The sequence below is a fragment of the Duganella sp. LjRoot269 genome (assembly GCF_964254095.1).
Taxonomy (GTDB): Bacteria; Pseudomonadota; Gammaproteobacteria; order Burkholderiales; family Burkholderiaceae_D; genus Rugamonas; species Rugamonas hordei.
This window is the reverse complement of record NZ_CAXUSL020000001.1, coordinates 115,344-1,031,209: the sequence shown is the minus strand read 5'-3', so window position 1 is coordinate 1,031,209 and position 915,866 is coordinate 115,344. Positions and strand designations below refer to the sequence as shown.

General features: G+C 64.2%; 808 protein-coding genes, 11 tRNA genes, 8 pseudogenes and 2 riboswitches (2 of these 829 cut by a window edge). Of the genes and pseudogenes, 346 read left to right on the top strand and 481 right to left on the bottom strand.

Translation table 11 applies throughout. From position 1 onward, the window contains the following. The 3 genes from ACSQ3S_RS04510 to ACSQ3S_RS04500 all read right to left on the bottom strand — a co-directional run. A protein-coding gene (locus ACSQ3S_RS04510) for a M48 family metalloprotease (RefSeq protein WP_436141678.1) crosses the window boundary here: on the bottom strand, positions 1–843 show its 5' portion. The gene continues 366 nt to the left of window position 1, outside the view; only the first 843 of its 1,209 coding nucleotides appear in the window; it begins with the start codon at positions 841–843; the stop codon falls past the left edge of the window. Between the two features lie 81 nt (positions 844–924). Beyond that, positions 925–2,907: an ATP-binding protein gene (locus ACSQ3S_RS04505; RefSeq protein ID WP_436141677.1), complete on the bottom strand. Its 1,983-nt coding sequence runs from the start codon at positions 2,905–2,907 to the stop codon at positions 925–927. Between the two features lie 65 nt (positions 2,908–2,972). Further along, positions 2,973–3,911, bottom strand: a complete 939-nt coding sequence (locus ACSQ3S_RS04500; protein WP_353405046.1) for an SAM hydrolase/SAM-dependent halogenase family protein — start codon at positions 3,909–3,911, stop codon at positions 2,973–2,975. Between the two features lie 98 nt (positions 3,912–4,009). Here ACSQ3S_RS04500 and ACSQ3S_RS04495 point away from each other — a divergent pair, with 98 nt between their 5' ends. Further along, positions 4,010–4,789: a substrate-binding periplasmic protein gene (locus ACSQ3S_RS04495; RefSeq protein ID WP_353405045.1), complete on the top strand. Its 780-nt coding sequence runs from the start codon at positions 4,010–4,012 to the stop codon at positions 4,787–4,789. Here the strand turns inward: ACSQ3S_RS04495 and ACSQ3S_RS04490 are convergent, their stop codons facing one another. From ACSQ3S_RS04490 to ACSQ3S_RS04480, 3 genes are all read right to left on the bottom strand, one after another. Further along, positions 4,790–5,899 carry a catalase family protein gene (locus ACSQ3S_RS04490; protein ID WP_413448749.1) on the bottom strand — a complete coding sequence of 370 codons (1,110 nt, stop codon included), beginning with the start codon at positions 5,897–5,899 and terminating at the stop codon, positions 4,790–4,792. A 14-nt stretch (positions 5,900–5,913) separates the two neighbouring features. After that, positions 5,914–7,959: a DUF6600 domain-containing protein gene (locus ACSQ3S_RS04485; protein ID WP_436141676.1), complete on the bottom strand. Its 2,046-nt coding sequence runs from the start codon at positions 7,957–7,959 to the stop codon at positions 5,914–5,916. A gap of 84 nt (positions 7,960–8,043) precedes the next feature. Continuing rightward, a complete protein-coding gene (locus ACSQ3S_RS04480) occupies positions 8,044–8,835 on the bottom strand; it encodes a helix-turn-helix domain-containing protein (RefSeq protein WP_436141675.1) in 792 nt (263 codons plus the stop codon). Between the two features lie 130 nt (positions 8,836–8,965). On the opposite strand from ACSQ3S_RS04480, the gene ACSQ3S_RS04475 reads away from it, so the two are divergent. Continuing rightward, positions 8,966–9,925, top strand: a complete 960-nt coding sequence (locus tag ACSQ3S_RS04475) for an alpha/beta fold hydrolase (protein WP_436141674.1) — start codon at positions 8,966–8,968, stop codon at positions 9,923–9,925. 4 nt (positions 9,926–9,929) lie between these two features. Here the strand turns inward: ACSQ3S_RS04475 and ACSQ3S_RS04470 are convergent, their stop codons facing one another. From ACSQ3S_RS04470 to ACSQ3S_RS04445, 6 genes and pseudogenes are all read right to left on the bottom strand, one after another. Beyond that, positions 9,930–10,739 carry a DUF4198 domain-containing protein gene (locus tag ACSQ3S_RS04470; protein ID WP_436141673.1) on the bottom strand — a complete coding sequence of 270 codons (810 nt, stop codon included), beginning with the start codon at positions 10,737–10,739 and terminating at the stop codon, positions 9,930–9,932. 13 nt (positions 10,740–10,752) lie between these two features. After that, a complete protein-coding gene (locus ACSQ3S_RS04465) occupies positions 10,753–11,205 on the bottom strand; it encodes a hypothetical protein (RefSeq protein ID WP_436141672.1) in 453 nt (150 codons plus the stop codon). Beyond that, entirely contained in the window at positions 11,202–11,795 is a 594-nt protein-coding gene (locus ACSQ3S_RS04460; RefSeq protein WP_436141671.1) for a HupE/UreJ family protein, read from the bottom strand. The genes ACSQ3S_RS04465 and ACSQ3S_RS04460 overlap by 4 nt, the downstream gene beginning before the upstream one ends. Then, positions 11,792–12,979 (bottom strand): hypothetical protein, encoded by a 1,188-nt coding sequence (locus tag ACSQ3S_RS04455; protein ID WP_436141670.1) that lies wholly within the window; start codon positions 12,977–12,979, stop codon positions 11,792–11,794. Before ACSQ3S_RS04455 ends, ACSQ3S_RS04460 begins: the two co-directional genes overlap by 4 nt. A 47-nt stretch (positions 12,980–13,026) precedes the next feature. Continuing rightward, positions 13,027–13,857 carry a helix-turn-helix domain-containing protein gene (locus ACSQ3S_RS04450; protein ID WP_436141669.1) on the bottom strand — a complete coding sequence of 277 codons (831 nt, stop codon included), beginning with the start codon at positions 13,855–13,857 and terminating at the stop codon, positions 13,027–13,029. Between the two features lie 98 nt (positions 13,858–13,955). After that, a pseudogene (locus ACSQ3S_RS04445) lies at positions 13,956–14,060 on the bottom strand (LysR family transcriptional regulator); the annotation flags it as partial. 102 nt (positions 14,061–14,162) lie between these two features. On the opposite strand from ACSQ3S_RS04445, the gene ACSQ3S_RS04440 reads away from it, so the two are divergent. After that, entirely contained in the window at positions 14,163–14,543 is a 381-nt protein-coding gene (locus ACSQ3S_RS04440; RefSeq protein ID WP_436141668.1) for a DUF427 domain-containing protein, read from the top strand. Here the strand turns inward: ACSQ3S_RS04440 and ACSQ3S_RS04435 are convergent. From ACSQ3S_RS04435 to ACSQ3S_RS04380, 12 genes are all read right to left on the bottom strand, one after another. Beyond that, positions 14,540–15,406, bottom strand: coding sequence for a hypothetical protein (locus tag ACSQ3S_RS04435; RefSeq protein ID WP_436141667.1), 867 nt, complete (start codon positions 15,404–15,406; stop codon positions 14,540–14,542). The genes ACSQ3S_RS04440 and ACSQ3S_RS04435 overlap by 4 nt on opposite strands. A gap of 55 nt (positions 15,407–15,461) precedes the next feature. Beyond that, positions 15,462–16,241 (bottom strand): enoyl-CoA hydratase, encoded by a 780-nt coding sequence (locus ACSQ3S_RS04430; RefSeq protein WP_353405029.1) that lies wholly within the window; start codon positions 16,239–16,241, stop codon positions 15,462–15,464. A gap of 72 nt (positions 16,242–16,313) precedes the next feature. Beyond that, positions 16,314–17,510, bottom strand: coding sequence for an acetyl-CoA C-acyltransferase (locus tag ACSQ3S_RS04425; RefSeq protein ID WP_436141666.1), 1,197 nt, complete (start codon positions 17,508–17,510; stop codon positions 16,314–16,316). 30 nt (positions 17,511–17,540) lie between these two features. Continuing rightward, complete coding sequence (locus tag ACSQ3S_RS04420; RefSeq protein WP_176655345.1) at positions 17,541–17,990, bottom strand: YiiD C-terminal domain-containing protein; 450 nt, start codon at positions 17,988–17,990, stop codon at positions 17,541–17,543. A 56-nt stretch (positions 17,991–18,046) separates the two neighbouring features. Next, positions 18,047–20,446 (bottom strand): 3-hydroxyacyl-CoA dehydrogenase/enoyl-CoA hydratase family protein, encoded by a 2,400-nt coding sequence (locus tag ACSQ3S_RS04415; RefSeq protein ID WP_436141665.1) that lies wholly within the window; start codon positions 20,444–20,446, stop codon positions 18,047–18,049. A gap of 18 nt (positions 20,447–20,464) precedes the next feature. Continuing rightward, on the bottom strand, positions 20,465–22,255 hold the full coding sequence (locus ACSQ3S_RS04410; protein WP_353405026.1) for an acyl-CoA dehydrogenase C-terminal domain-containing protein: 1,791 nt from the start codon (positions 22,253–22,255) through the stop codon (positions 20,465–20,467). Positions 22,256–22,304: 49 nt separating this feature from the next. Further along, complete coding sequence (locus ACSQ3S_RS04405) at positions 22,305–22,925, bottom strand: TetR/AcrR family transcriptional regulator (RefSeq protein WP_436141664.1); 621 nt, start codon at positions 22,923–22,925, stop codon at positions 22,305–22,307. Positions 22,926–23,165: 240 nt separating this feature from the next. Next, the gene (locus tag ACSQ3S_RS04400) at positions 23,166–24,377 is read right to left on the bottom strand and encodes a DUF4861 family protein (protein WP_436141663.1); all 1,212 of its coding nucleotides are present in this window, start codon (positions 24,375–24,377) and stop codon (positions 23,166–23,168) included. Position 24,378: 1 nt separating this feature from the next. Continuing rightward, on the bottom strand, positions 24,379–25,644 hold the full coding sequence (locus ACSQ3S_RS04395) for a DUF2264 domain-containing protein (RefSeq protein ID WP_436141662.1): 1,266 nt from the start codon (positions 25,642–25,644) through the stop codon (positions 24,379–24,381). An 18-nt stretch (positions 25,645–25,662) separates the two neighbouring features. Next, on the bottom strand, positions 25,663–26,814 hold the full coding sequence (locus ACSQ3S_RS04390) for a glycoside hydrolase family 88/105 protein (RefSeq protein WP_436141661.1): 1,152 nt from the start codon (positions 26,812–26,814) through the stop codon (positions 25,663–25,665). 101 nt (positions 26,815–26,915) lie between these two features. Then, a complete protein-coding gene (locus tag ACSQ3S_RS04385) occupies positions 26,916–28,214 on the bottom strand; it encodes a BNR repeat-containing protein (protein WP_436141660.1) in 1,299 nt (432 codons plus the stop codon). Then, the gene (locus tag ACSQ3S_RS04380; protein ID WP_436141659.1) at positions 28,201–31,053 is read right to left on the bottom strand and encodes a TonB-dependent receptor; all 2,853 of its coding nucleotides are present in this window, start codon (positions 31,051–31,053) and stop codon (positions 28,201–28,203) included. Before ACSQ3S_RS04380 ends, ACSQ3S_RS04385 begins: the two co-directional genes overlap by 14 nt. A gap of 289 nt (positions 31,054–31,342) precedes the next feature. Here ACSQ3S_RS04380 and ACSQ3S_RS04375 point away from each other — a divergent pair, with 289 nt between their 5' ends. Continuing rightward, the gene (locus tag ACSQ3S_RS04375; RefSeq protein ID WP_353405019.1) at positions 31,343–32,362 is read left to right on the top strand and encodes a LacI family DNA-binding transcriptional regulator; all 1,020 of its coding nucleotides are present in this window, start codon (positions 31,343–31,345) and stop codon (positions 32,360–32,362) included. Further along, positions 32,362–33,702, top strand: a complete 1,341-nt coding sequence (locus ACSQ3S_RS04370; protein WP_413448767.1) for an MFS transporter — start codon at positions 32,362–32,364, stop codon at positions 33,700–33,702. Before ACSQ3S_RS04375 ends, ACSQ3S_RS04370 begins: the two co-directional genes overlap by 1 nt. Here ACSQ3S_RS04370 and ACSQ3S_RS04365 read toward each other — a convergent pair. Beyond that, the gene (locus ACSQ3S_RS04365) at positions 33,699–34,082 is read right to left on the bottom strand and encodes an RNA-binding S4 domain-containing protein (RefSeq protein WP_176655334.1); all 384 of its coding nucleotides are present in this window, start codon (positions 34,080–34,082) and stop codon (positions 33,699–33,701) included. The genes ACSQ3S_RS04370 and ACSQ3S_RS04365 overlap by 4 nt on opposite strands. Continuing rightward, positions 34,079–35,242, bottom strand: coding sequence for a cardiolipin synthase ClsB (gene clsB, locus ACSQ3S_RS04360; RefSeq protein ID WP_176655333.1), 1,164 nt, complete (start codon positions 35,240–35,242; stop codon positions 34,079–34,081). The genes ACSQ3S_RS04365 and clsB overlap by 4 nt, the downstream gene beginning before the upstream one ends. Before the next feature lie 103 nt (positions 35,243–35,345). Here clsB and ACSQ3S_RS04355 point away from each other — a divergent pair, with 103 nt between their 5' ends. Further along, complete coding sequence (locus ACSQ3S_RS04355) at positions 35,346–36,158, top strand: substrate-binding periplasmic protein (RefSeq protein WP_176655332.1); 813 nt, start codon at positions 35,346–35,348, stop codon at positions 36,156–36,158. 1 nt (position 36,159) lies between these two features. Here the strand turns inward: ACSQ3S_RS04355 and ACSQ3S_RS04350 are convergent, their stop codons facing one another. From ACSQ3S_RS04350 to ACSQ3S_RS04325, 6 genes are all read right to left on the bottom strand, one after another. Beyond that, a complete protein-coding gene (locus ACSQ3S_RS04350; RefSeq protein ID WP_436141658.1) occupies positions 36,160–36,975 on the bottom strand; it encodes an endonuclease/exonuclease/phosphatase family protein in 816 nt (271 codons plus the stop codon). A 56-nt stretch (positions 36,976–37,031) separates the two neighbouring features. Continuing rightward, complete coding sequence (locus ACSQ3S_RS04345) at positions 37,032–38,990, bottom strand: DUF4214 domain-containing protein (RefSeq protein WP_436141657.1); 1,959 nt, start codon at positions 38,988–38,990, stop codon at positions 37,032–37,034. Positions 38,991–39,083: 93 nt separating this feature from the next. Further along, the gene (gene nudB / locus ACSQ3S_RS04340) at positions 39,084–39,542 is read right to left on the bottom strand and encodes a dihydroneopterin triphosphate diphosphatase (RefSeq protein WP_436141656.1); all 459 of its coding nucleotides are present in this window, start codon (positions 39,540–39,542) and stop codon (positions 39,084–39,086) included. 48 nt (positions 39,543–39,590) lie between these two features. After that, a complete protein-coding gene (gene aspS / locus ACSQ3S_RS04335) occupies positions 39,591–41,390 on the bottom strand; it encodes an aspartate--tRNA ligase (protein WP_176655515.1) in 1,800 nt (599 codons plus the stop codon). A gap of 53 nt (positions 41,391–41,443) precedes the next feature. Beyond that, entirely contained in the window at positions 41,444–42,064 is a 621-nt protein-coding gene (locus ACSQ3S_RS04330) for a DUF502 domain-containing protein (RefSeq protein WP_176655329.1), read from the bottom strand. A gap of 62 nt (positions 42,065–42,126) precedes the next feature. Further along, positions 42,127–42,405 (bottom strand): FmdB family zinc ribbon protein, encoded by a 279-nt coding sequence (locus tag ACSQ3S_RS04325; RefSeq protein ID WP_176655328.1) that lies wholly within the window; start codon positions 42,403–42,405, stop codon positions 42,127–42,129. 209 nt (positions 42,406–42,614) lie between these two features. Between ACSQ3S_RS04325 and ACSQ3S_RS04320 the strand changes: the two genes are divergently transcribed. Beyond that, positions 42,615–42,980, top strand: a complete 366-nt coding sequence (locus ACSQ3S_RS04320) for a YXWGXW repeat-containing protein (RefSeq protein WP_176655327.1) — start codon at positions 42,615–42,617, stop codon at positions 42,978–42,980. Positions 42,981–42,983: 3 nt separating this feature from the next. On the opposite strand, the gene ACSQ3S_RS04315 is transcribed toward ACSQ3S_RS04320, so the two are convergent. From ACSQ3S_RS04315 to ACSQ3S_RS04275, 9 genes are all read right to left on the bottom strand, one after another. Continuing rightward, a complete protein-coding gene (locus ACSQ3S_RS04315; RefSeq protein ID WP_436141655.1) occupies positions 42,984–43,577 on the bottom strand; it encodes a methyltransferase domain-containing protein in 594 nt (197 codons plus the stop codon). 3 nt (positions 43,578–43,580) lie between these two features. Then, entirely contained in the window at positions 43,581–45,149 is a 1,569-nt protein-coding gene (gene ubiB, locus ACSQ3S_RS04310) for a ubiquinone biosynthesis regulatory protein kinase UbiB (protein WP_176655325.1), read from the bottom strand. Beyond that, positions 45,146–45,769 carry a ubiquinone biosynthesis accessory factor UbiJ gene (locus ACSQ3S_RS04305; RefSeq protein ID WP_413448772.1) on the bottom strand — a complete coding sequence of 208 codons (624 nt, stop codon included), beginning with the start codon at positions 45,767–45,769 and terminating at the stop codon, positions 45,146–45,148. The genes ubiB and ACSQ3S_RS04305 overlap by 4 nt, the downstream gene beginning before the upstream one ends. Positions 45,770–45,846: 77 nt before the next feature. Next, entirely contained in the window at positions 45,847–46,761 is a 915-nt protein-coding gene (locus tag ACSQ3S_RS04300) for a Tim44 domain-containing protein (protein WP_436141654.1), read from the bottom strand. 13 nt (positions 46,762–46,774) lie between these two features. After that, entirely contained in the window at positions 46,775–47,509 is a 735-nt protein-coding gene (ubiE, locus tag ACSQ3S_RS04295; RefSeq protein WP_176655322.1) for a bifunctional demethylmenaquinone methyltransferase/2-methoxy-6-polyprenyl-1,4-benzoquinol methylase UbiE, read from the bottom strand. Positions 47,510–47,615: 106 nt separating this feature from the next. Next, positions 47,616–48,041: a gamma-butyrobetaine hydroxylase-like domain-containing protein gene (locus tag ACSQ3S_RS04290; protein ID WP_436141653.1), complete on the bottom strand. Its 426-nt coding sequence runs from the start codon at positions 48,039–48,041 to the stop codon at positions 47,616–47,618. A gap of 2 nt (positions 48,042–48,043) precedes the next feature. After that, positions 48,044–48,472, bottom strand: a complete 429-nt coding sequence (locus tag ACSQ3S_RS04285) for an HIT family protein (RefSeq protein ID WP_436141652.1) — start codon at positions 48,470–48,472, stop codon at positions 48,044–48,046. Continuing rightward, positions 48,472–52,503, bottom strand: a complete 4,032-nt coding sequence (locus ACSQ3S_RS04280; RefSeq protein ID WP_436141651.1) for a DUF3683 domain-containing protein — start codon at positions 52,501–52,503, stop codon at positions 48,472–48,474. Before ACSQ3S_RS04280 ends, ACSQ3S_RS04285 begins: the two co-directional genes overlap by 1 nt. A gap of 224 nt (positions 52,504–52,727) precedes the next feature. After that, positions 52,728–53,219 carry a YqaA family protein gene (locus tag ACSQ3S_RS04275; protein ID WP_413448776.1) on the bottom strand — a complete coding sequence of 164 codons (492 nt, stop codon included), beginning with the start codon at positions 53,217–53,219 and terminating at the stop codon, positions 52,728–52,730. Between the two features lie 261 nt (positions 53,220–53,480). Between ACSQ3S_RS04275 and ilvA the strand changes: the two genes are divergently transcribed. The 5 genes from ilvA (at position 53,481) to rapZ (ending at position 58,694) form a co-directional block, all read left to right on the top strand. Beyond that, positions 53,481–55,016 (top strand): threonine ammonia-lyase, biosynthetic, encoded by a 1,536-nt coding sequence (ilvA, locus tag ACSQ3S_RS04270; RefSeq protein WP_436141650.1) that lies wholly within the window; start codon positions 53,481–53,483, stop codon positions 55,014–55,016. 62 nt (positions 55,017–55,078) lie between these two features. Further along, positions 55,079–55,912 (top strand): NADPH-dependent 7-cyano-7-deazaguanine reductase QueF, encoded by an 834-nt coding sequence (gene queF / locus ACSQ3S_RS04265; RefSeq protein ID WP_436144991.1) that lies wholly within the window; start codon positions 55,079–55,081, stop codon positions 55,910–55,912. Positions 55,913–56,241: 329 nt separating this feature from the next. Then, entirely contained in the window at positions 56,242–56,724 is a 483-nt protein-coding gene (locus tag ACSQ3S_RS04260) for a PTS sugar transporter subunit IIA (RefSeq protein WP_176655315.1), read from the top strand. Positions 56,725–56,771: 47 nt separating this feature from the next. Beyond that, a complete protein-coding gene (gene hprK, locus ACSQ3S_RS04255; RefSeq protein WP_008444515.1) occupies positions 56,772–57,707 on the top strand; it encodes an HPr(Ser) kinase/phosphatase in 936 nt (311 codons plus the stop codon). Between the two features lie 126 nt (positions 57,708–57,833). Next, positions 57,834–58,694 (top strand): RNase adapter RapZ, encoded by an 861-nt coding sequence (gene rapZ / locus ACSQ3S_RS04250; protein WP_176655314.1) that lies wholly within the window; start codon positions 57,834–57,836, stop codon positions 58,692–58,694. A 22-nt stretch (positions 58,695–58,716) separates the two neighbouring features. Here the strand turns inward: rapZ and ACSQ3S_RS04245 are convergent, their stop codons facing one another. The 11 genes from ACSQ3S_RS04245 to ACSQ3S_RS04195 form a co-directional block, all read right to left on the bottom strand. Further along, positions 58,717–59,091, bottom strand: a complete 375-nt coding sequence (locus ACSQ3S_RS04245; RefSeq protein WP_353405262.1) for a VOC family protein — start codon at positions 59,089–59,091, stop codon at positions 58,717–58,719. Between the two features lie 96 nt (positions 59,092–59,187). Next, complete coding sequence (locus ACSQ3S_RS04240; protein ID WP_176655312.1) at positions 59,188–59,652, bottom strand: Lrp/AsnC family transcriptional regulator; 465 nt, start codon at positions 59,650–59,652, stop codon at positions 59,188–59,190. Positions 59,653–59,658: 6 nt separating this feature from the next. Further along, positions 59,659–60,738, bottom strand: coding sequence for an enoyl-CoA hydratase/isomerase family protein (locus tag ACSQ3S_RS04235; protein WP_436141649.1), 1,080 nt, complete (start codon positions 60,736–60,738; stop codon positions 59,659–59,661). A 31-nt stretch (positions 60,739–60,769) separates the two neighbouring features. Then, the gene (locus ACSQ3S_RS04230; protein ID WP_436141648.1) at positions 60,770–61,729 is read right to left on the bottom strand and encodes an alginate lyase family protein; all 960 of its coding nucleotides are present in this window, start codon (positions 61,727–61,729) and stop codon (positions 60,770–60,772) included. 88 nt (positions 61,730–61,817) lie between these two features. Continuing rightward, a complete protein-coding gene (gene hpf, locus ACSQ3S_RS04225; RefSeq protein WP_026334892.1) occupies positions 61,818–62,177 on the bottom strand; it encodes a ribosome hibernation-promoting factor, HPF/YfiA family in 360 nt (119 codons plus the stop codon). A 77-nt stretch (positions 62,178–62,254) separates the two neighbouring features. Continuing rightward, positions 62,255–63,733, bottom strand: a complete 1,479-nt coding sequence (locus tag ACSQ3S_RS04220; protein ID WP_176655308.1) for an RNA polymerase factor sigma-54 — start codon at positions 63,731–63,733, stop codon at positions 62,255–62,257. Between the two features lie 9 nt (positions 63,734–63,742). Next, positions 63,743–64,495, bottom strand: coding sequence for an LPS export ABC transporter ATP-binding protein (gene lptB / locus ACSQ3S_RS04215; protein ID WP_176655307.1), 753 nt, complete (start codon positions 64,493–64,495; stop codon positions 63,743–63,745). Further along, positions 64,496–65,089: a lipopolysaccharide transport periplasmic protein LptA gene (lptA, locus tag ACSQ3S_RS04210; RefSeq protein ID WP_413448875.1), complete on the bottom strand. Its 594-nt coding sequence runs from the start codon at positions 65,087–65,089 to the stop codon at positions 64,496–64,498. 23 nt (positions 65,090–65,112) lie between these two features. Continuing rightward, on the bottom strand, positions 65,113–65,703 hold the full coding sequence (gene lptC, locus ACSQ3S_RS04205; protein ID WP_176655306.1) for an LPS export ABC transporter periplasmic protein LptC: 591 nt from the start codon (positions 65,701–65,703) through the stop codon (positions 65,113–65,115). A 12-nt stretch (positions 65,704–65,715) separates the two neighbouring features. Further along, the gene (locus tag ACSQ3S_RS04200; protein WP_353405266.1) at positions 65,716–66,246 is read right to left on the bottom strand and encodes a KdsC family phosphatase; all 531 of its coding nucleotides are present in this window, start codon (positions 66,244–66,246) and stop codon (positions 65,716–65,718) included. Continuing rightward, on the bottom strand, positions 66,246–67,244 hold the full coding sequence (locus ACSQ3S_RS04195) for a KpsF/GutQ family sugar-phosphate isomerase (RefSeq protein WP_353405267.1): 999 nt from the start codon (positions 67,242–67,244) through the stop codon (positions 66,246–66,248). Before ACSQ3S_RS04195 ends, ACSQ3S_RS04200 begins: the two co-directional genes overlap by 1 nt. Positions 67,245–67,375: 131 nt before the next feature. On the opposite strand from ACSQ3S_RS04195, the gene ACSQ3S_RS04190 reads away from it, so the two are divergent. Further along, positions 67,376–69,358 (top strand): cation:proton antiporter domain-containing protein, encoded by a 1,983-nt coding sequence (locus tag ACSQ3S_RS04190; protein ID WP_436141647.1) that lies wholly within the window; start codon positions 67,376–67,378, stop codon positions 69,356–69,358. A gap of 91 nt (positions 69,359–69,449) precedes the next feature. Here ACSQ3S_RS04190 and ACSQ3S_RS04185 read toward each other — a convergent pair whose 3' ends face one another. The 7 genes from ACSQ3S_RS04185 to ychF form a co-directional block, all read right to left on the bottom strand. Continuing rightward, entirely contained in the window at positions 69,450–70,619 is a 1,170-nt protein-coding gene (locus tag ACSQ3S_RS04185; protein ID WP_436141646.1) for a DUF484 family protein, read from the bottom strand. Positions 70,620–70,699: 80 nt separating this feature from the next. Further along, positions 70,700–71,551 carry an MOSC domain-containing protein gene (locus tag ACSQ3S_RS04180; RefSeq protein WP_436141645.1) on the bottom strand — a complete coding sequence of 284 codons (852 nt, stop codon included), beginning with the start codon at positions 71,549–71,551 and terminating at the stop codon, positions 70,700–70,702. Between the two features lie 115 nt (positions 71,552–71,666). After that, the gene (locus tag ACSQ3S_RS04175; protein ID WP_436141644.1) at positions 71,667–73,256 is read right to left on the bottom strand and encodes an NYN domain-containing protein; all 1,590 of its coding nucleotides are present in this window, start codon (positions 73,254–73,256) and stop codon (positions 71,667–71,669) included. 98 nt (positions 73,257–73,354) lie between these two features. Then, a complete protein-coding gene (locus tag ACSQ3S_RS04170) occupies positions 73,355–74,158 on the bottom strand; it encodes a hypothetical protein (protein ID WP_436141643.1) in 804 nt (267 codons plus the stop codon). A 99-nt stretch (positions 74,159–74,257) separates the two neighbouring features. Next, on the bottom strand, positions 74,258–74,566 hold the full coding sequence (locus tag ACSQ3S_RS04165; RefSeq protein WP_436141642.1) for a type II toxin-antitoxin system RelE/ParE family toxin: 309 nt from the start codon (positions 74,564–74,566) through the stop codon (positions 74,258–74,260). Further along, positions 74,563–74,829, bottom strand: a complete 267-nt coding sequence (locus ACSQ3S_RS04160) for a YlcI/YnfO family protein (RefSeq protein ID WP_436141641.1) — start codon at positions 74,827–74,829, stop codon at positions 74,563–74,565. Before ACSQ3S_RS04160 ends, ACSQ3S_RS04165 begins: the two co-directional genes overlap by 4 nt. Positions 74,830–74,918: 89 nt before the next feature. After that, complete coding sequence (ychF, locus tag ACSQ3S_RS04155) at positions 74,919–76,010, bottom strand: redox-regulated ATPase YchF (RefSeq protein ID WP_176655296.1); 1,092 nt, start codon at positions 76,008–76,010, stop codon at positions 74,919–74,921. A 431-nt stretch (positions 76,011–76,441) separates the two neighbouring features. On the opposite strand from ychF, the pseudogene ACSQ3S_RS04150 reads away from it, so the two are divergent. From ACSQ3S_RS04150 to ACSQ3S_RS04135, 4 genes and pseudogenes are all read left to right on the top strand, one after another. Then, positions 76,442–77,506, top strand: a pseudogene (locus ACSQ3S_RS04150) (NF038122 family metalloprotease); the annotation flags it as partial. Between the two features lie 87 nt (positions 77,507–77,593). Continuing rightward, positions 77,594–77,689: pseudogene (locus ACSQ3S_RS04145) on the top strand (PEP-CTERM sorting domain-containing protein); the annotation flags it as partial. A gap of 123 nt (positions 77,690–77,812) precedes the next feature. Further along, positions 77,813–79,648, top strand: a complete 1,836-nt coding sequence (locus ACSQ3S_RS04140) for a DUF885 domain-containing protein (protein WP_436141640.1) — start codon at positions 77,813–77,815, stop codon at positions 79,646–79,648. Positions 79,649–79,745: 97 nt separating this feature from the next. Continuing rightward, a complete protein-coding gene (locus ACSQ3S_RS04135) occupies positions 79,746–81,074 on the top strand; it encodes an IS4 family transposase (RefSeq protein WP_176656081.1) in 1,329 nt (442 codons plus the stop codon). A gap of 24 nt (positions 81,075–81,098) precedes the next feature. Here the strand turns inward: ACSQ3S_RS04135 and ACSQ3S_RS04130 are convergent, their stop codons facing one another. From ACSQ3S_RS04130 to ACSQ3S_RS04095, 8 genes are all read right to left on the bottom strand, one after another. Further along, positions 81,099–82,388 carry an amidohydrolase gene (locus tag ACSQ3S_RS04130; protein ID WP_176655294.1) on the bottom strand — a complete coding sequence of 430 codons (1,290 nt, stop codon included), beginning with the start codon at positions 82,386–82,388 and terminating at the stop codon, positions 81,099–81,101. Between the two features lie 50 nt (positions 82,389–82,438). Continuing rightward, positions 82,439–83,020: an aminoacyl-tRNA hydrolase gene (pth, locus tag ACSQ3S_RS04125; protein ID WP_436141639.1), complete on the bottom strand. Its 582-nt coding sequence runs from the start codon at positions 83,018–83,020 to the stop codon at positions 82,439–82,441. A gap of 79 nt (positions 83,021–83,099) precedes the next feature. Then, positions 83,100–83,735 (bottom strand): 50S ribosomal protein L25/general stress protein Ctc, encoded by a 636-nt coding sequence (locus tag ACSQ3S_RS04120; protein WP_176655292.1) that lies wholly within the window; start codon positions 83,733–83,735, stop codon positions 83,100–83,102. 164 nt (positions 83,736–83,899) lie between these two features. Then, positions 83,900–84,850 (bottom strand): ribose-phosphate pyrophosphokinase, encoded by a 951-nt coding sequence (locus ACSQ3S_RS04115; RefSeq protein WP_176655291.1) that lies wholly within the window; start codon positions 84,848–84,850, stop codon positions 83,900–83,902. Positions 84,851–85,012: 162 nt separating this feature from the next. Further along, positions 85,013–85,089: transfer RNA gene (locus ACSQ3S_RS04110), tRNA-Gln, on the bottom strand. 84 nt (positions 85,090–85,173) lie between these two features. Beyond that, positions 85,174–86,052, bottom strand: coding sequence for a 4-(cytidine 5'-diphospho)-2-C-methyl-D-erythritol kinase (gene ispE, locus ACSQ3S_RS04105; RefSeq protein WP_353405278.1), 879 nt, complete (start codon positions 86,050–86,052; stop codon positions 85,174–85,176). Between the two features lie 9 nt (positions 86,053–86,061). Further along, positions 86,062–86,664 (bottom strand): lipoprotein insertase outer membrane protein LolB, encoded by a 603-nt coding sequence (gene lolB, locus ACSQ3S_RS04100; RefSeq protein ID WP_436141638.1) that lies wholly within the window; start codon positions 86,662–86,664, stop codon positions 86,062–86,064. Next, the gene (locus ACSQ3S_RS04095; RefSeq protein ID WP_413448885.1) at positions 86,661–88,460 is read right to left on the bottom strand and encodes a tetratricopeptide repeat protein; all 1,800 of its coding nucleotides are present in this window, start codon (positions 88,458–88,460) and stop codon (positions 86,661–86,663) included. The genes lolB and ACSQ3S_RS04095 overlap by 4 nt, the downstream gene beginning before the upstream one ends. A gap of 146 nt (positions 88,461–88,606) precedes the next feature. Here ACSQ3S_RS04095 and mutM point away from each other — a divergent pair, with 146 nt between their 5' ends. Genes mutM through mutY form a run of 3 tightly spaced genes read left to right on the top strand, consistent with a single transcriptional unit; the run spans position 88,607 to position 92,523 of the window. After that, positions 88,607–89,440 (top strand): bifunctional DNA-formamidopyrimidine glycosylase/DNA-(apurinic or apyrimidinic site) lyase, encoded by an 834-nt coding sequence (gene mutM / locus ACSQ3S_RS04090; RefSeq protein ID WP_436141637.1) that lies wholly within the window; start codon positions 88,607–88,609, stop codon positions 89,438–89,440. Positions 89,441–89,451: 11 nt separating this feature from the next. Further along, a complete protein-coding gene (locus ACSQ3S_RS04085; RefSeq protein WP_436144990.1) occupies positions 89,452–91,380 on the top strand; it encodes a dynamin family protein in 1,929 nt (642 codons plus the stop codon). Between the two features lie 12 nt (positions 91,381–91,392). Then, positions 91,393–92,523, top strand: a complete 1,131-nt coding sequence (mutY, locus tag ACSQ3S_RS04080; protein WP_436141636.1) for an A/G-specific adenine glycosylase — start codon at positions 91,393–91,395, stop codon at positions 92,521–92,523. On the opposite strand, the gene ACSQ3S_RS04075 is transcribed toward mutY, so the two are convergent. From ACSQ3S_RS04075 to ACSQ3S_RS04035, 9 genes are read right to left on the bottom strand one after another with little or no spacing between them, the layout of a single operon-like run. Continuing rightward, positions 92,520–92,909, bottom strand: coding sequence for a hypothetical protein (locus ACSQ3S_RS04075; protein WP_436141635.1), 390 nt, complete (start codon positions 92,907–92,909; stop codon positions 92,520–92,522). The genes mutY and ACSQ3S_RS04075 overlap by 4 nt on opposite strands. Before the next feature lie 54 nt (positions 92,910–92,963). Further along, positions 92,964–94,100 (bottom strand): deoxyguanosinetriphosphate triphosphohydrolase, encoded by a 1,137-nt coding sequence (locus ACSQ3S_RS04070; RefSeq protein WP_413448888.1) that lies wholly within the window; start codon positions 94,098–94,100, stop codon positions 92,964–92,966. Between the two features lie 14 nt (positions 94,101–94,114). Beyond that, positions 94,115–95,758, bottom strand: a complete 1,644-nt coding sequence (gene aroKB, locus ACSQ3S_RS04065; RefSeq protein ID WP_436141634.1) for a bifunctional shikimate kinase/3-dehydroquinate synthase AroKB — start codon at positions 95,756–95,758, stop codon at positions 94,115–94,117. Between the two features lie 12 nt (positions 95,759–95,770). Next, entirely contained in the window at positions 95,771–97,942 is a 2,172-nt protein-coding gene (locus tag ACSQ3S_RS04060; protein WP_176655283.1) for an Ig-like domain-containing protein, read from the bottom strand. A 47-nt stretch (positions 97,943–97,989) separates the two neighbouring features. Further along, a complete protein-coding gene (gene pilQ / locus ACSQ3S_RS04055) occupies positions 97,990–100,203 on the bottom strand; it encodes a type IV pilus secretin PilQ (RefSeq protein ID WP_436141633.1) in 2,214 nt (737 codons plus the stop codon). Continuing rightward, the gene (locus tag ACSQ3S_RS04050; RefSeq protein WP_353405287.1) at positions 100,200–100,757 is read right to left on the bottom strand and encodes a pilus assembly protein PilP; all 558 of its coding nucleotides are present in this window, start codon (positions 100,755–100,757) and stop codon (positions 100,200–100,202) included. Before ACSQ3S_RS04050 ends, pilQ begins: the two co-directional genes overlap by 4 nt. Next, positions 100,754–101,425: a type 4a pilus biogenesis protein PilO gene (locus tag ACSQ3S_RS04045; protein ID WP_176655281.1), complete on the bottom strand. Its 672-nt coding sequence runs from the start codon at positions 101,423–101,425 to the stop codon at positions 100,754–100,756. The genes ACSQ3S_RS04050 and ACSQ3S_RS04045 overlap by 4 nt, the downstream gene beginning before the upstream one ends. Positions 101,426–101,435: 10 nt before the next feature. Further along, positions 101,436–102,092 carry a PilN domain-containing protein gene (locus ACSQ3S_RS04040; RefSeq protein ID WP_436141632.1) on the bottom strand — a complete coding sequence of 219 codons (657 nt, stop codon included), beginning with the start codon at positions 102,090–102,092 and terminating at the stop codon, positions 101,436–101,438. After that, positions 102,092–103,165, bottom strand: coding sequence for a pilus assembly protein PilM (locus tag ACSQ3S_RS04035; protein WP_176655279.1), 1,074 nt, complete (start codon positions 103,163–103,165; stop codon positions 102,092–102,094). Before ACSQ3S_RS04035 ends, ACSQ3S_RS04040 begins: the two co-directional genes overlap by 1 nt. Positions 103,166–103,511: 346 nt before the next feature. Between ACSQ3S_RS04035 and ACSQ3S_RS04030 the strand changes: the two genes are divergently transcribed. Then, positions 103,512–105,863 (top strand): penicillin-binding protein 1A, encoded by a 2,352-nt coding sequence (locus ACSQ3S_RS04030; protein ID WP_176655278.1) that lies wholly within the window; start codon positions 103,512–103,514, stop codon positions 105,861–105,863. Between the two features lie 58 nt (positions 105,864–105,921). Here the strand turns inward: ACSQ3S_RS04030 and ACSQ3S_RS04025 are convergent, their stop codons facing one another. Next, the gene (locus tag ACSQ3S_RS04025) at positions 105,922–106,917 is read right to left on the bottom strand and encodes a DUF4214 domain-containing protein (protein WP_436141631.1); all 996 of its coding nucleotides are present in this window, start codon (positions 106,915–106,917) and stop codon (positions 105,922–105,924) included. Between the two features lie 130 nt (positions 106,918–107,047). Further along, complete coding sequence (gene cyaY, locus ACSQ3S_RS04020) at positions 107,048–107,380, bottom strand: iron donor protein CyaY (RefSeq protein WP_436141630.1); 333 nt, start codon at positions 107,378–107,380, stop codon at positions 107,048–107,050. A gap of 39 nt (positions 107,381–107,419) precedes the next feature. On the opposite strand from cyaY, the gene lptM reads away from it, so the two are divergent. Both lptM and lysA read left to right on the top strand, forming a co-directional pair. Further along, positions 107,420–107,593 (top strand): LPS translocon maturation chaperone LptM, encoded by a 174-nt coding sequence (gene lptM / locus ACSQ3S_RS04015; protein ID WP_176655276.1) that lies wholly within the window; start codon positions 107,420–107,422, stop codon positions 107,591–107,593. Between the two features lie 8 nt (positions 107,594–107,601). Then, positions 107,602–108,879, top strand: a complete 1,278-nt coding sequence (gene lysA / locus ACSQ3S_RS04010; protein ID WP_436141629.1) for a diaminopimelate decarboxylase — start codon at positions 107,602–107,604, stop codon at positions 108,877–108,879. On the opposite strand, the gene ACSQ3S_RS04005 is transcribed toward lysA, so the two are convergent. From ACSQ3S_RS04005 to ACSQ3S_RS03980, 6 genes are all read right to left on the bottom strand, one after another. Then, the gene (locus tag ACSQ3S_RS04005; protein WP_436141628.1) at positions 108,872–109,792 is read right to left on the bottom strand and encodes a hypothetical protein; all 921 of its coding nucleotides are present in this window, start codon (positions 109,790–109,792) and stop codon (positions 108,872–108,874) included. The genes lysA and ACSQ3S_RS04005 overlap by 8 nt on opposite strands. 56 nt (positions 109,793–109,848) lie before the next feature. Further along, positions 109,849–110,463 carry a sulfite oxidase heme-binding subunit YedZ gene (locus ACSQ3S_RS04000; protein ID WP_176655273.1) on the bottom strand — a complete coding sequence of 205 codons (615 nt, stop codon included), beginning with the start codon at positions 110,461–110,463 and terminating at the stop codon, positions 109,849–109,851. A 3-nt stretch (positions 110,464–110,466) separates the two neighbouring features. Continuing rightward, positions 110,467–111,444, bottom strand: a complete 978-nt coding sequence (msrP, locus tag ACSQ3S_RS03995) for a protein-methionine-sulfoxide reductase catalytic subunit MsrP (RefSeq protein WP_436141627.1) — start codon at positions 111,442–111,444, stop codon at positions 110,467–110,469. Between the two features lie 92 nt (positions 111,445–111,536). Continuing rightward, positions 111,537–112,691: a c-type cytochrome biogenesis protein CcsB gene (gene ccsB / locus ACSQ3S_RS03990; protein WP_413448895.1), complete on the bottom strand. Its 1,155-nt coding sequence runs from the start codon at positions 112,689–112,691 to the stop codon at positions 111,537–111,539. A gap of 25 nt (positions 112,692–112,716) precedes the next feature. After that, positions 112,717–114,798 carry a cytochrome c biogenesis protein ResB gene (locus ACSQ3S_RS03985; protein ID WP_436141626.1) on the bottom strand — a complete coding sequence of 694 codons (2,082 nt, stop codon included), beginning with the start codon at positions 114,796–114,798 and terminating at the stop codon, positions 112,717–112,719. A 123-nt stretch (positions 114,799–114,921) separates the two neighbouring features. Beyond that, the gene (locus ACSQ3S_RS03980) at positions 114,922–115,602 is read right to left on the bottom strand and encodes a c-type cytochrome (RefSeq protein ID WP_176655270.1); all 681 of its coding nucleotides are present in this window, start codon (positions 115,600–115,602) and stop codon (positions 114,922–114,924) included. Between the two features lie 137 nt (positions 115,603–115,739). Here ACSQ3S_RS03980 and yihA point away from each other — a divergent pair, with 137 nt between their 5' ends. Both yihA and hemB read left to right on the top strand, forming a co-directional pair. Next, positions 115,740–116,483 carry a ribosome biogenesis GTP-binding protein YihA/YsxC gene (yihA, locus tag ACSQ3S_RS03975; protein WP_176655269.1) on the top strand — a complete coding sequence of 248 codons (744 nt, stop codon included), beginning with the start codon at positions 115,740–115,742 and terminating at the stop codon, positions 116,481–116,483. A gap of 23 nt (positions 116,484–116,506) precedes the next feature. Further along, positions 116,507–117,514, top strand: coding sequence for a porphobilinogen synthase (gene hemB / locus ACSQ3S_RS03970; protein WP_413448892.1), 1,008 nt, complete (start codon positions 116,507–116,509; stop codon positions 117,512–117,514). A 28-nt stretch (positions 117,515–117,542) separates the two neighbouring features. Here the strand turns inward: hemB and ACSQ3S_RS03965 are convergent, their stop codons facing one another. The 6 genes from ACSQ3S_RS03965 to ACSQ3S_RS03940 form a co-directional block, all read right to left on the bottom strand. Beyond that, on the bottom strand, positions 117,543–118,379 hold the full coding sequence (locus ACSQ3S_RS03965; protein WP_353405373.1) for a hypothetical protein: 837 nt from the start codon (positions 118,377–118,379) through the stop codon (positions 117,543–117,545). Positions 118,380–118,632: 253 nt separating this feature from the next. Then, complete coding sequence (locus tag ACSQ3S_RS03960; RefSeq protein ID WP_436141625.1) at positions 118,633–120,543, bottom strand: FAD/NAD(P)-binding protein; 1,911 nt, start codon at positions 120,541–120,543, stop codon at positions 118,633–118,635. Positions 120,544–120,615: 72 nt separating this feature from the next. Then, positions 120,616–123,765 (bottom strand): efflux RND transporter permease subunit, encoded by a 3,150-nt coding sequence (locus tag ACSQ3S_RS03955; protein WP_176655262.1) that lies wholly within the window; start codon positions 123,763–123,765, stop codon positions 120,616–120,618. 3 nt (positions 123,766–123,768) lie between these two features. Then, positions 123,769–124,926 (bottom strand): efflux RND transporter periplasmic adaptor subunit, encoded by a 1,158-nt coding sequence (locus tag ACSQ3S_RS03950; protein WP_436141624.1) that lies wholly within the window; start codon positions 124,924–124,926, stop codon positions 123,769–123,771. A gap of 160 nt (positions 124,927–125,086) precedes the next feature. Continuing rightward, positions 125,087–126,442, bottom strand: a complete 1,356-nt coding sequence (locus ACSQ3S_RS03945) for an ATP-binding protein (protein ID WP_176655260.1) — start codon at positions 126,440–126,442, stop codon at positions 125,087–125,089. After that, positions 126,439–127,167 carry a response regulator gene (locus ACSQ3S_RS03940; protein ID WP_176655259.1) on the bottom strand — a complete coding sequence of 243 codons (729 nt, stop codon included), beginning with the start codon at positions 127,165–127,167 and terminating at the stop codon, positions 126,439–126,441. Before ACSQ3S_RS03940 ends, ACSQ3S_RS03945 begins: the two co-directional genes overlap by 4 nt. 197 nt (positions 127,168–127,364) lie before the next feature. Here ACSQ3S_RS03940 and ACSQ3S_RS03935 point away from each other — a divergent pair, with 197 nt between their 5' ends. Further along, positions 127,365–127,844: a Spy/CpxP family protein refolding chaperone gene (locus ACSQ3S_RS03935; protein ID WP_176655258.1), complete on the top strand. Its 480-nt coding sequence runs from the start codon at positions 127,365–127,367 to the stop codon at positions 127,842–127,844. A 2-nt stretch (positions 127,845–127,846) separates the two neighbouring features. Here the strand turns inward: ACSQ3S_RS03935 and dsbD (ACSQ3S_RS03930) are convergent, their stop codons facing one another. Further along, a complete protein-coding gene (gene dsbD, locus ACSQ3S_RS03930; protein WP_436141623.1) occupies positions 127,847–129,745 on the bottom strand; it encodes a protein-disulfide reductase DsbD in 1,899 nt (632 codons plus the stop codon). A 144-nt stretch (positions 129,746–129,889) separates the two neighbouring features. On the opposite strand from dsbD (ACSQ3S_RS03930), the gene ACSQ3S_RS03925 reads away from it, so the two are divergent. Continuing rightward, positions 129,890–131,560 (top strand): M20/M25/M40 family metallo-hydrolase, encoded by a 1,671-nt coding sequence (locus ACSQ3S_RS03925; protein WP_436141622.1) that lies wholly within the window; start codon positions 129,890–129,892, stop codon positions 131,558–131,560. A gap of 53 nt (positions 131,561–131,613) precedes the next feature. Here ACSQ3S_RS03925 and rplQ read toward each other — a convergent pair whose 3' ends face one another. From rplQ to rpsL, 34 genes are all read right to left on the bottom strand, one after another. Continuing rightward, positions 131,614–132,012, bottom strand: coding sequence for a 50S ribosomal protein L17 (rplQ, locus tag ACSQ3S_RS03920; protein ID WP_176655255.1), 399 nt, complete (start codon positions 132,010–132,012; stop codon positions 131,614–131,616). A gap of 183 nt (positions 132,013–132,195) precedes the next feature. After that, positions 132,196–133,173, bottom strand: coding sequence for a DNA-directed RNA polymerase subunit alpha (locus tag ACSQ3S_RS03915; RefSeq protein ID WP_008444343.1), 978 nt, complete (start codon positions 133,171–133,173; stop codon positions 132,196–132,198). 110 nt (positions 133,174–133,283) lie between these two features. Then, on the bottom strand, positions 133,284–133,907 hold the full coding sequence (gene rpsD / locus ACSQ3S_RS03910) for a 30S ribosomal protein S4 (protein WP_176655254.1): 624 nt from the start codon (positions 133,905–133,907) through the stop codon (positions 133,284–133,286). 215 nt (positions 133,908–134,122) lie between these two features. Further along, complete coding sequence (gene rpsK / locus ACSQ3S_RS03905) at positions 134,123–134,527, bottom strand: 30S ribosomal protein S11 (protein ID WP_008444339.1); 405 nt, start codon at positions 134,525–134,527, stop codon at positions 134,123–134,125. Between the two features lie 14 nt (positions 134,528–134,541). Beyond that, entirely contained in the window at positions 134,542–134,907 is a 366-nt protein-coding gene (gene rpsM, locus ACSQ3S_RS03900) for a 30S ribosomal protein S13 (protein WP_008444337.1), read from the bottom strand. Between the two features lie 27 nt (positions 134,908–134,934). Next, a complete protein-coding gene (gene rpmJ / locus ACSQ3S_RS03895) occupies positions 134,935–135,048 on the bottom strand; it encodes a 50S ribosomal protein L36 (protein ID WP_005663407.1) in 114 nt (37 codons plus the stop codon). Between the two features lie 33 nt (positions 135,049–135,081). Further along, the gene (gene infA / locus ACSQ3S_RS03890) at positions 135,082–135,300 is read right to left on the bottom strand and encodes a translation initiation factor IF-1 (protein WP_005663428.1); all 219 of its coding nucleotides are present in this window, start codon (positions 135,298–135,300) and stop codon (positions 135,082–135,084) included. A gap of 18 nt (positions 135,301–135,318) precedes the next feature. Continuing rightward, on the bottom strand, positions 135,319–136,653 hold the full coding sequence (gene secY, locus ACSQ3S_RS03885) for a preprotein translocase subunit SecY (RefSeq protein ID WP_117014456.1): 1,335 nt from the start codon (positions 136,651–136,653) through the stop codon (positions 135,319–135,321). Positions 136,654–136,685: 32 nt separating this feature from the next. Further along, positions 136,686–137,117: a 50S ribosomal protein L15 gene (rplO, locus tag ACSQ3S_RS03880; protein WP_166097815.1), complete on the bottom strand. Its 432-nt coding sequence runs from the start codon at positions 137,115–137,117 to the stop codon at positions 136,686–136,688. Between the two features lie 27 nt (positions 137,118–137,144). Beyond that, on the bottom strand, positions 137,145–137,327 hold the full coding sequence (rpmD, locus tag ACSQ3S_RS03875) for a 50S ribosomal protein L30 (RefSeq protein WP_090325890.1): 183 nt from the start codon (positions 137,325–137,327) through the stop codon (positions 137,145–137,147). Between the two features lie 10 nt (positions 137,328–137,337). Then, complete coding sequence (gene rpsE / locus ACSQ3S_RS03870; protein ID WP_008444331.1) at positions 137,338–137,856, bottom strand: 30S ribosomal protein S5; 519 nt, start codon at positions 137,854–137,856, stop codon at positions 137,338–137,340. Positions 137,857–137,865: 9 nt separating this feature from the next. Further along, positions 137,866–138,228: a 50S ribosomal protein L18 gene (gene rplR / locus ACSQ3S_RS03865; RefSeq protein WP_090325886.1), complete on the bottom strand. Its 363-nt coding sequence runs from the start codon at positions 138,226–138,228 to the stop codon at positions 137,866–137,868. Between the two features lie 13 nt (positions 138,229–138,241). Beyond that, entirely contained in the window at positions 138,242–138,775 is a 534-nt protein-coding gene (rplF, locus tag ACSQ3S_RS03860; protein WP_176655253.1) for a 50S ribosomal protein L6, read from the bottom strand. A 10-nt stretch (positions 138,776–138,785) separates the two neighbouring features. Continuing rightward, on the bottom strand, positions 138,786–139,181 hold the full coding sequence (rpsH, locus tag ACSQ3S_RS03855) for a 30S ribosomal protein S8 (RefSeq protein WP_008444325.1): 396 nt from the start codon (positions 139,179–139,181) through the stop codon (positions 138,786–138,788). A gap of 14 nt (positions 139,182–139,195) precedes the next feature. Continuing rightward, positions 139,196–139,501 carry a 30S ribosomal protein S14 gene (gene rpsN, locus ACSQ3S_RS03850; RefSeq protein ID WP_008444324.1) on the bottom strand — a complete coding sequence of 102 codons (306 nt, stop codon included), beginning with the start codon at positions 139,499–139,501 and terminating at the stop codon, positions 139,196–139,198. A 7-nt stretch (positions 139,502–139,508) separates the two neighbouring features. Further along, the gene (gene rplE, locus ACSQ3S_RS03845; protein WP_008444321.1) at positions 139,509–140,048 is read right to left on the bottom strand and encodes a 50S ribosomal protein L5; all 540 of its coding nucleotides are present in this window, start codon (positions 140,046–140,048) and stop codon (positions 139,509–139,511) included. 6 nt (positions 140,049–140,054) lie between these two features. After that, a complete protein-coding gene (rplX, locus tag ACSQ3S_RS03840; protein WP_176655252.1) occupies positions 140,055–140,369 on the bottom strand; it encodes a 50S ribosomal protein L24 in 315 nt (104 codons plus the stop codon). Between the two features lie 9 nt (positions 140,370–140,378). Continuing rightward, a complete protein-coding gene (gene rplN, locus ACSQ3S_RS03835; protein WP_008444317.1) occupies positions 140,379–140,747 on the bottom strand; it encodes a 50S ribosomal protein L14 in 369 nt (122 codons plus the stop codon). A gap of 259 nt (positions 140,748–141,006) precedes the next feature. Next, complete coding sequence (gene rpsQ / locus ACSQ3S_RS03830; RefSeq protein WP_166097829.1) at positions 141,007–141,279, bottom strand: 30S ribosomal protein S17; 273 nt, start codon at positions 141,277–141,279, stop codon at positions 141,007–141,009. Continuing rightward, complete coding sequence (gene rpmC, locus ACSQ3S_RS03825; RefSeq protein ID WP_019923486.1) at positions 141,276–141,467, bottom strand: 50S ribosomal protein L29; 192 nt, start codon at positions 141,465–141,467, stop codon at positions 141,276–141,278. Before rpmC ends, rpsQ begins: the two co-directional genes overlap by 4 nt. Before the next feature lie 12 nt (positions 141,468–141,479). Further along, positions 141,480–141,899 carry a 50S ribosomal protein L16 gene (rplP, locus tag ACSQ3S_RS03820; protein ID WP_176655251.1) on the bottom strand — a complete coding sequence of 140 codons (420 nt, stop codon included), beginning with the start codon at positions 141,897–141,899 and terminating at the stop codon, positions 141,480–141,482. 2 nt (positions 141,900–141,901) lie between these two features. Then, positions 141,902–142,714, bottom strand: coding sequence for a 30S ribosomal protein S3 (gene rpsC / locus ACSQ3S_RS03815; RefSeq protein WP_176655250.1), 813 nt, complete (start codon positions 142,712–142,714; stop codon positions 141,902–141,904). Between the two features lie 10 nt (positions 142,715–142,724). Further along, positions 142,725–143,057, bottom strand: a complete 333-nt coding sequence (gene rplV / locus ACSQ3S_RS03810; RefSeq protein ID WP_176362469.1) for a 50S ribosomal protein L22 — start codon at positions 143,055–143,057, stop codon at positions 142,725–142,727. Continuing rightward, positions 143,054–143,329, bottom strand: coding sequence for a 30S ribosomal protein S19 (rpsS, locus tag ACSQ3S_RS03805; RefSeq protein WP_008444295.1), 276 nt, complete (start codon positions 143,327–143,329; stop codon positions 143,054–143,056). The genes rplV and rpsS overlap by 4 nt, the downstream gene beginning before the upstream one ends. A gap of 10 nt (positions 143,330–143,339) precedes the next feature. Next, positions 143,340–144,167 (bottom strand): 50S ribosomal protein L2, encoded by an 828-nt coding sequence (rplB, locus tag ACSQ3S_RS03800; RefSeq protein WP_008444293.1) that lies wholly within the window; start codon positions 144,165–144,167, stop codon positions 143,340–143,342. Further along, the gene (gene rplW, locus ACSQ3S_RS03795; protein ID WP_008444291.1) at positions 144,167–144,481 is read right to left on the bottom strand and encodes a 50S ribosomal protein L23; all 315 of its coding nucleotides are present in this window, start codon (positions 144,479–144,481) and stop codon (positions 144,167–144,169) included. The genes rplB and rplW overlap by 1 nt, the downstream gene beginning before the upstream one ends. After that, positions 144,478–145,098 (bottom strand): 50S ribosomal protein L4, encoded by a 621-nt coding sequence (gene rplD, locus ACSQ3S_RS03790; RefSeq protein WP_026334873.1) that lies wholly within the window; start codon positions 145,096–145,098, stop codon positions 144,478–144,480. The genes rplW and rplD overlap by 4 nt, the downstream gene beginning before the upstream one ends. A 3-nt stretch (positions 145,099–145,101) precedes the next feature. Then, positions 145,102–145,758, bottom strand: a complete 657-nt coding sequence (rplC, locus tag ACSQ3S_RS03785; RefSeq protein WP_008444287.1) for a 50S ribosomal protein L3 — start codon at positions 145,756–145,758, stop codon at positions 145,102–145,104. A gap of 215 nt (positions 145,759–145,973) precedes the next feature. Then, on the bottom strand, positions 145,974–146,819 hold the full coding sequence (locus ACSQ3S_RS03780) for a DUF817 domain-containing protein (protein WP_436141621.1): 846 nt from the start codon (positions 146,817–146,819) through the stop codon (positions 145,974–145,976). A 136-nt stretch (positions 146,820–146,955) separates the two neighbouring features. Next, the gene (gene rpsJ / locus ACSQ3S_RS03775) at positions 146,956–147,273 is read right to left on the bottom strand and encodes a 30S ribosomal protein S10 (protein WP_005663509.1); all 318 of its coding nucleotides are present in this window, start codon (positions 147,271–147,273) and stop codon (positions 146,956–146,958) included. Positions 147,274–147,399: 126 nt separating this feature from the next. Beyond that, complete coding sequence (gene tuf / locus ACSQ3S_RS03770) at positions 147,400–148,590, bottom strand: elongation factor Tu (RefSeq protein ID WP_209720678.1); 1,191 nt, start codon at positions 148,588–148,590, stop codon at positions 147,400–147,402. A 70-nt stretch (positions 148,591–148,660) separates the two neighbouring features. Then, on the bottom strand, positions 148,661–150,766 hold the full coding sequence (fusA, locus tag ACSQ3S_RS03765; RefSeq protein ID WP_176655918.1) for an elongation factor G: 2,106 nt from the start codon (positions 150,764–150,766) through the stop codon (positions 148,661–148,663). A gap of 114 nt (positions 150,767–150,880) precedes the next feature. Beyond that, positions 150,881–151,351 carry a 30S ribosomal protein S7 gene (rpsG, locus tag ACSQ3S_RS03760; RefSeq protein WP_008444271.1) on the bottom strand — a complete coding sequence of 157 codons (471 nt, stop codon included), beginning with the start codon at positions 151,349–151,351 and terminating at the stop codon, positions 150,881–150,883. A gap of 148 nt (positions 151,352–151,499) precedes the next feature. After that, positions 151,500–151,883 carry a 30S ribosomal protein S12 gene (gene rpsL / locus ACSQ3S_RS03755; RefSeq protein WP_008444270.1) on the bottom strand — a complete coding sequence of 128 codons (384 nt, stop codon included), beginning with the start codon at positions 151,881–151,883 and terminating at the stop codon, positions 151,500–151,502. Between the two features lie 289 nt (positions 151,884–152,172). On the opposite strand from rpsL, the gene ACSQ3S_RS03750 reads away from it, so the two are divergent. Beyond that, positions 152,173–154,137 carry a phosphoethanolamine transferase gene (locus ACSQ3S_RS03750; RefSeq protein WP_436141620.1) on the top strand — a complete coding sequence of 655 codons (1,965 nt, stop codon included), beginning with the start codon at positions 152,173–152,175 and terminating at the stop codon, positions 154,135–154,137. Between the two features lie 7 nt (positions 154,138–154,144). On the opposite strand, the gene ACSQ3S_RS03745 is transcribed toward ACSQ3S_RS03750, so the two are convergent. Genes ACSQ3S_RS03745 through ACSQ3S_RS03730 form a run of 4 tightly spaced genes read right to left on the bottom strand, consistent with a single transcriptional unit; the run spans position 154,145 to position 158,073 of the window. Beyond that, positions 154,145–154,609 (bottom strand): DUF2269 family protein, encoded by a 465-nt coding sequence (locus ACSQ3S_RS03745; RefSeq protein WP_176655920.1) that lies wholly within the window; start codon positions 154,607–154,609, stop codon positions 154,145–154,147. Then, on the bottom strand, positions 154,609–155,874 hold the full coding sequence (locus ACSQ3S_RS03740; protein WP_436141619.1) for an SDR family oxidoreductase: 1,266 nt from the start codon (positions 155,872–155,874) through the stop codon (positions 154,609–154,611). Before ACSQ3S_RS03740 ends, ACSQ3S_RS03745 begins: the two co-directional genes overlap by 1 nt. Before the next feature lie 59 nt (positions 155,875–155,933). Further along, a complete protein-coding gene (locus ACSQ3S_RS03735) occupies positions 155,934–156,461 on the bottom strand; it encodes a GbsR/MarR family transcriptional regulator (RefSeq protein WP_176655922.1) in 528 nt (175 codons plus the stop codon). Between the two features lie 55 nt (positions 156,462–156,516). Beyond that, positions 156,517–158,073, bottom strand: coding sequence for a MutS-related protein (locus tag ACSQ3S_RS03730; RefSeq protein WP_436141618.1), 1,557 nt, complete (start codon positions 158,071–158,073; stop codon positions 156,517–156,519). Positions 158,074–158,270: 197 nt separating this feature from the next. Between ACSQ3S_RS03730 and ACSQ3S_RS03725 the strand changes: the two genes are divergently transcribed. The 9 genes from ACSQ3S_RS03725 to ACSQ3S_RS03685 all read left to right on the top strand — a co-directional run bounded on the left by ACSQ3S_RS03725 (position 158,271) and on the right by ACSQ3S_RS03685 (position 169,843). After that, positions 158,271–159,539 carry an efflux RND transporter periplasmic adaptor subunit gene (locus ACSQ3S_RS03725; protein WP_176655924.1) on the top strand — a complete coding sequence of 423 codons (1,269 nt, stop codon included), beginning with the start codon at positions 158,271–158,273 and terminating at the stop codon, positions 159,537–159,539. A 32-nt stretch (positions 159,540–159,571) separates the two neighbouring features. Beyond that, positions 159,572–160,303, top strand: coding sequence for an ABC transporter ATP-binding protein (locus ACSQ3S_RS03720; protein WP_176655925.1), 732 nt, complete (start codon positions 159,572–159,574; stop codon positions 160,301–160,303). 10 nt (positions 160,304–160,313) lie between these two features. Further along, positions 160,314–161,630, top strand: a complete 1,317-nt coding sequence (locus ACSQ3S_RS03715) for an ABC transporter permease (protein WP_176655926.1) — start codon at positions 160,314–160,316, stop codon at positions 161,628–161,630. Positions 161,631–161,642: 12 nt separating this feature from the next. Continuing rightward, the gene (locus ACSQ3S_RS03710; RefSeq protein ID WP_436141617.1) at positions 161,643–162,878 is read left to right on the top strand and encodes an ABC transporter permease; all 1,236 of its coding nucleotides are present in this window, start codon (positions 161,643–161,645) and stop codon (positions 162,876–162,878) included. 49 nt (positions 162,879–162,927) lie between these two features. Beyond that, positions 162,928–164,268, top strand: coding sequence for a sigma-54-dependent transcriptional regulator (locus tag ACSQ3S_RS03705; RefSeq protein WP_436141616.1), 1,341 nt, complete (start codon positions 162,928–162,930; stop codon positions 164,266–164,268). Then, a complete protein-coding gene (locus tag ACSQ3S_RS03700; protein WP_436141615.1) occupies positions 164,268–165,647 on the top strand; it encodes a sensor histidine kinase in 1,380 nt (459 codons plus the stop codon). The genes ACSQ3S_RS03705 and ACSQ3S_RS03700 overlap by 1 nt, the downstream gene beginning before the upstream one ends. Before the next feature lie 183 nt (positions 165,648–165,830). Beyond that, complete coding sequence (locus tag ACSQ3S_RS03695; protein ID WP_436141614.1) at positions 165,831–166,340, top strand: FxDxF family PEP-CTERM protein; 510 nt, start codon at positions 165,831–165,833, stop codon at positions 166,338–166,340. Between the two features lie 69 nt (positions 166,341–166,409). Further along, entirely contained in the window at positions 166,410–167,177 is a 768-nt protein-coding gene (locus ACSQ3S_RS03690; protein WP_436141613.1) for a spermidine synthase, read from the top strand. A 227-nt stretch (positions 167,178–167,404) separates the two neighbouring features. Next, positions 167,405–169,843 (top strand): TonB-dependent receptor plug domain-containing protein, encoded by a 2,439-nt coding sequence (locus tag ACSQ3S_RS03685; protein WP_436141612.1) that lies wholly within the window; start codon positions 167,405–167,407, stop codon positions 169,841–169,843. Here the strand turns inward: ACSQ3S_RS03685 and ACSQ3S_RS03680 are convergent. After that, positions 169,840–171,366, bottom strand: coding sequence for a PLP-dependent aminotransferase family protein (locus tag ACSQ3S_RS03680; RefSeq protein ID WP_436141611.1), 1,527 nt, complete (start codon positions 171,364–171,366; stop codon positions 169,840–169,842). The genes ACSQ3S_RS03685 and ACSQ3S_RS03680 overlap by 4 nt on opposite strands. A gap of 90 nt (positions 171,367–171,456) precedes the next feature. Between ACSQ3S_RS03680 and ACSQ3S_RS03675 the strand changes: the two genes are divergently transcribed. Then, entirely contained in the window at positions 171,457–172,113 is a 657-nt protein-coding gene (locus ACSQ3S_RS03675) for a pyridoxamine 5'-phosphate oxidase family protein (RefSeq protein ID WP_436141610.1), read from the top strand. A 23-nt stretch (positions 172,114–172,136) separates the two neighbouring features. On the opposite strand, the gene ACSQ3S_RS03670 is transcribed toward ACSQ3S_RS03675, so the two are convergent. The 10 genes from ACSQ3S_RS03670 to ACSQ3S_RS03625 all read right to left on the bottom strand — a co-directional run bounded on the left by ACSQ3S_RS03670 (position 172,137) and on the right by ACSQ3S_RS03625 (position 185,565). Beyond that, complete coding sequence (locus tag ACSQ3S_RS03670; protein ID WP_436141609.1) at positions 172,137–173,807, bottom strand: hypothetical protein; 1,671 nt, start codon at positions 173,805–173,807, stop codon at positions 172,137–172,139. After that, complete coding sequence (locus ACSQ3S_RS03665; RefSeq protein WP_436141608.1) at positions 173,804–175,837, bottom strand: DUF4175 family protein; 2,034 nt, start codon at positions 175,835–175,837, stop codon at positions 173,804–173,806. Before ACSQ3S_RS03665 ends, ACSQ3S_RS03670 begins: the two co-directional genes overlap by 4 nt. Next, positions 175,821–176,888: a BatA domain-containing protein gene (locus ACSQ3S_RS03660; RefSeq protein ID WP_436141607.1), complete on the bottom strand. Its 1,068-nt coding sequence runs from the start codon at positions 176,886–176,888 to the stop codon at positions 175,821–175,823. The genes ACSQ3S_RS03665 and ACSQ3S_RS03660 overlap by 17 nt, the downstream gene beginning before the upstream one ends. Next, positions 176,885–177,814, bottom strand: a complete 930-nt coding sequence (locus tag ACSQ3S_RS03655; protein WP_436141606.1) for a DUF58 domain-containing protein — start codon at positions 177,812–177,814, stop codon at positions 176,885–176,887. Before ACSQ3S_RS03655 ends, ACSQ3S_RS03660 begins: the two co-directional genes overlap by 4 nt. 6 nt (positions 177,815–177,820) lie before the next feature. Beyond that, positions 177,821–178,819: an AAA family ATPase gene (locus ACSQ3S_RS03650; RefSeq protein WP_353404794.1), complete on the bottom strand. Its 999-nt coding sequence runs from the start codon at positions 178,817–178,819 to the stop codon at positions 177,821–177,823. A 2-nt stretch (positions 178,820–178,821) separates the two neighbouring features. Then, the gene (locus ACSQ3S_RS03645; RefSeq protein ID WP_413447414.1) at positions 178,822–179,442 is read right to left on the bottom strand and encodes a DUF4159 domain-containing protein; all 621 of its coding nucleotides are present in this window, start codon (positions 179,440–179,442) and stop codon (positions 178,822–178,824) included. Between the two features lie 29 nt (positions 179,443–179,471). Next, the gene (locus tag ACSQ3S_RS03640; protein ID WP_353404791.1) at positions 179,472–180,809 is read right to left on the bottom strand and encodes a TldD/PmbA family protein; all 1,338 of its coding nucleotides are present in this window, start codon (positions 180,807–180,809) and stop codon (positions 179,472–179,474) included. 3 nt (positions 180,810–180,812) lie between these two features. Continuing rightward, positions 180,813–182,450 (bottom strand): TldD/PmbA family protein, encoded by a 1,638-nt coding sequence (locus ACSQ3S_RS03635; protein WP_436141605.1) that lies wholly within the window; start codon positions 182,448–182,450, stop codon positions 180,813–180,815. Between the two features lie 122 nt (positions 182,451–182,572). After that, complete coding sequence (locus ACSQ3S_RS03630; RefSeq protein ID WP_353404789.1) at positions 182,573–183,910, bottom strand: TldD/PmbA family protein; 1,338 nt, start codon at positions 183,908–183,910, stop codon at positions 182,573–182,575. Between the two features lie 17 nt (positions 183,911–183,927). Next, positions 183,928–185,565, bottom strand: a complete 1,638-nt coding sequence (locus ACSQ3S_RS03625; protein WP_353404788.1) for a TldD/PmbA family protein — start codon at positions 185,563–185,565, stop codon at positions 183,928–183,930. A 273-nt stretch (positions 185,566–185,838) separates the two neighbouring features. Here ACSQ3S_RS03625 and ACSQ3S_RS03620 point away from each other — a divergent pair, with 273 nt between their 5' ends. Both ACSQ3S_RS03620 and ACSQ3S_RS03615 read left to right on the top strand, forming a co-directional pair. Next, positions 185,839–186,654, top strand: a complete 816-nt coding sequence (locus tag ACSQ3S_RS03620; RefSeq protein WP_436141604.1) for a class I SAM-dependent methyltransferase — start codon at positions 185,839–185,841, stop codon at positions 186,652–186,654. A gap of 109 nt (positions 186,655–186,763) precedes the next feature. Next, positions 186,764–188,359, top strand: a complete 1,596-nt coding sequence (locus ACSQ3S_RS03615; protein ID WP_436141603.1) for a methyl-accepting chemotaxis protein — start codon at positions 186,764–186,766, stop codon at positions 188,357–188,359. Positions 188,360–188,374: 15 nt separating this feature from the next. Here ACSQ3S_RS03615 and ACSQ3S_RS03610 read toward each other — a convergent pair. From ACSQ3S_RS03610 to ACSQ3S_RS03550, 13 genes and pseudogenes are all read right to left on the bottom strand, one after another. Continuing rightward, a pseudogene (locus ACSQ3S_RS03610) lies at positions 188,375–189,205 on the bottom strand (methyl-accepting chemotaxis protein); the annotation flags it as partial. A gap of 771 nt (positions 189,206–189,976) precedes the next feature. Then, positions 189,977–191,659 (bottom strand): methyl-accepting chemotaxis protein, encoded by a 1,683-nt coding sequence (locus ACSQ3S_RS03605; RefSeq protein WP_436141602.1) that lies wholly within the window; start codon positions 191,657–191,659, stop codon positions 189,977–189,979. 22 nt (positions 191,660–191,681) lie between these two features. Next, a complete protein-coding gene (locus ACSQ3S_RS03600; RefSeq protein WP_176655946.1) occupies positions 191,682–192,203 on the bottom strand; it encodes a chemotaxis protein CheW in 522 nt (173 codons plus the stop codon). A gap of 11 nt (positions 192,204–192,214) precedes the next feature. After that, positions 192,215–193,903 (bottom strand): methyl-accepting chemotaxis protein, encoded by a 1,689-nt coding sequence (locus ACSQ3S_RS03595; RefSeq protein ID WP_436141601.1) that lies wholly within the window; start codon positions 193,901–193,903, stop codon positions 192,215–192,217. 36 nt (positions 193,904–193,939) lie between these two features. Then, on the bottom strand, positions 193,940–195,238 hold the full coding sequence (locus ACSQ3S_RS03590) for an EAL domain-containing response regulator (protein WP_436141600.1): 1,299 nt from the start codon (positions 195,236–195,238) through the stop codon (positions 193,940–193,942). Positions 195,239–195,269: 31 nt separating this feature from the next. Next, the gene (locus ACSQ3S_RS03585; RefSeq protein ID WP_436141599.1) at positions 195,270–196,340 is read right to left on the bottom strand and encodes a protein-glutamate methylesterase/protein-glutamine glutaminase; all 1,071 of its coding nucleotides are present in this window, start codon (positions 196,338–196,340) and stop codon (positions 195,270–195,272) included. Next, on the bottom strand, positions 196,337–196,864 hold the full coding sequence (locus tag ACSQ3S_RS03580; RefSeq protein ID WP_176655950.1) for a chemotaxis protein CheD: 528 nt from the start codon (positions 196,862–196,864) through the stop codon (positions 196,337–196,339). Before ACSQ3S_RS03580 ends, ACSQ3S_RS03585 begins: the two co-directional genes overlap by 4 nt. Next, complete coding sequence (locus tag ACSQ3S_RS03575) at positions 196,861–197,667, bottom strand: CheR family methyltransferase (protein WP_353404777.1); 807 nt, start codon at positions 197,665–197,667, stop codon at positions 196,861–196,863. The genes ACSQ3S_RS03580 and ACSQ3S_RS03575 overlap by 4 nt, the downstream gene beginning before the upstream one ends. 20 nt (positions 197,668–197,687) lie before the next feature. Next, entirely contained in the window at positions 197,688–198,257 is a 570-nt protein-coding gene (locus tag ACSQ3S_RS03570; protein ID WP_176655952.1) for a chemotaxis protein CheW, read from the bottom strand. 16 nt (positions 198,258–198,273) lie between these two features. Further along, positions 198,274–200,460 carry a chemotaxis protein CheW gene (locus tag ACSQ3S_RS03565; RefSeq protein WP_436141598.1) on the bottom strand — a complete coding sequence of 729 codons (2,187 nt, stop codon included), beginning with the start codon at positions 200,458–200,460 and terminating at the stop codon, positions 198,274–198,276. 16 nt (positions 200,461–200,476) lie between these two features. After that, the gene (locus tag ACSQ3S_RS03560; RefSeq protein WP_413447405.1) at positions 200,477–200,785 is read right to left on the bottom strand and encodes an STAS domain-containing protein; all 309 of its coding nucleotides are present in this window, start codon (positions 200,783–200,785) and stop codon (positions 200,477–200,479) included. Between the two features lie 33 nt (positions 200,786–200,818). Next, positions 200,819–201,187 (bottom strand): response regulator, encoded by a 369-nt coding sequence (locus ACSQ3S_RS03555; protein ID WP_176655955.1) that lies wholly within the window; start codon positions 201,185–201,187, stop codon positions 200,819–200,821. Positions 201,188–201,200: 13 nt separating this feature from the next. Then, positions 201,201–202,346: a methyl-accepting chemotaxis protein gene (locus ACSQ3S_RS03550; RefSeq protein ID WP_413447404.1), complete on the bottom strand. Its 1,146-nt coding sequence runs from the start codon at positions 202,344–202,346 to the stop codon at positions 201,201–201,203. Positions 202,347–202,649: 303 nt separating this feature from the next. Between ACSQ3S_RS03550 and ACSQ3S_RS03545 the strand changes: the two genes are divergently transcribed. From ACSQ3S_RS03545 to aqpZ, 3 genes are all read left to right on the top strand, one after another. Further along, the gene (locus ACSQ3S_RS03545) at positions 202,650–203,027 is read left to right on the top strand and encodes a response regulator (RefSeq protein WP_436141597.1); all 378 of its coding nucleotides are present in this window, start codon (positions 202,650–202,652) and stop codon (positions 203,025–203,027) included. Further along, positions 202,979–204,112: a hybrid sensor histidine kinase/response regulator gene (locus tag ACSQ3S_RS03540; protein ID WP_436141596.1), complete on the top strand. Its 1,134-nt coding sequence runs from the start codon at positions 202,979–202,981 to the stop codon at positions 204,110–204,112. Before ACSQ3S_RS03545 ends, ACSQ3S_RS03540 begins: the two co-directional genes overlap by 49 nt. Positions 204,113–204,205: 93 nt before the next feature. Beyond that, complete coding sequence (gene aqpZ / locus ACSQ3S_RS03535; RefSeq protein WP_413447401.1) at positions 204,206–204,898, top strand: aquaporin Z; 693 nt, start codon at positions 204,206–204,208, stop codon at positions 204,896–204,898. A 44-nt stretch (positions 204,899–204,942) separates the two neighbouring features. On the opposite strand, the gene ACSQ3S_RS03530 is transcribed toward aqpZ, so the two are convergent. Further along, a complete protein-coding gene (locus ACSQ3S_RS03530) occupies positions 204,943–206,556 on the bottom strand; it encodes a methyl-accepting chemotaxis protein (RefSeq protein WP_176655958.1) in 1,614 nt (537 codons plus the stop codon). Between the two features lie 237 nt (positions 206,557–206,793). On the opposite strand from ACSQ3S_RS03530, the gene ACSQ3S_RS03525 reads away from it, so the two are divergent. Then, positions 206,794–207,420 (top strand): Crp/Fnr family transcriptional regulator, encoded by a 627-nt coding sequence (locus ACSQ3S_RS03525; protein ID WP_353404769.1) that lies wholly within the window; start codon positions 206,794–206,796, stop codon positions 207,418–207,420. Between the two features lie 39 nt (positions 207,421–207,459). Here ACSQ3S_RS03525 and panD read toward each other — a convergent pair whose 3' ends face one another. Continuing rightward, a complete protein-coding gene (gene panD, locus ACSQ3S_RS03520) occupies positions 207,460–207,819 on the bottom strand; it encodes an aspartate 1-decarboxylase (protein ID WP_176655980.1) in 360 nt (119 codons plus the stop codon). Positions 207,820–207,985: 166 nt separating this feature from the next. Here panD and ACSQ3S_RS03515 point away from each other — a divergent pair, with 166 nt between their 5' ends. Then, the gene (locus tag ACSQ3S_RS03515) at positions 207,986–209,707 is read left to right on the top strand and encodes a diguanylate cyclase (RefSeq protein ID WP_436141595.1); all 1,722 of its coding nucleotides are present in this window, start codon (positions 207,986–207,988) and stop codon (positions 209,705–209,707) included. A 6-nt stretch (positions 209,708–209,713) separates the two neighbouring features. Here ACSQ3S_RS03515 and ACSQ3S_RS03510 read toward each other — a convergent pair whose 3' ends face one another. After that, a complete protein-coding gene (locus tag ACSQ3S_RS03510) occupies positions 209,714–211,333 on the bottom strand; it encodes a serine hydrolase (RefSeq protein WP_353404767.1) in 1,620 nt (539 codons plus the stop codon). After that, entirely contained in the window at positions 211,330–213,180 is a 1,851-nt protein-coding gene (locus tag ACSQ3S_RS03505; RefSeq protein ID WP_436141594.1) for a M1 family metallopeptidase, read from the bottom strand. The genes ACSQ3S_RS03510 and ACSQ3S_RS03505 overlap by 4 nt, the downstream gene beginning before the upstream one ends. A 91-nt stretch (positions 213,181–213,271) precedes the next feature. After that, positions 213,272–213,455, top strand: a riboswitch (yybP-ykoY riboswitch). Positions 213,456–213,465: 10 nt separating this feature from the next. Between ACSQ3S_RS03505 and ACSQ3S_RS03500 the strand changes: the two genes are divergently transcribed. Together ACSQ3S_RS03500 and ACSQ3S_RS03495 are read left to right on the top strand one after the other, a co-directional pair. Continuing rightward, positions 213,466–214,041 (top strand): TMEM165/GDT1 family protein, encoded by a 576-nt coding sequence (locus tag ACSQ3S_RS03500; RefSeq protein ID WP_176655962.1) that lies wholly within the window; start codon positions 213,466–213,468, stop codon positions 214,039–214,041. A 101-nt stretch (positions 214,042–214,142) separates the two neighbouring features. After that, positions 214,143–214,457, top strand: coding sequence for a PEP-CTERM sorting domain-containing protein (locus ACSQ3S_RS03495; protein ID WP_436141593.1), 315 nt, complete (start codon positions 214,143–214,145; stop codon positions 214,455–214,457). Positions 214,458–214,478: 21 nt separating this feature from the next. Here ACSQ3S_RS03495 and ACSQ3S_RS03490 read toward each other — a convergent pair whose 3' ends face one another. Beyond that, positions 214,479–216,740, bottom strand: coding sequence for a CehA/McbA family metallohydrolase (locus ACSQ3S_RS03490; protein WP_353404763.1), 2,262 nt, complete (start codon positions 216,738–216,740; stop codon positions 214,479–214,481). A gap of 208 nt (positions 216,741–216,948) precedes the next feature. Beyond that, entirely contained in the window at positions 216,949–225,723 is an 8,775-nt protein-coding gene (locus ACSQ3S_RS03485; RefSeq protein ID WP_436144989.1) for a GH36-type glycosyl hydrolase domain-containing protein, read from the bottom strand. 225 nt (positions 225,724–225,948) lie between these two features. Between ACSQ3S_RS03485 and ACSQ3S_RS03480 the strand changes: the two genes are divergently transcribed. Next, positions 225,949–227,853, top strand: coding sequence for a hypothetical protein (locus ACSQ3S_RS03480; protein WP_436141592.1), 1,905 nt, complete (start codon positions 225,949–225,951; stop codon positions 227,851–227,853). Between the two features lie 66 nt (positions 227,854–227,919). On the opposite strand, the gene ACSQ3S_RS03475 is transcribed toward ACSQ3S_RS03480, so the two are convergent. Continuing rightward, on the bottom strand, positions 227,920–230,010 hold the full coding sequence (locus ACSQ3S_RS03475; protein WP_436141591.1) for an aminotransferase class V-fold PLP-dependent enzyme: 2,091 nt from the start codon (positions 230,008–230,010) through the stop codon (positions 227,920–227,922). Positions 230,011–230,150: 140 nt separating this feature from the next. Between ACSQ3S_RS03475 and ACSQ3S_RS03470 the strand changes: the two genes are divergently transcribed. From ACSQ3S_RS03470 to ACSQ3S_RS03460, 3 genes are all read left to right on the top strand, one after another. Continuing rightward, positions 230,151–230,627, top strand: a complete 477-nt coding sequence (locus ACSQ3S_RS03470) for an Lrp/AsnC family transcriptional regulator (protein WP_176655965.1) — start codon at positions 230,151–230,153, stop codon at positions 230,625–230,627. Positions 230,628–230,678: 51 nt separating this feature from the next. Then, positions 230,679–231,845, top strand: a complete 1,167-nt coding sequence (locus ACSQ3S_RS03465; protein WP_436141590.1) for an HPP family protein — start codon at positions 230,679–230,681, stop codon at positions 231,843–231,845. A gap of 78 nt (positions 231,846–231,923) precedes the next feature. After that, positions 231,924–233,729, top strand: a complete 1,806-nt coding sequence (locus tag ACSQ3S_RS03460; protein ID WP_436141589.1) for a DUF885 domain-containing protein — start codon at positions 231,924–231,926, stop codon at positions 233,727–233,729. Positions 233,730–233,782: 53 nt separating this feature from the next. Here ACSQ3S_RS03460 and ACSQ3S_RS03455 read toward each other — a convergent pair whose 3' ends face one another. Beyond that, positions 233,783–234,241, bottom strand: coding sequence for an acyl-CoA thioesterase (locus ACSQ3S_RS03455; protein ID WP_436141588.1), 459 nt, complete (start codon positions 234,239–234,241; stop codon positions 233,783–233,785). Between the two features lie 175 nt (positions 234,242–234,416). Here ACSQ3S_RS03455 and ACSQ3S_RS03450 point away from each other — a divergent pair, with 175 nt between their 5' ends. After that, positions 234,417–235,832, top strand: a complete 1,416-nt coding sequence (locus ACSQ3S_RS03450; RefSeq protein WP_436141587.1) for an ATP-binding protein — start codon at positions 234,417–234,419, stop codon at positions 235,830–235,832. Here the strand turns inward: ACSQ3S_RS03450 and ACSQ3S_RS03445 are convergent. From ACSQ3S_RS03445 to ACSQ3S_RS03380, 14 genes are all read right to left on the bottom strand, one after another. Next, on the bottom strand, positions 235,829–236,437 hold the full coding sequence (locus ACSQ3S_RS03445; protein ID WP_176655970.1) for an ArsR family transcriptional regulator: 609 nt from the start codon (positions 236,435–236,437) through the stop codon (positions 235,829–235,831). The two genes, ACSQ3S_RS03450 and ACSQ3S_RS03445, sit on opposite strands and share 4 nt — an antisense overlap. A 409-nt stretch (positions 236,438–236,846) precedes the next feature. Beyond that, positions 236,847–241,079: a DNA-directed RNA polymerase subunit beta' gene (rpoC, locus tag ACSQ3S_RS03440; protein ID WP_176655971.1), complete on the bottom strand. Its 4,233-nt coding sequence runs from the start codon at positions 241,077–241,079 to the stop codon at positions 236,847–236,849. Between the two features lie 72 nt (positions 241,080–241,151). Then, positions 241,152–245,258: a DNA-directed RNA polymerase subunit beta gene (gene rpoB / locus ACSQ3S_RS03435; protein ID WP_436141586.1), complete on the bottom strand. Its 4,107-nt coding sequence runs from the start codon at positions 245,256–245,258 to the stop codon at positions 241,152–241,154. Positions 245,259–245,534: 276 nt separating this feature from the next. Then, complete coding sequence (rplL, locus tag ACSQ3S_RS03430; RefSeq protein WP_176655973.1) at positions 245,535–245,906, bottom strand: 50S ribosomal protein L7/L12; 372 nt, start codon at positions 245,904–245,906, stop codon at positions 245,535–245,537. 72 nt (positions 245,907–245,978) lie between these two features. Continuing rightward, positions 245,979–246,512 carry a 50S ribosomal protein L10 gene (rplJ, locus tag ACSQ3S_RS03425; RefSeq protein WP_176655974.1) on the bottom strand — a complete coding sequence of 178 codons (534 nt, stop codon included), beginning with the start codon at positions 246,510–246,512 and terminating at the stop codon, positions 245,979–245,981. 259 nt (positions 246,513–246,771) lie between these two features. After that, positions 246,772–247,467, bottom strand: coding sequence for a 50S ribosomal protein L1 (rplA, locus tag ACSQ3S_RS03420; protein ID WP_117012693.1), 696 nt, complete (start codon positions 247,465–247,467; stop codon positions 246,772–246,774). A 2-nt stretch (positions 247,468–247,469) separates the two neighbouring features. Then, entirely contained in the window at positions 247,470–247,901 is a 432-nt protein-coding gene (rplK, locus tag ACSQ3S_RS03415; RefSeq protein WP_093561569.1) for a 50S ribosomal protein L11, read from the bottom strand. 124 nt (positions 247,902–248,025) lie between these two features. After that, positions 248,026–248,655 (bottom strand): transcription termination/antitermination protein NusG, encoded by a 630-nt coding sequence (gene nusG, locus ACSQ3S_RS03410; RefSeq protein WP_353404756.1) that lies wholly within the window; start codon positions 248,653–248,655, stop codon positions 248,026–248,028. Further along, positions 248,655–249,038: a preprotein translocase subunit SecE gene (secE, locus tag ACSQ3S_RS03405; protein WP_008444107.1), complete on the bottom strand. Its 384-nt coding sequence runs from the start codon at positions 249,036–249,038 to the stop codon at positions 248,655–248,657. The genes nusG and secE overlap by 1 nt, the downstream gene beginning before the upstream one ends. Positions 249,039–249,074: 36 nt before the next feature. Next, positions 249,075–249,150, bottom strand: a tRNA-Trp gene (locus ACSQ3S_RS03400). Between the two features lie 66 nt (positions 249,151–249,216). Then, positions 249,217–250,407: an elongation factor Tu gene (gene tuf / locus ACSQ3S_RS03395; protein ID WP_209720678.1), complete on the bottom strand. Its 1,191-nt coding sequence runs from the start codon at positions 250,405–250,407 to the stop codon at positions 249,217–249,219. Positions 250,408–250,515: 108 nt separating this feature from the next. Then, positions 250,516–250,590, bottom strand: a tRNA-Thr gene (locus ACSQ3S_RS03390). Between the two features lie 53 nt (positions 250,591–250,643). Further along, positions 250,644–250,717 (bottom strand) — tRNA-Gly (locus tag ACSQ3S_RS03385). Positions 250,718–250,775: 58 nt separating this feature from the next. Next, positions 250,776–250,859: transfer RNA gene (locus tag ACSQ3S_RS03380), tRNA-Tyr, on the bottom strand. Positions 250,860–251,065: 206 nt separating this feature from the next. On the opposite strand from ACSQ3S_RS03380, the gene ACSQ3S_RS03375 reads away from it, so the two are divergent. Then, complete coding sequence (locus tag ACSQ3S_RS03375; RefSeq protein ID WP_436141585.1) at positions 251,066–254,350, top strand: EAL domain-containing protein; 3,285 nt, start codon at positions 251,066–251,068, stop codon at positions 254,348–254,350. On the opposite strand, the gene ACSQ3S_RS03370 is transcribed toward ACSQ3S_RS03375, so the two are convergent. Continuing rightward, entirely contained in the window at positions 254,337–255,866 is a 1,530-nt protein-coding gene (locus ACSQ3S_RS03370) for an HDOD domain-containing protein (RefSeq protein ID WP_176652912.1), read from the bottom strand. The two genes, ACSQ3S_RS03375 and ACSQ3S_RS03370, sit on opposite strands and share 14 nt — an antisense overlap. A gap of 18 nt (positions 255,867–255,884) precedes the next feature. Then, positions 255,885–257,468 (bottom strand): DUF3369 domain-containing protein, encoded by a 1,584-nt coding sequence (locus tag ACSQ3S_RS03365; protein ID WP_176652913.1) that lies wholly within the window; start codon positions 257,466–257,468, stop codon positions 255,885–255,887. 252 nt (positions 257,469–257,720) lie between these two features. Between ACSQ3S_RS03365 and ACSQ3S_RS03360 the strand changes: the two genes are divergently transcribed. Continuing rightward, a complete protein-coding gene (locus ACSQ3S_RS03360; RefSeq protein WP_176652914.1) occupies positions 257,721–258,197 on the top strand; it encodes a chemotaxis protein CheW in 477 nt (158 codons plus the stop codon). Between the two features lie 22 nt (positions 258,198–258,219). Beyond that, complete coding sequence (locus ACSQ3S_RS03355; RefSeq protein WP_436141584.1) at positions 258,220–259,944, top strand: methyl-accepting chemotaxis protein; 1,725 nt, start codon at positions 258,220–258,222, stop codon at positions 259,942–259,944. A gap of 18 nt (positions 259,945–259,962) precedes the next feature. Here the strand turns inward: ACSQ3S_RS03355 and ACSQ3S_RS03350 are convergent, their stop codons facing one another. Next, positions 259,963–260,997, bottom strand: coding sequence for a J domain-containing protein (locus ACSQ3S_RS03350; protein ID WP_436144988.1), 1,035 nt, complete (start codon positions 260,995–260,997; stop codon positions 259,963–259,965). Between the two features lie 116 nt (positions 260,998–261,113). Further along, the gene (locus tag ACSQ3S_RS03345) at positions 261,114–262,265 is read right to left on the bottom strand and encodes a class I SAM-dependent methyltransferase (RefSeq protein ID WP_436141583.1); all 1,152 of its coding nucleotides are present in this window, start codon (positions 262,263–262,265) and stop codon (positions 261,114–261,116) included. 58 nt (positions 262,266–262,323) lie between these two features. Here ACSQ3S_RS03345 and ACSQ3S_RS03340 point away from each other — a divergent pair, with 58 nt between their 5' ends. Genes ACSQ3S_RS03340 through ttcA form a run of 3 tightly spaced genes read left to right on the top strand, consistent with a single transcriptional unit; the run spans position 262,324 to position 264,465 of the window. Then, complete coding sequence (locus ACSQ3S_RS03340) at positions 262,324–263,106, top strand: SDR family oxidoreductase (RefSeq protein ID WP_436141582.1); 783 nt, start codon at positions 262,324–262,326, stop codon at positions 263,104–263,106. Between the two features lie 25 nt (positions 263,107–263,131). Next, positions 263,132–263,530: a dihydroneopterin aldolase gene (locus ACSQ3S_RS03335; protein WP_176652918.1), complete on the top strand. Its 399-nt coding sequence runs from the start codon at positions 263,132–263,134 to the stop codon at positions 263,528–263,530. Continuing rightward, the gene (gene ttcA, locus ACSQ3S_RS03330; protein ID WP_176652919.1) at positions 263,527–264,465 is read left to right on the top strand and encodes a tRNA 2-thiocytidine(32) synthetase TtcA; all 939 of its coding nucleotides are present in this window, start codon (positions 263,527–263,529) and stop codon (positions 264,463–264,465) included. The genes ACSQ3S_RS03335 and ttcA overlap by 4 nt, the downstream gene beginning before the upstream one ends. Positions 264,466–264,520: 55 nt before the next feature. Here ttcA and ACSQ3S_RS03325 read toward each other — a convergent pair whose 3' ends face one another. The 3 genes from ACSQ3S_RS03325 to ACSQ3S_RS03315 all read right to left on the bottom strand — a co-directional run bounded on the left by ACSQ3S_RS03325 (position 264,521) and on the right by ACSQ3S_RS03315 (position 268,909). Then, positions 264,521–266,290: a M14 family metallopeptidase gene (locus ACSQ3S_RS03325; RefSeq protein ID WP_436141581.1), complete on the bottom strand. Its 1,770-nt coding sequence runs from the start codon at positions 266,288–266,290 to the stop codon at positions 264,521–264,523. An 81-nt stretch (positions 266,291–266,371) separates the two neighbouring features. Then, positions 266,372–267,949: a S41 family peptidase gene (locus ACSQ3S_RS03320; protein ID WP_436141580.1), complete on the bottom strand. Its 1,578-nt coding sequence runs from the start codon at positions 267,947–267,949 to the stop codon at positions 266,372–266,374. 66 nt (positions 267,950–268,015) lie between these two features. Continuing rightward, positions 268,016–268,909, bottom strand: a complete 894-nt coding sequence (locus ACSQ3S_RS03315) for a LysR family transcriptional regulator (RefSeq protein WP_436141579.1) — start codon at positions 268,907–268,909, stop codon at positions 268,016–268,018. A 118-nt stretch (positions 268,910–269,027) separates the two neighbouring features. Between ACSQ3S_RS03315 and ACSQ3S_RS03310 the strand changes: the two genes are divergently transcribed. Further along, on the top strand, positions 269,028–270,248 hold the full coding sequence (locus ACSQ3S_RS03310) for an MFS transporter (RefSeq protein WP_353403944.1): 1,221 nt from the start codon (positions 269,028–269,030) through the stop codon (positions 270,246–270,248). A gap of 12 nt (positions 270,249–270,260) precedes the next feature. Here ACSQ3S_RS03310 and ACSQ3S_RS03305 read toward each other — a convergent pair whose 3' ends face one another. The 3 genes from ACSQ3S_RS03305 to ACSQ3S_RS03295 are packed head-to-tail and all read right to left on the bottom strand — an operon-like array spanning position 270,261 to position 272,280. Further along, complete coding sequence (locus ACSQ3S_RS03305) at positions 270,261–271,031, bottom strand: SDR family oxidoreductase (protein WP_436141578.1); 771 nt, start codon at positions 271,029–271,031, stop codon at positions 270,261–270,263. Further along, complete coding sequence (locus tag ACSQ3S_RS03300; protein ID WP_436141577.1) at positions 271,028–271,411, bottom strand: nuclear transport factor 2 family protein; 384 nt, start codon at positions 271,409–271,411, stop codon at positions 271,028–271,030. Before ACSQ3S_RS03300 ends, ACSQ3S_RS03305 begins: the two co-directional genes overlap by 4 nt. A 14-nt stretch (positions 271,412–271,425) precedes the next feature. Beyond that, entirely contained in the window at positions 271,426–272,280 is an 855-nt protein-coding gene (locus tag ACSQ3S_RS03295) for an alpha/beta fold hydrolase (protein ID WP_436141576.1), read from the bottom strand. Positions 272,281–272,407: 127 nt separating this feature from the next. Here ACSQ3S_RS03295 and ACSQ3S_RS03290 point away from each other — a divergent pair, with 127 nt between their 5' ends. From ACSQ3S_RS03290 to ACSQ3S_RS03280, 3 genes are all read left to right on the top strand, one after another. Next, the gene (locus tag ACSQ3S_RS03290) at positions 272,408–273,064 is read left to right on the top strand and encodes a CGNR zinc finger domain-containing protein (RefSeq protein ID WP_436141575.1); all 657 of its coding nucleotides are present in this window, start codon (positions 272,408–272,410) and stop codon (positions 273,062–273,064) included. Positions 273,065–273,150: 86 nt separating this feature from the next. Then, positions 273,151–273,882, top strand: coding sequence for a 4Fe-4S dicluster domain-containing protein (locus ACSQ3S_RS03285; RefSeq protein WP_436141574.1), 732 nt, complete (start codon positions 273,151–273,153; stop codon positions 273,880–273,882). A 2-nt stretch (positions 273,883–273,884) separates the two neighbouring features. Continuing rightward, positions 273,885–276,518 (top strand): molybdopterin-containing oxidoreductase family protein, encoded by a 2,634-nt coding sequence (locus ACSQ3S_RS03280; protein WP_436141573.1) that lies wholly within the window; start codon positions 273,885–273,887, stop codon positions 276,516–276,518. 60 nt (positions 276,519–276,578) lie between these two features. On the opposite strand, the gene ACSQ3S_RS03275 is transcribed toward ACSQ3S_RS03280, so the two are convergent. Beyond that, entirely contained in the window at positions 276,579–280,154 is a 3,576-nt protein-coding gene (locus tag ACSQ3S_RS03275) for an indolepyruvate ferredoxin oxidoreductase family protein (RefSeq protein ID WP_436141572.1), read from the bottom strand. Between the two features lie 115 nt (positions 280,155–280,269). After that, a complete protein-coding gene (hppD, locus tag ACSQ3S_RS03270) occupies positions 280,270–281,388 on the bottom strand; it encodes a 4-hydroxyphenylpyruvate dioxygenase (RefSeq protein WP_176652931.1) in 1,119 nt (372 codons plus the stop codon). A 125-nt stretch (positions 281,389–281,513) separates the two neighbouring features. Here hppD and ACSQ3S_RS03265 point away from each other — a divergent pair, with 125 nt between their 5' ends. Next, positions 281,514–282,035 (top strand): Lrp/AsnC family transcriptional regulator, encoded by a 522-nt coding sequence (locus ACSQ3S_RS03265; RefSeq protein ID WP_176652932.1) that lies wholly within the window; start codon positions 281,514–281,516, stop codon positions 282,033–282,035. Here the strand turns inward: ACSQ3S_RS03265 and dsbD (ACSQ3S_RS03260) are convergent. The 11 genes from dsbD (ACSQ3S_RS03260) to ACSQ3S_RS03210 form a co-directional block, all read right to left on the bottom strand. Further along, complete coding sequence (gene dsbD, locus ACSQ3S_RS03260) at positions 282,032–283,909, bottom strand: protein-disulfide reductase DsbD (protein ID WP_436141571.1); 1,878 nt, start codon at positions 283,907–283,909, stop codon at positions 282,032–282,034. The genes ACSQ3S_RS03265 and dsbD (ACSQ3S_RS03260) overlap by 4 nt on opposite strands. Before the next feature lie 2 nt (positions 283,910–283,911). Then, positions 283,912–284,808 carry an FAD:protein FMN transferase gene (locus tag ACSQ3S_RS03255; RefSeq protein WP_436141570.1) on the bottom strand — a complete coding sequence of 299 codons (897 nt, stop codon included), beginning with the start codon at positions 284,806–284,808 and terminating at the stop codon, positions 283,912–283,914. After that, positions 284,802–285,935: a DUF3570 domain-containing protein gene (locus ACSQ3S_RS03250; protein ID WP_436141569.1), complete on the bottom strand. Its 1,134-nt coding sequence runs from the start codon at positions 285,933–285,935 to the stop codon at positions 284,802–284,804. The genes ACSQ3S_RS03255 and ACSQ3S_RS03250 overlap by 7 nt, the downstream gene beginning before the upstream one ends. Before the next feature lie 9 nt (positions 285,936–285,944). Then, positions 285,945–286,160 carry a DUF4266 domain-containing protein gene (locus ACSQ3S_RS03245; protein ID WP_353403934.1) on the bottom strand — a complete coding sequence of 72 codons (216 nt, stop codon included), beginning with the start codon at positions 286,158–286,160 and terminating at the stop codon, positions 285,945–285,947. Further along, positions 286,157–286,651 carry a TlpA family protein disulfide reductase gene (locus tag ACSQ3S_RS03240; protein WP_413447374.1) on the bottom strand — a complete coding sequence of 165 codons (495 nt, stop codon included), beginning with the start codon at positions 286,649–286,651 and terminating at the stop codon, positions 286,157–286,159. The genes ACSQ3S_RS03245 and ACSQ3S_RS03240 overlap by 4 nt, the downstream gene beginning before the upstream one ends. Further along, the gene (locus tag ACSQ3S_RS03235; protein ID WP_436141568.1) at positions 286,648–288,810 is read right to left on the bottom strand and encodes a choice-of-anchor D domain-containing protein; all 2,163 of its coding nucleotides are present in this window, start codon (positions 288,808–288,810) and stop codon (positions 286,648–286,650) included. Before ACSQ3S_RS03235 ends, ACSQ3S_RS03240 begins: the two co-directional genes overlap by 4 nt. A 21-nt stretch (positions 288,811–288,831) precedes the next feature. Beyond that, the gene (mrtJ, locus tag ACSQ3S_RS03230) at positions 288,832–289,191 is read right to left on the bottom strand and encodes a JDVT-CTERM system glutamic-type intramembrane protease MrtJ (protein WP_353403931.1); all 360 of its coding nucleotides are present in this window, start codon (positions 289,189–289,191) and stop codon (positions 288,832–288,834) included. 76 nt (positions 289,192–289,267) lie between these two features. Further along, positions 289,268–289,945: a GNAT family N-acetyltransferase gene (locus tag ACSQ3S_RS03225; protein ID WP_176652942.1), complete on the bottom strand. Its 678-nt coding sequence runs from the start codon at positions 289,943–289,945 to the stop codon at positions 289,268–289,270. A gap of 52 nt (positions 289,946–289,997) precedes the next feature. Then, positions 289,998–291,251: a multifunctional CCA addition/repair protein gene (locus ACSQ3S_RS03220; RefSeq protein WP_436141567.1), complete on the bottom strand. Its 1,254-nt coding sequence runs from the start codon at positions 291,249–291,251 to the stop codon at positions 289,998–290,000. Positions 291,252–291,254: 3 nt separating this feature from the next. After that, positions 291,255–291,971, bottom strand: coding sequence for a glutathione S-transferase family protein (locus ACSQ3S_RS03215; RefSeq protein WP_176652944.1), 717 nt, complete (start codon positions 291,969–291,971; stop codon positions 291,255–291,257). 26 nt (positions 291,972–291,997) lie between these two features. Then, positions 291,998–293,935: a transglycosylase SLT domain-containing protein gene (locus ACSQ3S_RS03210; protein WP_436141566.1), complete on the bottom strand. Its 1,938-nt coding sequence runs from the start codon at positions 293,933–293,935 to the stop codon at positions 291,998–292,000. A gap of 136 nt (positions 293,936–294,071) precedes the next feature. Here ACSQ3S_RS03210 and ACSQ3S_RS03205 point away from each other — a divergent pair, with 136 nt between their 5' ends. Next, positions 294,072–294,611: a 5-formyltetrahydrofolate cyclo-ligase gene (locus ACSQ3S_RS03205; protein WP_436144987.1), complete on the top strand. Its 540-nt coding sequence runs from the start codon at positions 294,072–294,074 to the stop codon at positions 294,609–294,611. 6 nt (positions 294,612–294,617) lie between these two features. Here the strand turns inward: ACSQ3S_RS03205 and metF are convergent, their stop codons facing one another. The 4 genes from metF to metK all read right to left on the bottom strand — a co-directional run bounded on the left by metF (position 294,618) and on the right by metK (position 298,596). Further along, the gene (metF, locus tag ACSQ3S_RS03200; protein WP_176652946.1) at positions 294,618–295,445 is read right to left on the bottom strand and encodes a methylenetetrahydrofolate reductase [NAD(P)H]; all 828 of its coding nucleotides are present in this window, start codon (positions 295,443–295,445) and stop codon (positions 294,618–294,620) included. Further along, entirely contained in the window at positions 295,438–295,788 is a 351-nt protein-coding gene (locus ACSQ3S_RS03195) for a phage holin family protein (protein WP_176652947.1), read from the bottom strand. Before ACSQ3S_RS03195 ends, metF begins: the two co-directional genes overlap by 8 nt. A gap of 62 nt (positions 295,789–295,850) precedes the next feature. Beyond that, positions 295,851–297,278, bottom strand: coding sequence for an adenosylhomocysteinase (gene ahcY / locus ACSQ3S_RS03190; RefSeq protein WP_436141565.1), 1,428 nt, complete (start codon positions 297,276–297,278; stop codon positions 295,851–295,853). Between the two features lie 28 nt (positions 297,279–297,306). After that, positions 297,307–297,375: riboswitch (S-adenosyl-L-homocysteine riboswitch) on the bottom strand. Positions 297,376–297,429: 54 nt separating this feature from the next. After that, positions 297,430–298,596, bottom strand: coding sequence for a methionine adenosyltransferase (metK, locus tag ACSQ3S_RS03185; RefSeq protein WP_176652949.1), 1,167 nt, complete (start codon positions 298,594–298,596; stop codon positions 297,430–297,432). Positions 298,597–298,792: 196 nt separating this feature from the next. On the opposite strand from metK, the gene ACSQ3S_RS03180 reads away from it, so the two are divergent. The 3 genes from ACSQ3S_RS03180 to dapF are packed head-to-tail and all read left to right on the top strand — an operon-like array spanning position 298,793 to position 301,397. Beyond that, on the top strand, positions 298,793–299,653 hold the full coding sequence (locus ACSQ3S_RS03180; protein WP_413447370.1) for a lysophospholipid acyltransferase family protein: 861 nt from the start codon (positions 298,793–298,795) through the stop codon (positions 299,651–299,653). Further along, the gene (locus ACSQ3S_RS03175) at positions 299,650–300,525 is read left to right on the top strand and encodes an LpxL/LpxP family acyltransferase (RefSeq protein WP_436141564.1); all 876 of its coding nucleotides are present in this window, start codon (positions 299,650–299,652) and stop codon (positions 300,523–300,525) included. Before ACSQ3S_RS03180 ends, ACSQ3S_RS03175 begins: the two co-directional genes overlap by 4 nt. Positions 300,526–300,533: 8 nt before the next feature. Beyond that, complete coding sequence (dapF, locus tag ACSQ3S_RS03170) at positions 300,534–301,397, top strand: diaminopimelate epimerase (protein WP_176652952.1); 864 nt, start codon at positions 300,534–300,536, stop codon at positions 301,395–301,397. A gap of 18 nt (positions 301,398–301,415) precedes the next feature. On the opposite strand, the gene ACSQ3S_RS03165 is transcribed toward dapF, so the two are convergent. Next, entirely contained in the window at positions 301,416–302,999 is a 1,584-nt protein-coding gene (locus ACSQ3S_RS03165; protein WP_436141563.1) for a tetratricopeptide repeat protein, read from the bottom strand. A gap of 423 nt (positions 303,000–303,422) precedes the next feature. Here ACSQ3S_RS03165 and ACSQ3S_RS03160 point away from each other — a divergent pair, with 423 nt between their 5' ends. The 9 genes from ACSQ3S_RS03160 (at position 303,423) to ACSQ3S_RS03120 (ending at position 311,526) form a co-directional block, all read left to right on the top strand. Next, the gene (locus tag ACSQ3S_RS03160; protein ID WP_176652954.1) at positions 303,423–304,478 is read left to right on the top strand and encodes a porin; all 1,056 of its coding nucleotides are present in this window, start codon (positions 303,423–303,425) and stop codon (positions 304,476–304,478) included. Positions 304,479–304,600: 122 nt separating this feature from the next. Next, positions 304,601–305,269, top strand: a complete 669-nt coding sequence (locus ACSQ3S_RS03155; RefSeq protein ID WP_436141562.1) for a DUF484 family protein — start codon at positions 304,601–304,603, stop codon at positions 305,267–305,269. Between the two features lie 8 nt (positions 305,270–305,277). Further along, a complete protein-coding gene (locus ACSQ3S_RS03150; RefSeq protein ID WP_436141561.1) occupies positions 305,278–306,213 on the top strand; it encodes a tyrosine recombinase XerC in 936 nt (311 codons plus the stop codon). Positions 306,214–306,339: 126 nt separating this feature from the next. Next, positions 306,340–307,401 (top strand): CobW family GTP-binding protein, encoded by a 1,062-nt coding sequence (locus tag ACSQ3S_RS03145; protein ID WP_436141560.1) that lies wholly within the window; start codon positions 306,340–306,342, stop codon positions 307,399–307,401. Between the two features lie 90 nt (positions 307,402–307,491). Further along, on the top strand, positions 307,492–307,938 hold the full coding sequence (gene dksA / locus ACSQ3S_RS03140) for an RNA polymerase-binding protein DksA (protein WP_008443997.1): 447 nt from the start codon (positions 307,492–307,494) through the stop codon (positions 307,936–307,938). 68 nt (positions 307,939–308,006) lie between these two features. After that, positions 308,007–309,335, top strand: coding sequence for an STAS domain-containing protein (locus ACSQ3S_RS03135; RefSeq protein WP_436141559.1), 1,329 nt, complete (start codon positions 308,007–308,009; stop codon positions 309,333–309,335). Between the two features lie 70 nt (positions 309,336–309,405). Beyond that, positions 309,406–309,948: an ATP-dependent protease subunit HslV gene (gene hslV, locus ACSQ3S_RS03130; protein WP_436141558.1), complete on the top strand. Its 543-nt coding sequence runs from the start codon at positions 309,406–309,408 to the stop codon at positions 309,946–309,948. Continuing rightward, positions 309,945–311,294, top strand: coding sequence for an ATP-dependent protease ATPase subunit HslU (gene hslU, locus ACSQ3S_RS03125; protein WP_353403919.1), 1,350 nt, complete (start codon positions 309,945–309,947; stop codon positions 311,292–311,294). The genes hslV and hslU overlap by 4 nt, the downstream gene beginning before the upstream one ends. A gap of 25 nt (positions 311,295–311,319) precedes the next feature. Further along, the gene (locus tag ACSQ3S_RS03120; protein ID WP_436141557.1) at positions 311,320–311,526 is read left to right on the top strand and encodes a hypothetical protein; all 207 of its coding nucleotides are present in this window, start codon (positions 311,320–311,322) and stop codon (positions 311,524–311,526) included. 45 nt (positions 311,527–311,571) lie between these two features. On the opposite strand, the gene ACSQ3S_RS03115 is transcribed toward ACSQ3S_RS03120, so the two are convergent. After that, the gene (locus tag ACSQ3S_RS03115; protein WP_436141556.1) at positions 311,572–312,216 is read right to left on the bottom strand and encodes an outer membrane beta-barrel protein; all 645 of its coding nucleotides are present in this window, start codon (positions 312,214–312,216) and stop codon (positions 311,572–311,574) included. A 139-nt stretch (positions 312,217–312,355) separates the two neighbouring features. On the opposite strand from ACSQ3S_RS03115, the gene ACSQ3S_RS03110 reads away from it, so the two are divergent. Continuing rightward, positions 312,356–313,117, top strand: a complete 762-nt coding sequence (locus ACSQ3S_RS03110) for a helix-turn-helix domain-containing protein (protein WP_436141555.1) — start codon at positions 312,356–312,358, stop codon at positions 313,115–313,117. Here the strand turns inward: ACSQ3S_RS03110 and ACSQ3S_RS03105 are convergent. The 17 genes from ACSQ3S_RS03105 to gpmA form a co-directional block, all read right to left on the bottom strand. Next, positions 313,107–315,359 carry a patatin-like phospholipase family protein gene (locus tag ACSQ3S_RS03105; RefSeq protein WP_413448357.1) on the bottom strand — a complete coding sequence of 751 codons (2,253 nt, stop codon included), beginning with the start codon at positions 315,357–315,359 and terminating at the stop codon, positions 313,107–313,109. The genes ACSQ3S_RS03110 and ACSQ3S_RS03105 overlap by 11 nt on opposite strands. Before the next feature lie 11 nt (positions 315,360–315,370). Further along, positions 315,371–315,976, bottom strand: a complete 606-nt coding sequence (locus tag ACSQ3S_RS03100) for a type II secretion system protein N (RefSeq protein ID WP_176652964.1) — start codon at positions 315,974–315,976, stop codon at positions 315,371–315,373. A 21-nt stretch (positions 315,977–315,997) separates the two neighbouring features. Next, entirely contained in the window at positions 315,998–317,218 is a 1,221-nt protein-coding gene (gspF, locus tag ACSQ3S_RS03095; RefSeq protein WP_176652965.1) for a type II secretion system inner membrane protein GspF, read from the bottom strand. A 10-nt stretch (positions 317,219–317,228) separates the two neighbouring features. Further along, a complete protein-coding gene (gene gspE, locus ACSQ3S_RS03090) occupies positions 317,229–318,650 on the bottom strand; it encodes a type II secretion system ATPase GspE (protein ID WP_176652966.1) in 1,422 nt (473 codons plus the stop codon). Positions 318,651–318,662: 12 nt separating this feature from the next. After that, entirely contained in the window at positions 318,663–320,918 is a 2,256-nt protein-coding gene (gene gspD / locus ACSQ3S_RS03085) for a type II secretion system secretin GspD (RefSeq protein ID WP_436141554.1), read from the bottom strand. A gap of 14 nt (positions 320,919–320,932) precedes the next feature. Then, entirely contained in the window at positions 320,933–321,706 is a 774-nt protein-coding gene (gene gspN, locus ACSQ3S_RS03080; protein ID WP_436141553.1) for a type II secretion system protein N, read from the bottom strand. Between the two features lie 16 nt (positions 321,707–321,722). Further along, on the bottom strand, positions 321,723–322,241 hold the full coding sequence (gene gspM / locus ACSQ3S_RS03075; RefSeq protein ID WP_176652969.1) for a type II secretion system protein GspM: 519 nt from the start codon (positions 322,239–322,241) through the stop codon (positions 321,723–321,725). Beyond that, positions 322,238–323,494: a type II secretion system protein GspL gene (gene gspL / locus ACSQ3S_RS03070; RefSeq protein WP_413448354.1), complete on the bottom strand. Its 1,257-nt coding sequence runs from the start codon at positions 323,492–323,494 to the stop codon at positions 322,238–322,240. The genes gspM and gspL overlap by 4 nt, the downstream gene beginning before the upstream one ends. A 51-nt stretch (positions 323,495–323,545) precedes the next feature. After that, on the bottom strand, positions 323,546–324,514 hold the full coding sequence (gspK, locus tag ACSQ3S_RS03065) for a type II secretion system minor pseudopilin GspK (RefSeq protein WP_353403909.1): 969 nt from the start codon (positions 324,512–324,514) through the stop codon (positions 323,546–323,548). Beyond that, positions 324,511–325,104, bottom strand: a complete 594-nt coding sequence (locus ACSQ3S_RS03060; RefSeq protein WP_176652972.1) for a prepilin-type N-terminal cleavage/methylation domain-containing protein — start codon at positions 325,102–325,104, stop codon at positions 324,511–324,513. Before ACSQ3S_RS03060 ends, gspK begins: the two co-directional genes overlap by 4 nt. Further along, positions 325,101–325,481, bottom strand: a complete 381-nt coding sequence (gspI, locus tag ACSQ3S_RS03055; protein ID WP_176652973.1) for a type II secretion system minor pseudopilin GspI — start codon at positions 325,479–325,481, stop codon at positions 325,101–325,103. Before gspI ends, ACSQ3S_RS03060 begins: the two co-directional genes overlap by 4 nt. Before the next feature lies 1 nt (position 325,482). Beyond that, positions 325,483–325,950, bottom strand: coding sequence for a GspH/FimT family pseudopilin (locus ACSQ3S_RS03050; protein WP_353403906.1), 468 nt, complete (start codon positions 325,948–325,950; stop codon positions 325,483–325,485). A gap of 29 nt (positions 325,951–325,979) precedes the next feature. Then, positions 325,980–326,423 carry a type II secretion system major pseudopilin GspG gene (gene gspG, locus ACSQ3S_RS03045; RefSeq protein WP_176652975.1) on the bottom strand — a complete coding sequence of 148 codons (444 nt, stop codon included), beginning with the start codon at positions 326,421–326,423 and terminating at the stop codon, positions 325,980–325,982. Between the two features lie 114 nt (positions 326,424–326,537). Further along, positions 326,538–327,293: a HesA/MoeB/ThiF family protein gene (locus tag ACSQ3S_RS03040; RefSeq protein ID WP_353403905.1), complete on the bottom strand. Its 756-nt coding sequence runs from the start codon at positions 327,291–327,293 to the stop codon at positions 326,538–326,540. Between the two features lie 28 nt (positions 327,294–327,321). Continuing rightward, positions 327,322–328,875: a S41 family peptidase gene (locus ACSQ3S_RS03035; protein WP_176652977.1), complete on the bottom strand. Its 1,554-nt coding sequence runs from the start codon at positions 328,873–328,875 to the stop codon at positions 327,322–327,324. Positions 328,876–328,890: 15 nt separating this feature from the next. Next, complete coding sequence (locus tag ACSQ3S_RS03030; protein WP_436144986.1) at positions 328,891–330,351, bottom strand: murein hydrolase activator EnvC family protein; 1,461 nt, start codon at positions 330,349–330,351, stop codon at positions 328,891–328,893. Positions 330,352–330,399: 48 nt separating this feature from the next. Further along, positions 330,400–331,146: a 2,3-diphosphoglycerate-dependent phosphoglycerate mutase gene (gene gpmA / locus ACSQ3S_RS03025; protein ID WP_176652978.1), complete on the bottom strand. Its 747-nt coding sequence runs from the start codon at positions 331,144–331,146 to the stop codon at positions 330,400–330,402. A gap of 107 nt (positions 331,147–331,253) precedes the next feature. Between gpmA and ACSQ3S_RS03020 the strand changes: the two genes are divergently transcribed. The 5 genes from ACSQ3S_RS03020 to ACSQ3S_RS03000 all read left to right on the top strand — a co-directional run bounded on the left by ACSQ3S_RS03020 (position 331,254) and on the right by ACSQ3S_RS03000 (position 334,180). After that, positions 331,254–331,655, top strand: coding sequence for a rhodanese-like domain-containing protein (locus tag ACSQ3S_RS03020; RefSeq protein WP_176652979.1), 402 nt, complete (start codon positions 331,254–331,256; stop codon positions 331,653–331,655). A gap of 15 nt (positions 331,656–331,670) precedes the next feature. Beyond that, on the top strand, positions 331,671–331,931 hold the full coding sequence (gene grxC / locus ACSQ3S_RS03015; RefSeq protein WP_176652980.1) for a glutaredoxin 3: 261 nt from the start codon (positions 331,671–331,673) through the stop codon (positions 331,929–331,931). A gap of 150 nt (positions 331,932–332,081) precedes the next feature. After that, positions 332,082–332,564 (top strand): protein-export chaperone SecB, encoded by a 483-nt coding sequence (secB, locus tag ACSQ3S_RS03010; protein WP_176652981.1) that lies wholly within the window; start codon positions 332,082–332,084, stop codon positions 332,562–332,564. 93 nt (positions 332,565–332,657) lie between these two features. Continuing rightward, entirely contained in the window at positions 332,658–333,101 is a 444-nt protein-coding gene (locus tag ACSQ3S_RS03005; RefSeq protein WP_176652982.1) for an SH3 domain-containing protein, read from the top strand. 38 nt (positions 333,102–333,139) lie between these two features. Further along, the gene (locus ACSQ3S_RS03000; protein WP_436141552.1) at positions 333,140–334,180 is read left to right on the top strand and encodes an NAD(P)H-dependent glycerol-3-phosphate dehydrogenase; all 1,041 of its coding nucleotides are present in this window, start codon (positions 333,140–333,142) and stop codon (positions 334,178–334,180) included. 22 nt (positions 334,181–334,202) lie between these two features. Here the strand turns inward: ACSQ3S_RS03000 and ACSQ3S_RS02995 are convergent, their stop codons facing one another. Genes ACSQ3S_RS02995 through mscL form a run of 3 tightly spaced genes read right to left on the bottom strand, consistent with a single transcriptional unit; the run spans position 334,203 to position 336,550 of the window. Further along, positions 334,203–334,895 carry a DUF2461 domain-containing protein gene (locus tag ACSQ3S_RS02995; protein WP_353403904.1) on the bottom strand — a complete coding sequence of 231 codons (693 nt, stop codon included), beginning with the start codon at positions 334,893–334,895 and terminating at the stop codon, positions 334,203–334,205. Positions 334,896–334,905: 10 nt separating this feature from the next. Further along, positions 334,906–336,075 (bottom strand): Do family serine endopeptidase, encoded by a 1,170-nt coding sequence (locus ACSQ3S_RS02990; protein WP_436141551.1) that lies wholly within the window; start codon positions 336,073–336,075, stop codon positions 334,906–334,908. A 37-nt stretch (positions 336,076–336,112) separates the two neighbouring features. Further along, positions 336,113–336,550 carry a large conductance mechanosensitive channel protein MscL gene (gene mscL / locus ACSQ3S_RS02985; RefSeq protein WP_413448352.1) on the bottom strand — a complete coding sequence of 146 codons (438 nt, stop codon included), beginning with the start codon at positions 336,548–336,550 and terminating at the stop codon, positions 336,113–336,115. Positions 336,551–336,921: 371 nt separating this feature from the next. Here mscL and petA point away from each other — a divergent pair, with 371 nt between their 5' ends. From petA to ACSQ3S_RS02940, 9 genes are all read left to right on the top strand, one after another. Then, positions 336,922–337,530, top strand: a complete 609-nt coding sequence (petA, locus tag ACSQ3S_RS02980; protein ID WP_176652987.1) for a ubiquinol-cytochrome c reductase iron-sulfur subunit — start codon at positions 336,922–336,924, stop codon at positions 337,528–337,530. A 3-nt stretch (positions 337,531–337,533) separates the two neighbouring features. Further along, a complete protein-coding gene (locus ACSQ3S_RS02975; protein ID WP_176652988.1) occupies positions 337,534–338,946 on the top strand; it encodes a cytochrome b in 1,413 nt (470 codons plus the stop codon). Positions 338,947–338,978: 32 nt separating this feature from the next. After that, on the top strand, positions 338,979–339,743 hold the full coding sequence (locus ACSQ3S_RS02970; RefSeq protein WP_436141550.1) for a cytochrome c1: 765 nt from the start codon (positions 338,979–338,981) through the stop codon (positions 339,741–339,743). A gap of 114 nt (positions 339,744–339,857) precedes the next feature. Beyond that, the gene (locus ACSQ3S_RS02965; RefSeq protein WP_008443913.1) at positions 339,858–340,469 is read left to right on the top strand and encodes a glutathione S-transferase N-terminal domain-containing protein; all 612 of its coding nucleotides are present in this window, start codon (positions 339,858–339,860) and stop codon (positions 340,467–340,469) included. A gap of 91 nt (positions 340,470–340,560) precedes the next feature. Then, positions 340,561–341,052, top strand: a complete 492-nt coding sequence (locus ACSQ3S_RS02960) for a ClpXP protease specificity-enhancing factor (protein WP_436141549.1) — start codon at positions 340,561–340,563, stop codon at positions 341,050–341,052. 26 nt (positions 341,053–341,078) lie between these two features. Beyond that, positions 341,079–341,154, top strand: a tRNA-Thr gene (locus tag ACSQ3S_RS02955). Positions 341,155–341,269: 115 nt separating this feature from the next. Beyond that, the gene (locus ACSQ3S_RS02950) at positions 341,270–341,566 is read left to right on the top strand and encodes a toxin-antitoxin system TumE family protein (RefSeq protein WP_436141548.1); all 297 of its coding nucleotides are present in this window, start codon (positions 341,270–341,272) and stop codon (positions 341,564–341,566) included. Beyond that, positions 341,563–341,910, top strand: a complete 348-nt coding sequence (locus tag ACSQ3S_RS02945) for an HVO_A0114 family putative DNA-binding protein (RefSeq protein WP_436141547.1) — start codon at positions 341,563–341,565, stop codon at positions 341,908–341,910. Before ACSQ3S_RS02950 ends, ACSQ3S_RS02945 begins: the two co-directional genes overlap by 4 nt. A gap of 108 nt (positions 341,911–342,018) precedes the next feature. Next, entirely contained in the window at positions 342,019–342,903 is an 885-nt protein-coding gene (locus ACSQ3S_RS02940) for a dienelactone hydrolase family protein (RefSeq protein WP_436141546.1), read from the top strand. 3 nt (positions 342,904–342,906) lie between these two features. Here ACSQ3S_RS02940 and ACSQ3S_RS02935 read toward each other — a convergent pair whose 3' ends face one another. Both ACSQ3S_RS02935 and ACSQ3S_RS02930 read right to left on the bottom strand, forming a co-directional pair. After that, positions 342,907–343,650, bottom strand: coding sequence for a substrate-binding periplasmic protein (locus ACSQ3S_RS02935; protein WP_436141545.1), 744 nt, complete (start codon positions 343,648–343,650; stop codon positions 342,907–342,909). Positions 343,651–343,703: 53 nt separating this feature from the next. Then, on the bottom strand, positions 343,704–344,699 hold the full coding sequence (locus tag ACSQ3S_RS02930; protein WP_436141544.1) for an alpha/beta fold hydrolase: 996 nt from the start codon (positions 344,697–344,699) through the stop codon (positions 343,704–343,706). 285 nt (positions 344,700–344,984) lie between these two features. Here ACSQ3S_RS02930 and ACSQ3S_RS02925 point away from each other — a divergent pair, with 285 nt between their 5' ends. Together ACSQ3S_RS02925 and ACSQ3S_RS02920 are read left to right on the top strand one after the other, a co-directional pair. Next, entirely contained in the window at positions 344,985–345,176 is a 192-nt protein-coding gene (locus ACSQ3S_RS02925; RefSeq protein WP_436141543.1) for a hypothetical protein, read from the top strand. A gap of 25 nt (positions 345,177–345,201) precedes the next feature. Then, positions 345,202–345,975, top strand: coding sequence for a GIN domain-containing protein (locus tag ACSQ3S_RS02920; protein WP_436141542.1), 774 nt, complete (start codon positions 345,202–345,204; stop codon positions 345,973–345,975). Positions 345,976–346,058: 83 nt separating this feature from the next. Here the strand turns inward: ACSQ3S_RS02920 and ACSQ3S_RS02915 are convergent, their stop codons facing one another. From ACSQ3S_RS02915 to ACSQ3S_RS02865, 11 genes are all read right to left on the bottom strand, one after another. Beyond that, positions 346,059–346,757, bottom strand: a complete 699-nt coding sequence (locus tag ACSQ3S_RS02915; protein ID WP_436141541.1) for a LytR C-terminal domain-containing protein — start codon at positions 346,755–346,757, stop codon at positions 346,059–346,061. 9 nt (positions 346,758–346,766) lie between these two features. Further along, on the bottom strand, positions 346,767–347,705 hold the full coding sequence (locus tag ACSQ3S_RS02910) for a type II secretion system F family protein (RefSeq protein WP_436141540.1): 939 nt from the start codon (positions 347,703–347,705) through the stop codon (positions 346,767–346,769). 11 nt (positions 347,706–347,716) lie between these two features. Then, a complete protein-coding gene (locus ACSQ3S_RS02905) occupies positions 347,717–348,694 on the bottom strand; it encodes a type II secretion system F family protein (RefSeq protein ID WP_436141539.1) in 978 nt (325 codons plus the stop codon). 5 nt (positions 348,695–348,699) lie between these two features. Further along, a complete protein-coding gene (locus ACSQ3S_RS02900) occupies positions 348,700–350,046 on the bottom strand; it encodes a CpaF family protein (RefSeq protein ID WP_413448344.1) in 1,347 nt (448 codons plus the stop codon). 41 nt (positions 350,047–350,087) lie between these two features. Then, entirely contained in the window at positions 350,088–351,260 is a 1,173-nt protein-coding gene (locus ACSQ3S_RS02895) for an AAA family ATPase (protein ID WP_436141538.1), read from the bottom strand. Between the two features lie 9 nt (positions 351,261–351,269). After that, the gene (locus ACSQ3S_RS02890; RefSeq protein WP_436141537.1) at positions 351,270–351,548 is read right to left on the bottom strand and encodes a hypothetical protein; all 279 of its coding nucleotides are present in this window, start codon (positions 351,546–351,548) and stop codon (positions 351,270–351,272) included. Between the two features lie 13 nt (positions 351,549–351,561). Continuing rightward, a complete protein-coding gene (locus ACSQ3S_RS02885; RefSeq protein WP_436141536.1) occupies positions 351,562–352,983 on the bottom strand; it encodes a type II and III secretion system protein family protein in 1,422 nt (473 codons plus the stop codon). 7 nt (positions 352,984–352,990) lie between these two features. Continuing rightward, positions 352,991–353,833 (bottom strand): Flp pilus assembly protein CpaB, encoded by an 843-nt coding sequence (gene cpaB, locus ACSQ3S_RS02880; protein WP_436141535.1) that lies wholly within the window; start codon positions 353,831–353,833, stop codon positions 352,991–352,993. Further along, a complete protein-coding gene (locus ACSQ3S_RS02875; RefSeq protein WP_436141534.1) occupies positions 353,830–355,212 on the bottom strand; it encodes an ATP-binding protein in 1,383 nt (460 codons plus the stop codon). Before ACSQ3S_RS02875 ends, cpaB begins: the two co-directional genes overlap by 4 nt. Before the next feature lie 96 nt (positions 355,213–355,308). After that, positions 355,309–355,839 (bottom strand): A24 family peptidase, encoded by a 531-nt coding sequence (locus ACSQ3S_RS02870; RefSeq protein WP_436141533.1) that lies wholly within the window; start codon positions 355,837–355,839, stop codon positions 355,309–355,311. A 58-nt stretch (positions 355,840–355,897) separates the two neighbouring features. Further along, positions 355,898–356,071: a Flp family type IVb pilin gene (locus ACSQ3S_RS02865; protein ID WP_176653008.1), complete on the bottom strand. Its 174-nt coding sequence runs from the start codon at positions 356,069–356,071 to the stop codon at positions 355,898–355,900. 464 nt (positions 356,072–356,535) lie between these two features. On the opposite strand from ACSQ3S_RS02865, the gene ACSQ3S_RS02860 reads away from it, so the two are divergent. After that, a complete protein-coding gene (locus ACSQ3S_RS02860; RefSeq protein WP_176653009.1) occupies positions 356,536–357,579 on the top strand; it encodes a GGDEF domain-containing protein in 1,044 nt (347 codons plus the stop codon). A gap of 67 nt (positions 357,580–357,646) precedes the next feature. On the opposite strand, the gene ACSQ3S_RS02855 is transcribed toward ACSQ3S_RS02860, so the two are convergent. Next, positions 357,647–358,867: an HD-GYP domain-containing protein gene (locus tag ACSQ3S_RS02855; RefSeq protein WP_176653010.1), complete on the bottom strand. Its 1,221-nt coding sequence runs from the start codon at positions 358,865–358,867 to the stop codon at positions 357,647–357,649. A gap of 132 nt (positions 358,868–358,999) precedes the next feature. On the opposite strand from ACSQ3S_RS02855, the gene ACSQ3S_RS02850 reads away from it, so the two are divergent. From ACSQ3S_RS02850 to icmF, 3 genes are all read left to right on the top strand, one after another. Beyond that, entirely contained in the window at positions 359,000–359,932 is a 933-nt protein-coding gene (locus tag ACSQ3S_RS02850; protein ID WP_176653011.1) for a LysR substrate-binding domain-containing protein, read from the top strand. A gap of 204 nt (positions 359,933–360,136) precedes the next feature. Then, on the top strand, positions 360,137–363,700 hold the full coding sequence (locus tag ACSQ3S_RS02845) for an indolepyruvate ferredoxin oxidoreductase family protein (protein WP_436141532.1): 3,564 nt from the start codon (positions 360,137–360,139) through the stop codon (positions 363,698–363,700). A 59-nt stretch (positions 363,701–363,759) separates the two neighbouring features. Beyond that, positions 363,760–367,047: a fused isobutyryl-CoA mutase/GTPase IcmF gene (gene icmF, locus ACSQ3S_RS02840; RefSeq protein WP_436141531.1), complete on the top strand. Its 3,288-nt coding sequence runs from the start codon at positions 363,760–363,762 to the stop codon at positions 367,045–367,047. Between the two features lie 33 nt (positions 367,048–367,080). Here the strand turns inward: icmF and ACSQ3S_RS02835 are convergent, their stop codons facing one another. The 7 genes from ACSQ3S_RS02835 to ACSQ3S_RS02805 form a co-directional block, all read right to left on the bottom strand. Next, positions 367,081–367,692: a PEP-CTERM sorting domain-containing protein gene (locus ACSQ3S_RS02835; RefSeq protein WP_436141530.1), complete on the bottom strand. Its 612-nt coding sequence runs from the start codon at positions 367,690–367,692 to the stop codon at positions 367,081–367,083. Positions 367,693–367,720: 28 nt separating this feature from the next. Beyond that, positions 367,721–369,166: a pectate lyase family protein gene (locus ACSQ3S_RS02830; RefSeq protein ID WP_436141529.1), complete on the bottom strand. Its 1,446-nt coding sequence runs from the start codon at positions 369,164–369,166 to the stop codon at positions 367,721–367,723. A 386-nt stretch (positions 369,167–369,552) separates the two neighbouring features. Next, entirely contained in the window at positions 369,553–370,563 is a 1,011-nt protein-coding gene (locus ACSQ3S_RS02825) for a substrate-binding domain-containing protein (protein WP_436141528.1), read from the bottom strand. 9 nt (positions 370,564–370,572) lie between these two features. Then, positions 370,573–371,841 carry an MFS transporter gene (locus tag ACSQ3S_RS02820; RefSeq protein ID WP_436141527.1) on the bottom strand — a complete coding sequence of 423 codons (1,269 nt, stop codon included), beginning with the start codon at positions 371,839–371,841 and terminating at the stop codon, positions 370,573–370,575. Between the two features lie 35 nt (positions 371,842–371,876). Next, a complete protein-coding gene (pgmB, locus tag ACSQ3S_RS02815) occupies positions 371,877–372,518 on the bottom strand; it encodes a beta-phosphoglucomutase (protein WP_436141526.1) in 642 nt (213 codons plus the stop codon). Beyond that, positions 372,515–374,839 (bottom strand): glycoside hydrolase family 65 protein, encoded by a 2,325-nt coding sequence (locus ACSQ3S_RS02810; RefSeq protein WP_436141525.1) that lies wholly within the window; start codon positions 374,837–374,839, stop codon positions 372,515–372,517. Before ACSQ3S_RS02810 ends, pgmB begins: the two co-directional genes overlap by 4 nt. A 95-nt stretch (positions 374,840–374,934) precedes the next feature. After that, the gene (locus ACSQ3S_RS02805) at positions 374,935–375,894 is read right to left on the bottom strand and encodes a LacI family DNA-binding transcriptional regulator (RefSeq protein WP_436141524.1); all 960 of its coding nucleotides are present in this window, start codon (positions 375,892–375,894) and stop codon (positions 374,935–374,937) included. 238 nt (positions 375,895–376,132) lie between these two features. Here ACSQ3S_RS02805 and ACSQ3S_RS02800 point away from each other — a divergent pair, with 238 nt between their 5' ends. Continuing rightward, positions 376,133–378,610, top strand: coding sequence for a TonB-dependent receptor domain-containing protein (locus ACSQ3S_RS02800; protein ID WP_176653019.1), 2,478 nt, complete (start codon positions 376,133–376,135; stop codon positions 378,608–378,610). Between the two features lie 133 nt (positions 378,611–378,743). Next, complete coding sequence (locus ACSQ3S_RS02795) at positions 378,744–379,082, top strand: hypothetical protein (protein ID WP_353403879.1); 339 nt, start codon at positions 378,744–378,746, stop codon at positions 379,080–379,082. Positions 379,083–379,175: 93 nt separating this feature from the next. Here the strand turns inward: ACSQ3S_RS02795 and ACSQ3S_RS02790 are convergent, their stop codons facing one another. Then, a complete protein-coding gene (locus tag ACSQ3S_RS02790) occupies positions 379,176–380,255 on the bottom strand; it encodes an MBL fold metallo-hydrolase (protein ID WP_436141523.1) in 1,080 nt (359 codons plus the stop codon). An 89-nt stretch (positions 380,256–380,344) separates the two neighbouring features. Between ACSQ3S_RS02790 and ACSQ3S_RS02785 the strand changes: the two genes are divergently transcribed. After that, a complete protein-coding gene (locus ACSQ3S_RS02785; protein ID WP_353403877.1) occupies positions 380,345–380,950 on the top strand; it encodes a TetR/AcrR family transcriptional regulator in 606 nt (201 codons plus the stop codon). Here ACSQ3S_RS02785 and ACSQ3S_RS02780 read toward each other — a convergent pair. Further along, positions 380,947–382,035 carry a WD40/YVTN/BNR-like repeat-containing protein gene (locus ACSQ3S_RS02780; RefSeq protein WP_413448327.1) on the bottom strand — a complete coding sequence of 363 codons (1,089 nt, stop codon included), beginning with the start codon at positions 382,033–382,035 and terminating at the stop codon, positions 380,947–380,949. The genes ACSQ3S_RS02785 and ACSQ3S_RS02780 overlap by 4 nt on opposite strands. A gap of 1 nt (position 382,036) precedes the next feature. Beyond that, a complete protein-coding gene (locus ACSQ3S_RS02775; protein ID WP_176653024.1) occupies positions 382,037–382,306 on the bottom strand; it encodes a MoaD/ThiS family protein in 270 nt (89 codons plus the stop codon). A gap of 70 nt (positions 382,307–382,376) precedes the next feature. Between ACSQ3S_RS02775 and ACSQ3S_RS02770 the strand changes: the two genes are divergently transcribed. Then, positions 382,377–382,697, top strand: coding sequence for a hypothetical protein (locus ACSQ3S_RS02770; RefSeq protein ID WP_176653025.1), 321 nt, complete (start codon positions 382,377–382,379; stop codon positions 382,695–382,697). Here the strand turns inward: ACSQ3S_RS02770 and ACSQ3S_RS02765 are convergent. Continuing rightward, positions 382,694–383,230 (bottom strand): carboxymuconolactone decarboxylase family protein, encoded by a 537-nt coding sequence (locus ACSQ3S_RS02765; RefSeq protein WP_436141522.1) that lies wholly within the window; start codon positions 383,228–383,230, stop codon positions 382,694–382,696. The two genes, ACSQ3S_RS02770 and ACSQ3S_RS02765, sit on opposite strands and share 4 nt — an antisense overlap. 112 nt (positions 383,231–383,342) lie before the next feature. Here ACSQ3S_RS02765 and ACSQ3S_RS02760 point away from each other — a divergent pair, with 112 nt between their 5' ends. Next, the gene (locus ACSQ3S_RS02760; protein WP_436141521.1) at positions 383,343–384,242 is read left to right on the top strand and encodes an AraC family transcriptional regulator; all 900 of its coding nucleotides are present in this window, start codon (positions 383,343–383,345) and stop codon (positions 384,240–384,242) included. Here the strand turns inward: ACSQ3S_RS02760 and ACSQ3S_RS02755 are convergent. From ACSQ3S_RS02755 to ACSQ3S_RS02735, 5 genes are all read right to left on the bottom strand, one after another. Beyond that, a complete protein-coding gene (locus tag ACSQ3S_RS02755; protein WP_436141520.1) occupies positions 384,187–384,507 on the bottom strand; it encodes a 2Fe-2S iron-sulfur cluster-binding protein in 321 nt (106 codons plus the stop codon). The two genes, ACSQ3S_RS02760 and ACSQ3S_RS02755, sit on opposite strands and share 56 nt — an antisense overlap. Positions 384,508–384,570: 63 nt before the next feature. Continuing rightward, complete coding sequence (locus ACSQ3S_RS02750) at positions 384,571–386,244, bottom strand: methyl-accepting chemotaxis protein (RefSeq protein WP_436141519.1); 1,674 nt, start codon at positions 386,242–386,244, stop codon at positions 384,571–384,573. A 200-nt stretch (positions 386,245–386,444) separates the two neighbouring features. Further along, positions 386,445–387,371, bottom strand: coding sequence for an ABC transporter permease (locus tag ACSQ3S_RS02745; protein WP_436141518.1), 927 nt, complete (start codon positions 387,369–387,371; stop codon positions 386,445–386,447). Then, positions 387,368–388,456, bottom strand: a complete 1,089-nt coding sequence (locus ACSQ3S_RS02740; protein WP_176653031.1) for an ABC transporter permease — start codon at positions 388,454–388,456, stop codon at positions 387,368–387,370. Before ACSQ3S_RS02740 ends, ACSQ3S_RS02745 begins: the two co-directional genes overlap by 4 nt. Further along, on the bottom strand, positions 388,443–389,984 hold the full coding sequence (locus ACSQ3S_RS02735) for an ABC transporter ATP-binding protein (RefSeq protein WP_436141517.1): 1,542 nt from the start codon (positions 389,982–389,984) through the stop codon (positions 388,443–388,445). Before ACSQ3S_RS02735 ends, ACSQ3S_RS02740 begins: the two co-directional genes overlap by 14 nt. A 252-nt stretch (positions 389,985–390,236) precedes the next feature. On the opposite strand from ACSQ3S_RS02735, the gene ACSQ3S_RS02730 reads away from it, so the two are divergent. The 7 genes from ACSQ3S_RS02730 (at position 390,237) to ACSQ3S_RS02700 (ending at position 396,666) form a co-directional block, all read left to right on the top strand. Next, positions 390,237–391,037, top strand: coding sequence for a GntR family transcriptional regulator (locus tag ACSQ3S_RS02730; protein WP_436141516.1), 801 nt, complete (start codon positions 390,237–390,239; stop codon positions 391,035–391,037). A gap of 105 nt (positions 391,038–391,142) precedes the next feature. Next, entirely contained in the window at positions 391,143–391,997 is an 855-nt protein-coding gene (locus tag ACSQ3S_RS02725) for an outer envelope protein (RefSeq protein ID WP_176653033.1), read from the top strand. A gap of 33 nt (positions 391,998–392,030) precedes the next feature. Next, positions 392,031–393,113 carry a BMP family ABC transporter substrate-binding protein gene (locus ACSQ3S_RS02720; protein ID WP_176653034.1) on the top strand — a complete coding sequence of 361 codons (1,083 nt, stop codon included), beginning with the start codon at positions 392,031–392,033 and terminating at the stop codon, positions 393,111–393,113. A gap of 17 nt (positions 393,114–393,130) precedes the next feature. Further along, positions 393,131–394,108, top strand: coding sequence for an aromatic ring-hydroxylating dioxygenase subunit alpha (locus ACSQ3S_RS02715; protein WP_436141515.1), 978 nt, complete (start codon positions 393,131–393,133; stop codon positions 394,106–394,108). Next, on the top strand, positions 394,105–394,584 hold the full coding sequence (locus tag ACSQ3S_RS02710; protein ID WP_413448320.1) for a nucleoside deaminase: 480 nt from the start codon (positions 394,105–394,107) through the stop codon (positions 394,582–394,584). Before ACSQ3S_RS02715 ends, ACSQ3S_RS02710 begins: the two co-directional genes overlap by 4 nt. A 118-nt stretch (positions 394,585–394,702) precedes the next feature. Next, on the top strand, positions 394,703–396,223 hold the full coding sequence (locus ACSQ3S_RS02705) for a S10 family peptidase (protein WP_436144985.1): 1,521 nt from the start codon (positions 394,703–394,705) through the stop codon (positions 396,221–396,223). 41 nt (positions 396,224–396,264) lie between these two features. Next, positions 396,265–396,666, top strand: coding sequence for an EF-hand domain-containing protein (locus ACSQ3S_RS02700; protein WP_218087855.1), 402 nt, complete (start codon positions 396,265–396,267; stop codon positions 396,664–396,666). 9 nt (positions 396,667–396,675) lie between these two features. Here the strand turns inward: ACSQ3S_RS02700 and ACSQ3S_RS02695 are convergent, their stop codons facing one another. The 5 genes from ACSQ3S_RS02695 to ACSQ3S_RS02675 form a co-directional block, all read right to left on the bottom strand. Continuing rightward, positions 396,676–397,878 carry a hybrid sensor histidine kinase/response regulator gene (locus ACSQ3S_RS02695; RefSeq protein WP_436141514.1) on the bottom strand — a complete coding sequence of 401 codons (1,203 nt, stop codon included), beginning with the start codon at positions 397,876–397,878 and terminating at the stop codon, positions 396,676–396,678. Next, positions 397,878–398,489, bottom strand: a complete 612-nt coding sequence (locus tag ACSQ3S_RS02690; protein ID WP_353403864.1) for a chemotaxis protein CheB — start codon at positions 398,487–398,489, stop codon at positions 397,878–397,880. Before ACSQ3S_RS02690 ends, ACSQ3S_RS02695 begins: the two co-directional genes overlap by 1 nt. A gap of 1 nt (position 398,490) precedes the next feature. Beyond that, positions 398,491–399,309, bottom strand: coding sequence for a CheR family methyltransferase (locus ACSQ3S_RS02685; protein WP_176653038.1), 819 nt, complete (start codon positions 399,307–399,309; stop codon positions 398,491–398,493). Positions 399,310–399,327: 18 nt separating this feature from the next. Further along, the gene (locus ACSQ3S_RS02680) at positions 399,328–402,822 is read right to left on the bottom strand and encodes a response regulator (protein ID WP_436141513.1); all 3,495 of its coding nucleotides are present in this window, start codon (positions 402,820–402,822) and stop codon (positions 399,328–399,330) included. Positions 402,823–402,920: 98 nt separating this feature from the next. Beyond that, positions 402,921–403,685 carry a TauD/TfdA dioxygenase family protein gene (locus tag ACSQ3S_RS02675; RefSeq protein ID WP_436141512.1) on the bottom strand — a complete coding sequence of 255 codons (765 nt, stop codon included), beginning with the start codon at positions 403,683–403,685 and terminating at the stop codon, positions 402,921–402,923. Between the two features lie 105 nt (positions 403,686–403,790). On the opposite strand from ACSQ3S_RS02675, the gene ACSQ3S_RS02670 reads away from it, so the two are divergent. Next, a complete protein-coding gene (locus ACSQ3S_RS02670; RefSeq protein WP_413448312.1) occupies positions 403,791–404,699 on the top strand; it encodes a LysR family transcriptional regulator in 909 nt (302 codons plus the stop codon). On the opposite strand, the gene ACSQ3S_RS02665 is transcribed toward ACSQ3S_RS02670, so the two are convergent. The 8 genes from ACSQ3S_RS02665 to ACSQ3S_RS02630 all read right to left on the bottom strand — a co-directional run bounded on the left by ACSQ3S_RS02665 (position 404,687) and on the right by ACSQ3S_RS02630 (position 421,566). Then, the gene (locus ACSQ3S_RS02665; protein WP_176653042.1) at positions 404,687–407,413 is read right to left on the bottom strand and encodes a TonB-dependent receptor; all 2,727 of its coding nucleotides are present in this window, start codon (positions 407,411–407,413) and stop codon (positions 404,687–404,689) included. The genes ACSQ3S_RS02670 and ACSQ3S_RS02665 overlap by 13 nt on opposite strands. 34 nt (positions 407,414–407,447) lie before the next feature. Next, the gene (locus tag ACSQ3S_RS02660) at positions 407,448–408,806 is read right to left on the bottom strand and encodes a glycoside hydrolase family 5 protein (protein WP_436141511.1); all 1,359 of its coding nucleotides are present in this window, start codon (positions 408,804–408,806) and stop codon (positions 407,448–407,450) included. 74 nt (positions 408,807–408,880) lie between these two features. After that, positions 408,881–410,293, bottom strand: a complete 1,413-nt coding sequence (locus tag ACSQ3S_RS02655; RefSeq protein ID WP_436141510.1) for a glycoside hydrolase family 30 protein — start codon at positions 410,291–410,293, stop codon at positions 408,881–408,883. Between the two features lie 554 nt (positions 410,294–410,847). Then, entirely contained in the window at positions 410,848–412,254 is a 1,407-nt protein-coding gene (locus tag ACSQ3S_RS02650) for an efflux transporter outer membrane subunit (protein WP_436141509.1), read from the bottom strand. After that, the gene (locus tag ACSQ3S_RS02645) at positions 412,251–415,544 is read right to left on the bottom strand and encodes an efflux RND transporter permease subunit (protein WP_176653046.1); all 3,294 of its coding nucleotides are present in this window, start codon (positions 415,542–415,544) and stop codon (positions 412,251–412,253) included. Before ACSQ3S_RS02645 ends, ACSQ3S_RS02650 begins: the two co-directional genes overlap by 4 nt. A gap of 10 nt (positions 415,545–415,554) precedes the next feature. Next, a complete protein-coding gene (locus ACSQ3S_RS02640; protein ID WP_436141508.1) occupies positions 415,555–416,751 on the bottom strand; it encodes an efflux RND transporter periplasmic adaptor subunit in 1,197 nt (398 codons plus the stop codon). Between the two features lie 154 nt (positions 416,752–416,905). Further along, positions 416,906–418,468 (bottom strand): tryptophan halogenase family protein, encoded by a 1,563-nt coding sequence (locus ACSQ3S_RS02635; protein ID WP_436141507.1) that lies wholly within the window; start codon positions 418,466–418,468, stop codon positions 416,906–416,908. Between the two features lie 116 nt (positions 418,469–418,584). After that, positions 418,585–421,566, bottom strand: coding sequence for a TonB-dependent receptor (locus ACSQ3S_RS02630; RefSeq protein WP_436141506.1), 2,982 nt, complete (start codon positions 421,564–421,566; stop codon positions 418,585–418,587). 379 nt (positions 421,567–421,945) lie between these two features. Between ACSQ3S_RS02630 and ACSQ3S_RS02625 the strand changes: the two genes are divergently transcribed. Continuing rightward, on the top strand, positions 421,946–423,226 hold the full coding sequence (locus ACSQ3S_RS02625; RefSeq protein ID WP_436141505.1) for an ROK family transcriptional regulator: 1,281 nt from the start codon (positions 421,946–421,948) through the stop codon (positions 423,224–423,226). Positions 423,227–423,289: 63 nt separating this feature from the next. Here ACSQ3S_RS02625 and ACSQ3S_RS02620 read toward each other — a convergent pair whose 3' ends face one another. From ACSQ3S_RS02620 to ACSQ3S_RS02580, 9 genes are read right to left on the bottom strand one after another with little or no spacing between them, the layout of a single operon-like run. Beyond that, a complete protein-coding gene (locus ACSQ3S_RS02620) occupies positions 423,290–425,674 on the bottom strand; it encodes a glycoside hydrolase family 3 N-terminal domain-containing protein (RefSeq protein WP_436141504.1) in 2,385 nt (794 codons plus the stop codon). Between the two features lie 50 nt (positions 425,675–425,724). Continuing rightward, a complete protein-coding gene (locus tag ACSQ3S_RS02615) occupies positions 425,725–426,867 on the bottom strand; it encodes a sugar ABC transporter permease (protein WP_176653052.1) in 1,143 nt (380 codons plus the stop codon). 24 nt (positions 426,868–426,891) lie between these two features. Then, a complete protein-coding gene (xylG, locus tag ACSQ3S_RS02610; protein ID WP_176653053.1) occupies positions 426,892–428,430 on the bottom strand; it encodes a D-xylose ABC transporter ATP-binding protein in 1,539 nt (512 codons plus the stop codon). A gap of 9 nt (positions 428,431–428,439) precedes the next feature. Then, a complete protein-coding gene (xylF, locus tag ACSQ3S_RS02605) occupies positions 428,440–429,444 on the bottom strand; it encodes a D-xylose ABC transporter substrate-binding protein (protein WP_436141503.1) in 1,005 nt (334 codons plus the stop codon). A 29-nt stretch (positions 429,445–429,473) separates the two neighbouring features. Beyond that, positions 429,474–431,246, bottom strand: coding sequence for an IlvD/Edd family dehydratase (locus ACSQ3S_RS02600; protein ID WP_413446906.1), 1,773 nt, complete (start codon positions 431,244–431,246; stop codon positions 429,474–429,476). Beyond that, on the bottom strand, positions 431,243–432,127 hold the full coding sequence (locus ACSQ3S_RS02595) for an SMP-30/gluconolactonase/LRE family protein (protein WP_413446905.1): 885 nt from the start codon (positions 432,125–432,127) through the stop codon (positions 431,243–431,245). Before ACSQ3S_RS02595 ends, ACSQ3S_RS02600 begins: the two co-directional genes overlap by 4 nt. After that, positions 432,124–432,891, bottom strand: coding sequence for an SDR family NAD(P)-dependent oxidoreductase (locus tag ACSQ3S_RS02590; protein WP_353403952.1), 768 nt, complete (start codon positions 432,889–432,891; stop codon positions 432,124–432,126). Before ACSQ3S_RS02590 ends, ACSQ3S_RS02595 begins: the two co-directional genes overlap by 4 nt. Before the next feature lie 41 nt (positions 432,892–432,932). Next, positions 432,933–434,123, bottom strand: coding sequence for a fumarylacetoacetate hydrolase family protein (locus ACSQ3S_RS02585; protein WP_436141502.1), 1,191 nt, complete (start codon positions 434,121–434,123; stop codon positions 432,933–432,935). A 40-nt stretch (positions 434,124–434,163) separates the two neighbouring features. Then, positions 434,164–435,555, bottom strand: a complete 1,392-nt coding sequence (locus ACSQ3S_RS02580) for an enolase C-terminal domain-like protein (RefSeq protein WP_436141501.1) — start codon at positions 435,553–435,555, stop codon at positions 434,164–434,166. A gap of 84 nt (positions 435,556–435,639) precedes the next feature. On the opposite strand from ACSQ3S_RS02580, the gene ACSQ3S_RS02575 reads away from it, so the two are divergent. The 3 genes from ACSQ3S_RS02575 to ACSQ3S_RS02565 are packed head-to-tail and all read left to right on the top strand — an operon-like array spanning position 435,640 to position 441,384. Then, a complete protein-coding gene (locus ACSQ3S_RS02575; RefSeq protein WP_436141500.1) occupies positions 435,640–436,884 on the top strand; it encodes an SGNH/GDSL hydrolase family protein in 1,245 nt (414 codons plus the stop codon). Then, positions 436,881–438,503: a glycoside hydrolase family 43 protein gene (locus ACSQ3S_RS02570; RefSeq protein WP_436141499.1), complete on the top strand. Its 1,623-nt coding sequence runs from the start codon at positions 436,881–436,883 to the stop codon at positions 438,501–438,503. The genes ACSQ3S_RS02575 and ACSQ3S_RS02570 overlap by 4 nt, the downstream gene beginning before the upstream one ends. A gap of 4 nt (positions 438,504–438,507) precedes the next feature. Next, positions 438,508–441,384, top strand: a complete 2,877-nt coding sequence (locus ACSQ3S_RS02565; protein WP_436141498.1) for a glycosyl hydrolase 115 family protein — start codon at positions 438,508–438,510, stop codon at positions 441,382–441,384. A gap of 4 nt (positions 441,385–441,388) precedes the next feature. Here ACSQ3S_RS02565 and ACSQ3S_RS02560 read toward each other — a convergent pair whose 3' ends face one another. Beyond that, positions 441,389–442,516 (bottom strand): endo-1,4-beta-xylanase, encoded by a 1,128-nt coding sequence (locus tag ACSQ3S_RS02560; protein ID WP_436141497.1) that lies wholly within the window; start codon positions 442,514–442,516, stop codon positions 441,389–441,391. Between the two features lie 86 nt (positions 442,517–442,602). On the opposite strand from ACSQ3S_RS02560, the gene ACSQ3S_RS02555 reads away from it, so the two are divergent. Beyond that, positions 442,603–444,765: an alpha-glucuronidase family glycosyl hydrolase gene (locus ACSQ3S_RS02555; RefSeq protein WP_436141496.1), complete on the top strand. Its 2,163-nt coding sequence runs from the start codon at positions 442,603–442,605 to the stop codon at positions 444,763–444,765. 133 nt (positions 444,766–444,898) lie between these two features. Then, positions 444,899–446,008: a LacI family DNA-binding transcriptional regulator gene (locus ACSQ3S_RS02550; protein ID WP_413446895.1), complete on the top strand. Its 1,110-nt coding sequence runs from the start codon at positions 444,899–444,901 to the stop codon at positions 446,006–446,008. 26 nt (positions 446,009–446,034) lie between these two features. Here ACSQ3S_RS02550 and blaOXA (ACSQ3S_RS02545) read toward each other — a convergent pair whose 3' ends face one another. The 4 genes and pseudogenes from blaOXA (ACSQ3S_RS02545) to ACSQ3S_RS02530 all read right to left on the bottom strand — a co-directional run bounded on the left by blaOXA (ACSQ3S_RS02545) (position 446,035) and on the right by ACSQ3S_RS02530 (position 449,000). Then, a complete protein-coding gene (gene blaOXA, locus ACSQ3S_RS02545; RefSeq protein ID WP_436141495.1) occupies positions 446,035–446,802 on the bottom strand; it encodes a class D beta-lactamase in 768 nt (255 codons plus the stop codon). 15 nt (positions 446,803–446,817) lie between these two features. Then, complete coding sequence (gene blaOXA, locus ACSQ3S_RS02540) at positions 446,818–447,639, bottom strand: class D beta-lactamase (RefSeq protein ID WP_436144984.1); 822 nt, start codon at positions 447,637–447,639, stop codon at positions 446,818–446,820. Positions 447,640–447,774: 135 nt separating this feature from the next. Then, positions 447,775–448,620: pseudogene (locus ACSQ3S_RS02535) on the bottom strand (M56 family metallopeptidase); the annotation flags it as partial. Further along, positions 448,617–449,000, bottom strand: coding sequence for a BlaI/MecI/CopY family transcriptional regulator (locus ACSQ3S_RS02530; protein WP_176653068.1), 384 nt, complete (start codon positions 448,998–449,000; stop codon positions 448,617–448,619). The pseudogene ACSQ3S_RS02535 and the gene ACSQ3S_RS02530, both read right to left, overlap by 4 nt. Before the next feature lie 99 nt (positions 449,001–449,099). On the opposite strand from ACSQ3S_RS02530, the gene ACSQ3S_RS02525 reads away from it, so the two are divergent. Continuing rightward, complete coding sequence (locus tag ACSQ3S_RS02525; protein WP_436141494.1) at positions 449,100–451,154, top strand: family 43 glycosylhydrolase; 2,055 nt, start codon at positions 449,100–449,102, stop codon at positions 451,152–451,154. Here ACSQ3S_RS02525 and ACSQ3S_RS02520 read toward each other — a convergent pair whose 3' ends face one another. The 3 genes from ACSQ3S_RS02520 to ACSQ3S_RS02510 all read right to left on the bottom strand — a co-directional run bounded on the left by ACSQ3S_RS02520 (position 451,155) and on the right by ACSQ3S_RS02510 (position 452,403). Continuing rightward, positions 451,155–451,616 carry a VOC family protein gene (locus ACSQ3S_RS02520; RefSeq protein ID WP_436141493.1) on the bottom strand — a complete coding sequence of 154 codons (462 nt, stop codon included), beginning with the start codon at positions 451,614–451,616 and terminating at the stop codon, positions 451,155–451,157. 29 nt (positions 451,617–451,645) lie between these two features. After that, positions 451,646–451,975 carry a hypothetical protein gene (locus ACSQ3S_RS02515; protein WP_436141492.1) on the bottom strand — a complete coding sequence of 110 codons (330 nt, stop codon included), beginning with the start codon at positions 451,973–451,975 and terminating at the stop codon, positions 451,646–451,648. 134 nt (positions 451,976–452,109) lie between these two features. Next, entirely contained in the window at positions 452,110–452,403 is a 294-nt protein-coding gene (locus tag ACSQ3S_RS02510; RefSeq protein WP_176653071.1) for an antibiotic biosynthesis monooxygenase, read from the bottom strand. A 563-nt stretch (positions 452,404–452,966) separates the two neighbouring features. Between ACSQ3S_RS02510 and ACSQ3S_RS02505 the strand changes: the two genes are divergently transcribed. Beyond that, positions 452,967–453,947: a porin gene (locus ACSQ3S_RS02505; RefSeq protein WP_436141491.1), complete on the top strand. Its 981-nt coding sequence runs from the start codon at positions 452,967–452,969 to the stop codon at positions 453,945–453,947. 94 nt (positions 453,948–454,041) lie between these two features. Next, positions 454,042–455,130 (top strand): type II asparaginase, encoded by a 1,089-nt coding sequence (locus ACSQ3S_RS02500; protein WP_436141490.1) that lies wholly within the window; start codon positions 454,042–454,044, stop codon positions 455,128–455,130. A gap of 578 nt (positions 455,131–455,708) precedes the next feature. Here ACSQ3S_RS02500 and ACSQ3S_RS02495 read toward each other — a convergent pair. Next, a tRNA-Arg gene (locus tag ACSQ3S_RS02495) sits at positions 455,709–455,784 on the bottom strand. A 204-nt stretch (positions 455,785–455,988) separates the two neighbouring features. Between ACSQ3S_RS02495 and ACSQ3S_RS02490 the strand changes: the two genes are divergently transcribed. Beyond that, positions 455,989–456,552, top strand: coding sequence for a c-type cytochrome (locus tag ACSQ3S_RS02490; RefSeq protein WP_353401976.1), 564 nt, complete (start codon positions 455,989–455,991; stop codon positions 456,550–456,552). A 43-nt stretch (positions 456,553–456,595) separates the two neighbouring features. Here ACSQ3S_RS02490 and ACSQ3S_RS02485 read toward each other — a convergent pair whose 3' ends face one another. The 6 genes from ACSQ3S_RS02485 to ACSQ3S_RS02460 all read right to left on the bottom strand — a co-directional run bounded on the left by ACSQ3S_RS02485 (position 456,596) and on the right by ACSQ3S_RS02460 (position 462,983). Next, positions 456,596–457,909, bottom strand: a complete 1,314-nt coding sequence (locus tag ACSQ3S_RS02485; protein ID WP_176653075.1) for a sigma-54-dependent transcriptional regulator — start codon at positions 457,907–457,909, stop codon at positions 456,596–456,598. Between the two features lies 1 nt (position 457,910). Next, positions 457,911–459,680 (bottom strand): sensor histidine kinase, encoded by a 1,770-nt coding sequence (locus ACSQ3S_RS02480; protein ID WP_436141489.1) that lies wholly within the window; start codon positions 459,678–459,680, stop codon positions 457,911–457,913. A 33-nt stretch (positions 459,681–459,713) separates the two neighbouring features. Beyond that, on the bottom strand, positions 459,714–460,523 hold the full coding sequence (locus tag ACSQ3S_RS02475) for an ABC transporter ATP-binding protein (RefSeq protein ID WP_353401970.1): 810 nt from the start codon (positions 460,521–460,523) through the stop codon (positions 459,714–459,716). A gap of 1 nt (position 460,524) precedes the next feature. Beyond that, a complete protein-coding gene (locus tag ACSQ3S_RS02470; RefSeq protein ID WP_413446884.1) occupies positions 460,525–461,346 on the bottom strand; it encodes an ABC transporter permease in 822 nt (273 codons plus the stop codon). Between the two features lie 25 nt (positions 461,347–461,371). Then, positions 461,372–462,340, bottom strand: coding sequence for an ABC transporter substrate-binding protein (locus ACSQ3S_RS02465; protein ID WP_176653078.1), 969 nt, complete (start codon positions 462,338–462,340; stop codon positions 461,372–461,374). Between the two features lie 169 nt (positions 462,341–462,509). Then, entirely contained in the window at positions 462,510–462,983 is a 474-nt protein-coding gene (locus tag ACSQ3S_RS02460; RefSeq protein WP_436141488.1) for a hypothetical protein, read from the bottom strand. A 363-nt stretch (positions 462,984–463,346) separates the two neighbouring features. On the opposite strand from ACSQ3S_RS02460, the gene ACSQ3S_RS02455 reads away from it, so the two are divergent. Continuing rightward, on the top strand, positions 463,347–464,414 hold the full coding sequence (locus ACSQ3S_RS02455) for an ABC transporter substrate-binding protein (protein ID WP_436141487.1): 1,068 nt from the start codon (positions 463,347–463,349) through the stop codon (positions 464,412–464,414). A 61-nt stretch (positions 464,415–464,475) separates the two neighbouring features. Here the strand turns inward: ACSQ3S_RS02455 and ACSQ3S_RS02450 are convergent, their stop codons facing one another. The 5 genes from ACSQ3S_RS02450 to ACSQ3S_RS02430 all read right to left on the bottom strand — a co-directional run bounded on the left by ACSQ3S_RS02450 (position 464,476) and on the right by ACSQ3S_RS02430 (position 473,737). Beyond that, complete coding sequence (locus ACSQ3S_RS02450) at positions 464,476–466,542, bottom strand: M13 family metallopeptidase (RefSeq protein WP_353401961.1); 2,067 nt, start codon at positions 466,540–466,542, stop codon at positions 464,476–464,478. Positions 466,543–466,636: 94 nt separating this feature from the next. Next, on the bottom strand, positions 466,637–468,637 hold the full coding sequence (locus ACSQ3S_RS02445) for a M13 family metallopeptidase (protein ID WP_436144983.1): 2,001 nt from the start codon (positions 468,635–468,637) through the stop codon (positions 466,637–466,639). A 122-nt stretch (positions 468,638–468,759) separates the two neighbouring features. Continuing rightward, the gene (locus ACSQ3S_RS02440; protein WP_436141486.1) at positions 468,760–470,793 is read right to left on the bottom strand and encodes a M13 family metallopeptidase; all 2,034 of its coding nucleotides are present in this window, start codon (positions 470,791–470,793) and stop codon (positions 468,760–468,762) included. 14 nt (positions 470,794–470,807) lie between these two features. Next, positions 470,808–473,051: a TonB-dependent receptor plug domain-containing protein gene (locus tag ACSQ3S_RS02435; protein ID WP_436141485.1), complete on the bottom strand. Its 2,244-nt coding sequence runs from the start codon at positions 473,049–473,051 to the stop codon at positions 470,808–470,810. A gap of 104 nt (positions 473,052–473,155) precedes the next feature. Next, positions 473,156–473,737 (bottom strand): hypothetical protein, encoded by a 582-nt coding sequence (locus tag ACSQ3S_RS02430; RefSeq protein ID WP_353401955.1) that lies wholly within the window; start codon positions 473,735–473,737, stop codon positions 473,156–473,158. A 366-nt stretch (positions 473,738–474,103) separates the two neighbouring features. Here ACSQ3S_RS02430 and ACSQ3S_RS02425 point away from each other — a divergent pair, with 366 nt between their 5' ends. Together ACSQ3S_RS02425 and ACSQ3S_RS02420 are read left to right on the top strand one after the other, a co-directional pair. Then, positions 474,104–475,561: a S41 family peptidase gene (locus tag ACSQ3S_RS02425; protein ID WP_413446878.1), complete on the top strand. Its 1,458-nt coding sequence runs from the start codon at positions 474,104–474,106 to the stop codon at positions 475,559–475,561. 129 nt (positions 475,562–475,690) lie between these two features. Continuing rightward, entirely contained in the window at positions 475,691–476,812 is a 1,122-nt protein-coding gene (locus ACSQ3S_RS02420; RefSeq protein WP_436141484.1) for a beta-ketoacyl-ACP synthase III, read from the top strand. On the opposite strand, the gene ACSQ3S_RS02415 is transcribed toward ACSQ3S_RS02420, so the two are convergent. Then, positions 476,809–477,432, bottom strand: coding sequence for an FMN-dependent NADH-azoreductase (locus ACSQ3S_RS02415; protein ID WP_176653087.1), 624 nt, complete (start codon positions 477,430–477,432; stop codon positions 476,809–476,811). The genes ACSQ3S_RS02420 and ACSQ3S_RS02415 overlap by 4 nt on opposite strands. Continuing rightward, positions 477,429–477,896, bottom strand: coding sequence for a GNAT family N-acetyltransferase (locus tag ACSQ3S_RS02410; protein ID WP_436141483.1), 468 nt, complete (start codon positions 477,894–477,896; stop codon positions 477,429–477,431). Before ACSQ3S_RS02410 ends, ACSQ3S_RS02415 begins: the two co-directional genes overlap by 4 nt. Before the next feature lie 81 nt (positions 477,897–477,977). On the opposite strand from ACSQ3S_RS02410, the gene ACSQ3S_RS02405 reads away from it, so the two are divergent. The 3 genes from ACSQ3S_RS02405 (at position 477,978) to ACSQ3S_RS02395 (ending at position 482,032) form a co-directional block, all read left to right on the top strand. Next, a complete protein-coding gene (locus ACSQ3S_RS02405; protein WP_436141482.1) occupies positions 477,978–479,405 on the top strand; it encodes a PLP-dependent aminotransferase family protein in 1,428 nt (475 codons plus the stop codon). 88 nt (positions 479,406–479,493) lie between these two features. Then, positions 479,494–481,221, top strand: coding sequence for a YbaL family putative K(+) efflux transporter (gene ybaL / locus ACSQ3S_RS02400; protein WP_176653090.1), 1,728 nt, complete (start codon positions 479,494–479,496; stop codon positions 481,219–481,221). Between the two features lie 40 nt (positions 481,222–481,261). Beyond that, complete coding sequence (locus tag ACSQ3S_RS02395) at positions 481,262–482,032, top strand: substrate-binding periplasmic protein (RefSeq protein ID WP_436141481.1); 771 nt, start codon at positions 481,262–481,264, stop codon at positions 482,030–482,032. 17 nt (positions 482,033–482,049) lie between these two features. Here the strand turns inward: ACSQ3S_RS02395 and ACSQ3S_RS02390 are convergent, their stop codons facing one another. Next, positions 482,050–484,095, bottom strand: coding sequence for an FAD-dependent oxidoreductase (locus ACSQ3S_RS02390; RefSeq protein ID WP_413446874.1), 2,046 nt, complete (start codon positions 484,093–484,095; stop codon positions 482,050–482,052). 151 nt (positions 484,096–484,246) lie between these two features. On the opposite strand from ACSQ3S_RS02390, the gene ACSQ3S_RS02385 reads away from it, so the two are divergent. Continuing rightward, a complete protein-coding gene (locus tag ACSQ3S_RS02385; RefSeq protein ID WP_176653479.1) occupies positions 484,247–484,840 on the top strand; it encodes an SRPBCC family protein in 594 nt (197 codons plus the stop codon). A gap of 8 nt (positions 484,841–484,848) precedes the next feature. Here ACSQ3S_RS02385 and ACSQ3S_RS02380 read toward each other — a convergent pair whose 3' ends face one another. The 6 genes from ACSQ3S_RS02380 to ACSQ3S_RS02355 all read right to left on the bottom strand — a co-directional run bounded on the left by ACSQ3S_RS02380 (position 484,849) and on the right by ACSQ3S_RS02355 (position 490,082). Further along, a complete protein-coding gene (locus ACSQ3S_RS02380) occupies positions 484,849–485,301 on the bottom strand; it encodes a hypothetical protein (protein WP_176653093.1) in 453 nt (150 codons plus the stop codon). Between the two features lie 24 nt (positions 485,302–485,325). Beyond that, the gene (locus tag ACSQ3S_RS02375; RefSeq protein ID WP_176653094.1) at positions 485,326–485,769 is read right to left on the bottom strand and encodes a DUF2721 domain-containing protein; all 444 of its coding nucleotides are present in this window, start codon (positions 485,767–485,769) and stop codon (positions 485,326–485,328) included. A 61-nt stretch (positions 485,770–485,830) separates the two neighbouring features. Then, a complete protein-coding gene (pip, locus tag ACSQ3S_RS02370) occupies positions 485,831–486,787 on the bottom strand; it encodes a prolyl aminopeptidase (protein ID WP_176653095.1) in 957 nt (318 codons plus the stop codon). Positions 486,788–486,875: 88 nt separating this feature from the next. Further along, positions 486,876–487,616 (bottom strand): acetoacetyl-CoA reductase, encoded by a 741-nt coding sequence (phbB, locus tag ACSQ3S_RS02365; protein ID WP_008443632.1) that lies wholly within the window; start codon positions 487,614–487,616, stop codon positions 486,876–486,878. A gap of 116 nt (positions 487,617–487,732) precedes the next feature. Continuing rightward, a complete protein-coding gene (locus tag ACSQ3S_RS02360) occupies positions 487,733–488,911 on the bottom strand; it encodes an acetyl-CoA C-acetyltransferase (protein WP_176653096.1) in 1,179 nt (392 codons plus the stop codon). Positions 488,912–489,173: 262 nt separating this feature from the next. Beyond that, the gene (locus tag ACSQ3S_RS02355) at positions 489,174–490,082 is read right to left on the bottom strand and encodes a LysR family transcriptional regulator (protein WP_353401943.1); all 909 of its coding nucleotides are present in this window, start codon (positions 490,080–490,082) and stop codon (positions 489,174–489,176) included. Positions 490,083–490,188: 106 nt separating this feature from the next. Between ACSQ3S_RS02355 and metE the strand changes: the two genes are divergently transcribed. The 12 genes from metE to ACSQ3S_RS02295 all read left to right on the top strand — a co-directional run bounded on the left by metE (position 490,189) and on the right by ACSQ3S_RS02295 (position 503,105). Further along, positions 490,189–492,546, top strand: a complete 2,358-nt coding sequence (gene metE / locus ACSQ3S_RS02350; RefSeq protein ID WP_436141480.1) for a 5-methyltetrahydropteroyltriglutamate--homocysteine S-methyltransferase — start codon at positions 490,189–490,191, stop codon at positions 492,544–492,546. A 149-nt stretch (positions 492,547–492,695) separates the two neighbouring features. Next, positions 492,696–493,460, top strand: a complete 765-nt coding sequence (gene minC, locus ACSQ3S_RS02345; protein WP_176653099.1) for a septum site-determining protein MinC — start codon at positions 492,696–492,698, stop codon at positions 493,458–493,460. A gap of 26 nt (positions 493,461–493,486) precedes the next feature. Next, the gene (minD, locus tag ACSQ3S_RS02340) at positions 493,487–494,302 is read left to right on the top strand and encodes a septum site-determining protein MinD (RefSeq protein ID WP_176653100.1); all 816 of its coding nucleotides are present in this window, start codon (positions 493,487–493,489) and stop codon (positions 494,300–494,302) included. A 2-nt stretch (positions 494,303–494,304) separates the two neighbouring features. After that, positions 494,305–494,556, top strand: a complete 252-nt coding sequence (minE, locus tag ACSQ3S_RS02335) for a cell division topological specificity factor MinE (protein WP_008443622.1) — start codon at positions 494,305–494,307, stop codon at positions 494,554–494,556. A 357-nt stretch (positions 494,557–494,913) separates the two neighbouring features. After that, on the top strand, positions 494,914–495,603 hold the full coding sequence (locus tag ACSQ3S_RS02330) for a response regulator transcription factor (protein ID WP_176653101.1): 690 nt from the start codon (positions 494,914–494,916) through the stop codon (positions 495,601–495,603). 95 nt (positions 495,604–495,698) lie between these two features. Continuing rightward, positions 495,699–496,973 (top strand): glutamyl-tRNA reductase, encoded by a 1,275-nt coding sequence (gene hemA, locus ACSQ3S_RS02325; RefSeq protein ID WP_176653102.1) that lies wholly within the window; start codon positions 495,699–495,701, stop codon positions 496,971–496,973. Positions 496,974–497,046: 73 nt separating this feature from the next. Continuing rightward, entirely contained in the window at positions 497,047–498,123 is a 1,077-nt protein-coding gene (gene prfA / locus ACSQ3S_RS02320; RefSeq protein ID WP_176653103.1) for a peptide chain release factor 1, read from the top strand. Between the two features lie 72 nt (positions 498,124–498,195). After that, on the top strand, positions 498,196–498,858 hold the full coding sequence (locus ACSQ3S_RS02315) for a hypothetical protein (RefSeq protein WP_176653104.1): 663 nt from the start codon (positions 498,196–498,198) through the stop codon (positions 498,856–498,858). Positions 498,859–498,943: 85 nt separating this feature from the next. Continuing rightward, entirely contained in the window at positions 498,944–499,411 is a 468-nt protein-coding gene (locus ACSQ3S_RS02310; protein WP_176653105.1) for a disulfide bond formation protein B, read from the top strand. Next, entirely contained in the window at positions 499,411–500,250 is an 840-nt protein-coding gene (gene prmC, locus ACSQ3S_RS02305) for a peptide chain release factor N(5)-glutamine methyltransferase (protein WP_436141479.1), read from the top strand. The genes ACSQ3S_RS02310 and prmC overlap by 1 nt, the downstream gene beginning before the upstream one ends. Before the next feature lie 171 nt (positions 500,251–500,421). After that, complete coding sequence (gene gshA / locus ACSQ3S_RS02300; protein ID WP_176653107.1) at positions 500,422–502,020, top strand: glutamate--cysteine ligase; 1,599 nt, start codon at positions 500,422–500,424, stop codon at positions 502,018–502,020. A 41-nt stretch (positions 502,021–502,061) separates the two neighbouring features. Beyond that, on the top strand, positions 502,062–503,105 hold the full coding sequence (locus ACSQ3S_RS02295; protein WP_436141478.1) for a histone deacetylase family protein: 1,044 nt from the start codon (positions 502,062–502,064) through the stop codon (positions 503,103–503,105). 100 nt (positions 503,106–503,205) lie between these two features. On the opposite strand, the gene ACSQ3S_RS02290 is transcribed toward ACSQ3S_RS02295, so the two are convergent. The 3 genes from ACSQ3S_RS02290 to ACSQ3S_RS02280 all read right to left on the bottom strand — a co-directional run bounded on the left by ACSQ3S_RS02290 (position 503,206) and on the right by ACSQ3S_RS02280 (position 508,795). Further along, positions 503,206–504,288 carry a serine hydrolase domain-containing protein gene (locus ACSQ3S_RS02290; protein WP_436141477.1) on the bottom strand — a complete coding sequence of 361 codons (1,083 nt, stop codon included), beginning with the start codon at positions 504,286–504,288 and terminating at the stop codon, positions 503,206–503,208. A gap of 65 nt (positions 504,289–504,353) precedes the next feature. Continuing rightward, on the bottom strand, positions 504,354–506,738 hold the full coding sequence (locus tag ACSQ3S_RS02285) for a PepSY domain-containing protein (RefSeq protein WP_436141476.1): 2,385 nt from the start codon (positions 506,736–506,738) through the stop codon (positions 504,354–504,356). Continuing rightward, positions 506,735–508,795, bottom strand: coding sequence for a TonB-dependent siderophore receptor (locus tag ACSQ3S_RS02280; protein WP_436141475.1), 2,061 nt, complete (start codon positions 508,793–508,795; stop codon positions 506,735–506,737). The genes ACSQ3S_RS02285 and ACSQ3S_RS02280 overlap by 4 nt, the downstream gene beginning before the upstream one ends. A 161-nt stretch (positions 508,796–508,956) precedes the next feature. On the opposite strand from ACSQ3S_RS02280, the gene ACSQ3S_RS02275 reads away from it, so the two are divergent. From ACSQ3S_RS02275 to ACSQ3S_RS02265, 3 genes are all read left to right on the top strand, one after another. Next, positions 508,957–509,694 (top strand): GGDEF domain-containing protein, encoded by a 738-nt coding sequence (locus tag ACSQ3S_RS02275; RefSeq protein WP_436141474.1) that lies wholly within the window; start codon positions 508,957–508,959, stop codon positions 509,692–509,694. Positions 509,695–510,180: 486 nt separating this feature from the next. Continuing rightward, on the top strand, positions 510,181–510,927 hold the full coding sequence (locus ACSQ3S_RS02270; protein WP_436141473.1) for an SDR family oxidoreductase: 747 nt from the start codon (positions 510,181–510,183) through the stop codon (positions 510,925–510,927). 91 nt (positions 510,928–511,018) lie between these two features. Next, positions 511,019–511,939 carry a LysR family transcriptional regulator gene (locus tag ACSQ3S_RS02265; RefSeq protein WP_436141472.1) on the top strand — a complete coding sequence of 307 codons (921 nt, stop codon included), beginning with the start codon at positions 511,019–511,021 and terminating at the stop codon, positions 511,937–511,939. 121 nt (positions 511,940–512,060) lie between these two features. Here ACSQ3S_RS02265 and ACSQ3S_RS02260 read toward each other — a convergent pair whose 3' ends face one another. The 3 genes from ACSQ3S_RS02260 to ACSQ3S_RS02250 form a co-directional block, all read right to left on the bottom strand. Then, positions 512,061–512,540 carry a DUF4437 domain-containing protein gene (locus ACSQ3S_RS02260; RefSeq protein ID WP_176653119.1) on the bottom strand — a complete coding sequence of 160 codons (480 nt, stop codon included), beginning with the start codon at positions 512,538–512,540 and terminating at the stop codon, positions 512,061–512,063. A gap of 46 nt (positions 512,541–512,586) precedes the next feature. After that, complete coding sequence (locus ACSQ3S_RS02255) at positions 512,587–513,378, bottom strand: type 1 glutamine amidotransferase domain-containing protein (protein WP_176653120.1); 792 nt, start codon at positions 513,376–513,378, stop codon at positions 512,587–512,589. Positions 513,379–513,443: 65 nt separating this feature from the next. Continuing rightward, complete coding sequence (locus ACSQ3S_RS02250; protein WP_436141471.1) at positions 513,444–514,142, bottom strand: isochorismatase family protein; 699 nt, start codon at positions 514,140–514,142, stop codon at positions 513,444–513,446. Between the two features lie 414 nt (positions 514,143–514,556). Here ACSQ3S_RS02250 and ACSQ3S_RS02245 point away from each other — a divergent pair, with 414 nt between their 5' ends. The 4 genes from ACSQ3S_RS02245 to ACSQ3S_RS02230 all read left to right on the top strand — a co-directional run bounded on the left by ACSQ3S_RS02245 (position 514,557) and on the right by ACSQ3S_RS02230 (position 518,011). Then, the gene (locus tag ACSQ3S_RS02245) at positions 514,557–515,345 is read left to right on the top strand and encodes a type 1 glutamine amidotransferase domain-containing protein (RefSeq protein ID WP_436141470.1); all 789 of its coding nucleotides are present in this window, start codon (positions 514,557–514,559) and stop codon (positions 515,343–515,345) included. Between the two features lie 101 nt (positions 515,346–515,446). Continuing rightward, positions 515,447–515,842 (top strand): ester cyclase, encoded by a 396-nt coding sequence (locus tag ACSQ3S_RS02240; protein ID WP_176653123.1) that lies wholly within the window; start codon positions 515,447–515,449, stop codon positions 515,840–515,842. Positions 515,843–515,901: 59 nt separating this feature from the next. Beyond that, positions 515,902–517,227 carry an MFS transporter gene (locus ACSQ3S_RS02235; RefSeq protein WP_436141469.1) on the top strand — a complete coding sequence of 442 codons (1,326 nt, stop codon included), beginning with the start codon at positions 515,902–515,904 and terminating at the stop codon, positions 517,225–517,227. Positions 517,228–517,369: 142 nt separating this feature from the next. Further along, a complete protein-coding gene (locus tag ACSQ3S_RS02230; RefSeq protein ID WP_436141468.1) occupies positions 517,370–518,011 on the top strand; it encodes a TetR/AcrR family transcriptional regulator in 642 nt (213 codons plus the stop codon). 83 nt (positions 518,012–518,094) lie between these two features. On the opposite strand, the gene ACSQ3S_RS02225 is transcribed toward ACSQ3S_RS02230, so the two are convergent. After that, positions 518,095–518,634: a methylated-DNA--[protein]-cysteine S-methyltransferase gene (locus ACSQ3S_RS02225; RefSeq protein ID WP_436141467.1), complete on the bottom strand. Its 540-nt coding sequence runs from the start codon at positions 518,632–518,634 to the stop codon at positions 518,095–518,097. A gap of 496 nt (positions 518,635–519,130) precedes the next feature. Here ACSQ3S_RS02225 and ACSQ3S_RS02220 point away from each other — a divergent pair, with 496 nt between their 5' ends. Continuing rightward, positions 519,131–520,228, top strand: coding sequence for a GlxA family transcriptional regulator (locus ACSQ3S_RS02220; RefSeq protein WP_176653127.1), 1,098 nt, complete (start codon positions 519,131–519,133; stop codon positions 520,226–520,228). A gap of 13 nt (positions 520,229–520,241) precedes the next feature. Here ACSQ3S_RS02220 and ACSQ3S_RS02215 read toward each other — a convergent pair. Continuing rightward, a pseudogene (locus tag ACSQ3S_RS02215) lies at positions 520,242–521,827 on the bottom strand (methyl-accepting chemotaxis protein). An 828-nt stretch (positions 521,828–522,655) separates the two neighbouring features. Between ACSQ3S_RS02215 and ACSQ3S_RS02210 the strand changes: the two are divergent. The 6 genes from ACSQ3S_RS02210 to ACSQ3S_RS02185 all read left to right on the top strand — a co-directional run bounded on the left by ACSQ3S_RS02210 (position 522,656) and on the right by ACSQ3S_RS02185 (position 530,046). Then, positions 522,656–523,873, top strand: a complete 1,218-nt coding sequence (locus ACSQ3S_RS02210; RefSeq protein WP_176653129.1) for an efflux RND transporter periplasmic adaptor subunit — start codon at positions 522,656–522,658, stop codon at positions 523,871–523,873. Between the two features lie 14 nt (positions 523,874–523,887). Further along, positions 523,888–527,043: an efflux RND transporter permease subunit gene (locus ACSQ3S_RS02205; protein WP_436141466.1), complete on the top strand. Its 3,156-nt coding sequence runs from the start codon at positions 523,888–523,890 to the stop codon at positions 527,041–527,043. Beyond that, on the top strand, positions 527,040–528,521 hold the full coding sequence (locus ACSQ3S_RS02200) for an efflux transporter outer membrane subunit (protein ID WP_436141465.1): 1,482 nt from the start codon (positions 527,040–527,042) through the stop codon (positions 528,519–528,521). Before ACSQ3S_RS02205 ends, ACSQ3S_RS02200 begins: the two co-directional genes overlap by 4 nt. 97 nt (positions 528,522–528,618) lie before the next feature. Beyond that, positions 528,619–528,855 (top strand): DUF2783 domain-containing protein, encoded by a 237-nt coding sequence (locus ACSQ3S_RS02195; RefSeq protein WP_176653132.1) that lies wholly within the window; start codon positions 528,619–528,621, stop codon positions 528,853–528,855. A 224-nt stretch (positions 528,856–529,079) separates the two neighbouring features. Continuing rightward, positions 529,080–529,505, top strand: coding sequence for an organic hydroperoxide resistance protein (locus ACSQ3S_RS02190; protein ID WP_176653133.1), 426 nt, complete (start codon positions 529,080–529,082; stop codon positions 529,503–529,505). 88 nt (positions 529,506–529,593) lie between these two features. Beyond that, a complete protein-coding gene (locus tag ACSQ3S_RS02185; RefSeq protein ID WP_436141464.1) occupies positions 529,594–530,046 on the top strand; it encodes a GNAT family N-acetyltransferase in 453 nt (150 codons plus the stop codon). Here the strand turns inward: ACSQ3S_RS02185 and ACSQ3S_RS02180 are convergent. Both ACSQ3S_RS02180 and ACSQ3S_RS02175 read right to left on the bottom strand, forming a co-directional pair. Then, complete coding sequence (locus ACSQ3S_RS02180) at positions 530,043–531,278, bottom strand: sensor histidine kinase (RefSeq protein WP_436141463.1); 1,236 nt, start codon at positions 531,276–531,278, stop codon at positions 530,043–530,045. The genes ACSQ3S_RS02185 and ACSQ3S_RS02180 overlap by 4 nt on opposite strands. Then, entirely contained in the window at positions 531,268–532,611 is a 1,344-nt protein-coding gene (locus ACSQ3S_RS02175) for a sigma-54-dependent transcriptional regulator (protein ID WP_353401917.1), read from the bottom strand. The genes ACSQ3S_RS02180 and ACSQ3S_RS02175 overlap by 11 nt, the downstream gene beginning before the upstream one ends. Positions 532,612–532,792: 181 nt before the next feature. On the opposite strand from ACSQ3S_RS02175, the gene ACSQ3S_RS02170 reads away from it, so the two are divergent. From ACSQ3S_RS02170 to ACSQ3S_RS02155, 4 genes are read left to right on the top strand one after another with little or no spacing between them, the layout of a single operon-like run. Beyond that, entirely contained in the window at positions 532,793–534,097 is a 1,305-nt protein-coding gene (locus tag ACSQ3S_RS02170; RefSeq protein WP_436141462.1) for an efflux RND transporter periplasmic adaptor subunit, read from the top strand. Between the two features lie 32 nt (positions 534,098–534,129). Beyond that, on the top strand, positions 534,130–534,810 hold the full coding sequence (locus tag ACSQ3S_RS02165; protein WP_176653137.1) for an ABC transporter ATP-binding protein: 681 nt from the start codon (positions 534,130–534,132) through the stop codon (positions 534,808–534,810). A 17-nt stretch (positions 534,811–534,827) separates the two neighbouring features. Beyond that, a complete protein-coding gene (locus tag ACSQ3S_RS02160) occupies positions 534,828–537,218 on the top strand; it encodes an ABC transporter permease (RefSeq protein ID WP_176653138.1) in 2,391 nt (796 codons plus the stop codon). Positions 537,219–537,232: 14 nt separating this feature from the next. Further along, a complete protein-coding gene (locus ACSQ3S_RS02155; protein ID WP_436141461.1) occupies positions 537,233–539,647 on the top strand; it encodes an FtsX-like permease family protein in 2,415 nt (804 codons plus the stop codon). Between the two features lie 52 nt (positions 539,648–539,699). On the opposite strand, the gene ACSQ3S_RS02150 is transcribed toward ACSQ3S_RS02155, so the two are convergent. Next, positions 539,700–540,551 carry an FKBP-type peptidyl-prolyl cis-trans isomerase gene (locus ACSQ3S_RS02150; protein ID WP_176653140.1) on the bottom strand — a complete coding sequence of 284 codons (852 nt, stop codon included), beginning with the start codon at positions 540,549–540,551 and terminating at the stop codon, positions 539,700–539,702. 139 nt (positions 540,552–540,690) lie between these two features. Further along, entirely contained in the window at positions 540,691–542,571 is a 1,881-nt protein-coding gene (locus tag ACSQ3S_RS02145) for a potassium transporter Kup (protein WP_436141460.1), read from the bottom strand. A gap of 223 nt (positions 542,572–542,794) precedes the next feature. Here ACSQ3S_RS02145 and rarD point away from each other — a divergent pair, with 223 nt between their 5' ends. Together rarD and ettA are read left to right on the top strand one after the other, a co-directional pair. After that, positions 542,795–543,670, top strand: a complete 876-nt coding sequence (gene rarD, locus ACSQ3S_RS02140; RefSeq protein ID WP_436141459.1) for an EamA family transporter RarD — start codon at positions 542,795–542,797, stop codon at positions 543,668–543,670. A 70-nt stretch (positions 543,671–543,740) separates the two neighbouring features. Beyond that, positions 543,741–545,408 carry an energy-dependent translational throttle protein EttA gene (gene ettA, locus ACSQ3S_RS02135; RefSeq protein ID WP_436141458.1) on the top strand — a complete coding sequence of 556 codons (1,668 nt, stop codon included), beginning with the start codon at positions 543,741–543,743 and terminating at the stop codon, positions 545,406–545,408. Between the two features lie 60 nt (positions 545,409–545,468). Here ettA and ACSQ3S_RS02130 read toward each other — a convergent pair whose 3' ends face one another. From ACSQ3S_RS02130 to ACSQ3S_RS02115, 4 genes are all read right to left on the bottom strand, one after another. After that, on the bottom strand, positions 545,469–546,122 hold the full coding sequence (locus tag ACSQ3S_RS02130; RefSeq protein ID WP_176653144.1) for a hydrolase: 654 nt from the start codon (positions 546,120–546,122) through the stop codon (positions 545,469–545,471). 201 nt (positions 546,123–546,323) lie between these two features. Then, entirely contained in the window at positions 546,324–546,914 is a 591-nt protein-coding gene (locus ACSQ3S_RS02125; RefSeq protein WP_176653145.1) for an outer membrane beta-barrel protein, read from the bottom strand. A 175-nt stretch (positions 546,915–547,089) separates the two neighbouring features. Beyond that, complete coding sequence (locus tag ACSQ3S_RS02120; protein WP_436141457.1) at positions 547,090–548,724, bottom strand: methyl-accepting chemotaxis protein; 1,635 nt, start codon at positions 548,722–548,724, stop codon at positions 547,090–547,092. Positions 548,725–548,844: 120 nt separating this feature from the next. Further along, positions 548,845–549,441: an alpha-ketoglutarate-dependent dioxygenase AlkB family protein gene (locus ACSQ3S_RS02115; protein ID WP_436141456.1), complete on the bottom strand. Its 597-nt coding sequence runs from the start codon at positions 549,439–549,441 to the stop codon at positions 548,845–548,847. Positions 549,442–549,484: 43 nt separating this feature from the next. Here ACSQ3S_RS02115 and ACSQ3S_RS02110 point away from each other — a divergent pair, with 43 nt between their 5' ends. Next, positions 549,485–550,063 carry a molybdopterin-dependent oxidoreductase gene (locus ACSQ3S_RS02110; protein WP_436141455.1) on the top strand — a complete coding sequence of 193 codons (579 nt, stop codon included), beginning with the start codon at positions 549,485–549,487 and terminating at the stop codon, positions 550,061–550,063. Between the two features lie 98 nt (positions 550,064–550,161). Here ACSQ3S_RS02110 and ACSQ3S_RS02105 read toward each other — a convergent pair whose 3' ends face one another. The 6 genes from ACSQ3S_RS02105 to ACSQ3S_RS02080 all read right to left on the bottom strand — a co-directional run bounded on the left by ACSQ3S_RS02105 (position 550,162) and on the right by ACSQ3S_RS02080 (position 554,987). Then, positions 550,162–550,524 carry a hypothetical protein gene (locus ACSQ3S_RS02105; RefSeq protein WP_176653148.1) on the bottom strand — a complete coding sequence of 121 codons (363 nt, stop codon included), beginning with the start codon at positions 550,522–550,524 and terminating at the stop codon, positions 550,162–550,164. A gap of 213 nt (positions 550,525–550,737) precedes the next feature. Beyond that, positions 550,738–551,556, bottom strand: a complete 819-nt coding sequence (locus tag ACSQ3S_RS02100) for a Rossmann-like and DUF2520 domain-containing protein (RefSeq protein ID WP_436141454.1) — start codon at positions 551,554–551,556, stop codon at positions 550,738–550,740. Next, positions 551,556–552,137, bottom strand: a complete 582-nt coding sequence (locus ACSQ3S_RS02095) for a DUF924 family protein (protein ID WP_436141453.1) — start codon at positions 552,135–552,137, stop codon at positions 551,556–551,558. Before ACSQ3S_RS02095 ends, ACSQ3S_RS02100 begins: the two co-directional genes overlap by 1 nt. A gap of 4 nt (positions 552,138–552,141) precedes the next feature. After that, on the bottom strand, positions 552,142–552,888 hold the full coding sequence (locus ACSQ3S_RS02090; protein WP_436141452.1) for an MgtC/SapB family protein: 747 nt from the start codon (positions 552,886–552,888) through the stop codon (positions 552,142–552,144). A 30-nt stretch (positions 552,889–552,918) separates the two neighbouring features. After that, positions 552,919–553,176, bottom strand: a complete 258-nt coding sequence (locus tag ACSQ3S_RS02085; RefSeq protein ID WP_176653152.1) for a hypothetical protein — start codon at positions 553,174–553,176, stop codon at positions 552,919–552,921. Continuing rightward, on the bottom strand, positions 553,173–554,987 hold the full coding sequence (locus tag ACSQ3S_RS02080; protein ID WP_436141451.1) for an aminopeptidase P family protein: 1,815 nt from the start codon (positions 554,985–554,987) through the stop codon (positions 553,173–553,175). The genes ACSQ3S_RS02085 and ACSQ3S_RS02080 overlap by 4 nt, the downstream gene beginning before the upstream one ends. Before the next feature lie 165 nt (positions 554,988–555,152). Here ACSQ3S_RS02080 and ACSQ3S_RS02075 point away from each other — a divergent pair, with 165 nt between their 5' ends. Next, positions 555,153–555,431 carry a type II toxin-antitoxin system RelE/ParE family toxin gene (locus ACSQ3S_RS02075; protein WP_436144982.1) on the top strand — a complete coding sequence of 93 codons (279 nt, stop codon included), beginning with the start codon at positions 555,153–555,155 and terminating at the stop codon, positions 555,429–555,431. Next, positions 555,431–555,691, top strand: a complete 261-nt coding sequence (locus ACSQ3S_RS02070; protein WP_436141450.1) for a HigA family addiction module antitoxin — start codon at positions 555,431–555,433, stop codon at positions 555,689–555,691. Before ACSQ3S_RS02075 ends, ACSQ3S_RS02070 begins: the two co-directional genes overlap by 1 nt. Before the next feature lie 188 nt (positions 555,692–555,879). Here ACSQ3S_RS02070 and ACSQ3S_RS02065 read toward each other — a convergent pair whose 3' ends face one another. After that, positions 555,880–556,569, bottom strand: coding sequence for a Crp/Fnr family transcriptional regulator (locus ACSQ3S_RS02065; RefSeq protein ID WP_176653484.1), 690 nt, complete (start codon positions 556,567–556,569; stop codon positions 555,880–555,882). Between the two features lie 124 nt (positions 556,570–556,693). Here ACSQ3S_RS02065 and ACSQ3S_RS02060 point away from each other — a divergent pair, with 124 nt between their 5' ends. From ACSQ3S_RS02060 to ACSQ3S_RS02020, 9 genes are all read left to right on the top strand, one after another. Next, positions 556,694–558,640, top strand: coding sequence for an AMP-binding protein (locus ACSQ3S_RS02060; protein ID WP_436144981.1), 1,947 nt, complete (start codon positions 556,694–556,696; stop codon positions 558,638–558,640). Positions 558,641–558,661: 21 nt separating this feature from the next. Further along, on the top strand, positions 558,662–559,531 hold the full coding sequence (locus ACSQ3S_RS02055; RefSeq protein ID WP_176653156.1) for an ABC transporter ATP-binding protein: 870 nt from the start codon (positions 558,662–558,664) through the stop codon (positions 559,529–559,531). Positions 559,532–559,576: 45 nt separating this feature from the next. Further along, positions 559,577–560,473, top strand: coding sequence for a branched-chain amino acid ABC transporter permease (locus ACSQ3S_RS02050; RefSeq protein WP_176653485.1), 897 nt, complete (start codon positions 559,577–559,579; stop codon positions 560,471–560,473). Between the two features lie 9 nt (positions 560,474–560,482). Further along, a complete protein-coding gene (locus tag ACSQ3S_RS02045; RefSeq protein ID WP_176653157.1) occupies positions 560,483–561,541 on the top strand; it encodes a branched-chain amino acid ABC transporter permease in 1,059 nt (352 codons plus the stop codon). Between the two features lie 31 nt (positions 561,542–561,572). Further along, complete coding sequence (locus ACSQ3S_RS02040) at positions 561,573–562,874, top strand: ABC transporter substrate-binding protein (protein WP_353401896.1); 1,302 nt, start codon at positions 561,573–561,575, stop codon at positions 562,872–562,874. After that, on the top strand, positions 562,871–563,677 hold the full coding sequence (locus ACSQ3S_RS02035; RefSeq protein ID WP_176653159.1) for an ABC transporter ATP-binding protein: 807 nt from the start codon (positions 562,871–562,873) through the stop codon (positions 563,675–563,677). The genes ACSQ3S_RS02040 and ACSQ3S_RS02035 overlap by 4 nt, the downstream gene beginning before the upstream one ends. Positions 563,678–563,696: 19 nt before the next feature. Continuing rightward, on the top strand, positions 563,697–564,044 hold the full coding sequence (locus ACSQ3S_RS02030) for an MmcQ/YjbR family DNA-binding protein (protein ID WP_436141449.1): 348 nt from the start codon (positions 563,697–563,699) through the stop codon (positions 564,042–564,044). Between the two features lie 4 nt (positions 564,045–564,048). After that, positions 564,049–565,302 (top strand): phenylacetate--CoA ligase family protein, encoded by a 1,254-nt coding sequence (locus tag ACSQ3S_RS02025; RefSeq protein WP_436141448.1) that lies wholly within the window; start codon positions 564,049–564,051, stop codon positions 565,300–565,302. A 108-nt stretch (positions 565,303–565,410) separates the two neighbouring features. Next, entirely contained in the window at positions 565,411–565,980 is a 570-nt protein-coding gene (locus ACSQ3S_RS02020; protein WP_176653162.1) for a hypoxanthine-guanine phosphoribosyltransferase, read from the top strand. Here the strand turns inward: ACSQ3S_RS02020 and ACSQ3S_RS02015 are convergent, their stop codons facing one another. Then, the gene (locus ACSQ3S_RS02015) at positions 565,981–567,168 is read right to left on the bottom strand and encodes a tetratricopeptide repeat protein (protein ID WP_436141447.1); all 1,188 of its coding nucleotides are present in this window, start codon (positions 567,166–567,168) and stop codon (positions 565,981–565,983) included. It lies immediately after the preceding gene. 78 nt (positions 567,169–567,246) lie between these two features. Here ACSQ3S_RS02015 and ACSQ3S_RS02010 point away from each other — a divergent pair, with 78 nt between their 5' ends. Further along, positions 567,247–568,347, top strand: a complete 1,101-nt coding sequence (locus ACSQ3S_RS02010) for a helix-turn-helix transcriptional regulator (protein ID WP_436141446.1) — start codon at positions 567,247–567,249, stop codon at positions 568,345–568,347. A 78-nt stretch (positions 568,348–568,425) separates the two neighbouring features. Further along, positions 568,426–569,895 (top strand): amidohydrolase family protein, encoded by a 1,470-nt coding sequence (locus ACSQ3S_RS02005; RefSeq protein ID WP_436141445.1) that lies wholly within the window; start codon positions 568,426–568,428, stop codon positions 569,893–569,895. Here the strand turns inward: ACSQ3S_RS02005 and ACSQ3S_RS02000 are convergent, their stop codons facing one another. The 3 genes from ACSQ3S_RS02000 to ACSQ3S_RS01990 all read right to left on the bottom strand — a co-directional run bounded on the left by ACSQ3S_RS02000 (position 569,896) and on the right by ACSQ3S_RS01990 (position 572,096). After that, positions 569,896–570,849, bottom strand: a complete 954-nt coding sequence (locus tag ACSQ3S_RS02000) for an NAD(P)H-dependent flavin oxidoreductase (RefSeq protein WP_176653166.1) — start codon at positions 570,847–570,849, stop codon at positions 569,896–569,898. A gap of 99 nt (positions 570,850–570,948) precedes the next feature. After that, entirely contained in the window at positions 570,949–571,857 is a 909-nt protein-coding gene (locus ACSQ3S_RS01995; RefSeq protein ID WP_436141444.1) for an MBL fold metallo-hydrolase, read from the bottom strand. Continuing rightward, a complete protein-coding gene (locus tag ACSQ3S_RS01990; protein ID WP_176653168.1) occupies positions 571,854–572,096 on the bottom strand; it encodes a DUF1289 domain-containing protein in 243 nt (80 codons plus the stop codon). Before ACSQ3S_RS01990 ends, ACSQ3S_RS01995 begins: the two co-directional genes overlap by 4 nt. Positions 572,097–572,181: 85 nt before the next feature. Here ACSQ3S_RS01990 and ACSQ3S_RS01985 point away from each other — a divergent pair, with 85 nt between their 5' ends. Next, complete coding sequence (locus ACSQ3S_RS01985) at positions 572,182–572,595, top strand: CopG family transcriptional regulator (RefSeq protein WP_176653169.1); 414 nt, start codon at positions 572,182–572,184, stop codon at positions 572,593–572,595. 11 nt (positions 572,596–572,606) lie between these two features. Continuing rightward, the gene (locus tag ACSQ3S_RS01980; protein ID WP_436141443.1) at positions 572,607–573,821 is read left to right on the top strand and encodes an extracellular catalytic domain type 1 short-chain-length polyhydroxyalkanoate depolymerase; all 1,215 of its coding nucleotides are present in this window, start codon (positions 572,607–572,609) and stop codon (positions 573,819–573,821) included. A 79-nt stretch (positions 573,822–573,900) separates the two neighbouring features. Here the strand turns inward: ACSQ3S_RS01980 and ACSQ3S_RS01975 are convergent, their stop codons facing one another. The 8 genes from ACSQ3S_RS01975 to ACSQ3S_RS01940 all read right to left on the bottom strand — a co-directional run bounded on the left by ACSQ3S_RS01975 (position 573,901) and on the right by ACSQ3S_RS01940 (position 580,180). Further along, positions 573,901–574,185 carry a hypothetical protein gene (locus tag ACSQ3S_RS01975; RefSeq protein WP_176653170.1) on the bottom strand — a complete coding sequence of 95 codons (285 nt, stop codon included), beginning with the start codon at positions 574,183–574,185 and terminating at the stop codon, positions 573,901–573,903. A 66-nt stretch (positions 574,186–574,251) separates the two neighbouring features. Then, a complete protein-coding gene (locus ACSQ3S_RS01970; protein ID WP_176653171.1) occupies positions 574,252–574,470 on the bottom strand; it encodes a hypothetical protein in 219 nt (72 codons plus the stop codon). Between the two features lie 129 nt (positions 574,471–574,599). Beyond that, positions 574,600–574,782, bottom strand: a complete 183-nt coding sequence (locus ACSQ3S_RS01965; RefSeq protein WP_176653172.1) for a hypothetical protein — start codon at positions 574,780–574,782, stop codon at positions 574,600–574,602. 119 nt (positions 574,783–574,901) lie between these two features. After that, positions 574,902–576,035 (bottom strand): response regulator, encoded by a 1,134-nt coding sequence (locus ACSQ3S_RS01960; RefSeq protein WP_436141442.1) that lies wholly within the window; start codon positions 576,033–576,035, stop codon positions 574,902–574,904. 13 nt (positions 576,036–576,048) lie between these two features. After that, positions 576,049–579,108 (bottom strand): response regulator, encoded by a 3,060-nt coding sequence (locus ACSQ3S_RS01955; protein WP_436141441.1) that lies wholly within the window; start codon positions 579,106–579,108, stop codon positions 576,049–576,051. Positions 579,109–579,124: 16 nt separating this feature from the next. Further along, a complete protein-coding gene (locus ACSQ3S_RS01950) occupies positions 579,125–579,319 on the bottom strand; it encodes a cysteine-rich CWC family protein (RefSeq protein ID WP_436141440.1) in 195 nt (64 codons plus the stop codon). Positions 579,320–579,325: 6 nt separating this feature from the next. Beyond that, positions 579,326–579,580 (bottom strand): zf-HC2 domain-containing protein, encoded by a 255-nt coding sequence (locus tag ACSQ3S_RS01945; RefSeq protein ID WP_176653176.1) that lies wholly within the window; start codon positions 579,578–579,580, stop codon positions 579,326–579,328. Positions 579,581–579,604: 24 nt separating this feature from the next. Then, entirely contained in the window at positions 579,605–580,180 is a 576-nt protein-coding gene (locus ACSQ3S_RS01940) for a sigma-70 family RNA polymerase sigma factor (protein WP_176653177.1), read from the bottom strand. A gap of 144 nt (positions 580,181–580,324) precedes the next feature. Between ACSQ3S_RS01940 and argB the strand changes: the two genes are divergently transcribed. Beyond that, positions 580,325–581,218, top strand: coding sequence for an acetylglutamate kinase (argB, locus tag ACSQ3S_RS01935; RefSeq protein WP_176653178.1), 894 nt, complete (start codon positions 580,325–580,327; stop codon positions 581,216–581,218). A gap of 54 nt (positions 581,219–581,272) precedes the next feature. Then, positions 581,273–581,347: transfer RNA gene (locus ACSQ3S_RS01930), tRNA-Thr, on the top strand. Positions 581,348–581,381: 34 nt separating this feature from the next. On the opposite strand, the gene ACSQ3S_RS01925 is transcribed toward ACSQ3S_RS01930, so the two are convergent. Continuing rightward, positions 581,382–582,275 (bottom strand): TraB/GumN family protein, encoded by an 894-nt coding sequence (locus tag ACSQ3S_RS01925; RefSeq protein ID WP_436141439.1) that lies wholly within the window; start codon positions 582,273–582,275, stop codon positions 581,382–581,384. A gap of 25 nt (positions 582,276–582,300) precedes the next feature. Between ACSQ3S_RS01925 and ACSQ3S_RS01920 the strand changes: the two genes are divergently transcribed. From ACSQ3S_RS01920 to pabB, 3 genes are read left to right on the top strand one after another with little or no spacing between them, the layout of a single operon-like run. After that, positions 582,301–583,035, top strand: coding sequence for a pyrimidine 5'-nucleotidase (locus tag ACSQ3S_RS01920; RefSeq protein ID WP_436141438.1), 735 nt, complete (start codon positions 582,301–582,303; stop codon positions 583,033–583,035). 29 nt (positions 583,036–583,064) lie between these two features. Further along, positions 583,065–583,640 carry a nucleoid occlusion factor SlmA gene (gene slmA / locus ACSQ3S_RS01915; protein ID WP_176653181.1) on the top strand — a complete coding sequence of 192 codons (576 nt, stop codon included), beginning with the start codon at positions 583,065–583,067 and terminating at the stop codon, positions 583,638–583,640. Positions 583,641–583,647: 7 nt separating this feature from the next. Next, positions 583,648–585,489: an aminodeoxychorismate synthase component I gene (gene pabB / locus ACSQ3S_RS01910; RefSeq protein ID WP_436141437.1), complete on the top strand. Its 1,842-nt coding sequence runs from the start codon at positions 583,648–583,650 to the stop codon at positions 585,487–585,489. A 9-nt stretch (positions 585,490–585,498) separates the two neighbouring features. On the opposite strand, the gene ACSQ3S_RS01905 is transcribed toward pabB, so the two are convergent. Next, positions 585,499–585,858 carry a DUF1428 domain-containing protein gene (locus ACSQ3S_RS01905; protein ID WP_353401863.1) on the bottom strand — a complete coding sequence of 120 codons (360 nt, stop codon included), beginning with the start codon at positions 585,856–585,858 and terminating at the stop codon, positions 585,499–585,501. 75 nt (positions 585,859–585,933) lie between these two features. Further along, entirely contained in the window at positions 585,934–586,890 is a 957-nt protein-coding gene (gene ftrA / locus ACSQ3S_RS01900; RefSeq protein WP_436141436.1) for a transcriptional regulator FtrA, read from the bottom strand. A gap of 97 nt (positions 586,891–586,987) precedes the next feature. On the opposite strand from ftrA, the gene ACSQ3S_RS01895 reads away from it, so the two are divergent. Next, positions 586,988–587,392 (top strand): rhodanese-like domain-containing protein, encoded by a 405-nt coding sequence (locus tag ACSQ3S_RS01895; RefSeq protein WP_436141435.1) that lies wholly within the window; start codon positions 586,988–586,990, stop codon positions 587,390–587,392. Here ACSQ3S_RS01895 and ACSQ3S_RS01890 read toward each other — a convergent pair. Together ACSQ3S_RS01890 and ACSQ3S_RS01885 are read right to left on the bottom strand one after the other, a co-directional pair. Then, entirely contained in the window at positions 587,387–587,611 is a 225-nt protein-coding gene (locus ACSQ3S_RS01890; RefSeq protein WP_413446818.1) for a hypothetical protein, read from the bottom strand. The genes ACSQ3S_RS01895 and ACSQ3S_RS01890 overlap by 6 nt on opposite strands. A 79-nt stretch (positions 587,612–587,690) precedes the next feature. Continuing rightward, positions 587,691–588,296: a glutathione peroxidase gene (locus ACSQ3S_RS01885; RefSeq protein ID WP_413446817.1), complete on the bottom strand. Its 606-nt coding sequence runs from the start codon at positions 588,294–588,296 to the stop codon at positions 587,691–587,693. Between the two features lie 208 nt (positions 588,297–588,504). On the opposite strand from ACSQ3S_RS01885, the gene ACSQ3S_RS01880 reads away from it, so the two are divergent. Then, positions 588,505–589,539: an extracellular catalytic domain type 2 short-chain-length polyhydroxyalkanoate depolymerase gene (locus tag ACSQ3S_RS01880; protein ID WP_436141434.1), complete on the top strand. Its 1,035-nt coding sequence runs from the start codon at positions 588,505–588,507 to the stop codon at positions 589,537–589,539. Here the strand turns inward: ACSQ3S_RS01880 and gabD are convergent. Genes gabD through ACSQ3S_RS01860 form a run of 4 tightly spaced genes read right to left on the bottom strand, consistent with a single transcriptional unit; the run spans position 589,511 to position 594,999 of the window. Then, positions 589,511–590,965, bottom strand: coding sequence for an NADP-dependent succinate-semialdehyde dehydrogenase (gene gabD, locus ACSQ3S_RS01875; protein WP_436141433.1), 1,455 nt, complete (start codon positions 590,963–590,965; stop codon positions 589,511–589,513). The two genes, ACSQ3S_RS01880 and gabD, sit on opposite strands and share 29 nt — an antisense overlap. Positions 590,966–591,022: 57 nt before the next feature. Continuing rightward, positions 591,023–591,865 carry a polyphosphate kinase 2 family protein gene (locus tag ACSQ3S_RS01870; protein WP_176653189.1) on the bottom strand — a complete coding sequence of 281 codons (843 nt, stop codon included), beginning with the start codon at positions 591,863–591,865 and terminating at the stop codon, positions 591,023–591,025. A gap of 12 nt (positions 591,866–591,877) precedes the next feature. After that, positions 591,878–593,488: an NAD(P)-binding protein gene (locus ACSQ3S_RS01865; protein ID WP_436141432.1), complete on the bottom strand. Its 1,611-nt coding sequence runs from the start codon at positions 593,486–593,488 to the stop codon at positions 591,878–591,880. Continuing rightward, positions 593,488–594,999 carry a polyamine aminopropyltransferase gene (locus tag ACSQ3S_RS01860; protein ID WP_436141431.1) on the bottom strand — a complete coding sequence of 504 codons (1,512 nt, stop codon included), beginning with the start codon at positions 594,997–594,999 and terminating at the stop codon, positions 593,488–593,490. Before ACSQ3S_RS01860 ends, ACSQ3S_RS01865 begins: the two co-directional genes overlap by 1 nt. A 66-nt stretch (positions 595,000–595,065) precedes the next feature. Here ACSQ3S_RS01860 and ACSQ3S_RS01855 point away from each other — a divergent pair, with 66 nt between their 5' ends. From ACSQ3S_RS01855 to speD, 5 genes are read left to right on the top strand one after another with little or no spacing between them, the layout of a single operon-like run. Then, positions 595,066–595,452: a DUF350 domain-containing protein gene (locus ACSQ3S_RS01855; protein ID WP_176653192.1), complete on the top strand. Its 387-nt coding sequence runs from the start codon at positions 595,066–595,068 to the stop codon at positions 595,450–595,452. A 32-nt stretch (positions 595,453–595,484) separates the two neighbouring features. Further along, positions 595,485–596,519: an SPFH domain-containing protein gene (locus tag ACSQ3S_RS01850; protein WP_176653193.1), complete on the top strand. Its 1,035-nt coding sequence runs from the start codon at positions 595,485–595,487 to the stop codon at positions 596,517–596,519. 9 nt (positions 596,520–596,528) lie between these two features. Next, entirely contained in the window at positions 596,529–597,998 is a 1,470-nt protein-coding gene (locus tag ACSQ3S_RS01845) for a DUF4178 domain-containing protein (protein ID WP_436141430.1), read from the top strand. Continuing rightward, a complete protein-coding gene (locus ACSQ3S_RS01840; protein ID WP_176653195.1) occupies positions 597,995–598,177 on the top strand; it encodes a hypothetical protein in 183 nt (60 codons plus the stop codon). The genes ACSQ3S_RS01845 and ACSQ3S_RS01840 overlap by 4 nt, the downstream gene beginning before the upstream one ends. Further along, positions 598,174–598,566 carry an adenosylmethionine decarboxylase gene (gene speD / locus ACSQ3S_RS01835; protein WP_413446810.1) on the top strand — a complete coding sequence of 131 codons (393 nt, stop codon included), beginning with the start codon at positions 598,174–598,176 and terminating at the stop codon, positions 598,564–598,566. Before ACSQ3S_RS01840 ends, speD begins: the two co-directional genes overlap by 4 nt. Here speD and ACSQ3S_RS01830 read toward each other — a convergent pair. Beyond that, complete coding sequence (locus ACSQ3S_RS01830; protein ID WP_353401841.1) at positions 598,560–599,036, bottom strand: hypothetical protein; 477 nt, start codon at positions 599,034–599,036, stop codon at positions 598,560–598,562. The genes speD and ACSQ3S_RS01830 overlap by 7 nt on opposite strands. 84 nt (positions 599,037–599,120) lie before the next feature. Further along, positions 599,121–599,747 (bottom strand): glutathione S-transferase family protein, encoded by a 627-nt coding sequence (locus tag ACSQ3S_RS01825; RefSeq protein ID WP_436141429.1) that lies wholly within the window; start codon positions 599,745–599,747, stop codon positions 599,121–599,123. Between the two features lie 80 nt (positions 599,748–599,827). Between ACSQ3S_RS01825 and ACSQ3S_RS01820 the strand changes: the two genes are divergently transcribed. The 3 genes from ACSQ3S_RS01820 (at position 599,828) to rsgA (ending at position 602,747) form a co-directional block, all read left to right on the top strand. Continuing rightward, positions 599,828–600,628, top strand: a complete 801-nt coding sequence (locus ACSQ3S_RS01820; RefSeq protein ID WP_436141428.1) for an AraC family transcriptional regulator — start codon at positions 599,828–599,830, stop codon at positions 600,626–600,628. Next, positions 600,625–601,473, top strand: a complete 849-nt coding sequence (locus ACSQ3S_RS01815) for a PhzF family phenazine biosynthesis protein (protein WP_436141427.1) — start codon at positions 600,625–600,627, stop codon at positions 601,471–601,473. The genes ACSQ3S_RS01820 and ACSQ3S_RS01815 overlap by 4 nt, the downstream gene beginning before the upstream one ends. Positions 601,474–601,700: 227 nt before the next feature. Beyond that, positions 601,701–602,747: a ribosome small subunit-dependent GTPase A gene (gene rsgA, locus ACSQ3S_RS01810; RefSeq protein WP_436141426.1), complete on the top strand. Its 1,047-nt coding sequence runs from the start codon at positions 601,701–601,703 to the stop codon at positions 602,745–602,747. A 20-nt stretch (positions 602,748–602,767) separates the two neighbouring features. Here the strand turns inward: rsgA and ACSQ3S_RS01805 are convergent, their stop codons facing one another. Then, positions 602,768–603,187, bottom strand: a complete 420-nt coding sequence (locus ACSQ3S_RS01805) for a PaaI family thioesterase (RefSeq protein ID WP_436141425.1) — start codon at positions 603,185–603,187, stop codon at positions 602,768–602,770. 273 nt (positions 603,188–603,460) lie between these two features. On the opposite strand from ACSQ3S_RS01805, the gene ACSQ3S_RS01800 reads away from it, so the two are divergent. Then, entirely contained in the window at positions 603,461–603,679 is a 219-nt protein-coding gene (locus ACSQ3S_RS01800) for a DUF433 domain-containing protein (protein ID WP_176653203.1), read from the top strand. A 72-nt stretch (positions 603,680–603,751) separates the two neighbouring features. Beyond that, positions 603,752–604,024, top strand: a complete 273-nt coding sequence (locus ACSQ3S_RS01795) for a helix-turn-helix domain-containing protein (protein ID WP_436141424.1) — start codon at positions 603,752–603,754, stop codon at positions 604,022–604,024. 45 nt (positions 604,025–604,069) lie between these two features. Here the strand turns inward: ACSQ3S_RS01795 and ACSQ3S_RS01790 are convergent, their stop codons facing one another. The 14 genes from ACSQ3S_RS01790 to ACSQ3S_RS01725 all read right to left on the bottom strand — a co-directional run bounded on the left by ACSQ3S_RS01790 (position 604,070) and on the right by ACSQ3S_RS01725 (position 616,707). After that, a complete protein-coding gene (locus ACSQ3S_RS01790; RefSeq protein ID WP_176653204.1) occupies positions 604,070–604,492 on the bottom strand; it encodes a F0F1 ATP synthase subunit epsilon in 423 nt (140 codons plus the stop codon). Between the two features lie 54 nt (positions 604,493–604,546). Further along, a complete protein-coding gene (atpD, locus tag ACSQ3S_RS01785; protein WP_152807971.1) occupies positions 604,547–605,947 on the bottom strand; it encodes a F0F1 ATP synthase subunit beta in 1,401 nt (466 codons plus the stop codon). A gap of 30 nt (positions 605,948–605,977) precedes the next feature. Continuing rightward, positions 605,978–606,853 carry a F0F1 ATP synthase subunit gamma gene (atpG, locus tag ACSQ3S_RS01780; protein WP_176653205.1) on the bottom strand — a complete coding sequence of 292 codons (876 nt, stop codon included), beginning with the start codon at positions 606,851–606,853 and terminating at the stop codon, positions 605,978–605,980. A gap of 60 nt (positions 606,854–606,913) precedes the next feature. Then, the gene (atpA, locus tag ACSQ3S_RS01775; RefSeq protein ID WP_176653206.1) at positions 606,914–608,455 is read right to left on the bottom strand and encodes a F0F1 ATP synthase subunit alpha; all 1,542 of its coding nucleotides are present in this window, start codon (positions 608,453–608,455) and stop codon (positions 606,914–606,916) included. A 62-nt stretch (positions 608,456–608,517) separates the two neighbouring features. Continuing rightward, complete coding sequence (locus tag ACSQ3S_RS01770) at positions 608,518–609,063, bottom strand: F0F1 ATP synthase subunit delta (RefSeq protein ID WP_176653207.1); 546 nt, start codon at positions 609,061–609,063, stop codon at positions 608,518–608,520. A gap of 2 nt (positions 609,064–609,065) precedes the next feature. Next, the gene (locus tag ACSQ3S_RS01765) at positions 609,066–609,536 is read right to left on the bottom strand and encodes a F0F1 ATP synthase subunit B (protein ID WP_176653208.1); all 471 of its coding nucleotides are present in this window, start codon (positions 609,534–609,536) and stop codon (positions 609,066–609,068) included. A 42-nt stretch (positions 609,537–609,578) separates the two neighbouring features. Next, on the bottom strand, positions 609,579–609,860 hold the full coding sequence (gene atpE, locus ACSQ3S_RS01760; RefSeq protein WP_093385793.1) for a F0F1 ATP synthase subunit C: 282 nt from the start codon (positions 609,858–609,860) through the stop codon (positions 609,579–609,581). A gap of 62 nt (positions 609,861–609,922) precedes the next feature. After that, on the bottom strand, positions 609,923–610,726 hold the full coding sequence (gene atpB / locus ACSQ3S_RS01755) for a F0F1 ATP synthase subunit A (RefSeq protein WP_176653209.1): 804 nt from the start codon (positions 610,724–610,726) through the stop codon (positions 609,923–609,925). A 21-nt stretch (positions 610,727–610,747) separates the two neighbouring features. Next, the gene (locus ACSQ3S_RS01750) at positions 610,748–611,113 is read right to left on the bottom strand and encodes an ATP synthase subunit I (protein ID WP_176653210.1); all 366 of its coding nucleotides are present in this window, start codon (positions 611,111–611,113) and stop codon (positions 610,748–610,750) included. Between the two features lie 299 nt (positions 611,114–611,412). Beyond that, the gene (locus ACSQ3S_RS01745; protein WP_176653211.1) at positions 611,413–612,300 is read right to left on the bottom strand and encodes a ParB/RepB/Spo0J family partition protein; all 888 of its coding nucleotides are present in this window, start codon (positions 612,298–612,300) and stop codon (positions 611,413–611,415) included. Between the two features lie 9 nt (positions 612,301–612,309). Beyond that, entirely contained in the window at positions 612,310–613,080 is a 771-nt protein-coding gene (locus ACSQ3S_RS01740) for a ParA family protein (protein ID WP_413422248.1), read from the bottom strand. A 113-nt stretch (positions 613,081–613,193) separates the two neighbouring features. Continuing rightward, positions 613,194–613,844 carry a 16S rRNA (guanine(527)-N(7))-methyltransferase RsmG gene (gene rsmG, locus ACSQ3S_RS01735; protein WP_176653213.1) on the bottom strand — a complete coding sequence of 217 codons (651 nt, stop codon included), beginning with the start codon at positions 613,842–613,844 and terminating at the stop codon, positions 613,194–613,196. Beyond that, positions 613,841–615,775 (bottom strand): tRNA uridine-5-carboxymethylaminomethyl(34) synthesis enzyme MnmG, encoded by a 1,935-nt coding sequence (gene mnmG, locus ACSQ3S_RS01730; protein WP_353401823.1) that lies wholly within the window; start codon positions 615,773–615,775, stop codon positions 613,841–613,843. The genes rsmG and mnmG overlap by 4 nt, the downstream gene beginning before the upstream one ends. Before the next feature lie 167 nt (positions 615,776–615,942). Then, the gene (locus tag ACSQ3S_RS01725) at positions 615,943–616,707 is read right to left on the bottom strand and encodes a sulfite exporter TauE/SafE family protein (RefSeq protein WP_353402017.1); all 765 of its coding nucleotides are present in this window, start codon (positions 616,705–616,707) and stop codon (positions 615,943–615,945) included. A 125-nt stretch (positions 616,708–616,832) separates the two neighbouring features. Between ACSQ3S_RS01725 and ACSQ3S_RS01720 the strand changes: the two genes are divergently transcribed. After that, on the top strand, positions 616,833–617,999 hold the full coding sequence (locus ACSQ3S_RS01720; protein WP_436144980.1) for an iron-containing alcohol dehydrogenase: 1,167 nt from the start codon (positions 616,833–616,835) through the stop codon (positions 617,997–617,999). A gap of 3 nt (positions 618,000–618,002) precedes the next feature. Here ACSQ3S_RS01720 and ACSQ3S_RS01715 read toward each other — a convergent pair whose 3' ends face one another. The 8 genes from ACSQ3S_RS01715 to ACSQ3S_RS01680 form a co-directional block, all read right to left on the bottom strand. Beyond that, the gene (locus tag ACSQ3S_RS01715) at positions 618,003–620,066 is read right to left on the bottom strand and encodes a 3-hydroxybutyrate oligomer hydrolase family protein (protein WP_436141423.1); all 2,064 of its coding nucleotides are present in this window, start codon (positions 620,064–620,066) and stop codon (positions 618,003–618,005) included. A 120-nt stretch (positions 620,067–620,186) separates the two neighbouring features. Beyond that, positions 620,187–621,164 carry a branched-chain amino acid ABC transporter permease gene (locus tag ACSQ3S_RS01710; protein ID WP_176653217.1) on the bottom strand — a complete coding sequence of 326 codons (978 nt, stop codon included), beginning with the start codon at positions 621,162–621,164 and terminating at the stop codon, positions 620,187–620,189. Positions 621,165–621,174: 10 nt separating this feature from the next. Then, positions 621,175–622,059 carry a branched-chain amino acid ABC transporter permease gene (locus tag ACSQ3S_RS01705; protein WP_176653218.1) on the bottom strand — a complete coding sequence of 295 codons (885 nt, stop codon included), beginning with the start codon at positions 622,057–622,059 and terminating at the stop codon, positions 621,175–621,177. Between the two features lie 101 nt (positions 622,060–622,160). Further along, positions 622,161–623,369 carry an ABC transporter substrate-binding protein gene (locus tag ACSQ3S_RS01700; protein WP_176653219.1) on the bottom strand — a complete coding sequence of 403 codons (1,209 nt, stop codon included), beginning with the start codon at positions 623,367–623,369 and terminating at the stop codon, positions 622,161–622,163. A 53-nt stretch (positions 623,370–623,422) separates the two neighbouring features. Beyond that, a complete protein-coding gene (locus ACSQ3S_RS01695; RefSeq protein WP_176653220.1) occupies positions 623,423–624,130 on the bottom strand; it encodes an ABC transporter ATP-binding protein in 708 nt (235 codons plus the stop codon). Beyond that, positions 624,130–624,900: an ABC transporter ATP-binding protein gene (locus ACSQ3S_RS01690; RefSeq protein ID WP_353401814.1), complete on the bottom strand. Its 771-nt coding sequence runs from the start codon at positions 624,898–624,900 to the stop codon at positions 624,130–624,132. The genes ACSQ3S_RS01695 and ACSQ3S_RS01690 overlap by 1 nt, the downstream gene beginning before the upstream one ends. 123 nt (positions 624,901–625,023) lie before the next feature. Further along, positions 625,024–626,652 carry a GMC family oxidoreductase gene (locus ACSQ3S_RS01685; protein ID WP_436141422.1) on the bottom strand — a complete coding sequence of 543 codons (1,629 nt, stop codon included), beginning with the start codon at positions 626,650–626,652 and terminating at the stop codon, positions 625,024–625,026. A 28-nt stretch (positions 626,653–626,680) separates the two neighbouring features. Then, the gene (locus ACSQ3S_RS01680; protein WP_436141421.1) at positions 626,681–627,718 is read right to left on the bottom strand and encodes an NAD(P)H-dependent flavin oxidoreductase; all 1,038 of its coding nucleotides are present in this window, start codon (positions 627,716–627,718) and stop codon (positions 626,681–626,683) included. Between the two features lie 358 nt (positions 627,719–628,076). On the opposite strand from ACSQ3S_RS01680, the gene ACSQ3S_RS01675 reads away from it, so the two are divergent. Together ACSQ3S_RS01675 and ACSQ3S_RS01670 are read left to right on the top strand one after the other, a co-directional pair. Beyond that, positions 628,077–630,869 (top strand): bifunctional diguanylate cyclase/phosphodiesterase, encoded by a 2,793-nt coding sequence (locus ACSQ3S_RS01675; protein WP_436141420.1) that lies wholly within the window; start codon positions 628,077–628,079, stop codon positions 630,867–630,869. A gap of 331 nt (positions 630,870–631,200) precedes the next feature. Continuing rightward, positions 631,201–631,887, top strand: a complete 687-nt coding sequence (locus ACSQ3S_RS01670) for a 5'-methylthioadenosine/adenosylhomocysteine nucleosidase (RefSeq protein WP_436141419.1) — start codon at positions 631,201–631,203, stop codon at positions 631,885–631,887. 56 nt (positions 631,888–631,943) lie between these two features. On the opposite strand, the gene putA is transcribed toward ACSQ3S_RS01670, so the two are convergent. After that, positions 631,944–635,597, bottom strand: a complete 3,654-nt coding sequence (putA, locus tag ACSQ3S_RS01665; RefSeq protein WP_436141418.1) for a trifunctional transcriptional regulator/proline dehydrogenase/L-glutamate gamma-semialdehyde dehydrogenase — start codon at positions 635,595–635,597, stop codon at positions 631,944–631,946. A gap of 211 nt (positions 635,598–635,808) precedes the next feature. Between putA and ACSQ3S_RS01660 the strand changes: the two genes are divergently transcribed. Both ACSQ3S_RS01660 and ACSQ3S_RS01655 read left to right on the top strand, forming a co-directional pair. Continuing rightward, positions 635,809–636,264 (top strand): Lrp/AsnC ligand binding domain-containing protein, encoded by a 456-nt coding sequence (locus ACSQ3S_RS01660; RefSeq protein ID WP_008443393.1) that lies wholly within the window; start codon positions 635,809–635,811, stop codon positions 636,262–636,264. Between the two features lie 56 nt (positions 636,265–636,320). Beyond that, positions 636,321–637,886, top strand: coding sequence for a methyl-accepting chemotaxis protein (locus tag ACSQ3S_RS01655; protein ID WP_436141417.1), 1,566 nt, complete (start codon positions 636,321–636,323; stop codon positions 637,884–637,886). 13 nt (positions 637,887–637,899) lie between these two features. Here the strand turns inward: ACSQ3S_RS01655 and ACSQ3S_RS01650 are convergent, their stop codons facing one another. Then, positions 637,900–638,868 (bottom strand): LysR family transcriptional regulator, encoded by a 969-nt coding sequence (locus ACSQ3S_RS01650; protein ID WP_176653227.1) that lies wholly within the window; start codon positions 638,866–638,868, stop codon positions 637,900–637,902. Positions 638,869–639,038: 170 nt separating this feature from the next. Between ACSQ3S_RS01650 and ACSQ3S_RS01645 the strand changes: the two genes are divergently transcribed. Then, positions 639,039–639,320 carry a hypothetical protein gene (locus tag ACSQ3S_RS01645; RefSeq protein ID WP_353401802.1) on the top strand — a complete coding sequence of 94 codons (282 nt, stop codon included), beginning with the start codon at positions 639,039–639,041 and terminating at the stop codon, positions 639,318–639,320. A gap of 45 nt (positions 639,321–639,365) precedes the next feature. Here ACSQ3S_RS01645 and ACSQ3S_RS01640 read toward each other — a convergent pair whose 3' ends face one another. The 5 genes from ACSQ3S_RS01640 to ACSQ3S_RS01620 form a co-directional block, all read right to left on the bottom strand. Further along, complete coding sequence (locus ACSQ3S_RS01640) at positions 639,366–639,959, bottom strand: chalcone isomerase family protein (protein ID WP_353401800.1); 594 nt, start codon at positions 639,957–639,959, stop codon at positions 639,366–639,368. Between the two features lie 101 nt (positions 639,960–640,060). After that, on the bottom strand, positions 640,061–640,315 hold the full coding sequence (locus tag ACSQ3S_RS01635) for a YfhL family 4Fe-4S dicluster ferredoxin (RefSeq protein WP_436141416.1): 255 nt from the start codon (positions 640,313–640,315) through the stop codon (positions 640,061–640,063). A 12-nt stretch (positions 640,316–640,327) separates the two neighbouring features. Beyond that, positions 640,328–640,819 carry a pantetheine-phosphate adenylyltransferase gene (coaD, locus tag ACSQ3S_RS01630; protein ID WP_176653231.1) on the bottom strand — a complete coding sequence of 164 codons (492 nt, stop codon included), beginning with the start codon at positions 640,817–640,819 and terminating at the stop codon, positions 640,328–640,330. A gap of 97 nt (positions 640,820–640,916) precedes the next feature. Continuing rightward, on the bottom strand, positions 640,917–641,573 hold the full coding sequence (gene rsmD, locus ACSQ3S_RS01625; protein ID WP_436141415.1) for a 16S rRNA (guanine(966)-N(2))-methyltransferase RsmD: 657 nt from the start codon (positions 641,571–641,573) through the stop codon (positions 640,917–640,919). Positions 641,574–641,626: 53 nt separating this feature from the next. After that, positions 641,627–642,508: a DUF6279 family lipoprotein gene (locus tag ACSQ3S_RS01620; RefSeq protein ID WP_436141414.1), complete on the bottom strand. Its 882-nt coding sequence runs from the start codon at positions 642,506–642,508 to the stop codon at positions 641,627–641,629. Between the two features lie 41 nt (positions 642,509–642,549). Here ACSQ3S_RS01620 and glmU point away from each other — a divergent pair, with 41 nt between their 5' ends. Continuing rightward, the gene (gene glmU, locus ACSQ3S_RS01615) at positions 642,550–643,926 is read left to right on the top strand and encodes a bifunctional UDP-N-acetylglucosamine diphosphorylase/glucosamine-1-phosphate N-acetyltransferase GlmU (protein WP_436141413.1); all 1,377 of its coding nucleotides are present in this window, start codon (positions 642,550–642,552) and stop codon (positions 643,924–643,926) included. 360 nt (positions 643,927–644,286) lie between these two features. Here the strand turns inward: glmU and ACSQ3S_RS01610 are convergent, their stop codons facing one another. Continuing rightward, positions 644,287–644,739 carry an Lrp/AsnC family transcriptional regulator gene (locus ACSQ3S_RS01610; RefSeq protein WP_176653235.1) on the bottom strand — a complete coding sequence of 151 codons (453 nt, stop codon included), beginning with the start codon at positions 644,737–644,739 and terminating at the stop codon, positions 644,287–644,289. A 139-nt stretch (positions 644,740–644,878) separates the two neighbouring features. Between ACSQ3S_RS01610 and glmS the strand changes: the two genes are divergently transcribed. The 6 genes from glmS to ACSQ3S_RS01580 all read left to right on the top strand — a co-directional run bounded on the left by glmS (position 644,879) and on the right by ACSQ3S_RS01580 (position 650,832). Next, positions 644,879–646,708 carry a glutamine--fructose-6-phosphate transaminase (isomerizing) gene (gene glmS / locus ACSQ3S_RS01605; protein ID WP_436141412.1) on the top strand — a complete coding sequence of 610 codons (1,830 nt, stop codon included), beginning with the start codon at positions 644,879–644,881 and terminating at the stop codon, positions 646,706–646,708. A 517-nt stretch (positions 646,709–647,225) separates the two neighbouring features. Then, positions 647,226–647,759 carry a carboxymuconolactone decarboxylase family protein gene (locus tag ACSQ3S_RS01600; protein ID WP_436141411.1) on the top strand — a complete coding sequence of 178 codons (534 nt, stop codon included), beginning with the start codon at positions 647,226–647,228 and terminating at the stop codon, positions 647,757–647,759. A 47-nt stretch (positions 647,760–647,806) separates the two neighbouring features. Continuing rightward, positions 647,807–648,646 carry an enoyl-CoA hydratase/isomerase family protein gene (locus ACSQ3S_RS01595; RefSeq protein WP_436141410.1) on the top strand — a complete coding sequence of 280 codons (840 nt, stop codon included), beginning with the start codon at positions 647,807–647,809 and terminating at the stop codon, positions 648,644–648,646. Positions 648,647–648,700: 54 nt separating this feature from the next. Continuing rightward, positions 648,701–649,333: a glutathione S-transferase family protein gene (locus ACSQ3S_RS01590; RefSeq protein WP_436141409.1), complete on the top strand. Its 633-nt coding sequence runs from the start codon at positions 648,701–648,703 to the stop codon at positions 649,331–649,333. A 56-nt stretch (positions 649,334–649,389) separates the two neighbouring features. Next, a complete protein-coding gene (locus tag ACSQ3S_RS01585; RefSeq protein ID WP_436141408.1) occupies positions 649,390–650,061 on the top strand; it encodes a peroxiredoxin-like family protein in 672 nt (223 codons plus the stop codon). A gap of 48 nt (positions 650,062–650,109) precedes the next feature. Next, positions 650,110–650,832 carry an SDR family oxidoreductase gene (locus tag ACSQ3S_RS01580; protein ID WP_436141407.1) on the top strand — a complete coding sequence of 241 codons (723 nt, stop codon included), beginning with the start codon at positions 650,110–650,112 and terminating at the stop codon, positions 650,830–650,832. Between the two features lie 18 nt (positions 650,833–650,850). Here the strand turns inward: ACSQ3S_RS01580 and ACSQ3S_RS01575 are convergent, their stop codons facing one another. Beyond that, positions 650,851–651,744 carry a LysR family transcriptional regulator gene (locus tag ACSQ3S_RS01575; RefSeq protein WP_436141406.1) on the bottom strand — a complete coding sequence of 298 codons (894 nt, stop codon included), beginning with the start codon at positions 651,742–651,744 and terminating at the stop codon, positions 650,851–650,853. Positions 651,745–651,895: 151 nt separating this feature from the next. Here ACSQ3S_RS01575 and ACSQ3S_RS01570 point away from each other — a divergent pair, with 151 nt between their 5' ends. Beyond that, positions 651,896–652,456 (top strand): carboxymuconolactone decarboxylase family protein, encoded by a 561-nt coding sequence (locus tag ACSQ3S_RS01570; RefSeq protein WP_436141405.1) that lies wholly within the window; start codon positions 651,896–651,898, stop codon positions 652,454–652,456. 182 nt (positions 652,457–652,638) lie between these two features. Here ACSQ3S_RS01570 and ACSQ3S_RS01565 read toward each other — a convergent pair whose 3' ends face one another. The 5 genes from ACSQ3S_RS01565 to ACSQ3S_RS01545 form a co-directional block, all read right to left on the bottom strand. Beyond that, positions 652,639–653,688, bottom strand: coding sequence for a S41 family peptidase (locus ACSQ3S_RS01565; protein ID WP_436144979.1), 1,050 nt, complete (start codon positions 653,686–653,688; stop codon positions 652,639–652,641). A gap of 60 nt (positions 653,689–653,748) precedes the next feature. Then, on the bottom strand, positions 653,749–654,501 hold the full coding sequence (locus ACSQ3S_RS01560) for a LytR/AlgR family response regulator transcription factor (protein ID WP_436141404.1): 753 nt from the start codon (positions 654,499–654,501) through the stop codon (positions 653,749–653,751). Next, on the bottom strand, positions 654,498–655,532 hold the full coding sequence (locus ACSQ3S_RS01555; protein ID WP_436141403.1) for a sensor histidine kinase: 1,035 nt from the start codon (positions 655,530–655,532) through the stop codon (positions 654,498–654,500). The genes ACSQ3S_RS01560 and ACSQ3S_RS01555 overlap by 4 nt, the downstream gene beginning before the upstream one ends. 38 nt (positions 655,533–655,570) lie before the next feature. Beyond that, positions 655,571–656,065: a hypothetical protein gene (locus tag ACSQ3S_RS01550; protein WP_436141402.1), complete on the bottom strand. Its 495-nt coding sequence runs from the start codon at positions 656,063–656,065 to the stop codon at positions 655,571–655,573. Positions 656,066–656,207: 142 nt separating this feature from the next. Then, positions 656,208–657,152 carry an AraC family transcriptional regulator gene (locus ACSQ3S_RS01545; protein ID WP_436141401.1) on the bottom strand — a complete coding sequence of 315 codons (945 nt, stop codon included), beginning with the start codon at positions 657,150–657,152 and terminating at the stop codon, positions 656,208–656,210. Positions 657,153–657,214: 62 nt separating this feature from the next. Between ACSQ3S_RS01545 and ACSQ3S_RS01540 the strand changes: the two genes are divergently transcribed. Both ACSQ3S_RS01540 and ACSQ3S_RS01535 read left to right on the top strand, forming a co-directional pair. Continuing rightward, positions 657,215–658,240: an SDR family oxidoreductase gene (locus ACSQ3S_RS01540; RefSeq protein WP_176653250.1), complete on the top strand. Its 1,026-nt coding sequence runs from the start codon at positions 657,215–657,217 to the stop codon at positions 658,238–658,240. Between the two features lie 86 nt (positions 658,241–658,326). Next, positions 658,327–659,904: a hypothetical protein gene (locus tag ACSQ3S_RS01535; RefSeq protein WP_436141400.1), complete on the top strand. Its 1,578-nt coding sequence runs from the start codon at positions 658,327–658,329 to the stop codon at positions 659,902–659,904. Here the strand turns inward: ACSQ3S_RS01535 and ACSQ3S_RS01530 are convergent. Both ACSQ3S_RS01530 and ACSQ3S_RS01525 read right to left on the bottom strand, forming a co-directional pair. Continuing rightward, positions 659,885–660,577: an acetyltransferase gene (locus ACSQ3S_RS01530; RefSeq protein WP_436141399.1), complete on the bottom strand. Its 693-nt coding sequence runs from the start codon at positions 660,575–660,577 to the stop codon at positions 659,885–659,887. The genes ACSQ3S_RS01535 and ACSQ3S_RS01530 overlap by 20 nt on opposite strands. Then, positions 660,574–661,425, bottom strand: a complete 852-nt coding sequence (locus tag ACSQ3S_RS01525; RefSeq protein ID WP_436141398.1) for a 3-keto-5-aminohexanoate cleavage protein — start codon at positions 661,423–661,425, stop codon at positions 660,574–660,576. Before ACSQ3S_RS01525 ends, ACSQ3S_RS01530 begins: the two co-directional genes overlap by 4 nt. A gap of 201 nt (positions 661,426–661,626) precedes the next feature. Between ACSQ3S_RS01525 and ACSQ3S_RS01520 the strand changes: the two genes are divergently transcribed. Next, on the top strand, positions 661,627–662,034 hold the full coding sequence (locus ACSQ3S_RS01520) for a YybH family protein (protein ID WP_176653253.1): 408 nt from the start codon (positions 661,627–661,629) through the stop codon (positions 662,032–662,034). Positions 662,035–662,041: 7 nt separating this feature from the next. Here ACSQ3S_RS01520 and ACSQ3S_RS01515 read toward each other — a convergent pair whose 3' ends face one another. Beyond that, on the bottom strand, positions 662,042–662,422 hold the full coding sequence (locus tag ACSQ3S_RS01515; protein ID WP_176653254.1) for a hypothetical protein: 381 nt from the start codon (positions 662,420–662,422) through the stop codon (positions 662,042–662,044). 114 nt (positions 662,423–662,536) lie between these two features. Between ACSQ3S_RS01515 and ACSQ3S_RS01510 the strand changes: the two genes are divergently transcribed. Continuing rightward, on the top strand, positions 662,537–663,178 hold the full coding sequence (locus tag ACSQ3S_RS01510; RefSeq protein ID WP_436141397.1) for a TMEM175 family protein: 642 nt from the start codon (positions 662,537–662,539) through the stop codon (positions 663,176–663,178). Position 663,179: 1 nt separating this feature from the next. Here the strand turns inward: ACSQ3S_RS01510 and ACSQ3S_RS01505 are convergent, their stop codons facing one another. From ACSQ3S_RS01505 to ACSQ3S_RS01495, 3 genes are all read right to left on the bottom strand, one after another. Continuing rightward, complete coding sequence (locus tag ACSQ3S_RS01505; RefSeq protein WP_436141396.1) at positions 663,180–663,860, bottom strand: Fe2+-dependent dioxygenase; 681 nt, start codon at positions 663,858–663,860, stop codon at positions 663,180–663,182. Positions 663,861–663,922: 62 nt separating this feature from the next. Beyond that, entirely contained in the window at positions 663,923–666,241 is a 2,319-nt protein-coding gene (locus tag ACSQ3S_RS01500; protein ID WP_436141395.1) for a catecholate siderophore receptor Fiu, read from the bottom strand. 180 nt (positions 666,242–666,421) lie between these two features. Beyond that, positions 666,422–669,889, bottom strand: a complete 3,468-nt coding sequence (locus tag ACSQ3S_RS01495; protein WP_436141394.1) for a response regulator — start codon at positions 669,887–669,889, stop codon at positions 666,422–666,424. Between the two features lie 174 nt (positions 669,890–670,063). Here ACSQ3S_RS01495 and ACSQ3S_RS01490 point away from each other — a divergent pair, with 174 nt between their 5' ends. Further along, entirely contained in the window at positions 670,064–670,285 is a 222-nt protein-coding gene (locus tag ACSQ3S_RS01490) for a YgaP family membrane protein (RefSeq protein ID WP_436141393.1), read from the top strand. A gap of 7 nt (positions 670,286–670,292) precedes the next feature. Next, positions 670,293–670,811, top strand: coding sequence for an RNA polymerase sigma factor (locus tag ACSQ3S_RS01485; RefSeq protein WP_436141392.1), 519 nt, complete (start codon positions 670,293–670,295; stop codon positions 670,809–670,811). 23 nt (positions 670,812–670,834) lie between these two features. Here ACSQ3S_RS01485 and ACSQ3S_RS01480 read toward each other — a convergent pair whose 3' ends face one another. The 13 genes from ACSQ3S_RS01480 to ACSQ3S_RS01420 all read right to left on the bottom strand — a co-directional run bounded on the left by ACSQ3S_RS01480 (position 670,835) and on the right by ACSQ3S_RS01420 (position 685,670). Next, positions 670,835–671,353 carry a FixH family protein gene (locus ACSQ3S_RS01480; RefSeq protein ID WP_436141391.1) on the bottom strand — a complete coding sequence of 173 codons (519 nt, stop codon included), beginning with the start codon at positions 671,351–671,353 and terminating at the stop codon, positions 670,835–670,837. 10 nt (positions 671,354–671,363) lie between these two features. Further along, the gene (gene ccoG, locus ACSQ3S_RS01475; protein WP_353401756.1) at positions 671,364–672,749 is read right to left on the bottom strand and encodes a cytochrome c oxidase accessory protein CcoG; all 1,386 of its coding nucleotides are present in this window, start codon (positions 672,747–672,749) and stop codon (positions 671,364–671,366) included. Positions 672,750–672,761: 12 nt separating this feature from the next. Next, positions 672,762–673,709 carry a cytochrome-c oxidase, cbb3-type subunit III gene (ccoP, locus tag ACSQ3S_RS01470; protein ID WP_436141390.1) on the bottom strand — a complete coding sequence of 316 codons (948 nt, stop codon included), beginning with the start codon at positions 673,707–673,709 and terminating at the stop codon, positions 672,762–672,764. After that, positions 673,702–673,878 (bottom strand): cbb3-type cytochrome oxidase subunit 3, encoded by a 177-nt coding sequence (locus ACSQ3S_RS01465; RefSeq protein ID WP_176653264.1) that lies wholly within the window; start codon positions 673,876–673,878, stop codon positions 673,702–673,704. The genes ccoP and ACSQ3S_RS01465 overlap by 8 nt, the downstream gene beginning before the upstream one ends. 1 nt (position 673,879) lies before the next feature. Next, positions 673,880–674,500 (bottom strand): cytochrome-c oxidase, cbb3-type subunit II, encoded by a 621-nt coding sequence (gene ccoO, locus ACSQ3S_RS01460; RefSeq protein WP_176653265.1) that lies wholly within the window; start codon positions 674,498–674,500, stop codon positions 673,880–673,882. 14 nt (positions 674,501–674,514) lie between these two features. Next, positions 674,515–675,942, bottom strand: a complete 1,428-nt coding sequence (ccoN, locus tag ACSQ3S_RS01455) for a cytochrome-c oxidase, cbb3-type subunit I (RefSeq protein ID WP_353401753.1) — start codon at positions 675,940–675,942, stop codon at positions 674,515–674,517. A 97-nt stretch (positions 675,943–676,039) separates the two neighbouring features. Beyond that, positions 676,040–676,195: a cbb3-type cytochrome oxidase assembly protein CcoS gene (ccoS, locus tag ACSQ3S_RS01450; RefSeq protein WP_436141389.1), complete on the bottom strand. Its 156-nt coding sequence runs from the start codon at positions 676,193–676,195 to the stop codon at positions 676,040–676,042. Then, complete coding sequence (locus tag ACSQ3S_RS01445; RefSeq protein ID WP_436141388.1) at positions 676,195–678,660, bottom strand: heavy metal translocating P-type ATPase; 2,466 nt, start codon at positions 678,658–678,660, stop codon at positions 676,195–676,197. Before ACSQ3S_RS01445 ends, ccoS begins: the two co-directional genes overlap by 1 nt. Then, positions 678,639–679,394 (bottom strand): sulfite exporter TauE/SafE family protein, encoded by a 756-nt coding sequence (locus ACSQ3S_RS01440; protein WP_436141387.1) that lies wholly within the window; start codon positions 679,392–679,394, stop codon positions 678,639–678,641. The genes ACSQ3S_RS01445 and ACSQ3S_RS01440 overlap by 22 nt, the downstream gene beginning before the upstream one ends. Positions 679,395–679,401: 7 nt before the next feature. Continuing rightward, on the bottom strand, positions 679,402–680,817 hold the full coding sequence (hemN, locus tag ACSQ3S_RS01435) for an oxygen-independent coproporphyrinogen III oxidase (RefSeq protein WP_436141386.1): 1,416 nt from the start codon (positions 680,815–680,817) through the stop codon (positions 679,402–679,404). Then, positions 680,814–682,442 (bottom strand): methyl-accepting chemotaxis protein, encoded by a 1,629-nt coding sequence (locus ACSQ3S_RS01430; RefSeq protein WP_436141385.1) that lies wholly within the window; start codon positions 682,440–682,442, stop codon positions 680,814–680,816. Before ACSQ3S_RS01430 ends, hemN begins: the two co-directional genes overlap by 4 nt. Positions 682,443–682,561: 119 nt before the next feature. Next, positions 682,562–684,658, bottom strand: a complete 2,097-nt coding sequence (locus ACSQ3S_RS01425; RefSeq protein WP_353401744.1) for an EAL domain-containing protein — start codon at positions 684,656–684,658, stop codon at positions 682,562–682,564. A gap of 76 nt (positions 684,659–684,734) precedes the next feature. After that, positions 684,735–685,670 (bottom strand): DUF808 domain-containing protein, encoded by a 936-nt coding sequence (locus ACSQ3S_RS01420; RefSeq protein WP_436141384.1) that lies wholly within the window; start codon positions 685,668–685,670, stop codon positions 684,735–684,737. Positions 685,671–685,830: 160 nt separating this feature from the next. Between ACSQ3S_RS01420 and ACSQ3S_RS01415 the strand changes: the two genes are divergently transcribed. Both ACSQ3S_RS01415 and ACSQ3S_RS01410 read left to right on the top strand, forming a co-directional pair. Further along, positions 685,831–686,472, top strand: coding sequence for a LysE family transporter (locus ACSQ3S_RS01415; RefSeq protein WP_176653274.1), 642 nt, complete (start codon positions 685,831–685,833; stop codon positions 686,470–686,472). 93 nt (positions 686,473–686,565) lie between these two features. After that, positions 686,566–688,518 carry a DUF6600 domain-containing protein gene (locus ACSQ3S_RS01410; RefSeq protein WP_436141383.1) on the top strand — a complete coding sequence of 651 codons (1,953 nt, stop codon included), beginning with the start codon at positions 686,566–686,568 and terminating at the stop codon, positions 688,516–688,518. A 259-nt stretch (positions 688,519–688,777) separates the two neighbouring features. On the opposite strand, the gene ACSQ3S_RS01405 is transcribed toward ACSQ3S_RS01410, so the two are convergent. Continuing rightward, positions 688,778–689,263 (bottom strand): phage regulatory CII family protein, encoded by a 486-nt coding sequence (locus ACSQ3S_RS01405; protein ID WP_413447454.1) that lies wholly within the window; start codon positions 689,261–689,263, stop codon positions 688,778–688,780. Between the two features lie 86 nt (positions 689,264–689,349). Between ACSQ3S_RS01405 and ACSQ3S_RS01400 the strand changes: the two genes are divergently transcribed. The 4 genes from ACSQ3S_RS01400 (at position 689,350) to ACSQ3S_RS01385 (ending at position 692,126) form a co-directional block, all read left to right on the top strand. Further along, positions 689,350–690,129: a hypothetical protein gene (locus ACSQ3S_RS01400; protein ID WP_436141382.1), complete on the top strand. Its 780-nt coding sequence runs from the start codon at positions 689,350–689,352 to the stop codon at positions 690,127–690,129. A 1-nt stretch (position 690,130) separates the two neighbouring features. Next, complete coding sequence (locus ACSQ3S_RS01395) at positions 690,131–690,916, top strand: DUF2491 family protein (RefSeq protein ID WP_176653278.1); 786 nt, start codon at positions 690,131–690,133, stop codon at positions 690,914–690,916. A 31-nt stretch (positions 690,917–690,947) separates the two neighbouring features. Next, on the top strand, positions 690,948–691,760 hold the full coding sequence (locus ACSQ3S_RS01390; RefSeq protein ID WP_353401735.1) for a hypothetical protein: 813 nt from the start codon (positions 690,948–690,950) through the stop codon (positions 691,758–691,760). A 90-nt stretch (positions 691,761–691,850) separates the two neighbouring features. Then, on the top strand, positions 691,851–692,126 hold the full coding sequence (locus tag ACSQ3S_RS01385; RefSeq protein ID WP_176653280.1) for a DUF493 family protein: 276 nt from the start codon (positions 691,851–691,853) through the stop codon (positions 692,124–692,126). A gap of 1 nt (position 692,127) precedes the next feature. Here the strand turns inward: ACSQ3S_RS01385 and gcvA are convergent, their stop codons facing one another. Then, positions 692,128–693,027, bottom strand: coding sequence for a transcriptional regulator GcvA (gcvA, locus tag ACSQ3S_RS01380; RefSeq protein WP_353401734.1), 900 nt, complete (start codon positions 693,025–693,027; stop codon positions 692,128–692,130). Between the two features lie 121 nt (positions 693,028–693,148). Here gcvA and yfcF point away from each other — a divergent pair, with 121 nt between their 5' ends. From yfcF to ACSQ3S_RS01360, 4 genes are read left to right on the top strand one after another with little or no spacing between them, the layout of a single operon-like run. Continuing rightward, positions 693,149–693,778, top strand: coding sequence for a glutathione transferase (yfcF, locus tag ACSQ3S_RS01375; RefSeq protein ID WP_353401732.1), 630 nt, complete (start codon positions 693,149–693,151; stop codon positions 693,776–693,778). Between the two features lie 14 nt (positions 693,779–693,792). After that, the gene (lipB, locus tag ACSQ3S_RS01370) at positions 693,793–694,503 is read left to right on the top strand and encodes a lipoyl(octanoyl) transferase LipB (RefSeq protein WP_413447457.1); all 711 of its coding nucleotides are present in this window, start codon (positions 693,793–693,795) and stop codon (positions 694,501–694,503) included. 31 nt (positions 694,504–694,534) lie between these two features. Next, positions 694,535–695,524 carry a lipoyl synthase gene (gene lipA / locus ACSQ3S_RS01365; RefSeq protein WP_176653284.1) on the top strand — a complete coding sequence of 330 codons (990 nt, stop codon included), beginning with the start codon at positions 694,535–694,537 and terminating at the stop codon, positions 695,522–695,524. Between the two features lie 2 nt (positions 695,525–695,526). Beyond that, positions 695,527–696,189 carry a uracil-DNA glycosylase gene (locus ACSQ3S_RS01360; protein WP_436141381.1) on the top strand — a complete coding sequence of 221 codons (663 nt, stop codon included), beginning with the start codon at positions 695,527–695,529 and terminating at the stop codon, positions 696,187–696,189. Here the strand turns inward: ACSQ3S_RS01360 and ACSQ3S_RS01355 are convergent, their stop codons facing one another. Genes ACSQ3S_RS01355 through ACSQ3S_RS01340 form a run of 4 tightly spaced genes read right to left on the bottom strand, consistent with a single transcriptional unit; the run spans position 696,190 to position 700,296 of the window. After that, complete coding sequence (locus ACSQ3S_RS01355) at positions 696,190–697,311, bottom strand: HupE/UreJ family protein (protein WP_436141380.1); 1,122 nt, start codon at positions 697,309–697,311, stop codon at positions 696,190–696,192. It abuts the gene before it with no gap. After that, on the bottom strand, positions 697,308–698,474 hold the full coding sequence (locus ACSQ3S_RS01350; protein ID WP_436141379.1) for a hypothetical protein: 1,167 nt from the start codon (positions 698,472–698,474) through the stop codon (positions 697,308–697,310). Before ACSQ3S_RS01350 ends, ACSQ3S_RS01355 begins: the two co-directional genes overlap by 4 nt. A 59-nt stretch (positions 698,475–698,533) precedes the next feature. Then, a complete protein-coding gene (locus ACSQ3S_RS01345) occupies positions 698,534–698,770 on the bottom strand; it encodes a hypothetical protein (RefSeq protein WP_436141378.1) in 237 nt (78 codons plus the stop codon). Continuing rightward, positions 698,767–700,296, bottom strand: a complete 1,530-nt coding sequence (locus ACSQ3S_RS01340; RefSeq protein ID WP_436141377.1) for a DUF4331 domain-containing protein — start codon at positions 700,294–700,296, stop codon at positions 698,767–698,769. The genes ACSQ3S_RS01345 and ACSQ3S_RS01340 overlap by 4 nt, the downstream gene beginning before the upstream one ends. Before the next feature lie 158 nt (positions 700,297–700,454). Between ACSQ3S_RS01340 and ACSQ3S_RS01335 the strand changes: the two genes are divergently transcribed. From ACSQ3S_RS01335 to ACSQ3S_RS01315, 5 genes and pseudogenes are all read left to right on the top strand, one after another. Continuing rightward, complete coding sequence (locus tag ACSQ3S_RS01335) at positions 700,455–701,042, top strand: sigma-70 family RNA polymerase sigma factor (protein WP_436141376.1); 588 nt, start codon at positions 700,455–700,457, stop codon at positions 701,040–701,042. After that, positions 701,039–701,743 (top strand): anti-sigma factor, encoded by a 705-nt coding sequence (locus ACSQ3S_RS01330; RefSeq protein ID WP_436141375.1) that lies wholly within the window; start codon positions 701,039–701,041, stop codon positions 701,741–701,743. The genes ACSQ3S_RS01335 and ACSQ3S_RS01330 overlap by 4 nt, the downstream gene beginning before the upstream one ends. Positions 701,744–701,801: 58 nt before the next feature. Further along, on the top strand, positions 701,802–702,224 hold the full coding sequence (locus tag ACSQ3S_RS01325) for a PaaI family thioesterase (protein WP_176653294.1): 423 nt from the start codon (positions 701,802–701,804) through the stop codon (positions 702,222–702,224). A gap of 17 nt (positions 702,225–702,241) precedes the next feature. Further along, a pseudogene (locus ACSQ3S_RS01320) lies at positions 702,242–702,643 on the top strand (group I truncated hemoglobin); the annotation flags it as partial. Between the two features lie 45 nt (positions 702,644–702,688). After that, a complete protein-coding gene (locus ACSQ3S_RS01315) occupies positions 702,689–703,546 on the top strand; it encodes a DUF3034 family protein (protein WP_436144978.1) in 858 nt (285 codons plus the stop codon). A gap of 99 nt (positions 703,547–703,645) precedes the next feature. Here the strand turns inward: ACSQ3S_RS01315 and ACSQ3S_RS01310 are convergent, their stop codons facing one another. Genes ACSQ3S_RS01310 through ACSQ3S_RS01290 form a run of 5 tightly spaced genes read right to left on the bottom strand, consistent with a single transcriptional unit; the run spans position 703,646 to position 707,263 of the window. After that, complete coding sequence (locus ACSQ3S_RS01310) at positions 703,646–704,164, bottom strand: peroxiredoxin family protein (protein ID WP_176653295.1); 519 nt, start codon at positions 704,162–704,164, stop codon at positions 703,646–703,648. A 52-nt stretch (positions 704,165–704,216) separates the two neighbouring features. Then, positions 704,217–704,864: a BON domain-containing protein gene (locus ACSQ3S_RS01305; protein WP_176653296.1), complete on the bottom strand. Its 648-nt coding sequence runs from the start codon at positions 704,862–704,864 to the stop codon at positions 704,217–704,219. After that, positions 704,857–705,453: a phosphoheptose isomerase gene (locus tag ACSQ3S_RS01300; protein WP_176653297.1), complete on the bottom strand. Its 597-nt coding sequence runs from the start codon at positions 705,451–705,453 to the stop codon at positions 704,857–704,859. Before ACSQ3S_RS01300 ends, ACSQ3S_RS01305 begins: the two co-directional genes overlap by 8 nt. A gap of 57 nt (positions 705,454–705,510) precedes the next feature. Further along, a complete protein-coding gene (locus ACSQ3S_RS01295; RefSeq protein WP_413447466.1) occupies positions 705,511–705,861 on the bottom strand; it encodes a YraN family protein in 351 nt (116 codons plus the stop codon). A gap of 7 nt (positions 705,862–705,868) precedes the next feature. Continuing rightward, positions 705,869–707,263 carry a penicillin-binding protein activator gene (locus tag ACSQ3S_RS01290; RefSeq protein ID WP_436141374.1) on the bottom strand — a complete coding sequence of 465 codons (1,395 nt, stop codon included), beginning with the start codon at positions 707,261–707,263 and terminating at the stop codon, positions 705,869–705,871. A 10-nt stretch (positions 707,264–707,273) separates the two neighbouring features. Here ACSQ3S_RS01290 and rsmI point away from each other — a divergent pair, with 10 nt between their 5' ends. After that, entirely contained in the window at positions 707,274–708,182 is a 909-nt protein-coding gene (gene rsmI / locus ACSQ3S_RS01285) for a 16S rRNA (cytidine(1402)-2'-O)-methyltransferase (protein ID WP_436141373.1), read from the top strand. On the opposite strand, the gene ACSQ3S_RS01280 is transcribed toward rsmI, so the two are convergent. Further along, positions 708,183–708,815, bottom strand: a complete 633-nt coding sequence (locus tag ACSQ3S_RS01280) for a hypothetical protein (protein ID WP_436141372.1) — start codon at positions 708,813–708,815, stop codon at positions 708,183–708,185. 122 nt (positions 708,816–708,937) lie between these two features. On the opposite strand from ACSQ3S_RS01280, the gene ACSQ3S_RS01275 reads away from it, so the two are divergent. The 3 genes from ACSQ3S_RS01275 (at position 708,938) to ACSQ3S_RS01265 (ending at position 714,555) form a co-directional block, all read left to right on the top strand. Next, positions 708,938–709,014, top strand: a tRNA-Pro gene (locus ACSQ3S_RS01275). Positions 709,015–709,425: 411 nt separating this feature from the next. Next, positions 709,426–712,200: a TonB-dependent receptor gene (locus tag ACSQ3S_RS01270; RefSeq protein ID WP_353401709.1), complete on the top strand. Its 2,775-nt coding sequence runs from the start codon at positions 709,426–709,428 to the stop codon at positions 712,198–712,200. Continuing rightward, the gene (locus ACSQ3S_RS01265) at positions 712,201–714,555 is read left to right on the top strand and encodes a beta-galactosidase (protein WP_436141371.1); all 2,355 of its coding nucleotides are present in this window, start codon (positions 712,201–712,203) and stop codon (positions 714,553–714,555) included. It abuts the gene before it with no gap. A 12-nt stretch (positions 714,556–714,567) separates the two neighbouring features. Here ACSQ3S_RS01265 and ACSQ3S_RS01260 read toward each other — a convergent pair whose 3' ends face one another. From ACSQ3S_RS01260 to ACSQ3S_RS01210, 11 genes are all read right to left on the bottom strand, one after another. Next, positions 714,568–715,479 (bottom strand): hydroxymethylglutaryl-CoA lyase, encoded by a 912-nt coding sequence (locus ACSQ3S_RS01260; protein WP_436141370.1) that lies wholly within the window; start codon positions 715,477–715,479, stop codon positions 714,568–714,570. 1 nt (position 715,480) lies between these two features. After that, on the bottom strand, positions 715,481–716,413 hold the full coding sequence (locus tag ACSQ3S_RS01255) for a 2-hydroxyacid dehydrogenase (RefSeq protein ID WP_436141369.1): 933 nt from the start codon (positions 716,411–716,413) through the stop codon (positions 715,481–715,483). An 11-nt stretch (positions 716,414–716,424) separates the two neighbouring features. After that, positions 716,425–718,464 (bottom strand): acetyl/propionyl/methylcrotonyl-CoA carboxylase subunit alpha, encoded by a 2,040-nt coding sequence (locus ACSQ3S_RS01250; RefSeq protein ID WP_436141368.1) that lies wholly within the window; start codon positions 718,462–718,464, stop codon positions 716,425–716,427. Positions 718,465–718,529: 65 nt separating this feature from the next. Beyond that, entirely contained in the window at positions 718,530–719,579 is a 1,050-nt protein-coding gene (gene bioB / locus ACSQ3S_RS01245) for a biotin synthase BioB (RefSeq protein WP_176653309.1), read from the bottom strand. Between the two features lie 17 nt (positions 719,580–719,596). Beyond that, positions 719,597–720,379 carry a dethiobiotin synthase gene (bioD, locus tag ACSQ3S_RS01240; RefSeq protein ID WP_353401701.1) on the bottom strand — a complete coding sequence of 261 codons (783 nt, stop codon included), beginning with the start codon at positions 720,377–720,379 and terminating at the stop codon, positions 719,597–719,599. Between the two features lies 1 nt (position 720,380). Next, complete coding sequence (bioF, locus tag ACSQ3S_RS01235; RefSeq protein ID WP_436141367.1) at positions 720,381–721,565, bottom strand: 8-amino-7-oxononanoate synthase; 1,185 nt, start codon at positions 721,563–721,565, stop codon at positions 720,381–720,383. Positions 721,566–721,567: 2 nt separating this feature from the next. Then, on the bottom strand, positions 721,568–722,902 hold the full coding sequence (bioA, locus tag ACSQ3S_RS01230) for an adenosylmethionine--8-amino-7-oxononanoate transaminase (protein ID WP_436141366.1): 1,335 nt from the start codon (positions 722,900–722,902) through the stop codon (positions 721,568–721,570). 17 nt (positions 722,903–722,919) lie between these two features. Beyond that, on the bottom strand, positions 722,920–723,705 hold the full coding sequence (locus tag ACSQ3S_RS01225) for an enoyl-CoA hydratase/isomerase family protein (protein ID WP_436141365.1): 786 nt from the start codon (positions 723,703–723,705) through the stop codon (positions 722,920–722,922). Between the two features lie 2 nt (positions 723,706–723,707). Continuing rightward, positions 723,708–724,577, bottom strand: coding sequence for a dienelactone hydrolase family protein (locus ACSQ3S_RS01220; protein ID WP_413447473.1), 870 nt, complete (start codon positions 724,575–724,577; stop codon positions 723,708–723,710). A gap of 9 nt (positions 724,578–724,586) precedes the next feature. Next, positions 724,587–726,209 carry a carboxyl transferase domain-containing protein gene (locus ACSQ3S_RS01215; RefSeq protein WP_436141364.1) on the bottom strand — a complete coding sequence of 541 codons (1,623 nt, stop codon included), beginning with the start codon at positions 726,207–726,209 and terminating at the stop codon, positions 724,587–724,589. Between the two features lie 44 nt (positions 726,210–726,253). Continuing rightward, a complete protein-coding gene (locus ACSQ3S_RS01210) occupies positions 726,254–726,688 on the bottom strand; it encodes a YchJ family protein (RefSeq protein ID WP_176653316.1) in 435 nt (144 codons plus the stop codon). A 166-nt stretch (positions 726,689–726,854) separates the two neighbouring features. Between ACSQ3S_RS01210 and ACSQ3S_RS01205 the strand changes: the two genes are divergently transcribed. The 5 genes from ACSQ3S_RS01205 (at position 726,855) to ACSQ3S_RS01185 (ending at position 730,411) form a co-directional block, all read left to right on the top strand. Continuing rightward, positions 726,855–727,595 (top strand): GntR family transcriptional regulator, encoded by a 741-nt coding sequence (locus tag ACSQ3S_RS01205; protein WP_176653317.1) that lies wholly within the window; start codon positions 726,855–726,857, stop codon positions 727,593–727,595. 7 nt (positions 727,596–727,602) lie between these two features. Next, entirely contained in the window at positions 727,603–728,481 is an 879-nt protein-coding gene (locus ACSQ3S_RS01200) for an N-acetylmuramic acid 6-phosphate etherase (protein WP_353401689.1), read from the top strand. A gap of 3 nt (positions 728,482–728,484) precedes the next feature. Next, positions 728,485–729,336, top strand: coding sequence for a sugar phosphate isomerase/epimerase family protein (locus tag ACSQ3S_RS01195; RefSeq protein ID WP_436141363.1), 852 nt, complete (start codon positions 728,485–728,487; stop codon positions 729,334–729,336). A 105-nt stretch (positions 729,337–729,441) separates the two neighbouring features. Then, a complete protein-coding gene (locus ACSQ3S_RS01190; protein ID WP_176653320.1) occupies positions 729,442–729,639 on the top strand; it encodes a hypothetical protein in 198 nt (65 codons plus the stop codon). A 10-nt stretch (positions 729,640–729,649) separates the two neighbouring features. Then, positions 729,650–730,411 (top strand): hypothetical protein, encoded by a 762-nt coding sequence (locus tag ACSQ3S_RS01185; protein WP_353401686.1) that lies wholly within the window; start codon positions 729,650–729,652, stop codon positions 730,409–730,411. Between the two features lie 3 nt (positions 730,412–730,414). On the opposite strand, the gene ACSQ3S_RS01180 is transcribed toward ACSQ3S_RS01185, so the two are convergent. Then, positions 730,415–730,912 carry a globin domain-containing protein gene (locus ACSQ3S_RS01180; RefSeq protein ID WP_436141362.1) on the bottom strand — a complete coding sequence of 166 codons (498 nt, stop codon included), beginning with the start codon at positions 730,910–730,912 and terminating at the stop codon, positions 730,415–730,417. Positions 730,913–731,020: 108 nt separating this feature from the next. Between ACSQ3S_RS01180 and ACSQ3S_RS01175 the strand changes: the two genes are divergently transcribed. The 6 genes from ACSQ3S_RS01175 to ACSQ3S_RS01150 are packed head-to-tail and all read left to right on the top strand — an operon-like array spanning position 731,021 to position 737,785. After that, positions 731,021–732,385, top strand: a complete 1,365-nt coding sequence (locus ACSQ3S_RS01175; protein WP_436141361.1) for a PLP-dependent aminotransferase family protein — start codon at positions 731,021–731,023, stop codon at positions 732,383–732,385. Between the two features lie 14 nt (positions 732,386–732,399). After that, positions 732,400–733,662 (top strand): MFS transporter, encoded by a 1,263-nt coding sequence (locus ACSQ3S_RS01170; protein ID WP_436141360.1) that lies wholly within the window; start codon positions 732,400–732,402, stop codon positions 733,660–733,662. Positions 733,663–733,704: 42 nt separating this feature from the next. Beyond that, positions 733,705–735,363, top strand: coding sequence for a glycoside hydrolase family 10 protein (locus ACSQ3S_RS01165; RefSeq protein WP_436141359.1), 1,659 nt, complete (start codon positions 733,705–733,707; stop codon positions 735,361–735,363). A gap of 14 nt (positions 735,364–735,377) precedes the next feature. Beyond that, positions 735,378–736,271 carry an N-acetylglucosamine kinase gene (locus ACSQ3S_RS01160; RefSeq protein WP_436141358.1) on the top strand — a complete coding sequence of 298 codons (894 nt, stop codon included), beginning with the start codon at positions 735,378–735,380 and terminating at the stop codon, positions 736,269–736,271. A 28-nt stretch (positions 736,272–736,299) separates the two neighbouring features. Further along, complete coding sequence (locus tag ACSQ3S_RS01155; protein ID WP_436144977.1) at positions 736,300–737,157, top strand: N-acetylmuramoyl-L-alanine amidase; 858 nt, start codon at positions 736,300–736,302, stop codon at positions 737,155–737,157. 16 nt (positions 737,158–737,173) lie between these two features. Continuing rightward, complete coding sequence (locus ACSQ3S_RS01150; protein WP_436141357.1) at positions 737,174–737,785, top strand: M15 family metallopeptidase; 612 nt, start codon at positions 737,174–737,176, stop codon at positions 737,783–737,785. Positions 737,786–737,788: 3 nt separating this feature from the next. On the opposite strand, the gene ACSQ3S_RS01145 is transcribed toward ACSQ3S_RS01150, so the two are convergent. Continuing rightward, positions 737,789–738,766 carry an aldo/keto reductase gene (locus tag ACSQ3S_RS01145; RefSeq protein WP_436141356.1) on the bottom strand — a complete coding sequence of 326 codons (978 nt, stop codon included), beginning with the start codon at positions 738,764–738,766 and terminating at the stop codon, positions 737,789–737,791. A 110-nt stretch (positions 738,767–738,876) separates the two neighbouring features. Between ACSQ3S_RS01145 and ACSQ3S_RS01140 the strand changes: the two genes are divergently transcribed. Beyond that, positions 738,877–739,776, top strand: coding sequence for a LysR family transcriptional regulator (locus ACSQ3S_RS01140; RefSeq protein WP_436141355.1), 900 nt, complete (start codon positions 738,877–738,879; stop codon positions 739,774–739,776). Here the strand turns inward: ACSQ3S_RS01140 and dacB are convergent. Beyond that, positions 739,743–741,260, bottom strand: a complete 1,518-nt coding sequence (dacB, locus tag ACSQ3S_RS01135; RefSeq protein ID WP_436141354.1) for a D-alanyl-D-alanine carboxypeptidase/D-alanyl-D-alanine endopeptidase — start codon at positions 741,258–741,260, stop codon at positions 739,743–739,745. The genes ACSQ3S_RS01140 and dacB overlap by 34 nt on opposite strands. 11 nt (positions 741,261–741,271) lie before the next feature. Next, positions 741,272–742,510 (bottom strand): nucleoside recognition domain-containing protein, encoded by a 1,239-nt coding sequence (locus ACSQ3S_RS01130; protein ID WP_413447483.1) that lies wholly within the window; start codon positions 742,508–742,510, stop codon positions 741,272–741,274. Positions 742,511–742,619: 109 nt separating this feature from the next. Here ACSQ3S_RS01130 and ACSQ3S_RS01125 point away from each other — a divergent pair, with 109 nt between their 5' ends. From ACSQ3S_RS01125 to ACSQ3S_RS01085, 9 genes are all read left to right on the top strand, one after another. After that, a complete protein-coding gene (locus ACSQ3S_RS01125; protein WP_436141353.1) occupies positions 742,620–744,362 on the top strand; it encodes an ABC transporter substrate-binding protein in 1,743 nt (580 codons plus the stop codon). 20 nt (positions 744,363–744,382) lie between these two features. Beyond that, on the top strand, positions 744,383–745,300 hold the full coding sequence (locus ACSQ3S_RS01120) for a YihY/virulence factor BrkB family protein (protein ID WP_176653332.1): 918 nt from the start codon (positions 744,383–744,385) through the stop codon (positions 745,298–745,300). A gap of 428 nt (positions 745,301–745,728) precedes the next feature. Beyond that, positions 745,729–745,977 (top strand): hypothetical protein, encoded by a 249-nt coding sequence (locus ACSQ3S_RS01115; RefSeq protein ID WP_176653333.1) that lies wholly within the window; start codon positions 745,729–745,731, stop codon positions 745,975–745,977. Between the two features lie 8 nt (positions 745,978–745,985). Continuing rightward, the gene (locus tag ACSQ3S_RS01110) at positions 745,986–746,243 is read left to right on the top strand and encodes a hypothetical protein (protein ID WP_176653334.1); all 258 of its coding nucleotides are present in this window, start codon (positions 745,986–745,988) and stop codon (positions 746,241–746,243) included. A gap of 73 nt (positions 746,244–746,316) precedes the next feature. Further along, the gene (locus ACSQ3S_RS01105) at positions 746,317–746,634 is read left to right on the top strand and encodes an ArsR/SmtB family transcription factor (protein WP_176653335.1); all 318 of its coding nucleotides are present in this window, start codon (positions 746,317–746,319) and stop codon (positions 746,632–746,634) included. Further along, on the top strand, positions 746,631–747,119 hold the full coding sequence (locus ACSQ3S_RS01100) for an arsenate reductase ArsC (protein ID WP_436141352.1): 489 nt from the start codon (positions 746,631–746,633) through the stop codon (positions 747,117–747,119). Before ACSQ3S_RS01105 ends, ACSQ3S_RS01100 begins: the two co-directional genes overlap by 4 nt. Before the next feature lie 14 nt (positions 747,120–747,133). Then, the gene (locus tag ACSQ3S_RS01095; protein WP_176653337.1) at positions 747,134–748,414 is read left to right on the top strand and encodes an arsenic transporter; all 1,281 of its coding nucleotides are present in this window, start codon (positions 747,134–747,136) and stop codon (positions 748,412–748,414) included. 9 nt (positions 748,415–748,423) lie between these two features. Next, positions 748,424–749,128: an arsenical resistance protein ArsH gene (gene arsH / locus ACSQ3S_RS01090; RefSeq protein ID WP_176653338.1), complete on the top strand. Its 705-nt coding sequence runs from the start codon at positions 748,424–748,426 to the stop codon at positions 749,126–749,128. Beyond that, complete coding sequence (locus tag ACSQ3S_RS01085) at positions 749,128–749,703, top strand: flavin reductase family protein (RefSeq protein ID WP_436141351.1); 576 nt, start codon at positions 749,128–749,130, stop codon at positions 749,701–749,703. The genes arsH and ACSQ3S_RS01085 overlap by 1 nt, the downstream gene beginning before the upstream one ends. A gap of 22 nt (positions 749,704–749,725) precedes the next feature. Here ACSQ3S_RS01085 and ACSQ3S_RS01080 read toward each other — a convergent pair whose 3' ends face one another. The 6 genes from ACSQ3S_RS01080 to ACSQ3S_RS01055 form a co-directional block, all read right to left on the bottom strand. Beyond that, on the bottom strand, positions 749,726–750,853 hold the full coding sequence (locus ACSQ3S_RS01080) for an acyl-CoA dehydrogenase family protein (RefSeq protein WP_436141350.1): 1,128 nt from the start codon (positions 750,851–750,853) through the stop codon (positions 749,726–749,728). A gap of 22 nt (positions 750,854–750,875) precedes the next feature. After that, positions 750,876–751,544, bottom strand: coding sequence for an SDR family oxidoreductase (locus ACSQ3S_RS01075; protein WP_436141349.1), 669 nt, complete (start codon positions 751,542–751,544; stop codon positions 750,876–750,878). Positions 751,545–751,548: 4 nt separating this feature from the next. Then, the gene (locus tag ACSQ3S_RS01070) at positions 751,549–752,748 is read right to left on the bottom strand and encodes an acetyl-CoA C-acyltransferase (RefSeq protein ID WP_436141348.1); all 1,200 of its coding nucleotides are present in this window, start codon (positions 752,746–752,748) and stop codon (positions 751,549–751,551) included. Beyond that, positions 752,741–754,564: a bifunctional isocitrate dehydrogenase kinase/phosphatase gene (gene aceK / locus ACSQ3S_RS01065; protein ID WP_436141347.1), complete on the bottom strand. Its 1,824-nt coding sequence runs from the start codon at positions 754,562–754,564 to the stop codon at positions 752,741–752,743. Before aceK ends, ACSQ3S_RS01070 begins: the two co-directional genes overlap by 8 nt. Positions 754,565–754,685: 121 nt before the next feature. Further along, on the bottom strand, positions 754,686–755,870 hold the full coding sequence (locus ACSQ3S_RS01060) for an isovaleryl-CoA dehydrogenase (RefSeq protein ID WP_353401647.1): 1,185 nt from the start codon (positions 755,868–755,870) through the stop codon (positions 754,686–754,688). 75 nt (positions 755,871–755,945) lie between these two features. Beyond that, a complete protein-coding gene (locus ACSQ3S_RS01055; protein ID WP_176653345.1) occupies positions 755,946–756,338 on the bottom strand; it encodes a MerR family transcriptional regulator in 393 nt (130 codons plus the stop codon). 87 nt (positions 756,339–756,425) lie between these two features. Here ACSQ3S_RS01055 and ACSQ3S_RS01050 point away from each other — a divergent pair, with 87 nt between their 5' ends. From ACSQ3S_RS01050 to ACSQ3S_RS01040, 3 genes are all read left to right on the top strand, one after another. Beyond that, positions 756,426–757,478 carry an MBL fold metallo-hydrolase gene (locus tag ACSQ3S_RS01050; RefSeq protein WP_436141346.1) on the top strand — a complete coding sequence of 351 codons (1,053 nt, stop codon included), beginning with the start codon at positions 756,426–756,428 and terminating at the stop codon, positions 757,476–757,478. Positions 757,479–757,721: 243 nt separating this feature from the next. Continuing rightward, entirely contained in the window at positions 757,722–758,129 is a 408-nt protein-coding gene (locus tag ACSQ3S_RS01045) for a hypothetical protein (protein WP_176653347.1), read from the top strand. A 247-nt stretch (positions 758,130–758,376) separates the two neighbouring features. Further along, a complete protein-coding gene (locus ACSQ3S_RS01040) occupies positions 758,377–758,547 on the top strand; it encodes a hypothetical protein (RefSeq protein WP_020703835.1) in 171 nt (56 codons plus the stop codon). A gap of 14 nt (positions 758,548–758,561) precedes the next feature. On the opposite strand, the gene ACSQ3S_RS01035 is transcribed toward ACSQ3S_RS01040, so the two are convergent. From ACSQ3S_RS01035 to ACSQ3S_RS01025, 3 genes are all read right to left on the bottom strand, one after another. Further along, positions 758,562–759,158 carry a UbiX family flavin prenyltransferase gene (locus ACSQ3S_RS01035; protein WP_436141345.1) on the bottom strand — a complete coding sequence of 199 codons (597 nt, stop codon included), beginning with the start codon at positions 759,156–759,158 and terminating at the stop codon, positions 758,562–758,564. Next, on the bottom strand, positions 759,151–759,462 hold the full coding sequence (gene grxD, locus ACSQ3S_RS01030) for a Grx4 family monothiol glutaredoxin (protein ID WP_008443113.1): 312 nt from the start codon (positions 759,460–759,462) through the stop codon (positions 759,151–759,153). The genes ACSQ3S_RS01035 and grxD overlap by 8 nt, the downstream gene beginning before the upstream one ends. A 77-nt stretch (positions 759,463–759,539) precedes the next feature. Next, on the bottom strand, positions 759,540–761,888 hold the full coding sequence (locus ACSQ3S_RS01025; RefSeq protein WP_436141344.1) for a Tex family protein: 2,349 nt from the start codon (positions 761,886–761,888) through the stop codon (positions 759,540–759,542). 216 nt (positions 761,889–762,104) lie between these two features. Between ACSQ3S_RS01025 and ACSQ3S_RS01020 the strand changes: the two genes are divergently transcribed. From ACSQ3S_RS01020 to tatC, 30 genes are all read left to right on the top strand, one after another. Then, positions 762,105–765,251 (top strand): DEAD/DEAH box helicase, encoded by a 3,147-nt coding sequence (locus ACSQ3S_RS01020; RefSeq protein ID WP_436141343.1) that lies wholly within the window; start codon positions 762,105–762,107, stop codon positions 765,249–765,251. Continuing rightward, the gene (locus tag ACSQ3S_RS01015; protein ID WP_436141342.1) at positions 765,251–766,087 is read left to right on the top strand and encodes a sensor histidine kinase; all 837 of its coding nucleotides are present in this window, start codon (positions 765,251–765,253) and stop codon (positions 766,085–766,087) included. The genes ACSQ3S_RS01020 and ACSQ3S_RS01015 overlap by 1 nt, the downstream gene beginning before the upstream one ends. A 55-nt stretch (positions 766,088–766,142) precedes the next feature. Beyond that, the gene (locus ACSQ3S_RS01010; protein WP_176653351.1) at positions 766,143–766,823 is read left to right on the top strand and encodes a response regulator transcription factor; all 681 of its coding nucleotides are present in this window, start codon (positions 766,143–766,145) and stop codon (positions 766,821–766,823) included. Between the two features lie 104 nt (positions 766,824–766,927). Next, positions 766,928–767,629, top strand: coding sequence for an REP-associated tyrosine transposase (locus tag ACSQ3S_RS01005; protein WP_436141341.1), 702 nt, complete (start codon positions 766,928–766,930; stop codon positions 767,627–767,629). Between the two features lie 139 nt (positions 767,630–767,768). Beyond that, positions 767,769–772,496, top strand: coding sequence for a glutamate synthase-related protein (locus tag ACSQ3S_RS01000; RefSeq protein WP_176653353.1), 4,728 nt, complete (start codon positions 767,769–767,771; stop codon positions 772,494–772,496). A gap of 105 nt (positions 772,497–772,601) precedes the next feature. After that, positions 772,602–774,065, top strand: a complete 1,464-nt coding sequence (locus ACSQ3S_RS00995; protein ID WP_436141340.1) for a glutamate synthase subunit beta — start codon at positions 772,602–772,604, stop codon at positions 774,063–774,065. Between the two features lie 278 nt (positions 774,066–774,343). Then, on the top strand, positions 774,344–775,147 hold the full coding sequence (locus ACSQ3S_RS00990; protein ID WP_436141339.1) for an ABC transporter ATP-binding protein: 804 nt from the start codon (positions 774,344–774,346) through the stop codon (positions 775,145–775,147). Continuing rightward, positions 775,144–775,929, top strand: a complete 786-nt coding sequence (gene mlaE / locus ACSQ3S_RS00985) for a lipid asymmetry maintenance ABC transporter permease subunit MlaE (protein WP_176653359.1) — start codon at positions 775,144–775,146, stop codon at positions 775,927–775,929. Before ACSQ3S_RS00990 ends, mlaE begins: the two co-directional genes overlap by 4 nt. Positions 775,930–775,954: 25 nt before the next feature. Further along, positions 775,955–776,425, top strand: a complete 471-nt coding sequence (gene mlaD, locus ACSQ3S_RS00980; RefSeq protein ID WP_353401628.1) for an outer membrane lipid asymmetry maintenance protein MlaD — start codon at positions 775,955–775,957, stop codon at positions 776,423–776,425. Beyond that, positions 776,422–777,273: an MlaA family lipoprotein gene (locus ACSQ3S_RS00975; RefSeq protein WP_176653361.1), complete on the top strand. Its 852-nt coding sequence runs from the start codon at positions 776,422–776,424 to the stop codon at positions 777,271–777,273. Before mlaD ends, ACSQ3S_RS00975 begins: the two co-directional genes overlap by 4 nt. 32 nt (positions 777,274–777,305) lie before the next feature. Continuing rightward, positions 777,306–777,947: an MlaC/ttg2D family ABC transporter substrate-binding protein gene (locus tag ACSQ3S_RS00970; protein WP_176653362.1), complete on the top strand. Its 642-nt coding sequence runs from the start codon at positions 777,306–777,308 to the stop codon at positions 777,945–777,947. Positions 777,948–777,972: 25 nt separating this feature from the next. Next, positions 777,973–778,386 (top strand): STAS domain-containing protein, encoded by a 414-nt coding sequence (locus ACSQ3S_RS00965; RefSeq protein ID WP_218087867.1) that lies wholly within the window; start codon positions 777,973–777,975, stop codon positions 778,384–778,386. Positions 778,387–778,591: 205 nt separating this feature from the next. Next, positions 778,592–779,506 (top strand): ABC transporter ATP-binding protein, encoded by a 915-nt coding sequence (locus tag ACSQ3S_RS00960; protein ID WP_176653363.1) that lies wholly within the window; start codon positions 778,592–778,594, stop codon positions 779,504–779,506. Continuing rightward, positions 779,503–780,270 (top strand): ABC transporter permease, encoded by a 768-nt coding sequence (locus tag ACSQ3S_RS00955; protein WP_176653364.1) that lies wholly within the window; start codon positions 779,503–779,505, stop codon positions 780,268–780,270. Before ACSQ3S_RS00960 ends, ACSQ3S_RS00955 begins: the two co-directional genes overlap by 4 nt. 18 nt (positions 780,271–780,288) lie before the next feature. Continuing rightward, positions 780,289–780,525, top strand: a complete 237-nt coding sequence (locus ACSQ3S_RS00950) for a BolA family protein (protein WP_176653365.1) — start codon at positions 780,289–780,291, stop codon at positions 780,523–780,525. 6 nt (positions 780,526–780,531) lie between these two features. Next, positions 780,532–781,782, top strand: coding sequence for a UDP-N-acetylglucosamine 1-carboxyvinyltransferase (murA, locus tag ACSQ3S_RS00945; protein ID WP_176653366.1), 1,251 nt, complete (start codon positions 780,532–780,534; stop codon positions 781,780–781,782). A gap of 3 nt (positions 781,783–781,785) precedes the next feature. Then, positions 781,786–782,448, top strand: a complete 663-nt coding sequence (hisG, locus tag ACSQ3S_RS00940) for an ATP phosphoribosyltransferase (protein WP_176653367.1) — start codon at positions 781,786–781,788, stop codon at positions 782,446–782,448. A gap of 6 nt (positions 782,449–782,454) precedes the next feature. Next, positions 782,455–783,771, top strand: a complete 1,317-nt coding sequence (gene hisD, locus ACSQ3S_RS00935) for a histidinol dehydrogenase (protein ID WP_176653368.1) — start codon at positions 782,455–782,457, stop codon at positions 783,769–783,771. Further along, positions 783,768–784,586, top strand: coding sequence for a DNA-methyltransferase (locus ACSQ3S_RS00930; RefSeq protein ID WP_413449377.1), 819 nt, complete (start codon positions 783,768–783,770; stop codon positions 784,584–784,586). Before hisD ends, ACSQ3S_RS00930 begins: the two co-directional genes overlap by 4 nt. Before the next feature lie 13 nt (positions 784,587–784,599). Further along, positions 784,600–785,700 carry a histidinol-phosphate transaminase gene (gene hisC, locus ACSQ3S_RS00925; protein WP_436141338.1) on the top strand — a complete coding sequence of 367 codons (1,101 nt, stop codon included), beginning with the start codon at positions 784,600–784,602 and terminating at the stop codon, positions 785,698–785,700. 30 nt (positions 785,701–785,730) lie between these two features. Further along, on the top strand, positions 785,731–786,321 hold the full coding sequence (hisB, locus tag ACSQ3S_RS00920; RefSeq protein WP_090324507.1) for an imidazoleglycerol-phosphate dehydratase HisB: 591 nt from the start codon (positions 785,731–785,733) through the stop codon (positions 786,319–786,321). Positions 786,322–786,333: 12 nt separating this feature from the next. Beyond that, positions 786,334–786,972, top strand: coding sequence for an imidazole glycerol phosphate synthase subunit HisH (hisH, locus tag ACSQ3S_RS00915; RefSeq protein ID WP_413449375.1), 639 nt, complete (start codon positions 786,334–786,336; stop codon positions 786,970–786,972). 32 nt (positions 786,973–787,004) lie between these two features. Next, positions 787,005–787,796, top strand: coding sequence for a 1-(5-phosphoribosyl)-5-[(5-phosphoribosylamino)methylideneamino]imidazole-4-carboxamide isomerase (gene hisA / locus ACSQ3S_RS00910; RefSeq protein WP_176653372.1), 792 nt, complete (start codon positions 787,005–787,007; stop codon positions 787,794–787,796). 11 nt (positions 787,797–787,807) lie between these two features. Further along, the gene (gene hisF / locus ACSQ3S_RS00905; protein WP_436141337.1) at positions 787,808–788,569 is read left to right on the top strand and encodes an imidazole glycerol phosphate synthase subunit HisF; all 762 of its coding nucleotides are present in this window, start codon (positions 787,808–787,810) and stop codon (positions 788,567–788,569) included. Positions 788,570–788,578: 9 nt separating this feature from the next. Then, positions 788,579–789,040: a phosphoribosyl-AMP cyclohydrolase gene (gene hisI / locus ACSQ3S_RS00900; protein WP_176653374.1), complete on the top strand. Its 462-nt coding sequence runs from the start codon at positions 788,579–788,581 to the stop codon at positions 789,038–789,040. Continuing rightward, positions 789,037–789,375 (top strand): phosphoribosyl-ATP diphosphatase, encoded by a 339-nt coding sequence (locus tag ACSQ3S_RS00895; RefSeq protein ID WP_176653375.1) that lies wholly within the window; start codon positions 789,037–789,039, stop codon positions 789,373–789,375. The genes hisI and ACSQ3S_RS00895 overlap by 4 nt, the downstream gene beginning before the upstream one ends. A gap of 20 nt (positions 789,376–789,395) precedes the next feature. After that, a complete protein-coding gene (locus ACSQ3S_RS00890) occupies positions 789,396–789,767 on the top strand; it encodes a histidine triad nucleotide-binding protein (RefSeq protein WP_176653376.1) in 372 nt (123 codons plus the stop codon). Between the two features lie 157 nt (positions 789,768–789,924). After that, the gene (gene tatA / locus ACSQ3S_RS00885) at positions 789,925–790,128 is read left to right on the top strand and encodes a Sec-independent protein translocase subunit TatA (RefSeq protein ID WP_176653498.1); all 204 of its coding nucleotides are present in this window, start codon (positions 789,925–789,927) and stop codon (positions 790,126–790,128) included. Between the two features lie 40 nt (positions 790,129–790,168). After that, a complete protein-coding gene (gene tatB / locus ACSQ3S_RS00880) occupies positions 790,169–790,657 on the top strand; it encodes a Sec-independent protein translocase protein TatB (RefSeq protein WP_176653377.1) in 489 nt (162 codons plus the stop codon). Beyond that, a complete protein-coding gene (gene tatC, locus ACSQ3S_RS00875; protein ID WP_176653378.1) occupies positions 790,658–791,413 on the top strand; it encodes a twin-arginine translocase subunit TatC in 756 nt (251 codons plus the stop codon). Positions 791,414–791,424: 11 nt separating this feature from the next. On the opposite strand, the gene ACSQ3S_RS00870 is transcribed toward tatC, so the two are convergent. From ACSQ3S_RS00870 to ACSQ3S_RS00855, 4 genes are all read right to left on the bottom strand, one after another. Further along, the gene (locus ACSQ3S_RS00870; RefSeq protein WP_436141336.1) at positions 791,425–791,865 is read right to left on the bottom strand and encodes a hypothetical protein; all 441 of its coding nucleotides are present in this window, start codon (positions 791,863–791,865) and stop codon (positions 791,425–791,427) included. A 108-nt stretch (positions 791,866–791,973) separates the two neighbouring features. Further along, a complete protein-coding gene (locus ACSQ3S_RS00865) occupies positions 791,974–793,917 on the bottom strand; it encodes a DUF885 domain-containing protein (RefSeq protein WP_436141335.1) in 1,944 nt (647 codons plus the stop codon). A 103-nt stretch (positions 793,918–794,020) separates the two neighbouring features. After that, positions 794,021–798,184 (bottom strand): SNF2-related protein, encoded by a 4,164-nt coding sequence (locus ACSQ3S_RS00860; protein ID WP_436141334.1) that lies wholly within the window; start codon positions 798,182–798,184, stop codon positions 794,021–794,023. 6 nt (positions 798,185–798,190) lie between these two features. Continuing rightward, complete coding sequence (locus ACSQ3S_RS00855; protein ID WP_436141333.1) at positions 798,191–800,155, bottom strand: prolyl oligopeptidase family serine peptidase; 1,965 nt, start codon at positions 800,153–800,155, stop codon at positions 798,191–798,193. A gap of 113 nt (positions 800,156–800,268) precedes the next feature. Between ACSQ3S_RS00855 and hemE the strand changes: the two genes are divergently transcribed. Continuing rightward, on the top strand, positions 800,269–801,351 hold the full coding sequence (gene hemE, locus ACSQ3S_RS00850; RefSeq protein WP_353401606.1) for a uroporphyrinogen decarboxylase: 1,083 nt from the start codon (positions 800,269–800,271) through the stop codon (positions 801,349–801,351). A gap of 567 nt (positions 801,352–801,918) precedes the next feature. Here the strand turns inward: hemE and ACSQ3S_RS00845 are convergent. Next, positions 801,919–802,137: a hypothetical protein gene (locus tag ACSQ3S_RS00845; protein ID WP_176653384.1), complete on the bottom strand. Its 219-nt coding sequence runs from the start codon at positions 802,135–802,137 to the stop codon at positions 801,919–801,921. On the opposite strand from ACSQ3S_RS00845, the gene ACSQ3S_RS00840 reads away from it, so the two are divergent. Beyond that, positions 802,136–804,169, top strand: a complete 2,034-nt coding sequence (locus tag ACSQ3S_RS00840) for a primosomal protein N' (protein ID WP_436141332.1) — start codon at positions 802,136–802,138, stop codon at positions 804,167–804,169. The two genes, ACSQ3S_RS00845 and ACSQ3S_RS00840, sit on opposite strands and share 2 nt — an antisense overlap. Here the strand turns inward: ACSQ3S_RS00840 and ACSQ3S_RS00835 are convergent. Next, the gene (locus ACSQ3S_RS00835) at positions 804,166–805,056 is read right to left on the bottom strand and encodes an ArgP/LysG family DNA-binding transcriptional regulator (RefSeq protein ID WP_436141331.1); all 891 of its coding nucleotides are present in this window, start codon (positions 805,054–805,056) and stop codon (positions 804,166–804,168) included. The two genes, ACSQ3S_RS00840 and ACSQ3S_RS00835, sit on opposite strands and share 4 nt — an antisense overlap. 96 nt (positions 805,057–805,152) lie before the next feature. Here ACSQ3S_RS00835 and ACSQ3S_RS00830 point away from each other — a divergent pair, with 96 nt between their 5' ends. Beyond that, positions 805,153–806,595 (top strand): dihydrolipoyl dehydrogenase, encoded by a 1,443-nt coding sequence (locus ACSQ3S_RS00830; protein WP_436141330.1) that lies wholly within the window; start codon positions 805,153–805,155, stop codon positions 806,593–806,595. A gap of 12 nt (positions 806,596–806,607) precedes the next feature. Here ACSQ3S_RS00830 and ACSQ3S_RS00825 read toward each other — a convergent pair whose 3' ends face one another. After that, positions 806,608–807,090, bottom strand: a complete 483-nt coding sequence (locus ACSQ3S_RS00825) for an SRPBCC family protein (RefSeq protein ID WP_176653388.1) — start codon at positions 807,088–807,090, stop codon at positions 806,608–806,610. A gap of 82 nt (positions 807,091–807,172) precedes the next feature. After that, positions 807,173–808,075, bottom strand: a complete 903-nt coding sequence (locus ACSQ3S_RS00820) for a LysR family transcriptional regulator (RefSeq protein WP_436141329.1) — start codon at positions 808,073–808,075, stop codon at positions 807,173–807,175. A gap of 101 nt (positions 808,076–808,176) precedes the next feature. Here ACSQ3S_RS00820 and ACSQ3S_RS00815 point away from each other — a divergent pair, with 101 nt between their 5' ends. The 4 genes from ACSQ3S_RS00815 to ACSQ3S_RS00800 all read left to right on the top strand — a co-directional run bounded on the left by ACSQ3S_RS00815 (position 808,177) and on the right by ACSQ3S_RS00800 (position 812,082). Further along, positions 808,177–809,169, top strand: a complete 993-nt coding sequence (locus ACSQ3S_RS00815; RefSeq protein ID WP_436141328.1) for a zinc-binding alcohol dehydrogenase family protein — start codon at positions 808,177–808,179, stop codon at positions 809,167–809,169. Between the two features lie 63 nt (positions 809,170–809,232). Next, positions 809,233–811,293 carry a UvrD-helicase domain-containing protein gene (locus ACSQ3S_RS00810; protein WP_176653391.1) on the top strand — a complete coding sequence of 687 codons (2,061 nt, stop codon included), beginning with the start codon at positions 809,233–809,235 and terminating at the stop codon, positions 811,291–811,293. Between the two features lie 72 nt (positions 811,294–811,365). After that, complete coding sequence (locus ACSQ3S_RS00805; protein WP_436141327.1) at positions 811,366–811,821, top strand: cache domain-containing protein; 456 nt, start codon at positions 811,366–811,368, stop codon at positions 811,819–811,821. A gap of 48 nt (positions 811,822–811,869) precedes the next feature. Next, the gene (locus tag ACSQ3S_RS00800; RefSeq protein ID WP_176653392.1) at positions 811,870–812,082 is read left to right on the top strand and encodes a SlyX family protein; all 213 of its coding nucleotides are present in this window, start codon (positions 811,870–811,872) and stop codon (positions 812,080–812,082) included. 12 nt (positions 812,083–812,094) lie between these two features. On the opposite strand, the gene ACSQ3S_RS00795 is transcribed toward ACSQ3S_RS00800, so the two are convergent. Continuing rightward, positions 812,095–812,562, bottom strand: a complete 468-nt coding sequence (locus ACSQ3S_RS00795) for a heme-degrading domain-containing protein (RefSeq protein ID WP_436141326.1) — start codon at positions 812,560–812,562, stop codon at positions 812,095–812,097. Positions 812,563–812,668: 106 nt separating this feature from the next. Here ACSQ3S_RS00795 and ACSQ3S_RS00790 point away from each other — a divergent pair, with 106 nt between their 5' ends. Next, the gene (locus ACSQ3S_RS00790; protein ID WP_436141325.1) at positions 812,669–813,850 is read left to right on the top strand and encodes a GGDEF domain-containing protein; all 1,182 of its coding nucleotides are present in this window, start codon (positions 812,669–812,671) and stop codon (positions 813,848–813,850) included. Between the two features lie 13 nt (positions 813,851–813,863). On the opposite strand, the gene ACSQ3S_RS00785 is transcribed toward ACSQ3S_RS00790, so the two are convergent. Beyond that, positions 813,864–815,498 carry a TonB family protein gene (locus ACSQ3S_RS00785; RefSeq protein WP_436141324.1) on the bottom strand — a complete coding sequence of 545 codons (1,635 nt, stop codon included), beginning with the start codon at positions 815,496–815,498 and terminating at the stop codon, positions 813,864–813,866. Between the two features lie 151 nt (positions 815,499–815,649). Between ACSQ3S_RS00785 and ACSQ3S_RS00780 the strand changes: the two genes are divergently transcribed. From ACSQ3S_RS00780 to ACSQ3S_RS00755, 6 genes are all read left to right on the top strand, one after another. Then, positions 815,650–815,886, top strand: coding sequence for a type II toxin-antitoxin system Phd/YefM family antitoxin (locus tag ACSQ3S_RS00780; RefSeq protein WP_176653395.1), 237 nt, complete (start codon positions 815,650–815,652; stop codon positions 815,884–815,886). A gap of 8 nt (positions 815,887–815,894) precedes the next feature. After that, the gene (locus ACSQ3S_RS00775; RefSeq protein ID WP_436141323.1) at positions 815,895–816,305 is read left to right on the top strand and encodes a type II toxin-antitoxin system VapC family toxin; all 411 of its coding nucleotides are present in this window, start codon (positions 815,895–815,897) and stop codon (positions 816,303–816,305) included. Between the two features lie 96 nt (positions 816,306–816,401). Next, positions 816,402–816,848, top strand: coding sequence for an SRPBCC family protein (locus tag ACSQ3S_RS00770; protein ID WP_436141322.1), 447 nt, complete (start codon positions 816,402–816,404; stop codon positions 816,846–816,848). Positions 816,849–816,955: 107 nt separating this feature from the next. Continuing rightward, positions 816,956–817,177, top strand: coding sequence for a type II toxin-antitoxin system Phd/YefM family antitoxin (locus tag ACSQ3S_RS00765; RefSeq protein ID WP_436141321.1), 222 nt, complete (start codon positions 816,956–816,958; stop codon positions 817,175–817,177). After that, positions 817,177–817,371: a hypothetical protein gene (locus ACSQ3S_RS00760; protein WP_436141320.1), complete on the top strand. Its 195-nt coding sequence runs from the start codon at positions 817,177–817,179 to the stop codon at positions 817,369–817,371. Before ACSQ3S_RS00765 ends, ACSQ3S_RS00760 begins: the two co-directional genes overlap by 1 nt. A gap of 114 nt (positions 817,372–817,485) precedes the next feature. Next, positions 817,486–818,043: a TMEM175 family protein gene (locus ACSQ3S_RS00755; protein WP_176653399.1), complete on the top strand. Its 558-nt coding sequence runs from the start codon at positions 817,486–817,488 to the stop codon at positions 818,041–818,043. Positions 818,044–818,172: 129 nt separating this feature from the next. Here the strand turns inward: ACSQ3S_RS00755 and ACSQ3S_RS00750 are convergent, their stop codons facing one another. Both ACSQ3S_RS00750 and ACSQ3S_RS00745 read right to left on the bottom strand, forming a co-directional pair. Further along, positions 818,173–818,484, bottom strand: coding sequence for a hypothetical protein (locus tag ACSQ3S_RS00750; protein WP_176653400.1), 312 nt, complete (start codon positions 818,482–818,484; stop codon positions 818,173–818,175). A gap of 71 nt (positions 818,485–818,555) precedes the next feature. After that, complete coding sequence (locus ACSQ3S_RS00745) at positions 818,556–818,921, bottom strand: MmcQ/YjbR family DNA-binding protein (RefSeq protein ID WP_353401576.1); 366 nt, start codon at positions 818,919–818,921, stop codon at positions 818,556–818,558. Positions 818,922–819,137: 216 nt separating this feature from the next. Here ACSQ3S_RS00745 and ACSQ3S_RS00740 point away from each other — a divergent pair, with 216 nt between their 5' ends. The 4 genes from ACSQ3S_RS00740 (at position 819,138) to ACSQ3S_RS00725 (ending at position 823,985) form a co-directional block, all read left to right on the top strand. Further along, entirely contained in the window at positions 819,138–821,267 is a 2,130-nt protein-coding gene (locus tag ACSQ3S_RS00740) for a M3 family metallopeptidase (protein ID WP_413447745.1), read from the top strand. A 4-nt stretch (positions 821,268–821,271) separates the two neighbouring features. Further along, complete coding sequence (locus ACSQ3S_RS00735) at positions 821,272–823,401, top strand: M3 family metallopeptidase (protein ID WP_436141319.1); 2,130 nt, start codon at positions 821,272–821,274, stop codon at positions 823,399–823,401. An 86-nt stretch (positions 823,402–823,487) separates the two neighbouring features. Next, positions 823,488–823,697: a VF530 family DNA-binding protein gene (locus tag ACSQ3S_RS00730; protein WP_176653403.1), complete on the top strand. Its 210-nt coding sequence runs from the start codon at positions 823,488–823,490 to the stop codon at positions 823,695–823,697. A 9-nt stretch (positions 823,698–823,706) separates the two neighbouring features. Next, positions 823,707–823,985: a DUF4404 family protein gene (locus ACSQ3S_RS00725; protein ID WP_176653404.1), complete on the top strand. Its 279-nt coding sequence runs from the start codon at positions 823,707–823,709 to the stop codon at positions 823,983–823,985. Positions 823,986–824,030: 45 nt separating this feature from the next. On the opposite strand, the gene ACSQ3S_RS00720 is transcribed toward ACSQ3S_RS00725, so the two are convergent. Next, positions 824,031–824,540: a DUF1269 domain-containing protein gene (locus ACSQ3S_RS00720; RefSeq protein WP_353401570.1), complete on the bottom strand. Its 510-nt coding sequence runs from the start codon at positions 824,538–824,540 to the stop codon at positions 824,031–824,033. Between the two features lie 233 nt (positions 824,541–824,773). Between ACSQ3S_RS00720 and ACSQ3S_RS00715 the strand changes: the two genes are divergently transcribed. The 6 genes from ACSQ3S_RS00715 (at position 824,774) to ahpF (ending at position 834,017) form a co-directional block, all read left to right on the top strand. Continuing rightward, positions 824,774–827,044, top strand: a complete 2,271-nt coding sequence (locus ACSQ3S_RS00715) for a YgiQ family radical SAM protein (RefSeq protein ID WP_218087869.1) — start codon at positions 824,774–824,776, stop codon at positions 827,042–827,044. 1 nt (position 827,045) lies between these two features. Beyond that, positions 827,046–827,243: a hypothetical protein gene (locus tag ACSQ3S_RS00710; RefSeq protein WP_436141318.1), complete on the top strand. Its 198-nt coding sequence runs from the start codon at positions 827,046–827,048 to the stop codon at positions 827,241–827,243. Next, a complete protein-coding gene (locus ACSQ3S_RS00705) occupies positions 827,230–828,639 on the top strand; it encodes a hypothetical protein (RefSeq protein WP_436141317.1) in 1,410 nt (469 codons plus the stop codon). The genes ACSQ3S_RS00710 and ACSQ3S_RS00705 overlap by 14 nt, the downstream gene beginning before the upstream one ends. A gap of 224 nt (positions 828,640–828,863) precedes the next feature. Beyond that, on the top strand, positions 828,864–831,593 hold the full coding sequence (locus ACSQ3S_RS00700) for an EAL domain-containing protein (protein WP_436144976.1): 2,730 nt from the start codon (positions 828,864–828,866) through the stop codon (positions 831,591–831,593). Between the two features lie 162 nt (positions 831,594–831,755). After that, entirely contained in the window at positions 831,756–832,319 is a 564-nt protein-coding gene (ahpC, locus tag ACSQ3S_RS00695) for an alkyl hydroperoxide reductase subunit C (RefSeq protein WP_176653407.1), read from the top strand. A gap of 99 nt (positions 832,320–832,418) precedes the next feature. Then, complete coding sequence (gene ahpF, locus ACSQ3S_RS00690; protein WP_353401567.1) at positions 832,419–834,017, top strand: alkyl hydroperoxide reductase subunit F; 1,599 nt, start codon at positions 832,419–832,421, stop codon at positions 834,015–834,017. Between the two features lie 41 nt (positions 834,018–834,058). On the opposite strand, the gene ACSQ3S_RS00685 is transcribed toward ahpF, so the two are convergent. The 4 genes from ACSQ3S_RS00685 to ACSQ3S_RS00670 all read right to left on the bottom strand — a co-directional run bounded on the left by ACSQ3S_RS00685 (position 834,059) and on the right by ACSQ3S_RS00670 (position 837,447). Beyond that, positions 834,059–835,189 carry an AI-2E family transporter gene (locus tag ACSQ3S_RS00685; protein WP_176653409.1) on the bottom strand — a complete coding sequence of 377 codons (1,131 nt, stop codon included), beginning with the start codon at positions 835,187–835,189 and terminating at the stop codon, positions 834,059–834,061. Beyond that, the gene (locus ACSQ3S_RS00680; RefSeq protein WP_176653410.1) at positions 835,186–835,668 is read right to left on the bottom strand and encodes a cyclic nucleotide-binding domain-containing protein; all 483 of its coding nucleotides are present in this window, start codon (positions 835,666–835,668) and stop codon (positions 835,186–835,188) included. Before ACSQ3S_RS00680 ends, ACSQ3S_RS00685 begins: the two co-directional genes overlap by 4 nt. A gap of 61 nt (positions 835,669–835,729) precedes the next feature. Next, a complete protein-coding gene (locus ACSQ3S_RS00675) occupies positions 835,730–836,347 on the bottom strand; it encodes an ABC transporter ATP-binding protein (RefSeq protein ID WP_436141316.1) in 618 nt (205 codons plus the stop codon). Next, the gene (locus ACSQ3S_RS00670) at positions 836,338–837,447 is read right to left on the bottom strand and encodes a hypothetical protein (RefSeq protein ID WP_436141315.1); all 1,110 of its coding nucleotides are present in this window, start codon (positions 837,445–837,447) and stop codon (positions 836,338–836,340) included. The genes ACSQ3S_RS00675 and ACSQ3S_RS00670 overlap by 10 nt, the downstream gene beginning before the upstream one ends. A 69-nt stretch (positions 837,448–837,516) precedes the next feature. Between ACSQ3S_RS00670 and ACSQ3S_RS00665 the strand changes: the two genes are divergently transcribed. After that, a complete protein-coding gene (locus tag ACSQ3S_RS00665; protein WP_413447740.1) occupies positions 837,517–838,566 on the top strand; it encodes a Fic family protein in 1,050 nt (349 codons plus the stop codon). Positions 838,567–838,616: 50 nt separating this feature from the next. Here the strand turns inward: ACSQ3S_RS00665 and ACSQ3S_RS00660 are convergent. Both ACSQ3S_RS00660 and ACSQ3S_RS00655 read right to left on the bottom strand, forming a co-directional pair. Next, positions 838,617–838,693, bottom strand: a tRNA-Asp gene (locus ACSQ3S_RS00660). A 22-nt stretch (positions 838,694–838,715) separates the two neighbouring features. After that, positions 838,716–838,791, bottom strand: a tRNA-Val gene (locus tag ACSQ3S_RS00655). A 141-nt stretch (positions 838,792–838,932) separates the two neighbouring features. Here ACSQ3S_RS00655 and ACSQ3S_RS00650 point away from each other — a divergent pair. Further along, the gene (locus tag ACSQ3S_RS00650) at positions 838,933–840,243 is read left to right on the top strand and encodes an MFS transporter (RefSeq protein WP_436141314.1); all 1,311 of its coding nucleotides are present in this window, start codon (positions 838,933–838,935) and stop codon (positions 840,241–840,243) included. Here ACSQ3S_RS00650 and ACSQ3S_RS00645 read toward each other — a convergent pair. Continuing rightward, the gene (locus tag ACSQ3S_RS00645; RefSeq protein ID WP_413447738.1) at positions 840,240–841,064 is read right to left on the bottom strand and encodes a substrate-binding periplasmic protein; all 825 of its coding nucleotides are present in this window, start codon (positions 841,062–841,064) and stop codon (positions 840,240–840,242) included. The two genes, ACSQ3S_RS00650 and ACSQ3S_RS00645, sit on opposite strands and share 4 nt — an antisense overlap. 115 nt (positions 841,065–841,179) lie before the next feature. Between ACSQ3S_RS00645 and dinB the strand changes: the two genes are divergently transcribed. The 4 genes from dinB (at position 841,180) to ACSQ3S_RS00625 (ending at position 854,578) form a co-directional block, all read left to right on the top strand. Next, the gene (gene dinB / locus ACSQ3S_RS00640) at positions 841,180–842,331 is read left to right on the top strand and encodes a DNA polymerase IV (protein WP_176653415.1); all 1,152 of its coding nucleotides are present in this window, start codon (positions 841,180–841,182) and stop codon (positions 842,329–842,331) included. Between the two features lie 83 nt (positions 842,332–842,414). Further along, positions 842,415–843,311, top strand: coding sequence for a recombination-associated protein RdgC (locus ACSQ3S_RS00635; RefSeq protein WP_176653416.1), 897 nt, complete (start codon positions 842,415–842,417; stop codon positions 843,309–843,311). A gap of 172 nt (positions 843,312–843,483) precedes the next feature. After that, positions 843,484–851,241 carry a hypothetical protein gene (locus ACSQ3S_RS00630; protein ID WP_436141313.1) on the top strand — a complete coding sequence of 2,586 codons (7,758 nt, stop codon included), beginning with the start codon at positions 843,484–843,486 and terminating at the stop codon, positions 851,239–851,241. A gap of 118 nt (positions 851,242–851,359) precedes the next feature. After that, positions 851,360–854,578, top strand: a complete 3,219-nt coding sequence (locus ACSQ3S_RS00625; RefSeq protein ID WP_436141312.1) for a hypothetical protein — start codon at positions 851,360–851,362, stop codon at positions 854,576–854,578. An 18-nt stretch (positions 854,579–854,596) separates the two neighbouring features. On the opposite strand, the gene ACSQ3S_RS00620 is transcribed toward ACSQ3S_RS00625, so the two are convergent. Then, positions 854,597–855,082 carry an asparaginase domain-containing protein gene (locus tag ACSQ3S_RS00620; RefSeq protein WP_176653419.1) on the bottom strand — a complete coding sequence of 162 codons (486 nt, stop codon included), beginning with the start codon at positions 855,080–855,082 and terminating at the stop codon, positions 854,597–854,599. 129 nt (positions 855,083–855,211) lie between these two features. Here ACSQ3S_RS00620 and ACSQ3S_RS00615 point away from each other — a divergent pair, with 129 nt between their 5' ends. Further along, on the top strand, positions 855,212–855,979 hold the full coding sequence (locus tag ACSQ3S_RS00615) for an L-asparaginase (protein WP_436141311.1): 768 nt from the start codon (positions 855,212–855,214) through the stop codon (positions 855,977–855,979). On the opposite strand, the gene ACSQ3S_RS00610 is transcribed toward ACSQ3S_RS00615, so the two are convergent. Further along, positions 855,976–856,971, bottom strand: a complete 996-nt coding sequence (locus ACSQ3S_RS00610; RefSeq protein ID WP_436141310.1) for a D-2-hydroxyacid dehydrogenase family protein — start codon at positions 856,969–856,971, stop codon at positions 855,976–855,978. The two genes, ACSQ3S_RS00615 and ACSQ3S_RS00610, sit on opposite strands and share 4 nt — an antisense overlap. A gap of 287 nt (positions 856,972–857,258) precedes the next feature. On the opposite strand from ACSQ3S_RS00610, the gene ACSQ3S_RS00605 reads away from it, so the two are divergent. From ACSQ3S_RS00605 to ACSQ3S_RS00590, 4 genes are all read left to right on the top strand, one after another. Further along, on the top strand, positions 857,259–859,124 hold the full coding sequence (locus ACSQ3S_RS00605) for a phosphoenolpyruvate carboxykinase (GTP) (RefSeq protein WP_176653422.1): 1,866 nt from the start codon (positions 857,259–857,261) through the stop codon (positions 859,122–859,124). A 74-nt stretch (positions 859,125–859,198) separates the two neighbouring features. Continuing rightward, the gene (locus ACSQ3S_RS00600) at positions 859,199–859,816 is read left to right on the top strand and encodes a TetR/AcrR family transcriptional regulator (protein WP_176653423.1); all 618 of its coding nucleotides are present in this window, start codon (positions 859,199–859,201) and stop codon (positions 859,814–859,816) included. Positions 859,817–860,009: 193 nt separating this feature from the next. Further along, positions 860,010–860,633, top strand: a complete 624-nt coding sequence (locus ACSQ3S_RS00595; protein WP_436141309.1) for an HAD hydrolase-like protein — start codon at positions 860,010–860,012, stop codon at positions 860,631–860,633. An 84-nt stretch (positions 860,634–860,717) separates the two neighbouring features. After that, positions 860,718–862,268: a carboxylesterase/lipase family protein gene (locus ACSQ3S_RS00590; RefSeq protein WP_436141308.1), complete on the top strand. Its 1,551-nt coding sequence runs from the start codon at positions 860,718–860,720 to the stop codon at positions 862,266–862,268. Here ACSQ3S_RS00590 and ACSQ3S_RS00585 read toward each other — a convergent pair. Further along, a complete protein-coding gene (locus ACSQ3S_RS00585) occupies positions 862,237–863,670 on the bottom strand; it encodes an aldehyde dehydrogenase family protein (RefSeq protein ID WP_436141307.1) in 1,434 nt (477 codons plus the stop codon). The two genes, ACSQ3S_RS00590 and ACSQ3S_RS00585, sit on opposite strands and share 32 nt — an antisense overlap. A 214-nt stretch (positions 863,671–863,884) precedes the next feature. Between ACSQ3S_RS00585 and ACSQ3S_RS00580 the strand changes: the two genes are divergently transcribed. Together ACSQ3S_RS00580 and ACSQ3S_RS00575 are read left to right on the top strand one after the other, a co-directional pair. Then, positions 863,885–865,693 (top strand): DUF885 domain-containing protein, encoded by a 1,809-nt coding sequence (locus ACSQ3S_RS00580; protein WP_436141306.1) that lies wholly within the window; start codon positions 863,885–863,887, stop codon positions 865,691–865,693. 86 nt (positions 865,694–865,779) lie between these two features. Beyond that, complete coding sequence (locus ACSQ3S_RS00575; RefSeq protein WP_436141305.1) at positions 865,780–866,859, top strand: DUF4034 domain-containing protein; 1,080 nt, start codon at positions 865,780–865,782, stop codon at positions 866,857–866,859. Here ACSQ3S_RS00575 and ACSQ3S_RS00570 read toward each other — a convergent pair. Both ACSQ3S_RS00570 and uvrA read right to left on the bottom strand, forming a co-directional pair. Next, a complete protein-coding gene (locus ACSQ3S_RS00570; RefSeq protein ID WP_436141304.1) occupies positions 866,841–867,758 on the bottom strand; it encodes an AraC family transcriptional regulator in 918 nt (305 codons plus the stop codon). The genes ACSQ3S_RS00575 and ACSQ3S_RS00570 overlap by 19 nt on opposite strands. A gap of 8 nt (positions 867,759–867,766) precedes the next feature. Then, entirely contained in the window at positions 867,767–870,613 is a 2,847-nt protein-coding gene (gene uvrA, locus ACSQ3S_RS00565; RefSeq protein ID WP_436141303.1) for an excinuclease ABC subunit UvrA, read from the bottom strand. Between the two features lie 262 nt (positions 870,614–870,875). Here uvrA and ssb point away from each other — a divergent pair, with 262 nt between their 5' ends. Together ssb and galA are read left to right on the top strand one after the other, a co-directional pair. Next, positions 870,876–871,376 (top strand): single-stranded DNA-binding protein, encoded by a 501-nt coding sequence (gene ssb / locus ACSQ3S_RS00560; protein ID WP_176653429.1) that lies wholly within the window; start codon positions 870,876–870,878, stop codon positions 871,374–871,376. Positions 871,377–871,481: 105 nt separating this feature from the next. Beyond that, on the top strand, positions 871,482–874,370 hold the full coding sequence (gene galA / locus ACSQ3S_RS00555) for a beta-galactosidase GalA (protein WP_436141302.1): 2,889 nt from the start codon (positions 871,482–871,484) through the stop codon (positions 874,368–874,370). A 37-nt stretch (positions 874,371–874,407) separates the two neighbouring features. On the opposite strand, the gene ACSQ3S_RS00550 is transcribed toward galA, so the two are convergent. Then, positions 874,408–875,247 (bottom strand): arylamine N-acetyltransferase family protein, encoded by an 840-nt coding sequence (locus ACSQ3S_RS00550; protein ID WP_436141301.1) that lies wholly within the window; start codon positions 875,245–875,247, stop codon positions 874,408–874,410. 168 nt (positions 875,248–875,415) lie between these two features. Here ACSQ3S_RS00550 and ACSQ3S_RS00545 point away from each other — a divergent pair, with 168 nt between their 5' ends. Both ACSQ3S_RS00545 and ACSQ3S_RS00540 read left to right on the top strand, forming a co-directional pair. After that, on the top strand, positions 875,416–876,435 hold the full coding sequence (locus ACSQ3S_RS00545; protein ID WP_353401486.1) for a YeiH family protein: 1,020 nt from the start codon (positions 875,416–875,418) through the stop codon (positions 876,433–876,435). A gap of 64 nt (positions 876,436–876,499) precedes the next feature. Continuing rightward, positions 876,500–877,387, top strand: coding sequence for a LysR family transcriptional regulator (locus tag ACSQ3S_RS00540; protein WP_353401484.1), 888 nt, complete (start codon positions 876,500–876,502; stop codon positions 877,385–877,387). Here the strand turns inward: ACSQ3S_RS00540 and ACSQ3S_RS00535 are convergent. After that, positions 877,384–877,932, bottom strand: a complete 549-nt coding sequence (locus tag ACSQ3S_RS00535) for a lipocalin family protein (protein WP_176653434.1) — start codon at positions 877,930–877,932, stop codon at positions 877,384–877,386. The genes ACSQ3S_RS00540 and ACSQ3S_RS00535 overlap by 4 nt on opposite strands. Before the next feature lie 82 nt (positions 877,933–878,014). On the opposite strand from ACSQ3S_RS00535, the gene ACSQ3S_RS00530 reads away from it, so the two are divergent. After that, positions 878,015–878,818, top strand: coding sequence for a hypothetical protein (locus ACSQ3S_RS00530; RefSeq protein ID WP_436141300.1), 804 nt, complete (start codon positions 878,015–878,017; stop codon positions 878,816–878,818). A gap of 20 nt (positions 878,819–878,838) precedes the next feature. On the opposite strand, the gene ACSQ3S_RS00525 is transcribed toward ACSQ3S_RS00530, so the two are convergent. After that, positions 878,839–879,423 carry a hypothetical protein gene (locus ACSQ3S_RS00525; protein WP_436141299.1) on the bottom strand — a complete coding sequence of 195 codons (585 nt, stop codon included), beginning with the start codon at positions 879,421–879,423 and terminating at the stop codon, positions 878,839–878,841. Positions 879,424–879,616: 193 nt separating this feature from the next. On the opposite strand from ACSQ3S_RS00525, the gene ACSQ3S_RS00520 reads away from it, so the two are divergent. From ACSQ3S_RS00520 to ACSQ3S_RS00495, 6 genes and pseudogenes are all read left to right on the top strand, one after another. Further along, positions 879,617–880,084, top strand: coding sequence for a rhodanese-like domain-containing protein (locus tag ACSQ3S_RS00520; protein WP_436141298.1), 468 nt, complete (start codon positions 879,617–879,619; stop codon positions 880,082–880,084). 2 nt (positions 880,085–880,086) lie between these two features. After that, positions 880,087–881,010 (top strand): serine O-acetyltransferase EpsC, encoded by a 924-nt coding sequence (gene epsC, locus ACSQ3S_RS00515; RefSeq protein WP_436141297.1) that lies wholly within the window; start codon positions 880,087–880,089, stop codon positions 881,008–881,010. Beyond that, positions 881,007–881,281: pseudogene (locus tag ACSQ3S_RS00510) on the top strand (helix-turn-helix domain-containing protein). Before epsC ends, ACSQ3S_RS00510 begins: the two are co-directional and overlap by 4 nt. Before the next feature lie 64 nt (positions 881,282–881,345). After that, positions 881,346–882,278 (top strand): family 2A encapsulin nanocompartment shell protein, encoded by a 933-nt coding sequence (locus tag ACSQ3S_RS00505; RefSeq protein WP_436144975.1) that lies wholly within the window; start codon positions 881,346–881,348, stop codon positions 882,276–882,278. A gap of 47 nt (positions 882,279–882,325) precedes the next feature. Next, complete coding sequence (locus ACSQ3S_RS00500; RefSeq protein WP_436144974.1) at positions 882,326–884,230, top strand: family 2A encapsulin nanocompartment cargo protein cysteine desulfurase; 1,905 nt, start codon at positions 882,326–882,328, stop codon at positions 884,228–884,230. A 98-nt stretch (positions 884,231–884,328) separates the two neighbouring features. Further along, complete coding sequence (locus ACSQ3S_RS00495; protein ID WP_436141296.1) at positions 884,329–885,159, top strand: substrate-binding periplasmic protein; 831 nt, start codon at positions 884,329–884,331, stop codon at positions 885,157–885,159. 22 nt (positions 885,160–885,181) lie between these two features. On the opposite strand, the gene ACSQ3S_RS00490 is transcribed toward ACSQ3S_RS00495, so the two are convergent. Then, the gene (locus ACSQ3S_RS00490; RefSeq protein WP_436141295.1) at positions 885,182–885,682 is read right to left on the bottom strand and encodes a DsbC family protein; all 501 of its coding nucleotides are present in this window, start codon (positions 885,680–885,682) and stop codon (positions 885,182–885,184) included. Positions 885,683–885,787: 105 nt separating this feature from the next. On the opposite strand from ACSQ3S_RS00490, the gene ACSQ3S_RS00485 reads away from it, so the two are divergent. From ACSQ3S_RS00485 to ACSQ3S_RS00455, 7 genes are all read left to right on the top strand, one after another. After that, positions 885,788–886,702 (top strand): MBL fold metallo-hydrolase, encoded by a 915-nt coding sequence (locus tag ACSQ3S_RS00485; RefSeq protein ID WP_436141294.1) that lies wholly within the window; start codon positions 885,788–885,790, stop codon positions 886,700–886,702. A gap of 137 nt (positions 886,703–886,839) precedes the next feature. Continuing rightward, positions 886,840–887,310, top strand: coding sequence for a (2Fe-2S)-binding protein (locus tag ACSQ3S_RS00480; protein WP_353401472.1), 471 nt, complete (start codon positions 886,840–886,842; stop codon positions 887,308–887,310). Between the two features lie 2 nt (positions 887,311–887,312). Further along, complete coding sequence (locus ACSQ3S_RS00475; protein WP_436141293.1) at positions 887,313–889,481, top strand: molybdopterin cofactor-binding domain-containing protein; 2,169 nt, start codon at positions 887,313–887,315, stop codon at positions 889,479–889,481. Between the two features lie 45 nt (positions 889,482–889,526). Next, entirely contained in the window at positions 889,527–889,871 is a 345-nt protein-coding gene (locus ACSQ3S_RS00470) for a hypothetical protein (RefSeq protein WP_176653442.1), read from the top strand. Positions 889,872–889,943: 72 nt separating this feature from the next. Further along, complete coding sequence (locus tag ACSQ3S_RS00465; protein ID WP_436141292.1) at positions 889,944–891,164, top strand: TolC family protein; 1,221 nt, start codon at positions 889,944–889,946, stop codon at positions 891,162–891,164. Continuing rightward, positions 891,157–892,320 (top strand): efflux RND transporter periplasmic adaptor subunit, encoded by a 1,164-nt coding sequence (locus ACSQ3S_RS00460; protein ID WP_436141291.1) that lies wholly within the window; start codon positions 891,157–891,159, stop codon positions 892,318–892,320. The genes ACSQ3S_RS00465 and ACSQ3S_RS00460 overlap by 8 nt, the downstream gene beginning before the upstream one ends. Before the next feature lie 14 nt (positions 892,321–892,334). Beyond that, the gene (locus ACSQ3S_RS00455) at positions 892,335–895,481 is read left to right on the top strand and encodes an efflux RND transporter permease subunit (RefSeq protein ID WP_436141290.1); all 3,147 of its coding nucleotides are present in this window, start codon (positions 892,335–892,337) and stop codon (positions 895,479–895,481) included. Here the strand turns inward: ACSQ3S_RS00455 and ACSQ3S_RS00450 are convergent. From ACSQ3S_RS00450 to ACSQ3S_RS00435, 4 genes are all read right to left on the bottom strand, one after another. After that, positions 895,432–897,489, bottom strand: coding sequence for a glycoside hydrolase family 97 protein (locus tag ACSQ3S_RS00450; protein ID WP_436141289.1), 2,058 nt, complete (start codon positions 897,487–897,489; stop codon positions 895,432–895,434). The genes ACSQ3S_RS00455 and ACSQ3S_RS00450 overlap by 50 nt on opposite strands. A 13-nt stretch (positions 897,490–897,502) precedes the next feature. After that, positions 897,503–899,005: a tryptophan halogenase family protein gene (locus tag ACSQ3S_RS00445; protein WP_436141288.1), complete on the bottom strand. Its 1,503-nt coding sequence runs from the start codon at positions 899,003–899,005 to the stop codon at positions 897,503–897,505. Further along, on the bottom strand, positions 899,006–900,367 hold the full coding sequence (locus ACSQ3S_RS00440) for an alpha-amylase family glycosyl hydrolase (RefSeq protein WP_436141287.1): 1,362 nt from the start codon (positions 900,365–900,367) through the stop codon (positions 899,006–899,008). A 72-nt stretch (positions 900,368–900,439) separates the two neighbouring features. After that, positions 900,440–903,289, bottom strand: a complete 2,850-nt coding sequence (locus ACSQ3S_RS00435) for a TonB-dependent receptor (protein ID WP_436141286.1) — start codon at positions 903,287–903,289, stop codon at positions 900,440–900,442. 221 nt (positions 903,290–903,510) lie between these two features. Between ACSQ3S_RS00435 and ACSQ3S_RS00430 the strand changes: the two genes are divergently transcribed. Both ACSQ3S_RS00430 and ACSQ3S_RS00425 read left to right on the top strand, forming a co-directional pair. Further along, complete coding sequence (locus tag ACSQ3S_RS00430; protein ID WP_413447711.1) at positions 903,511–904,155, top strand: response regulator; 645 nt, start codon at positions 903,511–903,513, stop codon at positions 904,153–904,155. A 25-nt stretch (positions 904,156–904,180) separates the two neighbouring features. Further along, complete coding sequence (locus ACSQ3S_RS00425) at positions 904,181–905,524, top strand: sensor histidine kinase (protein ID WP_218087897.1); 1,344 nt, start codon at positions 904,181–904,183, stop codon at positions 905,522–905,524. Positions 905,525–905,604: 80 nt separating this feature from the next. Here ACSQ3S_RS00425 and acpA read toward each other — a convergent pair whose 3' ends face one another. Then, complete coding sequence (gene acpA / locus ACSQ3S_RS00420; RefSeq protein WP_436141285.1) at positions 905,605–907,731, bottom strand: acid phosphatase; 2,127 nt, start codon at positions 907,729–907,731, stop codon at positions 905,605–905,607. Positions 907,732–907,869: 138 nt separating this feature from the next. On the opposite strand from acpA, the gene ACSQ3S_RS00415 reads away from it, so the two are divergent. Further along, positions 907,870–909,153 (top strand): cytochrome-c peroxidase, encoded by a 1,284-nt coding sequence (locus tag ACSQ3S_RS00415; protein WP_436141284.1) that lies wholly within the window; start codon positions 907,870–907,872, stop codon positions 909,151–909,153. Positions 909,154–909,357: 204 nt separating this feature from the next. On the opposite strand, the gene ACSQ3S_RS00410 is transcribed toward ACSQ3S_RS00415, so the two are convergent. Both ACSQ3S_RS00410 and ACSQ3S_RS00405 read right to left on the bottom strand, forming a co-directional pair. Then, on the bottom strand, positions 909,358–909,669 hold the full coding sequence (locus tag ACSQ3S_RS00410) for a cupin (protein ID WP_413447707.1): 312 nt from the start codon (positions 909,667–909,669) through the stop codon (positions 909,358–909,360). Then, positions 909,666–910,268: a DJ-1/PfpI family protein gene (locus tag ACSQ3S_RS00405; RefSeq protein ID WP_436141283.1), complete on the bottom strand. Its 603-nt coding sequence runs from the start codon at positions 910,266–910,268 to the stop codon at positions 909,666–909,668. The genes ACSQ3S_RS00410 and ACSQ3S_RS00405 overlap by 4 nt, the downstream gene beginning before the upstream one ends. Before the next feature lie 80 nt (positions 910,269–910,348). Here ACSQ3S_RS00405 and ACSQ3S_RS00400 point away from each other — a divergent pair, with 80 nt between their 5' ends. Together ACSQ3S_RS00400 and ACSQ3S_RS00395 are read left to right on the top strand one after the other, a co-directional pair. Next, positions 910,349–911,323: a GlxA family transcriptional regulator gene (locus ACSQ3S_RS00400; RefSeq protein WP_436141282.1), complete on the top strand. Its 975-nt coding sequence runs from the start codon at positions 910,349–910,351 to the stop codon at positions 911,321–911,323. 14 nt (positions 911,324–911,337) lie between these two features. Next, positions 911,338–911,733 (top strand): hypothetical protein, encoded by a 396-nt coding sequence (locus ACSQ3S_RS00395; protein ID WP_353401443.1) that lies wholly within the window; start codon positions 911,338–911,340, stop codon positions 911,731–911,733. On the opposite strand, the gene ACSQ3S_RS00390 is transcribed toward ACSQ3S_RS00395, so the two are convergent. Together ACSQ3S_RS00390 and ACSQ3S_RS00385 are read right to left on the bottom strand one after the other, a co-directional pair. Beyond that, positions 911,706–912,656, bottom strand: a complete 951-nt coding sequence (locus ACSQ3S_RS00390) for a retroviral-like aspartic protease family protein (RefSeq protein ID WP_176653456.1) — start codon at positions 912,654–912,656, stop codon at positions 911,706–911,708. The two genes, ACSQ3S_RS00395 and ACSQ3S_RS00390, sit on opposite strands and share 28 nt — an antisense overlap. Continuing rightward, entirely contained in the window at positions 912,656–913,375 is a 720-nt protein-coding gene (locus ACSQ3S_RS00385; protein WP_436141281.1) for a class I SAM-dependent methyltransferase, read from the bottom strand. The genes ACSQ3S_RS00390 and ACSQ3S_RS00385 overlap by 1 nt, the downstream gene beginning before the upstream one ends. 632 nt (positions 913,376–914,007) lie before the next feature. On the opposite strand from ACSQ3S_RS00385, the gene ACSQ3S_RS00380 reads away from it, so the two are divergent. Then, on the top strand, positions 914,008–915,866 hold the start of the coding sequence (locus ACSQ3S_RS00380; RefSeq protein ID WP_436141280.1) for a heme utilization protein. The gene runs 7,339 nt beyond the window's last position; only the first 1,859 of its 9,198 coding nucleotides appear in the window; the start codon lies at positions 914,008–914,010; its stop codon lies off the right edge, out of view.

Here is a 915,866-nt window from a genome sequence, read left to right as displayed (position 1 = left end):
CAGCGCCACCACGCCGATCAGCGAGCCGAGGCCGCCGACGCCCAGGCGCGGCACGAACAGCGCCAGCACATAGGCCAGGCCGTGGCGGCCGGGTTGCTCGACTTCGCTACCGGCGGCCAGGCCCTTGACCACGGCCATGCGCTTGACCAGCCACGGGTAGTCGCCGACCAGCTCATGGAACGACATCCAGAAGCCGGACGACTCGCGCGCCTGCGCCGCGTAGCCCGCCGTGCTCAGCTGGCGCCAGCGCTTGCCGCCGGCGGCCAGCGCCGCCAGCCCGACCTGCGCGCTTTTCAAATCGTCGCAGGCGTGGAAGCCGTGGCGGTCGCAGGTGTATTCGCGGGCGCGCGCATAGGCCGCGCCCAGCAGCGGCACCAGCGAAGCCGGCGCCAGCAGCGCCGACCAGCGCAGGTGGTTGCGCTTGATGTGGCCGATCTCGTGGCCGATGTAGAAATTGATCGCGTCCGGCTTGTCCTCCAGCGCATCGACCACGTCCGAGTACAGCACGATGTAGTGATTGCCGAGGAAGCGCGTGGCGAAGGCGTTGAACAGCCCGCCCATCTGCAGCAGGTAGGCCTCCGGCGCCTGCTCCAGCCCGAGGCGCTGGCAGCAGGTGACGATGCGCTGCTGCAGGTCGGGAAACTGCTGCGGCGTGATGCGCACCGCCGTGCCGCGCAGATAGGACACCAGTGCCGACTGGGCGAAACACCAGGCGATGAAAAACAGCAGCAGCCACACCAGCGCCATGCCCATGGTTCCCAGCAGCAGCCCGGCCCAGATCAGCACGGACACGCCCAGCATGATCGCAAACAGCGTTTTTTCGTTCTTGTAAACCAGTTCCATACCGTCCTCGTGCCAGACAAAAGTTTCCACGAGGCTATTTTAATGGTTTATTTAAGAAATATACAACTATTTTTGATAACTTCAACCAATCTGGTTGTCCAGCACGGTTTGCAGTTCGGCGATATTGACGGGTTTGACGAGATGGGCATCGAAGCCGGCCGCGCGGCTGCGCGACTTGTCGTGCTCCTGGCCGTAGCCGGACAGCGCGATCAGCTTCAGCGCCGCGCCGTCCGGCAGGCCGCGCAGATGGCCGGCCAGTTCGAAGCCGTCCATGCCGGGCAAGCCGATGTCGAGGATGGCCACCTGCGGCATGGCGCCGCCGGCGGCGACGATGGCGTGGGCCGGATCGTAGGCCACCGTCGCGCTGTAGCCCAGCGCGCCCAGCAGGTCGCCGAGCGAATCGGCGGCGTCCTGGTTGTCGTCCACCACCAGCACGCTGGCGCCATGGCCGGCCATGGTTTCCGGCGCCGCCGCGGCCGGCGTTTCGGCCTCGGCCACCACCGACCCGGGCAAGGTCAAGGTGAAGGTGCTGCCGCGTCCTTCGCCGGCGCTGTAGGCGCTGACCTCGCCGCCATGCATCTGCACCAGGTTGCGCACCAGCGCCAGGCCGATACCCAGCCCGCCCTTGGCGCGGTCCAGCTGGCGGTTGCCCTGCACGAACAGGTCGAAGATGTGCGGCAGCAAGGTCGGCGCTATGCCGTTGCCGTCGTCGGTCACCTGGATCTGCAGGCAGTCGCCCTTGATGCGGGTCGACAGCGTGATGTGGCCGCCGGCCGGCGTGTAGCGCGCGGCGTTGCTCAGCAGGTTGGACACCACCTGCGCCAGCCGCGCCGGATCGCCATGCCAGCGCGCGGTGGGCAGGTCGACCAGCAACTGGTGCTGCTTCTGCTCCAGCAGCGGGCTGGTCATTTCGATCGCCTTGTTCAGCACGTCCGCCAGCGCCACGGTTTCCTTGCGCAGCTCGACCTTGCCGCTGGCGATGCGCGACACGTCCAGCAAATCGTCGACCAGCCGCACCAGGTGGTCGACCTGGCGCTGGATCACGGCCTGCTCGTTGGCGCTGCCGGTGTCGCGCAGCTTCATCAGCTTGAGCGCGGTGACGATGGGTGCCAGCGGATTGCGCAGCTCGTGGCCCAGCATCGCCAGGAATTCATCCTTGATGCGCGAGGACATGTTCAGGTCGATGTTCAGGCGCTCGCTCTCCGCCATCGCCTGCGCCAGCGCGCGGTCGCTTTCCAGCCGGCTCAGCGTGGCGCACACGGCGGCCGTGATCTGTTCCAGGAACTGGCGATAGTTGTGGTCCAGCGGCAGCCGCGGCGACAGCCGGAACACCAGCGCCAGGTCGTCGCACAGTTGCAGCTCGGCGCTGCGGATGACCAGCGTGCCGTCGCCCTGCTCGACCGGCGGGTCGCCGTGGTACAGCTCGACGCCGTGCAGGTCGGCCGCATTGTCGGCCACGCACTGCGCGATGCTGGCGAGGACGTCCTGTTCGCTGCGGCAGTTGAGCAGGCTGCGCGCCAGCATGTCGAGCCCGTGGCGGCGGCGCTCGGCCAGCACCTGCGACGTGGTTTCGGTGCACACCACCAGCACCCCGCCGACGCGGTCGTGCTCGTCGAACACCGGCGTGTAGGTGTAGCTCCAGTAGACATCCTCGATGCGGCCGTTGCGCCAGATCGGCACCAGATTGTCGGCATACCACTGCGATTCGCCGCCGTTGCGCACGCAGTCGATCTGCGGGCCGATGATGGGCCAGGTCTCCGGCCAGCACTCGCGGCCGGGCTGGCCCAGCGCGGCCGGATGCTTGCCTGCGCCGAAGCACGGCACGTAGGCGTCGTTATACACCTGCACCAGCTGCTCGCCCCACCACAGGAACATCGGATGCACCGAGTGCAGGACGATGCCGACGCTGGTGCGCAGCGAGGCCGGCCAACCGGCGATCGGTCCCAGCGCCGTGTCTTCCCACGCATGGGCCTGCACCATGTCGCGCATGGGCGTGCCGCCGCCGATGAAGCGCCAGGCCGGCTCGGCTACCGCGGATGAGGTGGAAACAGGTAATGCAGACATAAGGCGCCCAGATTCAGAAAGTGAAAGTGTAACAACTGTATTGTCTGACGGCGCACAATAGCGATCTATTTCCTCGACGGCGATGCCTTGCTCACTTCAATCTCCCAGTCGACACCGGAGCCCACATGGTGCTTGGCGGCGAAATTGCCCTGGCTGATGGCCACGGCGACATCCATCAGGCTGTTCATATAGACCAGCGGCTTGCCGGCCGCCACGCCACCGAAGGTGTTTTCATACGGCGCCACCACGCTGGCCACCTGCTTGCCGCCGTGCAGGATGCGCACCCGCACCTTGTCGTGCAGCGCGATCTGCAGCTCGTCGAACAGCGACTTGGGGATATTGGTCCAGACGTTGCCGTACTTTTCATCAAGCACCGGCACGATGCCGCGCGCCACCCCGCCCTTGCGCACGGGTTGCTGGTAAGGGATCTTCACCACCGAAGCGCTCGGCAGCAGCGGGCCGACCTGGTCGTAGCGGATCGCGCCGGACGCCAGCCGCGCGCCGACATAGGCATACACGTCGCGGCCGTGGAAGGTGTAGGACTCGCCCGAGCCCGGCAGGCGGTTGACGGTCTCGTCGATCTCGCGCAGCTCGGCCACGCCGTCGCGCTCGGCGATCAGCGTGAACAGGCCGTTGTCGGGGCCGACGAAGTAGCGGCCTTCCGTGGTTTTCAACACCACCGACTTGCGGCTGGTGCCCACGCCCGGATCGACCACCGCCACGAACACGCTGCCCTTGGGCCAATAGTTGGCGGTCTGGTACAGGCGGTAGGCGCCGAGCCAGATGTCGTAGTCCGGTATCTGGTGCGTCAGGTCGGACACGGTCAGCGTCGGATCGACGCCGTAGGCCACGCCGTGCATGGCCGACACCGCGCCGTCCGAGGTGCCGAAGTCGGTCAGCAGCACCAGCGCCGAGCCGGCCTGCGACGGCAGCGGCGCCAGCATGGCGGCACTCAGGCTGGCCAGCGCCAGCAAGCGGGAGAGGTGAAAGCGGAATGGAAGCATGTCGGTCCTTATAGGTGGTGGGTGGGCAGGCAAAGGTGCGCTTGACATTCCCGTCACATCTGGCAAATTGTAGCCAAAGACCAAGAAGGGGTATCTCCATGCAAGCGCGTCACGTGTTATCCGTCATGGCGTTGACGCATGCAATTGTCATACCAGCCTGGGCCGCCACGGCGGAATCCTGCCAGCTGAAGCTGGCGATGGAACAATGGCCGCCTTATCTTTACAGCAAACCCAACTCGCCGCCCGCCGGCCTGGACTGGGAACTGGCGCAAGCCATTGTGAAGGAAGCGGGCTGCACGCTGCAGCTGCTGCCCGAGTTGCCGACCGCGCGCCGGCAACGCCAGTTCGAACAAGGCGGCATCGACCTGCTGCTGGCGGCCTCGGACACGGCCGAGCGCCGCAAGTACGCGCGCTTCAGCATCGCTTACCGCTATGAAACCGTCAGTGTGTTCGTCCCTACCGGCAAGCTGGCCGGCTACCGGGGCATCGGCAGTCTCGATGCGCTGGCGCGCAACAAGCTGTCATTGCTGGCGCCCAAGATGGGCTGGTATGGCAAGGCCTACGCGCGTGTGCAGCCCGAGCTGGCGCAATCGGGACTGCTGAGCACCTTTCTCAGCTTTCAGCAAGGCGTGCGCATGCTCGAGGCCGGCCGCGCCGACCTGATCCTCGGCGACACCGCCGCGCTGCGCCACGAAGCCAGGGAGCAAGGCCTCGCCATCAGCGCGCTGCCGTTCACCGTGCTGCGCGCGCCGGTGCACCTGATGCTGAATAAAGACAGCACCACGCAGGCACAGTTGGAGTTGCTGAACGGCGCCATCCAGCGCCTCGAGCGACAAGGCGTGCTCAGCGAGATACGCGGACGCTACGGCGAATCCTGATCAGTGCTCTTTCCAGTTGTCGAGATTGTGCGGCTCGGCCAGCGGCGCGCCGTTGCGCCGGGCACGGAAGCGGGCCGACGCCTCATACACGGCGCGCCGCACCCGCATGATGGAGCCGAGCGGGCGATGTGCGGCCAGGCAGTGCCATGGGCTGAACTGCATGCCGTCGTCGACCAGCACCGACAGGCCGTGGGTCCAGCCGGCCTGCGGCGGCGTCGTGATGCGCGCCACAGCGATCCAGGGACTGGTCCATTCCACCGAAGCGTCTTCGATCGGCATCGTTTGCAGATCGGTGCACAGTTGCACCCTTAACTCCCATTCGGCGCCGTGCACGGTGCAAAAGTCCACCACCGCCGCGCGCAGGCCGTTGGGCTTGTGCTCCAGGTCGACTTCCTTGTCCCGCAGCGCCAGCAGTTCCGGCGACGCCGGCGCCAGCGACAGCTTGGCCATGTAGCGGCCGTACAGCACCGGCACCTGAGTGAAGAAGGTCTCGCCGAGGATGTGGGTTTCCGCTTGGCCGCCCAGTCCCTTGAGCGTGCCGCTCTCGCCGCCCACGGCTTCCAGCGCCTTTTCGGTGCCGCGCAAAGCGGCCGACAACGCCTCCTTCAGCGCCGGCGCCTTGTCGGTGGTGGCGGCCAGCAGCTTGACGCTGCCAAGGAATTTTTTTGCGGTCGGCGCCAGGAACACCGGGCCGTTGACCATGACGAAATCCTGCGTGACATCGGCCCCGCCGCCGGGCAGGCGTTCGCCCGGCACGCCGATGACCTTGATGGCCATGCCGCGCGGCGTGGAGACTTTGTCGTCCAGCATATCGCCCGGCGTGGTCGACAGCCGCATCACCACCGGCCACTCGCCGCCGGCGTTGCCGAACAAGCCCTGCGCATAGTCGGGAGGCAGGTTGTCCAGCACGCGCAACCGGCCGCGCAGCAGGCCGTGGCTCTTGGCGTGCACGCCGCGATGGGCGTGGCCGGTGTCCTTGCGCACGGTGTCGGCAATGTAGTGCATCTGCTCCTGCAGACCGGCGATCGTGCCGGCCTCGTCGTCCTCCTCGATTTCGTAGGACGGGTCGTAAGGCAAGGGCTGGTTCAAATGACGGGTAGGAAAGTCCACGGATATGCTCCTGGCTATTCGCGTTTGGGTTCGTGCTTCGGATCGTGATGCGCCGCTTCACGGCTTGGCGGCTCCTGCCCAGGCTGCGGATGAGGCTGGCCATGCGCCTGTTCGTGCTGCTGAGGAGCTGGTTGAGGATGAGGTTGGGTGTGCTCATGCGGAGGCGGCGCCGGCTGCGGTCGCGGCTGGGCATGCGCCAGCTCCTGCGGCCGCGGCGCTGGCTGCGGTTGCTGATGCGGTTGCTCATGCGGCGGCATCGGTTGCGGACGTGGCTGGGCATGCGCCAGCTCCTGCGGCTTCGGCGCCGTTTGTGGTTGCGATTGCTGATGCGGTTGCTCATGCGGCGGCATCGGTTGTGGACGTGGCTGGGCGTGCGCAAGTTCCTGCGGCTTCGGCGCCGTTTGCGGTTGCTCATGAGGCGGCATCGGTTGTGGGCGCGGCTGTGCGTGCGCCAATTCCTGCGGCCTCGGCGTCGGCTGCGGCTGCGGCTGGGCGCGGGCCATCTCCGGCGGCCTCGGCGTCGGCTGGGGTTGTGGGTGCGCCTGATCGCGCGGCGCCGGCTGGGCGCCAGGCTGCGGCCGGCTCGGATCCCGGTGCGCGGCGATCTGGGGAGCCGGCGGCCCGGCATGGGCAGGAACAGGCATCGGCGCCGCGGGATGGTCCGCCTTGACCAGATGAACCCGCGGCGCCACCGCTGCCGGCGCCGTCCTGGCCACCGCTTGCCGTGCCAGAAGAGCCGGCGCAGGGCGCGGGCCCTCGTGCGTTCCAGGCGCAGGCCGTTGCGGCCTTGCCGGGGCCGACGTCGCCAACGGCGCAGCAGCCAGCTGCTGCGGCGAAACGTACATCGCGTGCCCGCGCACCGGCTGCGACTGCGCAAACGCCGCCGCAGGCACCGCCGTTACCGCCTGCCGGTTCACATAGCGGATGTTATTGACCTGAACGTTGTTGTAGACATTGGTGATCTGCGTCTGGTTGACCACCGTGTTGCTGACATTGATATTGGTGACATAGCGCGGGCTGGCGCGGTACGACGGCCGATAGACCTCGCGCGGTCCCAGCGGAAACCACGCCACGCCATGATCGCGCGAGCGCTCGTCGAGCAGCAGATTGGCGCCGCCGACAAACACCACCAGCGCCGGCGCGTACACCGGCCGTTGCGCCACTGGCCCGGGCAGCCAACCCCAGCCAGCCGGCGTCTGCGCCCAGCGTCCGTAGTGCGTGACCGCGAAACCCCACGGCGCATCGTCGACCCAGGTCCAGCCCCAGGGATCGACCCAAGCCCAATGGCCGTCGCGGTACGGCGCCCAGTCCGACGCCACATGGGCAGGCATCCATACATTGCCGTAGCCCGGCACGTCGCGCCAGTTGCCGTTGTCATCCAGATCTTCGTAGCCGACCACGTCGCTGGAAACATAGCGCACCGACGCGGGATGGTCGAGCCGGCGGTCGCGCTGCGCTGCCCATTGGTCGAACTCGTCGGCCGGCGGCGGCTGGGTCACGCTGAAATCCGTCAGATTGGTGCCGCCGAAGCGGTAGGACTGGCCGGGATCGATGAGATAGGCATTGCCCTCGCCATAGGCCTCGCCCTGGCCGTCGATCACCGACACCTGGGTGGCATTGCCCGAGGCATCCACGTCGAGGCGGTAGTGGCCGGGCTTGCGGATATTGAACGCCAGATTCGGCGTATCGATCTCCAGCACCTCGTCCGGCCGCATCTGGCGCACGCGCAGGTTCAGGCGCCCCTGCGACAGTTGCAGCTGCGTGGTCCGGTCATCGACATTGAGCAGCGTGACCAGCGTATTGGCGCCCATGCGCACGTTGGCCGGGCCGGCCTGCACTTCGTCGCGCGCGCCGTCGGCGGCCCAGACGCGGTCGCCCGCCACCAGCGGACGGTTGATGCCGGCCGCCTGCCAGTCATCGCGGCCAACCGGCGAAAGGCTGACGGGGCCGGAGCTGTAAGCCAGCCGCGCCACACGGGAAGGCGGGTCGGCCAGCACGGCGCCGCTGTAGAGCAACGACGCCCCGGCCAGCGCCACAACGATACGGAATGGATACGACATGGGTAGACTCGCCAGAAATATTCGGTGAGTCAACATACCCCGTTGCGCCCGGGCAGACCGTGCGATTACGCACAAATAACCTCCCTAACCGAGGCGGCGGCAGAAATCGGCGGTGATGTCGTCAGTCGGGAAACATGCTTCGATATGCAATTCATCGAGCGTGACGTCGCGCGGGGTACCAAAAGTGGTGATCGTCGAGAAAAAGCTGATCTGCACACCGTCGCGCCGGAACGCGGTGGTCAGGATGGGCGCCGGCGCGGTGGCCAGGTCGCGCTGCCGCCAGTGGGTGGGCACGCCGGGATAGGCCAACATGTCATCGAGCAACTGTCTGGCCTTCGTGTCGGAAGGCACGGCCGCCACTTCGTTGTGCAGGTGGCGCAGCAGGCTGCCGGCGACATCTTCCCAGTTGTCGATGGCCGGCCGCAAATCGTCGGGATCGAAAATCTGGTGCAACATATTGCCGTGTTTGCTGTCGTGGCCGCCGAGCATGAAGCGGTTGAGCTTGCGGGCGGCCTGGTTCGCCATCAGCACATCCCAGTGCCGGTTCAGCAAAAACGCCGGATATGGCTCCTGCTGCGCCAGCATGGCTTCGATCGCAAAGCGCATCTGCGCCAGCTTGGGCGTATCGATGGAGGTTTCCGGGTACATCGGCGCAAATCCGCCGGCGATGAACAGATTGTTGCGCTCGCGCAGCGGCACCGCCAGCGACTCCGTCAGCCGGGCAATCATTTCGCGGCTGGGCTTGGACTTGCCGTTTTCCACGTAGCTGAGATGCCTGGACGAAATATCCGTCCGCAGCGCCAGGTCGAGCTGGCTCAGGCGGCGGCTCAGCCGCCATTCGCGCAGCAGGCCGCCTATGTGTGCTGTATTTTCCATGAGAGCATTCTAATCACGTTTGCGACACACAACCATAACCTCCGAGGTTATCAATCCTGGAAATGGCGCGTAATTGATTGCCAGCATCCGTTGCGCGATGCTGGCGTTTTCAATCCGACAGGACTACACCATGAAACGCAGGACATTTATCGCACTGCCGGCGGCGATGGCCGCCGTCGCTCTGGCCGGCGCGGCGGAACCGCACGCCATGCCCGCCCCCATCGACGCCGCGCGGTTCCACGCTATGCGCAAGTTCGCCACCACGCGCTTCGGACGCATCGCCTACGTGGAACAAGGTCAGGGACAAGCCGCACTGTTTCTGCATGGCTTCCCGCTGAACAGCTTCCAATGGCGCGGCGCGCTGGAGCGGCTGAGTCCATGGCGCCGCTGCATCGCGCCGGACTTCCTGGCGCTCGGCTACACCGAGGTGGCGGCTGGCCAGGATGTTGGACCGGATGCGCAGGTCGCCATGCTGGTCGCTCTGCTCGATACACTGGGCGTCGCACAGGTCGACCTGGTTGCCAACGACAGCGGCGGCGCGGTGGCGCAACTCTTGTTGACGCGCCACCCGCAGCGAATCCGCTCCCTGCTGCTGACCAACTGCGACTCGGAGATCGACTGCCCGCCAGCCGCCCTGAAGCCCGTGATCGATATGGCGCATGACGGCACGTTTGCCGACCGCTGGCTGGCCGCATGGGTCAAGGACAAGCCGCTGGCGCGGTCCAGGGAAGGCTTGGGTGGCCAATGCTACGGCAATCCGGCCAATCCGAGCGACGAGGCGATCGATTGCTACCTGGGGCCTTTGGTGGCGTCGCAACGGAGGAAGGACCTGGTGCACGCCTACGCTCTGGCACTCGAACGCAACGTGCTGGCGGGTGTCGCCGGCGGCTTGCGCAATTCCACCGTGCCCACGCGCATCCTGTGGGGCGCTGACGACACGATCTTTGCCCCGCCAGGCGGGCGCTATCTCGACGGATTGTTCGGCAATTCGAAGGGCTTGCGAATGATCGCGGGCAGCAAACTGTTCTGGCCGGAAGAACGCCCCGAGATCATCGCCGGCGAAGCGCTCAAGCTGTGGGGCATCAGCTAGCGCGTTATTCGAAGCCAAAGCTGAGACTGGAGAAGACGGTTTCAAAGTCGGTGTCGCTGCCGCGCGGCCGCGCCCTGGTCCAGATGACGTTCAGCATCCAGCGGCCGGATTGGGGCATGCCGAAGTCAGCGCGGCCACGGCTGTCGCTGACGCGAGTTTCGAACGGCTCGGCGTCATGGTCAAGATTGGTCAATTTGACGGTGGCGCCGGCCAGCGGCTTGCCGAAGTACAGCACGACAATCGGCAAGCGCCCGGACCGCGGCTGTGCGTGAGGATTCATCTCCGGCACGATTTCCAGCGGTAACCCTACCGGCGACGTCACGCGGCCGCCGGCATCCGCCCCCACCTGCACGATGACCTTGGCGCAGCGGCTGTAATTCTCCGAGCCCTCCGCGTTGAGGCTTTTATTCCGTTGCCGCTCCTCCAGCGCCGGCGTCAGCCCCTCAACCCGCAAATAGTCGTTGAAGCGCAGCGCCGGCAAATGGCTCTGCGCCTTGCTATCCGTCTCCAGCAGCAGTACATGGGTGCCCGCCTGCTTGAACGTCAGCATGCCGTCGTCGGTAGCGCCGCCCGCGTGCAATGAAGGTCGCAGGTCGGTGACACCGCCGTCGATGCCGATGTCGGAAAAGCGGCTTATGCGCCGCAACGGAATCTGCGAGCGCTGGCGAAACGGGCCATGGCCAACCTGCAAGGTCATCGGCGTCGACGCACCGGGAGAAATTTTGAAGTGCTCCGGTTGCAGCCAGAAGTCGTGCGCCTGGGCAGGCATGCAAAGCGAAACAACAAATCCGACGATGCCACGTAGTTTGTTCATATCAAAACCTAACCTAATCGAGATGGTCGGGCATGTAGCCCGGACTGACGGGAAGATATGCCAGCGATATGGTGAGCAAGGCGACGGCAGCCAGCCATCCCGCCAGGATTTTCACCAGCACGGGAGCGCGGTTGCCGATCAGCAGTCCGGCAGGAAAAATCAGCAGCACGGCGATGGCTGCCACGTACGGCGACGTCATCGAAGCACCGGCACAAAACCCGGCTGCGACAGACAAAGCCAGCTGCAAGCGGGCAAGCAGCGGCAGATGTAAACTGAGGGCCAGCGCGATGATGCAATACCAGCCGGCTTGCCGGGCCAGTGCCGGCGGCAAGGGCATCATCGCGGCCAGCGACATGGCCAGCACAAAACCGGCATAGGCTTTCAACCGCCCGGCGACCGGGTTGGCCGACAACGCCAGGCCCGAAGCGCCCGCCAGCAAAACAACTGCATAGCTCTCCCCTGTCATGAAATCACCGCCCGCACCAACAAGCACCCACCCACGATCACAATCGCGGCGCCGCAACCCCGTATCATCCGCAGGCCTGCGGCGTTATCCTTCAACATGCCCAGCGCGATGCCGGATAAATGCACCAGCCCGGTCGCGAAGACAAAGCCGATGCTGTAGCCGACAGGATCCGCCGCCGACGGCAATTCCTGCCCGTGCGCATAGCCGTGAAATATGGCGAATACCGCGACAATCAAACACGCCTCCCGGGCGGGCAAGCGCAAGGCGCCGGCCACGCACACGCCCAGCATCAGCAGCGATGCTGCAATGCCGATTTCAACCGGCGGCAGCCACACGCCAAACATGCCCAGCATGGCCCCGCACACCATCATCGCCGGGAAAATCATCGGCAACAGATAGACCATCGGCCGCCCAAGAAAAGCGCCCCATAATCCCACCGCCGCCATCGCCAGCAGGTGGTCGAGTCCGTTCCATGGATGCGCGAATCCGGCGGCAAGGCCTCCTGCAAGCCCCGTTCCGCTGTGCGCGAATGCCGGGATCGGCAGCAGGCATGCCCAAATGGCCGCGCGCCTCAGGCTGCGGGAGTTCAATATTTCTCCCTCTGGCCGGGCGCGGCGAGGAATGGAAACACATCGTCCGAATGGCGCAGCTCGTCGTGCGTGACGCCGTCATCCACACCTCGCGTAGTTCCGTTCACTAGCAGCGAGCGGTATTCGTTGACCGCGTTGTAGTTGGGTGTGCGTCCGCCACAGTCGCCGTGCCATTTTTCCTGCCGGCCCAGGTGGGCCAGCTCGACGGCAAACAGCTGCGTGCAGCTGTGCGATTCCGTATTGACCCACAAGCGGTCGTCGGCAAGCAGCGCCGCCAGCGCACGATAGCGTTCCGATGGCGACGCCGCTTTCTCGATCAACCACTGGTTGCCGCATGCGCCATCGAAGCTGTCATACAAGGCAAGTCCCTTGCCGATCTCCGCGGTGAACTCCGCCGAGGTCGACGGCGTGGCGGCGTTGTACCGCTCCTTCAACACATCGCTGATGTCGTCTGTTGCGATGGTCCCAAGCAAGGCGTTGCCGGTCAGCGGCCGGCCGGCGCGGTCGATCTGGCGGCCGCCTTGCCGCGTCGCGGCCCATACGGCGAGCAGCTTGCCGCCCTTGGCTACCAGCGGCAGGTCAATGGAGACCACGATCGACGCCGGCGTCCAGCCCTTGAGGAAATTGGTGGCCGGACCGCCATCGGTATGCCGCCACTGCTCCAGCAGGATGTCCGACTGCTCCTGTGTCAGCAAAGGACAACCCGCGGCATCCATCGCCGTGCCACGCTGCAAGGCATCGAAGACCACCGAATATGCCGCCCGGGTCCCTTTGACGTTGTTGAAAAAGGGATCGTCACGCAATCCGGCAAACACGCGGAAATGGTGCTTGGCGCTGTCGAGGCCGACGGGCTGGCTGGCGTCGCCTTGCGCGCTGTCGTCGTTGCCGGCGCGGCAGCTGGTGATGCCGGCAGACGGGAAGTTGCACCGGACCGTGGTGGTGTGCGCCGTCTTGCCGAAGGTCTTGCCGCTATCGATGTGGAACACGTAGTCGGTCTTGTCGGAAAAGCTGTGGCCGACGATGGTCATGACCAGGTTGAGACGGCGGCCATCGGTCGAGGTCCATGCATACAGGTCGCCGATATCGGTGCGCGGATCGGCGATCACGCTGGGCGTGTCGAGGTGGTCGGAGGCCATGCAAGCCAAAGGCGCCAGCAAAGCCAGCGAAAGAATGAAGCGCAGCATTTGAGTTTCCTGGGTAGTGAGCAGATGACTCACTATCGCCGAAGGCATTATCTGCCGCTGTCGAAATCTTTAGTGAATTTGCGGTACGCGGAAGGCGAGCGGCCATAGGCCTGGCGGAAGCTGGCGCTGAAGTGGCTGTGGCTGGAAAAGCCGAGGTCGAAGCTCATCGCCGACAAGTCGTCGTACTGATCGATGACCGACAGCGCCCGCGCCAGGCGCAGCTGCAGTTGATAGCGGTACAACGGAATGCCCTCGACCTGCTGAAAAACCTGCGTCAGGTAGACCGGCGAGCCACCGGTCTCGGCGGCGATCTCGGTCAACGTCCAGCGCCGCGCCACGTCGCCGGCCAGCGTCAACTTGACGCGCTCGACCAGACGCCTGCGCCCGACGGTGGCACCGGCAGGCGTCTCAGCCGGGCGGCCCAAGGCACGGCGCAACAATGCCAGCACCAGCGTTTCGGCCTCCAACGGTTCGGCCGCGCCGTGGCGAAGCTGGGCGGCCAGCATTTGCGTCTGGGAATCGATGCGCTGTTGCTGACGCAAGAAAGCGCTGCCGCCACCCGCTTGCAGCATCGATGCCGGTGCAAGCTCGCGCAACGTGGCGGGATCGACGGAAATGGACAGGCAGGCATCGCCGCCCTCGACCGGATGGCTGATACGGTATTCCTGCTGCTCGTTGAAGAACAAGACCTGGTTGCCGTCGGCCACGGTGACGTCCTGCCCTACGCTGCGTACATACACGCCGCGATAGGGAAACACGATGTGCGTCGACTGCGCGCATTCCAGCTCGTCTTCATGCCGGCATCCGCCAGCGCAGCGCACGTCGCTGACGGTGAGCGCAGGTGTGCCAAGCAAACGATCGACCTGTATCGTGGACATCACGGCTCCGTAGGGAAAGGTCCTTCATTTTATGACGAAGGGGTCAGCGTATCCATTACCTCCGAGGTTATGCCGCCTCCAACTCCAGGACGGCATATTCAGCCGGCGGCCAACTCGACCAGCCGCGACAGGAACAGCTTGAGCACCGGCGAAGTGTTGGCCCTGCTGTAACCGACCGCCAGGGCGATGGTCGGGACGTCGCCGGCCATCCAGCGCTTCAGCATGATATTCGCGGTATCCCTATAATGAACGCTGCGTTCGGCCTGTCGGCCGGCGCCGCACTACTCAAGGAAAGGCATTCCGACATGACTACCCAACGTACCGTGAAGATTCCCGGGCCAGATCACCCCATCACCATCGAAGCGACGCCGGGCCGTGTGCGCGTCGTCGTTGCCGGCAAGGTGGTGGCGGACAGCACCCACGCGCTGACGCTGCGCGAAGCGACATACCCGGCGGTGCAATATGTGCCGCGTGCCGATGTCGATATGAGCCAGCTGCAACGCAGCGAGCACACGACGTACTGTCCGTACAAGGGCGAATGCAGCTATTACAGCATTCCGTCCGGCGGAGAGCGCACGCTCAACGCCGTCTGGACTTACGAGGCGCCCTACGAGGCGGTTGCCGCCATCGGCGGCCACCTGGCCTTCTATCCCGACCGCGTCGACGAGATCCTCATCGACGGCTAAGGTTCCGTCGGGGCCGACAGATGCAGACGCAGGCGGCGATCCAGGCCCAGCGCCTTGATATCGGCGCCGAACGCCTCGTCCATCAGGCGTGCCTTGAGTCCCGTGGCTTCGGCTTCTCTCAAAGCCCGCTCGATGATGGGCCGATAACTGGCGGCCGAAGATGCCAGATAGAAACCAAAGTCGCCTGGATAATCCAGTAACAGGCGCGGCTCCACCGCCAATTCTGGATGTCCACGCGCCTCGTCCAATACCTCGATGACACCGCGCGGCAGATAGTCGACGTGCCGGGTTCCCGCATCCACCATCGCATAAATCGTGGTCCATGGCGCGGCATGCTCATACAGCGGCAAGCCCGCCGCCTTCCATACTTTCGCATCGCCCCAGCCGGCGCCGAACCCGGCGATCAGCCCGGTACGCTTCAAGTCGCCCACTGACTGGACGCGGGCAAAGACTGCGGCATCGGCTCGACGGATCAATAACACACGCTGGCCGATCAAGCCATTGGTCAGTGCGCTACGCACGGGAACGAGCTGTTTATTGCTGTCCTTATCCTTCGTGCGCATGCCGTAGAACAGATTGATGTCGCCGTTACCCAGCATCCACCACATGCGGCGGGCGGGAATGTCCTTCACGTAGTGGAGATGGTAGGGCTGATGAATCAAGCGCAACGACTCTTCCAGCAGGCGGATGAAGTAGTCGGCATGCCCATCTGACACCATCGCGATGCGTAACTCAAGCGGCGCGACCTCGGATGCATGCGTCGGCGACGATGCGGATGGCCCCTTCTCCGCTTTTCCGAACGCAGGAAACGACACCAACAGCATGCAAACGAAAAAACGGATGAACCGCAGCGTGGAAGACATTTTCGCGACGCCAGAGAAAGGTCGGGTTTGTAGCCTACCACAGGCTCGGCGGTTCCTAGGCGAACTTGGTGAAGTCCGGCTTGCGCTTTTCGAAGAAGGCGGTGAAGGCTTCCTTGGCTTCCGGTGCGGCCAGCATGGCGCCGAAGAATTTGTTTTCGGCGGCGATGGCTTCCGTGACCGGTCCCTTGCGGGCGGCCTTCATCAGCTGCTTGGTGGCGCGGATCGAGCTGGCCGGCAGGGCCACCAGCTTGGCGGCCTGGCCCTCGGCAAACGCGCGCAGTTCGGCGGCCGGCACGATCTTCGATACCAGGCCCATCTCCAGCGCTTCCTGCGCCAGGAAGGCCTCGCCCAGCATCAGCTTCTCGGCGGCGCGCGGGTAGCCGGCGATTTGCGTCAGCAAAACGCTCGATGCGAATTCAGGGCACAGCCCCAGCTGCACGAACGGCATCGAGAACTTGGCATTGTCGGCCGCGTAGACCAGGTCGCAATGCATCAGCAGCGTGGTGCCGATGCCGACCGCCGCGCCGGCCACGGCCGCCACCACCGGCTTGGTCGAGCCGCTCAGCGCCATCATGAACTTGTAGACCGAGCGCTCTTCGATGCCCGAGCCGTCGGCCGGACGCGAAGTTTTCATGAAGTCCTCCAGGTCGTTGCCGGCGGTGAAAATTTCCGGCTTGCCGACGATCAGGATCGCGCGCACGGCGGCATCCTGCTCCGCTTCGTTGATGGCGTCGGCCATGCTCTGGTACATCGCCGAGGTGATCGCATTCTTGCGTTCCGGGCGGTTGAATTCCAGCGTCAGCACGCCGTTGGTCTTGCTGCTCAAAATATCCATGTGATCTCCAAATGATTAAAGGGCGCCGTGGTTGAACCGCAGCGCCCTTCTTGATGATTCCGTGTTCAGTCTTTACACACGTTCAATGATGCCCGCGGCGCCCATACCTGCGCCTACGCACATGGTGACCATGCCGTACTTCAGGTTGTTGCGGCGCAGTGCGTGCACCACGGTCGCGGCGCGGATCGCGCCGGTCGCGCCCAGCGGGTGACCCAGGGCGATCGCGCCGCCCATTGGATTGACCTTGGCTGGATCCAGGCCCAGGTCGCCGATGACGGCCAGCGCCTGTGCGGCGAACGCTTCGTTCAGCTCGATCCAGTCCAACTGGTCCTGGGTGATGCCGGCGGCCTTGCACGCATCCGGGATCGCGAACTTGGGACCGATGCCCATGATTTCCGGCGGCACGCCCTTGACGGCGAACGACGAGAACTTGGCCAGCGGGGTCAGGTTGTGCTCGCGCAGGAACTTCTCGGACACGACCAGCAGCGCGCCGGCGCCGTCGGACATCTGCGAGCTGTTGGCGGCGGTCACGGAACCCTTGGCGGCGAACACAGGCTTCAGCTTGGACAGCGACTCCACGGTCGAATCGGCGCGCGCGCCTTCGTCGGTGTCGACGGTGCGGGTCTTGATCTTGATTTCGCCGGTCGCCAGGTCAGGCGTGCGCGTGATGATCTCGACCGGGGTGGTCTCGTCCTTGAAGAAACCGGCCTGCTGCGCGGCGATGGCGCGGCGGTGCGATTCGACGGCGAACGCGTCCTGCGCTTCGCGCGACACTTTCCATTGGGTCGCCACTTTTTCAGCGGTCAGGCCCATGCCGTATGCCATGCCGACGTTGTCGTCGGTGAACATGTTCAGGTTCATCGATGGGTGGTGACCCATCATCGGCACCATCGACATCGATTCGACGCCGCCGGCGATCATCGCATCGGCTTCGCCGACGCGGATGCGGTCGGCCGCCATGGCCAGCGCGGTGATGCCCGATGCGCAGTAGCGGTTGATGGTCACGCCGCCGATGGTCTTAGGCAGGCCGGCCAGCAGCACCGATTGACGGGCGACGTTGAAGCCCTGTTCCGCTTCCGGGAACGAGCAGCCGATGATGGCGTCGGTGATCAGCGCCGGGTCCAGGCCAGGCGCCTGCGCCAGTGCCGATTGCAGCACGCGCACCAGCAGGTCGTCCGGGCGGGTCTTGTTGAACATGCCGCGCGGCGCCTTGCCGATCGGGGTGCGGGTGGCGGAGACGATGTATGCGTCTTGAATTTGTTTGCTCATTTTGTGCTTTCAATAGTTTTGATCGAGGGCTTACGTGCGCTTCTCGGATAAATACCAATCCACTTGAACCTGTGCGGCCAGCGTGCCGGCGGCGTCGAAGATGTCGACTTCCACCGGGAACGCCACCTTGCCTTGCTCTTTCAGCTCGGCTTTCAGCGCGGCCAGATCGCCAGGGACGCGGCCTTCGGCGCGCGTGGCGCCCTTGGCTACTTTCTGGTACTGGATGCGCGATTCCTTGGCGACTGGGCGCAAGCCCAGGATCAGATCCGCAAAGCCGCCCGCCATGGCCGCGCCGGAGGCCGTTTCGGCCAGCGTGAACAAGGCCCCGGCGTGCTGCGTGCCCAGGTGGTTATTGAGCTTCGGGTCTTCCGGCATCGACACTTTTGAAGTGCCGCTGCCGATCTCGTCGATCCTGATCCCCAGCAAACGCACGAAGGGCAAGGTGTCCATCATCTGTTGCTTGATACGGTCATACACCATGCTTGGCCTCACGCGCAGTAGAACTTTAAAAACCAGTTTCAGGATCGACATGCCGATTAGTTGCGGACTGGCTTACCGGTCTGCATCATGCCCATGATGCGTTCCTGGGTCTTCGGATGGTTCAGCAGTTCCAGGAAGGCTTTACGCTCCATGTCCAGGAACCACTGCTCGTTCACGAACAAACCCTGGTCGATATCGCCGCCCGACACGATCTCGGCGATCATCTCGCCCAGCTTGAAGTCGTGCGCGGAGATGAAGCCGCCGTCGCGCATGTTGACCAGCTGCGCCTTGATGGTGCCGTAGCCGTAGCGGCCGGTCACCTGCACAGGGGTCTTCAGCGGCGGACGATAGCCCTTGTCGAACATCGCGCGCGCTTCGACCTTGGCCACGTGCAGCAGCTCGTATGGGTTGAACACGATGACGTCGTCTTCCTTCAGGTAGCCCATCGCCTGCGCTTCCAGTGCCGACTTCGACACGTTGGCGGTGGCGGCGTTGGTGAAGCCGGTTTTCAGGAATTGCAGGATGTCGTTGCCCTTGGCTTCCTTGAACGCGCGCACTGCCGCTTCCTTCAGGCCGCCGCCAGCAGGGATCAGGCCCACGCCCACTTCCACCAGGCCGATGTACGATTCGATCGAGGCCACGCGCTTCGACGCGTGCAGCGCCATTTCGCAGCCGCCGCCCAGCGCCAGGCCGGCAACAGCCGCCACCACCGGCACGTTCGAGTATTTCATCGCCATGAAGGTGTCTTGCAGTTCGCGGATGATCGGGTCGACCGCCTTGGCGCCACCCTGCATGAACGCAGGCAGTGCCGATTGCAGGTCGGCGCCGGCCGAGAACGCGCCGCCGTCGGCCGCGTCCGCGCTCCAGATCACCAGGCCCTTGAAGTTTTTCTCGGCTTCGGCCAGTGCTTTGCGGAAGCCGGCGATCACGCCAGGGCTGATGACATGCATCTTGGTTTTCAGCGAGATCACCAGGACGTCGTCGCCCGAGTGCCACAGGCGGACGTCGTCGTCTTCGTGCACGGTGGTGCCGGCGGTGCGGCCGTCGATGGCGCCCGAACCCAAGACCGGTGCGCGGAACTGCTGGCGGTCGTAGACCGACAGGGTCGAACGCGGCACGAACGATTTCGATACTGCCGACCACGAACCTTCGGCGGTGTGCACGCCGCCTTTTTCAGCGACCGGACCTTCGAACACCCAGGCCGGCAGCGGCGCGCTGCACAGCGCCTGGCCGGCATCGATGTCTTCCTTGACCCAGGTTGCGACTTGCGACCAGCCTGCGGCCTGCCACGTTTCAAACGGGCCGACGTTCCAGCCGAAGCCCCAGCGCATGGCGAAGTCGATGTCGCGCGCGTTGTCGGCCACGGTGTCCAGGTGGATCGCGATGTAGTGGAAAGCATCGCGGAAGATCGCCCACAGGAACTGGCCTTGCGGGTTGGTCGATTCGCGCAGCGCCTTCATCTTCTTGACCGGATCCTTTTCCTTCAGGATGCGGGCGATGATGTCGGCGGCCTTGCCGCCGCCGGCGACGTATTCACCGGTGGCGAAGTCCAGGCGCTGGATTTCCTTGCCAACTTTTTTGTAGAAGCCGGCGCCGCTCTTCTGGCCCAGCGCGCCTTTTTCCACCAAGCCCGCCAGCACGGCTGGGGTCTTGTAGACGGCGGCGAACGGATCGTTCGGCAGGTAGTCCTGCATGGTCTTGATCACATGGCCCATGGTGTCCAGGCCGACCACGTCCGCGGTGCGGAAGGTGCCCGACTTGGCGCGCCCCAGCTTGGCGCCAGTCAGGTCGTCGACCACGTCGACGGACAGGCCGAACTTCTCGGCTTCGTGCACGATCGCCAGGATGCCGAACACGCCGACGCGGTTGGCGATGAAGTTAGGCGTGTCTTTTGCGCGGACCACGCCCTTGCCCAGCGTGGTGGTCAGGAAGCCTTCCAGCTGGTCGGAAATTTCCGGCTTGGTGAACTCGGTCGGGATGATCTCGACCAGGTGCATATAGCGCGGCGGGTTGAAGAAGTGCACGCCGCAGTAGCGCGATTTCAGGTCGGCGTCGAAGCCTTCGGACAGCTTGGTGATCGACAGGCCCGAGGTGTTCGAGGCGAAGATCGCGTTGGCGCCGATGTGGGGAGCGACCTTCTTGTACAGGTCGTGCTTCCAGTCCATGCGCTCGGCGATGGCTTCGATGATCAGGTCGCACTCGGCCAGCTTGGCCAGGTCGTCCTCGTAGTTGGCCACTTCGATCAGCGCGGCGTGGTCCTTGTTGCCCAGCGGTGCAGGCGACAGTTTTTTCAGGTTCTCGATGGCGCGCAGGACGATGCCGTTCTTCGGGCCTTCCTTTGCTGGCAAATCGAACAGGACGACCGGCACTTTGGCGTTGACGCAGTGGGCGGCGATTTGCGCGCCCATCACGCCGGCGCCCAGCACGGCTACTTTTTTAACGATGAAATTGGTCATGTCGTTTCCTCTAGGTTCTTAGAACAGGTCGGCGTCGAGTGCCATCAGGTTGGCGGAGCCCGAACGTGCCTGGCGAATCAGGGTTGCAGTTTCCGGCTGCAGGCGGGCGAAGTAGAAGCGCGCCGTGGCCAGTTTGGCTTTGTAGAAATTGTCGCCGCTGTCTTCCTTGGCCAGGGCGATTTTCGCCATCTGTGCGAAGAAGTAGCTGTACACCATGTGGCCGACCACGCGCAGGTAAGGTACGCATGCCGCGCCCACTTCGTCCGGATTCTGGAAGGCTTTCATGCCGATTTCCATGGTCAGCTTGGTGACCTTGTCGCCCAGGTCGCCCAGCGGGGTGACGAATTCGCTCATCGCTTCGTCGGTGCCGTTGTCTTCCACGAAAGCCTTGATCTTCTCGCCGAACTTGCGCAGTTTAGCGCCGTTGTCGCCGAGGATTTTGCGGCCCAACAAGTCCAGCGACTGGATGGTGTTGGTGCCTTCGTAGATCAGGTTGATGCGGGCGTCGCGCACGTACTGCTCCATGCCCCATTCGGAGATGTAGCCGTGGCCGCCGAACACTTGCATCGCTTCCGAGGTGGCGATCCAGGCGTTGTCGGTGATGAAGGCCTTGACGATAGGGGTCAGCAGCGCGACTTCGTCGGCCGCTTCCTTGCGCACGTCTTCGTCAGGGTGGTGCAGTTCACGGTCGATCTGCAGCGCGACATACGAGGTGAAGGCGCGCGCGCCTTCGGCGTAGGCCTTGCCGGTCAACAGCATGCGGCGCACGTCCGGGTGCACGATGATCGGATCGGCTGGCTTGTCCGGTGCCTTCACGCCCGACAGCGAACGCATCTGGATGCGGTCCTTGGCGTAGATCAGCGCGTTCTGGTAGGCGATCTCGGTCAGGCCCAGCGATTGCATGCCCACGCCCAGGCGGGCCGCGTTCATGAACACGAACATGGCGTTCAGGCCCTTGTTCGGCTGGCCGATGATCCAGCCCTTGGCACCGTCCAGGTTCATCTGGCAGGTCGAGTTGCCGTGGATGCCCATCTTCTCTTCGATGGCGCCGCAGGTGATCGGGTTGCGTTCGCCGACCGAGCCGTCTTCCTTCGGCAGGTATTTAGGCACCAGGAACAGCGAGATGCCTTTCGAGCCTTCCGGCGCGTCCGGCACGCGGGCCAGCACCAGGTGCAGGATGTTTTCCGACATGTCGTGTTCGCCGGCCGAGATGAAGATCTTGTTGCCGGTGATCAGCCAGGAGCCGTCGGCCTGCGGCAGCGCTTTCGAGCGCAGCATGCCCAGGTCGGTGCCGCAGTGCGGTTCGGTCAGGCACATGGTGCCGGTCCACTCGCCGGACACCAGCTTCGGCAGGTAGACTTCCTTCTGGTGGTCGGTGCCGTGTTCCTTCAGGCACTCGTAGGCGCCGTGCGACAGGCCGGGGTACATGGTCCAGGCCTGGTTGGCCGAGTTCAGCATTTCGTAGAACGAGTTGTTCAGCACCACAGGCAGGCCCTGGCCGCCGTATTGCGGATCGCAGGCCAGCGCGGCCCAGCCGCCGTCGACGTACTGCTTGTACGCTTCCTTGAAGCCTTTCGGAGTGGTCACGGTATGGGTCGCGGCGTCGTGCTTGCAGCCTTCGCGGTCGCCCGAGTGGTTCAGCGGGAACAGCACTTCGGCGGTGAACTTGCCGCCCTCTTCCAGCACCTGGTTGATGATGTCGGCATCGACTTCGGCGTAGTCCGGCAATGCCTTCAGCTCTTCGCCCACGTTCAGGAATTCGTGCAGAACGAATTGCATATCCCGGATTGGCGCGACGTATTGACCCATGATTTTCTCCTGATGACTACAACTATTGGTTTAGTTTGGTTTGACTTAATTAGTGCTGCGCAACCACCGCTGCCGGCGATTGCGGATTGCGATACGTTTCAATCAAGCGCTCGAAGCCTTTGCCCGCCCGCTCCAGGCTGCCCGGGATGCGCAGGAAGCGCGCATCGTGGTGCAGTGCCAGGATCAGGCCGTACATCTCGTACACCAGCTGCTGCGGGTCGGTGTCCGCCTTCAGGTCGCCGCATTCGACGGCCTGCTTCACGCAGCGCAGCAACGCGCCCTGCCAGGCGCCGACCATCGCCATCAGCTCTTCGCGGATCGGGCCCGGGCGGTCGTCATACTCGACGGCGCCGCTGATGTAGATGCAGCCGGAGGCCACTTCCACGCTGACCCGCTTGACCCAGCGCGCGAACATCGATTTGAGACGCTGGATGCCGCGCGGCTCTTTGACGCTGGGGAAGAAGACTTCCTGCTCGAAGCGGTGGTGGTACAGCTTGAGTACTTCCAACTGCAAATCCTCGCGCGATCCGAAGTGCGCAAACACGCCGGACTTGCTCATGTTCATCTTATCCGCGAGCAATCCGATGGTCAGGCCTTCCAGACCGTCCCGGCTGGCCATATCCAGCGCCACGTCGAGGATTGCGGCGCGTGTCAGTTCACCTTTGCGCATAAATTTAGTTGAGGTATTAATAAGATTTCATCCCAAAGTAAAATTTAATCATGGAGAAAAGAGCATTTTGCTCCAGTTAAATTTACTCCGTGTAAAAAGAATTGCGAACGCTCGTACTATTATCCACCGAGGGGTAAATGTCAAACAGTACCGTTAGAGGTGACGTTCTATTATGTTGACGCAACATGGCTGTTGCCGCCGGGGGACAACGGGCGGCAACAGCGGGGCGAGGGAGGGATGTTACGGCAGGGGGCGCAGGCGGATGGACAACGGTGCCCGCAGGCGGGCGGCATAGGCGGCGACCCGTCGCTGCCAGGCGGCGGCATCGGGCACCTCGCCGGACCAGCTGGCGATGGCGCCCACGTAGTAGCGCAGCGGCTGGCCCGGACGCACCGGCGCCAGGATCAGCTCGTTGGTGGCGTCGGCGGCATAGGCCGGCTCGCCGGCCGGCAGCACGATGGCCACGCCGAAGTCGCCGGCGCTGCGCTGGGTCACCCACTGGGTCAGCGCGCGCGCCGCCGGCAGCGGCGTGGCGGCCACCGTCGGCTGCTGGGGCGCGTAGGCGGGCGTCTTGTTGAGGCCGATGGCGGCGGTCAGCTGCGCCGGCCCGCTGAAGCTGAAGGTGCTGTCGATCTGGTCGAAATCGTGCCCGGCGTCGACCGTGAAGCGCTTCACTTCCGACACGCTGGCGCCGGCCGCGTCCCAGGCGTCGTAGCGGAGCTCGAAGATGGCGCGGATCGGCCCGTTGGCGATGACCTTCCAGCTGGCGTAGTTGCGGCTGGTGTGCAGCAGCTTCCCATCCCAGATGCCGGTGCCGCCGGCGCCGCGCGTGGTGCCGACGCCGTACATGTCCAGGCCCTCGCCCTCGTCCTTGTGATAATGGTCGTGGCCCTTGTTGTACCAGCGGTCGACGACGGGATAGCGCACCCGCTTGAACCAGATGTCGAGCCCGCTGGTCACCAGCACCTCCTTGCCGCTGCCCTGGGCATCCGGCGCGGCCAGCGCCTGGCCATAGGTGCGGTGGGCGATGCGGTCGTTTTCCCACGCGAAATCGTCCAGCCGTTCCGGCACGTAGCGGGCAAAGGCCTGCACCGGGAACGGCGGCGCCACCGCCTCGCTCTTCTCCACCGTGAAACTGGCGCTGTGCTCGCCGGCGGCAAAGTCGTGCTGGAAGATCAGCTCGCCGTATGCGATGCCCTTGCCCTGCGGGTCCTTGGCCTCCGGCGCCACATTGGTCACCTGGTAGGGCAGGCTGCGGCCGGCCGCGTCGCGGACCGTCAGGTGTTGCAGCAATGCGCCCTGCAGGGCCTGATTGACGTCCCTCCACGGCACCGCGATGGTTTCGGCCGGCCGCGCCGCGTCGAGCTCGTGGCTGGCCGTGACCACCAGCCGTTCCGCCGCGCCGGCGGAAGCGCCGGCCAAGGCCAGCAGCAGTGCGTAGCGTGGGCGCATGTCAGTATTTCACCGGATAGTCCTTGGGGAACTGGCGGCCCGAGTAGGCCAGCTTCTGGGTCCAGTCCTGCGCCGGCGCGGTCCAGTAGGGATCGTTCTCCGGCAAGCCCAGCGACAGGAAGCCTTCGGACGCGATGTACATGCTGCCGTTGTTGGAATACCAGTCGCCCAGCTCGGGATGGTGGCCGACGAAGCCGATGGTGAGGAAGCCGTCGCGCGTGAAGTTGCTGGGCGCCGACCATACGGCCTGGTGCGCCGCGTGCAGCGCCGCCCTCACCTGCCCGGCCGGCAGGCTGGCCGGCAGCTGCTTGCGCCAGGCCAGCAGGCCCAGCGGCTGGAACACGGCGGTGCGGTAGGTCAGCGAGCGGCCGATGGGCGGATAGGTGCCGGTCGGCGAGATGAAGCGCTCCAGGTGCTCGCTGTAGCGCTGGGTGCGCTTGAGCGCCTGCGCCAGCAGCTCTTCCGAATTGCCGCCCCAGAAAGGCGTCTTGGCCCGCGCCAGCACTTCCAGGATCTCCACCAGCATCGGATAGATCACGTACGAGTTGTAGTAATCGAAGTGGAAGGCGTCGCCGTCCTTGATCCAGCCGTCGCCGGCATACCACTCGTTGATCTTGCGGACCGCCAGGCTGATGCGCATCTGGTCGTACTGCTCGCCGATCGACATCAGCCAGGCCTCGTTCATCGCGGCGAACAAGATCCAGTTGGTGTAAGGCGGATCGACCCGGCGCAAGCTCTTGATCTCGGTAATGATGCGCTGTTTGGTGGCGCTGTCCAGCGGCACCCACAGCGCCTTGGGTGCCCGCATCAGGGCATTGGTGAAATACGCCGAGTCGACCAGCGCCTGCTCCGGCCCCTTCCACAGCAGATAGTCCGGGTTCTTCGGATCGACGCTGTTGGCATAGCTTTGCAGCGCCAGCTGCTGAAGGCGCTTGCGGGTCTTGCCCTCGGCCGTGCCGTCTTCCGGCAGCGCCAGCCACGGCGCGGCGCCGGCGATCAGGCGGCCGAAGCATTCGAGGTAGGTCACGCCCTGGTCGCGGCCGTCCCAGGTCGGGCTGAGTTCGACCGGGAAATTCTTCTTCAGCTTGCCTTGGGCCATGTTCGACAGCACCGGCTCGGCCATCTTTTGCAGCAGGCCGGCCATGTAGGCGCGCTCGCCGCCGGCGGCCAGCGGCGCGCTGTCGGCGGCGCTGGCGCCGGCGGAGGCCATCAGGCCGGTGGCGGCGGATCCGGCAAGCACCGCCTGCATGAAGTTGCGACGTTCCATAGTGTCTCCGATGTTGATTTATTTTTGATCGAGCAAGCGTACCAGTTCCGCCGACGCCAGCAGGAAAGCGCCGACGCCGAAATCGGCGGTGGAATCCTGGTCCACCACCTGGCCCGGGATCGCGCGGTCGCCGATGGGCTGGACATAGCCGACGCGGCCGTCCGGCTGCAAGGCCACCTTGCTCAGGTAATGCCAGCTCTTGCGCACCACCGGCAGGAACTCGTCGCGCGCCAGCACGCCGTGATTGATGCCCCACAGGTAGCCGTAGGTGAAGAAGGCGGTGCCGCTGGTCTCCGGCCCCGGCGCGTGCAGCGGATCGAGCAGGCTGCGGGTCCAGTAGCCTTCCGGCTGCTGGGCGCGTTTCAGCGCCTGTGCCATGTCCCGGAACCGGGCCATGTATTGCGCGCGGTGCGGATCGTCGGCCGGCAGCTCGTCCAGCACCCGCGCCAGCGCGGCAAACACCCAGCCGTCGCCGCGCGACCAGAAATCCTTCTTGCCGTTGACGCTGGCGTGCGCGGGATAGACATACTTGGCGTCGCGGTAGTACAGCTGCTCGGCCGGGTCGTACATGATGCTGTTGGCGTACTCGAAATACTGGTGCAGCTTGTCCAGGTAGCGGCGGTCGCCGGTGATGCCGTACAGCTTGGTCATCACCGGCATCACCATGTACAGGCCGTCGGACCACCACCAGTAATCGTTGCGCGGCGTGCTCATCTCGTATTCCATCACCTCGCGGGCGCGGGCGATCTTGCGCGGATCCGGCGCCAGCTTGTACAGGTCGGCGTAGGTCTGGAAGCAGATCTGCCAGTCGCCGAACAGCACGTGCTCGTCGGTCTCGCCATAGGTGTGCTGCCAGCGCTCCTTGTCCGTCGAGCGCGCGCCCATCCACTGGTTGTGCGCGGCCCAGGCTTCGGAATAGCGCAGGTACGCCTGGTTGTGCGTGACCTGGTAGGCCGCCATATTTCCCGTGTGGTAGGCCGCCACGTGCCAGAACGACCACTGCTGCGCCGGCGTGGTGCGCTGCCAATGGCCGTTGACCTGGTCGATGATGGCGACCACCTCCGCCCGGCTGCCGCCGATGGCCGCGCCGTCCCCTGCCCGGGTGGCGCAGCCGCCCAGCGTAAAGGCCAGCAGCAGCAAAAATCCTTGCGCGTATTTTTTGAAATTCATGGGACCGTTTGAAAAAAGGGCCGAAGGCGGGGCGGCCTTCGGCATAAACACCCGGGACCCGTCAAGCGGTCCCGGCCTGGAGTGCACTGCCAACAAAAACACTAGGGCTTCCACTGCCACACTTGCACCGGCGACGACACGCCGGCGGACGTGCCCTCGCCGTCCAGCTGCCGCACGTCCTGCACGAACAGGTGCAGCTCGCCGCGGCGCCGCCACAATTCGGTGTCGAACGACGGCTCCCACGCGCCCACCGGCGCCTCGCCCAGGTCGCGCACGGTCCAGCGCGGCCGGCGCAGATCGGCGATGCTGGCCACCGAGACCTTGTTGCCACGCTCGGCATCGCGGAACACCAGCAGGGCCGCGTGGCCATCCACCATGACCTGCGGCCGCGCAATCGGAATCGCCTTGGTGCCCAGGCCGGCAAGCGAAAACGGCGTGCGGCGGAAATCCAGGTCCAGCTGGCGCCAGGCGCCGCCGTCGCGATACAGCAGGTGGTACTGCGGCACCGCCGAGCCGGCCGCGCGCCAGTAGCTGGCGATCACCGGCTCGCCGTCGGCACCGGCCGCCATCGAGGTCTGGTTGATCAGCTCGCTGCTCTGCGGAATGCGCGCCGCGTACTCGGCGCTGTCCGCCGTGATCGGCAGCGTGTAGCGCTCGCCGCCGCTGCGTTCCCACGTCAGGCCGCCGTCGCGCGAGCGGGCGTAGGCCATGTCGTGGTTGCTGGCCACGTCCGGCGATTCGCGCCACACCCACGACAGGTGGATGGTGCCGGCGCGGTCGACAAACGCCTGCCAGTAGGCGCTGCGCCGCCCTTCCCCGCCGATCAGGTTGCTGTGCAGCCGGGTCCAGCTGGCGCTGGCCACGTCGTAACGGTTCATCACCAGGTTGCCGTGGCCGGAACCGCCGTCACGGTAGAGGAACAGCAGGCCGCCGTCCGGGCAGCGGAAGAACTCGGGATAGCTGACCGAGGCCTCGTCCCGGCCCAGCATCGCTGTTTCCGGCGTCAACTCCAGCGCGCCGGGGCGGATGCCGCGCGCATAGCGCAGGCGCTGGTTGTGCGCGTCCCACGCCAGGTGCAGATAGCCCGCGCCGTCGGCCATGATGCTGATGCTGTTGTGCGCGTCCGCCGCGTTGCCGCGATACGGCGTGCGCCGCAGCGTCCAGCGTGCCGTGCCCAGCTTGCGCTTGCCCAGCACCACCATCGCATCCTTGTCGTAGAAGGCGATGTACTGCGTGTCGCCGTCCGATACCAGCGAGTTCTTGCGGAACACCACGGCGTTGACCGAGTTGTTGGCCCAGCCCGGCGCGACGTCGACCACGCGCGCGGGGCCGGCCGCGCCGGCCGCCTGCGACGCGATGGCCAGGCAGGCCAACAACATCAGGCGCTTAGAACTTGCCACGCAGTCCAACCTTGATGGTGCGGCCGTCGTACTTGGCATAGTCCATGCGCGTCTTCTTGCCGCTGCCATACTTGCCGCTGACGTCCTCGAAGTAGTCGTAGGCCAGCGTATTGGACAGGTTCAAGGCATCGATGCGCAGTTCCAGCTGCTCGCTGATCTTGTAGCTGGCGTTGGCGTCCAGGTAGCCGCGGCCGGCGTGCCAGCGGATCAGGTCGTCGCCGGTGTTGCGCGGGCTGTCCGGATGCAGCGAGCGGTCCTTGTAGTTGTAGGACATGCGCAGCGCCAGCGGGCCGTTCTCGTAGTAGACCGTGGTGCTGTAGGCAAACTTGGGCACGGAATTGACATTCATGTCCTTGCCCGCGTTGCTGATCCACGGCACGCTGTTGAACGGATTGATGTGGGTGTAGCTGGCCAGCGCGCCCAGGCCCTTGAACGGTTCCGGCAGGAAGGTGAACGCCTGCTGGTAGGCCAGCTCGAAGCCCTTCAAGGTCTGCTCGCCGGCATTGGTGTAGCTGCGCAGGGTCATCGGCAGGTTCGGATCGACGTGGCCGCTGGCGTCGTAGAAGATCGCCCCCAGCGCCGTGTCCGGCAGGCCCAGCTTGCCGAAGGTGGTGTTGGTGGTGTTGGCCACGGTGGCGTCGGTCAGCTCCTTCTTGAACACGGCGCCCGACAGCAGGCTGCCCGGGGCGAAATACCATTCCAGGCTGGTGTCCAGGTTCTTCGACTGCTGCGGCTTCAGGCCGGGATTGCCGGAGGTGGCCGAGTTATCGAAGGGATTCGGTATCGTGGTCTGCGCGGCGATGATGGCCAGCGACGCGCGGCTGACCGTCTTGCCCCACGACGCGCGCCACATCAGGGCATCGGTCAGGTCGAAGGCGCCGCTGAGCGCCGGCAGCACATTGCTGTAGGTGCCCTTTTCGTGATTCGGCGCATAGACCAGGCTGGCGCCCTGCTGCTTGAAGTTGTCGATCTCGGTCTCGGTGCGCGAGTAGCGCACGCCGGCGTTCAGGCGCAGCTCGTGGCCGCCCACCTCGCCCTTGAAGTCGGACTGGACGAAGCCGGTGGTGACTTTTTCCGCCGCCGTGAAGCTTTGCGCCGGCGTGAACGCCGACGCCGGATTGAAGGCCAGCGGATCGAAGGTCGAGTAGGTCGAGGCGCGCGTGAACGTGCCGAACGCGTGCGGCCAGCCCGGGCCCATGTCGAGGTTGTCGATCGGCAGCGTGGTGGTCATGATGCCGCGCATGCCGGTGTTGCCCAGCGAATTCAGCTTGGCCGTCGCCTGGGTGGTGCCGTTGCGCTTGTTGATGCCCTTGGTGGTTTCCACGTACACGGTGCCGGCCTTCAGGTGGCCGGTCCAGTCGCCGGGCAGCTGGTAGTCCCAGTCGGCGACCAGGCGGCCCTGCTTGCCGTGGTCGGTTTCCTTGGTCCAGGTGGTGCCGATGCCGAAGCCCTGGTAGTTGTTCACGTCGGTATAGCTGGTGGTGGAGGAGACCGATGGATAGACATGGTCGGCCCCGTAGTCGATGGTCGAGTCGACGCCGAAGATCTGGCCCGACAAGGTGTCCTGGTAGCTGAGCGCGGTGCTGTTGTTGCCGCTGACCTGGCCGGTCAACACCAGTTCCTTGGTGGCGGCCCAGCGGCCGTTCAACGACATGTAGCCGAACTTGGTTTCGTCTTCGCTGTAGGTCACGCCGCTGCTGTACGAGGTGTTGCCGAAGGTACCGGTCAACAGATTGGACGCCGGATCGATGTGCACGTTCAGCGGCACGAAACCGCTGTGACCGGTCTGGCCGGCCGGCGCGGCGCGGTTGGTGGTCTTGCTGTTGCGCACCAGGATGCCCATGTACATTTCATCGCGGGTGTTCTTCAGCTGCGATCCCAGCACGTCCAGGCTGATGTTGACGTCACCGTTCTTGTACTGCAGCGAGGACACCAGGCCGTCGCGGGTGCGGTCGTTGGCCGAACCGTAGAAGCGGTAGATGCGCGGCAGCAGCGCGTTGTCGATCTGGTCGCGGGTGTAGCCGCCCAGGTTGGCGCGCGGGTCGTCATAATCCAGCTGCACGGCGAAGGTGCCCTTGACCGGGCTCTGGCTGCCGCGCGTCGAGCTGTTGTAGCCGCCGGTCGCCTCGAAGCCGGAGCGGTTGTTGACGCTGGCCGAGTGCGAGCCACCCACCAGGAAACCCCAGTTGCCCCAGGTGTTGGAAAACAGCGCGAAGCCCATCGGATCGGCGTGCTTGGACATGGTGTTGTACTGCTCGGAAATCGCGTAGCGGATGGTGCGCTTGGGATTGTCGAACGGGCGCGGGGTTTGCAGGTCGACCACGCCGCCGATGCCGCCTTCGCTCAGCTCGGCCAGCGGCGACTTGTAGAAGTCGACGCGGCCAAACAGTTCCGACGCGAACACGTCGTAGTTGAAGCCGCGCGCGGCGCTGCCGATGGTGCTGGTCGAGGTGGTGTTGACCGGCGCGCCGTTGAGCGTGGTCACCGAGTATTCGGTCGGCAGGCCGCGGATCGAAATGCGCTGGCCCTCGCCCGAGCTGTCGTCGCGGTTGAGGATGATGCCGGGCACCCGCTGCAGCGATTCGGCGATGTTCGCCTCGGGGAATTTGCCGATGTCCTCGGCCACGATGGAGTCGCGCACGCCGATGGCCTGCTGTTTCAGGTTCAAGGCTTTTTGCAGGCTGGAGCGGAAGCCGGTGACCACCACCGTGGTCGGCTCGGCGGCGCCGTCGGCCGGCGCTGGCGCGGCCGGCGGCGGCGTCTCCTGCGCGGCGGCGTTCGCCCCGTAGGCGGCAGCCAGAGCCAGCGGCAGCAGAGTGGCGAGTAGTTTCTTACGCATTATTTCCCCCGTTGTTGTATGCAACAATCTAAAAGTTCACTGTGTAGTTTTTTTCACGCCACGCCGGTGTCTCCTGAAAAGCGTGCCGCGCTGCTGCTGCCTGATTTTTTGGCATATCGCATGTGGTCACGTTACCACCCATTGAACTCATCGTACAACTTAATTTTTCAGCACTGCCCGTGAAATGCACGTATCTATTTGATTTTTATCAGAAATAAATTTGATGGAAGAGCAATTAAGGATGTGGTATCGTGACCACATCCTGATCTCCAGCAACTCATTCGCACACATGGCAAAATCGAGCAAACTCAGTGAAGTGGCGAAAATCGCCGGGGTCTCGCCCATCACCGCCTCGCGCGCGATCCGCGGCACCGGCTACGTGTCCGAGGCGGCGCGCACGCGCGTGATGGCGGCGGCGGCGCAGCTGAACTACACGCCCGACATGCTGGCGCGCCGCATGCGCGGCGATAAAAGCAAGCTGATCGGCGTGTTCGTCAACAACTATGGCTCGCTGGTGCTGCATGAAATCACCAAGGCCATCAGCGACGAGGCGCGGCGCCAGGGCTACGACATCCTGCTGTTCAACGCCGAGCGCTTCGACCTGCCCAGCCGCACGGAAACCTGCGCCATGCTGAGCCAGCTGTGCGCCGGCCTGGTGCTGCTGTTGCCCAACGCGGCCGACGGCTACCTGGCGGTGGTCGAGCGCCAGAGCCTGCCCTGCGTGTTTGTCGGCTTCGACGCGCGTCCGGTCAACCTGCCGGTGGTGGTGGTGGAAAACCGCGCCGGCGCCCGCACGGCGGTCGAGCACCTGCTGTCGCTGGGCCACCGCCGCATCGCCTTCATCGGCGGCACGGCCGGCACCGGCCAGGGCGCCGAGCGCCTCAAGGGCTACCACGACGCGCTGCGGGCGGCCGGCGTGACGGCCGATCCGGCGCTGGCGGTGGACGGCAATTTCTCGCAGACGGGCGGCTATGCCGCGGCCGAAAAACTGCTGTCGCTGGACACCCCGCCCACCGCCATCTTCGCCGCCAACGATGAAACCGGCTTCGGCGCCATCGACGCCATCCACAGCCGGGGCTTGAAGGTGCCGGACGATATCTCGGTGATCGGCTTCGACGACATCTCGACCTCCAGCTTTGTCCATCCGCCGCTGACCACGATGCGCCAGCCCAACGCCGACATGGCGGCGCGCGCCGTCAACGAATTGCTGGCGCAGATACAGGGCGGCGAGAAGCAGGCCCAGCGCATCGGTTTCCCGATGAACCTGGTGCTGCGCAGTTCCACCGGGCCGCTGCGCCGGCCGGACTGATGGACAGCGACGGCGCCATGGCCGGCCCCCGCCCCGTCGGCCAGCGCGCTGCCTGGGGCCTGGCCTCGGCCGGCCTGCTGGCGGTGCTGTTCTGGCTGCTGGTGGGCGACCTGGCGATCTCGATCCGCGAACGGGCCGCGCTGCCCAGCGGGCTGGAACTGCTGCGCCGCAACGGCGCCTCCGACACCACCACCTCGCTGCTGATGTCGACCGTGCCGGCGCTGCTGAGCGTGCTGCTGGTGCCCTTGCTCGGCTACCACTCGGACCGCCTGCGCAGCCGCTGGGGCCGGCGCCGGCCCTTCCTGCTGGCGGTGGCGCCGGTGGGCTGCGCCGCCATGCTGGGCCTGGCCTGCTCGCCGGCGCTGGGCGCGCTGGCCGACGCCGCGCTGGGCGCGCTGTCGCCGGGACGCCGCCTGTGCAACCTGGCCGCCTTCAGCCTGTTCTGGACCATCTTCGAATGCGCCGGCATCAGCGCCGCGTCGCTGTTCACCGGCCTGGTCAACGACGTCGTGCCGCAGGGACTGCTGGGACGCTTTTACGCCGCCTTCCGCATCGTCGGGCTCAGCGTCGGCATCGCCTTCAACACCTGGGTGTTCGCGCTGACCGACCACTACCTGAGCGAGATCCTGCTGGCCATCGGCGTCGTGTTCGGCCTGGCGCTGCTGCTGGTGTGCCTGATGGTCAAGGAGCCGGCCTGCGGCGCGCAGGACGACGGCCGGCGCGCCGGCGGCTGGCGCGCGCTGGCCGTGCCGCGCGCCCACGTGCTGGCCTGCTTCGCCCACCGCCCCTTCCTGTGGGCGGTGGCGGCCTTCATGCTGGCCAGCGTCACCTTCAATCCCTTCAATACGTTTTACCAGTACTACGCCCACCTGTCCGGCATCCCGAAGGCGACGCTGGGCACGCTGACGGCCTACGGCTATGCCGTCTCCATCGCGTCCGCGTTCGGCATCGGCTGGCTGGTCGACCATTACGGCGCGCTGCGCGTGTCCAGCCTGATCATGGGGGTGTACTGCGCGGCGGCCGCGATCGGCTACCTGAGCCTGGGCAACCCGGCCTGCTTCCCGTGGTTTTACCTGGCCCATGTGGTGGTGTCCGGCGCCTGGTTCACGGCGGCGGCATCGATGCCGATGGCGCTGTTCCCCAGGGCCCAGTTCGTGCAATACAACTCGACCAAGGATTTGATGGTTGTGCTGGGCAATATCCTGGTCAGCGGCGTGCAGGGGCCGGTGCTCGACCTGTCCGGCCACGACTATCGGCTGACGCTGCTCAGCGGCGCCCTGTTCGCGCTGCTGTGCGTGCTGTGCCTGGCCCGCCTGCAGGCGCGACCGATGCCTGTCTAGTCGTAATCGCCGGCCTTGCCCAGCTGGCGCCGGTCGCGCTTGGTGGGACGGCCCTTGAAGTCCGCGCTCGGTTCGCGGAACATGCGGCGGTTCTCGGCCACGGCGGCGCGCCGGGCGACGCTGAGGTCGGTTTCTTCGTACAGGTTGCGCGCGATCGGCGCGGCGGCGCGCACGTCCGACAGGTTCATCACGTCGACCTCCCAGCGGTCCGAGCCGTTGTCGATGTCCAGCTGGTCGCCGACGCGCACCGCGCGCGCCGGCTTGACCTTGTCGCCGCCCAGCCTGACCTTGCCGCTGTCGACGGCCTCGGTGGCCAGCGAACGGGTTTTAAAGAAGCGCGCGGCCCACAACCACTTGTCCAGTCTGACACTATCGCTCAAGCGTACTTCCCCACGGCAAAGACACGCATCAGCATCTTGTAGCAGAAAAAGGCTATCTCGTAGCCGATGCGGCGGAAGCGGCCGACGTGTTCGAAATCGGCGTAATGGATTTCCACGCCGTCGGCGATCGCCGCCTCGATATGCCGGCGCAGGCTTTGCGCAAAGGCGGCGTCCTTGATCACGACATTCGCTTCCTGGTTCAAAAACAGGCTCAAGCCGTCCACATTGCTCGAGCCCACGGTGGCCCAGTCGTCGTCGATGACGGCAACCTTCGCATGCAACTGGGTCTTGTGATATTCCACCACTTTGACGCCGGCCGCAAGCAGCTTCGGATAGAAGGAATGCGCGACCGCATCCTGCAGCCAGATTTCGCCGACGCCGATCAGCAGCGTGACCTCGACGCCGCGCTCGGCGGCGGCGGCCAGCGCGTGGCGGAAGCGCGCGCCCGGCGCGAAATACGGATTGGCCAGCAGCACGCTCTTGCGCGCCCGGCCCAGCGCCTGCAGATAGGCGCGCTGTATGGTCCGGCGGTTGCGCAGGTTGTCGCGCACCACGAAGCCGGCCTGGACCATGTTCTGCGTGGCGCGCTTGTTGACCTTGCGCATGTCGCGGTACAGGCCGATCCGCTTCATGATGCCCAGCTTGCCCATCCGGCGCCATTGCGTCTGCGCCTCCAGCTGGATCGCCCCCACCAGCGGGCCGCGCACCTGCACCGCGAAATCCCAGCGCGGCGCCGACAGGCTGATCGCGTGGTTGTAGTCGCAGTACATGTCGTCGTTGATGTTGATGCCGCCGACGAAGGCGATCTCGCGGTCGACCACGCAGATCTTGCGGTGGGTGCGCGTGACGCCGCGCCTGAACCAGGGATTGAACACGCGGTGCTCGACGCCCGCCGCCACCAGCTTCTCGTGCATGCTGTTGACCTGGCGGCGGCCGGTGCCCCACCAGTCGGTAATCATGCGCACCTGCACGCCGCGCTGGGCGGCGCCGGTCAGCGCAGCCTGCACCGCGAGTCCGGTGGCGTCGCCGGCAAAGATATAGGTCTCGAAATATACCTCGTAGCGGGCGGCGTCGATGGCGGCTATCAGCGCGGGAAAGAAGTCGGTGCCCGTGTGCAGGAGCGTGACTTCGTTATCGGCAAGGAAATTGACTGTGCGCATAACTGGATTCTAACCCCGGGCGACGAGATCAGGCGCTCCCGTGGAAACAAGTCTATAATAAATTGCAACCCTATTGTGAGGGCTAACGCTCGGAGCGCTATGCATGGGAGCACGATTGCTGACCCGTAGTCTGTCGATGATGCTGCTGGCGTCCTGGCTGCAGGCCGCGGCGGCCGAGCCTCCGGCGGCTTGCGCCAAGGTGGTGGTGTCCGCCGATCCCGACTATCCCCCGCTGCACTGGTACGACGGCAAGGAGTTGCGCGGCCCCAGCGTCGAGCTGGCCGCGCGCGTCCTGGCCGATCTGCAAATCCCCTACGAAGTGCGCTATGTCGGCCCATGGAAACGCGTGCTGGCCAATGCCGCGGTCGGCAAGGTCGACCTGGTGGCGACCCTGAAGATCCAGCCCGAACGCGAACGCTACCTGGACTTCGTGCGCACGCCGGCGTTTCCGAATCCTGTGGCGGTGTTCGTGCAGCGCCAGCGCGCCTTCATCTTCAACAACTGGCAGGACCTGGCCAGCCACAAGGGCGGCATCGCGCTGGGCAATACCTTCGGCCAGGCGTTCTCGGAGTTTGCCGCCAGCCATTTGCAGCTGGAGGAATCGGGCACCGCCGACACCAATTTCCGCAAGCTGGCCCTGGGCCGCATCGACTATTTCATCAGCGGCCTGTTCACCGGCGAAGCATGGCTGGCGCGCCATCGCCAGGGCGAGCAGTTCATGGCGATGCGGCCCTTCCTGGCCGAGGACAAGAATTACTACGCCTTCGCCAAAACCAGCCCCTGCGTCAAGTATCTCGACGCGTTTGAAGCACGGCTCAAGGAGCTGGTGGCCAACAAGACCAACATCGCCATGCTCAACGTCAGCCTGCAGACCCTGGACGTCAAGCTCGACAGCGCAACGCTGAGCCGCAAATAACTCAGGCCAGCGTCAGGTTGGCGACGATGGGGGCGTGATCGGACAGCTTGGCCCACAGGCTGCCGTGCATCACCTCCGCCGCGTCGACCTTGAAGCCGCGCACGTAGATGCGGTCCAGGCGGAAGAACGGCAAGGCCGCCGGGAAGGTGCGGGCCGGGTTGACGCTGGATTTGCGGCGCAGCGTGCGCACGATCTCGTCCAGCGTGGAGTTGGAGCCGATCTGGTCGAAGGCCTCGACCACGCCCAGCGCGTTGCGCAGTTCGCCGCCCAGGGTGTTGCGCCAGTCGTTGAAATCGCCGGCGATGATGACCGGTTCGCCGTTCGGCGCCGACTCGCGCACGGCCGAGATCAGCGCCTGGGTCTGGCGCCGGCGGCCGGCCTCGAACAGGCCGAGGTGGACCACAAAGCAGTGCACGGCGCCGTGCGGCGTATTCAGCGCGCAGTGCAGGATGCCGCGCTGTTCGTAGGCGTGGTCGGACACATCGTGGTTGGCCTGGTTGGCGATCGGATAGGCGCTCAGCAGAGCGTTGCCGTGATGGCCGTGGTCGTAGATCGCGTTCATGCCGTAGGCGCTATGCGCATGGCGCGACTCGCCGGCAAAATATTCATGCTGCGCCGCAGCGGGCCAATGCTTGTGGCCCAGATGTTCGGCCCCGTATTTGGCGGCTTTCAAGTCGTGCTTGCCCTGCACCTCTTGCAAAAAAACCACATCGGCATCGAACAGGCCGATGGCCTGCTTCAGCGCCAGCACCCGAGGCTCGGCGCGGATTGCTGACACGCCCTTGTGGATATTGTAGGTGGCTACGCGAATTTTCATGGGGCTATTCTAACCCCGAGTCCGCAATCAGCTCCACACGGTAACATCAGCGGATATCAAGCGTGGGCCCATCCATGCTCGACGGTGCCGATGCCGACCAGCACCACCTCCGGCGCGCCGGACTGGGTACCGCCCGACATCGACGCGACCGTCTGCATCACCGTGCTCTCGTAGCTGAGCAGGCTGGTGCTCTGGCTGACTCCGTCGAGCAAGGCCCGCGCGACCGACGCGGCGGCGTCGCCCGCATAGCTGCTCTGTTCCTTCGGCGTGTCGAGCAGCGCGGTGAAGTTGGCGGCCACGGTCAGCCTGTTAAGCACCAGCGCGCCATCGAGCAGCCCTTGGGCGGTGGTATTGCCCTCCGCGCCGGCCATGATGTTGAGCGCGGCGACGCCACGCGCCAGCCCCGCGTCCAGCGCGCCGGCCCAGAAATTCAAGCCCTCCGTATCCGGTACACGGCTCAGCAGGTGCGCATAGATCGCGGTGACGAAATCCTTGTTGGTACCGTGATACAGCGCGGCCGACTCCACGCTGTTGCCGAAGCTGTCCACCAGCGCCTTGACGGTGGCGTTGGTGCTGTAGGCGTCGGCGAAGGCCTGCGTGGTGGTCGGCGTGGCGGCGGCCACCAGCTGGTTGACCATCGCGTTCAGGCCGCCGCTATCGGCCGGACGGCCGAAATACGCCACGTAGAATTTCTGCGCCATCGCCACATATTTGGCCTGCACCGGATCGTCGGCCACACTGGCCAGGCTCAGCGACATCGTGCCATCCGCAAAACTCAGGCGTTCGATATTGCTCAGGGTGTCGCTCTGACCGGGGTCGGTGCGCGACGTCACCGTATAGCCACCGCTGACGGCCGCCAGCGTATAGGTGCTGAAGTTGCCCGTGTAGGCCGCGGTATCGGTGCCGGTGCCGCCGTCGATGACGTTGTGGCCGCCATTGCCCTGCAGGCGGTTGCTGCTGCTGTTGCCGATCAGCGTATCGTCGCCGCTGCCGCCGGTGGCGTTTTCAATCACCGCGCCGTAGGCGATCGCCAGGTCGTTGGTGCCGTCGTAGGTGCCGACCGGCGGCGGCGTCTGCCAATTGATGCCGGCGCCGGTGTCGGACGGAATATGAATGGACGAATAATGCCCCTGCTGCAGGTCGATCAGCGAGCCGGCGGTGAAATTGGCGATCGAAATGGTATCGATGCCGCCGGCGTCCCAGATGGTACTGATGAACGGCGTGGCGGGATCAAAGGTATAGGTGTCGTTAGCGGTGTGGTAGGTCGTGTTCGCGCCGTACAGGTATTGCATCACCGCGATGTCGTACAGCATCGGCGTGCTCGGCACCACGTCGTAGGACTTCCACGATGCCGAGCTACCGCTTTGCGTGACGTCGACGAACAGGCTGCGCGGCGCGTCGTCGTAGGCCATCACCGAGTACTGGCGGTTGGCGTGCGCTGCATCCAGCACCGCGCCGTCTTCGAACGGATGCTTCAGGCCCAGCGCATGGCCCAGCTCATGGATCAGGGACATGTAATTGTACGAGCCGACCGACCAGTCACTGCTGCTGGCGCCCGAGGAAGTGGTGCTGATCCACACATCGCCGCCGGACGGATAACTGCTATTCGGATAGCTGGCCCAGCCCCAGGCGGCGCCGCCGTCGCTGGTGTTTTGCGTGGCCGAGGTCCAGGCGAAGCGGATGTCGCCGACCGTGGTGGCGGTGTCGACCACTTTTACCGGCGTGATGTTGGCCACGTTGGCCCAAGACTGCAAGGCGGCCGTCGCGGCGGCCTGCTGTACCGCGTTCAGTCCGTAGTGCTGGCTGGCGGTGGGTTCGCCCAGATCGGAATAGCTGCCGCCGCCAGGCCCGCTGAAGACCGCCGAGGCGCCGCCGGCAAACGGGAAGCTGTAGGTGATGGTGATGCCGCTGCCGGCGACGCCGCCCCATTTGGTGCCGGCCAGCAAAGCATCGATGCTCAGCGTGCCGGTATCGTTTACCTGCGTGGTGGGACTGGACGTGGTGGGGCTGCTCATACCGGTTCTCCTGGATCAGGCCACCAAGCGGGCCTATCCATCGATTCTATTCAAAAAAGTTGCCGATGAACAGGAAACTCGCAGCCTGAGCACCTAGCGGGCGTGCGCATATTGCCTTAGTTGCAATATGGCTTCGGCGTTGGAGAACGAAAAGCATTTGTCGGCCGCTTCCAGGTAGGGCAGCCAGATGTGGTTCAGGTGCTCGCGCGGGGCAAGGGTGATGGCGATGTCGCGCGGCACCTCGACGCTGAAGACGTGCTCGGTATTTTCCGTCACGCCCGGCGCGTAGCGGTGGCGCCAGACCGGATAGATCGTGTAGATGTTGGACAAGTGCCAGTCGCGCAGCACGATGCGCTCGCCGTCCGCGACGATGCCGGTTTCCTCGAACAACTCGCGCGCGGCCGTTTCCAGCAAGGGTTCGTCGACCGCGTCCAGCGAGCCGGTCACCGACTGCCAATAGCCGGGCCGGTCGGCGCGCTCGATCAGCAGCACTTGCAAATCGGCCGTGTGGATCACCACCAGCACCGAGACAGGGATCTTGTAGGGCTTCATAGTTCTGGTAAAAGAAAAGGCGCCGAAGCGCCCTTTCCATTGCAATAATCAGCTGGCCACTTTTGGCTCGGCCGTACGCAGGCGGATATGCAGTTCTTTCAACTGCTTCTCGTCCACTTCCGACGGCGCCTGGGTCAGCAGATCCTGGGCACGCTGGGTTTTCGGGAAGGCGATCACGTCGCGGATCGAATCGGACTTGGTCATCAGGGTCACGATACGGTCCAGGCCGAATGCCAGGCCGCCGTGCGGCGGCGCGCCGTACTGCAGCGCGTCGAGCAGGAAGCCGAACTTCAGGCGGGCTTCGTCGGCGTCGATCTTCAGCGCGCGGAACACTTTCGACTGCACTTCCTCCCGGTGGATACGGATCGAGCCGCCGCCCAGTTCCCAGCCGTTCAGCACCATGTCGTAGGCCTTGGCGATGCAGGCGCCCGGATTGCTTTCCAGCCAGTCTTCATGGCCGTCCTTCGGCGCGGTGAACGGATGGTGGGTCGCGGTCCAGCGGTCCGACTCTTCGTCGTATTCGAACATCGGGAAGTCGATCACCCACAGCGGCGCCCAGACGTCGTCGAACAGGCCGGCTTTCTTGCCGAATTCCGAGTGGCCGATCTTCACGCGCAGCGCGCCGATCGCGTCGTTGACCACCTTGGCCTTGTCGGCGCCGAAGAAGATCAGGTCGCCGTCTTCGGCGCCGGTCAGTTCCAGCACCTTGGCCAGGGCCGCGTCGTGCAGGTTCTTGACGATAGGCGATTGCAGGCCGTCGCGGCCCTTGGCCTTCTCGTTGACCTTGATGTAGGCCAGGCCGCGCGCGCCGTAGATGGCGACGAACTGGGTGTAGGCGTCGATTTCCGAACGTGGCATGTCGCCGCCCTTCGGCACGCGCAGGCCCACCACACGGCCGTTAGGCAGGTTGGCGGCGCCGGAGAACACCTTGAAGTCGACGTCCTTCATCACTTCGGTCAGGTCGGTGAACTCCAGCTTGACGCGCATGTCCGGCTTGTCCGAACCGTATTTGCCCATCGCCTCGGCGAAGTCCATCACCGGGAACGGGTTAGGCAGCTCGACGTTCATGGTGTTGCGGAACACCTTGCGGATCATGTCCTCGAACAGGTCGCGGATTTCCTGTTCGGTCAGGAACGAGGTTTCGCAGTCGATCTGGGTGAATTCCGGCTGGCGGTCGGCGCGCAGGTCTTCGTCGCGGAAGCACTTGGTGATCTGGTAGTAGCGGTCGAAGTTGGCCACCATCAGCAGCTGCTTGAACAGCTGCGGCGATTGCGGCAGCGCGAAGAAGTTGCCGGCGTTGACGCGCGACGGCACCAGGTAGTCGCGCGCGCCTTCCGGGGTCGACTTGGTCAGCATCGGGGTTTCGATGTCGATGAAGCCCAGGTCGTCGAGGTACTTGCGCACTTCCATCGTGACCTTGTAGCGCAGACGCAGGTTGTTCTGCATCTGCGGACGGCGCAGGTCCAGCACGCGGTGGGTCAGGCGGGTGGTTTCCGACAGGTTGTCGTCGTCCAGCTGGAACGGCACGGCCACGGAAGGGTTCAGCACTTCCAGCTGCGAGCAGACCACTTCGATCTTGCCGGACTTCAGGTTGGCGTTGACGGTGCCCGCCAGGCGATCCTTGACCACGCCGGTCACGCGCAGGCAGAACTCGTTGCGCACGGCTTCGGCGGCCTTGAACACTTCAGCCTGTTCCGGATTGCAAACGATCTGCACCAGGCCTTCGCGGTCGCGCAGGTCGATGAAGATCACGCCACCGTGGTCGCGGCGACGATGTACCCAGCCGCACAGGCTGACGGTTTGGCCAAGCAGCGCTTCAGTGGTGAGGCCGCAGTAGTGAGTACGCATTGAGGACATGTTTATTTCTCGGTTCAGGTTAGTGTTACTCAGTTGATCTTAATTTATTTGCTCGCGATTTCGATCGGGCGCGGCGCGTCTTCCGGCGCCACCACTCCCATCGACACGATGTACTTCAGGGCCGCATCGACGCTCATGTCGAGTTCGACCACATCCTTGCGCGCCAACATCAGGAAAAAGCCCGAGGTCGGATTCGGCGTCGTCGGCACGTACACGCTGACGTAGTCGCCCACCAGGTGGTTCTTGACGTCGCCGCCCGGCACGCCGGTCAGGAAGGCGATGGTGTACGAGTTCTGGTGCGGATACGGGATCAGCACGGCCTTGCGGAAGGCGTTGCCCGAGGACGAGAACAGCGTGTCCGACACCTGCTTGACGCTGGAATACAGCGAGCTGACGACCGGGATGCGCGTCAGCAGCTTTTCCCACAGCTTGACCACGTAGTTGCCGACCAGGTTGTTGGTCAGCAAGCCGGTCAGGAACACGATCAGCACGGTCAGCAAGGTGCCCAGGCCGGGAATATCGAAGCCGATCAGCGTGCGCGGCTGCCAGCGTTCCGGCACGAACAGCAGGGACTGGTCCATGGTGCTGATCACCAGGTTCAGCACCCAGGCGGTTATCGCCAGGGGCACCAGGATCAGCAAGCCGGTAATGAAATATTTACGCATCGATTACTCTTAGGGTGGGTGTGGCGGCGGTGCTTCAGTCGGCGCAATTCAGTCGGCGCATTTCAGTCCGATTTCGTGCCGGTGCCGGCGGCCGGCGCGGGGGCCGCAGCCGGCGCGTCCGTCTTGGCGCCGGTCGCGGTGCCGGTCGCCGGTGGCGTGCCGCCGCGGAAATCGGTCACATACCAGCCCGAGCCCTTCAACTGGAAGCCTGCAGCGGTCAGTTGTTTCTTAAACGACTCCTTGCCGCACTCTGGGCAAACAGTCAGCTGCGGGTCGGAAATCTTCTGCAAGACATCCTTGGCAAAACCACATGCCTCGCAGCGGTAAGCGTAGATCGGCATCTATTACTCCGCAAAAATCATCAAAACCCTGAATTATAAAGCTTTTTCCTGCCGGCTTGCCTGTTTCCTGTGGCTAAGCACCGATTTCCGCGCCCGAACCGCCGTCAAACAAGCTCGTCACTGACATCGCGCTTGTGCGACCGGCCGCACATACATCGGCAGCGGAACTCTTTATAACGGTCATACAACCTGTCAAGGAGGAGCTCAACATGATCAAGAAACTATTGCTTGCAGCCGCCATCGCGGCTTCCGCCGGTACCGTCACGCTGCCGGCGTCGGCCGCCGTCATCGTGGTCCAGACCGCGCCACCGCCGCTGCGCCATGAAGTGGTGCCGCCGCCCCGTCACGGCTATGTCTGGGCGCCAGGCTACTGGGACTGGCGCCACAATCGCCACGTCTGGGTCAAGGGTACCTGGGTGCGCGAGCGCCGCGGCTATGTCTACCACCAGCCGGCCTGGGAAGAGCGCAACGGCCGCTGGGAAATGACCCGCGGCAGCTGGGCCCGTGGCGACCGCGACCATGACGGCGTGCCGAACGGCGTCGACAACCATCCCAACAATCCGCGCCGCGATTAAGCGCTAGCGCCGACGCCAGACCATCCAGCGCTCCTTGCCGGCGAACACCGGTATCGAGTCGCTGACGGCGTCGTCGGCGATGCAGTCGAAATCCGCCCGCAGCAAAGCATCGAGCTCGCCGCGGGCGATGCCGAACGGCGGCCCCCTGCGGCCATCGTCGAAGAAGAAATAGCCGGCCAGCAGCGCGCCCGGAGCCAGCAATTGCGCCCACCGCGCCGCCACCTGCGGCCGCATCGCCGGCGGCAGCGCGCACAGGAAGGCGCGCTCATAAATCAGCTGCAATGGCCGCTCCGGCTGCCATTTAAAGAAGTCCGCCTCGACCACGCGCGCAGCGTGCCGGCCGGCTGCCGCCTTGCCCACCGCCACGGCGGACGGCGAGAAATCGATCGCCACCGCATCCCATCCCGCATCGGCCAGCAAGGCCAGCTCGTAGGCCGCGCCGCAGCCCGGTATCAAGGTGGTCAGCGGCGCGCTGGCGGCGGCAAAATCGCGCAAGGCTTGCGGCGCGCCGCCCCGGTCCCACGGCGTAAAGTTGCGCTCGAAGCGCTCGTCCCAGAACGCCGGCGACATCGGATCGCGCTGCTGGAAATCTGCCATGGCCTAGCCCAGATGATGCCAGCGCAGGTACAGCTGGAAACCCAATACCCCCAGGCCGAAGGCGCCGGCGAAATAAATCACAAAGCTCAGCAGGCGATTGGTGCGCTGCTGTTCGTGGATCAGCACTTTCATCAGCTCGGCATTGTCGGACGGCTTCTCGCCCTGCTGCTCCAGCGCGCGGTGCAGCAGGCGCGGCAGTTGCGGGATGATGTGGGTGTAGCGCGGCGCCTCGGCCTTCAGGCGCTGCCACATGCCCTGCCAGCCGACCTGTTCGGCCATCCAGTTTTCCAGGTAGGGCTTGGCGGTCTTCCACAGGTCCAGGTCCGGATCCAGCTGGCGGCCCAGGCCCTCGATATTGAGCAGCGTCTTTTGCAGCAGCACCAATTGAGGCTGCACTTCGACGTTGAAGCGGCGCGAGGTCTGGAACAGGCGCAGCAGTATCTGGCCGAAGGAGATGTCCTTCAGCGGACGGTCGAAGATCGGCTCGCAGCAGGCGCGCACGGCGGACTCCAGCTCGTCGACGCGGGTTTCCTTCGGCGCCCAGCCGGACTCGATGTGCGCCTCGGCCACGCGCTTGTAGTCGCGGCGGAAGAAGGCCAGGAAGTTCTGCGACAGGTAATCCTTGTCGAAGTCGTTGAGCGTGCCGACGATGCCGAAATCCAGCGCGATGTAGCGGCCGAAGGTCTCCGGCTCGATCGATACCAGGATGTTCCCCGGATGCATATCCGCATGGAAGAAGCCGTCGCGGAACACCTGCGTGAAGAAGATCTCGACGCCGTCGCTGGACAGCTTTTTCAAGTCCACGCCGGCCGCCTCCAGCCGGTCGATCTGCGACACTGGTATGCCGTGCATGCGCTCCATCACGATCACGCTGTTGGAGCAGTAATCCCAGTACATTTCCGGCACCAGCAGCAGCTTGGATTCGGCGAAGTTGCGGCGCAGCTGGCTGGCGTTGGCCGCCTCGCGCATCAGGTCCAGTTCGTCGTGCAGGTACTTGTCGAACTCGGCGACCACTTCGCGCGGCTTGAGGCGCTTGCTGTCGGCCCACACGCGGCCTATCCACTCGGCGGCGATGTGCATCAGCGCCACGTCCTCGTCGATGGATTTCTTCATGCCCGGACGCAGCACCTTGACCGCCACCTGCTTGCCGTCCCGCAGCGTGGCGAAATGCACCTGCGCGATCGACGCCGACGCCACCGGCGTGCGCTCGAAGGTGGCAAATAATTGATCTGGATGCGCCCCCAGCGATTTGCGGATCTGCGCGATCGCCAGGTCGGAGTCGAACGGCGGCACGCGATCCTGCAGGCGCGACAGCTCTTCCACCAGGTCCAGCGGAATCAGGTCGCGCCGGGTCGACAGCACCTGGCCGAACTTGACGAAGATCGGCCCCAGTTCCTCCAGCGCCATGCGCAGGCGCACGCCGCGCGGCGCCGACAGGTCGCGCCAGAAGATCACCGTGTCGATCAGCTTGGCGATGCGCGGCTTCTTCAGGCCGGACATGGCGATTTCATCGAGGCCGTAACGCACCGATACCCGCAGGATTTTCAGCAGGCGTAAGAATTTCAACATCATTGGGAGTCCAGTTTTTGTACCAATTTTTGTTCCAGTCTGGCCAAGCGCTTGGCGGCGCGCTCGACGTCGTCGCGCAGGCGCACCACGTCGGCCGAGAATTCCTCCACCGCCTGCGGACGGATCAGCACCGGCTGTTCATCGAGCAGGAATTCGGCCACGTTCTCGGCCAGCTTGCGGTGGCCGGTCTTGACCGCCTCGAACGCGGCGCGGGCGCCGGACACGGCGCGCACGGCGGCGATCGGGCCCACCAGTTTTTCCAGGTCGTATTCGGCTTCCCAGCGCAGCGACTTGCTCAAGTTGGAAATCGCGTTGGCGAATTCGGCGTCGCCCTCGATCTGCACGTAGGAAAACGCCCGCTCGCGGTTTTGCGCGATCAGCGGCAGGTCGGACAGCTTGACGCGGATGGTGACGCGGGCCGGCTCATCGGCCGGCGCCGCCGCCAGCATGCCGTCGGCCGTCACCAGCAGGCGCAGCACGGCGGCGCCGGTGTCGATGGCGGCGACCTTGCCGGCGTGGCGCAGCAGCTCCTGGCGCGCCCACGGCTCTTGCGCCAGCAGGTGGTTGATGGCGGCGCTGACCGGCGCGGCGGCGGAAAACTTGCTTAGGTTCGGTGAAATCATTCTTGAGCCGTTCAAAACAAAACCGCCCGGAAATACGGGCGGTCTTGATCTTACCAGTTTGCCGGGCGGGCCGGCGGTTATGCGAGCTGTTGAATACCGGCCAGCATCCAGCCGGTGGCGCCGGAAACCGGCTTCGACAGGTTCCACACTTCGTTGAACGGCTCGGCCAGCGCGTCCGGCGCCGGCTTGATGCTGCCGGTGAACTTGACGCTCGCCAGGTACTCGCTGCCGCTGGTCTCGATGCCCAGCAGCTCGGCGTCGATGGCGACGACGTCGGTGTAGTCCTTTTGCGCGCCGCGCTCGGTGATCTGCATCTTCAGCTCGGCAAACACCTCAGGCGTGGTGAATTCGCGGATATCGGCCACGTCGCCCTTGTCCCAGGCCGCCTGCAGGCGGATGAAATTGGACTTGGCCACGCGCAGGAACGACGGCGCGTCGAAATCGGCAGGCACGCCCCACGGGGTGTGCGCCACCGGCGCGGCGACTTGCGGTACCGGCTCGGGCTGCAGGCGCGAGCCGATTTCCGGCGTGGCGCCGCCTTGCGGCGGCATCGCATACACGTTCTGGCTGCCGCCGAACGCCGCCGCGGGCGTTTGCTGCTTGCCGCGGAACAGGCGCACGATGAAGAACACCACGCCGGCCAGCAGCGCCAACATGATCAGCGAGCCGAAGATGCCGCCCATCGCGCCACCCAGGCCAAAGTGCGAGAACAAGGCGCCCAGGCCCAGGCCCAGCAGCGCGCCGCCCAGGATGCCTTTCCATGGGCTGGCCGGCTTGGGCGGGATCGCGGCCGGCGGCGTGCCGGGAGCCGGCGCCGGAGCGGCCTGGCGCGGCGCCTGCTGCGGCGCGGCGGCCGGCGGCATGCGGCTGACGTTTTGCGACTGGCGTCCGATCGAACGGCCGCCGCCCATCGGACGGGCGGTCGCCTCGGCCAGCATGGACAGTGCGGACACGGCCAGCAAGGCGCCGATCAGGATTTTCTTGATGTTCATGGTGCTCCTATGACTACAGTTTGATACCGGTGTGTAAAGCGGCCACACCTGCCGTCAGGTTGTAATACGTTACGCGTTCCAGGCCCGCCGCTTCCATCATGGTCTTCAGCGTTTCCTGGTCCGGATGCATGCGGATCGACTCGGCCAGGTAGCGGTAGCTTTCGGCGTCGTTGGCGATCTTCTGGCCCATCCACGGCAGGATCTTGAACGAATAGAAGTCGTAAGGCTTCTGCAGCGGCTCGGCCACTTTCGAGAATTCCAGCACCAGCAGCTTGCCGCCCGGCTTCAGCACACGGCGCATTTCCGCCAGCGCCTGGTCCTTGTGGGTCATGTTGCGCAGGCCGAAGGCGACGCTGACGCGGTCGAAGTAATTGTCCGGGAATGGCAGCTTTTCGGCGTCGCACAACAAGGTGGGGGTCAACAGGCCGCGATTCAAGAGGCGGTCGCGGCCGACGCGCAGCATCGATTCGTTGATGTCGGTGAGCCAGACTTCGCCGGTCGGGCCGGCTTGCTTGGCGAACACCTTGGCCAGGTCGCCGGTGCCGCCGGCGATGTCCAGGCACTTGAAGCCGGGGCGCACGGCCGCGTTGGCGATGGTGAAGGTCTTCCACAGGCGGTGCAGGCCGGCCGACATGACGTCGTTCATGATGTCGTACTTGGCGGCGACAGAATGGAAAACCTTGGCGACTTCGCGGACTTTGTCGTCTTCCGCGACGGTTTTGTAACCGAAGTGAGTGGTATTGGTCATGGTAGGCAGGCCTGTTAGTTTGCCTGCATTATACAAGACGCTACCGTGCCTTTATGCGGGCACGTTTGATGCTGCCGCCAGCCTGGCCGCCTAAGCCGAACACGACTTAGTGCTTGTGGCCGCAGCCTTTGTGGTTGTGCGAACCGGGGCCGGTCAGCGTGACGCCGGTTTCGCGGCCGCTGTCGCCATCGAAGCCGGAGGCGTGCAGGCGGTCCATGTAATTGGCCCACAAGGCTTCTTTTTCATTGCCCAGCTTGTACAGGTAATCCCAGGTGTACAGCCCCGTGTTGTGGCCGTCCGTGAAGGTCGGCTGCACGGCGTAGTTGCCGACCGGGTCCATCGCCGCGATGCCCACTTCGCGCTTGCCCACTTGCAGCACTTCCTGTCCTTCCCCGTGCCCCTTCACCTCCGCCGACGGCGAATACACGCGCAGCAGTTCGAACGGGATGGAAAACGAGGCGCCATCGTCAAACTCGATGTCCAGCACCTTGGACTTGTTGTGGACGGTCAGGCCGGTCGGTTGCTTGCTCATGTTTATGTTTTCAGACGTTCGATAATGGCGGCATGCAAGGCCGGCAGCAAGGCGCGGCGCACGGCCAGCACCTCCGGCGACGACGCACGCAGCGCCACCGCCCACGTCGGGTTCGGGAAATGCGCGTCGTCCGCGTAGCGCGGTATCACGTGCCAGTGCACATGCGGCGTCATATTACCAAAACTGGCCAGGTTGATTTTTTCCGGCGCCATCACGGCGCGCTGCGCGGATTCCACCGCCCACACCACGTCCATCACGCGGCTGCGTTCGGCCGCCGACAAGTCCGTCATTTCCTTGACGTGGGCATGCCACACCACGCGCGTAAAGCCCGGATACTCCGCCTCGTCCACGGCGACCACCGACAATTGATGGTCGCCCCAGATCAGCGCCGGACCAGGCGCCTCAAGCAGCGTGCACAGATCGCAGGCCATTACACCAGCACCCGCTCGATGCCGCCGTCGTTGGCGCGCTTGACGTAGTCCGGCATCCAGTTCTCGCCCAGCAGGTGCTTGGCGATCTCGACCACGATGTAGTCGGCCGTGGTGCCGGCATCCTCGCTGTAGCGCGACACGCCGCCCAGGCAGGACGGGCAGCTGGTGAGGATTTTCACCTCGCCGGTGAAACCGTCGGCGCGCAGCTTGTCGGCGCCCTTGATCATTTCCTCTTCCTTGCGGAAGCGCACCTGCGTGGCGATGTCCGGACGCGACACCTGCAGCGTGCCGGAATCGCCGCAGCAGCGGTCGTTCTTCTCGATCTTGACGTTGTCCACCGTCGAGATCAGCGCGTTGATGGTCTTGCCCGACTCCTGCAGCTTCATCGGATTGTGGCAAGGCTCGTGGTACATATAGCGCGTGCCGTTGACGCCTTCCAGCTTGACCTGCTTTTCCAGCAGGTATTCATGGATGTCCATGATGCGGCAGCCCGGGAAGATCTTGTCGAACTCGTAGGTCGCCAGCTGGTCGTAGCAGGTGCCGCACGACACCAGCACGGTCTTGATGTCCAGGTAGTTGAGCGTGTTGGCCATGCGGTGGAACAGCACGCGGTTGTCCGTCATCATCTTCTCGGCCTTGTCGAACTCGCCGTTGCCGCGCTGTGGATAGCCGCAGCACAGGTAGCCGGGCGGCAGCACGGTCTGCACGCCGACTTCCCACAGCATGGCCTGCGTGGCCAGGCCCACTTGCGAGAACAAACGCTCCGAGCCGCAGCCGGGGAAGTAGAACACCGCTTCCGTATCGGCGTTGGTGGTCTGCGGATTGCGGATGATGGGGATGACCTTGTCGTCCTCGATATCGAGCAGCGCGCGCGCCGATTTCTTCGGCAGGTTGCCCGGCATTTTCTTGTTGATGAAGTGAATCACCTGCTCGCGCACCTTGGGCTTGCCCACGGTCGGCGGCGGCGCCTTGGTCTGCTTCTTGGCGAATTTCTTCAGCACGTCGTGGCCCAGGCGCTGGGCCTTGAAGCCCCAGTTGGACATCACCTGCCGGGTGGCGTTGATGGTGGTCGGGTCGGTCGCGTTCAGGAAGAACATGGTGGCCGACAGCGCCGGCTTGAAGCTCTTCTTGTCCATCTTGCGCAGCAGGTTGCGCATGTTCATCGACACCTCGCCGAAGTCGATATTGACCGGGCATGGAGTGACGCATTTATGGCAGACCGTGCAGTGATCGGCCACGTCCTCGAATTCTTCCCAGTGCTTGATCGAGATGCCGCGGCGGGTCTGCTCTTCGTACAGGAAGGCTTCGATCAGCGACGAGGTCGCCAGGATCTTGTCGCGCGGCGAGTACAGCAGGTTGGCGCGCGGGACATGCGTAGAGCAGACAGGCTTGCACTTGCCGCAACGCAGGCAGTCCTTGACGCTGTTGGCGATCTCGCCGATATCGCTTTGCTGCATGATCAGCGATTCGTGGCCCATCAGGCCGAACGACGGCGTATAGGCGTTGGACAAGTCCGCTTCCATGCCGGCCAGGTTCAGCAGCTTGCCCTTGTTGAAGCGGCCTTCCGGATCGACGCGCAGCTTGTAGTCGCGGAACGGGCCGATTTCTTCCTCGGTCAGGAATTCCAGCTTGGTGATGCCGATGCCGTGCTCGCCCGAAATGACGCCGTTGAGCGAACGGGCCAGCTTCATGATGCGCGCGACGGCCTGGTGCGCCAGCTGCAGCATCTCGTAATGGTCCGAATTGACCGGCAGGTTGGTGTGCACGTTGCCGTCGCCGGCGTGCATGTGCAGCGCCACGAACACGCGGCCGCGCAGCACGCGCTTGTGGATGGCGATGGCCTCGTCGAGGATCAGCTTGTAGGCGGCGCCGTTGAAGATCTGGCGCAGCTGGGCGCGGATTTCCTGCTTCCACGTGACGCGAATGGTGCGGTCCTGCACCACGTCAAACAGCGTCGCGTCGGCCTGCGTTTTCAGGCGTTCTTCGAACACCGGCAGCAGCCGCTCCATTCCCAGCGCGGCCAGTTCGCCAGTGACGGCAGCCAGCGGTTTGTCCAGTCCTGCCAGCAGATAGGTCCAGCGCGCCTCGACCTGCGCCAGCAGCGCTTGCGCCTGCTCCACGCGGTCGCCCAGCATTTCCTCGTCGCCCACGGCATCGTCGGCGTCGTCGCTCTTGCCGACCGGCAGATTGCCGGCGGCGAAGAACTGCTGCAACTCGTCGGTCAGCTGCAGCTTGTTCTTGATCGACAGCTCGATGTTGATGCGCTCGATGCCGTCGGTGTATTCGCCCATGCGGTTAAGCGGGATCACCACGTCTTCGTTGATCTTGAAGGCGTTGGTGTGCTTGGCGATGGCGGCGGTGCGGGCGCGGTCCAGCCAGAATTTCTTGCGCGCCTCGGCGCTGACGGCCACGAAGCCTTCGCCGACGCGGGTATTGGCGATGCGCACCACTTCCGACGCGGCCAGCGCGACCGCGTTTTCGTCGTCGCCGACGATGTCGCCGAACAGCGCCATCTTCGGCAACACGCCGCGCTTCGACTTGGTGGCGTAGCCGACCGCGCGCAGGTAGCGCTCGTCCAGGTGTTCCAGGCCGGCCAGGCGCAGCGAGCTGAATTGCTCGCCCTTGGCCGGCAGGCCGTCCAGGTAATCCTTGATCTCGACGATCGATGGAATCGCGTCGCGCGCCTGGCCGAAGAACTCCAGGCAGACGGTGCGCGCGAACTTCGGCATCTTGTGCAGGATCCAGCGGCCCGAGGTGATCAGGCCGTCGCAGCCCTCTTTCTGGATGCCCGGCAGGCCGGCCAGGAATTTGTCGGTGACGTCCTTGCCCAGGCCTTCCTTGCGGAACTTGCGGCCTTCGATTTCCAGGATCTCGGTCTTGAACGGATCGCCCTTGGCCTCGCCGCGCGCGGTCGGATGGGTCCATTCCAGCTTGAAGCGGGCCAGCGGCGTGTCGTGGATCTTCGACAGATTGTGGTCCAGGCGCGTCACTTCCAGCCAGTCGCCGTTCGGATCGACCATGCGCCATGAAGCCAGGTTATCCAGCGCGGTGCCCCACAGCACGGCCTTCTTGCCGCCCGCGTTCATCGCGATGTTGCCGCCGATGCAGGAAGCGTGGGCAGAGGTCGGATCGACCGCGAACACAAAGCCGGCCTTCTCGGCCGCTTCGGAAACCTTGTTGGTGATGACGCCGGCGCCGGTGTAGATGGTCGCGTATTCGCGGTCCAGGCCCGGCAGCACTTTCATTTCCACCGCGCCCATGTTGAGCAGCTTCTCGGTGTTGATGACGGCCGACATCGGCGTCAGCGGAATGGCGCCGCCGGTGTAGCCGGTGCCGCCGCCGCGCGGGATGATGGTCAGCCCCAGTTCGATGCAGCCCTTGACCAGGCCGGCCATTTCCTCTTCGGTGTCGGGCGTCAGCACGACGAACGGATATTCGACGCGCCAGTCGGTGGCGTCGGTCACGTGCGAGATGCGCTTCATGCCGTCGAAGCAGATGTTGTGCTTGTCGGTATAGCGGCCCAGTACCTTGTAGGTGCGCTTGCGCAGGTCGTAAGTCTGCTTGAATTCTTCGCCGAAATCGGCCACGGCCTTGCCGGCAGCGCGCAGCAGCTTGACCACGTTGGCGCTGCGCTGGCGCTGCGCCTCGTCGTCCGCGCCGTTGCCCACGCCTGCGCCGGTGTCGTCGACGGTCAGGCGGCGCTTGTCCACCTCGGCCAGGCGGTGATGCAGCGCGGCGATCAGTTCCTGGCGGCGTTTCGGGTTGTCCAGCAGGTCGTCCTGCAGGTAGGGATTGCGGCGTACCGCCCAGATATCGCCCAGCACTTCATACAGCATGCGGGCCGAACGGCCGGTCTGGCGCGCGCCGCGCAATGCATCAAGCAAGCTCCACGATTCCTCGCCCAGCAGCCGGATGACGATCTCGCGATCGGAAAACGACGTGTAGTTGTAAGGAATTTCACGAAGGCGCGTCGCCTCCGGACCGTGGGGCGTTTCCGCCATCAAAGCTTGGATTTGTGCAGGGGCATTCATTGTGCGATTGGACTTGTAGACTGAACCCGGGAGGGCCATTCTAGCGTATTGCGGCGCACCACGCCGGAACAGCCTTAGGCCGCCAAGGGGCTATCGGTAACGCTCGCACCCACCAGAAATTCGAAAATCTTCCGACTTAGTGGCATATAAGGGGGAATACCAATTATAAAACTGAATGAAATTTAAGCGGAGGCGCTTCTGGCAATATGATAGATTGCACCAAATTAGCCCAGCATTTGGCCGATCCGGTGCCATACGCCGTCCGGCACGTACAACAGCAGCGTGGTCATGGTCAGGTAGCGCAGCAGTTTTCCGACCGCCATATAGGCGATGCTGGGCCAGAACGGCAGCCTGAGCCAGCCGCCCAAGGTGCACAGCGGATCGCCGATGCCGGGCAGCCAGGCCAGCAGCATGGTCTTGGCGCCGTAGCGCTCCAGCCAGTGGAACCAGCGGCTCTTGCGCTCCTTGGCGAAGGTTTGCTTGGCCTGGTAGCCCATCCAGTAGTCGACGGCGCCGCCCAGCGTGTTGCCGACGGTGGCGACGCCGATGGCGCTCCAGAAGACGGCGGGATTGGCCTTGATCACCGCGAACACGGCCGGTTCTGAGCCCAGCGGCAGCAAGGTGGCGGAGATGAAACTGATGATAAAGACCGAAGTCAGGCCCACTTCCGGCGCCGCCAATACGTGCAGCAGCCAGGCAATTGCAGATTCGATCATCGGTTTCTTTGAGCGGGAGGAAAGGTGTCCATTATAATGAAGCACACACCGCACGCTTGAACAGTCCGGTCGCGCGCCCATCCGCGCGCGGCCGCGCCCCTGCTCCACCCGGTCACCCGCCGGATAGTTAGCATCGAACGAGAATCCGGGGGCGGAAAAGCGGGGTCAGTTCCGGCAATCTGCCACGTGTGGCAGATTGCCGGAACTGACCCCGCTTTTCCCCCCCGGGTTTGAGCCCTGGAATCACTTTGTTTGCAGACTATGACTATCGACTATCTGAAGAAAACCTTGACCGCGCGCGTCTACGACGTCGCTACTGAAACCCCGCTGGAACTCGCGCCGACGCTGTCGCAGCGTTTCGAGAACCGAATTTATTTCAAGCGCGAGGACATGCAGAGCGTGTTCAGCTTCAAGATTCGTGGCGCCTACAACAAGATGGCCCACCTGAGCGAAGCCCAGCGCAAGCGCGGCGTGATCTGCGCCTCGGCCGGCAATCACGCCCAGGGCGTGGCGCTGTCGGCTGCGCGCATGGGTTGCCGCGCCGTCATCGTGATGCCGACCACCACCCCGCAAGTGAAGGTGGAGGCGGTCAAGGCGCGCGGCGGCGCCGAAGTCGAAGTCGTGCTGCACGGCGAATCCTATACCGATGCCTACAACCACGCGCTGATGCTGGAGCAGGAGCAGAAGCTGACCTTCGTGCACCCGTTCGACGACCCGGACGTCATCGCCGGCCAGGGCACCATCGGCATGGAAATCCTGCGCCAGCATTCCGGCCCTATCCACGCCATCTTCGTGCCGATCGGCGGCGGCGGCCTGATTTCCGGCATCGCCGCGTATGTCAAGCAGATCCGCCCGGACATCAAGATCATCGGCGTGCAAAGCCTTGATTCGGACGCCATGGCGCGCAGCGTCAAGGCCGGCGAGCGCGTCACCCTGTCCGACGTCGGCCTGTTCGCCGACGGCACCGCGGTGCGCCTGGTGGGTGAGGAAACCTTCCGCCTGGTGCAGCAGTACGTGGACGACATCATCCTGGTCGACACCGACGCCATCAGCGCGGCGATCAAGGATGTGTTCAGCGATACGCGCTCGATCCTGGAGCCGTCCGGCGCGCTGGCCGTGGCCGGCGCCAAGGCCTACGTGGAGCGCGCAGCGCTGACCAAGGATCCGATCCGGAACGAAACGCTGATCACCATCTGCAGCGGCGCCAACATGAACTTCGACCGCCTGCGCTTCGTCGCCGAGCGCGCCGAGCTGGGCGAGGCGCGCGAGGCGGTGTTCGCCGTCACGCTGCCGGAACAACGCGGCAGCTTCAAGCGCTTCTGCGCGCTGGTCGGCCCGCGCAACGTGACCGAGTTCAACTACCGCATCAGCGACAAGGACGAGGCCCACGTGTTTGTCGGCGTGCAGATCGCCGACCGCGGCGAATCGAGCGCGCTGGCGCGCACCTTCGAGCAGAACGAGTTCCGGACGCTGGACCTGACGCACGACGAGCTGGCCAAGGCGCACATCCGCCACCTGGTCGGCGGCAAGAGCACGCTGGCCAAGGACGAGCTGCTGTACCGCTTCGAGTTCCCCGAGCGTCCGGGCGCGCTGATGCGCTTCCTGAACTCGATGGCGCCGAACTGGAACATCTCGCTGTGCCACTACCGCAGCCAGGGCGGCGACGTCGGCCGCATCCTGATCGGCCTGCAGGTGCCGTCCGAGGAAATGGGCCAGTTCGCGCAGTTCCTGACCACGCTGGGCTACCGCTACTGGGACGAGAGCGCCAATCCCGTGTACAAGCTGTTCCTGGGCTAAACGCAGCACGACGGCATGGTTTGCGCTACCATGCCGTCCTTCACCGAAACACCATGATCGCCATGACCAACTCCGTCGACCTGTCCCCGCTGGGAAAAACCTCCGCCTACCGCACCGATTACGCGCCGGAACTGCTGTTCCCGATCGCGCGCCAGGGCAAGCGCGACGAGCTGGGCCTGACCGGCACGCTGCCGTTCTTCGGCGTCGACATCTGGAACGCCTACGAGATTTCGTGGCTGAACCAGCGCGGCAAGCCACAGGTGGCGATCGCCCGCATCACCGTGCCGGCCGATTCGCCCAACATCATCGAATCGAAATCCTTCAAGCTGTACCTGAACTCGTTCAACCAGACCCGCCTCGACAGCGTGGTCGCGCTGAAGACGCTGCTGCAGCAGGACTTGTCGAACGGCTTCGGCGCCACGGTGCACATTTCAATCACGCAGCCGGAAGAATTCGGCATGGTGGAGATGGGCGAACTGGACGGCCTGCTGCTGGACCGCCTCGACATCGAAGTCGACCACTACAGCCCGACGCCGGACATCCTCAAGGCCGCCCTCGACGAAGAGCCGGTCGAGGAAAAGCTGATCTCGCATCTGCTCAAATCGAACTGCCTGGTCACCGGCCAGCCGGACTGGGCCAGCGTGCAGATCCACTACGCCGGTCCGCAGATCGACCAGGAAAGCCTGCTCAAATACCTGATCGGCTTCCGCGAGCACAACGAATTCCACGAGCAGTGCGTCGAGCGCATCTTCACCGACATCCTGCGCCAGTGCCAGCCGCAGCAGCTGGCCGTGTACGCCCGCTACACCCGCCGCGGCGGCCTCGACATCAATCCGTGGCGCAGCAACTTCAGCACCGCACAGAAACCACCCAATCTTCGTGGCGCACGTCAATAAAGCCCTCTTTTTCTTCGATCAAACCGGAAAAATCAGGCGTATGATGTGCATATGGCGTGCAGAGTTGCGTCATACGGCCACAACGGCCTGAAAACGCGCAAAAATCGGAAATTTGCCCCAGACCCTGGCAAAAAACCGGCGTTTTCCGAGATTTCTATTCAGAAATAGCGATTCCTTTCTTTGATGCATTTCAAGTCCAGCCCGCGCGTCGGCTGGCGGACATAAACGCAATGACAGGCGCGAGCGATTTCATGTTACATGGCGCAGAAACAAGCCTATAATTCTGCTCGCATGCCACCTTTGTGCGTTGCAACATTTTATGTCGTGTTATGAACAACCTTAGCAAAATACTCTCACTTGAAAATGTCTTGCTCGACCTGGAAGTTTCCAGCAAGAAGCGCGCTTTCGAGCAAGCCGGCCTGATTTTTGAAAACAACTGCGGCATCGCCCGCTCCACCGTCTCGGACAACCTGTTCGCGCGCGAGCGCCTCGGTTCGACCGGACTGGGCCACGGGGTGGCGGTTCCGCACGGCCGCATCAAGGGCATGAAGAGCCTGAAGTCGCCGCTGGCGGCGTTTGTGCGCCTGGCCGAGCCGATTCCGTTCGAGTCGCCCGACGGCAAGCCGGTCAACCTGCTGTTCTTCCTGCTGATCCCCGACCACGTCACCCAGCAGCACCTGGAAATCCTGTCGGAGATCGCCGAAATGTTCTCCGACGACGCCTTCCGCACCGCGCTGAGCACGGACACGGAACCGAAGTCGGTACACTCGCGCATCATCAACTGGATGCCCAGCCTGCAAGCAGCCGGGTGAGATAGGTTAAACTAAGGTCTAGTCCAACCTATTCCTTAAAGACACCCATGCTGCAAACTCCGCTGACGATACAAAGGCTTTACGACGACAATCGCGAAAGTTTGCAGCTAGGCTGGTTCGCCGGCTTCCCCGGCGGCGAACGCCTGATCTCCGGCGACGTCGCTTCGGCCGCCGACCAGGTCGGCCACCTGAACACCATCCACCCGGGCCGCATCCAGGTCTTCGGGCACCAGGAAATCAATTACTACCAGCGTTTGAAATCGCTGACGCGCGCCCACGTCATCGGCGAGCTGATCGCCGGCGGCCCGCCGGCGCTGATCATCGCGCAGGGCCTGGAAACGCCGCCCGACATCCTCGCCATCTGCGACGAAAAAAACATCCCGCTGTTCTCGACGCCGTTGCCGGCCGCACAGGTGATCGACTTCCTGCGCGTCTACCTGTCGAAGAAACTGGCGCAACGCATCATCATGCACGGCGTGTTCATGGACGTGCTGGGCGTGGGCGTGCTGATCACCGGCGACTCCGGCCTCGGCAAGAGCGAGCTGGGCCTGGAGCTGATTTCGCGCTCGCACGGCCTGGTGGCCGACGATGCGGTGGAGTTCTCGCGCATCGCGCCGAACATGATCGAGGGCCGCTGCCCCGCCCTGCTGCAGAACCTGCTGGAAGTGCGCGGGCTGGGCCTGCTGGACATCAAGGCCATCTTCGGCGAGACCGCCGTGCGCCGCAAGATGCGCCTGAAGCTGATCGTGCACCTGGTGCGGCGCGGCGCGGCCGACGAGGAAGTGGAGCGCCTGCCGTTCCAGTTCCCGACCGAGGACGTGCTGGGCCTGCCGATCCGCAAGGTGGTGATCCCGGTGGCGGCCGGCCGCAACATCGCGGTGCTACTGGAGGCCGCCGTGCGCAATACCATCCTGCAATTGCGCGGCATCGACACGCTGCAGGAATTCATGGAACGGCAACGCCAAGCAATGAGCGGAGATTGAAATGCAGCAAAGATTGAATGTTGCTAAGGAGTTGCGCCATGCATGGCGCAACCGTTCCGCAGGCGCGGAGCTGCGCTCCACGAATTCCCCGCTCCACCAACGCCAAGCCATGAGCGGAGACTGAGCATGCGCATCGTACTCATCACCGGCATTTCGGGCTCCGGCAAATCCGTCGCCCTCAACGTCCTGGAAGACACGGGACACTATTGCGTCGACAACCTGCCGCCCGCCCTGCTGTCCCACCTGGTGACCACGCTGGCAGAGGAAGGCCTGCAGGCGCTGGCCGTGGCCGTCGACGCCCGCAGCGCCGAGTCGCTGGCTTCGCTGCCGGCCGACGTCAAGCGGCTGCGCGAGGAAGGCCACGACGTCAAGGTCATGTTCCTGACCGCCAACACGCACTCGCTGGTGGCGCGGTTTTCGGAAACGCGGCGTAGCCATCCGCTGTCGCACGAACTGCGGCCGGGACAGAACCCCGCCGCGCGCCGCACGCTGATCGAATGCATCCTGGAAGAGCGCGAGCGGCTGTCGCATATCGAGCAGCTGGGTCACGTGATCGACACGTCGGAACTGAGCGCCAACAAGCTGCGCACCTGGGTCAAGGACCTGGTGGCGGCGGAACGCGCGCCGTTGACGCTGTTCTTCGAATCGTTCGCCTTCAAGCTGGGCGTACCGATGGACGCGGATTTCGTGTTCGACGTGCGGGCGCTGCCGAATCCCTATTACGACCTGACGCTGCGCCCGCTGACGGGACGCGACGCGCCGGTGATCGAGTTCCTCGACGCGCAGCCGAGCGCGCTGGAAATGATGAGCGACATCCGCGCCTTCGTGGAAAAGTGGCTGCCGTCCTTCAAGACCGACAACCGCAGCTACCTGACGGTGGCGCTGGGCTGCACCGGCGGCCAGCACCGCTCGGTCTACATGGCGGAAAAACTGGCCGCCTACTTCCACGCCACGGAGCGCGTGGTGCTGCGCCACCGCGAGCAGTAACAAACCAGGGCCAGCAAAAATATCATCGGCTCCAGTGCACCACTTCGATGGTGTGGCCGTCGGGGTCCTTGATCATGGTGCCGAAATACCGGTCGTTGATGTCGGGCCGCAGGCCCGGCTCGCGCAGCGCCATCGCGCCCAGGCTCATGGCGGCATGGAAGAATTCCCGCGCGGCCTGCCGGCTCGGTGCGGACACCGCCAGGTGCGCGCGGTCGCCGGCCAGCACGCCGTCGCCGCTGGACGGATACAGGCAGAAACTCCACGCGCCGTCGGCGCCGTAGATCACTTGCGTGGCGTCCTGGTGCTGCAAGCTGTAGCCCAGCGGGTTGAAGCAGGCGGTGTAAAAGGCGGTCGCGCGCGCGAGCTCGCGCGTGCCGATGGAAACGTGGTCGATCATGATGGCATTCCTGTGTAGATGGAAGGCACATCTTACCGAGCGGCCGTGAGACAAAATCGCATTCTTGCCCCTTGCGGTGCACGAATTATTCAATTTTCACAGCGGCACCTTGGTCTCGAACTTGGCGCAGTTCATGGCCAGCAAGCTCTTGTAGTTGCTGACGTTGTTGTTCGACGTGAAAACGCGCCGCGTGAACGCCTGGAACGATTCCATCGACGCCGCCGTGACCACCAGCATGAAGTCGAATTCGCCGGCCACTTCGTAGCAGGCCATGACGTCGGACTCTTCGCGCATCAGCGACTCGAACATCTTCAGCAGCGCGGTATTTTGCTGCTCCAGCTGCACCGTGACAAACGCCGTCAGCGGACGGCCGACCCGCACGCGGTCGACCAGCGCCACATCCTTGACCAGGACGCCGCTGGCGCGCAGCTGGGCGATGCGGCGCTGGCAGGTGGCGGCGGAGGCGTGTACCAGCTCGGCAAGACGGCGCAGCGGTATCGTCGCGTCGTCCTGCAACAGGTTCAGTATCTGGATGTCGATACGGTCCAGTTGGACGGACATCGGCGCCTAGTCCAGGTGGCGCAGCGGGTGCGCGTAATCCGGCCACACAGGCTGGAAGAAGCGCTGCACCATTTCTTCGGTTACTTCTTCGAGCGACGACGGCTTCCACTGCGGCGCGTTGTCCTTGTCGATGACGAGGGCGCGCACGCCTTCGATCACTTCGCCGTCCTCGAAGTTGTGGCGCACCAGCGTGCGTTCCATGCGCAGGCAGTCGGCCACGCTTGAAGCGGCGCCGCGCTTCAGCAGCTCGTGCGTGACGCACATCATCAGCGGCGAACGGGTAACCATGATCTCCAGCGTTTTCTGCGCGAAGGCGCTGTCGTCCGTCTTGAGCGAGGCGACGATGGCCGGCACCGAGCCGGCGCCGAAGTGGCGGTCGATGGCGGCGCGCTCGGCCTCCAGCTTGCCCTCGGCCGGCCTGTAGGGGGCGGCGAAGGCGGCGATCGCCTCCGGCAGTTCCGCGCCCGCGGTCGACTCCAGGATCGCCTCCAGCACCTCCATGTCGGCCACGGCCGCGTAGTGGTCGGCCAGGCCGGCGTACAGCGCGTCGGCCGCGCCTATCGTCACGCCGGTCAGGCCGAGATAGTAGCCCAGCTTGCCCGGCGCGCGCGGCAGGAAGTAACTGCCGCCCACGTCAGGGAACAGGCCGATGTTCACTTCCGGCATCGCCATCCGCGTGCGCTCGGTGACGATGCGCACGCGGCAGTCCGGGCCGCCCTGCGAGACGCCCATGCCGCCGCCCATGACCACGCCGTCCATCAGCGCGATGTAGGGCTTGGGATAAAAATGAATCAGGTGGTTGAGCGCGTATTCCTCGCTGAAGAAATCCTCCAGCAGCGCGCTGCCGCCCTGCGGCGAGCCACGGCCGACGTCGTAGAAGAAGCGGATGTCGCCGCCGGCGCAGAACGCCTTTTCGCTGCTGCTGCGGATGACCACGGCGGCCACCGAAGTGTCGTCGCGCCATGCCAGCAGCGCCTGCGTGATGTCGCGCACCATCGCCAGCGACAGCGAGTTCAGGGCCTTGGGCCGGTCCAGCGTGATGGTGCCGGTGCCGTTGCCGACGCTGGTGTGGACGTATTCGCTCATGAGTAAAAAGGGCTGAAGGAAAAGCCCTATTCTACTGCGACTTCGGCGCCGCCAGATGTTCGAGCGGATTGGGCAGATTGAGGTCGCCGCCCAGGCGCGGCTGCCATTGCTTCTTCGCCGGCACCTCCTGCGGCTTGCCTTCGTGGCGGCCGTAGATGGTGGTCACGTCGAGCACGCCGACGCGCTCCTGCTCGAAGCCGGTGGCCTTGGCGATGCCCGACGGATCTGCCGACGCCGCAACGGTGAACTTGACGATCTGGTCCAGCTTGGGATCATGCAGGTCCAGGATCGATGCGATCATCACCAACGGCACGGTGGCGTACACCTGGTAGTGCAGCGCCTTGGCCGCGCGCTCCATCTCGGCCGGCAGCGAACCGTCGGCCGCCATCTGCCCCATCGCGTGGTCGAACACCTTGCGGCCCCAGCCCAGGTAGCGCTGGTCGCCCGTCACGCCGCCGACCGCGGTGACGGCCAGGCCTTCCCAGTAGTAGTGGTTGTTGCGGCCGCCCTTCTTCGCATCGGAGTGCGCCATCGTGGCGTCGGCCAGCGTCTTGAGCCAGCCTTCGATGGCCTGCTGCTGCGCGGCGCCGGCGGCCGGCTTCAGGCGCGCATAGCTGAGCGCCATGCCGCCCAGCGTCCACTTGCGCACGTAGTAGGCCTGCTCGCTGGACAGCTTGCCCAGCATGGCCTTCTGCCCGGCCCAGCTGGCCAGCCAGGTCAGCGCGCAGGCGCCGTCGGCCGCGTTGGCCTTGGGGTCGAGCTGGTAGGCGGTGGCGCCCTTCGCCACCTCGGCCAGGAAGTCTTCGATCGGCTTGGTGTTGGCGATGTTGCGCGCCCGTAGCACCGGATCGATGACGGAATGGTGCGCGTCCGAGTAGTAGCTGTTGGCGTCGATGTCGATGCGGGCCGGCGGCGGGGCTTCGCACGCCAGCGCCGCGCCGGTGGCGAGCAGGCCAAGCAATGACGTGCTGGCAATCAGGTGAGATTTCATGGGAGGGCTCATCAAGTTAAACGTTTAACTATCTTACCTCAAAAAAGGGCGCCGATGCGCCCTTAGTCGAGTGGTGCCGGGGCCGTTGTTATAGGGCGGCGGCAGCGGGTTCGTAGCTATCCGGGAGATGCTTGATCGCATCGTGGCCGTGCTCTTGGACCTTGGCTTTGTATTTCATGACCTGCCGATCCAGCTTGTCGATCAGCGTATCGATGGCGGCGTACAGGTCCTGGGACAGGCTTTCCACGTAGACGGTTTTACCCGACATGCGCAGGTTGATTTCAGCCTTCTGGCGTTTCTCTTTCTCTTTAAGGTTATCTACAGTCAGAATGACAGCAATATCAATCACTTGATCAAAGTGGCGTGTGACGCGTTCGAGCTTGTTCTGCACGTATTCACGGATGGCCGAGGTCACTTCGAGATGATGTCCACTGATGGTGAGATTCATACACACTCCTAAAGATGATGTCGCTTCTTACGGTTAGTGCGTGGCCCATTACTACCGGGCGCGCAGGAACCAAGTAACTACAAAGACTTGCGGAGACTGACTGGCGGGATTTTCAACGCTTCGCGATATTTGGCAACAGTTCGTCGCGCAATCACCATGCCTTGTTCTCCCAGCATGTCCGCAATCTTACTGTCGGATAAAGGATTTTTCGGGTCTTCTGCTCCTGTCAATTGCACGATGAGTGCGCGTATCGCCGTCGAACTTGCTTCCCCTCCCGCTTCGGTGGCGACATGGCTACCAAAGAAATATTTCAACTCAAACATGCCGTGCGGGGTCAGCATGTATTTTTGAGTTGTTACCCGAGAAATAGTACTCTCGTGTAAACCCAGTGTATCAGCAATTTCGCGAAGCACAAGGGGGCGCATGGCAACCGCGCCGTGCGAGAAAAAGTTCTTTTGTCTTTCTACTATCGCCTGGGCGACGCGCAGGATGGTGTCGAAACGCTGGCGCATATTCTTGATCAGCCACTTGGCTTCCTGCAGCTGCGCGCCCATCGCGCCCTCGCCTTTTCCCTGCTTGAGCAGGTTGGCGTACATGGCGTTGACGCGCAGGCGCGGCATGACGTCGTTGTTCAGGCTGACCTGCCAGCCGGTGCGCGATTTCTTGACGATGACGTCCGGCACCACGTAGTCGGACACGTCCGACGCGAACGCCGAACCGGGGTGCGGATTGCACTGGCGGATCACGGTCTGCGCCTCGCGCAAATCCTCGTCGTCGCACAGCAGCGCTTTTTTCAGCTTGTTGAAATCGCGCTGGGCAAACCACGTCAGATGGTTTTCCACGATGGCCAGCGCCATGCGCCGCGTCACCATCGGCACGCCCGGCAAGCGCTTGATTTGCAGCGCCAGGCACTCGGAGGCGTTGCGCGCGCCCACGCCCATCGGATCAAAGCTCTGCAGCAGCGACAAGGCGGTCTGCAGTTCGTCGATGTCCAGTTCCAGCTCCTCCGGCAGGCGGGCGTGGATGTCCTCCAGCGATTCCTCCAGGTAGCCGTTTTCGTCGAGCGCGTCGATGATCAGCTCGACCAGCGCGCGGTCGCGCATTTCCAGCACCGTCACGCGCATCTGTTCCATCAGGTGCTCGCGCAGCGTGCAGTGGTTGGCTTCGAGCTGCGGGCGCGCGTCCTCGTCGTCGGGCGCCTTGCTGCGGCCGGCGTCGCTCCAGTCGACGTCGGCGTCGCTGCTGGTGCTTTCGGTGTCGGCGGCAGGGCCGTCGTAGTTGTCGGCGTCGGCGGCCGGCGCTTCCTGCGCGTTGGGCGGGCCTTCCGGCGGCGCGTCGCCGACCGGGGCCTGCTGGCTGATGGCGCCGTCCGACAGCAGCCGCAGCGAGCGGTCCAGCGGGTCGTCGAGACGCTCCAGCAGCGGGTTATCGGTCAGCAGCTGTTCGAGTTCCTGGTGCAGCTCCAGCGTGGACAACTGCAGCAGCCGGATCGACTGCTGCAGCTGAGGTGTCAGCGCGAGGTGCTGCGACGTGCGCAGTTGCAATGACTGTTTCATGGGGTAAGGCTACATCCTGAAGTGTTCACCCAGGTACACGCGACGCACCGACTCATTGGCGATGATGTCGTCTGGCCGGCCTGAAGCCAATACCGTGCCCTGGTTGATGATATACGCGCGGTCGCAGATGCCCAGCGTCTCGCGCACATTGTGATCGGTAATGAGGACGCCGATGCCGCGTTCCTTGAGGAAGCGCACGATGCGCTGGATCTCAATGACGGCGATCGGGTCGACCCCGGCGAATGGTTCGTCGAGCAGCACGAAGCGCGGATTGGTGGCCAGCGCGCGCGCGATCTCGACCCGGCGGCGTTCGCCGCCCGACAGCGACAGCGCCTGGTTTTCGCGCAACTTTTCGATCTGCAAATCGGCCAGCAGGGTATTGAGCCGTTCATCAATTGCAGCCTTGGATAAAGGCTTGCCGTCCACTTTCTGGATTTCGAGGACGGCGCGGATATTTTCTTCCACGGTCAGCTTGCGGAACACCGACGCCTCCTGCGGCAGGTAGGACAGCCCCAGCGACGCGCGGCGGTGGATCGGCAGGCTGGAGATGTCGGTGCCGCTGATGTCGATGGTGCCGGCGTCCGACGGCACCAGGCCGACGATCATGTAGAACGAGGTGGTCTTGCCGGCGCCGTTGGGGCCCAGCAGGCCGACCACTTCGCCGCACTCGACCTGCAGCGAAACGTCGTGCACGACCTGGCGCTTGCCGTAAGTCTTTTGCAGGCCTTTGACGATCAGGGTGCTACCGCAGGATGGTTCCATTTATTTCCCCGGCGTAGGCGTGGTGGCGGAGGCGGCGGGAGCCGAGGCTGCAGGCGGACGGATCGTCGGCTGGATCACCATGGTGCCGCGGCCTGCACCCGGTTTGCTGACGCCAGAGACGTTGTTCTTGACATCGAAATGTTCGGTGCGGCTGTCATAGGAAATGAATTCGCTGTCGACTTCACTGGCCAGGCGACCGCCCTCCAGTTGGCGTACCTTGGCCTTGGCGAACAGCTTTACCAGGTCGGTCTTGTCGCTGTACTCGATGCGTTCGGCTTCGCCCTCAATCCACTGGTCGCCAGCGCCGTCGCGCTTCTGGCGGAAGGTGGACAGCGTGCCAGGCGTGCTGGTCAGCACGACAAAGTTATAGCCTTCCGGATCGGTCGTCACGACCGCCTTTGGCGATTTCATCAGCAAGGTGCCGCGGGTCAGCACGACGTTGCCGATCAGCGTCTTGATTTGCTTGACGTCGTCGATCTGCAGATCGTCGTAATCGATCTTGGTCGGTTTGTTGGCGTCGGCTTTTTCCGCATGGGCCGCGCCAGCCGCCATCAGCAGCATCGCGGCCGTCAGGATCAGTTTTTTCATCATCATTCCATTCTTCATCATTGGTTCTTTCAATGGCCGCGCGGCGGCACGGTCAGTTGCCCGCGTCCGCCCAGTTGCACCTGGCGGGTGGCGTTGTTGGCCTTCATGCCGACGCCGTTGGCCGTCGCGTTGCCCATTTCCAGCGCGACCGGCGCCGTGGTTTCCATTCTTTCCTCGTCCGGGAACACGGTCAGCGCCGGGGTCGTCATGCGCATCGCCTGCGCTTGCGGCGTGGCCGGGCGCACGACGTCCACATTACCATTGAGCTGGACCCGCGTATTGCCCTGGTCGACATGCGCGGTATCGGCATGGATATTCATCGGCGGCTGGTTGCCCGCCAGGCTGTGCACGTAAGGCTTGTCGATGTCGGAAGCGTCGTCGACCGGACGGTGGGTCAGCTTGTCGCCGGAAATGATGTAGGCCGGCTGGCCCGCCTTGTTCATGCGTACGAGGCTGAAGCGGTCGATGATGTAGTCCGGCTCGTTGCGGTGCTGGTCGGCCTGTGCTTCCTGGCCGGCCTGATTGACCACCTGCACCAGCCAGAAGCTGCCGACGGCGACAAACACGCCGACGACCATGATGACGGTCAGCTGCCAGCGGTGGGCTGTTCTTTTACGCATGACTGATCCCCGTCAAACCAGGAACTGCGCCATCACGCGCTCGTAGCTGCCCTGCGCGTGCAGCAGCAGTTCGCACACTTCGCGCACGGCGCCGCGGCCGCCGGCGGCGACGGTGGTGTGGTGCGCGCGCTCGAGCACTTCGGCGCGGCCGTTCGGCACGGCGACGGCGAAACCGACGCGCGTCAAGATCGGCAGGTCGACCACGTCGTCGCCGATGAAGCCGACCTGCTCGGCGGTGAGGCCGGTCTTTTCCAGCAGCGCGTTGAACGGCGTCAGCTTGTCGTGGCCGCCCTGGTGCAGGTGGGCGATGCCGAGGTCGGCGGCGCGCTTGATCACCTGCGGCGACGTGCGCGCGCTGATGATGGCGGTCTGCACGCCGGCTTCCTGCAGCAGCTTGATGCCCAGGCCGTCGTGCACGTTGAAGGTCTTCAGCGCCTCGCCCTCGGCACCGTAGTGCAGGCTGCCGTCGGTCAGCACGCCGTCGACGTCGAAGATCATCAGCTTGACGCGGGCGGCCCGTTCGACATACGTGAATTCAGTCATCAGATCACCTTGGCGCGGGTCAGGTCGTGGATGTGCAGCGCGCCGACCAGCTTGCCGTCGGCGTCGGTCACCAGCATCTGGTTGATGCGGTACTGCTCCATCACGGCGACCGCGTCGACGGCCAGTTTTTCCGGCGAGATCGAGCGCGGGTTGGCGTGCATCACGTCGCGGATGATGACCTTGCTGAAGTCCTGGACCTTCTCGATCATGCGGCGCAGATCGCCGTCGGTGAACACGCCGACCGGCTTGCCGTCGGCGTCGACGATGGCGGTCATGCCCATGCCCTTCTGCGTGATTTCCAGCAGCGCGTCGGTCAGCTTGACGTCGGCGGTCACCTGCGGCACGGCGTCGCCGCTGCGCATGACGTCGCGCACGTGGGTCAGCAGGCGGCGGCCCAGCGCGCCGCCCGGGTGCGAGCGGGCGAAATCCTCTTCCTTGAAGCCGCGCAGGTCCAGCAGCGCGACGGCGATGGCGTCGCCTAGCGCCAAGGTGACGGTGGTCGACGTGGTCGGCGCCAGGTTCATCGGGCAGGCTTCCTTGGCCACGGCCACGTTCAGGTGGACGTCGGCGATGTCGGCCAGGCTGGAGCCCGGCTTGCCGGTCATCGCGATGACCTTGCTGCCCATGCGCTTGACCACCGGCAGGATGGTCATCAGCTCGGCGCTTTCGCCGGAATACGAGATGGCGATGAAGGCGTCGTCGGCGGTGACCATGCCGAGGTCGCCGTGGGCCGCTTCGGCCGGATGCACGAACAGCGCCGGCGTGCCGGTCGAGGCCAGCGTGGCGGCGATCTTGCGGCCGATATGGCCGGACTTGCCGATGCCTGACACGACCACGCGGCCCTTGCAGTTCAGCAGCAGGGAAATTGCCTGAACGACACTATCGTCGGTCTCCAGACGGGCATTCAGGGCGGCGATCGCCTCCGCTTCGTTTTGCAGCGTATCGCGGGCCAGGCGCAGCGCGTGGGCGGCCATTTTTGCGTCAAAAGCTTTCAGCATTGTTTTTTCATGGGTTACACTCATGCCCAAGTATAGCCGAATTGAGAAAGCAAAAAACTTGCCAGTCACAACATAACCCCCGCATCGGCCCACAAACAACGAAATTATATTTTTTTACTGGCTATGTTGACATGACGTTTACGCCGCTGGAATTAACGCTGATCCTGCTGGGAAGCGCGGTGCTCGGCGTCGTCGCTTTCCGCATGCTGCACCTGCCGCCCATGCTCGGCTACCTGGCCGTCGGCATCCTGATCGGCCCGCACGCGCTGGGCCTGGCCGAATCAAGCGAGGCGACCCACTCGCTGGCCGAATTCGGCGTGGTGTTCCTGATGTTCTCCATCGGGCTGGAATTCTCCCTGCCCAAATTACTGGCCATGCGCAGCATCGTGTTCGGGCTGGGCATGGCGCAGGTGGGGCTGACCATCGTCGCGACCATGGTGTTCGGCTGGGCCCTCGCCACCCAGCTGCCGGCCGACATCCATATCGGCTGGCAGGCCGCGTTTGCGCTGGGCGGCGCGCTGGCGATGTCGTCGACGGCCATCGTGTCAAAAATGCTGACAGAGCGGCTGGAGCTGGAAAGCGAGCACGGCCGCAAGATCATCGGCATCCTGCTGTTCCAGGATCTGGCCGTGGTGCCGCTGCTGATCTTGATCCCCTCGCTGGGCCAGCGGCCGGACGCGCTGGTCGAGACGCTGGCCTGGGCCGGCGTCAAGGCCGTCATCGTGCTGGCGCTGCTGCTGTTCTTCGGCCAGAAGCTGGTGCGCACCTGGTTCACCATCGTGGTCAAGCGGCGCTCGCAGGAACTGTTCATGCTGAACCTGCTGCTGATCACCTTGGGCGCGGCCTGGATCACCGAGCGCGCCGGCCTGTCGCTCGCGCTGGGCGCCTTCGTGGCCGGCATGCTGATTTCCGAAACCGAATTCAAGCACCAGGTGGAAGAGGACATCAAGCCCTTCCGCGACGTGCTGCTGGGGCTGTTCTTCATCACCATCGGCATGCTGCTCAACGTCCACCTGGTGCTGGAAAACTGGTGGCTGGTGCTGGTGCTGCTGGCCGGCCCGGTGCTGCTGAAGTTCGCGCTGATCGCCGGCCTGGCCAAGCTGTTCGGCGCCTCGGACGGCGTGTCGATGCGCACCGGCCTGGCGCTGGCGCAGGCGGGCGAGTTCGGCTTCGTTCTGCTGAACCTGGCGGGCGGCATCAACCTGATGGACCCGTTCATCATCCAGGTGGTGCTGGCGTCGATGGTGCTGTCGATGCTGGTGGCGCCGTTCATCATCTCCAAGTCGGACCAGATCGTCATGAAGGTGTCGGCCAACGAATGGATGATGCAGTCGCTGGCGCTGACCAAGATCGCCAGCCGCACCATGTCCACCAACAAGCACGTGATCGTGTGCGGCTTCGGCCGCAGCGGCCAGAACCTGGCCACCATGCTGAGCGAAGAGAAGATCGACTACCACGCGCTGGACCTGGACCCGGAGCGGGTACAGGAAGCGCAGAGCGCGGGCCGGCAGGTGTCGTACGGCGACGCGGCGCGGCGCGAAAGCCTGGTGGCCGCCGGCATCTACCGTGCCAGCGCGGTGGTGATCACCTACGCCAGCACGCCGTCGGCGCTGAAGGTGCTGCACCTGGTGCATGAACTGGCGCCGACGCTGCCGGTGATCGTGCGCTCGCACGACGATACCGACCTCGACATGCTGAAGGCGGCCGGCGCGGCCGAAGTGGTGCCGGAACTGATGGAAGGCAGCCTGATGCTGGCCTCGCACGCGCTGGTGATGCTGGGCGTGCCGCTGCGGCGCGTGGTGCACCGGGTGCAGGCGGCGCGCGAGGAGCGCTACGCCTCGCTGCGCGGCTACTTCCACGGCGCCAGCGACGCCGGCGAGGAGGCCGATCTGGAGCGGCTGCATTCGGTGACCCTGAACGGCAGTGCGTCCGGCGTCGGCAAGCCGCTGGGCGAGATCGACGTCAGCGGCGCCGGCGCCGAGGTGAGCAGCATCCGCCGCGGCAAGGGCCGGCTCGATGTCAGTCCGGAGATCGTGCTGGAAGCGGGTGACGTGGTGGTGCTGCGCGGCGGCGCCGACGCGGTCCACCGCGCCGAGCAACGTCTGCTGCGTTAAAGACGGGGTCAGATCCAAAAAATGGACACGAGCTCTACCGTAGCGGTCGCTACGGTAGAGCTCGTGTCCATTTTTTGGATCTGACCCCGGATTATTGTTCGCGGCGGCTGACCACGCGGTTGCGGCCGGATTCCTTGGCCACGTACAGCAGCGTGTCCGCCTCGGCCACCCAGGCGCGGGCGACCGCGGCCGGATCACCTTCCGCTTCGCCGGCGTCCAGGCAGGCCACGCCGATCGATACCGTCACCGACAACTGCAGCTCCTGCGACAGCGCGATCATGCTGCCGGCCACGCTGGCGCGGATGCGCTCGGCGACAAAGGCGGCCGCTTCCAGATTGGCGTCGATCAGCAGCACGACGAATTCCTCGCCGCCGAAACGCGCCAGCGCGTCGGACGTGCGCAGTTCGTTCTTGATGCGGTTGGCCACTTCGCGCAGCACGTCGTCGCCGCCGCCGTGGCCGACCGTGTCGTTGACGCGCTTGAAGTGGTCGATGTCGATGTACATGAACGAGATCGGATAGGACTGGCGCCGCGCGCGGGCGATCTCCTCCAGCAGGCGGCGGTCGATATAGCGGCGGTTGTAGACGCCGGTCAGCGAATCGGTCAGCCCGATGTACTTGAGCATCTCGTTGCTGATGACGTTTTCCAGGCAGATGGCGATGATCGACGCCATGTGCTCGATGAAGTCGGTGCCCAGGCTGGGCGTGAAGCGGGTCGGGTCGCAGCTGCCCAGGTTCAGGCTGCCGATGATGCGCTTGTTGCGCAGCAGCGGCACCAGCGCCACGCTTTGCAGGCCGGCCGGCGCGTTCGGGAACGGCGTGGCGTGGCGCTGCCGGTCGTACATGCCCAGCACGGGCTTGGGCGTCGGCGTGTAGGCGTTGCGCTGGCTCAGGTCGAAGCCCAGGTTGTCCAGTTCTTCAACGAAAATCAAGTCGGGGAAATCTTCGAACACCACGTCCAGCTTGCCCATCACGGTACGGATGTCGGCGTCTTCGTCAAGCAAGGTCAGGGTCACGCTGTCCAGTTCGGAAATAACCGGAAGTACACGAAAGATGGTGCCGATCAGTTCGGGAAAATTGCCGGCGCCGACGATCTCCAGGTCGAACGCCTGGTGCCGGGTCATGATCGAGTGGTTGCGCTCGGCCTGTTCGAGCAGGTAGGCCATGCGCGCCCGCAGGGCCTGGTTTTCGGCCGCCAGGTCCGTCGCGCGCGCGGCGTGATCGGTCTGGGGCGTGAACTTGCCGGTTGCAGTTTGCGTCATATAGGCCCTTACTCGTCACCTGGTTTCATATCAGTTGCCACATTACGCCAAGTTTTGCCACTTGGGAATGCCGGTGTGCGTTAAAAGGCCAGTGTAACCACGATTTCCTGTCCGACGCGCACGCGTTGGCCTTCGCCGGCAATCAGGATGCTGTTCATGCCGAAACACAAGGCGCCGTCGACTTCCGGCTTGGCCCGGTAGCTTTGCATGATGTCCAGCGGATCGGGACCGAATTCGCCGGTGGCCTGGTTCACCGACGGCATCGGGCAACGCGGGCAGGGCTTGACCGGTTTCAGCAGGGCATCGCCGAGCTGGAACGATTCGGCATAGTCTTCCTCGAAGGCTTCGATGCCGTCGATCACCAGGTTGGGACGGAAGCGGTTCATCGGGATCGCCTCGCGGCCGGCCGCGCGCAGCTTGCCGTTCAGGTCGTCCAGCGAGGCGGTGCCGGCCACCAGCATAGGATAGCCGTCCGAGAACATGGTGGTGGCGGCCACTCCGTTGGTCCATTTGCCGCTGACGGCGCGCTCGGCCTTGGCGTGGAAGCGCGCCAGCCGGCACGGCACGCCGATGGCCTTGGTGAACCATTCGGCGGTCAGGTCGTCGCAGTCGTAGGCCAGCACGGTATCGTCCCAGACTTGGGTGGTGAGGGTGGGCGCGCTGTCGGGATCCGGCAGGCCGAGCGGGATTTCCAGCCGCAGCATGCCGGGCGCGCGCAGCTCCAGCGTGGCGCCTTTCAAGGTCGGCGCGATCAGCGCCATGCGCGGATGTTCGCGCTGGGTCAGGCAGACGCCGGCGGCATCCACCACCATCCACTCGCGGTCGTAGATCTGTTCAGTCATCAGACCGGTGGTGGTCAGCGTGGCTTCCTGCAGCGGCATGCCGCCGCAGGACTTGATCGGATACAGCGTGATGTCGGAAAGAATGGGCATGCTCAGCACCTTGCAAGGCGGCCGGGCCGCCGGTTAGTCAGATGAAAACATTGTCATTATACGATTGAGAACGGCGTTGAGCGCGGCGGCTTGCCGCCGCCGCGCCCTCCCCGGCTTACTCTTCCGGGGTCGCCTTGGCCTTCGCTGGACGCGGGGTACGCGCGGCCGGCTTGCGGGCCGGCTTGGCGGCGGCCTTGGCCTTGGCTGGCTTGGCTGTCGCCTCGGCCGGGCTGGCGCCGGCATCGACGGGAGCCGGAGCCGGTGCAGCTTCCACCGGAGCCGGGGCTGGCGCCGCAGCAGCCGGCTGTTCGCCGGAGCCGTTGCCGCCCTTGGCCTGCCTGGTGTTTTCCGTCTTAGGCTTGGCCGCTGTTTTCAGCTTGCGTGCAGGCGGCTTGGCGCCGCTTTTCTTCTTGGCCGGCGCGGGCTCGGCTGCGACCGGTTCGGCCGCGACAGGCAGTTCGATAGCTGCTTCCAGCACTACCGGCGCCTCCGCGACCGCAGCGGCAGGCGCAACATTGCCGCCCTGCCCGTCCTGGCGATTGCCACGGCCGCCGCGATTGCCGCGACCACGGCCACGACCACCGCGCTCGCCCTCGCCTGCCGGCGCCGCTGCCGGTAATTCGGCAGCCTCCGGCTGTCCGGCCAACTGCTCCGGTTCGACATAATTGTGTTCCGCGTCGATTTCAATCGCCGACGGCTCATCCGATTCCTGCGGCGCGCGGGCCTGCTGCGCCAGCCGCTCGGCTTGGCGTTCGGCAAAGCGCTCGGCGGCGGTACGGCCGCGGCCGCGGCTGCGGCGCGATTCGGGCTTGCCGCCTTCCTGCGCCTCCACCGTCATGCCGTCGGCGCCGGACGCGTCGGCCGACGAACCGCCGGCGGTCGGCACGCCGCTGCCGCGATACACATAGGCGCCGGACTTGTCGTCACGGCCGAATTCCAGCAGCCCGCGCGCCTTGCATTCCTCGATCAGGTTGCCGAAAGTGCGGAAGCCGTAATAGGATTCGCTGAAATCCGGCTTGCGGCGCTTGATCGCCTCCTTCAGCACGGAAGCCCAGATCTTGCCGCTGTCGCCGCGCTCCAGCACCAGCGCCTCGAAGGTGTTGACGGCGATTTCCACCGCCTGGTTGCGGCGCTTGTCCATCTCGTCGCGGCGGGCGCGTTCCTCTTCCGGCGAGCGCTTGACCGCCGGCTTGGTCTCGTTGCTGGCCTCGCGCTTGGCGCGGCGGCTCTCGCGCACCAGGTCGTCGTAGAAAATGAATTCATCGCAGTTGGCCACCAGCAAGTCGGAGGTCGACTGCTTGACGCCGACGCCGATCACCTTCTTGGCGTTCTCGCGCAGCTTGGACACCAGCGGCGAGAAATCGGAATCGCCGGAAATGATGACGAAGGTGTCGACGTGGGACTTGGTGTAGCACAAGTCCAGCGCATCGACGACCATGCGGATGTCGGCCGAGTTCTTGCCGGACTGGCGCACGTGGGGGATCTCGATCAGCTCGAAGTTGGCCTCGTGCATCGGCGCCTTGAAGGCCTTGTAGCGGTCCCAGTCGCAATACGCCTTCTTGACCACGATGCTGCCCTTCAGCAGCAAACGCTCCAGCACCGGCTTGATGTCGAACTTGTCGTAGTTGGCGTCGCGCACACCGAGCGCCACGTTTTCGAAATCGCAGAACAGCGCCATGCTGACGTTATCGTTGGAAGAAGCCATGAGGAGTATTTTTTCTAGTGAAGGGTGGGACGGGTGAGGGAGGCAGACGCGCGGTCCGGCGCTCCGGCAATCCGGCGATTATACCCAACAAAGGCTGCCTACCGGCATAGCTTGCGTGTGGCGTCCATCTGCCGGACCAGACCGGGCGCCACCAGCGGGCAGGTTCCCAGCCGGGTTTGCCAGTCCCGGTCGGCGATCAGCAGGTCCAGCTGGGCATCCAGGAAGGCCCGCAGCGCCGGCTGGCCCGGCGCCATGAACAGCGAGCGTTCGAACACCGTCCGTGGCTTGGCGGCGACATAAGCCCAGTCGTCCATGTCGGGAAATTCGCGCTTGAAGTAGGGAAAGGAACTGGCCTGCAGGAAGGCCACTTGCACGCGCTGCAGCTTGAGCTTGAGCAGGTTCTGGAATTCGCCATTGGCGTCGTCGCGCGTCAGCTTGCCGGCCTTGAGCATGGCGTCCAGGTCGGGGTAGCTGAAACCGAGCACGCTGCCGACGCGGCGCCCTTCCAGCGAGCGGTCGTTCTCGTAGGTTATCGGCTCGCTGCGCAACGACACCACCTGGTTGGCATCGACCATGTAGGGGCGGGTCCAGCTTTGCCGGGGATGGACGGTCTCGCCGAACCATGCCGGATTGGCCCAGGCCACCACGCCGCGCCAGTGCGGCTGCGCGATCAGCGCGTCGAGCCGGCGCCTTGGCAGTTGTGTGGGGACGAACAGGTAGCGGCCTTGCGAGCGCTGGCTCAGCCATGCTGCCAGCTTGTCGGTCAGGGAATCGGCGCCGACGGCGAACGGCGGGTCGACATAGTAGGTGTACAGCGGGACCTTCTCCGCCGCGAGGCCGGCCTGCGCCCACAACATCAGGAATCCGGCCAGCCAGGTCTTCGCCAATCGCCCTACCATCATGATGTGTCCAGTCCGGCTTGATGCATGAGGAAACCTCATACTAGCAGGTCGATTGCGACGTCATATATCGCACCGGGCATATGCACATGTATCCGGCGGTCAATAATAGTCGTCTTCAAGCTGATGCCGCAGCGCCAGCACAGTCACCGTCTGCCCGTCTTCAATTTCGAATAACGCGACGTAGCCGGATGCGCCACATGGGATGATCAACTCACGTATGAAAGGGTTGTCCGCAGCCGCCTTGCGGTAGCTGAAAGGCGACAACTCCAAACCCCGGATGGCATGCTTGATGGCGTTCAGTGCCTGTTCCGCAAGCGCCCAATCGTTCTCGTCGCGTTGCAGAATGAATTCATACAACCGGACCAGATCCGACTCCGCATGTTGCGTGAAGCGAACGGAAAAGGTCACTTGCCGGCCTTGGCCTTTGCCAGCATCTGCTCAAGCCGGCCCAGCACCGCCTCGGAGCTGACGTAAGCCCCACTGCGAGCCGCCTCGTCCCGCGAGACCAGGCCACGCTCAAGGAATTCGCGTTGCCGCTGGCGACGCCCGATATTGTCGCGTATCGACTGCTCGACAAAGCTCGAAATCGTTTCGCCTTCCTGCAGGCTGTCCTCGGCCGCCTGCCGCAGTTCGGGATCGACGCGTAGAGATGGAAATGTTGCGGTTTTCATAGTTGGACCTGTGCGTTGCATTTACAACGCATTCTGCAGCGCCAGGCCAGAATAGGCAATAAAAAAGCCGCGAATTTCGCGGCTTTCGGTTAGACGTTGAACAGGAAGTTCAGCACGTCCCCATCCTTGACCACGTATTCCTTGCCTTCGGCGCGCATCTTGCCCACTTCCTTGGCGCCGGCCTCGCCCTTGTACTGGATGTAGTCGTCGTAGGCGATGGTTTGCGCGCGGATGAAGCCGCGTTCGAAGTCGGTGTGGATCACGCCGGCCGCCTGCGGCGCGGTGTCGCCGATGTGGATGGTCCAGGCGCGCACTTCCTTGACGCCGGCGGTGAAGTAGGTCTGCAGGCCCAGCAGCTTGTAGGCGGCGCGGATCAGGCGGTCCAGGCCTGGCTCTTCCATGCCCATGTCGGTCAGGAAGGCGGTCTTGTCGGCGTCGTCCAGATCGGCGATTTCCGCTTCGATCGAGGCGCAGATGGCGACGATGGGCGCGTTCTGGGTGGCGGCGTAGGCGGTCAGCTGGTCCAGCAGCGGGTTGTCCTTGAAGCCGGTGTCGGACACGTTGGCCACGTACATGGCCGGCTTGGCGGTGATCAGGCACAGCGGCTTGATCAGCGCCATTTCGTCGGCGTCCAGGCCCATCGCACGCACCGGCTTGGCTTCGTTCAGGTGCGGCACGATGCGCTCCATGATGGCCAGCAGCTTGGCGGCGTCCTTGTCGCCCGAACGGGCTTTCTTGTTTTCGCGGTGGATGGCTTTTTCCACAGTGCCCAGGTCGGCCAGCGCCAGCTCGGTCTGGATCACTTCGATGTCGTCCAGCGGGCTGACCTTGCCGGCCACGTGGATCACGTTGTCGTCCTCGAAACAGCGCACCACGTTGACGATGGCGTCGGTTTCGCGGATGTGCGACAGGAACTGGTTGCCCAGGCCCTCGCCCTGTGACGCGCCCGCCACCAGGCCGGCGATGTCGACGAATTCCACGATGGCGTTGACCATGCGCTCGGGCTTGACGATCTCGGCCAGCGCGCCCATGCGCGGATCCGGCACTTCGACCACGCCGACGTTGGGTTCGATGGTGCAGAACGGATAGTTCTCGGCCGGAATGCCGGCCTTGGTCAGGGCGTTGAAGAGGGTGGACTTGCCGACGTTAGGCAGGCCGACGATGCCGCATTGGAGACTCATGAAAAACCTTTAATTATCAATTGCGCCGGCGAGCGGCTCGTGAAAAACGGCCAGCGAGGGGCGTTTTCGGGATATTCGGGCTGAATAACAGCGTTCAAGGGTCAATTGTACCCCCGCTGCCGCCACTGTTCAAAAAAACCGGGCGCGCCGCCGCGTCGAAGCTTCGCAGCACATTATTTGAAGCAAGCTCGACTGTTGTAAATTTTAATTTTTTTTCAAACAACTGAGTAATGTTAACACAACAAAAATTAACCTTTATGCTACTCTTTCCAAACGTCAATTTCTGACTACGGCGGGGTGGCCGATCCCAACCCAAACAAAATCGACCCGGCCTACAAGAGCACGGGTACAGAGAAATACCGCTTAGGGAGAGAAATAAATTGAAAAAGTCCTTAGTCCTTAAACTGGGCGCCGCCGCGGTTGCCGCCGCGATGACCATGCCAGCGATGTCTGCCAATATTGTCCTGATCGACAGCTCCGGCAGCTTCGCCTCCACCCCACAGGGCGCGCAGGCGCTGTTCGCCTTCCAGAAAGCTGCCAATTACTGGAACCAGACGCTGACCAACAACGCCACGATCAATATCGATATCAGCTTCGCGGCACTGGGCACCGGCATCCTCGGCAGCACCGGCAGCAACTCGAACGTGGTGTCCGTAGCCGACGTCTATCACGGCCTGCAGACCACCGGCAACAGCGCGCTCGACGCGACCGCCGTGGCCCACCTGCCGACGCTGGCCAACGGCACCGACCTGGCCATGCGCGTCAACGCCTACAAGAACGCGGCAACCCAGAGCGGCATCGACACCACGCTGGCAAGCCGTATTTCGAATGGCAGCAACGGCATCAACCAATACCTGGACGTCAACACCTCGGTGCTGAAAGCCATGGGCATGGGTGTCGACTATACCGGCAGCTACGCGGCCCATCACGCCGACGCCAGCATCACCTTCAGCTCCAACTTCGCCTTCGACTTCAACCCGACCGATGGCATCGCCACCGGCAAATACGATTTCACCGCCGTTGCCGTGCATGAAATCGGCCACGCGCTGGGCTTCGTCAGCGGCTCCGACACGTTCGACCTGCTGGGCGGCAAAGGCCCATACGCTTCGGCCTTCAACGCCGGCGCCTTCGGCACCACCAATATCGACGAGTTCGCCATCGGCAGCACGCTCGACCTGTTCCGCTATGGTTCCGGCGTGGAAGCCAACGGCACCCGCTACCTGAACTGGGGCGCCAACAAGACCGCGTTCTTCTCGATCGACGGCGGCGCCAGCGTGTTCAACTTGCCAGACAACAACCAGGAAGCCGCGTTCTTCTCGACCGGTGCCTACAACGGCGACGGCAACCAGACTTCGCACTGGGCCGACAACAAGGCCGTGCTGGACCTGGGAGGCCAATGCTTCCTGAGCACCCGCTCGGTCGGCGTGATGGATCCGACCATCGCCGCCTGCTCCGGCGGTTCGGTGACCCAGAACGACCTGGCCGCGTTTGACGCCATGGGCTGGAACCTGAACCAGAACATCCTGGCCAATCCGACCTACAACAAAACCACCGCTCAAATCTACGCGATGGACGGCCTGGCGCAAGCCGTTCCGGAACCGGAGACCTACGCCATGCTGCTGGCCGGCCTGGGCCTGACCGGCTTCGCCGCGCGCCGCCGCAAGGCCAAGCAAGGTTGATGTAACTCAGTAGTCCATGATGGATACAGGGGCGGACGGCCGGCAAGGCGTCCGCCCCTGTTGCGTCCAGCGCCAGAGATGCTAGACTGCTTGGCGCTATCCACTACCCATCGAGGACAACGTATGCCCCATTCCCGCCGCCCGCGCGCCGCGCTGACCACCGCCACCCTGATTGCGACGTTACTGATGGGGGCCGGCATGGCGCCGCCGGCGCTGGCGGCCACGGCCAACACGCAGGTGCGGGCCGGCGCGGCGCAAAAGCAACTGGCCAAACTGGCGGCGGCCTTCCACACCGCGCGCTGCAAGTTCGACCCGCTGCTGTTCGCCACCGCCAACGGCGACAGCCGCTACGACGACCAGATCGGCCTGAGCATTTCGCCCAAGGTGCGGGCGGCCCAGTTCGCGCTGTACCGCGGCATGCAGAAGCAGCTGATGGCGGTGCGCCGCGACCAGCTGGGCAACCAGGACCAGCTGACCTATGACCTGCTGTCCTACGAGTTGAACAACGCGATGCAGCTGGAATCCTTCCCCGAGCATCTGCTGCCGCTGAATCATTTCGACAATGTGATCACCACGCTGGCCAACTACGCCGACGGCACCGGTTCGCAACCGCTGGGCACGGTCAAGCAGTACCAGGCCTACCTTAGCCGGCTGAACCAGTTGCCGGGCTGGATCGACCAGGCCATCGCCAACATGAGGGACGGCATGCGCGCCGGCGTGGTGCAGCCGAAGGCGATCACGGTGGCGATGCTGCCGCAGTTCCAGAACCTGCGCAGCGCGACGCCGGAAGCCAGCGTCTACTATTCGCCGGTGACGCGCTTCCCGGCCGGCTTCTCGGCCGCCGACCAGCAGAAGCTGACGGCCGCCTACCTGAAGACGGTCGACGGCAAGATCGCGCCGGCGCTGAACCGCCTGGTCAGCTTCCTGGAAAACGAATATCTGCCGGCCAGCCGCGCCAGCACCGGCTGGAGCGCGCTGCCGAACGGCGCCGCCTGGTACGCGGCCCGCATCAAGGACAGCACCAACCTGCCGCTGACGCCGGACGCGGTGCATGAGCTGGGCCTGAAGGAAGTGGCGCGCATCCAGCAGCAGCTGGCCGCACTCGGTCCCAAGCTGGGCTACGAGGGTCCGGAAAAGCAGTTGCCGCAATGGGTAGGCGCGCAGGACAAGTTCAGGATCTTCACCAGCGACGAACAGGTGCTGCAAGCCTACCGCGACATCTACGCGCAGGTGCAGACCAAGCTGCCGACCTATTTCAGCCTGATCCCGAAAGCCAAGCTGGAGCTGCACCTGGAGCCGGAACTGACGCGCGCCACCGCGTCCGACCACTACACGCCGTCGGCGGCGGACGGCTCGCATCCGGGCGTGTTCTGGCCGGTGGTGAACGACCCGAAAAAATACAGCCGGGTCGACATGGTCAGCCTGTTCCTGCACGAAGGCGTGCCGGGCCACCACCTGCACGCGGCGCTGCTGAAAGAGCTGGACCTGCCGGACTTCCGCAAGTTCAGCACCGAGAACCCGAACAGCGCGGCCTACACCGAAGGCTGGGCGCTGTACTCGGAAACGCTGGGCCGCGAGATGGGCTTGTATGAAGATCCGGTGGCCTACTACGGCCACCTGAACGCGGAAATGCTGCGCGCCGCGCGGCTGGTGGTCGACACCGGCATGCACGCCAAGGGCTGGAGCCGCGAGCAGGCGATCGCCTACCTGGCCGACACGCTGGGCTGGCCGGAAGCGCGCGCCAAAAACCAGATCGAGCGCTACATGGTATGGCCGGCGCAGGCGCTGAGCTACAAGATCGGCTCGTTGAAGATCCTGGAACTGCGGGCGCGCGCGCAGCAGGCGCTGGGCGATAAGTTCAGCTACCAGAAATTCCACGAAGTGGTGATCGGCGACGGCACCTTGCCGCTGCCTATCCTGGAAGCCCGCGTCGACCGCTGGATCGCCGCCAGCAAATAAAAACCCGGGGTCAGATCCTAATGCCGTTAAGTTAAGGAACTAGGCCGGCCCCAGTTAGTTGTTGTAAACATGCGCGAAGGCTGTTAACCTTCGCGCCATGCTTTCCGACGTTCTCCCTTTGACCACGTGTGACTTGCCAGCTCCGGACTGGGGCCGGCTTGGGGAGCAGTTGCCCGTCGAATGGATCATGGGAGCATTGAGCTACACCGGCAAGGCGAGTATTCGGCAGCGGCGTCTGCCGGCGGAGCAGGTAGTCTGGTTGGTCATCGCGCTAGCGATCTACCGACATCACTCAGTGCGACAAGTGCTGGGTGAATTGGAACTGGCGCTACCGGATCTGAAGGACACTTGCGTCACTGATAGCGCTGTAACGCAAGCACGTCAGCGGCTGGGCGAAGAACCGTTGGCGTGGCTATTCTCAACGTCCGCGCGCCATTGGCAGATGCAAGACGCCCATCGTTCCGACTTCCACGGCCTCCAACTGCTCGCCATGGATGGGACGACCCTGAAATTAGCCGATAGCGCGGAAAACCGGGCACATTTCGATTCGCCACACTTCGCCAAGGGAGCTTTGGCCAGTTACCCCCATGCCCGCATGGTGACATTGGCTGCGCTGCGCACCCAGTTGGTCTTGGCCGCCGATTTTGGCCCCTATAGCAAAGGCGAGATGAGCTTTGCCTTGCCGTTGCTAGACGATATACCCGACCATTCGCTGACGGTCTTCGATAAAGGTTTTCTAGCCGCCGAGCTGTTGCATAAACTTCGTATGCAAGGCCAGGAGCGGCACTTCCTCGTGCCGGCCAAGGCTAATACGCAATGGCGTCTTGTGAGCGGCGACAGTGAGGATGGCATCGTCGAAATGCGCGTTTCCCCACAAGTACGCAAGCGCGTCCCCTCCATGCCCGAGCAGTGGCAAGCGCGTGCCATTGCAACGAAAGATCCGACGGGCAAACTGTGCTATTTGCTGACCTCATTGACGGATCGCCGGCGCTTCTCCGCCAAAACCGTCCGCGACTGTTATAGCGAGCGCTGGCAGATCGAAACGAGCTACCGCGAGATCAAGCAAACCATGATGGGGATGGCCCTATGCCTGCGCAGCCAAAGTGTCGCAGCAACCAGGCAGGAAATCTGGGGCATTCTTATCGCCTATAACCTCGTGCGACTAGAAATGGCGCGCACGGCCGACCAGGCAAAATGCGCTCCCAATGACGTTAGCTTTGTCTTCGCCCTCGGCATATTTCAGCTCGAGATGCTACATGCGGCCTCCGAACGGGCCTTGGGCAATCTACCAGGAACGATCAAACGGATGCGCGAGAGGATGATCCTCGAACTCAATGTCTATCGACCCGACCGGAAATTCGATCGGGTCACCAAAGCAAAACCGCAACGCTATCCTGAACGGAGGCTCAGGAAATCCTTAACTTAACGGCATTAGGATCTGACCCCGGATTTATTTGGGCAGCACGTTCAAGACCGCCAAGGTCATCGCCTGGGCGGCGGTCTTGATCGACGGTTCGGGCACCGGCGCGTAGTACGGCGAATGGTTGAAGGCAAGCGGCTTGCCGCCCGGCCTGGCCGCCTCGGCCACCGCCTTCGGATCGTAGACGCCGGTGAAAAAGAACATCCCCGGCACGCCCTCGTTGACGAATTGCGAGAAGTCCTCGCTGGCCGTCATCGCCGGCATGCGGGCGACGTTGGCGTCGCCGAAGGCTTGCTTCAGCACGCCTTCGGTGCGGGTGACCAGCGCGTCGCTGTTTTCAATCGCGGCGCCGCCGCTGATCAGCTCCACGTCCGGCGCCGGCGCGTCGGCCATCGCGGCCGAGGCGTTGGCGATGCGGCGCACGCCGGCCAGCAGCTTGGCCCGTACCTCCGGGCTGTACGAACGTATCGTGCCGCGCACGCGCACCGTGTCCGGGATGATGTTGCCGACCGTGCCGCCGTTGATCGCGCCTATCGTCACCACGCCGAACTCCTTCGGATCCTTCTCGCGGCTGACCACCGTCTGCACCTCCACCACGAAGCGGGCGGCGATGGCGATCGGGTCGAGCGCCTTGTCCGGCGCCGAGCCGTGGCCGCCGCGGCCCTTGAAGGTGATTTCTATCGCGTCCGAGTTCGACGACACCGCGCCGCTGTTGTAGCCGATGGTGCCGTAGGCCAGCGGCCAGCTGTGCAGCGCGAACGCGTAGTCCGGCTTGCCGAAGCGCTTGAACAGGCCGTCGGCCAGCATGGCCTTGGCCCCGCTGACGGTCTCCTCGGCCGGCTGGCCGATGAACATCAGGGTGCCCTTCCATTGCGCCTTCATCGCCACCAGCGCGCGCGCGGCGCCCAGCCAGGCGGTCATGTGGACGTCGTGGCCGCAGCTGTGGGCCACCATCGTGTCCTTGCCGTCCAGCAGCGCGTGCGCCTTGCTTGAATACGCGAAGCCGGACTTTTCCTCCATCGGCAGGCCGTCCATCTCGGTACGCACCAGCACCGTCGGGCCGGCGCCGTTCTTGTAGATGGCGACGATGCCGGTCTTGCCGACCTTCTCGGTCACCTCGAAGCCGATCGCGCGCATCTCGGCGGCCAGCCTGGCGGCCGTGCGCTGCTCCTGGAAGGCGATCTCGGGATGCGCGTGCAAGTCCTTGTAGATCGCGTCGAGCTGGGGATACATGCCATTGATCTGGCTGGAGACGGCGGCGCCTTGCTGCGCCTGGGCCGCTTGCGCCAGCAGCAACGCGGCGATCGGGAGGAGCTTCATCGATGGTCCTTGGGCTGGAGTGGGGATGGCTCCAGCATACCACCGGCGCTTCAGGCCGTATGCAACTCCATCGTGGCGGCGTCGAACTTGCCTTCGACGATCTGCGGCATCACCAGCAGCGACTTGGCTATCGCCTGCTCGATCAGCTCCTGGTCTTCGCGGCGCGGACGGTGCAGCACGAAGTCCGCCACCTGCTGCTGCAGGCTGAGCGTGCGCGGGTGGCCGATGCCGAGCCGCAGCCGCCAGTAATCCTGCGTGCCGAGCGCGGCGGTGATGTCCTTCAGGCCGTTGTGGCCGCCGGACGAGCCGCCCTTCTTCAGGCGCACGGTGCCGGGCATCAGGTCCAGCTCGTCGTGCACGACCAGCACCTCGTCCGGCGCGATCTTGAAGAAGCGGCACAGCCCGCCGACCGACTGGCCGGAGCGGTTCATATACGTCTGCGGTTCCAGCAGATACACTTCCTGGCCGGCGACGGAGGCCCGGGCCATCAGCGCGTTGTACTTGGTCTCGCGCTGCAGGCGCGCGCCGACGTCGTTGGCGAGATTGTCCACCAGCCAGAAGCCGGCGTTGTGGCGGGTTTGTTCGTATTCGGGGCCGGGGTTGCCGAGGCCGACGATGAGACGTATGGGCATGGTGTGCTTATGGTAAAAAAGCCCGCCAGGCATGGCCGGCGGGCTTCTTGCATCAACCGCCCGAGGGCGGTGTCAGTGATTACTTCTTGGCTTTGGCGGCTGGCTTGGCTTCAGCTGCAGGAGCAGCTTCGGTTGCAGCAGCTTCAGCAGCCACGTGACCAGCTGGTACCGAAGCGGTAGCGATGGTCAGGTTGGCGCCGTGGGTGATTGCGGTCACGCCGGCTGGCAGGGTCAGTTCACCGATGTGCAGCGAGTGGCCGACGTCGATGTTCGACAGGTCAACGGTGATGAACTCTGGCAGATCTTTCGGCAGGCACGAAACTTCGATTTCGTTGGCTACGTGGCTGATGGTGGCGCCGTGCAGCTTGACTGCCGGGGACACATCGGCGTTAGCGAAGTGCAGAGCCACTTTCATGTGCACTTTTTTCGAAGCGTCAACGCGCTGGAAGTCAGCGTGCAGAACCAGTTGCTTGTATGCGTGGACTTGGAAGTCGCGCAGCAGCACTTGCTGGGTCTTGCCGTCGATTTCCAGATCCAGGATCGACGAGTGGAAGGCTTCTTTTTTCAGCGCGTGGTACAGCGCGTTGTGATCCAGCGAGATGGTCACTGGCGCTTCGGTACCGCCGTAGATGATGCCTGGGGTTTGGCCCGAATTGCGCAGGCGGCGGCTCGCTCCGGAACCTTGCAATTCGCGTTTGAATGCAACAACTTTCATGTGATACTCCAAAAATAACAGGGCTCGCGCCCCGTGTTATGAGGCCCCCGCGACCAGGGTGCCTCGAAAATGAGCTGACTGCGCTCATGAAACCGGGAAGTACAACGGCGCGACAAGCGTTTTTGCTTGTCGCGCCGCCTCAAAAACTGGCTAAACCGTTTATCTCAGTCGATAAACAGGGAGATCACCGAGTCGCCCTTGATGATGCGTTTGAACGTCTCGGCCAGCAGCGGCGCGCAGGTCAGCTGGCGGATCTTGCCGCAAGCCTTGGCCGCGTCGGACAACGGAATGGTGTCGGTCACGACCAGCTCGTCCAGCGACGAATTGGTGATGCGCTCGATCGCCGGGCCGGACAGCACAGGGTGCGTGCAATACGCGATCACTTTCTGTGCGCCGCGCTCTTTCAGCACTTCGGCCGCCTTGACCAGCGTGCCTGCGGTGTCGACCATGTCGTCCATGATCACGCAGTTGCGGCCTTCGACTTCACCGATGATGTTCATCACTTCGGACACGTTGGCCTTCGGACGACGCTTGTCGATGATGGCCAGGTCGCAGCCCAAGCGTTTTGCCAGGGCGCGCGCGCGGACCACGCCGCCGACGTCCGGCGACACCACCAGCAGGTCCTGGTAGTTCTTCTTCTGCAGGTCGCCCAGCAGAATTGGCGAAGCGTAAATATTGTCAACCGGGATATCGAAGAAGCCCTGGATCTGGTCCGCGTGCAGATCCATGATCAGGACGCGCTCGACGCCGGCTTTTTCCAGCATATTGGCCACCACCTTGGCCGAGATCGCGACGCGCGCCGAACGCGGACGGCGGTCTTGGCGGGCATAGCCAAAGTAAGGAATCGCAGCGGTGATACGGCCAGCGGACGCGCGCTTCAGCGCATCGACCATCAGGATCAGTTCCATCAGGCTGTCGTTGGTTGGTGCGCAAGTCGATTGCAGGACGAAGACGTCTTTGCCGCGGACGTTTTCGTTAATTTCGACCATCACTTCGCCGTCCGAGAATTTCGAGACGTTTGCCTTGCCGAGAGGGATGCCGAGATTTTTTGCGACTCCTTCTGCCAACGCAGGATTAGCGTTGCCGGTAAAAACCATCAGGTTTTCGTAAGCCATGGGAGTCCCAGAGATAGTCTTAGAAATTTTTGAAGGATCGCCAGCGAAAGCCGCGTGGCGCTGTACTAGTAGTATCTTAGTAGAATGACTCGCTCTGGGCGGAGCCATCTTTGCTTTACCTGGCCGGAGACTTGCGCCTCGACGGATCCAGATACAAACGAATGGCAGGGGAACAAGGATTCGAACCTTGGTATGCTGGAATCAAAATCCAGTGCCTTAACCAGCTTGGCGATTCCCCTACGCAACTGACTGCTTGTCGTTACTGGCCGGTATTTTACAGCCATTTTCACGCTAAGCCAAATTTTTTTGTGCCTTTTTATGCCCTACAGCGCCGCGATGATCGGGTGGCGTTCCAGCGCTTTGGCCTTCCACGCTTTCCACTTTGCCGGCACTTTTTCAAGCACCGCATCCGCTTCAGCCTCGGTTGCCACCGCACTAAACACGCAAGCACCGGAGCCAGTCATCCTGGCATCACCGTAAGCCCCCAGCCATTCTATCGCCTCTGCCACCGGCGGGAACAACCTGGTTGCTACCTGCTGCAAGTCATTCTTTCCAAACCCTGTCAATCCGTTTCGATTTTCGAGGTGGCTGGAAAAGTCCGTTATTATGACGGGGGGAGTATCCCTTGTCAAATATTCCGAGCAAAAAATTGCCGCGGTCGGCACCGCCACGCCCGGTTCGATGACGACATACCAACAATCCGGCGCCTGAACCGGCCGCATGGCCTCCCCCACCCCTTCGGCAAAGGCGGTTTCGCCAAAGATGAAGAACGGGATGTCGGCGCCCAGCGGCAGGCCCAGCGCCATCAGTTCCTGCCGGTCCAGGCCGGCGTTCCACAGCTTGTTCAAGGCCATCAGCGTGGTGGCCGCGTCGGACGAACCGCCGCCCAGGCCGCCGCCCATGGGCAGGATCTTGTCGATGGCGATGTCCACGCCGCGCGGCAAGGCGCCCTGGCGGCGCAGCACCTCGGCCTGCAGCAGCCTGGCGGCGCGGATGATCAGGTCGCTCTCTTCCGGCACGCCCGGCAGGTCGGTCACGCGGCGCAGGGCCGTGTCGTCGCGCAGCGTGAAATGCAGCGTGTCGCCGTGGTCGATCAGCTGGAATACGGTCTGCAGCAGGTGGTAGCCGTCGGCGCGGCGGCCGTTCACGTGCAGGAACAGGTTGAGCTTGGCCGGAGCCGGGCAGTTTTTCAGTTCAGTCATGCCGGCATTTTACTGTGCGACCGGATCGATGACGATGCGGATCGCCATCTCATCGACCTGCTGGCCCAGCGCGATGCGCGTGACGTCGATGCGCTTCGGCTGCGGGATGGCCGCTGCGTCATCTTGCCATGACACGTAGTCGAGCTTCCAGCCGTCGCGCGTGACGACGCTGTCGTTGGCCGGCGTGGCGACGAAGCGCTTGCCGTCCACGGCGGTGGCGTAGCCTTGCAGCCAGTCACGCAGGCCCGATACGGGCAAGGTCCAGCCCAGCGTCTGCGTGGTCAGGCTGTCGAGGTCGGGCGCGGTGCGCGCTTCCTTGCCGCTTTGCTTCAAGGTGGCCGACGACGGCGTGACGTTGATGACGGCCACTGTCTGGCCGGTCGGCGAGATCAGGCTGACGTCGGTATTGGCCTTGCTTTGCTGCCAAGTGAACTTGCCGCTCAGCGATTCACGCTTGCCGTCCCGGCTGTAGTTGATGGCGATGCGGCCCGCCAGGTCGATGCTGTCGCGGTACGGCGCGACTGCGGCGCTGGAGCGCGGCGCGGAGGTGGTGGCGCAGCCGGCCAGTGCGCCCAACGCGGCGGCGAATATCAGAGAGGATGGTCGTATCATAGGCTTTGGTTGAGGCGCGCCAGCGTGCTTTTCAGCGCGTCGTTTTTCGGGTCCTTGCTCTGGGCTTCCTGCCACATCTGCTGCGCGCCGTTCTTGTCGCCTTTGACGAACAGCACCTCACCCAGGTGCACGGCGATTTCCGGATCGCTGCGCAGGGCGTAGGCGCGGCGCAGCAAGGCTTCCGCCTCGCTCAGGTTGCCCATGCGGTACTGCACCCAGCCCATGCTGTCCATGATGAAGGGATCGCCCGGCGCCATCTTCATCGCCTTGTCGATCAAGGCATAGGCTTCCGGCAGGCGCTCGTTGCGCTCGGCCAGCGAGTAGCCCAGCGCGTTGTAGGCGTGCTGATTGTCGGGCGCGGCGATCATCACCTGGCGCAGCGCTTTTTCCATCAGTTCCAGCTGGCCCAGTTTCTCGGCGATCAGCGCGAAGTCGTACAGCAGGTCGGGATTGTCCGGATAGCGCTTGACGGCGTTTTCCAGCACGGTATAGGCGGCACGGTTGTCGCCGGCGTCGCGCAGGATCTGGGCGTCGGCCTGGAACACCTGCGCCTGGTCGGCCGGCTCGGACGGCTTCAGCTCGGCCAGCTGCTTGCGGGCCTCGTCGACATTGCCCTTGCGCGCGGTCAGCGACGCCATCTTCATGCGCGCGGCCAGGAAGATCTTTTCATCGCTGCCGTCGACGCGCTCCAGCCAGTTGTAGGCCGCGTCCAGGTCGCCGCGCTGCTCGGCGATCTGCGACAGTATCATCAGCACCTTGGACGGATCGCGCTCATCGCCGGGATGGTCGGCCAGCACGTTGACGAATTGCGTGAAGTATTTCTCGGCCGACGGCACATCGTTGGTCTGCATCGCCATCACGCCCAGCGCGTACAAGGTGGCCAGGTTGTCCGGCTGGTCTTTCAGCAGGGTCAGGAATTCCTTGCGGGCCGGATCGTACTGCTTGGCGTCGACCAGGATGCGGGCGTAGGCCGCGCGCACCTCGCGCGAGTTCGGATATTTTTCCAGGAAGGCGGACAGCGTCTTCATCGCGCTGTCGATGTCGCCGGATACCTGCGCCGTGGTCAGGATCGCCAGTTCCGAATCGGGCTTGATGGCCAGCGCCTTTTCCGCCTCGGTGCGGGCGCGCTCGTTGTCGCCCAGCGCAAACGCGCCCTGCGCCAGGATCAGATGGCTTTCCAGCGTGTCGCCGTAGGGCGCCAGCACGCGCTGTTCGAGCGCGAACGCGGCCGGCTTGTCCTTGGCGCGCAGCAGGAACTGCTGCATCTGGAACATCGCCAGCGGACGGCCAGCCACCGGCGCGGCCTTCAGGCGGTCGGTAAAAATCTGCTCCGCTTCGCTGAGGTCGTCGTTGACGACGGCGAAGCCGAGGAAGTATTGGGTGGCCTCGTCCGAATCCGGCGCCAGGCTGCGCCACAGGCGGATCGCCGCCAGCGCTTCCCCGCCCTGCTTGGCGGCCAGCGCCATTTCGGCGGCGCGGCGCGCCAGGCGCGGGTCGCGGGTCTGCTGCGCCAGCGCCATCATGGTGATGTAGGAACCCTGCCATTTGCCCTGCTTGAATTCCAGTTCGGCCTTGGTGATGCGGAACAGCAGATCGCCGGTCAATTCGGTGTTGGGCAGCGCTTCCTCGGCAGGCGCCGGGGCGGCGGCAACGCCATCCTCGGCCGGCGCGGCGCTGTCCGGCGCGGCCGCAGGGGCCTGGCCGGGTGTCGCGGCGGACTCGGCCTGTTTTTGCGGCGCCACGGCGCACGCCGACAGCAAGGCAGAGAGGGTTACAATGGCGAAAGCGTTTTTCAAGGGAAGATCCTGGCAAGTCGGCAAAAGGTACAGCGTCAGTCGGATTTTACGCCCATCACATCGATTGCGTCTTTTGACTAGTGTAACCAAATATTCCGCCTCAGCCAGACTGTGCCATCTCATAATTTCGACTGCCTGCCTCTCAGATGCCAGAATTACCAGAAGTTGAAGTGACGCGCCGCGGCGTAGCGCCCCATATCGAAGGCCGTACCGTGGAGACGGTGGTGATGCGCCGCGACGGCCTGCGCTGGCCGTTTCCGCCGCAGCTGCGGCAGCTGCTGGCCGGACGGCAGGTGCTGCGGACCGGGCGGCGCGGCAAATACTTGCTGATACATTTCGAGCACGGCACGCTGATCGTCCACCTCGGCATGTCGGGCCACCTGCGGGTGATGGACAGCGGCATCGAGCCGGAAAAACATGATCATTTTGATCTCGTCGTGCAGGCTCCCCAAGGATTGCAGGTGCTGCGCATGAAGGATCCGCGCCGCTTCGGCGCCGTGCTGTGGCACGACGACGCCGACGGCTTGCTGGAGCATCACGTGCTGCTGCGCGGGCTGGGCGTGGAACCTCTGGAACCGGGCTTTTCCGGCAAATTGCTGTACGATCAGACGCGCCAGCGCAGCGCGGCCGTCAAGCTGGTGCTGCTGGCCGGCGATATCGTTGTCGGCGTAGGCAATATTTATGCTTCGGAAAGCCTGTTCCGCGCCGGCATCAATCCGAAGACGCCGGCCAGGCGCATCAGCCTGGCGCGCTATGAAAAGCTGGCGCAGGCGGTGCGCGAGATCCTGGCCGAGGCCATTGTCCAGGGCGGCAGCACCTTGCGCGATTTTATTAGCGTCAACGGGCAATCCGGGTATTTCCAGCAGACTTATTTCGTCTATGATCGTGCTGGCGTGCCCTGCAAGGTGTGCGCGGCGCCGATACGGCAGATCAAGCAGGGGCAGCGGTCCACGTTCTACTGTGTGAATTGCCAAAAATAAGGGCAGACATGATGGTCAGGGATTTCGAGCAATACAGCGCGTGGCGGCAGGGTGTCGTCACCGCGTTAAAAAATTATCAATCCTGGGTGGCCGAGGCGTCCCTGACCGACGCCGCCACCGACCAGCGCATCGTGCGCACGCTGGCGCGGCTGGCCGACGACAAGTTGTCGGTGGCGTTTGTCGCCGAATTCTCGCGCGGCAAATCCGAGCTGATCAACGCCATCTTCTTTGCCGACTACGGCCAGCGCATCCTGCCGTCCGCCGCCGGCCGCACCACCATGTGCCCGACCGAGCTGATGTACGATCCCAGCATGGCGCCGTCGATACGTTTGCTGCCCATCGAGACCCGCGCCGACCACCTGTCCACCAGCGACTACCGCGACCAGCCGGCCGCGTGGACCGTGCTGCCGCTGAACCTGGACGCCGCCGACGAGATGCACGAAGTGTTCAAGCAGGTCAGCATGACGCGCCACGTGCCGGTCGAGGAAGCCAAGCGCTACGGCCTGTACGACGAGGACGATCCCGACATGCCGGTCACCTTGGACGACCAGGGCATGGTGGAGATTTCGCTGTGGCGCCATGCGCTGATCAACTTCCCGCACCCGCTGCTGAAGCAGGGGCTGGTGATCCTCGACACGCCGGGCCTGAACGCCATCGGCACCGAGCCCGAGCTAACGCTGAACCTGATTCCGAACGCGCACGCGGTGCTGTTCATCCTGGCCGCCGACACCGGCGTGACCAAGAGCGACATCGAAGTCTGGCGCAACCACATCGGCGCCGGCGCCGGCCGCCTGGTGGTGCTGAACAAGATCGACAGCATGTGGGACGAGCTGCGCAGCGAAGCCGAGGTCAACGTCGAGATCGAGCGCCAGCAGGCCAACGTCGCCCACGTGCTGGCGCTGGAGCCGCGCCAGGTGTTTCCCGTGTCGGCGCAAAAGGCGCTGGTGGCCAAGATCACGCAGGACCGCGCGCTGCTCGAGCGCAGCCGCTTGCAGACGCTGGAAAGCGCGCTGTTCAACGAGCTGATCCCGGCCAAGAAGGAAATCGTCCGCAAGCAGCTGAGCGAGGAGCTGCAGGCGCTCAGCGCGGCGCAACTGGGCCTGGTCAACGCGCGCGTGCGCGGCATCGTCGAGCAATTGCATGAGCTGAAGAGCTTGCGCGGCAAGAACCAGAGCGTGATCGCGCACATGATGCGCCGCATCGACGTCGAGAAAAAGGAATTCGACGCCAGCCTGTTCAAGCTGCAGGCCACGCGCGCCGTGTTCACCCGCCTGTCCACCGAGCTGTACACCAGCATGGGCATGGACATCGTGCGCGACGACATCGACCAGGTGCGCGAGGAAATGCAGCGCAGCCGCTTCTTCACCGGCGTGCGCGAGGCGGTGCGCAACTACTTCGAGCGCATCCGCGCCAACCTCGACGCGGCCGAGAGCAAGACCGTGGAGATCGCCGAGATGATGGGCGTGATGTACCGCCGCTTCTCCAACGAGCACGGGCTGACGCTGGCGCTGCCGATGCCGTTTTCGCTGGAACGCTACCGCGAGGAGATCGTCGCCATCGAGGCGATCTACTACAAGCAGTTCGGCACGGCGACCTTGCTGACCACCAGCCGGGTGGTGCTGATGGAGAAGTTTTTCGACACCATCGCCTCGCGCGTGCGCGGCTGCTTCAAGTCGGCCAACAACGACGCCGAGGCGTGGTTGAAGGTGATCATGGCGCCGCTGGAGGCGCAGATCCGCCAGCACAAGGACCAGTTGAAGCACCGGCTGGCGTCGATCCAGCGCATCCACGATGCGACCGACAGCCTGGAGCAGAAAATCGACGCGTTTGAAAGCAGCCAGCAGGAGCTGGACGCGCAGAAGGCGCGGCTCAATGAACTGGCGGGCAATATCAGCATCGCCATCAATGCGGAATTCGTGGCGCTGGACGCCGCGGCTTAATCTAGGAAAAGAATGAAGGTTGTAGCAGTGGAGAATTTTGCGGATCCCAGCTTTTCGGCGGATCTGATCGGCTGGCAAAAAGTGCATGGACGCCATGTGCTGCCCTGGCAAAACACGCGCGACGCGTATCTGATCTGGCTGTCGGAAATCATGCTGCAGCAGACGCAGGTGTCGGCGGTGCTGGGCTATTACGCGCGCTTCCTGGAGCGCTTCCCCACCTTGCGCGACCTGGCGGCGGCGCCGGTCGAGGATGTGATGGCGCAGTGGAGCGGCCTGGGCTACTACACGCGGGCGCGCAACCTGCACAAGTGCGCGCAGCGCGTGGTGGCCGAATACGGCGGCGTGTTCCCGTCCGATCCGGCCTTGCTGGCGGAGTTGCCCGGCATAGGCCGCTCGACGGCGGCGGCGATCTCGGCGTTTTCCAGCGGCACGCGGGCGGCCATCATGGACGGCAACGTCAAGCGCGTGTTTGCCCGTGTGTTCGGCATCGACAGCTATCCCGGCGAGCGCAAGACCGAGGAAATGATGTGGCGCCGCGCCGAGGCGCTGTTGCCGGAGCAAGGCATCGAATCGTACACGCAGGGTTTGATGGACATGGGCGCCACCCTGTGCACGCGCAGCAGCCCGTCGTGCGAACGCTGCCCGATGCAACCGCGCTGCGTGGCCTACGCCAGCAACCGCACCAAGGACCTGCCGGTGCGCAAGCCGAAGAAAAGCAGCCCGGAAAAACATGCGGTGATGCTGGCGATTATCGACGGCGGCCAGGTGCTGCTGGAACAGCGTCCGCCAAGCGGCATCTGGGGCGGCTTGCTGTCGCTGCCGGAACTGGACGGCCACCTGCTGGCCGAGGACGACGGCGTGCCGGCGGCCGATGACGATGCGCTGATGTCAGCGGTGGGCAAGTTCGGCGAGATGGAATCGCATGAGCGGCTGTCAACGGTGACGCATGTGTTCACGCACTACAAGCTGCACATGGCGCCGTATCGCGTCACCTTGGCGCGCCGGCTGGCGATGACCGCCGAATCCGGCCACGTCTGGTACGAGGCCGCGCGCATCGCCGACGCCCCGCTGCCGGCGCCGATCAAGAAGCTGCTATTGGAATTGCTCGGCGACAGCAAGGCCGCGCAGCAGAGAATGTTTTAAGACCAGACCTTGACGACGGCGACCACCACGCCGGACACAGTGATGATGGTGGCCAGGGACCAGCGCATCATGCGGTTTTCCAGCTCGGACACTTGCAACCTGAGCGCAGCGATTTCACTGCTCAGCTTGCCGTCCAGCGCAGCGATGTCAACGCTCAGCTTGCCGTCCATCGCAGCGATCTTTCCGCTGAGCTTGTTGTCCAAGGTGGCCAGATCTTCCTTCGTCACGTAGTTGGATTGGATAACGGCCACCCGCGCATCCAGCTTGGCCAGATCTTCCTTGGTGGCGTATTGCGAGCGTGCAACCGATGCCTCGGCCGCGAGCGATGCCACCTCGACCTCAACCGAGGTCAGGCGACGATCCAGTTGTGTGATTTGCTCGTCCATCCCTCATCATGATCCGATGAGGGCGCATGCTCAATAGAACACGATTGAGCCGGCTCAAAGTTCGTCGAGCGAGAACAGGCGGCGGTGTTCGCGGATGGCGTAGCGGTCGGTCATGCCGGCGATGTAGTCGGCGATCTTGCGCGCCTGCTTGCCGACGTCGCCCGATTTGTCCTGATAGTCCGGCGGCAGCAGCACCGGCTCGGCCATGAAGGCGCCGTACAGCTCGCGCACGATGCGGCTGGCTTTCACGCGCATGCGGTTGACCTTGTAATGGCGGTACAGGTTCTCGCGCAGGAAGCGCTTGAGCTCGGTCGCATCCTTGCGCATGGCATCGGAGAAGCGTATCAGCGGCGGCGCCGCGCGCACCTCGTCTATGCTCTTCGGCGCGGCGTCGGCCAGCAAGGCGCTGGAGGTGACGATCAGGTCGTCCGCCAGCGCGGTGATCAGGCGGCGCAGCGTTTCGTAGATCGCGCGGCGGCCGGACAGGCCCGGGAACGTCTGCTGCACGTCGTGCCACAGCCGGGCAAAGAATTCCACCTGCTCCAGCTGCTCGATGGTGATCAGGCCGGAGCGCAGGCCGTCGTCGATGTCGTGGCTGTTGTAGGCGATCTCGTCGGCCAGATTGGTCAGCTGCGCCTCCAGCGACGGCTGCGTGCGGTCGATGAAGCGCTGGGCGACCGGCCCCAGCAGGCGCGCATTGTTCAGCGAGCAGTGCTTGAGGATGCCCTCGCGGGTTTCGAACATCAGGTTCAGGCCGTCGTACGCGCCGTAATGCTCTTCCAGCTCGTCCACCACCCGCAGGCTTTGCAGGTTGTGCTCGAAGCCGCCATGGTCCTTCATGCATTCGTTCAGCACGTCCTGGCCCACGTGGCCGAACGGCGTATGGCCCAGGTCGTGCGCCAGCGAAATGGCTTCCACCAGGTCCTCGTTCAGCCGCAGGTTGCGCGCCAGCGAACGGCCGACCTGCGCCACCTCCAGGCTGTGCGTCAGCCGGGTGCGGAACAGGTCGCCTTCGTGGTTGAGGAACACCTGGGTCTTGTATTCCAGCCGGCGGAAGGCCGACGAATGGATGATGCGGTCGCGGTCGCGCTGGAACTGGCTGCGCGAGGCGTGCGCCGTTTCAGGAAAGCGGCGCCCCGCTCCGCCCGCCGAATGGGCCGCGTAAGGGGCGAGGAATTCGTCGGGCAGCATGGCGGAGGATCCGATCAAACGCAGGCTGCCAGCGTGGCCAGCAGCAGTTCCCGCGACGCGTTGGTGATGCTAGGCGCGCCCAGCGGCTTGAGCAGGATGAACTTGATGGCGCCGCCCTCGTTCTTCTTGTCGACTTCCATCAGCTCCAGCCAGCGCTCGGCGCCCAGGTCCGGCGCCTTGACCGGCAGGCCGGCCGCCGCCACCAGCGCGCGCATGCGCGCCACGGTGGCTGCGTCGACCAGGCCCATGCGATGGGACAGGTCGGCCGCCATCACCATGCCGCAGCCGACGGCTTCGCCGTGCAGCCAGGCGCCGTAGCCGAGGCCGTTCTCGATCGCGTGGCCGAAGGTGTGGCCGAAGTTCAGGATGGCGCGCAGGCCGCCTTCGCGCTCGTCCTGGCGCACCACGTCGGCCTTGATCTCGCAGGAACGGGCGATGGCGTAGGCCAGCGCGCCCTTGTCGCGCGCCATCAGCCTGGCCATGTTGGCTTCGATCCAGTCGAAGAAGGCGGCGTCGATGATGGCGCCGTGCTTGATCACCTCGGCCAGGCCGGCCGACAGTTCGCGCGCCGGCAGGGTTTCCAGGGTCGACGTATCGGCGATCACCGCGCGCGGCTGGTAGAACGCGCCTATCATGTTCTTGCCCAGCGGGTGGTTGATGCCGGTCTTGCCGCCCACCGAGGAATCGACCTGCGACAGCAGGGTGGTCGGCACCTGGATGAAATCGATGCCGCGCATATAGCTGGCGGCGGCGTAGCCGGTCACGTCGCCGATGACGCCGCCGCCCAGCGCGATCAGCGTGGTCTTGCGGTCGGCCTTGTTGGCCAGCAGCGTGTCGAAGATCTGCATCAGGCTGGACCAGTTCTTGAACTCTTCGCCGTCCGGCAGCACGATGGACATCACGTCCTTGCCGGCGCCGCGCAGGCCCGCCTCGACGCGCGCCAGGTACAGCGGCGCGATGGTGGTGTTGGTGATGATGGCGACCTTGCCGCCGTTGACGTGACGCGCCAGCAGCGCGCCGTCGTTGAGCAGCGCGGGGCCGATGGAGATGGGATAGCTGCGCTCGCCCAGCTCGACATTTAACAGGATGGTGGATTCTTCGTTCATCGATGGTTCGGCTTGTGTGACGCAGTTGGGCGAGGCCTCGCAGGCCCTCGTTTCCAGCTGGGTCAAAATGGTTTGGACCATCGATTGTACGTTAGGTCGGCCGGTATCGATTACTACATCGGCAATTTCCATGTACAAAGGATCACGCACGGCCATCAATTCTTCGAGTTTTTTGCGCGGATCGGCCGTTTGCAGCAGCGGCCGGTTCTTGTCGTGCGCGGTGCGCTGCAGGATGCTGTGGACCGTGGCGCGCAGGTAGATCACGGTGCCGCGCGACTTGAGGAAGGCGCGGCTGTCGGCGTTGAGGACGGCGCCGCCGCCGGTGGCCAGCACCAGGTCCTGCTGGCCGGTCAGCTCGCGGATGACGTCCGCCTCGCGCCGGCGGAAACTCTGTTCCCCTTCAATTTCGAAGATCCACGGGATCGAGGCGCCGGTGCGGGCCTCGATCTCGTGGTCTGAATCGATGAAACGCAATCCCAGCTTGCGGGCCAGGATGCGGCCGATGGTGGTTTTTCCTGCCCCCATCAGGCCGACTAGAAACACATTAGGCATGAAAAATCCGGGTTAATTCGGGTTGCTACATGAGGTTGAGGTCCCATAGGGGCTGGTGACGCCTGGCGGCGATACGGCCTGGATCGCATAATCGCCCGACAAACCCGGCAAGTGTACCAGACCGACGTAACCCGGCTCGGTGCCGCTGGCCTGGCCGCGCACGGTCAGGTTGACATCGAGCCAATAGGCGCGGTCTTTCGGATACACCAGCGAGACCACTGCCCGGCCCTGGGCATCGGTAGTGACGTTGGTGCTGACCGAGACCGGAATGCCCGGATCGAGCACGCCGTTGCCGTTGGCATCTTCGCCGCTGTCGAGGATGCCGTCGTGGTTGCCGTCCTCGTTGGCGCATTGGGCGCTGCGCACCGGTGCCCACGGCCCCAGCGGCAGGGTGTACTGCATGATGCCCTTGTAGTACGAGGTCGGCAGCACCGAAGCGGTCAGTTTGACGCTGGGCACGGCGTTACCGGCCGCGTCGGTCACCACCACCGCGTAGTCGAGCTGGTACAGCGCGCTGGATGGCATGGACACCGTATTGCCGGTGCCTGCGCTGATGAACAGCGATTTCTGTGCCACTGTCAGGCTGGCCACTGCGCTGGCGCCGGAGCCCTCCCGGATCTGAGCCTGGATCTTGACGCCGTCCTTTGCCGACGGATTCGTGCCGGCGATGAAGCTGACCGTGGCGGCGCCATCGGCGCCGGTGAGCACCAGGGCGGGCTGGGTCAGCACGCCACCGCTCGGATCGGACACGATCGAGAACGCCACCTGCGCGTTCTTGACCACGTTGTTCTGCGCGGTGCCGTCGCGCACGACGGCACGCACGGTGGCCTGCTGGGTGGTGCTGCCGGACGTGTTGACGCCGATAACGGCCGGATCGGCCTGCACGTTGATGGTGGCGATGTTGGTCAGCGGGGCGACGAATTCCAGGTCCGTCTGCGTGGTCAGGTTGCTGGCGTTGGCCGTAATGGTGGCCACGCCCGGACCGCTGGCGTTGACATAGGCGGTGGCGGCGCCACCCACCAGCGGCAGCGTGCCGACCAGCGGCGAGGTACACACCGAATTGGCGTAGACCACGCCGCGCGAGCTGCTGATGGTGACGTTGCCGCTCGGGCCGCCAGTCACGGCCACCTGCTGGCAGCCGCCGATGTAGGCCGAATTGATGACATTGCCGCCGGCATCAAGCACCTTGACGGCGAAGGTCGACGAGTTGATCGCGATGCCGGCTGTGGTGGTTTCACCGGCTGCCTTGACGGTGATCACGTCGGCCGTGCCGCCGCTGGCGGCATAGGTCAGCACCAGCTGGCCGGCCGAATTGGTGATAGCCGAGCCGCCGCCCTTGACGGTCAGCGAGTTGGCGTTGGAGCCGTATATCACCGGCTTGCCGATCAGTGCATTGCCGGCCGAATCGACCAGCTTGACGGTGACGTCGGCGCTGGCGCCCACGTTGATGGTCGGCTGGGCGTTGATGGTCAGCTTGTTGCCGGCAACGTTGACGATGGTGGTCACCGGCGTGGCGCCGGGAACGGTGGCGGTGATCTTGATCGCGCGCGAGGTCGGGTCGCCGCCGGTGCTCAGCTTCTCGGTGACGATGCCCTGGGCGTTGGAGATGCGGCTGGTCAGCGACAGGCTGCCCGAGTCGGCCTTCAGGTCGACCGTCACGCCCTGCATCACGGTGTTGTTGGAATCGCGCACCAGCGCCACCACGTTGACGTCATTGCCGACGGCCGAGGCCAGCGTGCCCGAATCAGTGGTCAGCGACAGCGTCGGCACGGCGTTGATCACGTCGATCTTGATGTCGGTCGATTTGACGCTGCCGACACTGGCGCTGAGGGTGATGGTGCGCAGCGAGGTGTCGCCCTTGACGCTGAGTTTTTCAACCACCTTGCCGGAACTGTCGGTCACACGGTTGGTGCTGCTGACGGTGCCCGAGCTGGCGTTGAAGCTCACGGTCTCGTTGGCCAGCGCGTTGCCGCCGCTGTCCTTGACGATGGCCGTCAGCGTCACCTCGGTCCCGTCCAGACCCGACGAGGCGATGGTGGCGGCGCTGGACGTCAGCACCACGGTGGCGACCTTGGAAGGCGTCACCCCGTTGCTGTTGGTGCCAGGCGATCCGCCGCCGCCGCCGCAAGCGGCCAGCAGGCTGGAACAGGCCAGCGCGGCCAGCCATCCGGTAATTTTTTTCATGGTGCTTCTTTCCATAGTGGTCATAGAGTTACCTGCGATTCAGTTGCTTAGCGCGTCGACAGCCGATCGGCGACGATCTTCGGCGTGATAAAGACCAGCAATTCTGTCTTGTCGTTGGTGCGGCTGTTGCTGCGGAACAGGTAGCCCAGCACCGGCACGTCGCCCAGCAGCGGCACCTTGTCGGTGGTGTTGCGCTCGGTCTGCTGGTAGATCCCGCCCAGCACCACGGTGCCGCCGTTCTCCACCATGACCTGGGTCTTGACGTGTTTGGTGTCGATGGCGAAACCGGCCCGGGTTTCCTGGCCGACGCTGTCCTTGTTGACGTCGACGTCGATGACGACGTTGCCGTCCGGCGTGATCTGCGGCGTCACTTCCAGCCGCAGGTTGGCCTTGCGGAACACGATCGAGGTGGCGCCGCTGCTGGTGGCCACCTGGTAGGGCAGTTCGATGCCCTGCTCGATCAGCGCGATGGCCTTGTCGGCCGTGATCACGCGCGGGCTGGAGATGATCTTGCCGGTGCCGTCCGCTTCCAGCGCCGACAGTTCCAGGTTCAGGAAGCGGTTGGCGGCCGACGAGAACAGGCTGACCGCCAGGCTGCCGGCGTTGGCGCCGTTGATCGATGCCGCCGGCAGGTTGATGAACTGGGTGTTGTTGTAGCTGTTGTCGGTGACCTTGACCTGGCCGGTGGCTTCGCCGACGCCGGTCAGGTTGCCGCCGATGCCGATGCGGGTGTTGCCGTTGCCGATCTGGTAGCCGGCGTCGCCGCCGCGTATCGTGCGCATGTCGGCAAAGCCCAGCTTGGCGCCGAGGTTGCGGGTGAAGGTGTCGCTGGCCTCGACGATGCGCGCCTCGATCAGCACCTGCTTGGAGGCGATGTCGGTCTTGGCGATCAGCTTGCGGATATCGTCAAGCTTGGAAGGGATGTCGGTGACGAACAGCTGGTTGGTGCGCGGCTCGATGATGGCGCTGCCGCGCTTGGACAGGATGCGGTTCTTGCCGTCGGCGCCGCCGCCCTCGAGGCCGAACACGGTCTTGAAGGCGTCGGCCTTCTGGTAGTTCAGCTGGAAGATCTCGGACTTCAGCGGCTCAAGGTCGGCGATCTGGGCGCGCTGCTCCAGCTCCAGCTTTTCCTTGGTCAGCAATTCCTCTTTCGGCGCGATCCACAGCACCGAGCCGTTCTTGCGCATGTCCAGGCCCTTGGCCTGCAGCACCACGTCCAGCGCCTGGTCCCACGGCACTTCCTTCAGGCGCAAGGTCAGGTTGCCGCTGACGCTGTCGCTGGTGATGATGTTCAGTCCGGAAATGTCGGCGATCGCCTGCAGCGCCGCCCGCACTTCGACGTTCTGGAAATTGAACGACAGCTTCTCGCCGCGGTAGCCCTGGGTGCCCTGGGTCAGCTTGTTCGGGTCTTCCTTGATCGGCTTGACGTCGATCACCAGCTGGGTGTCGCTCTGGTAGACGGTCTGTTCCCACAGGCCGCGCGCCTCGATCGTCATGCGCGTGTTGTCGCCCTGCGGCACGGTGGTGACCAGCGACACCGGGGTGCCGAAGTCGCCCACGTCGAGCCGGCGGCGCAGGCTCTCCGGCACGCCCGTCTTGAGGAAATCGACCACCACGCCGTTCGGCGTCTGGCGCACGTCGACCGCCACCTGGCTGTTGGGCAGGTCGACCACGACCCGGCCTTCGCCGTTGGCGCCGCGGCGGAAATCCATGTCGCGCAGCAGTTGACGGCCGGCCGGCGCCGGCGTGGCGGCGACCGGCAGGCCGCGCGAGTCGACCGCCGTGGCCAGGCCGCCGGAACCGTCGATGGTCAGGATCACCGAGTTGCCGTCGATGGCGGTGGCATAGTTCAGGCTGCGCTTCAGGTTGAACACCAGGCGCGAGCGCTCGCCGGCCTGCACCACGTTGACGCTGCGCAGGTCGCCCAGCGCCAGGTCTTGCGCGCTCTTGCCGGTGCCGTTGGAGGTGGCGCCGAAGTCCAGCGCGATGCGCGGCGGATTGGTGATGGCGAAGCCGATCGGCAGCTTGTCCGGCGCGTTCTTCAGCGCGATCTTGACGATGACGTTGGCGCCCTGCTGGTTGGCGCTGATCGATTCGATGGCGTTGCCGGCCGCAGCGGGCGTGGCGGCGGCTGTTTGAGCGTGGGCGGTGCCGGCCAGCTGGCTGGCCAGCGCCAGCGCCATCAAGGCGCACGTCAAGGCCCGCGCAGGCGCCCGGGTGGCGGCCGCCAGTGCGCGCCGGGGCATGTTGTGAGCGGTCATTTGGTGTTCTCCTTGCTTTCCTGCAGTTCCAACTTCGACATGCGTTCGACCCAGTCGCCGGTCGCATCCTGTACGATTTCCTTGATGCTGACAGCGTCATCGCCGATGCTGGTGATGAGGCCGAAATTCTGGCCTATGTGCTGGCCCACGACCACATGGTGCACCGAGCGGTCGATCTGCAGCACCGCGTAGAACACGCCGCGCTGCTGCATGGTGCCGACCATCTTGATGGTGTCGAGCGGATAGCTCTCCAGCAGTTCCTTGCGCCGGTCCATGTCGGGCCGGATGCCGCTGCCGCCCTTGGCCGAGGCCTTGGCCAGCTCGGCCAGCAGCTTGTTCGGGTTGAAGGGGTCGACCGCGTCGTTCGGCACGTAGGCGAAGGGGATGAAGGTCTTCGGCTCGGCCAGTGGCGGCACCGCCACCTTGGCCTGCGAGTCGACCTGCTTCATCCAGGTGCGCACTTCCTGCACGTCGCTGTCGCCGCAGCCGGACAGCAGCAGAAGCGGTAATAGAAGCGGCAACAACGGCGCCATGGGCGGGATCAGTATCTTCATGATTTTTTCGCCGCCTTCTTCTTGTCGGCAGCGGCCTTGCGCTGGGCGCTGACCTCTTCCGGATCGAGGTAGCGGAAGGTCTTGGCCACCGCCTCCAGGGTCAGTACGCCGTCCTTGCCGGTGTTCAGGGTCATGTTGTTGAGCGTGACGATGCGCGGCAGGTTGGCCATGTCGCCGGCGAAGGCGCCGATGTCGTGGTAGCTGCCGGTGACGCGGATGTCGATCGGCAATTCGGCGTAGTAATCCTTGACCACCACCTGCGCCGGCTTGAACAGCTCGAACTGCAGGCCGCGGCCGGAACCGGCCTGGTTGATGTCGGTCAGCAGCGCGGCCATCTCGGCCTTGCTCGGCAGCTGCTTCTGCAGGCGGTCGACATACTGGTCGACCTGGACTTTCTGCGCCCGCAGCGCCTCCAGGTTGACCGCCTGCGCGGTCTTGATCTTGTATTCGTCGCGCAGTTTCAGTTCCGCCTGGGCACCGGCGTCCTGCTCCTCGAACTGCGACTGCCAGTAGAAGAAATAACCGAGGCCGACCACCACCGCCATCACGCCGATGCTGCACAACACGCGCGGCGCGACCGGCCATTGGCCCGGGTGGCGGTCGCCGAGGTTGCGGAACTGGTCGGCCAGCTGGGCCGCCATCAGGTTCAAATTGAGATTCTTTGCCATGGCGCCGCTCCTAGCTCTTGGCCGGCGGCAGGCCGGTTGCCGTGTGGACGCCAGCACCCGGCGCGGCGGGCGGTTTGCCCTTGGCGCCATCGGCGGGAAGGTCCTTGTCGCGCGGACGCTTGATGTTGACCGCCATGCTGAACTCGACCACCTTCTTGGCGGTCTTGCCCTGGCCGAGGCCGGTTGAGTGCACTTCGATCAGGTCCGGCCGCTCCAGCCACGGCGACACACCGGCCAGGTTGCGCAGGAATTCGGACACCCGCTCCTGCGACTGCGCATAGCCGAGCAGCGACACCTTCTGGCCCTCCTGCTTGAAACCTTTCAGGTAGACCCCGGGCGGGGTCTGCTTGACCAGCTCATCCATCAGGTAGACCGGCTGGTTGCGGTCGCCCTGCAAGTCTTCCACCGCCTGCTGGCGCGCCTTCAACGCTTCGATTTCCTGCTTCAGCGTGGCGATCTCGGCGATCTTCGTGTCGAGCCCGGTGATGGCGGTCTTGATGACCTGGTTGCGTTCATTCTGGATCGAGATCGCGCGGGCGTTGTAGCCGCCGACCAGCAGCACCACGCCGACGCCGACGATGGCGCCCAGCGCCAGCAGCGCGAAGAAGGCGGCCTTCTTTTGCTTGCGCTTTTCCTCGCGGTGCGGCAGCAGGTTAATTCTGATCATCAGCCGAACCTCCGCAAGGCCAGGCCGCAGGCGACCAGGTAAGCCGGCGCGTCGCTGCGCAGTTGCGATTCGCGCACCGAGGGCGCCAGCTGCATGCCCTTGAACGGCGAGATGACGGCGCTGGAGATCTTGGTGCGGCTGGCCACCAGTTCCAGCAGGCCGGGCAGCAGCGCGCAGCCGCCGGCCAGGAACAGCTGGTCGACCTTGGTGTACGGCGTGGACGTGTAGAAGAACTGGATCGCGCGCGTGACTTCCAGCGCGGCGCTTTCCAGGAACGGCGCCAGCAGGTCGGCGGCGTAGTTGTCGGGCAGGTCGCCGGACTTCTTGCGCGACTCGGCCTCGTCGAAGGCCATGCCGTAGGAGCGGACGATGTCCTGGGTCAGCGCGTTGCCGCCGAACGGCTGCTCGCGCTCGTAGACGGTGACGCCGTCCAGCATGACGGAAATATGGGTGACCTGGGCGCCGACCTGGAACAGCGCCACCACCTGGCCGGCGCCCGCCTCGGGCAACTGGGCGGTGACGCGGTCGAGCGCGGCGCGGGCGGCGTAGGATTCGATGTCCATCACGGTGGCCTTCAGGCCGGACGCTTCGGCGATGGCGACGCGGTCCTCGACTTTTTCGCGGCGCGAGGCGGCCAGCATGACCTCGATGTCTTCCGGCGAATTGGCGGCCGGGCCGATGACGTCGAAGTCCAGGCTGACCTCGTCGAGCGCGAACGGGATGTACTGGCTGGCCTCGGATTCGACCTGCACTTCCAGCTGGTCTTCCGACATGCCGGCCGGCAGGATGATTTTCTTGGTGATCACGGAAGCGGGCGGCATGCCCAGCGCGGCGTGCTTGGCGCGGGTGCCGCTTTTCTTCCACACCCGGCGCACCGCCTCGACCACCTGGTCCATGTTCTCGATATTGCCGTCGACCACGGCGCCGCGCGGCAGCGGCTCGGAGGCGTAGCGCTCGAGGCGGATGTCGCCCTTGCTCTGCGTCAATTCCACCAGCCGCACGCTGGACGTGCTGATGTCGATCCCGACCAGCGGCGGATTGCCCTGTCCCAGCAGCGTCTGGATATCGATCATACGAGCCCCCCGGCGCCATGGCTGACGCCAGCACCGCAGTGCCGCCGGATGACGCTTGGAACTGTTTGCATATAGGAACTCGTTTGAAAACCAGCGTTTAGACTGCTTATATAAGACCGTACATTAAATCGTGCCTATATAAGTGTAAAGGTATTTCTATTGTGCACAATTGCCGTGGTGTGAGGGTTTCGCCACACTTTATTGCGCTGCTGTTAGGCCTAAAGCAACTCAGTTGTTTTGTTACTCACGGGGAAATATTCCTGTCATCCGGCAGCGCGCGCCGTGGGGGTGACCGCTCGCTTATAATGCGTCGCATACATAACAGCTAGATCAACAGAAAGATCGCATGGCCACTTCCAATTCGGCACCTCCACCATCGAACCCGCCCCAGAGCGCCGGCAACAGCAAAGCACCGTCGCGTTTCTTCCTGCTGGCCGGCCTGTCCGTGGTCGGCCTCGGACTGGTGGCGCTGCTGCTGGTGGTGTTCGGCCTGGCGATGGCCTACCCCAACCTGCCCGAACTCGACACGCTGACCGACTACCGGCCCAAGATGCCGCTGCGTATCTTCTCGGCCGATAACGTCCTCATCGGCGAATTCGGCGAGGAGCGGCGCAACCTGGTGCGCATCAAGGACATCCCCGACGTGATGAAAAAGGCCGTGCTGGCGATCGAGGACGACCGCTTCTACGAGCACGGCGGCGTCGACTACACCGGCATCCTGCGCGCGGCCGTGCACAACGCCACCGGCGGCGCCAAGCAGGGAGCCTCGACCATCACCCAGCAGGTGGCCCGCAACTTCTTCCTGTCGAGCGAGCAGACGCTCAAGCGCAAGGCCTACGAGGTGCTGCTGGCGTGGAAGATCGAGAAGAACCTGTCCAAGGACCAGATCCTCGAGGTCTATATGAACCAGATCTACCTGGGCCAGCGCGCCTACGGCTTCTCGTCGGCCGCACAGATCTATTTCGGCAAGAATCTGAAAGACATTAGCGTGGCCGAGGCGGCCATGCTGGCCGGCCTGCCGAAGGCGCCGTCGGCCTACAACCCGGTGGTCAACCCCAAGCGCGCGCGCACCCGCCAGCAATACATCCTGCAGCGCATGCACGACCTCGGCTACATCACCGACAAGCAGTACGAGGCGGCCAAGGCCGAGCAGCTCAAGGTCAAGACCGACAGCAGCGAGTTCGGCGTGCACGCCGAGTACGTGGCCGAGATGGCGCGCCAGCTGGTCTACGAGCAATTCAAGGAAGACACCTACACGCGCGGCCTGAACGTGTTCACGACGATCACCAAGGCCGACCAGGACGCCGCCTACCTGGCGCTGCGCAAGGGCGTGATGGACTACGAGAAGCGCCACGCCTACCGCGGCCCGGAGGCGTATATCGACATTCCGCAGAACAAGGAAGAGGCGGACGACGCCATCGAGACCGAGCTGGCCGACCATCCGGACAGCGACGACATCATCGCCGCCATGGTGCTGTCGGCCACGCCGCAGCTGATCACCGCCGTCACCGCCACCGGCGAGGAAATCAAGATCGCCGGCCCGGGGCTGGAGATGGGCCGCTCGTGGCTGTCCGACAAGGCCGCGCCGAACAAGCGCATCCGCCGCGGCGCGGTGATCCGTGTCATGCAGGAGGGCAAGGACTGGCTGGTGACGCAATTGCCGGAAATCGAATCGGCCTTCGTTGCGGCCGATACGCATGACGGCGCGATCAAGGCCATGGTCGGCGGCTTCGACTACAACCGCAGCAAGTTCAACCACGTGACCCAGGCCTGGCGCCAGCCGGGCTCGTCGTTCAAGCCCTTCATCTACTCGGCCTCGCTGGAGCGCGGCCTGTCGCCGGCCACCATCATCAACGACGCGCCGATCTCGTTCGACGCCGGCCAGACCGGCGGCCAGGCGTGGGAGCCGAAGAACTACGACGGCAAGTACGAAGGTCCGATGACCATGCGCAAGGGCCTGACCAAGTCCAAGAACATGATCTCGATCCGCATCCTGCACAAGATCGGCGCCAAGTACGGCCAGGAATACACCACCCGCTTCGGTTTCGACGCCGACAAGAACCCGCCCTACCTGACCCTGGCGCTGGGCGCGGGCAACGTGACGCCGCTGCAGATGGCCGGCGCCTACTCGGTGTTCGCCAACGGCGGCTACAAGGTCAGTCCTTACCTGATTTCCAAGGTGACCGACGCCGACGGCAAGATCCTGTCGCAGGCCAATCCGGACAAGGCCGGCGACGAGAAGAACCGCGTCATCGACGAGCGCAACGCCTTCCTGATGGACAGCATGCTGAAGGACGTGGTGCGCTTCGGCACGGCGACCAAGGCGCTGGTGCTCAAGCGTCCCGACCTGTCGGGCAAGACCGGCACCACCAACGACTCGATCGACGCCTGGTTCGCCGGCTACCAGCCGCACCTGGTGGGGATCGCGTGGATAGGCTACGACCAGCCCAAGAACCTGGGCAACAAGGAAACCGGCGGCGGCCTGGCGCTGCCGATCTGGATCGGCTACATGCAGAAGGCGCTGAAGAATATCCCGATCGAGGAACGGGCGGTGCCGGACGGCGTGATGCTGGTGGGCGACGAGTACTACTACGCGGAGAACCCGCCGGGCACCGGCGTCCACAACATCGACGGCGCCACCCACGGCACGCCGGCGGAGGAAAAGGCCAAGGACGCGGTCAAAAACGAGCTATTTTAAAGATGAAAAGGGTCCGGTGCCGAATGAACTGACCCTTGTTCTCTATCGATGCGATGGTTTATTTGGCACCGGCTACGTACCAGGCTTTGATAGTGTCGCGTTCAGCATCCGTCATGCCGGTGGCATTCCCCAATGGCATGCCGCGGGTGACCACCACCTGGTTGTAGATATCCTGCGCAATGGCGTGCACCACCGTATCGTTGCTCAGATTGACGCCGGCCTGAATGTTACCGCCGGAATGGCAGCTGATGCAGCGGGAATTCAAGATGGAGCGGATGGTGGCGTAGCTGGGCGCGGCAGGCTGGGCGTTGGCGACCAGCGTGGCAATTGCAGCATCGATATTGGGGCCAAAGCCGCTAACGTCGGTATTTGCGTTGACTGACGCCAGCAGACTGCGGGCGGTGGCGGCCGCCTGGGCGCCGGCGTAGGCCGAGCTCTCCGTCGGCGTATCCAGATCGGTGGTGAAAGTGGCGCCGACCGAGACCCGGTTGCGTATCAACTGAGCATCTTGCAGGCCCTGTGTCGTCTGATTGACCAGAGCGCCAGCCATGATGGACAACGACGCGTTGGCGCGTGTTAGTCCGCCCCCGTTAATCGCCCCCACCCAGAAGGTCTGCCCGCCCGAATCCGGCGTACGGCTCAGCAGGTTGTTGTAGATGGCGATGACGAAAGCGGTGTTGTCGCCGCCGTACAGCGCATTGGATTCGTCGCTGTTGCCGAAGGAGTCTACCAACGCGCGGATGGACGAGTTTTCGCCGTAGGCGGTGTTTAACCCCTGGATATCCGTGGGCGCGCTCAGCTGCGACAGCTGCGTCGCAAAGTTCGATAAGCCGGTCGGATCAGCCGGGCGGCCAAAGTAGGAGATGTACAGCTGCTGTACCAGTTGGTAATACTCCGCTGGCGCGTGCGGCTGGCTGTCGCCGGTCACCGTTCTGCCCCCCATGGTCTTGGCTTGAGGCGGCTGCGGCGTGGAACTGTTGTAATCGCCGCCACCGCAGGCCGCCAGAGCCAGCGCCGCTGCGGCGGACAGAATGAAGCTGAAGGAAATTTTCATGGCCACTCCGGTTGGTTGATGGCCCGTTAATACCTGCGCGCGAGGAGAAGGTTCAATGCCTCATCCGAGCCGCAAGCGAATCCCCCATTGAGTACCCCATCCGCTGTTCTGTTCCCGGACGAAATCTAATTTACTGCTCAAGCGCCACCGGGCTGCCACCTTGGGCGCTGACCATCTCCGACAGCGCGGCAAACAATTCGCTGCCGTCGCGGGTGTTGAGCCACTTGCCGTCCTTCTGCTTGTAGTGGTAGCCGCCCGAGCGGGACGCCACCCACAGCTCCTGCATCGCGGCCTGGCTGTTGACGATGATCTTGGAACCGTTGTCGATAAACTCGATTTCCAGCACATTGCCGCTGCGGCTGCACTCGACGTCGAGCATGTCCTCGTCGTTCAAATCGTCCAGTTTGGCCTCGATGGCGCTGAGGGTGGCCTCGGCCTGCGCCAGGAATTCTGATTCGCCCATGCTACACTCCAATATCTACACTTAATCCATGATTTTATCGTGAAGTCCTCTTTCCGTTTATTTATCGGCACAGCGACCCTGTGCCTGACCGTCTTGCTGAGCGCCTGCGGCCAACCCGGCCCGCTGTATCTGCCCAAGATTCCTCCGGCCAAGCCTGCCAAGAGCACCGAAGCTGCCCCGGCACCGTCCACTCCCCCAGCACCACAACAATAATTTTCCTTATGTCGCAATTTTCTTATCAAAACGGCGTGCTGCACGCCGAGGGCGCGTCGCTGAGCGCCATCGCCGAGCAGTTCGGCACGCCGACCTATGTGTACTCCAAGGCCGCGCTGCTGGCCAATTTCGCCTCCTACGCCGACGCCTGCGCCGGCCGCGACGCGCTGGTCTGCTATGCGATGAAGGCCAATTCCAACCTGGCCATCCTCGACCTGCTGGCGCGCCAGGGCGCCGGTTTCGACATCGTCTCCGGCGGCGAGCTGCTGCGCGTGCTGGCGGCCGGCGGCGATCCGCGCAAGGTGATCTTCTCCGGCGTCGGCAAGAGCGTCGACGAAATGCGCCTGGCGCTGTCGCACGACATCCTGTGCTTCAACGTCGAATCGATCCCCGAGCTGCACCGCTTGAATGAAGTGGCCGGTTCCATGGGCAAGACCGCGCGCGTATCGCTGCGCGTCAACCCGAACGTGGACGCCAAGACCCACCCGTACATCGCCACCGGCCTGAAGGCCAACAAATTCGGCGTGGCCTTCGACGACGCGCTCGACACCTACCGCACCGCCGCCAAGCTGCCGCACCTGGAAGTGGCCGGCATCGACTGCCACATCGGCTCGCAGCTGCTGGACGACGCGCCGCTGCTGGAGGCGCTGGACCGCCTGATCGAGCTGATCGACAAGCTGGGTTCGGAAGGCATAGCCCTGCACCACCTGGACATCGGCGGCGGCATCGGCATCAACTACGGCGAAGCGGGCGAAGCGGCGCCGGTGCCGGTGGGCGACTACCTGGGCCGCCTGTTCGCCCGGATCGACGCCTGGCGCGCCGAACGTCACGACGGCAAGCCGATCAAGGTGATCTTCGAGCCGGGCCGCTCCATCGTCGGCGACACCGGCGTGCTGCTGACCAAGGTGGAGTTCATCAAGCACGGCGAGGAAAAGAATTTCTGCGTGGTCGATGCGGCGATGAACGACATGGCGCGTCCGGCCCTGTACCAGGCGTGGATGGACATGCAGCCCGTGGTGCAGGGCAAGTCCGGCGCGCTGACCTATGACGTGGTGGGACCGATCTGCGAATCGGGCGACTGGCTGGCGCGCGACCGCGAACTGGCGGTGGAAGCCGGCGACCTGCTGGTGATGCACAGCGCAGGCGCCTATGGCATGACGATGGCGTCGAACTACAACACGCGCGGCCGCGCGGCCGAGATCATCGTCGACGGCGACGTCTGCCACGTGGTGCGCCAGCGCGAGAATCCGGCCGACCTGTGCGCGCTGGAATCGCTGATCAAATAAAGCGCGGCGGCGGCGCGTAGATTTTCGACAACAGCGGATTGGTCAGGATGAAACAGCGGTTGGAACTGGTTTTCAACTGCTGGATTTCCTTCTGGAAGTGGCGCGCGGTCAACTCATCCAGCGATCCATCCCGCTTGATCGCCGCCATTCCCGCTTCCAGCCGTTGCGCCAGCCTGGGCTCGCTGGCGCTGACGTAGAACATGGCGGGCAGCGGGTAGTACAGCACCAGATCCGGCACCAGGGCCAGTTCGCTCGCCAGTTGCGCGTGCCGCTCGAGCAGGGAACTCGCCTCGACCACACTGATCGGCAGGTAATCGAAGCGCTTGGTCAGCAGCATGTCCAGCAAGGTCGCCAGATTGCCGCTGTCCTCCACTTGATAGCCGTTGTGGCGCAGCACCGTGGCATCCACCCAGCCGCGGCCCAGCCCCGCCATCAACTTCTTGAGCTGCGCCTCGTTGGCGATCGCCTTGAATTTCGCCAGGTCTTCCCTGCGTACGATCAGCCTTCGATAGCCCAGCAAACCGCCCAAGATGGGTGTGTTGATCAGGTAGTTGCGTTCCTGCGGATCACCGGCCTCCAGGTCTCGCCATGGGCCCACATGGACGTTGAGGTGCTTGCCCTCATGGACTTCCCGCCGTACGCGGAAGGTACTCAGGCTATCCAGCACCCGCACCACCGAAAACGGGCCGAACGATGACACGGTCTTCTCCAGCGCCAGCGTCAGCACGGCGACCTGGTAGTCGTCGCGCTTGGGCGTCTTGCCCCAATCCCAATAGCGGTAGGCCATGACGCCGGGCTCCGCGCGCACGCCCCGGGCATGCAGCGCCAGCGCGACCAACGCCAGCAACGCCTGACGGCGCGGCGCCCTGGCGGACGATTCGGTTGTACGGGACAGCTTGGAGAGGAACGGCATAGGTAGAAAGTTTAACACCACCAAGATCGCCGCCGCCACATCTCATGTGCTGGAGGTCATTTCGCGACGGCCTTGTTGCGCGCCCAATAGACGCGCATCAGCAGCAGCGAAGCGAGGATCACGCCGAAGATGATCGGCTGCGTGAAGTTGTGCTTGCCCGCCTTCATCCACCAGAAGTGCAGGATGGCCAGCGGCGCGATCACGTAGACCAGGCGGTGCAGCCATTGCCAGCGCTTGCCGCCCAGCCGCTTGACCATGGCGTTGGTGCTGGTCGCCGCCAGCGGTATCAGCAGCACGAAGGCGGTGAAGCCCACCGTGATGAAGGGTCGCTTCAGCACATCCTTCCACATCTCCTGCAAGTCGAAGAAGTGATCGAACCACAGGAAGGTCATGAAGTGCAGCAGGCCGTAGAAGAACATGTACAGCCCCAGCATGCGGCGCAGCTTGATCAGCCAGTTCCACTTGAGCAGCCGGCGCAGCGGCGTCACCGCCAGCGTGAAGCACAGGAAGTACAAGGTCCAGTCGCCGGTGCCGCGGGTGATGAATTCCAGCGGCTCGACCAGTTGCCCGGTCAGCGTCAGGTACACCATGCGCGCCAGCGGCACCAGCGCCAGCAGGAAGATGGCGGCCTTGATCAGGCCGGCCTGCCGCGCCGAAGGATTGAACGCCATCGCTTAGAAGAACTTCTTCAGGTCCATGCCGGCATACAGCGGCGCCACGTCGGCATAGCCGTTGAACATCAGCGTCTTGCGCTTGCGGGCCAGGAAGCCGTCCTCGCCGATGCGGCGCTCGGACGCCTGCGACCAGCGCGGGTGGTCGACGTCCGGATTGACGTTCGAATAGAAGCCGTACTCGCTCGACGCCGACAGGTTCCACGAGGTGCGCGGCTGGTCCTTCACGAAACGGATCTTGACGATGGACTTGGCCGACTTGAAGCCGTATTTCCACGGCAGCACCATGCGCACCGGCGCGCCGTTCTGGTTGGCCAGGGTCTCGCCATACATGCCCAGGGTCAGCAGCGCCAGCGGGTGATTGGCCTCGTCGATGCGCAAGCCTTCGGTGTACGGCCACTGCAGCACGCGGCTGCCGACGCCGGGCATCTGCTTCTTGTCGGCCAGCGTGACGAACTCGACGTACTTGGCGTTGCCGGTCGGCTCGACCTTCTTGATGATCTCGGAGAACGAATAGCCTATCCACGGGATGACCATCGACCAGCCTTCGACGCAGCGCAGGCGGTAGACGCGCTCCTCCAGCGGCGCCAGCTTCAGCAGCGCGTCGATGTCCAAGGTCATCGGCTTCTTGACTTCGCCTTCGATGGTCACCGTCCACGGACGGGTCTTCAGGCTGCCCGCGTACATGGCCGGCTCGCTCTTGTCGGTGCCGAACTCGTAGTAGTTGTTGTAGCTGGTGGCGTCCTTGTAGGGCGTCTGCTTGTCCAGCGCCGAATAGGCGGGATTGAGCCTGGCGGCCAGCTTGGGATTGCTGCCCTGGGCAAAGGCTTCGCGGCCGGCCATTTCCAGCAGCGCGCCGGCGGAGAGGCCGCCGACGGCCAGCTGTTTCATGAACGTGCGGCGCGATTCATACGCTTCGCGCGGCGTGATTTCTGATGAAAACGGCAACTCGATGCCGTTGGGGCTACGCTTGATCAGCATGCTGACTCCAAAGATTGTGCAAGATTGGGACTTGGTCGTCCCATCAGGCTAAACCTTACACCAATCTCCGGAAGTCGTTGATTACATTGCGATTACAATTTTCCGTACGAGTGCAGGCCGGACAGGAACATGTTGACGCCCAGGAAAGCGAAGGTCGTCACCAGCAGGCCCACCAGCGCCCACCAGGCCGCCGGACGGCCGCGCAGGCCGGTCATCAGGCGCATGTGCAGCCAGGCCGCGTAGTTGAGCCAGACGATCAGCGCCCAGGTTTCCTTCGGGTCCCACGACCAGTAGCCGCCCCACGCCTCGGCCGCCCACAGCGCGCCCAGGATGGTGGCGATGGTGAAGAAGGCGAAGCCGGCCGAGATGGCCTTGTACATGACGTCGTCCAGCACTTCTTCCGACGGCAGGCGATCGACCAGGTAGCCCGAGGTCTTCAGCAGGTAGGCCGCCGAGACCATGGCCGCCAGCGCGAAGTTGCCGTAGCCGATGAAGTTGGCCGGCACGTGGATCTTCATCCACCAGCTTTGCAGCGCCGGCAGCAGCGGCTGGATGTCGGCCGCGTCGCGCGACGTGGTGTACCAGAACAGGAAGCCGATCGCGGCGGTGATGACCAGGGTGACAAACGAGCCCAGCTGGCGGGTGGCGTAGCGCTGCTCGAAGTACAGGTAGAACATCGCGGTGATCAGCGAGAACAGGATGAACACTTCATACAGGTTGGATACCGGGATGTGGCCGACGTCGGCGCCGATCAGGTAGGACTCGTACCAGCGCACCATCATGCCGGTCAGGCCCAGCACCACGGCGGCCCAGCACAGCTTGGAGCCGATGCTGGAGGCGGCGGCCGAGCGGGTGGCCAGGCCTATCCAGTAGAACAGGGTGGCCAGGCAGAACATCACGCTCATCCACAGGATCGCGGACTGGCTCGACAGCATCATGCGCAGCCAGAACTTCTTGGTGCCCATGTCCAGCTGGCCGGCGTACATGGAGATCGCCCACAGCGACAGCAGCGCCACCAGCGGCATCAGCCAGCGCACCGGCTTCCAGTGCCAGCCCAGCGCGGCGAAGGTCGGCGCGGCGGCCAGCAGGATGCCCTTCTCGTAGATGTCCATATAGCTGCCGTAGCGGCTCAGGCCGAACAGCGAGCCGGCCAGCAGCGCCAGCGCGAACACCCAGTCGATCGCGGTCAGGCGCTTGAAATAGCCGGGCGCCTGGGTGTAGGTTTGGGTCGATTGCGTCAGTTCCATCATTTATCTCCTTGGCTGCCACGGCTTACGCCGATTGCGGCAGCTTCTCTTTCAAAGTCTCAAACTCGCGTTCGAAGTCCAGCGTCTTGCGCTGGGTGCTCATGGCCATCAGCGCCTCGGAGCCGTCGCCCCCGTCCTTGATCCAGACCCACAGGCGGCGCTCGCGGATGTAGAACATCGAGAATACACCCAGCACCAGGAATACACAGCCGAGATAGACCACGTTCTTGCCCGGCGAACGCGTCACCTGGAACACCGAGGCCTTGATTTCGGTAAAGTCGTCCAGCTGCAGGTAGACCGGCGCGCCGTAGAAGAACACGTCCGACAGCGCGTTGGTGGCCAGCTGCAGGAAGCGCGCATGGTTTTCGTCGGGGCTGGCCGGCGGCAGGCCGTCCTTCTCGCGCGCGGCCTGCCACAGGTCCCACAGGCTGCCGTTCAAGATCTTCATGAAGACGTCGGCGGCCTTCTCCTGCTCCGCGGCGGGTATCTTTTCCAGGAACTGCGAGATGGCGACAAAGCCGGCCGCCTTGTCGTTGCCGGCAAAGATGGTCAGGCTCTTGTCGGCCGACGCCTGCAGCTGCTGGCGCAGCACGTCCGAGTTGCCGGACTGCGGCGTGGCGCGCTCGGCATAGCGCTTGGCGGCGGCGGCGCGCAGGGCCGGGTCGCCCAGCGCGGCGCGCAGGCGCATCCATTCGGTGACGCTGTGGGCGTCGTCGGCCGGGATGCGCAGGAAGCTGAACTGGTCGGCCGGATTGGCGCGCATGCCTGCCAGGAACACGGTGGCGCCGTCGATGGTCACCGGCTGCATATAGTTCTGGTATTCGCGCGCCTGGCCGGTCTTGTCGCGCAGCTTGTACTGCACGCTCGGACCGACGTTTTTCAAATCCTTGTTGTGGGCGTTCTTGCCGGCCGAGCCGGTGTGCTTGTCGAGCTGCTCCGCCAGGCTCTGGCCCTTGGCGACCGAGCGCGGATCCTGCGACGCGCCGATGTTTTCCACGTTGAAGGGACGGAAGCCCGACCATTCCACCGTGTAGGCGTCGCCCATCGGCGTGCTGCCGCCCACTTCGCCGGCGATGGCGAACTTGGTGGTCTGCGTGCCCTGCATCGGGAAGCCGGTCAACTTGAGCTTGCTGCCGCCATCCTCAAAGCTGGACTGGTAGATCGCCAGGCCCTTGTACAGCAGGGGCTTGTTGACCTCGATGACGGACTTGACCACCTCGCCGGCGGCGTGGTCGCGCACTTCCACCTCGCTGGCGAACAGTTTGGGCATGCCGGTGCTGTAGAAGTCGATGTTGAATTTTTTCAGGTTGATGGTGAACGGCAGGTCCTGGATCAGCACGCCATCGGGACGGGCGATGGTGGCCGTGTCGCTGGACGAGCCTTCCGGGATCATCGTGTTGCCGCGGAAGGTGGGATTGGCCAGGCCGAGGCGGTGCTGGGCCGGGATCGCCGAGATCAGGCCGCTGCCGGTGAACGGCACCTTGCCGAAGAACCACTCCTGCATGCGGATCGGCATGTCCGAATCAAGCAGGCCGCCGATGCAGATGATGACGATGGCCGAGTGCGCGAAGATGTAGCCGAACTTGTTGGCCGCGCCCTGCTTGGCCGCCACCAGCGTGCCGTGGCCCTTGTCGACCAGCTTGACCTTGTAGCCGGCGTCGGCCAGCCGGGCCGCCGTCTGCTGCGCCAGCGCCGCGCGCGCCAGCGGCGAGCGCCACTGCATCTTGTGGTGGAAGTTCAGCAGCGAGTTCTCGCGCACGTTCTCGCGCCAGCTGCGCATGTCCTTCATCATCTTGGGCGCGTTGCGCAGGATGCACAGCGAGGTCGATGTCACCAGCGCGGTCATCAGCAGCAGGAACCACCAGGCCGAATACACCGCGTACAGGCCGATCTTGCTGAACACTTCGAACCAGAACGGCCCGAACTGGTTGATGTAGTTGTTGGTCGCCTCGTTCTGCTTCATCACGGTGCCGATGATGGCGGCGATGGCGATCATCGCCAGCAGCGCGATGGCGAAGCGCATCGAGGATATCAGTTCGACGATTTCGCCGACGATGGGACGGCGGGTCTTGAGTTCGATGCCGGTGGTGCTGGGGCTGCTGCTCATACTGGAACTATCTCAAAAAGGGGACGCTGCGGGCAGCATACCAACAAAAAGGGCAGCCCGCTTACGCTGCCGCCCTCTATGCACTATCAGCCGCACCATAACACCGTGGCGCGGGAAGCTGGCTTACTTCAAGCCGGCGACGTAATCGGCCACCGCTTTCATTTCTTCATCCGACATGCGCTTGGCGATGGTGCTCATCTGCGCGCTGTTCTTGCGGCCGCCCGACTTGAACAGGCCCAGCTGGGCTACCGTGTAATCCTGGTGCTGGCCGCCGATGCGCGGATATTGCACAGGGATGCCGGCACCGGCCGCGCCGTGGCAGCTGGCGCAGGCTGGCACGTTCTTCTCGGCGATGCCGCCGCGATAGATCTTCTTGCCCAGTTCAACCGTGTCCTTGTTCTTCGCCGCACCCGGCTTTTGCGCCTGGGTGGCCAGCCAGGCCGAGATGTTGTGCTTTTCCTCGTCCGTCAGCATCTTCGCGTACGTCGTCATCACCGGTTGATTCCGGTCGGCGGTGGTAAAGTTCACCAGTTCCTTGTAAATATAGCCTTCGTGCTGGCCGGCCAGTTTCGGATTGACGCTGATCGTCGAATTGCCGCCGGCGCCGTGGCAGGATACACAGGCAGGCAGGCCGCGTGCGTTGTCGCCGGTTTCAAACAGGGAGCCGCCCTTGGCCGCATCGACCTTGGGCGCCGCTGCTTCGGCGTGGGCCGGTTTCGCTTCCTCGGCTGCGGATGCGGTGCCCGCAACGGCCAACAGAGCTACCAACAGGGATTTTACAAACGGTGAAAACGCACGATTCATTCAAGCACCCTCAAAAAAGTTTGTCGAAACTTTGCCGCACGCATCGAGGTGGAGGCGATGGCAACACTTCGTAACCACTCATTGTACAATAGCTTTCCAGCATATTTGCTCCCTTTTGTTGCATTTTTCCCCATCCCATGTCCAAACTCTGGCAAGCCCGCTTCTTTACGACCGTTAACCAATTGCGCGATCTGCCCGACACCACGGTGCCTGAAATCGCCTTTGCAGGTCGCTCCAACGCCGGCAAATCGACCGCCATCAACATCCTGTGCAACCAGAAAGGGCTGGCGTTCGCCTCCAAGACCCCTGGCCGCACGCAGCACATCAACTACTTCTCGATCGGCGGCGCGCACGTCGCGCAGCACCGCAAGGACCCGACCATCGTCGAGGAAATCGAATGCCTGCTGGTCGACTTGCCGGGCTACGGCTACGCGGAAGTGTCCGGCTCTGCCAAGCTGCACTGGCAGCGCCTGCTGGGCGACTACGTGCAGCGCCGCGAGCAGCTGGCCGCGCTGATCCTGATCATGGACTCGCGCCGCCCGTTCACCGAACTCGATATCCAGATGCTGGAATGGTTCGCCCCGACCGGCAAGCCGATCCATTGCATTCTGACCAAGGTTGATAAACTGAACCGCAACGAATCGGTCAACGTGCTGCGCCAGGCCAAGGCCAAGCTGGACAGCTACGTCGACGAGGATGGCGAAGGCTTCCCGTTCACCGTGCAGCTGTTCTCGGCGCTCAAGCGCGTCGGCATCGACGAGGCCAACGACAAGATCCTGGAGCTGGCCGGCATCACCGACGACGAGGCGGCCGCCGCGGTCGAGCTGATCGAGATGGAAGACGACGACGAGCCCGACACCGCGCCGGACCAGGACAAGTAATCTTTTAGCAAGGAAGACCAGGCATGCACAACCCGCACGTTTCCGCACAATTTCCCGGCATCCGCATGCGCCGCATGCGCCGCGATCCCTTCTCGCGCGCGCTGATGCGCGAGCACCACGTCACCGCGTCGGACTTGATCTACCCGGTGTTCATCCTCGAAGGCACGCACCAGCGCGAGCCGGTGCTGTCGATGCCCGGCGTCGAGCGGGTGTCGGTGGACCTGCTGCTGAAGGTGGCCGAGGAATGCGTGGCGCTGGGCATCCCGGTGCTGGCGCTGTTCCCGGTCATCGACGCCATGAAGAAGACGCCGGACGGCATCGAGGCGACCAATCCCGACGGCCTGGTGCCGCGCGCGGTGCGCACGCTGAAGCAGGCCTTCCCCGACCTCGGCATCCTGACCGACGTCGCGCTGGATCCGTACACCAGCCACGGCCAGGATGGCCTGATCGACGACAACGGCTACGTCATCAACGACCTCACCACCGACATGCTGATCCGCCAGGCGCTGTGCCAGGCCGAGGCCGGCGTCGACGTGGTGGCGCCGTCGGACATGATGGACGGGCGCATCGGCGCGATCCGCGCCGCGCTGGAAGCCGGCGGCCACATCCACACGCGCATCATGGCGTACTCGGCCAAGTACGCATCGGCGTTCTACGGCCCGTTCCGCGACGCGGTCGGCTCGGCCAAGAACCTGGGCAAGGGCGACAAGAACACCTACCAGATGGACCCGGCCAACAGCGACGAGGCGTTGCGCGAAGTGGGCCTGGACCTGGCCGAGGGCGCCGACATGGTGATGGTCAAGCCGGGCATGCCCTACCTGGATATCGTGCGCCGCGTGAAGGACGAATTCAAGGTGCCGACCTTCGCCTACCAGGTCAGCGGCGAATACGCGATGATCAAGGCGGCCGCGCAAAACGGCTGGCTGGACCACGACAAGGTGATGATGGAAGCGATGCTGTCGTTCAAGCGCGCCGGCGCCGACGGCGTGCTGACCTACTTCGCACTTGATATCGCCAGGCTGCTGAAATAATGAAAAAGCCGGGCTAGCCCGGCTTTTTTTATCTCGACGCGCCCCGCGTGTACTCGGGGAACATTTCCTTGAGCAAGAAGGCGATCAGGTCCTTCTCGTCTTCCTTGCGCGCGCTCATGATGACCACTTTGCCGAGGCGGCGCGATTCCCACGGGAAATCGCCCTGCTTTTCCTTGCGGATCACCTTGATCATTTCCTTGACCACGGCCGTCTCGATGTCCGGCTCGGCGCCCTGCTCCACGTGCACCTGCTGCGTCCAGTTGCGCTTGAAGTTGGTGTTCCAGCCGCGGAACTTGACGTCCGCGCTGTGGTAGCTCTTGTCCACCGAGAAGATGCCGCCCGTGTCGTCCTTGTCGGCGCCGCCGGAACGGCCCTGCGCGCCGGCGATGTTGGCCTTGGCGATGCGGGTGGCGCGTTCGTTCTCGGTCTCGGTCGGCGCCGGCGGCGCCGGCTGCGGATTGTTGGCCTCGCGCGCGGCGCGGCGCTTGGCGATCATTTCCGACATGTCCGCCTCGGGCGGCGGCGTCATCGTCGCCTGCACCGGCGGCACATAGGTTTCCAGCTTCGGCCGGATCGCCGCCGGCGCCTCCTTGCTGACCACCTGCTTGCGCGGCGGCGGCGGCTTGCTGGCCTTGGCCACCTCGGTCTTCTTCGGCTGCGGCTTGTTCGGCGCCTTGTCCGGCAGCGGCGCGATATACACCATCACGCCGCCCTTGGGCGGGGCCGAATGCTTGCGCTCGGGCGCCGGCGACAGGAAGTAGTACAGCACGCCCAGCAAGTGCAGCGCGATGGAAATACCGATGCCGACCCGGCGCGACTGCGACTTGCGATCCCAATCGGCGTACCTCGCCCCCGGCTCAGGCAAGCGCTGGCCGCACGTTTCGCAATATTCGGAATTTGCAGAAAGTATGTGGGAATCGTGGTGCAAAATAGCAAACCTTGGGTGGGAACGAAGTCGACAAAAATGCGGCCATAGTGCCAGAGTCCCGCGATTTTGGGAACTGCTGAACAAGGCCATGATAGCGCGCCGGACGGCAACGCGTACGCTCCAGGGTATATACCGGGAGTAGCTTACAAGTTCCGCGTCTTGATGGGTGTTACCGTATGTATCAGCCATCTCACGAAATCGGCTGCGGCAAGGCCGTGGCCGACGCGGCGGCGGCGCGGTGGCGCGCGCCGCGGCGGGGCGCCTCCTCCATCTGGCCAAACATCGCGTTTACGCAGCGATCCGCGTCTAAAACCTGGCGCGAACGCAGCTGCGGCCGGGGCAAGGCATGGGTGTAGTAGTGCGCGCCCTCCACCGGATAGCCCAGCGCCCAGATGCCGGCGGCGGCCTTGCCACGGGCATCGACCGGCCGGCAGTCGGGGTCGATTTCGATGCCGCCCGGGTGGAAGACGCCGTTGTAATAGGGCCGCACCAGCCCTCTTTTGAGAATATTACGGATAAGTAAGGATTCGTCGGTTTCGGGAAAAAAGCCGTCCAGGCGGGCAATTACCAGCACATCGACCGGGTGTTTGACGGTGCAGCCGCCGAATTTGGTGCCCAGCACAAAGGTCGAATCATATTCGTCGATGTCGATGGTGCTGTTGGGGCCGGAAACGATGGTGACCACGCCGGCGTCCAGCAGCGCCAGCAATTCCTGGTTGCGCCGCAGCGGCGGGCCGAAGGCGGCGCGGTTGATGGCCGGATGGTAGACGTTGAGGAACTTGCGGTGCGAGGTCGGCGTCAGGCCGCCGTGCTCGATCGCCGCCTGCAGCGTGGCGCGCACGTCGCGCAGCACGTCGGTGGCGGCCTTGACCGCGCTGCCGACATTGCCCAGCCGCGCCTCGGCCAGGTCGGCGCGCAGCCAGCCGGTGAAAAAGTGGCGGAAGTCGTCCAGCGTGGCGAACTGGCGCTCGCGCAGCGGGAACAGCAGCTCGTCGATCAGCGCCTCGTCCTGCGCACTGGGCACGAAGGCGGCGGGATCGGGCACGGCGCCGTCCGGCGCGGCCAGCGCCAGCGTGGCGCGGTAGACCCAGGCCATTTCCCGCTTGAGCAGCGGCAGCAGTTCGCGGTCGAAATCGAGCTGGCGGCTGCCCCGGCCGGACAGCGCCATGCGCCGCAGCGCGTCCACCGCGTCGGGGGTGAAATAGTGCGGCTGGTGGCGGCCGTCCAGCCCCTTCTGGTTGACGCCGCGCGCAGCGTACGGCAGGCAGTTGCGGGAACATAGCGTCAGCTGCGGTTCGCGGCCGGAGCGGCGGTACAGCAAGCCCTGCTCGCCCTGCGCGAAAACGCCGCCCCGCCCCGTCGTCAGCTCGGCGATGACGTCGTGCGCGCTCAGGCCCAGCCCCTGGATCGCCACGCGGGCACCGGCGGCGATGCGCTCCAGCTTGTCCAGCGGATAAACATGGCGCACGAAGCCCAGCCGGCTGTTGTAGCGCGCGTGATCCTGGGCGAACTTGCCCAGCCAGGCGTCCAGGTCGCTGGGCAGGTTGCGGCCGTGGCCGGTCGTCAGGAAGACGAAATCGCTGTAGACCATGAAGCCGCTGTCGAGCTCGATGGCGCAGCGGCCGTCCGGCTGCTGCCACAGGTCGGCGGCGCGCAGGCGGTGGTGCGTCAGCGTGGTGCTGGCCGGCAGCGCGGCGGCAATCTGCTGGTAGGCCCAGGCCAGGTATTCGCCCAGCAGGCTGCGCGGCAGGTAGTCGGCTTCGGTGATGTCGGCGCCGCCGTGGTCGCCGAGGCGGTAGAAACGCTCGCCGACGCGGCGGTAGCCGGCCTGGCGCGCCCACGCGGTCAGCGACGGCGTCGCGCATACCGGCGCGTGGCGCACGGCGCCGGCGGCGGGAAACAGCGTGACCTGGCTGGCGATGGTGTTGATCAGCAGATGCTGGGGCTGGCGCATGCCGTGCACGCCCGGGCCGCATTCGCCGGGTTCGACCAGGATGATGTCGAGCGGCAGCTGGCGGCTGCCGGCGATGGCGGCGATGCGCTCAAATACGCTGAGCCCGCGCGGGCCCATACCGATGATGGTGACACTGTAACGCTTCATCTGCGACCGCCCTTTCATCATAGCCAACTTGCCTATGATAAAGAGGCGGTCTCCCGCTCAGCTTGTCACCGCTCAATGCTTGACGGTGTTCACCGCTTTCAGTGGCACGGCGTGCACACCTTCCGGCACCGGCGGCGCGGCGTCGTCGGCGAGCTCGTCGTCGCCCATCGGACCGCTGCCGCTGTACTTGTCGAGGAACAGGTAGATCACCGGGGTGATGTACAAGGTGATCACTTGCGAGAAGATCAGGCCGCCGACCACCGCCAGGCCCAGCGGCTGGCGCAGCTCGGCGCCGGCGCCCAGGCCCAGCGCGATCGGCAAGGCGCCCATCAGCGCGGCCATGGTGGTCATCATGATCGGGCGGAAGCGCAGCACGCAGGCTTCGCGGATCGCCTCGGCCGGCGTGCGGCCCTCGTTGCGCTGCACGTGCAGCGCGAAGTCGATCATCATGATGGCGTTCTTCTTGACGATGCCGATCAGCATCAGGATGCCGATGATGGCGATCATCGTCAGGTCCAGGTTGAACAGGCGCAGGGTCAGCAAGGCGCCCACGGCGGCCGACGGCAGGCCGGCCAGGATGGTCAGCGGGTGGATATAGCTTTCATACAGCACGCCCAGCAGCACGTAGATGACGCCCAGCGCGGCGATGATCAGGATCAGCTGGCTGCTCTGCGAGCTCTGGAACACGGCCGCGTCGCCGCCGTAGTTGGTGATGATGGACGCCGGCAGATGCATGTCCGCGCCCATCTTGTCGATCTTGGCGGTGGCCGTGCCCAGCGGCACGTCCGGCGCCAGGTTGAACGACAGCGTGATCGCCTGCAACTGGCCCTGGTGGTTGACGGCGGTCGGGCCGATGGTGCGCTCGACGCTGGCAAAACTGGACAGCTGCACCAGCTGGCCGGTCTTGTTGCGCACCGAAATCTTGGTCAGCGCGCTGTCGAACTGGCGGTCGGCGTCGGCCGCCTCCATGATCACGTAGTAGCTGGCGGCCGGCGAGTAGATGGTCGACACCTGGCGCTCGCCGAAGGCCAGGTACAGCGCCGTGCGGATATCGCCGATGGCCACGCCCAGGTTGTTGGCCTTGTCGCGGTCTATCTTCAGCGACGCCTGCAGGCCCTTGTTCTGCGAATCGCTGGTGACGTCGCGGAAGTCCGGATCGGCGCGCAGGCGGTCCAGGTATTTCTCTGCCCATTCGTTCAGCGCGCCGGGGCTGACCGACTGCAGCGTGTACTGGTAGCGGCTCTTGGACTGGCGTCCGCCCAGCTGCAGATTCTGCACCGGGCTCAGGTAGACGGAAATGCCGGCGACCTTTCTGGTGGCCTGGCGCAGGCTGTCGAGCACCTGCGGCATCTTGTCGCGCTGGTTGCGCGGCTTGAGCACCAGGAACATGCGGCCGCTGTTGCCGCCGCCGGTGAACGAGGTCACGTCCTGCACGTTGGGGTCGGCCTTGATGACGGCCGCCACGCGGTCCTGCAGCGCCAGCATGGCCGAGGTCGAGATATCCTCGGATGCCTCGGTGCTGACGCGGATCTGGCCCAGGTCCTCCTCCGGGAAGAAGCCTTTCGGGATCGTGATGTACAGCACGGCGGTCAGCGCGAAGGTGCCCACCGCGGCGGCCAGCACGACATAGCGGTGGTGCAGCGCGATGTCCAGCGTGCGCACGTAGCCGTTGCGCAGCGCGGTGAAGCCGGTCTCGAACCAGCGGCCGATGAAGCCGCCCTTGTCGTGTTCCGGATCGATGGCGTCGGCCGGCAGCAGCCGGCTGGCCAGCATCGGCACCAGCATCAGCGACACCGCCGCCGACACCAGCACCGACAGCGCCACCACCACGGCGAATTCGTGGAACATCAGGCCGATCACGCCCGGCATGAAGAAGATGGGAATGAACACGGCCACCAGCGACACCGAGATCGAGATGATGGTGAAGCCCATTTCCCTGGCGCCCACCAGCGAGGCTTGCAAAGGCTTCTTGCCCAGTTCGATATGGCGCACGATGTTTTCCAGCACCACGATCGCGTCGTCGACCACCAGGCCCACCGCCAGCGTGATGCCGAGCAGCGAAACGTTGTCCAGGCTGTAACCGAAGGCGTACAGCAGGGCCAGCGCGCCCAGCAGCGAGATCGGCATCGTGATGGCCGGGATGAAGGTGGCGGCGGCGCGGCGCAGGAACAGGAAGATCACCAGCACCACCAGCGCGATGGTCAGCAGCAAGGTCAGGTTGACGTCGTGGATCGCTTCGCGGATCGACACCGAGCGGTCGTTGACCAGGTTGATGTTGATCGACGCCGGCAGCTGCGCCTTGAAGCGCGGCAGCAGGCGGCGCACGCCGTCGACCACCTGCACGGTGTTGGCGTCCGGCTGGCGCTGCACCAGCAGCACGATGGAGCGCTCGCCGTTGTAGCTGCCGTAGCTCTTGACCGACTGGAAGCTGTCCTGCACGTCGGCCACGTCCTTCAGCCGCACCGGCTCGCCGTTGCGCATGGCGATGATCAGCTCGGCGAATTCGGACGCCTTCATCATCTGGGCATTGCCCTGGATGGTCAGCGTCTGGCTCGGGCCGTCAAGCACGCCGAGCGGCGTGTTGGCGTTGGCCGACTTGATCGCCTGCTGCAGCTCGTCGAGCGTCATGTTGCGGGCGTTCATCAGCTCGGACTTGGCGCGCACGCGCACGGCAAAGCGCTTCTGGCCGTTGACCGTCACCTGCGCCACGCCCGGCAGCGTCGACAGCGACGGCGCGATCAGGTTCTCGGCGTAGTCGTTCAGCTCGGACAAGGTCAGCGACGGCGAATTCATCGTCATGAACAGCACCGGCGCGTCGGCCGGGTTGACCTTGCGGTAGGACGGCAGGTCCGTCATCTCGACCGGCAGCTGGCGCTGCGCGCGCAGCAGCGCGGCCTGCACGTCGACCGCCGCTTCGTTGACGTTGATGCTGGGATCGAACTCCAGCGTCAGCGAGGAATTGCCCAGCGTGTTGGTCGAGGTGATCATCGCCAGGCCGGCGATGGTGGAGAACTGCTTTTCCAGCGGCAGCGCGACGGACGAGGCCATCGTGTCCGGCGAGGCGCCCGGCAGGTCGGCCGAGACGTTGATGACCGGGGTGTTGTAGCTCGGCAGCGCGGCGACCGGAATGTAGAAGTAGGCCAGCACGCCGGCCAATATCAGGCTCAGCGACAGCAGCACCACCATCACCGGCCGGCGGATGCATAGTTCTGAAAGGTTCATTGCTTAGCCCTTCTCTTTCGCGCCGTCGGCCGGCTTGTCGGCCGACGCGACGCGCACCTTGCCGCCCGGCCGCAGGTTCTGCTTGCCGTCGACGATGACTTTCTCGCTGCCGCTCAGGCCCGATACGGCGGCGTTGTCGCCAAACGCGTACAGCCGCTTGATGTTGACCACCTTGGCGGACTGGTCGGCATCGACCGCGTACACGAATGTACCTCGGCTATTGCTAATGATAGCGTTTTGCGGGATCACCGTTGCATCTTTCAGCACATGGGAGATCAGCCGGGTGTTGACGTATTGGCCGGGCCACAGGTTGGTGTCCTTGTTGTCGAACTGGGCCTTGACGCGGATCACGCCGGCCACCGGGTCGACGGTGTTGTCGATGAAGCTCAGCGCGCCGGTGATTTCCTTGTCGGAGCTGCCCAGCGCGACCTTGACCGTGACCGGTCCTTGATGCTGCGCCTGCAGCAAGCCGGCCAGCGCCGATTCCGGCAGGGTGAAGGCGACGGTGATCGGGTCCAGCTGGGTGATGGTGGTCAGCGACGTCGCCAGCTGCACCAGGCTGCCCGGGTAGACGTTGATGGCGCCGACGCGGCCCGTCATCGGCGCGCGGATGCTGGTGTAGCTGGCGTCCACGCCGACCGAGCGGGCGGCGGCGATGTCGGACTGTAGCAGCGCGCGCGCCGAATCGACCTGGCTCTTGAGCGTGTCGACCGCGCCCTGGGCGATGAAGTTCTTCGACAGCAGCTCCATCGAGCGCTTGTACTGGCGCTCGTAGTCGGCCAGCGCGGCGCGGTCGCGCTCGACCTGGGCCTGGGCCTTGTCGACGTTGGCGCGCTCGCTGCGGTCGTCCAGCGTGAACATCAGCTCGCCCGATTTGACGAACTGGCCTTCCTTGATATGGACCCTGGAAATGGTGCTGGTGGTTTGCGGATGCAGGTCGACGGTGCTGATCGGGGTCACGGTGCCGTTGGCCTGCAGCACGACCGGCACATCCTGGCGGCTGGGCGCGATCACGCTGACGGTGGTCGGGCCTTGTGGGCCGCTGCCGTTCAGGGGCTTGGCGCCGGCTTGCTGCTCGCCCGAACCGTGGGTCGTGTACCAGATGCCGCCGCCGATAACGGCGATGGCGCCGGCCAGGATTGCTAAGGAAGATTTTTTCATTTTTTGAACCAGGTTTTACCGTCGTAAAATATTGCCGCCGTGCATAAGGCGGAATATTGTCGCATAGTATTTGTTGGAAAAACCGCGCGGCGACAGCCGCCGGACGGTTTTTTTCTGCGCGGGGGCTGGGCGCAGCGGTGTGGGAACGGCGGTGGTCCCGTCAGGAGCCGGCGTAGTATTCCGGAACGATCAGAGTGACTTCCAGTCCACCGTCCGCATGGTTGGACAGCATGACGTTGGCGCCGTGCTGCTCGGCGATATTGCGGGCGATGGTCAGCCCCAGGCCGGTGCCGCCGGATTCGCGCGAGCGCGAGGTTTCGATGCGGTAGAACGGTTCGAACACGCGCGCCATCTGGTCCTGGTCGATGCCGGGACCGCCGTCGCGGATGCGGATGCGGGCGGCGCCGACCATGCGCTCGACCGTCACGTTGGCGTAATGTCCATATTTCACCGCGTTGTCGATCAGGTTGACCAGGCAGCGGCGGATCGCCAGCGGACGTCCCATCAACGCCATCGCCGCCCTGCCGCGCAGCTCGACCTGCTGGCCGCCGTCGGTGGCGTCGCTGCACACACTGTCGAGCAGCGAATCGAGGTCCAGCGCCTGCATGGTTTCGGTGGTGTCCATGCTGCGCGCCAGGTCCAGGCCTTCCTTGACCATCTGCTGCATCGCCGACAGGTCGTCGATCAGGCGCTGCTGCAATTCCGCGTCGCCGACTTTTTCCAGCCGCAGGCGCAGGCGGGTCAGCGGGGTTTGCAGGTCGTGCGTGATCGCCGCCAGCATTTGCGTGCGCTGCATGATGTGCTGGCGGATGCGCGCCTGCATGGCGTTGAAGGCGGCGCTGGCCTGGCGGATTTCCGCCGCGCCGCTCAGCACCACCGGCGGGTGGTTGATGTCGTTGCCCAGGTCCTTGGCGGCCTGCGCCAGCAGCTTCAGCGGACGCACCGTCATGCGCGTGACCAGGTAGGCCAGCGCGGTAATGCTGATGAGGAAAGGCAGCATGGTCAGCAGTTCGCTGTGGGCCGACGGCGGCGGCGAGCGCGGCGGCAGCACGGACAGCTTCAGCACCTGGCCGTCGTGCAGCCGCACGTTCATGGTTTCGCAGGTGCCGCGCCACTGGCTGGGCGCGAACATATTGGGGGACTGGCGCGGCAGGTCGCAGGCGGCCGGATGCTCGACCAGCGGGCCCAGCTTGAAGCCATCGCCCAGGCGCTGCTGCAAGGTGGCGGAAAATTCGGTCTGCGGCAACGCGGTGGCGCTCGGCACGTCGCTGCGCTCCAGGCGCACCGTGCCGCGATTGGCCATGCGCAGGTAGGTCGGGCGCGACGCTTCCGGCAGCACGTCCGCCGTGGTGATCAATTGTTCGGCCCGCTCCAGCGCATGGAAATCGCGGTAGCGTTCCAGCGCGCGCGTGCGTTCGCCGACGGCCAGCCACTGGGTCAGCGCCGCCGAGGCGACGATACCGAGCAGCAGGATCAGGAACACGCGCCCGGTCATTGATCCGAAAAAGGCTTTCACGCTAGCGGCTCCACGGTCACTTGTCCGGCCAGCACGTAGCCGCCGTTGCGCACGGTCTTGATGATTTGCGGCAGGCGCGCGTCCTCGCCCAGCTTCTGCCGCAGGCGGCTGATCTGGATGTCGATCGAGCGGTCGAACGGATCGGCGTCGCGGCCCTGCGTCAGGTTCAGCAGCTGGTCGCGGTTGAGCACGCGGTTCGGATGCTCGAGGAAGACCTTGAGCAGGCGGAACTCGGCGCCCGACAGCATGATGACGATGCCGTCCGGATTGAGCAGGTGGCGCGCGGTCAGGTCCAGGGTCCAGCCGGAAAAGCGCATTTGCTGCGCCTTGTCGGTGCCGCTGCCGGACGGCATGGCGTTACTGCGGCGCAGCACGCTGCGGATGCGCGCCAGCAGCTCGCGCGGCTCGAACGGCTTCGGCAGGTAGTCGTCGGCGCCCATCTCGAGGCCGAGGATGCGGTCCAGCGGTTCGTTGCGGGCGGTCAGCATGATCACCGGCAGCGTCGAGTGGGCGCGCAGCTTGCGGCACAAGGTCAGGCCGTCGTCGCCCGGCAGGTTCAGGTCGAGCACGACCAGGTCGGGGCGGGCTTCGTCGAGCAGCTTCCACATGGCGATGCCGTCGGCGGCGCACAGGGCGCGGTAACCGTTAGATTCGAGGTAATCTGCCAGCAGGGTGCGGATGTCGCGGTCGTCGTCGACGATCAAGATAGTAGATGTGGGTTCCATATGCTAATTATCCCCAGTTCGGCCCCGTGTGACCAATCACCAATTGTATCGTCTTGTATATGACCATAGGGTCGAAACATATGGATACAAAAACTTCGGGCCGCGAAACTTGGCGGCAACCTAGCGCTGCCAACATGGGTTCAAGCGCGGTGACCAACGCACCGCGATACCTAACTTTCAATGATAAAGGAACGACCATGAACGTCTTACGCAAAAGCATACTGATCGGTTTTACCGTACTGGGTATGGCCGCCGCACAGGCACAGGATACGACGCCGCCGGCCGGCCGTCACGGCGCCGTCGTCAGCAAGGAGCAGATGCAGGCCAAGATGGCGGAAATGTTCGCCAAGCGCCAGGCCAAGCTGCACGACCTGCTGAAGCTGACCGCGCAACAGGAATCGGCCTGGGCGACCTACCAGGCGGCGATCAAGCCGGCCGCCACCGGCGCGGCTGACCACACATCGTTCGCCACCTTGTCGGCGCCTGATCGCCTGAGCAAGATGATCGAGATGGCCAAGCAGCACGAAGCGAAGATGGAGGCGACGCTGCCGGCGCTGACCGCGTTCTACGGCCAGCTGACCACCGAGCAGAAAGCCATCTTCGACGACAATACGATGGGCGGCAAGCATGGCGGTTTCCACGGCCATCGCGGCGGCTGGGGCGGCCACCGCGGCTGAGCCTAGTTCAGGCGGGACAGGGACGCGGTGAACTTCGCCGCGTCCTGGAAGCCGATGACGCGGGCGCCGTCGATTTCCTTGCCGGCCTTGTCGAACAGGATGATGCCCGGCGGGCCGAACAGGCCGAAGCGCTTCAGCATGGCCTTGTCGTCGGCATCGTTGGCGGTCACGTCCACTTGCAGCAGCATGGTGTTGGCCAGCCTGGCGCGCACTTGCGGATCGACGAAGGTCAGCTTTTCCATCTCCTTGCAGGACACGCACCAGTCCGCGTAGAAGTCCAGGATCGCGGTCTTGCCGCCGGTTTGCGCCAGCACGGCGTCGAGCTGCTGCACGGTCTTGACGCGCTGGAAGGCCAGCGGCGCCTCATGCTTGCCGCCGGCCAGGTGGGCCAGCGGCGCCAGCGGATCGCGGCCGCCGCTGACCACGCCGATCAGCTGCATCAGGCCCAGCACGGCGACGATCACGCCCACCGACTTGGCCACCCACTTACCCGAATTCATCAGCAGATACATGCCGTAGCCGACGAACAGCGCGGCCCAGCCCAGCATCTGCACCGCCGCCGGCAGCACCGGCGCCACCAGCCACCAGCCCATCGCCAGCATCAGCACGCCGAAGAAGCGCTTGACGGCGTCCATCCACATGCCGGCGCGCGGCAGCAAGGCGCCGGCCGAGACGCCGACCAGCATCAGCGGCACGCTCATGCCGACAGCCATCGCGAACAGCGCGGCGCCGCCGATGACGACGTCGCGGCTCTGGCTGATGTAGACCAGCGCGGCGGCCAGCGGCGCGGCCACGCACGGGCCGACGATCAGCGCGGAAATGGCGCCCATCACGAACACGCCGGCCAGCTTGCCGGAAGATTGACGGTTCGACACGGTGCTCAGCTTGGACTGCAGCGCGGCCGGAACCTGCAGCTCGTAGAAGCCGAACATCGACAGCGACAGGATAGCCATCAACACGCCGAAGCTGCCCAGCACCCACGGATTTTGCAGCGCGGCGGCCAGGCCCTCGCCCGCCAGTCCGGCAGCCACGCCGAGCGCGGTGTAGACGATGGCCATGCCCAGCGAGTAGGTGACCGACAGCAGCAAGCCCCGGCCACGGCTGCTGCTGGCGCCTTCGCCGACGATGATCGAGGACAGGATGGGCACCATCGGCAACACGCACGGGGTGAACGACAGGCCCAGGCCCAGCAGCGCGAACAGCGGCAGGATGACCAGCAGCTTGCCGCCTTTCAGGGCCGCTTCCAGGCGGCCGGATTCGGTGGCCGGGACGACGGCTGCGGCAACCGGCGGAGCTGGCGGCGGGATGACGGCGACCTTGGGCGTCGGGATGGCGACGATGGTGACGCCCGGCGTGACGGCGGCGGGCTTGCCTTCGCCGGTGGCGGCGGCCGGAGCGGACGATGCGCCCGCTGCGGCGGCACCGGCTGAGGGCGACGCGGTCGCAACCGCAACAGCTGCAGGCAGCGGCATGCTGCCGCTGCCCACCAGCTGTATCTTGTAATCCTGCGGCGCGTAGCACAGGCCCTTGTCCGAGCAGCCCTGGCCGGTGGCCAGCAGCGTGAACGCGCCGGCGGCATCGACCGGCATCGTCATGGTGACGGTCTTGCGATAGGTCTCGACGTTCTTGCCGAAGGTTTCATCGAAGTGCACGGTGCCGGCCGGGATGGCCAGCGCGCCCAGCTTGGCGCCGTCCGCCTTGAACTTGAAGCGCTCGCGGTACATATAGTAGCCGTCGGCGATCTGAAAGCTGACCGACAGCGTATGGCCGTCGACCATCTGCGCCGAGAATTTGAAGGCCGCATCCGGCTCCAGGAAACCGTCATCGGCCAGCGCGGGACGAGCCAGCAACAGGGCGATCAGCGACAGCAGCGGGGCGAACAGACGGGCGAAACGGAGCATGAGTTTTCTTTCGACGAAACGAGCACCAGCATAGTACACCGGGGCTGCTTTTCCCGCCTGAGGCGGGGCTTAATCCCTTCTTAATCCCTGCAACGTCTCCGGTTTTTGTGCGAAACTCAACACTTTCCCGCTCAGGAGCAACAGATGACCAACACCCGCCCCCTGCTGTTTTCCGTCCTGGCGCTGGCCGTGGCGTCGGCCAGCGCGCAAGCCCCCGTCAAGGCCCTGAGCGCGATCTCGGCGCCGGAGATCTTCGCTCACATCACGACGCTGGCGTCGGACGACTTCGAGGGCCGCGCGCCGGGCTCCCCGGGCGAAGCGAAGACGGTCGCCTACATCGAGCAGCAATTCAAGAAGCTGGGCCTGAAGCCGGGCAACCCCAACGGCAGCTGGATACAGGCCGTGCCGATGCGCGGCCTGACGCCGACGCCAACCTTCAGCTACCAGGTCGGCGGCAAGACGGTGGCGTTGAATTTCCCGGAAGACTATGTTGCCCATTCGACCAGCCAGCCGACCAGCGTCAACGTCGCCAATTCCGAGATCGTGTTTGTCGGCTACGGCGTGCAGGCGCCGGAATATGGCTGGGATGACTACAAGGGCGTCGACGTGCGCGGCAAGACCATCCTGATGCTGATTAACGACCCGGCCGTTCCCGATCCGAAGGACCCGTCGAAACTGGATCCGTCCATGTTCAAGGGTAACGCCATGACCTACTATGGACGCTGGACCTACAAGTACGAGATCGCCGCCAGGCTGGGCGCGGCGGCCGCCATCATCATCCACGAGACCAAGCCGGCCGCCTATCCGTGGGACGTGGTGCGCAGCGGCGGCAACGCCGAGCAGTTCAGCCTGTTGCGCGACGGCGCCGATCCGGACGCGCCGACGGTGCCGGGCTGGATCCAGCTGGCCAAGGCCAGGGAGCTGATGGCAGCCGCCGGCTACGACTTCGACACGCTGAAAGCCCAGGCGCTGACCCGGGACTTCCGTCCCGTCAGCCTGAAGGCCACGGCGGACTTCAAGGTGGACAACACCGCGCGCACCGTCAACTCGAACAACGTGGTGGCGATGATACCCGGCAGCGATCCCAAGCTGAAGCATGAATACGTGATCTACAGCGCCCACTGGGACCACCTGGGCATCGACGAGCGGCTGCCGGGCGAGCGCAGCAAGCAGATCTATCACGGCGCGCTGGACAACGCCTCCGGCATCGCCGCGCTGCTGGAGATCGCCAAGGCCTACAAGGCGCTGCCGAAGGCGCCCAAGCGCTCCATCCTGTTCGTGGCGACCACGGCCGAGGAACGCGGCCTGCTGGGCGCGAAATACTACGCCAGCCATCCGCTGTATCCGCTGAAGCAGACGGTGGCCAACATCAATATCGACGGCATCAACGCCTGGGGCAAGACGGCGCAGATCGAGAACGTGACGTCGGGCCATTCAAGCATCGACGGCCTGCTGGAGAAATATGCGAAGACGCAGGGCCGGCTGATGGAGAAGGATAGCCGGCCGGAGCTGGGCAGTTTCTACCGCGCCGACCAGCTGGAGTTCGCGCGCGTGGGCGTGCCGGTGCTGTACACCAAGGCCCGCAGCCGCTACCTGGACAAGCCGGACAGCTATGCGCACGAGGTGGTCGACAGCTATGTCGCGCACGACTACCACCAGGTGACCGACAACGTCCGCAACAACTGGGACTTCAGCGGCGCGGTGCAGGATATCCAGCTGCTGTTCCAGGTCGGCCTCGACATCGCGCAGGGCACCACGCCGGAATGGAGCGCCGGCTCGGAGTTCAAGGCGGCCGGCGACCAGCGCCTCAAATAAAAAAAAGCCAGACTGAGCCTGGCTTTCTTCCAACGTTGCTGCAACTGCGAAGATTACTCTTCCGCGGTTGGGGCGCTGTCGATGTCGGTGACTTCTGGACGGTCCATCAGCTCAACATAAGCCATTGGAGCGTTGTCGCCAACACGGAAACCCATTTTCAGGATGCGCAGGTAGCCGCCGTTGCGGTTTGCGTAGCGTGGGCCCAGTTCTGCGAACAGCTTCAGAACCATTTCACGATCGCGCAGGCGGGAGAATGCCAGACGCTTGTTAGCCAGGGTGTCGGTCTTGCCCATGGTCAGGATAGGCTCAACTACGCGGCGCAGCTCTTTAGCTTTTGGCAGCGTGGTTTTGATGGCTTCATGACGCAGCAGGGAAACGGTCATGTTGCGCAGCATAGCCAGACGGTGGGACGAGGTACGATTCAGTTTACGGAGGCCGTGACGGTGACGCATGGTACTTCCTTTCAGGTGTTTAAATCCGAGTTCTTCGATCGCTCACGTTTGACGGGGAGCGCGGACCGGTTCTAGGGATATACGCCCGGCACAACATGCGCCGGGCGGGTACTACAAAATGCAAATCAGTTGGTAACAGGACCGAACATCGCTGCGCGATGTCCGGCACTGTCACCCAATTTGTTATTTTTCCAGGCCTGCAGGCGGCCAGTTTTCCAGCTTCATGCCCAGGGTCAGGCCGCGGGAAGCCAGCACTTCCTTGATTTCGTTCAGGGACTTGCGGCCCAGGTTCGGCGTCTTCAGCAGTTCGTTTTCCGAACGCTGGATCAGGTCGCCGATGTAGTAGATGTTTTCCGCTTTCAGGCAGTTGGCCGAACGGACGGTCAGCTCCAGGTCGTCCACCGGACGCAGCAGGATAGGATCGACCAGCGGTGCGCGCGATGGGGCTTCGGCAGCGGCTTCGGTGCCTTCCAGGGCGGCGAACACGTTCAGTTGATCGACCAGCACGCGGGCCGATTGACGGATCGCTTCTTCCGGCGAAATCACGCCGTTGGTTTCGATGTTGATGATCAGCTTGTCCAAGTCGGTACGCTGTTCCACGCGAGCGGACTCGACGAAGTAGGAAACGCGGCGAACCGGCGAGAACGATGCATCCAGAATGATGCGGCCGATGGTCTTGTTGGTGTCTTCGGACAGGCGGCGTACGTTACCCGGCACATAGCCACGGCCTTTTTCGACTTTGATCTGCATGTCCAGTTTGCCGCCGGCGGTCAGGTGAGCGATCACGTGGTCCGGATTGATCAGTTCCACGTCGTGTGGCAGATCGATGTCCGAAGCCAGGATGGCGCCTTCGCCTTCCTTTTTCAGGGTCAGGGTGACGGAGTCGCGGTTGTGGACTTTGAAGACCACGCCCTTCAGGTTCAGCAGCAGGTCAACGACGTCTTCCTGCACGCCGTCGAGCGACGAGTATTCGTGTACAACGCCCGCGATCGTCACTTCGGTCGGCGCGTAGCCCACCATCGACGACAGCAGCACGCGACGCAGCGCATTACCCAATGTATGGCCATAGCCGCGTTCGAACGGCTCCATCACTACTTTAGCGTGGCCGGCGCCCAGCGCCTCTACATCGATAATACGTGGCTTCAACAGACTGTTTTGCATGTAAATGTCCTTTTCAATACCCTCGGCGCGTTAGGCCGATAAGGCTGATGGCATTAGTGAAAACGCCCACTCGAGCGAGTGGGCGGGTTTTGGTGCTGCTAGACTACAGATTAACGCGAGTACAGTTCGACGATCAGCGATTCGTTGACGTCGTTGGCGATCTCGTTGCGCTCTGGCAGGGACTTGAAGGTGCCTTCCATTTTCTTGGAGTCGACCGACACCCAAGCTGGCATGCCGACTTGTTCAGCCAGCGACAGCGCTTCAACGATACGCACTTGCTTTTTCGACTTTTCGCGGACAGCGATGACGTCGCCGACTTTGACCACGTACGAAGCGATGTTCACAACCTGGCCGTTCACGGTGAAGGCTTTGTGCGATACCAGCTGACGCGCTTCAGCGCGGGTCGAGCCGAAGCCCATGCGGTATGCGACGTTGTCCAGGCGGGTTTCCAGCAGCTTCAGCAGGGTTTCGCCGGTGTTGCCCTTGCGGCGGTCGGCTTCTGCGAAGTAGCGACGGAACTGACGTTCCAGCACGCCGTACATACGCTTGACTTTTTGCTTTTCGCGCAGCTGGTTGCCGTAGTCCGAGGTGCGGGCACCCGACTTGACGCCGTGCTGGCCTGGTTTGACGTCAAGTTTGCACTTGCTGTCCAGCGAGCGACGTGCGCTCTTCAGGAACAGGTCAGTACCTTCACGACGGGAGAGTTTTGCTTTAGGTCCGATATAACGTGCCACGATGCTTCCTTTTTTTAAATGATGACGCCCCAGCTGTGCCAGCACAGTTAGGCGCTAGTCCTGACCTCACGGGCCGGACGTGGCTAAAGTCTGCCGGCATATCAGCCAGACAGACGACAATAGCCGGGCAGTATAACCGTTTCCGGTCATCTGCTCCAGCGATTTTTTTTAACAGCGGGAAGGAGGCGAAGCGAACTTCGCCGCCGACCGGACTATTAGATACGACGACGTTTTGGAGGACGGCAGCCGTTGTGCGGCACTGGGGTAACGTCCTGGATCTCGGTGATCTTGATGCCCAGGTTGTTCAGTGCGCGCACTGCGGATTCGCGACCAGGACCAGGGCCCTTGATGCGCACTTCCAGGTTCTTCACGCCGCACTCAACCGCGACTTTACCAGCTGCTTCAGCCGCAACCTGCGCTGCGAACGGGGTCGATTTACGCGAACCCTTGAAGCCAGCACCACCGGAGGTTGCCCACGACAGCGCATTGCCCTGACGGTCGGTGATGGTAATGATGGTGTTGTTGAAGGAAGCGTGAACGTGCGCGATACCTTCGGCAACGTTCTTCTTGACCTTCTTGCGTACGCGCGCTGCTGCTGCGCTGCTTTGTTGCTTAGCCATGTGATTTCCCTAGATTATTTCTTGAGCGATTGAGCGGCTTTGCGCGGGCCCTTGCGGGTACGTGCATTGGTGCGGGTGCGCTGACCGCGGACCGGCAGGCCCTTACGGTGACGCATGCCGCGGTAGCAACCCAGATCCATCAAACGCTTGATGTTCATGGACAGTTCGCGGCGCAGATCGCCTTCGACGATGAATTTAGCTACTTCATCGCGCAGCTTTTCCAGTTCGCTGTCGTCCAGATCCTTGACCTTTTTATTGGTCGCGATACCCGTTGCGGCGCAGATGAACTTTGCGCGTGGACGGCCTACACCGTAGATGGCCGTCAGGCCGATAACGGTGTGCTGATGATTGGGGATATTAACCCCTGCAATACGTGCCATTCGTTATTCCTCGATAAATAACGGTTATTAACCTTGACGCTGCTTGTGACGTGGTTCGACGCAGATTACGCGAACAACGCCCTTGCGCTTGATGATCTTGCAGTTGCGGCAGATCCGCTTGACTGAGGCGTTAACTTTCATTTTGCTCTCTCTTCTTGGTTCGATTATCTATAGTTACTTGGTCCGGAACACGATGCGTGCGCGGCTCAGATCGTAAGGTGTCAGCTCTACCGTCACCTTGTCGCCAGGAAGAATGCGGATATAGTTCATCCGCATTTTACCCGAAATATGCCCGAGCACCACGTGTCCGTTTTCCAGCTTTACTCGAAATGTTGCATTCGGGAGATTCTCAAGAATCTCGCCCTGCATCTGTATGACGTCGTCTTTTGCCATTCGGTATGTTTACCGCGCTTATCGCGTCGGAATTCCGCCCTTGAAATTTGCTTTGCGCAGCAGCGATTCATATTGCTGCGACATCACGTAGTTTTGTACCTGCGCCATGAAGTCCATGGTCACAACTACAATAATCAACAGAGAGGTGCCGCCAAAATAAAACGGTACCTTCCACTCGGCTTGCATGAATTCCGGCAACAAACACACCAAAGTGATGTAGATGGCGCCAGCCAGTGTCAAACGTGTCAGGATCTTGTCGATGTAACGGGCAGTCTGCTCACCGGGACGTATCCCTGGCACAAAGGCCCCGCTCTTCTTCAAGTTATCCGCTGTTTCCTTGCTGTTGAAGACCAGCGCTGTATAGAAGAAACAGAAAAACACGATCGCAATGGCGTACAACAGTGCGTGGATGGGCTCGCCTGGCCCCATCGATGCTGCCAAATCTTTCAGGAACCGGACCGCCGGGTTGGCCGTGTCGGCGCCCGTCGTAAACCAGCCCACGATCGTTGCCGGGAACAAGATAATCGACGAAGCGAAGATCGGTGGGATCACGCCGGCCATGTTCAATTTCAATGGCAGGTGCGACGTTTGTCCACCGTAAATCTTGTTACCCACCTGGCGTTTCGCATAGTTCACCAGAATCTTGCGTTGGCCACGTTCGACAAACACCACGAAGAACGTCACCGCCACAACCAGGATCATGATGATGATCGCGGACAAGGCACCGATCGAACCGTTGCTCACCGACGAGGCCAGGCCTCCCAGCGCGCCCGGCAGGCCGGCGGCGATACCCGCGAAGATGATGATCGAGATGCCGTTACCGAGACCGCGCTCGGTAATCTGCTCGCCCAACCACATCACGAACATGGTTCCGGTCAACAGCGTCACGACCGTCACGAAACGGAATGCAAAGCCTGGATCCAGCACCAGGCCAGCTTGCGACTCCAGTGCGACTGCAATGCCGAACGCCTGGAACGACGCCAGCACCACCGTGAAATACCGGGTGTACTGGGTGATCTTGCGACGGCCTGCTTCGCCTTCTTTTTTGAGCGCTTCCATCTGCGGCGAGACGATCGACACCAGCTGCATGATGATCGAGGCCGAGATGTAAGGCGTGATACCCAGCGCAAAGACTGTGAAGCGCGCGAGAGCGCCACCGCTGAACATGTTCAACATGCCCAGGATGCCACCCTCTTGCGACTTGAACAGCGCGGCCAATTGTACCGGATCGATCCCGGGAACCGGGATGTGAGCGCCGATACGATAAACCACCAATGCGCCAAGCAAGAACCAGAGCCGGCCCCAAGGGAAACCAGCTGCTGCACTTTTAGCTAATTGTGGGTTAGTCGCCAATTTTCGCTCCGATCAAGCTGTTAGCGGTCAACTCAGGCTACCGAGCCGCCGGCTGCTTCGATGGCGGCTTTCGCGCCAGCGGTCACTTTCAGGCCTTTGAGGTTCACCGCTTTGGTGATCTCGCCGGACAGAATGACGCGCACGTCGCGTGCCAGCACGCTCAGTACGCCAGCTTGCTTCAGCACCAGGATGTCGACATCGCCGACAGCCAGCTTGTTCAGGTCGGACAGGCGCACTTCAGCTTTGAAGGTGGCGTTGAGCGACTTGAAACCGCGCTTAGGCAGACGGCGTTGCAGAGGCATCTGACCGCCTTCGAAACCGACTTTGTGGAAGCCGCCCGAACGCGATTTTTGACCCTTGTGACCACGGCCCGAGGTTTTACCCAGACCGGAGCCGATACCGCGGCCGACGCGACGCTTGTAGTGCTTAGCGCCATCGGCTGGTTGTATGGTATTCAGTTCCATGATTTCTCCGTGTGTAAGCCCGGGGGCTTACGCAACTACTTTAACGAGGTACGAGACTTTGTTGATCATGCCGCGCACGGATGGGGTGTCTTGCAGCTCGGAGACCGAGTTGACGCGACGCAGGCCCAGACCGCGGACGGTGGCACGGTGATCTTCACGCGTGCCGATCAAGCCCTTGACCAATTGTACTTTGACGGTTTTAGTTGTCATGTCGTTCACCTTAGCCCAGGATCTCTTCTACCGACTTGCCGCGTTTCGCAGCAATTTCAGCAGGAGTACTCATTTTTGCCAGACCATCCAGCGTGGCGCGCACCAGGTTGTAAGGGTTGCTCGAGCCGGTGGATTTCGCCACGACGTCGGTCACGCCCATTACTTCGAAGATTGCGCGCATTGCGCCGCCGGCGATGACGCCGGTACCTGGTTTCGCAGGCGACATCATCACTTTCGATGCGCCGTGACGGCCGGTAACGGTGTGCTGCAGGGTGCCGTTCTTCAGGGAGACCTTGATCAGGTTGCGACGGGCTTCTTCCATTGCCTTCTGCACACCAACCGGTACTTCCTTCGACTTGCCCTTGCCCATGCCGATGCGGCCATCGCCGTCACCAACCACGGTCAGCGCGGCGAAACCCATGATACGACCACCCTTGACCACTTTGGTCACGCGGTTGATCGCGATCATTTTTTCGCGCATGCCGTCATCCGGCTTGTCGCTTGCCATTTTTGCTTGCATTTTTGCCATGATCGTTCCTTAGAACTTCAGACCGGCTTCGCGCGCGGCTTCTGCCAGCGCCTTCACACGGCCGTGGTAACGGAAACCGGAGCGGTCGAACGCGACTTCGGTAATCCCTGCTTTCAGTGCTTTCTCTGCGACGCGCTTGCCGACGATCGCGGCAGCAGCAGCGTTGCCGCCCTTGCCCGATTTGCCAGCCAGTTCGTTGCGCACTTCGACTTCTGCCGTGGAGGCCGATACCAGTACTTTGGCATCCGGCGAGATCAGGTTCGCGTAGATATGCAGGTTAGTGCGGTGTACCGACAGGCGGTTCACTTTCTGTTGCGCGATCTTGATCCGGGTTTGGCGTCCGCGGCGCAGACGTGATTCTTTCTTGTCCATCGTCAGCCCCTAGTTACTTCTTCTTGGTTTCTTTAATCTTAACCACTTCGTCCGCATAACGGACGCCCTTGCCCTTGTAAGGCTCAGGGGAGCGGTAAGCGCGAACTTCAGCAGCCACTTGGCCCACTTGCTGACGGTCGATCCCTTTGATGATGATCTCCGTCGGCGTTGCGGTAGCGCAGGTGACGCCGGTTGGCATGGCGTGCACGACAGGGTGCGAGAAGCCCAGCGACAGATTCAGCTTGTCGCCTTGCGCTTGCGCCTTGTAACCCACACCGACCAGGTTCAGCTTTTTCTCGAAACCCTTGGTCACGCCAACAACCATGTTGTTGACCAGTGCGCGCAGCGTACCGGACATGGCATTGGCTTCGCGGCTGTCATTAGCGGCGACGAAGCTCAGGGTTCCTGCGTTGTTTTCCACCTTTACCTGGCCGTTCAGGGCCTGGGTCAAGACGCCCAGCGGGCCCTTGACGGTGATCGCTTGCGCGGAGATGGCGACATCAGCGCCAGCTGGCACAGCGATTGGCATTTTAGCTACACGAGACATGTCTAACTCCTTATGCGACGTAGCAAATAACTTCGCCGCCGACACCGGTAGCGCGTGCTTTGCGGTCAGTCATGACGCCTTGCGGAGTCGACACGATCGCCACACCCAAGCCATTCATCACAGTAGGGATCTCGTCTTTGCCCTTGTAGACGCGCAGGCCCGGACGGGACACGCGCTCAAGGCGCTCAATGACGGGACGGCCAACATAATACTTCAAACCGATTTTCAGTTCCGCCTTGCCACCAGCTTCGGCTACGGCGAAATCTTCAATGTAACCCTCGTCCTTGAGGACGTTGGCAATCGCAATTTTAACTTTCGACGATGGCATGGCCACGGTCGTCTTTTGCACGCCTTGGGCGTTACGAATGCGGGTCAGCATATCGGCGATAGGATCGCTCATACTCATTGCATATTCTCCTATTACCAGCTTGCTTTAGTCATACCCGGGATCTCACCACGCATGGCGAATTCACGGAGCTTGATACGGCCCAGACCGAATTTACGGAAAGTGCCGCGTGGACGACCGGTGACGGCGCAGCGGTTACGCTGGCGAGTCGGTGCCGAGTTACGTGGCAGCGCTTGCAGCTTCAGGCGCGCTTCGTAACGTTCTTCTTCCGACTTCGACTGGTCATCAATGATGGCCTTCAGCGAGGCGCGCTTGGCGGCAAACTTGTTTGCCAGGTCGACGCGTTTCTGCTCACGGTTAATCAGTGCGAGTTTTGCCATGATCTTCTTAGTTCCTGAACGGGAATTTAAAGGCGGCGAGCAGAGCTTTCGCTTCGTCGTCGGTCTTGGCGGTGGTGGTGATCGAAATGTTCATACCACGCAGCGCATCGATCTTGTCGTACTCGATTTCCGGGAAGATGATCTGCTCTTTCACGCCGATGTTGTAGTTACCACGGCCATCGAACGAGCGGCCATTGACACCACGGAAATCGCGCACGCGCGGCAGGGCCACGGTGATGAAGCGATCGAGGAACTCGTACATGCGAGCGCCGCGCAGGGTGACCATGGTACCGATCGGGTAGCCTTCACGGATCTTGAAACCCGCGATAGCTTTGCGCGACTTGGTCGTCACCGGCTTCTGGCCGGCGATCTTGGTCAGGTCGCCGACAGCGTGCTCGAGGACTTTCTTGTCCGCGATGGCCTCACCAACACCCATGTTCAGGGTGATCTTGGTCAGACGTGGAACTTCCATCACCGACTTGTAACCGAATTTCGCGGTCAGGTCGGCGACGACTTTTTCTTTATAGAATTCTTGGAGACGTGCCATGATTTCTTAAGCCTTCACTACTTCGCCGGACGATTTGAAGACGCGGACTTTTTTGCCATCCACTTCCTTGAAACCGACACGGTCTGCCTTGCCAGTCGCTGCATTGAACAATGCAACGTTGGACACGTGAATCGGCATAGTCTTATCGACGATACCACCTTGTACGCCAGTCATTGGGTTAGGCTTGGTCGCTTTTTTGGCGACGTTGATGCCTTCAACCACGACATGCTCAGCATCGATACGCTGCTGAACGACGCCACGCTTGCCCTTGTCTTTCCCGGTCAGAACGATGACTTCGTCGTTTTTACGAATCTTATCCATTACGACTCCTTACAGGACTTCCGGTGCCAGGGACACGATCTTCATGAACTTTTCAGTGCGCAGCTCGCGCGTCACTGGTCCAAAAATACGGGTACCGATCGGTTCCAGCTTGGCGTTCAGCAGAACGGCAGCGTTGCCGTCGAACTTCACCAGGGAACCGTCTTGGCGGCGAACACCTTTAGCGGTGCGCACTACCACGGCGTTATAAATTTCACCTTTTTTGACACGACCGCGTGGCGCAGCAACCTTAACGGTTACCTTGATCACGTCGCCGATGCCAGCATAACGGCGCTTGGAGCCGCCCAATACCTTGATGCACATAACTTCTTTGGCACCGGTATTGTCAGCCACTTCGAGCCGGCTTTCAGTTTGAATCATAGTATTCTCTTTCCCAACTTAAGCCGAAGAATCCACACAATGCGGACCCGCGGTCAGTCTTGGTCCCGCCAGAGTGCCCTGCTGGGCCCACTGTTTGGGTGCTTGACCTTCGTACTGCACTGACCGCACGGTTCTGCGTCTGTGGCCAGACACTTTGCGGCGTTACATGAACGAAGCCCGCAAGTATTACATACAACTCGCGGGCTTGCAAGAACTAATTGAAGCGCCCCCGCTGTTGCCACGGGGGCGTGCACTTCAATTAAACGATTTGTGCGGCTTGCACCACACGGGTCACGGTCCATGCCTTCGTTTTGGAGATCGGACGACCTTCCACGATTTCCACCGTGTCACCGGCTTTCACCTGGTTGGTCTCGTCGTGCGCGTGGTACTTGTTCGAGCGCACGATGATCTTGCCGTACAAAGGATGTTTCACGTGACGTTCGATCAGAACGGTAACGGTCTTGTCCATCTTGTCGGACACCACCTTACCGATCAGCGTGCGCTTGAGCGGCTTGTTCACTGTTTCGGTCATTTGGCTTCCTTGGTGTTCATTACCGTTTTTACACGTGCGATATCGCGACGTACCTTCTTGAGCTGCGAAGTATTGCTCAGCTGTTGCGTAGCGATTTGCATACGCAGGCCGAATTGTGCCTTCAACAGGTCATTCAGCTCTTTTTGCAGAGCTACCTGGTCTTTGCCGCGGAGTTCAGATGCTTTCATATTTCACTCCTGTTATTGGCCGACTTGGCGGATCACGAACGTGGTCGCCAGTGGCAGTTTGGCAGCGGCCAGGCGGAATGCTTCGCGCGCCAGTTCTTCTGCGACGCCATCCATTTCGTACAGGACTTTGCCTGGACGGATTTCAGCGACGTAGTACTCCGGATTACCTTTACCGTTACCCATACGGACTTCGGCAGGCTTGTTCGAGATCGGTTTGTCCGGGAACACGCGAATCCAGATACGGCCGCCACGTTTGATGTGACGGGTCATGGCGCGACGTGCTGCCTCGATCTGGCGTGCCGTGATACGACCACGGGCAACGGCTTTCAGACCGAACTCGCCGAACGACACCGAAGTGCCGGCGGTGTGCGAAATGCCGGTGTTACGGCCTTTCTGCTCTTTACGATACTTTCTGCGTGCTGGTTGCAGCATGATTATTCTCCTGCTTTCTCGGCCGGCTTGGCGGCGCTGCGCACACGGGCTGCACCTGGAGCGGCTGGTTTCGCACCGGCGCCGGCACCGGCTGGGCGCGGACGGCCAGCTGGTTTGCCGTCGTCACGACGTGGGCCACGTGGCTTCTTCTCGTCTGGCGGGGTATCGATGACTGGTGCGTCGCCGTTAGGCGCGCGGTCACCCTTGTATACCCAGACCTTGACGCCGATGATGCCGTAGGTGGTCGAAGCTTCGCTGGTGCCGTAGTCGATATCGGCGCGCAGGGTGTGCAGTGGCACACGGCCTTCGCGATACCACTCTTTACGAGCGATTTCGATACCGTTCAGACGACCCGACGACATGATCTTGATGCCCAGGGCACCCAGACGCATGGCGTTTTGCATCGCACGCTTCATCGCGCGGCGGAACATGATGCGCTTTTCCAGCTGCTGGGCGATCGAATCGGCGATCAGCTGCGAGTCGATTTCCGGCTTGCGGATTTCTTCGATGTTCACGTGGACAGGCACGCCCATGATCTTGGTCAGCGCCGACTTCAGTACTTCGATGTCTTCGCCTTTTTTACCAATGACCACGCCCGGACGCGAGCTGTAGATCGTGAAGCGCGCGTTCTTGGCAGGACGCTCGATGACGATGCGGCCGACCGAAGCGTTCTTCAGCTTGGTCTTCAGGTAAGCGCGTGCTTTCAAGTCTTCGTTGAGCATCGAGGCAAAGTTGCTGTTGCCCGCGTACCAACGCGACGCCCAGTTACGGGTAACCGACAGGCGGAAGCCGGTTGGGTGAATTTTTTGACCCATTTTTAGCTCCTTAGTTGCCGACGGTCACGTAAATGTGACACGATTGTTTCGAGATACGATCGCCCCGGCCTTTAGCGCGTGCAGTGAAGCGCTTCAGGATCGGGCCCTTTTCGACGTAGATCGTTTTCACGAACAGTTCGTCGATGTCCGCGCCGTCATTGTGCTCGGCGTTGGCGATAGCCGACTCCAGCACTTTCTTGATGATGGTCGCGCCCTTTTTTGGGCTGAATTGCAGAATGTTGAGTGCAGCGTCAACTTTCTTGCCGCGGATCTGGTCGGCCACGAGGCGACCTTTTTGATCCGACAAGCGCACACCCTTGAGGATAGCTTTGGTTTCCATTATTTCTTCGCCTTCTTGTCAGCGGCATGGCCCTTGAACGTGCGGGTCAGCGCGAATTCACCGAGCTTGTGACCAACCATGTTCTCGGAGACGTACACCGGCACGTGCAGCTTGCCATTGTGGACGGCGATCGTCAGGCCGATGAAGTCAGGCATGATGGTCGAACGACGGGACCAGGTTTTGATTGGCTTTTTGTCTTTGGCTGCTTGTGCGGCTTCGACTTTTTTCACCAGGTGGGCGTCACAGAACGGCCCTTTTTTCAATGAACGAGTCATGTGCTACCCCTTATTTCTTGCCGCGGCGCGAGACGATCATGGAAGAAGTGCGCTTGTTGCTGCGGGTCTTCTTACCCTTCGTCTGTTGGCCCCAAGGCGACACTGGATGACGACCAGCTGCAGTTTTACCTTCACCACCACCGTGCGGGTGATCGACCGGGTTCATGACCACACCGCGAACGGTAGGACGAACACCGCGCCAGCGCATCGCACCGGCCTTACCGATTTTACGCAGGCTGTGTTCGGCATTGCCGACTTCACCCACGGTTGCACGGCACTCGATGTGCACGCGACGCACTTCACCCGAGCGCAGGCGCACTTGAGCGTAGGTACCTTCGCGGGCCATCAGGACCACGCCGGCGCCGGCGGTACGGGCCATCTGGGCACCCTTACCTGGCAGCATTTCGACGCAGTGCATGACGGTACCGACTGGGATGTTGCGGATCGGCAGGCAGTTGCCCGACTTGATCGGCGCTTCCGAACCGTTCATCACGGTGTCGCCAACGCTCATGCCTTTGGTGGCGATGATGTATTGACGCTCGCCGTCGGCGTAGCACAGCAGGGCGATATTCGCGGTGCGGTTAGGATCGTATTCGATACGTTCCACTTTCGCAGGAATGCCATCCTTCTGACGCTTGAAGTCGATCAGGCGATAGTGCTGCTTATGACCACCGCCGATGTGGCGGGTGGTGATATGGCCGTTGTTGTTACGACCAGCAGTTTTCGATTTTTTCTCAACCAGGGCTGCGAACGGACGACCTTTGTACAGGTCCGGGTTCACAACTTTCACCATGCCGCGACGGCCTGGGGAGGTTGGCTTCATCTTAACGAGTGCCATTATTTAGCCTCCTCGGAGAAATTGATTTCCTGGCCAGGTTTCAGGCACACGAAAGCACGCTTGGTATGGTTGCGGCGGCCGGTGTGGGCACCGGAACGCTTCTGCTTACCTTCGCGGTTGACGGTCTGCACCGATTCCACTTCCACTTTGAACAGCAGTTCAACAGCGGCTTTGATTTCTGGCTTGGTCGCGTCGGTGGTTACACGGAACACGATCTGTTCGTTCTTTTCCGCGACCATGGTGGCCTTTTCGGAAATGACCGGAGCCAGCAGCACCTTCATCAGGCGCTCTTCGCTAAATTTCAATGCGCTCATGCCAGCATCTCCTCAATCTTAGCCAGTGCAGCTTTGGTGACCAGGATCTTCTTGTAGAACACCAGGGACATTGGATCTGCGTGACGTGGTTCAACAACCAGTACGTTAGGCAGGTTACGCGATGCCAGTTCCAGGTTTTCGTTGGCGACGTCGGTGATGATCAGAACCGAGTCAAAGCCCATGCCGGTCAGCTTTTGCGACAGCAGCTTGGTCTTTGGCGCTTCGATCGTCAGGTCTTCGATGATCGTCAGGCGATCTTCGCGGGCCAGCTGGGACAGGATCGAGCAGATACCTGCGCGATACATCTTCTTGTTCACTTTGTGGGTGAAGTTCTCGTCAGGCGAGTTCGGGAAGATGCGACCACCGCCGCGCCACAGTGGCGACGACGACATACCAGCACGAGCGCGGCCGGTACCTTTTTGGCGCCATGGCTTCTTGGTCGTGTGGTGGACTTCTTCACGGTCTTTTTGTTTACGGTTGCCGCTGCGAGCATTGGCTTGGTAAGCAACGACGACTTGGTGGATCAGGGCTTCGTTGTAGTCACGGCCGAAAATGGTGTCGGCGGCAGCTACGTTAGAGGCGGCTTGACCTTGAGCGTTCAAGAGCTTGAGTTCCATCGTTTAAGCTCCCTTCTTTGCTTTAACTTTGACAGCAGGCGATACAACGACCTGGCCGTTTTTCGCGCCTGGGATCGCGCCTTTGACCAGCAGCAGCTGACGGTCGGCATCGATACGGGCGATTTCGAGGTTCTGCACAGTGCGGGTGACGTCACCGAGGTGACCGGTCATGCGCTTACCTGGGAACACGCGGCCTGGATCTTGCGCCATACCGATGGAACCTGGAACATTGTGCGAACGGGAGTTACCGTGGGTAGCACGGCCCGAAGCAAAGTGGTGACGCTTGATGGTACCGGCATAGCCTTTACCGATCGTGACACCTTGAACGTCGATCTTTTGACCGACTTCGAACAGGGAAGCGGCAACGACATCGCCAGCTTTCAGTTCGGCAGCTTTGGTAGCGTCGACGCGGAACTCTTTCAACAGAGTACCGGCTTCAACACCAGCTTTAGCGTGGTGACCAGCAACAGCCTTCGTTACGCGGGAAGCGCGACGTTGACCGAATGCGACCTGAACAGCGGAATAACCGTCAGTTTCAGGAGTTTTGATTTGCGCAACACGGTTGTTCGATACGTCCAACACGGTGACTGGGATCGAATCCCCGTCATCGGTGAAGATGCGCATCATACCAACCTTGCGACCGAGAAGGCCAAGGCTCATTTTTTCTCCAATTCCCACCTACGATTGGGCGGGGATATGTTGAACTACTAAAATTAGTACGGATCAATAAAAAGGCGTATCCATACCGAAGCCGGCTAGTGTAGCGTGAAAAGACACTTGACGCAACAACTTAATACGAGGTATGTCGGGTTTACGCGGCTTTATTTGCCGGCTGCTCACGCCGGGGCCAAACCACGGCCCCATGCGGCCTGCGCTCAATGTTCGGGGACGTGGATGCTGGCCTTGATGTGCTTCAGGTGGGCCACGATGGTAAAGGTCATCACCACCAGCAGCGACCAGGAGCTCCACTTGCCGACATGGACGGCCGACCAGGCGCCCAGCTGGTTCGGATAGCGCCACACACTCCAGAACGTGCTGATGTTTTCCGCCAGCCAGATGAAGAAGCCGATCAGCACGAAGGCCAGCAGCATCGGCATCCGGCGGTCGCGGTCCAGCGGCCGGAAGATCACGGTGGCGCGCGCGTACAGCCCCAGCGCGCAGGCCGCCACGTACCAGCGGTAATCGCCGATGTAGTGATGGGTAAAGAAATTGGCGTAGATGAGCAACGCGATCAGCACCGCCATCCAGTACGGCGGATGATGACGGATGCGCACGTCGAGCAGGCGCCAGGCCTGGATGATGTAGCTGCCGACGGCCGCGTACATAAAGCCGGAGAACAACGGCACGCCGAACAGCTTGGTGTAAGCGAAGTCCGGGTAGCTCCACGACTGAATGGAGCCGGACACCTTGAACACCTCCAGCGCAAAGCCGATCACGTGGAACAGGCAAACCGCCTTCAGCTCGTCCAGCGTTTCCAGCCCGGTCCACACCATCCACGCCTGGATCAGCAGCGCGACGATCAGCAGCGCGTCATAGCGTGGCAAGCCCGCGATGCCGGCGCGCGGAACCAGAAGCACGGCGGCAAAGAACAGCGCCACGAACAGGCAGGCGCGCGCTTCCTTGATGCCGAAATACAGAAACTCCAGCGCGAACCGCGCCCCACCCCGCAATCCGTGGCGGCGGGAGCCGTCCATGAGGCGGGCGTCAAAGGTGGCCAGCATGGCGGCTCCTGAGCATGGAAAGATTTTCTTCGGTAATGGCCAAACAAAAAAGGCCAGGCTGGTCCGCGAATGCGGACTGGCCCGGCCCTTCAGCACTGGCGGCGGAGGCGAACTCCGCCGGCCGGCCTAATAATGATTACTGCAGTTTGATTTCGACGTCAACGCCAGCTGGCAGGTCCAGCTTCATCAGTGCGTCAACGGTCTTGTCGGTTGGGTCGACGATGTCCATCAGGCGCTGGTGGGTACGGATCTCGAACTGGTCGCGCGAGGTCTTGTTGACGTGTGGCGAACGCAGAACGTCGAAACGCTGGATGCGGGTTGGCAGTGGGACTGGGCCCTTGACAACGGCGCCGGTGCGCTTAGCGGTGTCAACGATTTCCAGTGCGGACTGGTCGATCAGCTTGTAGTCGAAAGCTTTCAGACGGATACGGATTTTCTGGTTTGGTGCGGACATGATGATTCCTTAAAAGAGCGAACTGGCAACTTTGTAGCGCCAGCAATGTTTAAAAGAACGAGGTATTACAGGAAAGGCCGACATGGTATCACACCATGCCGGCCTTGTTCCAACCAGGCTTAAAAATTAAGCGATGATTTTAGCTACAACGCCTGCGCCAACGGTACGGCCGCCTTCGCGGATTGCGAAGCGCAGACCTTCTTCCATCGCGATCGGGTTGATCAGCTTGACGGTGATCGACACGTTGTCGCCTGGCATAACCATTTCTTTGTCCGCTGGCAGTTCGATCGAACCGGTCACGTCAGTCGTACGGAAGTAGAACTGTGGACGATAGTTGTTGAAGAACGGGGTGTGACGGCCGCCTTCGTCTTTCGACAGGACATAGATCTCGCCGGTGAAGTGGTTGTGCGGCTTGATCGAACCTGGCTTGGCCAGAACCTGGCCACGCTCCACGTCTTCACGCTTGGTGCCGCGCAGCAGCAGACCGACGTTGTCGCCGGCTTGACCCTGGTCCAGCAGCTTGCGGAACATTTCCACGCCGGTGCAAGTGGTCTTGACGGTATCTTTGATGCCGACGATTTCGATCTCTTCGCCGACCTTGATGATGCCGCGCTCGATACGACCGGTCACAACGGTACCGCGACCCGAGATCGAGAACACGTCTTCCACTGGCATCAGGAAGGCGCCGTCCACTGCGCGCTCTGGCGTAGGGATGTACGAATCCAGCGCATCGGCCAGACGCATGATCGAGTCAACGCCCATTTCGCCTTCTTTGCCGTCCAGCGCCATACGGGCCGAACCTTTGATGATAGGCACGTCGTCGCCTGGGAATTCGTATTTCGACAGCAATTCACGAACTTCCATTTCGACCAGTTCCAGCAGTTCCGCGTCGTCGACCAGGTCGCACTTGTTCAGGAACACGATGATGTATGGAACGCCAACCTGACGGGCCAGCAGGATGTGCTCGCGGGTCTGTGGCATAGGGCCGTCGGCTGCGGAGCAAACCAGGATCGCGCCGTCCATCTGCGCTGCGCCGGTGATCATGTTCTTGATGTAGTCGGCGTGGCCTGGGCAGTCAACGTGAGCGTAGTGACGGCCGGCGGTTTCGTACTCGACGTGCGCGGTGTTGATGGTGATGCCGCGTGCTTTTTCTTCTGGAGCAGCATCGATCTGGTCGTATGCTTTAGCTTCGCCGCCGAATTTCTTCGACAGAACGGTCGCGATAGCAGCGGTCAGGGTGGTCTTGCCGTGGTCGACGTGGCCGATGGTGCCGACGTTGACGTGCGGCTTGGTCCGTTCGAATTTCTCTTTTGCCATTTTATTCTTCCTTAGAACAATGTTTTAAATATGCGGGCGGAGGATCTCCCCGCCCGCAAAAATACAAAAATTACTTAGCTTTAGCGGTAACGATCGCGTCGATAACGTGCTTAGGCGCTTCCGAGTAGTGCTTGAATTCCATCGTGTAGGTAGCACGACCTTGCGTTGCGGAACGCAGGGTGGTCGAGTAACCGAACATTTCCGACAGAGGCACTTCAGCTTTGATGATCTTGCCACCGCCGCCTGGGATCTCGTCCATGCCCTGCACCATGCCGCGGCGGGACGACAGGTCGCCCATCACGGTACCGGCGTAGTCTTCCGGCGTTTCCACTTCCACAGCCATCATCGGCTCCAGGATGACCGGGTTGGCTTTACGGCAGCCTTCCTTGAATGCCATCGAAGCGGCCATCTGGAACGCGTTTTCGTTCGAGTCCACATCGTGGTACGAACCGAAGAACAGCGTGACCTTGACGTCGACCACTGGGTAGCCGGCCAGAACGCCGGTGTTCAGGGTGCCGCGCACGCCTTTTTCCACCGCAGGGATGTATTCGCGAGGAACGGTACCGCCCTTGATCGCGTCAACGAATTCGAAGCCCTTGCCTGGTTCTTGCGGTTCGATCTTCAGTACCACGTGACCGTATTGACCACGACCGCCCGACTGCTTGACGAACTTGCCTTCGGATTCTTCGCAGGTCTTGCGGATCGTTTCGCGGTAGGCAACCTGTGGCTTGCCGACGGTCGCTTCGACGCCGAATTCGCGCTTCATGCGGTCAACGATAATTTCCAGGTGCAGCTCGCCCATACCACCGATGATGGTCTGGCCCGACTCTTCGTCGGTCTTGACGCGGAACGAAGGATCTTCCTGAGCCAGACGGTTCAGTGCCAGACCCATTTTTTCCTGGTCAGCCTTGGTCTTCGGTTCCACGGCCTGCTGGATCACCGGCTCTGGGAAGATCATTTTTTCCAGGGTGATGATCGACGATGGATCGCACAGGGTTTCGCCGGTGGTCACGTCTTTCAGACCCACTGCGGCGGCGATGTCGCCGGCGCGCACTTCTTTGATCTCTTCGCGCTGGTTGGCGTGCATCTGCAGAATACGACCCAGGCGCTCTTTACGGCCTTTGACCGAGTTGTACACGGTGTCGCCCGAGTTGATGGCGCCCGAGTACACGCGGAAGAAGGCCAGCTGGCCGACGAACGGGTCGGTCATGATCTTGAACGCCAGCGCCGAGAACTTCTCGTCGTCCGCAGGACGGCGGGTGGTCGGCTGGTCGTCTTCGTCCGTGCCGGCGACGTCTTCGATGTCCAGCGGCGAAGGCAGGAACTCGATGACCGCGTCCAGCATGGCCTGTACGCCCTTGTTCTTGAAAGCGGTACCGCACATCATCGGCACGATTTCCGAAGCGATGGTGCGTTCGCGCAGCGCTTTCTTGATCTCGGCTTCGGACAGGTCGCCCTCTTCCAGGTACTTGTTCATCAGTTCTTCGGACGCTTCAGCAGCGACTTCGACCATCTTCTCGCGCCACTCGGCGGCCGATTCGGCCAGCTCCGCAGGGATATCGACGTAGTCGAACTTCATGCCTTGCGACGCGTCGTCCCACAGGATCGCCTTCATCTTGACCAGATCGATCACGCCCTTGAAGTTTTCTTCAGCGCCGATAGGGATCTGGATCAGGACCGGGTTAGCCTTCAGGCGAGCGCGCATCTGCTCGTAGACCTTGAAGAAGTTGGCGCCGGTACGGTCCATCTTGTTGACGAAGGCCAGACGCGGCACTTTGTACTTGTTGGCCTGACGCCATACGGTTTCCGACTGCGGCTGCACGCCGCCGACTGCGCAGTAAACCATGCAAGCGCCATCGAGCACGCGCATCGAGCGTTCAACTTCAATGGTGAAGTCAACGTGGCCCGGGGTGTCGATGATGTTGATGTGGTGTTCTGGGAAGTTGTTGGCCATACCTTTCCAGAAGCAGGTCGTCGCTGCCGAGGTAATGGTAATGCCGCGCTCTTGTTCCTGCTCCATCCAGTCCATGGTGGCGGCGCCATCGTGAACTTCACCGATCTTGTGGTTCACGCCCGTGTAGAACAGAACGCGTTCGGTGGTGGTGGTCTTACCTGCATCGATGTGAGCGGAGATACCGATATTGCGGTAGCGCTCGATGGGGGTCTTGCGGGCCATAATTATTCCTAAATCTTTGAATGGACAAAACCGAGCGCCATTTTTGCTGACAAAAATGAGCCCGGCCTCGAACAACAGATAACAACCAGATCCCCAAGGACCTGGCCGATTTTATTAGAAGCGGAAGTGCGAGAACGCCTTGTTCGCTTCAGCCATACGGTGGACTTCGTCACGCTTCTTCATCGCACCGCCGCGGCCTTCAGCCGCTTCCATCAGCTCACCGCCGAGGCGTTGTGGCATGGATTTTTCGCTGCGCTTGTTGGCAGCTTCACGCAGCCAGCGCATGGACAGAGCCATACGACGCACTGGGCGCACTTCGACCGGCACCTGGTAGTTTGCACCACCGACGCGACGGGATTTAACTTCAACCAGCGGCTTGGCGTTGTTGATCGCGGTAGCGAACACTTCCAGCGGGTCTTTGCCGGATTTAGCGGCGATGTGCTCGAAGGCACCGTAGATGATGTTTTCTGCGACCGATTTTTTACCGGACAGCATCAGAACGTTCACGAACTTGGCGACATCCGTGTTACCGAATTTTGGATCCGGCAGAATTTCGCGCTTGGGTACTTCACGACGACGTGGCATATCAATTCCTTTCAATCTTCAGTTGAGGTGCGCAGATATGGGATTCGCACTCTCGCGGAGGGCCATCATAGCCATCCACTTACTCGACCACTACGGTCGATTACATTCACTTAGCTAGCTGCCACTGAGCGAAAACTTTTATTGCAGATTACTTCTTGGCTTGCTTGGCGCGCTTGGTACCGTACTTCGAGCGAGCTTGCTTACGGTCTTTAACGCCCTGGGTATCCAGTGCACCGCGAACCATGTGGTAACGAACACCCGGCAAGTCTTTTACACGACCGCCGCGCAGCAGAACCACGCTGTGCTCTTGCAGGTTGTGGCCTTCACCGCCGATGTACGAAATGACTTCGAAACCGTTGGTCAGACGCACTTTGGCGACTTTACGCAAAGCCGAGTTAGGCTTCTTAGGAGTGGTGGTGTACACACGGGTGCAAACACCACGCTTTTGCGGGCTGTTTTCCAGCGCCGGCGATTTGCTTTTCACGGTCAGAGCGACACGTGGATTGCGAATCAGTTGATTGATGGTTGGCATCGTTCTAAACCCAACTAAATTACAACGTTGATAACCCGGACGGATGTCCGGGGACTAAAACCTAGTCCCAATTGATTTCACGACGGAGGCGCAAACAGCCACTCGCAAGGAGCGGCCTGAAACAGCGTATACGATGTGCAGAATAAATTGAGAACTCGCGAGTATAGACGTGGTCGAAGCGCCAGTCAATCTATTTCGCGGCAGCATGCGGCCGGGACGGCCTGTAAAAACTCGCTGCAAGGTCAAGAAACACTTGATAATAGCAGACAATATCATTGTCTCCGTTTCTATGCGATCCCTGTTGCGCCCCGCCCCCCTGTTCGTCCTCGCAAGCTATCTGCTGCTGTCGCTGGTGCCCTGCGTGCCAATCTTGCTGGGAAGGCAAGTGCCGGGTCTGGCGCATATATTGGCGGTCGAACTGCTGGCCTGGGCCGCGGTGTGGGGCGTGCTGCAGCGCCCGGCCTGGTTCCACTGGCTGCTGATCCCCGCCTTCCTCGCGCTGCCGACCGAACTCTACCTGTTCATGTACTACGGCCAGGGCATCTCCACCCACCACCTGGGCATCATCGCCGAGACCAGCCCGCGGGAGGCGCTGGAATTCCTCGGCCGCAAAGTCTGGCTGATGGGGCTGGTGATGCTGCTGGTGGTGGCCTGGTGGATCGCCGTGCAGGTGGCGGCGCGGCGCAGCCCGATGCTGGCCTGGCGCGGCAAGAGCCGCTGGAGCGTGCTGCTTATATTGGTGGCGCTGGCCGGGCTGTGGACCTACGGCTGGGAATTCGGCGTGCGCGCCAGGCCGGCGATCAAAGCGGCGGCGGCCAAGGCCGCCAGCGCCAAGCCGGCCGGTTCGGCGTTGGGCTCGGCCATCGGATCCGCGCTGAGTTCGGCGCTCAGCCATGTGGGCATCACCGCCCCGGCATCGGCCAGCGATGACGCCTCCGACGAGGAGGAAGAGGAGGACGCCGAAGAGGACAGCGCGCCCGAGCACGCCGCCATCCCCGGCGCCGGCCGCAGCGGCTGGAAGTGGTCGCCTATGCCGTGGTGGGCCCGCTCGCCGCTGGGCTTCGACGACTTCGCCTCGTCGTGGCCGTTCGGCCTGGCCGCGCGCGGCGTCGACTTCTACAAGGAGCGCGAATACCTGGCCGACCTGGGCCGGCGCAGCAGCAGCTTCACCTTCAAGGCGCACCAGCCGGAAAAGAACGACAGGCCGGAAGTCGTCATCATGGTGATCGGCGAATCGTCTCGCTACGACCGCTGGGGCGTCAACGGCTACGAGCGCGACACCAACCCGCTGCTGAAGAAGGAGGCCAACCTGGTCACGCTGCCGGACGTCATCACGGCGGTGTCGGCGACGCGGCTGTCGGTGCCGGTGATCATCTCGCGCAAGCCGGCAACGCAGAGCCTGAAGGATGGCTTCTCGGAAAAATCCTTCCTGACCGCCTACAAGGAAGCCGGCTTCAAGACCTGGTGGCTGTCGAACCAGATCTCGTTCGGCCAGTTCGACACGCCGGTGTCGGTGTTCGCCAAGGAGGCCGACGTGATCCAGTTCATGAACCTGGGCGGCTTCACCAACAACTCCAACTTCGACCAGATCCTGCTCGAGCCGCTGCAGCACGCGATCGCCGATCCATCGCCGAAAAAGCTGATCGTGCTGCACACCCTGGGCAACCACTGGAACTACAGCCAGCGCTATCCGAAGGAATTCGACAAATGGCAGCCGTCGCTGTTCGGCGTCGACAAACCGGTCTACACCGACACCAAGATCAAGCCGCAGCTCAACAACAGCTACGACAACTCCATCCTGTACACCGACTGGTTCCTGTCGCAGGTGATCGGCCAGTTGAAGGGCACGCAGCAGCTGGCGGCTATGGTCTACGTGGCCGACCACGGCCAGACGCTGTACGACAACAGCTGCAACCTCGCTTTCCACGGCCACAACACGCAGTACGAATTCCACGTGCCGGCGCTGGTCTGGTACTCGGACGAATACAAGGACCGCTATCCGGAGAAAGTGAAGCAGCTGATGCGCCACCGCAAGGCGCGGCTGGCCACGGAAAACATCTTCCACACACTGCTGGACCTGGGCGACATCGAGTACCCCGACGAGCGGCTGGAATGGAGCTTCATCAACAAGCAGTTCAAACAGCACAAGCGCTACGTCGACAGCTACGGCTGGAGCAACTACGACAACGCCAGCTTCAAGGGCGACTGCCGCGAGGTGATCGACAAGGGCAAGCCGCTCAAGCAGGAGAAATAATCGGGGATCAGGCCGGCTTGTGCACCATCAGCCAGTAGACGATCAGCAACGCGCCGAATGCGGGGAAGCCCAAGGCGATCCAGATTTTTTCATAGCGCCAGTAGCGCGCCGGCAGCGGCTCGCCGGCCAGCGCGGCATGCGCCGCCATGTCGCGCATTTTCAATTGCAGCCAGACCACCGGCAGCCAGCAGATGCCCGCCAGCGCATACAGCGCCACCGACCAGACGATCCACCGGGATGTGAACGGGAAGCCGGCAAGATGGATCATCCACAAGCCCGACAGCGGCTGGATGATGATGGCCGGCGTGGTGAACCACCAGTCGGCCCTGGCCACCAGCCGCGTCACCACCGCCATCGCCTGCACGTTGCCGCTGCGGTTGGCGAAGAACATGTAGAACGCCGTGCCGAAGCCGGTGCCGAACATCAGCGTGGCCGACAGGATGTGCAGCCATTTGATCGCCAGGTAGTCCATTATCTGCTCGCTCTCCACATCAGCAACATCAACGCCAGCAAGGGCAGGTTCTTGCTCAGGGGCCCAAACGGATGCAGCCAGAAGCCGGGCAGGCACACGCTCATGATCGCCGTGTAGCCGCCCACCAGCGCCAGCTGCAGCGCCCACACCCAGCGGCGCGGATACAGCAACAACAGCACGCCGACCGCCGCGTCGGCCAGGCTGGCGGCCAGCAGCATCGGCTGCTGCGCACCCGCGGGCACGCCGCATGCCGCCAGCCACGCCATGCTGTCCGCGCGCGGCCAGCCGAACCAGGACACGTAGGCGGTGATCAGCCACAGCAAGGCCATCGCCACCGTCACCAGCGGCGCGCCCCAGGCCCAGGTGGCGGCGATGCGCTGGTCGGGGCGAGCAAACCGCACAGGGTCGCGCAGCGGACGGCCCAGCAGCGCGGCGGCCGGTCCGGCGTCGGCGGTATTGCCGCCATCGGCGCTTTGCTCCAGCATCAGCAGCGATTCCGGTGTCAGCGCGCTGGAGGGAATCATGCCGGCGACGCGGGCGACCACGCGCGCGAGCGGCATCGGCAAATCCAGCACCAGCGCCGGCGCGGCCTGCATGCCGCTGCGCAGCGCGCCGAGGTAACCGGCCATCGTCGTCGCGCGCGGCCCCACCACCGCCAGCTCGCGCGGCACGCCGCCCTCCGCCAGCACCAGCCTGACCAACACCGCCGCCAGGTCGTCGACATGGATCGCCTGTACCTTGGCGCCGTGCGCCATCGGCATCATCAGCACCGGCAAGGTCGCCAGCATGCGGAACATCACGCTGCTGGCGCCATCCTCGCCATACACCAGCGACGGCCGGATGATGGTGACGCTGAGCCGGCGCGCCAGCAGGTCGGCTTCGGCCGCGCCCTTGCTGCGCCAGTAGCCGGTGGCGGCGTCCGGATGGCTGCCCAGCGCGGACACCTGCACCACGCGACGCACGCCGAGGCGCTCGCAGGCCGCGAACACGGCCACCGGCGCGGCGCGGTGCAGACGATCGAAATCGCCGTCGCGCGCTTCGCGGATAATGCCGACGCAGTTGACCACCGCATCCACGCCGGACAGCAGCGGCAGCCAGTCGCTCTCGCTGGTCATGCGGCCGAAATCGACCTCGATCCAGTCCTGCGCACGCTCGTCCGCCGGACGGCGGCGGCTGGCGCCGACCACGTCGCAGCCCGCCGCGCGCAAGGCACGCAAGGCGTGGCTGCCGATCAGCCCCGTCGCCCCAAGTATCAGCACTTTCATACCGTCTCCGTCTGTTATTTCTGTAAACACAGAAATTAATACTCAAAAAAATACAGCTTTTAATCCCCGCCCAGCAGCCGGGCCACCTTGCCGCCCATCTTCAGGAAGCGCTGCATGGTGGCCGGCGGCAGGTGCTTGTAGTCGCCGTAGGTCGCGGTCAGCATTTCGAGGAAGTCCAGCACCTGCTCCATCTTGACCTTGGTGGCCTGCTCCAGCGCCGGATCGCCCTCGGCTTCCAGCGCGCACTCGCGCAGCACGGTCAGCGTCGGATCGATCTCGCGCTTCTTGCGCTCCTCGACGATGACGCGGAAGATCTCCCATACATCCTGCAGCGCGACGAAGTGGTCGCGGCGGTCGCCGGCCATATGCGTGATGCGCACCAGGCCCCAGCTTTGCAATTCCTTCAGGCTGTTGCTGACGTTGGAGCGCGCCACGTTCAGCGTGTCGGCGATTTCCTCGGCCGGCAGCGGGCGGTTCGACAGGAACAGCAGCGCGTGGATCTGCGCCACCGTGCGGTTGACACCCCAGCGCGTGCCCATCTCTCCCCAATGCAGGATATATTTCTGGATGGTCGGTGCGAGCGTCATGGGAATTCCTTAATTTCTGTCGTTACAGAAATAATAGAACTCCCAGCGCCGGAAGTCAAAGACTATTTCGGACGTCTTCGCAATCGGCCGGATGCGCCATGTAGTCGCTCAGCCAGTCGAACACGCGGTTGGCCTTGGCCGAGATGGCGTCGTCGAAGCCTCGGGTCCCGAGCAAGGCGATGCCGTTGGTCTCGCGCAGCACGCCGGGCGACAGCTGCAGGCGTCCGTCCACGCGGCTGACGCACCACGGCGCCAGCCGGTCTTCCAGCAGCGGCGCCAGCACCAGGTTGTGCGACGACACGATCACCGTGCCGCGCTCGGCCAGCGTGTGCAGCACCGCCGTCGCCGCCGATATCGATTCGAGGTGGTTGGTGCCGCGGAAAATCTCGTCGATGATGAACACCGCCGGTCCGCGCGCGGCCAGCGCCAGCAGCTCCTGCGCGCGGCGCAGTTCGGCGATGTAAAGACTCTCGCCGCCTTCCAGCGTGTCCTCGCCCTGCATGCTCGAATACACGGGCAGCATGGTCGCCGTGGCCGTGTCGGCATAGCAGAAGCCGAACGCGCGGGCGACGATCAGGTTCAGGCCGACCGTGCGCAGCAAGGTGCTCTTGCCGATGCCGTTCTGGCCGGAGATGAAGGCGCCCCGCTCGCGCGGCGCGAACGACAGCGGCGCCGCCTCCGCCAGCAGCGGATGCACAACCAGCGTCAACGCGACGCTGTCGCCGCGCTCGGCCCAGCAATAACGCGGCGTACCGGCAAGGTGCCGCGCCAGCGCCAGATCGGCCTCCAGCGCCGCGACGCGCGCAAAGCTGGAGCGCAGGAAGTCCGCCTGCGCGCGCACCACCTCCCGGCTGTTGAAGTAGTGACGGATATTCAGCAGCCAAAGCCAGTTGCCGTATTCACGCATGCCGGCCATGCCGGTCAGCGGCGAACGCGCCAGGCTTCGGTTGATCTTGCCGGCACGGGCCGCGTCTTCGCTGAAGGCCGCCGTCGTCGGCAAGCCGGATTCGGCCAGCAGCGTATGGGCGCGCAGCATCTGCTGCAGCGTCTCCAGTATGCGGCACCATTCTTCGGCCGCTTCGTGAAACCGCACCTGCACCAGCGACAGCGCCAGCCATAATCCCAGCGCGACGCCCCACAGCGGCATGAAACCGGTCACCAGCGCCAGCGCCACCGACAGCAGGAAGGCCACCGGCATCCAGGGCAGCAAAGCGGTCCAGCGCGGGGCGGCCGCCATGGCGCGGCCGAACAGGGTGGCGCTGATCTCGCGATCGCTGCGGCGCAGGCCGACGCAGGCCGCCTGCAGCTGCAGCCGTTGTCCGGCATCCCCGGCCAGTGTCCGCACGCGGGCGGCGGACGGGGCGCCATCCTGCCCCGCCTGCAAGCGGCGATGCAGCTCCTGCTGGCCGAAGATGCTGGTCTCGCGCGCCAGATGGGCGCTGTACTGCGGCAGCAGCATATCGCTCCAGGTCTGCGCATCGATCGCGCCGGCCTCGCCGTGCAGCGTGCGCTGGTACAGCGCGACATCGCTGGGGACAAACGGGTAATCGGCTATCGCCGCGTCATCGGCGGCAGGCAAAAGGAAGCGGGACAAACGGGAGATCAAGGTCATGGCGGGCCAAATCAACGGGACACCCCGGCATATGGCCCCGGATATCAAACTATCAAGTCCGGACGGACGCGCAGCGGACAAGGCGGACACCCATCGGACAGCGGACAGCCGCATCAATTTCCTTTTAAATCAGCGACTTAAGAAGTGGCACGCTTCCTGCATAAAGTTGCCTGTCTTTTCACACTACCCAGCCAACCATGATACGTGACACCTCTAATCAAGACGCCGTCATCGCCCCGCCCAAAGGGCAGGCAACCCGACGCCGCCTCGTCATCGCCGCCGGCGCCGTCGCTTTGCTGGCAGCGGCCTATGGCCTGGTGCACACATGGCGCGGCAGCGACCACTCGGTCAACATCTCGCGCCTGCGCATCGCCGAAGTGGGACGCGGCACCTTGATACGCGACGCCGCCGTCAACGGCCGCATCGTCGCCGCCATCAGCCCGACGCTGTATTCGGCCTCGCCCGCCACCGTGACTCTGAAGGCGGCCGCCGGCGACACCGTCAAGAAAGGCGACGTGCTCGCCGTGCTGGAATCGCCCGACCTGACCGACGCGCTCAAGCGCGAGCAATCGAGCTACCTGCAGCTGGAAGCGGAAGTGGCGCGCCAGCAGATCCTGGCCCGCAAACAAAAGCTGCTGGCCCGGCGCGACGCCGACACCGCCGAAATCGACCGCCTGTCCGCGCTGCGCACGCTGGAGCGCTACAACGCCGTGTCCAACGAAGGCATCATCGCCAAGATCGAATACCAGAAAGCCAAGGACGCGCTGAACTCGGCCGAGATCCGCGCCAAGCACGCCGGCCAGGCGGCCGAGCTGGAAAGCGACAACGTCGCGCTGGAGCTGAAGACCAAGATCAATGAGCTGGACCGCCAGCGCCTGTCGCTGGCCAACGCCCAGCGCCGCGTCGACGAGCTGACCGTGCGCGCGCCGGTCGACGGCTTCATCGGCACGCTGTCGGTGGCCAACCGCAGCGTGGTGCCGGCCAATACGCCTTTGATGACCCTGGTCGACCTGTCGCGCCTCGAAGTCGAGCTGGAAGTGCCGGAGACCTATGTGTCCGACATCGGCCTGGGCATGAACGCGGAAGTGAACTTCGGCACCGGCACCGCCACCGCCAAGCTGTCGGCGCTGTCGCCGGAAGTGGTGAAGAACCAGGTGCTGGCGCGCGTGCGCTTCGCCGGCCAGCAGCCGCCCGGCCTGCGCCAGAACCAGCGCGTCACCGCGCGCCTGCTGATCGACGAAAAACCCAACACGCTGATGATCCAGCGCGGCCCGTTCGTGGAATCCGAAGGCGGCCGCTTCGCTTACGTAGTACGGGACGGCATCGCCATCCGCACCCCGATCAAGATGGGCGCCACCAGCGTCTCCGCGGTGGAGATCCTGAGCGGTCTGAAACAGGGCGACAAGGTCGTCATCTCCGGTACCGAAACGTTCGAGAACGCCGAGCGCGTCTCGATCAACCAATAATCCAACGTACATCCCAAGCAAAGAGGCCCTCCATGCTGCGCATGCAAAACCTGAGCAAAGTCTATCGTACCCACATGATCGAAACCCACGCGCTGCGCGGCTTCGAGATCAACGTCAAGCAGGGCGAGTTCGTCACCGTGACCGGCCCTTCCGGCTCCGGCAAGACCAGCTTCCTCAACATCGCCGGCCTGCTTGAAGAATTCACCGACGGCGAGTACATCCTCGACGGCATCAACGTCAAGGGCATGGACGACAACGCCCGCTCGCGCCTGCGCAATGAAAAGCTGGGCTTCATCTTCCAGGGCTTCAACCTGATTCCCGACCTGTCGCTGTTCGACAACGTCGACGTGCCGCTGCGCTATCGCGGCTTCAACGCGGCCGAGCGCAAGGAGCGCATCGAGGACGCCTTGTCCAAGGTCGGCCTGGCCTCGCGCATGAAGCACTACCCGGCCGAACTGTCCGGTGGCCAGCAGCAGCGCGTGGCGATCGCGCGCGCGCTGGCGGGTTCGCCGAAACTGCTGCTGGCCGACGAACCGACCGGCAACCTCGATACGCAAATGGCGCGCGGCGTGATGGAGCTGCTGGAAGAGATCAACGCCCAGGGCACGACGATCCTGATGGTGACCCACGATCCGGAACTGGCGGTGCGCTCGCAGCGCAACGTCCACATCATCGACGGCCAGGTGTCGGACCTGGTGCGCAAGGCGCCTTCCTTGTTCGACGCCAACGCCCACGCCGCCGACGGCAAATCCCATGTCGCTTAAGGAGCGCAGCATGTTCCAATACTACTTCCTGCTGGGCCTGCGCAGCCTGCGTCGCAACCCGGCCCTGACCGCGCTGATGGTGCTGACCCTGGCCGTCGGCGTGGCCGCCAGCGTGGCGACGCTGACCATCCTGCACGTGATGTCCGGCGACCCGATCCCGGACAAGAGCGCGCGCCTGTTCGTGCCGCTGGTCGACAACGGCCCGACCGAAGGCTACAAGCCGGGCGACGAGCCGAACGACCGCCAGCTCAGCTACCGCGACGCGGTCAACCTGATGAACAGCAAGATCGGCGAGCGCCGCACCGCGATCTACGGCATCGGCGTGCCGGTCGAGCCGCAGCGCAAGGACATCGGCGTGTTCACCGCGCGCGGCCTGGCGCCGTACGGCGATTTCTTCAACATGTTCGAGGCGCCCTTCCTGCACGGCCAGGGCTGGAGCCCGGCCGACGACAAGGCCGGCGCCGACGTCGTCGTGTTGAGCCGCAAGCTGTCCGAAAAACTGTACGGCGACACCGATCCGGTGGGCCAGCGCATGACCCTGGCCGGCATGCAGTACCAGATCGTCGGCGTGCTCGACACCTGGAACGTGGTGCCGCGCTTCCATCGCATCATCGGCAGCAACGACGGCGCCTTCAGCGAGGAAGATGAACTGTTCATCCCCTTCACCAGCGCCATCCGCCACGAAATGCAGCGCAACGGCAGCACCAGCTGCTCCGTCGACGTCGGCCCCGGCTTCCAGGCCTTCATTGATTCCGAGTGCACCTGGATCCAGGGCTGGATCGAGATGCGCAGCAGCGCCGACCGCGGCGAGCTGCAAAGCTTCCTCGACAGCTACGCCATCGAACAGCGCAAGCTGGGCCGCCTGAAACGCAACGCGGCCAACAAGCTGTACGACGTGCGCGAATGGCTGGACTACATGAAGGTGGTCGGCAACGACAACAAGCTGTCGGCCTGGCTGGCGTTCGGCTTCCTCGTCCTGTGCCTGGTCAACACCATCGGCCTGCTGCTGGCCAAGTTCTCGGTGCGCGCCGCCGAAGTGGGCATCCGCCGCGCGCTGGGCGCCTCGCGCCGCGAGATCTTCAACCAATTCCTGATCGAGACCACGGTGGTCGGCCTGGTCGGCGGCTTCCTGGGACTGGTGCTGGCCTTCGGCGCGCTGGCGCTGATCGCGATGCAGTCGAAGGCGCTGACGGTGGTCGCCCACATGGACTGGATCATGCTGCTGACGACCTTCGCGATGGCCGTGCTGTCGGCCGTGCTGGCCGGCCTGCTGCCGACCTGGCGCGCCTGCCAGGTCACGCCGGCGCTGCAACTCAAATCACAATAAGGGAGCCGCACCATGGAAATCCGCCCTATCCTCTCCGCGCTGCTGCGCAATAAAACCGGCCCGATACTGGTCGCCGTGCAGGTCGCGCTGAGCCTGGCGATCCTGGCCAACGCGCTGCACATCGTGCAGGTGCGCCAGGCCGTGTCGGCCCGCACCAGCGGCATCGCCAACGAGCAGGACGTGTTCGCCCTGCAGATCCGCCACCTGAAGAACGGCGGCCACCAGGACCAACTGGCGGTGCAGTATCGCGAAACCGCGCTGCTGCGCGCCGTGCCCGGCGTGATGTCGGTCGCCGGCACCTCGCAGATGCCGCTGTCCCGCTCGGGCAACTACACCGGCCTGGCGGTCGACCGCAAGCAGGTCAAATCGACCGCGCAATCGACCACCTACTTCGGCGCCGATTCGCTGGTCAAGACCTGGGGCCTGCAGGTGGTCGAGGGACGCGATTTCATGCCCAACGAGATCCCGGAAATCGACCAGAACACCAGCGACGAATTCCCCAAGGTGATCATGATCACCCGTAAGCTGGGCGAAAAAATGTGGCCGGGACAGAGCAGCTTCGTCGGCAAGACCATCTACTTCGGCACCGGCGAAAAGGCCAAGGACGCGCGCATAGTCGGCGTGGTCGAAAAACTGCAGACGCCGGGCGCCCAGATCGACGAAACCGGCGAGTTCTCGTCGCTGGTGCCGGTGCGCCTGACCGGCGACGACGCCGACAACTACACGCTGCGCGCCGAACCTGGCCAGCTGGACCGCGTGATCAAGGAAGCCGAGGCGGCGGTGCGCGCGGCCTCGCCGACGCCGGTGGTCATCCGGACCCGCAGCATGAACGAAATGCGCACCAACCGCTACCGCGCCGACAACGCGCTGGCGTGGATGCTGGTGACGGTCAGCGTGCTGCTGCTGTTGATCACCTCGAGCGGCATCGTCGGCATGGCCAGCCTGTGGGTCACGCAGCGGCGCAAGCAGATCGGCGTGCGCCGCGCCCTGGGCGCGCGCCGGGTCGACATCCTGCGCTACTTCGTCACCGAGAACATCATGATCACCAGCGTCGGCGTGGCGGCCGGCGTGCTGCTGGCGCTGGGCCTGAACCAGCTGCTGGTCAGCCAGCTGGAAATGGCGCGCCTGCCGGCCGGCTACCTGCTGGCCGGCGCCGGCGTGTTCTGGGCGCTGGGCATCGCCGCCGTGTACGGCCCGGCATGGCGCGCCGCCACCATCTCGCCGGCGACTGCCACCCGCAGCGCCTGACACCATGTTTGCAGCACCCGGCATGCCGCGACAATGTTATGCTTGCGGCATGCCTACCGTACTGATTATTGACGACAACTCCGCCGTCGCCATCGCCCTCGAAGTGCTGTTTTCGCTGCACGACATCGACGCGCTGCGCGCCGCCTCGCCCGAGGCCGGCCTGGCGCTGCTCGAGCGCCACAACGTGGACCTGGTGATCCAGGACATGAACTTCAGCGCCGACACCACTTCCGGCGAGGAGGGCACGACTCTGTTCCGCGCCATCCGTGAGCGGCACCCGGACCTGCCGGTGATCCTGCTGACCGCCTGGACCCACCTGGACGCGGCGGTCGACCTGGTCAAGGCCGGCGCCGCCGACTACCTGGCCAAGCCGTGGGACGACAACCGCCTGATCGCCACCGTCAACAACCTGATCGAGCTGGGCCAGGCCAAGCGCGCCTTGCAGCAGCGCCTGCAGACCGAGCTGCGCCAGCGCCGCGAGCTGGAACGCGGCTACGACCTGCGCGGCATGGTGTGGCAGGATCCGGCCACCGAGCGCGTGGTGCACCTGGCCTGCCAGGTGGCGCGCGCCGACGTCCCGGTGCTGATCTCCGGCCCCAACGGCACCGGCAAGGAACGCATCGCCGAAATCATCCAGGCCAATTCCTCGGTGCGCGACGGTCCCTTCGTCGTGCTCAACTGCGGCGCGCTGCCGGCCGAGCTGATCGAGGCCGAGCTGTTCGGCGCCGACGCCGGCGCCTACACCGGCGCCTCCAAGGCGCGCGAAGGCAAGTTCGAGGCGGCCGACGGCGGCACGCTGTTCCTCGACGAGATCGGCAACCTGCCGCTGGCCGGACAAATGAAACTGCTGCGGGTGCTGGAAACGGGCCGCTTCGAACGGCTGGGCTCCAACCGCGAGCGCCAGGTCAAGGTGCGCGTGGTCAGCGCCACCAACGCCGACCTGCAGGCGATGATACGGGCCGGCAGCTTCCGCGAAGACCTGTTCTACCGCCTCAACGTGATCGAGCTGCGGCTGCCGCCGCTGGCCGGCCGTCCGGCCGACATCCTGCCGCTGGCGCGCCACTTCCTCGGCGCCGGCAAAGAATTGCACCCGTCGGCGCAGGCGGCGCTGCTGGCGCATCCGTGGCCCGGCAATGTGCGCGAGCTGAAAAACATCATGGCGCGCGCCGGCTTGCTGGCCTCCGGCGACGTCATCAAGGTCGGCGACCTCGGCCTGCCGGCGGCCGCTGCCATCGCCATGGAGGACGGCGTGCGCGAACCGGACCGCGACGCCATCGGCCTGGCGCTGAGCCGCGCCGGCGGCGTGGTGGCGCAGGCGGCGGCCGAGCTGGGCCTGTCGCGCCAGGCGCTGTACCGGCGCATGGAACGGCTGGGCATCGCCCGCTCCTGATGGACCAGCACAACGCCTCGGCGCGCGGCAAGGGCACGCGGCTTTCGCTGCTGACGCGCTGGACGGCGATGGTCGGCACCCTGCTGACGGTCGGCATCCTGATCGCGCTGACCCTGACCCACTTCTTCCCCGACCATCCCGGCATGGTGCTGGCGGTGTGCCTGCTGTGCGTGCTGCCGATCTCCATCATCACCATCCGCGCGCAGCTGGAATACATGCTGTCGCTGTTCCGCGCGCTGACCGGCACCGTCACCAGCTACAAGGACGGCGATTTCTCGTTCAGCCTGCATTGGCCGCAAAACGACGAGCTCAGCGACCTGGTGGCCGCCCACAACGCGCTGGGCAACGTGCTGCGCCAGCAGCGGCTGGACCTGGTGCAGCGCGAACTGCTGCTCGACACCATGGTGCAGAACACGCCGGTGGCGATGCTGCTGGTGAACGAGGCCGGTCCCATCGTCTACGCCAACATCGCCGCGCGCCAGCTGCTCAACCAGGGCCGCAAGCTGGAGGGCCACCGGCTGGACGACGTGCTCAGCCACGCCGCGCCGGCGCTGGTGGAGGCGATGGCGCGCGGCGGCGACGGCCTGTTCACCACCAAGGAAGCCGGCGGCGGCGACAAAGAAGCGATCGACGAGGAAGAGGTGTACCACCTGGCGCGGCGCAGCTTCAACCTCAACGGCCGCAAGCACGAGCTGCTGCTGCTGCGCCAGCTGACCATGGAGCTGCGCCGGCAGGAAGTGCAGACCTGGAAAAAAGTCATCCGCGTGATCAGCCATGAACTGAACAATTCCCTGGCGCCGCTGACCTCGCTGGCCCACTCCGGCGCCGAGCTGGTGCGGCGCGGCCAGACCGAGCGGCTGCCGCAAATCCTCGCCACCATCGAGGAACGCACGCGCCACCTGGAAAGCTTTATCCTCGGCTACGCCCGCTTCGCCAAGCTGCCGACGCCGAGGCTCGAGCTGCACACCTGGCCGGAGTTCCTGGCGCAGCTGTCGGCGCAGGTGGACTTCACGGTCAGCGGCGAGCCGCCGGCCGAAGCCTGCGCCTTCGATCCGTCCCAGCTGGAGCAGGCGCTGCTGAACCTGCTGAAGAACGCCCACGAATCCGGCTCGCCGGCCGGCGACGTCAGCCTGGAAGTACGGCGGCTGCATGGCGCGGTGCGCATCGACGTCCAGGACCGCGGTCCCGGCATGAGCGACACGGTGCTGACCAACGCGCTGGTGCCTTTCTATTCCACCAAGCGCAGCGGCACCGGCCTGGGTCTGGCGCTGGCACGCGAAATCGCCGAGGCGCACGGCGGCCGCATCACGCTGGCCAACCGCGACGGCGGCGGCCTGACCGTGACCTTGATCTTGCCGGTGTCGTCCGCCAACAACTAAGTCGCCTTGCATTAAGAGAAATGAATTTTAGAATTTATGCAAGGAAATTGAATTTTGGCAATTCCAGTACTGCTCAGCCCGTTCGATAGTATTTAGTTATTATACTTAGCTACATGATAAGGAAATAGCAAATGGACACCCAACGACCGAAAAGGTACTTTAGGTCTTCTTTTGGGGAAAACTATGAAATTAAAATCAATATTATTCGCGGCCATGCTGGCCGCAGGGTCGCTCGGCGCAGCGCATGCGGCCACGGACAACTGGACGGCACCGGTGGTGGCGCTCAACGGTGGGCCGATGGAATGGTCGATCGACTTCGGCCACACGCACACGGTGACGGGAACCTTCACCGATACTTACACGTTCACTTACTCCGGCCTGCCCAGCACCGCTTACGGCTTCTTCCTCAACATCAAGAATCCGGTCGGCGACATCAACTTCAACTGGGCCAAGCTGGACGGCACGACGATTCCGGCTGCCAACTTCGGTCCGCTGTCGGGTTCCGCCTTCTTCAACGTACCGGTTTCCGGCACAATCGAACTGCTCATCAAGGGCAAGACCCTCGACGCACCGGCTTCGTACAGCGGTACGCTGAGCGTGCTGACGGCCGTGCCGGAGCCTGCCACCTACGGCACGATGCTGGGTGGCCTGGCGCTGCTGGGCGTGGCCGCGCGCCGCCGCAAGCAATCCTGACCGCTCCGGCGCTCACCCTGAAAAGACGCTGCGGCGTCTTTTTTTTTCGCCGGCTGGTAAACTGGCGCCATGTCCGCAAAAACTCCAACCCGCTACGACCAGCCCGGCCACCCTCCCGCCACCATCACCGAATACCAGGGCGTGCGCAGCCTGCACCTCGGCACCTCCTGGGTGCAGGGCGCGATGCGCATCGCCAAGCCCGACAACATCGAGCTCGAATACGTGCAGATGATGATGATGTGGCTGCTCTTCAACGACAACCCGAAGCACGTCGTCCAGCTCGGCCTGGGCAGCGCCGCGCTGACCAAATTCTGCTACCGCCGCCTGCCCGGCGCGCGCGTCACGGCCGTCGAGCTCAATCCCAACGTGATCGCCATGTGCCGCGCGCAGTTCGGGCTGCCGTCCGACGACGAGCGCCTGAGCGTGCGGGAAATGAACGCCATGGATTTCGTGCTCGATCCGGTCAACCGCAACACGGTCGACGTGCTGCAGGTGGACCTGTACGACGAGGAGGCGCGCGGCCCGGTGCTGGACTCGCCCGAGTTCTACCAGGCCTGCTTCGACTGCCTGCGCGACGGCGGCATCATGACCACCAACGTGTTCGGCGATTTTTCCAACTACGACAAGAACCTGCAGGCGATGGAACTGGTGTTCGACGCCGTGGTCTGGCTGCCGGAGGTGCACGACGCCAACATCGTCGTGATCGCGTTCAAGCAGTCGCCGGTGCTGGACTTCAGCGTGCTGTACGAGCGCGCCGGCGCCATCAAGAAAAGCCTGAACCTGCCGGCCAAGGCCTGGGTCAACGGCCTCAAGGGCTGGATGCTGGACCAGCAATAAACTGGCCATAGTGATGCGTGCGCACCACACTTTTGCACCCTTATGCAGCAAGATTGATACCGACGGTTGGTCAGATTACGGTACATTCGGATACAAAGCACGCAATATTATCAAATGTGCATAAAACGCAACAAAATGGTGCAAGCCGCGTTGTAGCTCTTCAAGCCCGCAAGCTAGTATTTTCTCCACGGCGCCATCTGCAGCCGTAAAACAATGAGAGAGAAAATATGACAAGAGCACCGCAATTCAAACCTACCCTGCTGGCCAGCGCGATCCTGCTGCTGGCGGCCGGCCAGGGCCGGGCGCAATCGGGCGCCGACGCCGCATCCGCCGCCAGGCCCGAAGAACAAACCGTCGTGGTGCTGGGCTCGCGCTCGGTCGCCAAGACCGCGCTGGACACTTCCGCGCCGGTCGGCCTGATCAGCCTGAAGGACATGCAAACCGCCGGCCCGCTGGAGCTGGGCAAACTGCTGCAAACGCTGGACCCGTCGTTCAACTTCTCGTCCACCTTCATCAGCGACGGCACCGACAGCATCCGCCCGGCGACGCTGCGCTCGCTCGGCCCAGACCAGGTGCTGGTGCTGATCAACGGCAAGCGCCGCCACCAGCAGGCGCTGGTCAACGTGCAGCAAACCATCGGCCGCGGCTCGGCGGGCACCGACATCAACGCCATTCCGCTGGCCGCGATCCACCACATCGAAGTGCTGCGCGACGGCGCCGCCGCCCAATACGGCTCGGACGCCATCGCCGGCGTGATCAACATCGTGCTCAAGTCGAACGTCAACGAAACATCGCTCAGCGGCAGCCTGGGCACCACCTCCGAAGGCGACGGCGACCTCTATTCGGGCAGCGCCAACACCGGCTTCGCGCTGGGCCAGGACGGCGGCTTCCTCAACCTCACCCTCGAAGCCCGCAAGCGCGGCGAGACCAACCGCGCCGGTCCCGATTCGCTGCGCGTCAACCCGCCGCGCGTGACCCAGCACATCGGCGACAGCAACACCAAGGATGTCTACCTGTGGTGGAACGCCGCGCTGCCGATCGACAAGGCCAGCGAGTTCTACGCCTTCGGCGGCCTGTCCAAGCGCAAGAGCGATTCCTTCGGCTTCTTCCGCTCGGCCGGCGACGACCGCACCGTGCCGTCGGTGTACCCGAACGGCTTCCTGCCGGCCATCCACACCGACATCAAGGACGCCTCGTTCGCCTTCGGCTACCGCCGCGACCTGGCCAACGACTGGAAGGCCGACATCAGCATCAACCAGGGCAACAGCGAACTGGGCTTCCACGAATCGAACAGCCTCAACACCAGCTACTGGTACGAGCCCAAGCCCGGCGGCGGCATCTACGCCGAATCGCCGCGCGAAGCCGACACCGGCAAGCTGAAGTTCTCGCAAACCACCTTCAACGCCGACATCAAGGGGCCGGTCAAGTTCGGCGACGGCAGCATCTTCCTGGCCACCGGCTTCGAGTACCGCGCCGACAACTACCAGATCATCGCCGGCGATCCGGTCTCCTACCAGTACGGCCGCACCAACAACCCGGCCATCGCGATCACCACGCCGAGCGGCGCCACCGCCGGCGCGGGCATCCAGGGCTTCCCCGGCTACACGCCGGCCACCGCCGTCGATTCAGGCCGCCACAACATCGCGCTGTTCCTGGACGCCGAACACAAGCCGGTCGACACGCTGACCCTGGGCGGCGCCGTGCGCTATGAAAAATACTCGGACTTCGGCAGCACCGTCACCGGCAAGCTGAGCGCCCGCTTCGACCCGACCAAGCAGATCGGCTTCCGCGGCAGCCTGTCCACCGGCTTCCGCGCGCCGAGCGTGCAGCAGGAGTTCTACAGCTCCGTGTCGACCAACCTGAATAACGGCGTGCTGACCGAGACGCTGACCGCGCGCCAGGGCAGCGCCGTGACCCAGGCCTTCGGCATCGCGCCGCTGAAGGAAGAAACCTCGACCAGCGGCAGCATCGGCACCGTGATCCGTCCGGCCAGGAACATGTCGCTGACGGCCGACCTGTACGAGATCAAGATCAAGGACCGCATCGTCTTCTCCAGCGAGATCGCACCGGAAGCCGGCGGCGGCCCGATCGCCAACATCCTCAAGCCGCTGGGCGTGGGCCAGGCGCAGTTCTTCACCAACGCCGTCGACACCCGCACCCGCGGCCTCGACATCGTGGCCGAGCACACCAGCAAGTTCGCCGCGTCGACCTTGGTGCTGTCGGGTCAGCTGGGCTTCAACAAGACCGAGGTGACCAAGCGCCACTCGACGTCGACGGTGCTGAGCGGCGAGAAACTGTTCGACAAGTCGCAGGTGACGCTGATCGAACACGGCCAGCCGCGCAAGCACCATGTGGTGGCCGCCGACTACACGATGGGCGCATGGAACCTGAACACCCGCGCCAACTACTACGGCGAGGTTGAAGCGGAAAACTTCAGCCCGTTGCAGAAGTGGGATGCGCGCTGGCTGGTCGATGCGTCGGTACGCTATGCGTTCAGCAAGCGCACCTTCCTCAGCGTGGGCGTGAACAATATGTTCAACCAGCTGCCGTCGGAATGGACCAACGGCGGCGACTTCCCGAAACTGGGCTTCACCCGTTGCTGGGAAACATGCCCGATCGGCGTCAACGGCCGCTCGATGTACATCCGCGCCGATACGGCGTTCTAAGCGGCCCGTCGTTTAGGGTTTGAGCGGTTGGCGGCATAGGCCGCAAGGTGCACGATCGCCGCCAACTGTTGGACCAGCCCTTCCATCCGCTCGGCCGGCACCTGTGCGTAGCCGAGCATCAGTCCCTTCCACCCGGACTCCCCTTGCGTATCGTGCCTGCTCAGGGCATTGACCACGATGCCGTGTTCCAGCGCTTGCGCGGCGACCGCCACGTCATCGATGGCCGCGTCGTCGAAGCGCAGCGCCAGATGCATGCCGGCCGAACCGCCATGCACCTTCGCCACCGATCCCAGATGTCTTTCCAGCGCCGCCACCAGCGCGTCGCGCCGCTGCCGGTACAGGCGCCGCATGCGCCGCAGATGCAGCGCGAACTGGCCGCTGCGCAGGAACTCCGCCAGTGCCAGCTGCTCGGCCACGCGTCCGCGTGCCGACGACTGCGCGCGCATCAGCGCGAACGGCTCGGCCAGCGCCGGCGGCACCACCACGAAACCGATCCGCAGCGACGGGAACATGGTCTTGCTGAAGGTGCCGAGATAGATCACCGGCGCATCCGGCGCCAATCCCTGCATGGCCGGCAACGGCGGGCCGTCGTGGCGGAATTCGCTGTCGTAGTCGTCCTCGACGATCAGAGCGCCCGCACCGCGCGCCGCCTCGATCAGCGCCAGCCGGCGGCGCAAACTGAGCACGCTGCCGGTCGGGTATTGGTGCGACGGCGTGGTGTAGATCAGACGCGGCGGACGCAATAGCCAGTCGTCCGGCCTGGGGGCGATGCCGTCATCGTCGACATCGATGCCGGCGACATTGAGCCCGCCCGCGCGCGACGCGGCCAGCGCCCCGCCGTAGCCGGGATTCTCGATCCAGATAGTGTCACCCTGGTCGGCAAAGGCCTGCACGCAGACAGTCAGGCTGCTCTGGGTGCCGTCGGTGATGAACACTTGCGCGGCGTCGCATACCACGCCGCGCGCGGCACGCAGGTGGTCGGCGATGGCTTCGCGCAGCAGCGGCTCACCGGCCGGATCGCCGTAGTTCAGCTGCGCCACAGTCATGCCGCGCAACGCGCGCTCCAGCATGCGGCGCCATAGCGTCAGCGGAAAGTGCTCAAGCGCCGGCACACCGGGAACAAAGGCGCCCATCATCTCGGCCGGTCCCGGCAAGGACCTGAGCGCACGGGCGCGCTGCGACAGGCCGGCCTGCGGCGGCTTCGACGTATGCCCGCCTGCGGTCGCAGCTTCGGCCGGCCCATCGGCCGGCTTGTGATCCGGCGCCAGCGCCGCGACCACGGTGCCGCGCCGGTCGGTGGTCACGTAGCCCTCGCTGGCCAGTTGCTCATAGGCGTACAGCACGGTGTTGCGCGCCAGTCCCAATTCCTCGGCCAGCACGCGCGACGCGGCCAGCCGGGTACCGGCAGCCAGCGTGCCGCTACGGATCGCGTTGCGCAGGCATTCGTGCAGCAACCGCTGGCGCGGCCAGCCGCGATGGGCGTTTTGCGCGGCATAGCCGTCGATCAGCAGCGTGAAATCCATTCGTGGCTCCATAAAATTAACGATTACTGGATCTGTTTAAGGAGCCAGCATCCCATTATATTGTCATTTCAACCTTTTTGGATGGAGATCATGACCGAACCAGCAACCCCAGCCGCACCGAGCGCACGCACCCGCATGCGCCGCGTCTCAACCAACGCGCACTACGACACCGCAACGCTGCATGCGATCATCGACGACGCTTACCTGTGCCACATCGCCTTCACCGACGACCATGGATCGCACTGCATTCCCACCGCCTGCTGGCGTGAGGACGGACACCTGTACATCCATGGCTCCAACGGCAGCCGCATGCTCAAGCGCCTGACCGAAAGCGAGACCTGCGTGACGATCACGCACCTGGACGGACTGGTGATGGCGCGTTCGGCTTTCAGCCATTCGATGAACTACCGGTCGGCGATGATCTATGGGCGTTTCGAGGTGGTAACCGACGAGGCCGAGCGCCATCGCACGATGGAAGCGTTCATGGAGAAGCTGGCGCCAGGCAGGCAGGCGGAGGTACGTCCCGGTTCGGACAAGGAATACGCGGCCACAACGATCATGCGCATCGCGCTCGACGAAGCGGCCTGCAAGGTGCGCTCCGGCGGCCCGACCGATGATGAGGAAGACCTGAGCTGGCCGGCGTGGGCGGGCGTGCTGCCGTTCGCCCGCGTGCCGATGAAGCCTGTCGTCGATCCGGCCTGCACCATCGACGCGCCGGCCTACGTCATCGGATGGCAGAAGTGGTAAGGGCGGGCTGACCGCAATAAGCGCTACGTCTTGCGCTGCTCGCGCCACCACAGGCCGAGCATGCAAAGCGCGAACAGCGCGCCAAATGGCGCCACCGGCAGCGGACGGCTGCTGCCGGTGGCGCCGTTCTTCGTGGTGGTGCCTGGCGAGCGAGCGGCATAAAGCGCAGTGGCATCGCGCCGCAGCGCCTTCTGCCACGCCGGCCAGTCGCCGCGCGCGTAGACATACTCGGCCCCCGCCTCCGCCATGCCAGCCGCCTTGAATGCCAGCCATCCCGCCTTCTGCGGCCACATCGCCGCACACACAGCGTCCGCCTTGTCCGCGCGCGCCTGCAATTGAAGTTCCGCCGCACCGGCTACGCCAATCATCGTCCCCGGCTTCACGCCCTGCGCGCACACTTCGCTGCGCAAACCCGGTAGCGGCATCGGATCGGTCATCTGCCAGCCCGCCTTTTGTACACTGGCCAGCGCTATACTATCCATCGCCCCCTGCCACCACAGGGCCAGCGCCTGCGGCGAACTGATCGCATATTTGTGCCAGTCCGACACGCCGATCCATACTATGCGCCCTTGCTGCACATCGCGCTGCCAGAGCCACGGCTGCTTCTTGCCATCGCGCGCCAGCACCGACCATGGTCCTCCGGCACGATCATCAGGATTCAAGCCGGCCGGCGGCATCGCCAACGACGCACCGGCAACGCTGAACTGCCGCGTGTCTTCTTTCTCGGTGGTTGGCGACTGCGGGTGCAAGCGCAAGTCGAACTGACGCTGCCACAACGACGCGTCGGCCGCATTGCCGCCCATGACCACCAGCGGCACGCCCTGCCGCACCTGTGCCAGCAGCGTATCGCGTGCCGGCGGATTCAAATGCTCCACGTAAGCCGCATCCACGACGACTGCGTTTGGCGCGGTCAACGGCACACGCGCCGTTTCGCTGCGCGCCACCGCCTTGCCCAGCGTGACGCTCCAGTCCAGGATCGCGCCGCCATCGGCCAGCAGCTGATTCAGCGCCCGCGCATCGAATGACGGCGCATCGAAGCGGCCCTGTATCTGCAAAGGCAGCGCCTCCTTCACCTGCAGGGGAATCGGCCCCTGGGCGATCACGGCGCCGGCGGTGTCCAGCAAACGCGCCTGCAATACCATGGCCTCCGCCACCGGCGGCAGCCACTGCACGCTCAACTGCGACGCGGCGGCGGTCGTCGAAGATTCCGCCAGCACCTGCTTGTTTTCCGCCAGCAGCTGCAAGCGCCAGCCGGCCTGCGCCTGCGAGCGGCGCACCGACAGCGTAAAAATCCGGCCCAGCGACATCGAACGCGGGAAATCCAGCCACAACAAATCGGCGGCGGCAGGCTTCCACTGCAAAGGCCGCGCAGGCAGATCGCGCCACTCCGCCTCGCGCAAGCCATCGCCAACGAGCGAAATGCTTTGCGCGCGCGGAATGGCCAGCCAGTCCGCCTCGCTGATTCCGCCAGACGCATTGGCGGTCACCGTCAGAGTGTTCTCGCCAGCTTCCAGCAAGCGTATGTCCGCCAACGCCACCGCCAGCGATGCGCCGGCCACCGCAGCCAGCGCCACATCGATCCATTGATGGCTGCGGGCGTACAGCATGGCGGCACTCACGACGCCAACAGCCAGCGCAGTCAATGGCAAGGCAACCGCCGCCAGATCCATCGACGAATTCACTGCGATACTCATTTCGACTGCTCCTTGCCACTCCAGGCCTGACGGAACGGCGTATCCGTCGAAGGGCGCGCCTGCAGCAGCACCGGCGCATCCGTCAGCGTGCCGCGCAGCCAGGCGCGCAGCTCACCGCGACAGACGGCGCAGCCATCCTGCACATCCTGCACCGCGCGCTGGGCGCTCAGCTTCTGTTCCTGGTCGCCGATGCGCGCGGCGATGGTCTCGCGCGCCGCCTTGCTCCACAATGCGGGCAGCGCGCCGTCCTGCGCCAGCGCCTGCACCAGTTCGCGCACTTCGGCCGGCACCGTATCGCCGGCGGCGCCCTGCTCGCGCTTGTAACTCAGCACGCCGACGATATCGCCGCTCATGCGCTTCTCTTCCTTCAGCGCCGGTGGAACGAAAGCAGTACGATGCAGGTAGATACGTTCGGCCGCCTGCAATTCCTTGATCGCATCCAGCGCCTTGTACTCCGGCGGCAGTGCGGACTTGGGTTCGACGGCGCGCAGCGATTTCTCCGCATCCCACATCGCCGACAGCGCGCGTTTCAATACGGCCTTGGTCTTCGGATCGAAGATGGTGGCATTGTCTTCCTGGTCGTGCGCGTGGCCGAATTCCTTCATGACGGCGATCTCGCCGCCGCCCGCCATGCCGCCGCCGTGGTGCTCTTCGCCTTCGTGTTCATGCTCGTCGCCGAACAGGCTCGATTCCTCGCCGAGGAACTGGCCGTAGCGCAGCCGCAACTTGGCCTGGTCGGAAGCGATGCCTTCGCTGCGCGAACGTAACGTGGCGGCCGGCATGTTCGGATTGGCCTTCATGTCGGCGACCAGCTGTTCGGTGTCGATGATGATCTGGCGCTGGCTGCGCAGGTTTTCCGGTTTGACCATCGACGGCAGTGCAGTCGAATCCAGGCTCTCCGTTTCCGGCGCCGGCAGGCGCAGGGTGTAGGTCGGGGATTGCGTAGTGTGCGGATTGTCCGGCGCGTTGTCGGTGGCGCGAACGAAGAAGTACAACTCGTCGCCCGGCTCCATGCCGAGTTCCGCCAGTGTCCACTGTTTCTTCCAGTTGCGCGTCTTCGGATCGGACGACTGCGGCAACGGCACTTCGCGGTCGCTGAAGCGGATGTTCTCGCCGCTGCCGCGCGCCAACGTCATGTGCAGGCTGGCGCGCGCGATGGCGTAGTCGTCGCGTGCCATGACGGACAGCTGCACAGTCTTGGTTTCCTTCGGCAGGATGTGTATCAATTCGGTCGGTTCGATGATCGTGACTTGCGGTGCCTGGTCAGGCGTGACGCGGATGTTATAGCGTGAGCCCCCTTTGCCGCGCGCGCGCCAGAACAGCGATTCTTTCACGCGCTGCGATGCGCAGGCTTCGGTAACGGGGAGCGTCTGTCCGTCGCCCAGTTCCACCACCGGTTGCGCGCCACGCGGGTTACGCACGCACCAGCGCACTTCGGAGAATTGCGGCACCTGGATGTCGCGGGCTGCGGTGTCGAACGACTTGACGTCGGTGTAAGCCGGCGGCGTAACGCGCAGATAAATTTCACCATCGACGATCGGCTTGTTGGCCGGGGCGCTCGTAACCGGTGCGGAGGCGGATTGCTTGCCGTGGTAGCCCCAGGCGACGCCAGCCGCCGCAAGGCTGAGCAGAACGGGCAGGATGCCGATGCGCACGCGGCTGCGGGCGATGCCGCGATAGTCGCCTTCGCCCAGAACAGCAGCAAGGCGGGTTTGCAGTCGCTGTTGCTGGAGTTTGGCGATGGATGTGTTGGCGTCGGCCGCCAGCAACATGCTGCTGTCTTCCAGCGCGGGGATGGCGGCGTTCAGCCACGATGTCCATTCGGCGTCGACACGCCGGCGCCAGCGGTAAATGTCGGCGGCGAGCCAGATGGCCCACAGCGCGACCGCCGTCAGGACGATCGGGCGCGCGACCGGGAGCAAGGCCGCGGCGATGACCAGCGGTGCCACGGCGGCAAGCCATTGCGGGGCACGGCGACGCAGGACGGCGGACCACAGCCGGCTGCGCAAATGCTTAGTTTCGCCGTGCATGGGTCAGTATCCGTTCTAATGCAAAAAGCGCGAGCAGGGCGAGAGCGAGCCAGGTTGCTGGCTTTGCGTCGGTGATGGCCGGCAGCGGGCTGCGGGCGGCGCCGAAGGTTTGCGACGGCGTCGGGTAGGCTGGCGCGGGAGATGCGGCCAGCAGTTGCCAGGCGTCGTAGATGGCGCGCGCGGTGTCGGCATCGCGCGCGGGCCAGGCGTCCGAGACCCACAGGCGGCCGCGAGGCGAGTCGGCGTATTTCAGCGCGATGCCGTTGATGACCAGCGTCGAGGCCTTTGCCAATTCGGGGAAGGCGGCAGCTGCCGGGGCGGCGATCCACCAGTGTGGGGCGCGCCAGTTGGCTGGCGGCGCGTCCGGGGAATCCCAGACAATCAGCTCTGTGTTGACGTCCGGCTCGGAGGCCATGACGTAACGGCTGGCGCCAGTGCCGGCGCTGTCGAAGGCGGTGAACAGCGAGCGCCATGTGGCAGCGCGCTCCGCAACGGCGGTCAGCGCAACGCGATGCTGGACCGGCGCGGCGGCAGCGACGGGCGACAACTTGGTGCGCAGTTCAACTTGATGGCTGAATTGCGGCACGCGGGCCGGCATCGCTATCTGGTCGGCGCGGGCGACGACCAGCAGGCGCGCACTGGGGCGCCAGTCGCGTTCGTGCTCACGCAACCATTGCAGGCCATGCGAACCTTGCTGACCAGTGGCCGGCAGCTCAATGCGCTGCGCCGCGTTCATGCCGGCAGCGGTGATCTGCTGTTCCGTCCACGCCTTGTCGGCGCCGGAATCAACCAGCACGGTATCGCCGCGCCACGGGAAGATGATGGCCGCCAGCCAGGCGATCAGCGCCACCAGCATCAGGCAGCGCACCAGCAACAGCATGCGATCCCGCCACTGCCACACCCGCAGCTGCTCGGGTGCGGCGGAAGGGAGGAAGCGCGCGGTAGCCAAAGGCTCGGCTTTCAGCCGTTGGCGCTTCTGCCGATGCCACCAGATCGGCAGCAGCAAAACCGGCAGCGCCAGCCACCAGAACGGATAGGAACTCAACATCATTTTGCCCGCGCCCCCGCCAACTGCAGCCAGCTGCGCAGCACCGCATGCAGCGGCTGCTCGATGCGCGCCTCGTAGTGGACGATATTGTTTTGACGGCAGCTGGCCGACACGCCATCGAAGTGTGCGCGGCTTTGCTGCTTGTAGCTCTCGCGGTCGGCGTTGCTCAAGCGATGCAAGCCGTCGCTTTGTTCGGGATCGCGGTAGGCCCTGCCGGATTTGAAGCTGGCATCCACCTCCGCCTGTGTGCGCAAGGTCAGCAATCGAACGTCATGCCGCAGGCTGCGCAGGCGCACCAGCGCTTCGCTCAACGGCGACGGCCAGTCGAGGAAGTCGCTGGCGGCGAAGATCAGACTTGGCGAACGCGCGAAATGCAGATTCGCCCGCAGCACCTCGGCATTCGGCAAACTGCCTTCCGGCTTGGCCTTGGACAGCTGCGCCAGCACCCGTTGAAGCTGGCGCGGCCCGCGCGAGGCTTGCGTGAATTCGACTTTTCCGCCGCCGCATATCACCAGGCCGAACGCATCGCCCTGCCGCTGCGCGATGGCAGCCACGCAGGCCAGCACGGTGCGGGCGAACCAGAGTTTATCGACACCGTTGATTTCGCGGCTGGGCTCCGCCATCGACGCGCTGGCGTCCAGCCACAGCCAGGTGGCGACGTGGCTGTCGCGCTCCGCCTCGCGGACGAAATAGCGGTCGGCGCGCGCCAGCAGCTTCCAGTCGACGCGGCGCCACTCGTCGCCCGGCGCGTAGGCCCGGTATTCGGAGAACTCCACGCCGGCGCCGCGCTCGCGCCCCGCATGCAAGCCATGGCCCAGCCCTGCCAGCACGTGACGGATGACCAGCTCCAGATCCTTGGTCTGGGCCATCATCGCCGTCATGGCGGCCGTCGCCGAACCTGGCGCGGACGATGTCGAAGTCGCTTGCATAACAGCTTAGTCGGGACGGATATGCTCGCGCAGCGCCAGCAGGATGTCGGCGATCGCGACACCGTCCGCCTCGGCCTCGAAATTGCGGATCACGCGATGCGCCAGCACAGGCAGCAGCATCTCGGCGATGTCCTCGCGCGTGACGGCCAGCCGTCCGTGCATCAACGCGCGCGCCTTGGAAGCCAGCACCAGCGCCTGTCCGGCGCGCGGACCGGCGCCCCAGCCCACATGCTTCTTCACCGCCGGCACCGTCGTCAGCGCCGGACGCGTGGCGCGCACCAGCCGCGTCGCGTAGGCCAGCAGATGATCGCCGATCTCGATGTCGCGCACCAGCTGCTGCAGCCGCAGCAGGGTCGCCACGTCCATCACCGGCTCCGCATCTTTCAAGCCGGTGTGCGTGGTGGCGGAGACCATCGCGATCTCTTCCTCCTCGGTCGGATACACCACGTCGATGCGCAGCAGGAAGCGGTCCAGCTGCGCCTCCGGCAGCGGATAGGTGCCGGCCTGCTCGATCGGGTTCTGCGTCGCCAGCACGAAGAACGGCTTGGGCAGCTTGTGCGTCTGACCGGCGAAGGTCACGCTGCGCTCCTGCATCGCCTCCAGCAGCGCCGACTGGGTTTTAGGCGGCGCGCGGTTGATCTCGTCGGCCAGCAGCACCTGCGTGAACACCGGCCCTTGCTGGAAGCGGAATTCGCGCTTGCGCGTCGCATGGTCCTCTTCCAGGATCTCGGTGCCGACGATATCCGACGGCATCAGGTCCGGCGTGAACTGCACCCGATGGAAGTCCATGTCGGTCGCCTGCGACAGCGACTTCACCAGCAGCGTCTTGCCCAGTCCCGGAACCCCCTCCACCAGCGCATGGCCGCCGGCCAGCAGGCAGATGATCAGCGAATCGATCACGTTTTCCTGGCCGATGATCACGCGGGACATGCTCTTCTTCAGCGCCGCCACCTTGGCGCTCAGCGCGCCGATTTCATTTTCGCTCCAGGCGATTGCACTATCCAAGATCAAGCTCCCAACGCATATTGAATGATATTGACCGCAAAGCGGGTGTTGTCGACCACCAGCCACCGCTTGTTGCGGAAGTCGTAGTCCCACTCGCAGCCGTAGTCCTTGTTGCTGTACAAGAGCCGCACGCGGCCGCCGACTTCCACCGCCTTCAGGTAGTCGTGCACCAGGTCGTCGCCCCAGCCGTTCAGCTCGACGCTGGTGTTCGGCGGGCCGTCGAAATGGAAGAAGCTCGAATACACCGGATGGTTGTTCGGGATCTTGTGCAGCGCCTTGGGCCCGAAGATGCGGGCGATCTCCGCCTCGAACGATTTCGAGAACAGGCCGTCGATATCGTGATTGCAGTCGTCGACGAACAGGAAGCCGCCGCCCTTGATATAGCGCTCCAGGTTCTTACGCTCCGCAGGCGTGAATTGCACCAGCTTGTGGCCGGCGAAATAGCAGAACGGCGCCTCCAGCATCTTCGGATCGGACAGCGCGACGATGCGCTCGACGGGATCAACCCGCAAGGTCGTGTATTCGACCAGCGAGTTGAGCACGTTGCTGGGCATGCGGATATCGACGTCCCAGTCGCCCGACTCGTAGGTCAGGCGGGTGAAATAAAAATCGTAGTTGGCCACGCCGCTCCCTGTTCCCTTTGCCCCGCCCCTTAAACCGCGTCCGACAGCGACGTGAAGTTAAAGTCGCGCACCTTCATCGGCGGTATCAGCATCTGGAAGCGCACTTCGTCGCCGCCGATCACCACCGGCTTGCCCAGTTCATCGATATTGTTCAGCATCGACACCGGGCTTTCGTTGAAGCGGAAGTTCTTGATCGGATGCTTGATCTTGCCGTTCTCGATGTAGAAGGTGCCGTCGCGGGTCAGGCCGGTCAGCAGCAGCGATTGCGGATCGACCATGCGGATGTACCAGGTGCGGGTGACCAGCACGCCCTTCTTGGTCGAGGCGATCAGCTCTTCGGTGGACTTGCCCCCGCCCGCCATGATCATGTTGCCGTGACGGCCTGCTGCGCGCTTGCCCTGCTTCTCGGCCCAGTAGCGGGTGTAGTCCAGCGATTCGATCTTGCCGCCCTTGATCACGTCGGTGCGCTCGCGCGCCAGCATCGAAGCGCCGTCCCAGGCCAGCACCGGCACGTCCGGATTCCACGGATCGGCCCAGACGTTGACCTGCTCGTCGAACAGCTTCTCGCCAAGGCGGTTGCCGCCGCCCTTCTTCGACAGGAAGCTGCGGCCCTCGTCGGCCTGGCGCGCATCGAAGGCGCCAAACATGCGGCCGATGATTTCCGACGTCGCCGCCGGCTCCAGGATCACGGTGTAGCGGCCCGGCTCCAGCGCCTTGGCCTCGACCGACTTCAACGCCTTCTCGATGGCGATCTCGGACGCTTCGCGCGCATCGAATTTCTTCGCATCGTTGGCCGAGCGCGTGGCCCAGCCGGAACCGCGTCCATCCTCGGTGCGGGTGGTGACGGTGAAACCCAGATTGCTCAAGGTCTGGTAGCCGAACACGCCGTTCGAGTTGGCGATGGTTTCAAAGCCGGTGGTGTCGCTGAAGAAGCCTGCTGCGACAAGGCCCTGCTTCTTGCAGGCGTTGATGCTGACGGCGGCCACTTCGGCGCGGTAGTCCGGATCGATGGCGGCGGTGGCGTCGCTGTAGGTATTGGACAGCTTGTATTCCTGCTTCTTGATCGCCGGCTGGAACTCCGGATTCTCCGGCGCCAGGCGCGCCACGTCTTCGGCGCGGCGCACGGCCTTTTCCAGCGACTTGTCGTCGAACTCATTGATCGACGCGGTGCCCTGGCGCTTGCCGAAGGCGACGCTGACGGACAGCTGCGTGTTCTCGATCAAGCCGGCGGTCGACACCGCGTTGCGCGCATAGCGGATATTGCCGTTGCGGCTGCCGCTGATCTGCACACGGCACTCGTCGGCCTTGGACAGCGACATGATCTTGTCGCAAATGCGTTTTGCTTCTTCCTGGTTCAGCATCTTCATTGTTTATCCTATCTTGCGAGCGGTGTTGATCACGTTGATGCCGTTAAAGCGGGTGGTCGGCGAGCCGTGCGACACGGCGCTGACCTGGCTGGGCTGTCCCTTGCCATCGAAGAAGGAGCCGCCCATGCGCCAGTCGCGGTCATCGCACAGCGCCGTGCAGGCGTTCCAGAATTCCTGCGTGTTCGACTGGTAGGCCACGTCTTCCAGCTGATTGGCGATCTTGCCGTTCTTGATCTCGAAGTACAGCTGGCCCCCGAACTGGAAGTTGTAGCGCTGCTGGTCGATCGAGTACGAGCCGCGGCCGAGGATATAGATGCCCTTCTTGACATCCTTGACCATGTCGTCCGGCGTCAGCGGCTTCTTGCCCGCTTCCAGCGACACGTTCGGCATGCGCTGGAACTGCACGCTGCTCCAGCTGTCCGCGTACGAGCAGCCGTGCGACTCCTTCTCGCCGATGATGTGCGCCTGGTCGCGCGTGGCCTGGTAGTTGACCAGGATGCCGTTGCGGATCAGGTCCCAGCGCTTCGATGCCACGCCTTCGTCGTCGTAGCCCACGCAGCCCAGCGATCCCGGCGTGGTCTTATCGGCGACGATGTTGACCAGCTCCGAACCGTAGTTGAATTTCTTGCTCTGCCATTTATCCAGCGTGGCGAAACTGGTGCCGGCGTAGTTGGCCTCGTAGCCCAGCACGCGATCCAGCTCGGTGGCGTGGCCTACCGATTCGTGGATGGTCAGGAACAGGTGTTCCGGCGACAGCACCAGGTCGTACTTGCCTGGCTCGACGGTTTTTGCCGTCAGCTTTTCCTTGGCCTGGCGGCCGGCCGCGCGCGCGTCCTCGATCAAATCGTAGGCGCCCTTGTACAGCGTGGTCACGCCGCCGGCGGCCTTGACCTTGTTGGCGGGCTTGGCGTCGAAGAATTCATAGCCCATGCTGGCCGGCGACGACAGGCCGTCGCGCGTGCGGAAGCGGTTGCTGGCCTTGTCGACCGCGGTGGCGGTCAGCGGCGCCCACAGGCGGTGGATGTCCTGGTCGATGTAGGAGCCGTCGGTGGAGGCAAAGTACTTCTGCTGGTTGACCTGGAACAGATTGGACGACATGAAACTGGCGCCCGCCTCCATGCCGGCCTTGTTGGCGGCGATCAGCATCTCGGCTTTTTCCTTGATCGGCACGGTGCGCCAATCCTTCTTGAACGGCGTGGCCCAGGCCACCACGCCGACACCCTTGACGGGAGCAAGCTGCACCGGTTCGGTCTGCAGTTTGGCATTGGCGCGGGCGATGGCGACGGCCTGCTGCGCGGCGGCGGCCACCGAGTCCAAGGTCATGACGTTGGTCGAGCAGAAGCCGTAGGCGCCGCCGGCGATCACGCGCACGCCGACGCCGGACGATTCGGTGTTGACGATGTTTTCCACGTTCAGGTCGCGCGTGGTGATGAACTGGTTCATGTAGCGGCCGATGCGCACGTCGCAGTAGCTGGCGCCGGCCTTGGTGGCCGCGTTCATCGCGGCGTCGGCCAGGGACTTCTTGAACTGCACCGCCATGGGATTCATCAGCTCTTCAGCTGCGATGGCGTTGCCGAATACCGGTATCAGCAAGCTGCCGCCGGCGGCCGCGCTTACCTTCAGAAATGAACGTCGTTCCACTTGCGTCTCCTGAAATACAGCAGGCCTTTGCGCCGTCATTCCCGCGCAGGCGGGAATCCATACTTCGCCGGCCAGGAGGCTCAGCATGGGTTCCCGCCTGCGCGGGAACGACGGGGGTTACTTTACACCGCGTCTGACAGCGACGTGAAGTTAAAGTCGCGCACCCGCATCGCCGGGATCAGCAGCTGGTACTGCGACTCGTCGCCCGACAGGATCTCCGGCTTGCCCAGTTCCTCGATGTTGTTCAACATCGTCACCGGGCTTTCGTTGAAGCGGAAGTTCTTGATCGGATGCTTGATCTTGCCGTTCTCGATGTAGAACGTGCCGTCGCGGGTCAGGCCGGTTAGCAGCACCGATTGCGGATCGACCATGCGGATGTACCAGGTGCGGGTGACCAGCACGCCCTTCTTGGTATTGGCGATCAGCTCCTCGGTCGACTTGTTGGTGCCGGCCATGATGATGTTGCCCGGCGAGCCGATGGCGCGCTTGCCCTGCTTCTTGGCCCAGTACATCGAGTAGTCCAGGTTGGCGATCTTGCCGCCCTTGATGATGTCCTGGCGTTCGCGCGCCAGCATGTTTTGCGCATCCCACGGCAGCACGGCGACGTCCTTGTCCCACGGGTCGGTCCAGACGTTGACCTGCTCGTCGAACAGCTTCTCGCCCATGCGGTTGCCGCCGCCCTTCTTCGACAGGAAGCTGCGGCCCTCGTCGGCCTGGCGCGCGTCGAAGCCGTTGAACATATAGGCCAGGACGTCCGAGGTCGCCGCCGGCTCCAGGATCACGGTGTAGCGGCCCGGTTCCAGCGCCTTGGCGTCCACCGAGCGCAGCGCTTTTTCAATCGCCACGTTGGACGCTTCGCGCGGGTCGAACTTGCTGACGTCGCCGACGCTGCGCTTGGCCCAGCCGGAACCGCGGCCGTCTTCGGTGCGCACGGTGACGGTGAAGTCCAGGCCCGTGTCGCGCTGGAAGCCGAACACGCCGTTCGAGTTGGCGATGGCGGTGAACTGCGAGCTGTCGGTGAAGAAGCCCGCCGCCACCAGCTTGTTCTTTTTGCTGTTCTCGATGCTGTAGGCCGCCACCTGCGCGCGGAATTCAGGATCGATGTCGGCGGTCTTCTGCGAGAAGGTGTCGCTGGCCTTGTATTCCTGCTTGGTCGGCGTCGGCATGAACTCCGGGTTTTCCGGCGCCAGGCGCGCCAGGTCCTCGGCGCGGCGCACGGCCTTTTCCAGCGACTTGTCGTCAAACTCGTTGATGGTGGCGACGCCCTGCTTCTTGCCGAAGGCGACCGACACCGCCAGCTGCATGTCCTCGATCAGGCCGGCGGTCGACACGGCGTTGCGCGCATAGCGGATATTGCCCTTGCGGCTGCCGGTGATGTTCACTTCGCACTGATCGCCCTTGGAATAGGACAGCACCTTGTCGCAGATACGTTTTGCTTCTTCTTGACTCAAATTCTTCATCTCGTGGTCTCCAGGGCTTAGGCGATCTTGCGCGCGGTGTTGATGACGTTGATGCCGTTGAAGCGCGTCGTCGAAGCGCCGTGCGATACCACGGACACTTGCGGCGGCTGGCCTTTGCCGTCAAAGAAGGAACCGCCCATGCGCCAATCGCGCTCGTCGCAGATGCCGACGCAGGCATTCCAGAACTCCTGGGTGTTCGACTGATAGGCCACGTCTTCCAGCATGGCGCCGATCTTGCCGTTCTTGATTTCGTAGAACAGCTGGCCGCCGAACTGGAAGTTGTAGCGCTGCTGGTCGATCGAGAAGGAGCCGTCGCCGACGATGTAGATGCCCTTCTTGACGTCCTTGACCATTTCGTCCGGCGTCATCTTCTTCTTGCCCGCCTGCAGCGAGACGTTGGGCATGCGCTGGAACTGCACGTTGGCCCAGTTGTCCGCGTACGAGCAGCCGTGCGATTCCTTCTCGCCGATGATGTGCGCCTGGTCGCGCGTGGCCTGGTAGTTGACCAGGATGCCGTCCTTGATGATGTCCCAGCGCTTGCACTTGACACCCTCGTCGTCGTAGCCGACGTTGGCCAGCGAACCCGGGGTGGTCTTGTCGGCGACGATGTTGACCAGGTCGGAGCCGTACTTGAACTTCTTGCTCTGCCATTTGTCCAGCGTGGCGAAGCTGGTGCCGGCGTAGTTGGCCTCGTAGCCCAGCACGCGATCGAGTTCGGTCGGGTGGCCGACCGATTCGTGGATGGTCAGCCACAGGTGTTCCGGCGACAGCACCAGGTCGTACTTGCCCGGCTCGACCGACTTGGCGGTCAGCTTTTGCTTGGCCTGCTTGCCGGCCGCGCGCGCATCCTCGATCAGGTCGTAGGACTTGGTGTACAGCGTGGTCACGCCGCCGGCGGCCTTGATCTTGTGCTCGGGGCGGGCGTCGAGGTATTCATAGCCCATGCCGACCGGCGACGACAGGCCCTGGCGCGAGCGGAACTTGTTGGTCTTCTGGTCGACGGCGGTGGCGAACACCGGCATCCACAAGCGGTGCACGTCCTGGTCGATGTAGGAGCCGTCGGTGGAGGCGAAGTACTTCTGCTGGTTGACCTGGAACAGCAGCGATTGCATGAAGCTGGCGCCGCCTTCCATGCCGGCCTTGTTGGCGGCGATCAGCAGTTCGGCCTTCTCCTTGATGGCGACGGTGCGCCAGTCCTTGACGATGGGCGTGGCCCACGCCACTTCGCCGACGCCCTTGACCGGCGCCAGGATCACCGGCTCGGTCTGCAGCTTGGCGTTGGCCTTGGCGATGGCGACCGCCTGGCGCGCGGCGCCGGCCACGCCGTCCGGCGTCATGTCGTTGGTGGCGGCAAAGCCGTAGGCGCCGCCGGCGATCACGCGCACGCCGACACCGGCCGATTCCGTGTTGGTGACGTTCTCAACGTTCAGGTCGCGGGTGGTGATGAACTGGTTCAGGTAGCGGCCCACGCGCACGTCGCAATAGGAGGCGCCGGCCTGGGTCGCCGCCGTCATCGCGGTATCGGCCAGCATTTTCTTGAACTGCAGGGCGACCGGCTTCAACAACTCTTCCGCCGCGATCGCGCGGCCGAAGGCGGGCAGCAGCATCGTGCCCAGCGCCAGACTACTCACATTGAGGAATGCACGTCGTTCCATAGTATCTCCAACAGGATTGCGGGCCAGCCGCCCGAAGAGGCAATAAGAGCAAAATACGTGCCACCGAAATCATTATGCAAGTGACTGATATGCAAGACCAAAGCGGAGCGAAACGGATCGAAGTGTCCGCTCATCTGTCCGGCAAGTGTCCGCAAAGTGTCCGGCAGGTGTCCGCAGCCAATTAGCTTGACCTCCCTGCAAGCTTGACAGATGATCCGGCAGGGCGACCGTCCCCGCGTCGCCCCGAGCCCACGAACCTTCAGGAGACTTTGCATGAAACGAACCATACTGGCCGCCCTGGCTACCACCATGCTGCTTGGCGCCGGCGCCGCTGTCGCCGCCGAAGACGCCGCGCTGAAGGCCGCCATCGCCGCGCCGTCGCGCACGCCGGCCAACGTCGCGCGCGACGTCTACCGCCATCCGTACGAGACGCTGGCCTTCTTCGGCATCAAGCCGACCATGACGGTGGTGGAGCTGGCGCCGGGCGGCGGCTGGTACACCGAGATCCTGGCGCCCTACCTGCGCGACCACGGCAAGCTGATCACCGGCGGCAACGACCTGGCCTCGCCCGACGCCAACGAGCGCAAGGCGGCCGAGCGCTTCATGGCGCGCCTGAACGCCAATCCGGCCGTCTACAACAAGGTGGCGCTGGGCGTGTTCTCGCCGCCGCGCAAGTACGAGTTCGCGCCGGCCGGCAGCGTCGACATGGTGGTCACCTTCCGCAACGTCCACAACTGGATGGAAACCGGGCCCGACAATATGAAGACGCTGTTCGCCAGCCTCTACACCAGCCTGAAGCAGGGCGGCATACTCGGCGTGGAAGAGCACCGCCTGCCGGCAGGCAAAACCCAGGACGCCGACGCCAGCTCCGGCTACATGCACGAGAAATACGTGATCGGCCTGGCCGAAGCGGCCGGCTTCAAGCTGGCGGCCAAGTCGGAAATCAACGCCAATCCCAAGGACAACGCCGACCACAAGGGCGGCGTGTGGGCGCTGCCGCCGACCTACGCCAACAAGGATGAAGACCGCGCCAAATACCAGGCCATCGGCGAGAGCGACCGCATGACGCTCAAGTTCGTCAAGCCTTGATGCCGCAAATTTTTTGCTGAAGTCAGTCACTAGTTAATATCCTGTCGATAGGGCCGGTCCTACACTCAGGCATTTATTTCCAACTGGAAATTAGCCTTTGAAGGAAACCATGCTACGCAATCTCAGCATCCGCGCCCGTTTGATTTTTGTTCTCGCCTTGCTGTCGCTGCAGCTTGTCGCCATCGGCGTCTACGGCCTGTCTGGCATGGCGCAGGTCAACGCTTCGCTGAAGACCGTGTACGACGACCGCCTGGTCGCGCTGGGCCAGCTCGACCAAGTGGCGCGCTCGCTGGTGCGGGCGCAATTGCAGATCGCGCTGGCCGCCAAGGCCGGCGCGCCGCCGCAGCTGGCGGCGATCCGCGAGACGCTGCAGCGCGAGCGCGACAACTGGACCGCCTACGCGGCCACCTACCTGACGCCGCGCGAAAAGGAACTGGCCGCGCTGTTCGTGGCGCGCCGCGCCGCTTTCGAGACGCAGGCCATCGCCACCACGCTGGCGGCGCTGGAGCACGGCCAGCCGGAACTGGCCGACCAGCTGGTGCGCGGCACCATGCTGCCCATGTACGACAGCCTGCGCGCGCCGCTCAACGACCTGATCGCGCTGCAGCTCGACGTCGCCAAGGCCGAGTATCAGCAATCGCAGGACAACTACGGCGTGCGGCGCGCGCTGGCCACCGGCGTCATCGCGCTCGGCCTGCTGCTCGCGGGCGGCATCGGCTGGTGGCTGGTGCGCGCCATCACGCGGCCGCTGGCGCACGCCGTCAGCGTGGCGCGCAGCGTCGCCGCCGGCGACCTGACCCGCGACATCGCCGTGCGCAGCAACGACGAAACCGGCCAGCTGCTGCAGGCGCTGCGCACCATGAACCAGGACCTGGTGGGCATCGTCGGCCAGGTGCGCAGCGGCACCGACAGCATCGCCACCGCGTCCAGCCAGATCGCAGCCGGCAACCTGGACCTGTCCGCGCGCACCGAGCAGCAGGCCGCCTCGCTGGAGGAAACCGCCTCCTCGATGGAACAGCTGACCGCCACCGTGCGGCAAAACGCCGACAACGCGCGCCGCGCCAACGAACTGGCGGCATCCGCGTCGGACGTGGCGGCGCAGGGCGGCGGCGTGGTCGGCCAGGTGGTCAGCACCATGGACGACATCAAGCACAGCTCCGACAGGATCGTCGACATCATCGGTGTCATCGACGGCATCGCGTTCCAGACCAATATCCTGGCGCTGAACGCGGCGGTCGAGGCGGCGCGCGCCGGCGAGCAGGGACGCGGCTTTGCCGTGGTGGCCACCGAGGTGCGCAGCCTGGCCCAGCGCAGCGCCGACGCGGCGCGCCAGGTCAAGGCGCTGATCGGCGATTCGCTGGAGAAGGTCGATGCCGGCAGCCGCCTGGTGCGGCAGGCCGGCGCCACCATGTCCGACATCGTCGCCAGCGTGGAGCGCGTCAGCGGCATCATGGCCGAGATCAGCGACGCCAGCCGCGAACAGACGCTGGGCATCGACCAGATCAACCAGGCCGTCGCGCAAATGGATGAAGTCACGCAGCAGAACGCCGCGCTGGTGGAGGAGGCGGCCGCCGCCGCGCAATCGCTGCAGGAGCAGGCCGCCAGCCTGCTCGGCACCGTCAGCGTGTTCCAGCTGACGCCGGCCGCGCAGGCGCCGCGGCAGGGGCTGCGGCCGGGCTTGCATCAAGTCGCCCTGCTCGCCTAGCGCCCCGCCGCCAGCCTAGAACCGGGTGAACTTGGTCTCGTCCGGCGAACCGTCGGCGACCAGGCCGAGGTTGCGCGGGCGGGCGGCGCGCGCCGAGGCGACGCCCGGCCGCAGCATCGTCGGACGCGTCGAGCGCGTGCCGCGCGGGGCCTCGTCGACCGCGTACTGCTTGAACACCGCCATCAGGGCGCCCAGCTGCTCGGCCTGGGCGCTCATCTCTTCCGACGTCGCGGCCAGTTCCTCCGAGCTGGCCGCGTTGAGCTGCGTGGTCTCGCTCAGCTGGATCACCGCGCTGTTGATCTGCCGTACGCCGGAACTCTGCTCCTCCGACGCCGCCGTGATTTCCTGCACCAGGTCCGACGTCTTGCGGATGTTGGGCACCAGCGCGTCGAACATCTGGCCGGCCTGCTCGGCCAGCTCCACGCTGTCCGACGCCACCTTGCTGATTTCCTGCGCCGCCACCTGGCTGCGTTCGGCCAGCTTGCGCACCTCGGCCGCCACCACCGCGAAGCCCTTGCCGTGTTCATGCGCGCGCGCCGCCTCGATCGCCGCGTTCAGCGCCAGCAAATTGGTTTGATAGGCGATGTCGTCGATGATGCTGATCTTGCTGGCGATCTGCTTCATCGCCGCCGCCGTCGCCTTCACCACCTCGCCGCCGCGCGTCGCGTCCACCGCCGCCTGGGTGGCGATGCCGTCGGTGACCTTGGCGTTTTCCGTATTCTGCGCGATCGACGCCGTCATCTGCTCGATCGAGGCGCTGGTTTCCTCGACGCCGGCGGCCTGCTCGCTGGACGCCTGCGACAGCGACTGCGCGGTGGCGCTGACTTCCTGCGAGGCGCCGGCCAGGCTGGCGACCACCGACTGCACCTCGCGCACGATGCCCGACAGGCTGCGCGCCAGCCACACCGCCAGCACGCAGCCGAGGATGGCGATGCAGACGTCGACCGCCAATATCATCTGCTTGGCGGAGTTGGTCACCTCGGTCATCGCCGTCGATTCAGCCTGGGTTTCGCTGGCGTTGACCTTGAGCAGTTTGCGGAAGGCGCTAGCGATGGCTTCGTCGGCGCCCTTGATCGACTTGTCCATCTCCACCGGGGTCATCCCCTTCTCGTGCATGGCCTCCAGCTGGGTCATGCTGTCGCCATAGGCCTTGGTGCTCACCGCCACCTCGTTCAACAGCGCCTGCTCCTCGGCGGTGACGCTGCCGGCGCTCTTGTAACCGGCCATATGCTGCTCGATGGTGGCCAGGTCGGCGCGGAACTTGCTGTTGTAGTCGCCGCCGCGCAGGATGTAATTCTTGAAGTGGTGCACCGCCAGGCCTTGCGCCGTCACGCCTTCCAGCACGGCGTTCTTGCGCGCCAGGGTCACGGTCTCGAACTCGTTCCAGTGCTCGTGCAGAGAAGTCAGCTTGGCGAAGGCTATTACGCCCAGCAATATCACCAGCAATACGATGCCGCCAAAACCGGCATGCAGCCGGGTTTCCATTTTCATCTGCTTGAACATGAGGGGTTTCTCCGAGGTAACGTGTAGCCACTAGCCATTGTGAACCAATCCGCAGCACCAAATCTAACCAATACTCACGCTGTGGCGTACGATCCACGCCACACGCGCCGGGACTCAGAACTTGATGAAGTTCATCTCGCCCGGATCGCTCATTTCGGCCATGCGGCGGCTGCCGGCCATGGCGCCGGCTTTCGGCGTGGCCCGCGGCGCCATGCGCACCGGCGCCACCGCGCGCACGCTGCGTGACACACCGGCAAGCTTGAAGAAGGACATCGCCTGCTGCAGCTGCTCGGCCTGGCCGCTCATCTCCTCGGCGGTGGCGGCCAGCTCCTCCGAACTCGACGCGTTCTGCTGCGTGGTCTGGCTCAGCTGCGTGACCGCCGAATTGATCTGGCCGACGCCGGCCGACTGCTCTTCCGACGCCGCCGTGATCTCCTGCACCAGGTTGGAGGTGCGGCGGATGTTGGGCACCATCTCGTCCAGCAGCCGGCCCGCTTTCTCGGCCAGCTCCACGCTGCTCGACGCCACCTGCTCGATTTCCTGCGCCGCCACCTGGCTGCGCTCGGCCAGCTTGCGCACCTCGGCCGCCACCACCGCGAAGCCCTTGCCGTGCTCGCCCGCGCGCGCCGCCTCGATCGCCGCGTTCAGCGCCAGCAGGTTGGTCTGGTAGGCGATGTCGTCGATGATGCTGATCTTCTTGGCGATCTGCTGCATCGCCGCCACCGTCGAGCGCACCGCCTCGCCGCCCTCGGCCGCCTCCAGCGCCGCCTTGCTGGCGATGCCGTCGGTGACCTTGGCGTTCTCGGTGTTCTGCGAAATCGACGCCGTCATCTGCTCGACCGAGGCGCTGGTCTGCTCGGTGCCGGCGGCCTGCTCGCTGGCCGCCTGCGACAGCGACTGCGCCGTCGCGCTGACCTCTTCCGAAGCGCTGGCCAGCGACTCGGCGCCGTTGTTCACTTCCTGCACCACGTGCGACAGCTTCTCGATCATGCCCTTCATCGCCGCCAGCAGGCTGGTGCTGTCGCCGGACTTCAGTTCGACGTCGGCGCTCAGGTCGCCGTCGGCCACCTGGCGCACGATCCGGGCCGCATAGCCCGGATCGCCGCCCAGCTGGCGCATGATGCCGCTCAGGATCAGCAGGCCGATCGCCACCAGCAGCGCCAGCGCCACGCCGGACGCCACATACATGCTGGTCAGCGCGCTGGACGACGCCGCATCCGCCTCCTGCACGGAGTCGTCGCCGTATTTGACGTTCAACTCGACCAGCTTGTCGAGACTGGCCTCGACCTCGCGGAAGACGGGGCGGTTGTCGGCCTGGTTGCGGTGCAGCTCAACGAACAGCTCCTTGCGCCGTGCCAGATCGGCGCCGCGGATCTGGCTCAGCAGGCCGCCGAACTCCGCGTCCTTCAGGCGCCAGGCGTCCCACTGCTTGACAAAGGTCTTCCACAGCGCGGCTTCATCGGTGCTCTGCGGCAGCGGCTCGTAGACTTTCCAGGCGCTGTCGATCTCGGCGAAGATCTCGGTGCGACGCTTGATCTGCTGCGCGATTTCCGCCGTATCTTCGGGATAGGCGGCGACCACCTCGGCCGCGCGGTTGGCCGAGCGGATGCCGGTCTTGCCCTCGTTGATCGCCATCAGCGCCTTCACCGAAGGCATGCGGTTCTTGCCGATTTCGGCCAGCATCTCGCTTTCTTTTTTCAGCCCCTGGAAAGCGATCGCCATCACCATCAACAACGCCAGCACGGAGATCGCGATCAGCGTCAGGATCTTGGTCCTGACGGTTATCTGTGCAAACATATCAGTCTCCTGAAGAGTGGCGCTATGAATTCTGTGGCAAGGCCCCGCCGGCCGACAGCGCGGCGATCTCGCTGGCCGATACCACGTGCTGCACGTTCAGCAGCAGCACGAAGCGGCCGTTGACCTTGCCTATGCCCTGCAGCAGCTCGGCGCGCACTTGGGCGCCGAAGCTGGGCGCCGGCTCGACATCGGCGGCCGGAATATCCAGCACCGCGTTGACGGCGTCGACCAGGATGCCGATCACGAAGGGGCCGTCGTCGCTGTCCACTTCGACCACGATGATGCAGGTGCGCTTGCCGATCGGCGACGGCGCCCGTTCCAGCCGCCGCGCCAGATCCAGCACCGGCACCGCCGTGCCGCGCAGGTTGATCACGCCGCTGATACAGGCCGGCATCTGCGGCACCGGCGTGACACCGGCGTACTCGAGTATCTCGCGCACCGCCAGGATGCCGATGGCGAACATGTCCGGTCCCAGCATGAAGCTGAGATATTGCGCTGGACCCGCCGCCAGTTGCCGCGGCTCCGCTACGCTCAAGGTATTCATGCCGGCCTCGCTTAGAATTTAGTGAAATTGCTTTCGTCTGGATCGCTCATTTCCGCCATGCGGCGGTTGCCGGCCGTGGCGCCGGCTTTCGGCTTGGCCCGTGCCACGCGCACCGGCGCCACCGCGCGCACGCTGCGCGTGCTGGCGCCATAGCCGGCCAGCTTGAAGAAGGACATGGTCTGCTGCAGCTGCTCGGCCTGGCCGCTCATCTCCTCGGCGGTGGCGGCCAGCTCCTCCGAACTCGACGCGTTCTGCTGCGTGGTCTGGCTCAGCTGCGTGACGGCCGAATTGATCTGGCCGACGCCGGCCGACTGCTCTTCCGACGCCGCCGTGATCTCCTGCACCAGGTTGGAGGTGCGGCGGATGTTGGGCACCATCTCGTCCAGCAGCCGGCCCGCCTTCTCGGCCAGCTCCACGCTGCTCGACGCCACCTGCTCGATTTCCTGCGCCGCCACCTGGCTGCGCTCGGCCAGCTTGCGCACCTCGGCCGCCACCACCGCGAAGCCCTTGCCATGCTCGCCCGCGCGCGCCGCCTCGATCGCCGCGTTCAGCGCCAGCAGGTTGGTCTGGTAGGCGATGTCGTCGATGATGCTGATCTTCTTGGCGATCTGCTGCATCGCCGCCACCGTCGAACGCACCGCCTCGCCGCCCTCGGCCGCCTCCAGCGCCGCCTTGCTGGCGATACCGTCGGTGACCTTGGCGTTCTCCGTGTTCTGCGAAATCGACGCCGTCATCTGCTCGACCGAGGCGCTGGTCTGCTCGGTGCCGGCGGCCTGCTCGCTGGCCGCCTGCGACAGCGACTGCGCGGTGGCGCTGACCTCTTCCGAAGCGCTGGCCAGCGCCTCGGCGCCGTTGTTCACTTCCTGCACCACGTGCGACAGCTTCTCGATCATGCCCTTCATCGCCGCCAGCAGGCTGGTGCTGTCGCCGGACTTCAGCTCGACGTCGGCGCTCAAATCGCCGTCGGCCACCTGGCGCACGATCTCGGCGGCGTAGCTCGGGTCGCCGCCCAGCTGGCGCAGGATGCCCGTCAATATCAACAAGCCCAGCGAAACCAGCAGCGCCAGCGAAATGGCGGACGCCGTGTACATCTGGGTCTGGGCGCGCGACGACGCGATCTCGGCCTCCTTGACCGAGTCGTTGCCGACGTCGACGTTGATCTGCACCAGCTTGCCCAGGCTGTTCTCAATCGCGTGGAAGGCGTCGCGGTTGGCCAGCAGCACCTTGTGCAGCTCGACGAATTCCTCCTTGCGCTTGTCCTTGTCGGTACGTATCAGTTTCGACAGCTGATCGGTGAACATGGTGTTCTTCTGCTTCCAGTCGTCCCACTCCTTGATGAACTGCTTCCACACCTTTTCTTCCTCGACCGTCTGCGGCAGCGGCTCGTAGATTTTCCAGGCTTTCTCGAACTGCGCCATGATCTCGCCCTGCCGCTTCAGCTCATGCGGCAGCTCGTCGGCCTGGTCGGGATAGTTGGCCAGCGCATCGACGGCGCGCGCCGACGAGCGCAGCGCCGTCTTGGCCTCGTTCATCGCCATCAGCGCCTGCACCGACGGCAGGCGCACCACGCCTATCTCGCGCAGCATCTCGCCTTCCTTTTTCAAACCCATGAAGGAAATGATCACCACCACCAGCAGTGCCAGCACTGCGACGCCCAGCAGCGTCAAAATCTTGGTCCTGACTGTAATCGTTGCAAACATAATAGCTCTCCAGTTAGGCCGTTTTTTTAGATATATTTAATCAGGACGCGATGCCGCGCCCTGGCCCTGCTCGTCCACCGCCAGCGCCCGCAAGCGGCGCCGGTCCTGCCTCATCCACCCGACCAGATCCTCCGCCGGCATCGGCCTGGCCAGCAGATAGCCCTGCGCCATGTCGCAGCCCAGCTCGCGCAGCAGCTTCCAGTCCTCGATCGTCTCCACCCCCTCCGCCACGGTGGCCACGCCCAGGCTCTGGCCCAGGTCCAGCGCGCTCTTCAACACCACGTGGCGGTTGGCCCGCTGCGACGCGCCGTTGACGAAGGCGCGGTCGATCTTCAGTTCGGTGAACGGGCAACGCGCGAACTGCTGCATCGACGAATAGCCGATGCCGAAATCGTCCATCGCCAGGCCGAAGCCCATCAGCCGCAGGCGGCCCATATTGGTCAGCGCCTGCGACAGCTGGCGCATCACGCTGGTCTCGGTGACTTCCCACACCAGCGTGGCCGGCTTCACCGAGGAGGCCATCACCAGCGCCGTCAGCCGGTCGATGAAGCTGCGCTCGGCCAGGTTGTCGGCCGACAGGTTGATCGACACCGTCAGCGGCGGCAGGCCGTGCCGCTGCCATTCCTCCAGCTGCGCCAGCACCTGGCCGACCATCGCCAGCGTGAAGTCCTCCATCAGCGGCGTGCCTTCCAGCGCATCGATGAAATGCGCCGGCGCCAGCAGGCCGCGCACCGGATGGCGCCAGCGCGCCAGCGCTTCCATGCCCTTCAGCTGGCCGCTCTGCATGGCGATCTTGGGCTGGTAGTAAGGCAGGAATTCGCCGCGCGCCAGCGCCTGCGCCAGTTCGTCGAGCAGCGGCTGATCCGGCTGCGCGCAGGCCGGCTTGGCGGCCACCGCACGCCCGGCGCGCTCCAGCAACTGCGTCAGCGCGTCCAGCTGCACCGGCTTGAGCAAGGTGCCCAGCAGGTCCAGGCAGGCATCGTCAAAGCTCATGTTCTCGATGATCTCCAGCAGCCGCGGATCGCGCGCGCTGACCACGATCAGGTTTTGCGCCAGCCGACGGTCGCGCAGCTGGCAGGTCAGCTCGATGCCGTCCATGCCCGGCATTTCGAGGTCGGTCAGCACCAGGAACATCGGCTCGCCGTCCTGCCGCTCCAGCATCTGCAAGGCTTCGTTGCCGTCGCCCGCCTCCAGGATGTCGCCGAAGCCGAGCTGGCGCAGCAGGCCGACCAGGTAGCCGCGCTGCACCGCGCTGTCCTCCACCACCAGCACGCGCTGGCCGGCCCAGGCCCGGGCGGCGGCGGTCTCGTTGACGGTGGCGGTTTGTGTCGGCATGGTGCGCGCTGGTTCCATATGCGGTAAAAGGTCAGTAGCCGAGCTGCTGCAGGATTTCACGGTAGATCGCGTTCAGCGGCACCGACTTCTCCACGCCGCCGCGCTTGACCGCTTCCTTCGGCATGCCGTACACCACGCAGCTGGCCTCGTCCTGCGCCACGGTGCGCGCGCCGGCCTTGAACATCTCCAGCATGCCGGCCGCGCCGTCGTCGCCCATGCCGGTCATGATCACGCCCAGCGCGTTGGCGCCGGCCGCGCGCGCCGCCGAGCGGAACAGCACGTCGACCGACGGCCGGTGGCGGTTGACCAGCGGGCCGTCGACCACCTCGACGAAATACTGGGCGCCGGTGCGGCGCAGCAGCATATGCTTGCCGCCCGGCGCGATCAGCACCTGGCCTTGCAGCACGCGGTCGTTGTTGGCGGCTTCCTTGACGCGCACCTCGCACACGCTGTCGAGGCGGGCGGCAAAGGCGGCGGTGAATTTTTCCGGCATGTGCTGCACCACCACGATACCGGGCGACACGCGCGGCAGCGACGTCAGCACCTCTTCCAGCGCCTGGGTGCCGCCGGTGGAGGTGCCGATCGCCACCACGCGCTCGGTGGTGGCGGTCATCGGCTTGTGGTCGGACGGCGGCAGCACGGCGTCGGCATTGAGCTTGGGCGCCGGCACCGGCGGCGGACGGTTGACCAGCTTGCCGACGTGGGCGCCGGCGGCGGCGCGCACCGCCGACACCAATTCGTCGGCGCTGTCGTGCAGGAACTGCTTCAGGTCCAGCCGCGGCTTGGTGATGATGGCCACCGCTCCGGCGCTGAGCGCCTCGACCGAGGTTTGCGCGCCCTTCTCGGTCAGCGTCGAGCAGATCACCACCGGCGTCGGATGCTCGGCCATGATCTTGCGCAGGAAGGTGATGCCGTCCATCTTCGGCATCTCGACGTCGAGCACGATCACGTCCGGCCACTGGACCTTCATGCGCTCGATCGCCAGCAGCGGATTGGCCACCGCGTGGGTGACGGTGATGCCGGCCGCCGCGTTGAGCAGGCCGCTCAGCACCTGCCGCACCACGGCCGAGTCGTCGACGATCATGACCTTGATTCCACTCATGCCTTTTCCTTGGTCTTGCGGGGCGCCGCCGTATCGGGCGCCACCTGGCGGCTCAACACTTCGCCGCTGCGGATGGTGAAAATCAACTGGCGGTGTCCTTCGCCGAACAGGCTTTCGGACACCGCCTGGATGCCGTGCTGCTGCAACAGGCTGCGCGCGTAGTCGCCGTTCTGCATGCCGATGTCGCGCACCTTGGCGTTGCGCGGGAACATGGCGGCGCCGCCGAAAATCTTGCCCTGGCACTGGATCGGCGGCGCGCCGTGCTGCGCCATCCCGTCCAGCATCAGCGCCATGGCGTCGGCGCCGTAGATGCCGGGCTTGTCGTGGGCCTTCCTGCGGCCGGTGCCGGGCAGCAGGAAATGCGACATCGCGCCGATGCGCAGGGCCGGATGCCACAAGGTGATCGACACGCAGGAGCCAAGCAGCGTGCGCACGCGGTAGCGCTGGTCGCCGACGAAGAAATCGCCGGGCATCAGGAAGATATCGATCAGCTTGGAATCGGCCATGGTCAGCGTCGCCGTCATGGTTTGCGATAGATGGAGGGCGCCACCGCAAGCAGGGTATCGTTGATGTCGTTGAGCGTCTCGGAATGGCCGATCAGGAAGTAGCCGCCGGGCCGCAGCTGCGCCAGCAGCCGCGCCACCACCTGGCGCTTGGTCTCCAGGTTAAAGTAGATCATCACGTTGCGCAGGAAGATCACGTCGAAGCTGCCGATCTTGGGCAGCGGCTCGTTCAGGTTCAGGTGGCGGAACTGCACGCGCTGGCGCAGCGGGCGCTCGATCAGCATGGTGCCGGCCTCGCAGCCCTGGCCCTTGAGGCAGAAGCGCTTCAGGTAGGCCGGCGGCATCTGGCTGGCGCGCTCCATCGGATAGTGGCCGCTGCGGGCGCGCTCCAGCACCCGGGTGCTGATGTCGGTGCCCAGCACCTCCCAGGCGGCGTCGCCCAACACGTCGGCCATCACCATGGCGATGCTGTACGGTTCCTCGCCGCTGGAACTGGCGGCGCTCCACACGCGCAGGGTCTGCTTCTTGTCGCGCGCCTCGGTGGCCAGGTCGCGCAGCAGCGCGAAGTGCTTGGGCTCGCGGAAAAAATAGGTTTCGTTGGTGGTCAGCAGGTCGACCGCCACCTGCAGCTCGGCCGGCTGCGTGCGGCTTTCCAGCAGCCGCAGATAGTCGCCATAGCTGTTGAGCTGATAGTGGGCCAGCCGCTTGGCCAGCCGGCCGCTGACCAGCGCCTGCTTGCCGTTGGCCATGAAGATACCCGCCGCATCGTAGATGAAGCGCTGGAACTGCATGAATTCGCGGTCGGTGATGGCGGTGACGGGCATGGGCTGCTTTGCTTCGATGGTCAGTTGCTGCGGGCGGCGACGGTGTCGCGCGCCATTTCCACGATTTCCTCGTTCGACAGCACGTGTTCGATGTCGAGCAGGATCACGAACTTTCCGTTGAATTTGCCGATGCCGGCGATGAAGTCGGGCCGGATGCGGGTGCCGAACGACGGCGCCGGCTCGATGTCGCCGGCGGCGATTTCCACCACCGCGTTGACCGCGTCGACCAGCATGCCCAGCACCTGCTTGCACTCGCCGTCGCCGCTGTCGACTTCGACGATGACGATGCAGCTGCGCTTGCCGATGACGCTGGGACTGCGGCCGAAGCGCGCCGACAGGTCCATCACCGGCACCACGGCGCCGCGCAGGTTGATCACGCCGCGCACGCAGTCCGGCATCATCGGCACGGTCGCCAGGCTGCCGTACTCGATGATCTCCTTGATGTGCAGGATGCCGACCGCGTACTGGTCCTCGCCCAGCATGAAGGTCAGGAACTGGCTGGGCAGCGCGGCGCCGCTCTGCAGCGCGACGATGGCGCTGCTCCCGTAAGTCACGACATTGTTGACGGCGTTGTTGACGGCGGTATTCATGGTTTCCTCTTTCAGGCTAGGCGGCCAGCGCCACGGCGGCGCCCTTGCCGCTGACGGCCTGCATCAGCGCCGACACGTCCAGGATCAGCGCCACTTCGCCGCTACCCAGGATGGTCGAGCCGCTGATGCATTTGACTTCGCTGAACATCGGGCTGAGCGGCTTGATGACGGTCTGGAATTCGCCCAGCAGCGTATCGACCACCAGCCCGGCGCGCTGGTTGCCCAGCTTGAGCACGACGATGCTCTCGCGCCGCGTGGCGGCGCCGTCGATGCGGAACAGCTCGCGCAGACGCACGAACGGCAGCACCTGGCCTCGCAGGTTGCAATAGTCCTGGCCCGGCTCGGTGGCGTACTCGATGCACTCCTCGATCATGTCGAGCGGGATCACGAACACCGACGATCCCACCTGCACCAGGAAGCCGTCGATGATGGCCAGCGTCAGCGGCAGGCGCACGGTGACGGTGGTGCCGGCGCCTTCCTTGCTGCTGACGTCGACGCTGCCGCGCAGCGCGGTGATGTTGCGCTTGACCACGTCCATGCCGACGCCGCGTCCGGACAGGTTGGTGATCTTCTCGGCGGTGGAGAAGCCGGCCTCGAAGATCAGGTTGTAGATCTCGCTGTCGGTCAGCTTGCGGTCGGCGTCCACCAGCCCGCGCTCGACGGCCTTGGCCAGGATCTTTTCCTTGCGCAGGCCGCCGCCGTCGTCGCTGACTTCGATGACGATGCTGCCCGATTCATGGAAGGCGTTGAGCTTGATCATGCCCTTGGCAGACTTGCCGTTGGCCACGCGCACGTCGGCCGGCTCGATGCCGTGGTCCATGGCGTTGCGCACCAGGTGCATCAGCGGATCGCCGATCTTCTCCACCACGGTCTTGTCCAGTTCCGAATCCTCGCCGTCGACGATCAGGCCGATGTCCTTGCCCAGCTCGCGCGCGACGTCGTGCACCACGCGCTGGAAGCGGTTGAAGGTGGCGCCTATCTTCACCATACGCAGCTCGAGCGCGGCGTCGCGCACGTCCTCCACCAGCCCGGTCAGGGTCGAGGTGCATTCGAGCAGCTCGGCGTTCTGGATATGCTGGCCTATCATGCTGGCGCGCGCGCCGGCGATGATCAACTCGCCGACCAGGTCGATCAGCCGGTCCAACTTGTCGGAATCGACGCGGATCGAGCGGCTCTCCTGCGCCTTCTGTTCGCTGACCTGCTTCTGCTTGGCCAGCGCCGCCTCCACCACCACCGGCGGTACGTTGCCGGCGCCGACCAGGATGCTGCCCAGCTGCTGCTGCGGCTCGTCGGCCGGGCGCTCCCCGGTCGACTGCTGGTGCAGCGCCCCCTCCAGCTCGAACGCGGTCACGCTGCCGCAGCGCACCAGGATCTCGCCCAGGCGCGCGGCCTGTTCCGGCAAGGCGCGGATCAGGTCGACGTAGTGCGACACCTTGCTGTGCGGCGGGATGATGCGGATCTCGCAATCGTCCTGCACGAACTCGAACACGCCGGCGATGGCGTCGCGGTCGGCCGTGCTGTCGAAGGCGATTTCGAAGCCGAGGTAGCACAGCTCCGCGTCCATCTCGTCGGCGGGCGGCAGCGCATCGGGCACGGTGGCGATGCCGACCACGCGGCCGAGCTTGGCCAGGTAGCGCAGGAAGGCGATCGGGTCCATGCCGTTCTGCAGCACGCCGCGGCCGAAGCGCAGCGAGATGTGCCAGTAGTCGCTGTCGCCGCCGTGCTGGGCGATGCGCTCGACGCCCGGCTCGGCCTGCACCGCCAGCGGCGCCGACGCTGCACCTGCGGCTGTGCCGGCGGCGTCCGCGCCGCCTTCCATGTGGCGGCGCAGCTGCTGCAGCAGCATCTCGCCTTCGGGCGCGGTGTCCGGATCGGCCTCCAGCTGGCCGGCGGCCAGCGCGTCCGTCATGCCGGACAGGTAGTCGCAGCACGACAGCAGCAGCACGATCATTTCATCGTTGAGCACCACGCGGCCGTCGCGCACTTCGTCGAGCAGGCTCTCGACCACGTGGGTGAAGGCGACGATGTGATCGAGGCTGAACAAGCCGGCCGAACCCTTGATGGTGTGGGCGGCGCGGAAGATGGCGTTGATCGCCTCGCTCTGGTCGCCCGCAAGGTCGACGTTGAGCAGCGCGTTTTCCATTTCCTCGAGCAGTTCGCGGCTTTCCGTGATAAATGTCTGTAGCGCTTCGTCCAGGTTCATGGCGTGGCCTCGCAGGTCAGTCGTGTATCAGCAGGGCGTCGCCGAAGAACGCGCCCAGGTCCAGCATTTCGAATATCTCGACCACGGCCGGGCTGTGGTGCAGCAGGCGCAGTTCGCGCTTGTCGGCGTTGGCGGTCTGCTTGGCCAGCATCAGCACCTGCAGGCCGGCGGTATCGAGTTCGGTGATGCCGGCCAGGTCGATCTCCAGCACGCGCGACTTGCGCAGCGCTTCCAGCACCACGACTCTGAGGTCGGCGGCGCGGTAGATCGTCATCTCGCCGTCGATGGCAATGCGGGTGACGTCCTGCGGTGATTGGTCCGGCATCGCGGCCTCCGTTCAGTCGTTCGGTCGTTCGGTTTAGGGCAGCACCAGCTTGGCGACGGCGCCGAGCAGCACCTCGGGCTTGAACGGCTTGACCACCCAGGCCTTGGCGCCGGCAGCCTTGCCCTCTTCCTTCTTGCTCTCCTGCGATTCCGTGGTCAGCATGATGACCGGCGTGAAGCGGTAGTTGGGCAGGGCCTTGAATTCCTTGACGAAGGTGATGCCGTCCATATTCGGCATGTTGACGTCGCACACCACCAGATGGATTTTCTGGCCGGTGCATTTGGACAGCGCGTCGACGCCGTCGCGGCCCTCGATCACGTCGTAGCCGGCGCCCTTGAGCGCGATGCCGACCACCTGGCGCAGGGATGCGGAATCGTCGACCACCATAATGGTTTTTGCCATGGTTTAGCTATCCTCAGAAGAAAGTGATTTCATCGGCCGCGGCGGCGACCGGGGTGGCGTGGCGCGAGCCGGTGTGGATCGCATGCTCCTCCGCCATCGCATAGGTTTTTTGCAGTTCGTGCAGCAGCGGCTGCGGGTCGAGCGGCTCCAGCACCTGGTCGGCGTGGTAGCGGTCGCGGTTGTCGCGCAGCAGCGCCGGCAGCAGCTCCATGTTTTCGCGCACGTGCGCCATCACCTGGCTGACGCGGTCCTGGAACTGCAGCTGCACCAGCGCCTCGCCGACCTCGCCCTGAATGCCGACGCTCTGCTGCTTGAGCAGGTCGGACGACTGCACCAGCTCGTCGGTCATACGGCGGAAGTCCTGCAGCACCGTATCGATCATGCCTTCGGCCGACTGCATCGACTTGTCTTCCTGCTCGCTGGACTGTTCGGCCGCCTGGCTGGCGGCCAGGATGGCGCTGCTGATCAGGCCGACGCGGTTGGAGATGTTGCGGCCGGTCTCGGCCGAGCGGCTCGACAGGTTGCGCACTTCCTGCGCCACCACCGCGAAGCCGCGGCCGGCGGGGCCGGCGCGCGCCGCCTCGATGGCCGCGTTCAGCGCCAGCAGATTGGTTTGCGCGGCGATGCTGGCCACGCCTTCGGCCATGTCGCGCAATTCGCGCGTGAAGCTTTCGAGGTCCTTGATCTTGGCCAGCATGGCCTGCTTGGAAGCCATCGCCGATTTCATCGACACCACCACCGAGCCGAGCTGGGTTTCGCTGCGCGCGAACACCTCGGTCATCGCCGGGCCGCCCTGGCCGCCGCCGTGGCTGGACACATGGACCGCGTTGTCGAGCTTGTCGACGATGCTGGAGAAACGCCCTGCCAGGTCGGCCACCGCTTCCTCCATCTGGGTGCGCGAGTTTTCGATGTGGCGGCACCAGATCGGCAGCACGGCGTCGCCGAACTGCTCGCGTCCGGCCAGGTAGCTGTCTATCATCTGCTGCTCGCCGCCGCCCATGCCGGCCGCGCCCGACGCGCGCGCGCACCACGCGGCGGCGGCCAGCAGCAACGCCGACCACAACAGCGTGTACCAGCCCCAGGTGCTCCAGCCGGCAACCACGGTCCCCAGCGCGCCCGCGCCGGCCAGGCCGAAGGGCATCAATATCCTGCTATCCATACCCGCATTATTCTTCACTGGACGCCACCCCACTATCATCTCGCAAGGCGCATGTGCGGCCTTGTGGAAGTCCAACTGTATCCCAGAAATAAAGCCTGCGCCACAATGTGGCCGACAATCAATTGTATTGTGGAGTTTTAAGCCACAGCACCTCAAATTGCTTCAAAAGAAAAATAAAGTAAAGTTAAGATAGATGCTTGCATGATGGATGTTGCTTGCTACTGTTGTAGCAGCACCACCGCAGCAAGCCAGCGCGGCATTGCCTTACTTTCGACCTTACTCACTATCACGCTGGAACCTTCTATGCCTCTGCCGAATATCGATCTCTCGCTGCCGTTGCTGGTGGTGGACGACAATCAACAAATGCGCTCCGTGGTCAAAGGCATCCTCGCCGATCTCGGCTTCGCCAACGTGTTCCTGGCCGGCAGCGGCGAAGAAGCTTGCCGCATCCTCAACGAGCGGCCGATCGCCGCCGTCATTTCGGACCTCGACATGCCGGGCATGAACGGCCTGCAATTGCTGCGCTGGGTACGCAGCACGCTGGCCGACAAGGAGCTGCCGTTCATGCTGCTGCCCGGCGAAGCCAACCGCGAAGGCTTGCTGGCGGCGACGCCGCCGCCAAACGCGCGGCCATGCGCCGCGCCGCCGCGTCCGCCGCCACGCCGGCGCCGGCGCCGCTGATCGGCATGGAACGCCCGCTGGAGGAACGGCTGCGCGAAGCGACCGTGCTGGTGGTCGACGACATCGCCACCAACATCAAGGTCATCGCCGGCATGCTGGCCGAGGACGGCTACGGCGTCAAGGTGGCGATCTCCGGCAAGAAGGCGCTGGAGATCATTCCCGTGCACCGGCCGGACCTGATCCTGCTCGACATCATGATGCCGGAAATGGACGGCTTCGAAGTGTGCCGCCGCCTCAAGGCCGATCCCGCCACCGCCGACATCCCGGTGATCTTCCTGACGGCCAAGGACCAGACCGGGGACATCGTCGGCGGCCTCGAACTGGGCGCGGTCGACTACGTCACCAAGCCGGTCGATCCGGCCATCCTGAAGGCGCGCCTGCGCACGCACCTGCGGCTGGCCGGCATGATGGCCGACCTGAAGCGGCAGAACTCGGCCGTGGCCGACAACGCCCAGCTGCGCGAGGAAGTCGAGCGCCTGAGCCGCTACGACCTGAGCGCGCCGCTGGCCGAGGTGATCGCCGCCGGCGAACAGCTGCTGGCCGATCCCGCGCTGACCGCGGCGCCGGCCCGGCGCGACACGCTGCAGCGGCTGGACGAGGCGGCGCACCGCGCGCTGCGGCTGGCCAGCCTGTCGCTCGAACTGTGCCGCATCGAACAGGGCGTGTGCCAGCCGGGCAGCGAGCCGCTGGCGCTGAACGCGATGCTGGCGCGCGCCGCCGCCACCGCCCGCACCCATCCGGTGATGCTGCCGCCGGCGCCGGTGACGGTGCTGGCCGACCGCACGCTGTGCCAGACGCTGTTCGAACACCTGGCGCTGAACGCGGCGGCCCATACGCCGGCGGGCACCTCCATCGTGCTGGGCGCCGCGCTGGAAGACGGTTGCTGGACGCTGTCGCTGGAATATGCCGGCGTGCTGCCGGCCGCGCAGCGCGCCTGCCTGCAGGGCCCGGCCCAGCGTCCGGCCGGCGACAACGCGCTGCCGATGTACGCGGCGCGCCTGCTGGCGCAGGTGCAGGGCGGCGCGCTGAGCGCGCAGGACGACAGCGCCCGCACCCGTTTGCTGCTGCGCCTGCCGGCCGCGTGAAAATTCCGCGCTCGACTTTTTGCTCCGTCCCGGGTAGATTGACAACGTTGCAAATACATTATGCAAACTGGCTCATTCTATCGAAGGAAAAACATGAAACAATATGGCGCGGAATTTTTTGGAACATTTTGGCTGGTGCTCGGCGGTTGCGGCAGTGCCGTGCTGGCGGCGGCCTTTCCCGGTGTCGGCATCGGCCTGCTGGGCGTATCGCTGGCCTTCGGCCTGACGGTGTTGACGATGGCCTACGCCATCGGCCACATCTCCGGCTGCCACCTGAATCCTGCGGTGTCGATCGGCCTGTGGGCCGGCGGCCGCTTCCCCGCCAATAAGCTGCTGCCCTACATCGTCGCGCAGGTACTGGGCGGCATCGCCGCCGGCGGCGTGCTGTTCGTCATCGCCAGCGGCAAGGCCGGTTTCGACGTCATGGGCGGCTTCGCCTCCAACGGCTACGGCGCGCATTCGCCGGGCGGCTACTCGCTGCTGGCGGCGCTGGTGACCGAGGTGGTGATGACCATGATGTTCCTGCTGATTATCCTCGGCGCCACCGACGAGCGCGCGCCCAAGGGCTTCGCGCCGCTGCCGATCGGTCTGGGCCTGACCCTGATCCACCTGATCAGCATTCCGGTCACCAACACCTCGGTCAACCCGGCGCGCAGCACCGGCGTGGCGCTGTACGTGGGCGACTGGGCGGTCAGCCAGCTGTGGCTGTTCTGGGTCGCGCCGATCGCCGGCGCGCTGCTGGGCGCGGCGATCTACCGCTTCATCGGCACGCCGGAAAAAGCCTAAACATTACCGCCTGAGCGTTACGGCCTGAGCGTTACAGCTGCCCCTCAGGCCAGCATGGCGCGCGCGCCGCCGCGCGCCGGCATCGCCGGCCGCCGCGGCGCGGCGTCGCCCAGCTTGAAGATGCTGACGGCGTCGGCCAGCTTGGCGGCCTGTTCCTGCATCGCATCGGCCGCCGCCGCGGCCTGCTCCACCAGCGCCGCGTTCTGCTGCGTCACGTGATCCATCTGCGTGATCGAGTTGTTGATCTGCTCGATGCCGTTGGTCTGCTCGCTGCTGGCGTTGCTGATCTCGGCCATGATGTGCGTGACGCGGGCTATGCTGGCCACCACCTCCTCCATCGTGCTGCCGGCCCGGCCCACCAGCCGCGTGCCGGTCGCCACCTTGGTCACCGAATCGTCGATCAGCGCCTTGATCTCCTTGGCCGCGCTGGCCGAGCGCTGCGCCAGGTTGCGCACCTCGGTCGCCACCACGGCAAAGCCGCGCCCCTGCTCGCCGGCGCGCGCCGCCTCGACCGCCGCGTTCAGCGCCAGGATGTTGGTCTGGAACGCGATGCCGTCGATGACGCCGATGATGTCGACGATCTTCTTCGACGAGGCGTCGATCGACGCCATGGTCTGCACCACGTCCGACACCTCGGCGCCGCCGCGCGCGGCCACCTCCGACGCCGACGCCGCCAGCTGGTTGGCCTGGCGCGCGTTCTCGGCGTTCTGCTTGACGGTGGACGTCAGCTGCTCCATCGACGACGCCGTCTCTTCCAGCGAACTGGCCTGCTGCTCGGTGCGCGACGACAGGTCCAGGTTGCCGGCGGCGATCTGCGACGACGCGGTGGCGATGGTGTCGGTGCCGCTGCGCACGTCGCTGACGATCTGCACCAGGCCGCTGGACATGCGGTGCAGCGCCTGCAGCAGCTTGCCCGGCTCGTCCTGGTTGTAGCCGGTCGTCGCATGGTTGCTGTGATCGACCAGGTCGCCGCAGGCCACGCACTCGGCCAGCGCCACCGCCTCGTTGATCGGCCGCGTGATGCCGGCCGTCAGCCACCACGCGAACGCCACGCTGAAGGCCACCACCAGCGCCGCCATCAGCACCAGCAGGTTGCGGCTGTTCCTGGCCACCTCGTCGATGCGGGCGGCGGCGCTGTCGATTTCCTTGCGCTGGTGGTCCAGCATTTTCTGCAGCATGGTCTCGTAGACCTTGGAGGCCGGCAAGTAAGCGCTTTCCAGCAGGCGGCTGGCCTCGTCGGCGTCGCCGCCGGCCTTGGCCTTCATCACGCCGTCGCGCGAAGCCACATAGTTCTTGCGGGTGCTGACCAGGTCCGCCATCAGCGCCTTGTCGCCGTCGTTGGCGAGCTCTTCGATTTTCTTGATCAGGCCCTGGGCGTAGGCGGTGGAGACCTTGGCGTCCTCGGCGAAGAAGGTGGCCAGCGCCGGATCGGCGCTCTTGGCCACCGCCGTGGTGCGGCGGATGCCGGCAAACACCACACGGTACCAGTCGGCGATCAGGCGCTCCTTGGCCAGCGGCGCCTCCATCATGGCGCGGGTGGATTCAGCGACGCCTTGCAGGCGGTAGATGCCGACACAGGTGTTCAATATCAGAATCGCAAGGATGACAGCAAAGCCAAGGGACAGTCGGCGTCCGATACTGAGGTCGCTGATTTTCATGTGAGTCTCCCGAATTGTAGGCCGGTCGCGCGCCGCCGGCTGCGCTGGTGCTGTCTTATGGTAACGCCAAAATCCAGCCCCGCTCAACCTCTTTCAATTGCTTTAAGCTTGAAATATATTTGCGTTTTTAGTTCCAATCCGCAACGAAAATTGTCCCTTCCGCTGAGAAAACGTTTACACTCCCGGATATTATGTACGGCCATTTACATGCCGGGATTTCACAGCAAACCAAAAAAAATGAATCAGGCATTCTTAGAACATAGAGCAAAATACCGGGAAATCATCGCCGAACGCTACAAGGTGACGACTGAAATGTACGATGAGGTGACGCGCCAGCTGGCGCCGCTGGCGGTGCCGGTGAGTCTGCGCAAGGGTGAATTTTTACAACGCATCGGCACGGTGGCGCAGAACGTCCACTGGCTGCACAGCGGCGTCGCCCGCACCGGCTTCATCACCGAGACCGGCAACGAAGTCACGCTGCAGTTCCTCACCGACGGCCAGCCGGCCGCCGCCCACGACGACCTGTTGCGCGCGCGCGAGGAAAAGCCCGCGCTCAATTTCGTCGTCGCCGAGACGGCCGTGCACGGCTACCGCCTGGACTGGCTGGAACTCAGCAAGCTGGCCGACAGCAGCCATGTGTTGCGCGACTACTACCTGAAGGTGTCCGAGCGCGGCATCATCGAGCAGGGCCGGCGCCTGTACCTGAACGCCTCGCCGGCGCAGGGTCGGCTGAACGCCTTCCGCCGCCAGTACCCGGGGCTGGAGCAGCGCATCTCGCAGAAAGTGGTGGCATCGTTCCTCGGCATCACGCCGCAGTACATGTCGCAGTTGCTGCGCAACGACAACGCATCGAAGCCGGAATAAAAAAAGAGCCTTGCGGCTCTTTTCGGTTTACTTCTTCACTTATTTCTTCATGCCCGTGATCTTGTTCTTGTCGTCGACGAACACGACTTTCGGCTTGTAGTCCTTCGCCTGGTCCTCGGTCATCGGCGCGTAGGTGCAGATGATCAGCAGGTCGCCCAGCTGCGCGCGGCGCGCGGCGGCGCCGTTCAGCGAAATCTCGCCGGTGCCGCGCAGGCCGGGAATGGCGTAGGTGGAGAAGCGCTCGCCGTTGTTCACGTTGTAGAGCTCGATTTTTTCGTTGACCCAGATATCCGCCGCTTCCAGCAGATCCACGTCGATACCGCAGGAACCTTCGTAGTGCAAGTCCGCCTGGGTGACCGTCACCCGATGCAACTTGGACCGCAGCATCACTCTTTGCATAGACATCTTCTTCATCCTTCGATTAGTAAACATTCAAGCTTTGCATTCAGGCCAGCATGGCTCCCCGACGCGCGGGCGACATGCTACCACATGGGCTGATACGCAACCACGCCGGCGCCGCTTTGTGGCATATTGCTAAGTAGCAAATCGGAAGGTGGACCGCAACATGAGACTAACCCGGTTATTCGGCGTCGCCGGTGCGGTGCTCGCGCTGCTGGTGTGCGGCATGCTGGGCCGGCTGCTGTGGGGCGAATGGCAACACTACAGCGCCACCGACAGCGGCCGCCATACGCTGCGACTGATGCGGCACTCGATGGTCGCCGCCGAAAAACTCTCCTCCGAACGGGGCCCGGTGAACGGCGTCCTGGGCGACCGCGCACCGGCCGACCCGGCGCGGCGCGAAGGCTTGCTGCGCGCCCGCGCCGCCACCGACCAGGCACTGGCCGAACTGCAGCAGGCATTGGCCGGCGGCGCCCGCACCAGCGTGCTGGCGCCGCTGTACGAAGCGCTGCGCGCGGCCCGCCTGACGGTGGACCGGCTGGCCGCGCTGCCGCCGGCCGAACGCACGCCGGAGCGCCTGACGGCCGCCGTCGACGCCATGTTCGGGCTGGTGCCGCTGGCGCTGGACACGGTGACCGGCTACACGCGCGCCTCCGAGGACATCTATCCGCGCATCGCCCGCATCCTGATGAAGGTGCGCTTCGCCGTCGAGCTGCGCGAATACGCCGGGCGCCTGGGGTCGGCGCTGACGGTGCCGCTGGCGCGCAGGCAGCCGCTGACCGAGGCGGACCGCCGGCAGCTGCAGTTCCTGCGCGGCCGCATCGAGCAGTTGCGCCAGCTGATCAAGATGCCGAGCAGCGACGCCGACCACGACCCGCGCGTGCTGGCGGCGGTGGCGCGCATGGACATGGTGTACTTCGGCCCCGGCCAGCAGCTGGTGGCCGGCGTCGAACAGGCCAGCCGCGAGGGCCAGGGCTACGACATGGACACGGCGCAGTTCGCGCGCCGCTACGTGCCCAGCATGGCGCCCATCCTGGCGCTGCGCGACGTGCTGCTGGAGCAGGCGCAGGAGCAGGCGCGGCAAGATTACGACGCGGCCCGCCGGGAACTGATGCTGGCCCTGCTGATCGGCGCGGCGATCCTGCTGTCGCTGGCATTGCTGCTGCTGATCGTACGGCGGCGCGTGGCGGTGCCGCTGCTGCACGCCACCGCCGCTGCGGTCCGGCTGGGCAACGGCGACTACACGCTCGACACCCTGGCCCATCGCGGCGCGGACCGCGCCGACGAAATCGGCGACATGCTGCGCGCGCTGTCGACGCTGCGCGCCAACAGCATGGAGCGCCAGCGGCTGGAGCAGGAACGGGGACATCTGATCGAGGAGCTGAGGGTGAGCGCGGACACCGACTACCTGACCGGCATCCTCAACCGCCGCGCCTTCACCGCGGCCGGCAACCAGCGCTTGCGCGGCGCCTGCGGCCGCAACGAAGCGCTGGCGGTGATCCTGTTCGATATCGATCACTTCAAGTCGGTCAACGACAGCTACGGCCACGACGCCGGCGACCAGGTGCTGATACGCATCGCCGGCGTGGTGCGCACCCTCCTGCGCGACGGCGAGATCGTGGCGCGCTACGGCGGCGAGGAGTTCGTGGTGATGCCGTCGCACTGCGGCATGGACTCGGCGCGGGCGCTGGCGGAGCGCCTGCGCGAGGCGATCGCCGGCGAGCCGCTGACGCTGGCCGACGGCCACATTCTGCGCGTGACGGCCAGCTTCGGCGTGGCGGTGGCACACGGTCCGTACGCGGCGCTGGACGACCTGTTCCACGCGGCCGACCTGGCGCTGTACCGCGCCAAGAGCGGTGGCCGCAACCGCGTGGAAGTGCAGGCCTGAGCTGGATTACTTCTTCTTGGCCTCGGCCTTGACCGGCGTGAAGGTGAGGTCGCGGAAGTCGTAGCTGAAATCGGTCTCGGTCGACACCGGCGCCATCTTCATGCGCTCGATGCTGCCGTCCGGGTTCAGCGCGAAGCTGACGTAGGCGTCGGCGTTGAAGTTGCGTTCCTTCCAGCGCACGATGAAGGTGTCGTGCTGGAAGTGCTCCAGTTCCCCGACCAGGTCCGGCGTGCGGGCAAAGCTCATGACGTGCTTCTTGCCCTCGGCGCGGATGCTGATCTTGCCGTACCAGGCGTCTTCATACTCGCCATCGTAGGAAGCCAGCGGCAGCGACGGCGACGACTTCGCCGCGCGCGCCGACACTTCCTTGCCCTGCCGTTCCAGCTCCTCCTTGTGCATCGCCGCTTCCTGCTCGGCGTACAGCGAGATCCAGTCGCTGGCCGGCACGTTCAGGTACTGGTCCAGGATGCGCCAGTACAGCGACGCCATCACCGGGCTGTTCTCGGCGTTGGTCAGGATGGCGATGCCGAGTTTTTCCTCGGGCACCATCAGCACCGTCGAATAAAAGCCCTGCAGCGCGCCGCCGTGCATGGCGATCTTGCGGCCCTTGTAGTCGCGCAGGCTGAAGCCCAGGCCATAGGCCGCGAAGTTGGGTTTGGTGGCGGCCAGCGCCGGCTTCGGATCGCGGATGCGCATCGGCGTCTGCTCCGACCACATTTCGTTCAGCTGTTTTGTGCTGAGCAGCTGCTTGCCGTCTTCCAGCTTGCCGCCGCCCAGCAGCATGTTCATCCAGCGCGCGATGTCTTCGGCGCTGGTGTTGATGCCCACCGCGCCGACCGCGTTCTCCACCGGCATCGGCTTGACCACGGCGTTCCTGTCGTTGATCTTGCTGTGCGGCGCCGAGTAGTTGGACGAGGCCAGCATCTGCGCCACGCTGGTGGTGGTGCCGTTCATGCCCAGCGGCGCCAGGATGCGGTCGTGGATGGTTTCGCCCCAGCTCTTGCCGGATTTTTCCGCGACGATCTTGCCGGCGACGATGTAGAGCAAGTTGTCGTAGGCGTAGCTGTTGCGGAAGCTGGTGGCCGGCTTCACGTAGCGCAACCGGGCGATGATTTCGTCGGTGCTGAAATTGGTGGTCGGCCACCACAGCAGGTCGCCCGCGCCCAGGCCAAGGCCGCTGCGGTGCGTCAGCAGGTCGCGCACCGTCATCTGGCCGGTGACGTAGGAGTCGAACATCTGGAAGCCCGGCAGGTGCTTGGTGACCGGATCGTCCCAGCCGATCTTGCCCTCGTCGACCAGCATCGCCAACGCGGCGGAGGTGAAGGCCTTGGAGTTGGAGGCGATCTCGAACTGTGTCTTGCCGTCGACCGGCGCGGTCGCGCCGCGCTGACGCACGCCGTAGCCCTTGGCGGCAACCACCTTGCCGTCCTTGACGATGGCGATGGCCACACCGGGAATGTCGAAGGTCTTCAGCGCGCGCTCGACGTCGGCGTCGAGGTTGAAGACTGGCGCAGCGGCGGTCGCCGGCGCTGCCGGTACCGCCGGCGCATCGGCCGCCAGCGCCACGTTGGAGAAAGCCAGCAGCAGCGCGGCGGAAACGAAGGTATGGGAAAACTTGGTCATCATTTTTTGAATTGTTTATCGACGGAGCCCTGCGTCACAGGGTGGTAGTGTTCACGCGCCTTGGCGTAGATGGATTTGGCCCACTCCTTGTCGGACGGGTTTTTCAGCAGCGCGGTATACAGCGGCACGACGAACTTCTGGCGGCCCACGCTCATCAGGAAGGCGCTCAGCGGTTCGCGCACATCGTAGCCGGCCTTGATCGAGGCCAGGTAGAAGCGGTAGGCGATTTCATTGTTGCCGCTCTTGCCCAGCGCGTAAGCCTGGTCCAGCTCTTTCAGCTGGGTGGCGTTGGCCTTGCCGTCGATATCGTTCAGGAAGTGCATCCACTCCAGCGCGATCCAGTGCTTGCCGTTCAATTCGGCGGTCGGCAGTTCGCCCTTCAGCCATGCGCTGCGCTGCGCGTCCAGCGCGGCCAGGCGCGGCGAGGCGGCGTGCTTGGCGCTGGCCGGGATGCCGGGACCGTACAGCCACTCGTCCAGCTCCGCCGGCGACATCACTTCCGGATGCGCGTCCAGCAGGTTCTTCTTCAGGTAGACGACGAATTCGTCGGTGGTGGCGGACTGGAACGCGTGCTGGTCGAACCAGCCGCGCAGGAATGGATCGAAGACGTCGCGGCCGGCGCGCTGTTCCAGCGTGCGCAGCAGCCAGGCGCCTTTCGGATAGACCAGGCCACCGTCGGTGTAGGTGGCGGAGCTGGTGTCCGGATCGCGCGTGACCAGCGCCTGCTTGGCCGGCGGGATGGACGGCAGCGAAGCCATCGCTTCTTCCTGCTCGACCTGCAGGTTCATCTCCGCCACTTCCTCGCCGTACAGCTTCTCGACGATGCGGGTGGTGACGTAGGTGGTGAAGCCTTCGTTCAGCCAGAAGTGCTTCCACGACGCGTTGGTGACCAGGTTGCCGGACCACGAGTGCGCCAGTTCATGCGCGATCAGGTCGACCAGGCTGCGGTCGCCGGCGATCATGGTCGGCGTGAGGAAGGTCAGGCGCGGGTTTTCCATGCCGCCGATCGGGAACGACGGCGGCAGCACGATCATGTCGTAGCGCTCCCACCGGTACGGGCCGTACAGGCCTTCGGCGGCGCTGATCATTTTTTCGGTGTCGGCCAGCTCCCAGGCGGCGGTCTCGATGCGCGGCGCTTCCGCGTACACGGCGGAACGCGGGCCGAGGTTGCGCACTTCCAGCTCGCCGATGGCGATCGCCAGCAGGTACGATGGAATCGGCTGCGCCATCTTGAATTTCCAGCCGCCGTTGCCGGTGGCCTTCTGGTCGTTCTCGGCGCTCATCACCACGCGCATGCCGGCCGGCGCCTCGATGCGGGCGCTGTAGGTGAAGCGCACCGCCGGCGTGTCCTGCACCGGCGCCCACGAGCGGGCGTTGATTTCCTCGGACTGGCTGAACATGAACGGCAGCTTGCCGGACATGGTCTGCTGCGGCGACATCCACTGCAGCGCGGCGGCCGACGGCGCGGTGCGGTAGTAGACGCGCACCTTCTTCGGCTGGAACGGCACCGAGATGCGCAGCGCGCGGCCCTTTTCCGCATCCAGCTTGTCGAGCATGAAGGAGGCGGGACTCCAGCGGCCGTTCGGGTTCTGCACCTGCACCTTGGAGATGTTCAGTTCATTGGTGTCCAGCACCAGCGTGCGGGCCGCCTTGTCGATCCAGTCCAGCGTCAGCTCGGCGTAGCCGCCCAGCGTCTTGTGGCCGAAATCGGCCTTCAGGTCCAGATACAGGTCGCTGGTGCGCACCTGGTCGTAGCGGGCGTAGCTCAGCGGATCGGCGTGGGCAGATTGGGCCGCCAGCGCCGCCAGTGCGGATAGCACGAGCGCGGACATGGTCTTCTTGATGGGCATGGTGTTCTTTTCAATGAGTTGCACAAGCGCGAAGCAGAATAGCATAGCCATGTATCGGGCATGTGTACAGCCTGTCGGCCATGGTATGATGGCGGCCGTAAGTGGGGAGTAGTCGGCTTGCGCCGCCCGGTGCAAGAACCTGTGTCAACATAATCGGTCCGCAGACCGTGGTGCAGGTGGTTGAAAAACTTGACGAGACCATGATCGAGGTGCGGCCATGATGGGCCGGAGTCGCGCCTGGATCATTGGTTAATCGTTTCCGGCCCGCGTACTACACACACTCCCATGGAAGCTTTCTTCGTCTCTACCGGCATCGTCGCCCTCGCTGAAATCGGCGATAAAACCCAGCTGCTCGCCTTCGTCCTGGCTGCAAAGTTCCGCCGTCCGCTGCCCATCATCGCCGCGATTTTTGTCGCCACCATCGCCAACCATGCGTTTGCCGCCGCCGTCGGCAGCTGGATCACCGGCCTGCTCGGCCCCGACATCCTGCGCTGGGTGCTGGGCGTATCCTTCCTGGCGATGGCCGCGTGGACGCTGGTGCCGGACAAGATCGACGATGACGACGTGCCGCTGGCGAAGTACGGCGTGTTCCTGACCACGCTGATCGCGTTCTTCGCGGCCGAGATGGGGGACAAGACGCAGGTCGCCACGGTGGCGCTGGCGGCCCGCTATCACAGCCTGGTGGCCGTGGTCTGCGGCACCACCTTGGGCATGATGCTGGCCAACGTGCCGGCGGTCTACCTGGGCGACAGGATCGCCGGCCGCGTGTCGCTCAAACTGGTGCACGGCATCGCCGCCGCCGTGTTTGCGGTGCTGGGCGTGGCCACGCTGCTGGGCGCGGGCGCCGGCCTGGGCGCCTGATCGTCAAGACCTTTTTACGCCACTCTGTTAGCTTGCGCACCGATTTATCAAAATTGTCATTGTATTATACTTGCCAATCAATTATTTTCTTGAGGCGGTACATGTCATTGATGAGCAAGTCGGCAGCGCTGCTGCTGTGCGCCACCATCTTCACCGTTGAGGCCCAGCCGATCGAGGTCGAGACACAGGAGGCGACGCAGGCCGAAACCTTCACCAAGGCGGCCCGGCCGCCGGCCACGGATCCGACGCAAGTTGGGGACCGGGGCGGCGTCAAACCGCAAAATCCCGCGGCGGCCAAGGTGGAACCGGCTCCGGTACCGGAGCCGGCGCATTACAAGCTGATACTGCTCGGCATAGCCATCCTGCTGCTGTTCGCGCGGCGCGACGCCCCGCGCGACGAGCCATGGACCAAGTGAGTTTCAGCTGATTACCAGACGTTACTGCGCAAGCAGGCTGACGTCGTCGACAATGAAGGCCGTCGATACCGTCGATCCTTCCACGCCTTCAAAGTAGATGCGCACTGTCTGGCCCTTGTAGGCCGACAGGTCGAAACTCTTCTGCACGTAAGTGCTGCCCTTGTTCAGATTCGAGTAGGTCGCCAGCGTCGCCAGCACGGCGTTGGCGCTGCTGCGCACCTGCACCTTCAGCGTATCGTAGGCGGTGGTGGTCGTGGTTTCACTGGAATCCACTTTCAGCCAGAACGACAGCGTGGCGCTGGTGGCGGACGACGGAATCGTCACGGTCTGGTACAGCGTGTCGGTGTGGGCGCTGCCGTAACCGTCCAGCCAGGCCTTGTAGCTGCCAGCATGCGCCGCCTGTCCTGAATCCGACGTGATCACGCCGGACGTCGCCGTCCAAGATGCAGCGCCCGATTCAAAGCCGCCGTTGGCGATCAGCTGCGTTGGAGTCGGGGTCGGTGTTGGAGTCGGCGTTGGCGTTGGCGTTGGCGTTGGCGTTGGCGTTGGCGTTGGCGTCGGCGTTGGTGTTGGAGTCGGGGTAGGTGTTGGCGTTGGGGTAGGCGTCGGCGTGCCGCCCGTCGTCTGCGTCACCCAGATCGGCGCCGACCACAGGATATTGCCGTCGTTCTGCGTCACCTTGGCGTAGTAGAAATGCTCTCCGACAGCCGGCGTGACGGTGGTGCTGGCGGTTGCCGACAGCTGCGTCACCGTGCCGTTGCGGCCCGGTACGCCCTCGTACATCTTCACCGTCGATACCGTCTTGCCGCTGCTGCTGGCGAAGTTGGCCACCAGCGCCAGGCTGCCGCTGTTGGTGAAGCGTTCGCCCATCACGTGGCCATTGGCGGTCAGGATCAGCTGCGAGGTCTTGTCCATCGTGGCGTACACGCGGCGCGCCTTGATGGCTGCGATCATGCTGGCCGACGACAGCGTGGTGCCGGTCGGGATCAACACGCCGGTGCGGTTGGTGTACGACGCGCCCCAGTTGGCGCAATGGTTGTCCTGGTCGGTCGAGAAGGCCACGTGATAGCCCGCCTCCAGCGCCTTGTTGCAGGCGCCTTCGTAGGTGCTGCGGCTGGTTTCGGTCTCGCTGGTGTTGGTCGAGAAGGCGGAGGTGTTGAGCACTTCGCACAACGCCATCGCCTGGTCGCCGTCGGCCGTGTAGCCCAGCGCCGTGCCGTTGACGATGAACTGGCCCGACGATTCCGGATGGTTGAACTGGCCCACCCAGCCGCGCTGGCGCATCAGCGTGTACAGGCCGGCGTAGTCGTTCTTGGCGGTGAGCGTGTCGGCGATCAGCTGGCCGCTGCTGTTGCTCTCCCAGCCCAGCAACTCGGTGGTGTTGAAGATGTTCATATGGCCGCCGTTGTTGATGACGCCCCACTCCAGGCCATACATCCCGAGGAAGCCGGGGTTCGCGCTGTTGTAGCTGGCGGCGGCGCTCAGGCCGGACTGGAACAACGCCTTGGCCACGGCCGGATCGGCGGAGGCGTTGGTGCTGTCGGAGCCGTCGTACATGTGGTTATGCTCGGAGGCCATCAGGAAATCGAGGCCCTTGCCCTTGGCGTAGGCATAGGCGTCGGCCGGGCCGAGCGCCGCGCTTTGCGGATTCTGCGCGCCGGTGCAGCTGGACAGCGCGCCACCGCCGTCGCTGTGGTTGGTCTGGCTGTGCAGGTTGCCCAGGTAGACGGTGTATGGCAGCGACGCGGTGGCGGCGACGGCGCCCTGCACCACGCGGCCGTCGGTGCGCGCGGCGCGTGCGCGCGTGGCGGAAGTCGGCAAGGCCTTGAAGGCGGGCATGGCCTGCGCGGGCGCCTGGCCCACCGAGATGTCCCAGCTTTGTTCGATGGCCTCGTCGCCGGTGACGGCGCGCATGCGCGCCTGGTAGACGCCGTCGGTCAGGATCAGGCCTTCGGCGCGGCCGTCCCAGGCGATGCTGACATCGACCGGCTTGCCGCTGATGCCCTGCACGCCCTGCCACCGCTGCACCACGACGCCGTCCGGGCTGACCAGCTCAAGGTGCCAGTTGACGTCCTGCTCGCGCTCGAGCAGCGGGAAATCGAAGACCAGCTTGAAGGTGCGGGCTTCCGGCCGGTCCTGGTCGGCGCCGTCGGCGGTGAACGGCGCGTACAGCGTGGCCTCGAATTCATGGTGGTCGGCCTTGGACGCCTGGACCGCGCCAATGACGCCGGAAGACAAGAGCAACGTCATCGCGAGCCGGGACAGCATCTTAGATTTGTTCATTCTTTTTTCTCTCTCTATGCGGTTGGGGATCCAAAATTCTGGCAACTATGCATGACAAGAGGATGACGAACCAATTCGAATTTTCTTGGCTATTCAGATGTCTTTCAAATAAATGCGCTGACGCCCGGGAAGCGCGCCGCAACCGCACAAAAGATTATCTTCCGTGCTGTTGCGACAATGTTGAAAATGTCCAGAATGGGACACTTTGTTAAGAATCGGACTTCGCCGGCATCAGCAGTTCGACCTGATGGACGCTGGGAGTGTCGTACAGCTCGACCATCATGCCTGGCTGCCGTATGCCGTCCACCGTCATCTCCGGCACGATGGCCTGTGCCGACTTGACGACGTTGATCACGTACGACGCGGCGCCGTGGCGATAGGTCAGCGAGAAGCGGTCCCACTCCGCCGGCATGCGCGGCGCCAGCGCCAGATGGTTGGCGGTGCGCGTGACGCCCAGCAGCGACTCCAGTATCAGCCGGTACATCCAGCCGGACGAGCCGGTGTACCAGCTCCAGCCGCCCCGTCCCACGTGCGGCGCCACCGCATACACGTCCGCCGTCACCACGTAAGGCTCGACCTTGTATTTCGCCGTCCCCTCGGCCGTCGCGCCGTGCATGACCGGATTGATCATGCGCGCCAATTCCCACGCGCGTTCCGTGTCGCCCATGCGGGCGAACGCCATCGCGGTCCAGATCGCGGCGTGCGTGTACTGGCCGCCGTTTTCGCGCACGCCCGGCACGTAGCCTCTGATGTAGCCGGGGTTCGGCCCGGCCTTGTCGAACGGCGGATCGAGCAGCTGAATGATGCCTGAATCGCGCCGCACCAGCCGCTGGTTGACCTGCTCCATCGCGCCGCGCACGCGCACCGGATCGGCGGCGCCGGACAGCACGCCCCAGCTCTGCGAAATCGAATCGATCTGGCATTCCTCGTTGGTGTGCGAACCGAGCGGCGTGCCGTCGTCGAAGTAGGCGCGGCGATACCACTGGCCGTCCCACGCATTGAGCTCGACGTTGGCGGCCAGCTTCTTCGCTTCGCTGCGGCACTCGGTGGCGAAATCCACGTCGCTTACCAGGTCGGCCACTTCGGCAAAACGCTGCAGCACCTCGCACAGGAAGAACGCCAGCCACACGCTCTCGCCCCGGCCATGCTCGCCGACCTTGTCCATGCCGTCGTTCCAGTCGCAGGAGCCGATCAGCGGCAGGCCGTGCTGGCCGAAGCGCAAGCCGTTGCGGATGGCGCGCACGCAGTGGTCGTACAGCGTGCCGCTCTGGCTCGAGCGGCTCGGCAGGTCGTAGTAGGAATCCTCTTCCGGCTTGACGGCGCGCCCTTCCAGGTAAGGCAGCGATTCGTCCAGCACACTGGCGTCGCCGGTGCCGATGACGTAGCGCCAGGCCCCCAGCGGCAGCCACAGGTAGTCGTCGGAACAATGCGTGCGCACGCCCCGGTCCGACGGCGGATGCCACCAGTGCTGCACGTCGCCCTCGATGAACTGGTGCGCGGCGCACAGCAGCAACTGGTCGCGCAGCAGCTTCGGTTGCGTATGGATGGTGGCCATGGCGTCCTGCAGCTGGTCGCGGAAGCCGAATGCGCCGCCGGACTGGTAGTAGCCGCTGCGGGCCCAGATGCGGCAGGCGATGGTTTGATACATCAGCCAGCCGTTGGCGAGGACGTCCAGCTCGGGCTCCGGCGTCTCGATGCGCACCGCGCCCAGCGTCTGCTCCCAGTGCGCGTGCACGGCGGCCAGCGCCTCGTGCGCGGCGTCGGCGCCGCGGTGTTTCTGTACCAGGCTGCTGGCGTCGGCGTTGCGGCGGCCGCCCACGCCCAGCACGAACACGATCTCGCGCTCCTGGCCCGGCAGCAGGTCGAACGGCACCTGGATCGCGGCGCAGGCGTCCAGGCCGGCGCCGACCTTGCCGGACAGGCGCTGGCGCCGCAGCGCCACCGGCGCGGCCAGCGTGCCGTTACGGCCGAGGAATTCGCCGCGGTCGCCGGTGTAGCTGCGCAGCGTGGCGTCGCAATTGAAGAAGGCGACACGGCCGGTGAACTCGGTGTTGTAGGCGTTCTTGGCGAACAGCGCGCCGCTGACCGGATCGGCCTCGGTGACGATGTGCATGCCCGACTTGGAGCGCATGTCGCCCAGCACCCACTCGACATAGCCGGTGGCCGACAGACGGCGCGCCACCAGCGAATCGTTGCGCACCTTGAGCACCGTGTACTTGATCGGCGCGTCGATGGCGACGAAGGTGGTCATCTCGCTGGTGATGCCGGCCTCGGTGTGCTCGAACACGCTGTAGCCGAAGCCGTGGCGCGTGACATAGATGCCGTTGCCGCGCGCCGGCAGCGCCGTCGGCGACCAGTACTGGCCGCTCTGCTCATCGCGCAGGTAGAACGCCTCGCCGCTGGCGTCGCTGACCGGATCGTTGTGCCACGGCGTCAGGCGGAACTCGTGGGCATTCTCGTGCCAGGTGTAGGCCTGGCCGCTTTCCGAGATGACGCTGCCGAACAGCGGGTTGGCCAGCACGTTGGACCACGGCGCCGGCGTGCGCTGCTCCTCGCTGGTGGTGATGACGTATTCGCGGCCGTCCGAAGAGAAGCCGCCGATGCCGTTTTCCAGCATCAGCCCGCGCGCCGGATGGGTGACCGGGCCGGCGTCCGCGTACTCGCCGCGGTTGTCCGTCAGCAGCGGCGGCATGCGCAGCGCCGGCGGGCCGGGACGCTTGATCTGCTCGGCCAGCGTGCCGCGGCTGTCGCTGAGGATGGCGCGCGCCACCGATTGCAGCAGCACGCGGTCCTCGTTGGCGATCTGGTCGGCCAGGCGCACGAAGATGCCGCCCGGGCGGTCGATCGCCTGGGCGTCGATGCCGGAGGCGATCAGGCCCATGATCTGTTCATGCAGCAGCTGACGGTAGCCCGACTGGTCTTCGTACCAGATCACCAGGTCGACCACCAGGCCCTTCAGGCGCCAGTAGGCGTGCGCCTGCACCATCTGGCGCGCCAGCTCGATGTTGGCCGGGTCCTTGATCTGCAGCAGCACGATCGGCAGGTCGCCGGAAATCGCATACGCCCACAGGCCGGACTGGCCGCGCTGGTTCTTGATCAGGGTGGCGGCATCGGCGCGCAGCGCGGCGTTCGGATAGATGACCGAATTGGCCAGGCGGCCGTACAGCTGGGCGTCCGCCTCGCTGGCGTTGAGCTGCCGCAGCACGACCTGGCTGTGGGTCCACGCCAGTTCGAACACGCGGTCGGCCAGGTGGCGGTCCTGGTATTTGTCGATCAGGTGCAGCGCGGCCTCGCGCTGCTCGGTCATGCCGGTGACGATGTCGACGATGGCCGTCTGGTCGGGCTTGAGCGTGATGGTGTAGCGGATCGCCACCACCGGATCGAGCACCGAGCCTTCGCCGCCGCTCAGTTCGCCCTCGCTCAGCATGGCGCTGGGCGCGGCCTGGGTGTTGCCGCGGCCGATGAAGCGCGAACGGTCGGTTTCGAACGAGACGTCCGTCACCGGCGCGTCGTGCACCATCATCGAATGCATCAGCCACGGCATGGCGTCGGAGTCGCCGCGCGGCCGGCGCGTGCACAGGATGGCGTTTTCGTCGCGCAGGATCTCGGTCTGCACGAACAGCTTGCTGAAGGCCGGGTGCGCGGCATCGGCGGCGGCGGGTGCCATCACCACTTCGGCGAAACTGGTCACCTCGATGGTGCGCACGCGGTCGGACTTGTTGGTGATGCGGGTGCGGCGCAGCTCGATGTCGTCTTCCGGCGAGACCACGATTTCCGTGTACAGGTCGATGTTGCGGTCGGAGCGGCGGAACTCGGCGCGGCCTTCGGAGAAGATCACTTCGTATTTGCGCGGCTCGGCCAGCGTGGGCTGGTAGGTGGTGGACCAGAAGCGGCCGTCGTCCATGTCGCGCACGTAGCAGAAGTTGCCCCAGTTGTCGCGGGTGCTGTCTTCGCGCCAGCGGGTGACCGCCAGGTCCTTCCAGCGGCTGTAGCTGCCGCCGGCGTTGGTGACCATGACGTGATAACGGCCGTTCGACAGCAGCTGGGTTTCCGGCACCGGCGTGCTGTGCTGGGTCAGGATGCGCATCGGCATGGCCTGTTCCGGCGCGGTGGCGCGGATGGCCGCCATCTCGGTGGTGTTGGAGTAGAAGGCGCCCACCTGCGGGCTGCGCTCCTGCAGCACCAGCAGGGTCGATTGCAGCAGCGGGTCGGACTCGAAGCGGCGCTGCATCGGCCGGTCGTGCAGCAGGTAGCTCAGCGCCAGCAGGCCCATGCCCTGGTGGTGGACCATGAACGAGCGGATGATGGCCGCGCTCTGGCCGCGCGGCAGGCGCGAGGCCGTGTAGTCGACCGCCTCGAAGAAGCCGTAGCGGCCCATGTAGCCCAGGCCCGCCATCTTCTGCAGGTTGAGGCAGGCCGCTTCCGGCTGCACCATCAGGCCCAGCATGGTGGCGTAGGGCGCGATGACCAGGTCGTCGGCCAGGCCGCGCTTGAGGCCCAGGCCCGGCACGCCGAAGGCGCGGTACTGGTAATTGAGGCTGGCGTCGACCGTGTTGTAGCCCGACTCCGAGATCCCCCACGGCACGCTGCGGCGCTTGCCGTAGTCGATCTGCGCGTCGATCACCGCGTTGTAGGTCTGGTCGAGCAGCGTGCTCGGATAGTTCGGCATCACCAGCAGCGGCATCAGGTACTCGAACATCGAGCCGCTCCAGGACAGCAGCACCGGCTTGCCGGCGACGATGCACAGCTGGCGGCCCAGCGCGAACCAGTGCTCCTGCGGCAGCTGTCCCTGGGCGATGGCGACGAAACTGGCCAGCCGCACTTCGGACGCCAGCAGGTCGTAGTAGCTGGCATCGAGCCGGCGCTCGCTGACGTTGTAGCCGATGGCCAGCAGGTTGGTGGTGGCGTTGTACAGGAAGCCATATTCCATCAGGGCGTAGGCGCCGCTGCGCTGCCCCAGCTCGGCCAGCGCGCGCATGCGTTCGTGCGCGGCGACGGCGCCCTGCTCGCACAGTCCGGCCAGCTGCAGCCGGCGTTCGAGTTCGGCCGGAGCCAGGTCGGTGACCGGTACGGCGGCCGAGCTGGCGGCCATGGCGGCCAGCTCGCGCAGCGTCGGCACGCGCGTCATGCTGGTGTCGAACACGGTATCCGGCGGCAGGCCGGCCCACGGTGTCAGCACGGCCAGTTCGGCCAGCGCGGCGCGGCATTGGCGGACCAGCGCGGCGGCCCACATGGCGGCGGCCTCGCCCTGCCCTTCGGCCTGCGGCTGGTAGTGGTCGGCGGCATCGGCGACGCGGTTCAGCCAGCCGTGCAGCTGCTGCAGGTTGGCCGTGTCCGGCGCCGGCGTCAACGCCGCCAGCAGCGCCTTGATGTCGCGCGGATCGGCGCCATGTCCTGATCCATTCGCGGCATCCTGCTCGGCGTAGACCGGATTCGACGGCGAGGTGCCGGCGGCGGTGGCGCCCACGCTGGTTGCCGGGTGCGCGGCGGGTGCCTGCGCCGGCGTGGTGCCGGCCAGCGTTTCTTCCAGCACGCGGCAGGTGGCGACGATGCCGTCGACGATCTGCGGTCCCAGCACCGGCTGGTCGTACAGGCCGGTCAGGCCGGCCTGCAAGGTCAGCAGATGGCCGGCCAGGTTGCCGCTGTCGACCGTGGAGATGTACACGGGGTGCAGCGGTTTCAGCGTCTGGGTGTCGTACCAGTTGTAGAAGTGGCCCTGGTGGCGCTCCAGCTTGTCCATGGTCTCCAGCGTGGCGGCGGTGCGCTCCATCATCTGGCCGACGGTGATGTAGCCGAAGTCGCTGGCGCTCAGGTTGGCCAGCAGCGCCATGCCGATATTGGTCGGCGAGGTGCGGTGCGCGATCACCAGCGCCGGATGCTCCTGCATGTTATCCGGCGGCAGCCAGTTGTCCTCCGGCCCGACGAAGCGGTCGAAATAAGCCCAGGTGCGGCGCGCCAGCTTGTTCAGGAACTGGTGCTGTTCCGGCGTCAGCTGCGCCGTCTTGCGCACGATCGGGCGGCTGATCCAGTCCGCCACCGCCGGCGCGACGAGCCACGCCAGCAGGAACAGCGCGGCCGGCGGCAGGCTGGTCGGCCGCCATCCCAGCAGGGCGCCGCCGACGAACAGCGCCAGCACCGGCGAGGCCCACATGGTGCGCCAGGTGCCGGCGTCGGCGTGGGCCAGGTTGGAGGCGCGCCATTCGAGCAGGCGCTTGCGCGACACCAGCATGCGCCAGGTGCTGCGCAGGATCGCGTCGAGGCTGAAGTAGGCCTCGTACGGCAGGAACACCAGCATCAGGATGGCGTGCGAGAACTGCAGGCCGCTGCGGCGCATCGAGGCGCGCACGTGCTGGCTCCACAGCGTGTCGCGCGGGCGGCGGAACAGGTCGTGCAGCGCGCTTACCAGCGGCGGCACGAAGATCACGGCCAGCACGGCGCCGGTCCACAGCCACGGGTCGGGCAGCCAGCGCCACGCGGTGATCAGCGACAGCACCAGCGCCGGCGCGGTCAGGCTGCGGCGCAGGTTGTCGAACAGCTTCCAGCGCGACAGCAGCGACAGCGGATTGCGCTCGCGCTTGCGGTTCGCTCCCGGCACGCGTCCCAGCAGCCATGACACCAGCTGCCAGTCGCCGCGGATCCAACGCTGGCGGCGGCTGACGTCGTCGCTGTAGCGGGCCGGGTATTCCTCGTACAACTGGGCGTCGCTCAGCAGGCCGGCGCGCAGGTAGCAGCCCTCCAGCAGGTCGTGGCTGAGGATCTGGTTCTCCGGCAGGCGCTGTCCCAGCACCTGCTCGAACACGTCGACGTCGTAGATGCCCTTGCCGATGAAGGAGCCTTCGTAGAACACGTCCTGGTAGACGTCGGACACGGTGCGGGTGTAGGGATCGATGCCGGGTTCGCCGCCGCACAGTTTTTCGTAGCGCGAGGCGTTCTCGCTCGGCAGCGCCACCGTCACGCGCGGTTGCAGGATGCCGTAGCCTTCGACCACGCGCCCGCGCGCGGCGTCGATGCGCGGCTGGTTCAGCGGATGGCGCATGGTGGCGATGAACTGCGCCGCCGCGTCGCGCGGCAGCTGGGTGTCGGTGTCGAGGGTGATGACGTACTTGATGCTTTCCAGTTCGCTGGTGTCGCCGACGACGACGCTGAACTTGTCGCGCGCGCCGCCGCGCAGGAAGCGGTTCAGGTCCTGCAGCTTGCCGCGCTTGCGTTCATAGCCCATCCACACGCCCTCCTGCGGATTCCACAGGCGCGGGCGGTGCAGCAGCAGGAACGGCGAGGCCGGCTCGCCGTTAGGATGGGTGGCGTACTTGCGGTTCAGGTTGCCGATGCAGCGATGCATCTGTTCCACCAGCGCGGCGTCGGTGGGCAGCGTCTCGGACGGCGCGTCGGCGAAGTCGGTCAGCAGGCAGAACATCAGGTTCGGATCGCGGTTGGCGAGGAAGCGCACTTCCATCTGTTCGCACAGGTCCTGGATATTCTCCTTGCTGAAGGCCAGCGTCGGCACCACCACCATGGCGCGGGCGTCGGTCGGCACGCCGTCCTTGAAGTCCATGCGCGGCAAGGGGTGGGGCCGGGTGACCAGCGTGGCCACCCAGTTCACCAGGTTCAGCGCCAGCTGGCTGCTGCCCAGCAACACCAGCACGGCCAGGATCGCGATCACCGCGCCGTGGACGCCGTCGTGCACGGCCCGTTCCAGCAGCAGCGAGGTCGATACCAGCGCGATGGCGGAGATCGCGCCCAGGTAGGAAGTCAGCGGCGAGGCGCGCGAGGTTTGCTGCAGGGCCTCCAGCCAGGGACGGCGCATGCCGGCCTGTTTTTCCAGCGCGGCCAGGCCGCCGCCGATCAGGTAGAAGCCGACGTGGCCATGGCGCACGTTGCCGCCCTGGTAATTGGCCTGCGCCAGCTGCAAGGCTTGCTGCGCCACCTCGGCTTCCGAATATTTCGAACGCTTGGCGATTTTCTCGATCGCGTGGCGGTACTGGTCGCGCGTGGCGAACTCCATGCCGCCGTAGACGCCGGCCGGATCCTCGCGCAGGGTCTGCTCGACCACGCTCATGGTCTCGACGAACTCCTGCCAGTCCATGGTGCCGAGGAAGCGCAGGCTGCCGATGCTGTTGGCGATCGACACCTGTTCGGCCGCCTGCTGCTGGATCTCCAGCTGGATCTGCTGTTCGATGGTCTGGCCCGATTCGGCCAGGCGGTGCGTGATCCACGACAGCGCCAGGGTCAGCGCCGGGCTCTGTCCCTGCAGCCGGCGCGCCAGTTCGGCCACGAAGGCGCTGGTGATCGGCGGATTGGAGCGGGCCATGTCGGCCACCATCAGGATCAGGCCGCTGGGATTGCGGTCGGCGACGTCGGTCATCTGGTCGGCCCAGCTGTTGGCCAGGTCGCGGTGGATGCGGTTGTCGGCCACGCGGGCGGCCACGCGGCGCAGGTTCTCGATCAATGCCAGCCGCAGCATGATGGGGATCGCCCACAGCTCGCCCAGCTTCAGGCTGGCCACCTCCTGGTAGGCGTCGACGAAGCGGCACAGCGATTCGGGATCGACGCGGCCGTCGCCGTGGGAGATGATTTCCAGCGCGATCTTGTAGACGCGCGGCGTGCCCTCCGGCGCGCCGCGGCCCAGGCGCGGCAGCTCCTTGCTGTAGTCCTTAGGCAGGTGGCGGCGGGCGATGCGGATCTGGTCTTCGATCAGGTAGAAATTGTCCAGCAGCCATTCCGATGCCGGCGTGATCTGGCGGCCGGCCTTGACGGCGCCGGTCAGCTCGTCGCAGGTGGCGTTGATGACGGCGGCGTTTTCCGCCAGCCGCGACAACAGGCGATCGCGCCCGCCACGCTTGCTCAGCTCGTGGTGCATGGCCAGCGTCTTGCCGTGCGCAGCCATCTGCGCCGCGCTGAACAACTCGGCACGCAACGGCAAGTCTTCGTCGTCTTCGTCCGATAGCAGCGAGCCGGAGGGGGATTCGCGGAACCCGAGTGTCATCTCGGGCAGGAGGGGGGTGGGTTGGTTCAAAGCTGGTACCTCGCTTAAATCTGCGAATGGGAAATTATCTGTCAAGGCATCGTACGGGGGCGCACGGCAGGCGACTGTACGCTGACGTACATATGGGACGGCATGGCGGGAACTATCTTTTTTTGCATGTAAATTGATTAACTTTTTCTTAGCCTGTATGCTGATCCGACCCACATATTTTTATGAAGGAATGAAATGACACGCATGCAGAATGGAATACTGGCAGCCTGTTGGCTGGCCTTGGCGTCCAGCCTGGCTTACACGTCGCCGGCCCGGGCGACGGACTATTACGTCGACAACGTCAGCGGTTCGGACGGAAACGCCGGCACGTCCACGGCAGCCCCGTGGGCAAGCCTGCGCAAGGTCAACGGCGCCGCGCTGCTGCCCGGCGATACCATCTCGTTCAAGCGCGGAGGAATGTGGCGGGGCGAGCTGGTCACCAAGGGCGGCACGCAAAGCGGCGGCGCGGTGACCTACGGGGCCTATGGAACGGGAGCCAAGCCTCGCCTGCTGGGCTCCGCATCGTTGAGCAACACTGCCGACTGGATACAGACGAGCACGAATATCTGGACGTCCCAGGTGGCGCCGGTAGGTGCGCAGTTGCTGACCAATCCGAACTTCGACGATCCGACCTGGCCTAAGGGATGGGCGATATCAAGCAGCATCGCTACGATCACCCTGGAAAATAACGATGTTTTCCCAGCCAGTTCGATTTCCGCGCCGAATCCCCACAGCCTGAAACTCAGCATGAGCGGCACCAGTACAAAAGCCGCGGACATCAATCTCTACACTAACGTGTTCCCGGTGGCGAGCGGCGTCTGCTACAAGCTCTCTTTTGCCGCCAGGGCCACCACGCCGCTCTCCATCGCCTGGGACAACATCAAGATGCTGCAGAGTATCAGCAACGCATCGGTGGCTGACCAGCTGGACTTCAACAATGTCAGTATCGGAACCAGTTGGGCACAGCACGAGCTGTATTTCAGGGGCAAGGCAACGGACAGCAGCGTACGGGTTTTCTTTTTCCTGGGCACATCGGCGATAAAAGATGAAACGCTGTATATCGATTCCGCCAGCGTTACCGGCTGTGACGAGCAAAAACGTCTCGTGGCAGAGGTCGGCAACCTGATTTTTGATGACGAGCAGTCGGTCGCCCCCCGGGTGTGGAACGAAGCCGACTTGATCGCTGACGACCAGTACTGGTACGACCCGGTCAACAAGCTAGTCAAGCTGTACTCCATGCAGAACCCCGCCTCCGCCCATACCAGCATAGAAGCGGCAATGAAGCGCAACCTGGTGACCATCGCCAATCAGACCGACGTTGCAGTCCGCGACCTCGACTTGCGCTACGGCGCCTTGCACGGCGTACAGACCAACACCGTCCAGCGGGTGCTGCTCGACAGCCTGGATGTCGCCCACATCGGAGGCGCGCAGTGGCAAGACCAGACACGTCTGGGCAACGGCATCGAGTTGTGGGATGGCGCGATCGATGTGCTCGTCCAGAACAACCGCGTGTCGCAGGCATTCGATACCGCTTTCACCTCGCAGGGAACGGGCATTACCAACGTCGTCTCCAACGTACAGTTCCTCAACAACCTGGCGGTGAGTTCCGAGCAGTGCTTCGAACTGTGGAACCGTCCAACTCAGGTCGGCCAGGCCAGCACCACCGGTTTGACGTTTGCGCACAATACCTGCCTCAACGCCGGCACTGGATGGAGCCATGTTCAACGGCCGGTCCAGGACGGCAGCGACTTGTTGCTGTTCCCAGCCACCGCCCCGATGCGCGAGATACACATGACCAATAATGTTTTCTACGGAGCGGTGAATAATTTCATGCACCTGAACACAAACTGGGACGGGTATCAGCAAATCGACTTAGGTGGAAATTGCTACTACCCGGCGGCCGGCGCATTTTTACTGAGGGCTGGGAATGAATACGGCGCCACCAACTATACGACTGCCGCCGGCGTGGTATCGGTGTTGCCCGGCGCGGCGACGTCCATGTATGTAGATCCGCAACTGGCGGCAGGGCCATCCGGCGTGCTGGTGCCAAATGCATCTGGCGCCTGCGCAGGTAAAGGCTACGTTCCGCCGTCCATTTAAGAGCACAAAAAAAGGGCCGCTTGCGCGGCCCTGTAAAGGAAGAAAAACGAAACTTGAATGAGCGGCCTATGCGGCCAGCGGCAGCGGCGCCAGCGCCAGTCCTCCGACCAGGCTGTAGGCATGGGGATGGCCGAGACGGCGCAGGAACTGGGCGGCTTTCAAGCTGCGATTGCCGCTGCGGCAAAAGAACACCAGCGGCGCCGGCTCGCCGCGCAGCCACTCGCTGGCGTGCTCGGCCAGACGGCTCAGCGGCACGCTGCGGACCACGCTCCCCGCCGCGCCCGGTGCGATGGCGCCGGCGGCAAACTCATACGGTTCGCGCACGTCGATCAGCATGGCGTCGGGATGGGCGTGCAGGAAAGCATTTAGCGCGGCGCTGTCGAGCTGCGCATCGGCGGCCAGGCCGGCCTGGGGCGGGGCCGCCATGCTGAGGCAGAATTGATTGTGTTCGTCGCGCGTCGGGCACAGCAGGGTCTGCGCGGCGCTGACCGCGCGCAGCGCTTCCTGCGCCGGCCGCGCGCTGAAGGCGAAGCGCACCGCGCCGGCAGGCAGGCGCGCGCCATCGGCGGCGCCCAGCAGGTAGTTGCGCAATTCGCCGCCGGCTCCGCCGGACACGCTGGCCAGCACTTGCGCGCCGAGTTTGATCGCGCCGACCAGCGCGCCGTCGTCCAGCGCGACAGTGGCGGCGTGCGCCGGCCAGCCATACACGTCCGTTTCGGCATGGCTGTCGAAGTGGCGGCCCAGCACGTCGATCAGCATGGCGCGGCCCGCGTTGGGCAAGGTGCTGACGATGGCCTGCACCTGGTAGTTCTGGCAGCGCACATACGATTCGATGCGGGCGCTCATTTCGGGCAGCGGGTCGATGACGATGCAGCTGCGGCTGGCGGCGTCCAGCACCATCCAGCTGCAGGCGCCCTCCACGCCCAGCTGCAGCAGGCCGTCATGCGGCACGGCGGTGCGCTCGGACGGGATCAGGCAGCTGGCGCGCAGCGCGGCGCCGCAGCGCTCGATGCGGGCGCAGGCGTCGGTGATGGTGGCCTCGTCGACCAGCGGGCCGAAGGACATGCGGATCGCGCCGGCGCTGCGCCACAGCGGCGCGTGCATCGCGTCGAGCACGTAGCTGGGCGCGGCCTTGGCGGCCGAGCAGGCGCTGCCGGAGCTGACGCGCACCTGGGCCGCGTCGAACACATCCATCAGTTCGCGGCTGGCCAGGCCGGGCACGGAAAAGTTCAGCGTGGTCGGCAGCGATTTGTCGAAGGGATTGTTGAACACCACGCCGGGCAAGGCCGCGCGCAGGCTGTCGGCCAGGCGGGCGCGGAAGCCTTCCAGTTGCTCGTGGCCGCGGAAGGTGTCGCCGCGTTCCAGCGCGGCCAGCACCACGCCCAGCGCGGCGATGCCGGCCATGTTCTCGGTGCCGGAGCGCTGTCCGCCCTCCTGGCCCCCCCCCATGATCAGCGGCGTGAACGGCGCGCCGGCGCGCACGTACAGCATGCCGATGCCTTTCGGCGCGTACAGCTTGTGGCCGGAGAACGGCGCGTAATCGATGCGGGTCGACTGCAGGTCGAGGTCCAGCTTGCCCAGCGCCTGCACGCAATCGACCAGCCAGTAGGCGGCGGTGCCGGTCTCGGCCAGCACGACCTCGATGCCGGCCAGGTCGGTGACGACGCCGGTTTCATTGTTGGCGGCCATGGTGCACACCAGCGCCGCCCGCGGCGCCACGTCGCGCAGCAGCGCCAGGTCGTGCGCGCCGTGCTGGTCGACCGGCAGTTTGTACAGCTCCAGGTTCAGGCCCAGCAGGCGGTTCCAGTGCGCCAGGCTTTCCGGCACGGCCTTGTGCTCGGTGGCGCCGTAGACCAGCAGGCTGCCGATGGCCTCGCCGCCCGCCTGGCGCTCGCGCAACGCGACCAGCGCCGACAGCACCGAGGTCTGGATGCCTTCGGTGGCGCCGCTGTTGAACATCAGGCGGCCGTCGCCGACGCCCAGCAGGCGCACCGCGCAGGCGCGCGCCTGGTCGAGCAGGGCCTTGGCCTTGAGGCCGGTGGCGTGGCTGCTGCTGGGGTTGCCGAAGCGCTGCCCCATGGCGTCGGCCGCGGCGGCGATGGCGGCCGGCAGGACGGAGGTGGTGGCGTTGCCGTCAAGGTAGATTTCGGTAGTCATGTCGGTGCTGAGCTGTTGGAACAGGCTGCTAAATAATCGGTATACATAGCTTACCCATTCGAACGAAAATATATGTACTAAAATACTCTTCATGCGCACGCCATGTAGCATATTCATACCCAATTTCACGAATTAAGAGAATGAATCAACTTGACCGCTACGATTACGCCATCCTCTCCGCCCTGCAAGGGGACGGCACGCTCTCGATCGCCCAGCTCAGCGAGAAGGTCGGCCTGTCCAGCACGCCCTGCTGGAAACGCGTGCGCCGGCTGGAGGAGGAAGGCTATATCGAGAGCCGCGTGGCCATCGTCAACCGCCGCAAAGTGGGCTTGCCGGTGACGGTGTTCGTCAGCGTGCGCACCAGCCAGCACGATGAAAAGTGGCTGGCGCGCTTTGCCGCCGCCGTCATCGCGTTGCCGGAAGTGCAGGAATTTCACCGCATGAGCGGCGACATCGACTATCTTTTGAAGGTGGTTACGAGCGATATCGAAGGATATGACCGCTTTTACAAGAAACTGATCAAGGCCGCGCAGCTCACCGGCGTGTCGTCGGCGTTCTCGATGGAGCAGATCAAGATCACCACCGCCCTTCCGCTTGAGCTTGTTTCGCACCAATAAGGGGCAGACATGGGGTAATATTTGTCCCATTTCAAATACCTGATTTAACCCATGCGCGCATTGCTAGCTCCCTGGCTGCCCAGCCCCAGCACCGCCAGCCGCCGCGAACAGTTGCGCGCCGCCGGCGGCGCCCTGTTCGGCCTGCTGCTGACCGCCCTGATCGGGCTATACCTGTTCCCCGGCGGTTCCATCTTCCTGGTGGCGCCGATAGGCGCGTCCTCGGTGCTGCTGTTCGCGCTGCCCGCCAGTCCGCTGGCGCAGCCGTGGTCTGCCATCGGCGGCAACGTCGTCAGCGGGCTGATGGGCGTGATCTGCATGCGCTGCTTCGGCGAGGTGCTGCCCGTGCCGCTGCTGTGCGCGCTGGCCGCCAGCACGGCGATCGCCGCGATGTTCGCGCTGCGCTGCCTGCATCCGCCCGGCGGCGCGGTGGCGCTGACCGCCGTGATCGGCGGCCCGGCCATCCACGCGGCCGGCTTCGCTTTCCCGCTGGTGACCGTGCTGGCCGACACCACGCTGCTGGCCGTCATGGCCATCCTCTACAACAACCTGACCGGGCGCCGCTATCCCCATGCGCAGCAAGGCGCGCATCCGAATCCGCACGCGACCCGGGACGCCGTGCCGACCGTGCGGCTGGGCTTCAAGCCCGAGGACCTGGACGCGGTGCTGCAGCAGTACAACCAGGTGCTGGACATCAGCCGCGACGACCTGGAGTCGCTGTTCATGCAGACCGAGCAGCGCGCCTACCAGCGCCGCTTCGGCATCATCGCCTGCGCCGACATCATGTCGCGCGATATCGTCAACGCCGAGTTCGGCACGCCGCTGGAAGAAGCCTGGCAGCTGATGCGCCTGCACCGCGTGGCCGCGCTGCCGGTGCTGAACCGGGCGCGGCGCGTGATCGGCATCGTCACGCAAACCGATTTCCTCGAGCATGGCGGACTGGACGACTATCGCGGCATCCGCCAGCAACTGCAGCGCTTCCTGCGCAAGACCGGCGTCACCCACACGGAAAAAGCCGAAGTGGTCGGCCAGATCATGACCCAGCATCCGACCACCGCGCGGCTGGACACGCCCATCGTCGACCTGGTGCCGCTGATGGCGGACTCGGGTTTCCACCACATCCCCATCGTCGACGAGGAGCAGCGGTTCGCCGGCCTCATCACGCAATCGGACCTGGTGGCGGCGCTGTACGAAAGCCGCTTCGCCGAGGCGGCGGCCTGATACAAATTTTTTCCCGGTCCGGCGGCGCTATCCCTTATGCTTAGCGCCGCTTGATTCACTATCGACCAGGAAACAGTTATGAAGCATCAACTTCGTCTCGCCGCGCTGGCTACCGCCGTCGCGCTGGCATTTGCCCCCGTTGCCAACAGCAACGCCGCCGATGCGCCCGCCGCGCCGCACGCCAGCCCCGCGCCCGTGCACAAGGCCTTGCTGGCCATCGCCGACCAGTATTACGACGCCAGCGCCCGCTTCGAACCCATCGGCGCCACCGAGAACGGCGACAACCGTTTCGACGACCAGCTCGGCATGAGCATCGCGCCGGCCAAGCGCGCGCAGCAATTCAAGCTGTACCGCCAGTTCGCCGCCCGCCTGAAGACGATCAAGCGCGAGCAGCTCGACAGCGCGGACCGCATCAATTACGACATCCTCAGCTACGAGCTGCACGGCCTGCTGGCGATGGAGCGCTTCCCCGAGCACCTGCTGCCGATCAACCAGATGGACAGCGTGCCGGTCACCCTGGCCAACTACGCCGGCGGCGAGGCGTCGCAGCCGATCGGCACGGTCAAGCAATACCAGGCTTACCTGAGCCGCGTGGCGCAGCTGCCGGCCTGGATAGACCAGGCCATCGCCAATATGCGCGAAGGCATGAAGAAAGGCATCACCGAGCCGAAAGCCATCATGGAATCGGGCCTGCCGCAATTCAAGAAGCTGGTCAGCGACACGCCGGAAAGCAATATCTTCTACACGCCGATCACCAAGCTGCCGGCCGCCTTCTCCGACGCCGACAAGCAGCGCCTGACAGCGGCCTACCGCAAGACCATCGCCGACAAGGTGATGCCGGCGCTGGCGCGCCTGGCGAACTTCCTGGAAACGGAATACGTGCCGGCCTGCCGCACCACGACCGGCCTCGGCGCGCTGCCGGACGGCGCCGCCTGGTACCAGGCCCGTGTCGCCAACGCGACGACAACCTCGCTGAAACCGGATGAAATCCACGCGATCGGCCTCAGGGAAGTCGCGCGCATCCAGGGCCAGTTCGAACTGCTCGGTCCCAAGCTGGGCTACAACGGCCCGGCCGCCGGCTTGCCGGTGTGGGTGGCGGCGCAGCCGAAGTTCTACCCGTTCAAGACTGAAGATGAAGTGCAGGCGGTGTACCGCAAGCTCAACGACGTGCTCGACACCAAGCTGCCGCTGATGTTCACGCTGCAGCCGAAAGCCCAGCTGGACCTGCGCCTGGAGCCCGAGCTGAGCCGAGCGACGGCTTCGGACCACTACACCGCGCCGGCCGGCGACGGTTCGCGTCCGGGCGTGTTCTGGTCGGTGGTCAACGATCCGACCAAGTACGGCAGCCCCGGCATGACCACGCTGTTCCTGCACGAAGGCAAGCCGGGCCACCACTTCCACATCGCGCTGATGCAGGAATTGAATCTGCCTAACTTCCGTAAATACGGCGGCAACAATGCCTACACCGAGGGCTGGGCGCTGTATGCGGAAACGCTGGGCAAGGAAATGGGCTTGTTTGAAGATCCGGCACAGTATTTCGGCCACCTGAACGACGAGCTGCTGCGCGCCACCCGCCTGGTAGTGGACACCGGCATGCACGCCCAGGGCTGGACCCGCGAGCAAAGCATCCAGTACATGCACGACACGCTGGGCTACGACGCGGTGGCCAAGAGCGAAACCGAACGCTACATGGCGTGGCCGGGCCAGGCGCTGGGCTACAAGATCGGTTCGCTGAAGATCGTCGAGCTGCGTCAGCGCGCCGCCGCGGCGCTGGGCGACAAGTTCAGCCTGCCGAAGTTCCACGCGGTGGTGCTGGGCGACGGCACGCTGCCGCTGGCGCTGCTGGAGGAAAAAGTCGATCGCTGGATCGCGGCGCAAAAGTAATTGCCGGGAAAGTGACGACGCCCGCTTGCGGCGTCGTCAACGCGCTTTTCCATTTACTTGGCATAACGCTTGATACGGGCAATCACCCGTTCAGGCAAGGCCGTGATCTGTTTGGCATGATTGGCGAAGACGATCTGCTGACGCCCGACGGAGACCGCCTTGCCATCCGCATAAAAACGGAATTCCAGCCAAAATGAGCACTTCTTTATGTCAAAAGTATTCATCTCGCAGCTGATATCCTGGAACGGGAAGGTTTCCTGCAAATAGTCCTGTTCCGCATGTTTGGTGATGAATACCCCTTCCTTTTGCAGCATGTCGCGTGAAATACACTCGAAAAACCACTCTTCCCGGCAAATCCCCTGCCATTCGAAGTAACGCGCAAAGTAGGTATTGCCGTAGGCATTCGAGTCCTTCAGGTAGACCGTCAGGGTGTGGATAAAGCTCAGCCTGGCGTTGGCGGCGACAGCAGCGTTGATTTCGGACATTTCGACTTCGGTAGCGCGCAGCAACATGAGTATTCCCCTTTAAAAATGAAGCGCCGCGGCCGGCCGACCGCATGCGATCACTTAAAACGGGTTTGCGTGATGCATGTTTGATCTAGCGCAAACTATTGTTCAATAGACAAGCGAACTATATCAACACGCGCAATACTTCGGGCTACCATCCAAAGCCCGTTGGAAAGAGCACATGCATTCCCTCCTGCCCGCCGTGGTTTCCCTGCTATTCCTTTGCTACGGCGCCTACGTGCTGCATTCGCGCGGGGTAAGCCGCATCAGCCTGACCTTTTTCCTGTTGTGTACAACCACCTTTTGCTGGCAGTTCACCTGGGCAGTGCTGTTCCAGATCCACGACGAACACGAGGCTATGTCGCTGGCGAAGATGGGGTATCTGCTGATCCTGTTCCTGCCGACCACGCTGTACCACTTCATCGCCGAATTGACGGCGCAGCGCAGCGAGGGGCGCTGGGTGGAGCTGTCCTATCTGCTGGCCGGCCTGCTGGGCGTGATCCTGTTGAGCACGAACTACCTGATTTCCGGCCTCTATCCCTATTTCTTCGGTTTTTACCCCAAGGCCGGCCCGCTGCACCCGCTGCACCTGGCACAGACCGGGATCGTCGTCAGCCGCGGCCTGTGGCTGCTCTACAGGCGCCAGCGGATGGCGGTATCGACCGAAAGGACCCGGCTGCGCTATTGCCTGGTCAGCATGCTGATCTATTTCTTCGCCTCGGTCGATTATTTGTGCAATTACGGCATACAGTTCTATCCGCCGGGCGTGCTGTTCGTGGCGGCCAGCCTCGGCCTGATCGCCCAGGCCATGGTCCGGCACAACCTGCTGGCGGACCCGATGGAGGTGGCGGCCACCATCGCCCACGAAATGCGCACGCCGCTGGCGACCATACGCAACCAGTCGCGGGTGCTGGCCAAGTGCCTGCCGGAGCTGTTGGCCGGCTACCAGATGGCGGTCGAGCACCAGCACATCGACCAGCGGCTGCAGCCGGCGCAGCTGCAATACCTGGGCAAGCTGACCCAGCACATCGATGCCGAAATCAGCCGCTCCAATTTCATCGTCGACATGATGCTGGCCTCGGCGCGCGCCGGCACGCTGAACCGCAGCGATTTCGCCCATCACTCGATCAAAAAATGCGTGGAGGAGGCGCTGGCCTGTTATCCGTTCGAGAGCTCGATGCGCGATAAAGTGGTGGTGAAGGCGGCCGAGGACTTTACCTTTTTCGGCTCGGATGTATTGCTGGTCTATGTTTTATACAATCTCTTTAAAAACTCGCTGCATGCGATCAAATCCGCAGGACGGGGTGAAGTCGAGATTGCTTTCTTTACGAACGGGAATAGCAAGCAATTGCTGGTGACGGATACCGGCGCGGGTATTCCGGATGATGTATTGCCGCATGTATTCGAGCCGTTTTATAGCACCCGGCATAATGGCGGCGGCACCGGCATGGGATTGGCATTCTGCCAGCGTGTCATTACCGCTTTTGGCGGCAGGATTCATTGCGAATCCCAGGCGGGTCGATATACGCGCTTTTCTTTATTATTCCCGCAAAAAGACACGACGCCGATGTGGGCCGCCGCCGAGCTGATGGATTAATTCACGGCCACGTCTTCGCCGCTGATTTTCTCAAGATCGTTTTCATCGCCCAATACATAAATCTTTTGCTCGCGCAGCACTTGCAGAATAAACGGCTGTTGTTCGCGCAGGCGGCGCTTGAAGTCGGGAATGGAGTACAGGTTGGGATTAATCTTGCGGCGTAATAAACGCTCGGCGACCGGCAACCTGGATAATAATTCGCCGTAGCTGGTGTTATCGCCGATCAGCATTAATTCCACCGGCGTATCCATGCCCTCGTGTTCCTTGGCGGTGGCGCCATAAACAAATGCCACATTCAATACGTGTTGCAACGGCGCCAGCGCCGAATTCAACACGCTGACCAGTCCGAAGGTTTTCTTGACCAGGTTGCTTAATTCCCCGAACACGATGCATTCCTTGTTGGGCTTGAACCGGCGTACATTGCCGATCCGCTCGGACACGATGACGCCCGACTCATGCAGCCGTTTGAGCTCCCGTTGAGCCGATGCGCTGCCCAAACCGGTCAGGCGCATGATCTCGTTCAAGTGGAAGCCTTGATTGACACGTACAAAGAGCAAGCCCAGCAGCTTTTGCTGGGCAGGGGTAAAGAGTGCTTGAGCGATCATGAGCCAAATCTTAGCATGAACGAACTGCTGTCTGGCATGTTTAACATGGGTTTTGCAGGCCAGCTTGCATCGGACCAGGCTGCGGGCGGACTTGGCGGTTGCAGGCCAGCAAATCACGCTAGACGAGACCCGTCCATATTGGATATGCGTACAGATAAACGGAGGTTACGATAAAGCCGAAACTGCTCGAGCGAACCACAATGGGCCAGGCTCAGCGTGGATGAAAAGCATGCATATGCCATTTAAGGCTAAGAGTATGCGATATATTAAATCTTTTAGAGCCCGGCGAAAGCCGTCGACAGATGAGATTAAACTATTCAGCAATACCTGGCGAAGTTATTAATCGCGAATGCAAATAAAAAAACGGCACCCGAAGGTGCCGTTTTTATTTGCGGGACTAAAAGCTGAATTACGCTTCGCCGTCGTGCGGAGTAACCGTTTCGGTCGTTTCCACATCGCCGCCGGACATCGAGGCTTTTTCCGCCAGCAGCAGGGCTTGACGCTCTTCCACTTCCCACGCTTCTTTTTCTTTGCGTGCGCGGTGGAATGCCAGACCCGTACCGCCTGGAATCAGGCGACCAACGATGACGTTTTCTTTCAGACCGCGCAGACCATCGCGCTTGCCCATGATTGCGGCTTCGGTCAGAACGCGGGTAGTTTCCTGGAACGATGCGGCCGAGATAAACGAATCGGTCGACAGCGATGCCTTGGTAATACCCAGCAATACGTTTTCGTAGGTGGCAGGCAGTTTGCCTTCCGCGGTAACGCGATCGTTTTCGTCCAGCAGTTCCGAACGCTCAATCTGCTCGCCAACGATATAGTTGGTGTCGCCGGCATTAACGATCTGAACACGACGCAGCATCTGACGCACAATCACTTCGATGTGCTTGTCGTTAATCTTCACGCCCTGCAGACGGTACACGTCCTGCACTTCGTCAACGATGTAGCGAGCCAGCGCTTCGATACCCAGCAGGCGCAGGATGTCTTGTGGATCGGCAGGACCGTCCACGATCATCTCGCCCTTGTTCACCACCTGGCCGTCGTGCACCAGCACTTGCTTGTCCTTGGTAATCAGGAACTCGTGCTTGTTGCCGTCCATGTCGGTGATTTCCAGACGCTGCTTGCCCTTGGTTTCTTTACCGAATGCAACAGTACCGGTAACTTCCGCCAGCATGCCCGCGTCTTTCGGCGAACGTGCTTCGAACAGCTCGGCAACGCGCGGCAGACCACCGGTAATATCGCGGGTTTTCTGCGATTCGGTCGGGATACGTGCCAGCACTTCACCAACCGACACCGACTGGCCATCTTTCACCATGATCAGCGCGCCGACCTGGAAGCCGATCGCCACGGCGTGTTCGGTGCCCGCGATCTTCACTTCTTGGCCTTCTTCGTTCAGCAGCTTGACCTGCGGACGCATGGTCTTGGTCAGCGAACCACGGCGTTTCGCATCGATGACCACCAGGGTCGACAGACCGGTGACTTCGTCGACCTGACGGGCAACGGTCACGCCTTCTTCCACATTCTCGAAACGCACGGTACCGGCGTATTCGGTAATGATCGGACGGGTCAGCGGATCCCAGGTTGCCAGCGCGGTACCGGCCTTGATCACCAGACCGTCCTTGACGATCAGGGTCGCGCCGTACGGCACCTTGTGACGCTCGCGCTCACGGCCGTGGTCGTCGGTGATCAGCACTTCGCCCGAACGGGAAATGACGATTTGCGCGCCCTTGCCGTTGGTAACGTAACGCATGGTCGAGGTGAAACGGATGGTACCGTTCGACTTCGCTTCCACCGACGATGCCACTGCCGCACGCGACGCCGCACCACCGATGTGGAAGGTACGCATGGTCAGCTGGGTACCAGGTTCACCGATCGACTGCGCAGCGACCACACCGACGGCTTCGCCGGCGTTGACCAGCATGCCGCGGCCCAGATCGCGACCGTAGCACTTGGCGCACAGGCCGAAGCGCGTGTCGCAAGTCAGCGGAGTGCGAACCTTGACTTCGTCGATCGACAGACGCTCGATCTCTTCGACCATGTCTTCGTCCATCAGCGTGCCGGCTTCGTACAGCGTAGCCTGGGTTTCCGGATTGACGACGTCGTTGACCACCACGCGGCCGAGGATACGGTCGCGCAGCGCTTCGATAACCTCACCACCCTCGACCATCGCCTTCATCAGCGTGCCGTTGGTCGTGCCGCAATCATCTTCGATGACGACCAGATCCTGGGTCACGTCGACCAGACGACGGGTCAGGTAACCCGAGTTCGCGGTTTTCAGTGCCGTATCGGCCAGACCTTTACGAGCGCCGTGGGTCGAGATGAAGTACTGCAACACGTTCAGGCCTTCGCGGAAGTTCGCGGTAATCGGCGTTTCGATAATCGAACCGTCCGGTTTCGCCATCAGACCACGCATACCTGCCAGCTGGCGAATCTGCGCCGCGGAACCGCGGGCGCCCGAGTCGGCCATCATGTAAATCGCGTTGAAGGATTCCTGGGTGGACTTGGTGCCGTCACGCTTGATGACGTCTTCCACTTTCAGCTGGTCCATCATGGCCTTGCCGACTTCATCGGAGGTCTTGCCCCAGATGTCGACCACTTTGTTGTAACGCTCGCCGGCGGTCACCAGACCCGAAGCGTACTGCTGCTCGATCTGTTTGACTTCGGACTCTGCAGCCGAAATCAGGGTGACTTTTTGAGGCGGTACCAGCATGTCGTCCACGCAGATCGAAATACCGGCGCGGGTCGCCAGGCGGAAGCCCGACTGCATCAGCTGGTCGGCAAACACCACCGTCGCGCGCAAGCCGCACTTACGGAAGGACGTGTTGATCAGCTTGGAAATCTCTTTCTTCTTCAGCGCGCGGTTCAGCACGGAGAATGGCAGGCCTTTCGGCAGGATTTCCGACAGGATGGCGCGGCCGACCGTGGTCTCGTAGCGGGTCACGGTGCGGACGAATTCGCCCGTCACTGGATCCTTGGGATTCTCAACGATACGCACGGTGATGCGGGTGGTCAGTTCCACTTCCTTGTTGTCGTAGGCACGAATGACTTCCGACACGTCAGGGAACAGCATGCCTTCGTTTTTCGCATTGATCGCTTCGCGGGTCGCGTAGTACAGACCCAGCACGATATCCTGCGAAGGAACGATCGACGGCTCGCCGTTCGACGGGAACAGGATGTTGTTCGAAGCCAGCATCAAGGTGCGGGCTTCCATCTGTGCTTCGATCGACAGCGGAACGTGGACAGCCATCTGGTCACCGTCGAAGTCGGCGTTGAATGCCGCGCAGACGAGTGGGTGCAGCTGGATGGCCTTGCCTTCGATCAGGACCGGCTCGAAAGCCTGGATACCCAGACGGTGCAGCGTAGGCGCACGGTTCAGCATGATCGGGTGTTCGCGGATCACGTCTTCCAGGATGTCCCAGACGACCGGTTCCTGGATCTCGACCAGCTTCTTGGCGGCCTTGATCGTGGTAGCCAGGCCCATCAGTTCCAGCTTGTTGAAGATGAACGGCTTGAACAGTTCCAGCGCCATCAGCTTCGGCAGGCCGCACTGGTGCAGTTTCAGCTGCGGACCCACCACGATGACCGAACGGCCCGAGTAGTCGACGCGCTTGCCCAGCAAGTTCTGACGGAAACGGCCGCCCTTACCCTTGATCATCTCAGCCAGCGATTTCAGCGGACGCTTGTTGGCGCCGGTCATCGCTTTGCCGCGACGGCCGTTGTCCAGCAGCGAATCGACCGCTTCTTGCAGCATGCGCTTTTCGTTGCGCGTGATGATCTCTGGAGCGCGCAGCTCCATCAGGCGTTTCAGGCGGTTGTTACGGTTGATCACGCGGCGATACAGATCGTTCAGATCCGAGGTCGCGAAGCGGCCACCGTCCAGCGGCACCAGCGGACGCAGTTCCGGCGGCAGCACCGGCAGCACTTCCATGATCATCCACTCAGGCTTGATGCCCGAGCGCTGGAACGCTTCCAGCACTTTCAGGCGCTTGGCGTATTTCTTGATCTTGGCTTCGGACTTCGATTCCTTCAGTTCCACGCGCAGGGTCTCGGCATCGCGGTGAATGTCGATCGAGCGCAGCAGTTCGCGGATACCTTCAGCGCCCATGAAGGCGGTGAAGTCGTCGCCGTACTCTTCGTACTTGGCGGCGTAGTCGTCTTCCGACATGATCTGGCACTTCTTCAGCGGGGTCATGCCTGGATCGGTCACGACGTATGCTTCGAAGTACAGCACGCGTTCGATGTCCCGCAGCGTCATGTCCAGCACCATGCCCAGACGGGATGGCAGCGACTTCAGGAACCAGATGTGCGCGGTCGGCGACGCCAGCTCGATGTGGCCCATGCGCTCGCGGCGCACCTTGGCCAGCGTGACTTCAACGCCGCACTTTTCGCAGATGACGCCGCGGTGCTTCAGGCGCTTGTACTTGCCGCACAGGCATTCGTAGTCCTTGATCGGGCCAAAGATCTTGGCGCAGAACAGACCGTCGCGCTCAGGCTTGAAGGTACGATAGTTGATGGTTTCCGGCTTTTTAACTTCGCCGTAGGACCACGAACGGATTTTTTCAGGCGAAGCGAGACCGATTTTGATCGCGTCAAAAGTCTCGTTCGTCTGTACTTGCTTGAATAGATCGAGCAGTGCTTTCATGTATCACTCCAGGTAGTGATGAATTCTTTAAACTGCCCCGCCGGCGAAGGCCGGCGGGGCCCGTGCGATGTTTTAGTTGCGTTCCAGGTCGATATCGATACCCAGGGAACGGATCTCTTTCACCAGCACGTTGAACGATTCAGGCATACCGGCGTCGATCACGTGGTCGCCTTTGACCAGGTTTTCATACACTTTGGTACGGCCGTTCACGTCATCCGACTTAACGGTCAACATTTCTTGCAGCACATACGATGCGCCGTATGCTTCCAGTGCCCACACCTCCATCTCACCGAAGCGCTGGCCGCCGAACTGGGCTTTACCGCCCAGTGGCTGCTGCGTTACCAGCGAGTATGGACCGGTCGAACGCGCGTGCATCTTGTCGTCGACCAAGTGGTGCAGTTTCAGCATGTGCATCACGCCGACGGTAACCTTGCGCTCGAACGCTTCGCCGGTGCGGCCGTCGTACATCGTGACCTGATTCTTCGACGGGGTCATGCCCAGCTTGGCGGCGATGTCGTCCGGATACGCCAGGTCCAGCATGCGGCGGATTTCCGATTCGTGCGCGCCGTCGAACACCGGAGTAGCGAACGGAACACCCTTCTTCAGGTTGTTCGCCAGCTTCATGATCTCTTCGTCGTCGAACTGGTCCAGGTCTTCCGGACGGCCGTTCTCGTTGTAGACGGTGGTCAGGAACTTGCGCATCTCTTCGACCTTGATCTGCTGCTGCAGCATCTCGCCGATACGGATACCCAGGCCCTTGGCGGCCCAACCCAGGTGGGTCTCGAGTATCTGACCCACGTTCATACGGGAAGGAACGCCCAGCGGGTTCAGCACCACGTCGGCCGGCGTACCGTCGGCCATGTATGGCATGTCTTCCACCGGCACGATACGGGAAACCACACCCTTGTTACCGTGGCGACCCGCCATCTTGTCGCCCGACTGCAGGCGGCGCTTGACGGCCAGATACACTTTGACCATCTTCTGCACGCCAGGTTGCAGCTCGTCGCCCTGGGTCAGTTTCTTGCGCTTCTCTTCGAAGGCCAGGTCGAACTGGTGGCGCTTCTCGTTGATCGATTCCTTGATCGCTTCCAGCGCGGTAGCAGCGGCGTCGTCCGCAGGGCGGATGTCGAACCAGTGGTACTTGTCCAGATCGGCCAGGTATTCCTTGGTGATCTTGGCGCCCTTGGCCAGCTTCTTCGGACCGCCGTTGACCACTTGGCCGATCAGCATTTTTTCCAGACGCTGGAAGGCATCGCCCTCCACAATACGCATCTGGTCGTTCAGGTCCAGGCGGAAACGCTTCAGTTCATCGTCGATGATCTGTTGCGCGCGCTTGTCGCGAACGATGCCTTCACGGGTGAAGACTTGCACGTCGATGACGGTGCCGATCATGCCCGATGGCACGCGCAGCGAGGTGTCCTTGACGTCCGATGCCTTCTCGCCGAAGATCGCGCGCAGCAGCTTCTCTTCCGGGGTCAGCTGGGTTTCGCCTTTAGGCGTGACCTTGCCGACCAGGGTGTCGCCCGCTTGCACTTCCGCGCCGATGTAGACGATACCGGACTCATCCAGACGAGCCAGCTGGTTCTCAGCCAGGTTCGAGATGTCGCGGGTGATTTCTTCCGCGCCCAGCTTGGTATCGCGCGCAACAACGCTCAGCTCTTCGATGTGAATCGAGGTGTAGCGGTCGTCCTTGACGACGTTTTCCGAGATCAGGATCGAATCTTCGAAGTTCAGACCATTCCATGGCATGAAGGCCACGGTCATGTTCTGGCCCAGAGCCAGCTCGCCCAGGTCGGTCGATGCGCCGTCGGCGATCACGTCGCGCTTGGCCACGCGGTCGCCCACCTTGACGATAGGACGCTGGTTGATGTTGGTGTTCTGGTTCGAACGGGTGTACTTGATCAGGTTGTAGATGTCGACGCCGACTTCGCCGGCGGTGGCTTCGTCATCGTTGACGCGGATCACGACACGGCCCGCGTCGATGTAGTCGACGATACCGCCGCGCAATGCCTGCACGGTGGTGCCCGAGTCGACTGCCACGGTGCGTTCGATGCCGGTACCGACCAGTGCTTTTTCAGGGCGCAGGCAAGGAACCGCCTGGCGCTGCATGTTGGCACCCATCAATGCGCGGTTCGCATCATCGTGTTCGAGGAACGGAATCAGCGATGCCGCCACGGAAACGATCTGGCCAGGCGCCACGTCCATGTACTGGATGCGCTCCGGGGATACCAGGATGGTTTCGCCGGCTTCACGGGCCGATACCAGCTCATCGCTCAGCGTGCCTTCATCGCTGATGGTCGCATTCGCCTGGGCGATGATGTAGCGGCCTTCTTCGATGGCGGACAGGTAGTCGATCTGGTCGGTGATCTTGGAGCCCTCGACCTTGCGGTATGGGGTTTCCAGGAAGCCGTATTCGTTCAGGCGGGCGTACAGCGCCAGCGAGTTGATCAGGCCGATGTTCGGGCCTTCAGGCGTTTCGATCGGGCACACGCGGCCGTAGTGGGTCGGGTGCACGTCGCGCACCTCGAAGCCGGCGCGTTCGCGGGTCAGACCGCCAGGTCCCAGGGCCGATACACGGCGTTTGTGCGTGATTTCCGACAGCGGGTTGGTCTGGTCCATAAACTGCGACAGCTGCGACGAACCGAAGAACTCGCGGATTGCGGCCGAAATCGGCTTCGAGTTGATCAGGTCGTGCGGCATCAGGTTGTCGGCTTCTGCCTGACCCAGACGCTCTTTCACGGCGCGCTCAACGCGCACCAGGCCGGCGCGGAACTGGTTCTCGGCCAGTTCGCCGACGCAACGCACGCGGCGGTTACCCAGGTGATCGATATCGTCGACTTCGCCGCGGCCATTGCGCAGTTCCACCAGGATCTTGATCACGGCCAGCACGTCTTCGTTCGACAGCGTCATGGCGCCGGTCAGTTCGTCGCGGCCGATGCGGCGGTTGAACTTCATGCGGCCGACGGCCGACAGGTCGTAGCGGTCGGCGCTGTAGAACAGGCCGTTGAACAGCGCTTCGACGGAGTCTTCCGTTGGCGGTTCGCCAGGACGCATCATGCGGTAGATCGCGACGCGGGCGGCCATCTGGTCGGCGGTGTCGTCGATGCGCAGGGTTTGCGAAATATAGGCGCCCTGGTCCAGGTCGTTGGTGTACAGGGTCTGGATTTCGGAGATATTGGCTTCGCGCAGGCGGCCCAACACGTCTTCGGTCAGCTCGTCGTTGGCGGACGCGACGACTTCGCCGGTCTCAGGATCGACGATGTTCTTGGCCAGCACGCGGCCCAGCAGGTAGTCTTCCGGCACGGAGATGTGCTTGATGCCGTTCGATTCGATGTCGCGCACGTGCTTGGCGTTGATGCGCTTGTCCTTCAGGACCAGCGTCTTGCCTTCCTTGTTGACGATGTCGAAACGCGCGACTTCGCCACGCAGGCGCTCGGCGACGAATTCCATTTCCGCGCCTTCGGAGCGCAGGTTGAAATTGTCGAACACGAAGAAGTTCGCCAGGATCTGCTCGTGCGACATGCCGATCGCCTTCAGCAGTATCGTCACCGGCATCTTGCGGCGGCGGTCGACGCGGAAGAACAGGATGTCTTTCGGGTCGAACTCGAAGTCCAGCCACGAACCGCGGTAAGGAATGATACGCGCGGAGAACAGCAGTTTGCCCGACGAGTGGGTCTTGCCGCGGTCGTGCTCAAAGAACACGCCAGGGGAGCGATGCAGCTGAGAAACGATAACGCGCTCGGTACCGTTGATGACGAACGAACCGGTGGTGGTCATCAGGGGCAGTTCGCCCATGTAGACTTCCTGTTCCTTCATCTCCTTGACGACCGGCTTGGTCGGCGATTCCTTGTCCAGGATCACCAGGCGCACCTTGGCGCGCAGCGGCGACGCGAACGTCAGGCCACGCAGTTGGCATTCCTTGACGTCGAAGGCGGGATCGCCCAGAACGTACGACAGGAATTCGAGACGCGCAAAACCATTGTGCGAAACGATAGGGAAAATCGAGGTAAAGGCCGACTGCAGGCCGTCGTTCTTGCGTGTCGACGCTGCTACGTCTTCTTGCAAGAAACTATGGTAGGACTCGAGCTGGGTAGCCAGCAGGAACGGAACGTGGTGAACGTTGGCGCGCTTCGCGAATGATTTGCGAATGCGTTTCTTCTCAGTAAATGAGTAGTGCATGGACACTCCGTGAGTGACAGAAAGGATAAAAAATTCAGGTTTTGCCAGTGCACTATTAGCCACTTCAGCAACAAGATCGGCTGCATGTCACACAGACGAAACCTGAAACTTCTACCATTTCCAGCTGATGATATAAAAACTGCTTCAAACTGCGGCGTTGGACAAACGCTACAAATACGACGAGGACGACAAAGGAGCCAAAGCCGGATTTCCTCCCTTTCGAAAGGAAATCCGCAGCTTTGGCTCGTGGCGCTAGCTAGCCGCCGTACAACTTGATTACTTCAGGTCGGCCTTGGCGCCAGCTTCTTCCAGCTTTTTCTTAGCGGCTTCAGCGTCAGCTTTCGACAGGGCTTCTTTAACGGTCTTAGGAGCGCCATCAACCACGTCTTTGGCTTCTTTCAGGCCCAGACCGGTGATTTCGCGAACTGCTTTAATAACGCCAACTTTGTTTGCGCCGACTTCGGTCAGAACAACGTTGAACTCGGTTTGCTCTTCAGCAACCGCTGCAGCAGCGCCGCCAGCTGCTGGAGCAGCCATTGCAGCGGCCGAAACGCCGAATTTTTCTTCGAATGCTTTGACCAGTTCGTTCAGGTCCATTACGGACATTTCGCTAACTGCGTTCAGGATGTCGTCTTTGCTAATTGCCATTTGAAACTCCAATAATTTTTTGATTCGTTAATACATCAGATTGGTACTTGAGAAAAAAACCGGCTGCGGCAATTAAGCCGCGGCTGGGGCTTCTTCCGCTGCAGCTGCAGCAGGAGCGCCTTCGGATTTTTTCGCTGCCAGAGCAGCCAGACCACGTGCAAAGCCCGACACCGGAGCCAGCATAACGCCCAACAACTGCGAAATGAGGACTTCACGGCTAGGAATGCTCGCCAACGCTGCAACAGCTGCTTTATCCAGCTGCTTGCCTGCGTAGTTGCCTGCGGTGATGACCAGTTTGTCGTTGGTTTTAGCGAAGTCAGCGATGACTTTAGCTGCTGCAACGGCATCGTCCGAGATCGAGTAGATCAACGGACCGGTCATGCTGTCTGCCAGGCTGGCGAACTGCGTGCCTTCGACGGAGCGACGTGCGAGGGTGTTTTTCAACACTCGCAGGTACACGCCTTGAGCGCGCGCTTTGGCACGAAGTTGCGTCAAGTGAGCAACCTGGATGCCACGATATTCGGCCACGACGATAGTTTGCGCAGTTGCTACTTTTGCGGAAACTTCGGCGACGACGGCCTTTTTGTCATTCAGATTGAGACCCACGGTCAACCTCCTTAAATGATGACGGGCAACTGCCTGCCATCGGTTCGAACAACGGCGTCCGAGGTTTAGGAGTCCAATGGACTACGAAACTTGATCGGGTACACCATCTGCGTTGGGTGAAAAATTCAATTAACCCGGCGCCTGCCTGATGCGCTGAGCCCAACGGTCTTTGATTGTTGGCTGCCGCTGCCGAAGCAACGACAACCATCCCAAAGAACTGCCCCAGGCTTTTCAGCCCAAGGACTTAATACGGTAAAACTTAAGCAGCCAGGGTAGCCTGGTCGACACGGACGCCAGCGCCCATGGTCGACGACAGCGATACCTTGCGCAGGTATACACCCTTGCTGGTGGCTGGCTTGGCTTTGTTCAGTGCGTCGATCAGGGCAACCAGGTTGCTCTTCAGATCTGCGTCAGCGAACGACTTGCGGCCGATGGTCGCGTGGATGATACCGGCTTTGTCGGTACGGTACTGAACCTGGCCGGCTTTCGCGTTTTTCACGGCGGTAGCGACGTCAGGGGTAACGGTGCCGACTTTCGGGTTAGGCATCAGGCCGCGCGGGCCCAGGATCTGACCCAGGGTACCAACGATACGCATGGTGTCTGGCGAAGCGATGACGATGTCGAAAGGCATGTCGCCGGCTTTGACGCGCTCGGCCAGGTCTTCCATACCGACTACGTCGGCGCCGGCGGCTTTAGCCTGCTCGGCTTTTTCGCCCGAAGCGAACACAGCAACGCGAACGGTCTTGCCGGTGCCGGCTGGCAGCACGACGGAACCGCGAACGACCTGGTCCGACTTCTTAGGATCCACACCCAGCTGTACCGACACGTCGATCGATTCATTGAACTTGGCGGTGGCCAGTTCCTTGATCAGAGCGACAGCGTTGTCGAATGCGTAGGTTTTGGTGCTATCAACTTTGGCTTTGATAGCTTTAGCGCGTTTGGACAGTTTTGCCATGATTACAGACCTTCCACCGTGATGCCCATCGAACGTGCGGAACCAGCGATGGTGCGTACAGCAGCATCCATGTCGGCAGCGGTCAGATCTGGGGTTTTCAATTTAGCGATTTCTTCAGCTTGAGCGCGGGTCAGCTTACCGACTTTGTCGGTATGTGGCTTCGGCGAACCTTTGGTGACGCCCGAGTGCTTCTTGATCAGGTAGGTCGCTGGAGGGGTCTTCATCACGAAGGTGAAGGACTTGTCAGCGAACGCGGTGATCACGACTGGAATCGGCATGCCTGGTTCCATACCTTGGGTCTGCGCGTTGAACGCTTTGCAGAATTCCATGATGTTCAGACCGCGTTGACCCAGAGCTGGACCGATCGGTGGGGATGGGTTTGCTTTACCAGCTGGCACTTGCAGCTTGATAAAACCAATGATTTTCTTTGCCATGATGGCTCCTATCTTGGATATGAGTAGTAGCGCCCCACCATGCGTGTTCTGCAGGGCAGGGCTCCTCTTGCGCCAGATTTGCGGTGGTTTTCACACCGTCGCCCGTTCTGGCGAACGGTGCTGCTTATACTTTTTCGACCTGGCCGAACTCAAGTTCCACCGGAGTGGCGCGACCGAAGATGGTAACCGACACGCGCACTTTGGATTTCTCGTAGTTGACTTCTTCGACATTGCCGTTGAAATCGGTGAACGGGCCATCCTTGATGCGGACTTGCTCGCCCACTTCGTACAGCACTTTCGGCCGCGGCTTCTCGACACCCTCTTGCATCTGCTGCATGATCTTGTCGATCTCGCGCGCTGGAATCGGGGTCGGCTTGTTCGATTTGCCGCCGATGAAGCCGGTCACCTTGTTGGTGTTTTTCACCAAGTGCCACGTTTCGTCGGTCATTTCCATCTCAACCAGCACATAACCTGGGAAGAAACGACGCTCGGTGACGGACTTTTGGCCGTTGCGGACTTCGACCACTTCTTCGGTCGGCACCAGGATCTGGCCAAACTGCTCTTGCATGCCGGCGCGCTCGACGCGCTCCATCAGGGCACGCTGGACACTTTTTTCCATGCCGGAATACGCATGTACAACGTACCAGCGCTTGTTGCTCACCGGTACGCTGATTGGCGCTGCGCCAGCATCTTGCGGCTGATCGTCACCCGGCCCGGGGACGCCCGCCGCGCCATCTTGCACATTTTCGCTCATTATTTTCGTATACCCAGAATGACGTCGTACAACAGGAACTCAAGTGTCTTATCCGTGCCCCACAGGAACAACGCCATCACCAGCACAAAGGCAAACACGATGCCAGTGATCTGGGTAGCTTCGCGACGGGTAGGCCAAACGACCTTTTTCGTTTCGCGTACGGCTTCTTTGGCGAAATTCAGGAATTCACGGCCAGTCGTCGAGGTCCACAAGAGCAGAACGGCAAAAGCCAAACCAGCTACAAGTGCGCCTGCGCGTACGAGAGCTGGTTTGTCTGACAGGTAATAAAACCCGACCACACCTGCGATTGCAACGGCTATTGCCAGAGCAACCTTAATCTTGTCATTCGACGTGCTGACGGTCTGCACGGATTGATTTGACATTTATATTTACTTTCGGTGCCCTGCACCTGAAAACGGTGGCAGGGACGGAGGGCATCGAACCCCCAACCTTCGGTTTTGGAGACCGACGCTCTGCCAATTGAGCTACGTCCCTACGTAAAACTACAAAGGATAACGATTATACCACCAGAGACGCCCCTGGTGGTACGACCACTATTCCTTAGGCGATGATTTTCGCCACAACACCTGCGCCAACGGTACGGCCGCCTTCGCGGATTGCGAAGCGCAGACCTTCTTCCATCGCGATCGGGTTGATCAGCTTGACGGTGATCGACACGTTGTCGCCTGGCATAACCATTTCTTTGTCCGCTGGCAGTTCGATCGAACCGGTCACGTCAGTCGTACGGAAGTAGAACTGTGGACGATAGTTGTTGAAGAACGGGGTGTGACGGCCGCCTTCGTCTTTCGACAGGACATAGATCTCGCCGGTGAAGTGGTTGTGCGGCTTGATCGAACCTGGCTTGGCCAGAACCTGGCCACGCTCCACGTCTTCACGCTTGGTGCCGCGCAGCAGCAGACCGACGTTGTCGCCGGCTTGACCCTGGTCCAGCAGCTTGCGGAACATTTCCACGCCGGTGCAAGTGGTCTTGACGGTATCTTTGATGCCGACGATTTCGATCTCTTCGCCGACCTTGATGATGCCGCGCTCGATACGACCGGTCACAACGGTACCGCGACCCGAGATCGAGAACACGTCTTCCACTGGCATCAGGAAGGCGCCGTCCACTGCGCGCTCTGGCGTAGGGATGTACGAATCCAGCGCATCGGCCAGACGCATGATCGAGTCAACGCCCATTTCGCCTTCTTTGCCGTCCAGCGCCATACGGGCCGAACCTTTGATGATAGGCACGTCGTCGCCTGGGAATTCGTATTTCGACAGCAATTCACGAACTTCCATTTCGACCAGTTCCAGCAGTTCCGCGTCGTCGACCAGGTCGCACTTGTTCAGGAACACGATGATGTATGGAACGCCAACCTGACGGGCCAGCAGGATGTGCTCGCGGGTCTGCGGCATAGGGCCGTCGGCTGCGGAGCAAACCAGGATCGCGCCGTCCATCTGCGCTGCGCCGGTGATCATGTTCTTGATGTAGTCGGCGTGACCTGGGCAGTCAACGTGAGCGTAGTGACGGCCGGCGGTTTCGTACTCGACGTGCGCGGTGTTGATGGTGATGCCGCGTGCTTTTTCTTCTGGAGCAGCATCGATCTGGTCGTATGCTTTAGCTTCGCCGCCGAATTTCTTCGACAGAACAGTTGCGATCGCAGCGGTCAGGGTGGTCTTGCCGTGGTCGACGTGGCCGATGGTGCCGACGTTAACGTGCGGCTTGGTCCGCTCGAATTTCTCTTTTGCCATTTTAGACTCCTAACGATTTGGTGTGATTGCCTGGGCTCGCGCCCGACTGTCTTGATGATGCTGCGTATGTACTTATATATGCTGCGGTGCTGCGGATACTGCGAATTCTGGTGCCCTTGACGTGGATTGAACACGTGGCCTCTCCCTTACCAAGGGAGTGCTCTACCACTGAGCTACAAGGGCTTATTGGGTACTGCTCACGATGCCCTGCTTGCGCATCTGCATTGCAACAACACTGGAGCGGGTGAAGGGAATCGAACCCTCGTCGTAAGCTTGGAAGGCTTCTGCTCTACCATTGAGCTACACCCGCGAGGATTGTTCAATTCTTCACTTCTATCACTGCACCACTCAGTCTTCCTGCAACAACTTGGTGGAGGGGGCTGGATTCGAACCAGCGTACTCGAAAGAACAGATTTACAGTCTGTCGCCTTTAACCACTCGGCCACCCCTCCGCGAGGAACCGCAGAGTATGAAGCAATTACCTTGACCTGTCAACCCCGCCTTACGCTTTTACTGCGTTTTTTCGCGCTGGAAGGATGAACCGTCTGCTTCGGGGCGAGATTTTAACTGCACCTCCTGCAAATGTGCAAGTGTTGTTTTTATGTTGAACGAATTCCTATACAATCGGCTGACCATTGTGACATCTGGAGCCCCGCAGTTGAACAATCGTAGCGGTAGTCTGCGCAGCCTGGTGCTGGCGAACCTGGGCCTGCTGGCCCTTTATTTCGGTACCGGCCGCCTCGGTCTGCTGCTGGCGTTGCCGCCCGGTTATGCTTCCCCCATCTTCTTGCCGGCCGGCATCGCGCTGGCCTGCTGCGTGACCGGCGGCGCCCGCCTGTTGCCGGCCGTCACGCTGGGCGCGCTGGCGATCAACCTGGTCTACCCCGCCCTCAGCCCCACCGGCATCACCTCCGCCGCGCTGCTGGGCGCGCTCGGCGCCGCCGTCGGCGCCACCCTGCAGGCATGGCTGGGCAGCGGCCTGTTCCGCCGCTACATCGATCCCGGCATCGGCTCCGGCCGCGACGTGGTGCGCTTCATCCTGCTGGCCTGCACGGTCACCGTGGTCTGCAGCAGCATCGCGCTGGGCGGCATGGTGCTGGTCGGCATCCTGCGCTGGGACACCGTGATCTTCGACTGGCTGGCCTGGTGGATGGGCGACACCATCGGCATCCTGCTGGCCGCGCCGCTGACGTGGATCGTCATCGGCCGCCCACGCGCGCTGTGGTCGCGCCGGCGCCTGCTGGTCGGCCTGCCGCTGCTGCTGTCGGCGGCCGCCTTCATCGCCATCTACCTGCAGGCCGACCGCTGGGAAAACAGCCAGCAGCTGCAAACCTTCCGCCTCAAGGCGCAGCAGACCGGCGACCTGCTGCAGGCCCAGTTCAGCGAACACGAACGCTTCGTCTACGCGATGGCCAAGGCCCTCAACGATCCGCGCCGCACGCTCAGCGCGGACGACTTCAGCAACCTGGCGCACGGCTACCTGGACCAGCGCCCCGAGCTGCTGTCGATGGCCTGGCTGACGCCGGTGGCCGGCAACGAGCGCGGCGCGTTCGAGGCCTGGGCCCGCGTCCACGTCGCGCCCGACTACGCGATCCGCCAGCGCGACGACGCCGACGCCCTGCGCGTGGCGCCGCCGCGCCGGCGCTATTTCGTCTCCACCTTTGTCGAACCGGCCCCGGCCCGCGCCTACCTGGGGCTGGACTTCCTGTCCGAGGACAGCCGCCGCGCCGCGCTGGAGCGCGCCATCCAGTCCGGCCAGCCCACCGCCACCGCGCCGCTGCAGCTGGCGCGCACGCTGAACGGCCCCGGCTTGCTGTTGATGCAAACTGTCTATCCGAACAACAACCGCCACCAGGCCATCGGCTCGCTGCTGATCTCGATGCAGTTCGGCGCCTTCCTCGACCAGGCGCTGAAGCGCTCCGAGTTCGGCCACTTCCTGCTGCGCTTCGAGGACATGGACGACGACGGCCCGCGCCGCGTGGTGCGCGACAACCTGCGGCGCGCGGTCGAGCCGGACGACTTCCAGCGCCAGCTGCACTTCGGCGGCCGCATCTACGAACTGACCTTGGCGCCGACGCCGCAATACCTGCAGCAGCAGCGCGGCTGGCAAAGCTGGACCGTGCTGACCTGCGGCCTGCTGCTGACCGGTTTGCTGGGCACCCTGATGATGCTGATCAGCGGCGAGCGCGCGCGCATCCAGGCCCAGGTCAAGGACAGCACCTCGCGCCTGCGCGAGCGCGAGGCCAGGCTGCAGGCGATCCTGAACAAGGCGGCCGACGCCATCCTCACCATCGACGGCGACGGCGTGCTGATGTCGGCCAACGCCGCCGCCGGCCGCCTGTTCGGCTACGCGCCGGAAAACATGATCAAGCTGCGGCTGGACCGCCTGCTGCCGGTCGGCGTCGGCGACGCCGCCGGCCTCGACGCGGCCGGCCTGCTGCGCATGATCGCCTGCGGCGTCACCCATGAATACGAGCTGCCCGGCTGGCGCAGCGACGGTAGCGAGTTCCCGCTGGCGATGTCGGTCAGCGAGGTGGAGCTGCCCGACGAGCACCTGTTCGTCGCCATCCTGCACGACCTGACCGAGCAACAGCTGGCGCAGGAACGCATCCACCGCCTGGCCCACCACGACACGCTGACCGGCCTCGATAACCGGCTGTCGCTGAACCTGCGGCTGGACCAGCTGCTGGCGCAGACGCGCCGCGCCAACGGCAGCGCCGCCGTGCTGTTCATCGACCTCGACCACTTCAAGAAAATCAACGACACCCACGGCCACCAGACCGGCGACCTGCTGCTGGCGGCGGTGGCCCAGCGCCTGCGGGAGCTGATGCGCGAAGTCGACATCATCGCCCGCCTCGGCGGCGACGAATTCATCGTCGTCACCTCCGGCCCGGTCACGCCGGACGAGGCGTCCAACATCGCCGTGCGCATCGTCGATTCGCTGAGCGCGCCGTACCAGCTGCAAGGCAAGGCCGTGCACAGCGGCGCCAGCGTCGGCGTCGCCATGTTCCCGTCCGACGGCGATGACGGCAGCACCCTGCTGCGCCACGCCGACACCGCGATGTACGCGGCCAAGAGCCAGGGCCGCGGCAACTTCCAGTTCTTCTCGGCCGCGATGAACACCGCCACCCACGAGCGCCTGCTGCTGGAGAACCGCCTGTGGCAGGCGCTGGAGCAAAACGAATTCGAGCTGTACCTGCAGCCGCAGGTCGAACTGGCCACGCAGCGCATCATCGGCGCCGAGGCGCTGCTGCGCTGGCACCATCCGGAGCTGGGCATGGTGGGGCCGGACCGCTTCATCCCGATCGCCGAGGAATCGGGCCTGATCCTGCCGCTGGGCGACTGGGTGCTGCAGCGCGCCAGCGGGCTGCTGGCGTCGTGGCGCACGCCGGAGCTGGCCCACCTGCGGCTGGCGGTCAACCTGTCGGCGCGCCAGTGCCACGGCCCCGGCCTGCTGCCGCACCTGGACCGGCTGATCGCCAGCCACGGCATCGCGCCGTCGCTGCTGGAACTGGAGATCACCGAATCGGCCGCGATGCAGGATCCGGAACGCAGCCGCGCGCTGCTGGTCGAGCTGCGTTCGCGCGGCATCAAGGTGGCGATCGACGATTTCGGCACCGGCTATTCGTCGCTGAGCTACCTGAAGCTGTTCGAGATCGACCGCATCAAGATCGACCGCGGCTTCGTCAAGGATATCGAGAGCGACCCGAACGACGCGGTGATCGTCGCCGCCACCATCGCGCTGGCCCATTCGCTGGGCCTGGGCGTGGTGGCCGAGGGCGTGGAGACCGAGGCGCAGCGCGACTTCCTGCGCTCCAAGCAGTGCGACGAGGCGCAGGGCTACCTGTTCGCGCGGCCGATGCCGGTGGCCCAGTTCGAGGCGATGGTGCGCAGCGCGGCTTCGGCCGCCGCGGCGGCCGAGGCCAGCGTCACGCCGGCGTAAGCGCCACCAGCACCTGCCCCTTGAGCGCGCGGATCAGCGAGGTCTCGTCGGGCGGCACGCCTTCCGCCGCCGGCAGCGCGCGGTCGGCGTAGAACAGGCCGAGCTGCACCCCGTTCACCACCAGCGGCAGCACGATGAAGCTGCGCGCGTCGGGCAGCAGCTTGCGGTGCCATTCCGGCAGCAGCGCGCGGATCTTCGGCGCGCTGGCGTCGGCGATCATCAGGTCGGCGTTGTTCTCCATCGCCAGGTGGAACAGGCTGCCGTCGCTGGACACCGGGAACACGAAGCCCGCCTGCAGCTCCGCGTGGCGCTCGCCGAACGCCACGCGCGCCCGGTACTGGCCGCTGCGCACGTCCTTCAGGCACACCGCGGCGAAGCGGAAGCCCATGCCGCGGTACAGCGTCTCCAGCACCGCCTGGATGATGTCGTTGACCTTGCCGTGGCCGCCGGCGCGCATCTGCGTCACCTCCTGCACGCCGGCCAGCAGCAGGTCGCGCGCGTTGTACGGCTTGCCGCTGGGGTGGGCGCCCTGCTGCGGCTCGGCCGCGCCCATCGCCGCCTGCGCCAGCACGCTGGGCAGGCCCGCGCCGGGTTCGTCGGGGTCGGCCTGCCCGCCCATCTGCAAACTCTCCAGCAGCCCGTCCATGTCGCGCGCCACGGTGCTGAACAGCAGCGCCAGCCGGTCGGGGTCGAGGTTCAGCGCCGCGCCGTAGCGCTGCGCCAGCGCCCTGCCCTCGTCGCCGTCGGCCGGCAGGCGCCGCGCCAGCAGCCGCGCCGTGTCCATGCTGAACGAGACCACCTGGCGCATCCACTCCTGGCGGCTGGCGGCCGGCTTCTGCGCGCCCGGCGGCAGCGGCGCCAGCGAGCGCACGATCACGTCGGGGATCTTCCATTCGTTGAGGATGGCGGCCGACAGGCTGTCGTAGCTGCAGCCCAGCACCTGCAGCGCGGCCTGCGCCTGCGTCAGCTTGCCGGCCGCCGTCAGCAGCGCGATCTCGCGGAACAGCGCGTGCTCGTGCGAGGCCACCACCAGCGCGCCGATGTTCTTGAACAGGGCGCCGATCGCCGCCTCCTCGGCGCCCTGGTAGACGCTGAGCCGCGCCATTTCGCGGCCGACCAGGCTGGCGCACAGCGCCGCCTCCAGCTCGACCCGCACGCTGTGCGCGTGGCGGCTGTTGGCCAGCGTGTCGACCAGCAGCATGGCCATCGCCGTGGTCTTGACGTTGTCGAAGCCGAGCAGGGAGATCGCGCGCGAGATGGTGGTGACGGCGGTGCCGCCGGCGGCGCGGTAGGTCGGCGTGTTGGCCAGCCGCAGCACCTTCTGCGTCAGCGCCACGTCCGACAGCACGTAGTAGGCCAGGCTCTGCGTGCCCTGGTCGTCGGAATCGGCCAGCTGCACCACGCGCGCCACCGACGCGCCCAGCGCAAACATGCCTTCGTCGCCGCTGAGTTTCTTCAGCAGCGCGCCGCGCACCGGCCGCAGTTCGCCGTCATGGGGGGCGGTGGTGGTTGGCATGGCATGATTCGATCTGGCTTAGTCCGGCGTGTGGCCGATGGTCGGGTCGCGCTCGATCAGGTCCAGCAGCGCGGCGACGACCTCGGGATCGAACTGCTTGCCGGCGCGGTCCTTAATGTAGGTCATCACTTCGGTGTGCGGCCACGGCTCCTTGTACGGACGCTCGTGCAGCAGCGAGTCGAACACATCGACCACCGCGACGATGCGCGCCGAGATCGGAATCGCGCGCCCCGCCAGCTGGTTCGGATAGCCGTTGCCGTCGAAGTGCTCGTGGTGGCCGCCGGCGATTTCCGCGCCGTAGGTCAGGTAGCTGACGCCGTCGACCATGTGGGCGGCGCGCTCCAGGATCGACTTGCCGACCGCCGCGTGGGTCTGCATCTCGGCCCGCTCTTCCGGCGTATGCGGTCCCGGCTTGAGCAGGATGTGGTCCGGCGTGGCGACCTTGCCCACGTCGTGCAGGATGCTGGCCAGGCCTATCATCTCCAGCAGCTGCGGCGTGATCTCGTCGGCATAGACGCCGCGCTCGGCCAGCCGGTTGGCCAGCGACGACGACAGCATCTGCACCCGGCGCACATGGCCGCCGGTGCCGCTGTCGCGGAACTCGGCCAGGTCGGCCAGCGCCACCACGGTGGCCTCCTGCGCCTTGCGCAGCTGGCCGAACATGTACAGGTTGTCGAACGCGGCGGCGATGCGCTGGCAGAACACTTCCAGCAGGTCGCGCTGGATCTGCGCCAGCGGCCATGGCGGCGTGACGGAAATGGCCACCTCGCGGTTTTCCTGCGTGTGGATGAACAGCACGTTGGCCGGGTGGTCGAACTGGCTCTTTTTCTCGGCGAAGGCCTTGGCGATGGTCGGCCACAGCGGGTGCCCGGTCGGCATCAGTTCCGACTCGTTGAGCTGGGCGTAGCCGCCGGTGGCCGCCACCACGGTGGTGACGCCGGTGTCGCCCTGCATCAGACACAGCACGCCGTCCGAGCCGACGTCGAGGATCGCGCTGACCTGGTTCAGCACGCCGGAGGCGAATTCGCGCAGCGAGTGGATCTGGTACAGGTTGGTGGCGCCGGCCAGGATCTTGCCCAGGCCGATGCGGCTGCGCTCGAGCATGTTCAGGCTTTCGTACGCGCGCAGCGCCGAGATCACCGTGGTGAACAGCTTCTGCGTGGTCAGCTCGGTCTTGGCCTTGTAGTCGTTGATGTCGTATTCGATGATCACGCGCTGCTCGGGCGCCTGGCCCGGCTGGCCGGTGCGCAGCACCACCCGCACGATAGGATTATGCAGTTCCTCGCGGATGCGGCGCGCCAGGATCAGGCCGGCGTCGTCGGTCTCCATCACCACGTCCAGCAGCACCAGCGCGATGTCCGGCGTGTCGCGCAGGATGTCGTAGGCTTCGCGGCCGCTGTAGGCCGAGAACAGTTCCAGCTCGCGGCCCTTGAAGCTGACATTGCGCAGCGCCAGGCGGGTGACGGCGTGGACGTCGACGTCGTCGTCGACGATCAGCACCCGCCATAAACGCTGATCCGGGGCGCCCAGACCGGCGACCGGAAGCTCTTCTTCGTCTTCGTCGATCAGCCAGTTGTCGTCTGCGGCGGTGGAATCGGTCATACGGTCTCCTGGTGGGGCGCTAGGCTAATCTTAAGCCTAGCATAATCAGATTCCCCCCCTGTGACAACCCCCATCGGAAACGATAGCAACAGAGGTGCGCGTTTTTACAATACGCGACTTTTCCAGGCTCGTCATCGCCTGCCGACTCTGATACTCTTGATACGCCATTTGTAAGGATCGCGGCGCCGCGGACGACTGATGCAGGCAACGCGGGGATCAACATTTCAAGGACAATAACAGGGAGCGTTCGTCATGCAAGAAAATGCCTCGGATATCGCCGGCAGGGAGTTCCTGGCCTTCACCCTCGGCTCCGAAGAATACGGCATCGATATCCTCAAGGTGCAGGAGATCCGCGGCTACGAAGCGGTGACCCGCATCGCCAACGCGCCGGAGTTCATCAAGGGCGTGATCAACCTGCGCGGCATCATCATCCCGGTGGTCGACATGCGCATCAAGTTCAACCTCGGCGCGCCGGTGTACGACCAGTTCACCGTCGTCATCATCCTCAACATCAACGGCCGCGTGGTCGGCATGGTGGTCGATTCGGTTTCCGACGTCACCACCTTGACGCCGGAGCAGGTCAAGCCGGCGCCGGAGATGGGCACCGCCTTCAGTTCCGACTACATGATCGGGCTGGGCACCATCGACGAACGCATGCTCATCCTGGTCAACATCGACAAGCTGATGTCCAGCGAAGAGATGGGCCTGATGGATGTCGCCGCCACCTGAACCACACCTCAACTAGGCAATCATGAACCTGACCGACTACAAGATAAAAACCCGTCTCAGCGCCGGCTTCGGCCTGATGGTCCTGCTGATGCTGATCATGATCGCGACGGCGATCGGCCGCTTCGGCTCCATCAGCAGCAGCACCAAGGGCATCGTCGAACGCGACTGGCCCAGCGCCTCGGCGGCCTCCGTCATCGACAGCGCCGCGCGCGAGGACGCGCGCCGCGTGCTGGCCCTGTTCGTCGTCACCGACAAGGCGCTGCGCGCCAAGAGCTACGAGCGGATCGACCAGGACAAGAAGACCATCGACGCCGCGCTGGCGGCACTGGCCACGCTGACCGACACGCCGGAGGAAAAGGCGCTGCTGGCGAAAATCCAGGCCGCGCGCGCCGCCTACAGCGTGTCGTTCCTGAAGGTGGCCGACATGGTCGAGGCGGACGACAGGGACAAGGCCGCCGAGCTGATGAACAAGGAAACCTTCCCCGACCTGGACGCGCTGCTGGAACTGACCAGCGCCATGGTCAAGCAGCAGAAGGCCGACATCGAGGACGGCGGCAAGGTCGCCACCGGCCACATCGATTTTTCGCGCAACATGATGATCGTCATGGGCGTGGTCGCGCTGATCGCCTCGGCCGCCCTGGCGCTGTGGATCACCGCCTCGATCACCGGCCCGCTGGAGGAGGCGGTCGACATCGCCAAGTCGGTCGCCGCCGGCGACCTGACCACCCGCATCGAGGTGCACTCGCAGGACGAGACCGGCGAGCTGCTGACCGCGCTCAAGCACATGAACGACAGCCTGGCTTCCACCGTGCACGAAGTGCGGCGCAGCACCAGCACCATCAGCCAGGCCTCGGGCGAGATCGCCACCGGCAACATGGACCTGTCCGGCCGCACCGAATCGCAGGCCAGCTCGCTGGAGGAAACCGCCTCGTCGATGGAACAGCTGACGTCGACCGTCAAGCAGAACGCCGACAACGCGCGCCAGGCCAACCAGCTCGTGATCTCGGCGTCGTCGGTGGCCACGCGCGGCGGCGAGCTGGTGGCGCAGGTGGTCGACACCATGGGGTCGATCAAGGCCAGCTCCAGCAAGATCGTCGACATCATCGGCGTCATCGACGGCATCGCCTTCCAGACCAACATCCTGGCGCTCAACGCCGCCGTTGAAGCGGCGCGCGCCGGCGAACAGGGACGCGGCTTCGCGGTGGTGGCGTCCGAGGTGCGCAGCCTGGCGCAGCGCTCGGCCACGGCGGCCAAGGAGATCAAGGTGCTGATCGACGATTCGGTGGAAAAGGTCGACGGCGGCAGCGCGGTGGTCGACGAGGCCGGCCAGACCATGGGCCTGATCGTCACGTCGGTACAGCAGGTGGCCGACATCATGGCGGAGATCACCTCGGCCAGCAACGAGCAAAGCCTGGGCATCGAGCAGGTCAACGAAGCGATTTCGCAGATGGACGAGATGACGCAGCAGAACGCCGCGCTGGTCGAGCAGGCCGCCGCCGCCGCGCAAAGCATGCAGGACGAGGCGGCCACGCTGTCGGCCTCGGTCAGCGTCTTCAAACTGAGCGGCGGCCCGGCCGTGGCCGCGCCGCGTCCGGCGGTAAAGGCGGCGCCGGCCAAGGCCGCCGCGCCGCGGCTGACGGCGGCCAAGGCTGCGGCAAAACCAGCCGCGACACCAGCGGCAAAACCAGCGGCCAGGCCGGCAGCCAAGCCGAAGGAAGAACTGGACGGGGGCTGGGAAGAGTTTTGAAGACCCGGTTCTGAAGACTTAGTTGTTGACCGGCGGCGCCGCCACCACTTCCGCGCCGGCGGCCGCCGTCCGGCTCGATTGCGGTCCGGCCGGCGCGCAGCCGCTCTGGTTGGCGCCGATATCGAGGTTCTGGTAGCGGATTTCGTATTTGCCGTTGGCCAGCTTGTCCACCACCAGCTTGTCGTGCGCCTGCACGTAGGCGTAGCGCACATTGGCGTGGCGCTCGGTGTCGTAGACCTTGATGAACACCGACGAGGCATTGCCGGCGTTGTCCAGCGTCAGCTGCATGTCCTCGCCCCGGTTGCTGACCGGGAAGCCGGTCATGTAGCCGGACTGCGTCGGCCACGGCTCGCCGTTCGGCGCGACCAGGGTCTGCGCTTCGGCGTCGCAATCGGCGCCGGCGCTCGGCAATATCACCTGCGACAAGGCCAGCACCTTGATCGGCGCCGGCTTGGCGCCGTTCGCTTCCGGATAATACGGCCGCGTCGTCGCCCAGGCCTCGCGCAGCTCGCTCTTGGCGTCAGGCTTGACGGCGCGCACCTCGGGCTTGGCCGCGGCGTCGTCGTCCTTGCCGGCCTTGCCGCCCCAGGCCGCCGCCAGCGCGGACGACAGCAGGTGCTGATCGGAAACCATGGTCGCGCCGCCGGCCCAGCCCAGCGCCAGGCAGGCCGCCAGGCTGCCCCACAGCCGCCAGCCGCCGAGGCGCCGGGTGTGCTGCACCTCGCTGACATGCTCCGGGCCCCAGGCGCGTTCGGGCGCGTCGTGGCGATGCTTGTCGCCGCCGCGGCCATCCTCGTGGCGGGTGCTCTCCAGCCACTCGATCTCCCACTCCTCGGCGGCGATCCACTCGTCGTGTTCCTTGCGGCGCTGGGCGTCGGACAGGGTGTCGTAGGCGCTGTTGAGAATAGCCATGATGCGCGCAGCCTTCTCATCCCCCGGATTTTTGTCCGGGTGGTATTTTTGGCTGAGCGCCTTGTAGGCGGCACGTATGACTTCCTGCGGCGCCATGCGCGACACCTTCAGGTTGTCATAGTGTGTGTGTATCTTTCCCATCATTCCTAATTGTTTGCCGGCGAGCGCGCGTCATTCATCATATCCGATCTCGCGCCCGCCAACCCGGCGAACTGCTGCGGAAAACGCTTGCTATTCTGCCTATTGTGCCATTCTATCTACAAACGGTGGGTACGGTCGTGGGCTGTAATGGCGTCCGGCAAGATGACGTTCTTGCCGATCACCAATACCTTGAACAGCTCGCCCATCTCGGCCGGCGACAGCAGTTTTTGCAGCGCGCCGGCCTGCGGCAGGTAGGCCATGGTGTCGGACGGGTCGGTGCGCAGCAGCAGCTCGCCGGCGCCGGCGCCGATCAGGAAGCCGGCCTGGTTCATATAGCCCAGCACCTCGACGCCGGCCTCCTGCGCCGCCAGCGCCATCGCGGTGAAATCGACGTGGGCGGTGATGTCCTGCAGGCCGGGGTAATAAAACGGGTCGGCGTGCGCATGGTGGCGGTAGTGGCACATCAGCGTGCCGGCCGCGCGCTGGCCGAAATAATATTCGTGCGCCGGGAAGCCGTAGTCGAACAGCATGGCGGCGTTGGCGCGGCCGTTGCGCAGCATGCGCGCAAGCGTCGCCATGAAGCCGCAGGCCACGCCGTGCACTTCGGTCACGTAACCGACCGGCAGGCTGTCATGTTCGGCGATCTGCAGCGCGATCTGCGCCTGCAGCTCCTCGCCGGCCGGCGCCTCCAGGTAGGCGAAGCGGCCGTCGCGCACCGTCACGCGCAGCTCCTGCCAGCCGTCCGGGTGCTTGGTGACCAGGTGGACCGGCATCGCGTCGAGCACCTCGTTGCCGACCACCACGCCGTCGAAGGCGTCCGGGAACTCGTCCAGCCACACCACCTGTGGAAAGCCGCGCAGCTTTTCCTGCTGGCGCACGCGCAGCTCGCCCGACAGCTCGACGATGAAATAGCGCTCGACGTGCACGCCGGCGACGGCCATCTCGCTCAGGATGTCGAACGCCAGCTTGCCGGTGCCGGCGCCGAATTCGAGGATGTTCGGCGCGCTTTGGGCGATAATAGCGGCTGCGACCTGTGCCAGGGCGGCGCCGAACAGCGGCGTGAGCTCGGGAGCGGTTGTAAAATCGCCATCTTTGCCCAGTTTGGCGGAGCCGCCGCTGTAGTAGCCCAGGTCGGGGGCGTACAGCGCCAGTTCCATATAGCGGGCGAAGGAGATGGCACCGTCGTTGCGCTCGATTTCGGCGGCGATCAGGTGCTGCAGGGCGTGGGACGCGGCCAGCGCGTCACTGGAAGGTACGGGTAGGGACATAACCGGCATTGTAGCGAATCGGCGCGCGTCGCCGCCAGAACCACTCATTTTGGACAGCATGACCACAGCACAGGACAATTCATCCGGGGCCGGAACCGCCCTCGTCACCGGCGCCGGGCGCCGCATCGGCCGCGCCATCGCACTCGGCCTGGCGCGCGCCGGCTGGGACGTGGCGGTGCACTACCGGGCCTCGGAGGCGGAGGCGCGCCAGGTGGCGGCGGAGATCGCCGCGCTGGGCCGGCGCGCCGTCGCGCTGCAATGCGACCTGTCCGACGAGGACGCAGTGCGCGCGCTGCTGCCGCGCGCCGTGGCCGCGCTGGGGCCTGTGGGCTGCGTGGTCAACAACGCCTCGCTGTTCGACTACGACAACGCCGCCGACTTCACCGCCGCCCGGCTGGACGCCCACATGCGCGCCAATGTCGCCGCGCCGGTGCTGCTGGCGCAGGCGCTGCACGCGGCCACGCCGGCCGGCGCGCAAACCGTCGTCATCAACCTGCTCGACCAAAAACTGTACAATCTCAATCCTGATTTTTTGTCGTACACCCTGTCCAAGGCGGCCCTGCACACCGCCACCACGATGCTGGCGCAGCAGCTGGCGCCGACGGTGCGGGTGGTCGGCATCGCGCCCGGCATCACGATGGTGTCCGGCGACCAGACCGAAGCCGGCTTCGCCCAAGCGCACCGGCAAACCCCGCTGGGCCGCTCCAGCACCCCGGAAGATATCGCCGACAGCGTGGTCTACGCCGCCACGGCGCGCGCGCTGACCGGCACCACGCTGCTGGTCGACGGCGGCCAGCACCTGATGGCGCTGCCGCGCGACGTGATGTTTTTGGCCAAATAAATTTAAAATCGAAAGAAGGTTATCCATGCTGTCCGCCCTGATTCACCCGCAACTGAACGACTGCCGCCGCCTGTTCCTGCGCAACTACGAAGTGTTGATCAACATCGGCGTCTACGAGTTCGAGAAAAAGGGCGAGCAGCGTCTGCTGATCAACGTCGACCTGTATATCCCGCTGGCCGTCTCCACCCCGGTCAAGGACCAGCTGGAGGAAGTGGTGGACTACGACTTCATGCGCGACACCATCGCCAAGCTGATGGCGCGCGGCCACGTGCATCTGCAGGAAAGCCTGTGCGACGACATCGTGCACGCCATGCTGGAACACCCGCGCGTGCGCGCGGCCCGCGTGTCGACCATGAAGCCGGACGTGTATCCCGACTGCGAAGGCGTGGGCGTGGAAGTATTCAAAATCAAGGAAAACGTATGAACGCAGTACTGGACAACGTAGCGGCCGCGGCGATCGACAAGCCGGCCGGCAAGTCGGCCGAAAAAATCGCGCTGGAAAACAACAAGCTGCACAAGCGCCTGTGCCGCCTGGTCGGCCAGGCCATCGGCGACTTCAACATGATCGAGCAGGGCGACAAGGTCATGGTCTGCCTGTCGGGCGGCAAGGACAGCTACGCGCTGCTGGACATCCTGATGACGCTGCGCGAGCGCGCGCCGATCGACTTCGAGATCGTCGCCGTCAACCTGGACCAGAAGCAGCCCAACTTCCCCGACCACATCCTGCCGGCCTACCTGAAGCAACTGGGCATCCCGTTCCACATCGAGAACCAGGACACCTACAGCATCGTCAAGCGCCTGATCCCGGAAGGCAAAACCACCTGCTCGCTGTGCTCGCGCCTGCGCCGCGGCATCCTGTACCGCGTGGCCGATGAACTGGGCTGCAACAAGATCGCGCTGGGCCACCACCGCGACGACATCCTCGAGACCTTCTTCCTGAATATGTTCTTCGGCGGGAAGCTCAAGGGCATGCCGGCCAAGCTGGTGTCGGACGACGGCAAGCACATGGTGATCCGCCCGATGGCCTACGTGAAGGAAGAAGACACCGAGCGCTACGCCGAAGTCAAAGGCTTCCCCATCATCCCGTGCGACCTGTGCGGCTCGCAGGAAAACCTGCAGCGCAAGCAGATCAAGGGCCTGATGCGCGAGTGGGAGAAGAAGCATCCGGGCCGCGTCGAGAACATCTTCTCGGCATTGTCGACGGTGGTGCCGTCGCACCTGATGGACCGCGACCTGTTCGGCTTCAAGGACATCAAGGCCGACGGCCAGGCCAACCCGCTGGGCGACATCGCCTTCGACGAGGAGCCATGCTCGACGCCGGCTACCGTGCCCGGCATCATCCCGCTGCAACAAGGCTGACCAGGCCTTACAACACAAAACGGGCCGAGGCCCGTTTTTTTTGCTTGGTTTTTGATTAGTACTTCTGCGCGGTGCGCATCACCGGGTAGAGGTTGAAGCGCTCATCCCATGACGCATGGCGGCGGGCGAAGAATTCCAGCCGCTTGGCGGGGCTCTTGTTGAACTCCGCGTCGCTGTCCAGCTTTTTCTGGAACTCGGCGCGCAGGGCCGGGTCGGCTTCCAGCTGTTCGCGCGCGACGTCCTCGGCCACGTACTCCTCCATGTATTCCTTGCGCTCGAAGGCGTTGTTGAACTCGCCCCAGGCCAGCAGCGAATCGGCGCCGCGCGGCTCCAGCATCGCCATCACCAGGCGCGCCTTCGGCTGCGCGATCGGCACGAACAGCGCGCCCTTGGCCAGGCTGCGGCGCTCGCGCGCCCAGTCGCCTTCCACCGCCAGCGACTGGTGGCCTTCGAACGACTGCGCGCCGAATTTGGTCTTGGTCGCACGGAAGGTTTCGACTTCGGCCGACATCTGGTCCGACGCCACCACCTTGAAGCCGATGCCGTGCTGCGCCAGCTTGGCGCCTACCCATGCGGCATCGGCCGCAGGCACCAGGTAGCCCCCTTGCGGTGCGGCGATCTTCAGGTCAGGCACAACTTCGTCGCGCAGCGGCACGGTCCACATCTGCGGCTTGCTCTCGTCGTAGTGCGTCATCAGGCCGCCCGACACTTCCGAGTAGCCGCGCGCGTATTCATAGCCGGGGAACTGGATGGTCTTGACGTTGAAGGTGGTGCGGTAGCTGATCGGGACCTCGGCGCCGGCCATGGCGGCGGCGCGCGCGTCCGCTTCCTGCGTCAGTTTCTGCCATTCCTTGCCGTGCGCGGCCACCTGCGACAGCAACGAGACGATGGTGTTGCGGGTGATGCGCACGCGGGTCGGATAGTCCTTCCACGAGTGGGTCTCGACCAGCATCGCGAAGCGGTTACGCAGCGGGAAGTAGCCGGTGGAGAAGCGCGGCGTCGCCATGCTGTCGACGAAGCCGGAAGCCGGATCGTCGTCCTTGTCGAACGAAATGTAGTACGGCTTGGGATCGGAACCCTGCGACTTCAGGTCCGCCATGACGGCGTTCTGCAGCGCCGCGCCGGCGGTCTTCAGCGCCTCGTCGCCGCCGTGCACCGGCTCCACCTGGATCGAGACGTCGGGCTGGAACTTGGCGCCGTCGGTCACGTGCAGGTCGATGTAGGCCAGCGGATCCCAGGCGTTCACCAGCGCCAGCATGGCCTGCATTTCCGGCGCGTCGGCCTTGACGTAGTCGCGGTTCAGGTTGTAGTTCTGCGCCGTGGTGCGCCAGCCCATTTCCACCGGGCCGCGCTGGTTCGGACGGTTCCACTTGCCGAAGCGTTCGTGGCCGTCGACGTTGAACACCGGGACGAACAACAGCACCTGCTTGTCCAATGCGCCCGGCGCCGCCTTGTTTTCCAGCGCCTCGCGCACGGCCAGGAAGCCGGCGTCCTTGCCGTCGATTTCGCCGGCGTGGATGCCGCCCTGTATCAGCATGACCGGGATGCCGCGTTTCTTCGCCTGCTCGGCGGTCAGCGCGCCGGTGCGGGTAACCGCCATCGCCAGCATGGTCCGTCCTTCCGGCGTGCGGCCGAAGCTGAAGCAGCGCACCTGCTTCGGATACGCCTTCTGGAAGCGCGCGCACAGGTCGGCGACTTCGTCATAGCGGCCGGTGTTCTGGAAGCCGGAGCGTTCGGAGATCGTACTCAGTGGGGAGGCAGGAGCGGCGGCGAAGGCGCCGGCGGTGGTGGTGGCAAAGGCAAGCAGTATGGCGGAACGAATCATGGACGGGCTTCCAGCAAGGGTTGAGAGGCCGATGCCTGCACCGGCATCGGAGACCTTGAAAATTATAGTCGGCTTTGTGCGTCAGCGATCGCGGATCGAAATTTCCTTCGCTTCCGGCCGCACCAGCAGCATGCCGCCGGAGATCTGGCGGCTGCGCAGCGCGACCGCCGGGCAGGCTCCGGTGGCGCGATAACTCAGGGCCGCCGCCAGCACGCCTTCGGCCGGATCGCCCAGCGCATGCGCGAGGTCGTCGTCGGCGCGGCAGGTCGGCGCGAAGCCGTCCGCGTAGTCGCCGAAACCCTTGTTGTTCACGCCCTGGAACTGGATGGCGAAATAGGTGGTGCCGCAATTGTCGGCCGGCGTGAAGGCGTACGGCTTGCCGCAAGTCTCGCCGCCGACCAGGTTGACCTCGATATCGACTCCGCGCAGGCTGTTGATCACCGACTCGCTCGCCGAACACGTACCCGGCGTGGTCAGGACGGTCACCCGCTTCAGGCCAAGGTACGGCAGCGCTGTGCCATTCTTGACCGTCGCCGCTGATTTGTAGCCGGCCGCCGTGGCCTGGAAATACTGGGGCGGTTGCACCTTGGTTTTATCGTTGTACACCGGCTGCTCGAACACCTTGCCGGTGGTAGGTTGCGGCCCGGCGATCATGTAGGCCAGTTCGGCGGCGATGGTGAGATAGCCGCCGCCGTTGTAGCGCATGTCCAGCACCAGGTCGGCGATGCCAGCCTGCTTCAGCATCGTGAATGCGCCAAACAACTGCCCCTCCGCCACCGCATTGTGTTCGTTGAACAGCAGGTAGCCGACCTTGCCGGTCGGCGTGTCGAGCAGCTTGACGTTTTGTACCGGCGGTTTTACCACTTGCACCGACGTCATCGCGGCGCTGATCTGGACGCCGGCGCGGTTCAATATGAACTGGTGCGTTTCGCCGGCCTTGACCGGGAACAGTCCGGCGTTGAGGGCCGCTACGCCGGCGACGCTGGTATCGGCTATGGCCACGCCATCGACCGATACCAGGCCGTCGCCGCGCCGCAGGCCAGCCGCGGCACCGGGCGAATCCGGGTGCACCATCGTCAGCGTCCAGGTGCGCGGCGCCGCCGGATCCGCGTTGCGGACCCAGGTCAGGCCGTATCCCAGTTCGGTGCCGGCATTGGACAGCGCTTCCCACGCGGGCGTCGGATAGGTGAAGTGGAAGCGATCCTTGAGGCGGCCGGACGCGGTGACCGCCGGTGTTTTCAGCACAGCGAAATAGTCCACCGCGCGGCTGTAATCCTCCAACCGCAGATCGGCTGGAATCTCCTTGTACCAGAGATAGGTGGCGTCGAAGAAGGAGCGCAGCCATTTCATTTCGTCGTGCAGCGTGCCCTGCGTCTCGCTGCTGCCTGGCAGCGGATGCTCGCAATGCGACTTCAACGAGAACCATTCCGGTGGATTATTGGGATCGATGACGGGTGGCCCGACCGGTGGCGTAACTGGCGGAGTGACTGGCGGCGTCACCGGCGGCTCGACAGGCGGTTCCACGGGTGGCGTGACCGGCGGCGTCACAGGGGGCGTGACGGGTTGCTCCGGGGCTCCCGGCGCAATCGGATGAGAATCTCCGCCGCAGCCGCTCAAGGCGGTCGACAGGATCGCAAAGGCGACAAGGGCGGGATGCATTTTCATCGCTGAATTATAGTGGGTGCACCGCCGTTTCATGCTTTATTGCAATGTCTTTTACAATTTTCAAGTTTGCAAGTCCGGATCGTCGCGGAACAGGCCCGCCAGCCAGTCGGCGAACACGCGCAGACGCGGCGACGCCATGCGGCCCTGCGGATACACCAGCGAGATCGGCATCGGCGCCGGCAGCGTTGCGCCCAGCACCTCGACCAGCGCGCCGCTGGCCAGGTGGTCGCGCACCTGGTAGCGCGCCGCCTGGATCAGGCCCATGCCCTGCAGGGCGCAGATGATATAGGCCTCCGGGTCGGTGACGGCGATCGCGCCGCGGATATCGGCAATGACGACACGGCCGTCGACCATGTAGTCCCAGTCGAACGGCCGGCCGGTGCGGCCAGAAAAATGCATGATGCCGCGATGCGCGCGCAGGTCGTCCGGCGTTTGCGGCACGCCGTGGCGCGCCAGGTAGTCCGGCGCGGCGCAAGTCAGGAAGCGCATGCTGCCCAGGCGCCGCGCGACCAGCGCCGAATCCTGCAGCTCGCCCACGCGCAGCGTGCAGTCCAGTCCCTCCTGCGTCACGTCGGCCAGGCGTTCGGTCAGGCTGACGACCAGGTCGATATCGGGATACTCGCGGCAGAAGCCGGCGATGTGCGGCATCACCAGCAGGCGGCCGACGGCGCCCGGCAGTTCGACCCGCAGCCGTCCCCTGGGCCGGCTGGCCGCCTGGCCGCGAAACGTGTCCTCGGCCGCTTCCACCGCCTGCAGGATGTCCAGGCATTTCTGGAAGTAGTCGGCGCCGTCCGGCGTCAGCGACAGCCGGCGCGTGGTCCGCTGCAGCAGCTGGACGCCCAGGAAGGCTTCCAGGTTTTTCATCGTGGCCGTCAGCGCGGCGCGCGGCAGGTCCAGCGTCTCGGCCGCCTTGGTGAAGCTGTTCGCCTCCACAATGCGGACGAAAGTCTGCATGGCTTTCAATCTGTCCATTGTTCACATAATGTGAAAAGTATAGGACCATTATGCCCTAATTATCTTTGCTCCGCTTTTGCCTAGAATTTGCTCATCCCATCCCACTTGAGGAATCAACATGAGCAATACCGCAAAAGACGACATCAGCCCAGGCATGGTGCTGCTGCTGGCCGCGGCGACGGGGCTGATCGTCGCCAATTTGTACTACGCGCAAACGCTGGTCGGGCCGATCAGCGCCGCCACCGGCTTGTCGGCCCAGGCGGCCGGCCTGATCGTCACGCTGACCCAGATCGGCTACACCCTCGGCCTGCTGTTCGTGGTGCCGCTGGGCGACCTGCTGGAAAACCGCCGCCTGATCGTCGGCGGCCTGCTGTTCACGTCCGCCATGCTGGTGCTGGCCGCGTTCAGCACCAGCGCCTGGATGTTCCTGGCCGCCGCGCTGGGCATCGGCCTGGGCTCCGTTGCGGCGCAGATCATCGTGCCGTTCGCGGCGCATCTGTCGAAGGAGGCCACGCGCGGCCACACGGTCGGCAAAGTGGTCAGCGGCCTGCTGCTGGGAATCATGCTGGCCCGCCCCGCCGCCAGCCTGATCGCCGACTGGTCCAACTGGCACGTGGTGTTCGGCGGCGCCGCCGTGGTCGTGCTGGCGGTGGCGCTGGTGCTGCGCGCCAAGCTGCCGGTGCGCATGCCGGCGTCGAAGATCTCGTATCCCGCGCTGATGGCCTCCCTCTGGCACCTGTTCCTGCGCACGCCGCTGCTGCGCCGCCGCGCCGCCTATCACGCCGGCCTGTTCGGCTCCTTCAGCCTGTTCTGGACCGTTACGCCGCTGATGCTGGCCGGACCGCAGTTCCACCTGTCGCAAACCGGCATCGCGATCTTCGCGCTGGTCGGCATGGCCGGCGCGGTGGCGTCGCCCATCGCCGGCCGCCTGGCCGACGCCGGCCACACGCTGATGGCCACCGCCGCCGCGCTGGCGCTGGGCGTGGCCGGCTTCGCCTTGCCGCTGGTGGCGCCGCAGGTTCCGGAGCTGCGCCACGTCGCGCTGGGCATCCTGGTGATCGCGTCCATCGTGCTGGACATGGGCGTGGCGGCCAACCTGGTGCTGGGCCAGCGCGCCATCTTCTCGCTGGGCGCGGAAGTGCGCAGCCGCCTGAACGGCGTGTACTTCGCGCTGTTCTTCGCCGGCGGCGCGCTCGGCTCCGCGCTGGGCGGCTGGATGTTCGCGACGCACGGCTGGCACGCCGCGCTGCTGACCGGCATGGCCTTCAACGGCGCAGCCCTGCTCTACTGGCTGACGGAATACGCCGGCCGCACAGCTGCGCTGCGCACGCCGGCGTGAGGCAGGAGCGGCTCACACCGAGCCGACCTCGCCGCCGTCCATCCGCACCGCGGCGCCGGTCATCCAGCGGGCGGCCGGCGATACCAGGAAGGCGATCAAATCCCCCACTTCTTCCGGCTGCCCGAGACGGCTGATGCCCGCCTCGGCGGCGTAGCGCAGCATGCCGTCTTCCATCGTCAGGCCGCGCGCTTGCGCGTATTTGACCAGCATCGCCCGGCGCCTGTCGGTGAGCACCGGCCCCGGAAGCACGCTGTTGACCTGCACGCCGTCGACGACGCCGCGCTCGGAAAATGCCTTGGCCAGCGCGTTGACCGCGGCATTGACGGTGCCCACCGCGGCCATTGCCGCTTTGGGCGCCAGCGCCGTGGCGCCGGAGGTCAGCACCACCGCGCCGCGCGACTGCTTCAGCGCGTCCCACGCCGCGATGGTGAGGCGGCGCGCGCCGTGGAGTTTCAGCGCCAGTCCGTCGTCCCATTCCTCGTCGCTCATCGAGAACAGGTCGGCCGGCGCCACCGCCCCGGCCACGTTGACCAGCGCGTCGACGCGACCGAAACGCTCCAGCGTGCGGGCGACGACGCGCCGCGCGGCCTCCGGTTCGCGCAGATCCCCGCTCAACACCAGCGCTTCCGCGCCGGCCTCGCGGATGCGCGCCGCCGTTTCCGCCAGCGACTCGGCGCTGCGGGCGACGATCGCCACCTGCGCGAAGTCGCGCGCCAGGCGTATCGCCGCGGCCCGTCCTATGCCCCGGCTGGCGCCGGTGACGATCACGGTGGCGGCGCTCATGCGCACGCCTCGGCGACGGCCAGCGTGTCGATGTACTGGCGGAAGCTGGCGATGCGGCCATCGACCACCGTCCATGCGTGGGCGTAGCGCGCCTCGGCGCTTTTCCCGGTGGCGCCGTGCACGCCGTTGAACACGCCCAGCGACACCACGGCGGCGCCCTGCGCGATGAATTCGGTCGGCACGAAAGCCACCTCGCGCCACTCCTTCATCATCGGCATCAGCACGCCTTCGGCGACTTTTTGCGGGCCGCGCCCTTCCGCCTTGTATTGCCACATCGTGGTCCACTCGATGTCGTCGGCCATCAGGGCCAGCGCGCGCGGCGCCTGTTCAGCCGCCAGCGCCGCATAAAAGTCGCGAATGATTTCAATATTGTCTTTCATGGTGTGGCCTCCGTTTATTTGGTCAGGAATTCGATGATCGCGGCGCCGATCTCGCCGGCATGGGTCTCCAGCGCGAAGTGGCCGGTGTCGAAGAAGCGGATATCGACATTGGGCACATCGCGCGCAAACGCCTGGGCGCCGGCCGGCAGGAAGAACGGATCGTTCTTGCCCCATACCGCCAGCAGGGCCGGCTGGTGCGCGCGCAGGTAATCGTGGAAGGCGGGATACAGCGCGACATTGCTTGCATAGTCCAGGAACAGGTCCAGCTGCACCTCGTCCGCTCCTGGGCGGGCCAGGTAGTGGTCATCGAGCGCCATGCCGTCCGGCGAAACAAGCGATGGATCGGCCACCCCGTGGGTGTACTGGAACACGGTGGTCTGCGGCGTCAGCATGGCGCGCAGGGCGTTGCGGTTCTCCGCGCTGGGGTCGCGCCAGTACGCCTGAATCGGATTCCAGCCTGCACTCAGTCCCTCCTCATAGGCGTTGCCGTTCTGCGAAATGATGGCGCCGATCCGCTCCGGATGTTTCATCGCCAGGCGCCAGCCGACCGGCGCGCCGTAGTCGAACACGTACATCGCAAAACGCGTCAGTCCCACTTTTTCGGTAAAGCGGTCGATCACGCCGGCCAGCGCGTCGAAGGTGTAGTGGAAGGCGTCGCGGCCCGGCAGGTCCGTGCGGCCGAAACCCGGCAGGTCCGGCGCCACCACGCGGAAGTGCGGCGACAACAGCGGAATCAGATCGCGGAACATGTGGCTGGAGCTGGGGAAGCCGTGCAGCAGAAGAATGGCGGGCGCATCGGCCGGACCGGCTTCGCGATAAAAAACGTTCAGGCCGTCGATGTCGACGGTGCGGTTGTGGACTGGATTCATGGTTGGCTCCTTAAATTTAGTAACCCATTAAAATACTAAATACAGGTTACTATCGCCAAAAGTAACTTGTCAATCGCTTTTTATCAGGTTATATTTGAGCCATAGAACGCACTTTGGGAAAACTGGAATGACGAACACCCGCCCTGCCGCCATGTTCCTGGCCGATGCGCCTGGTCTCGATTTTTTGAATTCAGTCGCCAAGCCCACCGGCAAGCAGGTCGAATGGCTGGCGAACGGAGAAGATTTGCTGTCGTGGCTGGAGCAGGCGCGCTTGCTGCCGCCAGAGACGGCGGCGTGGATGCGCGCCAATGCCGCGCCGGCCGAACTGGATCGGGTGGCCTCGCAGGCGCGCGAGTTGCGCGAATGGTTTCGCGAGTTTGTGTACCGCCACAAGGGCGGCATGCTGGCCAAAAGCGCGCTGCTGGAACTGGCGCCGCTGAACGCCTTGCTGGAGAAGGACGAGACCTATCGCCTCATCGGCATACGCGAAGATGCGCCGTCCGGCGGCGAGACGGCAGACGAACCGGTGTCCGGCCTGGCCAGGACGACGATGCGCCGGTGGCGCTCACCGGCGACGCTGCTGGCGCCGATCGCCGATGCGATGGCGGACCTGGTCTGCTCCGCCGATTTCACGCAAGTGAAAAAGTGCGAGTCGGCCACCTGCACGCTGCTGTTCCACGACCGCACCCAGGGCCACGCGCGCCGCTGGTGCAGCATGGCGATCTGCGGCAACCGCGCCAAGCAGGCGGCGTATCGCGCCCGCATGAAACAGCAAGCCGCATAAGAACTGCGCGGGGTCTTTTTTGTGGTCTAATCTTCTGAGACGCTTGGCACGGCCCGGCATTTTTCAAGTTTCTCAAGGAGAGTCTGATGACCACACCCATCGCGGCCGGCCCCAAATGGGGCATGGCGATCGACCTTGAGCGCTGCATCGGCTGCCATGCCTGTTCGGTGGCGTGCAAGGTGGAGAACTCGGTCTCGCTCGGCCACTTCCGCACCAAGGTGTACTACTACGATTACGCCGCGGTCAATCCCTACAACCATCAGCCGACAACCCGGCGCGCCTTCCTGCCGACGCTGTGCATGCAGTGCGAGGACGCGCCCTGCCTCAAGGCGTGTCCAAACGATGCGATCGCGCGCGGCGCCGACGGGATCGTCCGCATCGACGACGCCGCCTGCGACCGCAGCCGCGACTGCATCAAGGCCTGCCCCTACGGCGCCATCCACATCGATCCGGTCGCCGAAGTGGCCGACAAGTGCGACTTCTGTTCGCACCGGCTGGCGGCCGACATGGCGCCGGCCTGCGTCGAAGCGTGCCCGGCCGACGTGTTCGCGTTTGGCGACTTGAACGATCCGGCCAGCAAGATCAACCAGTTCCACGCCGTACACCGCCAGCAGGTGGCGGCGCTCAAGCCGGAGGAAAACACCCGGCCGCTGGTGCAGTACCGCGGCCTGGGCGGCGTGGTGCCGCGCGCGATGGAGCACAAGGTGCCCAAGGGCCGCAGCCACGATCCGTTCTCGTACGAGATCGACACCTGGGACCAGCTGAAGCCGGCGTTCTCGCCGGCGCCGCCGGCGGCCGGCAAACCCCGGGGAGTATGAACATGGACCGTCGAGGATTTATCCGGAGCGGCATCGGCTCGATGGCCGGCCTGGGCCTGGGAGAGACCATCCTGCTGACGCCGAACGCCGCCGGCGCGCTGAACTACCGGCCGCTGGCCGACGGCGCCCGGCGCAAGGTCAAGAACGACTACCGCACCGCCCGGCGCACGACCAGCGTGTGCCTGAACTGCTCGACCGTCTGCGGCATCGAAGCCTTCGTGCAGGACAACAAGGTCATCAAGATCCGCGGCAATCCGCTCGATCCTAACATGGGCAGCTACATGACCTGCGCCAAGGGGCAGTCGGGACCGACCATCAACGACTATCCGGAACGGCTGCTTTACCCACTCAAGCGCGCCGGTGCGCGCGGCGCCGGCCTTTGGCAGCGCATCAGCTGGGAACAGGCGTACAACGAGGTGGCCGAACGCATCAAGGCCAGCATCGCCAGCGGCCATCCGGAACGGGTCGCGCTGCACCAGGGCCGGTCCCGCATCGACGCCGAGATCAACCGCTTCCTCAGCGCGATCGGCACGCCGGTCCAGCTGAACCACCGGGCGCTGTGCTCGTCCAACAAGCGCGCGGCCAACTACGTCTCGCTCGGCGAGACCGACTGGGAATCGATCGACGCCGAGCGTTGCCGCTACTTCCTCAATTTCGGCGCCAACTTCTACGAGGCGCATCAAGGCGGCCTGCATCTGGTGAGCCGGGTGGTCAAGGCCCGCTTCGACCACGGCGCCAAGCTGGTGACGTTCGACGTGCGCCTGTCCAACACCGCCGGCCGCAGCGACGAATGGCATCAACCGTTTCCCGGCACCGACGGTGCGGTGGCGCTGGCGATGGCGCACGTGATCGTGCGCGAGAACGAGATCGATCACGAGTTCATCGCCAACTTCGTCCAGCCCGGACTGGCCACCATCCGCGACTGGCTGGCGCCGTGCACGCCGGCGTGGGCGGCGGGGCTGTCGGGCATCGCGGCGCGCGACATCGAGCGCCTGGCGCTGGAGTTCGCGCGCAAGCGGCCGGCGGTGGCGGCCTTCACCAACCGCGGCGCCGGCGCCCACTACAACGGCTTCAACGCGGAGCGGGCGGTCATCATGCTCAATGCGCTGGTCGGCTCGATCGCCCGGCCTGGCGGCTACTGCTACGGCCTGGAGGAAAAGCTGTCGATCAGCCGCTATCCACAACCGCTGCCGCTGCCGCCGGCGTCGAAGATCCGCACCGATCTGGAGGATCCGCCCGAGTGGCCGCTGGCCAACCGCTGGCAGAAGATGAAGGTCGGACAGGTAGTGTACGATTATCTGCGCCAGGGGCGCGCCAAATTGGACGTCTACCTCAGCTACACGCTGGCGTCGCCGATGACCTGGCCCGAAGGCCGCAGCACCACGGTCGAGGTGCTGCTCGACGAGAAGCTGATCCCGTTCCACGCCTGCTCCGATGTCGTGTACTCCGAAATGGCCCATTACGCCGACCTGATCCTGCCGGACGCCAGCTACCTCGAACGCTGGGGCATGGACATCCGCAACAACATGGAGCTGCAGCATTTCGTCACGCTGCGCCAGCCGGTCGTGACGCCGCCGGGCGAGGCGCGCAGTTTCGCCGACGTGCTGTTCGAGATCGGCCGCCGGCTCGCTCCCGAGCAGGCGAAATACTTCCAGTTCGGCAGCCACGAAGACTTCGTGCGCGTCCAGTGCTCCAAACTGCCCGCCACCGGGCCGGACGGACGACAGTTCAAGGACGGCTTCGAGTACATGAAGCACTACGGCGTGTACGTGGACCGTTCGCAGCCCAAGCCCTACGATGTGTTCCAGAAGCCGCTGAGCGCCCAGCAGCTTGACGGCAGCCGCGTCGACGCCGCCAGCGGCGTGATCTACCGCACCGGGGACAAGGGCAAGGAGAGCGCGATCGGACTGTCGGCCGGCGGCAAGGCGGTGCGCGGGTTCGCCACGCCGTCGCGCAAGTTTGAAGTGCATGCGCCGGAGGTCGCGCTGGTGGCCGGCACGCTGGGCATTGCGGACGACGGCATGCCCACCTTCGCGCAAGTGCCGTGGCACCGTGATTTGCCGAAGGACCGCTTCATCCTCACCACCTTCAAGTGGAACGTCCATACCCAGGGCCGCACCGCATCGCAGAAATACCTGAGCGAGATCGTGCACGACAACCCGATGTGGATCAACGCGGCCACCGCGAAAAAGCTCGGCCTGAAGAACGGCGACCTGGTCGAGCTGACGACCTACCGGCCGCGATCCGGGGCGGCCAGCCAGCCAGCGCAGCAGGCCTATCGCGGCACAGGGGAAAAAATCGGCTCGGCCCAGCTGCGGGTATTCGTCACGCGCGGCATCCATCCACGCGTGGTGGCGGTATCGAACTCGCTGGGCTGGATCAGCGGCGGCCGCGCAGCCGAAGGGCGCAGCGGACGACGGGTGGAGGTGGCGGCGCATGGCATCGCTCCCGATGCGGCCAAGGCATTCGGCCCCGCGCCGGAGCCGGACGACCTCAATGCGGGAGTCTGGTGGGACAAGAAAAACGGCGGACGCGGCAACGGCGTCAATATCAACGCTTTGCTGCCGATTAACCCGCAACCGCTGGTGGGCATGCAAGCCTGGTTCGACACTGTATGTTCCCTGCGCAAGGTGTGACGCGCGGCGGATAAGAAAACGGCCCCGCGAGGGGCCGTTTTCAGTCGACAGCGATGCGTGTTACGCGGCGTGCGTGTGGCTGTCGGCCGGCGCCGGCGTGGCCGGCTTGCCGAAGGCCGCCAGCAGCGTGGCTTCCTTCGCCTTGGCCGCCTTGAAGTGACGCTCCTTGACGTGGCCGTAGCCGCGGATGTCTTCAGGGATGCTGGCGATGGCCACCGCCTGCGCCAGGTTCTCCGCCGTCAGCTTCGGCAGCAGCGACGACACGGTCTGGCGGTATTCGCCGATCAGCGCGCGTTCCATCTTGCGCTCCGCCGTGTAGCCGAAGATATCCAGCGCGCTGCCGCGCAGGCCCTTGAATTTCGCCAGCACGCCGAACGCCTTCATCATCCACGGACCGAATTCCTGCTTGATCAGCTGGCCCTTGGAATCATGCTTGGCCAGCAGCGGCGGCGCCAGGTGGAACTTCAGCTTGATGTCGCCTTCGAACATGCCGGCGATCTTCTGCTGGAATGCGCCGTCCGTGTACAGGCGGGCGACTTCATACTCGTCCTTGTACGCCATCAGCTTGTAGTAGTAGCGCGCCACGGCTTCGCTCAGGCGGGTGCCCTTGCCCAGCCTGGCCTCTTCCGCGCGGACCTGGTCGACAAACGATTTATACTGTTTAGCATAATTCGCGTCCTGGTAGGCGGTCAGCAGCTCGACGCGCCGGCTGACGATGTCGTCGAGCGTCTGGATGCGCTTGAACTCGATCACTTTCGCGGGCGTGGTCAGCTTGGTGACCGAGCCCAGATCGTGGGCGGCGGTACGGCCCCAGTTGAAGGCGGACTTGTTGAAGCCCACCGACACGCCGTTCAGCTCGATCGCCTTGACGATCGACGCTTCGCTCAGCGGCACATGGCCTTTCTGGAAGGCGTAACCCAGCATGAACATATTGGTGGCGATCGAGTCGCCCATCAGCGCGGTGGCGATCTGGCCGGCATCGACGAAGTCCACCAGCTCGTTGCCGCAGGCGCGCACGATCTCGCCGCGCGAACTGGCGTCAGGGAACTGCCAGTCCGGATTCTTGACGAAGGCTGCGGTCGACGAACCGGTCGAGTTGATCATCGCATGCGTACGGCCCTCGCCCATGCGGGACAAGGCGTCGCGCGAGGCGGTGACGATCAGGTCGCAGCCGATCACCAGGTCGGCGCTGCCGGTGCCGACGCGGGTCGAGTGCAGGTCGGCCTGCTTGTCGGCCAGGCGCACGTGCGACATCACCGGACCGCCCTTCTGGGCCAGGCCGCTCATGTCCAGCACGATGGCGCCCTTGCCTTCGACGTGCGCCGCCACGGCCAGGATCTGGCCGACGGTGACCACGCCGGTGCCGCCGATGCCGGTGATCAGGATGCCGTAAGGCGTCTCGGTCGACGGCAGCGTCGGCATCGGCAGGACCGCTTGCGGGCCTTCGCCGACGGCGGCCTTCTTCGGCTTCTTCAGCGCGCCGCCTTCCACCGTCACGAAGCTCGGGCAGAAACCGGTGGTGCACGAGAAGTCCTTGTTGCAGGACGACTGGTTGATCTGGCGCTTGCGGCCCAGGTCCGTTTCCAGCGGCTCCACCGACAGGCAGTTCGACTGCACGGAGCAGTCGCCGCAGCCTTCGCAGACGGCTTCGTTGATGACGGCGCGTTTCGCCGGATCAGGATACTCGTTGCGTTTCCGGCGGCGGCGCTTCTCGGAGGCGCAGGTCTGGTCGTAGATCATCGCCGACACGCCCGGCTTGTCGCGCAGCTCGCGCTGCACGTCCATCAACTCGCTGCGGTGGCGCACGGTGACGCCTTCGGCCCACTTGTAGTCGGACGGGTATTTTTCCGGCTCGTCGGTGACGACGATGATAGGACCCACGCCTTCGGCCGCGATCTGGCGCGAGATCATGCCCGGATCGAGCGGACCGTCGAAGGTCTGGCCGCCGGTCATCGCGACCGCGTCGTTGAACAGGATCTTGTAGGTGATGTTGACCTTGGCCGCCACCGCCGCGCGGATCGCCAGGATCCCGGAGTGGAAGTAGGTGCCGTCGCCCAGGTTGGTGAACACGTGCTTCTCGTTGGTGAACGGCGCCTGGCCTACCCAGGTGACGCCCTCGGCGCCCATGTGGGTGAAGGTCGAGGTCTCGCGGTCCATCCACAGCACCATGTAGTGGCAGCCGATGCCGGCCAGCGCGCGCGAGCCTTCCGGCACCTTGGTCGACGAGTTGTGCGGACAGCCGGAGCAGAAGTACGGCGTGCGGTCGGTGTCCGGGTTGGACTTGGTCGGCAGCGTCTTCAGCGCCAGCTCTTTCGCCTCGAGGAAGGCGACGCGCTCCTGCACCCGCTTGGCCACCGGATGGCCGGCGCAGTAGTGGGCGATGCGCGAGGCGATGGCGCGGGCGATCTGCGCCGGGTTCAGTTCATAGGTGGCCGGCAGCAGCCAGTCGCCGTGGCCGGTCTTGCCCTTGTTGCTCCACTCGCCGGTGTCGTCGAACTTGCCGACCACGCGCGGGCGTTCGCCGTCCGGCAGGTTGTACAGTTCTTCCTTCAGCGCGTACTCGAGGATCTGGCGCTTTTCCTCCACCACCAGGATCTCGTCCAGGCCCTTGGCGAATTCGTGCACGCCGTCCGCTTCCAGCGGCCAGGTCATGCCGATCTTGTACAGGCGGATGCCGATGTCGGCGGCGGCCTGCTCGTCGATGCCCAGGTCGGCCAGCGCCTGGCGCGTGTCCAGGTAGGATTTGCCGGCGGTGATGATGCCGATCTTCGGCTTCGGGCTGTCCCAGATGATTTTATTGAGCTTGTTCGCGCGGCAGTAGGCCAGCGCGGCGTACCACTTGTAGCTGTTCATCCGCACTTCCATATCGAGCACGGTGTCCGGCCAGCGGATATTCAGGCCGCCGGCCGGCAGCTCGAAGTCGGTCGGCAGGTTGATCTGCACGCGGTCCGGGTCGAAGTCCACCACCGCGCCGGATTCGATGATGTCGGTCACGCACTTCATCGACACCCACAGGCCGGTGTAGCGGCTCATGGCCCAGGCGTGCAGGCCGTAGTCGATGTATTCCTGCACCGACGACGGGTACAGCACCGGAATGCCGCAGGCGTTGAGGATGTGGTCCGACTGGTGCGCGGTGGACGAGGACTTGGCGGCGTGGTCGTCGCCGGCCAATACCAGCACGCCGCCGTGCTTGGCGGAGCCGGCGTTGTTGGCGTGCTTGAACACGTCGCCGCAGCGGTCGACGCCGGGGCCCTTGCCGTACCACATGGAGAAGACGCCGTCGTATTTGGCGTCCTTGAACAGATTGGTTTGCTGCGTGCCCCAGACGGCGGTCGCGGCCAGGTCCTCGTTCATCCCGGGATGGAACTTGACGTGGTGCGCGTCGAGATACTTCTTGGCCTTCATGGCCGTCATGTCGACGCTGGTGACCGGCGAGCCGCGATAGCCGGTGATGTAGCCGGCGGTGTTCAGGCCGGCCTTGACGTCGCGCTCGCGCTGCATCATCGGCAGGCGGATCAGCGCCTGCGTGCCGGTCATGAAGGCGCGGCCGCGTTCCAGCGTCCACTTGTCGTCCAGGGAAATTTCGTCCGAGGGTGTGCCCGGCTCCAGCTGCGTACCCTTATGAGGTGCGTTCATTGCGTCTCCAATATTCTCAAAGTGCTACGCGCGACAGGGCCGGATAGGCTCTGCCGCGCACTGGCCGCCGCACCGTTCTTTGCGGTGTTGGCGGCGGTTTTCTAAACTATATTCCTTATGCTGGCGTCTTGCTTGGATCCTGCAACACGCCGCGCTTGATCTGGTCCAGTTCGATGGATTCGAACAACGCGCGGAAGTTGCCCTCGCCGAAGCCCTGGTCGCCCTTGCGCTGGATGATCTCGAAGAAGATCGGACCGATGACGTTCTGGCTGAAGATCTGCAGCAGCAGTTCGCGTTCGTTCTCGCTGCTGTGGCCGTCGATCAGGATGCGCAGGCGGCGCAGGTCTTCCAGGCGCTCGCCGTGGTTCGGCAGGCGGCGGTTAACCAGCTCGTAGTAGGTCTCGATGGTGTCCTGGAAGGCGATGCCGGTGCCCTTCATGCCTTCGACCGACGAATAGATGTCGTCGGTGCCCAGCGCGATGTGCTGGATGCCTTCGCCGTGGTATTCGTCCAGGTATTCGGCGATCTGCGACTTGTCGTCCGACGATTCGTTGATCGGGATGCGCACCTTGCCGCACGGCGAAGTCATGGCCTTCGACTTCAGGCCGGTCAGCTTGCCTTCGATGTCGAAATAGCGCACTTCGCGGAAGTTGAACATCTTCTCGTAGAAGTCCGCCCATTCCTTCATGCGGCCGCGATGGACGTTGTTGGTCAGGTGGTCGATGTAGGTCAGGCCGTGGCCGACCGGATTGGCTTCCGCGCCGGGGATGGCGACGAAGTCGACGTCGTAGATGCTGATGTCGCCGATCGAGCCCTTCTCGCCGCCGTTCTTGCCGTGCCAGCGGTCGACCAGGTAGATCAGCGAATCGCCCACGCCCTTGATGGCGGGGATGTTCAGCTCCATCGGGCCGGTCTTGTTGTCGAAGCCCCAGGCGCCCATGTCCAGCGCGCGCTTGTAGGCGGCGGCGGAATCCTGCACGCGGATCGCGATGGCGCAGACGGACGGGCCGTGATGGCGGGCGAAGCGCTGGGCGAAGGAGTCCTGCTCGGCGTTGATGATGAAGTTGATGCCGCCCTGGCGATACAGGGTCACATCCTTATGGCGGTGGCGGGCGATCGCGGTAAAACCCATTTTCTCGAACAGCGCACCCAACGCTTTTGGGTCCGGCGCGGCGTATTCGACAAACTCAAAACCATCGGTACCCATCGGGTTGTCCCAAGGCGTAAATTGCATGCGAGTCTCCTTATGAATTAGCGCACAGTATAGTCCCGCTTCACCAGCATTAAATTGCAAACAATTCCCACGGACGGCCATTTTGAGCAATAATATTGCCTGAACCGGGAATTTATGAGGCATTTATGACCAAGATTGCGCTGGACAAAACCGACCGTAAGATTTTGTCAATATTACAGGCCGATGGGCGGCTGTCGAACCAGGATGTGGCGGAGTTGGTGGCCTTGTCGCCGTCGCCTTGCCTGCGCCGCATCAAGCGGCTGGAAGAGGCCGGCGTGATCCGCCAGTACGTGGCATTGCTGGACCCGGACAAGATCGGCCTGGGGCTGCTGGCCTATGTCAACGTGCGGCTGGAGAAGCACAGCGACGCGGCGGCGCACAGCAACGCGCGCGCGCTGGGCGCGGCCAACGCGCCGGCGTCGCCGCGCGCCGATTTCGCGGTGTCGGTGGAGCAGTGGCCGGAAGTGGTGGCCTGCTACGCGATGACCGGCGAGATGGACTACCTGCTGCGGGTGCACGTCGAGGACATGGACCACTTCTCGCGCTTCATGATGGCGACGCTGCTGCGCCACCCCGCCGTGCTGGACGTGAAATCCTCGTTCGCCCTGCAACGCATCAAGGACACCACGGCGCTGCCGCTGGTTTAAGAAGTGAGATGGCGGCCCAGGTGCTGCAGGAAGGGATCGGCCGCCAGGAAGCCGATGATGCGGCTGTTGGGAATTTCCTTGCCGCCGTTGAACAGGATGATGCCCGGAGGGCCGAACAGGCCGAAGCGCTTCATCAGCGCCTTGTCGTCGGCGCTGTTGGCGGTGACGTCGACCTGGATCAGGCGTACCTGTTTCAGCTTGCCGCTGACGGCCGGCTGCGAGAACGTGAAGCGCTCCATCTCCTTGCACGACACGCACCAGTCGGCGTAGAAGTCCAGCATCACCGGCGTGGTGCTGGTGGCCAGCACCTGATCCAGCTCGGCCACCGTCTTGATGCGGCTGAATTTGATCTCGCCCTCGGTGCCCGACGCCGGGCTTTCCGAACGGGCCAGGCCCAGGTGGCCCAGCGGCTGCAGCACGTCGCGGCCGGCGCTGGCGGCGCCGGTCAGCTCGAACAGGCCGACCAGCAGCGCGGCCAGGCCCAGCGTCTTGCCGGCATAGGTGCGCAGGCCGGCGCCTTTCGGTATCGCTTCGAACACGTGCAGGAACATCGCGCACAGCAGCGCGAACAGCCCCCACAGCGCCATCGCCACCGTGACCGGGAACACCGGCGTGACCATCCAGATGGCGACGGCGATCAGCAGCAGGCCGAAGATCTTTTTAACGCCGTTCATCCAGGCGCCGGCGCGCGGCAGCAGGCTGCCGGCCGAGATCCCCGTCAGCAGCAGCGGCACGCTCATGCCGACCGCCATCGAGAACAGCGCCCAGCCGCCGGTCCAGACGTTGCGCGTCTGGCTGATGTAGAGCAGCGCGCCGGCCAGCGGGCCGGCCACGCACGGGCCGACGATCAGCGCCGATAACGCGCCCATCACGAACACGCCGGCGAAGCGTCCGCCGCCCATGCTGCCGCTGGTTTCGCTCAGGCGGCTCTGCAGGGCGCTCGGCAGCTGCAACTGGTAAACGTCGAACATCGACAGCGCCAGGCCGACCAGCAGCGCGCCAAAGGTCAGCAGCACCCACGGCTTTTGCAGCGCTCCGGCCAGGCCTTCGCCGGCAAGGCCGGCGCCCACGCCGAGCGAGGTGTAGACCAGCGCCATGCCGAGGCAATAAGCCAGCGCCAGCGAGAAACCGCGGCCGCGCGATACCGTGCCCTCGCCGACGATGATCGAGGAGAGAATGGGCACCATCGGCAGCACGCATGGCGTGAACGACAGCAGCAGGCCGAACACCAGGAAGGCCAGGCCGATGCGCCAGGCGCTGCCGCTTTGCAGTGTGCGCTGCGCCAGCGAGCTGTCGTCCTCGGGCGCGGCCGCGCCGGCGGCGGGTGCCGATACCGGTGCCGGTGTCGCTGCTGGTGTCGTTGCCTGTGCCGCTGCCGGCGCCGCCGGCGATGAAGCGGCGGCCGGCGCATCGACCGCCGTCAGCGCGCCCGGCGCCGCCGGGTCCACACGATAACTCTGCGTCGCCGGCGAATAGCACAACCCCGCATCCGCGCAGCCCTGATAGCCGACTTGCAGCGTGAACGCCGCCTTCGCCGCGACCGGCAGGTTGACCACCAGGCTGTCCTGGTAAGTCTCCATCTCCTGGTTGAAGTTGGTGTCGAACTTGCGCAGCCCCGCGGGCAGCGCCGGCGCGCTCACCTCGGACCCGGCCGACTTGAAGCTCAAACGGTCCCGGTACAGGTGATACCCCCTGGCGATCGCCCACGTCAACCGCACCGTGTGCGCGTCGACCAGCTCACCCTTCAGCTGGAATGCCTGGTCCGGCTCCAGGAAATCGTCCGCCCTCGCCGCGCCGGCCATCAACGCGAACAAGGCCACCAACAGCGCCAACAGCCGTACTCTTAAATTCCGCATGCTCATAAAATCCACCATGATCAAATATCCTTGAACAGCATCTGCCCCTGGTCGTCCACAGCCAGATACCCCATTTCAGACGCATTCAAAAAATCCACTCCATCCCGCTGCTTCAACATCGTGATGGTCGAACAGCTGCCGGCCGCAATCGCCATCGGCGCCAGCACGCTGACCGAGCGCCAGTAGCACACCGGCATGCCGTCGCGCGGGTCGAGGATGTGGCAATAGCGCCGCCCGTCGATCTCGAAGAAACGCTCGTAGTCGCCGCTGGTCGCTAGCGCGCCGCTGCTGATCGGGATGCTGGCGATCACGCCATCTGGATCGCGCGGGTCCTGGATGCCGATGCTCCACGGGCGTCCATCCAGGTCGGGCCCGATGAAGCGCATGTCGCCGCCGAGGTTCACGTAGCCGTGCCTGACGCCGGCATCGGCCAGCAACGCCGCCGCGCGGTCCGCCGCATACTCCTTGCCGAAGCCGCCGAAATCGATTTCCATGCCGGCCTGCCGCAGACGCACGTCCTGTCCGCCGCACTCCACCTTGGACCAGCCGACCAGCGCCAGCAAAGGCTGCAGCACCCGGGCCGCCGGCACTTTCGGCTGGCGAAAATCCCAGGCCCGCCGCAGCACGCCGGAGGTGATGTCGAACAGCCCGTCGCTGGCGCCGTGCAAGGCCGCCGCGTAGTTCATCAGCGACATGGTCTCGTCGTCGCAATGCACCGCCTCGCCGCCCGCCGCCGCGTTGATGCGCGAGACGATGCTGTCCGGCCGATAGCGCGAATACTTGGTTTCGATACGCCGCACCTCGGCAATGGCCTGCTGCGCCAGGCGCTCGGCCGCCTGTGCATCGGGTGCGCCGATGCGCAGCTCGCAGCGGCTCGCCATTGCGTCAAACGTGGTGCGGTGTATCGCCTCTACCATTGCCGGTTGATCCCTATCTGTATCGTCTGCGCGCGGAACGCGTCCAGTCCCGGGCTGCCTTCATGGAACAGGCGCCAGCTGCCGCGCTGCTGGTAGGCCGACACCTTGACGTCGACCGACCACAGTTTGTCCAGCTGCTTGCTGACCTTGAGCGCCAGCGTCACCGCGCCGAAGCCGGACAGGCGCTGGTCGGCGGACATGTAGCCGCTGCCGTTATACCCCGGCGGGAACGGCGCGCCGAGACGCGTATCGTAGACCGGATCATAATAGAAGCTGGCCGCGCTCTGCGTGTACAGGCGTACTTCCGGCGTCACGGTCCAGCCGTCCGACAGCGGCTGCACATACTCCTCGCCCAGCGTATGCCCGCGCACGCCGAAGCTGTCGCGATAGTAGCGGTACGACAGCCTGCTGGTGCCGCCGGTCGACGCCAGATGATGATTCCAGCGCGCCAGCAAGGTGCTCTCGTCGCGGCTGCGCGGACGGTTGTCCAGCGACTTGTACGGATCGGAGAAATATCCTTCCCCCGCGCTGTGCGTCAGCGTCAGCTGGGCGATATCGTTCGTCGTCAGCACCTGGGTGACGCCCAGCAGCACATTGGTGGTGCGCTTCTTTTCGTTGCTGACGATACGGTTGACCGGATCGATGCGGTCGTCGGCATGGCCGACACCGACGGTCCAGGTGGTGTTCTTGTTCTCGCTTTCGTAGCTGCCCTGCAGCGACAAGGCGCGCGACACATAATCATGCTCGGTAGAGTAGGCCGCGCCCACGGTCACGCTGCCACGCTCGAAGTAGCGGGTGACGGAGGCATCGCCGGCCGTGCGGTGGTCCTGCATGTGCGACGCGCCGGAGATGGCCGTGTGATACCGCGGCGAGGCGCCCGACACGTCGTCCGACACCAGCGATGCACCGATGCTCCACACGCCGGCGACCGGCGCCACGATCGCCACCGACGGCGAATGCACGCTGATCCGGTCCAGCCCGGACTGGCTGTCCTTGTAGTCCAGGTAACCCAGCGAGATGCTGCCGTTGGCCGGCGGCGTCTCGGCGTGCGCCTGCACGCCGGGCAGCATCAGCGCGGCCACCATGATGGAGGCGGCCAGGCTGTGGTTGGAATCTTTTTCAGTCATGGTGTTCCCTTAATTGCAGCCACAGCCGCCGCCGCCCACACCGGCGCCGCCGGCGGACGCCTCGCGGCTGGTGTAGATATGCTCGTCGAAGCGGTTGAACAGGTGGCTGTCGCCGAAGGTCATTTCGGAACGCGCCAGCGTGCCCTTTTCCCACGGCTGCACATTGCCGAGCGAGGCGCAGCCGGACAGGCCGGCCGCCAGGACGATCAACAGTATCGCCTTCATTTGACGGCTCCCAGCGCGGTCTGGATTTTTGCTTCAAGGTCGGCACGGTCGGCTTCGCGGAAACCCGAGTGCTCCAGCAGCACCTTGCCGTCAGGGCCGATCAACACGCTGCTCGGCATGCCCTTGATGCCGTAGTTGCGCGGGGTTGCGCCCTGCGGATCGAAGACGATGCTGAAGCGCGCCGGTGTCGTCGCCAGGAACTGGCGCGCGTCGGCGCTGTTGGCGTCGAGGTTGATGCCGACGATCTGCAGGCCCTTGGCGCCATACTTCGCCTGCATCTCGTTCATCCAGGGGAAAGACTGGCGGCACGGTCCGCACCACGAGGCCCAGAAGTCCACGTACACCAGCTTGCCCTGCAGCTTGGCCAGCTTCACCGCGCCCTCCATGCCCTGCAGGTCGAACTGCGGTGCGGCAGCGCCCTTGTCCAGCGCGAAGGAAGAGGAAGCAGCCAGCGCCGCGGCAAACAGCAATGCGATTGATTTTGTGTTCATTTCAGGCTCCAGTGATTTTTCTGTTTGACCAAAGGCCGGCGGCGGCGCCAGCCGATGACGACCAGCGCCACCACCACCAGCACGACCATCATGGGATCGGTAACGTCGGCCGCCATCGAGCAGCCGCCTCCGCCGCGATTCGACGGTGTGCCGCTGGGTGCGGCGGCGGTGCCTTGGCCGTTCAGCGCGATGGTCCAGCTGCTGCCGGCAACGTTCGACTGGATCGCCACGCTGCCGCTGCTGGTGCCTGCATTGAGCGGAGTGTAACGCACCAGCAGGTCGCAGGACGCGCCCGGCGCCAGCGTCAGCGGGAAGGCTGCGCAGCCGGTGCTGTCGGACACGGCGGCGAACGGGCCGGTGTAGGCGGCGCCGGCCAGCGTGAGCGCGGCGGCGCCGCTGTTGGTCAGCGTAAAGCGCCGCGTCGGCGCCGTGCCGCCTATGACCACCGCGCCGAAGTCAAAGCTTTGCGGAGCGATGGTCAGCGACGGTGTGCCGCCGGCGACGGCGACACCGCTGCCGTTCAGCGCCAGGTGGAACTGGGCGCCGCTGTCGGTCACCAGCAGCAGATCCGCGCTGCGCGTACCCGCTGCAACCGGCTTGAACGCCGTGGTGACGGTGCAGCTGGCGCCCGGCGCGACCGCGCCATTGGCCGCGCAAGTGCCGCCGACGACGAAGTCGCCCGGCTGGTTGCCGCCCAGAGTCAACGTCGATATGGTCAGCGCGGCGCTGCCGCTGTTGCTCAGCGTGGTCGTGTGGACGGCTGCGCTGCTGCCGACTTGCGTATCGGCGAAGGCCACCGGGCCGGTTTCGGACAGCGCCGGCGTGCCGGTCGCCTGTTTGGTGCCGGTGCCGCTGATGCCCACTTGCAGCGCCGGCGCATTGGAAGTCACCGCCAGCGCGCCGCTGGCGGCGCCTTCGGCCGTCGGCGCGAAGCGCACCGGCACCGCGCAGCTGGCGCCCACGGCAAGGCTGACGCCGCAATCGCCGGCGCCGAGATTGAAGCCGGCATTGCCGGTCAGCCCGATCTTGGTGAAGCCGATGGCGACGTTGCCGGTATTGGCCAGCGTGACCGTTTGGGTCGCCGCCGCGGCGCCTATGGTCTGCGCGCCGAAGGCAATTGCCGATGGCGTCGCGGTCAGCGCCGGCGCCGGCGTCGTGGCGCTGCCGGACACGCCCAGCGTGGCATTGCCATTCGAGGCATTGGAGGCCAGCGTCAGGCTGGCGGTGAAGGCACCGGCCGTCACCGGCAATGCCTGCAGCGTCACCGTGCAGCTGGCGCCCGCAGGCAAGGCTGCCGGCGCGCCGACGGCGCAAGAGCCGCCAAGCGTGATGATGCCGGCGTTGGCGCCGCCCAGCGCGATGGAGGAGAACGTCAGCGCGGCCTGGCCGCTGTTGCTGACCGTGACAGTCGACACCGTCGACGGCGACCCGGTCAGCAGCGTGCCGAAATTGACGCTGGCGGCCGACAGCGCGATGGTCGCCTGCGGCGTGCTGTTGCCGGTGCCGCTGAGGGCGACGCTGCTGCTGCCGCCGGCGGCGTTGTGGGTGATGGTCAGCGAAGCCGCGCGCGCGCCTGCGGCGGTCGGCTTGAAGCTGGCCTGCACGGTGCAGCTGCCGCCTGCCGCGATGGCCGCGCCGTTGGCGCAGCTGCCGCCTGCCAGCAGGAAGTCGCCCGCCGCGGCGCCACCGATGGCGATGGTGCCGATATTGAGCGCGGCGTTGCCGGTGTTGCTCAGGGTGGCCGCCAGCGGGCCGGCGGTCTGGCCGATGCCGGTGCCGCTGAAGGTCAGGCTGGACGGAGCCAGCGAAGCCGCCGGTGCGGCCACCACGTTCGGATTGCCGATGAAGGCCGCCAGGTCGGCCAGTTCCGCCGCGCTGAATTTGCCGTTGAACAGGCTGCCCATGCCGCCCACGTTGGCGGCGAAGGCGTTGGAGATGACCGAAGGCTGGTTGGCCGCCGCCAGTATGCCGTTGACGTTACTGGCCGGCGAGGCGCCGTGGCAGGATGCGCAGCTGGCGCCGCCGGAAACCGGTCCGTTCAGATAAAGACTCTTGCCGTTCAAGGCATCGGCCGCCATGGCCTGCCCCGACAGACCCGCCAGGGTGGCCACCATCGCCAGCAGCACCGCCGCCCACCGTATTCGAATACCCCATGCCATGCCGTTCTCCTGAAGATTGATCTATAAGCCGCAGACAGAGATCGCAAAGGCATTCATGCCGCTATGGACCAGCGCGCACCAGTGCCAGCTGCGGGTGCGTTGGTACAACAGCGCCAGCGCCAGGCCCGGCGCCAGCACCGCCAGCGCCTGCTGCCAGCCGGCGCCCAGGTGCAGCAGGCCGAAAACCGCCGTCGACGCCAGCACCGGCGCGGCTTGCGGAACGTGCATGCCGCCATCCGCCACCTGCCGCATCATCCATTCCTGCAGGCCGGCGCGCACCACGCACTCCTCCAGCGCAGGCGCCAGCAACAGCAGGCGCACACAGGCGCCAAAGTCCGGGGCCTGCAGCTGCGCGCTGCATAAGTGTGAGATCAAGGTCATGGATTTGCCGCCGATTACGTATCTTGTCGGACCGTTCATTCCCGGTCCGGCGGCAAAGGTTCTAGCGGCAGGAGATTTATTTGCGACCGGTAAGGCGGTCGAACCACTTGGCGGCGATGCGCTTGTTGGCTTTGAGGGTGTAGTCCAGCGTGGCGAACTGCTCGTCCAGCGCTTCCTGCAGCATGCTGGCCGGATTGGCCGGCGGCAGTTTGAGATAGGCATCGGCCTCGCCGTGGTCGCGATGGATTTCCATCCCGGCCTTTTTGGCGATGTGCATCATCGTCTTGTTGGACGACAGGCAGTGCATATACAGCGTGTCGACGTCGTTGTTGCGGCAGTGGATGGCGGCGCGCTCGAACAGCCTGGAGCCGATGCCCATGCCGCGCGCCGATTTGCTGACCGACACCCCGAACTCCGCCACCCGCTCCTTCTCGGTGACGGCGCTCCTGGATTCATCGCGCGGCGCGAACGCCAGGTGGCCCACCGCCACCAGCTTGAACATGCGGTTGTACACGCCGAACACCATGTCGCGCGAGAAATCGATGCGGTTGACGTAGTTCTCGACCTGCTCGTCCGGCAGCACGGTGCCGAAGCGCAGCAGGCGGTCGCCGCTCTCCAGGCCGAGGAAGTGCTTGACCATGCGCCGCCGGTCGCGCTCGTGCAGCTCCTTGACGAGCACCGTCGGACGACGCTTGTCGTCTTTGTGCTTGCCCCAGCGGCGCAGCGGATTTTGGAACAGATCGATCGAGTTCATACTTGCCAAATAATTATGGTGCAGTGCAACATACGATCAATTGTACCCTTCTTTATCCGTCCGTGCCGGGAGCGTCGGAGGCCGGCAGCGCCGCCTTCACGGCGCTGACCCGGGCGTTGTGCACCAGTTCGGGGATGCGCTGCGGCGCCGCGGCGCTGGCCTGGGCGATCTCGCCGGCGTTGACGCCGCGCGCCGCCGCCATGGCGTTCTCCAGCCACGCCTTCTGCGGAAACGGCGCGTCGCGATAGCTGGCCTGCGGGCCGATGCGGCCGCGCGAGTCGCACTCGGTCGCCAGCAGCATCTGCACAAAGCGCGCGGGCTTGCGGAAGGCGTCGCAGCGCTCGAGCAGCTTGACGATGGTGTTGGCGCGCAGCTGCAGGGCGCGGCCGACGTTGCCGTGCTCGCGCGCCGTCATCACGGCCAGGTCGCGGCACTCGGTCGGCACCTTCAGGCGCTTGCACACCTGCTCGACCAGCTTGACGCCCATGCCCTCGTGGCCATGGTGGGCCGGCCAGCTTCCGGACGGCGTGACGCCCTTGCCCAGGTCGTGCATCAGGCAGGCGAAGCGCGTCGGCAGCTCCAGCCCCGCCTCCGCCGCGCAATCGATCACCTGCAGCATGTGCAGGCCGGTGTCGATCTCGGGATGCCATTTCTCCGGCTGCGGCACACCCCACAGCACGTCCAGCTCCGGCAGGATGCGCGCCAGCGCGCCGCAGTCGCGCAGCACCTCCAGCATGCGCGACGGCCTGGCTTCCATCAGGCCGCGCGCCAGTTCCTGCCACACGCGCTCCGGCACCAGCGCGTCGACCTCGCCCTGCTCCACCATCCGCTTCATCAGCGCGTTGGTTTCGGGGGCGACGCGGAAATCGCTGAAGCGCGAGGCGAAACGCGCCACGCGCAAAATGCGCACCGGGTCTTCGGCAAAGGCGTCGGACACGTGGCGGAAGATGCGCGCCTCGATATCGCGCCGGCCGCCGTAGGGGTCGGTCAGCGTGCCGTCGCCGGCGCGGGCGATGGCGTTGATGGTCAGGTCGCGCCGTACCAGGTCGTCTTCCAGCGTGACGTCGGGCGAAGTATGGAACACGAAGCCCTTGTAGCCGGGCGCCGTCTTGCGCTCGGTGCGGGCCAGCGCGTATTCCTCCTGCGTGTCCGGATGCAGGAACACCGGGAAGTCCTTGCCGACCGGGCGAAAGCCCTTGGCCAGCATGTCGTCCGGCGTGGCGCCGACGACGACGTGATCGTGGTCCTTGACCGGCAGCCCAAGCAGCTCATCGCGAACGGCGCCGCCGACGACATATATCTGCATCGCTTAATCCGGCATCTCGGCGTCGTGCCTGGGCGCCGTTTCGGTTTCGGCCAGCGCCTCGGCGACCCAGCGGGCCACGGCGGGATGGGCCTGCACGCGCTGGCAGTAGGCGTCCAGCGCCGGCGCCAGCGCCACGCCGTAGGTTTTAAAGCGCATCACCACCGGCGCGTAGTAGGCGTCGGCGATCGAGAAGTCGCCGAACAGGAACTGGTGGTGGCCGAAGCGCGACAGGCATTCTTCCCAGATTTCGCTGATGCGGCCGATGTCGGCCTGGGTGCCGTTGGTGCGGCCCTTGCCCGGATAGCTGGCGCGGATATTCATCGACATCGAGTTGCGCAGGTCGGAAAAGCCGCCGTGCATCTCGGCGCAGATCGAGCGCGCCATCGCGCGCGCGGCCACATCCTGCGGCCACATGTGCAGTTCCTGGAATTGCTCGGCCAGGTATTCGCAGATCGCCAGGCTGTCCCAGATCGTCATCTCGCCGGCCAGCAGCACCGGCACGCGGCCGCTGGCCGAGTAGCCGCAGATGCGGTTGGCGGTGTCGGGCTGGTCCAGCAGCACGCGCACTTCCTGGAACGGTATGCCGAAGGCGGTCATCGCCACCCATGGCCGCATCGACCAGGACGAATAGTTCTTGTTGCCGATGACGAGCGTCAGGCCCGGTTCGCGCGCGGCGGCCAGGGATTGCGACAGGCTGGGATCAAGTTGAGTGCTCTGCATGATGCGTCCGTAGTGGTTGGTGTTCTTTAGCGCGAACCGAAGCTCGATTCCTGCTGTTCCTGTTCGGTGTAGCCCTTCGGCGCGACGTTGCCCAGGCGCGCCTTCAGCGATTGCGGCCGCCCTTCAAACAGCGCCGCGTAGTAGGTCGTGTTCGACATCACGTTCTTGACGTAGGTGCGGGTTTCGACATACGGGATCGATTCGATGAAGACCGCGCTGTCCATCGGTTTGGTCAGGGTCGAGCGCCATGAGCGCAGGCGGCCCGGCCCGGCGTTGTAGGCGGCGGTGGCCAGCACCTGCGAGCCGTCCATGTTCCCCAGCACCATGTTGAGGTAGTTCGCCCCCAGCAGGATGTTGGTGCGCACGTCGCTCAGCATGTTCTGCGCGAAGTCGGCCAGGCCGATTTTCTTGGCGACCCAGCGGCCGGTGGACGGCATCACCTGCATCAGGCCCGAGGCGCCGACGTTCGACTGCGCGTCCATGATGAAGCGCGATTCCTGGCGTATCAGGCCGTAGACCCAGGCCTTGTCCAGGCCCAGCGTCTGCGTGGTCGGATGCATGATGTCGATGTGCGGCGACGGGAAGCGCTGCGTGTAGTCGACCTGGATGCGGGTGCGGTCCGAGGTGTTGACCATGCGGTCGAGGATATTGTTCTGGCGCGCGAATTCGGCGGTGGCCAGGTGTTCGCGTTCGCTCAGGCCGCGCAGGCCCCAGTTCCATTCGCGCGTGCCTTCGAAGCGCAGCCGCATGCTGAAGAACTTGAGCGCGCGCTGGAAGTTCGGATTGGCGGCGATGGGAGCGATCTCGTTTGCTCCGATCGGCAAGCCAGGCAGCGGGATCGTCACCAGCTTGCCGGTTTCCTCCAGCGCCAGCTGGCCGTAGAAGTTGGACTGGTCGGCAATGCTGTGGAACAGCTGCAGCGCCTCTCCCGTCGGCTGGCCGGCATTGGACTGCGCCATCAGCGCGCGGCCCAGCCAGTACACCCAGGCCGGATCGCTGCGCAGCGCCGACGGCATGGCGCGGATGTTCTTCTCCACCTGCCGCCAGTCGCCGTTGCGCAGCGCGATGCGGGTCTTCCACTGGATCTGGTCGATCGACAGCGCGGCGCCGTTCGATTTCCGCCAGTACTCGGTGGTCTCCGGCGACAGCGAATACGACGACTGCAGCGCGATCGCCGCCCACGCTTCCTGCTGCTCCTGCGCCGTCATTTTCGGCGCGGCCTTGTCCAGCGCCAGCACCGCCAGCCTGCTGCTGGTCTTGGCCATGCGGCCGATGGCGACGATGTAGATCTCGTGATCGGTGCGGCCGCTGCCGGCGCCCTTGGTCAGCGCGATGGCCGGCAGGTCGACCGCCTGCACCGCCTTCTTCTCGTTCCCGCCAAGCAGCGCGGCGATGCGGCGCGCCTGGCCGGTGGCGTTGTATTCGCCGGACAGGCGCAGCTGCGCATACAGGTCGTCGACGCCGAACTGGCCGGCCTGGTACAAGGTGGCGATCAGGCCGGCGCACGGTTCGCCGTAGCCGTTGGGCGCGGTCAGCAGCTCGCGCGCCTCGCCGGCCACCTTCTGCCCCTTGAGGGCGCGCGACTGCAGCGCGTAGCATTTGACCTGGGTGTCGTCGTTCAGCACGAACAGCGGCAGCTGCTCGTCGAAGGTGGCCCAGTCGCGCTTGCGGCCCAGCTCCAGCAGCCAGTCGTTGCGCAGGCGGTCGACGATGGCCTGGCCTTCGTAGCGCTTCATGAAATCGCGGATTTCGGCGCCTGAAGCATCCTTCAGGCGCGGTTTCAGCCGATAATAATCGACATAGGATGGGATCGAATAATCGGTCAGGCGGGCGGCGTAGAAATCGGCCTTGGCGGCATCGTCCTGGCGCACCGCGTCGCGCAGCAGCAGGAAGGAGTCGTCCGCCCTGCGGCCGTCATCGCCAAGGTCGTCGGCATGGGCAAAAGCGCTGAGGGCCACAGTCATGACCACGGCGACGGCGCCGGCAATCCATTTCGAAGCGGAAATCAATGTGCAACTCTCTAAAGTCTTTAATATCTGAACCATGACCAGCGACCCTAGAATACCACGCAGCGCGACCGAACCACCAGCCCCGGCCACCATGGCCAAGGCCGATTTGCGCAAGCGCCTGCTGGCCGCGCGGCGCGCGCTGGACGCGGCCACGCGGGCCGCGTGGGACCATGCGATCGGCGCGCAGGTGGTGGCGTGGTGGCGCGCCGCGCAGCCGGCCGCGCTGGGGGTCTACTGGCCGCTGCGCGACGAGCCGGACCTGCATGCGGCCTATGCCGAGCTGGCCCGCCTGGGCGCCAGGCTGCTGCTGCCGGTGGTGGTGGAAAAACATGCGGCGCTGGAGTTTGCCGAATGGCGCATCGGCGAGACGATGGTCAAGGATGCGATGGGGGTGGCGGTGCCGGCCGATCTGCGGCTGCAGGCGGCGTATCCGCCGGCGCTGCTGGTGCCCTGCCTGGGTTTTAATCCGCAAGGCTATCGGCTGGGGTATGGCGGCGGGTTTTACGACCGCACCTTGGCGCGGGAGCCGCGCCCGCAGACGGTGGGCATCGCCTACCGGTGCCTGCAGGTGCGGTTCGACAGCGACGGCCACGACGTGGCGCTGGACCGCATCGTGACCGAGACTGAATAAACCCGCTTACACCAGCCGCTGCCACAGCGCGGTGGTCGCGGCGGCCTGGTTCATGCTGTAGAAATGCAGGCCCGGCGCGCCGCCGGCCAGCAGCCGCTCGCACAGCTGCGTCACCACGTCGAGGCCGAAGGCCTTGATCGACGCGCTGTCGTCGCCGAAGCTGGCCAGCTTCAAACGCACCCAGCGCGGGATCTCGGCGCCGCACATGTCGGAGAAGCGCATCAGCTGCGTGTAGTTCGTGATCGGCATGATGCCGGCCACAATGGGCACGTCCAGGCCCAGCTTGCGGGTCTGGTCGACGAACTGGAAATAGGCGTCGGCGTTGTAGAAGTACTGCGTGATGGCGGCGTTGGCGCCGGCCTTCACCTTGCGCTCGAAGGCCAGCAAGTCGTCCTGCGGCGACTTGGCCTGCGGGTGCACTTCCGGATAGGCCGCCACTTCGATGTGGAACCACTCGCCGGTCTCCTGACGGATGAACTCCACCAGCTCGTTCGCGTAACGGAACTCGCCTGCCGCGCCGTAGCCGCTCGGCAGGTCGCCGCGCAGCGCGACGATGCGCTTGATGTTGTGCGACTTGAAATCGGTGAGGATCTCGCGGATCGATTCGCGCGTGCCGCCGACGCAGGACAGGTGCGGCGCGGCGTCTTCACCGGCGGCGAGGATTTCCACCACGGTGTCGAGCGTGCCGCGCTGCGTGCTGCCGCCGGCGCCGAACGTCACGGAGAAGTATTTGGGCTTCAGCTCGGACAGCTTGGCGCGCGTGACGCGCAGCTTTTCCGCGCCTTCCGCCGTCTTCGGCGGAAAGAATTCGATACTGAAATTATGATTAGCCATCTGAGTTCTTCAAAAGTAAGGTAGACAGAGCCCAGGAAATCACGCTGTACAACAGTGCGCCACCGATGGCCGACACGAAGCTGTCGACGTGGAAGCCGTCCACCCATTGGGCGACCAGCCAGAACATGAAGCCGTTGATGATGAAAATGAACAGGCCCAGCGACACCAGGGTCACGGGCAGCGTCAGCAACAGCAGCACGGGGCGGATCAGCGTATTTACCAGGCCCAGTACAAGAGCCGCGACGAGGGCTGCGCCTATGCTTGTGACATCGACGGAATGCATCAGGTAGGGAACTGCCAGCAAGGCAATTGCATTGATTAACCAGGTAAGGACCAAACGCATAGTTAAGACTCGCTGCAAAGTGGCACGGCGTCATTCCCGCGCAAGCGGGAATGACGGAGGTTTTAATAACGATAGTGGTCAGGCTTGTACGGACCTTGCTGCGACACGCCGATGTAGGCCGCCTGCTCTTCGGTCAGCACGGTCAGTTGCGCGTTGAGCTTTTTCAGCTGCAGGCGCGCGACTTTCTCGTCCAGGTGCTTCGGCAGCACGTACACGCCGACCGGATACTTGTCGGTGTTGGCGTACAGCTCGATCTGGGCGATGGTCTGGTTCGCGAACGACGAGCTCATCACGTACGACGGATGGCCGGTGCCGCAACCCAGGTTGACCAGTCGGCCTTCGGCCAGCAGGATGATGCGTTTGCCCGACGGGAAGATCACGTGGTCGACTTGCGGCTTGATGTTGTCCCAGGTGTACTTCTTCAGCGCGGCGACGTCGATCTCGTTGTCGAAGTGGCCGATGTTGCAGACGATGGCCTGGTCCTTCATGGCCAGCATGTGCTTCTCGGTCAGGATGTGATAGTTGCCGGTGCAGGTGACGAAGATGTCGCCGTGCTCGGCGGCGTAGTCCATGGTCACGACGCGGTAGCCTTCCATCGCCGCCTGCAGCGCGCAGATCGGATCGATTTCGGTGACCCACACTTGCGCCGACAGCGCGCGCATCGCCTGCGCCGAGCCCTTGCCGACGTCGCCGTAGCCGGCGATGACGGCGACCTTGCCGGCGATCATCACGTCGGTGGCGCGCTTGATGCCGTCGACCAGCGATTCGCGGCAGCCGTACAGGTTGTCGAACTTGGACTTGGTGACGGAGTCGTTGACGTTGATGGCCGGGAAGGCCAGCTTGCCTTCCTTGTGCATCTGGTACAGGCGGTGCACGCCGGTGGTGGTTTCCTCGGTCACGCCCAGGATCTGCGGCAGGCGCTTGGAGTACCACGACGGGTCGATCGCCAGGTGCGCCTTGATGGCGTTGAACAGGCAGATTTCTTCTTCGGAACCTGGCGCGGCCAGCACCGAAATATCCTTCTCGGCGCGGGCGCCCAGGTGCAGCAGCAAGGTGGCGTCGCCGCCGTCGTCCAGGATCATGTTCGAGTAGACGGCGTTGCCCGATGCGTCGGCCGGCCATTCGAAGATGCGGTGGGTGTAGTCCCAGTACTCGTCCAGGGTTTCGCCCTTGATGGCGAACACCGGCGTGCCGGCGGCGGCGATGGCGGCGGCGGCGTGGTCCTGGGTCGAGTAGATGTTGCACGAGGCCCAGCGGACCTTGGCGCCCAGCGCTTCCAGCGTCTGGATCAGCACGGCGGTCTGGATGGTCATGTGCAGCGAACCGGTGATGCGCGCGCCCTTGAGCGGCTGCGATGCGGCGAATTCCTCGCGGATGGCCATCAGGCCAGGCATTTCGGTTTCGGCAATCTTGATTTCTTTGTCGCCCCAGGGCGCCAGGGAGATGTCGGCGACCAGGTAGTCTTGTGTGGATTTGAGTACGGCGTTCATCACGCCCTCCTTTCATGTGTTGAAAAAAGTAACGTGAGCGCAGTTGCAGATTCCGAGCCTGGCGAATTCGTGATTCGTCGCAACGCTCCTCGGAAGGCGCATTTTAGCAAAAAAAAACGCCCCGCAGGGCGTTTTTACTGTACCGGCCGGATTACTTCAGGCCGGCGGCGGCGCGCAGGGCCGCGGCCTTGTCGGTGCGCTCCCAGCTGAACTCCGGCTCTTCGCGGCCGAAGTGGCCGTAGGCGGCGGTCTTGGCGTAGATCGGACGCAGCAGGTCCAGCATCTGCACGATGCCTTTCGGGCGCAGGTCGAAATGCTCCATCACCAGCGCGGCGATTTTCTCGTCAGGAATCACGCCCGTGCCTTCGGTGTAGACGGTGATGTTGATCGGACGCGCCACGCCGATCGCGTAGCTGACCTGCACCTGGCACTGGCGCGCCAGGCCGGCGGCCACCACGTTCTTGGCCACGTAACGCGCGGCGTAGGCCGCCGAACGGTCCACTTTCGTAGGATCCTTGCCCGAGAACGCGCCGCCGCCGTGCGGGCTGGCGCCGCCGTAGGTGTCGACGATGATCTTGCGGCCGGTCAGGCCGCAATCGCCCTGAGGACCGCCGATGACGAAGCGGCCGGTCGGGTTGACCAGGTACTTGGTGTTGACCAGCCACTCGCGCGGCAGCACCTGCTTGATGATGTCCTCGATCACCGCTTCTTCAATCTGCTTGTGCTGCATTTCCGGCGCGTGCTGGGTCGACAGCACGACGGTGTCGACCGACACCGGACGGCCGTTGACGTAACGCAGCGTGACTTGCGACTTGGCGTCCGGACGCAGCCATGGCAGGCGACCATCCTTGCGCAGCTGCGACTGGCGCTCGACCAGGCGGTGCGCGTAGTGGATCGCGGCCGGCATCAGCTCGGCGGTTTCGTCGCAGGCATAGCCGAACATCAGGCCCTGGTCGCCGGCGCCCTGGTCCAGGTCGATGCCGGCGCCTTCGTCCACGCCCTGGGCGATGTCCGGCGATTGCTTGTCGTAGGCCACCAGCACGGCGCAACCTTTGTAGTCGATGCCGTATTCGGTGTTGTCGTAGCCGATGCGCTTGATGGTTTCGCGCGCGACTTGAATATAATCCACGTTGGCGTGGGTGGTGATTTCACCTGCCAGCACCACCAGGCCGGTGTTGCACAAGGTTTCCGCGGCAACGCGGGCTTTGGGGTCCTGGGTCAGGATCGCATCCAGAATGGCGTCGGAGATCTGGTCGGCGACCTTGTCCGGATGGCCTTCGGAGACGGATTCCGAGGTGAAGAGATAATCGTTTGACATCGCAAGCTCCTGATACTGGTTAAATATGTTTGTCGCCAACCAATACGGCTTGCGACGCTTTAGCGATATTTATATTCCGCCACGCAAGTTGTCTGTTAACTCAGCGGATACTGCATACGTGGTATTTTACGCTTCTTAAAAAATTTTGGCATAGCAACAGAAGCCAGAGTCACCCTCAAATAGACAAATCATCTTCATGCTTGTTCCCATTTTTCGTTTTCTTTCATTTTTCCCATTGCCGTTTCTGCACGCAATGGGGGCCGCGCTTGGCTGGCTGGTCTACCTGAGTTCGCCTTCCTACCGCCGCCGCATGCGCGACAATCTGGCGCTGGCCGGCTATACGCAACACCTGTCGGCGGCGATCGCCGAGGCCGGCAAGAGCATCGTCGAACTGCCTTTCATCTGGTGCGCCGATCCGCAACGCGTGTCGCGCCATGCCACCGACGAGAACTGGAACATCGTCCAAGCCGAGCTGGACGCCGGACGCGGCATTGTGTTCCTGACGCCGCACCTGGGCTGTTTTGAAATCGTCGCGCAGGAAATCGCGCTGCGCACCGAACTGATGGTGATGTACCGCCCGCCTAAAAAAGCGGCATTGAAACCGCTGATCGAAGGCGCCCGCGCGCGCGACAATCTGTTGCTGGCGCCGGCCAATATGTCCGGCGTGCGCATGCTGGCCAAGTGCCTCAAGAAAGGCAAGCCGATCGGCCTGCTGCCGGACCAGGTGCCGCAGGAAGGCGAAGGCGTGTGGGCCAAGTTCTTCGGCCGCGACGCCTACACCATGACCCTGCCCGCCAAGCTGGCGCAACTGGGCGACGCCACCGTCATCGTCACCTACGCCGAGCGCCTGCCTGGCGGACGCGGCTACGTGATCCGCTTCGTGCCCTTCGACGGCACGCTGGACGGCAGCGCCGCCGAGCAGGCCCAGGCCATCAACGGCGCCATGGAACGCCTGATCGCCCGCAGCCCGGCGCAGTATTTCTGGAGCTACAACCGCTACAAGGTACCGGCCGGCATCGCCGCGCCCACCGCGGCAAACGCGGGAGAACAGCCATGAAGCTGCTGCTGGGGATCATGTGGCTGCTGCACTGGCTGCCCTTGCCGGTGCTGGGCCGCTTTGGCGACCTGGTCGGCAGCCTGCTGTTCGTGGCGATGCGCTCGCGCCGCCACATCACGCTGACCAATCTGCGTCTGTGCATGCCGGAGCTGACCGAAGCGCAGCGGGTCGACATCGCCCACCGCCACTTCCAGGCGTATTCGCGCAGCGTGTGGGAGCGCGGCATCCTGTGGTGGGCTTCCGAGGAGCGCCTGAACCGCCTGATCAAGGTCGAGCCGGGTCCGGTGCCGGTCGAGGAGATGAGCTCGAAGCCGACCATCCTGCTGTGCCCGCACTTCGTCTGCCTGGACGTGGCCGGCGCCTCGATCGCGATGGTGGCCAGCGCCTCGTCGATGTATGTGCAGCAAAAGAACGCCACCTTCGACCGGGTGCTGCGCGCCGGCCGCGCCCGCTTCAAGCCGGTCAAGCTGTTCACGCGCCAGGACGGCATCAAGCCCATCCTGCGCGCGCTGCGCGACAAGCTGCCCTACTTCATGCTGCCGGACATGGACTTCGGCGACAAGGATGCCGAGTTCGTGCCCTTCTTCGGCATCGAGGCGGCCACCTTGACCGCCACCGCCCGCATCGCCGCCACCACCGGCGCCCAGGTGATGCCGGTGATCGCCACCTTCCTGCCCGATTACCAGGGCTGGCGTGTGAAATTCTATCCAGTGTGGGACAATTACCCTGGTCCCGATATGGTCGCCGCCACCCGCCGCATGAACGAGTTCATCGAAGAGCGCGTGCGCGAGGCGCCGGCCGAGTATTTCTGGACCCACAAGCGGTTCAAGACCCGGCCGTCTGGCGAACCGTCCCTGTACAGCAAACAATAAAAGCGCAGATGAAACTCAAATTCACCAAAATGCACGGCGCCGGCAATGATTTCGTCGTCATCGACGGCATCAACCAGGCCATCGCCTTCACGCCGGCGCAGTGGAAGCTGCTGGGCGACCGCCGCTTCGGCGTCGGCGCCGACCAGATCCTGCTGGTGGAAAAGCCGACCCAGCCCGGCTGCGATTTCCGCTACCGCATCTTCAACGCCGACGGCGGCGAAGTCGAGCAGTGCGGCAACGGTTCGCGCGCCTTCGTCAAGTTCGTGTCGGAAAAAGGCTTGACCGACCAGCGCAGCATCACGGTGGAAACCAAGGCCGGCGTGATCGCCCCGCGGCTGGAGCTGGACGGCAGCATCACGGTGGACATGGGCGCGCCGGTGCTCGAGCCGGCGCGCGTGCCGTTCGACGCCGAAGGCTTGCACGGCGAGCGGCAGGCTGAGGACACGTTGTGGCCGCTGGTGCTGGAACTGGGCGGCGCGCGCGAAAAGATCCTGATCTCGGTGGTATCGATGGGCAATCCGCACGCGGTGCAGATCGTCGACGACGTCGACACGGCGCCGGTGGAATTGACCGGTCCGCTGATCGAGCACCATGCGCGCTTCCCGAACCGCGTCAACGCCGGCTTCATGCAGATTCTCGACCGCAACCACGTCAGGCTGCGGGTGTTCGAGCGCGGCGTCGGCGAAACGCTGGCCTGCGGCACCGGCGCCTGCGCGGCCGCCGTGGCCGGCATCCGCCGCGGCTTGCTGGACAGCCCGGTGCGCATCGATGCGCGCGGCGGCCAGCTGTCGATCAGCTGGGACGGCCCGGGCCAGCCGGTGTGGCTGACCGGCCCCGCGGTGACGGTGTTCGAAGGCGAGATAGAAATCTAAAACGGCGTTAAAGCGGCGTCAGGCGGCCAACCGGTCGTCGCCGGCGGCGACTCCGGCTGCGGCCGGCGCCCAGGTCTTCAGGCGGTACAGGCGCTGGCGGTAATTGCCTTCCAGCCCATCGGGTCCGCTGTCGACACTCTCGAACAGGCGCACGATGCGGTCCAGCGCCTGCCGCTCGCGCGCCGTGCGCAGCAAGATCAGCCGCCGCTTGCTGCGTCCATAGCTGGCGCGGATATCCACCACCAGGCAATGGCCCTGGTCGGCCGCCTTCACATCCAGTAACAACGCTTCAGCCCGGCTCAGGCCGAACAGCTCGGCCAGTTCCAGGCGGGCCGCCAGCAGCGGCTGGCTTTCCAGCGCCTCGCGCGTCAGGCCGGCCAGGATCGCGCCGGTCCACTCCGCTTCCTTGGGCTCGGCCGCGACGCGCAGCAGCGCCGCCTCCGCTTCGCAACAGCCCTGGGTGGCGGCTTTCTGCAGCCAGTAGGCGGCGCGCACGTCGCTGTATTCGTCGGTGCGGCGGTTGCGCCACGCGTACATGCCGCATTCCAGCTGCGCGCCCTTGTGCCCCATGTCGGCCGCGCGCTCCAGGTAGCCCTGCGCCTCGGCCACGCTGCGCTGCGAAAATTCCGGCTTCAGGTAGATCCGCGACAGCGCGTACCAGGCGTCGGCCAGGCCCTGCTCGCCGGCCAGCGTCAGCCAGCGTATTGCCCGTTTGAAATTGACGGCGGTGATGCCGTTGGCTTGCCGCCTGCCCTCGCCGTCCATGCGCGCAAACCACAGCCCCAACGCCAGTTGCGCGGCGCGGTCGCCGCCGTGCGCGGCCAGTTCGCGGCAATGCCGCAGTTCGGCCTCGTGGTCCGGCAAACCGTCCAGCAACTCGGCGCAGCGGACCAGCAGCGTCTGTTGCACCGGCTCGGGCTGCCAGTCGGTCAGGCGGGCCGCTTCGGCATCGAGCGGCGCCTCGGCCAGCAGGGCGCGCACCAGCGGCAACGCGCGTTGTAAAAATGCCTCACGATCGCCGTTCCAGCTTTGTTCCAGCACCGCGTATTGGGCGGCGGCCAGGCCGCCGTCGGCCGCCCGCGCCAGCCATTGCTGACGTGCATTGCCGCGACTGGCCGGCAGCACGCGCGCGCCTTGGCGCGCCGGCACCGGCGCCTGCGTCGCGGGAACCGGCGGTTGCGCGCCGGATTGATGGGCCAGCAGCCACTGCGCCTCGGTCGAACCGGAGCGGGCGGCCGATTCCAGCGCCTGCAGCGCCTTGTCGCGTAAATGCAACGATTCCGCCGGCCGCGCCTGATTTAGCACAAGTTGGGCCAGCACCAGGCCGGCCTGCTCGATGCCGGCATCGTAGGCGCGGTCGTACCACGACAGCACCGACGGCAGACAATGCTGCGCATGCTCGAACGGCACGTGACTGCCGATCAACATCCAGGCCTCATCCTGTTCCTGCAGCGCGGCGCGGTTCAGCCAGTGCAGGGCGGTTGGCAGGCTCAACGGTAGGCTGGCGCCGCCGAACAGATAGAGCTTGCCCAGCGCCAGCTGGCACACCGCGTCTCCCGCGCGGGCGCCCCGGATAATGCCTAACTCTTCTCGATTTGCCATCGTCTCACTATTAGTCCGTTTCATGGTAGCGGGCGGCGCATGTGCGCCGCCCGCGCAAGCTGGTGACGACCGGTTATAGCTATGAGTGTAGCGTGCGATCCGCGCCACACCCTAGACAATATGCGGATCGGTTTGATTTGGCACAACGGCGGCCACCCGTTTCCGCCTGTAGGCTAGAGCTAATTTGATGCCCGAATGAAAGGAAATAATGGTCAAACAGGGGCCAATGGCCTACGAATTAAGCGTTTCAAAAATACAACAAGAAGGCGGATTTCTTTGGCTTTCGACCAAAACAAGCGGTCATAATCAACCATTCCAGCGCTTTTGACCCGGCGAGACATTAAGGTTCTTACCAACCAAGGGTCGTCATGCGGCCTGACAGCTTCAGAAATTTGCACGTTCACTCATAAAGGAATAACTCAAATGAAAAAATCTTTAGTGGCTTTGGCACTCATGGGCGTATTTGCTGGCGCATACGCGCAATCGTCCGTGACCATCTATGGCACTGTAGATGCAGGTCTGTCCAAGCGCACCGGCACCACCGTCGCCGTTGGCAAACGTGACAACAACAAACTGGGTTTCCGCGGCGTCGAAGACCTGGGCAGCGGCCTGAAAGCCATCTTCCAACTGGAGATCCGCTACGAGCCGGACACCGGCACCATTGAAAACACGTCGGGCGCCAACAGCCGTCCACTGTTCCAGGGCCAGAGCCGCGTCGGCCTGCAGGGCGACTTCGGTACCGTCCGCCTGGGCCGCGGCCTGACCGCCTTCCAGGAAACCAGCACCGCCTTCGAACCATGGAGCGGCATGCCAGCCGTCGCCGGCTACCAGACCGACCTGCAAGTGGCCGGCTACACCAGCGATCCGCTGAGCCCGGTCGGTAACTCGGCCAACCGCTTCTCGAACGCCATCTTCTATAACACCCCGGTCATCGCCGGCATCTTCCAGATCAACGCCACCGTTGCCACCAAGGATGCACTGGGCAACGCCGCGATCGTCGGCAAGGGCACCGCCGCCGCGCCGCAATACCCGGCCAACACCACGCTGAACACCGCGCCGTACTCGCTGACCGCCACCGCCAACAACGGTCCGTTCGCCGCCTACATCGCCTACGAAAAGAACGCGGTGGAAACCAAGCTGTGGTCGATCGGCGCTTCGCTGAAGCCTATCAACGATCTGAAGCTGATGGCTTCCTACCAGGCACAAGACCAGTCCAACAGCGTGCTGATCAATCCTAAGACCAAGGCCTGGCTGATCGGCGCCAACTACACCGTTGGTGCTGGCCTGATCCGCGCCGGCTACGGCCAGAAGACCCCGGACAACGTCCTGGCAAATCCAGCCATCGCCAAGACCAAGCAGGCGTCGATCGGCTACGACTACAACCTGTCGGCCCGCACCTATCTGTATGTTGATGCCTCGAACAAGAAGGCAGCAACCACGCTGAATTTCTACAGCGTCGGTATCCACCACAACTTCTAAGTCGCGCAGTCGGCAAGAACTGCCGGCGATAGTGTTGGGGAATGACGGACATGGGCAACCATGTCCGTTTTTTTTCGTTTAGAATGACCTTGCCTCTCAACACACGTAGATAAAGTAACTCAATGACTGCCCCCCTGGATTCCACCCTCGTCGCACAATACCTGACCGATCACCCGCATTTCTTCGAAGAGCATGCCGATTTGCTGGGCGAAATCAAACTGGCCAGCCCGCTGACGGGACGCGCCGTGTCGCTGCAGGAGCGCCAGATGGAAGTGATGCGCGACAAGTACAAGGCGCTGGAACTGCGCATGAGCAACCTGATGCGCCTGGCGGCCGAGAACGAAGCCATCGCCAACAAATTTCACGGCTGGACCAAGATCCTGCTGGAAGCGGAAGATGTCGGCTCCATGCCGCACGCCGTGGTCAGCGGCCTGAAGTCCAGCTTCGACGTGCCGCAGGTCACGCTGCGCATCTGGGAAACCGCCCCCGACTATGCCGGCGAATGGTTCGTCAACGGCGTGTCGGAAGACGCCCGCATCTTCGCCAACAGCCTGATGGCGCCGTACTGCGGCACCAACAAGGATTTCGAAGCGGTGCGCTGGCTGGAAGACGCGTCCGGCATCACGTCCACCGTCATCATTCCGCTGCGCAAGCCGGGCAACAAGAACGCCTTCGGCCTGCTGATCCTGGGCTCGGCCGATCCGGCGCGCTTCACCTCGCTGATGGCCACCGACTTCCTGGTCCACATCGGCGAAACCACCAGCACCGCGCTGGCCTGGTTGCTGGCCTGAACGACACCATGAGCGCCGAACCAGACAGCAAGCTGGCCTGGATCGACGCTTACCTGGCCCAGCTGCGCGACCAGCGCCAGCTGTCGCCGCACACCGTGGCCGCCTATGCGCGCGATCTGCAGGAATTGGCCGAGTTGTCGGCCGGCCAGGATTGGCCGCAGCTCGACCATTTCGCCATCCGCCGGCTGACCGCCAAACTGCACTCGCGCCAGCTCGATCCCCGTTCGATCGCCCGCAAGCTGTCCAGCTGGCGCGGCTTTTTCGAATGGCTGAGCGGCCAGATCACCCTATCCTCCAACCCGGTGCAGGGCGTGCGCGCACCCAAGCAGGCCAGGACGCTGCCGCGCGCGCTGTCGGTCGACGACGCCGTGCGGCTGGTGGCGCCGTCCACGCCGCACGCCGGCGCCGCCCCCGAGGCGGCCGGGCTGTGCAACCGCGCCATGTTCGAACTGTTGTATTCCAGCGGCCTGCGGGTATCCGAGCTGGCCGGACTGGACTTGACCGCCGGCAAGGGCGCGCTGGGCTGGGTGGCGCTGGAAAACCACGAAGTCGTCGTCACCGGCAAGGGCAACAAGCAGCGCATCGTGCCGGTCGGCCAGGCGGCGATGGACGCGCTGGCGGCCTGGATCGCCGTGCGGCCGGCGCCGGCCGACGGCGGCAACGCGCTATTCCTCAGCAGCCGCGGCACCCGGGTCTCGCCGCGGGTGATACAGCAGCGCCTGCAGGCCCACGGCGTGGCCAGCGGCGCTCCGGTGCACGTGCATCCGCACATGCTGCGCCATTCGTTCGCCTCGCACGTGCTGCAGTCGTCGGGCGACTTGCGGGCGGTGCAGGAAATGCTGGGCCATTCCAGCATCAGCTCGACCCAGGTCTACACGGCGCTGGATTTCCAGCACCTGGCCGAGGTGTACGACAAGGCGCACCCCCGAGCCAAAATCAAATAGGCGGTACTGATACGCCTCAAACGGGCGATTTGCTAGCATCCGCCAAATTCCGGCATAATCGGCCGATTGCATTTTTGCATTTGATCCCCATCTAGGGTATCCCCATAGACCAGACTGGCACGTACCATGGCACTGATACCGACCACCATCCTCACCGGCTTCCTCGGCGCCGGCAAGACCACGCTGCTGAACCGCATCCTGCAGGAGCAGCACGGCATGCGCATCGCCGTCATCGAGAACGAGTTCGGGCAGGAAAACATCGACAACGAAATCCTGGTCCAGGATAGCGGCGAACAAATCGTGGAAATGAACAACGGCTGCATCTGCTGCACCGTGCGCGGCGACCTGATCGTCGCCCTGAGCGGCCTGGCGCAGAAGCGCGCGGCCGGCGAACTGCAGTTCGACCGCGTCGTCATCGAGACCACCGGCCTCGCCAATCCCGGCCCGGTGGCGCAGACTTTCTTCGTCGACGAAGAAGTGGGCACTCACTACATGCTGGACGCCGTGGTCACCGTGGTCGACGCCCGCCATGCGATGGACCAGCTGGACCAGCACGATGAAGCCCAGCGCCAGGTCGGTTTCGCCGACAAGATGCTGCTGTCCAAGACCGACCTGGTCAGCGCCGAAGACGTCGCGACCCTGACCGCCCGCCTCAAGCGCATCAACCCGCGCGCGCCGATCAGCAAGGCCGATTTCGGCCGCGCGCCGCTGTCCGAGGTGCTGGACCTGAAGGGCTTCAACCTGAACGACAAACTGGAGCTCGATCCGGACTTCCTGGAAACAGAACAGGCCCATGACGACGATCACGTGCATGATGAGCACTGCGGCCACGATCACGCCCATGGGCACGATCATGCGCACGGCCATAACCACCACCATGCCCACCACAGCGACGATATCGCGGCTTTTGTGTTCAAAAGCACACGCCCGTTCGATACCGCCAAGCTGGACGAGTTCCTCGGCGGCCTGGTGAATGTCTATGGTCCTCGCATGCTGCGCTACAAAGGCGTATTGTTGATGAAAGACGCCGACCGCAAGGTGGTGTTCCAGGGCGTGCACCAGATTATGGGCAGCGACCTGGGCGCCAAATGGGGAGAAAACGACGTTCGTGGCAGCAAAATGGTGTTTATCGGCAAAAATCTGCCGAAAGATATCTTTATTAGTGGTTTGGAACAATGTCTGGTATAAACTATCCGGGTTTTGTGGGGATAGCTAAAAAGCTACAAAACCCGGGCTGATTAATGTGAAAACTCTGTCGTATCGAAGGTAAGCGAAGTTATGACCAAAACTAATAAATCGACCCCCGCCGCCGCCGACCGCATCCTGACCGAAGAAGAAATTCTGAAGATGGATGAAAAGGATTATATGAATCCGGCGCAAATGGCCTTTTTCAAAGCGAAGCTGCAAGCGCTGGAGAAAGAGCTGTTGAAAAACGCAGGCGAAACTACCGAACACCTGCGCGAAACCGTGCTCGTGCCGGACCCGGCCGACCGCGCAACCATCGAAGAGGAACACGCGCTGGAACTGCGCACCCGCGACCGCGAGCGCAAGCTGCTCAAGAAGGTCCAGCAATCGATCGTCGCCATCGACGGCGGCGACTACGGCTGGTGCGAGGAAACCGGCGAACCGATCGGCATTCCACGCCTGATCGCCCGCCCTACCGCGACGCTGTCGCTGGAAGCGCAGCAGCGCCGCGAACTGAAGCAGAAACTGTACGGCGATTAATTCGCCTCGACTTTAAAAAAAGCACGCCGGCCGCGTGCTTTTTTTTACGGCAGCTAACGAGGATCAGCGTGGGACTGTTCTCCATCTTCAAGAAGACCGACGCCGCAAGCGCCGCGGCGACGGTGCAGCCGTCCGACGACGACGAGGCCGCGCGCCTGGCGGCCAACAGCGAAACCGAGCGCCAGCTGCAGCAGGCGCGCCAGCGCGAGATCGCCCGCGCCACCGCGATGAAGATCGACGCCATCGAATCGGCGATGACCTTCGACATCTTCAACGAACCGGAACCGGCCTGGGGCAGCCAGCGCAACCGCCCGCCCAAACAACGCGCCGCCACCGCCGGCGGCCCCGACACCCAGGCCCTGGCCGACATCCCCACCACGCTGCTGCTGCGCGACGAAGACTTGCCGCAACTGGCGGTGGCCGCCGAGACCGCGCCGGTGGTCGAGGAAATCGCCATCCTGTACGCCAACGGCCAGGGCGCCGTGGCCGAGCAGCTGCTGAGCGCGGCGGTGAGCGAGGCCGGCGGCGACCGCACCGTCTGGTGGATGCTGTTCGACCTGTACCAGGTGCAGGGCCAGCAGGAACGCTTCGACAACCTGTCGATCGACTACGCCAGCACCTTCGAAACCTCGCCGCCGTCGTGGAACGCGCCGGCCGTGCTGGCCGCCGCCTCGCCGGAATGGGCCGGCGTGACGCCGACCGAATCGTTTGCCGGCGTGCTGGACGCTCACATCGACCCGCAGCTGGAGCGGCTGCGCCAGCTGTCCGCCGACAACCCGGTGCTGCGGCTGGAATTCGGCCGCGTCACCGCGATCGAGCCGGGCGGCTGCGCGCTGCTGCTCGACACCTTGCGCCAGCTGCAGGCCAGGCAGCGCGAGCTGATCCTGGTGGCGGCGCCGGCGCTGGTCGGCCTGCTGCGCGCCAACATCGCCGTCGGCCGCCGCGACGACACCGAGGCGCCGTGGCTGCTGTTGCTGGAGCTGCTGCAGCTGCTGAACCGCGAAAAGGAATTCGAGCAGATCGGCATGGACTACTGCGTCACCTTCGAAGTGTCGCCGCCCTCGTTCGTGGCGCCGCACAAGGTGGCGACGGCCCCGGTCCAGCACGTTTCCGCCTCGCCGGACCGCTTCATGCTGCCGCCGCAGGTGGAACACCAGCTCGGCCCTTTACTCCCGGCGATACAGCACTATGCTGATCAGTACCAGACGCTGGTGTTCGACTGCTCGCGGCTGACGCGCATCGACTATGCCTGCGCCAACCAGGCCCACGCCTGCCTGCTGGCGCTGCACCAGCAGGGCAAGAAAATCGAATTCCGCGACGTCAACCACCTGGTCACCGCTTTGCTGAGGTTGCTGGGCTACGCCGACATCGCCCGGATTTATCCGCATAAGTACTGAACTTGCAATCCTAGTTTCCAGCCCCACTTTTCAGTCTTGAAGCAGTCCGCGTCATTACTTTGAGGTAACTATGGAACAATTTCACGGCACCACCATCCTGTGCGTGCGTCGCGGCAAGGAAGTCACGCTGGGCGGCGACGGCCAGGTCACGCTGGGCAACATCGTCATGAAGGGCACGGCCCGCAAGGTGCGCAAGGTGTACCAGGGCAAGGTGCTGGTCGGCTTCGCCGGCGGCACCGCCGACGCCTTCACCCTGCTCGACCGTTTCGAAGGCAAGCTGGAAAAACACCAGGGCAACCTGCTGCGCGCCTCGGTCGAGCTGGCCAAGGACTGGCGCACCGACCGCGTGCTGCGCCGGCTGGAGGCGATGCTGCTGGTGGCCGACACCGAATCGACGCTGGTGATCACCGGCAACGGTGACGTGCTGGAGCCGGAGGACGGCATCGGCGCGATCGGCTCGGGTGGCACCTACGCGCAATCGGCGGCCAAGGCGCTGGTGGAAAACACGGAACTGTCGCCGGCGGAAATCGTCAAAAAATCACTGACCATCGCTGGCCAATTGTGCATCTACACCAATCTGAATCACATCATTGAAACTCTGGATCCAGCATGAACATGACTCCGCAGGAAATCGTCGGCGAGCTCGACAAACACGTGGTCGGCCAGGGCAAGGCCAAGAAGGCGGTCGCCATCGCGCTGCGCAACCGCTGGCGGCGTCAGCAAGTGGAAGAGCCGCTGCGCCACGAAATCACGCCGAAGAACATCTTGATGATAGGCCCGACCGGCGTCGGCAAGACCGAGATCGCGCGCCGCCTGGCCAAGCTGGCCGACGCGCCCTTCATCAAGATCGAGGCCACCAAGTTCACCGAGGTCGGCTATGTCGGCCGCGACGTCGACACCATCATCCGCGACCTGATCGACATCGGCGTCAAGCAGACCCGCTCGGCCGAGATGGCCAAGGTGCGCGCGCGCGCCGAGGACGCCGCCGAAGACCGCGTGCTCGACATCCTGCTGCCGCCGGCGCGCGACTTCGGCTTCCACCAGGGCACCGCGGCGGACGCGCCGAAGGAAGGCAAGGATGGCGACAGCACGCGCCAGACCTTCCGCAAGCGCCTGCGCCAGGGCGAGCTGGACGACAAGGAAATCGAGATCGAGCTGGCCGAGAGCGGCCCGCAGATGGAAATCATGGCGCCGCCCGGCATGGAGGAAATGACCGAGCAGATCAAGTCCATGTTCTCCGGCATCGGCGGCAACCGCAGGAAGGCGCGCAAGGTCAAGATCAAGGAAGCGATGAAGGTGCTGCTCGACGAGGAGGCCGCCAAGCTGGTCAACGACGACGAGATGAAGCAGAAGGCGATCCAGAACGTCGAGCAGAACGGCATCGTGTTCCTCGACGAAATCGACAAGATCGCCTCGCGCTCGGAAGTGGGCGGGGCCGACGTCTCGCGCGCCGGCGTGCAGCGCGACCTGCTGCCGCTGGTCGAAGGCACCACCGTCAACACCAAGTACGGCATGATCAAGACCGACCACATCCTGTTCATCGCGTCCGGCGCCTTCCACCTGGCCAAGCCGTCGGACCTGATCCCGGAGCTGCAGGGCCGCTTCCCCATCCGCGTCGAACTGGAATCGCTGTCGATCGCCGATTTCGAGCGTATCCTGACCAGCACCGACGCCTGCCTGACCAAGCAGTACGAGGCGTTGCTGGCGACCGAGAACGTCAAGATCGAGTTCACGCCGGAAGGCATCACGCGGCTGGCGGAAATCGCCTACTCGGTCAACGAGCGCACCGAGAACATCGGCGCGCGCCGCCTGTACACGGTGATGGAAAAGCTGCTGGAGGAACTGTCGTTCACGGCCAGCGAAGACAGCGGCAAGGTCATCGCCATCGACGCTGCGTATGTGAACGCGCGGCTCGATGCGCTGGCGGTCAACGAAGACCTGTCGCGCTATGTGCTGTAACCAAGTGTTGTAAAGGAGTTTGGCGATGGCAAACAAGGCACTGTCGACCCGCCAGAAGATGACGATACGGGTGGAACCGTCGCAGAAGCCGCCGCGCAATCCGGTCGCGGTGGCGGCCAAGGCGCGCGCCGGCGGCGCCGGCCCGCACGCCAAGCCGCAATCGACGGGCCGGCAGGCGGCCAAGCGCCTGCTGGCCAGGATCAACCTGAAGCCGGATCCGGAAGAGCGGTAGCCGTCAGCGGGCGCCGGTGGTGGCGCCCGCGCTCGGGTTAATTCGTCAGAAGTTGTAGCCGACGCCGAACGAGACCATGTCGACGTGGGTTTTGTCGTTGGCGCCCAGCTTGACCGGCGTGCGGCGCCAGTCGACGTTCACCGACCAATTCTTGTCCACCGCGTAGGACAGCCCCAGGCCGTAAGTCAGGCCGAAACGGTTGTGGCGCACGCTGCCCGCCGCGCCGTAGTTGTTCAGCGTGAAGGCGTCCGCGTACTGGACGCTGCTGCGCGCCATGCTCAAGCCTGCCCTGCTGACCAGCGACAGCCTGTCGCTCAGCTTCAGCCGCGATGCGTAGTCCAGCGCCAGTCCATACACCTTGCTTTTGGCCGGCAGATGACCGCCATCCGGCGACGACTGCACCACGCTGCGGACATTGCCGAATTCAAAAGTGCTCAGCTCCACCGAGTTGCTGTTGTCCTTGCCGAATACGACGTTCGAACCGAAGGTGTAGCCCCCATAAAGCCGGCCGCTGCGGCCGGCGATGTCGTCGCAGCCTATGCCATTCCAGCATTCCAGTTTGTACTTGGTGTGGATGCCGAGGTCGGCGCCCACGTAGTAAGGGGACAACTCCTCGGCGCCGGCGCAGCTGCCGGCGGCCAGGGCCACACCGATCAATGCGCCGCACAGACTTTTGAATATTGGGGACATGGTTTTCCTTGGGGATGAGTGAACGTGGCGCAGTGTCCCCCACTTCGGCGCGATGTACTACCTGATTATTCCAAGCCGTGCTTTTCACGCTGGCGGGTACCGTGTTACGATACCTTTTGTTTTTTTACCAAGGCAAGCCATGAGTTCACCGGAATTGCTGCTGCAAGTGCTGCGGACCCAGATGCGGGCCGCCGGCGTCACCTACAAAATGCTGGCCGGGCGCATCGCGATGAGCGAATCGAGCGTCAAGCGCATGTTCGGCCAGCAGGACATGTCGCTGTCGCGCCTGGCGCAGATCTGCAAGGCGGCCGGCGTGGCGATGGAGGACGTGCTGCGCGGCGCCGCCGACGCCACGCCTCAGGCCGACGCGCTGACCCTGACGCAGGAAAAAGCCCTGCTGGCGCAACCGCACCTGCTGCTGATGGCGATCTGCTGCCTGGGCCACTGGACCATGGAACAGGTGCTGGAAACCTACCAGCTGAGCGAGCCGGAATGCATCATGCTGCTGGCCGAGCTGGACCGCCTGGGCGTGATCGAACTGAAGCCGCTGAACCGCTACCGGCTGCGCGTGTCGAACGCCTTCCGCTGGCTGCCGGACGGCCCGGTGCAGCAATTCTTCCGCGAGCACGCGGTGGCCGACTACTTTAACGGCAGCTTCGACGGCGCCGGCGAAACGCTGCTGTGCCTGCCGGCGCGGCTGTCGCTGCCCAGCGCCGAGGAACTGGTCGGCCGCATCCAGCAGCTGGCCGGCGAACTGGCGCGGCTGCACCAGGGCGACCGCAAGCTGGCGCCGCACGAACGCGACGGCTTCACCCTGCTGGTCGGCTTCCGCTCGTGGGAATTCGCCGCCTTCACGGCGCTGCGCCGGGCGCAGACGCCGCCGGCAAAAGCTACCAGATAGGCCCGAGGAACAGATAGGCGCTGCTGTTGCCGCCCTTGGTGGTGCCGGCGCCGAAGTACAGCGGGCCGAAGCGGGTATCGACCGCGACGAAGCCGCTGGCCGCCTGGTGCAGCGAACCCCAGCGCAGCGGATCCTTGGGCCCGTAGGCGCCGCCCGCCTCCAGCGAAAAGCCCAGCCGCACGTCGCCGCCCAGCGCGGCCGGCATCGCGCCTATGCTGCGCGCCATCACCACCCGGCCCAGCACGATGCGGCTGCCGATGATGGATTCCGGCGGCGAGCCGGACAGGCGCAGGAAGCCGCCCAGCGTGTTGTTCCCGGCGGCGGCGCCCTGGCTGCGCGCCCACTCGGCATACACGTGTCCCGCCCAGCGGTCGACGTGGAAGGCCTGCAGCCCCTGCACGCTCTGGCGCGTCGGCACCGCGCCGGCCTCGCCGCTGTGCAGCACGCGCTGCCACTCCAGGTCGAACAGGGTGCCGCGCGTCGGGAAGGCCACCGTATCGAGGCTGTCGACATCGAACGACAGCGTCTGCACCGTGTGGATCTCGCTCGCCTCGGTGCGCACTTCCGGGATGGTCTGGTGAGCGCTCTGCTTTTCCCGCGAGACGCGGTAGCGCAGGTCGCCCCAGTGTCCCAGCTGGCGGCCCAGCGACACGCTGCCCGACTGGTAGTTGTAGCCATAGCGCGCCTGCTTGAAGCCCGACGCGTTGAAAAGATCGACGGAGGCCGAACCGTATTCCAGCTCCGGCGCCACGTACCACTGCGACCCGGCGCCCAGCGGCTGCCAGAACTGCGTGCCCAGCACCCGCTCGGTACCGACACGGCCGACGGTGCGCAGCTCCGCGCCCCAGTCGTTCAGCGACGACAGCACATGCATCACCTTCAGTTCGAAGGAATTGTTCTCGCTGAAGTCGCTGGTCAGCTCCAGGCCCACGCGCAGGCGGCTGCGCGCCCAATCGGCCTCGGTCGGCTTGATCAGCACGCTGCGGCCGTCCTTGTCGTCGCGGATCTCGGTCTCCACGCGCGCCAGGTCGCCCCGTCCGAACAGCTCGTTGCCGGCGCGCTGAGCCTCTTCGCTGGTGACCATCTGCCCCACCTTCAGGCCGGACTGCACCGCCAGCGCCTCCGGATTGATGCGGCCGCTGGGCGCCACCTCCAGCTTGACCAGCTTGACCGGCTGGTCGATCGGCACCGGCGCCGACAGGCGCCGCACCTCGTACGACGCATACAGCGCTTCCGGCAAGGCCAGCTTGACCAGCTGCTCGCTCATCGAACGCACCGCCGCCTCGCCGGCTTTCATCGCGCGGTCGTAGCGGCCGAAATCGAGGAAGCCGATGCCGCCCAGGTCCGGCGCCAGCAGGATGTCGTTGGGGCGCAGCTCCTTGAGCGAGCGCTGGACGTTCTGCTCGGTCAGGATCTGCAGCATCTGCTGCGCCACGCTGACCGCGCTGACCAATTCCTTTTCCTGCGCCAGCGGCGTGCCGACGTTGACGGCGATGATGATGTCGGCGCCCATTTCGCGCGCCACGTCCACCGGCAGGTTGCGTACCAGGCCGCCGTCCACCAGCAGGCGCTGGTTGACGCGCACCGGCGCAAACACGCCCGGCACCGCCAGCGACGCGCGCATCGCCAGGAACAGCGGGGTGTCGTTCAGTTCCACCAGCTCGCCCGTCACCAGGTCGGAGGCGACGGAGCGGAACGGCAGCTGCAACTGGTTGACCGGCTTGTCGCGCGCGCCGTGCGGCAGCACGCGGCTCAGCGCCAGTTCCAGCGCCTCGTTGCCGGCGGCGGCCGGCGGCAGCGAGACGCCATCGAGCGTGGCGCCGAATTCGATCCGCGACGGCAGCAGCAGGTCCTCCTCGCGGCGGCGGTACACCAGCTCGTCGCGCGGCGGACGGTCCGCCACCACGGCGTTCCAGTCGGTGCGGCGCACCAGCTGCTCGAGCTGGTCGACCGAGCTGCCGGCGGCATAGGCGCCGCCGACCACCGCGCCCATGCTGGTGCCGACCACGAAGTCGACCGGCACCCGCAGTTCCTGCAAGGCGCGCAGCACGCCGATGTGGGCGAAGCCGCGCGCGCCGCCGCCGGACAGCACCAGCGCCACCTTCGGCCGCGCCTTGATTGCTGCGTCGGGCGCAACGGAGGTGGCGGTTTGTGCGCCTGCGGGACCGCAAAACGCGGCCGCCAAGAAAAAGCCGCAGCAAACTGCTGCGGCCAGGGTACGGGTGATAGCTATACGAGCCATACGGTTTCCTGTCATTGTCGGTCGGGGCCGGGGGAGACGGTGGTGGACGATACGCTGGAGCGCGGCGGCGGTTGCTGCGAGGTGCCGGGCATCGGCTGCGTGCTCGGCGTCGGCACCGGCGGCGCGATTTGCGGCAGCGGCGGCTGGTTCGGCCCCGGCAGCAGCGATTGCTGCGGCGGCACGCCGGTCTGCTGCGGCGCCATGCCCGGCGTGCTGCCGACGCCGGCGTCGCTGGCCAGTTCGATGCGCTTGATCGCGCCGCCTTCGGACAGCAGCACGTATTTCGGATGGACTTCCTTGACCGTCACGCCCGGCACCACTTCGCGGCCGACACCCAGCGCCAGCGGCGGCTGGCCGTCGACCACGATGATGGCGGCGCTGTCGTTGCCGCGCGCGGCCACCACGCCCCTGAGCTGGTAGTTGCTGACGGCGGCGACGGTGATCTGGCCGCCGAACAGGCCCTTGGCCGCCTCGATGTTCAGCGGCGCGGCGGCCTGCACCGGCGGCGCGGCGATCGCGCGCTGCTGCGGCTTGAACAACTGCAGTCCCCAATAGGCCAGCGATGCCGACAGCAGCACCACGGCGAGTACGGTTACGAACAAGGGCAAACGCTTCATAATTTCCTTCTAGTTCTTCTGTCAGCGGACCAGTTGATTGATTTCGATGATAGGCATCAGCACGGCCAGCACGATCAGCAGCACCACCACGCCCATCGCCAGGATCAGCGCCGGTTCCAGCAGGCCGGCGATGGTCAGCGTGCGGCGTTCCAGGTCCGCTTCCTGCGCGGCGGCGGCGCGGTCCAGCATGGCCGGCAGCTCGCCGGTGATCTCGCCGGCGCGTATCATGTGGATCAGCATCGGCGGAAAGTGCTTTTGCGCCGACAGCGAACGCGCCAGGCTGACGCCTTCGCGCACGGCGTCGCTGGCCTCTTCCACCAGCTCCTGCATGGCGACGTTGGACAGCGTGTCGCGGCTGGTCTCCAGCGCGCGCAGGATGGGCACGCCGGAACCGGTGGTGATCGCCAGCGTGCTGGCGAAGCGCGCCGTGTTCAGGCTGCGCTCGAACTTGCCGTACAGCGGCGCGGTCAGCAGCCAGGTGTGCCAGCGCCGCTTCAGCGCGGGATTTTGCAGGGCCCGGCGCCACATGAACCAGGCGCCGACCAGCGCGATCGCCACCACGATGCCGTAGCTGCGCACGAAGTCCGAGACGGCCAGCATGATGACGGTCAGGATGGGCAGCTTCTGCTTGGTGTTGGCGAACACCGAGACGATCTGCGGCACCACATAAGTCAGCAGGAAGATCACGATGGAGAACGCCACCACCGTGACGATGGCCGGATAGGTGAACGCCAGCCGCACCTTCTGGATCAGCGCGTTGCGCCGCTCGATGTAGTCGGCAAGGCGCGACAGCACGCGCGACAGCTGGCCGATCTGTTCGCCGGAAGCGACCAGCGCGCGGTAGATCTCGGCGAAGTCGCGCGGATGGCGGCCCAGCACATCGGACAGCGAGGCGCCGCCTATCACTTCCGAGCGGATCGAGGCGATCAGGTCGCGCATGTACGGGCGTTCGGCCTGCTCCAGCAAGGCGGTGAAGGCCTGCTCCAGCGGCAGGCCCGCCTCCAGCAGGCTGGCCAGCTGGCGCGTGAACAAAGCCAGCTCGGTGGCGGACAGGCGCTCGCCGAAGCCGCGGCTCTTGGCCACGCCGGCGGCGTCCACCTGCGCGGCGATGGCGTCGACCTTCAGCGGCACCAGCCCCTGCGTGCGCAGCTCGGAACGGGCCGAGCGCGCGCTGTCGGCATTGAGCACGCCTTTTTTGGTGGCGCCGCCGGCATCGACGGCTTCATAACGGAATGCGGGCATCGTCGTTCGCCTAGTCTTTGGTCACGCGCAGCAGTTCGGCCTGCGTGGTGATGCCGGCGGCCAGCCAGCGCTCGCCGTCCTCGCGCATGGTCTGCATGCCGTCGGCCAGCGCCGCCGTCTTCACTTCCGCCTCCGAGGCGCGGTTGTGGATCTGCGCGCGGATCTGCTCCGTGGTCTGCAGGAATTCGTACACGCCGACACGGCCCTGGTAGCCGGTATGGCCGCAATGCTCGCAGCCCACCGCGTGCCACTGCTGGCCGTCAAAGGTCTTGCAGCTACCGCACAGCTTGCGCACCAGGCGCTGCGCCAGCACGCCGAGCAGCGACGACGACAGCAGGAACGGTTCGATGCCCATGTCCAGCAGACGGGTGACGGCGGCGGCGGCGTCGTTGGTGTGCAAGGTCGCCAGCACCAGGTGGCCGGTCAGCGAGGCCTGCACCGCGATCTGCGCGGTTTCCAGGTCGCGGATCTCGCCGATCATGATGACGTCCGGGTCCTGGCGCAGGATCGCGCGCAGCGCCTTGGCAAAGGTCATGTCGATGCGCGGGTTGACCTGGGTCTGGCCGACGCCGTTCAAGTCGTACTCGATCGGGTCTTCCACCGTCATGATGTTGGTGGTGGCCGCGTTCAGCAGCGACAGCGCGGCATACAGCGTGGTGGTCTTGCCGGAGCCGGTCGGGCCGGTCACCAGCACGATGCCGTGCGGCTGGTTGATCAGCGCGTCGAACTTGGGCAGCATCTGCTCGCTCATGCCCAGGTGGTTCAAGTCCAGTCGTCCCGCTTCCTTGTCCAGCAAGCGCAGCACGGCGCGTTCGCCGTGACCGGTCGGCAGCGTCGAGACGCGCACGTCGACCGGCTTGCCGCCGATGCGCAGCGTGATGCGGCCGTCCTGCGGCAGGCGCTTTTCGGCGATGTCCAGCTGCGCCATGATCTTGATACGCGAGATCAGCGATCCGTGGATGGCCTTGCGCGGACGGACGATGTCGCGCAGAGAGCCGTCGACGCGGAAGCGCACCACCGAGGTCTGTTCGAACGGCTCGATGTGGATGTCCGAGGCGCTGTCGCGCAGCGCCTGGGTCAGCAGTGCGTTGATCATGCGGATCACCGGCGCGTCGTCGGACGATTCCAGCAGGTCCTCGATAGCCGGCACGTCCTGCAGCAGCTTGGTCAGGTCCAGGTCGGCGTCGAACTCCTCGGCCACCATCGAGGCGTTGCCGCCCGAGCTGGCGTAGGCCGCGGCGATGGCCGTCTCGAGGTCGGCGCGCGTCATGTTTTTCAGCTGGACGCGGCCGAAGCGGCGCGACACTTCGGCGATCGCCGCCGGCGCCGTGGCGCCGCACACCATCACGTCGACCGTATTCTCGGCCTGGTCGCTCTGCTGCGCCAGCACCACGAAGTCGCGGGCGAAGGCATAGGGAAGAAGGTTGCTCATCTCAGTTGCTCATCACTGCTGCGGCTTGACCGGCTCGGCCAACCCTGGCGTCTTGCCCGGCACCGGCGCCGGCGGAATCGGCCGCGCCACCGTGCCGCCCGACAGCTGGCCGTTGACCACCGTCGGCAGCTGCGGCTGGCCCAGGTCGCGCACCAGGATGTTGTCCGGCGGCTGGATGCCATCCTGCTGGCCGCGCATGTAGTCGTAGCGGTCGGTCGCCAGCGAGGTGCTCTGCTCCTTGTTGCGGATCACCACCGGGCGCAGGAACACCATCAGGTTGGTCTTCTTGCGGCTGCGGGTCTGGTACTTGAACAGGTTGCCCAGTATCGGAATGTCGCCCAGGCCGCGCACCTTTTCCACGCCGTCGCCTTCGGTGTCTTCGATCAGGCCGCCCAGCACGATGATCTGGCCGTCGTCGGCGATGACGTTGTTCTCGATCACCCGCGTGTTCAGCGTGATGCCGGCGGTCGCCGCCAGCGACGATTTGTCGACGCTGGAGGTCTCGTGGTAGATCGCCATCTTGATCGTGCCGCCTTCGGAAATCTGCGGACGCACCTTCAGCGTCAGCCCCACGTCCTTGCGGTCGATGGTCTGGAACGGATTGCTGTTGGTGCCGGACGTGGTGGTGAACTGGCCGGTCAGGATAGGCACGTTCTGGCCGACGCGGATAGTCGCCAGTTCGTTGTCGAGGGTGATCATGTTCGGCGTCGACAGGATGTTGGCGTTGCCGTCGGTTTCCAGCGAGTGCGCCAGCGCGCCCAGGCCCAGGCCGCCGGCGACCTGCTTGAACACGCCGATCGACAGGCCGGAGCCGGGCAGCGTCGGCGCGGTGGTGGTGGTGCCGCTGGATGCGCCCAGCAGCCCGGTGGCCAGCGTGCCGATATTGTTGTTGGTGCCGGAGGCGTAGGACTGCAGGCCGCCCACGCGATACGTGCTGTTGGCGTTGCCGGTGGCGCCGACCCACTGCACGCCGAATTCCGAGGCCTTGTCGGACGTGACTTCGACGATCAGCGATTCGATGTAGACCTGCGCGCGGCGCACGTCCAGCTGGTCGATCACGGCGCGCAGGTTGCGGTACACCGATTCGGGCGCGGTGATGATCAGCGTGTTGGTGGTGGCGTCGGCCTGGATGAAGCCGGCCGAACCGCCGCCGCCCTGCTGCTGCGAATTGGAGCCGGTCAGCAGCGGATTGCTCGGGCCGCCGCCGGCGCCGGCGCCGCTGCTGCCCGACAGGCCGCCCTGTCCACCGGTGTTGCTGCTTTGGCCGCCGAGGCCGCCCTGGCCCTGCTGGCCGGTGGCGCCGGCGGCGGTGCCGATGGTGCTGGCGGACGAGCTGTCGCCGGACATCACGGAGCGCAGCGTCTGCGCCAGCTTGGCCGCTTCGGCGTTCTTCAGGTAGACCACGTGCACGTTGCCCAGTTCCTGGGTCGGCTGGTCCAGCTTGGAGATCAGCGACTTGGCCAGGTTGGAGCGCGCCGCCGACGGCGCGCGCAGCACCAGCGAGTTGGTGCGCGGATCGGCCAGCACGCTGACCTTGCTGGCGTCGCCGCCGCCGGCACCGGCGCCGGAGTCCATCAGCTTGTTGACCATCGTCGCCAGGTCGCTGGCGATGGCGTAGCGCACCGGGATCACGTCGACGTCGGCCACGGCCGGCATGTCGAGCGCGGCGACGATTTTCGCCAGCCGCTTCAGGTTGTCGGCATAGTCGGTGACGACCACGCTGTTGTTGCCCGGGTTGGCGTTGATGGTGTTGTTCGGCGAGATCAGCGGCCGCAACACGGTGACCACGTTGGCGGCCGATTCGTAATTCAGGTGGAAGATCTGGCTGATGATCTGGTCGCCCTTGATCGCGGTCGGCGCCGAGCCCACCTGGGTCGGCCCGGACTGCAGCTTGGCGTCCGCTTCCGGCACCACCTTGGCGTAGCCGTCGCCGCTGACGACGGCGTAGCCTTGCAGGCGCAGCGCGGAGGTCAGCAGGCTGAAGGCTTGCGACTTGGTCACCGGTTTTTCCGACACCACCGTCAGCGTGCCCTTGACGCGCGGGTCGATGACGAAGGTGATGTTGGTGTAGTGGCCGACGGCCTTGATCACCGATTCGATGTCGGCGCCGACAAAGTTCAGCGCGGCGTCATCGGCCGCGGCCAGCGCCGGTACCGGCAGCAGGAAAGCCGTGGCGGGCACGACGCCCATGGCGCAACACAGCATCGCACCCGCGCTCAGGCGGCGCAGCGCGGGAAGATTGGTTTTGTTCACGGACTGTTTTTTCATTATCTGAGCTTTTATCAATGGAACTCTAATGCGATGACGTTGCGATCACTACCCGGTTTGCGCTGGCCCAGCAGATTCAACAGATTGGCCAGCTGCTCTTCGTATCCTTTTGCTGCCTCGGCCTGCCCGGAAAACTGCAGGCGGCCGTTGTTCAAATTGCCGGAGCCGCTCAGCAACAACGGCCCCTTGACGGAATTCAGCGTCAGCGCAGCAGCCTGGCCGTGCCAGTCCAGCGCCAGCGCATAACTGCCCAGCGGCCGGATCGCCGACAGGCGCGAGCCCATGTCGGTCATCTCCAGCGTGGTGCGGCCGTTGATGGCGACCTGACGGTCCGTCAGCACCAGCTCCAGCGCGGTCCACGACAGGCGCATGACGCCGCTGGGCGCCAGCGTATTCAGCGGCGCCCCCAGGCCGGCCAGGCCTTCCGCCGGCAGCAGCAGCGCCGACGGGCTCAATTGCCATTGCGACCAGCTGCCCTTGAACGTCACCGGCTGCGCCAGCGCCTCGCTGTTCTCCAGCTGCAGGTCGACCATGCCGACCAGCGCCAGCGGCGAGATCTTCCAGCTGAAGCGTCCAGGCAGCAGCGGCGTGACCGGGCTGTTGCCGCTGGCCGCGCCGCCGATAAAGGCCGAGCCGCGCCACAGCGTACCTTGCGCATCCCCCAGCGTCAAACGGCCGCCTGAACGCTGCTCGACCAGCGCCCCCAGCCATGCTGCCGGAAAGAACACCGCCAGCGTCAGCGCCACCGTCAGCGCGACGGTCAGCAACCATAGCACGGCGCGCTTCATGGACGGCCTTTTTGCATCATCGGCCGCCCGCGTTCTGGTGCAGCGTCAGCGTGGCGTTGACCATGCCGGCCGTGTCCTGGGCGACGAAGTTCGCGTCCTGCACCGTGATCCGGCTTTCGCTGCGGATCGCGTCCAGCCAGGTGATGACGGCGGCGAACGGCGCGCCGTTCAGCTGCACCTTGGCGTATTCGCCGGTGATGGCCACCGATTGCGGCACCAGGCCGCGCGCGCTCATGCCGGACTTGAGCGACTCGCCCGTCATCGGCGCTGGCGCGATGGTGTTCTGGCCCCGCAGCGAGGCCGCCTCCAGCGCCAGCGACTGCAGCTCCGCCGCCTGCTGGCGCAGTTCCGGCAATTCCTTGCGCAGCTTGGTGCGGCCGTCCAGCGCCGGCGAAATCAGCAGCGAATAAAACAGCGCCAGCCCCAGCACGGCGCCGCCGACGCCGAGGAAGCGGCGTTCCTGCTCGGTGCGTTCCATCCAGAAGGCGGCCGCGCGGCCGCGGTACTCTTGCAGTGCTTGTGCCGGTGTGCTCATGATTTTCCTCCGCCTGTGCTGGTACCGGTGGCCGGGCGTATCTGCCAGGTGCCGGGATTGGCTTCCGACAGGTCCAGCTTGCGCGCGGCCAGCGCGGAACGCAGCTGGGCCATGGCGCCGCCGTCGACGGTGTTCGGCTTGACCTTGACCTGCAGCGCGCGCTCGCGGTACTCCAGCGTGGCGATGATGTCCTTGCGCGGCAGCACGCTCAGCGCTTCGCCGAAGGCGGCGCTCAGCGCGGTGAATTCATCGGCGCCGGGCTGGCCGCCGTCGGCCTTGGCCAGCGAGATATTCTTGCGCATCTGCGCCGCCGGATCGAGGATCACCGCCTCCTTCGGATAGGCGGCCTTGAAGGTTTGCAGCATGGCCACGCGCACGGCGTCGGCCTCGCGCTTGAGGCGCAGCCATTCGACGTTCAGGCCGACCACGTTGACCGCCAGCGCCAGCGCGGCGATGCGCAGCGGCCAGCGCCAGCGCTGCCAGCGGCGCGCCGAGGTGCCGCTGGCGCCCAGCGCCGGCGCCAGGTCCAGCCCGGCGCTGCGCGAGGCGGCGACCCAGTGCGCCCAGTGGTCTTCCATCAAAGTGACGCCGTGGCCCGATTCGGCCTCCGCCACCAGCGGCGCGAACTGCGTCATCTGCGCCGGCGCCAGGTACAGCGTGACCGGTTCGTCGCCGGCCAGCGCGCGCAGCGTTTGCAGCGCCGCCTGCGGCTGCGCCGGCAGGGTCAGGCCCAGGCCCATGGTCTGCGACTGGCGCATGATCAGTTCGAAGCCGGCGTCGCCGGTGGTCAGCGCGGCCGACACGGAGCCCGGCTGGAACGGCAGGCACAGTTGCGCCGGCACCGCAGAGATGCTGTGCGCGCCCTGCGCCTGCAGGGCCTTGACCAGCACCTCCAGCCAGCTGCGCTGCACCACCGCCACCGTGCGCGCGCCTTCGGCGTCGGCCGGGCCGGCTGCCAGCACGCAGTCGGCCGGATCGCCCAGCACCTGCTCTTCCACCAGCGCCGGCAAGGCGGCCTTCAGGCGCGCGGCCGACAGCGGCGGCACCACGACACGCAGCAAGGTCACGTCGGAGGCCGCCAGCAGCAGCGTGACGCGGCGCGCCGACGCCACCAGGTCGCCCAGGTTGCCCAGCGGCGAAGCGCCTTGCTGCAGCAGGTTGCCGCCGTCGCCGACCAGCGCGTACGGGCAGGTCTGCGCCGCGCCGCTGTCGACGCTGGCCTTGGCCGGATAGCGTATCAATAATGTAGTCAAAGGGTCTCGCTTTCGTTCACGCTCTTATCCATACCGCTTTTATCCATACCATTAATTTTCCCGTATCCACGCCACCGATGTCACGCCGTTGCCGGCGCGTGACAGCAAGGCCTGGGTATCCAGCGCCGCCCGGTCCAGCCGCACCTTGCTATACGCCAGGAAATAACTGCTCTTCACATCGAACGGCACTTCCGGCCGCAAACTGGCCGCCGTCAGCTGCGGCAGGTTGGTGAAGCCCGCCGGGTTCAAAAAATAGATGCGCTTGCGATTATTCACTATTGCCGCCGCGTCCGATAGGGACAGTTTGTCGACCAGCGCCGCCAGCAACTCGGCCGGGGCGGTATTCACGTTCACCGGCGTCGGCGCTGCCGACGGCAGGATGATGATGAAATCGCGCAGGCGCTCGATCGCCTGCGGCGCAAAACCGCTCACCGCCAGCAGATCCTCCACCCGCACCAGCTCCATCGGCTGCGGCCCGCTGGCGCTCTGCTGCGGCTGCGGCGCGCCCGGCACCGCCGCCTGCCCCAGCACCGCCTGCGAACCGGCCACCTGGCTGGCCACCGCCTGTGCCAGGTTGGAATCGAGCTGCAGATTGACCAGCAGCCGCTTGAACACCTCCATCTGCTTCTGGTCGACCTGCTTTTGCGTGGCCAGGTTGGCAAGATTGTAACGCGACTGGGCGTCGATCATCTTGCCCGACAGCGTGGCGTTGAAATTTTCCGCTTCGGCGCGTTCGCGCTCGATGTAGTCGTCCAGCCGCGTCTCTTCCAGCGGCGTGGCCCAGATGCCGTTGAGCTGCGTCAGATTGGGCGAATCGAGAAAGTCCTGGTACAGCACCAGCCGGCTCAGGTCGAGCGCGCCGCGCAGGATCCAGCGGGTCTGCAGCTGCAGCCGCTGGTTCTCCATCGAGCGCACCTGCACCTGCTGCTGCCAGAACAGGCTGGCGACGATGGTCACCGCCAGCGTGGTCAGCAGCAGCGCCGTGATGACGGCCACGCCGCGCTGGCGCCGCAGCTTCATAGCGCCCCCAGCAGGAAGGATTTAACCATCGGTATCTGCTGGCCTTCTACCGCCAGCGACACTTCCATGCCGGACGGGTTGTTGGTGGCGGTCGAGACCGAGGCGGCGGCGGTCCAGCCGCTGGCCATCCAGTAGCGCATCGTCATGCCCTGCACGCCCGATTGCAGCGCCACGCCGGGCACGGTGTCGGCGTCGCTGACGGCGGCCTGCCACAGCGCGTCGAGCTGCTGCAGGTCGCGCGTGGCGATCGATTCGCGCCGCGTCAGCACGCCGTCGCGCACGCGGTAGGCCACTACTTCCAGCCTGGACGGCTCGTTCTCGGCCAGCACCAGGCGCACCATCGTGATGCGGTTGTTCTCGGCCTGCAGATAGGCGCGGCCGTGCAGCAGCGTCGATGTGGCCAGGTTTTCGCAATCGTTCTGCAGCTGCGCGAAGGCCAGCTGCATGCCGCGGGTCTGTTCCATCTGCGCCGTCAGCGCGCCGCGCGAGCGGATGATGCCGTCGAGGCCGCGCCAGCCCAGCACGGCGACGATGGCCAGGATCGAGATCGCCACCAGCAGCTCGACCAGCGTGAAACCCTTGGTCTTCATTGGTTCAGCACCAGTTGCACCAGCTTGATGATGCGCCGCTCCGGCACGGCCTGGTCGTACACGCTGACCTCGACCCGGCGGAAGCGCGGGTTGGGACTGGCGATGACCTCCTCCTCGCACATCAGCTTCATGTCGCCTTGCGGGCATTCGTAGGTCTGCTTGCCGACCGCCGGGAACTGCTTCGACAGCCGCAGCGCCACCAGCCGGTTCTCGGCCGACCAGGTGGCCATCATCGCGCCGCGCAGGCCGTCGCTGTTTTGCGTCAGGCTGCCGACCGCGCGCAGCGAGGCGCCCAGCGCGGTGCCGACGATGACCAGCGCCACCAGCACTTCGAGCAAGGTGAATCCGGCTTGTTTGCTTTGTCTGATAGGCCGCATGCTAGTCCACCGTGAAATGGCCGATGCCGTCGGCGCGGATGACGACGCTGGCGCCGCCGCCGGTCATGGTCAGCACAAAGGGCTTGTCGACCGGCTCGCGGCCGAAGACGATGCGCAGGTTCGCGTCCGGCACGTTGGGCGGCGGGTCCAGCATCAGCGTGACCGGGCCGTGCTTGAATTCGCGCTCGCGCAGCAGATCGTCCTGCACCGCCAGGTCCCACTGCTTGTCGTTGCGGATCAGGAAGCGGTAGCCATCCGGCCCGGCCTCGAAGGCGATCTGCCGGTTGCGCACGATGGCCTCGTCGCGCGCCAGCTGCAGCAGCAGGGCGATGCGCTGCGCATCCTGCTGCATCGACTGCTTCTGGCCCGGCAGCGCGTTCAGCGACACCAGCCCCAGCGTGATGCCCAGGATGACCATCACCACCAGCAGCTCGATCAGCGTGAAGCCACGCTCGCGGGCGGCGCCCATGTCCGGCTATCCTTGTACGCGGTCGGCGATCAGTTTTCCCACGAGCCGATGTCGGCATCGTCGCCGGTGCCGCCCGGCGCGCCGTCGGCGCCGTAGGAGAACACGTCGACCTCGCCCTTCACGCCCGGCGACAGGAACTGGTATGGGTTGCCCCAAGGGTCCTTCGGCATTTTTTCCAGATAGCCGCCGGTCTTCCAGCCGTTGGCCGCCGGACCGGTGGTCGGCTTGGTCAGCAGCGCCTGCAGGCCCTGCTCGGTGGTCGGATAGCGCTGGTTGTCCAGCTTGTACAGTTTCAGCGCCTGCATCACGGTCGCGATATCGACCTTGGCGGCCGCCACCTTGGATTCGCCGGTGCGGCTCAACAGCTTGGGCACGACCAGCGCGGCCAGCACGCCCATGATGACCACCACCACCATGATTTCAATCAGCGTAAAACCACGCGCGGCACGACGGGAAACGGAGTAATTTTTCATAAATTGATAACAGATTGAAGTGAGAGCAGAGTATAAGCCACGATTTATGCGCCGGTGTGCTTAAACCGCGCTTAATTTTGGGGCTTCTTTACCTAACCTTGCCCGATGGCCGCCTCAGTCGCGCCTGAGGGCCGCGCAGACCGGGCAATCGACGTTGCGGCCGACGGCGATGCTGGTCCATTCCATGTGCAGGCCGTCGAGCATCATCAGGCGGCCGGCCAGCGAGCTGCCGACGCCCATCAGCAACTTCAGCGCTTCGGCCGCCTGCGTCGCGCCGACCACGCCGACCAGCGGCGCGAACACGCCCATGGTGGAACAGGCCACGTCCTCGAACTGCTGGTCCTGCGGGAACAGGCAGGAATAGCAGGGCTGGCCGCCGCGCGGATCGAACACGCTGACCTGGCCGTCGAAGCGGATCACGGCGCCGGACACCAGCGGCTTGCCCAGCGCGACGCAGGCGCGGTTGACGGCATGGCGGGTGGCGAAGTTGTCGGTGCAATCGAGCACCACGTCGGCCTGCGCCACCAGTTCGGCCAGGCGGGCGTCGTCCACGCGCTCGTTCAGCGCGGTGATGGCGATCTCGGGATTGATCTGCCGCAGCGTGGTGCGCGCCGACTCGGCCTTCGAGTGGCCGACGCGGTCGGTGGTGTGGGCGATCTGGCGCTGCAGGTTGGTCAGGTCGACGGTGTCGTTGTCGACCAGCGTGATGTGGCCGACGCCGGCCGAGGCCAGGTACATCGCGGCGGGCGAACCGAGGCCGCCGGCACCGATCACCAGCGCATGCGCGGCCAGCAGCTTTTGCTGGCCTTCGATGCCGATTTCGTCGAGCAGGATGTGGCGCGAATAGCGCAGCAGTTGCGAGTCGTTCATGGTTCTCGTCGCGGCGGCGCGGTGGCCGTTATTGCGTCACCGGCTGTTTCAAGGCCGGCTTTTTTTCGCTGGCCTTGGGTTTGGTGTCGGGCTTGGTCACGGCGGGTTTCGGATCGGTCTTGCTGTCCGACTTGATCTCGCCGACTTCGCCGCCGCCAGCCGCCGGCGTGGCCTCGGCTTTCGACAGCTTGACCGGCAAGCCTTTGAAGTGGTTGATCGCCTGCGCCAGCTGGAAGTCGTCCTTCGAACCGAATTCCACCGGCTTGGCTTTCTTGGCCAGCGCCGACAGCCGCTGGTCATCTTCCAGCTCGTCGCGCTGCGCGCTCAGGGCCTTCTTGACGGCGCCGTCGGCTTCCGGATCCTTGTCGTTGCCCAGGTGCTTTTGCAGATCGGCTTCGCGCACGCGCAGGCTGTTCAAGCCGTCGCCGTCGGCGGTTTCGTCGACCATCAGGTCGGGCACGATGCCGCGCGCCTGGATCGAACGGTTGTGCGGCGTGTAGTAGCGCGCGGTGGTCAGCTTGACGGCGGTGTCGGCGGTGAGCTGGCGCAGCGTCTGCACCGAGCCCTTGCCGAAGGTCTGCGTGCCCATGATGGTGGCGCGCTTGTAGTCCTGCAGCGCGCCGGCGACGATTTCCGATGCCGACGCCGAACCGGCGTTGACCAGCACCACCATCGGCACATCCTTCAGCGCGGCCGGCAGCTTGGCCAGCGGATCGTTCTTGCCGCGCACCGAGTAGAACTCGCTGCGGCCGTAGAAGGTCTGCTTGGAGTCGAGCAGCTGGCCGTTGGTCGAGACGATCACCGAATCCTTGGGCAGGAAGGCGGCCGAGACGCCGATCGCGCCCGGCACCACGCCGCCCGGATCGTTGCGCAGGTCGAGCACCAGGCCCTTGATGTGCGGGTCCTGCGCGTATAGCGCGGCGATCTTCTTGGCCATGTCTTCGACGGTCGGCTCCTGGAACTGCGAGATGCGCAGCCACGCGTAGCCCGGCTCGACGATCTTGGCCTTGACGCTCTGGACGCGGATTTCCTCGCGCAGGATGGACAGGATGATGGGCTTGTCCTCGTCCTTGCGGCTGATGGTGACGGTGACCTTGGAGTGCGGCTCGCCGCGCATCTTCTTGACGCTTTCGTCGAGCGACATGCCCTTGATCGGCGTGCCGTCGATGCGGGTGATCAGGTCGCCGGTCTTGATGCCGGCCTTGAAGGCGGGCGAATCCTCGATCGGCGAGACGACCTTGATGTAGCCGTCTTCCATGCCGACTTCGACGCCGATGCCGACGAACTTGCCGGCCACGGTCTCGCGCATTTCGCGGAAGGCTTTTTTATCCAGGTAGACCGAATGCGGATCGAGCGAGGCGACCATGCCGGAAATGGCTTCCGTCAGCAGCTTCTTGTCGTCGACGTTTTCAACGTAGTCGGACTTGATCAGGCCGAACACGTCGGACAGCTGCCGCAGTTCCTCCAGCGGCAGCGGCGAGCCGGTGACTTTTTGCGCGATGGCGGAAAACTGCAAGGAGGCGGCGACACCGGCCACCATACCGAGGCCGATCAGGCCGATGCTCTTGACTTTGTTGCCCATGTTTTTCCGCGAACCTTAAAACTTGATCCAGCCAGCCGGATCGAATGCCGTGCCCTGATGGCGAAGTTCAAAGTATAGCCCCGATTCCTCGTTGCCGCCGCTGTTACCCGCGCTGGCGATCGGGTCGCCGGCCTTGACGATGTCGCCGGCCCGTTTCAGCAGCGCCTGGTTATTGCCGTAAATACTCATGTACTGGCCGCCGTGGTCGACGATGATCAGGTTGCCGAAGCCGCGCAGCCATTCGGCAAACACCACCCGGCCGGCGGCCACGGCGCGCACGTCCGAACCCTCGGCGGCGCGGATGAAGACGCCCTTCCAGCTCGGGCCGTCGCCGCGCTTGGTGCCGAACTTGGCGGCGACCTTGCCGGTGACGGGCGCGCGCAGCTGGCCTTTCTGGGCGGCGAAGGCGCCGGCCGGTGCGGCCGGCGCCAGGGCGATGTCTGCCGGCGCGGCCGGTTTTTCGTCGCGCGGGGCCGGCGCGGGGGCGGACTTCGGCGCCTCCTCCGGCTTTTGCTGCGCCACTTTCGGTTCGTCGGCGTCGATCGCGTCGGACTTGGCCGGCTGCGGTTGCTGCGGCTTGATCGTGCCGGACTTGGCGCCGTTGGCCTTGGCCAGGCGCTGGCGCTCAGCTTCGGCGGCGGCCTTGGCCCTGGCCTGGGCGCGCGCCTCGGCTTCGGCCTTGGCTTTGGCCTCGGCGCGGGCGGCGGCCAGTTGTTCCTGGCGCTTCTTCTCGGCGGCGGCGGCGATCGCCTGCTCCTCGATCAGCTTGGCCAGCTTGTCGACCAGACCGGCCATGCGCTTTTCGTCGCGCTCGACGTTGCCGGCTTCCTTGCGCTGGGCCACCAGTTTTTTCGACAGCGAGGCCAGCAGCTCGGCGCGACGGCCTTTTTCCTGCTCCAGCTTGGCTTTCTGCTGCAGTTCTTCCTCGGCGATTTCCTGCAGCTCGTCCTTGGCGTTCTGCGCCGCGGCCTGGTTGACCTCGACCGCCTTCAGGTTGGCGCGCAGCGAATCGAGCAGGCGCGCCTGGGCCTGCGACACATAGGCCATCATCTGCAGGTCGCGGTTGATGCGGTTCGGGTTGTCCCCGGACAGCAGCAGTTTGATGCGGTCTTCATTGCCGGCGACATATTGATCGCGCAGCAGCTTGGCCAGCTGCTGCTTTTGCTGGGCGACCGTGGCCGCCAGCCGGTCGTGCTCGGCCGACAGCTGCTGCAGCCGGGTGTTGGTGTCGCCCTGCTCCTGCGCCAGGTCGCGCAGCGAACGGTTGGCGTCCGAAATCGCCTGTTCGGACTCGGCCAGCGTGTCGGCCGCGTCGTCCTTGGCGCTTTCGGTCTTGCCGATGTCCTTCTTGAGCGCGCTGAGCTTTTGCTGCAAGCCGGCGCGCTCGGCCTCGGCCGCCGCTTTCTGCTTGCTGCGCTCGGTGGTCTTGCCGAACTGGGCGGCGTGTGCCGGCCCGCCCAACGCGGCCATCAACATCAACGTGACGCTTGCGCCACGCCATTTCCGGAATGAAGAATGCGACAACTACTTGGCCTTGCCCTGGTTGGCGACGGCGGCCTGGGCGGCGGCGATCGCGTCGGCGTCGCCGAGGTAGTAGTGACGGATCGGTTTCAGGTTCTCGTCCAGTTCGTACACCAGCGGCTGGCCGTTCGGGATGTTGAGGCCGACGATGTCGTTGTCGCTGATGCCGTCGAGCATCTTGATCAGCGCGCGCAGGCTGTTGCCGTGGGCCGAGATGATGATTTTCTTGCCGGCGCGGATGGCCGGGGCGATTTCCTCGTCCCACGCCGGCATCACGCGGGCCACGGTGTCCTTCAGGCATTCGGTCAGCGGGATCTGCGCCTTGTCCAGGCCGGCGTAGCGCGGGTCGTTGTACGAGGCGCGGTCGTCGTTGGCGTCCAGCGGCGGCGGCGGCGTGTCGTAGCTGCGGCGCCATACCAGCACCTGCTCGTCGCCGTACTTGGCGGCGGTTTCGCCCTTGTCCAGGCCCTGCAGCGCGCCGTAGTGACGCTCGTTCAGGCGCCAGTCGTTCTTGATCGGCAGGTACATCATGTCCATCTCGTCCAGCGCCAGCCACAGCGTGCGCACGGCGCGCTTGAGCACCGAGGTGTAGGCCAGGTCGAAGGTGTAACCTGACTCTTTCAGCACCTTGCCGGCCGCCTTGGCTTCGCTGATGCCCTTCGCGGTCAGGTCCACGTCGGTCCAGCCGGTGAAGCGATTCGAAAGATTCCAGGTGGATTCGCCATGGCGCATGAATACGATTTTATACATGTGAACTATCTTCAAAAAGGAGTGAACGGGACTAAAAACCGGTGTTGCGAGAACTCTTGCAGCTTCTATTTTATAATGCGCGGATTGACTTAAACCATTGGAACCCTGTGAAATTCTTCATTGACAATATTTTCATCATCGCCATCGTCGTGTTGTCGGGCGGCGCCCTGCTGTGGCCGGTACTGACCCAGCGCGGCAAACGCGCCAGCGCGCAAGAGGTGACGCTGTTGATTAACCGCGGCAAAGCCACCATTGTAGACGTACGCGACGCCAAGGAATTCGCCGCTGGTCACTTGCCGGAAGCCAAGAATATTCCACTGGGCGACTTGTCCACCCGCATCGGCGAACTGGACAAGTTCAAGAGCAAGAGCATCATCGTGGTCTGCCAGAGTGGCGCGCGTGCTTCGTCGGCCGCTGCTAAACTGGCCAAGGCCGGCTTCGCCGACGTGGTCAACCTGGACGGCGGCATTGCCGCATGGCAAAAAGCCGGCCTGCCGTTGGCTAAATAACAGGGAGAATGCCTGATGACTGCCCGTGTAATCATGTACACCACCGCCGTTTGCCCATACTGCGTGCGCGCCGAGCGCCTGCTTGAAGCCAAGGGCGTGACCGGCCTGGAAAAGATCCGCGTCGACCTGGACCCGGAACAGCGCATGTTGATGATGCAAAAGACCGGCCGCCGCACCGTGCCGCAAATCTATATCGGCGACACCCATGTCGGCGGTTTCGATGATTTGTATGCGCTGGATCAAGCCGGTGGCCTGTCACCCTTGTTAAATGGCTAACGAACCCCAAATACAACGTGAGGGTGGTGGAAATCCTTGGAAACCATAATGGTTTTGATACAATTGCCCTCGCGTTTGATTTGAGCCTATTTAAAGCAAACTTATTTGAGCGGCCCGTGCCGCTCGTTTTCACTATAACGAAAGCGTTCCATGTCTGACGAAAACCTGCAACCAGTATTCCAAATCCAACGCGTCTACCTGAAAGACATGTCGCTGGAACAACCGAATTCCCCAGCAATCTTCCTGGAACAGGAAGCGCCAACCATCGAAGTAGCGCTGGACGTAGGCGCCGAGCCGCTGGCCGATGGCGTGTTCGAATCGACCGTCACCATCACCGTGACCGCCAAAGTCAAAGACAAAGTCGCATTCCTGGTTGAAGGCAAGCAAGCCGGCATCTTCGAAGCCCGCAATATCCCTGCCGATCAACTGGATCCGCTGCTGGGTATCGGCTGCCCGAACATCGTCTACCCTTACCTGCGCGCCAACATCGCCGACGTGATCACCCGTGCCGGTTTCCCACCAGTGCACCTGGCCGAGATCAACTTCGAAGTGTTCTACCAGCAGCGCATGCAAGCGATCGCTGACGCGGCAGCCGCCGCACCAGCCGCCGCCGACGGTGCCACCACGCACTAAGTTGTAGCAAGCAATACCCTGGCTGCCGGACGCCATGTCCGGCAGCTGCATCACCCGACATGCGTTTGCGCTGTCCCCCTGCAAGGTAATTCCATGACTCTTCCCCGTTTGATCGCAGGTCTGACCATGATGCTGGCAGCAGCCGGCAGCCACGCGTTCGACTTCAAGACGGTGGGCTCCGCACCGGTCATCCTGTACGACGCTCCATCGACCAAGGGCGGCAAGCTGTTTGTCGTGCCGCGCGGCGCGCCACTGGAAGTGGTGCTGGCCTACGGCGACTGGCTGAAAGTGCGCGACGTCAACGGCGAACTGGCGTGGACCGAGGCCAAGGGCCTGACCGCCAAGCGCAACGTCATCATCCGCACGCCCAACCTGAAGATCCGCGCCACGCCGGACGACAGCGCCGCCGCCGTGTTCACCGCCGACAAGGGCGTGCTGCTGGAAGTGACCGAAGCGGCGGCCGGCGGCTGGCTCAAGGTGCGTCATCGCGACGGCCTGGTCGGCTACGTCAAGAATTCCGAAGTCTGGGGCATATAATTGCCGTAGCAGTGCCATCCGGCACTGAATGAGGTCCCATGCAAGAACATCAAAACAAACCCGCGGCAGCAGTCCGCAAGGTGGCCGTGCTGGGCGCGGGCGCCTGGGGTACCGCTGTCGCCATGGCCTTGGCCCAGCGTCACGACGTGCTGCTGTGGGGCCGCAACGGCGCCGCCCTGCAGGAAATGGGCCGCGTCCGCGAAAACACCGAATACCTGCCCGGCTATCCATTCCCGCCCGGCCTGAACGTGGCCGTCGGTTTCGACGCCGCGCTGGCCCATGTGGCCGCTCCGGACAACCTGCTGATCGCGGCCTGCCCTGTGGCGGGACTGCGGCCGCTGCTGGAATCGCTCAAGGGGCGGACCATCCCCAACGTGGTGTGGCTGTGCAAGGGTTTCGAATACGGCACCGGCCTGCTGCCGCACCAGATCGTGCGCGAAGTGCTGGGGCCCGGCGTGGCGGGTGGCGCCTTGTCCGGCCCGTCGTTCGCGCAGGAAGTGGCGCGCGGCCTGCCGTGCGCATTGACGATCGCCTCGAGCTCTGCGGCGCTGCGCGACTGCGTGGTGGCGACGGTTCACGGCGGTAATTTGCGCGTGTATTCCAGCGAAGACCTGGTCGGCGTGGAAGTGGGCGGCGCGGTGAAGAACGTGCTGGCCATCGCCACCGGCGTGGCCGACGGACTGGGGCTGGGCCTGAACGCCCGCGCCGCGCTGATCACGCGCGGGCTGGCGGAAATCACCCGGCTAGGTACCACCTTGGGCGGCCAGACCGAAACCTTCATGGGCCTGACCGGCATGGGCGATCTGATCCTGACCTGCACCGGCGATTTGTCGCGCAACCGCCGCGTCGGCCTCGGGCTGGCGCAGGGCAAGGCGCTGGACACCATCGTGCAGGAGTTGGGCCATGTGGCCGAAGGCGTGCCGTGCTCGAAGGCGGTGCGCGAGCTGGCGGCCAACCTGGGCGTCGACATGCCGATCACCAACGCGGTGGCCGGCGTGCTGTTCGACGGCGACCAGCCGCAAGCGATGGTGGCGCGCCTGCTGTCGCGCGACCCGCGCGATGAAAAAGTGAAGCGCTAAGTTAAGCTAAGCCAAGTTAAACTTACTCTTCCTCTCCCACTTCTTCTTTGGCTTCCCGCATCCACTGGACCAGCGGGAAGGCATCCTTGAGGCCGGCGGCCAGCGTCGGCACCAGCAGTTCCGGCTTGTTCAGCGGCAGGTCGATCTCAGTCCAGACGAAGAAACTCTTCAGCTTGATGTACTCGATGTGCTGGTGCTCGGGGTCGAAACCTTTCGGCGGCCGCATCAGCTTGCCTTCGTTCTGGATGTCGCCGTAGGTCGCTTTCAGCTTCTTGTTCTTCAACACCTTGCTGAAGCCGGCCGCGTCGTCGACCATGTGCTGGCGCAGCGCCTTCAGCCGCGACGCCGGCGGCATGTATTCGCCGGCGCCGAACAGCATGCGACCGGAGCCGTCGATCTGCATGTAGTAAGTCGGCCCGCCCGCCTTGCTCGGGCGGCGCATGTCGTTCGGCGCCACCGCCGCCGAAAAGCGCGTCTTGTACGGGCTCTTGTCATGCGCGAAGCGGACGTCGCGGTTGATGCGGAACATCGCCTTCTTCGGATTGCTGAACTTGACGGCCGGATCGAACTTGCCCAGTTCGGCGATCATCTCCGTCACCACTTGCAGGAATTCTTCGCGCAGGATGTCGTAGCGCGGTTTGTTCATGATGAACCATGGACGGTTGTTGTTGTCCGCCAGTTCTTTGAGGAATTGAGTCAGGTCGCGCAGATGCATTCAGTAATCCTTATTTGGCGCCGGCCGGTCGCTTGCCGACCGTGATGTCCAGCGTGGTCTCGCGGCTCTTGCGCAAGACCCGCATTTTAGCTTTTCCGCCCGGAACGAGTTGGGCGATGACGTTGAGCATGTCGTTGGTGTCGGTGACCGGCTTGTCGTCCACCGACAGCAGGATGTCTCCCGGCTTCATGCCGCCCTTGTCGGCCGGGCCGTTGCGCACCACGCCGGCGATGATGGCGCCGCTCTGGCGCGTCAGCCCGAAGCTGGTGGCCAGCTCCGGCGTGATCTCCTGCGTCTCGACGCCGATCCAGCCGCGCACCACGTGGCCCGACTTGATGATGGCCTCCATCACCGACTTGGCGGTCGACACCGGGATCGCGAAGCCGATGCCGACCGAGCCGCCGGTCTGCGAATAGATCGCCGAGTTGATGCCGAGCAGGTTGCCGTTGGCGTCCACCAGCGCGCCGCCGGAATTGCCGAAGTTGATGGCGGCGTCGGTCTGGATGAAATTCTCGAAATGGTTGATGTGCAGGTTGTTGCGCCCCAGCGCGGAGATGATGCCCATCGTCACCGTCTGGCCGACGCCGAACGGATTGCCGATCGCCAGCACCACGTCGCCGACCTGCGCCTGCTCGGCCTGGCCCAGCACGATCACCGGCAGCTTTTCCAGCGAGATCTTGATCACCGCCAGGTCGGTCTCCGGATCGGTGCCGACCAGCTTGGCGCCGGCCTTGCGGCCGTCGGCCAGCACCACCTCGATCTCGTCGGCCGCCTCGACCACGTGGTTGTTGGTCAGGATGTAGCCTTCGCCGGAGACGATGACGCCCGAACCCAGGCTGGACTCTTCGTCGTCGTTCTCGCCGTCATGGTCGCGGTCGCCGAAGAATTTCTTGAAGAAGGGATCGCGCAGCAGCGGATGCTTGCCGCGCTTGGGTGTCTTGGTGGTGATGATGTTGACCACGGCCGGCATCGCCCGCGCCGCCGCCGCGCGGTAGGAGCCACCCGCCGAGGCCGGCGCCTTGCCGGGCGCCGCTTCCAGCATCACGGCCGGATGGTCGGCGTTGCCCATCTGCTGCAGGCGCACCGGCGCGCGCCGCTCCGGCCCCACGGCCGCGTAGACAAAATACAGTGCCAGTACGACGGTCACCGTTTGCGCAAACAATAACCAGAGTCGTCGCATAGCTTCCTACCCGCCGTCCGCTGGACGGCGTCCTTGTTTATTTCTTCAGGGAGTCGCGGATTTCGCGCAGCAGCACGATATCCTCCGGCGTCGGCGGCGGTGGCGCCGCCGCTTCGGCCGCCGCATCCGCCTTGGTGCTCAGCGTGCGCGCCTTGTTCATCAGGCGCACCATCTGGAAGATGACAAACGCCAGGATCACAAAGTTCAACAGGATAGTAGCAAAATTACCGTACGCCCATACCGCGCCCAGTTTTTTCGCCTCGACCAGGCTCAGGTTCGCGGCCTGGCCGTTCAGCGGAAGATAGTAGTTGGCGAAGTCCAGCCCGCCGAACAGCTTGCCGATCGGCGGCATGATGATGTCGGCCACCAGCGAATCGACGATCTTGCCGAAGGCGCCGCCGATGATCACACCAACCGCGAGGTCGACCACATTGCCCTTCATCGCGAATTCTTTAAATTCCTGCATCATTGACATTTTCTTATCCCCGCTGTGTGGTCAATTGTGAACAAAACCGCGTCTGGATCATACTATTTTTTCAATTAGATTCCAAACACGCTTGCCCTTTGCGCACCGGCAACGCAAATTACGCTATAAATTTGTCTTGCATCAATATTACGGGTGAAAAGTCCGCCAGTAGGGGGCGGCCCCGGCAGATTTCAAGCCCAAAACGGTGCGGAAAACCGCCCAATTGGGATTGCGGCAACGTTTTTGCTTTAATTCGTATCACGCTTACCTTATAATTTAAGGTTGCTAGAAGCTATATTCGTGCTTCAACAAGTTTTCAGATTTCAGGTTTTGTTCGCGGTTTTCAGATTTTGTTCGCACTTTGACTGATTGGGGTTTGTATGAGTATCGAAAAGCAGGTCGATTCCGGCCGACGCGGATTGCTCGTCGCTACAGGCGCGGCGGGTGGTGTAGTGGGTCTGGCAACCGCCGGGGCACTGGTAAGCACGTTCCAGCCGTCCGAGCGCGCAAAAGCCGCCGGCGCACCGGTGGAAGTGGATATTTCTACCCTCAACCCGGGCGAAATGAAAACCGTGGAATGGCGCGGCAAGCCGGTCTGGATCATCAAGCGCACCCCTGAAATGGTGGCATCGCTGAAGAAGACCGACGGCAAAGTGGCCGACGCCGACTCCAAGCGCAACCCGGAAGAATTCACCCCTGAGTACGCCCGCAACGAATGGCGCTCGCGCAAACCTGAAATCCTGATCGCCGTCGGCATCTGCACCCACCTGGGCTGCTCGCCATCGTCGAAATTCACCCCGGGCCCGCAGCCATCGCTGCCGGACGACTGGGAAGGCGGCTTCCTGTGCCCATGCCACGGCTCGACCTTCGACATGGCCGGCCGCGTGTTCAAGAACAAGCCTGCGCCGGACAATCTGCAAGTGCCGCGTCATATGTATCTGAGCGACACCAAGCTGGTCATTGGTAAAGACGAGAAAGGCGAGGCGTAAATCATGGCGGCTTTCAAAGAGACAAAATTCCCGGCCGATGCACCGGCCGCACAAAAAGCACTGGGCTGGGTCGACGACCGTTTCCCGCTGACGAAGCTGTGGAATGACCAATGGGGCAAGTACTACGCTCCGAAAAACTTCAATTTCTGGTACATCTTCGGCTCGCTGGCCATGCTGGTGCTGGTGCTGCAGATCGTCACCGGCATCTTCCTGACCATGCACTACAAGCCGGACGCCAACCTGGCCTTCGGTTCGGTCGAATACATCATGCGCGAAGTGCCGTGGGGCTGGCTGGTGCGTTATATGCACTCGACCGGCGCGTCGGCCTTCTTCATCATCGTCTACCTGCACATGACGCGCGGCCTGCTGTACGGCTCGTACCGCAAGCCACGCGAGCTGATCTGGCTGTTCGGTTTCGCCATCTTCCTGTGCCTGATGGCCGAAGCCTTCTTCGGCTACCTGCTGCCATGGGGCCAGATGTCGTACTGGGGCGCACAAGTGATCGTCAACCTGTTCGGCGCGATTCCGCTGATCGGCCCTGACCTGTCGCTGTGGATCCGCGGCGACTACGTCGTCTCCGACGCCACCCTGAACCGCTTCTTCGCCTTCCACGTGATCGCGATCCCGCTGGTGCTGCTGGGCCTGGTGGCCGCCCACCTGATCGCGCTGCACGAAGTCGGCTCGAGCAATCCGGACGGCATCGAAGTGAAGGAAAACCTGGGCGCCGACGGCCACCCGGTCGACTCCATCCCGTCGCACCCTTACTACACCGTGCACGACCTGTTCGGCGTGTCCGTGTTCCTGCTGATCTTCAGCACCGTCGTGTTCTTCGCGCCGGAAATGGGCGGCTACTTCCTGGAGTACAACAACTTCCTGCCGGGCGACTCGCTGAAGACCCCGCTGCACATCGCGCCGACCTGGTACTTCACCGCGTTCTACTCGGTGCTGCGCGCCACCACCGCCGACTTCATGTGGGTGCTGATGTTCTTCGTCGCCGCCTACGTGGTGTTCGTGTGGCTGAAGTCGCGCCTGTCGAGCTTGGTCAAGACCGCCATCGCCGTCATCGCGCTGGTCGCCATCATCGGCATGCTGCCGCAGGTGCTGGACGCCAAGTTCTGGGGCGTGGTGTTCTTCGGTTCGTCGGTGGTGATCCTGGCCTTCCTGCCTTGGCTGGACAAGTCGCCGGTCAAGTCGATCCGCTACCGCCCAAGCTGGCACAAGTATGTGTACGGCGTGTTCTTCTTCTGCTTCCTGGCATTGGGCTACCTCGGTACCCTGCCGCCGACCGAAGGCCGCACGCTGTTCTCGCAAGTATGCACCCTGCTTTACTTTAGCTTCTTCCTGTTCATGCCTTGGTGGAGCGCCATGGGCACGTTCAAGAAGGTTCCTGACCGCGTAGTGTTCCACGCGCACTGATCGACTCGGCTAAAGTACACAAAGGACATTACATGAATTTTTCTAAAAAACTGCTCGCCATCCTGGCACTGCTGCCGGGCCTGGCCCTGGCCAACGAAGGCGGCGTCGCGCTCGACAAGGCACCGGACCGCTCGAACGACATGGCCGCGCTGCAGCATGGCGCCAAGCTGTTCGTCAACTACTGCCTGAACTGCCACAACGCGTCGTCGATGCGCTACAACCGCCTGCGCGACCTGGGCCTGACGGAAGAGCAAATCAAGGCCAACCTGCTGTTCACCGGCGACAAGGTCGGCGAAATGATGACCACCACCATGAATCCGAAAGATGCGAAAGCATGGTTCGGCGTGGTGCCGCCCGACCTGTCGGTGATCTCGCGCGCGAAAGCGTCGGGCGCCGGCAGCGGCGGCGACTACCTGTACACCTACCTGCGCACCTTCTACAAGGACGACACCCGCCCGACCGGCTGGAACAACCTGGTGGTCAACAATGTGGCGATGCCGCACGTGTTGTGGGAACTGCAGGGCGTGCAGAAGGTCAAGATGGAAGAAGTGGCCGATCCGCACGAGGAAGGCAAGAAGACCCACCAGTTCGCCGGCTTCGAGCAAGTCACGCCGGGCAAACTGAGCAAGCTGGAATATGACACTGCGGTGGCCGACCTGGTCGGTTACATGGAGTGGATGGCGGAACCTGCAGCGCAGACCCGCAAAAAATTGGGCGTGGCCGTGGTCTTGTTCATGGCGATGTTCGCTTTCCTGGCATGGCGCCTGAACGCGTCGTTCTGGAAAGAAGTTAAATAATCGAGAGCGCCGGCTGGCCGGCGCTTGTTTTGCGATGCCCGCGCTGGCGGGCGATCGATCCGGGGTGATCCGTTCGCGGCGTCACCCCCTTTGTTCTTCTAAGGAACTATAAAAATGATGGTTCTCTACTCGGGTACAACCTGCCCATTTTCGCAACGCTGCCGTCTGGTCCTGTTTGAAAAAGGCATGGACTTTGAGGTGCGCGACGTCGACCTGTTCAACAAGCCGGAAGACATCTCGACCATGAATCCGTATGGTCAGGTGCCTATCCTGGTCGAACGTGAATTGATCCTGTACGAATCGAACATCATCAACGAGTACATCGACGAGCGCTTCCCGCATCCGCAGCTGATGCCGGCCGATCCGTTGATGCGCGCGCGTGCGCGCCTGATGCTGTTCAACTTCGAGAAGGAATTGTTTGTGCACGTGCACGTGCTCGAAAGCGAACGCGCCAAGAGCAACGACAAGAGCCACGACAAGGCCCGCGCCGAAATCCGCGACCGCCTGACCACGCTCGCGCCGCTGTTCCTGAAGAACAAGTACATGCTGGGCGACGAGTTCTCGATGCTGGACGTGGCGGTCGCGCCGCTGCTGTGGCGTCTGGATCACTACGGCATCGAACTGTCGAAGACCGCCGCGCCGCTGATGAAGTACGCCGAGCGCATCTTCTCGCGCCCTGCCTATATCGAAGCGCTGACGCCGTCGGAAAAGGTCATGCGCCGTTAATTGCGGAGCAGGCCGTTTTACTTGAAGTCCATCGGCGCGTTTGCCGGCCTTAGCGGGCGGCGCGCCGTGTTTTACTGCAGTCTGGAATACCATGTCTGAAATCTCAACCAAGCCCTACATGCTGCGCGCCATTTATGAGTGGTGCACCGATAGCGGCTACACGCCCTACCTCGCCGTCAAGGTCGACGCCTCGACCACGGTGCCGATGGAGTATGTGAAAAAGGGCGAAATCGTCCTTAACATCAGCTTCGGCGCCACCTCGGGCCTGAAGATGGACAACGACAGCATCCGCTTCCACGCCCGCTTCGGCGGCGTCTCGCGCGAGATCTACGTGCCGGTCAACAATGTGATGGCGATCTACGCCAACGAGAACGGCCAGGGCATGGCGTTCGAGCCGCAACTGGGCTTTGCCGAGCCGGTTCCGGACGAGGAAATCAGCGCGCCGGCGCCGGTGCTGGCGGCGGTTCCCGCAGCCGCGCCACCTGCCGCGGCGGAGGTCAAAACCGAGGTGCCAAGCGCCCCGGACGACGATACCGACCCGCCCAAAAAGGGCGGCCGCCCCACCCTTACGCGAATTAAATAGCGTATAATTCGCCCCGTACAAGTTTCGCCGACTTAGCTCATTTGGTAGAGCAGTTGATTTGTAATCATCAGGTGGCCAGTTCGAAACCGGCAGTCGGCACCAGCAATATCCCGAAAGCCCAGCCCTCACCGGCTGGGCTTTTTGCTTTTGAGCTGGCCCCTCAGCCTTTGCGCACCCGCAGAGCCCTTCTGCGATTTCAGCCATAGCATGTTCAATCATGGCCGATAAAAAGATCATCGATGAGGTCCACAAGATTTCCGACAGGCGCGGAAATGGTCTGGTACGCCGTGAGGTCTGGGTTGACGGAAAAGGACAGGTAACGCGTTACAACCTAGCGTATATTAATCATGATCTGTACCAGCGAGATAACGGCAGAGTGATTGGCTACGACAATGCTCATGGAGTCCACCATCGGCACCATATGGGTGTTGTCGAACCGGTGCCATTCACAAGTCTCGACGACATCGAAAAGCGCTTCCAGCAAGACTGGCGTACGCTGTTGGAGAAAAAATGAACACCGTAACCATCAATATCGCAGATGAGAATGAGTTCTTCCGGCGCGGAAGGGAACTTGCCCAGCTAGCGGATCTGCAAAAAGCAATCCCAGCCGAAAGCATGATCAGCTTCGAGGACCCTGCTGAATTGCTCAAGTTGCTGATCGACCCGTACCTGACTCTGTTTCGCGCAATCAAAGAGCAACCTGATTCGATTACCGCCCTTGCGGAACGTCTTGGCCGCGACGTTGACTCGGTAAAACATGATGTAGGCGAACTGGAAAAGGTCGGGATCGTCCGCATGGAGTCGCAAGTGGTTCGTCTGACAGCAGAGCAGTTCAAGCTCGAAGCCGTGCTGGCCTGAGCCAAAAACCAACGTTGAATATGCAGAAATATTCCGCCCGCTCGGGCGGCCACGGGAGCGGCGCTGCGCTACACTAGCCCATCGACACCTACCCCGAGGAACCGAGACATGACACGCAAAACCGCCGCCGATTTTGATCCGGAAGTATTGAAGCTGTTCGACCAGTATGTGCATGGCGGCATCACCCGCCGCGACTTCCTGTCATCGGCGGCGCGCTATGCGGTCGGCGGCGCGACCGCCGCCAGCCTGCTCGGTGCGCTGAGCCCGAGCTTTGCCGCTCCCATCGTCACCGCCGACGACCGCCGCATCAAGACCCGCTACGTTGAGCTGCCTTCGTCGCAAGGCAACGGTACGGTGCGCGGTTACCTGGTCTCGCCGGCCGACGCCAAGGGCAAGCTGCCGCTGGTGCTCGTGGTGCATGAAAACCGCGGCCTCAATCCGCATATCGAAGACATCGCCCGCCGCCTGGCTCTGGACGGCTTCATCGCCTTCGCGCCCGACGCTTTGTTCACACTGGGCGGCTATCCCGGTGACGAGGATAAGGCGCGCGCCCTGTTCGGCAAGCTGGACCAGGCGAAGACGCGCGCCGACTTTGTCGCCGCCGCGCGCTGGCTGCAGCAACAGCCGGAAGGCAACGGCAAGCTGGGCGTGGTCGGTTTCTGCTTCGGCGGCGGCATCGCCAATTACCTGGCGACGCAATTGCCGGAACTGGCGGCCGCCGTGCCGTTCTACGGTTCACAGCCGCCGGCGGCCGAAGTGGCGAATATCAAGGCGCACCTGCTGATCAACGACGCCGGCAACGACGAACGCATCCGCGCCGGCTGGCCCGCCTACGAGCAGGCCTTGAAGGCGGCCGGCGTGAACTACCAGTACCACGTCTACCCCGGCGTGGAGCACGGCTTCAACAACGACACCACGCCGCGCTTCGATGCCGCCGCCGCCAAGCTGGCATGGCAGCGCACGACGGAGTTCTTCCACGCGCGGCTGGGCTAGGGCTTATTCATATCTGGAAACCAGGCGCTGCCACTCGGGATCGTCCTTGAGTTTGCGGATGACAGGGGCGATCTTTTCGTAGACCGCCGCCTTTGAATGGGGCACCAGAAAGCGCCGCTCGGTTGGGCTGGAAGGCAGTCCATACAGCTGGAGTTTGTCTTCGCGAATCCCGTGCACCTTCATGTAGTAGCGCACGACCGATTCGGCTGCGGCAACGCTGTCCACCCGTCCCAGCTGCAATTTTTCCAGGCTTTTATCGTCGCTGGGAGCGTCGCTGCGGATCAGACCCTGCCGGCGTATCCATGATTCCAGATCGGGATAGCTGTAGCCCAGCACCATGCCGACCGAACGCCCTGCCAGCGCACCGGGCTTGGCCTGGCTGTATGCCTGTCCCGCCGGTAACACCACCACGTAGCGGTCCAGCGCGAACGGCGTGGTCCACAGGTATTTTTTCTGCGCGGCGTCGTCGAACCAGCGCGGCATCATGCCGATGACGATGCCGTTCAGCTCGCCGTTTTCCACTTTCAGCTGCAGCCGTTTGCGCGGCAGGTATTCCAGCCTGAAGCTCAGCCCGCCTGGTGCGTGCCGGTTTAAATATTGGATCAGGTCGGGATAAATGCCCTGGTCGTCGGAAACCACCAGCGGCGCCACCCTGGCGCTGGTATAGACGGTGACGACCTCGGCCAGCGCAGCTCCGGGGAGCACGCTAGCGCACAGCATCATCAGCACCGCCGGCAGCTTGTTCATACTTGCAATATAGCATGGACAATTTCCCATTGCGCCGGCGGCCCTTTCTGCATTTAGGACTTGGCGAACGCCAAGAAATCAGCGTTGAACTTGTCCTTGTGGGTGTCGGTCAGGCCGTGCGGCGCACCCGGGTAGACGATCAGCTTGGCGTGCTTGACGATGGCGGCCGAGGCCTTGCCGGCGGCGTCGATCGGCACGATCTGGTCGTCGTCGCCGTGGATGATCAGCGTCGGCTTGTCGAATTTTTTCAGGTCGTCGCGGAAGTCGGTTTCCGAGAACGCCTTGATCGAGTCGTAGGTGTTCTTGTGGCCGGCCTGCATGCCCTGCGCATACCACGCCTGGATGATGCCCTGCGACGGCTTGGCGCCCGGACGGTTGTAGCCATAGAACGGACCGGAGGCGATGTCCAGGTACAGCTGCGCACGGTTGGCGACCGAACCGGCGCGGATGCCGTCGAACACTTCGATCGGCAGGCCGCCCGGGTTGGTGGCGGTCTTGAGCATCAGCGGCGGCACGGCGGAGATCAGGCCCAGCTTGGCGATGCGCTTGGTGCCGTGGCGGCCCACGTAGCGCGCCACCTCGCCGCCGCCGGTCGAGAAGCCGGCCAGGATGATGTTCTTCAGGTCCAGCGCCTCGATCAGCTGCGCCAGGTCGTCGGCGTAGTGGTCCATGTCGTTGCCCTCCCACGGCTGGCTGGAGCGGCCGTGGCCGCGGCGGTCATGGATGATGACGCGGAAGCCGTTGTTGGCCAAATGGAATGCCGCCGATTCCCAGCTGTCGGCGTTCAGCGGCCAGCCATGGCTCAGCACCACCGGCTGGCCGGTCTTCGGACCCCAGTCTTTGTAGTAGATCTCGACGCCGTCGCGAGTGGTGATGGTGCTGCCCGTCTTGCTGACCGCGCCGCCGTGAACCACCGGGGCGGCTTGCGCATTGCCGCCTGCAAATGCGGCGAGCGGAACGGCTACGGCGGCGACTGCGGCACCGGCGCCACCGAACAGGGCGGAACGGCGGGAGGTATTCACTGCTTGGTCTTGGGTATCTTTGCTCATGACGGGCTCCATTTTAGTAGGTAGTTATTTAATAGCGAACTATGTTTTATGCGGTTTTGGGAGCGGTTTGCGCTGTCCATGTGCTCAATATATATCGCGCACTATTCAATAGCAAGCAATTTTTTGAAATATCTCTCGGCCACGCGGCTTTACACCGCTAATCCGCATTCTGGTCCCCGCTTTTTGCAGTTCGTCACATGCCGGTGGCTGGCCGGATAGCCCTTGTCTATAGTTCACTCAACGCAAGACAAAACGCAGTGAACCACACAACCCAAGGAGCTCAAAATGAACATCGCAAAAAACATGGAAGCCATCTTCGTAGCCGCAATCGTCGTCATCAGCGCTACCTCGTTCGCCACCGCCGCAGTGCCTGCAACCCACGCAGCGCCTGCCGCCGTGAAAGCCGACGCCGCCAAGATGCAAGTGGTGACGATCACCGCCAAGCGCCTGACCGCAGCTGAAAAAGCAGCACTGTAATTCACCGACAACGACGGAGCGCACGATGAAAAAATATCTGAAGGCTGCGATGCTGGCCACGATCCTGAGCAGCGGCGCCGGAGCTGGTTCCGCGCTGGCTGCCGATGTGGTCAGCGAAAACCGCGGCGTCGATGCGCGTGCCGTCAACATCGACCTCGATGGCGTCATCAGCCTCAAGGTCAAGCAAGGACCAGTCGCGTCGCTGACTCTATACGGAGAGGCTGACGCGCTGAAAAAAGTGACGGTGGAGCAGACGGGTGACACCCTGCACATCGGCACAAGCAAGATGCGCAGCTTCAGCTTCGGCAACAACAAGGAGCTGCGCGCGGAACTGACGCTGCCGAACCTGCGACAGCTGGTATCGGGCGGCGTCGGGGCCACCGAGGTAAGCGGTTTTAGCGGCGACAATCTGCGCCTGGCGCTAGAAGGCGCCGGCGCGGTGAAAGTCAGTGCGCAGTACCGCAACGTGGATGTGAAGCTCGGCGGCGTCGGCAGCATGACGGTCAACGCCGGCAGCAGCGACAACGTCGACCTGCATCTGCACGGCGCCGGCCATATCGAAATGACGGGCCAGACCAGGCAGCTGCACGCCAGCCTTGGCGGCGTCGGCGGCCTCGATGCACAGCAGTTGCGCGCCGATGTGGTGGACGTCAACATGTCGGGACTGGGCAGCGCATCGGTGTTTGCGAAGAACAGCGCCACGCTGAAATTAACCGGCCTGGGTTCGGCCACCGTGTATGGCAATCCGACCAATCGCAATGCCAGCGCCCGCGGCTTGGGCAGCGTCAGCTGGCAGTAATGAACGCGGCGTGAGCCGCAGCAGGAAACACATGGGTGTGTTTTTACCGTCCGGGAGGAGGCCACTCCACCCGGACGGTTTTTTTATTTCAGGTACGGTGCCTGCACAACGTCGCGTCCAAGCACGATGCGCATGTCGGCATAGACGGATTTATCGCTTCTCGCGTGTAGCGGCAAACCTAGTCGCCGCGACAGCGCTTGCGCCGGCAGCTGTTGGTCGCCCTGGTATTCGATGCGGCTGATCGGCACGCCGAAATTCTTCACATTGGTCAGCCGCGTGGTTTTGATTCCTTCCGCTTTCAGGATGCGCGCCAGCCGGGCGGCAGCGCCGGCGATGCCGTTGCCGTTGCTGATCTCCAGCCGCAGTCCGGTATTTCCCGGCGCCGGCGCCGGCGTCTGCGTCGCTGCTCCGACACGCATTACCTGCACCAGCGCCGCTCCCAGTTGCCGGATTTCCGTGCGCGACATGGCCGTATCGGCCGCCTCCGGTGGCGTTTCCGCTTTGTGCTCCTTCAGCAACGCATAGTCGCGCCGGATGTCGTGCGTGCGCAGCGTGGAGGCTTGCTGGTACATCGTCGCGGCGCGCTCGCGCTGTCCATCCGCTTCCAGCGCGGCGGCCAGCCGCTCCCATCTGGCCGCATCGAGCGGCGCCTGCAGGCAGGCTTGTTCGAGCGCGGTGATATCTGTTCCCGGCGCCGCCGTGGCTACCGGCGGTGCGGTGGACAAGCCGCTGCATGCCATCAGCAGCGCGCCGGCACATGCGGCGCCCAGTGTTCGTTTCATTGTCGCCTCCTAGTGCGTGAACATGGATGGCAGCACCATGTGATAAATCTGTATTCCGGCAGGCCCGATCAGCACCAGCATCAACGTCGGGAAGATGCAGAAGATCAGCGGGAACAGCAGCTTCAGCGCGATCTTGGCGGCAGCCTCCTCCGCCAGCACGCTGCGCTTGCTGCGTAAATTATCCGAATGAATGCGCAGGGATTCGCCCATGCTGGTACCGAAGCGCTCCGACTGGATCAGCATCGCCACCAGCGTATCGACATCCTCCACGCCGCTGCGCAAGGCCAGGTTGCGCAAGGCCTTCTCCTTGCTGAAGCCGGCCCGCATTTCCATCAGCACCAGCTGGAGTTCCTGCGCCAGCGCCACGCTCTTGATGTGGATTTCACCGGCCACCTTGGCCAGTGCGCGTTCCAGGCTCAGGCCCGTCTCGACGCATACGGTCAGCAGATCCAGCGCATCGGGAAAGGTCTCGAATATTTCGCGGCAGCGGCTGGTGGCCCGGCGCGACAACAGCGCGTTCGGCAGGTAGTAGCCTATGCACGCCGTCAACAGCAACAGATACCTCATCGTCTTTTGCACTTCGCTGTCCGCCAGCGTTGCGCAGGCCAGCGCCAACAGGGCGGGAAGGCCCAGCGCCAGCAAGGTCTTGGCGGCAAAGTAAAGCGATGGCGCCGACGCGCTGCGCCAGCCGGCGTTCATGAAACGGGTACGCAGCGGCGAACGCTCCCAGCCCTCCTCCGGCAGCGACATGCGCGTGAACGGCTGCGCCGCGTGCGCGACTTTTTCCACCCAGCCGCCAGGGAGCGGCTGTGCCGGTTGCGCAGGGCCGATAAAATCATTCAGCCGCTCACGGACAGGCACCGCCGAAAAACTCAACAGCGCCACCAGCACCACGCCCACCACGACGGCGAAGACAATGATGAGAAAAATAATCTGCCGACCATCCATGCCGTCCTCCCTCAGACCCGTATGCGTATCAGCTTGCGCATCCATAGCACGCCGGCTGCCGCCATCGCGCCGGCGTACCACATCAGGCGAATGCCGACCGGATCGGTCCACAGCACGCGCACATAGGCTGGATTGGCCACCACCATCAACCCCATCACGCCCAGCGGAAGCAGTCCCAGTATCCATGCCGACATGCGGCCTTCGGCGGACATCACCCGCACCTGGGCCAGCAACCGGAGCCGGGCACGTATCAAGCGGCTGATATTGCCGAGGACCTCGGCCAGGTTGCCGCCGGACTCGCGCTGGATCAGCACCGCGATCACCAGGTAGCGCAGGTCCGTCAGCGGCACGCGCAAGGCCAGGTTGTGCAGGGCTTCGTTCATCGGTACGCCGTAGTTGATTTCCTCGTAGGCGAATTTGAATTCGCCGGCGATTGGATCCGGCATCTCCTCGCCGACCATTTGCAGCACGTTGGCGAAGGAATGGCCGGCGCGCAGCGCGCGGCCGATGAAGTCCGCCGCCTCCGGCAATTGCTCCTCCAGCTTGAGCAGGCGCGCGTGGCGCGTGCGCATCAACAGCATCGACGGCAACATCAGCGCCAGCACCGGCGTCGCCATGGCCGCCAGCGCCGGCATGCCCAGCATCGCCGGCAGCATCAGGCCGACGGCCAGCATCGCCAGCGAACTGCAGAGGAACTGCGACACGGTCCAGCGCACGCCTGCCTGCAGCAACAGCCGGTCCAGCGCGGCCAGTCGCGTGAATCGTCGCAGCAGCTTCTCCAGCCGGGGATTGCGGTTGTAGGCACGCTGCTTCAGGATGTCGATCCGCTCGGCGCCGCCTTCGCCGCGCGCCGCCATCAGCCGCAGGCGCTTTGAAATGCGCCGCGCCGCGCTGCCGTGCGAACCCGACCACCACAGCCAGGCGCCTTCTATCATCAGGATCACGGCGGCGAACAGCAGGACCGCAAACGCGGAGAAGACTGTATCCATGGCCGCTACTCGTAGATCTTGTCGGGATCGAACACGGAATCCGGCACCGCCACGCCGAACATGCGCAAGCGGTCGGCAAAGCGCGGCCGCACGCCGGTGGCCGAGAAGCGCCCCTGTACCTTGCCGCCGGCGTCCACGCCCTTTTGCTCGTAGCGGAAGATTTCGTGCATGGCGATCACCTCCCCTTCCATGCCGGTGACTTCCTGCAGGCTGACCAGCTTGCGGGTGCCGTCGGTCAACCGCGAGACCTGCATCACCACCGTCACGGCGGAGCATATCTGCTGTCGCGTGGCGCGCGGCGTCAGGTTCACGCCGGCCATGCCGACCATGTTCTCCAGCCGCGACAAGGCATCGCGCGGCGTGTTCGAGTGGATGGTGGCCAGCGAGCCTTCGTGGCCGGTGTTCATCGCCTGCAGCATGTCCAGCGCTTCCGGTCCGCGCACCTCGCCGAGGATGATGCGGTCGGGCCGCATCCGCAAGGCGTTGCGCACCAGCGAGCGCTGGTTGACTTCCCCCTTGCCCTCGATATTCGGCGGCCGCGTTTCCAGCCGCACCACGTGGGGCTGGCGCATTTGCAGTTCGGCCGCATCCTCGATGGTGACGATGCGCTCGGCCGCGGGAATGAAGCCGGACAGCACGTTCAGCATGGTCGTCTTGCCGCTGCCGGTGCCGCCGGAGATCAGGATGTTGATCTTGGCCTGGCCCAGCGCCTTCAGCACTTCCATCATCGGCGGCGTCAGGCTGCGGTAGTCCAGCAGGTTCTCCACCGTCAGCGGATTGACCGCGAAGCGCCGTATCGACAGGATAGGGCCGTCGATCGCCAGCGGCGGAATGATAGCGTTCACGCGCGAACCGTCCGGCAACCGCGCATCGACCATCGGACTAGATTCGTCCACCCGCCGGCCCACGCGCGAGACGATCTTCTCGATGATCTTCATCAGGTGCGCGTTGTCGTTGAAGGTGACGCCGGTCAGCTCCAGCCTGCCGGAGCGTTCGACGTAGACCTTGCCATAGGTGTTGACCAGGATGTCCGACACGCCCGGATCTGCCAGCAGCGGCTCCAACGGCCCGAAGCCCAGCATCTCGTGCTGGATGTCCAGCACCAGGTTGTGGCGCTCGTGCTGGTTCAGTACGATGCGCTCCTCCTCGATGATGCGCTGGACCAGCAGCGCCAGCTCGTGCTTGAACTGCTCCGGCGTCAACCGCTTCAGGCGTTCCAGGTCGATGCGGTCCAGTATCGTCTGGTGCATGCTCTTCTTCAGTTCCTGATAGGCCGCAGCGGCCAGGCCGGGCGGACCGTTGATGCCTTGGCGGCTGTCGTCGCTGGAAGCCAGGCGTTCGCGCAAGCTCATATCGTTCTCCGATGCGTGGTTTTGTCGTGCCTACTCGTTGCCTATTCGTTGTCGTTGCGGCCGAACAGCCGGTCGAACAGCCCTTTGCTTTCGGAGACGCGGCGCGCCGTCACCAGTTCCACCAGCTCCGCCAGGCTGCGCGCCACCGCGCTGCTGCGCGACAGCTGCAGCACTGGTATGCCCTGGTTCACCGAGTCCGTCGCCGACAGGTAGTCGTTCGGCACCGTGTGCACCACCTCCGCGCCCAGCGCCTGCTCCAGGTCCATCAGCCGCAGCTTGCCGCCCTTTTCGTAGCGGTTGACGATCAGGCGCGTGCGCTCGCTCGGATAGCCCAGCGAGCGGAAGATATCCAGCAGCCGGCGGCCGTCGCGGATATCCGGCAGCGCCAGTTGTAGCACCGGGTAGATGGTGTCTGCCTGGTCCAGCGCGCGCAGCGAGATGGCGTCGATCTGGCGGCCGACGTCGAGCACGATGTAGTCGTAGTGCTGGCGCGCCACGCGCAGGATGGTGTCCATGTGCTCGGGCTTCATGTCGACCGCATGATTCGGATCGTCCGCCGCCGCCAGCACGCCGAAGTTCGACGCCACATGCACCAGGCAGGAATCGAGGAAGGAACCGTCCATGCGGCTGATCTGCGCACAGATGTCGGACAGCGTCATCGCCGGCTTCTGGTCAGACACGTACAGCGTGGCATCGCCGAACTGGCCGTGCAGGTCGATCAGCAGCACCTTCTTGTCGGCCAGCGCGGCCAGCGCGTAGCCGAAGTTGGTCGACAAAAAAGTCGCGCCGCTGCCGCCTTTGCAGGAGATGAAGGCCAGCACTTTGCCATCGCGCATATGGCTGACACCGGCCGCCACCTCGATGCGGTCCATCGCCTCGTGGAAGGCGCGGTGCACCAGCGGCAGCGGCAACACCTCGCGCATGCCGGCGCGCATGGCGCGTATCAGAAGGTCCTGCTGCGGTTCGCGCGTCAGCAGCATGAAGGAGGCCGCGGGATAGAGCTTGCCCAGGCGGTCCACCAGTTCCGCCTCCTCTTCCGCGACGTCGCTGGCATCGAAGATCACCAGTTCAGGAAGTTCCGGCAGCGGGCGCTCCACCGCGTCGCGCAGGCCGTTGCGCGACGCTACCAGCTGCACGCCGGGCATGCGCGCCGATCCCTGTGCGGCGACTTCGGCATGCAGCAGGCTGTCCCTGCTGATCATCAGTGCTTTCATGATCGCTCCTCACTTTGCGCCGCTGACGCCGATGGTGAACGATGGCGGCTGCGCCGCCGCTTCGCTGCTGGCCTTTTGATAGCGTTCATATGCGGCGCGCGCGGCGTGGCCGTCCATGCCGGCCACCGGATCGAGATTGCGCGCCGCCTCCGGCTCGATGATTTGCCGCGCCAACGTCACGCGCGCGCTTTCGCCGAAGTGCCGGTCCCATTGCGGCGTGGAGGAAGGCGGCTGTAACGCGCAGGCGGTCAACATGCACGCCGCTGGCAAGCTGAATAGGTATCGCATGATCGTTTCCTGTCTATTTGTGTTCGGTGGCCTGGGCCGGCGGCCCTTCCATCCGGCCGCCGATGAAAAGTTCGGTGCGGCTTGGCGTGGTGACGCTGTCGGTCGGCAGCTTGTAGTCGGCCTGCAGCGGCTTCACCAGGTGCGGTGTGACGACGAACAGCAGTTCGGTGCGGTCCTGCTGGAAGTCCGTGCTGCGGAACAGCGCGCCCAATACCGGCAGTTCGCCCAGCACCGGCAGGCCGTGGATATTGGTGGTCTGGTTATTCTTTATCAGCCCACCGATGGCAAAGCTTTGACCATCGAACAGCTCCACCGTGGTGGCCGCGCGCCTGGTCGTGATCAGAGGTAGAACCGAGGTGCCCGAGAAACCGGCCGCCGAGATGCCTATGCCCTCGCGCGACAGTTCCGACACTTCCGGCGCCACGCGCAGATTGATGCGGCCGCCGGCCAGCACGGTCGGCGTGAAGCGCAGGCCGACGCCGAACTCTTTCTCGTCCAGCGTGACCTTGTTGTTGTCCTGTGCGACCGGAACGAAGATCTTTCCGCCCGCAAGGAAGCTGCCTTCCTGGCCGCTGATCGCCATCACCGTCGGCTCGGCCAGGATGCGGATCATGCCGTCCTGCTTGTCGGCGGCGATGCCGGCATGGTTGCCGCCGGCCTTGCCGATATTGAGCAAGCCTTTCAGCGTGCCGCTTAAAAAATTCGACGTCAGCGTGCTGCTCCAGCTGCCGCCGCCGAAATTCACCGTCAGGCCGGCTTCAAGCTTGTCCAGCAGGGTCTTGGAGACTTCGGCGATTTTCACCTCCAGCATCACCTGCTGCGGCGCGCTGATGTTGAGGAAGTTGACGATGCGCGTGTTGCCGGCTCCCGCACTTGGCACCGCCGCGCCGCCGGTGCTTTTGTCGCCCTTGGCCGCCTCCAGCGCCTGCGCCGGACGGCGCACAAAGGCGGCCGCCAGCTCCAGCACGCGCGCGGCGGTTTGCGCATCGTCCACCATGCCGCTGATGACCAGCGTATCGCCGGCGGCACTGACGCGGATGTCCTTCTGCTCCGGCATCAGCGCCGCCAGCGACGCCTGCAGCGCGCCGGGATCGATGCCGACCACCACCTCGATCACGTTGCACATGCCGCTGCGGCCCTGCACGATCATATTGCTGGTGCCGATATCGACGCCGACCAGGTACAGCGTGTCCGGCGCCACCAGCATCGCCTGCAGCACGGCCGGATTGCCGACGCTGCGCGCCTGCACCGCTTCCGGCATGCGCATCAGCGTGGACTTCCCCAACTGCAGCGTCATATTGCCCGGCGTCGCCGCCTGGCCGCTGCAGCGCAAGCTTGCGCCATCGGCGCCGGCCGCGGCCTGCGTCCCCGCGGAAGCGGCCTGGGTGCCGGCAGCCATCGCCAGCAGCAGCACTGTGCATAGTTGAGTATTCATGGTCCACTCACAGGCATTCCTGCGTGCGCTGAACGCCGGCGATCACGCCGATGCAGGCACGTGATCGCGGGGCGGCTTGCGCCAGCTGGGGGGGCGGCTTGACGGCCACGGGGGCCGCCGCCACCTGCACGACCGGTTCGGGCCGGACCGGCGCCATACCGAGCAGGCTGGTCTTGGTTGCGCCGCCGGTCACACCGGGGCGCGGATCGACCTGGTTGCGCAGCACCAGCGACAGGGTCCCGACGCTGCGCGCGAGATCGATATTTTCAGCCTGCGCCGGCATCACCTCCAGCGTGACGGCGTTGACCACGCGCGGCTTGGTCTCGTCGCGGCCCACTTCCTGCGCCACCGCCAGCACCAGTATCCGTTCCAGCACGATCTTTGATATCACATTCTCGTTGCCGCCCGCCGCCGATTGGGTGTTGACGATGATGTCGACGAAATTACCCGGCAGCGCGAAGCCGGCCACGCCCACCACGTCGTTGACGCGCACCGTGATCGCGCGCTTGCCCTCGGTGATCAGTGCCGACAGGCCGCCCAGCGTGCCGGCCGGCGCCAGCTTGGCCTCGCTCAGCGGTTCGTCGCGCAGCACGCTGGTTTTCAGCACGCGGCCCACCAGCTTGGAGGCGTCGCGCAGCGCGCCGCGCGGCAGGTTGTCGGCCGGCCAGTCCAGCGGCTTGAGCATCTCCGGCGTCAGGCGTTGGCCGAGGTTGACGTCCACCGCCGCGACGATGATCTTGTTGGCCGACGTCGGCGACTGCCGCAGCAGCCAGCGCGAGGCCATCACCACCGCCGCCAGTCCGAGCACGATGGCCAGCGCCATCATCAACAGTGCGCGCTTGTTATTCATAGGATGTGCTGCTGCAGATGGTCGATGGCGTCGGCGCTGTCGTCAACGCCGGGCGGCAGCGGTTCGGCGGTCGCGAACATGCTGGTCCAGGCCTGGTCCAGCGCGGCGACGGTCAGCCGCGCCGGCTCGCCGAGGAAGCCGGCGAAATCGGCGACGCGGCCGATGATCTCGCGCGGGTAGCAGGCCAGCAGCGGCAAGCCGCTGCCCGCATGCAGGTCGTCGACCAGGTAGCGCAGCGCGGCATCGTCGAACGCCACGCCGGCGGTCAGGCACTGCTGGCGAAACAAGGTGCGATAGCTGGCGGGGCCCAGCGGCCCGACCGGAATCTTGTAGCCGACGCGGCGCAGCGCCGGCGCGTCGAACAGCGCTTCCGGCGGCAGGCTGGCGACGAACACCAGCTGCAAGCGGCACGGCACGCTGAAGTGGTAGCCGCCCACCAGCGACAACTGGCTGCGCTCCAGCTCCCGCGCCTGCGAGAAGCGGTTCAGCAGATCGGTGGCGGCCATGCGCTGGCGCCCCAGGTCGTCGACGATCAGCATGCCGTTGTTGGCCTTCAGTTGCGGCGGCGAACGATAGCAGCCGCTATGGCTGTCCGGCTGCAGATCCAGCGTGTCCACGCTCAGGTCCGCGTCCAGCGCCACCACGGGCCGCTGGCACAACAGCCAGCGCGGATCGCTGCTGCGCTGATCCTGCAGCTGGCGCAACTGGCGCAAATGCTGCGGCGACGGCGCGCGGTGCAGCAGCGCGTCGTATACCTGCACAATCTCCTGCCCCACCGCCAGCGCATGCGGCACCGCGATCACTCCCTGCAGCAGCGTGCCGAGGCGGCGCGCCAGCATCGACTTGCCGCTGCCCGACGGCCCATGCAGCAGCACCGTGCGGCCGGCGTGCATGGCCGCGCCCAGCATGCGCTGTACGGCGGGACTGAGAAAATCGTCGGCGAATTCTGCCGCCAGTTCGTCGGCGCAGGGTAGCGGCGCATGGCCGGCCTGGCGTTCCACCATGGCGCGGTAGGCTTCCAGCGTCACCGGCGCCGGCCCGATGTAGGGACAGCGATCCAGCCAGGCGCTGGCGCGCTGCTTGCCGCCCGCCGTCAGCTGGTACTGCACGTCGATGTCGGATTCGCCGCGCCACGCCACCTCCACCAGGTGCTCGGCGACCATGAATTCCAGCGCCTCGCGCAGCACGTTGATCGACAGGTGCAGGCGCGTGGTCAGCACCGGCAGGTGGCTTTTGCCGCCGATGAAAATGGCCTTGGCGATCAGCTCGACGACCAGCTGCAGCGGCAGGCCGGTCTCGCGCACCGATTTCGGCTGCGGCGGCAGCACGCCGGCGGCGTCGGCATCGGTGGCGGGGGGAAACGATTCGACGGCTAGCATGAGCATCTCCAGCGAAGAAATTACGTTGAGGAATCAAGTTTATCGGGCCATGCTTTGGGGACATTGACGCGAAGCAAATACGCGGCGGGGCGGCGCTCAGCGATGCGCCAGCGCCACAACCACCATCGTCGCCAGCGCCACCGCCAGGCCGTAAGGCACGCCGCCGATGCTGGCGCCCGGCGCCAGCGGCACCGGTTGCAGCGGCACGCCCAGGCTGCGCAGCAGCAACGGCTTGCCGATCTGCACGAGATTGCGCCAGCCGTCGCGCCGGCGGCCGCTGCACAGCAACATCAGCAAGGCCATCACGCCGCCGATGATGTAGGCCAGCACGGCGACCCGCAGCGCGTCGGCGGGACCGGCAAAGGCGCCGACCATGGCCATCAGCTTGACGTCGCCGGCGGCCATGCCGCGCAACAGGTACAGCGGCAGAAATAAAAAAAAGCCGGCCAAGGTGCCGGCCAGCCATTGCGATGCGGGCGCCCACGGCTGCCCGCTCAGCATGTGCAGGAGCAACGCCAGCAGCAGCCCGCTCAGGATCAGCACGTTGGGAATCTTGCGCATGGCCAGATCGGTCACGGCCGCTTGCGCGACCAGGCAGATCAGGATCACTTCGATGGCGTTCAGCATGGCGGCTCTCCGGAGTAGGCTTTCCAGCCCGCTTGCGGCTGGAAAGCCTGGACGATGTCTACGCGAGCTTGGCCGCGATGGCGGTGAAAGCCGTCTGCAGCGCCGTCGTCAGCGTGCCGAAGATCGCCACCACCGCCGTCACCATCGTTGCCGCGATCAGGCCGTATTCAATGGCTGTGATCCCCTCCTCGTCGTGCGCGAACACCTTTGCAGCTGCAATAAGCGAGTTCATGATTTACTCCCAAGTTGAGTCCATAAAAATACCCCTGGCGCGGGCGGCCGGCCTTCCATGCCGCCGTTGCCGCGCCATTGGGTTCACTATACGGATCGCAGTGTTGTGGGAGTTGACGTGAGACAAGTTTTCCGTGTGGAATTATTTTCAAGCTATGGAGGAAAATATGCGTCCCGGACACACATCACGGCTGGCTTATGTCAAACTGCATCAGAATTCGGCCCGGTACGCTGGGGCAAGCCGCCAGCTGTCGGAAAAAGGTTGCATTCAGTTGCAAGGAAAGTTCTTTTTCGCACACATGAATTGCCTAGATTGCAAAAAGCTATTATCCTGCTTAGCTGTTCTTTGGAAAGGCCTCGTGTTGCAGTTCACAGTGCGCCTGACTATCAAAGATATTGGCTTGATAGGCGTGAACAAAACGTGGCAAGGCGCAATGGTTGTGTGATTATTTTCCAGAGAAGAAAATGGATTCCCTACTGAAACACATGGTGGACATGACCGGCCACCGCGATCACACGATGCTCGACATCTCCGTGATCTCGGCGGTGCAGGAGCTTGCCCACGCCAGTCAGGCCCGCGTGCTGACGCTGGCCACAGTGAGGGGCAAGATTTTTGTCCGGCCGCGTGCCGTCATCAACGCCGGCGAAGCCGCGCGCATGGTCGACACCACGGACCTGCACAATCCCGGCGAGCCGATCGAGAACACGCCGGCGCTCGCCAAATGCATCGCCGACCACGAATCGGGCGCCGACGTCGCCAACGAGGCCGGCGAGCATACGCTGTGGCTGCCGATCTGGCTCGGCGACAAGGCCGACACCTGCCTGGAAATCGTCAACCCGACGCCGTACACCAGCGACACCATCCATATCATCGGCGGCATCGTCAGCGTCTACCGCAACTTCCAGAACCTGCTGGACTACAGCGAACGCGATTCGCTGACCGGCCTGCTCAACCGCAAGACCTTCGACGACCAGCTGGCCAAGATGCTGGCCGCGTCCACCGAACAGGACGCGCTCACGCTGCCGGGCGAGCCCGAGCGCCGGGCCCACCACGACCAGGAAAAGCAATGGCTGGCGGTGGTCGATGTCGACCATTTCAAGCATGTTAACGACCGTTTCGGCCATTTGTACGGCGATGAGGTGTTGATCCTGATCGCCAACCTGCTGACCTCGTCGTTCCGCGCGCAAGACCGCGTGTTCCGTTTCGGCGGCGAGGAATTCGTCGTGCTGCTGCGCTCCACCACGCTGGACCACGCCAAGAAGATCATCGACCGCTTCCGCGTCAACGTGGCGTCGCATGATTTCCCGCAGGTGGGCAAGGTGACGGTGAGTGTGGGCTTCGTCAGCATCAGCGCGCTGGAAGCGCCGGTGATCATCCTGGGACACGCCGACCAGGCGCTGTACTACGCCAAGAGCCACGGCCGCAACCTGGCCTGCCACTACGACGAACTGGTAGACGGCGGCCTGCTGCAGACCATCGCCTCCAACGATACCGCCGAATTCTTCTGACTATTAAGCTGTTTCAAGCTGAGCGCGGCGAGGAGCCGCAACGAAGCAGCGGTCAGCTTGAAGCGGCTTAAGCCAGGGTCAGGAAGCGCATCGGGTCTACGTTCCACTTGCCCGGCGATTCGTGGCCGACGATCTTGTCGCCGCCGCCAAAGCCCAGTCCGCGCGACAAATCGACGGTTTCCGGCTTGATGTAGAGATTTTTCTTGGTGTTGAAGAAAACATTGACCTTGGGCGCCAGCAGATTGGTTTCGTGTGGCTCAATCACCACACCCAGGCGCCCCGACTCCAGCATCACCATCGTGCCGACCGGATAAATGCCGACGCAACGCATGAATTCCTGGGCAAACTGCGGGTTGAAGTGGAACTTGCTCCACTCGTAAATCTTGCGCAGCGCCGCCGCCGCCGACATGCCCTTGTGATAGCAGCGGTCGGCCGTGATCGCATCATAAACATCGACGATCGCCGCCATCTGCGCCAGCTCGCTGATCTCGTCGGCGGCCTGCTTGTTCGGATAGCCGCTGCCGTCGCGGCGTTCGTGGTGATGCAGCGTGATATCGAGCGGAATCGGTCCGATCTCCGGCGATTGCAGCAGGATCTTGTACCCATCTTCGGGATGGCGCTTGATGATCGCGAATTCCTCGTCCGTCAGCGGGCCCGGTTTGTTCAGCACCGCATCCGGCACCAGCGCCTTGCCGGTATCGTGCAGCAGGCCCCCCAGGCCGGCCTGATGGGTGGTTTCGGCATCGATGCCGCGCGAGCGGCAGAAGGCAACCAGCAGCGTACAGACGCTAACGGAGTGCAAAAAGGTGTAATCGTCCTTGTTCTTGATCCGCAGCAGCCCCACCAGCGCGCCCGGATTGCGCAGGATGGATTCGGTAATGTTCTGCACCACCGGCTGCACATGGTCCAGTTCGATGGCCTTGCCGAGGCGGGCGTCCTGCATCACCGTGCGCACCAGCGTCGACGCCTGGTGGCGGATCTGCACCGCCCGTTTCATCTCCTCGCCCAGCGACACACGGGTGACCACCGGCGTCTTGGCGGCGATCTCGACGATTTCGCGTTCGGTTGCCGCTTGCGCCTCCGCCAAGGTGGGCGCATCCTGCACGTCCAGGCCTTTGGAACTGTCTATGACAACGTCGTGGATGCCGGCGTGCACAATCTTGCGGATTTCGTCTTCGCTGGACAGCAGGAACCGGTTGCGGACAAATGGATGGGTCATCCAGTCGCAGCTCAGATCATGTATGTACATGCCCACTTTCAGCTGGGAGGAGTCGACTTTCTTTAGCATACAGTACCCACAAAATGAGAGGCTGAACTGGACAGCGGAAGGGCTGACTTTAGTATAACAAATAGTTTCCTATCGGGATTAAATTTACAAGTGCTACCATCTGTTTGTCCACGCTAACAATGTCACATTTATATGGAATTACGCCAACTTCGTTACTTTGTTGCCATAGTCGACCACGGCTCGCTGTCGCGCGCCGCGCTGGTGCTGCATGTTGCACAACCGGCACTGACGCAACAGTTGCGACAGCTGGAAGAGGAGCTGGGCGTGCAGCTGCTGCACCGCTCCGCCCAGGGCGTGCTCAGCACCGATGCGGGCAAGATTTTTTATGAGCATGCTCAAGCCATCCTCAAGCAGGTGGCCGACGCACGCTCGGCTGTCGCGCAATCGACCGAGCGGCCCAGCGGCAGCGTCACGCTGGGGCTGCCGCACAGCATCTCCGGCGCGCTGGCCCTGCCGCTGCTGACGGCCGCGCGCGCCCAATATCCGGAAATCACGCTGCAGCTGACCGAGGAGCTGACCGGCAACCTCAGCGAGCAGCTGAAATCGGGCCGGGTCAACCTGGCGGTGCTGTTCGACGACGGTCAACTGGCCCAGTTCGCCAACACCCCGCTGGTGGAGGAAGAACTGCGCTTCATCTGCCGCGCGGACGCGCCTTATGCGCAAGGTGAGCAAGCACTCACACTGGCACAGGCCTTGCAGACCACGTTGATCCTGCCCGGCCTGCAGCACGGCGTACGGCCGCGCATCGAAAGCGTGGCGCGCGAAGCCGGGCTAACTCTGAGTAACGTCATCGAGATCAATTCCATCGCCATCCTCAAATCCGCCATCCTGGCCGGCATGGGCGCCACCATTCTGCCGTCGGCGCCGGTGCTGGACGAGCTCGAACGCGGCGCCATGCGCGCCCACCGCATTCACAGCCCGTCGATTTCGCGCACCGTGGTGCTGTGCGCATCCAAGAATATTCCGCTGACCAACGCCGCGGCGGCCGTCAGCCGGCTGGTGCAGCATGTCAGCCGCCAGCTATGTGCCGGCAACACCTGGCCGGGTGCGACCGTCATCGCCTGAGCCATCACTTTTTCTTATACCCCCATCGGCAATCCGTATTTCCGTATACGTCAAGCAGCGCCCATACTTGCTACAAAGCGGATTTTTTAAGCCTAAAATATCTGTATTGCCGCTAACCATGCGGCCCATGGCCTGATCCTGGCGCGCCTACCCGGCGCCACCAAGTTTGGGCGCGATCTGACACAAAAAAACGGAGACACCACCATGCCCGATACCACGGCACACGGCCCTGCAACGTCCGCAGGCGACGACATCCCTTCCCGCCTGACCAGCGTAAGCCTCGACGACAAATACACCGCCACCGGGGGCGACATTTTCCTGTCCGGCATCCAGGCGCTGGTGCGCCTGCCGATGATGCAGCGCGTGCGCGACCAGGCCGATGGCCTGAACACGGCCGGCTTCATTTCCGGCTATCGCGGCTCGCCGCTGGGCGGCCTGGATGAAAACCTGTGGAAGGCCAAGCCGCACCTGGAAGCGCATCACGTGCAGTTCGTGCCGGGCGTGAACGAGGATCTGGCGGCGACCGCCGTCTGGGGCTCGCAGCAGGTCGACCTGATCGGCGAGGCCAAGTACGACGGCGTGTTCGCCATGTGGTACGGCAAGGGCCCGGGCGTGGACCGCTGTGGCGACGTGTTCAAGCACATGAACCACGCCGGCACCTCGAAACACGGCGGCGTGCTGCTGGTCGCGGGCGACGACCACGGCGCCTATTCGTCGACGCTGCCGCACCAGTCGGACCATTTGTTCTCGGCCTCGATGATCCCGGTGCTGTACCCATGCAACGTGCAGGAATACCTGGACCTGGGCATCCACGGCTGGGCCATGTCGCGCTTCTCCGGCTGCACGGTGGCGTTCAAGGCGCTGGCGGACACGGTCGAGTCGTCGGCCTCCGTCGACGCCGATCCGTTCCGCGTCGAAGTCAAGATCCCGCACGATTTCGTCATGCCGGAAGGCGGCCTGAATGCGCGTTTGTCCAGCATCCCGCTGGGCCAGCAGGCGCGCAACCAGGAAGCGCTGATGCAGGACTACAAAATCTACGCCGCGCTGGCCTATGCGCGCGAGAACAGACTGAATCACACCACCATCACCAGCCCGAACGCCAAGCTGGGCATCATCGCCTCCGGCAAATCCTACCTGGACGTGCTGGAAGCGCTGGAGGAACTGGGCATCGACGAGAAGATGGCGGCCGAGGTGGGCCTGCGCCTGTTCAAGGTCGCGATGCCATGGCCGCTGGAACCGGACAGCGTGCGCGAATTCGCTCAGGGTCTGGACGAGATTTTGGTGGTCGAGGAAAAGCGCCAGATCGTCGAATACCAACTGAAGGAACAGCTGTACAACTGGCGCGACGACGTGCGTCCGCGCGTGATCGGCAAGTTCGATGAAAAAGGCGAATGGGTCGCTCCGCGCGGCGAATGGCTGCTGACGTCCAAGGCCGACTTCTCGGTCTCGCAAGTGGCACGTGTGATCGCCTCGCGCGTCAAGCGCCTGATCTCCGATCCGGTCACCTGCGACCATATCAAGGCCCGCCTGACCTTCCTCGACGCGAAGGACGCGGTCCTGAAGAAGGCCATCAGCACACCGTTCCGCCCGGCCTTCTACTGCTCCGGATGCCCGCACAACACCTCGACCAAGGTACCGGAAGGCAGCCTGGCATTGGCCGGCATCGGCTGCCACGTGATGGCGACGTCGATCTATCCCGAGTTCAACAAGCTGACCACGCACATGGGCGGCGAAGGCGCGCCGTGGATCGGCCAGGCCGCGTTCTCGAAGATCCCGCACGTGTTCCAGAACCTGGGCGACGGCACCTACTTCCACTCCGGCTACCTGGCGATCCGCGCGGCCGTGGCGGCCAAGGTCAACATGACCTACAAGATCCTGTACAACGACGCCGTCGCGATGACGGGCGGCCAGCCGGTCGACGGCATCACCTCGGTGCCGATGATCGCGCAGCAGATGGCGGCCGAAGGCGTCAAGCGCATCGCGCTGGTGACCGAAGACCTGAACCGCTACACCGACCGCAGCGCGCTGCCGACCATCGTCAGCCTGCACGACCGCAAGGACATGGACGCGGTGCAGCGCGAGCTGCGCGAGATCGGCGGCGTGTCGGTGCTGATCTACGACCAGACCTGCGCGGCCGAGAAGCGCCGGCGTCGGAAAAAAGGCGAGTTCCCCGACCCGGCCAAGCGCATGGTCATCAACGAAGCCGTCTGCGAAGGCTGCGGCGACTGCGGCATCCAGTCCAACTGCACGTCGATCCTGCCGAAGGAAACGGAATTCGGCCGCAAGCGCACCATCGATCAATCGTCGTGCAACAAGGACTACTCGTGCGTGAAGGGCTTCTGCCCGAGCTTCGTCACGGTCGAAGGCGGATCGCTGAAGAAAACCAAGACCGGCGTCACCAAGGATAACGCCGACGACGGCTTCGGCCCGCTGCCGGAACCCGTGCTGCCGTCGTGCGACCAGCCGTACAACATCCTGATCAACGGCATCGGCGGCACCGGCGTGATCACCGTCGGCGCCCTGATGGGCATGGCCGCACACCTGGAAGGCAAAGGCGCGTCGGTGCTGGACATGACCGGCATGTCGCAGAAAAACGGTTCGGTCACCTCGCACGTCAAAGTGGCGAAGACCCCGGCCCACCTGCGTGCGCAACGCATCGCCACCGGCGAGGCGGACGTGATCCTCGGCTGCGACATGCTGACCGCCGGCGCCGCCGACGCGGTATCGAAGATGCGTCCAGGCCGCACGCTGGCCGTGATCAACCTGCACGAGCAGCCGCCCGGCACCTTCGCGCAGAACGCCGACTGGCAGTACCCGGTGGCCGAAGTGCGCGCGCTGATCGAGGAATCGGTCGGCGCCGGCGCCGCCGATTTCATCGACGCCACCAAGCTGGCCACCGCGCTGATGGGTGACTCGATCGCCGCCAACCTGTTCATGCTCGGCTACGCATGGCAGAAAGGCCGCATCCCGCTGAGCGAAGCCTCGCTGCTGCGCGCGATCGAGTTGAACGGCGTCGGCATCGCGTCGAACAAGAAGAGCTTCCTGTGGGGCCGCCGCGCCGCCGTGGACCTGAAGCGCGTGGAGCGCGTGGCGACGCCGGCGCAAGCCATCGTCGTGCAGATGCCGCAAAGCCTGGAAAATGTTCTGGCCAAGCGCGTCGAGTTCCTGACCGCGTACCAGAACGCCGCCTACGCCTCGACCTACGAGCAGCTGGTGTCGCAGGTGCGCGCGAAGGAAACCGCGCTGGGCCTGGGCAACAAGCTGTCCACCGCCGTCGCCAAGTACTACTTCAAGCTGATGGCCTACAAGGACGAATACGAAGTGGCGCGCCTGTACACCGACGGCCGTTTCGTCGAGCAGCTGAAGCAGCAGTTCGAGGGCAACTTCTCGGTCAAGTTCAACCTGGCGCCGCCGATGTTCGCCAAAAAGGACGCCAAGGGCCATCTGGTCAAGGCGGAATTCGGCTCGTGGATGTGGAGCGCGTTCAAGCTGCTGGCCAAGTTCAAGGGCCTGCGCGGCGGCGCGTTCGACATCTTCGGCTACACCGGGGAGCGCAAGATGGAGCGCGCGCTGATCGCCGAGTACCGCGAGATGGTTGTCGCGCTGATGGACAAGCTGACGCCGGAAAACCACGCGGTGGCCGTCGAACTGGCCGGCCTGCCGGAAAAAGTGCGCGGCTTCGGCCACGTGAAGGAAAAGGCAGTCGCCACCTTCCGTACCGAGAAAACCCGCCTGCTGGCGCAATTCAGCCAACAGCGCGCCGCATAATTCGCTTGACTTGACGTTAACGTAAACGTCATATAATGAAGAAAAGCATAAGGGACACCATGAACGACCTCTCCGCTCCGAAAATCGCCGCCGTGCCGGACCAGCCGCGCCTGAACAACAAAGTCCGCTTCGTTACGGCCGCCTCGCTGTTCGACGGCCACGACGCCTCGATCAACATCATGCGCCGCATCCTGCAATCGAACGGCGTGGAAGTGGTCCACCTGGGCCACAACCGCTCGGTCGACGAAGTGGTGACCGCCGCGCTGGCCGAAGACGTGCAGGGCATCGCCATCTCCAGCTACCAGGGCGGCCACGTCGAATACTTCAAATACATGATCGACCTGCTGCGCCAGCGCGGCGGCGCGCACATCAAGGTATTCGGCGGCGGCGGCGGCGTGATCGTTCCCGACGAAATCGCCGACCTGCATGCCTACGGCGTGACCAAGATCTTCAGCCCGGAAGACGGCCAGCGCATGGGCCTCGTCGGCATGATCCAGTGGATGGTGCAGCAGTGCGACATCGACCTGTCCCAGTATTCGCCGACGTCGCTGGCGCCGCTGCAGGAAGGCGACATCGCCGAGCGCCACCGCCCGCTGGCCCAGCTGATCACCGCGCTGGAAAATGAAAAAGCCTCCCCTGCCCTGCGCGCCGAGCTACTGGCGGCCGCCGAAGGCCTGGCCGTGCCCACGCTGGGCATCACCGGCACCGGCGGCGCCGGCAAATCCTCGCTGACCGATGAGCTGATACGCCGCATCCGCCTCGACCAGGGCGACTCGGTCAACATCGCCATCATCTCGATCGACCCGTCGCGCCGCAAATCCGGCGGCGCGCTGCTGGGCGACCGTATCCGCATGAACGCGATCAATCCGTGGAATGGACAGGCCCGGGTCTTCATGCGCTCGCTGGCCACGCGCGAAGCCGGTTCCGAAATCTCGCAGGCGCTGCCGGACGTCATCGCCGCCTGCAAGGTCGCGGGCTTCGACCTGGTGATCGTCGAAACCTCCGGCATCGGCCAGGGCGACGCCGCCATCGTGCCGCACGTCGACGTCTCCATGTACGTGATGACGCCGGAATTCGGCGCCGCCTCGCAGCTGGAAAAAATCGACATGCTCGATTTCGCCGACTTCATCGCCATCAACAAATTCGACCGCAAAGGCTCGCAGGACGCATTGCGCGACGTCGCCAAGCAGTACCAGCGCAACCGCGAACTGTGGAGCAAGCGCCCGGAAGAAATGCCGGTCTACGGCACCCAGGCGTCGCGCTTTAACGACGACGGCGTGACCTCGCTGTACCAGGGCCTGCTGCCCAAGCTGGCGCAATTCGGCCTGCAGGCCAAGCCGGGCAAGCTGCCTCCGGTGGACGTGCGCTTCTCCAGCGGCAAGCACGTCATCGTGCCGCCGGCACGTTCACGCTACCTGGCGGAGATCGCCGACACCGTGCGCGGCTATCACCGCTTCACCCGCAAGCAGGTGACGCTGGCGCGCGAACGCCAGCAGTTGACCGAATCCAAGCGCATGCTGGCCATCGCCCACAAGACCGCCGACTTCGACGATCTGATCGCCGAGCGCGATGCGGAAATGGACGGCGGCGCCAAGAAGCTGCTGGCCCAGTGGCCGGACATGCAGGCGGCCTACGCGGGCGATGACTACGTCGTCAAAATCCGCGACAAGGAAATCCGCACGCGCCTGGTCCAGCACACCCTGTCCGGCACCAAGATCCGCAAGGTGTCCTTGCCGCGCTATGAAGACCACGGCGAAGTGCTGCGCTTCCTGATGCTGGAAAACGTGCCGGGTTCGTTCCCGTTCACGGCCGGCGTGTTCGCCTTCAAGCGCGAAGGCGAAGACCCGACCCGCATGTTCGCCGGCGAAGGCGACGCCTTCCGCACCAACCGCCGCTTCAAGCTGGTCTCGACCGGCATGGACGCCAAACGCCTATCCACCGCCTTCGATTCGGTGACCCTGTACGGCGCCGATCCGGCGCTGCGTCCGGACATCTACGGCAAGGTCGGCAACTCCGGCGTATCGATCGCCACGCTGGACGACATGAAGGTGCTGTACGACGGCTTCAACCTGTGCAGCCCGAGCACCTCGGTCTCGATGACCATCAACGGCCCGGCGCCGACCATCCTGGCGATGTTCATGAACACCGCCATCGACCAGCAGGTTGAAAAATTCGTCGAAGAGAACAAGCGCCAGCCAAGCGCCGACGAAGCGGCCAAGATCAAGGACTGGGTACTGCAGAACGTGCGCGGCACCGTGCAGGCCGACATCCTGAAGGAAGACCAGGGCCAGAACACCTGCATCTTCTCCACCGAGTTCTCGCTGAAGGTGATGGGCGACATCCAGGAATACTTCGTCCACCACCAAGTGCGCAACTTCTACTCGGTGTCGATCTCCGGCTATCACATCGCCGAAGCGGGCGCGAATCCGATCTCGCAGCTGGCGTTCACGCTGTCGAACGGTTTCACCTTTGTCGAAGCCTATCTGGCGCGCGGCATGCACATCGACGACTTCGCGCCCAACCTGTCGTTCTTCTTCTCGAACGGCATGGACCCGGAGTACACGGTGCTGGGCCGCGTGGCACGCCGCCTGTGGGCCGTGGCGATGCGCGACAAGTACGGTGCCAACGACCGTTCGCAAAAGCTCAAGTACCACGTGCAGACCTCGGGCCGTTCGCTGCACGCGCAGGAAATCGACTTCAACGACATCCGCACCACGCTGCAGGCGCTGATCGCGATCTATGACAACTGCAACTCGCTGCACACCAACGCCTATGATGAAGCGATCACCACGCCGACCGACGAATCCGTCCGCCGCGCGCTGGCGATCCAGCTGATCATCAACCGCGAGTGGGGCCTGGCGAAGAACGAGAACCCGAACCAGGGCTCGTTCATCATGGAAGAGCTGACCGACCTGGTGGAAGAAGCCGTGCTGCAGGAATTCGAACGCATCGCCGAACGCGGCGGCGTGCTGGGCGCGATGGAAACCGGCTACCAGCGCGGCAAGATCCAGGAAGAGTCGATGCTGTACGAGCACCAGAAGCACGACGGTACATTGCCCATCATCGGCGTCAACACCTTCCGCAATCCGAAGGCGACGGGCGAGCCGCAGAAGATCGAACTGGCGCGTTCCACCGACGACGAAAAGCAATCGCAACTCAAGCGCCTGGAGGACTTCCACGCTCGTAACGCGGAGGCATCGCCGGCAGCGCTGGCCGCCCTGCAGCAGGCGGCCATCGACAACGCCAACGTGTTTGAAAAGCTGATGGACGCGGTGCGTGTCTGCTCGCTGGGCCAGATTACGACCGCGTTGTTTGAAGTCGGCGGCCAGTACCGCCGCAATATGTAAGACCTCAACCGGGAGGCGGGTTTCCGCCTCCCGTCAGACCCGGCGGCGCCGCGCCAGCGCGCCGATGCCGGCCAGCCCCACGGCAAACATCGCCATGCTGTCTGGTTCGGGTACGCTGGACACCGCAACCCCATCCACTCTCAGCCCCTGGCCAAGCCCGAGCGGGCCGGCGTCATACCACTGGCCGCCCTGCATCAGCGCATAGCCGCCCAAGGCTTGCGGCGCCATGCCCGGCATGCTGCTTTGACTGCCGGTGCCATAATTGGACGTGAAGACGACCCAGTAGCTGCCAGGCCCAACCTCCCAGTTCAACGCCGAAACGCCGTTCCAGGCCAGCGCGCCGGCACCAGTTACCACGCTTGCCGATTGCAGCATGCTGCCCGGTACAAAGCCGCCGTCGCCGTCAGCGCTGTTGCTGAACAAGCTGATGCCCACCGTGCCGGCATCCGTGCTGAAATAGCCGGCGATGCTGGAGATGGTCAACGTGCCCGTCACCGAAAATTGACCAGCGTAGCCATGGTTGCTGTTGAAGGCCCAGCCGGCGCCGACGGCATTCGACGGCGTGCCCGTGTCGACCACCGGCGCCGCGCCGGCCGACAGGCACTGCGCCAGAAGAAAAATACAACTCAATCGTTTGAAAAGCATGCGCGTCCCCGGTTTTCAGATTGTGCGGTTATTTGAGCTTGCCCGCGCCGGCGTTGGCTGGCACGGAGCTCAGCGTAGCCGTCGCGGTCTGCAGCGCATACAGGTAGGGTGGCGTCCACGAGTTGGCGGCACTCGGCAGGGCTAGACCGCACTGGCCATCGACCAGGTTGGTGCCGGCCTTGTCGCTGACGAACACATGGCCGGACGAGCGGAAGCCGGTGTAGTCCTTGCCCTTGATCGCCTTGCCGCAAAACTCGGTCAGCTTGAGGCCCGTGATGTTGTAGTAGTGGTTCTCGAGCAGCATGTTCGAGTGATAGCGCGCATCGGTACCGCTTTCGAATTTGACGTCCGCATCCTTGGTCGTAACGTTGCCGGTGACGAGGTTGTTGAACATATGAACCTGGCCATAGCGATTCAGCGGCAAGCGCGTCGTCGCTCCATCCCACCAGTTGCCGCTGAAGGTCACATGCATGCGGCCCTCGTCACTCCAGGCGCGGCCGGAGTCGCCGTTGCCCACCAGGGTGGTCTTGTGGTGCTTGCCGAAATAGCTGTTGGAGATGGTGACGTAGTCGCTGCCGCGTACCACATCGAGCGCACCGTCGTGCCTTGTGGTGTACGGTGCGACGGCCAGCGAGTCCGGCGTGTCGCCGTCGGAAATGGTCAGGTGGTCGAGATAGATGTTCTGTCCGCGCGATACCGTCAGTCCGTCGGCATAGGCATTGGCCGAGTCCTCGGGATTGACGTCCCATGGCGTATCGAGCACCAGATTGCGCACGATGACGTTGCGGGTCCAGGTTGGATAGTCGTCGCCGTTCTTGCCATCGGCGATCCACTTCTTGAAGTCCGCTTCCGGATCGCCTGCGGGCGTCAGCGCAAGCTCGCCGCCGATCAGCAGCGCCGTGCCGGTGATGCGCGCCGGACGGCCGTGTGCATCATTGATACCGACTAGCGTCGTGTTGGAGGGCAGTGCGATCGAGCCGCCCAGCTTCTGATCCGAATAGCTGGTGTACTCCCGGAAGACCGTGTTGTTCTGGCTCCAGCGCAAATCGATATGGCCGATCACGCGCACGATCTTCGGCTCGTTGCCGGCTTCATTGAGGGCGGCGACCAGTTGCTGGCCGTTGTACACGGTGTAGACGCGGTTAGCGGTGGCCGAGCCGCCGCCCGTCACCAGCACGGCGCCGCTGCGCGTGCGGGCGTGCCAGCCGGTGGCGGGCGCGCTGTCGCGCTCAAAGGTCAGCACACCGCCGGTCGGATCGGCCGCCGCAAACTGCCATACCGGCAGCTTGGGCGCGGCCGCATAGTTGGCGGGATCGTGCAGGCCGCTCACCAGCACCGGGGCGGAGTAATTGCGCACGCCGTATTGAGCGATCTGCAAAGGCGTGCTGGCGCCGACCAGGGTCTTGGCGTCTATCGTGGCGGCCTGCGCGGCCGAGGCCAGCAGGATGCCGGCAGCGAGTAATAGGTATTTCATGGCGGTCTCCAATGTAGAAAGTACGGCACGCGTTCTTTTATGGAACGCTTCTATGCCAATGTCGTTACGATCTGTACCCACGTGTCGGTGCCTTGCGCGCGGCAATATCAAATCGATTTTCGAAGGGAAAACCGATGCGTAAGACCGGCCGCAACGAGTCGCGACCGTTATGTACCAACTGGGTGGGTCCGGATAAACATTCAGCATCCAACAGCGATGACTGAAACAGGCACCTTGCGTACCTGTCGCCGTTGCGACGAGGGCTGGTAGCCGAGGTCGCGCAGGTCAAGGATCGAAGCCGGCTTGAGGATTGATGCCGACAGCGATTAATTTAATACTAATCCTGAAGAAAAAAATATGCAACAAGCAATCGGAACGGAACGCGGCTAGCGAGGGGCAGCACCGACCGTGGCCCCAGGCATCAGCACCGGCTGCCACAATTCCTGCAGTTCGCCAGCCGGCTTGCCATCCTCCAGCTCCATCAGCATGGCGATCATGCGGGCGCCGGCCTTGTGTGGGTCGGGCTGGTCGATGGTGGTGACGTTGGCGCCGGCCAAGGTGTCGGCCATATTGCCCCAAACGATGAGCGATATCTCCTTGCCGATGTCGATGCCGGCATCGAGCAGCGCGCGCACGGCGCCTACGCCAGACAGATGATTGTCGACGATGACGGCCGTCGGCCGCGGCGAACACGCCAGCAACTGCTGCATCGCCTGGTAGCCGCTGCGGCGGTCCAGCGTATTGTCGATCAGGTGGCGCGGATCGACGCTCAGGCCCGCCGAGGACATCGATGCGATGAAGCTGTCCTTGCGCTGGCGGGCGAAGTTCAGTTCCAGCGGTGCGCTGATCAGGGCCACGCGCTGGTGGCCCAAGCCCAGCAAGCGCTCCATGGCCATGCGGATGCCGGCCGCGTTGTCGTAGTCGAACCACGCATATGCCGCATCGAGCTCGGTGCGGCCATGTGCGACAAACGGAAACCTGGATTTGCTCAGGAACGCGATGCGCTCGTCGCGCACCAGCGTGCGACCCACCACCAGGCCGTCGACCCGCCGTCCGCGCACGATCTGCTGGTAGGAAGGCAGCTCGTTGGACGGCGACACCGGCGCGATGATCAGGTTTTTATTCACCTGCTCCAGCGCGGCCGACATGCCGGCCACCACGTCGAGGAACATCGGATCGCCCAGGTCCGCCGGCAGCAGCGGATAGATGATCCCGAACACATTGGTGCGTCCCAGCGCCAGCGAGCGCGCCATCGGATTAGCCTGGTAGCCGTTCTCCTTGGCCGCCTTCAACACGCGCTCGCGCGTCCGGCCGTTGACCTCGGGGTAACCGTTTAACGCCCGGCTCACCGTGGTTTTCGACATGCCGAGTAAGTTTGCGAGGCGCTCCAGATTCATAGTAAACGATCAATGTTGACCGCTGATTATAGCGGACGGGTCGAAACCGCCACCACCGTCATCGACAGCTTTTTTGAAAAAATACAACATAATCAAGACGATAGAGATGGGCACCAGGGTCAGGTAGAAGGCGAAATGGCCGCTGAAATTGCCGAACACGTAGCCCGTGATCAGCGACCCGGTGGTGCCGCCCAGCGCCGAAAAAATCACCAGCAGGCCGGTCATCGCCGAGTGCTGGTTCTTCGGCAGGGAACTGAGCATCACCGAGTTGATGCCCGGGTAGATGGGCGCCATGAACAGTCCGATCAGCGGAAACAGGAAGGTGGCCACCGGCGCGCTGGACCAGCTGATGTTCGGATCGGCCACCACGTTGTGCGTCAGCGGCAGCGCCAGCAGCACCATCGCCGCCATGCCGATCACGCAGGCGTTCATCACCGGATACCAGTTCAACTTGCGCATCAACACGCCGGCCGACAGACGGCCGATCGCCAGGCAGGCGGCAAAGATGCTGGTCACCTGCACGCTCATCGCCGCCGGCAGCTTGAGGATTTCGTTGTTGAACGTCGGCAGCCAGGTGCCCACGCTTTGCTCGATCAGCACATACAGGAAGGCGGTGATGACAAACACGCACACCAGCGGCTTGAAGAACAGCTTCAGCATCGCGGCGAAATCCTGCGCGATGCCGCGGCCTGCCGGCAGCGCGGCCATGTCTTCGTTGAAGGGGGTGGTCAGCAGCAGTGCGAACGTCAGCGCGCACAGCACCGCCAGCACCCAGTAGACCTGCAGCCAGCTTTGCGACAGCAGATCGTGCGAATCGATAAAGTAGCCGAACACCCAGTAGGCGCTCAGCACGCCGACCATGAAGAAGCCTTCCAGCAGATTCATGATGCTGGCGTGCTGCTTGCGGTCCGCCGCGATCAGGCCCAGCGTCGAATACACCGATACCTTGACCAGCGCGAACGACACGCCGACGCAGAAGAACAGCAGTTTGGTGGTGGCGAACGACGGCAGCACCGGCATCGCCACGCAGGCGGCGGTGACGATGGCCAGCCCGTTCAGCATCGCCTTCTTGTAGCCCAGGCGCGGCAGGAACGACGCCACGAGGAAGGACACCACCGCGATCGGCAAGTCCTTGAACCCTTCCAGCACGCTGGCGCTGGACTTGGTGATGCCGTAGTTGTTGATCACCTGAAGGATGACCGTGCCCACGCTATTGAGCAGGATTGCAAATACAAAGTAAATCAGAAATAGCGCAAATAGGATGCGATTGTTCTTCATACTGTCTCCGGATTGGTTTTTATTATTTATATGATTTAGTACGATTCCAGATTGAAGTCCGTCAAGCTCGTGATGACCACATCCGCCTCGGTCAGCACAAACGGATGGCCTATCCCCAGCGCGAACATGCCGGCCGACTTGATCGACGCCACGCCCGCCACCGCGTCCTCCACGCCGAGGCAGTCGGCGGGCGCCACGCCCAGTTCGCGCGCCGCCTTCAGGAAAATCTCCGGATCCGGCTTGCCGCGCACGATGGTCGCTGCGTCCACCACGTAGTCGAATTTATCGGTGATGCCCAACCGGCCCAGCACCGTAAAGGCGTTCTTGCTGACCGAGGCCAGGCCGATGCGCAGGCCCGCGCGCCGCACCGCGTTCAATGCGTTGACGGCACCCGGCAGCAGATCCGACGACGACATCGTGGAAATCAATTCCTGATAGTGCAGGTTCTTCTCGTCTGCCAGCGCCAGCTTCTCTTGCGGCGTGTACGTGCGCGACGACGACGCCAGGATCAGGTCCAGCGATCCCATGCGGTCGATGCCCTTCAGGTTCTCGTTGAAGGCCTGGTCGAAATGCACGCCCTGCGATTCCGCCAGGCTTTTCCACGCCAGGTAATGATAGTGGGCGGTGTCGGTGATCACGCCGTCCAGGTCAAAGATAACGGCTTTAAAGCGGCTCATGAAAAACTCCTCGATTGCATCGGTTGCGACAGGGTCAGCGCGACTTGCTCGCCGCCGTGGGTAAAGTCCAGCAGCTCGCCTTGCAGCAGGCGGTAGTCCGTGCGGCCCGGCTCCACATGCACCTCCAGCAGCGCACCCTTGAAATGAATCTTGAACGTGTAGTGCTGCCACTGCTTGGGCAGCGACGGCGCGAAGTGCAGTTCGCCGCCGACCACACGCATGCCGGCGAAGCCGTACGCCACGCCCATCCAGGTGCCGGCCATCGCCGCCGTGTGCACGCCGTAGTGCGTGTTGCCGTGCGTGTCGTCCAGGTCGAGGCGCGCGGTCTCCATGAAGTAGTCGTAGGCCTTGTCCTGGTAGCCCACTTCCGCCGCGATGATGCTGAAGATACAGGACGACAGCGACGAATCGTGCGTGGTCACCGCCTCGTAGTAATCGAAGTCGCGGCGCTTGTCCTCCAGCGTGAACTGGTCGGACAGCAGCAGCAGCGCCAGCACCACGTCCGCCTGCTTGCACACCTGGTGGCGGTAGATCACCATTGGATGATAGTTCAGCAGCAGCGGGTAGTTCTCTTTTGGCGTGTTGGCGAAATCCCACACTTTCTTCGACAGGAAGCTGTCGTCCTGCGCGTGAATTTGCAGCGCCTGGTCGTACGGAAGATTCATCAGCGACGCGGCGCGGCGCCATGCGGCCGGCTCGTTCGCGTCCAGCGCGGCGGCGGCGGCGATGCGGGCAAACTCCGCCGGCTGGCTGGCCTGCAGCTGCTCCGCGATCGATGCCGCGAAGTTCAGGTGCATGCGCGCCATCGCGTTGGTGTAGTAGTTGTTGTTGACCAGCGCCGTGTATTCGTCCGGCCCCGTCACCTGGTTGATGCAGAAGCGGCCTTCGCGGTCGTAGCTGCCGATGCCCATCCAGATGCGCGCCGTTTCCATGACGATTTCCGCGCCATGTTTGACCAGGTATTCCTGGTCGCCTGTCGCTTCCATGTACAGCTTGATCGAATATGCGATGTCGGCGTTGATGTGGTACTGCGCGGTGCCGGCCGGGAAGTAGGCCGAGCACTCGTCGCCGGCGATGGTGCGCCATGGGTACAGCGCGCCGGTGGCGTGCGACATCTGGCGTGCGCGCTCGCGCGCCTTCGGCAGGCCGGCGTAGCGGTACTCCAGCAGCTTGCGCGCGATCTCCGGTTTCGAATACAGGAAGAACGGGAAGATGTAGATCTCCGTATCCCAGAAGTAGTGGCCTTCGTAGCCCTCGCCCGTCACGCCCTTGGCCGAGATGTTGGTCTTGCCGTCGCGGCCCACCGATTGCAGCAGGTGGAACTGGTTGAAGTGGATGCCTTGCTGGAGCGCGTCGTCGCCGGCGATCTGCACGTCGGCCTGCTGCCAGAAGTCGGCCAGGTACTGCTCCTGCGCCAGGCGCAGATCGTCGAAGCCTGCGGCCCTGGCGCTGGCCAGCGTGTCCTTGCTGCGCCACATCAGTTCCGTCTCGGCGTAGTCGCGCGAGGAGAAGTAGCTGCCGTACTTGGTCAGCGTGACGGCCTGGCTGGCTTGCGCGGCCAATTCATAGGTCTGCGTCAGGCGCTGCTCCACCTGCGCGATGGTGATGGTCGCATCGGCGCCGGTCAGCTCCGTGTCGGTGGCGCTGACCAGCATGAAGCCGCTGTTGTGCGTACGCTGCACCAGCGCCGCGAAGCCGACATTCTGTTCATGACCGACCATGTGCAGCGACTGGCCCGAAACCGCGGAACCCACGCGCGGGTCGTCGCCGGCTTCCTGGTTCTTCACCGCGCCGTCGAGCGCCGACACCAGCCGCATGCGGCCGGCGAAGTTCAGCGGCGTCACCTCGAACTCGATCGCGAACAGGTGCTTGTTCTCGAAGCACACCAGGCGGCGGCTGTTCACCTTCACGCTGCGGCCCTGCGGCGAGGTCCACTCCACGGTGCGCGTCAGCACGCCGGTGCGGAAGTCCAATACCCGCTCGTACGTCTGCACGGAACCGCTCAGCAGGTCGAAACGCTCGTCCTCGAGCCACAGCTCGATGCCTTTCGCGTTCGGCACATTCAACATGAACTGGTTGACCTTGGCCAGGCCGTAAGCCGCCTCCGGATACTGGATGGGCTCCGATTCATAGAAGCCATTCAGGTAGGTGCCGTCGAGCGAGGTGCCGGCGGGGCCGTTGTAGCCCTCCTCGCCGGTGCCGCGCAGGCCGATGTAGCCATTGCCCAGGGCGAACAGTGTCTCGTCGAGAAAATGGGAGTCGGTATCGAAGCTGGTCTCGCGGATGCACCAGGCTTCCAGGGGATAGGTGTGTTGTTGCACAGCGTATTCCTTACAAAATGCGATTCAAAGCGGTTTGAATTTTGAAAAACACCGGTTTTAGAAGGTTTTTAGCGTTTTTCAGGGGAAAGCGAAAACTAGGTCTGGCGCACCATCAAAGTGGTCGGCAGCATTTCCGAGCCGACCGGCTGGCCTTCGATCAGGCCCAACATCTTCTTGGCCAACAACACGCCGCCGTCGCGCAGATACTGGTGCACGCTGGTCAGCGGCGGCACGAAACTGGCGGCGCCGGGCGTATCGTCGTAGCCGATGACGGAGACATTCTCCGGCACCCGCAAATTCTTTTCGGCCAGCGCGCGGATCGCGCCCATGGCCAGCAGATCGCTGGCGGCAAACACGCCGTCGAAGCTGGCGCCCTTCTTTTTCAGCAGCGCCGAAATACTGTCGAAGCCCGCCTCGAAGGTGAACGCCTTGGGGCGGATGATGTGCACCGCCGCCCGTCCGCCCATCGCGTCGATGAAGCCGGCGCAGCGTTCCTGCACCTCGGCGTGGTCGACGTCGCCCAGGAACACCAGCTTCTGCCGGCCCTGCGCGATGAAACGTTCGGCGGCGCTGATGCCGCCCTTCCTGTTGTCCGAGCCGACCACGATGTAGTCCATGTCCGGCTCCGGCGCGCCCCACACCACCAGCGGCATGCCGGTCTGCTGCAAGGTGCGCACCGCCTCGCCGTGCGAACCCTGGCCCAGCAGGATCAAACCGTCGGCGCCCTGCACCGGCGCGGTGTTCATCAACTGCTTGGACGTCAGCACCACGCTGTAGCCGGCGGTCGTCAATTCCTGCGTGATGCCGCCCAACAGCTCCAACGGATACGGATCGGACATCGGCCGGCCGCGCACGGGTGTCATTTCCACCACAACCGCCACCGAATAACTGCGGCCCATGCGCAAATTGCGCGCGCTCACGTTGAAACGGTAGCCCTGCTCGTTGGCCAAGGTGCGGATCTTCTCGCGCGTCTCGGCCGTCACCAGCGGGCTGTCGCGCAGCGCACGGGAAACTGTGATCTTGGAGACCCCGGCCAGCTTGGCCAGATCCTCCATTGTCAATGCCGTGTCGCTTTTTCGGGCTACGTTCTTATTCGAGGGCATCGATCGCTCATAGGGTTGAATACATGGTTGCGAACGCATTATGACAGAAATTTTTGTTTTGTCGCGAAAAATGACATCGATAACATTTTGATTGACATCGATATCATTTCTTGTTTCAATGGCTCATCTTCGCGAAAACCCGGAAGATCCAGGAGACGATTTCAGTCCAATAAGAAAGCACAGAGACCACATGAAAACCCAGAATCCGTTCTTGTTATCCGCAGTCACGGCTGCAGTCCTCACCCTCGTCAACCAGGCCGCCGCGCAAGCCCAGACCGCCGCACCGGCTGCCGAGCAGGCCACCTCCAAGGAAGTCACCGCCGAAGTCCAGCAGGTGGTCGTGACCGGCGTGGCCTCGGCGCGCGGCGTGCGCAAGGTCGATTCGGCCTTCTCGATCACCACCGCGACCGAAGAGCAACTCAAGCAAGCCTCGCCAAGCAGCACCGCCGACATCATGAAAATCGTGCCGGGCGTGTATGCGGAATCGACCGGCGGCCAGTCCGGCGCCAACATCGAAGTGCGCGGCTTCCCGTCCGGCAGCGATTCGCCGTTCGTCTCGGTGCAGCTGATGGGCAACCCGATCTACCCGCCGCCGACGCTGTCGTTCTTCGAAGGCTCGTCCGCCTTCCGCCTGGACGACACGGTCGAACGCGTTGAAGTGTTGCGCGGCGGCCCGTCCACCATCTGGTCCAACGCCCAGCCCGGCGCGACGATGAACTTCATCCTCAAGGAAGGCACGGACACGCCGGAAGGCTCGGTACGCTTCACCACCGGCACCGGCAGCCTGCGCCGCGTCGACATGTTCTACGGCGGCAAGATCAGCGACGGCTGGTATGGCTCGGTCGGCGGCTTCTACCGCAAGACCGACGGCGTGCGCGACGCCGGCTTCCCTGCCGACGATGGCCACCAGATCACCGCCACCCTGACCCGCAACCTGGACCAGGGCAAGCTGACACTGTACGCCCGCAGCACCGACGACAAGAACGCCTTCTACACCGGCGTGCCGCTGATCTCCAGCAACGGCGGCCACACGATCACCGAGTTCCCCGGCTTCAATCCGCTGACCGGCACCCTGATGAGCGGCGAAATGCGCAACTTCACCATCGAAGCGGCGCCCGGCAAGACGCTGACCAAGGACCTGGCGGACGGCCGCGGCCTGAAAGCCACCGTCTTCGGCGCCGATTTCGACCAGAAGATCGGCGACTGGAGCGTATCGAACAAGTTCAACCGCTTCGACGGCGACCTGAACACCAACGCCATGTTCACCGGTAACAACCCGCTGTCGATGAACGATTACCTGAAGGCCGCCATCGCCTCGGCCAACGGCAACGCGGCAACGGTCGCGGCGGCCGGCGGCAAGCTGGCCACGGCCGGCACCGCCACCTACGTCCACGGCGGCGCGGTCGACGGCAACCAGCAAGTGGTGCAGGCCGGCCTGTGGTCGGTCGAGAAGCAACTGAAGTCGTTCACCGACGAACTGCGCGTCAGCAAGGAAATCGGCAAGGACAACACCGTCACCGTGGGCGGCTACTTCGCCGACTACTCGTCGCATGACGTCTGGTACCTGGGCAACAGCCACCTGATGACGGCCGTGCCGCAAGCCAGCCTGATCAACGTGACGCTGAACAACGGCGTGGTCGTGTCGAAAAACGGTACCGACGGCAATGTGTTCTACGCGCCGGTCGCCTCGTACGACGGCCGCAACACCGCCGCCTTCGTTTCCGACGAGTGGAAAGTCAACGACCGCATCAAGGTCGACTTCGGCGTGCGCCACGAACAGCAAAAGATCAGCGGCACGATCTCCAACCTGACCTCGGCCGACACCGACAACAATCCGCTGACCGTCTACAACAACGGCACCTCGATGCCGGACGGTTCGAACACCTACCTGAGCCGCACCGACAGCGCCAACTCGTTCACCATCGGCGGCAACTACAAGCTGGCCAAGGATACGGCCGTGTTCGTGCGCGCCAACCGCGGCCACACCTTCATCTCGTTCGACGACCTGCGCGGCGCCGGCAACCAGAAGACCGCCAACGACAGCAGCATCTTGCCGACGCCGAAGGTCAGCCAGTTCGAGATCGGCTTCAAGACGGCAACGCAGCTGTACAGCGCCTACATCAACGCCTTCCACACGGAATTCGACGGTATCGCGTTCACGCAGATCCTTGCCGACGGCCGCGAGCTGCACTCGATCAGCGGTTCGAAGGGCAACGGCCTGGAATTTGAAGTGGCGGTGCGTCCTATCGAAAACCTGCAACTGGCGTTGACCGGCGATTACCAGAAATCGGAATACCGCGACAATCCTGACACCGCCGGCAAAACCGTGCAGCGCCAGCCTAAGCTGCAGTTCCGCTTCACGCCGACCTACCGTATCCCGTTCGGCGACGGCAACTCGGCCAAGATCTACGGCACCTACACCTCGATCGGCGAGCGTTGGGCCGACCAGGCCAACCAGCAATACCTGCCGTCCTACCGCACCATCGATGCCGGCGTGCTGTTCTCGCTGGGCGAGAAGATCGAAGTGCGCCTCAGCGGCACCAACCTCAACAACGAACTGGGCCTGACGGAAGGCAACTCGCGCCTGACCACCGGCGGCTCCGGTCCGATCAACGCACGTCCGCTGTTTGGCCGTACCTGGGAAGCGTCCGTGCTGTACCGCTTCTAAGCTGTTCCGTCCCTCCTCACAGGCAAGGCGCAGTCAGCCTTGCCTTTTTTGTTTTTCTGGCCTAATCTGCAAGTGATCGTGCTCATCACGATTCTGCCTTACCATGCCCAGAATATTGTCGAGGGGAAATTTCGTGGCTACCGTAACGTCCGTCAGTGCGCTGCAAGCGTCGATTGCACAGGCCGAAAGGCAAGTGCAACAGGACCAGTCACGGGTAAGCCAGGATGCCAGCCGGCTGGAGCAAAGCCGCCAGCAGCTGACCAAGGATAAGGAGACGCTGAGCGATACCCAGCGCCAGAGCGATCAGGCGTCCGCGCCGCCGGTGCAGGCGGCGCCAGCCATTAATTTGAGCAATGCAATTGAAAAGCCGTCGCGCGCCGAGCAAACCCTGCCGGCCGACCTGACGCCGCCCAAGCCGCAGATCAACGCGCAGGGCGAGACCATCGGCAAGCTGATCAACGTCGTCGCCTGATCCGCCGTCATACCCGCGAAAGCGGGTATCCATAGAACTCCTGCATGGGCGCTCAGCATGGATTCCCGCTTGCGCGGGAACGACGTTGGTTCTTTACAGTGGCTGAGCAACCATTGCGGCTTCCAGCTCTTTCACCCGCTCCCACCACTTGCCGTCCGCCATAGGCAGGCGGATATCCATGGCCTGGCCGATTGCCGGCGTGGCCAGCGGCAGGCGGCGTTCGCCGGCCAGCTCGGCGATGCGGTCGAACGGATCGTGCCACGCGTGCAGCGACAAGTCGAAGGTGCCGTTATGAATCGGCAGCAGCACCTTGCCGCGCAAGTCGATATGCGCCTGCAGCGATTCCTCCGGCTGCATGTGCACGTCCGGCCACTGCGGATCGTAGGCGCCGGTTTCCACCATGGTCAGGTCGAACGGCCCGTGCTTGCGGCCGATTTCCTTGAATCCGTCGAAATAGCCGCTATCGCCGCTAAAAAACACTTTGACGTCGCGGTCCTCGATCACAAACGACGCCCACAAGGTCTTGTTGCGGTCACCCAGGCCACGGCCGGAGAAGTGCTGCGCCGGCGTCGCCACCAGCTTGATGCCGGCCACGTGAGTGCTCTGCCACCAGCTCAGCTGCTGCACCTTGGCCGCCGGGACGCCCCAGGAAATCAAGCGCTCGCCCACGCCCAGCGGCGTGATGAAATGCTCGGTCTTGACGGCCAGCTTCATCACCGCCGCGTAGTCCAGGTGGTCGTAATGATCGTGCGACAGGATGATGCCCTTGATCGGCGGCAGTTCCTCGATGCTGATCGGCGGCTGGTGGAAACGCTGCGGCCCGGCCCACTGCACCGGCGACGCGCGCTCGGAAAACACCGGGTCGGTCAGCCAGAAATGGCCGTTGAGTTTGAGCAGCACCGTCGAGTGGCCGAGGCGGAACAGGCTGCGATCCGGAGCATCCAATAACTGCTGCTGCGTGATCGCATGAACGGGAATGGCCTGGCGGGGCACGGTGTCTTTCGGTTTATCGAAAGCAAAGCGGAGCATGGTGCCCAGCGTCTTGAAGAAGCCCATCTTGTGCATCTTCACCGGATTGCGGAACTTGCCGTCGCGGCTGCGCGGCGCGCTGGGCACGGACAGGCCATCGAGGCTGTTGACGGCGGATTCGGCGATAACGGATTGATAAGTCATGATGAACGACTCCAGAGGGTTAGAATGTACACTACACAGTGTAGTTCTTGTTTTTTCAAAAGTAAACCAGTCGGTGTAAAATAAAAGCCATGAACACACCACTCAAACTGACCGACCGCAAGCGCCAGGCCATCGTCGAAGCGGCGATAGCCGAGTTCCGCAGCAGCGGTTTCGAATCGACCAGCATGGACAAGATCGCCGCGACCGCCGGCGTGTCCAAGCGCACCGTGTACAACCACTTCCCCAGTAAAGACGAACTGTTCGCGCAAATATTGCATGAGTTGTGGAATAGTTCCGCGTCGCAGGCGGAGCAGCCCTACGATCCGGCCGTGCCGCTGCGCGAGCAACTGATCGGCCTGCTGTCGAAAAAAATGGCGATGTTGCAGGACAGCTATTTCCTCGACCTGGCGCGGGTGGCGATCGCCGAGGCGATCCATTCACCCGAGCGGGCGCAGGAGATGGTGTCGCGGATGACCCGCAGGGAAGAGGAAGCGGCCGTCTGGCTGCGCGCGGCCCAGGCCGACGGCAAGCTGCTCAAGGCCGATCCGGCGCTGACCTCGCAAATGCTGCCGGGCCTGCTGAAGACCTTCGCCTTCTGGCCGCAGGTGACGCTGAACCAGCCGCCGCTGGACCCGGCCATGCAGAAAAAAGTGGTCGAGATGAGCGCCGATATGTTCCTGGCTTACGCTTCCTAAGCGAAGCTGACCGAATAAATCGGCGGCAAGGTGGTGGACACAGTCTGCCATTGGCCGCCGCCGTCCTCCGACAGCCAGGCGCCGCCGGTGGTCGATCCCATCAGCAAGATCTGGCCGTCGTCGCTGACCGCCAGGCCATGGCGGTAGACCAGATCGTAGCAATAGTGCTGCGGCAGGCCGCCGCGCCAGGCGGTGAAAGTCTTGCCGCCGTCAGTGGTGCGGGTGACCGCCAGCGCCGCATGGGAGGCGAAGCGCTTGCTGTCCGCCTCGGCCGGCACGAACCACGCCGTCTCGCCGTCCTTCGGATGCACGGCCGTGACGAAACCGAAGTTCGACAAGGGCTTGCTGTGCACCTCGGTCCAGTTGGCGCCGTTGTCCACGCTGCGCCAGATGCCGTTGTGATGCTGGCACCACAGCTTGTCCGGCTCCGACGGGCAGCGCACGATGCGGTGCGGATCCTGCACCGCCTGGTTCTCCGCCAGTTCCGGCGGCATGTAGCTGGCGACCATGCCCTTGGCCCGCATCGACCAGCTGGCGCCGCCGTCCGTGGTCAGCCAGGCGCCGCCGCAGGACACGCCGACCAGCACCGAGTTGCTGTCGCGCGGATCGACGCAAATGCTGTGGATGCCCGGCACGTCATAGCCGCCGCCCATCCACTGCGCGCGCTCCGGCACGTTCCACAAGCCCTCCACCAGATGCCAGGACTCGCCCCGGTCGTTCGAGCGGAACAGGCCGCCCGGCAGGGTGCCGGCCCACAGCACGCCCGGCTGGTCCGGCCCGCCGGCCGCCAGCGACCAGATCTGCTTCATCGTCCATTCGACGGGGTCGGCGCTGTCGATCGGCTTGACGGGAAACGCCGGCACCGCCACCTCCACCCAGTCGTTGCTGCCGGCGTCGCGCCGGTGCAGCTTGGCGCCGAAGTGGCCCAGGTTCAGCGCCGCGTACAAGCTGCCGTCGCGCCGGTCCGGCAGCACCATCGACACTGGATCGCCAAGGAAATGTTGCTGGTCGATATGCCACGCCTCGTGCGTGCGGTAGATCTCGAACAATCCCTTGCGTGTGCCGATATAGGCGCGGTCGGACATGTCAGCCTCCTGAAAGAGCTTGCAGAATATAGACTTTGGAATGGGGCGCGAGTTCGTCGTCGAGCAGCTTGCGCTCGCGGGTGCGCTGGCCGTCGATGAAGATGACGACGTTTTCGCGCAGATGGCCCTGCTCGTCGAGCACGTAGCCGCGCAGCCGGGGATGATCGGCAAACGCCAGGTCGAGCGCGCCCCGCAGATCGGCCGCGTCGGTTTCCACCTGCGGCACGGTCATGAAGCGACCCAACTGCTGTGTAAATATCAATTGCGCCATGCCGCAGATTCTAACGCGGAATCGCTGCCATTTCGTTAAAATGAAATCGCATCAACTACCGGAGCGCCGCATGACGATCACACCGCAAGAGCTGGAATTGCTGATGGAAGAGGTGGAGAAAGAGGATCCGATCGACTTCGCCGACCTGCCGTTCGACGAACACGACCTGCGCGGCCTGATCTCCAACCATCTGTGCGAGATGGCGGAGGCGATGGAAAACTTCAGCGAAGAGGACAAGCACCTGACCTTGCTGGCCGTGGCGGCCAAGCTGGTGCTGGAAAACATGGTGCTCAACATCCAGCTGATGCGGCGCCACGGCGTGCCGCTCAACGAATCGACCGAGGCCCTGCTGAGCCGCCTGCGCAAGGGCGAAGGCGGCTCGGAAGGTTAAGGCGCCGGCGGGAAATCCAGCGGCGTCGCGTTGACGCGGTTGAGCAGATTGGTGAACGTGATGGCAGCCACCGCCAGCAGCGTGTCGACGATCTGCGCATCGCTGTAGCCGGCCTCCTTCACCGCGATCACCACCGGCGCCGGCACGTCGCCGCTGGTGCGCACGATGGTGTGCACAAAGGCCGCCAGCGCATCCAACTTGGCTTCGCCGCTGGGCGTGCCATGGCGCGCCGCCTGGATGGCGCTGGCGCTCAGGCCCGCCTTGCCGCCCATCAGCGTATGCGCGGCAAGGCAATAATCACATTGCGCATCCTGGCTGACGGCCAGTTTGACGACTTCCACTTCCTTGGCCGACAGGCTGGCTTTGCGCAGCGCGCCATCCAGGTTCAATGCCGCTTCCAGTGCGACCGGGCTGTTGCTGCCGGCCGTGGCGTAGGCGTTCGGCACCTTGCCGATCGCGCCCTTGATGGCGGTGAACAGTTGGGCGGCGTGGCCGGTGGCTTCCGAAACAGGCTGGGTGAACAAGCGGGACATGATGTTTCCTTTCAAAGTGAGTTGGTATGGGAAGCAGTGTAGGTCCGTTGAGAGAGATTATTAATGCTCAATCCGCGCTACAATTTGCTCATTCGTCTCAATCAATCTGAATATGGATACGCTCAGCCATTTGCTCACGCTGTATCCGGTGCGTACCGCGCTGGACGTCCGCTGCCACTTTGGCGCACCCTGGGTGCTGGATCAGCCGGCGTCGCCGGACGGTGTCGCGCCCTACCACCTGATCGCGCGCGGTTCGGCGCTGGTCGATGGCACCGACGGACTCGAACTGCAGGCCGGCGACATCATCGTCTTCCCGCACGGGGGCGCGCACCGGCTGTACATCGGCGACCCGGCGCAAGCCTCGTCGGCGCACAAGGAAGCCGGCCTGCTGCGATTTGAAAGCAACGACGGCGACGGCCCGGCCACCGACATCCTGTGCGGCGAGTTCCGCTTCGACCCGGACGGCGGCGGCCTGCTGGCCGCATTGCCGGCCATGCTAGTGGTGCGCACGGCGGACCAGCCGGACGCGCAAGCGCTGCGCCACCTGATCGGCATCCTGCAAGCGGAAGCGGAAACGCCGCGCGCCGGCTCGGCGGCGGTGCTGCGGCAGTTGTCCTCGGCCTTGTTCGCACTGCTGATACGCGCCTGGCTGGAACAGGCGCTGGCGGTGCCAGGACTGTTTGCCGTGATGGCCGAGCGGCGGCTGCAGGCGGCGCTGAACGGCATGCTGTCCACGCCGGAGAAAGCCTGGTCGCTGGAGCAGTTGGCGGCGGTGTGCCACATGTCGCGCGCGACGTTCGCCCGCCTGTTCAAGCAGGCCGCCGGCGCCACGCCGGCCGACGTGCTGGCGCAGCTGCGCATGGCGCAGGCGACGCGCCTGCTGGACGCCGGCAGGCAAGCCGGCGATGTCGCGGAATCAGTCGGCTACCAGTCCGAAGCCGCGTTCAACCGCGCCTTCAAACGTCAGTACGGAGTGGGGCCTGGCGCCTGGCGGCGGCGGGCGCCTCAATGAGCAGGTCCGATACGGCGATGGCGACGCAAGGCAGGATGTAGCCTTCGCGCTTTTCGTCGGCGCTCAAGCCCGGCCATTCGATCTTGTAGCGCACCGTGCCGCTGGTCTTCAGGCAGATGCAGGTGCGGCAGGTGCCGTTGCGGCAGGAGCTGGGCAGCGTGATGCCGGCCCGCTCGGCGGATTCCAGCACCGTCGCCGGCGCCGCCGTTTCAAACGTCCAACCTTGCCCGTGCAGGGTCACGCTCGCCGTGTCGGTCTCGCTCATGCCAGTGCCGCGCCATGTGGTGAAACCAGCATGATAACCGCAGTTGCCACCTCCCCGGCAGCATCAGGCCATCAGCTTGAGCCGGGGCTTGGCGATGCGCGCGGCAGGCGGCGGCGCTGCGGGCCGCAGCGGCATCGCCGAACCATGCCGGTCCGCCAGTCCGCCCTGCAGCTTGAACACCGCCATCGCCTGCGACACGCACAGCGTCTGCTGCGCCAGATTGCCCGCCGCCGCAGCCGCCTCCTCCACCAGCGCCGCGTTCTGCTGCGTGATGTTGTCGATCTGGATCACCGCCTGGTTGACCTGGCCGATGCCGGTGCTCTGCTCGCGCGTCGAATTGGAAATATCCTCCATCACCTGCGACACGCGGCCCACGGCGGCGATCAGTTCGGTCATGATGACGCCGGCGCGGTCGGTCAGCACCTCGCCCGCCTTGACCCGCTCGATCGACACGTCGATCAAGGCCTTGATTTCCTTGGCGGCCGTGGCCGAACGCTGCGCCAGGTTGCGCACCTCGCTGGCCACCACGGCAAAGCCGCGTCCCTGCTCGCCGGCCCGCGCCGCCTCCACCGCGGCGTTCAGTGCGAGGATATTGGTCTGGAACGCGATGCCGTCGATCAGGCCGATGATGTCGAGGATCTTGTTCGACGAGGTGCTGATATCGCCCATCGTCGACACCACCTGCGACACGATGCTGCCGCCCTGCGCCGCCACCGTCGCGGCGCGCTCGGCCAGCCCGTTGGCGCTGGCGACATTGCTGGCGCTCTGCTGGACGGTCGAAGTGAGTTGCTCCATGCTGGCGGCAGTCTGCTGCAGGCTGGAGGCCTGGGATTCCGTGCGGCCCGACAAATCCATATTGCCGTTGGCGATTTCGCCGGTGGCCGTGGAAATCTCGGCGAAATTGGCGCGCACGTCGCCGATGATGCTGTGCAGGTTGATATTCGTCTGCCGCAACGCCGCCAGCAACTCGCCGACCGCATCATCGCGCCGCACCTCGATCGACGCCGTCAGGTCGCCGCCAGCCATCACGCGCGCGGCGCGGGTGGCCTGTTCGAGCGGCATGGCAACATGCACATAGAGATTGCGGCCAAACCACGCCATGCCCAGCATCGCACACAGCGCCAGCGCACCCAGCCAGCCGCGCGCGGCGTCGATGCCGGCGCTCTCCATGCCCAGCAGCGCGGCGGCCAGCAAGGCCAGTACGCCGCCCGTCAGCGCGGTGGCGGCGGCGACCTGGCGCGCCAGCGACATCCGCAGCAGATCGCGCACGCGCGCGGCCAGGCCGGTCGACACGACGCGCCCGTTCACAATGCGCAGGCGCTTGGGATTGCCGGACTTGAACTGCCGGTACAGCGCGTCCGCCTGGCGCACCTGCTCGCGGCTCGGCTTGGTCCGCACCGACAGATAACCGACCGGCTTGCCGCGCTCGATCACCGGCGTGACGTTCGCCAGCACCCAGTAAAAGTCGCCGTTCTTGCAGCGGTTCTTCACCAGTCCCGTCCACGGCGCGCCGCTCTTGATCGTGCTCCACAGATCGGCGAACGCCTCGACCGGCATGTCGGGATGCCGCACGATGTTTTGCGGCGCCCCCATCAGCTCGGCTTCGGTGAATCCGCTGACTTCAATGAAATAGGGATTGGCGTAGTTGATATTGCCTTGCAAATCGGTGCTGGAAACGATGGTCTTGCCGTCTTGCATGACGTATTCATTTTGCGTGATTGGACTGTTGGTGCGCATGACCATTCCTTTTATATTTGTTCATATGAAAGGGCGAGCCGGGGTTTGGGGAGCGCCACCGGCGGCAGTGGCCGGCGATTCCAGAATAGACGGGTTCTCCGAGCAAAACTCTCACAAACTGTCACGCGCAGGCATTAGCAGCGGTTTAGTTACTGCTTTTTGATCCAGATCAAATTTCTTGTGCGACATCGCAACGAAATCTAGTCAGGCTTGAAATTTTGTCCCAACGACATCGGCTTGTTCAGCAAGATCGTCTGCGGATTGCGGCAGATGATAACCAGCACCACGATCGTCGCGACGTAAGGCAGCATCGACAGGAATTCCGCAGGAACGTCCAGCCCCATGCCCTGCCCGTGGAACTGCAGCACCGTCACGCCGCCGAACAGGTAGGCGCCCACCATCACGCCGCGCGGCTTCCACGTCGCGAACACCACCTGCGCCAAGGCGATCCAGCCGCGCCCTGCCGTCATGCCCTCGACCCACATCGGCGTCAGCGCCAGCGACAGATAGGCGCCGCCCAGACCGGCCATCGCGCCGCCGAACAACACCGTGCCGTAGCGCAGGCCGATCACCGGATAGCCGATCGCGTGCGCGCTGTGCGGCGACTCGCCGACCGCGCGTATCACCAGCCCCAGATGCGTGCGCGCCAGTATCCAGCCGATCAGCACCACCAGCGCCACCGAGCCGTACACCATCGCATCGAAGCGGAACAGCAGCGGTCCGACAAACGGCATATCCGACAGCAGCGGAAAATGCAGGTGCGGCATCGGCTCCACCGTCTGCCCCACCAGCCCGCGCCCGATGAAGGCCGACACGCCGATGCCGAACAAGGTCAGCGCCAGCCCGGTGGCCACCTGGTTGGTCTGCAGGGTCAGCACCAGGAAGCCGAAGATCAGCGACATCAGCATGCCCGCCGCAATCGCCGCCAGGAGTCCCAGCCACATCTGCCCCGTGCCCAGCGTGACGCCGAAGCCCACCACGGCGCCGACCAGCATCATGCCCTCCATGCCCAGATTGAGCACGCCGGAGCGCTCGGTCACCAGCTCGCCCATCGAGGCGACCACCAGCGGCGTGGCGGCACCCGCCGTGCTGGCGAGGAAGGCGATCATCAATTCGGTGGTCATCATGCTGGCTCTCCTGCGGCAACGGGCAAGCGGCGCTTGCGCGGCTTGAAGCGGTAATGGATAAACAGGTCGGCGGCCAGCAGGTAAAACAGCAGCAGCCCCTGGAACATGCCGGTGATGGCGGACGGCACCTGCAGTTCGATCTGCGCCGTCTCGCCGCCGATGTACAGCAGCGACATCAGCAACGCCGACAGCACCACGCCCAGCGGATGCAGGCGTCCCACGTAGGCGACGATGATGGCCGCGAAGCCGTAGCCGGCCGACACCGACGGCTGCATCTGCCCCAGCGGTCCCGCCACCTCGCCCACGCCCGCGATGCCGGCCAGCGCGCCGCTGACCATGAACGCCAGCCATACATTGCGCGGCTCGCTGAAGCCGGCGTACAGCGCGGCGGCCGGCGCCATGCCGCTGACCTGCATGCGGTAGCCGGCAAAGGTGTGCTTGCAGAAGAACCAGGCCGCACCGGCCGCGATCAGCGACAGGATGAACGCAGCATTAAGCCGCAAGCCTTCGATCAGCAGCGGCAAGGTAGCCGACTCGCTGAACATCTTCGACTGCGGGAAGTTGAAGCCGGCCGGATCGCGCATCGGACCGTGCACCAGATAGCTGAGCAGGTGATACGCCACGTACACCAGCATCAGGCTGACCAGGATTTCGCTGGTGTTGAAGCGCGTGCGCAGCAACGCCGGTATCGCCGCCCACAACATGCCGCCCAGCGCGCCGGCGACCAGCATCAGCGGCAGCACCCACCATGCCTGCACCTCATCGAAATACAGCGCGACCGCGCCGGCGGCGATCGCGCCGACGGTCAGCTGGCCGTCGGCGCCGATGTTGTTGACGTTGGCGCGGAAGCCTATCGCCAGGCCGACGCCGCACAGTATCAACGGCGTCGCCTTCAGCAGCAGCTCGCCGATGCCGTACAGCGTGGTCCAAGGCTTGATGAAGTAGACAAAGAACGCATGCAGCGGCTCCTGCCCCAGGAAGAAGAACAGCACGGAGCCGGTCAGCAGCATGGCCGCCGCCGCGATCAGCGGCGAGGCCAGCATCATGCGGCGCGATGGTTCGGGACGTCGTTCAAGCCGCGACATGTTCTGCTCCCTGATAGTTGAAATCGCCGCTCATCCAAACGCCAATCTGGTTGATGCCGGTGCTCGCCGCAGGCACCGCCCGCGACAGGCGCCCGTCCGCCAGCACGGCGATGCGGTCGCTCATCATGAACAGTTCGTCCAGCTCCTCCGACAGCACCAGCACCGCGACGCCCTGGTCGCGCATGTCGATGATGGCCTGCCGTATCAACATGGCGGCGCCGATGTCCACGCCCCATGTGGGCTGGGCGAACACCATCACCTTGGGCGCCAGCGCGATCTCCCGGCCGACGATGAACTTCTGCAAATTGCCGCCGGAGAGCGACGCCGCCGCCGATTCCTCGCCGCCGCATTTGACGTTGAAGCGCGCGATCACCTTGCGCGCGAACTCGCGCACCGCGCCACGCTGTATCAGGCCGCGCTTGACCATGCCGGTGTTGGCGGCGGGCAGATAGCCGGTCAGCAGCGCGTTATCGGCCAGCGACAGGTCCGGCGCGGCGCCGCGTCCAAGACGCTCTTCCGGCACGAAGCCCAGCCCCAGCTGGCGGCGCTGCGCCGCGTCCAGCGCGCCGACATCCTGTGTGCCGAGGCGGATGGCGCCCTGGCCGTGCATCAGTGGACGCTCGCCGGAGATGGCCTTCAGCAGCTCCTGCTGGCCGTTGCCGGAGATGCCGGCGATGCCGACGATCTCCCCGCTGCGCAGCTCCAGGCCGATGTCCTTCAGCCGCGTGCCGAACGGATCCTCGCTGGCCACATTCAGCTTGTCGATGGCGAGCATCACCTGTCCCGGCTCGCGCGGCTTGTGCACGCACACCGGCAGCTCGCGGCCTATCATCAGTTCCGCCAGCGACTTCGCGCTTTCCTCCTTCGGGTTGGCGGTGCCGGACACGCGTCCCGCCCGCAGCACGGTCGCCTTGTCGCACAAGGACTGGATTTCATCGAGCTTGTGACTGATATACAGGATGCTGACGCCCTCGGACGCCAGCCGCCGCAGCGATTCGAACAGCTTGAGCACCGCATCGGGCGTCAGCACCGACGTCGGTTCGTCCATGATCAGCAAGCGCGGCGACTGCAGCAGGCAGCGCACGATCTCCACCCGCTGCCGCTCGCCGACCGACATGCTGTGCACCAGCCGCTGCGGATCGAGCGGCAGGCCGTATTGTTCGGAGACGGCGCGGATGCGCGGCGCCAGTTCGGCCGGCGTCACTTTGTCGTCCAGCGCCAGCGCGATGTTCTCGGCCACCGTCAGCGTCTCGAACACCGCGAAGTGCTGGAACACCATGCCGATGCCCAGCTTGCGCGCATCGTGCGGCGAGTGGATGTTCACCTGCCGCCCTTCCCACATGATCTGGCCCTCGTCCGGCCTGGTGACGCCGTAGATGATCTTCATCAGCGTGCTTTTGCCGGCGCCGTTTTCGCCCAGCACGGCGTGGATCTCACCGGGCATGACGGTCAGGTCGACTTCGGCGTTCGCCACCACCGACGGATAAATCTTGGAGATGCCCAGCATCCGCAGGCGCGGCTCGTTCATCGGCGTTTTCCTTCATCGTATACAAATTGAATACCAAACCAGACGCAATTTGCATGCCATCGCAATGCGCCGGGAACGCTCTGTTTTGGGAAGACAAGTGCACTAAATATGCCACAGATGTTCACCAAAAACGTGCAAACCGTTCAAAAATGAGGACAAAACAAAGTAGTTTCGTACACAATCATAGACAAGAATAGTTAGCACGGTTCCTGCTTTACGAGTATCAGCACTACTCTCACGGAGAATCGAACAATGCCACCACCAGGTCCTGCGCGCCCACAAGGCAAACGCAAAACCACCAGCAAGGCCGAACCCGCGGCCAGGTCCGCCGTTGTGCGCGCCGTTGCATCAACCGCTACGCCAGGTGCCGCCATCAAACGCGGCACCACCGCCGTCGACATGCGCATCTACCGCGCCGTGGTCAACGCCGTCATGAGCCATCGCCTGCCGCCCGGCACCCACTTGGGCGAGGCCGATTTCTGCGAGCTGTATCAAGTCAGCCGCACCACCGTGCGCAAGGCGCTGCAACGGCTGGCGCACGATCACATCATCGAGCTGCGGCCCAATCGCGGCGCCGTCATCGCCTCGCCGACGCCGGAAGAAGCGCGTGAAATCTTCGCCGCGCGGCGCGCCATCGAAAGGGAGATCGTGCCGCTGGTGATACGCAACGCCACCCCGGAATCGCTGCGGCAGATCCGCGCCGCGCTGCAGGCCGAGGACGACGCGCGCCGCACCGGCGACCGCGCCGGCTGGATACGGCTGGGCGGCGAGTTCCACATCCTGCTGGCGGAACTGGCGGGCAACCGCGTGCTGCAGCGCTTCATGGCGGAACTGGTGTCGCGCTGCTCGCTGATCATCGCGCTGTACGAAACGCCCGGCGCCCCCATGTGCGAGAACGACGAGCACCAGGACCTGGCCACGCTGATCGAAAAAGGCAAGGTGGCCGAGGCCACGCACCTGATCGAGCACCACCTGCTGGAAATCGAAGCGCGCCTGCGTCTGGGCGTAGTGGACAAGAAAGTCAGCCTGGCGGAAGCGCTGTCGGGGTTTTAAGGTGGCCCGCAATTTGCTAGAGAAGTTGAATGAGATTGAATTCAATCATCAAACAAGATTGGATACAAAAGAAGTCCTTACATAACCAACCTGACTGGAGTTCACATGCCTCATCTCATCGCCCGCGGTATCTCGCTCACGCTGCTCGCCGGTTGCGCATGTCTCGCACAAGCCGCCGACTGGAGCGACACCTCGCTCAGCTACCGCTACGGCACCAAGTTCGCCGAGCCGTTCAACAACAACGACATCACCAAGAACATCGTCAACTTCAGCAGCGTATCGGGCTACAAGTACGGCAAGAACTTCTTCAGCGTCGACCTGCTGATGTCGTCCGAGCTCGATCCATCGGCGGCCGGCTCGAACAGCGGCGCGCACGAGGCGTATGCGCTCTACCGCCACACGCTGGACCTGGGCAAAGTCACCGGCGGCAACTGGGCGTTCGGCCCGGCGCGCGGCGTCGGCATCACCGGCGGCTTCGATTACAACAGCAAGACGGACGCCGGCTACAACTCGAAGAAACGCATGCTGGTGCTGGGCCCCACGCTGATGCTGGACGTACCGGGCTTCCTGGACGTCAGCCTGCTGGCCCTGTGGGAATCGAACGCGCCATACAACACCTTCACCAACCAGGCCACGCCGCGCTATTCGTACAAGACCCACGCGATGCTGACCGGCGCCTGGGGCATCCCGTTCAACATCGGCATTCCGCTGTCGTTTGAAGGCTACGCCAACTTCATCACCGCCAAGGGCAAGAACGAATTCGGCGGCGGCACCTCGCCGGAAACCAACATCGACATGCAGATCATGTACGACATGAGCGGCGCGGTCGGCGCGGCAAAGAACACCTTCAAGGTCGGCGTCGAATACCAGTACTGGAAAAACAAGTTCGGCAACCCCGACAAGAACAACCCCGGCGCCACCGCGAAAACCCCGATGGTGCGCGCGGAGTACCACTTTTAAACCGCTTCCAAATCTCACTTCCAAGGAAACCGTATGATGAATCGTCGCAAAGTATTGGCCCTGGCCGCGCTGGCCGCCGCAACCATCGGCATGTCCGCTTCCGCTTTCGCCGCGGATCCGCTGAAGATCGGCTTCGTCTACGTCGGCCCGGTCGGCGACGCCGGCTGGACCTACGCCCACGACCAGGCCCGCCTGGCGATGGAGAAGGAACTCGGCGCCAAGGTCAAGACCACCTACGTGGAAAACGTGCCGGAAGGCGCGGACGCCGAACGCGTGATCCGCAAGCTGGTCGCAGAAGGCAACAAGCTGATTTTCACCACCTCGTTCGGCTACATGAACCCGACCGAGAAAGTCGCCAAGACCACGCCGGGCGTGGTGTTCCTGCACGCCACCGGCTTCAAGACCGGCAAGAACCTGGGCACCTACGAATCGCGCTTGTACGAAGGCGCCTATCTGAACGGCGTCATCGCCGGCAAGATGACCAAGTCGAACACGCTGGGCTTCATCGCCTCCTTCCCGGTGCCTGAGGTGATCCGCAACATCAACGCCTACACGCTGGGCGCGCAAAGCGTCAACCCGGCCATCAAGACCAAGGTGATCTGGGTGAGCTCGTGGTACGACCCGGCGAAAGAGCGCCAGGCGGCTGAAACCCTGGTGGCGCAAGGCGCCGACGTGATGGCGCAGAACACCGACTCGCCGGCCACGCTGCAAGTGGCGCAGGAAAAAGGCGTGTACGCATTCGGCTGGGATTCGGACATGTCCAAGTTCGCACCGAAGGCGCACCTGACGGCGGCCACCAACAACTGGGCCACCTACTACACCGAGACCGCCAAGGCCGTACTGGCCGGCACCTGGAAAACCGGCGAATACCGTGGCGGCATGAAGGAAGGCATGGTCAAGATGTCGGCGCTGAACGCCGTCGTGCCGGCCGCCGCCGCCAAGATCTTCGAAGAGAAGAAGGCCGCGCTCACCGCCGGCACCTTCAATCCGTTCACCGGTCCGATCAAGGACCAGTCGGGCGCGGTCAAGTACGCCGCCGGCGTGCCGGTGCCGCTGAAGGACCTGCTGTCGATGAACTTCTACGTGCAAGGCGTGGAAGGCTCGATTCCAAAGTGAACCCGGATCCGGTCCTGTTGAACGACTGGCACCCGGTCGCGATCTCGCAGCAGATCGCGACCGGCGCGGTCACGGCCACCGATCTGCTGGACACGCGCCTGGCTCTTTGGCGCGACAGCGGCGGTGTGCTGCACGCGTGGGAAGACCGCTGCCCCCATCGCGGCACGCGCCTGTCGATGGGCTCTTTGCACAACGACACGCTGCGCTGCGCCTACCACGGCTGGACCTTCGGCAGCGAAGGCCGCTGCAAGCACATTCCCGCCCTGCCCGCGCTGGGCGAGGCCAACCTGAAGGCGCAGGTCGCCACCTTCAACGTGCGCGAGCGCCATGGACTGGTATGGGTCTGCCTCGGCATGCCCGCCCAGCCGGAGCCGCCGCGCTTCCCCGAATTTGCCGACGCCGCGCTGCGCAAGGTCTGGTGCGGACCGTACGACGTGCAAAGCAGCGGGCCGCGCATCGTCGAGAACTTCCTCGACATGGCGCACTTCGCCTTTGTCCACGAAGGCATCCTCGGCGCGCAGGAGCAGGCCGCCATCGCCGACTACACCGTCGAAAGCTTCGACGATGCGGACTACGGCAGCGGCGTCTGGGCCAAACAATGCCGCGCATGGCAGCCGCAGGCCAGCAAGGCCGCCACCGGCGGCAGCGACATCGAATACAGCTACCGTGCGGTGCGGCCGCTGACCGCAGTGCTGACCAAGCATCCGCCGGACAGCGTGCGCGAGGCGATCGCGCTGATGCTGCAGCCGCTGACCGAAACCACCACGCGCGTCTGGATCATCCTTGCGCTGAACGACTTCACCTCCAGCGACGACGACCTGCGCGCCTTCCAGGACACCATCTTCCTGCAGGACCAGCCGATACTGGAAAGCCAGAGCCCGGCCAAGCTGCCGCTGATCCCCGGCGCCGAAGTGTCGGTGGTATGCGACCGCATGTCGCTGGCCTACCGCGCCTACCTGAAGCAGCAGAACCTGCACTACGGAGTACTACGATGAGCGCACCGACACCGCAAGACCACGAGTTCCTCACCCGCGTGCTGGCGCTGGCGCAGCGCTCGCGCGACGAAGGCCACCATCCGTTCGCCGCCATGGTGGTCGCCGCCGACGGCACCGTCATCTCGGAGGCGATGAACGCCTCCAGCAGCGACCGCACAGCGCACGCCGAGATGAACGCGCTGCGGCAGGCTTCCCAGCGCCACAGCCCCGAACAGCTGGCCACCGCCACGCTGTACGCCAACGCCGAGCCGTGCGCCATGTGCGCCGGCGGCACCTACTGGAGCGGCGTCGGTCGCGTGGTATATGCGATGTCGGAAGCGAGTCTGCTGGAACTGACCGGCAGCGATCCGGAAAACCCGACCTTGTCGCTGCCCTGCCGCGACGTGTTCGCGCGCGGCCAGCGCCCGACTGTAGTCATCGGCCCGATGCGGGAAGACGAGGCGCGCGTCGCGCACGCCGGATTCTGGCACAAATAGCGGCACAAATAGCTGATGCATTCCGTACCGCCGAGGATCATAATTGTGATCCGGCGTGACGGAGATCGACGTGGCAAATCGGACAAAATTGCGGGGCGTGGCTGCGCTGTATGCGCTGATGCTGGCGGCTTGCGGCGGAGGCGGAGGCGGCACGGCCACCGCACCGGCAACGCCCACCACACCCACCACCCCGGAAGTGCCGGGCGCCTACGCCGACACCATCGCCTATTCCGGCGCCGCCACCGCCTCGCTGGCCACGCCGAATGAAAACGCCGCCGTCATCGCCAGCCATATCCAGCTTGGCGGCCAGCAGTTCAACTACACCGCCACCACCGGCCACCTGACCGCCACCGACGCCCGCACCGGCAAGGCCGCAGCCTCGTTCTTCTACATCGCCTACACCGTGCCCGGCGCGGACCTGACCAGGCGCCCGCTCATCTTCTTCTACAACGGCGGCCCCGGCTCGGCGTCCGCCTTCCTGCATCTGGGTTCGTTCGGACCGCGCCGGCTGGTCAGCACCATCCCCAGCGCCAGCATCGCCCCGGTGCAACTGGTCGACAACCAGGAAACCCTGCTGGCTCAGGCCGACCTGGTGTTCGTGGACGCCATCGGCACCGGCTTCTCGCAAGCGGTCGCGCCCAGCGCCAACCAGGATTTCTGGGGCGTCGACAGCGACGCCGCCGCCTTCCGCGATTTTGTGCAGCGTTATATCGCCGTCAACAAGCGCGAAGCCTCGCCCAAATTCCTGCTCGGCGAATCGTACGGCGCGCCGCGCACGGCGGTGCTGGCCAACCTGCTGGAAATCGCCGGCGTCCAGCTGGCGGGCGTGGTGCTGCACTCGGCCATCATGGACTACAACAGCAACTGCGGCGTGCTCGATCCAGGCGCCATCAGCTGCGAGGGCTACATCCCCACCTACGCCGCCACCAGCGCCTACCACGGCCGGGCCACGCCGGCGCCGGCCGACTTCAACGCCTTCGTCCAGCAGGCGCGCAACTTCGCCGCCGGCGACTACCGCAGCGCCATCGCGGCTTATCTGACGAACAAGGTTGCGCCGCCGGCCAGCGTGATCGCGCAACTGGTCAACGACACCGGCATGCCCACGCTGACCTGGCAGCAGAACTTCGACATGGGACCGGGCTATTACCAGGCCAACGCCGTCCCCGGCCAGCTGCTGGGCCGCTACGACGCCCGCGTCTCGGCGCCCGCCGGCAGCGCGCTGACGGTGGACGGCGATCCGTCGCTGACGGTGATCAACGCCGCCTTCACCAGCAGCATCGCCACCTACCTGGCCGGCGAGCTGCATTACAGCGCGCGCTCGGGCTACGTCAGCTTCAACGACATCGTCAACCGCTGGAACTTCAGCCACGACGGCAGGCAACTGCCGGACACACTGCCCGACCTGGCCGCCGCCATGGCGCTGAATCCGAAACTGCGGGTCATGGCCGTCAACGGCTATCACGACCTGGCCACGCCCTTCCACCAGACCGAGCTCGATTTGGCGCGCTTGGGCGCAAACCCGTTAATTGTGCTGAAATATTATGCAAGCGGCCATATGACGTATCTGGACGACACTGCGCGCCGCTTGCAGCAAAGTGATTTGATTAATTTCGTTAATAGCGTCACAGTTGCACAATAAAGCCGCGCATCGGGCTAAAAGGCGATGCTGGGGAGACAACCATGAAACAGCTGTTCCAGTTGGCGATATTGGCCGCCGCCGCCGCGTACACCGGCGCGGGCGCGCTGGCGCAAGCACCGCAGCCCGAAACCGCGGCACCCACCGTGCTGTCGGCGCCCGTACATCCCGACCCGTATATCCCGCCCAGCATGCGCAAGCCGCCCCGTGACGGCGCGGCCGGCCCGGTGCTGCAGTTCCATGCGATGCAAAAGCTGAAGAAACGCTTTGAAGAGGCAGACCTCAACGGCGACGGCTACCTGAGCCGCGACGAGGCGCACAAGGCCGGCCTCGGCTTTGTCGAAAAGAACTTCGACCATATCGACAGCGCCCAGCGCGGCAGCGTCAACTTTGAAGACTTGAAAGCCTTCATCATCCAGCGCCGCGAGGAATCGCGCTCGCGCTGAACTCCCGCCTCAGGTGGCCGGCGGGGCGTCGCGGCGCGGCAGCGTCAGCGTGAAGACCGAGCCCTCGCCGGGACTGCTGCGCAGGGTCAGGCTGCCCTCGTGCACCTCGGCCAGCTGGCGCGAAATGTACAAGCCCAATCCCAGTCCTGCCGGCGCCGACGTGCCGGCGCCGCGCTCGTACGGCTCAAAAATCGTTTGCTGGTGTTCCGGCGCCACGCCGGCGCCCTGGTCGCGCACGTCCACCCGCACCTGGTCCTGCTCGACGTGCAAAGTCACCGTTACCGGCTGCGCGGCGCCGTAGCGCAGCGCGTTGGTCAGCAGGTTGACGACGATCTGCTCGATGCGGAACTCGTCCCACCAGCCGCTGACCGGCGTGGGCGCGTCCAGCGTGATGCTGCTGCCGGCGATGCTGGCCTGCGGCGTCAGGTCCTGCACCAGCCGGCGCAGCAGGCCGGACAGCTCGACCCAGCCCGGCCGCAGCGACAGCTTGCCGCTGCGGATGCGCGACACGTCCAGCATGTCGTCGATCAAGCGGATGATGCTCTGGATCTGGCGGTCGTCGCGCGCCACCATGCGCTGCAACTGCTCGGCGCCGAAGGCCGCCATATTGCCGCGCTCCAGCTGCATCTTGCGCAGCTGGGTTTCCAGGTACAGCGTGTTGAGCGGCGTGCGCATCTCGTGCGACACCATGGACATGAATTCGTCGCGCATCGCCAGCGCGCGCTGCAGCTGGGCTTGCGCGGCGTTCAGCTCGGCCAGCGTGGCTTCCTGCTGCTGCCGTGCCAGCTCCAGCGCCTCGACCTGGCGCCGCATCGCCTCGCGCTGCTCGTACAGCGCCACGAACACCTGCACCTTGCCGTTGACGGCGCGGGCATCGAGCGGCTTGTACAGCACGTCGACCGCGCCCGCCTCGTAGCTCTTGAACGAATAATTCAGTTCCTTGCCGGCCGCCGTGACGAACACGATGGGAATGTGCCGCGTCTTGTCGGTGCCGCGCATCAGCTCGGCCAGCTCGAAGCCGTCCATGCCCGGCATCTGCACGTCGAGGATGGCCATGGCGAAGTCGTGCTGCAACAGCAGCGCCAGCGCCTCCTCCCCCGAGCCGGCCTGGTGGATCTCGCGGCCCTCGCCGCGGATGATCGCGTTCAGCGCCTGCAGGTTTTCCGGCAGATCGTCGACGATCAGCAATTTGGTCGGGTGCTCGGCTTGCATTAATAGTTCTCCAGCATCAACAGCAATGTGTGTATATCGTCCAACGGCAGGATCAGGTCCGGCGCCCGCAAACGGATGGCTTCCCGCGGCATGGTCGGCACTTCCGCCTCGGCCGGATCCTGCACCACCGTCAGGCCGCCGGCGCGGCCGATGGCGGCCAAGCCGGCGGCGCCGTCCTGGTTGGCCCCCGTCAGCAGGATGCCGGCCAGCGCCGGGCCGTAGGCGTCGGCCGCCGATTCCATCAGGTAATCAATCGCCGGCCGCGCAAAGTGCAGCGGAGCCTCGCAGCTGAGCGAAAAACTGCGATCCGTCTCAACAGACAAATGGTAGCCGGAACCGCCAAAATACAGCGTTCCGGACAACACCGGCTCCTTGTCGGCGGCCTCCCGCACCGGCAACGCCATGCGCTGCTGGAACACCTCGGCCAGCAGGCTTTGGCGGCCGTCCGGCATGTGCAGCAAGGCCACCACGGCGCGGCCATAGCCCGCCGGCAAACCCGGCAACAGGCGCAGCAGCGCGCCCACGCCGCCGGCCGAGGCGCCGATCACCACCGCCTCGATGGCGCGTCCGGCCAGCGCGGCCTTGATGGACTCGGCGGCGGTCGGCGCCATGTCAGCGCTTCCGGAACAGCCGTTCGCGCTTCACCACCGGCTCGAAGTTCGGCGCATAGGCGGAGAAATCGATGCTTTCCTTGCTGCCCAGGCCGAGGAAGCCGCGATGGCACAGCGATTCGTAAAACAGGCCGAAAGCGCGCTCCTGCAACTTTTTCTTAAAATAAATCATGACGTTGCGGCAGCTGATCAGGTGGGTTTCCGCGAACACCGAGTCGGTGGCCAGGCTGTGGTCGGCGAAGGTGACGTTTTCGCACAGCGCGCCGTCGAACAGCGCGGCGTCGTAGGCCGCCGTGTAGTAGTCGGAAAAACTGCGGGTGCCGCCGGCCGCCTGGTAGTTCCCGGCGTACTCGCGCACCGCGTCCAGCGGGAACACGCCCTTGCGCGCCTTGTCCAGCGACTGCGGATTGATGTCGGTGGCGTAGATCATGCTGCGTTCCAGCAAGCCCTCTTCCTTCAGCAGGATGGCCATTGAAAACACTTCCTCGCCGGTGCTGCAGCCGGCGATCCAGATCTTCAGCGACGGGTAGGTGCGCAGCACCGGCACCACGTGTTCGCGCAGCGCCGCGTAGTAGCTTGGGTCGCGGAACATCGACGTCACCGGTATCGTCAGGAATTGCAGCAGCTGGCTGAACGCGGCCGGCTCGTGCATGATGCGCGCCTGCAGCGCCGAGATGCTGGCGCAATCCATCTCGCGCAGGGCGTGCAGCACGCGGCGCTTTTGCGAGGCGCCGGTATAGTCGCGGAAGTCGTAGCTGTATTTCATGTAGATGGCTTCCATCAACACTTTGAGCTCGATGTCGGTGTCGCTATGTTGCATGGTAAGACCCTTGCATCGTCAGGTCCGTTCACCGTTCGGCATCCACACCCGCAGCAGCGAGTACATGCGCGACAGGTCGATCGGCTTGGCCAGGTAGTCGCTGGCGCCGGCCGCCAGGCATTGCTCCTGGTCGTCCTTCATGGCCTTGGCCGTGATGGCGATGATCGGCAGGCGGGCAAAGCGGGCTTCGGCGCGGATGCGGCGCGTCGCCTCCAGGCCGTCCATGCCCGGCATCATCACGTCCATCAGCACCAGGTCGATGTCCGGCACCTCGTTGAGCTTGGCGATCGCCTCGAAGCCGTTGCGGCCCACTTCAACCAGCACGCCTTTCTGCTCCAGCGCGCTGGTCAGCGCGAAGATGTTGCGCACGTCGTCGTCCACCAGCAGGATGCGGCGGCCCTCGAACACGCGGTCGCGCGAGCGCACCGTGCGCAGCATGTTCTGCCGCTCGCTGGACAAATCGGCCTCGACTTTGTGCAGGAACAGCGTCACCTCGTCGAGCAGGCGCTCCGGCGAACGGGCGCCCTTGATGATGATGGAGCGTGAATACTTGTGCAGGTCGGCCTCCTCGGCGCGCGACAGGTTGCGGCCGGTGTAGACGATCACCGGCGGGAAGGCCGCCAGCGATTCGCCCGCCATGCGCTGCAGCAGCTCGTTGCCCTGCATGTCGGGCAGCTTGAGGTCGATGATCATGCAATCGTAGACGGTGGTGCGCAGCAGCGCCAGCGCTTCCTCGCCGCTGCCGACGGCGACGATCTCGACATCGTCGTCGGAGATCAGCTGCACCACGCTGTCGCGCTGGCGGCTGTCGTCCTCGACCAGCAGCACGCGCTTGATCTTCTGCGTCAGCTTGCCTTCGATGCGGCGGAACACTTCCATCAGCTGCTCGCGGGTGGTCGGCTTCAGCGCGAAGCCGATCGCGCCCAGGTGCAGCGCCGCCTCGCCGTTGTCGGAACCGGACACCACGTGCACCGGGATGTGGCGCGTCTGCGCATCGTCCTTCAGCAGTTGCAGCACCGACAGGCCGGAACGGTCCGGCAGGCGGATGTCGAGCAGCACCGCGTCCGGCCGGTATTCGCGCGCCAGCGCCAGCCCCTCGTCGGCGTCGAAGCCCACCAGGCAGCTGTATTGTTTTTCGTGCGCCAGGTCGTACAGGATGCGGGCGAAGGTGGCGTCGTCCTCGATCACCAGCACCAGGCGGCGGCCGGCCGCGGCGCCCTCCTCCAGCAGCGCGCGGTCGTCGTCGAAGGCGCGTTCGCGCGGCGGCGGCAACGGCGATGGCGACGGCGCCGCGGCGTCGTACTCGACCGCCCAGGCCGGCGGCGGCGCAGGACTGGCGACGGCCGTGCTGCCGGACCTTGCCGCCGGCGCAGTCCACACCAGCGGCAAGGTCAGCGTGAAGCAGCTGCCCTTGCCCGGTTCGCTGATCAGGCCGATGTCGCCGCCCAGCAACTGCGCCAGGTCGCGCGAGATCGACAGGCCGAGTCCGGTGCCGCCGTACTTGCGGCTGGTGGTGCCGTCGGCCTGCTGGAAGGCGTTGAAGATGCCCTGCTGGTCTTCGGCGCGGATGCCGATGCCGCTGTCCTGCACCGAGAAGGCGACACGTTCGGCGCCCGCCGCCCGTACCGCCAGCGTGATCTGGCCGGTGCTGGTGAACTTGAGCGCGTTCGACAGCAGGTTCTTCAGGATCTGTTCCAGCCGCTGGCGGTCGGTGACCATGTCGTGGACCAGCTCGTCGGCGATCTGTACGTGGAAGGCCAGTTTCTTTTGCTGCGCCAGCGGGTCGAACACCATCGCCATGCCTTCGACCACGTGGCGTACCGACAGCTGCTCCGGCACCAGGTCCAGCTTGCCCGCCTCGACCTTGGAAATGTCGAGGATATCGTTGATCAGGTTCAGCAGGTCGTTGCCGGCCGAGTAGATCGTGTTGGCGAAGCGCACCTGCTCCTCGTTCAGGTTGCCGGCCGTGTTTTCCGACAGCAGCTTGGCCAGGATCAGCGAGCTGTTGAGCGGCGTGCGCAGCTCGTGCGACATATTGGCCAGGAATTGCGATTTGTACTGGCTGGCGCGTTCCAGCTCGGTGGCGCGCTCCTCCAGGTCCAGCTGCACCTTGCTCAGCGCGGCGTTCTTCTGGTCCAGCGCCACGCCCTGCTCGGCCAGCTGCTCGTTGGTCTGCTCCAGCTCCGCCTTCTGGTTTTCCAGGCTGGCCTGCGACTCTTCCAGCACGCGCGACTGTTCCTCCAGCTCCTCGTTGGCGGTGCGCAGCTCTTCCTGCTGCACCTGCAGTTCCTCGTTGAGCTGCTGGGTTTCGACCAGCACTTCCTGCAGGCGCTGGCGCGACCAGCTGGCTTCGATGGCGTTGCCGACATTGCCCTTCACCATGGTCAGGAAATCGACGTCGCGCTCGGAGATCGGGCGCAGCAGGCCCAGCTCGACCACGCCGTTGATCTCGCCATCGTTGTCGAGCGGCGCCAGCAGCACGCTGGCCGGCGCGCCGCCGCCGAGGCCGGAACTGACCTGGATGTAGTCGGCCGGCACATTGTCCAGCCGGAGCACGCGGCGTTGCAGCGCCGCCTGCGCGACCAGGCTTTCAGCCGGCTTGATGCGCTGCTCGCGCTGCGCCCACTCGTCGCTGAAGCCGTACGAGGCCACGCGCTGGAAACTGCCGTCGTCGGCGCGCAGGTACAGCGCGCCGACCACCACATCCATGTAGCGCGCCATGAATTGCAGCAGCGCCGCCGACAGCTGCGGCAGCGCCAGCTGGCCTATACCCTGCTGCGCCAGCTCGCTCTGGCCGGTGCGCAGCCAGGCCTGCCGCGCCAGCGTTTCGGCATGCGTGGTGTGCTCGCGCAGCGCCAGGTCGTAGACCTTGGACAGGCCCATCAAATCGCGCCGGCCGAACCAGGCCAGGATGCCGCCGACGCCCAGCGTCAGCAGCAGATAGGTGGCGGCCACCCAGGTGGTCACGCTGCGCGCGCTGTCGTTGCGGTCCTGGCGCATCCGCTGCTCCATGGCGATGAAGGCATCGATCTGGCGGCGGATTTCATCGAACTGGGTCTTGCCGCGGCCGGTCTTGGCGGGACCGGTCACGTCGCCGTTGGCGGCGCGCAGCCGTATCATTTCCTGCGCATACTGGTCCCACTGCAATTGCTGGGCGCCGATGACGCTCAGCCGGTCCAGCTGGACCGGGCTGTCATCGACCAGCTGCCCCAGCGACTTCAGGCCGGTGGCGACCTTGGGCTTGGCCAGCGTGTACGGCTCGAGAAAGCTTTCATCGCCGGTCAGCATGTAGCCGCGCAGGCCGGTTTCCATGTCCACCATCTGCTTGCTGATTTCGTTGGCGCTGCCGATCACGCGTTCGCTGTGCTCGACCCAGCTCATCGTATTGACCAGGTAAGCCAGCAAGACGACAAACACCCCGGCGCTGACCACGCCGGCGGCCAGCGGCAGCGTGACGTTGCGCGCGAGGATGCGGCGGAAGCCGCTTTCATCCATGGACGACAGATTGGGCATGGTTCTGCCAGGTAGCGAGGAAAGCTGGAAGTTTAGCTCAAACACAAAACTGCTATACCGGCAAAAACCAATCGTGCGCTAGGGAAATAACATAAAAATCAGGCCGCCTCGGGCCAGATCACGCCGTCGGCGCGCACCGTGGTGCGGTTCAGGATGCGGCGGCCGGGGCCGACCGGCGTCGCCTTGTGCGCGATGTGCAGGTTGTCGGCCACCACCACGTCGCCGGGCAGCCAATGGTGGCGGTAGGTGGCGCCGGGGCGGGAGTAATGGCGGTCCACCGCCTGCATCAACGCCTGCGAGCGTTCCGGCCCGTAGCCCAGCACGCCGCCGGTCAGGCCCAGGTTCAAATACAGCGCCGGAATGCCGGTTTTCGGGTGCTTCAACACCAGCGGGTGCACCACGCCGTTGCGGTGCGCGGTCCGCAGGGCGTCGAATTCCTCGCGGATTTCCGGCTGCAGCTCGGCATAGGCTTGCTGCAAATCGGTGAACAAGGTGTCGCCGCCCTCGCTTGATTGCGCCACCGAGTACCAGAAACTGATCGGCGTCGGCTCCGCGCGGAACGAGCCGTCCGAATGCCAGTAGCGGCCGACGTCGACGTGGCCATCCTCGGGCCGGCTGGCGACGCGGAAGATTTCCGGCAAGCCGTCCAGCTGGCCGCGCATGGCCGGAAAAGTCTCCAGGCTGCCGAACAGTTCGGTGGCGGCGACCTGCTCCGGCGGCGTCAGCGACTGGCCGCGTATCACCAGCATGCCGTACTGCAGCAACGCCGAGCGCAGCAACTGCGCGGTGCCGGGACCGGCCTGGCGCAAGTCCATGCCTTCGATGGTGGCGCCAAAGCTCAAGGGTAAGGGGGTAATGTTCATACGGCCTCCAGGGCTGAAAAGTATGAAATCACTATAATCCCGCACAACTCTGCTGATAATATAGGCGAATCTGCAATCACCTTTGCGCCAGACGCAAAGCCTGCCATGGACCGATTCGCTGAACTCAAAGCCTTCTGCCTGGTCGCCAGCAATGGCGGCTTTTCCGCCGCCGCCCGCCACCTGGGCGTGGCCACGTCCTCGGTCACGCGGCTGGTCGATGCGCTGGAAGTGCGCCTCGGCGCCCCCTTGCTGAACCGCTCGACCCGCAGCATCACGCTGACCGACAGCGGCCGCAACTACTATGAGCACGCGACGCAGATCCTGGCCGCGCTGGACGAGGCCGACGACGCCGCTTCCGGCCGCGACAGCGAAGCGGTCGGCGTGCTGCGCGTGGCCGCGCCGGTGACCCTGGCGATCCGCACCATCGGCCCGCTGCTGCCGGAGCTGGTGCGGCGCTACCCGAAGATGGCGCTGGACATGCGGCTCAGCGACAACTACACCAATATGGTCGACGAGGCGATCGACCTGGCGATCCGCATCGGCACGCCGGAGCGGCAGCCCAACCTGATCGCGCGCAAGCTGGCCGGCCACCGGCGCCACATCTGCGCCAGCCCCGCATATCTGCGCCAGCACGGCAGGCCGCACGCGCCGGCCGACCTGACCGGCCACAACTGCCTGCAGTTTTCCTACGGCGCCAGCCGCCAGACCTGGAAGCTGCGGCGCGGCGGCCAGGAAGCCGAGATCGAGGTGCACGGCAGCCTCAGCGTGAATAATTCGGAGATGCTGCGGCAAGCCGCGCTGAGCGGACTGGGCCTGGCGCTGCTGCCGGCCTGGCTGATCCACCAGGACCTGGAGCAGGGCATGCTGGTGCCGGTGCTGGATCTGTACGAAACCAATCCCGGCGACATGGATGTGGGAATTTATGCCTTGTATCCGGCCAGCCGCCGCGGCTCGGTGAAGATACGCGTCTTCACCGAACTGCTGACGGCGGCGCTGCAAACTTACAGCTTGTAGTTCAAGCCCAGCAAGAACTGGCGGCCGTAGGTGGTGTAGCGCTCGGGCGCGTAGGAGCCGCCCGAGAACGGATCGCCCTGGCGGGTCTGGTAAGGCGAGTTGTTCAGGTTATTCACCTGGAACAGGAAGGACAGGCCCTTGTAGCGGCCCTGCTCGATCGCGTAGCCCAGCTGCAGGTCGATCTGGCGTTCGGCCAGGATCTCGCTGAAGGCGCGCTGCGCGAACAGGCCGGTGACCTCGCCGCGATAGGCCGAGCGGTAGCGGCGGCTGGCGCGCGCCGAGTAGCCAGACTGCTCGTAGTAGACGGTGAAGTTGGATACCACGCCCGACAGCCCCGGCAGTTTCTCCTTGGTGCCCGGACCGTTGGGATGGATGGTGCTCTCGGTGCCGGACATGCTGCCGGTCACGCCGAAGCCTTCCAGCGGCGCCCACAGCAGGCCGCCGTCCAGCGCGCCCGACAGTTCCACGCCCTTGACCATGCCGCCGGTGCCGTTGGCCGGACGGTTCAAGGTGCCGATATCCTGGATCGGCACGACGGCCGACGGATTCGGGAAGCCGGCAAAGCTGAACGCGGTCTGCTGGTTGTAGATGTAGCTTTGCAGCTTCTTGTACCACAGCGCGCCGGCGATGTAGCTGCGTTTGCCCATGTACTTTTCCATCGACAAATCATACGAGTTGGCGCGCCACGGTTCCAGCTGCGGATTGCCGCCGCTGCCGTTCCACATGCGGGTGGTGGCGTCGACGCCGCCGGAGATGCCGGCGCGCATGTCCGACATCTGCGGACGGGCCACCGTCTTGGCCGCGCCGAAGCGCAGATTGGTGGTGCTCAGGTATTTGTCGAGGTCGAAGTTCAGGTTCACGCTCGGCAGCCAGTCGGTGTAGCTGGCGCCGCCGGTGATCGAGCCCAGCTTGCCGGAGTTGACGGTGGTGCCGCGCGATTTCTGGTCGACGTTGACGGCCTGCACGCCGATGTTGCCGCGCAGCGGGAACGGACCGACGTCGGTGTCGATGCCGACGCGGCCATAGGCGGTGGTGACTTTCTCGGTCACGCCCCAGTCCTGCAGCGCCTGATCGTCCGGGCGGGCCGGCTGCATGGTGTAGTACTTGTTCAACGCACCCAGCACGTCATAGGTCAGCACGCGCGGGATGCCGGCGAAGGCCAGCGAGGTCGACGGCTCGATCAGGTCGGACGACACCGTGGCCGGCGCGCGGCCGTTCTTCAGGTTCCAGTAGTTGTTGGTGTCGGCGTGGGTCTTCTCGCGCTTGCTGTAGTTGACGCCGCCTTCGACGTTGCGGAACATGCCGTCCAGGTCGCGCTTGGCCGACAGCTTGAGCGAACCCAGCGAATCTTCCACCACCGGATGGTGCATGTCCGCATCCTTGCCCCAGCCGCCGACGTCGGTCAGCTTGATGATCTGCGGATCGGCGAAGTTCAGGCTGGGCGTGAAGGTCGGCAGACCGCTGGCGGTCGGGATCTTGAACTGGAAATTGTTGTCGGTGATGTGCGATCCGGCCGGGCCCAGGCCGGCGTAGGTTTCCAGCACCATCTCGCGCCGCTTGGCGGTCGAGTACGACAGGTCGCCGACCAGGGTCCAGCGGTCCTGCTTGAACTGGTTGTTCCAGCCCACGGCGCCGAGCTGGTCCTTGCGCTGGTTGAAGTCGTTGCGCACGATGGGTTCCAGGTTGACCAGCGCGCCGCCCACCAGCAGGCGGGTGCCGCCCTGCGTGACGATCTGCGGATTGTTGTAGGTGACGTCGCTCCACTGGTGCGAGTTCCACATCATGCCGCGCATGGTGGTGTCTTCCTTGAACTCGGAATAGTACAGGTCCAGCGAGGTGCGGAATTCCTTGGACGGACGGTATTCGATCACGCCCATCAGGCCGTCGCGCTTCTGCTTGCGCGAGGTCGCCGTGACTTCGGCGCCCTTCAGCGCCACCACGTCCTCGTCGCCTTTCGGCAGCTTGTTGTCGGTGCCCCACCACCACGATTTGTATTCCTGCTGCTGGCCCGGCGAATCCAGGTGCGCGTAGCCGATCGCCACGCCCAGCGTGTTGTTCATGAACTGGTCGACATACGACGCGCTGAGGCGGTTGCCGTTGGCCGGCGTGTTCGAGTTGAGCTTGCCGTTGGAGTTGTGTTCGCCGCGCGCGTTGAACACGATGCTGCGCTCGCGCAGGTCCAGCGGACGCACCGTGTGCAGGTCCACCGTGCCGGACAGGCCGCCGCCGGCCAGCGAGGCGTCCGGCGTCTTGTAGACGGTGACGCCGTTGATCAGCTCGGACGGATACTGGTCGTATTCGGCGCCGCGGTTGTTGCTGGTCGAGACCAGCTCGCGGCCGTTCATCAGCGTGCCGGAAAAGTCCGGCGCCAGGCCGCGGATCGAGATCGACTGCGCGCGGCCTTCGACGCGCTGCGCCGTCAGGCCGGCCAGGCGGGCGATCGACTCGGCGATCGACACGTCCGGCAGCTTGCCGATGTCTTCGGCGGTGACCGCCTCGACGATGGAATCGGAATCGCGCTTGATCGCCATCGAGGTCTCGATGCTGCGGCGGATGCCGGTGACGACCACCGACTGGACTTCCTTGTCCTCGGCCGCGGCGCCGTTGGCCGGCCCCTGCTGCGCCCAGGCCGGGCTGGCGGCGAGGGCCCAGGCCAGCGTGGCGCAGGCGGCGGCGATCGGGGTCAATGCGAGTGGATGTGTCTGCTTTCTCATGTTGTCTCTCTCTTTATAGTTTTGCTGGTTACGACTAACGGAACGGCTGTGGTGCGGTGCTGCTGGTCATCCAGTCCTGCGCGGACTGGTGGACCTCATAAACCTGCGTGCCAAACGACTGGAACAGGGATTCGATATCGGCCACCGGCGCCTTGGTGAAATCGAGCGCCGGCACCGGCGCGGCGGCGGCGTTGGTGACCAGGCCCCAGGTGCCGTTGCCCTGCCCGCCCTTGTTGTTGACCACCTTCCAGGTCCAGGCCGTGGCGGCCCAGCCGTACTTGGCGTAGGTATCGAAGGAAGCGCGCGTGACCTGGCCGCCGAGGTCCAGGCCCAGCCCGGTCCACGGCTGCGTCTCGCCGATGAAGAACGCGGTGTCGACCGCCTTGATCTTGTTGTCCCACTCGCACACGCCGCTGTTGCCGCCGCCGCTGCAGCTCAGCCAGTCCTTGTGCACCTGCAGGCCGATCTGGCCCCAGCCGAACAGGCCCGGATAGAAGTGCATCTCGAACGCGACATTGCTCATGCCCTGTTCGGACGGCTTGCCATAGGCGCTGATGTTGCCGCTGTTGTGGCCGGGCAGGATGACGACGTGGTTCGGGTCGACCGCGCGGATCGCCGTGTACAGCGTCTTGACGACGGCGGCCAGGTTGGCGGCGGTGGTGCCCCACGGCTCGTTGAGCACGCTGTAGCCGGCGACCGACGCACGGTCCTTGTAGCGGCCGGCGATCTGCTGCCACAGCCAGACGGTGCGCTCCTGGTATTCCGGCGTGCTCCAGTACAGGTTCTTGTTGGCGCAGCCGCTATGCTGTTCCCATCCCTGCGCGCCGACGGCGCCGTGCAGGTCGAGGATCACGTACATGCCGCGCTTTTCGGCCTGGGCGATGGCGTCGTCCAGGTAGCGCCAGGCGTCGGCGCGCAAGTGGCGCGGATTCTTTTCGTCCTCGACCACGCTGTAGATGAACGGCAGGCGCACCAGGTTCAGGCCGAACTTCTGCATCTGGTCCCAGTCGCGGGTGGTGATCCAGTTGTCGCGGAACAGCTGCATCAGGCGCTGGCGCTCGGCATAGCCGAAGCGGTTGTCGAAGTTGGCCTCCAGCTTGCACTCGTCGTCGATGCCGGCGCTGCCCTGCCCCATCATCCAGAATTCATTGATCAGCCAGTTGCCGAGGTTGACGCCCTTGAGCGCGGCCTGGCTGCCGTCGGCCTTCAGCCACTTGCTTCCCTGCGTGTGCAGCATGGTCGGCGTCACCGGCACCGGCGTGACCGGAGTCGGCTTGATGGCTTCCACCACCGGCGGCGCGGGCGGCACCGGCGCGGACGACGGACCGGCGCCACTGCCGCCGCCGCAGCCGGCAAGCGCCAGCAAGGTCACTAATATAGATCGGTAAGACATGGCATCCTCTTGCGTGGAAGCGCTTCCATTTTTGTTCTGAAAAAACTGCCGCGCGACGACGCGGCAGCGCTTTTTTATTTCCAGGTGAAGGTGGCGACGCTGGCTGCCGGCAAGGTATAGCTGAAGCTCTGCTTGCCCTGGCGCACCGCGAAGCTGCGCGGCTCCTTGGCCGAGTTCACCACCAGCAGCGCCACCGAACCGTCGTCGGCGTTGCGGAAGGCCACCGTGTCGAGCTGGTCGTAGCCGCTGGTCGACGCGACGCGGCGCGCGCCCTGGCGCACGAAGCGGCTGGCGTGGGCCAGCGCGTAATATTCCTCGTTGCGGGTGACCTTGCCGTCGCGGGTGTCGATGGTGACGACGCCGCGGCAATCGTTGCAGCCGCCCAGGTGCGGGCCGTCGTGTTCGTCCAGCGCCAGGTTCCACAGCAGCACGCCCCTGGCCCAGCCGCGCGTGGTGCCGATCACCAGTGTGCGGGCGAAGTGCTGCAGATTGTCCGACCATACCGGCGCCCATTTGCCGCCCGAGCATTCGGTGAAGTAGGTGTCCTTGTCGGGCCAGCGGTCATGCAGCGCGGCCTGCACGCGCACGTCGCCGCCGTAGCAGTGCCAGGCGATGCCGTTGACGTATTTGTTCGCCACCGGATCCTTCAGCACGTCGGCCGGCGAGCCCGGCTCGTCCCAGTTGTGGTCCCAGTCCAGGATGCGGGTTTGCGGATGTTCCTTCGCCAGCAGCGGCCCCAGGTGGCCGCCGATGAAGGCGGCGCGCTTGGCTGGATCCACGCGCATGCCGGGATAATCCTTGGGCTCGAAGTGCGGCTCGTTCTGCAAGGTCAGCGCGTAGATCGGCACGCCCTCCTTCTCGTAGGCGCCGACATAGCGCGACAGGTAGGCGGCGAACGGCGCGAACGCTTCCGGCTTCAAGGTGCCCTGGATCAGGCTGTCGGTGGATTTCATCCAGCCCGGCGCGCTCCACGGCGACGCCATCACGCGCAGCCTGGGATTGATCGCCAGCGCGGCCTTGGTGATCGGCAGCACGTCGGCGCGGTTGGGTTCGATGGAGAAATGCGCCAGCGTGGGATCGGTCTGGCCTTTCGGCATGTCGTCGAAGCTGTAGTGCTGGCGCGAGAAATCGGAGGCGCCGATGGTCAGGCGGGTGAAGCTGAAGCCCAGCCCCGGCGCCTTGCCGAACAGTTCGTTGAGCAAGGCGCTGCGCTGCTGCTCGTTCATGCGGTTCCGCATCAGCCAGGCGGAAGCGTCGGTGATGGCGGCGCCGAAGCCCACCATTTCCTGGTAGCGCTGCGACGGATCGACCTCGATGATGGTGGCGGCAGCGGCGCCCGGCTTGAACTGGGCATCGGCGCCGCGCGCCAGCAATTGCGTCTGGTCGCCGGTGGTGATCCATGCCTGCACCCTGGCCTGCGCCTGAGCGGACCCGTGCACGCACAGCAGCAAGGCCGGCACCGCGAGCAGGCGGGAAAGGCGTTTCAAGACATGCTGCAAAGGCGAAGGGCGCAAGGCTCCATCGCCCGGCATAGCGGGGCTGGCTGTCAACATTCTGTCTCCGTGCAGAAGGATCGTTGCCCTTCCGTCTATCGTTTATTCACTTATGAATTAAATGGAATCGTTTCCACTTATTGAATTAACTATAGCACCGGCAATTCTTGAATGTCAACGAAAGCGAATGAAGTGTTGCGCGGAAGTGCCGCAGGCTGCAACAGCAGCCATGCGGTTTAACGAGGTGAAACTCCTAGCTGTGTTGCAGCGTCTCGACGCATTGTCGAGTATCGCATCCCGAGCTGTTGAGCACGCGCTCGGACACCTCGGGCGGGATGCTGTTGCTGGCCATGTAAACGGCAGCATCCTCCACGCTCAGCATGTCCTTGAAAATGCGTCCTACTTCGACCTTAGCGGCGACTAGAGGGTCTTTTCTTCTGCACGGGCTCATGATGTTCCTATTAAAAGGTCAAATGGCCAGTCCAGTTTATGCTGCAACGCACAACTCTGCAATTTCTTCTTTTCTATTGCAAGTCGCTGTTTGATTGCTATTGTGCAGGCACCTCCCAGCCGCCGCCCAGGGCCTTGTAGACCGCCACCAGCGAGGTGGCGGCGCCGGCCTGGGCTTGCGCCAGGCGGTCGCGCGCGGACAACAGTTCGCGCTCGGCGTCGAGCACCGTCAGGAAATCGGTCGAGCCGACCTTGAAACGCTCACGCGCGATCACGGCGGCCTGCTCCGACGACTGGGCCGCCTCGAACAGCAGCTCGGTCTGGCGCTGGGTGCGGGTGTAGCTGGCCAGCGCGCCTTCCGTCTCCTCCAGCGCGCCCAGCACCGCTTTCTCGTAGCCGATCACCACCGCGTCGTTGCGCGCATCGGCGGCGCTGATCTGCGCGCGGATGCGGCCGAAGTCGATCAGGTTCCACGTCAGCTGCGCGCCGAGGTTGTAGACATACGATGCGCCCTTGCCCAAGTCGCTGAAGTGCGACGAGTTCTGTCCCAGCGTGCCGCCCAGCGACAGCACCGGGAACAGCGCGCTGCGCGCCACGCCGACCTGCGCCGCTGCCGCCGCCACCTGCGCCTCGGCCAGCTGGATGTCCGGCCGGCGCCGCAGCAGCGAGGCCGGCGAACCGATGCTGGACAACTGCACCGCCTTCAACCCGGGCAGCGGCCGCACCGGCCCCAGTTCCGCGTCGAGCGCGGTCGGCTGCAGGCCGCACAGCACCGCCAGCCGATAGCGCGTGCGTATCAAGGCCGCCTCCAGCGCCGGAATATTGGCCGCCGTCGATTTCACCAGGGCCCGCGCGCGTTCGCTGTCGAGCGCCGTGCCGCGGCCCACGTCGAGCCGCGCGTCGACCAGCTCCAGCGCCGCCTGCTGCGTCTCCAGCGACGCCACGGCCACGCGCAGCTGCTCCTGCAGACCGCGCAGGTCGAAGTAGTTGCGCGCCACCTCGGCCGTCACGCTGACCTGCGCCGCCCGCACGCCGGCCGCGCCGGCCAGCACGTTGGCCTGCGCCGCCTTGCGCGCGTCGCCGAGACGGCCGAACAGGTCGGCCTCCCAGGCGACGTCGAAGCCAACCGAGTAGTTGTTGTTGGTCTTGACCACGCCGGCGTCGTTCGGCGCGCGGATGCGTGCCGCGCCGGCATCGAGGCCGATGCTGGGCAGCAGCTGCGCGTCGGCGTAGCGGTTCAGCGCGCGCGCTTCGCGCAGGCTGGCGGCGGCGCTGCGGATATCGGTATTGGCCTTCAGCGCCCGCTGTACCAGCGTGTCGAGCAGCGGATCGTTGAAGGCGCGCCAGAATTCACCGAGCGGTTCCCCGGCGGCGGCCGACGGCGCGTTGGCGAAGCCGCTGTCCAGCGCGGGTTCGAATTTCTTGACCGGCGGCGCGCTGGAGCACGCCGTCAACACCAGCGCGACGCCGATGACGACGGCCGGATGGCTACGATGCTGGCTCATACTTCCCCCTTGCGCGGCGGATCGGCATCGTCGATGCCGGGATGGAATGGATGGGCCGCGGCCTCGATCTGGTGCCGTAATTCGGCCGAATGCGCGCGGCGCTTCTCGGTGCCCTTGCGCAGCAGCGAGTAGAACACCGGCGTCAGGAAGATGCCGAACGAGGTCACGCCAACCATGCCCGAGAACACGGCGATCCCCATCGCGCGGCGCATCTCGCTGCCGGCGCCGCTGCCCAGAATCAGCGGGATCACGCCGGCGCAGAAGGCGATCGACGTCATCAGGATGGGCCGCAGGCGCAGATGGCAGGCGTTGACGATGGCCTCCATCATCGGCTGCCCCTGCTCCTCCAGCTCCTTGGCGAATTCCACGATCAGGATCGCGTTCTTGCACGCCAGGCCGACCAGCACCACCAGCGCCACCTGCGTGAACAGGTTCAGGTCTCCGCCCTGCGAGAACGGCGGGAAGTGTGATATCCACACGCCGAACAGCGCCGACAGGATACACATCGGCACGATCATGATGATGGCCAGCGGCAGGCTCCAGCTTTCATACTGCGCAGTCAGCACCAGCACCACCAGCACCACGGACAGGAACAGCACCGCCGCCAGCGTCGGTATCTTGACGTTGATGCCGGGCAGCGTGATGTCGCGCGTGAGCCGGTCCTGGTAGGTCAGGTCGGTCCATTCGTACGACATCCCGCGCGGCAGCTGCTTGACCAGGCGTTCGATCTCGGATTCCGCCTGGCCGCTGGAGAAGCCCGGCTTGGCGGCGCCGTTGACGTCGGCCGAGGGGAAGCCGTTGTAGCGCGTCACGCGCGTCGGGCCGAAGGTCGGATTGACCTGCATCACGGAACCCAGCGGCACCATCTGGCCCGCCGAATTGCGCGTCTCCAGGTTGGTGATGCTGTCGGCGCGCGAGCGGAACGGCGCGTCGGCCTGCACCACCACCTGGTAGGTCTTGCCGAAGCGCGTGAAGTCGTTCACGTACAGCGAGCCGAGGTTGATCTGCAGCGTGTCGTAGATCTCCTGCAGCGGCAGGCCCATTTGCTTGGCCTTGGTGCGGTCGACGTCGGCGAACAGCTGCGGCACGTTGATGTCGTAGTTCGAATACGGCGTGCCGATGCTGGACTTGGGATTGCCGTAGATCGGCCCGAGTATGCCGCCCCAGACCGCGCCATACAGCGCCTGCTCGCCCTGGCCGCCGCGGTCCTGCACCTGCAGCTTGAAGCCACCCGCGTTGCCCAGGCCGTCCACCGCCGGCGGCGGCACGACGAACATGCGCGCGCCCTGGATCGCCTGGATGGCGCCATTGACCTTGCCGAGGATGGCGTCCTTGGACAGGGCGCGCGTGGTGCGCTCCTCGAACGGCGCCAGGCCGAAGAAGACGATGCCCTCGTTCGGCGACGACGAGAAGCCGGCGATCGACAGGCCGGGGAAGGCGATCGAATCGACGATGCCCGGCACCTTGAGCGCGATGTCGCTCATGTCGCGGATGACCTTCTCGGTGCGCGCCAGCGACGAACCGGCGGGCAGCTGGGCGATGCCGATCAGGTACTGCTTGTCCGGCGCCGGCACGAAGCCGCTGGGGATGCGCGTGAACAGCAGGCCGGTGCACAGCAGCAGCACGCCGTAGACCACCAGCGCCAGCGATTTGCGCTGCAGCAGCCCGGTCACGCCGCGTCCATAGGCCTTGCTGCGGCGCTGGAACATGCAGTTAAACCAGTGGAAGAACTTGCCGAACAGCTTGTCCATCACCACCATGATCTTGTCTTTGGGCGCGTCGTGTGGGCGCAGCAGCAGCGCCGCCAGCGCCGGCGACAAGGTCAGCGAATTGAACGCCGAGATCACCGTGGAAATCGCGATCGTCGCCGCGAACTGCTTGTAGAACTGGCCGGACAGGCCGGGTACGAAGGTCAGCGGGATGAACACGGCGCACAGCACCAGCGCGATGGCGATGATAGGTCCGCTCACCTCGCGCATCGCGCGCACCGTGGCGTCGTGCGGCGTCAGGCCGTCGGCGATGTTGCGCTCGACGTTTTCCACCACCACGATGGCGTCGTCGACCACGATGCCGATCGCCAGCACCAGCCCGAACAGGGTCAGCGTGTTGATCGAGTAGCCCAGCAACAGCAGCATCGCGAACGTGCCGATGATGGAGATAGGCACCGCCAGCAGCGGGATCACCGAGGCGCGCCAGGTCTGCAGGAAGATGATCACCACCAGCACCACCAGCAGCACCGCCTCGATCAGCGTGTGCACCACTTTCTCGATCGAGGTCTGCACGAAGCGCGTGGGGTCGTAGACGATGTCGTAGTCGACACCCTTGGGGAAGTTCTTCTTGGCGTTCTCCATCGTCGCGCGCACGTCGTTCGACAGCTTCAGCGCGTTCGAGCCGGGCGCCTGGAAGATACCGATGGCCGCCGCCTCCTTGTTGTTCAGCAGGCTGCGCAGCGAATACGAGTTGGCGCTGATCTCCACCCGGCCGACATCCTTGATGCGCACCAGCGCACCGGTCGCGGGATCGCTGCGGACGATGATCTCGGCGAAATCCTCCTCCTTGATCAGCCGTCCCTGCGCATTGACCTGCAGCTGGAAGTCGGTGTCGTTGGGCGCCGGCGGCGAGCCGACCACGCCGGCCGCCACTTGCGCGTTCTGCTCGCGGATCGCCGCCACCACGTCGCCGGCGGTCATGTTGCGCGCCGCCAGCTGGCGCGGATTGAGCCAGATGCGCATCGCGTAGTCGCCGGAACCGAACAGCAGCACCGAGCCCATGCCGGGCACGCGCAGCAGGTCGTCGCGCACGTTCAGGTTGGCGTAGTTGCGCAGATAGAGCGCGTCGTGGCTGTTGTCCGGAGAGACCATGTGCACCACCATGGTCAGGTTGGGCGACTGCTTCTCGGTCGTCACGCCGATCTGGCGCACGATATCGGGCAGGCGCGGCAAGGCGCGGTTGATGCGGTTCTGCACCGCCGTCTCGGCCTGCTCCGGCACCGTGCCGATCTTGAAGGTCACCGTCAGCGTCATGCTGCCGTCGGCGGTGGCCTGGCTTTCGAAGTACAGCATGTGTTCCAGGCCGTTGATCTGCTCTTCCAGCGGCGCGGCCACGGTTTCCGAAATCACGCGCGGATTGGCGCCGGGGAACTGGGCCCGCACCACGATCTGCGGCGGCGCCACTTCCGGATACTCGGAGATCGGCAGCTGGAAGATCGCCAGCAGGCCGACCATGAAAATGAAAATCGAGAGGACGGTGGCGAAGCGCGGGCGGTCGATGAAAAATCGCGAGATATCCATGCGGCGCTCCTCAGCCCTTGGCCACAGCCGGGGCGCCTGGCGGCGGCGCCGGGATGGGTTGCCCCTGCTCGTCCACCTTCAGCACCTGCGGCGTGACCGGTGCGCCGGGGAAGGCGCGCAGCAGGCCGTCGACGATCACCAGTTCGCCGGCATTGATGCCGGTGACGACGCGCATGCCGCCGATCAGCGCGCCGGGCTTGATCTCGCGCTGCTCGACGATGTTGTTCTTGCCGACCACCAGCACCACCTTGCGCGTCTGGTCGGTGGTGATGGCGCGGTCCGACACCAGCGTGGCGGAATAGCTGCCGCTGCCGACCAGCTGGATGCGGGCGAACAGGCCGGGCGTGTAGAGGCCCTCCTTGTTGTCGAACACGGCGCGCCCGCGCATCGAGGCGGTGGCCGGGTTCAGGCGGTTGTCGACGAAGTCCATGTGGCCTTCATGCGGGAAGCCCTCCTCGTTGGCCAGGCCCAGGCGCACCGCGTTCGGCACATCGCGCGACGATGGACGGCTGCCGTCGCGCGCCGCGCGCATGTATTTCAGGTAGAGCGCCTCGCTGGCGTCGAAGTAGGCGTACATGCGGTCGTTCGACACCACGGTGGTCAGCACCGGATCGCCGATATTCACCAGATTGCCGACCGTGACATTGGCGCGCGACGTGCGGCCGGTGACCGGGGCGACGATGCGGGTGAATTCCAGGTTCAGCCTGACCTGCGCCAGCGCCGCCTCGTAGGCCCTGACGTTGGAGTTGGCGTTGGCGACCGCCGCCTTCAGCTGGTCCAACTCCTGCTGGCTGACGCCGCGCACGGCGACCAGTTTTTCCGCGCGCGCCAGCTCGGTCTTGCTCAACTCTCCGGAGGTGCGGGCGGCCACCAGCTGCGCCTCGACGCGGGCCGCTTCGGCGGCGAACGGACGCGGATCGATGGTGAACAGCGGATCGCCCTTGCGCACCGTCTGGCCTTCGCGGAAGTGCACCTGCATCAGCGTGCCGGCCACCCGCGAGCGGATGTCGACCGTGTCCGGCGCCTCGAGGCGGGCGGTGAATTCGTCGAATTCCTTGACGTCGCGCTTGACGGCCGGCGCCACCGATACCGCGGGCGGCCCGCCCTGCGGGCCGCCCTCCTCGTGCTTGGCGCAGCCGGCCAGCAGCGCGAGGAGTATGGATAATTTGAACCAGCGTGTAGACGCCAGCGCCGCCAGGATATTCATTGTGAACCCCTCAGTAACGGTGTCAATTTATACAACTAGTTTCATTCTAGTCAAATTTGGCACACGCTGTCATTAACAAATAAGAGGTATATCAATTGCGCGCGTATCGACGAGGCGAACAGTCCATAACGCGTTTGAGCCACGGCTTGGCGCCTCAGGGTTGTACCGGCAGGCCGTGACGCTTGATGTGGTCGATCAGTTCGCGGTTGTCCGGCAGGCCGGCCAGCATCCGGCCGGCCAGCGCCCGGGTGTCGCGGAAGCAGGCGTCGGCCAGGCCGGGATGGTCGGAGCGGCGGCGGCCGTCGCCGTAGTCGGTGTCAAAGCCCATGCCGTACAGGACGTACTGGTAGCTGGCGGCGGGGAACACTTCTTCGATGCGGTGCAGGTCGTAGCGCGACGGCGGCTGGTGGCGCCACAAGGTCAGCAATTCCTTCAGGCGCGGCGGGATCGATCCCGCACGGCGGTTGTCGCGCCAGTACTGGGTGTCGTCGCGCCGGCTCAACACGTAGTGCAGCTTGAGGAAATCGATCACCCGTTCCCAGCGGTAGAGGAAGGCGTCGTTGTAGCGGCGCGCCGTGATGTCCATCGCGGCGCGGTTGGCCGGCAGCGCGTCGGCCAGCGTGGCGGCCGACAGCTCGACCATCGCCAGCGCCGACGCCTCCAGCGGTTCGAGAAAGCCGGCCGACTGGCCGATCGCCACGCAGTTGCGGTGCCAGAAGCGCGCGCGGTAGCCGGGCTGGAACGACAGCTTGCGCGGGGTCGGCACTTCCTGGCCGGGGCTGGTGCGCCGCACATAGGCGTGCAGCGTGCGCTCGGCCTGCTCGTCGCCGGTGTGGGCGCCGGAATAGACATAGCCGATGCCGCGCCGGGCCGGCAGGCCGATGTCCCAGATCCAGCCGTGCGCCTGCGCGGTCGACAGCGTCTGCGAGGCGATCGGACTGTGCTCGTCGGGATAGGGCATCTGCAGCGCCAGCGCGCTGTCGTTGAACAGCACGTGTTTTTGCGACAGGAACTCGACGCCGTAGTGCTGGCCCAGCAGCAGCGACTGGGCGCCGCTGCAGTCGATGAACAGGTCGCCCCGGACGGCGCCGTTGCGGCGAGTCTGCAGGGCGGCGATGTCGCCGTCGTCCTGCGGCAGCACGGCGTCCACGTGGTCGACCAGGTGGCGCACGCCGAGGACCTCGGTGCAGTGGCGGCGCAGGAACAGGCCGAACTTGCCGGCGTCGAGGTGGTAGCCGTAGTTCGACACGGCGGCAAACTCCGGCGTGGCGGCCTGCTTGGGCGCCTTGCCGTGCAGGCAAAGCTGCGGCTGGAAGCTGACCACGCCGGCGAACGGCTGGTCCGCGTGGCGGGCGCGCCAGCGGGCCGGCAGGTTGGCCTCGCCGTAGCCGTGCGGCACGACGAAGGGATGGAAATAGAAATCGTCGTCGCTGCCGTCGACCCAGGCGTTGAAGCGCGAACCCTGCTTGAAGGAGGCGTCGCATTCGCGGAAGAAATCGGTCTCGGACACGCCGATGCGCGCCAAGGTGTCGCGCATGCTGGGCCAGGTGCCCTCGCCGACGCCGATCGGCGCCACGTCGGGCGACTCCAGCACGGTCACCTTCAGCGCCGCGTGTTCGGCGGCGATCACCGCCGCCGTCAGCCAGCCGGCCGAACCGCCGCCGACGATGACGATATGTTGTAGCTGTTGCAGCTGTTGCGGCTCAGGCCCATTCATAGGTTGGAATCCTTGCAGCCCGGTGCCACCACCAGGCACGAGAAAGCGCAGGCCGCCATGAAGGCGGCCTGCGGGTCAGGCCGGGACGGCTGGCGCCGTCCCGGTGTCTGCGGCGGTTAGAACTTGTACCGAGCCGACAACATGTAGCGCGGTCCCGATTGTGCCAGGCTCAGTACCATCATGTCGGTACGGCCGTGCACGCGCTGCAGCTGGTCGGTCAGGTTGATCGCCTCCAGCTGGAAGCTCAGGTTCTTGTTGTAGGCATAGCCGACGTTGACGTCCACCTGTCCGTACGGCTCCACGTACTGCGGATTGGCGCCTGCCAGGTCGGTGGTCGACGACAGGAACTGCCCGCGCCAGTTGTACGCGGCACGGACGCTCCACTTGTCATCCTCGTAGATACCCACCAGGTTGGCCGAGTTGCTCAGGCCGACCAGCGCGAACTGGTCGCCCTTGCTGGCGTTGTTGAACGCCAGCCCCGACTTGACGTAGGTGTAGTTGGCCTGGATGCCGAAGCCGCTGTTGCCGAACATGTGCTGCCAGTTGATCTCGGCGCCGTGCAGGTTGGCGTCCTGCGCATTGACGTAGCTGGTGGTCTGGAACTTGATCGCCGGATCGCTCGGCTGGCCGGTGATGACGCCGGTGATCTCGCCCTTCTCGTTGTCCGGCCCGCGCACCACGCCGGGCTGGCCGTTGAAGTTCTTGAAGATGTAGTTGCGGATGCAGGCGGTATCGGTGACGATACAGCCGGCGCCCAGCGCCGCGTTCCAGTACTTGCCGCCGACCGGCGTATGCAGGTTGGCCTGCGGTACATCGGTCACCGACTGGCCGGCGTAGTTGGTCAGCTTCTTCTCGAACAGGCCCAGCGACACCAGGCTGCGCTTGTCGTAGTACCACTCGGCCGACAAGTCCAGGTTCTTCGACTTGACCGGTTTCAGAGCAGGATTGCCGGTCGATGCCGAGTCGCCGTTGACCGACGCGGTGGCACCGATGGTGGTGCCGCCCTGGATCTGGTCGTAGCGCGGACGGCCGATGGTCTCGCCGTAGCTGGCGCGTACCTTGAAGTCCGAGCGCAGGTCGGCGTCGATGTCCAGGCTAGGCAGCAGGTTGTGGTAGGAACCGGTCTGCGAGGTGAACGCCTTGCCCGCGAAGGTGATCGGGAACTCGTTCTGCGAAACCCAGCGCACTTCGCTCGGCGTCTGCGACAACGCGGTCGACAGCACGTCGGTCTTCTCGAAGCGCGCGCCGATGCCGGTGTGGATAGGAATCGCGGTGTCCCACTCGGTCACCAGCTGGACGAAGGCCGACTTCGATTTCTCGGTGGTGCGGCGGTCGTAGTCCGGGTTCTCCAGGCTCGGCATGTACAACGCCGGCTTGCCGGTGGTGTCCGACGCCACCTGGCGCACGGCGGCGAAGTTGAAGGTGTGGATCTGGTTGAACAGGTTCGGATCGTTCACGCCATCCATCTTGCCGAAGTACTTGCGCAGGTCGTCCGCCTGGAACAGCGATTGCGGATAGTCGGAGGCCTTGGTGGCGCCGCCCCAGCTGTCGCTCTGCACCTGCTGGAAGGCCGAACGGTTCTTGACGTTGGTGACGGCCAGACCGAAGTTCAGGTTGGACGCTTCCATCAGTTTCAGGCTGGCGCTGGCCTGGCCCTGGTCGATGGTCATCTTCTGATAGCCGTCCTGGAACCAGGAGCCGGACACCTGCATCGGCGCCGCGGTGAAGTTCGCGCCCTGGATGCTCAGCACCGGCATTTCGTGGGTGAAGTCGACGCCGGTATTGCCGCGGCTGAAGCTGACGGTGGCCAGGTCGTTGGCCGAGCCGAACGGGCTGTCCTTCTGCGACACCGCCGACGAACTATGCGCGTCGAACACCACCTTCAGCGACGGCGTGGCTTTCCACACGGCGTTGAAGCCGAGCGACTTGTTGGTCGACTTGGTGGCGTAGTCGCCGCCGTTCATCGCGATATCCTGCGCGGTGACGTTTTCCTGGTAGTAGATCGGCGAGGCGATCGGGCCATCGGTCCACTTGCTGACGGACGGACCCAAGTTGAACCAGGCGCTCAGCTCGTGCGAGCGGGTCTGGATCTTGTTTTCCGAATAGGTGTAGTCCAGCGTGGTGGTCAGGTCGGTGGTCGGCTTGAACTGCAAGGCCAGCTGGCCGTTGGTGCGCTGGCGCTGCATGCCCTTCATGAAGTAGGAAATGTTCTGCGGCACCGAGTACACGTCGCCCGGCTTCGGACGGTTGGTGATGTCGCTGTAGCCCGGCTGGCCCGCCTGCGGGATCGTGCCCCAGTTGTTTTCGTCGCCGGTGAACGGGCCGCGCCAGCCGTTGGGGATGCCGGCGGTGTTCACGCCCAGGTTGCGCTTCTGGTAGCTGCCGCTGATGGCGACACCCCAGCGGCCGTCGGCCGAGGTGTTGCTGTAGATGCCGGAGATTTCAGGCGTCAGCGAGGTGCTGGCCTTGTCGGCGTCCGGCAAGTGGTTGTTCGAGGTGTCGTACACGCCCTTGACGCCGACGCTCGAATGCATGCCGGGATTGTCGAACGGACGCGCGGTCATGATGTTGACGGTGGCGCCGATGCCGCCCGGCGGCGTGTCGGCGCGGCTGGTCTTGTACACCTGGATCTGCGAGATCGCCTCGGACGCCAGGTTGGAGAAGTCGAACGCGCGGCCGGACAGGTCGCCCAGGTTCGAGGTCGGCATCTGGCGGCCGTTCAGCAGCACCATGTTCAGGTCGGGGCCGACGCCGCGCACGGTGACTTTCTGCCCTTCGCCGTTGCTGCGGTCGATCGACACGCCGGAAATGCGCTGCAGCGATTCGGCCAGGTTGGTATCGGGGAACTTACCGATATCGTCGGCCACGATGCCGTCGACGATACCGTCGGAATTGCGCTTCAGGTTCAGCGTCGATTGCATACTGGCGCGGATACCAGTGACAACGACGGTCTGTTCGGCCGGCGGCGCATCGGCCGCCTTGACGGCCTCTTGCGCGTAAGCCGACGACAGGCTCAAGCAGGCACTGGCGACCGCCAGGCTGATGGCCCTGCGTCGGGAATTCGGGTGGACTGCCCCCTTGGTGGTATGGTTTCGCACTACGTCTCCTTATTAGATTTATTTATATCTTCGACGCTGATCGAGCAGGCCGTAAGCAACGCCGATGGTGGTGACAACTACAACTACTCTGAAGTGTTCTGTTACAGAAACTGGCGGCGGCGCGGATGGCCCCCGGTTACGCGCACGCCAGGTCGGCATGCAAACGTTTTCAAACTTAGTTCAATCAAATGACGAATTGACAAAGCCAACTCAGGATATGAGAAAAAAACTCATTAGTCAATTGATCGAACGAATTCAAACGAGGAAGTTGCGAGCTGTTGTATGAACGCCGCAAAGCGCAAAAAAAGCGCGGATGACTCGACTGCATTTCATTGGTGTATGATCCCTGCCTGACTCCTCACCTCGAACGCTTTCACCTATGATCGTCGCCGGCGACCAACAGCTACTCAAGCAAGTCAATCGCATGGCGCTGGTGCGCCAGCTGTGCAACCAGCCGGGACTGTCGCGCGCCGGGCTGGCCGAAACCGTCGGCCTGACCAAGTCCACCGTCAGCCTGCTGGTGCGCGAGCTGCTGGACGAAGGCTGGCTCAGCGAAAGCGCATTGCTGGCCACCGGCGCGCTGGGCCGGCGCGCCACGCCGCTGCACCTGGACGGCACCCGCCTGGCGCTGCTCGGCGTCGACCTCGGCATCGGCGCGGCGCGCATCGTCGCCACCAACCTGCTGGGCGAAGTGCTGGACGAGGCGGTGATCGACTACGCCAACGGCGCCGACGCCGTCGCCTGCATCGGGCAGATGGCGGCCGGCGTGCTGCACATGGCGCGCGCCGATGGCGCGCTGGCCGGCCGCGCGCTGCTGGGCGTGGGCATCGGCCTGCACGGCGTGGTCGACGACGCCACCGGCGTGCTGCACTACGCGCCCCACCTCGGCTGGCGCAACGTCGACGTGGCCAACCAGATGCGCTCGCACTTCGCCTTCACCGCGCTGGACGGCAAGCCGCTGTTCATCCAGAACGAGGCGAACGTGGCGGCGCTGGCGGAGCTGGAATTTTCCAACCAGGCCGGCGCCGATCCGCTGATCTACCTGAGCATAGGCTACGGCGTGGGCGCCGGCATCATCGTCAACGGCCGTCTGCTGACCGGCTTGTACGGATTCGCCGGCGAGGTCGGCCACACCATCCTGCAACAGGACGGACCGCCCTGCTCCTGCGGCCGGCGCGGCTGCGCCGACGCGCTGATCGGCCTGCAGGCACTGATGGACGAGGTGAACGGCAAGCCGGCGCACGGCGCCGAGCTGCTGGAAAAGCTGTTCGTGCAAGTGGAGGCGGGAGACGCCGCCGCCTGCGACGTGGTGGCCGCGGCCGGCCGCAAGCTGGGGGTGCTGCTGAATAACCTGTGGGTGGCGTTCGATCCGATGTGCATCGTCATCGGCGGCGCCGCGCTGCGCCTGGGCGACCGCTTCCTGGAGCCGGGCCGCCAGGTGCTCAACGACTGCGCCAGCGCGACGCTGTTGCCGGCGCCTGCGATCCGCACGCCGCGCTTCGGCATCAACGCCATCGCCATCGGCGGCGCGGCGATGGCACGTCATTACCTGATGCGGCCATTCGCCGACCAGAGCGGCGGGCGCCGGCCCAACCCGAAAGTCGGCACCGGCCTGCCGCAGGCCACCGGCGTCGCCGCCGGCTTCTGGTCCTGGAGCTGAACCCACGCGCGTCATTCCCGCGAAAGCGGGAACGGCGTGCGCATTGCTTAGCCTACCATCAGCTTAGCCTACCATCAGCTTGGCCGATTTCAGCTTGACGCTGTCCGGACCGACGTGGATGGTAAAGCTGCCCGGCTCCACCACGCGCACCATCTCGGTGTTGAAGAACCACAGGTCGGACGGCTTGATGTCGAACGACAGTGTGCGCTTCTCGCCCGGCTTCAGCGTCACGCGCTGGAAGCCCTTCAACTCCAGCACCGGCCGCGTGACCGAGCTGATATCGTCGCGGATGTACAGCTGCACCACTTCGTCGCCGGCCAGCTTGCCGGTGTTGGTCACATCCACTTCCACCTTGGTCGATTCGCCGACAGCGATGCTGGCCTTGACCAGGCGCGGTTCGGAAATATCGAACGTGGTGTAGCTCAGGCCAAAGCCGAACGGATACAGCGGCTTGGTCGAACCGTCGATGTAGCCGCGGCGCGCCGACGGCTTGTGGTTGTAGAAGATCGGCAGCTGGCCGACGCTGCGCGCGATCGACACCGGCAGCTTGCCGCCCGGGTTGGCGCGGCCGAACAACAGGTCGGCGGCGGCGAAGCCGGTCTGCTGACCCATGTACCAGCCTTCGATCAGCGCGTCGGCCTTTTCCGCCAGCAGGTTGACCGACAGCGGACGGCCGTTGAGCAGGAACACCACGGTCGGCTTGCCGAGCGCGAAGATGGCGCGCGCCAGGTCGTTCTGCTGGCCCAGCATGTCCAGGCTGTCGCGGTCGCCCAGGTGATTGTCGGCCCAGGCCTCGCGGCTGGTCTGCTCGTTGTCGCCCAGGACCATGATGATGGTGTCGGCCGACTTGGCCGCCTGCACCGCCTCGGCGATCAGTTTGGCGTTGACTTCCGGCGGCGTGAACTTGATCTCGTCGGCGCCCCACACGCGGCTGTCGGTGATGCGCACGCCTTCGGAATAGGCCAGCTCGAAGCCCTGCGCCTTGGCCTCGGCCTGCAGGCCTTCGTAGATCGACACCACGTGGCGCGGCACGTCCGAGTAGCCGCCGATCGGGCAATCCTTGGCGTGGGTACCGAGCAACAGCACCTTGCCGACCTTCTTGCCGTCCAGCGGCAGCACGCCCTTGTCGTTCTTCAGCAGCACCGGCGTGCGCGTGGCCGCCAGGCGCGCCAGCGCGACGGCTTCCGGCGTGGCGGTCAGGCTGTCGGCCGCTTTCGCATCGACGTAGGGCTGCTCGAACAGACCTGCATTGAATTTCAGTTCCAGCACGCGGCGCACCACGGCGTCGATCTCGCTTTCGGCGATGCGCTTTTCCTTCACCAGCTCCGCCAGCGTCTTGTAGCCCAGGCCGTCCGGCGTTTCGATGTCGACGCCGGCCTTCAGCGCGCGGTAAGCGGCTTCCTTCGGCGTGGCGGCCAGCTTGTGGCGCGTGACCAGTTCATTGATGCCGAAGTAGTCCGACACGGTCACACCCTTGAAGCCCCACTCCTCGCGCAGCACCTTGGTGATCAGCCAGTGGTTGGCATGCGAAGGCACGCCGCCGATCTCGTTATACGACGGCATGACGGCGGCGACGTTGGTTTCCCTGATCAGTTTTTCGAACGGCGGGAAGAACTCCTCGCGCAGCGTGCGTTCGCTCACTTCGGCCGGGCCGATGTTGGTGCCGCTTTCAGGCTGGCCGTGGCCGGTCATGTGCTTGAGCGTGGCGTAGACCTTGTCCTTGGCCAGCACCTTGCTCTCGCCCTGGAAGCCCAGCACGGCGGCCTTGCCCATCTCGCCGCACAGGTGCGGGTCCTCGCCATAGGTTTCCTCGATGCGGCCCCAGCGCGGTTCGCGCGCCACGTCCACCACCGGCGCCAGCGCCAGGTTGGCGCCGCGTGCGCGCATCTCGCGCGCCGCCACGCTGAACACCTTGCGCGCCAGGTCGGTGTCGAACGACGACGCCAGGCCGATCGCCTGCGGGAAGCTGGTGGCGTCGCGCGCGACGTAGCCGTGCAGCGATTCCTCGTGCATGAACAGCGGGATGCCGAGGCGGGTCTGCTCGACCGCCCACTTCTGGATCGCGTTCACATAGGTCGCCGTTTCCAGCGCGTTGCGGTTGTCATGCGCGCCGGTGTCGCCGGCGCCCGCCGCCTGGCCCAGCTGGCGGTCCGACGGACGGGCGATCATGCCCAGGCCGTTCGGAAACGCCTTCTGCGCCTTGGCCGGCGAGAACTCGCCTTTCGCGTCCTGGATCTCGGTCTTCTGCTGCCAGGTGCACTGCATCTGCATGATTTTTTCTTCCAGCGTCATGCGACCCAGCAGGTCGTCGACGCGCTGCTGCACCGGCAGGGTCGCATCCTTGTACGGCGCCTTGGCGGTGGCGGCCAGCGCCATCGAACCAGGCAGCACGGACAGGCCGGCGATGCTGGACATGGAAGTTAAAAACTGTCTGCGGTTGTTCTTCATGTTATCTGTCTCCGTTGGTATTCTTTTATGGTGTTCTTTGATGATGCCGCTTAGCGCTTGCCTGCGCGGGTCGCAACGTCCACCCACACTGCCAGCGTCAGGATGCAGCCCTTGACGATCATTTGCCAATACGTGTCCACGTCCAGCATCGACATGCCGTTGTCGAGGCTCGCCATCACCAGCGCGCCGATCAGCGCGCCGTGCACGGTGCCCGAGCCGCCGCGCATCGAGGTGCCGCCGATGAAGCAGGCCGCGATCGCATCGAGTTCGCCGGAGGTGCCGGCCGACGGCGAACCGGCCGCCAGCCGCGCGGTGTTGACCAGGCCGGCCAGTGCGCACATCAGGCCCATGATGCCGAAGATCCAAAGCTTCACCGCCTGCACGTTGATGCCCGACAGGCGCGTCGCTTCCATATTGCTGCCGACTGCGTAGACGCGGCGGCCGAACACCGTCTGCGTGGTGACGTAGCTGAAGATGCCCAGCAACGCCAGCAACAGCAGCACCGGCAGCGGAATGCCCTCGTACGAATTGAAGGTCGTGACGAACGCCAGCAGCACGGCGCCCAGCACCACCACCTTGGCGGCGTCGCGCCAGACCGGCGCCACGGCCAGGCCGTAGGCGGCGTGGCTGCGGCGCTGCTGCCATACCAGGAATACCGCGACGGCGAACAGCACCACGCCCAGCGCCACGCCCAGGGTCGGCGACAGGTAGGCCTGGCCGAGGTAGACCAGGTCGTCCGATACCGGCGCGATGGTCACGCCGCCCGTCACGCCCAGCACGATGCCGCGGTAGGCCAGCATGCCGCCCAGGCCGACGATGAACGACGGGATTTTCAGGTAGGCGGTCAGGTAGCCGTTGAACAGGCCGATCACCAGGCCGATGCCCAGCACGATCAGCAGGTTCAAGGGCAGCGGCAGATGGTGCGACACATCCAGCACCGCCGCCACGCCGCCCAGCAGGCCAAGCAGCGAGCCGACCGACAGGTCGATCTCGCCGGCGATGATCACCAGCGACATGCCGCAGGCGACGATGCCGGTGATGGCCATCTGGCGCATCAGGTTGGACAGGTTGCGCGGCGTGACGAAGCCGCCCTCGGTGTGGTAGCTGAAGAAACCCCAGATCAAGGCGACTGCGATCAGCAGGGCCAGCATTTTGTACTGCGTGAATAACTGTTTGATGTTGTTACTGTTCATGGCAAATCCAGATCTAGGAGAGTATCAGTGCAGCGCAGGCTGCGTTTGGTCCAGCGCCGCGGCCAGCACGGTTTCCTGGCTCAGGTTGTCGTTGACGAAATCGCCGCGCAGCTTGCCCTCGCCGACCACCAGCACGCGGTCCGAGATGCCCAGCACTTCGGCCAGCTCAGACGACACCATGATGATGGACATGCCCTGTGCGGCCAGGTCGAACATCAGCTGGTAGATCTCGAACTTGGCGCCGACGTCGACGCCGCGCGTCGGTTCGTCGAGGATCAGGATCTTCGGTTTGGTCAGCAGCATCTTCGACAGCACGGCCTTTTGCTGGTTACCGCCGGACAGGCTGGTAATCGGCAGGAACGGCGTGGCGGTCTTCAGCTTGACGCTCTTGATCTCCTTGTGGATGGTCGCGAGTTCGGCCTGCTGGTCGATGCGGGTGGCACGCGCGAAATCCTTCAGCACCGTCAGCGTCATGTTGTGGCCGACGCCCAGGTCGGGCACGATGCCGTGCTGCTTGCGGTCTTCCGGCACCATCGCCAGGCCGGCGCGGATGGCCTTCAGCGGTGTGCGCGTATCGAGCTTGACGCCGTTGAGCCACACCTCGGCCTCGCTCGGTCCCGGATAGGCGCCGAACAGCGCCGACACCAGCTCCGTGCGGCCGGCGCCCACCAGGCCCGCGATGCCGAGGATCTCGCCCTTGCGCAGCTTGAAGGAGATGTTGTCGACGCGCTTGCGCTGCGGGTTGTCGGCGTCGTAGCAGTTGACGTTGCGCGCTTCGAAGATGACTTCGCCCGGCACGTGGCTGCGTTCCGGATACAGCTGGTTCATTTCGCGGCCGACCATCTGCGCGATGATGCGTTCGATGTTCATGTCGGCCATCGGCGTGGTGGCGATGTGCTGGCCGTCGCGGATGACGACGATGGTGTCGCAGATGTCCGCCACTTCATCGAGCTTGTGCGAGATGTAGACGCAGGTGACGCCCTTGGCCTTGAGCGAATGGATAATCTTCAGCAGCACCTTGATCTCGGAGGCCGTCAGCGACGACGAAGGCTCGTCCAGGATCAGCAGGCGGGCGTTCTTGTTGAGCGCCTTGGCGATCTCGATCAGCTGCTGGTAGCCGCCGCCGTACTGCTTCACCGGCAGCACCACGTTGACGTCGCGGATATCCAGTTCGGCCAGCAGTTCCTCGGCGCGGCGGTTCATGGCCGCATAGTCCATGCGGCCGCCGGGCAGCTTGATCTCGTTGCCGAGGAAGATATTCTCCGCCACCGACAGCTCGGGCACCAGCATCAGTTCCTGGTGGATGATGACGATGCCCGCCGCTTCGGTTTCGCGGATCGACTCCGCCCGCAGCGGCTTGCCGTCCCACAGGATCTCGCCGTCCCAGGTGCCGTGCGGGTACACGGCGGACAGCACTTTCATCAGCGTCGATTTGCCGGCGCCGTTTTCACCGCACAGGCCTGCGCACTCGCCGGCCTTGAGCTTGATGTCGATGCCGTTGAGCGCGCGAACACCGCCAAATTCCTTGACGATGTTCTTCATTTCCAGCAGATAGTCAGCCATACCGACTCCTTAGTTGGCGGACAGCTGGGCCTTGGTGTAGAAACCGTCGTCGGACAGCACGTTCACGTTGGCCTTGGTCAGCGCGATCGGCGCCAGCAGCAGCGTGCTGACCTTCTTCATGCCGTTCTCGTAGGTGGAGTTGTAGGCAGGCGCCTGGTTGCGCACCAGTTGCACCGACAGCCTGGCCGCTTCCGTCGCGATCAGCTTGAGCGGCTTGTAGACCGTCATCGCCTGGGTGCCGGCGATGACGCGCTTGACGGCGGCCAGGTCGGCGTCCTGCCCGGACACCGGCACCTTGCCGGCCAGCTTTTGCGCGGCCAGCGCCTGGATGGCGCCGCCGGCGGTGGCGTCGTTGGAGGCCACCACGGCGTCGATCTTGTTGCCGTTGGCGGTCAGCGCGTTCTCGACGATGGACAACGCCTCGGAAGCGCTCCAGTCCTTGACCCACTGCTTGCCGACGACCTTGATGTCGCCCTTGTCGATCAGCGGCTGCAGCACTTTCAGCTGGCCTTCGCGCAGCACCTTGGCGTTGTTGTCGGTCGGCGCGCCGCCCAGCAGGTAGTAGTTGCCCTTCGGTTTCAGCGCGACCAGGCTGCCGGCCTGCAGCTCGCCGACCTTGGCGTTGTCGAAGGAGATGTAGGCGTCGATGTCCGCGTTGAGGATCAGGCGGTCGTAGGACACGACCTTGATCTTGGCCTTCTTCGCCTCGCGCACCGCGTTGTTCAGCACCGTGGCGTTGTACGGCACGATGACCAGCACGTCGACGCCGCGCGAGATCAGGTTTTCGATCTGCGAGATCTGGCGCTGTTCGCTGGCGTCGGCCGACTGCACGTAGACCTTGGCGCCCAGCTTCTCGGCTTCCGCAGTGAAGTAGTCGCGGTCGCGCACCCAGCGCTCAAGGCGCAGGTCGTCGATGGAAAAACCGATCTTCGGGTTCTTGGCGTCCGCTTGCGCGTAGCCGCCGGCCAATGCCATCATGGCGCCGAGTACGGCGGTGGCGATAATCTTCTTCATGTTGCTGTCTCCAGTAGGATTTTTTATGTTTAGTGGTTGTGGCGCGCCAGCGTGTGGCCGACACCGCGGTAGTCGACCGCCAGTTCCATGCAGGCGCCGCTCTCCATCTGGCCGACGGTGGAGCGGTACAGCTGCTGCCACGGCGTCTGGCTTGGCGGCACGGCCGGTATGCCTTCGGCCTTGCGCTTGGCGAGTTCCTCGTCGCCGACCAGCATATTGCAGGTGCCTTCGTTCAGGTCGACGCGGACGATGTCGCCGTTGCGGATGTAGGCCAGGCCACCGCCCACCGCGCTCTCGGGCGAGGCGTTCAGGATAGACGGGCTGTCCGACGTGCCGGACTGGCGGCCGTCGCCCAGGGTCGGCAGGTTCATGATGCCGCGCTTGATCAGGGCGTCAGGCGGTTGCATGTTGACGACTTCCGCCGAGCCGGGCCAGCCCACCGGGCCGGCGCCGCGGATGACGAGGATGCTGTCCTCGTCGATGTTCAGCGACGGATCGTTGATGCGGTCGTGGTAGTCGCCGGAACCGTCGAACACCACGGCGCGGCACTCGAAGATATTCTCGGCGCCCGGCTTGCTCAGGTAGCGGGCGCGGAATTCCGGCGAGATCACGCTGGTCTTCATGATGGCGAAGTCGAACAGGTTGCCCTTCAGCACGAAGAAGCCAGCGTCTTCCTTCAGCGGCGCGGCGAACGGGTAGATCACTTCGCGGTCGTTGGTCTCGCGGCCCTTCAGGTTGTCGCTCATGGTGGCGCCGGTGACGGTCAGTCGGTCCGAGCGCAGCTTGCCGTTCTGTTCCAGTTCCCACATCACGGCAGGCACGCCGCCGGCGCGGTGGAAACGCTCGCCGAGGAATTTGCCGGACGGCTGCATGTTCAGCAGCAGCGGCACCTTGTGGCCATATTCCATCCAGTCGCTCGATTTGAGTTCGACGCCGGCGTGGCGCGCCATCGCGACGATGTGCTGCTGGGCGTTGGTGGAACCGCCGATGGCGGCGTTGACCACGATCGCGTCGAGGAAGGCCTCGCGCGTCAGGATCGCCGACGGACGCAGGTCCTGGTGCGCCATCTCGACGATGCGCTTGCCGGTTTCATAGGCCATCTGGCCGCGCTCGCGATACGGCGCCGGAATCGCGGAGCAGCCGGTCAGCGACATGCCCAGCGCCTCGGCGATGGCGTTCATCGTCGAGGCGGTGCCCATGGTGTTGCAGTGACCGGCCGACGGCGCCGAAGCGGCGGCGATCTGCAGGAACTTCTCTTCGTTGATCTTGCCGGCGGCCAGCTGCTTGCGGCCTTTCCAGATCGCGGCGCCGGAGCCGACCAGTTCACCATCGAGCCAGCCGTCCAGCATCGGGCCGCCGGACAGCACGATGGCGGGGATATCGACGGTGGCGGCGGCCATCAGCTGCGCCGGGGTGGTCTTGTCGCAGCCGGTGGTCAGCACCACGGCGTCGATCGGATAGCCGTGCAGGATCTCGACCAGGCCCATATAGGCCAGGTTGCGGTCGATGGCGGCGGTCGGGCGGCGGCAGTTTTCGAAAATCGGATGCAGCGGGAATTCCATGGCGATGCCGCCCGCGTCGCGGATGCCGTCGCGCACGCGCTTGGCCAGCTCCAGGTGGATGCGGTTGCACGGGCTGATGTCGCTGCCCGATTGCGCGATGCCGATGATGGGGCGGCCGGAGCGAAGCTCCTCCGGCGTGATACCGTAGTTCATGAAGCGCTCGAGGTACAGCGCGGTCATGTCGATGTGGTCCGGATTGTCAAACCAATCCTGCGAGCGAAAACGGCGAGGTGTGTTCATATTGCCTGTCCTGGTAAATATTCGTTTTGCAGCTGGCCCGGCGACGCCACGCGGAAGCTGAACAAGCCTCCCGCCAGCGGTTGCCGGCTCAGTTCTTCGTCCGTCAGTCCCTTGCGCGCGGTCGTCACGAAGACGGTGCGCAGGTCGGCGCCGCCAAAGGCGACTTTGGTGATGTTAGAGCATGGCATATTAACCGAATCGAGAAATTCGCCTGCCGACGAATAGCGCTCGATGCGCGCGCCGGCGAACAGGGCGATCCACAACGCGCCGTCGGCGTCCACCGCCGTGCCGTCCGGATAGCCTTCGCCTTCGATGCGGATGAAGACGCGCTTGTTGGCCAGGGCGCCCTGGTCGTCAACGTCAAACGCGTAGACGGTTTTTTCCAGCGTATCGGTGTGGTAGAAGGTGCGGCCGTCCGGGCTGATGCAAGGCCCGTTGGTGATCACGTAGCCGCTGTCCTTGCACTGCAAGGCATCGTCTTCGCACAGGCGGTACAGCGAGCCGCTGGGCGCCGTTTCGGCATTGTCCATGGAGCCGAACCACAGGCAGCCGTGACGGTCCACATAGCCGTCGTTGAGGCGGTTGCCCGGCAGGTCGGCTTCCAGCTCCACCAGCGGCGTCAATTCGCCGCTGTCGAACGAAAAGCGCATCAGGCGGCCCGGCAGGCCGCAGACGAAACCGCCGCCGTGCATCGGCAGCGCGAAGCCGACTTCCTGCGGCACCGTCCAGCTTTGCCGGCGGCTGCCGTCCTCGCCGCAGCGATGGATGGCGCGCTGCTTGATGTCGACGAAATAAAGGGCATTGTCGCCGGCATGCCACACCGGGCCTTCGCCCAATGTGGCCGCCAGCGGCCAGATGCACTCAGGCTGGGTGATGTTCATGCACCATACCATCCGGCGTCTACGAAGTAATCGCGGCCGGAGCAGCGCCCTGCATTGTCCGATGCCAGGAACAGCGCCATCGCGGCAATGTCCTCGGGCTCCACGCGCTCATGCAGGCACTGGGCGTTCAGGATCTCCTGTTCGCCTTCCGGCGTATGCCACAGCGCCATCTGGCGCGGCGTGCGCACCGAACCCGGGATGATGCAGTTGACGCGGATGCCGGAGGCGCCGAGGTCGCGTGCCAGGCCGCGGGTCATGCCTTCGATGGCCGCCTTGGCGGTCATGTACAGGCTCAGGTTGCCCAGCGCGAGGTGCCACGAGATCGAACCGAAGTTCAGGATCACGCCGGTGCCTGCAGCCTTCATGCCCGGCGCCACGGCCTGGGCGCAGAAGAACTGGTGGCGCAGGTTGACGGCCAGGCTGTCGTCCCAGTATTTCGGCGTGACGTCTTCGATGTTGTGGCGGTTGTCGTTGGCGGCGTTGTTGATCATGACCTCCACCGTGCCGTGATCGCGCTCGATCTGCGCGAACACGCCGGCCAGCGCATCGAGGTCGGTCAGGTCGCAAGGGAAGAAGCGCGGCGGATACTTGGCGTCCTTCAGGCTGGCGGCCAGCTCCTTCGACTCCTCCACGGCGATGTCGATAAAGTACACCTGCGCACCCTGCTTGACGAAGGCGTCCACGATGGCGGCTCCGATGCCGGTGCCGCCTCCCGTGATCAGTACGCGTTTGTCTGCCAGGCTGGGATAGGTGGCGTAGGCCATGGGTTGCGCCATAGTGTGTTTCTCCTGTTGATTCGTTGGGTTCATAGCAGGCCGCGTTGGGCCAGGTTGCGATAGAGCGCACGCACGCCGAAAGTCCATGGCGTGATGGCGTCGCTCAGTTGTACGTGATTGACCAGCATGCCCAGCGACGGACTGCTGATGCTGACCCGGTCGCCCAGCTTGTGGGTGAAGCCGGCGCCCTTCGCGCCACGGTCCTTGATCGGCGAGAACATGGTGCCGAGGAAGAGCATGAAGCCGTCAGGGTATTGATGATGTGCGCCGCAGGTTTGCGACACCAGGTCGAGCGGGTCGCGGCTGATCTCGCGCATGAAGCTTGCGCCGTCGAGCGTGAAGCCGTCGTCCGCGCCTTCGATCAGCATGCGCAGTTCCGCCCCGCGCACGGTGTCGATGGTGAAGCCGCCGTCGAACAGGCGGATGAACGGACCGATGCCGCAGGATGCGTTGTTGTCCTTGGCCTTGCCCAGCAGGAGCGCGCTGCGGCCTTCGATGTCGCGCAGGTTGACGTCGTTGCCCAGCGTGGCGCCGACGGTCTCGGCGCGGCTGTTCACCGCCAGCACGATCTCCGGCTCAGGGTTGTTCCATTTCGATGCGGGATGCAGGCCGACGTCGGCGCCGAAACCGACCGCCGACATCGGCTGCGATTTCGAGAACACCTCGGCATACGGGCCGATGCCCACTTCCATGTACTGCGACCAGGCGCCGCGCTCGATGAACTGCTGCTTGAGCTTTTCCGCTTCCGGCGAGCCGGGCTTGATGGCCGACAGGTCGGCGCCGATGTCCTTCAGCAGCGCGCTGCGCAGCGCGTCGGCGCGGCTGGCGTCGCCGCCGGCCTGCTCTTCGATCACGCGTTCCAGCAGGCTGACGGCGAAGGTCACGCCGCAGGCCTTGATCGCCTGCACGTCGCACGGCGCCAGCAGGCGCGGAGCCTGAGGGGAAGCGTCGTTGGCCAGCGCGTTATCGATCAGCGCTTCCACGCGGCCCAGCGGCTCGCCCGGCGCGCTGCGCGCGAAGGCGGCGGGATCGTCGCGGTCCAGCAGGTCGGCCACGGTATTGGCCTGGGAGGTGATGTCGAACACTTCACCGTTGCGCACGACCACCACGCAAGGGCCGTTGATGTCGCCGGCGCGCCAGACGCGGCCTACCAGCAGGGCGTCCGGCAGGTCGGACGGCAGGTGCGCCGCTGCGGGCGCATGCTTGAGATTATTTTTCACGGGTTTTCCTATGTCTCGTAAGGCCAGGTGCAGGTACAGCTCAACGCCCCAGGCTCGGTTTTTTGGGTGAATATGTCCAATCAGGTACCAGATACCGCATCGCCATCGCGTCGTCGCGCGCCGTGGTGGCTACTTTCTTATACAGCCGGTGCGCAGCTTCGATGCGCTCCATGTCGGGCTCTATGCCCAGCCCCGGCGCCTGCGGCACCTTGACCTCGCCGCCGACGATCCGCAGCGGATCGACGGTCAGGCGTTCCTGGCCTTCCTGCCAGATCCAGTGGGTGTCGATGGCGGTGATCTTGCCCGGCGCGGCGGCCGCCGCATGGGTGAACATCGCCAGCGACACATCGAAATGGTTGTTGGAGTGCGAACCCCAGGTCAGGCCCCAGTCCTGGCAAAGCTGCGCCAGCCGCACGGAGCCCTGCATGGTCCAGAAATGCGGATCGGCCAGCGGAATGTCGACCGCGCCCAGCAGATGCGAATGGGCCATCTGGCGCCAGTCGGTGGCGACCATGTTGGTGGCGGTGGCGATGCCGGTGGCGCGGCGGAATTCCGCCATGATCTCGCGGCCGGAGTAGCCGTTTTCGGGACCGCACGGGTCCTCGGCGTAGGCCAGCACGTGGCCCTGACCCTTGCACAAAGCTATCGCTTCGCTCAGCGACCAGGCGCCGTTCGGATCGAGCGTGACGCGCGAATCGGGGAAGCGCGCCTTGATCGCGGCCACGGCTTCCATTTCCTCGGCGCCGCGCATCACGCCGCCTTTGAGCTTGAAGTCGCGGAAGCCGTACTTGGCGACGGTGGCCTCGGCCTGCGCCGCGATGGCGGCCGGCGTCAGCGCTTCCTGGTGGCGCATGTGGTACCAGCCGGACGCGCCGTCACCGGTCAGGTACGGCAGGTCGGTGCGGGTACGGTCGCCGATGTAGAACAGATAGGCCAGCATCGGCACGCTGTCGCGCTGCTGGCCGGCGCCGAGCAGTTCGCATACCGGCACGCCCAGGTGCTGGCCCAGCAGATCGAGCAGCGCCGCTTCGACGGCGGTGACCACGTTCTCCAGACGGAGGTTGATCTCGTGCGGCTGCTTCAGCACTTCCGCCTCGGCGGCCGAGGTGACCTGGTACTGCTGGCCGCTGACGTCCTTGTTGGCGATGGCGTCGCGGATGCCGTTCAGCGTGCGGTTGTAGCGGCCGATCTGGGTGCCGACCACCAGCGGCACGGCGTTTTCCAGCGCGCGCAGGATGCCGGCGCCGCCTGGTACTTCGCCCATGCCGGTATGTCCAGCGCTGTCCTTCAGCAGGACCAGGTTGCGGGTGAAGTATGGCGCGTGGGCGCCGCACAGATTCAGTAGCATGCTGTCATGACCGGCGACTGGCACAACCCGCATTTCCGTAATTACCGGAGATGCGCTTCCCGGCAAATTTGTTGCATGTACCATCTCTTTACCCTAAAATGAATAGCGCTAACATTACACCAGTGTGAAGGATTTATGCGATCAAGTCAACACGCGTTGTACAGGTCTTTGAGGCGGTCGATAAGCACCGTCCTGGCGGCCCTGCTATTGAACGCCAGCCCGGCGATGGCCGCGCAGAACCTGCAGCACTGGGTCGCCACCTGGGGTGCGGCGCAACAATTGCCGGAACCGGCGAACGAACTGCCCGCGGAGCACTGGCGCGACGCCAGCCTGCGGCAGGTCGTGCGCCTGTCGCTGGGAGGCAGCCGTTTGCGGGTCCGCATCAGCAACGCCTACGGCAGCGCGCCATTGGTGGTGGAAGGGGCCAGCATCGCGCTGGCGCAGCCGGGAAAGGCCGATATCGACGCCACCACCCTGCATCCGCTGACCTTTGACGGCCGCGGCACCGTGATGATCCCCGCCGGCGCCGAATATTACAGCGACGCCGTCGACATGACCGTCAAGCCGGCCGCCGACCTGGCGATTTCGCTGTATTTCAAGGGCGAACCGGCGCGCCAGACCGGCCATCCCGGTTCGCGCGCCGCCAGCTTCCTCGCCAAGGGCAACCGCGTGATGGACGCCGCCTGGGCGGACGCCGGCAGCATCGCCCACTGGTATATGCTGGCCGATGTCGAGGTCCGGGCCCCGGCCACGACCGGCGCGCTGGTGGTCGTGGGCGACTCGATCACCGACGGCTACGGCGTGGCGCCGGACAGCAACACGCGCTGGACCGACGCACTGTCCGCGCGCCTGCGCCAGAGCGGCGCGGCGATCGGCGTGGTCAACGCCGGCATCGGCGGCGGCCGCATGCTGCGCGACGGCCTGGGCACCAGCCTGGCCGCCCGCTTCGACCGCGACGTGCTGTCGCGCGCCGGCGTCACGCACGCGCTGGTGCTGATCGGCGTGAACGATTTGGGCAGCCAGCACCGCAACACGCCGGACCTGCCGGCCGACCGCCAGCAGCTGCTGGCCGACCTGCAAACGGCCCACCGCCAGCTTGCCGAACGCGCCCACGCGCACGGCATCTGCCTGATCGGCGCCACGATCACGCCCTACAAGGCCAGCGGCTACTACCATCCGGAAGCGGAAAACGAAGCAGACCGCCAGGCGCTCAACGACTGGATACGCCATTCCGGCGTGTTCGACGCGGTGGCCGACACCGACGCCGCGCTGCGCGATCCGGCGCAACCGCAGCTGATGGCAAAGGACTACGATTCCGGCGACGGCCTGCATCCATCGGCCGCCGGCTACCGCGCCATCGCCAACGCGGTGCCGCTGGCCGCGCTGCGCAGCTCGTGCAGGGAGGCGCGATGAATGCCATGGCCGCGATCCGCGCGGCATCCGTTGCGGTCTGCGCGCTATTGGCCGCAACCGGAGCACAGGCGGCAACGGATGCCGTCTACACCAATCCCGTTCTGAGCGGCTTCCATGCCGATCCCAGCGTCTGCCGCGTCGGCGACGACTACTATCTCGCCACCAGCAGCTTCGAATACTTCCCCGGCGTGCCTATCTATCACAGCAAGGACCTGGTGCATTGGCGCCAGATCGGCCACGCGCTGACCCGCGCCAGCCAGCTGTCGATGGCGCACACCCGCAGCTCGCAAGGCATCTACGCCCCAACGCTGCGCTGCCACGGCGGCACGTTCTACATGGTGACCACCAATATGGAGGGCGGCGGCGCCTTCTACGTTCACACCAGGGACCCGGCGGGACCATGGTCGGAACCGGTCTGGCTGAACGACAAATCGTGGGGCATGGACCCGTCGCTGTTCTTCGACGACGACGGCAAGGTCTACTACACCCGCCATGGCGGCGGCGAACATGGCGGCGTCTATCAGGCGCAGATCGACCTGGAGGCCGGCAAGCTGCTGGAGCAGCCACGCCTGATCTGGCCTGGCACCGGCGGGATATGGCCCGAAGGTCCTCACCTGTACAAGCACGATGGCCTGTACTACCTGATGATTTCCGAAGGCGGCACCTCGTACAACCACAGCCTGACGATGGCGCGCTCCAAATCGCCGTTCGGACCGTTCGAGGCGGCGCCCTCGAATCCGATACTGACCCATCGCGGCCACCCGGAACTGCCGCTGCAAGCCACCGGCCACGGCGACCTGGTGCAAACGCCGGACGGCAAATGGTGGGTGACGCTGCTCGGCATCCGTCCGCAATCGCAGCGCCATCACCTGGGACGCGAAACGCTGCTGGCCCCGGCCAAGTGGAACGAGCAGGGATGGCTGACGGTGAACGACGGCGCGCCGCTGCAGTTGACGATGCCGGCGGCAGGCCTGCCGCCATCGGCGCCGTGGCCCGCCGAGCCGGTGCGCGACAACTTCGACGCGCCCACGCTGGCGCTGCAATGGACGCAATTGCGCGGCCCCGGCGATGGCCTGTGGTCGCTGGGCGAGCACGCCGGCGTGCTGCGGCTCAAGGGCAGCGACGTGACGATGAACGATGTCGCGCAGCCGGCGTTTATCGGCCGCCGCCAGGAGCATCTGCGCATGCGCGCCGCCACGCAGCTTGAGTTCCGTCCGGACTCGACTTCGCAGGCGGCGGGACTGGTGCTGCGCCAGAACGAAAAAAATTATTACGAATTGCGCGTCACCGGCGCACCGCAGCGGCGGCTCGAACTGATCACCCGCGTGGCCGGGGTGACGGCGCTGCAAGCCACGGCATCGTTGCCGCCGGGCGACGACCCGGTCGTGCTGCAGGTGGAATCCTGGCCCGACCGCTACGAATTCAGCTACAAGACTGTCGCAGGCGACAACGCGCCGGCAACGCGGATCGGCGTGGCGGCCACCGCTCCCCTCACCTCCGAACTGGCAGGAGGATTCACCGGCGTCTTCATCGGCATGTACGCCGAAGGTGCGGGCAAAAACAAACCCATGCCGCCTGCGGATTTCGCATGGTTCGATTACCAGGCCATAGAAAAATAACACCATGAGACATCACTATATGGCGGCAGGGGCGCTGATGGCGGCCCTGCTGTCGCACGCCCTGCCCGCGCAAGCACTGGGCGAAAAACGGCTGGCCTTCTTCGATCACCCTCCGGCCGGCGCTGTCGCACTGGCGCAGGCCGGCCATGCCGCCAGGCTGTACGTCGATCCGTCCGATTATCCCGGCGTGCTGCGCGCGGCGGGCGACCTGCAGGCCGACATCGGCCGCGTCAGCGCGGCCAAGGCGACGCTGACCAAGGGCCTGCAGCCGGCCGGCGCGGACGTGGTCATCATCGGCACCATCGGCAAGAGCGCGCTGATCGACAAGCTGGTGCAGTCGGGAGCGCTGGACGTTTCCGCGATCAAGGGCAAGTGGGAAGGCTGGCAGGTGCAGACGCTGCGCAATCCGATGCCCGGCGTCGAGCGTGCGCTGGTGATCGCCGGCAGCGACAAGCGCGGCACCATCTTCGGCATCTACGAGATGTCGGAGCAGATCGGCGTGTCGCCTTGGAACTGGTGGGCCGACGTGCCGGCGGCGAAGCACGCCAGCATCTACGCCTCGTCCGCGACCGCCATCAGCGACGCCCCGGCGGTGCAGTATCGCGGCATTTTCCTCAACGACGAGGCGCCGGCGCTGACCGGCTGGGTCAAGCAGCGCTATGGCGGCTTCAATCACCAGTTCTACGAAAAAGTCTTCGAGCTGATACTGCGCATGCGCGGCAACTATCTGTGGCCGGCCATGTGGGGCGAGGCTTTCTACGACGACGACAAGTTGAACGGCCAGCGCGCCGACGAATACGGTGTCGTCATCGGCACCTCGCACCACGAGCCGATGATGCGCGCGCATGATGAATGGCGGCGTTACGGCGGTGGCAGCGCCTGGGACTACAACCGCAGCGCCGACAAGCTGAAGGAGTTCTGGGCGCAAGGCCTGCGCAACGCCGGCAGCGGCGAAAAGATGATCACGGTCGGCATGCGCGGCGACGGCGACGAGCCGATGTCGCGCGAGTCGAACGTCTCGCTGCTGGAGCATATCGTCGACGACCAGCGCTCCATCATCGCCAGGGAGATCAACCCGGACGTGGCCAAGGTGCCGCAGGTATGGGCGCTGTACAAGGAAGTGCAGGACTACTACGAGAAGGGCATGCGCGTGCCGGACGACGTGATGCTGCTGTGGTGCGACGACAACTGGGGCAATATCCGCCGCCTGCCGACGCCGGCGGAACGCCTGCGCTCGGGCGGCGCCGGCATCTACTACCACTTCGATTATGTCGGCGGTCCGCGTTCGTACAAGTGGATCAACGTCACCCCGCTACCCAAGGTATGGGAGCAGATGCACCTGGCCTGGCAGTACCAGGCCAACCGCATGTGGATCGTCAACGTCGGCGACCTGAAGCCGATGGAAGTGCCGATCGAATTCTTCCTGACCTATGCGTGGAACCCGGCCGCCTGGCCGGCGGAGCGGCTGCCGGAGTACCTGAAGCTGTGGGCGGCGCGCGAATTCGGTCCCGAACATGCGGACGATATCGCCGACATCGTGACCAAATATGCGAAGTACAACGGCCGCCGCAAGCCGGAGCAGCTGGAGCCCACCACCTACAGCCTGGTCAACTACGGCGAGGCCGAGCGCATCGTCGCCGAGTACAAGGAGATTGCATCACGCGCCGAGAAAATCTCCGCCACATTGCCCGCCTCGCGGCGCGACGCATTCTACCAGCTGGTGCTGTACCCGGTGAAGGCCGGCGCGGTGGTCAACGAGCTGTATGTCACGGCGGGCATGAACCGCCTGTACGGCCTGCAGGGACGGGCTTCCACCAATGACCTGGCGGCACGCGCGCGGCAGCTGTTCAGGGAGGACGCCGAGTTGGTGCGGCGCTATCACGAGGATATCAGCGGCGGCAAATGGAATCACATGATGTCGCAGACCCACCTGGGCTACACCTATTGGAACCAGCCACCGCGCAACGTGATGCCGCCGGTGACCGAGATGCAGGTGCCCAAACAGGCCGACATGGGCGTGGCGGTGGAAGGCAGCGAGCAGGTATGGCCAGGCCCGGACGGCGACAAGCTGTCGTTGCCGGCGCTGGACGTGTTCGAGCAGCGGGCGCGTTTCGTCGATATCTTCAACCGCGGACAACAGCCGTTCGACTACACCATCACCGCCAGCGAACCGTGGATCACGCTGGACAAGCCCAAGGGCAAGGTGCTGCGCGAGCAGCGCGTGCAGGTTGGCGCCCGCTGGGCGGAAGTGCCGGATGGCGTGACGCAGGCGACGCTGACAGTTACAGGTCCCGACGGCGGCAAGGCCACGTTGAAAGTCCCGCTGCGCAAGCCGGCCGGCGCGGCGCCGAGCGGCTTTGTCGAAACCGGCGGCGTGGTGGCGATGGAGGCGGAGCACTACAGCCGCGCAGTGCCGGACGGCCAGCGCACCTGGCTGCGCATCCCCGACCATGGCCGCACGCTGTCCGGCATGACGGTGCTGCAGCCGGCGGCGCCGACCGGCGCTGCGGCGGACGACACGCCGCGCATGCGGCTGGAATACGAGATGCATCTGTTCAGCGCGGAAACAGTCGGCGTGCAGGCGACGCTGGCACCTACCCAGAAGTTCCAGCCCGGCGCCGGCCTGCGCTACGCCGTGTCCTTCGACGACGAGGCGCCGCAGATCGTCAACATGCACGCCGACGCGACGGAAAAGGCGTGGGAACGCAGCGTATCCGACGGCGCGACGGTGCTGAGCTCGCGGCACAAGATCGCCGCGCCGGGCCAGCATACGCTGAAGTTCTGGGCCATCGATCCCGGTGTGGTGCTGCAAAAGCTGGTGGTCGATGCGGGCGGCCAGCGCAACAGCTATCTGGGTCCGCCCGAAAGTCCGAGACGCTAAGCCGTCAGGCCGCGCGCGGCGGCATCGCCTCGATGGCGGCGGCGATGGCGTCGCGCAGCGGCTTGGCGCGCAGCTTGTCGTCGAACGGCGTCGGGCGCATTTTCAAGCCATCCGTGCGCGGCGCTTCGTCCCACGTCTGCAACCAGCTGAAGTTGTCCGCCATGCCCCACATCAGGAAGTCGCGGCACTGCGGATAGCTGAAGGTCACGTCCAGGTAGTCCTTGGCCAGGGCCGCCACGCCGGCGTCGCGGGCCTTGATATCGCCCGGCAGCTTGCGGTCGTTGACGTCGAATTCGGTGATCAGCAGGTCCAGTCCCATGCCGGTGACTTCGTCGAGGAATTTGCGCCACTCCAGCTGATGCGCGGCGCCCGTCCCGCCGCTTACCTCGTCCCACGAGCCGATATGGCTTTGCAGGCCCAGCGCCTGCACCGGCGCGCCGCGCGACTTCAGGTCGTGCAGCAGCTTCAGCACGCCCGCGCGGTGCTTGGCGCTGCCCTCGTCGGCCCGCATGTAGTCGTTATAGACCAGTTGCGCATGCGGCGCATACTCGCGCGCCAGCCGGAACGACAGCTCGACCTGCTCCAGCGCGCCCAGGCGTTCGGTGAAGACATTGGCGCGCAAGGCGCCGGTGGCCGGATCGACCGCCTCGTTGACCACATCGTAGCTGTGGATGTCGCGCCCGAAGTGGCCGCACACCGCCTGGGTGTGCGCCCGCAGCAGCCGTTCCGCCTCGCGCGCGGGCTGGCTGCCGAAATCGTGCTCGTTGACCCATTTCGGCAGCCATTTGGCGGGCTCCCAGATCAGGTTATGCCCGCGTATCAGCATGCCCTGGCTTTTGGCCCACGCATACAGCTCGTCGGCCGGCGCGAAGTTGTACTGGCCCTGGCGCGGCGCCAACGCCTGCCACTTGCCCTCGTTGTCGGCCACGATCATGTTGCACTCGCGCGCCATCAATGCCCTGTAGCCTGGATCGCGCAAGTCGCGAGTGCCGATGGCGTTGCCGATATTGAGTCCCTTGCGCTTGCCCAGCACTTTCAGGGGCGTGGGACCGGCTTCGGCACCCAGCACGTCCGGCAGCGGAAGCAGGCCGGCGGCCAGCATCGATAAAACATTACGGCGAGAAATCGTCATTGTTACACTCCAAGGTAAAAATGTTCGCTAACATCGTGGCATAATCAAATGGTTACGCTAACATAATGCACCAAAATGGAGACGGTATGCGCAATTTTCTCAACACCCTGTTGGCAGCGGCGCTGCTTGCGCTATGCGCCAACGCGTCGGCGGCCAATGCTCCGGCCACCGTACCGGCCGACGAAGACGGCTATCAACTGTGGCTGCGCTACCGTCCCTTGCCGCAGGCGGCGCAGGTTCGCCTGGGCGCGCAGGCCCGCAGCATCGTCCTGAGCGGCGCGCCGTCGCCGACCACACAGGCCGCGCTGGATGAACTGCAAACGGGCCTGGCCGGCATGCTGGGCCGCGCCCCCGCGCTGTCCGCCAAGATACAGGACGGCGCACTGCTGCTGGCCACGCCGGCCACGCTGCCGGAGCTGGCCGCCGGCGCCTCGCCGCTGCGCGCCGAACTGGCCGCCCTGGGCGCCGAAGGCTATCTGCTGCGCCGCACCCGCCTGCAGGGCCACGAGGTCACGCTGATCGCCGCCAACAGCGACACCGGCCTGCTGTACGGCGCTTTTGCCTGGCTGCGCGCAGCGGCCGACGGCAAGGCGCCGGAGGCGTCCTCCGCGCCCAAGCTGCGGCTGCGCGTGCTGAATCACTGGGACAACCTGGACCGGACGGTGGAACGCGGCTACGCCGGCGCCTCGATCTGGGACTGGTGGGCGCTGCCCGACATCAAGGACCGCCGCTACACCGACTATGCGCGCGCCAACGCCTCGCTGGGCATCAACGGCACGGTGCTCAACAACGTCAACGCCAAGCCGGAGTCGCTGACCGCGCAGTTCATCGCCAAGGCCGCCGCCGTGGCCGACGTGCTGCGCCCCTACGGCATCAAGGTCTATCTGTCGGCGCGCTTCTCGACGCCGCTGGAGCTGCACGAAACCTCCACCGCCGATCCGCTGTCGCCCGAAGTACAGGCCTGGTGGCGGCGCAAGGCCGACGAGATCTACAAGGCCATTCCGGACTTCGGCGGCTTCCTGGTCAAGGCCAACTCCGAGGGCCAGCCCGGCCCGCAGGACTACCACCGCAGCCACGCGGACGGCGCCAACATGCTGGCCGCCGCGGTCGCGCCGCACCATGGCATCGTCATGTGGCGCGCCTTCGTCTACGCGCCCGGCGCCGAGAAAGCATCGGACCGCGCCAAGCAGGCATGGGACGAATTCAAGCCGCTGGACGGCACTTTCGCCGCCAACGTGCTGGTACAGGTGAAGAACGGCGCGATCGACTTCCAGCCGCGCGAACCGTTCCATCCGCTGTTCGGCGCGATGCCGAAGACGCCGCTGATGATGGAGTTCCAGGTCACCAAGGAGTACCTCGGCTTCTCCACCGACATGGCCTACCTGGGCACGCTGTTTGAGGAGACGCTGCGCAGCGACACCAGGACCTCGCCGCAGGGCGCCACCGTGGCGCAGACGCTGAGCGGCATGGCCGGCGTGGCCAACATCGGCACCGACCGCAACTGGACCGGTTCCCACTTCGACCAGGCCAACTGGTACGCCTACGGGCGACTGGCGTGGAACCCGCAGGCCTCGGCGCGCGATATCGCCACCGAGTGGGCGGCGCAGACCTTCAGCGCGGATCCCGCCGTCACCACTCCCATCGTCGACATGATGATGCTGTCGCGCGAAGCGGTGGTCGACTACATGACGCCTCTGGGCCTGCACCACATGATGGGCACCGGCCACCATCACGGCCCGGCGCCGTGGGTGGCCAACCTGGAGCGGCCGGACTGGAACCCGGTCTACTACCACCGCGCCGACCGCAACGGCATCGGCTTCGACCGCACCGCCAGCGGCAGCAACGCGCTGGCGCAGTACGCGCCGGAGATCGCCCGCCAGTACGCCGACCCGCACACCACGCCGCAGCAATTCCTGCTGTGGTTCCATCACCTGCCGTGGGATTACACGATGCCGTCCGGCCGCACCTTGTGGGCCGAACTGTTGACCCGGTACGACACCGGCGTCGCGTCCGCAAAAAATCTGCAGGCGCGCTGGGCGGCGATGCGGCCGCTGATCGACGCCCGCCGCCATGCAGAAGTGGCGCAGCGCCTGGCGCGGCAAGTGGACAACGCCGTGCTATGGCGCGACGCCTGCATCGCATACTTCCAGTCGGTGTCCGGTTTGCCGCTGCCGCCGGGCGTGCGCCCGCCGGCGCTGCCGCTGGCAAGCTACCAGGCCATGCGCTTCCCTTACGCACCGGGGCATTGAGCAGCATGTTCGGCTCGACCTGCGCCGTGTCAGGCCCTGCCTGCCGGGGGCATTCCGCCCCGGCAGGCAGGGCCTTGTGGTAAAGTCTGACGCTGAACTTAGCTTCACTTTTCAAACAAGGTTACGAAGGCAGATGACAAGCAATAAGGTGAAACCGAAGGCGGAGCCAGTGGTGGAAATCCGGTCGCAGGCTCCGACCATGTCCGATGTGGCCAAATTGGCGGGCGTCTCGCCGATGACGGTGTCGCGCGTGATGAACGGCGATACCAATGTCCGCGACAAGACCCGGCAACGCGTCGACGCGGCGGTGGCCGCGCTGAACTACGTCCCCAACCAGGCCGCGCGCCGCCTTGCCGGCTCGCGCCCGATACGGGTTGGTTTCCTTTACAGCAATCCCAGCGCCGGCTACCTGAGCGAATTCCTGGTCGGCCTGCTGAACCAGGCCAGTCCCAACAACGTCCAGCTGGTGGTGGAAAAGTGCGAGGCCGACGAGCACGGCATCGAGCAGGCGCGCCGCCTGATCGCCAACGGCGTCGACGGCATCATCCTGCCGCCGCCGCTGTGCGACACCCCGAACCTGATCGACCTGATCGTCGCTTCCGGCACGCCGGCCGTGACGGTGGCCTGTGGCCAGCCGGACGCCCGCGTCGGCGGCGTCAGCATCGACGACTTCAGCGCCGCCCATGCGATGACCTGCCACCTGGTGTCGCTGGGCCACCAGCGCATCGGCTTCGTCATCGGCCATCCGAACCAGACCGCCAGCGCGCGCCGGCTGGCCGGCTTCAAGGCCGCCATCGCCGAGAAAAACATCCCTAGTTCGCCGGAGCTGATCGTGCAGGGCATGTTCACCTACCGTTCCGGCCTGGACGCGGCCGAAGTGCTGCTGGGCCTGGAACAGCGCCCGACCGCCGTTTTCGCCAGCAACGACGACATGGCCGCCGCCGTGGTGGCGATCGCCCACCGCCTGGGGCTGGACGTGCCGGGCGACCTGACGGTGGCCGGCTTCGATGACACCGCGCTGGCCAGCACCATCTGGCCGGAGCTGACCACGGTGCGCCAGCCGATCACCGACATGGCGGCAGAGGCGGTGCAATTCCTGGTGCACCAGATCCGCGCCAAGCGCAACGGCGAGCCGGACGCGCCCAAGCACGCGGTGATCGACTACAAACTGATACGCCGCCAATCCGACGCCGCGCCGCGCCTGCGGCCATCGACCAAGGTGGTGGCCAAGCCCCGCGCGTGACGGCTGCCTTGATCGGGTCTTGTGGATCACTTGAGCAGCAAGGCCGGCAATTCCTTGAGGAACTCATCGCGCGCCAGCACGCCGGCCGACACGTCCTGCGGCTGCGTCGCGTCCCTCTGCATCAGGTGCGCGAAGACGAAGGTGCGCGAACCTTTCGACGCCCATCCCACATACCAGCCAAAGCCGGAAGCCGCGCCGGTCTTGCCGTTGATGCGCCAGCCTGCGGGAGGCTGGCCGAACTGCGTCAGCCGGGCGGTCATGTCGTAGGCATGGGCGCTCACGCCCAGCCGGCGGTTGACGATCTTGTCCAGGAACGCGAGCTGTTCCAGCGGCGAGATCCGCAGCGAGGAAGCTATCCACGACATGGTCAGTCCGTCATTTTCCGCGTCGCCCGAGACGTCGGCATTCCCGTAATTGAATTTCCGCGTGTATTCGGCAAAGCGCTGCATGCCCAGTGATTTTGTCACCTGCTGCGAATACCATACGACCGAATCGCTCATCCACTTGGCGGGATCCGTCGGCTCGCGCCAGCTGGGCCGCCAATCGACATAGCCCGGGCGGAACGGCAGCTTCGGCGTGTGCGCATCCTTGAGGAAACCGGAGTCGTAGCCCATCAGGCTGATGGCGATCTTGAAGGTCGACGCCGGCGTCACCTGGCGCTGGCAGTCGCCGCGCTGGACCAGCATCGCGCCGGTGCCGGCTTCGGCGATGGCGGTGCACACTTCGGTGGCATGGACGGCTGTAGTCCAGACGAGGCTGCACAGCGCCACCATGACCATGTGGCGAAAATTCATACTGCTGTCTCCTTGTTAAAGCGCGTCCAGTTGCGCCGGCAGATCGCGCAGGAAGGTTTGCTTGGTGCGGGGGCCGGCGGCGGCTTGCTGCCTGTCCTCCAGCACGAGGCGGGCGAACACCACCTTGCGGCTGCCCTTGGTCGCCCAGCCGACGAACCAGCCGTAGCGGTGTTTCTCGTCATCGCGGCCGTTGGCCAGCACCGGCGCGGCGGTGCCGGTTTTTCCGTGGATCTCCCAGCCGTTGGGCAGGGCATCAAGTTCGGTGAGGCGGGCCGTCATCTCATAGGCATGTTCCGACAGCGGCAGCTTGCGGTTCAACATGCTGCTGAGGAAAGCCACCTGTTCGACCGGCGATATCTTCAGGCTGGAAGCTATCCACGACATCGCGAGGCCATTGTCCTTGCCGGCATCGCCGGAGACATCGCGGTTGCCGTAGTTGAGACTGTTCACGTAGCGCTGGAAGCGCTCGGCGCCCAACTGCGAAGTCACCTGCTGGGCATACCACACGGTCGAATTCCGTATCCAGCTGGTCGGGTCGGTGGTTGCGCGCCATGACGGGTTCCAGTCCGTATAGCCGGCCTTGAACGGCAGTCTCGGCGTGTGCTCGTCGCGCAGGATGCCGCTGTCGTAGCCCATCAGGCTGACGGCGATGTTGAACGTCGAGGCGGGCGTGACGCGTTCGTCGCAATGGCCGTCGTGGACCAGCCGCTTGCCGCTGTCGGCATCCGCCATCTCGGTACAGCTGAACGGCGTTTCCGTTGCCGGCAGCACGGCCTGCGCCAGCGGGGCGATGCGCCACGCGAAGGCCGGCTGGAAGGCGAGGCTGCCCGCGAACACTGCCGCCAGGCCGGCCAGCGCGGCGCATCGGGCCCATGGGCCGCGCGGCGCGGCGGGCTCGCGTATCAGGCCGATGCGGGCCGCCACGGTGCTCGCGCTGACACCGCCGAAAGCAAGCGTGGCGTTTACCTGGCGATGCTGCAGTTTCAATTGAGCGATCAGCGCCGCCGCATAGGCTTTGCGTTCCGTCTGCGGACGGCCACGCAGCACATCGCGGTCGCAGCCCAGCTCTTGCGCCCACGAGAGCTGGGCGCGCAACAAACGCATGCAGGGGTTGAACCACAGCAGCGTTTGCAGCAGCAGGCCGACGCTCATCCATTGCAGGTCATGCCGCCGCATATGCGTCAGTTCATGCTCGACGATCATCCGTTGCTGGCCAGCCTCAAAGCTGCGCAGGTGACGCGGCAGCAGCAGGCGAGGACGGAACAGACCGAACAGCATGGGCGAGATTGGCGCGTCCACTTCGATGACCGCCAGCGCGGGCGTACCGGGCGCGGCAAAGCCGTCGTGCTGATTCAAGACGGACAGCCGGTGGCCGGCTGCGGCGAGGCCATTCAATGTCCGGCGCCCCAGCCACAATCTGACCAGCGCATAAGCCAGGCCGAGCGGATATAGCAGCAGCCAGGCTTGCGCGCCGATGGCGAGCCAGGAGCGATAGTCCGCCTCCGTATTCGCCGCGCCGGCCGGGTTGGCGGCGGCAGCCGGCGTGCCCGTTTTGCCGGGATCGGCCAGATGCGCGGCCACATTGTCGGACAGTTCTATCGGTGGAATCAAACGCAGGCGTTCGCTGTGCGGCAGCAGGATCACCAGGAAAGCCGCCACAACCGTCGCCTGGCTCAGCAGCCACGTCGAGCGTTGCAGGGAAAACTCGGGCAGGCGGCGGCGGAAAGCAACCAGCAACGTCCACACGACCAGTCCCACGGCCACAGAGCCGCAGCTGGCCAGCAGGAAGCGTAAAGCCAGCAGGTCGGATGGCGTCATTTGGCGCCGTCCTCGCCGGTGGGCCAGTCGTTCAGCAACTGCTCGAGCTGCGCCAGCTCATCCTCGTCGACGAGCTTGCTGCCGGTGAACATATTGGCCGGCAAAGGCGCATCCATCTCCATCACCCGCCGGCTGAAGTCGCGCGCGAACGCGGCCAGCGTGCCGACCTTCTCAAGCGCCGCCTCATATACCTGCACACCGTGCAGCGTGCGCTGCCTTACCGAGCCCTTGTCCAGCATGCGCTCCAGGGTCTTGCGCGTGGACGAGTACGACCAGCCCAGCTCCTCCTCGACCTGCTCGTGGATTTCGCGGGCGCTGAGCGGCTGCTGCCGCCATAAGGCCTTCAACAGAGTAAGCTCGGAGATCGAGGGGATGGCCATTTAAGTTCCTTTGCGATACACGTCGCCATTGTGCGACATATGTCACAAATAATCAAGGATGGCATCATCCGAATGTTTCCCCGGAAAAATAGAGACGCTATGACCAAACTCGCAATTGCGTGCATGCTGTCCCTCGCGCTGACGCTGCCGGCGGCGGCCCAACAGGAGCCGCGTGCGGACTCCGGCCTGTCGATGAAGACCTGGACGCCGGACAACGGCAACGGCAGCTATACCAATCCCCTCTTCTACGACGAGCTGGCCGACCCCGACCTGATACGGGTAAACGAATGGTTCTATCTCACCGGCGCCACCATGCACGCGATGCCCGGGCTGCCGCTGTTGCGGTCGCGGGACCTGGTCAACTGGGAATTCCTCGGCTATGCCGCCGGCGAGCTGGATCTCGGGCCAAGCTATCGGCTGGAGCGCGGCAGGAACATCTACGGCCAGGGCATCTGGGCGCCCAGCCTGCGCCACCACAACGGCGTGTTCTATATCTTCGCCAACGTGAACGGTCGCGGCACCTGGATGTATTCCGCCATCAATCCGAAAGGACCGTGGACGCACTGGAAAATGAAGCGCAGCCTGCAAAACCTGTCGGTATTGTTCGACGACGACGGCAAGGCTTATGCTGTCTGGGGCCTCCAGCAACTGCGCATCGCGCAATTGACCAATGACCTGAGCGATATCGTGCCGGACACGGAACGCGAGCTGTTCACCAAGGCCGACGGCATGGGCGGAAACGCGCACTTCTACAAGGTCAACGGCAAGTACTACATCGTCAGCGCCAATGATGCGGGCGGCACCATGCCGGCTGCGCGCGCCGACCATGTCTACGGACCGTACGAAGTAAACCCGGCGATCAGCAAGGAAGAGGGTTTCGGCATGGCCGGCGGCTACCGGCTGAAGAACAGGCAGTATCCGTTCGAAGTCGTCCCGCCCAACCCGGCGTCGCGCGCCATGACGGCCATGCACCAGGGCGGCATCGTGCCGACCGAGGCCGGCGAATGGTGGGGATTTTCAATGATGGACTATAACTCGGCGGGCCGCCTGCTCAGTTTGTCGCCGGTGACCTGGCAGGACGGCTGGCCCTACTTCGGCCTGCCTGGCAATCCGGGACACAGTCCGCGCACCTGGGTCAAGCCGCGCACAGCGCAAGCGCAGCAGAGCGCGGCGCCGTTCGTGCGCAGCGACGATTTTTCCGAGCCCGCGCTCAAACCCGTCTGGCAATGGAACCATGCGCCGGTTGAAGACAAGTGGTCGCTGAGCGAACGGCCGGGCTTCCTGCGCCTGCGCTCGATGCAGGCGGCGTCGTTCTGGGAAGCGCGCAACTCGCTGACGCAACGGGCAATCGGGCCGGTGTCCGTGCCGACGGCGGCGCTGGACGCATCCGGGCTGCTGGAAAACGACGTGGCCGGCCTCGGCCTGCTGAACCTGCCGTATGCCACGCTGGCGGTGGAAAAGAAGAATGGCAAGCTCGCCCTGGTGCTGTTCGACCAGGCACGCAACCAGTCCACGCGCATCGGCATCACCGCCACGCGCGTGTGGCTGCGCGCCGAATGCGACTTCCGGACCGAGAAGGCACGCTTCAGCTATTCGTTCGACGGCGAGCGCTTCCAGTCCATCGGGCAGGAGTTCACGATGATCTACCAGCCCGTCACCTCGCAGGGCGTGCGCTACGCACTGTTCAACTACAACACGGGCAAGCAGAACGGCGGCGCCGCCGACTTCGCCAGCTTCGAGGTCTACCAGCCCTACCCGCACGGTTTGACGCGGCCCATTCCGTATGGCCAGACGATACAGCTCGCTTCCTTCAGGGGCTCGGCCGGGCTGGCCGCGCGCGGAGAAGCGCTCGTCAACGCGGCGCCGACGCCGTTCACGATATTGGATCTGGGCCTGGGCCGGGCGGCGCTCCAGTCCGGCAACAGTTATGTGACCATCGCGGCCGACGGCAGCGCCGCGCTGCAACCCGCCCAGTCCGGCGTGACGCAAGCTTTCCAGTGGATAGAGACGCCGACGGGCGAGCTGGCGCTGATGTCGCTGCTGACCAACCGCTTCCTGCGCATCGACCCGCGGACCGGCGCCGTCCGCGCCGACGCCCCCGGTCCGCTGCCCGACGGCAGCGACGGCGCCCGCTTCATCTGGTCCAAAAAATAATCAGGGAGGCGTAGTGCGCTTCGGCTCCCACAGCTCGATCTTGTTCCCCTCGGGATCGAGCACCCATGCGAAGCGGCCGTTCGCATCGTCGGCGCGCTTCAGGATGGCGACGCCTTTCATGCCCAGGCGCGCGAGAAACGCATCCATATCGTCGATCGCGTAGTTGATCATGAACTCGCTGGTCGACGGCGCGAAGTAGTTGGTCGTGGCGGGGAAGGCATTCCAGATCAGCGCCGGAGGATGGTTGGGCGCATCGTAGCGCAGCTTCGCGCCGCCCCACACTTCCAGCGGCATGCCCAGCACATCGCGATACCACGCCGCCAGCGCCTTGGGATCCTTGGCCTTGAAGAATATGCCGCCCACGCCGGTAATGTGCCCGGCGGGTTCCGCAGACGCAGAGACGCCCGGACCTGCCATCATGAGTACGCCCAGGCACAGCACCGCTATTGCTCGTATTTTCATCGTTGCTCCTTGCAGTTATCGATCATGGCTCAGGCGATAGCCCGTATCTCCACCCCGTCCATCGCGTAGCGGGCATACAGGAAGTCGCGTATGCCAACGACGTGGTCGCCGGCAAATTCCAGCGCCACGAAATACGCCGGCGTATCAAGCGATACGTTGCGGTCAAACACCAGCATCGCGGCGCGGCCGTCAACCACCGCCGGCGAGAATACCCATCGCACGGCAATGGCGTAGGCGCCGAAGTATTCGCCGACTTCGCTCTTGCCGTTGCGCCGCAGCTTGGTCACGAGCTCAAGTCTGACGTCATCGGCCAGCATGGCGCGTACCGTGTCGAAATCACCGGTCTTGAATCCCTCCACATAGGCAAGCAGCCGGGCGCTGACGGCGCCGTCGACCGCATCTCACCGAGCAGTTTTTCAAAATCCTGCGCCACCATCGTTCATTGCTGGCCGCCTCCACGTCCGTCGATACCGGGTACGAGTTTATCAAACTATCAAGCCCTGGCCGCCTCGACGACTTCACCCATGATGGGGTCGATCGTGGCGAGTGCGGCGAGCTTGGGGTAGTAGGCGACCATTCTGGGGTCGGTTCGCATCGTGTCGACCGCCGCGACGTCACGCCATTGGGAATGGATGACGATGCGCGTTCCATCCGCACTCGCGATCAAGTTGGTGGCAATCCACCCATCCAGCGTACGGATCACCGTGTTGATATTGTCGCGCAACATGTCCAGCACCTGGCGCTGGTTGGCGGGGTCGATGGTCAGGGGAATCATCAAGGTTGTCATAGTTCGTCTCCGGTCGGGCAGGCCCGCCAATCGGGCCTGTTATGTGTAAGACGACGAAGCGGGGCAAAACGGATCGGTCCGAAGAAAAAATCGTTAACGAAATTGATACTCAGCTCAAGGTCCGAGTATGAAAGTTCATACTCGGGCACCGGCGCCTGGCCCCGTCCATTTCAAAAAAACCTCATGTAATCAATGGTTTGGTTCAATGGCCCGGCTTGCCATTCCCGTGGCACAGATAGTGCTAACTCTGTTGTGAAAAGGATATTCGATGGCGGTCATCCGCTTCAAATCGCTTTTTACTATATATAAAACGGAGACAAAGGCAATGAACAAAGTAATTCCCGCCCGAACGCGCAGACCGGCTTCTTGACGCAAGCGCCGGCAGCGCCACTCCATCGCTAATTTCACGGCTGACCGAGTCCGGACCTTGCTCCCACAGGTCCGGCGGGTATCGCCGCACCCTCGATTTTCCGGGCACGGCGTTGCAGTGCCCGGTCGCGTAGTTGCACCTATCGCACAATCTTATTGGATCGTTTATGAAAACATCATTAGTAGCTGGGCTCTTGCTCGCCTCCGCAGCCGGCGCCGCCTCGGCGCAATCTGGCATCACCGTCTACGGCATACTGGACGCTGGCATCGCCCGCGAAACCGGGGGCGCCGATGGCGCGGTCACCAAGCTGGCCACAGGCGTGCAGTCCGGCAGCAGGCTGGGCTTCAAGGGGCAGGAGGACCTGGGCAATGGCATGAACGCCCACTTCGTGCTGGAGAACGGGCTGGATCTCGACACCGGCAAGGCGCGCCAGAACGGCGCCTTGTTCGGCCGCCATGCCTATGTCGGCCTGACGACCAGCGCCGGTACCGTCAACCTGGGCCGTCAATGCAACCCGATCTTCATCGCGCTGGACGGCATCGACCCCTTTGAAACCGGCTTTACCGGCGCCGCCACCAACCTGATGAGCATCGGCACGGCACGTACCAATAACACCGTCAGCTATGCAACGCCCAGGCTGAATGGCCTGTCGGCCACCGTGATGGTTGGTTTTGGCGAACAGGCCGGCGATAGCACCTTGGGCCGTACCATCGCTTTTTCCATTGACTACGCCGCAGGCCCGTTGGTGGGAACCCTGGCATATGACAGCCTGAAGATCACTTCTTTCAATACGATGAAAGAGGTCCTGCTGGGCGCCAGCTACAACTTCGGCCCCGCGACTGTGCACGCCGCGTTTGAAACCGAAAAGAACGACGTCGGCGGCGATTTCCGCGACTTCCTGCTGGGTGCCTCAGTGCCGCTCGGACAAGGCAAGCTGCTGGCCTCGTATGTGAAAAAGCAGGACCGTTCCGCGACCCAGCGGGGCGGAAGACAGTTTGCGGTGGGCTACACCTACACGCTTTCCAAACGCACCAACCTCTACAGTTCATTCGGCAGCATCCGCAACGAATTGGCCGCCACCAACGTGGTGGGCGATGCCTCCAGCGGTGGCAGCGCGCCGGCTGCTGGAGATGGATCGCGAGCACTGTCGGTCGGGATCCGGCATAAGTTCTGACATCCCGGCGAATAAAACCCACAAAGCACCTCCGGGGTTTGGCCCCTTTCGGGATCAGGCCCTATCCATCCCCCTTAACTCTCTTGGAGACTCTATGTTCGTTCCTATTTCCTCCCGTCTGTTGTCCGCGCTGTGCGCCCTGGCGCTGCTGGCCGGGTCCGTTCCAGCGGTCCGCGCCGCCGACGCCGCGCCATCGGCCCATGTGACCATCCTGGCCACCGGCGGCACCATCGCCGGCAGCGGGGCCACCAGTACCACCACGGTCGGCTACACCGCCGCTACAGTCGGGGTCGACCGCCTGATCGCCGCCGTGCCGGAACTGGCCAAGGTGGCGCAAGTCAAGGGCGAGCAAGTGTTCCAGATCGCCAGCGAAAACATGAGCAACGAACACTGGCTGGTGCTGGCCAAGCGCGTCAACACTCTACTGGCGCAGCCGGACGTCGACGGCATCGTCATCACCCACGGCACCGACACGCTGGAAGAGACCGCCTACTTCCTCGACATGGTGGTGAAGAGCCACAAGCCGGTGGTGCTGGTCGGCGCCATGCGTCCGGGCACCGCGCTGTCGGCGGACGGCCCGATCAACCTGTATAACGCGGTGCTGCTGGCGGCCAGCAAGGAAGCCATCGGCAAGGGCGTGCTGGTGGCTTTGAACGACCAGATCCAGGGCGCGCGCGACGTCACCAAGACCAACACCTCGACCCTGGACAGCTTCAAGACGCCGGAGCTGGGCATGCTGGGCTACATCCAGGGCAACAAGGCTTACTTCTACCATGCGTCGACTCGCAAGCACACGACCGACACCGAGTTTGACATCAGCAAGCTGGACGCGCTGCCGCAGGTCGACATCGTCTACGGCTACGCCAACGTCAGCCCGGTCGCGCTGAATGCACTGGTGGCGGCTGGCGCCAAGGGCATCATCCACGCCGGCGTCGGCGACGGCAGCCTGGCGTCCAAGGTCTTGCCTTCGCTGACGGCCGCCCGCAAGCAAGGCGTGCTGATCGTGCGCTCGGCCCGCGTCGGTCAGGGCATCGTGGCCCGCAATGGCGAAGCCAACGACGACGAGCTGGACTTCGTGGTCTCCGATACGCTGAGTCCGCAAAAGGCGCGCATCCTGCTGATGCTGGCGCTGACCAAGACCAGCGACAGCAAGGAAATCCAGCGCATGTTCTACACCTACTAAGTCATCGTTGATGATGGGGAAAAGTCGAACTTGCCCCACGAGCTTTAGCAACGGCGAGTACTTACCCCATCAATCCCAAAGCCACAATTTTGACAAAAAAAACCCGCCAACTGGGGCGGGTTAAATCCAATCCTTGGAGGGAGTTGGAGGAGACAGAGAAATTATGCTGCGCCGCGCCATATTTCGCCAATCATCATTTGTAATGAGATGTATCACTGATGCGCATAGCTTCACCATTCGCCTTTCAGAGCATCTATCGCCCTCCGACTGCGAAGATGCCCTCGGGGGTTTAGTCCTCCAGCACTTTTTGTCCATTCGTCTAACAGCTCTGCACGGGAAAAAATGTTAGCGGGAATCAACGCTATTGAGACTCTGGCGAAGCGGCAGGCAGATCAAGGCTAAGTCCGAGCCTATGTACGATCAATGCAGCACGACTGTGCCAACAATCCTTTTACAACGCCTGATGACAGAATGCTCGGCACGATTTTGTGCACAGTGAGTGTGCCGAAATATGCGAATTAACGCATCACATTGCGAACCAATGCAAAGGTTAAGTATTTGATTTATATGGAAAATTTTGGTGCGGCTGGCGGGGATCGAACCCACGACCCTTGGCTTCGGAGGCCAATACTCTATCCACTGAGCTACAGCCGCACGGAGGGGAATTTCTGAAGTGTGCCGTAGGATACCGTTTTTATCGACACCCGTCCATGGAAAGTGTCGTTTTGAGCATCTTAGCGTTTCCATGAAGGCATTTTTACGTCTATAATCGCCCGTTTGGTGAAGGTTTTACTAGGCAGCTGGCTGATCAATTTTTCGCACGCCACCCGGCTTCGAATTTAGTCTGTTAAGGAAATCATGAGCGACGCACACAACGAACACGAATCCGCCATCCGCACGCCCAAGCAGCTCGTTGCTGCGGTGATTGGCTTCTTTGGGGTTACAGTTATCGGTATTATCCTGCTGGTGCAGTTCGTCACCGCAGACAAATTGACCGGCCGCGGCTCGAACAGCCAGGCTCCTGAAGAAGTCGCCGCCCGTATCGCTCCTGTCGCCGACACCGGCTTCACGCTGAAAGACGCGAACGCACCAAAAGTGCTGCAGTCCGGCGAAGCCATCTACACCTCGACCTGCGCAGCCTGCCACGGCAGCGGTGCCGCCGGCGCTCCGAAGTTCGGCGACGCCGGTGCATGGACTGCCCGCATCGCGCAAGGTTACGACACCCTGCTCAAGCACGCTGTTGAAGGTATCCGCGCCATGCCGGCCAAAGGCGGCAATCCGGACCTGGACGACGTCGAAGTGGCCCGCGCCGTGGTCTACATGGCCAACAAAGGCGGCGCCAAGTTCAAGGAACCTGAAGCGCCGGCGCCAGCCGCCGCTGCAGCAGCTTCCGCTCCAGCCGCATCGGCTCCAGCCAAGTAAGCTTCCGCTGCTCCTGAAGAACCGGCCTCCATGGCCGGTTTTTTTATTTGCGGCCGGACGCGATCTGGTATTTTTTCAGCTTGTCGTAGAGGGTTTTGCGCGGAACCATCAGCTGATCCGCCGCCAACGCGACATTGCCGTCCACCGCGGCCAGCGCCTGCACGATCAGCTCACGCTCGTGATGATCAACCTGCTGCGGCAGCGACAAGGGCTCGCCGGCAGCCGCCGCGGCCGTCCCCAACCCTAGTCCCAGCACCAGCCGCTCGGCGAAGTTGCGCAGCTCGCGCACGTTGCCCGGCCATTCCGCCGCCTGCCATTGCGCCATCTGCTGCGGACTCCACTCCGGCAGCGGACGATGGTAGCGGGCGGCCGCGTCGGCGGCGAAGTGCGCCAGCAGCAAAGGAATGTCGTCGCGCCGGTCGCGCAAGCGCGGCAGGTCAATGCTGACCACGCCGATGCGGTAGTACAAATCCTCGCGGAACTGGCCTTGCGCGCTCAGCTGCAGCAGGTCGACCTTGGTCGCCGCGACGATGGTGCATTCCAGCGCGACCGATTCGTTGGCGCCCAGGCGTTCCAGCCGGCGCTCCTGCAGCACGCGCAGCAGCTTGACCTGCAAGGCCATCGGCATGCTTTCGATTTCGTCGAGGAACACGGTGCCGCCGTGCGCAAACTCCAGCTTGCCGATGCGGCGCTTTTGCGCGCCGGTGAAGGCCCCCGCTTCGTGGCCGAAGATTTCGCTTTCAAACACCGATTCCGGCAGCGCGCCGCAGTTGATGGCGACGAAGTTGCCCTTGCGTCCGCTGGCCGCGTGCAGCAGCCGCGCCACCACTTCCTTGCCGGTGCCGGTTTGGCCGTTGATCAGCACGTCGACGCCGGCCGGCGCGACGTTGCGTATCATGACTTTCAACTGCTCGATGGCGGCGGAGCGGCCGACCAGGTCCGGCATGTCCGGATGCCGGGCGCGGGCCGCGCGCAGCTGGCGGTTCTCCAGCACCAGCCGGCGCCGTTCCTGCGCGCGGCGCACCGCCTCCAGCAGGCGCTCGGTGGCGAACGGTTTCTCGATGAAGTCATAGGCGCCGCTGCGCATCGCGGCCACCGCCATCTCGACGTCGCCGTGGCCGGTGACGACGATGACCGGCAATTCCGCGTCCAGCGCGGCGATCTGCGCCAGCAGGTCGAGCCCGGAGCGACCCGGCAGGCGCACGTCGGTGACCACCACGCCGGGATAATCGGCGCGCAGCAGCGGCTGCGCTTCCTCGGCGCTGGCGACGGCCTGCACGCTGAAGCCGCCCAGCTCCAGCGTCTGGCTGGTGGCGAGGCGCAGCGCGGCTTCGTCTTCGATCAGGATAGCCTGCACTTCATGCTCCTTCTTGTTGTAGCGGCAGGCGCAGCTCGAAGCACGCGCCGCCCCCGGCTTGATTATGCGCCGCCAGCCGGCCGTTCATGGCCTGCACGATGGACGACGAGATCGCCAGTCCCAAGCCCAGCCCTTTGCCGGAAGGCTTGGTGGTGAAAAACGGTTCGAACAAATGCGCCACCACCTGCTCGGAGATGCCGGCGCCGCTGTCGCTGATGCTGATCAGCGCGCAATCGCCTTCGCGTTCAAGGCGGATGGCGACTTCGCGGCGCTCGGCGCTTTCCACCGCATCCAGCGCGTTGCGCAGCAGGTTGATCAGCACTTGCTCGATGCGCACGCTGTCGCCGGTCACCTTGATGTCGTCCACCGCCGCAATCTCCAGCGTGACGGCATGGCGGCGGAACTCGCTCTCCAGCAGAAAGGCGGAGGCCCGCACCGAGGCCGCCAGGTCCACCGTGGCGACCGTCTCGTCCTTGCGCGCGAATCCTTTCAACTGGCCGATGATGGCGCCCATGCGCGCGCTGGCCTCGCTGATGTGGCCCAGGTTGCCCGCCACCTGCTCGCCCTGCCCCCGCTCCAGGAAGATGCGGGCGTTGTCGGCAAAGGCGCGGATCGCGGCCAGCGGCTGGTTCAGTTCGTGGGTGATGCCGGTCGCCATCTGGCCCAGCATCGCCAGCTTGCCGGCCTGGACCAGCTCGTTTTGCGTGGAGCGCAGCAGGTGTTCGGTTTCCTGCAGCTTGGCGTATTTGCTTTCCAGATGCTGGTTGGTGGTGCGCAGCTGCTGCGTGCGTTCGACGATCTTGTCGTCCAGTTCGGCGGCGGCTTTTTGCAGCGCGGCGCGTGAAGCCATGCGTTCTTCCAGCCGGCGCCGGCGCTGATGCAGCGCCCAGACCGACACCGCGGCGCAGGCCAGCAGCAGGGTCGCCGCCGACGCCCACTGCGCGCCGGTGCGCAGCACGCGGGCCTGGCCGGGGAACAGCATCAGCTGCCAGCCCAGCTGGCCGACCGCCTGCGTGACGAACAGGTCGGGATGGCCGCTCAGCGGCGTCACCTTCTGGCCCATGTATTGCTGCGTGTGCGCCAGTTGCCGCTCGGTGGCGGCATCCAGCTTGTTCAGGCTGCGGTAAATCCAGTCGGGACGGTTGCTGAGGAAAATCACGCCGGCGCTGTCGGCCAGCACGATCGCGTCGTCGCTGCTGCGCCAGGTGCTTTCGAAATCGGCCAGGCTGATCTTGACGGCGACCACGCCGGTGACGGGGCCGCCGGCCGTGCCGTTGCGGTACACGGGCTGGGCGATGAAGTAGCCGGCCTCGCTGGTGCTGGTGCCGATGCCGTAGAAGCGCCCCGCCCTGCCATGCAGAGCGGCGTCGAAGTAGGGACGATAGGAAAAGTTTTTGCCGACAAAGCCCAGCGGCTGGTCCCAGTTGCTGGCGCCTATGGTCAGGCCGTCGCGGTCCATCACGTAGATGGCGCCGACCTTGGCCTGCTGCTGGATGGTCTGCAGCGTGCTGTTGAGGCGGGTGATCGCCTGCGCGTCGGACGGGTGCGCCAGCGCCACGATCAGGTCTGGCTGGAAGCCCAGCACGAAAGGCAGCGTCTCATATTTTTGCAGCAGCGACTGCAGGTCCGGCGCCATCAGCTGCAACTGGCGCTGGCCCTGCTGGCGCAGTTCTTCGCGTGCGCGCCAGGTGCCTGCCAGATACGATCCGGCAATCACGCCCAGCGCACACACGAGTGCGAACAGCAATAGCAGGGATTTTTGGGGGCGCATACGCAGATTCTACTGCACCGTGCGGACGCGGCCTTAATCCACCGCCGCCATGCGCATCTCGTCGTTGTGATGGCGCTGCTGCTCTTCCATCACCAGCTGGCCCAGTTCGCGTTTCAGCGCGTTGAACTCGGCGGCGGCCGGGTCGCGCAGGCGCGGCAGGTCCACCATCAGGTCGCGCTTGACGGTGCCGGGACGGTAGGTCATGACGACAATGCGGTCGGCCAGGTAAATCGCCTCCTCGATGCTGTGGGTGACGAAGATGATGGTCTTCTTCAGCTCGGCCCAGATGCGCAGCAGCTCGTCCTGCAGGTTGCGGCGGGTCAGTGCGTCCAGCGCGCCGAACGGCTCGTCCATCAGCATGATCGGCGAGTCCAAGGCCAGCACGCGGGCGATGGCGACGCGCTGGCGCATGCCGCCGGACAGGTCTTTCGGATAGCGGTTTTTGAAATCGCTCAGCGACAGCATGCCCAGCAGCTGGTCGACCTTGGCGGTGATTTCCGCCTGCGGCATGCCCTTGATTTCCAGGCCGAAGGCGATGTTTTTTTCCACCGTCATCCAGGGGAACAGCGCGTATTCCTGGAACACCATGCCGCGCTCGGGGCCGGGGCCGGTCACCAGCTTTTTGTCGGCCGTGATGGTGCCCGACGATGGCAGCGAGAAGCCGGCGATCGCGTTCAGCAGCGTGGACTTGCCGCAGCCCGAAGGTCCCAGCAGGCAGACGAACTGGCCTTGCGGAATGTCGAGGTTGATCTCCTTGAGGGCGATCACTTCGCGGCTGTCGGTCTTGAAAACCTTGTTGACGTCTTTGACTTCGATATGCGTCGAGTTGATGTCCATCTTCATGTCAGTTCTCCAGGCCACGGTGCCAGCGCAGCAAATGATTGTTCAGTTTGTTCATGCCCACGTCGATGATCAGGCCCAGCATGCCGATGCTGATCATGCCGGCGATAATCTTGTCCGACCAGAAGTACTCGCGCGCCTCGAGGATGCGGAAGCCGAGGCCGTTGTTCACCGCGATCATCTCGGACACGATGACCACGATGAAGGCGGTGCCGATGCCGATGCGCACGCCGGACAGGATGTAGGGCACGGCGGCCGGCAGCATCACGCGGACAAACATCGTGCGCTGGCTGACGCCGAGGTTGCGGGCGGCGCGGATGTAGATGCCGTCGACCTGACGCACGCCGGCGATGGTGTTGACCAGCACCGGGAAGAAGGCACCGAGCGCGATCAGGAACACGGCCGGCGCGTTGCCCAGGCCGAACCACAGGATGGCCAGCGGGATGTAGGCGATCGGCGGGATCGGGCGCAGCAGCTGCATCAGCGGATTGAACCACGCATACATGCGCTTGCTCGATCCCATCAGCAGGCCCAGCGGCAGCGCCAGTCCGGCGCCAACGGCGAAGCCGACCACCACGCGGTACATGCTGCCCAAGGTGTCGCCCAGCAGTTCGCCGGACAGCGCCCAGCTCAGCCAGGATCCGGCGGCCGGATCGTAGGCGGTCAGCGGCAACAGGTATTCAAACCACTTCTGCACCACCGCCGCCGGCGATGGCAGTACCTGCGGGTTGACCCAGCCCAGCATGGCGCTGGCTTGCCACAGCGCGATGATGACGATGGGCGCAATCACGCCCGAGGCGGCTTCCCGCCAGTTTTGCTTGCTCATGATGAGTGTCTCCGCTTATTGCATGTTATTGGATGTTGAGGCTTTTCTTGGCCGCTTCCAGCAGGTCGGTCTTGACCCAGTCCTTGGCCACCGGCGCGGCGCGCATCTTGCCGGTGCCGTGCTTGGCCATCACGTCGGTGGTGATCTGGATGTGCTCGGGGGTGACGTCGTAGCTGTACGGCGAGTTGCTGATGGCGTCGTCGAAATCGTCCTTGGTGATCTGGTTCTTGAAGATCACTTCGCGCACGTATTTCTCGGCGACAGGCTTGTTGTCGATGAACAGCTTGGTGGCCTGGACGAAGCAGGTCATGAACTTGGCGGCGGTGGCGCGGTGTTCCTTGTAGAACTTCTCGCTCATCACCATGGTGCGGATCGGCGCGCCGATCGGTGTGTCGTAAGGCTTCATCACTTCAACGCCGTAGCCCTTGTTGATCGCCTGCGACGATTGCGGCTCGCTTTGCATGATGGCGTCGAGGTTCTTGCCCAGCAGCGCCTGGTTCAGATCGGCGAACGCCAGGAACACCAGTTGCACATCCTTGCCGGGCTGGTCGGAGGCGGTCAGGCCGGCTTGCGCCAGCTCGGCGATCAGCAGCACCTCGTGGATGCCGCCGCGCGTGACGCCGACCCGCTTGCCTTTCAGATCCTTGATCGACTTGATGTTGCTGTCGGGACGGGCGACCAGCCGCGCGCCGCCCTTGGCGAAGCCGGCCACCACATAGATCGGCGCGCCGTTGGCGCGGCCGGAGATGGCGGCCTCGGAGGCGGTGGCACCGACGTCGAGCTCGCCGGCCAGGATGGCCTGCATCACGTCCGGGCCCTTGGCGAAGACATGCTCTTCCACCTTGATGCCGCACTTGGGCGCGATTTCCTTGATATACGAGACGGCGCCGTAGTGGGCGAACTTGAGGTTGCCGAGGCGGACCACTTCCTGGGCTTGCGCGCTGGATGCGGCGGCGACGGCGAGGGTCAGGGCTAACAGACGGAACTTGGACATGCTGGTCTCCATTGTGGTTGTAGTTACCGGAGACATTGCAGCTTCCGTGCCAAGCACGTGCTGCGGTTCAAGTCGTTGATTTATAAGGGATCAATCTGCCGCGCCGGGCATGCCGGCGGCGGAAAACCGCATAAACGACGCGGCGCTTATGCGGAAATCCGCCCAGCCGTCAGCTGCACAGGCCGAAGGCCTTGCGGTCGGCGAAGTAGCGATAGGTGAAGGTGCGCATCGGGTATTTGGTCAGCGCGATCTCGAACGCGGGCGGCACCACGTCGAAGCGTTCCGGCAGCTTGTCCTTGACGCGCAGGCGCACGCGCCAGATGGTGTCGTCGCTGGTGGCGCCGGCCACCAGCATGTCCGGCACCTTGGGGATCACGTCGACGATCTCCGGCTTGGAATTGGTGGCGCGCTGGTAGAAGCTGACCAGTTCCAGCTTCGCCAGCACCGGCCCCTTGGGCGCGGTGACGTGGTAGTCGCGGCTGAGGAACATCGCCCGCTCGCCGCGCGGCACCAGGTAGACAAAGGTGAACTCGGCGCCGCCGTCGGACAACGTGACCGGCGGCGTGGTCGACACGCTTATCCCGCGCGGCAACTCGTAGCGCGAACCCTCCTGCCAGGTCTTGCACTCCGGCGTCTTCGCCATGTACACATCAACAGGCGTGAAAGAATCACCGCAAGCGGTCAGCAGGGACAACAAGGACAAGGGCGCGACGTGACGCAGGCGCATAGGAGCAGTTCGTGAGTTGAAGGCGCCCTAGTTTACCTCATTGGCGGCAGAACGACGCCACGACGGCAGGCTGGATTGTCGTTGGCTAGTGTTGCATTTCCTTGAAAACAGTTCGCGCACGCTTGATATCCCCCACCCAAAAGGATACTGTGAATCAACCTAACTGCGGAGGAAACCCCGCGCCACTTGAAAGCACGCCATATGAAAACTACAATTTTTTGCAAAGTAGTCGGGCTGTTTCTTGCATCATGGATGTCGGCCGCCGCAGCGGAAACCGGCGTGACAGCGACGGAAATCAAGATAGGCATGGCCAACGCGCTGTCCGGCCCCACTGCGGGGCTCGGGCAGGGTATGAAGGCTGGCAGCGAGGCGTATTTTAAAAAAATCAATGCCGCTGGCGGCGTCAACGGACGCAAAATCACACTGGTGAGCGAGGACGACGGCTACGATCCGCCGCGCACCGCCACCGCCACCGAAAAACTGATCAAGAAGGACGGCGTGTTCGCGCTGTTCGGCTATGTCGGCACCCCGACCAGCAAGGCCGCGATCGGCCTGGTCAACGAGAACAATATCCCGTTTTTTGCGCCGTTCACCGGCGCCGAGTTCCTGCGCACGCCGCTCAACAAGTATGTCTTCAATATCCGGTCGTCTTACTTTAACGAGATCGAGCTGCAGGTCGAACGCCTGGTCACCGATGCCGGCATCACCAAGATCGGCCTGTTCTATCAGGAAGACACCTACGGCAAGGTAGGCAAGGAAGGGCTGCAGCTGGCGCTGCAAAAGCGCAAGATGAACATTACCGGCGAGGGTCACTATCTGCGCAACACCGAGGATGTCGACGCCGGGCTGGCGGCGCTGCTGGCGGCCAAGCCGGAAGCGGTGCTGATGGTCGGCACCTACAAGGCATGCGCCGAGCTGGTGAAAAAAGCCAACGCAGCCGGCTTCAAACCGAAATTCTTCAACCTGTCGTTTGTCGGCACCGCCAACTTCATCAAGGCGGCCGGCGACGCGGCCGAAGGCGTCTACATCACCCAGGTGGTGCCGTCGCCATTCGACGAATCGCTGGCCATCGCCAAGCAATACCACGCGGACATGAAGGCGGCGGGCATCAACGAAGTGGACTACACCTCCTTCGAAGGCTATGTGGATGCCGTCGCGCTGGTGGAAGGCCTGAAGAAAGCCGGCCCCGACCTGACCCGCGCCAGCTTCCTCGCCGCGCTGGAGAGCATGAACGTCAACCTGGGCGGCCTGGACATCGCCTTCGGCCCGCAAGACCACCAGGGCTTGAACAAGGTCTACCTGACCAAGGTCCAAAAAGGAAAGCCAGTTCCAGTCAGCAAGCTCTGACAAACCGATCCCGAATTGAAAAGGGCCGCATCGCTGCGGCCCTTGTTGCGTTACGTGGCGATTACCACATGATCACGCGGTCTTTTGGCGCCAGGTACATCTTGTCGCCTGGCTTCACGCCGAAGGCGTCGTAGAAGCCCGGCTGGTTGCGCATGGTGCCGTTGGCGCGGAACTGCCCTGGCGAGTGCGGGTCGGTCTTGATCTGCTGGATCTGCGCCGCTTCACGCATCTTCATGCGCCACACCTGCGCGAAGCCCATGTAGAAGCGCTGGTCGCCGGTCAGGCCGTCGATCACCGGAGCAGGCTTGCCCTTCAGCGACAGCTTGTAGGCCTTGTACGCGATCGCCACGCCGCTGTTGTCGGCAATGTTCTCGCCCAGGGTCAGCTCGCCGTTGACGTGGTAGCCGGGCAGCGGGCTGAACTGGTTGTACTGGTCGACCAGCATCTTGGTCTTGGCCGCGAAGTTCTTGTGATCGGCCTTGGTCCACCAGTCGCGCAGGTTGCCGTCGCCGTCGTACTGCGCGCCCTGGTCGTCGAAGCCGTGGCTGATCTCGTGGCCGATCACGCCGCCGATGGCGCCGTAGTTGACCGCGTCATCCGCGTCGGCGTTGAAGAACGGCGCCTGCAGGATCGAGGCCGGGAACACGATCTCGTTCATCTCGGGATTGTAGTAGGCGTTGACGGTTTGCGGCGTCATGCCCCACTCTTCGCGGTCGATCGGCTTGCCCAGCTTGTTCAGTTCCTTGTTGTAGTCGAACTGACGCGAACGCAGCACGTTGCCGACCAGGTCGTCCTTGGACACTTCCAGCTTGGAGTAGTCGCGCCAGTGGTTAGGATAGGCGATCTTGGTGGTGAACTTGGCCAGCTTGATCTGCGCCTGCTTCTTGGTGACCGGGCTCATCCAGTCCAGCTTGTCGATGCTGGTCTTGTAGGCGGCCAGCAGGTTCTTCACCAGCGCTTCCATGCGCGCCTTGCGCTCGGCCGGGAAGTTTTGCTCGACGTAGATCTTGCCGACGGCTTCGCCCAGCGCGCCTTCGGTCACGGACACGCCGCGCTTCCAGCGTGGACGCTGCTCGGTCACGCCGCTCAGCACGGTGCCGTAGAACGAGAAGTTTTCGTCGACGAAGGCCTTGCTCAGGTATGGCGCGTTGGAGCGCAGCAGGTGCCACTGGAAGTAGGCTTTCAGCGTGTCCAGCGGGGTGCTGTCCAGCAGCGCGGTCATGCCCTTCAGGTAGCTAGGCTGGCTGACGATCACGTAACTGACCTTGCCGGCCACGCCGGCGTCGGCCAGGTAGGCGTTCCAGTCGTAGCCTGGCGCCGTAGCGCCCAGCTTGGCGATGTCGACCTTGTTGTAGGCCTTGACCGGGTCGCGCAGTTCGACCTTGGTCCACTGGATCTTGGCCAGCTCTTTTTCAAATTCAACGATGGCGTGCGCGGTGACGGCGCCGTGCGGATCGCCGGCCAGGGTCAGCATCTTGCCGATGTGCAGTTCGTACTTGGCCAGCGCGTCGGCCATCTTGGCGTCGTCCGCTTTCAGGTAGTAGTCGCGGTCCGGCAGGCCCAGGCCGTCCTGGTACAGGTCGGCCACGTATTTGGTCGAATCCTTGTTGTCCTGGTGGACGCCGTAGTTGTACGGCGCGGTCACGCCGATCTGGTTCAGGTGCGAGATCAGCGCCGGCAATTGCTTCTTGTCCGAGATCGCGGCGATCTTCGCCATTTCAGCGTTCAGCGGGGTCAGGCCCAGTTGCTCCAGCCTGGCTTCGTCCATAAAGCTGGCGTAGAAGTCGCCGATGCGCTGGGCTTCCGCTCCGCCGGCCTTGTTCGACGCGGCGCCTTCAATGATGGAACGCAGCTGCGGCTGGATATCGTCGCGCAGCTTGGCGAACGAGCCCCAGCTGGCCTTGTCGGCCGGGATTTCCGTCGTCGCCAGCCACTTGCCGTTCATGTGGGTGAACAGATCGTCCTGCGCGCGCACGGCTGGATCGATGTATTCCACGGCGATGCCGGAGGCCATGGTGCCGCTTGCTATCTTGGCGCTGGCGGGAGCTACACTTTTGGTGTTGTCCGCGGCGCCGGCCAGGCCTGCGATCAGGCTCAGGGTCAATGCACTTACGAGATGACGTTTCACGATTATCCTTCTGGTTTGAAAAACGAAACAGGCCAATCCACGTTGTTTGGCCCCGTGCGGTTTTATATCACAGGGGCCGGCCAACACAAAATGGTTACCACATGATGACGCGGTCTTTAGGCGCCAGATACATCTTGTCGCCCGGTTTTACGCCAAAAGCGTTGTAAAAACCCGGCTGGTTGCGCACCGTGCCGTTGGCGCGGAACTGGTCGGGCGAGTGCGGGTCGGATTTGAGGTAAACGATTTGCTGCGCGTCGCGGATCTTGCTGCGCCACACCTGGCCGAAGCCCATGTAGAAGCGCTGCTCGCCGCTCAGGCCGTCGATGACCGGCGCCGGCTGGCCGTTCAGCGAAATCAGGTAGGCCTTGTAGGCGATCGCCGCGCCGCTGTTGTCGGCGATGTTTTCGCCCAGGGTCAGCTCGCCGTTGACGTTGTAGCCCTTGACCGGGCTGTAGGCGTTGTATTGCTTGACCAGCATCCTGGTCTTGGCCGCGAAGTTCTTGTGGTCGGCCTTGGTCCACCAGTCGCGCAGGTTGCCGTCGCCGTCGTATTGCGCTCCCTGGTCGTCGAAGCCGTGGCTGATCTCGTGGCCGATCACCGCGCCGATGCCGCCGTAGTTGACCGCGTCGTCGGCGTCCGCGTTGAAGAACGGCGGCTGCAGGATCACGGCCGGGAACACGATCTCATTCACCTCCGGGTTGTAATAGGCGTTGACGGTTTGCGGCGTCATGCCCCATTCGTCGCGGTCGATCGGCTTGCCTAGCTTGTTGAGCTCCTTCAGGTATTCGAACTCGTGCGAGCGCTGCATGTTGCCCACCAGGTCATCCTTGGCCACCACCAGCTTGGAATAATCGCGCCATTTGTTCGGATAGCCGATCTTGGTGGTGAACTTGGCCAGCTTGGCCTGCGCCTGCTCCTTGGTGGCCGGGCTCATCCAATCCAGGGTGGTGATACTTTGCTTGAACGCTTCCAGCAGGTTCTTCACCAGCGCTTCCATGCGCGCCTTGCGCTCGGCCGGGAAGTGCTGCTCGACGTACAGCTTGCCCAGGCTCTCGCCCAGTGCGCCGTCGGTGGCGTTGACCGCGCGCTTCCAGCGCGGCTGCTGTTCCTTGACGTCGGCCAGCACGGTGCCGTAGAAGGCGAAGTTTTCCAGCGCGAAGTCCTTGGACAGGTAGGGCGCGCTGGCGTGGATCACCTGCCATTGGAAATAGGCCTGCCAGGTCGCCAGCGGCGTCTTGTTGAGCACCTTGTTGAAGCCGGTGACGAAGCTCGGCTGGCTGACGATGACGTAGTCGACCTTGCCGGCGATGCCGGTGTCGTTGAGCCAGGTGGACCAGTCGTAGCCCGGCGCCAGCTTGGACAGCTTGGCCAGCGGCACCTTGTTGTAGGCCTTGACCGGGTCGCGCAGCTCGACCTTGGTCCACTGGATTTTCGCCAGTTCGGTTTCCAGCGCCACGATGGACTTGGCGTCGGCCGCGGCGTTCTTGTTGCCGGCCAGCGCCAGCATTTTAGTCACGTGCTGCTGGTACTTGGCCAGCGTGTCGGCCATCTTCTTGTCGGACTTCTTCAGGTAGTAGTCGCGGTCCGGCAGGCTCAGGCCGTCCTGCACGATGTCGGCCACGTACTTGGTCGAATCCTTGTTGTCCTGGTGGATGACGAAGCCGTACGGCGCCGTCACGCTGAAGCGGTTGTAGTGGGCGATCAGCGCCGGGATTTCCTTCTTGTCCTTCAGCGCGGCGACGCGGTCCAGCTCGGCGCGCAGCGGGCTCAGGCCCAGCTGCTCCAGCCTGGCCTCGTCCATGTAGCTGGCGAAGAAGTCGCCGATGCGCTGGGCGTCGGTACCGTTGGCCTTGTCCGGATTGGCGGCGGCCGCTTCGATGATGGCGCGCAGCTGCGGCTTGGTGTCGTCGTCCAGCTTCTCGAACGAGCCCCAGCTCGATTTGTCGGAAGGGATTTCGGTCTTGGCCAGCCATTTGCCGTTCAGGTTGACGAAGAAGTCGTCCTGCGCGCGTACCGACGGGTCGATGTTGGCGATATCCACGCCGGAAATTTTTTGCTGGGCGTGGACACCGGCGGAGGCCAGCAGCGCCAGCATCAGGGCGCTCAGTAAGTGTGCTTTCAAGTCTATTTCCAATAAATGTATAGGCAAGTCTTGGAACAATAGCAAAAAGGCCACACGAGGTGGCCTTTTTCTGAAAATTTACGGCAAATAAACGCTTACCAGATGATCACGCGCTGTTCCGGCGCAACATACATCTTGTCGCCCGGCTTCACGCCGAAGGCTTCGTAGAAGCCCGGCTGGTTGACCATGGTGCCGTTGGCGCGGAACTGGCCCGGCGAATGCGGGTCGGTCTTGATCAGCACGATCTGCTGCTCGTCGCGCATCTTGCTGCGCCACACCTGGCCAAAGCCCATGTAGAAGCGCTGGTCGCCGGTCAGGCCGTCGATCACCGGCGCCGGCTTGCCGCCCAGCGACAGCTTGTAGGCCTTGTAGGCGATGGCGATGCCGGAATTGTCGGCGATGTTCTCGCCCAGCGTCAGCGCGCCGTTGACGTTGTAGCCCTTGATCGGGCTGTAGCCGTTGTACTGCGCCACCAGCGCGTCGGTCTTGGCCTTGAAGTTGGCGCGGTCTTCCTTGGTCCACCAGTCGCGCAGGTTGCCGTCGCCGTCGGACTGGCTGCCCTTGTCGTCGAAGCCATGGCTGATCTCGTGGCCGATCACCGCGCCGATGGCGCCGTAGTTGACCGCGTCGTCGGCCTTGGCGTCGAAGAACGGCGGCTGCAGGATGGCGGCCGGGAACACGATCTCGTTCATCGTCGAGTTGTAATAGGCGTTGACGGTTTGCGGCGTCATGCCCCACTCCTCGCGGTCGATCGGCTTGCCCAGCTTGTTGACCATGCGCTGGTGGCCGAAGGTCGAGGCGCGCAGCACGTTGCCGATCAGGTCGCCCTTGACGATGGACAGCGACGAGTAGTCGCGCCACTTGTTCGGGTAGGCGATCTTCGGCGTGAACTTGGCCAGCTTGGCTTGCGCTTCCTTCTTGGTTTCCGGGCTCATCCAGTCCAGCGTGTCGATGCTGGTCTTGTACGAGGCCAGCAGGTTCTTCACCAGCTCTTCCATGCGCGCCTTGCGGTCGGCCGGAAAATATTGCGCCACATACAGCTTGCCCAGGCCTTCGCCCAGCGCGCGCTCTTCCAGCGCCACCGCCGATTTCCAGCGCGGCGGCTTGACGGCCACGCCGGTCAGCACGGTGCTGTAGAAATCGAAATTGGCGTCGGCGAAGGCCTTCGACAGGTAAGGCGAGGCGCTGCGCAGCAGCTGCCATTCGAAGTAGGATTTCCAAGTCGCCAGGTCGGTCTTGTCGACCACGGCGGTGAAGGCCTTCAGGTAGCTTGGCTGGTTGACGATCACGTAGTCGACCTTGGCGGCGACGCCTTCGGCGGCCAGCGCGTGCTGCCAGTCGTAGCCCGGCGCCAGTTCGGCCAGCTGGCTGATCGGCGTCTTGTTGTAGCGCTTGACCGGGTCGCGGTTTTCCACCTTGGTCCATTGTGCCTCGGCCAGCGCGGTTTCCAGCGCGACGATGGCCTTGGCGCTGGCGGCGGCGTTCTTGTCGCCGGCCAGGCCGAGGATCTTGGCCACGTGGGCTTCGTACTTGGCCAGCGTGGACGCCATCTTGGCGTCGTCTTTTTTCAGGTAGTAATCGCGGTCCGGCAGGCCCAGGCCGCTCTGCGAGATGCCGACCGCGTACTTGGTCGACTCGCGCGCGTCCTGGCTGACGTAGACGCCGTAGGGCGTGGTCACGCCGATCTGGTCCAGGTGGGCGACCAGCATCGGGAAGGCTTTCTTGTCCTTGATCGAGCGAATGCGGTTCAGTTCGCCGGCCAGCGGCTTGGTGCCCAGCTGTTCCAGCCTGGCCTCGTCCATGAAGCTGGCGTACAGGTCGCCGATCTTCTGCGCGTCGCTGCCCGGCTTGCGGGCCTTGTCGGCGGCGGCCGCCTCGATGATGCCGCGCAGCTGAGGCAGGGTGTCGTCGCGCAGCTTGGCGAACGAACCCCAGCTCGACTTGTCGGCCGGGATCTCGGTGGTCTTCAGCCATTGGCCGTTGAGGTGCTGGAAGAAATCGTCCTGCGGACGCACGCTGGCGTCGATGTACTGGGTGTCGATGCCGGACACCGGGACGGTGTCGGCGGCGTGGGCGGCGTAGGCGGTGCTGAGGCTCAAGGCCAGGGTGCTCAACAGAAAACGGTTCACGTGCGGTCCTTTGGTTAGAACTTCATCTCATATTTGACGCCCCAGACCACATAGGTCTGGTTGGTCGTGTTGGCCAGTTGTGCCAGGCCATTGGTGGTCACGATATTACTACCGAGTGCGTCTTCCGCCATTAAGTTATTTGCAGAAATGCGAATCTGGTTGCGGGCGTTGAACTTCCACAGGCCGTAGGCGTCGAACGAGCGCTTGCGGCTGGTGTACACCACCTGCTCGACGCTGCTCTGGATGGTGGTCTCCGGCGTCCAGTTCAGGCTGGCGCCCAGGGTCAGCGGCACCTGCTTCAGGCGGTAGTCCAGGCCGACGTTGGCGGTCTGCTTGGGCTGCGCGTCGAGGCGGTTGTTGGGGCCGGGGATGTCGTCGACGCTGGACCAGAAGCGGCTGTAGTTGGAACGGAAGTCGAGCGCCGGACCGTCGGCCACCAGCTCCTGCAGCTGGAACTTGGCTTCCAGCTCGATGCCCTTGGTGCGGGCGTGGCCGATATTGGCCGGCGTGGACACCCAGCGCGGGCCGGTCGGCGTGTTCTGCAGGCTCAGCTGGCGGCGGATCAGGTCGTCGATATCGCGGATGAAGCCGCCGGCGGTGAGGATGCCGCTGCGGCCCAGGTAGTGCTCGTAGGCGAAGTCCAGCCCCGTCGCCAGCTCGGGCTTCAGGTCGGGGTTGCCGGTGCGGTCGGGACGGGTGGCGCTGTTCAGGCGTGACAGCGACGGCAAGGCGATCAGGTCCTGGATGTTGGCGGCCTTGTAGCTCTTGGTCAGGCTGGCGCGGATCTGGTCCTTGTCGTGGTCGGGGATGCGGTAGACCGCGTGCAGCAGCGGGCTCAGCACGCTGCTGGTGTTGCTGATGTCGGTGCCGGAACGGGTGCTGGTGGTGCGTATGCCTTCCCAGCGCAGGCCGGCGTAGCCGGACCACTGCTTGCTGATGTCCCACTCGTCCTGCGCGAACACGGCCAGGCGGCGCGTGTCGGCGGTCAGGTTGTCGCCCGAATCCTCGAACTGCGCGGCGCCGTCCTTGTCCAGCGAGGTCTTGGTTTCCACGCGATGGCCCAGCTCGATATCCCAGCCGGCCGCCAGCGAGTGCTGCTTGCCGATCGGCGTGGTGTACTTGCCGCCGCTGCTGGCGCTGCGGTCGCGCACGCTGGAGGTGTCGGTGTAGCGGTTCAGCAGGCCGCCGGCGTTGTCGTATTGATAGCGGACCGAATCGTTGTCGCTGTGGCCGCTGCCGAAGCCGAACTTGACGTCCAGCTTGGACGCGCCCTGCAGCTTGTGCACCCAGTTGCCGAAGCCGCGCAGGAAGGTCGATTCGGAATGGCTGCTGGTCAGCGCCAGGTTGTATTCGGGCGGCTGCTGCAGCGCCGGCGGCACCAGGCCGAAGTTCTGCGTCAGGTCGCTGCGCGAATTGCCGTCGCTGCGGTTGGCCATCAGGAAGGGCTGGAAGTTCAGCGTGTCGCCGTTGTCGAATTTATACGTCAGGCGCGGCGTCAAATGGATGCCGCGCGAGTTGCGGCTGGTTTCGTCGAGGACGTTCTGGTCCTTCAGCACCACGCCGTCGCCGCGGGTGTCGCGGTTGTAGGTTTCGGTCTGGTCGTGCTGGCGGTTCTCGAAGATCGAGCCGGTCAGCAGCCAGGTCAGGCTGCTGACCTTGCCCGGCACCGTCAGCGAGACGTTGGGCGCGTGGCGGCCCTGCTCGATGGTGTCGGTGAACTTGAGCTGGTTGTCGCGCTGCTGGTAGCCGTCGCGCAGGATGATGTTGATGGTGCCGGCGATGGCGCGCGTGCTGTGCTCGGCGATCGGGCCGCGCATGATCTCGATGCGCTCGACCTGGTCCGGCGACAGCGACTCCATCGAGAAGCCGGCCGGCGGACGCTCGCCGTTCAGCAGCACCTGCGTGTAGCCGCTGCCCATGCCGCGCATGCGCACATCGCCGCCGCGGCCGGGACGGCCGCCGATGGTCACGCCCGGCAAGCGCTTGAGGATGTCGCCGAGATTGCTGTCGCCGTTGCGGTCCAGCTCCTCGCGGCCGTAGACCTGCTTGCCGGCGATGGAGTTGCGGCGCTCGTCCATGTCGCTGGCGCGGCCGCCGCTGATGGTGACTTGCTGCACCGGCTTGCCGTCCGGTCCCAGCGCGGGTTTGGCAGGCGGGGTGGCTGAAGTGGCCGGCGCGGCATCGGTTTGCGCCGTTTGCGCGTAGGCGCCGGGGGCGCCCAGCAGCGTCAGGCAAGCGATAGGTATCAGTCTGTTCATAGGCTGAATATTCTACCGTCAGGCCTGGCTGCAAGCCGGTCGCAGGGCCAATTTTTACTTTACGATACACACGCGCCGGCCGCGTCAAGGGATGCCCTCAACTGTCAGCCACCGCCGCCCGGCAGGCTGATGCTGGCGCCGCCGGGGCCGCCCACGCTGCCGCCCATGCCGCCTTTGCGGCCGCCGCTGTGGCGCTCGCCACCTTCCTTGCGCGGGGCGGCGCCTTCATGGCTGCCGCCGTTGTCAGGCACGCGCAGCAGCTGTTCGCCGACCAGTTGCACGACAGCCTGGCGCTGGGTTTCGTTCAAGGCATCGTTGACAGTCAGCCACCATTCGCGCATCAGCTTTTCCTCGTTGGCGCTGGTGGCGGTTTCCTCGTCGATGGCCTTGGCCAGGTCGCGCAGCTCGGCGCCGGCCACCCTGGTGCCGGCCAGCGTGGCCGCCTGCAGGCGCTCGCGGCGCGCCTGGCGTTCGCGCAGCAGGTTGCGGGTCTTGCTTTCCGTCTGCTGCCACAGGGTTTGCTGGTTGGGATTCAGGTTCAGCGATTTTTTCAATTCGGCCGCCATCGGCAGGAAATCCTCGGCGCGCATCTCCATGACAGGCAGGGCAAACGCCGGCGACAGCGCGGCGCTCAGGACCAGTGCGGCGGTCACGCGCTGCAACGTGGATGAGAAAACAAGACGCATGGTAACTCCGTAGATAAAAAAAAGCCTGCGCTTGGGGCGCAGGCGAAAAACCACTTCAGGGTAGAGAGAAATACGAGTTCAGTTTAGGCCGCGGATCCCGCCGTTACAGGTGTTCTTACAATTGCTTACCGACGTGAACGGGAGGGATACAGTTGGTACAAAACAGCAAACTTGACGTTACACCAAGCGAGCTATGGTGTGCTTCGAATGTCAACAGCCGGCGTTGTAAATTCTCGTAAAGGTATAAATCATTTCGTGATGGCTACTACGTTTGCTGGAAATCAGGTTTATACTCAACTCATGCATGCTGCGGCGGGATGACCCGCAGGCAGCAGCTACCCGGCAAAAGCTTTTGACAGGTGAAACATGGGCAAGAAACTCAAAAACTCCGGACTGGTCGGCCTAGGCGTCGTGGCTGGCATCGCTGTCTCCCTTCAATTTTCCGCCATGGCGCAAAAGCCGGTGGATCCGCCGCTGCCGCTGGAAGAACTGCGCCAGCTGGCTGACGTGTTCGGCCTGATCAAGTCCGACTACGTGGAAAAGGTCGAAGACAAGAAGCTGCTGACCGAGGCCATCTCCGGCATGGTCGCCTCGCTCGACCCGCACTCGGCCTACCTGGACAAAAAGGCTTACGCCGAACTGCGTGAAGGCTCGCAGGGCAAGTTCGTCGGCCTCGGCATCGAGATCGGCCAGAGCGAGGACGGCTACATCAAGATCGTGGCGCCGATCGAGGATTCGCCGGCCTGGCGCGCCGGCATCAAGGCGGGCGACCTGATCAGCCGTCTGGACAGCACGCCGGTCAAGGGCATGACCCTGGACGAATCGGTCAAGAAGATGCGCGGCGAGCCGCACACCAAGGTCAGCATGACGATCCTGCGCAAGGGCGAGGCCGAGCCGCTGGTGTTCAACATCACCCGCGAAGAGATCCACCAGAAGAGCGTCAAGGGCAAGATCGTCGAGCCGGGTTATGCATGGCTGCGCATTTCGCAGTTCCAGGAACCGACCGTCGACGACCTGGCTGCCAAGATTGTCGAATTGTACAAACAGGACCCGAACATCAAGGGCCTGGTGCTGGACCTGCGCAACGACCCGGGCGGCGTGCTGCAAGGCGCGATCGGCGTGGCGGCCGCCTTCCTGCCGAAGGACGCGGCCATCGTCTCGACCAACGGCCAGCTGCCGGACTCCAAGCAGATCTTCTACGGCCGTCCCGAATACTATGCGCTGCGCAGCGAAAGCGACGCGCTGGCCAAGCTGCCGGCCGCCGTCAAGCGGGTGCCGATGGCGGTGCTGGTGAATACCGGTTCGGCCTCGGCCTCGGAAATCGTCGCCGGCGCGCTGCAGGATTACAAACGGGCCGACATCATCGGCACGCAGACCTTCGGCAAGGGTTCGGTGCAGACCATCCGCCAGCTGACGGCCGACACGGCAGTCAAGCTGACCACGGCGCGCTACTACACGCCGAACGGCCGCTCGATCCAGGCCAAGGGCATCGTGCCCGACGTGGCGGTGGACGAGAACGCCGACGGCGACGGCCTGAACGCGCTGCGCACCCGCGAAGCCGATCTGGACAAGCACCTGAGCAACGACCGCGACCAGGAAATCGCCAAGAGCAAGCGCGACGAACTGGAAGAACAGTTGCGCATCGTGGCGCTGGAGAAGAAACGCAAGCCGCTGGAATACGGCAGCAGCGACGATTTCCAGCTGATCCAGGCGCTGAACCACCTGAAGGGCTTGCCGGTGCAGCTGGCCAAGCCGGAGACCACGGTGGTGCAGGCGGAAGTCGGCGGCGGCGGCGGCATCAAGAAGGATCTGGCCAAGAAATAACTGTATTTGTTGTTGCGGTTTTTCGGCGGCGCCTCAGGGCGCCGCTTTTATTTTCGCCTAACGTGTACTCATTGTGTAGAATTTGCACCATTACTGGCGCAAGCCATTGCCTAATTTGAAAGTTTAATCATGAAACAAGCCGTCATCAGCGGTACCGGCCTCTACACGCCAGCGCAATCGATCTCCAACGAAGAACTGGTCGCATGTTTTAACGCCTACGCCGAACAGTTCAACGCCGACAACGCCGCCGCCATCGCCGAAGGCACCGTCACGGCGCTGGAGCTGTCCAGCGTGGCCTTCATCGAAAAAGCGTCGGGCATCAAGTCGCGCTACGTGATGGAAAAGACCGGCATCCTCGATCCGCAGCGCATGGTGTCGCGCATTCCGGAGCGCGCGGACGACGAACTGTCGCTGCAGGCGGAGATCTGCGTGGCGGCGGCGCGCCAGGCGCTGGACCGCGCCGGCCGTGAGCCGGCCGATATCGACATGGTGCTGGTGGCCTGCTCGAACATGCAGCGCGGCTATCCGGCGATGGCGGTGGAAGTGCAAGGCGCGCTGGGCATCGAAGGCTACGGCTTCGACATGAACGTGGCCTGCTCGTCGGCCACCTTCGGCATCCAGCAGGCGGTGGCGGCGGTGCAAAGCGGCCAGGCGCGCGCGGTGCTGGTGCTCAATCCTGAAATCACCAGCGGCCACCTGAACTGGCGCGACCGCGACAGCCACTTCATCTTCGGCGACGCCTGCACGGCGATGGTGATCGAGGCGGCCGATACGGCCAAGGGTGCACACCGCTGGGAAATCGTCGAGACCAAGCTGAAGACCAGCTTCTCGAACAACATCCGCAACAACTTCGGCTTCCTCAACCGCTTCGACGAAGCGGGCATCGGCCAGCCGGACAAGCTGTTCCGCCAACAGGGCCGCAAGGTGTTCAAGGACGTGTGCCCGATGGCCGCCGAGATGATCAAGACCACCATCGCCGGCGCCGGCCTGGAAGTGCCGCAGGTGAGCCGCTACTGGCTGCACCAGGCCAACCTGAACATGAACCTGCTGATCAGCCGCATGGTGCTGGGCCGCGACGCCGAGCCGGGCGAGGCGCCGGTGATCCTCGACACCTACGCCAACACCTCGTCGGCCGGCTCGGTGATCGCCTTCCACAAGTACTCGGACGACATGGCCCCGGGCCAGCTGGGCGTCATCTGCTCCTTCGGCGCCGGCTACTCGATCGGCTGCGTGGTGGTGCGCCGGATTTAAGCGACGGCGAAGCAGTCGTTCAGCTCTTCCTCGACGGCCGCGTATGCGGCCGTCGCTCTTTCCGGGCCGGCGGCGGTGGCCTCGACCGAGACGAAGCGCAGCCGCTTCAGGCCTATCGTCGCCAGGATCGCGCGCAGATAGGGTTCGAGGAAGTCGGGCTGGCGGGCGCGCTCGCCGGTGCGATAGCCGCCGGAACTGACGGCGATGTACACCGGCCGGTCCGCCAGCGTGCCGATCTTGCCTTCCGCCGTGGCGTTGAAGGTCACGCCGATGCGCACCACGTGGTCCAGCCACGCCTTCAGCACCGACGGCACCGTGAAGTTGTGCATCGGCGTGGCGATGACCACGCAATCGGCGTCGCCCAGCTCGGCGATCAGCCGGTCCGACATGGCCAGCGACGACAGGCCGCGCGCGTTCGCCGCCGGTGCGCCGTCCCGCGTGCCGCCCAGGGCTGCCGCATATTCGCCATCGACGTGCGCCAGCGGCTCGGCCCATAAATCGCGCGTGACGATCTGCGCCGCCGGATGCTCCGCCAGCAACCGGTCCATCACGCGCTGCGACAGGCGGTAGCTCGCGGACTGCTGCCCGCGCGGACTGCAAGTGATGTGCAGGATCTTCATACGCCCCCCTCCTTCAGGAGTTTACCGAAGCGCATCGCGCCCGGCAGCAGGCCCTCGCGGAAATAGAAGCGCTGCGCCAGCGCGTTGGACAAGCCGGTATCGAGCACCAACTTGGCGCAAGCGGCGCGTTCCGCGTAGCCGCTCAACTGTTCCAGCAGGCGCGCGCCCCAGCGGTGGCGGCGGCTTTTCTCGGCGGCGACCAGGTCGTCGACGTACAGGAACCGGCCATATACCATGTTCTCCTGCAGGCGGTAGCCGGCCAGCGCCACCACCTCGCCGCCGTCCCAGGCCGCAAGTATGCGGTAGCCCTGCGCGGCCTGGCGCGTCGCGCGGGCGACGAATTCCTCTTCGGTTTCCAGGTGCGGGCGCAGTTCCTTCATCACCGGATAGCAGGCGCGCAGCTGGTCTTCCGTTTCCACGTCCCTTAGTTGTTCATTCAGTTGTTCACTCGGTTGGCCGTTCATGGTCGATCCTTTCAAAATGCCATCTTAAGACGTTAATGGCATAATCCACAGAGCCATGATATGACATATAGACTAGGCCATATGACCAAGACACCCGACTTCCTCCGGCTCGACGCCGCCGCGGCCGAGCCGCTGTACCGGCAAATCTACACCCGCTTCCGCGGCGCCATCGCGGAAGGCCTGCTGCCGCCGGAAGCGCGCATCCCGTCCGCCCGCGCGCTGGCGCTGGAACTGGGACTGGCCAGGGGCACGGTGGAAGCGGCCTACTCGCTGCTGGCGGCCGAAGGCTATGTCGAAACGCGCGGCCAGGCCGGCACCATCGTCACGCCGGCGCTGGCGCGCCATGCCGCAACCGCATCGGCCGGCCCTCCGCGCGCGCGCAAGGCCAAGGACACGGCCGCGCCCTTCTCCGAGATCGTCTCGCTGAACCGGCCGTTTCAACTGGGCCTGCCGGCGCTGGACGCCTTTCCGCGCAAGGTGTGGGCCCGGCTGGCGGCGCGTTCGATCCGCGCCATGCAGGCCGAGCACATGGTCTACCCGCCGTTCGCCGGTCATGCGCCGCTGCGCGCGGCCATCGCCACCTACCTGCAGCTGGCGCGCGGCATCGACTGTTCGCCGGCTCAGGTGTTCATCACCTCCGGCTACCGCAACACGCTGGAACTGGTCGCGCGCGCCGTGCTGCAACCGGGCGACGGCGTGTGGGTCGAAGATCCCGGCTACACGCCCACCAGCGATCTGCTGCGTCAAGCCGGCATGACGCTGGCGCCGGTGGCGGTCGATGCCGACGGCCTGGTGGTGTCGCACGGCGTGGCCACCGCGCCGCACGCCAGGGCCGCCATCGTCACACCCGCGCATCAAAGCCCGCTGTGCGTGTCGCTGTCGCTGCCGCGCCGCCTGGCCCTGCTGGACTGGGCCGCCCAGGCCGGCGCCTGGATCGTCGAGGACGACTACGACGGCGAGTACCGCTACGTCAGCCGTCCGCTGCCGGCGCTCAAAAGCCTGGACCGCGAAGGCCGCGTGCTGTACGCCGGCACCTTCAGCAAGGTATTGTTCCCGGCCGCGCGGCTGGCCTACCTGGTGGTGCCGCAGGCGCAGGTGCGCCGCTTCGAACAAACCTGCCAGACCTTCTCGTCAGGCGGCCCGGCGCTGACGCAGGCCATCGTCAGCGATTTCATGAACGAAGGCCATTTCGCCCGTCACATCCAGCGCATGCGGCGGCTGTACGCCGAGCGCCGCAAGATCGCCGCCGAAGGCCTCCACGCGGCGCTGGGCAAGCATCTGCGGGTCGACCCGCAGCCGGGCGGCATGCACCTGGTTTTGCGCATGAAGGGCCACCATAGCGACCGCGCGCTGGCGGCGCGCATGCTGCAGGGCGGCATGGCGGCGCTGCCGCTGTCGGAGCGGACGGTGCTGCCGCACCCCGCGTCCGCACTGCTGCTGGGGTTCACCAACATCGACACGCCGCAGCGGGCGCGTGAACTGGGCGAGCGGATATTGAAGCTGATGTGACATGGTCATGTGAGTTTCCACAACTTCGCGCGCCGGGCGATTGTGCTACGCTAGGGTTCATTCATCCTGCAGCAGGAGCCCCGCACGCATGCCCCACAATATCAGCCTGATCACCACCATCGCGGCCGCGCTGGGCTTCGGCCTCCTGTTCGGCTATCTCGCAACGCGCCTCAGACTGCCGGCGCTGGTGGGCTATCTGGCTGCGGGCATCATCATCGGCCCCGCCACGCCGGGCTTCGTGGCCGACACCGCGCTGGCCGGGCAACTGGCCGAAATCGGCGTGATGCTGATGATGTTCGGCGTCGGCCTGCATTTTTCCCTCGACGACCTGTGGGCCGTGCGGCGCGTGGCGCTGCCGGGCGCGGTGCTGCAAATCGCCGTGGCCACCGCGCTCGGCATGGCGCTGGCGCACTTCTGGGGCTGGAGCCTGGGCGGCGGCCTGGTGTTCGGCCTGGCGCTGTCGGTGGCCAGCACCGTGGTGTTGCTGCGGGCGCTGGAGGAGCGCGGCATCCTCGATAGCTTCAACGGCCGCATCGCCGTCGGCTGGCTGGTGGTGGAAGACCTGGTCACCGTGCTGGTATTGGTGCTGCTGCCGGCGCTGGCCGGTTCGCTGGGCGGTACGCCGGCCGACCTGACTGGCGCCCACGGCGCGCCTGCGGGCGATGCCAGCCTGTGGACCACGCTGGCGATCACGCTGGGCCAGGTGGCCGCCTTCATCGCGCTGATGCTGGTGGTCGGCCGCAAGCTGTTCCCGTGGATACTGTGGCAGGTGGCGCGCACCGGCTCGCGCGAGCTGTTCACGCTGTGCGTGATCGCCGCCGCCGTCGGCATCGCCTACGCGTCGACCCATTACTTCGGCGTGTCGTTCGCGCTGGGCGCCTTCTTTGCCGGCATGGTGCTGCGCGAATCCGAACTGGCGCACCGCGCCGCCGAGGAATCGTTGCCGCTGCGCGACGCGTTCGCGGTGCTGTTCTTCGTTTCGGTCGGCATGCTGTTCGAGCCGTCGATACTGGTCGAGCAGCCACTCAAGCTGCTGGCGGTGGTGGCGATCGTCGTGATCGGCAAATCGGTGGCCGCCTTCCTGCTGGTGCTGCTGCTGCGCTATCCGGCCAAGACGGCGCTGATGGTGTCGGCCAGCCTGGCGCAGATCGGCGAGTTCTCCTTCATCCTGGCGGCGCTGGGGCTGTCGCTCAAGCTGATGCCGGTTGAAGGACAAAGCCTGATACTGGCCGGCGCGATCATCTCGATCGCGCTCAATCCCGTGGTGTTCCGCATCACCAAGCCGCTGGAGCGCTGGATCGGCAGGAACGGCGCGCTGGCCGCGAAATTCGAACGCGCCGCCGATCCGCTGGCGGAGCTGCCGCTGTCGGTGCCGCAGGAGCACCTGGCGGGCCAGGTGGTGCTGGTCGGCTACGGCCGCGTGGGCAGCCGCATCGCCGCCTCGTTGACGGAGCGTGGCATCCCCTTCGTGGTGGCGGAGCAGAACCGCGAAGTGGTCGACCAGTTGCGCAAGGACGGCGTGCACGCGGTGGCCGGCAACGCGGGCGAGCCGGCGGTGCTGATCCAGGCGCACATCGCGCGCGCCTCGATGCTGGTGATCGCCACGCCGGACACCTTCCATGTGCGGGCGATGATCGAGACGGCGCGCGCGCTCAATCCCGACATCAAGACCGTGGTGCGCACCCACAGCGACGCCGAGGCGGAACTGCTGCGCGGCGAGCGCGCGGGCGAGATATTCATCGGCGAGCAGGAGCTGGCCAAGGGGATGACAGAATATGTGCTGTCCAACCTGAAGCGCAATCGGTCATCTCATTAAAACCATCGATACAAGGCCGCGCGGGAGCGGCAACTTACTTATGAAAAAACTTCTTTTCGTCACCCTGCTCGCCACGCTGTCGCCAGCGGGCCCCGCGCTGGCCGGCGAGACAGCCAGCGAAATTGCGGTGCTGGTCGCCGACCAGAGCGACGCCAACGGCAACCCGATGCCGACCGCACCGGCCATCACCGGCGTCGTCGGCCTGCTCGCAGCGGAGACGGGGCTCAACCTGGTGCTCCACCCCTATCCGTGGCGACGCGCTCAGATGCTGGCCGAGAACGGCGAAGGCCTGCTGTACGGGGCGGCCGCGACGCCTGAGCGCCAGCGCATGTTCAACTTCAGCAAGCCGCTATACGCCGCCAGCCAATGGCTGGTGACGCCGGCGCACAGCACCTTGAGCTTCCAGCGCTGGGAAGACCTGCGCGGCAAAGTCATCTCGATATCGAGCGGCGGCCGCTATGGCACGGAATTCGAGGAGCATCGCGGCAAGACCTTCACCGTCGAGGACAACGCCGCGACCATCGCCAGCCGCCTGAAGATGCTGAGCATAGGCCGCGTCGACGCGGTGATGCTCGACAGCTTCCGCGGCGCGGCGCAACTCGAGGCGCGACTCAATTGCCTGTATCCGGGCGACGGCAAGTGGACGGTGGTGGACAAGCCGCTCGACACGGAACCGGTGCTGCTCGCGGTGTCGAAATCGGCGCAGCTCAACAGCGTCCTGCCCGCCCTGAACGAGGCCATCGACCGGCTGACAAAATCCCGCAGTATCCAGAAATTGCTTGAGAAGAGATTGACCGCGACATCCTGCTGACGAGGCGCTCCGCGCGCCTACAGGCTGACCGCCAGTTCCGCGCCTTCCTTGATGGCGCGCTTGGCGTCCAGCTCCGCCGCCAAGGCCGCGCCGCCGATCTTGTGGAAGCGTGGCCAATTGGCGTTGGCCTTGACTTCCTCTTCCGACGGCATCAACTCGGTCAGGCTGTCCTGGCCCGCGCACACCACCACGTTATCGACCGACAGCAGGCGCTGTTCGCCGGCGATGGTGACGTGCAGGCCCTGGTCGTCGATGCGGTCGTACTGCACGCCGGCCAGCATCACCACGCCGTTGCGCGCCAACACGGCGCGGTGCACCCAGCCCGAGGTCTTGCCCAGGCCCGCGCCCAGCTTGGAGGTCTTGCGCTGCAGCAGATACAGCTGGCGCACCGGTTCCGGCGCCGCCGCTGTGGTCAGGCCGCCGGGCTTATCGCCCTGCATGTCGACGCCCCACTCCCTGGCCCAGACATCCAGCGCCAGCGGCAGCGGATGCGCGGGGTCGTGCAGCAGGTACTCGCCCACGTCGAAGCCGATACCGCCGGCGCCGATGATGGCCACCCGCTTGCCCACCGGCGCCTTGTTCTGCAACACGTCGATATACGACAGCACCTTCGGGTGGTCGATGCCTTCGATCGGCGGACGGCGCACCTTGATGCCGGTGGCGACGATCACGTCGTCGTAGCCGTCGGCCAGCAGCTGCTCGCGCGTGACGCGCACGCCCAGCCTGACCGTCACGCCGGTCAATTCCAGCTTGCGGCGGAAGTAGCGGATGGTCTCGGCGAATTCCTCCTTGCCGGGAATCTGCATGGCGATCTTGAACTGGCCGCCGACGCTGTCGCTGGAGTCGAACAGCGTGACGTCGTGGCCGCATTCGGCCGCCACCGTCGCCGCCGACAGGCCGGCGGGACCGGCGCCGACCACCGCCACGCGGCGCTTCTTCGCCGTCGGCGCATAGACCAGCTCCGTCTCGTGGCAGGCGCGCGGGTTGACCAGGCAGCTGGCGCGCTGGTTGGAGAAGGTGTGGTCCAGGCAGGCCTGGTTGCAGCCGATGCAGGTGTTGATCTCGTCGGCGCGGCCCTGCGCGGCCTTGGCCACGAAATGCGAATCGGCCAGGAAGGGGCGCGCCATCGAGATCATGTCGGCATCGCCGCGCTGCAGGATGCCTTCCGCCTCGGCCGGCATGTTGATGCGGTTGGACGCCACCACCGGTATCGTCACTTCGCGGCGCAGGCGTCCCGCCAGGCTGGCGAAGGCGCCGCGCGGCACCGAGGTCACGATGGTCGGCACGCGCGCCTCGTGCCAGCCGTAGCCCGAATTCAAGATCGTCACGCCGGCCTGCTGCAGCGCCTTGGCCACGGCCACCACGTCTTCCCAGGTGTTGCCGCCGTCGACCAGGTCGAGCAGCGAGTGGCGGTACATGATGATGAAGTCCTTGCCCACTTCGGCGCGGATGCGCTTGACGATTTCCACCGAGAGGCGCATGCGGTTCTCGATGCTGCCGCCCCAGCGGTCGGTGCGCAGGTTGGTGCGCGCGCACAGGAACTGGTTGAGCAGGTAGCCTTCGCTGCCCATCACTTCGATGCCGTCGTAGCCGGCCTCGCGCGCCAGCTTGGCGCAGCGGGCGTAGTCGCGGATGGTCGATTCGATGCCGGCCTCGGTCAGCGCGCGCGGCTTGAACGGCGAGATCGGCGACTTCTTCTCCGACGCCGACACCACGAACGGCTGATAGCCGTAGCGGCCCGCGTGCAGGATCTGCATCAGGATCTTGCCGCCCTCCTCGTGCACCGCATTGGTGACGCGGCGGTGATTGTAGACGTCGCCCTTGAAGTTGAGCGTGCCGCCGAAGGGCAGCAGCCATCCGGAGCGGTTGGGCGAGATACCGCCCGTGACAATCAATCCCACCCCGCCGCGGGCCCGCTCACGATAGAATGCGGCCAGTTTGCCGTAGTTGTAGAAGCGGTCTTCGAGGCCGGTGTGCATCGATCCCATGAGGACGCGGTTGCGCAGCGTGGTGAAGCCGAGATCCAGGGGGGCCAGCAGGTGTGGGTATGGTGTAGTTGTCATTATGGTTGTTAGAGTCAGACGTGAATGCCCGCATTAAAACCCAATTCTCTAGACCCGGGCTTCTAAAGTCCCGCCGCCGGCCGCCGAATTTTTGTAACCATGCGGTAGCGCTCTTGTATTCTGCCACCCTTTCCCGTACGCTGGAAAAATGATGCGATTCCTTCTGTTTCTGTTGTTAGGTGCGGCCGCCCAGGTGGCGATGGCGCAGGCACCTAAGCTTGAATTGCCCAAGCTGGAGGTTTCGGTCAACCGCGTTGAACTCGACGCGCAGCGCATGTACGAAGTGGACGCCACCGGCACCGTGGCGGCGCCGCTGACCAAGGTATGGCGCATCCTGACCGGCTACGAACGCATGGCCGAATTCGTGCCGGACCTGGAGTCGTGCAAGGTCCTGTCGCGCAATGGCAATGAAGTCATCATTGAACAATTCGGCGTGGCCCGCTTCCTGTTCATGTCCAAATCCATCCACCTGATCGTGCGCGCGACCGAGCAGCCGATGTCCTCCATCGACATCTCGCTGATCTCGGGCGACATGAAGCACTATGAATCGCATTGGGAGTTGATCCCGGTGCCCGAAACCGGCGGCACCAAGGTGGTCTACAGCGGCCGGCTGATACCGAACTTCTACGTGCCCGGCATCCTCGGCGCCAAGATGATACGCGGCGATATCGAGCGCATGATGGGCGCCGTGCTGGCCCGCCTCGACCGCCGCGACGAGCCGCGGGTGGAAGCTATTCCGAAGTAGCCCCGGCTTCAGGCCAGGTAGGTATCGCGGTCGCGCAGTTCGGCGAAGTTTTCCAGGCTGCCGATCTTGATCAGCACCGGGTTCAGGCTCAGCTTGGCCTGCATCGCGCGCCAGGCGAACTGCCACTCGTGTTCCTGCGCTTCGGCCGCGGTCTTGGTGAAGGCCGCGCCCAGGGCGGCGCGGGTGCCGTATTCGATGGCGCCGTCGATCCCCGCCCAACTCGGCAGGGCGCGCTGCACCGCGCGGTGCAAACGCTCGCCGAATTCCTCGGTGTTGTGGATGATCAGGCAGCTGTCCGACGAGAACAGCTCGAACAGCTTGCGCTCCCATACCTGCGAGAAGCTCAAGGTCAGGCAGTTCGACGCCGGCGTCAGGATGAACTGGCCCTGGGTCAGCGCCAGTTCCAGGTCTTCGCGCACGCCGTAGCGGTACAGGGTCGGAGGGCGTTGGTAGTCGTGCATGTTGGTACTCTATTCTCTACAAAGTTATTTGAGCGGGCGGCGCACGTGGCGGTGCGAGCGCATCGACGCCGAGGCGATGAAAATCTCGCGCAGCAGGTAGCAGAAGCTGCCGATCAGCGCCAGCATCGCCACCACGAACATGCCGGCGATGTACTTGTCCAGCGAGATGTTGGTGATATCGCCCAGGAACAGCATCGCAATCACCAGGCAAATCAGCAAGCCGCAGGCTGTCGACAGCGTGATGGACGCGTTAATCAGGTGTGATCTTCGGTATAGCACATCCAGTTCGTTCAGATAGACGTCGCTGTAGCCGATGTCCAGCCGGTCTTCCAGCACCCGCGAGCGGTCGATGATGCGCGCCAGGCGGTTGGTCAGCACCATCAGGTTGGTGCAAACGCCCGTCAGCAGGAAAACCGGCGCGATAGCCAGTTGGATAATGTGGCCGATATCGCCGATCTGGATGTTCATGTATGCGTGTTTACGTATGTTGCGCTTGATTTTTTAACAGTGTAACAGCCCGCGCCCCTGTTCAAGCAAAAGTGCGGGTCCGCTTGAATTCCTCGGTGGCGCCGACCAGCGCGCGCGCGATGCCTTTTTCCATCGCGCCGTGGCCGGCGTCCGGCACCATGGTCAGCATGGAACCCGGCCAGGCCTGGTGCAGGCGCCAGGCCGACACCGGCGGGCAAATCACGTCGTAGCGGCCCTGCACGATCACCGCCGGCAGATGAGCGATGCGGCCGACATTGCGCAGCAGCTGCTCGTCGCTGAAGAAGCCCAGGTTGGCCATATAGTGCGATTCCAGGCGGCCGACGCCCAGGTCCAGCGTGTCCGACGGCGGATCCTCGGCCTGCGGCAGCAGGAACACGCGGCGCCCCTCGAAGCGGCTCCACGCGCGTACCGCCGGCCAGTGGATCGCCGGGTCGTCGCTCATGATGCGGCGCACATAGGCCTGCAGCAGGTCGCCGCGCTCCTCCGGCGGAATCGGCGCGATGAATTCGGCGTGCACCTCGGGATGGAACCATTGCGCGCCGTCGAGGAACCAGTCGATTTCCGTCTGCGTGCACAGGAAAATCCCGCGCAGCACGAAGCCGAGGCAGCGCTCCGGGTGCGCCTGGCCATAGGCCAGCGCCAGGGTCGAGCCCCAGGAGCCGCCGAACACCAGCCACTGCTCGATGTTGAACATGGCGCGCAGGCGTTCGATGTCCTCCACCAGCAGCTGGGTGGTGTTGTTGCGGCATTCTCCCAGCGGCAGCGACTTGCCGGCGCCGCGCTGGTCGAACAGGATCACGCGGTATTCCTTCGGATCGAAAAAGCGGCGGTGCTGCGGCGACAGGCCGGCGCCGGGGCCGCCGTGCAGGAAGATCACCGGTATGCCGTCCGGATTGCCGACTTCTTCCCAGTAGATGGTGTGCAGGTCGTCCACCGGCAGCATGCCATGACGCACAGGCAAAACAGGCGGGAACAGGGGCGAGGTCGGGTCGAACATGGCTATCCTTAGGGCGTTGATAGCAGATTGTACGAAAAAAAAGCCAGGATCGCGAACGATCCTGGCTCGAGGCTGCTGCAGATGCCGGTCAGGACATATGCTGGCCGCCGTTGATGGCGATATTGGCGCCGGTGACGAACGCCGCTTCGTCCGACGACAGATAGGCCACCAGGCCGGCCACTTCTTCAGGCTTGCCCAGGCGCGCCATCGGAATTTGCGGAATGATCTTGGTATCGAGCACTTCCTGAGGGATTTCCATCACCATTTTGGTGCCGATGTAGCCCGGCGAAATGGTATTGACGGTCACGCCCTTGCGCGCCACTTCCAGCGCCAGCGCCTTGGTGAAGCCGTGCATGCCGGCCTTGGCGGCCGAATAGTTGGTCTGGCCGAAGGCGCCCTTCTGGCCGTTCACCGACGAGATGTTGATGATGCGGCCCCAGCCGCGTTCCACCATGCCATCGCACACCGGCTTGGTCATGTTGAACACGGAGTCCAGATTGGTGGCCATGACGGCGTCCCAATTCGGCTTGTCCATTTTCTTGAAGGTCATGTCGCGGGTGATGCCGGCGTTGTTCACCAGCACATCGATCGGACCGATGTCCTTTTCGATGGCAGCCACGCAAGCCTGGGCCGAATCGTAATCGGCCACATCGCACGGGTAAGCGCGGAAATTAAAGCCCTGATCGCGGGTAGTCGCGAGCCACTGCTCGACCTTCGGATTGCCAGGGGAATATGTGGTGACTACGCAATAGCCGAGCGCCGACAGCTTGAAACACACCGCTTCGCCCAGACCACCCATGCCACCGGTTACTAATGCAACTCTTGCCATTTTTCGTCCCCTCTTGTTAATTGACACTAAAAATCATCTGACACCGCTCCAGCCGAGTTCCGGGACCGGAGCGGCTCTTCCGCAAAACCTGTTATATGTTGCTTATACGCGGTTGCTTATGCGCGTTCGATCGCCAGCGCCACGCCCATGCCGCCGCCGATGCACAGCGAGGCCAGGCCTTTTTTCGAATCGCGGCGTATCATTTCGTGGATCAGGGTGACCAGGATGCGGGCGCCGGATGCGCCGATCGGGTGGCCGATGGCGATCGCGCCGCCATTGACGTTGATCTTGCTGGTATCCCAGCCCATTTCCTTGTTCACCGCCACCGCTTGCGCGGCGAAGGCTTCGTTGATTTCCATCAGATCCAGGTCGTCCGGGGTCCAGCCGGCCTTTTTCAGGCACAGCTTGGTGGCCGATACCGGGCCCATGCCCATGATCGACGGATCCAGGCCGGACGAGGCGTAGGCCTTGATCTTGGCCAGCACCGGCAGGCCCAGTTCCTTGGCCTTGGTGGCGGACATCATGATGACGGCGGCGGCGCCGTCGTTCAGGCCGGAGGCGTTGCCGGCGGTTACCGTGCCATCCTTGGCGAAGGCAGGACGCAGGCCGGCCAGCGCTTCGATGGTCGAACCCGGCTTGACGTATTCGTCGCTGTCGAACACGATGCTGCCCTTTTTCTGCACAATTTCCAGCGGCAGGATCTCATCCTTGAACTTGCCGGCCTTTTGCGCGGCTTCCGCCTTCAGCTGCGAATTCAGCGCGAACTCGTCCTGCTCGGTGCGGGAAATGTCGTATTTCTTCGCCACGTTCTCGGCGGTGGTGCCCATATGGTACTGGTTGAAGGCGTCCCACAGGCCGTCGACGATCATGCTGTCGACCATCTTGAAGTCACCCATGCGGAAGCCGTCGCGCGAACCGTTCATCACGTGCGGCGAGGCGCTCATGTTTTCCTGGCCGCCGGCGATGATGATTTCCGAGTCGCCGGCCTTGATGGCCTGCGCCGCCAGGTGGGTGGCTTTCAGGCCGCTGCCGCACACGTGGTTGATGGTGAAGCCCGGGATAGTGTTCGGCAGGCCCGACTTGATGACGGCCTGGCGCGCGGGATTCTGGCCCACGCCGGCGGTCAGTACCTGGCCGAGGATGGCTTCGCTGATCAGGTTGGGATCGATGCCGGTCTTGGCCAGCAGGCCCTTGATCACGTGCGCACCCAGCTCGGATGCCGGGGTTTTGGCCAGGCTGCCGCCGAATTTACCCACGCCTGTACGGCCAGCGGCCACGATAACTACATCATCCATTTAATTCTCCAATGCGCCGGCCGCAGCCGGCTTAGTTTAGCAACAACGCGAACTTCGATAATACGCTCCAGCGCGCAGGCCGTGCAGGGTTTCGATTGTGCGTCGCCGCGAGAAACTTGCCCAGGTCATGCAAGACTTGTCTAGCAGCATCCGTGCCAGAAATCATCAATCGCCGGGGACCCATCGTAAGCGGCGCACATCGCGACATGTTTGACATGCGTCAAACCAGTTTCATTCATTCTGAAGAAACAGTATTAATTTGTCACGACAATAATTTGATGCCGTCCAGCGTGCTGGCGCACTGTTCGCGTATCACGTTGACGAAATCAAGCACATAGGCCTTGTGCTTCTGCGATTCGGGCACGGAGACGAACAGGTCGCTCCACAGGCCCAGCTCGCCGACCGGGCGGGCGATCACGTAGTCGTAATCGACATAGTTTTTGATGGCCCAATTCGGCAACGCGGCGATGCCGCGGCGGCTGGCCACCAGTTGCAGCACCGCCACCGTCAGCTCGGCGGTGCGGCGTTCGAAGTGGATATCGGCCGGCTGCAGCACTTCGCGGATCAGGTCGATGCGGCTTTCCGGCACCGGATAGGTGATCAGCGTTTCCCCTTCAAAATCGGCCGCCTGCAGGCGGCGCTGGGCCGCCAGCCGGTGTTTTTGCGCCATCACGACCAAGATTTCAAAACGGAAAAGCGGGAAAGTCGCAAAATCGGGACCGTAGGGTGAGCCGATCACCAGGTCGGCGGCGCCGCTGCGCAGCAGCTCGGCCGGTTCGCTGTGGAAGCCGGACACCAGGTCGATTTCCACCTCCGGCCAGCGTTTGCGGAATTCATCCATCACCGGCATCAGCCAGTCGAAACAGGTGTGGCATTCCAGCGCGACGCGCAACTGGCCGGTGTCGCCCTGGGTGAGGCGCGCCACTTCGCGCTCGGCCGCCTCGATTTCCGGCAGCAGCAGATCGGCCAGCTTGAGCAGCCGGGCGCCGGTGGCGGTAAAGCCTATCGGCACGGATTTTCGCTCAAAAAGCGGCCCGCCGTAGCGATCTTCCAGCAATTTGATTTGATGCGACAAGGCCGACTGCGTCAGGTTCAACAGTTGGGCGGCGCGCACCAGGCTGCCGGCGGAACGCAGCGCGCTGAGGGTTCGGAGGTGGCGTATCTCTAGCATGGTCTATTAATTTTTTTCATGTGAAGCCGCAAAATCTTTCGTTTTGATTATAGACCGGATTGCCGCACACTTTATATCACCAATATTAAATGCGGATGACATCAAAATGACAACACCAAATAAAGCAATCCACAGCCACATTCCGGGCTTCCCGCGCATCGGCGCGGCACGTGAACTGAAGTTCGCGCTGGAGGCCAACTGGCGCGGCGAACTGAGCGACGAGCAGCTGGAGGCGACCGGCCGCGAGCTGCGGGCCCGCCATTGGGCGCTGCAGCAGGCGGCCGGGCTCGACTTCGTCACGGTCGGCGATTTCGCCTTCTACGACCAGGTCGCCAACCACATCCAGCTGCTGGGCTGCGAACCGGCCCGCTACGGCTTCCGCGCCGGGCAATCGCAGCTGAGCCGCTATTTCGCCATGGCGCGCGGCAACGGCAAGGCCGAGCCCGCGGCTTGCGGCCACGACCATTCCCACGACGACGGCCACGTCCACGCATCCGCCGCGCTGGAAATGACCAAGTGGTTCGACACCAACTACCACTACCTGGTCCCGGAATTCACGCCTGAAACCGTGTTTTCGCTGGCCTGCGAACGCCTGTTCGACGAAGTTGCCGAAGCCCAGGCGCTCGGCCACCAGGTCAAAGCCGCGCTGCTGGGACCGCTCAGCTTCCTGTGGCTGGGCAAGTCGCGCGGCGCCGAAGGCTTCGACCGCCTCAGCCTGCTGGACCAGCTGCTGCCGGTCTACGGCCAGGTGCTGGACCGCCTCAAGGCCCAGGGCGTGCAATGGGTGCAGGTCGACGAGCCCATCCTCGGCCTCGACCTGCCCGCCGCATGGCGCAGCGCCTTCGAGAACAGCTACTGGCAGCTGAACCAGGTCGGCGTGCCGCTGCTGCTGGCCACCTACTTCTCGCCGCTGGAGGAAAACCTGAGCCTGGCCTGCCGCCTGCCGGTGGCCGGCCTGCACGTCGACGGCGTGCGCGCCGCCCACGAACTGGCCAGCATCGCCGACTGGCTGCCGGTGCACAAGGTGCTGTCGGTCGGCATCGTCGACGGCCGCAACATCTGGCGCACCGACCTGGACGCGGCGCTGGCCGTGCTGGCGCCCATCATGGACAAGCGCGCCGGCAAGCTGTGGCTGTCGTCGTCGTGCTCGCTGCTGCACGTGCCGTTCACGCTGGCCGCCGAAAACGCGCTCGACCAGGAAATCCGTTCATGGCTGGCCTTCGCCACCGAAAAGCTGGACGAGCTGTATGTGCTGAAGCGGGCGCTGCAAGGCGAATACGACGCCGCCACGGCCAACGCGCTGGACGTCTCGCGCGCCGCCATCGCCGGCCGCCGCGCCAGCGAACGCGTGCACCAGGCCGCCGTGCGCAGCCGCCTCGACGCGCTGCCGGCCGACGCCGACCGCCGCCACGCGGCATTCGAGCAGCGCCAGCAGGTGCAGCGCGCCCGCTTCCAGCTGCCGTCCTTCCCGACCACCACCATCGGCTCCTTCCCGCAAACGCCGGCCATCCGCGCGGCCCGCGCCGGCTTCAAGCGCGGCGAGCTGGACGCCGCCGGCTATGCCGCCAGGATGCGCGAGGAAATCGCCTACGCCGTCGGCCGCCAGGAAGCGCTGGGGCTGGACGTGCTGGTCCACGGCGAAGCCGAGCGCAACGACATGGTCGAATATTTCGGCGAGCAGCTCGACGGCTTCGTCTTCACGCAACTAGGCTGGGTGCAATCGTACGGCTCGCGCTGCGTCAAGCCGCCGGTCATTTACGGCGACGTCAGCCGTCCTGTAGCGATGACGGTGGAGTGGACGCGCTACGCGCAAAGCCTGACCGCCAAGCCGATGAAGGGCATGCTGACCGGGCCGATCACCATCCTGCAATGGTCGTTCGTGCGCGACGACCAGCCGCGCTCGCGCACCGCGCTGCAGATCGCGCTGGCGATCCGCGACGAGGTGGCGGACCTGGAACAGGCCGGCATCGGCATCATCCAGATCGACGAGCCTGCCGTGCGCGAAGGCTTGCCGCTGCGCCGCGGCCGCTGGGACGAGTACCTGGACTGGGCCACGCGCGCGTTCCGGGTGGCGGCCAGCGCGGCGGCCGACGGCACGCAGATCCACACCCACATGTGCTACGCGGAGTTCAACGACATCCTGCCGCAGATCGCGGCGATGGACGCCGACGTCATCACGATCGAGACTAGCCGGTCGGACATGGAGTTGCTCAACGGCTTTGGACAGTTCCGCTATCCAAACGAGATCGGCCCCGGCGTGTACGACATCCACTCGCCGCGCGTGCCGGACCAGGCGGAAATGGTGCGGCTGCTGCAGAAGGCCAGCGCGGTGATCCCGCCGGCCAACCTGTGGGTCAATCCGGATTGCGGCCTGAAGACGCGCGGCTGGGCGGAGACTGAAACGGCGCTGGGCAATATGGTCGCGGCCGCCAAACAATTACGCGCCGAGCACGCGATCTACTAAGCAATAGCGGGCGGCGGCCGGACAGGCCGCCGCCATCCCGCATTTTTACTGGCTCAGTACGGTGCCAGCCCTCCCCATCTGTCGTTTTCCACAGTAAAATGCTGGTGCCTGCGCATGCGCGCGAGGTTAACCCTCTAATACTGTCGCCCATGTCCAAGAGCCTGTTTCAGAAGCCCATAGAAATCAAGATTTCCACCGTAGTCGCAGTTTCCGCCATCCTGTCCACGGCGGACCGCCTGGCCCTCGACGCCGCGCTGGCCGAAATGACCGGCGGCACCAGCGACTTCTTCGAAGACGACCTCACCGTGATCGACGTTGCCGCGCTGCCGGAAGGCTGCGGCCAGATCGACTGGGCCGGCCTGATCGCCGTGCTGAGCAAATACCGCCTGAAGCCGGTCGCCGTGCGCAACGCCGCGCCGGCGCTGCACGCGGAAATCGCCGCCCACGGCCTGAGCCTGGAAGCGGCGACCAAGCCGCGCGAGGAGGCCGCACAAGCAGCCCCGTCGGCACCGGCGCCTGCCGCGCCGGCTCCCGTGGCGCCCGCCGCCGACGGCCTTCCCGGCAACGCCGGCGTGATGATCATCGACACGCCGGTGCGCGCCGGCCAGCGCATCTACGCGCGCGGCTGCGACCTGATCGTCACGGCCGTGGTCAACAACGGCGCCGAAATCATCGCCGACGGCAGCATCCACGTCTACGCCACGCTCAACGGCCGCGCGCTGGCCGGCGCGTCCGGCAATCGCGACGCCCGTATTTTTGCGCTGAACATGGCGCCGGAACTGGTCTCCATCGCCGGCGTCTACCGTACTTTCGAAGACGGCTTCCCTAAGGAATATGCACGTTCCCCTACGCAAATTCGCTTGGTGGGCGACCGAATCGATATACTATCTGTCAATTCGGCAACCCGCGCTTGACAACACCTCTCTGAAAAGGATTATTTGTGGCGAGAATTATTGTAGTAACGTCCGGTAAGGGCGGTGTCGGCAAAACGACTTCCAGCGCCAGCTTCTCCACCGGTCTGGCCATGCGCGGCCACAAGACCGCGGTCATCGACTTCGACGTCGGCCTGCGCAACCTCGATCTGATCATGGGCTGCGAACGCCGCGTGGTGTACGACCTGATCAACGTGATCAATAAAGAGGCAACGCTGACCCAGGCGCTGATCAAGGACAAGCACTGCGACAACCTGTTCATCCTGCCCGCCTCGCAAACGCGCGACAAGGATGCGCTGTCCGAGGACGGCGTCGAGCAGGTGCTGCACGAACTGATCAACATGGGCTTCGAGTTCATCATCTGCGATTCGCCGGCCGGCATCGAGCACGGCGCGCTGATGGCGCTGACCTTTGCCGACGAGGCCATCATCGTCACCAATCCGGAAGTATCGTCGGTGCGCGATTCGGACCGCATCCTCGGCATCATCCAGGCCAAGTCGCGCCGCGCGCAGACCGGCGGCGAACCGGTCAAGGAGCACCTGCTGATCACCCGCTACTCGCCCAAGCGCGTGGAAGCGGACGAAATGCTGTCGCACGAAGATGTGCAGGAAATCCTGCGCATTCCACTGATCGGCATCATTCCGGAATCGGAATCGGTGCTGCACGCTTCGAACCAGGGTAATCCGGCGATTCACTTCAAGGGCACCGATGTCGCGGAAGCCTACGAAGACGTCGTGTCGCGCTTCCTCGGCCAGGAATTGCCGCTGCGCTTCACCACCTATGAAAAGCCGGGCCTGCTGCAGCGTATTTTTGGGAGCAAGTGACCATGGCCCTGCTTTCTTTCCTGTTCCCGCAAAAACCGAAAACCGCCACCGCGGCCAAGGAGCGGTTGCAGATCATCATCGCGCGTGAGCGCAATGGCCGCAGCGGCCCGGACTTCCTGCCGGCGCTGCACAAGGAATTGATCGAGGTGATTTCGAAGTACACCAAGGTCAACGCCGACGACATCAAGATCTCGCTGGACCGCCAGGGCAACCTGGAGGTGCTGGACGTGAACGTGGTGCTGCCGGACGCGTAACACCACCGGCTGGCCGGTCCCGGCGCCCGCGCGCCGGCCGGCCACGCCAGCTTCTTCTCGCCTTCCCTACCCCGCCGGTTTCCTGCTTGGCAGCATTTTTGTGTCTTCCACAATTCCGCGACGCTTACTGCGCATCCACAGAATTTTTCTTTCCAAACCTCAACTTGTTCATTGAATTTGCGGTTTTTCCAGTGTACCGTGTAATGGTTGCATAGGCGCACCCCACGGAAATCGAGATTGTCTAAAAATAACTATTAGTGTCTATGGAAAAATAGTTGGCTATTTTGCTAACTTTTTTTGTAAATCTCTGTTATATTTGAAGTGACTTCTCCTTAACATTTTCCAACAGGCAGCAGTATGAGAATCGCTGTACTAGACAACGACCGCAGCCAGGCCGAACTGATTTGTCAGGTATTAACCTCGGCCGGCCATACCTGCCACAGTTTCCAAACCGCAAAAGATGTGCTGGCGCAGTTGCGCAAGGATAGCTACGACATGCTGATCCTCGACTGGCAAGTGGTCGATCTGAGCGGTGCCGAAGTGCTGCGCCGCTCGCGCGAGAAGCTGCCCGACAGCGCCCCGGTCCTGTTCCTGACCACCAGTTCAGGCGAGGACGACATCGTCGCCGGCCTGGCCGCCGGCGCCGACGACTACATGATCAAGCCGCTGCGCCGGAGTGAAATGGTGGCCCGCGTGCAAGCACTGTTGCGCCGCGCCTACCCGGCCCAGAACGGCGCCGAGCAATTGCAATTCGGTCAATATGTGTTTGAAACCCGTCCGGGACGTTTGTTGATGGATGGCATCGTTTTGGACGTGACCCACAAAGAGTTCTACCTGGCGCTGTTATTTTTTCGCAACATCGGCCGCCCGCTGTCGCGCGCCTACATCCATGAAGCCGTATGGATACGCGAGACCGCCGTGCCGTCGCGCACCATGGACACCCACGTCTCCCGCGTCCGCAACAAGTTGCAATTGAAGCCGGAAAACGGTTTCCGCCTGGTGCCGGTGTACAGCTACGGCTATCGCCTGGAAAAGCTGGGCGCCTGATATAGCGCGGATACTGCCAACGGTATAGGCAGGGGCCGGGCAGCATGGAGATACATCACGGTATAATGTCCGCTAACTCCTCATCCGGACCCGAAATGCAGCTGCTTGCCGTCGGCCTCAATCACACCACCGCACCGGTCTCGCTCCGCGAGCAGCTGGCGTTCGCCCCTGAGCAACTGGGCCAGGCGGTGATGGCGGCGCGTTCGTGGTTCGAGCGCATCGACCACCGGGGCAGCGACGAGGCGGCGATCCTGTCGACCTGCAACCGCACCGAGTTGTACGCGGCCAGCCAGGTGCCCGATCCGCTCGACGCCGGCGCCCATTTCCTGGCCGACTTCCACAAGCTGAACTACGCCGAGCTGCGCCCGCACCTGTACCTGCTGCCGCAGCACGACGCCGTGCGCCACACCTTCCGCGTCGCCTCCGGGCTCGATTCGATGGTGCTGGGCGAAACCCAGATCCTCGGCCAGATCAAGGACGCGATCCGCACCGCCGACGAGGCGGGCGGCCTGGGCACCTATCTGCACCAGCTGTTCCAGCGCTCGTTCTCGGTGGCCAAGGAAGTGCGCAGCACCACCGAGATCGGCGCGCACAGCGTGTCGATGGCCGCCGCCGCCGTGCGGCTGTCGCAGCGCATCTTCGACAAGATCTCCGAGCAGAACGTGCTGTTCATCGGCGCCGGCGAAATGATCGAGCTGTGCGCGACGCACTTCGCGGCGCAGAATCCGAAATCCATCACCATCGCCAACCGCACGCTCGATCGCGGCGAAATACTGGCGCACCGCTTCGGCGGCCGCGCGATCCGCCTGGCGGACCTGCAGGACAAGCTGCACCAGTACGACATCGTCATCTCCTGCACCGCGTCGTCGCTGCCGCTGATCGGCCTGGGCATGGTGGAACGCGCGATCAAGGCGCGCCGCCACAAGCCGATGTTCATGGTCGACCTGGCCGTGCCGCGCGATATCGAACCGGAAGTGGCGCGCCTGAACGACGCCTTCCTGTACACCGTCGACGACCTCGGCAAGGTGGTGCAGACCGGCATGGAAAACCGCCAGGCCGCCGTGGCGCAGGCCGAGGCCATCATCGAAACCCGCGTGCAGTCCTTCATGCACTGGATCGACGACCGCGCCGTGGTGCCGGTGATACAAAGCCTGCACGAAAACGGCGAGGCGCTGCGCCAGATCGAACTCGAACGGGCGCGCAAGATGCTGGCCCGGGGCGAGGATATCGACGCCGTGCTGGAGGCGCTGTCCAAGGGCCTGACCGCGAAGTTCATGCACGGTCCGCAGCAGGCGCTGCACCGTGCGCAGGGCGACGAGCGCGCCCACCTGGCCGAGCTGCTGCCGCAGCTGTTCCGCGGCCGTCGTTAGCGTCTCCGCACCTCCGCCGCACCTCTTCGCCGCCGCACGCGCGGCGCATGTTTTACCTCTCAAAGAATACGCTATGAAACCATCCATGCTGGCCAAGCTCGATCAACTGGCGAACCGCCTGGTCGAACTCGATGAATTGCTGATGTCCGAAGGCGCGACCAATAACATGGACGCCTACCGCAAGATGACCCGCGAGCACGCCGAACTCGGCCCGCTGGTGGCGCTGTACAAGTCCTACCAGGAAGCGCAGGGCGACGCCGCCGCCGCGCAGGAGATGCTGTCCGATCCGGAGATGAAGGACTTCGCGCAGGACGAAATCGAAGCGGCCAAGACCCGCCTGGCCGAACTCGAACTCGAGCTGCAAAAGATGCTGCTGCCGAAGGACGCCAACGACGAGCGCAACATCTTCCTCGAGATCCGCGCCGGCACCGGCGGCGACGAATCGGCCTTGTTTGCGGGCGACCTGCTGCGCATGTACACCCGCTTCGCCGAGCGCAACCGCTGGCAGGTGGAAGTGGTGTCGGAATCGCCGTCGGACCTGGGCGGCTACCGCGAGGTGATCGTGCGCCTGATCGGCAACAGCGTGTACTCCAAGCTCAAGTTCGAATCCGGCGGCCACCGCGTGCAGCGCGTGCCGGCCACCGAAACCCAGGGCCGCATCCACACCTCCGCCTGCACCGTGGCGGTGATGCCGGAAGCGGACGAGGTGGAGGACGTCAACATCAATCCGGCCGACCTGCGCATCGACACCTTCCGCGCCTCGGGCGCCGGCGGACAGCACATCAACAAGACCGATTCGGCCGTGCGCCTGACCCACCTGCCGACCGGCATCGTGGTCGAGTGCCAGGACGACCGTTCGCAGCACAAGAACAAGGCGCAGGCGATGAAGGTGCTGGCGGCGCGCATCAAGGATGTGCAACTGCGCGAGCAGCAGTCGAAGGAGGCGGCCACCCGCAAGAGCCTGATCGGCTCGGGCGACCGCAGCGAACGTATCCGCACCTACAACTACCCGCAGGGGCGCATGACGGACCACCGCATCAACCTGACCTTGTACAAGCTGGACTTCATCATGGACGGCGACCTGACCGAGCTGACCAACGCGCTGGCGGCCGAGCACCAGGCCGAATTGTTGGCGGCGCTGGGCGACTGAGCGGCCGGTTGTCAAGCGGCGCTTCCTGTTCTAATATTGCTTTCCGAAGAAAACAATTATAAGAGGCGCAAAATGACCGAGCCGACAGCGGAACTCAATCAACTGCGGGAGCTGTCGCGGGCACGCGCCGGCTCGACCTACGCCAAGATCATCAACGAACTGATGGCGCATGTGTTCCTGGTCAAGTCATGGACCAAGGTGTCGACCAGCGGCAGCGCCGTTCCGGTCTACACGCAGTTCGGCGCGGAATACGATGTTCGCTACCAGGAGGGCAACCTTGCCAATATCGTGCACGAGCTGACCCACATGGCGTGCTACATCAGCTACGACAACGATTTCCTCTGCTGGCATCCGACCGCCAGGGTCAAACCGGCCCGCACCTATAGCCGTGCCGGCGGCACCGGCTATGTCACCAACCAGGAAGCGCTGCAGGCGCCTGAAAAAGACGCGCTGGCCCCCTTGCTGATACTGGGCCAGCAGATCAAGGCCTGTATCGCCGGCTCCGACCTGAGCGCGACCAAGAAGAAGATGGTGGTCGACAAAATGGAATACGGCACCACCATGTACGCGGGCGTGGAGTTCGACCCCTGCGTCAACAACGTGCTGGGCTGGCTGGTCGAATGGGGCTACCCCAAGAGGCCCAGCCTTTTCACCAGCAGAAATGCCAATCAATTGTTCAACGCGGTCGAACAGGTGGCCTACGAGCAGTACAAGAAACGCACCGGCAAAACCTGACAAAACCTGAATTAAGCGCCGGCTAAGGTCGAATCGACAAACTTGTGGGAAAATCAGGTCCCCGCCCATCTGACCGGATTTCCTCATGATTCATACACGCTCGCTGCTGCTGTCCATCGCCCTTGCCTGCTTCGGCCTGATCGGCGTCGCCCTGTACCTGCAGCACGGGCTGGACATGCTGCCTTGCCCGCTGTGCGTGATCCAGCGCTACCTGTTCATCGCCATCGGCGTGCTGTGCGTGATCGGCGCCTACAGCCAACCCAAGGTCGGCGCCGGCCTGGGCCTGCTGGCCGCGCTGGGCGGCCTGGGCACCGCCGGCAAGCACCTGTGGGTGCTGGCCCATCCCGGTCTGTCGTGCGGCATCGACCCGGTCGAAACCTTCCTCAACAAGATCCCGACCGCGACCTACCTGCCCTTCCTGTTCAAGGCCGACGGCCTGTGCGAGGACGCGCTGGCGCCGTGGTTCGGCCTGTCGATTCCGCAGTGGTCGTTCCTGTGGTTCGGCCTGTTCACCTTGTCGCTGGCGTGGCTGCTGATACGCCGCAGCCGCTGATGATCACGGACACCAGCGCCATCGCGGCCGGCGCCACCATCGCCGCGCTGCAAGTGCAGTCCCTGCTGGACCCGCTGGACAACCGCATCCTGCTGTGCCACGCGCTGGGCCTGTCGCGCGTCGGCCTGATCACCCAGTCCGAACGCGCGCTGGACCAAGACCAAGCCGCGCGCTTCGCCGCGCTGGTGCGGCGCCGGCTGGACGGCGAACCGATCGCCTACATCGTCGGCCAGCGCGAATTCTTCGGCCTGCCGTTTGAAGTCAACGGCGCCGTGCTGATCCCCCGTCCCGACACCGAACTGCTGGTCGAACTGGCGCTGGAGCGCCTGCCGCCGCGCGGCCGCGTGCTGGATATGGGCACCGGCAGCGGCGCCATCGCCGTCGCCCTGGCGCATACCCGGCGCGACGCCGAGGTCACCGCGCTCGACGTCAGTGCCGACGCGCTGGCCGTGGCCCGCCGCAACGCCGCCGCCAACCAGGCCAGGGTCGCCTTCCTGCAAAGCGACTGGTACGCCGCGCTGGACGGCGCGCCGCCGTTCGACGTCATCGTCTCCAACCCGCCCTACATCGCCAGCGGCGACCGCCACCTGTCCGAGGGCGACCTGCGCTACGAACCGGCCGGCGCGCTGACCGATCATGCGGACGGCCTGTCCGCCCTGCGCATCATCATCGCCGGCGCGGCGCAGCGTTTGAAGCCCCGGGGCTGGCTGCTGATGGAGCACGGCTACGACCAGTCCGCCGCCGTGCGACAGTTGCTAACCGAACAAGGTTACACCGACGTGCAAAGCTGGACCGACCTGGCCGGCATCGAGCGCGTCACGGGTGCGCGCACGCACTGAAGGCCCCGCTCCAAGACGGTATTCTGGCTTTCGGCCGCCCTTCCCAGTATTTGATAAACTAACAAGCGATCTTCGGCAATGGCCGGACTTTGGGCCGCCGCCGACGCGTTTTTCCGTTTTCGGTTAATCTCGCACCTCACCGCTTTGATGCACTACGAAAGGAAGATCCAATTGTCCAATCTACTGACTCGCCGCCTGGCCCTGCTGGCCAAGCCAGAGCACCGTCCGGTGCTGGGTGGCTTGCGTGGCATCGAGCGCGAAACGCTGCGGGTGGATCCGCACGGCCATCTGGCCGCGACCCCGCATCCGGTGGCGCTGGGCTCGGCCCTGACGCATCCGCAGATCACCACCGACTACGCCGAAACGCTGCTGGAGTTCATCACCCCGGCCGAATCCGACATCGCCACCACGCTGGAAAAGCTGGACGGCATCCACCGCTACGCCTACAGCAAGCTGGGCGACGAGCTGCTGTGGAGCCAGTCGATGCCGGCCCAGCTGCCGGGCGAGGAAGACATCGAGATCGCCTGGTACGGCACCTCCAACATGGGTACGCTGAAGCATGTGTACCGCCGCGGCCTGGCGCTGCGCTATGGCAAGGCGATGCAGTGCATCGCCGGCATCCACTACAACTACTCGCTGGACGAACGCCTGTGGCGCGTGCTGGCCGAGAATGAAGTCAGCGGCAAGCGCCTGTCGCCGAAGTCGTTCCAGTCCGAAGCCTACCTGGCCACCATCCGCAACTTCCGCCGCTACAGCTGGCTGCTGATGTACCTGTTCGGCGCCTCGCCGGTGCTGCAGTCGGGCTTCCTGCGCGGCAAACCGCACAAGCTCGAAACGCTGTCCGGCGACACGCTGTACCTGCCCTACGCCACCAGCCTGCGCATGAGCGACCTCGGTTACCAGAACGACGCGCAATCGGGCCTGAGCCCGCACGAAAACTGCCTGGACAGCTACGTCGCCGCGCTGACCAAGGCCGTCAACCAGCCGTATGAACCGTATGCGGCGCTGGGCACCAAGCGCGACGGCGAATGGATCCAGCTGAGCACCAACGTACTGCAGATCGAAAACGAGTACTACTCCACCATCCGCCCGAAGCGCGTGATCCAGACCGGCGAACGGCCGATCCAGGCGCTGTGCGCGCGCGGCGTGCAGTACATCGAAGTGCGCTGCATGGACGTCGATCCGTTCGAGCCGGTCGGCATCAGTGTGCAGGCGGGCCGCTTCCTGGACGCCTTCCTGCTGTTCTGCGCCCTCGAGGAAAGCCCGGCCATCTCGCCGGAGGAAGGCATGCGCCACACCGACAACTTCGCCCGTACCGTCAAGGAAGGCCGCCGTCCGGGCCTGATGCTGAACAACGAGGACGGCGAAATCGGCCTGCGCCAGTGGGGCGAGCAGCTGCTGGAACGTATCCGTCCGGTGGCGGCGCTGCTGGACTCCCTGCGCGGCGACAGCGTCCACGCCGACGCGATGGCGGCGCAAGCGGCCAAGCTGGCCGATGCGGATTTGACGCCGTCGGCCAAGGTGCTGGCGGCCCTGCGCGCCAACGGCAAGTCGTTCGCCGCCTTCGGCCTGGCGCAAAGCGAAAAGCACGCGGCCTACTTTCGCAGCCATCCGCCGACCGCCGAGGAGACCGCCTATTTCGACGGCCTGGCCGCCGTCTCGCTGGCCGAGCAGGCGGAGATGGAAGCGGCGCCGCAAATCAGCTTCGACGATTTCGTCGCAGCCTACCGCGCCAGCAATCTGTGCCACTCCAGCATGGATTGCGACTAAACTAGGGGCTTCATCACCGCCACTACCGCGCGAGGCCCCTTTTGCTCACCTTCTACAACGAACTGCACGCTCAGCACCGGGGCCGCTATGAAATCTTCCGCGGCGAGATGGTGCCCTGCTTTGAAAAGCCGGAGCGCGTCGATTCGGTGCTGGCGGAGCTGGGGCGGCGCGGCCTGGGCAAGATCGTCACGCCGCACGGCGTGCCGCTGATGTCGCTGGAGCGCATCCACACGCCGCGCTACCTGCACTTCCTGCGCAACGCCTGGAGCGAATGGCTGGCGCTCGATCCGGCCAACGCCGGCAAGGACGCCTTCCCCGCCGTCTGGCCGATACGCTCGCTGCGCGACGACATCGAGCCGGACAACTTCTGCGCCAAGCTCGGTTTGTATTCGATGGACAGCGGCACGCCGCTGACCGCCGGCACCTGGACCGCCGCCAAGACCGGCGCCGACTGCGCGGTCAACGCGGCCCATGCCTTGCGCCTGGGTGAGCGCGGCGCCTTCGTGTTGAGCCGCCCGCCCGGCCACCATGCCGGCGCCGATTTCTTCGGCGGCTACTGCTTCCTCAACAACGCCGCGCTGGCCGCGCAGCACATGCTCGACGACGGCGCGCGCAAGGTCGCCATCATCGACATCGACTACCACCACGGCAACGGCACGCAGAGCATCTTCTACCACCGCGACGACGTGCTGTTCATCTCGATTCACGCCGATCCGCGCAACGAGTATCCGTTCTACCTGGGCCACGCCGACGAGCGCGGCGAAGGCGCGGGGCTGGGCTACAACATGAACTTGCCGCTGGCGGCGGGCAGTTCGTCCAAGGCCTGGTTCGCGGCGCTGGAGACGGCCTGCATCCGCCTGGGCAGCTTTGCGCCGGACGCGCTGGTGGTCTCGCTGGGCGTCGACACCTTCGCCGGCGACCCGCTGTCGCGCTTCGAACTGCAAAGCGCCGACTACCTCAAGGTCGGCGAGCGCCTGGCCTACCTCGGCCTGCCGACCGCCTTCGTCTTCGAAGGCGGCTACGCGGTCAAGGAACTGGGCACCAACGTCGTCAACGTCCTCGAAGGCTACGAGACCGCGCTTTAAATCCGTCAATCCGGGGTCAGGTCTGACATTTGGACACGAGCTCTGCCGTAGCGGCCGCTACGGCAGAGCTCGTGTCCAAATGTCAGACCTGACCCCGGATTTAAAAGGCCTTGAAAAGATAGTCGGTCATCAGCTTCTCGCTGATCGCATGCGGCATCTTCACCTGGAAGTTGGTGGTCGTGATCACCGCGACCACATGCTGCTCCGGCATCACCACCACCTTGTTGCCGCCGCTGCCGGACATCATGACCGCGCGGTAGGTCTTGCCATCCTGCGTGAATTTCTTGATCCACCAAAAATAGCCGTAGTCCGTGTTCTCGTCGACTTGCGCATGCGGCGCCATCGACTGTTTCACCCAGCCGGCGGAGACGATGCGCTTGCCGCGCCATACGCCGCCGTCCAGGTACAACTGGCCCAGCTTGAGCAGGTCGCGGCTACGCAGGCCCAGGCCGCCGCCGGTCATCGCCGGACCGGCCGGCGTGTACTGCCACTTCAGCCGCGTGATGCCCAATGGGCCGAACAAGGTGCGCGCCGCGAACTGGTCGACCTTCTCGCCGGTGGCCTTCTCCAGCAAAGGTCCCAGCAGCGTCGGCCCGGCGGTGCAATAGGAAAAGCTGCGGCCGTAGGGCGAGTCCTGCGGCTTGGCGACCCAGTCGGGAAAACCTCGTACCGGCAGGTCCAGCGCGAACTGGGTCCAGTCCTCCAGCAGATACATGCTTTCCTCGTTGCCGCGAGAGTACTGGTTCTGATCGTCGCACTCCAGCAGGGAACTCATGGTCAGCAAATCTTCGACGGTGATTTTTTCCTTGCGCGGATCGGGATGAAGCACCGGATGCTTCTCCGGGAAGAAGGCAAACACCGGCGCGCCCACGCCGGCCAGCTTGCCCTGGTCGATCGCGATACCGACCAACATGTCGGTCACGCTCTTGGTCACCGAACGGGTGTTGCGCAGGCCGGCCTCGCCGTCGGCGTCGTAGTAGGCCTCGAACGCCAGCTTGCCGTCCCTGGCGATCAGGATGCTGGTGATCTGCTTGAAGTCGCCCTTGCGGACTGCGGCGTCCATCGCCTCCAGCGGCTGCGGATTCAATCCTGCGGCGGCCGGTGCGGTGCGCGGCCATTCATCGTCCGCGACGGCAGTCGACGACACGACGGCCAGCATCAAAGAAAGAACTATCCTGATCATATCGCTCCATTCCATGGTCGAGGTGAGGGCAAACCAGTATATCCCGGAGACTGCGAGACCGCCCTTTAATAGACGTCGCGGCGGTAGCGGCCGGCCTCGGTCAGCTCGTCCAGTGCCGGACGGCCGATGATTTCCTCCAGCGCGGCGTCGACGCCGCCGGCCATGCCTAGCAGGCTGCCGCAGACGTAGATGACGGCGCCGTCGGCCAGCCATGCGCGCAGCGTGTCGGCCTTTGCCCGCAGGCGGTCCTGCACGTAGCCGCCGCCTTCCGCGTCGCGCGAGAAAACCAGATCCAGCTCGGGCAGGGAGCCGCCGCCGCGCCAGCGCTCGATCTCCTCGGCGCAGATGCTGTCGAACGCGCGTTGCCGCTCTCCGAAGATCAGCCAGTTGCGCTGCAGGCCATCGGCCACGCGGGCACGCAGATGCGAACGCAGGCCGGCCATGCCGGAACCATTGCCGATGTAGATGGCCGGCAGCGGCTGTGGAGGCGCGTCGAAGGCCGGATTGGCGATCAACCGCACCCGCACGTCATCGCCGATGGAAGCCTGCGCGGTCAGCCAGCCCGAGGCCTGGCCTGCCTGGCGCACCACCAGCTGCATGCCGCCGTCCTGCGGCAGCGAAGCGAGCGAGTAGCGGCGCGGCACCAGGTCCTTGCCGTAGTGGCCAGGCCAGATGTCGATCAGCGCGCCGGGACGCCAATCCGTCGGAGGCCCGCTCAGCGTGAGTTCGTACAACGGCGCGCCGCTGCTGCCGGGATTCAGCAAGGTGCGCCGGGCAAGGCGCCAGCTGGCGTAATCGCTGTCCGGTATGGCGGTCGACAAGTTCATGTCGAGCGCATCGCCGCCGATTAATTCACCCAGCGCGTGCGACCAGCGGGCCAGCGCGCCGGGATCGCCGTTATCGACCTCGATGATCGGATGCAGCGCCTGCGCGCCCAGTACACGCAAGCGCTGGTCCAGCGTCTGGCCGAAACCGCAGAACTGCAGGTAATTGCGGTCGCCCAGCGCCAGCACCGCGTATTGCAGATGCGCCAGTTCGCCGGCGGCGGCATGCAGCAGGCGGTTGAAGCGGCGCGCCGCATCGGGCGGTTCGCCCTCGCCGAAACTGCTGGCGACGAACAGCGCGCGGCGATAATTGCCCAGCAACAGAGGCGTGAGCTTTTCCAGCGATTGCACGTGCACCGCGACACCGGCCTCGCGCAGCGCGGCGGCGCTTTGCAGCGCAAGCCTTTCCGCCTGGCCGGTCTGGCTGGCGTAGGCCATCAGCACCGGATCGTGCATATCGCCCGACACCGGCACCTCCGCCAGCCGCGCGCGCTCCGCCTGCGCCTCGCGCTTCTGGCGGCGGCGCTTCAGGTACAGCATCCAGCCCGTGACCGCAAAGCCGGGCAGCGACAGGCTGACCAGGAACATCAACACGCGGCCCGGCAGGCCGAAGTAAGTCCCCATGTGCAGCGGATAGATGACCGACAGCGCGCGCTGGCCGGCGGCCATGCCGTCGTATGGCTCGTTCTTGACGATGTCGCCGGTCTGCTGGTTGATCGACATGCGCCCGCGCGCGCGCACGTGCGGCGCATCCTTCGCCACCCAGATGACCTGGATCGGCTGTTTGGCGCGTTCCGGCGGACGCAGGATCGCCATGCGCCAGTTCGGCGCCTGCTGCTGGAAGGCCGACCACGATGTCGTCAGGTCGACCGCTTCCGCCACGGCGGTACGCGGCGCGCCATCCGTCTTCGGCACCTTGGGTTTGGGCGCGGCAGCTTCGCGCGGCGGGCGCTGCACGCCGGCCCAGCCATCGACCGTATCGCGCACCACGTCGAAACTCCAGTACACGCCGCTGGCCGTGAAGATCAGATAGCCCGCCAGCGCCCACGTTCCCGCCACCGAATGCAGGCCCCACAGGAAGGAGCGGCCCTTGAGACGCGCGTCGAACGTCAGCCAGGTGCGCCAGTCCAGCGCACGGCGCGGCCAGCGCAGATACAGCCCGCTCAGGGCCAATCCCATCAGGCAAAGCGCCAGCGTTCCCACCACCGGGCGGCCGCTTTCGCGCGGCAGCAGCAGGTAGCGGTGCAGCGACTCGACCCACTCGAACGCGTCGTCGTAGCGCAGCGGCGGCAGCAGCGCGCCGGTGTAAGGGTTGACGAAGATGGTCTCGCCGTGTTTTTCCCCCGGCGCCGGCGCAAAGCCGACACGGGCCGTCGTGCCAGCCTCGGAATACACGATGATGCTGGTGATGCGCGCCTCGGGATGCGCACGCCGCGCGATCTGCGCAATCTGCGGCGGCGCCAGCACCGGCGCCGTTTGCACGGCCACGCTGGTCACGCCCGGATTGAGCAGGTCCAGCAGCTCATCGCGGAAGGCGAGGATGGCGCCGGTCAGGCCGATCACGACCAATACCGAGCCAGCGGTGATGCCGATGAACCAGTGCAGCTGGAACCAGAGCTTTTTCACAGGTCGGCCTTCACGCTCAATTTGACCAGGCGCGGCATGCCGGCACTGAGGCGCGTGCCGGCGCCGGCCCAGTACCGCTTGTCGCCGGCGTTGTCGATATTGGCTTGCCACGTGGTGCGCTTGCCCATCAATGTCGTCACGTAGCGGCCGCCGGCGCTGAACAGCGTCACGCCGCCGAGGAAGGCCTGGTCAAGATCGTTGACCGGCCGGCGGCCGGTGAAGTAGGCGCCGCCGTTGAAGGACAAACCTGGCACCGCATCCAGTTCATACGACAGGAACGCGCTGGCGGTGCGTCTGGACGCGTTCTCCGGCACCTTGCCGTTGTAGTTCGCGTTGATGTTGCGGAATTCCGGCGCGATCCACTGCGCCGACGTTTGCCATGACAGCTGACGCGCCAGCTTGCCCTGCGCGGACAACTCCAGGCCGCGATAGTGCTGCTCGTCGTCGGCGGTGAAGAAGTTGGCGGTATTGGTGTAGTAGCCGGGACGATTGATGTCGAACAGCGCCGCCTGCACCAGCGTGCCGCCCGGTACGCGCCAGCGCGCGCCCAGCTCCTTCTGGCGGCTCACGCCCGGTGCCATGCGTTCGCCCACGTTGGCGCTGCCCGTCGGCGCGGTTTCGCCTTCTTCCAGTCCCTGCGAACCGGACGCGTAGAACGACAGGTCGGCGGAGGCCTTGTAGATCAAGGCCGCCATCGGCGTGGTCTTGCTGACGTCGTAGTGGTTCGCGCCCTGGTCGCTGGTGTACTGCACGCTGCGCACGCCGGCCACCGCCTGCCAGTGCGGCGAGAAGGTCAGCCGGTCTATCGCATAGACACCGCCATCGCGCGAGTCCAGCGCGGCGGTGGTCGGCACTGTCGGCACGGCGCCGTAGGTCACGCTGGTGATGGCGCCCGGGTTGTACAGGTTTTGCGCGGCGACGGTGTAGGTCGATTGATAGATCGGGTCCTGGCTCTTGTCGGTGCGGGTGGCGCCGAAGGTCACGTCGTGCTGGACAAAGCCGGTCGCCACGCTGCCCGCCAGTTCCGCGCGCAGCATGCTGGAGTCGACCACGCTGTGCTGCAGATTGCCGTTGATGCGGCCCGCGCCGGTCTGCAGCGCCGCCGTGTTATTCAGCCTGAAGATGGCCAGCCTGCGGTCGCGCGCCGTTTCGGAATGGCCGCCTTCCACCGTCAGGGCCCAGACGTCGCTCAGCGCATAGTCGGCGCGCAGTTGCGCATTCCTGGTTTGTGCGTCGAAGTTGGCCCAGTCCGGGCCGATCAGCCGGTGCGGATCGACCGTGGCCGGCAGCGGAATCGCGCCGTTGACGACGGCCGGCAAGGCGATGCCCGCCTGCTCGGTCACACCGCGCTTGTCGTATTCGAGATCGGCCTTCAGGCGCAGGCGCGCATTGACGCGCCAGTCCAGCGCCGCCGACGCGAAGCCGCGGTTGCCGTTGCCGACGTTGTCCAGGTAGGAGCCGAGCGTGCCGGCGGTGGCGTTGATGCGCACGCCGAACTGCCGCTCCCCGCCGAAGCGGCGCGCCACATCGGCCGTCGCCACCGCCGTGCCGTTCTGGTCGACCGTGATGCCGACCGTGCTGACCGGCGCGGCGCCGGCGCGCTTGGTGACGAAGTTGACCACGCCCGCCGGCGAGGTGAAGCCGTAGTACAGCGCGGTGGCGCCCTTCAGTACTTCGACGCGCTCCTTGTCTTCCATCGGCACCTGCGAGAAGTTCATGATCGGCAGCGTGCCGTTCAGGCGGTAGTTGGTGCGGTTCTCCACCGCGATGCCGCGTATGACCAGCTGGTCCCAGGTGTCGCCGCCATTCTGCTGGCGCGTGACGCCGGCGGTGTTGCGCAGCGCGTCGTACAAGCCGCCGGCCGCCTGCAATTCCAGCACCTCGCGCGTGACCACGTTGACGGTGGCCGGCACGTCCATGATGTCGGCGCCGCGGAAGCTGCCCGCCTCCACCGTTTTCGGCGCAAAGCCGTCGGCACGCGCCGCCGTCACCCGCACGGCCTGCAGGACCAGCTCATCCGCCTCCTGCGCTGCGGCGGGAAAAGCCAGGGTCAACATGAGGTACAAGGGCAGGCGGACGTGGGGCATGGCGGCGAAATAGAGCGAAGGTTACACATTATATCGATAATGCGAATCATTATCAATTGCGATTACTACGTACGCCGCCCCGCCTTGACGCCCCAAACCGCCGCAACCATACTTGGGCCATGGAGAAACCTTTGCCTTGGGCCGATAGCACGCCGGGACTGACCTTGTGGTCGGCCATCCTGTTTTGCTGCTTCAGCGCCCTGCTGGCGGCGCTGTACCTGCTGCCGTCGGTGGCCAGCCTGCTGTGCTTGGTGCCGGTGCTGTCCTACCTGATGCTGGGGCAGAGAATGGGCATGGTCTACAGCGTCGGCTGGCCGGTGCTGGGCATGGCGATACTGATGCTGCGGCCCGGCAGCACGGCCGAGGAGCTATCCAGCCTGGGTGCGACCCTGCTCGGCGTCGGCGTGCTGTCGCACCTGTTCGAGGCCAAACGCGAGGCGCTGATACAAGCCTTGCGCCGCACCGCCGCGCTGGATCCGGTGACCGGCCTGCACAACCACCTCTACCTCGAATCCATCTTCAGCCAGCTGACCCGTCCGCAGCGCGGCAAGCCGGCCACCGTGTCGCTGATGCTGATCGACGTGGACCAGCACGACGACGCTGCGCTGGTCCACGTCGCCCGCCGCATCGAGGAAGTCTGCCGGGGCAGCGACTGGGCGTTCCGCTTCGGCGACGCCCGCTTCTGCGTGCTGGTGCCGTGGGTGACGCAGGTGCAGGGTCAGCAGATCGCCGACCGGCTGAAGGCGGGCATCGAGGCCGGCGAATCGCACCGCGTGCACCCGCGCATCGGCCTGGTGCGCTGGCCGGACGACGCCGGCACGCTGGCGGGACTGCATCAGGCCGCCGCACGCCATATTCGTCCTGCCTGATCAAATCCGGTATAGGCTATGCAGTTGCAAGCAAAATCTACTCACCAAGGCGCCGTTGAGTGTCACCAAAGGTGAGATTCCGTGAACCACAAATCAATGACTTAGACGAAAAAGTCTCAGTAAAGATGAGACTGATTTGAGCAAAAATTGAGATTTAGGGGCGATCTTGTTCGTTTGCTGGCCGGATGGACCCGGTCAGATTGACCCGCCCTCCATACCCTCGCGACGCCGCGACCCCGTAGGATTGTTCAAAACCTAATTCCCTTAGATCCTCATGGATCAGGCGCGTCGCCGCGCCCGCCCCCCCGATTCCGGTCATTTCCTCATTTTTCGATTAAATGTTGCGCAAATTTAGTGGATTCCATAAATAAATGGCGAGACCTACTATTCACACCAAGCGAGGCATTCGCCAAATCCACAAAGCGACGCGTTTGCCAGCTGTTGTATTGCGATCCGACTTAATCACTTTACTTAAAGGAAAATATTATGAAACTTCAAAACAAAGTAGCGTTCATTACTGGCGGTACATCGGGCATCGGACTGGAAACTGCAAAGCTGTTCCAGGCGGAAGGCGCTAATGTCGTGTTGGTTGGTTCGAACGCCGACCGTCTGGCAGAGGCCGGCAAGGAACTCAACGGCAAGGTTCTGCTGGTCCAAGCCGACATCCGCAAGGTAGCCGACATCGAACGTGCCGTCGAAGAAACCCGTGCGAAGTTCGGTCATATCGACGTCGTATTTGCCAACGCTGGCGCCAGCACGGTCGCTCCTCTCGCTGCCGTCACGGAGGAGTACATCAACGACAACCTCGCGTTGAATTTCACTGGGACATTCTTCACGATCCAAAAAACGGCCCCCCTGATGAAGAAGGGCGGTAGTGTGATCGTGACGACCTCCTTCCTGAACACCATCGGCTATCCAGGCCTGTCGATTCTGGCAGCGGCCAAGGCCGCAACGCGTTCGCTGGTTCGTACCTTGGGCGCCGAATTGGCACCGCTCGGCATCCGGGTTAACGCCGTCAGCCCGGGCGCAATCGCCACACCGTTCTATGGCAAGATGGGCCTGCCTGACAACGTGCTGTCCCAAGTCGCCGCCAGTATTACAGACAAGGTTGCACTTAAGCGTTTTGGTGAGCCTGCCGAGCTGGCCAAGACGGCCTTGTTCCTGGCAAGCGACGATTCGTCGTACACCACCGGAACCGAAATGGTGGTTGATGGTGGTTTGACACAATTCTAATGAGTTCCCCGTCCTGGTGGACGGGGTTTAGGTTCAATTCGGCAACCAAAGGGTTAGAATTGCTTCTTCATATTTTTCCCGGGTGCGTCACTTGGACCGACTAGAAGCGATGGCGATGCTGGTGTCCTCAGTTGAGGAAGGTAGCTTGTCGGCCGCTGCCAGAAAGTTGAACATACCGGTTGCAACGCTCACGCGGAACGTCAATGACCTTGAAGCGCTGGTGGGCACGAGACTGCTCATCAGGACAACAAGAAAGCTCGCGTTGACCGATGTTGGCGCCGAATATGTGGCCACGGCAAAGCGAATTCTTGAAGAGGTGGACGAATTGGAACGGCGTGCCGCCGGCGAATTCACGACCCCACGGGGAGAACTGGTCGTCGCCTCACCTGTGCAGGTCGCTCGTTTGCGAGTGCTGCCGGTCGTTAACCAGTTTCTCGCGCTATATCCTGAGATTCGAATCCGGCTCGTGCAGTCCGATCGGATTATTGATTTGGTTGATGTGCACGCCGACGTAGCAATCCGTGTTGGACGCCTGCGCGATAGTAGTTTGGTCGCTACGCGGGTTGGGGCATTACGGGTGGTGACGGTAGCCAGCCCGACTCTTCTGGATAAATATGGCTGGCCGGAGACGCCGGAAGACTTGCGTGAATTGCCCTGCGTCGTATTCGATAGCCCTAGTCTTTCGCCGTGGCGTTATCGTAGCCAGGATACGGGGCAAATCTACACGATCGCTGACGTACCGAGGTTGCTCGTTTCGTCGCCCGATGCAGCGGTTGATGCGGCGATTGATGGAATCGGTGTGACGTTCATCCTTGAACACGATGTGCACGAGGCGGTAATAGCAGGGAAGTTAAAATACATCCTGCAAGATTTCGAGATTGAACCGATTCCGGTTCACGTGGTTTACCTCTCCCGAGCAGCAATGCCAGCAAAGTTACGGCGATTCATTGATTATGCTGTGCCGAAACTTCGCGAGTTGCTCGCTGAATTCGGGCGCATTCCTTCCGCTTGAATTTACTTTCTCCGGGAGGGCGGTTGAAAGCGGGTGATCGCGAACCAACTCATTGCCGTGCCGTACGGCCCGCGAGTTGCTCGGGATGATCACCCGGATTTCGATGCCAACCTGGTTCCGCTTATTCGGTTTTCGGCGGTATCTGGGCATCGAATTTCTGGCTCTGCACAACCCAGGCCTCGCATCCATCCTTGGACAAGCATTCCGTGATGTGAGCTTCCAGGCCGCGCTGGTACCAGTACGAACCCGGGCCCATTTTGACGAGTGGTTTTTCCGGGTTGTAGTTGGCCATTTCGCCCTTGATGACCACGCCGTAGTAGTCATAGGTGTGGCTATGGACGGGACTCTTGAAGCCGTAAGAGAACTTCATGAAGGTGCCGTGCTCCCGGTTCTTTTGATCGCCATAACCATCGACGACCAGGATTTCACTGCCGTCCTCTCCTTTCAGTCCGGTGTGCTGAAACTTCAGCGCGCTGGAAGGAATCGATACGGACTTGCCGCCCTGGGCTGGAGGGTATGCAAAGCCACTGTCTGCGGCATTCGAAACCGACGTGAATGTTAAGGCCGCCAGGGCGATAGCTGCTGCGAATTTGATTTTCATAGTTGGACTCCGTTTTCTGTTGGTAAAGATAGCTCGCCGCGCGCTCTCAAGCGCGCTTGTCGAGTGCTGCGATGAAGTTGGCCGCCAGCTCATGGTCCGACATCGGATTCTGTGCAGTGATCAGCTCGCGATCAACGACGACGTGCGACGTGAAGTTCTCCGCGGTCGTGATTACTTTTCCTCCTGCTGCCTCCAGCGCATCCGGCATATTGAAGAAGAGCTTGGCTTTGAAGACATTGTCTTCGGCGAATTCCTCTTCGCCGCGGGAGAAGACCGTCATGCGATAACCTGCGTATGGCCAACCCTTGGCCAGGTCGCGCGCCTTGGCCTGGTCGCCGGCGATCAGCGCCGCGCGGAATTCACGCGCTTTATCAAGCGCCGCGAGGATGCCCATCGGACCGTGGCAGATGGCGGCCGTCGGCTTGTTGTGAGCGTGGAAGTGACGCAAGACCTCGCCCGCGTCCGGGTCTTGCATGACGTCGACGACGGGAGCGTGACCGCCAGGGAAGAACACGCCGGCGTAGCGGTCCAGCCCCTCGTCAATCACGGACCGCAAGCTGCGTACCGCGTTCATGGCCGGGGCATTGTTGAAGAAATCCCGCGCCCGGGTTCTGGCCGCATCGTCGTTGGCGAAATAAAGCAACGCGTCGGAATCTTTATCCACGTGCGGCTTGTCGCCGGTCGGCGTGGCGAGGACGAAGTCGTACCCGGCGGCCTCGATCGCCATCAGCGGCACGGCCGTTTCGTTGAGGAATTGGCCGATCGTGATGGTGCCGCCGGATTTGGCCTCCAGCTGGGTTGCGTTGGAACCGACGACGAGAATAGTGCCTTTGCTCATATGAACTCCTGAAAAAAAATGTGATGTTAGTTGGGTGAATCAGATTCTTGTGGACCGCGGGCAGGTCATGCGCCGCCGATCCCAGCCATCCGGCGGACCGTGTCTTCGGCGGTCCATACGGCGTTGGCCATGAAGCGCCAGTTGATCATCGCCGCGTCGTAGCCCGAGCCTTCCTCGTTCTCTGCCGCGGCCACCGCGTCGCGCACCATCGCCACTTCAAAGCCGTTCTGGATGAGGTTGCGCATGTGGTCTTCGAGACAGAGATTGGCGACCGGGCCGGCCATGATCACCTTTTCGATACCGCGCCGACGCAGCAGCAGTACGAGATCGTTGGTGGGTGCATAGGAGACGTGGCGCGATGTGATAGTCGTGTTGTCGTCCTCCATGTACTTTCTGAAGCGGTCTGGAATGTCCGCCCCCGAACCCTGTACCCCCTCGAAGCTGAGCGCGCTCTGGCGGGCAACGACCCCGCCATTGAGCGCCAGGTCTTCCATGGCGCCCAGGTGCGTGTGTCCATGATGGCCGTGATGATCGTGAGGGAAGAAGTAGTGCGGCGACATGAAGACCGGAATGTCGTTGGTTTTCGACGTCTGGAGCAGCGTCTCCAGCTTTTCATTCACCTTATTTTTCTTCATCAGCTCCGCGATGAGAACGTGATACTTGCCACCTTCGGTCAGAAAGTCGTTTTGGATATCGACCAGCACCAAAGCGGTCCGGCCTTTTTCGAGTTCCATTTCTGGATTGCGGTGTGTAAAGGTAGTCATTTCCTAAGTCCTATAAAAATGAAGCGATGAGTAGGTTCTGGCCATGTTCGAGCCTGACCAGATGCAGCGCCAATTTGCGACGGACAGGAACAAAACCATATGGCCTATCCCCGCTCGTTTAGATGATGACACTGCACTGAAATTAATGGTAATACCCATCCTCTAAAAATTCAAGAGTTTTTTTCGCATGCGTGAAAACCGTAGAGAAAAACCGCTTGACACTTTAGATGATGAGTATTATCTTTGCGTTTAGTGAGATTGAATCAGCTAAAAAGCACGGCAAGTCCGAATCATGTGGCGTCGGATTTTCATGCGATCGCTGTTCTCAGATTCACTATCCCCACTAATTGGGTGCCGGTTCGACTGCTCATGGTGAGCAGCCGGGGCGGCCCCGCAAAGAAAAAGGAAATCATCATGAAAAAGGGCACAATCCTGGTCGTCGGCTCCAACGCCACCTTGCTGGAAGCGAAAGGCGGCGGCACGATTTTGATCGGACAGTTTTTGAACGAGACGGCCGTGCCGATCATGGCGTTGGTCGAGGCGGGCTACGACTTTGTTCTCGCCACGCCGACCGGCGAGAAGCCGCATATGGATAAGGATTCCGATGCGCTGATCTATTTCGGCGGCGACGATGAAGCTCGTCAACGCGCCCGCAACTTCTTCGTCAACGACCCCGCCATGAACAAGGTTCGCACGCTGCGTTCGGTGGTCGACGATGGACTGGACCGATACGCCGGCGTCTTCTTCCCCGGCGGCCACGCGCCGGTGGTCGACGTCATGCAAGACCCAAGCGTGCGCGAGATACTTCGCCATTTCCACGCACACAAAAAACCCACTGCGGCAATCTGCCACGGACCGGTGTCGATTCTTGCGGAACTGAACACCGCGCGGGAATTCCGGGCCGCGTTGATCGCCGAAGACAAGGCCAAGGCCGCCGAACTGGCCAAGGGTTGGCAGTATGAAGGCTACCGCATGACCGTCTTCTCGCGCAGCGAGGAGGAATACGCCGAGGACAACGTATTCCATGCCAAGCTCCACTTCAACATGCCCGACGCGCTGGAGGCGGCCGGCGGCAAGATCATCACTGCGGACAACTTCACGTCGCATGTGGTCGTCGACCGCGAACTGGTGACCGGCCAGAACCCGATGTCCGACCACGAGCTGGCAGAGAAGTTTATCGCTGCGCTCGATGGCGCCGCCTGACGCTCCCAGGCTTCGCTTGCATCGACAAAGCAGTGCTTCATTACTCAAATTTTTTGCGCCGGACACCCGTCCGCGCGCCGCGCACATCAAAGGAAAAGATCATGACCAATACCAAAAGCATTCAGGAAAAAAATAAAGAAGCCGTCGTAGCCTTCTACAAGCAGGCGCATTTTGATGGCGATGTCGATGGCGCAATCGCGCTTTACGTCGGCGACACCTACATTCAACACACGCCGGCCGCCGAGGACGGTGTGGAAGGGCTGCGAAGCTACATTAACTTTTTCCTGAAAGCGTTCCCCAACGCCAGGGGTGATATTCGACATGTGATCGCCGATGGCGACATCGTCGCCGTGCATGCCCATTGGACCGGCCTGATCGGAAAAAATGGCGATGTGGGTGTCGATTTCTTCCGTGTCAAGGATGGCAAGCTCGTCGAGCACTGGGATGTCATCCAGACGATCCCCGACACATCGAAAAACGGCAACACCATGTACTGATGCCGCTGGCCGGGGCGCTGGACGCCCCGCCGACAGACAGCCCACATGGAGATTTGATCGTGGCTCACTACGAAACTATTACACCCACCCAGCCAGGCAAGCCGGCGCCGGGGCCCGCCGGTCACCGCGCGGCGATCCGCGCCGGCGACGCGCAGTTCTACGGCTGGCGCGTCGTCGCCGCCGCCTTTGTGGTGGCGGTATTTGGCTGGGGTACGGGTTTTTACGGACCGCCGGCGTATCTGGAGATGGTGCACCAGTCGCGCGGCTGGTCCATCGCGCTGGTGTCGGGGGCGGTGACCCTGCACTTCCTGGTCGGCCTCGCGCTCATTCCCACGCTTCCGGCGCTCCACCGCCGATTCGGGCTTCCGATCATGACCTTCGCCGCTGGTGTTGTCATGGCGCTGGGGGTGGTGGGGTGGGCGTGCGCGGCCGTTCCCTGGCAGCTCTACGCGGCGGCGGTCCTGACCGGCATCGGCTGGTCCGCCCTCGGCGCGGCGACGGTTAATGCCATCGTCGCGCCCTGGTTCAACGCCAGACGCCCGCTGGCGCTCGGTGTGGCGTTCAACGGCGGCAGTGTCGGCGGCGTGATATTTTCTCCGCTATGGATCGCGCTGATACACAGCGTGGGGTTTTTAACGGCGGCTGTCGTGGTCGGCGTCGTCATGGTCGGGACGCTCGGTGCGCTGGCCGTCCTGGTTCTTGGGCGGTCGCCCGAAAGCCTCGGCCAGTCGCCCGATGGCGCAACATCGGCCGGCGGCAATCCGGCGTCGGCTGCGATTGCGGAAACCGGCATCCCCGCGCGCTTCGTTCCATTCCGGGATCGAGCATTCCTGACGTTGTGTATCGGGATGACACTGGCGCTGTTCGCGCAGACCGGATTGGTCGCCCACCTGATTTCGGTGCTGACGCCGGCTCTCGGAGCGCAAGGCGCGGGCCTGGCCGCCGGCGCCTGCGGTGTGGCCGCGGTGGCTGGCCGCCTGGTCGTGGGATGGAGGGCATCGGGTCGTTCCAATTGGCGCGCGATCGCCTCGCTCAGCCTGCTTTCCCAGGCGCTGGGTTGCGGCATCTTTATCCTCGCCGGCGGCGCCGATGTTGCTCTGTTGATTCTTGGCGTGGTGCTGTTCGGGTTCGGCGTCGGCAATGCCATCTCCGTTCCACCCGTCATCGCCAATATTGAATTTTCGAGCCGGGACGCCGCCAGGGCGGTCGCGTTGATCGTCGCCATTTCGCAAGGCGCGTACGCGATGGCGCCGGCCGTGTTTGGCCTGCTTCGACAGACCTGGTCGGACCACAGCATATTTTTAATCTCCGCCGCGATCCAACTGCTGGCGGTCGTCGCCTATTTGTCCGCACCGGACAGCGCCAATTCCAGGAGTACGAAATGACGGCAACACCCCAGGCACAAGCGGCATTGTGCGTTATTTTTAGTTTAGCTGTATCATCTAACTTATACAGGCGTCACATTATCAATCCGACACGACCTCGCCGCCGGGGAGGATTGAAGCCACATTACCAAGGAGTTAAGCAATGAAAAAGTCCAAAGCCGAAACAGCGGAGACCCACAAGCGGATCGTCGAGGTGGCCGCGCAGGCGTTTAAGAAAAAAGGAATCGACGCCACCGGCGTGGCTGAGGTGATGGTCGCCGCGGGCCTGACGCATGGCGCGTTTTACCGGCACTTTCCTTCGAAGGAAGCCCTGGTCGCCGAAGCCGCGACGGTCAGCATGGATGTGTTTGTCGACGCGGCCCAGTCGGCGGCCTCCAAGGGCCCCTCTTCCTTTCTCAAATACCTCCGAAGCTATCTGACGTCCGAGTTCCGGGACGAGGAGTTGGGCGGCTGCCCGGTGATCCAGTTGGGCAGTGAGCTGGCCCGCGTCGACACCGCCACGCGCGAGGGCATCTCCAGGGGCCTCAAGCAGTTGATCGAGATCGCCGTCAAGACGGGCGGCGCCGATGCCGGCGACTCCGCAGAGGACGACGCGATTTTTACGATATCGGCCATGATCGGCGCGATAACGATGTCGCGGCTTGTTGACGACGCCAAACTGTCGGAGCGCGTCCTCGACGTAACAAAGAACCGCCTGCTGAAGCCTCCCCGCAAAACGCCGGACGACAAGCTGGGAGCCCCGGTCAAACCGAGGAAAGTGAGCGCCAACGGCAAGTCTCTGTAGACTTCGTTTCGAAAATAAAAAACTGCCTCCAGATCGGAGGCAGAAAAATCTCCCAAGGGAGACTAGGAAACTTGTGTCAATTTCTATATATTCAGTGAGCACTGGCTACCTACTCCCCTGTCAACGACTTTGCCCTGCACCAGGTGGTGCCCTTCCACCGTTAACAGTATTTCCTTTGCTCTCAGGCCTCCGGCGAAACCGGTCATAGCGCCCGTCGCCCCGATGACCCGATGGCACGGCGCGATGATTGAAATAGGATTTCGTCCATTCGCGGCCCCAACCGCACGCACCGCGGTCGGCAAACCAATTTTCTCGGCAATCTCGCCATATGTTCTCGTTTCACCGAACGGTATCTTTAGCAATGCAGCCCACACCTTCTTTTGGAACTCAGTTCCGTTGAAATCAAGCTTCACGTCAAAGGTGTCGCGGCGCCCGTCAAAGTATTCGGAAAGCTGCTCTGCGATCTGGGCCAGCACCACGCTATTTTTGTTTTCCGTCATGGGGCCGAGCTTCACACGGTTCGGGCGGTCCATCTCCCATAGAATGGCGGAGAGCGCATCACCCTTAGTTACGATGCGTAATTTTCCAACGGGTGAATCAACCCAAATGTATTCGTAAGACATCGATTTTCTTTATTCAACAGAGCTGTTTTTCGCTTCGAGATTCACGGCCGAGGCAATGGAAAAACTACGGTCCCCCGCGCCATTTTTATTCCCGCAGCGTTAGGCCTGCCTTAACTTCATTTTAATTTTGACGTTGATTGAGAACAAAATGTTTGACAAAAAACGGGCACTTTTTTGCCACCGTGTCTAGCACGACGGTAACGTTTCCATTTTTCAGTGATATCAAAATGCGCCAGTCTCACCTCCCCCAAGGGCCGTCACATGGCATTCTGCGGTCCTTCTAGCCGATTTTGACGCAATTAATTTAGCTCCCGCGTCGCTACCAGCTTGCACTCGCCGCTCAAAATGACGCATTGCCAACGAGTTCTTGGTCCCTACTAACATTTTTTCTAGACGTGTAAGATGCATGGTAGAAGTATCTATCGGGCATGAGGCACCCGGCCACGAGCCTCGCGCCGGCAGACGAAGACTCCATTTTTTGTTTTGAGGTAGCAGCATGCCTAGTCGTCAAAAAATCATCGTGTATCTGGTTTCTTCGCCAGGGGACCTTATAAGTTTAGTCTCGATTACATCCGTGTTTTCATACCCCACCATAGATGGCGAGCCGGCTTATATCCCGGTACTGCTTTCGACGCTTTCGGAGCGCGAAGTTCGCGGCATAGATGGCGTCACGGTGACCAACTGCATTCCCTATACCGACTATGATGGAGCTATCGATACGCTAATTGTTCTGGGAGGCACGGGCGTTTTTGAGGCGCCTGCGTTGGAGTTAATTCAGTGGATACGCGAGCGGGCGTCTCGCGCGCGGCGCATTGTCTCGGTCTGTACTGGGGCATTCGTGTTGGCACCTACAGGCCTGCTTGATGGAAAGCGCACCACTACGCATTGGCATCACTCGCACAGGCTCGCGCAACAATATCCGAAGATTTTGATGGAGCAAGACCAGATTTTCATCCAGGACGGCAATGTCTATTCGACTGCCGGCGTGACGGCTGGAATAGATATGGCCTTAGCCATCGTCGAGGAAGATTTCGGTCACAAGATGGTCGCATCAATCGCACACGCTCTTGTGCTCTACGTTCGTCGGCCGGGAACCGAAGTCCAGTACAGCGCAATGCTTGCCCAGCAAGATAGCGTCGGCGGTTCGCCAATGCGAAGTTTGCCGGCCTGGGCCAAGGCAAATCTGACAGAAAAACTTGGAGTTAACACCCTGGCTAAAATCGTTTCGATGACTCCACGCACATTCGCAAGGCATTTTGAGCTGCATTTCAAAATGACTCCTGCACGTTGGGTACAGGCTCTTCGTGTAGAGGCCGTGTGCGAGCACCTCGGAACTGATGACCTTCCGCTCAAGGTAATCGCCGGACTGACGGGCTTTCGCGATGAGAAATCACTTCGCCGGGCCTTTGTGCAGCAGCTCGCGATAACGCCGAAAGAATACCGGGAGAGCTTCGGTCTTTCGCGTGGCCGCTTTGCAACTCCGCCAGTTACGCCGCGAACCGAGGGATGCCATTCGATATCATCGGATGGACTTGGCATTGACGACTCTCGAGCCACAGGTGCCGTGCGCCCAAAGGCCTTCAGCATGAAGTAGACAAGCGGCCTCCTTACCGAAGGCGGACCATCTTCACAGGGACATCCCTGCCATGCACATCCACTTCGACAGCGACGTTCTTGATGCCTTCCAGCCCGCGCCGCGTCGATGTGCGGTCAACCTTAAATACGTGAACCACATCCATCAAGACTGACGCCTGTTCTTGCAGCGCAGCTGAAGCATCGGCCGCTTGTTCCACCAGTGAAGCGTTCTGTTGGGTCACGTCATCCATTTCAGTGATCGCCTGGTTGATCTGTTGAATGCCGGCCTCCTGCTCCATGCTTGCAGTCGTGATTTCGCTCATGATGTCCGTCACTCGCCGGACTGATGCGACAATCTCCTCCATCGTTGCGCCCGCTTGGTCTACAAGCGTGCTGCCGATTTCGATTTTCTCTACTGAGGTGTCGATTAAGAACTTTATTTCCTTCGCAGCGCTTGCGGAACGCTGGGCCAGGCTGCGCACCTCCGTAGCGACCACAGCAAAACCCTTGCCTTGCTCGCCGGCGCGTGCGCTTCAACCGCCGCGTTGAGAGCGAGAATATTCGTCTGGAAGGCGATGCCGTCGATGACATCGATGATGTCCACGATTTTTTTCGCGGAGTCGTTGATTGCGCCCATCGTATCAACGACTTCGGAAACGACCTTTCCGCCGCGACTGGCAACATCAGAGGCGGAGATGGCCAGGGTGTTCGCCTGTTTCGCATTGTCAGCGTTCTGTTTTACGGTCGACGACAGCTGCTCCATCGAAGACGCAGTCTCTTCCAACGCGCTCGCCTGTTGTTCCGTGCGGGCTGACAAATCCAGGTTTCCCGCAGCGATTTGGTTCGTCGCGCTTGCGATGGTGTCTGTGCCGGTTTGCACTCGCAGAATGTTACACGAGAGCCGGAAGCACATCTCCTTCATAGAGAAAAGCAGGCTGGATTTGTCACCGTCTTTGGTCTCGACAATCATGGTTAAATCACCCGCTGCTACTGCCTTTGCGACGCAGGCGACGTATTCAGGTTCGCCGCCCAACTGCCCCGTAAGCTTTCTTGAAATCGACAACGCAATGAGTATTGCGATACCAATCGCGATTCCGTTCACTGTGAAAATCATGGCGTAGGCGGCATTGGTGATTCGCTTGACGTCGGCGGCCCTGGATATGATGATTTTGGATTCGCTTGCGGATAACGTAGCTATTGCAGCCTGCGTAGCGGTAAGGAACGGAATCGTTTCAGACGTTACCGTCGCGATTGCGTCTTCCCTGCGCCCGTCTTCAATCAACTTCAAAACCTTGTCAATCGAATCCGCGGCCGTTACACGGGCCCTGACGATGTCGGCGAGCAATGGCCGGTGCGAGACCTCGCCGTCTACTGATTCAACGGTCGACAATGCATCGCTTCTCTTGCTTCTGTTTCTCGTGATTTCCTTACGAAGGTGCTCCATGCGCGCCACATCTTTGACAATCGTGAGCTCCAATACTGCCAACCCGTTGGAGCGGACAAGCGCCTCAATGTCGGTGATGGCGTAGGCGACCAAGCGGTCCTTGTCCGTTAATGTGTTGGTAATTTCCTCCACATCCTGAAGACGCGAAACCCCAATCAAAGCAACGACGACCATCAACAGCAGCAGTGCGCCAAATCCAAAAGCCAAACGACTTGCCACGGTAAGTTTTTTGTTGAACATTTTTAATCTCGCAGAAAAAGTGGATTGCTCAGGCTCCGGTTGGCGTGTGCTGAGCCACGAAAGTAGCAATGCACTTCCTCGTACTCCTTCATGACCAGGTCGTGAAATTTCTTTACGAAAGTTAATTCTGGCTGCCATTCAAAACAAAATGTTTGACAAAAAAGGGGCAATTTTCGCCAATGCGCGTAATGCGTCCGACTTGGGGAATGGCAGAATTTGTACTTTTTTTGTCAAACATTTTTTTTTAGATGCAGGCCAAGATACGCCATCTCCATAGTCCACATTCTCAACGGATGTGTAATGCCTTCAAACATTCATCAGCGCCTTTATGCACTCCGCAAAGTCATCGCCGAAGCGCAAATGAAGTTCTGCGGCAATCCGGCGAGGACTGCTGTACCCACCCCGTATTCTGGCCATGATCGCAATGTGGCCGCGCTTCGCACCCCATGCGCGCGCACATCGCGCCGCCGCGCACAAGACATAACCCGCCCCCCAGCTTCCTCAGCGCTTCCCGGCAGGCCATCCCGTCGGCCGGCGTTCTCGCACCGATTCCGATTTCACATCCATTTCGCGCCACCGCACAGCCATGGCAATTTTTTTGTGCAAGATGATCATCTAAACGTTGACTTTTTAGATGATGAGTTTTACCATTAAATCATAGTGTCACCTGATCATCTAAATTCGGGTCAGGCAGTCGAATCGACGCTTGCGGCAAACATCACTTAACGACGCAAATCAACTTCAAGACCAACAAGGAAAATTATGAAGAACGATATCTATCAAGACGATGCGGGATCCTCGGGCACGCGGGGGATTAAAAAAATCTGGATCGGCTCCGGCATCGCGTTGTCGGCCATCGCCTTGGCGGCAGGCCTGGCCGTCTATTCGGGCGACTCGCCCGCCAACACCTCCCCCCCTCCGCCGCCAAACGTGACCGTCGCCACGCCATCCCAGCGCGACCTGGCGCCGCAACTGGGATTTCTGGGGCAATTTTCCGCTGTGAGCAGCGTGGAAATACGCGCACAGGTCGGCGGTATCCTCACTCAGATCGGTTTCAAGGACGGGAGCGTGGTGAAAAAGGGCGAGTTGCTGTTCGTCGTTGATCCGACGCCTTACGAAATCCGGCTGAGCCAGGCCAACGCGCAGCTGGAGACGGCGCGCGCGCGTCTGGAACTGGCATCCCGCGAGCTGCAGCGCGCCGAGACGCTCAAGCGCGACGATGCGGGCAGCGGTCAAAACGTCGACCAAAGAGCAGCCGAGAAGCGCGAGGCGCAAGCCGCCGTGGATGCGGCGCAGGCGCTGATCCGCGACGCCCGCTTCGACCTGGATCGCACGCGTATCACCGCGCCCTTCACCGGACGCATCGGTACCCATCTGGTATCGGCCGGCAACCTGGTGTCCGGCAGCCGCGCCGGCGGCGCGCAGACGACGCTGCTCACCACGCTGGTCTCCCTCGATCAGGTGTACCTGAACTTCGACATGAGCGAAGCCGATTACATGGCCTTCATGCGCGAACGCACGAGCCAGAAGGGGGAACTGGCCGACAAGGTGGAGATCGCGCTGAGCGACGAAAAAAACTACGGCCGCCAGGGCACCCTCAACTTTATCGACAATGCGCTCGACAGGTCCAGCGGCACCATACACGCGAGGGCGACGGTGCCTAATCCCGATTTGATGCTGACGCCGGGCGCCTTCGCCCGGGTGCGCCTCGCGCTATCAGACGCGAAGCCGACGCTGCTGGTGCCGGACGCGTCGGTGCTGGCGGACCAGTCCAACCATATCGTGCTGACCGTGGGCCCGGACAATACCGTGACGCCCAAGCAGGTGCAAATCGGCGAGATGCGCGATGGCTTGCGGGTGATCCAGTCCGGATTGAAGCCGACGGACCGGGTGGTCACCGCAGGCATTCCGCTGGCGGTGCCTGGCCAAAAGGTAACGCCGCAGAACGCTCCGATTCAAACTGTCGCGAACCTGCGCTAAGGACGAGGTAAATCATGAAACTAGCCCACTTTTTTATTGAGCACCCGCGGTTCGCCGCCGTCCTCAGCACCTTCATCGTGATCGCCGGCCTGGCCACGATGTTCTTCCTGCCCGTCGCCCAGTATCCCAACATCGTCCCTCCGGCGATCGATATCACCACCTCGTTCCCCGGCGCCTCGGCGGAAACAATCGCCAACACGGTCGCGACGCCGATCGAACAGGCGGTCAATGGCGTCGAGAAGATGGACTACATCACCAGCCAGTCCACCGGCGATGGCCGCCTCACCACCACCGTCATATTCAAGGTCGGCACCGATCCCAACACCGCGCTGATGCTGACCCGTAATCGCGTGCAGGATGTCCTGTCCCGGCTTCCCCCCGAGGTTCAACAGCAGGGCGTCACGGTCAATAAAACCGTGAAGGCGCTGCTGCTGGGGATCCACGTCATCTCGCCGGACGGCTCGCGCAGCCCTGAGTACTTGTCCAATTACATGCTGAAGATCCGCGACGAGATCGCGCGGCTTCCAGGTGTATCCCAGTTCTGGGCCTTGGGCGAGCGCCAGTACGCCATGCGCGTCTGGGTCGATCCGGACAAGGCTGCGGCCTACAGCATCACCGCCAACGACATCCTGGCGGCATTGCGCGCGCAGAATGCTCAGGTGCCGGCGGGTGTGCTCAACAAGCCGCCGATTTCCAGCCATTCCGCCTATGAGATCAATGTCGAGACGCTTGGCCGCCTGACGACGCCCGAACAGTTCGGCGACGTCATCATCAAGTCGGACCCGCAGGGCCGGGTCACCCGTGTCCGCGATGTGGCCCGCGTGGAGCTGGGCTCGATCGACTACGGCTCCAAGGCCTATGCCGACAGGTATCCGTCGGCGCCGTGGTGGGTGATCGCCACGCCAGACGCGAACGTGGTCCAGGTCGAGCGGGCTATCTGGAAGAAAATGGCCGAACTGAAGAAAAGCTTCCCGCCCGGCGTCGACTACATCGACCACCTGTACGATCCGACCACCTTCGTGAGCCAGTCGATCGAAGAAGTGATTATCACCATCGCGGTGGCGATCGTGCTGGTCGTCGGCGTGGTGTTCCTGTTCCTGCAAAGCTGGCGCGCGACGATCATCCCCGTGGTGGCCATTCCGATCTCGCTCATCGGCACCTTCTCCGTCATGGCGCTCACCGGCGCGTCCATCAACAATCTCTCCCTGTTCGGACTTGTGCTCGCGGTCGGGATCGTGGTCGACGACGCCATCGTGGTGGTGGAAAACGTCGAGCGCAACATGGTGCTGGGCATGGCGCCCCGCGAAGCGGCGCATCAAACGATGAAAGAGGTGTCGACTGCGCTGATCGCCATCGCGCTGACCCTGTGCGCAGTCTTCGTCCCGACGGCTTTCATCTCCGGCATCACCGGCATCTTTTTCAAGCAGTTCGCCATCACGATCGCCGCCTCCACCATTATTTCGTGCTTTGTCTCCTTGACGCTCAGCCCGGCGCTGTGCGCCGTCTTGCTGAAGCCACACGCGAAAGAGGACGTGCATCCGGTCATGAAGCCTCTGCAACGCTTCTTCGAGCGTTTCAATGTCGGTTTCGAATGGATGTCGACGAAATACGGCAAGCTCACCGGCCGCCTGGTGCGCGCGACTGGCGTGATGCTCGTGGCCTATGCGGGTCTGATCGGCCTGACTTCGTTCCAGGTATCGAAGATGCCCACCGGTTTCATCCCGGACTCCGACATCGGCTACCTGGCCACCATCGTCATGCTGCCGCCGGGTTCGAGCCTGGAGCGTACCGACGAGGTGATCCGCCAGGTCAATGAAATCGCCCTGAGCACGCCGGGGGTCGAACATACCTCGCCGACGGCCGGCTTCGACGTCACCACCTACACCGTCGCCCCCAACGTCGGCACCGTGTTCTCGTCGCTGCCGTCCCTGTACGGCAAGCACGTACCGGGCGTCAACGCCGCATCGATGGTTCAAACCCTGCAAAAGCGATTCAACGCGGCCATCAAGGACGCCTACGTCATCACCGTCATGCCGCCGACCGTGCAAGGCCTCGGATCGGCGGGCGGCTTCAAGCTCATGCTGGAGGACCGCGGCGGCTTGGGTCACGAAGCCCTGGCCAAGGCCGCCAACGATCTCGTCGCCGCAGCGAACAAGGACAAGACCTTCGCCGGCACGTTTACGCTGTTTAACGCGGGTTCGCCGTCGCTGTACGTGGATGTCGACCGGCTCAAGACGCAAAAACTCGGCCTCACGCCTGGCGATGTGTTCTCGACGATGCAGCTCTACCTGGGTTCGCAATACGTGAACGACTTCAATTTCATGGGCAGGACCTATCCCGTCTATGTGCAAGGCGACCAGCAGTTCCGCGAGTCGGCCGAGGATATCGCACGGTTGAAGGTGCGTAACGCCAGCGGCGAGATGATCCCCGTTGGCTCGGTCGCCAGCTTCAAGGACCAGACCAAACCGTATCGGGTGCCGCGCCACAACCTCTATCCCGCCGCGGAAATCATGGGAAGCGCCGCGCCCGGCGTGGCGTCGGGCAGCGCCATGAAACGCATGGAAGAACTCGCGAAGCAGACCCTGCCGAACGGCATCGGGTTCGAATGGGCGGACCTGGCCCACCAGCAGGAGCAGCAGGGCATCCCGACCATGTTCATCTTCGCGGCGTCGGCCCTGTTCGTGTTCCTCGTGCTGGCGGCCCAGTATGAAAGCTGGAGAATCCCGCTCGCGATCCTGATGATCATCCCGATGTGCCTGCTGGCGGCGTCCAGCGGCCTGCACCTGCGCGGCCTGCCGATCGACATCCTGGCGCAGATCGGATTCGTGGTGCTGCTCGCCCTGGCGGCCAAGAACGCGATCTTGATCGTGGAATTTGCCAAGCATCACCAGGACAACAGCGGCATGGAGGCCGAGGAGGCGGCGGTGCTGTCCGCCCGTGAGCGTCTGCGCCCCATCCTGATGACGTCGCTGGCCTTCATCGCCGGCGTCGCGCCGCTGGTCGTCGCCACGGGAGCGGGTTCGGAGATGCGTCGCTCGCTGGGGACGACAGTGTTCTTCGGGATGCTCGGGGTCACCATATTCGGCTTGATGTTCACGCCGGCGTTCTACACCGTTGTCCGAAAATTCAAACTGGGCACCCATTTCCTCGGCTTTAGGAGAGCAGCATGAGCACCATTATTCCCGTTTCAATCAGGATCGCCTTTGGCGGCTTGCTGGCCGGATTGGCATTGGCCGGCTGCGCGGTGGGCCCTGACTACAAAGCGCCGGAAAACAGTCTGGGCGCGTTCCACAACGCGAAGCCCTTGTCGGGCAAAGCCGACGTGAACACCCCGCCGCTGGAGCGCTGGTGGCTGGGTTTTGACGACCCGGTCCTGACCTCGATCGTTGAACGGGCGCTACGGCAGAATCTCGACCTGGCCGCCTCAATCGCCCGCGTAAGTCAGGCGCGAGCAGCGGCCGGTGGCGCGGCGGCGCAACTGGCGCCGACGGCGGACCTGGCCGGTGCCGCTGTCGCACAGCGCCAAAGCCTGCGCAGTCCGCTCGGCGCCATCGCCGGTGCCAGCCCCGGTTTCCAGCGCAATACCCATGACGTCACAATCGGGCCGGCGGCAAGCTGGGAATTGGATCTGTTTGGCGGGCTGCGCCGCAACTCCGGCGCGGCCGAAGGGGAGGCGCAGGCGGCGGAGGCCGACCATTCGGGCACGCGCGTCAGCATCGCCGCCGACGCGGCAGACGCGTATCTGCAGATACGCGGCTATCAGGCGCGACTGCTCATCGCGCAAAAACACATCGAGACCGACGAGCAGCTTCTGGCGCTGGTCAACCGCCGATATGCCGCGGGTGTCGCCCAGGGCCTGGAGGTGGCGCAAGCCGACGCCTTGCTGAAAGCCGCGCGGGCGACGGTGCCGCCGCTGCGTATCGCCATCGAGCGCCAGTTGAACCGGCTGGACGTGCTGATGGGCGTCCAGCCGGGCACCTACGCGAGCGAACTGCAGGTCGTGGCCGACATACCACGCATTCCTGCCGTGCCGGCGGACGCCCAGCCGCTCGATGTGCTGCGACGCCGTCCCGACGTCATTGCGGCCGAGCGCCGGTTGGCGGCCTCCAATGAACGCATCGGGGCGGCGATCTCGGAATACTATCCCAAGCTGTCGCTGTCGGGAGCGCTGGGGTTTGACAGCGTCAACGGCCATCAGTTCTCTTCCAGCGCTTTCCAGGCGGCGGGCGGTTTGGGCTTGCGCTGGCGCCTGTTCGATTTCGGAAAAGTGGACGCCGATATCAAGCGCGCAAAGGGCGCCAACGCCGAGGCGCTGGCGGTCTACCGCCAGTCCGTGCTGCGCGCGGCGGAGGATGTGGAGAACGCATTCATGGGTCTTTCACAGACTCAGCTCAATGTGACGCAGCTGCAGGACGAAGTCCAGTCGTTGGAAAAGGCCCGTGCGCTGTCGGCCAGCGCATACCGGGCGGGGTCGATCACGCTCACGGATGTGCTCGATGCCGACCGGCAGTTGCTGGGAGCGAAAGATCTGCTTGAAACTCAGCGATCCGATGCCGCCAGGGCCGCCGTCGGGGTCTACCGCGCATTGGGCGGCGGATGGGATCCCGCCATCGCCATCGCGCACGCCGAGGGCAAGGTTTCAAGATAGCGTCCGGATGCGGCTGCCGCGTATCCAAAGGTCGATCCCGATCGGACTTCGGACTGCGACAGCCGCCTTTTCTGTTGTTAACCAGATGGAGCAAAGTATGAATACCTCTTTAAACCTGCGTCAGAATCTCGGCGATTTTGAAGACTTCTATGACATGCTGGGCGATTCTCATGACGGTTTGGATCCGGACCAGAGCGCGATGCTCAACGCTCGGCTGGTACTGTTATTGTCGAATCATATCGGCGACATGGCGGTGCTGCGCGACGCCCTTGCGTTGGCGCGGGTCCAGATTGAAGCGCAGCTCAATCTGGCTGTTGTCGACAGACATCAGTAAACTCAATCCATCCATGTGTCTGTCCGACTCGTTTAAGGCAAGCGAAAATATTTTTAAAAATCGCTTGCTATTATGTAGTGCACGATCTATAGTGTGTACATGGGCGCTGCAAACAACGCCGAACGGAAGTAAATTAGCAAGCTAGCTATGTCGTCATGTAGGTAGCAAGCGATTAGATAGTTACCTAACTTTATGTAATCCCACTCACTGAAAAGGAAATCATCATGTCGATCCAACAAGTTCTGTACCGCGCAAACGCAAAAGCAACCGGTGGCCGCGAAGGCCGTGCCGTTTCCTCCGACAACGTGCTGGACGTCAAACTGACGACCCCGAAAGAACTGGGCGGCGCCGGCGCCGTGGGCACCAACCCTGAACAACTGTTTGCCGCCGGCTACTCGGCTTGCTTCCTGGGCGCGATGAAATTCGTCGGCGGCCGCGACAAGATCGCCGTACCGGCAGACGTATCGGTCGAAGGCACTGTCGGCATCGGCGCGATCCCTACCGGTTTCGGCATCGAAGTCGAACTGAAAATCTCGCTGCCAGGCCTGGACCGCGCAGAAGCCGAGAAACTGGTTGCCGCAGCCCACATCGTCTGCCCTTACTCGAACGCCACCCGCGGCAACATCGACGTGACCCTGACCATCGTTTAATCGAGTCAGCCTCCGGAAGCCGGGGCCCTTCAAAGGCGCCGGCTTTTTCACATACAATCATCGTTCCCGTTCCTAACCGAGATACGCAATGATTGAGTGGCAATGGCTGGCTTTTGACGACATCCCCCGCGCCGACTGGTATGAAGTACTGCTGCAGCGCCAGCAGGTGTTCATCCTCGAGCAAACCTGCCTATATCCCGACATCGACGGCTGCGATCCACAGTGTCATCACCTGATGGCGTGGCGCGAGATCGAGGGCAAGCGCACGCTGGTGGCTTACCTGCGTTGCGTGCCACCGGGGTTGAAATACGAAGAAATGTCGCTGGGCCGCGTACTGACCACGCAGGCCGCGCGCGGCAGCGGCATCGGCCGCGAGCTGCTGGCCAAGGCGATCCCGTTGGCCGAGGCGCTGCATCCGGGCCATGGCTTCCGCATCGGCGCGCAGGCTCACCTGGAAAAATTCTATGACAGCTTCGGCTTCAAGGCGGTGACCGAGCCGTATGACGAAGACGGCATCATGCACATCGACATGGTGCGCTAGAACGTCAGCATGAAGCGCGCGCCGCTGCTGATCGAGCGCGCGTAACGCACCGTGCCGCCGTTGGCGTGCACCAGATGGCGCACCATCGCCAGGCCGATGCCCCTGCCCTGCTTCTTGGTCGAGAAGAACGGCGTGAAGATGTGCGCGGCCAGCGCCTCCGGCACGCCGGGGCCGTTGTCGGAGACTTCGATGCGCAGGCGTCCACCCCGGCTCAATCTTGCGCGCACCTGGGCTTCCGGCGATTTGCCGGTGATCGCCTCCGCGGCGTTCTTCAGCAGATTGATCAACGCCTGTTCCAGCTGGCCGGGATCGATCATCACTTCCAGCGAGGCCGGCTCCACCGAGAACGTCACGCGTCCTCCGGCGGCCTGCCATTGCGGCATCAGCAGCATATTCAAGCGCTCGAACAATTCCTCCAGCAGCACGCGCTGCGGCTGCGCCTGCGGCACGGTCGACAGGCTGCGGTAGCTGCCGACAAAGTCGACCAGGCTGGCGGCGCGGCGCGAGATCGCGTCCAGCGCGGTACCCAGGTCGGCGTGAATGTCGGCGGGCAGGCCGGCGCCGGCTTCTTCCAGCAGGCCGCAGGCGGTGCGCGACAGCGAGGCGACAGGCGTCAGGGAATTCATGATTTCATGCGTCAGCACCTGCACCAGTTCGCGCCAGGCGTTGAGGGCTTCGGCTTCGAGTTCGCTTTCCACCGGCATCATCGCGGCAAGGCGCTGGGCCGAGCCTTGCATCGTCAATGCGGCGACGGCGACCAGTGCGCGCTCCACGCCGCGCTCGGTGTCGAAGCTGACCAGCTGACGTTGGCCGGCCGCTTGTGCCGCCAGCAGCAGCTGCATATCCTGCGGCGCACTGGCGCGGCCGGGGGCGAGCAGCCTGCGCGCGCTGGCGTTCAGCGGCGCGACGGCTCCCGGGCCGGAGGCGTTCTGGATGCGGAACAGCGCGATGGGCGCGTGTTCAAGGCGGGCTTCCAGATTGAGGATGGTGTCGGCTTCGGCGGAGCTGCGGACTTCGAAGGCGCTATCGCTCCGCTCCATGCGTGGCATGCGCGGAGCCAGGCGGCGCAGGCATTGCCAGAGCGTGGCCGCAGGGATGACCGCCAGCAGGCAGCACAATACGATGCGGCGCGGTTCGGGCGTGACGGCCAACGTATCGGCGGCGGCCGTCAACGCCATCAATGCGGCGACACTGGCGGCCGCGCCGAACTTGAGGGTGCGCTCAGATGCCATGCTTGCCAAGCTTGCGGTACAGCGCGGCGCGGCTGATGCCCAGCGTCTTGGCGGCGTGGCTGATGTTGCCGTTGAATTGCGCCAGCGTGGCCGCGATGGCGTCGCGCTCCAGTGCGTCGAGTGTCATGTCATTGGAGATGGCGTCCGGGGCCACAGGGATCGAGGCGGCGACGGGGGCAGCGGCGGCCATGCCGAAATCGGCCAAACCATATTCCGCGCCCTGCCCGAGGATGACGGCGCGTTCGCAGGCATGCCGCAGCGCGCGCACATTGCCCGGCCATTCATGTGCCACCAGTCCTTCCAGCGCAACCGCGTTGACATTGCGCGCCGGCCGCTGGTACTGTAGTTCGTACTGTTTCAGGTAATGCTCCAGCAGCAGCGGAATGTCCTCCCGCCGCGCGCGCAAGGGCGGCACACGGATCACGATGGTATTCAAGCGGAACAACAAGTCCGGCCGGAACACCGCAGGATCGAACAAGCGCGCCTCGTCCAGGTTGGTCGCGCTGACGATGCGCACATCGATCGCTTCCGGCTTGTCGGCGCCGATCGGCGTCACCTCGCGCCGCTCCAGCGCCGTCAGCAGCTTGGCCTGCGCAGCCAGCGGCATATTGCCGATTTCATCCAAAAACAGCGAACCGCCGCGCGCGGCCTGGAAACGCCCAGCCCTGTCGGCCTTGGCATCGGTGAACGAGCCTTTGCGATGCCCGAACAACTCGCTCTCGAACGTCGATTCCGGCAACGCGCCCATGTCGACCGCCAGCAAGGTGCCCGCCGAACGCCGCGACATCGCATGAATCGCGCGCGCCACCAATTCCTTGCCGACACCGTTTTCGCCCAACACCATCACGTTCGCCTCGGTTGGCGCCACGCTGGCGATCAAGGCCTTCAACTCGCGCATCGCGGTCGACTCGCCCATCAAATCCGGCGCCGATGCCGATGGCCCGCGCAATGCCGCCCGCCGCGCCAGCGCCTGGTCGATCGCCGCCACCAGCCGCGCATTGTCCCAGGGCTTGGTGATGAAGTCGCCGGCACCGCGCTTCAGCGCTTCCACCGCCAGCGGCACGTCGGCATAGGCGGTCATGGCGATCACCGAAGGCGGCTGCGACTGAGCGCGCAATACGTCCAGCAATGCCAGTCCTTCCGCGCCATCGATGAAGCCGGGCGTGAAGTTCAGGTCCAGCAGCACCACGTCCGGCACGCCCTGTGCCAGCAAGGCCGGCAAGCCGGCCGGATCGCACAAGGTCGCGACTTTGCCGTAACGCCGGCGCAGCAGCAATTGCGCGGCGGTGGCGACATCGGGGTCATCGTCAAGTATCAGGATGTAGGCGGACATGGGAAGTCATTCTATCAGCCGCCGGCCCGCTGTAAACGACGCATCCGCGCTCACGGCGCGGCGCTGTCCACTTCCGGACAGCGGCCGGTGTCCGGAAATGAACACCTCGCAGGCATAACGCGCCAAAACCGCATCGAATAGCGCGTTTCAGCCATGGCACGGGGTTTGCAGTATGGCCCGCATGCACACCAAAAAAAATATCAGCGGTCCGGTTCCCAACCTGCCATCCAGCGGCGCTGCGATGGATATCGTCGTACCGCGCCGGCGCGGCAAGACCGCCGCCATCGCAATCGCCGCAACGCTTGCCATCGCGGCCGGCGGCTATGCCTTGTGGTCGTTGATGCCGCGCGGTCTGCAGGTGGAAGGCGCAGAGCTGCGCCTGGGCCAGGCGGCACCGGGCATCTTCGTCGACGAAATCGTGGTGCGCGCCAGCGCCGAGCCGCTTAACTCGGTGATACTCGATTCGGTCGAGTCGGGCCGGGTCGAGGAAGTCTTCGCCACCGACGGCGCGCTGGTGAAGAAGGGCCAGCTGCTGTTCCGTATCTCTAACCCGCAACGCAACCTGGAACTGCTGGCGCGCCAGTCAGAGCACGCGATCAGCATCTTCAACCTGTCCAACCTGCGGGTGTCGCAGGAGGCCAGCGCCAGCGACCATCTGCGCCGCCACGAAGATTTGCAGTACGCGCTGGACCAGGCACGCAAGCAGCATGAGCGCAACAAGCGGCTGGCCGCGCAAGGCTTCATCTCCGCCGTCGCGCTGGAGGAATCGGCCGACAAGGTCGAACAGCAGCAACGCCTGCTGGCGCAAGAGGAGCGCGCCTCCGGCACCGAAGCCAACGTGCGCCGCAGCGCCGCGCAGCAGCTGGAAACCTCGATCGATGGCCTGAACAACGGCCTCAAGCTGGTCTCCGCCACCGTCGAGGCGCTGGCCGTGCGCGCGCCGGTCGAGGGACGGTTGACCAACTTCCGCCTGCAGGTCGGCGAGTCGATCGCCACCGGCAAAAACATCGGCCGTATCGACGATCCCACCCGCTTCAAGCTCTCGGCCAGCGTCGACGAGTACTACCTGAACCGCATGGCCGTCGGCCGCCACGGCAGCGTGCAGCAGGACCAGCGCAGCTACGCGGCCGACATCAGCGCCATCTACCCGCAAATCAAGGAAGGCCGTTTCATGGTCGAACTGGTGTTCACGGCCGGCCAGCCGCCGGTGCTGAACCCCGGCCAGAGCCTGGACGCGCGCATCACGCTGGGCGAGCCAGCCAAGGCGCTGCTGCTGCCGAACGGCGCCTTCATCAACGACAGCGGCGGCGCCTGGGTCTACGTGCTGGACGCGGGCGGCCGCATGGCGCAGCGCCGCCCGGTGCGCATCGGCCGCCGCAACAACAGCCAGATCGAAGTGCTGGAAGGCCTGGCCGCCGGCGACAGGGTGATCCTGTCCAGCTACGCCGCATACGGAAATTCACCCAGACTGCAAATTACGCAGTAAATTCTCATCACCACCATCAAAGGCAAACGCATATGCTCAAACTCGTCGGCATCAGCAAGATCCACCAGGCCGGAGAAATCCAGACCACCGCCCTGGACCGCATCGACCTCGAAATCGAGGCGGGCGAATACGTCGCCATCACCGGGCCTTCCGGTTGCGGCAAGTCGACCATGCTGGGCATACTGGGCCTGCTGGACGTGCCCAACCACGGCGAGTACTGGTTCGAGGGGCAGAACGTGGCCGGCTGGAGCGAATCGAAACTGAACCAGCTGCGGCGCGGCCGCATCGGCTTCATCTTCCAGAGCTTCAACCTGATCGAAGAGCTGACGGTGTTCGAGAACGTCGAACTGGCGCTGGAATACAACGGCACGCCGGCGCGCGAACGGCGCGAGCGCGTCACCGCGATGCTCAACAAGCTGGGTGTCGGCCACCGCGCGGCGCACCGGCCTTCGCAGCTGTCCGGCGGCCAGCAGCAGCGCGTCGCGATCGCACGCGCCCTGGTGGCCGGCCCCGCCGTGCTGCTGGCCGATGAACCGACCGGCAACCTCGATTCCGCCCACGGCGACGAAGTCATGCGCCTGCTGCGCGAAATCAACGCCGAAGGCACCACCGTGGTCATGGTCACGCACTCGCCGGACCATGCCGCGCAAGCGTCCCGCACATTGAATCTGCTCGACGGCCGCATCATGGTCGACGCCCTGCAAGCGGCTTAAGCGACAGGATCACCCACATGAACCTGCGCGATTTTCGCATCGGCTGGCGTCTGCTCGTGCAGCAGCCGGCTTATTCCCTCGTGGTTACCGGCGGCTTGGCCATCGGCTTTGCCGCCTGCTTCCTGCTGTTCGGCTTTGTCGAGTTCTGCCTGAACTACGACAACAGCGTGCCTGACAACGACCGCGTGGTCGTGGTCAAGCAGCGCATCAATGTTTTCCCGCGTCCGGAATGGCAAATGTGGGCGTTCATCCCCTTGCGAGACATCGCACTCTCCAGCGGCATGGCGACGGAGGCAAGCATCGCCAAACCGATCGATACGCCGCTGCGGTCCGGGAACGAGCTGCACAAGGTCGATCTGCTAGTGGTCGATCCGGCGTTTCGCGCGATGTTCGGCATCAGCGCACTGCAGGGCGATCTGCATGCCGCGCTGACCCAGCCGGACGGTCTGGCGCTGACGCGCACCGGCGCCCACAAACTGTTCGGCGCCGCCTCTGCGCTTGGCCAAACCGTCAAAATTGGCGATACCGCGTTGCAGGTGAGGGCCGTGCTGCCCGACGCGCCGGCCAATAGCACGCAGCAGTATGAAGCGCTGGTTGGCACCAGCAGCAGCGCATGGGACGAACGCGACACGGCCACCAGCAAATGGGGACGCGGCCCGATCTACATCAAACTGGCGCCCGGCGCATCGATATCCGCGCTGACGGCGTTGCTGCAGGCGGAGAGCGAGAAGTCGCCGCTTAACCAACGCGTGAAAACCGGCGGCTTGGGCAAGGGCCTGAATGGCCGCAATGTCGCCGATATCAGCTTGCTGCCGCTGCGCGACGCCTACTTCGACGAGGACCTGGCCAGCGGCCGCGAAGCCGAGCGCCACGGCCAGCGCAGCAGCGTGTACGGACTGGCGGCCGGCGGCTTGCTGATCCTGCTGCTGGCGGCGATCAACTACGTCAACCTGGCGACCGTGCGCACGCTGCGCCGCCAACGTGAAATCGGCATCCGCAAACTGCTGGGCGCCAGCGCTTCGCGGCTGGTGCGGCAGTTCCTCAGCGAAGCGGTGCTGACCGCGATGCTGGCCGCCATCGCGGGCCTGATGCTCGCGTGGCTGCTGCTGCCGGTGTTTTCCGATCTGGTCAATCGCCGGCTGGACGGCATGTTCACACCGCTGCGTTGCGCGATCGCGCTGTTGTTCAGCATTTTCATCGGCATCTGCGCGGGTGCTTACCCCGCCTGGCTGGCGCAGAACTCGCTGCCCGGCCCCGCGCTGGCAGGACGCGGCAATAGCGAAACGGTCGCAGGTCTGTGGGTGCGGCGCGTGCTGACCGTGTTGCAGTTTTCCAGCGCGATGGCACTCAGCGCGACAGCCCTGGCGGTCAGTTGGCAGACCTATTTCGCCAGCCACGCATCGCCTGGCTTCGATCCGTCCAATCTGATGGTGGTGGATTTGCCGGAAGGCCAAGTGGGCAAGCCGACAGTCGCCGCCTTCATCGAAGAGGCTCAGCGTCTGCCGCATGTGCAGGGGGTGTCGTCAATCTCCGAAGCGGTGGGACGCGACCGTATGAAATTGATTAACACGGTCACTACCAAGGAGGGCAATGAGATTCCGCTGGAAGGGAAGTACGTCAGCGCCAACTGGTTCGAAGTGAACCATCTGAAGCCACTCTACGGCCGGCTGTACGACGAAAAGCTGGACGTGGACTATGGCAAAGCCCCGCGCGCCGTGGTCAACGTCACCGCCGCGCAGGCGCTGGGCTATGCGCAACCGCAGGACGCCGTCGGCCAGACAGTCCCCGGCGGCATGCAGATCGTCGGCATCGCGCCCGAGGTGCGCTTTCAGGGATTGCGACAGCCACCGAAAGCCATCGTCTACTTCATACGTCCCGGCTTTGTGGCGACGATCCGCACCACCGACAGCCTGGGGGCGGCGTACAACAACATCGAACCTCTATGGCGTCGCCACTTCCCGAACGCCATCCTGGAAATGACAACCCAGGAAGCCGTGCTGGCGGAACGCTATGCCACCGACGCGCGCCTGATGCGTATCCTGATCACCACCAGCGTGATCGCGATCGCGCTGGCGGCCTTCGGCATCTACGTGCTGTCTGCCTACAGCGTGCAACGCAGCCGGCGCGAGATCGTCATGCGCAAGCTGCACGGCGCGGGCCGCATCGATATTGCGCTGATGATGGGCCGCGAATTCTCGACGCTGGTAGGGGCCGGCGCGCTGGTCGGCCTGCCGCTGGCGGCGGTGGCGATACAGCGCTACCTGGCCAGCTACACGGATCGCGCGCCTGTCGGCGGCTGGACGCTGGCGGCGGCGTTGCTGCTGGCCGCGCTGGTGGCGCTGCTGGCGACCACTCGCCACACGCTGACCGCCTTACGCATGTCGCCGGCCCTGGCGCTGCGCGAATAAAGAGGAGAACACCCATGGCACTACGAGATTTTCGCATCGGCTGGCGCCTGCTGCTGCGCCAGCCCTGGCACTCCACCGTGGAGATACTGGGGCTGGCGACCGGTTTCGCCGTCTGTTTCCTGCTGCTGGGATTCGTCCGCTACTCGTTCAGCTACGACAGCGATGTGCCGGAGCGCGAACGCGTCTTCGTCATCAAGCACCGGCTGAATTTCATCCCGCAGCCGCAGTGGATGGAGTACACGCCGTTCGCCCTGCGCGAAGTGGCGATGCGCAGCGGCCTGCAGCTGGAAACCAGCGCATGGTGGCCGCGCGAGGCGACACTCCAACTGCAAGGCCGTCCAACGCTGCTGCAAGTGACGGTCGTGGACCCGGCATTCCAGCGCATCGCCGGATTGCAAGCCCTGGCGGGCGATCTGCAGCAGGCGCTGACGCAACCCGATGGACTGGCCGTCACGCAGCGCGAGGCGTTACGCCTGTTCGGCAGCGCCCTGCCGCTGGGACGGAGCATCACCATCAATAGCCAGTTGCTGCAGGTACGCGCCGTACTGGCGGACCGGCCGGCCAACAGCACCATCCAGTTCGGCGCGCTGGTCGGCGTCGGCAGCGCGCTGTGGCCGGAGCAGGAACGCCGCGAGGCGCTGGCCAACTGGATGGGTATCGGCGGCCGCATTTACGTCAAAACCGGTGCAGGCGTCAGCGCACAGGCGCTGCAGGCCGTGCTGCAAGACGCCGTCGACCGCGCGCCATGGGACAACATGGCGACGCCGGAAATGAAGAAGGCACTGGGCGGGCGCAAGTTCGTCGATATCGGACTCGGTCCGCTGGCCGAGGCCTACTTCGACCGAACCGTGGCCAACACCATGGGCACCGGTCCGCGCGGCGACAAGCGCATGGTGCTGGCGCTCGGCGCGGTCGGGTTGCTGATCCTGTTCCTCGCCGTGGTCAACTACGTCAACCTGGCGACGGTGCGCACCTTGCAGCGCCGGCGCGAGATCGCCGTGCGCCGTGTGCTCGGCGCCACCACGCGCCAGCTGCTGGCGCAGTTCATGACCGAATCGACGCTGCTGTCGCTGTTCGCCGCTGCGCTGGGCGTGCTGCTGGCGTGGCTGCTGCTGCCGCTGGCGTCCGATATGCTGGAGCGGCGGCTGGACGGCATGTTCACGTCGCCGGCCATCGGTGCCTGCTTGCTGTTCGGCGTGGCGGTCGGCGCGGCGGCGGGCGCCTATCCCGGCTGGCTGGCGCGCGGCGTCGACATGAACGAGACGCTGGCCCACCGCAACGGCGAAACCACCGGCGGTGCGTGGATGCGGCGGGTGCTGACGGCCGTGCAGTTCGGCGCCGCCATGGGTATGGGCGGCATGGCGCTGGCGATCCTGTGGCAGACGCAGTTCGCCGCGTCGGCTCCGCCGGGCTTCGATACGGCGCCGCTGCTGGTGGTGGAACTGCCCGAAAGCGCCACCGCACCGGCGGCGGCGGCCTTTCGCGACGCGGTGACGCAGCTGCCCGGTGTCGAGGGCGTGGCGGACAGCCAGGAGGTGCCGGGACGCGATAACGGCACCGGCACGCGCGGCAGCGAGAACGCCAAGCGTCTCGACGGCAGCGAGGTGGCGCTGACGGTGCAGATGGTCGGGCCGGACTTCTTCCGCGTCTACGGCTTGCCGGCCGTTGCTGGCCGCATCTTCGATCCCTCGATGGACCGGCTGGTGGACAATGGCGAGCAGAACGTGCTGCTTAACATGGCGGCGCTGCGCGCGCTGGGGTGGCAGTCGGCGCAGCAGGCGCTGGGCCAGCGCATCAACGGCACGCGGCAGCGCATTGTCGGCATCGCGCCGGACCTGCGCTGGGAGACGCTGCGCGATCCGGTACGGCCGACCATCTACGACCTGGCGCGCGGCGGCCGGATGCTGACCGTGCGCATGCGCGCCGGCTCACCGGCCACGCTGGAACGGGACATCGCCGCCGCGTGGAGCCGCTACTATCCGGACCGCGAGCTGGTGATGCGCGGCGCCGCCAGCTACTACAAGCGTGCCTATGCGGACGACGTACGCCTGGCCCGCCTGCTGGCCTGCGCCACGACCGTGGTGTTCGCGCTGGCGGCATTCGGCATCTACGTGCTGGCCGCCCACAGCGTGCAGCGGCGCGCGCGGGAGATCGTGCTGCGCAAGCTGCACGGCGCCGGCCGCAGGGCGATCGCGGCGCTGGTCGGCCGCGAGTTCGTGCTGCTGACGGCGGTGGCGGCGGCGATGGGATTGCCGCTGGCCTGGCTGGGCATTGCCCGCTATCTGTCCGGGTTTGCCGAGCACACGCCGCTGGGCGATTGGGCGCCGGCGGTGGCGCTGGCGTTTGCGGCACTGATCGTGGCGGCGGCCACCGCCCGCCACACGCTGGCGGCGATGCGCATCGCGCCCGCAGAAGCGCTGCGCGACTAGCCGAAAAAAAAGGCAGCCACACAGGCTGCCTTTCCGTTTGCCGAACCGCGCCTTATTGCACGGACAGCAGTTCGATATCGAAGATCAGCGTCGAGTTGGCGGGGATGCCGCTCTGCGCGGTCGTGCCGTAACCCAGGCTAGGCGGAACGGTCAGCGTGCGCTTGCCGCCAACCAGCATGCCAGGCACGCCTTGCTCCCAACCGGCGATGACCTTGCCGGCGCCCAGCTGGAAGCTGAACGGCGTGCCGCCGACGGTGGTCTGCACCGCCGGACCGCGGAAGTCGGCACGGGTGCCGTCGTAGACGTACAGCGTGTAGTTGACGCTCAGTGTTTTGCCGTTGGCGGCGGCAGCGCCGCTACCAACCAGCGTGTCGACGATTTTCAGCGTGGTCGGCGGCGGCACGACGACCGGCAGTACTGCCTTGGTCACGTCGACCAGTTCAAAGTCGTACACCAGCGGCGAGTTAGCGGGAATCGCGGCGTAGGTGATATTGCCGATCGCAGGCAGCGCGGTGTGCGCGACGGCGCCGTAGGCCAGGTTGGCCGGCAGGATCGCGGTGCGTTTGCCGCCCACTTTCATGCCCAGGATGGATTGGTCCCAGCCGGTGACCACGGCGCCGACGCCGATGGTGAACGGGGCTGCGGTCTTGCCGGTATCGACCGAGCTTTCCACCTTGGCGCCCTTGCCGTCGGCCTTGGTCGAGTCGTACAGGTAGCCGACGAAGTTGATCACCACCAGGTCGCCGGTTTCCGCCGTCAGGCCGGTACCGACCACGGTTTCAGTCACTTTGTAGGTCGGCTGCGCCACCACCACGACGGCCGGGGTCTTCGAGCCGCCGCCGCCGCAGGCTGCCAGGACCGCTGCGCAGACGACGGCAGCAATAATTTGAAACATCGATTTCATGATTACCTTTGATGGAATGTTCGTATTCGTACGCTTGCGCCGCACGGATGCGGGCATGTCGGAGCAGAAGTTTAGCAGACCGCGCCGCTTCCGCTCCGGGCACTACATTCGGTTACATCTTTTAGCACCGTTTGTGTGCTTAAATTTCCACTTGCGTGCCTAATTCAATGACACGGTTGGTGGGAATCTGGTAGTAGTCCGCGGCCCCGCGCGCGTTGCGCGACATCGCCACGAACAGATGTTCGCGCCAGGTCGCCATGCCGGCGCCGGGGGTCGAGATCACCGTCTGGCGGGCGATGAAGAACGAGGTCTCCATCATTTCGAACGGCAGGCCGATGCACTCGCACAGCGCCAGCACCCGCGGGATGTCCGGTTCGTCCTTGAAGCCGTAGTAGACGTTGAGCTGGTAGCACTGGTGGCCCAGGTCCGTCACCTTGACCTGTTCGGCCTCGGCGACATAAGGCTCCTCGACCACGTGCACGGTGAAGAACACCACCCGCTCGTGCAGCACCTTGTTGTGCGACAGGTTGTGCAGCAGCGCGTGCGGCACGCCGTCGCTTTCGCCGCGCAGGAAGATGGCGGTGCCGTAGACCCGCGTCGGCGGCGCCACGAACAGCGACGACAGGAAGTCCTCCAGCGGAATGGCGTGCTTCTGCAGGTTCTGGAACACCAGCTCGCGGCCGCGCTTCCAGGTCAGCATGACCGTGAACAGCACGGAGCCGAGCAGCAGCGGGAACCAGCCGCCGTGCAGCAGCTTGAGCGTGCTGGCCGAGAACAGCAGGATGTCGATGATGATGAAGAAGCCGGTGGCGGCAAAGCACAGCCACAGCGGCAGGTTCCAGCGGTAGCGGATCACGAAGAAGGTCAGGAAGGTGGTCGCCAGCATGGTCGCCGTCACCGCGATGCCGTAGGCGCCGGCCAGCTTGTCCGACGAGCCGAAGCCGATCACCGCCAGCAGCACCACCACCAGCTGCAGCCAATTGACGGCCGGGATGTAGATCTGGCCGATTTCCCGTTCCGACGTGTGCACCACGCGCATGCGCGGCAGCAGGCCCAGCGCGATGGCCTGCTTGGTCATCGAGAAGGTGCCGGAAATGGTGGCCTGCGAGGCGATCACCGCCGCCAGCGTCGACAGCACCACCAGCGGATAGACGCTCCACGCGCCCAGCTGCTGGAAGAACGGGTTGGAAATCGCGTCGGGATGGGTCAGCAGCAGCCCGCCCTGGCCCAGGTAGTTCAGCGCCAGCGACGGAAACACGATCAGGAACCAGGCGGCGCGGATCGGCTTCTTGCCGAAGTGGCCCATGTCGGCATACAGCGCCTCGGCGCCGGTGAAGGCCAGCACGACCGCGCCCAGCGCGACGAAGGCGATCATGCGGTTCTCGAACATGAAGCGCAGCGCATGCAGCGGATTGAGCGCCCACAGGATCTGCGGCGCGGCGGCGATGTTGACCAGGCCCATGACCGACAGCGCGGCGAACCACACCACCATGACCGGGCCGAACCAGCGGCCGATGCCGGCCGTGCCATGGCGCTGCACCGCGTACAGCGTCACCAGCACGATCAGGGTCAGCGGCACGATGTACTGCTCCAGCCCCGGCGCGGCCACTTCCAGACCCTCGATCGCGCCCAGCACGGAAATCGCCGGCGTGATCACGCTGTCGCCGTAGAACATCGTCGCGCCGAACACGCCCAGCAGCATCAGCGGATAGTGCCAGCGCCCAGCCGTCTTGGCGACGGAATTGAGCGCCAGCGCCATCAGCGCCATGATGCCGCCCTCGCCGCGGTTGTCGGCGCGCAGCACCAGGCTGACGTACTTGAGCGAGACGATCATCGTCAGGCCCCAGAAAATGAGCGAAATAATGCCCAGCAGATTGAACTCGTTCAACGCCAGGCCGTGCTCGGGATCGAAGATGGTTTTGAGGGTGTAGAGGGGACTGGTACCGATGTCGCCGTAGACGATGCCCACGGCCGCCAGCGTCAGCGCGGCGAGGCTACTTTTCTTGTGTTGCACGGTCAAGATTGCACCTGTTGTTGTTTTGGTGCATTGCACAATAGGATAAGTATTTGCAAAAGGCAAGGATATTTTCGCATGGAATAGCATTCCAATATTTCAATATCGCCAGTGTACGCTGGTGCGGGCGGGAGTGCGAGTCTGGCAGCCGAACCTGCTCCCCCGCCTGCGGCCAGGCGGTATTTCAGCGATAATGGCAGACCTTGCCCCCTCCCCGCCGACGCCCCACATGAACACAGGTATCCTGTACGCCACATTCGCGTTCTTTTGCTGGGGCTTGTTCCCGTTGTATTTCCACGCCATCGGCGAGGTGCCGGCGATGGAAATCCTGGCGCACCGCATGCTGTGGTCGCTGCTGTTCCTGGGCCTGGTGCTGACCGTCCGCCAGCAATGGAAGTGGCTGCCGCGGGTGCTGCGGCAGCCGCGTGTGCTGGGCAGCTTTATCGCCAGCGCCGTGCTGCTGACGGCCAACTGGTTCGTCTACATCTGGTCGGTCAACAACGGTCACGTCATCGACGCCAGCCTCGGCTACTTCATCAATCCGCTGGTCAACGTGCTGCTGGGCTTGCTGGTGCTGAAGGAAAAGCTGCGCCGCGCCCAGTGGATCGCCATCGGCGTGGCCGCCTGCGGCGTGGCCTGGCTGACCTGGTCGGCCGGCCAGCTGCCGTGGATTGCCTTAATTTTAGGCATCACCTTCGGCGGCTACGGCCTGCTGCGCAAGACCGCCGCGCTGGCGGCGCTGGAAGGCCTGTCGCTGGAAACCATGATGCTGTTCCCGCTGGCGCTGGTGTATGTGCTGTGGCTGACCTTGCATGGCCAGAACACCTTTATCAACAGCCCCAACGACAGCACCCGCTGGCTGCTGGCGGCGGCCGGGCCGATCACCGCGATTCCGCTGGTGATGTTCGCGGCCGGCGCGCGCAAGATCCCGATGTCGGTGCTGGGCCTGCTGCAATACCTGTCGCCCAGCATGCAGGCGCTGCTGGGCGTATGGGTGTTCCATGAAACCTTCCCGCAGGCGCGGCTGATCGGCTTCGTCATCATCTGGAGCGCGCTGCTGCTGTACGTGGCAGAGGGGCTGTGGGTCAGCCGCCGCGCTAAATAGTGGGCGGATGGCGGGATTTATCGTATCCTGTCGTCCTTCCTTGCATTTATACCTATCACTGAGATTCTCAATGGCAAATTACGTCTACACCATGAACCGCGTGGGCAAAATCGTCCCGCCCAAGCGCCAGATCCTGAAAGATATTTCGCTGTCCTTCTTCCCGGGCGCAAAGATCGGCGTGCTGGGCCTGAACGGCTCCGGTAAGTCGACCTTGCTGAAAATTATGGCAGGCCTCGACACCGACATCCAGGGCGAAGCCGTGCCGATGCCGGGCCTGAACATCGGCTACCTGCCGCAGGAACCGCAGCTGGATCCGGAAAAAACCGTGCGCCAGGAAGTCGAGTCCGGCCTGGGCGAAGCGTTCGAGGCGCAAGCCAAGCTGGAAGCCGTGTACGCCGCCTACGCCGACGAAGACGCGGACTTCGACGCGCTGGCCACCGAACAGGCGCGGCTGGAAGCGATCATCTCGACCTCCGACGGCGGCAACCTGAACCTGCAACTGGAAATGGCCGCCGACGCACTGCGCCTGCCGCCTTGGGAAGCCAAGATCGGCGTGCTGTCCGGCGGCGAAAAGCGCCGCGTGGCGCTGTGCAAGCTGCTGCTGTCCAAGCCGGACATGCTGCTGCTCGACGAACCGACCAACCACCTGGACGCCGAGTCCGTCGAATGGCTCGAACAATTCCTGCTGCGCTTCCCGGGCACCGTGGTCGGCATCACCCACGATCGCTACTTCCTGGACAACGCCGCCGAATGGATTCTGGAACTGGACCGCGGCCACGGCATCCCATGGAAAGGCAACTACTCGTCGTGGCTGGACCAGAAGTCCAACCGCCTGAAGCAGGAAGAAGCCACCGAATCGGCGCGCCAGAAGGCGCTGCAGAAGGAATTGGAATGGTCGCGCCAGAATCCGAAGGCGCGCCAGGCCAAGTCCAAGGCACGCCTGGCCCGCTTCAACGAGCTGAGCGAATACGAATACCAGAAACGCAACGAGACCCAGGAGATCTTCATCCCTGTGGCCGAGCGCCTGGGCAATGAAGTGATCGAGTTCAAGAACGTCTCGAAAGCGTTTGGCGACCGCCTGCTGATCGACAATGTGTCGTTCACCATTCCGCCGGGCGCGATCGTCGGCATCATCGGCCCGAACGGCGCCGGTAAATCGACCTTGTTCAAGATGATCGCCGGCCTCGACAAGCCGGACAGCGGCGAAGTGGTGATCGGCCAGACCGCGCGCATCTCGCTGGTCGACCAGAGCCGCGACACGCTGGGCGATACGAAGACCGTGTTCGAGGACGTGTCCGGCGGCGCCGACATGCTCAGCGTCGGCCGCTTCGACATGCCGTCGCGCGCCTACCTGGGCCGCTTCAACTTCAAGGGTTCTGACCAGCAGAAGATCGTCGGCAACCTGTCCGGCGGCGAACGCGGCCGTCTGCACCTGGCCAAGACGCTGCTCAAGGGCGGCAACGTGCTGCTGCTGGATGAACCGTCGAACGATCTGGACGTGGAAACCCTGCGCGCGCTGGAAGACGCGCTGCTGGAATTCGCCGGCTCCGTGCTGGTGATTTCCCACGATCGCTGGTTCCTCGACCGTATCGCCACGCACATCCTGGCGTTCGAAGGCAACTCGCAGGTCACCTTCTTCGACGGCAACTATCAGGAATACGAAGCCGACAAGAAGAAACGACTGGGCGAGGAAGGCGCGAAGCCAAAACGCATCCGCTACAAACCGCTGACCGTCTAAATCTACGACGCGGGCAACGACAAACCCCGAAAGCCGGCGACGGCTTTCGGGGTTTTCGCATTAATGGCCTTCCGCCGCGCCGAACATGGTCTTGGCGTAGATCAGGCCGAGGCCGTAGCCGCCGCCATGGGCTATCGAGGTCGCCACGGTCTCGTTGTAGGTTTCGCCGCGCGCCCAGTCGCGCTGCAGTTCGAGCAGATACTGCAGCGAGGTCATCGGACGGGCGCCCAACTGCACCATGCGCTCGACAGCGCGCTCATGCGCTTCGTCGGACACGTCGCCGCTGGCGTCGGTGATCACGTAGACCTCGAAGCCCTGGTCCAGCGCCGACAACGCGGGGCCGACGATACATACCGAAGTCCACAGGCCGGCCAGCACGATCTTGCCCTTGCCGATGGCGTTGACGCGCTCGGCGATGCGTGGATCTTCCCAGGTGTTCATGGTGGTGCGGTCGATGGCCGCCTGGTCCGGGAACACGGATTTGATTTCGTCGAAGATCGGACCGGAGAACGATTTTTCCGCGACCGTGGTCAGGATCGTCGGCACGTTGAAGCCCTTGGCGGCCTTGGCGACCAACGCGACGTTGTTGCGCAGCTGTACCGGGTCGATGGACTTGGTGGCGAAGGACATCTGCGATTGGTGATCGATCATGATCAGCGTGTGGTTGCTTGGATCGAGCAGGGTGCTTCCTGGTTTAGCGATAGCGGTAGGCATGTGAATCTCCAGTCTATATTCAATAATTTCGATTTTCGGATCCGCGTTGTTTGCGGTGTTTTCTCTGCTGGAATGAAGTATCTTCCAACCTGACTCAAAAGAAAAACGGAAAATTTTGCGAATCATGTTCGAAATTTTCGATTATCAAATATGGGCGCAAAAAAGCCGCCTCGAAGGCGGCTTTCCCGACGCTGGAGCGGCTTAGAAGTTGTAGCGCAGTCCGGCGGTGATGGCACCGTTTTTGCGGCCCACATCGATGTCGTTCTTGCCGTAGTTTTCATACTCCAGCGAGACCTTGACGTTCTTGTTGATCGCGTATTCCGCGCCCACCGATGCGTACAGCGCGTTCTTGTTGCTGCCGCCGCTGACCGAGGCGACGCCCGAGGTGTCCACGCTGTTGTGGTTGCGCGCCACGCCCAGCTTGCCGAACAGGGCGACCTGCTCGTTCACCGGCCAGCTGCCCTTGCCCGCCAGATAGAAGGAGTGGGCATCGCTCTCGATGCGGCCGGCGGCGCCGGTGGCGTCGGTGTAGTTAAACGCCTTGCTGCCGAAGTCGGTATAACCGCCTTCAACCGCCCAGGTCTTGTCGATGTTGTAGCCGGCGAAGATTTTGCCGGTGGCCTTGTCGCCGCTACGGTCGCTGGACGTGGTCGTATTCGGCACGTCGAACTTGTAGTGGCTGCCCACGACGCCGGCGCCGATGTAGGCGGTGCCGGCATCATCGGCGGCGTATGCGGAAGTACCGCCCAAGGCGGCTGCGGAAGCAACTAATGCGAACAGAATTTTTTTCATGGTATTGGATCTTTCAGCAAAATGGTTGAAGCAGGACTTGCTTGGGATCGCAGTTCTTTGAATTGCGATGGAACCAAGATAGCACTCCAACCAACACCCGTCACCACCGAATTAGTAAGAAGTGTGACAGGATGTAAGCCGAACGATTGCAGGCAAAAAACCTTCCAAGCCAAACTTAAGAGAGGCTTAAGAGCTTGCCCGCATTTTGGCCAGCCGCCCTCCGGAGCGGTGCGGCCGGCGCCGTGTGCTGCCGGTCCAGGCGGAACACGCTGACCACCTCCGACAACTTGCGCGCCTGGTCCTGCATCGATTCTGACGCCGCAGCCGATTGCTCCACCAGCGCCGCGTTCTGCTGGGTCACCGCGTCCATTTGCATGATGGCCTGGTTGATCTGCTCGATGCCGTTGGTCTGCTCGCCGCTGGCGGCCTGGATGTCGGCCATGATGTCGGTCACGCGCTGGATGCTGGCGACGATGTCGCGCATCGTCACTCCGGCCTGGTCGACCTGGCGCGCGCCGGCGTCGACCTTGCTGACCGAGTCGTCGATCAGCTGCTTGATTTCCTTGGCCGCCGCTGCCGAGCGCTGCGCCAGGTTGCGCACCTCGGACGCCACCACCGCGAATCCACGGCCCTGCTCGCCCGCGCGCGCCGCCTCCACCGCGGCGTTCAGCGCCAAGATGTTGGTCTGGAAAGCGATGCCGTCGATGACGCCGATGATGTCGGCGATCTTGCCGGAGGATTCATTGATCGCGCCCATCGTACCGATCACTTCGTCGACCACGGCACCGCCCTTGCGCGCCACTTCGGAGGCGGAGCGCGCCAGCTCGTTGGCGACGCGCGCGTGGTCGGCGTTGGCCTTGACGGTCGAGGTCAGTTCCTCCATCGATGACGCGGTCTCCTCCAGCGCGCCGGCCTGCTGCTCGGTGCGCGCCGACAAATCCAGCGTGCCGCTGGCGATCTGCGTGGACGCGGTGGCGATGGTGTCGGTGCCGGCGCGAACCTGGCCGACTATGCCGCCCAGGCTGTCGCGCATGGACTTCATCGCATGCAGCACGCTGGCCTTGTCGTTGGGCCGGATGTCGACGCTGACCGTCAAATCGCCGCCCGCGATCTTGCCGGCCACGTCGGCCGCGTAGGCTGGCTCCCCGCCCAACTGCCGCGTCAGCGTGCGCGTGATCATCACGCCCAGCGCCAGGCCAATGCCGAGGCTGCCGACGACCAGGCCCACCATCAGCGCCAGGCTGGAATGGTACAGCGCGGTGGTGTCGGCAGCCTTGGCGCTGGCGCGCTCTTCCTTAACCTGGGTCATCGCCGTCAGCAGGTCGTCCAGCAGGTTGGCCTGGGTGCGCGCGGCCACCAGCATCTGGTTCAGCTCGTCGCTGCGCTGTGCCAGCGGTTCGCTGTCCGCGCGGTCCAGCGCGCGCCACAGCAGCTTTTCGTATTCCTGCGCCGGCGCCGCGTAGCTGGCCAGCAGCTGGCGGCCTTTTTCGCTGACAAACAACGGACGCGATTTGTCCAGGTAGTCCTGGATCGTCGCCAGGTATTTCTTGATATCGGCGCGGTGGGTGGCGCGTTCCTGCGCCGAGGTCGCCAGCAGGAAGCTGTTGCGTGAGCGGCCCGCGTAGATCAGGTTGATGTTGGCTTCCTTGATATACGAAACGCCCAGCAAGTCTTCCCTGTACATGCTGTCGGCCATGCTGTTGATGCGGCCCATGCTGACGATGCCGATACAGGCGACGATGGCGCCCAGCACCGCGATGGAGATGAAGCCTGTAATGAGTTTGGTACCGACTTTCATATTGCTAAACATGGTTGCCTCCCTGTTCGAGACAACAACGATAGCAGCCGCCAACCGGCGCTGCGCGAGGCCGCGGGCTTATTTTCGCTGGCACGGTACAAAGTGTCAGGCGGTTCCAACACTAGCAAACGCTTAGTAAATCCGGCGGAAGGTCAAATTGATGCGCGGACCGCGCGCGGCGCGTTCCTTGTTGATGCCGTGCAGCCAGTGCCGCTGCAGCGCGCCCGCCATCAGCAGCAGGCAGCCGTCGCCCAGCGCCAGCTTGACGGTCTTCGGCAGGCGCCGGTGTTTGAGGATGAAGGTGCGCGGATCGCCGAAACTGACCGACGCGACAGCCGGATCCGGCCCCAGCTCGCGCTCGTCGTCGGCATGGAAGCCCATGCTGTCGCGCTCGTTGCGATAGTAGTTCAGCAGCACGCTGTTGAACTGGCGACCGGTGGCCTTTTCCACCGCCTGCTTGATGTGCAGCTGCAGCGGCGTGAACGGCAGCGGGTGGAAGGTCTTGCCGGAGTAACGGTAGCTGGCCTCGCCATGCCAGGCCGACAGGCGCGGCTGCAGGTGCAGCTTGCCCCACACCTGGATTTCCTCGGCGCGCCAGTCGGTTTCGTCGAGCAGGCGCTGCATGACTTCGGCCGGCGCCAGGTCCAGCGCCAGCCGCTGCTGAAACCACAGTTCGCCGTCCTCGATGGGGATGGCGGTCAGGCTGGTGTCGTCGGCAAAAAGATCCATGCGCGGTATGATACCGGCACTACGTCATCGAGGAGTGAACCGCATGAAAAAACGCCAGTTCCTGGGCACCGCCGCGTTGGCCGGCATGGCCGCAGCAACAGCCTTGCCTGCGCGCGCCGCCGCCAAGAGCGCCGGCCCGGCGCTGCTCACCGTCACCGGCGCGATCGGCAAGCCCAACCGCGGCCGCTTCGACCCGGTGCTGGACCAGATGATGTTCAAGCAAAAGCTGACCTTCGACAAGGCGCATGGTTTCGATTTCGCCGCGCTGGCGGCACTGCCCAGCATCACCATCCATCCGACGCTGGAATACGACAGCAAGCCGCACACGCTGCGCGGCCCGCTGCTGCTGGACGTGATGAAGGCGGCCGGTGCGGTATTGAGCGACAACGGCAAGCTGGTGTTGCGCGCGGTGGATGGCTATGCCGCCACGATCACGGTGGCGCAGGCGCGCGCGCAGCGCTGGATCGTCGCCACCCATCTGGATGGCGCGCCGATGGCGCTGGGCGGACTCGGTCCGCTATGGGCGATCTACGATGCCGACAAGGTGCCCGAGATGGCGGTCAAACCGCTCGCTGAACGGTTCGGTTCCTGCCCTTGGGCGCTGTATCACATCGAAGTGTAGAAGTTGTCGCAAATGAGCGCAGCTAGGCGCAGCGGCGAAGGCAGTGCGCTAGCACGGCGAGGCGCTGCAACGACGCTGCGGTCTCTTTGCGACAACTTCTAGGCGTAGGCTTCGGCCAAGGTCATGACGCGCGGCGCGATGGTGATGCCGATGCCGCTGAACAGCGCGGTGATGGCGGCCATATTGGCTTCCATCTCCTCCGCCTTCCAGCCCTGGAACAGGTCGGTGCCGTCCTTCTGGAAGTGCAGGTCCAGCACCTTGCCGCGGTCTTTGTGGGTGTAACCACCGCTGTAGGTATTCTTGAAGCCCATGGCGGCGAGCGCGGCCAGGATTTCGGTCGGGGGATTGTCCGGATCGGTGGCCATGAACACGCCGAAGGTCTTGCCCGGCGGTTTGGCGGCGATATCTACGTCGTAAATCCCAGGCGCTTTCGTGACGGTCGTACTTTTCAGAAATAACATGTTCTTACCCCTATCCTTTTCGCGCGCCGGCTTGTTGCTAGATTCTCAAAAGAAAACATTCTAAGAAACAAGCTTATTGCTAATTGAGCTGTTTGTCGACTAATCCCGCCACTTATTTGTGAATTCGTACCAATAAAACTGCAACGCCTACCTGAAATATAGTTAGTAAGTAGTAATTTTCAAGAAGATAACGGGCCGGGCAGCGCAGCCGGCCTACTTGCGGCGCGCCAGATCGGCGGTCGGCGCCACCAGCGCCCGGTACAACTCGCCGGTCGCCGCATCCCATTGCGTGACGGCGCGCTGCTGGCGTTCGACGGTGACCATGTCGCCGCGCGCGACCGGCCCGCTGAGCGCGGCCGCAGCGCCCAGGCGGAACACATTGGCCATCGACTCGGTGGCCAACGGCTGCGCCATCCGGCGCGCCACCGGTTCCGGAATGCCGGCCGCCTGGTAGGCGCGCAACGCTGCGTCCAGCACGGTGACCAGGTAGTTGCTGGCGAAGACGGCGGCGGCGTGATACACGGTCTTGGCCGACGCGTCGATCGGCACCGGCTGCGCGCCTATCGCCTGCAACGCGGGCGTCAGCACGGCCAGCGCGGCGGCGTCGCCTTCGATGCCGCAAAAGGTCCCGGCAAATTGCGCGGCCACCGCCGCCGGATCGGCAAAGCTGCGGATCGGATGCACGCTGGCCACCCATGCGCCGGCGTCGCGCGCCGCTTGCAGCTGGGTCGAGGCCAGCGCTCCACTGCAGTGAAACACTATGCTGCCTGCCAGCGGCACGGCCCGCGCCAGCGCCGCGCAGGCGGGAACGATCTGGTCGTCGCCGACGGCCAGCACGTGCACGGCGGCAGGCCGCAGCTGGTCGTAGCGCTCCACCGACGCGCCGGCGCCGATGAAGGCCACCGCCTCCTGCGCGCTCGACGCCGAGCGTGTCAGCACCTGCTGGACCGTGTAGCCGCCCTGCGCCGCCAACAGGCGGCCCAGCACACGGCCCACATGGCCGGCGCCGATCAGGTTGAGCGTCGCCGCCATCAGAAGCCCGATCCCGGCTGTTTCAGGAATTCGGCTTCCGCCGGCGTCGAGGTGCGGCCAAGGATCGCGTTACGATGCGGGAAGCGGCCGAAGCGGCGTATCACTTCGCGGTGCCGTTTGGCGTAATCGAGCATGCCGGCGATGCCGTTGCTGCCTTCCATGCGCGTGAACAAAGCCACCGCCTGCTCCTGCATCGCCATGTCTTCCGCGTGCTCGAAAGGCAGGTAGACAAAGGCACGCTGCAACGGCGGCAGTTCCAGGTCCTGTTCCGCATCGACCATGTCGAGCGCCGCCTGCAGCGCCTGGTGGTCGCCGGCAAACGCCAGCGGCGTGCCGCGATAAACGTTGCGGCAGAACTGGTCCAGCACCAGGATGCGCGCCAGCGCCGACTGCGGGCCTTCCGCATCCCAGGCATGCAGTCCGCCGGCCAGCGCCTCATCTATCTGTGCGCCGAAGCGCTGGGCGATTTCACGGTCGAAGGCATCATCTTTCTGGAACCATTCGCGGCGCGGCGCGGCGGCATCCTGGCCGGGGGACGGCTGAAACCAGAAATCGAATACGGCCCGGGCTTGTGCGTTCATGGTCTTAGTTCCGTGCGTGCGACAGCTGGAAGCTGTGGATACCGTCAAACACCGCCAGCTCAGCCGACAGCACCGACATCGGCGCGCCGCTGCGCTTGCTCAGCGCGATGGCGACGAAGCGCCACTCCTGCATGCCGGCATCGCTGCCGATCATCAGCGAGCCACCGGCGATTTCATAACCGCGCTGCAGCGCCAGCGCGCGCAGCGCCGGCTCTTGCGGCATATAGCCTTCCTTGAAGCGCATGGTGATCGCGATCGCATGGCGCGATGGCAGCCATGCTTCCAGCTTTGACAGGAATATCATCGCACCGGCGCACAATATCGCCAGGCCCATCGCGCCCAGGTAGAAGCCAATGCCGACCATGACACCGATCACCGACGACGCCCAGATCGACGCGGCCGTCGTCAGGCCGCTGATGTTGAAACCTTCGCGCATGATGACGCCGGCGCCAAGAAAACCAATGCCGGTAACGATCCCCTGCACGATGCGGGTTGGATCGGAAGTCAGTATGGTGTGGCCGGCATGGCCGCCGAACCAGTCGCCGGGATAGCCGCCGATGACGGTCAGCGCGGCGGACGCCATGCACACCAGGCCGTAGGTGCGCATGCCTGCCGCGCGGCCGTGATACGAACGCTCATAGCCGACCATCAGGCCAAGCAGCAGCGCGCCGACCAAATTGAGCAGGATGACGCCGTTGGTGGCGATCTCGTGGGCGGACCAATAGGCAAACAGGAATTCGATCGACGGCATACCCGCCCTTTCTAGTTATGTCGCGCCGTTTTACGGCGCTTTTTTTACGAGCTGTTTTTCGAACGCCACATCGAGTTTGCTGACCCGCTTGGGCGCCGCAGGCGAAATGCCGTTGACGAAGGCGACGAAATCGTCCAGTTCCAGCGGCGCGCACAGCGGCGGCTGGCCGGCGCCTTCGGTCAGGAAGAAATGGCCGCTGCCGGTGCGCGACATCGAATATTTCGGATTGCCGCTGCGGACTTTCAGGCGGTCGACGGCCGTTGTGGCCCGGGTTGCGCGGCCGCTCATAGTGCCTCCGTTCGTTGGTTCAGCCACGCCAGCGCGTCGCCCGACAACAGCGGCGACAGGCGCTCGCGCACCGTGGCGTGGTAGTTGTTCAGCCATTGTTTTTCGTCGTCGCGCAGCAGATCGGCGGCCATGCAGCGGGTGTCGATCGGGCACAGCGTCAGCGTTTCGAACTGCAGGAAGTCGCCGAATTCGGTCTGGCCCGCCGGGCGGTTCAGCACCAGGTTCTCGATGCGGATGCCCCATTTGCCGGGCCGGTACAGGCCTGGCTCGATCGAGGTGATCATGCCGGGCTCCATGGCGGTATGCGGCTCCGGCATCGCGGATTGCGAAATCGACTGCGGACCTTCGTGCACGTTGAGGAAGTAGCCGACGCCGTGGCCGGTGCCGTGGCCAAAGTCCAGGCCTTCGGCCCACAGCGGCGCGCGGGCGATGGCGTCCAGCATCGGCGACCTGGTCCCGCGCGGGAAGCGCGCCGACGACAAGGCGATCACGCCCTTGAGCACCAGCGTGAAGTCGCGCTTGTGCTCCGCCGTGATGCTGCCGACGCCGACCACGCGGGTGATGTCGGTGGTGCCGCCCAGGTACTGGCCGCCGGAATCGATCAGCAGCAGGCCGTCGCCTTCAATGATGGAGTGCTGCGCCTCGGTGGCGCGGTAGTGCATGATCGCGCCGTTCGAGCGGAAGCCGGCGATGGTCGAGAAGCTCGGGCTGACGAAACCCGGACGCCGCGCGCGCGCCGCCGTGATGTGGTGGTCGATCGCCACTTCGGTCAACGGCGCGCGCTGCGGGTCGGCCAGCGTTTTGTCAAGCCAGGTGAAGAATTCGCACAGGGCGGCGCCGTCCTGCTCCATCGCCGCGCGCACGTGGGCGGCGTCCGCGTCGCTCTTTTTGGACTTGGCGAAGGTGGTCGGGTTGATCGACTCGATGACTTTGACCGTGGCCGGTACCCATTGACGGGTGCCGTAGGTGATGCGGCGCGGGTCGATCAGCAGCGTGCTGTCGGCCGGCAGCGTGGCCAACGCGACGGAAATCGTTTCGTATGGTGCAACATCGACGCCGTCTTCCGTCAGCGCGGTGATGAGTTCGGCCGGAATCTTGCCGCCGGCGACAAACAGCGTGGCGCGGCTGGGGGCGATCAGCGCGTGCGACAGGAAGATCGGGTTGTAATTGACGTCTGCGCCGCGCAGGTTGAACAGGTAGGCGATGTCGTCGAGCGTGGAAATCAGATGGCGCTGGGCGCCCAACTGCTGCATCGCGCCGCGCAGCTCGGCCAGTTTTTCGACCCGGGTTTTCGACGCGTACGGCGGCAGGTGCTCGTACACCGGCGCGGCCGGCAATGGCGGGCGGCCGGCCCAAATTTGTTGCAATAAATCAATATCGGTGCGCAGTTTGACGCCGGCGGCGGCCAGGCCCTGTTCCAGCAGGCGGGCAATCGACAGGCCCAGCACGGCGCCGTCGACGGCGGCGGTCTGGCCGGCTTTCAGGTTGGCGGCCAGCCAGTCGACATATTGGACGCTGGCGCCGGAGGTCAGTTTCATCAGCTGGATGCCGGTGCCGGCCAGTTGCTGCTCGGCCTGGGTCCAGTAGCGGGCGTCGGTCCAGACGCCGGCAAAGTCAGGCGTGATGATGAAGGTGCCGACCGAACCGGTGAAGCCGGACAGCCATTCGCGGCCCTGCCAGCGTTCGGGCAGGTATTCGGACAGGTGGGGGTCGGCCGACGGCACCATCAGCGCATCGATCTGTTGCTGATGCATCGCCGTCCTCAACAGCGCGAGGCGCTCGACGACTTGGGAGGTGTCTGGAGTTTGCATGGATTTCACTTCTAATGCGCCGCCGGTGCGGCATAGCTTGTCGCTATGATACCGCGATTGCCCGGGGCGCTGGTTCCGAAGTTTGATCTGCCGCCAGACGTATGGAAAGTGGGAATGATTTAATCGCTCAGCTTGTTACGCGACATGCCGAAAGCTATAGTGATCATGATCGTCTCATTCCAGCACAAAGGTTTGCGCCGGTTTTTTGAAACCGGAAATCTCGCGGGTATCCAGCCGAAGCACGCAAAGCGGCTAAAAATATTACTGACGGCATTGCAGTCCTCCGAAGATGTTAATGACATGAATAAGCCTGGATTTTATTTTCATCGATTGCAGGGGTTAATACCGTCCCGCTGGGCTGTTACTGTGAGTGGTAATTGGCGCATCACGTTTGAATTTATTCATGGTAATGCTTATGTAGTCGATTATGAGGATTATCACTAATGGAAATGTATGCTCCCCTCCATCCCGGTGAATTCATTTTAGAAGTATACCTACGCCCGCAAAAACTGAGTGGCCGCCGTTGTGCGGAGAAACTTGGAATAGCGCCATCGACTTTACATCGTATTTTAAGCGGGCGCGGCCGGGTAACTGCCGCAATGGCCCAACGTTTATCTGAAGGGTTAGGCAGCTCGCCGGAAAGCTGGCTTACCATGCAGGAAATGTACGATCGCTGGCAGGCAAAGCTGCGTAGCGCCGCCTGAATATCAACTCCTCGGATCTTATTAGTCATCGGGCAGGTAGCCTCGCTCCCTGATCGCCCTGCGGCGAGCTCCACATGCCCAAATTTGGCTAGAACGCGCCAAAAATCAGCATGATTCAAGGGCGTAGCGTACTCCGAACGAAAAAAAACTCCCATGCGGCAGCTTTTTGATGATTATAGAAACCTGTTTCAGGCTTCGTAACGGCGCAAACCTTCAAGATCCAGAATACGAATGCCGCCATAATCAAGGCTGAGCAAGCCTTGTTTTTCCAAAAGCTGCAACGCCTGGTTTGCGCGCTGCCGCGACGCGCCGGACAGCAATCCCAATTCCTCCTGCGATATCTGCACCAGCTTCTCCAATCCCGGATAAAGATGGGAGTTAAACATGGAAACGAGACAGCGCGCCACCCGGGTATCCGGATTCAATAAACGGTCATTTTCCACCATGCCGATAAACTGGCCCAGGCGCTCGTTCAACTGCATTAGCAGGAAACGGGTGAACGGCAAACTTGATTCCAGCAGCCAATGAAAAGTTGACATAGGCATGCGCGCGATGCGGCTATCGCGCAAGGTCATCGCATCATATTTAAGGATTTCTTTCTTTAAAAGCGAACCTTCGCCAAACCAGCCCCCCGGCGGCACGCCGGTAAAAGAAACGCTTTTACCGGCAGCGGAGAAATTGGTCATCTTGACCATGCCTTCCATAATACCCAGCCAATGCTCCACCATTTCGCCCTTGCGACAAACATAGCCGCCCTTGGGAACGAAAGTTTCAAAGGTATCGGCCTCGACGCGCGCCATTTGTTCCGGCGTCAGACCCTGGGCCCAGATCGCCGAACGCAAAGCTTCTTTTAGAGTAATTTGATTCCGATCAGACATATTGCGACGCACCATAGAAAGTTCGATCAAATGTCGCCGAAAAGACAACTTCCCTTTCTGCGGCAGGCTAATATCATCACATAAAAAAGCGGCATCATCATAAATAGATGGCAACAGGGAGACACTGGTGCATACACAGAACGAGACCTTTCCACGCTGGCTGCTGACACATGCCCAGGTCCGCCCGGGGAAACCCGCGTTTCGCGAAAAATATCTGGGGATCTGGCAAAGCTGGACCTGGGCGCAGGTAAGCGACGAGGTGCGGGCGCTCGCCTGCGGCCTGGCGTCGCTGGGCTTCGAACGCGGCATGAACCTGGCCATCATCGGCGACAACCGTCCGCGCCTGTACTGGTCCATGCTGGCCGCGCAATGCCTGGGCGGCGTACCGGTCCCCCTGTACCAGGACGCCCCCGCCGCCGACATGGCCTATGTGCTGGAAAACGCCGAGATCCGCTACGCCGTCGTCGAAGACCAGGAACAGGTCGACAAGCTGCTTGAATTGCAATCTTTATATCCACACATCGAGCACATCGCCTACGACGACGAGCGCGGCATGCGCCACTACCGCCAGACCGGCCTGCTGTCCTTCGCCCGGCTGCAGGAGCTGGGCCACGAATGGGACAAGGCCAATCCCGGCAAGTTCGACGCCGCCGTCAACGCCGGCAAGGGCGGCGACAACGCCATCATCCTCTACACCTCCGGCACCACCGGCAAACCGAAAGGCGTGTGCCAGACCCACGCCGCGCTGATCGCGGCCGGCACCGGCGGCGTCGGCTTTGAAAAGCTCACCGACGAGGAAGACATCCTGTCCTACCTGCCGATGGCCTGGGTGGGTGACTGCCTGTTCTCCTTCGCCCAGGCGATGACGGCCGGCTTCACCGTCAACTGTCCCGAATCCGGCGACACCGTGATGACCGACATGCGCGAAATCGGCCCCACTTATTACTTCGCCCCGCCGCGCGTGTTCGAGAACATGCTGACCACGGTGATGATACGGATGGAGGACGCGGGCGCGATCAAGCGCCGCATGTTCCATCACTTCATGGCGGTGGCGCGCCGCTGCGGTTCCGACATCCTCGACGGCAAACCGGTGGCGCCGGGCGACCGGCTGTCGTACGCGCTGGGCAAGGTGCTGGTCTACGGCCCGCTGAAAAACGTGCTGGGCCTCTCGCGTGTGCGGGTCGCCTACACCGCTGGCGCGGCGATCGGCCCGGACCTGTTTCGCTTCTACCGCTCCATCGGCGTCAACCTGAAGCAGTTCTACGGCTCCACCGAAACCTGCGCATACATATGTCTGCAGCCGGACGGCCAGATCAAGTTCGACAGCGTCGGCCTGCCGGCGCCGGGCGTGGAGGTCAAGCTGGCCGACAACGGCGAGGTGCTGGTCAAATCGCCAACCTTGATGGACTGCTATTACAAGCGTCCCGACGCCACCGCCGAGGCGATCGACGCGCAGGGCTACTTCCACACCGGCGACGCCGGCCTGTTCGACCACGAAGGCCACCTGAAGATCATCGACCGCGCGGCGGACGTGGGCAGGATGAACGGCGGCGCCATCTTCGCGCCCAACTACGTCGAGAACAAGCTCAAGTTCTTCCCCTTCATCAAGGAGGCGGTGGTGTTCGGCGATAAGCGCGACGAGGTCTGCGCCTTCATCAACATCGACATCGAGGCCGTGGGCAACTGGGCCGAACGCCGCAGCATCGCCTATTCCGGCTACACCGACCTGGCCGCGCATCCGCAGGTCTATGGCCTGGTGCGCGACTGCATCGAGCAGGTCAACGCCGACCTGGCCGCCGAGCCGATGATGAGCGACACGCAGATCCACCGCTACCTGGTGCTGCACAAGGAGCTCGACCCCGATGACGACGAGCTGACGCGCACGCGCAAGGTGCGGCGCAAGTTCATCGCCGAGAAATACGCGGTGCTGATCGATGCGCTCTACAGCGGCAAGACTTCGCAGTACATCGAAACGCAGGTCAAGTTCGAGGATGGGCGCACCGGGCTGGTGGCGGCGAATCTGAAGATCGAACCGTGCAAGACCTTCCCTGCCATCCAGGCAGCGGCCTAGGTCGGAATGGAGGACGACACCATGCAAATGAACGAACCAGACGCCCATTTCGGCACCGATCCAACGCGCCGCAAGATCGGGCCGGTGATTCTCGACCTGAAAAATATCTCGCTGTCTTTCGGCGGCGTGAAAGCGCTGACCGATATTTCCTTCGACGTGAAGCAGCATGAAATCCGTGCCATCATCGGCCCGAACGGCGCCGGTAAGAGCTCGATGCTGAACGTGATCAACGGCGTGTACCGCCCGCAGCAGGGGGAGATCATCTATCGCGGCGAACATCGCAAGAATATGGATGTGCATGCGGCGGCCAAGTCCGGCATCGCCCGCACCTTCCAGAACATCGCGCTGTTCAAGGGCATGACGGTCCTCGACAACATCATGACCGGCCGTAACCTGAAGATGAAATCGAACTTCCTGATGCAGGCCCTGTACTGGGGCCCGGCCCGGCGCGAGGAAATCGCTCACCGCGTCAAGGCGGAAGAAATCATCGACTTCCTGGAGATCCAGGCGATCCGCAAGACGCCGGTGGGCCGCCTGCCGTATGGCCTGCAGAAGCGCGTGGAGCTGGGCCGCGCGCTGGCCGCCGAGCCGGAGATCCTGCTGCTGGACGAACCGATGGCCGGCATGAACGTCGAAGAGAAACAGGACATGTGCCGCTTCATCCTCGACGTCAACGACCAATTCGGCACCACCATCGTGCTGATCGAGCACGACATGGGCGTGGTGATGGATATCTCGGACCGCGTGGTGGTGCTCGACTACGGCAAGAAAATCGGCGACGGCACGCCGGACGAGGTCCGCTGCAACCAGGACGTGATCAACGCTTATCTCGGAGGTGGAGTAGGGAATTCAGGCAGCATGCTGCCTGCCTACGGAACGGACTGCCCATGAATGGGCAGTCTCCCGCCTGCAATCTGACAGGGTCTTAAAATGAACATCAATTTCTTCTTTGAGGTGCTGATCGGCGGCCTGCTGTCGGGCGTGATGTATGCGCTGGTGGCGATCGGCTTTGTGCTGATCTACAAAGCTTCCGGCGTGTTCAACTTCGCCCAGGGCGCGATGGTGTTCTTCGCCGCGCTGACCTGCGTCGGCATCGTCGACAACTTCGGCGTATCGCTGTGGGTGGCGATACCGCTGACCATCGTCGTCATGATCCTGCTCGGCATCGCGATCGAGCGGGTGGTGCTGCGGCCTTTGGTCAACCAGCCGGAGATCACGCTGTTCATGGCCACCATCGGCCTGGCTTTCTTCATCGAAGGCCTGGCGCAGCTGATGTGGGGCGCGCAGGTGCACAAGCTGGAACTGCCGATCGAGGACGTGCCGTCCGAATACCTGATGAACAAATTTAACATCCTGGTGTCGCAGTTCGACATCATGGCGGCGGCGGTGTGCGGCCTGCTGGTGACCACGCTGGCCCTGCTGTTCTCCAAGACCAAGGTGGGCCGCGCGCTGCGCGCCGTGGCGGACGACCATCAGGCGGCGCTGGCGGTGGGCATTCCGCTGCAGCGCATCTGGGCGGTGCTGTGGGCGGTGGCCGGGTTGGTCGCGCTGGTGGCAGGCCTGCTGTGGGGCGCCCGCAACGGCGTGCAGTTCGCGCTGACCTTCGTGGCGCTGAAGGCGCTGCCGGTGCTGATACTGGGCGGCTTTACCTCGATGCCCGGTGCCATCGTCGGCGGCCTGATTATCGGCGCCTCCGAAAAGCTGGCCGAGGTGTATATCGGCCCGCTGGTCGGCGGCGGCATCGAGGGCTGGTTCCCGTATGTGCTGGCCCTGTTGTTCCTGCTGGTGCGGCCGGAAGGCCTGTTCGGCGAAAAAATCATCCGCAGAATCTGAGAGGCCAGAATGCTCTACCGCGAAGCAGGACAATTTAAAACCAGCTATCAGGCCGACAGCCAGATCTTCCCCATCCTGCAGGACCGCATCGCGCTGTTCGCGCTGCTGGCTGTGGCGATTGTGGTCGTGCCGCTGTTCGCATCGCCGTACACGCTGTCGGCGATCCTGATCCCCTTCCTGATCTTCTCGCTGGCAGCGCTGGGCCTGAACATCCTGACCGGCTATGCCGGCCAGCTGTCGCTGGGCACGGCCGCCTTCATGGCGGTCGGCGCCTTCGCCTCGTATAACTTCCTGGCCCGGCTGCCCGGCCTGCCGGTGCTGCTGGCGTTCGTGCTGGGTGGCTTGAGCGCGGCGCTGGTCGGCATCGCCTTCGGCCTGCCGTCGCTGCGGATACGCGGCTTCTACCTGGCCGCGTCGACGCTGGCCACGCAGTTCTTCGTGGTCTGGTGCCTGACCAAGATTCCCTACCTGACCAACTACAGCAGCTCCGGCGTCATCACCGCGCAGAAGATCGTCATCCTCGGCTACCAGTTCGACACGCCGGACCGCAAATACCTGCTGGTGCTGGGCGTGGTGGCCGTGATGGCGCTGCTGGCCAAAAACATGATCCGCTCCAACGTCGGCCGCTCGTGGATGGCGGTGCGCGACATGGACGTGGCGGCCGAGGTGATCGGCTTCCGCCTGATGCGCACCAAGCTGCTGGCCTTCGCCGTCAGCTCGTTCTACTGTGGCGTGGCCGGCGCGCTGTACGCGTACGCCTACCTCGGCACCGTGGAGCCGGAAGCCTACAACCTCGACCTGTCGTTCCGCATCCTGTTCATGGTCATCATCGGCGGCGTCGGTTCGGTGCTGGGTTCCTTCCTCGGCGCGGCGTTCATCGTGCTGCTGCCGGTGTTCCTGAATATTTTCGCGCACAGCCTGGCGCTGCCGACCAGCGTGGCGTCGAACCTGGAGTTGATGGTGTTTGGCGCGCTGATCATATTTTTCCTGATAGTCGAGCCTCACGGCCTGGCGCGTTTGTGGCAAATCGGTAAAGAGAAGTTGCGTCTGTGGCCGTTCCCGCACTGAACGCATAAAACTATAACTTGAGGAGAAGATTATGAAGCGCATCGCATCCATCATCGCACTCGGACTCACACTGGCATCCGCCGGTACCGCATGGGCGCAAGACCAGTACGTCGCCCTGCCCTCCTATCGCGTCGGTCCTTACGCGGCCGGTGGTTCCGGTTTCTACGGCGGCATCATCGACTACTTCAACCTGGTCAACCTGTCGGGCGGCGTCAACGGCGTGAAGATCTCGTGGGAAGAATGCGAGACCGAATACAACCCGTCGCGCGGCGTCGAATGCTACGAACGGCTGAAGACCAAGAACGGCGGCGCCACGCTGGTCGAGCCGCTGTCGACCGGCGTCGCCTACGGCGTGCTCGATCGCCTGGCCACCGATAAGATTCCGATGACGATGATCGGCTACGGCCGCTCGGACGCCGCCAACGGCAAGGTCTTCCCCTACGTCTTCCCGCTGATCACCAGCTACTGGAATCAGGCGGCCGCGATGATCAAATACCTTGGTGATAAAAGCGGCGGCATGGACAAGCTGAAGGGCAAGAAGATCGTCCACCTGTACCACGACTCGGCGTTCGGCAAGGAACCCTTGCCGGTGCTGGAAGCCTTGTCCAAGCAGTACGGCTTCGACCTGATCAAGATTCCCGTCACGCCGCCGGGCAGCGAACAGCAGTCGCAGTGGCTGCAGATCCGCCAGGCCAATCCGGACTACGTGATCCTGTGGGGATGGGGTTCGATGAACGCGGTCGCGATCAAGACCGCGCAGCGCAACGGCTTCCCTCGCGAGAAAATGCTCGGCGTATGGTGGGCCGGATCGGAAGAAGATACCGTACCTACGGGCGATGCGGCCAAGGGCTACAGCGCGATGACCTTCAACACGCCGGGCAACTACCCCGTGATGGATGAGATCCACAAGAAAATCTACGACGCCGGCAAGGGCAACCTGGCCGACCGCAGCCGCATCGGCTCCGTGTACCACATGCGCGGCGTCAGCGCGGCGATCCTGTGGGTCGAGGCAATGCGCACCGCGCAGGAAAAATTCGGCAAGGGCAAACCGGTCACCGGCGAGCAAATGCGTTGGGGCCTGGAGCACCTGAACGTCGACGAGGCGCGCCAGAAAGCCATCGGCGCGTTCGGCATGCTGCCGGTGGTTAAAACCAGCTGCGACGATCATGAAGGCTCAGGCGCGGTCAAGGTCCAGCAATGGGACGGCAAGAAGTGGAACGCCATCACGCCGAACTGGATCGTCGGCGACAAGGCCTTGACGCGCAAGCTGCTGGAGGAAAGCTCCGCAGCCTATGCCGCCGAGAAGAAAATCACGCCGGCCTGCGCAAAATGACGACACCTTATCTCTCGGTGAATAACGTGGAGGTCATCTACGACCACGTTATCCTGGTGCTCAAAGGCGTGTCGCTGCAGGTCCCGCAAGGGAAGATCGTGGCCCTGCTGGGCGCCAACGGCGCCGGCAAGTCCACCACGCTGAAGACCATCTCCACGCTGCTGCGCGGCGAACGGGGCGACGTCACCAAGGGCGAAGTCCAGTTCAAGGGCGAGCGCATCGACCAGCTGACGCCGAATGAACTGGTCAAGCGCGGCCTGTCGCAGGTGATGGAAGGGCGCCATTGCTTCGGCCACCTGACCATAGAAGAGAACCTGCTCACCGGCGCCTACACGCGCAGCGCATCGCGCGCGGAGTTGAAGGAATCGCTGGAAAAGGTCTACCACTACTTCCCGCGCCTGCGGGAGCGTCGCGGCAGCCAGGCCGGCTACACCTCGGGCGGCGAGCAGCAGATGTGCGCCATCGGCCGCGCACTGATGGCCAAGCCGTCGATGATCCTGCTGGACGAACCCTCGATGGGCATCGCGCCGCAGATCGTCGATGAAATCTTCGGCATCGTGAAGGACTTGAACAGCAAGGAGAACGTCTCCTTCCTGCTGGCCGAGCAGAACACCAGCATCGCGCTGCGCTACGCCGATTTCGGCTACATCCTGGAAAACGGCCGCGTGGTGATGGAAGGCGCGGCCTCCGAATTGGCCAGCAACGAAGACGTCAAGGAGTTCTACCTCGGCGTTTCAGGCGCCGGCCGCAAGAGCTTCCGCGACATGAAATTTTACCGCCGCCGCAAACGCTGGCTGGCATAAGGACTAAGGACAGCAACGAATGAATATCAAGAAGGCCAAAGCTTTGTGCCGCAGCTTTGCCGGCGCCACCGAAGACACCAAGTGGGGCGACGACCTCGTCTTCTCGGTCGGTGAAAAAATGTTCGCCGTCACCTCGCTTGACGACAACGCCAAGGGCATCAGCTTCAAGGTGGACGACGATCGTTTTCTCGAACTGACCGACCGCCCCGGCATCATTCCGGCACCGTACCTGGCGCGCGCGAAATGGGTTTATATCGAGGACCTGAAGTCCGTCAGCGATGTCGAGGCCGCGGAACTGCTGAAGCGTTCCTACGAGCTGGTGTTCGCCAAACTGACCAAGAAGCTGCAACGCGAAATACAAGGATAAGCACATGGCCGATACCCTCGATAGCCTGGAAGTGCGCCCGCCGGAACAACGCGAGCGCGAACTGATGGCGCGCCTGCCGCAGTTGGTGGCGCGCGCGAAGGCCGCCGCCGGCTGGTCGCGCATACTCGAAAACGTGGACGCCGCCAACATCAACAGCCGCGCCGCGCTGGCCACGCTGCCGGTCACGCGCAAATCGGACCTGCACGCGCTGCAAAAAAAACAGGCGCCGTTCGGCGGCCTGAATACAACCCCGGCCGGTCAGCTGGCGCGGGTGTACATGTCGCCCGGCCCGATCTTCGATCCCGAAGGCCGCAGCCAGGACTGGTGGCGTTTCGCGCGGCCGATGTATGCGGCCGGTGTGCGCCCCGGCGGCCTGCTGCAGAACTGCTTCTCCTATCACTTCACGCCGGCCGCCTTCATGGTTGAAGGCGGCGCCGCCCGCATCGGCTGCGCCGTAATACCGGCCGGCGCCGGCCAGACCGAAATGCAGGTGCAGGCCATCAGCGCGCTGCGGCCCGATACCTACATCGGCACGCCGTCCTTCCTGAAGATCATCATCGAGAAGGCGCGGGAACTGGGCGCGGACGTCAGCAGCATCAGGCAGGCGCTGATGAGCGCGGAGGCGCTGCCCGAATCGCTGCGCACCTGGTTCGCCGAGAACGGCGTGCCGCACGTGCTGCAGGCGTATGCGTCGGCCGATATCGGCAGCATCGCCTACGAAACCCGCAGCGGCGATGTGCGCCATCCGGGCATGGTGCTCGACGAGGACGTGATACTGGAAATCGTCCGCCCCGGCAGCGGCGATCCCGTGCCGCCGGGCGAGATCGGCGAAGTGGTGCTCACCGTTTTCAACCCCGACTATCCGCTGATACGCTTTGCCACCGGCGACCTGTCGGCGGTGCTGACCGGCGTGCCGGACTCGCCTTGCGGCCGCACCAACACCCGCATCAAAGGCTGGATGGGCCGCGCCGACCAGACCACCAAGGTGCGCGCGATGTTCGTCCACCCGTCGCAGGTACATGCGGTCACGCAGCGGCATCCGGAAATCGTCAAGGCGCGGCTGGTGGTCTCCGGCCAGATGGCGCAGGATGTGATGACGCTGCACTGCGAGGTGGCCGATCCCGGTTCCGCAAGCGCCGGCGCCATTGTCGAATCGATACGAGACCTGACCAAGCTGCGGGGCGAGGTGCAATTTGCCGGCATCGGCAGCCTCCCCAACGACGGCAAGGTGATCGACGACGTGCGCGACTACAAGTAAACAGCGAGTAAAACAACGGTTGTGGCATAAATCCAACGCCAAGCGTAGGGCCGGGATATGGCGGATAATAGCGAACTTCCCACCTGTTTTTAGAAGCCGAAGAAGATCATGCAAGACTTCCACCACAACCGCGCCCGCGCCCTGCTGGAGAACGCGGAAGAGCTGTTCAGCAAAGAGACCGTCGACAACGCAGTCACCGCGATGGCCGATACCCTTAACGCCCGTTTCGACCGGCCGGACAGCGAGGAATTCCCGCTGGTGCTGGGCGTGATGGGCGGCGCGGTGGTCTTCACCGGCAACCTGCTGCCGCAGCTGACCTTCCCGCTCGAATTCGACTACATCCACGTCAGCCGCTACGGCGACGAAGACCGGGGTGGCCAGGTCGTGTGGAAAGTGGTGCCGCGTTCGAACGTGGCCGGCCGCGTGGTCATCGTGCTGGACGATATCCTGGACGAAGGCGAAACGCTGGCCCACGTCAAGCAGCGACTGCTGGACATGGGCGCCGCCGAAGTGGTGCTGGCCGTCTTCGCCGACAAGGCGATCGGCAAGGCCAAGCCGGTCAAGGCGGACATCGTCGGCATCACCATTCCGAACCGCTTCGTCGTCGGCTTCGGCATGGACGCCTATGGCTACTGGCGCAACCTGCCGGGCCTGTGGGCCATCCAGACAGAGAGCTGATCAGGGACGCAGCCCGTAGGTATCGATGAATTTTCGGATACCGTTCGGGTTCTCCTTCTTCCACGCCTCGAACTCGGGGCGCCAGGATTCCTTGTACTGCAACAGCAGCAGCGCCGTTTCCAGCTGGCCGGCCTTGGCCAGCATGCGCATGGATTTCAGCGCCGGATCGGTGACCTCGCCGCCGCCGTTGCCGGCGATTTCGTCGGCCACCTTCATCGCGCCCTCCCATGCCGCCAGTTCGATGGCGAACGGCTTGTCGGCCACGTTGGCCTCGCGGTTCTTCAAGAGCAGGTTAGCCTGCGTCATGCCCACCATCATCCAGAGGGCGCCGTCCGGACTCTTTTGCTCGGCCGCGCCGTTCAGCGATGGGTCGAGATTGACGACCGGCTTGCCGGTATCGGGATCCACCCTGCCACTACCCTTGCGCACCAGATGCAGGGACGTCAGCGGGAAACCGGCCGCGCCGCGCAGGGCCGCCAGCTTGTCCCAGTTCGGCTGCTGGCTCGGTTGCGCCGCGATGCCGCTCAACAGCGCCGCCTCGGCCGCCGGCCGCTTGCCCTGCTGGGCCAGCGCGTCGGACAGGAAGCGCCAGGCCTGGCTGTTCAGCGGCTCGATCTCGGTCGCCCTGCGGAAGCGCGCCTCCGCCTCCGGCCAGTTCTTCTGCGTGTAGTAGCAATCTCCTGCATAGACCCAGGCACTCGAGTACAGCGGATCCAGTTGCCCCGCCTGTTCGTATTTTGCGCGCGCCTCGTCGGGCTTCTGCGACTGGAACAGCACCTCGCCTTCCTGCGCCAGCTTCCACGCCGCCTCTGTCGGAACGTGCAGCGGCGCCGGCTTATCGTCCAACAGCGTGCGCAGCACTTCCTGCGCCAGCGGGTCGTCCGATGCAATCTTCAATGCCTGGCGCGCAGCGCCTTCGGCCTGCTGTTTCAACTTGGCCGCGTTCTCCGGCGTGTTTTTCAGCGACACCATCAGCAACACGTGGGCGATATGCGACAGCGGCGTCGACGACGAAGGATCGGCCTTCATCGCTTCGGAATATTTGTTGATCGCTTCCTGGTACTTGTTTTGCGCGGCCAGCACATTGGCTTCCTTGACCAGCGCCTCGGCGGCAGGGTTGGGCATCACGGCGGCATGGGCCGCGCCGGCCAGCGCCAGCATCATCGATACAGCAAGCAGTTTCTTCATCGGCCGCGCTTTCATTTTTTAATAATGTTGGATTTATTGTAATTGCTTTCATCGGCCGATACTGTCAGGATTTGTATCATGTTGATACAGATACTCTCGGGCTTATACCTGCTGGCGATCGGCCAGGCCTTCTTCCTCAGCGCCACGCTGCTGAGCACCCGCCAGCCGGAAATGCGCACCGCCAACCGGCTGCTGTCCGCGCTGCTGCTGATGTTCGCGGCCATCATGGGTCACGGCTGGCTGGGGATCAATCATCTCTACCCGCAGTATCCGCACAGCGCGCTGTCCATCGTCACGCTGGGATTGGCCGTCGGGCCGCTGTTGTATCTCTACCTGCATGCGATGCTGTCCGACCAGCCGCTGGGCCGCCGCGCGCTGCTGCATTTTGTGCCGTTCGGCGCCGCCACGCTGGCGATGATGCCGTTCTACCTGCGCCCGGCCGCTGAAAAACTGGCGTGGATGCGGCAGTGGGACGGCCTGCCGTGGTATCTGGCGCTGGGCGGAGTGGTCAAGCTGGCGATCCTGCTGTCTTATATCTACGCCAGCTACCGGCTGGTGCAGCGGGTGCCGGCCGATTCCGGCCTGCTGCACGGCCTGCGGCGGCTGATGCGCGTCTGGCTGGCCAGCGCCGCGCTGAGCATCGCCGCGCTGGCGATGGCGCTGCTGGACGTCGAGCTGCCGGTGTCCGCCGATGCCGTGGACGGCATCGCGCTGATGCTGTTCGTGTTCGCGACCGCCTTCACGGCGATGCGGCTGCCGCTGGGCTATCGCCCTCAAACGCTGCCGCCACCGAAACCTCGCTACGCCAGCAACAAGTTATCCACAGCCGACAGCGGCGCCTTCCTGGCACGGCTGACCGCCTGCATGGAGCGGGACCAGCCCTACCGTAACGGCGAGTTGAAGCTGGAAGAACTGGCCGGACAGATCGCGATGACGCCGCACGAACTGTCCCAGCTGATCAACGAAAGCTGCGGCACCAATTTTGCCGATTTTCTGAACCGATACCGCGTCGAGGCGCTCAAATTCGCCCTTCTCGACCCGCAACAGAGCAGTGCCAGCATCCTGGACCTGGCGATGTTGGCCGGATTTAATAGCAAAAGCGCGATGAACCGCGTATTTAAAAAGTCCACCGGCATGACGCCCGGCGAGTTCCGCAGCCAGGCCGAAACGCCCGCGTAGCGAGTGCCAAATCATCATTTGGGACGCAAAACCCCGTCCCGGGCTGCAAACTGGGCTCATCACAACACGGAGCCTAGTATGAAAACCACCAAACTGATCGCCAGCCTGTCCCTCCTGATCTGCGCCCAGGCCTGCGCCGCGCCGCAGACCTGGATCACCAACGTCAAGCTGGTGTCGCCGGAAAAACTGGACAGCATCGTCGCCGGCAGCGTGCTGATTGAAGACGACCGCATCGTGCGCGTCGAACGCGGCGCCGGCCACAAGGCCCCGAAAGGCGCCCGTACCATCGACGGCAAAGGCGGCTACCTGACGCCAGGCCTGATCGACTCGCACGTGCACCTGTATGCGGTGCCCGGCATGAGCTTCGAGCAGGCCGACAAAATGAAGACCATGGCCGCCGACTATTTCGCGCAGATGCCGCGCTCCTTCCTCTACTACGGCTACACCACGGTGATCGACCTGGCCGCCGGTAGCCGCAGCTTCATCGACCGGGTCAAGGCATCGCCGCTGCACCCGGACATCTATGACTGCGGCGCGCCGCTGGTGTTCGCCAACGGCTACCCGTCGGCGTACGCCTCGCCCGAGACGCGCTTCGATACCTTCTCCAACTTCATCTACGATCCGGCGCAGGCCGACAAGATCCCGGCCCGGTTCAAGCCGGAGGACTACACGCCGGCCAAGGGCGTGGCACGGGTCAAGGCCGACAACGCCATCTGCGTCAAGACCCACTTCGAACATGGCTTCGGCGCCATGCACAACCTGCCGGTGATGAGCCCCGCCGTGTACGCCGAAGTGCGCTCGGCCGCGACCAAAGAAGGCGTGGTGCTGGTCACCCACGGCAATTCGTTCGAGGCGCAGACCTTCGCCGTCAACGGCGGCGTCGACGTGCTGGCGCACGGCATGTGGCACTGGGGGGCGCTGGACAAGGAAAAGGAACTGCCGGCCGAGATCAAGCAGCTGCTCGACAAGATCGTCGAACGCAAGATCGGCTTCCAGCCGACGATGCAGGTGCTGTACGGCCTGGGCGCCTACTTCGACCCGGCCTACCTGAACAACCCGGCGCTGGCCAAGCTGCTGCCGCCTGCGATGCTGGCGTGGCTGAAGACGCCAGAGGGCGCATGGTTCAAGCAGGAGATCGCCGAGGATGAAACCGACGCCGTGATCCTGAGGGGAATGGAAGCGCCGCTGCGCCGCCAGGCGCAAGTGGTGGCCTACCTGGCCAGCAAGGACGCCAACTTCGTGTTCGGCACCGATACGCCGTCGTCGCCGACCTACGGCAACATCCCCGGCCTGAACGGCTACCTGGAAATGCAGGACATGCACAAGGCCGGCATGTCGCTGGCGCAGGTGTTCAAGTCGGCCACCATCAACAACGCCCGTACCTTCAAGATCGACGCGCAAGTCGGCACCATCGAGGCGGGCAAGGTGGCGAACCTGGTGCTGATGAAGATGTCGCCGCTGGCCGACATCCGCGCCTACGACAGCGTGGACACGGTCTGGGTGCGCGGCAAACAGGCTGCGCGCGGCAGCCTGGCGGTCAAACAGTAATTACAGCGCCAGGCGCGCGCGGGCCGCGTCGTACTCGCGCTTCAGGCGTGCCACCATCTCGGCGGTGGTCGGCACGTCGTCCATCAGGCCCACGCCCTGGCCGGCGCCCCAGATGTCGCGCCAGGCCTTGGCGCTGCTGGAACCGAAGTTCATCGAGCTCTTGTCGGCCTGCGGCAGCGCGTCCGGATCCAGGCCGGCGGCCATGATGGACTTCTTCAGGTAGTTGCCGTGCACGCCGGTGAACAGGTTTGAATACACGATGTCCGCCGCCGTCGATTCCACGATCGCATTGCGATAGTCGTCGCTGACGTTCGACTCCTGCGTCGCCAGCCAGCGCGAGCCGATGTAGGCGAAGTCCGCGCCCATCGCCTGCGCCGCCAGGATCGCATCGCCGGTCGCGATGGAGCCGGACAGCGCGATCGGGCCCTTGAAGAACTTACGTATCTCGCCCACCAGCGCGAACGGCGACAGGGTGCCGGCATGGCCGCCGGCGCCGCTGGCCACCAGGATCAGGCCATCGACGCCGGCTTCCAGCGCCTTCTCGGCGTGGCGGATCGAGATCACGTCGTGCATGACGATGCCGCCGTAGCTGTGGATCGCGTCCAGCATCTCTTTCGGCGGCGCGCGCAGCGACGAGATGATGATGGGGATCTGGTGCTTGACGCAGACTTCGACGTCGTGCGCCAGGCGGTCGTTCGACTGGTGCACGATCTGGTTGACGGCGATCGGGCCGACGCGCTTGTCCGGATTGGCCATCTGGAAGTCGGCCAGTTCCTTTTGCAGGTCGGTCAGCCACACATCCAGCGTTTCCGCCGGACGTGCGTTCAGCGCCGGGAACGAGCCGACGATGCCGGCCTTGCACTGCGCCGCCACCAGGGCCGGGCCGCTGGCGATGAACATCGGGGAGGCGATGACGGGAAGGGAGAGGTTTTGCAACGCTGCAGGCAGGGCCATGGCGAACTCACTGACGGAAGTTATCGGAAAACCGATTATAGATCCAAAAAAGTACGATCGTGCAGAAACTAGGCAAGTCCCTCTATATTCGCCCTGCCCTTACTCATTAAGTAAGTACTCACCCTCAATACGTGCCGCAGCTGCGCGCACCAGCTGGCTGGTAGCCCAGGAACCTAGCTGCTCCGGCGTCTGCTTCAGGAAGTTGGCATTGGCGGACGCGAACACCGGCATCGCCAGCAAAAGCTGCGGCACCTCGGCCAGCAGGATGCGCTGGCGCTCCAGCAGCAGGAACTTCAGCAGCACCTTCAGCGCGTTCTGCGCATTGCGCACCGGATCGGCTTGCAGGTAATCGAGCCGCGAGCGGGCCCGCGCCAGCGCGCCGGCCACGTCCTCGAACGGCTTGCCGTGGCCGGGGATCACCAGCCGCACGTCCAGCCCCTCGATCACGTCCAGCGTAGCGCGTTCCTCGGCAAAGCCGGACAAGCCGTCCAGCTCCGGGAAGATGACGCCGAAGCCGTTCTCCCACAGCGCGTCCGCCGAGATCAGCACCCGCTCCTGCGGACAGTAAAAGATCAGCGAATGCGGATCGTGGCCGGGCGCGCCGAGCGCCTGCCATTCCATATCGGCCAGTTGCAGCACGTCGCCGGGGGCGATGGTGGCGTCGAAAGTGAAACGATCGCAGCGCTGGCCGGTGGCCTTGAAGCTGAGCGCCTCCACGTCCCAGTGACGCACCTTGTCCGCCTCGGCCGCCGGGATCGACGTGCGCGCGCCGAAATGCGCCTGCAGCGTGGTGTTGCCGCCGCAATGATCGGAATGCAGATGGGTGTTGACGATCTGGTCGAGATGGCGTCCGTGCAGCGCATGACGCACCAGCGCCAGCGTTTGCGGCGCGTGCGTCACGTAGCCGGTATCGATGATCGCCGTGTCATGGCGGCCCAGCAGCATCACGTTGTTGGACGACAGCCAGCCCCGTTCAAATACCTGGATCGAATCGGGCAACCCGTTCATTGATCGTCAAAGTTGATTAATTGTTCACGGCGGCGGATCTCCGCCCACACGCCGCGCTTGTAATCGTCATCCGCCTTCGACCACGCGATGATCTCCGGAATGGTGCGCATGCAGCCCATACAATACATGCGATCCTCATCCATTTTGCACAGGCTGACGCAAGGCGACGGCACCGGTGTTGCCAATTCGGGCGAATTTTCAGATCCCTCGGCGGGAATTAAGTTAGTTGGCTCACTCATACGCCCATTATGCCTCGAACACCCTTGACTTAGGGAGTTTCATCTCCATAATACCATCCATGTAGATGGTAACCGGATGGAGACTATGGCAAAGCAAGAATTAAAACTGAAGACCGCTGAATCGGAAAAAATCACCATCAACCTCGGTCCCATAGACCTTGGACAGATAGACTTGCTGGTACAGGAAGGGTTCTACTCGAACCGTACCGACTTGATCCGCACAGCGATCCGCAATCAGTTGAACCAGCACGCCGACGTCGTCAAGCAGACGGTGGCGCGCAAAAGCCTTGTGCTCGGTATGCAGCATTACTCGCGCGCCGACCTGGAAGCCATCCAGGCGGCGGGACAGCGGCTGCAGATACAGGTACTGGGCTTGGCCAGCATCGCCAGCGACGTATCGGTCGAACTGGCACTGGCAACAATCGAATCAATCTTCGTATTAGGCTCCCTGCACGCCAGCGCCGTGCTGAAAACCGCGCTGGCCAAACGGATCCACTAAAGGACACCAACATGAAACTACCCCTGCTATCCCAGATGCGCGAAGCCGCGCAAAGACTATTGAACCGAAATTCCACCGCCGCCATGCAACAGGCGATGGCGACCGTTCAGGAAGCCATGCGCGCGCACCAGCCGGCGCCGCCGGCTTCCGCACAACCGGCGATGCGCGACCTGAATCCGCCGCCTGGCCACGCACAGCCAAAATCCGCGCCATCCAGCACGGCGCCGGAGACCGCGCCAGCCGCAACGCCGAACCCGGCCACCAATCCGACCGAGTTCGCGCAGGACATGCTGAACCGCATGGGCATCCAGATCGACCTGCAGGCGAATATCGACCGCGCCATCGACGCCGGCAGCTTCACGCATCCATCGGCGCCCGCCCCGCTGCCGGAAGGCGCGCAGTTCATCAAGGGCAGCTACACGAATCACGCCGGCACCCGCAACTACAAGCTGTACGTCCCGTCCACCTACCGTGGCCAGGCGATGCCGCTGCTGGTGATGCTCCACGGCTGCACGCAGGATCCCGACGATTTCGCCGCCGGCACGCAGATGAACCAGGTGGCGGAAGAGATGGAATGCCTGGTCGCCTATCCGGAGCAGAACGCCGGCGCCAACCACTCCAAGTGCTGGAACTGGTTCAACGCCATCGACCAGACGCGCGGCCAGGGCGAGCCGTCGATCATCGCCGGCATCACGCAGCAGATCATCGACGAGTATCCGGTCAACGAGCGCCAGGTGTTCGTGGCGGGCCTGTCGGCCGGCGGCGCGATGGCGGCGATTGTCGCCACGCTGTATCCGGAAATGTTTGCCGCCGTGGGCGTGCATTCGGGCTTGCCGTTCGCCTCGGCGCAGGACCTGCCGTCGGCGCTGACGGCCATGAAGCGCGGCGCCGCCTCGCTCAAGACCAGCGACGGTTCGCAGCCCATCATCGTCTTCCATGGCGACAGCGACACCACCGTCAATCCGCGCAACGGCGAGCAGGTGATCGAGCAGCGGCTGCACAGCCACAAGGGTGCGTCGCTGACGCAATCGGGATCGGTGCCGAACGGCCACCGCTACACGCAGACCACGCACACCAAGGCGGATGGTACGCCGGTGGGCGAACACTGGGTGGTGCACGGCGCCGGCCACGCATGGTTCGGCGGCAGCTCCAACGGCACCTACACCGACGCCAAAGGTCCGGACGCCAGCCGCGAGATGCTGCGCTTCTTCCGCACGGTCAGCTAAGGTGTGCTAGCTCGGACTTGAGCTGACTCAGAGTGCCCGATGACTGCCGGCTTCCGCCTGCGGATTCAACCGGTAGGAGTCATGTTGATAGCTCGTTATTAAGGCGATAAATGCGCTCAATTTCATCCGAGGACAATCTGGTAAGGCAACTGTCTACTTCCTGTAATCGCGCACATGCAGGGAAATGTAAAGTGATAATTTCACCGCCTGGGCGTTCGGCGATAGTCCGGTAATCGGAAGGCAAGTCGCAGTCCTCGCAAAGATAGTCATCGATGAAGTCAGCTAACTCATAATCACCCACAACGACGATGACATGCTCCTCATTGTAGAGTCCGATTTGAATATGGGGCAAAACTTGCTTCATCTTTTTCCCAACAAATTCATATAAAAACACCGATGCCGACGGGCTGCTGCTGGCTGCGGCAGCGTTCTATTTTTCGTCTATGCTAAGGTTGGCCATAGACTTTGCGCGCAATTTCATCACTCCGGCAACGAATACAACAATGCCAATGACAATAAAGCCACCGGCTTCGAACTGTCTCCAAGAAAACTGTTCGGCATTAAACAGAAGAAACACGCCAGCGGCGACCAATAGTGGCCCAAGTAACCACGCTGGCAGCCGCTCCCATGGCAAGAAGGCTAGTCCCATATCTCTCTCCAGGCTTCGATTATGAACGTTTACTCATGTTTTCCGACTATCTTTAGCAGTCCGTTCCGGGCCGTAAGCCGAAATTAACCTGAATTCTTCAAATGGAGCAATTCGCCACCACTTTCGGAATCATTGAATTCCTTTGAGTATCACCGCTATGCCAGCCATCAGCATGATGGATTCGAAGCCTGCGTACCAATGTTTCTTTTTAACCTGATAAATCTTAGTATCAACATCAATAGCGCGGTACCAGTGGATGCCGAGGACGATAGCGCAGGAGATTATGGGGACTAGTCCTCGAAAGTTTTCCATTTGATTTCCTATAGTGTATAGAAAGTACGGTGTCCATCTGCTACTGGTCGGTAACAGACGCATGAGAACTCTAATCCATCTGACGACTCACGTCAGGTCAAGGATCCACTGGCAAAGCATCAGCTGGTAAAGCGCTCGATCTTCGCGCGTGTGTGCTCCATGTCGTGATCGGAGTCCGCGTAGCGTTTGGCGATCTCGATGAACTCCGGCTGCAGTTCGAGGAAGGCGTCCAGCATGTCGGGATCGAAATGCGAGCCGCGGCCTTCGATCATGATCGCCACCGCAGCCTCGTGCGACATGCCGTCCTTGTAGACGCGGCGGCTGATCAGCGCGTCGTACACGTCGGCCACCGCCATCAGCCGCGCCGAGATCGGAATATCGTCGCCGGCCAGGCCTTCGGGATAGCCGCTGCCATCCCACTTCTCCTGGTGGCCGTAGGCGATCTCCTTGGCGTACTTGAGGAACTCCACTTCCAGGCCCAGCTCGCGCTCGGCCTGGCGGATCGCGTCGCGGCCCAGCGTGGTGTGGGTCTTCATGATCTCGAATTCGTTGCCCTCGAAGCGGCCAGGCTTGAGCAGGATGCGGTCGGGGATGCCGACCTTGCCGATGTCGTGCAACGGCGCGGACTTGAACAGCAGCTCAATCGTCTTGTCGGTCAAGAAGTCACTGAAGCGCGGATTGGCGCGCAGCTTTTCGGCCAGCGTCTTGACGTAGTGCGCGGTGCGGCGGATATGGTTGCCGGTTTCGCTGTCGCGCGTTTCGGCCAGCGAAGCCATGGTGTGGATGGTGACGTCCTGCAGCGCGACGATCTCGCGCGTGCGCTTCTCGATTTCCGTTTCGAGGAAGTTGTTCTGGTCGCGCAGGAAGTCGTGCACGCGCTTCATCGACAGTTGGGTCTTGATGCGCGCCAGGACGATGGGCGCGGAGATCGGCTTGGTGATGTAGTCCGCCGCACCGAGGCCCAGGCCCAGCTGCTCGTCCACCGTCTCGCTCATCGCGGTGACGAAGATGACCGGAATGTCGCGCGTATCGGGATTGGCCTTGAGCGCCTTGCAGACATCGTAGCCGCTCATGCCCGGCATCATCACGTCCAGCAGGATCAGGTCCGGCTTGGCTTCGCCGTTGGCGATTTTCAGCGCGCGCTCGCCGTTGACGGCGATCTTGGTGCGGTAGTCCTCTTCCAGCACCGCGCACAGCAGGTCGATGTTATCGGGCGTGTCGTCGACCACGAGGATGGTTGGCTTGGCGTTCATCGGTTTTTCCTTCTTATAAATCGGCATTCAGCGAGATATCCAGCGCTGCGGCGGCGGACTTCAATTCATCCAGCGCGCCTTCGAAATCATACTGCCCCAGCAGGCGGCGCAGCTGGCGGCCATGCTCGGCCTGCCCTGCCGCGGTCAACAGCGGACAGATACGGTCCAGCAGCTTGACGGCGGCGCTGTCGTCCTGCGCCAGCAGCAACGCAAGCTCCTTCGCCATGGCGGCCAGTTCGCCGAGGTCGATCTGCTGCGGCGATTCAATCGCGGCGCCGGCGTCCGGCTTGTCGTTCATCGCCATGGCGATGCGGGCCACCAGGTCGCCCAGCTCCTGCGCCATGGCGGCGATGGCTTCGTCGCGGCCTTTGGTGGCGCCCATGGCCAGCATCTGTTCGACCTTGCCGGCGGCATCGGCCATGCCGGTTGCGCCGATATTTCCGGCCAGGCCTTTCACAGTATGCGCCTCGCGCGTGGCGCCGGCCAGGTCGTTGTTTTCGATGGCGTTGGCGATGCGCGTCATGGCGTCGATCTGGGTTTCCACAAAGCGCGACAACAGCTTGCGCATCAACTTGACGTTGCCGCCGACACGCTGCAGCGCCGCCTCCATGCGCAGGCCGGCGATGATGGGCAGCGCTTCGTCGCGGCTGTCGCCGGCGGGCTGGACTTCTGCCGCGTCGAGCGCCACAGGGTTCTTCACCTTGACCCAGCGCGACAGCGTCGTGAACAGTTGCGCCACGTCGATCGGCTTGGCAATGAAATCGTTCATACCGGCGGCGAGGCATTTTTCCTTGTCACCGACCATGGCGTTGGCGGTCATGGCGATCACCGGCAGGTTCGCGTGGCGCGGATCCTCGCGCAGCTTGCGGGTGGCGTCGTAGCCATCCATCACCGGCATCTGGCAGTCCATCAGCACGCCGTCGTAATCGGCCACGGCAATCTTGGCCAGCGCCATGGCGCCGTTGCTGGCGATGTCGACGCGGATGCCGGCGTCGCTGAGGATCTGCTGCGCCACTTCCTGGTTGACTTCATTGTCCTCCACCAGCAGCAGATACGCGCCGCGCACCGATTCCTCGGCCGCCATGTAGTCGGCGCGCCGGCGCGTGCGGCGGCAGCTGCTCAAGTCCTTGCCGAAGACCGTGGAAATCGAATCGAGCAACGTCGATGAGCTGACCGGCTTGTTCAGCATGGCGTCGATGGCGATGCCGCGCGTTTCGTCGAGCAGCACGTCGCGGTTGTAGGCGGTGACCATGATGACGGCGGGCGCCTCGGCGCCGGCTGCCGCGGCCTGCTCGCGCATCGCCTGCAGCGTTTCGATGCCGTTCATTCCGGGCATCTGCCAGTCCAGCAGCACGATGTTGAACGGACGGCCTTCGCCGCGCGCCTGTGCCACCATGTCGACGGCGCGCCGGCCGCTGTCGGCCGAGGCGGCGGCAAACTGCATGGCCGACAGCATGCCCATGAAGATTTCGCGGGCGCTGGCGTTGTCGTCCACCACCAGCACGCGCAGACCGGAAATGTCGGGCATCGGCTGCGGCGCCTCGATGGCGGCGACGCCGAATTCGGCGGTGAAGTGGAAAGTGCTGCCGACGCCGGGCTGACTTTCCAGGCCGATCTCGCCGTTCATCAATTCGACCAGGCGTTTGCTGATGGTCAGGCCCAGGCCGGTGCCGCCGTGATGGCGCGTGGTCGAGGTGTCCGCCTGCGAGAAGGCCTGGAACAGGCGCGATTGCTGCTCCGGCGTCATGCCCGGACCGGTGTCGCGCACATCGACGCGCAGGCGCACGCGCTGGTCCGCCAGGCGCTCGGCCACGCGTATCGTCACGACGATCTCGCCGTGCTGGGTGAACTTGATGGCGTTGTTGGTCAGGTTGATCATCACCTGGCCGAAGCGCAGCGGATCGCCGACCAGCGCCTGCGGCACTTCCGGCGCGATATCGAACAGCAGCTCCAGCCCCTTGTCCTGCGCGCGCATGATGGACAGGTCGGCGATATTCGCCATCACGTCTTCCACATAAAAATCGACCTGCTCGAAGGCCAGCTTGCCGGCCTCGATCTTCGAAAAGTCCAGGATATCGTTGATGATGCCCAGCAGGTTCTTGGCCGCGCCTTCGACCTTCTCCAGGTAGTTGCGCTGCTTCGGCGTCAGGTCTGTTTGCAGCGCCAGGTGCGTCATGCCGATGATGCCGTTCATCGGCGTGCGGATTTCGTGCGACATATTGGCCAGGAAGTCGGACTTCATCTTGGTCGCATCCTCGGCCACCGTCACCGCCTTGCGCAACTCCTGTTCGGCGGCCAGGCTGGCCGTCATCAGCTTCAGCGCATGCAGCAGCTCGCCCGTCTCGTCCTGCGACGTCACCTCGATGACGGAGCTCAGGTCGCCCTGCCCGACCCGCTTGGCGATCGCGATCGCTTCCTCCAGCGGACGCGTGATCGAGCGCGCCGAGAAGCCGAAGCCTATGCCGACGATCACCGCCAGCGCGCCCATCGCGGAAATCTCCATCAGCGACATGTTGATGTCGGCGCGCGCCTGTTCGGCGCTGGTCATCACCTGCGCCTGCTGCAGCTGGCCCAGCTTCTTGATCTCTTCCTGCAGGCGCTCCAGCGCCGGCAAGGCCATCGAGTTCATCTTCTCCTCGGCGGCCTCGCGGTCCTCGCCTTCGACCATGTCGGCCACGGCGATGAAGCTGTCGTAGTAGGCGGCACGCGCCTGCTTGACCTTCTCGATCTGCGCCCGCGCCTCCGGCGCCGCGTCCAGCCTGGCCAGCAGCTCCAGTTGCGCGTCGATGTCGATCTTGATCTTGTCGATGCGGCTGTAGCTGTCGATGCGGCGGTGCTTTTCCTTCTGGATGATCAGCGTGACGATGCGGGTCGCGGCCTCGCGCGACTGCGTGTCGATGGTGTTGATGGCGGCGCTGGCGGCCCAGTCCTGGTGCAGGATATGGTCGCTCTCGGCGCGGATGGCGTAGATGCGGCTGACGCCGACCAGTATCACGCCGATCAGCAGCAGGATCAGGATGATGTAGCCGCTGCTGATACGCGCGCGGATACCCATGTCGCTAAAACGACGCATGCTTGCTTCCTTGTGGCTAGCCGGCCGGCTTCGGATGGTCGGCGATGTGTTTCTTCAAACAGTCCGGGCACCAGCAGCTGGCGCCCGGCGTGGACGGTACCGGCAGCGAGGCCGGCAAATAGGTGCACCAGCAGGGCTGCGGCGGGGCCGACGGATCGTAGTCTGCCATCGCGCAACTGAATTCGGCGCCGCAGCGCGAGCAGGTGCTCATGGCGGGCTACGTGTGGCGATGTTCCGCTTCGTCGTCGTCCAGCGGCGGCGGGCTGTCGGGCTCAAAATCAAGCGGAAAGCGGCGCATGGCCGAACGCAGCATCGACATCTGGCCGTTGAACCGGGTGCAGGCGTCGCACACCATCAAGTGCAGCCGCATGCGGGTGCGCTCGACGAATGACAAATCGCGGTCCATCCCTTCCGACACCAGCCGGTGGACTTCCCGGCAGGTCGGCTTCAAGCCGGTTTTATGAGATTCCATAGTCGCAGACAATCAATGATGCGGTCACGTGGCCTGGCGGTTGCCAAACCAGTTCAAGTCCAGGCATTCACGCAAGCGCATGCGCGCCCGGTACAGGAGCACCCATGCATTAGACGTGGTAATCGCCAATTCCTTACAAATTTCGTCGGTTTCCAGCTCCAGCCACTCCCGCATCATGAAAATCCGGGCGGTCTTGGCCGGCAGCTTCTCCAGGCAGATCTCCAGCACCTTGAAGAAATCCTTCTGCTCCAGCGTGGCGTCGGGGTCGCCCCAGGCCATCGGCTGCTCGCGCGTGTGGCCGTCGGCGATGAACAAGGCGTCGATGGCGTCGTCCTCGGACTGGTCGTCGTGGGTGTCGATCTGACGCTCGCGCGAGCTGGCGCGCAGGCAGTCGATGATCTTGTACTTCAGGATGCCCGTCACATAGGTGCGCAGCGACGATTGGCCGGCAAAGCGCTCGGGCTTTTCCAGCACCGCGATCAGCGCATCCTGCACGGCGTCCTCCGCCAATGCCTGATTCCGAATTTGCAATTGTGCAAAACGGACAAGCAGTGGACGCATGACTTCTAGCTGGCGGTGGAGGGTGTCGGTGGCGGTCATAGTCGGGCAGCGTATCGGAGGTTCCGGGAAAATACAACCGGATGGCCCTATAATGCATGGTTGATTGCAGCATCAGGCTGTAAAATTGCACCAATTTTCCAAACCGGACTCGCCATGACCCAACTTGCTAACCTTAACTTAGGCATGACTGACGACTTGACCGCGGTGGCACCGCAGATCAAGGCGCAGATCCTGGCCGAGGCCCTGCCCTATATCCGTAACTTCCACGGCAAGACGATTGTCATCAAATACGGCGGCAATGCCATGACCGACGAGCGCCTGAAACACGGCTTCGCCCGCGATGTCATTTTGCTCAAGCTGGTGGGCATGAATCCGGTCGTGGTGCACGGCGGCGGTCCGCAGATCGACAACGCGCTGAAAAAAATCGGCAAGCAGGGCACCTTCGTGCAGGGCATGCGCATCACCGACGAAGAAACCATGGAAGTGGTGGAGTGGGTGCTGGGCGGCGAAGTCCAGCAGGACATCGTCATGCTGATCAATCACTACGGCGGCCAGGCGGTGGGCCTGACCGGCAAGGACGGCGGCCTGATACGCGCCAAGAAGATGTCCATGCCGGACAAGGACAATCCGGGCCAGTTCCTCGACATCGGCTTCGTCGGCGAGATCGACGCGATCAACCCGGCCGTGGTCAAGGCGCTGCAGGACGACGCCTTCATCCCGATCATTTCGCCGATCGGCTTCGGCCAGGATGGCCAGGCCTACAACATCAACGCCGACGTCGTCGCCGGCAAGATCGCGGAAATCCTGAAGGCTGAAAAGCTGATCATGATGACCAACATCGCCGGCGTGCAGGACAAGCAGGGCAATCTGGTGACCGACCTGTCGGCGCGCGAGATCGACGAGATGTTCGCCGACGGTACGATTTCGGGCGGCATGCTGCCTAAAATTTCATCAGCACTGGATGCGGCGAAGTCCGGCGTCAACACCGTTCACATCATCGACGGGCGAATTGAACACAGTTTATTGCTCGAGGTGTTGACCGAACAGGCTTTTGGCACTATGATCCGGTCTCACTGAAAAAACGGCGATGCACATTTTGCCGCGATTTCAAGTGCATCGCCATACCAGTACGCCCTTTTAGCTCAGTGGTAGAGCACTCCCTTGGTAAGGGAGAGGCCACGTGTTCAATCCACGTAAAGGGCACCATCTTTCGGCTTCACCTCTGCAGTACCCTCCCCGACTAGTAAATCCGCTCCACCTTGAGCCCGCGCTTGCGCAGCAGTTCCGGCACGCTTCCGTTTCCGATCAGGTGCAAAATGCCGATCGCCGCCAGGCTGTTGTTTTCGCGCGCCATCAGCTTGACCATGCCGTCGGCCAGCGCCGGATTGCGCCCGTCCAGCAGGATCTTCTGCACGAAGCGGCCGGAGAAGCTGTCGTCCCTCGCCGCCTTGGCCGCCAGCGCGTCCAGCCCGGCGATATCGGCCCTGCGCCAGGCGTCGGCGATCTCGCGTGCCTGGTTGGCCTGCTCCTTGTCCTCGATGCCGGCGATGGCCTCCTCCAAGAACTTCAGCTGGTCGGCGGCGCTCATCTTGTCGAACAGCGCCATCTGGCTGTCCGCCGATTCCAGCTCGACGATTTTCTGGCCGCGCGCATGCGCCTGTTTGGACAGGTAGCCGTCCACCGCCAGCGCCGCATCGTAGCCCTGCGCCGAGAATTCGCTCACCGTCAGCAGGCTGGCCAGCAGCCACGGCTTCATCGGCGCCACCGTCTCCGGCTCGATGCCGTACTGCTTCAGCAAGCGCTCCAGCCGCAGCCGCCACGACGCCGGCAGCGCCGGCCCCGCCGGCCCGCCGCGCATCACTATGCCGTGCCGTTGCACGGCGCGCGTCAGCTGCTGCTGGTCGCCCAGCGGATCGATCTCCAGCGCCAGCACCGGCGCCCTGGCTATCACGTCCGCCACGCGCGGCTCCAGCGGATAGAAATCCGCGGCGCCGACGTGGATGGTGCCGAACAGGTACAGCGTGTGTCCGCCGTGCTCCACCTTGAACAGCGCGCCGTGCTTGTCGACCGCCCAGGCCGGACTGAGGACAAACCAGAACAAACCGCAGAACATCACTATAATCTGGCGCAGCATGGTTTCCTTTAAAGATGGCTCTGAAGTGAATATTACTCGCAACTCCCCGGTGTGGCTGTTCGATCTCGATAACACCCTGCACAACGCCTCGCACGCGATCTTCCCGACGATCATGGCCAACATGAACGTCTACATCGCCAATGTGCTGGGCGACGGCGTGACGCCCGCCGGCGAGGACGCCGTCAACGCGGCGCGCACCATGTACTGGCGGCGCTACGGCGCCACCATGCTGGGACTGGTCAAGCACCACGGCGTGCGGGCCGAGCACTTTCTGCACGAAACCCATGCGATCGCCGGCCTGACGGCGATGATCCGCGCCGAGCGCGGCCTGCGCCAGCTGCTGCGCCGCCTGCCCGGCCGCAAGATCCTGCTGACCAACGCGCCGCACCGCTACTCGACGCAGGTGCTGCGCCACCTGGGACTGCAGCGCGAATTCAGCCACCACATATCGGTGGAGGCGATGACGGTGCACCGGCAGATGCGGCCCAAGCCGTCGAAGCTGCTGCTGCGCAAACTGATGCGCCGCCACGGGCTGGCGCCCGGCCGCTGCATCCTGGTCGAGGACACGCTGGCCAACCTGCGCAGCGCGCACGAGCTGGGCATGCGCACGGCGTGGGTCACGCAATACCTGGAGGTGGGCGACGCCATCGGCCTGGCCCATCCGCAAAAAAGGCTAAATCGCCCCGCTTATGTCGATGTCAAAGTAAAATCTGTCAGGAATTTACCGGCACGCCTGCATTACCTGCGTCACCTGCATTAACCAACCCATCCATTTACTCGCGAGATCACATGGCAAGCACACCGCCGGGCCAGCGCCGCATGCAAATCCTGCAGGCGCTGGCGGAGATGCTGGAACAGCCCAAGGGCGACAAGATCACCACCGCCGCGCTGGCGCGCAAGCTGGAGTTTTCCGAAGCCGCGCTGTACCGGCACTTCGCCAGCAAGGCGCAGATGTTCGAGGGGCTGATCGAGTTCATCGAGTCGACGGTGTTCGGCCTGATCAACCAGATCGCCGACCGCCAGAGCGACGGCGCCGCCCAGGCGCGTGATATCGTCGGCATGCTGCTGCATTTCGCCAGCCAGAACCCGGGCATGACGCGGGTGCTGATCGGCGACGCGCTGGTCAACGAGGACGAGCGGCTGCAGGCGCGCATGAACCAGTTCTACGACCGCGTCGAGCTGGCGCTGAAGCAGGCCTTGCGGCTGGCCGTCACCGAAGGCCATGGACATGAAGCGGACGTGAACGCGCGCGCCGGCATGCTGGCCAGCTTCGTCATCGGCCGCTGGCACCGCTACGCCAAGAGCGGCTTCAAGAACAACCCGTCGCAGGACGCACCGCTGCAAATCGCCCTGCTGCTTTCGTAAGTTGAACATGAACGACGAAGTTTTCGCACTGCTCGATGACGCCAGCCCCGAAGGCACGCAAGCCCCGGACGCGCGCTCGCGCCTGTACACCGGCCACACCGCCACGCTGCGCTGCGACGACATCGGCCAGTGGCCGCAACTGCTGACGCAAATGCAAGCGGCGCTGACGCGCGGCGAATACGCGGTCACCGTGTGCAGCTACGAGCTCGGCGCCGAGCTGCTCGAACTCGGCGCGGCGCCTGTCGATCCGGCCCTGCCGCTGGCGCAAGTCCTGCTGTTCAAGGATTGCACGCAGCTGTCCGCATCAGAAGTCGGCGATTGGCTGGCGGCGCGTTCCTTCCCGATCGAGCGACCGGCCGGCATCGCCAACATCCGCGCCAACATCGACCAGGAAGCCTTCACCGGCGCGCTGGCGCGCATCCGCGACTACATCGAGGCCGGCGACACCTACCAGGTCAATTACACCTACAGGCTGCGTTTTGACGCGTTTGGCAGCATCCATGCGCTGTACGCCCGCCTGCGCGGCCGCCAGCCGGTTCCTTACGGCGCTCTGGTGCGGCTGGACGACGGCACTGCCATCCTGTCGCTGTCGCCCGAGCTGTTTGCGCGCCACGAGAACGGCGTGATCACCGCGCGGCCGATGAAGGGCACGGCGCCCGCCGCGCCGTCTGCGCAGACCGCCGACAATATCCAGCGCGCCACCGTGCTGGCGGCTGATCCGAAGAACCGCGCCGAGAACCTGATGATCGTCGACCTGCTGCGCAACGACATCGCCCGCATCGCGCAAACCGGCTCGGTGGAAGTGCCGGCACTGTTCGAAGTGCACCGCTACAGCAGCGTGCTGCAGATGACCTCCACCATCACCGCCAGGCTGCGCGAGGATGCCACGCTGGCCGATATCTTCAACGCGCTCTATCCGTGCGGCTCGATCACCGGCGCACCGAAGCGGCGCACGATGGAGATCATCCGCGAACTGGAGCCGGACCCGCGCGGCGTCTACACCGGCGCCATCGGCTGGTTCGATCCGCGCGCGGATGGCAAGGTCGGCGACTTCTGCATGTCGGTGCCGATCCGCACACTGACGCTGCGGGCGCCGGACAGCCAGAACGGCTTGCGCAAAGGCGAGATGGGCGTCGGCGCCGGCATCGTCTTCGACAGCGACCCGCTGGAGGAATACGCCGAATGCCAGCTGAAGGCGCGCTTCCTCACCGGCCTGAAAAGCGACTTCGAGATTTTCGAAACCATGCGCGCCACCCGCGACGGCGGCGCGCGCCATCGCCAACGCCATCTGGCGCGGCTGGCCGCATCGGCGAAGTACTTCGGTTTTTCCTGGGATGCGGCGGCGGCCGATGCCTATCTCGACACCGCCTGCGCAATGCTGGACGCCGGCATCGACTACCGCCTGCGCCTGGCGCTGAGCCCATCGGGCGCGTTCTCGGTGCAGCACGCGCCGCTGGCGCCGTTGGCCGAACCGGTGCGCGTGCTGCTGGCGCCGGATACGACGCATTCGGGCGACCTGTTCCTGCGACATAAGACCAGCATCCGCACCCGCTACGACGCCGCCTGGCGCGAGGCCGAAGCGAAGGGCGCGTTCGATACGCTGTTCTTCAACGAACGCGGAGAATTGACGGAGGGCGGCCGCAGCAGCGTGTTCGTGCGCGTAGCCGGCCGCTGGCTCACGCCGCCTTTAAGCAGCGGCATCCTGCCCGGCGTGATGCGCGCCGCGATGCTGGACGATCCGCAATGGAACGCCAGCGAGGCGGTCATCACCCGCGCGATGCTGGAAACGGCCGACGAGATCGTCGTCTGCAACGCGTTGCGCGGTGCGATGAGGGCGACACTGGCCTGAGGCCCGGCCTCACATGTCGATCATCATCTCGAAGCCGCCAAAGATCATGCGCTTGCCGTCGAAGGGCATGTTCTTCGGATCCATGTAGGCTGCGATGCGCGGATCCTTCATCACCTTGTCGTTGATGGCGTCGCGCGCGGCGCGGGATTCGTAGACGATCCATGAAAACACCACCGCCTCGTCTTCCTTCAACTCCACGCTGAGCGGGAAGGAAGTGATCTTGCCGGGCGGGACATCGTCGCCTATGCATTCGCGGAATTCCAGCGCGCCGAATTCCTTCCACACCTTGCCGCACTCGAGCGACATCTTCTTGTACTCCTCCACCTTGTCCTTGGGTACTGGAATCACAAAACCGTCTACGTATGGCATGTCCGTCTCCTTGGTTGTGTTGAGCGATTCAGATTAGCCAAGGTTGACAAAAATGACAAGCGACGCACCCTAGACCTAGATCGTGTTGGCGAAGCGGCGGCGATAGGCGCCCGGCGTGGTCGCGGCCAGGCGGCGGAAGTGGTGGCGCAGCGATTCCTCCGAACCGAAGCCGGCGCGCTCGGCGATCTGCGCCAGCGGCACATCGGGCACTTCCAGCATCTCCTTGACGATCGCCACGCGCTCGCGGATCAGCCATTCCACCGGGCCGAGGCCGGTCGCCTGCTGGAACTGCCGCTGCAAGGTGCGCGGGCTCATCGCGGCGCGCTCGGCCATGCTGTTGACGGTGTGCTGCTGCGCCGGATTGCTGCGCAGCCAATCCATCAGCCGCGACAGCCGCCCCTGCTCCCCCTGCGCCATCGGACGCGGCAGGAACTGCGCCTGTCCGCCCTCGCGATGCGGCGCCACCACCAGCCGCTGCGCCACCAGGTTGCCGACCTTGGCGCCGTAGTCGCGCCGCACCAGATGCAACAGCATGTCGAGGCCGGCGGCCGATCCGGCGGCGGTGATCACCTGGCCGTTATCCACATACAAATCGTCGGGCTGGACCGCGATTTGTGGATAACGTTGCGCCAGCCGGTCGGCATAACGCCAGTGGGTGGTGGCGCGCTGGCCGTCCAGCACGCCGGCGGCGGCCAGCACGAACACGCCGGAACAGATTGAGCACAAGCGGGTGCCGCGCCGGTGGGCGGCGCGGATCATGTCCAGCAGCGCGGGCGGCGGCAATTCGTCGGCATCGCGCCAGCCGGGAATGATGATGGTGTCGGCCCGCTCCAGCAATTCCGGCGTGTACGGCGCCTGCACGATGATGCCGCCGGCTGCGCGTATCGGCCCGGGCTCGACGGCGCAGACGGCAAAGTCGTACCAGTCCACGTCCAGCTCGGGACGCTCCAGCGCGAACAGTTCGACCGTGCAGCCGAACTCGAAGGTGCACAGGCGGTCGTAGGCCAGTGCGACGACAAGATGTTTTTTCATGGCGCAATCTTAACGCAGAATGGCTTGTGCGCCACTGCCGACGACGACGGCGCGGCCGCACAATGGCGTCACTGTCCACTCATTGAAGGAGATCAAGATGTCCGCCAAATCCCTCGTCAGCGCCATACCCGCCGCCCCCAGCGCCGCCGCCCTCGCCCACTTCGAAGCGAGTTTCAGCTATGAAACCGACTGCTGGGACGTGCACGACGCGCTGACCGGCGGCCAGCAGGATTTCGTCCTGCTGGATGTGCGCGGCACGGAAAAATACGCTGCCGGCCACGTGCCCGGCGCACTGGATCTGGCGCACCGCAAGATCATCGGATCGAAGATCGCCGAGTTCCCGGCGGATACTTTGTTCGTGGTCTATTGCGCCGGTCCCCACTGCAACGGCGCAGCCCGCGCCGCCGTACGCCTGGCGCAACTGAGCCGTCCCGTCAAAGTCATGCCGGGCGGTATCACGGGCTGGCTGGACGAAGGTTTCGCCCTGGCCACGGGATCATAAAATTTCGATGAATTTTCCGCGCTTGAAATAGCCGCGGACGGCGTAGCCGTCGAGTTCGCGGATCACCAGGTCGGGATCCTGCGGATCGACGCTGAAAACGGGGGTATCGGGATCGAGCGCATCGGCCAGCGCGGTGGCGGCGCGGTTGCACTCGGGGCGGTCGGGCGATGCTCGGACTACGATTCCACTGACTCGGACTTTCTTGCCACTGCGCGCCATTGCATCCTCCGCTGAACATTGAGCCGCCCGGGCGGCCATGTCTGTCAGACCCGGGGCAAGCTCGAAAGTTCAGGCAGGATTACATCGCCAGCGCTTTTTCCACGGCGCCGACCAGCTGCTTGTCGGTAGGCGTTACCTTGCTGCCGAAGTTGTCCACCACCTTGCCGTTGCGGTCGATCAGGTATTTGTGGAAGTTCCAGGCCGGCGCCTTGCCGGTGATCTTGATCAGGTTTGCGAACAGCGGGTTAGGTTCCTTGCCCGACACCACCGACTTGGCGAACATCGGGAACTTCACGCCGTAGGTGTTGTAGCAGAAATCAGCGATTTCCTTGCTGCTGCCCGGCTCCTGCTGGCCGAAGTCGTTCGACGGGAAGCCCAGCACCACCAGGCCCTTGCTGCCGTACTTGGCATACATCGCTTCCAGGCCTTCGTACTGGTTAGTAAAACCGCAATAGCTGGCGGTGTTAACGACCAGAATCACCTTGCCGGAATACTGGCACAGGTCCTGTGGCGCCTCGTCCTGCAGGCGCTTGAAGGTTTGCTTCAGGATCGCGGGGCAGCTGCCCGGCGCGGCGACAGGCGCCGCCGCAGGCGCGGTCGCCGCTGGCGCTTGGGCAAACGCCGAAGCGCTGGCCAGCATGGTCAGCGAAGAAATCAGGCACAACTGGGCAAGGGACTTGGACATGGTTATCGGCCGAAAAAGGAAGGGGAAATCATTCTATGCCAAACCCGACAAAATTGCCGGGAGGTCCGAAATTTCCGGCCCAGGTACTCCACACGATTGAGCGGGATTAAGCAAAATCCAAAAGCCTGCCGCACACTGGGAATCCGATCGCGCCGGCATGGAGGCCATCATGCGAATTCTTTGGTTGTTATGTCTGCTGATAGCCGGCTTGGTCCGCGCGCAGACCGTCTCGTTGCCGGCGATGAACACCACCCAGGTCAGCGTATCCGGCCTGTCGTCCGGCGCCTTCATGGCGGTGCAGTTCGAGGTGGCGTTTTCCAGCGTCGTCACGGGCGCGGGCATCATCGCCGGCGGCCCGTACTTCTGCTCGCAGGGCAGCGTGTTCACCGCCACCACCAGCTGCAGCTGCACCACCGAACTGTTTTCCTGCCGCGTGCGGCAAGGCTCGACCCACGTGCCGGACCTGATCGCCTTTACCGACTGGTTTGCCGAAGGCGGCAGCATAGATCCGACCTCCGCGCTGGCCACCCACAAGATATGGATGTTTTCGGGCAACGCCGACAGCGTCGTGCCGCAGCCGGTGATGCACGACCTGTACGCCTATCTGCGCCACTACGTCGACGCCAACCGGATTTCCTACACGCGCGACCTGGAGGCCGAGCATGCGATGCCCACCGACCGCTACGGCAGCAGCTGCAAGACGCTGGGCAGCCCCTACATCAACAACTGCGGCTACGATGCGGCGGGCGAGCTGCTGAAGTGGATCTACGGCCCGCTGTTCCCGCGCAACACCGGCAACCGCAGCGGACGCTTCATCGCCTTCGACCAGTCGGAGTTCATCCCGCTGCCGGGATGGCACGGCATGGCCGATACCGGCTATCTGTACGTGCCGCCGGCCTGCGACACGGACGCCGGCGCCGGCTGCCGGCTGCATGTGGCCTTCCACGGCTGCCTGCAGGACCTCGACGATATCGGCACCACCTTCATCGAACGCGCCGGCTACAACGCCTGGGCCGACACCAACAAAATAGTGATCCTGTATCCGCAGGCGACGGCGATTTTTCCCTACCCCAATCCCAACGCATGCTGGGACTGGTTTGCCTACGACGACACGCGCTACGCACAGAAAAACGGCCACCAGATGGCGGCCGTCAAGCGCATGGTCGACCGGCTGACGGGCGTCTCGCCGGTCACCGTGCTGGTGCGCGAAGTGCCTAGATGCCGCCCAGGCAGATGTACTTGATGACCAGGAACTCATCGAGCCCGTAGTGCGAACCCTCGCGTCCCAGGCCCGATTGCTTGACGCCGCCGAACGGCGCGATTTCGTTGGAGATCAGGCCGGTGTTGACACCCACCATGCCGCTCTCCAGTCCCTCTGCCACGCGCCAGATGCGGCCGATGTCGCGCGAATAGAAGTAGCTGGCCAGGCCGAACTCGGTGTCGTTGGCCAGGGCTATGGCTTCCTCGTCGGTCTCGAAGCGGAACAGCGGCGCCAGCGGGCCGAAGGTTTCCTCGGTCGCCACGATCATGTCGTTGCTGACGTCGGCGATCACGGTAGGCTGGAAGAAACTGTGGCCCAGCTCATGGCGCTTGCCGCCCGTCAGCAGGCGGCCACCCTTGGCCAGCGCATCGGCCACGTGCTGCTCGACCTTCTGCACCGCCTTCTCGTCGATCAATGGTCCTTGCGTGACGCCAGGCTCGACGCCGTTGCCGACCTTGAGCTTGCCCACGGCGGCCACCAGTTTTTCGGCGAACTGCTCGTAGACGCCGTCCTGCACGTAGATGCGGTTGGCGCAGACGCAGGTCTGGCCGGCGTTGCGGTACTTGGACGCCAGCGCGCCTTCGACGGCGGCATCGAGATCGGCGTCGTCGAACACGATGAACGGCGCGTTGCCGCCCAGTTCCAGCGACAGTTTCTTGATCGTCTTGGCGCTCTGCTCCATCAGCAGGCGGCCGACGGCGGTGGAGCCGGTGAAGGTCAGCTTGCGCACGGTCGGGTTGGAGGTCATCTCGGCGCCGATGTCCTTCGGCGTGCCGGTCACCACGCTGAACACGCCGGCCGGCACGCCGGCACGCTCGGCCAATACCGCCAGCGCCAGCGCGCAGTACGGCGTCGCTTCCGCGGGCTTGAGCACCATCGGACAGCCGGCGGCCAGCGCCGGGCCGGCCTTGCGGGTGATCATCGCGATCGGGAAGTTCCACGGCGTGATGGCGGCGCAGACGCCGATCGGTTCCTTGGTCACCAGCAGGCGGCGGTCCTGCCACGGCGAGGCCAGCGTTTCGCCGGCGACGCGCTTGGCTTCCTCGCCGAACCATTCGATGAAGGAGGCGCCGTAGGCGACTTCGCCGCGCGACTCGGCCAGCGGCTTGCCCTGCTCGGCCGTCATCAGCTGCGCCAGGTCTTCGGTATTTTCCAGGATCAGGTCATTCCACTTGCGCAGGATGATGGCGCGCTCGCGGGCGCTCTTCTTGCGCCAGGCCGGCCAGGCCGCGTTGGCGGCCGAGATCGCGCGCTTGGTTTCGGCGGCGCCCATCAGCGGGATGGTGCCGAGTTGTTCGCCGGTGGCGGGATTGGTGACGGCCAGCGTGGCGCCGTTGTCGGCGTCGCTCCACTGGCCGTTGATGTAGGCTTGCTGGCGCAGCAGCGTCGGATCTTTCAGTTGCAGCATGGGTGATCTCCTTCATTGCGCAAAGGATCACTATGCCACAGACGGCGACGGCGCGTTTTACTCCACGGTGAACGAGGACAGGTCGGGATGCGGTTCCGGATAGGCCAGGTCCATGCTTTCCAGCGTCTCCAGCAGCAGGCTGGCGACCACCAGGTTGCGGTGCGTCTTGGAATTGGCCGGCACGATGTACCACGGCGCGTGCGGCGCGTTGGTTTCGCGGATGGCCTTCTCGTATGCGCGCTGGTAATCGTCCCACTTCTTGCGCTGCTCGACGTCGGTCGGATTGAATTTCCACTGCTTGTCCGGATCGTCCAGGCGCTCCTGCAGGCGCTGGCGCTGCTCTTCCTTCGAGATGTGCAGGAAGACCTTGATGATGGTGGTCCCGGTCTCACTCAGCATGCGTTCGAAATCGCGGATCTGCGCGTAGCGACGCTCGCATTCCTTGGCGTCGATCATGCCCTGCACCTTGGTGATCAACACGTCTTCGTAATGACTGCGGTTGAAGATGGCGATCTCGCCCTTGACGGGCACCTGCTGGTGCACGCGCCACAGGTAGTCGTGGGCCAGTTCGTTGTCGGTCGGCGCCTTGAAGGCGGCCGCCTTCACGCCCATCGGGCTGATGCCGCTGAACATGACGCGTATCGTGCCGTCCTTGCCGGAGGTGTCCATGCCCTGCAGGATCAGCAGCACTTTTTGATTGTGCTGCGCGTACAGCTTGTCCTGCAAGGCCGAGATGCGGTCGATCAGCGCGACAGTGCGCTTGATGTCGAGCGCCTTGCCTTTGGACTTGCTCAGTTCCGGATTGGCGGAGCGGCTGGAAAAAGCATCGTCATCCGCATATTTTTCATGCAGTTTCTGCTTGGCGGTGGCGCGGAAGCGCTGGCGGGCGTCATGTGTCATGAGGCAAGCTTATCACTTTACGGCCAGCGTGGCGGCACGATAACCCCACCACGCCGCCTCCTCGAACACCGAGAAACCCGACAGGTCGGCATGCGCGAACAGGATGCTGCCGTCAGCCTCGCGCAGCGCCTTCGTGCCGGCGTTGCTGCGGAAGTTGGGCCACGGCGACGCCATCGCGTGGCCGCGCAAGGTGATGTCGACCCGCTCGACGCAAGACGCGAACTGCGCGCCGTAGGCCTCCTTCAAATCGGCGCTGGCCAGCGCCAGCAGTTCCTGCGGGCTGGCCGCCGCCAACCAGCGGCGCGCGGCCAGGGGCTTGCGGTCCGACAGCGCGACATAGGCGCTGAACACCGTCTTTTCCGGCGGCCGCACGCGGATGTCCTGGTGCGTGGAGACGACGAAGCCCAGCCCCGGCTCGCTGTACACCACGTTATCCCACGACAGTGGCTGGCTGGGCCGCTCTTCCGGAAAGCGTTTGAGCAGGAAGTTCGCCACCATCCACGGCGCGTATTCGGGGATGTGCTTGGCCGGATCGAAGCCGTATTCGGCGATGTTATCCACAACCCGCGCGGCGATGTTGACCGGCATGGCGCAGATCGCCTTGCGGGCGCGGACCAGGTAGGTGGTGGCCTTGCCGGCTTCCAGCGTGAAGCACAGCGCCTCCACCCCGTCCGCGGTTTTTTTCAGCGACACCACGGTGCCGGCCATGCGCGGCACGCCGGCCGCGTGTTCCATGCCTTTGGCCAGCGGCTGCAAGCCGCCCGGCCACGTCAGCCAGGCACCGTTGCCGGCGTTGGCGGCCTGGCCCCAGCGGCTGCAGTAGTAGTGCAGGCCGGCCCATGCCGACACCTGGTCGTAGCGGGTGCCGTAGTCGTCGCGGCAGCAGTAGTTCAGATACCAGTGCAAGGTCGGCGATTTGTAGCCGCTCTGGTCCAGCCACTGCTTGAGCGTGATGCGGTCCAGCGCCTGCCACTGCGGGTCTTCCGACGACATCACGGTCGGGAACACGAACACGCGGCGGCCATCGGCGCCCTTGGTCTGGCGCAGCCTGGTCACTTCGGCGAAGAAGCGCGCATGCTCGTCGCGCTCCCATTGCGGCACGCCGTCCGTCGGGATGAAGCCGTCCTGCCAATGGCCGTTGAACAGCAGCCGCTCCTCCGGCCCGTGCAGGATATAGCGCTCGTCGTAGTAGGGCTTCTCCGCCATCGCGTCTTTTTGAATGATGCCCAGGTCGGCCAGGATCTCGCGCACGTGCACCGACTCCGGCGACGGCAGCGGCAGGTAGTGCGCACCGGTCGGATATTCGAGATCGTCGAAAGCGCCGCCGGCCGCGTTGCCGTACGGTTGCGGGCCGTCGATCATCAGCACGTCGGACTGGCCGAGTTTTTTCAGCTTCCACGCGGCGGTCAGGCCGGCGATGCCGGAGCCGAGTATCGCGATATCGGTGTGGATAACTTTCGACGGCGGCGGCAACGGGCGGCGGTCGCGCAGATAGTGGCCTTCGTCGCGGCCCGGATAGCGGACCGTCGGCGTGATCTCCTGCCAGCGCTGGAAGCCGGCCACGCTGCCTGCCGCCACCACGCCGCTGGCGCCGGCCCACACGAGGAAGGAACGACGCAGCATCAGCGTATCACCCGGCGCCAGTCCTGCTCGAACTCGTGCACCAGCGACTGCGTGTTGAGCCGGTTCGGCTCCATCGGCAGCGGCTTCATATCCGGCGGGAAGATGAACATCTCGCGCGTGGTGTCGGCGTTCAGGTAGCGCATCGGCAGGCGGTAGTTGACCGGCGGCTTGTAGTCCGCCTGCGGCGAGGCGAGGATGAAGCCCCATTCGCCGAACGACGGCACGTAGGCGTGATACGGCCAGGTCTTCATGCCCACCTCGCGCAGCGTGGCGTCGATGGTCCAGTAGGCATGCGGCGCAAAGAACGGCGACGTCGATTGCACCACCATCAAACCATTGGCGGCCAGGTGCTTCCTCACCATGCCGTAGAACGGCACCGAATACAGCTTGCCCAGCGCGAAGCTGGACGGATCGGGGAAGTCCACGATGACGGCGTCGAACATGTCGTCGTTGTGCTGCAGCCAGATCGCCGCGTCGGCGTTGATGACGCGCACGCGCTTGTCGCTGAACGAGCCGCCATTCAGCTTGACCAGCTCCTCGCGCTTGGTGAAGGCGCCCGTCATGGCCGGGTCCAGGTCGACCAGCGTGACCTGCTCGATGTTCGGATAGCGCAGGATCTCGCGCAGCGCCAGGCCGTCGCCTCCGCCCAGCACCAGCACATGCTTGGCCCAAGGCAGCGGTTGCAGCACCGGATGCACCAGCGCCTCGTGATAGCGGTACTCGTCGCGCGAGGAGAATTGCAGGTTGCCGTTGATGTACAGGCGCAGGTCGTCCTTCCAGCGCGTGATCACCAGCCGCTGGTACGGCGTGGTGGTGGCGAACACGATCTCGTCGCCGAACAGGCCATGCTCGCCCCAGTAGGTGAGCTTGTCGGCGAAGGCGAAGCCGAACACCAGCACGCACATCACGCTGGCCGCGCGCAGCATGCGGCCGCTGACGTTTTTCAGCTCTGTGCGAAACGCGGTAATTGTCCACAGGGCGACGCCGACGTTGAGCATGCCGAACAGGAAGCCGGTGCGCACCAGTCCCAAGTACGGCGCCAGCACCAGCGGGAACAGCAGCGACACGGCCAGCGCGCCGAGATAGTCGAAGGTCAGCACGCGGCTGACCAGTTCATTGAATTCGGTCTGGCGGACGTTCAGCGCGCGCATCACCAGCGGCACCTCCATGCCGACGAAGGCACCGATCAGGAACACCATCACGTAAAGCAGCGTGCGGAACGGCGCGGCCATCCACGAAAAGGTCAGGAACAGGATCGCGGCCGACACGCCGCCGACCAGGCCGACCGCCAGTTCGATATCGACAAAGCGCGATAGCACATCCTCATCCCGTACATACTTGGAAAAATGCGCGCCGACGCCCATCGCGAACAAATAGCAACCGATGATGGTGGAAAACTGCAGGATGGAGTCGCCCAGCAGGTAGCTGGACAGCGCGCCGGCGATCAATTCATAGGCCAGCCCACAGGAAGCAACCACGAACACGGACAGGATCAGAATCTTTTTGGTCATTTGCGCTTTTTTGAACTATTATCAACGAATCATTGCCAAGTTCACCACTTTAACTGAAGGTGCGCCGTGCCCGCCATCCTAAACTATCTGATTCATCTTTTACTGGCCGCCGTGTTGCTGGCCGTGTTTTTCAAAGCCTACACATGGATGACGCCTTTTGACGAGGTTTTGCTGATACGCCAGGGGAATTTCGCGGCGGCGCTATCGCTGGGCGGGGCGTTGATAGGTTTTTCCATCACCATCGGTTCGGCACTGGTGCATACTGCCGATTACCGCGAGTTCTCCGCCTGGGCCTTCGGCGCGATGGTGGTGCAGATGCTGGCGTATGCGATCACGACCCGGGTGCTGAATATGTCGAAAGACCAGATCGAGGGCAACAACGCAGCGTTCGGCGGCCTGCTGGGCGCGATCTCCATTTCCATCGGCGTCATCAACGGCGCCTGCATTTCCTAATTTGCGTTTCCTAATTCAATGAGGATCACATCATGAGTCTCGGCAGCTTTATCAAGAAGCAGTTTATCGACGTACTGCAGTGGAACGAGGAAGTCGACGGCGTACTGGCCTGGCGTTATCCGATGCAGGACCAGGAGATCCAGAACGGCGGCGTGCTGGTGGTGCGCGAATCGCAGATGGCGGTGTTCGTCAACGAGGGCCAGATCGCCGACGTGTTCGGCCCCGGCACCCACAAGCTGACCACGCAAACCCTGCCGGTGCTGACCAACCTGAAAAACTGGGACAAGCTGTTCGACTCGCCGTTCAAGTCGGATGTCTATTATTTCAGCACCCGCGTGCAGACCGGCCGCAAATGGGGCACACAGCAACCGATCACCATCCGCGACAAGGACTTCGACATGGTGCGCGTGCGCGCCTTCGGCATGTACTCGTACCGCGTGGCCGATCCGCGCCTGTTCTTCAAGGAGATCAGCGGCACCCGCGAAAGCTACACCCGCGACCAGGTCGAAGACCAGCTGCGCGGCATCCTGATGGCGACCATGGCCAGCTCGCTGGGCAGCGCGCAGGTGCCTTTCCTCGACATGGCGGCCAACCAGGCGCTGATGGCGCAGCAGGTCAAGGGCGACCTGGCGGCGGCGTTCGGCCGCTACGGCATCGGCCTTGACGAATTCAACGTCGCCAGCGTCAGCCTGCCGGAAGAACTGCAGGCCGCGCTGGACGAGCGCATCTCCGCCGGCATGAAAGGCGGCATGAGCGCCGACAAGATGGCCGGCTTCACCAAGTACCAGGTGGCCAGCGCGATTCCGCTGGCGGCGCAGAACGAAGGCGGCATGGCCGGCATCGGCGCCGGCCTGGGTGCCGGCGTCACGCTGGGACAGGTGATGGGCCAGGCGCTCGGCTCGACGCTGGCGCCGCAAGCCGCGCCGGCTGCGGCACCAGCAGCGCCGGCGGAAGATTCGATTGAAGCCCGCCTGGAAAAACTGAAAGGGCTGATGGACAAAGGCCTGATCTCGGCCGCCGACTACGACAGCACCAAGGCCGAACTGCTGAAAAAACTGATCGGCTAAGCGCGCTACATGCAAATCGTTTCCTGTCCCAGCTGCGGTGCGGAAGTCAAATTCCGCTCGCATGCCTCGGTCATGGCCGTCTGCGAGTATTGCAGCACCAGCGTGCTCAAGGACGCCGACTCGGTCAAGGATCTGGGCAAGATGTCGTCCGTGCTGGAGGACTACTCGCCGATCCAGATCGGCACGTCCGGCGTGTTGGGCGGACGGCCGTACAACGTGGTCGGCCGCATCCAGCTGCGCTATTCGGCCGGCATGTGGAACGAGTGGTATCTGCTGTTCGACGACGGCAAGACTTCGTGGCTGGGCGACTCGTCCGGCATGTACACCATCACCGCCGAGTACAAGGGCGAAGGCGAACTGCCGGCCTTCGAGCAGTTGCAGCCGGGCCGCAACTACGGCATCTTCGGCGCGCCCTACACCGCCGCCGAAATCCGCGTCGCCGATTGCATCGGCGGCCAGGGCGAGCTGCCGTTCAAGGTCGGCGAAGGCTACCAAGCCAGGGTGGCGGACTTCCGCCGCGGCGTGGAATTCATCACGCTCGATTATTCCGATGCGCCCCGCCCCGTGGTCTACACCGGCCTGGCCGTCACGCTGGAGAGCATGCAATGCCAGCTGCTGCGCGACGCCGACACGATCCAGCGCGCGGCCGGCCGCTATCGCGGCAAGCTCGATGCGCTCGACTGCCCTTCCTGCGGCAGCGCCATCAAATACCTGCCGGGCGTGACGGCGACGCTGGTGTGCCCGGCCTGCCAGACGCAGATCGACGCGGCCAGTCCGGAAGCGCAAGTGCTGGCGGCGGGCGAACGCGTGACGCGCTACGAATCCTCGCTGGAGCTGGGCGCGACCGCCAAGATCAACAACCAGGACTTCACCATCATCGGCATGATGCGGCGCGCCGACGACGAAGGCACGGAATGGACCGAGTACCTGATGTACGGCACCCGCGCGGGCTTCTCGTGGCTGGTGGAGACGGACGAAGGCTGGTCCGGCGCCAACGTGATGTCCGAATGGCCGCTCTGGTATGCCCCCGGTTCGGAGCGGGTAACGGTGGACAAGGTGCAGTTTAACCGCCTGTATGACTACGGCTCGGTGGTGACCTTCGCTGCGGGCGCCTTCAACTGGCGCGTGGCGGTTGGCGACCGCACCCGGGTCGAGGAATTTTCGGCCGGCCAGCTGCGGCTCGCGTCCGAGACCACTGCGCAGGAAATGACGTGGTCGCGCTCTTCGCCGGTGCCGGCCGACCAACTGAAGGCCTGGTTCGGCAACCAGTTCAAGGGCCGTGTCGCGCCGTCCGCAGCCAAGGGCGGCAACGACAATCGCCGCTACCGCAACGCCGCCAAGTACATCATCTGGTTCATGCTGGCGATTAACGCGATCCCGCTTCTGATGAATTTTTCCGGCACCTGGTTCCTCAGCCTGATCGGCGCGGCGGCGATCTACCTGCCCGCGTGGTTTATGGATAACGACAGCAAATCATGAGCAAATTCTTCATCTACGCGATCATCGTCAGCGTCGTCACCTCGGGCAGCAGCTGGATGCGTGCCATGAGCGGCGGCAGCAACTACAACAGCGGCTACCGCGGAAGCACGTGGAGCTCGCATACCGGCGGCGGGGGCGGCAGCTATGGCGGCGGCTCCGGCGGCGGGGGCCACAAGTGAAACGCGAAGCGCTTCCCGGCGGCGCGGCCGCGGTCGTCCATGCGCCGTCCGGCACCCACGTGCTGGCCGACCTGAGCGGGATCGCTGCCGAAATATTAGGCAGCTGCGGCCAGCTGGAACAGCTGCTGCGCACCGCCGCCCAGGCCGCTCATGCACAGGTGCTGTTCAGCCATTTTCACGGCTTTGGCGAGGGATTGGGTGTGACGGGAGTGGTGCTGCTGGCCGAATCGCATATCTCGATTCATACCTGGCCGGAGTGCGGCTTTGCCGCCGCCGACATTTTCATGTGCGGCAGCGCCCAGCCGGAGTTAGCGCTTGCTATCATTGAAATGGCCTTGAAACCGGCTTCCAGCCAGATCAATACGATCAAGCGCGCGCCGCCTCAATAAACCCGCGCAGCGGCCTGGCTGGGCGACATGGGCTTCAGCGGGACCTCCACCGGCGCCAGTGCGGCCGTGGATGGAATGCCGGCCATATCCACGTGGCGCAGCGTGACGGTGATATTCGGCGGGTAGTCGAAGCCGGCGCCGGTGTTGCGGTCGACGATGTAGCCGATGCCGCCACCCAGCAACAAGTTGCCCCAGACCGCCTTGTTCGACTTCGACACGACGGTGGCGTTGCCGACATAGCTGTCCTTCTTGCAGTCCACGGCCAGGTCGCCGGTGCTCTTGTGCACCATGACGCTGGCCGGGCTGGTCAGCGTCCAGCTGCCGGCGTCGTTGCTCAAGGTGCAGCCCAGGCCGGCGATTTCCTTGCCGTCCAAAACGGTCTGCAACGCCAGCGGCTGCATCTTCTCGCCGATCACCGAGGCGCAACCGGTCAGCGCCATGGCGCCCAACAAAGCGACTACCCTGCTCATGCGTTACCCCTATGAATTATTGTTTTACCAATCGCAATAGTCTTAACACAATAACCCAGCGGGGCACTAAACACAAAAAAATCATCAGGCCGCTTGGGCGGCGGCCAACTGGCTATCCTTTTCACCGGCGGCGACGGCGACCGGCCGGCCTTGGACGCGGGCCACGTAATCGGCGATTTCCGGGCGTTTGGGCAGCAGATCGAACGCGCTCATCCAGCCCAGCGACGCGCCCCACAGCACATCGACGGCGCTGAACCTGTCGCCCAAAAGATACGGTCCCTTGGACAGCTGCGTCATCATGGTGCTGAACATGTCGTCGAAATCGCCGTAGCCGCAGGCGGACTTGTCGGCCGGCTCCCGCTTCATCCACCGGTCGATCACCGCGGGCTCGAAGCAGCTGCCGTAGAAAGCCATCCAGCGCAGGTAGGGGCCGCGCTGCGGATCGCCCAGCGGCGGCGCCAGTTTGGCTTCCGGGAACAGGTCGGCCAGATACAGGTAGATCGCCACCTGCTCGGTGATGACGGCGTCGCCGTGGCGGAGCGCCGGCACCTTGCCCATCGGGTTGACGGCCAGGTAGGCGGCCTCGCGGTTCTCGCCCTTTTTCATGTTCATCACGTGCAGCTCGTAGGGTGCGTGCAGTTCTTCGAGCAAGGTCAGCACGCCGGTCGAGCGGGAATGCGGGCAGTGGTACAGCGTCAATTGTGGTGCCATGGTGGGTCTCCTTGAGTTGGTGAGGAAAGGCCACGATATCTCTTGCTATGATGACGGTCTTGTAAAAACGCGAACACACTATGGCGGACAGTTACAAAGGCGTGGTCAATCCCTCGGCGGTGGGCAAGGTCTTCCGGCTGGAGCGCTTCGCGCCCGCGTCCGACCTGGCGCCGTTCATCGAGTATTTCTGGCTGGTCGCGTGGGAGCTTCCCGACGGCGTGACCCACGTGCAGCGCACGCTGCCCTCGCCCTGCATCCACCTGGTGTTCGATGCGGGAAAGACGGCGGTGTTTGGCGTCATGACGGGCTCGTTCGAATACACGCTGCAAAACAGCGGACGCGTGCTGGGCGTGCGCTTCCGGCCGGGCGCGTTTCGCAGCTTCCTCGGACAGCCGGTACAGTCCATCACCAACCGTGAGTTGTCGCTGTCGTCGCTGTTCCACTGCGATGACGTTGAAGCCGAGCGCAGCGTGCTGGAGGCGCCGGACGACGCAGGCATGGTGGCGGCGGCCAGCACCGTGATCCGCCGCGCGCTGCCGCCGCCGGATGCGGAAATCGAACGCATCGGCACCATCATGCAGACCATCCAGCAGCATGCCGACATCACCCGGGTGCAGCAACTGGCGGACGTCACCGGCATCAGCGTGCGGCGGCTGCAGATACTGTTCAAGGAATACGTGGGCGCGACGCCCAAATGGGTCATCCGCCGCAACCGGCTGCTCGACGCGGCCGATCAACTGGCCACAGGCAGCGAGGTCGACCTCGCCTCGCTGGCGCAGGCGCTGGGTTATTACGACCAGTCCCACTTCACCACCGATTTCGAAAAACTGGTGGGCAAGCCGCCCGCCGACTACCGCCGCAGCTGCAAGGAGCAAGCATGATCCGTCGTTTCAAACAGGTGGACGTCTTCACCACCACGCCGTTCAAAGGCAATCCGCTGGCTGTGATACTCGACGCCGAAGGTCTCAGCGATGAGCAGATGCAGGCCATCGCCCGCTGGACCAATCTGTCGGAAACCACCTTCGTGCTGCCGGCCACCGATCCCGCCGCCGACTACCGCGTGCGCATCTTTACGACGGCGGAAGAGTTTTTATTCGCCGGCCATCCGACGCTGGGCACCGCCCACGCGCTGCTGGAGGCGGGCCTGCAGCCGAAGACGCCGGGCATGCTGATGCAGGAATGCGGCGTCGGCCTGGTGCCGGTGCGGATAGCCGCCGGCAGCGAACTGGCTTTTCGCGCACCGCCGGCGACGTTCGAGACGCTGGACGCCGGCCTGCTGCCGCTGCTGCGCACCGCGCTGGGCAGCGAGGCGCTGACCGAGAGCCAGCCGCCGGTTGCGGTCAACATGGGCATCTGCTGGCTGGTTGCACGGCTCGACACGGCGGCCGATTGCATGGCGCTGGCACCGGACGCCGCCGCGCTGCAGGAGTTGATGCGGCGTACGTCGAGCAACGGTGTGGCGGTCTACGGCCCGCATCCGTCCGGCGGCCCGGCGGACTACGAAGTGCGCGCGCTGTTCAAGGAACACGATGTGATGATCGAGGATCCCGTCACCGGCAGCGCCAACGCCTGCATCGCCCGCCTGCTGCCATCGGACCGGCCGTACGTGGCACGCCAGGGCACGGCGCTGGGCCGCGACGGCCGGGTCGCCGTCACCTACAGCGAAGGCGAGCCATGGATAGGCGGCAACGTGGTCACCGTCATCGACGGCAGCCTGCACTATTGACGGCGCCAACATCCGATGAGACACTGAACGCCCTACCAATCCACAGGAGACTAAAAAATGCGCCATCCAGACATTGACCTCCTGTCGGCTGCCTGATTACGTCGGGACTCCCTCTGTAGTATGTTGATCCGCGCGTTCTCGCGCAGCTGACTTCCCGTATTTCGCCGCCCGTCGCGACACCGCGAAGGGCATCGTTCGCCCTAACGAAATCAGGAATCACACACATCATGATCGACATCGATTTTGAATCGCTGCGCCTTATCGGCTTGACGCAAACCATCGCCAGCCAGCTACACCTGTTGCACGACGCCCCAGCCGATGCCCGGCTGGTCCGCATCACCGAGATCCAGCGCGACTGGCTCACCGTTCACGATGGCCACGCCGAGTTCCGCGCACGCGTGCTGCCGGCGCTGCACGACGAAGCGCTGGCCGTCGGCGACTGGGTACTCAGCACCACGCTGGCGCACGACGAACGCTGGCTCAGCGCCCTGCTGCCGCCCACCACGCACATCGCCCGGCGCGGCAACGATGGCCGGCAGCACAGCCTGGTCAGCAACGTCGACACCGCGCTGCTGGTGATGGGACTGGATCACGACTTCAACCCGCGCCGCCTGGAGCGCTATCTCGCCATCGTCAAGACAGCGGGCGTGGAGCCGGTAGTGGTGATGAGCAAGGCCGACATCGGCGACGAGGTGGAACAGCGCATGGAGCTGCTGCGGCAACGCCTGCCGACCGGCATTCCGCTGCTGGCCATCAACACGCTCAGCGGCGACGACGCGGCGCAACTGTTGCCGTGGCTGGGTATCGGCCAGACGCTGGTGTTGCTGGGCTCTTCAGGCACCGGCAAGTCCACGCTGACCAACACGCTGACGCTGGCCGCCCAGCAAACCGGTGGCGTGCGCAAGGGTGACGGGCGCGGGCGGCATACGACCACGTCGCGCACGCTGCACCAATGCGCCGGCGGCGCCTGCATCATCGACACGCCGGGCCTGCGCAGCTGGCAGCCCGATGCCGACGAAGCGAGCCTGGCGGCCGCCTTCGAAGACATCGACGCGCTGGCGGCACACTGCCAGTTCCGCGACTGCCGCCACACCAGCGAGCCCGGTTGCGCGGTGCGCGAAGCGGTCGACGACGACCGGCTGCAGAACTATCATAAGCTGTTGCGCGAAGCCCGCCGCAGCCAGCAAACCCCGCTGGACCGCATCGCCGAAGTCGCCAAATGGAAAATCCTGAATCGTGCAGCCGCTGTCCGGTCCAGGGATAAACGACGTTAGCCGTAAATCACCGCACCGGCTTATTCAACGATACGCGCATAGCTGATGACGTGATGGGCGAGCAGTTCCGACTGCTCGTTGAAACATTCGGCTGTGCCGTAGACGGTCCGCTTTCCAAGCTTCAGTACCCGCGCCACGCACACGATATCTTCCTGGCGGGCGCTGCGAAGAAATGCCGTTTTCATGTCCGACGTTACCCAGCGCTCACTGGTGCCGCGTTGGGTCATGATGGCCAGCCACATGGCGACGTCGGCGGCCCCCATGATCGTCATGCCGCTGACGATACCGCCCGGCCGCTCGAGGGTTGCGCTGAACGGGACGACGAGGGTGCATACCCCCTCCTCGCACGAACGCACCGAAAATCCATACGGCGACAGGAACGCGGATTCCGCCAGCACCGCGTTCAGCTGCTCGACCGACGCAAGCAAAGGAGCCGTCATTGCGCACGCTCCGCGGTCAGCCACGGCAGCAAGGACACGCTCCAGATATTCTGGCCCGGCAGCGCGGCGACCAAGCCGGCGCCCACGGACAAACAAGTTTGCATCGCTGAGTTCATGCGTTCTCCCGATCAAAGATCCGGAGCCAGAATAATCCCGCGCGCCGACAATAGCGATGGGAAAATGATGAATGGCACTTCCGCAGGGCGAACGGCAGGCAGTAGAACCAGATCGACTATACTGCCTTTATAGTCGGTCGATGGAATCGGAGGACATATGAGCAAGCAAGTCATACATTGTGATCCGGAGATTTATAGCGGCGCTACTGTTTTTGTTGGTACCCGTGTGCCGCTATCTTTCATGTTTGACTATTTGAAAGCGGGTGAATCAATTGAGACGTTCGTCGACCAATATCCATCCGTTTCCAGAGAAGCCGCGATTGCTGCGTTGGAGCTTGCAGGTCAACTAGCCGACAACCATGCACATCTTGTTTGATGAATCGATACCGAGGCTTCTCGCGGCCGATCTGATTGGTCAGAGTGTGCGTCCCCTTGTGCAGCGTGCGACTTGTTTGCTGAGCTGAAGCAGGCCGCGCAAGACATACAGGCTGGACGAGTCAAGGTGGTCTATTCACCAATTATCGCGGCGCGAAAAAACACGGGTTTGTCACACGCGGAGTTCGCCGGTTTGTTAGTCATTTCGGTCCGCACGCTGCACGACTGGGAACAGGAAAGAAGACGCCCCAACGGCGGCGCCCTCACCTTGCTGGCTATCGCCCGTGATAACCCGCAAGCCCTGCTTGCCGTCAAAGCCCGCACTGACGCGGCAGCGCAGAAATAAAAAAGGCAGCCGAAGCTGCCTTTTTGCTGTGATGCCTTGCGTTGCTTAGTGCTTCGCGCGCAGTTTGGCGATGGCCGCCAGCTGGCCGATGGCCGCTGCCAGTTCCGCTTGCGCTTTCGCGTAGTCGATGCCGGAGCTGTTGTTGGCCAGCGCTTCTTCGGCACGTTTCTTGGCCGCTGCCGCTTTGGCTTCGTCCAGATCCTTGCCGCGAATCGCGGTGTCCGCCAGCACCGTCACGGCGTTCGGCTGCACTTCCAGCAGGCCGCCAGCGACGAAGACAAATTCTTCCTCAGCTTGACCTGGTACCTGGATGCGCACCGCGCCCGGACGGATGCGGGTGATCAGCGGCGTGTGCTTGGGATAGATCCCCAGCTCGCCCTGCTCGCCCGGCAACGCGACGAATTCGGCTTCGCCGGAGTAGATCAACTCCTCGGCGGAAACCACGTCAACGTGAATAGTATTTGCCATGTGTGTCCTGTCGGGTGGAACGCTCCCGCCTCACGGCAGGAGCGGTCTCAACAATTAGTTGAGTTTCTTGGCTTTTTCGATGGCTTCGTCGATCGTGCCAACCATGTAGAACGCTTGTTCCGGCAGGTGATCGAGTTCGCCGGAAGCGATCATTTTGAAGCCCTTGATCGTGTCCTTCAGCGAAACGTATTTACCTGGCGAACCGGTAAACACTTCAGCAACGTGGAACGGCTGCGACAGGAAACGCTGCATCTTACGTGCGCGCGCCACCAGCAGCTTGTCTTCCGGTGCCAGCTCGTCCATACCCAGAATCGCGATAATGTCGCGCAGTTCCTTGTAACGCTGCAGCGTGCCCTGAACGGCGCGCGCGGTGTCGTAGTGCTCCTGGCCGACGACCAGCGGATCCAGCTGACGCGAGGTCGAATCCAGCGGGTCCACCGCAGGGTAGATACCCAGCGAGGCGATGTCACGCGACAGCACGACGGTCGAATCCAGGTGACCGAAGGTGGTCGCTGGCGATGGGTCGGTCAAGTCATCCGCTGGAACGTAGACGGCCTGGATCGAGGTGATCGAACCGGTCTTGGTCGAGGTGATGCGCTCTTGCAGACGGCCCATTTCTTCGGCCAGGGTAGGCTGGTAACCCACTGCGGAAGGCATACGGCCCAGCAGTGCGGAGACTTCGGTACCGGCCAGCGTGAAGCGGTAGATGTTATCCACGAAGAACAGAACGTCCTTGCCTTCGTCACGGAACGATTCCGCGATGGTCAGGCCGGTCAGCGCGACGCGCAGACGGTTGCCTGGTGGTTCATTCATCTGGCCGTAGACCATCGCTACTTTCGAGTTGGCCGGGTTTTCCAGGTCAACCACTTTAGCGTCAGCCATTTCGTGGTAGAAGTCGTTACCTTCGCGGGTACGCTCACCAACGCCGGCGAACACGGACAGACCCGAGTGCGCCTTGGCGATGTTGTTGATCAGTTCCATCATGTTCACGGTCTTGCCCACACCTGCACCGCCGAACAGACCGACCTTACCGCCTTTTGCAAACGGGCAGACCAGGTCGATCACCTTGATGCCGGTTTCCAGCAGATCCTGCGATGGCGACAGTTCGTCGTAGGCAGGAGGAGTGCGGTGGATCGAGGCGATCTGGTCGTGAGCGACCGGGCCGCATTCGTCGATCGGGTTGCCCAGCACGTCCATGATGCGACCCAGGGTAGCTTTACCCACTGGCACCATGATCGGCTTGCCGGTGTTCTGGATCATCATGCCGCGGCGCAGGCCGTCGGACGAGCCCAGAGCAATGGTACGGACTACGCCGTCGCCCAGCTGTTGTTGTACTTCCAGGGTCAGCTCGGAGCCTTCCATTTTCAAGGCATCAAATACCTTAGGCATCGCGTTGCGTGGAAACTCTACGTCCACCACAGCGCCGATACACTGAACGATTTTGCCATCAGCCATGTTCGTTCCTTCAAATATAGTTAAATTCGTTTAAACCGCTGCCGCACCGGCGACGATTTCGGAGAGTTCTTTGGTAATCGCAGCTTGACGGGTCTTGTTGTAGATCAGCTTCAATTCGCCGATCACACTGCCGGCGTTGTCGCTTGCCGACTTCATCGCCACCATGCGCGCCGATTGCTCGGACGCCAGGTTTTCCGCCACCGACTGGTACACCAGCGCTTCAACATAGCGCTCCAGCAGCTCATCAATCACGGTCGCAGCATCCGGCTCGTAGATGTAATCCCAGTTGTGATTACCCGCGTCGGCCTGCGTCTTGGCGGCTGGCAGTGGCAACAGCTGCTCCACTACCGGCTCTTGCTTCATCGTGTTAATGAACTTGGTGTAGCACAGGTAGACTGCGTCGACCTCGCCGTTCTGGAATTTCTCGAGCATGACCTTGACCGGTCCGATCAGTTTTTCCAGGTGCGGCGTGTCGCCGATCTGCGTTACTTGCGCAACGACAGGGACGCCTACGCGATTCAAAAACCCCAAACCTTTGTTACCGATAGCTACCGCGGCAATCTTGTTGCCGGCCGTTTCCAGCTCACGGGTTTTCGCCGTCACCATGCGCAGGATGTTGGTGTTCATGCCGCCGCACAGACCTTTGTCGGTGGTGACGATCACGAAGCCAACTGCCTTCGCCGTATCCTTTTGCTCTGTTGCCAGGAACGGGTGGGTGTATTCCGGATTTGCGGTAGCCAGATTGGCGGCGATATTGCGAATCTTTTCACTGTAGGGACGGGCGGCGCGCATGCGATCCTGCGCTTTGCGCATTTTCGATGCGGCGACCATTTCCATCGCCTTGGTGATCTTCTTCGTATTCTCTACGCTCTTGATCTTGCCACGTATCTCTTTGCCTACTGCCATGAGTCCTTACTCCTTCTGCGCGGAAGGCGGCCCGGGAATGAACCCGGGTCGCCGTTGTGCTTAAAATGCGCCGGATTTCTTGAAGTCAGCAACGGCGGCCGACAGCGTTGCTTCGCCGTCTTTGTCCAGTTGCTTCGACGATTCAATCTTGGACAGCAGGTCGGCTTGCTTGGTCTTCAGGTAAGCGTGCAGACCGGCTTCGAACGGCAGTACCTTCTTGACTGGCACATCATCCAGGAAGCCTTTGTTCACGGCGAACAGCGAAGCGGCCATCAGCGAGATCGACAGTGGCGAGTACTGAGCCTGCTTCAGCAGTTCGGTCACGCGGGCACCGCGGTCCAGCTGCTTGCGGGTCGATTCGTCCAGGTCGGAAGCGAACTGCGCGAACGCAGCCAGTTCACGGTACTGCGCCAAGTCGGTACGGATACCGCCGGACAGGTTTTTGATGACCTTGGTCTGAGCGGCGCCACCGACGCGCGACACCGAAATACCGGCGTTAATCGCAGGACGGATGCCCGAGTTGAACAGCGAGGTTTCCAGGAAGATTTGACCGTCGGTAATCGAAATCACGTTGGTCGGCACGAACGCCGAAACGTCGCCAGCCTGGGTTTCGATGATCGGCAGTGCGGTCAGCGAACCGGTCTTGCCGGTGACAGCGCCGTTGGTGAAGGCGGACACGTAGTCGGCGTTCACGCGGGCTGCGCGTTCCAGCAGGCGGCTGTGCAGGTAGAACACGTCGCCTGGATACGCTTCGCGGCCTGGTGGGCGGCGCAGCAGCAGCGAGATCTGACGGTAGGCGACGGCTTGCTTGGACAGGTCATCGTAGACGATCAGCGCGTCTTCGCCGCGGTCGCGGAAGTATTCGCCCATGGTGCAGCCCGAGTAGGCCGAGATGTACTGCATCGCTGCCGATTCGGCGGCCGATGCGGCAACAACGATGGTGTACTCCAGCGCGCCGTGCTGTTCCAGCGAACGCACGATGTTCTTGATCGTCGAGGCTTTCTGACCGATAGCCACGTAGATGCAGGTCATGCCCTGGCCTTTTTGGTTGATGATCGCATCAACCGCCACGGCGGACTTACCGGTTTGACGGTCGCCAATGATCAGCTCGCGCTGGCCACGGCCGATCGGCACCATCGCGTCGATCGATTTCAGACCGGTCTGCATAGGCTGCGAGACGGACTCACGGGCGATAACGCCTGGAGCGATCTTTTCGATAGGCGAGGTCAGCTTGGCGTCGATGGCGCCTTTGCCGTCGATCGGCTGGCCCAGGGCGTTGACCACGCGGCCACGCAGTTCAGGACCGACCGGCACTTCCAGGATGCGGCCGGTGCACTTGACCGTGTCGCCTTCGGAGATGTGCTCGTAAGCGCCCAGGATCACGGCGCCGACGGAGTCACGCTCCAGGTTCATCGCCAGACCAAAGGTGTTGCCAGGGAATTCCAGCATTTCGCCCTGCATCACTTCCGACAGGCCGTGAATGCGGACGATACCGTCGGCGACGGAAATAACCGTGCCTTGGTTGCGTACTTCAGCGCCGCCATCAAGGCCTTCGATACGGCTCTTGATCAGCTCGCTGATTTCAGATGGGTTGAGTTGCATACTAACTCCTAAAAGTGTTTCTCTCAGCTTGCGCGAGATGAAGAATCTGTTCTAAGCGACGCTTATGCGACCAGTGCGACACGCATTTGCTGCAGCTTGGCGCGGACCGAAGTGTCCAGCACTTCATCGCCAACGACCACGCGCACGCCACCGATCAACGCTGGATCCACGGTCACTACCGGGTTCAGCTTACGGCTGAATTTCTTTTCCAGCGTGGCGACCAGCTCGCTCACTTGAGCCGCGCTCAGGTCGAAGGCGCTGGTGATCTCGGCGTCTGCCGCACCTTCCTTGGCGTTTTTCAACGCCTGGAATTGCGTGCCGATTTCCGGCAGCAGACTGATGCGGCCGTTGTCGACCAGCATCGCCAGGAAGTTTTTCGCTTCCGTGTTCAACGGCGACTTGACCAATGCCGTAATGGCGGCGCTCACATCGCTAGCCGAAGCTTTCGGGTTGCGGGCGAATGCTTGCACCTCGGGGTGGGCACCGATCTGGGCCAGTTCGGCCACCAGTTCGGACCACGCCGCGAGGTTGAACGATTCCTTACCTGCTTGGGCTACGCGGAACAAAGCTTCCGCGTAGGGACGGGCGACGGTTGCGTTTTCTGCCATGATTACAGCTCGACAGACAGGCGCGACAACAGATCGGCGTGGGCCGAGGCGTTGACTTCGCGCTTGAGGATTTGCTCGGCGCCCTTCACAGCCAGGTCAGCCACCTGAGCGCGCAGCGCTTCGCGCGCCTTGGCCAGTTGCTGATCGGCGTCGGCCTTGGCTTGCGCAATGATGCGGTTCGCTTCGGCTTGTGCATTAGCTTTGATTTCTTCGGCGACCAGTTGCGCGCGCTTTTCAGCGTCGGCAACGCGTTGCGAAGCTTCTTCGCGTGCACCTGCCAGCGCTTCGCTGGCGCGCTTCTCAGCGACCACCATCGCTTGCTGGCCTTGGTCGGCCGCAGCCAGACCGTCAGCGATACGCTTGGCACGCTCATCCAACGCTGCATTCAGCGATGGAAATACGAACTTCATCGAAACCCAGACCAACACCGCGAAGGTGATCATCTGACCGATGAGAGACATATTGATGTCCATACCTTTGCTCCTAACTAAAAGTTTCTCCTAGAAGGGAGCGAATTACTTGCCAGCAGCAGCGATAACGGCGGCCAGGAATGGGTTGCTGAAGGTGTACAGCAGAGCAACACCGACGCCGATCATCGAGATCGCGTCCAGCAGACCAGCGATAACGAACAGCTTGGTTTGCAGTTGTGGCATCAGTTCTGGTTGACGAGCCGAGGCTTCCAGGAATTTGCCGCCCAGAATTGCGAAACCGAGTGCGGTGCCGATTGCGGCCAGGCCGATGATGATTGCTGCGGCCAGAACGGTCATGCCTTGTACTTGTGCGATCAGAGCTTGCATTGAATTTCTCCTAAGATTTTAAAAAAGACTACGATACTGAAAAGTTAAAAACGAGTTGTTGCTTAGTGCTTCTCAACCGCGAGGCTCAGATACACGACAGTCAACGCCATAAACACAAACGCTTGCAGGGTCACCACCAGGATGTGGAAAATGACCCAAGGACCACCCAGCAGCCACTGCGCCCACCATGGCAGCAGAGCGATCAGAATGAACAGCAGCTCACCGGCGTACATATTGCCGAAGAGTCGCAGCGACAGCGACAGTGGCTTAGCCAGCAACTCGATCATCTGGAAGATGAAGTTGACCGGAGCCAGCACGACGGCCATGAAGCCATGGGCGTGGAAGGGGGCGGTCAGCAACTCTTTACCCCAGCCGCCGAGACCTTTGGCTTTGATCGAGAAACCAATAATGCACAGCATGACGCCGAACGACATGCCGAAAGTGTGGTTGACGTCCGCGGTCGGCACGACTCGCAGCTTGTGGACGCCAAAGTAGCCAAGCAGCTTGGGCAGCAGATCGACCGGCAGGAAATCCATCGCGTTCATCAGCCAAACCCAGCAGAAGATCGTGATGGCCAGCGGCGCGATGACCTTGCTCTTGGCGTGGAATGCGGAATTGACCACCTCGTTGACCAGCTCCATGACGGCTTCGACGAAGTTTTGCAGCTTGCCCGGCACGCCGGCGGTCGCCTTGCGCGACGCCATGTAGAACACGCCGAGGAAGATCAGGCCCAGAATGGCCGAAACCCAGAACGTGTCCAGGTTGAAGGTTGCGTCAGCATTTTTGAGATGGCTCAAGTGGTGCTGGATGTACTCGATGGAAGTCGGCGCCTCGTGGACTGCCTCAACAGCGTTTTCTGTGGTCATAAAAGTATTAGATTTTGGTGATTAAACTGCGAGCAGTGAGAACCAGTAAGCCAAGGTTGCCACCGCGAAACCCAAGATCAGCCATAACCATGAGGCCGACTGAAACAGCGCTAGTGCCAACACGAACAGCACTACCGTGATAAATATTTTCACTACTTCGGCGCGCACATGCGCCCGGAAAGCTTTTTTGGCGTCATTTGTTCCGCCCGCAACAATCATCGCGTACATCAGACTCCCGATGACTGCGATTGCTCCGCCATAGGCGGCCGACCAAGCTTTGAGTACTCCGCCCAAGTTCCAGGCGAGCAAGGCGAATCCAGTGACGATGGCCAACTGGAGGGCGACGACTTTAAAAATCGGCTTGGAAATACTCGTCGAATCATTCACTTGGCGAGCTCCCAAAATGCCGATAAAACCCAAAGACACGGGATTATATGTGTCTTTACTGTATCACGTCAAACATTGCTGCACCGCAGCAGAGCAATTGGTGCACGAAAGAGACGCTTTTATAAACATTTCCACCCTCTTTGCACCAAGTTGGAACCAGTTAAGCGTTTTCATGTTTTGTTGATGGTTTGTCAAATCACCACGTCACTTCGGGGTCAGATCCGACATTCGGACACGAGCTCTGCCGTAGCGGCTGCTACGGCAGAGCTCGTGTCCGAATGTCGGATCTGACCCCGGGTTTAGGCGCGCAGGCGGGCCAGTACGCCGTCGAGGATGTCGAGGTCGGCGAAGTCGATGATCATCTGGCCGCGGCCCTTGGCGCCCATCTTGAACACCACCGGCGTGGCCAGCGTGTCGGACAGCTCTTCTTCCAGCCGAACGATGTCGCCGGACTTTTCTTTTTGACGTGCTTCGGCCGGCGGGGCCTTTTGCTCTTCCAGCGTCCGTGCGACCAGCTTTTCGGTTTCGCGCACCGACAACCGTTTGGCGACAACCATGTTGGCCAGGTTGATCTGCGTCGCCGCATCCACCGACAACAGCGCGCGGGCGTGTCCCATGTCGATATCGCCGGCCATCAGCATCGTTTGTACCGGATTGGCCAGGTTCATCAGGCGCAGCAGGTTCGACACCGCGCTGCGCGAACGGCCGACCGCGGTCGCCGCCTGTTCGTGCGTGAAACTGAAATCGGTGATCAGGCGATGAATGCCCTGCGCCTCTTCCAGCGGATTCAGATCCTCGCGCTGCATGTTCTCGATCAGCGCCATCGCGGCGGCGGCCTGGTCGTCGACGTCGCGCACCAAAACAGGCAGCACTTCCAGGCCGGCGATTTGCGCGGCGCGGAAACGGCGTTCGCCGGCGATGATCTCGTACTTGATCTCGCCAGTCAGCTTGTCGGTGCCGACCGGGCGCACCAGGATAGGCTGCATGATGCCCTGGGTCTTGATCGATGCGGCGAGCTCCTGCAGGCCGCCTTCGTCCATGCGCGTGCGCGGCTGGTATTTACCGGCCTGCATCTGCGTGACCGGCAGTTCGGATGGCGTGTTCGCGTCCGGGGTGGTGATGTCGCCGTCGCCGCCGAGCAGCGCTTCCAGGCCGCGACCCAGGCCTTTGAGTTTTTTGGTTGCCATGTGATTGCCTTACATTTTCTTGATGCGCTTGACCATCTCGGCGCCGAAGGCGATATACGCCTGCGCACCCTTGGAGGTCGGATCGAAGGTGACGCCCGGCAGGCCGTACGACGGCGCTTCGGCCAGACGCACGTTGCGCGGGATGATGGTTTTGAAGACCTTGTCGCCGAAGTGCTGCTCCAGCTGGGCCGACACCTGCTGCGACAAGGTCATGCGCGGATCGAACATCACGCGCAGCAGGCCGATGATCTTCAGGTCGGGATTCAGGTTGGCGTGCACCTTCTTGATCGTGTTGACCAGGTCGGACAGCCCTTCCAGCGCGTAGTACTCGCACTGCATAGGGATGATGACGCCATGCGCGGCGCACAGGCCGTTCAAGGTCAGCATCGACAGCGCGGGCGGGCAGTCGATCAGGATGAAGTCGTACTCCTTGTCGACCAGGGCCAGCGCATCCTTCAGGCGGCGCTCGCGGTTGTCCAGCGAGACCATCTCGACTTCGGCGCCTGCCAGCTCGCGGTTGGAAGGCAGCACGTCGAACTGGCCCGGCTCCGAACGCTGGCGCGCTGTGGCCACGTCGGATTCGCCCAGCATCACCTCATAGGTCGATGCCGGCAGCCCTGCCTTGTTGATGCCTGCGCCCATCGTGGCGTTGCCTTGCGGGTCCAGGTCGACCAGCAATACGCGCTGGTCCAGCTTTGCCAATCCGGCGGCCAGGTTGACCGTTGTGGTAGTCTTACCTACGCCACCCTTTTGATTCGCTACGCAAAAAATTTTCGCCATGTATTTCTTTTTATGTTCGTACTGCTAATTGTATATACTATTAAAACGATATAAACGATTTATATTGTTTATACAGAATAAACTGTATAAACCATTTATATCGTATAAATCATTTACCTAGTTTCGGCTTGGATGTATACCAGGTGGCGCTCCGCGTCCAGCCCCGGCACTTCCAAAGGCTCCAGTTTCTGCACTTTCCATGGTTCTGGCAGTCGCTCCCGCTCCTCTGCCGGCGCCGTCCCTTTCAGGGCTATAAATCGCCCGCCCTCTTGCAGCAGGTGTCCCGACCAGTTGACGAAGTCGGAAAGGTCCGCAAAAGCCCGCGAGGTGATGACGTCGAATTTCGTCTTCACTTCCAGCTGCTCCACGCGCTTGGTGTACACCGTCACGTTGGACAGGCCCAGCTCCGCCTTTACCTGATTCAAAAACGCTGTCTTCTTGTGCACCGTGTCGATCATCGACACTTTCATGTCCGGACGGCTGATCGCCAGCACCATGCCCGGCAGTCCGCCCCCTGCTCCCACGTCCAGCACGTTGGCGGCGCCGGCGAAGGCAGGTACCGCCGCCAGCGAATCCAGCACGTGCAAGGTCACCATCTGCATCGGATCACGCACCGACGTCAGGTTGTACACCGAATTCCACTTGTTCAGCAGCGCCAGGTAGTCCAGCAGTTTTTCCACCTGGTCGTCGCCGAGGTCCAGCTTCAGACTGTTGATGCCTTGTTTTAAAACATCCGCGAGTACTGCACGGTCAAACACCTTCATTGAACAGCCTCATCTTTTTCAGCATTCACAAATCCACCGAAGCCTGCCTTCTTCAGGTGCACCAGCAGCAGCGAGATCGCCGCTGGCGTCACGCCCGAAATGCGCGATGCCTGGCCCAGCGTTTCCGGACGCTGCGCATGCAGTTTCTGCCGCACTTCCACCGACAACGCGGTGATGTCCAGGTAGCTGAAACCTTCCGGCAATTTCAGGTTTTCGTAGTGCTCGTGGCGCTCGACTTCCTTGGTCTGGCGGTCGATATAGCCCGAATACTTCAGTTGAATTTCCACCTGTTCGCGCACCGCTTCGTCGCTCACGCCGGGACCGGCCAGCTCGCGGCCGTCGATGCCGGACAAGCTCATCAGCTTGTCGTAGTCCACGCCGGGACGCGCCAGCAGATTCGCCAACGAGTACTCGCGCTCGATCGCCTGGCCGATGACGCGCTCGGATTCGGCCGCTTCCAGGATGCGTGGATTGACCCACGTCGAGCGCAGACGCTCCAGTTCCATCGCCACGGCTTCGCGTTTTTTCTCGAACGCTTCCCACTGCGCATCGCCGACACAGCCCAGCTTGCGGCCGATTTCGGTCAGGCGCATGTCGGCATTGTCTTCACGCAGGCTCAGGCGATATTCGGCGCGGCTGGTGAACATGCGGTACGGTTCCAGCACGCCTTGCGTGACCAGGTCGTCGACCAGCACGCCGAGGTAGGCCTCGGAACGGGCCGGCGTCCAGGCTTCGCGGCCCTGGGTTTGCAGCGCGGCGTTGATACCCGCCAGCATGCCCTGCGCCGCCGCCTCTTCGTAGCCGGTGGTGCCGTTGATCTGGCCGGCGAAGTACAGGCCGGCAACGGCCTTGGTTTCCAGCGACGCCTTGAGGCCGCGCGGATCGAAATAATCGTATTCGATGGCGTAGCCGGGACGCAGGATGTGGGCGTTTTCCATGCCCTTCATCGAGCGCACCAGTTCGATCTGCACGTCGAACGGCAGGCTGGTCGAGATGCCATTTGGATAGAATTCGTTGGTGGTCAGGCCTTCCGGTTCCAGGAAAATCTGGTGCGATTCCTTGGCCGAGAAGCGGTGGATCTTGTCTTCGATCGACGGGCAATAGCGCGGGCCGACGCCTTCAATGACGCCGGTGTACATCGGGCTGCGGTCCAGGCCGGCGCGAATGATGTCGTGGGTCTTGTTGTTGGTGTGCGTAACCCAGCACGGCATCTGCCGCGGATGCATGGCGGCATTGCCCATCACCGAGAACACCGGCACCGGATCGAGGTCGCCCGGCTGCTCGGTCATCAGCGAGAAATCGATGCTGCGGCCGTCGATGCGCGGCGGCGTGCCGGTCTTCAGGCGACCTTGCGGCAGCTTCAGTTCCTTCAGGCGGGCCGACAGCGAGATTGCCGGCGGATCACCGGCGCGGCCGGCCGAGTAGTTCTGCAGGCCGACGTGGATCTTACCGTCGAGGAAAGTACCGGCGGTCAGCACCACGGCTGGCGCCAGAAACTTCAGGCCGATCTGGGTGACGGCGCCGACCACGCGGTCGCCCTCCACCATCAAGTCATCGACGGCCTGCTGGAACAGCCACAGGTTGGGCTGGTTTTCCAGGCGCGAACGGATGGCTTGCTTGTACAGGATGCGGTCGGCCTGGGCGCGGGTTGCGCGCACGGCAGGGCCTTTGGAGGAATTCAGGATGCGGAACTGGATGCCCGATTCATCGGTGGCGATCGCCATGGCGCCGCCCATGGCATCGACTTCCTTGACCAGATGGCCTTTGCCGATACCGCCGATGGATGGGTTGCACGACATCTGGCCCAGCGTCTCAATGTTATGCGTGAGCAGCAGAGTCTTCTGCCCCATGCGGGCGGAAGCGAGGGCCGCCTCGGTACCGGCGTGACCACCGCCGACAACGATGACGTCGAAATGAGTTGGAAATAACATGATGGATTTGGTTAAAGCGAAGGGATCAAGGTCAGATTATAGAGTCTTTTTGCTGCTGCGACTTTTTTGAGCAAAAAAATAGTGCCCAATTGTTCCACGTGAAACATTGAAAAAGGGCGCCTGTCGTTCCCAACAGGCGCCCTCTTTTGGTTCCACGTGAAACAATATCACCAACGCAACCATGCATCGTAGCCAGATTTCACGATCAATATCGTGACCACGATCAGGAACAGCTGGCGCACGAAACCGCTGCCGTGCTTCATCGCCAGGCGCGAGCCGATGATGGAACCGCCGATCTGGCACACCGCCATGAACGCGCCCAGCTCCCACAACAAATGGCCGCTGTAGCCGAACCAGACCAGCGCGGCAAAATTACACGCAACGTTGACGATCTTGGCTACCGCCGAGGCGGCGAGGAAATCGAAGCCGAAGACGCGGACAAACAGGAACACCAGGAAGCTGCCCGTGCCGGGGCCGAAGAAGCCGTCATAGAATCCGATGCCGGCGCCGATCAGCAGCGCCAGCGTCTGTTCCTTCCGACCGGTGTGCAGCGGAGCGTGAACATTGCCGAAGTCCTTCTTGGCAAAGGTATAGATGGCAACCGCCAACAGGACGATCGGCAACAGCATCCGCATGAATTCGCCCGATACCCTGGTTACCGTGTAGGCGCCGAGGAAGGAGAAAATCAAGGCGGTGAACGCGGCAGGCGCGGCAACCGTCCAGGCGATGGCGACGCGACGCGCGTAGTTGACCGCGGCCACGCCGGTGCCGAATATGCCGGCCAGCTTGCTGGTGCCGATCAGCGTCGCTGGCGCCATGTTGGGAAACACGGCGAACATTGCCGGCAGCTGTATCAATCCCCCACCCCCGACGACCGAGTCCACCAGACCCGCGCCGAACGCAGCCACTCCCAACACCAGATAGTCGACCATCACGAACATTCCTCAAGCATGCAAAGGCTATATTGTACGGAAGAAAGCCAAGCCGCTCTCCATGCATGTCCGTCATGCTTACTGTAAGATTTCACGTGAAACTCCAACTCCAGGAAGCCGCCGCCATGAATGATTTCCCAGCGTTTGCATTCAGCACTGTCGCCCATGTCGTGTCCGAGCTCGGCGCCGCCGGCAGGCTTGGCGAGCACATCACCCAGCGCTTTCCGGACGCCAAACGCGCCCTGCTCGTCACCGATCCCGGCTTCCTGAAGACCGGCCTGGTGGACGTTCCGGCAGCCAGCCTGCGGGCCGCCGGACTGCAGGTGGAGGTCTATTCCAACGTCGTCGCCGACCCGCCGGAACAGGTGGTGCTGGAGGCAGTCGCCGCCGCGCGCAAGCATCGGACCGACATCGTCATCGGCATCGGCGGCGGCAGTTCGATGGATGTCGCCAAGCTGATCGCCGTGCTGGCCGGCAGCGACCAGCCGCTCGGCGCGATCTACGGCATCGGCAATGTGAAGGGTGCTCGCTTGCCGCTGGTGCAGATTCCAACCACCGCCGGCACCGGTTCCGAGGTCACCAACATCGCCATCGTGACGACCGGCGCCACCACAAAGATGGGCGTCGTCGCGCCGCAACTCTATGCGGACCTGGCGTTGCTGGACGCGGAACTGACGCTCGGCCTGCCGCCTCTGGTCACCGCCGCGACCGGCATCGACGCGATGGTGCACGCCATCGAGGCCTACACCAGCCGCCATAAAAAGAACCCGCTGTCCGACCTGCTGGCGCGCAAGGCGCTGGGCCTGCTGTCCGCCAACCTGATCCGCGCCTGCGAAAATGGCCGCGACCTGGCGGCGCGGCAGGCGATGCTGCTCGGCGCCATGCTGGCGGGACAGGCGTTCTCGAACGCGCCGGTGGCGGCGGTGCATGCGCTGGCGTATCCAATAGGCGGCATATTCCACGTGCCGCACGGCTTGTCGAATTCGCTGGTGTTGCCGCATGTGCTGCGTTTCAACGCGCCGGAAGCGGCTGGCTTGTATGCGGAGCTGGCGGAGATCGTGGTGCCGGAGGCGAGCGGCAGCGTCGAGGCGAGGGCGGAAGCGCTGGTTGTTGCGATGCAGCAAATTGCCATCATCTCGGGGATCGAGCGGACCTTGCAGCAGGTGGGGATCAGGGAAACGGACCTGGACCGGCTGGCGGATGACGCCATGCTCCAGACCCGTTTGTTGGGGAACAACCCCCGCACCGTCACGCGCGACGATGCGAGGGCGATCTACGCGGCAGCGTTGTAGACCCTAGTTCGGCACGTCGACCGTGGTGCCGCTGACGGTAATGGTGTTGCCGGTCACCGGCGCGGCGGCGATCGGCGGCACGTTGGCCACGGTGATCAGCGACGTGTTATCGAAACGCGGCACCGTCCGCACCACCTGCGACGGCGGCAGCGCCACCGCCGAACTGCGCAGGTTGGCCATCATCGCATCCAGCGCCCGGAACAGGTACACGTGCAGAGGCACGATATTCGCGGGCAGCGCGTTGGTGAACGAATCGAAGTGATTGGCGTTGGTCACCTCGATGTAGCGCAGCTTGCTGGTGCCGCCCTCCGCCGACGCGTTCAGCCCCAGATACGCGCGCGAGGCAAAGTTCACCGGGATCAGCGTATCGCTGCGGCCCTGCACGATGATGGCCGGCTTGCCGTGCAGATTGCCGGTCGCCGCCACCTCGGCCATGCCCGCTTTCACGCGCGCGCTTTGCGCCGCCAGCGTCGCGCTCAGCGGCCCGCCGGTGACCGCATCGACACCCGTCGCCAGCGAGCGCAGGCACAGGAAGCCGTCCAGCGACTGGTCCGCCAGGCTGCTGCTCGGCGACACGCCGAAGTTATAAGCCTTGGCGCCGCCCACGGAATTCTCGTACACCACGCTGCCGACGATGCCGTTCTGCGTGGAGAAGCTGCTCGCTTTTTGAGCAGCCGTGAAGGCCAGCGGCGTGCCCGTGGCGTCGGTCGGCGCGAACGAGAATCCGCACACCTTGTCCGTCACCGAGAACTTGCCGTAGGCGTTGGCGTACGTCACCGCCACCAGGATGTTGGTGCCCGCGTGCGCGGCCTGCAGGATGTCCGAATCCGCCAGCCAGCCGTAAGCCTTCAGCCGCGCCTTGGCGTCGTTCTGCTGCGACAGCAGGTCGGTGCCGGTCAGCAGGCCCTTGGCCACCAATGCCGTGCAACGCCCCGGAGCGGCCGCTGTGGACGCGATGCAAGGCTGGTACAGCGCGGCATAGGTCGAGTAGTCGAACAGCGCCTTGCCCTGCCCCGTCACGCTGGCGCCGCCCTGGCGCACCGAGTAGCCGGTGGCGGTCTTGGGCTGGACTTGTGGCTCGGTGGCCGCCACGCCGCTGATAAGGCCCTTGGTGTCCTGTTCCGCGGCCAGCAGGGCCGAGCCCGCACCGTTGGAGATGCTGGAAGCGATCGTGATCGTGTTTTTCGGCGTCAGGCGGACGATATGGCTCTTGTTATCCTTGGCCAGCACGCCGTACTTCTCGTTCAGCACGTAGAAGGCAAACTCCACCGCCTGCAGCGTGAACTTGCCCCAATCCTTTTCCGGATTCTGCTGCGAGTGCGCGTGCTTGAAGGCGATGCGCGCCGGCGACGACGACGCGAACGCCGCGCGGTCGGCGTCGCTCAGCGCCGGCGTGAAGATGGAATTCTTGGCCGCCGACGCGCGCGTGGCGCGCACGCCGTTCTGCAGGTTCACGCTGTCGTCCTCGAAGGTGTAGAGACCGGTGCCGCTGCCCTTGTCGGCGTAGGCGACCGCGCAGTTGTTCTTCAAGCCCCATTCGCCGGCGCTGCCGATGGCGCCGTAGATGCCGCGCGACCCGCTCGAGGTGCCGGTGACGATGCACGGATTATTCACGTCGAACGTCGCCGGCACCTGCACCATCAAGGTCACGTTCTGGTTGCCGGTACCGTCGTCGGAATACGCCACGTACTCGGAGCCGGCGACCATGCCCTGCCCCGATCCGACATTGCCCTTGGCATCCACATTCGGGCCGTACAGCGTGCCGTAGCCGCTGTTGGCGGAGATGTCGAGCACGGCGCGGTAGTTGGAGTAGATCGCATTGCGCCGCAGCTCCGCCGGCGTCGGATTCAACGGATCCGCGTAGGCGGGCGCGGTGGCGGCAGCCAGGCCGGTGGCGCCCAGGCCGGCGGTCAGCAAGTCGTCGCTGGTGCCGTCGTAGGTCTTGCTGGTGATCGTGCCCAGGTAGCTCGGCAGCTGGTTCAGATCTTCAGCCGTATCGTGCTCGTTCGAACCGCAAGCGGTCAGCGCAACGCCGGCTAGCGCCAACGCAAGTTTTTTAATATGCATGTCATCCTCTATTCAATAAAAGTTACGGACGGACCACTCCCACTCCGGCCGGCGGCCAGATAAAAATTTACTACCGATGAGAAAAAAGCGCCGGACAGAACGTCCGGCGCGTGCGCTACATCATGCGGGCTTCTTGACGGCGCCGAAGCGCGCGACAATTTCGCCGATAATCCCGCGCCGGAACAACAGCACGCAGACAATGAAGATAAAACCGATCACCATGTTGACCGCTTCGCCGATGGTGTTGAACCATTCGATGCCGGTGTGCGACACCATGAAAATGCCGAAGTCGCCCAGCTTGTTTTCCAGCGCGATGATGATGATGGCGCCCAGCATCGGACCGGCCAGCGTGCCCATGCCGCCGACCAGGGTCATCAGGATCACCAGGCCGGACATGCTCCAGTGCACGTCGGTCAGCGTTTCAAAACCCTGCACCAGCATGTTGGACGCGCCCGCCAAGCCGGACAGCGCGGCCGACAGCACGAAGGCCAGCAGCTTGTACTTGTCGACGTCGTAGCCCAGCGAGATCGCGCGCGGCTCGTTTTCCTTGATCGCCTTCAGCACCTGGCCGAACGGCGAATGCACGGTGCGCACGATCAGCATGAAGGCCAGCACCGCGACGCCCAGCACGAAGAAGTACAGCGCGGTGTCGTTGGACAGGTCGAGCATGCCCAGCAGTTTTCCACGTGGAACACCCTGCAGGCCGTCTTCGCCGCCGGTGAACTCGCCGGCGCGCAGCGCGCCGAAGTAGACCATTTGCGCCAGCGCCAGCGTGATCATCGAGAAGTAGATGCCCTGGCGGCGGATCGCCAGCGCGCCCATCACCAGGCCGATCAGCGCACCGGCTGCAACGCCGGCCAGCATGCCCAGCTCGAGCGGCCAGCCCCACACCTTCATCGCGTTGCCGGCCACGTAGCCGGCGGCGCCGAAGAAGGCGGCATGGCCGAACGACAGCAGGCCGGTAAAGCCGATCAGCAGGTTGAACGAGCAGGCAAACAGCGCGAACACCAGCAGCTTGGCCAGGAAGATCGGATAGCCGACAAACGGCGCCGCCAGCGCGATCGCGAAGGCGATCAGGTAACCCAGTTTCTTATTCATCTGTGCCCTCTTATTTTTCTTTGCCGAACAAGCCGGCAGGACGGATCAGCAACACGATGACCATCACCAGGAATACCACGGTCGACGAAAACTCCGGGTAGAACACCTTGGTCAGGCCCTCGATGATGCCCAGGCCGAGACCGGTCAGGATGGAACCCATGATCGACCCCATGCCGCCGATCACCACAACGGCGAATACGACGATAATCAGGTTCTGGCCCATCAGGGGCTGCACCTGGATCACCGGGGCCGCCAGCACCCCTGCAAAGCCCGCCAAAGCGACGCCGAAGCCGTAGGTCAGCGTGACCATCAGCGGCACGTTGATACCGAAGGCTTCGACCAGCTTGGGATTCTCGGTGCCGGCGCGCAGGTAGGCGCCCAGCTTGGTCTTCTCGATGACGAACCAGGTCGACAGGCACACGGCCAGCGAGGCGACCACCACCCATGCGCGGTAGTTCGGCAGTACCATGAAGCCGAGGTCGGTCGCCCCGGCCAGCGCCTCCGGCACCTGGAACGGCTGGCCGGACACGCCGTAGAACGAGCGGAACACGCCTTCGACCAGCAGCGTGATGCCGAAGGTCAGCAGCAGGCCATACAGATGATCCAGCTTGTAGAGCCAGCGCAGCATGGTTTTTTCAATGATGATGCCGAACACGCCGACGATCAGCGGCGCCAGCACCAGCATCACCCAATAGTTGAGGCCGAAGTAGGCCATCCCCATCCAGGCGACAAACGCGCCCATCATGTACAGGGCGCCGTGCGAGAAGTTAATCACGTTCAGCAGGCCGAAGATCACGGCCAGGCCGAGAGACAGCATGGCATAGAAGGAGCCGTTGACCAGCCCCAGCAGCAGCTGGCTCATCATCGCGGGCAGGGGAACGCCGAAAATTTCCATGAGATCACAATATAAAGATCGCCTCCCCGGACGGGGCGGCGCGGAGCCAGAAAAAGGCCGCGCGCGGCGTGGAAGCGCGCGCAGCCTGTGTACAACTCAGCTTATTTCCACAGGGCGCATTTGGTTTCCGCCTTGGTGGCGTACGCCTGGTCGCCAGGAATGGTGGCCACGACCTTGTAGTAATCCCATGGATATTTCGATTCCGACGGCTTCTTCACTTCCATCAAGTACATATCGTGCACCATGCGGCCGTCCGGACGGATCACACCGTTCTTGGCGAACATGTCGTTGATCTTGTTCGCCTTCAGGTAGGCCATGACCTTGTCGGTGTCGTCGCTGCCGACGGCCTTGACCGCCTTCAGGTAGTTGCTGGCGGCGGAGTAGTCGGCCGCTTGCAGCATCGACGGTTCCTTCTTCATTTTCTCGAAGTAGCGCTTCGACCAGGCGCGGGTTTCCGCATTCTGGTCCCAGTACCAGCCGTCGGTCAGGTACATGCCCTGGGTCAAGTTCAGACCCAGGGAGTGCACGTCGTTGATGAAGATCAGCAGGCCGGCCAGCTTCATCTTCTTGGTGATGCCGAACTCGTTGGCGGCCTTGATCGAGTTGATCGCGTCGCCGCCGGCGTTGGCCAGGCCCAGGATCTGCGCGCCCGACGATTGCGCCTGCAGCAGGAAGGACGAGAAGTCCGACGCCGACAGCGGGTGCTTGACCGAGCCCAGCACCTTGCCGCCCTGCGCCTTGACCACGTCCGCGGTGTCTTTTTCCAGCGACTGGCCGAAGGCGTAGTCGGCGGTCAGGAAGTACCAGCTCTTGCCGCCCTGCTTGACGATGGCGCCGCCGGTGCCGCGCGCCAGCGCGATGGTGTCGTAGGCGTAGTGAATCGTGTACGGCGTGCATTCCTCGTTGGTCAGGCGGGCCGAGCCGGCGCCGATCGAGATGAACACTTTTTTCTTCTCGGCCGCGACCTTGGCCATGGCCAGGTTGGCGCCGGAGTTGGTGCCGCCGATCAGCAGGTCGACGCCCTGCTGGTCGAACCATTCGCGTGCCTTGGAGGCGGCGATGTCGGCCTTGTTCTGGTGGTCCGCAGAGATGAACTCGACCTTCTTGCCGGCGATGACCACGCCGGCGTCGGCAATCGCCATCTTGACCGCTTCGGCACCGCCGGCGCCGTCGATGTCGGTGTACAGACCGGACATGTCGGTGATCAGGCCGATCTTGATGGTGTCGCCGGAAACCTGGGCTTGGGCAGCAAAAGACAGGCCGAATGCGCATACGGCGGTTGCTGCGATGGTGATGGCTTTAAGTTTCATTTCGTCTCCGTTGGTTCAAGAAGTAGTGTTATTGCTTATTTTTTTCCACTTGCTTACACGCCCAGAAGCTCGGTCAACACCGGCATCTTGGCGCTCAGTTCTGATGCAACAAAGGTCTCAACGATTTGACCGTGTTCCATCACATAAAACCGGTCCGCCAGCGGGGCGGCAAACCGGAAATTCTGTTCCACCATGACGATGGTGTATCCCTTGGATTTCAGCGTCGTGATCATCCGCGCCAGGCCTTGCACGATGACCGGCGCCAGGCCTTCCGAAATTTCATCGAGCAACAGCAGGCGCGCGCCGGTGCGCAGGATGCGCGCCACCGCCAGCATCTGCTGTTCGCCGCCGGACAGGCGCGTGCCCTGGCTGTGCTTGCGTTCTTCCAGGTTCGGGAACATCGCGTAGATTTCCTCGACCGACATGCCCTTCTCGCCGGTGGACAACTGCGGCGGCAACAGCAGGTTTTCCTCGGTCGACAGCGACGAGAAGATGCCGCGCTCTTCCGGGCAATAACCGATGCCGAGGTGGGCGATTTTGTGCGTCGGCAAACCGATCGATTCCGCGCCGTTGACCTTGATCGAGCCCTTGCGGGCGCCGGTCAAGCCCATGATCGAGCGCAGCGTGGTGGTGCGGCCGGCGCCGTTGCGGCCCAGCAGCGTGACCACTTCGCCCGGCTGCACCGTCAAATTGACGTTGTGCAGGATGTGCGATTCGCCATACCAGGTTTGCAGGTTCGAAATTTCCAGAGCGGCCGTCATCAGTGGGCTCCTTCCAGCACGGCGGCTTCTGTACCCATATACGCTTCCATCACTTGTGGATTATTCGAAACTTCCGCATACGTGCCTTCCGCCAGCATCGCGCCGCGTTGCAAAACAGAGATCTTGTCGCAGATGCCGGACACCACTTTCATGTTGTGCTCGACCATCAGGATGGTGCGGCCGGCCGACACTTTTTTAATCAACTCGGTCACGCGGTGCACGTCTTCGTGGCCCATGCCCTGGGTCGGTTCATCAAGCAGCATCAGCTCCGGTTCCATCGCCAGCGTGGTGGCGATCTCCAAAGCGCGCTTGCGGCCGTAAGGCATGTCGACGGTGACGGTGTCGGCGAATTCGGTCAGGTCGACCTCGGCCAGCAGCTGCATGGCGCGGTCGTTGAGCTTGTCCAGCGCGCGCTCGCTTTGCCAGAAGTGGAAGCTGGTGCCCAGCTGGCGCTGCAGGCCGATGCGCACATTCTGCAACACCGTCAGGTGCGGAAACACCGCCGAAATCTGGAACGAACGAATCACGCCCATGCGGGCGATCTGCGCCGGCTTGGCGGCGGTGATGTCCTTGCCGTTGAACAGGATCTGGCCGGAAGTGGGCACCAGGAACTTGGTCAGCAAATTGAAGCATGTGGTTTTGCCTGCACCATTGGGACCGATCAGCGCGTGGATGTGGCCGCGCTGCACTTTGAGATTGACATCATTGACCGCGGTAAAACCCTTGAATTCCTTGGTCAGATTCTTTGTTTCCAAGATAACGCCGGACATCCTGTCTCCCAGTTATTCTTTTCAAACTACTAAATTTTTTTAGATCATACACAGTAACAAATTGGCTAACAATACAGTATAACTACGGTTGACTTTTGATCTAAGCCTAACGGGGCCGGTCTTTCATTTCCACTCTGAACGAATCATTTCTGAAGCTTTCTCAGCGATCATGATGGTGGGAGAGTTGGTATTTCCTGAGGTAATGAAAGGCATCACGGAAGCATCGACCACGCGCAGGCCGCGTACTCCAATTACACGCAATTGGCTGTCGACCACCGCACCCGGATCGTCGGCGCGGCCCATCTTGCAGGTGCCCACCGGATGGAAAATCGTGGTGCCGATCGCCCCCGCCGCGTCGGCTAACTCCTCCTCCGTGCGATAGTGGATGCCGGGCTTGTATTCCTCCGGCGCGTATTTCTGCAGCGCCGGCGCGGCGGCGATGCGGCGCGTCAACGTCAGCGCGGCGGCGGCCACTTTGCGGTCTTCCGCGGTGCTCAAGTACATCGGCGAGATTTTCGGCGGCGCATACGAATCGGCGCTGGCGATGCGCACATGACCGCGCGACGTCGGCCGCAGATTGCAAACGCTGGCCGTGAATGCGGGGAAAGCGTGCAGCGGATCGCCAAACTTTTCCAGCGACAAAGGCTGCACGTGATATTGCAGATTCGGCGTGGCCTGGCCGACATCGGACCGGGCGAACGCCCCCAGCTGCGACGGCGCCATCGACATCGGCCCGCTCTGGAACAGCGCGTATTCAAGGCCGATTTTCATCTTGCCGAACCAGTTGGACGCCATTGTATTCAAGGTGCGCGCGCCGCCGCCGACTTTGTAGATCATGCGCAGCTGCAGATGGTCTTGCAGGTTTTCGCCGACGCCGGGCAGGTCGGCCATCGTCGCAATGCCATGCTGGTTCAGCATCGCCGCGGCGCCGATGCCGGAGCACTGCAAAATCTGCGGACTGCCAACGGAGCCAGCCGCCAGCAGGGTTTCCTTCTCTGCGGTGGCGCTGAACTGCGTGCCGCCGCCGGTGAAAATCACGCCTTTGCAAATGGTGCCGCTCTCGCCATTTTCAATGATAAGGCGTTCCACGTGGCAGCCCGTCATGATGGTCAGGTTAGGCCGCTTCGCCGCCGGTTTTAAAAACGCCTTGGCCGTATTCCAGCGTATGCCGCGTTTTTGATTGACCTCGAAGTAGCCGCAACCATCGTTGTCGCCGCGATTGAAATCATCCACTTTCTGGATGCCGGTTTGCTCGGCCGCATCGCGGAAAGCGTCCAGTATGCGCCACGACAAGCGCTGCTTTTCCACGCGCCACGGACCGCCGGCGCCGTGATTTTCCGATGCGCCGCCGTGGTAATCCTCGCTCTTCTTGAACAAGGGCAGCACCGACTGCCAGCGCCAGCTATCGTCGCCGGTCAGGTCCGCCCAGCGGTCGTAGTCGCCGACCTGGCCGCGCATGTAGATCATGCCGTTGATGGAGGAACTGCCTCCGAGCACTTTGCCGCGCGGGTACAGCAGGCTGCGGCCGCCCAGCCCGGGATCGGCTTCCGTACGGAACATCCAGTCCGTCCGCGGATTGTCTATGCAATGCAGGTAGCCGACGGGTATGTGTATCCACACATAATCGTCCCTGCCGCCTGCCTCGATGAGCAGGACATTCGCTTCCCTGTTCGCACTCAGTCGGTTTGCCAATACACAACCCGCTGACCCTGCACCAATAATGATGTAATCGTATGTGCCTGCTGATTCCAAAAACTGCTCCTCCAGGGTGGTGTTTCCGTCAGGCCGCGTTCAACTCCGCGATCAAGGTTTCGACCAGTTTCGCCGCCGGCATGGGCCGCGCGCGCGATACGCCGGTGCCGCACCAGAGCGACATCAGTTCGGTATCGCCACGCTTGGCTGCTTCGGCACGAATAGGCGTGGTTAGCGCATTTTGAATAGGATATGCGGGGAGTTGCTTCTCCACCGGCGCTAGCTCGCGCATCAAGCGGTTTTCCAGCCCGCGCGCGTAGCGGCCGGAAAACGTCCTTGTCAGCCGGGTGGGATGATCCCCGGCCGTCAACAGCCGTTGCCTGTAGTGCGGATTGATGGCGCACTCGTCCGTGACCAGAAACGCCGTGCCCATCTGCACAGCCTGCGCGCCGCCATCCAGCGCGCGCTTGATGTCGGCGCCGCTCATGATGCCGCCGGCCGCGATCACCGGAATGTGCACGGCCGAGACCACCGTCGGCAGCAGCTCGAAAGTGGTCAGCTTGGCGTCTTCCTGCGCACCGATGAAGGTGCCGCGATGTCCGCCCGCGTCCGTTCCGGAGGCGATCACCGCGTCGGCGCCCCTGCTCTGCCAGGCCAGCGCTTCGTCGGCGTGGGTAATCGTGCCGACAACCAGGATGCCGGCATCATGCAGGCGCCTGATTTGCGCCTCGCTGAGAATGCCGAACGTGAAACTGGCCACGGCGGGGCGCAGCGCGATCAAGGTTTCGAACTGGGCCGCGAAGTCTTCGCACCACTTGGCCGGCGCCGGAAGTTCGGTCCAGCCCAGCGACGACCAGAGCGGCTTGAGCCATTCCACCGCGCGCGCCACTTCCGCCGGATCCGGCTCAGGCATGCCCTGAACAAAGAAATTAAGGCAGAACGGCTTGTCGGTCAGCGCGCGGATTTGCGCGGTTTGCTCGCGGATCGTGTCCGGCGACAGCAGGGAACAGGCCAGCGTGCCCAGCCCGCCGGCATTGGAGACGGCCGCCACCTGGGCCGGCGTATTGCCGGCACCGGCGGTAGGGCCCTGGATGATCGGATGCGGAAAAACGGATGCCAAATTCATCGAAAACCTCGCATAAATGGTGTTTTTCACATGTGGATAAGTCTATGGATATCCACAGGCACCAAATGTGAGTAAACAAAAAAATTTTGGGGACCGTTTTTCTTATCCCAAAACAGTTCTTTGCTCATACACGGCTTTCGAGCCTGCTTATACGGCGCGTAAACGCCTGATTCTAATCCAAAATGGGGACTTATCCACAGAAAAGTGTCTGCGTTAACAACTACTACTATTTTTATATCTACATCTTTAGAGTAAACCATAAACCCAAAAACCACAGGCGCAAGCGCCTTGGCAACCCGATACGACTTCTTTCCCCTATACTAAGTTGGCAAACAAACAGCCACAGCCGGAGAATTTTTTGTCCTCATCACGCAAAAATCTACGGTCGCCGGCTTATCTGCGCTTTCGGCGACGTCTGATCACCGGCCTTTTGCTTATGGCGGCACTTGCCATTGCGCTTGTCGTCACGCAATTTCGCACCGCTTACATCGAACGCGAGCTCTCCGTTCAGAGCCAGACCGAGCATTACGTCAAGGCGATGGAAGCCCATGTGCGGTACTCGATTCAATCGATCGATCTGTCATTGCTCGGTTTTGCCAATGCCATCAAAGTCCTGAACCCACAACAACGCCGTTCGCCGGAAATGATGTCGGAACTACTGTCCTCACGCGGATCAAGTTTCAACAGCGAATACTGGATCACATTCCTGGATACCAAAGGCGACATCGTCGCCACGTCCACCAACAACGACGTCGCCGGAACCGCCTACGGAGATCGCGATTACTTCAAAGCCCATTTGAACGAGTCCATGCGCGGAAAGTTATTCGTTGGCGAGCCGGCGATAGGTCGCCGCAGCAAGCAAAAACTGTTTTTCCTGAGCCGTCGCGTGGAAAGCGCCAAAGGCGAATTCCTTGGCGTAATCGTCGCGCCATTGAATGTCAGCCGCTACGCCACCGTTTTTGAAAACTCGCGCTTCAGTTCCGACATCTCGATCACATTGGTACACGCTGGTGGAAAAGTGATTGCCCGCGCGCCGAATTTTGAGGAAGCATTTGCGCGCGACCTGGGCCCGACGGCCTTATTCGACAACGTTCGCCGCGCCAAATCCGGCACCTACAAAACCGTCAGCAGCATCGACAAGCTGACCCGGGTCTTCAGCTACCGCGTATTCGCGGATGTTCCGCTGGTGATCGTTGTTGGCAGCAACGATTCGGAAGCGACCCGGCTGTTGCAGCAAAACTATCTGATCGCCGGTGCCGGCCTGGCGATATTGTTGTTGCTCATGGCTGGCGCTGGCCACTTCTCGCTGCGCACCTACACCAGGCAGGAAGAACGCGAATTGCGCTATCGCACCATGTACACGGCCAGCCGCGAAATGGAACAAAAACTGCTGGCCAACGAGGAGGAACGGCGCAAAAACGAAGAATCCATGAAGCTGGCCGCGCTGCTGTTCCAGAATTCCGGCGAAGGCATGATGGTGACCGATGCGGACGGCCGCATTCTGGCGGTGAATCCGGCGTTTTCTTCGCTCAGCGGTTATTCGGAAAAAGAAGTGATCGGCCACCGCGGCTATGAGCTCACTTCCGGCCGCCACGATCTGAGCTTCTACACACGCATGTTTGAATCGATCGCCCAGTCCGGCCAATGGGAAGGCGAACTCTGGCATCAGAACAAGAACGGCGAGGAATACCTGGTCGCGATGCGCTTCAACACCGTCTACGACGAGTTGGGAAATCCTTTCCGTTACGTCGCCCTGCTCAGCGACATCACCAAAAGGAAGGCATCCGAAGAATTGATCTGGCGCCAGGCCAACTTCGACGCGCTGACCGGATTGCCAAACCGGCGCATGTTCCATGAGCACCTGCGCCAAGAAATGAAAAAAACCGACCGCTCGGGCCTGCCGATGGCGCTGGTCTTTGTCGATCTGGATCACTTCAAGGAAATCAACGACACACTGGGCCACGATAAAGGCGATCTGCTGCTGAAAGAAGTGGCAAAACGGCTGTCCAATTCCGTGCGCGGCACCGATACCGTGGCCCGCCTGGGCGGTGACGAGTTCACCGTCATCTTGAGCGAGCTGCGCAATGCCGGCGACGTGGTGCGCATCGCGCAGGAAATCCTCAAGCAGATGAGCACGCCATTCGACCTCGACGACGGGGCGGACAACCACATTGCCCATATTTCGAGCAGCATCGGCATCACCTTGTACCCGGAGGACGGCGCCGATGCTGAAACTTTAATCAAGAACGCCGACCAGGCCATGTATGCGGCCAAGCAGCAGGGCCGCAACCGCTTCAATTATTTCGCGCCGTTCATGCAGGAAGCCACGCGCGTGCGCATGACCCTGGTCAACGAATTGCGCGAGGCGGTCAATCACGAAGAACTGCGGATCCTGTTCCAGCCGATCGTCGACCTGGACAGCGGCAACATCTGCAAGGCCGAAGCGCTGGTGCGCTGGCAGCATCCGGTACGCGGACTGCTGAATCCTGCTGAATTTATAGGCATCGCCGAAAGCAGCGGCATGATCGTCGGCATCGGCGACTGGGTGTTCAAGCAGGCCGCGCGAGAAGCGCACAAGCTGCAGGCACTGGGATTGCCCGATTTCCAGGTCAGCGTGAACAAATCCTCCTGGCAGTTCCGCGACGACGGCAGCAACTACCAGCAGTGGCTGGATTTTTTGCAGGAATTGCACCTCAACCCCAACAGCATCATCATCGAAGTGACGGAAAACCTGCTGCTGGACACGGCCAACTCGGTTTCCGAACGCATGTTGGCGCTGCAGCACGCCCATATGCAGATTTCGCTGGACGATTTCGGCACCGGCTATTGCTCGGTCGCGTTTTTAAAGCGCTTCGATATCGATTACATCAAGATCGATCCAACTTTCGTCTCCAATCTGGCCGATGGCACGGACGGCATCGTCCTTTGCGAGGCAATTATCGCCATGGCGCACAAGCTGGGCATCAAGGTTATCGCCGAAGGCATCGAAACACCGCAACAAATGGACGCCCTCAAGGCTGCCGGTTGCGATTTTGGACAGGGATATTTGATTTCCAGGCCGATTTCAGCCGAAGAATTGGAGAAAAAGATCAAAACTGGAACCTCGCCTGTGAATAACTCGCTGGATATCCACAGGACGACTTGTGAGTAAGCACCCAAGTTGTCCGGAGGCCGATATTTTATACAGAATTGCTCCTGAACTGTTACAGCGCTTATGCAGCGGCTTATCTTTCTCGTAAACAAATGATTTGTAAACGTATACAGGACTTATCCACAGGCTTTTGCTCGTTTACTATTACTACTATTTTTATATAAATCTTTTGTAAACTACTAAACCACAAAACGCGAAATCTGAAGGCTTGCTCGTGCTCTGAAAGCACTTCGCACGGCAAAAAACCGCTTAAAATCGATCGTTTTTTGAAAACCGCTGTGGAAAAACAGCGGAAAATCCACAGCCGCCACATTGAAAACCAAGGAAAAGCATGCGTTTAGGCATCATCAGCGCGTTGGCTGAAGAACAGCATGGGCTGATAGAAGCCCTTCAGAGCCCCTACAAGCTCGTCCATGGGATGAGGGAGTACACGGGCGGGAAACTCTGGGAAATCGACGCTGTGTGCGTTCTGTCGCGTATAGGCAAGGTTGCCGCAGCGATGACAGCTTCCATCCTTGTGGAAAAGTTCGGAGTTACCCACATCATCTTTACCGGCGTCGCCGGAAGCGGGGATAAAGATGTATGGGTTGGGGATATCGTGGTCGCCGAATCGCTGGTGCAGCACGATTTCGATGCCAGCCCGCTTTTTCCACAGTTTGAGATCCCGCTGACGGGCATCTCGCACTTCGCCACGGACAGGGCGTTGACCGACCGGCTGGCCGGCGCCGCCCAGCTGACCTCGCGCGTGCATCGTGGCTTGATCGCCAGCGGTGATCAATTTATAGGCAAACTGACGCAGATTCAGGCCCTGAAGGCTGCATTGCCCGATTTATTGGCAGTGGAGATGGAAGGCGCAGCCGTGGCGCAAGTGTGTTTCGAGCTGGGCATACCGTTTGCGGTGATCCGCACGATCTCGGACAACGCCAACGACGATGCCGCCGTCGACTTCATGCATTTCATCAAAACGGTGGCTTCCCGCTACGCCTTTGAAGTGATTGAAAACTTCTGCAAGGCGTAAAAAAAGGGCCGGGTTTTATCCCGGCCCTTAAAACAACAACAGGTAATCGTTAAAGCTTACGCTTCCAGCGTCATCAGGCTGGCATTGCCGCCGGCTGCCGTCGTATTGACGCACAGAGCACGCTCAGCAAGCAAACGCCACAGGGGGATGGCACCATCCTCGTTGGTGTCGATCAAGCCCACCAGCGCCCCGCTACGGGCCGCCAGCTGGGCACGCAGGCCAGCGACCCGCATGGTCTCGACCAGGGCGATCTGGAAATCGCCGGCAAAGTCCCGCAGGCTGCCGACAACTTGCACGCGATCCTTGACCACGGCAGGCAGGTCGCCAGGCAGCAGTTTCGAACTGTCTTCCGCCACCAGCGCGATATTGCCGGTGGCCAGTGCCGCGGCGATCTGGTTCAACAAGCCCGCCAGCGTTTCGGCCACGCAAACCACGGAACCGCGCGGCACCAGCGCCAGCGTATTGCGTTCGCCGGTCGGGCCGGGCAGCACGGTCAGGCTGCCCAGCATCGTCGTGCGGCTGTACTGTTCGGCCAGGCTCGCGACACGCTCGTGGCCATGCATTTTCGACCAGACCGCCAGCGCATCCAGGCCCGGCGTCGCCTGGCGTTCGTGCTGGGACGTCGTTATCGCGCTGCGCTGCAGGCGTTTCAGGTACAGCGGACCGCCGGCTTTCGGACCGGTGCCGGACTTGCCTTCGCCGCCGAACGGCTGCACGCCCACCACCGCGCCGACAATGTTGCGGTTCACATAGATGTTGCCCACATGCGCGCGCGAGCTGATGTAATCGATGGTTTCATCGATGCGCGAGTGGATGCCCAGCGTCAGGCCGAAGCCGCTTTCGTTGATCTGCTCGACCAGCGCTGGCAGATCGGCGCGCTTGTAGCGGATCACGTGCAGGACCGGGCCGAACACTTCCTGCGTCAGCTCGGCCAGCGAGCGGATCTCCATCACGGTCGGCGGCACGAAGGTGCCGGCGGTCGTCACAGCGGCCGGCAGGTCCAGCGAGAAGTAATTCAGCGCCGTAGCCTTCAGCTTGTTGATGTGCGCCAGCAGGTTTTGCTGCGCCTCGGCGTCGATCACCGGGCCGATATCGGTCACCAGGCGGTCCGGGTTGCCGACTTTCAGCTCCTGCATCGCGCCCTTGAGCATCTTGATGGTCTTGTCGGCGATATCTTCCTGCAGGAACAGCACGCGCAGCGCCGAGCAGCGCTGGCCGGCGCTGTCGAAGGCCGACGAAATCGCGTCCTGCACCACCTGTTCCGGCAGCGCCGACGAATCGACGATCATCGCGTTCTGGCCGCCGGTCTCGGCGATCAGCGGAATATCGCAGTTTTCAGCGATGGCGCGCTTGGCCAGCGTGCGGTTGATCAGCTGCGCCACTTCGGTCGAGCCGGTGAAGATCACGCCCTTGACGCGCGCGTCGGCGGTCAGCGCGGCGCCGACCACTTCGCCGCGGCCAGGCAGGAATTGCAGCGCGGCGCGCGGAATGCCTGCTTCATGCAGCAGTTCGACCGCGCGGTGCGCGATCAGCGGCGTTTGCTCGGCCGGCTTGGCCAGCACCACGTTGCCGGCGGCCAGCGACGCGGCCACCTGGCCGGTGAAGATCGCCAGCGGGAAGTTCCACGGGCTGATGCAGGTCACCGGGCCGAGCGCCAGCGTGTTGGTCGAACCATGCACCTCATTCGCGTAGTAGCGCAGGAAATCGACCGCCTCGCGCAGCTCGGCGATGGCGTTCGGCAGCGATTTGCCCGCTTCGCGGATCGCCAGCGTCATCAGTTCCATGGCGTTGGCTTCGAACAGGTCGGCGGCGCGGTTTAGTGCGGCGGCGCGCAGCGACGGCTCGGTGGTCTGCCAGTCCATGGCGAAATTGCTGGCGCTGGCCAGCGCCGCTTCGACGTCGGCGGCGCTGGCTTCGACCAGCTGGCCGACGATGTCGCTGCGCTGCGCCGGGTTGGTCACGTCCTGCACCGGCTGGCCGGCACTCAGCGCACCCGCCAGCAGCGGCGCGGCATGCCAGCTGCGCGGCGCGGCCAGTGCCGCCGAAATATCGCGCAGCACGTTTTCATTGGCCAGGTCGAAGCCGGTCGAGTTCTTGCGGTCGCCGAACATGTTCAGCGGCAGGGCGATGCCGGTGTGCGGCTGGCCCCCCTGCTCGCGCGCCTGCGCGACCGGATCCTTGACCAGCGTATCGATTGGGATCGCTTCGTCGACGATCTGGTTGACGAACGACGAGTTGGCGCCGTTCTCGAGCAGGCGGCGCACCAGGTAGGCCAGCAGCGTTTCGTGGGTGCCGACCGGCGCGTAGATGCGGCACGGCTTGTCCAGGTTGTCCTTGCCGACCACTTGATCGTACAGCGATTCACCCATGCCGTGCAGGCACTGGAATTCGTAGTCGGTCACGCCGTCGCGCTTGGCCCAGGTGTAGATCGTCGACAAGGTTTGCGCGTTGTGCGTGGCGAACTGCGGATAAATCACGTCGGTCGCGCCCAGCAGTTTTTGCGCGCAAACCAGGTAGGACACGTCGGTATAAACCTTGCGCGTGTAGACCGGATAGCCGCTCATGCCGTCGACCTGGGCGCGCTTGATCTCGGCATCCCAATACGCGCCCTTGACCAGGCGCACCATGAACTTGCGGCCGCTGCGCTTGGCCAGGTCGATCAGGTAGTCGATGACGAACGGGCAGCGTTTTTGATAAGCCTGCACGACAAAGCCGATGCCGTCGAAGCCGGCCAGTTCCGGGTCGTAGGCCATCGCTTCCATCAGGTCCAGCGACAGTTCCAGGCGGTCGGCCTCTTCCGCATCGATGTTCAGGCCGATGTTGTAGTGCTTGGCCAGCAGCACCAGCTGGCGCACGCGTGGCAGCAGTTCTTCCATCACGCGGGCACGCTGGGCGCGGCTGTAGCGCGGGTGCAGCGCCGACAGCTTGACCGAAATGCCGGGACCGTTCTTGATGCCGCGGCCGTTCGAGGCCTTGCCGATCGCGTGGATCGCGGTTTCGTAGGAGGCATAGTACTTCTTGGCATCGGCCTCGGTCAGCGCAGCCTCGCCCAGCATGTCGTAGGAGTAGCGGTAGCCGCGCGCTTCGTTGGATAGGCCGTTCTTGATCGCTTCGTCGATGGTCTGGCCGGTGACGAACTGGTTGCCCAGCATGCGCATCGCCAGGTCCACGCCTTTGCGGATCAGCGGTTCGCCGCCCTTGGCGATCAGCTTGCTCAGCGCCGAGCCGAGGCCGGTTTCGCTGTTGGTGCTGACCAGTTTGCCGGTGATCAGCAGGCCCCAGGTTGCCGCATTGACAAACAACGACGGCGACTCGCCCAGGTGCTTGCGCCAGTCGCCTTTGCTGATTTTGTCGGCAATCAAGCGGTCGGCGGTGGCATTGTCGGGAATACGCAACAAAGCTTCGGCCAGGCACATCAGTGCCACACCCTCTTCGGAAGACAGCGAAAACTCGTGCATCAGGGCATCCACGCCGGATGCGCGGGTGCGTTGCTCGCGCACCGAACTGACCAGTTTGTGGGCCAGTTGTTGAGCCTGCTGCAGGCTGTTGGCGTCGTTATTCTTGATCTGTTCCAGCAGCCATTGAACAGCGTCAACTTCATCGCGGCGATAGGCGGCCGTCACTGCTGCGCGCAGGGGAATCGGGTCGCGCAGGATCTCGTTTTGCAGCGCGGAAAAAGGGGTAAAACCGGTGGAAACAACTGCTTGCATGAATCACTCTCAGAATAGAAATTTTGGCGCGGCTCATTACAAAAAAACGCTCAACCGGCGACCGCCGGCGAGCGTAAAAATGAAGAACAACTGATGATTCGATTGTAGTGTGATTTCTTCTGGATTAATTCTGGTAATACAGGGGGCTAGCAATAGATTGTTTTTGGTGAGACAATTTAACCAAATAATATTTATGTAGGAGTTCCCGGAAATGCTAGACAAGATCAGTAAGAAAATCTTGATGGAATTGCAGAGCGATGGCCGCATCAGCAATGTCGAACTGGCGGCGCGGGTGAACCTGTCGCCGGCTGCCTGCCTGGAACGCGTGCGCAAGTTGCACGAGTCCGGCTACATCATGGGTTACACCGCCCAACTGAATCCACAGTTGCTTGATGTATCCTTGCTCGTCTTCATAGAGGTAGTGCTTGATCGCACCACCCCTGAAGTCTTCGACGCGTTCAAACACAGTGTCCAGGTGATTCCGGAAGTACTGGAATGTCACATGGTCGCCGGCGGCTTCGACTACCTGGTCAAAGCCCGCGTCAAGGACATGGCAGCTTACCGGGAATTCCTCGGTAAAACCCTGCTCCAGAAAGGCGTTCGTGAGACCCACACCTACGCCGTCATGGAAGAAGTGAAGAATACCACCAAGTTACCCATAAAATAGCATCGTGGAAATAAATTAGTCGGGACGCCAGGCGTTCTGGGTCAAACGGGGGACAAATGAAGCTTTTGCAGCACAAGCTGGTGCAACGCGGACTATGGTTTTTGGGGGCGACGGCGGGAGGAACCTGCCTTGCTTATTTGTTCAACCTGGCGGCAGGCGATGGCGCCGCACTGATTTATACCGCCGCTCCGGCGGCGTTGACCGGTGCGTTGATCGCCTGGTGGGCGGCCCGGCAAAGCAGCGACGAGGGCGGCGTACGCCAATTCGCCCATGTGGTCGGTGAAGAGATCGACGCCATCATGATCGGCGCGGCCGAGACCTCGTACTTCGTCGATTCGGTCAAGAAGAAAATCGAGCTCGATGTCGGCATCGCCGGCAGCATCGTCCAGAGCTCGCGGCAAAACGCCGAGACCACCGAGCGCATCGCCGCCAACGCCGAGCGCGCGGCGGAGATCGCCGCCCAGGTGCGCGGCGAAACGGTGGCCGGGCGCGCCGAGGCCGACCATGGCCTCAAGCGCATCAGCGCGGCGCGCCAGGAAGCGCAGACGGCGGCCGCCGTCATGGCCAGCCTGCAATCGAATTCCCGCAAGATTTACAGCTTCACCGAGGCCATCAGCGAAATCTCCGCCCGCACCAACCTGCTGGCGCTGAACGCCGCGATCGAAGCGGCGCGCGCCGGCGAGCAGGGACGGGGTTTTGCCGTGGTCGCCAGCGAGGTGCGCCAGCTGGCCTTGCGCACCAAGGAAGCCACCGACGAGATCAGCACCATGGTGCGCGAGATCAACCAGCAGGCCGAGCAGGCCGCCACCGGCATGAATTCGCTGGCGGCCAGGGTCAGCGACGCGGCCGGCAACGTGGAAACGGTGCACGGCTTGCTGGGCAATATCGAGCGCTCATCCGGTGTGTCGGAAGACGAGATCGGCCAGATCGCCCGCGCCTCGCGCGAGCATGTGGCCACCACCGAGGATATCGCCGCCGCCATCGCCAGCATCCGCGACAGCCTGTTATCCACAGAGAAGGAATTGCCGCGCGCCGCCAGTTCGGCGATGGCGCTGGCCGAGCGGGCCGAAGTGATTACCGGCGCGCTGGGCGAATCGTCGATCGAGACCTCGCACGATCCGATCCGGATGGCCGCGCAGCAGGCGGCGGAAGATGTGGGACGGCTGTTCGAGTCGGCCATCGCCTCGGGCAAGATCACGCGCGAGGCGCTGTTCGACCGCAGCTACACGCCGATCCCGAACACCGACCCGCCCAAGCATAAAACCCGCTTCGATGATTTCACCGACCGCGCGTTGCCGGGCCTGCAGGAAGCGCTGTTGGCGGCCATGCCGCAACTGGCTTACGCCGGCGCTGTGGATAACAACGGCTATTTCCCCACGCATAACAAGAAGTTTTCGCAGCCGCTGACCGGCAACTACGATGTCGACATCGTCAACAACCGCACCAAGCGCATCTTCAGCGACCGTACCGGCAAGCGCTGCGGCTCGAACACCAAGCCCTTCCTGCTGCAAACCTACAAGCGCGATACCGGCGAAGTGATGCACGACTTGTCGGCGCCGATTTATGTGAACGGCAAGCACTGGGGCGGTTTCCGCATCGGCTACCGCTCCAGCCACAAGTAATCGGTAGCGCTTTTTAATACGTGTCGTTTTTGGGCGCGGTGCCCGGCGCGGTGCGCTGGGTCACGGAATTCATGCCTTCCAGATGCATGCGCAGCCACTTGTGGGCCGGGCTGCGCGCATCGCGCTCGTGCCACAGCATGTCCAGGTGGACCGCCGGCAGCTGGAACGGCAACTCCTTCGAAATCAGCGCGTCGGTCATGCCGGTCGAGGCGATCAGGTGGCGCGGCAGCACGGTGATCAGGTCCGAGTTGGCCACCACGCGGCCGGCGGTGAAGAACTGGTTCACCGTCAGCAAGATGCGGCGCTCGCGCTGGATCTGCGCCAGCGCCTCGTCGACCAGGCCGTGCGCGCGGCCGGAAAAACTCACCAGCAGGTGATTGGCCTTGCAATAGTTATCCAAGGTCAGGTCAACCTTGGACAGCGGATGGTCGCGCCGCATCACGCACACGTAATGGCCGGAATACAGCCGCTCGTGGCGGATCGGCGAACCGGTTTCGTACGACAGCTGCGCCGCCACGCCGGGGAAGAAGCCCACCGCCAGGTCGATATCGCCGCGCAGCAGCATCGGCCGCGGTTCGCGCGTGGTCAGCGGCACCATGCGCACGTTGACGCCCGGGGCCTCCCTCTCAATCGAACGCATCAGCGACGGCAGCCAGAAGGCGGCGGTGGCGTCGGCCATCGCCATGCGGAAGGTGGCGTGGGCGGCCGAGACATCGAAGGTTTCCGGCGCCACGGCCGCTTCCAAGCTGGCCAGCGCGCTGCGCACCGACGGCCACAGCGATTCGGCGCGCGGCGTCGGCTTGACGCCGTAGGCGGTGCGGATCAGCAATTCGTCGCCCAGGCTCTCGCGCAGGCGCTTGATCGCGTTGGAAACGGCGGGCTGGGTCATGGCCAGGTGGCCGGCGGCGCGTGTCAGGTTTTGCTCTGTCATCACGGCGTCGAAGACGCGTAACAAATTCAAGTCCAGCGTCAAAAAGCTCATGTCGGCTCAGGTGTGGGGTTGGTGTCGATACAGTATCGAGAAATATGGATTTCTCGTCAACGATTAAGTATTCCATTCACCAAACGCATAATTGTTATCGGGGAAGTAAATTGGATACTTATGTTGCGCTGCACTATAGTTACACTTGATTCTAAATGCAGCGTTACATCATGTCTACCATCATCTCAGTTGTACAAAATTTTTCCCTCGTGACCGCCGGTGAGCTGGCGCTGGCCAGCGGCGCCGTCTGCGCCCTGCTGGTGCTGTTCAAGCCGCTGCTGCGCGGCCTGGCGCGTGCCGCCATGCTGGTGATCAAGCCGAAATTGAGCAAGGAAGAGCGCCTGCACCGCCGCCAGATGCGCGATGCGATGATGCTGAAGCGGATGTTGAATTCGATGGAAGGCGAGCCGAGTCACGCCGCCGAATTGCGTGCCATGGCTGCGCGTGCTTAAATATTGAGTAGCGGTACCGGAGCTTCCGGTACCGTGCGATTCAGATTACTTCTCGCCCAGCAGGGCAGGCTTCAGCGAGCTGTCCACCGGCTTGTCGCCCAGCCAGATCCGCAGCACGGCGTTGTAGAACGCCACGTCCGGCATCAATTCCCCGATCTTCTTCCCGTTCAGATAGCACTGCGTGCCCTCGCCCGGGGTCCAGTCCAGCAGCATCTGGTCGCCCTTTTTCAGCGCCTGGATCTGCGCGAAGACTTCGCCGAACTTCATCGTTTGCGGCAGGATCTTGGTGCGTTCGCTGTTGTCGGTGTTGGCTTTCAGGCCTTCCATGAAGGCCTTGCCGAAGTCCTCCGAGCTGACTTCGCGCAGCATCGTGATGGCCACGCGGCGCGGGCCCTGGAGCGCCAGCACGTCCGGCACCGTGTTTTTCTTTTCGGTCAGGTAGAGGCCGGCGGCATAGACTTTGAAAAACACCTTGGTGCGCAGGCCGGCGCCGTTCAGTTTCAGCTCCTTGCCGGCAACGTTGATGGTGTCGTCGAATTTGACGCCGGCAACCTCCACCGACGCCAATGCGGGCAGGCTGAAGCTGCTTGCCAGGAAAGCGGCGGCGAGCAGGCTTTTGATGATATTTCTGCGATTCATTATTGTCTCCGTGGTAGGCCTAGGCCGAATATACCATCACGGAGAGAGCAAAAACGCGCTGCGGCGCAATTTGGCCGCACGGTCATGCTTTTTTTGGCTTCTCAGGCCTTGCCGCCCTGCAGGCGCTCGTATTTGGCGCGCAACTGCTCTTCGGACTCGCGCCAGGCGGGATTGAAGGGAATGCAGCTGACCGGGCACACCTGCTGGCATTGCGGCTCATTGAAATGGCCGACGCACTCGGTGCATTTGTCCGGGTTGATTTCGTAAATTTCGGCGCCCATGTAGATCGCGTCGTTCGGGCACTCCGGCTCGCAAACGTCGCAATTGATACAGTCGTCGGTGATCATCAAGGCCATGGCGGTACTCTCTTACTCGGCCTGGGTGGCGGCAATTTTCTTTTGCAGCCAGCGGTCGACCGATGGGAAAACAAACTTGGACACATCCCCGCCCAGCACCGCGATTTCGCGCACGATGGTGCCGGAGATGAATTGATACTGGTCGGACGGCGTCAGGAACAGCGTTTCGACGTCCGGCAGCAGGTAGCGGTTCATGCCCGCCATCTGGAATTCGTATTCGAAGTCGGACACGGCGCGCAGGCCGCGCACGATGACGCGGGCGTCATGCTCGCGCACGAAATCCTTCAGCAGGCCGGAAAAACTCTGGACCTTCACGTTCGGATAGTGGCCCAGGACTTCGTTGGCGATGGTCAGCCGCTCTTCCAGCGAGAAGAAAGGCTTTTTGTTCTTGCTGTCGGCAACGCCCACGACCAGCGTGTCGAACAGACCCGATGCGCGACGCACCAGATCTTCGTGACCACGGGTCAGCGGATCGAAAGTTCCTGGATAAACGGCTACTACCATTGCGGCTCCCTGCAGTGCACCAATATAGAACGCGCATTATGCCTGAAAAACACTCTTTGCCTAAATATGGGGCAGTTTTAGGCACAAATGCTGGTGATTAGGCGCTTGTTCCCTTGTGTTTTAACAAATGATAAAACACCATTCCGGCCTTGTCTGCCCGGATCACTTCCCATGGCGCCATCCATTCCGGCATGTCGCCCTCGTCGAACTCCAGCGCGGCGCCGGATTCGGCGTAGATCAGGCCGCCATCCTTCAAAATGCGCGTGCACAGCGGCAGGCAGCGTTCCAGGAACTCTTGCTGGTACGGCGGATCGAGGAAAATCAGGTCGTATTTCTGGCCACGGGCGGCGGCCGATTGCGCCACGGCCAGCGCGTCGCCGCGCATGATGCTGACGTTGTCAGCCTTCAGCTTGGTCTTGATTTCGTCCAGCTGGCGCACCACCGGCACGTTGCTGTCGACCATGGTCACCGCGGCGGCGCCACGGCTGGCCGCTTCGAAACCGAGCGCGCCGCTGCCGGCGAACAAGTCCAGCACCTGCGCATCGGCCCAATAGGCGTCGCGCTGGTGATTGATCCAGTTGAACACCGTTTCGCGCACGCGATCCGGCGTCGGACGCAGGCCGGAGGCGCTCAGCACCGGCAGCGGCGTGCGCTTCCAGGCCCCGCCGATGATGCGCACCTGGTTGCTGTGCTGGGGACCGTGGACCGGGACTTTGGCGGGTTTCGCGGGCTTGCTTGCGGGCTTCTTCGGCATGTGGCTGTGTTCTAAGTCATTGATTCAACAGGGAGCCATCATACCATATGGGCCTATTTGGGCTCTGCCGCCAGATTGTTGAAGTCGTCGATCCAGCCCTGCATGCGCTTCTGCGCGTGGGCTTTCTGGACCGGCGTGGCGATCTTGATCACCGTTAAGATCAGCTGCACGGTGGATTCGTCGTAGGCGTCGAAGAAAGGCTTGCGCTCGGAATTTTCCAGGCGGTTGAAACTGTCCTTGATCAGGGTGTGGATAAGTGCCATGGTCGCGTCCTTGCCGAGTTTTTCGCGCTGCACTTTTTGCACCAGGGTCAGGATATTTTTCTGGCGGCGCATGCGCTCATCGAGCCAGATCTCGTTGTCCAGCGGACGGGCGTCGGAAGCCTTGCGGATCTGCGCTTCCTGTTCGGACGTGAAACTGCCGAACCACAGCTCGAACTGCTCCATCGACTTTTTATAGCGGAATTTCTGCTGCGCCTCCTTGTCGCCCTTCATGTTCTTTTTGCGGAACTCGGCGTTGTTGGCAGAAAACTTCTTCTCCAGCGTGGCGATCTGCTCCGGCTGCAGTGAGCGCGCCAGGTCGGCCAGCTCCGGCAGTGCCTTGAAAAGCAGCAGCTGGGTGCGGCTCTTGATCTCGTCGTAATCGCCCAGCAGATCGGCCTGGGTCGGATTGCCGGCCAGTTGGCGCTGCCCCGTCTGCAGGATCTGCACGTAATCGCGCAGCTGTGTCTTGCGATGCCAGCGGAACAGATCGTCGATGTCTTTCTTGACCCAGCTCTTTTGATCCGAGTTGAGGTCCACGTAAGCGTCTATCCACCAGTAGAGCAGCGTGTCGCCATGGTTGTAGGCCAGCCGCAGCGAACTGCAGCCGGCCAGCAGCGCCATGAGCGCGATCAGGAAAAGGCGGCGTAGCGTCCGGCCGCTGCTATGTGGCATGTTAGACTTTTGCATTTATTCACTCTCTCGATTTGGCACCTATGAATGTAGTTATCCTCGCCGCTGGTATGGGCAAGCGCATGCAATCGGCGCTGCCGAAAGTTTTACATCCACTGGCCGGCAAGCCATTGTTATCGCATGTACTGGATACGGCACGCAGTCTTGCTGCCAGTCGATTATGCGTGATTTACGGACATGGAGGCGCAGCGGTGCAGGAGTTGCTCGCCAAACAGCCCGAACAGGTCGCCACCGCGCTGCAGGAACCGCAGCTGGGCACCGGCCACGCGGTCATGCAGGCGCTGCCGGAACTCGACGACAATATCCCTACCCTGATCCTCTACGGCGACGTGCCGCTGACCACGGCCGCCTCGCTGCAGGCGCTGATCGACGCGGCCGGCGGCGACAAGCTGGGCATCCTGACCGTGGTGCAGGATGACCCGACCGGCCTCGGCCGCATCGTCCGCGAAGGTGGAACAATGAGCGGCGCGATCGTCCGCATCGTCGAGCAGAAAGATGCCAGCGAAGCCGAGCGCGCCATCAAGGAAATCAACAGCGGCATCATGGTGGTGCCGACCGCGCGCCTGAAGCAATGGCTGGGCGCGCTGAAGAACAACAACGCGCAGGGCGAGTACTACCTGACCGACATCGTCGCCATGGCCGTGGCGGACGGCGTGCCGGTGGTGTCGGCCCAGCCGTCGGCGCAATGGGAAGTGGCCGGCGTCAACAGCAAGGTGCAGCTGGCCGAGCTCGAGCGCATCCACCAGCGCAACATCGCGCTCAAGCTGCTGGAACAGGGCGTGACGCTGATGGATCCCGCGCGCATCGACGTGCGCGGCGAACTGATCTGCGGCCGCGACGTCACCATCGACGTCGGCTGCGTGTTTGAAGGCAAGGTTGAGCTGGGCGACGGCGTGCGCGTGGCCGCGCACAACGTCATCGTCAACGCCCGCATCCTGGCCGGCGCGCAGATCAAGCCGTTCTGCCACATCGAAGAGGCGGTGGTTGGCGAGGTGTCCATCATCGGCCCGTACGCGCGCCTGCGTCCCGGCACGGTGCTGGCGGAGGATGTGCATGTGGGTAACTTCGTCGAGATCAAGAACGGCCAGGTCGGCGCGCACAGCAAGGCCAACCATCTGGCCTACATCGGCGACGCGACCATCGGCTCGCGCGTCAACATCGGCGCCGGCACGATCACCTGCAACTACGACGGCGTCAACAAGTCGCGCACCGTGATCGAGGACGACGCCTTCATCGGCAGCGACAGCCAGCTGGTGGCGCCGGTCACCGTCGGCAAAGGCGCGACACTGGGCGCCGGCACCACGCTGACCAAGGATGCGCCGGCCGGCAAGCTGACGGTTTCGCGTCCGCGCCAGGTCACCATCGAAAACTGGATCCGTCCGGTTAAAAAGCCCAAGTAAGCCGCGCGCTGCTTTAGAGAGCCGGGATTATTCCCGGCTTTTTTATTTGTGGATAACGATGTGGAGAAGCCTGCGCATAAACCCTGCAAAAGCGAGGTATAAGCCAGGGAAAACCACGGGATAACCAGCGCTCACTGAGCTGTAAGCGGCCATTTCCCTGGGTTGCGGCCCGATTGTGGATAAGCCTGTGGGAAATGCTGTGAGTAAATCAGGATAACTATTTACTGTGGATAAGCCTGGGTATAAGCCCGTGCATAGCTGGTGCAAAAGCCCGGGAAAAGCCGGGAAAACTTTTCCCCGCTTGAGCGGCATGTGGATAAAGCTGTGCAAAAGCGCCTGAACAAAGCAGGGATAACTCGCCTACACTGCAATCCGGGTCTCGAATTTGCTGCGGAAGGTGGAGAAATAGGCTTTGACGTTGCGCACATTGGTTTGCGTGGCGAACAAGCGGTGCGCCAGCGCGTGGTAGGCCGGCATGTCGGCCACCTGCACCACCAGCACGAAATCCGGCCCCGGCGCGACACGGTAGCATTGCAGCACGGCGTCGTCGGTGGCGACATGGGCTTCGAATTCCGCCATGCGTTCGGCGGCCTGGATATCCAGCGAGATTTCCACGATCGCCGTCAGGCTGGGGCCGACCTTTTCCGGCGCCACGATGGCGACCTGGCGCTGGATCACGCCGCTTTCGGTCAATTGCTTGACCCGCCGCAAGCACGTCGGCGGCGACACGTGGACCGCCAGCGCCAGCTCGCTGTTTGTTTGTGACGCATCAAGTTGCAGCGCATTCAGAATGCGACGATCTACTTCATCCATAAAAAATATCCTGTTAAATGAAATAATATTTCACGCTTAGTCCGCAATGAAAGAATATTTCAAACTATACAGGAATTAGAAAGCATATTTCATTGACCCTGCTCTAGCATGGGCGCTTAATCAAAAAGAAGAGGTTTTTATGTGCGGCATCGTCGGCGCGGTAGCGCAACGCAATATCACTCCCATCCTGATCGAAGGCCTGAAGCGTCTGGAATACCGGGGTTACGACTCCTGCGGCGTCGCCCTGCACGTGGATGGCCAGTTGCAGCGCTCGCGCAGCACCTCGCGCGTGGCCGACCTGGAAAAGCAGATCGGCGAGGCGCACATGCAAGGCTTCACCGGCATCGCCCACACGCGCTGGGCCACGCACGGCGCGCCGGCCTCGCACAACGCCCACCCGCACTTCTCGCCGTCGACCGAACAGGCCCGCATCGCGCTGGTCCACAACGGCATCATTGAAAACCACGACGAGCTGCGCGCCGAACTGACCGCGCTCGGCTACGTGTTCCAGAGCCAGACCGACACCGAAGTGATCGCCCACCTGGTCGACCACATGTACAACGGCGACCTGTTCGATACCGTCCAGCACGCCGTCAAGCGCCTGCACGGCGCCTACGCGATCGCCGTGTTCAGCCGTGAAGAACCGCACCGCGTTGTGGCCGCGCGCCAGGGCTCGCCGCTGATCGTCGGCATCGGCCAGGGCGAGAACTTCGTCGCCTCCGACGCGATGGCGCTGGCCGGCACCACCGACCAGATCATCTACCTGGAAGAAGGCGACGTGGTCGACCTGCAACTGGGCCGCACCTGGATTGTCGACGTCAACGGCAAGCCGGTGCAGCGCGAAGTAAAGACCGTGCAGGCGCACACCGGCGCGGCCGAGCTGGGGCCTTACCGCCACTACATGCAGAAGGAAATCTTCGAGCAGCCGCGCGTCATTGGCGACACGCTCGAAGGCGTCACCGGCATCATGCCGGAGCTGTTCGGCGACGGCGCCTACAACGTCTTCAAGCAGATCGATCGCGTGCTGATCCTGGCCTGCGGCACCAGCTACTACTCTGGCCTGACGGCCAAGTACTGGATCGAATCGGTGGCCAAGATCCCGGTCAACGTCGAAATCGCCAGCGAATACCGCTACCGCGACAGCGTGCCGCATCCCAACACGCTGGTGGTGACGATCTCGCAAAGCGGCGAAACGGCCGACACCCTGGCCGCGCTGAAGCACGCGCGCAGCTTGGGCATGGAACACACGCTGACGATCTGCAACGTCGCCACCAGCGCCATGGTGCGCGAATGCAAGCTGGCCTACATCACCCGCGCCGGCGTCGAAGTCGGCGTGGCGTCGACCAAGGCTTTCACCACGCAACTGGCCGCGCTGTTCCTGCTGACCCTGTCGCTGGCGCAAGTCAACGGCCGCCTGAGCGACGCCGAAGAAGCCCAGCACCTGAAAGCGATGCGCCACCTGCCGGTAGCGATCTCGGCGGTGCTGGCGCTGGAGCCCTTGATCATCGCCTGGGCCGAGGATTTCGCGCGCAAGGAAAACGCGCTGTTCCTCGGCCGCGGCATGCATTACCCGATCGCGCTGGAAGGCGCGTTGAAGCTGAAGGAAATCTCGTATATCCACGCCGAGGCTTATCCTGCGGGCGAACTGAAGCACGGCCCGCTGGCGCTGGTGACCGAGGAAATGCCGGTCGTCACCATCGCCCCGAACGACGCGCTGATCGAGAAGCTGAAATCGAACATGCAGGAAGTGCGCGCGCGCGGCGGCCAGCTGTACGTGTTCGCCGACGTCGATTCGCGCATCACCTCGGGCGAAGGCGTTCATGTGATCCGTTTGCCGGAGCACTATGGTCTGTTGTCGCCGATTCTGCATGTGGTGTCGCTGCAGCTGCTGGCCTACCACTCCGCGCTGGCGCGCGGCACTGACGTGGACAAGCCGCGCAATTTGGCCAAGTCTGTGACAGTGGAATAACCGAATGGATCGACTGGCCTTGATGGTGTAGAAAATAATAAAGTCTGACAAAAAATAATATAGTTTTACAAGTACAGGGGCGAGTGCCCCCTGTACGAATGTGGACCCACATCTAAGCGACTGCGCGTAAGTGCCTTGGCACCTGAGTTGCGCGTTGCTACCCATCACCGATTGGCATCCCAAACCCGCCAGTGATTCGCACACCCGAGCCATCACTTGAGTTAGGTGTCGCCGAAACGAGCGTTGTCCCGATGGCCGAGTTACCTGACCGACGGCTTCCGCACCATTGCGGAACTCGGAAATCTCGACTTTCCTGACGTTAAGTCGCCAAAAACCGTCGGTAAGCCAAAGCATCGCCACCCAGCGCCGCTACAGGCGATGAAAATATATCGTGGTTCTCCTTGATCGCTTCTATCTTCCGAGGAATAGGTCGTATGCCCCTGACCTTTCTAGCCCGAAGGAGGCGAAAACTTCATAGTTCGTCCTGTCGCAACCAACTTCATTCAAAGGACTAACCATGAAAACCTTCACCGTCCCAACCGCTGCCACCGTGTCCCCTGCGAACCAGGCTATCTTTGCCAACTTGCAGAAGGGTCTGGGCATGGTGCCCAACCTGTATGCCACGCTGGCGCACTCCGAACATGCGCTGGGCAACTACCTGACGCTGCAAAACGGCAAGTCCTCGCTGAACGCGAAAGAGCGTGAAGTGATCAATCTGGTGGTCAGCCAGGTCAACGAATGCGCGTACTGCTTGGCTGCCCATACCGCGCTGGGTGGCATGGTCGGCTTCACCCCAGAGCAGATCATCGCGATCCGTAAAGGTGGCGCTCCATTCGATGCCAAGCTTGATGCCCTGGCGCGCCTGGTGAAGAGTAGCGCCGAAGGCCGCGGTCACGCCGCCCCGGCTCTGCTGGCTGCCTTCTTCGCCGCCGGCTACACCGACGGCCAACTGGTCGATACCGTCATGGTCATCGGCGACAAGATCATCACCAACTACCTGCATGCGCTGACCCAGGTGCCGGTCGACTTCCCTGCCGCACCCGCGCTGTAATCCTGCCCATCCATCTGATCCAATCAGTAGACCGAGAGAGAACCAATATGATGACCTTGCGTACCCTGAGCGCTGCACTTGTCGCCGCCATCGGCCTGACCAACCTGGCGCATGCCGCTGATCCAGCCTATTTCACGCAAACCGAAAACTTGCACATGACGCGCGACGACAAAGGCGTGCTGCTCGTGGAGATGAATACCAACGGCGGGCCGTTCAAATTTACGGCCAAGGCACACGAAGCCTTTGTCGACGCCTTCTACCATATCAGCCGGGACCGCGATAACAAGATCGTGATCTTGACGGGTAAAGGTGGGCAGTGGATGGGCGACATCGACTTCGCCTCGTTCGGCGATGTCAGCGATCCCGACGTCTGGTCCAAGGTACACGACGAGGGCACGCAAATTGTGGAAAACATCGCCAATATCCGCGTGCCGATGATCTGCGCGGTGGAAGGCAAGGCCTGGGTACATAGCGAATACTGCGCCATGGCCAACGTGGTGGTGGCCGGCGCCGGCGCCAGCTTCAACGATGCGCCGCACTTCGCCGGCGGCATCGTTCCGGGCGACGGTATCTACACCACCTGGTCGTACCGCATGGGCCCGACCCGCGCCGAGGCGCTGCTGCTCGATCCGACGCCGTTCACAGCAGCGCAGGCCAAGGATTACGGCCTGGTGTCGGAAGTGGTGGCGAACGGCCAAGCCGTCGCCCGCGCCCGCGAACTGGCATCGCGCTACCTGAGCAAGCCGGAAGTCACCCGCCGCGATACCCGCACCTACTTCATGCAGCCGCTCAAGCTGGCACTGGTCCAGCAGACTGGTTACGGCCTGAGCCTGGAAGGCGCGAGTGCGGCCGCCCTGGTCAAATCGATGAAGGCCGCCAAGCAGTAATCGTACTCGCCGGCCGGCAGCCGCCGGTCGGTATTTCCTGTGAAGAGACATCGCATGTACCACCTTTACGCTTTCGCCACGCCAAACAGTATCAAACCCGTCATCGCGCTTGAGGAACTCGGCCTCGACTATGAACTGCACGGAGTGAACGTCCGCCAGGGCGAACAGAGATCGTCGCAGTTTGTTGAACGCAATCCGAACGCCAAAGTGCCGGTGCTGACAGTGACCGATGGCAGCCACACCATGTCGCTGAGTGAATCGGCCGCTATCCTGGTCTATCTGGCCGAGCGCCACGGTGCCCTGCTGCCGGCAGACGGCGAAGCGCGCGCCCGCGTATTCGAGCAGTTGTTTTTCCATGCATCGGCGGTCAGTCCGGCCTTCGGCCAGGCCGGCTACTTCCAGAAGCTGGCGCCAGAAGTGCTGCCGCATGCAGTCCAGCGCTTCCATGGCGAAGCGCTACGTACGCTGGCACTGCTCGACGGCATATTGGCCAGGCATGAATACGTGGCCGGAGCGACGCTGTCGGTTGCCGACATCGCCCACTTCGGCTGGATCTGGCGGCGCGCCTTCGCCGGCGTCGATCTGGATAACAGCCCCAACGTCGCGCGCTGGTTCGCCGCCATGCTGCAACGGCCGGCAGTGCAACGCGCCATCAGCAAAGTCGAAGCCCTGGTGCCACCAGCCTGATCACGGCCAACAGCAATCCCGCACATTTTAAAAGGAAGCTCTAAGGAGAACATAGCATGACACTGCAAGCTAAACTCGACGCATTCAAGGCCGATTTCAAGGGCGGCAAAGCACCTTACTTCGCCCCCCAAGAGATCCACCCCGTAATGGAGCGCGCCACCGCTGAGCTGATCGCGTCCGGCCAGGCTGGCCGCGCGCTGAAGGCGGGTGACCGTGCCCCCACTTTCATCCTCAACGATCCGGATGGCAAGCCGGTATCGTCGGCCGAGCTGCTGGTGAAGGGCCCGCTCATTGTCAGCTTCTACCGCGGCGTATGGTGTCCTTACTGCAACCTTGAGCTGCAGGCATTGCAGCAAACACTGCTCCAGTTCCAGGCCCTAGGCGCCAGCCTGCTCGCCATTTCGCCGCAGACCGCCGCCAACAGCCGCAAGTCGCAGCGCCAGAATAAGCTGGACTTCCCGATCCTGAGCGATACCCACAACGATGTGGCGGCGGCGTTCGGCCTGCGCTTCGCATTGCCGGACTACCTGGTCGACCTGTACAAGAGCCTCAAAAACGACCTGCCGGCGTTCAACGACGACCCGGCCTGGACGCTGCCGATGCCGGCGCGCTATGTCATCGGCCAGAATGGCGTGATCGCCTACGCTGAAGTCAATCCTGACTACACGCTGCGCCCCGAACCGGACAGCATGCTGCCCGTACTGCAAAGTTTGCAGGCTGATGCCTGACTTTAACCAGGTTTGCCAAGCGATTGGCAAGCCGATCAGGAGCCCATCATGACCAAACGGACTTTTCTTGTCACCGGCGCCAGCCAAGGCATAGGCCTGGCGATTTCCACCCGGCTCGCCGGCGCCGGCCACCATGTGATCGGTCTGGCACGCCGCGCAGACCAGCCGGCGTTTCCCGGCACGCTGGTCGCCGTCGACCTCGCCAATCGCGAGGCCAGCGCCCGCACGCTGGAACAGTTGGCCTCGCAATACCGCTTCGACGGCTTGGTTAACAACGTTGGCCTGGTTCGCCCGCAGGCGCTCGGCAGCATCGATCTGAACGACATGGATGCGGTGCTGGGCCTGAACCTGCGGCCCGCGGTGCAGGCAGCGCAGGCCATCTTGCCGCACATGCGTCAGCAAGGCTGGGGACGCATCGTCAACATCGCCAGCCTGACCGTGTTGGGTACGCCGGAACGCACCGCCTACGCCGGTGCCAAAGCCGCGCTGGTCAGCTTTGCCCGTACGTGGGCGTTGGAACTGGCCACCACCGGCATTACCGTGAATGCCGTCGCGCCAGGACCGACTGAAACTGAGCTATTCCGCGCCAACAACCCGGTCGGCAGCGCAGGCGAACGCCGTTACCTGAATGCGGTGCCGATGGGGCGCTTCGGGCAACCGGACGAGATCGCCGCTGCGGTCGCATTTCTGCTCAGTGAAGATGCCAGCTTCATCACTGGTCAGACGCTGTTCGTCGACGGCGGTGCGGCTTTGGGCAAAGCGCCGGTGTGAGCGCAAAGGTGACGGTGCTCAGACGGGCGCTTGCATGATCTCCTGTACGAACGCCGTGAAGGCGCGCGCCTTGGTGCTGGCCAGACGGCCGGCGGGATAAACCGCCCACAGGTCGATGGAAGGCAAGCTCCATTCCGGCAGCAGGCGTTCGACTGTGCCGCTTGCCAGTTCCGGCGCAAACATCCATTCCGATACGATGGCCACGCCGACGCCGCTGCAAACTGCCGCGCGTACGCCTTCCGCCGCATTCACGCGCAGTCGCCCACCCACAGTCACCGATACCTCGGCACTGTCGCGTTCAAACGACCACGTAGTCGCGCCGCCGGAATCTCGCAAATAGACCACCGCTTCGTGCCGCGCCAGGTCAGCCGGAATCTGTGGCGTGCCATGTTCCGCCAGATAGGCCGGTGCTGCTACCGCCAGGCGCCGCCCGGTGGCGATTCGGCGCGCGGTCATCGATGAATCACCGAGGTCGCCCATGCGTAACGCCACGTCTATGCCATGTTCCAGCAGATCGATTTGGCGGTCGTCAAGCATGACCTCGACTTCCAACGCAGGATGACGCTCCAAGAACTTCTTGACGTGAGGGATGATGTGCAGGCGCGCAAAGGTGACTGCCGCGCAGACGCGTAACTTGCCCACCAGATCGGTGTTGGCGCCACGCGCTACGCCATCCGCCTCGTCGACCATGGCGATCGCCCGCTTGGCCGATTCATAGTACGCTTGGCCAGTCTCGGTGGTAGTCAGGCCGCGCGTAGAGCGTAGCAACAGGCGCGCTTGCAGCCGCTCCTCCAGCTGCGCGATCGCCTTTGAAATGGCTGGCTGGCCCACCTCCAGCCGGCGTGCCGCAGCAGAGAACGATCCAGTCTCCACTGTACAAACGAAAGTTTCCATCAAAGTGAGCCGATCCATCCTGGTCCTTTTCAATACGCTTGGTCGCGAGACAGGGCATTCCGCGCAAGAATGGATTATATGCGCGGCACCTCTCTAGCTGGCAAGTCCTTAGGCAGCGATCATTCATCTGTCCCAACGACATTCACGCCAACTAACAAAAGGAATAATCATGAGCAAATTTACGACATACACCCGCGACACCGCACCAGCGGCATCCCAACCAGTCCTCGACGAAGTCAGCAAGGCTTTCGGCTTCGTGCCGAATCTGCAAGCGAATATGGCGGAATCGCCCGAGCTGCTGGCAGGCTACACCGCGCTGTGGGATCTGGTAGCCAAGAGCAGCCTGACCCCTGACGAGCAGCAAGTGGTCTATCTCACCGCCAACTTCGAACACAACTGCCATTACTGCATGGCCGGCCATACCACGCTGGCAAAAATGATCAAAATGGACCCAGCCTTGATCGCGGCACTGCGTGCCGGTGGCGCGCTGCCGGACGCCAAACTCGAAGCGCTGCATCGTTTCACCACCATCGTGGTGCGTGAACGCGGCTTTGTTCCCGAAGCCGAGGTCGACAGCTTCCTCGCGGCCGGCTACACCCGCCGCAATGTGCTGGAAGTGGTACTGGGCGTCGCAACCAAAGTGATGAGCAATTACACCAATCACCTGGTCGGTACGCAGCTTGACAAGTTCATGGCTGGCAACGAGTGGACCAGGCCCACCCACAGCTGATGTGTTAACAGGGCAAGTGGGGGTTGACGAGCCGGGAGAAGACCTAAAGCGCACCCTGCCGCAGCTGGCGCAGCAAGCTGCGTTTCGTAAGGCGGTGGCCGCCTTCACGGGGGAGCAATTGATTGATATGCCAAGGTTTTGTCAAACTTTATTATGTCTTTACAGTATGCGAACGGCTTAGCTTAACGCTCCCCTCTGAGCGTGTAGACCGGCTTCTCGGACTCCCCTTTCTCCACCATCGCGAGCAGGCGCTGCAGTTCCGTGCGCTCCTTATCGTCCTTTGCGGACGCTGCCAGGTTGCGCAGGATGGCGGCGTGCGCCGTCTGCAGCGCCTGCGCCGCAGGCACGGCGATGTCCGGTTTCACGCCGACGCGCTCCCAGTTGGTTTTGGTGACGAAATTGGTCGTGCGCGAGGTCGGGACCGAGACAACGATTCCGTTCCCCACGCTGAACCAGCTCACGGGATTGGAGCCGCCGCCGGTGGTTTCTCCGACCAGCGTCCCGCGCTTCTGCGTCTGGAAGTCATAGGCGCAATCCTCTCCGGCTGAAAACGTGCGGCCCGAGGTCAGTACGTACACGGGCTTGTCGTAGCGCAGTGCGACAGTCTTCACGGTCCAGAACTGCCGCGTCGTATCGTTCGGGCGATTGTACATATCGATCAGGTGACGCTCGTCGCCGAACGGGAAGAAATGGCTCATCAGGTAAGCCACGCTGGCCGGGCTCCCGCTGCCGTTGCGGCGCAGGTCGAGGATCAGCGCATCCGTCCCCGCCATGAGCGACATCGCCGCCGTGTACGCCGGGCCGACGAATTCCGGGCCTCCGAAGCCGCGCAGCTCGATGTAACCGACGTTGCCGGGAAGGCGTTCGATCTTCTCGATGTCATAGCCGCGCCGCGCGGTCTGCTCGCGCCATTCGTCAATCTTGGCGCGGTTGGGCACGTCGGCGGTATTGTTGGATTCACGAAAACCTTCGTAAATCCCGGCGCCGAAATGTTTGTCGCCGCTGAATTCGCGCAAGTCCTTCGCCAATGCCTCACTGAGCGCTGGCGCGGTGGCGGCGGACGCATAGCCTCCCTTGGCATGTTTGCCTGCAATCGCATGGCTGACCCGTTCGGCGACGGCGGGATCGATGTAATTCGCGTTCATTTTCGCTATCAGTGTCTGCACGATCGCGTCGCGATCGGACGCGTTCAACGGGGTGTCCGCCGCGAAGGTGGGAAACGACAGCAGCATGCTCAACACAACGCCTGCGACAAACTTCTTTCTACCCAACATACATTCCTCCAAGTTGAACTACGAATCGGGTCTCATGTTGAGCTGTTGCAGCGCATCCGCCAGGGCGGGCACATAGGTGCGGCTGGCGCGCAGCACACTGCCGTCGCGCAGGCGCAGCATGGCGTCCCGGTTTGTGAGCGAACGCATCTCGGCGATCATGTCCAGCCGCACGATGGACGAGCGGTGCACACGGTGGAACTGGCGCGGATCGAGCTGCATGGCCAGGTTGTGCAGGCGTTCACGCACCAGCCAGGTCTTGCCATTCGCATGCAGAGAGGCGTAGTCGCCGTCGGCCTCGATGCGCTCGACTTCAGCAACCGGTACCAGCACCGTACGCGATCCTATCCGCACACTGAAGCTGCGCATCGCCGTTGCTGCCGCTGGCGCGGCGCGGCCATGGCCGCGGTAGGGAAAAGCCTGCTGAGCGCGGTCAAGGGCGTCGTCGAAGCGTTCGTCATCGACCGGCTTGAGCAGGTAATCGAGGGCGGCCAGTTCGAAAGCTTGCAGGGCGAAGCCTTCGTAGGCGGTGAGCAGGATCGCCATCGGCCGCTGCGCCGGCGGCAACGCGGCCAGCACGTCGAGGCCGCTCTTGCCCGGCATCTCGACGTCGACAAACACCAGGTCGGGCTTCAGCGCCACAATCCCTTCATAAGCGCTGGCTCCGTCACCGAATTCGCCAACCAGCTCGAAGGCGCCGCGCCGTGCCAGCCTGGCTTTGACCGCCAGTCTGGCCAGCGGCTCGTCGTCGACGATAACGACCCGGATGTTCATGCTGCCGCCTCCATACCGCGCAGAGGCATGGAGATGCGCACGTGGAAGCGACCATCCGCACGCCAACCTGCGTCCACCTCTTGATCCGCGCCGTACAGGTGGCGCAGGCGTTCCCTTACGTTGGCCAGGCCGATGCCGCTTCCCTCGCGCGCCGGCTGTTGGCCGTCGTTCTGCACGCCGATGAGCAGGCGCGCCCCGGCGCGTTCGACCAGAATGTCGAGCCGCCCGGGAGCGGCCAGCGCTGCGATGCCGTGGCGGATCGCATTCTCGACCAGCGGCTGCAGCATGAGGTAGGGCACGACGCTGTCCAGCAGGTCCGGGCCGGCCTTCATCGTCAGGCGCAGGCGCTCGCCGAGGCGCGCCTTTTCGATGGCGAGGTAGGCGTCGAGGAGGGCCAGTTCATCGGCCAGCGAATGCTCGTGGCGGCCGTCGTGGGCAAGGGTGGCGCGCAGGAAGTCGGCCACGCACGCGAGCATGCGGTTGGCTTCACGGTTGGACTGGGCAGACACCAACGCGGAAATCGCGTTCAGGGAGTTGAACAGGAAATGCGGATTGACCTGCAGTCGCAGCGCGCGCAGCTCGGCGTCGCGGGCCGCGCTTTGCGCCTGGGCGAGATGCAAGCGGACCTGTTGCAGCGACAGGTAATAGGCCGCCACCGCATGGGCCGCGCAGAACGAAGTCAGCGCCAGCCAGCAGCCATCCAGACCCCGGGTGAGCTCGTCCCAGTGGTAGCCGGTTATCAGCCCGAGCGAGATCGCAAGGCGCTGCCCCATCACGGCATTCAAGATCGACATCGCGTAGCTGGTTACCAGCAACACCAACGCCATCCTCAGCCAGGGCCACTCGCGGCGCCACATGGCCCGCTGCAGCAGCGTCAGCGGAATCAGCCACGCCAGGCAGGCGACAAAGAAAAGCGTACGGAAGGCAACCACATTGCCATGACCGAAGGCGGGCAAGCCGAGGATGGCCATGCAGGCGCAAACCGGCAGTGCGGCCAGCACAGGAACGAGCAAGGGGGTTTCGACTTTCACGTTGGGTTTCCAGAATGCAATCTGGTCATTGTATCGTGTCAGTCACCTATCGAAAAAAGCATTGAGCTGATCTTCCAGCCATCTTCCGAGCGCACCATCTGCCAGCTCTCGCTGCCGCGATTGGTCACCTTGTCGTCGACGAGGAAGTCGAAATCGAACCAGACCGAGGCGACAGCACCATTGGTATCGATGCGCACGTTGTAGAAGCGCTCCTCGACTGGCACCTTTGCGTCCTGGATAAATTTGGAGAACTTCTTCCAGCTCGATGGGAACACCTTGGGCGCCTGCGGATTGAGCGCCTTCACCTTCTCCCATTTCGCCTCGTCGGCAACCGACAACCAACTGTCGTGGTTCTGCAGGAAGAGGTTGGCAAGGGTATTGCCGTCACGAGCGATGATTGCAGCCTTGAATTGCTCGACCACCTTTTCTATTGGCGCGATGTCGGCCGCATGGGCGCCGACAGGTTTATCAGCGGCATGTACCGGGCTGGCCAGGCACAATGCAAGAAGGGTGAGGGAAAGTAAAACGCGCATGGAAAGTCCCGAGGTATGAAAGTTTTCACCTTAGGCGATAGCCGGACCGTGGTCTAGCCGAATGCGCCGACCCGTGCATAAACTGCGACCGGTTGGTTAAAACTTGACAGTCAAACGAGGACTAAGCTGCTGTTATCGGTGGTCAGCGCATGGCGTTCCTGTACGCCTTGGGCGAGCTGCCGTTGAGGCGTTTGAAGGCGTTGCTGAAGGCGCTCTCGGACGTATAGCCGAGCGAACGGGCGACCACGGCGACCTGCGTGGTTTCGTCCCGCAAGGCGCGTTCGGCTAGGCGCATGCGCCATTCGGTCAGATAGGTCAGCGGCGCCACGCCGGCGACGGTCCGGAAATGCACCGCGAACGAGGTGCGGGACATCGCGCAGGCCTTGGCCAGTTCCTCCAGATGCCAGGCGCGGGCGGGATCGCCGTGCATCAAGCGCAGCGCCGGCGCGATGCGTGGATCGCCCAGCGCCCGCAGCCAGCCGCTGGGCATGGCGCTGGTGGTCTTCAGGTGCGCGCGCACTATCTGGATGAAGAGAAGCTGAGCAAGTTGCGCCGATACCAGCTGCGCACCTGGCAGCTGGGCAACGCCCTCTTCCACCAACTGGTCGAGCAGCCAGCGGAAGGTGGTCGCCTGCGGTGACGCAGCCGGCACATGTATCCAGGGCGGCAGTACGTCCGCCAGCAAGCGGCCGCTGGCCGGGTCGAGCAGCACGTGGCCGCCGATATGCGCGAAATCGTTGCCGTCGCCCAGCGTCGCGCTGCCGCCGGCAAACACGCTCATCGCGTCGACCGGCACCGCATCGGGATCGCTGCCCAGCACGAAAGAGCGCTTGGCGGTCAACAGGCCGACGTCCCCCGTTTCAAAACGCACCGGTTCCGCTTCGCCGTCTATGCTTACCCAGCAAGCGCCCTTTACCACCGCAAAGAACTTGATTTTTTCCGGCGCAGGAAAACGGACGGCCCACCTCCCTCCCGCCTTGAAACCGCCGGTGACCAGCGATTCGGCGTTGGTGAATTTGAGAATGTCGGAAAAAGGATCGGTGCTCATTTTTGTACTATCGCACAAGTAACGCGCATTTTGAAGCATTCACAGTACCAAATTCCCGCCATATCATTCCCTTGCCGTTTTTTCGGACCAAGGAGATTTATATGAACAAAGAAAAACCAGTACTCGTCACCGGTGGCACCGGGTTCATCGCCCAGCACTGCATCCTGGCGCTGCTGCGCGACGGATATCGGGTACGCACCACCGTCCGCTCGCTGGCGCGGGAAGCGGAAGTACGGGATAACCTCAAGACCGGCGGAATGCGGCCGGATGACCACCTGTCCTTCGTTGTGGCCGATCTCACCGCGGACGGCGGCTGGGCCGAGGCCGCCGCCGGTTGCGCCTATGTGCTGCACGGCGCCTCGCCGACGCCGTCGGGCGACCAGACCCGCGAGGAGGATTGGATCCAGCCCGCCGTCGAAGGCAATCTTCGCGTGCTGCGCGCGGCGCGCGATGCCGGGGTCGAGCGCGTCGTGCTGACCTCCGCCTTCGGCGCGGTCTGCGCCGGACACAAGCAGATGGAGCGCCCGTTCGACGAGACCGACTGGAGCGATCTGAGCGGCAAGGTGTGGCCTTATCAGAAATCGAAGACGCTGGCCGAGCGCGCGGCCTGGGATTTCATCGCCCGGGAAGGCGGCGGGCTCGAGCTCTCCGCCGTCAACCCGGTCACCGTTCTCGGCCCGGCGCTCGGCGCCGATTACTCGCATTCCATCCGCCTGATCAAGGGCATGATGGAGGGACAGGCCTGCGCGCGCATCAATACCGGCCTGGTCGATGTGCGCGACGTGGCCGACCTGCACCTGCGCGCCATGACGCATCCGGCGGCGAGCGGTCAGCGCTTCCTCGCCATCGCCGGCGAAAGCATGTGGCTGGCCGACATTGCCAGGGTGTTGCGGCATCGTATGGGCCCCGCCGCCGGCAAGGTATCGACGCGGGTATTGCCGAACTGGCTGGTGCGTCTTGGCGCCCTGGGCAATCCGTCGTTGAAAGGAGTCACGCCGCTGCTGGGACTGAACCTGAACGCCACCGGCGAAAAGGCCCGCCGTCTGCTCGGCTGGACGCCGCGATCGCGGGAGGAGGCCATCGTCTCCACCGCCGGCAGCCTGATCCAGCTTGGCCTGTTGAAATAAGGCAGGCCACACACCAGCCGAATCCACAAGCCTTCTTCGTGCGAAGAAACGTACAATGTCGGCATTCGCGTTCTTGATTCCACGTCATGTACTCTAACGATCAACAACGCCTGCTGCTGGGCGACGCGCTGGAGCGCATCGTTGCCAACCCGAGCGCCAACCATCTGTGGCTGCATCTGATGCAGCTGATACGGGGCATCACCGACGCCGGCTTGCTGACGGAAGTGGTGCACGCGCTCACGACCATGGTGCCCGACGACGGTCTGGTGGGCTTTTACCGCGCCACCGTTCTCGATCTCTCCACCGGCGACCCGGTATTTCTGCCGCAGGCCTGCGCCTGCCTGCAAACCATCGCACCGCCCGACTTGGACCGCTATGCTGCGTTCTACGACGTGGCCTGGCAGCGTGTGCTGCTGTATGTAAATGGCAGGACGGAATACATTCGGAGGCTGAAGGAAGTCGGCCTGCCCCAGCTATCGCTGCTGATCGGCAGGCAACTGGCGCGCTACCTGCCGGCCGCGCCGGCGCCGGCTTGCGCGGAACCACAACTTCGGCGCGTGGCGCTGGTGGCGCCGCAACTGGCTACGCCTCTGCATCCGCCGACTCAGATGGCGCTGGACCAGGCGCGTACGCTGATCCAGCAGGGCATCGAGGTCAGCCTGTTCAGCTGTCAGGAAGCCATGGCGCCGGACCTGCGCCATCTGCTCGGCTCCGGCAGCGATACGCCGCAGTTGCACGCCGACCTGCAGGCCTGGATGGACAGCGCCGGTGCCCCCGTGAGTTTGTATCTGGCCGATCACCGCGTGTCGCTGCGCCGCCGCTGGCTGGACATGCTGGCCCAGATCGATGCGTACGCCCCCGACCTGGTGCTGTTTGTCGGACTGCACTCCGGTCTGGTTTCAGCGCTGTATCGGCGCTACCCTGTGCTGGGCATGTCGATCAATTCAATCGCGCCGATGGTGCCCGCCGATGCGTGGCTGACCGCGCAAAAGGCGCTGGCCGATACCGTGTCGCGCCCCTGGCATGAAGAATTTCCGGACAGCCTGGCGTGCTACCACCCGTTCCGCATGCGGCGCAAGGCGGCCGCCGTCGCGTTGCCGCGCAGCAGCCTCGGCGTCGATGACGACGCCGTGCTGTGCATTTCGATGGGAACGCATCTGGACATCAAAATCAGTGGTGAATGGGCGCAACGCATGGTAGCGGCCATGCAGTGCCACCCCAAGCTGGTGTGGCTGCTGGTCGGCGGTGGTGGCAGCTTGCCGCCCGCGCTGGCCGAGCTGGCTCCGGAGCGGCTTCGCCTGCAAGCCTACACGCCGCAGGCCGCGCAATGGCTGGCCGCCAGCGACATCTATCTGCATCCTCCCATCATGGGAGGCGGCTTTTCAGTGGCGGAAGCGATGGCGCAGGGCAAACCCGCGCTGGCGCTGGTTGACGCGGATGGCGGCGACAAGGCCGGCGACGAGGCGGCCGCCAACCTTGACGACTACTTTACCCGCCTCGACGCGCTGGCCGCCGATCCGGCATTGCGCCGCGCCAGCGGCGAGCGGATGCGCGCCCGTTTCGGCGGCGCGCTGGACCTGGCGGCGTCCGGCCCCAGCCTGCTGGCCGCGTGCCGGCAAGCCATGCAGCGCTACCGGCAGCGGATCAAACCAGCTGACGCTTGAACTTGGCCGGCACCCCGACCACCAGCGCGCCGGCCGCCACGTCGCCGACCGCCACGGCGCCGGCGCCGACGAAGGCATCGTCGCCGATGACCAGGCGCTCCAGCGTGGTGGCGCCGATCGCCACCGTCGCGCGGCAGCCGATGTTCGACAGCCCGCCGACATTGGCGCCCGGCTGCACGCGGGAATAAGCGCCGATCCGCGTGTCATGCCCGATGGTCACGCCGCGGTTGACGAACACATGGTCCTCCAGCATCGCGCCCGGCCCGACCACGCTGTTGGCGCCGACAAACACGCCCTGGCCCAGCGTCGCCAGCGGCGACACATAGGCGGTGGGATGGACCAGCGTCGTGAAGCGCAGCCCGAAGCGCTGCGCCAGTTCCAGCGCCAGTTGCTCGCGCGCCGGCGTGGTCGGGCCGAGCAGATAGACTTCGTCCGCGCCCGGCGTGAACTGCGCCAGCGTCTGCACCTGCGGCGGCGTGCAATGCCGGCTCAGCGCCTGCAGGCGTTGTTCCAGGCTCACGCTGCGCTCGTCAAGCACCTCGGCATGATGCTCCACCACCTTGCCCAGCTGCAGGCCGTTGGCCAGGGCGCAGTCGAACAGGTCCGACAGGATATTGCTGATGCCGAAAATGACCAGCGATGCGCGTGGCGCGGTTGTTGCAGCGGCCGTCATCGCGCAGGCCCCAGTCCCAGCATGCCGCGCGTCTGGCTTGCGGTCGCCAACGGACGCCCCAGCGCCGCCGCCTGGGCCGCGACCCGCTGCACCAGCTGGAGGTTGTCGGCCAGTTGCATGCGCGCATCGTCGAGCCACAAATTGTCTTCCAGCCCGACCCGCACGCCATGGCCCATCACCACGCCCAACGCGTTGGCCTGGGTCTGGAAGCGGCCGATGCCGCCCAGCGACCACACCGAGTCCGGCGGCAAGGATCCGACGATGGCGGACAAATGCAGCAACGTGGCCTGGGCCGTGCCCGGATTGCCGAGCAGGATGTTGAAATAATACGGCGCCTGGATCAGCCCTTTGTCGATCAGCATGTGGGCGATATTGACCATGCCCAGGTCGAACACTTCCAGCTCCGGCTTGATGCCGCGCTCCCGCATGATCTCCGCCAGCCGCACGATGGTCTGGGGCGCATTGATGCTGGCATCGCGCGCAAAATTCATCGATCCCAGCGTCAGGCTGGCCATGTCGGGCTTCAGCCCATCTTGCAGATACAACGTGGCGGCACGCTTTTCGACGTCGGCAACCAGGCGGCCGCTGGTGGTGGTGACGATGACGGTCTCAGAGGCCCGCGCGCGAATGGCGCCGATGATGTCGGCGTACACGCCCAGGTCTTCCGTGGGCGTGCCGTCGGCCGCGCGCGCGTGCAGATGCGCCATCGACACCCCCCGTCCGACGCAGCGCACCACATCGTCGGCAATCTCCGCGGGCGTCAGCGGGACGAAGGGTGATTGCGCGCGCGTAGGCATCATGCCGGTGGGCGCAAGATTGACGATCAGCGGCGTTTGCAACAATGTCATTGGAGATCAGGGATGGCGGAAAAAATTGGTCGGCCCCGACAGACCGGAAGGTACCGGCGATGGAGCGCAGGCGGAATTTTACTTGAATTACCTGGCCGCACCGGAGGAAAAACCTGCTTCGAACCCCATTCCCAACTCCGCCGCAAACAATCCGTGCTAACCTCGCGCCAAAGCTGACCCGACAACCTGAGGAGAAAGACCATGCCTGCCCTGGAGTCCGACGCCCACGCCGCCGAGGCGGCCCTGATGGACTGGCACCGCGCGCTGGAGGCCCATGACTGGGACGCGGTCGACGCCGGCTTGACAGCGGAATTCGTCAAGATCGAGCATGACCGTATCTTCGATAAGGCCGCCTTGCTGGCGCTGCTGACACCCAGCGCCGCGCTGGGGCGGCAACGGGCGTTTCTGCACGGGTTTCGCACCCAGGTGCGGGGCGACGTCGCCTGGACCACGGTGCGTAACGATGCTGTCTGGATCGCCAACGATGGCAAGGAAACCGCATACGGTTTTCTGGAAACGGCGGTCTTCAAACGCGAAGGCGACGCCTGGCGCATCGATCGCTATCACGCGACCCGCCTGGCCGCCCAAACCAAGGCAACCGGGGCTTGACGGGCGCTTACCTGGCGCCGCCGCAGGCCACGGCCATGCCGTCGGCCGATTTCAGGCACGTCTGGGCTTGGCCGCCGCAGGCGACGGCACGCCCGTCGGCTGAGCGTTCGCAGACTTGAGCCCGGCCGCCGCAGGCCACCGCGCGGCCGTCGGCGGATTTCTCACAGTATTCGGCGCGGCCGCCGCAGGCGACCTGCTGGCCGTCCGCCGACTTGCCGCAGAGTTCCGCGGCGCCACCGCAGCTCACCTGTCGGCCGTCCGCCGACGTTTCGCACACCGCCGCGCCGCCGCTGCGCGCGGACGCATTGGGCGACTGCGGGATGATGGTCATGCAGCCCGCGCATAGGAGCGATGTCAGCAGGGCCGTTACGGCGGAGAGTTTGGTCATGGCGTTATCGAAGATGTTGGACAGGCCAGCACGATACACCGGAACCGGTCGTTGTTGCAATTTTCACATTTCGCGGCAAAAATGGCGTCTGTTCAATTAACAACAGGATCACCGATGACCGACCTGAGCCATGACAGCCACCCGCAGCTGAGCAAGCACCGCATCGAAGCGCTGGTCGACGGCATTTTCGCCGTCGCCATGACCTTGCTGGTGATCGATCTGCGCCTGCCCGAGCATGCCCATCTTGCCGGCGAGGCGGAGTTGCGCGGCGTCCTCGTGGGCCTGATCCCCAACCTGATCTCGTGGCTGATCAGCTTTTTCGTGCTGGCGATCTTCTGGATCGCCAACCATCGCCTGTACAGCTACGTGCGCCACGCCGATCCGGGCCTGCTGTGGCTGACCATCCTCAACCTGGCCGGCGCCGCGCTGCTGCCGTTCGCCTCGGCGGTCAACAGCCAGTTCCCTTCCTTTACCGGCCAGCTGATCTATTCCGGCGTGATGATCTGGATGGGTGTATCCGCGCTGCTGCTGGCGCGCCGCATTTATCATCACCCCGGCCTGTGCGTGCATCCCATGGCGGAAGGCGCCTACCGCGCGACGGTGGTGCGCAGTTGCGGCGTGATGACGATTGCGGCGCTGGCCGCCGTCATCAGTTATTACGAGCCGCGCCTGTCCAACGCCGTGTTCGTGCTGATGTCCACGCTGCGTCCGATCGGCAACCGCGTCGAGCGCCGTTACGCGCCGGCTGCGGCCTGAGTCAGACCTCGCTCCACTGCCGCAGCAGGTTGTGATAATGGCCGGTCAGGCCGACCAGTTCCGCACAGTCGCCCAGCCGCGCGCGCAGGCTCTGGATGTTCTGGTCCAGCTCCAGCAGCATGCCGCGGCGCATGTCGTCGCGCACCATGCTCTGGGTCCAGAAGAAGGAACACACCCGCGCCCCGCGCGTGACCGGCTCAACCCGGTGCACGCTGGTGGACGGATATAAAATCAGATCGCCGGCCGGCAGCTTGACCTCATGTTCGCCATACGCGTCGGTGACGATCAACTCGCCGCCGTCGTATTCGTCCGGATCGCTGAGGAACAAGGTCGACGAGACGTCGGTGCGCAGCCACTGGCCGCCCGGCGTCGTGCGCCGCATCGAGCCGTCGACATGGGCGCCGTAGTGCTCGCCGCCGGCGTAGCTGTTGAACAGCGGCGGACAGGTGCGCAGCGGCAGCGCGGCGGAGAAGAACAGCGGGCTGTGCGCCAGCCCCGCCTGCACGATCGCGCCCAGTTCCTGCGCCAGCGCCGAGCCCTCGGCCAGCTGGCGGTTCTGCTTGACCTGCGCGCCCTGGGCGCCGACGGTGGCGCGGCCGTCCACCCAGTCCGACTGGTCGAGGCGGCGCCGCATCGCGGCCACCTGTTCGCGGCTCAGCACGGCGGGAATATGCAGCATCATGATCATCTCCTTGAAAACGAAAAGCCCCGCCGGTGAGGACGGGGCCCAGCTGCCCGGAAACGTTAGAACTTGAAGTTGGCCGTCACGCTGGCCGAGCGCGGGGCGCCCGGCGTGTAGCGGTAGCCCGACTTGTTGATCGCCTGCACATACTGCTTGTCGGCCAGGTTGTAGACGTTCAGGCGCAGGTCGACGTGCTTGTTGAGCGGGTACGAAGCCATGGCGTCGTAGACCCAGTATGAATCGGCGTAGGCCGGGGTGCCGACGGCGCCGTCGGTGCCGCGCAGCAGCTTGTCGCTGAAGCGGGCGCCGCCGCCGATCTGCAGGCCCATCGGCAGCGTATACGAGGTCCATGCGGTGAACGCCTGCTTGGGCGTGTAGGTCAGCGCGTTCTCGCCGCTGGCGGTGGTCAGCTTGCCCGATTCGATGCTGGTCGACATGCGGGTGTAGCCGGCGCTGATCAGCCAGTTGCGCATCAGTTCGCCGGTCACGCCCAGCTCGATGCCCTGCACGCGCTTCTTGCCGTTCTGGTAGAACTTGGTCGAGTCGGTCGGATCGACTTCGATCTCGTTCTTCACTTCGGTGCGGTAGGCGGCGGCCGACAGCGACAGTTTCTGCTTCAGCAGGTCCCACTTGGTGCCGAACTCGTAGTTGGTGGTCACCTGCGGATCGTAGTTCGGGTTGGCGGCGCTGTTGGCCGCCGTGCTCAGCGTGAATGTGTTGCCGCCCGGTGGAGCTTTCGACGTGGCGACCAGGCCGTAGACGCTGCTCTCGGCGGTCGGCTTGAACAGCACCGACAGCTTGCCGTTGATCAGGTTGTCGCCCGATTCCAGCGAGGTCGGGATCCTGGTGCCGATCGGCAGCACTTGCGGGGTGGCCGCCGCCTGCAGCGCGATGCCGTTGAAGGTGGTGTTGTAGTGGTCGACGCGCACGCCGCCGTTGATGATCCACTGGTCGCCGAACTTGGCGGTGTCGAAGGCGTACACGCTCTCGGTGCTGGTCTGGCCGTTGCCGTTGGCGCCGTTGCGGCCGTAGGTCAGCGTGACCGGCGCGTTCGGGTTCGGGTGGTAGATGCTGGTGTCCGGCAGCGCGCCGGAGATGGCCGCCCAGGTGTAGTTCAGCTGCTTCTCGTTGGTCAGCTCGAGGCCGCCCACGATGGTGTGCCTGACCGCGCCGGTGACGGCGTCGAAGGTGATGGTGGTCTGGTTGGTGACGATCTCGTTCGACTGGTCCTTGAAGTTCAGGTTGGTGCGCTTCAGGGTCCAGCTGTCGGGATTGCTGTCCTTGTTCACGGTGGCGGTCGGCAGGTTGGCCGTGGTCGCGGTGAACGAGGTCAGCAGGTAGCTTTGCGTGGTCTTGCCCCAGCGGGTGGTGTTCTGCAGCCTGGCGCCGCCGGCGAAGTCGTGCTCGACGCGCACGGTGAACATGTCGGCCTTGACGTCGTCATGGTCCAGCGTCGAGCCGTAGAAGTTGTTCGGATCGACAGGCTTGGCGCTGCTCAGGAACGGACGGGTGGCGTCCGGCGTGGTGTAGCCCGGCAGGCCGATGGTCAGCACGCCGCCGTCGGGGATGTTGTTTTGTTTAACGTGCAGCAAGTCCAGGTAGACGCGGGTCGGGCTGTTCAGGCCGAACGCCAGCGTCGGCGCGACGGCCCAGCGCTTGTTCTTGACCACGTCGCGCGCCGGGTTGCCGCTGTCCTGGTCGAGGATGTTGAGGCGGAAGGCGGTGCCGGTGTCGGCGTTGATCACCTGGTTGAGATCGGCGCTGGCGCGCTTTTGCCGGCCGCTGCCGAAGGTGACGGCGCCGCTGTAGGCGTTTTCCAGCAGCGGCTGCTTGCTGACCAGGTTGATCGAGCCGGTCGGCGAGCTGCGGCCGTTGTCGGTGCCGGCCGGGCCCTTGAGCACGTCGATCTGTTCGATGTTGAAGGTGTCGCGCGAGATCGAGCCGACGTCGCGCACGCCGTCGACGTAGATGCTGCCGGAGGCGTCGAAGCCGCGCATGTAGATGGCGTCGCCGGTGTTGGTGCTGCCGTTTTCGCCGAGGAAGAAGGCGCCCACGCCCGGCGTGTTGCGCAGCGCTTCGGTCAGCGTGACGGCGCCTTGCTGTTCGATCAGCTCTTTCTTGATGACGCTGATGGACTGGGCGGTGTCGACCAGTTTTTCCGTGTACTTGGCGGACGAGGCCTTGTCGGCCTTGAAGCCGTTGAGGGTGCTGCCCTGGACCTTGATTTCCTGCAGCGTCTGGTTGGCGCCGGCCACGATCACCGGCGCGCCGGCGTCGCCCTTCTCGGCGGCGTGGGCGGCCACCGGCAGCAGCATCACGGCCAGCGCCGCACCCATATGTTGGTTGAAGCGCGATTGCGCGTGTTTGCGGCTCTTGATCATTTCAGGCGTCTTTCTCAAAGAATATAGCGGCTGGCTGCGCTTGATTCTTCTCTGAAGACCGCGTCTGGCTGCCGGGTTGGCTGTATTTCAACCCGATAAGAATAGCAAGTTTCCTTACATTTGTAAATGCGAATTATTATCAATACTATTCGTTTGTAACGCCGCCATCACGGCCGGCGCTCAGGATTGCTCGCGTTCGAGCCAGGCGCGGGCCCGCGCCAGCGTCTGTTCCAGCTCGGCGCGCACCGTCCGGTAGCGTTCGTCGAGCTCGTCGTTGCGCTGGCCGTTGATGGCGTCCTCGGCGGCGATGGTGGCCTCGACCAGGCGCTTCGCGCCCAGCACCCCGACCGCGCCGCGCAGGCTGTGGAAGGCGCGGGCCGCGTCGCGCAGCCGCCCTTCCTGCAGCGCCTCGCCGGCCAGGTCGACCGGCGCCATGCCGGTGTCGAGGGCGCCGCGCACCATCTTGAACATCACCAGGCGGCCCTTGGGATCCTTGCCCATCACCCGCATCAGGCTGTCCATATTGAAGATGCTGGCTTCGTCGACGGGGGCTGGCGGCGGTTCCGGCGGAGGTTCAGGCGCCGCCGCCGCGTCCAGCCTGGCGGGCAGGTTGCGCAGCAGCACGACCATCATTTCCTCCACCTCGATCGGCTTGGGGATGAAGTCGGTGATGCCGACCTCGGTGCAGCGGTGGCGCTCGGAGCCGAGCACGCCCGCCGTCATGGCGATGATCGGCAGCGTCAGCCGCAGTTCCTTGCGCAGGATGCTGGTGGCGGTAAAGCCGTCCATCACCGGCATCTGCATGTCCATCAGCACCAGGTCGTAGTGGTTGGCGCCGGCGCGCAGCAGCTCGACCGCCTGGCTGCCGTCGCCCACCACGTCCAGCTCGGCGCCGGCCAGCTCCAGGATGCCGCGCGCCACCGCCTGGTTGAGCGCGTTGTCCTCCACCAGCAGCAGGCGCACGCCGGCCAGGCTGCCGGCGATGCCCTGCTCGGCAGCCGCCTGTTGCGCGCCGTCGCTCTTGTCCGCCAGCGCCTGGTGCAGCGCGTCGAACAGGTTGGAACTGGTGATCGGCTTGACCAGCACCACGTCCGCCTCCGGCGCGTTGGAGATTTCCTCCAGGCGGTCGCGGGCGAAGGCATTGACCATCACCACGATGGGCTGCTTCTGGCCGGCCGCCGCCGCGCGTATGCCCTTGGCGGTGGCCAGCCCGTCCATGCCGGGCATGTGCCAGTCGGCCAGCACCACGTCGTAGTGCTGCTGCCGCGCCTGGCCCTGGCGGTAACGCAGCAGCGCCGCCGCGCCGGAATCGACTTCGTCGGCGTGCCAGCCCCAGGCCCGTATCAGCTTGGCGATCACTTCCCGGCTGGTGCGGTTGTCGTCCGCCACCAGCAGGCGCAACTGGCCCAGCGCGGGCCGCCGGCGCTCGTCCGGCTGCTCGGGCAGGATCTCGAACGGCAGGCTGAACCAGAAGGTCGAGCCCTGGCCCGGCACGCTGTCGACGGCGATCTGCCCGCCCATCAGCTCAATCAGGCGCTTGGTGATGGCCAGGCCCAGGCCGGTGCCGCCGAAGCGCCGCGTGATGCTTTGGTCGGCCTGCGAGAAGGCGTTGAACAGCTGCGCCAGCTGGCTGTCGGTCATGCCGATGCCGGTGTCGCGCACCTCGAAGCGCAGCAGCGCGTGCTGGTCCTCGCGCGCCTCCAGCTCGACACCGACCACCACCTCGCCGTGCTCGGTGAACTTGATGGCGTTGCCGGCCAGGTTGACCAGGATCTGCTGCAGCCGCATGGCGTCGCCGCGCAAGTGCCGCGGCACGGCCGGATCGACGCTGATGGCCAGCTCCAGTTCCTTGTCGCCGGCGTTCATCGTCATCAGCGTGGCCAGCGAATTCATCGTGTCGTCCAGCGCGAACTCCACCGGCGACAATTCCATGTGGCGCGCCTCGATCTTGGAGAAATCCAGCACGTCGTTGAGGATGCCCAGCAGCGACTGGCCGGAGACCCGCACCATGCTCAGGTATTTGCGCTGCTGCGTGGTCAGCTCGGTATTGCCGAGCAGGTAGGCCATGCCCAGCACAGCGTTCATCGGCGTGCGGATTTCATGGCTCATATTGGCCACGAACTCGCTCTTGGCGCGGTTGGCCGCCTCGGCGCGGTCGCGTTCGCGCTCCAGCTCGGCGGCGCGCGCCTCCACTTCCCGCTGCAGGCGCAAGCGTTCGGTGATGTCGGAGATCACCGCCAGCACCTTGGTGCCCTGGTCGGTGCGCACCGCGCTCAGGTTGATCTCGAGCGGGAACTCGCTGCCGTCGCGGCGCAGGCCGTACAGCGCGGCGCCGCTGCCCATGCGCACCGGTTCGGCGCTGAGGCGGTCGGCGAAGAACTTCAGGCGATGCGCGGCGTGCTGGCCGCGCAGCCGCTCCGGCACCAGCACTTCCAGCGGCTGGCCCAGCACCTCGTCGCGGCTGTAGCCGAAGCAGCGCTCGCCTTCGCGGTTGAAGGTCTCGATGGCGCCGTCCACGCCGACCACGACGATGGCGTTCGGCGCGAATTCCACCAGGCTTTGCAGGCGGGCGTCGGCCGCCAGCCGTTCGTGCATCAGGTCGTTGAACGCGGTGGTCAGCTGGCCCACCTCGTCCTGCGCGTAGGTCGGCAGCGGCGTGAAACGGCCGGGATTGTCACGCAGCGCGACGATGGCGTCGCGCAGCTTGACCAGCGGCGCCATCAGGCGCAAGGTCACCCAGCCGATCAGCAGCGCCGCCAGCACGGAGGCCAGCCCGCTCCACAGCAGCAGGCGGTACAGCACGCCGTCGAAGGGCTCGAACGCTTCCTTGGCCGGCAGCGAGGCGCACAGCACCCAGTTCACCGATTTCAGCGACTTGTAGCTGTTGAGCGCGCGCTGGCCCGAACCGTTGATGCTGTCGAGCGTGCCTTCAAAGCCGTGCTCCAGCGCCAGCGTGGTGGCCGCGTTGGCGTTGGGCTGGCGCGGCTGCAGCAGCCGGTTCAGCTCGGGATGCAGCACATACACCGGCGCCGGGCCCTTGGTCAGCGCGAAGTAATAGCCGCTCTGGCCGACCTTGGCGTTGCGCAAATGGCCGAGCAGATTGTCCTTGTACAGGCGCAGCACGCCGATCAGCACGCCTACCACCTCGCCCTTGGCGTTGAGCACCGGGGCGATCATCTGCACGATGGGCTGCTTGTTGACCTTGCCGATCAGCGGTTCGGTGATCATCGGCTTGCGGGTGCGCATCACCGTCTTGAAGTATTCGCGGTCGGAGGCGTCGATGCCGACGCGGCCCGGCACCACTGGCAGGTCGGCGATCAGCTGGCCCTGCGGGCTGAGCACCAGCAGGTCGTCGAACAAGGCCAGCACGGCGCGGTCCTGGTAATAGTCGCGCAGCTGGTCGGTGGACCTGGCGATGCCCGGCGGCTGGTTGCGGGCGGACACGGCGATGATGTCAAGCAACATCATCAGCTTGTCGTCGAGCTCTTCCGCGGTGCGGTTGATCAGCGCCGTTTGCTGGGCGAACAGCACCTTGGTGAAGTCTTCCTGCATGCGCTGGGTCTGCACCACCGTCACCAGCGCGATCATCAGGATGGAGGTGATGCTGGTGGCCAGCGCTACTTTTGCCTTGATACCGGGTGACTTCATCGCATCCTTCACAATCGGGCGTGGGTGGGATCAGTCTTAAACGCTAGGGAATTCTCCTATCAAAGGGCGGCCAAGGCAACAGGATAAGAAATATTTTCGACGGCGCGAATCGAAATGGCTTGAAGCGGCCTCTTAGTAGCCGAGGGACTTCCTCTGCGACACAAGGAGTGCATAATGTTTTATGTGAAAAACCTACCGAACTGGGAGCGCGCGCTGCGCGTCATCGCCGGCCTGGCCGCCATCTACCTGGGCCTGGCCGTGCTGGGCGGCATGTGGGGCACGGTGGTGGCGGCATCGGCGGCCGGCATCGTCGGTTCCGGCCTGTTCGGCTTCTGCCCGATGTGCGCGCTGGTCGGCCGCCGGCTCGACAACGCCGCCAAACAAGGCAAAATCTAGGGAACGCATGAGTCTGGCCGAACAACATCTACCGGTGCTGGACGCCGCCCATCGCGGCGATCCGGCGGCGCTGGCGCAGCTGCTGCGGCTGTGCCAGCCCGATATCCGCCGCTACGCCCAGCGCAACTGCCTGATCGGCGACGTCGACGACGCCGTGCAGGAAGCGCTGCTGGTGCTGTCGCGCCGGCTGTCGTCGGTGCGCATGCTGGCGGCGTTTTCCGGCTGGCTGTTCCAGGTCGTCAAGCGCGAATGCCACCGGCTGGGCCGCGCCGCGCTGGGCCATGATCCGTGGGACGACGAGCGCGCCGAGCAATGGCTGGCCAGCCAGGATATGGCCGGCCTGCGGCTGGAACTGGTCAACGCGCTCGAATCGCTGCCGGCCGATTACCTGCAAGTGGTGTTGCTGCGCGATTTTGCCGAACTGTCGATCGGCGAGATCGCCGAACAGCTCGGTCTCACCACGGCCGCGATCAAGAGCCGCTTGCATCGTGCAAGGCTGATGGCGCGCGAATACCTGATCGGCTGAGTGCGGCGTAGCCTGGTCGAGGCTTAGTCGGAGCTCAGCGTCACCTCGCGTTGCCCCGGCCAGCTCCACGTGCCGGCCAGCCGCCAGTCGCGTTTTTCGCCTTCCACCAGCACCACCCAGCGGCTGCGCTCGAGCATCGGCAGGTTGATCTGGAACATGCCGAATTCGTCCGGCTGTACCACCAGCTTGATGTCTTTTTCCGGCAATGTCGCATGCGACAGGTGCACGAACAGCCGCTCCGTCCTGCCGTGATCGTCGGTGCGGCGGCGCAACTGCCCCGCCAGCAAGCCCTGCGTGGCGTCATAGCCCAGCGACACCGACAGGCCCAGCGACGACGCCAGGCGGTCGCGCCGCAAATCCTGGTTGATCGCCTTGCCCTGCTTGTAGTAGTCGCCGACCACCAGCGCATCCTGCTGCGAGAACGCCAGCCAGCCGGTATAGGTGCCGGCCACCACCACCAGCGCCGGGCCGGCCATCAGCAGCCACGGCCAGCGCTGCTTCCACCACGGCGTCGCCGTGGTCATCGTCATTGTTACGCTCATCTAGCTCTCCTTAACGCGGCACGAAAAACACCGCGTGTTCTTCCACCCGCAGCGACGGTTGGTCGACCGCGGTCAGTTCGATCTCGATCTTGTTCGAGCCCGGATGGCCGGCGCCGTGCGCTGTGCGCAGCCGGATCGCATGGGCCTTGGTTTCGGTGCCCTCGACCCGCACCAGGTCCGGCGTCACCTGGGTCAAGGTCGCCAGGCCGCTGACGGCGATGCGGTAGGTATGGGCCTGCTCGGAGGTGTTCATGATCTGCAGCCGGTAGACGTTTTCGATCATGCCGTCCTCGACCTCGCGGCCCATGGCGCCGCGGTCGCGGATCACGTCCAGCTTGAGCGGCGTGCGCAGCGCCAGCGCGGTGCCGACGCCGATGACGATCAGCGCCAGGATGCCGGCGTAGATCTTCACGCGCGGACGCAGCGTGCGCTGGCGGATCTCGGTCGGCGTGTAGTGCATCAGCATCGCCCGCTCGGTGCTGTAGCGGATCAGGCCGCGCGGCTGGCCTATCTTGTCCATCACGCCGTTGCAGGCGTCGACGCAGGCGGCGCAGCCTATGCATTCATACTGCAGGCCCTTGCGGATGTCGATGCCGGTCGGGCATACCTGCACGCACATCGAGCAATCGATGCAGGAGCCGCCGTTGCCGTTTTCGGTTTTCGACAGCGGGCCGCGCGGTTCGCCGCGCGCGCTGTCGTAGGTGATGATCAGCGTGTCGCGGTCGAACATCGAGCTCTGGAAGCGGGCATACGGGCACATGTACTTGCACACCTGTTCGCGCATCCAGCCGGCGTTGCCGTAGGTGGCGAAGCTGTAGAACACCACCCAGAACCATTCCCACGGGCCGAAGTTCAAGCTCAGCACCTCGCCACCCAGCAGCTTGATCGGCGTGAAATAGCCGACGAAGGTGAAGCCGGTCCACAGCGCCACCGCGCCCCAGGCCAGGTGCTTGGCGCTTTTCTTCGCGAACTTGCGCGCCGAGGGCGGTTGCCGGTCCAGCAGCATGCGGGCGCTGCGCTTGCCTTCGATCTTGCGTTCTATCCACAGGAAGATCTCGGTGTACACCGTTTGCGGACAGGCGAAGCCGCACCACACCCGCCCCGCCACCGCCGTCGCCAGGAACAGCAGATAGGCGCAGATGATCAGCAGCGCGGCCAGGTAGATGAAGTCCTGCGGCCACAGGACCAGGCCAAAGATGTAGAACTTGCGCGCCGTCAGGTCGAACAGCAGGGCCTGGCGGCCGTTCCACTGCAGCCACGGCGTGCAGTAGAACGCCAGCTGCGTCAGCCAGACAAACAGCCAGCGCAGGCGGGCGTAGCGGCCGCTGGCTTCGCGCGGATAGATTTCCTCGCGGGCCGCGTACATCTTGATCACTTGTGGGGCAGCATCGGTCATCGCATCAGTCCATCAAGGCGCGGCGGCGGGCGCGGCGGCCATGGCGGGTATCGCCGCCGGCGCGCCGGCGTCGTTCGACAGGCTCCACACGTAGGCGGCCAGCACGTGCACCTTGGCGTCGCCGAGGAAGTCCTCGAACGCCGGCATGGTGGTGGTGCGGCCCTTGCGGATGGTTTCCATCACGGTCTCGGCGCTGCCGCCGAACAGCCAGATCTTGTCGGTCAGGTTGGGCGCGCCGAGGGCCTGGTTGCCGGTGCCGCCTGCGCTGTGGCAAGCCATGCAGGCGCCGAACTTGTCCTTGCCGAACACCACCTTGATCGGATCGGCGGTCGAGCCGGACAGGCTGAGCACGTAGTGCGCGACGTTTTCCACGTCCTTGTCCGAACCGAGCGCCGCGCCCATCGGCGGCATCATGCCGGTGCGGCCGTGCAGGATGGTTTCCTTGATGGTTTCCGGCGCGCCGCCGAACAGCCAGTCCTTGTCGGTCAGGTTGGGGAAGCCCTTGTTGCCGCGCGCGTCCGAGCCGTGGCATTGCGCGCAGTAGGTCAGGAACAGCCGCTCGCCGATGGCGTGCGCCTTCGGATCGGCCGCCACCGCCTTCAGGTCCTGCTTCTGGTATTGCGCGAACAGCGGGCCGTAGTCGGTCTCGGCCTGCTTGAGCTCGGCCTGGTACTGGCCGGACGATTTCCAGCCCAGCTTGCCGGCGTAGGTGCCCAGGCCCGGGTACAGGAACAAATAGGCCAGGCCGAACACGATGGTGATGTAGAACAGCCACATCCACCAGCGCGGCATCGGCGTGTTCAGCTCGGTCAAGTCTTCGTCCCACATGTGGCCGGTGGTCTGGCCGGGCTGGCCCTTGACCTTCGATTGGGAGAACAGCAGGATGCCGCAGCCGGCGATGCCGAGCAGGGTCAGCACGGCGATGTACAGGTCCCAGAAGCCGTTGGTGAAGTCAGCCATGATGGGCCTCCTTTTCAGCGTCCTCGTCGTCGAACGGCAGTTGCGCCGCCGTGGCGAAGTCGGCTTCCTTGTTGTGGATGAAGGCCCACCACAGGATGCCGGCGAAGGTGATGAAGGAAATCACCGTCATCACGCTGCTGGCGCGGTCAAACAGAGTGTCGATAGCCATGCTAGTTCCTCGTCTTGATCAATGTGCCCAGGCCTTGCAGGTAGGCGACCAGGGCGTCTTCTTCGGTCTTGTCTTTGAGCTCGGCCGGAGCGGCGGCGATCTCGGCGTCGGTGTAGGGATCGCCCAGGCGCTTGAGCGCCTTCATCTTCGGCACGATGGATTCCGGCACCAGCGACGTCTGCGCCAGCCACGGGTAGTTCGGCATATTCGATTCCGGCACCACGTCGCGTGGATTGGCCAGGTGGGTGCGGTGCCATTCGTCGCTGTAGCGGCCGCCCACGCGCGCCAGGTCGGGACCGGTGCGCTTGGAACCCCACTGGAACGGACGGTCGTAGACGAACTCGCCGGCCACCGAGTAGTGGCCGTAGCGTTCGGTCTCGGCGCGGAACGGCCGTATCATCTGCGAGTGGCAGTTGTAGCAGCCTTCGCGCACATAGATGTCGCGGCCGGCCAGGCGCAGCGGCGAATACGGCTTCAGGCCCGCCACCGGCTCGGTGGTGGACTTCTGGAAGAACAGCGGCACGATCTCGACGGCGCCGCCGACGCTGACCACCAGCGTCACCAGCGCGATCAGCAGCCAGGGGTTTCTCTCGATCCAGTCATGTGAAAATTTCGATTTCATACTGTGCTCCGATATCAGGCGTGGCCGGCGGCCAGCGCGGGAATGCGTGCCACGGCGGTGTCGCGGTTACGCAAGGTCATCCAGGTGTTGTAGCCCATCAGGCACATGCCGCTCAGGTACAGCAAGCCGCCGCCGAAGCGCACCACGTAGTACGGATAGGTGGCCTTGACGCCCTCGACGAAGGTGTAGGTCAGCGTGCCGTCCGGATTGACGGCGCGCCACATCAGGCCCTGCATCACGCCGGCGATCCACATCGCGGCGATGTACAGCACGATGCCGATGGTGGCGACCCAGAAGTGCACGTCGATCAGGCGGGTGCTCCACATCTTTTGCTGGCCGGCCAGGCGCGGCAGCAGGTAGTAGATCGAACCCATGGTGATGAAGCCGACCCAGCCCAGCGCGCCGCCGTGGACGTGGGCGATGCCCCAGTCGGTGTAGTGCGACAGCGCGTTGACGGTCTTGATCGACATCATCGGGCCCTCGAAGGTGGCCATGCCGTAGAACGACAGCGAGACGATCATGAATTTCAGGATAGGGTCGGTGCGCAGCTTGTGCCAGGCGCCGGACAGGGTCATGATGCCGTTGATCATGCCGCCCCAGCTTGGCGCCAGCAGGATCAGCGAGAACACCATGCCGATCGATTGCGTCCAGTCCGGCAGCGCGGTGTAGTGCAGGTGGTGCGGGCCGGCCCACATATAGGTGAAGATCAGCGCCCAGAAGTGCACGATCGACAGCCGGTACGAATACACCGGACGTTCTGCCTGCTTGGGAATGAAGTAGTAGACCATGCCGAGGTAGCCGGCGGTCAGGATGAAGCCCACCGCGTTATGGCCGTACCACCACTGGATCATCGCGTCCTGCACGCCGGAATAGGCGGAGTACGATTTGAACAGTGTGGCCGGCATGCTGGCGCCGTTGACCACGTGCAGGATCGTCACGGCGATGATGTAGCCGGCGAAGAACCAGTTGGCCACGTAGATGTGCTTGACCTTGCGCGTCAGCAGGGTGCCGAAGAACACCACCGCGTAAGAGACCCAGACCACGGCGATCAGCAGGGTGATCGGCCATTCCAGCTCGGCGTATTCCTTGCCGCGGGTCAGGCCCATCGGCAGCGTGACGACGGCGCTGAGGATGACCGCCTGCCAGCCCCAGAAGGTGAAGGCGGCCAGCTTGTCCGAGAACAGCCGCACCTGGCAGGTGCGCTGCACCACGTAGTACGAGGTGGCGAACAGGCCGCAGATGCCGAACGCGAAAATGACCGCGTTGGTGTGCAGCGGCCGCAGGCGGCCATAGGTCAGCCAGGGAATGTCCAGGTTCAGCGACGGCCATGCCAGCTGGGCGGCGATAATGACGCCCACCAGCATGCCGACGATGCCCCAGACCACGGTGGCGACTGCGAATTGCTTCACAATCTTGTAGTTGTAGTTCTGTGCAAGGTCCACTTGAAGTTCTCCCAAGAACGCTTTGATGATGTGTATCAAAGGTTACGGAAGTGGGACCCAAAAAACCTTGATGTGGATCAAAAAATTCCGGAACCAGCTAGTCATCCGGCGGCTTGTCGTCATCCTGCAGAACGCGCAGCGCCGGGCCGACCAGGTCGTCGAACTGGCCGTCGTCCGAGGCCTTGAAAAAGATCCACAGCGCCACGAACACCAGCAGCACGCTGATCGGAACGAGCAGGTAGAGCGCATCCATCAAGAACTCCTTCTGAGTCGCAGCGCGTTGGCCACCACCACGGCCGAACTGAGCGCCATGCCGACGCCGGACAGCCAGGGATTGAGCAGGCCCATGGCCGCGGCCGGTATCGCCAGCAGGTTGTAGACGCTGGCCCAGGCCAGGTTCTGGTGGATCACCCGCATCGTGCGCGCCGCCACGCGCGCGCTGTCGGCCACGGCGCCGAGGCGCCCGTGCAGCAGCACCGCGTCGGCATGGGCCTGCGCCAGCGCGGCGCCTTCGCCCATCGCGAACGACACGTCGGCCGCGCTCAGCACGGCCGCGTCGTTGATGCCGTCGCCTATCATCGCCACCACCGCGCCCTGCTGCTGCAAGCGCTTGACGAAGGCCAGCTTTTCCTCGGGCAGGCAGTTGCCGACGGTGGTGTGGATGCCCAGCCGGTCGCCGACCTCGCGCACCAGCCTGTCGTTGTCGCCGCTCAGCAGCACCACGGTCTTGCCCGTCCGGTGGAAATAGTCGACGGTGGCCTGGGCGTCGTCGCGCAGGCCGTCGCACAGATGCAGGCACGCCAGCCATTGCCCCTCCACGCCGAGATAGACGGGCGTGACGCCGGCGCCGGTGTCGTGCGGCGGCGCGGCGCCGCTCAAGCCGGCCACGAAGCCGGCGCTGCCGAGGCGGTAGCGCCGGTCGTGCACCATGCCTTCGATGCCGCGGCCGGCGGTTTCGCATACCTCGCTGGCCTGCCAGTCCTCGCGGCCGTGGTTGTCGACGGCGGCGCCGACAATGGCGCGCGCCAATGGATGGGCGCTGCCGGCATCCAGCGCGGCGGCCACCCGCAGGCAAAAGTCCGGCTGCATCCTGCCCAGCGGCTGGATCTTCCGCAGCATGGGGCGGCCATGGGTCAGCGTGCCGGTCTTGTCGAACACAATGTGCGTGGCGCGGTGCAGCGTCTCCAGCGTCTGCGGGCCGGTGACCAGCACGCCTTCCCGCAGCAGCCGGTCGGTGGCGGCGGCCAGCGCGGTCGGCGTGGCCAGCGACAGCGCGCACGGGCAGGACACCACCAGCACCGCGACGGCGATCGGCCACGCGCGCGCGGCGCTGTAGCCGTCGAGCCAGAACCAGAAGCCGAACGCGGCCAGCGCGAACAGCAGCAGCGCGGCCACGAACCAGGCGGCCACGCGGTCGGCCCACAGCGCGATGCGAGGCTTGTCGCGTCCGGCGCGATCTATCAGTTTGATCAGGCTGGACAAGGTGCTGTCCTGCGCGCGGCGCGTCACGCGGGCGACCACCACGGTGCCGGCGTTGATGGCACCGCCCGGCAAGGCGTCGCCGACCGCCTTGGCGACCGGCGCGCTCTCGCCGCTCAGCAGCGACACATCCAGCAAGGTGCGGCCATCGACGATGACGCAGTCGGCGGGCACCGCCTCGCCCGGCTTGATCATGATGAGGTTATCCACAACCAGCGCGGCGGCCTTGACCAGCGTGGCGGCGTGGCTGTCCGGATAATTTTCCAGCAGCGTGGCGGAGGCGGGCAGCGCGTGCTGCAGGCGCTCCAGCGCGGCGCCGGCCTTGCGGCGCGCGCGCAGCTCGAAGTAGCGGCTGCACAGCAGCAGGAAGATGAACATCGTCACCGAATCGAAATACACGTCGCCGTGTCCGCGCACGGTGGCCGCCACGCTGGCGCCGAAGGCGGCGGCGATGCCCAGCGCCACCGGCAAGTCCATGCCCGGCGCGCGCGCCCGCAGGCTGGCCCAGGCGCCGCGCCAGAACGGCTGCGCCGAATAGCAGATCGCCGGCAAGGTCAGCAGCAGGCTGGCCCAGCGCATCAGCGTCGCCATGCTGTCGTCCAGCGTGCCGTCGTCGGCCAGATAGGCGGGGGCGACGTACATCATCACCTGCATCATCGACAGCGCGGCGACGAACAGCTGGCGGCCCAATGTCTTGGAAGCCTTGCGCTGCTGCTCGCCGTGGCGGCCGGCGTCGTAGGGATAGGCGGCATAGCCGATGGCGTGCAGCGCGGCCAGGATGGCGCCGGGTTCGCAAACCTCGCTGCGCCAGCGCACGTACAGGCGCTCGGTGGCGACGTTGAGCTGGGCGCTTTCCACGCCCGGCAGCCTGGCCAGGCGCTGCTCGATCAGCCAGACGCAGGCGGCGCAGCGTATGCCCTCCACCGCGAACATGGCTTCGCGGCTGTCGCCGTCGAGGGCGAAGCGGGGATCGGCGTTGTCGTACAGCTGCAGCTCGGGCGGCACCAGTTGCGCGCCGTCGGCGGTTGCCGCATAGCCGGCGCGATCGCGGTAATACGATTGCTGGCCGAGGTCGACGATGGTCTGCGCCACCGCGGCGCAACCGGGGCAGCACATGGCGCGCTCGGCGCCGTCGATGGACACCTGCCATGCGGCGCTGCCGCGGGCCGGCAGCGGCAGTCCGCAGTGGTAGCAGACGCTTGCGTTGTGGACGCGCTCTACGAATGTGGTGTCAGGCATAAGCTATCCATCCATGCTGGCGTGAGGCCGCCGGCCGCGCGCGCCAGTCCCAGCATGCCAAAGGCCAGCACCAGCAGGCCGCAGGCGACGCGTACAGTTTTCTTCCGCAAGGCGCTTTGCAGGCGCGCGCCCAGCAGGCCCAGGCCGGTCAGCATCGGCAGCGTGCCGAGGCCGAACGCCAGCATCACCGCCGCGCCGTTGCCGGCCGAGCCGCTGAGCATGGCGGTCAGCAGCACACTGTAGACCATGCCGCACGGCAGCCAGCCCCACAGCAGCCCGAGCGCGAACGCCTGCTGCGGCCGGCGCGCCGGCATCAGCGCCTTCATCATCGGCGCCAGCACCGGCTGCGCGCGCCGCCACAGCACGCGGCCGCCCTGCTCCAGCACGGCCAGGCCGCGCCAGGCGTCCATCAGGTACAGGCCCAGCGCGACCAGCATCAGGCTGGCCAGCCAGTAAAAGGCCAGTTGCACGCCGGCCAGCGCGAGCATGTCTTGCGCGCCGCCCGCGAGGCCGCCCGCCAGCGCGCCGGCCGTCATGTAGCTGGCGATGCGGCCGGCGTTGTAAGCCAGCACGCGCGGCAACGCGCTGTCGGCGACCTGCACGATGGCGACCACCCTGCGCGCCGGCTGCGCGCTGGCCGTCAAGGCGCCGACGATGCCGCCGCACATGCCGATGCAGTGGACGCTGCCCGCCAGGCCGACCACAAACACGGGCAGTAGCTGCAGGGCGTTCATGATGGGCTCAAATCGTTTTCGAGTAGCGCAGCGGTTGCGGGCCGTCCGCGCGTGGCAGGCCCAGGTAGCGGTCGAACACCATGCAGATGTTGCGTATCAGCAGGCGGCCCCTGGGCGTGACGGTGATCCACTCCGGATCGACCACCAGCAAGCCGTCTTCCTCGAACGCCTTCAGCTTTTCCAGCTCGGCCGCGAAGTACAGCGGGAAGCGGATCGGATAGGCCTGCTCGATCGACGACATCGACAGTTCGAAATTGCACATCAGCTTTTGAATGACGATGCGGCGCAGCAGGTCGTCGGTATCGAGCTTGATGCCGCGCGCGACCGGCAGCCTGCCCTCGTCGAGCTTTTCATAATAGGCGTCCAGCGTTTTCTCGTTCTGGCTGTAGGTGGCGCCGACCGCGCTGATGGCCGACACGCCGCAGGAGATCAGGTCGGCCTCGGCGCGCGTCGAATAGCCCTGGAAGTTGCGCTGCAACAGGCCCTGGCGCTGCGCCACCGCCAGCTCGTCGTCCGGCTTGGCGAAATGGTCCATGCCGATGTAGACGTAGCCGGCCGCGCACAGGCGGCGGATGCTCAGCGCCAGCAGCTCCAGCTTGACCTCGGGTGTCGGCAGGTCGGCCTCGGCGATGCGGCGCTGCGGCTTGAACAGGTGCGGCAGGTGGGCGTAGTTGTACAACGCGATGCGGTCCGGGTCGGCGGCGATCACCTTGTCCAGCGTTTGCTCCATGCTGGCCAGGCTTTGCTTGGGCAGGCCGTAGATCAGGTCGATGCTGATCGAGCGGAAGCCGGCGTCGCGCGCGGCGTCCATCACGGCCCGCGTTTCCGCTTCCGGCTGGATGCGGTTGACGGCCTTCTGCACCTCGGGATCGAAATCCTGCACGCCCAGGCTGATGCGGTTGAAGCCCTGCGCGCGCAGCGAGTGCACGCGCTCGGCGCTGACGGTGCGCGGATCGATTTCTATCGAGTACTCGCCCTGCTGGTCCGGCGCGAAATCGAAATTGGCGTGCAGGTGTTCCATCAGGTCGCCCATCTGGCGGTCGCTCAGATAGGTCGGCGTGCCGCCGCCGAAATGCAGTTGCTCGATCGTGCCCGTGCCCGCGAACAGGCGCCCCTGCATGTCGATCTCCTGCTTCAGGTAGCCGAGATAGGTGGCGGCCTTGCCGTGGTCCTTGGTGACGATCTTGTTGCAGCCGCAGTAGTAGCAGATCGTGTCGCAAAACGGAATGTGGATGTACAGCGACAGGGGCCGCCGGTTGCGGCGCATGCGCAGGCCGGCCACCGCCTCGAGGAACTGGCCGTAGCCGAAGTCCGGCCGGAAGCGGTCGGCGGTCGGATACGAGGTGTAGCGCGGGCCGGACTGGCTCAGTTTGCCGATGATGGCGGCATCGAATTCAACCGCGGGAAAGGTGTGCGCGTTCATGCTGCAAGGCGTTTCAGGGCGGGTTGCGGACGGGCTGCCGGGACGGCGGCGGCTTTGCGCGCCGGGCCGAATTTGAACAGGCTGACCGCCTGCTTCAGGCCGCCCGCCTCCAGCGCCAGGCTGGCGGTGGCGGCCGCCGCTTCTTCCACCAGCGCGGCATTCTGCTGCGTGACCTGGTCCATGTGGGCGATGGCGGCGTTGACCTGGTCGACGCCGATGCTCTGCTCGCGCGAGGCCACTGAAATTTCCTGCATGATGGCCGTCACCTGCTGCACCGACGCCACCACTTCCTTCATCGTGGCGCCGGCGCGGTCGACCTGCACCATGCCCGCGCTGACCTTGCCGACCGAAACGTCGATCAGGTTCTTGATGTCCTTGGCGGCGGTGGCGCTGCGTTGCGCCAGGTTGCGCACCTCGCCGGCGACGACGGCGAAGCCGCGTCCCTGTTCGCCGGCGCGGGCCGCCTCGACGGCGGCGTTCAGCGCCAGGATGTTGGTCTGGAAGGCGATGCCCTCGATCAGGCCGATGATGTCGACGATCTGGCGCGACGAGCTGTTGATTTCATCCATGGTGGCGATGACGTCGGCGACGATCTCGCCGCCCTGCACCGCCACGCTGGAGGCGTTCAGCGCCAGCTGGTTGGCCTGCGCCGAGTTGTCGGCGTTCTGCTTGACCGTGGACGAGAACTGTTCGACGCTGGACGCGGTCTCCTCCAGGCTGGCGGCCTGCGCCTCGGTGCGGCCGGACAGGTCGGCGTTGCCGGCGGCGATCTGGCGGGTGGCGACGGCCATCGTCTCGACGTTGACGCGCACGTCGCGGATGGTGGCGATCAGGTTGCTGTTCATTTGCTGCAGCGCCCGCAGCAGCTGGCCCACTTCATCGGTGGCCTCGGTCTCGAAGGAGCCGGACAGGTCGCCGGCGGCGATGGCGCGCGCGCCCTGCAACGCCCGGTCCAGCGGCTGCAGCACCGAGACGCGCAGCGTGTACCACAGGAAGACGTTGATCAGCAAGCCGATGAAGGTGGCGCCGAAGATGGCGTAGCTGTTGCCGCCGCCGCTCATCAGCGCGGCGGCGCAGACGATCACCTGCAGCACGTTGACCACGCTGGTGGCCAGCCAGATGCGCATCGCCAGCGAGGTGTGCGTCAGGCGCGACAGCAATGAGCCGGCACCGGTATGGATCACCTGGCCGTTCTTGATGCGGATGTCGTGCCGGCCGCCGCCGCGCAGCTCGCGGTAGGCTTGTTCGGCCTTGGCGATCTGCTGGCGGTCGGCCTTGACCCGCACCGACATGTAGCCGGTGGTCTTGCCGTGCTCGCGGATCGGCGTGACGTTGGCGCGCACCCAGTAGTAGTCGCCGTTCTTGCAGCGGTTCTTGACGATGCCGGTCCACGGCGTGCCGGCCTTGATCGAGGCCCACAGGTCGGCGAACGCCTCGACCGGCATGTCGGGATGGCGCACGATGTTCTGCGGCGCGCCCAGCAGCTCGGCCTCGTCGTAGCCGCTGACCTGCGTGAAATAGGGATTTACATAGGTAATGTTGCCGTTTAAATCAGTCTTCGAGACGATGGCCTGATCGTCCTGGACCTCCACTTCGCGATTGGTGACTGGCTGGTTGTTGCGCATGACTTGGGCTCCGGGTTATTGCTGTATCGCAATGAATACAACCAGTTTACGTAGTCGGACGCGCAAATTTATTGATGTAGATCAAAATTCCCCGGATTGGTTTGGGCAGGAAAACCGGCCTAGTCGCCGACGCTGAGCGGCCGCAGCAGGCCGACCGCATAGCCCTGGGCGTAGTCCAGGCCCAGTTCGCGCACCACTTCCAGCGTCGGTTCATCTTCGACGTATTCGGCCACCGTGCTGATGCCCATCACGTGGCCGACCTCGTTGATGGCCTTGACCAGCGCGCGGTTGATGGCGTTGGTGGCGATGTCGCGGATGAAGATGCCGTCGATCTTGAGGAAATCCACCGGCAGCGCCTTCAGGTAGGCAAACGAGGACAGGCCGCTGCCGAAGTCGTCCAGCGAGAAGCGGCAACCCAGCGCCTTCAGCCCGGCCATGAAGGCCTGCGCCTTGAGCAGGTTGGCGATCACGGCGGTCTCGGTGATTTCAAAGCAGATCTGCTCGGGCGCGATGTCGTGCTCGACGAACTGCTCGATGATGTAGTCGTGCAAGCCCTCGTCGCCCAGCGACGTGCCGGACAGGTTGACCGAGTACTGCGCCGGGGCCGGGTGGCGGTCTTCGATATAGGCTTGTTCGGCGCTGAGGCTGTCGCGCATGTTTTGCATGTGGCGGCAGACGGCGCGTATCACCCAGCGGTCGATCGCCGTCATCATGTCGTAGCGTTCGGCGGCCGGAATGAAGGCGCCCGGCAGGATCAGGTCGCCCTTGCCGGGCTGGATGCGGATCAGCACTTCATCGTGGGCGCCGTTGTGCTTGCCGAGGCCGACGATGGGCTGGGCGTAGAGCCGGAAATACTGGTGCTCGAACGCCTCGTTCAGGCGCGACACCCACAGCATCTCGCCCTGGCGCCGCGCCAGCCGCAGGTCCGAGTCCTGGTACAGGTGCACGCGGTTGCGGCCGCGCTCCTTGGCCAGGTAGCAGGCCTGGTCGGCGGCGATCAGCAGCTCGGTCATCGATTTGCTGTTGTGGTTGATCTCCACCACGCCGATGCTGACGCCCAGCTCGAAGGTGTGGTCGTCCCACACGAAGCGGAAATTCTTGATCGACTGCCGCAGGTCGTCGGCGATCAGCAGCGCCTGGTCGGGCGGGCAGTGCGGCAACAGCACGCCCAGCTCGTCGCCGCCGAGGCGGGCCAGGATGTCGCTGTCGCGCATCTGCGTCTGCAGCATTTTCGACAGCAGCTGCAGCAGCAGGTCGCCGGCGCTGTGGCCGCAGGTATCGTTGACGATCTTGAACTGGTCCAGGTCCATGTACAGCAGCGCGTGCACGTGGCCCTCGTCCTTGGCGCTGTGCAGCGCGGTGGCGATCTGCACCTCGAATTCGCGCCGGTTGATCAGGCCGGTGAGCGTGTCGTGGCTGGCGTTCCACGACAGCTGCTTGGTCAGCTTGCGTTCGTGGCTGACGTCGCGGAACACCACCACCGCGCCCAGCAGGTCGCCGGTATCGGACCAGATCGGCGCGGCCGATTCCTCCACCGCGATGTGGCGGTGGTCGCGGGTGACCAGCTGGTTTTGCGACGACACGCTGATCGCCCGCTTCATGCTCAGGCATTGCAGCGCCACGTGCTCGGGGATGGGCGCGCCGGCCTCGTCAACCAGATTCAGCGTGGTGCCGATGTCGAGGCCGCGCGCCTGCTCGAGGTTCCAGCCGGTCAGTTGTTCGGCGATGCGGTTCAGGTATTCGGTCTTGCCGTGCTCGTTGGTGGTGATCACGCCCTCGCCGATAGAGCGCAGCGTGACGGCCGCCATTTCGCGCTGGCGCGCCACGCTTTGCTCGTTCTCCTTGCGGTCCGTGATGTCCCAGACGATGCCCAGCGTGCCGATCGGGTGGTTTTGCTCGTCGCAGAACACCTGGGCCTTGGCGGCCAGCCAGTGCACGCTGCGGTCCGGCCAGACCACGCGGTATTCGACTTCGTAGTCGCTGTGGGCGTCCACCGCGGCCTGCATGGTGCCGAGCAGGCCGTCGCGGTCGTCGGGATAGACAAATTGCAGGAAGGTGGAAAACGGTTGTTTCATGTCGCCCGTGGGCAAGCCCAGCAGAGCGGTGCCGGCGCCAAACCATTGCACGGTGCTGTTGATGACGCTGCCTTTAGACAGTTCGGAATCCCAAATCGTCATACGCGCCGCGTCCAGCGCCATGCGTAAATGCCGCTGCATATGCTCCATTACGTTTCTCCGCCCTGTTTTCGCTTCGACCGGGCAGAGGAAAATAAGTTCCGCTTTTTTTCAGCGCTCAGGCCGCTTTTTTGAACAGGCGCCAGATTTTTCCGCCCAGCGTGACCGCCGCCAGCGCCAGCGCGCCGGCGACCAGGCCGGCGACGGCGTCCAGCGCGCCCGGCGTGGCCCAGGCCAGCAGCGGGCCGGCGGCCGGCACCGTGGCGGCCGCTTCGGCGGCGTGGTGGACGATGTCGTGGGTGCCCGGCAGGCCGTGCATCAGGATGCCGCCGCCGACCATGAACATGGCGGCCGTGCCCACCACCGACAGCAGCTTCATCAGCTTGGGCGCCGCCGCCAGCAGCACGCGGCCGAGCGCGCGCACCGCGCTGCCGCCGCGCTGGCTCAGGTAGAGCCCGGCGTCGTCCATCTTGACGATGCCGGCGACGATGCCGTACACGCCCACCGTCATCACCATGGCGATGCCGACCACCACCGTCACCTGTTGCATGAACGGCGCCGTGGCCACCGTGCCCAGCGCGATGACGATGATCTCGGCCGAGAGGATGAAGTCGGTGCGGATCGCGCCCTTGATCTTGTCCTTTTCCAGCGCCACCAGGTCGACGTCCGGGTCGCTGATGGCGTCGGCCAGCTCGCCCAGGTGGTCGTCATCGTCCTGGTGCAGCAGGCTGTGGGCGATTTTCTCGAAGCCTTCGAAGCACAGGTAGAGGCCGCCCAGCATCAGCAGCGGCGTGATGCCCCACGGCGCGAAGGCGCTGATCGCCAGCGCGGCCGGCACCAGGATGGCCTTGTTCTTCAGCGAGCCGACCGCCACCGCCCACACCACCGGCAGTTCGCGCTCGGCGCGCACGCCGGCCACCTGCTGCGCGTTCAGCGCCAGGTCGTCGCCCAGCACGCCGGCGGTTTTCTTGGCCGCCACCTTGCTCATCAGGGCGACGTCGTCGAGGATGGTGGCGATGTCGTCGATCAGCGCCAGCAGGCTGGTGCCGGCCATCTCAGCGGCTTCCTTGCGGGGTAGTCAGGTTGGTCATATGCGTTTCCTTAGTCGATAAGCAATATTAACCTACGTTGGCCGCGCAGCGATACGCCGTCACCGCTACAATGTACTTTGCCGCGTGGCATGGTGCCGCGCCGTGACCGCACGGGATACCCTCATGAGCTTTGCCACCTGGATCACTTTTTTTGTCGCCGCCTGCATTATCGCGGTCTCGCCCGGATCGGGCGCCGTGCTGGCGATGTCGCACGGACTGTCATACGGCGTGCGCCGCACCAGCGCCACCATCTTCGGCCTGCAGACGGGCCTGTTGCTGATCTTCTTCATCGCCGGCGCCGGCGTCGGCTCGCTGCTGATGGCTTCGGAAGTGGCGTTCAGCATCGTCAAGACGGTCGGCGCGCTGTACCTGATCTACCTGGGCCTGAGCCAGTGGCGCGCCAAGGTCACCATCGGCGCGCAGCAAAGCCAGGCCGAAATGACGGTGCCGGCGGCCCGCAAGCGCTTCCTGACCGGCTTCCTGACCAACGCCACCAATCCCAAGGGCATCATCTTCATGGTGGCGGTGTTGCCGCAATTCATTACACAAGGTGCGCCGCTGCTGCCGCAGCTGCTGATCCTGGCCGCCACCATGTTCTGCATCGACCTGGTGGTGATGCACAGCTACGCCTTCCTGGCCTCGTCGATGCAGCGCTTTTTCCGCGACGCCGGCGCCGTCAAGAAGCAGAACCGGGTGTTCGGCGGCCTGCTGATGGCGATCGGCGCGGCGCTGTTCTTCGTCAAGCGGGGCGGCGCCAGCGCCTGATTTGTAACCCAGTGTAACCCCGGTAGTCCAACGCGAAGTCGCAGCGTTAAATAAGATAAGAAGAAACATAAGAATAAACAGAGGAGCGCTGTCATGAGCCGCAACATCATCCATTCCGTCGTCCTGGCCGCCCTGGCCGGCTTTAGCGCGCCGGCGCTGGCCGACCCGCCGGCCATGGTCGGCCGCATTTCGTCGGTGCAGGGCCAGGTAACGCTGGTCGGCGACGACGAGCCGGCCGCCGTCGGGTTGAATTGGCCAGTGACCGGCGCCAGCCACATCAATACCGCCACCGGCGCCCGCACCGAGTTCCGCGTCGGCTCGACGGCGGTGCGCATCGACGGCGATTCCGACCTGGAAATCATCGACCTGGACGACGATCTGTTGCGGCTGCGCTTGAATTACGGCAGCGTCAACATCCGTATCCGCAGTCCCGAGCTGTTGCGCGATTTCGAGCTGAGCACGCCGCAGGCGCGCATCACGATGCTCGAGCCCGGCCTGCTGCGGGTCGATGTCGAGCGCATCGCCGACACCAGCCAGATCAGCGTGCTGGGCGGCAGCGCCCGGGTCGACGGCGCCGGTTCGTCGGTCACCGTCAACAACGGCCGCCAGGTCGAGGTCACCGGCGAGGACGTGCGCACCAGCGTGGCCCGCCGCGACGGCTTCGACGTCTGGTCCGACGAGCGCGACCGCGCCTCCGAGGCGGTGGTCAGCAGCCGTTTCGTCTCCAGCGGCATGACAGGCTACGAGGAACTGGACCGCAACGGCAGCTGGACCGAGAGCGTCGAGTACGGCGCGCTGTGGACGCCGCGCAATGTCGCGGTGGACTGGGCGCCGTACCGCGACGGCAGCTGGGTCTGGCTGGCGCCGTGGGGCTGGACCTGGGTCGACAACGCTCCCTGGGGTTATGCGCCGTCGCATTACGGCCGCTGGGTGATGGTCAACCGCCGCTGGTGCTGGGCGCCAGGTCGTCCGGCCGGGCGTCCGGTGTGGGCGCCGGCGCTGGTCGGCTGGGTCGGCGGCGACGGCTTCTCGCGCGACCGTCGTCCGGGCCTGGGCTGGTTCCCGCTGTCGCCGCGCGAGCGCTACGTGCCGAATTACCGTGTTTCCAATGAGTACGAGCGCCGCCTGACGTGGACGCATAACGGCAGGCCCTTCGAGCCGCGCGGGGACCAGCGGAGGGATCAGCGAGGGGACCAGGACAATCACCGCAACGGCCTGACCGTGCTGCCGCGCGAGCAGTTCGAGGGCCGCCGCCACAGCGTGCAGGTGAACCGTGGCGCCGGCCTCATCCCGACGGCGCAGAATGCAGCCGTCGTGAACGCCGCGCCGGTGGCGCCGCCGCAGCCGACAGGCTTGCCGCGCACGGCCGAGACCAACCGCCGCGGCGGCTGGCAGGACCGGGATCGCGATCACGACGGCATTCCGGACCGCCTGGAACGCCAGACCAGCGGCCAGCCGGGACGGGTGCTGACGGCGCCGCCGCAGCCGGTGCCGGTACCGTTGCAGCCGGGCCGCCAGCAGACCACGACCACGCTGGCGCCGGGGCAGTTCGGCAGGCCGGATTCGGCGCCGCAGACCGTGCGTCCGGGCGACGTGCGGATCGATGTGCGTACGCATGGGCGGCCGGGGCAGTTGCCGGCCACGCCGGGACAGCCGCAGCAGGGCAATCCGCAGGTGAATGCGCCGGTGGCGATGCCGGCGCCGGTGATGCAGGTCTCGCCGACGCCCACGCCGTCGCGTGAGCGCTTCGAGCGCGATGGCCGGGATGGTCGCGGGGATAACCGCGGTGACAATCGCTACGAAAACCGCGGCGACGACAATCGCCGCCCGGTTCGCGTGCAGGAGGAGCGCCGCCAGGTGCCGCAGCCTGCGGTTCAGCAACCGCAGATTCCTCAGCCGCAGCGCCAGGTTCCGCAGCCCGCGGCGCCGGTGCAGGCTGCGCCGCAAGCGCAGCCACAGCCGCAACAGCCTCAACAGCCGCGCCAGGAACGGCATCGCGACGATGGCCGTGAGCGCGGCGACAACAAAAACCAGAATCGCCAGTGACCGTTTAATCCGGAAAAAGGGTAGTTCAGGGGGCAAAAACTGCAGTTCGTCACAATCGGCTGGTAGCGACGTGACACTCTGCATAAAGTTACAGTCATGCAAACACCGGGGGACAGCGTGAGAACCGGGGCGCACAACGCCCGCCACGCCAGGCCGTCGAGACTGTACCCATTTGCCCCAACTATTTTCCGGATTTCCCGATTTCCGATAAGAGAATAGTTTTTAGCCAGCCCTCGGGCTGGCTTTTTTTTTGGCCGCGTCAGCTCTGCTCGGCCTTCAGCCGCAGGCGGGCGCGCCATTCGCCCAGCGCCGACAGCGCGCCCTGGAATTCGCGTTCGATCAGATCCGCCTCGGCCGCGGTGACCTTGCCGTCCAACAGCGCGGTCGATACCGCCTCCGCCACCGCGCCCACCTGGCTCATCACCTTGCAGACCGTCTGCGACAGGTCGTCGTCGCCGATCCTTTCCGGCGAAGGCACCACGAAAGCCGCCATGCCGTGGCGCACCAGCAGCGCGTGCAGCGGCAGGTGCGCGTCCGGCACGCCAGCCTGGTGGCACAGGTCCACCACCGCCGAGACTTCCTCGAACGACGGGTAATGCGAGGCGATGGTCGGCGCCAGCTTGTTGCGCAGCACATTGACCGAGATGCCCATCGCCTGCGCCAGCGCCTCGATGCCGCCGGGATAGCTGCGCGCCACTTTGTACAGCGCGTCGTGTTGATTCATGTCCAGATATTTACGTGTCATGGTGAAGCAGGCCTTTTATTACCGATGCAAGCGCCGTCGCGCGGCGCTATGCTGATTTTCATTCAACTTATTTGCGAAAAGACATCATGAAGTCCTTTCATTCTGCCCTGTTACTGACCTTGTGCCTTGCGCTGGGCAGCAGCGCGCTCGCGGAGGCGCGGCCGTCCTCACATTCTGGCACATCGTCGTCGTATAAAAGCGGCTTTTCTTCACAAAAGAGCAACTCCTCGAAAAGCTCGCCAGCGGCGCCGCCGGCGGCCAACCGCCAAAGCGGACCGGGCGCGTTCGGCAAGGCGCCGGGCTCGCCGGCCTCCGCCACGCCGCGCAACACGTCGGCCGCCTCGCGCGACCTGGACCAGAGCGCGGCCCAGGCCAACGCGCTGAAAACGCTGGATGCGCGGCGCGCCGCCGCCGCCATGCCGGCGCCGTTGCCGCCAAACGATACGGTTTTGCGGCCGCAGCAGTCGCCGGTGTATCAGGCACCGCCGGTCTACCAGCAGCAGCCGGTCATCGTGCAGCAGCCGAGCAGCGGCCTGATGCACGGCGTGCTGGGTTTCATGCTGGGCCGCGCGATGAGCCAGAGCCATCAGCCGGTGTCGTATCCGACGGCATCGAGCGGCAGCGGCACGGCGCCGGCCGCGACGGATGCGCAAAGCGGCATGGTCAACGGCATGCCGGGACTGGGTGCTCCGGTCCCGGCCGCCCCACCCGCTGCGCCGGAACCGTCGTTCGGCGCCACCGTGGCGCGCTGGTTTGTGTGGCTGGCGGTGTTGAGCGTGATCGGCTGGGCGCTGGTGTACACGGTGCGCAAGCTGCGCCGCCTGCGCGCCGGCAACGCGACGAATTATTCATTTGAGAGGAATTGAGATGGGCTGGTCGGATGCATACAACTACCTGCGCAACGGCGCGGCCAAACTGAGCGGCAGCGAAGCACCGCGCACGGATCAGGACTTGCCGCTGGGCGCGCGCATCGGCAGCGTGGTGCAGTTGCAGCAGTCGCCGCTGCTGCGCGCGGCCGGCGACGGTTCGCTGATCACGCTGCCGGACGAGGGCGACAACCGCATCGTGGCCGTGTCGCAGATCCGCCTGAAGCAGAGCGGCGGCCTGTACCGCTACTACCTGGACACCGGCGACCTGGATGCCAAGGAAAAATTCCTGCAGGTGTACCAGGACGGCCAGGGCCAGGTGCAAGAGCTGATGTATTGCACCCAGCTGGCCCGCGTGATCCCGGAAACGGCGGAAGACCAGGAGGCCTACACCGGCCAGTCCGGCGCCGGCCTGGGCGACCGCAGCTACACCCTGTGGCGCGAGCAGCTGGGCGATATCGGGCTGGACGAGGCCGACCTGGACCTGGTGTTCGGCGAGCGCGACGGTGTCGACTACTGGCGCGACGCCGGCGATCCGAACGCCGAGTTCGTCACGCCGTTCAGCGGCAGCGAAACCCGGCTGGACGACGCCAGCGGCCGCACCGGCCTGCGCCAGGAAATGTATTTCATGCCGTACGTGCGCCAGCTGCGCGGCGGCGGCAACGAGTATCTGCTGATCACGACTGAAATCATCAACAGCGTGAACGGCGACGCATCAAAACGCGGGATCCATGTGGACTTTGTCATTGGTATCCCGGTTGAGCAGCAACGCATCGTTATCCAATGATGCGCAACGTTATTTGATAAGGAAGACTGACATGAGCAACTTGAATGGCTGGGGTTTGACCGCGCGTTTGATCACCAAGCATTTCGGCGCGCTGGGCGACCGCGTATCCGAAGCGATCGCCAACTTCGACCCGGAAACCGCCACCGAGGCCGACCGCGACCGCCTGGCCGACAGCCTGCGCGCCACCGCGCAGAAACTGGCCGCCGCCCGCTCCTCCTTCGACAAGGAAGCGGCGGACGTGGTCAAGCTGCGCCAGCTGATCGCCACCGACGAGCAGGCCGCCGGCACCCTGGCCGACCGCCTGGCCGCCGGCAAGATTTCGGAAGCGACGATCACGCTGTTCTGCGACGAGCTGGAAGCGAACAAGGCGCGCATGCCGCTGGAATTGCAGGAGGAAGCGGATGCCAAGCAATATATGAACGAACTGCAGACCATCGTCGACGCGCTGTCGAAGCAGTTGGCCGAGTTCGATTCGGCCGCGAAGAAGGCGATGCAGGCGCTGGCCTCGGCCCGCGCCCAGCAGGATCTGCAGAAACTGCGCGCCGAGCGCCAGAGCCAGCTGGCCGGGCTGAGCGGCATGCAGGGCAATTCCAGCGCGCTGAATGCGCTGACCCGCCGGGCCCAGAACGTCAGCAACGAGGCGGCCGGCCTGAAGATCGTCAACGACATCGGCCAGCGTCCGCACGACCAGGCGGCCGAACTCGAGGCGATCCGCAAGTCGGTCAGCCAGCCGGCGCTGGGCAACGAATCGGCCCTGGCAAGGCTGCAGCGCCTGTCCGGCCAGCAGCCGGCGCCGCAGTTGGCCGCGCCGGACGCGCCCGCGCTGGAGATGGGCAAAGCGTAGGCCAGCGCTGAATTGGCTATGAATTGGCTACAATAGAGGCCGGCGGCATCGCGTTGATGCCGCCGGTTTTCTTTTTTGATTGGAATGAATATGGAAGCGATCCCGCCGTCAGAGTCCCTCATCGAGTACCCGAGCGACTTCCCGATCAAGGTGATGGGGCCGACTCATATCGACTTTGCCCCGACCATCGTGCTGGTCGTGCAAAAGCATGACCCGGATTTCCACGAAGGCAAGATGGAAGTGCGTCCTTCGGCCAAGGGCAATTACACCGGCCTGACCGTGACCGTGCGCGCCATCAGCCGCGAACAGCTCGACGCGCTGTACTCCGAACTGTCGGCACACCCGATGGTCAAGATCGTGATGTAAATCAACCCTGCTGGCGCTGGAAGGCGGCCACCTCGGCCAGCAGCCAGTCGCGGAACGCCAGCACCTGCGGCTTGCCGGCCGCGCCGGGCGGCGAGACGAAGAAATACTCATCCGGGCACGGCGTGGCGATATCGAACAGCCGCACCAGCTGCCCGGAGGCGATCTCCTGCATCGCCACCACATGGCGCACCAGCGCCACCCCGTTGCCGTCGGCGGCGGAGCGTATCAGCATCGACAAATCCTCGAACATCAGCCCGCCCGACGGCTCGGCCATGTCGACCCTGGCGGCCTGCAGCCACGGCGACCACGGCTCCACCGAGCGCAGCAGCGTATGCTGCGGCAATTCCTGCGGTGTGGCGGGACAGGCTCCACGGCGATAGTGGGGACTCACTACCGGGTAATACACGTCGCCCATCAGGCGCTGCACCACCAGCCCGGGATAGTTGCCCCGGCCGAAGCGGATGCCGACGTCGATGCCGTCGCGCGCCAGGTCCTGCAGTTGCCCGCTGGACTGCAGCACCACCTCGATATCCGGATACAGGTCGATAAACCGGCCCAGCCGGGGCGCCAGCCAGCGCGCCGCGAACGATGGAATCGATGAAATCGTCAGCCGCTGGTTGACGCTGGCGGCCCGCAGCGCGTCCGCCGCCATGCCGATGTCGGCAAAGGCCTTGCCTAAAAACTGGGCAAATTTCAGCGCATCGCTAGTTATTTTCACCTGCCGGCCGTTGCGGACGAATAGCGGCCGCCCCAGTTCCTCTTCCAACGCCCTTACCTGGTGGCTGATCGCGCCGTGCGTCAGATGCAACTCCTCCGCCGCCCGCGAGAAGTTCTCGTGACGGGCCGCCGCCTCGAAGGCGCGCAAGGCGGAAAAATTGGGCAGGCGGCGGCTGGCGCTCATCAGGTCGGCATGCTGTGGATACTTTGTGAATAAATCTAACAAGAATCACGAAAATATAACGTTATACAGGCGCTACGGCAAGGTTTACCATGTGAATAAATCTACTCTAGCCGGAGCCATCATGCCTTTTGAACTGTACGTCGACAGTCTTTTCACCAGCCCTTACGCCATGTCGGCCTTTGTGGCGCTGACCGAAAAAGGCCTGCCATTCACCGTCAAGACGGTGGACCTGGAAGCCGGCCAGCAAAAGCAGAGCGCCTACTGCGACCGCGCGCTGACCGCCCGCGTGCCGGCGCTGGTCGAGGGGGATTTTGTGTTGACCGAGTCGACCGCCATTACCGAATACCTGGAAGAGACCTTCCCGGCGCCGGAATACGTCGCGCTGTACCCGAAAGACAAGCGCCAGCGTGCCCGGGCGCGGCAGATCCAGGCCTGGCTGCGCAGCGACCTGCTGCCGGTGCGCGCCGAGCGGGACACGGAAACAGTGTTTTTTGGTAAAGCCTGCCTGCCGCTGACGGCCGCCGGCCGCGCCGCCGCTGACAAGCTGATCCACGCCGCCAGCCAGTTCGTGCCGGAAGGCGGCGCCAACCTGTTCGGCGAGTGGTCGATTGCCGACGTCGACCTGGCCGTCATGCTGAACCGGCTGATCCTGAACGGTGACGAGGTGCCGCAAAAACTGAAGGATTACGCCGCCGGCCAGTGGCAGCGGCCGTCGGTCCGGCAGTGGCTGGAGCGCCACCAGCCGGGCTGATTTATAATGTCGGCATGACGTCCCTACCTCAAGCCGAGCCACTCCAAGCCGGGCATCCAGCCGGACCGGCGCTGATACGCCATCTCGGCCTGGCCGACTACGACAGCACTTTCGCCGCGATGCGGGCCTTCACCGACGCCCGCACGCCGGACACCCGCGACGAACTGTGGATCGTCGAGCACCCGCCCGTGTTCACGCTAGGCCTGGGCGCCGACCGCGGCCACCTGCTGGCTGGCGCCGATACGATCCCGGTGGTGCAGACCGACCGCGGCGGCGAAGTGACCTACCACGGCCCCGGCCAGGTGGTGATCTACATGCTGATGGACCTGCGCCGCAACAAGCCGGGCGGCAAGCTGTATGCCCGGCAATTCGTCAATAAAATCGAGCAGGCGATCATCAACGTCCTGGGGGCGTATAATCTCGTCGGTGAGCGGATTCAAGGCGCGCCGGGCATTTATATGGCCGGCGGACCGAAAAAAGGCGCCAAAATCGCCGCGCTCGGCTTGAAAGTGCGCGGCAACGGTTGCACCTATCATGGGCTGTCGCTGAATGTGGCGATGGATCTGGCCCCGTTTTCCTGGATTAATCCCTGCGGCTATGCCGGACTGGAAACGGTCGACATGCGCACCGTCGGCGCCCACGCGCTGCTGTCAGATGTACAACAGCAGCTGGCCGAAGAATTGATACACGTTCTGGATGTAACGGAACCTGCACTACACGAATAACCACACTTTGCCCGCAAGGGCACGCAGCCAAATGACTTCTGAAACCACCTCCAGCGTTGCCCCAGCTTACAACCCGAGCGAAAAGCAAAAAGGCGCCAGCAAAACCGCGCGCATCCCGATCAAGATCGTGCCGATCGAGCAAGTTGAGCGTTTGAAAAAGCCGGAGTGGATCCGCGTCAAGGCCGCATCGGCCTCGACCCGTTTCTACGAGATCAAGGACATCCTGCGCGAGAACAAGCTGGTGACCGTGTGCGAAGAAGCGAGCTGCCCGAACATCGGCGAATGCTTCGGCAAGGGCACGGCGACCTTCATGATCATGGGCGACAAGTGCACCCGCCGCTGCCCGTTCTGCGACGTCGGCCATGGCCGTCCGGATCCGCTGGACAAGGAAGAGCCATTCAACCTGTCGAAGACCATCGCCGAGCTGCGCCTGAGCTACGTCGTGATCACCTCGGTGGACCGCGATGACTTGCGCGACGGCGGCGCCGGCCACTTCGTCGAGTGCATCCAGAACACCCGCGCGCTGTCGCCGAAGACCCAGATCGAAGTGCTGGTGCCGGACTTCCGCGGCCGCCTGGAAAAAGCGCTGACCATCTTCAAGGACGGCCTGCCGGACGTGATGAACCACAACCTGGAAACCGTGCCGCGCCTGTACAAGGAAGCGCGTCCGGGTTCGGACTACATGCACTCGCTGCAGCTGCTGAAGGAATTTAAGGAGCTGTACCCAGAGGTGAAGACCAAGTCCGGCATCATGGTCGGCCTGGGCGAGACCGACGAAGAGATCCTGCAAGTGATGCGTGACATGCGCGAACACAACATCGACATGCTGACCATCGGCCAGTACCTGGCGCCGTCGAACAGCCACCTGCCGGTGCGCCGCTACGTGCACCCGGACGTGTTCAAGATGTTCGAAGAAGAAGCCTACAAGATGGGCTTCAAGCACGCCGCCGTCGGCGCCATGGTCCGCAGCTCCTACCACGCGGACGAACAAGCCCATAACGTGTTGGCCGCCGCTGTATAAAGATGAGTGTTCGTATCGAGGCTTCCTGGAAGGCGCGGCTGGAGGGGGAGTTCGAGCAGCCTTATTGGGAAAGCCTGACTTCGTTCGTGCGGGCGGAGTATGCGGCGGGCCAGTGCTGCCCCGCTGGCAAGAACATCTTCAGGGCCTTCGACCTGACACCGTTCGACGACGTCAAGGTCGTCATTCTCGGCCAGGACCCGTATCACACGCCCGGCGCGGCGATGGGCTTTTGCTTCTCGGTCCCGGACGGCAACCGTCCGCAGCCCAGCCTGCAGAACATCTTCCAGGAATTGCACAACGACCTGGGTCTCGAGCGTCGGCAAACCGATCTGTCGGATTGGGCCGGGCAAGGCGTGTTCCTGCTGAACAGCGTGCTGACCGTGCGCGCCCGCGAGGCCGGCTCTCACGCCAACAAGGGCTGGGAAACGTTCACCGACAGCGCGATCCGCCTGCTGTCCGAACAGCGCGAGCGCATCGTGTTCGTCCTGTGGGGCAGCTACGCGATCGCAAAGAAAGCGTTGATCGATACGCGCAAGCACCTGGTCATCACCTCGCCCCACCCATCGCCGTTCTCCGCGCACAAGGGCTTCTTCGGCAGCAAGCCGTTCTCGCGCGCCAACGACTACCTTGCGGCCAACGGCCAGACACCCATCCTCTGGGCCTGATCAGGCGCCGATCAGCTTCAGGTCGAACGCGCGTTCGATCAACCACACCACCGCCAGCATCGCGATGGCGGCCGAGCCGCCGGTCAGCAGGCGCCGATAGAACCAGGTGCCGCGCAGCGCGAACGCCAGCGGCAGGAACAGCGCCACGATGCACAACTGGCCGATCTCCACGCCCAGGTTAAATCCGAATAAGCTCGTCAGCAGCGCACCCTGCGGCAAGCCCAGGTCGATCAGCACGCTGGCGAAACCGAAGCCGTGGATCAGGCCGAAACAGAAAGCCGCCACCGGACGCCGTCCGCGAAACAGCGGATAGAGATTGTTCACCGCCGCCAGTATCACCGAGGCCGCAATCGCCGATTCCACCCAGCGCGACGGCAGCGAGACCAGCGACAGGCTGGCCAGCGTCAAGGTCAGCGAGTGTGCCAGCGTGAAGGCCGTCACCACTTTTAGCACGTCGATGAAGGAGGCGCGCAGGCTGTCGGACGGCGCGCCGCGCGCACCCAGCATCACCGCCGGCAGCAGCAGCGACAGCAGGAACAGGATATGGTCGTAGCCTATCCAGATATGCCAGATTCCGTCCTTCACATACGCGCCGAATTGCGCCAGCCGGTCCGGCGCCGCCAGCGACAAGGTCTGTCTTGCGTGCGTAGGATCGAAGATGGCGGTGGACGTCTCGCCGTCGCGGGTCAGCCGCAACAAGCCTTTGTGCTGCGGATCGAGATCGGCGAACAGCCGGTAGTTGATCGTCAGCTCCGCCACCGGGCTTGGACAGATCGCGCGAAAACGCAGCACGCTGTAGGCGCCGTCGGTGTGGTTGTCGATCAGCTGCTCGCCGGTGTCGATTGTGCAGGCGCCCTTGTCGGTGGCGATGCCCAGGCGCGCCAGCGCGTAGGCGGCAATCGCCGCATGGTGCTGGCGGATCTCGTCCCAGGTCAGCTTGCCGTCGCCATCCTGGTCAAGGCCGATGGCGAAGTCGAGGTCGCGCAGCGCGATATCCCATTGTCCGTTGACGCGGTCGCCCTGCACCTCCAGCGACAGGTAGCTGTCGCTGGGCTTGTGCGCCCATGCCGGCGACGCGGCGCCGCACAGCAGCGCAAGGATCAAGAGCAGGCGTGTCATCATGTCCCCGTGTTCAGTTGACGGATCAGGCGAGCGGCCGTCACGTCCTCGGTGCCGTTGCGCGCGATCCAGTCCAGCACCGGCCTGGCGGCGCCGGCGTCGCGCGCTTTCAAGGCCGACTCCAGCAGGATGCGCATGTCGGCGGGTTCCTTCTGCACGGTCCAGTTCTTGCGCGCTAGTGCCAGCGCGGTGGCCGCGTCGTTACGCAGCAGCAGTTCAAAGCTTGCTTGCTCGCGTTGGTGCACGGTGTCGCCGCGCAGGGCGGCGGCGTCGAAGCGGGCCGCCAGTTCCTTGACGTCGCTGGCCAGCGCTTGAGAGGCGCCCTGCTGCTGCAAGGCCAGCGCCCGGCGCAGCAGCAGCGCGTCGATGCGAGTCTGGTCCGCCAGCAGTGCGACGACTTCGGCCGCCCGCTTCTGCTCCAGCAGGAAATCGGCGTAGGCGCCCAGCAGATAACTATCGCGCGGATGCAGCGCCAGCGCGCGCTTGTAGCGGGCTCCGGCAACGGCCGCATCGCCACGGCGCTGCGCCATTTCGGCGAGCAGCGTCAGCGCCCATACCTGCAATTCCGCCGGCGCGTTAGCGCTGCGTTCCAGCGTCAGGTCCAGCAGCTGTTCGCTTTGCTGCGATCGCCCCGTCATCGTGCCGACGTTGGCGATGCAGGTGATGGTGACTAGTTCGATCGATGTGGCAGACAGCCGCGCGCAACTGGCGGTGGCGCCGGTGTAGTCGCCGCGTACGGTTTGCACGGTGGCCTGCGTCAACCACGCCTGGGCGTTGTTCGGATCGGCCGCCAGTACGGCCTTCAAGTCGTCCAGCGCCGGACCGAATTGGTGGGTGCTTTGAAGCAGCGTCGCGCGCAGCAGGCGCACCTGCGGCGGCGGCGTGGACAGCCACCACCACGGCGCCAGCGCCGCTTGCGCGTACCCCAGGTAACGCGGATCGGTCTCGCTGCGGGCCAGTGCGATGTAACGCTTGGCCAGATCGGTGGCCAGCGCCATGTCGTTGGGACGCGCATTCAATTCGCTGCGCAGACGGCGCAGCTCCTGTTGTACCGGATCGCCGCGCCTTGGCAGGGTTTCGATCACTTGCTGGCCGTTGGCCGGAACATAGGGCGTGGCCTGAGCCGCCGCGCCAGCCAGCGCCAATGCGAAAAATACAGTTTTCATGATGACCTCAAAATGCCGCAAGGGCGGACCATTCCGCGTCCGCCCTGTTGGCATATGGCTTACTTGTATGCGACCGGGTCCGTATCCTCCGGCGCGGTGGCGACGATGGTGTCGATCGCCACCGGCTCGGTGGTGGTTTCAGCGCCGTCGCCGATCAGGGCCAGCACGGCGGTGTAGAACGCGTCGAGCATCACCACCGGCGGCGATGGTGGCGCCGGCGGCGTGTGGTCTTCGTAGTGGGTGCTGCCGCCGCAGGCGCTGAGCACCAGCAGCGCAATCAGGCTCAGATATTTCATGGCGCCCTCCGGTTGGCCTGGATCACGGCGCCGGTTTGCGGCGAACCCGGGATCGGGGTTTTCAGGTATGGGAATCCAGCGTTGAAGAAGGTCTCGTCCAGATATGCGCCGTCGGTGAAGTGCAGCGCGCCGGCTGGCGCGTCGGCCGGGGCGCAGCCCAGGTTCAGCGTGCACAGCTTGCCCATCACCACGCGCAGCGCGATGTCGACCACGTCGTCGCCGGGACGGCGGCCATTCGGGAAGCCGGCATTGTCGCCGCCGATCACGCCAAGGCGGTTTTGCGCGCCGATGGCGGTCACCGGCGTCGAGGTATTCAGGCGCAGCATCTCCGACGCGGTCACCGTGGCCGGCTGGTTCAGGCCCTTGACGCCGGTGAGGAAGGCCGCCACCAGGTCGTTGCGCGGGAAGTTGGTCGGTGCCTTGGCGCCGGCGCTGCCGTACAGGATTTCGATCAGCGCCGGCAGCGTCGGGTTGGTGACGTAGGTGGCGAACTGGCCATCGCCGGACGGCTTGCTGGCGTTGAAGGTGTCCTTGTCCTTGAGGCCGATGACCACTTCGTTCACCAGCGGCGCGCCGAGACGCGACACCTGGGTCCAGGCGCCGCCTTCCTTCGACGGGTTGCCGGAGTTTGGCGTCGGGTTCAGCAAGCGGCCCTGGCGCAGCGACGCCGTGGTCCAGCCGCCGATCACCGGATCGCTGCTGCCGGCGGCGGTCAGGCACGAAGCCGCCACTTCAAGCTCGATCGAGGTCACGTTCTTGTCGGCCAGGTCGTCCTTGGCGGCCTTCTCGGCGTTGGCGTTGAACTCTGTGGCCGGGGCCTTGATGTTGACCAGGTCGAAGGTCTCGCCCAGGTTGACCACGAACGGATCCTTGCGCTGGCCGACGAACATGCGCGCCGGCGTGCTGCAGCCGGGGATGTTGACGTTGTAGACGTGCGCCGCCGCGTAGGCCGCGTAGTTGGGGATCGACTTGTTGCCGATGTTGTCGAGCGGCTTGTCGAAGGTGCTGCTGCCGTCTGCCGCGTTGGTCACCGCGGCCTTGGTGCCGCTGCGGCGGTCACCGCGCACCACGCTGACGGTGTAGGTTTCACGCACGTTGGCGCCCGCCGCGTTCGGCCCGGCGATGGCGCCGCCGTTGATCACCAGCGGTATCGAGACTTGCTTGCCGCCGACGGTGAGCTTGGTGTCCTTGTTGGTGTTGGTGAAGCGGAACTGGAAGGTCAGGTCTTCCTTGGCGTCGCCGTTGTTGTCGATGTGGATCTCGTACAGCGCGTTCGGATCCATGCTGAAGTAGTTCGGGCCGCCGTAGGCGTCCTGCAGCGGAATGTAGTCGGCGATCAGCGTGACATAGCTGGCGCGGCCGGCCTCGTAGCTGCGGAACATGTAGAAGTCGGTGCCGTCGACTTTGGGACTTTGCGTAACGAACGGTGCTTCGCGGTGGCTGGACGCCATGGCCGCCGGTGCAAATGCGCCCGCCAGTGTTCCGAGCGCGGCCACGCGCAGGGCGTGCTTGATGAAAGTGTGCATCTCGATCTCCCCGATTGGTTAGGTACTGCGGGGTGATATACGCAAGGAGAGGCGCGCCGGATTCAGATTCGATAAGATTTATTTTTTGAGAATTCGGTAATATGGTATTTTGCTGACGCTTGCAGCTTTTCCTCTTCCCCACACTTCCAAGGCCATCGGTGACCGACGCGAAAAACCTCGATCCGCAGCAGCTGCGCACCTGGCTGCTAGGCGCCGCACGGCGTGACGCCATCGCCTTCCGTTCGCTCTACGATGCGACGTCGGCGAAACTGTTTGGCTTCGCGCTGCGTATATTGGGTAAGCGCGAACTGGCCGAAGAGGTGCTGCAAGAAAGCTTCGTCGCGATCTGGAACAATGCCGGTAGTTATCAAAGCCATCTGGCCGCGCCGATGACGTGGATGACCACCATCGTGCGCAACAAGGCTTTCGATCTGCTGCGCCGCAGCGAGGTGAACGCCGAGATCGACGGTGAGCAGTTTGACAGCGAGGTGATCAATGCACTGCGGGACCCAGCCTCCACGCCTATCGAGGCGCTGGAAATGAGCCGCGACGCGAAGGCGCTGGCCTATTGCATGTCCGCGCTCGAAGGACTGCAGCGGCAGGTGCTCGGCCTGGCGTTTTTCCATGACCTGTCGCACAGCGAAGTGGCGGCGCAGATGGCGCTGCCGATCGGCACCGTCAAGACCTGGATACGCCGCAGCCTCGACAAACTGAAAACCTGCCTGGCGAAAATGGAGCGCGCATGAACCTCCGCGACAACGCTCCGCTGCGCGAAAAGCTGGCCGCGGAATATGTGCTGGGCACGCTGAAGGGCGGCGCGCGCCGCCGCTTCGAAAGCTATCTGCACAACGACGCTGCGCTGCGCCGCATCACCATGGAATGGCAGGACCGGCTGGCGCCGCTGGCCGAATTCTCGTCGGCGCGCACCCCGCGCAAGCAGGTGTGGAACGACATCGAGCGCCGCCTGAACCTGCCGCGCAGCTATCCGGCCTGGCAGTTCTGGCGCAACGAGTCGCTGACCTTCTGGCGCGGGCTGGGCGTGGCGTCGACCGCCGTGGCGGCCTTGCTGGTGGTGGTCATCTCGGTGCGCATGCTGGAGACGCCGTCGCTCGACTATGTCGCCACGCTGACCGACGAACAATCCCGGACCGCGCTGGTGCTGACCGGCGACAGCGGCCGCAAGTCGATGACGGTGCGCCTGGTCGGCAACGCGCCCGTGCCGAGCGACAAGCAACTGCAACTGTGGGCCGTGCCGAAAACGGGCAATCCGCGCTCGCTGGGCCTGCTGGCCGATCGCGGCGAAGTCAGGCTGGCGCTGACGCCGGGCGCCATCGGCGCCGACGTGGCCCTGCTGGCGGTGTCGCTGGAACCGAAGGGCGGCTCGCCGAACCCGAACGGGCCCACCGGCCCTATCCTGTACAAAGGCAACTGGGTCCGCATGATGTAGGGTGAAAATTGGTATCATCGCGGGTACCGGGCCGATGCCCTCATTCGCGAAAGACCACATGGACGCCAGCAAATTCACGCCGGAGTATTTCAACCACTTCGGCAAAGGCACTTTGCCGGACCATCTGGGCATCGTCATCACCGGCGTGCGCGAGGGCGAGATCGTGGCCGAGTTCACGGTCACGCCACAGCATCTGGCGCCTAACGGCTTCCTGCATGCCGGCAGCGTGGTCACGCTGGCCGACACCGCCTGCGGCTATGCCTGTTTCTCGCACCTGCCCGACGACGCCCAGAACTTCACCACCATTGAATTGAAGTCCAACCACTTGGGCACCGCGCGCGACGGCACGGTGGTGGCGACCGCCAAGGTGGTGCACCTGGGCCGTACCACGCAGGTCTGGGATGCGGTGGTCAGCAACAAGGCCACTGGCAAAACAATAGCGTTGTTCCGCTGCACGCAGATGGTCCTCTATCCCAAGTAGGCACAGGAGCGGTCCATATGAAGCAACTCACGAAGCTCGCTGGCTGTGGCCTGCTGCTGGCGTCGTCGCTGGTGATGGCGCAAACCCCGTACACCGAAGACTCGACTTACCGCGGGCTGGGCGGCAAGGAAGGCATCAAGAAGATCGTCGACACCTTCATCCCCATGGTGCTGGCCGATCCCCGCATCAAGGAAAGCTTTGCCGATTTCGACATGGAGCAGCTGAATGTGCGCCTGCAGGAGCAGTTCTGCGAGTTCGCCGGCGGCCCGTGCAAATACACCGGCAAATACCGCGACAAGACCATGGACGGCGTCGGCACCGTGCGCGACATGGCCACCGTGCACCAGGATTTGAAGATCACCAACGCCATGTTCAATGCGCTGGCCGAGGATTTGCAGATCGCGATGGAACAGAACAATGTGCCGAGCGGCGTCTCGAACAAGCTGATCGCGAAGCTGGCGCCGATGCAGCGCGCCATCGTGACTGCGCAGACTGCGCAGACCCGTCCGGACCTGGGCAAATTCCTCGCCACCGGCGGCGTCAGCCAGGTCGAGGGCGCGGGCGGCGGCGGCATCACGCCGTGGGCGCTGGTCACCGGCTATGGCTCGCGCGACAGCTGGGGCGCAAACGCGCACTACACCTATATCAGCACCCAGGATTACACGCTCAACAGCTACGGCGTAGCGGTGGGCATTGCCGACCGGCTGGAGATTTCACTGGCCAGGCAGGAATTCAAGGGCAGCCTGGCGCCGCTGAACCTGCTCAACATCAAGCAGGACATCCTCGGCCTGAAGCTGAAGGTGGCCGGCGACGCCGTCTACGAGCAGGACAACCCGATGCCGCAGGTGGCGATCGGCGTGCTGTACAAGCGCAACAAGGGCATAGGTGGCCTCGGCGCGCTGGGCGTGAGCAACGTCAAGCAGCTGGGCGCCAGGGACGATCACGGCTACGATTACTACGTGGCGGCGACCAAGATATTGTTCGAGCAAAGCCTGCTGCTGAACGGCACACTGCGCGCAACCCGCGCCAACCAGATGGGTCTGTTGGGATTCGGCGGCGACCGGGGCGACAGCATGCGGCTGATGCCGGAGGCGTCGGTGGCCTACCTGGTCAACCGCAAGCTGGCGGTGGGCGCCGAGTATCGCCGCAAGCCGCACAACCTGGGCGTGGACAACGAAAAGGCGTACTACGACGCCTTCGTGGCCTGGTTCCCGAACAGGAACTTCTCCGTCACCGCGGCGTATGCGGAACTGGGGGATATCACGATCTTCAATCTGAAGAAGCAGCACGGACTATACCTGTCCGCGCAGGCGGGATTCTAAAAAACAATCCGGGGTCAGATCCGACATTCGGACACGAGCTCTACTGTAGCGGCTGCTACAGTAGAGCTCGTGTCCGAATGTCGGATCTGACCCCGGGTTTTAGCCGTGCAGCGATTCTTCCAGCAGCTTGTGTAGTGCCGGGAAGTCCGGCTCGCCGAGGTAGCGCTTGAGGATCTTGCCGTCCTTGCCGATGACGAAGGTGGTCGGCGTCATCGCCACGTTGCCGTAAGCCTTGGCGGCCGAGCCGTCGATATCGAGCGCCACCTTGAACGGCAACTGGCGGGTCTGGGCGTAGTTCAGCACGTAGTTTGGCGGGTCGTAGCTCATCGCCACGGCGACGAATTCCAGCCCCTGCGCCTTGTACTTGTTGTAGGTGTCGACCATCTTCGGCATCTCGCCCACGCAGGTGGTGCACGAGGTGGCCCAGAAATTGACCATCACCACCTTGCCGCGCAGGCTGTCGGGCGCGATTTTCTCGCCGCTGATGCTGAGGAAAGTCACTTCCGGCGCCGACTGGCGCTTGTTCAGCGACACATAGGCGCCAAAGCCGACCGCGGCGATCACCACGGCGGCCAGCACGGGCTTGACCCAGGCGGGGGAGGATTTGGTCTCTTGCATGATAGGCTCAGGCGTCGAATTAGGTGAGGCCATTATAGACCTCTCCTCCGGTTTATGAGTTGGACGCCGGTTTGGGCTGGTAGGTCTTCCACTCTTCCTCGGTGATGTATTCGAACACCTTGACCACCTTGGTCACGCCGCTGACGCCGCGCGCCACGTCGGCGCCGATCTGGCCTTCGCGCTGGGTCACGCGGCCCTGCAGGTAGACCACGCCGCGCTCGGTCACCACTTGGTAGGAGTTGGCCGAGATATCCTTCATGTCGACCAGGCTGGCCTTGACCTTGGTGGTGATCAGCGCATCGTTGGAGCGCGAGGTGTAGCTGGCCGGGCCGGCCACTTCCAGTTCGTTGATGACCGACAGTACGCCCTCGATGGCGCGGATTTCGCGTTCGGCGGCCGCCTTCATCGCCTCGTCGCGCACTTCGCCGGTCAGCAGCGCGCGGCGGTTGAAGGCGTTGATGTTGACGTGGCCGGCATCGCCGACGACGTTGTTGAGCTTGATGCTGCCCTTGACTTCGATCGCCCGGTCTTCCGTCTGCGCGCCCAGGGTGCGGCGGTCGGTGGCGGCCAGGGTACCGGAAATGGCGCCGCCCGCGACCAGCGCGACGCAGCCCGACAACGAGGCCAGCATGGCGCCGCACAGTACGCTCATGGCCAGCGGACGCTGTACCTTGTTCCAGATTGCGCCGGGATTAATCATTCACATCTCCTCCAAATAGAGCGACATCGATGCCGTCGCAAATGCAGTGTATCGTCGTCAAATGGACTTCCTGGATACGGGCGGTGCGGTCGGCCGGCACGCAGATGTGGACGTCGGCGTCGGTCAGCATCTTGCCGATGGCGCCGCCGCCCTTGCCGGTCAAGGCCACCACGCGCATTTCGCGCTCCAGCGCCGCCTCGATGGCCGCCATCACGTTGGCCGAGTTGCCCGAGGTCGACAGCGCCATCAGGATGTCGCCGGCCTGGCCGAACGCCTGCACCTGCTTGGAAAAGATCTCGCGGTAGCTGTAGTCGTTGGCCACCGCCGTCAGGATCGAGGTATCGGTGGTCAGCGCCAGCGCCGGCAGCGGGAAGCGTTCGCGCTCGAAGCGCCCGACCAGCTCGGCGGCGAAATGCTGGGCGTCGGCGGCGGAACCGCCATTGCCACACACCAGGATCTTGTTGCCGTTGGACAGCGCCGAGAACATCAAGTCGATCGCCTGCGCGATATGCGGCGCGAGGACGGTGGCGGATTGGATTTTGATTTCGGCACTTTCGTGGAAGTGCGCCAGGATGCGTTGGTTTGTCATAGTGTGCTGATTATAGTGCAGTCGTTCAGCAAGCCGGACAAGCGCTGTTAAAAATGCTTACATCTGCAGGATATTTTGCAACCATGACAACTTTTCACCGTCGATGGCCACCAGGTCGAAGCGGCACGGCGGCGGGCTGGGGTAGCGCATCAGGTAGAACTGCGCGGCGTGGATCAGCCGCCGCTGCTTGGCCGGGGTGACGCTGGCCGCCGCCCCGCCGAAGCCGCCGCCGGCCCGGCGCCGCACTTCGACAAACACCAGGTGGCCGCCGTGCTGCATGATCAGGTCGATCTCGCCGGCCTTGCACAGGAAATTACGGTCCAGCAACTTCAGGCCCCGGGCGTCCAGGTAGGCCAGCGCCCGGTCCTCGCCCAGCCGGCCCAGCCGCTGCTGTTCGGTGCGGGGCATGGCGGCCTCACGGGCCGATCGGCTGCGGCACGCCGTTCCTGACCACGGCCGCCGGCTCGATGCGTTCGAAGCTGGCCGCGCCGCCCTGGCCGAAGTCGACGGTCAGGCGGCCGGTGACGCCGTCCAGGCTGAAGCGGCCGGCCGGATGGCGGCCGATTTCGCGCGCCACGCGGTAGGCGTCGATGCCGAGCGCGTACAGCCGTTCCATGTCGGCGCTGGACGCCTGCACCGGATGCGGATAGACCATCACGGCCGGATGGTCGCGCTGGATCTGCCACGGCAGGTCGAGCAGGCGCACGCCGTCCAGTTCCTGCGTCGGGCTGTTGTTGCCGTTGCCGGCGTTCAGCGCCGAGGTGCCGTACAGCGGCAGCCCGCCAAGGCCGGCGGGCTGCGCCGGTGCGGGAGGCGGCGGCAGCGCGTCGGCGGTGCTGAAGATGGGATTGGTCGGCTCGGTGCTGACGTTGTCGCCGAGGGCGCCGCGCAACTGGCGGGTCTGGTCGGCGCTCATGGCCGAGAACAGCAGGCCGGGCGGATCGTCGCGCAGACGCGCGCGCAGCTGGACCAGTTCCGGGTCGCTCAGGTAGCCGTCCGGCGAACTCAGCTCGACCATGCGCACGGCGGCGCCGTTGCGCTGCCACTGGGCGGCGAAGGCGGCCGCCACGCGGCGCTGCCATGGCGTGCCGGTGCTGATAATCATGGCGGTGGCGTTCGGATGGTCGGCGGCCGCCAGCTGCGCGACCTGGCGCGCCTCTTCCTCGATCGACAGCCCCATCGCCAGCATCTGCGGCGGCAGCGGCGCGGCGCCCGCCGTGCCGTGGCCTTCCGGATAATTGAGGGCGATGGTCGGCTTGCCCAGCAGCGGGCTGGCGGCCAGCGCCGCCACCGCCGAGCGGGCCAGCGGACCGACGATGATGTCCTGTTTTTCCTGCGCGTGGGCGTAGGCGGACAGCACGTCCTGCGGTACGTCGCCGGTTTCGATCACGCTGACGGTGATGTTGTCGCGGTCGCGCTCCCAGGCGGCCATGAAGCCGGCGCGGACGGCGTCGGCGGCGGCGCCCAGCGTTTCCGAGCGCAACGGCAGCAGCAGGCCCATGCGGACCGGCGGGTTGGCCGGCAAGCCGCCCTGCGCGGCTTCATCCTGCCGGGTGGCGGGAACGTCGGCAGACGGCGCGGCGGACACGCCGGGCAGCGTGACGGCGAACACTTCCGCCGGCGGCGGCGTGGGTTCCGGCGGCGGTTTCGGCAGCGGCTGCGCGGCGGGGCGGACCGGCGGCGCGGGCAGCGCACTTGTATTTGCCGAGCCGGGCGCGCACAATCCACCGGGCGCATCGCAAAACGGCGTGCTGCAGCCGCTCGCCAGCGCCACCGCCGCACATAGCAGCGACAACCTCACACTATTCATCCTACCCCCAATGACCGCACAAGAATTCAGCTCCATCGCCACCCTGCCCGTGATGGGCGAAATGGCGCACCAGACCTATCCTAGCGCAACCTTGTACGTCGTGGCGACCCCGATCGGCAATGTGACGGATATTAGCCTGCGCGCGCTGCACGTCTTGAGCATGGTCAATGCCGTGGCGTGCGAGGACACGCGCAACACCGCCCAGCTGATGACCCGCTTCGGCCTGCACCAGCCGCTGATCGCCGCCCACCAGCACAACGAGCGGGAAGTGGCGGAAACGCTGATCGCCCGCCTGCAGGCCGGCGAGCGCATCGCGCTGGTGTCGGACGCGGGCACGCCGGCCGTGTCCGATCCGGGCGCGCGCATCGTCGACGCGGTGCGCGCCGCCGGCCTGCGGGTGCTGCCGCTGCCGGGCGCGTCGGCGGCGGTGACGGCGCTGTCGGCCAGCGGCCTGGTGAACGACCAGTTTTACTTTGTCGGCTTCCTGCCGGCCAAGGCCAGGCAGCGCGAGAACTTCCTCGGCACCTTGCGCGCGGTGACGGCGACCATGGTGTTTTACGAGGCGCCGCACCGCATCCTCGATTGCGCCACGGCGCTGGCGGCGGTGTTCGAACCGGAACGCCAGGTGGTGTTCGCGCGCGAGCTGACCAAGATGTTCGAGGAAATCCACCGCTGCCCGCTGTCGGAGGCGGAAGCGTGGATCAAGGCCGATCCGCACCGGGAAAAAGGCGAGTTCGTCGTGCTGCTGGAAGGCGCGCCGGCGGCCGAGGACGAGCATGACCTGGAGGCCGAACGGGTGCTGAAGATCCTGCTGACCGAATGCTCGGTCAAGCAGGCCGCCAGCCTGGCGGCGCAGATCACCGGCCGCAAGAAGAACGCGCTGTATGACCGCGCGCTGCAGCTCAAGGGCGAAGCGTAGTCAGAATTTGCAGCCGCTGTCTTTCTTGTCCATCAGCCAGATCAGCGGCGACAGCAAGCCGGCGCCGGTGTTCTTGCAGTCGCCGCGCTTGGCGCCGGCGATGTCGCGCGCCAGCTGGGTTTCGCGCTGCTCCGGGTATAGCGGATGGTCGTCCAGCTGGGCCACCGGCAGGCCGGCGCGGGCCGGGTCTTTTTCGTTGGCGACCTTGCGGGCGGTCTTCAGCGCCGCGTTCATGTCGAATTTCTTCGGCTGCTCTTCCGGATGCAGCGGGTCGGCCACGGGGCTGGACGGCGCGGGCAAGGTGATCGCCTGCGAGGTGGCCGGGACCGGCGCTGGCGCTGGCTGGCTAGGACGGGCGGCCAGCGCGGGCCGCTCCAGATCGCGTTTGCGCTTGCGCGCCGGTTCTTCCTTGGGCTCCGGCTTGGCCGGGGTTTCTATCGTGGCGACAATGGGCTTGGGCGGTTGCAGCCAGACCGTCATCGTCCTGGCCGGAGGCTGTTCGGGCGCCACCGGCAGCGACAGCCGGTAGCCGAATATCAGCAGCAGATGCAGCACCAGCGAGATGGCGATGCCCGCGACTATCCCCGGCCGCCGCAGCTGGGCGGGCTGACTCTGGGTAAAGGTCGCGTTCATGGTTTTTTCGCTAATTTGTGCACACCGCATCATCTCACATTGAAAAAAAACCGCCATGGTACATACTGAATTCATAGCGGCACTTGACGGATACTGAGGCAGCTTGTATTATCTTGCTTCTTCGGAGTGTGGCGCAGTCCGGTAGCGCACCTGGTTTGGGACCAGGGGGTCCAAGGTTCGAATCCTTGTACTCCGACCAAGATTCAAGAAAAAAGACTCAAGAGCTCAGGCTCTTGGGTCTTTTTTTTATCCTTCGCCCCCTTGGCGCATCCCTTCCGCCTCTCTCCCGCCTCTCGCCATATCAAACGAGCTATACGAATTGGTAATGGTTTCAATTGAATACGCAATTGGTTAGCAAACAAGCTGTTGCGTAACATGAATTTAGCGCGGCGAAAACGCGCAATAAAAAACTACGGAGAGACCATGGAACAATCAACGCTCAACTGGCCCATCGCCAACGTGTTCGTCATGACTTACGCCCGCAGCGACCCCCGCTAGCTCGCCGCACCCGCGAACGCCCGTCCCCAAATGTAAGAGCTCAGCGCCGGAACAGGCAGGCATTCGCACATTCATTCATTCCTATAACTAAGAGCACGGAGACACAATGAATATGAATACACCTAAGATGCGTAAAACGGTCATGGCCGCTGTCATTGCCGAAATGTTGATGATGGTCGGCGCCTCTGCCCAGACGGGCAGCGAGGCCAAGCCTGTCGATACCGGGACGACGGTCGTCGTCAGCGGGATACGCGCATCGCTGTCCTCGTCCCTGACGACCAAGCGCATACAAGACGGCGTGGTCGACGCGGTGTCGGCCGAAGACGCCGGCAAATTCCCGGACACGAATATCGCCGAATCCCTGCAGCGCGTCACCGGCGTGCAGATCCAGCGCAACAACGGCGAAGGGCGCTACATCTCCGTGCGCGGCCTGGGGCCGGAGTTCAACAATGTGCTGGTCAATGGCCGCACCATGACCAGCGACACCGGCGGCCGCGAGTTTTCCTTCGACCTGCTGTCCTCCGACCTGATCTCGAAGGCCCTGGTCTACAAGACGTCGCAGGCCTTCCTGCCGGAGGGCGGCATCGGTTCGACGGTGGACATCCAGACCGCGCGGCCGCTGTCGGGAAAACTGGGCCACACCTCGGTGGTCAATGTGTCGGATTCCTACGACTCGAATTCCAAGAAGAATACGCCCAACATCAGCGGCATGTATTCGTTCGCCAACGAGAACCGCACCTTCGGCGTGACCGGCTCGCTCTCCTACACCGACCGCGCCTCCAAGCAAAACAAGGCCGTCAACGACGCCTGGAACTACCGCGACGTGTCGATGATCAACGGCGACCTCAACTCCAAAGGGTTGACGATGGCCGACGTGACCACCAAAAAGCTCTACATGCCGCAGAGTTACGGCTTCCAGCAGGAGAATGAAAGCCGCAAGCGGCTGGTCGGCAATCTGACGGTGCAATACAATCCGTCCCCGACCTGGAAACTGACCGCGGACGCCCTGTATTCGCGACTCGACCAAAAGAACGACGTGATCGCGTTCAGCGACTGGAACAATCCCGTGCAGCTCGGCGTCAAGTACGACAGCAACAACCAGGTCACCAGCTTCCTGCGGCCCGGCTCGATCTTCTACGCAAACAATCCGGCGCTGGCCGGCAGCGGCAAGCTGCTGGGCGAGGCCAATTCGAACGACATGATCGTCAAGGGCGGCGACCGCCTGTCCACCACGCAGGCGTTCGGCCTGAACTCGAAATGGGCGTTGACGCCGGAATTGAAACTGGAAGGCGATATCGCCGACTCCCGCACCACCTCCAAGTCCCCGAATATGTGGATCGTGGCCGGCATGGTGCCCAAGAACGGCGATGTGCTGACCTTCGCCGGCACCCCCGGCCTGGTGTTCGGCGACGGCATCGCCGATCCGACCGCGGTGCGTGCCCACGCGGTATCGTACGGCGACATCCGCAATCTCGACGACCTGCAGGAGGGACGTTTCAGTCTGGCCTGGAATCACGAGATGGGCTATTTCAAGGGCATCGATTCCGGCATGGCCTACTCGCAGCGCAACGTGGAACGCACGCAGTGGAACAACGACGCCTGGAACGCCTTCAGCGGCTATCACGTCTCCCTGCCGTCGTCGCTGTTCACCGTCACGCCGATGGATAATTTCATGGGTGGCGGCGCGCAGATTCCAAGCGCCTACCTCCGCTTCGATCCGTATGCCTACATGAATTACCTGAACCAGCCTTCGCTGCTGGCGCAATCCAATGATCCGGCGCTGTACCTGGACAAGACCAAGTATCCGAATGGTCCGATGGCGATCGATTACACCAAGCCGGACATGTGGGGCGTCAAGGAGAAGGTATCGAGCTTCTTCGTGGACTCCAAATGGGAAGGCTCGGGCTGGTCGGCGAATGCCGGCATGCGTGTGGTGCACGTGAACTCGGCATCGACCGGCATCAGCCGCACCTTGCTGTCGGCGGTGAAAAGCCCCAACGACACGACCTATATCCTGAACTGGGGCCCGGCAGCCACGACCACCGTCAGCAACAGCTACAACAGCTTCCTGCCGTCGGCCAACCTGAAATTCGACCTGACCGCCGACATGCTGCTGCGTTTGGCCGCATCGAAGACCGAGACCCGTCCCACCTTGAACCAGATGGGTGTGAGCAATTCCTACGGCGGGCGCTATGGCGATGTGCAGACCGGCGGCGGCAATCCCTATCTGAAGCCGATGCAGTCGAAGAACTACGACCTGTCGTACGAATGGTATCTGTCGAAGACCAACTACGTCAGCGCCGCCGTGTTCCGCAAGGACGTCTCCGACTTCCTGGAGACCAAGATGGTGGACATGAAGATTCCGCAGTACGATGAAGTGGTCCACGACACCCGCATACGCAACGGACAAAAAGGCAAGATCAAGGGTGTGGAGCTGGCCGGCCAGTATGCCTTCGACAACGGCATCTCCTGGCTGCGGGGATTCGGCGTGGCGGCCAACTATACCTACGTGGACGCCAGCGCGACCCGCGACACCGATACCGACAGCAGTGTGCCGGCCTGCGGCTACCCCGGCTTGTCGCCGCAATCCTATAATGGCTCGGTGTTCTATGAAAACGACAAATTCCAGGCCCGCGTGAGTTATAACTGGCGCAACCGCTTCTCGGTCGACTGCGGCGGCGGCAGCACCCTGCCGCGCACCCGGGCGGCCTATGGCCAGACCGACGCCAGCCTGCGCTACAACCTGACGCCGAAGATGGCCCTCTACGCGGACTTCATCAACCTGACCAACTCGAGGATGCACGAATATGCCAACAACGAGTCGCAGTTCCTTACCCTGGAAGATGTCGGCCGCCGTGCCAACGTCGGCCTGCGGGTGGCGTTCTAAATGACGCGGGCGAACCTGCCCCGCCGCCGCCTGTTGCAGGGCGCCGCTGCCGCCGCCGGCGGCGCCCTGCTGCCGCTTCACGCCGGCGCCCAGGGCGCGCCGCGCTTTGCCGTCGGCGCCAGCGATTTTCTCATCGACGGCAAGCCGCTGCAGATCCGCTGCGGCGAAATGCACTTCGCGCGCGTGCCGCGCGAGTACTGGACGCATCGCCTGAAAGCCATCAAGGCGATGGGCCTGAACACCGTGTGCGCCTACCTGTTCTGGAATTACCACGAATGGCGCGAAGGGAAGTTCGACTGGAGCGGCCAGCGCGACGCCGTCGAGTTCTGCCGGCTGGCGCAGAAGGAAGGGCTGTGGGTGATCCTGCGTCCAGGCCCTTATGCCTGCGCCGAATGGGAGATGGGCGGCCTGCCGTGGTGGCTGCTCAAGAAAAATCCGGGCGATGCCTTCCTGCGTACGCGCGATCCGGCCTTTGTCGAGCCGGCGCGGCGCTACCTGAAGGAGGTGGGCCGGGTGCTGGGGGCGATGCAGGTGACCCAGGGTGGCCCTATCCTGATGGTCCAGGTGGAAAACGAGTACGGCTTCTTCGGCGAAGACCTGGACTACATGCGCACCATGCGCCAGGCGCTGCTCGACGCGCGCTTCGACGTGCCGCTATTCCAGTGCAATCCGACCAACGCGGTGGCCAAGACCCATCTGCCGGGCATGCTGTCGGTGGCCAACTTCGGCAGCGATCCGGCCGGCGGCTTCAAGGCGCTGGCCGCGGTGCAGCAGGCACCGCTGATGTGCGGCGAATACTATTCCGGCTGGTTCGACACCTGGGGCAATCCTCACCGGCGCGGCGACAATACGAGCGCCGTCGTCGACATCCAGGCCATGCTCAAGGCGAACGGCTCGTTCAGCCTTTACATGGCGCACGGCGGCACCACGTTCGGCTTGTGGGGCGGCTGCGACCGTCCCTTCCGGCCGGACACCACCAGCTACGACTACGACGCGCCGGTCAGCGAAGCGGGATGGGTGGGCGCCAAGTTCAACGCCTACCGCGAAGGCATGCGCCCGTTCCTGGCGCCGGGCGAAGTGCTGCCCGAACCGCCGGCGCGCAATCCCGTCATGCGCATCGACGCGTTCACGCTGACCGAATCGGCGCCGGTGCTGGCCAACCTGCCGCCGCGCACGATCAAGGCCGCGTCGCCGGAGGCGATCGAACAGTACGACATCAGCCGCGGCCTGGTCGCCTATCGCGTGCGGTTGCCGGCCGGACCGGCGGGATTGCTGGCCGCCGCCAAGGTGCGCGACCTGGCCTGGGTCTACGTGGACGGCAAGCAGGTGGGGACGCTGGACACGCGCCACCGCCGCTTCTCGGTCGCCGTGCCGGCCCGCAGCAAGGCCGTGACGGTGGAGATCCTGCTGTACACCATCGCGCGGGTCAACTTCGGCCTGGAGGTGCATGACCGCAAGGGCCTGCACGGTCCGGTGACGTTCACGCCCAAGGACGGCGCCGCGCAGCCGCTGGAGAACTGGGAGATCCGCGCCATCGATTTCGATGCCGACGGCACGCTGCCGCCGCTGGCGTTCAAGGCCGGACGCACCAAGGGCCCCGCCTTCTGGCGCGGCGGATTCGAGGCCGGCCGCCAGGCCGACACCTTCCTCGACATGTCCAGCTGGGGCCAGGGGATAGTCTGGATCAACGGCCGCTGCCTCGGCCGATACTGGAGCATCGGGCCGACGCAGACCATGTACCTGCCCGGGCCCTGGATCAGGAAGGGCCGCAACGAAATCGTCGTGCTCGACCTGACCGGTCCACGCAGCGCCCGCATTGCCGGACTCACCGAACCGATACTCGACCAGCTCAATCCGGAGCTGGATCTGGCGCGCCCTCCCAGCACCGTCAGGCCGGCGCTGGATGGCGTCGCCCCGGAGCAGGCGGGCGAGTTTGCCGCCGGCGGCGCGACCCAGGACGTGCTGTTCGCCGCGCCGGTCAAAGGCCGCCAGTTCTGTCTTGAATCGCTGAGCGCCTTCGACGGCAAGCAGTACGCGGCGGTCGCCGAGATTTCGCTGCTGGGCAAGGACGGCAAGACCATCAACCAGCAGTCGTGGACGATCGCCTACGTCAGCAGCGAAGAGCTGAAAAAGGAGGACGGCTCGGCCCTCAACGCCATCAACGGACAGGCGTCGGATCACTGGCATACCGCGTTTGCCGCCGGGGCGGGCCATCCGCACCAGCTGATCATCGACCTGGGCCAGCAGGTGGAGGTGGCGGGCGTGCGCTACATGCCGCGCCAGGGACCCGACACCGTCACCGGCCGTATCAGGCAGTACCGCATGTACGTCGCGGACAAGCTGGTACGCGAATGACGCCGTAGCGTATCAACCGGCGCGCTTGGCGGCGATGGCGTTGCCGGCGCGGCTGGCGCCCTTGCGGCCCAGGAACTGCGAGATGAACTGGCCGGCGTCGACCACGATGTCGAGGTCGACGCCGGTGGCTATGCCCAGGCCCTGCATCATGTACAGCACGTCCTCGGTGGCGACGTTGCCGGTGGCGCCCTTGGCGTACGGGCAGCCGCCCAGGCCCGATACCGACGAGTGGAAGATGGCGATGCCGATTTCCATGCTGGCGTAGATGTTGGCCAGCGCCTGGCCGTAGGTGTCGTGGAAGTGGCCGGACAAGCCTTCGATGCGGAACTCTCGGATCGCCCGCTCCATCACTGCCTGCGTCTTGCGCGGCGTGGCCACGCCGATGGTGTCGGCGATGTCGATCTCGTCGCAGCCCAGGTCGCGCATGCGGCCCACCACGTCGGCCACCGCGTCCAGCGGCACGTCGCCCTGGTAGGGGCAGCCGAACGAGCAGCTGATGCTGCCGCGCAGGCGCAGGCCGTTGTCCTTGGCCGCCTTCGCCACGCCTTCGAAGCGGGCGATCGATTCAGCGATCGAGCAGTTGATGTTCTTTTGCGAGAAGGCCTCCGAGGCCGAGCCGAAGATCACCACCTCGTTGGCCTGCGCCGCCAGCGCCGCTTCGAAGCCCTGCATGTTCGGTGTCAGCGCGGAATAGATCACGCCTGGCTTGCGCTCGATCGCGGCCATGACCTCCTTGCTGGTCGCCATCTGCGGCACCCACTTCGGCGACACGAACGAAGCCGCTTCGATGTTCTGGAAGCCGGCGCTGGTCAGGCGGTTCACCAGCTCGATCTTGACCTCGGCCGGCACGCTTTCTTTTTCATTCTGCAGGCCGTCGCGCGGACCGACTTCGACGATCTTCACCTGTTTCGGCAAACTGTTCATATCAATATCCCCGGTTGCGGTCGACCACGCCGGCGACCTGCTCGCCCTGCGCGAATTTACGGATTTTTTCGGTGACTTGCACCACGCTTTCGCGGCGCAGGGTCAGCGCCGAGATGTGCGGCGTGATCGTGATGCGCGGCTCCTGCCAGAACGGATGCTGCAGCGGCAGCGGCTCGTTGCGGAACACGTCCAGCGTGGCGGCGGCGATATGGCCCGACTTGATCAGCGTGACCAGGTCGGGCTCGGCCAGATGCGCGCCGCGCGCCACGTTGATCAGGAACGCGCCTTGCGGCAGCTTGCACATATTGGTGCGGCTCATGATGTTGTTGGTGTCCGGCGTCAGCGGCAGCATGCAGACCAGCACCCGGGTGCCGCGCAGGAAAGTGTCCAGCCCATCTTCGCCGTGGAAGCACTGCACGCCCGGCATGGCTTTTTGCGTCCTGCTCCAGCCGCGCAGCGGGAAGCCGAACGGCGCCAGCGCCTCCAGCACGCGCGTGCCCAGCACGCCCATGCCCATTACGCCGATCGCGAAGTCTTCCTTGTGGTGCTGTGGCAAAGGCAGCCACTGGCCCGCGCGCGCCTGTGCCTCGTATTCGTCCAGGCGGCGATAGTAGCGCAGCACCGAATGCGTGACGTATTCGGCCATCTGCATTCCCATGCCCGCGTCTTCCAGGCGAATGATGGGGATGTGCGCCGGAATCGCGTCCGAAAACTTGAGGATGGCGTCGACACCGGCGCCGGTGACGAAGATCGCCTTGACCTGCGCCAGCTCCGGCAGCATCGCTTCCGGCGGCGACCACACGACGGCGTAGTCGCAGGCCTGGTTTTTTTCGCCGGCGTGCCAGATTTCGACTTCGGCCTCCGGCAGGTACTTGCCGAAGTCCTTGATCCACGGCTCGGTCTTGCCGTCCGCTCGATGTAAAAGAATACGCATGATGATCTCCTTTACGCCGCTGTCTTGAACGCCAGCAGCGGCGCGCCATCGGCCACCTGGTCGCCCACGCTGTACAGGATTTCGTCGACCACGCCATCGTGCGGCGCGGCGATGGTATGCTCCATTTTCATGGCTTCCATGATGACCAGGGCATCGCCCTTCTTCACTTCCTGGCCTTTGGCGGCCAGCACCGCGACCACCTTGCCCGGCATCGGCGCGGTCAGGCGGCCGCCTTCGGCCTCGGATTCGCCGGCGTGGGCCATCGGGTCGTTGTAGGCCAGCGGATAGTGGGCGCCGTTGGTGAAGACGTGGAACATGTCGCCGTCGCGGCGCACGGTGCCATGCACGGCCTGGTCGCCCAGCTTGATGCTGAAGTCATTCCCCTCTTGCGACATCAGGCTCAGGACCTGGGGTTGCGCGCTGTTCACGCTGAACAGCCAGTCGGCGGCTCGATAGCTGACGTTGGCGCTGTAAGGCTTGGCCGCCGCGAATTCGTCGCTGAACGACAGCGCGCGCACATACGGGTGGTTCATGCGCCAGCCCAGCGCCTGGCCCCACGGATCGGCGGCGTTGGCGCCCGATTGCGCGGCCGAACGCTCCTTCTCGGATTCGATCAGCGACACGGCGGCCAATGCCAGCGCGGCGTCCGGCGCGGCCTGCGCGGCCGGGAACAGCGTGTCGTGATTGCGTTCGATCAGGCCCGTGTCCAGGTCGGCGGTGGAGAAAGCCCGGCCCTCGACGAGGCGCTTGAGGAAGGCGATGTTGGTGCTCAGGCCGACGATCTGGTATTGCGACAGCGCTTGCGACATGCGGGCCAGCGCCTGCTTGCGGTCCGCGCCCCAGACGATCAGCTTGGCGATCATCGGATCGTAGAACGGCGAGATCGCATCGCCGGCGCGCACGCCGGAATCGATGCGCACGCCGGCCGGCAGGTCGGGCGAGCCGCCCAGCTCGAACGTCACCGCGCCCGGCGTGTCCATGTGGCGCAGCGTGCCGATCGACGGCAGGAAGCCCTTCTCCGGATTCTCCGCGTAGATGCGCGCTTCGATCGCATGGCCGTTGATGGCCAGCTCGGTTTGTTTTTTCGGCAGCGGCTCGCCGGCGGCGACGCGGATCTGCCATTCGACCAGGTCGGTCCCGGTGATCATTTCGGTCACCGGATGCTCCACCTGCAGGCGGGTGTTCATCTCCATGAAGTAGAACGAACCGTCCTGGTTGGCGATGAATTCCACCGTGCCGGCGCCCACGTAGCCGACGGCCTTGGCGGCGGCTACGGCGGCTTCGCCCATCGCCGCGCGGCGCTCGGCCGGCATGTTCGGCGCAGGCGCCTCTTCCAGCACCTTCTGGTGGCGGCGCTGCACCGAGCAATCGCGCTCGAACAGGTAGATGCAATTGCCGAGCGTGTCGGCGAACACCTGGATTTCAATGTGGCGCGGACGCTGCAGGTACTTCTCGGCCAGCACCTTGTCGTCGCCGAAGGAGCTGATCGCCTCGCGCTTGCACGATGCCAGCGCGTCCTTGAACTGCGCCGAATTCTCGATCACGCGCATGCCCTTGCCGCCGCCGCCGGCCGAAGCCTTCAGCAGCACCGGGTAGCCGATCTTGTCGGCCTGCGCGTGCAGGAAGTCGGCGTCCTGCTGCTCGCCGTGATAGCCGGGCACCAGCGGTACGTTGGCCTTCTCCATCAGCTGCTTGGCGGCGGACTTGGATCCCATCGCGCGCATCGCCGATGCCGGCGGCCCGATGAACACCAGGCCCGCCTCGGCGCAGGCGTCGGCGAATTCGGCGTTCTCGGACAGGAAGCCGTAGCCGGGATGGATCGCCTGCGCGCCGGTGGCCTTGGCCACGGCGATGATCTTGTCGCCGCGCAGATAGCTTTCCTTGGCGGCGGCGGGACCGATCAGCACAGCCTCGTCGCACACGGCGACGTGCTTGGCGTTGGCGTCCGCCTCCGAATAGACAGCAACGGTCTTGATGCCCATGCGGCGCGCGGTGGCGGCTACACGGCAGGCGATTTCACCACGGTTGGCGATCAGTATTTTTGTAAACATGGTCTCTCTCTTTGCAGCTTGTGGCTGGAAGTTTTTTTATTGTGTGGTGGTTCGGCGAGGCTGGATCAGCAGCCGCACTTTTCCTTCGGTGCCGATTCAAGCACGGCGCCGCGGGTTTTCAGGCCCAGTTTCGCCAGCAGCGCGCGGTCGTCTTCCGCTTCCGGATTTTCGGTGGTCAGAAGCTTGTCCCCGTAGAAGATCGAATTGGCGCCGGCCAGGAAGCACATCGACTGCACCGCTTCGCCCATCTGGCGGCGGCCCGCCGACAGGCGCACGCGCGCCTTCGGCATCGTGATGCGGGCGACGGCGATGGTGCGCACGAATTCGAGCGGGTCCAGCGGATCCATGCCGTACAGCGGCGTGCCCTCGACCTGGACCAGGTGGTTGACCGGCACCGATTCCGGATACGGATTCAGGTTGGCCAGCTGCGCGATCAGGCCGGCGCGCTGCAGGCGGGTTTCGCCCATGCCGACGATGCCGCCGCAGCAGACCTTCAGGCCCGCTTCGCGGATGCGGCCCAGCGTGTCCAGGCGGTCCTGGTATTCGCGGGTCGAGATCACGTTGTCGTAGAACTCGGGCGCTGTGTCCAGGTTGTGGTTGTAGTAATCGAGGCCGGCCGCTTTCAGGCGCTCGGCCTGTTTTTCCTCCAGCATACCCAGCGTGGCGCAGGTCTCCAGGCCCAGCGCCTTCACTTCGCGCACCATCTCTTCGACCTTGTCCATGTCGCGGTCTTTCGGGCTGCGCCATGCCGCGCCCATGCAGAAGCGGGTCGCGCCGTTGTCCTTGGCCTGGCGGGCCGCGTCCAGCACGGTGTCGATGTCGAGGATTTTCTTGGCTTCGACGCCGGTGTCGTAGCGTGCCGCCTGCGGGCAGTAGCCGCAGTCTTCCTCGCAGCCGCCGGTCTTGATCGACAGCAGGGTCGCCAGTTCGACGTCGCCGTCGGGGAAGTTGGCGCGGTGCGTTTGCTGCGCGCGGAACATCAGGTCATTGAACGGCAAGTCGAACAGCGCCATCACGTCTTCCAGCGGCCAGGTGGCGGCGGGCGGCAAGGTGATCGCGGCCGTCGGACGGTGCAGGGAAACGGTTTTCGGTTCTTGGAGGGTGTTCAGGGACATCGTGATTCCTTCTTCGTTCAAAGTTTGTTCTGAGCTGGCCAATACGGCAGCTGCGTAAAGTCGATATGGGCGGCCGCCGCTTCGGCGCCCGGCTGTTCCAGGCGCGGCACGCGGCCCAGCAGCGGCGCAGCGATCCGCTGTTCCAATGCTGCGACGTTCTCGTCGGCGAACTCCATGTCCGCCTGTGTTTCGTTGGCGACCCAGCCGGCCAGTTTCAGGCCGCGCGACTCGATCGCCTCCACCGTCAGCAAGGCGTGGCTGATGCAGCCCAGCCGCAGGCCGACCACCAGCACCACCGGCAGGTCGAGCTGCTCGGCCAGGTCGGCGGTGTCGAAATCGTCGTTCAGCGGCACGCGGAAGCCGCCCACGCCTTCCACCACCACCGCGTCGGACGCGGCGTGGATCTCGACGTAGGCCGCCAGGATAGGCACCGGCGAAATCGTGATGCCTTCCAGCGCGGCGGCGATATGCGGCGCGGCAGGCTCCTTCAGCAGGAACGGCGTGGTGATCGACTGCGGCAGGTGGACGTTGCCGGCGGCGGCCAGCTGGTCGCAGTCGTCGTTGTGCCATGCGCCGTCGCGCAGCTCGGCGCCGGCGGCGACCGGCTTCATGCCGCAGGCGCGCACGCCGGCCTGCACCAGCGCGTGCAGCATCGCCGATGAAACCAGCGTCTTGCCGATTTCGGTATCCGTGCCGGTGACAAAACAGCAAAAGCGCGGCGGTATGCCGGTGGTCACGGGGGCCGGTTGCACCTGCGTCTGCGGTACATCCACTGCTATCACGGGATCGTCGAGACTCATATCAAGTCCTTTCCAATGCATTGATCGCGGCTATCAATTTTGCTACTTCCATGCTGCTATGCCCCGCGGACAGCGTCACGCGCAGGCGCGAAGTGCCCAGGGGGACCGTCGGCGGCCGGATGGTGCCCACCCACAGCCCCTGCTCGTACAAGGCCGCCCCGGCGCGCATGGTTTCAGCATTATCGCCGATCAGGATGGGCTGGATCGCCGTGTTCGAGGGCAGGCGCTGCCAGCGCTGCAAACGCAGGCCATCGTCCAATTGTGCCACCAATGCCTGCAGATGGGCGCGGCGGTTGCGGCCCTCGTCGCCTTCCAGCAGTTCAAGGCTGGTCAGCAGCGCGTGCGCCAGCGCCGGCGGGGCGGCGGTGGTGAAGATGTAGGGGCGGGCCTTCTGGATCAGCGTTTCGATCACCGTTTCATGCGCGGCGACGAAGGCGCCGCCCACGCCGGCGGCCTTGCCCAGCGTGCCCATATAGACCAGGTACGGCGAGCGCAGGTTGAAGTGCTCCAGCGCGCCGTGGCCGTTGGCGCCCAGCGTGCCGAAGCCGTGGGCGTCGTCGATGACCAGCCATGCGCCGTGCTGTTCGCACAGGGCCAGCAGCTCGGGCAGCGGCGCCAGGTCGCCGTCCATGCTGAAGACGCTGTCGGTCACCACCAGCTTGGTGGCGGCTTTCGACGCCGCCAGCATGGCCGCCAGCGCTTCCAGGTCGGCATGCGGGTAGACCTTGACGCCGGCGCGCGACAGCCGCGCGCCGTCGATCAGCGAGGCGTGGTTCAGCGATTCGGAGAAGATCTCGGCCTCGCGGTCGCCGGCGGTCAGGCCGGTGATGATGGCGAGGTTGGCCATGTAGCCGGTGCAGAAGGTCAGCGCGCGCGGCGATTCCAGGTGGGCGCCGACGAATTCCACCAGGCGCTGTTCCAGCATGGCGTGGGCGCGGCCATGGCCGCTGATCAGGTGCGAGGCGCCGCTGCCGACGCCGTACATCGCCGCGCCTTCCTGCAGCGCGAGTTTCAGCTTGCGGTGATTGGCCAGGCCGAGGTAGTCGTTGCTGCAGAAGGCCAGCAGTTCGCGCCCGTCCACCGACACGCGCGGTCCGCACGGCGAATCGACGGTGCGGCGCCGGCGTATCAGGCTGCGTTCGTCCAGCGCCCGCAGCTGGCGGTTGAGTTGATTGAGCAGTTCCATGGTCAGCCCGCCATTACTTTGTCGAACACGGCCAGCGTGTTGGCGGCCAGGCCGTCGATTTCCTCGTCGTCGAGGATGTACGGCGGCATCATGTAGACGGTGGAGCCGATGGGGCGCATCAGCAGCTCGTGCTCCACCGCCGTGGCGAAGAAGCGGCGCGAGAAATCGGGCGCGGCGTCGATGGCGTCGAAGGCCCAGATCATGCCGCGCTGGCGGAAGTTGCGCACCTGCCGGTGTCGCGCCAGCGGTTGCAGCGCGGCGGTCAGGCGCTCGGCCTTGGCGCGGTTGGCGTTCAGCACGTCGTCTTCCTCGAAGATCTGCAGCGTCGCCAGGGCGGCGCGGCAGGCCAGCGGATTGCCGGTGTACGAGTGCGAGTGCAGGAAGCCGCGCGTGACGTCGCTGCTGTAGAAGGCCTGGTAGATCTCGTCGCGCGTCATCACCAGCGACAGCGGCAGGTAGCCGCCGCTGATGCCCTTGGACAGGCACAGGAAGTCCGGCCACACGCCGGCCTGCTCGCAGGCGAAGAAGGTGCCGGTGCGGCCGCAGCCGACGGCGATTTCGTCGAGGATCAGGTGCACCGAATGACGGTCGCACAGTTCGCGCACCAGCTTCAGGTACAGCGGATCGTGCATCGCCATGCCGGTGGCGCATTGCACCAGCGGCTCGATGATGATGGCGGCGATCTGGTCGCCCCGTTCGGCGAACAGGCGTTCGACATCGGCCGCGGCGCGGCGTGCCACGTCGGCCGCCGTCTCGCCTGCGGCGGCATTGGCATTGCGAGCGTCCGGCGACATCACCGTTTGCGAGGCGCGCAGCAGCGGGCCGTAGGCGTCCTTGAACAGCGCGACGTCGGTGACGGCCAGCGCGCCGATGGTTTCGCCGTGGTAGCTGCCCTTGAGGCAGACGAATTCCTGCTTGCCGCTCTTGCCATTGTTGCGCCACGAGTGAAAGCTCATCTTCAGCGCGATTTCGACGGCGGAGGCGCCGTCGCTGGCGTAGAAGCTGTGGCCCAGCACATGGCCGGTCAGCGCCGACAGCTTCTCGGACAGCTCGATCACCGGTTCGTGCGTGAAGCCGGCCAGCATCGCGTGTTCCAGCGTATCCAGCTGGTCTTTCAGGGCCGCGTTGATGCGCGGGTTGGCATGGCCGAACAGGTTCACCCACCAGGAGCTGATCGCATCCAGGTAGCGGCGGCCTTCATGGTCGTACAGCCACGCGCCCTTGCCGCTCTTGACCGGAATCAGGGGCACGGTTTCGTGGTGCTGCATCTGGGTGCACGGATGCCATACGCTGCGCAGGCTGCGTGCTACCCAGTCGCTTTGTTTATTCAATTCCAAAACAACTCCAAACTCTGTTAGCCGAGCCAGCCCGGCTTGCGCTTTTCCAGGAACGAGGCCACGCCTTCGCGGCCCTGTTCCGACGCGCGGATATGGGCGATGCGTTCGGCGGTATCGGCCAGCAGCGCATCGTTGACGGTTTGTCCGACCACGTCGCGCACCAGCACTTTGGCTTGCTGTACGGCGTTCGGGCTGTTGTTGACCAGCGCCTTGACGATCTCCGCCACCTTGGCGTCGAGCGCCTCGGCTGCCACTACCTCGTGGGCGAAGCCGATGCGCAGCGCCTCCTGCGCGCTGAAGCGTTCGGCTGTCAGGAAGTAGCGGCGCGAGGCGTTCTCGCCCATGGCCTTGATCACATATGGCGAAATGGTCGCGGGGATCAGTCCCAGTTTCACTTCGCTCAGGCAGAAGTTCGCCTCGTCGGCCGCGACGATGATGTCGCACGCGGACACGAGGCCCATGCCGCCGGCGTAGCAATCGCCCTGCACCTTGGCCACGACGGGCTTGGGACACAGGTAGATCGTGCGCAGCATCTCCGCCAGTTGCAGAGCGTCGGCGTGGTTTTCGGCGTGCGTGTAGCCCGCCATTTTTTTCATCCAGTTCAAGTCGGCGCCGGCGCAGAAGGCCGGGCCGTTCGCCGCCAGCACGATGGCGCGCAGATCGGCGTCGGCGCCCAGATCGCGGAAGGCCTGCGTGATTTCGGCTATCGTCGTTTCATTGAAGGCGTTGCGCACGTCGGGGCGGTTCAGCGTGACGGTCGCGGTCTTGCCTTCGCGGCTGATGTCCAGAGTAGTAAAGCTCATCTTCAGTCCTTGATGGTGTATTTGATTTCGGTCGGCATGCCGACCGATTGCAGGAAGCGCTCCGTCTGCGGCAGCCAGACGGCCACGCCGTCTCGGCTGGAGCTCATCGTGTGCGCGTCGTGCTTGAACGGGCCGTAGGCCACCAGCTGCGCCTTGCCGCCGGCGCCGGTATAGGCCGCGTACAGGCTGGCGGCCAGCTTGGGGCCGAAATGGGTATCGTTGGCGCCATAGAACCAGATGCTCGGCGTGGTGCTTGCCGCGCCGTAGGCCTTGAAGGCGTCGACCAGCGCGGCCTGCCAGTCGCAGTGCGACTGGCTGTTGACGCCGCCGGCAAAGTTGATCACGCCGCGCACGCCGCTGATGTTGTGACTGCCGGCGGCAAGCGCCGTCAGGCCGCCGTGCGACTGGCCGGCGATGATCACGTGCTCCTGATCGGCCCACGGCTGTTTCATCGCGTATTCCATGGCGAAGTACAGCGAGGTGGCCTGGTCTTCGCCGTTCTCCCGCGCCTTGCAGTGCGAGTTGACGTAGGTGCCGCCCGAGCCGGCGAAGCCCTTGCGCATCGGGATCACGACCGCGTAGCCGCGCTTGACGAACTCGCGGCTGATGACCGGATAACGCGCCCGCTCCTGCCGGTGCGCGTCGCCGCCGTTTTTACCGTGGTTCATGAACAGCACCGGGAACGGGCCGTCGCCTGGCGGCTTGAAGATGGTGGTTTGCAGGCTGATTTCTTCGCGGCCTATCTTGGCCGGAACCGATACGACCTGTTCGTTCATGCGGGCGTCGACAGCAGGCAAGGCGGCGGCCGCCGCACCGGCGCAAACCAGTGCGGCCGGAAGCAGTGCTGCGCCTTGAAGATATCGGTTCCGCATGTCCATCCCTTACATCCGGAACACGCCGAACTTGGTGTCCCCGATTTCGGCGTTCAGCGCGGCGGACAGGCCCAGGCCCAGCACCATGCGCGTATCGGCCGGGTCGATGACGCCGTCGTCCCACAGGCGCGCCGTGGCGTAGTACGGGTGGCCCTGGTGTTCGTATTGATCCTTGATCGGCTGCTTGAACGCCGCTTCTTCCTCCGCCGACCACGAGCCGCCCTTGCCTTCGATGCCGTCGCGCTTGACGGTGGCCAGCACCGATGCCGCCTGGTCGCCGCCCATCACCGAGATGCGGGCGTTCGGCCACATCCACATGAAGCGCGGCGAGAACGCGCGGCCGCACATGCCGTAGTTGCCGGCGCCGAAGCTGCCGCCGATGATGACGGTGAACTTGGGCACGGCGGCGGTGGCGACGGCCGTCACCATCTTGGCGCCGTTGCGGGCGATGCCTTCGTTTTCGTATTTGCGGCCGACCATGAAGCCGGTGATATTTTGCAGGAACACCAGCGGGATCTTGCGCTGCGCGCACAGCTCGATGAAGTGCGCGCCCTTCAGCGCGGACTCGGAGAACAGGATGCCGTTGTTGGCGATGATACCGACCTTCATGCCGAATATGTGGGCGAAGCCGCAGATCAGCGTGGTGCCGTAGCGCGCCTTGAATTCATCGAATTCGCTGCCGTCGACGATGCGCGCGATGACCTCTCTCACGTCGAACGGTTTGCGGGTGTCGACCGGGATCACGCCGTACAGTTCTTCGGTGGCGTATTTCGGCTCCGCGGCTTCGCGCAAGGCGCCCTGCTGCGGCTTGCTGCGGTTCAGGTTGGAGATGATGGTGCGCGCCAGCGACAGCGCATGCAGGTCGTTCTGCGCCAGGTGGTCGGCCACGCCGGACAGGCGGGTGTGGACGTCGCCGCCGCCCAGGTCTTCCGCCGTCACCACCTCGCCGGTGGCGGCCTTCACCAGCGGCGGGCCGCCGAGGAAGATGGTGCCCTGTTCCTTGACGATGATCGATTCGTCGCTCATCGCCGGCACGTAGGCGCCGCCGGCGGTGCAGGATCCCATCACCACGGCGATCTGCGGGATGCCCTTGGCCGACAGGTTGGCCTGGTTGTAGAAGATGCGGCCGAAGTGGTCGCGGTCCGGGAACACGTCGTCCTGGTTCGGCAGGTTGGCGCCGCCCGAATCGACCAGGTAGATGCAGGGCAGGTTGTTCTGGTCGGCGATCTCCTGCGCGCGCAGGTGCTTCTTGACCGTCATCGGGTAGTAGGTGCCGCCCTTGACGGTGGCGTCGTTACAGACGATCACGCACTCCTGGCCGGCCACGCGTCCGATGCCGGTGATGATGCCGGCCGCCGGCGCGGCGTCGGCGCCGTTGGCGTCCTGGTACATGCCGTAGGCGGCCATCTGCGACAGTTCGAGGAAAGGCGTACCGGGATCGAGCAGCATCTGCACGCGGTCGCGCGGCAGCAGCTTGCCGCGGGCGACGTGCTTGGCCGACGCCGCCTCGCCGCCGCCGAGGGCGATCTTGGCGATCTTGTCGCGCAGGTCGTCCACCACGGCCTTCATGGCGGCCGCGTTGGCCTTGAAATCCTCGCTGCGGGGATTGAGTTTGCTTTCGATCTGCGGCATTGCTTTTCCTTTATTGCGCGTGGTCTCGGACGCGTCGTAGTGATTTATTCCGGAAAACTACCGTCAACGTAAAACCAGCGTGCCCCGCCTTCGGCCGGCTCGCGTACAAAATTACTGATCTCGTGCAGGCGCTGCGCCCGGCCATTGATCTTGAACCGCGCGACAAACTCCACCGTATCCCTGGTCGGGTCGGTCTCTTCTGCTTTACGTTGACGTAAACGTAAAGCAGATTTTACCTCAAGTCCCAGCCACTGCAATTTTTCTTCGTTGCTCATAATCGGCTCGGCGGGACGGGTGCTAGCGTGCCAGGTCGCCATCAGGTAGGGCTCGTTGCGCTGGACGTAGGCCGTATAGCGCGAGCGCATCAGCGTTTCAGCCGTCGGCGGGATGGCGCCGCCTTCGATAAACGGGCCGCAGCAGGTGGCGAGGGATGGGCCGCCGCAGGGGCAGGCCACGGACGCGATAGACTTCTTGGACATGTTTTGGGGCGGACTGGCTGGTGGTGCAATCCCGCATTATCCGCCAAATAGCCGCATTCCGCCGGGCTTGCCATTATGCCATGTGTACAAATATTGTTATTTTCACCGGTCTGATACGTACACGTTTTCTGTAACGCTATTACACTAGAGGCGTTAGGAGAATTGAATGAGCCAGACCAGTTTTGAATTCAAGGCGGACGCCAACGACAGTTCGCCGCTGTACATGCAAATTGCCCGTAAATTAAGCGATGATGTACATAACGGCCGCTACCAGGTGGACCAGGCGCTGCCGTCCGAGCGGGCCCTGTCGGAGCTGCTGAACGTGTCGCGGGTCACCGCGCGCAAGGCCATCGACCAGCTGGTGGACCAGGGATTGGTGGTGCGCCGTCGCGGATCGGGTAATTATATTGCGCCGCGCATTGAACAGCCGCTGTCGAACCTGACCAGTTTTTCCGAACAATTGCAGCAGCGCGGCCATATTCCCGGTTCGCGCTGGCTCAAGCGCGCCATCGTCACGCCGACGCCCGAGGAGCAGCTGAGCCTGGGCTTGTCGCCGTATTCCAAGGTCGCGCGGCTGGAGCGCCTGCGCCTGGCCGACGACGTGGTGATGGCGTATGAGGTGTCGGTGCTGCCGCAGACCATCCTCAACGATCCGAACGCGGTGGGTGCGTCGCTGTACCAGTACCTGGAAAGCATAGGCCAGGCACCGGCGCGCGCGCTGCAGCACATCCGCGCGATGAACGCATCGGCCGAGCTGGCCAAACAGCTGGGTGTTCCCGAGGGGCAGGCCGTGCTGTACATTACTCGTATCGCCTATCTGGAATCGGGCGAGGCGATGGAGCTGACCCATTCGTATTGCCACAGCGATCACTATGACTTTGTAGCGGAGATGCGCCGCGCAACCTGAGCCTCCTATGCTGAAAACCGAAACGCCGAGTACGCAGCATGCGCAGCTTGACCTGTATTCGGTTGAGGCTTTGGTGGCAGCGCTGATCGACGACCAGTCGCAGGCGCTGCAGGCGGTGCAGGCCGCCGCCCCGGGCATTGCCGCCGCCGTCGAGGCGATGACGCCGCGCATCGCCGCCGGCGGACGCCTGGTGTATGTCGGCGCCGGTACTTCCGGCCGGCTCGGCATCCTCGACAGCGTCGAGCTGTTCCCCACTTTCTCCTGGCCGCACCAGCGCGCCGTCGCCCTGCTGGCGGGCGGCCTGGGCGCCATGTTCGAGGCGGTCGAGGGCGCCGAGGACGACCGCTCCAAGGGCGCCGCCGATCTGCGCCTGCTGTATCCCGTGTATAACGACGTGGTCTTGCTGATGGCCGCATCCGGCACGACGCCGTATGTGCTGGGCGCGCTGCACGCCGCGCGCACCGTGGGCGCCTTGACGATCGGCATCGCCAACAATGCGGGCACGCCGGTGGTGACCGATGCCGACATCGGCATCGTCCTCGACACGGGGCCCGAGATCATCTCCGGCAGCACGCGCTTGAAGGCGGGCACGGCGCAAAAAATCGTCCTGAACACCTTGTCGAGCGCATTGATGGTGCGGCTGCACAAGGTCTATGGCAACCTGATGGTGGACCTGCACGCGACCAACGCCAAGCTGATCGAACGGGCGGTGCAGTTGACCATGCACGCCACCGGCAGCGACGCCGCCACCGCGCGCGGCATGCTGGAACAATGCCATTTCCAGGTCAAGATCGCCATCGTCGCCCTGCTGAAAAAACTGACGGTCGACCAGGCCCAAACCCTGCTGGACGAAGCCGATGGCGACGTCCGCGCCGCACTCAGGTAGAACATGGACAGAAGAACTTTTCTCGCCGCGCTGGCCGCGGCTGCAACGACATCGATCGCGGACGCCGCGGCGGAGCGGCAGCGCCTCGGCGTGCAGCTCTACACGTTGCGCAACGAGCTGCAGCAGGATTTCGAAGGCAGCTTGCGCAAGGTCGCCGCGATCGGCTACAAGGAAGTGGAGTTCGCAGGCTATTTCGGCCGCTCTCCCGCCGAGGTGCGTAAAGTGCTGGACGCTGCGGGATTGTCCGCGCCGTCGGCCCACGTCGACTACAAGCTGCTGGGCGCCGACTTTCCGAAAACGATAGCCGCCGCGCGGACCATGGGCCACCGGTATCTGGTCGTGGCGTGGATGGACCCGGCCGGCTGGGGCGACCTGGAGACGTGGAAGCGCGCCGCCGACGCTTTCAACAAGGCCGGCGAGATGTGCAGGCAGGCGGGGATGCAGTTCTGCTATCACAACCACCACTTCGAATTCATTGCGGCCGGCGGGCAGCTTCCGTACGAGCTGCTGCTGAAGGAATGCGATCCGCAGCTGGTGAAGATGGAAATGGACCTGTGCTGGATGGCCGCCGCCGGCGCCGATCCGCTGGACTATTTCCGCCGCTACCCCGGCCGCTTCCCGATGGTGCACATGAAGCAGTTGAAGAAAATCCCGCCGCACACGGGCATGCTGCCGTTTGACGCGGCGACGCCGGAGATCACCGAAGTCGGCCCGGGCGTGATCGATTTCCAGAACATCCTGGCACACCGCCGGCAGGCCGGCATCCAGCACTACTTCGTCGAGCACGACGCCGCCAAGTCGCCGTTCGCCAGCATCGAAGCCAGCTACCGCTATCTGCAAGGCATCCAGGCTTGACCGCAAGTTTTTGCCTTGTATCTATTCCGAACCCCGGCGTCTGTATCTATCTCCAAAACGCGGTCGAGCCCACAATCGTCGTATTGACACTACGATGGAATCTCGATGAAAACCAAGTACACCCCGGGCTTTATCTTCGGCGCCGCGCGCGTCGACGCCGCCACCGCGCACGCCGTGCTGGAGCAATGCCAATTCCAGGTCAAGCTGGCGCTGGTCGTGCTGCTCAAGAAGCAGACGATTGAACAGGCCCAGCTGCTGCTGGACCGGGCCAACGGCAACGCTTGCGCCGTCCTCAGGACCTGAGGGGCATGGCATGGAAAACCCGGCCAAAGCCTGGAGCGGCGCGGCTGCCGCAAAATATGCGCGCGGCAGCATCAATTTCTACAATGCGCCTGTCTACGAATATGTGAAGTCGACCGTGGCCGATCGCGAGGCGCAGGATTTGTCGGCGCAGCTCGATTGCCTGCGTTTGGAAAGCACGCCGGCCTATACCTGGAGCGTCACCAATCTGACCAACAGCTACCGGAGCGCCGAGCAGGTGTCGCATGCCGAGCGCGAGGCCATCTTTCTGCGCGCGCTGGAAACCACGGTCATTTTTGACCGCATGGTATCGACGGTGGCCCACAGGATCGCGCTGATGCATACGCGCGGCGCACCGTTGTCGAGCGGCAGCAACAGCTATGTGAGCGTCAACGGCAGCGAGGCAGTACGCGTGAGCACGCTGGTGCCGGCAGTGCCTGCCTATGAAGTGGTGGATGAACAGCGCGCCAATGGAGCGCATCGCCTGGAGCTGGGTACGGCCGGCACAGGGGAGCTGGAATGCTTCCTCAGCGTGGTACAGGCGCGCGGCAAGGACGAGGCCGACCTGACGATCATGCTGACCCAGCAAGCGGGCTACTGGATATTGACCCTGGTGCATCCGACCAAGGGTTCCGCCAGGATTCTACTGAGCCGGGGAAGGACTTCGGTGGGCGGTTCGGTCGCCGTGTCGGCCACGCCGACCCCGCCGCCGCTGCGCGGCGCCAGCGTGACCAGCTTTCGGATGGGCGCCAGCACTACTGTGTGGGGCAACTGAGAATTATTTGGCGGCGCTGGCCATGCCGTCCTGCATGATGATGGCCATGTTGTCGAACATGGCTACCCAGGCCTGGCGGTGCGCGGCATCGAACACGGCGCCGGCCCGGTCGGCGATGGTGTCGATCAGGACGTCGCGCATGACGCTGAAATACGCATGCTTGACCTCGTAGTGATGGTGGCGCACGCCGGAGGCGCGCAGCAACAGCAAAAGCGTGGCGGGCCGGTCCACCAGCTCCACGGTTTCGGCCAGCGTGTGGGTCAGCCGGCCCTGCTGTTCGGTCATGTCGCCGGAGAACAAGCCGATCACGCCCGGCGCGACAGTGAACAAAGCGCGGTAAAAGTCGTTGCCGAAATCACCCGGCGCATCGACCGCGGCCTGCCAGCCGGCCTTGATCATGCCGGCCTGTTCCTCTCCAATGTCCAGCAGCCACAGCTCGGCGGCCTTGACCTGGGCCTTGCTGGGTGCGCGTGACGTGGAGGCGGCGGACGTTTTGGTCATGGGCAAGCTCGTGGTGGATAATAAAGCAACAGCGAAGTATAACCGGGAATGTACAGGCGGCCGGTATGGCATGTTATAACTTGGGTCAAAGCAAATTAGGGTCGACGCGTGGCAAGAACCAAATATCAGGTATTGGCCGATGAACTGGCCGAGGCGATAGGCAGCGGCAAGCTGGCCCCCAACGCACGCCTGCCGTCCGTGCGCGAGTTGATGCAGCAGCATCAACTGAGCCTGGCCACCGTGACCAACGCCTTGCATACGCTGGAGCGGCAGGGTCTGGTCGAGCCGCGCGACAAGTCGGGTTATTTCGTCAAGGCCGTCGCGCAGGACGAGCCGCTGCAGGCAGCCGCCGCGCCTGCGGCGGAGGCGCTGCTGTCCACGCGCAACTGGGGGCCGGCGCAAGACCTGTTTCCCGAGCAGCGCTGGCAAAGCCTGCTGGCGCGGGTGATACGCCGCCATCCCTTCCTGTCGACCCGCTACGCGCAGGGCTTCGGCCATCCGCTGCTGCGCGCCGAGCTGGCCAGGCGCAGCGCCGAGAACGGCTGTTTCCTGAAGGAGGACGAGTTGATCGTCACGCAAGGCGCCACCGAAGCCCTGCTGCTGGCGCTGCGCGCGACCACCGAGGCCGGCGCGCGGGTGCTGGTGCAGGCGCCGGTCGGCGTGCTGTTCGGCCGCCTGCTCGAGACCTTGTCGCTGGTGCCGGTCACCATCACCAGCGGGGTGGACGATCCCGGTTTCCTGCCCGAGGTGCAGGCGGCGCTGGAAGGCGAGGACGCGCCCAAGGTATTCCTGCTGGTGGCCAATTACCATTTCCCGGCCAGCGCGCTGATGCCGCTGATCGTCAAGCGCAACCTGCTGCGGCTGTCGGAGAAACACGATGTGACCATTATCGAGGACGACGTCTACGGCGATTTGCAGCACGAGGGCGCGCGGCCGCTGACGCTGAAGTCGTTCGATCTCAAAGGCAACGTCGTGTACGTCAATTCCTGCTCGAAAACACTGGCGCCGGGCTTGCGCGTCGGTTGGCTGGCCGCCGGCCGCTGGCGTGAACGGGTCGAATACCTGAAAAGCGCGTCGGCCAGCAGCGTCAGCGAGTTGTCGCAGCTGTTGCTGGCCGAGTTTCTGGCCGAGGGCAGCCATGTGCCGCACCTGCGCAAGATCCGCAAGGAATTGAAGAGCCGCAGCGATGAATATATCGCGCTGTTGCAGCTGACGCTGGGCAAGACTGTTAAGCTGGGCCAAGTGGCGGGCGGGTATAGTTTCTGGTTGCCGCTGCCACCCGCTACACCGGCCGACGCGATCCAGTCGCAAATCCGCCTGCACTGGCCGCTGCTGGACGCCCAGGATGCGCCCGATTCGCCGCAGCTGGTGGTGGTGTCGAAAGGCATGTGCATCAACACGTCGATCGCGCTGACGGACCCGCTGCGCCAGTCGCTGATGTCGTTTTGCTTTTATCTGCGCGCGCTGTATTGAGTTAAAAAGGATTTATGGAACAAGCACGCAACCCCTGGGCCTGGGTGCCGAGTATTTCATTCAGCCAGGCCGTGCCGTACGTGGCGGTGATGATGTTGTCGACGGTGATGTACAAGAACCTCGGCATTTCCAATACCGATCTGGCGTTTTACACGGCCTGGCTGTACCTGCCGTGGGTGATCAAGCCCTTGTGGTCGCCCGTCGTCGAGCTGTTCGGCACCAAGCGGCGCTGGATCGTCTTGCTGCAGTTGCTGACCGGCGCGGCGCTGGCGACGGTGGCGCTGACCTTGCACCTGCCGCAGTTTTTCGCCATGAGCCTGGCGGTGCTGTGGCTGATGGCGTTCAGCTCGGCCACCCACGACATCGCGTCCGACGGCTACTACATGCTGGGCTTGCCGACGCAGCGCCAGCAGGCGGCCTTTGTCGGCGTGCGCAGCGCCTTCTACAAGCTGGCGATGATCGCCGGGCAAGGCGGGCTGGTGTACCTGGCCGGCCAGCTGATGCTGTCCAGCGGCGATCCGGCGTTTGCCTGGTCGGTGGTGTTCGGCGTGATGTCGGCGCTGTTCCTGCTGCTGTGCGCATATCACCAGTTCATCCTGCCGCGCCCGGATTCGGACCATCGCGTTGCCGCCGGCGGCGCGCTGTGGGCCGATTTTCTGACCACCTTCCGCAGTTTTTTCCACAAGCCGGGCATCAAGGCCACGCTGGGATTCCTGCTGCTGTACCGCCTCGGCGAAGCGCAGCTGCTGAAAATGGCGGCGCCCTTCCTGCTCGATCCGCGCGCGCAGGGCGGGCTGGGCTTGACGACGTCGCAGTTCGGCCTGGTCTACGGCACCATCGGCGTGTGCGCGCTGGTGCTGGGCGGGCTGGCCGGCGGCCTGGTGATTTCGCGCTTCGGCCTCAAGCGCAGCCTGTGGCCGATGGTGTTCATCATGCACGTGCCGGACCTGGTGTTTGTCTATCTCGCCACCGCGTTGCCGACCAATACCGTGTTGATCTCGGCCTGTCTGGCGGTCGAGCAGTTCGGCTATGGTTTCGGCTTTTCCGCCTTCATGCTGTACATGATCCTGGTGGCCGACGGCGAGCACAAGACCGCGCACTACGCGATCTGTACCGGCTTCATGGCCCTCGGCATGATGTTGCCGGGCATGGTCAGCGGCTGGATACAGCAGCACCTGGGTTATCAAAATTTCTTCATTTGGGCCTGCATTTCGACCCTGCCGGCCTTTGCCATGACCGCGCTGGTGCGCATACCGTCCGAATTCGGCAGGAAATAAGCGGCCGCCGCATTACAATACGGTGCTCAACTGAATCGGGGAATGGTTTTGGTGTTTGGTAAATTCAATGCGAAGAAGCGGCTGACCTTGTCCGCAGGCGTGGCCGGTGTCGTGGCGGCGCTGCTGGAAGCTTGCTCCAGCACACCGACCGCGCCGGCGCCGGACGCTCCCGGCGCGGCGCCGCGCCCGCTCGGCACGCCGCCCGCCGCGCAGCCGGTCGATCCCAACATGCCGCCGCCGGCGCCGCGCGAATTCCGCGCCGCCTGGGTGTCCACCGTCGCCAACATCGATTGGCCCAGCCGCAGCAACCTGACCCAAGCCAAGCAGCAGGCCGAAGCCATCGCCATCCTCGACCGTTCGCGCGCGCTGAACCTGAACGCCATCGTGCTGCAGGTGCGGCCGAGCGCGGATGCGATCTACCCGTCCGAACTGGAGCCGTGGTCCGAATTCCTCACCGGACAGCAGGGCCGCGCGCCGGCGACGGCCTGGGATCCGCTGCAGTTCTGGATCGAGCAGGCCCACGCGCGCGGGCTGGAACTGCATGCCTGGTTCAATCCCTACCGCGCCCGCCACGCGACGGCCAAGTCGCCGCTGGCGCGCAACCACATCGCCAACACCAATCCGGATGCGGTCAAGAGCTACGGCCGCTACCTGTGGATGGATCCGGGCGAGTCCGCCGCGTCGCAGCACACGCTGGACGTGATCCTCGACGTGGTGCGCCGCTACGATATCGACGGCGTCCACATCGACGATTATTTCTATCCATATCCGATCGACGCGGCCGCCAATACGGCCGCGCCGGAAGGCGTGGCGCTGGACGCCGGCGTGGGCCAGAAGCAGGAGCTGGAATTCCCCGACCAGCCGTCGTGGCAACGCTATCTGCTGGGCGGGGGCACGCTGGACCGCTCCGGCTGGCGCCGCCAGAACGTCAACTCGCTGATCGAGGCGCTGTACCTCGGCATCCACAAGGAAAAGAGCTGGGTGCGCTTCGGCATCAGCCCGTTCGGCATCGGCCGCCCGGACCGCCGCCCCGCCGGCATCGTCGGCTTCAGCCAGTACGACAAGCTGTACGCGGACGCCGAACTGTGGCTGGCCAACGGCTGGCTCGACTACCTGGCGCCGCAGCTGTACTGGCCGGTGGAGCAGGCGCCGCAGGCGTTCGGCGTGCTGCTCGACTACTGGCTGGCGCAGAACACCCGCGCCCGCCACGTGTGGCCGGGCTTGTACACCAGCCGCATCGACAACAGCGCCAAGGCGTTCGCGCCGGAAGAAATCGTCAAGCAGATCGGCGTGACGCGCAGCCGCAACGGCGTGCAGGGCCATCTGCATTTCAGCATCGCGGCGCTGATGGAAAACCGCAAGGGCATCAGCGACCAGCTGCGCACGCAGACTTATCAAAGCGCGGCGCTGGCGCCGGCCAGTCCGTGGCTGGGGTCGGAGCTGCCGGCGGCGCCGGGCGCGTCGGCGCGGCGCGAAGGCGGCGGCGTGGCGCTGAAGTTGTCGGCCGGCGGCGGCAAGCCGGTGGCGCATTATGCGATCTGGTCGCGCTACGGCAACGAGTGGCGCTTCGCGGTGGCGCCGGCTTCGCGGCCGGTGATCCTGTTGCCGGACGACGCGGCGGGCGGCACGGCGCAAGCCGTGGTGGTCAGCGCGATCGACCGGCTGGGCAATGAGAGTGAACGTATCAGCGTATTGCGCTGAACTGAGGAGCAAGCATGGACCGTCTCGGGTTGGGCATCGATGCAGGTGGAACGCAGACGCGCTGGGCGCTGGCCGACGCGGCCGGCGGGATCGTGGCCGAGGGTTACGTGGCCGGCCTGTCGGCCACGCAGATGGGCGACACCAAGGGCCGCGACGCGGTGCGCGGCATCTTCTCGATGCTGGCGACGCAGGTGCTGGCCATCGGCCAGCCGCAGCGCGTGTGCGCCGGCCTGACCGGCTTCGACGGCCTGGCCACGCTGCCGGCGCAATGGCTGGCCGAGCTGCTGAGGATTTCGCCGCAAGACGTGGCCTTGCGCAACGACGTGGAAATCGCCTACCTGGACAGCTTTGCGCCGGGCGAAGGCTACCTGGTCTACGCCGGCACCGGCTCGATCGCCGCTTTCATCGATGTGGACGGGACTTTTCATCGGGCCGGCGGGCGCGGCGTGACGCTGGACGACGGCGGCGGCGGCTTCTGGATCGCGCGCGAAGCAATGCGCCACATCTGGCGGCTGGAGGACGAGGAGCCGGGCGTTTGGCGACAGTCGGCGATGGCGCGCGCGGTGTTCGAACAGGTCGGCGGCAGCGACTGGGCCTTGTCGCGCCAGTTCATCTACGGCCAGGACCGGGGCGCGATCGGCACGCTGGCGCTGGCCGTCGCGGCCAGCGCCGACGCCGATCCGGTGGCGCGCGGCATCCTCGAACAGGCCGGCGGCGAACTGGCGCGCATCGGGCTGGCGCTAGTGCGCCGCTATGGTCCGCGTCCGCTGGCGCTGAGCGGACGCGCCGCCAATTTGCATCCGTTGATCGCCCAGGCCATGCGCGCGGCGCTGCCTGACGGCCAGCAACTGCGGCAAAAAGAAGCCCAGGCGCACCACGCGGCCGCGCGTATTGCTCTACACTCCTGATATTGAATCGCTGCCGAGACCGCTTATGATGAAAATCCTCCCGCTCACCGTCTTGTCCACCGCCATGGCCCTGCTGGCAGGCTGCGCCACCGTACCGCCCCCGGGGCCGCGACTGGATAGCTCGCTGACCTCGCGCAGCCAGAGCGACCGCATCAAGTACATCATCATTCACTACACGGTCAGCGACCTGCCGCGCTCGATCAGGACCCTGACCCAGGACGTGGTCAGTTCGCACTACCTGCTGACGGACACCGAACAGCCGTTTTTCTACACGCTGGTGGATGAATCGCGCCAGGCCAATCACGCCGGGCTGAGCAGCTGGGGCATCTACAACCAGCTCAATTCGGCGTCGATCGGCATCGAGATCGTCAATCCGGGCTTCACTGAAACGCCGCAAGGGCGCGTGTATGCGCCGTTCAAGCAGGCGCAGATCGATCAGCTGATCCTGTTGTTGAAGGACATCGTCAAGCGCCACAACATCAAGCCGGAAAACATCCTCGGCCACAACGATATCGCGCCGCAGCGCAAGCAGGATCCGGGGCCGATGTTCCCGTGGAAACAGCTGGCCGACGCGGGCCTGGTCACGTGGCCGGAACCGAGCCGGGTCGCCGCGCGCATGCCGGGCTTCCAGGAGCAGTTGCCGGAAGTGTTGTGGTTCCAGCGCAAGCTGGCCGAGTTCGGCTATGCCGTGCCGCAGACCGGCGAACTGGATGAAGCCACCCGCACCGTCATCACGGTCTTCCAGTCCAAGTATCGCCAGTCGTTGTATGACGGCATGCCGGACGCGGAAACGGCAGCCATCCTCGACGTATTGACCGCGCCGAAGCCGGTGCTGCCTCCGCCACCACCGGCCGCGCCGGTACAGGGCGCGACGCCGGCCGAATAAGCCAGGGAACGCCCGCATGCCAGCCACCCTGACCTGTGAAGAAATCGCCGGCCATCCCGAGTTCCGGCACCTCGACAGCATCGCCGGCATCGCCGTCGACCTGCGCTATGCGACACCGGATAACTTTGTCGGCCGTGATCTTTACACGCCGCTCGATTGCGCCTGGCTGCACAAGGACGCGGCGGCGGCGCTGGAGCGCGTGGTGGCCTGGCTGGCCGAGCGCCGGTCCGATTGCCAGGTGCTGGTGCTGGACGCCTTGCGTCCGCAGCGGGTGCAGGAACAGTTGTGGCAAGCGTTGCAGGGTACCGAGCTGCTGGGCTACATCGCCGATCCCGCGCGCGGTTCCATCCACTCGTTCGGCATGGCGCTGGACCTGACCCTGCTGGACGCCCAAGGCCGCGAGCTCGACATGGGCACCGGCTTCGACGATCTCAGCGAGCGTTCGCATCCGGCGCTGGAAGCCAGGCTGCTGGCCGGCGGCGAGCTGACGCAGCAGCATATAGACAACCGCCGCCTGCTGCGCGACGCCATGTTCCAGGCAGGCTGGGTCGGCATCAACAGCGAGTGGTGGCACTTCGACTGCGGCGACCGCCTGCTGGTGCGCCGCGACTACACCCGCGTCCTCTAGAACCTAGCGGTCCACCATGGCCATGCGCTCCGGGCTGTAGCGCGGACCGGCCACCTGCTTCAGCGCATTGTCCAGCACCGCCATCTCGGTTTCGTCCAGCGTGATTTCCGCCGCGGCCACGTTCTGCTCCAGATAGCTGCGGCGGCGCGTGCCGGGGATGGTCACGATATCGTCGCCCTTGTGCATGGCCCAGGCCAGCGCGATCTGTCCCGGCGTGACCAGGCGATGGTCGGCCAGTTCGCGCACGATGGCGGCGGCCTGCATGTTGCGGTCGAAGTTCTCGCCCTGCAGGCGCGGATCCAGATGGCGGAAATCGCTGGGCGGATACTCTTCCGCGCGCTTGGCGGTGCCGGCGAGGAAGCCGCGCCCCAGCGGGCTGAACGCCACCAGGCCGATGCCCAGTTCGCGCAGCGCCGGCAGCACGTCGGCCTCCAGGTTGCGTTCCCACAGCGAGTATTCGCTTTGCAGCACGCTGATCGGATGCACCGCATGAGCACGGCGGATGTTCGCCACGCCGGCCTCGGACAAGCCCAGGTAGCGCACCTTGCCTTCGCGCACCAACTCGGCCATCACGCCGACCACCTCTTCGATCGGCACGTTCGGGTCGATGCGGTGCTGGTACAGCAGGTCGATGTATTCGGTGTTCAGCCGGCGCAGCGAGCCTTCGACCTTTTCGCGGATGTGCTTGGGATCGCTGGTCACGCCGACGGTCTTGCGGTCGCGGATGTCGAAGCCGAACTTGGTCGCCAGGATCACCTCGCCGCGGCGGCCGGTGAAGGCGCGGCCCAGCAGCGCTTCGTTGTCGTAGGGACCGTATTGCTCGGCAGTGTCGAAGAAATTGACGCCCAGTTCGATCGCCCGATGCAAGGTGGCGACCGCTTCGTTCTGGTCGGCCGGTCCGTAGGTATTGCTCATGCCCATGCAGCCCAAGCCCTGCGCCGAAACCGTCAGTCCCTGCCCGCCTAAAGTGCGTTGTTTCATGATGACTCCTTTCGATTGCGATGAATCCAGTATGCCGACTGCACAAAAAATACACAATCCGCTTAAAATGCAAAGCATTGTTGATGCAGGTGCAACGGTGGAGAGCTTCGATGGAAATGCTGAAAGAGATGGCGATTTTTGCACAGGTGGTCGATAGCGGCGGTTTCTCTGCCGCAGGACGCCAGCTGGAACTGACCACGTCGGCGGTCAGCCGCCATGTGTCGCGGCTTGAGGCGCACATGGGCGGGCGGCTGTTGCAGCGGACGACAAGGTCGCTGTCGCTGACCGAGCTGGGACAGCAGGTGTACGCGGCCTGTTCGCGCATGGTGAGCACGGCGCGCGAGGTGCATGCGCTGGCGGGCAGCTACAGCGCCCGTCCCAACGGCGTGATCCGCGTCAGCGCGCCCATCGTGCTGGGGCAGGTATGGCTGGCGCCCAAGCTGCCCGGTTTTCTTGCGCGCTATCCGGAGGTTAATGTCGAGCTGCAACTGGTGGACCGCAAGATCGACCTGATCGAGGAAGGGGTGGACCTGGCGATCCGCATCGCGACCGAACTGGCGCCGGGGCTGGTGGCGCGTCCGCTGGGGCCGGTGCGTTATGTGCTGGTGGCCACGCCACGCTACTTGCAAGCGCATGGCGAGCCGAAGGTGCCGCAGGAGCTGCCGCTGCATCAATGCAGCTACCTGGGTTACGCCCGTTTCGGCGAGGCCTGGAGCATGCGGCGCCATGGCGAGGCGGTCAACGTGCACGTGCCGTCGCGGCTGACGATCAACAACAGCGGGGCCTTGATGGCGGTGGTGGAAGCGGACGGCGGCATCGGCCTGGTGCCCGATTTCACGGCCCGCGCCGCGCTGGCGCAGCAGCGCGTGCGGCAGGTGTTGCCGGAGTGGGAGTTCGATGCACCGTACGCCGGCACGGTGCACGCGGTCTACATGCCCGGCCCGCACCTAGCGCTGAAGGTGCGGGCGTTCATTGATTATTTGCTTGAGGAAGGATTGCCGGGAGAATAAGCGCCGCCGCCGGAGCGGGCCACCCAGTCGATGACACCGTCGAGCACGGTGCGGCCCGCGCCGTTGGCGACGTGCTCGTCGTTCAGGATGGCGACCACCACGCACAGCTGGTTGTTCGCGTCCGGCACGTAGCCGGCGATGGCGATCACGCCGTTCAGGCTGCCGGTCTTGATGCGCGCGCGCAGCGCGGCGGGGCCGTCTTTCAGGCGCTTGCGCATGGTGCCGTCGGTGGCGGCGATCGGCAGGCTGGACATGAACTCGGGCGTCCACAGGCTGTTCAGTCCCGCTTGCAGCACGCCGGCCAGCTGCGCCGGCGTGGCGCGTTCGATGCGCGACAGGCCGGAGCCGTTGTCGAACACCAGGCCGTTGCCGTCGATGCGGTGGTTTTGCAGCCAGCCGCGGATCGCCGTTTCGGCCCGCATCGGCGTGCTGGCGAGGCTGGCGTCGGCGGCCAGCGGGCGGCTGCCCAGCACGGGATCGGCTTCCAGGCTGCCCAGCGACAGGAACAACGCGCGGGCCAGCGTGTTGTCGGAGAATTTGTTGATGTCGCGTAGCACTTCGGGCAGCGGGCGCGAGAGGTGCTCGGCCAGCAGGCGGGACGCCGTAGCTGGGGTGGCATCCGGCACTGCGGACACCGGGGCGTCGGCCTCGCGCACCTGGCCGCTGATGCTGCCGCCCAGCTTGCGCCAGGTGGCGCGCAGCAGGCGCTCCAGGTAGTCATGGTGATCCAGCACGTCGATGCTGGTCGACTTGATGCAGTCCTTGGGGAAGCTGCCATGCAGTACCACTTCGATCTTGTCGCCGTGGCGGCTGGTGTCCGGCGTGCGCCAGTCCTTTTCCCACGAGGCGCATGGCGCGTCGGTCAGCTTCATCTCCGAGCGGATGCTGACCTTGTCCATCTCCGGCATCATCACCAGCGCCAGCTTGGCGCCGGTCGAGCGCATCTCGACCTTCAGCAGGTTGGTGTTGATCAGCAGCGCATCGGGAATGACGTTGTAGTAGGCCCATGGATACTCGTCGAACGGCGGCTGCCCCACGTCCGGCCGTGCCGGCTGGAACAGCTGGCGGTCGAGTATCACGTCGCCCCTGATCTTCTGGATGCCCTGGTTGCGCAGCGCCTGCAGCATGTGCAGCAGCACGTCCTCGTTCAGGTCCGCGTCGGCGCCGCCGCGCAGGACCAGGTCGCCCTTCAGCACGCCGTCCACCACGTCGGCGCTGGTGCGGAACTCGGTGCGGGCGCGGAAGGCCGGCCCCAGCTGCTCCAGCGCGGTCAGCGTGGTGAACAGCTTCATGGTGGACGCCGGCTGCATGCTCTGCTGCGCGTTGTGGGAGATCAGCGCGGTGTCGCCGCGCAGCACGACGATGCCGGCGCCTTCCGGCGGAATATGCGCCGCCTGCAGCAGGCTGGCGACCTGCTCCGGCAGCTCGGCGGCGTGGACGGCGCCGGCGGCGATCAGCGCGGCGAATAGGAGGCGACGAAACATGGCGATCCTGTTCAATGGAAAAAGAGATAGGAAACGAAGATGGCGGCGATGACGCCGGCGAAATCGGCGATCAGGCCGCACGAGATCGCGTAGCGCGTCTTGCGGATGCCCACCGAGCCGAAGTACAACGCCACGATGTAGAAGGTGGTGTCGGCCGAGCCGTTGAACACGCAGGCCAGGCGGCCGACGAAGGAATCGACGCCGTAGGTGCGCATGGTATCGATCATCATGGCCTTGGCGGCGCTGCCGCTGAGCGGCTTCATCAGCGCGGTCGGCAGCGACGGCACGAAATCGGTGTTGATGCCGAGGTGGCCGAACAGCCAGCTGAAGCCGTCGACGACGAAGGTGAACACGCCGGCGTTGCGGATCACGCTGATCGCCACCAGCATGCCGACCAGGTAGGGAATCACGGTGATCGAGGTCTGCATGCCGCCCTTGGCGCCTTCGATGAAGGCTTCGTAGACGTTCACCTTCCTGCGCAGCGCGCCGATGATGAAGCCGGCGATGACGATCATCAGCACCAGGTTGCTGAACACCTTGGAGACGATTTCGATCTCGGTCTTGCTCAGGTAGTGGGTGAAGTAAAACACCACGCCGGCGATGGCGGCCGTCATGCCGCCAAGCCAGCTCATCACCACGCCGTTAAACAGGTTGATGCGCTGGCGGATGGCGACGACGATGATGCCGGTGACGGTGGCCACGTAGGTCGCGATCATGCAGGGAATGAAGATGTCGGACGGGTCGGCCGCGCCCAGGATGGAGCGCTGCGCCATGATGGCCAGCGGGATCAGGGTCAGGCCGGAGGTGTGCAGCACCAGGAACATGATCTGCGCGTCGGTCGGCTCGTCCTTGCTGGGGTTGAGCGTCTGCAGGCTTTCCATGGCCTTCAGGCCGAACGGCGTGGCGGCGTTGTCCAGGCCCAGCAGGTTGGCCGAGAAGTTCATCACCATGTGGCCGGTGGCCGGATGGTTTTTCGGCACGCCGGGAAAGATGCGCGAGAAGAACGGCGCGATCAGGCGCGCCAGCAGGTCGATGGCGCCGGCCTTCTCGCCGATGTTCATGATGCCCAGCCACAGTGTCATCACGCCGGCCAACGGCAGCGCGATGTCCATCACGCCGGCCTTGGCCGAGTCGAACGTGCCGTCGATGATGCGTTTGAAGATTTCCGTATCGCCCGTCAACAGGAACTGCGCCAGCGCGGCGGCAAAGCCAACCAGGAAGAAGCCGGACCAGATGTAATTGAGCGACATATCTAGAAATTTTCCTGAAAGCAGTAGGGGATTTGCAAAGTATAGCGGGTAAGCAAGCGAAAAAAGCTATAAGCTGCCGCTTTACCGTATGCGATGTGGGATGGACCTTATGCTGAAAAGTTATGCCGCAGCCCCGATGGAGCTGGTGCTGGCGCTGATGCTGGCGCTGGCGGGCGGCCCTACCGCCGCCGCCGCTGCACCGGCAGCCGAGCCTAAAGTCCTGCACGCCTTCCTCAGCACCGGCGAAACCGGCCTCGATCCGGCGGTCGCCTCCGACATCGCCAGCCTGAGCCTGCTGGAAAACCTGTTCGACCCGCTGCTGCGCTACGACTACCTGGCGCGTCCGGTCAAACTGCAGGCCAACACGCTGGCCGCCATGCCAACCGTCGAAGACAATGGGCTGACCTACACCTTCCAGTTGCGCCAGGACGTCTACTTCACGCCGGACCCGGCGTTCAAGGGCGCACGCCGCCAGGTCACCGCGCAGGATTACGTCTACAGCCTGACGCGCCTGTACGATCCGGCGCTGAAATCGCCCTGGCTGTTCCTGTTGGAAGGCAAGATCGCTGGCGATGAGGCGTTGAAGACGCACTTCAGCTACGGCACCGCCATAGCCGGCCTGCGGGCTGTGGACAAATTCACGCTGCGCATCCGCCTCAAGGCCGCTGATCCGAATTTCCTGTTCTACCTGGCGGTGCCGGCCACCGGCGTGGTTGCGCGCGAAGTGATGGAGGCCTACGGCGCGCAGGCCGGCAACCATCCGGTCGGCACCGGTCCGTTCATGATGGGCACGTGGAAGCACAGCGACCAGATCACGCTGCTGGCCAATCGCGACTTCCGTCCGACGATGTATCAGGGCCGGCGCGTGCCGCTGCTGGACCGTGTCGACATCAAGATCGTCGAGGAATACCAGTCGCGCGTGCTGGGCTTCCTGAACGGCGAATTCGATTTCCTCGAACAGTTGCCGGAATCGATGAAAGACCTGGTGCTGACCGCCGACATCAAGCCCACGCTGAAGCCCGAGCTGGCCAAAAAAGGCATGGTGCTGTCACCCTTCGCCGTGCTGCAGACCTACTACATGTGGATGAACATGGAGGATCCGCTGATCGGTGGTTATAGCAAGGAGAAAGTGGCTTTGCGGCGCGCCGTCGCGCTGGGCTACAACAGCGCCGAAGATGTGGCGCTGATGAAGAAGGGCCTGGCGATTCCGGCCGTCACGCCGCTGCCGCCGAACGTGCTGGGTTACGATCCGGCCTACCGCAGTCCGGTGACCTACGACCCGGCGCTGGCCAACGCGCTGCTGGACCGCTACGGCTACCGCAAGGGCGCCGACGGCTTCCGCACCCAGCCGGACGGCAAGCCGCTGACCTTGGTGATGCACAGCGAATCGTCGACCGTGGGCCGCCTGCGCGATGAGCTGTGGCGCAAGAACCTGGGCGCCATCGGCCTGAAGGTGGTGTTCAAGAGCGACAAGAAAACCGAGATCATCAAGGCCTCGCGCCTCGGCTCGGTGATGATGTTTGAAACCAACTGGGTTGCCGATTTTCCCGACGGCGACAATTTCTATCAGCTGCTGTACGGCCCCAACAGCGGCCGCGCCAACTACGCCCGTTTCAACTTGCCTGCCTACAACCAGCGCTACGAACAAACCCGCAGCATGGGCGACTCGCCGCAGCGCACCGCGCTGTACGACGAGTTGGCGCAGATCATCCACGCCTACACGCCTTGGGTGTTGCTGACGCATCCGATTTCGGCCGACCTGCAGCAGCCGTGGCTGAAGAATTACCAGCGCCATCCGGTCGAATTCACCAACTGGCGTTATCTGGACGTAGTCGCACACAGTGCGCGCTGAGCTTTGCGTACAATGGGTGCATGAAACTCATTAATCGCCGGGCGCTGACCCACGTCGTCGCCCATCCGATGGATTTCCTGGTGCAGTGCCTGAAAGGGTTCCGCGCCAATCAGGGCCTGCTGCTGGCGGGCGCGGTGGCCTATTACTCGTTGCTGTCCATCGTCCCGCTGCTGATGCTGGTGGTGGTCGCCCTGTCGCACGTGATCGCCGAGGATGAACTGCTGGCCACCGTGGGCCGCTACCTGAACTGGCTGGTGCCCGGGCAATCCAAGCCCATCGTGGCCGAGGTCGGACACTTCCTCGAGCATCGCGACCTGGTCGGCGGCGTGCTGGTGATCAGCATGATCTTCTTCAGCTCGCTCGCCTTCACCGTGCTGGAAAACGCCATGTGCGTCATTTTCAAGCACCGCGTCGAGATACGGCGGCGGCGTTTCCTGATCTCGGCCATCATGCCCTACTGCTACATCCTGTCGCTGGGCGCCGGCATGCTGCTGGTCACGCTGGTGGCTGGCAGCCTGCAGGTGCTTGGCGAGGAGAGCGTGCAGTTGTTCGGCTACAGCTGGTCGCTGCATGGCGTGTCCGGCGTGCTGCTGTATCTGCTGGGACTGGGCGGCGAGGTGCTGGTGCTGACGTCGATCTACCTGGTGATGCCGGTCGGCCGCCTGTCGCTGTCGCACGCGCTGATCGGCGGCGTGACGGCTGCGCTGCTGTGGGAGCTGGCGCGCCGGGTCCTGGTCTGGTATTTCTCGACGCTGTCGCAGGTGAACGTGGTGTACGGGTCAATGACCACCGCCATCATCGTCATGTTCAGCCTGGAAATCGGCGCCACGCTGCTGCTGTTCGGTGCGCAGGTGATTTCCGAATTCGAGCGGGTCGGCCAGCGCCGCGAAAAGGAGGTGCCGACGCCGATGACCACACAAGCTACAGAAATAAAATAATTTGTGCATCGCACAAAGATCTGTGTTACACTACGCTCGTGGTTGAGGTTTGAAGGGAGTTATCCCGGCAAACAGTCCCACATCCAGGAGGAGCGCGCGGTTCGATATGTGTAAGACCGAACCGCAGTTGACGTGAAACCTGGAGTTGTAATTCCGGATACGATGGTCGATTTACACGTTGGGGGCACCACGCAGATAGCATGGGCGCCCGAGACTCTGGAGTCACTTTGCAGATAGCACTGGACCCCGGCATACGATTAAAGCATTGGTAATACATTGGAACGAAGCCCGCTGAGATGCGGGCTTTTTTTTCGTCTACCTTTTGTCCGCTGCCAAGACCGCTATAGCAGCCTTTGTCTACTGTTGCATGATGCAGCGGTTGGTTTTCAATTGACAGCCGGGTGCTCCAACTTATACTGGAGACGCGGATGGGACGTGCACTTCACCCCAAAAAAGAAATCGAGCAGGCATTGAAATATGCCGAAAGCCAGGGTTGGCGTATCGAAACAGGCGGCAGTCATGCATGGGGAAAAATGTATTGCCCCTATAACGACCCCAATTGCCGTTGTGGCGAGTTTTGCATTGCCAGTATTTGGAGCACGCCCAAAAGTGTCATTGCGCATGCACGTTCTCTGAAGCGCGTGGTAGATCATTGCTCCGCCCGACCGATGACCTAGGAATTGCTATGGAATTTACTTTTACCCTTAGATACCGATTGGCGAAGGATGATGCCAATCATGATCAATTGGTTGAGCGCCTCGGCGCAGCGGGGTGCACCGATGCCCTGGTAGGCATTGGGCGTGACGGTTATCTTGCGCTGCAATTTTTGCGTGAGGCTGAAAGCATCGAAATCGCACTAGCCAGTGCGAGCGAGGACGTCCAACGAGCTATTCCATACGCAGAGCTAATTGAAGTGAGTGGTACCAAAGCGCAAGCCGCATAAAGTATTTTTAGTATTTTTCACAATTAATTCAATATTATTTGAAATGTCGAATTATTTACGGTAGCATCCGCTTATGGATACCAAACAAGCGTTGGCGGGATTGTCGTCCCTGGCCCAGGAAAGTCGGCTGGCCGTGTTCCGGCTGCTGGTGCAGGTCGGGCCGGAAGGCATGGCCGCCAGCAAAATTGCCGAGCGGCTCGATATATCGCCGTCGTCGCTGTCGTTCCACCTGAAGGAGCTGAGCCATGCGGGCATGGTCGGCTCACGCCAGGATGGACGCTTCGTTATCTATACCGCCGACGTCGGCGCCATGAATGGCCTGATCGGCTTCCTGACTGAAAATTGCTGCGGCGGCCTGCCGTGCGGCCCCACTATCGGATGCGCACCATGAATATTTTGTTTCTTTGCACGGGTAACTCTTGCCGCTCGGTGTTGAGCGAAGGCGTCTTCAACCACCTGGCGCCGGCCGGACTGAAGGCGATCAGCGCCGGCAGCCAGCCCGCCGGCCAGCTGCATCCGCGCGCGGTCGCGCTGCTGGCGCGCAAGGGCATCTCGCCCGAGGGCTATTACAGCAAGTCCTGGAACGATTTGTCGCTGACGCCGGATGTGGTGGTGACGGTGTGCGGCAGCGCCGCCGGCGAAACCTGCCCGGCCTATCTGGGCCCGGTGCTGCGCACGCATTGGGGCGTCGACGATCCCGGTCACGTGATCGGCACCGAGGAAGAAATCGAGGCGGCGTTCGAGCTGACCTACCGCATCATCCGCGCACGCATCGAGGCTTTCCTGGCCCTGCCGCTGGCGCAACTGGCCGGCGACAAGGCCGCGTTCAAGGTCGAGCTCGACCGCATCGGCGCCATTGGCGCCAATGGCATCTGAACGCGGGAGCGCCTGTGCTGATTGCATTACTGATTTTTATCGCCACACTCACTCTCGTCATCTGGCAACCGCGCGGACTCGGCATCGGCTGGAGCGCCACCGCAGGCGCCGCCGTGGCGCTGCTGGCCGGCGTGATCCACGTCGGCGATATTCCGGCGGTCTGGCACATCGTCTGGAACGCCACCGGCACCTTTGTCGCGATCATCGTCATCAGCCTGCTGCTGGACAAGGCCGGCTACTTCGAATGGGCGGCGCTGCATGTCGCGCGCTGGGGCGGCGGCAGCGGCAAGCGCCTGTTCACCCTGTTCGTGCTGCTGGGCGCGGCGGTGTCGGCGCTGTTCGCCAACGACGGCGCGGCGCTGATACTCACGCCCATCGTCATCGCCATGCTGCGCGAGCTGAAATTCTCTGGCAAGGCCATGCTGGCCTTCGTCATGGCGGCCGGCTTCATCGCCGACACGGCCAGTTTGCCGCTGGTGGTGTCCAACCTGGTTAACATCGTCTCCGCCGACTACTTCGGCGTCAGCTTCGCGCGCTATGCGGCGGTGATGGTGCCGGTCAACCTGGTGTCCGTGGCCGCCACGCTCGGCGTACTGATTTGGTTCTTCCGCCACGACATTCCGGCGGACTACGACGTCGAGCAGATCAAGCGGCCGGAACATGCGATCCACGACCGCGCCACCTTCCTGACCGGCTGGTGGGTACTGGGCCTGCTGTTGATCGGTTTCTTTTGGCTGGAAGATCTCGGCGTGCCGATCAGCGCCACTTCCGCCGTCTGCGCCGCCCTGCTGCTGGCGGTGGCGGCGCGCGGACACCGGATCTCCACGCGTGCGGTGCTCGCCAATGCGCCGTGGCAGATCGTGGTGTTCTCGCTCGGCATGTACATGGTGGTGTACGGCCTGCGCAACGCCGGCCTGACCGACTACCTGACCGGCCTGCTGAACCACTGCGCGGCTTACGGCGTCTGGGGCGCGGCCATCGGCACCGGTTTCATCACGGCGATCCTGTCGTCGATCATGAACAACCTGCCGACGGTGCTGATCGGCGCGCTGTCGATCGACGCCAGCAGCAGCACCGGCGTGGTGCGCGAAGCCATGGTGTACGCCAATGTGATCGGCAGCGACCTCGGGCCGAAGATCACGCCGATCGGCAGCCTGGCGACCCTGCTGTGGCTGCACGTGCTGGAGAACAAGGGCATCCAGATTTCCTGGGGTTATTACTTCCGCGTCGGCATCTGCCTGACTTTGCCGGTGCTGCTGGTCACGCTGGCGGCGCTGGCCGTGCGTTTGAATTGAGAGGGAATCATGGACCTGCCCAACATCAATCCCGCCTTGCTGGACACGCCGACGCTGGACAAGCTGGCGCCGGTTGGAAACTTCGATCATCCGCCGCGCATCCTGATGCTGTATGGCTCGCTGCGGGAGCGTTCGTTCAGTCGCTTCCTGACCGAAGAGGCGGCCCGCATCCTCGAGCATTTCGGCGCCGAGGTGAAAATCTTCGATCCGACCGAATTGCCGATGGCGGGCAGCGTGCCGGAAGATCATCCCAAGGTGCAGGAGCTGCGCGCCTTGTCGCTATGGTCCGAGGGACAGGTATGGTGCAGCCCGGAGCGGCACGGGGCCATCACCGCCGTGATGAAGAACCAGATCGACTGGATCCCGCTGGAGCAAGGCGCGCTGCGTCCGAGCCAGGGACGCACGCTGGCCGTGATGCAGGTGTGCGGCGGTTCGCAATCGTTCAACGTGGTCAATACCATGCGGCTGCTGGGGCGCTGGATGCGCATGTTCACGATACCGAACCAGTCGTCGGTGCCGATGGCGTACAAGGAGTTTGACGACGCCGGCCGCATGCGCCCTTCCGGTTACTATGAACGGGTGGTCGATGTCATGGAAGAGCTGTTCAAGATGACCTTGCTGCTGCGCGGCCGCACCGACTACCTGACCGACCGCTACAGCGAGCGCAACGAGCGTTCGATCAAGGCGATCAATCGACAACTCGGGAAAATCTAATGGATCTGCACATACTGCCGGTCGAGCTGGAAAAAGCCTACCGCCTGTTGAATCACGGACCGACGGTGCTGGTGTCGGCCAGCCATGGCGGCAGCAGCGACGTGATGGCGGCGGCCTGGTCGTGCGCGCTGGATTTCTCGCCGCCCAAGGTCACCGTGGTGTTGGACAAGGCGACCAGCACGCGCGCGCTGGTCGAGCGCAGCGGCCACTTCGTGCTGCAGGTTCCCAACATGGCGCAGCTGGATCTGACGTATGCGGTCGGCAGCAAGAGTCTGGCTGACCATCCGGCCAAGCTGGAGCAATGCAAGGTCGAGCTGTTTCATGCCGACGGCTACGAGGCGCCACTGGTTGCCGGCTGCTCGGCCTGGTTGATCTGCAAGGTGATTCCCGAGCCGCACAACCAGCAGACCTACGACCTGTTCATCGGCGAAGTGGTGGCCGCGTTCGCCGACGCCCGGGTGTTCCGCAACGGGCACTGGGAATTCGAAACCGCCGGCCCCGACTGGCGCAGCCTGCACTACATCGCCGGCGGCACCTTCTATGCGATCGGCGAAAAAGCGGTGGTCAAGACGTAGATCCGGGGTCAGACGGCCGGGGTTACAGCGCGCGGGCGATCAGCAGTTTCTGGATGTCGCTGGTGCCTTCGTAAATCTGGCAGACGCGCACGTCGCGGTAGATGCGCTCCACCGGGAAGTCGGACACGTAGCCGTAGCCGCCGTGCACCTGGATCGCGTCCGAACATACCCGCTCGGCCATCTCGGAGGCGAACAGCTTGGCCATCGCGGCTTCCTTCAGGCATGGCAGGCCGGCGTCCTTCATCGAGGCCGCGTGGCGGATCAGCTGGCGCGCCGCTTCGATCTGCGTCGCCATGTCCGACAGCCGGAACTGCACCGCCTGGTGCTCGAAGATGGGCTTGCCGAAGCTCTCGCGCTCGCGGGCGTACGCCAGCGCCGCCTCGTACGCGGCGCGCGCCATGCCCACCGCCTGCGAGGCGATGCCGATGCGGCCGCCTTCCAGTCCGGACAGGGCGATCTTGTAGCCCTGGCCTTCCTCGCCGATCAGGTTTTCGGCCGGGATGCGGCAGTTCTCGAACAGGATCTGCGCGGTGTCCGACGAGTGCTGGCCCATCTTCTGCTCCAGCCCGGTGACGATGTAGCCCGGCGCCGAGGTCGGCAGCCAGAACGCGCTGATCCCCTTCTTGCCGGCCGCCTTGTCGGTCACGGCCATGACGATGGCCACGTCCGCATACTTGCCGCTGGTGATGAACTGCTTGGTGCCGTTGATGACGTATTCATTGCCGTCGCGCGTGGCGGTGGTGCGCAGCGCGGCGGCGTCGCTGCCGGTGTGCGGCTCGGTCAGGCAGAAGGCGCCCAGCATCTCGCCCTGCGCCAACGGACGCAGCCATTGCTCCTTCTGCTGGTCGTTGGCGTACATCATCGCGATGCTGCACACCGGGCAGTTGTTGACGGAGATGATGGTGGAGGTGCCGCCGTCGCCGGCCGCGATCTCTTCCAGTACCAGCGCGAGGGACACGTAATCCATGCCGGCGCCGCCCAGCGCTTCCGGCACGGCCACGCCGAAGGCGCCCAGCGCCGCCAGCTCTTTCAATTCCTCTTTCGGGAAGTGATGCTCCTTGTCCCAGCGGGCCGCGTTGGGGGCCAGACGCTCCCGCGCAAACGTGCGCAGGGCATCGCGGATCATTTCGTGTTCTTCGCTCAGTATCATGTTGTCTCGTTTATGTTTTGTGTTACCAGCCGATGGTTGTGCCATCGTAATTGCGATAGACCGCCGTGTCGGACGCGGGTAGCGCCGCCAGCGTCGCGCGGATGCCGGCCGCGCTTTCTTCCATCGAAATATCGGCGCCGGCGCCGCCCATGTCGGTGCGCACCCAGCCCGGATGGAAGGCCACGCAGGTCGCGCCCTGCTTGCCGAACGTCAGCGCCGTGTCGATCAGCACCGAATTCAGCGCGGCCTTGCTGGCGCGGTACAGCGAACCGCTCGGGTTGTTGCGCTCGCTCAGCGAACCCATTCTCGACGACAGCACCGCCAGCTTGCCGCGCGCCGCGCCCACCATCGGCGCGATGATGGGCAGCAGCCGCATTGCCGCCAGCACGTTGGTGTGCATCACGCTGTCGAAGTCCGTCTGCAGCGGGAAGCCGTCGTGGCGCGGGCCGTACACGCCGGCGTTGAGGATGGCCACGTTGAGCTCCTCGCCGTCCAGCTTCCAGCCCAGGCCGGCGCAGGCCTCGACATTGGTCACGTCCAGCGCATGGGCTTCGGCACCCATCGCGGCCAGCGTGTCGACATCTTCCGCCTTGCGCGCGGTGGCGATCACGCGCCAGCCGTCGGCCAGGTACTGGCGCGCCATTTCCAGGCCGATGCCGCGCGAGGCGCCGATGATGAGTGCCGTCGCCATCCGCTTACACCAGCTCGATGGCCATTGCGGTGGCTTCGCCGCCGCCGATGCACAGCGCCGCCACGCCCTTCTTGCCGCCGGTGCGCTTCAGCGCGCCGATCAGGGTGACGATGATGCGCGCGCCGGAGGCGCCGATCGGGTGGCCCAGCGCGCAGGCGCCGCCGTGGATGTTGATCTTGTCGTGCGGGATGTCGAGGTCGCGCATGGCGGCCATCGGCACGGCGGCGAAGGCTTCGTTGATCTCGAACAGGTCGACGTCCTTGGTGCTCCAGCCGATTTTCTTGTACAGCTTTTCGACGGCGTCGATCGGCGCGGTGGTGAACAGGTTGGGTTCCTTGGCGAAGGTGGCGTGGCCGTGGATTTTGGCGATCGGCGTCAGGCCCAGCTTCTTCGCGGTCGATTCGCGCATCATCACCAGCGCGGCGGCGCCGTCATTGATCGACGACGACGAGGCGGCGGTGATGGTGCCGTCCTTCTTGAACGCGGCGCGCAGGGTCGGGATCTTCTCAACCTTGGCTTTCAGCGGACCTTCATCCTTGTCGATGACGGTGTCGCCGGCGCGGCTGGTGACGGTGACGGGCGCGATTTCCCACTTGAACCAGCCTTCGCTGGTGGCGACCTGCGCGCGCTTGACTGATTCGATGGCGAAGTTGTCCTGCGCCTCGCGGGTGAATTCGTACTTGGCCGAACACTCTTCGGCGAAGGTGCCCATCGAGCGGCCTTCGCCGGTTTTCTCGTTGCGCGAGTAGGCGTCTTCCAGGCCGTCGTACATCATGTGGTCGAACAGCATGCCGTGGCCGATGCGGTAGCCGCCGCGCGCCTTCGGCACCAGGTAGGGCGCGTTGGTCATCGATTCCATGCCGCCGGCGATCACCACCTCGGCGCTGCCGGCGACCAGCTGGTCGTGGGCGAAGATGGCGGCCTGCATCGCCGAGCCGCACATCTTGGACAGGGTGACGGCGCCGGTCGAGGTCGGCAAGCCGGCTTTCAGCAGGGCCTGGCGCGCCGGCGCCTGGCCCTGGCCCGCCATCAGGCAGTTGCCGAAGTAGACGTGCTCGACCAGATTGCCGTCGACGCCGGAACGCTCGACGGCGGCCTGGATCGCGACGGCGCCCAGGTCGTGCGCGGCCTTGGCGGAGAAGTCGCCCTGGAAGGCGCCCATGGGGGTGCGGGCTGCACCGACGATAACGATAGGATCATTCATTTTCTAGTATCTCCATAAATGGCGGCTGGATCGCCGCCGGTGGGTTTGCGTGTTGATTGCTGAATCGGATGTGCTGCGGATACGGGAACACGTCTTCGACGTGGCCATCCAGAATGCGCTGTTTGCGCATTTGCCACCAGGCTTGCGTCAACAAGTCGGCGTGATGCTTCATGAAAAATTTGCGGATCTTGGCGTTCCCCAGCAGGAACCTGCCGAACTGCTCGGGGAAGACGTCGTACTTGCCGACCGGGTACCACGGTTCGGCGGCCATTTCCTCTTCCTCGTTGCGCGCTTCCGGGATATTGCGGAAATGGCAGTCGGTGATGTATTCGATTTCGTCGTAGTCGTAGAACACCACGCGCTGGTGGCGGGTGACGCCGAAGTTCTTGTACAGCATGTCGCCGGGGAAGATGTTGGCGGCCACCAGTTCCTTGATGGCGTTGCCGTATTCCAGCACGCCGTGCTCGATCTGCACGTCGTCGTTGTCGTTCTCGGCGTTGGTCAGCCAGATGTTCAGCGGCACCATGCGGCGCTCGATGTACAGGTGCTTGATGACGATCTGCTCGCCGTCCTCCTCGATCAGCGACGGCGCGTAGTGTTTCAGCTCGGCGATCAGCTCTTCCTTGAAGCGGTGGCGCGGGAAGGCGACGTTCGAGTATTCCAGCGTGTCGGCCATGCGGCCGACGCGGTCGTGGTGTTTCACCAGCAGGTATTTTTCCTTGATCAGCGCGCGCGTGGTTTCCTTGGGCGGGGGGAAGAAATCCTTGATGACCTTGAACACGTACGGGAACGACGGCAGCGCGAACACCAGCATCACCAGGCCGCGGATGCCGGGGGCGATCTCGAACAGGTCGGACGAGTGCTTCAGGTGCTGCAGGTAGTCGCGGTAGAACAGCGTCTTGCCCTGCTTTTGCAGGCCGAGGATGGTGTAGATCTCGCTGCGCGGCTTGCGCGGCAGCAGCGTGCGCAGGAACTGCACGTAGGCCGACGGCACTTCCATGTCGACCAGGAAGTAGGCGCGCGTGAACGAGAACAGGACGGCGATCTGCTCGGGGTCGAACAGCACGGTGTCGAGGATCAGCTCGCCATGCTTGTTGTGCAGGATGGGCACGACAAACGGATATTCCCGGTTGCCGTTGATGCCCTTGCCGACGATGTAGGCGCCCTTGTTGCGGAAGAACAGGCTCGACAGCACGTGGATCTGGTGGTTCGGCTCCAGCTTGGCGTTGCCGAAGATTTGCGTCAGCCGCGCCTCGACCTGTTCGACGTCGCGCGTCAGGTTGGCGAATTTCGCGTCCAGCTGGAAGTTGGTGATGATGCGCTTGAGCGTGAAGTGCAGGCCGTCGGTGCCGGGATAGTAGACGCGGTAGGTCGGGCGCGGTTCCTCGGTTTCGATGTATTCGGTCGACACGACCGGGCGCACGAAGATGAATTCGTTGTGGAAGTAGCTGCGGTGCAGGATGTTGCAGCAGACCGAGTTGAAGAAGGTTTCGGCCAGCTCCGGCTGCTTGTGGTCGGACAGCATGCCGATGTAGTGCAGCTTGAGCTCGCGCCACACTTCGTCGGTCAGTTCCTCCGCGTCGTACTCGTCTTCCAGCATCTGCACGCATTCCTGCACGCGCTTGTCGTAGAAGTCGATGCGTTCGCGCGCGGCCTGCTGCGCCGCGACCCACGCGCCGCGCTCGAAGTGCCGCTTGGCCTGCTGGCTGGTCTGGCGGAACAAGCGGTAGTGCTTGTCGAAGCCGTCGCGTATCGTGCGCGCGATGTCGAACGCGATCTGCGAGCGCAGCAGTTTTGGGAAAGCAGCCTGGATCATGGGTCGAATACCGATGTCGGTTGAACCGTCATTCCCGCGCAAGCGGGAATCCATAGAACGCCGGTTAGTCCAGCTCAGCATGGATCCCCGCTTTCGTGGGGATGACGTGCCCGCTGGGCTCTTACTTGGTTTCCGCGAACAGTTCGCGGCCGATCAGCATGCGGCGGATTTCGCTGGTGCCGGCGCCGATTTCATACAACTTGGCATCGCGCCACAGGCGGCCGACCGGATACTCGTTGATGTAGCCGTTGCCGCCCAGCGTCTGGATCGCCTCGCCGGCCATCCAGGTCGCTTTTTCCGCGCTATACAAAATGGCTCCCGCCGCGTCCTTGCGCAGCTGGCGGACCGCTTCCGGGCTGGTGGCGCGGTCGCAAGCCTGACCGACGGCGTAGACATAGGCCTTGCACGCCATCATGGTCGAGTACATGTCCGCAATCTTACCCTGCATTAGCTGGAATTCGCCGATAGGCTGGCCGAATTGCTTGCGGTCGTGGATGTACGGCACCACCGCGTCCATGCAGGCCTGCATGATGCCCAGCGGGCCGCCGGACAGCACGGTGCGCTCGAAGTCCAGGCCGGACATCAGCACGTTGACGCCCTTGCCCAGGCCGCCCAGCACGTTTTCGGCCGGCACTTCGCAGTCTTCAAACACCAGTTCGCCGGTGTGCGAGCCGCGCATGCCCAGCTTGTCCAGCTTCTGCGCCACGGAGAAGCCCTTGAAATGTTTCTCGATCAGGAAGGCGGTCATGCCTTTCGGGCCGGCTTCGAGGTCGTTCTTGGCGTAGACCACCAGCACGTCGGCGTCGGGGCCGTTGGTGATCCACATCTTGGTGCCGTTCAGCACCCAGCGGTCGCCCTTGAAGTCGGCGCGCAGCTTCATGCTGACCACGTCGGAGCCGGCGTTCGGCTCGGACATGGCCAGCGCGCCCACGTATTCGCCGGAAATCAGCTTGGGCAGGTATTTCCGCTTTTGCTCTTCGGTGCCGTTGCGCTTGATCTGGTTGACGCACAGGTTAGAGTGGGCGCCGTAGGACAGGCCGACCGAGGCCGAGGCGCGCGAGATTTCCTCCATCGCCACGATGTGGGCCAGGTAGCCCATGTTGGCGCCGCCGTATTCCTCGGGCACGGTGATGCCGAGCACGCCCAGCTCGCCCATCTTGCGCCACAGGTCCATCGGGAACTGGTCGCTGCGGTCGATTTCGGCGGCGCGCGGCGCGATTTCCGCGGCGGCGAACTGTTGCACGGCTTCGCGCAGGGCGGCGATGTCTTCGCCGTGGTCAAAGGTCAGGCCTGGGAGATGGAGCATGTCGTCCTCGATTCTTTTGTTTTGTGGAGCGGGTTGGAGCGCCTATGATACGCCCATGTTACGTTAACGTAAACGTCAACCACGTTCGGCGATGGCCGCTAGCAGTCGTTTGCACTCGTCTTCGTGGGCGGTGACCTCGGCCAGCGACATTTCGATGTCCTCGCGCTGCTGTTCCAGCGTTTCGCGGTGATGCGCCAGCACGTCGAGGAAGCGGTTCATCTGGGCGCTGGTGTCTTTTGGCGTTTCATACATGTCGACCAGGCTTTTGATCTCCGACAGCGACAGGCCCAGGCGCTTGCCGCGCAGGGTCAGTTTGAGGCGGGTGCGGTCGCGCGGCGTGTAGACTCGGTTGCGGCCGCCGGCGCCCTCGCGCGAGGGATTGAGCAAGCCCTGGTCTTCGTAGAAGCGGATGGCGCGCGCCGTGATGTCGAATTCACGGGCCAGTTCGGTGATGGTATAGGTAGGCATCTCTAGATTTGCGGTAAAGTCGTACAATTTCCGTTTACGTCAACGTCAAGCACATTGTAGCGCGCCTGACTTCCTGAAAGAAGAAAAATGAACCCACTCGAAGCGCAACTGGATTATCCGCTGGGCGACACCATCCCGGCCGCCGGCACCGTGCACGAGCTCGCTCCCGGCCTGCGCTGGCTGCGCATGCCGCTGCCGTTCGCGCTGGACCATATCAATCTGTGGCTGCTCAGGGACGATGACCAGGAGCGTGCGGGCTGGGCCATCGTCGACAGCGGCGTCGCCAGCGACGCCACGCGTGAAGCCTGGGAAGCGGTTTATGCCACCGGGCTGGACGGCTTGCCGGTGCGGCGGGTGTTCGCCACCCATTGCCATCCCGACCATATCGGCCTGGCCGACTGGCTGTGCCGGCGCTGGGACGCGCCGCTGTGGACCACCACCGGCGAATATGCGTTCGCCCGCATGATGTCGGCGGCTTTGCCGGGGGTGGACGGCGCCGCGGCGCTGCCGCACTTCCAGCGCCACGGCCTGCGCGACCTGGACCTGCTGGAAAAGATGACTAGCCGGAAAAGTTACTACCCGACGCTGGTACCGTCGGTACCATCCTCCTACACCCGCATCCAGGACGGACAGTTGGTGGCAATTGGTGACCAGCAATGGCGGGTGATCACCGGTTTCGGCCATGCGCCGGAACATGCGTCGTTGTATTGCGCCAAGCTGAACGTGCTGATCGCCGGCGACATGGTGCTGCCAAGAATTTCTACCAATGTATCGGTTTTCGCCGTCGAGCCGGAGGCGAACTCGCTGACGCTGTATCTGGACTCGCTGGGCAAGTTTGTTGATTTGCCGAACGATGTACTGGTTTTGCCTTCCCACGGCAAGCCATTCAAAGGCTTGCACACCCGCATCGCACAATTGCGCCAGCACCATGTCGAACGGCTGGCCGAGGTGGTCGATGCCTGCCGCGACTGGCAGTCGGCGGCCGACATCGTGCCGCTGATGTTCAAGCGGGCGCTGGATGCCCACCAACTGAGCTTCGCGCTGGGCGAGGCGCTGGCCCACCTGCATAAATTGTGGCACGACGGTATCGTGCGACGTCAAACAGGGGCCGACGGCATCATACGTTTCCGTATGAAGTGACGTCGAAAGTTTGGCTCCAGGCGGGGAGTGGTGTTATTGTAATAACTTCACTATTTCCACTGAAATAGCCTCCGGAATTTCGGCTCCTTTCGCGGTGCGGAACCGAACAAAATTCGGAGCCGGCCCGCGCAGACGTTTGCACTTACAGAGGATGAAGTGTTAATTATAAAATCCTATCACGTCACAATCAGATCTTAAAAACAAGAGACTGACTTTCATGACGCAACGTGAAATAGTGCAATTATGAATTCTTCAAATGAACGCGAAAGCTTTAGCCAGCGCTTACAACAGGCTCTCAAGAACGCCCACTACTCCCCCGATAGTCCGACGCGGTTGGCGCGGGAGTTCAACATCCGTTTCGATGGTCGTCCGATTACCGTCCACGCCGCCCGCAAATGGCTGGTAGGAGAGGCGATACCGACCCAGGAAAAGCTGCGCATGATCGCCCAGTGGCTGGGCGTACCGGCCGAATGGCTGCGTTTTGGCGGCCCCGAGGCGGGCGCGCCGGCCGGCGACGGCGGCAACGGCCTGTCGCGTTTCGAGTCGGCCGACGTCAAGCTGATCGCCGATTTGCAGCGCCTGGACGAGCATCACCGCCAGATCGCGCGCGAATTTATTCGCATGTTGGTCCGTGTTAATTACCAAAAGTAGTCATTTTAAGTAGTATTACGGAGAGATTTTGACCGAATGTGGCCGGCGACAGTAGTGTTTCCGTGTGAAACTAGTTTCACGGTTTAGCCAGCTTTTGTTCGGACCGGGCGCACCTCAGGGGGCGCCCTTTTTATTTTTGGACGCCTTGCGAATTGTCATGGATTCGACACGGATTTGAGGCACAATAGGCAATCAGCGCCGCTGAACCGCAGCATTTACTTCGGGAGCCAAGCTTTTGAGCCGTCTTATGAAAAGTAACTACAGCAACGTCGCGCAGCTAAAAGATTTGATGACCGTCCCCCCGATGACCGCCGCCCAACATGCAGAGGTGATGCGCAAGCGTATCGCCCACCGCCGTATGGTCGAGGAAGCGCGGGATCTGAAGAAAGCCAGCGGATCGCAGTTCGATAAACGCTAGGCTGGAAGCTGGTTTTAGCTGGACTCGCTGGGGGGCTTCATGCCGTTCCAGCGCGGGGCCAGCGTGTGCTCGATGCCGAACAAATCGATGACCCGGCCGACGGTGTGATCGACCATCTCCGCAATGCTTTGCGGGTTGTGATAAAAACTCGGCAGCGGCGGGAAGATGATCCCGCCCATTTCCGTCACCGCCGTCATATTGCGCAAATGCGCCAGGTTGAACGGCGTTTCCCTCACCATCAGCACCAGCCGCCGGCGCTCCTTGAGCACCACGTCGGCCGCGCGCGCGATCAGGTTGTCCGACAGGCCGTGGGCCACCGAGGCCAGCGTCTTCATCGAGCAGGGCGCGATGATCATCCCGTCAGACTGGAAGGAACCGCTGGCGATCGAGGCGCCGATGTCGCGCACCTTGTGCACCACGTGGGCCAGGTCTTCGACCTCGCGCCGCTGCAGCCCGGTTTCCTGGTGCAGCGTGAGGACCGCGGCATCGGAGACGATCAGGTGCGTCTCGATGCCCTGAGTGTGTTGCAGGTGTTGCAGCAGACGCACGCCATACACGGCGCCCGTGGCGCCGGTGATGGCGACAACGATCCGCCGCGGCCTGTCAGGCATCCAGCAGGGCTTTCAGCTCGCCCGACTCGAACATTTCGTTCATGATGTCCGAACCGCCGATGAACTCGCCCTTCACGTACAGCTGTGGAATGGTCGGCCAGTTCGAGTAGTCCTTGATGCCCTGGCGGACTTCAGGATCTTCCAGAACGTTCACAGTTGCAATGTTTTCAACGCCGCAAGCTTTCAGGATCTGGATGGCGCGGCCGGAGAAGCCGCATTGCGGGAACTGGGCGGTGCCCTTCATGAACAGCACCACCGGGGTATTGGTCACGGTTTCTTTGATCCAGGTTTGTACGTCGCTCATAGCTGCCTCAGTGAAAAGATGTATTAGGTGCCGACATTTTATAAGAAAATGCCGGCGCCGGTATTATTGCGGCCGGTTTAGCCGCGCAGCTTGGCGAAGGCCGCCGCCATGCTGCCGCCGATAGGCTCGGACTTGGCGGCCTGCTTCTGGTGCTGCCCCATGCTCTTGCGGTCGTTGCGGTCGCCGCGCTGCTGCGGCTGCGAGCCGGCTTGCGGCGCGCTGTCGGTCAGGCGCATGGTCAGCGCGATGCGCTTGCGCTTCTCGTCCACTTCCAGCACCTTGACCTTGACCACCTGGCCGGCCTTGACCACCGTGTGCGGGTCCTTGACGAAGGTGTTCGACAGCGCCGAGATGTGCACCAGGCCGTCCTGGTGCACGCCGATGTCGACAAACGCGCCGAACGCCGCCACGTTGGTGACCACGCCTTCGAGGATCATGTCCGGACGCAGGTCGCGGATCTCTTCCACGCCGTCCTTGAAGGTGGCGGTGGTGAATTCCGGACGCGGATCGCGGCCCGGCTTTTCCAGCTCCTTCAGGATGTCGGAGATGGTCGGCACGCCGAACTTGTCGTCCGCATACTTGGCCGGGTTCAGCGTCTTGATCAGCGCGGTTTCGCCGATGACGGCCTTGATGTCCTTCTTGATGTCGCCCAGGATCTTCTCCACCAGCGGATACGATTCCGGGTGCACCGCCGAGGCGTCCAGCGGATTCTCGCCGCCCATCACGCGCAGGAAGCCGGCCGCCTGTTCGAAGGTCTTGTCGCCCAGGCGCGGCACCGACTTCAGCGCCGCGCGCGAGGTGAACGCGCCCTTGACGTCGCGGTAGGAAACGATGGCCTGCGCCACCGAGGCCGACAGGCCCGACACGCGCGCCAGCAGCGGCGCCGAGGCGGTGTTGACGTCGACGCCGACCGCGTTCACGCAATCCTCGACCACCGCGTCCAGCGAGCGGGCCAGCTGGGTCTGCGACACGTCGTGCTGGTACTGGCCGACACCGATCGATTTCGGGTCGATCTTGACCAGCTCGGCCAGCGGATCCTGCAGCCGGCGCGCGATCGACACGGCGCCGCGCAGCGACACGTCCATGTCCGGCAGTTCGCGCGAAGCGAACTCGGACGCCGAGTACACGGAAGCGCCCGCTTCCGAGACGACGATCTTGGTCATCTTCTGCTCGGGGTGCTGCTTGATCAGGTCTTGCGCCAGCTTGTCGGTCTCGCGCGAGGCGGTGCCGTTGCCGATCGAGATCAGGGAGACGTTGTGCTTGGCGGCCAGCCGGCCCAGCGTGTGCAGCGAGCCGTCCCAGTCGTTCTTCGGCTGGTGCGGGTAGATGACGGCGGTGTCGACCACCTTGCCGGTGGCGTCCACCACCGCCACCTTGACGCCGGTGCGCAGGCCCGGGTCCAGGCCCATGGTGGCGCGCTGGCCGGCCGGCGCGGCCAGCAGCAGCGCCTTCAGGTTGGTGGCGAAGACGTTGATCGCGTCCAGCTCGGAGCGTTCGCGCAACGCGCCCATCAGTTCGGTTTCCAGGTGCATGAAGCTCTTCACGCGCCAGGTCCAGCGGGCGGTGTCGGCCAGCCATTTGTCGGCCGGACGGCCCTGGTTCTTGATGCCGAAGCGGGCGGCGATGCGGCCTTCGCACGGATTGTGCGGCGCGTCCCACTTCGGTTTCTCGGCTTCGGTATCGAGCCGCAGGACGACGTCGAGGATGCCTTCGCGGCGTCCGCGCAACAGCGCCAGCGCGCGGTGCGACGGCACGGTGCCTATGGTTTCGGAATAATCGAAGTAGTCGGCGAACTTTTCGCCTTCGTCCTGTTTGCCTTCAATGACCTTGGACTCAACAATGCCATGCTCTTGTACATATTCGCGCAAGGATTGCAGCAAGGTTGCATCTTCGGCAAAGCGTTCCATCAGGATCTGGCGCGCGCCGTCGAGCGCCGCCTTGGTGTCGGCCACGCCCGGATTGTTGCCGTCGGCGGTGGTGAAGGCTTCGCGCAGGAATTTGCCGGCTTCCGTTTCCGGATTCAGTTCCGGGTTGTCCAGCAGGCCGTCGGCCAGCGGCGCCAGGCCCGCTTCGATGGCGATTTGCGCTTTTGTGCGGCGTTTTTGCTTGTATGGCAGGTATAAGTCTTCGAGGCGGGTCTTGTCTTCTGCATGCATGACAGCATCTAACAGTTCCGGCGTCATCTTGTTCTGTTCGGTGATCGATGCCACGATAGCGGCACGGCGGTCTTCCAGCTCGCGCAGGTAGCGCAGGCGCTCTTCGAGCAGACGCAGCTGGATGTCGTCCAGGCCGCCGGTGGCTTCTTTCCGGTAGCGGGCGATGAAGGGGACGGTGGCGCCCTCGTCCAACAGGGCGATGGCGGCGGCGACCTGAACCGGTTTGCAGGTCAATTCCAGGGCAAGACGTTGTTCGATAGAGGGCAACATGTGGGTGATTCCTAAGCAGTCAAGCCCGGAATGATACGCAATCGGCGCGAATGTGCCAGTCTTGACAGTCCAAAAGGACTGTGGGCGTGGCCAGAACGTGGTCTGTAACACGTTTACATGCGGGTTTTATGAAGAATCCGCAAACACGAACGCGTGTATGGCGGATAATATCGCCTGTTGCCGTTTTTGAACCATCTTTGAACAACAATGCGACCTATGGATTTTACCCGCGACGACGCCACCGACGATGTTCCCGCCAAGCCAGCTGCACCGGCCGCCCCCGCATCTCCCGCCCGCCCTGCGCCGCCCGCGAATCAATTGTCGTACGCCGTAGCCACCTGGCTGCAGCGTGTGGATGCCGCAGCCCATCCCAAAGCCAAACTGAACGCGCCGCCGGTCGATACCGACCCCAAACAAACCCAATACAAGCTGATCTACGTGATGGCGCCCACCAGCGGCGGCCGCCATGTGGCGCTGTGCCTGTACAAGGCCCGCCTGCGCTCGAACGGCGACGTCGCCGCGGCCAGTCCCGTCAGCGAGGTGTTTTCGCTGCTGTCGGCGCCGCCGAGTTTCCTCGCGCCCGGCGACGAGGACTTGATCCGCTTCTTCGTTGCCATGCGCAGCGGACAGAATTCCCAGACCGGCTCGGCGACCGAACCGCGCGGCAAGATCGGCGCGGCTCTGCTGGACATGCTGGCCGAACAGGATAAATTGCTCTGGGCAAACTCCTGGGCCGACGTCGGCAACGGCCTGGTCTACCCGCTCAAGGGCGGCGTGATGCGCGAAGCCAACCTGGCCTGGCGCGAGGAAGGCAAGGGCCTGCGCCTGGGCTGGCAGGTGCAGGCGCCGCCGAACGCCAAGCACGTCGGCGCCGACCAGGTCGACTACATGCTGCCGACCGATCCGCCGTGGTACATCGACAACCTGTCCTGCGGCGTGCTGCAGCTGAACCAGGGCGGCGCGACGATCCCGCTGGCCGACCTGCAGGCGCTGGTGGCGCAAGCCCCGCTGCTGACCACCAACGACAAGATGCGCGTGTCGCAGCTGCTGCTGGCGCACGGCCTGCAGGGCCTGATGCCGCTGCCGCAGCCGCTGCCGCAGCGCGTGCGCGACGACGTCAAGCCGCGCCCGGTGCTGACCCTGGACGCGGCGATGCTGGCCGACGGTTCGCTGCAGCGCTGGCACGATTTCGCCGTGCTGTCGTTCGACTACGACGGCGAGCGCGTGTCCTTCGATCCGTCGCAGCGCGTGGTACGCCAGAAGGGCGACGTCACCGAGATCATCCAGCGCGACGCCGACGCCGAAGGCTTGGCGCTGTCGCTGCTGACCGAGCGCCATTTCGTGGCGCCGGCCACGCTGCCGCTGAGCAGCGTCAAGGGCGGCCTGTTGCTGCCGACGCAGGCGGAATGGATACGCTTTGCCCGCGACGGCATCGCCGCCTTGAAAGAGGCCGGCTGGAAGGTCGAGAAAACCGTCAAATACCGCTACGACATCACCGACGTCGGCGACTGGTACGCCGAAGTGGTGGAAGATCCGGCCGACGGCGGCCACGCCTGGTTCGACCTGGAGCTGGGCATCGTGGTCAACCAGGAGCGCGTGCCGCTGCTGCCGGTGCTGGTGCAGCTGATCCGCGGCGCGCCCAACGATTTCAATCCGAAAGCCATCGCCAACCACGGCGACGAGGACCAGATGCTGGCCACCCTGCCGGACGGCAGCCGCGTCGCCTTGCCGTGGGGCCGCATCAAACCGATCCTGAACACGCTGGGCGAGTTGTATTTCAGCGACAAAATCAAGACCTCGCTGCACATGGCCACGCTGGACGCCGCGCGCCTGGACGAACTGGCCCGCAACGTCGAATTGCTCTGGACCGGCGGCGAAGAATTGCGCGACATGGGCGCGCGCCTGAACCAGTTCGGCGCGGTCAAGCGCATCGCCACACCGGCCGGACTGCAAGCCACGCTGCGCGACTATCAAAGCGATGGTTTGTCCTGGATGCAATTCCTGCGTGAATACGGCTTCGCCGGCATCCTGGCCGACGACATGGGCCTGGGCAAGACGGTGCAAACCCTGGCCCACATCCTGGTCGAAAAAGAGGCGGGCCGCTTGACGGCGCCGGCGCTGGTCATCGCGCCGACCAGCCTGATGGGCAACTGGCAGGAAGAGGCGGCGCGTTTCGCTCCCGGCCTGCGCGTGCTGCTGCTGCAAGGCAAGGACCGCATGGCCCAGTTCGACCAGATCGCCGAGTCCGACCTGGTGCTGACCACCTATGCGCTGCTGCCGCGCGACGAGGAAAAACTGCGCGAGCACGATTTCCACCTGGTCATCCTGGACGAGTCGCATTACATCAAGAACACCCGCTCCAAGGCGGCCCAGAGCGCCGGCCTGCTGCGCGCGCGCCACCGCCTGTGCCTGTCCGGCACGCCGCTGGAAAACCACCTGGGCGAGCTGTGGTCGCAATTCCACTTCCTGCTGCCGGGACTGCTGGGCGATGAAAAAGGTTTCAACACCGTGTTCCGCCACCCGATCGAGCGCCAGGACGATCCGCTGCGCCGCGCGCTGCTGAACCGCCGCATCAAGCCTTTCCTGCTGCGCCGGACCAAGGACAACGTGGCCAAGGAACTGCCGCCGAAGACGGAGATGGTGCGCAAGGTCGAGCTGACCGGCGCCCAGCGCGACCTGTACGAAACCGTGCGGCTGGCGATGGACCAGAAAGTGCGCGACGAGATCGACCGCAAGGGCGTGGCCCGCAGCCAGATCGTGATCCTGGAAGCGCTGCTGAAGCTGCGCCAGGTCTGTTGCGATCCGCGGCTGGTCAAGTCCACGTCGAAGAAGCAGCAGGCCGCCGGTTCGGCCAAGCTGATCGACCTGATGCAGATGGTCGAGGATTTGCTGGAGGAAAACCGCAAGATCCTGGTGTTCTCGCAGTTCACCAGCATGCTCGAGCTGATCGAGGAAGAACTGGAAGCGCGCGACATTCCGTATGCGCTGCTGACCGGCGACACCAAGGACCGCAGCGCGCAGGTGGCGGCGTTCCAGCAGGGCGCGGTGCCGATTTTCCTGATCAGCCTGAAGGCCGGCGGCGTCGGCTTGAACCTGACGGCGGCCGACACTGTGATCCACTACGATCCGTGGTGGAACCCGGCGGCTGAAAACCAGGCCACCGACCGCGCCTGGCGCATCGGCCAGGACAAGCCGGTGTTCGTCTACAAGCTGATCGCCAAGGGCACGCTGGAAGAGAAAATCCAGGTCCTGCAGCAGAAGAAATCGGACCTGGCGCAATCGATCCTGGCCGAGGGCGAGTCGCAGAAAATGGCGCTCACCCAGGAAGACCTGCAGCAAATCTTCGCGCCGCTGGTGGAATAATGCCCACCGTCGCGGAACTGGAGGCGGCGTTGCGCGAGTCCCGGGCGGAGGTGGAGCGTTGCCGCCTGCTGCTAGAACAACATGCGAACGAGCGCCTGGAGCTGGCGGCCCAGCAAAAGAAGTTCGCGTCGATGTTGTCGCACGAATTCCGCACCCCGCTGTCGACCATAGACGGCGCCGTGCAGCGGCTGGAAATGACCGGCGCCCATCACGACGAAGGCACGCGCAAGCGCTACCGCAAGATCCAGGTGGCGGTCGACCGCATGCTGGCGATGCTGGACGAATACCTGTCGCCCGAACGCATGGCCAGCATCGGCCGCACGCGCCAGCCTGACGAAATCTCGCCGGCCGCGCTGCTGGAATCGGTGGTGGAACAGGCGCGCAGCCGGCGCAATCCGGTCTCGCTGCGGGTCATCGGCTTACCGCAATGGATGCGCTGCGACCCGGCCGGCATACGCTTATGCATAGAAATATTGCTGGATAATGCGATTAAATACACGGAGGCCAATAGTCCTATAGAATTGCTAGGCAAAATGGCAATGGAAGGCGGTGTCGAGTTTCTGGTACGCGACTATGGACGCGGCATCCCCGAGGCGGAACTGGCCCGTGTGTTTGATAAATCCTTCCGTGGCAGTAACGCCGCCGGCATACCCGGATCGGGCCTGGGTTTATATATGGCGCGCTCGGTGTTGGACGTGCACGGCGGTACGGTCAGCGCGCGGAATGTTTCTGAAAGCGGCACAGAATTTCGGATTTGGCTGCCTGTAGCGGCCGCTTCCGGGAAAAGCCTTGCGCGGGCCGGTGGCAACAGTGATAATTCTCTGGACACAAGCTGACGCCGCAGGGCAGGAATGAGCACGGTTGCTCAATAATCGATCGAATGGCGCATCAATGACGCAAATACTCATCGTGGAAGACAATCTGGAGTATGCCGAGGAAATGGCAGAATTCCTGACTGAACTTGAACACGAAGTGCACATCACTAACAACGCCAGCGATATGTGGTCCGCGCTCAGCCAGGGTAATGTGGGCGTAGTGGTACTGGATCTGGGCTTGCCCGACGAAGACGGCTTCAACGTCATCCCGCGCATGCGCCAACTGTATCCGCAAATCGGCCTGCTGGTGCTGACCGGCCGTGTGGCTTTCGACAATCGCATCCTCGGCCTGCGCCTGGGCGCCGACCATTACCTGACCAAGCCGATCAAATTCCCGGAACTGGCCGCCCATATCGAGGCGCTGGACCGCCGCGTCGGTCCGCAGGAAACCCTGCCCGTGCCCAGCAAGTGGACGCTGAAAGTCAGCGCCCGCCAGCTGGAGCTGCAGGGGATGGCGATCACGCTGACCGAAAAGGAATGCAACTTCCTGCATCTGCTGACGATCAACACCCGTCCGGTGCCGCGCCAGGTCATCGTGGCCGGCATCGGCGGCGACGACCCGGATGCCGGCCGCCGCGTCGACATGCTGGTGTATCGCTTGCGCAAGAAGGCGCGCACCGGCCTGGGCCAGGATCTGCCGCTGCGCAGCGCCTACGGCGAGGGCTACAGCCTGTCCGCCAGCTTCAATCTCTCTTAATGGGGACAGAGCCAGCGCGATTGGCGCCCGCCGCCAATTAATCGGGGACAGAGTCAAGCAACGGAGGTAGAATCGGGTTACCGATCCACCCCCTTTTTGCATTCATGGCCCGCCTACCTCGCCTCATCGTCCCCGGACAACCACATCACGTCATCCAGACCGGCAACAACAACCAGCCGGTGTTCCTGGATGCCGAGGATTACCAAACCTTCCTCGGCTGGCTGCGCACGGCCGCCAAAAACTACAAAGTGGCGATCCACGCCTATGTCCTGATGCCCAATCACCTGCATTTGCTGGTCACTCCGGCCGATGAAAACGGCCTGGGCCAGATGATGCAGTGGGTAGGCCGCTACTACGTGCCCTATTTCAACCAAAAATATAGCCGCAGTGGAACTTTGTGGAATGGACGCTACAAAACCTCGCTGATCGACGCCGAGCAATACTTCATGTTGTGCAGCCGGTATATCGAGTTCAATCCGGTACGCAACGGCATGGTCGGCAAGGCCGAGGATTATCCATGGTCCAGCTATTGCCACCACGCCGGCATACGTCCGGACGGCCTGGTGATCGACCACGCGCAGTTCTGGGCCTTGGGCAATACGCCGTTCCAGCGCGAGGCGGCCTATATCGCGCTGGTCGAGGTGCCGCTCAGCGAGGAGGACATCGCCACCGTCAGCAAGGCGCTGCTCAAGGGCTGGCCGCTGGGTTCCGAGCAATTCAAGACCACGCTGCAGAACCGGGTAAAACGGCAGGTATTGCCGGCCAAACGGGGACGGCCGTTCAAAATCAAGCCGGCGGCCACTTAGCCCATCACTCTGTCCCTAATTAAAATTTTCAGCAACTTGTAGAAAATTAATCTGACTCCGACCCTAATTGTTATTGTTGAATTTTCTGCTGCATTGCACTACTCTAGCTTTTCGTTAGTCAAATTGCAGTGGAGAGCCCATGAAAGCCCAAGGTCTGTACGATCCGTCCAATGAACACGATGCCTGCGGCGTCGGTTTCGTCGCCCACATCAAGGGCAACAAGAGCCACTCCATCGTGGAACAGGGCCTGTTGATCCTGAAAAACCTCGATCACCGGGGCGCGGTCGGCGCCGATGCGCTGATGGGCGACGGTGCCGGTATCCTGATCCAGATCCCGGACCAGTACTACCGCGACGAAATGGCCAAGCAAGGCATCGAACTGCCGCCGCCAGGCGAATACGGCGTCGGCATGGTGTTCCTGCCGAAGGAAAACGCTTCGCGCATCGCCTGCGAACAGGAAATCGAGCGCGCCGTGCGCGCCGAAGGCCAGGTCGTGCTGGGCTGGCGCAACGTGCCGGTCGACTGCGACATGCCGATGTCCCCTACCGTGCGCGCCAAGGAGCCGGTGATCCGCCAGATCTTCATCGGCCGCGGCGCCGACATCATGGTGACCGACGCGCTGGAACGCAAACTGTACGTGATCCGCAAATCGTCGGGCCACGCCATCCAGGCGCTGAAACTGATCCACGGCAAGGAATTCTTCGTGGCCTCGCTGTCGGCCCGCACCATCGTCTACAAGGGCCTGCTGCTGGCGGACCAGGTCGGCGTGTATTACAAGGACCTGCAGGATGCGCGCTGCGTTTCCGCGCTGGCGCTGGTACACCAGCGTTTCTCGACCAACACCTTCCCTGAATGGCCGCTGGCCCACCCGTACCGCCTGATCGCCCACAACGGCGAGATCAACACCGTCAAGGGCAACTTCAACTGGATGCGCGCGCGCGAAGGCGTGATGAAATCGGCCGTGCTGGGCGACGACCTGCAGAAACTGTTCCCGCTGATCTACGAAGGCCAGTCGGACACCGCCTGCTTCGACAACGCGCTGGAACTGCTGCTGATGGCAGGCTATCCGATCGCCCAGGCGATGATGATGATGATTCCGGAAGCCTGGGAAAATCACGGCACGATGGACGACAATCGCCGCGCGTTCTACGAATATCACGCTGCAATGATGGAACCATGGGACGGCCCGGCCGCCATGGCCTTCACCGACGGCCGCTACATCGGCGGCACGCTGGACCGCAACGGCTTGCGTCCCGCCCGCTACATCGTCACCGACGACGACCTGGTGGTGATGGCGTCGGAATCGGGCGTATTGCCGATTCCCGAATCGAAAATCATCCAGAAATGGCGTTTGCAGCCGGGCAAGATGTTCCTGATCGACCTGGAAGCGGGCCGCATCATCGACGATAAAGAGCTGAAAGACACCTACGCCAACGCCAAGCCGTACAAGGCATGGATCAACGCGGTGCGCATCAAGCTCAACGAAATCAAGCTGAGCGAAAGCCAGCTGGCGCACAACCGCGCCAAGGACGCGGCGCCGGCCCAGGGCGAAAAAGCCGTGCCGTCGCTGCTGGACCGCCAGCAAGCCTTCGGCTACACCCAGGAAGACCTGAAATTCCTGATGGCGCCGATGGCCGCCGCCGGCGAGGAAGCGACCGGCTCGATGGGCAACGACTCGCCGCTGGCCGTCATGTCCAACAAGCTCAAGCCGCTGTACAACTACTTCAAGCAGCTGTTCGCGCAAGTGACCAACCCGCCGATCGACCCGATCCGCGAAGCGATGGTGATGTCGCTGGTGTCCTTCATCGGCCCGAAACCGAACCTGCTCGACACCAACAACGTCAACCCGCCGATGCGCCTGGAAGTGTCGCAGCCTATCCTGGGCTTCGACGACATGGCCCGCCTGCGCGGCATCAGCGCGCATACCGGCGGCAAGTTCAAGTCATATGAGCTTAACATCTGCTATCCCCTGGCATGGGGCAAGGACGGCGTCGAAGCCTGCCTGGCGTCGCTGTGCGCCGAAGCGGTCGACGCGGTCAAGTCCGGCCACAACATCCTGATCGTGTCGGACCGCTCGGTCGGCCCGGACCGCGTGGCGATACCCGCGCTGCTGGCCACCTCGACCGTGCATCAGCACCTGGTCAGCAAGGGCCTGCGCGCCTCCACCGGCCTGGTGGTGGAAACCGGCTCGGCCCGCGAAACCCACCACTTCGCGCTGCTGGCAGGCTACGGCGCCGAAGCGATCCACCCTTACCTGGCGATGGAAACCCTGGTCGAGATGGCGCACGGCATGCCGGGCGACATGTCCGGCGAAAAAGCCGTGTACAACTACATCAAGGCGGTCGGCAAGGGCCTGATGAAGGTCATGTCCAAGATGGGCATCTCGACCTATATGTCCTACTGCGGCGCGCAGATCTTCGAAGCCGTCGGCCTGAACAAGTCGCTGGTCGACAAATACTTCAAGGGCACCTCGTCCAACGTCGAAGGCATCGGCGTGTTCGAAGTGGCGGAAGAAGCGCTGCGCCTGCACAACCTGGCCTTCGGCAACGATCCGGTGCTGGAAAACCACCTCGACGCCGGCGGCGAGTACGCCTACCGCGTGCGCGGCGAAGACCACCTGTGGACCCCGGATGCGATCGCGAAACTGCAGCATTCGACCCGCAGCAACAACTTCTCCAGCTATAAAGAGTACGCCCAGATCATCAACGACCAGAGCAAGCGCCACCTGACCTTGCGCGGCCTGTTCGAGTTCAAGCTCGATCCGACCAAGGCGATCCCGCTGGACGAAGTCGAGCCGGCCAAGGAAATCGTCAAGCGCTTCGCCACCGGCGCGATGTCGATGGGTTCGATCTCGACCGAGGCGCACGCCACCCTGGCGGTGGCGATGAACCGCATCGGCGGCAAATCGAACACCGGCGAAGGCGGCGAAGATCCATCGCGCTACACGATGGAACTGAAAGGCATCAAGATCAAGCAGGGCGAGACCATGGCTTCGGTCATGGGCAAAGAGCAGATGGTGGTCGACATTCCGCTGCAGGCCGGCGATTCGCTGCGCTCGCGCATCAAGCAGGTGGCGTCGGGCCGTTTCGGCGTGACCGCCGCCTACCTGAACTCGGCCGACCAGATCCAGATCAAGATGGCCCAAGGCGCAAAACCCGGCGAAGGCGGCCAGCTGCCGGGCCATAAAGTATCCGAATACATCGCCACCCTGCGCTTCTCGGTGCCGGGCGTGGGTCTGATCTCGCCGCCGCCGCACCACGATATTTACTCGATCGAAGACCTGGCCCAGCTGATCCACGACCTGAAGAACGCCAATCCGCGCGCTTCGATCTCGGTCAAGCTGGTGTCGGAAGTCGGCATCGGCACCGTGGCGGCCGGCGTCACCAAGGCCAAGGCCGACCACGTCGTGGTGGCCGGCCATGACGGCGGCACCGGCGCGTCGCCGCTGTCGTCGGTCAAGCACGCCGGCACCCCTTGGGAACTGGGCCTGGCTGAAACCCAGCAGACCCTGGTGCTGAACGGCCTGCGCAGCCGCATCCGCGTCCAGGCCGACGGCCAGATGCGTACCGGCCGCGACGTCGTCATCGCCGCCATGCTGGGCGCCGACGAAATCGGCTTCGCCACCGCGCCGCTGGTGGTCGAGGGCTGCATCATGATGCGCAAATGCCACCTGAACACCTGCCCGGTCGGCGTCGCCACGCAAGATCCTGTGCTGCGCGCCAAGTTCTCCGGCAAGCCCGAGTACGTCGTCAACTACTTCTTCTTCGTCGCCGAAGAGGCGCGCCAGCTGATGGCCCAGCTGGGCATCCGCACCTATGACGAGCTGATCGGCCGGGTCGACCTGCTGGACAAATCCAAGGCGATCACGCACTGGAAAGCCAAGGGCCTGGACTTCAGCAACATCTTCTACTCCCCGGAAGTACCGAACGGCGATTCCATCTACCACACGATGGAACAGGACCACGGCCTGGACAAGGCGCTCGATCACAAGCTGATCGCGCAAGCCAAGGCCGCGCTGGAAAAAGGCGAGCGCGTGTCGTTCATCTCGCCGGTGCGCAACGTCAACCGCACCGTCGGCACCATGCTGTCGGGCGAAGTGGCCAAGCGCTACGGCCACGCCGGCCTGCCGGACGACACCATCCACATCCAGCTGCAGGGCACGGCCGGCCAGTCGGCCTGCGCCTTCCTGGCGCACGGCATCACCATCGACTTGGTCGGCGAAGGCAACGACTACGTCGGCAAGGGCTTGTCGGGCGGCCGCATCATCGTGCGTCCGAACACCGAGTTCCGCGGCTGGGCGGTGAATAACATCATCATCGGCAACACGGTGCTGTACGGCGCGATCAGCGGCGAAGCCTTCTTCAACGGCGTGGCCGGCGAGCGTTTCGCTGTGCGCAACTCGGGCGCCACCGCCATCGTCGAAGGCACCGGCGACCACGGTTGCGAGTACATGACCGGCGGCACCGTGGTGGTGCTGGGCGCGACCGGCCGCAACTTCGCGGCGGGCATGTCGGGCGGCATCGCCTACGTGTACGACCCGGACGGCGATTTCGAAGCCCGCTGCAACACCGCGATGGTGTCGCTGGAGCAGGTGCTGACCGCCAAGGAACAGGAAGCGCACAGCGCGACCTTCCACGTGCAGCACAAGGACCAGGGCCGCGAAGCGGACGAAGTGATCCTGAAGCGTTTGATCGAGCGTCACTTCAAGCACACCGGCAGCACCCGTGCCCGCCTGTTGCTGGACAACTGGGCCGACAGCCGCGGCAAATTCGTCAAGGTATTCCCGAGCGAATACAAGCGCGCCCTGGCCGAAATGGCCGAGGACGTGGCGAACGAAGCCGCTTCCGCCCAGCCGATCGCAGCCTGAAAACCACGTCATTCCCGCGAAAGCGGGAATCCATAGAACGCCAGCTCAGCATGGATCCCCGCTTTCGCGGGGACGACGGAGCAACAGATAACTAAAGGATTTATCGTGGGTAAAATCACCGGTTTCATGGAATTCAAGCGTCAGGAAGAGAGCTATCTGCCGCCGGCTACGCGCCTGAAAAACTATTCCGAATTCGTCATCACCCTGACCAATGAGCAGGCCAAGGTGCAGGGCGCGCGCTGCATGGATTGCGGCATCCCGTTCTGCAACACCGGCTGCCCGGTCAACAACATCATCCCGGACTGGAATGACCTGGTGTATCGCGGCAACTACCGCGAGGCGCTGGACACGCTGCACTCGACCAACAACTTCCCGGAATTCACCGGCCGCATCTGCCCTGCGCCGTGCGAGGCCGCCTGCACGCTGGGCATCAACAACGATCCGGTCGGCATCAAGTCGATCGAGCACAAGATCATCGACGAAGGCTGGGAACACGGCTGGGTCGTGCCGCAGCCCGCGGACAAGCAGACCGGCAAGAAAGTGGCCGTGGTCGGTTCCGGTCCCGCCGGCCTGGCGGCGGCGCAGCAGCTGGCGCGCGCCGGCCACGCCGTCACCGTGTTTGAAAAGAGCGACCGCGTCGGCGGCCTGCTGCGCTACGGCATTCCAGACTTCAAGATGGAAAAGTCGCACATCGACCGCCGCATCAAGCAGATGGAAGCCGAAGGCGTGGTGTTCCGCACCAGCGTGCTGGTCGGCAAGGACTTCCCTGCCAACGTCAACAACTGGGCCAAGGAAACCATCTTCCCTGAAGACCTGGCCAAGGACTTCGACGCCGTGGTGCTGGCCGGCGGCGCCGAGCAGCCGCGCGACCTGCCGGTGCCGGGCCGCGAGCTCAAGGGCGTGCACTTCGCCATGGACTTCCTGCCGCAGCAAAACAAGGTCAACGCCGGCGACAAGGTCAAGGACCAGCTGAAAGCCACCGGCAAGCACGTGGTCGTCATCGGCGGCGGCGATACCGGTTCCGACTGCGTCGGCACCTCGAACCGCCACGGCGCCGCCTCGGTGACCCAGTTCGAACTGATGCCCATGCCGCCTGAGCAAGAGAACAAGCCGCTGGTGTGGCCGTACTGGCCGACCAAGCTGCGCACCTCCTCGTCGCACGAGGAAGGCTGCGAGCGCGACTGGGCGGTGGCCACCAAGCGCCTGGAAGGCAAGGGCGGCAAGGTCGAGAAGCTGATCGCCTGCCGCGTCGAATGGAAAGACGGCAAGATGGCCGAAGTGCCAAACTCGGAATTCGAGATGAAGGCCGACCTGGTGCTGCTGGCCATGGGCTTCGTGTCGCCGGTGGCCAACGTGCTGGACGCGTTCGGCGTCGAAAAAGATGCACGCGGCAACGCCAAGGCCACGACCGACGGCGCCGGCTGCTACAAGACATCCGCCCCCAACGTCTTTGCCGCCGGCGACGTCCGCCGCGGCCAGTCGCTGGTGGTGTGGGCGATCCGCGAAGGGCGCCAGTGCGCGCGCGCGGTCGACGAGTTCCTGATGGGCTGTTCCGATCTGCCGCGCTGATTCCCACTAGCGGCACAGCTTCAGCCTGACTCCCTGCCGGGAGCGAGCGGGTGATCCCCGTTCGCTACCCGGTTTTTTTTCGCATCGGCGCTTGTGCGATGCAGCAATAAACCCTGATATGTAACATTTAGTGCCGGGTGTAAATTGCTGACTTTAGGTTCAGTAGTGTTGTATTATCTGCCACTTACCGTCCGTCTCCCTGTCACAAATGAGGGGGGCGCCTGCAGAGATTGACCTTTCTGCACTACAATACGGCATTAAAAATAATGAGTTCAGTCGTGTCTAATCTTGTCGAAATCCGTGATCTACACTTTTCCTATGGAAAGCGCTCGATACTGTCGGGTCTCCAGATGGATTTCCCACGTGGAAAAGTGATCGCTGTCATGGGTGGTTCGGGGAGCGGCAAGACCACGGTATTGCGCCTGATCGGCGGCCAGATCCGCCCGAAACGGGGCCACGTCAAGGTACAGGGCCAGGTGGTGCACAAACTTAATACCGCTGGCTTGTATCTGCTGCGGCGCAAAATGGGCATGCTGTTTCAGCATGGCGCGCTGTTCACCGACCTCACCGTGTTTGAGAACGTCGCCTTCCCGCTGCGCGAGCACACCGATTTGTCGGAAGAGCTGATCCGCAACCTGGTGCTGATGAAACTGCACGCCGTGGGCCTGCGCAACGCCGCCAAGCTGAAGCCGGGCGAAATCTCCGGCGGCATGGCGCGCCGCGTGGCGCTGGCGCGCTCGATCGCGCTCGATCCGGAACTGATCATGTACGACGAGCCGTTCGCCGGCCTCGACCCGATCTCGATGGGCGTCACTGCCAACCTGATCCGCAACCTGAACACCGCGCTGGGCTCGACCACGATCCTGGTGTCGCACGACGTCAAGGAATGCTTCGCCATCGCCGACTATGTGTACTTCCTGTCGCAAGGCAAGATCGTCGCGCACGGCACGCCGGCCGACATGATGGTTTCCACCGACCCGTACGTGCACCAGTTCGTCAATGCGGAAGCCGACGGTCCGGTGCCGTTCCACTATCCAGGCAAGTCCCTGGCCGATGACCTGGGCCTGGGAGCGCAAACATGAGTTTAAAGAACTGGTTGTCCAAGCTGGGCGCGCCGCTGCGCGACTATGTGGAAAGCATAGGCTACGGCGCCCGCACCTTCGGCAATGTGCTGGGCGTGTCGCCCGGCCTGTTGCGCCGTCCGGGCCTGGTGATCGAGCAGCTGCACTTCATCGGCAATTATTCGATGCTGATCATCACGCTGTCCGGCCTGTTCGTCGGCATGGTGCTGGGCCTGCAGGGTTACTACACGCTCAATAAATACGGCGCCGAGCAGTCGCTGGGCCTGCTGGTGGCGCTGGGCCTGACCCGCGAACTGGGCCCGGTCATCACCGCGCTGCTGTTTGCCGGCCGCGCCGGCACCTCGCTGACGGCCGAAATCGGCCTGATGAAGGCGGGTGAACAGCTGTCGGCGATGGAAATGATGGCCGTCAACCCGATCCAGCGCGTGCTGGCGCCCCGTTTCTGGGCCGGCGTGATCTCGGTGCCGCTGCTGGCGTCGGTGTTCAGCGCGGTCGGCGTGCTGGGCGGCTGGCTGGTCGGCGTGCAGCTGATTGGCGTCGACGACGGCGCGTTCTGGTCGCAGATGCAGGGCGGCGTCGACCTGTACAAGGATATTTTCAACGGCTTCGCCAAGAGCGTCGTGTTCGGCATCGCGATCACCTTCATCGCCTTGTACCAGGGCTATGAGGCACAGCCGACGCCGGAAGATGTGGCGCGCGCCACCACCCGCACGGTCGTGATTTCATCGCTGATGATCTGGTGGCTGGACTTCATGATGACGGCGCTGATGTTCAGCAAATAAGATTAAGAAAGTGTGAGGAATAGCTATGCAACGTAAATCTCTGGATGTCTGGGTCGGTCTGTTCATCGTCGTCGGCGTCGCCGCGCTGATGTTCCTGGCGCTGAAAGCCGGCAACATGGGTTCCATGTCCTTCGGCAAGTCGTACCCGATCACCGCCAAGTTCGACAACATCGGCAGCCTGCGTCCGCAGGCGGCGGTCAAGGCGGCCGGCGTGGTGGTAGGCCGTGTGGGAGAGATCAAGTTTGATGACAAGAGTTATCAGGCGCTGGTAACCTTGAACATGGAAGAAGGCTACAAATTCCCTAAAGACAGTTCCGCCAAGATCCTGACGGCTGGCTTGCTGGGCGAGCAATATGTCGGCATCGAGGCCGGCGGCGACACCAACAACCTTGGTGCTGGCGACAAGATCGCCCGCACCCAGTCCGCCGCCGTACTGGAAGACCTGATCAATCAATTCATCTACAGCAAAGCTGCAGAGGGAAAGGACAGTAAATGATGCACCGTACTCCGAAATCTCTCCGCGGCGCCGCGCTGGCGCTGGGCGTCACCGTGCTGCTGGCCGGCTGTGCCGGGCCGAACCCGCGCGACCCTTACGAGGGCTTCAACCGCGCCATGTTCAGCTTTAACGACACGGTCGACACCTACGCGCTGAAGCCTGCCGCCACCGCCTACAAGAACGTGCTGCCATCGTTCGTGCAGACCGGCGTGAACAACTTCTTCGGCAACCTGGCCGACGCCTGGAGCGCCGTCAACAACCTGCTGCAAGGCAATGGCCAGGCCGGCATGTCCGACGTGTCGCGCTTCGCGCTGAACTCCACCGTGGGTATCGTCGGCCTGTTCGACATCGCCTCCGAAGCCGGCCTGCAAAAGCACAAGGAAGACTTCGGCCAGACCCTGGGCGTGTGGGGCGTGCCGTCCGGTCCGTACCTGATGCTGCCGCTGCTGGGACCTTCGACCGTGCGCGACACCGCGGCGTTGCCGCTGGACATCAAGGGCGACATCTGGGCCTACAAGGAACCAGTGTATATCCGCAATACCGGTACCGCGCTACGCGTTGTCGATCAGCGTGCTAACCTGCTGGACGCATCGAGCCTGCTGGAGGACGCTGCGCTGGACCGCTATGAGTTCATCCGCGACGGCTACCTGCAGCGCCGCGAGAGCCAGATCCACCCGGACGACGGCGGCCCTGTCAGGAAAGCTAAAAAAGACGATTCGGCTGAAATCGACACGAAACCTGCCGCCGCGCCGACTGCCGCGACGGAAACTTCGGCACCCGTGTCATCCGAATCGGCGCCAAAAGAGTTAAACTCCGGCACACCGGCTGCGAACAACGCCAGCCTGTGATCCCGAAGAACTTATAAAGGTAAGGCAAAAACATGAAATTGATTAAACAAATTATCGCTTTAGCAACTGTGGCGCTGGCGTTCAACGCCCATGCCGCAGCCCCCGCCAACGAAGCGCCGGACGTGCTGGTCAAGCGCATCAGCCAGGACGTGATCGACACGGCCAAGACCGACAAGGCGATCCAGGCCGGCGACACGAAGAAGGTGATGGACCTGGTCGAGACCAAGATCCTGCCCTACGTCGATTCGCAGCGCATGACATCGCTGGCGGCCGGCCGCTTCTGGCGCGAGGCCACCCCGGAGCAGCAGAAGGCATTGTCGGAACAATTCCGCACCCTGCTGATCTACACCTATTCGGGCGCGCTGTCGCAAATCAAGAATGAAACGGTGGAATTCAAGCCTATGCGCGCCGCGGCGGACGATACCGACGTGGAAGTGCGTTCGCAGGTCAACATGACCCGCGGCGAGCCGATTCCGCTGAACTACCGCGTCGCCAAGACCCCGGCCGGCTGGAAGATCTACGACATCAACGTGCTGGGCGCATGGCTGGTCGAGACCTACAAGGGCACGTTTGCTTCGGAAATCAGCAAGGGCGGCATCGACGGCCTGATCAAGACCTTGACTGAAAAGAACAAGACCTTGGCCAACCGACCGCTGAAAACCGCCACGAAGTAAATCCTTACCTTAAATCCTTGCCGCCATGTCCGAAGCTATCGACAACCTGCAGTCCCTCACGTCCCTGACCGTGCTCAACGCCTCCGCGGCGCTGGAGCGCGGCTTGGCGGCCCTCAAGGCCGGCCAGACCGTGTTCGACCTGCGCCATGTGTTGACGGTCGATTCGGCGGCGGTATCGGTGATGCTGGCATGGCAGCGCGCTGCCCAGGACGCCGGCGTCAAGCTGGAACTGAAAAACCTGCCGCCGGCGCTGCAAAGCCTGACCAAGCTGTACGGCGTGTGCTCGCTGCTGTTCCCGCCGTCGGTCAAGCTGGACGCCGGCGAGCCCGTGCCGCCCAATCCCCTGCACGAAGAATTCGCCCCGGTTAACGCACCAACCTCGGTCTTCACCCCCAAGACCGGTCTGGCCGACGATACGGCCTCGCACCACCATCATTGACCCCCGCCCTGCCCCCGTCCCCTGTCTTACTCGTTACCTGTTACCCCCGGTAAATGGCCAGTCTGGCTCTGCCGATCCGAATTTCCAATATAATTGAACGTTGCCGCTGCCTGAGAGCCGCGGCGCTTGCACCACCTTCCGCCTTTGGGCATCTACGAGCACCCACGCGCCGGCCCGTGCCGCCGCACCAACTGATAAGTCAAGAATGACAGCGATCCAAATAAGTAATGTCGAGAAGCGCTACAAGTCGCTCCAGGCACTGGGCGGCGTGTCCCTTTCAATCGAAGAGGGCGAGTTTTTCGGCCTGCTGGGCCCCAACGGCGCCGGCAAGACCACGCTGATTTCCATCATCGCCGGCCTGATCCGGCCCGATGCGGGCAAGGTCAGCATCCACGGCCACGACGTCACCGGCGATTTCCGCGCCGCCCGCAAGAAGCTGGGCGTGGTGCCGCAGGAGCTGGTGTTCGACCCGTTCTTCACCGTGCGCGAGACGCTGCGCCTGCAGTCCGGCTATTTCGGCTTGGCCAACAACGACGCCTGGATCGATGAAGTGATGCACAACCTCGACCTGACCAACAAGGCCGACGTCAATATGCGCGCGCTGTCCGGCGGCATGAAGCGCCGGGTGCTGGTGGCGCAGGCGCTGGTGCACAAGCCGCCCGTCATCGTGCTCGACGAGCCGACCGCCGGCGTCGACGTCGAGCTGCGCCAGACGCTGTGGAAGTTCATCTCGCGCCTGAACCGCGAAGGCCACACCGTCGTGCTGACCACCCACTACCTGGAAGAAGCGCAAGCCATGTGCAAGCGCGTGGCCATGCTCAAGAGCGGCAAGGTGGTCGCGCTCGACACCATGGCGTCGCTGATCCGCCGCATCTCCGGCTCGCAGCTGACGGTCAACCTGACCAGCGGCGATCTGCCGCAAGACCTGCGCCACCTGGTCACGCATCCGGAAGCGTCCGAGCATGGCAAGAAGTACAGCCTGCGCATCAACGAATACGCCGAAGTCGAAACCCTGCTGGCGCGCCTGCGCGAGTCCGGCGCCGTGATCGACGAAATGCAACTGCAACAAGCGGATCTGGAAGACATCTTCTTGCAGATCATGGACAAGGGCACCGTATGAACTTCATCTCCACCGGCTTCCGCACCCTGGTCTACAAGGAGACGCTGCGCTTCTGGAAAGTGGCCACACAAACCGTCGCCGCGCCGATCCTGACCGCCATGCTGTACCTGCTGATCTTCGGCCACGTGCTCGAAGGCCGCGTCACCGTCTACACGGACGTCAGCTACACCGCCTTCCTGATCCCCGGCCTGGTGATGATGAGCGTGTTGCAGAACGCCTTCGCCAACTCGTCGTCGTCGCTGATCCAGTCCAAGATCACCGGCAACCTGGTGTTCGTGCTGCTGACGCCCCTGTCGCACTGGGAAATTTTCTCGGCCTACGTGATCGCCGCCATGGTGCGCGGCATCGTGGTCGGCTTCGGCGTGTTCGTGGTGACGGCGTGGTTCGCCCACCTGTCGTTCACGGCGCCGCTGTGGATCGTCGTCTTCGCGCTGCTGGGCGCGGCCATCCTCGGCACCATGGGCCTGATCGCCGGCATCTGGGCCGAAAAATTCGACCAGCTGGCCGCGTTCCAGAACTTCCTGATCATGCCGCTGACCTTCCTGTCCGGCGTGTTCTACTCGATCCACTCGCTGCCGCCGTTCTGGCTGACGGTCTCGCACCTGAACCCGTTCTTCTACATGATCGACGGCTTCCGCTACGGTTTCTTCGGCCAGTCGGACGTCAACCCGCTGGTCAGCGTGAGCATCGTCTCCGCCTTCCTCGTCGCGTTGGCACTGCTGGCGATTCGTTTGCTGCGCAGCGGTTATCGTTTGCGTCATTAATTCCAAGGACATCTCATCATGGCTACCACTCCAGAACTGATCCACGGCTACATCTCGGCCGGCCTCGAATGCACCCACCTCGAAGTGGAGGGCGACGGCCAGCACTTCCAGGCCGTCATCGTCTCGCCAGCCTTCGTCGGCAAGCGTCCGATCCAGCGCCACCAGATCGTGTACGCCGCGCTGGGCGACCGCATGCGCGAAGAGATCCACGCGCTGTCGATGAAAACCCTCACCCCTGACGAATACCAAGGATAAGCAAGCATGGACAAGCTCCTCATACAAGGCGGCAACCGCCTGAACGGCGATATCAACATCTCCGGCGCGAAGAACGCGGCGCTGCCCATCCTGTGCGCCGGCCTGCTGACCTCGGGCGACGTCGAGCTGTCGAACGTGCCGCACCTGCACGACGTGGCGACCATCCTCAAGCTGCTGGGCCAGACCGGCCTGAAAGTGACGCAGGACGGCGACAAGGTCACCTTGAACGGCAGCGCCATCGACAAGCTGGAGGCCCCGTATGAGCTGGTGAAAACCATGCGCGCCTCGATCCTGGTATTGGGCCCCTTGCTGGCGCGCTTCGGCGAAGCCAAGGTCTCGCTGCCGGGCGGCTGCGCCATCGGCTCGCGTCCGGTGGACCAGCACATCAAGGGCCTGCAGGCGCTGGGCGCCGACATCACCGTCGAAGGCGGCTACATCTACGCCAAGTGCAAGAAGCTCAAGGGCGCGCGCATCGTCACCGACATGATCACCGTGACCGGCACCGAGAACCTGCTGATGGCCGCCACCCTGGCCGAAGGCGAGACCGTGCTGGAGAACGCCGCCTGCGAACCGGAAGTGACCGACCTGGCCAACCTGCTGGTCGGCATGGGCGCCAAGATCGAAGGCATCGGCACCAACCGCCTGGTGATCCAGGGTGTGGCCGAGCTGCACGGCGCAAAACACGCCGTCATCTCCGACCGCATCGAAGCGGCGACCTTCCTGTGCGCCGTGGCTGCCGCCGGCGGCGACATCACGATCCGCAACACCCGCGTCGACATCATGGACGCCGCGCTGGACAAGCTGCGCGAGATCGGCCTGCAGATGACCATCGGCGACAACTGGATCCGCGCGCAGATGGACAAGCGCCCGACGCCGGTCACCTTCCGCACCACCGAATACCCGGGCTTCCCGACCGACATGCAGGCGCAGTTCATGGCGGTGAACACCATCGCCGACGGCGCCAGCCGCGTGACCGAAACGATCTTCGAAAACCGCTTCATGCACGTACAGGAAATGAACCGCCTGGGCGCGGCGATTGAAACCGACGGCAACACCGCCTTCATCAAGGGCGTCGAGCAGCTGGTCGGGGCGCCGGTGATGGCGACCGACCTGCGCGCTTCCGCTTCGCTGGTGATCGCGGCGCTGGCCGCGCGCGGCGAAACGCTGATCGACCGCATTTACCACCTCGATCGCGGCTACGACCAGATGGAAGTGAAGCTGTCCGCGGTCGGCGCCAATATCAAACGGATCAAATAAATCATGAGCGCATTCCAAGCCAACTCGCAGCTGATCCTCGCGCTGTCGAAGGGCCGCATTTTCGAGGACACGCTGCCGCTGCTGGAAGCGGCCGGCATCACCGTCACCGAGAACCCGGAGACGTCGCGCAAGCTGATCCTGTCGACCAACGATCCCGACGTGCGCGTCATCATCGTCCGCGCCACCGACGTGCCGACCTATGTCCAGCACGGCGCGGCGGACTTCGGCGTGGCCGGCAAGGACGTGCTGCTGGAGCATGGCGGCGAGGGCCTGTACCAGCCCATCGACTTGAACATCGCGGCCTGCCGCATGTCGGTCGCCGTGCGCAACGGCTTCGACTACGAGACCGCCGTGCGCCAGGGTGCGCGCCTGCGCGTGGCCACCAAGTTCGTGCAGACCGCGCGCGAGCACTTCGCCAAGAAAGGCGTGCACGTCGACCTGATCAAGCTGTACGGCTCGATGGAGCTGGCGCCGCTGGTCGGCCTGTCGGACGCCATCGTCGACGTGGTCAGCACCGGCAACACGCTGCGCGCCAACGACCTGAAGGAAGTGGAAGCGATCATGGACATCTCGTCGCGCCTGATCGTCAACCAGGCCGCGCTCAAGCTCAAGCGCGAACGCCTGCAGCCCATCATTGAAGCATTCGAACGCGCCTCCAAAAAGTAAACCATCATGTCGATTCAAATCACCAAGCTCGATTCCACCCAAGCCGATTTCAAAAAGTCCCTGGATGCCCTGCTGGCATTTGAAGCGAGTACCGATGAAGCCATCGAGCGTGCAGTCGCCGGCATCCTGGCCGATGTGAAGGCGCGCGGCGACGCCGCCGTGCTGGAATACACCAACCGCTTCGACCGCATTCCCAACGGCGGCGCCGCCAGCATGGCCGCCTTCGACATTCCGGAAGCGGAACTGCAGGCCGCGCTGGCCAGCATTCCCGAAGCGCAGCGCAACGCGCTGCACACCGCCGCCCAGCGCATCCGCGTGTTCCACGAGCGCCAGAAGCGGGAGCTGAACGGCTTCACCTACACCGAGCCTGACGGCACGGTGCTGGGCCAGAAAGTCACGCCGCTGGACCGGGTGGGCATCTACGTCCCGGGCGGCAAGGCGGCCTATCCCTCGTCGGTGCTGATGAACGCGATACCCGCGCACGTCGCCGGCGTCGAAGAGATCATCATGGTGGTGCCGACGCCGGACGGCGTGAAGAACCAGATGGTGCTGGCCGCCGCCGCGATTGCCGGCGTCACCCGCGTCATCACCATCGGCGGCGCGCAAGCCGTCGCCGCGCTGGCGCACGGCACCGAGTCCATACAGCCGGTCGACAAGATCGTCGGCCCCGGCAATGCCTACGTGGCAGCCGCCAAGCGCAGCGTGTTCGGCATCGTCGGCATCGATATGATCGCCGGCCCGTCGGAAATCCTGATCATCTGCGACGGCACCACCGATCCCGACTGGGTTGCGATGGACCTGTTCTCGCAGGCGGAGCACGACGAACTGGCGCAGGCGATCCTGCTGTGCCCGGACGCGGACTACATCGCCAGGGTCGAAGCGAGCATTATCAAGCTGCTGCCGACGATGCCGCGCGCGGAAGTGATCCGCACGTCGCTGACCGACCGCGGCGCATTGGTGAAAGTGCGCGACATGGCCGAAGCCTGCGCCATCGCCAACAGCATCGCCGCCGAGCACCTGGAAATCTCGGCAGAGAACCCGCAGCAGTGGGCCGACCAGATCCGCCACGCCGGTGCCATGTTCCTCGGCCGCTTCTCGTCCGAATCGCTGGGCGACTATTGCTGCGGCCCGAACCACGTGCTGCCGACCTCGCGCACGGCGCGCTTTTCGTCGCCGCTGGGCGTGTACGATTTCCAGAAACGCTCGTCGATCATTCATGTCAGCGAAGCCGGCGCGCAAACGCTGGGCAAGGTCGCGGCCGAACTGGCCTACGGCGAAGGCCTGCAGGCGCACGCCCGCAGCGCGGAGCTGCGCCTCAAATGACGGACGCCTGGATCAATCAGGTCTTTTGCGAGGATGCGCTGGCCGGCCTGGCGCGCATCCCGGACGGTTCCGTCGACTTGATCCTGACCGATCCGCCGTACAACCTGGGCAAGGACTACGGCAACGACTCCGACTCGCAGACGGTGGAAGAATACCTGCGCTGGACCGAGCAGTGGATAGACGCCGCGTTGCCCAAGCTGAAACCCAACGGCAGCCTGTACATCTTCCTGACCTGGCGCTTTTCTCCGGAGATTTTCGTGCTGCTGAAAAAGCGCATGACGATGATGAACGAGATCATCTGGGACCGCCGCGTGCCGTCGATGGGCGGCAGCGTGCGCAGCTACTCGTCGGTGCACGACACCATCGGCTTCTTCGTGCGCCGCAAGGATTACTACTTCGACCTGGACGCGGTGCGCATTCCGTACGACGCCGAAACCAAGAAGGCCCGTTCGCGCTCGATCTTCATCGGCGCCAAGTGGCTGGAAGTGGGCTACAACCCGAAGGATTTGTGGAGCGTGTCGCGCCTGCACCGCGAGCATCCGGAGCGCGCCGACCATCCGACGCAGAAGCCGCTGGAGATCATCGAACGCATGGTCAAGGCCTCGTGCCCGCCGGACGGCGTGGTGCTGGACCTGTTCATGGGCAGCGGCACGACGGCCATCGCGGCCAAGCGCTGCGGCCGCAATTTCGTCGGCTTCGAACTGAATCCCGACTACTGCGCCATCATCGCCGAACGCCTGGCCATGCCGGAAGTGCCGGCACCGCCGGAAAAAAAGAAGAAGTCCCCCGTTAAACGAAGTTCAGTCACCTCATAGGAGCCTTAGTAAGATGTCTTCCATCGACACCCTGGTCAACACCACCATCCGCTCCGACGTGCGCGCCATCGCTGGCTACCACGTCGCCGACGCGAGTGGTTATATCAAACTGGATGCGATGGAGAACCCTTACCAGCTGCCGCATCACCTGCGCGAGGAACTGGCCCAACGCCTGACCGACGTCACGCTGAACCGCTACCCGGTCGCGTCGTACGCCACCATCAAGCAGCGCGTGCGCGACACGCTGGGCATCCCGGCCGGCTACGACGTCATGCTGGGCAACGGCTCCGATGAACTGATCTCCATCCTGTGCATGGGCTGCGCGCTGCAGGACCGCCGCGCCGTGGTGCTGGCGCCGACGCCGTCGTTCGTCATGTACCAGCGCTCGGCGCAGTTCGCGGGCATGGACTACGTCGGCGTGCCGTTGAAGGCCGACCTGACGCTGGACCTGCCGGCCATGCTGGCCGCGATCGCGCGGCACAAGCCGTCGCTGGTGTTCCTATCCTACCCGAACAACCCGACCGGCAACCTGTTCGCCGCGGACGACATCGTCGCCATCATCAAGGCATTGGACGAGAACGGCTCGGGCCTGGCCGTGGTCGACGAAGCCTACGAGCCGTTCGCCCAGCAAACCTTTATGCACCGGCTGCCGGAATTTAACAATCTCGTCGTCATGCGCACGGTGTCGAAGCTGGGACTGGCCGGCATCCGCCTCGGCTACATGTCGGCGGCGCCGCAATTGCTGGCCGAGTTCGACAAAGTGCGGCCTCCTTACAACATCAACGTGTTGACGCAGGCAGCGGCCGAATTCGCGCTCGACCACGTGGAGGTGCTGAACCAGCAGGCCACGGCTTTGCGCGCCGCACGCGCCGATCTGATGGCTGCGCTGGCCGCTCTGCCCGGGGTGGAGGTGTTCCCGTCGGCGGCGAATTTTATCTTGATTCGGGTGCCGAATTCCGATGATGCCTACGCGAAACTGCTGTCCCGCAAGGTATTAATCAAAAATGTAGGTAAAATGCACGATGTGCTGGCCAATTGTTTGCGTATCACGGTCAGCACCCCGGAAGAGAATTCCGCCTTCCTCGATGCCTTCGCCGCATCGCTGGCAGCCTAACGTTATCGCCATCGCCACCGCGAGCCTTTCATGAACCGCACCGCAGAAATTATCCGCAACACCAACGAGACGCAAGTCCGCGTTTCGATCAACCTTGACGGCACCGGCAAGCAAAAGCTGAACACCGGCGTGCCCTTCCTGGACCACATGCTGGACCAGATCGCCCGTCACGGCCTGTTCGACCTGGATGTGGAAGCCACCGGCGACATCCACATCGACAACCACCACACGGTGGAAGACGTCGGCATCACCCTCGGCATGGCCGTGGCCAAGGCCATCGGCGACCGCAAGGGCATCGTCCGCTACGGCCATTCGTATGTGCCGCTGGACGAGGCGCTGTCGCGCGTGGTGCTGGATTTCTCCGGCCGGCCAGGCATCGAATACCACATTCCATTCACGCGCGCGATGATCGGCACCTTCGACGTCGACCTGACGCTGGAGTTCTTCCGCGGCTTCGTCAACCACGCGCTGGTCACGCTGCACATCGATAACCTGCGCGGCACCAACGCGCACCATCAATGCGAGACGGTGTTCAAAGCATTTGGCCGCGCGCTGCGCATGGCGTCGGAGCTGGACCCGCGCGCCGCCGGCACGATCCCATCGACCAAGGGCAGCCTGTAACATCACATCATCATGAAAAAAATCGTAGTAGTTGATTACGGCATGGGTAATCTGCGCTCGGTCGCGCAGGCCCTGCGCGCCGTCGCGCCCGATGCCAATGTGCTGATCTCCGGCGAAGTCGCCGACATCGAAACCGCCGACCGCATCGTCTTGCCCGGCCAGGGCGCCATGCCGGACTGCATGCGCAGCCTGCGCGAATCCGGCGTGCAGGACGCGCTGCTGGTGGCGGCGCGGACCAAGCCGTTGATGGGCGTGTGCATCGGCGAGCAGATGCTGTTCGACGGCAGCGAGGAAGGCAACGCCGCCGGCCTCGGCCTGTTGCCGGGCAGGGTCGTGCGCTTCCAGCTCGACGGCCAGGTGCAGGAAGACGGCTCGCGTTTCAAGGTTCCGCAAATGGGCTGGAACCAAGTGCGCCAAACGGCGTCTCACCCGATGTGGCAGGATATTCCCGACGACAGCTATTTCTATTTCGTGCACAGCTATTTCGCCCAGCCCGGGCTGGCCGAGCACACCGTGGGACAGACCATCTACGGTGCGGCGTTCAGCTGTGCCGTCGCACGTGATAATATTTTTGCGACACAGTTCCACCCGGAGAAAAGCGCCGCCACCGGACTGCAGTTGTACAAGAATTTCGTTCACTGGAACCCTTGATTTCATTTACCCCTAAATTTACTTAAACCATCATGCTGCTCATTCCTGCCATCGACCTCAAAGACGGTCACTGCGTTCGCTTGAAACAAGGCGATATGGAACTCGCCACCGTATTCTCCGAAGATCCGGCCGACATGGCCCTGCATTGGCTGAAGCAGGGCGCGCGCCGCCTGCACCTGGTCGACCTGAACGGCGCCTTCGCCGGCAAGCCGAAGAACGAAGGCGCGGTCAAGGCCATCCTCAAGGTGGTGCAGGAGTACGCTGAAGAAAATGGCCTGGACGAGATTCCGGTGCAGCTGGGCGGCGGCATCCGCGACCTCGACACCATCGAGCGCTACCTGGACGCCGGCATCAGCTACGTCATCATCGGCACCGCCGCCGTGAAGGAGCCCGGCTTCCTGCACGACGCCTGCGGCGCCTTCCCCGGCCACATCATCGTCGGCCTGGACGCCAAGGACGGCAAGGTCGCCACCGACGGCTGGAGCAAGATGTCCGGCCACGAGGTCATCGACCTGGCCAAGAAATTCGAAGCCTACGGCGTCGAATCGATCATCTACACCGACATCGGCCGCGACGGCATGATGGGTGGCGTCAATATCGAGGCCACCGTCAAGCTGGCGCAAGCGGTCAAGATCCCGGTCATCGCCTCGGGCGGCCTGCACAACCTGGGCGACGTCGAAGCGCTGTGCGCGGTACAGGAAGAAGGCATCGAAGGCGTGATCTGCGGCCGTTCGATTTACGAGGGCACCATCGACCTCGCCTCGGCCCAGCTGCGCGCCGACGAGCTCAGTGGAGATCTGCTCGAAGAAGATACGGAAGAATAAAGTCAAATACCATGCTCGCTAAACGCATCATCCCCTGCCTGGACGTGACCGATGGCCGCGTCGTCAAAGGCGTCAATTTCACCGAGCTGCGCGATGCCGGCGACCCGGTGGAAATCGCCCGCCGCTACGACGAACAGGGCGCCGACGAACTGACCTTCCTCGACATCACCGCCACCAGCGACAACCGCGGCCTGATCCTGGACATCATCGAAGCCGTCGCTTCGCAGGTGTTCATCCCGCTGACGGTGGGCGGCGGCGTGCGCGAAGTGGCCGACGTGCGCCGGCTGCTCAACGCCGGCGCCGACAAGGTCAGCATGAACTCGTCGGCCGTAGCCAATCCGCAGCTGGTGTACGACGCCTCGCAAAAGCACGGCTCGCAATGCATCGTGGTGGCGATCGACGCCAAGCAGGTTGCGCCCGGCAAGTGGGAAGTGTTTACGCACGGCGGCCGCAAGGCCACCGGCATCGACGCCATCGAATGGGCGAAGAAGATGGAACAGCTGGGCGCCGGCGAAATCCTGCTGACCAGCATGGACCGCGACGGCACCAAGTCCGGCTTCGACCTGGGCCTGACGCGCGGCGTGTCCGACGCGGTCGGCATCCCGGTGATCGCCTCCGGCGGCGTCGGCGGCTTGCAGGACCTGGCCGACGGCATCAAGCTGGGCAAGGCCGACGCGGTGCTCGCCGCCAGCATCTTCCACTACGGCCAGCACACGGTGCAGGAAGCCAAGCGTTTCATGGCGCAGCAGGGCATTCCGATGCGCCTGGTTTAAGAGAATTCTATGTCGACTACCGCAAGCGCCCTGGCCAAGGCTAAATGGCTGAAGAAAATCCAATGGGACGAGCACGGCCTGGTGCCGGTGATCGCCCAGGAAGCCGGCAGCAACGACGTGCTGATGTTCGCCTGGATGAACCGCGAGGCGCTGGCCAAGACGGTCGAGCTGGGCGAAGCCGTGTACTGGAGCCGCTCGCGCAAGAAGCTGTGGCACAAGGGCGAGGAATCCGGCCATGTGCAGAAGGTGCTGGAAATCCGCCTCGATTGCGACGAGGACGTGGTGCTGCTGAAAATCGAGCAGGCCGGCGGCATCGCCTGCCATACCGGCCGCCATTCCTGCTTCTTCCAGAAGTTCGAGGGCGACGCGCTCGAGGGCGACTGGCAGGCCGCCGAGCCCGTGCTGAAGGATCCTGCCGACATCTACACTCCGGCCACGGTGGCAAAAACCAAGACAAAGAAATCGACATGAGCACTATTCTCGACCGCTTGGCCGATCTGATCGAGTCGCGCAAACTGGTCAACGGCGGCGATCCCGACAAGTCCTACACCTCCAAGCTGTTCGCCAAGGGCGACGACGCCATCCTGAAGAAAATCGGCGAGGAAGCCACCGAAACCGTGATGGCCGCCAAGGATGCGCGCGCCGGCGGCGACAGCGGCAAGGTCTTGTACGAAGTGGCCGACTTGTGGTTCCATACGCTGGTGCTGCTGGCCCAGTTCGACCTCAAGCCGCAGCAGGTGCTCGACGAGCTGGCGCGCCGCGAAGGCGTCTCCGGACTCGAAGAAAAAGCTGCCCGCAAGGAATAACCCCCACTCACGGAGCCGTTGTGGATAACTGCCTGTTTTGCAAGATAGCTGAAAAGAAAATCCCCTCGTCCATCGTCTACGAAGACGAGGACTTGCTGGCGTTCAAGGACATCAACCCTGCCGCGCCGGTGCATTTGCTGGTGATTCCGAAGAAACATTTCTCGTCCTTGTCGGACTGCAGCGCCAACGAAGCCCCGTTGCTGGGCAAAATGCTGGCGCTGGCGCCCCGGCTGGCGGAGGAATCCGGTTGCGCCGTCGGCTACGACGCCGACGGCACGCCGACCGGCGGCTACAAGACGCTGATTAACAGTGGGCCCAACGGCGGACAAGAGGTGTACCATCTACATCTACATGTGATCGGCGGCCCTCACCCCTGGCGCGGACAACGTTAAGTTGCTCTCTAAGTTGCTCTAAGTTGCCTTAAGTTGCCAGCGTTATATCGATAGCCGCATGACATCCACATGACGGGCTGCGGTTCGCTTATACTGTCGCAGGCAGTTCTCGTATCAATAGATAATTTGGGCGCTTGCGCCTTGCAAGGGGAATATGATGGGTTCATTCAGTATTTGGCATTGGTTGATCGTCCTGGTGATCGTGATGCTGGTGTTCGGCACCAAGAAACTGGGCAATATGGGTTCGGACATCGGCAAGGCCGTCAAAGGCTTCAAGGATGGCGTCAAGGGCGAGGAAGACAAGCCAGCCGCCCCGGCCGCACCGGGCACCATCGACGTCGACGCTAAAGAGAAGAAATAAGCCCCGGGGAGCGCGGCTCCCTTGTGGCTGAAACTACCTTATGATCGATCTCGGTCTTACCAAACTTGCTGTGATCGGCGTGGTTGCGCTGGTCGTCATCGGTCCTGAAAAGCTGCCCAAGGTGGCGCGCATGGCCGGGACGCTGTACGGCCGCGCCCAGCGCTACCTGAACGAAGTCAAATCCGAAGTCTCGCGCGAAATCGAGCTGGAAGAGTTGAAAAACCTCCAGAAAGAAGTGCAGGCCGCGGCCGAGAGCGTCAAGTCGGACGTGGAGAATTCCATCTCCCAGCACGTTTCCGAAGTGGAAAACGCGTGGCACGATACGCCCACCACGCCCTCGTTCAGCAGCGCCACCACCGACGATCTGTCGCGCAAGGCGCGCGAGTTCCGCCGCAAGAAGCTGGTGCGCAACTCGGCCGTTCCCGGCTGGTACAAGCAGCGCCACGGCGGCAAGATGCACGTGACGTCCGGCGCGGCGCGCGTGGCCCGCTTCCGCCCCGGCAGCAACTCCAACTCTTCGTTCTACTAAATGACTAAACCTGCACAGGGCGAAGAGACCTTTATCTCTCACCTGATCGAACTGCGCGACCGTTTGGTCAAGGCGTCCATCGGCATCGCCATCGTCTGCATCGCGCTGATGATCTGGCCGGGGCCGTCGCAAATCTACGACTTCATCGCGCGGCCGATGATCGCCTCGCTGCCGGTCGGCTCGAAGATGATCGCCACCGGCGTGATCTCGCCGTTCCTGGTGCCGATGAAGGTGACCCTGGTCATTTCCATCATCCTGTCCCTGCCGTGGGTGCTGTACCAGCTGTGGGCCTTCGTGGCGCCGGGCCTGTATGCGCACGAGAAGCGCTTGATCGCGCCGCTGGTGATTTCGTCGTCGGTGCTGTTCATGAGCGGCGTGGCGTTCTGCTACTTCCTGGTGTTCGGCCGCGTGTTCCAGTTCATCGCCGAGTTTTCGCCGCAGTCGATCGCGGTGACGCCGGATATCGAGAACTACCTGGATTTCGTCATGTCGATGTGCCTGGCCTTTGGCGCGACGTTCGAGGTGCCGGTGGTGGTGGTGATTTTGGTGCGCATGGGCCTGGTGAGCGTGGCCAAGCTGAAGGAAGTGCGTCCTTACGCGATTGTGGGTGCCTTCGTGATTGCCGCCATCGTCACGCCGCCCGATGCGGTCAGCATGTTCTCGCTGGCGATTCCGATGTGCCTGCTGTTCGAGCTGGGCCTGCTGGTGGCGCCGCTGTTCGTGCGCATGTCGACGGCGCCGGAAGAGAAGGCCTGATGAACACGGCGCTACGGCAAGCGGCTGGATATTTTAAGAAGCACGCCAAGCGTCACGGCATGCAGCGCTAGCGAAATTCCTACCATCCAGTAGAGCGTAACGAATTTCGCGTTGAAGCGCGCAATCAAGCGTTGTTCCAGCGCTTCAAGCTTGGCATTAAAACGTTCCTCCAACGCTTCGAGCTTGGTATTAAAATGTTCCTCCAACGCTTCGAGCTTGGTATTGAAACGCTGCTCCAGCGCTTCGAGCTTCGCGTATATATCTGTCCGCAACATTTCGATCCGGGCGATCATGTCGGTCCGGAGAAGGACCAGCTCGCTTGGCCCGACTGTGGCCTCAGCCAGTGCGTCGCTCAAGGCGTTTGCTTGCGCCTCCGCCTGATCCGGCGGGATACCGGCCTCCGCCAACTTTCTTGCGTACTCAAGCGTGTTGAATTTGATGGGCATATTCATGGTCACTCCCTGATTAAATGGTAGCAGAAACCGGCCTGAATGCGAGTCGGCGTACTACCATAGCGAATCAACGGATGAGCTGTTTGCGCCCACTCAAACGGACACACTCTACTGCGTCATCAAGCCCTTGATCACCCGCACCGGCGCGCTGCCGTAGCTGAGGAATTGCTCGTGGAATTCCTTCAGGTTGAACTTGGCGCCCAACTGCTGCTTGCGCTGCTCGCGCAATTCCATGATCTCGCTGTAGCCGCTGAAATAGCTGGTCAGCTGCACCGACGACACCTGCACCCGATGCCATTTCTCCACCGCCTCACTGCGCGTCTGGAAGGCCTGGCGCGTCAACAGATCCATGGCCTGCTCCTCCGTCATGCCCAGCACGTGCACGCTGTAATCGAGGATGGTGTTGGTCACGCTGCGCAGGTTCCACTTCGAATACATCAGCCACATTTCCGGCTCGTTATTGCCATAGCCGGATTCCAGCATCATGCGCTCGCCGTACACCGCCCAACCCTCCACCATCGCGCCGTTGCCGAAGATGGATTTGACGATCGAGGGCGAGCGGTTCGCATACACCAGCTGCGCATAGTGGCCGGGAATCGCCTCGTGGATATTCAGGATCTGCAGTATCCAGTAGTTGTACTCGCGCAGGCTGCTCTCGGCCGCCTCCGCCGTTGCGCCATCGAGCGGCGTCACGTTGTAGTAGGTGCGGTCCTGCGGGCGATACGGCCCCGGTGCGTCGATGCTGGCGCCGGCCACGCCGGCCTGGTATGCCGGCGTCGCGCGCACTTCCAGCTGCTTCTTCGGATCCAGCGTCAGCAGGTCGTGGCTGATCACCCAGTCCTGCAGCACCGGCACCTGGCGGCGGATCTCCTTGAAGAAATCCTCGCGCGCCACGTGACGGGAAGACAGCTTGTCGATCACCATGCCGATCTTGGCAAAGCGGTCGGCCGGCTTGGCCGCGCCGCCCATGGTCTTGTCCCACAGATCGTCCGAGATGCGCGCCATATTGGTCAGCAGTTCCTCGCGCGTTGCCAGCGCCTTTTGATAGGTCTGCTCGGCCGTGCTGCCAGACTGGATATCGTAGGCAAACTTCTGCTCGTACAATTCCTTGCCCAGGCGGAAAGTGCGACGGCCCTTGCTGTCCATCTGCCGGTCCATCTCGGTCAGGAAGGCGACGTAGCTGTCGACCGCCGTCAGCGCCGCATTGACGCGCTGCGTGAACAGCTGCTTTTCCACCGGCGTCAGGATCGATGCCTGCGCGGCCTTGTCGGCTTCGGTCAGCAGCGTCTGCACGCCGGGCGCCTGCGAGATCGCCAGGCGCGTATGTTCGCGCGTCGGATTGACGATGTTGGCGCGCGCAGCATCGTAGTAGGCCGGAATGCTGGCGATGCGCTTGAGCAGCGTGCGCAGGCGCTGCGGCTGCGCCGCGTATTCGGTGTTGAGGATCAGGTCGATCGGGCCGGCCACGTTGTAGCTGGCCGGATTCCATTCAAACTCCTTGAGCGTGGTCAGGCGGAAGCGGTCGCTGTCGAGCTTGTTGATCAGCAGCGCCAGGTCGGTGCGCTGGCGCGCCGACAGCTGGCTGGCGTTGATGCCGCCGAATTTCTGCTTCCACTCGTCGATGAAGGCCAGCTCCTTCGCCTGCTCGGCGCGGTCGGGCACCGTCAGCATGGCGGCGGTGTCGTACTTGCCGGCGTAGATCGCGCTTTCCGAATCCATGCGCCACAGCGCGTTCAGGAACTGGTTGCTGAGGGAGTCGAACGAGCGGTCCTGGCGGCGTTCCGGCGTCACCGGCTTCAGTGTCGGCCTGGCCGCCGCTGCGACCACGGCGGCGCCGGCGACGGCCTTGGCCTTGCCATGTTTGCCCGAGCCTTTGCTGCTCTTGGCGGCCTTGCCGTGGGAGGTGTGGGCATTGGCCTTGCCGCCGGACTTGCTCTTGGCCGAGGTGTGGCTGGTGGAGGCCTTGTGTTCTTTCTTGTGCGTCGTGGCGCCGGCTGGTGCGACGGCGAGCGTCGTCATCAATACAGCCAGTGCAATTTTTGTCTTAATCATCTTCAACTACCTTGTGAATATGGTGGCCGGGCGCGCCGGACCGAAGCGAAGGAGATTATCACTAATCGGCTCGCTTGAGCGCGTTCGGTTTGTAACTCGGCCTTTACTTCCGCATGCCTTCTTGCAGCATATTCAACATCTCGCCGGCCGACATGCGGCCGCTGACGTCGCTGCCTTCGAGCAGGCTGTCGGCCAGGTCGCGCTTGTGCTGGTGCAGGTCGACGATGCCTTCCTCGATGGTGTGGCGCGCCACCAGGCGGTAGATGGTCACCGGCCGCAGCTGGCCCATGCGGTGCGCGCGGTCCGAGGCCTGGTCTTCCACCGCCGGATTCCACCACGGGTCCATGTGGATCACGTAGTCGGCGGCGGTCAGATTGATGCCGACGCCTCCCGCCTTCAGGCTGATGAGGAACACGTCGCCCTCGCCGGCCTGGAACAGGTCGACGCGCCTCTTGCGGTCCGCCATCGGCGTCGAGCCGTCGAGGTACTGGTAGCTGATGTTGTTGGCGTCCAGGTGCGCGCGGATCAAACTCAGGTGATCGACGAACTGGCTGAACACCAGTACCTTGTGCTTGTTCTCCAGCAGCCCTTCCAGCAGGTGCGCGAACGCCGCCAGCTTGCTGCTGCCGAGGCCCAGCTCCGGCGCTACCAGGTTCGGATTGCAGCAGGCGCGGCGCAGCTTCATGATCTCGGCCAGGATCTGGATCGACTTCTTCTCGGCAGGCCCTTCGACGGCTGCCAGCGTTTCCAGCGCCGCGCGGCGCAGGGATTCGTACAGCGCCGTCTCTTCCGCCGACAGGTCGACTTCCATCGTGATCTCGGTGCGCGACGGCAGCTCGGTCAGCACCTGCGCCTTGGTCCGGCGCAGCATGAACGGCTGGATCAGGCGCCGCAGGCGGTTGCGCGCGCCCACTTCGGCGCGATGGTCCTGCGGTTTTTCTATCGGCGCCGCGAAGCGCAGGTTGAACGATTCGATGCTGCCCAACAGGCCCGGATTGATGAAGCGGAATAGGTTCCACAACTCGCCCAGGTGGTTCTCCAGCGGCGTGCCGGTGGCCACCATGCGGAACGCGCCCTTCAGCGCCATCACGGCCTGCGAGCGCTTGGTGGCGCCGTTCTTGATCGCCTGCGCTTCGTCGAGCACGATGGTGTTCCACTGCACGCCCGCAAACAGCGCGGCCTCCAGCTGCAGCAGGCCGTAGCTGGTCACCACCAGGTCGTAGGGCTGCAGCGTGGACATGGTCTCAGCGCGGTCGCCGGCGCCGAACAGCTTGACGTTGAGCGTCGGCGCGAAGCGGGCCGCCTCGCTGATCCAGTTCATGCAGACGGAGGTCGGCGCCACCACCAGCGTCGGGCCTTGCGGCGCGCGCGACAGGATCAGCGCCAGCGCCTGCAGCGTCTTGCCCAGGCCCATATCGTCGGCCAGGCAGGCGCCCACGCCCCAGTTGGCGAGGCGCGACAGCCAGTTGAAGCCCTCCAGCTGGTAGTCGCGCAGTTCCGCCTGCAGGGTGCTCGGCAGCTGCGGCACGAAGGCCGCCTGCGCCGCCATGCGTTCCAGATGCTCCTTCCACAGCTTGTCCGACTTGAGGCCGCCGATGTCGTCGGCCAGCTCCTCCAGCGCGAACGACGCCAGCGGATGCAGGCGCACGCCGTCGGCGGTGATCTCGCCGTAGGCCGACACCTCGCGCAGGCGGCGGTGCAGTTCCTCGGTCAATGCCAGGTAGCGGTTCTCGCCCAGCTCCACGAAGCGGCTCTGGCTCTTCTGCATCAGCTCCAGCAGCGTCTTCAGGTCCATGACCTTGTCTTCGTCGATCTGCAGTTCGCCGCTGGCCGCGAACCAGTCCTTGTTGCTCTTGATGGCCAGGCGCAGCTGCTTGGTCTCGACCTTGGCGGTGACGCGGAAGCTCTCGCCCTCCGGCCAGGCCAGCACGATGCCGTCCGGCGGCAGCTCCTGCAATTCCACCAGCAGCTGCAGGCACAGCGCCGGCTGGCCCAGCAGCCATTCGCCGTGTTCCTGCTCGGCCGATTCCAGCACCGGGCATTTGGCGATCAGCTCGCGCTCGGCGTCGCGTTCGTCGATCAGCTTGCGGCGCGCCTGCACCGACTTGCCGCCGACGTCGGCGATCACGCTGTCCGCGCCGGCGCCCGGCGCGTAGTAGGCGCCGTTGGCCAGCGGCCGCACCAGCACCTGCATCTTCAGGCCGTGTTGATATGGCAGCAGGTGCAGGTGCAAACGCGTGTCGGCCTCCACCTGTTCCATGTCCGGCGCGGCGCCGCCGATTTCCGATTGCACCGTCACCAGCGAGGAAATGGAGCTGATCGCGTGCAGCACCTGCTGCTCCGCGTGCGCGGGCACGTGCAGCGCGTCGCCGACGATGGCGGCGATGCGGCGGTGCTCGTCGAGGATGGTGACCACGCGCAGGCGGGTCGGCGTCTCCTTGGTGACGATGACCGACGAGCTGTCGTCCGGTATCGGCGGTTGCAGGCGCAATTCCAGGTTGCCGGGACTTTTCTTGATCAGCAGTTCCGGCTCGCCGGCCAGCATCTCGACGCGCGTATCGGGCGCGTCGGCCCAGAACAGCAGCGGATGGCCGATCAGCGCCGCCGCGGCGCGCTGCGGATCGATCTCGTAGGCGAGGCCGCTGGACTGGTAGCTGCGGTGCGCCACCGAGATCGCCTCGGATGCGCGCACATCCTGCGGCGTGAGGAAGTCGAACTGCTCGGACTCGAAGCGCAGCCGCTTCAGGCCGACGGCGCGGCCCTTGCTCCACAGGCCGCGCGCATCGCGCTTCTGCTCGACGGGAGCGACATCGGTCAAGCCGTGGCGGTTATCGTAGTTCAGCATCCACACCAGCCGCGTGCTGCCGATGGCGTCCGGCGCGGCCGGCTGCTGCAGGTTGATCAGCGCCGACAGCTGCCGCTGCCATGCTTCCTGCCGTTCGAACCAGACGCTCATGTCCGGATAGCCCAGGCGCGAGCGCAGCGCGTTGGCGTGGCGCTGCTGCTCGACGTCGCCCAGGTGACCCAGCAGCGTGGCCGCTTGCCCGGCGATGAACAGGTATCCGGCGCGTTCGGCGTTCTGCGCCAGCTCCTGCAACTGCGCCTTGCGCTCGGACAACTGCGGCAGCGACAGCCAGAAGTACAGCAGGCATTGGAACATCTGAGTCTGCAGGCTGGTTTCCCACGCCAGCGCGGCCACGGCGTCGGTCTGCATGGTGCCGGCGCGGATCTGGCGCAGCATGTCGATCTGCTGGTAGACGGCGGTATCGTGGTTCTGCGGCATGCGCACGGCGATTTCCAGGTATGCCTCGGCCGCCTTCAGATGCTTGGCATCGCCGCTGCGCATCAGCGACAGCAGGTACAAATGGCTGCCCATTCCGGCGAACAGCAGCTTGCGCTTGCCGGTTTCGCGGCGCAGCGTCTTCAGCGCCGCGTCGAAGCCGACGATGGCAGCGCCGGTGGCGCCGCGCAGCAGCACGACGATGCTGGCCAGGTACTGGCTCTGCGGACCGCCGGTGCGTTCCAGGTAGCGCTTGGCGTCGTCCAGGCGGCCGCACAGGATGGCGTCTTCGGCCAGCGCCATGCGCAGTTCGGGGTTGATGTCGTCCTTCATCGCCAGGCGACGTTGCATGTGCTGTTCGCAGAATTCACGTATCACCGGCACGGTCAGGAATTCGTGGCGGGCGTTTTGCAGCAGCACGGCCAGCACGTCGTCCTGCAGTAGCGGATGCACGCGCGCCAGCATGCCCGGTTCGAACGGTCGGCCGAAGATGTCGACGATGGGATGCAGCTGCGCCGCCTCATAGCTGCCGAGGCAGAACGCCAGTATCGGCTGGATCTGCTGCGGTGTCTGGCCGCGCAGGAGGCCCATGCGCAGGCGCGCCATGCCGGCGCGGTAGCTGCGCGGTTCGACGCTGTTCCAGGTCTGGCGCATCGGCACCAGTTCGTCGTAGGCGTTGCACAAGTCGTCCAGCGCATGGGTGCCGATGGAGGCGCGCATCGCCGGCCAGCGCAGCTTGGGGTTGCAGACGAAGCCGCGGCCGGTGACCACGCTGATGAAGGCCAGCCGTTCCAGCTTGCGCATCGACTCGTCCAGCGTGCCGACGCTGTAGGTGTTGCCGTCCTTGTCCTCGATGCGCGCCATGTTCAGGTGATCGAGGATGGCGGTGCGGCCCACCGGCTCGCCGATCAGGGCGAGCAGTGCGAGTATCATTTTTTCGTTGAATTCAAGCGCGTCAAATTCGGCGAGCAGCTTAGCGTCGGCCATGCGGGGTCAGTCTTTCAGGTTATCGATGTGCACCGGCGGCGTGGCCGCAGCGTCGTGCAGGCCAAACATCCGTTGGTAAAAGTACAGCTCCGCCTCCAGCGTGCGGATGATGTTCTCGCCCTTGCGGAAGCCGTGGCCTTCGCCTTCCAGCGGCACGTAGGCCACCGGCACGCCGCGCTGCTTGAGCGCGTCGACCATCATCTCGGACTGTTGCGGCGGCACGACCTTGTCGTCCAGGCCCTGGAAGAAGATCATCGGGCGTGCCAGCTTGTCGGTGTGGTTGATCGGCGAGCGGGCCTGGTACAGCGCCTCGGCCTGCGGTTGCGGCGCGATCAGGTATTCGTTGTAGTGCGATTCGAATTTGTGCGAGTCCTGGTCCAGGCCCTTCAGGTCCGACACGCCGTAGTAGCTGGCGCCGACCTTGAAGACGTTGTGGAAGGTCAGCGCGCACAAGGTCGTCAAGCCGCCGGCGCTGCCGCCCCGGATGATCAGGCGTTCGCCGTCGGCCAGGCCGCGCTCGACCAGCGCCTGCGCGCCGGCCACGCAATCCTCGACGTCGACGACGCCCCATTGTCCCTTGAGCAGGTCGCGGTAGGCGCGGCCGAAGCCGGTGCTGCCGCCATAGTTCACATCGAGCACGCCGAAGCCGCGGCTGGTCCAGTACTGGGTCTTCAGGTTCAGCGTGTTGACGGTCATGCCGGTCGGGCCGCCGTGGCTGATGACGATCACCGGCGGCTTGCTTCCCTCGGGCGCCGCCACCTCGCGGTTGCGCGGCGGGTAGAAGAAGGCGTGCGCAGTGCGGCCGTTGGCGCTGGCGTAGCTGATGCTGGTGGGGATCGAGAGGTTGTCCTCGTCCGGCAGGTCTTCGATCGATTGCGCCAGGATTTCCACGCCCTCTTCGGTGAAGTCGATGCGCGCCAGTTCCAGCGGGATGGTCGGACCGCCGGCCAGCATCGCGATGTAGCCGGGGCCGACGCGCAGTTCGCGGATTTCCTCGTATGGATTGGCGATCGCCTCCAGCTTGCCGCTGCCCGGCAGCAGGCGCGCCAGCCGGCTCACGCCCTTGACTATATAGGTGCAGATGATTTCCGAGGCCGAGCGGAAGCCGTACATCGAATTGCCGAAGGTCCAGTGCGGCGAGGCGAATTCCGCCTCCATCGGGCACAGGCCCTCGGTGCGCTGGCGGTCGCGGCACAGACGGTACAGGTTCCACCACCCGCTGCGGTCGGAGACGAAGTGCAGCAGGCTGTCCGGCGACCATTCCGGCTGGCAGACCGATTCCTCGGCGCCGCCGGCGATGCGCACCGGAGCGGCCGGCGTGCCGTCGTCTCCCACCTCCGCCAGCCACAGCGTAGTGCCTTGCCACGGCATGCGCGGATGGTCCCAGCTCAACCAGGCCAGCGAGCGGCCGTCCGGCGACAGGCGCGGCGAGGAGTAGAAGTCGGCGCCCTGCGCCAGCACGGTCTCGTCGCCGGTGGCGATGTTGATGGCGCAGATCGTATTGGCCGGCTGGGCGTGCGGATCGTCCCCATGCAGCTCGCGTACGCCGATCAGGCGCCCGTGCGCGCGGTCGACCACAAAGTCGGCAAACCGCTGCTTGCCGGCCCCGGTCACGGCCACCGGAGCCGCGTCATCGTCGACCAGATCAAGTTTGTAGACGCGGTTGTCGGCAAAATGCGAAAAATAGATGGTATCGCCGTCCACCGTATAGGCGCCGCCGCCATATTCGTGTACCCGGCTGCGCACATTGAAGGGCGCCGGCGTCAGTTCGTCGATGATGGCGCCGTGATGGCGCTGCAAGGTGTTGCGGCCTGCCTCGGCGGCGCGGCCGGCCAGCCAGAAGACGTCGCTGCCATCGGCGCCGCCCAGCATCAGCGACGACAAAGGCGTCGCCCCGGCGGCCACGCGCGCGGCGCTGATGGTCGATGGCCAGGCGCCGTAGGGCGCGGTGATGGTGGGTGTGGTGCTCATGACATCTCCAAAGTCGGGTGCTACGCATGATAGAGAATGAACGGACTATCATCCAGCAAAAAAATCCGTGCGGGATGCGATAATAGTCCTTTGACCGATTTTGATTGCCTTCCATGCCACAATTTGCCCCGCTCCAGAATGACACCTTCTTGCGCGCGCTGTTGCGCCAGCCGACGGACCACACGCCGGTGTGGCTGATGCGCCAGGCGGGGCGATATCTGCCGGAATACCGCGCCACGCGCCAGAAGGCTGGCTCCTTCATGGGCCTGGCCACCAATCCCGACTACGCCACCGAGGTGACGCTGCAGCCGCTGGACCGCTTCCCGCTGGACGCCGCCATCCTGTTCTCGGACATCCTGACGGTGCCGGACGCGATGGGCCTGGGCCTGTATTTCGTCGAAGGCGAAGGTCCGAAATTCGAGCGTCCGCTGAAAACCGAGGCCGACGTGCTGGCCCTGCGCGCGCCGGAACTGGGCTCGCTGGACTACGTGTTCAAGGCCGTCACCCAGATCCGCACCGAATTGAACGGTCGCGTGCCGCTGATCGGCTTTTCCGGCAGCCCGTGGACGCTGGCCTGCTACATGGTCGAAGGCCAGGGCTCGCGCGAGTTCCACACCATCAAGAAGATGCTGTACAACCGCCCCGACCTGATGCACCACATCCTGGGCATCAATGCCAAGGCCGTGGCCGAGTACCTGAACGCCCAGATCGACGCCGGCGCCCAGGCGGTGATGGTGTTCGACTCGTGGGGCGGCGCGCTGGCCGACGGCGCCTACCAGGAATTCTCGCTCAAATACATGCAGCAGGTAGTTTCCCTGCTGAAACGTGACAAGGACGGCGTCAAGATTCCGGCCATTGTCTTCACCAAGGGCGGCGGCCAGTGGATCGAGCAGATCGCCGACATCGGCGCCGACGCGGTGGGCCTGGACTGGACCGTCAACCTGACCCAGGCGCGCAAGCTGGTCGGCCACAAGGTCGGCCTGCAGGGCAACCTGGACCCCGCTATCCTGTTCGCCAGCCCGGACCAGATCCGCGCCGAAGTGCATAAGGTGCTGGACGCCTTCGGCAAGCCCGCCGACGGCAACGGACACGTATTTAATTTGGGCCACGGCATTTCGCAGTTCACGCCGCCAGAGAACGTCGCGGCCATGGTCGAAGCTGTTCACAGCTATAGCAAGGCCCAGCGCGCAGCCTGATGTAGTTTGCAAACATGGGGCACGTTTCAGCTGAGACGTGCCCTTTTTCATTGCTGAACGCAGGGAAACAATACCGACTTATGCACAATTTTTTTTGCTGCGGAAATAAAAGGCAGCGCATTTTTCCTAGCCCGGGAGAATCTCGTAAGTGATTGATACTAAACGATAAAATATGAGGTCATAGCGACAATATTTAGCAAGTCGTAAACCTTGACGTCAGAGTGAAAGTAGTTTATTTCGTCATTGTCCACAAAGTTATCCACAAAAACTGTGGATAAAAAATAAAAGTACTTAGTAAACCGTGACTTAGCCATAATGTTGTTGTTTTGCATGAGCTTTATGTTGCGTTGCACGATTTTTGGGCAAAGTTTTACCCTTGATAACGAAGTTGTGAAGGGATAAACCTTGCCGCTGAGGTCTGTATTAAATTTGTTATCAGAAACCGCGTATTGTGCTCTGCGACATCGGTGGATAAGTACCAAAAAATGCTTGATTTCGGCACAAAATAGCATCCTAAATACTTCACTTATGCACAGACGCGGGAAAAAAAAGCGATTTTTCCGTCTCCTAGGAACCGTTTTCCAAGTGATTGATTTTAAAGAGAAATAATTTTGAATTTTGACCCGGTTTACGGCAGCGGCAAGTTGGATCTCCGTGCTTTCCGGGGATTAAGTTTTCTTTGTCCACAAAGTTATCCACAAAAACTGTGGATACTTCAAAGCGCCCCAGTTGTGGCGGTATTTCCGCCGAATTGCCGCATGAATTTTCTACTGTGACAGGATCCATGTCGGGCCTTTTCCACCATTGCATCCTTCAGATTGCGCTTGATACGCCGCTGAACGCGATTTTCGACTACCGCTGGCATTGCGATGCCGCAGAGCAGCCGCAAGTCGGCCAGCTGGCGCTGGTGCCGTTCGGCCGCCGCGAGGTGATGGGGCTGATCGTCGGCGTGGTGGCCGAAACCGATGTGCCGGGGGATAAGTTGAAAGACGCATTGGCCGTGCGCAGCCAACTGGGACCGTTGTCGCCGGAATGGCTGGCGCTGGCCGGCTTTGCCGCCGACTACTACCAGCGTCCGCTGGGCGAGGTGGCGCTGCCGGGCTTGCCCAAGAACCTGCGCGTGCTGACCACGGTGGCGCTGGACCGCGCGTTGAAGAAGCTGGCCAAGCACGACGTGCCGCACGACGGCACGCCGCTGAACATGCCGGTGCTCAACCCGTCGCAGCAGGAAGCGGCGGACGCCATCGGCGGGGCCGAAGGCTTCAAGCCGACGCTACTGTACGGCGTGACCGGCAGCGGCAAGACCGAGGTCTATCTGCAATCCTGCGCGCAGGTGCTGGCGCGCGAACCGGATGCACAGATCCTGATACTGGTGCCGGAAATCAACCTGACGCCCCAGCTGGAGGGCAATATCCGCGCGCGCTTCCCCGGCGTGATGCTGGCGACGCTGCACAGCAGCCTGTCGGAAGGCGAGCGCATGCTGCACTGGCTGGCCGCGCACCAGGGCAAGGCGCGCATCGTGCTCGGCACGCGGCTGGCCATCCTGGCGTCGCTGCCCAAGCTGAAGCTGATCGTCATCGACGAAGAGCACGATCCCTCTTACAAGCAGCAGGAAGGCTTGCGCTATTCGGCGCGCGACCTGGCCGTGTGGCGCGCCTGGCAGCTGGGCATACCGATCGTGCTGGGCTCGGCCACGCCGTCGCTGGAGAGCTGGCACCACGCCCAGTCCGGCCGCTACCGCAAGCTGGAGTTGCGCGAGCGGGCCGTCAAGAACGCGGTGCTGCCGCAAGTCAAGCTGCTGGACATGGAGCGCGACAAGCCCAAGGACGGGCTGACGTCGCACCTGATCGCGGCGATCAGGCAGCGCATGGAGCGCGGCGAACAGTCGCTGCTGTTCCTGAACCGGCGCGGCTATGCGCCGGTGATCTGCTGCGAATCCTGCGGCTGGATCAGCGAATGCACGCGCTGCACCTCGTTCATGGTGCTGCACCGTCCGGAACACCGGCTGCGCTGCCACCATTGCAGCCTGGAGCTGCGCATCCCGCGCCATTGCCCGACCTGCGGCAACGTCGACCTGCAGCCGCTGGGGCGCGGCACGCAGCGCGTGGAGGAAGGCTTGCAGACGCTGTTCCCGGAGGCGCGGGTGCTACGCATCGACGCCGATTCGACCCGCAAGAAGGGCAGCGCGCAGGAAGCCTTCGACACCGTGCACCGGGGCGAGGTCGATATCCTGATCGGCACGCAGATGGTGGCCAAGGGGCATGACTTCAAAAAACTGACGCTCGTCGGCATCCTGAATCCGGACACGGCGCTGTTTTCGCAGGACTACCGCGCCAGCGAGCGCCTGTTTGCGCAGCTGATGCAGGTGGCGGGCCGGGCCGGCCGCGCCGCCCAGACCGAAGGCGGCAGCGCCAGCGAGGTGCTGATCCAGACCCGCTATCCGCAGCATCCGCTGTACGGCGCGGTGGTGCATCACGATTACGACCATTTCGCGTCGGCGCTGCTGGAGGAGCGCGAGCAGGCCGCCCTGCCGCCTTATCTGTTCCAGGCGCTGCTGCGGGCCGAGGCGCCCGAGCTGGCGACGGCCATCGAATTCCTGACCATCGCCCGCGATTGCGTCGAGCATCCGGGCATCACGATCAACGATCCAATACCGATGAGCATGACCCGCGTGCACAACGTCGACCGCGCGCAATTGCTGGTCGAGTCGGCATCGCGGCCCATGCTGCAAGCGTTCCTGAAGGAGTGGCTGCTCACTCTGCGGGAAATGAAGAGCCGCGTGAAGTGGTCGCTGGAAGTCGATCCGCTGGATATTTAAATCAGGAAGCGCTGGGCGGTGGCGACGACCTGCTCGCTGAGCGCGCGGGTGAACGGCGTGTCCAGGTTCCAGGCGTGCCAGTTCAGCGCCACGTCGACATGCCGGCCGGGCGCCAGGTCGACCAGCCGGTCCTCCGCCAGCGCGCGCGACACCTGCATCAGCGGCATTAATCCATAGCCCAGGCTGCCGTAGATGCATTCGCTGGTGGCCGCCGACAGCGGCATCAGGTGGCGCGGATACGGACCCTTCAGGTCCAGCACCTGCTGCAGGAAGCCGGCCATCATGTCCGTATCGCTGGCCACGGCCGGCGCCAGCCGCGCCGCCTCGACGGAAAAACCGTCGCCGAACCAATGGCCGGCAAACACCGGCGTCGCCACGCAGACGTAGCGCATCTTGCCCAGCGGCGTGATGTCCGGGCCGTTGGCGTGCGGGCTGGCGTGCTCCTGGGCGGAGGCCACGCAGCCGAACACGCTGCCTTCCTGCACCAGGTGCAGCGCCATCTCCTGCGCTGCCAGCTGCACGTTCAGCTGGCAGCGCGGCGGCGACAGCAGCGGTTGCAAGCTCATCGGGAACCAGGTCGCCAGGCTGGCGGCATCCACCGCCAGCGCGATCTCCGGCATGCTGACCTTGTTGCCCAGGTCGATATCCAGCGCCGCTTCCATCAGCTTGACGTTGCGGTGGTGCGACACCAGCCGCTGTCCCAGACCGGTCGGCACGGCGGGCTGGCCGCGCACGATCAGCAGGCGGCCGGCGGCATCCTCCAGCGCCTTGATGCGCTGCGATACGGCCGACTGGCTGATGCCCAGCGCCAGTGCGGCCTTTTCGAAGCTGCCCTGGCTGGCAACGGCGTCCAGCACGGCCAGCGCGCGATAGTCCAAGGATCCCATAAGCAACACTTATAAAAATAGAAAACGATAAGCGATACTAATACTGTTTTGCCCGCAAGTAAAACTCGATTGCGCAATCGGAGTAGACTATTCCCTATGAAAACCCTACGAACCGAAGTCGCCGTGATCGGTGCCGGCACGGCCGGCATGACGGCCTACCGCGCCGCCACCACCGGCGGCAAGAAAACGTTGCTGATCGAAGGAAACGTCTACGGCACCACCTGCGCGCGCGTCGGCTGCATGCCGAGCAAGCTGCTGATCGCGGCGGCCGAGGCGGCGCACATGCTGCAGGCGGCGCCGGCGTTCGGCGTGCACCCGGGCGAAGTGCGCATCGATGGCAAGGCCGTCATGGCGCGCGTGCGCAGCGAGCGCGACCGCTTTGTCGGCTTCGTGGTCGAGAGCGTGGACGGCTATCCGGCCGAGGACAAGCTGCACGGCCACGCGCGCTTCCTCAGCCCGACCCAATTGCAGGTCGACGAGCACACGCTGGTCGAGGCCGAGCGTTTCGTCATCGCCACCGGTTCGACGCCCATCGTGCCCGACGAGTGGCGCGCCGCCGGCGAACGCGTGATCACCAGCGACGATGTGTTTTATTGGGACGACTTGCCGGAATCGATCGCCGTGGCCGGCACCGGCGTCATCGGGCTGGAGCTGGGCCAGGCGCTGGCGCGGCTGGGCGTGCGCGTGACCGTGTTCGGACGCGGCGGCAGCGTCGCGCAGCTGACCGATCCGGAAGTGCTGGAGGTGGCGCGCCACGCCATGATGGACGGGCTGGACGTGCGCTTCAAGACCCGCGTGGTGCGCGTCGAGCGCGACGGCGACGGTCTGGCCGTCACCAGCGAGGACGCCAACGGCGAGCAGCGCACCGAACGCTTCAGCTACCTGCTGTCGGCCATCGGCCGGCGGCCGAACGTGCACAAGCTGGGCCTGGAAAACACCGGCCTGGAGCGCGATCACCACGGCATTCCGCTGTACGACAAGCGCACCATGCAATGTGGGCAGAGCGCCATCTTCATCGCCGGCGACGCCGACAACGAGCGTCCGCAATTGCCGGAGGCGGCCGACCAGGGCCGCATCGCCGGCGACAACGCGGCCCGCTACCCGGCGGTCCAGCCCGGCCTGCGCCGCACGCCGCTGACGATCGCCTTCACCGAGCCGCAGATCGCCACGCTGGGCGCCAGCTACGGGGAATTGTGCGTCAGCCACGCCGGCCGCTTCGCCGTCGGCAAGGTGTCGTTCCACAACCAGGGCCGCAGCCGTGTGATGCTGCAAAACAAGGGTCTGCTGCGGGTGTACGCCGAGTACGGCAGCGGCGTTTTCCTGGGCGCCGAGATGGTGGGGCCGCGTGCCGAGCACATCGGCCATCTGCTGTCCTGGGCCTGCCAGGCCGGGTTGACCGTCAGCGCCATGCTGGACATGCCGTTCTACCATCCGGTGGTGGAAGAAGGCGTGCGCACCGCGCTGCGCGACCTGTCGCATCACCTGGCCAACGCGCCGGCGCATGACTGCGCATGCGTCGATAGCACTCCCGCGCCGTAAAACCGCAGGCTGTCAGTTGAGCATCGCGTCCAGGCGGCCTTGCGCGGCCAGGTCGCGCAGCACGCGGATGGTGTCGATGTCCGATTCCTGGTAGGCCGAACGGCGGAATTCATCGTACATCGCGTTGGCGGCGTCGGTCGCCGCGTCGTGGCCGTCTTCGTACTGGAAGCGCACGTACAGCGTGTCGTCGGTCGGCGTTTCGATCGTCATCGTCAGGCTCGATTCGCTGATGTCCTGCTGCGCCGCCACCTGGTAGCGCACCTTGCGCATCGGTTCCAGCAGCACGCGGTCTTCAATGACCAGGTCGCCGTAGCGCAGGCGGCGGCGGAAGCCGTTGTCGCTGCGCTCGTCGATCATGCATTCGTCCAGGTGCGGCACAAACAGCTTCGGCGATTCGGCCCGCAGCACCAGGCCGCTCCACAGCTGCTTGATGCTCAGCGCATCGATCAGCGGGTTGAGTGGATCGTTAATTTCAATTAAATGTTCGAATTTCATAGTACTAACCGTAAAAGCGCGACGCCCCCGGGCGCCAATCCCGCATGGTAACGCAAATGCCGCCCGTGCTTCATGCGGCGCATCAGTACTGCTCCCAGGCGGGATCGGTGCTGAAGCGCCGGGAAAAGAAATCGATGAAGGCGCGGCTCTTGGGCGGCAGGAACTTCCGGTTCAGGTAGACCGCTGAAATCATCGACTCGTCCGACTGGTAGCCGGGCATGATGCGCACCAGTTCCCCGCTGCGCAGTTGCTCGCTAACGTGCCAGGTCGCCAGCAGCGCGATGCCCAGGCCGTCGACGGCGGCGTCGCGCACCGCCAGCCCGCTGTCGCTGCGCAGGCGGCCGCTGACGCGCAGGTTCAATTCCTTGCCGTCCGGGTCGCGCAAATGCCATGGATCCATCGCCTGCATCACCAGGCACTGATGCCGCGTCAGCTCGGATGGATGTTGGGGCGTGCCGTGTTGCTTCAAGTAGGCCGGCGACGCGCACAGCACCGTGCGGCTGCGCGCCAGTGGCCGCATCACCAGGGCCGAGTCGCGCAGCGGGCCGATGCGGATGGCGACGTCGATGCCGTCGGCCGCCAGGTCGTGATGGCTGTCGGCCAGGCGCAGGTCCAGCTGCACTTCGGGATAGCTGCGCAGGAATTCGGCGATCGCCGGCATGATGTGGGCGCGGCCGAAGGTGACCGATGAGGCCACCCGCAGCAGGCCGCGCACCTGCGCGTTGCCGCCGCCGACCGACGCCATCGCCTGCTCGGCGGAATCGAGCAGGACCCGGGCCTGCTCGAGGAAGGCCTCGCCCTCCTGCGTGACGGTGATCTGGCGCGTGGTCCGGTGCAGCAGGCGCGCGCCCAGCTGCGTTTCCAGCTGCGCCATGCGGGCGCTGGAGGCGGCCGGCGACAGGCCGAATTCGCGCCCGGCGGCGGACAGGTTGCGGGTGACGCATACCCGCACAAACAGTGCCACGTCGGTCAGGTCCAGGGCCATTTGATTGTTTTGGTGAAGAATGATTTCATCATTATGCCAATTATCAAACTAAATCAGGCGATCCATACTGCGTCCATCCAAACTTATTCAGAGGAAACGCCATGAAAGCCATCGCCGTCAGCAACACCGCCCTGCAGGACGTGGAAATCGCCGTTCCGGCCGCCACCGGCCGCGATCTGCTGGTCAAGATCGAAGCCATTTCCGTCAATCCGATCGACACCAAGGTGCGCGCCGGCGAAGCGGCCGGCGCCGCCCCGCGCGTGCTGGGCTGGGATGCGGCCGGCACCGTCACCGCCGTCGGCCCGGACGCGACCTTGTTCAAGGTCGGCGACACCGTGTATTACGCCGGCAGCATCGTGCGCCCCGGCGCCAACAGCGAGTTCCACCTGGTCGACGAGCGCATCGTCGGGCGCAAGCCGGCCAGCCTGGACTTCGACCACGCCGCCGCCCTGCCGCTGACCTCGATCACGGCCTGGGAAGCGCTGTTCGACCGGCTGGCCATCCGCCGCGACGGCGGCGATGCCGGCAAGAGCGTGCTGATCATCGGCGGCGCCGGCGGCGTCGGCTCGATCGCCATCCAGCTGGCCAAACAGCTGGCCGGCCTGAAGGTGATCGCCACCGCGTCCCGCCCGGAATCGGCCCAGTGGGTGCGCGAGCTGGGCGCCGACCACGTGATCGACCACAACGGCGACATGGCGGCGCAGCTGCTGGCGCTGGACGTCAATGCCGTCGACTACGTGATGTGCCTGAGCGACACCGATCCGCACTTCGACGCCATCGCGCAGGTGATCGCGCCGCAGGGCAAGGTGGTCGGCATCGTCCACAACACCGCGCCGCTGGACATGGACAAGCTGTTCGCCAAGAGCGTGACCTGGGTCTGGGAAATGATGTTTGCCCGCTCGATGTTCGGCACGCCGGACATGGTCGAACAGCACAAGCTGCTCAACGAAGTGGCGGCGCTGATCGACGCCGGCCAGCTGAAAACCACCCTGGGCGAGGTCTACGGCAAGATCCGCGCCGCCAACCTGCGCCGCGCGCACGAGGCGCTGGAAGGCCGCCGCACCATCGGCAAGATCGTGCTGTCCGGATTCTGAGCGGCGGCGCTGCTACAATGGCTGATTGTTCCTCAGCCATTTTCCCAGCCATAGCGCCCCTCGATGTCCAAAGCACCACAATTCGGCCTTAACGTACCGCAGAGCGAAGCGGTGACCTACCTGGACGGCCCCTGCCTGGTGCTGGCCGGCGCCGGCTCGGGCAAGACGCGCGTGATCACGCAGAAAATCGCCCACCTGATCGAGGACCGCGGCTACGATCCGCGCACCATCGCCGCGCTGACCTTCACCAACAAGGCGGCGCTGGAGATGCAGGAGCGGATCGCCAAGCTGCTCAAGCAGCCCCGGCAGGCCAAGCAGCTGACCGTCTCCACCTTCCACTCGCTGGGCGTCAAGATCCTGCGCCAGGAAGCCAACGGCGTCGGCCTCAAGGACCGCTTTTCCATCATGGACAGCGACGATTGCGGCTCGCTGATCCAGGACCTGGCCATCACCACCGACAAGCAGGTGGTGCGCCGCATCCAGACCGACATCTCGCTGTGGAAGAACGGCCTGGTCGATCCGATGATCGCGCTGCAGCAGGCCAAGGACGAGGACGAGGCGCAGTCGGCCCGCATCTACGCCAGCTACGTGGCCACGCTGTCGGCCTACCAGGCGGTGGACTTCGACGACCTGATCCGGCTGCCGGTGGAACTGTTCCGCAACAACGAGCCGATCCGCGACAAGTGGCAGCGCCGCCTGCGCTACCTGCTGATGGACGAGTACCAGGACACCAACACCTGCCAGTACGAGCTGGTCAAGCTGATGGTGACGGGCATCGGCAAGAAGCCGATGTTCACCGCCGTGGGCGACGACGACCAGGCGATCTATGCCTGGCGCGGCGCCTCGGTGGAAAACCTGAAGACGCTGCAGACCGACTTCCCCGACCTGCAGGTGATCAAGCTGGAGCAGAACTACCGCTCCACCACGCGCATCCTGCAGGCGGCCAATGCGGTGATCGGCAACAACCCGAAGCTGTTCGAGAAATCGCTGTGGTCGGAACACGGCCTGGGCGAGCCGATCAACGTGCTCGGCATGGCCAACGACGATCAGGAAGCCGAGCAGGTGGCGATCATGATTTCGGCCGACCATTTCCAGCGCAAGAACAAGTGGTCCGACTACGCCATCCTGTATCGCGGCAACCACCAGGCGCGCATCATCGAGCAGGCGCTGCGCAAGGAACGGATACCGTACACCATCTCCGGCGGCCAGAGTTTCTTCGACAAGGCCGAGATCAAGGACATCATTTCCTACCTGCGCCTGCTGGCCAACACCGACGACGACCCGGCCTTCATCCGCGCGGTGACCACGCCGCGCCGCGGCGTCGGCCAGTCGACCCTGGAAACGCTGGGCACCTTTTCCGGTCAATGGCAGTGCTCGCTGTTCGAGGCGGTGTTCAAGGGCGGCATCGAAGGCTTGCTGAACGACCGCCAGCTGCTGCCGCTACGCGAGTTTTGCAACTTTATCAACAACCTCGAGGCGCGCGCCAGCCGGCCCGGCCCGAGCGGCAGCGGCGACAACGCGGCGCAGGTGCTGGATGACCTGCTGGAGGCGATCAACTACGAATCTTTCCTCTACGATATGTTCGACGAGCGCGCCGCCCAGGGTAAGTGGCAGAACGTGCTGGAGTTCACCAACTGGCTCAAGGAGCGCGGCCGTGGCGGCAAGGACCGCGACAGCGAGGAAAAGAACGTGCTGGAGCTGACGCAGATGGTGGCGCTGATGTCCATGCTTGAAGGCCAGGACGAGGATCCGGACGCGGTGCGCATGTCGACCCTGCACGCGTCGAAGGGGCTGGAGTATCCGCACGTGTTCCTGGTCGGCGTCGAGGAAGGCATCCTGCCGCACAAGGGCGATCCCGACGCGCCGGCCGAAACCATCGCCGCCCGCGTGCAGGAAGAGCGGCGCCTGATGTATGTCGGCATCACGCGCGCGCAGCGCACCCTGCAGATCACCTGGTGCAAGAAGCGTAAGCGCGCCGGCGAGCAGGTGCATTGCGATCCGTCGCGCTTCATCAAGGAGATGGAGCTCGACGTCGGCACCGCCGTGCCGATGGAATCGGAAGTGATCTCGCCGAAGGAGCGGCTGGCACGGATGAAGGAACTTTTAGCCACACCGAAAGCATAAGCGCGTGCGGCGCTGCCGCTATGTGCTAGCATCGGTTCGGGCCGATCCGGCTCGATTTCATCGGAGGTGACCTTGCGTACTCGATTTTTCGCTGCTCTCATGCTGGCCTGCGCGCTGCTGCCATCGGCGCAAGCGGCCGAATTTGCCACCAAGCCGGAAGCCGAGGCCATGGTGCAGAAGGCCCTCAAATTCCTGAAGGCCAACGGCAAGGAAAAAACCTATGCTGAAATCGACAAGAAGGATGGCTCGTTCACCGACCGCGACCTGTACCTGACGGTCTACGGCCTCGACGGCGTGGTGCGCGCGCATGGCGCCAACGCCAAGATGATCGGCAAGAATCTGATGGAAATTAAGGACGTCGACGGCAAGGCCTTCGTCAAGGAGCGGGTCGAGCTGGCGAAGAAAAAGCAGCCGTTCTGGCAGGACTATAAATTCACCAACCCGGTCAGCGGCAAGATCGAGCCGAAGTCCATGTATTGCGTGCCCGAGGACGACATGGTGGTCTGCGGCGGGGTGTACCTGAAGTAAGCTGAAGCAAGGGCGGTACAATGCATGCTTTCCAGCAGGGAGCATGCCGTGGGCACCACCGAAGACCGCTTTATCGATATCGAAATCAAACTGGCGCACCAGGAGCACCTGGTGGAGTCGCTGAACCAGCGCGTCTACGAGCAGCAGCAACAGATCGACAAGCTGGAGCAGATGTGCGCGGCGCTGGTCCAGCACGTGCGCGACCAGGCCCAGAGCGGTGGCGGCGGCGCCCTCGCGCACGAGCCGCCGCCGCACTACTGATTCACTGCTGGTTCAGGCCAGCACCGCGCGCAGCGCTTCCACCACCATCGCGTGGTCTTCCGCCTGGCGCATGCCGGAGACGGTGACCGTGCCGATGATGCCGGTGTCCTTGATGGTGATCGGGAAGGCGCCGCCGTTGGCCGCGTAGTCCACCGGGTCCAGGTACTTGATCTCGTCGAAGGCCACGCCGCGATGTTTGTGGTCGATGCCGATGTAGAACGAGCAGCGGCCGAAGCGCGCCACCACATTGTTCTTGCGGCGTATCCAGTCGGCCTGGTCGGCCGACGCGCCCTGCATCGCGTGATGGAACAGGACCTTGCTGTTGACGGTGATATTGACCGTGATGGCCTTGCCCTGCCGCCTGGCCAGCTCGATCACCTTCAAGCCCAGCGCCAGCGCGGTATCGCTGTCGAAGGCGGCAAATTGCAATTCTTTTTCCTGCTGCGCAAGGGTTTCCAGCAGTTCCGCGTAATTTTCCATCGATGTTCCTGTGTGGGTGACAAGCTGCGAGTTTAGCCGACCACGTGCCTGGTACGCTATACTGCTCCGTTGCGAGCCGCATTCCGCCTGACCTTTCAAGCCATCCATGCATATCGACGTATCCTCCCTGCTCTTCGTCATGACGCTGAACATGCTGGTGATGGCGGCCGCCTTGCCGTATTTTATGGGACGGGTCAACCAGACGGCGCACCGCGCCCAGGCCGGCATCCTGATGCAGACGGCCGGCTGGGTACTGCTGCTGCTGTCGAGCCAGTTCCCGCCCCAATCGCTGATGGATCGTTTGCTGTCGACGCTGTCGATGGCCTGCATCGCCGGCGGCATGGCGCTCAACGCCGCCGCCTTCGACCTGTGGTGCGGCCGCGCCGCGACCGCGCGCGCGCCGGCGGTGATCGCCGCGCTGCTGACGGTCGGCTATGGCGTCGGCTTCAGCAGTTACGCCTTCCGCGTCGGCTGGTCGAACGGCTTGCTGACGCTGCAGATGGCGACGGTGGTCTACGCGCTGTGCCGCGCGCCGCAGGTGCCGGTCGGGCGCTGGCGCTGGCTGCTGGTGATCTCGCTGCTGGCGCAGATGGTGGTGACCGCCTGGCGCGGCGTGCTGGGCGCCTTCTACACCGCCGATTTTCCGAACTTCTTCGCGCCGCACCTGGTCAACCTGGTGTTCGCGCTGGTGGCCAACGTGACGGTGGTGCTGTCGTTGGCGGCCATCCTGCTGGCGCACCGCGACGAGGCCGCGCGCGAACTGCAGCGGCTGGCCACGGTCGACGGCCTGACCGGCGCCCTGAACCGCCGCGCCTGGCTGGAACGGGCCACAGCCGACCTGGCCATCGGCGCGCGCTACCAGAATCCGGTCGGCGTGCTGATGCTGGACCTGGACTACTTCAAGCTCATCAACGACAAGCGCGGCCATGATGCCGGCGACCGCGCGCTGCGCGTGTTCGCACAGGCGCTGCAGGCGGTCAGCCGCACCGGCGACATGGTCGGCCGCTACGGCGGCGAAGAGTTTTGCGTGCTGCTCAACCATGCCGATGCGGCCGCCGTGCTGGCCTACGACCTGCGCTTGCGCCGCTGGCTGGCGGCCAACGCCATGCCGCAACTGGGCTTCGAACTGTCCTACAGCGCCGGCTTCGCGATGCGCGCGGCCGGCGCCGACACCATCGAAGCGATGCTGTCGCGCGCCGACGTCGCGCTGTACCGCGCCAAGGCGCTTGGACGCGGCTGCACCCTCGATGCGCAGGACGTGCAGCCGGAGCTGGCCGGACTGGCCTAGTGGTTACCGTCCACTAGCGGAAGGCGAAGCCGCCGCGCGCGGCCCGGCGGTCGGCCGTCTCCTGCCAGATGTGGGTCAGGCCCGTGTTTGGCTGCAGGCCCAGTTCACCCTTGGCATAGGCGGCGCTGAGGCGTCGCATCGCCGGCTCGAAGTCCAGGCCCGCCGCCTTCTCGTACAGCGATGCCGCCAGCGCCAAATTCTTTTCGACACCGAGGCCCGCCTCGTACAACGCCGCCAGGCGATGCATGCCGTCCGCGTTGCCATGGTCGGCGGCGGCTTGGTACAGGCCGGCGGCCTTGACCACGTCCTTCTCCACGCCCTGGCCGTGTTCGTACAGGCCGCCCAGCGCCGCCTGGGCCGCGCCGTTGCCCTGCGCCACGGCACGCACATACCAGTCGCGGGCGCTGGCATAGTCCTGCGCCACGCCGCTGCCGGTTTCGTAGGCATAGCCCAGGTTGTTCTGCCCCATGGCGTTGCCGTGCTCGGCCGCCACGCGTTGCCAGGACACGCCTTCGACCGGATCGGCGGCGACGCGCACGCCATGCGTCAGCGCCAGGCCAAGGCGGATCTGCGACGGCACGTCGCCGCCCTGCGCCGCGCGACGCAGGTGCTTGATGCCTTCCTCGTCGTTGATCGGCACGCCGCGCCCGGTCAGGTACATCATGGCCAGGTCGCCGTCGGCGGCGGCGTTGTGCTTGTCCGACGCGCGCTGCAGCCACAGTTGCGCCTGCTGAGTGTCCTGCGCCACGCCATAGCCGTACAGGTAGTAGCGGCCCAGGTTGGCTTGCCCCCAGGTATTGCCGCCTTCCGCCGCCTTGCGGTACCAGCCGGCCGCTTCGGCGTAGTCCTGCTTGACGCCGCGGCCGTTGCCGTACAAGACGCCGAGATTGTTTTCCGCCGCGTGGTTGCCTTGGGCCGCAGCCTTGCGGTACCAGTCCATCGCCATCGCGTAGTCGCGCGGCACGCCGGTGCCCGATTCGTGCAGCGACCCCAGTTTCAACTGCGCGGCGGAGAGGCCTCCCTCGGCGGCTTTCCGCACCCAGACCGCCGCTTCGTTGTGGTCCTGCGGCGCATTGGTGCCGGTCGACAGGCGGTGGGCCAGTTCAAACTGGGCCTGCGCCAGGCCCTCGTCCAGCGTCACGCGGAACGTGGCCAGGCTGACCGCCTGGTTGGGGGCGCCATTGCTGTAGGCTTTGGCCAGCAGGTACAGCGCTTCCGGATCGCCGGCCAGCGCGGTGGCGCGGTACTGGTCCACCTCCTGCTGATTGACCTTCACCTTGGCCGGGCCTTCGATGGTCCAGACATATTGCATCTGCATCCAGGCGCTGGCGGCGCGGCCGTCGACGGTCCCGGGCTTGAAATGGCAGCGGCGCAGGCCGTTTATCGCCGCCTCGTCCAGCAAGGGGAAGCCGCTGGACCTGGTGACCTTGGAATCGCCAATGGAACCGTCGGCGTCGATCAGGAAGGCCAGCGTCACCGTGCCGGTCTGTTCCTTGCGCAGCGCTTCCTTGGGCCACTCGGGCTTGGCGCAGGTGGAGAAATCGGCGACGGCCGCCGTGCGCTCGACTCCGGCGGCACTCAGGCCGAACGATGCGGAAATGCCCAGCGCGGCGGCCAGCAGCCGCAAAGGAGTCGTGGAACGGGGCATGGCGTATCCTTAATGTTTCAAATTTGAAAACGGTAGAATAGGGTGAAATTATTTATTTGTCTATTACGGCCAAGACAGGTTGTCGGTGTTCTGGGCGAGCGGCAAGGCGTGATATCCTGAAGTGGTCATCAAGATAGTCAGCAGGGAAACCATGGAAACCGTTACCTTAGCCGAGGCCAAAGCCCAATTGAGCCGCCTGATTGCTCTTGTGGAGGCGGGTGGAGAAGTCACGATCACCAAGCGCGGCCGTCCGGTGGCTCAAATCGTGGCGAGCAAGTCTGTTCCGCAGCAATTTCCTACCCTCGATGAATTAAGGGCGCGCCTTCCCCATCAGGATGAGTCGGCGGGCGATTTTATCCGGCGGCTCCGGGATACCGATCGCTACTGATGCGATACGTGGACACCAGCGTCCTGATCGCCTATCTGACACCAGAAGCCGACAGCGCTGTCGCGAAAGCCTTCATGCTGAGTGTAGGGGAGCCTCTGGCCATCAGCAGTTGGTCCGAGCTCGAATTGCTATCGGCTCTGGGAGTAAAGTTGCGCACAAAGCAGTTGACTGATGCGCAGGCGAAGGATGTCATCGATGTCTACATGCGGTTGGTATCGCCGCAATTTCGCCGTCTTGCAGTGCTTGATGCCGACCATCGCAATGCCGCGTTACTGCTTAGCGGCTGGCAAACGGCGCTGCGCGCTGGTGACGCGTTACACCTTGCCATCGCTGCAGGTCATGGCGCAACAGTGTTCACGCTGGATAATGGCATGGCCCTCGCAGGTAATATTCTAGGAATTTCCGTCAACCTGCTCTAGATGGGCAAAGATATGCTGACGTTAAGTGTCGATTTTTACTGTCCTCGTTCGTCGTAGCATACAGAGGGTGGTCCTCTACTTTTCAGGAGATTAATCATGACGACGAATACTGTTCAACTGCACCGCGTTCTCAAATCTACGCCGGAGCGTGTGTACCGCGCCTTCCTGGACGCCGACGCCATGGCCAAATGGCTGCCGCCAAATGGCTTCACCGGCAAGGTGCATCAAATGGATGCGAAGGTCGGCGGCAGCTATCGGATGTCGTTCACCAACTTCACTACCGGCGGCGGCCACTCCTTCGGCGGCGAATATCTGGAACTGGTGCCGAATGAGCGCCTGCGTTACACCGCCGTATTCGACGACCTGAACCTGCCGGGCACGATGCAGACGACGGTGACGCTGCGGGCAGTGTTCTGCGGCGTCGAGCTGAAGGTTGTGCAGGAAGGCATACCGGAGGTCATTCCTGCGGAGATGTGCTATCTCGGCTGGCAGGAGTCGCTGGTTTTGCTGGGCCAGCTGGTCGAGGCCGAGATTCGCGAATGATACTTTTCGCCGAGTCAGTTGCGCGGCTTTCCTGATGCTTGCGAGGACGTGGTGCTACGATCTCATGACCATCCAGATAGTAATGAGGTTCCCTGCACACGTTTTCTTTGGCCGAAGCGAAAGCGCAGCTAAGCAAGCTGATCGAGTTGGTGGAAGGCGGTGAGCAGGTGACGATCACCAAGCGTGGAAAAGCGGTCGCCAAGATCGTAAAAAGCTATCCGCCGTGCCAGCATGTTCCAAGCTTGGCCGAACACCGGGCAGGCATTCGTTATTTGGGCGAGCCGGCAGCCGAATTCATACGCAAAATGCGCGATTCGGACCGCTTCTGATGCGGTATGTCGATGACAACGACCATCGTATGGCGGCGCATATGTTGGATGGATGGCAGACCGGCCTTCGCGCCGGCGACGCACTGCATTTGGCGCTGGTCCAGGAATATCAAGCCGAACTGTGGACCTTCGATCGAAACATGTCTAAGGCTGCCTCGCATTTCGGCCTTCGATGCCAGCTTTTGCGCAGCTAGGAGGCTGGTCAATCGGGACGCCAAATCGGCCTCGCGCGAACAGGCGATGCATCCACACTTGAATTGAACCGGCAGCGTCGTTATGCTGGCCTACATTTCCACGGGGGAGTAAACATGGGCAAGGGTAGGCTTGAGGCATTCAGCGATGGCGTCATCGCCATCATCATCACCATCATGGTGCTGGAGCTGAAGGTGCCACATGGAGCGGACTGGGCGGCGCTGCAGCCTTTGTGGCCGGTGTTCCTCAGCTACGTGCTGAGCTTTGTCTACGTTGGCATTTACTGGAACAACCACCATCACCTGATCCACACCGTCGGCCAGGTCACCGGCGGTGCGCTGTGGGGCAATCTGCATCTGCTGTTCTGGCTGTCGCTGGTGCCGTTCGTCACGGGCTGGATGGGCGAGAACCATTTCGCCGCCGTGCCGCTGGCCTGCTATGGCTTTGTGTTGTTGATGTCCAGCGTCGCCTACCTTGTTCTGGCAAGGTGCCTGGCGTCGAACAACGAGGCGGTGAAGGTCGCGCTGGGCAAGGATCGCAAGGGCAAGCTCTCCACATTGCTGTACGCGGCAGGCATCGCGGTGTCGTGCGTGCAACCGATGGCGGGCTTCGCGATCTACGTTGTGGTTGCCGCGATCTGGTTCATCCCCGACCGTCGATTTGAACGGCGTTAATTTAGCGCTTGTTCGTAGTTCGACTGGCCTCGGACGGATATCTTTAGCCCAAATAGCACCAGCCCGCCGAACGAGGCGATGACAATCAGAAGGACGGACGTGCGCAACGTCTCGAGATATGGCGCCGTTTCAGACCACATCATCCAGGGACGCGCGGTCGTTGGCGAACATATCGAGAAATTGTGCGCGCCAAGGTGCGGTTTTGTAGAATTTAGCTCGCGTGGTGAGTAGCAATTCCCCGTTTTCCGACCTGCCGGGGTATAGCTTCAATTTACCTCGAAGTTCCGGATCGGATTTCATGGTCCGCACGAAGGTACGTTCGTCGATTCCTATCGCTTCTGCAAGATCTTGGATGGTCCTGGCAAGATAGTTGGGATCTTCCAGTGCGGCGAGAATTTGTGGCCTGAGCTTTTCCAGTTCCTCGTGATTGATCGCGTTCATCAGATTTCCTCCTGACAATCCATGTACTCTACGTCGCGCGTTACTTAGCCTCTTTGACGCGCCTCATAATCCTACGCCGAAGTCCCGCCCAGCGCTTTCTGTTTGGCCTTGCTCAGCGACTCCACCGCGCGGCGGTACGAGCCGGCCACCAGTTCGGCCAGGTAGTCGGCCGGGAACTGGCTGACGTCGACGATGGTCACCCAGTGAAAGCGGCCCATGTAGCGGGCCGGTTTCACGCCCGGCATGTCGGTCAGCTCCAGGAAGCGGTCCGGCGTGACGCGCACGCTGAAACGCCATCGCTCCGGCTCGCTGGTCTTGAAATACGCGAAGGTCTTGTCCTCGACCTTGTAGACCAGGATGTTCGACGGCTCGCCATGCAGCGTCTCCACGGCGCCGGGAAATTGCAGGCAATGGCGTTTCAGTTGTTGGGTATTCATTTCTACGGTCGATTGTTGCGTCGGGACGTCAGCATAGCTGTAAAATTACTAACAATACAGAGCTTTCTTCGGAAAACCGTCTTGCTTTCCGATCAAGTGCAGTGCAGCATTTTTTGCCAGTGACTACCGCCATATCACCCTGATATGATCTTGCGCTTCCATGCTGCGCTTCGCCGCGTCAGCATTTTTCCTTGGCGTTTATTGAAAGATGCAACCATGTCCCGTCCTCAAATGCTAGTCATCGCGGCCGCTCTCGGCCTGGCGTTTTCCCAGACTGTACTCGCGGCGCCGGCCGCCTCGCTGGCCGGCAATCCGCTGGCCGCCGCCAGCACGCTGCCGTTCCACTACCCGGCGTTTGACAAGATCAAGGACGAGCACTTCCTGCCGGCCTTCGCCGAGGGCATGCGCATCCAGCTGAAGGAAATCGACGCCATCGCCAACAACAAGAAGCCGGCCACGTTCGACAACACCATCGTCGCGATGGAAAAATCCGGCGCGCTGCTGACCCGCGTGCAAACCACCTTCAGCAACCTGCAAGGCGCCAACACCAACGACAAGCTGGACGCCATCGACAGCGAAATGTCGCCGAAGCTGGCCGCCCACAACGATACGATCTTCCTCAACGCCAAGCTGTTTGCCCGCGTCCAGTCGCTGTACGACAAGCGCGACACGCTCAAGCTCGACGCCGAGTCCAAGCACCTGCTGGAACGCTATCACACCGATTTCGTCCGCGCCGGCGCCAAGCTGTCGGCCGCCGACAAGGAAAAACTGAAGGCCATCAACGGCACCATCGCCACGCTGCAAACCACCTTCACCCAGAACGTGCTGAAGGAAACCAACGCTTCGGCGCTGGTGGTCGACACCCGCGCCGAACTGGCAGGCATGAGCGACGCCGCCATCGATGCTGCCGCGGCAGCCGCCAAAGCCAAGGGCATGGACGGCAAGTTCCTGGTCGCCGTGGTCAACACCAGCGGCCAGCCGCCGCTGGCCGTGCTGACCGATCGCGCCGTGCGCGAAAAGCTGATGGCCCTGTCGCTGGCGCGCGGCAGCCACGGCGGCGAATTCGACAACCGCGACGTGGTGCTGAAGATCGCCAAGGCGCGCGCCGAGAAAGCCGCGTTGCTGGGCTACGCCAACTTCGCCGCCTACTCGCTGGAAGACCAGACCGCGCACGACACGGCCGCCGTCAACAAGCTGTTGAGCGAGCTGGCCAAGCCGGCCGTCAACAACGCCAGGAAAGAAGCGGCCGACCTGCAAGCGGTGGTCGATGCGGAAAAAGGCGGCTTCCAGATCGATGCGGCCGACTGGGCCTTCTACACCGACAAGGTGCGCGCGCAGCGCTTCTCGCTGGACGAGAACCAGCTCAAGCCCTACTTTGAACTGAACAACGTGCTGACCAATGGCGTGTTCTACGCCGCAGGCAAGCTGTACGGCCTGTCGTTCAAGGAGCGCAAGGACCTGCCGGTGTACAACCCGGACGTGCGCGTGTTCGACGTGTTCGACGCCGACGGCAAGCAGCTGGCGATCTTCCTGGCCGACATGTACGCCCGCAGCAACAAGCAGGGCGGGGCATGGATGAACGAGTACATCTCGCAATCGTCGCTGCTGGGCACGCATTCGGTGGTGGCCAACCACCTCAACATTCCCAAGCCGCCCGCAGGCGAGCCGACCTTGCTGACCTACGACGAAGTGAAGACCGCCTTCCACGAGTTCGGCCATGCGCTGCACGGCATGTTCTCGAACGTGAAGTATCCGCGCTTCTCCGGCACCAACGTGCCGCGCGACTTCGTCGAGTATCCATCGCAGGTCAACGAGATGTGGGCCGTGTGGCCGGAAGTGCTGGCCAACTACGCCAAGCACTACAAGACCGGCGCGCCGATGCCGAAGGAGTTGCTGGACAAGGTCATCGCCACCAAGAAATTCAACCAGGGCTTCCTGACCACCGAGTACCTGTCGGCCTCGCTGCTGGACCAGCGCTGGCACCAGCTGACGCCGGCGCAGATCCCGACCGACGTGCTGGGCTTTGAAGCGCAATCGCTGAAGGACATGGGCGTCGATTTCGCGCCGGTGCCGCCGCGCTACCGCACCACCTATTTCTCGCACAGCTTCTCCGGCGGTTACTCGGCCGGCTACTACGCCTACCTGTGGTCGGAAAAACTGGACGCCGACACCGTCGAATGGTTCAAGGAAAAAGGCGGCCTGAAGCGTGAAAACGGCGACTGGTTCCGCGCCAAGCTGCTGTCGCGCGGCGGCACCGACGACGCCATGAACCTGTTCCGCAACTTCCGCGGCCGCGACGCCGTCATCGAACCGCTGCTGGAACGCCGCGGCCTGACCGGGAAATAAATCCATGAACCAGACCAATATCTTCATCGCGACCGCCGTGGCGGCCATTTGCGGCAGCGCTTACGCGGCCGAACCGGCATCGATGCTGCCGGCCAGCAATCCGTTCGCCATGGTCAGCCCGCTGCAGTGGGGCTATCCGCAGTTCGACAAGATCAAGAACGAAGACTACGCGCCGGCCTTCGCCGAAGGCATGCGCATCAACGCCGCCGAGATCGAGGCCATCGCCAACAATCCGAAACCGGCCACCTTCGACAACACCATCGTCGCGCTGGAAAAGTCCGGCCAGCTGCTGTCGCGCGTGTCGACCGTGTTCTTCAGCCTGTCCGGCGCCAACACCAACGACACGTTCAAGGCGCTGGAGCGCGAGCTGTCGCCCAAGCTGTCGGCGCACAGCGACGCGATCCGCCTCAACGCCAAGCTGTATGCGCGCATCAAGTCGCTGTACGACAAGCGCGACAAGCTGCATCTGGACGCCGAGTCGAAATACCTGCTGCAGCGCTACAACACCGACTTCGTGCGCGCCGGCGCCAAACTGTCCGACGCCGACAAGGAAAAACTGAAGGCGATGAACGGCGAGCTGGCCAAGCTGCAGACCAGCTTCGCGCAGAACGTGCTGGAAGAAGCCAACGCCTCTGCGCTGATCGTCGACACCCGCGAAGAGCTGGCCGGCATGTCGGACAAGGCGATCGACGCCGCCGCCGCCGTCGCCAAGACGCGCGGCCTGGAAGGCAAGTTCGCCATCCCCGTCGTCAACACCACCGGCCAGGCCAACCTGGCGGTGCTGACCAACCGCGCCGTGCGCGAACGCCTGATGGCCGCCTCGCTGGCGCGCGGCAGCCACGGCGGCAAGTTCGACAACACGGACGTCGTGCTGAAGCTGGCCAAGCTGCGCGCGGAAAAAGCGGCGCTGCTGGGCTATCCCAACTTCGCCGCCTACTCGCTGGAAGACCAGACCGCGCAAACGCCGGAAGCGGTCAACAAGATGCTGTCCGAGTTCGCCCGCCCGGCGGTCGCCAACGCGAAGAAGGAAGGCGCCGAGATCCAGCAGGTGATCGACAAGGAAAACGGCGGCTTCCAGTTGGCCGCCCAGGACTGGTCGTTCTACAGCGACAAGGTGCGCGCCGAGCGCTTCAATTTCGACCAGAACCAGCTCAAGCCCTACTTCGAACTGAACAACGTGCTGACCAACGGCGTCTTCTTCGCCGCCAACAAGGTCTACGGCCTGACGTTCAAGGAACGCAAGGACTTGCCGGTCTACGATCCGGACGTGCGCGTGTGGGACGTGTTCGATGCCGACGGCAAGCAACTGGCCATCTTCATCGGCGACTACTACGCCCGCAGCAACAAGCGCGGCGGCGCCTGGATGAATGCCTACGTGTCGCAGTCCAAGCTGATGGGCACGCATCCGATCATCGCCAACCACCTGAACATTCCGAAGCCGAACGCCGGCGAGCCGACGCTGCTGACCTACGACGAGCTGCGCACCGCCTTCCACGAGTTCGGTCATGCGCTGCACGGCATGTTCTCCAACGTGAACTATCCGCGCTTCTCCGGCACCCGCGTGCCGCGCGATTTCGTCGAGTTCCCGTCGCAGGTCAACGAGATGTGGTCGGTGTGGCCTGAAGTGCTGGCCAATTACGCCAAACACTACCAGACCGGCGCGGCCATGCCGCAGGAGCTGCTGGACAAGGTGATCGCGTCGAAGAAATTCAACGAGGGCTTCCGCACCACCGAGTACCTGGCCGCCTCCATGCTGGACCAGAAATGGCACCAGCTGGGCGCGTCGCAGATCCCGACCGACCTGCTGGGCTTTGAGGCGGCATCGCTGAAGGCGGCCGGCGTCGACTACGCGCCGGTGCCGCCGCGCTACCGCACGACCTACTTCTCGCACGTGTTCTCGGGCGGCTACTCGGCCGGCTACTACGGCTACCTGTGGTCGGAAAAGCTCGACGCGGATACCGTCAACTGGTTCAACGAGCACGGCGGCATGCTGCGCAAGAACGGCGACTGGTTCCGCAAGATGCTGCTGTCGCGCGGCGGCACCATGGATGCGATGGACATGTACCGCAAGTTCCGCGGCCGCGATGCCACCATCGAGCCGCTGCTGGAGCGCCGCGGCCTGACTGAGAAGTAAGCAAGGTTGAGCAACGAACAAGATGCCGGACTCGATTTGTGTAAGAATCGAGTCCGGCATCTTTTTTTATGAGTAAGATAGAAGACATGAGCAACGAACTGCACGGCGTAACGCTGGAAGCCATCGTCACCCGTTTGCACGCGCATTACGGTTGGGACCAGCTGGGCCAGCGGATCGACATCAATTGTTTCATCAGCGATCCCAGCATCAAGTCCAGCCTGAAATTCTTGCGCAAGACACCGTGGGCCAGAGCCAGAGTCGAAGAACTCTACGTGGCCACGAAATTTACCGACTAGGGGACTAATATGGACAGCAATCTGAAGGAATCACTGAGCTCCCTGCGCAGCAACCTGGCCAGCGCCGGTCCGATCGACGACGAGTTGAAGGATTTGCTGACGCAGCTGGACGGCGACATCAAGCTGCTGCTGGAGCGGCGCGCGGCCGAAGCCGAACCGGGCCCGAGCACCACCTACGGCCTAGCCGAGCGCACCCAGGAAATCTCCGCCAAGTTCGCGGCACAGCATCCGCAACTGGAGCCGGCCCTGCGCGAGCTGGGCAATATCCTGTCTAGCATGGGGATTTAAAGCGGAGGAAGGACCCGGGGAACCTAAGTCCCCGGGCAGCCGGCGTTACGGAAACGCCAGCATCGGCGGTTCCATACCGCCAAAGCTGATTTCGGGATGACGCTTGGCGATCATCTCTTCGATTTCTTCAACGCGCCGCACCGGCACGTCCACGATCAACAGTACCTGGCCCTGCGCGATGCGGTCGGCAAACTGGCGCAGCCGCGTGTTCGGCACGGCCGCCGCGTTCATGCCGGAGGCCCAGCCGCCGAACAGCGCCCCGCCCAGGGTCACCAGCAGGATGGCCGCCGTGCGCAAGGTCATGCCGTCGACCGGGAACATGGTCAGGAACACGCCCGCGCCGAGACCGACTATCGCGCCGATCACCACCCCCAGCTGGGCGCCGTGCACCAGGTCGGTCTTTTGCACGAAGCTGACGTCCGGCATGTCGTCGGGCAGCGCATCCCTGGCCATGAAGCGCATGTGGCCGATTTCGATCCGGGCCAGCAGCAACTCGTCCAGCATGGAACGGGCGCTTTGGATGTTGGGCAGCATGAAATAAAGTCGGCGTCGCATGATGGTCTCCCTGCGGTGGTGATCTATTCGTTATAGCAAAGCTGCCGGGTAAAGCAATGTAGATTTACCATCATTGTCACTCAAGTGTTTGAATACTAAAGAAATTTTCCTATAGTCATGAGCGGAACGGAGGCATTTCCGGTACAATGCTGTCCGATATGAACTCCCCTGCCAACTTATTTGCGACCGTCCCCAAGCGGTCTGCCCGCGCTGCCGTGGCGCCTTTCCTGCCGATGTCCCGCGCCGAAATGGACGCGCTCGGCTGGGACGAGTGCGATGTCATCCTCGTCACCGGCGACGCCTACATCGACCATCCGAGCTTCGGCATGGCGCTGGTCGGCCGCCTGCTGGAGGCGCAAGGCTTCCGCGTCGGCATCATCAGCCAGCCGGACTGGCACTCGGCCGACGCCTTCCGCGCGCTCGGCAAGCCGCGCCTGTACTACGGCATCACGGCCGGCAACATGGACTCGATGGTCAACCGCTACACGGCCGACCGCAAGATCCGCTCCGACGACGCCTACACCGCCAACGGCGAGCCGAACAAGCGTCCCGACCGCGCCGTCACCGTCTACGCCCAGCGCGTGCGCGAAGCCTACCCCGGCACGCCGGTCGTCATCGGCTCGATCGAGGCCTCGCTGCGCCGCATCGCCCACTACGATTATTGGTCGGACAAGGTACGCCGCTCGGTGCTGACCGATTCCAAGGCCGACCTGCTGATCTTCGGCAACGCCGAGCGCGCGCTGGTCGACCTGACCCACCGCATGGCCGCCGGCGAGGACATCAAGTCCATCCGCGACCTGCGCGGCACCGCCTTCATGGTGCCGGCCGGCTGGTTGCCGGGCGAGGACTGGGGCGTGCACAACAGCACCCGGGTCGACGTGCCGGGCAAGATCGACACCCATCCGGACCCGTACATGATGGTGCAGGCCAACTCCTCGTCCTGCGCCACCAGCAACGGCGGCGCCGAGGCCGAGGTCAACGAAGGCATGGTCGAGCCCAAGCCGGTCGAGGTGGTCAAGACCATCCGCATCATGAGCCGCGAAGAACGCCAGGCCATGGCCAGGGAAAAGCACGACAAGACCGTGGTGCGCCTGCCCTCGTATGAAACCGTCAGCACCGATCCGGTGATGTACGCCCACGCCTCGCGCGTGTTCCACCTGGAATCGAATCCCGGCAACGCCCGCGCCATGGTGCAGGCGCACGGCGAGCGCGACGTCTGGCTCAATCCGCCGCCGCTGCCGCTGCGCATGGACGAGATGGACGGCGTCTACGACATGAACTACGCCCGCGCGCCGCACCCGTCGTACGGCAAGGCCCGCATCCCGGCCTGGGAAATGATACGTTTCTCGGTCAACATCATGCGCGGCTGCTTCGGCGGCTGCACCTTCTGCTCGATCACCGAGCACGAGGGCCGCATCATCCAGAGCCGTTCCGAGCCGTCGATCCTGCGCGAGATCGAGCACATCCGCGACAAGACCAAGGGCTTCACCGGCACCATTTCCGACCTCGGCGGCCCGACCGCCAATATGTACCGGCTGGCCTGCAAGGATCCGAAGATCGAGCAGTCGTGCCGCCGCCTGTCGTGCGTGTACCCGTCGATCTGCGTCAACCTGGGCACCGACCACAGCAAGCTGATCTCGCTGTACCGCAAGGCGCGCGCCATCCCCGGCGTGAAGAAGATCCTGATTTCGTCGGGCCTGCGCTACGACATCGCCGTGCGTTCGCCGGAGTATGTGAAGGAACTGGTCACCCACCACGTCGGCGGCCTGCTGAAGATCGCGCCCGAGCACACCGAAGAGAACACGCTGTCGAAGATGATGAAGCCGGGCATCGGCGCCTACGACGAGTTCAAGGAAATGTTCGACCGCTTCTCGCTGGAGGCGGGCAAGAAGCAGTACCTGATCCCGTACTTCATCGCCGCCCACCCGGGCACGACCGACCTCGACATGCTGAACCTGGCGCTGTGGCTGAAGAAGAACAACTTCAAGCTGGACCAGGTGCAGACCTTCATGCCGACGCCGATGGCGATGGCCACCACCATGTACCACACGCGCAAGAACCCCTTGCACAAGGTGACCGAGGATTCGGAAAACGTCGAAACCGCGCGCAGCGGCAAGATCCGCCGCACGCACAAGGCTTTCCTGCGCTACCAGGATCCGGAGAACTGGCCGATCCTGCGCGAGGCGCTGGTGGCCATGGGCCGCGGCGACCTGATCGGCAACGGCGACAAGCACCTGATCCCGAGCTGGACCGCCGGCGAAGGCGGCCTGTCCGACCCGAGCCGCCGCACGCCGTCCGGCCCGGCGCCGGCTGCCAAGGGCGCCAAGTCCGGCATCGTGGCCTCGGCCCAGCCGCAGCAACGCGGTCCGCGCGCCAATGCGCTGACCGGCTCGCTGACGGCGCGCCAGTCGCTCGACACCAAGCCGCGCGCGTCCATCCTCGACACCATCAAGGTCAAGAAGCCGGCCCGCGGCCCCGCGCCGCCGCCGCGCGGACGCAAGTAGCATGAAAAAAAGCAGCGGTCTTCATCCTCGCTGCTTTTTTTTCGCTTTTTCCCCTAAAGAAATGTTGTTAAATACCCCCATCGACGCAATTGCATGGATAATTCAGTCCTGCTCCGGCGATGTGCGCAGTCCGCTTGCGGCTACACTGATTGCTCCGCAGACCTCATTCTGTGAACTGGAAGATCATGAAAAATTTTAAATTCTCGTCCCTGTTGCTGGCTCCCCTGTTCGCCGTGCTGGCGGCCTGCGGCGGTGGCGGCGGCGGTTCCTCGACGCCGTCGGTGCCGGTGTTGAAATCCATCACCGTCACGGCGGCCAACTCGACCATGCCGATCGGCACCAGCCAGACGCTGACGGCCACCGGCACCTATTCGGACAACAGCACCAAGGCGCTGAACACGGCCAGCGGCGTGGTCTGGACCTTCAAGGGCACGGGCGCGGTGGCGAGCATCTTCTCCAGCGGCGTGGTGACCGCCAAGGCGGTCGGCAGCGACACCTTCACCGCGACCCAGGACGGCATCTCCGGCAGCGTCACGCTGAGCGTGATCGCGCCGTGGACCAACGTCGTGGCCGGCGGCCTGCAGACCATCGCCCGCAAGGCCGACGGCAACCTGTACAGCTGGGGCTCGAACATCCGCGGCCAGCTGGGCGACAGCACCAGCCTGGACCGCAACACGCCGGTGCTGGTATCCGGCGGCAGCACGATCTGGAAGCAGGTGGCGGTGGGCGAGCAGTTCGTCGTTGCGCTGCGCACCGACGGCACCATCTGGTCGTGGGGCTTCAACCAGAACGGCCGCCTGGGCGACGGCACAACGGTCGACCACGCCACACCGGCCAAGATCGGCAAGGACACCGACTGGGCCTTCGTCGCCGCCGGCAAGGGCCACGCGTTCGCGATCAAGACCAGCGGCGCGCTGTACGCCTGGGGCCGCAACTTCAACGGCCAGCTGGGCGACACCACCACCATCGACCGGCTGGTGCCGACCAAGATCGGCACCACGCTGTGGCAAACGGTAGCCGCCGGCGACACCCATTCGCTGGGCATCCAGAAGGACACGCAGAATCTGTACGGCTGGGGCGGCAACGGCAGCGGCCAGGTCGGCAACGGCGGCCTGGTGGATATCTCGGCGCCGGCCAAGCTCGGTTCATCGACCTGGTCGTCGGTGTCGGCCGGCAGCCTGCATTCGGTGGCGATCCGCGCCGACGGCTCCCTCTACGCCTGGGGCAACAACGCCAGCGGCCAGCTCGGCAACAACGGTTCGGCCAACGTGTCGGCGCCGGTGCAGATCGGCGTCGCCAACAACTGGGCGGTGGTCTCTGCCGGCACCGCGCACACCATGGCGGTGACCCGCGACGGCCAGCTGTGGGGCTGGGGCAGCAATGCCGAAAGCCAGCTCGGCAACGGCGGCCCGGACACCCCGACGCCGGTACAGATCGGTACGGCGACCACCTGGATCTCGGTCAGCTCTGGCGCCGCGCACAGCTTCGGCCTGCGCTCGGACAACTCGCTGTGGGGCTGGGGCCGCAACGCCGAGGGCCAGCTGGGCAACGGCAGCAACGCCCAGCAGCCGGTCCCGGTCAGCATCCCCAACTAAGCGACCCGGGGCCCATACGGCGGACGGCAGGCGCAAGCCTGGCCGTCCGTTGCTTTTTGTGCGCGGCCGATGGCGGAGAGTCACGATTTCCGGGCTGAAACAGCTACACTATATCCAGTTCATTTCCCTCGGGACCCTCGGTGCGATTACGCGATGTTGCCTGCGCTTTGACGATTCCGGCCCCGCGCCGCGGCGGCGCGGTATGGCTGGCGCTGCTGCTGGGCATGGCCGGCGCCGCCGACGCGCAGGAAAAAGTCACCTTGCAGCTCAAGCACGCGCACCAGTTCCAGTTCGCCGGCTACTACGCCGCGCTGGAGCAGGGCTATTACCGCGAGGCGGGGCTGGACGTGCGCATCCTCGAAGGCAGCGACGGCAACCAGCCGGAGCGCGACGTCATCGCCGGCAAGGCCGAGTACGGCGTCGGCAGCAGCGGCCTGCTGCTGGCGCGGCTGGCCGGCAAGCCGGTGGTGGTGCTGGGCGTGATATTCCAGCATTCGCCGTACGCGCTGGCGATGCGCCAGACCGCCGCCGACCCGGACATCCGCCGCCTGATCGGCAAGCGCGCGATGGTCGGCTCGCTGACCGACGAATTGAGCAGCGCCGACGAACTGCTGGCCTACCTGCTCAAGGAAGGCGTGCCGCCCACCAGCTACCAGCGCGTCGAGCCCAGTTTCAATCCGGACGACCTGGTCAGCGGCAAGGTCGATGCGATGGCGGTCTTCACCACCAACGAGCCGGACATCTTCGACCGCGTCGGCTTCCCCTACGATATCTACAGTCCGCGCGCGGTGGGCATCGATTTCTACGGCGACAACCTGTTCACCAGCGAGCACGAGATCGCCAACCATCCGGCGCGGGCGCGCGCCTTCCGCGCCGCCAGCATGCGCGGCTGGCAATGGGCGATGAGCCACCAGGAGGAGGCGGCCGACCTGATCCTCACCAAGTATTCGCGCCGCAACGACCGCCAGCACCTGCTGTACGAGGCGCGCCAGATGGTGCCGCTGGTGCAGCCGGTGCTGGTGGAGATCGGCTACATGAACCCGGAGCGCTGGCGCCACATCGCCGACGTGTACGCCGGGCTGGGCCTGCTGCCCCGGCAGGCCAATTTCGACGGCTTCATGTACAACCTCGACAACGGCCGCACCAGCCTGCTGTGGCTGTACCGCGTGCTGGGCGTGGCCGCGCTGCTGCTGGTGCTGGGCGCGGCGATCCACTTCAGCCTGCTGGCGCGCGAACGCAAGCGCGCGCTGGAGGCGATCCGCAAGGGCGAGCAGCGTTTCCGCACCATGTTCGAGGCGTCGCCGCTGGGCATCGCGCTGATCGATTCGATCACCTATGAATACCGCGACATCAACCCGCGCTACCAGGAAATCGTCGGCCGCTCGCAGCAGGAGCTGAGCGCGATGAAATGGCTGGAGGTGGGCCACCCGGAGGACGTGGGCCAGGTCAAGGCGCAGATGGCGCTGCTGACGGCGCAGCAGATCGACAACTTCAAGGTCACCAGCCGGCTGTTCCGTCCGGACGGCGGCATGACCTGGATCGAAGTGTCGATCACCGCCATCGAGACCGAGCAGGGCAGCCATCCGCACCACCTGTGCATGATCGAGGACGTGACAGCCAAGAAGCAGAGCGAGACGCTGATCTGGCAACAGGCCAATTTCGACACCTTGACGCAGCTGCCGAACCGCCGCATGTTCCACGACCGGCTTGCGCACGACATGCTCAAGAGCCAGCGCGACAAGTCGCGCATCGCCATCCTGTTCATCGACCTCGACCACTTCAAGGAAGTCAACGACACGCTGGGCCACCACCAGGGCGACATCCTGCTGGTCGACGCGGCGCGCCGCATCAGCGCCTGCGTGCGCAAGTCGGACACGGTGGCGCGGCTGGGCGGCGACGAGTTCACGGTGATCCTGTCGGAGCTGGGCCACGATGGCGGCGAGCGGGTCGAGACCATCGCGCAGAACATCATCGACAGCCTGCTGCAGCCGTTCGAGCTGGGCCAGGAGCAGGCCTTCGTCTCGGCCAGCATCGGCATCACGCTGTACCCGGACGACGCGCTCGACATCGACGACCTGCTCAAGCACGCCGACCAGGCCATGTACGCGGCCAAGGGCGCCGGCCGCAACCGCTTCAGCTATTTCACGCCGACCTTGCAGGTGGCCGCGCTGAACCGCATGCGCCTGACCAACGACCTGCGCGGCGCGCTCAAGGGCAAGCAGTTCGAACTGTATTTCCAGCCCATCGTGCACCTGAGGACCGGCCGCATCCACAAGGCCGAGGCGCTGATACGCTGGAACCACCCGCAGCGCGGCGTCGTCAGTCCGCTGGAATTCATTCCGCTGGCCGAGGCCAGCGGCCTGATCATCGACATCGGCGAATGGGTGTTCCGCGAATCGGTGCTGTGGGTCAAGCGCTGGCGGCAGGAGCACCATCCGGCGTTCCAGGTCAGCGTCAACCAGTCGCCGCTGGAGTTCCAGCGCGAGGACGGTTCCTACGACGCCTGGCTGCAGCACCTGCGCACGCTGGACCTGCCGGGACAGTCGGTGGTGGTGGAGATCACCGAAGGCTTGCTGCTGGACGCCAACACGGCGGTCAGCAACAAGCTGCTGCAGCTGCGCGACGCCGGCATCCAGGTGGCGCTGGACGATTTCGGCACCGGCTACTCGTCGCTGTCCTACCTGAAGAAGTTCGACATCGACTACCTGAAGATCGACCGCAGCTTCACCCGCAACCTGGCGCCCGATTCCAGCGACATGGCCCTGTCGGACGCGATCATCGTCATGGCCCACAAGCTGGGCCTGCGGGTGATCGCCGAAGGGGTGGAAACGCCGGAACAGCGCGACCTGCTGGCCGCCGCCGGCTGCGACTACGGCCAGGGCTACCTGTTCGCCCGCCCCATGCCCGCTGAGCAATTCGACGCGCTGCTGAGGGCCCAGCCGCCGCTCAACTGAGCAGCATCCCTCTTTTTTCGCCCGGAACGGAGATAATAGCTATCTCTTTGCGCTATCAATAGTTAAAACGTATTGAAACTATTGGAACAATCAATTTCGCAAATGAGTCAAAACGCCTTACACTGGCGTCTCAATGATTCACAACCCAACGAGGAAACCACAATGTCTCTGATCAATACCCAAATCAAACCATTCAAGGCAACGGCATACGCAAACGGCAAGTTCATCGACGTGAGCGACGAGTCCCTGAAGGGCAAGTGGTCCGTCTTGATGTTCTACCCAGCCGACTTCACCTTCGTGTGCCCGACCGAACTGGAAGACCTGGCCGATCACCAGCCTGAATTCGCCAAGCTGGGCGTGGACGTGTACGGCGTATCGACCGACACCCACTTCGCCCACAAAGCATGGCACGACACCTCGGACGCGATCAAGAAAGTGAACTATCCGCTGATCGGCGACCCAACCGGCACCCTGTCGCGCAACTTCGAAGTGATGATCGAAGAAGAAGGCCTGGCCTACCGTGGCACCTTCGTCATCAATCCAGAAGGCAAGATCAAAGTGCTGGAAGTGCATGACAACGGCATCGGCCGCGACGCTTCCGAACTGCTGCGCAAGGTCAAGGCAGCGCTGTACGTGGCATCGCACCCAGGCGAAGTTTGCCCAGCTAAATGGACCGAGGGCGCAGCTACCCTGACCCCATCGCTGGACCTGGTCGGCAAGATCTAAGTCTTTGAACAAGACTGCAGCACACAAGTAGTTACCGCGATGCCGGTCCGGGCGTCCGGCCCGGCATACGCCTAAATATTTGTAGAAAAGGAAAAAATCATGTTAGACGCAACTCTCAAAACCCAGTTGAAGGCTTACCTGGAAAAAGTGGTACAGCCGATTGAGATTGTCGCCTCTCTCGATGACAGCGCCAAAGCCCGCGAGATGGAAGAACTGCTCCAGGAAATCGTCCTGTTGAGCGACAAGATCACGCTGGTCAAGCGCGCCGACGACGCCGAACGCAAACCGTCGTTCAGCATCAACCGCCCAGGCACCGACATCGGCGTGCGTTTCGCCGGCGTACCGATGGGCCATGAATTCACTTCGCTGGTGCTGGCGCTGCTGCAGGTCGGCGGCCACACCATCAAATTCGACGACGCCGTGATCGAGCAGATCCGCAACCTGGAAGGCGATTACAGCTTCGAAACCTTCATCTCGCTGACCTGCCACAACTGCCCGGAAGTTGTGCAGGCGCTCAACGCGATGTCGGTGATTAACCCGCGCATCAAGGTCACCACCATCGACGGCGGCGTGTTCCCGAAAGAAGTCGAGGAGCGCCAGATCATGGCCGTGCCGATGATGTTCCTGAACGGCGAGCACTTCGGCCAGGGCCGCACCAACGTCGAGGAAATCCTCGCCAAGCTCGACACCAACGCCGGCGTGCGCCAGGCGGCCGAGCTGAGCAAGAAAGACGTGTTCGACGTGCTGATCGTCGGCGGCGGCCCCGCCGGCGCGGCCGCGGCCATCTACGCCGCCCGCAAGGGCATCAAGACCGGCGTGCTGGCCGAGCGTTTCGGCGGCCAGGTGCTGGATACCCTGGCGATCGAGAACTTCATCTCGGTCAAGGAAACCGACGGCCCGAAATTCGCGATCGCGCTGGAGCAGCACGTCAAGGAATACGACGTCGACATCATGAACACGCAGCGCGCCAGCAAGCTGGTGCCGGTCGGTAAGCTGGTCGAGGTGCAGACCGCTTCCGGCGCCGTGCTCAAAGCCAAGTCGGTGATTGTGGCCACCGGCGCCCGCTGGCGCGAAATCAACGTGCCGGGCGAGAAGGAATACCGCAACCACGGTGTGGCCTACTGCCCGCACTGCGACGGCCCGCTGTTCAAGGGCAAGCGCGTGTCGGTGATTGGCGGCGGCAATTCCGGCGTCGAGGCGGCGATCGACCTGGCCGGCCTGGTCAAGCATGTGACGCTGATCGAGTTCGGCGCGGAACTGCGCGCCGACGCGGTGCTGCAACGCAAGCTGCACAGCCTGAAGAATGTCACCGTGATCACCTCGGCGCAAACCACCGAGATCCACGGCGACGGCAAGATCGTCAACGGCCTGAGCTACACCGACCGCAACAGCGGCGTGTCGCACAAGGTCGAGCTGGAAGGCGTGTTCGTGCAGATCGGCCTGGTGCCCAATACCGAATGGCTGAAAGGCACGGTGGCCCTGTCGCGCCACGGCGAGATCGAAGTCGACGCGCGCGGCCAGACCTCGGTGCCGGGCGTGTTTGCCGCCGGCGACGTCACCACGGTGCCGTTCAAGCAGATCATCATCGCCACCGGCGACGGTGCCAAGGCGGCGCTGTCGGCCTTCGATCACCTGATCCGCTCGGACGACGAGGAAGTGGTGGCCGAGTCGGCCCAGCAGCAGGCGATGACGGCGTAAGCGCCGGCAGTGCGAAAAGGGCCGCTCTCAGCGGCCCTTGTTTATATGACGAGGTCGGCGCTGGCCTGCTTGGCGCGCAGGGCCATGGCGTTGCGGTGGCGCGCGCGCAGGCGCGCGTCGGTGATCAGCTTGCCGATGGTCTCGCCGATCACCATCACCACGCCCAGCAGCGGCAGCACCAGCATCAGCCCGGCCACGCCGGCCACCGAGCCGCCGATGAAGATCATCAGCACGGTGATCAGCGGATGGATGTGCAGGCTGCGGCCCAGGGTCAGCGGCATGAACACGAAATCGTCCAGCAGCCGCACCAGGATGAACACGCAAATGGCCAGGTAGGCCACCGACGGATCGGACGGCGCGTCGGTCGAGGCCACCATCACCACCAGCACGCAGCCGACGATGGAGCCGACGTACGGCACCCACGCCAGCATCGCCGCGATCAGCCCCAGCACCAGCGGCGACGACACGCCGATCGCCCACAGGCCCAGCGCCAGCACGGCGGTGTCGAGGATGGTCAGCTTGATCAGGCCCTGGAAATAGCGGTGCGCAGTCTGGTCGACCTCGTGCAGCAGGCACAGCGTTCTTTCAAAGAAGGCGTTCGGCACCGCGCGCGCGAGGAACTTCTTGAAGCGCAGGCCGTCGCGCAGGAAAAAGAAGGTCAGGAACGGCGCCAGCAGCAGCGACGGCAGCCAGGCCGCCACCGACACCAGGATATCGGTCAGGTGCTTCTGCACGAAGCTGCCGGTGAAGGCGCTGACGCGGCTGTTGACCGTCCGGGCCAGCTTGATCTCCTTGAGGATGGGGAATTGCCGCTCCAGCGCCAGCATCGTGTGGCGCACGAACTCCAGGCCGCCGGTCATGTATTTGCCCAGCATTTCCTGCCACGGGTCGGAGGACGGGCCGAAGTCCCAGAACACCGCCACCAGGATCGCGCTCACCAGCAGCAGCACGAACACGCCGCCGACGATCAGCGTGGCGGCATTGTGGCTGACGCCCATGCGGATCAGGCGCTGCATCGGCGGCTGCAGGATGTAGTACAGCACGATGCCCAGCAGGAAGGGAATCGCCAGGAACAGCATCTGCTGCAGCAGGAACAGCAGCACGCAGGTGGCGGCGATGATGCCGCTCCACACCACCGGGCCGGCGCGTTGCTGGGTGGGCAGCAGGTTCATAAAGCCTCGACTTGCGGCTTGCCGGTCATCCAGTCGCGCAGCCGGCTGCCGATGTGGCGCGCCAGGGCCAGCGCGATCTTGTAGCCGATGACAGCGTCCGTTTCCATCAGGCCCATGAAGTCGGCGCGGAAGAAGACCGCCAGCTCGCAGTTGTCCAGCGCGCGGGTCTGGGCGTTGCGCGGCGAGTTGTCCAGCAGCGCCAGGTCGCCGAAGAAGGCGCCGGGCGACAGTTCGGTCACCACTTCGCGCGTGGCGCCGAACTGGCGGCTGATGATCACCCGGCCGGACATCACCAGGTACAGCGCCTGCCCTTCCTCGCCCTCGTCGAAGATGATTTCGTCGGCCAGGTAGCGGCGTTCGTGCATCAGGCCGTCGACGATCTTCAGTTCAAGCGGCGTCAGCGTGGCGAACAGCGCCGATTCCTTCAGGCGCAGCAAACGCGGCGACAACTCGGGCGATTTGAGGAAACCAAAGATCAAGGGAACTCCGTGCAGGGGACGTGGGCCGGGCCGGCTCAGCTTTTATCGTTCCCATGATAACTTAAAGTTGCACGGTAGCGGCCAGCGGCAACGCCGGGTCCAGGTGGCTGGTCAGCAGGATGCACTGGCGGGCAAGGCGCCCGGGCGCCGCCAGCTGCCCGCGCAGGTAGGCCATGGCGTCGGCGTCGAGGCCGTTGAAGGGCTCGTCGATCAGCAGCAGCCGCACCGGCAAGGCCAGCGCCAGCGACAGCTGCATCTTCTTGTGCTGGCCCAGCGACAGCGTGGTGACCGGCTGGTCCAGCGCGTGCAGCAGGTGGAAGGCGCGCAGTTCGGCGTTCAGCAGCGCCGGGTCGGTGTTGGGATAGAGCGACAGATGCAGGTCCAGCATCTCGCGCAAGGTCAGCCACGGCAGCTGCGGCGTGTCGCCGCCGCAGTAGTAGCACTGCAGCCGGTAAGCCAGCGGCTGGGCGCGGATCTCCAGCTGGTCCAGCGTGATGGTGCCGGCATGCGGCGTCAGCGCGCCGCCGGCCAGTTTCAGCAGCGTGGTCTTGCCGGCGCCGTTTTCGCCGCGCAGCCAGGTGATGCCGGCGCCCAGGCGCAGGTCGAACTGGCGGAACAGCGGATGGCTGGTGTATTCGAAGCTCAGTTTTTCCATGCTGAGCACGGGTTTCAATTCCATAATTCGCTTCCGATGGCGGTGAGGATGACGATGGCGCCGATGACCAGGCCGACGCGGCCGCGCACGCTCAGGCGCCGCAGCGAGACCACGGCGATCTGCGCGCTGGTGGCAAAGCACAGCCAGACGGTGGCGACGGTGGTGCTGTAGCCGGCGCTGGTTGCGCGGCCGGCGTGGCCCAGCGTCAGCAGCGCGAACCAGGCCAGCACGCACAGGCCGGGCAGCAGCGCGAACAGCATGGCGCGGCGGAACAGCCGTTCCGCATTGATCGGCCAGGCGCCGGCGACCGGGCGCAGCAGCAGGATTTGTTCGGCCACCGCCTTGTCGCCGCGGTCGGTCAGCAGCATCAGCGTCAGCGCCGCGCACAGGCCCCACAGCGCCGGCGGCACGACGGGCGGATGCCATAGCCAGACGCCGATGCTGAGCAGGGAGGCCAGCAGCAGCAAGGTCTGCTGCATGCCGATCACATTCTCCGCGCGCCAGAAAGGCAGCCAGAATAGCTGGCGCCAGTAATAAAAAGCCGTGGCGCCGCGCCGGCGCGGCAGGTAGGCAGTCGGCGCGGGCCGCGCCGGGCCGGGCTTGCGCGCGGCCGGCAGGCGGGCGCGCCAGGCCAAGGTCAGCGTCGAGATGACCCAGGCCAGCAGCAGCGAGGCGATGGTCAGCAGCAGCGCCCGCGGCGCCACGGGCCGCAGCCAGTCCGGCCATTGGTACAGCCAGATCGCGGTGGACACGGCATAGGCCAGCGACAAGGGGCCGACCAGCATGCCGGCCACCGCCGCGTTGGCGCCCCACTGCGCGCGCGGCGGAATCGGCAGCGGCCGGCTCCACAGCAGCACGTCGGCCGGCAGCAGGCGCTTGCGCAGCAGCCACACCGGCGCGCTGGCCAGCAGCGTCTGCCCGGCGAACAGGCCCAGCGCCTGCGGCCATGGCTGCGTCGCCGCAAACAATCCCGGCAGCGCGACACAGGCGATCAAGCCGATCATCACCGGCGCGAAACCGAGCAGGATGTACTCAAGCGAACTTTGCAGGCTGGCCGCGAACCGCACCAGCGCATGATGCGCGATGCGGGTGCGGAAACGCAGATAGGGAGGAAAAGCAATCATGTGGGAAGGATAACACTCACAAGATTAGCCAGGACTTAATTGGGTGTAAATGGGTGTATTATCGGTTACATGCTGCGCACAGATACTCTGCACATTACGCCGGAGATCCTGAATCTGATTGCCCGGATCGACGAATTCAAGGGCGCCTGGCGCGCTTTGGGCAGGCTTGCGCCAGACCGTTTATCCGCGCTGCGCCGTGTCGCCACCATCGAGAGCATAGGCTCATCCACCCGCATCGAAGGCAGCCGGCTATCTGACCGCGAGGTGGCGCAATTGCTGTCCAACCTCGACATCAAGTCCTTTGCCACGCGCGACGAGCAGGAGGTGGCGGGCTATGCCGAGCTGATGGATGTGGTGTTCCACTCCTGGCAGGACATGCTGGTCAACGAGAATCACATCAAGCAGTTGCACCTGATGCTGTTGCGTTATAGCGAAAAGGATGAGCGGCATCGGGGTGAGTACAAGACCAGCGCCAACAGCGTGGCTGCTTTCGATGCGGACGGTAGGCAGTTGGGCATTGTGTTCGAGACGGCCACACCGTTCGACACGCCGCGCCTGATGCGGGAACTGGTGGAATGGACCGCGCAAGAGTTGCGTCGTACGAAACTTCATCCTCTGCTGGTGATCGCTATCTTCGCCGTGGTCTTCCTGGAGATCCATCCATTTCAAGATGGTAACGGGAGGCTCAGCCGCATAATGACTAGTTTGCTGCTGCTGCGCTCCGGCTATGCCTATGTTCCCTACAGTTCGCTGGAAAGCGTCATCGAAGCAAATAAGGAAGCCTATTACGTGGCCCTGAGGCAGACCCAAGCCACGATCCGCAGTAATGCGCCAGATTGGCAGCCATGGCTGTTGTTCTTCCTGCGCTCTCTTGCCGAACAAGTACGCCGGCTGGAGAAGAAGATAGAGCGGGAACATATAGTGCTGGCGGCATTACCCGGCTTGTCGTTGCAGATAGTGGAGTTCGTCCGCGAGCATGGACGGGTGACGATGGCCGATGCGGTCCGCCTCACTGCGGGTAATCGCAACACCTTGAAGCCGCATTTTCGAAACCTGGTCGAGCGCGGCCAATTGGTCCAGCGCGGCAGCGGACGCGGTACCTGGTATGAATTGAAATAACGGGAGCGGAAATGATTAAGGGCCCGACGAATCGGGCCCTTAAAGGAATTTGGCGGAGCGGACGGGACTCGAACCCGCGACCCCCGGCGTGACAGGCCGGTATTCTAACCAACTGAACTACCGCTCCAAATTCGTTTGTCTGTTTTCCTTGGTGGGTGCTGAGAGGGTCGAACTCCCGACCTACGCCTTGTAAGGGCGCCGCTCTACCAACTGAGCTAAGCACCCAGAAAACATATCAGCGTTTCATCACTACTGTGTTGCAACTGCTGAACGAGGCCGTATTCTACAAGCTGGTTTGCCGATTCCGCAAGGGTTTTTGTAAATAATTTGAAAAATGGCTGCGCAAGCCGGCCCGGCGGTGTCACCATGGGCGCCGCGACGAACCACAACAAGGAAACCCTCGACATGCACCGCAGCGACCACCTCGATGCCCTGTACCGCCGCGTCAGCTGGCGGCTGATGCCCTTCCTGTTCCTGTGCTACGTGGCCGCCTACCTGGACCGCGTCAACGTCGGCTTCGCCAAGCTGCAGATGCTGGCCGACCTGCGCTTCAGCGACACCGTCTACGGCCTCGGCGCCGGCATCTTCTTCATCGGCTACTTCCTGTTCGAGGTGCCGTCCAACCTGCTGATGACGCGCACCGGCGCGCGCATCTGGATCGCCCGCATCATGATCAGCTGGGGCCTGATCTCGTCGGCGCTGATGTTCGCCAACAGCGTGGCCACGTTCTACCTGCTGCGCTTCCTGCTCGGCGCCGCCGAAGCGGGCTTCTTCCCCGGCATCATCCTGTACCTGACCTACTGGTATCCGGCGCGTCGCCGCGCGCGCATGGTGGCGCTGTTCATGAGCGGCGTGGCGGTGGCCGGCGTGGTCGGCGGGCCGCTGTCGGGCTGGATCATGACGGCGTTCGCCGGCCGCTACGGACTGAGCGGCTGGCAATGGCTGTTCCTGCTGGAGGGCTTGCCGTCGGTGCTGATCGGCATCTGGACCCTGTTCTACCTGGACGACGGCATCCGTTCCGCCAGCTGGCTGGGCGAGGACGACAAGCGGCTGCTGGAGCGCGCCATCGCCGACGACGGCAAGGCGCAGCGGCACATGCCGCTGGCGCAGGTGTTCGCCAACGGCACGGTATGGCTGCTGGCGCTGGTGTACTTCCTGTTCGTCATGGGCTTGTACGGCGTCAGCTTCTGGCTGCCGCAGCTGGTCAAGAACAGCGGCGTCAAGGACGTGTTCGATATCGGCCTGCTGACGGCGGTCCCCTACGGCATCGCGGCCGTGGTCATGGTGCTGGCCGCGCGCCACTCGGACCGCAGCGGCGAACGGTGCTGGCATGCGGCCGCCGCCGCGCTGGCCGGCGCGCTGGGCCTGGTCGGCGCCACCTTGTATGCCGACAACACCGTCGTCGCGATGGCCGCGCTCAGCGTCGCCACGGCCGGCATCCTGACCACCTTCCCGATCTTCTGGAGCCTGCCGACCGCCATGCTGGGCGGCGCGGCGGCGGCGGCCGGCATCGCGCTGATCAATTCGGTCGGCAACCTGGCCGGCTTCGCCAGCCCCTACCTGGTCGGCGCCATCAAGGACGCGACCGGCAGCACGGCCAGCGGCATCTACCTGCTGGCGGCCAGCCTGGTGGCCGGCGCCGTGCTGGTGCTGGCGGCCGCGCGCCGGGCGCTCTAACGAGGCATCAGATCGAGGATGCCGCCGACGCCGCCGCTGAAGATCTCGCGGGCGACCTCGTCGCCGAGATAGCGCGCATACAGGCTTTGCACGGTGCCGTCGACCACCATCGCGCGGATGGCGTCGATGTAGCGCTGTCGCGTCGGCGCGCCGACCAGCGTGGTGGACACGTACAGCCCGATCACCGAGCGCGGCGATTCCTCCAGCGTGGCCGCGGTCATCGCGCCGACCATGTGAAACTGGCGCTGGTGCAGCAGGTGGATGGTGCGCGGCGCCAGGATGCCGTCGGCACGGCCGGCCTGGATCTTGCGGAACGCCACGGCGTAATCGTTGACGTATTCCAGCCGCCCCAGCTTGGCCAGGCGGTCCATCTGCGCGAGCAGCCTGGGCGGATAGGAGATGCCGCGGCTGACGTTCAGGCGCGCGCTGCTGTTGTCGACGAAGTCGGCCAGGCTGTGGAACGGGCCGCCGCTCTGATTGGTCAGCAGCAGCTCGAACTGCGAATAGGCGTAGGGTATCCAGACGCCGTGGCGGTCGCGCTCGGCAGTATGCAGGGCGGCGCCGGTCACCTGCAGCTGGTCGCTGAGAAATTGCGCGAACAGCCGGCTGTGCGGGTACCAGACGACGCGGAAGGGGCAGCCGGTGCGGCGCTCGATCTCGCCGACCAGATCGACGGCGATGCCGCCGTAGCCCTCGCCATTGCGGAACGAGGTATAGCCGAGGTCGCTGATGCCGATGCGCGCCTCGGGACAAGCCGCCGGCGTGGCGGCGGCCAGGGGCGCGAACAAGAACAGCAGCGGGAGTCCGAAGTGTCTGTACATGGCGGTGACGGGCGCTTATTTACTCCAGTGTAACATCGGCCGCGGACGGCGTGCCCACTTGCGGTGCGATATGTTTCCGTGGATACTGTATGCATTCACAGTGATATTTCGGCACATGGTAGAAGATCCTCGGCGCATCGCCCACCTCGACATGGACGCGTTTTACGCCTCCGTCGAGTTGCTCACCTATCCGGAGCTGCGCGGCTTGCCGGTGGTCATCGGCGGCGGCCGCGATGCCCAGCCGGTGCCGCAGGCCGACGGCAGCCGCCGCTTCGCCCGGCTGCGCGACTACGTCGGCCGTGGCGTGATCACCACGGCCACCTACGAGGCGCGCGCGCTGGGCGTCGGCTCGGCCATGGGCATGATGAAGGCGGCCAAGCTGGCGCCGGACGCGATCCTGCTGCCGGTCAATTTCGACGCCTACCGCCATTATTCGCGGCTGTTCAAAAACGCCGTGGCCGCCATCGCGCCCGATTTCGAGGACCGCGGCATCGATGAAATCTATATCGACCTGACCCGCGTCGAAGGCGAAACGCGCGAGCTGGCGCAGCGCATCAAGCAGGCCGTGCGCGACGCCACCGGCCTGACCTGCTCGATCGGCGTGACCCCCAACAAGCTGCTGTCGAAGATCTGCTCCGACCTGGACAAGCCCAACGGCCTGACCGTTCTCGGCTACGACGATATCCCGGCCCGCATCTGGCCGCTGGGCGTGCGCAAGATCAACGGCATCGGTCCCAAGGCCACCGAGAAGCTGGCGGCGCTGGGCATCGCCACCATCGGCCAGCTGGCCGAGGCCGACGCCGGCCTGCTGCAGGACCATTTCGGCGCCCATTACGCGGCCTGGCTGGCGCAGGCCGCGCGCGGCGTCGACCACCGCGAAATTTCCACCAGCTCCGAAAGCAAGTCGATCAGCCGCGAGACCACTTTCGAGCGCGACCTGCACGCGCGCCAGGACCGCGACGCCTTGTCATCCATCCTGACCAAGCTGTGCGACCGCCTGGCGGACGATCTCAAGCGCAAAGGCTACGTCAGCCGCACCATCAGCATCAAGCTGCGCTTCGACGATTTCCAGATCGTCAGCCGCAACGTCACCTTGCCGCAGCCGGTGGCCGACGGCGCGGCCATCCTGCAGGCCGCGCGCGAATGCCTGAAGCGGGTGCCGCTGCAACGCAAGCTGCGCCTGCTGGGCGTGCGCGCCAGCACGCTGGAGCCGCCCGGCGCCGGCCCGCAGGCGCCAGCCCCCCGGCAAGGCGAATTGTTCGCCTAGCTGTGCAACACAATCGGTCCGGCGCTGCCGTCAGCGTGTAAAATGGCGCTCCCCTGGCATTACTGAAACAAGGCTAAATACTCATGTGGTTCAAGAATCTTCAGATTTACCGTCTGCCGGCCCCTTGGGCCTTTACCCCGGAACAATTGGAAGCCGCGCTCGCTCCTCACTCCTTCGTGCCAGCCACCAGCAATGAATTGCTGCGCCAGGGATGGGACACGCCGCGCCCTAACGGCGGCCTGGTGCACGTGGTCAACCAGCAGATGCTGATCCTGCTGGGCACCGAGAAGAAACTGTTGCCGAACACCGTCATCAACCAGGTCGCCAAGGCCCGCGCCGCCGAAATGGAAGAGGCGCAAGGTTTTGCGCCGGGCAAGAAAGCCATGAAGGAACTCAAGGAGCGCGTCGCCGACGAACTGTTGCCGCGCGCGTTCTCGATCCGCAGCAACGTCTGGACCTGGATCGATCCGGTCAACGGCTGGCTGGTGGTCGACGCCGCCAGCCCGGCCAAGGCCGACGAAGTGATCAAGCTGCTGCTCAAGGCGGTCGACAAGCTGCCGCTGGAGAGCCTGCGCGTGCAGCGTTCGCCGGTCGGCGTGATGACCGAGTGGCTGCAGGCCGACGATGCGCCGTCCGGCTTCACGGTCGACATGGACACCGAGCTGCGCGCCACCGGCGAGAGCAAGGCGGCGGTGCGCTATGTGCGCCACACGCTGGAAGCGGACGAAGTGCGCCGCCATATCGCCGCCGGCAAGCAGTGCACGCGCCTGGCGATGACCTGGGACAGCAAGATCTCCTTCGTGCTGACCGAGTCGCTGGCGATCAAGGGCGTCAAGGCGCTGGACGTGATCAGCGAAAAGGAATCGAGCACCAAGAACGATGAAGAGCGTTTCGACGGCGATTTCATGCTGATGACGGGGGAACTGGCCAAGCTGATGGCCGACGTGGTCGAGGCGCTGGGCGGCGAAGCGAAAGCCTGATCAAGATATCAACCCAGCCGTTGCTTGTTGGTTAAGAATGCCGCAAAGTCTTTGATTTTGCGGCTTTTTTCATGTAATTTTGGACATAAAACCCGAAAATAATTTCGTTGCCATGTAGAAATTAAGGCGAATTCTGCTATAGTGATTAGTGTTATCAAAATAGGAACTCGCGATGTCTACGTTCGTCCCCCTGCTTACCACGCAGCAGCTCGCCAACGATCTCACCATACAAGACGTTTTGGCGTGGACGACCGAGGACATCGTCGCGCTGAATTCGCTGCAAGTGCCGGCGCTGCGCACCGATCACCTTGCCACTTTCAGCAGCCAGCAGCTGGCCTACTTGGCTACCAGCAATGTCGCGGTGCTGACCACGCAGGATTTCGCCGCGCTCAAGCCGGCCGTGCTGAACGCCGCCGGCGCATTGCCCTCCGGCCTGATGGGTGCACTGACCAGCAGCCAGATCGCCGCGCTGACCACCGCGCAGGTGGCCGCGCTGGGCACCCAGGCATTTACCCAACTGAGCACCGATGCCATCGCAGCCTTCGAGCCGGCCGACCTGGCGGCGCTGAACACTGCCAATCTCGCCAGCCTGTCGACCGGTCAGGTGGCGCTGATGACGACCAGGCAACTGGCGTCGCTGGCCACGCGCCAGTTGGCCGCATTGTCGTCCGACGACGTGACCGCCATCGGCAGCCGCGGCATCGCCGCGCTGACCACGCAGCAGGTCGCCGCGCTGAGCACGGCGCAGCTGGGTGCGCTCAGCACGGACCAGGCCGTGGCGCTGAGCACCGCCCAGGCTGCGGCGCTGACGGGCGTGCAACTGAGCGCGCTGACCACCGCCGCCATCGCGGCCATGGAAACGGCCGATCTCGCCGCGCTGAAAACCGTGGCCCTGGCCGCGCTGTCGACCCGCAATATCGCGGTGCTGGGCAGCACCCAGCTGGGTGCGCTGACCACCGGCGAATTCGCCGCGCTGAGCAGCGCCCAGATCGGCGCCATGTCCAGCGCCAGCATCGCCGGCCTGCCGAGCGCCGACCTGGCCGTCCTCAATCCGCTGGCCGTGCCGGTGCTGGGCACCGCGCTGATGGCCGGGCTGAGCACGGCACAACTGGCCGGCTTCGGCACGCGCCATATCATCGTCCTCAGCAGCGACCAGGTCGCCGCGCTGGGCACGGCCCAGGTCCATGCCCTCAATTCGCTGCAGATCGGCGCCTTCGGTTCGCGCCAGGTGCTGGGCCTGTCGACCGCCGACGTGGCCGCGCTGAGTAGCGCCGGCATCAAGGCGCTGAGCACGGCCGCCGTTGGCGCGCTGACGTCCGACCAGTTCGCCCAGCTGGGCGCCGGCGCCACCAATCAGATCAGTCTGCTGGGCACGGCCCAGTTGGCCGCGGTGAAGACCGCGGCGCTGGCCGGCATGACGACCGACCAGGTGGTGGCGCTGTCGACGCTGCAGGCTTCCGCGCTCAGCAGCGCGCAACTGAGCAGCCTGTCGCTGGCGCAACTGGCCGCGGTGGAAACGGCTGACCTGGCCGCGCTGAAAACCGCCGCCATCACCGGATTGACCACGCAGCAAATGGCGGCGCTGAGCAGCAGCCAGCTGGGCGCCCTCACCACCGCCGAATTCGCCGCGCTGAGCAGCAGACAGGTGGCTGCCTTGTCCACCGCATCGATCGCCGGCCTGCCGGGCGCCGACCTCGCGGCATTGAGTCCGGCCGCCGTTGCGGCGCTGGGAACGGCGCTGTTGTCGTCGCTGGGCAGCACGCAGTTGGGCAGCCTCGGCACGCGCCACTTCGCCGCCATGACCAGCGCGCAGGTCGCGGCGCTGACCAGTCTGCAGGTGCAGTCGCTGACCAGCGCGCAAATCGGCGCCTTCGGCACCGCCCAGGTGGCCGGCCTGTCGACCGGCGATCTCGCCGCGCTGGGCAGCGCCGCGCTGAAGGCGCTGAGCACCGGCGCCATTGCGGCGTTGACGTCGTCCCAGGCCACTGAGCTGGGACGGGACGACGGCAGCCTGTTCGCCCAACTGAGCACGGCCCAGGTGCTGGCGCTGCGCAGCACCGCGCTGGCCGGCCTGGGCACCGCCCAGATCGCCGCGCTGAGCACGGCGCAGGCCAACACGCTGACCAGCGCCCAGCTGAACGCCTTGTCGTCGGCGCAACTGGCGGCGCTGGAAACGGCCGACATGGCGGCCTTGCGCACCAATGTCGTCGGCAACCTGCTGACCTCGCAAATTGGCGCGCTGAGCAGCGCGCAAGTGCGGGCGTTCACCACCGCCCAGATCGCCGCGCTGAGCAGCAGGCAGTTTGTTGCGCTCAGCTCCGCCGGCCTTGCCGGCCTGGAAGCCGAGGACCTGGCCGTGCTCAACACCGGCGCCATCGCCGCGCTGGGCAGCGCCGCTTTCGCCGACCTGGATACGACGCAGATCGCCGGCCTGGGCACGCGCCAGATCGCCGCGCTGTCGAGCGCGCAACTGAACGCGCTGAGCAGCGCGCAAGTCCACAGCCTGACGTCGGCGCAACTGGGCGCGCTCAGTTCGCTGCAGCTGGCCAACCTGTCGACGGCCGATGTGGCCGCCCTCAACGCCGCCAGCCTGCCCGGGTTGCGCACGGCCGCCATTGTTGGTCTCAATTCGGACCAGTTGGCCGTGCTGGGCACGGGCCAGGTGCAGACCTTGAACACCGCCCAGATCGCCGCATTACGCACCGCCGCGCTGACCGGGCTGACCACCGCCGAGGCGGTGGCGCTGACTGCCACCCAGGTCGCCGCGTTGGGCAGCGCCCAGGTGCAGGCGCTGGGCGCGCAAGCGGTCGGTGCGCTGGACCCGCTGGACTTCGCCGCCCTCGCCACTGCGGCGATCCACGGACTGACCACCAGCCAGCTTGCCGCGCTGGGCAGCGCGCAGTTGTCCATGATGACGATCGCGCAATTCCAGGCGCTGAATGCCGCGCAGCTGGCCGCGCTGCCGACGGCGGCCGTGGCCGGCTTCGCCACCGCCAACCTGGCTGCGCTGGGTACCGTCTATGCCGCCGCGCTGACCAGCGCGCAGATCGCGCCGCTGACCGGCACCCAGATTTCCAGTCTCAGCTCGCAGCAGGTTGCGGTCCTCGGCAGCGACCAGTTGGCCGCGCTCAGCACCGCCCAAGTCGCCAGCATGGTGGCACTGCAAATGCCGGGCCTGAGCTCACGCAACGTGGCAGGCCTCTCGTCGGCCGATATCGCCGCCTTCAGCGTCGCCGCGTTGAAGGCCCTGAACACCTCGGCCATCGCCGCGCTGCGCTCGGATCAGTTGAGCGGACTCGGCGGCGGCTCGTCCGGCAACCAGATCGGCGAGATGAGCACGCTGCAGATTGCGGCCCTGCGCAGCACCGCGCTGGCTGGCCTGACCACCACCCAGGTGGCGGCCCTGAATACCGCCCAGGCGGCGGCGCTGACCAGCGCCCAACTGATCGCTTTGTCAAGCGACGATATCGCCGCGCTGGAAACGGCTGACCTGGCCGCGATCCGCAGCAACGCGCTGGCCGGACTGAGCACATCGCAGGTGGCCGCGTTCAACGCCGCCCAGGTGACTGCGCTGACCAGCGTCCAGGTGGCCGCGCTCAACAGCAGCCAGGTGCTGGCGCTGAAATCGTCGGCCATCGCCGGCCTGCAGCCGGCCGATGTCGGCAGCCTGAGTACGGCTGTGATCGCCGCCATGCCGGTCAGCCTGCTTAGCGGCCTGAGCCTGGCGCAGATCGCCGCGCTCAGCACGCGCCAGGTCGCCACGCTGAACAGCGACCAGCTCAACGGCCTGAGCACCAGCCAGGTCAATGCGTTGACGTCGCTTCAGGTCGGTGCCCTCGGTTCGCAGCAGATCGACAACCTGTCGCTGGCCGATCTGGCCGCGCTGCAAACGGGCGTGCTGAGCGCGCTGAGGACCACTGCGCTGGCGGCCCTCGATTCGGCGCAGATGGCGGTGCTGGGCAACGACCCGGCCGGCAGCGGCGCCAGCTTCATCGGCAACTTGACTACCGCCCAAATCGCCTCGCTGCGCACTGCCGCGCTGGCCGGTTTGAGTACCAGACAAATCGTCGCGCTGACCACGGCCCAGGCGGCCGCGCTGGGCAGCGCGCAACTGGCGGCGCTATCGACCGCCGATATTGCCGCGCTGGAAGCGGTCGATGTGGCGGCGCTGCGCACGGCTGCCATCGCCGGCCTGTCCACCGACCAGATCGCGTCGCTGACCAGCGTGCAGCTGGGGGCTTTGACCAGCGGGCAACTGGCGTCGCTGAGCAGTCGCCAGCTGGGCGCGCTGTCCAGCGATACGCTGCTGGGGTTGTCGACCGCCAACCTGGCGGCGCTGTCGACCGGCGCGATCAACGCGCTGCCGACGTCCACCATATCGCGGCTGACGCCGGCACAGCTGGCCGGCCTGAGATCGCAGCAACTGGCCGCGCTCGGCAGCGATCAGATCGCCGCCTTGAGCACCCAGCAAATTCTCGCCTTCAGTTCGGCCCAACTGGGTGGCTTGGGTTCCAGGCAAATCCGTGGCCTGTCGACCGACGACGTGGCCGCGCTGGATAGCCGCTCGCTGCCGGGTCTGAGCACGGCGGCGATTGCGGCACTGAATTCGGACCAGTTGGCCGCGCTGGGCGCCGACGGCCGCAGCGGGCAGTTCGCCTCATTGAGCACCGCGCAGATCGCCGCTTTGAGCACCAACGCGCTGCAGGGAATGGATACGCCGCAAATCAAGGCGCTGACGACCGCGCAGGCGGCCGCCTTGGGCAGCACCCAGGTGGCCTCGCTGCAATGGCTGCAGATCTTCATGTTCGAATCGCAGGATATCGGCGCCCTGCGCACCAGCGCGATTGCCGCGCTCAGCTCGCTGCAGACCAGCCTGATGACCTCGCAGCAGGTGGCGGCATTGACGACCGCGCAGGTGGCGGCGCTGGGCAGCCGGCAGACGATCGGACTGGCGGCCAGTTCGATCAGCGGCCTGCAGACGGCCGTCATGGCTGCGTTGTCGACGGCGGCCGTGGCCGCGCTGGACACCGCACAGATGACTGCCCTGAACACGGCGCAGACGGCGGCGTTCGGCACGCGCCAGATTGCCGGGCTCGACAGCTTGCAGCTCAATTCCCTGGGTAGCGCGCAGATCCGCACGTTGACCAGCGCGCAAGTGGCCGCGCTCAGTTCGCAACAGCTGGACAATCTGAGCGTCGCCGCGCTCGCTGCGCTCGACACCGCCAACCTGGCCGCGCTGAAGACGGCGGCGATCGCCGCGCTGAGCTCGGACCAGCTGGCCGTGCTGGGCACGGACGCCGGCGGCGCCAGCCATATCGACCAACTGACGACGGCGCAGATCGCCGCGCTGCGCACCGCCGCGCTGGCCGGGCTGAGCACGCGCCAGATCGTCGCCCTCAGCACCGCGCAGGCGGGCGCGCTGAGCAGCGCACAGGTGGCGGCATTGTCCACCAACGACATCGCCGCGCTGGAAGCGGCCGACGTGGCCGCGCTGAAGACCGCCGCGATCGCGGCCCTGAACAACAACCAGGTGGCGGCGCTGAACGGCCTCCAGCTGGGTGCGCTGACGACGGCGCAGTTCGGCGCGCTCAGCAGTCTGCAAATCGGCGCGCTGGCCAGCCAGACCATCGTCGGCCTGTCGACCGCCAACCTGGCCGCGTTGAGCCAGCAGGCCGTCGCCGGCCTCGCCGCCTCGCTGTTTGTCAGCCTGAGCGGATCGCAGCTCAACGCGCTGAACACGCGCCAGATCACCGCGCTGCAGAGTCAGCAAGTGGCGGTGCTGAGCAGCGCCCAGGTCTCGGCGATGAATACCGCCCAGATCGCCGCACTGAACAGCGTGCAGGTCGGTGCGCTGACCAGCGACGCGTTGGCGGGCCTCGCGGCTGGCGACATCGCGGTGCTCGGTACCGGCGCGCTGGGCGGCATGGCCTCGGCCTCGTTTGGCGGATTGACGCTGTCGCAACTGGTCGGCCTGACCACGGCCCAGGTGGCGACGCTGAAGAGCGCGCAGCTGACGGCGCTGAACACGCAGCAGATCAACGGCTTCAGTTCGGCGCAGGTGCACGCGCTGAGCTCGCAGCAACTGGCGGTGTTGTCGACCGGCGACGTGGCCGCCATCAGCACCGCCAACCTCGGCGCGCTCAGCACGACGGCGCTGGCGGGACTGAGCTCGGCGCAGCTGTCGGTGCTGGGATCGGATCCGCTGGGCAGCAATGCCGAGCTGATCTCGGCGCTGAGCACGGCGCAGATCGCTGCGCTGCGCACCAGCGCCCTGGCCGGCCTGAGCGCGGCGCAGGCGGTGGCACTCACCACGGCCCAGGCCGCGACGCTGACCAGCGCCCAGCTGGGCGCGCTGCAACTGACGGTGGTGGCGGCGCTGGAAACGGCCGATGTGGCCGCGTTGAAAACGGCGACCATCGCCGGTCTCCAGACCCAGCAGATACTGGCGCTGACATCGAACCAGTTGGCCGCGCTGGGCACCGCGCAGATGGCGGCGCTGAGCAGCACCCAGTTGGACACCCTGAGCGGGACGCAAGTGGCGGCGCTCAGCACCGCCAACGTGGCCGCGATCAATCCGCTGAAGCTGAACGTAACCGCCGGCAGCCTGTTGGCCAACATGACGACGGCCCAGCTGCGTGCATTGACTGCGACACAGTTTGCCGCGCTCGGCTCGGCGGCAATGTCGCAGATCCAGGCGTCGGATATGGCCGCCATCGACACGGCCGACATCGCCGCGCTGAACACCGGCGTGATCCGCGCGTTGCACGACGACCAGTTGCTGGCGCTCAGCACGGCGCAGATCGCCGCGCTGAGCGTGGCGCAGATGGCGGCCATGCTGCCGAACGCCAGCAGCAGCGACCAGTTCACGGCGGCGCAGGTGGCGGCGCTGTCGTCGGCCCAGCTGGGCGCGCTGGCCACCTCGGTGATCGCCGACCTGACCGTTGCCAACCTGGCGGCGATTGAAACGCGCGACATCGCCGGCCTGGTCACGCGCCAGATTGTCGCCCTGTCGCCGACGCAGATGCAGGGCATGCTGCCGGCGCAGCTGTCGGCGCTGACCACGACGCAGACGCATGCGATGTCGAGCGCCCAGTACAACGGTCTGAGCTCGGCGCAAAAAGCCGCCTTCAGCACCGCGCAGCTGAACGCCATGCCGTTCGTCACGCCGCTGGTGCTCGACCTCGACGGCAACGGCGTGCAAACGCTGGGGTTGGACGCCGGTGTGCGCTTCGACCTGGCCGCCAACGGCCAGCAGCGCGCCACCGGCTGGGTGGGACCCGGCGACGGCTTGCTGGCGCTGGACCGCAACGGCGACGGTGTCATCAACGACGGCAGCGAACTGTTCGGCTCGGCCACCAAACTGGCCGGCGGCGCGAGCGCCGGCAACGGCTACGAAGCGCTGGCGGCGCTGGACAGCAACCACGATGGCAAGGTCAGCGCGCTGGACGGCGGCTTTGGCGACTTGCGCGTGTGGGTCGACGCCAACGCGGACGGTATCAGCCAGACCGGCGAACTGAAGACGCTGGCCGAGCTGCGCATCACCAGCCTGAACCTGGATGTGCAGGCGGACGGCAGTGTGGACCACGGCAATATCATCGGCCTGACCTCGAGCTACACCACGGCCGACGGCGGACAGCACGCGGCGGCCGACGTCTGGTTCAAGCAGGGCATGAGCGCGCAGGTGAGCGGCATGGCGCAGGCGCTGTCGGCCTTCGCCAGCGACACCGTGGAGGCGCCACGCGGCGGCCTGAACTTCGACGGCGGCAAGCCGGGCGTGCTGGCGGCCCAAGCCGCGCGCATGGCCGATGTGCTGCAGCAGTTCCGCGATGCCGGGCAGCCGGCGTCGGCCGGGCAGTCGGACCGCGAGGCATTGCGCCTGAAAGCCTTGCAGGCCGCATCCAGCCACGCGTTGCTGGCGGCGCCGAAGTAAGCCAGGCGCCGGTCAGGAAAGCCCGCCACGGCGGGCTTTTTTTCGTCATTATTTTTTCCGAAATGTTTCTTTTTCCCTCTGCTAGCAGTGGTCACCAAACCACCTAAAGGGAAACAAGATGAGCTTCGACAGCAACCTGACCCCGGCCCAGTTCGCCGCCGGCGGCACCCGCCTGATCGCCAGCCTGACCACGGCCGACATCGCCCGTCTGTCGGCCGATTGCATTGCCTCGATGACGACCGCGCAGGCCAACACGCTCAACGGCGCCCAGCTGGGCACACTGCGGGCCGACTGTGTCGCCGCGCTGCAGCCGGACGATATCGCAGCGCTGCGTGCCTACTCGCTGAACCAGGCGTCGGCCAGTACCGCCTTCATGGCCGCGCTGACGCCGCAGCAGGCGGCGGCGCTGACGGTCGGACAGGCGGCGCTGCTGTCGGCGCGCGGCGTGACGGGCTTGCAGCCCGATACGCTGGCGGCGTTGCGGACCGGGCAAGTCGCGGTGCTGCCGGTGGCGATGATTGCCGGGCTCGGCGCGGAGCAGGTGCTTACGCTGGGCACCGCGCAGATCGCCGCGCTGGGCCTGGGGCAGGTCGCCGCGCTGCCGAGGCACCATGGCGGCGAGGAGGGCGGGAGCATCTTTCGCACCGACCAGATCGTCGCCTTCTCCACCCGGCAGATGGCGGCGCTGGGCACGGCCCTGCTGACGCAACTGAGCGCGACCGAACTGCTGGCCATCGAAACGCGCGACATCGCGGCGCTCGGTTCGCACCAGATGGGCGCGCTGGCCGTGGAGCAGTTGCTGGCGCTCAGCCTCGAGCAACTGGCGGCGATACACAGCAAGCAAATCGGCGCGCTGCGCAGCGCCCAGATCCACGCGCTGGATGGCGAGCGCCTGCGCGCGCTGAGCACCGGCGCGATCGCCGCGCTGACCACCGCGCAACTGCAGGCGCTGGACGGCGAACAGCTGCATGCGTTCAGCAGCGCCCAATTGGCCGCGCTGACGCCGCGCCAGTTCGCGGCGCTAAGCACCGACGACATCGCCGCGCTTGACGCGACGGCATTGCCGGCGCTGCGGGTGGCGGTGATGGCGGCGCTGACTTCTGCGCAACTGGCGGCGCTGGGCGCTAACGGCGACGGCGATTTCGGCCTGTTCAGCACGGCACAGGTGGCGGCATTGGGCACGGCGGCGCTGGCCGGCCTGACGGCGCAGCAGGCCGCCGCGCTGACCAGCCTCCAGGCGGCGGCGCTGAACGCCTCCCAGCTGGGCATGCTGACGACGCAGGCGATCGCCATGCTCGACGGCGGCGACCTGGCCGCACTCAAGACCGCCGCCATCGGCGGACTGAAGACCCAGCAGATCGCCGCCCTGAGCGCCGGACAGTTCGCCGCGCTGGGCACGGCGCAGGCGGCGGCACTGAACAGCCGCCAGATGAATGCGCTGAGCGACGACGCCTTCGCGGCGATGGAGACCGCCGACCTGGCCGCGCTCAGCGCCGCCGCGGTGGCGGGCCTGGCGCCACGCCTGCTGGCGCTGCTGGATGCCGACCATATCGCCGCACTGGTGCCGCGCCAGCTGCTGGCGCTGGGCTCGGCCAGCCTGAACGCGTTGAGCACGGACCAGTTCCAGGCCCTCAGCACGGCGCAATTGGCCAGGTTGAACCCGGCACAATTTACCGGACTGTCGACGGTCAACCTGGCCGCCATTTCGGCCGCCGGGCTGGCCGCGCTGCCGGCCGGCGCGCTGGCCGGCCTGAGCTCGGCGCAGTTTGCCGTGCTGGGTGGCGCCGACCATCAGATCGGCTTGCTGACGCCGGGCCAGATCGCGCAGATCCGCACCGCCGCGCTGGCCGGTATGACGGTGGAACAGGCCATCGCGCTGACCACGGCGCAAGCCGCCGCGCTGAGCGGCGCCCAGCTGGCCGCCTTGTCGACCGATGTCATCGCCGGGATGGAGCTGCGGGACTTTGCCGCGCTGAGCGGCGCTGCCATCGCCGGTCTGCGCACCGCGCAGTTGGCGGTGCTGGGCAGCGACCAGATCCTGGGACTGACCACGGCGCAGGCGTCCGGGCTGGGCAGCCAGCACATCGCCGCGCTGGCCAGCGACGTGCTGGCGCAGATGCAGACGGCGGAAATCGCCGCTCTGAAGGCCGCGGCCATCACCGGCCTGCGCACCGACCAGTTGCAGGCGATGGGCAGCGACCAGATCAACGCGCTGAGCGGCGCGCAGAGCGCGGCGTTGAGCAGCACGCAGTTCGCCGCGCTGTCGGCCGGCGTGGTGGCCAGCATGGAGACCGCCGATCTCGCGGCGCTGAACACGGCGGTGATCGCCAGCTTGTCCAGCACCGCGCTGGCGGCGTTGGGCACGCAGCAGATCGCGGCGCTGGCGGCGCGGCAGGTTGGCGTGTTGTCCACAGCCAGCATCGCCGCCATGAGCCCGGAGCAGTTCTCCGCGTTGACGGCCGCGCAGTTCGCCGCGCTCACTTCGAGGCAATACCAGGCCTTGTCGGCGGACGAGGTGGCGGCCATCGGCAGCGGCCAGATGGCGGCGTTGTCGACGCAGGTGGTGGCCAGCCTGGGTTCGGCGCAACTGGCGGCCTTGTCGACCGCGCAGGTCGCCGCGCTGAACGCGGCGCAGGCGGCCTCGCTGGTGGCGCCGCAGTTACGTGGCTTGAACAGCGATGGACTGGCCGCGCTGGGCACGGCCGCGGTCGGCGGGCTGACGTCGGCGACCATCGCGCAGCTGCTGCCGGAGCAGCTGCAAGCGTTCGGCACGGCGCAGATCGCGGCGTTGACGGTGCGCCAGATCGCCGCCCTGCCGACCGCGCACCTGACCGGCGGCGATGTGCTGAGGACGGATCAGATCGTGGCGCTGACGTCGAGCCAGGTCGGCGCCCTGAGCAAGTCGCTGCTGGCGGCGCTGGAATCGGACGACCTGGCGGCGATCGAGACGCGCGATTTGCTGGCCTTGGGCAGCGCGCAGCTGGCCGCCTTGTCGACCGCGCAGTTCGGCGCGCTGACGACGGCGCAGGCGGTGGTGTTCACGACCGCGCAGACGGCCGGCCTGAGCACGGCGCAACTGGCCGCGCTGGCGGCGGCCAAGCTGCCGCACGGCGCGCTGATGGCGGAGGGCGGCAATTCGATGCGGGAGAAGGTGGGCGGCATGGTGCAGGCACTGGCCGCCTTCAACGTCGAGCAGCCGGGCGCCGCGGCGCGATCGCCGCTGGCGATCCAGGGACCGTTGTCCGAGGGCGCCGGCATGCTGGCGGCACCCGACGGCTTGCAATTGGCTACCCTGTTGCCCGAAGCGAAGGACTTGCTGGCCGCGCCGCGCAAATAGGCAATCGGAGCGAGGCAATCAGAGCGGCTGGAACACTCCGGCCGCTTTGTTTTTCTGCACGTTGTCCCACGCGAAGATCTTGCCGTTCATCGCGACATACACGCCGGGCGGCAGGATTTGCGCGACACCGCAGGCAAAGCCGAGGTTGAACATCGCGTCCGAATTGGCGATCTCGTAGGGAATCATGGCGCCGGTCAGCACGATGGTCTGGCCCAGGTTGGCCGGGCCCAGCACGGCGGCCGTTTGCGGCATGGTGTCGGTGCCGTGGATGATGACGATGGCTTTCTCGCCGGCCGCCCGGCACGACGCCAGGATGCGCTCGCGGTCGGCGTCGACCATGTCCAGCGAATCCATCAGCGGCAATTGCTCCAGCGCCACATCCACCGTCAGGCGGCAACGGGCCAGCAGCGCCGGCACGTGACTGTCGGCGAAGCCCAGGGTTCCGTTCAGTTCGTTGTAGTGTTTGTCGAAGGTGCCGCCGGTGGCGAGGATGCGCAGAGTCATGATTTCGGTGCTCAGGATGGATTAATGATGCGCATCATAACCCAAACCGCCAACGCAAAAGAGTCGCTCCAAGGGCTGGAAAGTTGGGCATACTATGTCTACACTGGTTTCTTTGTTCGTTTCGATACCATGAAAGCGCTCGCTCCCGGAACCGTCATCTTTCATCGCCATCGCGGCTACGGCGTCATCACGTCGGTCAATCTGCTGACCGGCTGGATTTCGGCCCGTTTCGGCAGCGAGGCGAGGACGCTGGACTTGAACCTGTCCACCGACGAGGTGCAGTTCGCCGACGGCGAGGCCATCCTGTTCCGCCGAGCGCCGCCCGACCGCATGCCCCATGCCCGGCTGATGGCGCTGGTGCGCGAGCTGCACCGCGCCGGCTACCAGCGGCTGTACCTGTATTCCTGGCCCAAGCCGTCCGGCCTGCACTGGCGCTGGCATTTGTTCGCCGGCCAGCGCGACTGGATGCAGCGCCCCTGGCGCGAAGGCTGGTACGGCTCGGGCGCGGACTACAACGTCAATCCGGTGATGGGCTGGGGCGATTCCCCGGGCGCCACCACCGAGGAGCTGATCCACGCGCTGGCCAAATTCGATCCGCAAGGGCTGGCGCAGGCGCTGGGCCGGGACGAAGACCACGCCGCCTGGTTTGCCGGCGTGTGCGACGCGCTGCTGCCCGGCTATATGTACAGCCTGGACATGGCGCGTCCCGACGGCGGTCCGCTGACCGAGATGCCGCCGGTGCCGGTGATCCCGGTGCGCGCCACCTTGCCGCCGTACGCCGGCCCGGACATCGCCTGGCCGCCCGGCTGGGCCGGACTGTGGAGCAAGGTCCACGTGATGCCGGAGCCGCGCATCAACCTGACCGGCCTGCCGGAAATTCCCGAACAGACCGACTAGCGCGCGTTGGCCTTGTACTCCGGATTGTTGATCTTGTCGCAGGTGCCGGCGGCAAAATCGACGATGTTCTGGAACGCGTGCCGGAAATACAGCTCGTAGCTATCCTTTTCCACGTAACCGAGGTGCGGCGTGGCCAGCACGGTCGGCATGCGCAGCAGCGGCGAATCGGCGGCCAGCGGTTCCGACGGGAACACGTCCAGCGCGGCGTAGCCGGGACGGCCCTTGGGCAGCGCCTGCTCCAGCGCATCCGGCTGGACCAGCTCGGCGCGGCTGGTGTTGACGAACAGCGCGCTCGGCTTCATGCGCGCCAGGTCCTCGGCGGTGACGATGCCGCGCGTATCCGGATGCAGGCGCAGGTGCAGGCTCAGCACGTCGGACTGCTCGAACAGCGCCTCGCGCGATTCGGCCGCCGCATGGCCGTCGGCCAGCGCCTTGTCGCGGCTGGACTGGCTGCCCCAGACGATCACCTGCATGCCGAACGCGCGGCCGTAGCCGGCGATGATCTGGCCGATCTTGCCGTAGCCCCAGATGCCCAGCGTGCGGCCCTTGAGCACCACGCCCAGCCCGTTCAGCTGGGGGTTGATGGACGCCGTCTGCCACAGCCCATCCTTCAGATTGCTGGCGTACGGCACGATCTTGCGCGCCGCCGCCATGATCAGCGCCCACGTCAGTTCCGCCGGCGCGGTCGGCGAGCCGACCCCTTCGGCGATCGCGATGCCCAGCTCGGTGGCCGCGGCGACATCGACATGGCCGGCCAGCTTGCCGGTCTGCGAAATCAGTTTCAGGTTCGGCAGTTTGGCCAGCAGCGCCCGGTTCAGCGCGGTGCGTTCGCGTATCAATACCACCGCGTCGAACGGGGCCAGCCGGATCGCCAGCTGGCCCAATCCCCTGGTGGTATTGCTGAACACTTTTACCTCATATGGACGCAGCAAATCGAAACATTTGAGGTCCGCAGTTGCATTCTGGTAATCGTCAAGAATCGCGATTTTCATGGAAGTTAGCCGATCTTATCAATGATTTCGTAGGGAAATAACGCGTTCGAAAAGAAGCCGAATAGCTTACTACTTTACTCAACCAATTCTCCTACATTTTTGTATGGAACCCCTATTGACGGGTGTACAATCGCCTCAAAAATGAGGGCCTGCCGATACCAATCCGGGCCCGCGCAAGACCGCCGTGACCCCGCCGACCCATTACGAATGGGCATCTGAGCGAAGCCAAAAGCTGACGACGATCCTGCCGCATGCAGAGCAGAATTTTAATTGGCATTGGAGGTACTATGAATCAACCCGTCATGGGTGGCGTTGCAGCATTGAACGTCCCAGCTTACATCAAACAGCAAAAGCTGATCAATTGGGTGGCGGAAATCGCTTCCCTGACCAAACCGGACCGCATCTACTGGTGCGACGGATCGCAGGAAGAGTACGACCGCCTGTGCGCTGAAATGGTTGCCGCCGGCACCATGAAAAAGCTGAACCAGGAACTGCGTCCGAATTCCTACCTGGCCTGCTCCGACCCGACCGACGTCGCCCGCGTCGAAGACCGCACCTTCATCTGCTCGGCCACCAAGGAAGAAGCCGGCCCGACCAACAACTGGATGGCGCCGTCGGAAATGCGCGCCACGCTGAACCCGCTGTTCGACGGTTGCATGATCGGCCGCACGATGTACGTGGTGCCGTTCTCGATGGGCCCGCTGGGTTCGCCGATCGCCCACATCGGCGTCGAGCTGTCCGATTCGCCTTACGTCGCCGTCAACATGCGCATCATGACCCGCATGGGCAAGGCCGTGTATGACGTGCTGGGCACCGACGGCGAGTTCGTGCCGTGCGTGCACACCGTCGGCGCGCCGCTGGTCAACGGCCAGAAGGATGTCGCCTGGCCGTGCAACGCCACCAAATACATCGTGCACTTCCCGGAGACCCGTGAAATCTGGTCCTACGGTTCGGGCTACGGCGGCAACGCGCTGCTGGGCAAGAAGTGCTTCGCGCTGCGCATCGCCTCCAACATGGGCCATCAAGCCGCCCAGGCCGACGGCGCCGGCTGGCTGGCCGAACATATGCTGATCCTCGGCGTGGAATCGCCTGAAGGCAAGAAGCACTACGTCGCGGCGGCCTTCCCTTCGGCCTGCGGCAAGACCAACTTCGCGATGCTGATCCCGCCGGCGAGCTTCGACGGCTGGAAAGTCACCACCATCGGCGACGACATCGCCTGGATCAAGCCGGGCGCCGACGGCCGCCTGTACGCGATCAATCCGGAAGCCGGCTACTTCGGCGTGGCGCCGGGCACCAACACCCGCACCAACTCGAACTGCATGGCGTCGCTGGGTTCGGACACCATCTTCACCAACGTCGCGCTGACCGACGACGGCGACATCTGGTGGGAAGGCCTGACCAAGGAAGCGCCAGCGCACCTGATCGACTGGCAGGGCAAGGACTGGACGCCGGCATCCGGCACCAAGGCCGCGCACCCGAACGCCCGCTTCACCGTGGCCGCCACGCAGAATCCGGTGATCGATCCGGCCTGGGACGACCCGGCCGGCGTGCCGATCTCGGCCTTCATCTTCGGCGGCCGCCGTTCGACCACGGTGCCGCTGGTGACCGAGGCGCGCAACTGGGTCGAAGGCGTGTACATGGCCGCGACCATGGGTTCCGAAACCACCGCAGCCGCCGCCGGCCAGATGGGCGTCGTGCGCCGCGACCCGTTCGCGATGCTGCCGTTCATCGGCTACAACATGAGCGACTACTTCCAGCACTGGCTCAACATGGGCGAGAAGCTGGGCAAGGCCAACGCCGCCGCGCTGCCGAAGATCTACTGCGTCAACTGGTTCCGCACCGACGAGCAGGGCCATTTCGTCTGGCCTGGTTTCGGCGACAACATGCGCGTGCTGAAGTGGATGCTGGAGCGCATCGAAGGCAAGGCTGGCGGCATCGAAAACATCTTCGGCACCACGCCGCGCTTTGGCGACCTGAAGTGGGACGGCATTCCGTTCTCGCCGGAAGAGTTCGAGACGATCACCTCGATCGACAAGGATGCATGGCGTGAAGAGCTGAAGCTGCACGAAGAACTGTTCGCCAAGCTGGCCTACCACCTGCCGGCCGAACTGACGGCCGTCAAAGCCGAACTGGAAAAGCGCCTGGCGCGCTAATTCAAAACCGGGGTCGGTTGATCCCGGTTTTTTTTTTGCTTGTAATTTCGCACTGGTGTGCTAAAGTTGGGCTCATGGATACCCTGACTGCAAAAAGCGAGGCGACTTACGCCACCATCATCGACGCCGCCCTGGACATGGCGGCGGTGGATGGCATCGGCAAGCTGTCGCTCGGCGAGCTGGCCAAGCGCACCGGCATCAGCAAGAGCGGCGTGTTCTCCCGCGTGGGCTCGCTGGAAAGCCTGCAGGCCGCCGTGCTCGATGAATACGACCGCCGCTTCGCCCAGGAAGTGTTCATGCCCGCCTTGCAACAGCCCAAGGGCCTGCCGCGCCTGATGGCGATGGTCGGCGCCTGGTCGCAGCGCGCCTGTGACGAGGGACTGCGCAACTCCTGCCTGTACAGCGCCGGCGCCTTCGAGTTCGACGACCAGACCGGCCCGCTGCGCGACCGCCTGCAGCAAGGCGCCGTGGCCTGGCGCGCCTCGCTGCGCAAGACCATCCTGCAGGCGGTGGAACTCGGCCACCTGCGCCCGGATACCGACGCCGGCCAGCTGGTCTACGAAATCTACAGCCTGATCGTGGGGCTGATCCACGATACCCGTTTCCTGCATGACGATCAGGCCCACCGCCACATGCAGCGCGCCTTCAGCCGCCTGATCTCGACCTACAAAAGTTTCAACGACATGGAATAACACTGGCCGCAGTCCGTCTGCGGTTTTCTTTCAACCAGTTTCGCACACATGTGCGAAAATAAGGAGTGCATCATGGCCGCTTTACTCTTGCTGATACCCGTCGGACTGTACTTCGTGGCGACCAGCCGTTTGTGGTGTATCCTGCGCTCGCTGCCAAGTTGTAACGAGGATTTCGTACTGTACTGAGGATCGTTTGAACCGCAAGCTCATCATCTTTGATTTCGACGGAACACTTGCCGACACGCTGCCGGTCTTCGTCAACCTGTTTGACCAGGCCGCCGACAAGTATGGCTTCAGGCGCATGGACCGCGGCCGCCAGCAGGAGCTGCGCAACCTCGACGCGCGGCAGATGATGGCGATCCACGAGATCCCGTTGTGGAAGGTGCCGGCCATCGCCACCTTCATGCGTTCCGCCATGGGACGCAGTCTTGCCGACATCCGCCTGTTCGACGGCATGGAGGACGTGCTGCGCGCGCTGAAGGCGCAAGGTCTGATGCTGGCCATCGTCAGCTCCAACTCGCGCAGCAATGTGGTCGCGGTGCTGGGTCCGGAGCTGGCCGGGCTGTTCACCCGCTTTGAATGCGGCGCCTCGCTGTTCGGCAAGCTGCCTAAGATCCGCAAGGTGCTGGCCGCCGCCGGCGTCGCGCGCGAGCAGACGATGCTGATCGGCGACGAAATCCGCGACGCCCGAGTCTCCGCCGAAGCCGGCATCGATTTCGGCGCGGTGGCGTGGGGCTTCAATCATGTCGAGGCGCTGATCGCCGAGCAGCCGGCGCAGGTATTCCGGCAAGTCGCCGAACTGGCCCGGCTTGGTTAATTTCGTAATGGCAGCTGACGAAATTCGCACTCCTCCGGATACTGCCGGCTAGTACTATTTCCCTTCGCCGATTTAGCGTCTGGAATGATGATGTCGAGTTTTTCGCCCAAGTTCATGGCAGCCTGCGCGCTGTCGGTATTGCTGTCGCCAGCGATGGCGCAACCTGACCAGCTGACCAGCCCCGTGAAAGTGACGGGCGGCGGAATCACCGGCTTGCGCGCCGGTACGCTGAACACCTATCTGGGCGTCCCCTTCGCGGCGCCGCCTGTCGGCAATCTCCGTTGGCGGGCGCCGCAAGCCGTCGTGCCGTGGCAAGGCGTAAAGGAAGCGAGCAGCTACGCCGCGGCCTGCGCCCAGACCGCGCCGTGGATCACGAATCCCAAAAGCGAAGACTGCCTGTATCTCAATGTCTGGGCGCCTGAAAAAGCGAAGCGCCTGCCGGTGATCGTCTGGATACATGGTGGCGGCTATTACGGCGGCACCGCCGCGCAGCCCTTGTACAACGGCGCCAACCTGGCGCAGCGCGGAGCCGTCGTCGTCACGCTGAACTACCGCCTCGGCATATTCGGTTTCTTTGCCCACCCGGAGCTCACGGCCGAGTCGCCGGACAAGGCTTCCGGAAACCAGGGCATGCTGGACCAGATCGCGGCGCTGCGCTGGGTGAAGAACAACATCGCGGCCTTTGGCGGCGACCCGGACCGCGTGACGATAGTGGGCGAGTCGTCCGGCGGCGAATCCGTCGCGATCCTGGTCGCATCGCCGCTGGCCAAGGGCCTGTTCCAGCGCGCCATCGCCGAGAGCGGCAACGACGCCATGCCGATCAACGCCAAGGAAAACAGCCAGTTCGACCGCAAGACCGCCGAAGCGGACGGGCTGGCTGCCGGCAAAGCGATGGGGGCGGAACATCTGGCCGCCCTGCGCGCGCTGAGCGTCGAAGCCTTGCAAAAGGCGGCCTGGTCGCCGCGCGTGATAGTCGACGGCCGCCTGCTGCGCGAAGACCTGACCTCGACCTATCGCAATCACCGCCAGAATGACGTGCCCCTGCTGGTCGGATGGAACGCCGAAGAAGGCAAGGACCTGGCGCCGGAGATCCTGGGCACCAGCGATTTCACGGCGGCCAGGCACCGCGAGCTGGTGGCCAAGCTGCTCGGCCATGCGCCATCCGATGCCGTGCTGGCCGCCTATCCCGGCGCCACGGATGTCCAGGCCAAGGCCTCCCTCGTTCAGCTGACCAACGACTGGTGGGGCTGGCGCATGGCGCATTGGGCAGGCCTGCAGGCGAAGTACGGGCGAGCCAAACCGTATGTCTACTTCTTCGCCCACCAGCCTGCGCAGCCGGAGAATCCCTGCGGCTATGGCTGCGGAGCGGGTCATGGCGCCGAGATCCAGTACGTGTTCGACAATCTCCACCTGGACCGGCGTGCCTGGACCACCGCGGACCGTCAGCTTGCAAGCAGGCTTGCCGACACCTGGGTCAACTTCGCGCGCACGGGTAGCCCGAACGGAAAAGGCTTGCCGGCCTGGCCGGCATACGATGGCACCGCGGCGTCCGTGCTGCGCATCGGCGGCGAAGCCCAGCTCAAGGCAAATCCGCTGCCGGCATTTAGCGATACTGGGCCGCTGCGCCGAGAATAGCCTTCGGCTCCAGATACGCCTCCAGCCCGTACGGCCCGAACTCGCGGCCTATGCCCGATTGCTTGAAGCCGCCGAACGGCGCGATCAGATCGTCATGCACGCCATTGATGTGGACGCGGCCGGCGATCAGCTGGTCCGCCACGCGGTTGGCGCGGGCCAGGTCGGTCGAGCTGACATAGGCCTGCAGGCCGTAAGGCGTGTCGTTGGCGATGGCGATCGCTTCTTCCTCCGTCCGATAGGTCAGGATGGACAGCACCGGCCCGAAGATTTCTTCCTTCGCGATCGTCATGGCGGGCGTCACGCCGGCAAACACCGTCGGCTTGACGAAGTAGCCCGCCTCCAGCCCTTCCGGCTTGCCCGGCCCGCCCGTCAGCAGCTCGGCTCCTTCGGCGATACCGGCGTTGATGTAGTGCTGCACGCGGTCGTACTGCTTGCGCGTGACGATAGGTCCCAGCGCCACCGACGGATCGCGCGGATCGCCGACCTTGACCGCTTCGGCCGCCGCCTTCGCCAGTTGCTTGACCTGCTGCAGCCTGTGCTCCGGCACCAGCAGCCGCGAGCCGGCGATGCAGGCCTGGCCGTTGTTCATGAAGCAGGCCATGATCGCGGCCGGCACGGCCTTGTCGAAATCGGCGTCGTCCAGCAGCACGTTGGCGCCCTTGCCGCCCAGCTCCAGCGTCACCCGCTTCATGGTGTCGACCGCCGCGCGGGCGATGGTCTTGCCGACCACGGTGGAGCCGGTGAACGAAATCTTGTTGATGTCCGGATGCACGCTCAGTTCCGCGCCGACCACGTCGCCGCGCCCGTTGACGATGTTGACCACGCCGGGCGGCAGGCCCGCCGCATGGATGCACTCGGTGAGGATCTGGTTTTGCACGGCGCTCAACTCGCTCGGCTTGACCACCACCGTGCAGCCGGCCGCGATGGCCGTCGCCACCTTGTTGGCGACGAACCAGGCGCTGGAATTCCACGGCGTGATAATGGCGACCACGCCGACCGGCTCCAGCACCACCTTGGATTTGCCCACCGTCTTGACGAACGCGTGATCGTCCATCACCTTCTTCACGTCGAGGAACATGTTGGCGGTATAGCGCGAGCGGCCGATGCTGCTGGCCGAGGTGCCGCCGTATTCCTCCATCAGCGCGGCGGCCGATTCGTCGGCGCGCGCCAGCACCGCGTCGTGCAGGCGTTGCAGCCAGACTCCGCGCTGTTCCTTGCTGGTGCGCGAGAACGCGGGGAACGCGGCCCTGGCGGCGGCCACCGCGCGGCGCGTGTCTTCCACGTCGCCCAGCCGCACCTGGCCGGCGAGCTGGCCGGTGGTTGGGTTGACGAGGTCCGCCAGTTCCGTGCCGTGCGGCGTGACGAACTGGCCGTTGATGTAAATCTGATCGATGTTGCGCATGAGAAAACTCCGGTTATCTGATGAGATGGCGCCATTCTAGAAATTCGCCGCCGCGCGCGTCAGTCCGATTCCTGCCGCATGTTTGCCTGATTCTGCCGATCCCGGAAAAATGCAGTCCATGCCTGTATTTCAACATTTCGTCTCAATCCGTGAGCGCCGCGATGGGCGCCGGCTTACAGTGCAAGCTCACCATTTTTTCGATAGGCCTATAGACATGACAACTGCAACCACCCGCATCGGCGTCGCCAGCGCCCTGTTGTTCTCCCTGATCCTGGGTGTGGCCCATGCCGACAGCGCGGCTCCCGACCTGGAGAGCCGTCGCGCGGCGCTGAACAACCTGATCAAGGAACAGTGGGAATACACGATGCGCTCCAGCCCCGAATGGGCGTCGCTGCTGGGCGACAAGCGCTACAACGACAAATGGTCGGACTTCTCGCAGGCGGGCATCGATGCCGACATCAAGGTCAGCGGCGACTTCCTCAAGCGCTTCGAGGCGCTCGACACCACCGGCTTCCCGCTGCAGGAACAACTGAACCGCGAACTGATGGTGCGCCAGCTGCGCCAGAACGTCGACGGCGCGCGCTTCAAGGATTGGGAGATGCCGCTGGCGCAAAACTCCGGCATCCACATCGATACGCCGATGCTCATCTCCGCGCTGCCGTTCGAGACGGTGAAGGACTACGAGGACTACATCACGCGCCTGCACGCGCTGCCGAAGCTGTTCGACGAGACCCGCGTGCAGATGGAGAAAGGCGTGCACGACCACCTGATGCCGCCGCAGTTCCTGATCCCGAAAATCGTCAAGCAGTGCGAGGACGTGGCGGCGATGAAGCCGGCCGATTCGCCCTTCGCCGAGCCGCTGAAGAAATTCCCGAAAGAGTTCTCGGACGCCGACAAGGCGCGCCTGAGCAAGGCGGTGCTGGCGACGGTGCAGAAGGATGTAATCCCGGCGTATAAAAGGCTGGCCCTCTACACCAAGACCAAGTACCTGCCACACGGCCGCAAGGACGTCGGCATGTGGTCGCTGCCGGACGGCGCGGCGCGTTATGCGTACAGGGCCAAGTCGTCGACCACGACCGACATGACCCCGGAAGAGATCCATCAGCTGGGCCTGTCCGAAGTCAAGCGCATCGAGTCGCAGATGCTGGAAACGGCGCAGAAGCTGGGCTACAAGGACCTGAAGAGCTTCAACAAGGCGGTGGCCGCCAAGCCCGAGCTGCATCCTAAATCGCGTCAGGAGATCATCGACCTGTACCAGAAATATACGGACCAGATGTACACCCAGCTGTCGCAGCAGTTCGGCGTGCTGCCTAAGGGTAAAGTGGAAATCAAGCCGGTCGAGGAATTCCGCGAGAAGGGTGCGTCCGCCGCCGCCTACATGCCAGGTTCTCCGGACGGCAAGCGCGCCGGCCGGGTGATGGTCAACACCGGCGACTTCGAGCATCGCTCCACCATCGACATCGAAACCACGGCGCTGCACGAAGGCGTGCCGGGCCACCACATGCAGCTGACCATCGCGCAGGAAATCGAAGGGCTGCCGACCTTCCGCCAGCAGGGCAACTACACCGCCTATGCCGAAGGCTGGGCGCTGTACTCGGAGCGTCTGGGCGAGGAGCTGGGTTTCTACAAGGATCCATACAGCTACTACGGCCATCTGCAGGATGAAATGCTGCGCGCGATCCGCCTGGTGGTCGACACCGGCCTGCATTACAAGAAATGGAACCGCCAGCAGGTGGTGGACTTCTTCCACGACCACTCGGGCATCGAGGAAGTGGAAGTGCAGAGCGAGACCGACCGCTACATCGTGTGGCCGGGCCAGGCGCTGGGCTACAAGATCGGCCAGCTGAAGATCCTCGAACTGCGCGACTACGCTCGTAAAGAGCTGGGCTCCGGCTTCGATATCCGCAGCTTCCACGACCAGGTGCTGGGCGCCGGAGCGCTGCCGATGGATGTGCTGGAAACGCACATCAAGGAATGGGTCAGCGCGGAGAAGCTGAAGCAGACCCGCACCGCGCAGCACTAAGGATTGGTGACAATCCGCGCATATTCCCGCGCAGCAACAGGATACACTGAAGCATTCCGTATCCTGTGATTGCTGCGAGAGTCCCTATGAAGCGCATAGTACCGATGGCGATGGCCATGTTTTCCCTGCTGAACTGCGCGCCGTCGCGCGCGCAGTCCGGTGTCAGCATGGCCAAGGGAGCCGATGGACAGATGGTGCAAAACTGCATGAATCTCAAATCGAACAAGCCGATTCCCTGTTCCGACTCGACCCTGTATTTTTTGCAGGGAAAGCGGCTGGTAGAGGAAGCCTATAACGGCCGCCAGTTTGCCCGGCTGGATGAACTCTACGAGCAGTGGTGCACGGGAAAGGACCGCTTTCCCGACGGTTTGTGGAAGCTGTCGGAATTCGAGGGTGGGCTGGCGGCGAATTTTGCGACATGGAAGATGTGGGACCGCGATCTGGTCACCATCAAGGCATGGCAGCAGGCCTCTCCCAAGTCCGCTGCGGCCATGTATGCCGAAGCGATTTATTGGCATCACTACGCGTGGAAGGCGCGTGGCGGCGGCTACGCATCCACGGTATCCTCGGAAGGCTGGCAGTTGTTCAGGGATCGCCTGGCCAAGGCCGAAGCGGCGCTCGATGCGCCACAACTGGCGGGGACGCAATGTCCTGCTCCTGACACTGAGCGGATCGAACTGATGATAGACCAGGGCGCTGACGAGACGCGGTTGGCGTCGGTCTATACGGAGGCGGTGCGAAAATATCCCGAGTATCACCCGTTGTATTTCTCGATGGCCAGGCAATACCAGCCGAAATGGGGCGGTAGCGCGGCTCAGTATGAGACGTTTGCCTCCGGGGTGGCAAAGCTCACCAAAAATTTCGAAGGAATGGGTATGTATGCCCGCCTTTACTGGCTGGTTGATTACAACAGCGGACTGCCGTTCAGGAACCAGCCGCAGACCGCGCCATACTGGGACAAGCTCAGGGCTGGATTCGATGATTTGATGCGCCTATACCCTTCCAGCATCCACAATCTCGGCAAGTACGCGGATGTCGCGTGCCGCTCCACCGATGGCGCTTTGTATCGCACGCTGAGAACCAAATTGGAAGGGTATGAAGAAGAGACCCACATGAGCGACCCGGTCGACGTATGCGACCTACGCCATCACTGGAAGGCCGACTGACTTTTCATCCGTAGCTTCTTCACGTCCTGCATCGGCGGCGCGCCGAACAGGCGCCGGTACTCGCGGCTGAACTGCGACTGGCTTTCGTAGCCTACCTTGTACGCGGCGGTACCGGCGTCGACGTCGCCACCCAGCAGCAGCGCACGCGCGTGCTGCAGGCGCAGCTGCTTCTGATACTGCATCGGCCCCATCGTCGTCACCGCCTTGAAGCGGTGGTGCAGGCTGGAGACGCTCATGTTGGTGGCCTGCGCCAGATCCTCGACCTTGACCGGCTGGTCGAAATGATCCTTCAGCCAGGCGATGGCCTTGCTGATGCCGCGGTCCTGCTGGTCGAGCACGATGTTCTGGTACAGCTGGCGGCCGCCTGCGCCGGTCAGCATGCGATAGATGATTTCCCGCTTCACGCCCACCGCCAGGAACGCCGCTTCCTGCGGCGGCGCATCGAGCAAGCGCACCAGCTTGTACAAGGCTTCCTGCAATTCAGGATCGGACTTGCCGACGAAGGCGCCGCGCACCGGCTGCGGCGATTCGATATCGATCTTCGCTTCCATCACGACGGCTGCCATTTCCGATGGATCGAGTTCGATGTTCAGCAACAGGTAGGGCTGGTCCGGCGTGGCGTTGACGACATGGCCGGCGGCCGGCATGTCCACCGACACCACCAGGTATTCGCCCGGACCGTAATCGAGCACGTCGTCCGGCAGGTGCACGCGCTTGCTGCCCTGCAGGATCATGCAGCACGACGGCTTGAGCACGCCGCGCGTGACGGACGTCGGCTGCGAGGAATGGTACAGCGCCAGGAACGGGATCGCCGTCGCCACCCTGTCGTCGTGCCGCACATGCTGCTGCACGATGGCGATCATGTGATCGAGGGGCGACGGCGGGATATCCCGTTTCACGATGAGATTTACTTCAATAGAAGCTGCAGATATTTGCCGGTGACGCTGGCCGGATTGGCCGCCACGTCTTCCGGCGTGCCGGCGGCGATGATCTTGCCGCCGCCCGCGCCGCCTTCCGGTCCCAGGTCCACGATCCAGTCGGCCGTCTTGATGACGTCCAGATTGTGCTCGATGATGACCAGCGTGTTGCCCTGGTCGCGCAGGCGGTGGATCACCTTCAGCAGCAGGTCGATATCGTGGAAGTGCAGGCCGGTGGTCGGCTCGTCCAGGATGTACAGCGTGCGGCCGGTGTCGCGCTTGGACAGCTCCAGCGACAGCTTGACGCGCTGCGCCTCGCCGCCCGACAAGGTGGTCGCGCTCTGGCCAAGCTTGATGTAGCCCAGGCCCACGTCCAGCAGCGTATGCAGCTTGCGGGCGATCAGCGGCACCGGCTTGAAGAACTCATGCGCGTCCTCCACCGTCATGTCGAGGATCTCGGTGATGTTCTTGCCCTTGTAGTGCACTTCCAGCGTTTCGCGGTTGTAGCGCTTGCCGTGGCAGACGTCGCACGGCACGTAGACGTCCGGCAGGAAGTGCATCTCGACCTTGATCACGCCGTCGCCCTGGCAGGCTTCGCAGCGGCCGCCCTTGACGTTGAACGAGAAGCGCCCGGCGCTGTAGCCGCGTTCCTTGGCCGTCGGCACCGTCGCGAACAGGTCGCGGATCGGCGTGAACAGGCCGGTGTAGGTGGCGGGGTTCGAGCGCGGCGTGCGGCCGATCGGCGCCTGGTCGACGGAGATGACCTTGTCGAAGTGTTCCAGGCCGCTGATCGAGTCGTGCGGCGACGGTTCGGTCTGCGAACCGTACAGGTGGCGCGACAGCGCCGGATACAGCGTGTCGTTGATCAGCGACGATTTGCCCGAGCCGGACACGCCGGTCACGCAGGTCATCAGGCCGACCGGCAGGTTCAGGTTGACCTTCTTCAGGTTGTTGCCGGTGGCGCCGGTGATCACCAGCTGCTTGTCCGGATCGGCCACGTGGCGCTTCTTCGGCACGGCGATCTTCAGCGTGCCTTTCAGGTACTGGGCCGTCAGCGACTGCTTGTTCTTCAGGATGTCGGCCAGCGTGCCCTGGGCGATGATGTCGCCGCCGTGCACGCCGGCGCCCTTGCCCATGTCGACGATGTAGTCGGCGGTGCGGATCGCGTCCTCGTCGTGCTCCACCACCAGCACGCTGTTGCCGATGTCGCGCAGGTGCTTCAGCGTTTCAATCAGGCGGTCGTTGTCGCGCTGGTGCAGGCCGATCGACGGTTCGTCGAGCACATACATCACGCCGGTCAGGCCGGAGCCGATCTGCGAGGCCAGGCGGATGCGCTGCGCCTCGCCGCCGGACAGCGTATCGGCGCTGCGGTCGAGCGACAGGTAGTCGAGGCCGACGTTGTTGAGGAACTGCAGGCGCGAGATGATCTCCTTGACCACGCGGTCGGCGATCTCTTTTTTCGCGCCCTTCAGTTTCAGCTGCTCGAAGAAGGTCAGCGTGTCGCGCAGCGGCTTCTCGGCGATCTCGTAGATGGCTTTTTCCTGCTTGCCGGTGCCGACCTTGACGTAGCGCGCTTCCACGCGCAGGCGCGCGCCGTCGCACGACGGGCACTTCTTCTCGTTGATGAACTTCGCCAGTTCCTCCTTGACGGCCATCGAATCGGTCTCGCGGTAGCGGCGCGACAGGTTGGTCACCACGCCTTCGAACGTGTGCTCCTTGACGACGGTGCGGCCGCGCTCATTGACGTAGCTGAACGGGATCTGCGTCTTGCCCGAGCCGTGCAGGATCACTTCCTGCGCCGTCTTCGGCAACTGCTCGAACGGCAGGTCCAGGTCGAACTCGTAGAAGGCCGCCAGGTTGGACAGCATCTGGAAGTAGAACTGGTTGCGGCGGTCCCACCCTTTCACGGCGCCGGACGCCAGCGACAGGTTGGGGAAGGCGACGATGCGCTTCGGATCGAAGAACTCGATGTGACCGAGGCCGTCGCACTCCGGGCAGGCGCCCATCGGGTTATTGAACGAGAACAGGCGCGGCTCCAGCTCCTGCAGCGAATAACCGCACTCGTTGCAGGCGAACTTGCTGGAGTAGACGTGTTCGGCGCCGCTGTCCATTTCCAGGGCCACGGCGCGGCCGTCGGCCAGGCGCAGCGCGGTCTCGAAGCTCTCGGCCAGGCGCTGCTTGATATCGGCGCTGACCTTGACGCGGTCGATGACGACGTCGATGGTGTGCTTCTCGGTTTTCTTCAGCTTGGGCAGGTCGTCCACTTCGTAGATCTTGGCGTCGTGCGTGCCGCTCTGCACGCGGAAGCGGATGAAGCCCTGGGCCTGCATCTGCTCGAACAGGTCGGAGTGCTCACCCTTGCGGTTGGCCACCACCGGCGCCAGGATCATCAGCTTGGTCGCTTCCGGCATGGACAGCACGGCGTCGACCATCTGCGAGACGGTCTGCGCGGCCAGCGCGTTGTCCGGGTGGTTGATGCAGTAAGGCGTGCCGACGCGCGCGTACAGCAGGCGCAGGTAGTCGTGGATCTCGGTCACGGTGCCGACGGTCGAACGCGGGTTGTGCGAGGTGGCTTTCTGCTCGATCGAGATCGCCGGCGACAGGCCTTCGATCAGGTCGACGTCCGGCTTTTCCATCAGTTGCAGGAACTGGCGGGCGTAGGCCGACAGGGATTCCACATAGCGGCGCTGGCCCTCGGCGTACAGCGTGTCGAAAGCGAGCGATGACTTACCGGAGCCGGACAGGCCGGTAATCACGATCAGCTTGTTGCGCGGCAGGTCGAGATTGATGTTTTTGAGGTTGTGCGTGCGTGCGCCGCGGATGCGGATCTGTTCCATGGATATTTGGCCTTTAGAGTCAACCCGTAACTATAGCCGGGTTTGATTACTTGCGCCGACCTTGAGCTGGATCGCATTCGGGTGGCTTGACACTGTATATAATACCAGTATTTTCTTGCGACGTTTCAACTTCACGCCGACCTCGGCAGATGGGGACGGATGCCGAAAATGATAGCCCTCGCGTGTCGTTCGACTATAATCGTCGTTTAGCATTTGTTAAACAGCCCGCCCGTGCGGCCGCCGTTACTCAGGAGTTTTATACATGGCATCAGTCAACAAAGTCATCATCGTCGGCAATCTGGGTCGCGATCCGGAAATTCGCTACATGCCTAGCGGTGACGCGATCGCCAACATTGCTGTGGCGACATCCTACAAATCGAAGGACCGCAACACCGGCGAGCAGAAAGAGCTCACCGAATGGCACCGTATTTCGTTCTTCGGCCGCCTGGCTGAAATCGTCGGCCAGTACCTGAAAAAAGGCTCGTCGGTCTACGTCGAAGGCCGCCTGCAGACCCGCAAGTACACCGACAAGGACGGCGTCGAGAAATACGCGACCGACATCATCGCCGAGCAGATGCAAATGCTGGGTGGCCGCCAGGGCATGGGCGGCGACGGCGGCATGGACGACGGCGGCGGCTACGAAGCCCCGCCACAACAGCGCCAGGCACCGGCACCGCGTCCGCAAATGGCCGCCCCGGCACCGCGCCCGGCACCGAAACCGGCACCGAACTTCTCGGACATGGATGACGATATTCCGTTCTAAGGCGTACCTGCTGTAGAGAAGTAAACAAAACCCCATAACTCTTTGAAGTTATGGGGTTTTTTGCAGGGCGAATAAATCTGCGTCCGAAAAAACTAAGGAGACCGAATGCGTAGTCGACGGGGCAGTGCACTAATCGCCATCATTCTTGCATGCGGCGCATGCGTCACCGGTGCTGCGACCGAGGCATTGCCATTGACCGCGGCGCGGGCCGATGTCGGCCGCGAACGCATCAACATCGACAAGGACTGGCGCTTCGCTTACGGCCACGCGTACGATGCGCAAAAGGACTTTCGCTATGGCACGCGTCCTTTTTTCTTCGCCAAGGCAGGCTATGGCGATGGTCCGGCCAGCGCCGACTTCAGCGATAGCGCATGGCGCAAGGTGGATCTACCGCACGACTGGGCGGTGGAACTGCCGTTTGATGCGCGCGCGGACGCCAACCACGGCTCGCTCGCCATCGGCCGCAACTTCCCGGAAAACAGCGTTGGCTGGTATCGCAAGGTCATGCATATTCCGGCTGCAGACAGAGGCCGCCGCATTGCGCTGGAATTCGATGGTGTCTATCGCAACAGTGTGGTCTGGGTTAACGGCCACTACATAGGCACCGAACCCAGCGGCTATTCGGGCTTTCGCTACGACATCACCGATTACCTGAATTTCGGCGGCGCCAACGTCATCGCGGTACGCGCTGATGCCACGATGGAGGAAGGCTGGTTCTATGAAGGCGCCGGCATCTATCGCCATGTCTGGTTGACCAAGACGGCGCCGCTGCACATTGCACAGTGGGGGACGTTCGTCAAACCGAAGGTGGAAGGCGAGTTGGCGCGCGTCGGGATGGACGTTGTGGTGACCAACGACGGCAAAAGCGCGCAATCGTTTACGCTGCGCCAACAGGTATTCGCGCCCGATGGCAGGCTGGTGGCGCAGACGGAGCAGGCCAGCCTGAGTGTGGGGACCGCGCGCGATGGCGAATTCAGTTCATCGCTGACCGTGCCCAATCCGCGTCTGTGGTCGCTCGACGATCCGAGCCTGTATACGCTGAAAACCAGCCTGCTGCAAGAGAACAAGGTCGTTGACAGTTATGACACCCGTTTCGGTATCCGCACGGTGGTGTTCGATCAGAATCAGGGCTTTTTCCTGAATGGCAAACCGCTCAAACTGCAGGGCACCAACAATCACCAGGATCACGCCGGCGTCGGCGTGGCCCTGCCGGACGGTTTGCAGACCTGGCGTCTGAAGCAGCTTAAGTCGTTTGGCGTGAATGCCTACCGCGCCTCGCACCACCCGCCGACACCGGAATTGCTGGACGAGGCGGACCGGCTGGGCATGCTGGTCATCGATGAGCACCGCATGATGGGCACGGCGCCGGAAATACGCGGACAGCTCGAACGGCAGATTCGGCGCGACCGCAACCATCCGAGTGTCATCATCTGGTCGGTGGGCAACGAGGAATGGGCGCTGGAATGGAACGCACTGGGCGCCCATCTGGCGCGCGAGATGCACGAGCAGGTCGAACGCCTGGATCCGACGCGGCGTACGATGGTGGCAACCAGCGGATCGGGCAAGGGTGTGTCGCTGGGCGCGGACGTCATCGGCTTTAACTATGGCGCCCAGCACGATGTCGACCAGTTTCATCGCGATCATCCCGCCAAGCCGGCGTTGATGTCGGAGGAGGGCTCCACCTTCGCCACGCGCGGCGTCTACTTCGATGAACCGACACGCTCCCATCTGAACGCATATGATCGCCAAGGCAGGCCGGGCAACAGTCTCAGTATCGAAGAAGGCTGGCACCGCGTACAGGCGCGTGACTGGATGGCCGGGATGTTCGTCTGGACTGGTTTTGACTATCGCGGCGAGACCACTCCCTTCGGCTGGCCCGCCATCTCGTCGCAGTTTGGCATGGTGGACACGACCGGCGTATTCAAGGATACGGCGTATTACCTCAAGTCCGTGTGGACGCGTGAACCTATGGTGCATATCCTGCCGCATTGGAATTGGGATGGGAGGGAAGGCCAGCCGATCAAGGTGCACGTGTACAGCAATGCCGAAGCGGTCGAGTTGTTCCTGAACGGGCGCTCTCTTGGCCTCAAGGCGCTGCCCAAGGATGGGCATCTGGAGTGGACGGTGCCGTATAAAGCGGGAAAAGTGACGGCGACCGCATATCGCAGCGGCAAGTCAGTGGCTAGGGACGAGGTCACCACCACCGGCACGGTATCGCGGATCTTGCTCAGCGCCGACAAGGCTGCCCTGAAGGCTGACGGAACCGATATCGCGGTGGTGTGGGTGAATGTTGCCGATGCGGCAGGAAGGATTGTGCCGACAGCCGGCGACCAGATCGATTTCGAAGCATCCGGCCCAATTCGCATCATCGGTGTTGGCAATGGCGATCCGGGTTCGCACGAGCCGGACCATCCGGCCGACCGGCATGCGTTCCATCCTCTTTCTGGCTGGCGCACTCTTGCTGTCGACGGCCCGGATCATCCAGCGGCGCATGCCGAGACGGTGGATACCTCGGGTTGGCGCGACCCGGGTGTCTGGTTGGCGCCGGAAAACCAACCGGCGGCGACCAGCCATGTGGTGCTGCGCGGCCAATTCGCCGGCCCCACAATGGCGCCGAACGATCGCGCCGCCTTGTTCATCGACCAGCTGGGGGCCGATCAAGCGGTGTATGTGAATGGTCGCGCGGTCAGCGCGACGCAGGTCGAGGGGGGGCTGATGGTCGCACTGGAGGGGGCGCAGTTGAAGCAGGAAAACAGCCTGGCTTATGTGGTGGCAACGCCGGAAGGCGGCGTCCAGGGGATGCTCGACCGATCCGCGGGGATGAGCAAATGGGGCGTGTTGCGGGTCATCTCGCCAGCCGCGCCATGGCGTCGGCGCGTGTTCAACGGCTGGGCGCAAGTGATCGTGCAATCGACCGGCGAAGCCGGCGAGGCAGCCTTGGTGGCGAGGTCGAACGGCTTGTCTGCGTCGACGATCCGGTTCCAGTTGCGCTAGTGGCAAGAAGGAATGCGCGGCTGGTATGTGCGGCGGACTACGAGGCCGATCCGGCGCCATGATGTTCATCCCACACCGTGGCCGCCGCGTGTTCGATCACGGGGCGCCAGTCCGGCGCCACCGGCAGACGGAACACTTCGGCCAGCGCCAGTTCGATTTCGTCGGCCGACAGGAAACGGCGCTCGCTGCCGCCGTCCGCGCGGCGTATCGTCAGGCGGTTGCGCAGCAGTGCGTGGCGCGCCTCGGGCGTGGTGCGCGCCACGATCAGGTCGCGGCGGAAGTGCGATTGCGGGTAGGTCGACGTGTAGTAGTTGGCCATCTCATAGTCGCCGTCGCGGCATGGCGACGGGGCGATCAGGTAGACCGGCATCCAGTCGTCGCCCAGCAGCAGTTCCAGCAGATGCTCGTTGCCTTGGGGCGTCAGGCGGAACTGCTCGTGCGGCGTGGACTGCGGCGTTTGCAGGTCGAAGCGGATGGGCGAGGTCAGCACGCTGCTGCCGAAGCCCACGTCGCACAGCCAGGGCTGGCCGTCGATCGTCACGCGCAGCACCATGTGCGTGCGCGGCCGGTGCAAGGCTTCGGCGCCCGCCATCCATCGCACCTGGGCGATCAAGGGCTCCACCTGGAAGCCCAGTGCGCCGAGCACCCGCTGGAGCAGGCTGTTCTGCTCGAAGCAATAGCCGCCGCGCCCGGCATGGATCAGCTTGGCGTCCACCGCTTCCGGCGCCAGCAGCACCGGCCGGTCCAGCAGCACGTCGATGGCTTCGAAAGGAATGGCGGCCGGGTGCAACTGGTGCAGGGCGCGCAGCGTCTCCAAGGTGGGGGCGCGCGGGCCGGTATAGCCTATGCGCGCGCAATATGCGTCCAGTAGTTCCATGGTCCCGCCTACTTTGAATGTTAGCGAAAGGATCACTATCATACCAGCGCCGTGCCTCGTCATGATTGTTCGATTTATGTGAACGGTTCGTAAAAAACATATCAATAGACTGCATGGATTGACGATCCCATACTTCCCTTATTAGAAAAGGTAATAAGGAAGAATGAAATGCGTATATCGAACACGGTGTTGCGGGCCCTGGTGCCTGGGTTGCTGCTATGTGGCGCGGTAACTGCCGCCGCGCTGGGGCTGGAACGACTGGAAGCTTGGCTGTTCGGCCGGGCCTGGCTGGAAAGCCTGGTACTGGCCATCCTGCTGGGCAGCGCACTGCGCACCTTCTGCCGCCTGCACAGCCGTTACGACGCCGGCATCCACGCAGGCGCCAAGACGCTGCTGGAGATCGCCGTCATGCTGCTGGGCGCGTCCGTCAGCGCCGCCGCCATCCTGGAAAAAGGCTGGATGCTGATCGCCGGCATCGCCGCCGTGGTCGTGCTGGCCATCGCCTGCAGCTACGCGATCGGCCGCCTGAGCGGCTTGCCGGCCAAGATGGCCATCCTGATCGCCTGCGGCAATTCCATTTGCGGCAATTCCGCCATCGCCGCCGTCGCGCCCGTCATCGACGCCGACGGCCAGGACGTGGCCGCGTCGATCTCGTTTACCGCCGTGCTGGGTGTGATCGTCGTGTTGACGTTGCCGCTGGCGATGCCGCTGCTGTCGCTGTCGGCGGTCCAGTACGGCGTGTTTGCCGGGCTGACCGTGTACGCCGTGCCACAGGTGCTGGCCGCCACCAATGCCGTCTCGCTGACCAGCGCCCACATCGGTACCCTGGTCAAGCTGGTGCGGGTGCTGATGCTGGGGCCGGTCGTGCTGTCGCTGTCGCTGTGGGGGCCCCGGCAGCGGCAGCAACGGACCGCGCCGCAGCTGTCGCACCTGCTGCCGTGGTTCATCGTCGGCTTCCTGCTGCTGATGGCGCTGCGTTCGCTGAGCCTGATTCCTGCCATGCTGCTGCCGCCGGCGCACCACGCGGCCGATGTGCTGACCATCATGTCGATGGCCGCGCTCGGACTGGGCGTCGATGCCCGCGCTGTGCTGCGGGCCGGCGGCCGGGTTACCATGGTGGTTGTGCTGTCGTTGCTGGCGCTGTCGGCAATCAGCATCGCGTTGATCAAATTACTGGGCATCGCCTGACCATGCAAACCACCGATAACCATCGCGCCGCAGTGTTGCTGGAGCAGCAGCTGAAGGACGCGCCATGACGCTGGAGCAGCTGCGCATCTTCATCGCGGTGGCCGAACGCGCGCACCTGACGCAGGCGGCCGACGCGCTGGCGCTGACGCCGTCCGCCGTCAGCGCTTCGATCCGCGCGCTGGAAGAGCGCTACGGCACGCCGCTGTTCAACCGCATCGGCCGCGGCATCGAAGTCAACGAGGCGGGGCGCTTGTTTCTGATCGAAGCGCGCGCCACGCTGGGCGCCGCGCGCAACGCCGAGCTGACCCTGGCCGAACTGGCCGGCCTGAAGCGCGGCGCGCTGACGCTGCATGCCAGCCAGACGCTGGCCAACTACTGGCTGCCGCCGCGCCTGTTGCGTTTCCGCCAGCGCTACCCGCAAATAGAGTTGAGCCTCACCGTCGGCAATACCCGCAGCGTCGCGCAGGCGGTGCTGGAGGGGCGGGCCGACCTGGGCTTCGTCGAAGACAGCATCGACGAAATCGAGCTGAGCGTCAGCGCGATCGCCGAGGACCGCATCGTGGCGGTGGTCGGCCCCGCCCACCCATGGGCCGACGGCAAGCCGGTCAGCGCGCAGGCGCTGCTGGCGACGCAATGGATCATGCGCGAGCAGGGGTCGGGCACGCGTTCGGCGTTCGAGACGCGGCTGCGCGGCATGGGCATCGATGCAGCCAAGCTCGACGTCGTGCTGGCGCTGCCATCCAACGAGGCTGTGCGCTCGGCCGTCATGGCCGGTCCGTACGCGGCGGTGGTGTCGGAGCTGGTGGTCGCGTCCGACCTGCAGGCGGGCCTGCTGCGCGCGGCGCATTTCGCGCTGCCACCCCGGCCGTTTTCCTTGCTGCATCACCGTCAGCGGTCCAAGAGCCGCGCCGCACTGGCGCTGGAGCAGCTGCTCGGCGAGATCGCTCCCTAGGGCGTGGTCTTGATGGCGGGCGTCTTGACCAGCTGGCTGGTATCGAAGCCCTGGCGCGTCAGCCGGTCGACCAGCGCCTCGTAGGCTTGCGGCGTCACGGACGGCGTGCGCGACAGGATCCATAGATATTCGCGGCGCGGCTCGCCGACGGCGGCCAGCTGGTAGTCCTCATCGATGTCGAGCACCCAGTAGTCGGCCCACACCATCGGCAGCAACGACAGCCAGGCAGGCGCGAAGCGCACCTGCAGTTTAGGCGAGGTCGTGCCGCCGACCTGGCGTGCCTCGGCCGTGGCCTGTATCATTTCGCCGCCGGCGGTCTGGCAGCGGTTCAGCACCGCCACCTTGCCATCCTTTTGCAGCGTGTAGTTGGCGGTGGTGGCGGCGACGCACTTGCGCTGGAACCAATTCGGGAACTTGGCGATTTCGTACCAGGTGCCCATGTAGCGCGGCACGTCCAGCGCGGCGATGGTGACCAGCGGCGTTTCGGCAGCCGGCGCGTGCAGGCTGGCAAGCGAGAACATGGCGGCGATCAACAATTTTTGCATGGCATACCTCTGCGGCGGAAAACCACATGGTAGTGCAAGCGCGTCCCAGCCGCCGGACGCGAGGATCCGGTATGCTAAACCCATGAGCACAACACACAAAGCAGACGCCGCCCTGTTCCGCGACATGGAACAGGCGCTGATCGTCGAGTTTTCCAAAATGATAGACGCCAGGGTGCGTTCGTCGCACGAGGCCGGCGCGCATCACCCGTATGTGGTCGGCAGCGCGTTGTGCGGGCAGGACCAGGCGCTGGCCGACTACCTGTTCGCCGCCCGCGGCCAGTTTGCGCTGATCGAGTTCAAGGCCAGCGAGGAGCGCTTGAAGACCGAGGGCACGAAGGAGCAGCGGCTGCGGCTGCTCGATTCCTGTGCCGCCGACAGCGCCCGGCTGGCGCGTGCGCAAACGATACACCATGCGGCCTGGGGGCGGCCGGTCCAGCTCGACCTGCCCGGGCTGGGGCGGCAGACCATGGAAGAGATCGTCGTGGCGCGCTATGTCGCCAAGGTTGGCGCCGTGCTGGGGCGCGGGTTGCCGAAGGCGGTGGCGCGCGAGTGGCGCGCCGCCGAATTCATCGATGCCTTCATCGAGCGCCGCACGACCGGCAGCAATATCCAGCGCTTCAAGCGCTATCTGACCGAGTTGTACGCGCTGGTCGGCACGGATGGGGCCAGCGGGCTGGCGGGCTTCCAGGGCGTGGTCACGGTGTATGTGCCGGGCGCGCCGCAGCCTTTCCAGTCGCTGCGGTTCGACGATTTCACCCACCTGATGAAACTGACGATCCATTACGATCCGCAGTATTTGCGCGAGCATGAGCAGTCGCGCGCCATGCATAGGGAAGCGCCCGAGCATCGGCCAACGCCGTCGCGCGACCCCGGCATGTCGCGCTGAGGCCGTCGCGGCCGAGCGGCCTATTTCTGTTTGGCGGGCCGGGCCAGGATGGCGTTGATGGTTTTCACTTCCCGTTCGCTGGCCTTGTTCAGCAAGCTCTCGTGCATCTTGCCCAGTTCGGCGTAGTGGGCAATGTCCGGCGTCACGGCGTTCTTTTGCGCGATCCAGTAGGTGGCGCAGGCGGTCAGCACGCACAGTCCCAGCGTGCAGACGACGTAGAACGCGACCCACAGACCGGTTTTTCCGACGCTGCGGTGGAGCGCCAGTCGCACCCGGTCGGCGTCGGCGGTCAGGCCCGCAACGGTTTGCATCAGCTGATCGACCGCCTGGCCTGCCGCCTCCGCCGCCACGCGGCCGGCTTCACGGCCGGCGGCGCCGGCGATGGTGGCCGCCCGCGATTCGATCTGGACCGCTTCGGCCACCTTGACATCGATCTGCGTGAGACTGGTCTGGGCCAGCCGTACCAGACGATCGCATTCGGCGACGCGGCGCGAGAAGTGGCTGGCGTCGTCATGGAAGCGGTCAACTTCCATCGTATAGGCATCGATCTTGTCGTGCAGCTTGTCGAAGAATTCGCGTTGCGTGGTGCTGTCGTGGTCGGGCATCGGTGTCGGCACAGGCGGATGAACGGAACCCTATTGTAAAGGCGCGCGCACTTTCAGACCGCCGCCGCCTGCTTCCCCGCACATCCTCCCTTATTTGTTTTTCGACTTTGCGAACTTGTTTTTATTCGTTCTGTTTAATTTCAACGGATCGTATATTCGAGTCCGCACCGTTAGACAATTACCGAGGTCCCTTATGTTAGTTGACGCTCTACCTGCCTTGCCCGCCGAGCTGGAATCGGTCAAAGCCGAGGCCGAGTCCGCCGGACTGCCGTTTGCCGGCGGCGTGCCCCCGGCTGTCGCCTGGCAGCTGTTTTCCACGCGCCGCGTGCTGCTGGTCGACGTCCGCACGGCGGAAGAACGCAAATTTGTCGGCCACATTCCCGACAGCCTGCACGTGCCCTGGGCCACCGGCACCGCGCTGACGCGCAATCCGCGCTTCGTGCGCGAACTGGAAAGCAAGATCGGCGGCAAGGACGCGGTCGCGCTGCTGCTGTGCCGCAGCGGCAAGCGCTCCGCGCTGGCGGCCGAGGCGGCAACCAAGGCCGGCTTCAGCAACGTCTTCAACGTGCTGGAGGGCTTCGAAGGCGAAATCGACGCCCGGCAGCAGCGCGGCAAGGCGGACGGCTGGCGCTTCCATGGCCTGCCCTGGGTCCAGGACTAGCCATGGCCACTTTCGACATCACCACCATCGTGCAGTCGCTGCACGAGACGCGGCACAACTGGCGCCGCGCGCAAAGCCGCACCAGCGAGCCCGGCGGACGGGAATTCCCGTCGCGCAACGCGCTGGCCGGCATCGTCGACAGCCTCAAGGGCGTGCTGTTTCCGATGCGCCTGGGGCCGCCCGACCTGCGCCAGGAAAGCGAGAACTTCCACGTCGCGCACGCGCTCGACGCCGCCCTGCACGGGCTGCTGAAGCAGGTGCGGCGCGAATTGAAATACAACGCCACGCTGCGCGGCGACGACGAGCGCGATATCGACGGCGAGGCGCTGGCCGTGGTGCGCACCTTCGCTGCGGCGCTGCCGGACATCCGCATCCTGCTCGACAGCGACGTGCTGGCGGCCTACCAGGGCGATCCGGCGGCGCGCAGCGTCGATGAAGTATTGCTGTGCTATCCCGGCGTGCTGGCGATGATCCACTACCGGCTGGGACACCAGCTCTACAAGCTGGGCCTGCCGCTGCTGGCGCGCATCGTGGCCGAGCTGGCCCACGGCGCGACCGGCATCGACATCCATCCCGGCGCGCAGATCGGCTCCGGCTTCTTTATCGACCACGGCACCGGCGTCGTCATCGGCGAGACGGCGGTCATCGGCGAACGGGTCCGCGTGTACCAGGCCGTGACCCTGGGCGCCAAGCGCTTCCCGACCGATGCCGACGGCAATCTGCAAAAAGGCCTGCCGCGCCACCCGGTGGTGGAGGACGACGTGGTCATCTACGCCGGCGCCACCATCCTCGGCCGCATCACGCTGGGCAAGGGCGCCGTCATCGGCGGCAACGTGTGGCTGACGCATGACGTGCCGGCCGGTGGCCGCATCGCCCAGGCGGAATCGCGGGTGGGCGCGTTCGCCAACGGCATAGGTGCCGCATGAGCGGCAGCGCATTGGTGCAGGGCTTCGGCCTCGGCGTGCGGCAGCTGCGCGAGGCCAGGGGCTGGTCGCAGGAACGGCTGGCCGAGCACTCCGACCTGAACCGTTCCTACGTTGGCGAGATCGAGCGCGGCAGCGTCATCGTGTCGCTGGCGACGGTGGAGAAACTGGCCGCCGCGCTCAAGCTGGCGCCGTCGGCCCTGCTGACGCACGGCGAGTCGTTCGGCAGCCGGACCTGGGTCGAGGCGGCCGGTTGATGGCGATAGCATGTTGAGCCCTGGCGGCGCAGGCCGCACACTGGGCGGGTCTTTTCCTTAACTTATTGAATTGGAGTCATGATGTCGGCAACAGTTGGCGGTACTACAGCGTTGGGCGATAACGCGGCAAGGCAACTTGCGAACGCAACCAAAACCGCTCCCCAGCTGGAGACCATCAGCCCCCGCTGGCTGACGCATTTGCTGCAATGGGTGCCGGTGGAAGCGGGCATCTATCGCCTCAACAAGGTCAAGAATCCGGAAGCGATCAAGGTCACCTGCACCGCCCGCGAGGAAGAAAACCAGCTGCCGCGCACCTACGTCGACTACGAGGAAAATCCGCGCGAGTATTTCCTCAACGCCGTCTCGACCATCCTCGACGTGCATACCCGCGTCTCCGACCTGTACAGCAGCCCGCACGACCAGATCAAGGAACAGCTGCGCCTGACCATCGAGACCATCAAGGAAAACCAGGAAAGCGAACTGATCAACAATCCGGACTACGGCCTGCTGGCGCAGGTCACCGACGAGCAGCGCATCTTCCCGCTGACCGGCGCGCCGACGCCGGACGACCTCGACGAGCTGCTGACCAAGGTCTGGAAGGAGCCGGCATTCTTCCTCACCCATCCGCTGGCGATCGCCGCCTTCGGCCGCGAGGCGACCCGCCGCGGCACGCCGCCGCCGACCATCAGCCTGTTCGGCTCGCAGTTCATCACCTGGCGCGGCGTCCCGCTGATCCCGTCGGACAAGGTGCCTGTCGCCGACGGCAAGAGCAAGATCCTGCTGCTGCGCGTGGGCGACAAGCGCCAGGGCGTGGTCGGCCTGTTCCAGCCGGGCCTGCCGGGCGAGCAAAGCCCCGGCCTGTCGGTTCGCTTCATGGGTATCAACAACCATGCGATTTCGTCGTACCTGATCTCACTGTATTGCTCGCTCGCCGTGCTGACCAGCGACGCGCTGGCCGTGCTCGACGACGTTGAGATCGGCAAGTACCACGACTATCCAGATACCTACAAATAAGCCGCAACGTGAGCCTACTTTCGCCCCCCACTTCCCAGCCGGCCAGCGTGCCGGCCGGCGTTCCGGAACCGTCGGGCGCGCCGTTCGATCCGGCCGTGCTTGCGCGCCTGGCGACCGAGCTGTTTTCCGCGCTGCCCGGACAGTCGTTCGCGCCGCACGGCGCGCAGGCGCCCGGCAATATCGCACCGCCCGGCTCGCCGCTGGTGAGCCCGGCAGGCTTCGGTCCCGGCGTGCCCGGCACGCCGATTCCGCAGGGGCAGATTCCCGGCACCAATGTGCTGCCGGCTTCGCCGACGCAGGTGCTGTCGCTGGGCAATCGCGCGCCGGCCCTGCTGCCGGCCGCGCAAGCCGGCAACGGCGTGCCCGACAAGGTGCTGGGCGCGGTGCCGGCCTACGAACCGCGCAGCGGCGGCGCCTTGCTCGGCGTGCCGGAATCGCTGGATGCGGGACGGCCGCAGGCGGGCGCGTCGCCGTATTACTTCCTCAATGACGTGGGCGTGCCGGCGGCGGCGGAGCCGGCCGGGCCGCGGACGGATTTGTTCCCGTCGCCGCCGCAGCAGAGCGGACTGAGCGCTCCGACCTCTGCCGGGTTGCCCGCCGCAGGGGCGCAGCCATCGCCGCCGCAGTACTATTTCGTCGATTCGGTGGTGCTGCCCAGCGGCTACGTCACGCCCGCCAAGCCGGCGCCGCACGCGACCGTGCCGCTGGCCGGCGGCGACCGCCATCCGCCGTTCGATGTGCACGCCGTGCGGCGTGATTTTCCGATCCTGCAGGAGCGCGTCAACGGCCGCCAGCTGGTCTGGTTCGACAACGCCGCCACCACGCACAAGCCGCAGTCGGTGATCGACCGCATCAGCTATTTCTACGAGCACGAGAATTCGAACATCCACCGCGCCGCGCACGAGCTGGCGGCGCGCGCCACCGACGCCTACGAGGGGGCGCGCGAGCGCGTGCGCCGTTTCCTCAACGCACCGGACGTCAACGAAGTCATCTTCGTGCGCGGCACCACCGAAGCGATCAACCTGGTGGCCAAGAGCTGGGGCGCGCAGCATGTCGGCGAGGGCGACGAGATCATCGTTTCCAACCTCGAGCACCATGCGAACATCGTTCCCTGGCAGCAACTGGCCGCCGCCAAGGGCGCGAAGCTGCGCGTGATCCCGGTCGACGACAGCGGCCAGGTGCTGCTCGACGAATACCGCAAGCTGCTCAACGACCGCACCAAAATCGTCGCGGTCACGCAGGTGTCCAACGCGCTCGGCACGGTGACGCCGGTGAAGGAAATCGTCGAACTGGCGCACCGCGCCGGCGCCAGGGCGCTGGTCGACGGCGCCCAGTCGGTGTCGCACATGCGCGTCGACGTGCAGGACCTGGGCGCCGACTTCTTTGTGTTCTCCGGCCACAAGGTGTTCGGCCCGACCGGCATCGGCGTGGTCTGGGGCAAGCGCGAAGTGCTGGAGGACATGCCGCCGTGGCAGGGCGGCGGCAACATGATCGCCGACGTGACGTTTGAAAAAACCGTGTTCCAGCCGATACCCAACAAGTTCGAAGCGGGCACCGGCAACATCGCCGACGCGGTCGGACTGGGCGCCGCCATCGACTACGTCAACAAGATCGGCATCGAAAACATCGCCCGCTACGAGCATGACCTGCTGGTCTACGGCATGCGGCAGCTGGCGACGATCAAGGGCGTGCGGCTGATCGGCACCGCCGCCGACAAGGCCAGCGTCATGTCCTTCGTGCTGGACGGCTACAGCACCGAGGAAGTCGGCCATGCGCTCAATGACGAGGGCATCGCCGTGCGCACCGGCCACCACTGCGCCCAGCCTATCCTGCGCCGCTTCGGCGTGGAAACGACGGTGCGGCCATCGCTGGCGTTCTACAACACCTTCGATGAAATCGACCGCCTGGTCGCCGTGGTCAGGGGACTGGCGTCGCAGCGGCGCAAGGGCTAGCACCGCTGCCGATTTGCAACAGGTGCCATGCGGCCTGTTCAACTGCAACTACTTCGTGGGATACTGCTCCGCAGCGACTGATCGCTGCGGAGATAACGATGCCGGCATCTGAAACCCGGGACGAAGTAAGCCAGGCGGAGACGCTGCTGCAAACGCTGCGCGTCCGCCGGATAACGCTCGGGTTCATGAGATGGAGGCGCTGCTGTCTGCTGGCCGCGCCGCTGGCCTTGCTGCCGGGCGTGCTGCCGGCCGCCGAGCCGTCACCGCTGCGGCTGGCGGTGGCCGAGCTGCCGCCGTATGCGATGTCGCAGTCCGAGGCCGGTCCCGGCTCGCTGGTCGAAATGACGCAGGAGCTGTTGCGGCGGCTGGATACGCCGGTCACCGTGGAGTTTTATCCATGGCAGCGCGCGCTGACGATGGTCAAGCATCTGCCGCGCATGCTGGTGTTGCCGCTGACCCGCACGCCCGAGCGCGAGCCGCAATACCGCTGGATGGTCAGGCTCTACCGCCAGCGCTTTATCTTTGTCGGCGCGCACGGCGGCGTCGACGTGCACGATCCGCAGGCGCTGGCGCACAAGCGGCTGGTGGTGCTGCGCGGCTCACCGCACAAGCGCACGCTGGTGGACGCCGGCTTCCTCGAGGTGTCCGAATGCTCGACCGTCAGGGAGTGCATGCGCATGGTAAAGAAAGGCATCGCCGACGCCACCTACGGCGGCGAGGACATCCACCGCTATGCCGCCACCCTGGACGGCAACAAGGAAAGCGAATACGACTTCAGCGCCATGTTCCGCAGCGGCGAGGTGTGGCTGGCGGGATCGCTGGACTTCAGCGAGGAGGACGGCCGCAGATGGCGCGCCGAAATGGAAGCCATGCGCGCCGACGGCACGGTGGCCCGCATCCTGCGCAAGTACGGTGCGTCCGGCAATTAATTAGTCAGGCACACAGCCGGCGTCAGGGCGACTCGCCGAGCTTGCCTTCCAGCGTCTCGGCGTCGATGGCGCCCAGCACCGCCTCCCCCTGCGGCAGTATCAAGGTCGGCGTCACGCGGATGCCCAGCTTGTTGGCCAGCGTCAGGTTGGCCCGCAGCGGCGGCACGCAGGCGCGCGCGGCCGGCAGCTTGCGGTAGCGCATCCATTCCTGCCAAGCCAGTGCCGGGTCCGGCGCACACCAGATCAGCTGCGACTTGCGCGCCGCGTCGCCGTGCCGCGCCAGCGGGAACAGGAAGGTGTAGATGGTGACGTTGTCGAGCCGCTCCAAGGTGTCGCGCTCGAGCAGCTGGCAATAGGGACAATCGGGATCGGAGAACACGGCCAGCCGGCGCGCGCCGTTGCCGTGCACGACCTTGATGGCGCGTTGCAGCGGCAGGCTGGCGAAGTCGATGCGGGCCGGCGCCGCCATCTGCTGGGCCTGGGCCGGAACGGCGGCCGCCAAGCTCAGCCAGGTTGCCGTCAAGTATATGAAAAGCGTGTCCATCAGCCATGATAAAGCCTTGTTGACAGCGCATGGGGCTTGCCGCATACTTTATTAATTGTATTCGCAATCAATAAGGGGAATTCCGTGCACCGTCGTGACCTGCTGAAACTGGCCGCAGCCGCCATCCTGCCCGCGCTGCCGGGCGCCGCCCTGGCAGCGCCGCTGCGCTACCAGGTATTTACCGCCACCCGCCCGGGCCTGACCCGCGACATCCCGCCGGGCAAGGAGTCGCTGATGTGGGTGGCCAACTCGGCCACGCTGATTTACGGCGAGCGCGATGCCGTGCTGATCGACACCTTCCTCACCATCGAGCAGACCAACAAGCTGGCCGACCAGATCGCCGCGACCGGCAAGAACCTGAAGGCCATCTACGCCACCCACGCGCACGCCGACCATTTCTTCGGCCTGGCAATGCTGCTGCGGCGCTTCCCGCAGGCCCAGGGGCTGGCGACGCCGGCGGTGGTCGAGCGCATGCGCCAGCAGATCGTGCCGGCCCAGCTGGACGCCCGCTGGCGCAAGCTGTTCCCCAACCAGATCCCGGAGGTGCTGGCCGCCGCCGCGCCGCTGAGCGGCGACCGCATCGAGCTCGAGGGGCAGACGCTGCGGGTGGTCGATGTCGGCCATACCGACACCGACGACACCACCGTGCTGCACGTGCCGGCGATCGGTCTGGTGGTGGCGGGCGACGCGGTCTACAACGGCATCCATCCCTTCCTCAACGAATCGATGCGGCAAAACCGCCAGTCCTGGCTGGCGGCGCTCGACCGGATCGCCGCGCTGCAGCCGTCGGCGGTGGTGGCCGGCCACAAGCTGCCGGGCAACGGCGACGATCCGCGCTGCGTGGTTGAAACCCGCCAGTACCTGCAGGACTTCATCCGCCTGAACGACGCCACCGGCAGCGCGCGCGAGCTGTACGACCGCATGCTGGAGCTGTATCCGGAGCGCGCCAATCCCGGCTCGCTGTGGAGCGCCGCCGCCACCGCCATGGCGCAGGGGTGACCGTCGCCGCTTGCCGATTTACAACTGTTGGTTGTTTGAGTATCCCCAACGGCTAGTATTAACAAGCCGACATTTTTGGCTATAGTGCACGTACTGCCCACAATGGGCGAACTGTGCAGTCTGATAAGGAGCGCCTCATGGTCAAGTTGCAAATCAATGGAAAAACGCGGGAATTCGATGTGCCGGGCGACATGCCCCTGCTGTGGGTGCTGCGCGACGAAGCGCACATGACCGGCACCAAGTTCGGCTGCGGCATGGCGCTGTGCGGCGCCTGCACCGTGCATGTGGACGGCGAGGCGACCCGCTCCTGTGTGCTGCCGGTGTCGGCGGTCGCCGGCAAGAAGATCACCACCATCGAAGGCATAGGCGCCACGCCGGCCGGCAAGGCCACCCAGCAGGCATGGCTGGCGGCCGAGGTGGTGCAATGCGGTTACTGCCAGTCCGGCCAGATCATGTCGGCCGCCGCGCTGCTGCACAAGAATAAGAAGCCGAGCGACGCCGACATCGACGACGCCATGTCCGGTAACATCTGCCGCTGCGGCACCTATCCCCGCATCCGCGAGGCGATCAAGGATGCCGCCAAATCGCCGCTGCTGAAAGGAGCCTGAGCATGAACGCACCTGACAACTCCTTCGGCCGCCGCGGTTTCCTGAAAGTGGCCGCTGCGGCGGGCGGCAGCCTGATGGTCGGCTTCTGGACCCTGCCCGGCGAGGCGCTGGCTGCGGCCGGGGCCGAGGCGCCGGCCATGGCCCCGGCCGACCTGAACGCCTTCATCGCCATCGGCGCCGACGACTCCATCACGCTGACCATGCCCAAGGTGGAAATGGGCCAGGGCACCTACACCTCGATTCCGATGCTGATCGCCGAGGAGCTGGAAGTGGACATGGACAAGATCCTGCTGCGTCATGCGCCGCCGGACGCCAAGGTCTACGGCGCGCCGTTCGGCGACCAGTTCACCGGCGGCTCGCTGTCGATGCGCACCATGTATGAACCGATGCGCCAGACCGGCGCCGCCGCGCGCATGGTGCTGATCCAGGCCGCCGCCGACGAATGGAAGGTGGCGCCGGACAGCTGCCGCGCCGAGCACGGCGAAGTGGTGCACGCGGCCAGCGGCCGCCGCATCAAGTACGGCAAACTGGTGGCGGCGGCCGGCAAGCTGCAGCCGCCGGCCAAGATCGCGCTGAAGGAGCCCAAGGATTTCAAACTGATCGGCAAGCCGCTGAAGCGCCTCGACGCCAAGGGCAAGACCGACGGCACGGCGCAATACGGCATCGACGCGCAAGTGCCGGGCATGAAGGTGGCCGTGGTGGCGGCCAGTCCCGTCATCGGCGGCAAGCTCAAATCCGTCAACGACGCCAAGGCGCGCAAGATGCGCGGCGTGCGCGCCGTCGTCAAGCTCGATAACGCGGTGGCCGTGGTGGCCGACAACTACTGGTACGCCAAGCAGGCGCTGGCCGCGCTGGACATCGTGTGGGACGAAGGCCGTTACGCCAAGCTGGCCACCGGCGACGTGCGCCAGATCATGCTCGACGCGCTGAAGACGCCGGGCAAGGTCGCCCGCAACGACGGCGACGCGCTGAAGGCCATCGCCGCTGACGGCAACCGCGTCGAAGCGGTGTACGTCAACCCGATGCTGGCCCACGCGACGATGGAGCCGATGAACTGCACGGTTCACGTCAAGGCCGATGGCACAGCCGAGATCTGGACCGGCTCGCAGGTGCCGGCCCGCGCGCGCGACGACGCGGCCAAGGCGCTGGGCCTGGCGCCGGAAAAAGTCACGCTGCACAATCACCTGATCGGCGGCGGCTTCGGACGCCGCCTGTACACCGACTACGTGGTGCAGGCCGCGCTGGTCGCCAAACAGGTCAAGGGCCCGGTCAAGCTGGTGTGGAGCCGCGAGGAAGACATCCAGCACGGCCTGTTCCGCGGCCTGTATGCGCACTCGGTATCGGCCTCGCTGGACGCCGGCGGCAAGCCGGTGGCGTTCTCGCACAAGATCGCCGGCCCTTCCAACCTGGCCGCGTTCGCGCCGGGCTGGCTCAAGGACGGCCTCGATATCGACAACGTCGAGGGCTCGGACATCTTCTCCTACGATATCCCGAACATGCGCAGCGAGTACACGCAGGAGGACGGCCCGGTGCCGACGGCGTTCTGGCGCGGCGTCGGCCCGACCCGCAACATGACGGTGCTGGAGAGCTTCATGGACGAGCTGGCGCTCAAGACCGGCCAGGATCCGTTGGCCTATCGCCTGTCGTTGCTGGGCAAGGAGCCGCGCGCGGCCAACGTGCTGAAGATCGCGGCGCAGAAGGCCGGCTGGGGCGAGAAGCTGCCGGCCCGTTCCGGACGCGGCATCGCGCTGATGCGCGCCTGGGGCACCTACATGGCGCAGGTGGTCGATGTCAGCGTCAACGACGCCGGCGACGTCACGGTCAAGCGCGTGGTGTGCGCGGTCGACTGCGGCCAGGTGGTCAATCCGGACACCGTCGCCGCGCAGGTCCAGAGCGGCATCAACTACGGCCTGACGGCGGCGCTGTTCGGCGCCATCACGGTCAAGGACGGCCGCGTGGAGCAGAGTAATTTCCACGACTACCGCATCCTGCGCATGGCCGAGGCGCCGAAGATCGAGGTGGAAATCGTCAAGAGCGGCGAGGCGCCGGGCGGTATCGGCGAACCGGGCACCGCCGGCGTCGGCGCCGCGCTGACCAACGCGGTGTTTGCCGCGACCGGCCAGCGCGTGCGCGAGATGCCGATCAATCCGGATCTGCTGAAGAAGGCGTAGTGTAGTCGTGCAGCTGCGTTGGCGGCAGGCTGATACAATGGAGCGGTGAAAAAGCTCCTGCTCATCCTGCTGCTGACCATTCTGCCCATCCAGCACGCCTGGTCGATGGCGGCCGTCTATTGCCAGCACGAGCCGGCCACGGTCACGCACTTTGGCCATCATGGACACCAGCACCAGGCGCAGTCCGACGATGGTGCCGACAAGAGCAAACCGGTCAAGGTGCATTCCGACTGCGAAGTCTGTCATCACGCGGTGCAGGCTTCGGTGCCGGCCGGCGGCGGCGTTGACGTCGCCGTCGAGGCCATCGGCCATGCCCCGACTGCCGCGCGGCGTTACCTGTCTCATATCTCCGAAGGGCCCCAGCGGCCCAATTGGCTGCTCGTCGCCTAGCGCGGCGAGGCCTGCAACTACCTTCCCTGTTCAAGTCTCGTCGAATTCCTTTCCTATTGTCTGGAGAATTCGATGTACAAATATCTTTTGCCGCTATGGCTAGCGGCATGGCCTGCCTGTGCGCGGGCCGAAATCGAGCCGTCCGCACCACTGACGCTGCGTGCGGCGCTGGCGCTGGTCGTCGGCGCCAATGCCGAACTGTCGGCCGCGCGCCATGAGCTGCAGGCGGCCGACGGAACGGTGCGGCAGGCCGGCCTGCCGCCCAATCCCACCTTATCGCTCGAGCGTACCGATACGCGGCGCGACACGCGCGAAACCACGATTCAACTGAGCCAGCCGCTGGAGCTGGGCGGTAAGCGTGCAGCCCGCATGACGGCGGCGCAGCGCGGGCGCGACAGCGCATCGGCCGAGCTGGCGCTGCGGCATGCGGCCTTACGCGCCGACGCGATCGATGCATATTTTTCCGTGCTGGCCGCGCAGGAGCACGTGCGGCTGGCGCAGGAAGCCGGCGATCTGGCGCAACGCGCCGCCGCCGCAACGGGCCGGCGCGTGGTGGCTGGAAAGGTATCGCCGGTGGAGGAAACGCGTGCCCGGGTGGCGGCTTCCAGCGTGCAGCTGGAGCTGATGCGCGCGCGCGGCACGCTGGCCGGCGCACGCAAGCGGCTCGCCGCGATGTGGGGTAATCCGGCGCCGCGTTTCGAGCGAGCCGACGGCGTCATCGACGTGCTGCCGTCGCTGCCGGACCAGGCGACGTTGCGGCAGCGGCTGGAGCGTTCGCCGGCGATGGCGTTGGCGCGCTCGGAGCTGGCGCGGCGCCAGGCGTTGTCGCAAGTCGAGGTGAGCAGGCGCACGCCCGACCTGACGTTCAACGTCGGCAGCAAACGCTCGGAGGAACTGGGTCGCACGCAGGCGGTGTTCGGCCTTTCCGTTCCCTTGCCATTCTTTGACCGCAACCAGGGCAACGTGCTGGAGTCGGCGCGCCGCGTCGACAAGGCGCGCGATGAGCTGGAGGCAGCCACGCTGCGGCTGGATACCGAGCTGTCGCAGGCATATGAGGATTTCGACGTCGCCCGTCAGCAAGCGTTGGCGCTGCGCGGCGACATCCTGCCGGGCGCTCAAAGCGCGTATGACGCGGCCAGCACCGGCTTCGAATACGGAAAATTCGGCTTCCTCGACGTCCTCGACGCCCAGCGCACCTTGCTGCAGGCGAAATCCCAATATCTGAATGCATTGGCGGACGCGCACCGCGCGATGGCAGCCATTAGCCGCATTCTCGGAGAAGAACATGAATAAAAAGCAGAAAATCATCATCGCCGTCATGGCGCTCATCGGCCTGTTGTTGGCCGCGTGGATCATGATGCCTAAGCGCCCGGCCGGACGCGAGGAGGTGGAGCACGGCGCCCCTGAGAAGGAGGAGATGATCGCACTGAGCGACGCGCAGCTCAAGGCCGCCGGCGTGACGCTGGCCGCGGCCGCGCCTGCGGCGATCAAAGTGGCCATCACGTTGCCGGGTGAGATCCGTTTCAACGAAGACCGTACCGCGCATGTCGTACCCAAGCTGGCGGGCGTCGTCACCAGCGTGCATGCCGAGCTGGGACAGAACGTGAAGCAAGGGCAGGTACTGGCGGTGATCGCCAGCAGCGGCTTGTCCGAACAGCGCAGCGAACTGCTGTCGGCGCAACGGCGGTTCGCGCTGGCCAGCACCACGTTCGAGCGCGAACAGCGGCTGTGGCAGGACAAGATCTCCGCCGAGCAGGACTACCTGCAAGCCAAACAGGCCATGCATGAAGCCGAAATCGCGGTACGCAACGCGCGCCAGAAGATAGATGCACTTGGTACTGGTGCGGCCGCCGACGCAAGCGGAAACCTGAACCGCCTGGAACTACGGGCGCCGTTCGACGGAGTGGTAATGGAAAAGCATCTGGCGCTGGGCGAAGCGGTCAAGGAAGACGCCAACGTCTTCACAATCTCCGACCTGTCGTCGGTGTGGGCCGAGTTGGCCGTGCCGCCGAAGGACTTGAACCGCGTTCGCGTTGGCGAGACGGTGATGGTAAAGGCGTCGGCCTTCGAGGCGCAGGCCAGCGGCAAGATCACTTATGTCGGCTCCCTGCTGGGCGAGCAGACCCGTACCGCCAAGGCGCGCGTGGCACTGGCCAATCCCGACCGCTCGTGGCGGCCTGGCCTGTTCGTCAACGTCGAGGTGCTGTCCGGGCAGGCCGATGCCGCCGTCGTTGTGTCCACCGAGGCTATCCAGACGGTGGAAGACAAGCCCGTGGTGTTCGTCAAGGTTGCGGGCGGCTTCCGTGCGCAGCCGGTGGTCGTCGGCCGCAGCGACGGCAAGCTGACCGAGGTGCTGCAAGGCCTGCAGGCCGGTGCGCAGTACGCCTCCGCCGGCAGCTTCGTGCTCAAGGCGGAACTGGGCAAGGACAGCGCCGAGCATGCGCACTGAGACGGGAGCACACCATGTTTGAACGAATTATAAGATTCGCCATCGACCAACGCTGGCTGGTATTGCTGCTTGTCGCCGCGATGGCGGCGGTCGGCATCTACAGTTATCAAAAACTGCCGATCGACGCCGTGCCCGACATCACCAACGTGCAGGTGCAGATCAACACCGCGGCGCCGGGCTACTCGCCGCTGGAGACCGAACAGCGCGTGACCTATCCGATCGAAACGTTGATGTCCGGCCTGCCGAAGCTGGAGCAAACGCGTTCGCTGTCGCGCTATGGACTATCGCAGATCACCGTCATCTTCAAGGACGGCACCGACATCTTCTTCGCCAGGCAGATGGTCAGCGAACGCATACAGGAAGCGCGCGCGCAATTGCCCGCCGGTGTAACGCCGGCCATGGGACCTGTATCCACGGGGCTGGGCGAAATCTACCTGTGGACGGTGGAGGCCAAGCCGGGGGCGAGGAAGGCCGATGGCACGCCCTACACGCCGACCGACCTGCGCGAGATCCAGGACTGGATCATCAAGCCCCAGCTGCGCAACGTGGCTGGCGTGACGGAGATTAACTCCATCGGAGGATTCGCGAAGGAGTACCAGGTGGCGCCGAATCCGCAGCGCCTCGCATCCTACGGGTTAACCCTGCAGGACGTGGTGACGGCGATCGACCGCAACAACGGCAACGCCAGCGCCGGCTATATCGAAAAGCGCGGCGAACAGCTGCTGGTGCGCGCACCAGGCCAGGTCAAATCGCTGGACGATATCCGCAATATCATCCTCACCAACGTCGACGGCGTGCCGGTGCATGTGCGCGACGTGGCCGACGTCGACATCGGCCGCGAGCTGCGCACCGGCGCCGCGACGGAGAACGGGCGCGAAGTGGTGTTGGGCACGGTCTTCATGCTGATCGGCCAGAACAGCCGCGCCGTTTCGCAGGCGGTGGACCGCAAGATGGCCGACATCAACCGCAGCCTGCCTGCCGGCGTGCAGGCGGTGACCGTGTACGACCGCACCACGCTGGTCGATAAGGCCATCGCCACCGTGAAGAAGAATCTGCTCGAAGGCGCGGTGCTGGTGATCGCCGTGCTGTTTGTCTTCCTCGGCAACATCCGCGCGGCGCTCATCACGGCGATGGTGATCCCGCTGGCGATGCTGTTCACTTTCACCGGCATGGTCTCCTTCAAGGTCAGCGCCAACCTGCTCAGCCTCGGTGCACTGGACTTCGGCATCATCGTCGACGGCGCGGTGGTCATCGTCGAGAACTGCGTGCGGCGGCTCACCCACGCGCAGGCTCGCCACGGCAGGAGCCTGACGCGCGCCGAGCGCTTTGACGAGGTCTTCGCCGCCGCGCGCGAAGCACGACGCCCGCTGCTGTTCGGGCAGTTGATCATCATGGTGGTCTACCTGCCGATCTTCGCGCTGACCGGCGTCGAAGGGCGCATGTTCCATCCGATGGCGCTGACCGTGGTGATGGCGCTGCTGGGGGCGATGCTGCTGTCGATCACATTTATTCCCGCCGCCGTCGCGCTCTTCATCGGCGACAGCGTGGTCGAGAAGGAGCACCGCAAGCTGTCCGCGTGGTATGCCGGGGTGCTGGAGTGCGTGCTGGCCAATACGCCGGTGGTGCTGGCGTTCTCCGGCATCGCGGTGCTGTTGTCGGTGCTGCTGGCCACACGCATGGGCAGCGAATTCGTTCCGAGCCTGAACGAAGGAGACTTTGCGATCCAGGCATTGCGCATACCCGGCACCAGCCTGACGCAATCGGTGGAGATGCAAAAGCAGGTCGAACTGACGCTGAAGCAGAAGTTTCCCGAGATCGAGCGTATCTTCGCGCGCACCGGCACGGCGGAAATCGCTTCCGATCCGATGCCGCCCAACGTCTCCGACGGCTACATCATGCTGAAGCCGGAATCGCAATGGCCGGCGCCGAAGAAATCCCGCGATGAACTGCTGGCGGCGATCCAGAACGCCGCCGCTCAAATTCCGGGCAACGCCTTCGAATTCTCGCAGCCGATACAGCTGCGCTTCAACGAGCTGATATCCGGCGTGCGCAGCGACGTCGCGGTCAAGCTGTTCGGCGACGACATGGCGGTACTGAACGAAACCGCCGCGCGCATCGCCACCACTCTGGGCAAGGTGGACGGCGCGGCCGAGGTCAAGGTAGAGCAGACCAGCGGCCTGCCGGTGCTGACCGTGGAAATAGACCGCGGCAAGACCGCGCGCTATGGCCTGAACGTGGGCGACGTCCAGCAGACCATCGCCACGGCCATAGGCGGCACCGAGGCGGGCACCATGTTCGAGGGCGACCGGCGCTTCGACATCGTGGTGCGGCTGCCGGATGCGCTGCGCAGCGACCTGGATGTAATACGGCGGCTGCCGGTACCGCTGCCGAAAGGAGACGGCGTCACGCATTTCATCCCGCTGGGCGAAGTGGCGACGTTCAGTATCGCGCCGGGACCGAACCAGGTCAGCCGGGAGGACGGCAAGCGGCGAGTCGTCATCAGCGCCAATGTGCGCGGGCGGGATATCGGTTCCTTCGTTGCGGAGGCGGAGGAACGCCTGCGCCAGGTGGCGGTGCAGGCGGGTTACTGGACCAGTTGGGGCGGACAGTTCGAGCAGCTGCAATCTGCGTCGCGGCGCTTGCAGATCGTGGTGCCCGCGGCGCTGCTGCTGGTGATGGTGCTGCTGTTCGCGATGTTCGGCAATCTGAAAGACGGCCTGCTGGTGTTCAGCGGCATACCGTTCGCGCTGACGGGGGGCATCGCCGCGCTGGCGTTGCGGGGCATCCCGCTATCGATATCGGCAGCGGTGGGCTTTATCGCGCTGTCGGGCGTGGCGGTGTTGAACGGGCTGGTACTGATCTCCTTCATCCGCAGCCTGCGCGAGGAAGGGCGCACGGTGGAGCAGGCGATCCGCGAAGGCTCGCTGGGCCGCCTGCGACCGGTACTGATGACAGCCCTGGTCGCGTCGCTGGGGTTCATACCGATGGCCATCGCCACCGGCACGGGCGCCGAAGTCCAGCGCCCGCTGGCGACGGTGGTCATCGGCGGCATCCTGTCCTCCACCGCACTGACGCTGCTGGTGCTCCCCTTGCTCTACCGCCTGGCCCATCTTACATGGGCGTCAAGCGGATGGCCTGGCCGCCGCCGGGAGCCAGTTTGAGTTGAAGCGCTGTCTTCGCTGTGACGATCTTCTTCTCGATGACGATGTCGAAGCGGTGGCTGGTGCGGTAGTCGGCCTGGTCGCCGTCGCGGTAGATTTCGGCGGTGTAGCGCTTGCCGGCGTCGAGGAAGTCCAGCGGCAGCGACAGCGTGCGCGCCTCGCCGTCCGTCACCGAGCCGACGTACCAGTTGTCGGAGTGGCGGTCTTTGCGGGCGATGGTCGCGTATTCGCCCATGCTGCCATGGATCACGCGCGTGTCGGCCCAGTCGGTCGGCACGTCCTTGATGAACTTGAACGGACCGGGATACTTCTCATAGTTCTCGATCAGGTCCGCCGCCATCACCACCGGCGAGTAGATCACCACGAAACTGGCCAGCTGCTTGGCCTGCGTCGAGTTGATCGGCTTGCCCTTCACGCCTTCCAGGCTCAATATGCCCGGCGTGTAGTCCATCGGCCCGCTCAGCATGCGCGTGAAGACCAGGTTCACTTCATGATCGACGCTGTTGATCGGATTGCCCCAGGCGTTGTACTCCATGCCGCGCGCACCTTCGCGCGAGATCCAGTTCGGATAGGTGCGGCGCAGGCCCGTATCCTTGATCGGTTCATGCGTGTCGATCGCCAGCTTGTAGCGCGCCGCCTCCGTTACCGCCTTCAGGTAGTGCCGCGAGCCTTCCTGGGAATCGGTGTAGCCATAGTGCGTGCCGCCGCCGGCGCTGTGGAACTGCGCCGTGCCGGCATCAGTCACGTAGCCGGACTTGATGCTGTCCACGCCATGCTTCGCATACAGCTGGTAGGCGGCATCCATCTGGTCTTCGTAGCGCGCCACGTTGCCGCCGGTTTCGTGGTGTCCGATCAGGCGCACGCCCTTCTTGATGGCGTAGGCGCTGGTGGCGGCAAGGTCGAAGTCCGGATACGATTGCGTGAAGCTGAAGTCCGAGCCGTCGCCGTACCATTTGCCGTCCCAACCGATGTTCCAGCCTTCCACCAGCACGCCGCGGAATCCGTTCTTCGCGGCGAAGTCGATGTAGCGCTTGGTGTTTTCCGTGGTGGCGCCGTGCTTCGCGCCCGACCCCCAGGTGCTTTTCTCAAGGTGCATTTCCCACCACACGCCGACGAATTTCGACGGGCGCACCCACGATACATCCCCCAGCTTGTTCGGTTCATTCAGGTTCAGGATCAGGTCCGACATATACAGCCCCGCCGCGTTGTCGGCGATCTGCATGGTGCGCCATGGCGTCGTGAAAGCGCCCTGCCGCTCGACCGGCGCGCCGATGGCCGATGGCGTCAGGTGCGCGCGCAGCTTCTGGCCGTCCACCTTGCGCAGCCACATCGACGCATAGTCGACCAGCGCCGCCTCGTGGAAGGCGATGTGCGTGCCGTCCCTGGTGCGTATCGTCATCGGCGTATTGGCCATGCCGACTTCGCTCAGCGGCGTCTTGCGGATCGCGTATTCCAGCGCCGCCATCTCGCCGGCCTGCTGCCACCACGCGGTGGCCGGCGCCGCGACGATGAACTCGGTCAGCTCATCGGCGATCTTCGTTTCCTTCAACTGCGGCTGGTCCGGAATCTCGTAGCGGAAGCCGACGCCGTCGTCGAACACGCGGAACACCAGCGCCATGCGGCGGTTCTGCTGCGCCTTCTGCACCAGTTCCAGCCGCAGCTCCTTGTAGTGATTGCGCACGTAGCGGCGCTCGCCCCATGGTTGTTCCCATGTGTCGTCATGCTCGGTGACGGCCTGCTTGTCGAGCGAGAAACCGCCGTCGAGCTCCGGCGCGTTGGCCAGCAGGAAACCCAGCCGCGACGGCGCGATCAGTTGCTTGCCATGCCGCTGCACCTCGTACGCCAGGCGGCCGTCGCCGCCCAGCTGAACGGCCACGCTCAGCACCTTGTCCGGCGACGACACGGTCGCCAGTATGTCGTCGGCCAGCGCGCTGCCGGTGCTGGCGTACACGCCCAGCATCATGCTGCAGGCGGAGATCCAGCGGATTTTGACGGGAGTTGTATGCACTTGCTGTTCCTTGTTATGACGATGCGCAGTGCGCCGCGATGTAGGCGGCTTGCGACGGCATCTGGTTGACGCACAGCCCGATGACGGAGGCGATATTGTCCAGGTACTCGACTACTTCTTTTTCTTCCAGCAGGTCGGCCAGCGGATGGTAGCCGTCGGCCTTGATGCCCTGGCCGTGCAGCACTTGCAGCCAGCCCACTTCGGCGAACAGTTCGTTGTCGACGCGGACGATGCGCCCGCGCGAGCGATACAGCTCCATCTTGGCGCGCAAGGTGTCCGGGATGTCCATGGTGCGGCAGTAGTCCCAGAACGGTGTGTCGTCGCGCTCCGTGGCGTGGTAGTGCAGGATCAGGAAATCGCGGATGCGCTCGACCTCGAAGTCGCACTGCCGATTGAACTCGGCGATGTCGGCGGCCTGGAAGCCTTTGTCCGGGAAGAAGGTGATCAGCTTCGCAATCGTCGACTGGATAAGATGGATGCTGGTCGATTCCAGCGGCTCCATGAAGCCGGACGACAGGCCCACCGCCACCACGTTCTTGTTCCACACCTGCTTGCGCTTGCCGGTGGTGAAACGCAGCAGCTTGGGATCGGCCAGCGGACGCCCGTCCAGGTTAGCCATCAGGATGCCGGCCGCCTCGTCGTCGCTCATGTGCCGGCTCGAGAAGACATGGCCATTGCCGGTGCGGTGCTGCAGGCCGATACGCCATTGCCAACCCGCCGGCCGCGCGGTGGCGCGGGTGTAAGGCGCCAGCTCGGTGGATGCCAGCTCGCACGGCACCGCGTAGGCGCGGTCGCAGGGTAGCCAGTGCGTCCAGTCCTCGAAGCCCGTATGCAGCGCCTGTTCGATCAGCAGGCCGCGGAAGCCGGAGCAGTCGATGAACAGTTCGCCGCCGATCAATTCGCCGCTTTCCATGCGCACCGCGTCCACATGCCCGTCCGAGGCGCGCATCAGCGTGTCAACCACCTTGCCCTCGATGCGGCGCACACCCTTGGCCTCGCTGTACTTGCGCAGATAGCGCGCATACAGGCCGGCATCGATGTGGAAGGCGTGGACGATATCGCCCAGCGGCGAATTGCCGTGCGAGCGGTCGGCGCGCATGAACTTGTTGGCCTTGGCCGCCATGCGGTTGATCGAATACCTTTCGATGTCCGGCGCCTTGCCCGCCTGGTGCATGCGCAGCCAGTACTGGTAGAACGGCAGCGTCGCCAGGTCCTGGCCGAAGATGCCGAAGCCGTGCATGTAGCTGTCGCCTATCCGGCCCCAGTCGCGGAACTCGATGCCCAGTTTGAACGTGGCCTTGGTCTCGCGCATGAACTCATCTTCGTCGATGCCCAGCACGGTGTTGAACAACTTGATCATCGGGATCGTCGATTCGCCGACACCGACCGTCGAAATCTCGTCCGACTCGATCAGTGTGATCTTCACCTTTTCGCCCAGCACCCGCGACAACGCCGCCGCCGACATCCAGCCGGCGGTGCCGCCACCGACGATCACCACGTTTTTGACGTTCTCCATTTACTCTGCCTTTATTAGTATCCTGTAGCTCCACGGCGCCATGCCGAAGCGGCTGCCGCTGTCCACGCGCACCGTCTCCCCGGTGCCGAAATCGCGGTAAGCGCCGGCGTGCAGGTCGCCGCTGAATCCGGCCTGCACTACCTTGCCACTCAGGTTAAACACCGCGAATACCTTGTCCTTCGCATTCTGCCGCACAAAGCTGAACACCTGCTTTGGCGCGTCGTTCGGCACCTGCAGCATGGTCGCGCCCCATTCTCCGTTCCACAGGGCCGTGTTGCGCTTTTTCAGCGACAGCAGGTTTTTGTACAGCGCTTCGTATGGCGATGGCTGCCACTGTATCGCATCCCGCTCGAAGAAGGCCAGCCGCTTGCGGTTGCCGGCCTCCTGGCCGTTGTAGATCATCGGCATGCCTTCGCTGACGAAGGAAAACGCGATGGCCGCATCCACCGCCGGACCGAAGATCTCGAACTCGGTGCCGTCCCATGCGTTCTTGTCGTGATTGGTGGTGTACAGCATGCGGTAGGCCTGCTTCGGATAGAACTTCTGGTTCCATGCGTAGTAGGTGTACAGCGAGGTGGCATCGGCCTTGCCCTCGGCGACGGCGCGCAGGCCGTCCCACCAGCTCCAGGCGTAGCTGGCGTCGAAGGCGTAGGCGTGCATGTCGCGGCTTTCCCATTCGGCCAGCATGAATACCGGCTTGATGGCGCGCAGCTCGCGGCTGGCGTTGTCCCAGAAGTCCTGCGGTATCAGGCCGGCGGCGTCTGCGCGGTAGCCGTCCACACCGGCTTCGCGCACCCAATAGGTCATTGCCTGGGTCATGTAGCGGCGCAGGCCGGGCTGGGTGTAATCGAGGTCGATGATGTCGTCCCAGTCGTACCACGGCGTTGGATGGGCGTTGCCTTTGTAGTCCTTCTCGTACCATTCGGGATGGCTGGTGCGCAGCACGTTGTCCCACGAGGTGTGGTTGCCGACCCAGTCGAGGATCACGTGCAGGCCGAGGCCGTGGGCGGCGGTTACGAAGTGCCTGAAGTCGTCCAGCGTGCCGAATTCTGGATTGACGGCCATGTAGTCGCGCACCGCGTACGGGCTGCCCAGCGCGCCCTTGCGCTTGGCCTGGCCGATCGGGTGGATGGGCATCAGCCACAGGATATCGACGCCCAGCTCCTTCAGGCGCGGCAGCTGCTGTTCCGCAGCGCGGAAGGTGCCTTCCGGTGTGAACTGGCGGGTGTTGATCTGGTAGATGCTGGCGTTCGTGGTCCATTCCGCGTGCTGGAAGTGGACGTAGGGTTTGGGTTGATACGGATCGGCTGCGTGGGCGATGCCGACGGTGGCCAACAGCAGGGCCATGAGGAATTTGGTCATTGGTGATGCCGGTAGATGAAGCAAAAAAAGCCGGATTCCGGTGAGGGATCGGAATCCGGCGCAAAACGGAGCTTAGAACTTGACGTTGACGCCTGCCGTGTAGGTCCGGCCGTAGACCACCGTGTTGGTGATCAGGTTCGGATCGGACGCGTACTCGCGAAACGGCGTGTTGGTCCAGTTATGGCCCTGCAGGAAGACCGATACGCCCTTCAACCAGCCGCTCTGGAACTCGTACGAGGCTTGCAGGTCGACGATGGTTTCGCCCTTGATGAAGGTGAACTGCGAATCGCTGCGATAGTCGAGGATCTGGCCGACGAAGCTGGAGCGGCGGTGCGCCGCCCATGCCAGCTGCACGCCGTTGTTTTCGTAGTAGAGCCGCAGGCTGCTGACGTTCTTCGACAGGCCCGGCAGGCCGATCTCGGACACGCTGTCCTTGAACACCGGGCCGTTCTGCGGCGAGACGAAGCCGCTGGTCGGCAGCTTCACCGAGCTGTCGGTGAACGAGTAGTTGGCGGCCACGCCGAAGCCGTCCAGCCACGGCGTGACCAGCGAGAACGGCACGTTGACCGCCACTTCATAGCCGTGCATATTGCCGCCCGAACCGTTCTGCGGCTTGGTCAGGAAGCCCACGGTCGAACCCGCGTACGGACCGGTCGTCGGCAGCGGCGTGTTGGCGCTGGTGTAGGGCTTGAAGTCGAACAGCTCCGGCGCGTTGATGATGTAGTTGTCCAGCTTTTTGAAGAAGCTCGCCACGCTGATGTAGCCCTTCTTGCCGAAGTACTTCTCGTAAGACAGGTCCAGCGACCGGGCCTGGTAGGGCTTCAACTCCGGATTGCCGGCGAAGCCGGTCAGCGCCGGCGCCACCGAGGTGGCGTTCTGCACCGCGAAGTCCAGGCTGGCCTTCATGTTGTCCAGGTTGGCGCGCGAGATCTGCTTGCCGGCGCCAAGGCGCAGCTTCTGTTCGCCGCCAAGGTCGAACGCCACGTTCATGCTCGGCAGGACGTTGGTGTAGCTGGCGCCACCGGTGCGCACGCTGTACGGACAGGTGTCGAAGGTGATGCCGGTGCAGCGCGCCAGATCCACCTGGTTGCCCGAGGCCTGCTGCTTGGTGTTGACCACCTGCAGGCCGAAGTTGCCGGTGTACGGCAGCGACATCAGCGTGCCGTCCAGGTCCGCCATCGCATATGCGGTGGCCACCTTCTCGCCGACCGACCAGTCGCGAGACAGCACGGTGGCGTCGACCCAGCGGTTCAGGTCATAGATGGTGCCCAGCGTGCCGGTCGGGTCGAAGGACGCGACCATCAGGCCCGAGGCGCCGGCCGGCGCCACATCGGTGCCCGGCATGGCGGCGCTGGCGTAGCCGTCGCCGCCCTTGATCGACAGGCGTCCCTCCTGGCCGGTGCGCGACTTGTCGCGCTTGGTGTAGTTGATGCCGAAGGTGGCCGACGCCAGCGGACCCCATTCCAGCTCGCGGTGCGCGGTCAGGCGCACGCTGTTGACGGTGTCGTCGATGTTCGGCAGGCTGACGTAGCCGGCCTGCGGCGAGTTCGGTCCGCCGCCCCAGCCGTCCACGTCGGTCAGCAGCGCGACCTTGCGGTCCGAGTAATCGAGGCTGGTCTTGTATTTGACGTCGGCGAAGTTGGTGCCGTTGAAGCCGCTGAACGAGATCGAACCGAGCTGGCTGGCCGGCGTGTTGCCCGGCTGGCCTGCCGTGGTCTCGTAGTTCGAGATGTTCTTCACGCCGTGCGAATGCGACAGGTCGGTCTCGACGCGCCACTTGTCGTCCAGCTTCAGCTCATTGTTCCAGCCGAAGGACGCCAGTCTATCCTCGTTCGAATACAGGTGGTTGCGGACGTCGGCCTTGTAGTTGCTGATGGTGCCGCTGCTGGCGATGCCGTTCGAGACCACGGCGTTGGTCAGCACGCCGTTCGGATCGTAGGGGCCGGTGCCGAATGCCACCGCGCCTTCGATGCCGGTCTTCTTGGTGCTTTCGTCGCCGCGCGAATAAAACACGTCGACGGTGGATTTGAAGTTCTGGTTAGGCTTGTACTGCAAGGTCAGCGAGGCGCCATCGCGGTCGCTCTTGCGGCGCGAGATCTCGGCCAGGAAGCCGCCCGGCACCGCCACCTGCGCGCCGTTGTAGTCCAATGTCGGCGCCCAGCCGCCCCAGCTGTCGAATTTCAGTTCGCCGCCGTTGTCTTCCTTGAACTTGGTCAGGCCCAGCGACAGGCCGATGGTGCGGTTGGCGAACTGGTCGACATAGGTGAGGGTGGCGCGGTGGCCAGAGCCCAGGTCCGAGCCGGAATCGACGCCGATGCGTTCCTTTTTCGCGCTGGCGGCCAGCACGCGCTTGCCGAAGTCCAGCGGACGCAGGGTGCGCAGGTCGATGGTCGAGGCCAGGCCCTGGCCCATCAGGCTGGCGTCCGGGGTCTTGTACACCAGCACGGAGCCGGTCAGCTCGGACGGGAACAGGTCGAATTCCGGGCTGCGGGCATCGCTGGTGGACGCCTGCTCGCGGCCGTTCAGCAGCGAGCCGTTGAAGCTCGGCGACAGGCCGCGCACGCTGACGTCGGTGGCCTTGCCATTGACCTTGTTGCGCTGCGTGGTCACGCCGCTCAGGCGCGAGATCGACTCGGCCACGGTGTTATCGGGCAGCTTGCCGATGTCCTCGGCGGAAATCGCCTCGACGATGGAGCTGGAGTTTTTCTTGATCGAGATCGCTTCCTCGATGCCGCGGCGGATGCCGGCCACGGTGACGACGGTCATCTCGGCGTCGGTCTTCTTCTTCGCTTCCGCCTTGGCCTTGGCGTCGTCGGAGGTGGTGTCGGCCTGCTGCGCATGGGCCAGGCCGAACATCATCAAGGCGCAGGCCGCCGCCATCGGGTGCAGCCGGAAGCGCCCCTGTACTGTTTTGGTGGTCATAAAAGTGTCCCTAAAAATTATTGTGGTTGCAGGACGGATGTTGTAGCGGAAGGAAAATAGGGTCAATCACGCGCTGTCCGGAAAATAAAGGAAGCCTGAAGATTGGCCGCCAAGTGCCTGATTTGTCGCGCATTGCCTTGTCGGGGCCTGATGTGGTGTTTTGTCTACGCTGCACGTAATTTAGCTACAAAGCGCGCTACACTTTCAGCATGAAAATATTAATGATCGAAGACGACCTGGCCATAGGCCGGGCGCTGCTGTCGGTGTTCCAGGACGAGGGACACGCGGTAATCTGGGTGCGGATGGCGGAGGGCGCGATCGCCCGGCTGCAGTCCGAGCCGTTCGACGCCGTGCTGCTCGACCTCGGCCTGCCCGACGGCGACGGCAACGCGCTGCTGCGCGACATGCGGGCGCAGGGCCTGTCGCTGCCGGTGCTGATCATGACGGCGCGCGACAGCCTGGAGGACCGGCTCAACGGCTTCAACACCGGCGCCGACGATTACCTGATCAAACCGTTCGAGATTCCCGAGCTGCTGGTACGGTTGCGCGCCATCGTGCGCCGCGCGAACGGCAACGTCGACGGCGGCGAATCGCTGTGGACCTTGGGCGAGTTGGTGCTCGACGAGAGCCGCATGCTGGTCACGCGCGCCGGCGCGGCGGTGTCGTTGTCACGCACCGAGTTCGCGCTGCTGCTGACCTTGATGAAGCAGTCCGGCCGCGTTTTGACGCGCGCCGAATTGGAACAGGGCTTGCCGTACAGCGTGGGGCAGACGCTGGATGTGCACATCTCCAATCTGCGCAAGAAGGTCGGCGACCGCGTGATCCGCACGGTGCGCGGCGTCGGCTACATGGTGCAGCGTGGATAAGCAGTCGTCGCTGTTCCGGCGATTGATGCTGGGTTTTTCCGGCGTGATTGCGCTGGTGGCGCTGGCCGGGTTCACCTATGTGGCGTTCGAGGCCAAGGCCACGCAGCGCAACCGCACCGCCAGCGAGAACGCCGCGCACACGCGCGAGCTGTTGCTGCATCTGATGGAGATCGCCGACCAGCCGGAGCGCATGCGGCGCGCGGCGGCCATGCTGGAGTCGGTGCGCAAGGAGATGTTCCGCGAGCTGGATTACCACTCGCGCGTGCGGCTGAAGGTGTGGAAGGACGGCGCACTGCTCTACAACTCGCTGCCGGATCTGCCGGAGGTGCTGCCGGCGCCAGGCAGTGCCGCTGCCCGCCACGCCAACGCCTGGGTCAGCGCCGTCGAGCGCGATGCGACGCATGGGCTGGTGGTCGAGCGCAGCCATGAGGTGGACGATGAATGGATGCTGAGTTTTTCCGGCGTCAGCTTCCTGCTGTCGTCGACAATCTTCAGCCTGCCCTTGCTGCTGCTGCCGGCATGGCTGATCGTCGGTATCGGACTCAGGCCCTTGCGCTCGATCGCCGATGAGATCGAGGCGCGTTCGGTGTCGGACCTGACGGCGCTGCCGGATTCCGACTACCGCGAGCTGTCGCCGCTGGTGATGGCGATCAACCGGCTGATGACGCGGCTGAGCCAGCGCATCGAGCGCGAACACGAATTCCTGACCGACGCCGCGCACGAGTTGAAGACGCCGCTGGCGGCGATCCAGATCAACGCCCATCTGCTGCTGAGCCGCAGCGCGGCCGAGAGCCCGGAGCGCAGCGCCGAAGCGGGCCAGGGCTTGCGCGACGGCGTAGCGCGGGCCACGCACATGGTGCACCAGTTGCTCGCGTTCGAACGGGCGCGCGCCGAGCCGGGCGCCGAGCCCCTGCCGCAGACGGATTTGTGCGGCTTCGTGCGCAGCCGGCTGGCGTCGGCGGCGCCGCTGGCTGTGCAGCGCGGCATCGATATCGAGTTTCAGTCGGAAGCGTCGTGCGCCATGGCGATGCATGTCGAGAGCATGGCGGCGCTGCTGGACAATTTGATCAGCAACGCGATCAAGTATTCGCCGGAGTCGGGCAAGATCCATGTGCGGCTGGCGGCGCTGGAGCAGGGCTACCGCCTGACCATCGCCGACCAGGGGCCCGGCATTGCGCCGGCCCTGCATCGGAAAGTGTTTGAACGTTTCTACCGCGTGCCGGGACAGGAGCAATCCGGCAGCGGCCTTGGACTGGCGATCGCCGAGCGGGCGGCGGAGCGCAACGAAGGCACCATCACGCTCGCCGCCGGCGATGACGGCAAAGGACTCACCGTCACCGTCGACTTCGAAATCCGGGGTCAGATCTGACATTCGGACACGAGCTCTGCCGTAACGGCCTTTACGGCAGAACTCGTGTCCGAATGTCAGATCTGACCCCGGGGTTTTACTTACTCTTGCGGAGTCAGCGCCAGGGCGGAGCTGAAGTCGCCCATCGGCTTGGCGCCGTTGGCGGCCAGCGCCTTGTCACGCGTGACCAGGCCGTCCAGTACCGGCAGGCCGAAGCGGCGGGTGATGGCGCGCAGGATCGAGGCCGAGTCATATTGCGTATGGTCGACGCCCTTCTTCACGTACGGCGACACGATGATCGTCGGCACGCGGGTGCCCGGGCCCCACTTGTCGCCCTTCGGTGGACTGGCGTGGTCGTAGAAGCCGCCGTTCTCGTCGTAGGTGACGATCACCAGCATGTTCTTCCACTGCGGGCTCTTTTTCAGCTTGGCGATGACGTCGGCGATGTGGGCATCGCCGTCGGCCACCGAAGCGTAGCCGGCGTGCTGGTTCAGGTTACCCTGCGGCTTGTAGAACGCCACCGGCGGCAAGGTGCCGTTGGTCACATCCGCCACGAACTGGGTGTCGTAATCCTTCAGGTGCGCCGCGCGGTAGGCCGCGTTCTTCACCGGATCCATGTTGGCGAAGTAGTTGAACGGCTGGTGGTGGAACTGGAAGTTGGGCGGATTGGTGATCGCGCCGCGCGTGGTGCCGGTGGTGGCGGCCGTCGTGTCCTTCCAGGCGCCGGCGTACCAGGCCCAGTCGACGTTCTTGCCGGTCAACAGGTCGCCGATGTTCTTCTGCGTCTGCGGCGGCAGCGTGGTGGCCTTGCTGGTGTCCGCGTACAAGTGGGTGCTGTCGTCGGCGGCGAAGCTGTTGCTGCTTGGCTGGAACGGCGGCTGCATGGTATTGACCGCGTAGAACATGCCGGTCGAGTCGGCCGGCGTGATGGCGCCGTCGTTGGCGTAGGCCGGTGCGCCGTTCAACACGCTGGCCGGGGCGTTGGCGGCCGGCGTCAGGCGCACGAAGTTGCCGTTGGAGTCGACGTCGATCTTGGCGATCGATCCCTTGGCCACCGAGGTGTCGGCGTTCGGGTATTGCGGCGCGCAGGCGCAGATCAGGTACTGGTGGGTCAGGAAGGAACCGCCGAAGGCGCCGATGAACATGTTGTCGGCCAGCGCGTATTGCTTGGCGATGTCCCACATCTTCATCTTGCTGCCGTCGTAGTAGCCCATGGTGAGGCCGCCGGCATCGCTGTAGGCCGCGAACTTGTCGTTGGCGCCGCCGTTGATCTGCATCTGGTTGTTGTAGAAGCGGTGCACCAGATCGCGCGTGATGACCGATTGCGCCATGTACAGCGGGCTGTTGGCGTCGTCGATCTGGAACGGCTTGTTTGGCAGGTTGGCCGATTGCGCCTGCGTGATCACGACGCTCTGGCCGGCGGCGGCCATGCCGCCCCAGGTCGGCGGCAGCACCGGCAGCGCGCTGCCGTCGAAGTCCTTCTGCGCCACGTAGGCGCTGGTCGAGGTCGGGTTCACGCCCGGCACGCCGTTGGCGCCAGGGAACAGGCCGTACAGGTTGTCGAAGCCGCGGTTCTCGGCGTAGATGACGACGATGTTCTTGATGTTGTTCAGCGCCAGGCCGGAGGTCAGCGTGGCGGCGATGTCGGCCGGCGCGCTCAGCGTGCTGGCGGCGGCGATGACGTTGGTGACGCTGGCGTTCTCGGCCTTCAGCTTGGCCTGGTCGTCGCCGCTGACGGCGTTGATATCGGCCACCAGGTTCGCTTCGGACACGCCCAGCTTGGCGGCCAGCTTGCTGCTGGCGGCGGCGAAGTCGCCGCCGTTGGCGTCCATCATGGCGACCAGTTCGGTGGTGATGGCGTCGACAAAGCCGGTGTGGCCGTTCGGCGCGCGCAACACCAGTTTCTGCGTGACCTTGGTGCCGGCGTCGCCGACGGCGTCGTGGCGGATGGCGTCGGTGCCGACGGTGACCAGCAGCGCGCCGGTGCTGGCGCCGGTGATGGCGAACTTGCCGTCGGCGCCGGTGCGCACGGACGAGGAGCCGCTGTCGCAGGTCAGCTTGGCGCTGGTGCTTTCCAGGCAGACCACGGCGTTTTCATAGTAGCTGCCGACCACCTGGCCGCTCAGCGTCGGGACGCCGTCGGACGAGCTGCCGCAGGCGATCAGGCCGGCGCCCAGGCCGATCGACATGAGCATGAGGGGGAGGGGCCGCATCGGATTGAGTTTCATCTTCTTGCCTTGTGGGTGGGGTGTCAAAGCGGGTCATGCTAGGCATCAAATATTTCAGGACGATGAAATGGTGTGTATCGTTTTGTATCTTTGGCTTTGTGTCATTCAGCGGTCATTTCATGTTGCTAGGCTTGCGGCATGAAACAGATTTATATTGCCCTGATCGCCGCGCTGCTCAGCGCCTGCCATGGCGAGACGCCGCCCGCGTCCGCCTCCGCTCCTGTCGCCAAACCGGCCGCCAAGCCGGCCGCCGCCTATGCGCCGATGAAACGCCAGCCGCCGGTGCCGGAACTGACGGCGATGGGCCGCGCGATGTTCCACGAGCCGACGCTGTCGGCATCCGGCCGCATCAGCTGCGCCAGCTGCCACAACCCGGACAACGGCTACAGCCCGGCCAACCGGCTGTCGGCGCAGCTGGGCGGCGGCGATGGCGCCACGCAGGGCACGCGCGCCGCGCCGTCGCTGAAGTACCTGCAGACGGTGCCGCCGTTCACCGAGCACTATCACGACGACGATGGCGACGACAGCACCGACGCAGGTCCTACCGGCGGCTACGATTGGGACGGCCGCGCCGGATCGGCACACGAGCAGGCGCGTGGTCCGCTGCTGTCGCCGCGCGAGATGGGCAACAAGGACGATGCGGCGGTGGTGGCCAAACTGCGCAACGGTCCGCTGGCGGCGCAGTTCCGCAAGACCTTCGGCGACGACATCTTCGACCACGACGACGCGGCGATGCGCGCGGCCTTGATGGCGCTGGAAGTGTTCCAGGAAAGCCCGGCGGATTTCTATCCGTACACCAGCAAGTACGACGCCTTCCTGCGCAAGCAGGTCACGCTGACGCCACAGGAAGCGCGCGGGCTGGCCTTGTTCAACGACGAGGCCAAGGGCAATTGCGCATCCTGCCACATCAGCCGCATCTCGCAGGGCGGCGCCTTCCCGCAGTTCACCGATTACGGGTTGGTCAACCTCGGCGTGCCGCGCAGCGGCAAGCTGGCGGTCAACGCCGATCCGAAGTATTTCGACCTCGGCCTGTGCGGCCCGGACCGCACCGACCTGCGCGACCATCCCGAATACTGCGGCCGCTTCAAGACGCCGTCGCTGCGCAACGTGGCCCTGCGCAAGGTCTACTTCCACAACGGCAGCTTCGACAGCCTGGAGCAGGTGGTGCGCTTCTACGTGCAGCGCGACACGGTGCCGCAGAAGTGGTATCCGCGCAATCCGGACGGCAGCATCCACAAGTTCGACGACCAGCCGCGCGGCATGGACGACAACGTCAACGTCGAAGCCCCGTTCGGCGGCAAGCCCGGCAGCAAGCCGGCGCTGACCGACCAGGAGATCGCCGACGTGGTGGTTTTCCTCAAAACGCTGACCGACGGCTACTCCGGGGTCAGATCCGACGTTCGGACACGGACCCAGCAGTAGAGCGGCTTAGCGTCCAGCTCGTGTCCGAATGTCGGATCTGACCCTAATGCCGTTAAGTTAAGGCGCGTCGTTCCCGCGAAAGCGGGAACCCATACTGAGTTTGCCCCGGACTCGCTGCATGGATTCCCGCTTTCGCGGGAATGACGATGAGCGATATCGCCTTAACTTAACGGCATTAGGATCTGACCCCGGAGCTGGGCTGATTCACACGCTGCCGGCGCGCTCAATGACCAGGATGCGCGCCGTGCCGCGCGGATGCGCCGAATGGGCGTCGCCTTCGCCGGCGTGGAAAATGTCGCCCGCTCGCAGGTGGACGACGTGCTCGATGCCGTCCACGCGGTAGTGCATGTCCACTTCGCCATCCATCACGGCAAACACCTCTTCACCGTCGTTGACGTGCCAGCCGTAGGGCTGGTCGGTCCAGTGCAGGCGCACAGTGGCATCCCGCATCGCGGCGATCGGGGTGGCGCCCCAGGCTCGATCGGCGGTGTAGTCCCTGCTGCGTACTATCTTCATGCTTTGTTCCAGTCGTATTCCATCTGCAGCGCGGTGCGCGCGGCCAGTTCGCGGCCAGCCAGCCGTTCGACCAGGTGCAGCGACATGTCCATGCCGGCCGAGATGCCGCCGGAGGTGACGATGCGGCCGTTGTCTATCCAGCGGTGGCCGGCCGGGATTTCCACGCGTGGGAAGGCGGCGCGCAGGTCGTCGATATCTTCCCAATGCGTGGTGGCTTGCTGGCCGTCCAGCAGCCCCGCCTGCGCCAGCAGGAAAGCGCCAGTGCAGACCGAGGCCACCAGTTCGCAGTCGCGCGCCATGCCGGCGATCCATGCGATGACTTCGGGCTTGGCCTGCTCCGCCGTCACCACGCCGCCGGGGACGATCAGCACGTCGATCCTGCCGGCGCTGTCGAAATCAGATTCGGGCTGCACGGCGAGGCCGGCGCGCGCGCGCAGCATGGCGGAGCGCTGGCCGATGGTGCGCACGCGGAACGGCGCCTCGGTGCCCGGCGCCAGCTTGGCGGCCACGCGCGTGGCACAGGTGAACACTTCGTACGGTCCGGCGAAATCGAGTACTTCAACGTCGTTGAAGACGTAGATGCCTATGGTGCGTGTCATGTGGATCTCCTTTGTCGATGAGGCCATCTTGCCGCCAAACGCATTGACATAAATGACATCGATAGTGGAATATCTGCCACATGACCAAACCTATCGACATCTGGCTGCTGGTGTTCCCCGGCTTCCTGCTGCTGGACGCCACCGGCCCCGCGCAAGTGTTCTCCACCGCGAACGACGAGGCGCGCGACGCCGGTCAGCCGGAGCCCTATCGCATCCGCATGACCGCGCCGGGCGGCGGGCCGGTGACGTCGTCTTCCGGCGTCAGCGTGCTGGCAGAGCCGTTGCCGCGCCGCAGCCTGGCCGGCGCCACCCTGATCGTCGCCGGCGGCCGCGGCCTCGATGGCGACGGCGCCGTGCTGGCGCCGGCCGCGATAAGCTGGGTGCGGCGCGCCGCCGGCGAGGTCGCGCGCTGCTGCTCGGTGTGCACCGGTGCCTTCGTGCTGGCGCGGGCCGGCCTGCTGGACGGCCGCCGCGCCGTCACCCATTGGCTCGACGCGGCCCGGCTGCAGGCGCAATACCCGGCCATCGAGGTGCAGGACGACGCCATCTACATCAAGGACGGGCCGGTCTACACGTCGGCCGGCATCGCCGCCGGCATGGACCTGGCGCTGAGCCTGGTGGAGGAGGACTGCGGCCGCGCCGCCGCGCTGGGCACGGCCAAGCGGTTGGTGGTGTTCTACAAGCGGCCCGGCGGCCAGCGCCAGTTCAGCTCCGAGCTGCTGGCGCAGGCCGATCCGCAAGGCTTGCATGGCCAGCTGACCGGCTGGCTGCGTCCGCGCCTGAAGCGGCAGATCGACGTCGAGCAGATGGCGGCGGCGTTCGCGCTGTCGGTGCGCACGCTGCACCGCCGGCTGCAGCGCGAGGCTGGCGTCTCGCCGGCGCAGCTGCTGCTGCGCTTGCGCATGGAGGCGGCGTGCGGCTTGCTGGAGCGGCCCGGCATGACGGTCAAGCGCGCGGCCAGCCAGAGCGGCTTCGGCAGCGAGTACAATCTGCGGCGCGCGTTTGCCGCGCAGCTGGGCGTGGTGCCCAGCGAATACCAGGCGCGCTTTGGCTGAATCGGGAAGATCGAATGCGGGAATTTGAAAAATGGGTGGCGCGCGTGCTGCTGCTCAACAGCGCGCTGGCGCTCGGTGTCAGCCTCGGCCTGCTGGGCGAGTCGCAGGAGGCGTCGGCGCTGCCGCTGCTGTACAGCGCGGCGATGCTGGGCTTCCTCGGCGCCGTGCTGTCGCTCAAGCGCTGGAAGCTGGGCCTGTGGGCCGGCGTGGCGTATTACGCGCTGCAGCTGTTCAGCTACTATCCCTTCGACGGCGGCTGGCACTTCGCGGTCAAGGCCGGCGTCAGCATCGGCCTGGTGATGCGCTTCCACGGCGGCGTGTTCATCGTCAACATGGTGGCCCTGGCGCTGCTGGCGGCCACCGCCGCCGTGCTGGTGTGGCGCTACCGGGAAGTCGTCGAGAAGACCTGACCGCCCAGGTAGCTGTAGTAGAAGCGTTCCTGGCTGGTCGAGATCAGCACGCGGTGGGCGCGCAGGAAATCGCGGCCCAGTATCATCTCGATGTTCTTGACGCCGAACTGCTGCAGGTTGTTGACGTCGGCGATGGCCAGGCGCGGCTTGCCGATGTTTTCTTCGCCGATCGTGAAGCTGTCGAAGGTGGCGTTCCACTTGGGCGTGTCCTTGCCGCTGATGCCGGTCACCGCGCCGCCTTCGCTCACGCCGGCGCCGCCCGGCTTGATACCCAGTTTGTCCGCCGTCTGCAGGTCGACCAGCGAATGGGCGGCGCCGGTGTCGATCAGCGCGCGGATCTTGCGGCCGTTGAGTTGGACTTGCACATAGGCGGCGGAGTGCTTGTCGGCCAGCTCCAGCGGCACGTCCAGCGCCTGCGTGTCCCAGTAGGCCAGCGACCTGTCGCCGCCGCAGCCGTCGTTGCGGAAGAACTTGAGCTGCTTGCCGGCCAGCGCGATTTCCAGGTCGGCCTGCAGCAGGTAGTCGGCGCCGACCAGACCGCCGTAGCCGGGGTAGTCGAGGCCATCGACCACCGGGAACCAGGTCTTGGCCACGCGCGCCGGGCCGATGATCACTTCCTCCGGCTGCGCCGCGAACTGCGCCGTGTCGCCGCCGATGCCGCGCACGCGGTTCAGCGTGCGGGTCAGCGGCTGCTGCTGGCGGTCCATCTCGGCGCGCGTCAGCTGCGTTTTGTGGGCGCCGGTGTCGATCAGCATGTGCACCGTCTTGCCGTTGATCTGGCCATCGATGAAGGGCGTGCCGGCCGCCTCGTAGATATTCAGGTCGAGCGCGGCCAGTTCGGTAAAGCGGCAATCGGCGTGGGCCTGGGCGGCGGCCAGCAACATGCCGGCCCCCAGCATGCGTTGCAGGATGGGGGCCATCATCAGTTCGGCTTGCGGAAGCGCAGGATGAACTGGTCGGTGTGGGCGCGGATGCCGGTTTCAAACACCTGGGCCGAGCGGTCGTCGGCCGGGTTGCGCAGCACCTGCGATTCGGCGTCCAGCACGAAGCCGGCGGCCAGCACTTCCTTCTTGACCAGCGCCTCGTCGATGCGGTGCAGCTTGGCCATGCCGGCATCGTCCAGGCCGGGCTGGGCCGAATGGTCCAGCACTATATAGTAGCCGCCCGGTTTCAGCGCCTCGAACACGGCCTTGTTCAGCTCGGCCGTGCCGGCGGCGCCGCTCCAGATGTGAATGTCGTGATAGTTCTGCGAGGTCCACACCAGGTCGGCCTTGACCGGCACGTTGAGCGAGGCGGCGCTGATCGCTTCATGCACGTTGGCGCGGCCCGGTTCGGCCGACACGGGCGGCGGCAGCGGCTTGCCCTTCAGGCGGTCCACCAGCACCTGCGGCGCGATCGCGTACACCGAACCCTTCGGGCCGACCGCCGTGCTGAACAGGCGGGTGAAGTAGCCGCGGCCGGCAAAGTAATCGACCACGACCTGGCCCGGCTGGACCTTGGCGAAGGCCAGCATCTCGGCCGGCCTGCGGTCGGCGTCGCGCGCCTTGTCGGCGTCCGGGCGGCCGGCATCGGCCACGGCGGCGGCGGCCAGCGGCGCCTGGCCGGCGGCACCGGCGTGGCCGGCGGCCAGTAGCAGGGCCATGGTGCTGCTCAGGCAAAGTAATTCAAGGGTGCGGCTTCTAGGCAACAGTTTCATTGTGAAAGTCTCCGTAGGTGGGTGAACCGGCTTTTCCCGCCTTAGCTGTGCAGGCGAGATCCGGATTATGCACCGGATATATCAAATTGACATTGCTTAACCCCTCTGTTCAGTCATCTGCTTGTCACACGGCAAGGGCAAAATGTCCGTATGGATATATTTTTCTGCCGGGAAAATGGCACTATCGACATGAAAGTTTCCTGACGAACTGTTTTTTTAGGTAACTTTTTTAATAAATAAACATTCTCCTATAGCAGGTTGCGAGAGAGAGACAGCGGTTGAAATAAATTCTTTTGGGAAATCTACTCAGATATAATCGGCCCTTGGAATCCTGCTGGAAGAGGCGTTCATCTGGTTCGAGCTTGGTTGGCCCGCAACTTAATGGCCAAAAGAAAAGTTTACTTAATGAAAGTCCAAATTCCGTCGTTATATACAGTACGGAGTAGTTTTTTCCGACAGCACCATAAAAATTTTGTTAAAAAAGTAACAAATCCACTACAGGGCTCGAGCATCAGACAAAAGCTGATCGCTCGAGTTGCTTTCTGAGCAGCCAGAGAAGTACCTCCAGGAGAAATAGTATGAGTTTCGCGACCAGTTTTACCACTGAGCAGATTGCCAGTTTCAGCACAGCCCAGATCATCACGCTGGCAACTGCCGACATTGCAGCGTTTAATTCTGACCAGCTGGCCGCGTTCACTACTGCGCAAATCCCCGCCTTCACGACTGCCCAGATTGCCGGAGGCCTGAACTCCACCCAGATCGCCTTCCTGACGACCAAGCAGGCCAACGCGCTGACCTCGACCCAGATCGCCGCGCTGCAAACCGCCGCCATCGCCGCGCTGACCACCAACGACGTCGCCGCGCTGGCCACGGCCACTATCGGCGGCATCACCGCCAACCAGGTCAAGGCGCTGACGACCGACCAAGTGGTCGCCCTGACCAGCAACCAGGCCGCGCAACTGAGTTCGACCCAGGTCGCTGCGCTGAGCACCAACGCCATCGGCGCCCTGGAAACCGCCGACCTGGCCGCGATCAAGACCGCCTCCATCGCCGTGCTGACCAGCGCCCAGGTGGCCGCGCTGACCACGGCGCAAGTCAATACGATGGGCACCGCTTCGGTGGCCGCGCTGAGCACCGCCGGCATCGCCGCGCTGAGCAGCGACCAGGCCGTCGCGCTGACCTCGGCGGAAATCGCCGCCATGAGCACCACGCAAGTGGTCGCGCTGTCGAGCAAGGCCCTCGGCGCGATTGAAACCGCCGACCTCGCCGGCCTGAGCACCAACGACATCGCCGCCCTGCGTACCTCGCAGCTGGTCGGCCTGGCCACCGCGCAAGTTGCCGCGCTGTCGACCAACCAGATTGCAGCGTTGAGCGCCGCCGCCATTGCCGGCCTGAGCACCGACCAGGTGGTCGCGCTGACCACCGCCCAAGCGAGCTCGCTGAGCACCGCGCAAGTGGCCGGCCTGAGCACCAAGGCCATCGCCGCGCTGGAAACGGCCGACTTCGCGGCATTGAAATCCGACGCGATTGCCGCGCTGAGCGCCGCGCAAGTCAAGGCGCTGACCACGAATCAAGTGGTCGCGCTGACCACGGCCGAAGCCGCCGCGCTGAGCACCGCGCAAGTGGCCGCGCTGTCGAGCGACGCCGTCGCCGCGCTGGAAACGGCCGACCTGTCGGCCATCAAGACGGCCGCCATCGCCGCCCTGAGCAGCGCCCAGGTCGCCGCGCTGACCACCGCCCAAGTCAACACGCTGGCCACCGCTTCATTGGCCGCGCTGAGCACCGCCGGCATCGCCGCGCTGACCACCAACCAGGTCGTTGCCCTGACCTCGGCCCAGCTGAGCAGCATGAGCTCGGCACAGGTTGCCGCGCTGTCGAGCAACGCCATCGGCGCGATTGAAACCGCCGACATCGTAGGCCTGACCACCGCCAACGTCGCCGCGCTGCGCAGCGCGCAGCTGGTGGGCCTGGCCACGGCGCAGGTCGCCGCGCTGTCGACCAACCAGATCGCCGCGCTGAGCACCGCCGCCGTGTCCGGCCTGACCACCGACCAGATCGTCGCGCTGACCACCGCGCAAGCGAGCTCGCTGAGCACCGCGCAAGTGGCCGGCCTGAGCACCAAGGCCATCGCCGCGCTGGAGACGGCCGATTTCGCGGCCTTGAAATCCGACGCCATTGCCGCGCTGAGCGCCGCGCAGGTCAAGGCCCTGACCACCGATCAAGTGGTCGCGCTGACCACGTCCGAGGCCGCCGCGCTGAGCACCGCGCAAGTGGCCGCGTTGTCGAGCAACGCCATCGCCGCGCTGGAAACGGCTGACCTGTCGGCCATCAAGACCGCCGCCATCGCCGTCCTGAGTTCCGCTCAAATTGCCGCGCTGACGACCAAACAAGTCAACACGCTGGCCACCGCTTCGCTGGCCGCGCTGAGCACCGCCGG

Coding starts and splice junctions, on each gene's coding strand:
- ACSQ3S_RS04505 (WP_436141677.1), bottom strand. CDS start 2,907: ATGTCTGCATTACCTGTTTCCACCTCATCCGCGGTAGCCGAGCCGGCC.
- ACSQ3S_RS04500 (WP_353405046.1), bottom strand. CDS start 3,911: ATGCTTCCATTCCGCTTTCACCTCTCCCGCTTGCTGGCGCTGGCCAGC.
- ACSQ3S_RS04495 (WP_353405045.1), top strand. CDS start 4,010: ATGCAAGCGCGTCACGTGTTATCCGTCATGGCGTTGACGCATGCAATT.
- ACSQ3S_RS04485 (WP_436141676.1), bottom strand. CDS start 7,959: ATGTCGTATCCATTCCGTATCGTTGTGGCGCTGGCCGGGGCGTCGTTG.
- ACSQ3S_RS04480 (WP_436141675.1), bottom strand. CDS start 8,835: ATGGAAAATACAGCACACATAGGCGGCCTGCTGCGCGAATGGCGGCTG.
- ACSQ3S_RS04475 (WP_436141674.1), top strand. CDS start 8,966: ATGAAACGCAGGACATTTATCGCACTGCCGGCGGCGATGGCCGCCGTC.
- ACSQ3S_RS04470 (WP_436141673.1), bottom strand. CDS start 10,739: ATGAACAAACTACGTGGCATCGTCGGATTTGTTGTTTCGCTTTGCATG.
- ACSQ3S_RS04465 (WP_436141672.1), bottom strand. CDS start 11,205: ATGACAGGGGAGAGCTATGCAGTTGTTTTGCTGGCGGGCGCTTCGGGC.
- ACSQ3S_RS04455 (WP_436141670.1), bottom strand. CDS start 12,979: ATGCTGCGCTTCATTCTTTCGCTGGCTTTGCTGGCGCCTTTGGCTTGC.
- ACSQ3S_RS04450 (WP_436141669.1), bottom strand. CDS start 13,857: ATGTCCACGATACAGGTCGATCGTTTGCTTGGCACACCTGCGCTCACC.
- ACSQ3S_RS04440 (WP_436141668.1), top strand. CDS start 14,163: ATGACTACCCAACGTACCGTGAAGATTCCCGGGCCAGATCACCCCATC.
- ACSQ3S_RS04435 (WP_436141667.1), bottom strand. CDS start 15,406: ATGTCTTCCACGCTGCGGTTCATCCGTTTTTTCGTTTGCATGCTGTTG.
- ACSQ3S_RS04430 (WP_353405029.1), bottom strand. CDS start 16,241: ATGGATATTTTGAGCAGCAAGACCAACGGCGTGCTGACGCTGGAATTC.
- ACSQ3S_RS04425 (WP_436141666.1), bottom strand. CDS start 17,510: ATGAGCAAACAAATTCAAGACGCATACATCGTCTCCGCCACCCGCACC.
- ACSQ3S_RS04420 (WP_176655345.1), bottom strand. CDS start 17,990: ATGGTGTATGACCGTATCAAGCAACAGATGATGGACACCTTGCCCTTC.
- ACSQ3S_RS04415 (WP_436141665.1), bottom strand. CDS start 20,446: ATGACCAATTTCATCGTTAAAAAAGTAGCCGTGCTGGGCGCCGGCGTG.
- ACSQ3S_RS04410 (WP_353405026.1), bottom strand. CDS start 22,255: ATGGGTCAATACGTCGCGCCAATCCGGGATATGCAATTCGTTCTGCAC.
- ACSQ3S_RS04405 (WP_436141664.1), bottom strand. CDS start 22,925: ATGCGCAAAGGTGAACTGACACGCGCCGCAATCCTCGACGTGGCGCTG.
- ACSQ3S_RS04400 (WP_436141663.1), bottom strand. CDS start 24,377: ATGCGCCCACGCTACGCACTGCTGCTGGCCTTGGCCGGCGCTTCCGCC.
- ACSQ3S_RS04395 (WP_436141662.1), bottom strand. CDS start 25,644: ATGGAACGTCGCAACTTCATGCAGGCGGTGCTTGCCGGATCCGCCGCC.
- ACSQ3S_RS04390 (WP_436141661.1), bottom strand. CDS start 26,814: ATGAATTTCAAAAAATACGCGCAAGGATTTTTGCTGCTGCTGGCCTTT.
- ACSQ3S_RS04380 (WP_436141659.1), bottom strand. CDS start 31,053: ATGCGTAAGAAACTACTCGCCACTCTGCTGCCGCTGGCTCTGGCTGCC.
- ACSQ3S_RS04375 (WP_353405019.1), top strand. CDS start 31,343: ATGGCAAAATCGAGCAAACTCAGTGAAGTGGCGAAAATCGCCGGGGTC.
- ACSQ3S_RS04370 (WP_413448767.1), top strand. CDS start 32,362: ATGGACAGCGACGGCGCCATGGCCGGCCCCCGCCCCGTCGGCCAGCGC.
- clsB (WP_176655333.1), bottom strand. CDS start 35,242: ATGCGCACAGTCAATTTCCTTGCCGATAACGAAGTCACGCTCCTGCAC.
- ACSQ3S_RS04355 (WP_176655332.1), top strand. CDS start 35,346: ATGGGAGCACGATTGCTGACCCGTAGTCTGTCGATGATGCTGCTGGCG.
- ACSQ3S_RS04350 (WP_436141658.1), bottom strand. CDS start 36,975: ATGAAAATTCGCGTAGCCACCTACAATATCCACAAGGGCGTGTCAGCA.
- ACSQ3S_RS04345 (WP_436141657.1), bottom strand. CDS start 38,990: ATGAGCAGCCCCACCACGTCCAGTCCCACCACGCAGGTAAACGATACC.
- nudB (WP_436141656.1), bottom strand. CDS start 39,542: ATGAAGCCCTACAAGATCCCTGTCTCGGTGCTGGTGGTGATCCACACG.
- aspS (WP_176655515.1), bottom strand. CDS start 41,390: ATGCGTACTCACTACTGCGGCCTCACCACTGAAGCGCTGCTTGGCCAA.
- ACSQ3S_RS04330 (WP_176655329.1), bottom strand. CDS start 42,064: ATGCGTAAATATTTCATTACCGGCTTGCTGATCCTGGTGCCCCTGGCG.
- ACSQ3S_RS04325 (WP_176655328.1), bottom strand. CDS start 42,405: ATGCCGATCTACGCTTACCGCTGCGAGGCATGTGGTTTTGCCAAGGAT.
- ACSQ3S_RS04320 (WP_176655327.1), top strand. CDS start 42,615: ATGATCAAGAAACTATTGCTTGCAGCCGCCATCGCGGCTTCCGCCGGT.
- ACSQ3S_RS04315 (WP_436141655.1), bottom strand. CDS start 43,577: ATGGCAGATTTCCAGCAGCGCGATCCGATGTCGCCGGCGTTCTGGGAC.
- ubiB (WP_176655325.1), bottom strand. CDS start 45,149: ATGATGTTGAAATTCTTACGCCTGCTGAAAATCCTGCGGGTATCGGTG.
- ACSQ3S_RS04305 (WP_413448772.1), bottom strand. CDS start 45,769: ATGATTTCACCGAACCTAAGCAAGTTTTCCGCCGCCGCGCCGGTCAGC.
- ACSQ3S_RS04300 (WP_436141654.1), bottom strand. CDS start 46,761: ATGAACATCAAGAAAATCCTGATCGGCGCCTTGCTGGCCGTGTCCGCA.
- ubiE (WP_176655322.1), bottom strand. CDS start 47,509: ATGACCAATACCACTCACTTCGGTTACAAAACCGTCGCGGAAGACGAC.
- ACSQ3S_RS04290 (WP_436141653.1), bottom strand. CDS start 48,041: ATGAGCAAGCAACCGACCGGCCTGACCGTCCACAACAAGTCCAAGGTG.
- ACSQ3S_RS04285 (WP_436141652.1), bottom strand. CDS start 48,472: ATGGCCTGCGATCTGTGCACGCTGCTTGAGGCGCCTGGTCCGGCGCTG.
- ACSQ3S_RS04280 (WP_436141651.1), bottom strand. CDS start 52,503: ATGAATGCCCCTGCACAAATCCAAGCTTTGATGGCGGAAACGCCCCAC.
- ACSQ3S_RS04275 (WP_413448776.1), bottom strand. CDS start 53,219: ATGATCGAATCTGCAATTGCCTGGCTGCTGCACGTATTGGCGGCGCCG.
- ilvA (WP_436141650.1), top strand. CDS start 53,481: ATGACTATCGACTATCTGAAGAAAACCTTGACCGCGCGCGTCTACGAC.
- queF (WP_436144991.1), top strand. CDS start 55,079: ATGACCAACTCCGTCGACCTGTCCCCGCTGGGAAAAACCTCCGCCTAC.
- ACSQ3S_RS04260 (WP_176655315.1), top strand. CDS start 56,242: ATGAACAACCTTAGCAAAATACTCTCACTTGAAAATGTCTTGCTCGAC.
- hprK (WP_008444515.1), top strand. CDS start 56,772: ATGCTGCAAACTCCGCTGACGATACAAAGGCTTTACGACGACAATCGC.
- rapZ (WP_176655314.1), top strand. CDS start 57,834: ATGCGCATCGTACTCATCACCGGCATTTCGGGCTCCGGCAAATCCGTC.
- ACSQ3S_RS04245 (WP_353405262.1), bottom strand. CDS start 59,091: ATGATCGACCACGTTTCCATCGGCACGCGCGAGCTCGCGCGCGCGACC.
- ACSQ3S_RS04240 (WP_176655312.1), bottom strand. CDS start 59,652: ATGTCCGTCCAACTGGACCGTATCGACATCCAGATACTGAACCTGTTG.
- ACSQ3S_RS04235 (WP_436141649.1), bottom strand. CDS start 60,738: ATGAGCGAATACGTCCACACCAGCGTCGGCAACGGCACCGGCACCATC.
- ACSQ3S_RS04230 (WP_436141648.1), bottom strand. CDS start 61,729: ATGAAATCTCACCTGATTGCCAGCACGTCATTGCTTGGCCTGCTCGCC.
- hpf (WP_026334892.1), bottom strand. CDS start 62,177: ATGAATCTCACCATCAGTGGACATCATCTCGAAGTGACCTCGGCCATC.
- ACSQ3S_RS04220 (WP_176655308.1), bottom strand. CDS start 63,733: ATGAAACAGTCATTGCAACTGCGCACGTCGCAGCACCTCGCGCTGACA.
- lptB (WP_176655307.1), bottom strand. CDS start 64,495: ATGGAACCATCCTGCGGTAGCACCCTGATCGTCAAAGGCCTGCAAAAG.
- lptA (WP_413448875.1), bottom strand. CDS start 65,089: ATGATGATGAAAAAACTGATCCTGACGGCCGCGATGCTGCTGATGGCG.
- lptC (WP_176655306.1), bottom strand. CDS start 65,703: ATGCGTAAAAGAACAGCCCACCGCTGGCAGCTGACCGTCATCATGGTC.
- ACSQ3S_RS04200 (WP_353405266.1), bottom strand. CDS start 66,246: ATGACTGAATTCACGTATGTCGAACGGGCCGCCCGCGTCAAGCTGATG.
- ACSQ3S_RS04195 (WP_353405267.1), bottom strand. CDS start 67,244: ATGCTGAAAGCTTTTGACGCAAAAATGGCCGCCCACGCGCTGCGCCTG.
- ACSQ3S_RS04190 (WP_436141647.1), top strand. CDS start 67,376: ATGACGTTTACGCCGCTGGAATTAACGCTGATCCTGCTGGGAAGCGCG.
- ACSQ3S_RS04185 (WP_436141646.1), bottom strand. CDS start 70,619: ATGACGCAAACTGCAACCGGCAAGTTCACGCCCCAGACCGATCACGCC.
- ACSQ3S_RS04180 (WP_436141645.1), bottom strand. CDS start 71,551: ATGCCCATTCTTTCCGACATCACGCTGTATCCGATCAAGTCCTGCGGC.
- ACSQ3S_RS04175 (WP_436141644.1), bottom strand. CDS start 73,256: ATGGCTTCTTCCAACGATAACGTCAGCATGGCGCTGTTCTGCGATTTC.
- ACSQ3S_RS04170 (WP_436141643.1), bottom strand. CDS start 74,158: ATGATGGTAGGGCGATTGGCGAAGACCTGGCTGGCCGGATTCCTGATG.
- ACSQ3S_RS04160 (WP_436141641.1), bottom strand. CDS start 74,829: ATGAAAACCGCAACATTTCCATCTCTACGCGTCGATCCCGAACTGCGG.
- ychF (WP_176655296.1), bottom strand. CDS start 76,010: ATGAGTCTCCAATGCGGCATCGTCGGCCTGCCTAACGTCGGCAAGTCC.
- ACSQ3S_RS04140 (WP_436141640.1), top strand. CDS start 77,813: ATGCCCCATTCCCGCCGCCCGCGCGCCGCGCTGACCACCGCCACCCTG.
- ACSQ3S_RS04135 (WP_176656081.1), top strand. CDS start 79,746: ATGCTTTCCGACGTTCTCCCTTTGACCACGTGTGACTTGCCAGCTCCG.
- ACSQ3S_RS04130 (WP_176655294.1), bottom strand. CDS start 82,388: ATGAAGCTCCTCCCGATCGCCGCGTTGCTGCTGGCGCAAGCGGCCCAG.
- pth (WP_436141639.1), bottom strand. CDS start 83,020: ATGCCCATACGTCTCATCGTCGGCCTCGGCAACCCCGGCCCCGAATAC.
- ACSQ3S_RS04120 (WP_176655292.1), bottom strand. CDS start 83,735: ATGAAAGTTGTTGCATTCAAACGCGAATTGCAAGGTTCCGGAGCGAGC.
- ACSQ3S_RS04115 (WP_176655291.1), bottom strand. CDS start 84,850: ATGGCTTACGAAAACCTGATGGTTTTTACCGGCAACGCTAATCCTGCG.
- ispE (WP_353405278.1), bottom strand. CDS start 86,052: ATGACTGAACTGAAAAACTGCCCGGCTCCGGCCAAGCTCAACCTGTTC.
- lolB (WP_436141638.1), bottom strand. CDS start 86,664: ATGATACGACCATCCTCTCTGATATTCGCCGCCGCGTTGGGCGCACTG.
- mutM (WP_436141637.1), top strand. CDS start 88,607: ATGCCAGAATTACCAGAAGTTGAAGTGACGCGCCGCGGCGTAGCGCCC.
- ACSQ3S_RS04085 (WP_436144990.1), top strand. CDS start 89,452: ATGGTCAGGGATTTCGAGCAATACAGCGCGTGGCGGCAGGGTGTCGTC.
- mutY (WP_436141636.1), top strand. CDS start 91,393: ATGAAGGTTGTAGCAGTGGAGAATTTTGCGGATCCCAGCTTTTCGGCG.
- ACSQ3S_RS04075 (WP_436141635.1), bottom strand. CDS start 92,909: ATGGACGAGCAAATCACACAACTGGATCGTCGCCTGACCTCGGTTGAG.
- ACSQ3S_RS04070 (WP_413448888.1), bottom strand. CDS start 94,100: ATGCTGCCCGACGAATTCCTCGCCCCTTACGCGGCCCATTCGGCGGGC.
- aroKB (WP_436141634.1), bottom strand. CDS start 95,758: ATGCCTAATGTGTTTCTAGTCGGCCTGATGGGGGCAGGAAAAACCACC.
- ACSQ3S_RS04060 (WP_176655283.1), bottom strand. CDS start 97,942: ATGAAAAAAATTACCGGATGGCTGGCCGCGCTGGCCTGTTCCAGCCTG.
- pilQ (WP_436141633.1), bottom strand. CDS start 100,203: ATGACCGCTCACAACATGCCCCGGCGCGCACTGGCGGCCGCCACCCGG.
- ACSQ3S_RS04050 (WP_353405287.1), bottom strand. CDS start 100,757: ATGAAGATACTGATCCCGCCCATGGCGCCGTTGTTGCCGCTTCTATTA.
- ACSQ3S_RS04045 (WP_176655281.1), bottom strand. CDS start 101,425: ATGGCAAAGAATCTCAATTTGAACCTGATGGCGGCCCAGCTGGCCGAC.
- ACSQ3S_RS04040 (WP_436141632.1), bottom strand. CDS start 102,092: ATGATCAGAATTAACCTGCTGCCGCACCGCGAGGAAAAGCGCAAGCAA.
- ACSQ3S_RS04035 (WP_176655279.1), bottom strand. CDS start 103,165: ATGATCGATATCCAGACGCTGCTGGGACAGGGCAATCCGCCGCTGGTC.
- ACSQ3S_RS04030 (WP_176655278.1), top strand. CDS start 103,512: ATGGCCACTTCCAATTCGGCACCTCCACCATCGAACCCGCCCCAGAGC.
- ACSQ3S_RS04025 (WP_436141631.1), bottom strand. CDS start 106,917: ATGAAAATTTCCTTCAGCTTCATTCTGTCCGCCGCAGCGGCGCTGGCT.
- cyaY (WP_436141630.1), bottom strand. CDS start 107,380: ATGGGCGAATCAGAATTCCTGGCGCAGGCCGAGGCCACCCTCAGCGCC.
- lysA (WP_436141629.1), top strand. CDS start 107,602: ATGTCGCAATTTTCTTATCAAAACGGCGTGCTGCACGCCGAGGGCGCG.
- ACSQ3S_RS04005 (WP_436141628.1), bottom strand. CDS start 109,792: ATGCCGTTCCTCTCCAAGCTGTCCCGTACAACCGAATCGTCCGCCAGG.
- ACSQ3S_RS04000 (WP_176655273.1), bottom strand. CDS start 110,463: ATGGCGTTCAATCCTTCGGCGCGGCAGGCCGGCCTGATCAAGGCCGCC.
- msrP (WP_436141627.1), bottom strand. CDS start 111,444: ATGCTGATCAAGCGTAGCCCCAACGGCATCGAGTTGCCGTTTTCATCA.
- ccsB (WP_413448895.1), bottom strand. CDS start 112,691: ATGGAACTGACGCAATCGACCCAAACCTACACCCAGGCGCCCGGCTAT.
- ACSQ3S_RS03985 (WP_436141626.1), bottom strand. CDS start 114,798: ATGAGCAGCAGCCCCAGCACCACCGGCATCGAACTCAAGACCCGCCGT.
- ACSQ3S_RS03980 (WP_176655270.1), bottom strand. CDS start 115,602: ATGAATCGTGCGTTTTCACCGTTTGTAAAATCCCTGTTGGTAGCTCTG.
- yihA (WP_176655269.1), top strand. CDS start 115,740: ATGTCCAAACTCTGGCAAGCCCGCTTCTTTACGACCGTTAACCAATTG.
- hemB (WP_413448892.1), top strand. CDS start 116,507: ATGCACAACCCGCACGTTTCCGCACAATTTCCCGGCATCCGCATGCGC.
- ACSQ3S_RS03960 (WP_436141625.1), bottom strand. CDS start 120,543: ATGAAGCGTTACAGTGTCACCATCATCGGTATGGGCCCGCGCGGGCTC.
- ACSQ3S_RS03955 (WP_176655262.1), bottom strand. CDS start 123,765: ATGAACCTTTCAGAACTATGCATCCGCCGGCCGGTGATGGTGGTGCTG.
- ACSQ3S_RS03950 (WP_436141624.1), bottom strand. CDS start 124,926: ATGAAAAAATCTTCCTTAGCAATCCTGGCCGGCGCCATCGCCGTTATC.
- ACSQ3S_RS03940 (WP_176655259.1), bottom strand. CDS start 127,167: ATGGAACCCACATCTACTATCTTGATCGTCGACGACGACCGCGACATC.
- ACSQ3S_RS03935 (WP_176655258.1), top strand. CDS start 127,365: ATGAACGTCTTACGCAAAAGCATACTGATCGGTTTTACCGTACTGGGT.
- dsbD (WP_436141623.1), bottom strand. CDS start 129,745: ATGCTCCGTTTCGCCCGTCTGTTCGCCCCGCTGCTGTCGCTGATCGCC.
- ACSQ3S_RS03925 (WP_436141622.1), top strand. CDS start 129,890: ATGACCAACACCCGCCCCCTGCTGTTTTCCGTCCTGGCGCTGGCCGTG.
- rplQ (WP_176655255.1), bottom strand. CDS start 132,012: ATGCGTCACCGTCACGGCCTCCGTAAACTGAATCGTACCTCGTCCCAC.
- ACSQ3S_RS03915 (WP_008444343.1), bottom strand. CDS start 133,173: ATGCAAAACAGTCTGTTGAAGCCACGTATTATCGATGTAGAGGCGCTG.
- rpsK (WP_008444339.1), bottom strand. CDS start 134,527: ATGGCTAAGCAACAAAGCAGCGCAGCAGCAGCGCGCGTACGCAAGAAG.
- rpsM (WP_008444337.1), bottom strand. CDS start 134,907: ATGGCACGTATTGCAGGGGTTAATATCCCCAATCATCAGCACACCGTT.
- rpmJ (WP_005663407.1), bottom strand. CDS start 135,048: ATGAAAGTTAACGCCTCAGTCAAGCGGATCTGCCGCAACTGCAAGATC.
- infA (WP_005663428.1), bottom strand. CDS start 135,300: ATGGCAAAAGACGACGTCATACAGATGCAGGGCGAGATTCTTGAGAAT.
- rplO (WP_166097815.1), bottom strand. CDS start 137,117: ATGGAACTGAATACCATACAACCAGCCGATGGCGCTAAGCACTACAAG.
- rpmD (WP_090325890.1), bottom strand. CDS start 137,327: ATGACAACTAAAACCGTCAAAGTACAATTGGTCAAGGGCTTGATCGGC.
- rpsE (WP_008444331.1), bottom strand. CDS start 137,856: ATGGCAAAAATGCAAGCAAAAATGGCAAGCGACAAGCCGGATGACGGC.
- rplR (WP_090325886.1), bottom strand. CDS start 138,228: ATGGACAAGAAAGAATCACGTCTGCGCCGCGGACGCCAAACCCGGATC.
- rplF (WP_176655253.1), bottom strand. CDS start 138,775: ATGTCTCGTGTAGCTAAAATGCCAATCGCTGTGCCAGCTGGCGCTGAT.
- rpsH (WP_008444325.1), bottom strand. CDS start 139,181: ATGAGTATGAGCGATCCTATCGCCGATATGCTGACCCGCATTCGTAAC.
- rpsN (WP_008444324.1), bottom strand. CDS start 139,501: ATGGCAAAACTCGCACTGATTAACCGTGAGCAGAAACGCGTCGACCTG.
- rplE (WP_008444321.1), bottom strand. CDS start 140,048: ATGGCACGTCTCCAAGAATTCTATAAAGAAAAAGTCGTCGCCGACCTG.
- rplX (WP_176655252.1), bottom strand. CDS start 140,369: ATGGATAAGATTCGTAAAAACGACGAAGTCATCGTTCTGACCGGGAAA.
- rplN (WP_008444317.1), bottom strand. CDS start 140,747: ATGATTCAAACTGAAAGCCGGCTCGAAGTGGCTGACAATACCGGTGCC.
- rpsQ (WP_166097829.1), bottom strand. CDS start 141,279: ATGACCGAAACAGTGAACAAGCCGCTCAAGCGCACGCTGATCGGTAAG.
- rpmC (WP_019923486.1), bottom strand. CDS start 141,467: ATGAAAGCATCTGAACTCCGCGGCAAAGACCAGGTAGCTCTGCAAAAA.
- rplP (WP_176655251.1), bottom strand. CDS start 141,899: ATGCTGCAACCAGCACGCAGAAAGTATCGTAAAGAGCAGAAAGGCCGT.
- rpsC (WP_176655250.1), bottom strand. CDS start 142,714: ATGGGTCAAAAAATTCACCCAACCGGCTTCCGCCTGTCGGTTACCCGT.
- rpsS (WP_008444295.1), bottom strand. CDS start 143,329: ATGACTCGTTCATTGAAAAAAGGGCCGTTCTGTGACGCCCACCTGGTG.
- rplB (WP_008444293.1), bottom strand. CDS start 144,167: ATGGCACTCGTTAAGATGAAGCCAACCTCCCCAGGCCGTCGCGGCATG.
- rplW (WP_008444291.1), bottom strand. CDS start 144,481: ATGAGCGCATTGAAATTTAGCGAAGAGCGCCTGATGAAGGTGCTGCTG.
- rplD (WP_026334873.1), bottom strand. CDS start 145,098: ATGGAACTCAAGCTCTTGAACGCTCAAGGTCAAGCCGCCTCTAACGTA.
- rplC (WP_008444287.1), bottom strand. CDS start 145,758: ATGAGCCTTGGCCTTCTCGGTCGCAAGGTTGGTATGATGCGCATCTTC.
- ACSQ3S_RS03780 (WP_436141621.1), bottom strand. CDS start 146,819: ATGCTGGCCACCTTTGACGCCCGCCTCATGGACGGCTCCCGCCGCCAC.
- rpsJ (WP_005663509.1), bottom strand. CDS start 147,273: ATGTCCGCACCAAACCAGAAAATCCGTATCCGTCTGAAAGCTTTCGAC.
- tuf (WP_209720678.1), bottom strand. CDS start 148,590: ATGGCAAAAGAGAAATTCGAACGGACCAAGCCGCACGTCAACGTCGGC.
- fusA (WP_176655918.1), bottom strand. CDS start 150,766: ATGGCCCGCAAGACCCCCATCGAGCGCTACCGCAATATCGGTATCTCC.
- rpsG (WP_008444271.1), bottom strand. CDS start 151,351: ATGCCACGTCGTCGTGAAGTACCCAAGCGCGAAATTCTGCCGGATCCA.
- rpsL (WP_008444270.1), bottom strand. CDS start 151,883: ATGCCAACCATCAATCAACTGATTCGCAATCCACGTGTCGCTCTGACC.
- ACSQ3S_RS03750 (WP_436141620.1), top strand. CDS start 152,173: ATGCGATCCCTGTTGCGCCCCGCCCCCCTGTTCGTCCTCGCAAGCTAT.
- ACSQ3S_RS03745 (WP_176655920.1), bottom strand. CDS start 154,609: ATGGACTACCTGGCGATCAAATGGCTGCACATCCTGTCGGCCACGCTG.
- ACSQ3S_RS03740 (WP_436141619.1), bottom strand. CDS start 155,874: ATGAAAGTGCTGATACTTGGGGCGACGGGGCTGATCGGCAGCCACGCC.
- ACSQ3S_RS03735 (WP_176655922.1), bottom strand. CDS start 156,461: ATGACGCTCGCACCGACCATCCAGAAATATATCCTGCATTGGGGAGAG.
- ACSQ3S_RS03730 (WP_436141618.1), bottom strand. CDS start 158,073: ATGACCTTGATCTCCCGTTTGTCCCGCTTCCTTTTGCCTGCCGCCGAT.
- ACSQ3S_RS03725 (WP_176655924.1), top strand. CDS start 158,271: ATGATACGTGACACCTCTAATCAAGACGCCGTCATCGCCCCGCCCAAA.
- ACSQ3S_RS03720 (WP_176655925.1), top strand. CDS start 159,572: ATGCTGCGCATGCAAAACCTGAGCAAAGTCTATCGTACCCACATGATC.
- ACSQ3S_RS03715 (WP_176655926.1), top strand. CDS start 160,314: ATGTTCCAATACTACTTCCTGCTGGGCCTGCGCAGCCTGCGTCGCAAC.
- ACSQ3S_RS03710 (WP_436141617.1), top strand. CDS start 161,643: ATGGAAATCCGCCCTATCCTCTCCGCGCTGCTGCGCAATAAAACCGGC.
- ACSQ3S_RS03705 (WP_436141616.1), top strand. CDS start 162,928: ATGCCTACCGTACTGATTATTGACGACAACTCCGCCGTCGCCATCGCC.
- ACSQ3S_RS03700 (WP_436141615.1), top strand. CDS start 164,268: ATGGACCAGCACAACGCCTCGGCGCGCGGCAAGGGCACGCGGCTTTCG.
- ACSQ3S_RS03695 (WP_436141614.1), top strand. CDS start 165,831: ATGAAATTAAAATCAATATTATTCGCGGCCATGCTGGCCGCAGGGTCG.
- ACSQ3S_RS03690 (WP_436141613.1), top strand. CDS start 166,410: ATGTCCGCAAAAACTCCAACCCGCTACGACCAGCCCGGCCACCCTCCC.
- ACSQ3S_RS03685 (WP_436141612.1), top strand. CDS start 167,405: ATGACAAGAGCACCGCAATTCAAACCTACCCTGCTGGCCAGCGCGATC.
- ACSQ3S_RS03680 (WP_436141611.1), bottom strand. CDS start 171,366: ATGGATTTCACGCTGCTGATCGACGGCTATGCCGCGCAAAACGCCCAT.
- ACSQ3S_RS03675 (WP_436141610.1), top strand. CDS start 171,457: ATGACCGAACCAGCAACCCCAGCCGCACCGAGCGCACGCACCCGCATG.
- ACSQ3S_RS03670 (WP_436141609.1), bottom strand. CDS start 173,807: ATGAGTATCGCAGTGAATTCGTCGATGGATCTGGCGGCGGTTGCCTTG.
- ACSQ3S_RS03665 (WP_436141608.1), bottom strand. CDS start 175,837: ATGCACGGCGAAACTAAGCATTTGCGCAGCCGGCTGTGGTCCGCCGTC.
- ACSQ3S_RS03660 (WP_436141607.1), bottom strand. CDS start 176,888: ATGATGTTGAGTTCCTATCCGTTCTGGTGGCTGGCGCTGCCGGTTTTG.
- ACSQ3S_RS03655 (WP_436141606.1), bottom strand. CDS start 177,814: ATGCAAGCGACTTCGACATCGTCCGCGCCAGGTTCGGCGACGGCCGCC.
- ACSQ3S_RS03640 (WP_353404791.1), bottom strand. CDS start 180,809: ATGAAGATGCTGAACCAGGAAGAAGCAAAACGCATTTGCGACAAGATC.
- ACSQ3S_RS03630 (WP_353404789.1), bottom strand. CDS start 183,910: ATGAAGAATTTGAGTCAAGAAGAAGCAAAACGTATCTGCGACAAGGTG.
- ACSQ3S_RS03625 (WP_353404788.1), bottom strand. CDS start 185,565: ATGGAACGACGTGCATTCCTCAATGTGAGTAGTCTGGCGCTGGGCACG.
- ACSQ3S_RS03620 (WP_436141604.1), top strand. CDS start 185,839: ATGAAACGAACCATACTGGCCGCCCTGGCTACCACCATGCTGCTTGGC.
- ACSQ3S_RS03615 (WP_436141603.1), top strand. CDS start 186,764: ATGCTACGCAATCTCAGCATCCGCGCCCGTTTGATTTTTGTTCTCGCC.
- ACSQ3S_RS03605 (WP_436141602.1), bottom strand. CDS start 191,659: ATGTTTGCACAGATAACCGTCAGGACCAAGATCCTGACGCTGATCGCG.
- ACSQ3S_RS03600 (WP_176655946.1), bottom strand. CDS start 192,203: ATGAATACCTTGAGCGTAGCGGAGCCGCGGCAACTGGCGGCGGGTCCA.
- ACSQ3S_RS03595 (WP_436141601.1), bottom strand. CDS start 193,903: ATGTTTGCAACGATTACAGTCAGGACCAAGATTTTGACGCTGCTGGGC.
- ACSQ3S_RS03590 (WP_436141600.1), bottom strand. CDS start 195,238: ATGCCGACACAAACCGCCACCGTCAACGAGACCGCCGCCGCCCGGGCC.
- ACSQ3S_RS03585 (WP_436141599.1), bottom strand. CDS start 196,340: ATGAGTGGAATCAAGGTCATGATCGTCGACGACTCGGCCGTGGTGCGG.
- ACSQ3S_RS03580 (WP_176655950.1), bottom strand. CDS start 196,864: ATGACGGCGACGCTGACCATGGCCGATTCCAAGCTGATCGATATCTTC.
- ACSQ3S_RS03575 (WP_353404777.1), bottom strand. CDS start 197,667: ATGCCCGTCACCGCCATCACCGACCGCGAATTCATGCAGTTCCAGCGC.
- ACSQ3S_RS03570 (WP_176655952.1), bottom strand. CDS start 198,257: ATGAATACCGCCGTCAACAACGCCGTCAACAATGTCGTGACTTACGGG.
- ACSQ3S_RS03565 (WP_436141598.1), bottom strand. CDS start 200,460: ATGAACCTGGACGAAGCGCTACAGACATTTATCACGGAAAGCCGCGAA.
- ACSQ3S_RS03560 (WP_413447405.1), bottom strand. CDS start 200,785: ATGCCGGACCAATCACCGCAGGACGTCACCCGCATTGCCATCGACGGC.
- ACSQ3S_RS03555 (WP_176655955.1), bottom strand. CDS start 201,187: ATGGCAAAAACCATTATGGTGGTCGACGATTCCGCATCCCTGCGCCAG.
- ACSQ3S_RS03550 (WP_413447404.1), bottom strand. CDS start 202,346: ATGGATAGCAGGATATTGATGCCCTTCGGCCTGGCCGGCGCGGGCGCG.
- ACSQ3S_RS03545 (WP_436141597.1), top strand. CDS start 202,650: ATGCCTCTGCCGAATATCGATCTCTCGCTGCCGTTGCTGGTGGTGGAC.
- ACSQ3S_RS03540 (WP_436141596.1), top strand. CDS start 202,979: ATGCGCCGCGCCGCCGCGTCCGCCGCCACGCCGGCGCCGGCGCCGCTG.
- aqpZ (WP_413447401.1), top strand. CDS start 204,206: ATGAAACAATATGGCGCGGAATTTTTTGGAACATTTTGGCTGGTGCTC.
- ACSQ3S_RS03530 (WP_176655958.1), bottom strand. CDS start 206,556: ATGAAAATCAGCGACCTCAGTATCGGACGCCGACTGTCCCTTGGCTTT.
- ACSQ3S_RS03525 (WP_353404769.1), top strand. CDS start 206,794: ATGAATCAGGCATTCTTAGAACATAGAGCAAAATACCGGGAAATCATC.
- panD (WP_176655980.1), bottom strand. CDS start 207,819: ATGCAAAGAGTGATGCTGCGGTCCAAGTTGCATCGGGTGACGGTCACC.
- ACSQ3S_RS03515 (WP_436141595.1), top strand. CDS start 207,986: ATGAGACTAACCCGGTTATTCGGCGTCGCCGGTGCGGTGCTCGCGCTG.
- ACSQ3S_RS03510 (WP_353404767.1), bottom strand. CDS start 211,333: ATGATGACCAAGTTTTCCCATACCTTCGTTTCCGCCGCGCTGCTGCTG.
- ACSQ3S_RS03505 (WP_436141594.1), bottom strand. CDS start 213,180: ATGCCCATCAAGAAGACCATGTCCGCGCTCGTGCTATCCGCACTGGCG.
- ACSQ3S_RS03500 (WP_176655962.1), top strand. CDS start 213,466: ATGGAAGCTTTCTTCGTCTCTACCGGCATCGTCGCCCTCGCTGAAATC.
- ACSQ3S_RS03495 (WP_436141593.1), top strand. CDS start 214,143: ATGTCATTGATGAGCAAGTCGGCAGCGCTGCTGCTGTGCGCCACCATC.
- ACSQ3S_RS03490 (WP_353404763.1), bottom strand. CDS start 216,740: ATGAACAAATCTAAGATGCTGTCCCGGCTCGCGATGACGTTGCTCTTG.
- ACSQ3S_RS03485 (WP_436144989.1), bottom strand. CDS start 225,723: ATGACACTCGGGTTCCGCGAATCCCCCTCCGGCTCGCTGCTATCGGAC.
- ACSQ3S_RS03480 (WP_436141592.1), top strand. CDS start 225,949: ATGACACGCATGCAGAATGGAATACTGGCAGCCTGTTGGCTGGCCTTG.
- ACSQ3S_RS03475 (WP_436141591.1), bottom strand. CDS start 230,010: ATGACTACCGAAATCTACCTTGACGGCAACGCCACCACCTCCGTCCTG.
- ACSQ3S_RS03470 (WP_176655965.1), top strand. CDS start 230,151: ATGAATCAACTTGACCGCTACGATTACGCCATCCTCTCCGCCCTGCAA.
- ACSQ3S_RS03465 (WP_436141590.1), top strand. CDS start 230,679: ATGCGCGCATTGCTAGCTCCCTGGCTGCCCAGCCCCAGCACCGCCAGC.
- ACSQ3S_RS03460 (WP_436141589.1), top strand. CDS start 231,924: ATGAAGCATCAACTTCGTCTCGCCGCGCTGGCTACCGCCGTCGCGCTG.
- ACSQ3S_RS03455 (WP_436141588.1), bottom strand. CDS start 234,241: ATGTTGCTGCGCGCTACCGAAGTCGAAATGTCCGAAATCAACGCTGCT.
- ACSQ3S_RS03450 (WP_436141587.1), top strand. CDS start 234,417: ATGCATTCCCTCCTGCCCGCCGTGGTTTCCCTGCTATTCCTTTGCTAC.
- ACSQ3S_RS03445 (WP_176655970.1), bottom strand. CDS start 236,437: ATGATCGCTCAAGCACTCTTTACCCCTGCCCAGCAAAAGCTGCTGGGC.
- rpoC (WP_176655971.1), bottom strand. CDS start 241,079: ATGAAAGCACTGCTCGATCTATTCAAGCAAGTACAGACGAACGAGACT.
- rpoB (WP_436141586.1), bottom strand. CDS start 245,258: ATGCACTACTCATTTACTGAGAAGAAACGCATTCGCAAATCATTCGCG.
- rplL (WP_176655973.1), bottom strand. CDS start 245,906: ATGGCAATTAGCAAAGACGACATCCTGAACGCAGTTAGCGAAATGTCC.
- rplA (WP_117012693.1), bottom strand. CDS start 247,467: ATGGCAAAACTGTCCAAACGCGCTAAAGCTATCAAAGCCAAAGTTGAT.
- rplK (WP_093561569.1), bottom strand. CDS start 247,901: ATGGCAAAGAAAATCATTGGTTTTATCAAGCTGCAAGTGCCAGCTGGT.
- nusG (WP_353404756.1), bottom strand. CDS start 248,655: ATGAGCGAAAATGTGCAAGATGGCGCGGCGGGCGTCCCCGGGCCGGGT.
- secE (WP_008444107.1), bottom strand. CDS start 249,038: ATGTCAAATCAATCCGTGCAGACCGTCAGCACGTCGAATGACAAGATT.
- tuf (WP_209720678.1), bottom strand. CDS start 250,407: ATGGCAAAAGAGAAATTCGAGCGGACCAAGCCGCACGTTAACGTCGGC.
- ACSQ3S_RS03370 (WP_176652912.1), bottom strand. CDS start 255,866: ATGCCAACCACCACCGCCCCCCATGACGGCGAACTGCGGCCGGTGCGC.
- ACSQ3S_RS03365 (WP_176652913.1), bottom strand. CDS start 257,468: ATGACCGATTCCACCGCCGCAGACGACAACTGGCTGATCGACGAAGAC.
- ACSQ3S_RS03360 (WP_176652914.1), top strand. CDS start 257,721: ATGCAAGAAAATGCCTCGGATATCGCCGGCAGGGAGTTCCTGGCCTTC.
- ACSQ3S_RS03355 (WP_436141584.1), top strand. CDS start 258,220: ATGAACCTGACCGACTACAAGATAAAAACCCGTCTCAGCGCCGGCTTC.
- ACSQ3S_RS03350 (WP_436144988.1), bottom strand. CDS start 260,997: ATGGGAAAGATACACACACACTATGACAACCTGAAGGTGTCGCGCATG.
- ACSQ3S_RS03345 (WP_436141583.1), bottom strand. CDS start 262,265: ATGTCCCTACCCGTACCTTCCAGTGACGCGCTGGCCGCGTCCCACGCC.
- ACSQ3S_RS03340 (WP_436141582.1), top strand. CDS start 262,324: ATGACCACAGCACAGGACAATTCATCCGGGGCCGGAACCGCCCTCGTC.
- ACSQ3S_RS03335 (WP_176652918.1), top strand. CDS start 263,132: ATGCTGTCCGCCCTGATTCACCCGCAACTGAACGACTGCCGCCGCCTG.
- ttcA (WP_176652919.1), top strand. CDS start 263,527: ATGAACGCAGTACTGGACAACGTAGCGGCCGCGGCGATCGACAAGCCG.
- ACSQ3S_RS03325 (WP_436141581.1), bottom strand. CDS start 266,290: ATGATTCGTTCCGCCATACTGCTTGCCTTTGCCACCACCACCGCCGGC.
- ACSQ3S_RS03320 (WP_436141580.1), bottom strand. CDS start 267,949: ATGCATCCCGCCCTTGTCGCCTTTGCGATCCTGTCGACCGCCTTGAGC.
- ACSQ3S_RS03315 (WP_436141579.1), bottom strand. CDS start 268,909: ATGCAGACTTTCGTCCGCATTGTGGAGGCGAACAGCTTCACCAAGGCG.
- ACSQ3S_RS03310 (WP_353403944.1), top strand. CDS start 269,028: ATGAGCAATACCGCAAAAGACGACATCAGCCCAGGCATGGTGCTGCTG.
- ACSQ3S_RS03305 (WP_436141578.1), bottom strand. CDS start 271,031: ATGAGCGCCGCCACCGTGATCGTCACCGGCGCCAGCCGGGGCATAGGA.
- ACSQ3S_RS03300 (WP_436141577.1), bottom strand. CDS start 271,411: ATGAAAGACAATATTGAAATCATTCGCGACTTTTATGCGGCGCTGGCG.
- ACSQ3S_RS03295 (WP_436141576.1), bottom strand. CDS start 272,280: ATGAATCCAGTCCACAACCGCACCGTCGACATCGACGGCCTGAACGTT.
- ACSQ3S_RS03290 (WP_436141575.1), top strand. CDS start 272,408: ATGACGAACACCCGCCCTGCCGCCATGTTCCTGGCCGATGCGCCTGGT.
- ACSQ3S_RS03285 (WP_436141574.1), top strand. CDS start 273,151: ATGACCACACCCATCGCGGCCGGCCCCAAATGGGGCATGGCGATCGAC.
- ACSQ3S_RS03280 (WP_436141573.1), top strand. CDS start 273,885: ATGGACCGTCGAGGATTTATCCGGAGCGGCATCGGCTCGATGGCCGGC.
- ACSQ3S_RS03275 (WP_436141572.1), bottom strand. CDS start 280,154: ATGAACGCACCTCATAAGGGTACGCAGCTGGAGCCGGGCACACCCTCG.
- hppD (WP_176652931.1), bottom strand. CDS start 281,388: ATGCAATTTACGCCTTGGGACAACCCGATGGGTACCGATGGTTTTGAG.
- ACSQ3S_RS03265 (WP_176652932.1), top strand. CDS start 281,514: ATGACCAAGATTGCGCTGGACAAAACCGACCGTAAGATTTTGTCAATA.
- dsbD (WP_436141571.1), bottom strand. CDS start 283,909: ATGGTGGATTTTATGAGCATGCGGAATTTAAGAGTACGGCTGTTGGCG.
- ACSQ3S_RS03255 (WP_436141570.1), bottom strand. CDS start 284,808: ATGGTAGAGGCGATACACCGCACCACGTTTGACGCAATGGCGAGCCGC.
- ACSQ3S_RS03250 (WP_436141569.1), bottom strand. CDS start 285,935: ATGACTGAAAAAGATTCCAACCACAGCCTGGCCGCCTCCATCATGGTG.
- ACSQ3S_RS03245 (WP_353403934.1), bottom strand. CDS start 286,160: ATGAAGGCGATACTGTTGATCGTCCTGGCGGCCGGCCTGTCCGGCTGC.
- ACSQ3S_RS03240 (WP_413447374.1), bottom strand. CDS start 286,651: ATGAACACAAAATCAATCGCATTGCTGTTTGCCGCGGCGCTGGCTGCT.
- ACSQ3S_RS03235 (WP_436141568.1), bottom strand. CDS start 288,810: ATGGCATGGGGTATTCGAATACGGTGGGCGGCGGTGCTGCTGGCGATG.
- mrtJ (WP_353403931.1), bottom strand. CDS start 289,191: ATGACCTTGATCTCACACTTATGCAGCGCGCAGCTGCAGGCCCCGGAC.
- ACSQ3S_RS03225 (WP_176652942.1), bottom strand. CDS start 289,945: ATGAACTCGATCGATCTGTTCCAAAATCCGCTGCGCCGCTGGGGCAAG.
- ACSQ3S_RS03220 (WP_436141567.1), bottom strand. CDS start 291,251: ATGCAGATATATGTCGTCGGCGGCGCCGTTCGCGATGAGCTGCTTGGG.
- ACSQ3S_RS03215 (WP_176652944.1), bottom strand. CDS start 291,971: ATGCAGAGCACTCAACTTGATCCCAGCCTGTCGCAATCCCTGGCCGCC.
- ACSQ3S_RS03210 (WP_436141566.1), bottom strand. CDS start 293,935: ATGACTGTGGCCCTCAGCGCTTTTGCCCATGCCGACGACCTTGGCGAT.
- ACSQ3S_RS03205 (WP_436144987.1), top strand. CDS start 294,072: ATGGCCAAGGCCGATTTGCGCAAGCGCCTGCTGGCCGCGCGGCGCGCG.
- metF (WP_176652946.1), bottom strand. CDS start 295,445: ATGGCTAATCATAATTTCAGTATCGAATTCTTTCCGCCGAAGACGGCG.
- ACSQ3S_RS03195 (WP_176652947.1), bottom strand. CDS start 295,788: ATGCGTTTGGTCCTTACCTGGTTAATCAATGCAATTGCCTTGCTGGCA.
- ahcY (WP_436141565.1), bottom strand. CDS start 297,278: ATGAACGCCGTACTCAAATCCACACAAGACTACCTGGTCGCCGACATC.
- metK (WP_176652949.1), bottom strand. CDS start 298,596: ATGTCAAACGATTATCTCTTCACCTCGGAATCCGTCTCCGAAGGCCAT.
- ACSQ3S_RS03180 (WP_413447370.1), top strand. CDS start 298,793: ATGCTTGTTCCCATTTTTCGTTTTCTTTCATTTTTCCCATTGCCGTTT.
- ACSQ3S_RS03175 (WP_436141564.1), top strand. CDS start 299,650: ATGAAGCTGCTGCTGGGGATCATGTGGCTGCTGCACTGGCTGCCCTTG.
- dapF (WP_176652952.1), top strand. CDS start 300,534: ATGAAACTCAAATTCACCAAAATGCACGGCGCCGGCAATGATTTCGTC.
- ACSQ3S_RS03165 (WP_436141563.1), bottom strand. CDS start 302,999: ATGGCAAATCGAGAAGAGTTAGGCATTATCCGGGGCGCCCGCGCGGGA.
- ACSQ3S_RS03160 (WP_176652954.1), top strand. CDS start 303,423: ATGAAAAAATCTTTAGTGGCTTTGGCACTCATGGGCGTATTTGCTGGC.
- ACSQ3S_RS03155 (WP_436141562.1), top strand. CDS start 304,601: ATGACTGCCCCCCTGGATTCCACCCTCGTCGCACAATACCTGACCGAT.
- ACSQ3S_RS03150 (WP_436141561.1), top strand. CDS start 305,278: ATGAGCGCCGAACCAGACAGCAAGCTGGCCTGGATCGACGCTTACCTG.
- ACSQ3S_RS03145 (WP_436141560.1), top strand. CDS start 306,340: ATGGCACTGATACCGACCACCATCCTCACCGGCTTCCTCGGCGCCGGC.
- dksA (WP_008443997.1), top strand. CDS start 307,492: ATGACCAAAACTAATAAATCGACCCCCGCCGCCGCCGACCGCATCCTG.
- hslV (WP_436141558.1), top strand. CDS start 309,406: ATGGAACAATTTCACGGCACCACCATCCTGTGCGTGCGTCGCGGCAAG.
- hslU (WP_353403919.1), top strand. CDS start 309,945: ATGAACATGACTCCGCAGGAAATCGTCGGCGAGCTCGACAAACACGTG.
- ACSQ3S_RS03120 (WP_436141557.1), top strand. CDS start 311,320: ATGGCAAACAAGGCACTGTCGACCCGCCAGAAGATGACGATACGGGTG.
- ACSQ3S_RS03115 (WP_436141556.1), bottom strand. CDS start 312,216: ATGTCCCCAATATTCAAAAGTCTGTGCGGCGCATTGATCGGTGTGGCC.
- ACSQ3S_RS03110 (WP_436141555.1), top strand. CDS start 312,356: ATGAGTTCACCGGAATTGCTGCTGCAAGTGCTGCGGACCCAGATGCGG.
- ACSQ3S_RS03105 (WP_413448357.1), bottom strand. CDS start 315,359: ATGGCTCGTATAGCTATCACCCGTACCCTGGCCGCAGCAGTTTGCTGC.
- ACSQ3S_RS03100 (WP_176652964.1), bottom strand. CDS start 315,976: ATGAAGCGTTTGCCCTTGTTCGTAACCGTACTCGCCGTGGTGCTGCTG.
- gspF (WP_176652965.1), bottom strand. CDS start 317,218: ATGCCCGCATTCCGTTATGAAGCCGTCGATGCCGGCGGCGCCACCAAA.
- gspE (WP_176652966.1), bottom strand. CDS start 318,650: ATGAGCAACCTTCTTCCCTATGCCTTCGCCCGCGACTTCGTGGTGCTG.
- gspD (WP_436141554.1), bottom strand. CDS start 320,918: ATGAAAAAACAGTCCGTGAACAAAACCAATCTTCCCGCGCTGCGCCGC.
- gspN (WP_436141553.1), bottom strand. CDS start 321,706: ATGAAGCGCGCCGTGCTATGGTTGCTGACCGTCGCGCTGACGGTGGCG.
- gspM (WP_176652969.1), bottom strand. CDS start 322,241: ATGAGCACACCGGCACAAGCACTGCAAGAGTACCGCGGCCGCGCGGCC.
- gspK (WP_353403909.1), bottom strand. CDS start 324,514: ATGAAGCTGCGGCGCCAGCGCGGCGTGGCCGTCATCACGGCGCTGCTG.
- ACSQ3S_RS03060 (WP_176652972.1), bottom strand. CDS start 325,104: ATGAAGACCAAGGGTTTCACGCTGGTCGAGCTGCTGGTGGCGATCTCG.
- gspI (WP_176652973.1), bottom strand. CDS start 325,481: ATGCGGCCTATCAGACAAAGCAAACAAGCCGGATTCACCTTGCTCGAA.
- ACSQ3S_RS03050 (WP_353403906.1), bottom strand. CDS start 325,950: ATGGGCGCCGCCCGCGAGCGTGGCTTCACGCTGATCGAGCTGCTGGTG.
- gspG (WP_176652975.1), bottom strand. CDS start 326,423: ATGAAAAATTACTCCGTTTCCCGTCGTGCCGCGCGTGGTTTTACGCTG.
- ACSQ3S_RS03040 (WP_353403905.1), bottom strand. CDS start 327,293: ATGAACGACTCGCAACTGCTGCGCTATTCGCGCCACATCCTGCTCGAC.
- ACSQ3S_RS03035 (WP_176652977.1), bottom strand. CDS start 328,875: ATGGGCAACAAAGTCAAGAGCATCGGCCTGATCGGCCTCGGTATGGTG.
- ACSQ3S_RS03030 (WP_436144986.1), bottom strand. CDS start 330,351: ATGTTGATGGCCGCGTTGGGCGGGCCGGCACACGCCGCCCAGTTCGGC.
- gpmA (WP_176652978.1), bottom strand. CDS start 331,146: ATGTATAAAATCGTATTCATGCGCCATGGCGAATCCACCTGGAATCTT.
- grxC (WP_176652980.1), top strand. CDS start 331,671: ATGACTGCCCGTGTAATCATGTACACCACCGCCGTTTGCCCATACTGC.
- secB (WP_176652981.1), top strand. CDS start 332,082: ATGTCTGACGAAAACCTGCAACCAGTATTCCAAATCCAACGCGTCTAC.
- ACSQ3S_RS03005 (WP_176652982.1), top strand. CDS start 332,658: ATGACTCTTCCCCGTTTGATCGCAGGTCTGACCATGATGCTGGCAGCA.
- ACSQ3S_RS03000 (WP_436141552.1), top strand. CDS start 333,140: ATGCAAGAACATCAAAACAAACCCGCGGCAGCAGTCCGCAAGGTGGCC.
- ACSQ3S_RS02995 (WP_353403904.1), bottom strand. CDS start 334,895: ATGCATCTGCGCGACCTGACTCAATTCCTCAAAGAACTGGCGGACAAC.
- ACSQ3S_RS02990 (WP_436141551.1), bottom strand. CDS start 336,075: ATGCGACGACTCTGGTTATTGTTTGCGCAAACGGTGACCGTCGTACTG.
- mscL (WP_413448352.1), bottom strand. CDS start 336,550: ATGTCAATGATGCAGGAATTTAAAGAATTCGCGATGAAGGGCAATGTG.
- petA (WP_176652987.1), top strand. CDS start 336,922: ATGAGTATCGAAAAGCAGGTCGATTCCGGCCGACGCGGATTGCTCGTC.
- ACSQ3S_RS02975 (WP_176652988.1), top strand. CDS start 337,534: ATGGCGGCTTTCAAAGAGACAAAATTCCCGGCCGATGCACCGGCCGCA.
- ACSQ3S_RS02970 (WP_436141550.1), top strand. CDS start 338,979: ATGAATTTTTCTAAAAAACTGCTCGCCATCCTGGCACTGCTGCCGGGC.
- ACSQ3S_RS02965 (WP_008443913.1), top strand. CDS start 339,858: ATGATGGTTCTCTACTCGGGTACAACCTGCCCATTTTCGCAACGCTGC.
- ACSQ3S_RS02960 (WP_436141549.1), top strand. CDS start 340,561: ATGTCTGAAATCTCAACCAAGCCCTACATGCTGCGCGCCATTTATGAG.
- ACSQ3S_RS02950 (WP_436141548.1), top strand. CDS start 341,270: ATGGCCGATAAAAAGATCATCGATGAGGTCCACAAGATTTCCGACAGG.
- ACSQ3S_RS02945 (WP_436141547.1), top strand. CDS start 341,563: ATGAACACCGTAACCATCAATATCGCAGATGAGAATGAGTTCTTCCGG.
- ACSQ3S_RS02940 (WP_436141546.1), top strand. CDS start 342,019: ATGACACGCAAAACCGCCGCCGATTTTGATCCGGAAGTATTGAAGCTG.
- ACSQ3S_RS02935 (WP_436141545.1), bottom strand. CDS start 343,650: ATGAACAAGCTGCCGGCGGTGCTGATGATGCTGTGCGCTAGCGTGCTC.
- ACSQ3S_RS02930 (WP_436141544.1), bottom strand. CDS start 344,699: ATGAGCAAAGATACCCAAGACCAAGCAGTGAATACCTCCCGCCGTTCC.
- ACSQ3S_RS02925 (WP_436141543.1), top strand. CDS start 344,985: ATGAACATCGCAAAAAACATGGAAGCCATCTTCGTAGCCGCAATCGTC.
- ACSQ3S_RS02920 (WP_436141542.1), top strand. CDS start 345,202: ATGAAAAAATATCTGAAGGCTGCGATGCTGGCCACGATCCTGAGCAGC.
- ACSQ3S_RS02915 (WP_436141541.1), bottom strand. CDS start 346,757: ATGAAACGAACACTGGGCGCCGCATGTGCCGGCGCGCTGCTGATGGCA.
- ACSQ3S_RS02910 (WP_436141540.1), bottom strand. CDS start 347,705: ATGGATGGTCGGCAGATTATTTTTCTCATCATTGTCTTCGCCGTCGTG.
- ACSQ3S_RS02905 (WP_436141539.1), bottom strand. CDS start 348,694: ATGGATACAGTCTTCTCCGCGTTTGCGGTCCTGCTGTTCGCCGCCGTG.
- ACSQ3S_RS02900 (WP_413448344.1), bottom strand. CDS start 350,046: ATGAGCTTGCGCGAACGCCTGGCTTCCAGCGACGACAGCCGCCAAGGC.
- ACSQ3S_RS02895 (WP_436141538.1), bottom strand. CDS start 351,260: ATGAAAGCACTGATGATCAGCAGGGACAGCCTGCTGCATGCCGAAGTC.
- ACSQ3S_RS02890 (WP_436141537.1), bottom strand. CDS start 351,548: ATGCGATACCTATTCAGCTTGCCAGCGGCGTGCATGTTGACCGCCTGC.
- ACSQ3S_RS02885 (WP_436141536.1), bottom strand. CDS start 352,983: ATGAATACTCAACTATGCACAGTGCTGCTGCTGGCGATGGCTGCCGGC.
- cpaB (WP_436141535.1), bottom strand. CDS start 353,833: ATGAATAACAAGCGCGCACTGTTGATGATGGCGCTGGCCATCGTGCTC.
- ACSQ3S_RS02875 (WP_436141534.1), bottom strand. CDS start 355,212: ATGCTAGCCGTCGAATCGTTTCCCCCCGCCACCGATGCCGACGCCGCC.
- ACSQ3S_RS02870 (WP_436141533.1), bottom strand. CDS start 355,839: ATGCTGAACGCCATCGAAGTGATCCTGATCTGCCTGGTCGCGCAAGCG.
- ACSQ3S_RS02865 (WP_176653008.1), bottom strand. CDS start 356,071: ATGAACTCGCTTATTGCAGCTGCAAAGGTGTTCGCGCACGACGAGGAG.
- ACSQ3S_RS02860 (WP_176653009.1), top strand. CDS start 356,536: ATGGATTCCCTACTGAAACACATGGTGGACATGACCGGCCACCGCGAT.
- ACSQ3S_RS02855 (WP_176653010.1), bottom strand. CDS start 358,867: ATGCTAAAGAAAGTCGACTCCTCCCAGCTGAAAGTGGGCATGTACATA.
- ACSQ3S_RS02850 (WP_176653011.1), top strand. CDS start 359,000: ATGGAATTACGCCAACTTCGTTACTTTGTTGCCATAGTCGACCACGGC.
- ACSQ3S_RS02845 (WP_436141532.1), top strand. CDS start 360,137: ATGCCCGATACCACGGCACACGGCCCTGCAACGTCCGCAGGCGACGAC.
- icmF (WP_436141531.1), top strand. CDS start 363,760: ATGAACGACCTCTCCGCTCCGAAAATCGCCGCCGTGCCGGACCAGCCG.
- ACSQ3S_RS02835 (WP_436141530.1), bottom strand. CDS start 367,692: ATGCTTTTCAAACGATTGAGTTGTATTTTTCTTCTGGCGCAGTGCCTG.
- ACSQ3S_RS02830 (WP_436141529.1), bottom strand. CDS start 369,166: ATGAAATACCTATTACTCGCTGCCGGCATCCTGCTGGCCTCGGCCGCG.
- ACSQ3S_RS02825 (WP_436141528.1), bottom strand. CDS start 370,563: ATGAATCTGGAGCGCCTCGCAAACTTACTCGGCATGTCGAAAACCACG.
- ACSQ3S_RS02820 (WP_436141527.1), bottom strand. CDS start 371,841: ATGAAGAACAATCGCATCCTATTTGCGCTATTTCTGATTTACTTTGTA.
- pgmB (WP_436141526.1), bottom strand. CDS start 372,518: ATGAGCCGCTTTAAAGCCGTTATCTTTGACCTGGACGGCGTGATCACC.
- ACSQ3S_RS02805 (WP_436141524.1), bottom strand. CDS start 375,894: ATGGAGGATCTGGCCAAGCTGGCCGGGGTCTCCAAGATCACAGTTTCC.
- ACSQ3S_RS02800 (WP_176653019.1), top strand. CDS start 376,133: ATGAAAACCCAGAATCCGTTCTTGTTATCCGCAGTCACGGCTGCAGTC.
- ACSQ3S_RS02790 (WP_436141523.1), bottom strand. CDS start 380,255: ATGACTTATCAATCCGTTATCGCCGAATCCGCCGTCAACAGCCTCGAT.
- ACSQ3S_RS02785 (WP_353403877.1), top strand. CDS start 380,345: ATGAACACACCACTCAAACTGACCGACCGCAAGCGCCAGGCCATCGTC.
- ACSQ3S_RS02780 (WP_413448327.1), bottom strand. CDS start 382,035: ATGTCCGACCGCGCCTATATCGGCACACGCAAGGGATTGTTCGAGATC.
- ACSQ3S_RS02775 (WP_176653024.1), bottom strand. CDS start 382,306: ATGGCGCAATTGATATTTACACAGCAGTTGGGTCGCTTCATGACCGTG.
- ACSQ3S_RS02770 (WP_176653025.1), top strand. CDS start 382,377: ATGACGATCACACCGCAAGAGCTGGAATTGCTGATGGAAGAGGTGGAG.
- ACSQ3S_RS02765 (WP_436141522.1), bottom strand. CDS start 383,230: ATGTCCCGCTTGTTCACCCAGCCTGTTTCGGAAGCCACCGGCCACGCC.
- ACSQ3S_RS02760 (WP_436141521.1), top strand. CDS start 383,343: ATGGATACGCTCAGCCATTTGCTCACGCTGTATCCGGTGCGTACCGCG.
- ACSQ3S_RS02755 (WP_436141520.1), bottom strand. CDS start 384,507: ATGAGCGAGACCGACACGGCGAGCGTGACCCTGCACGGGCAAGGTTGG.
- ACSQ3S_RS02750 (WP_436141519.1), bottom strand. CDS start 386,244: ATGCGCACCAACAGTCCAATCACGCAAAATGAATACGTCATGCAAGAC.
- ACSQ3S_RS02745 (WP_436141518.1), bottom strand. CDS start 387,371: ATGATGACCACCGAATTGATGATCGCCTTCCTCGCCAGCACGGCGGGT.
- ACSQ3S_RS02740 (WP_176653031.1), bottom strand. CDS start 388,456: ATGTCGCGGCTTGAACGACGTCCCGAACCATCGCGCCGCATGATGCTG.
- ACSQ3S_RS02735 (WP_436141517.1), bottom strand. CDS start 389,984: ATGAACGAGCCGCGCCTGCGGATGCTGGGCATCTCCAAGATTTATCCG.
- ACSQ3S_RS02730 (WP_436141516.1), top strand. CDS start 390,237: ATGCCACCACCAGGTCCTGCGCGCCCACAAGGCAAACGCAAAACCACC.
- ACSQ3S_RS02725 (WP_176653033.1), top strand. CDS start 391,143: ATGCCTCATCTCATCGCCCGCGGTATCTCGCTCACGCTGCTCGCCGGT.
- ACSQ3S_RS02720 (WP_176653034.1), top strand. CDS start 392,031: ATGATGAATCGTCGCAAAGTATTGGCCCTGGCCGCGCTGGCCGCCGCA.
- ACSQ3S_RS02710 (WP_413448320.1), top strand. CDS start 394,105: ATGAGCGCACCGACACCGCAAGACCACGAGTTCCTCACCCGCGTGCTG.
- ACSQ3S_RS02705 (WP_436144985.1), top strand. CDS start 394,703: ATGCTGGCGGCTTGCGGCGGAGGCGGAGGCGGCACGGCCACCGCACCG.
- ACSQ3S_RS02700 (WP_218087855.1), top strand. CDS start 396,265: ATGAAACAGCTGTTCCAGTTGGCGATATTGGCCGCCGCCGCCGCGTAC.
- ACSQ3S_RS02695 (WP_436141514.1), bottom strand. CDS start 397,878: ATGCAAGCCGAGCACCCGACCAAATTGCTGATCGTCGACGATCTGCCG.
- ACSQ3S_RS02690 (WP_353403864.1), bottom strand. CDS start 398,489: ATGGCGCCGACCGCCGCCGAGTCCATCAAGGCCGCGCTGGCCGGACGC.
- ACSQ3S_RS02685 (WP_176653038.1), bottom strand. CDS start 399,309: ATGCAACATAGCGACACCGACATCGAGCTCAAAGTGTTGATGGAAGCC.
- ACSQ3S_RS02680 (WP_436141513.1), bottom strand. CDS start 402,822: ATGCCCAATCTGTCGTCCATGGATGAAAGCGGCTTCCGCCGCATCCTC.
- ACSQ3S_RS02675 (WP_436141512.1), bottom strand. CDS start 403,685: ATGAACATTACCCCCTTACCCTTGAGCTTTGGCGCCACCATCGAAGGC.
- ACSQ3S_RS02670 (WP_413448312.1), top strand. CDS start 403,791: ATGGACCGATTCGCTGAACTCAAAGCCTTCTGCCTGGTCGCCAGCAAT.
- ACSQ3S_RS02665 (WP_176653042.1), bottom strand. CDS start 407,413: ATGAGAAAGCAGACACATCCACTCGCATTGACCCCGATCGCCGCCGCC.
- ACSQ3S_RS02660 (WP_436141511.1), bottom strand. CDS start 408,806: ATGTCTTACCGATCTATATTAGTGACCTTGCTGGCGCTTGCCGGCTGC.
- ACSQ3S_RS02650 (WP_436141509.1), bottom strand. CDS start 412,254: ATGAGCCAGCATCGTAGCCATCCGGCCGTCGTCATCGGCGTCGCGCTG.
- ACSQ3S_RS02645 (WP_176653046.1), bottom strand. CDS start 415,544: ATGGATATCTCGCGATTTTTCATCGACCGCCCGCGCTTCGCCACCGTC.
- ACSQ3S_RS02640 (WP_436141508.1), bottom strand. CDS start 416,751: ATGAATATCCTGGCGGCGCTGGCGTCTACACGCTGGTTCAAATTATCC.
- ACSQ3S_RS02635 (WP_436141507.1), bottom strand. CDS start 418,468: ATGAATGGGCCTGAGCCGCAACAGCTGCAACAGCTACAACATATCGTC.
- ACSQ3S_RS02625 (WP_436141505.1), top strand. CDS start 421,946: ATGATCGTCGCCGGCGACCAACAGCTACTCAAGCAAGTCAATCGCATG.
- ACSQ3S_RS02620 (WP_436141504.1), bottom strand. CDS start 425,674: ATGAAGAACAACCGCAGACAGTTTTTAACTTCCATGTCCAGCATCGCC.
- ACSQ3S_RS02615 (WP_176653052.1), bottom strand. CDS start 426,867: ATGAACAGTAACAACATCAAACAGTTATTCACGCAGTACAAAATGCTG.
- xylG (WP_176653053.1), bottom strand. CDS start 428,430: ATGGCTGACTATCTGCTGGAAATGAAGAACATCGTCAAGGAATTTGGC.
- xylF (WP_436141503.1), bottom strand. CDS start 429,444: ATGAAGAAGATTATCGCCACCGCCGTACTCGGCGCCATGATGGCATTG.
- ACSQ3S_RS02600 (WP_413446906.1), bottom strand. CDS start 431,246: ATGAACACACCTCGCCGTTTTCGCTCGCAGGATTGGTTTGACAATCCG.
- ACSQ3S_RS02595 (WP_413446905.1), bottom strand. CDS start 432,127: ATGAACATCACCCAGCCTGAGTGCATCTGGCCGCTGGCGGCCACATTG.
- ACSQ3S_RS02590 (WP_353403952.1), bottom strand. CDS start 432,891: ATGGCCTACGCCACCTATCCCAGCCTGGCAGACAAACGCGTACTGATC.
- ACSQ3S_RS02580 (WP_436141501.1), bottom strand. CDS start 435,555: ATGGTACATGCAACAAATTTGCCGGGAAGCGCATCTCCGGTAATTACG.
- ACSQ3S_RS02570 (WP_436141499.1), top strand. CDS start 436,881: ATGAATGCCATGGCCGCGATCCGCGCGGCATCCGTTGCGGTCTGCGCG.
- ACSQ3S_RS02565 (WP_436141498.1), top strand. CDS start 438,508: ATGAGACATCACTATATGGCGGCAGGGGCGCTGATGGCGGCCCTGCTG.
- ACSQ3S_RS02560 (WP_436141497.1), bottom strand. CDS start 442,516: ATGACGATTTCTCGCCGTAATGTTTTATCGATGCTGGCCGCCGGCCTG.
- ACSQ3S_RS02555 (WP_436141496.1), top strand. CDS start 442,603: ATGCGCAATTTTCTCAACACCCTGTTGGCAGCGGCGCTGCTTGCGCTA.
- ACSQ3S_RS02550 (WP_413446895.1), top strand. CDS start 444,899: ATGACAAGCAATAAGGTGAAACCGAAGGCGGAGCCAGTGGTGGAAATC.
- blaOXA (WP_436141495.1), bottom strand. CDS start 446,802: ATGAATTTTCGCCACATGGTCATGGTGGCGCTGTGCAGCCTCGTCTGG.
- ACSQ3S_RS02530 (WP_176653068.1), bottom strand. CDS start 449,000: ATGGCCATCCCCTCGATCTCCGAGCTTACTCTGTTGAAGGCCTTATGG.
- ACSQ3S_RS02525 (WP_436141494.1), top strand. CDS start 449,100: ATGACCAAACTCGCAATTGCGTGCATGCTGTCCCTCGCGCTGACGCTG.
- ACSQ3S_RS02520 (WP_436141493.1), bottom strand. CDS start 451,616: ATGAAAATACGAGCAATAGCGGTGCTGTGCCTGGGCGTACTCATGATG.
- ACSQ3S_RS02510 (WP_176653071.1), bottom strand. CDS start 452,403: ATGACAACCTTGATGATTCCCCTGACCATCGACCCCGCCAACCAGCGC.
- ACSQ3S_RS02500 (WP_436141490.1), top strand. CDS start 454,042: ATGTTCGTTCCTATTTCCTCCCGTCTGTTGTCCGCGCTGTGCGCCCTG.
- ACSQ3S_RS02490 (WP_353401976.1), top strand. CDS start 455,989: ATGAGCGACGCACACAACGAACACGAATCCGCCATCCGCACGCCCAAG.
- ACSQ3S_RS02480 (WP_436141489.1), bottom strand. CDS start 459,680: ATGCGCCCCCAAAAATCCCTGCTATTGCTGTTCGCACTCGTGTGTGCG.
- ACSQ3S_RS02475 (WP_353401970.1), bottom strand. CDS start 460,523: ATGAAGATGGACATCAACTCGACGCATATCGAAGTCAAAGACGTCAAC.
- ACSQ3S_RS02470 (WP_413446884.1), bottom strand. CDS start 461,346: ATGAGCAAGCAAAACTGGCGGGAAGCCGCCTCGGGCGTGATTGCGCCC.
- ACSQ3S_RS02465 (WP_176653078.1), bottom strand. CDS start 462,340: ATGTCCAAGTTCCGTCTGTTAGCCCTGACCCTCGCCGTCGCCGCCGCA.
- ACSQ3S_RS02460 (WP_436141488.1), bottom strand. CDS start 462,983: ATGGCGAAGACGCCGGAGTGCAAGACCTGGCAGGAGGGTTCGCGCTAC.
- ACSQ3S_RS02445 (WP_436144983.1), bottom strand. CDS start 468,637: ATGCTGGCGCTGCTGGCCTCCGCCGGTGTCCACGCCCAGCAAAAAATT.
- ACSQ3S_RS02435 (WP_436141485.1), bottom strand. CDS start 473,051: ATGAACAGACTGATACCTATCGCTTGCCTGACGCTGCTGGGCGCCCCC.
- ACSQ3S_RS02430 (WP_353401955.1), bottom strand. CDS start 473,737: ATGCGTCTTGTTTTCTCATCCACGTTGCAGCGCGTGACCGCCGCACTG.
- ACSQ3S_RS02425 (WP_413446878.1), top strand. CDS start 474,104: ATGGGCAAGAAACTCAAAAACTCCGGACTGGTCGGCCTAGGCGTCGTG.
- ACSQ3S_RS02420 (WP_436141484.1), top strand. CDS start 475,691: ATGAAACAAGCCGTCATCAGCGGTACCGGCCTCTACACGCCAGCGCAA.
- ACSQ3S_RS02415 (WP_176653087.1), bottom strand. CDS start 477,432: ATGAAGATCCTGCACATCACTTGCAGTCCGCGCGGGCAGCAGTCCGCG.
- ACSQ3S_RS02410 (WP_436141483.1), bottom strand. CDS start 477,896: ATGAACGGCCAACCGAGTGAACAACTGAATGAACAACTAAGGGACGTG.
- ACSQ3S_RS02405 (WP_436141482.1), top strand. CDS start 477,978: ATGACCAAGACACCCGACTTCCTCCGGCTCGACGCCGCCGCGGCCGAG.
- ybaL (WP_176653090.1), top strand. CDS start 479,494: ATGCCCCACAATATCAGCCTGATCACCACCATCGCGGCCGCGCTGGGC.
- ACSQ3S_RS02395 (WP_436141481.1), top strand. CDS start 481,262: ATGAAAAAACTTCTTTTCGTCACCCTGCTCGCCACGCTGTCGCCAGCG.
- ACSQ3S_RS02390 (WP_413446874.1), bottom strand. CDS start 484,095: ATGACAACTACACCATACCCACACCTGCTGGCCCCCCTGGATCTCGGC.
- ACSQ3S_RS02385 (WP_176653479.1), top strand. CDS start 484,247: ATGCGATTCCTTCTGTTTCTGTTGTTAGGTGCGGCCGCCCAGGTGGCG.
- ACSQ3S_RS02380 (WP_176653093.1), bottom strand. CDS start 485,301: ATGCACGACTACCAACGCCCTCCGACCCTGTACCGCTACGGCGTGCGC.
- ACSQ3S_RS02375 (WP_176653094.1), bottom strand. CDS start 485,769: ATGAACATCCAGATCGGCGATATCGGCCACATTATCCAACTGGCTATC.
- pip (WP_176653095.1), bottom strand. CDS start 486,787: ATGTTCGACCCGACCTCGCCCCTGTTCCCGCCTGTTTTGCCTGTGCGT.
- phbB (WP_008443632.1), bottom strand. CDS start 487,616: ATGGCAAGAGTTGCATTAGTAACCGGTGGCATGGGTGGTCTGGGCGAA.
- ACSQ3S_RS02360 (WP_176653096.1), bottom strand. CDS start 488,911: ATGGATGATGTAGTTATCGTGGCCGCTGGCCGTACAGGCGTGGGTAAA.
- ACSQ3S_RS02355 (WP_353401943.1), bottom strand. CDS start 490,082: ATGCTAGAGATACGCCACCTCCGAACCCTCAGCGCGCTGCGTTCCGCC.
- metE (WP_436141480.1), top strand. CDS start 490,189: ATGACAACACCAAATAAAGCAATCCACAGCCACATTCCGGGCTTCCCG.
- minC (WP_176653099.1), top strand. CDS start 492,696: ATGTCCAAGAGCCTGTTTCAGAAGCCCATAGAAATCAAGATTTCCACC.
- minE (WP_008443622.1), top strand. CDS start 494,305: ATGGCCCTGCTTTCTTTCCTGTTCCCGCAAAAACCGAAAACCGCCACC.
- ACSQ3S_RS02330 (WP_176653101.1), top strand. CDS start 494,914: ATGAGAATCGCTGTACTAGACAACGACCGCAGCCAGGCCGAACTGATT.
- hemA (WP_176653102.1), top strand. CDS start 495,699: ATGCAGCTGCTTGCCGTCGGCCTCAATCACACCACCGCACCGGTCTCG.
- prfA (WP_176653103.1), top strand. CDS start 497,047: ATGAAACCATCCATGCTGGCCAAGCTCGATCAACTGGCGAACCGCCTG.
- ACSQ3S_RS02315 (WP_176653104.1), top strand. CDS start 498,196: ATGACCGAGCCGACAGCGGAACTCAATCAACTGCGGGAGCTGTCGCGG.
- ACSQ3S_RS02310 (WP_176653105.1), top strand. CDS start 498,944: ATGATTCATACACGCTCGCTGCTGCTGTCCATCGCCCTTGCCTGCTTC.
- prmC (WP_436141479.1), top strand. CDS start 499,411: ATGATCACGGACACCAGCGCCATCGCGGCCGGCGCCACCATCGCCGCG.
- ACSQ3S_RS02290 (WP_436141477.1), bottom strand. CDS start 504,288: ATGATCAGGATAGTTCTTTCTTTGATGCTGGCCGTCGTGTCGTCGACT.
- ACSQ3S_RS02280 (WP_436141475.1), bottom strand. CDS start 508,795: ATGTTGACCCTGGCTTTTCCCGCCGCAGCGCAGGAGGCGGATGAGCTG.
- ACSQ3S_RS02270 (WP_436141473.1), top strand. CDS start 510,181: ATGAAACTTCAAAACAAAGTAGCGTTCATTACTGGCGGTACATCGGGC.
- ACSQ3S_RS02260 (WP_176653119.1), bottom strand. CDS start 512,540: ATGAAAATCAAATTCGCAGCAGCTATCGCCCTGGCGGCCTTAACATTC.
- ACSQ3S_RS02255 (WP_176653120.1), bottom strand. CDS start 513,378: ATGAGCAAAGGCACTATTCTCGTCGTCGGTTCCAACGCAACCCAGCTG.
- ACSQ3S_RS02250 (WP_436141471.1), bottom strand. CDS start 514,142: ATGACTACCTTTACACACCGCAATCCAGAAATGGAACTCGAAAAAGGC.
- ACSQ3S_RS02245 (WP_436141470.1), top strand. CDS start 514,557: ATGAAAAAGGGCACAATCCTGGTCGTCGGCTCCAACGCCACCTTGCTG.
- ACSQ3S_RS02240 (WP_176653123.1), top strand. CDS start 515,447: ATGACCAATACCAAAAGCATTCAGGAAAAAAATAAAGAAGCCGTCGTA.
- ACSQ3S_RS02230 (WP_436141468.1), top strand. CDS start 517,370: ATGAAAAAGTCCAAAGCCGAAACAGCGGAGACCCACAAGCGGATCGTC.
- ACSQ3S_RS02225 (WP_436141467.1), bottom strand. CDS start 518,634: ATGTCTTACGAATACATTTGGGTTGATTCACCCGTTGGAAAATTACGC.
- ACSQ3S_RS02220 (WP_176653127.1), top strand. CDS start 519,131: ATGCCTAGTCGTCAAAAAATCATCGTGTATCTGGTTTCTTCGCCAGGG.
- ACSQ3S_RS02210 (WP_176653129.1), top strand. CDS start 522,656: ATGAAGAACGATATCTATCAAGACGATGCGGGATCCTCGGGCACGCGG.
- ACSQ3S_RS02205 (WP_436141466.1), top strand. CDS start 523,888: ATGAAACTAGCCCACTTTTTTATTGAGCACCCGCGGTTCGCCGCCGTC.
- ACSQ3S_RS02200 (WP_436141465.1), top strand. CDS start 527,040: ATGAGCACCATTATTCCCGTTTCAATCAGGATCGCCTTTGGCGGCTTG.
- ACSQ3S_RS02195 (WP_176653132.1), top strand. CDS start 528,619: ATGAATACCTCTTTAAACCTGCGTCAGAATCTCGGCGATTTTGAAGAC.
- ACSQ3S_RS02190 (WP_176653133.1), top strand. CDS start 529,080: ATGTCGATCCAACAAGTTCTGTACCGCGCAAACGCAAAAGCAACCGGT.
- ACSQ3S_RS02185 (WP_436141464.1), top strand. CDS start 529,594: ATGATTGAGTGGCAATGGCTGGCTTTTGACGACATCCCCCGCGCCGAC.
- ACSQ3S_RS02180 (WP_436141463.1), bottom strand. CDS start 531,278: ATGGCATCTGAGCGCACCCTCAAGTTCGGCGCGGCCGCCAGTGTCGCC.
- ACSQ3S_RS02175 (WP_353401917.1), bottom strand. CDS start 532,611: ATGTCCGCCTACATCCTGATACTTGACGATGACCCCGATGTCGCCACC.
- ACSQ3S_RS02170 (WP_436141462.1), top strand. CDS start 532,793: ATGCACACCAAAAAAAATATCAGCGGTCCGGTTCCCAACCTGCCATCC.
- ACSQ3S_RS02165 (WP_176653137.1), top strand. CDS start 534,130: ATGCTCAAACTCGTCGGCATCAGCAAGATCCACCAGGCCGGAGAAATC.
- ACSQ3S_RS02160 (WP_176653138.1), top strand. CDS start 534,828: ATGAACCTGCGCGATTTTCGCATCGGCTGGCGTCTGCTCGTGCAGCAG.
- ACSQ3S_RS02155 (WP_436141461.1), top strand. CDS start 537,233: ATGGCACTACGAGATTTTCGCATCGGCTGGCGCCTGCTGCTGCGCCAG.
- ACSQ3S_RS02150 (WP_176653140.1), bottom strand. CDS start 540,551: ATGAAATCGATGTTTCAAATTATTGCTGCCGTCGTCTGCGCAGCGGTC.
- rarD (WP_436141459.1), top strand. CDS start 542,795: ATGAACACAGGTATCCTGTACGCCACATTCGCGTTCTTTTGCTGGGGC.
- ettA (WP_436141458.1), top strand. CDS start 543,741: ATGGCAAATTACGTCTACACCATGAACCGCGTGGGCAAAATCGTCCCG.
- ACSQ3S_RS02130 (WP_176653144.1), bottom strand. CDS start 546,122: ATGCCTACCGCTATCGCTAAACCAGGAAGCACCCTGCTCGATCCAAGC.
- ACSQ3S_RS02125 (WP_176653145.1), bottom strand. CDS start 546,914: ATGAAAAAAATTCTGTTCGCATTAGTTGCTTCCGCAGCCGCCTTGGGC.
- ACSQ3S_RS02120 (WP_436141457.1), bottom strand. CDS start 548,724: ATGTTTAGCAATATGAAAGTCGGTACCAAACTCATTACAGGCTTCATC.
- ACSQ3S_RS02115 (WP_436141456.1), bottom strand. CDS start 549,441: ATGGATCTTTTTGCCGACGACACCAGCCTGACCGCCATCCCCATCGAG.
- ACSQ3S_RS02110 (WP_436141455.1), top strand. CDS start 549,485: ATGAAAAAACGCCAGTTCCTGGGCACCGCCGCGTTGGCCGGCATGGCC.
- ACSQ3S_RS02105 (WP_176653148.1), bottom strand. CDS start 550,524: ATGTTATTTCTGAAAAGTACGACCGTCACGAAAGCGCCTGGGATTTAC.
- ACSQ3S_RS02100 (WP_436141454.1), bottom strand. CDS start 551,556: ATGGCGGCGACGCTCAACCTGATCGGCGCCGGCCATGTGGGCCGTGTG.
- ACSQ3S_RS02095 (WP_436141453.1), bottom strand. CDS start 552,137: ATGAACGCACAAGCCCGGGCCGTATTCGATTTCTGGTTTCAGCCGTCC.
- ACSQ3S_RS02090 (WP_436141452.1), bottom strand. CDS start 552,888: ATGCCGTCGATCGAATTCCTGTTTGCCTATTGGTCCGCCCACGAGATC.
- ACSQ3S_RS02085 (WP_176653152.1), bottom strand. CDS start 553,176: ATGAGCGGCCGCGCAACCCGGGCCACAACGGCCGTCGACCGCCTGAAA.
- ACSQ3S_RS02080 (WP_436141451.1), bottom strand. CDS start 554,987: ATGCAAACTCCAGACACCTCCCAAGTCGTCGAGCGCCTCGCGCTGTTG.
- ACSQ3S_RS02075 (WP_436144982.1), top strand. CDS start 555,153: ATGATCGTCTCATTCCAGCACAAAGGTTTGCGCCGGTTTTTTGAAACC.
- ACSQ3S_RS02070 (WP_436141450.1), top strand. CDS start 555,431: ATGGAAATGTATGCTCCCCTCCATCCCGGTGAATTCATTTTAGAAGTA.
- ACSQ3S_RS02065 (WP_176653484.1), bottom strand. CDS start 556,569: ATGTCTGATCGGAATCAAATTACTCTAAAAGAAGCTTTGCGTTCGGCG.
- ACSQ3S_RS02055 (WP_176653156.1), top strand. CDS start 558,662: ATGCAAATGAACGAACCAGACGCCCATTTCGGCACCGATCCAACGCGC.
- ACSQ3S_RS02045 (WP_176653157.1), top strand. CDS start 560,483: ATGCTCTACCGCGAAGCAGGACAATTTAAAACCAGCTATCAGGCCGAC.
- ACSQ3S_RS02040 (WP_353401896.1), top strand. CDS start 561,573: ATGAAGCGCATCGCATCCATCATCGCACTCGGACTCACACTGGCATCC.
- ACSQ3S_RS02035 (WP_176653159.1), top strand. CDS start 562,871: ATGACGACACCTTATCTCTCGGTGAATAACGTGGAGGTCATCTACGAC.
- ACSQ3S_RS02030 (WP_436141449.1), top strand. CDS start 563,697: ATGAATATCAAGAAGGCCAAAGCTTTGTGCCGCAGCTTTGCCGGCGCC.
- ACSQ3S_RS02025 (WP_436141448.1), top strand. CDS start 564,049: ATGGCCGATACCCTCGATAGCCTGGAAGTGCGCCCGCCGGAACAACGC.
- ACSQ3S_RS02020 (WP_176653162.1), top strand. CDS start 565,411: ATGCAAGACTTCCACCACAACCGCGCCCGCGCCCTGCTGGAGAACGCG.
- ACSQ3S_RS02015 (WP_436141447.1), bottom strand. CDS start 567,168: ATGAAGAAACTGCTTGCTGTATCGATGATGCTGGCGCTGGCCGGCGCG.
- ACSQ3S_RS02010 (WP_436141446.1), top strand. CDS start 567,247: ATGTTGATACAGATACTCTCGGGCTTATACCTGCTGGCGATCGGCCAG.
- ACSQ3S_RS02005 (WP_436141445.1), top strand. CDS start 568,426: ATGAAAACCACCAAACTGATCGCCAGCCTGTCCCTCCTGATCTGCGCC.
- ACSQ3S_RS02000 (WP_176653166.1), bottom strand. CDS start 570,849: ATGGCCCTGCCTGCAGCGTTGCAAAACCTCTCCCTTCCCGTCATCGCC.
- ACSQ3S_RS01995 (WP_436141444.1), bottom strand. CDS start 571,857: ATGAACGGGTTGCCCGATTCGATCCAGGTATTTGAACGGGGCTGGCTG.
- ACSQ3S_RS01990 (WP_176653168.1), bottom strand. CDS start 572,096: ATGAGTGAGCCAACTAACTTAATTCCCGCCGAGGGATCTGAAAATTCG.
- ACSQ3S_RS01985 (WP_176653169.1), top strand. CDS start 572,182: ATGGCAAAGCAAGAATTAAAACTGAAGACCGCTGAATCGGAAAAAATC.
- ACSQ3S_RS01980 (WP_436141443.1), top strand. CDS start 572,607: ATGAAACTACCCCTGCTATCCCAGATGCGCGAAGCCGCGCAAAGACTA.
- ACSQ3S_RS01975 (WP_176653170.1), bottom strand. CDS start 574,185: ATGAAGCAAGTTTTGCCCCATATTCAAATCGGACTCTACAATGAGGAG.
- ACSQ3S_RS01970 (WP_176653171.1), bottom strand. CDS start 574,470: ATGGGACTAGCCTTCTTGCCATGGGAGCGGCTGCCAGCGTGGTTACTT.
- ACSQ3S_RS01965 (WP_176653172.1), bottom strand. CDS start 574,782: ATGGAAAACTTTCGAGGACTAGTCCCCATAATCTCCTGCGCTATCGTC.
- ACSQ3S_RS01960 (WP_436141442.1), bottom strand. CDS start 576,035: ATGAACGCCAAGCCAACCATCCTCGTGGTCGACGACACGCCCGATAAC.
- ACSQ3S_RS01955 (WP_436141441.1), bottom strand. CDS start 579,108: ATGCGTCGTTTTAGCGACATGGGTATCCGCGCGCGTATCAGCAGCGGC.
- ACSQ3S_RS01950 (WP_436141440.1), bottom strand. CDS start 579,319: ATGAGCACCTGCTCGCGCTGCGGCGCCGAATTCAGTTGCGCGATGGCA.
- ACSQ3S_RS01945 (WP_176653176.1), bottom strand. CDS start 579,580: ATGGAATCTCATAAAACCGGCTTGAAGCCGACCTGCCGGGAAGTCCAC.
- ACSQ3S_RS01940 (WP_176653177.1), bottom strand. CDS start 580,180: ATGACCGCCACCGACACCCTCCACCGCCAGCTAGAAGTCATGCGTCCA.
- argB (WP_176653178.1), top strand. CDS start 580,325: ATGACTGACGACTTGACCGCGGTGGCACCGCAGATCAAGGCGCAGATC.
- ACSQ3S_RS01925 (WP_436141439.1), bottom strand. CDS start 582,275: ATGCTGCGCCAGATTATAGTGATGTTCTGCGGTTTGTTCTGGTTTGTC.
- slmA (WP_176653181.1), top strand. CDS start 583,065: ATGGCAAGCACACCGCCGGGCCAGCGCCGCATGCAAATCCTGCAGGCG.
- pabB (WP_436141437.1), top strand. CDS start 583,648: ATGAACGACGAAGTTTTCGCACTGCTCGATGACGCCAGCCCCGAAGGC.
- ACSQ3S_RS01905 (WP_353401863.1), bottom strand. CDS start 585,858: ATGCCATACGTAGACGGTTTTGTGATTCCAGTACCCAAGGACAAGGTG.
- ftrA (WP_436141436.1), bottom strand. CDS start 586,890: ATGAAAAAACATCTTGTCGTCGCACTGGCCTACGACCGCCTGTGCACC.
- ACSQ3S_RS01895 (WP_436141435.1), top strand. CDS start 586,988: ATGTCCGCCAAATCCCTCGTCAGCGCCATACCCGCCGCCCCCAGCGCC.
- ACSQ3S_RS01890 (WP_413446818.1), bottom strand. CDS start 587,611: ATGGCGCGCAGTGGCAAGAAAGTCCGAGTCAGTGGAATCGTAGTCCGA.
- ACSQ3S_RS01885 (WP_413446817.1), bottom strand. CDS start 588,296: ATGTCCAAGTCCCTTGCCCAGTTGTGCCTGATTTCTTCGCTGACCATG.
- gabD (WP_436141433.1), bottom strand. CDS start 590,965: ATGCTGCAACTGAAAGATCCGACGCTGCTGCGCCAGCAAGCCTACATC.
- ACSQ3S_RS01870 (WP_176653189.1), bottom strand. CDS start 591,865: ATGACACATGACGCCCGCCAGCGCTTCCGCGCCACCGCCAAGCAGAAA.
- ACSQ3S_RS01865 (WP_436141432.1), bottom strand. CDS start 593,488: ATGCTGCGTCGTTCCTTCCTCGTGTGGGCCGGCGCCAGCGGCGTGGTG.
- ACSQ3S_RS01860 (WP_436141431.1), bottom strand. CDS start 594,999: ATGACCAAAAAGATTCTGATCCTGTCCGTGTTCGTGGTTGCTTCCTGT.
- ACSQ3S_RS01850 (WP_176653193.1), top strand. CDS start 595,485: ATGAGTCTCGGCAGCTTTATCAAGAAGCAGTTTATCGACGTACTGCAG.
- ACSQ3S_RS01845 (WP_436141430.1), top strand. CDS start 596,529: ATGCAAATCGTTTCCTGTCCCAGCTGCGGTGCGGAAGTCAAATTCCGC.
- ACSQ3S_RS01840 (WP_176653195.1), top strand. CDS start 597,995: ATGAGCAAATTCTTCATCTACGCGATCATCGTCAGCGTCGTCACCTCG.
- ACSQ3S_RS01830 (WP_353401841.1), bottom strand. CDS start 599,036: ATGAGCAGGGTAGTCGCTTTGTTGGGCGCCATGGCGCTGACCGGTTGC.
- ACSQ3S_RS01825 (WP_436141429.1), bottom strand. CDS start 599,747: ATGGCACCACAATTGACGCTGTACCACTGCCCGCATTCCCGCTCGACC.
- ACSQ3S_RS01820 (WP_436141428.1), top strand. CDS start 599,828: ATGGCGGACAGTTACAAAGGCGTGGTCAATCCCTCGGCGGTGGGCAAG.
- ACSQ3S_RS01815 (WP_436141427.1), top strand. CDS start 600,625: ATGATCCGTCGTTTCAAACAGGTGGACGTCTTCACCACCACGCCGTTC.
- rsgA (WP_436141426.1), top strand. CDS start 601,701: ATGATCGACATCGATTTTGAATCGCTGCGCCTTATCGGCTTGACGCAA.
- ACSQ3S_RS01805 (WP_436141425.1), bottom strand. CDS start 603,187: ATGACGGCTCCTTTGCTTGCGTCGGTCGAGCAGCTGAACGCGGTGCTG.
- ACSQ3S_RS01800 (WP_176653203.1), top strand. CDS start 603,461: ATGAGCAAGCAAGTCATACATTGTGATCCGGAGATTTATAGCGGCGCT.
- ACSQ3S_RS01790 (WP_176653204.1), bottom strand. CDS start 604,492: ATGGCAAATACTATTCACGTTGACGTGGTTTCCGCCGAGGAGTTGATC.
- atpD (WP_152807971.1), bottom strand. CDS start 605,947: ATGGCTGATGGCAAAATCGTTCAGTGTATCGGCGCTGTGGTGGACGTA.
- atpG (WP_176653205.1), bottom strand. CDS start 606,853: ATGGCAGTAGGCAAAGAGATACGTGGCAAGATCAAGAGCGTAGAGAAT.
- atpA (WP_176653206.1), bottom strand. CDS start 608,455: ATGCAACTCAACCCATCTGAAATCAGCGAGCTGATCAAGAGCCGTATC.
- ACSQ3S_RS01770 (WP_176653207.1), bottom strand. CDS start 609,063: ATGGCAGAAAACGCAACCGTCGCCCGTCCCTACGCGGAAGCTTTGTTC.
- ACSQ3S_RS01765 (WP_176653208.1), bottom strand. CDS start 609,536: ATGGACATCAATATGTCTCTCATCGGTCAGATGATCACCTTCGCGGTG.
- atpE (WP_093385793.1), bottom strand. CDS start 609,860: ATGCAAGCTCTGATCGCACAAGTACAAGGCATGACCGTTCTGGCCGCA.
- atpB (WP_176653209.1), bottom strand. CDS start 610,726: ATGACCACAGAAAACGCTGTTGAGGCAGTCCACGAGGCGCCGACTTCC.
- ACSQ3S_RS01745 (WP_176653211.1), bottom strand. CDS start 612,300: ATGGCAACCAAAAAACTCAAAGGCCTGGGTCGCGGCCTGGAAGCGCTG.
- ACSQ3S_RS01740 (WP_413422248.1), bottom strand. CDS start 613,080: ATGGCGAAAATTTTTTGCGTAGCGAATCAAAAGGGTGGCGTAGGTAAG.
- rsmG (WP_176653213.1), bottom strand. CDS start 613,844: ATGAAGGTGTTTGACCGTGCAGTACTCGCGGATGTTTTAAAACAAGGC.
- mnmG (WP_353401823.1), bottom strand. CDS start 615,775: ATGTTATTTCCAACTCATTTCGACGTCATCGTTGTCGGCGGTGGTCAC.
- ACSQ3S_RS01725 (WP_353402017.1), bottom strand. CDS start 616,707: ATGGTCGACTATCTGGTGTTGGGAGTGGCTGCGTTCGGCGCGGGTCTG.
- ACSQ3S_RS01720 (WP_436144980.1), top strand. CDS start 616,833: ATGAATGATTTCCCAGCGTTTGCATTCAGCACTGTCGCCCATGTCGTG.
- ACSQ3S_RS01715 (WP_436141423.1), bottom strand. CDS start 620,066: ATGCATATTAAAAAACTTGCGTTGGCGCTAGCCGGCGTTGCGCTGACC.
- ACSQ3S_RS01710 (WP_176653217.1), bottom strand. CDS start 621,164: ATGAATAAGAAACTGGGTTACCTGATCGCCTTCGCGATCGCGCTGGCG.
- ACSQ3S_RS01705 (WP_176653218.1), bottom strand. CDS start 622,059: ATGGAAATTTTCGGCGTTCCCCTGCCCGCGATGATGAGCCAGCTGCTG.
- ACSQ3S_RS01700 (WP_176653219.1), bottom strand. CDS start 623,369: ATGAAACTTAAAGCCATCACCATCGCAGCAACCGCCGTATGCGCATTC.
- ACSQ3S_RS01695 (WP_176653220.1), bottom strand. CDS start 624,130: ATGACGGCCGCTCTGGAAATTTCGAACCTGCAAACCTGGTATGGCGAA.
- ACSQ3S_RS01690 (WP_353401814.1), bottom strand. CDS start 624,900: ATGTCCGGCGTTATCTTGGAAACAAAGAATCTGACCAAGGAATTCAAG.
- ACSQ3S_RS01680 (WP_436141421.1), bottom strand. CDS start 627,718: ATGAATTTGGCATCCGTTTTTCCGCATCCGATCATCCAGGGCCCTACC.
- ACSQ3S_RS01670 (WP_436141419.1), top strand. CDS start 631,201: ATGCGTTTAGGCATCATCAGCGCGTTGGCTGAAGAACAGCATGGGCTG.
- putA (WP_436141418.1), bottom strand. CDS start 635,597: ATGCAAGCAGTTGTTTCCACCGGTTTTACCCCTTTTTCCGCGCTGCAA.
- ACSQ3S_RS01660 (WP_008443393.1), top strand. CDS start 635,809: ATGCTAGACAAGATCAGTAAGAAAATCTTGATGGAATTGCAGAGCGAT.
- ACSQ3S_RS01655 (WP_436141417.1), top strand. CDS start 636,321: ATGAAGCTTTTGCAGCACAAGCTGGTGCAACGCGGACTATGGTTTTTG.
- ACSQ3S_RS01650 (WP_176653227.1), bottom strand. CDS start 638,868: ATGAGCTTTTTGACGCTGGACTTGAATTTGTTACGCGTCTTCGACGCC.
- ACSQ3S_RS01645 (WP_353401802.1), top strand. CDS start 639,039: ATGTCTACCATCATCTCAGTTGTACAAAATTTTTCCCTCGTGACCGCC.
- ACSQ3S_RS01640 (WP_353401800.1), bottom strand. CDS start 639,959: ATGAATCGCAGAAATATCATCAAAAGCCTGCTCGCCGCCGCTTTCCTG.
- ACSQ3S_RS01635 (WP_436141416.1), bottom strand. CDS start 640,315: ATGGCCTTGATGATCACCGACGACTGTATCAATTGCGACGTTTGCGAG.
- coaD (WP_176653231.1), bottom strand. CDS start 640,819: ATGGTAGTAGCCGTTTATCCAGGAACTTTCGATCCGCTGACCCGTGGT.
- rsmD (WP_436141415.1), bottom strand. CDS start 641,573: ATGCCGAAGAAGCCCGCAAGCAAGCCCGCGAAACCCGCCAAAGTCCCG.
- ACSQ3S_RS01620 (WP_436141414.1), bottom strand. CDS start 642,508: ATGCCACATAGCAGCGGCCGGACGCTACGCCGCCTTTTCCTGATCGCG.
- glmU (WP_436141413.1), top strand. CDS start 642,550: ATGAATGTAGTTATCCTCGCCGCTGGTATGGGCAAGCGCATGCAATCG.
- ACSQ3S_RS01610 (WP_176653235.1), bottom strand. CDS start 644,739: ATGGATGAAGTAGATCGTCGCATTCTGAATGCGCTGCAACTTGATGCG.
- glmS (WP_436141412.1), top strand. CDS start 644,879: ATGTGCGGCATCGTCGGCGCGGTAGCGCAACGCAATATCACTCCCATC.
- ACSQ3S_RS01600 (WP_436141411.1), top strand. CDS start 647,226: ATGAAAACCTTCACCGTCCCAACCGCTGCCACCGTGTCCCCTGCGAAC.
- ACSQ3S_RS01595 (WP_436141410.1), top strand. CDS start 647,807: ATGATGACCTTGCGTACCCTGAGCGCTGCACTTGTCGCCGCCATCGGC.
- ACSQ3S_RS01590 (WP_436141409.1), top strand. CDS start 648,701: ATGTACCACCTTTACGCTTTCGCCACGCCAAACAGTATCAAACCCGTC.
- ACSQ3S_RS01585 (WP_436141408.1), top strand. CDS start 649,390: ATGACACTGCAAGCTAAACTCGACGCATTCAAGGCCGATTTCAAGGGC.
- ACSQ3S_RS01580 (WP_436141407.1), top strand. CDS start 650,110: ATGACCAAACGGACTTTTCTTGTCACCGGCGCCAGCCAAGGCATAGGC.
- ACSQ3S_RS01575 (WP_436141406.1), bottom strand. CDS start 651,744: ATGGATCGGCTCACTTTGATGGAAACTTTCGTTTGTACAGTGGAGACT.
- ACSQ3S_RS01570 (WP_436141405.1), top strand. CDS start 651,896: ATGAGCAAATTTACGACATACACCCGCGACACCGCACCAGCGGCATCC.
- ACSQ3S_RS01565 (WP_436144979.1), bottom strand. CDS start 653,688: ATGCTGCTGTCGTTTCCCACCTTCGCGGCGGACACCCCGTTGAACGCG.
- ACSQ3S_RS01560 (WP_436141404.1), bottom strand. CDS start 654,501: ATGAACATCCGGGTCGTTATCGTCGACGACGAGCCGCTGGCCAGACTG.
- ACSQ3S_RS01550 (WP_436141402.1), bottom strand. CDS start 656,065: ATGCGCGTTTTACTTTCCCTCACCCTTCTTGCATTGTGCCTGGCCAGC.
- ACSQ3S_RS01545 (WP_436141401.1), bottom strand. CDS start 657,152: ATGCTTCAAAATGCGCGTTACTTGTGCGATAGTACAAAAATGAGCACC.
- ACSQ3S_RS01540 (WP_176653250.1), top strand. CDS start 657,215: ATGAACAAAGAAAAACCAGTACTCGTCACCGGTGGCACCGGGTTCATC.
- ACSQ3S_RS01535 (WP_436141400.1), top strand. CDS start 658,327: ATGTACTCTAACGATCAACAACGCCTGCTGCTGGGCGACGCGCTGGAG.
- ACSQ3S_RS01530 (WP_436141399.1), bottom strand. CDS start 660,577: ATGACGGCCGCTGCAACAACCGCGCCACGCGCATCGCTGGTCATTTTC.
- ACSQ3S_RS01525 (WP_436141398.1), bottom strand. CDS start 661,425: ATGACATTGTTGCAAACGCCGCTGATCGTCAATCTTGCGCCCACCGGC.
- ACSQ3S_RS01520 (WP_176653253.1), top strand. CDS start 661,627: ATGCCTGCCCTGGAGTCCGACGCCCACGCCGCCGAGGCGGCCCTGATG.
- ACSQ3S_RS01515 (WP_176653254.1), bottom strand. CDS start 662,422: ATGACCAAACTCTCCGCCGTAACGGCCCTGCTGACATCGCTCCTATGC.
- ACSQ3S_RS01510 (WP_436141397.1), top strand. CDS start 662,537: ATGACCGACCTGAGCCATGACAGCCACCCGCAGCTGAGCAAGCACCGC.
- ACSQ3S_RS01505 (WP_436141396.1), bottom strand. CDS start 663,860: ATGATGCTGCATATTCCCGCCGTGCTGAGCCGCGAACAGGTGGCCGCG.
- ACSQ3S_RS01500 (WP_436141395.1), bottom strand. CDS start 666,241: ATGATCAAGAGCCGCAAACACGCGCAATCGCGCTTCAACCAACATATG.
- ACSQ3S_RS01495 (WP_436141394.1), bottom strand. CDS start 669,889: ATGAAGTCACCCGGTATCAAGGCAAAAGTAGCGCTGGCCACCAGCATC.
- ACSQ3S_RS01490 (WP_436141393.1), top strand. CDS start 670,064: ATGTTTTATGTGAAAAACCTACCGAACTGGGAGCGCGCGCTGCGCGTC.
- ACSQ3S_RS01485 (WP_436141392.1), top strand. CDS start 670,293: ATGAGTCTGGCCGAACAACATCTACCGGTGCTGGACGCCGCCCATCGC.
- ACSQ3S_RS01480 (WP_436141391.1), bottom strand. CDS start 671,353: ATGAGCGTAACAATGACGATGACCACGGCGACGCCGTGGTGGAAGCAG.
- ccoG (WP_353401756.1), bottom strand. CDS start 672,749: ATGACCGATGCTGCCCCACAAGTGATCAAGATGTACGCGGCCCGCGAG.
- ccoP (WP_436141390.1), bottom strand. CDS start 673,709: ATGGCTGACTTCACCAACGGCTTCTGGGACCTGTACATCGCCGTGCTG.
- ACSQ3S_RS01465 (WP_176653264.1), bottom strand. CDS start 673,878: ATGGCTATCGACACTCTGTTTGACCGCGCCAGCAGCGTGATGACGGTG.
- ccoO (WP_176653265.1), bottom strand. CDS start 674,500: ATGAAATCGAAATTTTCACATGACTGGATCGAGAGAAACCCCTGGCTG.
- ccoS (WP_436141389.1), bottom strand. CDS start 676,195: ATGGATGCGCTCTACCTGCTCGTTCCGATCAGCGTGCTGCTGGTGTTC.
- ACSQ3S_RS01445 (WP_436141388.1), bottom strand. CDS start 678,660: ATGCCTGACACCACATTCGTAGAGCGCGTCCACAACGCAAGCGTCTGC.
- ACSQ3S_RS01440 (WP_436141387.1), bottom strand. CDS start 679,394: ATGAACGCCCTGCAGCTACTGCCCGTGTTTGTGGTCGGCCTGGCGGGC.
- hemN (WP_436141386.1), bottom strand. CDS start 680,817: ATGAACGCGCACACCTTTCCCGCGGTTGAATTCGATGCCGCCATCATC.
- ACSQ3S_RS01430 (WP_436141385.1), bottom strand. CDS start 682,442: ATGCGCAACAACCAGCCAGTCACCAATCGCGAAGTGGAGGTCCAGGAC.
- ACSQ3S_RS01425 (WP_353401744.1), bottom strand. CDS start 684,658: ATGCAGCGGCATTTACGCATGGCGCTGGACGCGGCGCGTATGACGATT.
- ACSQ3S_RS01420 (WP_436141384.1), bottom strand. CDS start 685,670: ATGGCCGGCACCAGCCTGCTGGCGCTGATCGACGACATCGCCACCATC.
- ACSQ3S_RS01415 (WP_176653274.1), top strand. CDS start 685,831: ATGAGCTTTGCCACCTGGATCACTTTTTTTGTCGCCGCCTGCATTATC.
- ACSQ3S_RS01410 (WP_436141383.1), top strand. CDS start 686,566: ATGAGCCGCAACATCATCCATTCCGTCGTCCTGGCCGCCCTGGCCGGC.
- ACSQ3S_RS01405 (WP_413447454.1), bottom strand. CDS start 689,263: ATGACACGTAAATATCTGGACATGAATCAACACGACGCGCTGTACAAA.
- ACSQ3S_RS01400 (WP_436141382.1), top strand. CDS start 689,350: ATGAAGTCCTTTCATTCTGCCCTGTTACTGACCTTGTGCCTTGCGCTG.
- ACSQ3S_RS01395 (WP_176653278.1), top strand. CDS start 690,131: ATGGGCTGGTCGGATGCATACAACTACCTGCGCAACGGCGCGGCCAAA.
- ACSQ3S_RS01390 (WP_353401735.1), top strand. CDS start 690,948: ATGAGCAACTTGAATGGCTGGGGTTTGACCGCGCGTTTGATCACCAAG.
- ACSQ3S_RS01385 (WP_176653280.1), top strand. CDS start 691,851: ATGGAAGCGATCCCGCCGTCAGAGTCCCTCATCGAGTACCCGAGCGAC.
- gcvA (WP_353401734.1), bottom strand. CDS start 693,027: ATGAGCGCCAGCCGCCGCCTGCCCAATTTTTCCGCCTTGCGCGCCTTC.
- yfcF (WP_353401732.1), top strand. CDS start 693,149: ATGCCTTTTGAACTGTACGTCGACAGTCTTTTCACCAGCCCTTACGCC.
- lipB (WP_413447457.1), top strand. CDS start 693,793: ATGACGTCCCTACCTCAAGCCGAGCCACTCCAAGCCGGGCATCCAGCC.
- lipA (WP_176653284.1), top strand. CDS start 694,535: ATGACTTCTGAAACCACCTCCAGCGTTGCCCCAGCTTACAACCCGAGC.
- ACSQ3S_RS01360 (WP_436141381.1), top strand. CDS start 695,527: ATGAGTGTTCGTATCGAGGCTTCCTGGAAGGCGCGGCTGGAGGGGGAG.
- ACSQ3S_RS01355 (WP_436141380.1), bottom strand. CDS start 697,311: ATGATGACACGCCTGCTCTTGATCCTTGCGCTGCTGTGCGGCGCCGCG.
- ACSQ3S_RS01350 (WP_436141379.1), bottom strand. CDS start 698,474: ATGAAAACTGTATTTTTCGCATTGGCGCTGGCTGGCGCGGCGGCTCAG.
- ACSQ3S_RS01345 (WP_436141378.1), bottom strand. CDS start 698,770: ATGAAATATCTGAGCCTGATTGCGCTGCTGGTGCTCAGCGCCTGCGGC.
- ACSQ3S_RS01340 (WP_436141377.1), bottom strand. CDS start 700,296: ATGCACACTTTCATCAAGCACGCCCTGCGCGTGGCCGCGCTCGGAACA.
- ACSQ3S_RS01330 (WP_436141375.1), top strand. CDS start 701,039: ATGAACCTCCGCGACAACGCTCCGCTGCGCGAAAAGCTGGCCGCGGAA.
- ACSQ3S_RS01325 (WP_176653294.1), top strand. CDS start 701,802: ATGGACGCCAGCAAATTCACGCCGGAGTATTTCAACCACTTCGGCAAA.
- ACSQ3S_RS01315 (WP_436144978.1), top strand. CDS start 702,689: ATGCAGCGCGCCATCGTGACTGCGCAGACTGCGCAGACCCGTCCGGAC.
- ACSQ3S_RS01310 (WP_176653295.1), bottom strand. CDS start 704,164: ATGCAAGAGACCAAATCCTCCCCCGCCTGGGTCAAGCCCGTGCTGGCC.
- ACSQ3S_RS01305 (WP_176653296.1), bottom strand. CDS start 704,864: ATGATTAATCCCGGCGCAATCTGGAACAAGGTACAGCGTCCGCTGGCC.
- ACSQ3S_RS01300 (WP_176653297.1), bottom strand. CDS start 705,453: ATGACAAACCAACGCATCCTGGCGCACTTCCACGAAAGTGCCGAAATC.
- ACSQ3S_RS01295 (WP_413447466.1), bottom strand. CDS start 705,861: ATGCCCCGCACCGAACAGCAGCGGCTGGGCCGGCTGGGCGAGGACCGG.
- ACSQ3S_RS01290 (WP_436141374.1), bottom strand. CDS start 707,263: ATGAATAGTGTGAGGTTGTCGCTGCTATGTGCGGCGGTGGCGCTGGCG.
- rsmI (WP_436141373.1), top strand. CDS start 707,274: ATGACCGCACAAGAATTCAGCTCCATCGCCACCCTGCCCGTGATGGGC.
- ACSQ3S_RS01280 (WP_436141372.1), bottom strand. CDS start 708,815: ATGAACGCGACCTTTACCCAGAGTCAGCCCGCCCAGCTGCGGCGGCCG.
- ACSQ3S_RS01270 (WP_353401709.1), top strand. CDS start 709,426: ATGAATACACCTAAGATGCGTAAAACGGTCATGGCCGCTGTCATTGCC.
- ACSQ3S_RS01265 (WP_436141371.1), top strand. CDS start 712,201: ATGACGCGGGCGAACCTGCCCCGCCGCCGCCTGTTGCAGGGCGCCGCT.
- ACSQ3S_RS01260 (WP_436141370.1), bottom strand. CDS start 715,479: ATGAACAGTTTGCCGAAACAGGTGAAGATCGTCGAAGTCGGTCCGCGC.
- ACSQ3S_RS01255 (WP_436141369.1), bottom strand. CDS start 716,413: ATGCGTATTCTTTTACATCGAGCGGACGGCAAGACCGAGCCGTGGATC.
- ACSQ3S_RS01250 (WP_436141368.1), bottom strand. CDS start 718,464: ATGTTTACAAAAATACTGATCGCCAACCGTGGTGAAATCGCCTGCCGT.
- bioB (WP_176653309.1), bottom strand. CDS start 719,579: ATGTCCCTGAACACCCTCCAAGAACCGAAAACCGTTTCCCTGCACCGT.
- bioD (WP_353401701.1), bottom strand. CDS start 720,379: ATGAGTCTCGACGATCCCGTGATAGCAGTGGATGTACCGCAGACGCAG.
- bioF (WP_436141367.1), bottom strand. CDS start 721,565: ATGGAACTGCTCAATCAACTCAACCGCCAGCTGCGGGCGCTGGACGAA.
- ACSQ3S_RS01225 (WP_436141365.1), bottom strand. CDS start 723,705: ATGAGCTTTACTACTCTGGACATCAGCCGCGAAGGCAAGACCGCGACC.
- ACSQ3S_RS01220 (WP_413447473.1), bottom strand. CDS start 724,577: ATGCGGAACCGATATCTTCAAGGCGCAGCACTGCTTCCGGCCGCACTG.
- ACSQ3S_RS01215 (WP_436141364.1), bottom strand. CDS start 726,209: ATGCCGCAGATCGAAAGCAAACTCAATCCCCGCAGCGAGGATTTCAAG.
- ACSQ3S_RS01210 (WP_176653316.1), bottom strand. CDS start 726,688: ATGTCCAAGAAGTCTATCGCGTCCGTGGCCTGCCCCTGCGGCGGCCCA.
- ACSQ3S_RS01205 (WP_176653317.1), top strand. CDS start 726,855: ATGAGCCAGACCAGTTTTGAATTCAAGGCGGACGCCAACGACAGTTCG.
- ACSQ3S_RS01200 (WP_353401689.1), top strand. CDS start 727,603: ATGCTGAAAACCGAAACGCCGAGTACGCAGCATGCGCAGCTTGACCTG.
- ACSQ3S_RS01195 (WP_436141363.1), top strand. CDS start 728,485: ATGGACAGAAGAACTTTTCTCGCCGCGCTGGCCGCGGCTGCAACGACA.
- ACSQ3S_RS01190 (WP_176653320.1), top strand. CDS start 729,442: ATGAAAACCAAGTACACCCCGGGCTTTATCTTCGGCGCCGCGCGCGTC.
- ACSQ3S_RS01185 (WP_353401686.1), top strand. CDS start 729,650: ATGGAAAACCCGGCCAAAGCCTGGAGCGGCGCGGCTGCCGCAAAATAT.
- ACSQ3S_RS01180 (WP_436141362.1), bottom strand. CDS start 730,912: ATGACCAAAACGTCCGCCGCCTCCACGTCACGCGCACCCAGCAAGGCC.
- ACSQ3S_RS01170 (WP_436141360.1), top strand. CDS start 732,400: ATGGAACAAGCACGCAACCCCTGGGCCTGGGTGCCGAGTATTTCATTC.
- ACSQ3S_RS01165 (WP_436141359.1), top strand. CDS start 733,705: ATGGTTTTGGTGTTTGGTAAATTCAATGCGAAGAAGCGGCTGACCTTG.
- ACSQ3S_RS01160 (WP_436141358.1), top strand. CDS start 735,378: ATGGACCGTCTCGGGTTGGGCATCGATGCAGGTGGAACGCAGACGCGC.
- ACSQ3S_RS01155 (WP_436144977.1), top strand. CDS start 736,300: ATGAAAATCCTCCCGCTCACCGTCTTGTCCACCGCCATGGCCCTGCTG.
- ACSQ3S_RS01150 (WP_436141357.1), top strand. CDS start 737,174: ATGCCAGCCACCCTGACCTGTGAAGAAATCGCCGGCCATCCCGAGTTC.
- ACSQ3S_RS01145 (WP_436141356.1), bottom strand. CDS start 738,766: ATGAAACAACGCACTTTAGGCGGGCAGGGACTGACGGTTTCGGCGCAG.
- ACSQ3S_RS01140 (WP_436141355.1), top strand. CDS start 738,877: ATGGAAATGCTGAAAGAGATGGCGATTTTTGCACAGGTGGTCGATAGC.
- dacB (WP_436141354.1), bottom strand. CDS start 741,260: ATGTTTCGTCGCCTCCTATTCGCCGCGCTGATCGCCGCCGGCGCCGTC.
- ACSQ3S_RS01130 (WP_413447483.1), bottom strand. CDS start 742,510: ATGTCGCTCAATTACATCTGGTCCGGCTTCTTCCTGGTTGGCTTTGCC.
- ACSQ3S_RS01125 (WP_436141353.1), top strand. CDS start 742,620: ATGCTGAAAAGTTATGCCGCAGCCCCGATGGAGCTGGTGCTGGCGCTG.
- ACSQ3S_RS01120 (WP_176653332.1), top strand. CDS start 744,383: ATGAAACTCATTAATCGCCGGGCGCTGACCCACGTCGTCGCCCATCCG.
- ACSQ3S_RS01115 (WP_176653333.1), top strand. CDS start 745,729: ATGGGACGTGCACTTCACCCCAAAAAAGAAATCGAGCAGGCATTGAAA.
- ACSQ3S_RS01110 (WP_176653334.1), top strand. CDS start 745,986: ATGGAATTTACTTTTACCCTTAGATACCGATTGGCGAAGGATGATGCC.
- ACSQ3S_RS01105 (WP_176653335.1), top strand. CDS start 746,317: ATGGATACCAAACAAGCGTTGGCGGGATTGTCGTCCCTGGCCCAGGAA.
- ACSQ3S_RS01100 (WP_436141352.1), top strand. CDS start 746,631: ATGAATATTTTGTTTCTTTGCACGGGTAACTCTTGCCGCTCGGTGTTG.
- arsH (WP_176653338.1), top strand. CDS start 748,424: ATGGACCTGCCCAACATCAATCCCGCCTTGCTGGACACGCCGACGCTG.
- ACSQ3S_RS01085 (WP_436141351.1), top strand. CDS start 749,128: ATGGATCTGCACATACTGCCGGTCGAGCTGGAAAAAGCCTACCGCCTG.
- ACSQ3S_RS01080 (WP_436141350.1), bottom strand. CDS start 750,853: ATGATACTGAGCGAAGAACACGAAATGATCCGCGATGCCCTGCGCACG.
- ACSQ3S_RS01075 (WP_436141349.1), bottom strand. CDS start 751,544: ATGGCGACGGCACTCATCATCGGCGCCTCGCGCGGCATCGGCCTGGAA.
- ACSQ3S_RS01070 (WP_436141348.1), bottom strand. CDS start 752,748: ATGAATGATCCTATCGTTATCGTCGGTGCAGCCCGCACCCCCATGGGC.
- aceK (WP_436141347.1), bottom strand. CDS start 754,564: ATGATCCAGGCTGCTTTCCCAAAACTGCTGCGCTCGCAGATCGCGTTC.
- ACSQ3S_RS01060 (WP_353401647.1), bottom strand. CDS start 755,870: ATGCTCCATCTCCCAGGCCTGACCTTTGACCACGGCGAAGACATCGCC.
- ACSQ3S_RS01055 (WP_176653345.1), bottom strand. CDS start 756,338: ATGCCTACCTATACCATCACCGAACTGGCCCGTGAATTCGACATCACG.
- ACSQ3S_RS01050 (WP_436141346.1), top strand. CDS start 756,426: ATGAACCCACTCGAAGCGCAACTGGATTATCCGCTGGGCGACACCATC.
- ACSQ3S_RS01045 (WP_176653347.1), top strand. CDS start 757,722: ATGAATTCTTCAAATGAACGCGAAAGCTTTAGCCAGCGCTTACAACAG.
- ACSQ3S_RS01040 (WP_020703835.1), top strand. CDS start 758,377: ATGAAAAGTAACTACAGCAACGTCGCGCAGCTAAAAGATTTGATGACC.
- ACSQ3S_RS01035 (WP_436141345.1), bottom strand. CDS start 759,158: ATGCCTGACAGGCCGCGGCGGATCGTTGTCGCCATCACCGGCGCCACG.
- grxD (WP_008443113.1), bottom strand. CDS start 759,462: ATGAGCGACGTACAAACCTGGATCAAAGAAACCGTGACCAATACCCCG.
- ACSQ3S_RS01025 (WP_436141344.1), bottom strand. CDS start 761,888: ATGTTGCCCTCTATCGAACAACGTCTTGCCCTGGAATTGACCTGCAAA.
- ACSQ3S_RS01020 (WP_436141343.1), top strand. CDS start 762,105: ATGGATTTTACCCGCGACGACGCCACCGACGATGTTCCCGCCAAGCCA.
- ACSQ3S_RS01015 (WP_436141342.1), top strand. CDS start 765,251: ATGCCCACCGTCGCGGAACTGGAGGCGGCGTTGCGCGAGTCCCGGGCG.
- ACSQ3S_RS01010 (WP_176653351.1), top strand. CDS start 766,143: ATGACGCAAATACTCATCGTGGAAGACAATCTGGAGTATGCCGAGGAA.
- ACSQ3S_RS01005 (WP_436141341.1), top strand. CDS start 766,928: ATGGCCCGCCTACCTCGCCTCATCGTCCCCGGACAACCACATCACGTC.
- ACSQ3S_RS01000 (WP_176653353.1), top strand. CDS start 767,769: ATGAAAGCCCAAGGTCTGTACGATCCGTCCAATGAACACGATGCCTGC.
- mlaE (WP_176653359.1), top strand. CDS start 775,144: ATGAGTTTAAAGAACTGGTTGTCCAAGCTGGGCGCGCCGCTGCGCGAC.
- mlaD (WP_353401628.1), top strand. CDS start 775,955: ATGCAACGTAAATCTCTGGATGTCTGGGTCGGTCTGTTCATCGTCGTC.
- ACSQ3S_RS00975 (WP_176653361.1), top strand. CDS start 776,422: ATGATGCACCGTACTCCGAAATCTCTCCGCGGCGCCGCGCTGGCGCTG.
- ACSQ3S_RS00970 (WP_176653362.1), top strand. CDS start 777,306: ATGAAATTGATTAAACAAATTATCGCTTTAGCAACTGTGGCGCTGGCG.
- ACSQ3S_RS00965 (WP_218087867.1), top strand. CDS start 777,973: ATGTCCGAAGCTATCGACAACCTGCAGTCCCTCACGTCCCTGACCGTG.
- ACSQ3S_RS00960 (WP_176653363.1), top strand. CDS start 778,592: ATGACAGCGATCCAAATAAGTAATGTCGAGAAGCGCTACAAGTCGCTC.
- ACSQ3S_RS00955 (WP_176653364.1), top strand. CDS start 779,503: ATGAACTTCATCTCCACCGGCTTCCGCACCCTGGTCTACAAGGAGACG.
- ACSQ3S_RS00950 (WP_176653365.1), top strand. CDS start 780,289: ATGGCTACCACTCCAGAACTGATCCACGGCTACATCTCGGCCGGCCTC.
- murA (WP_176653366.1), top strand. CDS start 780,532: ATGGACAAGCTCCTCATACAAGGCGGCAACCGCCTGAACGGCGATATC.
- hisG (WP_176653367.1), top strand. CDS start 781,786: ATGAGCGCATTCCAAGCCAACTCGCAGCTGATCCTCGCGCTGTCGAAG.
- hisD (WP_176653368.1), top strand. CDS start 782,455: ATGTCGATTCAAATCACCAAGCTCGATTCCACCCAAGCCGATTTCAAA.
- ACSQ3S_RS00930 (WP_413449377.1), top strand. CDS start 783,768: ATGACGGACGCCTGGATCAATCAGGTCTTTTGCGAGGATGCGCTGGCC.
- hisC (WP_436141338.1), top strand. CDS start 784,600: ATGTCTTCCATCGACACCCTGGTCAACACCACCATCCGCTCCGACGTG.
- hisB (WP_090324507.1), top strand. CDS start 785,731: ATGAACCGCACCGCAGAAATTATCCGCAACACCAACGAGACGCAAGTC.
- hisH (WP_413449375.1), top strand. CDS start 786,334: ATGAAAAAAATCGTAGTAGTTGATTACGGCATGGGTAATCTGCGCTCG.
- hisA (WP_176653372.1), top strand. CDS start 787,005: ATGCTGCTCATTCCTGCCATCGACCTCAAAGACGGTCACTGCGTTCGC.
- hisF (WP_436141337.1), top strand. CDS start 787,808: ATGCTCGCTAAACGCATCATCCCCTGCCTGGACGTGACCGATGGCCGC.
- hisI (WP_176653374.1), top strand. CDS start 788,579: ATGTCGACTACCGCAAGCGCCCTGGCCAAGGCTAAATGGCTGAAGAAA.
- ACSQ3S_RS00895 (WP_176653375.1), top strand. CDS start 789,037: ATGAGCACTATTCTCGACCGCTTGGCCGATCTGATCGAGTCGCGCAAA.
- tatA (WP_176653498.1), top strand. CDS start 789,925: ATGGGTTCATTCAGTATTTGGCATTGGTTGATCGTCCTGGTGATCGTG.
- tatB (WP_176653377.1), top strand. CDS start 790,169: ATGATCGATCTCGGTCTTACCAAACTTGCTGTGATCGGCGTGGTTGCG.
- tatC (WP_176653378.1), top strand. CDS start 790,658: ATGACTAAACCTGCACAGGGCGAAGAGACCTTTATCTCTCACCTGATC.
- ACSQ3S_RS00870 (WP_436141336.1), bottom strand. CDS start 791,865: ATGAATATGCCCATCAAATTCAACACGCTTGAGTACGCAAGAAAGTTG.
- ACSQ3S_RS00865 (WP_436141335.1), bottom strand. CDS start 793,917: ATGATTAAGACAAAAATTGCACTGGCTGTATTGATGACGACGCTCGCC.
- ACSQ3S_RS00860 (WP_436141334.1), bottom strand. CDS start 798,184: ATGGCCGACGCTAAGCTGCTCGCCGAATTTGACGCGCTTGAATTCAAC.
- ACSQ3S_RS00855 (WP_436141333.1), bottom strand. CDS start 800,155: ATGAGCACCACACCCACCATCACCGCGCCCTACGGCGCCTGGCCATCG.
- hemE (WP_353401606.1), top strand. CDS start 800,269: ATGCCACAATTTGCCCCGCTCCAGAATGACACCTTCTTGCGCGCGCTG.
- ACSQ3S_RS00840 (WP_436141332.1), top strand. CDS start 802,136: ATGTCGGGCCTTTTCCACCATTGCATCCTTCAGATTGCGCTTGATACG.
- ACSQ3S_RS00845 (WP_176653384.1), bottom strand. CDS start 802,137: ATGGATCCTGTCACAGTAGAAAATTCATGCGGCAATTCGGCGGAAATA.
- ACSQ3S_RS00835 (WP_436141331.1), bottom strand. CDS start 805,056: ATGGGATCCTTGGACTATCGCGCGCTGGCCGTGCTGGACGCCGTTGCC.
- ACSQ3S_RS00830 (WP_436141330.1), top strand. CDS start 805,153: ATGAAAACCCTACGAACCGAAGTCGCCGTGATCGGTGCCGGCACGGCC.
- ACSQ3S_RS00825 (WP_176653388.1), bottom strand. CDS start 807,090: ATGAAATTCGAACATTTAATTGAAATTAACGATCCACTCAACCCGCTG.
- ACSQ3S_RS00820 (WP_436141329.1), bottom strand. CDS start 808,075: ATGGCCCTGGACCTGACCGACGTGGCACTGTTTGTGCGGGTATGCGTC.
- ACSQ3S_RS00815 (WP_436141328.1), top strand. CDS start 808,177: ATGAAAGCCATCGCCGTCAGCAACACCGCCCTGCAGGACGTGGAAATC.
- ACSQ3S_RS00810 (WP_176653391.1), top strand. CDS start 809,233: ATGTCCAAAGCACCACAATTCGGCCTTAACGTACCGCAGAGCGAAGCG.
- ACSQ3S_RS00795 (WP_436141326.1), bottom strand. CDS start 812,562: ATGGAAAATTACGCGGAACTGCTGGAAACCCTTGCGCAGCAGGAAAAA.
- ACSQ3S_RS00790 (WP_436141325.1), top strand. CDS start 812,669: ATGCATATCGACGTATCCTCCCTGCTCTTCGTCATGACGCTGAACATG.
- ACSQ3S_RS00785 (WP_436141324.1), bottom strand. CDS start 815,498: ATGCCCCGTTCCACGACTCCTTTGCGGCTGCTGGCCGCCGCGCTGGGC.
- ACSQ3S_RS00780 (WP_176653395.1), top strand. CDS start 815,650: ATGGAAACCGTTACCTTAGCCGAGGCCAAAGCCCAATTGAGCCGCCTG.
- ACSQ3S_RS00770 (WP_436141322.1), top strand. CDS start 816,402: ATGACGACGAATACTGTTCAACTGCACCGCGTTCTCAAATCTACGCCG.
- ACSQ3S_RS00760 (WP_436141320.1), top strand. CDS start 817,177: ATGCGGTATGTCGATGACAACGACCATCGTATGGCGGCGCATATGTTG.
- ACSQ3S_RS00755 (WP_176653399.1), top strand. CDS start 817,486: ATGGGCAAGGGTAGGCTTGAGGCATTCAGCGATGGCGTCATCGCCATC.
- ACSQ3S_RS00750 (WP_176653400.1), bottom strand. CDS start 818,484: ATGAACGCGATCAATCACGAGGAACTGGAAAAGCTCAGGCCACAAATT.
- ACSQ3S_RS00745 (WP_353401576.1), bottom strand. CDS start 818,921: ATGAATACCCAACAACTGAAACGCCATTGCCTGCAATTTCCCGGCGCC.
- ACSQ3S_RS00740 (WP_413447745.1), top strand. CDS start 819,138: ATGTCCCGTCCTCAAATGCTAGTCATCGCGGCCGCTCTCGGCCTGGCG.
- ACSQ3S_RS00735 (WP_436141319.1), top strand. CDS start 821,272: ATGAACCAGACCAATATCTTCATCGCGACCGCCGTGGCGGCCATTTGC.
- ACSQ3S_RS00730 (WP_176653403.1), top strand. CDS start 823,488: ATGAGCAACGAACTGCACGGCGTAACGCTGGAAGCCATCGTCACCCGT.
- ACSQ3S_RS00725 (WP_176653404.1), top strand. CDS start 823,707: ATGGACAGCAATCTGAAGGAATCACTGAGCTCCCTGCGCAGCAACCTG.
- ACSQ3S_RS00720 (WP_353401570.1), bottom strand. CDS start 824,540: ATGCGACGCCGACTTTATTTCATGCTGCCCAACATCCAAAGCGCCCGT.
- ACSQ3S_RS00715 (WP_218087869.1), top strand. CDS start 824,774: ATGTCCCGCGCCGAAATGGACGCGCTCGGCTGGGACGAGTGCGATGTC.
- ACSQ3S_RS00710 (WP_436141318.1), top strand. CDS start 827,046: ATGAAAAAAAGCAGCGGTCTTCATCCTCGCTGCTTTTTTTTCGCTTTT.
- ACSQ3S_RS00705 (WP_436141317.1), top strand. CDS start 827,230: ATGAAAAATTTTAAATTCTCGTCCCTGTTGCTGGCTCCCCTGTTCGCC.
- ACSQ3S_RS00700 (WP_436144976.1), top strand. CDS start 828,864: ATGGCCGGCGCCGCCGACGCGCAGGAAAAAGTCACCTTGCAGCTCAAG.
- ahpC (WP_176653407.1), top strand. CDS start 831,756: ATGTCTCTGATCAATACCCAAATCAAACCATTCAAGGCAACGGCATAC.
- ahpF (WP_353401567.1), top strand. CDS start 832,419: ATGTTAGACGCAACTCTCAAAACCCAGTTGAAGGCTTACCTGGAAAAA.
- ACSQ3S_RS00685 (WP_176653409.1), bottom strand. CDS start 835,189: ATGAACCTGCTGCCCACCCAGCAACGCGCCGGCCCGGTGGTGTGGAGC.
- ACSQ3S_RS00675 (WP_436141316.1), bottom strand. CDS start 836,347: ATGGAATTGAAACCCGTGCTCAGCATGGAAAAACTGAGCTTCGAATAC.
- ACSQ3S_RS00670 (WP_436141315.1), bottom strand. CDS start 837,447: ATGATTGCTTTTCCTCCCTATCTGCGTTTCCGCACCCGCATCGCGCAT.
- ACSQ3S_RS00665 (WP_413447740.1), top strand. CDS start 837,517: ATGCTGCGCACAGATACTCTGCACATTACGCCGGAGATCCTGAATCTG.
- ACSQ3S_RS00650 (WP_436141314.1), top strand. CDS start 838,933: ATGGGCGCCGCGACGAACCACAACAAGGAAACCCTCGACATGCACCGC.
- ACSQ3S_RS00645 (WP_413447738.1), bottom strand. CDS start 841,064: ATGTACAGACACTTCGGACTCCCGCTGCTGTTCTTGTTCGCGCCCCTG.
- dinB (WP_176653415.1), top strand. CDS start 841,180: ATGGTAGAAGATCCTCGGCGCATCGCCCACCTCGACATGGACGCGTTT.
- ACSQ3S_RS00635 (WP_176653416.1), top strand. CDS start 842,415: ATGTGGTTCAAGAATCTTCAGATTTACCGTCTGCCGGCCCCTTGGGCC.
- ACSQ3S_RS00630 (WP_436141313.1), top strand. CDS start 843,484: ATGTCTACGTTCGTCCCCCTGCTTACCACGCAGCAGCTCGCCAACGAT.
- ACSQ3S_RS00625 (WP_436141312.1), top strand. CDS start 851,360: ATGAGCTTCGACAGCAACCTGACCCCGGCCCAGTTCGCCGCCGGCGGC.
- ACSQ3S_RS00620 (WP_176653419.1), bottom strand. CDS start 855,082: ATGACTCTGCGCATCCTCGCCACCGGCGGCACCTTCGACAAACACTAC.
- ACSQ3S_RS00615 (WP_436141311.1), top strand. CDS start 855,212: ATGAAAGCGCTCGCTCCCGGAACCGTCATCTTTCATCGCCATCGCGGC.
- ACSQ3S_RS00610 (WP_436141310.1), bottom strand. CDS start 856,971: ATGAAAATCGCGATTCTTGACGATTACCAGAATGCAACTGCGGACCTC.
- ACSQ3S_RS00605 (WP_176653422.1), top strand. CDS start 857,259: ATGAATCAACCCGTCATGGGTGGCGTTGCAGCATTGAACGTCCCAGCT.
- ACSQ3S_RS00600 (WP_176653423.1), top strand. CDS start 859,199: ATGGATACCCTGACTGCAAAAAGCGAGGCGACTTACGCCACCATCATC.
- ACSQ3S_RS00590 (WP_436141308.1), top strand. CDS start 860,718: ATGATGATGTCGAGTTTTTCGCCCAAGTTCATGGCAGCCTGCGCGCTG.
- ACSQ3S_RS00585 (WP_436141307.1), bottom strand. CDS start 863,670: ATGCGCAACATCGATCAGATTTACATCAACGGCCAGTTCGTCACGCCG.
- ACSQ3S_RS00580 (WP_436141306.1), top strand. CDS start 863,885: ATGACAACTGCAACCACCCGCATCGGCGTCGCCAGCGCCCTGTTGTTC.
- ACSQ3S_RS00575 (WP_436141305.1), top strand. CDS start 865,780: ATGAAGCGCATAGTACCGATGGCGATGGCCATGTTTTCCCTGCTGAAC.
- uvrA (WP_436141303.1), bottom strand. CDS start 870,613: ATGGAACAGATCCGCATCCGCGGCGCACGCACGCACAACCTCAAAAAC.
- ssb (WP_176653429.1), top strand. CDS start 870,876: ATGGCATCAGTCAACAAAGTCATCATCGTCGGCAATCTGGGTCGCGAT.
- galA (WP_436141302.1), top strand. CDS start 871,482: ATGCGTAGTCGACGGGGCAGTGCACTAATCGCCATCATTCTTGCATGC.
- ACSQ3S_RS00550 (WP_436141301.1), bottom strand. CDS start 875,247: ATGGAACTACTGGACGCATATTGCGCGCGCATAGGCTATACCGGCCCG.
- ACSQ3S_RS00545 (WP_353401486.1), top strand. CDS start 875,416: ATGCGTATATCGAACACGGTGTTGCGGGCCCTGGTGCCTGGGTTGCTG.
- ACSQ3S_RS00540 (WP_353401484.1), top strand. CDS start 876,500: ATGACGCTGGAGCAGCTGCGCATCTTCATCGCGGTGGCCGAACGCGCG.
- ACSQ3S_RS00535 (WP_176653434.1), bottom strand. CDS start 877,932: ATGCAAAAATTGTTGATCGCCGCCATGTTCTCGCTTGCCAGCCTGCAC.
- ACSQ3S_RS00530 (WP_436141300.1), top strand. CDS start 878,015: ATGAGCACAACACACAAAGCAGACGCCGCCCTGTTCCGCGACATGGAA.
- ACSQ3S_RS00525 (WP_436141299.1), bottom strand. CDS start 879,423: ATGCCCGACCACGACAGCACCACGCAACGCGAATTCTTCGACAAGCTG.
- ACSQ3S_RS00520 (WP_436141298.1), top strand. CDS start 879,617: ATGTTAGTTGACGCTCTACCTGCCTTGCCCGCCGAGCTGGAATCGGTC.
- epsC (WP_436141297.1), top strand. CDS start 880,087: ATGGCCACTTTCGACATCACCACCATCGTGCAGTCGCTGCACGAGACG.
- ACSQ3S_RS00505 (WP_436144975.1), top strand. CDS start 881,346: ATGTCGGCAACAGTTGGCGGTACTACAGCGTTGGGCGATAACGCGGCA.
- ACSQ3S_RS00495 (WP_436141296.1), top strand. CDS start 884,329: ATGCCGGCATCTGAAACCCGGGACGAAGTAAGCCAGGCGGAGACGCTG.
- ACSQ3S_RS00480 (WP_353401472.1), top strand. CDS start 886,840: ATGGTCAAGTTGCAAATCAATGGAAAAACGCGGGAATTCGATGTGCCG.
- ACSQ3S_RS00475 (WP_436141293.1), top strand. CDS start 887,313: ATGAACGCACCTGACAACTCCTTCGGCCGCCGCGGTTTCCTGAAAGTG.
- ACSQ3S_RS00465 (WP_436141292.1), top strand. CDS start 889,944: ATGTACAAATATCTTTTGCCGCTATGGCTAGCGGCATGGCCTGCCTGT.
- ACSQ3S_RS00460 (WP_436141291.1), top strand. CDS start 891,157: ATGAATAAAAAGCAGAAAATCATCATCGCCGTCATGGCGCTCATCGGC.
- ACSQ3S_RS00455 (WP_436141290.1), top strand. CDS start 892,335: ATGTTTGAACGAATTATAAGATTCGCCATCGACCAACGCTGGCTGGTA.
- ACSQ3S_RS00445 (WP_436141288.1), bottom strand. CDS start 899,005: ATGGAGAACGTCAAAAACGTGGTGATCGTCGGTGGCGGCACCGCCGGC.
- ACSQ3S_RS00440 (WP_436141287.1), bottom strand. CDS start 900,367: ATGACCAAATTCCTCATGGCCCTGCTGTTGGCCACCGTCGGCATCGCC.
- ACSQ3S_RS00435 (WP_436141286.1), bottom strand. CDS start 903,289: ATGACCACCAAAACAGTACAGGGGCGCTTCCGGCTGCACCCGATGGCG.
- ACSQ3S_RS00430 (WP_413447711.1), top strand. CDS start 903,511: ATGATCGAAGACGACCTGGCCATAGGCCGGGCGCTGCTGTCGGTGTTC.
- ACSQ3S_RS00425 (WP_218087897.1), top strand. CDS start 904,181: ATGCTGGGTTTTTCCGGCGTGATTGCGCTGGTGGCGCTGGCCGGGTTC.
- acpA (WP_436141285.1), bottom strand. CDS start 907,731: ATGAAACTCAATCCGATGCGGCCCCTCCCCCTCATGCTCATGTCGATC.
- ACSQ3S_RS00415 (WP_436141284.1), top strand. CDS start 907,870: ATGAAACAGATTTATATTGCCCTGATCGCCGCGCTGCTCAGCGCCTGC.
- ACSQ3S_RS00410 (WP_413447707.1), bottom strand. CDS start 909,669: ATGAAGATAGTACGCAGCAGGGACTACACCGCCGATCGAGCCTGGGGC.
- ACSQ3S_RS00405 (WP_436141283.1), bottom strand. CDS start 910,268: ATGACACGCACCATAGGCATCTACGTCTTCAACGACGTTGAAGTACTC.
- ACSQ3S_RS00400 (WP_436141282.1), top strand. CDS start 910,349: ATGACCAAACCTATCGACATCTGGCTGCTGGTGTTCCCCGGCTTCCTG.
- ACSQ3S_RS00395 (WP_353401443.1), top strand. CDS start 911,338: ATGCGGGAATTTGAAAAATGGGTGGCGCGCGTGCTGCTGCTCAACAGC.
- ACSQ3S_RS00390 (WP_176653456.1), bottom strand. CDS start 912,656: ATGATGGCCCCCATCCTGCAACGCATGCTGGGGGCCGGCATGTTGCTG.
- ACSQ3S_RS00385 (WP_436141281.1), bottom strand. CDS start 913,375: ATGGCCCTGCTACTGGCCGCCGGCCACGCCGGTGCCGCCGGCCAGGCG.